The following is an 899172-nucleotide window of genomic DNA, read 5'->3' as shown; positions in this document are numbered from 1 at the left end:
GTGCGGCAGCACGGTTCGGAGGCGGTGCCGAGCGCTATGGGTTGTGGCGCTGACGTTAGATCTTGGGACGGCCATGCATCTGCCGATCAGTGGGGCTAGCTTTGTCTCAGCGATCGATGAGTCGGGATGCACCATCCGAAAGAAGACTTGATCGTGAATGCGGCATTCATCCCTGGTCATTCCCCTTTCTTCCCCTGCCGTCGCCCTGTTACGTAGGGGTGCGAGCACTTACGGTAGTTGGAAAGAGAGGCCGTGAATGAGTGAGAAGGAACCGCATTCACGCACAGAAACGGCACCCGTCTAGTCCACGGATGCCGTTTCGATCACCTGCCCACCGGCCCCGCGAAGAGTCGAAGGAAGGTACACCCATGACCGTAACAAGGTCCGAGGCCCCTAACAATGAGGAAGGTGCCCTCGCCGCAGATGCGGTGACCCGGGTCCCCCGGGCGGTCTGGATCGGATTCGCCCTCGTCGCCGGCGCGCTGGCCGGTGCCACCGCGGGCCTGCTCTCGGCTGCTGGGGGAGTTCCCGTCCCGCTCGCGATCCTCGCCGGCGGCGGAGCCTGTGGCAGCACCGTCGCCCTGATGCTCGCCGTGGTGCGGTACGCCACCGGCGACCATCCGTGACAGTGGCCCGGTGGCAGCCGGGCAACTGCACCGCGGTCGGCGGTGATCAGCAGCTCGTCGGCGTGGCCGTCGGTCCAGCGCGCGCCCACGGTGTGGCCGCCTCGGGCGCGTAGGCCGGTGACCCGCCCGTTCGGCCAGGCCGGCGGCGGGGCGGGCAGGGCGTGCAACTCGCCGGTGTGGCTCTGCAGCAGCATCTCGGCGATGCCGGAGGTGGCGCCGAAGTTCCCGTCGATTTGGAACGGCGTGTGCAGGTCGAACATGTTCGGTGCCAGCCGTTGCGGGGTGATCAGGTCACCGAGCAGGTCGTGGGCGCGGGCCTGAGGTGCAGCCGGGCACGGGGGCATGACATCGACGCTAGTTGATTTACAGGTTTCGGCAATGCGTCCGGGCGGGCTCGGGAGCCCGCCTCCCGGCTTGTCGATCAGGGGGCGCGAAGGGGGGCCGGCGCGCGACGCGACGGCGGCGCCGCTGGCCCGCTCGCGATGTCTCGTACACCCGGATGGTTTCTGCGGCGCCCCTTCTGTCGCTCAAACGACATCGGCGTTAATTGATAGTTCACCGCGAATCGGCGAACTATAGTGACGTTCGTCGATCGCATTCGGCGGCGACGGAAACGGGGAACGGGGAAAGTGTGAAGAATTCGATCATGCGATTCATGTCAGTCATGGTGCTGGTCGGGGCGATGCTCGCGGTCGGTTCCACGGCGCAGGCGGCCGACAGGGTCGACCCGCGGCCGGCCGTCGGGGGTCCGACGCCTGACGTCACCAAGATTCCGGTGTCCGGGGGCGTGGGCACCCTGAGCTACGACGCCAACTGCTTCGGCTACACCGGCACGTTCAAGGACGGGTCGTTCATCCTGGTCGTCGACTGGGAGGATGCCGACTCGAACGCTGACGAGTGCTTCGGTATCTCTCCCGGCCGGGCCATCTGGCACGCCTGGCCGGGATCGGGCAGCTGGGTGCAGATGCCGAACAACGGCCGGGCCGACAACATGGTGGGGGCGTACTACTCCAACGACGGTCGGCGCGGAGTGAAGGTCCGCGTCGCGGCTTCGGGCAACGTCTTCTGCTCGACCCGCAACTTCGGCCCGGGCTGGGGTGCCTGGTTCATCTGCTGATCGACGAATGATCCGGCCGGCGGTGGGACGTCAATCCCGCCGCCGGTTTCGTCTCACGCTTTCGTATCTCCGGAATGGAAGAGAAACAGTTCTATCGCGTCTCGCTCGGCATGTCGGCGTCTCGCCGGATCCGGGTGGTTCCGACGATTTCCGATATGGTCGACGCGGGTGCTGCAGCACTTCATGAAGCTGAGCGACCTGCCGGTCACCATCAGCTGACCCTGCTCGATCGCTCGATCGCTCAGGAGGCGATCGGGAAGCCGGCGGCCGTTCGATCGGCAACCCGGACGTCGGCCTGAGAAGCGCCGGCCGCGGGTCAGACCACGTAGATCTTGCGCAGTGTCTCCCGGACCGTCCAGACCGTGCGGTCACCGGCACGCAGCCGCACCGCCACCCCGGGCTTCAGGTCGATCTCGGAACCGTCGGCGAACGCGACTGTGGCGTCCCCGGCCAGCACGATGAACACCTCGTCGACCTCGGTGTCGGTCACCGTGCCGGCGGTCAGCTGCCAGACGCCGACCTCGGCACCGAGGGCCTCGCTCAGCACCCGCGACGAGACGCCGGGGCGACCGGCCACCACGTTCTCCGGCGCCAGTTCGCTCGGACCGAGTTCGAGTCCCAGCACGTCCTCGGTGAGGATCCGGTTCTCCGCGATGCTGCCGATCGACATCCGCTCTCCTGTCGCCGCTGTGATGTAACGGATCGTATTGGATCATGCGCGGGATCCCGGTTGCCGGTCCGGCGCCACTACGATCGTCGGCGTGCCGAAAGCGGGCTGGTCACCGACCGAAGACCACAACAGGCGACTGCTGCGCGCCCGCGACGCGATGGACCGCGACTTCGCCGACCGCCTCGACCTGCCCGCGCTCGCCAGACTGGCACACATGTCCGAGGGCCACTTCAGTCGCAGCTTCCGCGCCGCCTTCGGGGAGACCCCGCACCGCTATCTGCAGCGCCGCCGCATCGAGCGGGCCATGTCCCTGCTGCGCGACCCGGCCAGTTCGGTGACCGAGGTCGGGCTGCTGGTCGGCTTCGACAGCCTCGGCGCGTTCAGCCGGGCGTTCCGGGCCGCCGTCGGGGTGTCACCGTCGCAGTACCGCGAACGACGGCTGACCGCCCGCGCGCCGGTGTGCTTCGTGAAAACCTGGCTGCGACCGGTCAGTTTCGGCGAAGCGTACCCACCCGAGACGTCCCTAGGGTGAAGGCATGTTCAACGCGATCACCATCACCATGGTCCGGGTCCTCGACCAGGACGAGGCCCTCGACTTCTACGTCGGCAAGCTCGGCTTCAAGATCGACGACGACGTCGACATGGGCTTCATGCGCTGGCTGACCATCTCCCTGCCGTCCGATCCGGGCCGGCAGCTGCTGCTGGAGGTGCCCGGCCCGCCCGCGATGAGCGAGCAGACCGCGGCGCAGGTGCGGGACCTGCTCACCAAGGGGGCCCTCGGCGCGTCGGCGATCCTCACCACCGACGACTGCCAGAACGTCTACGACACCCTCACAGCCCGAGGCGTGGAATTCACCCAGGGCGTCGAGGTGCAGCCGTACGGCATCGACTGCGCCTTCCGCGACCCGTTCGGCAACCACATCCGCGTCACGCAGCCGGCCGAGCAGCCGACCGCCGTCACCGACGAGGACCGCGCCCGCTGGTGCAGCCCCGCCGGCTCCTGAGCCGACTCAGCGGCGCCGTCTCCTCGCCCAGACGACATAGACGGCACACAGGATCGCCATCACCACGGTGACGGCACCCCAGGCCCACCGCTCTGCGGGCTCGTCCGCCAGAAAGGTGCGGACACCGGCCAGGACGGCGAGTACGAGCGGGCCCAGGCCGAACCACTCCGAATGCTCGGAGAAGGTCAGCTCCGTCAGCGACTGTCGCATGTGGCCAGTGTAGGCGGCGGTCGCTGCCGACGTGCGCGTCGGCAGCTGCCGGGTCCTCAGAAGAGGTCCGTTCCATAGCGGCCGGCCGCCGCCAGGTCGTCGAGCCACGAGGCCGGGCCGAACTCCCGCAGCGTGCTCTCCACGGCCGGGCCCATGCCGTTGACGTCACCGCAGACGTACAGGTGCGCGCCGCGATCGACCAGGTCGAGGACGGTGCGGCGGTGCTGCCACAGCCGGTGCTGAACGTACCGGACGTCGCCGTCGGGTCGGCGGGAGTAGGCGCGGTACACCCGTAGCCGACCGGCCTCGACATGCGCGGCGAACTCCTCGGCGTAGAGGTCGTCGACGTCGGGGTGCCGGCAGCCGAAGAACAGCACGGACTCGGCGTCCGGGCGGGCCTGGAGGAACGCCCGGAACGGGGCGATGCCCGAACCGGCGGCGATCATGATCATCGGGGTGGTGGGGTCGGCCGGTGGCCGGAACACCTCCGCCGGTGCGGCCAGGGCGACGGTCAGGCGGTCGCCGGGACGGGCGCGTTGCAGGTAGCTCGACGCGGCACCGAGGTGGATCCCGTTGCCGGATCGGGCCGGGCCCTCGGCCACCGACACGGTGAGCGCGACCTCGGACTGGACCTCGGCGGCTGAACTGATCGAGTACTGCCGCATCCTCGGCTCGGGCAGCGCCTCCAGGACCCAGGCCAGGTCGACCTGGCAGGAGGCGAACATCTCCAGCAGGTCCAGCAGCGACAGCCGCCTGTCGGCGAGACGTTCCAGCTCGGACCTTTCCGGTGGGCACTTCGTGGTCTGGGCCAGGCGGCCGACGACACCGGGTGTGGCGGGTGCGGACAGGTCGACGTACCGGGTGAGCAGATCGTCGAGGCGCAGTGGCATGCCGGTCGGGATGCGGCCGGCGGGTGCGTCGGAGTCGATCGTGACCAGGTCGTCGGCGGGCCGGCCGAGCCGGGTGATCATGCGGGTGACCAGGTTCGGGTGGTTGTGGGGCAGTACCGACAGGTAGTCGCCGGTGCGGTAGGTCCAGCCGTCGGGCAGCCGCAGCTCCAGGTGGCGTTTGGAACCGGCGGCCGGGTCGCGGACCAGCTCCCGGTTCTCCAGCACGACCGCGGTCGGGGCCGCGACGATGCTGACGCGGTAACGTGAGCCGGTGGTCTGCGCAAGCGGCAGGTCGTACGTCTTCGCGAGGTCTTCCCAGAGTGGCTGATACCAGCGCTCGAACTCGCCGAAGAAGTCGGTGCGCGCGTCGACGGCACCGCGCTCGCGGAGGCGGCGGGCGCCGGCTCGGTGCATCGCCTCGTCGATGATCGTGGGGATGCGCTGGTAGGTCGCGGCCCAGTCCAGGCTTCCGCAGCCCAGCACCAGATAGTCGACCCCGGTCAGGTCCGGCCGGTCCCGGGTGAGCCAACCGACGAAGCGCTGCGCGTTGTCCGGCGGGGTGCCGTTGTAGGAGGAGCTGACGATCACCACCGGTCCGGCAGAGGGCAGGTCCCCGGTGTGTTCGTCGAGGGTGGCCACGGTGGTGCTCCAGCCGCGGGCGGTGCCGTCGGCGGCGATCGTGCGGGCCAGGCTCTCGCTGCTGCCACTGTTGGAGCCGTACAGCACCAGCAGGGCGGTGCCGTGCGCCGCGCTGCTCGGCGGCGTGCGCACGACCGGCCTCGGTGCGGCGGGGCGGCGGGTCGCCGTACGGATGAGCAGGTCTTTGGGTTTGAGGGTGAGGGTTTCGCTGACGGTCATCCGGTAGCCGGGGTCGGCGAGGGAGAGATCGAATCGCTGCAATATCATGGCCAGCACCAGCGTGGCCTCCTGCAGGGCGAAGGGCCGGCCGATGCACGCGCGGGCGCCGTGCCCGAACGGCATCCACGCGTATTCCGGGATCTCGCCCATCCGCTCGGGAGCGAACCGGTCCGGGTCGAACGTGTCCGGGTCGGTCCACACCGCCGGGTCGCGGTGCAGGACCGGCAGCATGACCAGGACGTGCTCGCCCGCCGCGACCGGATGGCCGCCGAGCGTGGTCGGCTCGCTCGGGGTCAGCGCGAAGGCCGGCGCGGTCGGATGCAGCCGCAGCGTCTCGCGCAGGATCTGCCCGAGAAAACCCAACTTCGCAAGATCTTCAAACGCGGGGGTACGGTCCCCGAGCACCTGATCGACGCAGAGGCGGGCGCGTGCCAAGACCGTCGGCTGCGTGAGCAGCCGATGGACGGCGAAGGACAGCAGCCCCGAGGTGGTCTCGTGCCCGGCGATCAGGAACGTCGCCAGCTGGTAGCGGATGTTCTGTTCCGACAGCCGCTCCCCGGTGAGCGGGTCGCTTGCGGTGAGCATGCGTTCCAGCAGGTCGTCGGGTCGTTCGGCGGGCGGTTTGGCGATCCGCGCGGTGACGATGTCGTCGGCGATCCGGTGCATCAGCGTGATGTCCGCGCGGTACTGCCGGTTCGTGCCGACCAGCAACGGCTGCACGCCCGGCAGCCGTTCCCCCCGGGCGCCCGCCTCGACCAGTGCCCGGACCATCGCACCCACGAACGGGTGCGGTTGCTCGGAGTAGAACGAGTTGAACCGCACGTCGAAGGCGCACAGCGCGATGGTGTCCAACGTCAGCCGGGTCATGTCCTCGGCCACGTCGATGTCGTGGTCCGGACCGAACCGCTCCCAGCGCAGCATCATCTGCTCGGCGATGTCGAGCATCTGTGGGAAGTAGTCGCGGATCGCCGCCGTCCCGAACGCGGGCATCAGCAGCCGGTGCGCGCGACCCCAGTTGGGTTCGTCGTCGTAGGCGGTGAACAGGCCGTCGCCGCCCAGGTCACGCAGCTGCTCCAGAGGGTCGTGGACGGCTTTGGACCAGAGCGGGTCGGAGCACATCTCGGTCACCAGCGCATGGTGTGAGGCGAAGATCATCCGCTTGCCGCCGACGTCGAGGGAGAAGACCCCGCCGTAGCGCCGGTGGTAGTCCTCGGCGAAGTCGCCGCTCGTCTCGTGCGGTGCGCGGATCAGCTCGAGCAGATTGCCGAGCAGCGGGAGCGGCTTCGGACCCGGGATGTTCTGCATGCCGCCCAAGCTAACTTGGCCACAGGACTTGGTCAAGTGACCAAGTCCTGTGGCCAATGCTACGATCCGGGCCATGGAAGAGGGCACGGGCGCGAAGACCGTCCGCCGCAACATCAGCGCCGCCGACCGCCGGAAGTTGCTGGTCGCCGCCGCACTGAGGGTCATGAGACGCGACGGCATCGCGGCCGCCACCACCCGCGCCATCTGCGCCGAGGCCGGCATGCCGCACGGCGCCTTCCACTACTGCTTCCACACCAAGAAAGACCTGTACGCGGCCGTCCTGGCCAGCGACCGGGAGATCGACCTCGACGACGCCTGGCCCGACATCCGTCCCGAGGCGACCCCCGAGGAGAACATCGCCACGATGCTCACCGCCTACTGGACACAGATCGAATCCGACCCCGGCGCCCAACAGGTCCTCTTCGAGCTCGGCAACGTCGCCCTCCGCGACCCCGAACTTCAGGACCTTCCCCAGGCGGAGCACCGCGAGTCGCTGGAGAAGGCGACCGGCTACATCACCCGCCTGGCCAAGGAGGCCGGCTTCACCTACCTACGCGACGAAGCCGTGCTCGCCGACCTGGTGCTGGCCACCCTCAACGGGGTCGCCTGGTCCTGGCTGTCGCACCGCGACGACGCCCGCGCCCGAGCCGGCCTCGACCAGTTCGCCGCCATCTTCGCGAACCTGGTCCGCACCACCTGAGCCGCGCACCCGGGGTCCCGCCTTGCGGCCGGATGCCAGGATGCCCGACGTGACGACACCACGTACGCCCATGAATGCCGCCCGTGCCCTGTCCGGTCGGGCGGCCATCGCTCTCGCGGCGGCGACGGCGGTGTTCCTACTCGGCGTCCACCTGCAGAGCGACGGCTTCTGCAGCGCCGACGAGACCGCCGTGAACGCCTTCGTCATGGCGGTCATGGTCGCGGCCGTCGGCCTGACCGCCGCGGCCCTCAGCGTCCTCGGCCGCGGATATCGGGGCGTGCGACTCGCGGCACTGGCCGGCTGGGCGGCGACCCTGCTGCCGGCCTACCTACTGATGGCATGGGCGATGCGATACGTCGCATCCGTCCACGCGGGCTGCCCGCAGTGACCCTCACCCCGCGATATCGGTCGGCCAGACCGTTTCGAGTCGGGTGTCGGTGAGGTGGAACAGGTGCGCCCGCACGTCGGGGGAGTGTTCCAACTCGCGGCGCAGCGCGGCCGGCAGGGATTCCCGGCAGAAGACGGCCACCGCTTCGGCGACGACGTCGTCGCCGACCGACGCCGGCCAGTGCCGGTAGGCGGCATCCGTCCGGGAGGCGAGTCGCTCGACCATCAGCACCGCCGGCAGACCTGGAGTCGGACACAACGGGACCGATCTCAAGGCGGGGCGTCGCTTCGAGCCCGGCCCGACGGGCGAACTCGTTGGCGTACAACCCGTTGGACTGCTCCTCGACCGCGCCGAACAGGCCGCTGAGCACACCCCTCACCACGTACTCCCTCGTCCCGGTCGGCTTGCTCATCGGGTGCTCATCGCAGCCCGGCAGCATCGAATCAACCGCAGCCGCCCGCAACGAGGAGAACCCATGGATCTGCAGCTCACCGGTAAGACCGCCGTCATCAGCGGCTCCAGCCGAGGCATCGGCTACGCCACCGCGAAGGCCCTGGCCGGCGAAGGCGTGGACGTGATCCTCAACGGCCGTGGCCCCGGGAGACTCGACAAGGCCGTCGAGGCGCTGCGCGCCGAGGTTCCCGGGGTGTCGGTCACCGGCCTGCCCGCCGACTTCGCGAACCCGACCGACGTCGACCGGCTGTGCGACCGGCTCGGCAGCGTCGACATCCTGATCAACAACGTCGGACTCTTCGAGCTCAAGCCGTTCGAGTCGATCTCCGACGACGACTGGCGCCTCTATCACGAGGTCAACGTGCTCAGCGGCGTCCGGCTCGCCCGACGGCTCATGCCCGCGATGCTCGAACGGGGCTGGGGCCGGATCGTGTTCGTCAGCAGCGAGTCGGGCGTCAACGTACCCGCCGACATGATCCACTACGGCACGTCCAAGACCGCGATGCTCGCGGTGGGCAACGGCCTGGCCAAACTCACCAAGGGCACCGCCGTGACGGTCAACTCGGTACTCGGCGGCCCGACCTACTCCGACGGTGTCGCCGACACGGTCACGACACTGGCCGCCGCGCAGTCCATCCCCGAGGAGCAGATGAAGGCGGCGATCATCGGCGCCAACCAGACGTCGCTGCTGGGCCGGTTCATCGACCCGGCCGAGATCGCCGCCGCGGTCACCTTCCTCGCCAGCCCGGTCGCCTCCGCGGTCAACGGATCCGCCATGCGCGTCGACGGAGGCGCGCTGACCACGCTGCTGTAGGCCTCACCGCCGCAGGTCGGGGAAGGTGACCTCGACGAGACGGCTCGTGCGCAGCCAGTCGACCAGATGTGTGGGCTGCTGGATGGTGCCCGGATTGCTCGGCTGGTTCAGGTCGGCCACCACCTCGGTGAAGACCGTCCTGCGTTCGCCCGGATCGGTGACCGGCCGAGCCCGGGCGCGCAGATCGGCCCGCACGCCGTTCTTGAGGTGGAACGTGAAATCGGGATGCGACAGCAGATTCGCGTACCAACTCGGCGGCCGCAGCAGGCCGCTGTTGAGGTAGAACCTGCCGTGCACGCGGTAGAAGAAGATCTCGATCCGGCGCGGTCGGCCGGTGCGGCGGCCGACCGTGGTGATGTCGACGATCCGTGCACGGGTCGGCGAGGCCGGCGTCAGCTCCAGCGCTGCGCGGACGGCGGGGTCGGTGACCATGTCCGTGCCCGACTCAGACGCCGGCCGCAAGCGCCGGGCCCAACAGCAGGCCGCCGTCGAGTACCAGCTCGGTGCCGGTCGCGAACGACGCCTCCGGTGAGGTCAGATACAGCAGCGCGGCGCTGACGTCGGCCGGATCACCGAGCCGGGGGACCGCGAACGGCTCCGGGTCGTAGAAGTCCGAGATCGGTCGTTCGCCCGGCGCCGACGGCTCGTTGATCAGCTTGGTGGAGACAACGCCGGGGTGGATCGCGTTGACCCGGATGCCGTCGCGGCCCAGTTCGAGGGCGGCGGTCAGCGTCAGCCCTCGGATCGCCCATTTGCTCGCGACGTACGAGGCGTACAGCGCCGTACCGCCGTAGCCCATGGTCGAACCGATGTTCACGATGACCCCGCCGCCGGCCCGCCGCATCGCCGGGGTGACGGCCTTGATCCCGAGGAACTGACCGGTCACGTTGACCGCGAGGGTGCGGTCCCAACGGGCGAGGTCGGTGGCCTCGATCGTGGTGGCGGGATTCTGCACGCCGGCGTTGTTCACCAGGATCGTCAGCGCCCCGAAGGCCCGCTCGGCCGCGGCGACCGCGACGGTCCAGTCCTGCTCGCGGGTGACGTCGAGTCGCGTCGCCAGGGCGCGTTCGCCCAGTTCCGCGGCGAGTACGGAGGCCGTGTCGAAACCACCTGCGGTGCTGCCGATGACGACGTTCGCGCCCTCGGCGTGGTAGGCGCGGACGTGGCTTTCGCCGAGCCCGCCGGTGCCGCCGGTGACGAGGACGGTCTGGTCGGTGAAGCGTGGCATGAGCTGTTCCTTTGCGAAATGCCGGTGGTGAGTCGACCGACTCACCTCGTCCATGACGGTAGGCGTGCACCAGGTGGTGAGTCAAGTGACTCACCTCGCCATCGGGCATACTGGCGCCCATGAGCACCGAACCCTCCGCGTACCACCGACGGGTGGCCGAGGAGAAACGCACGGCCATCCTGAAGGCCGCGACCGACCTGTTCCTGGCCTCCGGCTACGACGGGACCTCGCTCGCCAAGATCGCGGACGCGGCCGGGGTCTCCAAAGCCACGCTGTTCAAGCAGTTCTCCACCAAGGCGGCGCTCTTCGACGCGATCGTCACCGAGGCCTGGCAGATCGACGAGCCCGACAGCAGCCCGGACCTACCCACCGACGACCTGCGGGCCGGACTCACCGCGATCGGTCACCGGTACGTCGAACTACTCACCCGACCCGGCATGACCGCCCTGTTCCGCATCGTCATCGCCGAGCTCCCACGCTTCCCCGAACTCGGGGAAGCACAGTTCAGCCGGGGCAAGATGCCCTACTTCGAGTCGGTCAGCCGCTACCTGATCGCCGCGCGCGAAGCGGGTGCCGCGAAGGTCGACGACGCCGACCTCGCCGCGACCCAGTTCCTCGGCATGATCGCCAACTTCGTCTTCTGGCCCGCGCTCCTGCTCACCGACTGGGCACCGGAACGCCCGGCGATCGAGCAGGCCGTGGAGGAGGCGGTGCACACCATGGTCGCGCGGTATCAGCGCCGCGATACGTGACAGGCGTGAACGTGCCAGCGAGGATGCGCCTCGATCAAAGCTCCCCAGCCGGCGACCGTCGCGTCCCCATCGCAGGCGTCAGAGGGCAGGCGGCGCTGTAGCTCCGGGCGAACCGCTTCGGCACGGTATGACCCGCTTCAAGAGATACCGTGACGGTGAGTCAACGGCCCCGGGGCGGATTCGCCTGATCGTGTGTCTGGTGGTGATCGCAGCGCCCTCCGGCCGCCCGCGGGAACGCAGGCGGCCTCCCGGAATCCGCAACCGGATGACGATCCCTAGAGGTCGAACTCGCCGTCCTTGGCCGCGCCGATGAACGCCTCCCACTCCGCCAGGGTGAAGGCGTGCGCGGGCTTGGTCCGGTCTTTCGTGTCACGGACCTCGATCGTGTCGTCCACGCGCCGGACCTCGACGCACGCGCCGTTGCTGCCACTGCGGGTGCTGGTGCGCCAGTTGTGGTCGAGCATGACTACTCCTATGGCTGGTGCTCCGCGTCGCGGATTTTCTTGATCATCTCAAGGGATGCGGTGGGTGACAACGCTGACGATCGAAGGTCATTGAAGACGGTCGTGCAGCGCTGCACGTCGTCACCCTCAGCGTAAAGGTCTCCGGTCAAACCCTCGATGTAGACCACCCCCGGACTGCCCGGAAAGTTGAGGATGGCGAAGCTCGAAAGCATGGAGGCGTAGGCGCCCTCGCGGAACGGGATCACTTGGAGAGTGACGTTCCGCAGCTTGGCCGCTTCGAGTAGGGCGGTGAGCTGGTCACGTATGACCTCGGCCCCGCCGATCTGCCGATGGAGAACCGCTTCGTCCATCACGGCGACAAGCCGCAGTCGGCCTTCCGTGATCAGCTTCTGGCGTTCCAGTCGGACGGTCACTCGCTGCTCGATCGCCTCCGTGCTCGGCTTGAACGCATCCTCGCTCGTCATGGCCCGGGCGTAAGCCTCGGTCTGGAGCAAGCCGGGGACCACGATGGTCTGGAAGTCCTGGATCTCCTCAGCCGCGGATTCGAGGCCGATGTACTGGCGGTAGACCTGCGGCAGGTCGCTGTACTTCGCCCACCACCCGCGCGCCTTGCCCTCGCGCGCCATCGACAGCAGGGTCTCGCGCAGCTCTTCGTCCTGCACGTCATACCGGTTGAGAAGCGCGGTCAGTGAAGGTCCCTTGATGCCGACCTTGCCAGACTCGATCCGGCGCAGCGTGCTCGCCGTGACCTCGATGGACTCAGCCGCCTTGTCGGTCGACACCTTGGCTTCTTCCCGCAGACGGCGCAGCTGCGCGCCGAGCTGGAATCTCACGAACGTCGGACTGTCCACGCCGAGCATTCTGCCTCACGCATCGACGCTTGATCACCCCTGCGTGCACTCTTTCGGTTGAATCAAAACGCGCATCCAAAGTTGACTCAATAAAAATGCGCGCGCAGAATCCGCGGTGCGGGTGTGGTGGCTGCGGATCCCGTGCTGCGGCAGCCACACCCGCACCTACTCCACGGAAGGAGAAGGCCATGCGAAGGCACCGCGAAGTGCGCGTGTGGTTCATGCCCTGGAAGACGCGATGCGCCTGCGGCTGTGCCTGGTTCCCCTGCCCGGACGCGGTGACCGTCGATCCGCCCGCCGTCACCGAATCCCTGCGCATCGCGGATCCACGCTGGAACGGACCGACGGTTCACTTCGTTGCGGTCCGCCCGGTGCGAGGCAATGAGCGGCCGCTGATGACCAAGGGTCAACAGTGGCGCAGCCGGCGGCAGTGAGAGTCCACACGCCGGAACGGCCGTCGTGGGACTGCCTCGCGTGCGGGCACCTGTGGCCCTGTGATCCGGCCCGCGAGGAGTTGAAGGCGGACCATGACCTGGTGCAACTCGCCATCTACATGTGGGACCGACTCGAGGAGGCGGTACGCGATCTGCCGCCGACCCCGGCGACGGAGATGTTCGAGCGCTTCCTGAAATGGACACGCTGACCACGCCAGACCTCCGACCGGGCTACGGGTCGTCGCCTGGCAGGCCCGCGGCCAGACCGCGGACCTGCCGTGCTGAAGACGGCGTCAGAGGGCGTTCAGATCGAACTTCTCCCACGAACCGCCGACCGTGTCCCGGTTGGCGATCAGCGGCTTGACCCCGGCGTCCTCGGCCGTGACGAACTTGCCGTTCACCACCGCCTTCAAGCTGACGCTGCCGTCGGCGTTACGGACCAGCAGGAACTTCTCCCACGTCCCGCCGACGTAGTCACGGTTGGCGATCAACTCCCGGTCACCGGCACCGTCGGCCGTGACGTACTTGCCGTTCACCTGCGCCCGCAACGCGATCACACCGTCACCCAGCTCGAACGAGTCGAACTTCTCCCACGAGCCGCCCACCGTGTCCCGGTTGGCGATCAGCGGGTTCGCCCCGCCGTTATCCGCGGTCACGTACTTGCCGTTGACCCGGGCACGCAGACTGACCGACTTCGCCGGCGTCACCGACAGGGCCCGGAACGCCGTGCCCTGGCCACACTTGCTGGCCCCAGGGACGGGGTAACCCGCGATGCTCAGCTTCGCGCCCACCTTGACGACGGCCGGATCACCATCGATCGGACGGTACGTCACACCACCGGACGACAGCAGCAGGCACCCCTCGACCCCCTGCGTCACCGTGCCGAGCACCGTCTCCACCGCGTACGCCTGAGTGACCTGGAAGCGGAGACCCTGGGTGCAGGAGCCCACCGGGCTCGGGGCCCGATAGCCGTACACATGAACGGTCTGCCCCGCCTTGACGACCGCGGCGTCACCCCCGGCCAGCTGATACGTGCCGCTGCCGACCTTGACGACCAGACATCCGGTCCCGCCGGCGGCCTCCACCCGGCCGGTCAGCTCGAACTCCTTGAGCTGGCCGACCCAGTCGCCCAGCCCGTCGACCCGGGTCGACGTGGCGTCGCGCAACGTGCTCGTCTCGGCGAGACACCCACCCTGTCGCGAGGTGCTGAGCACTGCGACCAGTTCGGCCGTACCGTCGCTCTTCTCCCGGATCACCGGCCCACCGGCGTCGCCCTTGCAGATCGTGCCGTCCGCCAGCGGCATGACCGCCAGACCCGTCGCCGAGACGTCCTGCACCGAGATCTGAGTGGTGTGCGGCAGCGCCGGCACCCACTCGGTCGAGGTCCGACCGAAGCCGAGGACCCGCAACGTCTCCCCGGCCACCGGGGCGGCGGCAGACACCGGAGCGCTGCCCCGTACCCCGGTCACGCTCTTGGCCAGATGCGCCACGACCAGGTTCCGGTCGTCGCGCACGTGCAGGTAGTCGACCACCACGGTCTGCGCGGCCGTCGGCTGATCCGAACGGGTCGTCACCCTACTGCCGGCCGGCGCCGGGCCGGTGACCGCGACGGCCGACCCGACGGTGAAGCACTCCTTCGACGTGGCCACCAGGTTGGGATCGACCAGCACCCCGGTGCAGGCCCGATCGCCTCCGACAGCCACCTTGACCACATACCCGTACGCCGCGTCCGCCGTCGGGACCGCACCGGCCAACGCCTGATCGGCCGCGGCCAGACCGGCCAACCCGAGGACCGAGGCCGCCAGCATCGCCGTCGCCCGGGCGCCGAGCAGCCTTCGCTTCTTTACCGTCATCACTTTCCCCCGTTGTGTATCGAACAGATCCACACCGGACAGTATCGTCACTCGTCGATTCCCGTAGGGGGCGAACGGAAAAGTTGGCATCCTATTACCAGGCCACCTCGCGATGACCCGGCGCTGCGCCGAGAACGGGCCCCGCCCGACCGATCAGGTCGACCCGCGAACGATCAATTCCACCGGCATGACCACGCCGGACGCGTCGTCGCCGTCGATGCGACGCAGCAGCTGACTGGTCAGCCGATCGGCGTAGCGGCGCCACGGGATACGCACGGTCGTCAGCTGCGGCGTGGTACCGACAGCGATCGGGGCGTCGTCGTAGCCGCCCACCGCCACATCCTCGGGGACCCGCCGTCCGGCCCGTGCGCAGGCGTCGAGCACGCCGGCGGCCATCACGTCGGAGGCGGCGAAGATCGCGTCCAGGTCGGGCGCCTGACGCAGGAGCCGCTCGGCCGCGGTGACACCACCGGCGTACGTGTAGTCGCCGTGAACCACGAGCGCGGGATCGAACGCGCCGACGGCGTCACGATAGCCGGCCAGCCGCTCGACGCCACCGGGCAGATCCATCGGCCCGGTGACGACGCCGATCCGCCGCCGCCCCCGCGAACGCAGGTAGGCGACCATCTGCCGCGCACCCTCACGATCGTCGCTGGTCACATAGGAGACCCGCCGCTCGTGACCCAGCGGCGTTCCACAGGCCACCACCGGCACATGACGGCCGACCAGGTCGTCGACCGCAGGCGACGCGAGCGGCGCGGAGAACATCAGCACCGGGTCGTCGAGCCGGGCGGCCAACATCCGCACGGCCACCTCGGGCGGCCCGTCGCCGGGGACCGGCGTGACCATCATGATCTGCTGCTCGCCGAGAGAGCGCAGGCAGTCGAGCAGCAGCGCGTTGACGTTCGGATCCGCCAGCAACCGGTCCCCGGACACACAGTGCAGAAACGCCACCGTCGCGGGACGGGCACCGGCGAGCCGACGGGCGTGCTCGTTGGGCACATACCCGGTGCCGGCCAGCGCACGCTGCACGGCCCGGCGGCTGGCGTCGCCGACCGGATGACCGTTCAGAACCCGCGAGACGGTCCCGACGGACACCCCTGCGGCACGGGCGACGTCATAGATCGTGGCGCGCCCGGAACGCGGCCGACCGGCCCCCGCACGCCCCGACATCGGTGAACCGTACCAGCACCTTCGCTTCTTCCTCGTGTTCGCTGAGGCCCGGTTCTCCGCCTTCGCCGACGTAGGCCTCGTCGACTGTGCGGCTGGTGTGCGGCCACGCATGATCAACGCTTCGAGGCGACAGGGGCCGACCATGACTCGGCCGAGCTCCGTCGACATTTGCATAATCGATTGATGGAGGGTTCCGCGCGCGACCCGGAGAAGGAACATCTCAGCAAGGTCGCGCGCTTCGTCACAGACATCGTTCAGGCGGCGTGGCTTCTGCAGTCGAGAATGGGCGAGAGCACCGAGGTATCTGTCCGCGACGCGGTGGTGAGCCTGGTCACGGAACGCAGTCCGCGCGCCAGATTTCGGATGATCGCTGAGCGCGAGGAGTTCCGCAGTCCCAAGGCCGAACGGCTGATGGACCGCATCATCGACTTCGTTCGCACCGTGCCCCTGCCCGACGACTCTTATGAGCGGTTCTTCACCGCGCACCTCGAGATGATCAGAACCGTCCGTACGGGCGCGGTCGAGGCCGATGACATGCCGGTGGAGCCGCCCGACGCGGACTTTCGAGCGGACCGGCCGCAGAACGCCGGGGAGTGGGACGACCGGGCGCGTACCCTGCGTGACCGCGGCCAGATCGAAGAGGCCAGGGCGGCCTTCGTCGAGGCCGTTCGCCTGGCCCGGGCCGAGGGCGAGGCCTCGGTCGAGGGCAGTGCGGAGATCGGCCTGTTCACCTTGCTGTCGAGGACCGCCCACATGGTGAAGGGAACCCGTCAGCGGATGCTGGTACACGCCCGCCGCGGTGCGGACGCCTACCGCCGGGCTCCCGACCCCACCGGCGAAGCCAACGCGGTCGTGGCGATGATCACCGTCCTGACCGACCTCGCCGACCAGCGGAACCTGGAAAGCGCGCTGAATCGCCTGCAACGGTTGGATGAGGATCAGGCGCGGTGGTGGCGGGCCTACGCGGCCGCGATGACCGCGAAAGAGATCGAGCCGATGATCACTGGGCTGCAGTGGTGCGTCGAGTCGGCCGACCTGCTCGGCTCCCACGCCGACTTCTACCGCAAGATGTGCGAGGGCAAGCTGGCACTCCTGGAAGGCCGACGAATACCCCTGGGTGACGGTGATTCCGAGTTCTTCCGGGCCGCGGTGACCGCACTCGAGGTGGCGGCCGACGGCCCGACCGAGGAGGCGGCGCGTCGACTTGACGAGATCCTTCGCAAGGTCGAGGAGCTGCGGAAGTACGGGCGGTCGCAGGCCCTCCAGCGAGAGCTCTCGGACGCCCATGAGATCACCTACCGGACGGCGGAGCGGTGCGCCGAAACGCTGCGTGGCGCGGAGGAGGCGATCGACGTCCACGAGCTCGCCGCGAGTCGGGCCCTGCTCGCGCAGACGGCGATGCACAAGCTGTGGCGACAATGGCATCCGCAGGTGTGGGAGGACTCCCGTTCGACGGTGCTTCAGGAGGCGCTCGGGACGTACGTCGTCGCGCCGACCGAACCGAACCGTCGGTTGCTCACCCGGGTGTTCGGCGACCAGCGGGATGCACTGGAGCGTCAGGAGCAAAGGCTCCTGGCGGCCACGCCCGGCCTCACCACGGCCACGTCACCGATGCCGACCTGGTCGGTGCGGGCCTTGCTCGCCGAGAACGACCGCGTGGTGGTCTGCGGCGCCGACGGTTCGATCTTCCTCATCAGCGGGGGCGGCTGCCGGGCGATCGGCCGTTTCCGCGTGGAGGAGGTCGACGAGGTGGTCGAGGGCATACTGGCTCAGCTGTCCAGCCCGCTGGGCGGAGCGCAGGCCGGCTCCGAGGCGCTCTCCTGGCTCACGGCCCATCTCCTGCAACCGGTCTCAGATCACGTTCCGCGGGGGTGCCGGCTGTTCTTCGTGCCGCACGGGTCGCTATGGCGGATCCCCCTGGGAGTGCTGGCGCCCACGATGCTTTCCGCGACCCGTGAAGTGAGCTACGTGCCGAGCCTCACCCTGTTGGCGCACCTGCTGACCAAGCCACGGCTCAAGCGCGTCCTCGAACGTTTCGTCGGATTCGGTGATCCCGACGGCAGCCTGCCGCACGCCAGAGCGGAGATCGACTACGCGGCGAGCACGTTCATCGACGCGTTCACCGTGACCGGGGATCGGCTCGACTACCACATGATGATGGCCCACCTCGCCGATGCCGACGTCGCCCATCTGGGCTGCCACGGGTTCTTCTTCCCCGATGATCCGGACTTCTCCGCCCTACACTTCGCCGGTCCCGCCGACCGTCCCGAGGTGCTCTGGTACGGCGAACTCGCACGCTACGAGCTCAACGCGAGGCTGGTCGTTCTGGCGGCCTGTCACGCGGGGACCGGCGTGATGCGGTTCGGTTCGGAGTACGTCGGCTTCCCCGGCGCGTTTCTCGCCGCCGGAGCGCAGGGAGTGCTGGCACCCCTGTGGGCGGTCTCCGACGCCTCGACCGAAACGCTCATGCGGCACTTCTATCGGGCCCTCCAGAAGTTCGCCCCGCCCGCCGAGGCGTTGCGGCAGGCACAGCAGGCGATGGCTGCCGATCCGAGCACGACCCATCCTTATCATTGGGCGGGTTTCCAGTTGTTCGGCGCACCAGCCACGTACAGATTTCCCGGTGCGTCATGACCGGCGCACGGGACATCGAGCCACCTCCGCCCGAGACCCTGGCCAGACCGCCCGACGAACTCCAGATCGGCCACGACCTGGAGGATGTCTACTGCGCTTACACCGAGGCGGACGTGATCATCACTCGGGGTTTTCCGGACTTCGTCCTGGAGAGGATGCACGACATGTGCGGATGGACCGCCGACCGGATCCGCGAGCTGGGAGTGGATCCGACCGTCGTGGATCGGTTCGAGGAGATCGTGGCCGAACTGCCGGGGCACCCCGAGTTCGCCCGGTTCGGACCGGACTGGGCGCAGTCCAGAGTGCAGATCAGCGCGGAGATGGAGAACATGCAACATCTCGTGCGCACCGCGATCGACAGTCACCGGGTGCGGTACTACGACTACGGCGTCATGATCTGCCGGATCCGGCTGTGCGTACGAATGATCCGCCTGATCCCGGCGCTCCCCGAGAACCTGGCGGACCAGTTCTCCCACCTCCAACAGACCTATCACGCGGAACTGTCACGCGCCACGGCCGTCCTCCAGACGATGGTCGCGCAGGAGAGCCCCACCCGGCAGCGCGACCCCGGTCAGATCCACCTGGACCGGGCCTTCGAAGCGTTCACCGACTATCTCGCGATCTGGCGGACCGGTGAGGCCCTCGTCACCGACGACCTGACCGGACATCTGCGGGAACTCACCACAGCGATCGGTTTCCGCGGCAGCGACCGGTCCAAACAGGAACTGGTCTGGCTGCGGCATCCGAAACCGCTGGCAGAGGAGGATCGGCTACCTCTGCCCGTCCCGCACTCCTCCGACGATCGCGAGCGGCTCGCGTTCTTGCTGGACCAGACGAAACAGCTGGTGGCGGACGGAGACGTCGAGGGCTTCCTCGAGCGGATGCGACATCTGCTCCACATGTACCGTGCCGTCTTGGGCCCGATCCACCCTCTCACCCTGCACGTCCATGTCGACTTCGCCGCGGGCTACGTCGCTGTCGGCCGCTCCGGCACGGCAACCCTGATGCTTCATGACATCGTCAACACCGCGCTGTACTACTACGGGCCCTACCACCCGGCCAGGTACCTGATCGCCGCTCACGCCCATTCGTATCTCACGCTCACGGATCCGGAGTCGGCCGGAGAACTTTACGACTTTCCACTCAAGTCCCTGGTCGAGCGTGCGGAAACGGATCTGCCATCCGGCTTGCACCAGGCTCGCCGAACCATCCGGGAATCGCTCGGCATGGACGCTTCCTGACAAACGCCGCCGCAGACCCGATCACCGTGGCCGGCTACTCGGAATGGGCCGCCCGTTCGTGCCGGACCGCGAACCGTTCGGCCCGTTCACACCGCGAGGCCACCGAACGGCCCCGCTCGATCCATATCCTCAATGGAGCCGACTGCCGACGGCGAGGATGGTGAGCGATGTGACGGATCGTGCTCTGGTTGTCGCGAGTCAGATCCACGGCCTGTTCGGCTGCCACGATGACGCCGACCTGACCGGCGACGTCCTGAAGTCGCGTGGTTTCGAGGTCACCTCGCTGCGGGAGCGCTCGGCATCCCGGGCCGGCGTGCTCGAAGCGTTCGAGGACTTGATCACCGCGACCCGGCCGGGGGACGCCGTGGTCGTCTACTACTCCGGCCACGGCGGGCGCGCGACGACGGACCTGCCCGGTGTGCCTCGAGAACTGCGATTCCTGCTACCGACCGACGTGGCCGAAACCAGGACAGAGGACTTTCGGGGAATTCTGGCGGACGAACTGAGCGTGCTGCTGTGTCGGCTGACGCTGCGCAGCCCGAACGTGACCGCGATCCTGGACTGTTGCTACTCGTCGCGGATGGCCCGCGGGGATGGCCCCCGGGCGCGCGGCTGGGAGATGGACTGGCCGGTCACGGCGGTGACGCGGCGGTGGCAGGAGGCGGCGGACGCCTTCGCTCGACTGCAGGCCGCCCATCCGGACGCCCGATGGAACGATGCCAACCCCGACGCGGTACGGGTGATGGCGTGCGGTTCTCTGGAGACCGCAATGGAGGGTTGGTCCCCCGAACTGGGCCGCTCCCACGGCTACCTCACGGCCGCGCTGATGCCGATCCTGCGCGACGATCCGTACGTGACCTGGACGGAGGCGATCGACCGCGCCCGTCTGCCGGTCATGGCCCGTAACCCTCTGCAGCGACCGGAGGCGGCGGGCCCGTCCGACCGCGTGGCGTTCACGACGACCTTGCGCCCGTCCGGGCGGCCACACCCGATCCGGGTGGACACGATGACCGGCCAGGCGTGGATCGACGGCGCCCGCCTACACGGCGTCCGTCCCGGCGATGAACTTCTGCTCGCTCCCGCCGGACGATCCCCGGACCCGGACGCGCCGATCGTCCGTGTCAGCCACCTCGAGGGGGAGGCGGCCGCACTGACGGCTCCCAGCGAGGTCACCATCGAGGGAACGGCGCACCCCTGGCGCAGTACCGGCCAGGATGTCTGCGTGCGGGTAGCCCACGCGGACGACGCGATCGTCGCGGCGTTGACCTCGATCCCGGGCGTCCGTGTCGTGACGGAGGGCGAGGAGGCTGCGATCGTGACGGTCTCCGCCGGCTACCTGCTGCACGACGGCGCCGGTCTCCCTCTGCACCGCGACCCGCAGCCCGACCCGGTCCGGCTGCGACGCCAGGTCGACGGCCTGGTCACCTCGGCGCGACTACGCAGCCTCGGCGACGAGCCCGGCGACCTGGACGCGCCCGTGCAACTGCGCCTCGACGGTCCCACCGGGCCGGTTACCGACGGCGTCGTCCTTCACCGGGGCGACGGAATCCGCATCGCCGTGACCAGCGGCGCCGATGCCTCGGCCACCGTCTATGCGAGTGTGCTGGACCTCGGTCTCGCGGGCCGAGTCACGATCCTGAACGAGTCCGAACCGGCCGGGATGGCGCTCGCCCCCGGCGACACCCGAGCCATCGGCGAGCGACCCGGCGGGCACGACCCGGGCCTCCCGCTGCTCTGGCCGTCGGCGGTGCCGCCCGCCGGACCCCGCTGTGAGACGCTCCTGGCGGTCTTCTCCGACGTGCCACAGGACCTTCGCGGCCTAGCCCGCGAAGGAGTCACCGAGCGCGGCGGCCCGAGCGCGGGAGGAACGCTCGCGGCGATGCTGCGGTCTGGCACACGCGAATTCTGGACCGGACCGGAGACGGCACGGTTCGCGATCCGACAAGTGACGTTCCTGCTGTGTCCGGGCGGCACGACCTGCCCATGCGGGCGATGACCGATGCAGCACATGTTCTTCGAGGATCACCTGGAGGCGCGGCACGCGGCCGTCTACGCGGTGTGCGCCCTCATGCACGCCTCCAGCCCGGCGGAGATGGCGGAGGTGGTGCAGGCCGAACACGCACTGCGTACCCCGGCCGCCACCGCTTTCGTCGGGGAATTGATCGAGGACGCGGCGGCATCCGGCCTCTCGCTCGGCTACCTGGAGGCATTGCGGGACATGTTGAGCCGGTTGCCCCCCTTCGAGGAGCCCCAGCACCGAACCGCACCGGCGGACGCCGCGGACACCGACGCCCTACAGCATGCGCGGGAACTGATCGCAGCGGACCGCGTGGAGGAGGCCGAATCGATCCTCGTCCGCGCCGCCGAAGCGGCCCGGGACACGGGTGATCCGCGTTCGGAGGGCCACGCCGAGGGCATGCTCTGCGACCTGATCCTCCGCACGGTGTGGCCGGCGCCGGGTTCCCTGGAGCGGCTCGCCCAACACGCCGACCGCGCCGTCCGTGCACTCTCCCGAGCCAGGGACGACACCGGGCTGGCCGCCGCGCTCCGTCGACTGTTGGTGGCCGCGCTCGGGCTCGGCGACGAACCGCTTCTGACGCAGACCATCGGCCGGCTCGGCGTGGTGGACCCACGCGGCATGCCGTGGTGGTTCACCTACGTGCAGGCGGTGCAGAGTGACGATCCGGAGTACACCCGCGCCCAACTGGAATGGTGCCTCGAGAACACGACCAAGCTCGGCTCCGACGCCGCGACCTGGATCCCACTCTGCGAGCACCGCCTAGCGGTCGCCACCGGCCACACCGGTGAACTGTCCGCCCTACCGCCCGCCCTCGCCGAGGCGCCACCGTCCCCCGCCCTACGAGAACGCCTGGAAACGTTGGTCGCACGCTCCGAGCGGATGCGAGCGACGACCCGGTCCGGGACGATTCATCGGGGACTGTCCGCCGTATACACGCCGGTCTACGAGGCGCTGGCACGCTGTGTGACCGGTGCCGAAGCCGTCGACGTGCTCGAGCGCAATGCCAGCCGATCGCTGCTGGCCGCCACCGCCCCGGCGGCCGGCGGCACGCTCGACGATCTCGTCCGCAGCTACGCGGCACGGCCGAGCGACGCGAACCGGCACCTACTCACCGTCGGCCTACGGCGACAGCGCGACCGGGAACGCATCGCCGCGCAGCGAATCCGGGCCACCGGAGAGATCCCGCCCCCGGTGACCGTCGCCCGACTCCGCGAGTTACTCCACGAAGACGACGCCGTGCTGGTGCGGGACAGGTGGCTGATCGATCGCGCCGGAATCACCGAAGACCCGGTCGGCACACGGGTGGCGCCTGGCGCCCGGCTGTTCGTGGTCCCGGACGTGGGGGCGTGGGCGACACCCGCCGACCCGGAGCTGACGGCACGGTATCGAGTCGGCCGAGTGCCGAGCCTGAGCATCCTGGCGCGGATCCTGCAGAGCCCGGCCCGACCGGCATCCACCCTACTCGCGTTCGCCGACCCGGACGGCTCCCTGCCGCACGCACGCCGCGAGGGCAAGGCTGCCGCCCACCACTACGCCGAATCCACGGTGCACACCGGCGCCGATGCCACCCCGGACCGCTATCGGCAGGAAGCCGGCGGCGCAGACGTCGTGCATCTGGCCTGCCACGGCTTCTACCTTCCAGAGAACCCGGACTACTCCGGCTTGCGACTGGCCGACGGCGCGCTGCTCTGGTACGCGGACGTCCGCCGGACCCCGCTCTCAGCCGCGCTCGTCGTACTCGGCGCCTGCCACGCCGGGACCGGTGAGATCCTCGCCGGCGCCGAGTACGTCGGGCTGCCCGGGGCTCTCCTCGCCGCCGGAGCCCGCACCGTCGTCGCACCACTGTGGCAGGTCGACGACGCCGTCACCGCCGACCTGATGCGCCGTTTCCACCGGCTCTACGCTGAGACCGGACGGCCCGCAGAGTCGCTGCGGCAGGCCGCAGCAGCGACCGGCAGCGCGGCTACCGTAGCCGCGTTCCAACTGTTCGGTGCGCCATGACCGAATCCGTCGACCGGGATCTGAACCCACCCACCGCCCTGTCACCGGAACCACCCTGGGAACTGTGGCTGGGCTTCGACCTGGAGCAGTTCTACGAGATCTTCGGCGAGTTGTACTTCGTGGCCTTCGCGCTGCCCCCCGAGACGGTCGAGGAACTCGGGACCGTACGCCGATGGACCGTGCATCAGCTACGACAGTTGCGCGTCCCCACCATGCTGATCGAAGCCGCCGACTACGCCGCCGGCGACCTGACCACCTGGACCCGACCGCAGACCATGGTCGACCCGTCGCTCAACCGCCGGCGCCGATCCATCCGTGACACGTTCGAGCTGCTGATCCAGATCACCGGTAGCCACGTACGCCCGGAGCGTCGCCGCTACTACGACCTCGGCGTGATGTTCTACCGGTTGCGGATGTGCGTGGACGTCGAGAGGATGCGCGACGCGTGGCCGGACTGGGTGCACCACGGCTGGCCCGGCATCGTCGAGGTGTACCAGCGGGAACTGGCCCGCAGCGCCCGAGTGCTGATCGACGCGGTTGCCGCAGACGACGCCGACCCGGCCCTGCATGAGCTGGACGACGCATTCCGAACCCTGACCACATATCTGGAGACCGATGTCCCGCCGGACGACGAGCTCCGCAGCCGGATCGCAACCGCGGCGCAGGCGGCCGGGCTCCTGCCCCGCCTGCCGTAGACGCCGAATCCTCGTGACCCGACCGACCGATCACAGGTACCCACCGCTGCCGCCGGCCACATCGATGGAAGTACCGGTCACATACGACGCCAGCGGCGACAGCAACACCGCGACGATCGGCGCCACCTCATCAGCCTCACCCAGCCGCCCGAGCAACACACCACGCCTCTCGGCCTCAGCGGCGCACCACTGCTCGTACGGCATCTCGGAAGCGGTCGCCGCATGCCGGACCCGCTGCCGCTCGGTGCGGATCGCGCCGACGTTGACCGCGTTGATCAGGATCCCGCGATCAGCCAGCTCGACAGCCAACGACCGCGACAGATTGAGCAGCGCCGCACGAGTGGCGCTGACCGCAGCCATCGACGGTTCCGGCGCACGCCCGGTGATCCCGTTGACGATCACGATCCGAGGCGCATCCGACCCGCTCAGCGCACCCACGGCGGCGGTGACCGTGTTCAACGCGGCCCCCACCTTCATCTCGAACTGCTCCACCCAACCGTCGTACGGCGTCGTCAGCGCCCCACCGGTACGGCCCGACCCGGCGTTGACGACCAGCCCGTCGAGCCGCCCGAACCGTGCCACCGCGGCATCGACCGCATCCCGAACGGCGGCCGCGTCACGTACATCCGCCGGAAAGCCCGCGAAACGCTCCCGAACCGCCGGATCAAGGCCGGCCGCCACAGCATCGAGGTCCGCGGACCGCCGCGCGCAGGCCGCCACCGACGCCCCCTCGGCGAGCAGCAACCGCACCACCGCCCGACCGATGCCATGACTGCCGCCGCTGACGAACACGCCCCTCCCGGCCAACCCCAGATCCATCCGGAACCCCTCCTCAACACGGAGAACGGAACGTGTCCCGATAGGCGGCGGGCGTCGTGTCGAGAGCCGCCCGGAACCGGCGCCGCAGATTCACCGCCGACGACAACCCGACACGCTGAGCGATCGCACCGACCGGCAGATCGGTCTCCTCCAACAGAGCCCGCGTCGTCGCGATCCGCCGATCCAACAACCAGCGCCCCGGAGACACACCCAGCTGATCGGTGAAATGCCGGGTCAACGTACGCGGCGACAACCCGGCCCGCGCCGCCATCTCCTCGACCGTCAACGGCCGATGCAGATGCGCGGTGATCCAGTCCAGCAGCGGCGCAAGGGAATCCGGCACCGGACCGGCCGTCGGCAGCCGGGGAAACTGCCGCTGCCCGCCCTCCCGATGCGGCGCCGCGGCCAACTGCCGACCGATCCGCATCGCCAACGCCGCACCGTGCTCCCGCCGCACCTGGTTGAGACACAGATCGATGGTCGTCGCCGACGCACCCGCGGTCGCCACATCGCCATGATCCACATAAAGCACCGAAGCATCCGCCCGCACCGACGGATACCGAACCGCCAGATCCGCGGTCATCTCCCAATGCACGGCCGCGGTCCGCCCGTCGAGCAGACCCAGACTCGCCGGAATGTGAATACCCGAACAGATCGCCACGATGCGGGCGCCACGACGATGCGCGTCGCGGACCGCCGCACCGACCGCGGGGGAGACCTCCGGACCGGCCTGCCAGCCGGGAATCAGGACGGTGCCGGCGTCACCGAGCGCTTCCAGACCGCGGTCGACGATCAGATCAACCCCCATGGTGGTACGTACGGCGCCCGGCCGTTCCGCGCAGAGAACGAAGTCGTAGTGCATCGGAATGTCCGGCCCGTGATCGCCGAAAACCGCCGACGCACTGGTCACCCGATACATCTCGACCGGCGGACTGACCAGGGCGACGACACGGTGCGGCATGGCGCGAATGTACCCACCGGCGTCCCGCTCGGCTCCTGCGGGCGACACCCGCCGCGCCGACAATGGGTGACCGTGACTCCCGCGCAACTCGGCGAACAGCCTCCCACCACCCTGCCCGACCGGCTGTGGACCAGGAACTTCACCCTGTTCTTCGGCGCCCGTACGGTGTCCCTGCTCGGCGACACGATGCTGCCCGTGGTGACCGCCCTGGCCGTCGGCGCCGTCTACGGCGTGTCCGGCGTCGGCTACGTCCTGGCCGTCTGGACGGCACCGTTCGTGATCTTCGTACTGCTCGGCGGCGTGTTCGCGGACCGGGTCGGCGCCCGCACCATGATGATCGGCGCCGACCTCGTCCGCATCGTCACCCAGGGCGTCCTGGCCGTCGCGTTCCTCACCGGGACCCCGCCGTTCTGGCTGCTGCTGTCCACATCGTTCCTGGCCGGTGTGGCCGCCGCGATGTTCCAGCCGGGCGTCAACGGCATGGTGCCGCTGGTCGCGGCCGACCCGCAGCGGGCCAACGGCACCCTGAAGATGGCCGACGCGGCCACCCAGGTCGGCGGCCCGGTCCTGGCCGGCCTGCTGATGGTGGCCGCCGGCGCCGGGACCGTGTACGCCGTGGACGCGGGCACGTTCCTGCTGAGCGGCCTGTGCCTGGCCCTCATCCGGCTACCGTCCCCGGTACGGGCCCGGCAGCCCTCCACGGTCCTGGCCGACCTCCGCCGAGGCTGGTCGGAGTTCCGCTCCCGAACCTGGATGTGGTCGGTCATCCTGATCTGGGTCGTCTTCGGCATCGCCGTCTTCGGACCGTACGTCCCGCTCGCCTCCCGCCTGATCGGCGACCGCCTCGGCGACGTCGCCTACGCCTGGGTGATGGCCGGCCTCGGCGCCGGCACGGTCCTCGGCGGACTGATCGCGATCCGGCTCCGCCCACCCCGCCCCCTGGCCGCCGGCGGACTGGCACTGACCGGTTTCGTGTTCATCCCACTGACCGTGACACTCGACCTGCCGCTGCCCCTGATCATGGCCGGTCACCTGGTAGGCGGAATGGCCTGGGCGTTCTGGTCGGTGATGTGGTCCACGAGCGTACAGACCCAGGTCGCACCGGACGTCCTCAACCGAGTCACCGCCTACGAGGTGGCCGGCTCGGTAGCCGGCGTCGCCGTCGGCCAGGCCCTGGTCGGCCCGACCGTCGAACTGATCGCCCCACGAACCCTGCTGACAGTCTCCACCGCCGTAAGCATCCTGGTCTGCGCCGCCCTACTGTTGACCCCGGCGATCCGAACCCTACGCCGAGTCTGAAACCGCCACGAAGCAACGTGATCATCGACTGCCGTGCCCGTCATGAGCGTGGACAGCGGGCTGGCCGATACCCGAAGCTCTTACGACACGATCACCGTCAACTATGCCAACCGGGTCCGCGACTCGCTCCCCGAATTCCCATACCTCGGCCGTCGCCGGCCGGAGAAGGTCGCCACCTGGCTGCAGAACACCGGTTCCCTGGTCGAGACGCGGTTCCTGCTCAGCAAGCCGGACGGGGTATACGGTTAGGTGACCTCGGTCGCGATCTCCGAGTCCAGTGCTCGGCCCGGGACGTGCCTCGTCACCGATCACTATGTGCGGGGGAGCGGGGCGCCGCCGTCGGTATCGTCGCGTGCAGGGTGCAGCAGGTAGAAGGCGCTGCTGCTCTTGCCGTCATCGATGTCGGCTAACGACAGCTGGTCGCAGCGCACCTCTTTCACATATCCCGGGCCGGATCCGGTGTCGAGCCACACGCGTGTGACACCGCCGGCCGGTAGATTCCGTGGGCCGACGGTGAGGATCGGCCAGCTCACGTGGCACGCTGCGCCTGGTCGAGGATGCGGCGAACTGCGGCGTCGCGTTCGGCGGCCTGTCGCCGTTCGGCTTCCTGCCAGGCCCGGGCTGCGCGTACCCGGCGTCGCCACATCATCAGCCGCTTGAGCTCGGCCCGCATGTTCGCCTCCGATCAGGGGCGGCGGGCGCGTCACGGGGCGCCCGCCGCCGACTTTGGACGGCGACGAGCAGGAGACTTCACGGTGTCTCGTGACGCTCGTCGCCGCGAAGCCGAAAGTTACGGTGGCGGGGCGCTGAGATGATTGCCGTCTGCTATCAACCCTTGACGAGGGGCCCGAGGTTCGCGGCGGTCGCTGCGCTACGCATCTGTTTGGTGATGGAGTTTCGTTTCGTGCGGCGAATGATCGACCCGATCGTGTCGCGTACGGTGGGCCGTAGCCGGAACCATTGAGGCCCGCTCGCCTCGGCTCGCAAGAACGTGGCGATCGCCTCGTGATCACGGCCGACCTGGGCGAGCGCGGTGGCCAGGTCGGCGAAATACGGTGCCTGGCGGTTCGCGATCGGCAGCCGTCCGGGTGCCACCCGGTCCGCGGCCTCCAGCGCCCGACGAGGCTCGCCGAGCTCCAACTCGGTCGCCACTGTCCAGAAACCCACGTTCGTGGGACCGAATGCGAACCGGGCCAACCCGAGGTCTACGGGCTCGCCCAGCGATTCGGCTGACTCGCCGGCCTCTTGCAGATGCTCATGGGCTTGATCGGCGCGGCGATCGACGGCGGCACGCAGCGCGGCGTGCAGGTGCAACATGCCGTAAGCCTGCCGGACGTCAGGATCGCCGATGTACGGCTGGATCTCGTCGGCCACCCGCTGGGCGAGCCGCGCCGGGGTGTCGGGCATCTCCGGCGGCATGGCCAGGATCCGGATGAACTCGGCGATGCCGATCCACGCCGGGTGGCCGAGTTCGCGAGCCTCGGTGACGGCGAGGCGGGCCGCATCCCGGGCCAGGTCCGGGTAGCCGAGGTGCTTCAGCGTGTAGACGCCCACATGGGCGACCTGGATGAGATCGCCGCCGCGGAGCCCGCCGAGCATGTTGGGTAGTCGGGGCGCGACGGTCGCGAAGTCGTAGCCGCCGCCGGCCAGCATCAACGCACGGACGTCGTGGCGTGGCTCCTCCAGTTCGCCGATCTCTCGGCGGATCAGGGCCTCGCGGATGCTCGGTACGTGAGCCGCGGCGGCTGCCCGGACCGGATCGGTGGGATCCATGGAATGGCCGGTGAGGTCGGCGATGGAGACGTCCAGCGCCGACGCGAGCGCGACGAGTGTCGCGCGGCGCTCAACGGGGCGCACCCCGTTCTCGATCTGGCTCAGGTAGGGCTGGCTCATACCGGCCAGTCCGGCCAGGACACGCTGACTCTTCCCACGGCGCTGTCGCCAGTAGGCGACTTGAGCACCGATGAACAAGGTCTCGCCAACGGTGTTGGCCATGACGGCAGCTCCCCCTGGTAGCGGTCAGGGTGCGGAGGCCGACCGTTTCTTCGGCCCCCGCCTCCGACATTACGTCGCGCCCTACCCACCCTGCAGCCACGCTCCGCAGCGCCCCCGCTGTTCAGCGAGGAGCCGATCACCCGATGGTCTGCCGAGGCAATGCGGGGCCGCCTGTCGGATTCCCCGGTGGGACGACCGGCGGACGGGGGAGTGGCATTTCGTCCTGAGAGCGGCTGTCCGCGGTGGTCGTGCCGTCGTCGGGCTCATCCCGTTCGGGCCTTCGAGCCCGGGCGGCGCGCTGCCGTACCGTGGCCGCTCAAGATCTCGATTCGAGCATCGGGCTCATTTGAGTGCCTGGCCCAGTCCGGCGTCGCGGGCCTTGGCGACGGCGGCTGCCCGGTCGCTGACCTGGAGTTTGGTGAGAATCGACGCGACGTTGTTGCGGATGGTCTTCTCGGACAGGACGAGACGGCGGGCGATCTCGTGATTGTGGTGGCCGGCGGCGACGAGTTCCAGGATCTCGCGTTCCCGGTTGGTGAGGTCGGGGAAGACCGTGATGGCGTAGTCCTGCTGGGCTCCGGTGAAGAAGTCCATGATCCGCTGGGCGACGTTGGTGCCGTACACGACGTCGCCGCGGGCCACGGTGAGCACTGCCCGTACGATGTCGGCCTGGTCGGCGCCTTTGAGAAGGTAGCCCCGAGCACCGGCACGAATGGCACCGAAGAGGGCCTCGTCGTCTTCGTGCATCGTCAGGATGAGTACCGCCACCTCGGGATGGCGGGCCTTGATCTGGCGGGTGGCGCTGACACCGTCGGTGCCGGGCATCGACAGGTCGCTGATCACCACGTCGGGTGTCGTTCGGTCGACCATCTCGATCAGTTCGGCGCCGGACGAGGCTTCGCCGATCAGGTCGATCTCCGGTGCGGCGCCGATGGCGGCGGCCAACCCGAATCGGAACATGGGGTGGTCGTCGGCGATCAGGACCCGCACCGGGGCGATCTCTGACATCGGGGTCTCCTCAGTCGCAGTGTGCTGGTGACAGGGGCAGGGTCGCAATGATGGTGGTTCCGCAGTCGGTGGAGTCGACCGCGAGGGCACCGCCCAGTGCTTCGGCGCGACGGCGCATGGACGACAGGCCGACCCCGGCGGTGGCGAGGTTCGCGGGCATACCGTGGCCGTCGTCGGCGACCGCGATGTGCAGTGCCTCGTCGGCGCTGATGGTGACTCGGGCGTGTCGGGCGTGGGCGTGTCGGGCGGTGTTGGTGAGTGCCTCGGTGATGATCCGGTACGCCGCCACCTCGATGTCGGGTGCGAGGGCGGGCAGGCCCGCGGCGGTCACATCCACCGGTAGCGCCGGGCCGAGGCTGGTGGCGTGGCGTTCGACGGCCTGGGTCAGGTTCGCGGTGTCCAGGACGGTGGGTCGGAGGCCGTCGATGATGCGGCGGATGTCGCGGACTGCGGTGTCGGTCCCGGACTGCAGTCGTTGCACGAGTGTGCCGGTCGGGGTGTCCGGGTCGTCGATCTGCCTGGCGAGGGCCTGCAACCCCAGGCTCAGGCCGGCCAGCGACGGTCCGAGCCCGTCGTGCAGGTCCCGGCGTAGCCGGTCCCGTTCGTCGCGAGTCGCGGTGACGACCCGGTTGCGTTCGGCCTCCAGCGACTCGGCCAGGTCGGCGGCGGAGACGACGACGGCGAGTTGGGTGGCCAGCGCGGTCAACAGCCGGATCTCGACCTCGGAGTACAGTTCGCCACTCGCCGGCTGCGCCACTCTGAGCTCGCCGATCTCCGCGCCGCCGAACCGTAACGACAGTGCGAGGTAGCGGTCCGGTTCGTGTCCGGTGCGTGCCAGTACCTGCCCGTCGGGGGTGACGAGTACCGCTCCGTCGGCGCCGACCGCGGCGGCCACCGTCGCGACGGCGGTCGGCACCAGGTCGAGGCGGTCGTTCTCGGCGATGTTGTCGCTCAGTTCGGCCAGGGCCTGCAGGGGATTGCGGTTGGCGCCGTACACCAGGCGGGTGCCGGCGCGCCGCAGCCGGTCGCGCGCCAGGGCGAGGCCCGCCACCACGACTGCGAAGATCACGGGGCGGTGAATCCAGGACAGGCCCGCGAGTGCGGCGATGGGCAGGTAGACGTTGTAGAGCAGAGCGGCCAGCGCGGCGTAGACGAGAACACGGCGCAGAACCGTGGGGATCCGCAGCAGGCGGGGGCGCAGCACCGCGGCTGCCAGGCCGAGCGGAATGATCAACATGGGGTCGGTCAGGGCCATTACGACGGGACCGTCGCCGGAGTAGCTTCGGTCGAGGCTCCACAGGTAGCGCAGTGCGAACACGAGCAGGGCGCACCCCGCGAACCAGGCCCACGGCTGGCGGTGCAGGTGCAGCGCGTGCCGCCCGCAGACGATGATGGCGATCACCACCGTTGCGGTCGCCGGTGCCAGCACGACCCAGGGCGATACGTACTCGCCCGCATAGCCCACCGCGATGCCCGCGACGATCATCCCGGCCGGCCACCGCCACCACCAGCCTGCCGGGAGCCGGCCGTCGGGATGGGCCAGTACCAGCACCACCACGACCGGCACCATCGGCAACACCGTCAAGGGCGAGAGCAGGAAGCGGGCGTACGACAAGGCGTCCACCGCCATCCCGTCCTCGACGGCGGTCGTGATCAGATGCAACCGGCTCACCGCGTCGGCGACCTCGAGGCAGGACAACATCAGGCCGTACGAGAGGAACCACCAGCCCAGCGTTGTTCGGGGATGCGCCGTGGCCAGTGCCCAGCCGGCGGCGACCCAGCCGAGGACGTAGGAGGCCCCGAGGAGCAGGTGATCGGCGGCCATCACGCGTGGGCTCGTGGACCCGTCGGCAGGGCGCAGCGAGAAGGTGGATTCCCAGGGGGTGCCCTGCATCCGCGTGAAGGCGTCGAGGTTGACGACCAGGCCGGCCGCGAGTGCGGCGGCCGAGGCCAGAACCAGTGAGCCGATCAGAAGCCGTTGTCGCATAGCCCCCAGTCTGAGCGTCGGTATGTCCCGAAAGTTAGGGTTTCGCGCCCGATTCGGCCGGGCAACCTGCCCGGGTCACCCGGGACCCGGGTCTCATGCGCCCGCCCACTCGGGCGCGGCACGGTGAGGTCATCGCGGGCCGTCCGGCCCCACCGAACCGGAAGAGGCCGTCATGAGCGTTCGTACCCGTCCCGCCCCCAGGTTGCTCGCGAAGACCGCCCGCCGCCGCCCGGCCCCCGAGCGCTCAACGGGCTGCCGCGAGACCGAGCTGCGTGCGTTCCTCATCATGGCCGGCCACGATCTCGGGTCACCGCTGGCCGTGATCACCGCCCACCTGCAGCAGCTCCGCGAGGACGACGAGTCCCGGCTGGGCACGCAGGCGCAGCGCGACCTCGACGTGATGGAACGCGCCGTCCGACGCATGGGCCGCCTGGTCGACGACCTGCTCACCCATGCCCGGGCCGACGAGTCGGAACTGCGGGTACGTCCCGTGTCGCTTGCCGACCTGGTCGCGGACGTGACAGCCGAACGCCTCACCACCGACGACGGATCACAGATCACCACAAACGGCACTCTGCCGTACGTGTACGCCGACCCGAACCTGCTGCGACACGTGATCGACAACCTGATCGGCAACGCCCTCAAATACCGGCGCACCGGCACCGCCGCGCTGGTCGAGGTATCCGCACAGACGGCACCGGGCGGCGTCGTACGCATCGAGATCGCCGACCACGGCATCGGCATTCCGGAGGCCGACCGGCCAAAGGTCTTCGACGCCTTCCACCGCTCCGCCAACAGCGGCGGCTACCAGGGCACGGGTCTGGGCCTGGCGATCTGCCGGCGCATCGTCGAACGGCACGGCGGCCGCATCGGAGTCGAGCAGAACCCCGGCGGCGGTAGCCGGTTCTGGTTCACGCTGCCGCCGTCGATCCCGACGGGGGACTGAGCACACCCCGGCTACGACCCGGCGGCGGTCCTGGCTCCTCGGGAACGCAGCCACGCGATCACGTCGGAGGCGCCGCTTCGCGTGGCGGCATCCAGCGGGGTCATGTTCTCCCAGGTCGGGATCGCGTCGAGAGCGGCGCCATGGTCGAGCAGCATCTGAGCGGCTTGCAGTCGACCACCGTGACAGGCACCCCAGAAGGCGTTGTCGATCTCGTCCCGTGTCGGCCCGGCGGTGAGATGTCCTTCGAGCCGGTCGAGTAGGCCCAGGGCCGCCGAGTGCCACAGTGTCGTCCGTGCACCGCGCTCGACCAGGCGTTGTGCGGCCCGCCACTGCGCGAACGCGATCGCGTCGTCCAAGGGTGTGCCGCCGCCGATGACCGCACCGTCGGCGTCGATCCGGGCACCGGCGTCCAGGAGGACGTCGAGCACGTCGACGTCGTCGCAACTGGCGGCCCAGTGCAGCGGCGTCTCGGTGTGCGGGCCGGTGAACCGGGCGTCGACATCCGCACCGGCCTGGACCAGCGCGGCCACCGTGGCGGGGCCGTTCGGAAATCGGCCGGGCCAGTCCGTGACGACATGCAGCAGCGTGCGTGTCATGCCGCCGTCGTGGTCGCCGAGCTGTGCCGCGGCCAACCCGGGATGCTCGGTCAGCAGCCGTCGCAGCGTCACGACATCGCCGCTGCGGATCGCGTCGACCACGCCGACCGCCAGCGGGTCGCGCACGTCGAGAACCGGCATGTCGGCAGCCATACCGGCCACCCTAACCTCGGCCGTCCACCTGTGCCGATGCGGGCATGGGGAACGGTTGGTATATCGAAGGTTCCGCTCGCGCCTTGAATGTATCGGGACCGTATCCAAGGCAGGTAGGGCAGCCGTCCGTCGCCACGGCAGTCGCCGTCAATGGTGTGTCTATTATTCTTTCTGGAATATGGATGACGGCTGACCGTTTGCCGGTGATGTCGGGTGTGACTGGGTAGCTCCGACCTGCGCACCCTCGGCGACCTGGGCTACGAAGGCGAGTCCGGCACCATCACCATGCAACGTCAGCCCCAACCCCCTGGCGGATCGGCAAGATCGTCGCCGCAGCGCTTCGTCGTGGTCCACATCGAGCCTGACCGCACCACATGACGACCGTCAGTGGTCAGAACCTTGCGCGGAATGGCTCATTAGGATGACTCCCGTTTCTCCGGGGTTCTGATGTGGGATGCTGAAACGGCAACAGCAAGGAATCGAGGCTGATATGGAACATGCCCGACGACGCACCGGTACCGGCATTTCACTGACGCGACGCGGCCTCGTCATCGCCGGATTGGGAGCCTCCGCTGTCTTGGCCGGTCTCGCCGGAGGAAAGATCGAAAAAGCGCATGGATTCTCGGCGCTTCAGCAACAGGGACAACCCGACTGGCGGTTCTGCGGTAAATGCAACGGCATGTTCTTCTCCGGCCGTGACGGCACCTATTACCGCCAGAATCAGCGCTGCCCCGGCAGTGGTCTGCACGAGCCGATGGGATACAACTTCGTGTTGCCTCACGACGTGCCGGCGTCGGCCACCGCGCAGCCTGACTGGCGGTTCTGCGGTAAATGCAACGGCATGTTCTTCTCCGGCCGTGACGGCACCTATTACCGCCAGAATCAGCGCTGCCCCGCCAGTGGTCTGCACGAACCGATGGGATACAACTTCGTGTTGCCTCACGACGTGCCGGCGTCGGCCACCGCGCAGCCTGACTGGCGGTTCTGCGGTAAATGCAACGGCATGTTCTTCTCCGGCCGTGACGGCACCTATTACCGCCAGAATCAGCGCTGCCCCGCCAGTGGCCTGCACGAACCGATGGGATACAACTTCGTGTTGCCGCACCAGGGAATCGTCCCTGACGGCTCCGCGCCGCTGAACCCGACCGAGCAGCAGATCCTCGACCAGGTCAACGCCATCCACCGCGAGTCATGCGGCACGACGCTCCAGGTCGATCCGCGTCTGGTCGGCGTGGCTCGCAGGCACGCCGACGACCTGTCCAGGCATCCCGGGCCACCCGGCCTGTGGGAGAAGGGCGACGCCAACAGGCAGGGCCACATCGGCTCCGACGGCAGCGACGCCGCCACCCGGATCTCCCGGGAAGTCGGCCGAGTCGGCACCGAGAACGCCTATGTTCGCTATTACATCGGAAGCGCGCCCGCGCCCGAATTCCAGCACGCGCTCGACTACTGGCGGAACAGTCCGGGCCACAACGCCACGATGCGAAACTGCTCCTACCGCACCACCGGTGTCGGAGTGGCAGTCGGCAAAGGCTTCGTCCCGGCGGGCCAGCCCAATGCCGGAGCCCCGGCGACCCTCCACTATTTCATCCAGACGTTCGCCCAATAGATTCGTCGTCGACGGCTCCCTCGGTCTTGATCCACCGGAGCGGTTTGAATGAGCCTTCCAGCCTGATCTTGCAGGTCAGACCCGTTTGGCAGGGTTCGGTGATCGATGATGGCGAGGCTTCGGGCAGCGTCATTGCGTTGTCGGTTAGCTGCTGGTCACGGCCGTAATCAGGTCGTATGAGCGGCGGTTTGCTTGGCGTGTGGCGCAGGCGATGTTGGTGGCGCCGGGGGGTAGCGAGGACCCCGCCCAGAGTACCGAGCACCTTCTCGACAGCGTCGAGCAGCGGCACGACGGCGTTATCTCGTTCGACTTCGTATCCACGGTGACCTGGGCGAGCACGATCCCGGTCGCGGTGTCCAGCGCGGACAGCAGATGAACCTGACGGCCGTCGCCCAGGCGGACGCGGGCGCAGGGTCTTACCGTCCACAGCGATCACGCTGCGGTAGCGGCTTGGCGTCGAACCCGGCTGAGGAACCCGGGCGTGCAGCCGGCCGGCGACGATGGTGGTCAGTCGGATCGAGAGGGATCAGCTGCGCCGGCCATGACCGCGCAGACCGCGACGGCCGGCACCGCCGACAGCGGATAGCGGACACCGCGCGGGTCACGCGGATCGGGAACCTTCGCCAGCGCGTTCAGCAACCCACACTGTTCACCGTCGGTGACCCGCGTCAGTGCGTTGCCGGCATGGGGTGTCGTGACGGTCGGTGCGGCGATGAGAGATAGAACTTCATGATCACGACGTGATCTCACCCGCTACTTCCGCCTCCACAGAGGCCACCCGTGCCGCGAATCCCCAGATCGGAGCCCTGCCGTTCGAGGACGTAACGCCCCTGCGCGAGGCTCGAGCCGCGGCCGGCCGGCGGCGAGTGGCTGATTCGAGCTTTACCCGATGAGAGGACGCCTGTGGGACGCCGTAGAGGGGCAACGGTGGCCCACAGGCGTCCGTGGGATCAGGCTGCGTCCATGATCTGGACGTCGCGCAGTGACGTGAGGGATCGCTCGATGGCCGCGCCCTCCAGCAGGCGAGCCGCGCCGACCGTGTCTCCGGTGGCGGAGAGGTTGCGGGTGGCCGGACGGACGACCGTTTGCGTGCTGCGCTCGTGCAGGTGGACCAGGTGTGTCAGCTCCGCGAACCGCCGTTCTTGTTCTGGACCCGCTGAGCGCTCGACGCCTGCACACAGCCTGCGGACCTCGTCATGCTGCTCCAGCATGCGATCGATGACGTCGGTGTAGCTCAACAGGACCACCGGGCCGTGTCGCGCACATGGACGGTGGTGGGGGAAGGGATGCGGATCGAGGATGTCATGACCGGCTCCGCATCTCGAGTCAGCACGATGAACGCCGGGGTCCGGAGCGTTACGGATGGACGTCTCCGCGGCATTCCCGTTCGGCCGGGTATCGGCCCAGTCGAATGACCTGATAGGGGAAGCCGATCTCGGGCATCACACGACGCAGGAGCTCCCGGGCACCTGCGTGCTCGATCGGTGCGCTCAACGACAGCACCGACACCCCGAGACCGGTGGCCACGAGCGAACCGGTGGAGAGGGCTTCACCGGCGTGCAGCCAGTCGACGTCTCGATCACCCGGCCCGTGCAGAACCACGAAGGTCGCCGCCCGGTCGTGATCGCCGTGGGCGATGGACGGCTGTGCGACTCCGGTGGTTCCGGCGATCCGGTCACTGCCGGTCCACAACGCGAGTTCCGCATGCCATCGGGCCACAGCCGGACCGGGATCCGGAACGTGGGCAGTCGTCAAAGTGAGGTCCAGGAGCTGGTCCGGGCGTAGCACCGCAAGGCGAACGTACTGAGACTTCAACGCCGTGCCGATGGCCCGCAGGACCTCCGGACCGATCGGATCGCCGGTGACCGGGCGTCCGTCGCTGGACCGGACCCGGATGCAGCGGGCCAGGTTGGCGGTGGCCGGGCTCACCGGCGCGCGCCCGTCGATGTGCAGGCGGGCCAGCAGGCCCGGCACGTCGGGGTCGGGCAGCCGGGAGGTCGTCACGCGCCAGCCGCGCGCCGCGAGAGCCACCCGGGCGTGATGCAGAGCGGCGCCACAGCCGAGCATGGTGAATCTGGCGTCCGGATCGGGCAGACCCGACATCCGGGCGGGGACGGTGAACAACTCCAGTGCCCCGCGGTTCAGGCGCCATCGCCACGGTCGCCGGTCCTGCGCCGACGGCGCCCGGTCGGCGGCGACGACAGCCCGGTAGAAGGCCTCGTTGACGATACGAGGGGTGACCGGGCGGGGCACGCGGGCCGCGAGGGGGGTCATCGGACCGCTCGCGCACGTGACAGGCCGAGCCCACCGCCCTCGGTCTTCCAGGTTTCCGTCTCCAGCCCTGCTTCCGTGCCGTCCGGGGCCGCAGGACTCGGGCCGGGCGGAACCACGCGCCTCGTGAAGGTGCCCCCGTCGACGCAGACGACGGTCATCGTCCACGGCGGCGGGTCGGCTAGATAGTCGACGTCGACCGTACGCCCGTCCACGACCACCCGGTCCGGACCGTTGGCCCAGCCCTCGGCGCTCAGCGCCAGGCGTCGCACCGGTCCACGGACTTGGTCGAGCATCGGCAGCAGAATGCGCAGCTCGACATCGAGGTCGAGCGACTGGGGCCACCAGGTGCCGTCGAACGAAGAGCAATCGGGCCGCTCGGCAGGTGACAGGAATGCCGGGCGCAGGGTCATGACGTCACCGTCGTTCCCGACGATCGGGCGACAGCCGCGCCCGCGCGGTCGGCGTCGATGCTGAGGTCGGGGTGGTCGGCCGGTTCGGGCACGCACAACCAGAGTGCCTGCGGTATGACCTCGACGATCAGCCGGTCGCCGCTCTCGATGAGATCGCCGTCGAGTTGGCGCGGCTGTGGCCGGTTGCTGAGCACCTCGATGCGGCTGCCGCGGAAGACCTCCAACGCGGGAACCCGGTCGGTGCGCCGGAGGAGGCCCCACCCCAGCGCCAACCAGGTGCGCAGCGTGTTGGGGGTCAGGACGGCGACGTCCAGGACCCCGTCGTCCGGTTGAGCTTCGCTCAGCAGCCTCAGCCCGCCCTGCAGGCGGCCCACGTTGGCGACGAGGACCGACCGGGCGCGCCGGCGCATCGGCGTGCCGCCGTCGATGCGGATGGTGACCCGCATCGGCCGGTCCTTGAGATGCCTCATGGCGCCGAGAACGTACGCGGGCCAGCCGATGTGCTTCTTCGCGGTGTCCGAGGTGGCGTCGAGCATGTGCGCGTCGAAGCCCATGCCCGCCATCACCGCGAAGTGCCGGCCGTCGAGAGTGCCCACGTCCAGGCGTCGCAGCCCGCCTTCCAGCGCGACCGCGAGACCGGTCGCCAGATCAGTGGACAGCCCGAGGTTGGCCGCGAGCAGGTTGCCGGTGCCGGCGGGCAGGACGGCCAGCGACACCTCGGTACCGGCCAGCGCCGACACCGCGGACATCACGGTCCCGTCGCCGCCGCAGACGAACACCACCTCGGCGCCTGATTCGACCGCCGCGTGTGTCTGGCCGATCCCGGGGTCGTCCTCGGTCGTCTCGAACCATCGCGGCGCGGGCCAGCCGGCCCGGATCAGCGTGCCGTCGACGGTGCTGCGCAATCCGTCCCAGTTGTCGATCTTGGAAGGGTTGACGACGACCGCCGATCGGGGCGCCCGGTTGGTGTGGCTGGTGGTTACGGTCATCGTGACGGCCCGCTTTCGTTGGGTGTTCCGGTCAGTGCGGGGTCGCCGCTGGGAACAGCGGGCTCGGTCGGCTCGGTCCCCGGCGGTTCGCGGTCTAGGGTGGGCTCGCCGTCCGGGTGGCTGGACAGATATCGGATGGCGGTGTTGAGGACTGCGAGCAGCGGTACGGCGACCAGCCCGCCGACGATGCCGGCGACGACCACGCCGATGGCGATAGCCAGGATCACGGCGAGTGGGTGCAGTGCGACGGCACGCCCCATGATCAGCGGCTGTAGGACGTGGCCTTCGATCTGCTGAACGGCGAGGACCACTCCCAGCACGATCAGCGCCTTGACCGGTCCGACGGTGACGAGCGCGACCAGGACGGCGACCGTGCCGGACAGGGTGGCGCCGATCACCGGGATGAACGCGCTGAGGAAGACCAGCGCGGCCAGCGGCAGAGCGAGCGGCACACGCAGGATGGCGAGACCGATCCCGATCCCGGCGGCGTCGACGAAGGCGACCAGTACCGTGGCCCGTACGTAGGAGACCAGGGTGTGCCAGGAGTAGTGCCCCGCCCTGGCGGTGGGGATCCGGGCGGCGCGCGGCAACACGCGGCACACGAACGTCCAGATCTGTCCACCGTCACGGAGGTAGAAGAAGAGGGTGAACAGCACCAGGAGGAAACCGGCCACGACCTCACCGAGCGTGGCGGCGGTGTTCCAGGCCCCGGAGGTCAGCGCTCCTTGGTTGTCGGTGATCGCCGTACGCAACCGTTCGAGCCCGCCGCTGAGCTGACTTTGCGACAGGTGCAGCGGGCCCTGTGACAGCCAGCCCTGCACCTCGGCGAGACCGTCGGCGACCTGGGCGCTCAGGTCGTCCAGCTGCGAGATGACCGTCTGCACGATCAGGGTGAGACCACCGAAGACCACGAGCAGACCGCCGACCATTACGAGACCGGCCGCGAGTGAGCGGTTGACGCCTCGTCGTTGCAGGGCGGCCGACACCGGTTCGAGGAGCGCGGCCAGCAGCAGGGCTATCGCGACCGGGACGACCACGATCTGCAGCAGGCTGACGACCCGGATCAGCAGGTAGGCGCAGGTGATGAGGAGAATGACGCGCCAAGCCCAGGCGCCGGCGATCCGTACGCCGTCCGGTAGCCGGTCGTCCACCGACGGGGCTTGTTCGACCAGCACGACCGGGGACTCACCGAGCGCGGGATCTGCCGTGAACGGCGGTGGTGTCCAACCTCGCCGGGCAACGGCGAGCCGGTCCAGCGTCTGCTTACGGGCGATGCCGGCCCACACCGGGGCCATCCTCAGGCCGCCTTGAGCAGGGACACGATGACGACGTTGCTCATGAGGCGACTCCTTGAATCCTGTCGGCCGTGAATGGTGAGGCGAGGTCACATCGGGCAGACGATCGGATGCGGCGAAGAAGGGCTGCGGGAGTCTGGACGGCCGCCGTGATCACGTAGGCGACATGGCCACGACACGGGGTTCGATCACATCCGTGATACCCCGCTACCCGGCCGGCGAAACGGCGCGGAGAGAGGCGCGGCGCTGGAAGGTGGCGATCAGGGCGAGAGTGGATTCGGCGCCTTGATTGAGGTTGGGCCCGGTCGGGGTGAGACCGTCGTATCCGCCGCCGGTTGAGGCGTCCCACATCGGTCGGCCGATGTCGTTGTCACCGAGGAACCACGTGATGCATCGGTGTACACCCGCATGCCAGGCCGGAGCGCCGGTGACCGCGGCGGCGGTGGCGCAGGCGTCGGCCAGCGCCGCGACCTCGATCGGTTGCTGGTCGTACCGCAGCCGCGGGTTTCCGCGTCGCCAGCCTGTCGCCGGCAGTACCGACAGGTGGCCGTCGCTCGTCTGGACGTCCAGCAGCCAGGTGAGCATGCGCAGGCCGGCGGCCAGGACCGGGGGATCGCCGAGGAGATCGCCGGCGGCGGTGACTGCCTCGGCGAGCGCGGCATTGGCGTAGGTGAGCCGTTCCTCGGGCCATGGCCAGTGCGGATCGGAGCCGGGATGTCCGATCACCGTCGCGGCCGCGGACAGGAGCGAGGCGGCCGGTTCGGCCCCCGGTTCGGCGCGGAGCACTTCAGCGGCACCGAGCGCGGCGAATGCCATGGCCCGTGGGCTGGCGGACCGGCGTGAGGCGCCCTGGACGAAAGCGTGGTGGGCCTCCTGGCGGATCCACGGAGCGGGGCACCGTGCCGCGGCGGTCCCGAGACCCCACAGGGCACGGCCCCACCAGTCCCCGAGACCGGGTTCATCCGACCACACCCGGTCGAAGCCGAGCCGGTTGTGGAAGGCGCCGGTGGCGTCCTGTGCGTGCGTGAGGAACGTCAGATAGCGCTCCGCGAGACGCAGCGCCTCGGCGGACGGGCCGACCTCGCGGCTGATGACGACCAGCCCTCGGGCGGCATCGTCGGTGCAATAGCCGTGCTCGCGGCGGGCGACGGCGTGCCGGGCATGCTCGAAGAGGCCGGTGTCGTCGGTCAGCCGGGCCAGGTGGGTGAAGGTGACGGAGGAGAACCGGGCCGAGTCGGGTTCCGGCGTCGTGCTGACGGTCCTCGTGGTCACTTGCCGGCCACGGTGGTCAGGTGGCGGTCGGCAACGAGGGTCGCAGCCAGTTCGTGGTAACGCTGAGCTACAGCGGGCCAGCGCAGTGCCGGTTCGGCGTGCCCGCTGCGGTCGCGCAATGTGGCGGCGAGGGCAGGTTCGGTGAGGATACGCCGGACGGCGGTGGCGAGCGCTGCGGGGTTCTTGTGCGGAACGAGCAGGCCGGGGCCGTCGGTGAGCAGTTCGATCGCGTGCGGGAAGGTGGTCGCGACGACCGGGATCCGTGCCGCCACCGCCTCGACCAGGACACCTGACGTGACCTGCTCAGTGGAGTCGTACGGCAGCACGACGACATCGGCGGAGCGGATCAGACTGCCGAGCGCCTCATCGTCAAGGTAGGCCGACGCATAGCGCACCTGTTGCGCGATGCCGAGAACCGCGCCGAGTTTGTGCAGGCCGGCCCGATAATCCTCGCCGTGGAGTTCGGCAACCTTGGGGTGAGTTCGACCGGCCACTGTATACACGGGCATGGGCTCCAGGTCGCGTAGCCGGGCCAGGCCGCGCAGGGCCCATTCGATTCCCTTGCCCGGCCCGAGCAGACCCCAGGTCAACAGGTGCGATTCCGGGTGCCGGCGGTTCGAGGGGCCGGCGTAGTCGGAGGCACCGTGCGGGATCACCGAGATCTTCGTGGCATCGACGGCGTAGCCGTTGAGCAGCCGGTCGTGTGCGGACCGAGTGATGGTCACGACCGCGCTGGCGTCCGCCACGATCTGTTCGAGCAGCGACTTCTGATTCGGGGTGGGATGAGCGAGCACGGTGTGCAGGACGACGAGGCTCGGCACGGTGAGCAGACGCAGCACGGACAGGACCTCGCCGCCGTCATGGCCCGGGTAGATGCCGTACTCGTGCTGAACGACCGCGATGTCGAAACTGTTCAGCGCCTCCGCGCTGACGCGCCACCCGGCCGCCGTTCCGGCCGTCCACGTGTGGACCACCTCGGCCCCGGGTGTGAGGTCGTCGCCGTGTGCCGCAACCCGCACGATGCCGACAGCGGCGGCGGACCGGTCGAGGTGGGTGACGAGCGCGGAGTTGAACGTCGCGAGGCCGCATCGGGTAGGCGGATGGGTACTGAGGAATCCGTACTTGATGGTCATGAGCCGTGCCCTCTGTCGGTCGAACCGCCGCGGATCACGTGACGGGGCCTTACACGGTGCCGGCGCACCAACGCCGTCGGCACCGTTCGTCCTGTTGGATCCCACAGCCGAGGAGCAGGGTGCCGAACCTCACCCCCGGTCGGGTTCGGCCAAAGTGGAGAGATCGAGATGAAGCATGGCCGGCCGTCCGCCGTGATGTGACGGATCGATGCGGTCGGGCAATTCGCGTTCGGCGAAATCGGCTCGAATCTGCCGGCCGCGTTCGCGGACCACCGCGACCACTGTCGCCTTCATGATGATCATTGTCCCCGCTCCGAACGTTGCCCAGGACGAGGACCCTCGGATGAGGGCACACCGAAAAGGGTCTCGAGCCGCCGGAGTCTGGAGCGACATCAGTCAGACTACGCCTGAATGACCCGAGGGGCCGAGCTGTGCTTCGGGACGTGCTGCTCGCGGTGACGCGACACGGTCGTGACCATGACCCTCTCAGCAGTGGCCGGAACCGCCCGCGTCGTTGTGGTAGCTCAGCCTCACCCGGGTGCCCGTGGTGTCCGTGGTGAGATCCATGCTGGTGCAAGCGCGTTCGATGAGCTGGAATCCGGTGACCCGCCGCTGCCGCACGCCGGTTCGCGGCCGGTGGGCGTGAGTGGATCGCAGGGTCGTGCCGATGCCGGCGCCGTGGTCGCTGATCTCGCACCAGAGGCGACTGTTGCGGCCCCACAGCAGTAATTGGCCGAGGCCACCGCCGTGCTGCACGGAATTGGCCATGGTCTCGTGCACGGCCAGCGCGAATCGGTCCGCGTCGGCACGGACCAGGCCGTGACGGATGCTGTCGGTGTGGACCCGAAGGCGCACCCATCCCATCGAGGCCTGGTCGAACCAGCGGACCAGTGGCGGCACGGCGGCCCTGGCACCGGTCCGCCGCGAGATGAGGACGATCGGCGTGCCCGCTCCGGAAGCGTCCTGCCGGGCATCGGTGAAGGCGCCGGTCCAGTCCAAGCCGAGGCGTTCCAGGGTGAGCAACTCGGTGGCTGCGGCGGTCAGTTCCGCCGCGGTGGTCTGATCCGCGCGAGAGAGATCACCTGGCGTACGCCGGTACAGGTCTACGGCTCCGGCATGCCGGACGCCGCCGGCGTGTAAGGGCAGTGCGAACACCGCCCGCGCCCCGGAGTGCAGCGCTGCCGGGGTGAACCGCGGCCAGTGCTCAAGCCACCACGGATCGCTCAGATCGGCGGCATGCACCGGCCGGCGGGTGGAGGTGGCGTCGCGGCACGGGCCGTCGTCCAGTCTCTCCTGGGCGTCCTCGAGACTGGTGCTGCCCTGGTCGCTGCTGAATCGGATCTGCGGGAACGGGTCGCCCTCCGGGCCGGCCGAGAGACCGATCCCCGCGACATTCGGTATGAGTGCCGTGCCCGCGCGGCACAACCCGGTCAGGTCCGGGCCGTACATGCGGATCAGGTTCCACACATGGCCCGGACGTGTTCTGCCGAGACCCATGGCACCGTGCTGGTACATCGCTGCTCCTTGACTGGGTGGCAGCGCTACCAGGGTCTGGGGCAGCGATTTCGACGCGGACGGAACGGGGTCCGTGGATCGGTGCGCGAGGTGCGGTCATGGTGATGTCCGCACGATGCGGGTCACAGTAGCGCGACGTGGTGAGGGCAGACGGACATTTCGTACGCCTGCCGTGTTGTGTCCCGCGTCCCGGATCGGGACTACGATTCGGTGTGCCGTCGGGGTGCTGATGTCTCGCAGGTGTCGCAAGTGTTGCAGTGGTGGACTGCCGTTCCCGGTGTCCCGCTGTCGGTGGTGGCGAGGCGGTGCTCACGATGACGGTGTCGGACCTCGGTCCGGAGGCGTGGGTGACGGTGCATCCGCCGGTCGACGGAGTGACCTTGGTTGTCGTGGCGGGTGAGCTGGCACGGCCCGTGGACGCCACGGTGATCGAGCAGTTGATGGGCGCACTCGACCAACCGGGGCACCTGTTGCGACTGGATCTCTCCCAGTTGAGTTTCTGTGATCTGGCCGGGCTGCGAATGCTGATCAGCTTTCAGGATCGAGCCGGCGCTCGCGGGGTGCGGGTGCGGGTGGTCGCGATCTCCGAAGCGGCGCGGATGCTGGCCGACCTGACCGGCATGCGGCCTTTCGGTGAGTCGGGCGGTTCCGAGGACGAGCCCGGCCCAGCGGAATGACCTCGGACCCCGGTGCGGCCTCAGCGCGCCCGAGCCGCCCTCAGCATCACGCACCGGGTGTGAAGTACTGCGTTCCGACGCTCCGAGTCCATGTGAGATTCATGAGCACAACTGCGATCTTCGGCCTGCTGGTATAACGTTGGGCTGCGGCGGTGTCCCATCGTCGTTCGCTGCTCCGGACCCCGGCGGCGCACCTTCTGAGTAGGTGCCCTGGAGCAGCCGTGGATTCCGTAACACGTCCGGTGGACATCATGCCGGCCGCGCCGCCGGGTGAATGGAGCCTTGTCCCACCCGGTCCCGGTGCGGGCGACGGCGGCCGATGACCGCCGTTGAGCGGCGCGAGGGAGCACCGCCCCTTCGACCGCCGTATCTGGTGGCGACTGTCACCGACCGTCGTGGAGTGTCGGTGGGTGTCGTTGCCGATGCGAGCAGCAGCGTTGTCGAGATCAAGGTGTACGGTCACTGGTCACAGCAGCTCGGCGAGCAGATCATCGCGGGACTGGAACTCTGCCTCGCCGGGCCGTCCGAGGCCATCATCGTGGACCTGCGTGACTTCAGCGATCTGCACGGACTGAGCCTGCGGTACTGGCTGGCGGCACAGCGGAAGGCGCAAGGTGGCGCGCTGCCGGTCATTCTGGCGCTGTGCATGCCACCGGCGACGATGCTCGGATACCGGTTGCGGCATCACGACGGGAACTCGTTGCCGCTGTTCGCCACGATGGGTGAGGCGCGGGCCGCGGTCGTCGGCAGGCTGAGACGAGGTCACCGGTGGCAGACCCGTCTGGCGCCGGTCCCGCTCTCCGTGCGGGCGGCCCGTGGCCTGGTGGAGCGGGCATGTGACACCTGGCAGTTGCACGATCTGCGGCAGGGCGCCGCACTGGTCATGTCGGAGTTGGCCGCCAATGCCGTCGAGCACGCCGGCACGGAATTCGTGCTCACCGTGCTCCGCCGCGGCCGGGATCTGCATCTGGCTGTCCGGGACGGTGACACCCGCTTCCCGCGTCTGGTCGAGCGCACCCGCGCGGGCCAACGGCTTCCGATCACTGAGGGTGGGCGGGGTCTGATGCTGGTGCATGCGGTCGCCGCGAGGTGGGGTGCCATACCGGCCCACGGTGGCAAAGTCGTGTGGGCGACGGTTTCCGCGTGACAACGCCTGTCCATCAGCGAGCGCACTCGATCAAGGCGGGACGTCGGGAAAACCGGTAGTCACGTCGCCCTACCCCGTGTCCACGCCGTGGCACGGCTCTTGCCGAGTGAGGAGGCCACGCATTCACGTGTGCTCGACGGAGGGAACCCTAGCCATCTCCCGGGTGACGACCGGCATGCCGGAGCAGGCTGAAGCCGTAGCATCGTCAGGTGCAGGACCTACGCATGTCGCTCCAGACCTCGGCGGCACTCCCGCTCGCCGTTGAAATGGAGCACCATGACGGACTTCGGCGACAGTCCGGCCAGGAGAACACCTTCCACCGACATCAACGGCGACTCAAGCGACACCATGTTGCTCGAAGCGGTCTCGAAAGGCAGCGTGCTCGCGTTCCGCGCCCTGGTCGAGCGGACGTCGGTGGCCGTCGGCGCCGTGCTGGCAGAACTCCTGTCCGAGCGTGTATGGCGAGACGAGATACTCGCGGCCACCTATCTGGAAGTGTGGTGGCTTGCCGGCTGTCACGTTCAGCCAGACATCGAAGCCACGAAATGGATCGTCGGGATCGCGCGGCGACGGGCGGCGGAGACCCACGCCGACCCCGTGCCGGACGGCGAAGGGCCGCGGACCGGGTACGCACACTTGGAGTTCGCCGCTCTGCTGCGCGGGCCGGACAGTGCCCCGCCGGTGACGGTCAGGGCTGCGCCAGACCGGGCAGTGATGCCAGATCGCTGACGACCAGCGCGGCAACCTCGGTGAGCCGCCGGTTGTGGTTGCGGGCGTAGGCGCGGATCCGGCGGAACGCCTCATCGACGCTGACGTTGTGGACCTGTGCGAGAGCGCCCTTGGCCTGCTCGATGATGATCCGACTGTTCAACGCCCCCTGTAGTTGTTCGGTCAGCGCCTCACTGCGGCGGATCGCACGTTCCTGCATCAGCCCGATGGTCGCCACGTCAGCGAGAGCCTGCATGATCGGCACATCGGCGGCCCCGAAATCGCCGCCGCTGGTGCTGCCGAAGATGTTGAGAGCACCGATCACCTGGGAACGCAGCCGCAACGGGAAGGCGTGCACGGACCGGAAGCCCGCCGTCGAGGCCCTGGGCGCGAAGCGAGGCCAGCGGCCTGCCGCCGCTGCCGCCGCCAGGTCGATGTTGATGACCGGCTGTCCGGTCCGGTACGCCTCCAGGCAGGGACCCTGATCATTCTGCAGCTGGAACAGTTCGATCAGGCGTACGTTCTCGTCCGAACCGGCCATGAACTCCAGCCGTCCGCGTTCGTCGGCCAGCATCAGTCCGGCGGCGGCCGCGTCCACCAGGCTGCGGGCCCGGTCGGTGAGCATGTGCAGAAACTCGAGGAGGTCGAACTCGTCGACCAACGTGTCGGCGACCTCCACGAAGATGCTTGCCAATCGCTCAGCCGAAACGCCGCTCATGCCCTGCCTCCCGGTAGTTCGGTACCCAACAACCACTCATTCGTGTCAACCGTCAAATCGCAGCCGTCGCTGCACGATGTCGTGGGCGACATCCTCCAGGCGACGGTTCTCGGCGAAGGCGTAAGCCCGGATCCGCACCAGAGCTTCACTGATGGATACCCCCAACTGCATCATGACCATCCCCTGTGCCTGGAACAGTTCAGCCCGGCGCCCGACGTCCAGAACCGTGGCACCGTCGTCAGCGGCGGCCTCACCCTGCTGCAGGTCCAGCAGGACCTTCACGGTGAGATCGGCGAACGTGAACGCCAACTGCAGTTCCGTGCCGCTCATCGGCCCGACCCGGTCCCGGAAGACGTCCATGACACCGAGCCGGGCGGCGCCGACCTGCAACGGGAAGGCGAAGACGGCCCGGACGCCGGCGTCCTGGGCGGCCGGAGTGTAGACCGGCCAACGGCGGCCACCACCATCGGACAGATCCGCCGCGAGAACCGGACGGCGATCGGCGAAGGCATCGATACAGGGCCCCTCACCGAGAGTGAACTGCAATTCCTCGACACGTTCGCTGACCGGATCCGACGTCGCACACACCCCGCGTGTCCCGTCAGCGGTCATCACGCTGATCCCGGACCCACTCGCCGACAACGCCTCGACGGCGGCGAGACAGATCCGTCGTAACAGACCCCTATCCGCCGGCTGGGCCTCGACGAGACGCCGGACGAGCGCCCCGTGGTCATCGCCGCGGGCAGGCGAGGTCATGATGCCGCACCGTCTGCGTGTGAACGGAACGATCCGCACTTCCGTGCCGACACGGCCGCCCCTTCCCCGCACAGACGCCGAGGACCAGGGCGGCTTGAGTCAATAGATAATTACACCTTACGCCCGGCACCGGCGCGAACCGGCACAGGAACTCGCCCACGCTTACCCGATCGACGGTTGGTTCAAGCGGGATGATGTCGAGGCCGGTCGGCTTGGCTCGGGTGCCTGCGGAAATCCTCGGTCAGCGGGCGTCACGCAGCGGCGCCCCGACCCTGCGATCACGGCTCGGGAGGCCGCGATCGAGCAGACCAGCTGGGGCAACCCCACCTTCTCGGCACGGTGGCGCAGCGCCGACGGGCCGGATTCGGCACCATGCTGATCGTGGTGGCCGTGCTGCTGCACGGGGTGTGGGACGCCAACATGTGTATCAGCGGCGGCAACGGCGCTGCTGATACAGCTGTTGATCGGGGAGATTCTCATCAGCCTGGCCGTGGTGATCTGGTTGTTCCATTACACCGTCCGCCCGGAACGCGCGGCGATGCGCGCCGTGATGGCGCCCGAGGCCGAACAGGGTGTGATCACCACCGAAGAACTCGACGCCCTGTCCCGCGGGTGGAAGCAGCGACGGGCGTACCGCAAGGCGGCGAACAGCCGAGCCGAACGCTTGGGCACGGCGACACCGGCTCGAAGCGGCGCACGATCTCGCCGATCAGATCGCGGCTTCGGCGGGCGCCGAGACAGACCGTGTGCGATTCGCCCGTGCCGAACTGGTTCGGCTCGAGTCGGCTTGACCGGCGGGCCGACATGACGCGCGAGGCCCGCACATCGGGATGTGCAGGCCCCGGATCGTCTCCGACGTGAACGGACTCCGCCACCTGCCGTACGCGGGGCGCGCTTCGTCTGTCAATTTCCGCCCTCTCGTCTGTCCAGCAGGTGAGCTCGGTGATCGAGCGCTGCCTGCCGGTCGTCGAGCACGGCTTCTCGCTGTGCTTGTGTCTCGTCACGGCGGTCGGCGGCTTCGGCCCGCTGATCGAGGGCGTCGCGACGGCGGTCCGCGGCCTCCTCCCGCCGGTCCGCGGCCTCCTCCCGCCGGTCCGCGGCGTCGGATGCGCTCGCGGTGGGCTGTCGGTCATGCCGGTCGGCTTGGCGATCATTGCTGACCCGGCGGAGCCGCTCCAACGATGCCGTCATCTCGGTGGTGAGGTGGTCCTCGGACATGGATTCACTGTGCACCACGACGGTCGGGTCGCGGGCAGTGATCGCACGGTCCACTGGACCGCGAGAAGCGGTCGGTCGACCCGCCGGTGATCCGAGACGCCGTCGACTGACCGCAGTTCGCTCGCAAGCCCGGTTAGTGCGAGGATCACGTCGTGAAGCGATATCCCCCTGGCACTGCTCGCATCGCAGGACCATGAGCGAGCCGACTCGCCGGCCCTCCGACGACCTGCCGGCGATACTGCACCGCCCGACGCAGGAGGCCATCTTTCCGGCGCTGCTGGAGGACGACATCGACGACCTTTACGACAACGCGCCGTGCGGCTTTCTCTCCACCCTGCTGGACGGGACGATCGCCAAGGTCAACGCCACTCTGCTGGACTGGCTCGGTCACTCTCGCGACGACCTGGTCGGCAGGCGGCGTTTCGCCGATCTCCTAGCATCCGGCAGTCGCCTCTACCACGAGACGCATGTCGCGCCGCTGTTGCGTATGCAGGGAAAAGCCAGCGGCATCGCGCTGGAGGTGCTCACCGCCGACGGGACGAGACTGCCGGTCCTGGTGACCTCCGCTGTCAAGACCGGCGGTACCGGCGAGCCCGTGCTGATCCGGATCACCGTCTTCGACGCCCGCGAGCGGCGCGCTTACGAGCAGGAACTACTCCGGGCGCGACAGAGCGCCGATCGTGACCGGGAACGGCTGCGCCTGCTCGTGGCCGGATTGCAACGCAGCCTGCTGCCGGCCACGCTGGCGGTGCCGCCAGGCATGGCGACTTCCGCCCTCTATCACATGGCTTCGCCCGATGAGGTGGGTGGCGACTTCTACGATCTGTTCCCGCTGGGCAGTGACCGGTGGGGTTTCTTCCTCGGCGACGTACGCGGCAAGGGCATCGGTGCCGCGGCGGTGACCGCTGCTGCCCGCTACACGCTGCGCGCCGCCGCCGTCTACGACCCGGAGCCCGCCGCGGTACTGGCGAACCTCAACGCGGTGCTCTATCAGGACTATCGCGACCAGGGACACCGGCATTGCACCGTCATCTTCGGCGTGCTCGAACGAGACGGCCGGGGGTACACCGCCTCGATCGCCGCCGGTGGGCATCCGCCCGCCCTGCTGGTCCGGGCGAACGGTGCCACCGACTATCAGACCACCGACGGCGGCACCCTGATCGGCATCCTGTCCGAACCGCGGGTGGCGACCCGCACGATCCGGCTGGAACCCGGTGACACGCTGATCCTCTACAGCGACGGGCTCACCGAGGCGCGCACCGCCCCGCACGGGGAACGCTTCGGCGACGACGCGCTGCGCGATTTCGTCCAGAGCCAGGGCCCTACCGAGGCCGCCGCCGCCGTTCGCGCCCTCACCGGCCTGCTCGCCGACATGACGGACGTCGACGACGACGTAGCCGTCATGGCATTCAGTGTGTCCGGCGATTGATCCGTCAGCGGACGGAACCGGTGACCGGTTCGACGCGGACCGCGAACGGGTGGCGGAGCTTGTGCATCGCCTCAGCTCGGTGGTCGGCCGCCGGAAGAGCCCGGCCGTTCCGCTGGGCGTCCCGGCTGGAAGCCGGCGCTACGAACAACGTGGCCCGGTGGTAAGTCGGTGTCATGCAGGTCCTTGTCGTTCGATTCGTGGGATGAGGCTTTGAGATGGCGCCCACCCATGGGAACAGCGGTATCGAGCGCGGCGCCGACGGCGCACGACCTCGAAGACGCTTGGTGATCACCGAAGAGATCTTGTCCGGCTGGGCCGGCCGGCTACCGGCGGGCGAGGACAGCCGCCGCGCCTACTGTACGCGTCTTTGCCAGTACCCGGCGTACAGTGGTCGTCAACGACCTCTCCACGATCTCCGACGAGCGCAATCAGCGCCCACCCTCGGCGGTGCGGAGGTCGTCAACCGAGAGGTAGCCGCCATGGCACCGACCATCCTGTCCACACAACCGCAAACGCGGGATGACGCCGTACGTCTGCTGATGGACCCGCATCCTTCCCGGGTGACCGTCCTCGACGGCGCCTGGTGGCCCCGGTCGACGGACGTGACGGTCGAACTTCCCCGGCTGGTGGACGCCTTGACGGGCTTGCGCGGCACGATCACGCATGTGCTGATGAGCTCCGCCGAGTGGGACCTGCCCCACTCGCCACGAGTCGCCGTGGACGACCGGTCGGTACGGATCGGTTGGTATCTCTCTCAGCCGGCAGGTCTGGTCACCGTCATGACCGATTTCGGGAACGACCGCTTCGACCTTTTCGTCGTGCCACCGAACTCCACCCCGGCATCGGCCGACGCGACCATGGCCGCCGCGGCGGCCGCGACCGACAGGCGCCGTGCACCCGACCTGCTCACGGATATCGAATACACCCGATGATGTGCTCTCGAGGACCGGCACGCCCGGCCGAAGCCGGCCGTGCCGCTCCGAAGAGCCCGCCCCATCGGGGACCCACCGGCTTGCGTTGAACCGCCATGCCGCAGCGGCTTCCGTTACCACTCCAGACCGCCCCAGCCGCCGGCTCTCATCCGGAGTGCTGTCATCTCGCCCAATAGCGACCCCGATCATCGATGGAGACCCGGATATCGATTGCCCAGGGATGCCGGCAGGCTGGCATCCGTGACGAGACCATCCGATCAACCCGGCAGCAACGGGAGCGGCATGCCCGTTGCGGCCCTTACTCGCCGGGAGAACGCGGAAGCCCTGGCGTCGGAGCTGCGGGCCGGATTTCAGTGTGGCCGGTCGGTCGGGTGGTCCGGTGCTGGTGGTCTCGGATCGGATCCGTGGGGTGCTGCGGATCGATCGTGATCCGAGCTGGCAGCAGGTACTTTCGGCGCTGATCGGCGAGCTGATCGCGGTGGGGCAGGATTCGGAGCCGTTCGACGAGTCGATGGTGCCGCCGCCTCCGCGGATGCCGTGGCACCGCGACCGGTAGCCTACTTCCTAAGAGCTCCACCGGCCGGTTTCTCATCGGGTTCCCGGTCGGGCGGCGAGGTACTTCACGAAACGGACCTTGGCGCGCTGGCGTTGCTTGTAGGCGGTCTCCAGGCTCATGCCCAACCGGTCGGCGGCGTCCTTCATGTTGACGTGGTCGAAGCCGGTGATGGTGAGCAGCTTGACGTCCCGCCCGGCCAACGGCCGTCCATCGGGCGGCGAGCGCAGCCAGAAACTCGTGGAAGAGGACGCCGAGGTCCGCGTCGAGCATGCCGCCGGTCAGTACCTCGGTGTCGGCGTCTTGCCTCTCCAACGTACGCCTCGCGGTCGGCCATCACCGACACCAGCCGCCAATGCCGCAGCAGCTTCGCGTCGTACGGCCGTACCGGCGGACGTGAGCGCCTGAGTTCGCCGCGCGAAAACCGCACAGCCGGTGTGATGGCACGGACGCCGACCGGGGCACCGTTGCGGTATCGACACCGATCGGGTTCGTGCGGCTGAGATCCCCGTGCCCGGCCGAGACCGATGACGGCCCCAGCCCCCCAGGCGGGGCCTTCATCGTGTGCGGCCATCGAGCGAGTCGTTCCCGGGAGGTGACCCGTTCGGGGTGTTTACCGGATCTCCGCGCGGGAATGCCGCCCGACCACCGAGGAGGGCGGACGGCGATGACGCGTCGCGATGTGGTCGTGATCGGCGGTTCGGCGGGCTCTCACAAACCGCTGGCGCAGACGCTGGCGCGGCTGCCGTCCGACCTGCCGGCCGTCGTGCTGGTGGTGCTGCACGTGGCCCCCGGGGCACGGTCCACCCTGGCCGACAGCCTGGCCAGGTCCTGTGCCCTGCCGGTACTGCCGGCCGTCGACGGCACCCGCCTGGAACCGGGCCGCGTCCACGTGGCGGTGCCCGACCGGCACCTGCTCGTCGACGACGACGTGATCCGGCTCAGCGACGGCCCACGACAGAACCGGGTCCGCCCGGCCGTGGACGCCCTGTTCCGATCGGCGGCCCGGTGGTGCGGGCCGCGGCTGGTCGGCGTGATCCTGTCCGGCAGCCTCGACGACGGAGCCGCCGGCCTGGCCGCGATCACCGCGACCGGCGGGATCGCCCTGGTGCAGGACCCGACCGAAGCGCGCTTCCCCGGCATGCCGACCGCCGCGCTGCGCGTCGTCCCGGACGCGGCGACGTTGCCCGCGATCGACCTCGCCGACGCGATCGTGGAGGTGGCCGGAAAGCCGATCACCGCCGGGGCAGGGCCGCCGACACCACTGGTCTGGGAGACCGACATGCTCGCGTACGGCACCTCGAACACTCCCGATCGCGGACCACCCGTCGTGCTCGGCTGCCCGGAATGCTCGGGCGGCATGTACGCGGTACGCACCGGCCGCGCCGCCCACTACGTCTGCCACGTCGGCCACTCCTACTCGCCGCAGTCGCTGTCGGCCGTCCGCGACGACAGCATCGAGGCGGCGGTCTGGACCGCCGTCAGCGCTCTGCAGGAGAAGGTCATGATCCTGGAGGAACTGGTGGAGCAGGCGCAGACGGCAGGCGACCCCACCGCGGCCGACGACTTCCGGACCGAAGCCGGACGCGCCGCCCGCGCGGCCGACGGGCTGCGCGAATACGTGCACCCGCCGCCGAGCGCTGCCCGGACAGTCGCGTTTCGCCGCCCCGCCGGCGGGTAGCCGCCCCACATGACGACCAGCGCCGACGTGACGTTCACCGGTCTGCCCGCGATCATGAGAGCCGCCCGCCTCCTGCTGGTCGCCGCCGGGCTCGGGCTCGGCGTCCGCGTCGTCCGATCGCGTCACCGCCGGTCACTGCATCCGGCCGGACGGTCGTTCACCGGCGAGCTGGAGATCTGGGGCGCCGACCCACCGGCCGGGTCTACCCTCACCGACCGGCCGGGCCGCCATCCGGTGACGGTGCGACTCTCCAAAGGCGTCGGTACCCGCGGCGACCGCCCGGACATCCTCGGCCTGGCCGTCCGAACCTCGACCGCCGACATCCTGCTGTCCACCACCGGCCGCGGTCGCCTCACCCGGCACCTCCCGATACCCCGGAGGACCTTCGACAGTCGGTACGGCTCGATCACCGCCTACCGCGCCGGCGACGGCCACCAGGTCCACCTCGGTGCCGAGCCCACCGCGGGAGACCGGCCGCTGGGCCGCACCCTGGCCGGGCTCACCACCGCGGCCCGCCGCGGCGCCGACATCACGCTGCACGTCAGGTCCGGCCGGGTGGACCGCCCCTTCGGCCGGCTCACCGTCGGCCGTCCACTGTCGCCGGCGGCCGACGCGACGCTCGCGTTCAACCCGGTCCACAACGCCGCCGCCGACCTGCATCCGACCGGGCTCATCCACGGCTCCCGCGCCCTCGCGTACCGGCTCAGCCAACGCTGGCGCCGGGTGCCGCCGGCCTGACCATCCCGGCCGGGCCGACGACCGCAACGCGAGGGCGCGACCCCCGCGTGTCAGGCGACGATCTGGTCCAGCACCGCCGTCGCCAGGGTCAGGACCGCGCCGACGGCGGCGCCCGCGCTGAGCACCACGTTGGAGATCCGGCGATCGTCGACCCACAGGACGATCGCGACGATCAGCCCGACGACGACCGCGAAAACGGTGGCGAAGCCGTAGGCCACGAGGCTCTCAAAAACGTGATTCCGCATCATTTTCCGTTCTCTCGATGAGCATGTCCGTCGCACTTGTTGTGTTCGAGCGGCGCTCAACCCACGCCAGGATCTCGAAGGAGTGACTTTCGGTGATCCGCGTGGGATTCGCCGATGCCCGGGACAGAGAACCTGCGCACGACAACCGGGAGGTCACGAATGGGGAGGACGGATGGGGGCCACCAATGACGGCGGCGACTCCGAGAAGCCGACGGTGGACGCCGAGCAACTGGCCTGGGACACCGTTAATTGGGAGGAGGTCGAACTGGCGAATTTCCGCGGCCTGCCTTGGGACGAGCTCATCGACCGACTGATCCGGCACGCCCTTCCGATCATGCGGTCGGCGATGAGCAGCGGCAAGATCTTCACCTGGTGCCGGGAGCGCAATGCGATGATCAGATTGAGCAGACCGGACCCCTGGCTCCCCCAGGATCAGGAAGACCTCGCCTTCCGATCGGTGTCCACGGCCGTGCAGCATTTCGTGAAAGCGGCACGCGAAGGCCGAGGCTGGTCACCGGCGGGCGGTGCCACCATGAGCAGCTTCTTCCTGGGGCTGTGTATCTCCGCGTTCCCGAACGAGTTCCGCACTCTGCTGCGGGAGCAGAAGAAGCGCCACCACACCGAACTGAGCGAGGACACCGCGATCCCCTCGGTCCCGGGCCCGGAGGAGGCGGTCGCCGCCGCCGACGAGATGAACCGGCTCCTCGACGGCATCGCACCGGAGCAGCGCCGGGCACTGCTCGCCAAGGCCAACGGATTCTCCCACGCGGAGATCGCCACCCAGATGAATCTCACCCCCCGAGCGGTCGAGGGCTTGATCTATCGCGGCAGGCAGCAGCTCAGCGCGTTCGGAGAGGCGGACAAATGAAGACGATCAGGTCCGGTCTGAACATCCCCGGTGACAACACCGCCCGCCCGGTCCGGCGCGCCGGATCCGGTTTCCGGCCGCCGACCCAGCCGACCGCCGGTCAGCGATCCGGCAGAGCGGCCGAACAGGTCGATCTCGACGAGTTCGAGACCTGGCTGAACCGGGGCTCACTGACGGTCGACCCACAGGCTCCCGAAGCGGCGACAGCCGACGACATCGAGCAGATCCGCAGCAGGGCCGGATGCGTCCGCACCGTCGACAGCGACATCGTCGGCTACACCACCGGCGTCCTGGCGCCAGGGGCGATGCCGCCGGTTCTGGTGGATTCCGGGCCCGACGATCGAGGGTACGGCGACACGGCGGCCGAGGTGTGGGCGCTGGTCGAGCGGGCTCAGGCCGGTGAGGCGCAGGCGTTCGGGCTGATCTACGACCGGTATGTGGACACCGTCTTCCGGTTCGTCTACTTCCGGGTCGGTGACCGCCGGCTCGCCGAGGACCTCACCTCGGACACCTTCCTGCGCGCTCTGCAGCGCATCGGGAGCTTCACCTGGCAGGGCCGCGACCTGGGCGCCTGGCTCGTCACCATCGCCCGCAACCTGGTCGCCGACCACGTCGAGTCCGGCCGCCACCGCCTCGAGACGACCACCGGCGACGTGCGGGAGCCGCACGACGTCGCCCTGCTCACCGCGGTCAGACAGCTCGACCCGCAACAGCAGGAGTGCATCGTGCTCCGGTTCCTGCAGGGCTTCTCGGTGGCCGAGACCGCCCAGGCCATGGGCACGAACGAGGGCGCCGTCAAGGCACTTCAGTACCGGGCCGTACACGCGCTGAACCGGCTCCTACCCGACGGGTTCTCCGGGTGACCGCCCAGGTGCCGGCGCGGTCACCCGGTCGCCCGGGTCGGGGGCTGCTCGTCGCGCATGGCGGTGAGCAGGTCGTCGCGGGCCCGGGCCACCCGGGAGCGGACCGTGCCGATCGGGCAGCCGATCACCTCCGCCGCCTCCGCGTAGGACAGGCCCGCGATCTGGGTGAGCACGAACGCGTCCCGGCGGTCCGTCGACAGACCGCCGATCAGGGCGGTGAGCGCCTGCTGCTCCTCGAAACGTGACCCGCCCGGCCAGACCACCGACTCCGCGGTGGCCTGCCAATCCGGCAGCGCCGCCGCCCGCGGACGCCGCGACGTGGTCCTGGTGTGGTCGGCCGCGACCCGGCGGGCGATGGCGAACAGCCAGGTACGCACCGTGGACCGGCCGGCGAAACCGGGCAGCGACCGCACCATCCGGATGAACGTCTCCTGCGTCAGGTCCTCCACCTCGGCGGCCGGCACCAGCGTGCCCAGGAAACGCATCAGATCACGCTGCGTGGCGCGGACCAGGGCGGTGATCGCCCGGCCGTCACCCCGCACCGCGTCCTCGACCAGGGCCGCCAGGACATCGACGGGCTCGGACTCCTGCTCCGCCGTCACACTGCGGCTTCGATCCGCCGGGCCGGCGGCACTGTGGCATACACACCGTTACAGTCGTCGCGTCGCTTCTCGTGGTTCCCGGGAACCACGACAAGGCGACGACCGACTGATGATCATGTGCGAAACACCCTGACGACCCTGGCCGCCGCCGCGACCACGACGCTCGTCCTGATCGCCGCGCTGCGGTTCGGCGGCGCGATCGACGACACCGTCCTGCCGGGCCTGCCGAACCCCGGACCGCTGACCACCTGGATGCTGCCGGGCGCGCGCACCCTCGCGAACCTGCTCGGGGCCCTGACCGCCGGCCTCACCCTGACCGCGGCGTTCCTGCTGCCCGGCGACGGCGACAGTGTGGCCGCCCACGGCTGGCTACTGCTGCGCCGCACCACGATCCTCGCCCTGGCCTGGGCCTTCACCGCGACCGCCCTGATCGTCCTGACCGTCTCGGACGTGCTCGGCCTGCCCGTCGACCGACTCGGCTACCAGACGGTCCTCAGCTTCGCACTGTCGATCGACCAGGGCCGGGCACTGCTGCTGCAGGCCGGCCTGGCCCTCACGGTCGCCGCCCTCAGCCGCGGCGGGGTCTCCCGCGGCCTGGCCGCCGGCACCGCCGTCGTGGCGATGGTCGCGCTGCTGCCTCCCGCGTTCACCGGGCACGCCGCCGGCGCCGGGAACCATCAGGTCGCGGTGACCGGCCTCGCCCTGCACATCCTGGCCGCGTCACTCTGGACCGGCGGACTGGCGGGCCTGCTGCTGGTGCGCCGGCATCGGCGGTTCGCCGACACCGCCGCCCGCTACAGCCGGCTCGCGCTGGCGTGTTTCGCGGCCACCGCGATCAGCGGCGTGGCCGGTGCGGCGGTTCGTCTCGGCGGCCTCACCGCCTTGTTCGATTCACGGTACGGGTCACTCGTACAGCTGAAGGTCGTGGCGTTGGTGATCGTCGGGGTGATCGGTGCCGGACATCGCAGCCGCACCCTGCCGGCGCTGCGTGCCGGATCACCTGGGGCGTTTCTTCGGCTGGCAGCCGGTGAGCTGATCGTTCTCGCCGCGGCGGCCGGGCTCGCGGTGGCGTTGTCGCGCAGCCCCACGCCGGTGCCGCAGGAGCCGGACGGCCCGGACCCGCTGGTGGAACTGCTCGGCTTCGACATGCCGGCCCCGCCGGCCGCCGCCCGGCTGCTCGGCGACCCGCTGCCGGACATGTTCTTCCTGACCGTGGTCGCGGTGGGCATCCTCGCCTACCTGGCGGGCGTGCGCCGGATGCGAAGGGCCGGGCACGGCTGGCCGGTCGGCCGCACGCTCTCCTGGGTCGGCGGGATGCTGCTGCTGGCCGCGGTCACCGGCCTGGGCGTGGCCCGCTACGCCTATGTGCTGTTCAGCGTGCACATGGTGCAGCACATGATCCTGTCGATGGCGGTGCCGATCCTGCTGGTCGGCGGCGCCCCGATCACCCTCGCCCTGCGGACACTGCGCCGCCCGGCCGACCCGCAGGTCCGCGGCGCCCGCGAATGGCTGCTGCTGCTCCTGCACAGCCGCCCCGCCCGCCTGCTGAGCCATCCACTGGTGGCACTCGCGATCTACGTGACCAGCCTGTTCGGCCTGTACCTCAGCGACCTGCCCGGCACGCTGATGCGTTACCACCTGGGCCACCTGGCGATGCTGGTGCACTTCGTGTTCGCCGGATACCTGCTGTTCTGGGTGCTGATCGGCGTCGACCCCGGCCGCCGCCGGATCCACCCGGCGATGCTGACCGTCGTGCACCTGCTGGCGATGGTCGCGCACGCGTTCTTCGGGTTCGTGCTGCTGCAGTCGACCACCGTCATCGCCGTCGACTGGTACACCGCCGTGCATCCGCCCTGGGCCGAGCCGCTGCTCGCCGACCAGCGACTCGGCGCGAGCCTGGCCTGGGCGTTCGGTGAACTCCCGGCGGTACTGGTCATGCTGATCCTGGTCCGTCAGTGGATCCGCTCCGACGAACGCGAACAGGCCCGCCTGGACCGGGCCGCCGACCGCGCCGAGCACGACGGCACCGACGACGACCTGGCCCGCTACAACGCCTTCCTGGCCGCCGCCGCGAAAGATTCTCCACCCTCGCCGGGAACCGAACCGGCCCGAACCCCGCACCAATGAGCAACCACCCCTCAACGAAACGGGCATCATGCGACTCACCTTCCTCTCCGGCTCCCGGCGGCGCACCGTCGCGACGGCGGTGCTGGCCGGCCTCCTCACCGCGGGCACCCTGGCCGGTTGCGGCGGCAAAGACGAGACGAACAGCGGCGGCGGTACGAGCCCGGCGCCCTCGGCCACCACGGCCGCGGCACTGACGATCAAGGACCCGTGGGTGAAGGCCTCCGCCGCGGGTGAGATGACCGCCGCGTTCGGGACACTGGTCAACGGCACCGCCGCCGACATCACCATCACCGCCGTCGAGTCGCCCGCCTCACCGATGGAACTGCACGAGATGGCCATGAAGGACGGCAAGATGGTCATGCAGCCCAAGGAGGGCGGCTTCGTGATCAAAGCCGGCGGCACCCACGAACTCGCACCCGGCGGCGACCACCTGATGCTGATGAACCCGGCGCAGGAGATCAAAGCCGGCGACGAACTGACCTTCACCCTCAAGATCTCCGACGGTACGACCATGGCGTTCACCGCCATCGCCAAACCGTTCGCGGGCGCCGAGGAGAGCTACGCCCCGGGCCACGGTTCGCCGTCCGGCATGCCGATGGCGAGCAGCGACTCGTGACGTCCCGGCTCTCCCCGGTGAGCAGGCGCCGCCTGCTCACCGGGGGTTCGGCCGCCGGTCTCGGCGTCGCCGCCGGGGCCGGCCTGGTCGCGATGAACGACGGGCCGGCACCCGTTGCGGTCACGGTCGCCGACACACCGCAGATCGGCACCGCGACCGTCGCATTCCACGGACCCCGCCAGGCCGGGATCGCCGAAGACCCGCCCGCGCACGCCTCCTTCACGGCGTTCACCCTGCACCGCGGCACCGACCGGGCCGCCCTGGGCCGGATGATGCGGCTGCTGTCCGACGACGCCGCCCGCCTCACCCAGGGCACCCCGGCGCTCGGCGACACCGACGCGACCCTGGCCGTGCTACCGGCCCGACTGACCGTCACCTTCGGATTCGGGCCGGGCCTGTACCGGGCGGCCGGACTGCCGTCACCGGTCGCCGACCTGCCCCGATTCACCATCGACCGGCTACAGGACCGCTGGTCCGGCGGCGACCTGCTGCTGCAGATCTGCGCCGACGACCCGCTCACCGTCGCACACACCCAACGCATGCTGATCAAGGACGCCCGGCCGTTCGCCGCCGTCCGCTGGGTCCAACAGGGCTTCCGCCGCAGCCCCGGCGTGCAGGCCGCGGAACACACCCAACGCAACGTGATGGGCCAACTCGACGGCACCGCCAACCCGCGCGGCACCGAGATCGACCCGGCGGTGTGGAACCCCGACGGCTCCACCACGCTCGTGGTCCGCCGGGTCCGCGCCGAGATGGAGACCTGGGACAAACTGTCGGTCACCGACAAGGAGAACGCCGTCGGCCGACGGATGGACTCCGGCGCACCACTGAGCGGCACCCGGGAACACGACAAACCCGACTTCACCGCGCTGGACGAGTTCGGGCTGCCGAAGATGCCGGACTTCTCGCACGTCACCCGGGCCCGCGTCGAAGACCCGAGACTCAAGATCCTGCGACGGCCGTACAACTACGACGGTGTCCCGGACGCGAACGGCGTACCGGACAGCGGCCTGATCTTCGCCGCCTACCAGCGCGACATCGCCGAACAGTTCGTCCCGATCCAACGCCGCCTCGCCGAGAAGGACCTGCTCAACGAGTGGATCACCCCGATCGGGTCGGCCGTCTTCGCGATACCGCCCGGCTGCGCCGAGGACGGCTGGATCGGCAAGCCGGTGCTGACGTGAAACGGCTGCTCCTGACCGTCGCGGCGGTGCTGGCGGCACTCGGGCCCGGCACCCCGGCCTGGGCCCACGCCCGACTGGTGACCGCCGACCCGGCCGCGGACACCACCTTGACGGCCGCGCCCACGGCCGTCACCCTCGGGTTCAGTGAACGGCTGGACGCCGACTTCACCACCATCGTGGTCAGCGACGCGGCCCGGCAGCGGGTGCCCGCGTCACCGGTGACCGTCGACGGCGCCCGCGGCACGCTCACTCTGACCGGGGCGCTGAGCAACGGCGTCTACACGGTGGCGTTCCGGGTGGTGTCGGTCGACGGGCACACCGTCCACGGCTCCTACCCGTTCACCCTGGCCGACCCGGCCCGGCCCGCCGCCGCCCCGGCACCGGCGGCCACCGTCCCCGCCGCGGCCCGGGACTCCACCGGCCCGGCCCTCGCGGTCGGCGGCGGGGGAGTGGTCCTGGCCGCGGTGGCCGTCTGGCTGTACCTGGCGACCCGGCGGCCGGCCGGGACCTGAGACGCCCGCCGCGGCCGCCTCGGCCGTTCGTCGGGCCATCCCGCCGGACGGCCGGGCCGGCTCCGGCGTTCCCGAAGTGATCAGTCCGCTCGTCGCCGCGCCGGCTTCTTCGGAGAACCCGGTCCGGCCGGCAGATGGATATGTGTGTTTCGCGATTACTGCTGTGATTCGTGGTGAACCCGACAAAGGTTGTCAAGGAGCACCGTGAAGACAGCAATATCCTGGTTTCGAGCAGGAGTGGTCACTCTCTGTATCGCAGCTGCCGGGCTCGTCGCCGTCACCCCGGCGTCGGCGGCCACTTCGATCCGCTACGTCGCGATGGGCGACTCGTACTCCTCCGGCGAAGGCACCTACGCCGTCAACAGCAGGTACGACCTCGGCACCGCCGACGACTGTCACCGCAGCGACCTGGCCTGGGGACGGATGCTCGCCGCCGACCCCGCCAACAGGCTGAGTATCGCGCACCTCGCCTGCTCGGGGGCGCTCACCAAACACATCACGACGGCCACCCAGAACGGCGCCGAGCCGCAGATCAACCGGCTCAAGAGGCTGAACCCCCGCCCGGAACTGGTCACCATGACCATCGGCGGCAACGACGCCGGCTTCGGCAAGGTCGCCGAGGCCTGCTACGTCTGGGGCGGCAAGAAGTGCTCGGACGCCATCAACGCCGCCGGTAAGGCCATCGACAGACTCGCCGACTGCACCGACTCCCGTGAGGCCGCCGACGGCTACACCTGCCTCAAAGAGGTCTACCGCGCCGTCAAGGACCAGGTACCGACCGGCCGGGTCGTCATCGTCGGCTACCCGCGCCTGTTCGCGACCGGCCTGCGGGCGTACACCCGCTGCTCCTGGGCGAACGGCCTGCCCGGCTCGCTCGGCAAGATGAACGACCTGGTGATCAAGATGAACGGGCAGATCCTCGCCCAGACCAGGCTCGCCGGCGTGGAGTACGTCGACGTCACCGACACGATGAAGGGCCACGAGCTGTGCACCGACCCGTCGTGGATGCGCAGCATCACCGCACCCAGCGGTAAATGGAACACCATCTCGGCGCACCCGATGAAGGAGGGCCAGAACGCGATCAAGAACGTGGTCGCGAGCTACCTGCGCGCCCACCCGGTCGTGTCCGTCCCACCGCCGGCCACCGGACCCGCCCCGCAACCGGGGAACAAACCGCCGGTGGCCGCATTCACCGCCGACCGCCTGACCGGCGCCGGTAACCGGGTCACCCTCGACGGCAGCCCGTCGACCGACCCGGACGGCACCATCGCGTCGTGGACCTGGACCTCCGGCAACCGCCAGATCGGAACGGGCCGGACACTGACCACCTCGTTCGCCGGGATCACCGAGCCGACGGTGACCCTGACCGTCACCGACAACGACGGCATCCCCGCCAAGGCCACCAGGACGCTGTCCTTGCCGAACCGGGAACCGGTCGTCTCCGGAGTGACACCCCGCTACGGCACCGTGGTGGCCGGCACCACACCGGCGTTCACCGTCGCCGCAACCGACCCCGACGGCGACACACTCACCGCGACCTTCCGCGTCACCGGCCCGTCGGTCGACGTCTCGTCCGGCCCGACCCGGCTGAGCTGGACCGTTCCCGCACACCGCCTCGACCCCGGAACCGGATACCGCCTCGACGTCACCGTGCGCGACCCGTCCGGTGCCGCCGCGACCACCAGCGGCACCTTCACCGTGGCCATGCTGCCCACCGCCGCCGACGTCACCGCCACCTCGACCGGCAACGGATACTGGCAGGTGGACACCTACGGCGGCGTGTTCTCCTACGGCGACGCCCCGTTCCACGGATCGCTACCGGGCCTCAACGTACGGGTCACCGACATCATCGGCATGACCCGCACCCCCGACAACGGCGGCTACTGGCTGGTCGGCCGCGACGGCGGCGTCTTCGCCTTCGGCAACGCCGGCTTCTACGGGTCGATGGGCGGCAAACCGCTCAACGCCCCGGTCGTCGGGATGGCCGTCACCCGCACCGGCAAGGGGTATTGGCTCGCCGCCGCCGACGGCGGCGTCTTCGCCTTCGGCGACGCCGGCTTCTTCGGCTCGATGGGCGGCAAGCCGCTCAACAAGCCGGTCACCGCGATCGGCGCCACCGCGAACGGCGGCGGCTACTGGCTGGCCGCGAAAGACGGCGGCATCTTCGCGTTCGGCAACGCCGGATTCCACGGCTCGATGGGCGGCAAGCCACTCAACGCGCCGATCGTCGACATGGACGTCACCCCCGACGGCGGCGGGTACTGGATGACCGCCGAGGACGGCGGCGTGTTCGCCTTCGGCAACGCCGGATTCCACGGCTCGATGGCCGGCCGATCACTCAACGGCCACATCACCGGCATGTCGGTCACCCCGAGCGCCGGCGGCTACTGGCTCAACGGCTGCGACGGCGGCATCTTCGCCTTCGGCGACGCGGTCTTCCACGGCTCGAAGGCGACCTTCCAATGCCGCGGAGTCTGACCTGACCGGCCCGGCCCGGCGCCTCCACGGAGGCGCCGGGCCGGGCCGTGGATCAGCGGGTCGGGGCCTGCCCTACTCGCCCCAATCGAGTTGATGCTCGGGAACGCCGACGGTCCGGCCGTACTCCACGGCGGCCTCCCGCCCGGCCCGGTCACCCTTGGTGTACCGGAACACGCGACCGGCGAAGACGACGACGTGGTCGTCGCCGACCTCGAAGTCCGCATACCAGCCTGGATCGCCGGACAGCGATTCCGCCAACGCCTCCGCCAGCGCGTCCGCCGCATCATCGGGTGCCTCGAAGTCGACGAAGGTCCAGATGCCGGGCCGGCCGGCCGACGTCGAACCCGACACGTCATGCCGACCGAGCCGGACGACCCGCAGCGACGGCACCCGCAGATCCCAGCCGACGCGCAAGCTCTCGGCCAACAGTCGTCCCCGCAGCATTCCCCGATGCTCCCACGTGACCGTCGGACACCGGATGGGCACGATCCGAAGTTTCGTCGATCGGTTGTCAACGAATCGTCGTCGTGGCGCGTCTACATTCGCCGGCACATCACGAAATCCGGGGAGGCGACCATCACCGGGCAGGGACACGACGACGCGGCCATCACCGTGCTGGGCGCGATCACCGTCCGCCGACACGGCCGGGCGACACTGGTGGCGAGCCACCCGCAACGATCCATCCTGCTCGCGCTCGCCGCACAGGTGGGCCGGGGCGTGCCCCGCGACGACCTGGTCGACTGCGTGTGGGGCCCGGACGCCCCACCGACCGGACCCAACATGATCTACCGACACATCGGCGGCCTACGCCGGCTGCTCGAACCCGGCCTGCCGAAACACTCCGAAGGACGCCGCATCATCCGCGCCGGCGACGGCTACCGCCTGATGGCCACCCCCGACACCCTCGACCTCATGCGGTTCCGTGACGGCGTCGCCCGAGCCCGGGTCCTCGAAGCCGGACACGACGACCGCGCCGCCCTCGACACCTTCGCCGCCATGCTCGCCATGCGAACCGGACCCATGCGGTACGGGCCCGGGCCCGCCCCGGTCACCGCGGTACGGCGCGAATACCTGGCCGTGTTCCGCGACGCCGTCGACCTGGCCCTGCGCATCGAACGCCCCGGCGACCTGGTGCACCTGGTCCGCCACTACGCCGCCGACCTGATGGCCGACGCCGACCTGGCCACCCGGATCGAGGCGCTCCGGACGGCCTGCCTGGCCCGGCCGGTGCGGGTCCGCTGAACGGGCGGTCCGGCTTCGCCCGTCCCCGGCCGATGAGGAGAATGCCGGTATGACAAGTGTCTTCACGCAGATCATCACCGGCGCCCTGCCCGGCCGGTTCGTCTGGCAGGACGACCAGGTGGTGGCCTTCCTGACCATCGCACCGCTGCGCGCCGGGCACACCCTCGTCGTTCCCCGCCAGGAGATCGACAAGTGGACCGACCTGCCGCCCGAGCTGCTCGGCCGGGTGATGACCGTCGCCCAGGCGGTCGGCCGGGCCGTCGAGCAGGCGTTCGGCGCACCGCGTGCCGCACTGGCCATCGCCGGACTCGAAGTCCCGCACGCCCACGTGCACGTCAGCCCGATGTGGGACATGAGCGACCTCGACTTCAACCGGATCGCCGTCGAGAACGACCAGGCCGCGCTGGACGACGCCGCCGAACGGCTGCGGACCGCCCTGCGCGACCACGGCCACGCCTCGTACGTACCGTGAAAACGCCGTTGATCCTCTGTTGATCCGCCGTCCTACCGGCTCAGGCCGGGGTCAGGATCAGCCACCCGAAACCGACCACCCCGCGGTAGCCGCCGAGATAGCCGTCGCGCCGCTGGTCGGCGAACGCGCGGGCGTCCGGCGTGCCGAGGCGCTCGACACCCGCCCGCCAGTCCGACTCGAAGTCGTCCCACTCGGCCAGCGTCGACTCGGCGATGTGCAGCGGACGGAACCCGGCGTCCACCGCCGCCCGCGCCAACGCCGCCAGATCCGGCAGGTCACCGAACATCTCCCGGACGTTGTCGTCGGGAGCGGCCCGGTAGAAACCGTCGGCGAACAGCGCCTTCCCACCGGGCTCGGTGAGCCGGTGCAACGCCGTCAACGCCTGGCCGGTGTCGCCCCAGATGTGCCCGGCCCCGATGTTGACGACCAGCTCAGCAGGTTTGCTCCAGACGGCGGCGTCCTGGCTGTGGAACGTCACCTGTGCCGACAGTTCGCGTTCGGCCGCGCGTTGCCGGGCCCGTTCACCGGCGGCGGCATCACTCTCGACACCGTCACCGGCGATCCGGTAGGCCGCGCACAGCTGCATCAGCAGCTCACCGCTACCGCACCCCAGATCAAGGGCCCGCCACCCCGGCCGGTCCGGCGCGAGCCGCCCGGTCAGATCGGCGGCCCGCTGTGCACCGAGGGGAGCGTTGTAACTCAAGCCGGCCGCGGCAGCGGCCCGATAAACCGAATTCACCGGCATACGGTACGGCGTACCGGCCGATCAAGGCGGTCTATTAAACAGCCGTGCCGCCCCACTACGTCAACAAGATCATCCACGCCGCGCTCAATACTTGCGGTCGAGCCGGAACTGGGAACACTCGGCGGACTGCTCGAGCGCCGTCTGGTCTTCCATGACGGTGTGCAGCTCGTCGGTCAGTGAGTCGTCGAGGCCTTCGTAACTCTCGGGCTCGATCTCATCACCGAGAAGCTGCGCCAGCAGGTCGCTCTTCTCCCGATAGGTCCTGCTGTAACTCTCGTTGAGCTCGTCCATGGAGTCCTGGCACTGCTGCTCCTGGCGTTCGAGCTCAGCCTGCCGGTCGGCCTCCGTCTGCTCGCCGACCGTCGCCTCCGCGGAGATCTTGGTCGCGAGCGGGCCCGACGTGTCGTCGGACGCCGTCCGGATACCGGTTGCCGGCAGCCCGCACGCCAGCTGCGCCTCGCGGACATGGGTGTTCATCGACCCGAACAGCGACAGCAACTCCGCGAAGTAATCGCCCATGCCGGCGCCGGGATTGGCGGCGATCGCGCGTCGCAGCGTCGCCGCCTGGCCGACATCACCGGCCAGACCTCGTACGGCGGACTGCAACTCGTCGTCGAACACCAGCATCCGGGCCTTGGTCTGCAGCTGAGACTGGAGTCCGCTCAACGCCGCGCCGGCGTCGTCGCTGCTCTTGGTCGCGTCCATGAACGATCCGTTCTCGTCGGCGACGATCGGGCACAGCTCACTCTTGGCGTACGCGGTGCTGCCGAGTGCGGCGCCACCGCTCAACACCAGCAGACCGGCCACACCGGCGATCACCACGGCGGCCCGTCCCCGCATCCGGGGCGCGGTCGAGGGCGGCCCGACGAACGGTGGCTGCGGCGCGGCGTAGTGCTGGGCAGGGCCGTAGCTTTCGGCGCCCGCGGGGTGGGCGGCGTCCTCGTTCGTCACAGCGATGATCTCCTCAGGTGAATCAGCCCGGCTCATGGCCGTGCTTCGGCGTCCGTGCGCTGATGCCTCTATCGGACTCCCGGTCCACGGGTTGAGGGGCTGCGCCGCTCGGCGTCGAAGTTCAGCGGCCGGCCTCCGCGACGGCGGGCCCGGTCCACGTCGTCGCGCTGCGGTGGCGTGATGGATCTTGCAGCCCGCGCCGGCGTCCGAACGGCCGACCGGTTCCGGGGTGTTGCACTCTGCACCATCCGGTCGCCGATCCGGTGCATTCCTCTCTCGCGCCGCGTGACCCCGGTTGCCGATCCTGGAGGCCTGTCAGCAGTCGACGGCGAGCGGAGCGGCATGACCACCTTCGAACATCTCGACGTGCTGATCGTCGGGGCCGGCATCTCCGGCATCGGCGCCGGACGCTACCTGCGCACCGAGCTTCCCGGACACAGCTTCGCGATCCTCGAGGCCCGGGCCGCCTCCGGCGGGACCTGGGACCTGTTCCGGTACCCCGGCATCCGATCGGATTCGGACCTGCACACCTTCGGGTATGAGTTCAAACCGTGGCGCGACGAGGAATCGATCGCCTCCGCGCCGCGCATCCTGGCCTACCTGCGGGAGACCGCCACCGAGAACGGCCTCGACGCCCACATCCGCTACCACCACCGGGTCGTCGGCGCGGCCTGGTCGACCGAGCGGGCCCGCTGGACGGTCGACGTGCAACGCACCGACACCGGCGAGCGAACCACCCTGACCTGCGGTTGGCTCTTCTCCGCCAGCGGCTACTACCGTTACGACGAGGGCTTCACCCCGGCCTTCGCCGGCCGTGAACGGTTCCGCGGCACCATCGTGCACCCGCAGCACTGGCCGGACGACCTCGACCACCGCGGCAGACGGATCGTCGTGATCGGCAGCGGCGCCACCGCGGTCACCATCGTCCCGGCGATGGCCGCCGACGCCGCGCACGTGACGATGCTGCAGCGCACACCCACCTACGTGGTGCCCGCACCGACGAAGGACGCCCTCGCCAAAGCGCTGCGCAGGTATCTCGGCGAGCAGCGCGGATACGCCTGGACCAGGCGTAAGAACATCACCCAACAGAAGATCATCTGGGGTCTGTCGAAACGCTACCCGACCGCGACCCGCAAGCTCATCCGATGGGTCAACGTCCGCCGGCTGCCGCCGGGCTATCCCGTCGACGAGCATTTCAACCCGCCGTACGACCCATGGGACCAGCGGTTGTGCGTGGTACCCGACGGTGATCTGTTCCGGTCGATCCGCCAGGGCAGGGCATCGGTGGTCACCGACCGGATCCTGTCGTTCACCGAGAACGGGGTGCTCCTGGAATCCGGCCGGGAACTGGAAGCCGACATCATCGTCACCGCGACCGGCCTGAACGTGCTGGCCTTCGGCGGTGTCCCGATCACCGTCGACGGCACCCCGGTCCGATTGTCGGACACCGTCGCGTACAAGGGGATGATGCTCTCCGGGGTGCCGAATTTCGCGTATGCGATCGGGTACACCAACTCGTCCTGGACGTTGAAGATCGGGCTGCTCTGCGAGCACTTCTGCCGGATGCTGCACCACATGGGCACCCACGGCTACGACATCTGCCGTCCCGAGGTCGCCGACCCGCACATGCCGACCCGGCCGTTCCTGGACTTCGGCGCCGGATACATCCAGCGGGTCGTCGACCAGCTGCCCCGGCAGGGTGACCGGATGCCGTGGCTGACCTCGATGGACTACCAGTCGGACGTGAGAGTCCTGCGCGCCGACGCGGTCACCGACCCGGAGTTGCACTTCGGCCGCGCCTGATCGGGGTCAGCCCCGCCAGCGCAACACCTCCAACGCGGCGGCCACCCCCAGCAGATCGTCGGCCAGCGGCTGGGGGAGTAGCGCGTCGGCCCGGGCCAGCCGCCGCAGCACCGTGTTGCGATGGGTGAACAGCCGCTCGGCGGCCCGGGTCGCGCTGCACTGCTCCCGCACGTAGACCAGCACCGTCTCCCGGGTGTCGGCGTCGGCATGCCGCAGCTCACCGAGCGTGTCGGCGAGGAACTCGTCGGTCTGCGCCGGTTCGGCCGTCAACAGGGCGACCAGCTGAACATCGGTGTACCGGGCGATCTGCTGTGGTGCGGTGAGCCGGGTCAGCATGCGCTGCGTGGCCGCCGCGTCGAGATGACTGCGGCGGAACCCGTCGACATCGACGCCCGACCGGCCCACCGCGACCCGCACCTCGGGGTACGCGGTCAGCTCGGTCGCCAGCCGGCTCGACGGCACCGGCGTCGCGACCGGCAGCCACAACCACAACGCGGCCGTACTGGCCACCACCGTCAGCCGATGGCCGGCCCCGGTGGCCCGCATCAGCGTCTCGGCTGCCGCCTCCAGCTCGTCCGGCGCCGGATCGCCGGTGTTCCACACGATCGCCGCGGTGTGCGGCCCGGTCAGCCGGTAGCCGAGCTGGAACTCGGCCCGGTCCCGACCGATCGGCGCACCCTCCAGCAACAGTGTCACCGCGGCCCGCCGCTCGGCGTGCCGACCCGCGGTCAGCTCGGCACGCTCGGCCTCCACCCGCGCCGATACCGCGGTGATGGTGTCCTCGATGAACGTCGAGATCGACAACGTCGACACGTCCAGCAGCTCACGCAGCTGCGCCGGGTCGGTGGTCAACTCGAAACAGATCTCCATCCAGCGCCGCCACACCACACCCTGCGACGTCCGGTACGAGTCGAGCGCGATCTTGTCGAGCCCGCGACGGACCAGGTCACGGGCGGTGCCGAGGGCCTCCGGACCGAGTTCGGCCGGGACCCGGGCGCCCGGCTCGCGGACGTTGGCCGACGCCCACCGGCGCAGGTTGGCGAGGTTGCTGCGCTTGACCGCCGCGGCCAGCACCGGATCGTCGGCGACCGGACGCATCCGCTCGCTGCTCAACGACGCCGCGTGCAGCACCTCGACCCACTCGCCGGGCGGCTCCAACGCCATCTGCGCCCCACGGCGGAACAGCGCGGCCACCGGCGCGGAGATCCGCGGCCAGCCCGGGTCGGTCTCGGGTGAGGCGATCTGCACCATCAGCTCAGCATGATGGTGCACGGTGTCCTACGGCAAGACGAACGATCAAGTACGGGCGGCTGCCGATCCAAACAAGATCATCACTATGCTGCGCGCATGGAAGACACGGCGCAGTTGACCTTTCAAACCCACTCGGACCCGAAACTGGCACAGGCGCTGGCGCGACGCACCATGCTGCCGACCGCACTGACGATCACGGGCGTGCTGCTGGCCGTCGCCGCACTGCTTCACCGAACCGGTGGCTCGGGCACCTGGACGGTGGCCCTCGCCTTCACCGGCGTCTGGACGCCGGTGATGCTGCTGATCATGGCGCCGCGGCAGGCCGTGGCGCGAGCCGGAGACCAGATCGGCCGGCCGATCGCGTTCAAGATCGACGCCGCCGGTGTCCACACCACACACGGCTTCTCGACCACCACACTCGACTGGTCACAGATCAAGGCGGTACACCCGGCGCGCGGTCAGATCGTGCTCTCCTGCGGCTGGCTGCCGGGCGGCAAACGGGCGATGGCCGCCATCCCCACCACCGGCCTCACCCCGGCCGAACAGACCCGGCTGCTGGAGGTCCTACACTCCCGCGGTGCCGCGCTGACCATCGCTCCCGCCTCCTGAACGCCGAATCGGAAATGTTCCGCGGTGAGTTTCGGCGGTCCCGGCTGAGCCGGTGCTCCCGCGTCAGCTGCAGACTTTCCGGTATGAGAAGGCAGGCGCGTGCGTCCGCCACTCGTCCGGGGTCAGTTCGCGACCAGCCAGTCGACATGCGTTACGCAATGCCGTCTCGGCGTCCAGCGGGTGAACGGTGAGGTAGCCGTCTCCCTGCACGACAAGGCCTGTGCCGTCGGCAGTGAAACTCGACTGACTATTCCCGTCACGATGGACCCGCTGAACCAAACGTTCGCTTTTCAGGTCGTAGACCTCGACGAGATCGGAACCGACGTCCGTGCCATCGACTTCGAGAAGGATCATGCTGCCCTGCCTGTCGAAGGCGTAGGCGGTCCGACCCGGGAATCGATGCGGAACGGTCTGACGTTCGAGGTCCCAGACCAACACGGTCTCGCCGCTGCTGAGCCCTAGCCACCTGCCGTCCGGGCTGAACACCGGGTCACTGAGGGCATCGGGGAGGGGGACGGGTTGAGCCGTTCCGGACGACACGTCCCACAATCTGGAGCGTCCTGAGTCGGCGTCACTAACCGACACGTAGCGGCCGCCGGGGCTGACAGCGACACCGAGGGGTATGAATCCCTCGCCTAGGGAAACGGTCACGACGGCTCCGGTAGCGATGTCGTGAACATGGGCCCAGGACTCCTCGGCAACGGCGAGGAACCTGCCCGCATCGTCGAGAGCGGCCACTCGAGGCCGGTGCCACCGTCCCGTCAGGACCTGCGAGGTGCTCGGCTGTTCCTGCAGGTTCCACAAGCGCAGTTGGTGAGCCGGGTCGATCACGACGATCACGCCTGCGCCGCCGCTGATGTCTACCACCGACCGCTCCGCCTCGTCCCGACTCGTCCGAATGGTGGTTCGTTCGACGACGACCGGCGTGTCGAACGTCGTGGTCATCGCCGTGTTCGTGTCGTGATCGAACCAGCTGACCCTGCGTCCGTCTGCCCAGACCCCGAACTTGCTCGCGTACCCTATGGGCATGGCGTCGAAGTCGTTGAGACGCACGACATTCAATGATCCATGCTGCTCCACGACCACGATGCTTCCGTCGCGGTTCAGCCTCAGCAACCCGCCGCCCGACGTATCGATCGGCACTTTCCGAATTCTTTTCCGGTCGCCTACCCTGACCAGGTCGCCGGTTACGGAGAAAGCCCAAAGGCCGTCGGCGCTGAAGACCAATGATTTGGAATGGTATGAGTCGGCTTTAAAGCCGGAAAGCGGGACCCTGCGTTCAAGATCCCACCAGATTGTTCCGCCGAAGCTCTTGATAGTAGCGACCCTCCCATCGGGGGTCGCAGAGAAGTCACTGATCACTGGGTCGTCCTTCGACTCCGGCTCGAGCGAATCATCGGCGGGAAGGGGGACCGTCACACGGCGCTGTCGGTGGGTCGCCAGGGCCCAGGTGACCAGATCGGACCCGTCGGCGAAGGTGACCTCGGTTCCGTTTCCCGTCCATGCGAAGAGGCAGTCCGGCGAGTCGCTGACGAAGGGGATGACGAGCCGACGGGTGAGCTGGTCGCCTGGACCGAGCGACCACACCTGGTAACCCTTGGGCGTACAGACGGCTAGTTGGTCCCCGGCCGGGCTGAACTTGAGTGCGCTGACCGTGTTGTCCAGGTTCTTATCCGTTCGTAACGCCACCGGGTCGCCGGTGGCGTGGCGCCATAGCATGATCCGACTCTCGCGCCCGCTGTTATGGGCGAATGCCAGCGCGTTCCCGTCCGGAGTGAAATCCATCGATGCGCGGAAGTAAAGCGGCCCATTTGCCGGCGTCGCCTTTCGTAACGTCCCTTTCGTAACGTCCCACAGTGAGATCCGGCCGCCGCCCTCGGACACCGCCAGCAGATCAGGATCAGACGGGCTGAACATCAGATGCCAGGTCGCGCCCTCGGTCGGCAGGAGCCGGGAGACGAAACGGTACCGACTGGCCGCTAGGGTCAGGTTGGCCCTGGTCTGGTCGTTGTCGGCGAGCCGGAAGGCAGCCGCCGACAACAGCAGCGCGACCTCCTTGTGGGTGTTCGTCGAGTCGATGATCTGCTGAGCCCGGCCCATGAAAACGCCGGCCTGGGCCACGGCCGCCTGCTCCGCCTTCTCCCGGCCCCGCTTGACCGCGACCAGCCCGAGCCCACCCGCGACCAGCACCAGCACGGCCAATGCCGCAACGATCGCGCGCAGCCGACGAACCGACCGACCCTGATACACCCTGCTCGCCGTGATGTAGCGCCGCTCGGCCTCCGCGATGTCAGCGTCCCGCTCGCCGAGCCAACGCACCGCCGCCGCCAGCGGCATCCCGCGCAGCAGAGCTCCCGCATCCCGGTCCAGCCTCTCCCACTCCACGACGTCCCGGCGCACGTCCTCCTGCCACACCCGGAACGCGTGGTCCTCGTCCGCCCACCGCCGGAGCCGTGACCAGCCGTCGATGAGCGCCTCGTGCACCAGTTCCAGCGTCTCCGACCCGAGCTCGTCGCGACCGGCCGTCACCAGCCGCGTCGCCGCGAGACGCTGCCCCAGCCGCCAGCGGCGTTCGTCCAGATCGTGGCGCCGGGCCACCCGCCGCACCGGCTCACCGCTCTCGCCGGGCCGGACCAACTGGGTCAGCAACCGCTGGAACGGCTCCCGGTCGGCGTCCTCGACCTGCTCCTGATAGACCTGCTCGGCATAGCGGGCCAGCGCACCCTTCACCTGACCGAGCTCCTGGTACGCGGTGTGCGTGAGCCGGCCGTTCTCCTGCCGTTCCCAGAGCAGGGTCAGCGCGAACTCCAACAGCGGCAGACGCCCCGCCTCGTCGCCGATGTCGTCGAGGATCCGATCGACCAGGCCCGCCTCGTACGCCATACCACTGGGCAGGGGTTTCTCGATCACCTGCCGCAGCCGGTGCCGATCCATCTCACCGACCGCGGTCACCGACTCGCCCAGCGCCTCGGCCAGGTCCGGAAGCTGAAGCGCCTGCCCCAGGAAATCAGTGCGCAGCGTGACCACAGCCGTCACCCCGCCCGCACCGAGCCCGCTGAGCAGGATCCCGGTCAGCTCCGCCACGTCAGCCGTACCGAAGACCTCTTCGAACTGATCGATGATCAGCAACAGACGACGGGCTCCGGCGCGCACGAGGATCCGGCTGACCACGTCGCGTAGGTGACCGTCGCGCAGCACACCGGTGAGCCGGGCCAGAGCCGACAGCCGCTCCGTCTCGCTCGACTCCGGTTCCAGCAACGGCAGTAGCGCCGCCGCCAGCGCGGCGACACCCGACGACGCCCACGCGGCCCGCATGGTGGCGGTGACCCAGTGCGGCCGTTGATGCACGACCGGAAGCAGACCACCGAAGACCAGCGACGACTTGCCGGTGCCGGACGGGCCGACCACCGCGACCAGGCTGCGCCGGTCGATCTCGTTCACCAGCTGAACAGTGCGGTCCTCACGACCGAAGAACACGCTCGCGTCCCGCTCCCGAAAAGCAGACAGCCCACGGTACGGGCAGACGTGTCCCGCCGAGGCGGGCCACACCTGACGCAACAAAGCGGTCGGGATCATGTACGCGGCGCGCAGATCACCGTCGACCTCCGCCGCCACAGCCATGCCGACCACCGCGGTGAGCGTGTCGTCCCAGACCGCGCCTCCACTGAAGCCGGGCTCCACCGTGTAACCGGTGGTTCCACTGCTCTCCAACTGCACCCAACCGGCGCCCTGCCGGCCGCGGAGGACCCCGGCCGCCCAGACCCCGTCCTCCCGGCCACCGGAGAAGCCGAAGAGCCGGCACGGATGCCCCCAGAGATCGTCCGAGACCACCATCCGGGCCGGTCGAGCCATCGGCGGGGGATCACCGTCGAGCGTGAGTACCGCGATGTCGCCCGTGCCGTCCGGCAACGCCGGCAGCAGTGCCGTGATCTCGGCGCCCAGCCCCGCCGAACCTGGCAGCAGCGGAAAGTCCACACATGCACGGCCCGCCCGCTGAACCACGTGCGCGCAGGTCAGGACGGTTCGGCCGGCGACCAGGAAGCCGGCACCGACGGCCGAGCCGGTCTCCGCACGTACCCGGACGATCGAGGACTCCAGCGCCCCCGGATCCTCAGGCATCCCCGACCGTCTTGCCGGCGAGGGTCCACCTCAGAACGACCTTGAAATGCGCCGCGCCGCTCGACTCCGCGATCACGAACCCGGCCTTGGCCGTCAGCTTCAGTCCCAGCTCGACGTCGACGGCCTCCGGCGGCACCGGCGCCTTCTTGGCCAGCCGGATCGCCTCCTGCCCCATCCGCGTCACCTGCGCGAGAGCATTGTCGAAACGCTCGGACGCCCGCTCCACCACGTCCGCAGCGCCGGCCCGGACCAGCCCCTGGCCACTGACCTCCACCGTCACGTAGTCGTCGTCGCCCACGGGAAGTTCCACATATGCCGCCATACGGATGTCCTATCAGGGCCATCGGACTCCGGTTCCCGGAATGGTGATGATTCGTACTCAAGTCCCCTGAAGGGATCCGCCGACCTCCCCGACTCTTCTACCGTCGGTTCAATGGAGACCGAGACCCAGATCCTGCACAGGCTGACCTGCTACGAGCCGGGACGGGAGTGGGACGACGTCATCTCCGACCCGCGCCTGGTCCTCGACTTCACGCCCAACGACTTCGACCGCTTCCCACCGTTCTACAAGCGGTACACCGCAGACCTGCCGCGCGTCGAACTGCCCCGTGACCTGCCGTCGACCGAGGCGTCGACTGTCGACGTGCTCGCCGGGACCGCGCGAGTCGCCGCCCGCGATCTGGACCTGCCGCACCTGGCCCGGCTGCTGCACCTGTCGGCGGGCGTCGTGCGTACCTCCAAACGCAGTAACGGGATCACCCACCTGTTCCGCGCGGCCGGGTCGGCCGGTGGACGTTTCCCGCTCGAGCTCTACGTCATCATCCCGGCGGACCACCAGGGGCTTCCCCCCGGCGTGCACTGGTACGACCCGGCCGGTCACGCCCTCGTGCGGGTCGCACCCGCACCGGACCGCGGGGGAGCGGCGATCGTGGTCACCGGTGTCCCATGGCGCACCGGCTGGCGCTACCGCGAGCGCGGCTACCGGCACGTCTACTGGGACGCGGGCACCATGCTGGCCCAGACCCTGGCGCTGGCCGACTCCGCGGGAATCCCGGCGCGGCTGCACACCACGTTCCCCGATCGGGTGGTCGGCGAGTTGGTCGGCGCGGACGGCGTACACGAATGGCCTGTCGCTGTTGTCGGTCTCGGTGCGCAGCCGCCCGCGCTGACGCCGACCGGCGCGGCGGCCGTCGGGGCCGTGGACACCGATCCGCTGGAGTTTCCGCTGGTGACAGCGGCGCAGCGGGCCGGTGACCGGACCGTGCTGGGCGATGCGTGGCCCCCGGGTGACCCGGCCGACGTGCCGACGACCGGGGCCGAGTCGGTCGAGACGGTGGTGCTCACCCGAGGCTCGCAACGGCGGATGGACCCGACCCGCGCGGTGTCCAAGGACGTGCTCACCACCGGCCTGCGGGTGGCCGTACGCGGCATCGACCTGCCGCAGTACGTGGCGGTGCACGCCGTCGACGACGTGCCGCCGGGCGTCTACCGATGGCCTGACCTCGACGCCCCGATTCACGCGGGCGACCAGCGCGAAGAGCTGTACCGGGTGAGCCTGGAGCAGGGGCTGACCCGGGACGCGGCCTTCGTGGTGATCACCGCGGCCGACGTGGCGAGCCTGGACGACCGCGAATACCGGGCCGCACAACTGGCCGCCGGGATCGTCGAGGGACGGTTGCACCTGCTGGCGTACGCGATGGGCGCGAGCGCGACCGGCATGACCTTCCTCGACAGCGAGATCCCGGCCCTGCTCGGCGCACCGCTGGACGCGATGATCTTCACGTGTGTGGGTGTGCCGGACTACCGCTCCACACCGGGCGGCCTGCCGGGGACACCCGCCGACGTACGGCCGATGCGGCACCGGGACTGACGACGCCTCCCGCGACTCAGTGCGCGGGACGGTAGTGCACGGCCACCGCGCCGTTGCTCAGCGGCTGCGCCGAGACCAGATCGAGCCGGCGCGTGCCGGGCAGCCCGCCCTGGTACAGCGTCGGCCCGTGACCGGCGATCCGAGGATGCACCAGCAGCCGGTACTCGTCGATGAGGTCCAGCCGGTCCAGTTCGGTCGCGAGCCGGCCGCTGCCGAGCAGGACCCCGGCCGGGTGGGCGTCCTTCAGTTCCTGCACGCCTTTACGCAGGTCGCCGCCGATGTGATGGCTGTTGGTCCACGGGAATTCGGAGCGTGTCGAGGACACCACGTACTTGGGTTTGGCCTCCAACGTGACCGCCCAGTCACGTATGGCCGGCGGCGCCTGCACGTCGCCGCGTGCCACGGCAGGCCAGTGGCTCTCCATCATCTCGTAGGTGACGCGGCCCCACAGCATGGCCCCGGCCTCGTCCAGGAGACCGGTGAACAGGGCGTGCGTCTCGTCGTCGGCGATCCCCTCCCGATGGTCGACGCAACCGTCCAGGGTGACGTTGATGCTGAAGGTGAGCAGTCCCATGTCCGGCGACTCTAACGCCCCTCGGACTCGCTTCTTCTAGGATTCGCACGGATGAGCAACAACGAGATCACCGAGGCCCTGCACCGGCTGGGCCGGGCGTTCGTGGCGGGCCTGCGGGAGCCGGGCTACCAGCTCGCCACCTTCCACCCGCAGGGCACGCAGAGCCGCACCTACACGATGGCGGGCGACCCGGCACTGCTGGGCCGCTGGACCGACCGGGATCTCGACGACGCCATGACGGCACTGCGCGAGGTCGCCGGCCCGGGCCTGGTCATCGAGATGCTCGGTGATCCGAACGGGACATACACCACCCACTGGTCGCGAGACGTACCGTCACTGCCGGCCCGGATCATCCTCGACGAGCACTACCGGATGCCCGGACATGAACGCCCGCCGCCTCGCGAACCCGGCACCGTCGACACCGCCGCCACCGATCCGGCGGTGCTGGCCGAGGTCGAGCGACTCGTCGGCGAGTTCATCGCACGACACCACCCGCAGGGTACGCGCCAGGCCACTCGCACGAGCGGATCCTCGCCGCCGAACACCGGCTCGGCGTCCGGCTACCCGAGGATCTGCGAGCCCTCTACCAGCTGATCCACGACGACAGCAGCGAGTCGGGACTACTCGACCCGTTCGTCCTCGTACCTCTGGACGTGCTCGTGGACTGGAACCGCGAGAACCATCCCGGCTATCAGGACGGCCCGTTCGACGACGCGGTGATCTTCGACTGCACACCGGCCGGACACGTGCGGCGGGTGTCGTCGAGCAACGGATGGATCACGTTCGCCCGCGACTACGGCATGAACTTCGCAGCGGTCGACCTCGACCCCGGGCCACTGGGCCGAATCGGTCAGGTACTCACGTACGGCCGAGACGTATGGGCGCCGGTCGACTACGTCACCGCCTCGGTCACCGACCTGCTACGCCGTGCCATCACGACCCTCGACGACGAGCGCCCACCGCCGCCGGACCCGGAGATCCGCACGCACCGCCTCGCCGGCCTGCCGACCACGGCGCAAGGCGCGATCCTGGACACCGAGGCCCCGGTCCACCTGGCCGACCTCAAAACCTTCACCGACCTTCGATCCCTGGTGGTACGCGGAAAGCCCGCACTGGTCGACATGAGCATTCCCGCCCACGTGCCGATCGAGCGCCTCGACGTGGAGACGGCCCGGTGGCAACCCGCCGCACTGCCACCGACCATCGTCGACCTGACCTTGGCCGGCAACGCCGAGCCGACACCGATCGCCGATCTGGCCGCCCTGCCGAACCTGACCCGCTTGAATCTGTCCGGTGCGCAGGTGTCGGACATCGAGGCGATACCCACGTTCCCGGCCCTCCGGGTGCTCATCCTCAACGGGCGCCAGTGGACGACGCTGCTGGCGACCGGTGGGAAACCGGACGGGCTGGCCGCCGCCGAGCTGGGCGGTGCCGCCGGGGTGGGTGACGCCGCCCGCTGGTATCAGGCCTTCGGCCGCAAAGGTGGTTTCCACACCCTCTCCGGCACCCGCCGGCCTACTGATCGAGCATGATCCGGATGCTCACCATCTGATCGAGCTCGGTCGGGTCCGTCTCACGCCACGCATCCCCACCGTCGGCCTGCCGGGTGCGTTCGACCACCCGTGCGCAATCCATGCACCGCCGGAATTCTCGGGTGTGGATCGTGTCGTCGTCGCGCCGGCTGCTCGACCCGACCGACTGCACCGGCAACGCGCCACCGCACAGCGGGCACCGTTCGTGCGGATCAGGCGCCGGCGGTGCCTTCACCGGTTTCGGTTCGGAGGCCCAGCGTCCGAGGGGCAGCAGCGTCAGAAGGCGCGGCAGGCTCGGGGAGACCGGCCCGGCGTCGGAGTCCCCATCCGGTCGCGGGGCGTCGTCGGCGGCCATCGCCTTCCGGCGGGCGTCGCTCGCGTCCCAGAAAGCGCAGTCGTCGCCGCCGCTGATCTGCGTGTACGCGGACGACGCCGCGAACAGCAGATCCTCACTGTCGAGCGAGAACCGGTCACCGCGCCCCTCGGCGATGGCGATGACGACCGGATGCTCGGCCAGGCAGTCGGGGTCGGCGATGATCTGCTCCACCGTTCGACGGCCCAATCCGACGAGCCCGGCTCGGAAGGACGAGAAGAGGTCATCGGAGAGGTAACCCGTGATGAGTTGACACGCGAAGGCGACTCTGCGGGTATCGAGGCGGCCGATGACATCGTCCAGGTGGTCGTCGAATTCGAGGATCTCCTCGGGCGACAACACCGCCAGTCGTGCGATCAGGGCTTCGGCGACGGCGGCTTCGTCGAACCGGTCCGTCGTGGCGCCCGCATCGTCGCGTGCCGCGTCCACGATCCGCCAGAACTCGTGGATCTCCATCACGACAGTATCCCGCTCACCGACCCCGAGATCCCCGCAACAGCGCCCACCGGTCCCGAGGGCGTACTCCGTACGATCGTGAGGAAAGCGCTTGCCCGGCCCATGCGAGGGGAGCTCGACCATGTCGGAGCCGATTGCACCCGGCCACCTCCGCGACCTCAACTACTCCGCCTGGCAGTTCTGGGACCAGGCGAGCCCAGCCGACCAGGACGAACAACTGCGCCGCCAGAAGGATCTGGCCGAGCAGCGCGGCTACCTGCTGGGCGATCGCTGCTTCATCTCACCGCTGGCGTCGGTGGCCGACGACGAGCTGCGGCTCGGTGACCGCAGCTACATCGCCGCCGGCGCCTACCTCACCGGCGAGCTGTACACCGGCCGCGACTGCACGATCAACCCGTACACGGTCGTACGGGGAAAGGTCGTCCTGGGCGACGCGGTCCGGATCGGGGCGCACACCTCGATCCTCGGGTTCAACCACACCATGGCCGACCCGGACACCGAGGTGTTCCGCCAGCCCCTGACGGTCAAGGGCATCACCGTCGGCGACGACGTGTGGATCGGCTCGCACGTCGTGATCCTGGACGGCGTACACGTCGGGGACCGTTCGGTGATCGCCGCTGGCGCGGTGGTGACCAAGGATGTCCCCGCCGGTGCGATCGTCGGCGGCAACCCGGCCCGACTGCTGCGGTGGCGAATCCCCACGCCGACGCCCACCCACGGCTCCGACGGTCTCGCCGTGTTCGCCGACCGGGCCCGCGAGCAGGCCGAGTCGATCCTGGACCGATGCTTCGACGCGGACTCCGGCCTGTTCCGCGACACCCCGCAGGCGGCGTTCACGGTACGGGCCCAGTGCGACGCCGTCGAGATCGCCGACCTGCTGCTCGGCCAGGCCCCACCTCAGCTCCCGGCCCAGACCCAGATCGACCGGCTCCGCTCCTGGCAGGACCCGACCACCGGCCTGGTCGGTGAACTCGGCGACGAGCAACCCCCGGACCCGGACCACCCCGACCTGTTCGACCACCACCTCGGCTACCACGTTCTCAGCGTCGGCTACGCCCTGGATCTGCTCGGCAGCGACTTCCCGCACCCGATCCGGGTGATCACCGACCCCGGCCGGATCATCACGGCCGTCGAAGCCCAGCCCTGGGCCGACAACGCCTGGGGCGCCGGCCACTGGGTGGACATCGTCGGCACCGCCGTCCACTTCAACCGCCGTCGAGGACACCCGGGTCCGCCCGGCACGATCGAGGCCCTGTTCGGCTGGTTGACCACCCGAGCCGACCCGCGCACCGGCATGTGGGGCGAACCGGCTCCCGACGGCGGACTGCTGCAGGTGGTCAACGGTTACTACCGGGCCTCTCGCGGCACGTACGCGCAGTTCGGCGTACCCGTACCGCAGCCGGAAAAGGTGATCGACACCGTCCTGGCGCACGCCCGGGACCCGCGACTGTTCCGCCCGGACCGCCAGAACGCCTGCAACGTCCTGGACGTGGCCCACCCACTGTGGCTGACCCAGGCCACCGGCCACCGCACCGACGAGGTGACCCGCCTCGCCGAACGCCTGCTCCGCGACGCGCTCGGCCACTACCGCAACGCCGAGGGCTTCAGTTTCCAGGCCGCCCGCCCGACCCCGGGCCTGCAGGGCACCGAGATGTGGCTGGCCATCATCTGGCTGCTCGCCGACCTGACCGGACAGTCGTCGCTACTCGGCTATCGGCCGCGCGGAGTCCACCGCCCACACCCGGCGGCGACGCTCCGAGGCCGATGACGCCCACCCGCGACCCGCTGCCGGCCGCGGTCGCGGCCACGTTCACCACCGGCCGCAGCCGCTCGCGCCACACCGCCGACAGCCGTGACGAGTAGCGGACCGGGCTTGTCGGCGGTCGAGTCGGCGCGCCCGCACGGCCGGCCCCATCGCCCGCCGGAACCCCAGCCGCCGGGAACTGTCGGCCGCGGCGAGAAGCCGGGCGAGTCCCTGTCGCGACGATCAAGGCGACCGTCGCCACCGACGACATCGGGCCACTGCTCGAGAAATACCGGTGCCACTACCGCGACCTGGCGGTGTGACCCGGGCTCGCGGCTCCAGACGAGCCCGCAGAAGACCTTCACTTCCGGTGGCGGCCGCCGATGCAGTCCGCCGACGCCTACGACGGGAGCTGGTGTGACCTCTGTCCTGCAGTTGGAAGAGCTGGACGTCTCGACCGACAAGCGAGCCCGTTTCGACGAGTTGGCCGTCGGCACCTACGTCGAGCAGGTGATCGCGGCCAACCGGCTCTACCTGACCGCGGCGATCGGCGACCCGCTGGGGACCGAACGGTCCTACTGGGCGCTGAGCTGCCTGCCCCGCACTCACGGCGGTAATCGCTTCTCCACGCTGTCGATGAGCACGATGGAGACGTTCGTCCTGCACAAGCCCGTCACCGTCGACGAGGCGCCGACCGGCTTCGTCGTGGTCTCCCGCCGGGTTCTGGACGCCGCCGGCCCCGCCTTCGACGCCGACGACCTGGAGGTCGGCCCGTCGAAGTACGCCGCCGCCGGCGACGACCAGTGCCACGTGCGAGGCACCTGGCCGGCCCTGACCCGGGCGCTCGCGGGCCGTCTCGGCGAGCGGGCGCCGCTGCGTGACGCGGCCCGCGAACTCGCCACCCGGCTGACCCGCGGCACCGGCACCAGCTACTCGCGGTACCACAACCCCTACCTGGCGGCGCGGGTGCTCGGACGGCCGGTCCCGGTCGACGCCGGAGCCGGCGGCCGGTGATCGAGCAGGCGGCGGCCGCACGGACCGGTCGGTCCGGATGCGCCGCCGTCACCGCCGACGATCCCGGGATCGGCCGTCAGCCGCGGACCCCGCGCAGGACGGTGTCGACGACCTGTTCGGCGTACGCGTGCATGCGTTCCTGCATCCTGTCGCGCAGTTCCGGCGGCGTGGTCAGCACATGGTTCTGCACGGCGCCCACGACCAGGTCGATGACCAGGCCGGGATCGGTGCCGGCGGGCAGTTCGCCGCGGGCGGCGGCGCGGTGCACCATGGCGCGGCTGGGCGCCACGACGCCGGCCCGGTAGTCGGCGGTGGCCTCATGGACCTCCGGATGCAACCCGGTGTCGGTGAGGATGCGCAGGTAGACCTCCCCCCGGATGCCGGTGAGGACGTCCAGTAGGAGCCGCGCGACGGCGAGCAGGTCGCCGCGGATGTCGCCGGTGTCGATGTCGTCGACCCGGATCCAGCGGGCCTTGAGGGCGTCGTTGAGCAGTTGCGCGCGGTGTGACCAGCGGCGGTAGAGGGCGGCCTTTCCGATTCCGGAGACCCGGGCCACGCCCTCGAAGTTGAAACCCGCCCAGCCGGTACGCCCGTACAGCTCGATGGCGGCGTCGAAGACCCGGTCCTCGACGTCCGGATCGCGCGGCCGGCCGCGTCGGGAGCCCTGCACAGCTTCGGTCACGCCCGTCATTGTGTCAGCCGCATCCGTCACGGACGGTCGCCGCCTGGACCGGCTCAGGTGGGTGGCATGAACAGCGGCGCCGCCACCGGCCGTAGATCGGCGGTGGCCACGACCGCCGGGGCGGCGACCGCGTTGAGCAGGAAGTCGACCAGCCGTCGGGCATGCCGCGCGGCCGTCTCGTGCAGCGTGTCGCGTTTCTCCGGGTCGGTGCCCACCGCGTGCATCAGCGCCCCGCCGAGCAGGGTTTCCATCAGCAGCGTCGCCGACGTGTCGGCCGGCAGCTCACCGCGGGCGATGCCGCGGCGCACGATGTCGCGGGCCGCGCCGATCTGCGAACGCCGCAGTCGCCGGTCGTGCTCGGCGACACCCGGGATCGACGGCCCCTCCAGGCTCAGGCGCAGGGCGGCGCGGCCGGCCGGGCCGGTGTACCGCCTGATCATCTGGGTGGCCAGCTCGACCAGGTCGCCGTGCAGGGTGCCGGTGTCGACCGCGGCGATCACGCCGAGGTTAGCCGTCAGTGCCTCGGTGAGCAGTACCTCTTTGCTGTTCCACCGCAGGTAGAGGGTGGGTTTGCTGATGGCGGCCCGGCGGGCGACGGTCTCCATGGCGAACCCGGCCCAGCCGGTGTCACCGAAGACGTCCAGGGCGGCTTGCGCGATCCGACGATCGACGTCCGGGTCACGCGGGCGCCCACCCGCTGATGCGGCACTCATCGTTGTCTCCCTCGAATACTGAACGGAACCGTCAGGGTACAGGCTTCGACGTGTTACTGAACGATTCAGTAAAGATAGGCCCGGCGGCGACGATCGGCGTCCAGAAACCGATCTACCAGCAGCAACCGGTCGGTCACCGATTCATCGCCCCCACCGATGAATCGGCCGGACCGGTCGGAACAGCGCCGCGGGTGGGTACACCACGCTCGGAATGGCGCTGCGTCTGAAGGTCGACCCTGTCCCGTTCCGCCTCGCGCTCACCGCTTTCCGAGTCGAGCCGATGGGTACAGGGGAACGTTCACGGGGGTGATCGTCCGGATGGATCCGGAACAGGTCGGCGACTGGGTGCTGCACGAACTGCCCAGGCTCAATCAGGCGATCCTGCAGGATCACGCACCACCCCGGCTGCTGGTCACCGAGTTACGCGACCACGTGCTGCACCAGCTGCCCGACGTCGTCCAGCTGACGCCGGTCCAGGCGCAACGGCTGATCGTGCATCTCGGGTTCGCCGGCGCCTCGGTGGCCCGCCACTACCAGGAAGGCACGCCCGGCGGCGTCGAACATCCGGAACGCGCGTTCGAACCGCTCCTGGTCGGCGCGAATCTGCCGTTCCGCTGTTACTTCTCCGCCCTGGCCGGGCATACCGGCACCGGGCACTACGACCGGGACAGCTACGCGTCGCTGGTGCGGTGGAACGTCGGCACGGTACGGGTCCGCCTGCGCGACGAGGTGGTCGCCGAACTACCCGGGATCTTCGACGACGGCCACATCCGCACCTACACCGGCAGCACCGCCGAACAGGAGTTCTTCCGGGTGGTCAAACAGGGCGAGGCGATCGAACTGGCGGTCAACTGCATGCTCGAATCGTTGACCGGCGCACACACCGACCTGACCGGGGAGTACGCCCACCGCCGGGTGCGCGCGGCGACCGTACTGCTGGACGCCCTTCGGGGTCTGCTCGTGGATTTCACGAACCTGCCGGCCGACCGGGCGATGACCGCCGAGATGTTCATGGACGTGTTCCGGCAGTTCGCCGCGCACTGGACACCGGATGACATCCCGCCCAGCGGGGCCCTCGATCCGGAGGCCCTGAAACGTGACTACCTGCTCGGTACCGCCGAACCCGGCTACGACCAGCGGGTCCGCCGGCTGTTCCCGGCGATGCTGGACCGTGAGCGCGACGAGATCCGCACCCTGATGGGCGGCCCGTCGCTGCCGCAGCGGCTGCTCAGCGAGATCGGCAACGGCCACCCGGCGCTGGCCGGCGCCGACGACGGGGACCTGCGGCGGCTGATCGCGCACCATCCCGCGCTGGTCGACTGGTACCGGCTGCTCACCATGAACGCGCGCGTGTCCGGCGTACACCTGCGGTTGTCGAAGAAGTTGCTCTTCGCGCCGCAGCGTCACCGGGACGAGACCGGACTCGGTGACCGGCATCCGATCTCGAACCGGGCCGGGACCACCGGCTTGACCGAGACGCACCTGGAACGTCTCAGCCGGGCCCGCCGCGAGCACGCGCTGGCCGCCCTGAAGCCGGTCCTGGCCGGCGATCCCGCGCCGGCCGGACCGTCGGCGGACGCGCTGGTGCGACTGGAGACGGCCGGATGACCCGCACCGGACTCGGCCACGACTCGTTGATGGCGCTGATCGACCACACCTCCGCGGTGATCTACATGCGCGACGCCGACGGCCGATACCTGTTGGTCAACCGGGAGTACGAGCGCCTGTTCGGGCTGCGCCGGGAGAGGATCGTGGGACTCACCGACCATGACCTGTTCCCGCACGAGGTCGCCGACGCGTTCCGGGAGAACGACCGGCAGGCGCTGGCCGGGGGAGTGCCGATCCAACTGGAGGAGTACGCGCCCTCCGACGACGGCACCCGCACCTACCTGACCGTCAAGTTCCCGCTGATCGACGAGAGCGGGTACGCCTACGCGGTCGCCGGCATCTCCACCGACATCACCGAACGTAGCCGCGCCGAGGCTGCGCTGCGTGACAGTGAGGAACGGTTCCGGCTGCTCGCCGACCACGCCCAGGACATCATCTTCCGCTACCGGCTCGACCCGGCCCCCGCCATGGAATACCTGAGCCGCGCCGTCGAATCGATCACCGGCCACCCGGCGCACGATTTCTACACCGATCCGCGGTTGATCCTGACCCTGATCGAACCGGACGACCTGCCGGACTTCGAGAAGTCGTGGCAGGCCCCGAGGACCGGCACCCTCACGTTCCGGCTGCGCCGCTCCGACGGTGCGGTCGTCTGGATCGAACAGCGGGTCAGCCCGGTCACCGACGACGCGGGCGCGGTCATCGCCGTCGAGGGCATCCTGCGCGACGTCACCGAACGGATGGACGCCGAACGCGAACGCGCCGAACTCGAACAGCAGCTGCGCCAGGCCGAACGCCTCGACTCGCTCGGCCAACTGGCCGGCGGCATCGCCCACGACTTCAACAACATCCTGGCGGTCATCTCCGGGTACGCCGACATGCTCGTCGACGAACTCGGCGAGGACCACCCGAACCGGCCCGACGCGGCCGGCATCAAACAGGCCGCCGCCCGCGGCACCGCCCTCACCCGCCAGCTGCTGATGTTCAGCCGCTCCGAACCGTCGCGCGCCGAACTGCTCGACCTCAACGCGGTCACCTCGGACATGCTGCGGATGCTCGGGCGCACCCTCGGCGAGGACATCGAACTCGCCGCCGACCTGGCCCCCGACCTGCCGCCGGTGACGATGGACCGCAGCAAGTTCGAGCAGGTGGTGATGAACGCCGTGCTCAACTCCCGCGCCGCGATGCCCACCGGCGGCCGGCTCACCATCGGCACCACCCTCGAACACGGCGGCGACGGCCAGAACCAGGTCTGCCTCGCGGTCACCGACACCGGCTGCGGCATGACGCCCGCGGTCATGGCCCGCGCCTTCGAACCCTTCTTCACCACCAAGGGCCGGGGCAGTGGTACGGGACTCGGGCTGGCCACCGCATACGGGGTGGTCACCGACGCCGGCGGCACCATCAGCCTCGAATCGGACCCGGGGCAGGGCACCGTGCTCCGGGTCCGTCTGCCCGCCGCCGCGGCCCAGCCGATCGCCGCCACGGCGGCCCACCCGCCGTCGGCCCAGGCGTCCGGCGACGGGCTGCGGGTCCTGGTCGTCGAGGACGAGGAGGCGGTACGCGACATCGTGCGCCGCCTGCTCAGCAAGGCCGGATACCAGGTGTTCGCGGCACCGCATCCGGCCGAGGCGCTACGGATGTGCCACGAGGAGGCACTGCAGTTCGACGTCCTGCTCAGTGACGTCATCATGCCCGGCATGTCGGGCACCCAGCTGGCCGCCGAACTGCGCCGCGACCGTCCCGACCTGCCGGTGCTGTTCATGTCCGGCTACACCAACGGCCCCGCCCCCGGCGGCCAGGAACTGCCGACGGACGCCCCACTGATCCGCAAGCCGTTCGAGAAGCAGACCCTGCTCACCGAGCTGCATCAGCTGGTCACCGAGCGGCTCCCGGCAAGCGGACGGTAGACCGGCGAATCGGCCTACCGCGCGGCGCCCGGCTCGGGCCACCGGGCGTCTCGACGGCGGCCGATCACCACTGGTCGCCGACGGGCTCTACCATGCGATGTGCTCAGCGGAGTTGCTGACACCACGAATCGTCGACCGTCGCGGCGGCGCCGCTGAGACCGGAAGGTCCTCGATGAACCCAGAGATCAAATACGTCCTGCTCTATCGCACGCCCTCCCGATGGCGGATCTCGATCGTCGAGGCGGACGGCTCGATGGGCTGCGGCGCTCTGCCCGACACCGCCCCCGACGTGCCTGCGGAGGTCGCTCAGCAGGATATGCTCGATCACCTTCGCCGCCACTGGGATTTCGCCGGTGAATTGACCTGGCAGGAGACCAAACCGGACTGGTGGGCCGCCGAACCCGTCCCGGGCCAGCGACCGTGACCGGTCGATGCGATCCTCGATCGCGCTGAACAGCGGCCTGAACGGTTCAGTAGTGGACGCCGGTGAGGCGTTCGGATTCGCGCCACAGAGCGGCGCGCAGGTCGGCGTCGCGAGCGGCCCTGGGGAGTGGGACGAAGCCGGGCGTGCCGCCGAGTTCGAACAGTCCGGTGGGCGCGATGAACGACTCGGCGGTGACCTCGGGTGTGGTCGCGGCGAAGGTGATCGGGTCGGCGACGTACTCCAGCGGCTGCCCGACCGCGCGCATGATGAGCCGGCCGATCCCGTTGGTCACGCGGTTGGTGCCGTACTGCTGGATGTCGGTCGGTGCCGTCCCCGGATGAACCGGGATGCCGGTCACCCGGGAGTTGAGCTCTACCGCGAAGAGCACGTTGGCGAGTTTCGAGCTGCCGTAGGCGCGCATCGGCCGGTAGCCGCGCTGGAACTGCAGGTTGTCGAGATCCAGCCGGGCGGTACGGGCGACCTGCGCACTGACCGTGATCACCCGGGCCGCCTCCGCCTTCTGTAGTAGCGGCAGCAGCCGTCCGGTGAGCGCGAAGTGTCCGAGATGGTTGGTCCCGAAGTGCTTCTCGAAGCCGTCGGCGGTGGCCTCCCACTGTGGAATCGCCATCACCCCGGCACAGTTGACCAGCACGTCGACGGGCACACCCCGAGTCAGGAGCTCCGCGCTGAAGCGCGCGACCGAGCCCAAGTCGGCCAGATCCAGCGGCAGCCAGGTGGCGTCGGAGCCGAGTGTGGCGACGGCGTGTTCGGCCCGGTCGGCGTTGCGGGCGAGCCCGTCCCCGTTGTCAACTGGACGTTCAATAACTAGGCTCGGGCCATGCGAGTACGCGACCCGGACAGCAAGAAACGCCGACTCCTGACCGCCGCACTGACCGAGTTCGCGGCACACGGACTCAGCGGCGGCCGGATCGACGCGATCGCCAAAGGCGCCGGCTGCAGCAGCGGCCTGGTCTACACCTACTTCGGCAGCAAGGAGAGGCTGTTCGACGCCGTGCTCGCGTTCATCGCCGAGTCGGCGGTCGCCGGCATGCCGATCACCGGCGACGACCTGCCCGGCTACGCCGAAAAACTCCACCAGGGCAACCAGGACCATCCCGAGGTGGTCCGGTTCGTCACCTGGTACCAACTCGAACGCGACCCCGGCACGGACACCCCGCCGATGCCCGACGACACCGTCAAACACAAGATCGACGTGGTCCGGCAGGCACAGAAGGACGGACTGGTCCGCGACGACATCCCCGCACCCACACTGCTGCTCGCCGTCCAGGCGATCGCCCGGATGTGGACCACCCACCCGCGATCGACCCTCGACGCCATCGACCCGACAGCCGACCGGCAGCTGCGCCGCGAAGCCGTCCGCGCCGCCGTGCAGGCCCTCGTCGCGGTACCGGTCTCATGACACCCGGGCGGCTGGTCAGCTTCAGCACGGCGGGGCTGCCCACCGCCCAGCGGGTCGCGCTCTGGGAGGACCACAACCGCACCGCGCTGATCGGGCTGCGCTGCCGGATGCTCGGCGAGACGCCGTTCGACGGCACCGAGCTCAACCTGCAACTCGACCGGATGCACCTGGCCCGCGTCCGTGGCAACGCCCACGTCGTCGAACGGCCGGCCGAGGTGATCCGGACCAGCCCGTCCGATTCGATCGCCGTCTACCTGGCGGTGCTCGGCGAGGCGTTCTTCTACCACGAGGACGGGGTGCTGACGTTACGGCCGGGACAGGCGCTGATCTGCGATGCGGACCGACCGTTCATGCGCGGCTTCTCCCGCGGCCTCGAGGAACTCGCGATCAAGGTGCCACGCGCGACCTTCCGCGACCTCACCGGACTCGACGAACTGCGAAACCCGCTCGTGCGCGACTTCGCCCACGGCGACCCCTCCGCCCGTACCCTCGCCCGGCTCGTCGATCGTGCCCTGCGCCCGGACCGCGATGAGCCGATCGACGAGCAGACCACCCTGCACCTGATCGCCGGGATGACCGGCCGCATCGCGGCCGATCCCGGCACCGTGCACCTGGCCAACGCCCGCGCGTTCATCGAGGACCACCTGACCGACCCCGGCCTGACCGCCGCCCGGGTGGCCGCCGGCATCGCCATCAGCGAACGCCACCTGTCCCGCGCGTTCGCCGCCACCGACACCAGCCTGCCGCAATACGTGCTGGCCCGCCGACTGGAACGCGCCCGCACCCAACTGCTGGCCGACCCCCGGGCGACGGTCGCGGAGATCGCCGCCCGCTGCGGTTTCGGCTCCACCAAATACTTCGCGCAGACGTTCCGCGCCCACTTCGGCTTCCGCGCCACCGACCTGCCCCGGGCGTGAATTCCGCCACGCCGCCGTATTTCCGCCGTGTCACCGGTCGATGCCTGTCCGGGCCGACGCCGGATCGTGACACTGACCCGCATGGCGCAGATCAGCACCGACGTCGTCGTCATCGGATCGGGCCCGGCCGGAGCTGCGGCGGCACTGCTGCTGTCCACCCTCGGCATCCCCAACATGATGATCACCAAATACCGGTGGACCGCGAACACCCCCCGCGCGCACATCACCAACCAGCGGGCCATGGAGGTGTTCCGCGACGCCGGCATCGAACAGCAGGTCCTCGCCGACGCCACCCCGCACCACCTGATGGGCGACACCGTCTTCTGCACGTCGATCGCCGGTGAGGAGATCGGCCGGATCCTGACCTGGGGCACCCACCCGGGCCGGCACGGCGACTACGAACTCGCCTCACCCTGCCTACCGGTCGACATCCCGCAGACCCACCTCGAACCGATCCTGGTCCGCAACGCCACCGAACGCGGCACCCAGACCCGTTTCTCCACCGAATACCTCACCCACCAGCAGGACGACCACGGCGTCGACGTGCGGGTCCGCGATCGGATCACCGGCCACGAATACACGATCCGCGCGAAATACCTGATCGGCGCGGACGGTGCCCGCTCCCAGGTCGCCGAGGACATCGGCCTGCCGATGCAGGGCGCGATGGACATCGCCGGATCCATGAACATCACCTTCAAGGCGGACCTCTCGGCGTACGTCGGAAACCGCCCCTCCGTCCTGTACTGGGTGATCCAGCCCGGCTCGAACGTGGGCGGGATCGGCGCCGGCCTCGTCCGCATGGTCCGGCCGTGGAACGAATGGCTCATCGTCTGGGGCTACGACATCGACCAGCCGGCCCCGGTCGTCGACGAGACGGCGGCCATCGCGATCGTGCGCAGCCTGCTCGGTCTGCCCGACATCGACGTCGAGATCACCGGGACCTCCCTCTGGGGCAACAACGAGAGGTACGCGACCCGCCTGCACGACCGCCGCGTCTTCTGCGCCGGTGACGCCGTACACCGGCACCCACCGTCCAACGGGCTCGGCTCGAACACCTCCATCCAGGACTCGTACAACCTGGCCTGGAAGATCGCCGCCGTGCTCCGCGGGCAGGCCGGGCCCGCACTGCTGGACACCTACACCACCGAACGGGCCCCGGTCGCCGAACAGATCGTGCTGCGCGCCAACCGGTCCAGCCGCGAGTTCGTCCAGTTCTTCGAGGTCCTCGGCCTACTCGACGCACGAGACGAGGCGGAGATGGCGGCCCGCATCGAGGAACGCAAGGCCAACACCCCGGCCGGCGCCGCGAAACGGGCCGCCCTGGTCACCGCGATGGAACTCAAGCACTACGAGTTCAACGCGCACGGCGTCGAACTCGGCCAGTTCTACGAGTCGGCCGCGATCGTCGGCGACGGCAGCGCACGCCCGGCACCGACCCGGGACCCCGAGCTGTACTACCAGCCGTCCACCGTTCCCGGCTCGCGGCTGCCGCACGTCTGGGTCGGCACCACCGAACAGCGCCTGTCCACCCTCGATCTGGCCCCGATGACCAGGTTCACCCTGTTCACCGGCATCTCCGGCGAACCGTGGGCGGCCGCCGCCGAGAAGGTCGCCGACCAGCTCGGCGTGCCGCTGGAGACCGTGGTGATCGGCCCCGGCCGGGCGGTCACCGACCTGTACTACGACTGGGCCCGCATCCGGGAGGTCGCCGAGGACGGGGCGATCCTGGTCCGCCCGGACAAGCACATCGCCTGGCGCTCGGCCACCCTTCCGGCGGATCCTGGACGGATGTTGCATGACGCGCTGGCAGCGGTGCTCGGCCGATGAGCCTCACCTTCACCCACGAGACGCTGCCACAGCGGGTGATCTTCGCCGCCGGTCAGACGGCCGACCGGCTGCCCGCCGAGGTGGCGCGGCTCGGCTCCCGCCCGATGGTGATCACCACCCGCGGCGAGGTGCTGCCGGGCGCGCGCCACTATCGGGACGTGGTCATGCACGTCCCCGTCGACGTTGCCGAACGAGCCCGTGAAGCAACCGCCGCCGAGGGCGCGGACGTCCTGGTCAGCGTCGGCGGCGGGTCGGCCACCGGGCTCGCCAAGGCGATCGCGCTCACCACCGGCCTGCCGATCGTCGCGGTCCCCACCACCTACGCCGGATCCGAGGCCACCAACGTGTGGGGCATGACCGACAACGGTCGCAAAAACACCGGCGCCGACCCGCGGGTGCTGCCCCGCACGGTCCTCTACGACGCGGCCCTCACCCTCGGCCTGCCCACCGAACTCGGCGTCGCCTCCGGCCTCAACGCACTCGCACACTGCGTCGACTCGATGTGGGCACCCCGCGCCGACCCCATCAACCAGGCCCTCGCCATCGAGGGCGCACGCGCTCTGAGCAGCGGACTCCCCGAGATCGTCAGGCAACCCCGAAACCTTCAGGGGCACGAGCAGACGCTGTACGGGGCACACCTGGCCGCCGTCGCCTTCGCCTCAGCGGGCTCCGGGCTGCATCACAAGATCTGCCATGTCCTCGGCGGGATGTTCAACCTGCCTCATGCACAGACACACGCGGTCGTTCTGCCGTACGTCATGGAATTGAACTCCCCGGGCATCCCGGACCGGCTCACCGACGCCCTCGGACCAGGGGGTCTGGCGCGTCTGCGCGCCGACGTGGGCGCACCGCGCGCCCTGCGCGACCACGGATTCCGCGAGACCGACATCCCGGCCGCCGTCGACGCGATCCTGCCCGTCGTGCCGGACGGCAACCCGGTGCCGGTGACCGCCGACAACCTGACCGAACTGCTGCGCCGCGCCTGGGCGGGGGAGGAGCCGAAGTGAGCACCGAACAGGACGACCGGGAGCAGCAGCTCGTCGACCGGGTCGTCGCGTCCTTCGAAGCCGCCCCCGACCCCCGGCTGAAGGAGGTCATGCAGGCGCTCACCAGACACCTGCACGCCTTCGTCCGGGAGGTGCGCCTGACCGAGAGTGAATGGCAGCAGGCGATCGGCTTCCTCACCGCCACCGGCCACGCCACCGACCAGCGCCGGCAGGAGTTCATCCTGCTCTCCGACGTACTCGGCATCTCCATGCAGACCGTCACCGTCAACAACCAGGCCTACGCCGATGCCACCGAGGCGACAGTTTTCGGCCCGTTCTTCGTCGACGGGTCGCCACGGATCGAGCACGGCGGAGACATCTCGTTCGGAGCGTCCGGGCGGCCCTGCTGGGTGGAGGGCAGCGTCACCGACACCGCCGGTGAACCGGTCGCCGGCGCCCGGATCGAGGTGTGGGAGGCCGACGAGGACGGGTTCTACGACGTCCAGTACGGCGACGACCGCACCGCCGCCCGCGGACACCTGTTCAGCGACGACGCCGGGCACTACCGGTTCTGGGCGATCGAGCCGACACCGTACCCGATCCCGCACGACGGACCGGTCGGCGAACTGCTGAACGCGACCGGCCGATCCCCGATGCGGGCCTCCCACCTGCACTTCATGGTCGAGGCGCCGAGCCTGCGCACCCTGGTCACGCACATCTTCGTCCGCGGCGACACCCTGCTCGACCGCGACAGCGTCTTCGGGGTCCGCGACTCACTGGTCAAGGACTTCCAGACCCAGCCGCCCGGCACGCCCACCCCGGACGGCCGCGACCTGGCCGGCGGCGCCTGGTCCCGGGTGCGGTTCGACATCGTGCTGGCCCCGGCCCCGTGACCCGTGCCCCGGTCCGGACCCGGCGGCTCGTCCTGACACCGGTCGGCCCGGACGACGGTCATGGAACGCCTCGGGATGCGGCCGTCCGGAATCATCAGACGGGACGGACTCGTCGAGGGCCGCGCGGGCATCCACCCCGACGCGCCGTTCGCCCTGTACCGGCTCTGAACGCTCCACCGAACGGTCCGGCCGGCCTCCGAAGAATGCGCGTCGAGCCGGCACGCCTGCGGCGTCGACTCACTCGATCTCGGGCCAGCCAGCGGCGAGCGCCGCGAGATCGCCTCCCGCGACAGGCCAGCACACCTCGTCACCGTCGCCCTCGCGGTCCAGCACCAGACAGACGGCCCCGGCCGACTCGGCCAACTCGACGAAAACGTCTCTGATGCTCGGCGACTGCTCGAACAGCCGGCTCATGCCGGTGGTGGCCGCGGTGAATTTCAACTGCGAGTAGCCGGGACGAAGACCGTGGTTCCGCCAGAAGGAGAGGTAGATGGAGCCGATCCAGATCCGTCCGAGCGCGTCCGGGTGCTCCTGGCTGCCCGCCGTCCGTTCCCTCTCGGCCCACCTCCGGATCGCCTCGTCGCCGACCGGGAAATAGAGCAACGAATCCAGCTCCCAGTGGTCCACGTCGCCGGTCGGCTTTCCCCGAAACGGCAGAGTGATCCGCTCGCCACCGGGCACCGTGACATCCACCGGCCCGATCCCCGGCCGCGCGATCGCCGCGGCCGCCCGAAGAGCCCGGCCGACCGCGTGAGTCGGCAGATAAAGGGCGTAACCGTAGTCGATTCCCATCGCCCCAGATCCTAGTAGCACCCCCCGAAATGCGTCGGCACAGTTTCCTCCGTCGTATAGATTGCCGCCCGTGGGACTCGGTGGAATCGTCAACTGTCGTTGTTGGAAGGACGCCGGACTGGACGGGCCGATCGGCTTCGACGAGGACGGCTGGCTGGACCTGCTGGACGTGGCGGACCCGGCGGCGTACCGATGGTACGAGGCGGGCTGCGAGCACGACGACTTCGAGATCGCCCACGAGGACCTGGGCAGCTGGGGCGGTCAGAGCGCGGTCCGACAGACGTGTGCGGCGATCGGCTGGGAGCTTCTGCCCACGCTGCACAGGTTCCTGCCGACCACCAACGACGGCTGGATCCCGGTCGCGGACGTGCCGGCGCTCTTGGCCGAACTCGACCGGTACGAGAGCCGGGTCGGCACGGTCACCGAGACGGTGCTGGTCGACGAGGACACCGGTCACAGCATCTACGGCTGCGTCGCCGCGAACACCTCGATCATCGGGTGGAATCGGAACCTGCAAGCCGGGATCGACCAGGACGGATTCTTCGTGCGGAGCACCGGGCTCCTACCCCGGATCGTGTTCCGGGCGACCCGGTTCACGCAGCGCGAAATGCCCGGCGACAGGGTCGAGTTCGTCGGTGATCGGGGCCGGGCGACGCTGCGGTTGTTCCTGGTCGGACACGTGCTGCCGGTGACACCTGCGCGGCTGGCCGTGGTGACCCGTTCCAAGCCGGCCGACAGCGGCAGCGGCTGGATCGCGTCGATGCGCCGGTTGTGTGCCGCTTCGCTGGCCACCGGCAATCCGGTGAAGTGGACCTGACGTGCCGACCTGCGGTAACCCTCCAGAACGCGGTGCTGCATCCTTACCCGCATGAAGATGATCAAGGCCGGTCGGTTGATGTCGGCGCTCCTCCTGGCCCTGCCGGCCGGCTGTGCCCGACCGGCGGCCGGCCCGGCCGGTGTCCCGTCCGGCTGTGATCCCGAGAAGTCCACGGTCGGCTGGTCCGACATCGCGCGGGAGCCGGTTCTGGAACATGTCTCGCTGTTCACCGGAGACGTTCTCGGTGAGGGCCGAGCGGTCCTCGACGCACCGGTGATCGCGGCGGTCACCGGGCTCGACGTACCCGACACCTGGCTGCGGATCCTGGCCGCGAAACTGGCGGACGACACGAACACCGACATCCAGATCGTCCGGCCGTCCGAACCGTACGAGATGGGTTTCGGAACCTGGGGTGCGGCCGACTCGGACATCACCGAAAGCATCGTCTACTCCGGCGTCGGCCGTATCTCGGCGACCTTCACCATCGCGTGCAGTCCGGCGGTGTCCGGCACCTTCACCGCATGGACCGAGACGAAGACGGGCGGACTGATGTGCGGCGACCGGACACCCCCGAACGACCCCTACCAGCAGGCGGCCCGAAAGCACTGCCCGCGAACGCCCCAGCCACTACCCAGCGACGAGCCCATCCGGTGATCGCATTCCGCTTCGAATTGCGCCCACTGGACGAAATCCCGCCGTGGGACGACCCGCCGAGTCTGCACTGGTTCGCGCTGACCGACGGCTGGTATCGGATCGAAGCCGACGGGCACGAGCTGCTGCGCCGGGCCCGGGTCGACGATCCACACCCCTACATCGACTACCAGGTGGTTCGGCTTTGGGAGGACGTCAGCATCGTCACACCGACGGTACTGGAGCCGGTGCCCGAGGATCTGATTCCCTTCGTCGAATCGGACCCCGACACGTGGGCGTGCAACTTCCTCGAATATGTGCCGGTGCGGGGTGAGGGCGACGATCCGAACGCGCCGGACCATCCGATCGTCGCGGCCGCACTGTGGCATGGAGACCACAACCTGGACCTCTGCTACCTGTCGAATCCGCCCCGTCTGCGGTTCTGGCGGGCGATCCACGGCGGCCGCGACGAGGTCACCCTGGACTGGCGGCACGAGGACGACGGCCGGATCGGCTTCACCGCGGGCCCGGCCGTCCGGCTCAGGTTGCCGACCGCCGACTACCTCGAGGCGGTGCGAGAATTCGACCGGGAACTGATCGCCGCGATGCGGGAACGGGTCGAGGAACTGGAACGCCGCGGCGGACTGCCGGGAGTGGACATCGACCTTCCCGGGCTGCGCAGGGAACACGAGGACCGCGCACACTGGCTGTCCCGCCGGATCGACCGCATTCCGAAGACGGACTGGGACGCGATCCGGCAGGGAGCCGCCGCACTGCTCAGTCCCGGTAGCCCACGGCGGGGTCGCCCGCGGCAACCCGGACCGGATAAAGCCAGCGCCGGAGAGCCTGCGCCATCTTCGCGGCGCCCGCCGGATTCGCCGAATGGATGACGACGACACCGACGTCGAAGGGCCGGGACTCGAAAGCGGCCCGTTCCAGGACCTCCACGACCGGCCAGATCGTGTCGTCGTCGCCCAGATCGTGGTCGAGCCACAGCTCATCGACCCGCATGTCCCGATACCGGTCGAGTAGTGCCACCCCGGCCGCACTGGTCCGCGCCACCTCGGCCACCCGCCCGTCCACGAACGAGCGCAGATCATCGACGAGCAGGATCACCGGGGTGCGGACAGCCATGACCTGATCATGCCCAGCCGACTCCGGGCGGCTCGATCGAATATCCGCGGTCAGGGCAGGGCGCCGAGGCCGGCCAGGAGGTCGACCTTCTCGTCCGCGCTGAGCACGTCGTAGATCGGCTCGTCGCGGCGGTCGGTCTCGGCGTCGATGGCCTGCCGCTGCGGACCGGCCGGTAGTTCCTTGATCTGCTGCACGGTCAGCCCGGCCGCCTGCCACGCCGCCCGATGCGCGTCGGCCCGGTGGTGCCGCAGCGCCCCCAGCCGGGACGTCAGGCGTACCGCCGGCGAGGCGTCCACCGGCTCGGACACCGGCTCCAGCGCCCGGAAGGCCGGGCCTCCGGTGGCGGACCCCGCGTCGAGCAGCCGACCCAGCAGGTCGACGAGGCGAGGCAGCGAGGCGTGCCCGGGCAGCATGGCGTCCAGCGGTGGCCCGGGATTCCAGCGTTCGGCCGCGGCGTCCCCGATCGCCAGTTGTACCGCCAGGGCGACCTCCCGGCCCAGGTCGGTGAGCCGCCATGTCCCGTCCGGATCGACGACCGCGACGCCCTGCTCCAGTTCGGCGGTCATGTCGCCGCCGAGATAGGAGGTGGCCGCGGCGAACCCGTCGGCCGGCATCGGGCGGGCCAGCAGCCCGAAGTAGAAGCTGCTCTCGAAACCGGGCTTCAGGTCGCGCTCGGCATAGACGGCCAGCACCCGATCGCGGGCACCGGCCCTGGCTCCGACATAGACCCGGTCGATGACCGGTCTGATCCTCCCCGCGAAACTCACGAGAGAAGACGCTACAGTGCGGCACCGTCGGCGATGGCCCGCCAGGTCACTGATAGGCGATTCCGAGCACCAACTGACCGTTTCGGGGATTAGCCCACACGTCGACGAATCCCGGATCGAAGAGTGTCGGGGACTGGTGCTGCGCCTCGGCGAGGTTCATCTCTCGAGCGAGGTCTTCCGGTGACTGCCCGGCCGCCGGTGCGACGGTGATCTCCCGCCAGCATCCGCCGGATCCGCACCCCATGCCCTCCGCGACGATGGTCGCCCCGGGCGGCAGGTCCGGTGTCCGTGATTCGGGTGGAAGGGTGAGCAGCTCGTTTCCCATCATCAGCAGCCACAGGAATCGCAGGATCCACAGGCAGGCCAGTAATCCGGCTGCGAGGGACACGGTTACCACGGCGTACTGAGTGCTTCTCCTCAGCGCGGCACGGAGCGTCATCGCGCCAGGGTAGAAGAAACGAGCCAGATGGCCTCAGGGGACAGGACGCCACTGTAAGCATTGACAACTATTAACACGTTGGACATGCTCTGAGAGCGCTCTCAGCGCACCTTTCCGGCCATAACAACCGCCGCACCCCTGGAGTCCCCATGGCCACACGTAACAGGTTGTTAAGCGCCTTCGCCGCGCTGCTGGCGGCGATCCCTCTCGGCGCCACCGCCACCGCAACACCCGCCGCCGCCGTCGGACCGGCCCTGCTGCCGGTCACCGTCACCAACAGCACCGGCCGCGGCGACGCCGTCTACCTCTACGTCATCGGCGTCAACCTGAACACCGGCCGCCTCGGCTACGTCACCGGCGCCGGCACCTTCAACAACTGGCCGGCCGGCTCGCTCCCGCCCTCACCCGCCCCCGACGTCTCCATCGGCGGCCCCGGCAACGGCGGCAGCACCACCGTCCGGTTCCCCCGCAACTTCTCCGGCCGCATGTACATGTCACTCGGCCAGAAACTGCAGTTCTTCCTCACCCCGGACGGCCTGGTCCAGCCCGCCCCGTGGGCCTCCGGCGACCCCAACCACGACATCCTCTTCGACTGGAGCGAGTTCACCTACAACGACGCCGGCCTGTGGCTCAACAGCTCGCAGGTGGACATGTTCGCCATACCCCACGCGGTCAGCGTCTCCGGAACCGACGGCAGCCGCAGCACCGGCACCGTGGTCGCCAACGGCCGGCAGAACGTCATCGACCAGATCCGCGGTCAGTCCGGCTGGGCGAACACCGTCGTCACCCGCGCCGACGGCACCGTCCTGCGCGTGCTCGCACCCGGCAAGGCGGCCGGCGCCGGCCTGTTCAGCGCCACCTACCTCGACTCCTACATCACCAGCGCCTGGAACGCGTACACCGGCAAGACCTTGACCGTCGTGCCGTTCGGCGACCAGCCGAACACCAGGTACTTCGGCCGCACCTCGGGCAACACCATGGTCTTCACCAACAGCTCCGGCGCACAGGTCGCCTCGTTCAACAAACCGACCAGCGCCCACGTCTGGGGCTGCGACGGCAACCTGCAGGCCCCCAACGACCTGGTCGTCGGCCCGATCGCGCGCACCCTCTGCGCGGCCCTCAACCGCGGCACCCTCGGCACGATCGACACCCAACCGGGTGGTACGGCGTCCGACTTCTACAAGAGCAACCCCACCAACCAGTACGCGCGGATCATCCACGCGAACATGGTCGACGGAAAGGCGTACGCGTTCGCCTTCGACGACGTCCAGGCCCAGGAGTCGCTGGTCTACTCCAACAACCCGACGTCCGCCGGGGTCACCCTCTCGCCGTTCACCGGCGGCGGCGGTGGCGGTGGTGGCGGCGGTTCGACCACGGGCTACGCCGTGACCGGACCCGGTGGCAAGTGTGTGGACGTCGCCGGTGACGACATCGGTGTGAACGGCGCCGCCGTACAACTGTGGGATTGCCAGACCGCGGCGAAGGACCAGCACTGGACGCTGCGCAACGGCACCCTGCAGACCCTCGGCCGCTGCCTCGACGTCGTCGGCAACGCCACCGCCGGCGGCAGCAAGCTCCAACTGTGGGACTGCAACGGAGTCGGCGGCCAGCAGTGGGTCAGCCAGGCCGACGGCACCTTCCGCAACCCGCAGTCCGGTCGCTGCATCGACTCGCCCAACGCCGCCACCGCCAACGGCACCCGCCTGCAGATCTGGGACTGCAACACCTCCGGCGCGCAGAAGTTCGCCTACAACGGCGGCGCCACCAACCTCGCCGCACCCGGCGGTAAGTGCGTCGACGTGGCGGGCGACGACACCGGCGGCGACGGCGCGGTCGTCCAACTCTGGGACTGCCAGCTGACCGCCCGCGACCAGCACTGGTCCTGGTCCGGCCAGTCACTGGCCACCCTCGGCCGGTGCCTGGACATCGCCGGCGGCGGCACCGCCAACGGCAGCGTCCTGCAACTGCACGACTGCACCGGCAACGCCGCCCAGACCTGGGTCGTCAACAGCAACGGCAGCATCAGCAACCCGCAGTCCGGCCGCTGCATCGACTCACCCAGCGGCAGCACCGCCAACGGCGCCCGCCTGCAGATCTGGGACTGCAACGGCTCCGCGGCCCAGAAGTTCGCGAAAGCCTGACCGGCCCGGCATCCCGCCCTCGTACCCACGGGGGCGGGATACCCTGCTGTCGTGACGACCCAGGACGACGTGCTCGGCTACTTCGACACCCTCTCGAACTGGGGACGCTGGGGCGACGACGACCAGCGCGGCACCCTCAACCACATCACCGACGACGTCCGGCTGGCCGCCGCCCGGACCGTGCGCCACGGCCGTAGCGTGTCGTGCGGGTGGGAGGTGGCCGTACCGCAGGAGATGGAACGCTCGACCACCACCTGCCCGTGCGCCGCCGAGATGCCCGGCGCCGAGCACATGCCGGCGCACTTCCACGCCGACAGGCGTTGGGGTTTCTCCTCGGAGCGGCTGAGCCTGACCTTCCACGGCAACTCCATCACCCACCTCGACTCGCCGTGCCACCTCTACTGGGACGGCAGGATGTACAACGGACGGCCGCACACCCTCGTCGACCCGCGGACCGGATCGGCGTGGGGTACCGTCACCGCCGCCGCCGACGGCATCGTCACCCGCGGTGTCCTCCTCGACGTGGCCGCCACCCGCGGAGTGTCCTGGCTGGAACCGGGGGAGGCCGTGCACCCGGCCGACCTCGAAGCGGCCGAACGCCGCCAGGGCGTCCAGGTCCGGCCCGGCGACGCGGTGCTGCTGCGCACCGGTTACGGCCGATTCCGGCACGAGCAGGGGTACGCCTGGAGCGTCACCCAAGCAGGCTGGCACGCCTCCTGCCTGCCCTGGCTCCACGAACGCGGCGTCGCCGTGATCGGCGCCGACACCCCACAGGACGTTCAACCTTCCGGGTACGACCAGGTGCTCATGCCGGTACACGCGGTCGGTCTGGTCGCCATGGGCCTGTGGCTGGTCGACAACTGCGACCTCGAAGCGTGCGCCGCGACCGCCGCCGAACTCGGCCAGTGGGACTTCCAGTTCACCGTCGCCCCGATCCGGTTCGCCGGCACCTCCGGCAGCCCGGTCAACCCGATCGCCACGTTCTGACGTCGTCGAAAACAAATTGCGGCGGCGTCGCGCCGTCCCTAGTGTTGCTTTCACCAGACGAACGGAAGGGAGTTCTCGATGTACCGCTCTGAGTCGACGTACCGCTCGGAATCATCCCCTCCTTTCGGGAGGCGCATCTAGCGCCCGGCTTCGACGCCGCCTCCCGATCTCGGGAAGGCGGCTTTTTCTGTTTCACTTTCCGGTCCTGTGGAGCTGTAGGCAAAGCTCACCTGGCCCTCAACCAGGAGATCGTCGGTTCGAGCCCGACCAGGATCACGCACCACGCCGATGTAGCTCACCAGGTAGAGCGTCGACCTCGTAAGTCGAAGGCACCCGGTTCAAGTCCGGGCATCGGCTCTTTTCTCCCGTCGATGGGCGGCGGGAGAAAAACCAAGGATGGGCCAGCCGATGGGCGCCGGCCGCGGTCCCGAAAACCGTTGGGGGTAACACCCGTGCGAGTTCGACTCTCGCCCCATCCGCAACGCCTCAGGTCGTCGTCAAAACCTCAGGCAAGGTGTTGTAATCGCGTACTCGCCCCTGTGTGACGAGCTCTTTCCACCGTGCCCGCTGCTCCTTCGAGCCGACCTCCTTCACCGCCTCCTCCATCTCGTCGAACATGACGTGATAAACGGAGTCGACTTCGCCGGTAGTCATGGCGATGGCTGCGATCCTTGTCGGCAGAGGTTCGGTCGTGACCACCACGAAATGCGGCGGACGTCCTCGTCGGTGACGTGACAGTAGGGCACCTTCTGGGCGCACATTCTGAACGCGATCGTTTCGCATGCTCCACTTGACCGAGATGACCGCATGCAGGAAAAGTTCGGAAGATGTCCCCGACCCGATGGTGATGTCGGGCTTGATCGTGTATTCCCGCCCGAATTCAGTCCTCAATACGAGGTCCTCTTTCATGCGGCGGTCCAGTACCTTGAGATGGCTGTATTGGGTGAAGTCCGAAACCTTCCGCTTGCGGGCTCCGTCCCAAGATCTACGGGGGTCCAGTCGGCGAACCCGCGGAATGAGGTCTTCGAGGACCAGCTCTTCGAGGTCGGTGCCCATGTTCTGGCCCGATGGTTTGATCCGCGCAACCTTACGGCCAGCGTAGATATAGTCAGCGATGTCGCAATTGTCAACGTCTGCACAATTGGGAGCGTAAGGTCGGCCGAGCCTGTTCACCGTCTTCTTTTCGAGGGTGCGCCAGGCGAGTAGGTCGTCAACGAAGGATGGTGCCGTCACGGAGAGGAGGCTACGGTGCAAGGTCCACGGCTCGGAATGATCGCTTCGGCCATGAACGCCCACCAAGAGGATGGTGCAGGACCCACTGACGTCGGCACGTCGGTCCATGTGCGTGGAGCCGAATCCAACTGATCCGACCCTCAGTCCCGGCAGGACGGCTGCCGTTGACGGCCGGCATCGCGTTGAGGTCGGGCGAACCGGCGCCGCCGCTTGCCATTTCATCCCGTGCTCTCGTCACCATCACAACGCAACCGTTCGCAACCCAGGTCTGCCACGAACGTCTCGCCGTCTACCGCCGGGCGTGTCGTATTGGAAGTCGCAGCGCCCCGACCGTCAGATCGAGGTCCCGTGGGGGTAGGTGCCGTCGATGGTCAGGATCTCCTCGGGCCTTCTGGCCTCGATCGCATCGTCATGAGTGTTGAGGACGTGGTCGAGGAGTCTGTCGATGCTGCCGCCGTATGTCTCTGCAGCGAGGCGGCGGACCTCGCCGGCGAGGGTCATGCCATCGACGAGCAGTATGGGGTATTCGTCGGTGATGAGTTCTCGTTGTGCCGGCTCGGTGTAGGTGGCAGTAGTGACATAGGCGCCGAGCCACCCGCGGCGGAGTCTGGCGACCACGCGGGCCAGGTCCCCGGCCGATATCGAAGAACCGGTCGGGCTGACGCATTTCGCCTGTCCCAAGACGACGAGTTTCACACTGGTGGCCCCGTTGCCGACGTCGAGCCGTGATACGAAGTCGATGCCGTTGTCCCCGGACGCCTTGGTGATCCAGCCGTCGATGTAGGCGGTTCCGGAGCCCGCCAGAATCCGCCCGACGATCATGGAAGCCAGCGACTCGAAAGCGTGCTTGTTCGTTGCGAATCTCTCGTACACCTGCATGAGAACCTTGTGCTCTGCGCTGCCGGGTGTCGGTAGTTGATCATTTTTGCGGCGTGTCGTGAACGTGGCCACACGGCGTTGAATCTTGGGTAGAACCCGGTCGCCGTCGGCGACCCATCGACGCCACGCCTGCGGTGCCCGTGAAAGGGCCGCCGGCCCGCCGACCTCGGCACGCATGTTGATCCAAGACCAGTCGAAGAGCTCGTCCTCGTCGGACAGATCGAGCAAAATGATGTCATATGCGAAGTTCGTGAATGATCGCGCCGTAGGCGCGTCCCATTGCACCACGCGTTCGACACGCTGCAGCACACCGATCCCGCAGAACTCCCGGTAGCCCTTGTCCACGCCATTGCGGCTCACCGCTCGCAACACGATCAGTGGTGTCGCACGCATCCGTTCGGCCTCGGTCGAACCTCGATGGAAGGTGAACTCGGTCAGGAGCGCGGCGTTACCGAGTTCCTTCTCCGCCTGCACGGAGCTCCCCGGCTTGGCATCACCGAAATACCGGACGCGGCCGGTCTGCAGGTCGAAGACGTCGTGCCAAGGTGTCGACTCCGAACCGGCCTTCCACGGGCTGGAAGACAAGAGAACAGCAGGGACGTAACCGGTCCGTCGGGAGTCGGCCATCGGGTTGATGCCGCGCCCGAGGGGTATCTCCCGGTCTCGGCCACCGGTCACGACGTAGATGTTGCGATGACCGTCGAGCACGGGTACGCCGCGGTCGCGTTGAGGGGTCCGAAATACCTCATGGAGCTGTAGCTGGTGTGGCCCGGGCTTCATCTCATTCCGATCTTGGACGCGCCTGTCCTGAAGGCCTCGACGCGAAGACTCGCGAGGCAGGCCATGACCGTAGCCCGGCAGACAGCCGCAGGGGGCACTGCGTCCCAGGTGTTACCGCTTGCGAGAGGCTTCCTGGCCAGACCCGCAGGGGAGGTCGCAGGGCATTCGAACGGGACCACGGATCAAAGCTTTCGGCCAAGGGCATATGCGGTACTGCATCAAACGGCGTGCAGGTATCGCGCCAAGCGCCTGCGTCCCATCGGCGGACGATGTGCCTCTCGGCCCGCCACCTGCGGAGCTCCCCGTGGGCCGCCCTGCGGTGCTCCCGTACGGCTGCGCCGGCGGGCACGTCCTACTTGATCACGGCGATCCGCACCGTGAGCAGGATCGGAAAACCGGCCTGCTGGGATGCGCGTTCGACGGGACCTTCACAAATCGCAAAGGCGACTCCCTGGAAGCTTGAGTTGAACCCTGGTTGAGGTCCTAGCCTTCGACGGCATGACCTATGTGATCGCTCTGCCCTGCGTGGACCTCAAGGACAAGGCCTGCGTCGACGAATGCCCCGTCGACTGCATCTACGAAGGCGATCGCATGCTCTACATCAACCCCGACGAGTGCATCGACTGCGGGGCCTGCGAGCCGATCTGCCCCGCCGAGGCGATCTTCTACGAAGACGACCTGCCGCCGGAATGGAAGGCCTACGAGGCGGTCAACGCCGAGTTCTTCGACGATCTCGGCACGCCGGGTGGGGCTGCCCGGATCGGGCCGCTACCGCGCGACCACGACCTGGTGGCCGCACTGCCGCAGCCGGCCGGTACGGCGTAGTCACCCCAGCCGTCCGAGGACGACCGAACCCGCGGCGAACAGCACGACCAGCAACACGGACCGCAGGGACGGGCGGCCGGCGTCGCGCAGCAGCCGGACACCGAGCGGCACGAACGCCACGGTCAACCCGGCCACCTGCACGACCGACGCCCAGGTGCTTCCCTTGAGGACCCCGATCATCAGGCCGGACGTCAACGCCAGGGCGACCGCTGACACCGGTCGCAGGGCGCCGGACAGGTAGCCACCGACCGCGAGGACGATCCAGCCGGTCATCACGGCGAGGCTGAGGCTGGACACCAACCACTCCGGATAGGCGTAGTAGGCGCCGACAGCCCGGGTGGCCGTGTCCAGCCCGGCGCTGTCGGCCAGCGAGAACACGAACGTGTTGACGCCGTAGTGGAAGGTGCGGGCGAACAGGCCGAACATCACCAGGGTGCCGCCCCACACGGCCCAGCCCGGCCGGCTGGCGCCGATCCGGGCGGCGACGGCGACGACTCCGGGCCACAGGGCGATGGTTCCGGTCAGGAAGAGGGCGTACGAGGTGCCGATCAGCGTGGGTTGTCGCTGGTAGGCGGCGAGCTGGTCGGGATAGAAGAACGGCACCCCGAGTCGTAGGAGTGTGCCGGTCAGCAGGAGCAGCGGCCCGGCGATCAGGGACACTCCGCCGAGTCTGTCGGTCGTCGCGGTGAGCATGCCTGGACTCTGCCGCCGGCCCGGGGTGTGGCACATCGGGCCACGGGAGCAACCGACTGATACCCGAGACTGACAGACCTGGGTCGGATGGCAACCGCGGCCCCCGCCGGTAGCGTTCGCCTCATGATTGCGGCACGGGGGTGGACAGTCGACGCGGCGGCAGCCGTCGCCGTTCTGCTGATGTGTGGCGTCGCGGCGCTGGAGACCGGTCCGCACGCCTGGTGGCAGTGGCTTCTGATCGGTGTCGTCGCGGCCGGGGTCGCGGTCCGCGGCCGGTGGCCGCTGCCCGCCGCGGCGGTGACGCTCGCCGCCTCCGCCGCCGTTCTGATCGACGATGTGATCCCCGGGTTCGCCGCACCCGGGTTGTGCGCGGCCGTGGCCCTGACGCAGTACACGGCTGCGGTGCGTCGGCCGCCGTCCCGGTCGGTTCCGGCGCTGGCTGCCGGGCTCGGTGGGGCTGCCGTGCTCGGGCTGTGGTGGCCGGTGGCGCCGCTGGTCGCCGGGTCGGTGGTCGCCGTTTCGTGGCTGACCGGCTGGTTCGTTCGCCGTCGCAGGCATCTTGCTGAGCGGGCCTTCCAGGAGCGCACGGCCCGTGCGGTCACCGAGGAGCGGCTGCGGATCGCCCGCGACATGCACGACATCGTGGCGCACAGTCTCAGCATGATCGCGATGAAGGCCAGCGTGGCCCGGCATGTGTCCGCCGTGCGGCCGGAGGAGGGTTCGGCGGCCCTGGAGGTGATCGAGACCGCGAGCCGGGAGGCGCTGGTCGAGATCCGCCGTGCCGTGGGTGTGCTCCGCGTCGACCATGACGAGGCCGATCAGGATCTGCGGACGCTCACGCGCCGCACCGAACAGGCCGGGGTTCGGGTGGATGCGCAGATCAGCGGCGAGACGACCACGCCACCGGCGGTGCGCCTCACCGTCTACCGGATCGTTCAGGAGGCGCTGACCAACGTGGTCCGTCATTCCCAAGCCACCAGGTGTTCGGTCGACGTCCAGGCAGTTCCGGGATCGGTCACGGTACGGGTGGTCGACAACGGCGTCGCCTCGGTGCGGGTGACCGACCACGGCATCTCCAGGGTGCGGGTGGTCGACGACGGCGTCGCCCCGGTGCGGGTGACCGACCACGGGACCACCCGGGTGCCGGTCGCCGACAGCGGGACCGCCATGGTGACCACGGAAGACGGTGGTCACGGGTTGCGCGGGATGCGGGAGCGGGTCACCGCCTACGGCGGCACCCTGCAGGCCGGGCCGCGGGAGAGCGGCGGATTCGCGGTGACCGCGCACATCCCGTATGGCACGGCGGAGCAGGAGTGGTCGTGACCGCACATTCCGTATCGCCCGGCGGGGAAGGAGCGGCCGTGACCGACCCGATCCGTGTGCTCATCGCCGAAGACCAGGCGCTGCTGCGTGACAGCTTCCGGATCCTGCTGGAGGCCACGCCCGGCATGGTCGTGGTCGGGGAGGCCGGCACCGGCCGGGAAGCGGTTTCGCTGACGCTGGCCGAGTGCCCTGATGTGGTCCTGATGGACATCAGCATGCCCGACCTGACGGGCATCGAGGCCACCGCGGAGATCTGCCGCCAGGCGGCCGGGGTTCGGGTGCTGATCCTGACCACGTTCGACCTGGACGAGTACATCTACGGTGCGTTGCGTGCGGGCGCCAGTGGCTTCCTGCTCAAGGACAGCACCGCCGCCGAGCTGGTGGCCGCCATCCGGGTGATCGCGGCCGGTGAGGCCCTGTTGGCTCCGAGTGTGACCCGGCGCCTGATCGCCGCGTTCGGGTCCCAGCCGCGTCCGTCCCAGATCTTCCACCGTCGTCTTGAGGGGGTGACCGATCGCGAACGCGAAACCCTGACCCTGATCGCCCGCGGGCTGTCCAACACCGACATCGCCACGCACCTGAGGTTGAGCCTGGCCACGGTGAAATCGCACGTGGGCCGTCTGCTGACCAAGCTGAACGCCCGAGACCGAGCCCAACTGGTGGTGGTCGCCTACGAGACCGGTCTGGTGACCGCGTCCGGCGCCGACGTCACGGGCTGAGCAGCCCGTGTTCGGCCAGGTCGGCGGCCAGCTGCGCGGCGTCCCGAAACCGGACCGCGGACAGTCCCGCGTTCCGTGCTCCGGCGACGTTGGCCTCCGAATCGTCGACGAAGAGCACGACGGATGGCTCGACGTCCATGATCGACAGAGCTCGATCGAAGGCCTCCGCCGACGGTTTGACCGCGTGGATGTCGGCGGAGAACACGATGTCACCGAAAAGGTGCTCCCACTCCGGATGGGCACCGAGCAGCGCCTCCCGCAGGAGCGGGTCGTTGTTGGTGAGAATGGCGGTGCGGTGTCGACGCGCCACCCGCCCGGCCAGGTCGATGACCGCCTCGTCCAGCGGGAAGCAGGCCAGCCAGGCGGTTTCCAACGCGGCCCGGTCCATCGGGTGCCCCAGTCGTGTCCCGATCTCGGCGGCGATCTCCGCAGCGCTCCAGGAACCGGCCTCGGTCTCGGCGATGAAGCCGCTGCCGTAGAGGATCCGGTGGACTTCCTCGGGCGCCCGGCCGGAGATCCGTGAGAGTTCTCGAAGCCGTAGCTGCGGCTGATAGCGGCAGAGCACACCGCCGAGATCGAAGACCACGGTGCTGATGTCCACGGGCCCGGACGCTAACACGAGCGGGTAGGTGGAACGGCCCACGGATGAGCAGCCGTTCCGGTGTGGCGGCTACGACGAGAAGTCGAAGTCGCCGTTCGTGATGCCGTCCAGGAACGCGGTCCACTCCTCAGGTGAGTACATCTGAACGGTACCGCTGCGGTCCTTCGAGTTCCGGACCGCGATCGCCCCGCCGATCACAGCCACCTCGACGCAGTTGATGTGGTCACAGAACGATGAGGCGCGCCAGTCGACGTTGACTGAGGACACTTGCTGCATTTTGATTCTCCCACTCGATTTGGAGCTCGGCCTCAGACGCCTGCGGCCGTGGTTCGGAGAAGGGTGAGGGATTCTTCCGAGGTCAGCGCCTGTGCCCTGATTTTTGCGAATTGGGACATATGGAACGTGACGTCGTCGCCTTCGTCGAGAGCCTTTTCGCCGTCGCTCAACTCGAGCCAGACGATCCCCGAGAGGAGTGCATCACCAGCAGGAGAGGTGATGTCGCCGAATTGGAGAACCGTAAAGCTGTTCTTGATCCCTTGGTGCGACCCGGCGCTGAAAGGAACGATCCGGAGGTCACAGCCTCCGGTAAGAGCTTGGTCTATGACGTGCGCCAACTGATCGTGGAAGACCTGCGGCCCACCGACCATTCGTCGGATGACTGCCTCGTCGAGCACCACCTGGAGCTCTGGTGGGTCAGGTCGTTGGAGGATCGCCTGTCGCCTCATCCGGGCGGCGACGAGTTCTCTTCGCTTGTCCGGGTCGGGGAACCAGGTGAGTAGGACTGCGTCGGCGTAGTCCGGCGTCTGCAGTAGTCCGGGAAAGACCGCGAGTTGGTAAGAGAAGATCGATGTGGCTGCCCTCTCCATGCCGATGTAGGTCTGGGTGGGGAGGTTGATGTCCGGGCGTTGCCACCACTGTCGTTCTCGGCTGCCTTTGGCGAGTTCCGTCAGGTGGTCTCGGGTCTCGGCGGGCAAGCCGTAGATTCGGCAGAGATCCACGATGTCGCGGACGGTCGCGAGGCGTTGCCCCTTCTCGATGCGGGTGATCTTCGAGGAGGCCTCGTACATCTGCTCGGCGACCTCTTTGACGGACATGCCGGCCGCGAGGCGGTACTGGCGCAGGAGTGCGCTGAGTTGCCGTCGGCGAACCATGGGTCCCGGATCGCCAGGCATGACTCACCTCCGAGTCGGTCGTTTCAGATGGTACGAACCGTGGTCTTGCCAACTTGGCAGCTGCTAGTTGGCAATTGCCAACATACACAGCACCATCGAGTTGCCGGGTGAAAACAGGTTGTTCGGGGGGGGGGGGGGGGGATTCGTCAGCCGCCCTGAGGCGCGGGACACGCGTCGTCCGGCGATCACAGTGCTGGGCCGATGCCGTTACATCGGCCCAGCCGGGACACCCTCCGGCTCGTCGGCCAAGAAAGGCATCGTTATGCGTCAGGTTAGCAGCCGTTCCCACCGTCTCCCGCAACCCGAACGAGGTGCCAGATGAAGGTCTGGGTCGACTTCTCCTCGCTGGCCCGGATGGCCGCGCTCTGCGTACTGATCGGCTTCGCCCTCGGACTGTTCGTCGCGTGCTCGGCCGTCCGGGACCCCGCAACCCCGGACACGCCGCGGGAGAGCACGGCACTCTCCGGTCCACTGTCACCCGACCGGAGATGAGAACCGGTGGCGGAACTGCTCATGCCTCGGCGAGCCGTTCCGCTACCTCCTCGGCGGAGGCCCCTGAGAAGACCCCAGGTCAGCTCGCTCGGCCGAGCCGGGTGAAGGACACCGCGAAAACGGTCGAGGCGATCCAACCGAGGATCGTGCAGAGATTCAACAACCACTCCAGCAGTACGCCGTCCCGCTCCGCCACCGGATACCACGTCGACCGCTGATGCAGGTCGATCAGCGGAACCACCGTGTCCACCGCGTAGAAGAACGGGCTCAGGCAGCGGACCTTGCCGTTGCCGCACGCACCCGGTGGCAGATGCTCGTCCGGCAGCGGCTGTGCCCCGGACGTGGTGAACACCAGCGCGTTCTGATCGGTCGCCCGCATCTGCGCCTGCACCCCGGGCAGACTCAGCCCGGCGGTGACCGCCGCGATCAGCGCCACCAGCAGATACAGCGCCCGCTGCGGCCGGAACCCGTACCGCACGGTGACGTCCTGCAGCACGTCGAAGAACCGCCGCCGCCCGGTCCGCAGCGCCCGGGCCCGCCGGCGCTGCGCCACCAGCACCGACTCCGCGCCGTCGACGTCACCGGCGGTCCGCAGCACCGCCGCCAGATGTTCCCAGGCCCGCGGGTCGTACCGGGTCATCCGGGCCAGCCAGGCGATCCGGACATCGGGATCCCACACCGCCTCGCCCGGCCACTCGACCGCCTCGAACCGCTCATAGGCGAATCCGCCGACGTAGGAGTCGGCCGGCCAGTCCTGGTCGGGCCGGTCGGCCAGATACGACGTGCTCGCCCCGGCGAAGTTGACCGCACCGGCGACGATCCGCCAGCCCAGGTTCACCCCGCCCCGGACGACCGCCGAGTTGGCGTCGATCGCCGTCCCGCGCAGGCTCGGCGTCTCGCCGTCCTTCCAGGTCAGCGTCGCCCCGTCGGCCCGCAGCCGACCACCGATCACGGCCCTGGTCAGCACCACCCGCCCGATCGACCGGAACCCGCGGCACAACCTGACGTTGCCGGTCACCTGGGCCATGTGCAGGCTCACCGTCGGCCCACCCGGGTTGCTGACGAACGCGTTCTCGGCGTTGAGGACCCCGGTGATCGAGGCGCCCCGGAACGCCAGCGAACCACCGACGGCGGACAGGCCGCGTAGCTGCACGTCGCCGGTGACGGTGAGATTGACCGCGGACACGCACCGCTGGCGGCGGGGTTTGGTGAACGTCGTGTTCTCCAGCCGGAGCAGGCCGTTGATCCGTGCGCTGCCGAGCCGAATCGTGCCCTCGATCGAGACGCCGCCGGCATCGAAGCCGCTCAGCGCGGCCTGGGTCAGGTCGAGGGCGGAATCATCGGGGTTCCAGAGCGCCCCGGCCAGTTTCACCCCACCGTCGAGCTGAGCTCCGTGCAGGACGATCCCGCCGCGGATCACGGTGTCGCCCTCGACCCGGAACGTGCCGTGCACGGTCAGCCTCGGGGCCAGTAGAAACGTCCGTTCGGTGTCGGATTCGACGTTGTAGAAATCCTCACCGCCACCGGCCGGCGGGGCGGTCAAGTCGGCGTTGCGGATCAGCAGCGCACCGCGGATCGTGGCGTGGCTCATCTCGATCCGGCCGCCGACCCGGCAGCGCCGGCCGATGCCCGGCGAGTTCATCAGGAACACGCTGCCGTTGATGGTGGCCTCGGTCAGGTCCAGCGCGCGCCCGTCGTTCGGGATCAGGTCGGCGCCCATCACGCCGAACGAGCCACCCAGATGCATCGCCGGCATCCGCAGCTCACCTGTGGCCCTAAAGCCTTCGCCCAGCCTGATGTTGCCGGCCACCCGGATCCGGTCGGCGTGCACGGCCCGGCCGGTCGGTGGCAGCAGCTGCGTGCCGACGGCGACGAGGCTGCCGCCGATGTCGGCGTCGGTCAGCCAGAGACACGCCGGCCGGCCGCTGCTCGCCCTGGTCGCGACGTCGCCGTTGATCACCATGCCGGACAGGATCAGGTTCTTGTCGATCCGGGTCCCGGAAGCGACAAGACCAGGGAGTACGTGGGCCCGGCTCGCCGCGGTATCGCTGACGATCACCAGTTCGTGCAGGTGGGCGCCCTGCATGTTGACCCGCTCGGTGAAGTCGCACGACTCGAAATGCACCGGAACGGGCACGGTGCACGTCCGCAGGTCGAGCCGGCCGGTGATTCGCGCGTCGCCCAGCCGCAGCCCGAACGGGTCGGCATCGTCAGAGGCGAGAAGGGCCGCCCGTACCTCGGCGGCGTCGATCTCGGCGCCCGCGCAGTCCAGGCCGCGACGGGCTCGGGACGCGGCGAGCAGTTGGGGGACGAAGTCGTCGTCCGGTCGTAGTGGCACCCATCCGGACCCGTCCATGCGTACACAGTAGAAAAGGGGCACCCGCCACGCGGCGGGTGCCCCTCTCCGGTCAGGAACTCATGATCGCGTCGATGATGCTCTGCTGCGTCACCGTCGCCGAGCTGCGGTCGAACAGCCCGAAGCCGTACTGGCCGTTGTAGCCGTTGTCCCAGTACGCGGTGGCCGCGCCGTACTTCTTCGCGGTCGCCACCATGGTCCGCGCGTAGTCGGCCCGGTACCTGTTGTTCGTCGAGTCGGCCGACGTCTTGTCGATCGAGCCGTACTCACCGACGAACACCGGGTAGCCGTTGACGACGAACTTGTCGTACATCTTCTTCAGCTGCGCGTCCATGAAGTCCTGCTGACCCCAGGTCGACTTCTTCGACGCGTCGGTGGCGTTCGGGCCCCACTGGGTGATGGCGCCGCTCTCGGTACCGGTGAAGTCCCAGGGGTCGTAGTAGTGCACCGAGATCATGATCCGCTTGTCGGCGGCCGGGATCGACGACGACCGGTACTGGTCGGTCGGCAGTACGAACCCGCTGCCCACGGTGTGGTCGATGTTGGTGTTCCAGCCCGGCACCAGCAGCCACCGCGACGAGTTGCTGCCGCCGGTCTGCCGTACCGTGTCCACGAAGATCTGGTTGTACGCGTTGATGTTCGAGTAGCACGGCTGGGTCGGGTTGCCGTATTGGCCGTCGAAGTTCTCGTTCATCGACTCGAAGATCAGGCGTCCGCTGTAGCTCGCGAACTTCGACGCCACCTGCTGCCAGACCTTCTGGTATTTCGCCTTGATCGTGGTCTGGTCGGCCGCGTCGCAGATCAGCCACGCCCCGCCGACCGACTTGTAGCCGTCGCCGTGCATGTTGATCAGCACGTACAGGCCCCGGTCGTGGGCCAGGTTGACGACCTCCTGGATCCGGTTCAGCCAGGCGGCGTCGACCGTGTAGTTCGGCGCGGCACCGATCTTGCCCAGGTAGGACACCGGGATCCGGATCGTCTTGAACCCGGCCGCCTTCACCCGGTCGATCAGCGCCCCGGTGATCACCGGGTTGCCCCAGGCCGTCTCGCTCGGCACGCCGTTGACGTTGGCCTCCAGCTGGTTGCCGAGGTTCCAGCCCTTGCCCATGTCGGCGACGAGCTGCGCCGCGCTGCCGGTGATCGGACCGGTGCTCGTGCTCGGTGAACTGCTGGGGGAGCTGCTCGGCGAGGTCGCCGGCGAGCTGCTCGGAGTGGTCACGCCGCCGGTGCAGGCGGTGCCGTTGAGGGTGAACGCGGCCGGCACCGGGTTGGTCGAGGTGAACGCGCCGTTGAAACCGAACGACGTGCTGCCGTTGGTGGCGATCGACCCGTTGTAGGAGACGTTGCGGACCGTGACGGCCGTCCCGGACTGGGTGTACGAGCCGTTCCACAACTGGCCGACGGTCTGCCCGGAGGCGAACGACCAGGCCAGCGTCCACGAGCTGATCGGGTCACCGAGGTTGGTGATCTTCACGTCGGCGCCGAAGCCGCCCTGCCACTGACTGGTGACCGTGTAGTCGACCCGACAGCCGGCGGCGGCGCTGGCCTGCAGCGCGACCGCTACCGAACCGCCGACGGCGGCCAGGGCTACCGCGGCCGCGGTCAGCACTTTCCGTGTTCGAGACATGGGGATGGTTCCTTCTGGGGATCGGGAGCGCTCCCATATGGGGGATGGTCGCGACTCCGGTGGGGGAGAGGGTTACGCATACTATGCCTTACGGCGCCGACGAATACTCGCCGCCGTCGATCAGTTCCGCCGCCGCTGGAAGATCACCAGATCCAGCCGCTCCACGATCGGCCCGCGGATCCGGCCCTCGGCGGCGTCCCGGCGCAGCTGCGACAGCCCCTGCTCGAACACCGGATCAGGCAGGCCGGCCAGCGGACTCAACGACCGGGACGCGGCCTTCGCCACCAGTTCGGCGGCGTCCTCGGCGAACGTCTGCTCGACCTGAACACGCTCCACCATCCCGAGACCCCCGCCGGCCAACACGACGGCGATCCGCTCCAGCGCCAGTAGCGCCGGACTGCCCGCCGCCCACGCGAGCGGAAAATACCGGGTCAGCGGAAGCTCCTCCGGCGGACCGAAACCACCCCGCAGCAACAGATGCCCACCCGGCCGCAGCACACGACCCAGACCCGCCGCCAACGCCGGCAGATCCCGGACATGATGGACCACCTGCGACGCCCACACGGCGTCGAACACCCCGGCCCGAAACGGCATCGCCTCCGCCGCGCCGCCGACCATCCCCGCCCCCGAAAACCGCGCCCGCATCGCCGCCGACGGCTCACACGCCACCACCCGGGCACCACTGAACCGCGCCAGAGCGGCACTGAACCGGCCGGTCCCGGCACCGAGATCGAGGATCCGGCCCCCACCGGACGGCAGGAACGGTCCGGCCGCGGCCATCCACCTCACCACGTCACCGGCACGAAGCCCCCGCCCCCGGTCGTAGGCCGCCGCCATCACCGGTCCGTACGTCATCGGAATCCTCCGCCCATCGTTCGTACGCCAATCGGATGGTGTCTTTACCGAAGCCTTACATCGACTACCTACGTTGGCTCGCATGACCGACCGCCGGGTGATGGCCCATCTGCTCCGCCGCCTCACGTTCGGGCCGACGTCGGCCGAGGTCGACGCGGCCGTACGCGCCGGCCACGACGCCACCCTCGACCGGCTGCTGCGCCCGGCGCCGCCACCGACGCCACCCGAGCTGGGCCCCGACCCGATGTCGCGACTGGCCACCGGCGCCGACCGCGAACAGCGCCGGGAAGCACGCCGCACACAGAACGACCAGGTCGCGGAGCTGACCCGCTGGTGGCTGGCCCGAATGGCCGGGCCGGGTGCGGCCGAGAAACTCACCTTCTTCTGGCACGGGCACTGGGCGACCAGCTCCCGCAAGGTCCGCTCGGCGCAGCTCATGCTGACCCAACAACAAACCCTGCGGCGGTACGGAACAGGCGACACCGGGCCACTCGTGCGGGCCATGCTGCGCGACCCCGCACTGATCCTCTGGCTCGACGGGCAGAAGAACACCCGCCGCGCCCCCAACGAGAACCTGGCCCGCGAGCTGATGGAACTGTTCACCCTCGGCCTGGGCGCCTACACCGAGGACGACGTCAAAGCCGGCGCCCGGGTCCTCACCGGCTGGCAGGTCGACCGGAACACCGGCGCCGCCACCCTGGTCGCCAAGCGGCACGACGACCGGCCGGTCCGCCTGCTCGGCCGCACCGCGACCTGGGACGTCGACGCGTACGCCGACCGACTCGTCCAGCACGACGCCCACCTGCCGTTCCTGGCCGGACGACTGTGGGCCCGCTACGCCGCCGAACCCGGCCCGACACCCGCCGCGACCGCCCGGATCACCGCCGCCGGCCGCGACACCACCGCACTGCTGCGAGCCGTGTGCCGGGACCCGGAGTTCCCCGCCACCACCGGACGACTGGTCAAACAACCCGTCGAATGGCTGGTCGGCGCGCTACGCCAGCTCGACATCGACGTCGCCGGACTGAAGGTCGAACAGCAGCAGCGCCTGCTCACGACACTGCGGCAACTCGGCCAGCTTCCGCTGCGGCCGCCGTCGGTCGGTGGCTGGCCGTCCGACCGGGAGTGGCTCACCACCGCCACCACCCTGGCCCGCCTCCGCGCCGCCCAGCACCTCGCCACCCTGGCCCCCGCCGCCGACCGGCTCACCGGACCCGACCGGATCGACGCACTGGCCGACCTGCTGGTCGTGGACGCCTGGACCGCGGGCACCCGGGCCGCGCTCGACGCGGCCAAGGACCCGCAGCGGCTACTCGCCCTCGGCCTGGGCAGCCCCGAATACGCCGTGCACTGAAGGAGCGCCGACATGGACACCATCACCCGCCGCCGGTTCCTGATCGCCAGCGGTGTCGCCGGCGCCGGTGCCCTCGCGGCAGGCGCCACCGCGTACACCCTCGACGACCTCCTGGCCACCTCCGGCGACCGTGACGACACCGCGACAACCCTGGTCCTGGTCACCCTCTACGGCGGCAACGACGGACTCAACACCGTCATCCCGTACGCCGATCCGGCGTATGCGGCGGCCCGACCCGAGATGACCTACCAACCCGAGGCGATCCTGCGGCTCGACGACGAGTTCGGGCTCAACCCGGGACTCACCGGGCTGCACCGGCTCTACCAGGACCGGCGGCTCGCGATCGTGCACGGCGTCGGCTATCCACGGCCCAACCGCAGCCACTTCCAGTCGATGGACATCTGGCAGACCGCCCAGCCCGACCGGCCCGGCACCACCGGCTGGCTCGGCCGCTGGCTGGACACCACGGGCCGCGACCCGCGGCTGGCGATCTCGTTCGAACCGGCGCTGCCACCCCTTCTCGCCGGTGCGGACAGCGCCGGGGCGACCGTACCCGGTGGGAAACTCGCTCTCCCCGGCGGACTGACCACCGCGACCCTGGGCAACCTGGCGACCGCCGAACCGGGGGTTTCGCCCGCGCTGGCTCGTGCCGCCGGCTGTTTCGCCGACCTGATGCGGGTCCAGGACATGATGCGCGAGGTCGAGGCGGAGACCGCCGACGAGGAGACCGACGACGGCGACCCGCCCGCGGCGACCGCCACCGGTGGTGCCGCGCCGCCGCTCGATCAGCAGCTCGCCCTGGTCGCCAGATGCATCGAGGCGGGTGCGGCGACCAGGGTGTACTCGGTGTCGCTGGGCGGCTTCGACCTGCACGCCGACGGCCGCGACTCCCAACAGGCCCTGCTGAAGCGGCTCGACGGACCGCTGACCGCGTTCGCCGACCGGATGGCCGGCAAGGGCGTGGTGATCGCGGTGTACTCGGAGTTCGGACGGCGGGTGCACGCCAACGCCTCCGACGGCACCGACCACGGCACGGCGTCACACATGTTCCTGCTCGGCGACGGTGTCCACGGCGGCCGCCACGGCGAACCACCGAGCCTGACCGACCTTGAAGACGGCGACCTGAAATACACCGTCGACTTCCGCGACGTGTACGCCACCCTGCTGGCCGACGTCCTGAACAGCGACCCGGAACGGATCCTCGACGGCTGGACCGGACGGCTGACCGGAATCCTCGGGTAGCGTCCACCGGACCCATTCCGTCGCTCATTGTTTCTGGTGCCGACGGTGACGTCGGGACGCACCGTCGATGGGCGGTCGACGAATTCGTCGGCCGCCCATCGATTGGTTACTTCGGTGTTACCGGAGGCTTTCCTTTATTCGAAACATTCGCCGACGACTGCGCCGACCGAGAAGAGCGACAACAGAATGTTCTTGTAGTCCGCGCGGGTGACGGACTTGATGCCCTCGTTCTTGGCCCAGCGGATGGCGTCCTTGCGGCTGAACCCGGCCTTGCGGGCCGCCTTGTAGGCCTTGCTGAGCACCTTGGCCAGCTTCCAGGCGCCACCGGCCGCCTTCACCGCTGCCTTGATCTTGCTGATCGGGCCGACGATCGAGAAGATCGCCACTCCGATCGCCGAGATGCAGCCGACGATGCCGAACGTCGACATCTCGCCCGGAGCGGTGACGTCGAGGTTCTCCTCGAGGTACTCGAGAGTGGCCTGGTCACCCTGGGCGATGACCGCGTCCGGGACCTCCTCCATGACGGTCAGCGCGTCGTAGACCTCCAGGGTGAGCGCGTCGCCCTCGGCGGCCGGCGTCTCAGCTGCCGGGTTGTAGGTGTACGTGGCCTCGATCAGGTCGAACGTGCTCGTGGTGCCGGTCTCGGTGTCGTACGGGCGCACCACACCGTCGGTGCCGACGACCGCCGGACCGGTGTAGACGACCGTCGGCGTGCCGGTGGCGGACGGGATCGTGATGGTCAGCGGGACCAGGCCGTCGGTGCCGGTGGCGGCGGCGATCGTCTCCGGGAAGCCGATCCACGTGTCGAACCCGCCGTCCGCCCACGAGTAGCCCCAGCCGACCTCGGCGGGTGTGATGGTGTTGCCGGACACGGTGTCGACGGAGACCGTGACCACGGCGTCGGCGATCGGCGCGCCCGTCGCGGTCTTGAGGGTGCCGGTCAGTGCGGTCGCCGCGGTGCTCGACTGAACGGCGGCGGCGGGCACCCGGGCGTGTGCGATCTCCGGCATGCCGCCGAGTGCCACGGCCGCGGAGAGCAGCACGACGGACAGACGGCGCGTCAGGAGTCTCGATGTGGTGGACAAACTGGTACCCCGTTTCGAAAGATGCGATTCTCCTGGACCAGTCGCCAGGCGAACATGTGGAAGATAATCAATGCATATTCGAGCGGGGTCAAGGCTTGATCAAAATCCGTTGTATGTCCGGATTGTTGGAATCCGAGAGTCGACGGTGGTGAATGGAGTCATTTTGGCCGGATAAGCGTGGCGCCCCATTCCCGAATCGGGAAAGGGGCGCCGTCGACGGGGTTGACAGTCTCTTGCAAGTCCACTATGGACACTCGGCGGACCGGATCTCGACGGGCAAGTGGTGACGTCAGCTGTCGGCTCTGCGTCCGAAATCCACTCCCACCCATGCCGGCAGAGCCGCACCGGTGACCGCGATCCACCAGTCGCCGTCGAGCACGGCCGACACGATCAGGACGGCCATCAGGACCAGCAGGGCGATCCGACCCGCCGTGCTCGCCGCCCGAGTCCGCCACCACGGCACCTGCCGCCGGGGCTCACCCGCCGCCAGGTCCTGCGCGAACTGCTCCAGCGACGGGAACTCCGCACCCGGGCTGGAGCCGGCCTCCGTCACGTGGGCGCGGGCCTCCTCGACCAGGACGGCCGCCCGGTCGGCCGGAAGGTCGAATCGGCCGACCAGCAGGGCCTGGAGCCGCGCGAACCAGGCCTCCGGGTCGGCCGGGTCGGACCCGGTGGACGGCTCGGCGGGTCTGCCGGGCCGGGTCAGCAGCCAACCGAGGCCGAGGGAGACCACCAGCGTGCCCAATGCGGACGTCTCGCCGATGCGGTCGGTGGGCAGCCGGGTGAACGCCACACCCGCGGCGATCACGAGCAGGCCCGCGCCGACGAAACCCCACGGCGCCAGGCGGGGATGCCCGGAGGCCCGCAGCGCACTGGGTGCCGCGATGCAGACGAACAGGCTCAGGCCGACCAGGACGGTACCGACGACGCCCGCGACGGTCAGCGGAATCGTGAGCCCGCCGTTGACCCACATCGCGAGCAGGGACGCCGGCACGCCGACGAACGCCAGTACGAACAGCCCGTCGCTCAGGTGATCACGAGGCGTCTTGCCCTGGGTGTCCAGCCGGGCCTGAACGGCCGGCTGGGCGGCCGCGACGTCCGCCGCGAAGTCGTCGGGGGAGCCCAGCGCCTGCCAGGGGTCAGCGCCGCTCTGCTCATAGTCGGAGCGTGCCTGCTGGATCAGGGGCGTCGCCTCCCGGTAGCCGATGCCGCGGTCGCCGAGGGCGGTTCGGGTCATCAGTTCCCACCGCTCAAAACTGGCCGTCATGGTTGCTCCATCGTCTGCCGCAGGAACTCGTCAAGGGTGGCCGTGAATCTCTGCCAGGCCTGCCACTGGCCGTCCAGCCGCCGCCGACCGTCGTCGGTGATCGCGTAGACCTTCCGGCCCGGTCCGCCCGCGCCGGCCTGCCATGTCGAGCTGACCGCGGCCTCGGCTTCCAGCCGGGTCAGCACCGGGTAGAGCACACCGCCCCGGATCGTGCCGAGCCCCTGGTCGCCGAGGCGCTGGGCCAGGGCGTATCCGTGCCGGTCGCCCTCGGTCAGGGTGGCCAGGACGGCCATCTCGAGAGTGGCGCGCAACCAGCCGGGGTCCGTCGCTGATCCCCCCATGTTCTCCTCCAGGTGTCGCGGAACCCTGTCACGCGAGTAGTCTGCGTCTTCGACTAGTCTGAATCCAGACTAGTGGAAGCGCAAGTGTGCCCGCGGGAGGAGTGGCAGCCGATCCGGAGACCGGTGGGCGACGAGTTCAGGCCGTGGTCCGGTGACGGTCGTGGCGCACACGACCGTCACCGGACCGGACCGTCACATCCAGGGGTAGAAGATGAGCCGCCAGGAGGTGGGGCTGTCCCCGCGGCAGTAGTAGCCGCTGTAGATCAGGTTGCCGTAGACGAAATCGTCGCCTTTCGTCTCGCATTCCGACGCGGTCGGGTAGGTCCCGCCGCCGATCACCTTCTGCAGGAGTTTGTTGGAGACGTAGGTGCCGACCTTGGTGCCGGCGGTGTAGCCCTGAGTGACGTCCCAGCTGTAGTGGACACCCAGGTAGATCCGGCTGCGGGCGTTCTCCATCGCCGCCGCGCTCAGGGTGGTGAAGGTCCGTGTCACGCCGACGGCGTGCGGGTCGTCGGTGCCGCCGGTGAAGGTGATCTCGTCGGTGCCGAAGTACCGTTTCATGGTCTCCGCCCAGGCGCTGCCGACGGTGGCGTGCCCGGAGACCCAGGACGGGGAGGCGGGGCTGAAACCGACCCCGTTGCGGTCGGCCGACAGCGGTTTCCAGGTCGCGTCCGCGGTGGTGGCCGCGTTGTTGTCGGTTCCGGCCAGCTGGATCGCCGACTCGGGTCGCCACAGGTCGATCGGGGTCTGGTAGTTGGCATCCGACGCGACCACCGCGGCATCCGCCATCGCGGCGCTGACCAGGGCGAACAGTCGCAGGTTGGCCATCTGGTCGAGCCCGCGGCCGGCCGACACGACCTGCGTGTGCGCGAAGTGCTGACCCGGCAGCTTGTACGTGCCGTCCAGGTCGTTGGCCCAGAACCAGGCGGCCTGCGTCTGGTCCGCGGTGCGACTGGAGCCGGTCGCCCGGCCGAGACTCTTGACCACGTTGACCTGCGTGGCGTACGCCCCACTGGCCAGCAGCGACGACATGGTCGCGTAACCACCGGGCGGCGTCGGCCGGAAACTGCTCTTGTACGCCTCCCCGTACCGGGAGAACGGTGTCACCTTCCCCCAGTTGGGCGTGACGGCGTTGCCGGATCCGGTCGGCCGCCAATAGCCGGGCTCGTTGACCAGCGTGTAGGCGGTGGTGAGGCCGGACTGGTCGGCGAGCGGGTCCCGGTTGGAGATCATGTTCTGCCCGGCCTTGGCGCCGACGCTCCGACCCTGCTGCTGTGCGGCGTCCACGGCGATGCCGTCCTGTGCCGCGGCCAGGTCACCGGAGAAACCGATGTTCGGGTAGAGACTGGTCAGCACCGTGTACGCGGCGTAGTCGATCGCCGTCTCCACGTCCGGGTTCGCCCAGTTCGTGATCGGGTTGAAGCCGGTGTAGTCGATGGCCAGACAGTTGAAGTCGTCGTACGTACCCGTTTTGTGGCAGTTGATGGTGTTGACCGCGTTGAACATGGCGTTGTGCACCATCGCGCCGGACCGCGCCAGCGGGCCGGGCGCGCCACCGGCCGTCCGGTAGGTCTTGAGCAGGACGTTGTTCCAGAAGATGACGTGGTCGCCGACCGGTGCCGCCTGCGCCGGCCGGGCGGTGACCGCCAGGCCGGTCGGCACCAGCACCGTCGCGAGCGCGCCGAGGAGCGCTCTTCTGATCTGTTTCCGCATGACATCCCCCGATTTATCTTTGTCGATCGAGCAGAAGTGCGAGGGGATCGTACTGTCCACATGAGACGGGTGGGTAGCCGGACGATCACATTCAGACATTCGGTCAGGTGCGAGGCGGCCGTTCCGGTCTGCCGATCCTTGCGCGGGTCCTGAGAGGGCAATCCGTGCGGTTTAGGGATGTTTCGGGTTTGAGTTCGAGTTAGAACTGCTGGTCGGGGGTCACTCGGCTAGGGCGGTGAGGGTGAACTGCCCGGCGCTGGTCTCGGTCAGGATTCCGCGTTTGACCAGGCGTTTCAGTTTGGCGCGGATGCCTTCGGTGTCGTTGTGTTCGGCGCCGATGCCGATCGCGAGGCAGACGTCTCTGGCGCGCATGGCCGGGCTGTCGCTGGTGGTGAACGCGGAGAGGATCTGCTGGTAGACGGTGTTGTCGAGGCTGCCGCTGTTCGGGATGGCCGAGTCGTTGGTGCCGGTCAGCCGGGTCAGGGTGGTGCGGGTGGTGACCAGGTCGGACAGTTCGGTTTCGGCCAGGCGTAGTTCGTCGGTGAGTTTGCCGATCTGTTCGCGCAGGTCGGCGATGGCCGCGGCGGTACTGGTTTGTCGTTCGGTGATCAGGTCCAGGATGGGCTGCATCAGGTCACGTCCTCGGTGATGGTGCGCCAGGTCGGCGTGGCGGTGCCGGTCAGCCGGCGGGTCAGGTTGGCCGTGGAGGCCCAGAGGGTGTGCGACACGCTGGAGGCGGGCAGGCTCTCGTAGTCACGGACCAGGCGCCGGTGCAGCATCAGGGTGCCGTGGGTCCGTTCGACCACCCACCGTTTGGCGATCGGCACGAACCCGGGAGTGGTGTCGCTGCGTTTGACCTGTTCAACAGTGATCCCGAGGACTGCGCCATGGATCATGACCTCGTCCTTGAACCCGGCATCGACATAGACGCGGGCCACCGTCGAGGTGTGCTCGACGACCTTGTCGAGCAGGTCGATGCCGATGGTGTTGTCGGTGGCCGAGGCCGCGGCGACCACGACCGCGATGATCAGGCCGAGGGTGTCCACGGCCAGGCCCCGTTTGCGGCCGGGCACCTTCTTACCCGCGTCCTTGCCGGTGGTAGCGGCCGGGACGTGGTTCGCGCAACGGATGGACTGGGTGTCCAGGACGACCGCGGTCGGGTCCTCGGTGCGGCCGGCCCTCTCCCTGGCCTGGCAGCGCAGCAGGTCATGGATGGCCTGGTCGGTGCCGTCGTTACGCCATAATCCGAAGTAGTAGTAGACCGCGGATCCGGGCGGCAGGTCATGCGGCAGTAACGCCCATTGGCAACCGGTCCGGTTCTGGTAGAACAACGCGTTGACGATCTCGCGCATCTCGTAGCGGCCTTCGTACCCCGACGGGGAAGCCCGCCGGGCCTTCCAGACCTGAAGGAACGGCTCGATCAACGCCCACTGGGCGTCCGTGAGATCAGTCGAATACGCCTGACGTGCCATGAGCAGGCACTACGCGGCCGCCAACCATGCGACCTCAACCCCCGCCGCGACTTCACGACATCGAGGGACACCAAATCAATCCGTAAACCTCGAAAGGGTACTTCAACCCGCTAAAGCTACATCCGCGAACTTATGACCCTCTGAGAGCGGCTTGAGGTTGCGTTGAGGGTGCGATCCGATCTGTGGGGGCATGAACGCCACCGCCGCCCGCCCCGCCCTCATCGACCTCACCGTGGTCGTGCCGTTCTTCAACCCGGGTCCGGTGGTGCGTCGCACGGTCGAGCAGCTGGTCGCCTGCCTGACCGAGGCCGGGGTGGTGTTCGAGGTGATCGCGGTCTCCGACGGTTCGACCGACGGCTCCGCCGCCCTGCTCGCGGGCATGGCGAACGTGACGGTGCTCGACAACCCGGTCAACCAGGGCAAGGGCGCCGCCCTGCACCAGGGGTTCGCCGCCGCCAACGGTGCGTGGGTCGGGTTCATCGACGCCGACGGCGACATCGACCCCCGGCACCTGGTCGACTACCTGACGCTCGCCCGCACCGGCGGCCACGCGATGGTCTACGCCGACAAGCGCCACATCGCCTCGGTCTCCGGTGCCGGCCGGGCCCGCAAACTGATCTCGGTGTCCTACTCGACGCTGGTCACCGCCATGTTCGGCCTGACGGTCCGCGACACCCAGACCGGCTGCAAGATCATCCGCCGGGACGTACTCACCGAGGTCCTGCCCCGCCTGCGCGAACGCCGCTTCGCGTTCGACCTCGAACTGTTCGTCGCGACCAACGCCGCCGGCATCACCGACCTGCACGCCGCCCCGGTCCGCCTCGAGACCCGCGTCGCCGGATCGACGGTCACCACCAAGAGCATCATCCGCACCATCCGCGACACGTTCACCATCTACGGCCGCCGCCGCGCGAACCACTACGCCGTCTACGCCCTCGCCGCCTGAACCACCCGACCCAGACGCGCGACCGCGTCACCGGCCGCCGCCCGCGTCATCGGCAGCAGCGGACTCGACGCCATCAGCCTCAGATCCTCACCCCAGGACGTCGTGCCGTCGAGGAACCGCAGCACCCGCTCCGGCGGATTCCGGTCGAACAACCGCCCGAAGAATTCGACCCCGTCGACCATTCCGCGGTCCAGAGCCCGCAACTGCACCGCGTCCATCCACCGGTGCCGCCCCGGATACGCCGGCCCGGGCAGCGGCGGACGACCCGCCGCCACCTCGACCGCGATCCGATCGGCCTGCCGGGCCATCGCGGTGAACGTGAACCCGGTCGACGGCCGGGTCGCCCCACCCGCCGTACCCAGCCGCACCACCCGCGGCGACGGACGGGCCTCGAAGACACCGTCGGTCATCGGGATCACCCCGTTCTCCACCTCCCGCACCCGCACCGCCGCCTCGTCGATGCCGAGCAGCGCGAGATAGCCGCGCAACGCCGCGTCATACTCGTCGCCGGACAGCACCGACGGCGAGAATTCGGTGTATTCGACCAACGCGAACCGCTCATCGACCGGCAGCACATACCCGAACGACACCCCACGCGCGGGCTGCGGAGTCCGAAAATCCATCAGGACCGCCCGCCCCGGCTCGAAGATCGCCCGGTCCGACTCCAACCACCAACCCCGAAAATGCTGCAACCAGTTGGTACGGCCAGAGCGCGCCGGAGACCGCGGACGAGAGTCGAGCACCCACCCCGCCCGGACCAACGGCGTACCGGCTTCGTCCCGCACCACCACCCGCGACCCGTCGTCGTCGAGCCGGTCGGCCGCGGCGGTGACCCGCACCGCGCCGAGCCGCTGCTCCGCCGCACCGGCCAGCTCGTAGAGCGGCCCCGACCGCAACATCGCATACCGCAGCGGCCGCAGCGGCAGAGTCCGCCGACCCTCCGCCGTCACCACGTCGACCGCCGCCCAGCTCGCACTGAGCAGCGGATCGAGAAACGAACCGGGCTCACCCCAGAAAGCCCAGGTCCGATCCTGCCCACGTTTGTGCACCGGGTCGACGATCGCCACCCGTACCCCCGAAAGATCTTTTCGATCCAGAGCGGCGAGTACGAGTGAAGCGGCCCCGCCCCCACCGACCAGAGCCAGATCAACCGTGACGGGCGAAGTCATGCGCCGATCATCTCAGCACGGTGCGGGGACGCCCCCGGCGGTGACGGTCTTCAGCGCGAGCAGCGCGTCGTCGGCCGTGGCCACCTTCGCCAGGGTCAGACCGGGCACCGGGTTGGCCGCCGCCTCCGCGCAGTTGCCCTCCGGAACCAGGAAGAACTCGGCCCCGGCCGCCTTGGCGCCGTGCAGCTTCTGGGGGATGCCGCCGATCGGGCCGACCGCGCCGTCCGCGCGGATCTCCCCGGTCCCGGCGATCACCCGACCGCCGGTGAGGTCGGCCGGAGTGAGCTTGTCGACGATGCCGAGCACCAGCATCAGCCCGGCACTCGGGCCACCGATCTCACGAACGTCGATGCTCACCCGTACCCCCGCCGGTTGACCCATTTCGGTCAGGGCCACCGCGATCGCGGTGCTCTCCGACGTCGCGAACGCCTCCTGATTCACCTGCTGAACCTGCTCGTCGCTCTGCCCGGCCGGAAAGACCGCCTCCCGCGGGACCAGCGCCCTCCGATCGTCGAACCAGGCACCGACCGCATCGGCGCCGCCACCCACATCAGTGACCTCGACCGTGGTGAGCAGCAGCTTTCCCGTCGAGGCGGAGACGTCCGCACCGGTCACGGCGATCACGTCCGCCCCGAGCACGTCGAGCGTCGGACCAGGCTTCTCCACCAGATACGGCATCGGCGCGAACCAGACCCCGGCGGCAAGCAGAGCCGTCCCGAACACACCGGCGGTCAGGAGTCGAACTTTTTCCACTGTCCCTCCGAGACGATCTCGGTGCCGGCTTCGGTCACCTTGATGGCGGTCTGCGCGTCGATGGCATACGCGGGCCTGTCGATTCCGGTGGCCCACCGTTCCGCCTCGGCCATCGAGAAATGCGGGGAATCCGGGTCGTTCAGGTGCGGGAAGATCGAGAAGTCGACCAGTCCCAGAGTCGTGTCGTCGCCGTCGGTGAAATGCCTTCCGATCCGCGGTGTCACCACCATGCTGCCGGCGCTCAGCCCGACGTAGACGGTGTCGTGCAGCGTCGGCAGCATCTCGGCCAGGCCGGACTCGCGCATCCAGCGGTGCAGGTACATGGTGTCGCCGCCGTTGACCAGCAACACGTCGGCCGCGTGGACCCACGAGGTCCACAGCTCCCGATCGATGCTGGGTAGGGCGGTCAGTTCCAGCACGCCGACCGATTTCCAGCCCAGCTCGGTCATCGGACTGGGCGACCGGCCACTGATGAAACGCCAGGGACCGCCCGGTTCGCCGTACCGGCCGCCGTATCCCGCGGTGGGAATGCAGAGGGCGCCGGCCTCGGCGATCGGCTTGCCCAGCAGGTCGACCAGGGCCTGCCGAATGCTCGCGTTTCGAACGCCGGAATCGGTCAGCAGGAATTTCACCCCGGCGACGCTAACACGCCCGTATCGGCGCCGGATCACGCAACGTCTGGAAGATCAACAAGCTCAACGCGGGCATCACCACCAGCGGCATGAGCGCGGCCTGCAGTGAGGTGGCGTCGGCCAGCGCGCCGATGACCGGGCTCGCCAGACCGCCGACGCTGACCGTCAGCCCCAGGGTGACGCCGCTCGCGGTGCCGACCCGGCTCGGCAGGTAGTCCTGTCCGAGAGTGATCTGCAGCGAGAACGGCACGTACAGCGCGATCGAGGTCAGGGCCACGAACAGGTAGAACGCCGGGCCGGGCGCCCACACCACACCGGCGATCGCGAAGACGGCCACGCCATACGACCAGCGCGACGTCGTGACCCGGCCCCACCTGCTCGCCGCCGAACCGCCGAGCAGGGAGCCGACGACTCCGCCGAGATACAGCAGGAACAAGGCTGCCGTACCCGCGGCCGGGTCTCCGCCCTGCCGTTGCCGAGCGTAGAGCGAGACGAAGGCGCTCAGCCCGACGAACGCGATCGACCGGAAGATCACCGCGAACGTCAGGCGCAGAAACGACGAGATGTCGTCACGGCCGGTCTTCGGGATCGTGGCGTTCCGGCGCCGGGTCAGGGCCTGCAGCACCGGCAGTGCCATCGCGGCCCCGGCGAGTGCCGGGACCATCAGCAACGGCGTCCACCTCAGCCCGGTGATCGCGGCGACCAGCAGCGGCGCCACCGCGAAACCGATGTTGCCGCCGGTCGAGAACCAGGCCATCGCCGTGTGGCTGCCGTCGCTCGCCTCGCGGGCGATCCGGGCCGACTCGGGGTGGTAGGCGGCCACGCCGATCCCGGACAGCGCCACGAACAGCAGCGTCAGCGGGTAACTGCCGGTCAGGCCGCTCACCGCGATGCCGACTCCGCCGATCAGGGTGCTCACGGGCAGCAGCCACGGCATCGCCCACCGGTCGGTGAGGGCGCCGAACACCGGCTGCGCGACCGACGACAGCAGCGACGCGGCGAGGACGACACCGGACACGGCGGCGTACGTGTAGGCGCGCTCGGCCACGAACAGCGGCACCAGCGCGGCGACGGCGCCCTGGTAGACGTCGACGCAGGCGTGCCCGGCGGCCAGCAGGGTGATGGAGGTTCGTCTTCGCACCACGACCATGCTTCCCGGCGGTACGGTGTCCGGCTTCCGATATCCTGCCAACCGATGCCGGAAATCCGCCACGAGCCGATCGCACCCACCCGCAGCCAGTGGCTGGCGTCCGGGGCTGAGATCAGCGCCCACCGGCACGACGACCACCAGATCATCTACGCCGCGCGCGGGGTCCTGACCGTCACCACCGACGCCGGATCCTGGGTGACGCCGGGTAACCGTGCCATCTGGGTGCCCGCCGGCACGGTGCACGCCCATCGCGCCTACGGTTCGCTGGAACTGCACCTGGTCGGGCTGCCCGCCGACAGTAATCCGCTCAGCCTGGACACCCCCACGGTCCTGTCGGTCGCGCCGCTGCTCCGCGAGCTGATCATCGAGTACACCCGCGGTCCGGACTCGGCCGGCCCGGAACACGATCGGCTGCTCGCCGTACTCCTCGACCGGCTTCGGGCCTCGCCGCAGCAGCCGCTGCACGTGCCGACCCCGACGGATCCGCTGCTACGCGCCGTGTGCGAGCTGGTGCGGGCGTCGCCGGGTGACAACCGGACGCTCGTCGACCTCGGCCGTGCGGTGGGTGCCAGCGACCGCACCCTGTCCCGGCTGTTCCGCCGCGATCTCGGCATGAGTTACCCGCAGTGGCGCACCCAGCTGCGCCTGCACCATGCGCTGATCCTGCTCGCCGACCGGACCCCGGTGACCACGGTCGCGCACCGCTGCGGCTGGTCCTCGGCCAGCGCGTTCATCGACGTGTTCCGACGAACCTTCGGCCACACTCCCGGAGTCGGGGGCGTCTGACGCCGTCGTGCGTCTGGGTCGGGTGGTTCAGGCGGCGAGGGCGTAGACGGCGTAGTGGTTCGCGCGGCGGCGGCCGTAGATGGTGAACGTGTCGCGGATCGTGCGGACGATGCTCTTGGTGGTGACCGTCGATCCGGCGACGCGGGTCTCGAGGCGGACCGGGGCGGCGTGCAGGTCGGTGATGCCGGCGGCGTTGGTCGCGACGAACAGTTCGAGGTCGAACGCGAAGCGGCGTTCGCGCAGGCGGGGCAGGACCTCGGTGAGTACGTCCCGGCGGATGATCTTGCAGCCGGTCTGGGTGTCGCGGACCGTCAGGCCGAACATGGCGGTGACCAGCGTCGAGTAGCTCACCGAGATCAGCTTGCGGGCCCGGCCGGCACCCGACACCGAGGCGGTGTGGCGCTTGTCGGCGTAGACCATGGCGTGCCCGCCGGTGCGGGCGAGCGTCAGGTAGTCGACCAGGTGCCGGGGGTCGATGTCGCCGTCGGCGTCGATGAACCCGACCCACGCACCGTTGGCGGCGGCGAACCCCTGGTGCAGGGCGGCGCCCTTGCCCTGGTTGACCGGGTTGTCGAGCACCGTCACGTTCGCCATGCCGGCCAGCAGGGCGGCGGAGCCGTCGGTCGAGCCGTCGGAGACCGCGATCACCTCGAACGCCACCCCGGCCTCGGTCAGGCAGGCGACCAGCTGCTCGACCGTGCGACGCACCACCGGACCCGGGTTGAAGAACGGCACCACCACGCTGAGCTCAACGGCCGAGCGACGGACGATGGCGGCGGGGGCGGCGACTGCGGTGGCGTTCATGCCCCCACAGATCGGAACGCACCCTCAACACAACCTCAAGCCGCTCTCAGGACCCGCGCAAGGATCATCGGCCTGCCTCCGGGTCCGCTCAGACGCGCGGCCACAGGCGGGCGTCGACCGGTGGGAACGCGGCCGTCAGGAACTGCTCGGTGCGGTGCTCGCGTGGCACGCAGTCCGGCCAGGTGGCCAGCACCTCCGGCAGGGTGCGGTAGCCGAGCGCCAGCTGCAGCAACGCCCCCGGCGGGACCGCCGCATCGATGCCCGGGTCGACGGCCGGGTTCGGCGAGCGGCGGCCCGCGGTCACCGCGGTCAGCTCACCGTCGGTGAACTCCAGGCGGGCGGCCCGCCCGTACGTGTCGATCGTCATCGAGGTGGCCGGCCAGCGCAGACCCGCGGCGTTCCAGCGGGCGCGCAGCACCGGCGCCAGGTGGGCGAGCAGTACGGCTGGGTCGGTGGCGCGCAGGTACCAGCCGCGCTGCCGTTTCGGGACTCCGGGCGGGCCCAGCCGGACCAGCGGGTGCTGCGGGTTCAGACGCCGGCGCAGCAGGGTGAACGGCTGCCCGGTCGACGCGGCGTACCGTCGGCCGATCTCTCCCAGGTAGGCCGACATCGCCGGGGCGGCCCGCGCCCAGTCGCCCGGCCGCTCGCAGGCGGCGGCGTGCAGCACCAGCTCGCCCGCGCCGTACAACTGCACGCTGTGCACCAGGTAGCCGCACACCGCGGCGCCGTCGACGAGCACGGCGACCGCGTTGCGGGAGATGTCGGCGTCCCGACGGCCGGCGATCTCATAGCGCCACACGTTCGGATCGCGGGGACAGCTGAGCACCGGCTCCGCGGTGAGGCGCCGGTCGATCGCGGCGAGGGCGTCCGCGTCGGCGACGGTGGCCGCCCGCACCGTCAGGCCGTCACCCGAGCCGACGGTCAGGGATGTCGCGGGCACGCTGGGAGCACCGTCGTCGGCGAGCGCATAGTCGTAGCCGAGCCGCCGGTAGAAGTACGGAATCCCCTCGATCATCTGCAGGGTGACGCCGTCGGCCCGGTAGCGGTCGTGCAGCGCGGCGAACAGCATCTCGGTGAGCCGCCGCCCGCGATGCTCGGGCGCGGTGGCGACCAGCTCCACCTGGCCCACCGGCAGCCGCACCCCGGCCAGGAACCAGTCCTGGCGCAGCCCGACCAGGCTCGCCGCGGGCCGCCCGGTGGCCACATCCTCGACGACCAGGAAGTCGTCGGGCGTGACCGACGGGTGGCCGTCCATCAGGTCGTACACCCATGCCGCGATGCCCGGGTGGGACTCACCGCCGGTCACCGGCTGCAACTGCGTGGAGGCCTGCAGCGCGGCGAGGTCGTCGGCGTCCCCGGCCCGCCCCACCCGAATCGCGTAACGAGTGTCTACCGTCGTCATGCCTTACGTTCTACCAGGCGCCCGGGTCAGCGCTTCTCGCAGGCGATGCCGTCCTTGTCACGGTCACGGGACTTGTTCGCCTTGTAGACCGCGTTGTTGCGGGTGAAGGTGGTGACCGGCTTCGTCTTGCCGCGCACCTTGTCCTTCGCACCCTTCAGACCGACACCGTGCTTGTAGACCTTGTTGAGCGCGGCGCAGTTGGCGTACCTCTTCGCGGCGGCCTCGGCGGGGGAGACCGCCACGATCGTGCCGGTCGCGGCGATCAGGCCGGCGACGAGCACGGCGGTGATGCGGTGGTGCATGCGGATCCTCTCGATCGTGGGAGCCCAGTGATCCTCACAGGCGCGAACCCGGAACGGCTCCACCGGCCGCGCTGGACACGGCTCCAGGTGGTGTCCAGTTCGTGTCCAGACGTCCTGCATAGCTTCGGCCGCAGCACGTCAACCGACATCGGAAGCAGGGGGAACAAGTCATGAGGGCACGGATCAAGAAGACGCTCGCCGCGGCCGCCGCCGTCGTCACCGCGACCACCGCCGTCATCGTCGGCGTGAGTGGTGGCGGGGCCACCGCCGCCGCGTCGAGCCTGCTCGCCTACGGGATCGCGGGCAACGGCACGCTGATGCTGCAGTTCTGGACCGGCACGCCCGAGCAGAACGACTGGGTACGCCGCATCACCGGCCTCAGCGGCGACACCTCGGTCGTCGGGATCGACTTCCGGGTGCAGGACGGCAAGTTGTACGCGGTCGGCAACAAGGGCGGCATCTACACCATCGGCATCCCCAGCGCGATCGCCACCAAGGTGTCGCAGCTGCAGGTCGCCCTGTACGGCACGAACTTCGGCGTCGACTTCAACCCGGCCGCCGACCGTCTGCGGGTGATCAGCGACAACGCCCAGAACCTGCGGCACAACCTGAACGACCACACCACGATCGAGGACACCACCCTGACCACCCCGCCGGCGACCGGCCCGACCCGGGGCGTGACCGCCGCCGCGTACACCAACAACGACCTGAACGCCGCCACCGGAACCACCCTGTTCGACATCAACACCACCACCGACCAGGTGGTCATCCAGTCGCCGGCCAACAACGGGCTACTGGTGGCGACCGGCAACCTCGGATTCGACGCCGACGGCAACGCCGGTTTCGACATCTTCAGTGACCTGACCGGCGGAAAGACGACCGCGCTGACGGCCTACGCCAGCCTCACCCCGGTGGTTCCGGCCGACCAGGTCCCGCTGCAGAACTTCTACAGCATCGACCTGCTCACCGGCACGCCGACGCTGATCGGGACGTTCCCGCTGGACGTCACCGACGTGGCGGTCGCCCTGGACAAGTAACGGCTACGCGGGCATCTCGTACCGGCCGGCGGCCGACAACCGGGCCAACCCCTCCTCAGCGCGCGTCTGCTCGTACCGGTAGCCGATCTCACCGGCTATCCGCAGCGCGGCGAGGTGATGGGTCCGGGCGTCGGCCGCCCGGCCGGTCGCGGCCGCCGCCTCGCCGAGACTGTTACCGACCCGGGCCTCACCGGCCCGTTCCCCGATCCGGCGGAACAGCGACAGGGCCTCACCGAGACGCGTACCGGCCTGTTCGTGGTCACCGCGCAACACATCGACAAGACCGAGACCATCGAGGGCGTACGCCCGACCGGCGAGCTCGGTCGTGCCGGAGAAGACCAGCAGCGCCCGCTCGTACAGTTGCGCCGCCTCCGCGGACCGGCCCGAGGACGACTCGACATGACCCAAAAACAGCAGCGCGTACGCCTCCCCGATCGCGTCACCGATGTCCTGACAGATCGCCACCGCCGCCCGCAGATCACGCGCCGCCTCCGGATGACGGCCCTGCCGCAGCCGCACCTGACCGAGGTTGCCCAACCCGCGCGCCTCCCCGGCCCGATCACCGGAGTGCCGGGCCACCGCGACCACCTCGCCGAGGAACCGCGCCGACTCGGCATACCGGCCCTGCCACTGATACAGATGACCGAGATTGCCCAGCGCCCGCACCCGGACCAAGGTGTCACCGACCTCCAGCGCCAGATCGACGGCCCGCTGGAGTTCGGCGCCGGCTTCGGCGTACCGCGCCTGCTGAACGTGCAGCACCCCGAGGTTGATCCGCAACTGCGCGGCACTGCGCCGATCCGGCAGCCGCTCGGCCGCCCGCAGCGCATGCTCGTGCAGCATGACCGCGTCCGGATAGTGCCCGCCGCTCTCCAGATAGCGCAGCAGCACCTGGGCCAGTTGCACCGCATACCACTCCGGACCGTGCGCCACCGCATGCACCGCGGTCGCGACCAGATTCGCGCGTTCGGCGTCCAGCCAGGCCAGCGCGGTGCCCTCGTCCAGCGCCGGCATCGGCGCGTCCGCGTCCGGCACCCGCGGCCTGCGGCCACTCTCGGCCGGGAACAGCAGATCCATCGCGGTGGCCGCGGCCCGCAGATAGAAGTCCAGCACCGCGCGGGGCAGACCGGCTTCGCCGGACCGCAGAGCGAGATCTCTGGCGTACGCCCGGAGCAGGTCGTGCATGCCGTACCGGTCGCCGGTGCGCTGCACGAGATGACTCGCGGTCAGCCGGTCCAGATGTTCCCGCGCCTGCGCCTCGGTGCCGCCGGTGAGCGCGGCCACCGCATGGCTGTCGAACTCGGTGCCGGGGTGGTGCCCGAGCAGCCGGAACGTCCGCGCGACCCGGGACGGCAGATCACGGTAGGACCAGGAGAACACCACCGCGATGTCGGAGTGCGGATCACCCGTCGACAGCAGCCCGAGCCGCCCACGGTGATCGGCCAGCTCACCGACCACCGACGCCAACGTGGCCGGGGCCCGACGGTGCACGAGCTCGGCGGCGATCCGCAGCGCCAACGGCAGCCGGGCACAGTGCGCGGCCAACTCCTCCGCGGCCTCCGGATCGCCGGTGACGCTGTCCCCGGCCAGACGGGCGAGCAGCGCCAACGCATCCTCGGTACGCAGTACGTCCAGGTCGAGGCGGCGCGCACCGTGCCGTACCACCAGGCCCGGAAGATTGTCCCGGCTGGTCACCAGGACGACGCTGCTCGCGGCGGCCGGCAGCAGCGGCCGGACCTGGTCGACCGACGCCGCGTTGTCCAGCAGGATCAGCACCTTCCGCCGATCGAGCAGACTCCGATAGAGGGCGGCCCGCTCCTCGACGTCGGCCGGCATCTGCTCACCGGGCAGCCCGAGTGATCGCAGGAACCGGGCCAGCGCGGCATCCGGGGTCACCGGCTGCTCCGGATCGTATCCGCGCAGATCGATGTAGAGCTGGCCGTCCGGGAAACGATCGCGGACCCGGTGCGCCCACCGGGTGGCCAGGGCGGTCTTGCCGACCCCGGCGGTACCGGACAGGACCGCGATCATCACCGTGGCCGGGTCGGCGGCACCGGTCAGCCGGTCCAGGGCATCGATCTCGTACGCCCGACCGGTGAACCCGGGCACGTCGGCCGGCAGTTCCGCGGGCACCGGACGCCCGGTACTCACCGATGGCCGGGTCGGGGCGTTCACCCGTACATCCTCGTCTAAAAGATCTTGATGGGCCGCCGACAGGTCGGCGCCCGGGTCGACGCCGAGCTCGTCGGCCAGCCGCCGCCGCACCGCGTGGTAGGTGGCGAACGCCTGCGCCCGCCGCCCCGCCGCGGCCAGCGCCCGGACCAGCCCCGCCTGCCCGGCCTCGTCCAGCGGATCGGCCGCGGTGACCTCCTCGAACGCAGCGATCGCCCGCCCGGCCTGCCCGGCGGCCAGCAGCGCGGCACCCAGCCGGGACAGCGCGGCCCGATGCTCGGCGACGATCGGCCGGACCTTCGGATGCTCGGCCAGCTGCGGCAGATCGGCGAACGGCTGCCCCTGCCACAGCGCCAACGCCGCACTGAGCGGCTCCACCGCCCGGCTGTCCGCAGCCTGACGCAGCAGCCGCCGGAACCGCAGGATGTCGATCTGATCGGCCGGCACACCCAGGTGGTAGCCGTCGCCGAGATAGGGGATCAGCTCGCTGCGGGAGTGCGGGGCACGGGCCGGTTCGAGGATCCGGCGCAGCCGCTTGACGTGGGTCTGGATGACGTTGACGGCACTGGCCGGCGGATCGTCGCCCCAGATCGTGTCGATCAGCGTGGGCAGGCCGACCGGCTGCCCACCGGCCAGCACGAGCAGACCCAGCACCGTCCGCTGCGCGGGCGGGCCGAGCAGAATCGGCTCGTCGTCGTGCCAGGCGCGCATCGGCCCGAGCACCTGGATCCGTAGCGTCATCGGCGCTGTCCAGTCTCCGTCCAGTCGAGTGCCCCAGAATGCATCGACGAAAGCTTATCTATGCGAGGGGAATCGGACATGTCGCGAATCGGACGGGCGATCGGGGTCCTGGCGATGCTGGCGGGGGTGCTCGGACCGGCCTCGGCGGCCCGGGCGGACGCGGCGGCCTGCGCGGTCAAGTACAAGGTGTCGCCCTACACCGGTGGGTTCACCGCCGAGATCACCGTCACCAACGTCGGTGACCAGGACATCCGGGGCTGGACCTTCCGGTTCCCGCTGGAGACGACCGCGACCGTGGTCGAGTTCTGGAACGCGCAACTGCTCGCCCCCACCGTCGTCGTGATCACCCAGGACAAGGGCTGGAACGCGAACGTCGCACCCGGCGGCAGCATCTCCCTCGGACTGCGTGCGGTCGGTACCGCGGGCGCCGACCCGGCCTGGTTCACCGTCAACGACATCACCTGCTCCCGGGTGAGCTGACCTCAGCGCTGCCTCTCCCACTGCTTCTTCAGCGCGTCATGGAAGTGCTGCGGGAACTCGTCGGCGTCCGACTGCAGATACACCTTGGTCTTCGTACCGTCCGCACCCCAGGTGACGGTCAGGTAGGCGGCGTACGTCCACGAGTCGGCGTTGGCGTCGAGGTCCAGGGCGGTGATGTCCTTCAACGGGATGCTGATCTCCTCCTCGCCGTCGCCGCCGAGCGCCCAGTAGGAGACCACCCGTGACTCGGTGAAGAACGTGCCGGCGTCCTCGAGGTCCTCGCCCCGACTGGTGTAGAACAGCACGTGTTCGCCGTCCTGGAGCCGACCCAGGTCGACCAGCCGCCGCTCGTCGGCGGGGGAGAGGCCGGTCTCCGACTCGATCCCGCCGCAGGCGGCCAGGGCCAGCAGGACGGTCAGGGCCAGCAGCATCGTTCTCGGAGTACGCACACCGTTACCTTTCAGTGCGCTTTAGTGAGCACACGGTTGGTAGTCCTGCCTTGCGGCGGGACGGTCCCGGTCTGACCGACGAGTGTCGTGCCGGGTTCACGTTTCACGGCCACCTGCCCGCGTACGCGGGTCTTCTGGTCGGCTCCACGTGCTGCCACCGGGCCACTCCCGGCGGTGTCGAACTCGGCCGCGAGGGCGGCCAGGTTGAGTGCGGCGTTGCGGTCGCGGTCAACGGTCAGGCCGCACGCCTCACAGGTGTAGGTGCGCTCGGACAGGGCCGGCTTGGTTTTCACCGTGCCGCATGCCGAACAGGTTTTGGAGGACGGATACCAGCGGTCGGCCACCAGCAGCCGACCGCCGTTCCATCCGGTCTTGTACGCCAACTGCCGCCGGATCTCGGCGAATCCAGCGTCGGCGATGTGCTTCGCGAGCCGCCGGTTGGCGAGCATGCCGGTCACGTTGAGGTTCTCGACCACGACCGTGCCATGCTCACGAGCGATCCGGGTGGTGAGTTTGTGCAGACCGTCGCGGCGCAGATTGCTCACGCGGGCATGGGCACGGCCGAGCCTCGTTGCGGCGCGTTCCCAGCGCTTCGACGCCCGTCGACCGGTGCGCCGGTCCGGGCCGGTCTTACGCGACAATGCCCGGCCGAGAGCGCGTAGGCGCTGCCGGGCGGTGGTCAGGTGGCGCGGGTTCGGTACGAGTTCGCCGGTGGACAGCACGGCGAGGTGTCTGATGCCGACGTCGACGCCTGCCACCGAGCCGGGGCGGGCCGGGACGCGTTCGGCGCGTTCGACCTCGACGGTGAACGACACGTGCCAGCGCCCGCCGTCACGCCGCACCGTGGCGGACATGATCCGCGCGGTGCCCGCTTCGAGGCGGCGGGCCAGCTTGCGGGCCGACTCGTGCAGCTTCAACCGGCCGAGCCGAGGCAGTACGACGTGCATGCGGTCGGGTTCGATGCGGATCGCTCCGGTGGTGAACCGCACGGATGGTGTGGTGCGGCGGCGCGACTTGAATCGGGGAAACCCGACCGGCCGCCCGGCCCGTTTGCCGGTGCGGGAGTCGGTCCAGTTCTTCAACCCGCGAGCGAGCGCGTCCAGGCCGGTATTGAACGCTTCCTTGGACACCTCGCCCCACCACGGCGCGACGTCGGGCTTCGCGGCGTTCCACGCCTTACGCAAACCGGCCAGCGACCAGGACAGCGACGGCGTCAACTGTTCGTCCGGCACGCCGTACGACCGTTCCGCGCTCCGCTGGTCCATGACGGCCTTGACCCGAGCGAGTGCCCAGTTATGGGCGACCCGGGCCGCACCCGCGTGGGCGAGTACATCACGTTCCCGGCCCGGGTTGAGGTCGAGGGCGAACCGGTACGCCTGGATCGTCTTCACGCCGGTTCCTCGGTGGCAGCTTCCACAGCCCGCCGGGCACGGTTCGCGGCAGCGCGACGGCCGTACAGACGCGCACACAGACTCGTCAGGATCTCCGTCACGTCACGGACCAAGTCGTCATCGACCTCTGCGGGGTCGACCACCAGCAGGCGACGACCCTGCGCGGTCAGCGCGGCCTCGACGTACTCGGCCCCGAAACGGGCGAACCGGTCCCGGTGCTCGACCACGATCGTCGACACGGCAGGGTCACGCAGCAGGGCGAGGAACTCGCGGTGCCCGTCGAGCGCTGACCCGACCTCCGTGACCACCCGGTCGACGCCGAGTCTCTGCCCGGTGGCCCACACGGTCACCCGGGCGACCTGCCGATCCAGGTCCGGCTTCTGGTCGGCCGACGACACCCCGGCATACACCACGGTCTACCCGGCCCCGGCCGACGTTCCCGTGACCGGCTCACCGATCATGATGAGACGGCCGATCCGGTAAGTAGGAACGGGCAGCGTCCCGGCCGCGTAACGCCGACACGCTGTCGCGTACGAGATCCCGGTGGCCGCTGCCCATTCCTTCACATTCACGACGACAACCATAACGAACTAATGAAAACTACTGACAACCGAAACGCCAGCAGTCGTCAACCCTCGAGGAAAGCCGAACCCCGCAACCATGCGGCGACGCACCGGCACCGGGCCTGCCATCATCGCGGCCCGTCATCCCGCCGAAGTCGATGGTGAGCCCGCAAGCAGCGGGTCCGGAACTTCGAAAGGGTCTGCTCTTGCGCCAGCTTCTTCGCCGCCTCGCCGTCACCGCCGTCCTCGCTCCGGTGGCCGCCATCGGCGTCACCACGATGTTCGCGAGCCCGGCTGAGGCCGCCCCGGCGAAGACGCACCCGTGGCCGGGTGCCGGTCAGGCCGGTCCGGGGCACCACGGCGGGTGGAAGCACCGCGGCCCGGCGTGGCCCATGCCGGGGCAGTTCCCGGGCATGCCCGCCCCGGAGATGCCGTTCCCCGGCATGCCCGCGCCCGAGACGCCGTTCCCCGGCATGCCCGCGCCCGGCATGCCCGTGCCTGAGATGCCCGCGCCCGGCATGCCCGCTCCTGAGATGCCCGCTCCGGAGGTGCCGGCGCCGGCTACTCCCGCGCCCGGTGACTCGACCGACCAGAGTGTCGTGGCCGAGATCAACCGGCTGATCAACGAGCAGCGCACCGGTAACGGATGCGCGGCGCTGACGGTCGACGCCCAGCTCACCGCTGCCGCTCAGGCGCACAGCACGTGGATGGCCCAGAACGGTACCCTCTCGCACACCGGCGACGGTGGCTCCACCTTCGTGACCCGCGCCAAGGCCGCCGGTTACGCCCAGCCCTCGGCCGAGAACATCGCCATGGGCTACCGCACCGCGGCCGAGGTCGTCGACGGCTGGATGAACAGCCCCGGCCACCGCGCCAACATCGTGAACTGCCAGTCCAAGACGGTCGGCGTCGCCGCGGCGGACACCGCCGACGGCACCCCGTACTACACCCAGGTATTCGGTTACTGACCCCCGCAACACCGTGCAGGCCCGAGCCGATCCCTCTGCGGCTGGGGCCTGCACGTGTCAGCGGCCGGCCCGTGGTCGGGAAGGTCCTGGCGGTCCTCGGAACGCCAAGATCATTCCGAACGCGCTGGTACGGGCGGACAACGACGCCGCCACATTCGAGGTCCTCGTCGATCGCGGCGCCGTCACCAGCGGCCCGGCAACCGTCGGCGAGCCCCGGCAGTTAAGGCGCTGCGATCTGTCGGTTCGCTCTTCTGTCGAATCGAGGGTGTTCTCTGGTTACTGGTGTGGTGAGCGCCCACGGGATCTGCAACGATGAATCATGACCTCCGGGTGGCGGAACGGTTGGGATCTTCTGGCGGCGACTGCGAGCGCAATCGCCCTGATCATGATCGTCTTCTATGTCGGACTGATACGCCAGCAGGACGGTCAGGTAGCGGCCTGGTTCCTCGCCGGACTTGCCGTCGCAGCACTTCTTTCGATCTATGGTGTAGCGCGCGCAGCGCCCGGGCGCCGGTCGATGCTGGCAGTGTCGGGCGTGATGATGGTGGCACTCGGCCTTCTCGGCATCCTGTCGATCGGACTACCCATCCTCGGTGCGGGTGTTTTGGCGCTGGTCACTGCCACGCGCGTAGCGGGCGCCGAAGCGGGGTCGCCCGCCCGGTAGAGGGGTTCGCCGGCCTCGTCCAAGGTGACGTAGAGGTCTTCCGCCGTTGCACGGTCGAGCCGCAGTACGACGTGGTACGCCACGCGGAGACATGCGCTCCTCACCCGTGGCATCGCACAACCAAGATCGAGTGCACGGATCTGCCGCTGATCGCGCTCGGACCGGTCGTTGCGGGCGTGGCCGGTTGGTGCGCTGTGACGGCTTGACGTCGTGTCCTGCCGATGAGGCTCGACTGGGGGCCGACCAGGATGCGCCGGTAGTCGGCATTGGCCTGCGACCATGGTTCGGCCTGTGATCATTCGGCTGATCCGCGGAGGAGCCGGGCTGCGGATACTTCCCTGGTGGCCGTCGTTGATCTCATCCCTGCCCCGGCCGGCGACGCGGTGACATTCCGTCTGCGCCGGTCGCGGCTGTGGCTGCGGATGGCACTGATCTTCATTCCCGTGTTTGTGTTGTTCCGCGGGATCGCGATGGGTCTGTCGCTGGAGGAGTGGGACTTCACTGAAACGGTGAGTTGGGTGCTGCTGGCGGCGATCGCCGGAGCGACCGGGACCGTCTTCGGTGCCGGTCGTAATCTCGGCTGGGTACGGGCGTCGGCCGTTGGCTTGGAGTTCGCGGCCACCCGCCGCCGACCGGTGTTCTTGCCGTGGTCGGCGGTTCGGTCGGTCGGGTTGCGTTTCGCCGGCCCGTTGACCGAGTTGCTGGTGACTCCCACGAGCTTGAACGCCGCTGTCGTCGTCGCCGTTCCGGCGTGGGCGCCACGGGTGCGTCGACGCTCGGGCGCCCCCGCGTTCATCGTCGACGTCGGCCTGATGACGCCTGGACCGTCGGCGCTGCTCGCGGAGCTGAATCGACGGCCTGTCGCCCATCGTTGAGGCAGGCCACTCTGGCGTGGGATCTTCCGTGCTTCCCGCCAGGCGGCCGTCCTCTTCTAGCCGCCGATAGGGGCTCACAGGACGCCGACACTGACAGCCACCCCGGCCATGGCGGCGTTTGACGCACGCTACGACGAACTGACGGCACTCCTCGAGTCACACCGTGCACCACCCGACGGTGCGCGGCGCCTCCGAGCCGAATGGCGACCACTGGAATCGCCTCACCGCTACGGCATAGGCGGTCCCAGCTACAGCGTCAAATGGCGGATTCTCCATTGAGTGGCGACGGGAAGGAAGCCGAAGAGTAGCCTCACTGTCATGCCGATGAGAGCGCGCTTGATCATGCTGAATCCGGCGATGCCTGTCTATGCAGAATCGTTTGAAAAATCGTCCAGATCGTCGAGTGTCTTGTCAATCGACCGGGCCAAATCTGGGGCACGACCGGCGGTCCGGACCGATTCGAGCGCCGCGATGGCCTCTGCCGCCAAGCTGCGGTCATAGAACGCGAGGGTATCCATAAGGTCGATGCAGGAGTAGAGATCGGCTTCCGGCGAGGACTCCGCGCGAAGTACCGCGACGTAGTGCTGGAAGCCGCCCGCCACGGCTTGCCGGATCTCCTTGACGTCGACCGCGCCGATCTGTTCGTGTGCCGGCCCGGTGATCTCGGCGGCGGAGATTTGCGACAGGAGACCAAGCGCCACTCTGTGCCCTGACGGCGTCATCTCGGACAGGGCCGCGACCAGGACACTCGCGACTGGCACGCAACCCTCGCAGGGGCCGGCCACGGACAGAAGGATGCGCTCGATCCATACGCCGAGCCGGACGGCCTCCTCGTCGTCTGAAGCCGAGATGAGCCCTCTTAACGCATAGGGCACCATTTCAGCGTAGCCGAGATATGTCCGGATACGGGACCAGTCGAATCGGGCGATGTCGTCTTCGATGCTCACGCGAAGACCTTCGCACGGCGAGTTCGGAACAGGATTCCGATACCTCGATCTGACTTGCTCATCTGCCGTGATCCGCTCGACACCGCGCGTCACGGCGGCCCGAGGCACCGCCACTCCCAACACGGCCATCCCATATGCGAAGATCGTCTTCGGAGAGGCTGGAGGCCGGCGAAGCTATGAGCACCTGGGACGTCGAACCGTTCGACAACGACGACGCCGCGGACTTCGCCATCGAACTGGAAAACGCTTCGGCAGAAGCATGTATCGAACTGGTCGGCATCGTTCTGGAACGGGTCGCCAAGGCAACCGATGAAGATCCGCTGTTCTCGGACGCCCAACGAGCCGTCGCCGCCGCAGCTCTGATTGCCGCACAATGCCCAGGCGGCGCTGGCGTCCCATCGACCTACGGGCCAGGCCCGACCACGCCCATGCCGCAATTCCCGCCGTACCTCCACGATCTCGCAGTCGAGACCTTGGACCGTGTGATTAAGGCGCCATCATGGCTACCCGAGTACTGGGAGGAGGTCTCCCGGGCGCCGGCATGGCGGCGGTGCATCTCCGACTTACGCAGAATCCTTGACCCGCCGCAAGAGGACTCGCTCTTCGACCGCTGAGCGACGTCCTCACCTGCCGCCGATCGTGCTCGGTATCCGCTCGGCGGTTCCGCTCTATGGGGATCAGCGCTATCCGCCGCGTGCTCGCGCCGCCGGTCGTGTACTTGGTCAGGCGGCGCGGACAGCGCTGGTGGCCGTCTGACAGCATGGCGTGAGTGGCGACGAGCATGCCGATGTTCTGGGTCGGTGGCACCCCGGGATCCGGAAAGTCGACGACGGTCCGCCGGCTCTCTCGCGAGCTCGATCTCGCGTTGCATCCGGTGGACGCCTACACCTATGACCATCTGGAACGCCTCGGTGCCATCGGGCCCTCGCTCGATGAGGCGCTCGCCCTGGGTGCGACGATGGCGGCCGACGACTTCGAACGCGTCGCGGCTCTGAGGCTGCCGGCCGTGATGGACGACATCCGTGCCGCTCAGGTCGCGGGGGTGCCGACGCTCGTCGAGGGACCGCACTCCACCCCCGAGCGGCGGCGAAGTGGTCGCCCATCGACGCGGTCTGGCTGATCACTACCGCGGAGCGCACGCGCGTGGCGCGACGCGAACGGCTCGTGGCGGGTGACGGTGCAGCCCGCCGTCGGGTGGAAGCCCTGGTTGAACGGGACCAGGTGATCGGTGCGCGGCTTCGTACAGCCGCCTCGGATGCGGGTCGTGCTGTCATCGAGGTCCCGACCGACGTCGATTGGAGTGATGTCGTGGCTGCGGTGCGCGGAGCCGTTATCACTGCCACGGCGCCATTCGCCCGGCTTCGGCCAGGTCGAGAACTATCGCTACGGCGACGTCATGAGAACGACGTCGTCCATCGGCAGATCGTGGCGCACGAGCGGCATATCGGCGTAGCCGTCCCGCCCTTTCCTTACGCGTGTATCTGTGGGCGCAGCGGGTGCACAGACACGATTCCGGCCACGTCCGCCGAGTACCGAGCCGACAGATGAGACTCTCCTCGCTTCACCATCAGTCCGTGCGAACTTCCGAAGCCGCTGACGCGCTCACATGCCGCCGTCCGCGCACGTCGACGGTCTCCTCGGGGGCTGGCGTATTACGTAGAGAAGTCATTCCTGGCAACGATCGGGGCGATTGGCTGATGTGGGCTGTTCTCGGCTTCGAGCCAGTCGGCGATGTTGAAGGTGCTGCCGCACAGCCCGCAGCTGGCCTGGCCGAATAGGTAGGTCAGCCCATCGGCAAGGAGCATGTCGCCGCCGTTGGCAGCGGTGTCGTGCATCCATCGGCTTATCCCGGTCAACTCTTCCGGCCTGGCCGGCTTCAGCGGGATCCGGTGAGTGTCGCCGTCGTTGTAGTGGCGGAAGGCCGAGTAGCGGCCGTGCTCGCCGATGACGATCGCCAGGCGGGTGGGGCAGTGGGGGCAGCCCACGTGGTAGTGCTCGTCGGTGAAGTCCAGGCTGATCGAAGCCCAGAGCGTATAACCGGCAAAGGCCAGGGCGTCCTGCAGAAGTGTGGTCAGCGCACGGTGGCCGCTGGCGGTCAGCCGAGCTTCAGCGAGGCGGTGCAAATCCGCTACAGCTTCCGAGTTCGCCCGCACCAGATCGTCGTACATGTGATTGCGATGCAGCGTCCGGACGATCATTGCGGCAAGGTCGAGAGCCTGATGCCGGTCTCTCTCACCGCTGGACTGAGCGATGCGAGCAAGAGCGGGCAGAGCTGCGAAACCCTCCCGGAACCAACACTCCACCTCGACAATGAGCAAGCCTTCGAGCGCTTCCCAGAGATCGCCGGACGGCTGGTGTTCGAGCCGGTTCAGCAATCGACCGACGGCAACGCTGTCTTCGTCGGGCATCCGCGGTTCCGGCTGCCAATCCTCGCGCACAGAGTGATCAAACACCATGAACCCGTCGCGTACTCTCCTGCCCGCCGTCCGTGCGCGCCGAGCGGTGGACGGCGGTCATTACTGTCGCCCGCATGCCGATCTCGCCCTACATCGCTGGCCTTCGTGCTCGTATCGGCCACGATCTGTTGATGCTGCCCGGAGTCAGCGCCGTTGTCCGCAACGACCGCGGGCAGATCCTGCTCGGCCGGCGCAGCGACGACGGATCGTGAGGGCTCCCAGCTGGTGCGATTGACCCCGGCGAGCAGCCGGCCGATGCGGTGGTACGCGAAATCTTCGAGGAGACGGGCGTGATGGCCGAGATCGATCGGATCGGTGGAGTCGCCCTGAACCAGGCCATCTACCCGAATGGAGACGTCTGTGAGTACCTCAACGTGTGGTTTCGCTGTCGCGCGATCGGCGGGGAGCCACGGGTAAACGACGACGAATCGACCGAGGTCGGTTGGTTCGAACCCGATGCCTTGCCGGAACTCGACGCCCTGTCGAGGCTGCGGATCGAGACGACGCTGACCGCCGATGCTCCGGCATGGTTCGCCAAGCCCGGCGAACGGATTCCAGCCCTCAACCACCCGCAACGCGGCGGCACACCGCCGGCTGGCGCCGATCGCTGAACGCACTGATCTGCTTGATATGCAGGTAATCCTTGGTGATCCACGGCATGTTTGTGCTGGTGGATCGGGTATTGAGGGGTTCCTGGATGTCGTTGTGGAGTGGTTTGCGGTTGGTGCGGTCCCGGGACGCGGCTGGTGGTCTGGTCGTGAGGTTCGGGGTGGCGGTGCTGGATGCGTATCTGGAGTCTCTGGCGGTGCGGTCGCGGCCGAACACGGTGGTCGCGGTCGCGCATGACCTGAAGGTGTTCTTCACCGTGGTCGGCAGGGCTCCGGACCGGGTCGTCGCGGCGGACGTGCTCGCGTTCGGAACCGCGCAGTACGCCGTTACCCCGCCCGGTAGGTCTCTCGGCGGGTCGGCATCCTTTCGTGCGATGCGAGTGCGCGGGCCGTGCCGGAGGCCGGGTGGCCGTTCAGGGTTGCGGCCTCCGGTGGACTTACTGCGCCCGCAAGTCGTCGAGCACCTCAGTCAAAGCGGCGATCAGTTCGGCGGAGTGTGCCGCCAAGTCCTGTTCCGTGGTGATGGCGCCCTCGGTGGGCAGAAGAATGCTGGCCACCGCGTTGCCGGAGTAGACGTTCGCTCGAATCACGGCGCGGCCGGCGCCCTTCAAATGCTTCGCGAGGATGGCGATGCCACCGTCGCCGATTCCCGTCAGGGGCACGTGCAGGTGTCCGGCTTCCTGTGACACCGCCGCGTCGCGCTGCAGGTCTTGCCGTCTGTCGGCATGCGGGTCGGCACGGTTGATGTCGACCTTCACCGAGAGGACCCGGCCGGTGTAGGTCCACAAGCGGGAGAACCGGTTCTCGTCGTCCCACCCGTTCGGGACCGCTCCGGGGCCGGTGGTCTCCAATACCGCACCCGAGATCGTCGGCCCCTCGTCGACGACCGAGTACCAAGGCGGACCGGCGGGGGAGCTGCCGGCGGATACGGGCGCGGCAGGGGCAGCCCCGTCTTCCGGCCGGCCTGCCGCGTTCGTTCCACATCCACCAACGGCAACCATGACTGCAACCACGACCCATCGCCAGCGCATTCGAATCCCCCATTTGCCCTGGTGCATCCTGCCACGGTGTGCTCGGCGCCGTCGTACCGCATCGCGTGCAGGATCCACCGGCCGGCAGACCGCTTCTGACGGGGGGCGAGCGTGCCGCCGGTCGAGTGCCACCGAACATCACGACACCACGAAGACGCCCCGAGGACGTCGACACAAAGGGCTGCCGGGTACCTACCGGGGACCGGTGACGGCGCGCGAAAGACACCACGGCCGCGGTGATCCTGGATGCGGAGGACGGACGTGCAGCCGGCAGCGTCCTGGACCCGTTCCAGCACGTCACACGGAATATCGATCGGGGAGGGGATCTCCGGCTCGGTAGCCGGTAGCTCATCCGAACGAGTTCCTCAGAGCGACGAACTCACTGTGATCCGGCTCCGGAACCGGCCTCAATCGACCAGGATTCGGTCGGCGTCCTCCGGGATCCACGGGCTCGGTTCTCTTGTCCAGCTGCTGTCGTAGCCCTTCACCGCTTCGATGAAATCGGCTGGTGGACGGTACTCGTGGGCGGTGATGTAGTGCCAGATGAGACTGGGGGCAGCGAACATCGTTCCGGCCCGCGCCGGGATCCTGATCTCGGTGTGGCCGAGCGACAGTTCTCCGCTCGGGTGGTCCACTTCGATCATGGATCGCGTCGCGGCCTTCGATCTCGGGCAGAACGCGCACACATGGAAGCCGCGCATGGAGTTGATCTGCGGCCCGGCGACGATGTCGAGCAGCGCGTCAGGGAGCCACGGCGGCGTCGGTCCCTGGGGGAAGTCGTGGGGTGCGTCGAGCCAGCCGACGTTGAGGCGCTCGTATCGGGGCCGGTAGGTGACCCATCCCTCGTAGGTCCAGATGATGTCGGTGTCGTTGTAGGTGTACGGACTGAGATCCACGAAGTGCGTCACGGACATGTCATACCAGGCGACGCACTCCCGACTCGGCGGCCGTTCCGCGGCGAGAGAAGGACCGCGATCCGCGCGCCGATTTGCGCCACGAACGCCGGTCCGAGCACTCCCGAGCCCGTATCTGATCCGCGCGATCGATCAATGGCACTGGAAGAGGAAGGCCGCGGCGTCGAAGCGGCCTGCGGCAAGGTCGTCGCGCCGGATCACCCAGTACAGACTGCCGCTGTCGCCCCACATCATCTCCGCGTCGTCGTCGGAGTCGATCTGCATCAGTGACGTCCACTGACGGGCCTCGTCCCACAACGCCGGATCGGAGGAGGAGACACCGCTGCCCAGGCGTTGCATCGCGGCGGCGAACTCGACTGATCTCTGGACAGGGTGGGCGTATCCGCCGAGGTAGTGGTGCGGCGTCTCGGTCCGCATGCTGAGCTCGTCGCGGAAGTCGTCGCTGTTGGACGGCTCGGCCATGAACCGTCGGTCCGCCTCGGACAGGTCCGCAACGGCCTGCTCCAGGGCGGGATGATCCCAGTCCGGCCCCGTCGCGGTCACCTCCATGGCGAGCGGGATCTCGGGGTAGACGGCCGCGCCGGGTTCGGTTCGCGTCGTCGTCTGCGTTCCCGCCGGCCCGAACACGAGGTGACCTGTCGGCGGCTGACGGACAGGTACCGGATCGCTGATCCAGAACCTCTTGTCCGGATCCTCCGACGGGTCGCGGTAGAACATCAGCAGCCTGCCGTCGGCCGGCAACGGGATGTCCAGGCTGCCGGTCGGGACTCGAGCCAGGTCGACACCCGCGACGAAACCTAGGGGACGCCCCGCTGTCGACCGCGGCCATTCCAGATCCTCCGGCAACGCCGGCGCCCCACCCAGCTGCCCGACGACCACGTCGCCGACCTCGGCTCGACGAAACCGGACGGCGGGACGCAACAGCCCGATCCACGTATCCGCCACCGCCGGCGGCAGCGTCGTCCGCGCCACCTCGATCAGGTCGGCCGCATTCGCCGTCGACTCCAGGATCCCCACCGGGGCATCCTGTCATGTGTCAACCGGCCTGCCGGCGAGGTTCCGGTACGGGGTCGGCGGTCAAGGTCTCTGCCGGGTAGCCGAACCCGATCAGGATCTCGGTCGCCTCGGCCGTCGAGACGACGTCGCCGTAGTCACCACCGCGGTAATGGTTGCGGTAGGCGCCCTCCGACTCACGCCACACACCGTCGCTCCGGTCGAACGCCGTCCCGGCCGGGTGGATACCGTGCTGACCGGCGTCCCGGTCGAAGCGACGCAGGATCTTCGGCTCGGCGTCCTCGTGCCGTAGGCATCCGCCGGACCCGTCGGTGAAGGTGATCCACCGCATCTTGTCCGTCTCCGTCGGGTCACCGCCGAGGTAGGTGGCCCAGAAGACGAAGCGTCTGTCGATTCGATCCAGGTCAAGGTCGCCCATGGGGCCAGGTTACCGACCGCCGCAGTGAGCGGCGGGGCAGTGAGCCGTGTCTCGGGCGGTGGCCGGATCCACGGTGCGTGACGTAATTTCGTTAATCAGCGAAATGCCGAAGGAGGGTGCACCGGGATGCTCGAGGAATGCAAGGCGCTGTCCAACGAGACACGCCTGGCCATCCTGGCGTGGCTGAAGGACCCGGCCGCGCACTTTCCCGGCGCCGACGACGCGGCGGAGATCGGCGTCTGCGTCGGCCTGATCCAGCGTCGGGCCGGCTGCTCCGTCTCCACCGTCTCGGCCCACCTGGCGATCCTGCAGCGGGCCGGATTCCTGCAGGCCACCCGACGCGGCCAGTGGATCTACTACCGCCGCGACGAGCAGCGCATCCGCGCCTTCACCGAACGCCTGCACCACACCCTGTGACATCGGAAGGCGACCCGTCATGCCCACCGCACTCTCCCTGCTCGACCTGGCGCCGATCTCCGCCGGGCAGACCGCACGTGACAGCTTCGCCGCCAGCGTGGCCCTCGCCCAGACCGCCGAACGCGCCGGATACCAGCGGGTCTGGTACGCCGAGCACCACAACATGGCGGTCATCGCGTCCTCGGCCACCAGCGTCGTCATCGGGCACGTCGCCGAGCACACCTCGACGATCCGGCTCGGCGCCGGCGGCGTGATGCTGCCCAATCACTCGCCGCTGGTGATCGCCGAACAGTTCGGCACCCTGGAGACCCTGCACCCGGGGCGCATCGACCTCGGGCTCGGCCGGGCCCCCGGCAGCGACCAGGTCACCATGCGGGCGCTGCGCCGCGACCACCTGTCCGCCGACACCTTCCCGCAGGACGTCGTCGAGCTGCAGGGCTACCTGGCCGGCGAATCGGTGATCCCGGGAGTGGAAGCCGTACCCCGGGCCGAGCAGCCGGTGCCGCTCTACATCCTCGGGTCGTCACTGTTCGGGGCGCAGCTCGCCGCCCGGCTCGGCCTGCCGTATGCGTTCGCGTCGCACTTCGCCCCGGACGCCCTGCACCAGGCGGTCCGCGTCTACCGCGAGACGTTCACCCCGTCCGCCCAGCTCGCCGAGCCGTACGTGATCGTCGGGGTCAACGTCGTCGCCGCCGACGACCATGACCAGGCGGTGGCGCAGATGACCGCCGCCTATCGGGCCCGGACCAGGGCGTTCATCACCCGTGGCACCCGTGGCCGCAACTTCACCGACGCCGAGATCGACGCGTTCCTGGCCTCACCCGGCGGCGAGCACCTGCGGTCGATGACCCGCTACACGGCCGTCGGCACCCCCGACGAGGTCCGCGACTACCTGCAGGAGTTCGCCGCGACCGCGCAGGCCGACGAGCTGATCACCGCCCACCACGCCCAGTCGGTCCCGGACCGGCTGCGTTCGGTCGAGCTGACCGGAGCCGCGATGGCCGCCCCGGCCGTGGCCTGAGAAAGACCGCGAGCCGTCGCTCGGGTGAGCGACGGCTCGTGCGGCCTCAGATCAGGTTGAGCATCAGGGCGAGGGTGCCGACCGAGGCCATCAGCAGTGTGGTGCCGGCGTGCATGCCGATCGACAGGCGGATGTCCTGCCGGCGCCAGACCAGCCACACGCCGGGGAGCAGGAAGATCACCTTCGACAGGACCGTCCACGGGGCCCAGAAGTGGTACACCGAGAACAGCACCGTGTTGAGTACCGGCGCCCCGGCCCGCAGGTGGGCGATGCGGGGCAGCAGGAAACCACGGAAGTACAGCTCCTCGATCAGCGGCAGCGCGAAACCGGTCAGCGGCAGGCAGATCACCATCGTGGTCACCAGCAGCGAGTGGGCGTACCCGTCGAGGTAGGTGGTGGCGCTGCCGCCGGCACCCTCGAACGGCACCCAGGTGAAGAGCTTGTCGTAGACCAGGTTGTCCAGTGGGGTCAGCGCGAGCGACACCACGGTCATCCACACGATCAGACCGGCGATCATGGCGGCGACCCGACCCCGCGGAATCGGTCTGTCCACGTAGTGCAGCACACCCCGCAGCGACCATCGGCCGTTACGTCGCCGGCCCAGCCACAGCAGGCCGAACAGCACCGGCACCAGAACGACGACCAGGGCGACCGCCCAGGCCATGAAGATCGGATAGCCGATCGCCTCGACGAACGGTTCGGCCAGCAGGAAGTAGGCCGCGACGATCAGCATCCCGGGCACGAGATGCAACCCGATCGACAGCGGCAGTGAGTGACGGTCGGCGAGCAGCTTCGCGGCGAGGCGGCCCGGGCGGGTGACGGCGACGGTGGCGGTGGCGGTGTCGTTCATGTGGCCCAGCATCGGCGTGTCCGCAGACACCGCTCTGACACGGCTCTGACACCGCTCAGTCCTTCGTCTCGATCTCCGCCCGCATGTCGGGGAAGTCGCCCTTGACGTCGACCGCGGTCTCGTCGAAGAACAGGAACATGCCGACACTGCCCTCGTCGGCCCAGCCGCACAGCGCCATGTCGGTCTTGTCGGCGCGGGTGGTGCCGCACTGCGCGACCCCGCCGAGCGCGCCGGTGCTGGCCGAGGTGACGCCGGTGAGCTGGTTCTCCCCGCTGAACGACTGGAACACCACGTCCAGCATCCGCTGCGGGTCGTCGATGTCGACCTCGGCGGCGAACGCGGCGATCAGCTTCTTCTCGGCCACCGAACCGTAGACGGCGCCGAACGCGTTCGCCGCGCCCGGATAGCCCTCCAGCTCCTTCTCCAAATCCTCGGTGAGCGAGTCGAACTCGTCGGCGTCCAGCTTGTCGTGGCCGTTCAGGGTGTCCGGCTCCTCGATGCTGATGCTGTCCTTCGGCGACGTCGAGGGGGAGAGGCTCGGACTGGGACTCGCGGTGCCACCCTGCTTGGTCGTGGTCGTCGACAGGCTCTTGCCGACCAGGTAGATGGCGGTGCCGCCGCCCATCAGCAGGACCAGGCCGATCGCCACCGACAGCAGCACGATCACCGTCGTCCGGGACGTGCCCGGCGGGGGCGGCGGTGGGGGCGGGGCCGCCGGATACGCCGGCGCGACATAGGTGGGCTGCCCGTAGTCGGGCTGGCGGTAGTCGGGCTGGTGGTAGAGCGGTGCGGTGTGCTGCGGCGTGTCATATGGATCGACGGGCGGCGGGAGCGGCTCACCGGGGGACGGCGGGTAGGTCATCAACGCGCTCCAGACTCTCCGGCTGTCGGTGCATACTATCGATGACCGGCCACGATGGCCCTCATCGGACGGGCCGACGTGCGTCACAGCCGGGCCGGAAGGAGGGGGATGCCCCGGATGGTCACGCGCGGTGCTCTGGCCGTACTCCTCGTGTTGGTGTTGATCTTTCTGTCGGTCTGGGCCGGGCAGCGGAAGCTGATCTACTTCCCGGACCGTGCGGCGCCGCCGGCCCCGGCCAGCGGCCGCGAGATCACCTTGCGCACCGCGGACGGGCTGCGGCTCGTCGCCTGGCTTCTCCCACCCCGCAGCGGTACGCCCGACAAGCGCCTGTCCGTGCTGGTCCTCCATGGAAACGCCGGAAGTCGCGCCGGACGCGAGTCGCTGGCGGCCGCGCTGACCGCGCAGGGACTGACCGTGCTGCTACTGGACTATCGGGGCTATGGCGGCAATCCGGGCAGCCCGTCGGAGGCCGGGCTGGCGCAGGACGCCGACGCCGCGCACGCCTACCTGGCCGGGCTCGGCCAGCCGATCCTGTACTTCGGCGAGAGTCTCGGCGCGGCCGTCGCCACCGCGCTGGCGACCCGGCATCCACCCGCGGCGTTGCTGCTGCGTTCGCCGTTCACCGACCTGCCCGCCGCCGCAGCCGCACACTATCCGTTCCTGCCGGTCGGTCTGCTGCTGCGCGACCGGTACCCGGTGCAGTCGCTGATCTCGCGGGTGACGGTCCCGACGGCGGTCGTCTACGGCACCGCCGACCAGGTCGTCCCGGCCGAGCAGAGCCGCGCCGTGGCCGACGCCGCCGCCGACCTGGTCCGGCTCGAGGTGGTCGACGGCGCCGACCACAACGACCGCGTCCTGGCCGAGGGGTCACCGGTGATCGCCACCGTGACCGCCCTCGTCGACGAGATCGACCGGCGAGCGTGAAGATCGGTCGGTAGCCGACGTCCAGGCGGGCCGGCACCGCCGGGCGGGCCCCTACGACTGATCGCACCCCTTGTCGCGGCCCAGTGAGGCGCAGAAGAACCGCCAACCGACAGTCGTGATCTCCACGGTCCACCCGAGGGAACCGAGCCGCGCGACCAGTTCCGAGGGGGAGTAGAGGACCTTGACCGCGCGGAAGGTCGCACCCCCACCGACCTCGCGGTGCACCGCCGGGGCAGGCTGATCCGGGGCGGCGTGTTCCACCGTGGCGACCGCCGGCAGTTCGTCGATCACGAACACCCGGCCGCCCGGCTCCAGACAGTCGGCGACGAGATCCCAGAACGCGTCGAAGCGTTGCGGCGGCACGTGCGACAGCCAGGCCGAGAAGAAGACGAGGTCGTACCGCTCCGGCGGGCGCCACCGGAACAGGTCTGCTTCGATGAGGTCCACGTCGGCCGCACCCATCCGTTGCCGGCAGATCGCCAGCACCTCGGGCGCCGCGTCGACGGCGGTCAGCGTGGTGGCGTGGCGGGCGAGTTCCACCGTCCACTGTCCGGTGCCGCACGCCAGTTCCAGCACCCGCCCGTACGGGGCGTGCGCCTCCAGTTCACCGAGCAGCCGCGCCCGGGCGCCCGCGTCGACCGGATATGTCCGGTCGTATTCGTCGGCGCGGGCCCGGTAATAGGCGATCTGCTCGGCCAGCAGACCCTCGAGTCGGTCGTCGGTCATGCCTACCCCCTGCGAGAATCGGATCGTGGACGGTGCCTTCTATGTTCGGGTCGGCGACGACGAATTCGCGTCGACCGAAGCGACCACCAGCCCGTGGGATCCGCGGATGCAGCACGGCGGGCCACCGGCCGGACTGCTCGCCCGCGCCGTCGAGATGACCCGCCCGGACGCCGACATGCCGATCGCGCGGCTCACCGTCGACATGCTCGGCCCCATCCCGCAGGGCCGGATCCGGACCGAGGCCCGCATTCTGCGGCCCGGCCGCCGCGTCGAGATGATCGAGGCCAAGCTGTTCGCCGACGACCGCCTCGCCGTCACCGCGACCGCCTGGCGGATCCAAAACCAGAAGAACATCTCCGAGGGGTACGCCCAGAGCACCCCGCCACCACCACTGCCCGGCCCGCAGCCCCAGGAGTTCTTCACCGGCATCAGCCCCGACTGGGGATACGGCAACGCCATCGAGTGGCGTTTCGTGGACGGTTCCTTCACCGAACCCGGGCCGGTCAGCCTCTGGGCCCGGGTCCGGCTGCCGCTGGTCGCGGGCGAGACCCCGTCGACGATCCAGCACCTGGCCGTCCTCGCCGACTCCACCAACGGCGTCTCCGGCTTGGTCCCACTCGACGACTGGCTGTTCATCCCGCCCACCATGACGATGACCGTGGCTCGCCCACCGGAGGGCCCGTGGCTGCACCTGGCCGCCCACACCACGATCGCCCCGCACGGCACCGGCGTCGCGCAGGGCACGATCCGCGACCCACAGGGCCTCGTCGCGGTCGTCGACCAGCCGCTGCTGGTGCGCCCACGCTGACCGCGACCTGGCATCATCTTCGGCCATGGATGATCAGGGGCGGTTTCGCCGGGCGGCGCTCACGGCCGGTCTCCCGGCCGACGAGGTCGGCCGATTCATCGACCATCTTCGCCTGACGGTCCGACTGGCCGGCGGCACCGGCGACGTCGTGGCCGGCCGGGCCGGCGGGCGGCCGCACCTGCCGGCGGGTCGGGGGTGGCCGTCCGAGCAGGGCGGTGCACTGCCGTTCGTCTTCTCCGTCGACTGCGCGGCACTTCCGGCGGTCGACGGTTCCAGCCTGCCGGCGGACGGTTCGCTGCTGTTCTTCCTCGACCATGAGCAGGACCACCTGACCGGCCGGCACGGACGCGTCCTGCACATACCGGCCGGCACCGAGACCACGGCCGCCGAACCGCCGGACCGGGACCTGGTCGCCGAGGAGTACGCCCTGCACGCGACCCTGATCGCGGAGCTACCCGACTGGCTCGACCCGGCCGACGAGGACGACGACGAGGACTACCTGTCACCGATCCAGAAGCAGCTCGCCGAGGACCTGCCGCACCTCGACGAACTCCGCGCTCTGGCCGAGGAGATCTGGCCCCGCGACAACGGGCTGGCCACCGCCTACCTCGGCGGCCACGTCACCGACGAGGTGATCACCAGCATCGCCGAGCAGACCCTCGCCGGGCGGGAGAAGGCCGGCGAGATCGTCGTTCCGGTCGCGAACTGGTACTCCCACGTAGAACGGGAGAAACACCGCCTGGCGGGGGAGTGGCTGCAGTTGGCCGCCTTCTCGACATCCGACGATCTCTATTACGGCAGTTTCGTGATCCGCGCCGACGATCTGGTCGCCGGCCACCTCGACCGGGCATTGTCCGTCACCGACTTCAGTGAATGACCCGGTGATGAGTTCTCGTCGCTCCGCCCGTCTTACCTACGACCGGATACCACAGGCGGAGGGACGAGATGATGAACGACGTGGACGAGGTGGCGTTCTCGGGGCTGACCGAACAGCACCGGCGCGAGTTGCACGTGCACTGCTACCGGATGCTGGGGTCGTTCGAGGACGCCGAGGACACCGTGCAGGAGACGTTCCTGCGGGCGTGGCGTAAGCGGGACACCTTCCAGGGGCGGTCCACGTTCCGGGCCTGGCTGTACCGGATCGCCACCAACGCCTGCCTCGACCTGCTGGCCAAGTGCCGCCCCGAACCGGCGGCCGGCGGCGAGGTGCAGTGGCTGCAGCCGTACCCGGACCGGCTGCTCGACGAGGTCGACGGCCCGGAGTCGGTGGCCGTCGCGCGGGAGACGATCGAGTTGGCGTACGTGGTGGCGGTGCAGCATCTGGCGCCGCGTCCGCGGGCCGTGCTGATCCTGCGCGACGTGCTGGGCTGGCCCGCCAAGGAGGTCGCCGACCTGCTCGGTGACTCGGTGAACTCGGTCAACAGCGCCCTGCAGCGGGCTCGCGCCGGGATGCGTGAGCACCTGCCGGCCGAGCGCCAGGACTGGACCGGTGACCCGGACAGTGACGCCGAGACCCGCGCGGTCGTGCGCCGGTTCACCGAGGCCAGCGTGGCCGCCGACATCCCGGCGCTGACCGCGATGCTGCGCGCCGACGCTCGTGCCTCGATGCCGCCGACGCCGGGCCTGCGCCTCGGGCGGGACGCGGTGGTCGGCGACTGGATCGCCGACGGTTTCGACACGATGACCGGCCTGCGTGCGCTGCCGACCGCGGTCAACCGTCAGCCCGCCCTGGCCTTCTACCACTGGAACAAGGCCGAGGGTGTGTTCCTGCCGCTGACTCTGGACGTCCTGCGGATCACCGGGGGCGTGGTCACCGAGGTGACGACCTTCCACGCCGACCGGTTCGCGGGACTGGGGCTGCCGGAGAGCCTGCCGGCCGACGGTTCGCAGTAGTCCGCGGTGCGGACGCTCACGCTGCCCGGCGGCGCCCGCGTCGCCGTGGACACCGAGCACTGGCACGACGTGTTCGCCGTCGTCGACCGCGGCCGGGTTCAGCTGGAGTCGCGGACCGGTGAACCCGGCCCGGTCCTGGACCGGGACGCCGGTTTCTGGCTGCGCGGAACCGGTGTCCGGGCGCTGCGCAACCCCGGTCGGCGCACCGCGCGGATCCGGCTGATCACCCGAAACCCGAACAGTGGAGGCACCACCATGAGCGACACCCTGACCCGTCCCACCCATCGCATCCTCGGCTTCGTCGGTCGTGGCCTGCCGGCCGCGCTCGCGGCCACGGTGATCACCACGATCGCCGCCGCCGTCGTGCGGGCCGCCGGGGTCACCTTCGAGGTCCCGGCCGGCGGGGAGACGATCCCGTTGCCCGGCTTCGCCACCGTGACCGGCTTCTTCTCGCTGGTCGGGGTGGTCATCGCGGCTGCGCTGCTGCGATGGAGCGCCCGTCCGGCCGAGCGGTTCCGGTGGACGGCGGTGGCGCTGACCGTCGTCTCGCTGGTCCCGCCGTTTCTGGTGGGTGCGGCCGCCGCGACGATCGCGGCCCTGGTCGGGCTGCATCTCGTCGCGGCGGCGGTGATGATCCCGCTGCTGGTACGGGGGTTGCGGGCGTCAGCCCCAGCGCGACGATGACCAGTCGTCGCTGGACCAGAACCGGCCGGTCCACGCGGCGCCGCTCCACGCCCGGCCGCTCCAGGCCCGCCCGGTCCACGCCGGGTCGGTCCAGTTCTTCGAGCCGCCCCAGGAACCACCGGACCAGGTCGCCGACGCCCACGTCTTGGACGCGTAGGACGTACCGGTCCAGCCGTCGCCGGCCATCCGGTAGCCCATCCACACGCCCCCGGACCAGGCGGTCTGTGCCCTGGCCCGGGTGGCCCAGGTCGCCGCGTCGAACGGGCCGAAGATGGTGTTCTGGCCGCTGAGCTGCACCCCGTCGGCGGAGACGCGGCTGCTGCCCCGGGTGGTGTCGAGCATTCCGGCGCCGGTCGACTCGCCGATCGCGTCGCCGCCGCCGGCCGCGGCCCCGGCCAGCGCCATCGACACGTTGATCTCCTTGACGCCGAGCGTCGCGGCTTTGCCCTTACTCAGGTAGGTGCCGTTGATCAGCAGGTACTTGAGCTGCAACGGGGTCAGGGTCGGGCGGGCCTGCAGAACCAGGGCGGCGGCCGCGGCGGTGACGGCGGTCGCCTGGGAGGTGCCGGAGCCGCGGAACAGGGTGTCGCCGTTGCGGGCCGCCGGGAACGACACGTCGATGTTGGATCCCGGCACCCGCAGCGACGGGATCGACGTCCCCGGTGCGAGTACGTCGAGCGGGCGGCCGTTGGAGGCGAGGTTGGTGTAGGCGGACAGTTGGTCGTCGGCGGTGGTGGCGGTGCCGTAGGTGTCGGCCGCTCCGACCGCGATCACCGACGTGCCCTGGGCCGGGTGGGTGAGCTTGCCGTAGCCGTTGCCCTGGTTGCCAGCGGCCGCGACCACGGTGATGCCCGCCTTCCAGGCCTGCTGCACGGCCAGGGTCAGCGGGTCGTCCCAGACGGCCGGGTTGCCGCCGGTCCCGTACGACAGACTGATGATCTTGATCGGGTTCGCCGGGTCGTGGTTGCGGTTCTTCACCACCCAGTCGATCGCGGCGATCATCTGTGTCACGTCGACGGCTCCGTTGGAGGTGCCGACCTTGATCGAGGTGAGTCGGGCGCCCGGCGCGATGCCTTTCGTGCCGGTGGCGGTGTCGTTGCCGATGATGAGGCCGGCCATGTGCGTGCCGTGACCGTAGGTGTCGAGGTAGCGCAGGCTCGGGCTCTGCGATTCGAACGAGAGGTCGGGCCCGTTGACCACCTGGGCGGCCGGAATCCCGGGGACCGGGGCGACCCCGGTGTCGATCAGGGCGATCCCGACGCCCTTGCCGGTCAGCGTGGCGGCGGTGCCGGTGTCCGCGCCGATCGCGGAACGCACCTGCTTGAGCGTCGTCACCACGGACGTGGTGTCGCCCGCGGTCGTGCCGGACAGCCACATGCCGGACCAGCCGGCGTCGCTCAGGCCGCGATGTCCGGGCGCCGGGACGCCTGCGCCGACGAGGGCCAGCGCGGCCAGCGCCACGCCCGTCCGTGTGAGAGCACGCACGTCATGCGCCTCCTTCGGGTCGTTCCAGGCGCGTAGGGGAGGCGCCCGGCTCGCGATCAAGAGTGCACAGCCCGGACGGGTTCGTCGCGGTCGCGAACCGGTTACCGGCGGTTCGGCCGCGAAGATCACCGTCGTGGTGGCCGGAATCTGACGGGGAGTCTGCTCAGGAACCGGACCGGCCGGCCGATCGAGCGGCAGGCCTGGCGGGAGGGCCTGCCGCTCGCGGTGACTCAGGCGCCGGCGAGCCCGCCGGACGCCGCCCGCAGCGCGGCCAGCTCGGCCGCATCCAGGTAGGTGACCGGCGCGTCGAGGTCCAGCACGCCGACGCGTACACCGCCGCGGCTGCGGCCCTCGAATACGGTGTTCGACATCTGCGTGGCGTCGAACAGGTTCGGTGGGGCGGCGTACCCGATGCCGTCACCGATCCAGGCCACCAGCCCACCGGACCGGAACACCCAGGCGTAGATCTCGTCGAGCCCGGACCGCCAGGACGCGCCGTCCGGGAACTCGTCGAACGTGAGATCCCACAGCCGGATCTCCCACCCCGGACCGTCCATCACGAACGAGCCGGGTGTGACGACCCCCGGTAGGTGCCGGTCCGGGAAGTCGCCGTCGATCCACGCGCCCGGCCGGCAGAGCACGTAGAGGGTCACCCCCGGCCGGTCACCGCGGAACGGCTGCCGGAGGACGGCGCGGGCCGGGCCGGTCACGGTATGACACCCCAGTTGCGCAGCTGGTCGGGTGTCGGTTCGTAGGCCGTGGCCATCTCTCCCTTCCGGTTTCCGGCGGTCCACACCTGTACGGCGATCCACCGGCCGTTGTGCTGTCCCACCATGATCTCCACCGCGTCGCCCTGGGTGTGCGTCGGGACGAATCGCTTGACGGGGTTCTTCAGGATCGGACCGAGGATCGCGCGCAACTTGTCCGGGCTGGTCGCCTGCGACCAGTTGCCGGTCACGATGCCCGCCTCCTGCAGGTGCCGCCAGGCGTGGTTGAGCCGGTCGATACCGCCGAGCGCCGCCTTGATCGCATCGTCGCACAGCCCGGCCCCGTCGTTGTGTACCAGCACCGGGGTGCGTCCGGCCAGCACGTAGTAGGTGTGCAGGTCGGCGACGGTGAGGTTGTGGACGGTCGCGGCCCGGCGGCGGGGTTCGGCCGACGCGACCTGCACCCACCGGCCGGAGCCGTCGCGCAACCACTGCCCACTGCCGAGCCGGCTCGCGGCCACCCAGTCACGGCGCTCGGCCGACCAGAACCGGTGGGCGGCGGTCGCCGTCACGGTCCCGTCGCCGATCGACACGTCGACCAGGTCCTTGTCGCCGCTGCCGGTGATCAGTGCGGTGACCGGCTTCGGCTCGGTGACGCCGCGGACCGGGTCGGAGGCGAGCACCTCGTCGCCGACCCGGATCTCCCGGATCGGTTTCGTGCCGCCGTCACCGAGCAGCACCAACGTGTCCGGGGTGAAGCTGTTGCCGCCCCCGCAGGCCGCGCCGACCTTGTCGAACAGCCGCTTCAGTTCACGCAGCTTGTCGACGAGTTTCACACCACCGGAGGCCATCCCCAGCCCGGGGATCAGCGAGGTGGCGCTGAGCCCGGCGCCGACCCAGTCGCCCTGGGCCGCCGAGATCGCCCCGTCGAGCAGGTCGCACGCCTCACCGACGGCTGGAACCAGGCCGCACAGGGCCAGCCCGATCTGCAGCACGATCACCGCGGCCTGGTAGGTCTCCTCCAACTTCTGCCCGACCTCACCGAGCAGCTTGCACCCTTCGCTGTGCGGGTTGAAGCCGCACCTGAGTGGGTTCTTGATGGCGTCCAGGGCCTGTGCCCGGACCATCCGGCAGTACGAGCTGATGTTCGGCCCCAGACAGCGCAGACGCTGGTACTCGTCGCTGCCGCGGCTCTCCATCAGCTCCTTCATGCGCAGCGCCGCCTCGGCCTTGGCCGCCTCCAGCCCGGCCTGGGCCGCCTTGCCCGCGTCGAGTCCGGCCTGGACCGCCGACGCCACCGCGTTCGTCGCGTCCCAGGCGGCGGCCGCGGCACTGGACGCCGCGGTCTGGGCCGACGCCGCGGCGGATGCCGCCGACCCGGCGGCCGCGTCGGCGCTGCGGTCGGCGGCCGCGGCAGCCGCCTTGGCATCGGCCGCCGACCGGGCGGCCTGCTCGGCGGACCGTTTCGCCGCCGCCGCGGATTGGGCGGCCTGGTCGGCGAACCCGGCGGCCTGCGCCGCCGACTGGGCGGCCTGCTCGGCGTAGACGGCCGCCTCGGCCGCGGCCTGCCGGGCCACCGCCGCCACCCGGCCCGCTTCGGCGGCGTCGGCGCGGGCGGTGGCCGCCACCTGGTGCGCCTCGGCGACCAGCGACTGCACGGCCGCCACGTGACTGGTCTGCTCCACGTCGCGGCGGGCCGCCTCGTGCCGGCCGGCCTGCAGGAAGTAGCTGACGTAGGAGGCCGGTCCGGCCAGCGCCACCTCGGCCGCGTCCTTCAGCTCCGGCCCGGCGCCGGCCAGGCTCTGCGCGATCTCGATCCGCTGGTCGGCTTCGCGGGCCGTGTGCTGCCCGCGACGCAGGAACTCGTGCCGGTCGGCGGCGGTGCCGCCGAGCGCCTTGCGGGCGGCCGCGGTGGTCGCCGGCCCGGCACCGGACAGCATCTGGGTGATCGCGAGCCGGTCGGCGGCCTCCTTACCGGGGTACTCCCGGGTGCGCAGGAACCGCTGTACCTCGGCGTCGGTGCCGGCCAGCGCGGTCTCGGCGGCCGTCTTCTCCTCCCCGGTCACCGTGTCGGCCACCCGGACCAGGCGTTCCCTGTCGTCCTGAGCGGCGGCGAACGCGCGGCCCTCGGCCAGCCACAGCCGGACACCCGCCTCGTCGGCGATCAGCGCGCTCTTGGCCTGCTCCCGGGTCCACGATCCACCGATCCGGATCAGCCGCAGCGCCGCCCGGCGTCCCCGGTCGATCACCACCTCGGCGGGGGCGCCGGCCGTGGTGGCCTCGGTCAGCAGCCGGCGGGTCTCCGGGTCGACCCGGTCGTCCTCGACGGTGTCCCAGGCCAGGTTCCGGTTCCAGGCGACATCCCAGGGCTGGGCGGCCTCCGCGGCCTTGGCGTCCTGGGCGACCGCCAGGTTCTGCTCCTTGGCCAGGGTCCGTCGTTCCTCGTCGGCCGCACGGGCCAGCTGTTCGACGGTCGCGGCCTGGGTCGCCGCGTCCGTCGCGACCTGCGCGGCGTCGGCGGCGCGGGCGGCGTGTTCGGTGGCCTCGGCGGCCGCGTCGGCGGCCTCACCGGCGTGGGCGGCGGCCTCGTCGGCGGCCCGGGCCGCGGCCTCGGCATGGTCGGCGGCCCGGTTGGCGAACGTCTGCGACTGGCGTGCCGCGGCGGCCGAGTCGCGGGCGAACCGCTGGGCCGCGTTCGCCGCCCGGTTGGCCTGCGCGGCCTGCCGGCGGGCGGCGGCCGCCGCGTTGCGGGCCCGCTGCGCCTCGGCCGACGACACACCGGCCTGCTCGGCGGCCTCCTCGGCGGCGACCGCCGCGTCCAGCGCGTTGCCGATCGCCCGGCCCGCCGCCTGCGCGGACAGTCCGGCCTGCTCGGCGGCGGTGGCGGCGTGCCCGGCGGCCTCGGCCGAACGGCGCGCGCCGACTGCGGCGTCGCGGGCCTTCTGGGCCTCCTCGCGCGCCTTTCCGGCGGCCTGCGCGTTGCCGGCCGCCGCACCGGCGGCGACCCGGGCCCGCTCGGCGGCCTGCCCGGTCAGGGCCGCGGCGGCGGCCGCACGGCGGGCCGCGTCGGCGGCCACCGCGGCGGACCGGCGGGCCGCGGCCGCGGCGCCGATCGCCTCCTTGGCCGCCGCTGCCGCCTTGGCCGCGGCGTCGGCTGCCCGCCCGGCCGCGGCGCTCGCGGCGAGCGCGTTATCGCGGGCTGCGGCGGTCTCCGCGGCCGCGCGGGCGGCCGCCTGTTTGGCCAGCTCGGCGGCGCGTAGTGCCCGGTCGGCGGCGTCCCTGGCGGCCTGGGTCTCCAGCGCCGCCGTGGCGCCGGCCTCCTTGGCCAGGTCGGACAGCCGGGACACCGACGTCAGCTCCTGGTCGCGGGCCCGGGCCAGGAACTGGCCGGTGGCGATGAACTCGCGCAGCTCCTCGGGTGTGCCGGCGAGCGCCTGCTGCGCGGCCGTGTTCAGGTTGGGTCCGCTGCTCAGCGAACCGCCGGCGAGCATCCGCGCCGTCAGCAGCCGGTCGTCGACGCGCCGGGACTCGTGCCGGCCGACGGCCAGGAACTCGGCCTGCTGCTGTGCGGTGCCGGAGAGTGCCTGCTGGGCGGCGGTGCGGGTGGTGGGCCCGGCGACGGCCAGCGTCTGCGCCACCCGCAGCCGTTCGTCGGAGGCCCACGCGGTCTCCCACCCGCCGGTCACGAACGCCCGCACGTCGGCCGCCGAACCGGCCAGCGCCCGATCGGCGGCGGTCCGCACGGCCGGGCCGGTCGACGCCAACGCCTGTGCCCGCTCCCGGTCGTCCTGCTCCTCGGCCCGGGCACGCCCCTCGGCCAGATAGGCCGCCACCTCCGCGTCGGAGCCGAGCAGCGCCACCTCGGCGGCCCGGGCGACCGACGGACCGCCGGTGAGCAACTGCTGCAGGATCTGCGACCGGTCCGCCACCGGGTCGGCCGCGGCCGCCGCGGCCGGCACCGACAAACCACCGATCATCAGGAGTACGGCCAGTGCTCCGGGTATTCCCCGGCCTGTTCGCCAACGCATTCTCTCCCCCATTCAGAATGGCAACGGACCGTTTTCCGGTACGACTCATGGCCCGGTCGCGAATGGCGCGCGCCGAGCAGGGTGAATCAGTTTTCGGGAATCAGATCATTCGCGGTGAGGGGTGTCCGGTGCCGGTTCGACCCGCACGCGGGTGGCGCGGTGCACGGCTCGGCCCGCAGGTGGCTGTGCGGTCGCTACCAGCACAGCAGGTCTCCACAACGAATCCATGTGATCAAGCCCCCGCCAGGACATCAGTGGTCGTCGATCCGGAGTGTAACCCAAGAGTCGCGTCTCGTGGTGCACGAGCAAATTTCCGGCATCGACAATTCGGCGCCCGTGCGTATGATGCCAATCAATTGATGGTGCTTGCCTTCGAGCGGGGGTTCCGGGCTGATGAGATCGATGTGGGGCCGTATCGTGCCCGTTTTATCGGTGGTCGTGGTGGCGGCGGTGACACCCGTGTCCGGGGCGCCCGCACACGCCGCGGACGAACCACAGCCGGTGGTCGAGGACTACGCCTACCCCGGCGCCGACCGGATCCTGGCCGACCACGGTCTCAAGATCCTCACCGGGGACGGGCGGATCCGCCACGTCGCCGACTGCACCGGCCGGGACGACGTCTTCCGGGTCGAGAGCCTGGCCGGATCGAGCCTGCGGACCCACTGCTTCGAGGTCCTCGGCCCGCGCGGGTTCGTCACCATGGACGTCCCGAACGTGTTCCTCGTCCAGGGCGCGGACCGGACCGTCATCGCCAAGGCCACCTACCGGGGCGAGACCGAGACGGTCACCGTCCCGCCGGACGGCTACGAACCGATCGGCGGCGGCAACGCCACCCACACCCTGGTCGAGCTGCGTGTCGCCGGCACCGACCCGCTGCCCGCCGGACCGGCCGCCGCCCAGCCGTACGTCGCGAAGATCGACGCCGGCGGCCGCGGCTGCACCGCCGTGCTCGTCGCCGCCGAATGGCTGGCCACCAGCAAAGCCTGCCTCGGCGACACCCTGCCGCAGCCGGCCACGGCGATCATCGGACGGGCCGACCTGCTGCGCTCCGGCGGCACCGAACGCGCCATCACCGAACTGCTGCCGCGCGCCGACCGCGACCTGACCCTGGCCCGCCTCGACCAGCCGGTCACCGACATCACCCCGGTCACCCTCGGCGCCACCGCGCCGGCCGTCGCCGGGACGATCCAGAGCAGCGGGTACGGCCGGGGCGCCGACGGCTGGCCGGCCACCGCGGTCCGGACCAGCGGTTTCACGGTCGCCGAGGTCGACCCGAGCACCCTGACCCTGGCCCGCGCGGGCGGCGCCGGTACCTGCAAGGGCGACGCCGGCGGACCGGTCCTGCGTACCACCGGCGACACCGTGGAACTGGTCGCCATCCAGGCCAAGTCGTGGCAGACCGGCTGCGCCGGAGTCACCGAGACCCGCGACGCCGCGGTGGCCGTGCGCACCGACGACCTCGCCGGCTGGATCCGGGAGAACACCGTCGACGCGTGCCAGACCACCGTGGAGAGCGGGTTCACCGCCCTCTACGACGGGCGCAGCGCACCCCGCGACAGGTGGTCACCGGCCGTGGCCGAGTCGAACTGCACGTTCCGCGCCGACGGCGGGGCGAGCCTGGTGCGCTACACCGGCGGCCGCGCGCCCCTCGCGTACACCCTGCGCGCCGACTGGAAGGCGACCTCGGCCACCTCGGACGCCGGGGTGATCGTCGGCGCCACCGCCGGCGGCGACACCGCCCGCGGCATCGAGGTGCAGATCAAGCCGGGCGGCACCGGCGACACCGCGACCGGTGCCATCACCGGCCGCAACGCGCCGACCTCGGACGCGCAGCGCCCGGTCGGGTCGTGGAACGCCTTCGAGATCACCGTCGCCGGTCGCCGGGTGACCGTCCGCCTCAACGGCACCGTGGTCAACGACTACCAGGTCACCGACCCGGCACTACTGCTCGCCGCCGGTTCGATCGCGCTGCAGGCCGACCCGGCCGGCTCACCGGTGTGGTTCCGCAACATCCGACTGCGCACCGACAACGCCGGCTTCACCACCGGCACCGTGCCGGTCCTCTACGACTACGGCAACGGCCTGACCCGGCTGTGGCAGCTGCAAGGCGTCGGCGGGCAGCAGCCCACCGTCACCGGGCGGGTCGCGTGGGACTCCGGCACCGGCAATTGGGAGGCCGCCCGCACCAAGCCGGTCAGCGGCGACTTCACCGGTGACGGCACCCTGGACCTGGGCCTGTTCTACAACTACGGCAACTCCCGGACGGCGCTGTTCGTCTTCGACGGCATAACCGGCACCGGAAACGTCACCGGCCGTCTGGTGTGGGACTCCGGTGTCGGCTCCTGGGACTGGAACCGCATCCGCGCGGTCGGCGGCGACTTCAACGGCGACGGCCGCGCCGAGATCGGCGCGTTCTACAACTACGACGGCGCCCAGACCCGGCTGTTCGTCTTCGACGACATCGCCTCCGGTGTCGTCGTCCGCCAGACCTGGGACTCCGGTGCCGGCGCCTGGGACGGCACCCGCGCCAAGTACGTGGCCGGGGACTTCAACGGCGACGGCCGCGCCGAGATCGGCGGGTTCTACAACTACCCCGGCGCCCAGACCAAACTGTGGATCTACGACTCGGTCAGCACCGGCGCGCTCACCCGGCTCGCCTGGGACTCCGGGGCCGGCAACTGGGACTGGAACCGGATCAAACTCACCGGCGGCGACTTCAACGGTGACGGCCGGGCCGACATCGGCGCGTTCTACAACTACGACGGCGCACGGACCCGGCTGTTCGTCTTCGACGCCTCCGGACCCACCGCCAGTGCCCGACAGTCCTGGGACTCCGGTGCCGGCGCCTGGGACTGGAACCGCATCAAAGCCGTCACCGGCGACTTCAACGGCGACGGGCGTACCGAGATCGGCGCCTTCTACAACTACGACAATTCACTGACCAGGCTGTTCGTCTTCGACGGCATCGGCGGCAACGCCGCCGCCCGCCAGGTGTGGGACTCCACCCAGGGCGGCTGGGACTGGAACCGGATGATCACCCTCACCTAGGTCTCCTACGGACGGGTACGGGCCCGCGGTAACCGCTCGATCAGAGCGCCGCGGGCCCGTACCCCTTTAGGATCTCGGCCGTGACCGCAACCCTCAGTGACGCTGAAGTGGCCGCCCTGCAGGCCATCGACGAACCGGCCGTCGGCCGGGATCTGCTGGAGATCCTCGCGGTCCCCAGCGTGACCGGCAGCCCGGCCGAGAGCGAACTGCAACATCTGCTCGCCGCCCGCCTCGATCGGCTCGGTCTCGACGTCGATCTGTGGTCGATGGACCTGGCCGCGTTGCGCGCCGATCCGGCGTTTCCCGGCACCGAGGCGCCGCGCGAGGAGGCGTGGGGCCTGGTCGCGACCACCGCGGGCGACGGTGACGGGCCGACCGTCATCCTCCAGGGACACGTCGACGTGGTACCGCCCGCGGATTCCGCGCAGTTCATTCCGCGCACCGAGGGCGACGAGATCCACGCTCGCGGCGCCTGCGACATGAAAGCCGGAGTCGTCGCCAACCTCGCCGCGCTGACCGCCATCCGGGCCGCCGGCATCAAGCTGCCCGGGCGGATCGCCGTGCACTGCGTGGTCGGTGAGGAGGACGGCGGTCTCGGCGCCTTCGCAACGCTACGGCGCGGGCACACCGGCGACGCGTGCATCATCACCGAACCGACCGGTGGCACCGTCATCACCGCCAACGCCGGCGCGCTGACCTTCCGCATCGAGGTGCCCGGAGCGGCCACCCACGCCAGCACCAGATACGCCGGAGTCAGCGCCATCGACTGCTATCTGCCGCTGCACGCCGCCCTGACCCGCCTGGAAGCCGCCCGCAACACCGGCATCGACCCGCTGATGGCCGACTACCCGATCCCGTATCCGCTGGCCGTCGGCATCGTCCGCGCCGGTGACTGGGCCAGCACCGTGCCCGACCTGCTGGTCGCCGAAGGCCGGCTCGGCGTCCGGCTCGGCGAGGACCCGGCCGCGGCCCGCGCCGACCTGGAACGCTGCATCGCCGAGACCGCCGCCGCCGACCCGTGGCTGCGCGACCACCCACCGGTCGTGACCTGGACCGGCGGCCAGTTCGCCAGCGGCCGCCTGCCCGCCGGACACCCCCTGGAGGACCTGATCCGCGACGCGCACCGCGACGTCACCGGACGACCCGGACTGCCGAATCGGGGCGCACCGTACGGCAGCGACCTGCGCCTCTACTCGGCCGCCGGGGTGCCGACCCTGCAGTACGGGCCGGGCGACGTCCGCCTGGCGCACAGCGCGCACGAGAAGGTCTCCCTCACCGAGACCGTCCAGGTGACCCGCACCCTGGTCCTGGCCGCGCTCCGATCGCTGCTCACCCCGCGGTGAGGACGATGCGGGTCAGCTCGGCCAGGGACCCGATGCGGTGGGTGGCCTGCGTGAAGTCGTGCGACCTGGTGAACTCGTTGTGCACGACGGCGCAGTCGATGCCCGCCGCCACCGCCGATTTCAGGCCCCGGGACGAGTCCTCCACGATGAGCGTCTCGTCCTTGGCCGCCCCGAAACGCTGCAGGGCGGTCAGATAGGGCTCCGGATGCGGCTTGGCGAGCCGGTAGTCGTCACGCACCAGGACGAAGTCCATGAACCGCCGGATCTGGCGCCCGTCGTGGATGATCTCGAAGTCGGCCCGCTTCGAGGTCGTCACGATCGCCATCCGGACGTGCTTCGACAGTGCGGCGAGCGCCTCGACGACCCCGTCGATCTCGATCGCCTCGGTCCGCAGATACTCCTGGTAATAGCCGTCCCGGACCTTGCGCTGCCGGCCGATGGCGGACTCGTCGACACCGGCCGCGACGGCCTGGTCGAAGGCACCGAGCCCCCGGCTCATGTCCCGCAGATACCGATCGCGGTCCACCGCGAAACCGATGTCGGCGAGCGCCCGTTCGCTGGCCAGGTAGTACCAGGACTCGGTGTCCACCAGCACGCCGTCATTATCGAACAGGATGTACTTCTTCACGGCCGGATGGTAGCCGCCCGCCGACCGGCCTACGGCACCAGAACGATCCGGCCGTCGGACTCGGCGGTCCATGCCCGGGTGATCTCGGCGAGCGGCACGGCCTCGGCCCGTACGCTGATCGCGCCCTCGGTCACCGCGGCGGCGAGTTGCGGCAACTCGGCGATGAAGTCGCGCGCGGGCACCGAGCCGATGCCGCTGCCGACGATCTGCAGCTTGGCCGAACGCAACGCGACCGACGGCACCGGCGCGACCGACCCGCCCATCGACCCGATCTGAACCCAGGTCAACGGCACCGAACGGTCGGCCCGGGCGGTGAGCATCGGGACCATGGCGTTCGCCGCCGGCTCACCCCACACGTAATCCAGGACGACGTCGACGTCGGCCGCCGTTTCGAGCCGGTCGAGGGTGCACGTCTGGTCGGCGCCGAGTTCCGGCAACTCGGCCAGCCGGGTCGCGTCGCGTCCCGCGGCGATCACGTGCGCGGCGCCGAACAGCTTCGCCACCTGCACCGCCATCCGCCCGGCGTTACCGGTCGCGCCGATGACCAGCACGCGCTGCCCGGGCGGGAACGCGATCCGGCGGCGCAGCGCGACCCAGGACGACATCGCCGGATTCATCGCGGCGGCGATCCGGACCGGGTCGACACCGTCCGGTAGGACCACACTGCGGCGTACGTCGATGACGGTGCGCTCGGCGAACGTCCCGTGGTTGGTGTCGTCGAGTGCCACGTACCGCAGTCGCCCGTCGCGGTCGCGGACCACCCCGTCGGCCCCCGGGACCAGCGGAAACGCGCCGGTGCTGCTGTAGTGCGACCCGTTGGCCTTGGCGCGGGTGAGGTGGTGCAGGCCGGCCGCGAGGACGTCCACCACCATCTCGTCGTCGCCGGCCGGGACCGGCTCGGGGTGCTCGCGATAGACCGGCGGGGCGTCGAACGCGGTGAGAACGGCAGCGTGCATGGTCGACCTCCAAAGGGCGAGATTGTTTGTATTACCAACTACCTGCCTCCAGAATGGTTCGTAATCCCAACCATGTCAACTAGGATCGCGAACATGACCGCTGACGACCCCGTGGACGAACTCATCGACGCCCTCGTCCGCTGCACCTTCCAGGTGACCGGCCTACTGACCCGCATCGGCGCCGAGAACGACCTGTCACTCACCCAACTACGGGTCTTCGGCATCCTGCGCGACCGACGTCTGCGCGTCACCGACCTGGCCGCCTACCTCGGCCTCGACAAATCCACGATGTCCGGCCTCATCGACCGCGCCGAACGGCGCGGCCTCCTGGCCCGCGCCAAGAACCAGACCGACGGCCGCGCCGTCGACGTCCTGCTGACCCCGACCGGCCAAGACCTGACCCGGCGGCTGTACGGCGAAGCACGCGCCGCCCTCATCCCGGACCTCGACCGGCTGACCCCGCCACAGCGAAGTCAGCTGCTCACCCTGCTCCAGCCACTCCTCACCGGCGGATAGCCGTCAACCCCGGCATCGGAGGCTCGTCACCGGCGGCGCGCTCGCCGAAACCGGTGGCCGCCGCGCGGGCCCAGGCACCCAACTCGGCCGCGGCGATCCCGTGTGGGGCGGACTGCTCGTACCCACCGATCCGCTCCGCCGCCCGCGACAGCAGCCGCGCCGCACCCGTCCGGTTCCCGCGCCGAGCGTGGGTGAGACCCACCGCGAGCTGGGCCAGCCCACGCCACAGCTCCCGCTCCTCATCAGGGGCCGCCTTCCACGCGGCCTCCAGAACCTCGTGCGCGTGAAACGGCATCCCGTCGTCCAACAGCTGCTGCGCCAGAGCCAGCGCCTCGGCGGGCGGCAGATCCAGGTCGTCGGGCATCGTCGGCACACCCGGCGCACCCGGCGGCAACGGCCGACCGAGAGCATCACGCGGGCGCGAGTTACGCGGCCTGCCGGCGGCGTCACGATCCCGGCCGTCTCCTTCGTTCATGCGTCCACTCTGCCCGGCGGGTCCGATCCCCGGCACGGTGGGCCGCCCTCGCTCGCGTATCCGGCCACGCGATCAGCCCACGCGCGCACGATCTCGCGCAGCTCGGCGGGCCGACGGATGACGAACGGACGGGCCAGACCGGCCAGCACCGGCGGCAGCCAGTCCAGTCGCTCGGCGCGGAGCCGGACCAGGGCCCAACCCGCGGTCTCGTCGTCGTCCACCGTCGCCAGGCCCGCCGGCAGGAGCGGGCGGACCTCCTCGACCGAGCCCTGCACCGCGACCTCCACCTCGTACCGCCACGGTGTGCCGGCCAGACCGGTCAGCACCGCGTCGGCCGGACGGAAGCCGTCGGGCACCGGGAACGTGCCGTCCAGCCGCCGGATCCACCGGATCCGGTCCAACCGGAACGTCCGCGACTCGCCGGAGACCGAGTCCCACCCCGTCACATACCAGCGACCGGAGTGGGCGACGATCCCGTACGGGTGCAGGGTGCGCTCGGTACTGCGCCCGGAACGGTCGGTGTAGCCGATCACGGTCGGATGCCGTGCACGTGTCGCCTCGGCCAGCCGCAACAACACCGCGGTCTCCGGGGCCGGCTGTGGCCGTACCGCCGCGGTGAATTCCGTCGACGCGAACAGTGCGGCGAGGCGGGCCGCAAGCGTTCTCGGCAACACCCGACGGATCTTGGCGGCCGCCGCCTCGGCGGCGCCGCCCGGCATCGCGACCGGACCGGCCTCCAACCCCAGCAGAACCGCCAACGCCTCGTCGTCGGTGAACATCAACGGCGGCAGCCGAAAACCGGGCGCCAACCGGTAGCCGCCGTGGCGCCCGCGGATCGACTCGACCGGAACCTCCAGGTCGACCAGATGCCCGGCATAGCGGCGCACGGTCCGCTCATCGACGCCGAGCCGCCCGGCCAGGTCGTCGACACGATGCGTGCCACCGGTCTGCAGGATCTCGAGCAGAGCGAGTACGCGCGCGGTCGGCCGGGTCACGAACGTCATCCTCTCCCGAAAACCGGGCGGATCCTGTCCGGTATCCGGTTTAACGTTCGCCCGGCAACCACCTCACGAAGGAGCAACATCGTGCAGTTCGCCTCGGTCCGGGTCATCACCGGCGACGTCGCCCGCCTCACCGACTTCTACGAGATCGTCACCGGGCGGCCCGCCCGACGCCACACCCCCGACTTCAGCGAGATCGTGCTCCCCGGCGCCACCCTCGCGATCGGCGGGGCCGCCACGGTCCGGCTCTTCGGCGAGGGCTCGGCCGAACCGGCGAGCAACCGCACGGCCATCGTCGAATTCCGGGTCGACGACGTCGACGCCGAATTCGCGCGGCTGCGCGACACCATCGGCGAGCCGGTCCAGCCACCGACGACGATGCCGTGGGGAAACCGCTCCCTACTGTTCCGCGATCCCGACGGCACCCTGATCAACCTGTTCACCCCGGCGACGACATCCTGAGCAGAACGATTCGTTGGTACGGTGCCGCCCGTGACGATCATCGAGACGACGCTGACGCTCCCGGACCCGGTGCGGCCGAAGTTCTGACGCCGCACGTCGGACCCTCGTCATCGGAACGACGCCGCCCGCCGCGAAACGGCGCGGAGATCCACCTGGTCGAGCACGGGCAGACATCGCCGGGACCGTCGAGATAGGGCAGCCGTGCCGGCGACGATGTGGACGGAATCGTCATGTAACTGTCATGTGATCGGGGGAGTATCGCAGTCCCCTCGGGGAAAGGTGGAAACCGGCGGAATTGCGAAAACGTGGTGAGGAGTGATCATGGGGGTCGTCCCACTCATAGACGAGCACGAAGTAGCCCAGATCGTGGTTCGCACGCTGGCCGGCGCATCGGTCGTCCGGATCGTCGGGGACGTCGACCTCGCCGCGGCGGGCCAACTCCGAACGGCGCTGGGGCAGGCGCTCGTGGAGCATCCGTGGATCATCGTGGACCTCCGGCGGGTCGCGGCCGTCGACTCGGTCGGGCTCGGCGTGCTGATCGCCGCCCGTGAAGCTGCTCGCCGGCAGTCCGGGGACCTGCTGCTGGCCGCCACGCCACCGTTCTTCCGGTCGGTGCTGCAGGCAGCCCGGCTGGAGACGGTCTTCCCGACGTTCGACACCGTGCCGCAGGCGATGACCTTCGCCCTGGCGGACTGACTCCGACCTTCCGCCGCGGCGTTCTGCCGGTGGTTTCCGCTCGGGTGGGCTGTCGCCGGTCTTCGCTATGTTGTTCTGCCGGTGGTTTCCGCTCGGGTGGGCTGTCGCCGGTCTTCGCTACGGCGTTCTGCCAGTGGTTTCCGCTGGGGGCGGGCTGTCGCCAGTCGCCGCCACGCCGTTTGCCAGCGGCTTCCGCTCGGACGGCCCGCCGCTGGCCTTTGCTGCGGCGCTCTGCCAATGGCTTCTGCTCGGCGGCCTGACACCGGCCTCTGTGCTGGGATGTGACACCTCGCCGCCCGCCCGTCGGATGGACGGGCGGGCGGAATTTCGCGGCATGCCGGCGCCGGGATATCCGGATCGCCGGCATGCCGCTATTGTTTGCACCACTGCAAGCGTTCACGTTCGTGTGGATTCTTACGGAAAGTGAGCGATTGTGACCAGTATGCGAGCTCTTGACGTCCTGATCGTCGATGACGACGACGCGGACGCGATGATGATCGAGGAAGCGCTCCAGGAAGCCTCGATCCCACCCGTCGTCCATCGGGTGATCGACGGCGGGCAGGCCCTGGAATATCTGCGTCGAGAGGGCGAATTCGCCGAGGCGGCACGGCCGGACCTCATCCTGCTCGATCTGAACATGCCGCGAATGGGCGGCCGTGAGGTGCTCGCCCACATCCGGAGCGACGAGGCTCTGACCGCGATCCCGGTGGTCGTGCTGACCACGTCCGACGCGGTTCCGGACATCGTGGCCAGCTACGCCGGGCACGCCAACGCGTTCGTCACCAAGCCGATGGAACTCGACGCCTTCGAAGCCGCCGTCCAGAAGATCAGCCGCTTCTACGGGGATGTCGCAACCCTGCCGGCGATCTGATCGTGCCCGCGTCCTGACCTGGACGGCGGTCCGTTGCGGCCGCGCTGGCGCGAGGGCCCTCGAACGGGATGCGACCTTCGGGACATCTGCATGCTCTCAGGACTGTGGCGGTCAGGGCTGCGACGGTCAGGGCTGCGACGGTCAGGGCTGCGACGGTCAGGGCTGCGACGGTCAGGGCTGCGACGGTCAGGGCCGCGGTGGGTAGGGCTGCGGCGGTCAGGGCTGCGACGGTCAGGGCCGCGGCGGGTAGGGCGGATCCGTCGGCGGCGGGTACTCGCCGGGCGGTGGATATTCGCCGGGCGGCGGCGAGTACGGCTGAGGCGGATAGCCGGGCGGAGGCGGCTGCTGCCCCGGCGGCGGCGGGTATCCAGGCGGCGGTTGCTGATTGCCAGGCGTCGGGTATCCGGTCGGCGGTTGCTGATTGCCCGGCGAGGGCGGGTATCCGGGCGGCGGGTATCCGGATGGCGGCTGCTCATGACCGGGCGGGGGCGAGTATCCGGGCGGGGGAGGGTATCCGGGCGACGGGTAGCCCGGCGGCGGTTGCTGGTAACCCGGTGGTGGGCTCCCCGGCGGGGGATGGAAACCCTGCTGCCCAGGGGTCGGCGGATAACCCGGCGGCGGATATGGCGGCTGCTGGAAGCCCTTGGTCGCCGAACGCCCACGCACCACTCGCATGACGATCGCGACGATCCCACCGACGAGGATCAGGCAACACAGGATCCGGCCGACCGCGGCACCGAGGTTGTACGCCACGCTGTCGGACTGCGCCGCCACGACGGCGATCTCCCACTCCATCCTTGGGCCTCCCCGCTCTCGCGCCCACCCTACCGGCCCGGGCCGCAACGCAAGGGTGCCAATCCACCCGACCGGAGGTCTCACCGATTCGTCCGTTTTGTGGAGGCGGTCGGCTCCGCACCCGATGCCCCACCGCACCCCGCACCGGCACCATCGTCGGGTGGACGTGTCGAGGTGCCTCAGGTTGACCTTCGTGCTGGCCGCGGGCCTGCAGGTGGCCGCGGTCTTCTTCGACTACCGGCTGGTGCCGTACTGCGGGGCGATCGCGATGTCCGCCCTGTTCGCCCTTGCCGCCCTCAGCCCGGCTCCGGCGCCGCGCCGATGGACCCATCACACCGCACTCACCGGGCTGGCCCTCCTGACCGCTGCCGCCTTCCTGGCCGACCACCGGACCGGCGGTTTCGGCTGGTCGACCGAGGTCGCGGGCGGAGACTGGGGCGAAAGCCGATTCAAGACACCGGGCAGCGCCCTCGTCGTCGAGGCGGTCCTCGTGGTCGCCGGCGCCGCCGCACTGGCCGCCGCGGTCCTGGGCCGGGTCGAAAGGCTACTGAAGTGGCGACACCTCCCCGGCGCGCTGATCGGCCTGTTCTTCCTCGCCCTCGGGGTGGACGTCGCGACCAGCCCACCACTGTTCCTCGGTGACGACATCCCGGCCGATCCGCGGATCCGCCTGCTCGTCCTGATGCCGGTCTCGCTGGCCATCGCCGCACTGTGCGTGGCCGCGAACGCCGCCCTGACAACCCGAGGCATGCTCCGCCCCGCCGCGGCCGGACTACTCGCGATCATCGCGCTGGCGCTGATCGGCTTCAACTGCCTGAGCAGGATCGAACCCCTCCAGCCGACAGAGGACCCGGTCGTCGCCGAACAGCGCCGGGCGAGGACGGAGGAGACGATGGCGCACATCGACGTCGACGCCCTGCTACGGGCGGCCGACACCTCCTCCCGGGTACGGCAGGACGCGCAGCCCGAGCAGGAGGAGTTCGGGTGGCTCCCACCGCCGACCGCACCGGAGGCCCGGGCACGGGCCTTGTCCCAGGACGTCCGCCGGGACTCGGGAATCGCCGCGGTCCCGTACCCACCGTCCTGGTCGGCGGGCGAGGCGGACTGGACCCGCGCCCGCCCGGCGATCACGACCGCCCTGATCCTCGGCGGCCTGGTACTGCTGGTGATGTCGCTGTTCCGGCTCCCGGAAAGCCCCCCGCTACCGGCCGGGACGGGGGAGTGAGGCGGACGATCGTGGCCAGCTCGCGTACCCCGGCCCGCAGCCGGGCCTCGGTCATCTGCGAGTAGCCGAGGATCAGCGTGGGCGGCCGCCCACCGCCGGAGGCGTAGTCACCCATCGTGGCCAGCGCGATGCCCCGGCCCCGGGCGGCGGCGGCCACCGCCGCCTCGTCGACGTGGTCCGGTAGTTCGACGGTGACGTGCAGCCCGGCCGCGATCCCGCAGACCCGCCCGGACGGCAGCGACTCGGCCAGGGCGGCGACCAGCGCATCCCGGCGGCGGCGATACCGGACACGCATCCGCCGCAGGTGCCGGTCCAGCTCACCCCGGCGCAGGAAGTGCGCGAACGCGAGCTGCTCGATCCGGGCGCCACCGTGGTCACACTGGGAGCGCACCGGTTCGACCAGCGCCGGCGGCAGCACCATCCAGCCCAGACGCAGCGCCGGAGCCAGGACCTTGCTGACCGTCCCGGCATACACCACATGCGCCGGATCGAGACCCTGCAGCGCACCGACCGCCGGCCGGTCGTACCGGTACTCGGCGTCGTAGTCGTCCTCGATCGCGATCGCCCCGGTCGCCCGTAGCAGGGCGATCAACGCGGTCCGGCGTTCCGGCGCCAGCACGACCCCGGTGGGGTGCTGGTGTGCCGGCGTCAGGATCACCGCGTCGACCTCGGCTGCGGCCAGAAGATCAACCCGCAGACCGAGATCATCGACGGGTACGCGGACCGCCTCCAGCCCGGACCGGGCGACGATCCGCGCCTCGTCCGTACCACCGGGATCCTCGCAGGCGATTCGTCGTGCGCCCCGGGCAGCGAGGGCCCGGCCGATCAGCCCGAGCCCGTGCAGGTAACCGCCGGTGACCACGATCCGGTCGCGGTCGGCCACCACCCCGCGCACCCGGCCCAGGTGGTCGGCCAGCCCGTCGCGCATCGCGTCGACGCCGAACGGGTCGCCGTACCCCAGATCGTCGATGTTGATCTCAGCGAGGGCGTCCCGCAGACAGCGAGCCCACGCCGCCCGCGGAAACGAGGAGACATCCGGCCGGGCGGGCCGGAAGTCGAACCGCACCGGCCGGCCGGCGGCGGCCGCCGGAGGCGCCGCGGCGGCGTCCGGAAACGGCCCGGCGGCGATCCGCGGCTGCGCGCCCTGCCTGGTGACCAGGTATCCCTCGGCGGTGAGCTGCGCATACGCGTCGACGACGACCTTGCGGGAGACACCGAGCTGCCGGGCCAGCTCACGAGTGGACGGCACCGGGGTGCCGGCCCGCAGGCTCCCGTCTCGGACGGCGTCCCGGATCCGGCTGCGGATCTGCGCACCGAGGGTGCCCGGCAGGTTCTTCGAGACGTTCAGCAGCAGCTCCACTGGACCCCTTTTCCGCCGCCTCACTGGATCTGTTCTTTGTACCAGTTCGGGATCAGGGTGGATCCATGCTCTTCTCCACGTCGATCGTCGCCCGACTGCCACTGGCGACCTTCAGCATCGGGCTGCTCGTGCACATCGAACAGTTGACCGGCTCGTACGCCGCGGCCGGTGCGGCCACCGGCGCGCTGGCCGTCGCCCAGGGTGTCGGCGGACCGCTGCTGGGCCGCCTGGTCGACCGCCGCGGACAGACCGCGGTGCTGCTGGGCTCGGCGATCCTCACCGGGTTCGCGCTGGTCGCCGTGGCCCGGATGCCGCCCGGGACACCACTGCCGCTGCTGCTGGCGCCGGCCACGGTGATCGGCTTCGCGACCCCTCCGATCGGGGCGTGCCTGCGCACCCTGATCCCGACCATCCATCACGGTCAAGACCGACAGCGCCGGGCGTACGCCGTGGACGCCGCCGCCACCGAGCTGACCTGGGTCTGCGGCCCACCGCTGGCCCTGGCACTGGGCGCTCTGGCCGGCACCGGCAGCGCGTTGACGGCGGCCGGCGTGGTGCTGATCGCGGCCACGACGCTGTTCGCCCTGTCCTCGGCCTCCCGCGCCTGGCGCCCGGCCCGCACCCGACGGACCGGCGGCAACGCCCTCGCCTCCCCGGCCATGCGCACCCTGGTGACGGTGATGATCGGCGTCGGTGTCCTGTTCGGTGCGACCGAGGTGGCGGTGGCCGCCTCCGCCGGTCCGGCCGCGGGCCTGCTGCTGGGCCTGTGGGGTGTCGGTTCGCTGGCCGGTGGAGTGGTCGCCGCCCGCCTGGGCGGTGGCGCCACCGGCGGCCGCTCCTTCGCCGTGCTGCTCACCGCCCTGGCCGCCGGCCACCTGCTGCTGGCCCCGGCCTCGGCGTCGGAGGTGGCGGCGGCGGTCACGATCACCGTGGCCGGTTCGATGATCGCCCCGATCCTGGCCACCGCCTACGCGATGGTCGACCGCTGCGCCCCACCGGGCACCACCACCGAGGCCTTCTCCTGGCTGGCCACCGCCACCGCGGTCGGCACCGCCGCGGGCGCCTCGACAGCCGGCGCCCTCGCCGAACTGACCAGCCCCACCTCGGGTTTCCTGCTCGCCGGAGCCGCGGCACTGACCGTGGCGCTGCCCGCACTGTCCCTTGTCACCGCCCGCGTCCCGGCCCGCGCGTAACGAGGTCCATCAACCCGCGAGGCCCTACCTCGGGTCGGCGATGGTGGTCCTGTCCGCGGTGAGACGGTGGATGAACCGGCACCCTACCGCCCACCCGCCCCGCCAACCGAGGAGTGATCCGTCCCGGGCTGAGCGTCAGCCGCGCTCGGTGTTGCCGTCAGACGACATGATCGGGGTCATAGAGGACAACGTGCCGCTTGAAGGCCTCACGCAGCAGGGTCTCCAGGTGTTGAGCTCGCGGATCGCCTGGCCGTACACCGAATTCGCAGATGGCGTTCGGCTCCGCGGCGAGAGTCTTCCAAGCTTGTGGGCCCGTCTGGTTGGAGACGAAGTATCCGAGCAACCTCTGCCCCCGGTCTCGGCAGAGGTTGGCGAACTCGCGGCCCAATGCCACCGGAAGGGTAGTGCTGTAGAACTTGCACTCGATCACCGCGAGGCACTTCGAAGCAGCCGGCGACTGACGTTTGGCCCGGCTCGTCCCCGCAGCGTGATGGTCCAGGATGAGAATGTCGCACTCGCCCTCGGTCTTGGTTCTGCCACCGACGATCTTGACCCGGAGGTGAACCTCGAGCAGCGGCGCAACACCGAAATTGAGAGTCGCGAAGGTCCAACGCTGGTTCGGGGCGTGAATCACTCCCGGCGCGCCTCGGAATTCGAGATCCTTGACCTCTTTGGCGAAGTACTGCGAGCCCGCGTAGTAGCGCACTTCACCTCCCGCCTTGACCGCCGCGGAGATCACCATCGAAAAAGCATAGACCTCGTAGATCCGGTCGGCGGATGACGCTGACGTGTACGGATGCCGTATCCCGGCGAGGTTGGTGTCCAACTCCGTCAGCAGGTCCTGGACCTTGACTCTCATGTCGGGGCCACCTCCTCGCGCAGCCGTCGCAATGTGGCTATCAGGGCTTCATAGTCGATGTCCTCGCCGTCGCTGATCGTGGTGACCGCTTGGTCCTGACCTTCGTCAGCGAAGGAGACCGATCCAACGACCGAGGCGCGCCCCTCGAATCCTTGGCGCAACGTGCGTATTGCGGTCGCCTGCATGGCCGGCAGGTGGATGAAGATAGCCAGCACCGCATCGATTAGCATCAGCGTCTGGTCTGTCGGGGTGAACGGGACAGACCTCGGATTGGCGGGGGGAGGCCGGTTACCAGACGCGAAAAGTGGATATCCATTCGAGTAGCCGGGCCGCCCCTGGTAGTAAGACTCATCACTGGTGAAGGCGTCGCGTCCCTGACTTATCAGTCCATCGACCTGCGATACGACCCATCCCAGCCCGCGTTGTACGCAGATGCTTCTCAGCTGTTGATCTACCTCAGCAAGTTCGTCAGCTTCCATCCCGCCATCCCGGTCCAGTGGTGTACGTCATTATCGAACATCGAGCTGATCATCGTTGCCTCGGCATTACCGCTCCGTACGGGCTTCGCCGGACATGCTGCGAGACGCTTATCGTTTCTTGATAGCAACCCGGTGTCGCGGCAGTCTCGAGGCATGTGGTGGCGCACACGCGGGTCCGAGCCGATCGCACTGCCGTCCGAGAAGGGCCTGTTCGAGTTGGCCGGCCGGCAACCCGGCCTGCCGTTGCGGGAGGTGATGGTCCACTTCCGGGAGCTCGTGTCAGCGGACATGGACTGGGCGGACTCCCGTAAGACCAGGTTCCGGCGGGCCTCCTCGCGGGTGCGGATCTCCTCGCTGGTTCTGGCGGCCCTGTCCACCGTGGTCCTCGGGATCGAGGCGATTCCCGGGCGAAGCTGGATCGCGCTACCGCTCGTGGCGACGGTGACCGTTCTCGGGTCGCTGGAGGCGTTCTACAACTGGCGGTCGCGGTGGGTGCTGATGGAGGAGACCCAATATCGGCTCAACCGTCTCCGCGACGAGATGGACTACTACCTCACCGTCACCCCGCCGGACGAGCTGGAGCCGGAGAGACTCGACCGGTTCTTCGCGGATCAGCAGGTCATCTGGAGCGACGTGAGTCGACGATGGATCGAGTTCCGTGCCCTGGACGCGCCGGCACCCGGCGCCGGATCGTCCTGACCGGCTATCGCGGGGCGTCGAGTTGCGGCCGGGTCGCCGTGACGGCCTGGTCGAGTCGCCTGGCCAACTGGGGGACCGTGGCGGAGGTCAGGTAGGTTTCGGCGCCCGCTTCGAGCATCCGCCGGATCGGGCCCGGGTAGCTGACGCCGAGACTCTCGTCCTCGAGCTCGGTGACGACGACCCTGGCCCGGGGGAACATCGCCCGCAGGTTGCCGATCAGCTGTGGACTGATCGGCGGCACCAGCACCACATCGGCCGTCACCGGAGCGGAGTGCAGGTCGACCACGATGTAGTCCTCGCCGAGCTGCTCCGACAACCGGGTGCGGGCCGCCTCGGGCAGTCGCATCGCGGTGGCCACCACCGTCACGTCCGCCCGCGGAGGCAGCGGGTCGCCCCCGGCGGGCCGGTCCGGCATCACGATGGTCCCGCTGATCGCGGTGGCCGCGTGGACCGTCGCGAGCGGCACCCCGGCACGGGTGATCACCAACTCCTCACCGGGGCCCAGCGCCGCGATCAGTGCGACCACGTCGTCGGGTAGACGTTCCGCATCAATACGGTTGATCTGCTCCTGCATGCGCCGACAGTATGTCCGGGTGACCACCGCCTCGTACCGCAACAGATCGCTGTTGATCGAAGAGGGACGCTGGGCGGATCTGCTCGCCCTGGCCGCCGACGGCGACGAGACCGTCCCGGGTGAGCGGCGCGAGCTGGCCCACCTGCTCGCCGTGCAGGCGCCGCCGGCCGTGGCGGTCGCCGCGGCCGAGCTCTACCCCGACGAGGAGGTGGGCTTCCCGGGGCCGCTGTGGGAGGTGCTCGCCCAGCGGCCGTGGCGTGACCTCGCACCGCACCTGACCCACCCGCGGGTCCGGGAGATGGTCGCCCAGACCCGGGTGCTGCACGGTGAGGACCTGCGCGGAGTCCTCACCGCGGAGATCCCGCTGGTTCTGCAACCGTGGGAGTCCGCCCACTGGGACCCCGAGTGGGACATCCCCGAGTATCACTCGACGGGCAGCGCGGGCAGCCAGATGTGGTGCTTTCCGGGCTGGCTGATCGAGCATCTGCCCGGCGGCGTCCCCCTGCCCGAGCCGGTCGCGATCGAGGCGGTGGACCATCCGGCTGTCCCGGTCCTGGCGGGTCTGAACGACCCGCACCGACCGATCCGGGCGTACGCGTTCCGCGCGACCGCCTGGGCGACCGCCGCCACGATCGCCGCCGACCGGCAGACGTGCCGCGCCGCCGAGGTGCCGTTCGCCCGGGCTTACCCGCACCTGCTCCACCTGGCGACCGGTTTCGGCCCCTACGCCGTCGCCGAGGGCGGCGGTCAGGCCACCGGGCGGCTCGCCGTCTGGCGGGTGCTGCGCCTGATGGCCGGCGGCGACCCGGTGCCCGCGTTCGTGGCGCGTCTGCGCTGCGTGACGTGGCGCCGGCCGGGTGAGCACCTGTGCTACCTGTACCTGGCAATGGAGGACCCCGCCCAGGGCCTCACCTGGGCGATCAGCGCCTCCGCCGACGACTGACCGGTCAGCCTCGACGGGCGATCCGCTGGGTCAGGGCGTGCGCCGCCTCCAGCAGCAGCGTGCCCAGCTGGGCCGTGCGGTCGCCGTTGAACCGGGACTCCACACCGGTCAGGCTCAACGCCCACGCCGGTGACCCGGCCCGGTCGAACACCACCGCCCCGACACCCCAGCTGCCGGGCACGATCAGGCCGGGATTCACCGCGTACCCCCGTCTGCGGGTGGCCGCCACCCGCCGGGCCAGGACCGCCTCCTCGTGCTGCGCGCCGTAGGCGGCGGCGAGTTCCGCACCGCGCGACCGCACGTAGTCGGCGGCGTCGGTGACCGGCAGGTAGGCCAGGACGGCCAGCCCGGCCGACGCCACACCGAGCGGGAACCGGATGCCCTCGTGCAGCACGTGCGACCGCAGCGGGAAACTGCCCTCCACTGCGGCCAGGCACACCGTCTCGTCACCGCGCCGCGCCGAGAAGAAGGCGCTCTCCCCGGTCCGGGCCGCCAGCGACCGCAGGATGTCCCGGGCGGTCGACGTCACGTCGTAGCGTTCCGCCGCCACCGACCCGAGCAGGAACAGTTCCGGACCCAGGTACCAGCGGCCGCGGCGCGCGTCCCGGTCGACGAACCCCTCCTCGGCCAGCGCCGCCAGCACCCGCTGTGCCGTCGACCGCGGCAGCCCGGTCGCCGCCGCCACGTCCGCCGTGGTCACGCCGTCGGCCGCGCCCGACCCGACCCGGCGCAGCACCGCGGCCACCCGTCCGACCAGCTGTGAACCCTGCATGCTCACATTATGAGCAACTGGTGCCCATCGCGGCCGCTGAGTGACCGGTTCTCCGACGTGCCGGGCACAGGCCTCTACCGTGCCCGGCCATGAGCAAACTCGTCGACAGCGCGGCGCAAGCCGTCGCCGCCGTCGCCCGGGACGGCATGACCGTGGCCGTCGGGGGCTTCGGCCTGTCCGGCATCCCCACCTCACTGATCACCGCGTTACGCGACTCCGAGGTCAAGAACCTCACCATCGTCAGCAACAACATGGGCGTCGACGGCAAAGGCCTCGGCCTGCTCCTGGAGAACCGGCAGGTCAGCAAGGTCCTGGCCTCCTACGTCGGCGAGAACAGACTGTTCGCCCAGCAGTACCTGGACGGTGAACTCGACGTCGAGTTCGTCCCGCAGGGCACGCTCGCCGAGCGGTTACGCGCCGGCGGCGCCGGCATTCCCGCCTTCTACACCCCGACCGGCGCCGGCACCCCGGTCGCCGACGGCAAACCCGAAGAGCACTTCGACGGCGTTCGTACGGTCCTCGAGCGCGCCATCCAAGCCGACCTGTCCCTGGTCCGCGCCCATCGCGCGGACCTCGCGGGCAACCTGCGATACCGGCTCACCGCCCGCAACTTCAACCCGCTGGTGGCGACCGCCGGCCGGATCACCATCGCGGAGTCCTCGTTCGTCGAGGACGGTTTCCTGCATCCGGACGACATCCACACGCCGGGGATCTACGTGCATCACCTGGTCCGTTCCGAGATCCACGAGAAGGACATCGAACAGAGGACGGTGCGGTCCCGTGTGGACGCGTGACGAGATGGCGGCCATCGCCGCCGCCGAACTGACCGACGGCCAATACGTGAACCTCGGCATCGGCATCCCCACCCTGGTCGCCAACAACCTTCCGGCCGGGGTACGGGTGACGCTGCAGAGTGAGAACGGCATCCTCGGGATGGGTCCGTTCCCGTACGACGGCGACGAGGACCCCGACCTGATCAACGCCGGGAAACAGACCGTCACCCTGCTGCCGGGCGCTTCGGTGTTCGACTCGGCCACCTCGTTCGGGATGATCCGCGGCGGCCACGTGCAGACCGCCATCCTCGGCGCGCTGCAGGTGGCGGCCAACGGCGACCTCGCCAACTGGACCATCCCCGGCAAGCTGGTCAAGGGCATGGGCGGCGCCATGGACCTGGTCGCCGGCACCCCACGGGTCCTGGTCGTCACCGAACACGTCGCCAAGGACGGCACCCCGAAGATCGTCGACCGGTGCACCCTGCCGCTGACCGGCGCCGGAGTCGTCGACCGCATCATCACCGACCGGGCCGTCTTCGACGTCACCGCCGACGGGCTGGTCCTGCGCCGGCTCGCCGACGGCCAGACCGTCGACGCCGTCCTGGCCGTCACCGGTACCGGCTTCACGGTGGATCTCGCATGAGCGCGGTGATCGCGGGTTTCGCCCGTACCCCCTTCACCAGATTCTCCGGCGCCTTGGCGCGGATCTCCGCCGTGGAGTTGGGCGCCCACGCCATCCGGGCCGCGCTCGCCCACGCCGGTGTCCCGGCCGACGCCGTGCAGCGGGTCGTCGCCGGTCAGGTCCTGCAGGGGCTGGCCGGGCAGAACCCGGCCCGGCAGGCAGCCGTCGCCGCCGGGATCCCGCTCGGCGCACCCGCGACCACGATCAACGCGGTCTGCCTGTCCGGACTGGAAGCGGTCGCCTCCGGTGCCGCGCTGATCGAATCCGGACGCGCCGACATCGTGGTGGCCGCCGGCATGGAGTCGATGTCGCTCGCCCCGCACGCCTGGCACGGCCGGACCGGCACCCGCTACGGCGCGATCGAGGCGCTCGACACCCTCGAACACGACGGCCTCACCGACGCCTTCGAACACCGCTCGATGGGCGCGTCCACCGAGGACGGCAACACCGAACTGGGCCTCGACCGCGCCGGTCAGGACGCCTGGGCGGCCCGATCGCACCGGCTCGCGGCGGCGTCACGGGACTTCCTGGCCGGCGAGATCGCACCGATCACCGTCCGCGACCGGATCGTCGACACCGACGACGGGGTACGGCCCGACACCACCGTGGCGACCCTGGCCGGACTGCGGCCGGCGTTCGCGGCGGGCGGCAGCATCACGGCCGGGAACTCCTCACCGATCACCGACGGCGCCGCCGCCCTCGTGCTGATGAGCACGGCCGCCGCGGCCGTGCACGGGGTGACCCCGATGGCCCGGATCGCGGCGACGGCGATGGTCGCGGGCCCGGACGTTCGCCTGCACCGGCAACCCGCGTACGCCGTCCACGCCGCCCTCGCCCGGCTCGGCGCGGCACCGTCCGACTTGGGCCGCATCGAGATCAACGAGGCGTTCGCCGCGGTGGCCGTCGCCGCCGTCGACGCGCTCGGCACCGACCCGGCGATCGTCAACGTCCACGGTGGGGCGATCGCTCTCGGTCATCCGATCGGCGCGTCCGGCGCCCGTATCGTCGGCACCCTGGCCCGCGGGTTCACCGGCCTGGGCGCGGCCGCCATCTGTGGCGGCGGCGGCCAGGGCTCCGCGCTGATCCTCGAGGCGGTCTGAGGCCGACCTTCACCGCCGAGATTCGAGGCCGTTCTTCAGCGCTGTCTTCCCGGGCCCGGTCAGTGGCCGTTGTTCACCGCTGTCCTCCCGGGCGTGATCTGAAGCCGTTCTTCGTCGTCGTCACGTCGGGGGTGATCCGAGGCCGAGACGTTCGCCGAGTCGTCGCCGGATCCGGCCCCGGCGGTAGCCGCCGTGCGTCGAGCCGGCCGGTGGCGGCTCGAACAGGGCACCCGGCCCCGCCGCGGCGGGCTGCGGCCCGGTCACGAACGTCGCGCTCCACCGGGCCACCACCGCCTCGGTGGCCCGGGGCGCGAGCCGGTGCGCGACCAGCGCCAGATGTGACACCACCCCGGTCGTCACCTGCCGGCGCGGGCGCCGCGCCACGGCCAGGATCCGTGCGGCGAGACGCTCCGGCGCGTACGCGGGCGGGATGGCCCGCAGCCGGTGTCCGGTGTGGTTCGCGGCCCGTTGGAAGAACGGCGTGTCGACCGGCCCCGGCAGCACCAGCCCGACCCGGATCCGCGGCTGCCCGGCGACCTGCTGCTGCAGGTTCAGCGCCAGCCCGCGGATCGCGAACTTGCTCATCGAATACAACGGGACCAGCGGATTCGGGAAGATCGACAACAACGACCCGACGAGTACGAGCCGCCCGTGCCCCTGCCGCTGGAAGACCGTCAGCGCCGCCCGGGCCGACAGCACGGTCCCGAAGACGTTGGTGTCCACCAGCCGGCGGATCTCCTCGACCGACTCCGAGCCCAGCGGCCCGGCGATCCCGACCGCCACCGCCTCGACCCAGATGTCGATCCGCCCGAACCGGCGCACCGCGGCCCCGGCGAGCCCGCCGACCGCCGCCGGGTCCGCGATGTCGGTCGGCACGACCAGCACCTCGACACCCAGCGCACGGCACTCACGGGCCACGTCCTCCAACGCCGACCGGCTCCGCGACGCGAGCACCAGCACGGCGCCCTCACCCGCGAACGCCGACGCGGTCGCCCGGCCGATCCCACTGGACGCCCCGGTGACCACGACGACCGCGTTCCGGAATCTCATGGACTCCCGACTGCCCCGCTGTGAACGGTCGAAACGAACTGCGCCGGCCGGGGCTCGACCTTCGGTCAGACCAGGCGCCGCACGACGTAGTTCGAACTCCAGATCTTCTGCCTGGTCACGGTCTTGCCGGTGCGTGGCGCGGACCACATCGTCCCGTCGCCGGCGTAGATGCCGGCGTGGGTGCCGTACGAGCCGCGGCGGATGATGATCAGGTCGCCGGGGTGGGCGTCGGCCTTGCCGACCGCCGTGCCGTACCGCTGTTGCAGGTGCGCCTTGTGCGGGAGCTTGCGGCCCGCGGTCTTGCGGTAGACGTACATGGTGAAACCGGAGCAGTCGAACCGGTCGGGCCCGACCGCCCCGTACCGGTAGGGCGCGCCCCGGTGCCGGGCCGCCTCGGTGACCACCAGGTCACCGGCCGCCTCCTTCTCGATGGCGACGTCGGTGGCGGTGACGGTGCCGATCGACGGCTGCGGGGCGGCGGAGACCGGCTGCGGGGCCGCGGAGACCGGCTGCGGCGGGGCGGCGGAGACCGCCTGCGGGGTGCCGAGCCCGCCGGTCAGGAGACCGAGACCAACGGACAGGGCGATGCTGCCGGCTCCCAGAGAACGGGTGTGCCGGCCGAAGGTGCTCATGCGCACGGTGAAGGAATCCCTCCGGCACGCCTGCGAGGTTAGCTGTCGGGTTCGGGCGCGAAGGATCGCCCGGCCGCGATGTGCGGCTTCACCCCGAGGTCCGGCCCGGCCCGCCGCTATGGCGTACCGGACGGGGACCGATGTGGTTCCCCCGTCCCTGCCCCCGATCGCCTCATGACTCGTCATGTGGGTACGTGCCGCCGGACCGGGGCAGGGCTCGGCGTGGTCCGGGTCGGCACGTCCGGCGAGCAGGTGCCCGCCGCCCCTCCTTGATAGCCGAGCCCGGGAGCACCCCCACTCGCCGATCCGGTCACGGTGAGTAATGGTTTCTGGCCGGGGTGTCCGGTTCGGAGCTTCACTGACCGCTTTCCCGACCGGCCGCACCCATCCGCGATCACGCGGTGCTGTGGTCACCCTGTGAAACTGAACACCGCCGGAACCCGAACCATTACGCCGGGCGGCCCGGGCCCGGATCAGCCGATCCGCGTCACTGAACCGACCCGCGACCCGGTGTCACCAGCCGACCGTCCGGCCCGACCCGTCGAAGGTGCCCTACCGAACCTCGCCCTGCTCGGCGACGAACGCGCGCACGGCGTCGGGCGGGTTGTCGCCGAACAGGCTCGCCATCAGGTCCTCACCCTGCGGGACCTCGGCCGTACGCGGGAACATCGCCGCCTCGTACTCGCTGAGGGCGGTCTCCGCATCACCCGGATGCGCGGCGACGGCCCGGCCAAGTTCGGCGCCGTCGAGCATGGCCAGATTGGCGCCCTCGCCGTTCGGCGGCACCAGGTGCGCGGCGTCACCGACCAGGGTCACGCCGGGCACCCGGTCCCAGCGGAGCCCGAGCGGCAGGGTGTGGTGCGGGCGTAGCACCGGCGGGCTGTCGCAGGCGGTGATCAGCGCGGTCAGCTGCGGCGCCCAGCCGTCGAACTCCCGGGCGATCCGCGCGGTGGCCGCGGCCCGGTCGGTGAAATCGACGGTGTCGAACCAGTCCAGCGGGCGAGTGAGAGCGACATACGCGTGCAGCGTGTCACCGCTCTCCCGATGTGCCGTGATGGCCGCTCCGTCGGCCGGCGCGAACATCGTCCCGGCGCCCACCAAGGCCGCCTGCTCCGGGTGCCGCACGCTCGCGTCGTACAGGTAGGTCTCGACGAACGCCTCACCGGCGTACTCGGGCAGCGCCCCGGTCAGCAGCGGCCGGACCTTCGACCAGGCACCGTCCGCGCCGACCAGCAGGCCGGTCACGACCGTGGACCCGTCGGCGAAACGCACCTCGTGCCGGCCGTCCCCCAGCGTGCCCACCGCGTCGACCCGGCGCCCCCACCGGACCGTCCCGGCCGGAAGCGAGTCGATCAGCAGCCGCCGCAGGTCCCCGCGCTGCACCTCGGGGCGTCCGCCCGTACCGTCGTCGGTCTTCTCGAACAACAACGTGCCGTCCGGGGCCAGGAACCGCATCGCCTGCCGTCCGTCCAGGACGATGGCCCGGAACCCGTCCATCAGACCGGCCGCCTCGACCGCGAGTCGCCCGTTGTAGTCGTGGATGTCGAGCATGCCGCCCTGAGCTCGTGCGGTGGGGGAGGCGTCGGCCTCGTAGATCGTGGCCGGGACACCGTGCACGTGCAGGACCCGGGCCAGGGTGAGGCCGCCGAGCCCGGCGCCGATGATGGTGACTGGGGTGGTCATGGAGCCCTCCTGTGTCGATTCGGTCAGCGAAGACTGAACGGGCCCGCTCCCACCGCGCTCCCACGCCGCTGTCACGGTTTGGGTTCTGACGCTGAAACGCGCGAGGATTCGGGAGTGGAACGGCTCGGCGTCACGTTGCTCGGCGCATTCCGGGTGTCGCGGGGTGACTCCGTCCTTCCGATCGCCGGCGCCCGCCTGCGAGCTCTGCTCGTGCGGCTGGCGCTCGCCGGCGGGCACCCGGTCGACCCCGCTGTGTTGGTCGACGCGATCTGGCCGCAGGACCCGCCGGCCGTTCCGACCGCCGCGCTGCACAATCTGGTGTCCCGGCTGCGTCGCGCCCTCACCCCCACCGGCCCGGTCGGTGACCTGATCGGCCCGGCGCCCGGCGGCTACCGGCTGGCCGTGGATCCCGCCGACGTCGACGTCCTGCGTTTCGAGGCGCTCACCGCCGCCGGCCGCGAGCGGCTGCGGGCCGGCGACCCTCAGGCGGCCCGGGCCGCGCTGGACGAGGCCGTCACCCGGTGGGGCGACCGGCCGGGCGCCGAGCCCGCGATCATCGCCGCGGTCGCGCCCGCGGTCGCGACCCGGCTGGCGGCGCTGTCGGTCGACGCGGTCACCGATCTGGCCGAGGCGGAACTGACACTGGGCCGACCCGATACGGCCGAGACCCACCTGACCCGGCTGCTCACCGAGCATCCGGGCCATGAGGGCGCGGCCGCGCTGCTGATGGACGCGCTGGCCGTGCAGGGCCGGCAACCCGAGGCGCTGGCCGTCTACGACCGGCTCCGGACCGCCCTGGCCGACCGTCTCGGCGTCGACCCGGGAACCGCGCTCCGGGAACGCCACGTACGCCTGCTCCGCACCCCGGATTCCGGCGCCACCGTCCACCGCACCCGCCCGCCCGGGCTGCCCGCCCCGACGACCGGCTTCATCGGCCGGGCCGACGATCTCACCCGGGTCGGAACCCGGCTCACCTCCGCACGCCTGGTGACGGTCATCGGCCCGGGCGGCGCCGGAAAGACCCGGCTCGCCCTCGAGGCCGCCCGCCGCCTCGAACCGGCCGACCGCGTCCGGTTCGTCGACCTGGCACCGGTCACCGAACCGGCGAAGGTCGCCGCCGCCGTGCTCGCCGGGCTCGGACTGCGGACCGGCCGGATGTTCGACGCCCGCAACCACGGCCCGGACGACGATCGGGACCGGCTCGCCGCCGAACTCGCCGACCGGGACACGGTTCTGCTGCTCGACAACTGCGAGCACCTGATCGACGCCGTCGCCCACTTGACCACCGTCCTGCTGACCCGCTGCCGCGGACTGCGGGTGCTGGCCACCAGCCGCGAACCGCTCGCCATCGACGGCGAGACGCTCGTGCCGCTGACCCCGCTCACGCTGCCCGACGCGATCCGGTTGTTCCTGGAACGGGCGATCGCCGTCCGTCCCGGCTTCCGGCTCGACCAGAGCACCGAGCCCGATGTCGTACGGGTGGTGACCGCTCTCGACGGTCTGCCGCTCGCCCTGGAACTGGCCGCCGCCCGGCTGCGCACCCTGTCACTGCCGGCCCTGGCCGACGGGCTCTCCGACCGGTTCCAGCTGCTCAGCACCGGCAGCCGTACCGCACCACACCGACATCGGACGTTACGTGCGGTCATCGCCTGGAGCTGGGACCTGCTCCACGACCACGAACGCACCGTCGCCGAACGGATCGCCGTCCTGCCCGGCGGTGTGACCGCCGCATCGGCGGCCGCCGTCTGCGTCGGCACCACCGTGCCCGCCACCGAGATCCGTGACCTGCTCGCCGCCCTCGTCGACCGGTCGCTGCTACAGCTGATCCCGGAGACCGGCCGGTACCGCATGCTGGAGACCATCCGCGAGTACGGCGCCGACCGCCTGCGGACGACCGGCGACCTCGACACGGTCCTCGACCTGGCCGCCGCCCACTTCACCGCCTTCGTCGCCGGCCACGAGCCACACCTGCGCGGCCCGGGCCAGCTGACGGCCATGACGGGCATCCGGGCCGAGTACGACAACACGCTCGCCGCCCTCCAACGCCTGAGCACGGTCGGCGACCCGACCGACCTGGCCCTGACCCTCAGCTGGTATTGGCAGATGTCCGGCCGTCACCCCGACGCCGTCCACTGGCTGGGCCGAGCCCCGATCGCGGCGACCTCCGCAAGCGACTGTGCCCGCGCGTTGTACCTGCTCAACCGGGCCGCCGCGCAGTCCGGCATCAGCGCCGGCGAAGCCGAACGGGACCGGGCGGAGATGCGTGAGCTGGCCGGGCGCCTGCTCGCCACCCCGAACCTGCCGGGCCACCATCGGGTGCTCGGCCCGATCCTGCTCTTCCTGCAGGACGAGCGGACCGCCGTCGACAGCTTCGAGCGGCTGGCCGCCACCGACGACACCTGGACCGCCGCCCTGGCCGACATGTTCCTGGCCGAGATCGCCGAGAACACCGGCGCCCTGGACCGGATGCATGCCCACGTGGAGGCCGCCCTGATCGGGTTCGAACAGTCCGGTGACCGATGGGCCCGGGCCGCGGTCCTGCCGATCCGGGCCCGGCTACGGCGCTACACCGACCTCGACGGGGCGGTCGCCGACCTGCACGAGGCCCGGACGTCGACCACCGGGTTCGGCCCGCCCGCCCTCGGCGACCGACTCCATCACGACCTGCTCTGGATCGACCTGCACCTGCGACGAGGCGACACCGAGCAGGCCGCGGCGACGATCGTCGCCGCCCGCGAACGGGCCCGGCGCGCCGCGGACCCGGAGATCGCGGCGCTGGTCGACGCACACGACGCGCTGGTCCAGATGCGACTCGGCAACCTGGACCGAGCGCGGAGACTGGTCGACGACGCCGCACCGGCCACCGAGCGCGGCCGGGCTCTGATCGGCGTCACCCGGGTCTCGCTCTGCCTGCTGCTGAGCGAGACGGCGGATGCCGAGAAGGCGCTACGCGGGGCCCGGGTGTCGGCGACCGGAGACCGGCCGATCCTCGCGGCGGTCACGGTAAGCGCCGCCGAACTCGCCGAGGCACACGGCCGACATCACGAATCAGCCGGACTACTCGCCGACGCCGACCGGCTGCGCGGCGGACCCGACCGTACCGACCCTCGGGTGGTCGGCCTCACCCGCCGACTACGCGCCGTTCTCACCGAGGACGAGACCGCCGTGGGATAGCTCAGTCGAGGCCGGTGCGGCCGGCCGCCCAATACGCCTTGCCGACGATCTTGGGCGGGGGAGCGGGCCAGTCGCGGATGTCGCGGCGCACGGCGTGGACCGTGGCCGCGTTGCCGGTGACGATCAGGCGGTACGGGACGGGCACGGTCGGCGCGAGGGCGCGCAACCGGTCCAGGAGCGTGTCGGTGGCGCACACCTCGGCGGGCAGCGACAGCGTCTGCAGGGCTTCGGCGAGCAGCGCGGGCGCGGCCGCCTCGAACAGGTGGGTCACCTCGGCACCGGTCGTGGTGAAGGCGCAGGCCAGGGCCACGCTGGACGCGTCGCCGACGAACAGGATCCGCTCACCGGCGGCCGGCGCGTCGATCGAGCGGCGCGGGCCCATGAACCTGATGCCGTCACCGACCGCGACCTCGCCACACCAGGTGCTCGCCGGGCCGTGGCCGTGCCGGTAGGCCAGCAACTCGGTCCGGCCCTCGGCGGCATCCCAGTTCAGCGGCGTGTACGTACGCATCGTCCACCCGTCGCCGGGCAGCCGCAGCTGCACCTTCGTCCCGGCGGTCCAGCGCGCCGTCCGCAGCGCCGGTGAGTGCAGCTTCAACCGTACGAAATCGGCACTGATGTGATCGACCGCGGTGACCGACGCTTCGGTCAGCAGTGCCGCCTCGGCCATGTCCTTGATTCGCGATGCGATCCCCACCGGGCTCAGGTTAGCGGTGCCATGGCCGAGGCCATCCGGCGGACCGCTTCGGTGATCAGTTCCGGGGAGGTGCCGATGTTGAGGCGGGCGTGGCCGGCGCCGCCGGTGCCGAAGACCGGGCCGGAAGCGAGTGCGACCCGTCCACGGTGGAGGAAGGCCGCGGCCGGGTCGGCACCGAGGCCGAGCGCGCGGCAGTCGAGCCAGGCCAGGTAGGTGGCCTCGCCCGGCCGGTAGCCGATCTCCGGCAGATGCTCGGCGAGCAGTCCGGTGAGCAGCCGCCGGTTGTCGTCGAGGCCGACCAGCAGCGCGTCGAGCCAGTCGCCGCCGTCGCGGAGGGCGGCGGTGTGCGCGATGACCCCGACGTGGCTCGGGCTCTCCTTCGCCCACCAGGGGATCCGCGCGAGATCGTCGGCGGCGTCCGGCCCGGCGACGGCGAGCGCGGCCTTCAGCCCGGCGAGGTTGAAGGCCTTCGACGCCGACAGTACGGCGAACGCGTTCCCGGTCCCGGCGACGCTGAGGTACGGGGTGAACCGCGCACCGGACAGCACGAGCGGCGCGTGGATCTCGTCGGACACCACACGCACCCCGTGCCGGGCGGCGAGGTCGGCGGCCGCGGCCAACTCGTCCGCGGTGTGCGCGACACCTGTCGGGTTGTGCGGGTTGCACAGCAGATAGGCCGGGCGCGCCCCACGCTTCGCGGCCGTCCGGAACGCGGTCTCCAGGGCGGCGGGGTCGATCCGGCCGTCGGCGCCGAGCGGTGCCTCCTCGACGGTGCGGCCGGTGTGCCGCACGAAGTCGTAGAACGGCATGTACACCGGGCTGTTGATCACGACGGTGTCGGTCCGGTCGCTGATCACGTCGAGGACTTCGAGGATGCCCTGCATGACGTCGGCGACCATGGTGGTGCGGTCCACGGCCAGGCCGTCCCAGGCCCACCGCTCGCGGGCGAAGTCGGCGAACGCCTCGGCGTACCCGGTGCCGGCCGGATATCCGGTGTCGCCGTCCCGGATGGCGGCGGTGACCGCGTCGACGATCGGTTCGGCGAGCGGCACGTCCATCTCGGCCACGAACATCGGCAGCACGTCATCCGGATAGACCCGCCACTTCTCGCTGGTCCGGGCCCGAAGTCGGTCGAGCGTGAGCCGGCGCAACGGGTTGGTCACCTGTGTCACGGTTTCGAGGATAGGGCTGCGGCCCGCGTCACCGGGTACGCCGGGCGTAGGCGCGGGCCGCGCGGGCACGGTCACCGCAGCGCACCGAGCACCAGTGCCGGCGGCCGGTGCGCAGCAGGTAGCGCATGCACGGCCGGGAGTCGCACGCGGTCAGTCGCGCGGCGTCCGGGCTGGTCAGCAGGTCGGCGATGTCGGCCGCCAGCACGCCGAGGGCGTGGTCGACGACCTGGTCGGTGGGGTGTGGGGTGGCCCGGTACAGGCCCTGCGAGCGATCCCAGCGCAACGGCGCGGCGGTCGGCACCCGGCTGATCGCCGTGTTGATCGCGGCGAGTGCCTCGGCCGGCGGCTCGACTGCCTGGAGGTGGGCCGCGAACAGTTCCCGGATCCGTGCCCGCAGGGTCCGCAGCCGGTCGGCGCACACCTCGTAGAGCACGCTGTCGGCCGGGGCGAGATCGCGCTCGATCAGCCAGCGGGTCGCGTCCTCGGGGGTGGCGAGCAGGTCGGCGATCTGGTCGCCGGGCATGGAGAGCCGGCTGTTGGCCAGGTCGAGGCCGGGGTGCCGGTCGGCGCCGGGTGCTGCTGGGATCACCCGCCTCACGGTACTTCTTGCGTTCATCCGTGACAAACGGCTAGCGTCACGGATGACAGCCCTTCTATCCGTGAGGTTTCCATGGTTGACGCGATCCCCGTCCAGACCTTCGGCGGCCCCACCGCCCTGTTCGAGTACGGCGGGCTCCGGGTGCTCACCGACCCCACCTTCGACCAGCCCCGCACCTACCCCTCACCCAGCGGCGTCACGCTCACCAAGCTGACCCCGCCCGCGGCCGCCCCGGACACCATCGGCCGCATCGACGTGGTCCTGCTCTCCCACGACCAGCACCCGGACAACCTGGACGACTCCGGCCGCGCCCTGCTCGCCGACGTCCCACTCACCGTCACCACGCCCGGCGGCGCCGACCGGCTCGGCGGCACCGCCCGCGGCCTGGCCCCGTGGGAGTCCCTGCAGGTCGGCGCGGTGACGATCACCGCGGTCCCGGCCCGGCACGGTCCCGAGGGCTGCGAGCCGATCACCGGCGAGGTCACCGGATTCGTGCTCACCGGCGACGGGCTGCCGTCGGTCTACGTCAGCGGCGACAACGCCGCCCTCGAACTGGTCGAGCAGATCGCCGCCCGGTTCGGCCCGATCGACACGGCGGTGCTGTTCGCCGGAGCGGTGCGGACCGGGCTGTTCGACGGCGCACTGCTCACCCTGGACAGCGCGCAGGCCGCCGACGCCGCCCGGATCCTCGGCGCGAGCCGGGTCGTCATGGTGCATTTCGACAGCTGGGCCCACTTCACCGAGGGCCGCGACGCGCTGGCGAAGGCGTTCACCGCGGCCGGGCTCGCCGACCGGGTGCAACTCGGCCACCAGCCGGGCTGACGGCACCGCAGCCGATCTCTGTCGCCGGTCCGCCCGCCTCCGTAACTTCCGGAATCGATTGGAAGTTGCGGTGGACTCCGGGGCGGTTCGGCTTCTACGCTACGGGCGGACCGGCGACAGGAGGCAGCCCGTGCAGGACCGGATCGGCGAAACCCTTCTCACCGTGCTCGACGCGGACGGACGACCCCTGGTCGACCAGGACGTCGTCGTCGAGCAACAGGAGCACGCCTTCTCGTTCGGCAACATCGGCTTCGACTTCGTCCCGGTGGCCAACGGGGAGGCCGAGCTCGACCGACTCGCCGACCTGTGGTTCGACGTCTTCAACACCGCCACCCTGCCGTTCTACTGGGCCGACTTCGAGCCGGAGCGCGACCGACCCCGCACCGAGCGGCTGCAACGGACCGCCCGCTGGTTCGCCGACCGGGGCGCCCGCGTCAAAGGGCACCCACTCGTCTGGCACACCCTGGCGCCCGACTGGCTACGCGAGCTGACCACCGACGAGGTGGAAGGGGTGGTGCGGGCCCGGATCAGGCGCGAGGTCACCGACTTCACACCCGTCGTCGACACCTGGGACGCCATCAACGAAGCCGTCATCATGCCGGTCTTCGACAACGAGAAACACCCCAACGCGATCACCCGGCTCGCCCTCGAACGCGGCCGGATCGCCACCGTCCGCCTCGCCTTCCAGGAGGCCCGGGCCGCCAACCCCACGGCCACCCTGCTACTCAACGACTTCGACATGTCCACGGCGTACGAATGCCTGATCGAAGGTGTCCTCGAAGCGGGCATCCGGATCGACGCGCTCGGCCTGCAGAGCCACATGCACCAGGGATATTGGGGCGAGGAACGCACCCTGGCCACTCTCGACCGGTTCGCCCGCTACGGACTGCCGCTCCACATGACCGAGACCACCCTGCTCTCCGGCGACCTGATGCCACCGGAGATCGACGACCTCAACGACTTCCAACCACCGTCCTGGCCGTCCACACCCGACGGCGAGCAACGGCAGGCCGACGAGATCGTCCGCCACTACCGGACGCTGGTCGGACACCCGGCCGTGCAGGCCATCACCTACTGGGGGATCACCGACGTCGGGGCCTGGCTCGGCGCCCCGGCCGGCCTGGTCCGACCGGACGGCACACCGAAACCGGCCTACGACGCCCTCCGCGACCTGATCAAGGGGGAGTGGTGGCTCCCGCCGACCACCATGCGCACCGACCAGACGGGCCACCTGCGGGTCCGCGGTTTCCCCGGCGACTACCGGCTGCACCACGACGGCCGCACGACGACCTTCACCATCCCCGCCCGCCCGACCGCCTGATCATCGCGATCGATCGCCGGCACGTGTGAGACATCGCATACAAGCTTGTCGATCGGGCGCCGGCGCCGGTTGGCTCAGCGGTATGCCACCTCATGCCGTCTACCCCGGCACGTTCGATCCGTTCACCGCCGGGCACCTCGACGTCGTCGACCGGGCACGCCGACTGTTCACCCGCGTCACCGTGCTGGTCGCGGTCAACGCCGACAAGAACCCGACCGCGACGCAGCACGACCGCGTCACGCACCTGCGCGCGATGCTGCCGCCGGACTGGGACAACGTCCATGCCGCGGCGTGGTCCGGCCTCACCGTCGACTACTGCCGCACCCACCACGGTGACGTCATCATCCGCGGCCTGCGAAACCAGGCCGACATGCGCCACGAGCTACCACTCGCGGCCATGAACGAGCACCTCGGCGTGACGACGCTGTTCCTCCCGGCCCGGCCGGAACTCGCCACGACATCCTCGACGATGGCACGCGCGCTCGCCTAGACCTCCAGCCGCAGGCCCGGCCACCGATCGAGCCAACCCTTCGCCCGCACCCGGCCGCGGACCTTCGCCCGGCCCGCCGGATTGTCGAAGGCCGGTGACGGACGCACCACCATCTCCAGCAGATCGTCCAGGCCGTGACCGGACGCCAGGTGAACGAACCCGCCCCGCAGCGTCACCGCCACGCACGTCGCCGTCTCCGGCCAGCGCGAGATCGCGTCCAAAGACGACGAATACGGCTCGTCACCGTTGCGCAGATGCATCCGCGCCTGATTGCGGATCTCCCACGGCACCCCGGGCAGGAGCAGCCCGGCCCGGGCCTCGGCACGTTCGTCCCCGGCCGGGTCCGGATCGGCCGGGTCGAAGTACACCAGGTCCACGTCACGTTCCGGCGCCGCCGGAACAGAACACAGAGCATCCCAGACCCGATTGCGTACGAAGCCCGCGCCGACCCACCAGTCCGCAAGCCCCAAGCGGGCGGCCGCCCGCAGGACACTCATCGCCCCCGGATCCCCCTCGATCAGCCCCACCACGTCCACGACGGCTACCCGGCCATGCTGGCGGCCCGGGCATCGGCCAGGTCGTCGGCGGGCACGTGCCGCACCAGGAAGCGCCGGGCCATCCGGGTCGACTGGTGGATCCCGAACGTGGCGACCACGATCACCCCGGCGATGATCAGCCAGCCGGTGGCGCCCCAGTTCATCGCCAGGAACGTGAACACCGCCGGCGCCCACACCTTGCCCAGCGTGGCACTCATCTCGGCCGCACCCTGGTAGGCGCCGCGCTGCCGCGGGTCCATCAGCTCCGCCTCGAACGTCCAGTTCGCCGCCGACAGGTACAACTCGGCGCCGGTCACCGTCACGTGACCCAACCAGACCAGCGCGATCGTCACCCAACCGACCGTGTCATGGGTGGCCAGCGTGATCAGGCAGGAGATCACGAAGAACGTCGACGACACCCGGACCGCCCGCAACGCCGTCGAGAGCCCGGTGACACCCCGGGCCGCCGCCATCGGCAGGAACACGCACATCACCGTGTTCGTGCCGAACAGGAACGCCAGCAACACCCGCGGCGCGTCGGTCTGCTCGACCAGCCACAGCGGGATCACCACGTTCAGCAGCACCTGGTTGGTCCAGAACACGCCGGTGAAGAAACTCGTCAGCAACCAGCCCGGATTGCGCAGCGGACCCGGCCCGGGAATCCTCACCTTCCGCTGCGCGGGCGTGCGGTTGTCGTGCGGCGCCCGCGGTAGCCAGCTGACCGCGGCCGCGTTGACCAGGAAGACCACAGCGGTGAACCAGGGCAGCGCATGCAGCACGTCGTTGGAGTGGAACGCCAGCGCGATGCCGCCGATCAGCGAACCGAGCGTGAAACCGAGGTTGAGTGCGGAGTACATGTAGGCGCGGGACTTAACCCTCTCCTCGGGCGGCAGGACGTCGATCGTGTACGCGCCGTGCGCCGCGTTGCCGAGCGCGCCGATCACCTCCATCCCGACGGCCATCAGCAGATAACCGCGGAAGTCGGTGATGAACGGCCACAGCGCGAACATCGCCGCCTGCCCGGCCGCGCTGACCGCCCACATCCGTTTCGGCCCGAACCGGTCCACCAGCTGGCCCATCGGCAGCGCCGCCAGGAACGCCGCGACCCCGGCGACGGTCAGACCCAGACCGACCTGGGCCGCGGACAGTCCGACGATCTGGGTGAAGAACACCGCCGAACCGGTCATGAAAGCGCCCTCACCCAGGGCGAACAGTAAAGACTGGACGGACAGACGCCCGGCCAGGGGTGACGGCGGGCGGACGTGGCGAAGGGCGGTGGCGAGACTCACGCGGCCAGTCTCCGGGCATCGACGTCCGGTGTCGCCCGAATTACGGTGTGAGGCCGGCCTCGACGCAGGCGTCCTTCAGCCCGGCGACGGCTTCCAGCAGCCTGTCGGAGGCGGTCGCCGCCTTGTCGCCGAGGCCCGCCTTCAGCCAGGCCGAGTACCCGGTATCCACCTTCGCGCCGGCCCGCTCGACGCCCTCCACGGCGGACGTCGCCGCGTACCCGATGATGGTCTTGATCTGCTGCTCGTCGATCTCGATGGCCTCACCGGGCCGAGGAGCCTGCGCCGCGAGCTCACAGGCCTTGGCCGCGTCGGCCGAGACCGGGCCGGACGCGGGTGAGGAGACGACGGCCGAGGCCGGGACGGAGACCGGCACCGGGGCCGTCGGCGCGGGCGATGCCGTGGTGCAGGCGGAAACGGACAGCAGGAACATCATGGCCGGAAGGGTCTTCGAGCGCCGCATCCGGACAGCGTAGTGAGATCCGTCGCTCGCCGGTGCGATGCCGGGCGTAGCGTGTCCACCATGACGATCCGGTGGACGCTGGGCTGCGACGCCGTCGACCCGCACCGGCTGGCGGCGTTCTGGGCGCGGGCCCTCGGCTATGTGGCCGAGCCCGGCTACGACGAACCGGACGGCGCCTCGATCGTCGACCCCGATGGCGGAGGGCCGGCGATCGGCTTCCTCCGGGTGCCGGAAGCCAAGATCGCCAAGAACCGGATGCACATCGACATCCGGTTGCCCGCCGAACCGGCCGACCGTGAGCGCCTGATCCGCGCGAAGGCGACCAGCCTCGTGTCCGAGGGCGCGACGATCGTCCGCGAGGAGTCCTACGGCGGGCAGTTCAGCCACATCGTGATGCTCGATCCCGAGGGCAACGAGTTCTGCGTCGCTTGAGCTCGCCGTTCAACCGGTGCGGTGCGGCCGGTCAGAAGGAGCAGGCAACCGAGTACGCCCTCGACGATCGGCCCGGTCCCGGTCGTGGGCCATCTCGCGGGGCGGCGATAGGGTGCCGGCACCAGCGGACGGAGTTCACGAGCATGTTGTGGGGCCAGGTCGTCGTCTTTCAGGGGCGCACCTTCGTGACGCGTGGTCGATTCACCACCGGCGTAGCCGTCGTAGGCGACGCCTCGGGTGCACGGCTCGGCGACGTGATTCTGCGGCTCTACGCGCTGGACTCCGACGCGTACAAGGACGACGGGGCCTCGTGGCGGACCTTCTGTGAGGACATCGTCGGTGTCCCGGTTCGGCGATTCTCGCCCGAGAAATCCGCACGGGTCTACCTCGACGACGGCACGTGGCACGCCGTCGTCGACCCGTTCGGCCCTGAGGCGACCACGCCGGCGGTGCCGGCCGCCGACGTCTCGCACCGGCTCGGCGCGATGGTGCGCCGCGTACTCGACGAGGCCGAACCACAATGGCCTGCGATCCGTCAGGTGATAGTCGCGACGTCGGCCATCGGCCGGCTGATCGTCATGCCTATCGTGAGAGGTTCCTTCGTCGGCCCGGTATGCATCGCCGAGCCGGATACCGCATCACTTCTCGCAGCCGTCCGTGCCGCTCTCCCCGAGTCGGACCGGGAGTGGGGAGAAAGCCCGGCGTACGCGGAGGCGCTGCCCGCCGCCGGTGTCGACCGGCGGCTGCTCAACGGATGTGCCACCGTGCACCTCGAGGAGCTGTCCACCGGCTCGGTCCGGCTCACCGGCGTGGGCAGTGCACTCAAGCAGACCGTCGTGGAGCGGACCTGGCTGGGTCCGGCCGACGATTACGACGCGGTGTGCGCCGCAGCCGTACGGATGATCGCGGATCTTCCGGTCGAGCACCTGCCTCCCGGCACTCCTGCCGGGGTTGGTTTCGGTATCAAGATGACGTGGCTGGCGGTACGGGGCAGCACCGTCGAGCAGGTCGCCGCCGCGATCGGTCTCACCGGAGGAAGGGAGACCGGCTGGGACGAGGGCGTGGAAGCCGCCCGCGGCGATCAGGTCTTCGTCTCGCCGCCGACCGGCGGATGGATCTTCGTGGTCAACGCTGTGTGCGGGTTCGACGGCTCGTCCGTGGCGTCCCTCAGCGCCCAGCTTCGCACCGAGGTGCAGTACTTCGGCAATCACCGGGTCTCGGACTACGCCGAGTGGGCGCTCGCCGTCGACGGGCGACTCGTCCGCCACGTCTACTGCAGCGAGACCAGCGAATCCTGTGAGGAGACGGGCACGCCCACTCCGGTGGAGATCGAGCTCGGCTTCTCCGCGACGGAACCGGGCGGCCAGTGGGCTGACCAGGACGACGTCATGCGGGTCGCGGCCGCCTGGAGCATCGACCCGAACGCCCTCAGCGTGATCGAATCGAGCCTTCGCCCCGGCCTCGTAGGCCATCTGGCCTGACGAGACCCGGGGTACCGACTGCCCGGTTCGACATCCTCATCTCTGCCGCTGATCGCGCTCCCGCGCGTGCGCGTCGACCCAGGTCGGCAGCCGGTAGGCTGCGTCGGTGCCGGATGATGACCTCACGATCAACCTCACCAGAGATCAGGCTCTCGTACTCTCCGACTGGCTCGACCGGATGATCGGCACCCCGGCTTTCGACAACCTCGTCAACGACGAGCGCGCGGTCTGGTCTCCGCTGCACACCATCGTCGGCACGCTGGACAGATCGCTCGTCGAGATCTTCATGCCGGACTATTCCGGCCGCCTCCATGCAGCCCGCGAGCGGTTGCTGGATGATCTCGGTGACATGGGCAGGCCACCCGTCGAGGAGTAGCAGGTGGTCAGTGACGAAGAACGTCCTCTACTGCCGCAGTCCGCAGGCAGGCCGCGGAACACGCCAGCCAATGTGGGTGACATCCCTGGCCCCGGCCGGTGGCTCAGTCATAGTCGTCATCGTTCTCCGGCCGCAGCGACTGGACGAAGCTGACGAAATCAGGCGCCAGTATGGTGATCCGGTAGCCGACCTCCTGATCCACATGGACCACGCGCGGTTCGCCCTCGGGGCCGCAGTCACGGTAGTCGAACGCGATCATGTCGTGGCCGGCCGAAGGACAGTCGGCGAAGTACACGCCGATCTCTGGATAGCCCCACTCCTCGACAAAGAGCCGACTGCCCATCGATCCGGCCAGAGATCCTTCCTTCTCCCGGCCGATCCCCATGATCGCGTTGAGTGCGACATGGTCCTCAGCCCAGGTCGTTCTGCTCGGCGCCGGGCAACACGTGTTTCGCGGTATTCCACCGTTACGCATCCGCATCAAAGCCACATACGACGAGGGCAACCGGAACCCGAGTTCTGCCTCGACCGACGAGACCAGTTCATCAGTGGGATGCCCGCCGCTATAGGTCTCGTCGGCACACGCGCTGTCCTCCCAGAAGGTGTCCAGGTCCAGACCCGGGAACATCTGTCTGAGCGCCTCGTCGGCCATGAGCCCGCCCTTCGTCAACCGAAACACATGTGCCGGGAATCCCGGACTCCAGCCGAAACACAACGGCGGCACCGACCCGCCACTCATGATCTCGTACTCGCGGCTCAAGTCAGACTGGCGTCCCGGCTATGCGGTCACATCGCGCGATGGCATGGAGGCCAAACAGCCGCGCGAAGTGCGGTCGGCCTGCAACACACTGTCATGCCGCCGATCGTGCGCAGCTCGCAGGCCAGCAGTCGGAACGCTCGGCGCGTCGTGCTCGTAGCCGACCGTGCCCTCACGACATAGACGGGCCGTACTGAACCTCTGACATCATGAACACATGCCGAAGCCCAAAAGGCCTGTCTGGAAGGCAACCGCTCGCGCACTGGTGCTCTACAACCCAGAGGGGCAGTGGCGTTTCGCCATTTACAACGACGCGGGGATCATCGACGGCGGAATCCCTGACACCTCGGCGAAGATCGCTCCAGATGAGGCTCAGGCATGGCTGCTGGCCAATGTTGAGGAGATCACCGAGCAGCGATACGTCGCCGAGTGGAAACAGAACCAGCCTCATTGGTGGTCGGCTGACCTGACCGTGGTCTCATAGGCAGCGCTTACCGGACGCACATGCTCTCATGCCGACGAGAGGGCATTGAGTAGATCGACAACCCCTGAGATGGCGTGATACTCGAAGCCCGCCCTGCATATTCAGATGCTGTCGGTGGGCCTGAATGTCACACTGCCGTGGTGGAGACCTTCCGGTGTGCTGAGTGCGGGAACGCGCTGAGCGTCCCGGTCCGGTTGGTGGAACTGCCACCGCAACCGCCCTCGTCGCTTCTCGACTGCCACCATGTCAATCCGCCACTTCTCGACCCCGGTACCTATGCGATCGACGAGACGGCGTATGGGTGCGATCAAGTAGTCGACACCGTCGTGCTATCGCCCGGCGATGTACGTGGTACTCGAATCGTCCACGACCTCGTTTTCATCGGTTGCTGGTCCCTCGCCGGCGGGAACCTGTCTGTGGCCTGCGAAAGTTGCGGCGTTCTGGTGGCTTCTCGGACGGACGACTGCCGGGTGGCTCAGGAGACGCGCTTCTACCCTTCCGTAGTCGTCCGGGAAGCCAACGTCGATGGCGTCGATGACACAGCCGACCCGTTCGCGCTGATCGCTGACTGGGACAACGCTCCGTCCGACACCAGACGGCACGCCTGGCTACCGAAACCGACGCGTCCGCGACCTGAACTCACCGCGACCCGCTGGGGCGGCCGAGGCGTGAGGGAAGATCTCTATCGAGACGATCCGCCGGCTTGACAGGAGCCCTGTCGTGCCGATGAGAGGGCGCTCCTCGGCGCTAGTCTCCCGCAAACCAAAGGTACAGGTGAGAGCCATTCTCGACTTCCCTGCACAGCCTTTCGGCTTCCGCCGCGGCGCCCTCTCCGATGATGCCGATAATGTGCTGGTCGGAGAGTTCCCGTCGCAGTCTCTCAGCTTGCCGCGAATTGAATATGGCGTCGGCGTACGGCAGAAGGCTACTCAAACACGGAAACCTTTCTGGATCTAACTCAGCCAACGCTTGAGACCATTTTATCCCCTGCGACCCGCGAGTCACTACTTCGCGATTCTCCCTACGCACTTGCATATCAATCATAAAGATCTCCTATGGTGGCCTCGTTAGTCTTGGCGTGCCTTGGCGGTCACCGTCAAACGGTCCGTCGGTCACGGCGGCAAGATCGCGGTTGCTGACGTTAGGAAGGTTGTCGCCGGTCGCCGCCGATCCAGGAACCAGCTGGTCGTAGATCGCCCGAGCGCTTTCAACTCGCCGCCGAATCGTGTGAGGGCCAGTAGCTCGGCACCCCTCGCGCGAAGAATAGGACAGTCGAGAATCCGCAGGTTCCGCGGCGGGACCCGCCCTGGAATACCAAGTTCCGTTCGACTCTCATGCCGCAGATCGGGCGTCTTTCCGGGCGGCGGTGGATCGGGCGCCGGGCGGCGAGCATCGCTTGGGGAGAACCTCACGAAATGGGCTCACCGCCCGGCGCTTGAACAGCGTAGATTCCCTACCTGGCGCGGACCGGTAAGCGGGCCGCCGAACGTCCTCGTCTGCCGCCGTTCGGCCGCCTCCCCAGACGGCCGAACTTCATGCTGACGCTGGGATAGCTTGGCGTGGTGAGAGTTCCCGGTCCGGGCGTTTCGATCCTGAGGCGCTATGTCGGGCAGATACGACTGGTCGGCATCCTGGCTCTGGTCTTCGCCGCCGGCTTCGTGACAGCGCGGATCTGGCCGAGCCAAACGGTCGCGACGAGGCTGATCAGCGGGACCGTGATTTGGTCGAATGCCGATATCGGGCGGATCCTCCTCGAAGGCGAGGATAGTGCTGACAGCGGCGAGTACGAGGTGGCGGCGATAGGGCGCCTCTATCGAACCGGTGAGGACCCACCTGGACGTCCCACTTGCCTTGAGGTCACCGGAACAGAGTCAGTTCGGACTGACCGGCGTCGCGTCGAGCTCGAGGTTGTCTCGGTCAACGTGTCCGGTCCGAACGACACCACCGAGATCGCGGTGATTGTGCGCTGCCTGGGATGAGGCAGAAGCGGCACTTCGGGAACTCTGCCTATTCACGCGGGACCTCAGATGACGCCCTCAACTGCCGCGATCCGCGTACGCCAACAACAACAGCAGCCCCGCGGACCTGAACTGGTCGAGACCCATACGCTGCGGCCGGGGGCGATCAACGTTCACAAACGCCACGGTATTGGCTGATCAGTCGACTTCCTTGACAGAGCGCCAAATCACGAAGGACTTGGGATCCGGCTCGGGCAACGCACCGCCGTACGGCCCCTTACATGGCACTCCCGCGTCCATCGCCTCGGCTGTCGCCGCCAGCAGATGTGCGGTGCTGCCCCAATCCGTTCCGTCATGATTTTCCTCCCCGTTGCACCAGCCGATACTGCCCCGCAGTTCGCCCTGCCGCAGGTCGACATAGAGGTAACCACCACAGCCGTCGGTGCCGATGGGCAGAAACCGGTCGAGGAAAGGCAATGACATCTCACCGGCCAAGCCATCGGAGCTGGTGGGCTCTCCCATGGTGCGCCAACCGTCAAGATGCATGCGCCGGTCCTCCAGGCTGTCGGCAATCGAAAGGGGCTGACACTCCGGCGGAAGGCACAAAACCATGTCCGTCATGCCGTCCGCCAGTAACCACCAGTGCATCAGGTCCTCGGGAAGACTTACCCCGATTTCACGTTCGGCGTCCGCGATGGCCTGCGGACTCGCTGGCGGAGCGATAGCCGGCATCGCCCAGGACACGTTCACCGACAGCCACCGCACAATGCGTGTCCAGGACTGCTCCACCCTCGCCACCATGGATCAATTCTCGGATACGCGAAGGAAGACCGCGGGGCAACTCGACAACCTCACTGGCGACTCGCCGGCCGCCACGAACACCCACCGCGCCTCCGATTAGCCAAGATCCGCTAATCCAAGATCATGTGCACTCATCTGCCGCCGACAGCGCGCGGCGGCTGGCGAGGGGTCGTCACGCCGAGTGACGCCTGGCCCGGCTAATCCGGCGTGCGCGGTAGGACAGGCCATAGCGTAGGTACCAGTGCACTGCCACTACGATCACCTCGGCCGGGAATCGGAACCCGGCGAACGCGGATCGAGGCTGAGACCGGGAACGGGACGGAGCAACGGACTTCACCGGTCAACACTGCCTGGCCATCCGATCGGCGGATGCGACAGAGCCGTTCCGCCAGGCCGGTGCTGGGCGCACACGGCCGATGGGCCTGGCCAGGATGGGCTGACTCCGGCCGGCGGCCCGGCCGCGACGATAACCATTACAGTCGCATTCGTGAGTGCAGATCAGGGTCTTGTCCGGGTGTCCGATTCGTACGGCGTACGCCGTACCCGAGCCGGATCGATCCTCGCGGATGACGGGACAAACTATCAGGTCAAGTGGGATGACACCGGGGAGGAAGAGCTTGTCCCACGGGTCGCCGGCGTTCACGTCGCGACGAGGGGTTCGCTGCGTTTCCTGGCTCTGTCCGATTCCCGGCTGTTCCACGCCGTCTTCGCCCGAGAGCCCCTCGCGGTGGTTCTCCACCTGTTGGCCGAGTCGTCGGTCCCGCTGAAGGTGCGAGAGATCCGGGAGCATCTGGCCGAGCTCGGTCTCCGGAACGAGACCTGGGCCCGGCACGGGCCCCGCGCGCTGGCGGTTCTGCCCAAGTGGCCGAATGTCGTCCGACGGCAGAAGGGCGACACCCTGGCCTACACCTGGGTGGGCGACGACCTTCCCGAACTCCCGTCAGAGGCCGAGCCTGACCCGGAGCCGGCACCTACGCCCCAGCCCGTGTCGAAGACCGCTCCTTCTCTCGCCAAGCCGATCGCGGCTGCGACACCGGCTGAACCGGCGTTGCCGTCCGCCGAGCGCCTTCGGCGCCAGATGAGCGTCGCGCGGAGCCTCGGCGAGGTCGCTCGCCTGCTCACGCTCCCGAGAGAGTTCGTGGCTCAGTTGTCACCGGAGGTGGTCGCCTCCGCGCTCCGCCGGGTCGCCGCTGAGGATCGGCTGGTCGCGGGCTGGCTCGACGCCCTGACCGCCTCCGGGCCGATCGGTGCGCTGACCGAGGAACTGGCGACGGCCCGGGCGGCGAACGCCGCACTCCAGAGCCGGGTCGATGAGCTGGAGGAGTGGTGGACGGCCCTCGAGCAGAGCACCGATCCGGACGCCGCAAGCCGTCAGCCGGGCAGTTGAGGAGCTACTTGTGCGCCGGCTCGGAAGTGCGCCGGAAGGACGATCCGCACCGCCTTCCATGTTCCCTCGTTAGAAAACGCCGATTTCTGTCCGGGTATGAGTAGCGCGTCCTCATTTGCCGCAAGGCGTAGGCCGACGAGGACGGTCGGCATGTTCTACAAGTGCTCCTGGCTGCTCTCATGCAGTCGGGCGCAGCTCCGAGGTAGCGCAGACTGTGCCCACCGCTGGCCGACATCTGGTTGATGGTGCCGTGGCGGAGTTGCCGCTGACGAGCCTCCGGGGTGAAGTCGCTGGTACTACCGTTAAGCGGATGGGCGATCTTGCGGGAGCCGAGCTGCTTTGGGACGACCTCGGAGAGATTGCTTGTCTCACGTTTGTCCGAGGGGTGGACGAGGTGGAGGCACTGCGTCGCCTCGGTGCGTATCCGGACACCATCGGTGAGAAGGATCCTGGCGACTTCTTGGAGGAGTTCGAGGTCGACTTCCCTCAGGTCGCCGTGGCGATCGGGCTCGGATCCTGGTCGGTGGTCATCGAGCCCGTGGGCTTCTGCGGCGCAGATCATCTGCTGCTCAGCGCGGCTTCGGTGGGCACTGAGGCGATCGTAGTGTTGCGACACGACTACGCCTCGGCGGCATTCGCGTACGCCGTTGACGGCGCTCTGATCACCGGTTTCGAGCCGAGCTATCCGGCCCCGACGCTGATGCATGGCGTCGATTCGCAACGCTTGTGGCCCGCGATGCGGGAGGTCGGCTTCCGTCCGCCTGACGAGGACGGCGGCGAGAACAGCCAGCACAGCACGGCTATGGCGTTGCTGCTCGCCCAGCGGATCACCGGCGTGGTCGTACCGCGAGGGGTGATGGACGAACCTCGGATGTGCGCCGAACTGGAGCCGTGGTTCGCCGTCGCGTACAACCCCGGCGATCTACTCATCGCCGACCAGACACTCGAAGGGCACGCGGCACCCCTGGTCGCCGCCGTGCAGGCAGCCGGGCCGGCGACACAACGCCGCGTCGCTGTCGCCGAGGTGCGCCGCCAGGCGAAGGCACTCGGCTTGGACCGAACGCTCGGCTTGGACGACGCACTGAGTGCCGCAGCCGCGGGTGTCGGCTACTCGATCGCCGTCGACTCTCCACTCGGACGGCAGGTCCGCGCCTGGCTGACCACGTCCCGGAAAGCCTCCAAACTAAGTCCCGGAGACCGCCACCACGCGTACGGTCTCGGCTGGTTCATCGGCGCCCTACGCGGCGTATTGAACCCCGACCCGCGACTGGCCGCCCTCGCCGCGGCCAAACCTCTCACTTCCGAGATCCCGGGACTCGGCGACCACGCCCTCCGAGCACAGATGATTGAGGCATTGCGGGCCTCTAAATCCCATACAGCACCACGGTGACTGTTCCAGACCGCGTCTTCTCGTGCCGAGATGAGTGCACCGATTCGCCAGCCAAGGCTTTGGCCTGAGAACTATATTTTCAAAACTCACCGCTCTGGTCAATTATCGAGTCAATTATCGAGATCGCCCTCAGGTTGATCGAGATGCTGCGAGAACCATTGCGGGAAGCTTTTGAGCATGTGGGAGCGAACATTAATGGCCTCCCATCTATTGTCGAAGGCCTGCCGACATTCGGCGTCACTAAAGCCCACCTCTCGAAGCAGCACCAGCTCGGCAAGAAACCGCGCGGAAAGCATTATGGCAACCATCTCGTTCATCGACTCGTCATCCTCGGCGGAGGACGATAATACGTGGCCAATTCCGTCTCGATGCTTCCGAAGCTGTCGGCTCCACTCGTCCTCGTCGCCGACGATCTCTCGCATCCTGTGGTCGGTGCGGTCCAAAAGTTGGCGGACCCTAGATGCATAAGACGGACGATGCGCCGTAGACAGAATGCTTGCTAACCAGTCTCGATGATCCGAGCACCCTGCTGCTACAGCGTCGAGTATTTCTCGGTTCCTTGTACGGGCTTGGGGCGTCTTTTTGTCCAGATTTGGATAAAGGCGACGGTGTAGGCCCTCGATCGCAGATGCGATGGTAAACATCTGCTGCTGAAGGTACCCTGCCTCACTTTTGTGCAAGGAGAAAATAAGGTCGCACACCGCTGAAAGCTTTTCCTGGAGGGCAAACCAGCGGGGCACAATTTCAGTAAACTCAACACCCGAAACTGAACCAGCTGACTTCAGGCCGAATCTCATGTGCTGGTAAATCATTGGTTTACCTTCAGAGCTTTCGGCCCAGCGGCGTTTGACCTCATAAGCGCGAGCAGGCCATGTCTCTAGCATATCGATGGCACCGTCGTGGGTGCCGACGCGCACGTCCAGGGCTTCACATTGAGCGCCCGTTGCCAGGGTCAGCATCTGCTCGAACGGCCGGATGTAGCTGTATTCGATATCGTCCAGCGATCGACGCTCTGATAGGTCCAGCCCGACGAACTCCTGACTAGAGAAAGTCACCTCCGTGACCGGGCTGTAGGAGTATCGGCTGCCTTTGAATAGATAGGCCCTACCGCCCGGCAGGTCAGCCTGGAGAGAGGGGACATCAAGAACATTCAGTGTTTCTTGTGGCGCATGACTGATGCGATAGATGTGACGGTTCGCCCATTGGTCTAGGTTTGTCAGGCGAAAGGAGACCCGATCAAACGTGAATTCGTCCGGGGCTTGCAGGTGTGCGTCTCCAACGAAGATGGTTCCCGCGAGGAGCAGTCGGCGACCCTGAGTGATATTACCGCGCCCTCTCGTGGAGTAACCGATTTCGACATTGTCCACGAGGGTGAGGCGCATCCCCTCACTCAACCCGTGAATGATCGGAACTTGGCCAAGATCATGATTGGCTCCCATGGATCGGCCTTCGATTTTTTCGTGCAGTTCGAGCTCTGCACGCTCGCCGACCGTCAGTGTTCCCCAGGCGATTCGATCGGGCGCATCAGATGTCCACCATTGCCCGATATATGGACTTTTCGGGTCCGCGCTTGCCATGCCATATAAGCTATCGCATCCTTTTTTCACGGCCAACCGACTTAATGACCTCGATCGCATGCGTTGGACCGCTCTGCACGGAGCAAGTACATGATGCATACCTTCAATGGCGAGGATCACGCAGGTGCGCGGCACATCGCGTGCCGTGACGGGACCGGCGAGCAGGTCGTTGACTGTTTCAGTGCACTAATCTGCCGTTGCGACACGAGGTCGCACTTTTGCGAGTGGACTCGCAGTTAGGAGGACCGGCGTGATGTCGGTGGTGTAGTCCCGGGCGCGTGCTCGTTGCCTGGCCCCTTCCCTGGCGTGCGTCGCTGGTAACGGCGGGGTGCGAAGCCCGGGGGAAAGCCGAAGGATCTCCGTCCCATCGTGGAGGTCACGGGTGAGGGGCAGACCGGACGGGTGAATTGCGTGAACCTTCGTTGATGCTCCGTGAATAGTGGCTCCGCGCGATGGGATGTTGAGGCGGGGTGTTGGGACAGGCCGCCCTCGTGGTGGCAGGCGCTGGCCGGGCACGGCATTCGGTCAGGAGAGCACCGCTGGTCCCCGGAGTAGAGAGGGCACCCACCCCGGTCGTAACTCGTGAGTGTGGAACGTGGAAACCCCGACGGGGTCCACCCTGCTGTTGGTGGGTGGTAAGCCGACCGTGAGGAAGGCCCAACTCCTCGGCGGGAACAGGATGACCCGAGAAGCGAACGCCGGTGGCCGAAAGGCGACAGGAAACCGAGAGCCGCATCGCTGGTCCCTTCTACCAGGGGTTCTCGGATAACTGGCCGGATACCGGGCCTGGGTGCCCGGCCGCGAAAGCGGGCTGACGCGGGTCAGGTGAGCCTGCGCGGAAACGTTGACGATGAAGCCAGTACCGATGGACAAGTTAGACACCGTCCCTCGGGACGGTGAACGGACCTGAGGACGATGCCGCTCACCGAGCTGGCACCGTATGGCGTCGGCTCAATCGGTCTTCGCGGGCTTGCTTGAGCCGGATGCATGGAAATCGTGCACGTCCGGTTCTGAGGGGGGCGGCGGCGCAGCAATGCGCCGTCGCTACCCGGCCTGATCGCGCGACGCTGCTGGCAGAGGCCGGTCAGGCGGGCCAGCATCCGGCCGTGCCGATCAGCGCATGCGGAGCTACCTCCGGCATTATGGCCGGGTGACCGGACAAGATCTCCAGTTCTACTCCGACGGGCCTGACGCCCTCACCTGGCTTCAGGGTTGGTACGCCACCCAGTGCGATGGAGAGTGGGAACACGAGTACGGCGTGTCGATCGAGACGCTCGATAATCCTGGGTGGCTCCTGAAAGTCGACCTGCAGGCAACCGCGATGGATGACCTTACGTTTCCGAAGCACGAAGTCCACCGGAGCAAGCACGACTGGCTCGTTGCCCGCATAGTCGACAAGCACTTCGAAGTTGCCTGCGGACCGCTCAATCTCAGTGAAGCCATCCACCAGTTCCGGCTCTGGGTTGCCGGTGGAGATCGAGGTAGTGCCTGCTAAACACACCGATCCAACGCCCTCACATGCCGCTGATCGCGCTCGCTGGGCGGAACGGCGCGGATCGCGCGCGAGCATCAGTGAAGCGGGATTCGAGGTCCACCGGGGTGGTACCCGTGTCGAGGTGGATCTGGGGCCCGTTCGGGGCCTGGCCGTCAGAGAGTGCAGGGCACATCCGGGCAAGGTCGCGAACCCCGCAGAGTCGCCGAAGATCTCCACCGACCCGTTCACCACCTCCACGGTGACGGTCCCGCCATTCGGCAGGAGCCACGACTTCGACTGACGCGTCGTAAGCCGGCACGGACAGTGAGAGTTCGGCCAGGAATCATGCAATGCCGCGATCGGCCAGCCCGTCGCTCTACGCCTTTTCCGCCACATCCAGACGTGCCACCTCCCGCACCGCGGCGGCGACCGCGGCGAAGTCCTTCTTCAGGATCGCGCCGTGGTTGCTGTCGACCTTCGCGCTGACCCGGATGTTGCCGTTGCCGGCCGTCACCCGGTCCAGGCTGGTCCGGATCCGTTCCTGCTCGTCGCCCTTACTGCCGAGCGAAGCGCCGGAGGCGACCACGTAGCGCGTCGGCACGGTGATCGCCTCCAGCACCGGTCCGAGTTCGCGCTCACGGGAGATCACGCCGAGTTCGATGTTGCTGTCCGCCTGCTGGTCGGCGCTCATCCGCGGGGCCAGCCCGGTCGGGCGCAGCAGCGGCAGGAACCAGCCCATCCGGCGAAACAGGGCGCGGATCCGCCGCTCCATCGCCTCGTCCAGCCAGTCGTAAGGGTATGCGCCGTCAACGAGCACCGCGCCGATCGCCCGCTGCGGGTTGCGGCCGGCCCAGTGCGCCCCCACGAACGCCCCGTACGACCAGCCCACCACCAGCGCCCGCCGCACGCCCCGGGCATCAAGGACCGCGTCCACGTCCCGAACGGCGGCCTCGAACGAGTAGTCAGCCGACCGCTGCGACTTGCCGCGGGCGCGTTCGTCGAAGGTGATGTGCCGCCAGTCGTGCGTGCCCAGCTCGGCCACCACCCGCCGCCAGTACCCCTGCGTCGCGAACTGCCCGTTCAGGTACACGACCGGGACGCCGTCGCCGCCGCTGTCGGTCACGGCCAGGGCGGTGTCGTCAACGTCAACCATGCTCTTCGTCATGCGCCCACCATCAGGGACCGGCCTGACACGGCACCGCCACCACCCTGACACGGCCGGTCCCGGCGTGACACGTCCCGGCGCGGACCGTGATCCTCGCGCAGGTACGCCACCCGGGCCTCGTGATGATCCGCCGCAGAACGTAAACGATTTACCGGCAGGTATACGACTGACGCCTGACAGCCCACCGAGAACACGCGGATCTGCCGCGGAGAAGGCGTCGCCAGGTGCTCCGAGCTGGTCGCGGTCGGGGCGCACCGCCGGTGAGGTCGCGAGTGCCGGTAATGATGTGTCCATGTCGTCGGAGCAGGATTCATCCCTTGTGAGCCCGCGCCCGCCCAGCCGGTGGAATCCGTCAGGGAGTGCATCATGATGCGTTACCTACAGGCGGGTTCGCCAGACTCTAAAGGTGGCTCACGAATTCGTCCATGGCAATCGTTACGCGCCGGAGAATGTCTGCGGAGTTCACCGGGTCCTCGGCGGTCTCCAAGCCGTGATCAGCGTTATGCGCCTCGTAGAACGGCTGGCCGAAACTGCGGGCCACCCCGGTGTCCCAGGAAGGGTCGGCAGTGCCGCCTACCAGCAGGAACGGCGCCGCGCTGCGACGTAGGTCGTCGGGCACCTCTGAATCTCGCAGCACCGGGGTCAACCAAATGCCGGGCAGGCCGCGGTCGGCTGCCAGCGAAGCGGCGAACGCGCCCATCGACTTACCGACCAAGGCGATCTTCGGTGCGGCTTCAGCGCTGAGAGCTTGGCTCACGTGTTCGTTCACGAACGATCGCAGCTGAGTGAACCAGGCGCGAAGGTCCTGGCCCTCGCGCTGTGGCGGGTGTTGGGGCCACCAGACCGCTTGGGTAGTCCAGCCGTGCCTCATGAACACCGCGCGAGCAAAATGCAGCAACGGCCGTTCGGTAGAGTACCCACCACCTGGAATGAGGAAAGCGACCCGCCCCGGGTCGCGTTCCAAGCGGTCGGGAAGCGACGGACGTGGCCAATAGATATCGGTCATCCAGCGATGATAGGCAGCCGGACACCGATCGAGGTCTCGACCTCGACTGCCGTCCTGATCAGGTCGCGGTGATCAGCCGCCGGATCGGAAGCATCGATGTTGAGCTCGATCGCCTCGGCGGAACATTCGGCTGGAGCGGTCGATACCGCCGGCCGGCGACGCGGTGACATTCCGTCTGCGCCGGTCGCGGCTGTGGCTGCGGATGGCGCTGATCCTCATTCCCGTGTTTCTGTTGTTCCGTGGGATCGCGATCGGCTGTCGCTGGAGGAGTGGGACTTCACTGAATCGGTGAGTTGGGTGCTGTTGGCGGCGATCGCCGGAGCGACCGGTTCCGTCTTCGGTGCCGGTCGTAATCTCGGCTGGATACGCGCGTCGGCCGCCGGCTTGGAGTTCGCGGCCACGCGCCGCCGACCGGTGTTCTTGCCGTGGTCGGCGGTTCGGTCGGTCGGGCTGCGTTTCGCCGGCCCGTGGACCGAGTTGCCGGTGACTCCTACGAGCTTGAACGCCGCTATCGTCGTCGCCGTTCCGGCGTGGGTGCCATGGGTACGTCGACGCTCGGGTGCCGCCGCGTTCATCGTCGACGTCGGCCTGATGACGCCTGGACCGTCGGCGTTGCTCGCGGAGCTGAATCGACGGCTTGTCGCCCATCGTTGAGGCAGGCCACCCCGGCGTGGGATCTTCCGTGCTTCCCGCCAGGCGGCCGTCCTCTTCTGCCGCGATTCGCTCCCCGCCCAGCGTCACGGCGCGCCCTACACCGCCCGGTGCGCGATCAGGATGACCGTCGACCGGCGAGCTGAAAAAGCATGTGAACCCGGTACACCTCGCTCACTGCGGGCGCTGAGCCGAGCAGGGCGTGCCACACTGGCGCCATGGCCAGACCTCGGACGGTCGACGAGTACATCGACGGCTTCACCGGACCGGGCCGCGAGCTGCTTGAGCAGCTGCGGGCGCTGGCCCACGAGGCGGTTCCGGAGGCGAGCGAGGCGATCAAGTGGGGTCATCCGGCGTGGGTGCACCCCTCCGGGACGATCCTCTTCATGGTCAGTGGTCACGCCAGACACGCGAGCATCGCGTTCACGCCCAGCACTCGCGAGGGGTTCGATGCCGAGCTCGCCGGCTTTGCCACCGGTAAGGGCACGGTCAAACTGCCATACGGTCAACCTGTGCCGGGCGATTTGTTGCGCCGGATGATCGCGTTTCGCGTACGCGAACACGAGGACGATGGCGTGCTGTGGATGTGACCGTGTCATGTATCGGTGAGATCGCCTCCACCTGCCGAAATCGAGCGTGTCAGGAGCCATAAGACACACAGCAGGAAAGGTTGAACGACAAGCTGCGTGTGCGTCAGCCGGTGGTGTAGGTGGCGCTGTCGAAGTCGGCGTAGCCGCCCTCGGCGCCCAGGTCCTGGACCCACAGGCCGACGAACGCGCCGGTGAAACCCCACGCCTCCGGCTCGCCCGGTACCAGGGTCACCGCGTACTCGTCGGAGAGGGTGGTGGCGTCGAAGGTGCGGCCCAGGTCCTGCCAGGTGCCGGGGGTGGTCTCGTAGGCGAAGGTCAGCGCCGCCCCGTCCAGCCGGGCGCGCAGGCCCACCCGCCGTACGTCCAGCGGGGTCCGCAGGCCGGGCGCGGCGGTGACGCGTCCACTGTCGCAGCACAGCACGTCGAGCACCGGGGTGCCGTCGTCGTCGGCGGTCACGTGCAGGTAGTACCAGTTGCGCGAGTTGTAGTAGGCGGTGATGCCGGCCAGCTGCCGGAAGTTGCGGGGTACGAACTCGACCGTCGCCTCGAACGTGCAGCGGGGGTCGGTGACCCGGCGGGCGACCAGGCTGGGCCGGTGTCGGGCCATCGGTGACTGGCCGCCGCGGATCCGCAGGTACGACGGTCGGCTGGTCAGGTCCACCCAGTCCGGTGTGGCCGGGCGACGCAGCGTCGACCAGTCCGGGCCGAGCCGGGGAGCGTCGAAGTGATCGACCTCGGCCGCGGCGGGCGGCGGGGTCACGGTGACGCCGGCCGGTGCGGGGAACTCCGGGGCCGGCACACCGTCGCGGATGCGCGGCCACCCGTTGAACGGCCAGTCGACCCGCTGCAGCGCGGTCTCCCGGCCGAGTACACACCGTCCGGACGGCGCGTACGGGCGGGCCACCAGATGGGCCAGATACCACTCGCCGCCCGGGGTCTGCACGAGACTGCCGTGCCCGGCCTTCTGCAGTTCGAGGTCGGGTCGTCCGGAGGAGGTGAGCATCGGCCCGTTCGGGTCCACGTCGTACGGCCCGAGCAGCCGCCGCGACCGGGCGACCGTGACCTGGTGGGTGAGTGTGGTGCCACCCTCCGCGGTGACCAGGTAGTACCAGCCGTCTCTACGGTAGATGTTCGGCGCCTCGGTGAGTCCGGCGTCGGTGCCCTCGAAGATCACATGCTCGGGCCCGACGAGCCGGCGTACGCGATGGTCGTACCGCTGAATGGAGATTCCCGCGAAGCGGTCGTGTCCCGGCCGCCAGTCGGCGCGCATCGACAGCATCCAGGTCGTGCCGTCGTCGTCGTGGAACAGCGACGCGTCGAACCCGCGTCCGTGCAGGACCACCGGATCCGACCACGGTCCCGCCATGCTCGGGGCGGTGACCAGGTAGTTCTGCGGGTCCCAGTAGCCGCCGGCGAACGTGGCCACATCGGTGTAGAGCAGGTGGAACAGCCCGTGCGCGTACGTCAGATTGGGCGCCCACACGCCACACGAGTCGGCCGTCCCGGTCAGATCGAGCAGTCGGCGTTCGGTCAGCACCCCGCCGAGCGGCCGCCAGTCGACGAGATCGGTCGAGTGGTGCACCCGCACGCCGGGGTACCACTCGAACGTCGAGGTGGCGATGTAGTAGTCGGCACCGACCCGCAGGATCGACGGATCCGGGTGGAAGCCCGGCAGCACCGGGTTGCGGACGGTGGTGACGGCGGCCTTGGCGATCGTCATCGAGAGCCTTTCAAAGTGGTGGCGCGGCGACCGGACAGCCGCCGCGCCACGGGGGTGTTCAGCTCGTCCGGCAGGTGACCGTCGGCCAGGTCCAGTTGCCGTTGGCCATGATGGTCACGCCGAAGTTGTTTCCGCTGCCGTTCGGCCGTGCGGTCACCGATCCGCTGGTGCCGCTGACCGACGCGTTCCAGCTGTTCTGGATGCTCTGCCCGCCGTTGAGGTTGAGCGTCACCGTCCAGTTGCTGGCGTTGCTGACCGCGACGTTGAGGTTGAACCGGTCGCCGAACTGGTCACCGGCCGACAGCACCGCCGTGCAGTTGCCGCCGCCGCCGGGCGCCGGGCTGGTCGGGTTGGTGCCGCCGCCGGTGCCCTCCCGGACGGTGATGTCCGAGCTGCCCTGGCTCTGGTAGCCCTCGGTCGCCATGATCTGGTAAGCGAAGTTGGTGCCGAGGTTGAGCCCGGCCCGCGCCCACGCGTCGAAGTGGTTGGCGATGGTGATCGTGCCGGAGCTGCGCTTCGACTGCCGGACACTCCAGAACTGGTAGAACGTCTGGTTCCCGTCGATCGACGGCGCGTTGACCCGCTGGCTGCGCAGGATGTCGTAGGTGCCGCCGTCGGTGGTGACGGTGCCCATCCGGGTGGCGCCGCTGCTCGGGTTGTAGCTGCCGAAGTTCTCGACGATGTAGTACTCGATCAGCGGGTTGCGGGTCCACCCGTACAGGGCCAGGTAGGTGTTGTTGTTGCCCGGGTTGTAGGTGCCCGAGTAGGTGACCGTGCGGCGCGAGCCGGTGGCCCAGCCCTTGCCGCCGACCCAGTTGTTGGTACTGCGGTCCCAGCTGCTGGAATACCGGCCGTCGGCGCGCAGCGTCATGCTGGCGTTGCCGCTGTCCTTCCAGAACGAGAAGTAGTACCCGTTGTGCGTGCCGGTGGTGTTCGAGCTGACCGTCCGGTCGGCTTCGGCGTGCGCGGTGCCGGCGACCATCACGCCGGCGACGGCCATCACGCCGGCGCAGGCTGCGCCGACGAGCATGCGGATACGGCCGCGTCTGGGGCGTTCGGGGCGGGGGAGTTCTGCGGTCATGGGTGTGCGCCTCCTGATGAAGGGCCGGGGAACGGCTGCACGAGGCACGACGGGGAGACGCCGCCCTCGTGATGGGGGATGTGACGACCATCGAGGCCCGTCATTGCGAGATGGTGGCCCGTCGACCGCAACCTTGTCAACAACTTACGGAAACCATGCGGAAATACCGAACATGATCTCCGCGGGCAAGGCAGGCGAATAACGCCAGGTTGAGGCAGGTCAAACCCATTCGGGGTACGCCGTACGCGCTCTGCCCAGCCCAAAAGGCTCTTGACTGGCCCCTGAAAGTTTCGGAATCCGCCCAGGTTTGGCGAGTCGAAGCGGCAGAAAGCCCCGAAACCCCTTAAATGCTACATAACGCCGCAAGTAACCTGAAAGCGAGAAGCCCATGGCCCTGTCCCGCCGCCGCACCGCACCCTTCGCGGTCCTGCTCACCGTGCTGGCCGCCGTCACCGTGTCCCCGCAACCCGCCGCCGCCGCCACCGACCGCTACCGGATCACCAACAAGCTGTCCGGAAAGTGCCTGACCATCTGGGGCGACGGAAACGGCGCCGCGATCACCCAGATGACCTGCAACAGCGCGGACACCGCCCAGTGGTGGTACCTGGACCTGAACGGCACCGGCACCATCCGCAACCAGCGGATCGACAAGTGCCTGGACCTGTGGGACGCCGGAAGCGCCAACGGCCAGATGGTCTTCACCTACGGCTGCCGCAACGACGGCTTCTCCGGCCAGCGGTGGCGCACCGTGAACAAGGGCGGCCAGTACTGGGAGATCCGCTCTTACGCGACCGACAAGTGCCTGGACCTGGCGGCCGACAACCGGGCCAACGGCGCGGTGATCCAGCAGTGGGGCTGCAACTGGGGCGCCAACGACAACCAGCAGTGGCGGATCACCACGTCGTGACTCCGGCGGCCACAATGGTCGGGTGACTGACCATGACGAGGTACTGGACCGGATCCACCGCGGGCTGCTCTACACCGAGTCCGAGGCGTCGTTCCAGAACCCGCAGCGCCGGGCGGACCTGATCTTCGAATACAACAGCACCCGCCCCGGCGACGACACGGCGAGGCGGGCGCTGCTGGAACGCATCCTGGGTTCGGTCGGCGCCCGGACCGTGCTGCTGTCGCCGTTCCACGCCGGGTTCGGCAGCAACGTGCACATCGGCGACGACTTCTTCGGCAACGTCAACCTGACGTTCGTCGACGACGTCGAGATCCGCATCGGCGACGGCGTGATGATCGCCCCCGGCGTCACCCTGACCACCACCGGCCACCCGATCCACCCGGCCCTGCGCGAGGACTTCCGCCGCTTCTCCGAACCGATCGTGATCGAGGACCGGGTGTGGATCGGCAGCAACGTCGTGGTCCTGCCGGGCGTCCGGATCGGCTACGGCTCGGTGATCGGCGCCGGCAGCGTGGTCAGCCGCGACATCCCACCGATGTCGGTCGCCGTCGGCGTCCCCTGCCGGGTGGTCCGCCCGATCACCGACGACGACCTGACCACCCGGGTTCCGGCGGCCGTGGGCACCGCCGGACCCGATGATCAGCCGGGGTTGCGCAGCGCCGGTCCCCGCACGGCGTAGACCGCCAGCCCCGCCACGGCGACGACGGCCGCGGTGACCGCCGCGGCCCGGCTGTCGTGCGGCTGCGACGGCCAGGTCAGGACCCGGACCGCCACCGCGTCGCCGCCGAACGGGAACACCAGCGCCGGCAGCGTCCACGCCAGCGGTAGGAACCAGGCGCGGGCCGCGCCGAGCAGCGCCGCGCCCAGGGCGGTCAGGCCGAGCAGGCCGGCCGCGTCCCGTACCACCATGGCGGCCGGGCCGAACCGGGCGCCGGTCAGCAGGGTCGCCAGCACCAGGCCGATGATCAGCGCGAACGCGGTGAGCAGGTGGACGGCGCGTAGCGGCGGCCACCGCCGGGAGCCGGTGCGTTCCAGCGCGTCGTCCGGCCCGCCGAGTGTGTGCGCCGACGACGCGGCCAGCAGCAGCACCAGCAGCACGACCATCGTGGAGTCGGCGTCCGGGACCTCGGAGAACGCGGCCACGACCGACCACATCAGCACCGTGCCGCCGATCGCCGCGAGCAGCGCCGCCGGTACCCGCCGGGACCGCAGATGCAGCGCCAGGTACCTCATCGGGCCGGCCTCTCCAGCAGGCCGTTCGTGTCGCCGCAGGTCAACGCAGCCTCGCGGACCGCGACCACCCGGGCCAGCGCCTCCGCCTCGGGCAGTTTGCGCAACCCCTCCCACAGCCGGGTCGCCTCGACCTCGTCGCTGGGCGGGGGAGTCTCGCCCGGGCCGACCACGTACGTTCCGGCGTCCGGGTCGGCGACCGGCTGCCGTCCGGACAGCCACGCGCCCGCCGCCATCGCGGTCGCCATGTGGAACCCGTTCGGGCAGCCGGCGGCGCTCGCCCCACCCGAGTCCAGCAGGTCGTCCACCAGCGACTCCGGGTGCTTCAGGTGACCGTCCTCGCCCACCTCCAACTCGAACGGCACGGCGTCCGCCCCGTACCTGACGATGGTGTTCTCGTCGAGGTAGGTGTTGGTGTTCTCCACGACCGAGGTCGGCGGGTCCGGCAGCTTCGCCAGCAGGGTCAGCGCCTGCCGGGCGTGCGGGGTCACCTCGTCGAGCAGACCGGCGTGCGCCCGCGCCACACACACCCGCGGGGTGTCCTCGGTGCACACCGGTTGCTGCGCGACCGGGTCGATGTTCACCCGGTCGTAGTCGTGCGGCATCACCGCGACACCGAGCGCCAGAGCCAGCCCGACCGGAAGCAGCGCCGCGGTACGCGTACGCCATCGGCTCGCCGACAGAAGCATCGCGGCCGCCACCGCGACGCCTGCCGCGATGATCGCCTGCGCCGCGCTGACCCGGCCCGGAATGGTCTGGAACTCGATGAACTGGTTCATCCCCCAGGAAGGCGAGGCCAGCATGGACTGCCAGTCCTCGTGGAACGCCATCGGCATCGCCAGGATCGCCGCGAAACCGGCCACCGCCAGCACCGGTGCCGTCACCGGGGTCGGCGCCAGCCGGCCCACCGCCATGCCGAGCCAGGCCGACGCGATCACCGCGAGCACGCCGACCGCGGCGACGGCGACCGCTGCGCCGGGCAGGTAGCGGGCCGTCGAGGCGATCCACAACCCGGTCACCACCAGCACCGCCACCTGCGCGAGACCGACCGCGCCGCCGACCGCGCCCAGCGTCAGCAGGATCCGCTGATACCGGGGACGCGGCGTGCCCGCGAACAACTCGGCCACCCCGGCCCGATGCTCCCGCCGGGCCAGCCAGGCACCGACCCCGATCGCCACCGGACACGACAGCACGAGGTACGCCCGCTGGCCCATCACCAGCGACATCCAGCCGGCCGCCCACTCCCAGCGCACGATGTACAGCAGGCCCGCACCGGCCAGCAGCAGCACGGTGGCGCCGGGCAGGCCGAACCGGCGGAACTGCACCGACAGGACCCGGCTCACGCGGCTCCTCCACGGTGCCGGCGCAGCAGCGCCGAATAGCCCCGCTCGGCCGGGCTGAACCCGGCGTCGCCCTGCTGCCCGTGGGTCATCAGCTGCTCCGGGGAACCCTGGAAGACCAGCCTGCCCTCGTTGACCAGCACCACGTCGGTGCAGGCCGCGACCACGTCCTCGACCAGGTGGGTGGAGACCAGCACACAGCTGTCGACACCGATGTCCTGCAACAGCTCCCGGAAGTCGAGCCGCTGCTCCGGGTCCAGGCCCACGGTCGGCTCGTCGAGCAGCAGCACCTGCGGGTCGTTCACGATGGCCTGCGCGATCCCGGCCCGGCGCACCATGCCGCCGGACAGGGTCTTCATCTTCGCGTCGGCCTTGGCGGTCAGGCCGACCCGTTCGATCGCCCGCTGTGCCGCCGCCGGAACCGCCGCCTTCGGCATCTCCTTGAGCCAGGCCATGTACTCGACGAACTCGCGGACCGTGAACCTCGGGTAGAACCCGAACTCCTGCGGCAGATAACCCAGCCCGCGCCGCACCCGGCGCAGATCGGCCCGGCCGGTGACCGGCTCACCCAGCAGGGTCAGCTGCCCACCGGCCGGCTTCAGCACCGTGGCCAGCGCGCGCATCAGGGTGGTCTTGCCGGCGCCGTTCGGGCCGAGCAGGCCGTGCACTCCGGTCTGCAGCCGCAGGTCGAGACCGTCGACAGCCAGATGCCGGCCCGTCCGGACCTGCAGTCGTTCGGCATGGATCGCCCACGCGTAGGTGGTCGGGGCCGTCTCGGCCGCGCTGATGGTTCGCATGTCTCTCCTGATGTCGTCGGTCAGTCGCCGCTGGTCAGGCGGCGGAATCGGTCGGCGCGGGCGACGGTGAAACCGGCCGCCAGCACGGCGACCGCCGCCCAGGCCGCGGTGCCGCCGGGTTGCAGCAGCGCGGGCACCTGGGCGGTCGCCAGGCTGGGCGCCACGACGGCCGCCGCCCACACCGCGGCCAGCCCGGTCGCCGCCCGGCGGACCCCGATCAGCGCACCCAGCGCGATCGACGCCGCGGTGAACGCCAGACACGGCGTGAGCAGCACCGCCAGCGGCGCCCCGGTGCGGGCGCCGGCCACCGCGAGCAGCGGAATCACCACCGCCAGCACCACCGCCGTGCGACGCAGCAGCAGACCGAGCCCGGCCCGTGGGGTGCCGGCGACCAACTCCCAGGCCGGGTCGGTGCGCCGGGTCCACGAGACGGCCACCCCGGGCAGCGGCGCCACCGGCGCGAGCAGCAGCACCAGCGAGGGCAGGTCCGGGTACAGGACGTGCAGCAGAACGGCACACCCGAGCACGGCCCCGGTCATGGTCAGCCACGGCGCGAGCGACACCGCGAACCGGCGTCGACTCAACCGCCGGCGCGGCACCGGCGCCGGGCCGTCCGTGACGCCCCGGTCGATGCCGGCGGTGACCAGATCGAGCAGGGCGTGGACGTCGTCCGGGGTGTGTTCGGCCAGCCGGGCCCGACAGTCCGCACACGTCTCCAGGTGCGACTCCACCGACCACACGCTCGCCTCGTCGAGGCCGGGGTCCCCGTCGGCGTACCGCGCCAGCACGGCCACGTCAGGATGCATGCTCACGACAGCGCCTCCCGCAATGCGATCCGGGCCCGCCGGGCCCGCGACTTGACGGTGCCCTCCGGCACGTTCAACAGCACCGCGGTGTCCCGCGCGGACAGCCCGTCGAGCACCATGGCCCGCAGCACCTGCCGTACCTCGGGCGGCAGCCGCAGCAGCGCCTGCTCCAGGTCCTGCCCGACCCGCCCGGCCATCACCTCGTCCTCGGCGGCCGGTGCCACCGGCTCGACGGTCGGCACCGCCGGAACCTGCGCCTGCCGGGCCCGCCGCCGGAACGCGTCGACCATCCGGTTGGCCGCGATCGTCCACAGCCAGCCCACCGCACTGCCCTCAGCCGTCGAACCGGCGAAACTCCCGGCCGCCCGCCACACCGCGAGATACGTCTCCTGCATGACGTCGGCCACCACGTCGGCGTCGGAACAACGCCGCCGCAGCCGCACCGCCAGCCAGGGCGAGGTCCGCCGATACAACTCGTCGAACGCCCGCCGATCCCCGGCAGCCGTGCGCCGAACGAGTTCTTCCTCGTCAGCCGCGTCCAGACTCTCTCTCACGTCCTGATAGACGACCGGAACCCCGGCAACGGATCTCTTCCCGATGTGATCCAGGCCACTATTCCTGCCGGTGGTCGCTCGGGGTCAGGATCGTGGCCAGGGCGGCGCGGACGCGGTCGCGCAGCCAGATGTGAGCCGGATCGGTCTCGTAGCGCTGATGCCAGCCGCAGACGATCGGCGGGTCCGGCACGGTCAGCGGCAGCGGCACCGTGACCAGGGCGAACGCGTCGGCCAACGGATGGACGGCCAGCAGCGGCGCGGTCAGGACGGCGTCGCTTCGCGACACGATGTGGGCGGCGGTCGCGGTGGCGCCGACCGTCGCCGGCACCCGGCGGTGCAGGCCGTGCGACTCCAACGCGTCGTCGATCGGATCGGTCAGCCGACCGCGACGCGACACCAGCACGTGCGGCAGAGCGGCGAAACCCTCAAGATCGATTCCTCGGGCGTACGGGTGACCGGCGCGCAACACCACCACGAACCGATCGTGGCCCACCACCTCGTGCCGGATCTCCGGTGATGCCGGCACGGCCGCGCCGATCTCCAGATCCACCCGCCCGTGCCGTAGCTCGTCGGTGTCGACCGCCGCCTCGGCCAGGAACCGCAGCCGCACACCCGGCGCCGAACCGGTGACGTCGGCCAGCAGAGCCGGTGCGAGCGCGGTGGCCAGCGCGTCATGGCACTGGAGGGTGAACACCCGGTCCAGCCCGGCCAGGTCCAGCTCCCGGCTCGGGGCCAGCACCTGCCGGCTCCGCCGCAGCAGGTCACCCACCTGGTCACGGACGGCCAGCGCATAGGGCGTCGGGGTCATCGTGCGGCCGGTGCGGACCAGGATGTCGTCACCGGTCAGTCGTCGCAACCGGCCGAGACTGCGGCTGACCGCGGGGGAGGAGAGCCGCAGCCGCTGGGCCGCCCCGGCCACGCTGCCCTCCTGAAGGAGCGCGTCCAGCACGGTGAGCAGGTTCAAATCCAATTGCACGACAGTAAACTGTAGCCTAACGACGTTGCACTGGACTTAATCGAAGCGCGGTCACAGAGTGGAGTCATGACCACCGCACAGCAACTACTGACCGTCGTCACCGCAGCCGTCCACAACGCCGCCGACCTCGTCACCCGCCCGGCCAGGACACCGACGACCAAGCCCGAACTCGTCGCCGCGCTGGCCGCCAACGACGACGCCGTCTCCGCCGCGCTGCGACCGGTTCTGACCGGTGCACTGGCCGGCTCGCAGTGGACGTCCGACGAACACGGCTCCGGCCCGATGCCCGACGGCGACTGGTGGGTGGTCGACCCGGTCGGCGGCAACATGAACGCGGTCCAGGGCATGCCGGACTGGAACATCGGGGTCAGCCTGGTCCGCGACGGGCGGCCGGTGCTCGCCGTCCTGCACATGCCGGTCGCCGGGGAGACGTTCACCGCGATCACCGATCACGGGGCCACCGCGAACGGCGTACCGCTGAAGGTCTCGGCCAAGACCGACCTGACCCTCGCGCTGACCGGAACCGGTCAGGCTCGTCCCGGCCGGGAAGCCGGCCGCGCCGACCGCGCCGGAGCGGCCGTCGCGGCGATGATGCGCCACGCGCTGTACGTGCGGGCGTCGGTGCCGGTCGGACACCAGTTGGCGCAGGTCGCGGCCGGGCGGATGGACCTGCACTGGCAGTTCGACAACCTGCGGTCGCACATCGCGCCCGTCCTGATCGTCCAGGAGGCCGGCGGGGTCGTCACCGACTTCGACGGCAAACCGTGGACCGTCAGCAGCGACGGCTACGTCGCGGCGGCGCCCGGAGTGCACTCGGCCGCGCTCGACGTGCTGCGTCCGGCACGGTGACCGGCATGGAGATCACCGTCCTCGGAGCGTCCGGCGCCACCGGGCTCGAACTCACCCGGCAGGCCCTCGACCGCGGGCACACGGTCGTCGCCGTCGCCCGCGACCCCCGCCGGATCGCCCTGCCGGTATCGGCGCGCCTCGTCCGTACGAGAGCCGACGTCCTCGACCCGGACGGCATCGCCGTCGCTCTGCGTGACCGGGAGGTGATCGTCTCCGGCCTCGGCGTCGCCAAGGGTGACCGGCCCGGCGTGCTGGCCGCCGGCGCCCGGGCCGTCGCCGCCGCCCGGCCGGGCCGGATCGTGTGGCTCGGCGCGTTCGGCACCGGACCGTCCGCGGCGGCGGCCGGGGCACTGACCCGCACACTGCTGAGACTGCTGCCGGACCGGGCCGACAAGGAGGCCGCCGACGCGATCGCCCGCGCCGCCGGCGCAACCGTCTTCCACGCCGGACCGCTCACCGACGGACCGTCCGGCGCGACCCGCCGCACCATCGGCCTGGACACCGCCCCGCGGCGGCTGTTCCCGGCCCGGGTCACCCGCGCCACCGTGGCCGCCGCCATGCTCGACGAGGCCGAGAACCCGGCCCACTCCGGCGGCATCGCGCTTCCACTGCAACGCTGACCGCCGGTCATCGTCGTCACGCGCCGGTGTCGCCCGGCATCCCCACCTTCGTCGGCCGGCAGTGCAAGGGCGGCTGCTGCTCACATGTCGTACCGGTACCAGCAGTGGGGCTCGCCGGCGGCCTGAAGCCACAGCGCCGCATCCCGACCGATGCGGCCGTACGACCAGCTCGACGGAGACCGGCCGTCCGGCAGCAGCAGCCGTTCGCGGCCCGTCTCGACGACGGCCGGCCCCTCGCGTACCGCCCGGCGGATCTCCCACCGATATCCGGACCCGGTGCGCCGCTGGTCGAGGAACGCCAGCTCGGCGCCGTCGACCGCCAGCCCATGGCACCTGGTCACAGGATTCTCCGTGGTGACGCTCCGGACCTCACGGGCGTCGAGTTCCACCAGGGGGAAGTCGACGTACGGGCACGCGTGCACGAGGTCCCGGCCGACGTTCAGCGCATAGCAGTCGCACCAGGTCAGCCCGGGAGTCGACAGCGGCACCATCCACGGGTCGCCGCCGGTGCGGTCCCACCGGGCCAGACCGATCATGAACGCGTACGAGCGGGTGCCGTCGCCGTTGGGCTGCCAGTAGTTCGACTCGTCGAAGTAGCTGATCCAGATGCCGTCGTGCCGGTCGGTCAGGAGCTGCCCGATGGCGTCGCCCACGTAGAACGCCGCCTCGACCTCGCCCCGACCGTTGATCACCCGCACGTTTCTGGTCAGGTCGAGTTCGTCGTCCGGAACCGGCTCCCCATGGCGCTCATGGGAGACACCGGACGGCCCGCAGCGTGCACTACCCAGGACGAAGCCGTCGCCGAGGGCGTCGATCAGATTGAACCGGAGATCGAGACCCCGCAGTGCCGTCTCGTGGACCTCGTCGCCGTCACAGGTCAGCACGACCGCGTCATACGGCGCAGTGGGGGAGGGATCGGTGACCAGCGCGAGCATCCGGCCGCGATGGTCGATGGTGGAGGCCAGGACCTCCAGATGGGTGTGACGCTCGGGAAGCCGCGCGTGTAGCGCGAGCCGGCGGTCAGTGGCCATAGGCCTTTCTGGTCGTCATCGATCCATGGTCGCACTATTCGGTTGGCGTCCGGAACGCGGGTGGCTACGGTCCCGGACATGCACATTCGTATCGAGCAGGACCGCGACCGTCCGGCAGTGCGCGAGGTCCAGCGGACCGCGTTCGGCGGTGCGCACGGCGACACCGTGGCCCGTCTGGTGGACGCTCTACGCAACGACGATCCGTCGGTGCTGTCGCTGGTGGCCGAGCGGGATGACGAGGTCGCCGGGCACGTCATGTTCAGCCGGGCGCTGGTCGACGCCCCGCGACGGCTGGTCCGGGTGCGGACGCTGAGCCCGCTCGCGGTCGCCCCGGCCCGGCAGCGCACCGGCATCGGTGTCGCGTTGATCCGCGAGGGCCTGCGGCGGCTCGACGAACTCGGCGTCCCGCTGGTGTTCCTGGAGGGCGACCCGGCCTACTACTCCCGGTCCGGTTTCGAACCGGCGCGGGAGCACGGCTTCCGCAAGCCGTCGCTGCGGATCCCGGACGCGGGCTTCCAGGTGGTACGGCTGTCGGCGTACGAACCGTGGATGACCGGCACCTTCGTCTACGCGGACACGTTCTGGGAGCACGACTGTGTCGGCCTGCGCGAGCCGGAACCCGAGGTCACCGCCAGTACCTCGACATCAGGTCGCTGACCCAGGCGGGCTGTTCGACATTCGCCGGCACGAACTCCACCAGCGCCGGTTTCAGGTCGATCACCGGGGTGCCGGCGATCGCGTCGAGGCCGACGACGGTCAGTTCGCGGCCCTCGACCGAGACGATGGCGCAGGTGGTCACGCCGATCCGGTTGGGGCGGCGCGGGGCCCGGCCGGCGAAGACGCCGACCGGCGGAAGATCAGGGCGGCCACGGTACGGGCGGGGCTCCCGGTAGTCGTCGTGCTCCGGGAACCGGTCGAAGACGAACAGCACCTCGACGTGCGAGAAGCCGTCCAGTCCCTGGAGGCAGGCGTCACCGAACCGCTCGTCGACGGTGATCGTGCTGCGGACGGCACCCCAGTCGTCGGTGTCCTGCACGTCGGTGCGGTCGTTGTGGACCGTACCGATGGAGGTGATCGTGAAGTCTGTCATGGTCCTCAACCGATCAGCAGGATCGCGGTGGCCACCAGCATGACCGCGGCGGTGGCCGCGTGGACGCCGTAGGCGATCGCCTTGGGGCCGTTGCTGCGCAGCACGATGAGCGCGTCGCCGACCGGGATGCCGGTGGCGGCCAGTATGAACCAGCCGAGCAGGTGCGGGGTCGCCCCGGCCATCAGGATGAAGGTGAAGACGCCGGCGGCGACGTCGCGCACCGCCTTGACCCGCAGCCAGGACCGGAAGGCGGGATCGTCGGTCGGTGTGTCGGGAATGCCGAACCCGGCCGCCGCGCGGGGCGTGCGGAGCCCGTTGAGGCCGATCACGAAGATGCCGGCACCGACCAGTCCGGTGAGCACGTAGGCGACGGTGAGAAGCATGCGAGGTCCCCTCGAAAAGCACGAATCTAGCGTTGCTAGAACTGATAGCGACGTTAGGCTATCGATGCAAGCATGTCTAGCGCTGCTAGGATCCGGACATGTCCGCGAGTAGCGAGCGTCGTGAGCGCGAACGCGCCCAGCGCCACCAGATGATCATCAGGACCGCGCGTGAACTCGCCGAGGCCGAGGGCTGGGAGGCGGTGACGACCCGGCGGCTGGCCGAACGCGTCGAGTACAGCCAGCCCGTGCTGTACAGCCACTTCAAGGGCAAGGACGCGATCGTCGGTGCGGTGGCGCTGGACGGGTTCGGTGAGCTCGCCGAGCACCTGCGCCGGGCGCGACTGGCCGCGACCGGGCCCGCGCTGCGTGCCGTCGGCGCCGCCTACCTGGAGTTCGCGATCGCGCGGCCGGCTCTCTATCAGGCCATGTTCGTGCTGCCGACCGACCTCGCGTTCGCCAGTGACGAGACGCCGGCTCCGATGCGGGCCTGCTTCGACGAGTTCGTCAGCTGTTTCCCCGCCGACGACGAGCGGGGCGGGCTCGCCGCCGAGGTCACCTGGAGCGCGCTGCACGGCATGGCCGTGCTCTCCGCCGGCGGCCGCATCCCCGGCGTGTGGCAGCAGGAGCGCCTCGACCTGCTCGTCAGTCGATTCGCCGTCGATCAGGCGGCGCCGCCGTTGGCGTAGAGCACCTGGCCGTTCACCCAGCGGCCGGGGCCGGCCAGGAACGCGGTCACCTCGGCGATGTCCTCCGGGGTGCCCAGGCGCTCCATCGGGTTCAGGCTCGCGATGTGCTCGACGACCTGCTCGCTCTTGCCCTCGAAGAACAGCGGTGTCGCGGTCGGGCCGGGCGCCACCGTGTTGACCGTGATGTCCCGGCCGCGCAGCTCACGGGCCAGGATCAGGGTCATCGCCTCGACCGCGCCCTTCGAGGCGGCGTACGCGCCATAGGTCGGCATCTGCAGCCGGGTCACCGATGTCGAGAAGTTGATGATCGCCCCGCCCGCGCGGACCTGCCGGGCGGCCAGTCGGCTGATGACGAAGGTGCCACGCACGTTCGTGCGCTGAATGCGGTCGAAGGTGTCCAGATCCATCTCGGCGATCGGCGCGAGCGGCATGATCCCGGCCGTGTGGGCGATCACGTCGACCCCGCCGAACGTGTCGGTGGCGTGCTGGAACAGCGTGGCCATCGGCTCCGGTTCGGCGACGTCGCCGCCGAACGCGGTGGCCCGCCCGCCGGCCGCGACGATGGTCTTGACGGTCTCCGCGGCCTTCGCCTCGTTGCCGCTGTAGTGCACGACCACGGCCAGGCCGTCGGCGGCCAGCCGCTCGGCGACGGCCCGGCCGATGCCGCCGGATCCGCCGGTGACGATGGCGACGCGGGTGTTCTCGGTCATCACGACTCCCAGTTATATGAACTCGATGTCCATATAACGTATCGCGATAAAAACAGGTTGTCCACTAATCTGGCGGGGTGACGTCTGAAACCCCGCCCCGCCGAGGCCGCGGACGCCGGCCCGCCGCCGAAGTCCGCGCCGGTGTCCTGCGCGCCGCCGCCGACCTGCTGCTCGGCGAGGGCATCAAGGCGGTCACCTTCGACCGGGTCGCGGCGGCCGCCGGATCCAGCAAGGTCACCCTCTACAAATGGTGGCCGTCAGCCGGCGCCCTCGCCGCCGAGGCCTACTTCACCCACAGCGCGCCCCGACTGGAGTTCCCCGACACCGGCGACCTGCGCGCCGACCTGATCACGCAGATGCGCGCCTTCGTCCGCCTGCTCACCGCGGGCGGCGCCGGACCGGTCATCGCCGGGCTCATCGGCGTCGCCCAGACCGACCCGGAACTGTCCGCGGCCTTCTCCCGGCACTACTCCCGACCGCGCCGGGCGCTGGCGCTGACCACCTTCGAGAAGGCCCGCGACCGCGGTGAACTGCGCCCCGACGTCGACCTCACCCTGCTCGTCGACCAACTGTGGGGCGCCTGCTACCACCGCCTGCTCGTCCCGGACGAGCCGCTGACCGAGGACTTCGCCGTGGCCCTGGTCGACAACGCCCTCGACGGCGCCCGGCCCCGCTGAGATGGACCCCACCGAACTGGACGCGGCCTGGCGTGCCGCCTGGAGCGGCTGCCCGCCGGTCGCCGGCCGACTGCGCGCCTGGTATCCCGGGCTCGCGGTCCGCTTCCACACCCTGCCGAACGCACAGCGGTACGCGACGTCCGCATCGGAGCGTGCCGAGATCCTGCGCCGCCACCATGCCCTCCTCGAGATGGTCTTCGAGGACGCCGAGCCCGTCTGGGACGGACTGATCGCGGTCACCTGCTCCTGGTCCGATTCGCCGGTGCCGACTCCCCGCGACGACGCGGTGGCGTCCACCACGCCGGACGCGGCCTACTGGCGGAGCGAGAACCTGGCTACCGACCCGGACCTCGACTCCTGGCAACACCACCACATCTCACGACTGCCCCTGCTCGGAACCTCACTCGACCGGCTGCTGCTCTGTGTGGCCGACGACCTGACCGACGGCGTCCTGCTGACCAGCGCCGCCTGCGCGTCGGTCTACCACCCCTACGACGGCGGCATGGACGTGTTCGTCCCGACCGCCGACGCCCGTGACCGGCTCACCTCCACGTTCGCCGCCTGGCTGCCGCCGCGTGCCCGGCCCTAACTCGACGGCTTCGGGGCGGCGGCCGGGCTCCGGTGGCCGGTGGTGTCGACTGCCCGTACACCGAAGAAGACGTTGTCCTTGGACAGGTCGACCGTCACCGTGCTCACCCTGCCCACCGGCAGGCAGTGCTGCCAGTCGGCGGCGGTCGTCTCGCGCCACACCACCTCGTAACCGGCCAGGTCGGGTTCGGTGCCCGGCTGCCAGCGCAGCGTCGTCGCGTTGGTCAGCTGGGTGGTGTCGATGACCACGCCCTTCGGGGTGCCCGGGGCCTGCGCCAGCGACCACAGGGCGGACGCGTTCACCCGGGCCACCCGGGCGATGTACCCGAAGTCGCAGAACTCCGGCAGGTCGCCGTACTGGACGCCGTTCTCCACCCGGACATCCTGATGTTCGTGGTTGAAGTTCTCCCGCGGCTCGGTGAAACGAGCCGCCGGATAGCCGCGCAGCAGGAACGAGATGTGATCGCTGCCGCGCAGGTAGCGGTCGCGGCGCCAGACCACCCGGACGTTCATGTCGTCCGGTTCGGCGTCCTTGACGAAGCGGCCCAGCTGCCGGGACGGGCCGTCGTTCTCGCCGCCGGTGCTCTTGCGCGTGTTCGCCTCGGCGGCGGTCTCCGCGGTGGGCACCCCCTCGACGAACAGGCGGACCGTGCGCGGGTCGTTGCGGGTGCCGTCGTGGGCGTTGCCGGTGCCGACGATGTCGTTGCTGAACATCGCCTGCACGTCGGCGCCCGCGTCCTTGTACTGCTGGGCCATGTGGTCGGAGCCGTAGAGGCCCTGCTCCTCACCGGCGACCGCGGCGAACACCAGCGTCGACTCCGGCTCACGGGTGGCCAGCACCCGGGCCAACTCCATGATCACCGCCACGCCGGACGCGTCGTCGTCGGCGCCGGGGGCGTCCTTGACCGCGTCCATCACGTCGGTGACCCGCGAGTCGTAGTGGCCGGTGACCACGTAGATCCGCTCGGGGGTGACGCTGCCGCGCAGGGTGGCGATGACGTTGGTGATCCGGGTCGGCGCCGGCACCCGCGGGGAGACCGGCTGGATGAACGACTGCAGCTCGACGGTCATCCGGCCACCACCGGCCGCGGCGTAGCCCTGCATCTCGGCGAAGATCCAGTCACGGGCGGCGCCGATGCCGCGGACCGGATCGTCCTGGACCGACAGGGTGTGCCTGGTGCCGAACGAGACCAGTTTCCGCACGATCGCCTCGATGCGAACCGGATCGATCTCCTTCAGGATTCTTCGCAGCTCCCGGTCGGGTGCCGCGGCTCGGGCCGGACTGGCGGAAGCGGCGACACCGGCGGCTGTCGCCGCACCCGCCACCAGAAACGTGCGCCTCGTGGACATGCGCCCCACTCTGCTCCACCGGACGACACATGTCCACGCTCATCGATGTATTGCGGTCAGACCCCGGTCGCCCGGATGAAGGAGACGATGAACGCGATGAACACCCCCCACACCACGACGGCGTGCCCGGCCAGGACCCCGACGATCCGGGCCGGGCCCGGCGCCGACGCGTCGACCTGGAGGACCCGGACCGCGGCATACGGCGTCCAGCCGAACAGCACAGCCGCGGCCACAGCCGGTACGGCGTAGATCATGGTGCTGTCGTCACGGCACGAGTCGCTGAAACAGGCCAGCGAGGCCATCGCCATGAAGACGAAGTAGAGCACCGGCAGCAGCGCGACCACCCGGGCGACCCACAGAACGACAGTCGCCCCGGTGGATCGGGGCTGCCAGGCCGACCGGGCCGGCCTGGTGATCTCCGCGGGATCAGTAGACATGCCGGTGATCATGGCACGTCGATCCATCCCGGTTTGTCAGCCAGTGACCGACGTCATCGACTCGTCGCCGGCCAGCATCGCCTCGCAACTGCGCAACACCACGGCCGCCGCGCGCCGCTGCGCCGGGGTCCGGTCGCCCAGACCCGCCTCGCGACGCCAGCGTTGCGCGCAGTCCTCGGCGACCGCCCAGATGTCGTCCACGGTGGCCTCGGTCGGCAGACCCAGCCGCTCACCCAGGCTGGTCCCGGCGCCGCCGAGTAGGCGTACCGCCTCCTTGGCCTGGTCGGCCGCAAGCATCACCCGCCCGGACCGCAACGCCGACAGCAACCGCATCTCGGCGAAATCGTGCGCCCCGGCCAGCAACAGCTCCAACTCGGCCAGCAGATGCCCGGACGGCGGCAGCCGTTCGGTCCGCAACAGATGGTCCAGCACGATCAGCGCCGACCGGGCCTTGAGCGCCGACCGCCGGGCCACGAACAGCTCCGCGACCGACGCCTGCAGATCCTTCAGCCCGCTGTAGTCCTGCAGCCGCTCACCCAGCACCGACGCGGTCGCCGAACCGGTCCGCAACAGCGCCAACGCCAGCCGGACACCACCCAGCCCGAAGCGTTGCAGCAGCTCCAGCCGCATCCGCGCGTCGACGGCGGGCAGCGCCCCGGCCGTGGTGAACCGGTCGGTCGACAACAGGAACGGATCCGATGCGGTACGCGGAAGGGCCGCGATCGCCGACAGGGCCCGCACCTCGTCGTCGCGCAGCGTCCGTGCCGCCTGCCCGATCAGCGGCGACACCGCCACCACGTCCTGGCAGAGCGCCCCGATCGCCGGTTCCCTACGCCGTCGCCGGGCGATCCGCCGGGCCTCGAGGAGCCCGTCCGGCAGCCCGTCGCCGTGCATGTCGGCCTTGGTCAACACCACCATCGCGTGCACCGGCGACACCGACGGCCCGCGCAGCCCCCGCCCGGCCCGCAGGAAGTCCAGGTCGGGCTCCCCGATCCGGGGCGTCAGCAGCAGCACCGCGTCGGCCTCGGTCAGTACCTGACCGACCGGCGCGGACGAGCCGGTGTCGATCAACTCGGTCTTGCGCAGCACCCGGCTCGGCCACTGCACCACCGCCCGCGGCGCCGCCGAGTCCAGGCGCAACCCGTTCGCGGTCCGGACGACCGGCACCTCATAGGGCCGCCCGTGCTCCGGATGACTCCACGCCCGTAGCTCGGTGCCGTCCCGGTAGGTCACGAACCCGGCCTGCTCGACCGGCGCCACCTCCTCGCCGACCAACGCGTTGACCAGGGTCGACTTCCCGGTCCGGGCGGCACCGGCGACGGCCAGGCGCAGCGGCCCGGTGAACCGCTCCAGCGCGAGGTGCAGACGCGGGTGGCCACGGTAGACCTGCGCGGCCCGCTGCAGCAGGTCGTACGTACGCCGTTCGAGCTCCTCGCCGATCACGCCCGCGCCCGATCGGTGAGCGCCTGCGCCTGCGAATGCAACTCGGCCAGCCGGGTCAGCTCCTCACGCAGCCGGCGGCCGTGCGCCTCCCGTACGGCCGCGTCCCGGTCGGCGGCGGCCTTCGCGTTGCGCAGCGACTCCATGGTCTCCTCCTGGAGATCCTCGGTGACCGCCGTGAAATGGTCACGCAGCGCCCGCTGGGCCCGCCGGACACTGTCCCGGGCGTCCTTGTTGAGCTTGGTGAAGATGTCGTCGACGTGCTGCCGGACCGCGTTACGGGCCTCGGTCTGCCGCCGTTTCAGCAGCGTCTTGCTCTCGTCGCGGACACTCTTGCCACCGAACAGGGCGCCACCGCCGATCGAGATCGGGTTGATCAGCGACATCCCGGCCAGACTGGTGGCCAGACCGAACATCACCACCCCGCCGTACGAGCCCCGCAACCCGATGAACAGCTTCTGCCCCGGAGTGAACGTCGCCACCGGCGGCGCGTCGAGCGTCGACACCCCCTGCAGCACCCCGCCGTCGGTGACCGCCAGCGCCGTCGAGGGCAGCACATCACCCGCTTCCGGCGGGAACATGTCGGCGGTCCGCCGGGCCATCCACTCGGTGCGCTCGGCCAACCACGTCATGCTCGTCGTCGCCATCTCCTGCAACGCGTCGCGCAGCCACGGCTCGAACTCGTCCCAGCTCTTGGCCGGATCGTTGGTGGTGAAGAACTCGTCGGCCTCGGCGAGCAGCGCCTTCACCCGTTCCCGCAGATCGTGTTCGATGTCCGACATCAGGTCACCGACCTCGTCGGACAGCCGGTTCTGCCAGCGGACCGTACATTTGCGCAGGTCGTCGAGGCGCCGATGGGTCGCCTGCAGATGTGCCGCGGCGTCCGACGAACCGCCGTCGCCCTGGCTGTCCAGCTCGGCCCGCAGCGGCACCGCGAGCTCCTGCAACACCACCCGGGTCAGCGCCCCGGCGGTGGCCCGGGCCAGCCGGTCGGGCTTCGCCTCGACCATCTTCCGCAGATGGACGAGCAGGTCAGCGAACCCGGACTCGCGGTTCAGAGCATCGTCGGAGGTCCGGACCGCGTGCACCCGCAACGACGACGACACCGCCGCGACCGCCGCCGGGATCCCAGCCCGGTTCAACCGCAGCCGACTGTCGGCCAGGTCCCGGCGCCAGTCGGCCGCGTAGTCGGCCTTGGTCAGCACCACCAACAGCCCGGGGAAACTCTGGCCGAGCACGGACAGGACGGCCAGCTCGTCATCGCCGAGCTGCCGTCCCGTCTCACAGGTCCACAACACCAGGTCGGCGCCGACCCGATCGGCCAGATCCGGTGCCGCCGCCGCGACCTGCAGCGCCGGAGCGTCGATCAGCACCAGACCACCGGCCAGCAACGACCGCGGCACCCCGATGTCCACGTGCACCGCGGCACCCGCCGGCAGGGTCGCCGCGGCCTCCGCCAGCGACGCCCCCAGCCGCTCGGCGACCAGCGGGATCCGCGACTGCAGCCCGACCGCGGCCGTCCAGTCGGCATCCGGGGTGTCGCGCCGGATCAGATGCGCGACGGGTGTGTCGGCATGCCGGACCACCGTCGGCACACCCGCGTCGGTGTCCGGCAACACACCGCACACCGACGCGTTGACCAGCGCGTTGATCAGCCGGCTGCGGCCCTGCTGAGGAGGCCCGGTGACCAGCACCCGCAACTGCGGATGCAGCAGCCGGGCCCGCCGGCGCGCCAACCGTTCGGCGAGATCGGCCCGACCGTGCGCCTGGCACGTCCGGATCACCGCGTCCATGGTGTCCATCCACCACGGATCAGCGCCGACCGCCGCGCCGCGCAGCGGGTCGGGCGCCTGCCGGGGATGCGGGATCAGGGAAGCGGGACCCGTCTGTGCCGTCGTCCCGGCTTCCCAGCTCGTCATCCGCGTCCGTCAGCCTCTCGTCATGGTGCCGTCTACAGGATGCCGAACACCTCACCGTGCGCGTCCGGCTGCTCGGCGACCTGGTCTCCGCCGGAGAGCAGACCGCCGGTCAGGCCACCGGTCAGGCCGTGCAGGGTGCCGCCGACACCGGAGACCGTACCGGTCACGGTGTCACCGAGCCCGTCGACGACATCCAGAGATGTGACACCGCTCAGGTCCGGCTGGATCAGCGATCCGATCGAAGAGGTTGCCTCGTGAACCCCGGCGACGTCAAGCAATCCGGAACCGACCGGCTCAACCACGGACGGAACGTGCGTAACCGTGTCGAGCACCCCACCCACGTCACCGGTCAGACCGCCGGTCAGATCACCGGTCACACCGCTGTCGTAGGGGACCGGCTCCGCCACGAAGGTCGACGAGGTGGTGACGGCACTGTGCACCGCACTGTCCACGACCAGATCGGGGTCGTGGTCGGCACCCAACCCACCGACCGACACCGACGTGCCGACCCCCACCCCGACACCGACGTCGAGAGCGTCCAGGCCGAGCACACTCACGTTCACACTGCTCGACGCGTTCACCTCGGCCAGCGGGTCGTGCGTGACCTGCGCCGCGATCGCCTGCAGCTGCGCCACCGCGCCCGCCACGTCCAGGCTGGCCACCCCCGTGGTCAGGTCGTCCAGACCGTCCGGCCCGGTCAGCCCGGTGACCGGCGCCGAGTCGAGCACCAGCGGCAGCACCTGCTGCACGTCGGTGGCGGTGATGTCGTCCAGCCCGGCGTGCCGCAGGGTCGCCTCCGGGTCCAGTTCGAACGCCGACCGGGCGGCCGGGTCGTAGATCAGGTTGAGAACGAAGTCCTGCAGGGTGGGCGAAGTCATGTCGAGCTCCTAGACGCTGATTGCAGAGACGCTGATGCGGATCGAACGGCGCGGGCCCGGCGCCGAGAAGAAACCTACGGACGCCGGCCGCCCCCGGGCATCGGGGTCGAGTCCCCAACCACACCCGACGGCCGGTTAGGGGATTAGGGGATCTCCGGCCGCCGATTTTTGGGGGGACGATTCAAACCCGCATTTTGGTACGAACGTGGGGTACCGACCTCGGAGGAGTTGAACGCGTGTCCTACGTGCTGGGAATCGACATCGGTGTCGGCACCGTCAAAGCCGCCGTCTGCCGACGCACCGCCCCCGGCGATCCCGGCGGTCCCGGCTGGGGCCCGGCACAGCCGATCTCCCTGGGCGCCCGCTCCCCGCTGGTCGCGTCCGCACTACGGATGACCGCCGACGGCACCGTCGTCCCCGCCGAGATCGGCCAGCACCCACCCGACGCGGTCGGCGGCTACCTGCACCGGGTCGGCGATCCACTCCCGATGTACTTCGCCGGCGGCTACTTCCCGGCACACGGCCTGACCGCCGCGATGGCCCGCTGGGTCGTCGACCGGGTCTGGGAGATCATGGGCGAACCCCCGATGCGCGTCGCGGTCGCCCACCCGTCCGGCTGGGGCGCCGGCCGCCTCGGCCTGCTCCAGGCCGGCCTGGCCGAAGCCGACCTGATGGGCTCGGTGCTGGTCACCCGGGCCCGCGCCGTCGTCGAGTGCCACCAGGCCGCGGGCCGCGCACCCACCGGCGGCGGCCTACTCGGCGTCTACCGGCTGGGCGGCTCGACCGCCGAGATCGCCCTGATCGCCCCGCAACAGCCGGGCCGGATGGAACTGCTCGCCTCAGCCGAGCTCAACGACGTCGCCGGGTTCGAAGTCGACGCTCTGACCCCGGCCGACGCCCGCGCCCAGATCCAGCCCACGATCGACCTCGCCGCGGCCCTGGTCCGCAGCCGTGGTTTCGGAACCGACGATCTTTCCGCCATTTTGATCGCCGGAGTGGACGGCCCCGTATGCACAGTCGTGTCCGATCTGCTCAGCGCGGTGTTCCCCGCACCCGTCGTGCGTGACCCGCAGCCGCGCATGACGGTCGCGGTCGGCGCCGCCCTGGCCGGGCGTCCGCCCGTACCCCCGAACGATCCGGCCGTGGCCGGCCCGACCGACGCCTTCGCCGTGCTGCCGGCGGCATCGCCGCCGCACCTCGCCCCACCGCGCCCGCCGGTCAACCTGGTCGCGGTCCGGGCGGACGTCCGATGACGACGCTCCTGGCCCGCGTCGCCGCCGACCCCACCGCGCCGCTGCACGCCGCCGTCGCCGCACCCGGCGGCTACGGCAAGACCACCCTGCTGCGGCAGCTCACCGACGCCTACCGCACCGCCGAGGTCAAGGTGACCGGCCCGTGGCCGCCCCGCGAACCGGCCGCCGACCACGCGCTGCTCATCGACGACGCCCACCTGCTCACCCCGCGCCAGCTCGACGACCTGCGCGAACACGCCGAACAGCCGGACGCCCGGATCGTCGTCGCGCACCGACCGTGGCCGCGCCGCCCGGAACTGCTGCGGCTCCTCGAAGCGCTTCGCCGCGGCGGCCCGGCCATCAACCTGCCGACGCTCACCCCGGTCCAGATCGCCGGACACCTCACCGCACCCAGCGACGACCTGGTCGGCTGGGTGGCCGCACAGACCGCCGGCATCCCGCGCTACGTGACCAGGCTCGCCGACGCCCTGCCCACCACCGGACCACGGCAGATCCCGGTCGCCGCGCTCGCCCCGTTCGCCGCCGAACTCGACGAACTCGACCCGGCCGTACGCACCCTGCTGCTGGCCGTCGAAGCCGGTGCCGGACTGTCGTTCGACCTGGTCGCCGCGGTCCTCGACGACAACGCCGACGTGGCCGAACTCGTCGACGCCGGCCGCGCCACCGGCATGCTCGCCGCCGACGGCACCCTCGTCCCGCTCGCCCGCCGCGCCATCGCCGCCCTCGGCCCGATCAGCCAGCGCATCGACGTACGCCAGCGCCTCGCCGCCCTGCAGATGGCCCGCGGCGGCCCGGTCCTGCCGCTGGTGCGCCCGCTGCTGCGGGTCGCCGCCGCCCCCGGGCTGGTCCCCGGCGCCGCCGGCAGCGGCCTCGGCCACGTCTACGAGGCCGCCGGTGAAGAGGCCCTCGGCGACGACCCGGCACTGGCCGCCGAACTGTTCGCCGCGGCCGCGGGCGCCGGCCGCACGACCGGATCCCGCCGGGCCCTGGCCACCGCGCTGGCCGGCGACCTCGACCACGCCTCCCGCCTCACCGACCAGGTCCTCGCCGCCGGCACCCCCGAACAACGGGCCGAAGCCGCCTACGTGGCCGCCGCCGTCCTCGCCCACCGCGGACAGACCGCGCAGGCCGTCCGCCTCTACGAATGGGCCGGCACCGACGTCGCCAACGGATTCGCCGCGGTCGGCCTCACCGCGGTCGGACGCCTCACCGACGCCGAACGCCTGATCCGCCCGGACGACACCACGACACAGCCACCGACCTCACTGAGCGCCGCCGCCACCCTGATGGCCCGCGGCACCGCCGAATCGGTCACCGGCCCACCCGCCGCCGCCCTGTCCACCCTGGTCCAGGCCGCCACCCTGATCGACCCGGCCGGACCGGCCGTCCTCCTGCCGGACAGCCCGGCCGCGGTCGGCGCGCTGCTGGCCATGCACTGCACCGAACTCGACGTCGCCGACTCGCTGCTCACCCGGGCCGAACACCGCGGCACCGGCGGCCCGCTGCTGGCCGGCCGCCACCACCTGTTGCGCAGCTGGGTGCTGCTGCTGCGCGGCCGGCTCACCGACGTCGAACAGCGCCTGCCCGCAACCACCCCGGCCACCGCCGCCCAAGGCCGCGACGACCTGCTCGCCACCGCCCTACGGGTCGGCCTGGCCCGCCGCAACGGCGACCTGGTCGGCCTGCGCACCGCCTGGCCGGACGCCTGCCAGGCCCTCATCGGACAACCCGTCGAGCTGTTCAACCTGCTACCGCTCGGCGAACTCGCGGTCGCCGCGGCCCGCCTCGGCGAATCCCACCGGGTCGCCGGGCACCTCGCCGAAGCCGACCGGCTCCTGACCGGACTCGGCGACCCACCGGTGTGGACCGTGCTACCGCACTGGTACCGGCTGCAGGCCGCGATCCTCGGCGGCGACCAGGACACCGCCCGCGAACACGCCGCCCGCCTCGACGCCGCCCGCCACGCCGGAACCTACGCCGCCGCATTCGCCGACGCGGCCGCCGTCTGGCTCGACGTGCTCACCGGGCAGGCCGACCCGGAAGCCGTGGTCGCCGCCTCCCGCACCCTCAGCCTCGCCGGACTCACCTGGGACGCCGCCCGCCTCGCCGGGCAGGCCGCCATCCGCACCTCCGACCGCAAGGCGATGGCCCTGCTCCTCGACTCGGCCCGCGCCCTGCAGGACCGCGGGACCAGGCCCACCCCGGCCGGCGGCCAACAGCTGCTCAGCGCCCGCGAACGCGAGGTCGGCGCACTCGTGCTGGCCGGCATGACGTATAAACAGATCGCCGACCGGCTCTACCTGTCGGCGAAGACCGTGGAGCATCACATGGCACGCATCCGGCAGCGACTCGGCTGCACCGACCGGCACGACCTGCTCAGCCGGCTCCGCGAGATCATCGGCGAGCCCGAGGCCACCGCGTGAACCGCCGCATCCAGGTCATCGGCGGGGTGCTGCTGGTGACCTTCTGGGCCGCCGCCGCGGTCCCCGCCGTCACCACGGCCGTCCGGGCACTCACCGACCGGGTCACCAGCGACCGGCTCGACCGGCCCGTCGAAGAGACGATCCTCGCCCTCGAAGCCGAACGTCGCGTCTCGGTCACCGGCCAACCGATCCTCGAACTCACCGCCCAACGCGGTCGCACCGACGACACCATCGAACGGTTGCGGCAGGCCTCCGGGTTTCCCGCCGGCGACGGTACGGCCGCCACGCTCCTGAACCGACTCGACGAACTCTCCGAGCTCCGGGTGAAGGTCGACGGCGGCCGCCTCGACCGGCGCGAGGTGGTCAGCGCCTACACCGCGCTGATCGACCCCGCCTCCGACCTCGGCTCGCCGCTCAGCCGCTCCCGCGAGATCCTGGCCGAAGAGGACGCGCTGCTCGCCGCCGTCTCCACCGGCAAGGGGCCGACCACCGCCGACCGCACCCGCCTGACCCAGCTCGCCGGAGCCCGCCGGGTCCTGTTCAGCGCCGCCGGCACCACCCTGCCGGAAGCCGCCGCCCAACGCCACCGGGACCTGGCGGGCAGCCCCGCGATGGTCCGCCTGACCCGGATCGAGGACGAACTCGCCGCCTCCCGCGACGGGCTCCGCGAACCGGCCGCCTGGTCACCGACGTTCAACGAACTCAACACGGCCCTGTGGGACCTGCAGGACAGCGCCACCCGGGAGGCCGCCGACACCGCCACCCCGCGCGCCGTCACCGCCGCGGTCTGGGCCGGAACCGTCGGCGGCATCGGTTTCGTCGCCGTCCTCGGACTGCTGATCGCGGCCCGCCGCACCCGACACGCCACCGCCGCGGCGACCACCGACACGGCGACCACCGCCACCGGGCCGTGGCACCGCACCGACGGCCTGCTGCATGACCTCGACCGCCGCAACCAGGGCCTGCTCCAACGGCAGCTACGCCTGCTGGACTCCCTCGCCCGCCGCGCCGACGACGAACAGAACGCCGCCGACCTGCGCCGGGCCGGCACCTTCGGAACCCGGCTACGCCGCAACGTGGAGAAGGGCATCACCCTCACCGGCGGCACCCCCGACCGCGACTGGCCACGCCTGGTACCGATGACCGACGTGCTCCGCGAGGCGGCCGCCGAGATCAGCGACCACGACCGGGTCGACACCGACTCGGTGGAACCCGCCTACCTGGCCGGGACCGCCACCACCGACCTGATCCACCTGCTCGCCGAACTCCTCGAGAACGCCGCCGGCTTCGCCCCCGCCGACTCACGCATCGTGGTCGCGGGGGAGCACGACCCGGCCGGATACCTGATCACCGTCACCGACGTCGGACCCGGCATGACCGACGACGACCTGGCCACCGGCCACGACGTGATGGCCAGCGCCGCACCACCGCCCGGCGGAACCTGGTGGGGACTGTGGGCGGCCGGCCGGTTCGCCGCCCGTCAGGACACCACCGTCACCCTCCACAACGACCCCTCCGGCGGCCTGATCGCCACCGTCCGGGTGCCGCTACCCCTGGTCACCGGCCGTCCCACGGCCGCCGGCGCCGGGGAACACCGACCCGGAGACGAACTCGCCGACACTCGCACCGGCTACCGGGCGGTCGTCGAATGAGCCTCCCACCCGAGCCTTCCCGGCGGTCGCCGATGGACGTCGTCCGTGACACCGCCTGGCGGATCGCCACCGCCGCCCTCACCAGCCCGTCACCCGAACCCCGCGTCCGTACCGCCCGAACCCCGCGCGAACGATCCACAGCCGGCCGGTTCATGCTGGTCTTCGGCGCGCTGGCCGCCGTGGCACTCACCGCGCTGCTGGTCGTCATGCTGGTGATCCGCCCCTACCAGGAGTCGGTCAAACCCGAGGAGGCAGCCGGCCTGCCCGACCGTCCGGCCGCACCGGCCGTCCCGTCGTCGGCGGCGACCACGTCGGCGACGATCACCACCTCCCGCGCCGCCCGCCCGTCGACCTCACCCTCGCGCGCCGCGGACATCGCCGGATCACCGTCACCGTCCGCGGTCACCAGCCAGACCCCGGCGCCGCTGGCCGCCGCCTACACCACCACGCCGTACGTGATCGGCCTGCTCGGCTACCGGACCGAGGTGACGGTCACCAACCCCGGCCCGGCCACCCGCGACGGCTGGACCCTGACCGTCACCCTGCCCCGCGAAACCCTCTGGATCAACCAGGTCTCCGGCGCGACGGTCACCCAGCAGAAAGCGGTGTGGACGTTCGTCCCCGACGCGAAGACCACCGCGATCCCGGCCGGACAGCAGGTCACCATCTCGTTCGAGGTGCACGGGGCCACCCTGATCGACGCGGCCCCCACGGCCTGCCGAATCGACGACACCCCGTGCACCGGTTAGACGCCCTTCGCCATGACCACCTCACGACGGACACCGTCCGGCATCAGGTCACCGGGCTCACCGGTGTCCCGGAAACCGTTGCGCTCGTAGAGCGCCACCGCGTTCCGGTTGCCCTCCACCACGGCCAGCCGCAGCGTCCGCGCGCCGATCTGCCGCGCCCACTGCTCGACCGACGTCACGAGCAGATCACCGACCCCGCGGCCACGCCCGGCCGGCGCCACATACATCGAGATCAGCTCGACGATCTCGTCCCGGTCGGTGCGCACCCCGCTGGCCATGCCCACCGCCTGCCCGTCCAGGGTCACGACCAGGTTGTACGACCCCGGGATCGTCAGCCGGTCACGCCACCGATCCTCCCGGTCACCGTCGCCCTGCCAGTCCGCCAGCTGTGACCCGAAGGCGTAGCCGGCCTCGCTCAACGCGGCCAGCCGCAGCTCACGCCAGATCTTCCAGTCATCCGAACCCAACACCCGTGTCTCGATCACCCGTGCAGGCTCCCGCACACGTCAAACCCTGACAACTCGGTATCCCACTGAACTTCGGGACCAGCCCGGTGAGCATGCTGGATCCTGGGACCTAGGGTGGCGGGCGTGGCGAGCAAGGACGCGGCATCGATGCTGGGCCGGCTGCTGGACCGGTCGGTCGAGCGGATCGGTGCGATGGCCCGCGACGGGCGGACGTTCGACCGGAGCGAGGTCTCCCGGATCGCGGGCGCCTGGGCCGACCACACTCACGGGCTCTTCACCACGGTCGGCGCGCGGCCACGACCGGTGCGCGCACTGCGGGCACGTGCCCTGCTGCACACGATGGCCCGGGGCGACCGGGCCTGGATGATCCGCACCGCCGGGCCCGAGATCGAGCCGCTCCTCGGCCGCGGCAGCACCGGCCCCCGCCACTACCGGGGCTTCCGTGGCATCCTCCGGCCCGGCGTGATGCCGGTGGCCCCGGAGGCGCTCGCCGCCGACTACGACCTGCCGAAGTCCGAGGTGGTCTGGCTCTCGATCGAACGTACCGGCCAGGGCCTGCGGGCCAACCTCGCATTGAAGACCCCGCGACGGTACGCCCACGGCGACGCCCGTCTGCATCTCACCATCGACGGGCTGCGCGAGGCATGGTTCGACAGCAGCGACACGACCGGCGCCGACATCCGGCACCACGACGACGACCTGGAGTTCCGCCTCGGGGCCGAGGGAGTGCTGCGGGCCGGCGAGGCCACGGTCTTCCCACTCGACGACCAGTGGCACCTGTCGCGGGCCGGACGTGCCGTCGGCAGGTGGACGGTCCGCCGGATCCGCTCATCGCCAGACCCCGACGAGTGGCCGTCCGGCCCGCAGTGGGACACGGCCCTCGTGTTCCACCGGGCGATGCAGCGAATCCAGCGGGTGAACAGCACCGACCAGGTGGGCCGGGTCCCGCTCGTCGCGCTGTGCGAGGTCCTGTCCGGCGCCGGCACCCGGGTTCTCGCGGCAGAGTCCCCGGCCGCGTTCCGCCGCCTGACCGATCGTTGGAGCGACCTGCCCGCCGACGCCCCCGAGCGGCCTGGACACGTCCCGGAGTCCGCCTGGCTGACCCTGATCCTCTACACGGCGGAGTCCCGGCAGGTGACGGTCAACTACGCGGACCCCGCCGACGGCACCCCTCGGTCGGCGACGACGACCGTCCCGGGCCGTGTCCTGCTGACCGCGACGGGCGACGACCTGTCCGTCACCTCATGATGCGGCCGGACGTCCGCGACTTTCGGGACTCTCGATGTCGACCCGCCGGGTATTCGGTGGCCGTCGTGGCCCGGCTCGACGATCATGGCGCGGTGGAGAATGTCGAGACGGTGACGTTGTGGCGGCCGACGGGCCCGGCGGAGTTGGCGCTGGTCGAGGAGTCGGGCTGGCGGGCCTGGCCGCCGCGCCTGCCGGACCAGCCGATCTTCTACCCGGTGCTGAACGAGGAGTACGCCACGATGATCGCCCGGGACTGGAACGTCCCGGCCTCCGGCGTCGGTTACGTGACCCGGTTCGAGGTACGCCGCTCGTACCTGGACCGCTATGAGGTCCGGCAGGCCGGTGGCCGGACCATCCTGGAGTACTGGATCCCGGCCGAGGACCTCGACGAGTTCAACGCCAACATCATCGGCCCGATCACCGTCGTCTCGGAGTTCCGTTAGGCGGTCTTCTCGGCGGCGAAGTAGGGTTCGGCGGCCGCCAGCCGGGGGACCGGGACGTTCAGCCGGCGGGCTTCGGCCAGCGTGTCGCGGCAGACGGCCCGTAGTTCCTCGGGGTTGGCGTGGGCCTGCATCACCGTGCGCATCGGCGGGTAGTGGCCGAACATCCACGCCATCGCCGGGGCGGTCAGCCAGATCGGGGCGGTGAACGGCAGCAGTTCGGCGCGATGGTGGCGCAGGTCCACGCCGCGGGCCTCGGCGAGGGGGAGTAGTTCGCGGGTGGCGAGGATCGCCTCGCGGACGTTGCGGGAGTTGCCGGCCAGCGCGGCCAGCGAGCCCAGTCGCAGGCTCTGGGTGTGCAGGCCGGCGTTCTGGATGAAGTGGATCGCCAGCCAGCCACGGAAGTCGGTGTTCTCCCGGATCCGGAACCCGGCCTCCCGGAAGACGGCCCGCACAGCCTGCTCACGGTCGGTCAGGGGTCGGCCCAGTGTGCCGAGGAAGACCGCCGGCAGCAGCGACGCCCGGAGCACCCCGTCGTCGCCGAAACCGCCGCCCGCGCCGGGGAAGCCCCACGCCACCTGCTCGGCGGGCAGTGCCGCGACCGCGTCCGACGGCTCGACCCACAGGTTGTTGAAGACCAGCACGGTGGCCCGGCCGATCCGGGGCGCGAGGAACGACACGGCCTCGGCGAAGTTGTAGTGCTGCACGCTGACCACGATCAGGTCGAAGTCGTGGTCGGGCTCCAGGGTCTCCCGGTAGCGGACCGGCCACGACGCGGTGACCCGCTTGCCCCAGACCCGCCGCCGGGTGTCGATCAGGTCGAGTTCGATCGTGTCGCCGTACGCCGCGGCCCGCCCCGGCCGCACATAGAACTCGACGTCGTGCCCGGCCTGTTCCAGCGCCCACCCGTACGTCGCGGCGATGACGCCGCGCCCGAACATGAGAATCCGCATGCCGCACCCCTATAATCGGAAACTGTCTCCACTTCCAAAATATGGAGACAGTTTCCGTTTGTCAAAGGAGGCGCCGGTGACCACTGGCAGACCACTGCGCGCCGACGCCCGGCGCAACCGTGACGCCCTGCTCGCCAAGGCCCGCGAACTCTTCGCCGGCGGCTGTTTCGACATGCGCTTCGACGACTTCGCCAAACTGGCCGGCGTCGGCGTGGGCACCCTCTACCGGCACTTTCCCACCCGGGAGGCGCTGGCCGAGGCGGTCTACCGCGAGGAACTCACCGCGATCTGCGCCCACGGCCGCGAACTGCAGGCCACCCTGCCCGCCGCCGACGCCCTGGCCACCTTCCTGCGCGGCTTCGTCACCCACCTCTTCGCCAATGAGGGCCTGGCCCGCACCCTCGCCACCCTGATGGCCACCCACACCGGCACCCTCGCCGAGGGCGGCCGGGAGCTGAGCCAGGTCCTCGCCGACCTGCTCGCCAAGGGCGTCGACGAGGGCACCGTCCGCGCCGACATCGGCGTCGGCGCGGTGATGACGGCGCTACAGGGCATCTGCGTGGCCTGCGGCGAACCGGGCTCCCGCGCCGACGCCGACGGCACGGTCACCCTCGTGCTGGACGGTCTGCGCCACCGGGGATGAGCGGTCGGTTCAAGACCGGCGGCCGCCGCCCGACCGACACTTCGACACATGACGTACACCCCGGCCCTCGGCCGTTTCGCCCCCGCCCGCTTCTACGACCGCGTGGTCGCCCTGACCAGGGAACGGCTGTGGCGCGCCCTGACCATCGCCTATGTGGCGCCGCGACCGGGGGAGACGATCGTCGACGTCGGCTGCGGCACCGGAACGCCGGCCGACGCCCTGATCCGGGTGGAGCCGGCAGCCCACGTCGTCGGTGTCGAACCCGACCCGGTGCTCCTGGCGACGGCCCGCCGCGGTGCGTTGGGAGACCGGTCTGGGCGACGCGCTCGTACCCCTGCTGGGTCGTGAATCCGCCGACACCGTCGTCTCCACCCTGGTCCTGCACCAGTGCACCACCACGATGAAGCGGGCCATCCTCACCGCCGCCCACCAGGTGCTTCGGCCCGGCGGGCGGCTCGTGATCGCCGACTACGGCCGGCAGCGGACACCGGCGATGCGGCTCGGTTTCGGACTCGTGCAACTCGCCGACGGGCGGCGAGACACCCGCCTCAACGCGTCCGGCGGCCTGCCCGGCTTGATCGCCGAGACAGGATTTCCGGGGGTACGGGAGACCGAAATCGTGCCCACGATGACCGGATCGGTGTCGATCTACGTGGCCCACCGCGACTGAGAGCAGGATCTACGTGGCCCGTCGCGACTGAGAGCAGGATCTACGGGCCAGCGGCTGAGAACCGGTTCTACGTGGCCGGTCGTGGCGGAGAGCGCAGCGCGGCCATGGCGACGGCCGGGGTCAGGCCCATCATCTCGCGTATCTGCCGGGTCAGGTGCGCCTGGTCGGCGAACCCGGCCGTGACCGCCGCGACCGCCGCCGACTGCCCGGCCGGCATCGCCTCGGCGGCCCGGGCCAACCGCATCCACACCCGCCAGCGCGGCAGCGGCATCCCCACCTGCTGCCGGGCCAGTGCACGCAGCCGCTGCGGCGAGATCCCCACCCGACGGGCCACCTCCGGGATGCGGACATCGCCGTCCCGCAGGATCTCCAGCGCCCGAACAAGACGCGGATCCACACCGCTGGACGGTGCGGTGCTCAGGTCGTACACCCGCAGGTTGTGAAGATCGGGAGCGGCGGTGATGCCGCCGCCGCGCCGCCGGAGCCGGTCGGCGAAGGCCGCATGCGGTTCGACGAAGTAGGTGAGCAGATCCTTGACGGCGAACAGCCGATGCGGCGTCATCGGCGGCACCAGCAGCACCGGCGCCCGGTGCAGAACGCCCGCCTCGTCGGCCATCACCACGTCCCCGTGCATCGCGATGGCGATCTGGAACGCCGCGTGCCGGTGCGGGCCGCCGCTCTCGGACGGTCCCCGGTAGACGGCGTATCCGATGCCGACGGCGAAAGTCACCAGAGCACCTTAGGACCCCGGCCGAACGACCGGGGTCCCGTCGGACGCAGGCTCAGAAGGGGTAGGTCGCCGGTTCGCCGCGCATGGTGATCCAGCGGGTCTCGGTGAACGCGTCGATGTTCGCGGCCGCACCGCCGAAGCGGGAACCGGTGCCGGAGGCCCGTACCCCGCCGAACGGGGCGTTCGCCTCGTCGTTGACGGTCTGGTCGTTGATGTGCACGATGCCGGTCGGGATCTGCTCGGCGACCGCCAGCCCGCGCATCACGTCCCGGGTGACGATGCCCAGCGACAACCCGTACTCGCCGGCCGAGGCCAGTGCGATGGCGTCGTCCACGGACGACACCCGGGTGATCGGCGCGACCGGCCCGAAGATCTCCTCGGCGAACGCCGGTGCGGCCAACGGTACGTCGGCCAGGACCGTCGGCTGGTAGAACAGCTCCCGGTAGGTGCCGCCGGCCGCGATCGTGGCGCCCTGCCCGGCGCTGGCCGTGACCAGGCCGTGGATCTTGTCGCGCTGTCCCGCGTCGATGACCGGCCCGAGCGCGACCTGCTCGGTCGCCGGGTCACCGACCGGCAGTTTGCCGGCCTTGGCGGCGAGCCGATCCACGAACTCGTCGTACAACCGGTCGGCGACCAGGTGCCGGCCGGTGGTCATGCAGATCTGGCCCTGGTGGAAGAACGACCCCCAGGCGGCCAGGTTGACCGCCGCGTCTACGTCGGCGTCGTCCAGGACCAGCAGCGCCGAGTTGCCGCCGAGCTCCAGGTGGGCCCGCTTCAGATGACGGCCGGCGAGCTCACCGATGCGCCGCCCGACCGGGGTCGACCCGGTGAACGAGATGACCCGGATGTGCGGGTCGGTGATCAGCGCCTCGCCGACGTCCGGGCCGCCGGGCAGCATCTGCAGCACCCCGGCCGGCAGACCGGCCTCCTCGAAGATCCGGGCCATCAGAGTGCCGCCGGTGACCGCGGTCCGCGGATCCGGCTTCAGGATCACCGAGTTGCCCAGCGCCAGAGCGGGCGCCACCGACCGGATGCCCAGGATGATCGGCACGTTGAACGGCGAGATCACACCGACCACCCCGGCCGGGATGCGCCGGGCCATCGACAGTCGCGGCTGCTCGGACGGCAGCAGCTCACCGTGCGGTCGGCTGGGCAGCGACGCCGCCTCGTAGCATTCCTCGGCCGCGACGTGCAGCGCGAACCCGGCCATCCCGGGAACCGCGCCGACCTCGCGGACGTTCCAGCCGCTGATCTCCGCGGCGTGCTGCTGCCACAGGTCACCGGCTTTGCGCAGCACCGCGGCCCGGGCCGGGTGCGGCAGCGCCGCCCACCGCTTCTGCGCCTCGGCCGCGGACGCCCCGGCCTCGGCCACGTCCTCGGCGGTGGCCAGGCCCATCCGGCCGAGCTCGGCGCCGGTGGCCGGTTCGACGACCGGGTAGTCGCCACCCCGGCCGGCGGTCCACTCGCCGTTCTTGAAGATCTTTCCCTGCCAGTCGACGCCGTCGAGCAGTCCCACAGCGTGCCTCCCCTCTTCGTGTCCTTCTCAGTGGCTCATGCGGAGTATCGGCTTGAGGACGCCGCCGCGGTGGCTGTCCTCGAGCGCCTTGTCGATGTCTTCGAGGTCGTAGAAGCGCACCAGCCGGTCGAACGGGAACCGGCCCTGCCGGTGCAGCTCGACCAGGGTGCCGATCAGCGTCTCGCTGCGGCCGCTACCGCCGAGCACGCCGATGATGCGTTTGCCCCACAGCGTGCTCAGGTGGTCGACGCTGAACTCGGCGCCGGCGGGGGCGCCGCCGATCAGCACGCAGGTGCCGAGCATGCCGACACTGTCGACGGCCTGGCGTACGACCGGGACGACCCCGGTGCATTCGAGCGAGAAGTCGGCGGGCCCGCCGCACAGCCGGTGTACCTCGGCCACCGGATCGCCGTCGGTCGCGTCGATGGTGTCGGTGGCGCCGAGTTCGGCCGCCAGGGCCAGGCGTTGCGGGTGCCGGTCGACGGCGATGATCCGGGTGGCGGGGGACAGCCTGGCGGCCATCACCGCGGCCAGGCCGACCGCGCCGACGCCGTACACCACCAGGCTCGCGCCGGGCCCGGGCCGCAGGGTGTTCATGACCGCCCCGGCTCCGGTGGCGATTCCGCAGGCCAGCGGCCCGAGAATGTCCAACGGAGCCTCCGGCGGGACGACGACGAGCGCGTCCGCCCAGGTGAGGGCATGGGTGGCGAACGACGACTGCCCGAAGAAGTGACTATGGACAGCCACGCCGTCGGCCCGGCGTAGGGCGGTCTCGCCGGCTCGCGGGCCGAGCAGCCGCCCGCCGCCGCAGAGCGCCTCACCGAGGCGGGCGCAGTAGCGGGGTTCGCCGTCCCGGCAGTTGCGGCACGTCCCGCAGGACGGCCAGCCGATCACCACATGGTCGCCGGGCCGCACCGAGGTGACGCCCGCTCCGACCGCGATCACCTCACCGGCGCCCTCGTGGCCGAGCACACTCGGGAACGGCATCGGCAGGTCACCGTGCCTGGTGATGGCGTCGGTGTGGCAGATGCCGGTGGCGACGATCCGGACCAGCGCTTCGCCGGGGCCGGGTTCGTCGAGATCCAGGTCGGTCACCCGGAACGGGCCGTCGAGTTCGTCGACGACCGCGGCTTTCACCTTCATCGGAGTCCTTCCACGAGACGGGCGGCCCGTAGTACGAGTTCGTCGCCGAGCGGCGGGCCGGCCAGCTGCAACCCGATCGGCAGGCCGTCGGCCACACCGATCGGCAACGACAGGGCGGGCAGACCGGCCGCGTTGTACGGCGCGGTCAGGCGGGTCAGCACCATCTCGACCGGCCAGTCCCGACCGTCGACGGTCAGGGTGTGCACCCCGATCGGCGGGGCGGTCACCGCAACCGTGGCGCAGGCCAGTACGTGATGGGTGCGCAGCGCTTCGCGTAGGGCGCCGACCATCCGGTCGATCGCGGCCTCGTGCCGTTCGGCCTGCTCGGGGCTGCGCCGGGGGAGCCGCATCAGCTCGGCGAGGTCGGCCCCGAACAGGCCGGGATCCTGCTCGAAGGCCGTCCGGTGCAACGCGCCGGCCTCGTCGAGGATCCGGGCCAGCGGTGCCTCCGGCATCAGCGGTTCGTCCGGGATCACCACGTCACCGATCCGCACCCCGGCGTCTTCGAGTCGCGTCCGGGTGGTGTTCAGCGCGTCCCGGACCTCGGGCGCCAGGACCGCGTCGTGCCAGCCGCCGAGCCATCCGATCCGCAGCGGCCCGTCCGGTGGCCGCGGCGCGGGCTCGGCGACCGCGTCGGTCAGCAGGGCGGCGTCGTCGACGGTCCGGGCCAGCACACCGAGGTGGTCCAGCGACGGGGCCAGGGGCAGCACCCCGTCGAGCGGGATCCGTCCACGGCTCGGTTTGAACCCGACGCAGCCGGACAGGGCGGCCGGGATCCGTACGCTGCCAGCGGTGTCCGAACCCAGCGCCCCGAGGCTGCTGCCCGCCGCGACGGAGGCCGCCGACCCACCCGAGGACCCGCCCGGGATGTGCCCGTGCCGGTGCGGGTTGTGCGTCGGCCCGAACCACGCGCTGTCGGTACGCCCACCCCACGCCAGCTCATGCGTGGTGTGTTTGCCGAGCACCACCACACCGGCCGCACGCAGCCGGGACACCGCGGTGGCATCGCGCTGCGGCACGTGTCCGGCGAACCGCGGCGACCCGTACCCGGTCACGATCCCGGCCGTGTCGATCAGATCCTTGATCCCGATCGGCACGCCGTGCAGCGGACCACCGGCTGGCCCGAGCCGCGCCGCCTGCCGCCGCGCCTGCTCGGCGGTGACCGTGGCGTAGGCGTGCAACGTCGGTTCGGTCACCGCGATCCGTTCCAGCAGGATCTCGGTGACCTCGGCCGGACTCATCGTCCCGCCGCAGATCGCCGCGGCGGCCGCCACCGCGCTGTCAACGGGTGCCGGCATCGGACTCACGCATCCGCACGAAGTACCCCACCGGGAACAGGCTCATCCCGGTCCGATCCCGCACCAGCCCCCACAGTCCACGCGGCAGCCACAGGGCGGCCGCGATGCCGATCGCCCCGAGCACGATCAGATACCACGACCCGTAGTCGGCCAGCAGCTGCTGCAGGGCGAAGAACACCAGCGCACCCAGCAGCGGCCCCTCGATGAACCCGATACCGCCGATCACGACGATGAAGATCATGTAGGCCGACCACTGGACGCTGAAGATCGCGTCCGGGTTCACGCTCAGCGAGCTGACCGTGATCACGCCACCGGCCGCACCGCAGCCCACCGCCGAGACCAGATAGACCAGAAGCTTCGCTCGGCGTACGTCGATCCCGGCCGAACTGGCGGCGGTCTCCTCGTCGCGTACCGCCATCAGTGACAGGCCCAGCCGCCCGCGCAGCAGCAGGTAGCACCCGGCGATCGAGGCGAGCGCCAGCCCGAGCGCCACCCAGTAGGTGAGCGCCCCGCGCAGCGTCTGATCGAGACCGGACAGCCCGGTCAGGCTCTTGCCGCTGGCCCCGCCGAGACTGCTGACCCGCACCACGAGCAGCCGGTACACCTCGGCGATGACCCAGGTGCCGACCGCGAAGTAGTCGCCGCGCAGCCGGAACGCCAGCCACGAGGTCGGCACCGCGAAGACCGCGCAGGTCACCGCGGCGAGCCCGATCGCGAGGTACGGCTGCACGCCCAGGTCGGCGAAGGCGATCACGCTGTACGCGCCGATGCCGATGTACGCCTGCTGCCCGACCGAGACGAGCCCACCGAACCCGGCCAGCAGGTTCCACATGCTCGCCAGCGCGACCAGCACGAACAGGTTGACCATCGTGTCGGTGACGTCGGCGAAGACCAGGAACGGCAGACCCGCCAGCAGTACGGCCAGGGCGGCCATCACCAGCCCGGCCACCTTCGACGAGCGGGCGGCCCGGCTGACGTCGACCGCGGCCGCGGCCCGGTCGGTCACTGTTCTGGTGAGGCTCACGATTTCCGTCCCGCGATCAGGCCCTGCGGCCGGAAGGCCAGCACGGCGAGGAAGATCAGATGGCCGGCGAGCAGCGTGAGCGCCGGGTCGATCTCGGAGCCGATCGCCTGGGTGACGCCCAGGATCATGCCGCCGAGCAGGGTGCCCCACAGCGACCCGAGGCCACCGATGACCACCGCCTCGAACGCGAAGATCAGCCGGGACGGGCCGATCGACGGGTCGAACGACGACCGCATCGCGAACATCAGCCCGGCCAGCGCCACCGTCGCGAACGCGATCGCGGTGGCGATGCCGTAGATGTGCCGGCTGTCGCCGCCGACCAGGTTGGCGGTCTCCGGGTCGTCCGAGGAGGCCCGCAGCATCCGGCCCAGCCCGGTCCGGGACAGGAACAGCTGGATCCCGGTCAGCACTATTGCCGCCAGCACGAAGGTGGTCAGCGACAGGTAGCCGATCGAGATGCTGTCGGTGATCTCGAACGAGCCGGTGGTGAACGAGCCGCCGTCGAGCGTCCGGGTGTCCGCCGAGAACGTCTCCAGCAGCACGTTCTGCAGCACGATCGACAGTCCGAAGGTGACCAGCAGGGTGGCCAGCGGCCCCGACTTCAGGCTCTTCTGCAGCAGCACCCGCTGGGTCAGGTAGCCGAGCAGCGCGAACAGCGGAACCGTCACCAGCAGCACCACCCACAGCGGCAGGCCGGTGCCGCTGACCAGGGCCAGTGCCAGGAACGAGGCGACCACCGCGAGGTCGCCGTGTGCCAGGTTGACGATCCGCATCACCCCGAACATCAGCGACAGGCCGGTGGCGAACAGTGCGTAGAGCCCGCCGATCAGCAGACCCTGCAGGAGGGCGTTGAGCAGGTCCATGTCAATGCCGCCCGTCCGGTGCGTCGCCGATGCCGAAGTAGGCGTGTTCGACCTGTTCGGTGCTCAGGTCCCGGGGCCGGCCGCGCAGCACCGACCGGCCTTCGAGCAGGCAGTGCACCCGGTCGGCGACCCGCATCGCCTGCGTGACGTCCTGCTCGACGATCAGCGCGGTCGTCCCCGACCCGACGATGTCCGGCAGGACCTGGTAGATCCGCCGCACCACCACCGGCGCCAGGCCGAGCGACAGCTCGTCGATCAGCAGCAGGTCGGGGTTCGACAGCAGGGCCCGGCCGATGGCCACCGACTGCTGTTCGCCGCCGGACAGCTGCGCGGCGTTCTGCCGCCGTCGTTCGGCCATCCACGGGAACAGCTCGTAGACGCGCTGGACGGTCCACGGACCCCGACGTCTGCGGTAGGTGCCGGTCAGCAGATTCTCCTCGACCGTCAGGGACCGGAACAGTCGCCGGCCTTCGGGGACCAGGGCGACCCCGGCCGACAGCCGCTTGTGCGCCGGCATCCGGGTGATGTCGCGGTCGTGCAGGCGGATGCTGCCCGACGTCGGCGGATTCAGCCCGGCCAGCGCCCGCAGCAGCGTCGACTTCCCGGCGCCGTTCGCGCCGATCACCGCCAGCACCTCACCCTCGGCCAGGTCCAGGTCGAAGCCGTCGACCGCGCGGAGTTGCCCGTGGTGGACGGTGAGATCACGGATCGCGAGCAGGCTCATGAGACGCCCTCCGGTCCACTGCCCAGATACAGCTCCCGCACCTTCGGGTCGGCGAGCACGGCCATCGGGTCACCGTCGGCGACCACGTCACCGCCGGCCAGACAGACCATCCGGTCGACGGTCTTCACCAGCGCGTGTACGACGTGCTCGATCCAGACGATGCCGAGCCCTTCGGCGTGCAGTTGTCTGACCACGGTCACCAGTTCGGCCACCTCGGGTTCGGTGAGGCCGCCGGCGACCTCGTCGAGCAGCAACAGTCGCGGGCCGGTGCCCAGCGCGCGGGCCATCTCCAGGCGTTTGCGCTGGAGCAGGCCGAGCCGCCCGGCCGGGGTGTCTGCCAGGTCGGCCAGGCCGGTGCGGTCGAGCACGCCCATGGTGTGCCGCCACGCCTGCCGGCCCTTCAGCCCGGCTCCCTGATAGCCGCAGACCAGCACGTTCTCGAAGACGGTGAGGTGCTCGAACGGGCGCGGTACCTGGTAGGTGCGGCCGATCCCGGCGCGGGTCCGGGTGTGCGGCGCGACGCCGGTGACGTCGCGCCCGAGCAGCCACACCGCGCCGCTGTCCGGGCGCAGGTCACCGGAGATCATGGCGAACAGGCTGGATTTCCCGGCGCCGTTCGGGCCCACGATGCCCAGGACCTCACCGGCGCCGACCGACAGCGTGAGGTTCTCCGCGACGGTCACCTGGCCGAACCGTTTGGTGATGTCGTCGAGGTGCAGCAGCTGTTCCATCAGGCGTTGGTCGGGAGCAGGTCGCCGCCGATCGGGACGGCCTTGTTCGCCGAGTTGTCCACGATCACCACGTCCCAGGGGAAGGTGGTGCCCTTGCGCCACTGGCCGCCGACCGGGTGCTGGATGGCGATGCCCGGCTCCGGCCCGGCGGTGAAGTCCAGGTCACCGCTCATGCACGAGATCTTCATGGCCTTCAGCTTCGCGGCGACCTCGTCGCGGTCCTTCGGGTCGCCGGCGTCCTTGAACGCCTGGATGGCCACTTCGAACAGCGAGTAGATCGAGCCGAGCGCCTGCGTCCACTGCTTGCCGGTGGAGGCGGCGAAGTCGTCGGCGAGCTGTTTGGCCGTACGCCCGTCGAGCACTGATTTGTACGGGTGGGCCGGGCTCCACCAGATGTCGGTGGCGATGTTGTTGGTCAGCGGTCCGAGCGCCTCGGCCTCGGACGGGAACAGCATCACCTTGGCCACCGTGGCGAGCTTGGGGCGGAAGCCCTGCTGCTGGGCCTGCTTCCAGAACGTCTGGAAGTCCGGCGGGATGGGCGTACAGGTGAAGAGCTCGGCCCCGGAGTTCTTGAACTTCGCGATCTGGGTGGTGAAGTCGGTGGCACCGTTCTGGTAGGCGCCCCCGTCGACGGGCGTCCAGCCGGCCGTGGTCATCATCTGGCCCAGGCCGTTGCGGAACGCGTTGGCGTCGGTGTCGTTGGGCCACAGCGCGGCCACGTTCTTGCTGGTGACACCGGCCCGGTCCCACATCGGGAAGAAGCAGTCGGCGAACTGCTGCATGCCGAAGAAGAACAGGGTCGTGTACTTGAAACCCTCGCCGGACTTGCCGTTGCGGCCGTGGAACCAGGCCTCCCACGGTGCGATCGTGGTGACGTTCGGGATGCCGTTGGCCTCGCACTGGTCGGCGACCGGGTTGGTGGTGTCCGGGGTGGAGGAGCCGACGATCAGGTCCACCTTGTCGCTGTTGATCAGCTGCCGGGTGACCTCGGTGGCCCGGTTGGGGTTGGACTGGGTGTCCTTGACGATGATCTCGATGGTGCGTTTCTTCCCGCCGGCGGTGAAGCCGTTCTTCATCGCCTCCTGGATCTGGGCGACCACGAAGTTGTCGGCGCTGGCGAAACCGGCGAGCGGGCCGGTCTGCGGGCTGACATAGCCGATCTTGAGGACGTCGGAGTCGGAGGTGCCGGCGCCCTTGAGACCGCCGCAGGCGCCCAGCAGCGGGGTGGCGGCACCGAGACCGGCGGCTTTGATAAGGGAACGGCGGCTGAATCCGCCGGGGGGAGTCTGGCTCACGTCGCACTCCTTCAATGAGTGATCGGAGACCGCCGGGTCCGGTCGACAGGCGACCGGCCCGGCGTGCGACGAAACTAAGAGCCTGGTGTGACGCGGGCAACACTCCGTTCGACTGGCTGAAACAGTTTTTTAATTCTCCGAACGGTGGCCCAGCCGTTGCGAGATCTCCCGGGCGGTACGCCGCAGATGCGGCTCGATCTGCGCGGTCAGCGCCTCCAGCGAGTTCGGGGCGGCGCTCAGGTGCACCGCCACGTTCACCGCCGCGATCACCTCACCGGTGCGGTCCCGGATCGGAGCGGCGAACGACCGCAGCCCGGGGGCCAGTTCCTCGTCGTTCACCGCGATCCCGGTCTGGCGCACCTTGGCCAGCGCGACCATCAACTGCTCACGGTTGGTGATGGTGTTCGGCCCACGCCGGGCCATGTCCGAACGCTCCAGGATCTGCCGCAGCGCCTGCGGATCCCGGAACGCCAGGATCGCCTTGCCCAGCGACGTGCAGTACGCCGGCAGCCGCGACCCGACATGCAGGTTGAGATCGATCGCCAGAGTGTTACGGCGACCACTGCGCCGCCGGTCGACATAGACCACGTCCCGGCTCTCGCAGACCGCCATGCTGACCGTGAAGCCGGTCTCGTCGGCCAGGCTCTGCAGCAGCGGTGCCGCCACCCGGGTCAGGTCCATCGACTCGATCGCGGCGAACCCCAGGTCGGCGACCTTCGGCCCGAGGGAGTATTTCCTGGTGTCCGGGTCCTGCTGGAGATAACCGAGGTTGGCCAGCGTGGCGACGTACCGGTGGGCGGTGCTCTTGGTGACCCCGACGATCCGGGCCAGGTCGGCGATGCCGAGCACCGGCCGCCCACCGCCGAACGCGGACAGGATGGTCAGGCCTCTTTCGAGCGAGACAGAGAAGTCGCCGGACGCCGGTTGTGTCATGCGTTCAAGATACGCACGGTCTGTTCGATCTACTCGAACGATAGGGTGAGGGCATGCGAGACGTACTCCACTTCATCGACGGGACGTGGTCGAGGTCCGTCTCCGGCCGCACCTACGACAACCGTTCGCCCTGGTCAGGTGAGCTGATCGGACGAGTCGCGGCGGGCGACGAGGAGGACACCCGACGGGCCATCGACGCGGCCCACACCGCGTTCGCGCAGTGGTCGCAGGCCTCGCCCGCGCAGCGGCAGACCATCCTGCTGCGGGCCGCCGACATCCTCGACGGCAGTCGCGACAACGCTCTGGAGTCGCTGGCCCTGGAGACCGGCTGTGGTTCGCAGTTCGGCCGGATCCAGGTCGACTTCGCGGTCAACCTGCTACGCCAGGCCGCCCAGCTCGCCTACCGGCCGGTCGGTGAGCTGCTCGCCTCCGACATCCCCGGCACACAGGCGATGGCGATCCGCCGCCCGGTGGGCGTGGTCGGCGCCATCGCACCCTGGAACGCGTCACTCACCCTGAGCGGCCGCGCGATCATCGGCCCGATCGCCCTCGGCAACACGGTCGTGCTCAAGCCGTCCGAGGAGTCGCCCTTCACCGGCGGGGCGATCTGGGCCGAGATCCTGCTGGAGGCGGGGCTGCCCCGCGGGGTCCTCAACGTCGTCACACACGCGCCGGGCGAGGCCGGGGTGATCGCCGACGCGCTGCTCGACAGCCGACGGGTCAAGCGGATCAACTTCACCGGCTCGACCCCGACCGGGCGGCGGCTCGCCGAGAAGGCGGGCAGCCGCCTCAAGCGGGTGGTGCTGCAGCTCAGCGGGCAGAACCCGATGATCGTCGCCGAGGACGCCGACGTCGGCTACGCGGTCGAGGCCGCCACCTACGGCTCCTTTCTGCACCAGGGGCAGCTGTGCATGTGCGCCCGCCGGATCTACGTCGCCCGCCCGGTCGCCGACGAGTTCCTGACCAAATTCGCGGCCAAGGTGGCGACCCTGCCCACCGGCGACCCGACCGACCCGACGACGGTCGTCGGGCCGGTCATCAACGAGTGGGCGCTGGCCACCCTCGAACGGCGTGTCAAACAGGCCGTCGACGCCGGCGCCCGGGTGCTGGTCGGCGGCGAGGCGGCCCCGCCGTGCTACCCGGCGACGGTGCTCGTCGACGTTCCGCCGGACACCGAGTTGGCCGAGGGCGAGACGTTCGGACCGATCGTGACGGTCGAGATCGTCGAGTCGGCCGAGCAGGCGGTCGAGCTCGCCAACCGCTCCGACCTGGGCCTGGTCGCGTCGATCATCTCCCGCGACGTGCCCCGGGCGCTGCGGCTGGCGGCCCGACTGGAGGTCGGCATCGTGCACGTCAACGACCAGACCGTCAACGACGAGCCGCAGATGCCGTTCGGCGGTGTGAAGGACACCGGCTGGGGCCGCTTCGGCATCGGCGTCGCCGCCGAGGAGTTCACCGAGTTGCAGTGGCTCACCGCCCGCGACCAGGACCGGGCCTTCCCGTTCTGACGACCGGGCCTTCCTGTTCTCCGGGCCGGGCCCTGACGCCCGGACCGGCGCGATGATCAGAACAGGCCGTTGCCGTGCGGGAGGTCGGTCTTGATCTCCGGGGTGAGGTCCCAGTGTTCGACGATCTTGCCGTCGGCGACCCGGAACAGGTCGTAGAAGGCGGTCGGCGTCGGGCCGAAGCTGCCCTCCGACACGGTCAGCACGAAGTTCCCCTCCGCGACGACCCGGTGCAGCCGCGTGTAGACCATGGTGACGCCCTGTTCGGCGAGCGCGGCCAGGGCGGCGCCGAGACCGTCGAGCCCGTCACCGATGCCGACATTGTGCTGGTGGTACGTCTCCGTGCTCAGAAAATCGGTGATGGCGTCGACCTTGCCGCCCTGGAGGACGGTCTCGACGAACCCGGTGACCAGCGCCCGGTTCGCCTCGGTACGACCGAGATCGGTGACCTCGACCGGGCCGTCGGTCTGTGACCGGCCGGAGACCGTCTCGGTGACCACGGGGGAGAGGGCGTCCCAGTGTTCGGCCAGCCTGCCGTCCTCGACCCGGAAGATGTCGAACGCGACGAGGGGCGCCGGACCGAACCCGTGATAGGTGCCGTGCAGCGCGACCAGGTCACCGTCGGCCAGGACCCGGTGCTGTTCGTAGCGGAACCCGTCCGGCAGGCCGGCCACCAGACCGCGCAGCCCGTCGGGACCGTCGGTGGCCAGCGCACTGTGCTGACGGTAGGTGGGGGAGACCCACCGGTCGACGGCGGACGGGTCCTTCTCACCGAAGAGTTGCCCGACTGCGGTGAGGACGGTTTCCTTGGCGCTCATCATGTTTCCTTCGTTCGTGCTGTTCGGTTACGACCACCGTAGGAACGGAATCCGGCCTCGACCGGGTAGCGTGACGACTCGTGATGGTCAAAAACCGACAAGCGATCGCTGAGCTCGGGTTCGCGGCGCCGATCGGCACGCCGGGCGGGATCGAGGTCCTCGACCTGGCCCGGTTACGTGGACGGGCCTTCGGGACCCCACGGCGGCCGACCTTCCACCACCTGCTGTGCCTGCGCGCCGGCCGGCTCGAACACACCGTCGACTTCACCGTGCACACCCTCACGCCCGGCCGGTGGATGTGGGGCCGGCCCGGCCAGGTACAGCAGTGGGGCGACCTGACCGCCGCGGAGGGGACGCTGATCCTGTTCGAACCGGAGTTCCCCGACCCGGCCACGGCCGCTGCCGTGCGCCTCGACGATCCGTACGCCCCGGTCCTGCACGACCCGGACGACGGCGCCGCCCTCGCCGCGTCGGCGGCCCATCTGACCAGTGTCTTCACCGCGCCGGTGCGTACCACGATCGAGGTCCGGCAGGCCGTGCTCCGGCACCTGCTGGCCGTGCTGCTGCTCCAACTCGCGCCGCCCGCGGGAGGCCCGAGCGGCGGCGACACCTTCCTGCGCTTCCGCGACGCCGTCGAACGTGACTTCACCCGGACCCGCCGCCTGGAGGACTACGCCCACCGGCTCGGCTGGTCCGCCCGTACCCTGTCCCGCGCCACCCGGGCCGCCACCGGCGTCAACGCCAAGGACTTCATCGACCGCCGCCTGATCCTGGAGGCCAAACGACTGCTCGCCCACAGTGACCAGACGGCGGCCCAGATCGCGGCGCGGCTCGGCTTCAGCAGCGCCACCAACTTCAGCAAGTACTTCCACCAGCGCGCCGGGCTCACCCCGATCGCCTTCCGTGACACGCTGCGCTGATGCCTCCAGCCGCCGCCCCGGGAGCCGCCTCGTGATCACCTGCGTCGTGCACTACGTGATCGACCCGGCGAAGATCGCCGACTTCGAACGGTTCGCCCGCGAATGGATGCGCCTGGTCAACGCACACGGTGGCGTCCACCACGGCTACTTCCTGCCCGCCGAGGGCGCCAGCGACCGGGCCGAGGCCCTGTTCAGCTTCGACAGTCTGGCCGCCTATGAGCGCTATCGGGAGCGCTTCGGTGTGGACCCCGAGTTCGTGGCGGCCGATCGGATCCGCAACGAATCGGGCTGCGTGCTCCGCTGGGACCGCACCTTCATGCGCCCGCTGCTGCCGGAAGTCGATAGCTGACCCCGCCCACCACCGTCCGGGCGCCGACTCCAGGGGGAGTGGCGACCATCAGCCGCCGGTAAACAAGCCAACTAGCCTCCTAGGATGCCGTACGCGGGGTGACCGCCGGCACGGCCCGCCCGAACGGCACGGGCGGATCCGCGGGGTGACCGCCGGCGCGGCCTATGCGAACGGCACGGGCGAATCGGTGTTCGTCCGCAACGGATGGGTAGTTCACCATCGATGGTCTGCGATCCTTTCGGGCAGGAGGTGGGTATGCACAGGCGCGTCACCCACCTCCTGTTGATGATCGGATTCGCGATCGGCGCCTACCTCGCCCTGAGCGCCTTCGACCGCGCCGCCTGGGCTGACGGCGTCCTGCCGGCTCCGCCCGCACCGATCGGGAAGCCGGCCGTCGACGCCGGGAAAGTCGGCACCAGTACGGTTCCGCGCAAGGCGGTTCCTTCGAAGCCGGTCGTGCCCAAGGCCGAACAGGCGAGGTCGGACCAGCGCAGAGCCGCGTCCGCGAGACCGGTGGATCGCAAGCCCACGCTCTCCAAGATCGGCGACCGGAAGCGGCCGGTCCAGACCGCCGTCGTTCGTGACCTCTCGAACCCGCCGTCGGCGAAACCGGTCAGCCGGGCGGCCACATCCAGGGCGCCGTCGCGTGCCGTCTCTGCCTCGGCCAACCCACCCAAGGCTGCCGCCACACTCAACCGGACCCCCGAGGTCGGTACCGGCGCCCGGATCGCCGCCTCGGACCCGACCGCCGTGATCGATGCAGCCGTCCGGCCATCGTTGCCTCGGCGACTTCCCGCGCTGCCGCCGATGCCGGTCGTGGATGTGGTCGTCGATCTTCTGCCGGAGGCCGGGCAGCCCACGTTGCGTTCCACCATGGCTGTCGTGAACGCGGTCGTCGACCGGCTGCAGGCGATCCCGCAGTCGCCGACAGCGTCCGTGGGCTCGGTGAGCGGTCGGCTCCCGGCACCGGGCCTGATCGTCGACCGGTCGTCGGTCGATCGGCGACTGCCCCCGGCCGTCGTTGCACAGCCGCTGCCGGCAACCACCTGTCCAGCGGCGGCACCGGCAGGCGGATGGCCGGCCGACACCTCGGCGGGATCGTCGACTGCGGGCGTTCGCGCCGAGCGCACCGCCAACGTGCTGCGATCCGCGCCGGTCACACCGGAACCTCCCGTCGCGCCGACGGGCCCGGACGGCCAGTCGGCGGGTTGCGGCGGGCTACGCGACTCCGGCGGCGGTCACGTGCCGTCGACGGGTGACGTTCCGTCGTCCTGGTGGCCGGGGATCCCGGCTGCCGGAACCCTCGCCCCTGAGCAGGCGAGCACCACCGGGCGGTCCGTCCGGTACTGCAGTCCTCCCAGCTGATCACACGGTCCGGAATCGGGCCGGCGCCGGTGGATCGACCCGGTGCCGTGCCACCCGGCCGGCCTTCGACGTAGCGCCGGCATTCCCGACCCTGGCTGGGAGGCCTTTCGTGATCCGCATTCTGCTCGCTGAACCCGTCAACCTGCTGCGCGGCGCCCTGGCCGCGACCCTGTCCCTGGAAGAAGACCTCACGGTGGTCGCCGAACTGGACCGCCTCGACAAGGCACCGGGTATGGCCCGCGCGGTGCGGGCCGACGTGGCGGTCGTCGACATCGGCCTGAGCCCGGTCGCGGGCCTCGGCACGGACGAGGTTCGCTGCGGCACCCTGCTGCTGGCCGGTTCGGAAGCTCCGGCCACCCTGCATCGCGCGCTGGAAGACCCCCACGTCAGGGGCGTGATCAGCACCCAGGCGGCCCCGCACGAACTGGTCCAGGCCATCCGGCAGTTGGTGCGCGGCGAACGGGTCGTCGACCCTCGGCTGGCCGTCGCCATGGTCGCTGCCCGGCCCAGCCCGCTGTCCGCACGGGAGGCGGACGTGCTGCGGGTGGCGGGTTCCGGGGTGCCGTCCACCGAGGTCGCCGCGATGCTGCATCTGACCGCCGGGACCGTCCGTAACTACATGTCGGTGATCCTGCGCAAGACCGGCGCCCGCAATCGTCTGGAAGCCGTCCGGGTCGCGGAGAGCGCCGGGTGGCTGCAGTGAAACGTGACTCGTGTCAGGAATCCGCCCTGACTCTGCTCACGCTCAGCCGATGACACAACTCACTGGGGTGGGCCTGCTGCGGCATCGAGACTTATCGGGGTAACCACAACGGACAACCCGAAAGCGGGAGGAACGATGACACACCGGCAACGACTCTCCATGCTCGTCGCGATGGTGATCGCGGCGTTAGGGCTGGCCACCACGGGAGCCGGCACGGCCGCCGCGGCCGCACCGAAGACGCAGGCGGCCGCGGTCGCGGTGCCCAGCGCGCCGGTCACCGGCAGCTTCACCGACGCGTCCGGGGGCGCCGGCACCTTCGCCGGAACCTTCACCCCGACGAGCTTCGCGGACCAGGACGGCAGCCTGGTCGCGACCGGCACCCTGACCGGTACGCTCACCGACTCGGCCGGCAACGCGGTCGGCACCGTCGACCAGAGCATCACCACGCCCGCGGCGATCGCCCAGGCGACCTGCCGGATCCTGGACCTGACGCTCGGCCCGCTGCACCTGGACCTGCTCGGTCTGGTCGTGGACCTGAACCAGGTGCATCTGGTGATCAATGCGGTGTCGGCGCCGGGAAATCTGCTCGGCAACCTGCTCTGCGCGATCGCCGGCCTGCTGAACCCGCTGCCCAGCGCGGGCGCCCTCGCGGCGCTGCTCAACCTCCTGCTGGCCCTGCTCCGCGGCGCCTGACCGGCCCCCGAACGCGGTCGGCCGCACCTCCTGCCCGGGGTGCGGCCGACCGCTCAGTTGAGCTCTCGCACCAGGTGCAGCATCTCGGTCACCGAACCGGCCGGGTCGGTGACCGGGAACTGGACGGCGCGGATCGTCGCCGCCGGATCCAGCAGCAGGCTGACCCGTTTGAGCCGGTCGGTGCCGGCGGCCCGGAACGTGGGCAGCAGCAGTGCCGACGTGAGTCGCCCGTCGGTGTCGGAGAGCAGCGGAAACGGCAGCCTGGCGTGTGCGGCGAACGCGGCCAGTTGATCCGGGCGCTGGGTGCTGACCCCGTGGACGTGCGCTCCGGCCGCGGTGAAGTCGGCGGCGCGTCGGGCGTACGTCATGGACTCGAGCGTGCAGCCGGGCGCGCCCGGAATGTCGGACCACGACGGCGGCAGGCCCTGGGATCCGGGGACGAAGGCCCCGGGAAAGCAGTAGAGGACGGTCCAGAAGTCGGCGGCGACCGGCGGCACGGGCACACCGTCGTGGCGTGCCAGGGTGAGTGCGGGAAGTCGCCGACCGACCAGGGCATGGACCCGGCGGGCCTCGGCCGAGTCGGCGGAGGCCGTCGCGGTCAGCGAGCCGTCGCCGAGTACGTGCCGATCGCCCCAGTCCTGCAAAGCGATCAGCACCGGCAGCAGCCCTTCGCCCTTGGCGGTGAGCAGGTAGTCGTAGCGGGGTGGCCGGTCGGTGTAGCGGCGGCGTTTGAGGACACCGTGCTCGGTGAGCGCGGCCAGCCGCTCGGCCAGTGCGCGCCGGCTCATGCCGAGCCCGCGTTGCAGGCCGTCGAAGCGGGTCACCCCGCCGGCGATGTCGCGGACGATCAGGAAGGTCCACCAGTCGGTCAGGACGCCGAGGGACTGTGCGATGCCGCAGTCGGCGTCGGCGAGGTCGACTCTTCTCACACCCATCACTATAGTCAGTTCCACTATGAAACTTACTGCGTTCTGGCGCTGGTGGATCGCCGGCACGACCAGCCACCTCGGCTCCGCGGTCGGCGGGGTGGCGCTGCCACTGACCGCACTGGTCGTGCTCGAGGCCACGGCGTTCGAGATGGGCCTGATCACCGCGGCCGGCTACCTCGCGTACCTGCTGATCAGCCTCCCGGCCGGGGTGATCGTGCAGCGGGTCCCGCTGCGCGGCATGCAGGTCGCCCTCGACCTGATCCGCGGCCTGGCCATCGCCTCGGTCCCGATCGCCTGGTGGTTCGACGCGCTCACGGTGGCCCAACTGGTGGTGGTCGCGCTGGTGGTGAGCTTCGGCGACGTGCTGTTCGGCGTGGCCAACCAGACGTTCCTGCCGGAGATCGTGCCGCCCGAGCAGCTCCAGGCCCGCAACAGCCTCAATTCCGGTACGCACGCGGCCACCCAGCTCGGCGGGCCGTCGCTGGGCGGTCTCGCGGTGCAGCTGGTCGGTGCGGTGCCGACCCTGTTCGTCGACGCGGTCAGCTATCTGATCTCGGCGACCCTGCTGCGGACGCTTCCGGAGCGCCGGGTCGCCCAGCCGGCGCAGCGTCCGCCGATGGTCACCATGATCAAAGAGGGCTGGCGGTACGTGCTACGCCATCCGATCATCGGCCCGGCCATGTGGGACGCCACCGCCACCAACTTCGTGTGCGGCGCGATGCTCGCCCTGTTCCCGTTCTACCTGGTCCGTGAGCTGCACGCGTCGCCGCTGCTGGTCGGTGTGCTGCTGGCCGCCGACGGGCTGGGCACGCTGATCGGCGCCGCGCTGACCACCCGGTTCACCGACCGGGTCGGCACCGCCCGCGGCCTGATCATCGCGGCCCTCGTCGGGGTGGCCGGTGCGCTGATCATCCCGCTCGGCACCGGCGTCTCCGGCTATGTGGCGTTCGCGGTCGGCAACCTGATCTTCGCCGGGTCGACCGTGGTGCTCAGCGTGACCACGCGGACCTACCGGATGCTGGCCAGCCCGCCGGAGCTGCTGTCCCGGGTGATCGCCACGGTGAAGTTCGTGTCCTGGGGCGCCATCCCGCTCGGGGGCCTGCTCGCGGGCGTGCTGGCCGGGCCGCTCGGAGCCCGTACCACCTTGTTGATCTTCGGATCTCTGACCGTGTTGTCGCCGATCATCTACCTGTCCACGCCGATCCGCCGGATGCGCGACCTGCCGCTCGACCCCGCGCCGGAACCGGCCGTCGCCTGATCCTCGGCCGGGCCGGCGGTCGGCCGCCGCTGGGCGACCGCCACCCGGGCCAGCGGGATCATCGTCCGCAGCGCCGCGGCCCGGTGGGGTTCGACGTCGGCCAGCAGTTGCCGGCGGTGGTCGGGGCCGACCGCCGCGAGCAGGAACGCCGCCTCGGCCTGCGCGGTGGCGGACACGATCGCGGTGGCCGCCGTGCCGGGCAGCACGCCCAGCAACATGGCGGCGTGCTGCGGGTCGGCCTCGAAGAGGATCAGACCGGCGCGTTCGGGCGGGGTGCGGACCAGCAGTCCGGCGGCGCGTTCGGGGCGCAGACCGGCGAGCAGCCCGGCCGCGGCGTCGGGCGCGACCGAGGCGATCATCTTGGCCGCGCGGACCGGGTCGATGGTGTCCAGCACCGCCACCGCCCAGCTGTAGCTCGTGCTGTACAGCACCTCGATGGCCAACGCGGTGGGCAGCGCGGCCTCGGCCATCAGGCTGGTCTTCCACTCCGTCGGCATGCCGGTGACCAGCGTGAGGGCGGCGGCGCGGGGCATCTCGTACAACAGCCGGGCGGCGACCGCGACCGGCAGTGCCGCGAGGACCGCCTGACCGGCGGCCGGCGGCATCGACTGCAACTGGTCGGCCGCGACGACGCTCTCCTCGGCCTGCAGCAGCCGCGCGGCGGTGGCCGGTTCGATGGCGCCGAGACAGGCGAGCACCGTGTACGCCGGCATCGCGCGCAGGCAGTCGACGGCGGCCGCCGAGGTCATGGCGGTCAGATACCGGCCCGCTTCGGCGGCCGCGAGCGTGCCCAGATAGCTGGCCGCCACCGTGGTCGGCATGGCGGTGAGGATGGCGGCGGTGCCCGCGGTCGGTGCCGGTACGACCGCCGGAGCGGGGGCCACCGTCGGCTGCCGACGCACCCGCCGGTTGTCGGCGGCCCGCTGACGTGCCTCGGTCCACTGTGCGAGCTCGTCGTCGGGCAGCCCGCACGCGCGCGCGAACTCGTAGACCACCCGGGTGCCGGGCAGCGTCCGCCCGGAGAGCGCGTTGGAGATCGTGGTGAGCGGCACCCCGGTCCGCTCGGCGAGCACCCGCAGCGTCGGCGGATCGTCGGCCGGACCGGGCCGGGCCCGGCGGCGCAACCCGTTCAGGGCGGCGGCGAGCTCCGCGACGGTGTGCACCCCCTCTATCGGCGGCGGCTGTCCTGCGGGAGCGGCGTGAAGATCCGGCACGCATCCATCATGTTCCACGTCTTTCGGAGTTGTTCCAAGATTCAGCCGACCGGGTGACATCGATGATGCTCGGGAATGTCCGGGTGTGGTCCACTGGCCGCCCGCACAGATTGTGCGACCGTCAGGGGCGACGTCTCTGAGACGATTTCGATGAGTTTCACTCTGCCCGTCATGGACGTGGATCCATCGCTCCGGGCCCGGCAGGATGCGAAAGGCAGGACTGGGTGTGCGTGAGGAACTGCCCGCGGATGAGCGCGTCGAGTTCTGGCGCAGGCGCCGCGACCTGACGTCGAGCCACCGCTGCGACGACTACACCGAGGGCGAACCGCATGACAGCGTGCAGGAGATCGCCGCCGCGCTCCGGATCGACGTGCCGCTGCTGATGGGCCGCGACCCGCAGCCGCAACCCCTGGACGTCAGCGACCCGATCGGGGAGAACCTCGACCGGGTCCGTGAGTTCCTGGAACGCAGCGACGCGATGGGACCGGGCCCGGGCACCGCCGTGCCGTCACTCGCCGCGATCACCATGATGCTGCGCGACGCGTGGCAGGCGTACCGCCACGCCGAGTACGACACGCTGATGGCCGCCCTGCCCCGGCTGCTGCGCGGTGCCGCCGTCTCGGACCGCAGCCGTGTCGGCGGTCCGGAGGGTGCCGAGGCGTCCCGGCTGCTCAGCCAGGCGTACCAGGTGACCGCCGCGGCGCTGCGCAAGCTCGGCGAGTACCACCTGTCGTGGCTGACCGCCGACCGCGCGATCGAGGCGGCCGGCCGTGGCCGGGACCGACTGCTGGCCGCCACCGCCGCCCGGTTCGTCTCGGCGGCCCTGCTGGCGATCGGCCGGCCCGCTGCGGCCTTCAACCTGACCATGGCGGTGACCAGGGCATTCCCCGAGGGCGGTGGCCCCGACCCGGTGATCGGCGGTTCGCTGCTGCTGCAGAGCGCGGCCGCCGCCGCCCGGATGGGTGACACCGCCGCGACCCGGGGCCTGCTGTCGTCGGCCGGCGCTGTCGCCACCCGGCTCGGCTGCGACGCCGACCGCTACTGGACCCGATTCGGCCCGACCGCCGTCGAACTGTCCCGGGCCAGCGCCGCCGTCGACCTCGGCGACGGCGGGCAGGCGATCAGCGTCCACCACCGACTGCCGCCGTCGCGCCTCGACGACCTGCCCCGCGAACAGCACGCCGGCCACTATCTGACGCTGGCCCGGGCCTACCTGCAGGTCGGGGGGATCGGCCGGGCGGCGCGGGCGCTGGACACCAGCACCCGGATCGCCCCGGGCGAGGCCCACAGCCCCCTGCACCAGGCGATCCGCCTGCAGATCCGGACCGCCTGACGGTCGTCAGGCGTCCCCCCTGGCGGCCAGCCGCAGCCCCGGGTGGGCGCCCGGCGGCTGCCCGCTGTGCTCGGCGAGTATCTGCAGCATGGCCAGCAGCTGGGCACGCTCCTGCGGCCCGAGCGGGGCCAGGACCTCCGCCTCGTGCCGATCGGCGACCTCACGGGCCCGCGGCAGCAGCTCACGCGCGGCCGCCGTCAGGTGCAGCGCGTGCGCCCGCCGGTCGGCCGGGTGCCGACGACGCTCGACCAGGCCCCGCCGCTCCAGATCGTCGATCAAACCGACCATGACCTTCCGGTGTACGCCCACCGCATCGGCCAGCTGCTGCTGTGTGCCGCCCTCGACCCGGTCGAGGTGCATCAACAGCCCGAAGTGGTTGGGCGCGATGCCGAGCGGGGCCAGCCGGGCGCCGAACGTCTGCGCGACGTGGAAGCCGAGCTGCGAGAGCAGGAAGTTGGCCCGGTCGGCCAGGGGCCGGTTCGAGCCTGGTGCGAAGTCGGACACCCGAAGATTGTACGCCAGCGTAATTGTCGTCTACGGTAACAATCACCGAGACTCCCTACCTTGGAGGCGACGATGAGACTGACGGTTTTCGGCGCGACCGGCGGCATCGGCGGTCACGTCGTACGACAGGCCCTGGACCGCGGCTGCGAGGTCACCGCCGTCGTCCGCGACCCGGCCCGGCTGCCGATGACCCATCCGGCGCTGCGTGCGGTGACCGTGCCGGCCCTGGACGCGGCCGCCGACCTGGCCGCCGTCGTGCACGGCAGCGACGCGGTGCTGTCCGGGATCGGCCCCCGCGGCCGTCACGACGGTCCGGTCGCCTCCACCGCCACCCGCTCGATCCTGAAGGCGATGGAGTCCGCCGAGGTCCGCCGCCTCGTCGTCGTCAGCGCCGCACCGGTCGGGCCCGCCCCCGCCGGGGAGAGCCTGCTCAACCGGCGGGTTCTGCTGCCGGTCATCAGCGCCGTGCTCAAGGACGTCTACGCCGACCTGCGCGCCATGGAGGACCTGCTGGCCGACAGTGCCGCCGAGTGGACCGCCGTGCGCCCGCCGAGGCTGGTCGACAAGCCGCTGACCGGCCGATACCGCACCGCGGTGGGCGGCGGCGTCGCCCGCGGCACCACGATCGCCCGGGCCGACGTGGCCCACGCCATGCTCGCCGCGCTCGACGATCCCGCCACGGTCCGGCAGCCGCTGGGTGTCGCGTACTGATCCGGCGCGACGTCCGGATCCGTCGGTCGGCCCTCAATACGTCCGAGGTAGTCGTCGAACGGGGGCAGGGATGACCAGCGGCTGATCCCGGCCCGCGAAGTGGTCCTGCAACTCGGCATGCCGGAACTGGTAGACGCTGCCGACCGTACGGAGCAGGCCGAGACGATGGGCGTCGTCCAGGAATCCCATCAGGTCGGCGGGCAACCGACCGGAGGCCACGTGCCGGCGGATCATCACCGTGTTCGACCAGTACGAGCGTGGCTGCAGTCCCTCCACCAGGTAGATGAACCTGGCCACCACGGCGATCAGGAACAGCCCGATCAGCAGCGGGAGGATCACCACCAGGGAGTCGACCTCCGTCTGCGGTAGCGCGAGACGCCGGGGCAGGCGGAGGTCCCGGTACCGCCCGGCGAATTCCGCACCGACCACGACGTCGACGTCCGCCGTGAATCCCTGGAATCGACCGGTGACGCCCAGACGCATCCCGTCGTCACCGACGATCAGCCGATAGGCGGCGATGAACCCGGCGCAGACGACACCCCACCACAGCCAGTCGCGACGACTGCGGGTGAGTCGGCGCCGGCGAATCGTCGCCGCCCAGGCGATGACGACGGCCAGCACGACATACAGGCGTCCGTCCCACGACAGGTCGAACGTGGCGTGCCAGTTGTCCACCGCGAAACGCAGACCCGAGGTGCGCAGATCGCCGACGAACGTCAGACCCCGAATCGCCCGCCAGACGGCACCGGCCATCAACCCGAGCGCCGCACCGACCGCGGCGAGATGAAGCATCCGTGCGTAGTGGGCGGCGCGTTCGGTCCGCCACACCCCCAACTGATCGTCGGGTCGGGCCGGCGCCGCTTCCGGCAGCCACCTGGTCAGCGGACTCGTCACACCGAATACGACCGGAACGAATACGGCGTGCAACAGCGCGAACACGCCGGCGAACACGGCGGCCAGGACGAAGGAGACGATGAACGGACTCGTCCGCTCCATGTTGAGGTTCGCCAGGTAGAACAGCAGGCCGAGGGCGAAGAAGATCAGAGCCAGGGTGAGCGCGAGACGAACGACAGGGGCCGGACCCACCCGGAACCAGGGCCGCTTCAGCCCCGCCCCGGGCGCCCGGCCGACGCCGAGATACAGCAGCCCGGCCACACCGGCGGCGATCCCGGTGCACGCGCCGATCCGCACACCGTCCTCGGTTCCGGTCAGGGCGCAGGCGACCGCGCCCGCCGGGACGCCGATCAGGGGTACGTGAACGAGAGCGCGTGCCATCGCTGGCACCACCCACCCGGACACCGTACGGACCAGGAACCAGTCCCGGGTGAGCTTCTCCTCCCAGTCGGTGGAGTCCGCCGGCATCAGCGCGTAGGACAGCAGGCCGGCCACGATCGCGACGACCACGCTCGCGCAGATGATCCCCGGAACGCTCGCCTCGGCCCACAACGCCAGCGCATACGAGACGACGATCGCCGCAGCCCCGAACCATGCCCTGATGACGGTGAGATCCCGGCTGGCCGGTGTCCATGAGGTGGCTCCCAGGGCGGCACGTGCCGCGACGACGAACCTGGCGGTGGCCGGGATCCCGGCCGGGGTCGTGGACAACCGGATCACGTCCTCGACCCAGTCGAGATCCCTGGTCGCCCACCGGTCCAGGTTCTCGGCGATGAACCGCAGCCACCGTGCGGCGTCGACCGGGTCGTGTCGTCCCCGCGGCCGGAACAGGTCCTCCGGCCGGGCACTCGGCGTCCTGGCCTCGATCGCCGCGCCGACCAGGCGGTCGAGCAGATGGGATCGGAGCGTGGCCGCGTCCGGGAACCGGGCGCGGTCGAGCAGCGGGGCCGGGTCGGCCCGAGGCCCGATGTAGGCCATCCGCAACAGCCACAGGCCGAGCGGATTCGTCATCACCTCGGCCAGCGGACCGGCACCCGCCCGCAGTTCGGCCAGCACGGCGTTCCACGGGTCGGGCGGCCGCGGCGGCAGGCACCGTTCGAGGTAGACGGCGGCGGCCCGCGGGGAGAGCGGCTCCGGCTCGACGACCACGGCCGAGGACAGCACCCGACCCGCCGCGGTGACCGCCGCCTCGTACTCCTCGACGCGACTGGTCAGGATGACCTGGCTGTCCGAGATCATCGACTGATTGAGCGCGGCCAGGTTGGCCCGCTGGGTGTCGGTGTCCGACTCGTCGAGTCCGTCGAGGACCGGCAGGACATGGCCCTGCCGGACCATCGCGGCGACCGTCTCCGTGTCGTCGGCGAGGGCGGGGAGGTCATGCGCGACCCGTTCGGCGATCCACCGATCGAGGCTCTGCCGATCGGCCCGCCAACCGGCGAGGGAGAGCAGCACCGGCACGGGATCGTCCGGGTCGCGGGAGTCCAGTAGTTCGAGCAGGATCTGCATGGCCAGGGTGGTCTTTCCCGCGCCCGCCCCGCCGAGGATGACCAGTCTTCGGCGGCGCAGCTGCCGGAACTGCGCGACCAGATCCGTGACATCCGAACTGGACGCAACCGTGAGCACGCCCGGCGTCAGATTCGGTGCGATGTCCATCAGGTGGGTGCGCCCGGTGACCCGCCATTGGACCGGCATCGGATCGGGGTCGTCGAGGGCCCGCATCATCGACTCGGTCCGCCACTGCTCACGGACCAGCCGGGCCAACCGTTGGCGGGTCTCGGCGATCTCCGCGGTGGTCGGGGCGGCCGGCTTCCGCCGCGACTGCCACCAGGTGATCACCAGTGGTGCCATCGCCAACGGAATCGACACGAGCTGCGCGACGTTGGCCGCGGGTTCCAGGCCACCCCAGCGGAACACGGCCCCGAGCAGGAGGGCGCAGGCCGCGATCCCGCACCAGACCAGCACGGGCCGCCAGGCGACTCGCTGTTTCCTCCGCTTCTGCAGCACCGACAGTGGATATCACACCCTGTTGATCATCAGTGGACGGAGAGGAGTCTCGCGAGCGTCTCCGCCGATACCGGACGGCCGGGAGCGGCCAGTAGTCCGACCGGGTCGAGGTGGGCGTGCTGGGCCGGGGTGCCCGGGGCGTACCGGCGGCTCTCCGCGAGCGGGCCGACCTCGTACGCGTCGAAGCCGAGGGAGTCCGTCAACTCGGCGACCGCTCGGCGGGCGAGGGGGTCGTCGCCGGCGCCGGCAGGTGCCGGAAGTAGACCGTGCTGAACGCCTTGACCACCCGGGCGTCGGGCAGGTGGGTCTGGAGCAGCAGCGGGGCAGGAGTGTCGCCCGCGTCGATCTCGGGGACGTGCCCCTGGCGGGCGGGGTCGTAGTTCAGGGTGTCGACGACGATCCGACCGCGCAGCGGTGCGGCCGGAACCTGTCGATACGCCCGGACCGGGATGCTCACCACGATGATGTCGCCTGCCGTCGCGGCCTCGGCCGGGGTGGCTGCGCGGGCGTGCGGACCCAGCTCGGCGACCAGATCGAGCAGCGTCTCGGGGCCGCGGCTGTTGCTGAGCACGACGTCGTGACCGGCGCCGACGGCCAGCCGGGCCAGGGTGCCGCCGATGTTGCCGCTGCCGATGAAACCGATGGTGGTCATGGATGTCCCGCCTGATCCGGATAAGGTAAGGGGAGCCCGACGTAACTTCGACGCGCTGCTGGACGCCGCCCGGGTGGTGTTCGCCGCGGAGGGCGCCGGCGCCTCGCTGGAGGGCATCGCCCGGCGGGCCGGGGTCAACATCGCCACCCTGTACCGCAACTTCCCGACCCGGCAGCACCTGTTCGAAGCCGTCTACTCCGACGAGGTCGAGGCCCTCGCCCGGATGGCGGCCGACCTGGACGACCTCGCACCCTGGGACGCACTGGAGGCCTGGCTGCGGCAGTTCGTCAGCTACGCGACCACCAAGAAGGCCGTCTACGACGCCATCGCGCATCGCGAGGAGATGTTCGTGCGCGGCCGCGACATGATCCACGCGGCCGGCCGGCCGCTGCTCGAACGGGCCCAGCACGCCGGCACGGCCCGCGACGACGTCACCTTCGACGACGTGCTGTTCCTGGTCAACGGGGTCAGCGGGGCCAACTTCGTGCAGGACGCCCAGCGTGATCGGGTGCTCGCGATGGCCTTGGACGGCATCCGGCCGCGCCTACAGTTACCGGCATGACGATCGACCTGACCGGGTTCGCGGCGCTCAGTTTCGACTGCTACGGCACCCTGATCGACTGGGAGACCGGGATCGCCGCCGTGCTGGCGCCCTGGGCCCGCGAACAGGGGCTCGACATCAGCGACGAGGAGCTGCTGCTCGCGTATGCCGACCACGAGGCGGCGGCCGAACTGGTCACACCCGCGCCGCTCTATCCCGACGTGCTCGCCGAGGCGTTCCGGCGTACCGGCGCGGGTCTTGACCGTGAAGTCGGAGAAACGTGGGCCCGGCGCCTGGCGGAGTCGGTGCCGGACTGGCCGGCCTTCCCGGACTCGGCGGACGCGTTGGCCCGCCTCGCGAAGCACTACCGGCTGATCATCGTCTCCAACGTGCACCGGGACGGATTCGCCGGCAGCAACCGGCACCTGCGTGGGGATTTCGCGGCGATCATCACGGCCGAGGACGTCGGCGGCTACAAACCCGGCGACAAGCACTTCCGGGCCCTCGACGCCGCGCTGCCCGGCCTCGGTGTCGAGCGTGGACGGTTGCTGCACGTCGCGCAGAGCCTGTTCCACGATCACGTTCCGGCCAAGCGGGAAGGGCTGCCGTCGGTGTGGATCAACCGTCGACACGACCGACCCGGCTGGGGCGCCACCCCGGAACCCGGCGCGGACTTCAGCTACGACCTGGAATTCCCGTCGATGGGCGCCTTCGCGGACGCCGTCGACCGGGCGTTCGCCGACCGATGATCCCCTACCTTCCGGCCGCGGAGATCTTCGCCCGGCTGTCGCCCGCCGCGGCCGTCACCGCGATCGAGGACGCGCTACGGGGCGGGCTGGACACGTCGGCCGGGGTGGCCCGCAGCGGTGTGCCGCTACGCCACGGCTCGATGCTGATGATGCCCGCCGAGTCCGGTTCGCACGCCGGGGTCAAACTCGTCACCATCGCCCCCGGGAACGCCGAGCGGGGGCTGCCCCGGATCAACGCGATCTATGTGGTCTTCGACGCGGTCACCCTGCAACCCGTGGCACTGCTCGACGGCACCGCGCTGACCACTCTTCGTACTCCGGCGGTGTCGTTCGCGGCGGTCCGCCGGTTCCTGCCCGCCGCCCCGCACGTCGTCGTGTTCGGGGACGGACCACAGGGCCGGGGGCACGTCGACACACTCGAAGACCTCTGCGCACCGGCCTCGGTCACGGTCGTCACCCGTACCCGTGGAAGGGCTTTCGATCCCGCCCTGCGCCGCGCCGACCTGGTCGTCTGCGCCACCACGGCACGGGAGCCGCTGTTCGACTCGGGCCTGCTCGGTGACCACACGGTCGTCGTCGCGGTCGGCTCACACGAACCGGACGCCCGTGAGGTCGACGCGGCGTTCTGCGCCCGCGCGACCGTGATCGTCGAAGACCGGGCGACCGCGCTGCGTGAGGCCGGCGACATCGTGCTGGCCGTCGCCGACGGTGCCCTCACCCCGGACCGGCTGCTCACCATCGGCGACCCGACGAACCCGCACGGCCCGATCCTGTTCAAGGGGACCGGCATGTCCTGGCAGGACCTCGTCGTCGCCGAGGCGATCCTGGCCGCCTAGAGCCGCCTCGAATCCCCACCCTGCTCAGCCGGTGAGATCCTCGTGGGTCGCGGCCTCCCGCGAATCCCGCCGCACCAGCAGGATGTACTCGACGATCAGGGTGACGACCGTCAGCACCACCGCCACGGCGAGCCCGAGCTGCGCGTTCCGACCCCACCAGACGAGGACGTCCGACGGGGCGTCGACATCGGCCGCCCACCGCTGCACCCGACTCCCGGTACAGGACGAGCCGGAACACGAACTGCCGGCCCCGGAGAAGGCGCCGATCACGGCGAGAACCAGGCCGGCGACGCAACCGGTCGGCGCGAGCAGCGCGAACCACAGCCGGAACCGTCGCGTCCCGCGCCACCACGACCGCACCCAGACCACCACGAGCAGAACCGGCAGGACGAGGTCGCTCAAATTCACGTTCGTGCCGTCCCCTTCGTCGGTCACCGGAAGTCTGCGCCGCCACGATAGCCATGCGTCGCTATCGTCGCGGCATGCGCGTGATCGAGATGAGCTCCGAGCCGGCCGTCGCCGGTGACCGCAACACCGTGGGTGGCCGGCCGATCCTGCAGTCCGAGGAGGACTGGCCGGACTGCACCTGCGGGCGGCGGATGGCACTGTTCTTCCAGATCGACATCCCCGGTGGCGAACACCTGCTGGTCTTCCAGTGCCCGGTCCACAACGAAGCCGCCTTCGGTCCCCGGCAGCTGCCCGAACGCTACTGGCAGACCCCGGTCGGCGGCAACGAACACGCGTTCTGGCGGATCCTGCTGCACCGCGGTGACGTCGTGGCCGCCACCCCGGACGAGACCCTGCAACCGCTGCGCCTCACGCTGCGCGACGCCGGGCCGGACGACGAGTGGGAGTTCCGGGTCGGCGGCGAACCGGCCTGGATCCAGGGCGCCGAACACCACACCTGCGCGTGCGGCGCCGAACTGGAGTTCCTGGCGCAGATCCCGGAGAACTTCGGCTTCCCGAAACGGGCCGAGGCACCACGGCAGATCGACACCTTCGACTCCAGCGCGTACGGCCTGTTCCTCGGCAACATGGTCTACCTGCTGGTGTGCCCCCGCCGCTGTGACCCGGCCGCCGCCTGGCCGGTCAATCAGAACTGAGGCGTCGTCCACTCGATCGACGCCAGCCCGGCGATGACCAGGGCGAGCCGCTCGGTCTCCGTCCAGTCGTGCCGGGCCTCCTGCAGCAGGGTCGGCAGGGCGTACAGCGGCGCGGTCATGTCGACGATCAGCTCCGGGTCGAAGGTCGGCTCGTGGTCGCCGAGCCGCTCCCGATACGCGTCGGAGGCCAGCGACAGCACCTGGTTGTCGATGTCGCCGAAGGCCAACAGCCGGTCGGTGATGGCGTCGACCAGCGGCACCCCGGCGATGATCTCCAAGGTGTCGAGGTCACCGGCCAGCACCGCCTCAGCCAGCGTGTACGAGTGTTCCAGCCCGTCGAGCAGCCACTGGTCGGACCACATCTGCTCCCACGTCTCGGCGCACGGACCCCGCTCACCGGTCGGCGCCTCGAACAGGTCACCCAGCGAACCCGGCTCCCGATCGGAACCGGACAACGCCGCGCCGCGCCGGGCCCGTTCCCGATTCGTCTCCGGCACCTCGGCGTCGGCGGCCGGAGCGTCGAGCGCGTCGTACAGATAGGTCAGGAGGTTGACCCGCGCATAATCGGCGGCGAACCGCAACGCCGCAGCCGTCGTCTCCGGCGCGACGAACCCGCTGCGCCGGGCCAGGACGGCATCGATCCTCGCCCGCCTGGCGGCGACGGCTTCCTGGTTCACGGCACGGTTGAGGCTCGACATCCCCGAACAATAGCCGCTACAACCGTCGGGGATCATGGTCGGATGGTGAACCGGACGGCAGCGACATCGTCGATGCGCGGGCTCGCGCTGGGCGACGCCTTCGGCGAGACGTGGTTCTTCCACGCCGCCGACGTGCTCGACCAGGCACTGGCCGAGCGCAGGCTCCCACCCGGCCCGTGGCCGTGGACCGACGACACCGCCATGGCCCTCTCGATCATGCAGACCCTCCTGCGGTACGGCCACATCGACCAGGACGCGCTGGCCACGGCCTTCGCCCAGTCGTACGAGCAGGATCCGAACCGGTCCTACGGCCCGTCGATGCACCGGGTGCTGCGCGCGATCGGTGCCGGTGAGGACTGGGCGACCGTCACGCGTGCCTCGTTCGACGGCATGGGCTCGTGGGGCAACGGCGCCGCGATGCGGGTCGCCCCGCTCGGTGCCTGGTTCGCCGACGACCTGGACACCGTCGTCACCGAGGCGGCCCGCTCGGCGGAGGTCACCCACGCACACCCGGAGGCCGTCGCCGGAGCCGTGGCGGTGGCCGTCGCGGCCGCCCTCAGCGTCACCGGCGTCCCGGGCGGTGAACTCCTCGAGGAGGTCCTCGCCCGCACACCCGACAGCGAGGTCGCCTCCCGGTTGCGTCGGGCCGCGCGGCTCCCGCCCACCGCCGATCCCCGGCACGTCGCCGGCATGATCGGTTGCGGTCGGGAGATCTCCGCGCCGGACACCGTGCCCTATGCGATCTGGTGCGCCGCGGCCGGCCTCGACGATCTGACCGCGGCCCTCTGGACGACCGCCCTGCCCGGCGGTGACATCGACACCACCTGTGCCATCGTCGGCGGCATCGTCGCCGCCCGCACCGGCCTGGCCGGCGTGCCGACCGACTGGCTGGACGCCTGCGAACCACTGCCGGGGTGGGCCGATCAGGCGGACTGATCGTGCAGCGTGCGGGCGGCGTCCTGCAGGGCGGCGTGTACCGCGGTGAGCAGCCGACCGGGGGAGAACGGCTTGGCCAGGCACGCTCCGCCCGGTGTCCCCTCGGGGTAGCCGGTGCAGTACAGCACCGGTAGCCCGGGATCGGTCCGGTGCAGGATCTCGACCAGCCGGGGACCGGACATCTCCGGCATGACCACGTCGGTGACCAGTAGATCGCAGCGGTCCTGGGCGTGCGCCGCCACCGCCGCCGCCGCGCCGGGCGCCGACCGCACCCGGTAGCCGCCGCCGGCCAGGATCCGCGCGATACTCGACCCCAGGACCGGATCGTCCTCGACGACGAGCACGCTCTGGCCACCGCCGCGCGGCGCCTGCACGGTGTCCGGCTCCTGGTCCGGACGTGCGAAGAAGTCACCAGTGCGGCGCAGGTAGATGCGGAACGTCGTACCGATGCCCGGTTTGGAGACGACGCTCACGCCGCCGCCCGCGGCGGTGACCAGATCGCGGACCGTCGCCAGGCCGAGGCCGGTGCCCTGGCCCTTCGGTTTGGTGGTGAAGAACGGGTCGAAGATCCGCGCGACCGTCTCCGGCGGCATCCCGGTGCCGGTGTCACTGACCAGCAGCTCCAGGTAGCGGCCCGGTTTGAGACCGGCGCGGCCGTCGGCGACGTCGACCCCGGTCGCCGCGATCACCACGGTGCCGCCACCCGGCATCGCATCGCGGGCGTTCACCGCCAGGTTCACGATGATCTGCTGCAACTGCCCGGCGTCGCCGTGCAGAAGAACCGGATCCGGCGACGGTACGACCGTCAGCACGACGTGTTCACCGAGGGTCCGGGCGAGCAGCGCGTGGGATTCGGCGAGCACCGTGTTGGCGTCGAACACCGCGAACCGGACCTCGTCCTGCCTGATGAACCCGAGCAGCTGCCCGGTCAGACCGGCCGCCCGCTCCGCCGCCGTCCGGATGTGGCCCAGGTCGTCGAGGGTCTCGTCGCGGGCCTGCTCGGCGACGAACTCGGTGTAGTTCAGGATGATCCCGAGGATGTTGTTGAAGTCGTGCGCGATCCCACCGGCCAGCCGGCCCAGACAGGCCAGTCGCTGCGCCTGCCGGGTCCGTTCGGCTTCGGCCCGGCGCCGTGCCTCGGCGAGCAGCGCCCCGGCCGCGGCCAGCGCGACCGCGATGACGCTCAGCACCAGGATGTAGCGGCGCGTCGACCGGCCGACCCCGTCCAGACCGGCGAAGTGCGCGTCCATGGCCGTGGTCGCCAGCGCCACCGAGGTGTCGCACGCCTGCGCGATCACGCTGTACGACTCGACCGACCGGCCCAGCACCAGCTCGGACGCCGCCGCACGATCCGCCGGGCGGCCGGTCCGATACAGCCGCACCGCGGACCGGTCGACCGTCAGGAACTCGTCGAACGCCGACCGGATCCGGTGCACGGCCGTCTGGATCTCCGGCGACGCCGGCAGCCGCTCCAACGCGGTCAGATCACCGTCGAACCGGGCCGCCGCCGCGACGAACTGCGCCCGGCTCACCTCGGTCCCGGCGTCGGCGCGCTCAATATCCAACGCGTAGGCGTTCTGCCACCCGTTGAGATCCGCCGACCGGTATTTCACCTGCTGCACGGCCTGGGCGAGTTGCTGGGCCCGCCGCGCCTCACCGGCCATCCGCTCCTGCCGCGCCGACACCGAGAAGCCGAGCACGACCATGGTGACCAGCACGGCCACGATCGCCGCGTTGATCACCAGCCGCTTGCCGCCCCAGTGGGCCCGCGGCCATGGCATCCGCACGCACCCCGTCTCCGCGCCACACGCCGCCCCGTGCCACGGATTCTCCCAGCAATCCCCGCCCGCTTGCGGCCCTTTGCCCGAGGACCCGTACGACGTCGACGTGCTTGGATCGGTGGTATGGGTGTTGACGCGAAGGCGCTTGTGCTCGGCGGAGGTGGCGTCACCGGCGTCGCCTGGGAGATCGGGATGCTGCACGGCCTGGCCGAGCGGGGGGTCGATCTCACCGATGCCGGGCTGTTCGTGGGGACCTCGGCCGGGTCGTCGGTGGCCGCTCAGGTGCTGTCCGGCGTACCGCTGAAGGACCTCTATGACGCACAGCTCGCCGAGGCCACGGGTGAGTTGACCGCCCGCATCGGGCCCGGAGTGATCCTCGGCTTCATGGTCGCCGGGCTCTGGCCCGGCGATCCGGTGCGCGGGCGGGCCTGGCTGGGGCGTCGGGCGCTGCGCACCCGCACGATTCCGGAGGCGGAACGCCGGGCGGTGATCGCCCGGCGGATCGGCGACGGTGACTGGCCGGCGGTCCGGTTGCGGATCACCGCGGTCGAGGCGCAGACCGGGGAGGTACGCGTTTTCGACGCCGACAGCGGAGTGTCGCTCATCGATGCCGTCGCGGCGAGCTGCGCGGTGCCGCTGGTGTGGCCGCCGGTCACGATCGACGGGGTCCGCTACGTCGACGGGGGAGTGCGGTCGGTGGCCAACGTGGACCTGGCCGCGGGCGCCGATCGGGTGGTGGTGCTGGCACCGACGACCCGTTCAGCCCGCCGGTCCGGCCGTCCGGATGCGCAGCTCGAGACGCTGGGCGCGCGAGGTGCCGTGGTCGCCCCGGACGCCGCCGCGGTCCGGGCCATCGGCGCCAACGTGCTGGACCCGGCCCGCCGCCGCCCGGCCGCCGAGGCGGGTTACGCGCAGGCCGCGGCGGAGGCCGACCGCTTGCGCGAGATCTGGACTCGTTGACATCCTCTCCGCACCGAGCGGCGGAGATCCTCGGCGGTGGCCTCGAACGGAAGCCTTGATGGATCTGACCGGCGCGGCTAATCCGGTCGAGCGACCGACGATCGTCCGACTCCGAACGAGTCACCCCTGGTGAGAGACCCCGTCTTGGATGATCGGACCGGATGCCTTGAGCCGTTGTGGCAACTTCGTAAGCCTTTGACACGGTTGGTTCTGACCAGAACTGATCTGACGCTTGGCCCACCGCGGTGCACGACCGCGGTTCGGCTCAGCGACAGAAGGAACCCCATGGAACACCCTCGTGCGTCAGCTCTCCGGCGACGCTTCATCGCAGGGGCGGTCAACGGCGCGCTCGCGACGGCCCTCTCCGTCACCGTCGGCGCGAGCACCGCGTCGGCCGCCACCAACGACTACCGGACGATGTCGGTGACCGCCGACGGCTCGGGCTACGTACTGACCAACACCCGCGGCGGCACCCACACGTTCGGCACGGTCCGACATCAGGGCAATCCCGTCGGGTTCGCCGGCGACATCGTCGGCGTCGCCACGACCGCGAACGGCAGCGGCTACGCGGCGATCTCGAGCAAGGGACAGGTCTACGCCTACGGCTCGGTCGCCTACCGCGGCAACCCGGCCGGCTTCTCCGGCGACATCGTCGGCATCTCGGTCACCGCCAACGGATCCGGGTACGCCGCGATCTCCAGCACCGGTCAGGTCTACGCCTACGGCTCGGTGCAGTACCGCGGCAACCCGGTCGGCTACTCCGGACGCATCGTCGGCATCTCCACCACCGCCGACGGATCCGGCTACGCGGCCATCTCGAGCACCGGCCAGGTGTACGCCTACGGCACTGTCAGGTATCGCGGCAACCCCACCGGTTTCACCGGCCAGATCGTGGGCGTCTCCACCACCGCCGACGGTTCGGGGTACGCGGCTGTCTCGAGCATCGGCCAGGTCTACGCGTACGGCAGCGTCGTCTATCGCGGCAACCCGGCCGGGTTCACCGGCGGCATCACCGGCATCTCCGTGACCGGCAACGGCACCGGCTACGCGGCCGTCTCCGGCATCGGACAGATTTACGCGTACGGCACGGTCGCCTACCGTGGCAACGCCGACCCGGGCAGCTCGTCTGGCGGCTCCGACCTGCGCGCCACCATCGTCGCCAAGGCCCGCGCCGAGGCCACCAACCCCGCCCGTAACCGGGAGTCGGGCGGCACCGACTGCAACTTCTACACACCCGCGAACAAAGGACGCGCCTGCGGCAACGGATGGCGCGCACAAGCGTGGTGTGCGGATTTCGCCCGCTGGATCTGGAAAGAGTCCGGCGCCCGCACCACCGGCCTGAACTCGCTGGCCAACTCGATTCAGAGCACCGGCACCTGGCGGCCCGGCAAGGACCTCACCGGAGTTCAGCCGGGCGACCTCGTCGGTTGGAAGTTCGGCGGCACCACCGGAGACGATCACGTCGGCGTGGTCGTCGCCGTCAACGGCAACTCCATCACCACGATCGACGGCAACTACGGCAACGCCGTCAAGACCCACCCCTTCACCCGTGGCACCAGCGACATCTCCGGATTCGCAACCCCAGCTCGCTGACGCTGACGGAGTACCGGCCCACACTCAGGAGCGCCACACTCAGTAGCGGAAGTGCGAGACCAGGGTGCGCAGGTTCGCCGACATGCCGGCCAGTTCCGCGGTCGCCTGCTGCGCCTCGGTGACGCCGTGGGTGGTGTGCTGGGCGGCCTCGGCGACCGTCGACACGTTCACCGCGATCGCGTCGGCGGCCTGCGCGGTGTCGGAGACGCTGCGGTTCATCTCGGCCGTCGTGGCGGTCTGCTCCTCGACCGCCGACGCGATCGTGGTCTGGTAGTCGCTGACCCGCTGGATGACCGCGGCGATCTCCCCGATCGCCGCGACCGCGCTGGTGGTGCCGCTCTGGATGGCGTCGACCCGGCGGATGATGTCCTCGGTGGCCCGCGCGGTCTCCTGGGCCAGTTCCTTGACCTCACCGGCGACCACCGCGAAGCCCTTGCCGGCCTCCCCGGCCCGCGCCGACTCGATCGTCGCGTTGAGGGCCAGCAGGTTGGTCTGCTCGGCGATCGACGTGATCACCTTGACCACCTCGCTGATCTCCCGGGACGACTCGCCGAGTGACGCGACGGTGGTGTTGGCGGCCTCGGCGGCCTGCACCGCGGTGATCGCGACGGCGGCGGCCTCGCTGGTGGAGTGGGCGATCTCCCGGATCGACGCGCCCATCTGCTCGCTACCGGCGGAGACCGCCTGCACGTTGTTCGACACCTGCCCGGCGGCCTCGGCGACGGCTTGCGCCTGGACCGCCGACTCCTCGGCGGAGGCGGCGATCTGGGTGGACGCGGCGGACATCTGCTCGGCGGCGGTGGCCAGTGCCGACGACGAGTCGTCGATGGTGCGCATCACCCGACCCAGCGACTGGAGGCTGCGGTCCAGGGCACCGGCCATGTCGGCGACCTCGTCCTGGCCGCTGATCTCGACCGGGCTCGCCAGGTCGCCGTCGGCGAGCAACTCCAGCCGTTGCCGGATCCGTTCGACCGGCCGGGTGACCGACAGGGTGACCAGCGCAGCGAGGACCACCGCCAGGATCACCGCGCCGATGCCGACGGCCCAGGTCAGGGTTGTGCCGGTGGAGTGTGCCTCGGCGGCCTCGCGCTTGGCGGTGGCGAACTCGGTGTCGGCGGTGGCGGCGGTCTGGTCGAGCAGGTCCCCGATCTGTTTGAACAGCTCGATCTCCTTGCCCAGCACGAGTTCGTTGGCGGCCCGGTCGCTGTTCGCCGCGTAGAGCCGGGCGATCTGGTCGTCGACGTTCATGAACTCGTCGAGGACCGCGCCGATCCGGGCCAGGTCGTCCTGTGCCGAGTCGGTCGGGGCCAGGCCGGCCGCCGCCTCGGCACGGGCCCGGAACGCCTCGACGGAGGCCAGGAACGCGGCCCGTGACGAGCCGGTGTCGGCGGCGGCGTCGGCGACACCGCGCACCGCGTCGAAGGCGTACGCGGTCTGCCAGCCGTTGAAGTCGGCGGCGGAGTACTTGGCGTCCTTGACGGTGGCGACGAACTGCTGGGCGCGTTCCATCCGGTCGGTCGCCGTGTGCTGGCGCGCCGACGTGGCCAGGGCCTCCGCCATCATGAGCAACATCAGCCCGACGATGACGGTGAAAGCCACCGCCAGACGTACGCCCAGGCGCATACGGGTCAGGATCGTCACACCGACATGATCGGCCCCGAAACCCCTCCGGTGAGCGCGTTCGGCTCGACTGGGTGCGGCTGTGGTCGGTGGGGCGAAAGTGAATCGAAAACTGTTACGCCCATTCATTCCGGATAGTCGAGGATGCCAGCTTTGGGAGCGCTCCCGTAATATGCGCGAAAGCGGTGATGAACGCCTGCGAAATAGTCGTCCCCCACGACTGGCGAACCGCGATCCCCGTCAGGAGAAGTGCATGCGCAGAAGCAGAAGCGCCCTGCTGGGCGTTGTCGTGCTGCTCGGCTCGGCGACTCTGGCCGTCGCGTTGCCGGCCGCCGCGGCCGCCGGCTGCTCGGTGAACTACGCGGTCTCGTCACAGTGGGCCGGTGGCTTCGGTGCCGCCGTGACCGTGACGAACCTCGGCGACCCGCTCAACGGCTGGACGCTGACCTGGTCCTACAGTGCCGGTCAGACCGTCACCCAGGCCTGGAACACGACACTCACCCAGTCCGGCGCGGCGGTCACCGCCGGCAACGTCACCTACAACGCCTCGATCCCCACCAACGGCAGCGTCTCGTTCGGCTTCAACGGCTCATGGAACGGCAGCAATCCGGCGCCCGCCGGGTTCAGCCTCAACGGGGTCGCCTGCACCGGTGGCACGACACCCTCGCCGTCGTCCTCCTCGTCCCCGCCCGCCCCTGAGCCGTCCGGAACCTGCGCGCTGCCGACCTCCTACCGGTGGACCTCCACCGGCCAGCTCGCCACCCCCAAAGCGGGCTGGGTGTCGCTCAAGGACTTCACCACCGTGCCGTACAACGGGCGACAACTCGTCTACGCCACCACCCACGACACCGGCACGTCGTGGGGCTCGATGAACTTCGGCCTGTTCACGAACTGGTCCGACATGGCCTCGGCCAGTCAGAACACCATGTCGTCGAGCACTGTCGCGCCGTCGCTGTTCTACTTCGCGCCGAAGAACGTCTGGGTGCTCGCCTACCAGTGGGGCGGCCCGGCGTTCTCCTACCGCACCTCCAGCGACCCGACCAACCCGAACGGCTGGTCCGCCCCGCAGACCCTGTTCTCCGGCACCATCAGCGGCTCCGGCACCGGCCCGATCGACCAGGCCGTGATCGGCGACGGGTCGAACATGTACCTGTTCTTCGCCGGCGACAACGGCAAGATCTACCGCGCGAGCATGCCGATCGGCAACTTCCCCGGCAGCTTCGGCAGCACCTCCACCGTGGTCATGAGCGACACCACCAACAACCTGTTCGAGGCCGTCCAGGTCTACAAGGTCGCCGGCCAGAGCCAATACCTGATGATCGTCGAAGCCATCGGCGCCAACGGACGCTACTTCCGCTCCTTCACCGCCACCAGCCTCGGCGGCACCTGGACACCCCAGGCCGCCACCGAGAGCAACCCCTTCGCGGGCAAGGCCAACAGCGGCGCCACCTGGACCAACGACATCAGCCACGGCGAACTCATCCGGACCAGTGCCGACCAGACCATGACCATCGACCCCTGCCACCTCCAGCTGCTCTACCAGGGACGATCCCCCAACTCCGGCGGCGACTACGGCCTGCTGCCGTACCGGCCCGGTCTGCTCACCCGAATCGTTGGAGCGTCCTGATGAGGAGAATTCTGATCACCGGCGGCACCGTCGTCCTCGCCTGTGCGGCCGCGGCCGTCGCGCTGCCGGCCTCCGCGGCCGCCGGCTGCTCGGTCAGCTACGCCGTGTCGTCGCAGTGGCAGGGCGGCTTCGGTGCCAACGTGGCCGTCACCAACCTCGGTGACCCGCTGACGAGCTGGACGCTGACCTGGTCCTACAGCGCCGGCCAGACCGTCACCCAGGCCTGGAACACGACACTGACCCAGAGCGGGGCCGCGGTCACCGCCAAGAACGCCGGCTTCAACGGCAACGTCGCCACCAACGGCACCGTCTCGTTCGGCTTCAACGGCTCCTGGACCGGCAGCAACCCCGACCCCACGGCCTTCGCCCTCAACGGGGTCGCCTGCACCGGCGACACCACCACCCCGACCTCGTCACCCACCAGCGGACCCCCGGCCACCGCCGACGTCACCGTGAACACCGCCACCAAATACCAGACCGTCGACGGTTTCGGGGCCGCCGTGTCGATCTGGGGCAGCGCCTGGTCGACCGCCGAGACACAGACCCTGGTCGGCCTGGGCGCCAACCAGCTCGGCCTGTCCATCGTCCGGACCGGCATCTCACCGGTGTCCGGCGAATGGCCCGTCCAGGTCAACGCCCTCAAGACCGCCGAGTCGTACGGCTCCGGCGTCAAGATCCTGGCCTCACCCTGGACCGCCCCCGCCGCATGGAAGACCAACAACAGCCGGATCAACGGCGGCAAACTCAAGACCGACTACTACGACGACTACGCGGGCCACCTCAACAGCTACGTCCAATACATGCGCGGCCAGGGCGTCACCGTCGACGTCACCTCGGTGCAGAACGAACCCGACTGGCACCCCGACTACGACTCGATGGACTGGAGCGGCACCGAGCTGCGCGACTTCGTCCGCGACCAGGGCGCCAAGGTCCAGAACACCAAACTGATGGTCGCCGAGGCGGTGAACCTCAACTACGGCTACACCGACCCGACGCTCAACGACACCACCGCCCGCAACAACATCGGCTACATCGGCGGGCACCTCTACGGCACCGAGACGGCGGGCCGGCTCAAGGACTATCCGCTGGCCGCACAGAACGGCAAACCGGTGTGGATGACCGAATGGAACTTCCACGAAGCCGACGGCAGCGGCTCCAACATCTGGGGAAACCCCGCCAACCAGACCGTCTGGAACGAAACCCTGGACACCATCATGCGTACGGTCCACAAATCCATGGAATCGAACTGGAGCGCCTACATCTGGTGGTACGGCAAGCGCTACTACTCGTTCATCGGCGACGGTGAGTCCGCCTACGGCACCACCGCGGGCGCCCCGCTCAAGCGCGGCTACGCGTTCTCCCAGTTCTCGAAATACGTCCGTCCCGGCTACCAGCGGGTCGCCCTGACCAAGAGCACCAAGGCGTCACCACTGGAGATCACCGCCTACCAGGGCGGCGGCAAGCTCACCCTGGTCATGCTCAACCGCTCGACCAGTGCCGTCAGCAACGCCGTCATCCAGGCCCCGCAGAACGTGACCAAAGCCGAGCACTACCTGACCTCGCAGAACGTCAGCGCCGCCGCCCAGCCCACCACGGTCAACGGCGGTCAGGTCACCGTCAACGTCCCCGCCCGCAGCATCTCCACGCTCGTACTCACCCTGTGAGCTGACCCAGCAGATCGATCGTGCTCAGCACGGTCCACGGCGACCCGGGCCGGCCGGCCACCGCGAAAGCGACCGAACCCGGCCCGGGCGCCAGACCGGTCAACAACGACCCGTCGACCGCCCCGGCCAGCACCGCCGACCCGCTCCCGGTCACCGCCGGAAGATCGCCGGTGGGCCGGGCGGCGGCGGCCCGGATCGCCGCCACCGACGCCGGAACCTCCGAACAGGTGCCATCGGCATGGACCACCAGAATCCGGTCGGCCCGTGCCGCGGCATGCCACGCCAGCACGTCCAGAACCGACGGGCGATGCCCGCCGAGGAAATGTTCCCACTGGTCGGCGGCGGCCCGCGCGAGCTGGTCACCGAACCGGCCGACGTCGTACCAGTCGGCCGAAGCGTTCAGGGTCAGGTCGGTCCACAGCAGATGCCGACGGTCCAGGTCGACCACGAACGGCATCATCATCCGGGCGTCACCCTGCAGATCGAACCGCTGCGCGACCCGGGCCGCGTCGAACTGCTCACCACCGCGCAACGGCAGCATCAGACCGGCGATCGCCGCGGTCAGCTTCTCGAACGCGATGTCGTTGAAGCTGAAGATGATCGGTACGGCGTACCTGGCGCCCGCCCCGGCCAGCAGATCCATGTCGAGATCGAGGTATTCGGTGGCGCCCAACGGCGCCGGAGCCGACGTCAGGTCACCGGAGTGGACCGCCGCGTCGCCGGCGAACCGCAGCCGCGAGAAGTCGCAGTACCCGACCCGCCGCCAGTCCTCGTCGAAGAACGCACACGACAGATCCAGGTCGACCCGCGTCCGCTCCGGCTCCTCCCAGTGCAGGAACAGCCGCAGGAGCCCGTCCGCCGGCAGCGGCCGCACACTGCCCCGGGGCCATCCGGCCAGCTGCGCCGACCCGACCCGCTCCCGGATCGGCGCCGGGATGTGGGCCAGCGACGCGTCCAGCACCGCCAGATCGAACCGGGGCAGCCCGGCGGCCCGCCCGGTCAACTCGGAGTCGGCGATCGACCGTACCGCCGCGATGGTCGAGGTCTGCAGAGCCGCACGGGTCTCCGGCTCGGTCCAGGTGGTGACGAGGCTGCCACGCGGGAAGAAGATCCGCCGTGGCATCGCCGGCCCCGGACGACCACCGGTCAGGCTCGCCCTGCCCGGCGTCCTCGGCTGCGGGTCCGGTGCCGACCGCCCGAAGCGGCCCGCCGCCTCCCGCATGACGTCGTTCAGGCTGGTCACCATCGCAACGGTGACCTGGTCGCGGGCCCGGCGGGCGGCCAACGCACCGGCTCGTGCCCGCTGGACGGCGGCGACATCGGCCGCGGCCGCCCGCACCGTCGCGTCACGCTTGGTCAGCTGGGCCGCCGACGCGGCGATGACGCCCGGCGCGACCTTCGGTGCGGTCTGCCGCAGTGCCGCGGTGATCGCGTCTCGCGTGTCCGGATCGTCCCCGGCGGCGCGCAGCAGGTGGTCGAGCCGCCGCCACAGCTCACCCGGACGCCCGGTCAGCAGCCGGACCGCGCCCGGCACGTCACCGGCGGCGAGGGCCTGCTCGACCAGTGACGCGTGGCTGCGTAGCCGTACCGAAACGGTGCCGTCCGGATGGGCGGAGACCTGAAGCTGATCGTCGGCATGGTCCACGATGGCGCGGCCCAGAGGGCCGGACCGGTCGGCGCGGGTCCCGCGCACGACCGCGAACGCCACCGCCGCCGCCGGGTGGTGCGAGACCTTCTCGAACGGATGAAGCCGTTCCCCGATCCGCTTCCACACCGTGGCGTGGCGCAGCATGTCCTCGGCCGCGTTGACCGCCCCACGCCCGTCGAGGTGGGCGAGCACGGCCCGGCGCAGCATCCGCGGCAGCGGCCGTACCCGCGTCGACAGGTCGACCAGACCGGGATCGCCTTGGGAGTAGGCCCACACCGTCCGGGCCACATCGGTCACCGTGTCCCAGCGTTTCCGGGCGGCGTCGATCGCCTGCGGTGACTCGCGCAGCGCCCACGCGATGACCAGGGCGTGCGTCTCCCGGCCGGGCACGACCTCGGGCAGCCAGTCGAGCCGTCCCGGCGCGGTCACCGCGATCAGCGCGTTCAGATCGGCGCGGTCACCGTCGTTCAGCGCGCCCGGCCGGGCGACCAGCTGATCCCGGAGCTCGACGGCGGCGGTGTACGGATCGGTCTCCAGCCCGGCGATCCGGACCGGCAGCAGTTCCTCCGGCGGCAGGACCCGCGGGCGCACCACCGGCGGCAGCCCGCGTACCCGTTCGCCGGGGGGTTCCTCCGGTAGGACCGGCGCCCGCCGTACGGTCTTCGGCGGCGCGACCGGTGTCAGATAGGAGTTACCCGAGGTCAGTCGCCGACCGCAGACCGGACAACCGCTCACCTGCTCCGGCGGGAAACAGGCCGGACAGACCGGATGTCCGCACGGATCCAACGGCGCACCCACCTGATCGCGCTCGCACAACACACACGGCGCACCCGGCACCGCGAACAGGTGAGTCAGCAACCGCCGCACGAACACGGCCCCCGGATCCCGGGGAGTGTCCGGAAACGATCGATACAGCGGAACCAGCGGCCGATCCGCTCCGGTGTCCTCGTCGAGCACCGCCAGCAGCCAGTCGGCCCACCGCACCCGCACCGCCACCGGCAGTCGCCCGGCAGCCCGGCGCAGCTCGTCGTGCATCAGCCAGCCACGTCCGGCGAGATCGGCTTCGAGCGCGGCCGTCCACTCGTTGCCGTCGGCGGGCGCCGGCCCGTTGCCGATGACGGTGACCCGTCCGGTGCGTCGCAGCACAACGGTGGCCAGTCGGTCCAAAAGTGATCCCCCCATGAGAGCGGTGGGCGGGAAGAGACGACGCTAAACATCCGAGTGGTTGGGAGAGAAGGAAGCACCGTTGGGAGCCGCCCACCGCGCCGCCGATCCTAGAAGGATCTTCCGAACCCCCGCGACCCATTTATTCGAGCAAGGTTCGGCGCGGCCGCCTCGGTGTCGGCGCTGAGCCGTCCACCCCCTGGGCGCGGCACCCCGGGGCGAGGTCTCACACCCCAGCGGTCTCGCGCCCACCGTCACGTCTGAGTGTGGTTCGTCATTCGAGAACCATCTCCGGATGAAGGCCTTCCGGTGTCTTTCCTGTCAGCGTGTGGAAATGGCGAGTTCGTGCCGGATCCCGAGGCGGTGGTCGCGCGACGGAATGCCGGCCGGCGTGACGGGGCGCAATGCCCGCGACGATTGCCATGGCCACGGTCGGGGGCGCGAAGGCTGCAGGTGGCGGCACGGACCGATTCTGAAATGGTGCGGGGAGATCTCCGATTACCCGAGGCTCATTTCCGGGAAAGGGAAGCGAGCGTTCGCCGGTCGCGCGGTGCTGCCGGACACCGAAAAAAGAAATGTGATCCGCCTATCATGTTCGCGTTTCGTGCCATTAACATGAGGCTGGCCGGGGGTCCGCCGGCGTAGCGGTGGGGGAGCGCGGGGTGAAGGCAGGTGGTGGCGGGGCCGACGGCCACGCCCATCTGGGAGACGCCGGCCGGGACGTCTCCGTAACAGAAAGCCGTACCGAGTTCAGCGATCTGGTGGTCGCGGCCCGCGATGGTGACCGGCACGCCGAGCAGGAGTTGATCGCCGCCCACCTGCCGATGCTCTACCGCATCGTGGGCCGCGCCCTGGACGGTCACGCCGACGTCGACGACGTGGTCCAGGAGACGGTGCTGCGGGCGCACCGGGAGTTGCCGGCCCTGCGCGCGCCCGCCAGCTTCCGGTCCTGGCTCGTGGCCATCGCGATGCGGCAGACCAGCAGCCGCCTGCGTGCCTGGCAGCGCGACCGGGACCGGACCGCCGCGCTGGACGACGCCACCGACCTTCCCGACCCGGACGCCGAGTTCGCCGACGTGGCTCTGCTCCGCCTGGGGCTGTCCGCCCAACGACGGCAGGTGGCCCACGCCGCCCGCTGGCTCGACCACGACGACCAGGAACTGGCCGCCCTCTGGTGGCAGGAACTGCTCGGTGACCTGACCCGCGCCGACGTGGTCGCCGCGGTCGGTGTCGGCGCCGCACACACCCGGGTCCGGCTCCAGCGGATGCGCCACCAGCTCGACCTGAGCCGACATCTGGTGGCCGCCCTGGAAGCCGAGCCGATGTGCCCCGGCCTGGAAGCCCTCACCAAAGACTGGACCGGGGTGCCCGACCCGCGCTGGCGGAAGCGTTTCGCCAGGCACGTCCGCGACTGCAGCCGCTGCGTGGCGGCGAAGACCGATCTGATCCCGATGGAGCGCCTGGTCCTCGGCGGTTCGACGGCGGTGCTGCCGGTCGGCCCGTTCCCGTCCGATCCCGGCGTGGTGGCCGGTGCGGGCAAGGCGGTCGGTGCGGGCAAGGCGGCCGGCGGCTGGTTCGCCCATTCCCTCGGGGTCAAAGCGGCAGCCGCGGTCGTGGCCGGCATCACCGTCTCGGGCGGTGCCTACATCGCGCTGTCCGACACGCCGCCGGCCGACACGCCGCCGACCGCCGAGCAGACCTACGCCACAGCGTCGCCGTCGGCGGCCGGTCCCACCGTCGTCCTGCGTTCGGCCGGGCGACCGGACGTCAGCGTCACCATCGACGGCGAGTATCTGGTCACCACCGCCGCCCGCGGAACGGCGTTCACCGCCGTCCCCGGAATCGCCGAGAGTGCCTGCGTCTCGCTGCGCGCCGCCGACGGCCGCTACGTACGGCACGCCTCGTTCCGCCTGATGCTCAGCGAGCCCGAGGACCGGCAGTTGTTCCGGCAGGACGCCACGTTCTGCCCGCAGGCCGGCGCCGACCCGGGCACCGTCCGCTTCACGTCCTCGAACTACCCGACACGTTTCATCCGCGTCGTCGACGGCCGGTTGCGCCTCGACCAGCAGGAGAACAGCGCCGACTTCGTCGCGGGCTCGACCTTCCGCTGGTAGCGGGTCAGGCCGCCACGTCCACATAGATGCGGCCGGACGCCTCACCGATCCGGTAGCCGACCACGTCGTCCAGGCCCAGGGCTATCGACACGTGCCCCTCGAAGTCGCCGACCACCGCATACGAGCGCAGCATCGGCAGATCGAGCCGACGGGTGCCGGTGACCGTGACCGTGCCGTCGTCCCGGTGGGCCTGCGCCGGGGTGAACACCAGCAGCAGATGCGCCCGGCCGGGCACCGTGACGACCTGGTCCGACGGATCGGCGCGGACCTCGTCGACATACCGCGCCGCGTAGCCGGGTGCCGGGCCGCTGATGTCGAAGACGATCCGGTCGTACCCCTCGGCCGGATGTGCGACATACCTGATCCCGGTCAGCACCGGCACCGGCGGCACGGCCGGGCTGCGCCGTACGGTCACCGGATCGGTGGTCCAGCTCGCGGTCGCCACCGGCGGCCGGGTGGTGGGGGCCGTGGCCACCGCCGGTGGGATCGAATGGACCGGGCTGGTCGGTGGTGTCGACGTGCTGCGGGGGCCGGCGTCGGTGGCGGCGCCACACCCGGCCGGCAGCGCCAGGACCGCGAGGGCGAGCACGGCCGGTAGGACGCGGCGACGGCTTCGTGGCGAGAGGGACATGGTGGCCTCCATCCCGGACTGTCCCCTGCTCCCACGGTCCGTCCCGAAGGTGGCACCCGGCAACCCTGTCACCTGGCGGGATTCGCGCCATCCGGGCGGCTCGTCGTATCGGTCACCTCTGGTCGTCGTGCAGGATCAGGAGGAACTCGGCGGTGCCGTGATCGGCCAGGGAGCCGAGCGCCCCGTACCCCGTCGGGGGTTTGATCTGCCAGTCGGCGAATCGGACCGGGACGGCTCCGGTGACGGCGATGCCCGCGGTGTCGCGTCGGGCGGTCACCGTCGCCGTCACCGTGCGGGTGACGCCGTGCAGGGTGAGTTCGCCGGTGGCGGTGAGGTCGGTCGCGCTGTCCAGGGTGGTCTGCAGCGGAATCGGCCTGCTCAGGCGGACGGTGGCCCGGGGGAAGCGTGCGGTCTCCAAGCCGATGCCGAACTGGGCGGCGGGTTCCTTGCCGTTGCTGGTCAGGGCGAGCAGGTCGATGGTGACCTCGACGGATTCGATCCGGTCGCCGGTGACGGTCATGGTGCCGGTCACGCCCCCGGTCCGTCCGGTGACCTCGCTGGTCGCGCCGAGGAAGGTCTGCTCGATCCGGAAACCGGCCACCGAACCGGGGGCGATCCACCAGTGGGCGGCGAGCGGCCCGGATGCGGGCGGCCCGGCGGCGGGCAGGGTGAGCGCGGCGGGGGAGGGCTGGAGGGCGACCGCGGCCATCGCCGCGCCGAGCACGGCGACGACGAGGATCGCGGCGATCCACGGCCACCGCCGCCGGCGCCGAGGTTCGTCGAAGTCGACCCGAAAGGCCGGGTAGCGGTCGCTGATCGCGGAGAACGCCTCGATCGGTGCGTCGCGGGAGACCGGCAGGTGCGGGCGGGCGCCGGGGATCTGCTGCAGGAAGCTCCGCAGGATCGGGGCGCGTTCGGCGGCGGGGATCTCGACCAACCGGCAGGAGCGGGCACCGCGGTGGCGGATGACGGCCCGGCCGTCGGCAGCGCGGACGTTGCGGACCCAGTTGCAGTCCTCGCCGAGCATCGGCACCAGATACGAGTGTCCCTGCCAGTCGGTCATGCCGAGGGGGAAGCGGGTGGGGCGGCCGGTGCGGCGGCCGGGCACCTCCAGGGTGATCCAGCGTCGGGGGACCAGGCCCGCGCCGAAGACGGCGGCCCAGAAACGGGCGAAGCGGCGGGCGGTGGTGTTGCCGCGGCCACCGGAGTACATGGCGCGTAGACGGTCCTCGGACAGCAGCATGGGTCGGTCCCTTCGGGTTGTCGACGGCCTCCATGCTCGATAGTGAAACTTGAGACATGAAGTCTCAAGTCCAAAAGTCACAGGATCTGAAGTACGCTGCTGTCGATGGAGCAGAGAAACGCGCTCTCGCGCCGGACCCGGCGCCTCAGCGACGCCGAGACCCGGGATCGCATGCTTGCCGCCGCCGTCGAGATGATCAACCGCGACGGGCTCACCGTCAGCCTCGAGCACCTCAGCTTCGAGGCGGTGATCCGCGCCGCCGACGTCTCCCGCAGCACCGCGTACCGGCACTGGCCGTACAAGGATCAGTTCTTCGGCGACCTGGTCAAGGAACTGGCCCGGACCGCCGGGCCGCCGATCGTCCGCGACGAGATCGGCTTGATCAAGGAGATCCTGACCGAGCACGAGCAAGGCCTGACCACCCCGCGGGGGCGGCACGACGTGATGATCGAGCTGATCCGCCGGCTGGCGCTGTTCGACCTGCGGGCCATCCTCGCCTCACCCGCCTGGCGGACCTACCACGCCCTCTGCGCGACCGTCTCCGGGCTGCCCGCCGGTGAGCTACGCGAGCAGGTGCAAGCCGCACTCGCCGAGGCGGAACGGACCCGGATCGCCCGGATCGCCGACGCATGGCAGATGCTGGCCGGCCTGCTCGGGTACCGGCTGCGGCCCGAGCTCAACGCGGGATTCGACACCCTCGCGTCGGTTCTCAGCGTCACCGCCCACGGCCTGGTGGTCACGGAGCTCGCGGCGCCCGACATCGCCGCCCGGGAGACGGTCGCCAGCCCGTTCGGCGCGCTCGGTGAACAGCGGTGGTCGCTGTCGGCGCTGAGCGTCGCCGGGGTCGCGACGACCTTCCTCGAACCGGATCCGGACGCCGTGTGGGACCCGCAGCGCCCGGCCCGGGTCCGTCAGGCGATCGACGAGTGGGCCGGGTCCAACGGCCCTGGTGACGGGCCTGCGAGCGGAGCATCGTGAAGATCAGCCCGTCGAACCCCAACGGGCGGAAGTCCTCATGGAGGCGACCATGACCGTCACCGATCTGGTTCTGGATCCGCAGGTTCACATCCACGGCACCGTCTCGCGCGAGGTCGCGGGCTACGCCCGGCAGAAGGTCCTGGCGGCGTTGCACCACGCACCAGCGCCCGTGCTGCGGATCCGACTGACCCTCGACTCCGCGGCACCCGGCGACCGGGTGGACGTGCAGGTCGACGTGAACGGCGCCGGCGTTCACGTGCACGCCGTCGGCGAGACCATGACCGAGGCCGTCGACCTGCTCCAGGAGCGGCTGCGTTCCCGGCTGCGGCATATGCGGCGGCGCCCGGCCCAGGGCCCCCGCGTGCGCACGGTGTGACCGGATCTGGACCGGGACGGCCCCGGAAGCGGTACGCGCTTCCGGGGCCGCCGAGGGTCAGCCGAGGCGCCAGAACTGGGCGGCCAGGCCGTTGCAGGGGTAGAGGGAGAGGCGTGCGCCGTTCGCGGTGTCCCAGTTGTAGTTGTCCAGGCAGGTGTTGCCGGCGACGTTGCGCAGGGAGAACCAGCCGCTGCCCCGGTCCTGCACGATCCACTGCTGGGCGGTGGAGCCGTTGCAGGTGTAGAGGCCGATGTCGGCGTTCGACGCGGTGCTGTTGTTGATGTTCGACAGGCAGGTGCCGGTGTTGCGGTTGCGGATCTCGTAGTAGGTGCCGTTCTTGTAGTTCAGCTCGAACTGCTGGGCGGTGCCGCCGTTGCAGTCGTAGAGCCGGACCAGGGCGTTCAGCGTGGTGTCGCGGTTCCAGTTGTCGACGCAGCGGTTGCTGTGCTGGCCGCGGATGCCGGGGTTGACGACGGTGCTGGGGATCGGCTGGCCGAAGAACGGGTCGCCGTTCTCCCGCCACAGCAGCTGCTGCATGCGAGTGTGCCGGTTCGGGTCGGTCAGCGCGTCCGGGGTCGGGGTGGCGTAGTCGCGGGCGTGGTAGACCAGCATGTCGGTGACGCCGTCCTCGGCCACGGTGAAGCTGCCGTGCCCGGGCCCGTAGACGCCGTTGGCGGTCTGGAACACCGGGTTCGGGTGCTTGTACCAGGACGCCGGGTTGAGCAGGTCGGCGGTGTCCCACGAGGACAGCAGGCCGAGCTTGTAGCGGGAGTCGGTGGCCGACGCGGAGTAGGCGATGTAGACGCGGCCGTTCTTGACCAGCGGGGACGGGCCCTCGACGACGCCCGCCACGCCCTCCTTCTCCCAGGCGACGGTCGGCCGGGCGATCTCCACGGCCGAGCCGGTGATCGCGGTCGGGCCGCTCATCCTGGCGATGTACATGTGGCTGTTGAAGTTGGTGTCCGGGCTGTCCTGGGCCCAGGCGAAGTAGCGCACGCCCTTGTTGACGAAGACCGCGGCGTCCAGCTGGAACGACTCCCAGCCGGTGTTGAACCGCTGCGGCGCGCTCCAGGTGCCGGTCATCGGGTTGGCGCTGGTGTTACGGATCCAGTAGAGCCGCTGGTCGAACTGTGCGGTGTTGGGCGACGCGGAGAAGTACATGTACCAGGCGCCGTCGATGTACTGGATGTCCGGCGCCCAGATCCAGCCGCTGAGGGCGCCGCTGGACGGGGCGACGAACGCGTTCGAGGTGGCGGCGCTGCCCAGGCCCTGCAGTGTGGTGGCCCGGCGCAGTTCGACCCGCTTGTAGTCGGGTACCGAGGCGGTCATGTAGTAGTAGCCGTCGGTGTGTTTGAAGATCGCGGTGTCGGCGCGCTGTTTGATGACCGGGTTCGTGATCGAGATGAACTGGGCGGACGCCGGGGCGGCGAGTCCGGCCAGCAGCACGACCATCAGGGCCAGCACGACCGTGGCCGTGCGGCGTATGCGAGCGGGGAAACCCATCGATGACTTCCTTGCAGGCGGGGGACGGTACGACGTGTGATCGTTAACATGCACGTCGATCGGATGTACGTCAAGAAACCTCTCCGAAATCTGCGTGTCGCGGCGATTCATGTGTCTTGTTAAGTCTGTCTATGTCTCGTAACATGCCGGTCATTCTTGTGAGCGTTAACGAAGGGGGCTGTGTGCGCCTACGTGGAATGTTCCTCGCCCTGTTGACGGTGGTCGGGCTGGTCACCGCCGCCCCGACCCCCGGCGTCGCCGCGCCCGGCGCCGGCTTCCAGAACCCCGTCGTCGGCACACCCAACAGCGCCGACCCCTGGATGGGCTACTACAACGGCAGCTACTACTACGCCGCCACCACCTGGACCGGCGAGATCCTCATCCGTAAGTCGTCCACGCTGGCCGGCCTGAAGACCGCGGCCGAGACCACCGTGTTCACCATGTCGCAGCCCAACGCCGTGTCGAACATGTGGGCGCCGAGCCTGCACCTGCTCAACGGGCCGAACGGCCGGCGCTGGTACCTGTACTACTCGGCCGGCCCGTCCGCGTGCTGCGGTGGACAGCGCCAGCACGTACTGGAAAGCTCCGGCACCGATCCGATGGGGCCCTACACGTACAAAGGCGCCCTGGTCCTGATGCCGAACAACGGCTGGTCCATCGACGGCAGCGTGATGACCGTCGGCGGGCTCGACTACTTCGTGTTCTCCGCGTTCAACAACAACAGCGGCTTCGAGAACGGCGGCCTGCAGAGCCTGTTCATCACCCGCCTGACCAACCCGTGGACACCCGCGGCACTCGGCACGATCATCTCCGAACCCACCTACGCGTGGGAGAAGATCGGCAACCCGGTCAACGAGGGCCCGTTCGTGCTGCAGCGCAACAACCGCACGTTCCTGACCTACTCGGCCAGCTACTGCGGCACCCCCGACTACAAGATCGGCGCGCTCGAACTGACCGGCTCCGACCCGCTGGCCCGCGCCTCGTGGACCAAGATCGCCAATCCGCTGTTCCAGCGCAGCGACACCAACGGGGTGTACGGCCCGGCGCACCACAGTTTCTTCAAATCACCGGACGGCACCGAGGACTGGATCGTCTACCACGCCAACGACTCCGCCTCGCAAGGATGCGGGACCACCCGTACCAGCCGCGCCCAGCGGATCTCCTGGAACACCGACGGCACCCCCAACCTGGGCGTCCCGGTCTCCAACGCGACGGTCCTGGCCGGACCGTCCGGCGAACTCGGCAATCCCGGCGCGGTCACGGTCCAGCGGATCCAGTCCTACAACTTCCAGGACCGGTACGTACGGCACTCGAACTACGCCACCCGCATCGACGCCAACGTGACCCCCGCCCTGGACTCCCAGTTCCGGGTCGTCGCCGGGCTCGCCGACAGCACCGCGGTGTCGTTCGAGTCGGTCAACTTCCCGGGCCACTACCTGCGCCACAACAACTACGTGCTGCGGCTGGAGGCGAACAACGGCACCGCCACGTTCCGGCAGGACGCCACGTTCCGGCAGGTCGCCGGGCTGGCCGACAGCGGCTGGTCGTCGTTCCAGTCGTACAACTACCCGGACCGCTACATCCGGCACAGCAACTACGTGCTGCGCATCGACCCGATCAGCACCACCACCGAACGGGCCGACGCCACCTTCCGCCGAACCTCCTGACCCGGCGGTCCCGGCCGGCACCGCATAGGCTCCCTCCATGACCCGACAGGCCGACCACCGTGAGGTGGAACGCGACCTGCTGCGCGACGGGTGGAGCCGATGCGGCGCCGGCGACTGGGCCGTCGCGCTGCGCTCACCCGACGGCACGGCCGCCGCCCGGATCAGCCCGTTCGACCCGACCGGCCCCTACTCCGCGGCCCTCTACGTCCAGGCCGCACACACCCGCCAGGTTCCCGTCCTGTTCGAACACCGCCGCCTCGCCGGTGGCGGCGACCTGCAGATCATGGAATGGCTCCGACCCGTCCCCGAGGACGAGACCGCCGGCTTCCAACGGGCCGTCGCCGACCGGGCCGCACACACCGCCGACCTCGCCGACATCGTGCGCCGCATCCACGAACAGGCCCGACGCGAACTGCCCTGGTGCGGCCCGCTGGACCACAATCCGGCCAACGTCATGCGCACCGCCGACGGCCGACTCGTGGTGATGGACCTGTTCTACGCCGACGGCCCGAACCTGTACGCGACCGCCGCCACGAACCCCGACCTGGTCGCCGCACGGATCCCGGAGACCCGACGGCGCTACATGACCGAGATCCCGCTGGCCACCTCAGGCCCGTGGCCCGACGAGGACCGGGAGCGGATCCGCGCCGCCCTCGCCGCCGCCGACGCTAGGCGGCGGTGACGGCGGGCCGCAGAAGCCTCTCGGTGACGGCGTCGGCGGGCATCGGCTTGGCCAGGTGGTAACCCTGCGCCAGGTCACAGCCGATCTCGCTGAGCGCGGCCAGCGTCGGAGCGTCCTCGATGCCCTCGGCGACGACGGTCAGACCCAGGTTGTGGCCGAGCTCGACGGTGGAGGCGACCAGAGCCCGGTTGCCGTGGTCGGTGCTCATGTCCTGCACGAACGAGCGGTCGATCTTCAACTCGTCCAGTGGCAACAACCGCAGATAGGTCATCGAGGAGTAGCCGGTTCCGTAGTCGTCGACGGAGATCTTCACCCCCAGCGTACGAAGCCGGTGCAGCGCCTCGATGGCGGTGTTCGGGTCACTCATGATGCTGTACTCGGTGACCTCGATACCCAACTGGTCGCCGGGCACCCCGGTCTGGCGCAGCAGAGCCGCGACCCGGGCCGGGAAACCGGGATCGAGCAGCGAACGGGTGGAGATGTTGACCGCCACCGGCACCCGGTGCCCCATCGACAGCCACGCCCGCGCCTGGGACAGCGCCTGCGTCAACACCTGGTGGGTGAACCGGTGGATCAGCGTGGTGGCCTCCAGGACCGGAATGAACTCGCCCGGAGAGATCGCCCCCTTCGTCGGATGCGTCCAGCGGGCCAGGGCCTCGACACCCGCCAGCGCACCGTCCCCGATGGCGATCTTGGGCTGGTAGTGCAGGAAGATCTCGTCACCGGCGTCCAGGGCCCGACGCAGGTCACCGAGCAGGCTCAGCCGGGCGTTGGTGTCCTCGGTGCGCTTGGCGGCGAACCGGCGGAAACCCAGACGCTGCTCCTTCGCGATCGTCATGGCGGTGTCGGCGTGCCGCAGCACGGTCGGCACGTCCTCACCCGGCCCGGCGGTGGCGGCGCCGACACTGACCTCCAGGTCGACGGTGATGTCGTCGATGACGAACGGCTCATCGAACGCGTCGGTCAGGCGGGTGGCGATGGTCTCCCCGATGGCCGGGTCGGCGTCGCGCAGCAGGATGGCGAACTCGTCGCCGCCCAGCCGGGCCACGAAGTCCTGCTCGCGTACCGAATCCTGCAAGCGCTTGCCCACATGGGTCAGCAGCACGTCGCCGATCCGGTGCCCGAGCTGGTCGTTGACGTCTCGGAAGCCGTCCAGGTTCACCACCAGCACGGTGGCCCGGCCCGGGCGCGGCCGGCCCGACCGCCGGCGGTGGCTGGCGTCCTCGGCCAGCGCGACCCCGGTCCGGGCGGCGAACGCGGTGCGGTTGGGCAGCCCGGTCAGCGTGTCGGTGGCGGCCATCCTCTCCACCTGGCGCCGGTGCGACCGCGACGACCTGGTGAACAGCACCAGCACGAGCAGGCTGACCAGGAACGCCAGACCGTTGCCCCACAGCTGCCGCTGCGACTCCATCTCCCCGTCGGCCTGCTTGACGGCGTGGTCGGAGAGATGGTGCTTCTGCTCGGCGAGCACCTTGGCCATGATCGCGCTGGTGGCCGGCTCGATCGTCTCCTCCAGGCGGGCCCCGGCGGCCTCCAGATCACGCCGGTCGAGTTCGGCCAGGTACGCGTTGAGCTGCGGCTTAAGCGCGAGATGGGTGTTCACGATGCTCGCGGTGAGCTCCGGGTCCTCGACGTCGACGGTCGCCATGTTCTCCATCGCCACCTGCGTCTGCCGGTGCACGCCGAGCAGCCGCTGACGTTCCTCGCCGTCGGGTTCCTGCAGCGCCGCCTGCAGCAGCGCCATCTCCCAGGTGACCAGGTAGGCGGTCTCCTGGTAGGCGTCGGTGTTGGCGCTGTCCTGCGCCAGCTCGGAGACGATCACGGCCTGGCGCCAGCTACCGAACACCGCATAGCCGGACATGCCCGCCAGCACCACAGCGAGCACGCCGGCCAGCCACCGCGACGCCCCACGAGCCGAGACCATCATCACCTTCCGGAGTCCACCGTTCCCCTCCCATCGGCGGACTCCGCAACGGCTTGACCCCTCGTTCGGTTGCACCCCGGGTGCGAGGTCCCGGCGAGATCAGGCGTGCAGCCCGAACCGGCGGACCACGTCGGCCAGCCACGGCCTGTCGACGAATTCGAGACCGTGCTCGGCGGCCAGCGCGGCGCCCCGCTCCGGGTCGGGATCGCCCGCCTCGACCATGTCGACGACCGCCTTGAAGAACATCTCGAACCCGGCCGGGCTGATCACCTCGATCATCCGGGCCGGTTCCGAACCGGCGTTCCACATGGCGTGCGCCTCACCGCGCGGTTTCGTGATGTAGCCGCCCGCCCCGAGCACCACCTCCCGATCCTCCGACCGGAACCCGATCACGCCGCTGGTCACGATCGAATGCTCGTCCTCCCGGCTGTGGATGTGCGGCGGCACGAGCGCACCGGGCGGGAACTCGTGCTCGACGATCGCCAACTCGCCACCGTTGTCGTCGCCCCAGATCTTGAAATCCACGGTGATGGCGCCCAGGTCACCCGAGCGCCCCTCGCCGGGACCCACTACTCGCAATCGGCTCATCACGACAGCCTGTCAGACGATGGGATCATGCTGATCTCCATCGTCGTCCCGGTCTACAACGAGGAACACTTCCTGCGGGCCTGCCTCGACGCGATCCTCGCCCAGCGCGAGCCGGTCCATGAGGTCATCGTCGTCGACAACGGCTCCGACGACGGCACGTCACGGATCCTCGACGAATACGCGGGACGCGTCGTCATGCTGCACGAGCCGCTGGCCGGAGTGCAGCACGCCCGCAACCGAGGCCTGGACGCCGCGACCGGCGACGTCATCGGGCGCATCGACGCCGACACCCGGCTCGATCCCGGCTGGACACGGGCGGTCCGGGAGACGTTCGCGGCGACGATCGTGCAGGCCGCGACCGGCCCCGTCACCTACTACGACATGACCCCGACCGGTCTGGTCGACGGCGGTGACGCCCTCTTCCGCCGGGTGTGGGGCCGCGGCCGGCTCGACTGGCTGCTCGGCGCCAACATGGCGATCAGATCAACGGCCTGGCATCTGGTACGGGCCGAACTGTGCACCGACGGCGGCGTGCACGAGGACATCGACCTGGGCATCCACCTGCACCGGGCCGGACTCGCCGCGGTGTTCGCCCCGGGGATGCGCGCGGGCACCTCGGCCCGCCGCATCCAGAACCGGTTCCGTGACTACAGCTCCTACACCCGCATGACCGAGCACACCTATCAACGGCATCTCGGCCGCCGAGGGGCCTACGCCCGCGCCTGGGTCACCGGCCGCATTCAGCTCGCGCTGTTCCCCGTGCTGCGTCTGGCCCACGCGCTGGCCCAGCCTCGACGGTGGGCGACGCTGCGGAGCGACGGCGGCCGGACGAACCCCATGCGGCCCGGCCGCTGAACACCCCGATCCAGCCGAACCCGGCGAACAACGCGACCCGCTCCAGCAGCCCGCTCGGCGTGCCGGGCACCACCCCGGCCGCGTCCAGCAGCACCAGCCCGGTCGCCGCCGCGAACAGCACCGCGACCACACCGGCGAGCAGCAGCGCCGGTCGCCGCGGGCCGAGCCGGGCGACCGCCCCGATCCCGGCGACGGCCAGCGTGACCGAGATCATCTGATGGACCAGCCCACGAACGGTGTGCTCCACCGGCATCCCGGGCGGAAAACCGAGCCCCGCATCGGTACGCACGACGGCCAGCGCCACCAGACTCAGCCCACACCACGCGACCATTCCGGCCGCCCACCGGTCGGCCCGGTGGTACAGCCCGAACCCGGCAAGAAGCAACCAGAATCCGCAGGTCGCGAGGTTGGTCGCGCCGATCCAGCCGGACTCGCCGAGCGACAGGTGGCTGATCCAGGCGCGCATCGGGTCGTAGCCGGGGCGGGTCAGGCCGTCCACCGTGCTGACCACGATCATCTGCACGGCCGCGAGCACCCCGGAGGCGGCCGGGGCCCGGCTCCCAGTGTTCACCCACCGGAGACTACGACGAGACCTCATCAGGGGTGGCGACGCGTACGGCGTACCGGAAAGATGTCCGCATGTTGTGGGTCTTCTCGGTGTTGTTCTGGGCTTTCATCGTGGTGACCTGCCCGGTCTTCTTCGTCGGCGCGCTGCTGGTGTGGCTGGTGACGCTGCCGTTCGACAGGCGCCGGGTGGCTCTGCATCTGTACTCGTCGGCGTGGGCGTCGTTCTACGTCTACATCTGCCCGCTGTGGCGGCTGCGGGTCGAGCACCGCGACCGGCTGCCGTGGCGCGGCCCGGCCGTGCTGGTCGCCAACCACGCCTCGCTGATCGACATCCTGGTGCTGTTCGCGCTGTTCCGGCCGTTCAAATACGTCTCCAAGCAGGAGATCTTCCAGGTGCCGGTGATCGGCTGGAACATGCGGCTCAACAGGTATGTGCCGCTGGTCCGCGGCAGCGGCACGTCGGTGCGGCGGATGATGGAACTCTGCGACGCGCACCTCGAGGCCGGCTCGCCGCTGATGATCTTCCCGGAGGGCACCCGCACCCGCGACGGCTCCCTCAAGGCGTTCAAGAACGGCGCTTTCGATCTTGCGGTACGGCACGGCGTCCCGGTCTATCCGATCGTCGTGCACGGCACCCGGCAGGCACTGCCGCGCTCGGGTTTCGTGCTGCGCGAGCACATCCGGGCCCGCGTCGAGGTGCTGCCTCCATTGCTGCCGGGCGACTTCGAGGACGTCGGCGCGCTGCGCGACGCGACCCGGGAGGCGATCGCGGCCGGGCTCGCCGCACCGTGAGGATCGCGCACTTCTGCGACAGCCACCCCGGACGCCCGGACGGCGTCACCCGTTCGACCGAGATGACGGTACGGCTCCTGCGCGCCGCCGGCCACGAGGTCGACCTCTACCGTCCGGGTCCGTTGCTGCGCCCCGGCGTCCGTTCGGTGCCGGTGCCGTTCCGGCAGGTCCGGATCGGGCTGCCGTTCACCCCCCACCCGGCCGACCTCGTCCACGCGCAGACCACCGGCCCGATCGGGATGACCGGGTTCCGCGCTGCCGCCGCCTGGCGGGTGCCACTGGTCGCCACCTGGCACACCGACCTGCTGGCGTACGCCGACCTGTTCGCCGAGATCCCGGCCGGCGCCGCCTGGTGCGCGCTGCGCCTGAAACTGGGCTGGTCACCGCGCGAATTCCTGGAGCTCACCAGGCCCGGCCGGGTGCGCCGGCTACGTCTGGAGGCCCTGGGCCGGGCCATGTTCGCCCGGATGGCGGTGGCGGTCGCCCCGTCGGCCAAGACCGCGGCCGGCTTCGCCGCATTCGAACCGGTCGCCGAGATCCGCGTCCTGCCGACCCCGGTCACCACCGTCGCGGCCGGTCCGGCACCCGGTGGCGGTGGCGACGTGGTGCTGTCGGTCGGCCGGGGCACCGCCGAGAAGAACCCGGAACTGCTGCTCCAGGCGTTCACCCGGCTGCGGGCCGCCCGCCCGGCGGCCCGGCTGATCCTGGTCGGCGTCCAGCAGCAGCGCCGCCACCTGCACCGGCGCATCACCGCGCTCGGTCTGAACGGGCACGTCGAGATGCACCCGCCGGTGCCGCACGAGCGGGTCACCGACTTCTACCGGGCCGCCGACGTGCTCGCGTTCACCTCGACCACCGACACGCAGAGCCTGGTGCTGGCCGAGGCCGAGGCGGCCGGGCTGCCGGTGGTGGTCGCCGACCGGGCCCTGGCGACCCGGCCGGGTGCCGACGACACCACCCGCCTCACCTGCGACCCGACCCCCGACGCGTTCGCCGCGGCCCTGCTGCGGATGCTCGACGACCAGGCGCTTCGGGCACAGACGGTCCGCGACGGCCTGGCGGCGGCCGCCGCGTACACCCCATCGGTCTTCCTGAATCGCCTCGAGGCGATCTACGAGCTGGCCCTGTCGGTCCGCGCCAGATAGCCGTGTGTGTCCGGGAAGCGCATCTCGTGGATCGGACGGTAGCGGTCGTCCAGGAGAGTGAGCAGGCTCAGCAGCAGGACGAAGAAGAACGCGCCGGTCAAGTCGGCGGCCGGCAGCAGCCACCACACCACCGTCACCAGACCCATGTTCAGCAGCACCCGCAGACCGAACGCCGTCCCGGTCGGCTCCAGACCGCGAGCCGACCGGGCCACGATCAGGCTGATCACCGCATTCACCAGAACGAACACCGTGGTCCCGGCGAACAGCTGGATCGGCGTGGCGGTCGTGCCGGGCAGCACCTGCGCATAGATCACCCACAGCAGACCGATCAGCGTCACCTTCTCCAGCGTGCCCGCCGACCACAGCCGACCATGGTCGGCCACCCACCGGTTGCGGTCGGCGACGGTGACCGCGCCCGCCGGCAGCGGATCGGCGGCGACGTGCCACGACCAGTCGTGCGGTGCCTGCCTCGGCCGGACCACGAACCAGTACCCCAGCCCGAGCAGCACCAGACCGGCCACGCACGCCGGACCGAACCACGGCACCTCGGCGACCGTCTCGGTGAAGTCGAGCTGCGCGATGTGGATCCACCACTCCTGCGGCAGCTTCACGAACACCCAGATCGCCGCCGCCGTCAGCACCCACGACCGGACGGCCACCCGCGCCGGATTCCAGAACAGCCGGTACACCTCGTACGCGATGAAGAAGTACTCGAACGTGTTCGGGAAGATCAGCAGCAGCGGCCGCCAGTCGGTCAACTCGAACGCCACCACCCCGATCAGCCGGTAGAAGTACAGGAACCGGGCCACCCGTACCGCCGGAAGGCTCGTCCAGTTCCGCAGCGTCGCCAGATAGGCGATCGCCAGGTAGTAGACGTCCATCGCCTTGTCGTAACCCTGGTAACCGGGCGGGTCGAAGCCGAACGCCTGGAAGATCGACTGGTCGATGCCGTCCAGCACCAGCGCGGCCACGATCGCGGGCAGCGGAAACCGCGGGATCAGCAGGGGTACGAGAAAACGCGCGCCCACCACCACGACGAGGACGAGAAAGGCCGACATCACTCCATGACAGCCGTTGATCACCGGCCCCGGATCACCCGCCACGCATGAGGCGCAGCCCCGACCTGCGCCGCATCCTCATGCCCATGGGATGTCTGTTCGCCATCTTCGCCGGGATCTTCCCGCGGCTGGCCCTGCTCCTCATCTGGCTGGTCCGGCCGCGTTTCGTCGACGCCGCCTTCGACACGTGGATCTGGCCGCTGCTGGGCCTGCTGTTCTTCCCGTTCGCGACCCTGATCTACATCGTGCTCTACACCCCGGGCATCGGCCTGGTCGGCTGGGAGTGGTTCTGGGTGGTCCTGGCCGGCCTCTTGGACCTGACCCACCTGGTCGGCTCCGCCTACGCCCGCACCCGCCGCGCCGAGGGCTTCTGACCGCCGGTGGCCGCCGGCTGGTCGCCGAGCGCCGTCCGCCAATACAGCACCTCGCGGCCGGCGCGCCGGCGCAGCACCAGCCCGGCGTCGAGCATCACCCGCAGATGGTTGCCGACGGCACCGATCGGCAGGCCGGAGAGGGCGGTGAGCTGGGTGGTCGAGCGCGGGTCGTCGAGCGACCGGAGCAGCCGGGCCCGGTTCGCGCCGATCAGGCGGGCCAGCCCGGTCACGGCGGTCGTGCCGGTGGGGGCGAGAGCGCCGGTGACCGGGTAGATGATCGCGTAGCGGCTCGGCTCGGTCCAGGCCACCCACGAGCCGTTGCTGTGCACCGGGACGAACAGCAGCGCCTCGGCCCGCGACAGGTCACGTTCGGGCAGGTCGTAGCGGTCGATCTGGAGCCGCCCGTCGCCGAGCCACTTCTTCTTGGCGCCGAGGGTGGGGATCATCCCGGACCAGCCGTGCGCGGCCGGCAGCGCGGTGCGCGACACGATGTCGGCCTGCAGCACCCGCTGCCGGCGCGGCCAGTCGGCGGCCGGCGTCACCGACCACACCCAGCGCAGCAGCTCGATCAGTTCGGCGTGCAGACCGGGCCGGAGCAGGCTCGACGTGAGCCGGCCCGGCCGGAGAGCACGCAGCTCGGCCCGGATCCGGTCGTCGTCCCACTCGCCGTCCTCGCGTTCCTCGCCTCGGCCGGCTTCGCCGCCTCCCTGCCGCTGCAGGAGAGACTCTCCCAAACCATCGAGCCGGCGGTACGCGGGCAGGCGTTCGGCCTCTACTCGACCGGCCTGATGGTCGGCCAGGCGATCGGCGCGGTCACCGGCGGCCTGCTCGCCACCCGGCTCGGCGCCACCCCCGCGATGGACACACTCGCCGTCCTGTCACTGTGCGTGACGGCGACGCTGACCCCGGCGCTGCGCCGGTCAGGGCAGGCCGGCCAGGCTGGTGCGGCGGCGGGCACCGGCGATCAGGTTGACCACGCCCAGCACCAGCAGGCCCACCCCGGCGTAGGCGGACAGGGTGATCAGCGGGCCGCCCATCGGCGCGTCCGGGAAGTAGAGGACCCGGCGTAGCAGGGTGGCGCCCGCGCCCGGTGGCAGCGCCTGCCCGAACTGGTGCCAGAACGCCGGCATCAGCGGACCCGCGGTCGCGGCGCCGCTGATCGGGGCGCCGATCAGGAAGTACAGCACCCCGCCGACCGCCCCGCCGGCCGCGCCCACGAGCGACACCAGCGCACTCGTCGACGCGGTCACCGCCAGGTTGACCAGGGCCAGGCAGAGCGTCAGATGCTCGTAGTCGACGTGCGTGCCGACACCGAACGCCCGGGCCAGCCCGGCCACACCGCCACCGATGCAGAACGCGTACAGGATCAGGAACAGCAGCGGCAGCTCGCCACGGGCCGGGTTCGCCCGGTAACGCGGCACCAGCCGACCCAGACCCATCGAACCGATCGTGCCGCCCAGGATCACCACCTGCAGCATCACCGCAAGGCTGCCGCCGCTGGAGTCACCCGACGGCAGCGGCGACATCTCGGTCACCGTCGGCGTCGCACCGCTCCTCCCGATCAGCGCGGTCAACGTGGCCGCCACCTGCGGCGACGCGGCCGTCGACTTCAGCAGCTCCATGCCGGTGGCGCTGACGATCACCGCGCCGTAGACCTCCAACCGGCTGATCCCGGTGATCGCTTCGTCCCGGCTGCCGTACACCTTGACGTCCAGCGCGTCCCCGGCCTGCGTCTCCAAAGCCGTCCGGGTGCCGTCGTCACCGACATACCCGAGCGGCACGTGATGTGGCGTCGGCGCGTGCGAGATGCTCAGCAGCGTGCTGCCCAGCAGGGCCACGATCGCCACCCCGAGAACGGCGAGCACGACGGCCCGTACCCAGAAATGGTGTTCGCGTTCCCGCTCCTCGGCCGGCGGCAGCTCCTGCTCGACCTCGGCCGTCTCGCTCGCTTCGCCCGCTTCTCCGGCGTCCTCCGCGACCACATCCATGCCCCGATGCTTGCAGAGCCCCCCGGCCCGCGTGCCGAAACGCGAAAGAGACGATGGTCCCCGTGTGGAGACCCTTCAGTGAGCGGACGGGGCTGGGCGAGGACGCCGCGATGGTCGATGTCGTGGCGGCGGTGCACGCCATGCCCTATGCGCGACCCAGCGAACGCACGCCGCTCGGCGCCCTCACCGAATGGCGGGGCACCTGCTCGACCAAACACGCGCTGCTCGCCGCGGTGATCGGGCAGCGGTGGCCGTACACCCGACCGCAGTTGATCCACCGGGTCTATCGATGCATGCCGGCGGACGCCGTCCGTGACTTCGGGACTGCCGTCGCCGCCGCCGTGCCCGCCGACGGACTCTGGGACGTGCACCGCTACCTGGTCGTTCACCTCGACGGACGGCCCGTCGTCATCGACGTCACCTTCCCCCACGGGCCGGCCTGGGACGGCCGTGGCTCCGTGCCGGTCGCCTGCGCCGCCGGCACCGACCACGTCGCCGGACCCGACCCGGACGCCGACAAACGCGCCCTCGAACAGGCCCACTGCGACCCGGTCGTCCGCGAACCGTTCATCGCCGCCCTCAGCGTCGCTGCGTGAGCCACCGCATCACGTCCAGCGCGTGCGACGCCGGGTCCGGAATCGGGTGGAAGACGTGCTCCACCAGGTCGTCGACGACGACCAGGGTCAACCGCTGATAAACCGAGAGATCACCGGTGGTCCGGGTGGGCAGCCCGGCCGCGGCGGCCAGCGTCAATCGCGGATCGGGGATCAGGGGGTACGGCAGACGCAGCCGATGGGCCAGTTCGCGCTGGTAGCCGGTCGACTGGGCGGACAGGCCGTACACCCGGGCGGCGCCGGCGGCCAGCAACTCGGCGTGATGGTCACGCATCCAGTGCTCCGGGGCGGCACCCCGCGCCCCGTGGATCTCCAGCAGCCCCCGGGGCAGGTCGACGCCCGGCCGCCCGGTCAACGGGTAGACGAAGATGACGCTGCGCCCCGGCCCCAGATCGTGCAGCCGGATCGGCCGGCCGTCGGTGCCGTAGAACTCCAGCTCAGGCAGCCGCCCGCCGACCAGCCCGGCCGGATCGACAGCACCGCCGGCCGGATCACCGGTGACGATCTGGCGGGCGGCGACGTCGATCCGCGCGTCCAGCGCCTCCCGCTGGGCGGTCAGCTCGCCGATCCGCGCCTGCAGGTTCGTCACCGTGCTCCGGAACGTCGCCACCGCCGCCGCGCACACGTCGTCATCGTTGGCCAGCGACTCCACGAACGGGCGGGTCTCCTCGACCGTCAACCCCAGCGCCATCAGCTCCCGGATCTGCGCGACCTGCCGCTCGGCGATCGGGTCGTAGTCGCGATACCCGTTACCGAGCCGCCGCGGCACGACCAGCCCGGTCTCCTCGTAGTAACGCAACGCCCGAACCGTCGTGCCGGTCCGTCGAGCCAGTTCCCCCACGCGCATGCGCAGACCCTAAACCCGTACCCCGGGGTACAGGTCAACGCGATTCTCCTCGCGATGACAACCCGGCCGCCCGGCCGTCAGTCTTGCTCCGGCGAATCACCGACCAGGGAGAGTGTGTGATGACGGCGATCAGCCGGGTGATCGGACGGCAGATCCTCGACAGCCGGGGCAACCCGAGCGTCGAGGTCGACGTGGTACTGGCGGACGGCTCCTTCGGGCGGGCCGCGGTCCCGTCCGGGGCGTCGACAGGCGCCAACGAGGCGGTCGAGTTACGCGACGGCGACCCGCAGCGGTTCCACGGCCGGGGTGTCGGCCTCGCCGTCGCCGCGGTCAACGGCGAGATCGCCGCGGCCGTCGCCGGCCTGCACGCCGAAGAGCAGGCGCTCGTCGACACCACGATGATCGACCTCGACGGCACCAAGGACAAGGGTCGGCTCGGCGCCAACGCGATCCTCGGGGTGTCTCTGGCCACCGCCAAAGCCGCTGCTCAGGCGCACCGGCAGCCGCTCCACCGCTACCTCGGCGGGGCCGGCGCCCGGCTGCTGCCGGTGCCGATGATGAACATCGTCAACGGCGGCGCGCACGCCGACAACCCCCTCGACTTCCAGGAGTTCATGATCGCCCCGGTCGGCGCGCCGACCTTCTTCGAGGCGGTACGGATGGGATCCGAGGTGTTCCACACGTTGCGCCGGGAGCTGGCCGCGGCCGGGCACAGCACCAACGTCGGGGACGAGGGCGGGTTCGCACCGAACTTCACCGACGCCGACGAGGCACTCCGGTTCGTGGTGCGGGCCATCGAGGACACCGGCTACCGGCCCGGGGTCGACATCACCGTCTGCCTCGATCCGGCCAGTTCCGAGTTCTTCCACGACGGTGCCTACGTCTACCGCGGCGAGAAACTCACCCGCAGCATCGACGAGCACATCGCCTACCTGCTGGAACTCGCCGGACGCTACCCGATCTCGTCGATCGAGGACCCGATGGCGGAGGATGACTTCGCCGGGTGGAAGAAGCTCACCGCCCAGGCCGGTGACCATCTCCAACTGGTCGGGGACGACGTGTTCTGCACCGACGCCGACCGGCTGGCCGGCGGGATCGCCGGTGGTTACGCCAACGCGATCCTCGTCAAGGTCAACCAGATCGGGACGCTCACCGAGACGCTGCGTACGGTCGAGACCGCCCACCGGGCCGGGTACCGGGTGGTGATGTCGCACCGCTCGGGGGAGACCGAGGACACCACGATCGCCGACCTGGCCGTCGCCACCGGCTGTGGGCAGATCAAGACGGGGTCGCTGTCACGCAGCGACCGGACCGCCAAGTACAACCAGCTGATCCGGATCGAGGAGGAGCTGGGCAGGTCCGCCCGCTATGCCGGCGCCGACCCGACTTTCCGTTCGCGGAGCGCCCTGCCTGGGTGACGCTCTCGCCCGTGCTCTCGGTCCGGCTTCTCAAGCCGCTTTCGTGGGCCTCGAGTTCGGCGCGCCGAGGGTGGTACTGCTGTTACCTGCCTCAGCAGGGCCTCCCCGCGGCGCCGGTGGGGGAGTTTGATGGAGAAGCCACCGAACTTTCCTCGAGGAGCGCACTCATGGAGCTTCTGCCCGTTCGCCCCACGGTGAAGACCCCGGCCACGGCGTTCACCGGCGACGTCTATATGACGCCGGTCTACAACGGGACCGGTCCGTCGCGGATGATCGTTGCGCTCGTCCGGTTCACGCCGGGCGCCCACACCCACTGGCATTCGCACGCTGTCGGCCAGACCCTGCACGTCACCGAGGGCGTCGGCCTGGTCGGCACGCGCGACGGCACGGTGCTGCGCATCCACGCCGGTGAGACGGTCGTCTGCCCACCTGGCGAGGAGCATTGGCACGGCGCCGCCGCCGACACGTTCATGAGCCACCTGGCCATGCTCGAGGCCCACCCCGACGGCACCGACCCCACCACCTGGCTCGAGCCGGTCGGCGAGGAGGCCTACCAGAAGGCCGACCACCAGTGACGCCTCCGGCTCGCGTCGGTCCATGCGGCGAGGAGGCCTGCCAGAAGGCCGACCACCAGTGACGCCACCGGTTGGTGTCGGTGAAGCGGTTCGGCCTCAGATGTCGCGCCGAGGCCTCGGGCGGCGGTCAGAGACCGGTTCGCAGCGCCTCTCCCATCCTCATGATCAACACAGACGGGGTGGTGCCGGCGGGGCCTAGCATCGGCGGTAGGGAGGCCATGGTGGAGACTTCGGAAGGTGCCGTGAAGGCACGTCGGGTCTGGGACAGAGCGGCCCCGGGCTACGACCGGCAGATCGCGTTGCCGGAGCGGTTCTGGTTCGGCGGTGGGCGGGAGTGGCTCGGCGCCCGGGTCGAGGGCCGGGTGCTCGACGTCGGTGTCGGCACCGGGCGCAACCTGCCGCACTTTCCGGCGTCGGTGACCGTCACCGGGGTCGACGTCAGCCCCGGCATGCTGGCCGTCGCCCGGCAGCGGGCCGCCGACCTGGGCCGCGCCGTGGACCTGCGGGAGGCCGACGCGGCCCGGCTGCCGTTCGCCGACGGCTCGTTCGACACCGTGGTGTGCGCGCTGTCGCTGTGCGCGATAGCCGACCCACGGACCGCGGTCACCGAGATGTGGCGGGTCCTGACGCCGGGCGGCCGCCTGCTGCTCTTCGACCACGTGGCCAGCACCTGGCCCCCGATCTTCGCCCTGCAGTGGCTGGTCGAGCGTTTGTCGATCCCCTCCGCCGGTGAGCATTTCACCCGCCGCCAGCTCCCTCTGGTCCGCGCCACCGGCTTCGAGATCACCGAATCGGTGCGCCGCAAGGCCGGCACCGTCGAACTGATCCAGGCGGTGAAATCGGAATCGGGTACGGTGCCGACGTGACGACAGGCCGACAGGCGGGCGGCACGGCGCGAGCTGAACGGTCGTGGCGTTGACGGAGGGGCACGCGGTGACCGGCCGCACGGATCGCGAGGGTGGCGGGCCGGGCGCGCGGAGCTCGGTGCTTCTCCTCGGTGGCCGGTCCGGGGTGGGCAAGACCAGTGTCGGTCACGAGATTCACGAGCAGTTGTCCCAGCTGAGGATCCGGCACTGCCTGATCGAGGGTGACAATCTCGACCTGGCCTACCCGCCGCCGTGGGAGCACGGGCTGGCGGAACGGAACCTGGCTGCGATGTGGGCGAACTACCGGGAGCTCGGCTACCGGCGGATGATCTATTCGAACACGGTCAGCGTGCGGTTCGTCGATGCGCTGACCGCGGCGATGGGTGACGATCCGCTGGTCACCGCGGTTCTGTTGACGGCTGACGACGCCACCGCTCGGCGGCGGCTCGCCGAGCGGGAGAAGGGCACCGCACTGGAACGGCACATCGAGCGCAGCGACCTCATGGCACGGGAACTCGAACGGACCGTCTCCGGCCGGGTGCATCGGGTGCCGACCGACGGACGCACGATCGCCGACATCGCCACCGGAATCATCGATCTGACCGGGTGGGCCACCGAGGACAGGGAAGCAGGCGCACCGTGACACGCATCTTCATCACCGGGTCGGCGGATGGGCTCGGGCGGGCCGCCGCCGAGACTCTGCTCGGTGAAGGGCACGAGGTGATCGTGCATGCGCGGGACGAGAAGCGGCTGGCAGCCGTCGCGGACCTGGTCCGGCGTGGAGCGCTCGCGGTCGCCGGTGACCTGGCCGACATGGGGGAGACCCGGCTTGTGGCCGAGCAGGTCGGCCGGCTCGGCGGAGTCGACGTGGTCATTCACAACGCGGGGATCTACACCGGATCGCTGATCATGCCGGTCAACGTGGTCGCTCCGTATCTGCTGACCGCGCTCATCGACGGGCCGCGGCGGCTGATCTATCTGAGCAGCGGCATGCACCGCGGCGGCCGCGCCGACGTGGGCCGGCTGACCTCCGGAAACTACTCGGACAGCAAGCTGTTCGTCACCGCGCTGGCCGCCGCGGTCGCCCGGCTGCGGGCCGGTGTGGTCAGCAACTGCGTCGACCCGGGTTGGGTGCCGACGAAGATGGGCGGGCCGGGTGCCCCCGACGATCTGCGCCTCGGGCACCTGACCCAGGAGTGGCTGGCCACCAGCGACGACCCGGAAGCGCTCACCACCGGCGGCTACTGGCACCACCAGAAGCGGCAGACCCCGCACCCGGCCGTCGGTGACCACCGGTTCCAGGACGCGCTGCTGGCGGCGCTGGCCGACCACACCGGCACGAAACCGGCCTACTGAGGGAGGTAGCCGTTCGTGGCCAGGTTGTGGGCGTGTTTCTCGTACATGGCCGGGTCGGTGGGGGCCAGCGTGCCGAGGCCGTCGACGTATCTGTTGAACATGCTGAACGCCGCCGCGATCAGCACCGTGTCGTGAATGGTCCGGTCGTCGGCGCCGGCCGCCCGGGCCGCGGCGATGTCGTCGGCGGTCACCGAGCGGCCGTCGACCCGAACCCGGTCGGCGATCGTCAGCAGCGCGACGATCAGCGGGTCCGACTCGTCCGCGCCCAGTCGGCGGGCCACCGCGCCGTGTGTCTCGGCGCAGAACGTGCATTCGTTGCGGCGGGACACGTACGCCGCAATGGTCTCGCGCTGTGCGGGGGACAGCGGTGACGGGCCTCGTAGCAGGGTCTCGGCCAGGTGGTTGAGGGGTTCGGCGGTCTGCGGGAAGCCGGCCAGCAGGCCGGCGATTCCGGGCAGTGGTGGAAGATCGATGTGCGGCACACTTCACGTCATCATGCGCTGGGGGCGGGCGTCCTCCTCCGAACGGGCTACACTCGGCCGCCTCGTGTCACGGACTTCTGGGAGATCCTGGTGAGCACCGACAGATCGGACCTTGCGGCCCGGATCGACATGACGAAGCCGCATCCCGCGCGCCGCTACGACTACTGGCTCGGCGGTAAGGACAACTTCCAGGCCGACCGGGACGCCGCCGAGGCGATCGCCGCGGTGTTCCCGCACATTCGCACCGCGGCCCGGGAGAACCGGGCGTTCATGCAGCGTGCGGTGCGGTTCCTGGCCGCTGAGGCGGGGGTGCGGCAGTTCCTGGACATCGGTACCGGCCTGCCGACCGCGGACAATGTGCACGAGGTCGCGCAGCGGATCGCGCCCGAGTCGCGGATCGTCTACGTCGACAACGACCCGCTGGTTCTCGTGCACGCCCGTGCGCTGCTGGCCGGTTCGGCGGAGGGCGCGACCGCCTACATCGACGCCGACGCGCGTAAGCCGGAGCAGATCCTGGCCGACCCGGCGCTGCGCGACACTCTGGACTTCTCCCAGCCGGTCGCGTTGCTGCTGGTGGCGCTGCTGCATTTCGTCGAGGACCACGAGGATCCGTGGGCGGTGGTCCAGCAACTGGTCGCCGCGTTGCCGCCGGGCAGTTTTCTGGTGCTGTCGCATGCGACGTTCGACCCGCTGGACGCCGAGACGATCGCCGCGATGGACGCGGTGAACAAGAACATCAAGCCGGTGTTCTCGCCGCGCCCGCTGGCCGCCGTGAGCCGTTTCTTCGACGGTCTCGACCTGCTCGAGCCGGGCATCGTCTCGGTCTCCGACTGGCGGCCGCAGCCCGGCCCGCGCCCCACCCCGGCCGAGGCCACCGGTTACGGGGCTGTCGCCCGCATCGCCTGACGCCCGGCGGTCGCCGGTTTCTGAGAGGAGCCGGGGTCACGGCGGTCGCCGGCATCGGCAGGGCCCGCGCTCACGGCCGGGGCGGCACTGGGAGGAACGGCGGTCAGAGCGTCGGCAGGAGGCGCGCTCACGGCCGCCGAGGCGTCGGCAGGAGCCGGACCGCGACGGCCGCCACCAGGAACAGGGCGGCCTGCGCGTTGAGCAGGGTGAGCGTGGACAGGGTGCCCGCCAGCACACCGGCGATGAACATGCCCAGCGCCTGGAACCCGTCCGCCAGCCCGAGCGTCGCGCCGAGGACCCGGCCGCGGATCGCCGGTGGTGCCGCCCGCTGGAGGATCGACAGCCAACCGGCGTGGGTGTAGACCCCCGGCACTCCGACGATCACGAACAGCACGATGTAGACCCAGAACGCGGTCGCGAAGGACGACGCGTTCCACGTCACGGCACTGACCACACCGAACGCGAGCAGCCCGGCCGCGAGCAGCCGGGCCGGTCCCAGCCGCCGGGCGAGCAGGCCCGCGGTCACCCCGCCGACGAGACCGCCGATCGCCTGTACGCCGCGCAGCAGGCCCGCCTCGGTCTCACCCTTGCCGAGAAGCCGGGTGATGAACAGCAGGAACAACACCACGAACATGCCCTGCGCGACGGCGGTCAGGGCCTCGATGGCCACGCAAGCCCGCAACTCCCGGATCCGCCACATGCTGCCGAGCGCGTCGCCGAACCCGCGCCAGAACGCGGGCGGAGACATCCCGACCGCCCGGTGCCGGGGCACGGTGGCGGCCAGGCCCGCCGCGACGGCGAACGCCGCCCCGCCGAGGGTGACGACACCCGGCAGGCCCCAGAAGCCGAGCACCACACCGCCGAGCGGGCTGCCCACCAGCCGGCCCAGGTTGGCGTTCAGCGCGATGGCCGCGTTCGCGGCGACGAGCTGGTCCTCGGCGACCAGGGTGGCGACCGCGACGTTCTTCGCGGCCTCGAACATGGCGGCCAGTGCGGCTTCACCGGCCGACACCAGGTAGACGATCCACAGGTCGTCGGTGTCGTCGACGAGCAGCAGCGCCGGTAGCAGCAGGCCCTGACCGGCACTCAGCAGGACCAGCAGCAGCACCACGTTCCACCGGTCGGCGACGGCTCCGGCCAGGGGTGCGAAGACCAGACTCGGTAGCAGGCCGAGCAGCGCGACAGCAGAGGTGATCAGCGCCGACCCGGTGAGCTGGAGGACGTACAGCGGCAGGGCGAGCATCAGCGCCCACTGGCCGATCTCGCCGAAGAACCCCGCCGCCCACAGCCGAGCGAAAGCGGCCTGCCGCAGCGGATGTGTCATCGGTGGACGGCGGGCTGCTCCGGCCGGAACAACTCGACGATGTCGTCGAGCATGACGACGACCAGCGCGGCGACGGCCGCCGCCCCGGCCGCGACCGCCGCACCGGCCGGCGCGGGACCCTGGCCCGGCCGGACCGCGGCGATCAGACCGGCCGCGGCGACCACGGTCAGCACCGCATTGCGGTAGAGGTGGTGACGGCCGAACGGGGCCGCCGACACCCCGAAACAGCGGCACGACGCGGTCGTCCCGGTGGCGAGGACCCGGGCGATCCCGGCCGAGAACGCGGCGAGCAGCAGCACCGCGACCACGAACCCGGCCGCCTGCGCGCCGGGGACCAGCAGCAGCACCGGAATCGCCGACTCGGCCGCGACGACCCCGACGGCGACCGGCCCGACCAGCGGTCTCGGCACCACCCGCATCGCCGCCAAAGAGACCCGGAACGCGGCGAAGGCGCGCAGTTTCGTGACCGCCGAGACCGCGAACACCAGGCCGATCAGCACCCGCGCGCCGACCAACGCATAACTCACTTCCGGACCTCCCCGTAGATCCCTCGATGGACCACCCTACCCGGCACCGGAGGGCCATGTTCATCGATGAACGGGACAGCACGGATCGATCCACTGTGGTTATTCTCGGCCCGCCGAGATCATCTCGGGAACGTGAACGAGGGAGTTACACATGCGACAGAAGCTGGGCGTGATCGCCGACCGCATGCTAGCTACGTTCCTTCCGCAGGAGCGCGCCGGTGCCTGCCCGTGCCGGCCCGGTGAGGGCTACTACCAGTACCGCTGTGTCGGCCACCTGCAGCAGCGGCGCTGGTGCGTCGACAGCTGCAACTGCTCCGCCACCTGCGGTTCCTGGTCGAACACCCTCACCATCTGCTGAGACGCTGCTCGGTCGGTGAACGGTGCGGAGCCCGGGTGGGCCCCGCACCGTCCCGGGTTCGGAGAGGAAACACATGTTCTACCTGACCGCCGCCGTCACCGTGGCCATCGCCGCCACGGCGCTCAATCTCCTGCTCACCTTCGGGGTGATCCGCAAGCTGCGGATCCACGACGCGAAGCTGGCCGACCGCAACGCCGTCATCCAGGAGGCCACCCTGCCGGCCGGCACCTCGGTTCCGGCGGTGACCGCGTCGACCGTCGACGGCGACACCGTGTCGAGCGTGCGACCCGGCAGCGCACAGCTCATCGGCTTCTTCTCGATCGGCTGTGGCGCCTGCGACGACCGGATCCCCGAGTTCATCGCCTACCAGCAGCGCACCGGGGTGGCCGCGGTCGCCGTGGTGGTCACCGACGCCGACGACTCCGGCCCGTACGTGGCCCGCCTGTCCCCGCACGTCGACGTGGTCGTCGAGCGCGAGCGGGGTCCGCTGGCCACCGTGTACGCGGTGACCAGTTTCCCGGCGCTGTGCCTGGTCGACGCCCAGGGTGTGGTGGTCGCGGGCGGCAACGCCTTCCCGGAACTGCCCGACTTCGTTCCGGCGTGAGCGACTCGACTGCGGTTCCGGTTCGCCGGATCCCGGGGCACCTGTGGGCGGCCGTCCGGATCGGGGCCGGTGCGGCCCCCGGTGTGCTCGCCGGATATGTGCTGGTCACGGTCGCGGCCGGGGCGGGCCCGGTGGCGGCGGCGGCCCTTTTGCGTACCGTCATCGATGGGTTGGCCGCGGGCCGGGGGGTCGCCGAACTGATCGGACCGGCCGTGCTGATCGCCTGCCTGGGTCTGGTCCTCGGGGTGGTCCCGGCGGTTCGCGGCTACCTGTACAGCCGGATGTTGCGGGCCGTCGGCGTGCGGGCGATGGACCGGCTCTACCAGGCGATGAGCCGGATCGTCGGGATCGGCGTGATGGAGAACCCGGAGTTCCGGGACCGGCTGCGGATGGCCCAGCAGTCCGGCCGGTCCGGGCCCGGCCAGCTGGTCGACGACACGCTCGGCGCGTTCGAGTCGGCGATCATGCTGTCCGGTTTCGTGGGGGTGCTGTTCGCCCTGAATCCGTGGCTGGCGCTGCTCGCGCTCGCGGCGGCCGGGCCCGCGCTGGCCGCGCAGATGTGGCTGAACCGCCGCAACGCCCGGATGATGTGGCGGGTCAGCGGTCGGGCCCGGCGCGAGGCGCACTACGCCGAGCTGCTGACCAGCCTGTCCGCGGCCAAGGAGCTGCGGATGTTGGGGCTGGGCGGTCTGTTCCGCAGCCGGATGCTGCGCGAGATGACCGCCGGCAACACCGAGCAGGCCCGCCAGGACGGCCGTGAACTGTGGGTCCGAGCCCTGCTCGCGACCCTCACCGCGGTGATCGCCGGTGCCGGGCTGATCTGGGCGATCCGGCAGGCCGCGGCGGGCCGGTTGTCGATCGGTGACATCTCGTTGTTGGTCGCCGCGGTCGGTGGGGTGCAGGCGGCGGGCGGTGGACTGGTCGACAGGTTCGCCTCGATGCACGAGAACGCCCTGCTCTTCGATCACTATCGGACACTCGTCGACGCCGCGCCGGACCTGCCGGTGCCCGCGCGGCCGTTGCCGGCCGGGCCGTTGCAGCGCGGCATCGAGTTGCGTAACGTCTGGTTCCGGTACGGCCCGGACAAGCCGTGGGTGCTGCAGGGCGTCGACCTGACCATCCCGCACGGGCGGACCGTCGCGCTGGTCGGCCTCAACGGGGCCGGCAAGAGCACCCTGGTCAAGCTGCTGTGCCGGTTCTACGACCCGACCGAGGGCAGCGTCACCTGGGACGGCCAGGACCTGCGGGATCTGGACCCGGTCGAGGTCCGCGACCGGATCGGCGTGGTCTTTCAGGACTTCATGGCGTACGAGTTCTCCGCGGCCGAGAACATCGGTGTCGGTGACCTGTCGGCCATGCAGGACCGGGAACGCCTCGAGGCGGCGGCCGACCGGGCCGGTATCCATCCGGCGCTCGCGGCGCTGCCCAGCGGGTACGACACGATGCTGACCAATGCCTGGTACGACGACGCCGACCGGGAGAACGAGGAGACCGGCGTGCTGTTGTCCGGTGGGCAGTGGCAGCGGGTGGCGCTGGCCCGGGCCTTCCTGCGTGACCGGCGTGACCTGCTCATCCTCGACGAGCCGACGGCCGGGCTCGACCCGGAGGCCGAGTACGAGCTGCACCAGGGCCTGCGGCGGCATCGGCGGGACCGGACCAGTGTGTTGATCTCGCATCGGCTCGGCACGATCCGCGACGCCGACGAGATCGTGGTGCTGGCCGACGGTGTGGTCCGGGAGCGCGGCAGTCACGCCGAGTTGATGGCCGCCGACGCCGGGTACGCCCGCCTGTTCCGGATGCAGGCCGACGGTTACGCGGCCACCGGATGATCTGGCTGCTCAGCGTGGCCGGTGTGGTGGGCTGCCTGGGTGTCCTGCTGCGCCGGCGGCTGCTGCTGGTCACCGTCGAGGGGGTCAGCATGGAGCCGACCTACCGGCCCGGTGACCGTCTGCTGGTCCGGCGGACCGGTCTGGCCGGGGTGCGTCGTGGCGCGGCGGTGGTCTTCGCCGCGCCACCCGGCACCGATCTGCGCTTCATGGTCAAACGGGCGGCCGCTCTGCCCGGTGACCCGGTGCCGGCGGGCATCCCGGTCGCCGACACCGTGGTCCCGGCGGGGCACCTGGTGATCCTCGGCGACAACAGCGCCCGCAGCGCGGACTCCCGGACGATGGGTTTCCTGCCCGCCGGTGACGTCGTCGGAGTGGTGGTCCGACACAGCGGTTTTGTGCCACCTCCATAGACATCAGTTGATATTTCGGAAACCTGGATGTAATGCTGTCGGGAGCGCTCCCACATCCCCGTCCATATCCCCGGACAACCGAAGAATGGAGGACGAACCGTGCCCCCACACGTGGCCCAGAAATCCCGCCGGCCCGTCCAGGCAGCGCTCGTCGTGCTCACCCTGCTGCTCAGCGTCCTGCCCTGGACCGGAACGGCACAGGCCCACGGCACGATCATCAACCCCCAGTCCCGCGCATACCAGTGCTGGAAGACCTGGGGCAGTCAGCACACCAACCCGGCCATGCAGACCCAGGACCCGATGTGCTGGCAGGCGTTCCAGGCCAATCCCGACACCATGTGGAACTGGATGAGCGCCCTGCGCGACGGGCTCGGCGGCCAGTTCCAGGCCAGGACCCCGGACGGCCAGCTGTGCAGCAACGGGCTCACCCGGAACGACAGCCTGAACAAGGTCGGCGCCTGGAAGACCACCGGCAACCTGACCAGCAACTTCACCGTCCAGCTGTACGACCAGGCGAGCCACGGTGCCGACTACTTCCGCGTCTACGTGAGCAAGCAGGGGTTCAACCCGGCCACCCAGACCCTCGGCTGGGGCAACCTCGACTTCATCACGCAGACCGGTAGGTACGCGCCGGCGCAGAACATCTCGTTCAATGTGAACACGTCCGGTTACTCCGGGCAGCACATCCTGTTCGTCATCTGGCAGGCCTCGCACCTGGACCAGGCCTACATGTGGTGCAGCGACGTCAACTTCGTCTGACCCGTACCTCCGGCCCGGGTCTGATCGCCCGGGCCGGAGGCCCATCCTTCGAAGTGAGGACGAACGATGCACCGCTATGTGTGGGCCGCCGCGGTCCTGATCGCGGTGTCGGGCGGCGCGGTCGCCCTGAACGTCGCCGACCATCAGCCCGACCTGCGCGAACAGTTGACCGCCCGGATGCGCACCACGCTCGAACAGGCCGACCCGGCCACCCACCAGCACGCCGGCCACAACACGCAGCAGCCCTCGTCGGAGGTGATCTGCGGCGTGCACATGTACGGATTCGAACCGGCCGACGTCACCACGATCACCGACGTGCGCACCGTCTACGGATTCCACATGTGCGGGGTCGCCGAACCGCTGCTGCCGTGGGACGTCGCGGTGAAACTGGCCGGTCCGGTGATCATCGACATGACCGCCGACCCGCCCGCCATCCAGGTCGTCGAAGGCACCGCCGACGTCCGGTTCGTCGACCGGCTGCACCAGATGTTCCCGCCGAAGTACGCCCAGCTCGCCGCCACCGAGGCGCTCTCCGAGCCGGAGATGACCGACCTGCGCGGCCGCTACGACACCGCGGCCGGACTCTGAACCGCCCACCAGCGGCGGGACGCGAGCGCGGCCAGTACCGCCCCGGCGGTGTTCAGCAGCACGTCGTCCACCGACGTCACCCGGTCCAGTTGCAATCCGTACTGCGCCACCTCGACCAGCGCCGATCCGGCCGCCGCGACCGTCAACACCCGGGGTAACGACGCCAGCGCCGCGAACCGGATCGGCCCGAAGAACCCGAGCGACGCGAAGACCAGCAGATTCCCGACGATCTGTACGGCGATCGTCAGCGGCCCGGCGGCCAGCACCGTGACCAGGTCCCGCAGCGGAACCAGACTCACCCCGCCCTCGTCGCCGGGCAGCAGGATCATCCACAGCCAGGGCACCGTCCCGTAGACGATCCCGACCTCGGCCAGCGACCGCCGCCACCCGCCCCGGCGCCGCGCCAGGATCCAGACCGTCAGCCCCGCCACCGGAAGCAGCAACACCGTGATGACGACGACGCCGGTGATCGTCCCGAACCAGTCCTGCCAGCCCCCGAGCATCAGCGCACTCTAACGGCATCCGTACCCTGGGCGCATGCGTCCCGTTCTTCGCCTTCTCGGGCTTCGGCTCCTGTACTTCATGCTGGTCTTCGGGGTGCTCACCATCGCCCCGTTCGGCCTCGACCTGGTGCTGCGCGTCATCATCGCGTTCGTGGTCAGCATGGTGCTGTCGTTCTTCCTGCTGCGCCGGGAACGCCTCGAGGTCACCGAGCGAGTGGTCGACTCGGTCGACGCCCGCCGGGAGCGGCGCCGTCAGGCCGGCAAGGGATAGTTTCCGGAGACCACGATCATCACCTGTAGCTGCAGGGTGTCACCGAAATAGTCGCCCGGGTCGACCTCGGCGGTGGCCAGCCGCTGCCACAGGGCGTCCAGCCACTGCTGGGCGTCCGGGTCGGCCATCGCGGCGACCGCCAGCGGCGCCCAGAACGCGTTGTCACTCTCCGCGCGGTACGCCGTCCCGGCCAGGGTGTACCCGGACCCGATCCGGCCCGGATCGCCGCCGGTCACCGACCGGAACCAGCCCGTCATCCGGCGGGCGGCGGCGGTCGACACGGCATCTCCGGACAGCAGCGCGTCGAGGCCGAGCCGCCACGGCGTACGGCAGGCGTTGAACCCGAAGTCACCGTCGTGCGCGGTCTCCAACACCCGCCCGGCAACCGGCGTCAGGCCGACGCCCGTGCCGCGGACGAAGTCGGGCATCAGCCCGGTCCGTGGGCTGAACGACCGCTGCAACCGGTCGACCGCCGCCCGATGCGCCGCCGCGATCTCCGTCCAGGCCGGGTCGCCGGTGACGGCCCGGAACGCCCGGAAGTAGACCGGATTCCAGTCCGAGGTCCGGGACGTGCCGTACAGCGGTGAACCCGGCGTGCTCCAGTCGCCGAGCAGCAGCAACGAGCTGTCCCGGTTCACGTTGCTGCGCTTGACCGCCGCGATCCGCCGCAGCGCCAGCCCCCGGTAGTCGTGAGTCCCGGTGCTGCCCCACGTGCGGTCGGCGAGCAGGAGTGCGTACGCGATGTCCAGGTCCCCGTCGGTGGCGGAGTCACCGCCGTCGCGTTCCACGCAGCGGGCGTCGAGTTCGGCCGCCATCAGGTCGGCGTCGTTGCTCGACGGGTGCGCCAGCACGAACCCCAGGATCCCGTCGAACAACCGCCGGGCGTCCGCGTCCAGCGACGCCATCGACGCGGCGATCACCAGGCCGTACCCCTGTGCCTCGGCGATCGCCGGATAGGCGGCGTCGGGGGAGTGGATCCGCAGCGTGCCGTCGCCGCAGCCGGGCCGCACGAACGCCGCCCGCCACTGTCGGTAGTAGGCGACCAGCCGCTCCCGCATCACCGCCCGCCCGGCCGACGGCCGGATCACGTCGTGCGGATAGAAGCCCGGCGACACCGGCACCCGCATGGTCGCCACCGCGTCACACCCGGCAGGAGCCAGGATCAACAGACCGGCGGCCACGGTACGGACGAACGGCCACCGGATCATTGCGACCACCCTACGTGGCGCTCCGGCCGATATGGACGGTCACCGACGGACCGGTTGTACGTCCTTGACCAGCCACCGGCAGTGCTCCGACTCCTCGTGGCGGACACCGTCGCCGTCGAGGTAGTGCCACCGGTCCACGCCGGGCCGGCGGCCACACCTGCAGTCCGTTGATCTCCGGACCGTCGAAGGCGGCCCGGACCGCCTGCTCCTTCGGCCCGTCCCAACGCACCTCACCGGACCCGGCCGGGCCGTCGGCCGCCCAGGCGATGATGAACGAACCGACCCCCGCCACCTGCCGGGCGAACCGGGCCGCGTGCACCCGGGGCCGCCCGGTCGGCAGCCACTCCTCCAGCCGATCGAGGTCCTCGGCCGTACAGTCGCGAATGTCCACGCCGGAACGTCAGGTGCCGATGGACCGCCGTGCGACCGAATTCCGGTAACGGCTCCACGGCTGCCGACTGATCGAAGCCGCGCGGGGTCAGCGGCGGGTGGCGGTCTGGCGGGCGCCCTCGGGGCGGTCCACCGGCAGGGCCTCGATCGCGCCGGTACGGCTCTTGCGCGCCCGCGCCGCCCGCTCCAGCGCCGCCATCAGGCGGGCCTCCTCACCGGCCCGGTCGCGGTACCAGGCCAGCGCCCACGCCCGGTGCAGCTGCCACCCGAGGTCGGCCAGCACCTGGTCGTTGAGCCGGTCGCGGTCGCGGGCGGCCGGGCAGTCCCGGTATCCCGGCCCGTCGCAGCGGATCCCGAGCAGGTAGTCGCCCTCCGGGTCGTCCGGGTGCCGGATCGCGATGTCGACCCGACCACCGGCCGTGCCGAGTCCGGTCCGCGCCGGGTAACCCCAGGACCGGACCGTCTCCAGCACCGAGGTGACGAAGTCCCCGGCCTCCTCGAGCGGATCGGGGCCGTGGGTGCCGGAGTCCCGTTCCACATAGTCCAGGTAGGCGGCGAGCTGCCGGATTCCCTCGTTCTCCGACTCGGGCACGTCCCGGGAGAGGATCGACGTCACGATCTCCACTCGGTACCGGGCGCGGGTGATCGCCACGTTCAGCCGCCGCCAGCCGTTCGGCCGGTTGAGCGCGCCGAAGTTCGCGCTGATCCGGCCGTTCTCGTCGTAGCCGTACCCGATCGAGAAGATCATCACGTCGCGTTCGTCGCCCTGTACCGATTCCAGGCTCTTGATGAAGAAGCCGTGCAGCCGGTCGTCGGTGACCGCCCGTTCCAGTGCCGGATGCCCGGCCGCGATCCTGTCCAGGGCCCGTTCGATCGCCTCGGCCTGCGCCACCGAGAACGTCACGACACCGAGTGAGTGCCGGGGTCGGGTGGTGAAATGGTGCACGATCCGCTCGGCGACGCGTTCCGCCTCGACCGGATTGTCGCGGCCGGTCGCCCGCCGGTAGACGCCGGCCACCGGGAACAGTTCCACGCCGGTGTCCGGCCCACCGATCGCCGGGGCCGGGAAGGTGCTCAGCCGCCCCTGGTAGAACGCGTCGTTGGCGAACGCCACGAGAGCCTGGTGCCGGCTTCGGTAGTGCCAGGTCAGACCCATGCCGGGGAACGCCCCGCAGGCCTTGGCCAGTTCCAGCACGGACTGGTAGTCGAGAACCTCGCTGTGCTGCTCGACGGCTCCGAACGACCTGTCGAAGAACGACGTGGGCGGCAGCTGACGATCGTCACCGGCGGTGATCAGCGACCGGCCGCGGTAGATGCAGTTGATCGCCTCGGCCGGGGTGACCTGCGAGGCCTCGTCGAAGATCACGGCGTCGAAGTCGATGTCCGGCGGCAGGGACTGGCTGACCGTCAGCGGTGACGCGAGGACACACGGCCGCAGGGCGAGCACCGCGTCGCGGGCGTGCGCGATCAGGTCGCGTACCGGGAGCTGCCGTTCGGCCTTCATCGCCTCCCGCCGCAGCAGGCCGGCGCCGGTACTGTCGGCCGGGGGCCGCCGCGCCTCGACCGCCGCGACGATCTCCCGCGCCGCGGCCAGGGCGAGTTTCTCGTCGCCCTGCCGGAACTCGGTGACCAGCCGGTCCCGGTCCTCGGCCCGCCACGGCCGGAGCCGGCTGTCGGCCCGGACCACCGCGTCCACCCAGCCGTGCAGCAGGGCCCGTTCCAGGACCGCGGGCACCTGCGCACTGTCCAGGCCCTGGTCGGCGCAGAACTCGACGGCCGCGTCGAGGCCGTGGAAGGCGAGCACGTCGCGGGCGTCGAGGCAGGCGAACCACTCCTCCTGACCACTGCTGTCGTCGCGCATGTCACGCAGTAGTCGCGCCGCCCGCCGGTAGTCGCCGAAGCAGTCCCGCAGGTCGGCCTGCCGTGCCGGCCCGAACCCGGCGAGCACCAACTGACTCGCCCCGGCCCACTCCTGGGCGCGTTCGCTCAGCAGCGGCAGCGGGCGCAGGTCGTGCAGGGCGGCGACCTGGGTCTCGGTGAGCGGTCCACCGGCGAAATCCCTGGTGGTCGCGGCCCAGGCGATGGCCGCGGCGAGCGCGGCCGGATCGGTTTCCGGCATTTCGGTGGTACGGCCACCGACCGCCGCCGCAGCCGACTCGGCCGCCGCCCGCAGTTCGGCCAGCCGTACCGTCTCGGCGTAGTCGAGGTTGCGCCCGGTGGCCGTGTCGTAGGCCCGGACCGTCCCGGCCGCCGCCCGCAGCGCCGCACTGTGCTCGTGCAGCCAGGTGAGCGCGTCGTCGATCGGCCCGGTCATCAGCTCCGGCCGGGCCGCCGGATAGGGCGCCGGCCGCAGCGTCGCCTGCCAGCGCTGCAACGCGTCCCGGGCCTCGGTGACCACCTGCACCGGTACCAGGTCGGGCGCGGGGGAGCAGATGTAGGCCAGCACGGGTTCGATGGCGGACGGCGGCGCCGCGGCGAGTGCCGAGGTGGCCACGGTGATCGCGTCGTCGAGTGCGGCGAAGTCGGTGCCCCGGCCCTGCCAGTACCGTCCGAGCGCGGTCGAGTACGAGTGTTCGGCGGCCGCCAGGTCCTGCAGCGCCCGTTTCCAGGCGACGGCCACACCGATCCGGGAGATCGCGTCGCCGAGGTGCGCGGTCGGCAGCACGAACCCGGCCACCTGCCGCCGGTCCCGCCGGTAGGCCCCGAGCAGCCTCCGCCAGCCCCGGTGCACGTTGGTGAACCGGTCGGCCAGTTCCTCGACCGGCTGGGCCAGGATCGCCTCGGCGAAGTACGGCCGGGCCTGGATCTCCGCCCCGACCAGCACCTCCAGCGCCCGGCGCAGTGTGCTCGCCCCGGTCTGCACCGCGGCCAGCGCCCCCGGCCCGAACCAGAACCGTTCCGGCTTGTGCGGCCGGCTGCCCAGTTCGACGATGGTGGCCACCCGCGCGATGTCGCGGCTGGAGGTCGCCGACGGCAGCCCCAGCTTGGCGGTGACCCGGTCGACCGCCCGCCGGTGCTTCTCCAGCTGCTCGGCGGCCCGGGTGAAGGACAGCGCCAGCTCGTCGGCGTCGGACGCGGTCAGCGCACCCAGGTCGACCGGGGCCGGCAGCGCCTCCAGCGACGGCACGTCGGGCAGGGCTGCGGGGGAGGGCAGCGCGGTCCACGGCACCCCGGCCCGCTGCCGGACCGCGTCGGCGGCCTGGGCGGCGGCGGCCAGGTCGTCACCGCGCCGACCGGCCGCCTCGCGGATCGGTTCGAGGTCGGCGGCGGTCAGCCAGGCGTCGGCGACCCGTTCCGGTCGGGCCCCGGCGTGTTCGGCCAGCCGCGCCAGGGTGTCGGCGTCGGACGGCCGGCGCAGCCCGAACGCGGTGGCCGCCGCGTCGGCGGTGCGTGCGACCCGGGCCAGTGCGGCCAGCGCCTTCTCGGCCCGGCTCAGTGCCGGGTCGAGCGGCTCCCGGACGGTCACGTCGCGCCAGAGCAGGGTGTCGCCGCCGGAGATCGCCCGCCAGGAGCGGGCCAGCTGGTCGGTGGCCTCCCGGATCCGGTGCACGACGTCCGGGGTGAGCGAGTTCGGGGTGATCGTCGGTACCGGGGCGGCCGGCACCCGGAACAGGGCGGCGCAGCGGCCGATCGTCTCGTGCAGACTCTTACCCAGTGGCTGCCGGGTCTCGTTCATCGCGTGGGCGTACGCGGTGAGTCTCTCCCGGCGTTCCCGCAGTGCCGCCCGGTCGATCGCCGGGCCCTCACCGGGTGGTTCGGGCGCCTCGTCGACGGCGGCGGCCAGCAGGGTCGCGACCTCTCGTCGGCCGGCCTTCTGGCCGTGTAGTTCCAGCAGGTACCGGTCGAGCCCGGCCTCGGCGAGCCGATGCCGCACCACGTCGAGGGCGGCCACCTTCTCGGAGACGAACAGCACCCGTTTCCCGGCGTGCAGCAGCGCCCCGATCATGTTGGCGACGGTCTGCGACTTGCCGGTGCCGGGTGGTCCGTCCATCACGAAGCTCTGCCCGGCCAGGGCGGCCGCCACGCAGGCACGCTGGGACGAGTCGGCGTCCAGCACCAGCGGCACGTCCTCGGGCGGGGCGAGCCGGTCGGTGTCCTCCGGTTTGATCGGCGTGAACCGGAACTGCTCGGTCTGCCGTCGGTGGTCGGTGGTCGCGAGCGCCCGGATCACCGGGTGCGCCAGGATGCGTTCCTCGTTCTCCTGTAGGTCCCGGTAGATCGCCTCCTTGTGGAAGGTCAGGCAGGTCAGGATCACCGACCTTTCGACGTGCCAGCCGTTGGGGCGGGCCACGGTGTCGGTGAACCGTTCCCAGAACCGGGACACGTTCAGATCGGCGCCCGGCTCGAGCTGGGGCACGGTGATGCCGACCTGGGCCAGCCGCAGCACCAGGGCCGGGTTGAGCACCGGTTCGGCGTCGCGCAGCCGCAGACCCGGGTAGCGGCCCTGGTCGGCGGCGACCAGCTCGGCCGGGAGGAGCAGCAGCGGGCTGGCGTAGCTGACGCTCTCGCTCTCGGCGTCCTCGTCGTCGACCGCGAGCCGCCAGTGCAGCAGCCCGAACGCCAGGTGCAGCACGGCGACGCCGCGGTCCAGGTACTCCTGGTGGGCGCGCCGCATCATCCGGCGCAGCAGGGGCCCGAGGGTGCGTTCCGGCAGTTCGGTGCGGAACGTGCCGGCCTCCTGGTCGCCGCCGCCGGGTCCGGCCAGTGTGCAGGGCGTGCCGCGATGCAGCGCGGCGAGCACCTGGTCGGCCTCCGGCGCGGTGATCTCCACCAGGTCGGCGCCACCGGCACCGAAGTTGATCAGGCGGTTGTTGTCGCCGAGGTCGAGCAGACTGTCGCGCCAGGCCCGCAGCGCCGCGTGTACGCCGGCCCGCGCCGGCCTCGGCTCGGGCCGCTCGTCGTCCCCACGGGGTCCCATGCTCCCGATTGCAGCAGTAGGAGACCCTTTCGCGCGGGAGAATCAGATTCTTCGCGTTTGTCGGATTTCCTCGCGAGAACTCTCCTCGGGCGGCGATCCCGACGCGGGCACCGCGGCCGACGTGGACGGCGATCCCGGCACCGGCGCGGCGGCCGACGTGGACGGCGATCCCGGCACCGGCGCGGCGGCCGACGCGGACGGCGACCCCGGCACCGGCGCGGCGGCCGACGCGGCGGGCGCCGGCAGGTGGCAGGTCTCGGCCAGCGCGGCGATCAGCACCGGGGGATCGGCGCCGGAGGGCAGTGGGACCAGGTGGTTCGGGTCGACGGGAGGCACCTCGACGTGCGAGATCAGCGGGTGGAACGGCCGCCGGTCGACCTCACCGCTGCCGAACAGCGTCTCGGTCAGCTTCTCGCCCGGCCGCAGCCCGGTGTACACGATCGGCACCTCCCGGCGGGACAGCGCGACCATCTGCCGGGCCACCTCGGCGATCCGCACCGGGTCACCCATCTCCAGGACCAGCGCCTCACCGTCCATCCCGATCGCCGCCGCCTGGATCACCAGGTGCACCGCCTCCTGGGTGGTCATGAAATACCTGGTCACGTCCGGGTGGGTGACGGTCACCGGTCCGCCCTCGGCGATCTGGGTGCTGAACGTGGTGAACACCGACCCGCGACTGCCGAGCACGTTGCCGAACCGGACGCTCAGGAACGTGCCCCGGCTGCGCCCGGCGGTCCAGGCGGTGAGCCGCTCGGTGATCCGTTTCGAGTAGCCGAGCACGCTGGACGGATCGGCCGCCTTGTCGGTCGAGATGTTGACGAACCGTTCCACCGACTCGGCCGCCTCCAGCACGTTCAACGTACCGAGGACGTTGGTCTTCATCGCCTCGGCCGGATGGCGCTGGAGCAGCGCGAGATGTTTGAGGGCGGCCGCGTGGAAGACCACCTGCGGGCGCCGGGACCGGAAGATCTCCCGCATCCGCCCGGCGTCGCGGACGTCGGCCAGGATCACCGACGGGTCGTCGAGGCGGGCCTGCGAGTCGATCGACAGCTGTACGGCCAGCAGCGACGTCTCATCCCGGTCCAGCATCAGCAGCTCAGCCGGTCGGAAGTGGTGGATCTGCCGGCACAGTTCCGACCCGATCGAGCCGCCGGCCCCGGTCACCAGCACCCGCTTACCGGTCAGGTAGCCGCCGATCGCGCTCAGGTCGGTGTCGATCTGGTGGCGGCCCAGCAGGTCGGTGACCTGCACCTCGCGGATGTCGCCGACCTGCACCTGGTGGTCCATCAGCTCGCTGACCGACGGCACCACCTTGAACGCCGCGCCGGCGGCCAGGGTGCGGTCGCGGATCTCCCGGACCAGCCCGGCGTCGGCGTTGGCCACCGCGAAGATCACCAGTTCGGCGCGGGTGTCGGCGAGTGCGCGGGCGATGGCGTCCCGGCCGCCGAGCACCGGTACGCCGTGCAGGTGCAGTAGCCGTTTGTCCGGGTCGTCGTCGATCAGCCCGGCCGGGACGTACCGCCCTTTCGGGTCGTGCAGCATCGAGTGGATCAGCACGGCCGCGGCCGACCCGGCGCCGAACAGTATCGCGGGTGCCGCGATCCGGCGGTCCGGCCGCAGCCGGTGGGTCATCTGCAGCCGGCGCAGGTAGCGGGCGCCCATCATCAGGACCAGGCTGATCGCCCCGCCGGCGGCGGGCACCCCGACCGGCACCAGCGGCCGGGACAGCAGCATGCCGGCGATGGTGAGGACGAAGGTGACCGCGGTCGTGGTGGTGGCGACCCCGTGCACCTCGTCGAAGCTGGCGAACCGGTACCGCCCCCGGTACAGCTGCCGGGTGTGTCCGATGGTGGCCTGCAGCACCACCGCGAGCGCGACCGTGGCCAGGGCGCCGGCCAGGTGCCGGTGGCTGGGGGTGAAGTCGTATCGGGCGTGGACCGCCGCGAGCAGACCGGCTCCCCACGCGATGCCGTCCACGAGTAGCGGCAGCAGGCGAGCGCCCCTCATGTTCGGCAGCGTATCAAGCTTTGAATTATGATTTAAACCGACTTTTCCGTTTTCAGGAATTCACTCGATCGATAGCCATATCGTGGTGGTCAGCCGCGGAATGGGGGTCTCGGTGGGCCTGCGGGAGTACCTCCGCGTCGCCAGTCGGAACCGATGGCTGCTGGCCGCCTCGGTGGCGTTCTCGCTCGGGGTGGCCCTGATCGTCAACCTCTACAGCACCCCGATCTACGCGGCCCGGGTCACCTTCTTCTTCTCCACCCCGATCACCAGCGCCACCGACCTCTACCCGGCCAGCATGTTCAACGTCAGCCGGCTGTCCACCTACGCCAAGCTGCTGACCAGCGACGAGGTCGCGACCCCGCTGGCCGGCACCCCCGGCATCGACCTGGACGCCGAGGAGGTCCGCGAGGCGATCGCCGCCGAGACCGTCGCCGACACGGTGATGATGGAGGTCAGCGTGGAGGACCGGGACCCCAACCGGGCGCTGCTGCTGCTCGCCCGGATCACCAAGCGCTTCACCACCGCGGTCGAGGACCTGGAGCGCCCGGAACCGGCCAAACCCTCCACGGTCAAGGTCACCGTCGTCTCCGGCCCGGCGCTCGACGAGGACCCGGTCTTCCCCAACGCGCTCAACAACTTCGCCCTGGCCACCGTGGCCGGGCTGGTGATCGGCGCGGTCGGCTCGGTCGGCCGGGAGGTCGCCGACCAGACGGTACGCACCGCGGAGGCGCTGCAGGTGCTCACCTCGGCGCCGGTGCTGGCCCGGGTGCCGATGGACCCGGGCGGTCCGTTCGTCTCGGCCAGCGGCTCGGCCCGTACCGAGGCACTACGGGAGATCCGCACCCAGGTGCAGTGCGCCGCGGCCGCCCGGTCGGTGAAGACCCTGGCGGTGACCAGCGCGGTACCCGGCGAGGGACGCTCGGCCACCGCGTGCGGGCTGGCGCTGCTGTTCGCCGAGGCGGGCCAGCGGGTCCTGGTCGTCGACGCCGAACTGCGCCACCCCCGGCTGGCCGCGTTCCTCGGGCGCGAGGACGCGGCCGGGCTGAGCACCGTCCTGGACGGCACCGCGCGCCTCGAACAGGTGCTGCAGCCCTGGGGCGCCGGGCTGTGGCTGCTGGCCAGTGGCCGTACCCCGCCGAACCCCAGCGAACTGCTCAGCTCGCCGCGGATGACCGAGCTGGTCGACGAGGTACGCCGCCGATTCGACGTGGTGATCTTCGACTGCCCGCCGCTGCTGCCGGTCACCGACGCCGCCGTGGTCGCCGCCCGCACCGACGGCACACTGCTCGTCGTACGCGCCCGCCGAACCACGTCGGCGCAGGTCACCGCGGCGGTCCGGGCGCTGCACGCGGTCAACGCCACACTGCTCGGCTGCGTGCTCAACATGGTCGCCAGCAAGGGCCCGGACGCCGTGCCCAACTACGGCGGCTACCTGTCCGGGCCGAAGGCGGCGTGATGCATGCCCGCCCGTGAACGCCTGCGCCTGCGGACCCTGCTGCGAAGTGTGCCCGCCGCGGTCCGGCGCGACTACGTCACCACCCTGGTCGTCCAGTGGTTCGTGCTGGGCGTCGGACTGCTGCTGTTCCACCTGGTCGCCCAGCGCGGCAGCGTCAGCGGCTTCGCCTACTACCAGATCGCCCGCGGCACGGTCAGCACGCTCCAGCCGGTCCTGCTCCTCGGCCTCGGCGTCGGCCTGCACCGATACCTGCCGCGCACCGAACACACCACCAGGCGCCTGGCCCGGCACGCGCTGGCCGTCGAAGCCGTGCTGGTCACCGTCGTCGGGCTGGCCGGTGTCGCGGCCGGTGCCGACATCGCCGGACTGCTCGGGCTGCCCGGCGGCCGGACCGCGGTCACCGCCGCACTGATCATGCTGGCCGGGAACTGCCTGTGCACGGTCTCGCTGGCGGCCCTGCGCGGCAACCAACAGGTGATCGACTCCAACCTGGTCATGGGGCTGGGCTTCGGGCTGATCCCGCTGGTCGCGTTCTTCGGCGCCGACCGGATCGAGGACTTCCTGATCATCCAGGGCGCCGGGACGGCACTGGTCGGCGTGTGGGCGACGTGGGTGGTCCGGCGCCAACCGACCACCACCGAGAAGACCCCGGAACCCGACGTCAAGACCCTCATCTCGTACGGCGTACGCCGCATGCCCGGAGAATTCGCCCTGCCCACCCTCTACACCTTCCCGACGTTCGCGGTCGCGGTGCTGATGCCCGGTAGCGCCGAGGCCGGGTACGTCGGGTTCACCACCTCCGCGGTCACCCTGATCTGCTCGGTGTTCGCCATGCTCACCCCGGTGCTGATGCCCCGACTGAGCCGGCTGTTCCACCGGGCCGGCGAGGACGGCGGCGTCCGCCAGCTGCTCACCGTGCTGCCACTGCTGGCCGCCCTGCTGGCCGTACTGCCGACCGGGGTGATCTGGCTGTTCGCCCCGGCCCTGGTGCACGGCTTCCTCGGACCCGAGTTCGACGACGCCGTACCGGTGCTGCGCCTCGGTGTGCTCGCCGCGATCCCCCTGGCGATGTTCTACGCCGCCCGCCCGACGATGGACACCCTGCTCGACCCGAAGTTCATGAGCCGCCTGCTGCTGGCCTGCCTGGTCCTGGAGATCCTGGTGACCGCGATCGGGGTGCGGTTCCTGTCCGCCGACTACGCGGCGATGCTGGCCCTGGCCGCCGCGGGCACCGCGCTCGGCCTGGACGCGCTCGGCCTCGCCGCCTACGCCCTGCGGCAGCCCCGCCGATGACCACCGCCGGAGAGACCCGCCCCGGCCTGGTCGTCCTGATCGCCTTCTTCGTCACGCTGTCCGGCCGCTTCACCCTGGACCGGGTCGGCTTCGACGTGCCGGTCGTGAACGACGTACGCGTACCCCTGTTCCTGGTGTTGCTCCTGTCTCTGTTCCTGGAGGCCTATCACACCGGCGGACACCCGGTCGAGGGCGGCCAGGCCCTGCTCGGCATCCTGGCGCTGCTCGGTTACCAGGCGATGTCGGTGTTCTGGGTGCCGCCCGGCTCGGTGACCGGCCCGATGCTCGGCGACCTGCTCGCCATCGCCGGGCTGCTGGTCGTCTACTTCAACCTGGCCGCCTGGGACCGCGACCAGGTGACCGCGACGACCCTGAAACTGTTCCACGCCGCCGCCTGGGTCTACTTCCTGGCCGCCGCGTCCGGCCGCGGCCACCAGGCCAACGGCCGATGGGCGGCCCTCGGCGGCGGCCCCAACGTCTTCATCCGGATCATGATCCTCGGCATGATCACGTCGCTCTACCTGTACCTGCGCAGCGGCGAGAATCTGATCTGGCTCGTGCCGATCCCGGCGTTCCTGTTCGGCGCGATCGCCTCCGGCTCCCGAGGCGGCATCGTCGCGCTCGGCGTCACCATCGCCGTAGCGCTGCTCGCCATCCGACCCCGCATCGACTTCGACCGGATCGCCAAACCGCTCGCCCTGGTCGCGGTGCTCGGCACGGTCCTGGTGATCACGGCCGGGCCGTCGATCGCCGGATACGTCCAGTCCCGGTTCGTCGAGGCCACCATCGGGCAGGGGTACGCCTCGTCCCGTGACGTGCTGTTCCAGATGGCCCTGCGGATCTTCTTCCAGCACCCGATCCTCGGTACCGGCCTGAACGGCTTCTACACCGTCACCGACCTCGGCTTCGGTGAGCGCTACGTGCACAACCTGCCGCTGTCGATCGCCGCCGAGGGCGGGTTCGTCGGACTGGCCCTGCTGCTGACCGCCTGGCTCGGGCTGTGGCACGCCTACACCCGGGTGCCGTTGCGGGAGCGCAGCCTGGAAGCCCGGACCGCGGCCTACTGCGGCATCTTCATCGGCGCGGCCAGCCTGTTCTCCGGCGACTACTACGACGCCCGACTGATGTGGATCCTCCTGCTGCTCGCCGCGGTCCGGCCCGCACCGGTCACCGTCGCCTCGCCACGCTGACCCGCGGTCAGCACCGCCACGAAGTCCTCGAACAGCAGATCCCGGTCGAAGCGGTCGCGGGCCAGCGCGTACGCCGCCGCCCGGGCCGCCCGGCACCCGGCCCGGTCGGACAGGAACGCCGACACCGCGGCCGCCGCCCGCCCCGTGTCATGCGGCGGCAGCACCAGCCCGGCACCGCTCTCGGTGATCAGATCGGCGATCCAGCCGTCGTGGTTGACCGCCACCGGCCGGCCCGCGGCGAACGCGTCGAACACCTTGTTCGGCGAGTTGGCGCCCAGCTCGGGCACGTCGACGAACACCGACGCGGCCAGATCACAGGCACCGAAGAACGCCACCACCTCGGCCTTGCTGACCGGGCCCAGCAGGAACAGGTTGCGGTCCAGGACGCCCAGCTCGGCGGCCAGAGCCCGGATCCCGGCGCGCATCCGCCCGTCACCGACGATCGCGATCCGCACCTCAGGATCGGTGTCGATCAGCCGGGCCGCCATCCGAACCAGATAGTCGACCCCGTTGGCCACGCCGAGCGTGCCCGCGTACAGGATCAGCGGCCGGTCGCCGAGCCACGGCGTCTCCTGCCGCAGCGCCACCCCGGCCCGGCCCGCCCCGGCGAACAGCGTCCGGTCGCAGCTGTTCGGCACCACGGTCACCGGCACCCGCGGGAACCGGCGCCGGATGCTCGCGGCCATCCCCGGCGACAACGCGATGACCCGCGCCGCCCGGCGGTACGCCCACGCCTCCAGCCGCTCGGCGGCCCACCGGCTCACCGGCGAACGCAGCGCGCCCATCGCGACCGGCAGCTCCGGCCACACGTCGCGGACCTCCAGCACCATCGGCACCCGCCGACGCAGCGCCGCCCACGCCCCCGGGATCGCCACGGTCAGCGGCGTCGACGTGGCGAACACCAGATCATGCGGCAGCCGCCCGGCCACCAGCGCCGACTTTCCGACGAAACCGAGAAAGGACCACAACCGGCGGCGGTACGACATCGCGTTGCTGTACGCGACCGGAAGCCAATGCACGACGATCCCGGCCTCGTCGGTGATCCGGGCCCGGTCGGCGTCCGGATCGCCGGTGATCATGTGGACCTCGTGGCCCCGCTCGACCAGCCGACGCGCGAACTCGTACGACCGCGTCCCACCGGACATGCCCGGCGTCTTGAAGTACTGATGGATGTAGGTGATCCGCACCTGCCGACCCTTCTACCTCGCGGGCACGCCCTTGACGACGACCCCGGCCTCGACGTCGCGGACCACACAGGCACCCGCGCCGACCGTCGCGCCCGCGCCGACCGACCGGCCCTGCAGCACCGACGCGGTGGTGCCGATCAGCACCTCCCGACCGAGCACACAGTTACCGGACACCGCCGCCGACGGATTCACCTGCACGAAATCGGCCAGCACGGCGTCGTGACCGACCGTCGCGTTCTGGTTGAGATGCACGTGCCGGCCCAGCGTCACGTTCGTGGTGACTCGCGCCCCGGCGAACATCACCACCCCGCCGGCCACCGCGTTGCCCAGCCCGACCGTCGCCGCCGGGTGCACCAGCGTCGCCGCCGGCCGGCCGAGCGGATCCAACCGGGCCGCCACCGCCGCCCGGATCCGCGGGTCGCCGATCCCGATCACGAAGTGCGCGTCCAACTCGGCCAGCAGCGCGTTCGGTCCGAGCCAGGCCGAACCGAGCCGGTCCAGGGCGCGCAGATTCGCCTCGGCCGGATCGTCGTCGAGGAAACCCAGCACCTTCCACGGGTCGCCGAGGCCGTCGTTGACCGCCGCGACGATGCCGAAGATCTCCCGGCCGTGGCCGCCACAGCCCACGATGACCACCGGCTCAGGCACCGCCGGCCTCCCGTCCCACCACCGGCGGCGAGCCGGTGAACTGCGGCATCGTCACCGAACCGGGCGCCGCGATGCCGACCCGGCGCAGCAGCACCAGCGCGGTCCGCGCGCAGATCCGCAGGTTCAGGGCCAGCGAGCGGTGATCGACGTACCAGGTGTCCAACGCGAGCCGGTCCTCCCAGCTCAGCAGATTCCGGCCGCTGACCTGGGCCAGACCGGTGACCCCCGGCCGGACCAGATGCCGACGCGCCTGCTCCGGGGTGTAGAGGTCCAGGTAGTGCATGAGTAGCGGCCGCGGCCCGACCAGGCTCATGTCGCCGCGCAGCACGTTCCACAGCGTCGGCAGCTCGTCCAGACTCGCCGCGCGCAGGGCCCGGCCCAGCCCGGTCATCCGGTCGGCGTCGCTGACCAGGCCGTGTTCCTCGTCGACGTCGTGCATCGTGCGGAACTTGATCAGCGTGAACGGCCGCCCGTCCAGTCCCGGCCGCAACTGTCGGAACAGCACCGGACGGCCCAGCCGCGCGGCGACCGCTACCGCGACCCCGGCGATCACCGGCGCGTTCACCACCAGCAGCCCACCGGCGACCACGACGTCGATCGCCCGCTGCACCCGGTCGCAGCGCCTCGCCCGCCCGCTCCCCGCCGCCGGCCGGGCACTGCTCGCAAGTCGGGGTCTCATCGGCGGCCAGCCAGGAACCCGGTGATCCCGTCGAGCACCCGATCGACCTGACTCCGGTCGAGCGCGGAGCCGCTGGGCAGCACGAGACCGTTCGTGAACAGGGCGTCGGCGGCACCACTGAGCCACGACCGGGCGCCCGCGAAGAGTGGCTGCCGGTGCATCGGCTTGAACACCGGCCGCGTCTCCACCTCGCCGGCCCTCAGGTGGGCGGCCAGGTCGCGGGCGCGCCAGCCGGTCCGGTCCGGGTCGGCGACGATCACGGTCAGCCAGCAGTTCCCGGCCGGGTCGTCGCCGCCGAGCAGGCGTACCCCATCGACCGGGGCGAAGATCTCGGCATACCCGTCACGGACCGCCCGGCGGCGCCGCATCATCGCGTCCAGACGGGCCAGCTGGGCCCGACCCAGCGCGGCCAGCACGTTACTCAGCCGGTAGTTGTAGCCGACCTCGGCGTGCTCGTAGTGCTCGGCCGGCAGACGCGCCTGCCCGGCCAGGTAACGCGCCCGATCGGCCAACCCGCTGTCGGCGGTGACCAGCATGCCACCACCGGACGTCGTCATGATCTTGTTGCCGTTGAACGAGAACGCCGCCGCCCGCCCGAACGACCCGGCCGGCCGCCCGGCGTGCGCGGCCCCCAGTGACTCCGCGGCGTCCTCCACCACGGGTACGCCGTACCGCTCGCAGACCGGCAGGATCCGGCTGTAGTCGGCGCACGTCCCGTACAGGTCGACCGTGGTGACCGCGCGCACCCGGGCGCCCTCGGCATCGAGGTCGGCCAGCAGCCCGGCCAGCAGTTCCGGGTCGAGATTGCCGGTGGCCCGGTCACAGTCGGCGAAGACCGGTGTGGCACCGGTGTAGAGCACGGCGTTGGCGGTGGCCGCGAACGTGAGCGTCGGCACGACCACCACGTCACCCGGCCCGGCGCCGACCCCCTCCAGAGCCAGATGCAACGCGGCCGTGCCCGAGTTCACCGCCACCGCGTGCGGCACCCCGGCCCGGCGCGCGATCTCCCGCTCGAAGTGGTCCAGATCCGGCCCGGCCGGCGCCACCCACCCGGACCGCAGAGCCGCCAGTACGTACTCCTGCTCCAGCTCGCCGATGTCGGGAGCGGACAACAGAACCGCCTGATCGTGCTCGGTGCCGGCCAGCGCCATCCCGGTACTCCTTCGTACGCCTGCCGTCTCTGTTCGGCACGCGCCCGCCCACACTGAGCGGGACCGGGAGAATCAGCTGGTCAGCGGCGGAAACCGGGAAGCGGGACGAGGACTCCGTCGAGGCGGCGACCGGTCCGCACGGTCAGCTCGCCGTCGACCCAGTGCGGGGTGAGGCCGCGGCCGCAGTCGAGCACGTCGCCTGGACGGGCATCGGCGGTGCCGGCGGTCACCCGTACCACATCGGTGTTGGAAAGGATCTTGTGAACGGTGACCGGGCGGCTGAACGCCGAGGCGCCGCGGAAGTGCAGGGCCCGGCCGGACCGGCCGGTGGCATGGGCGGCGCCGGCCGCCATCGCGGCCTCCAGGAACGCCGAACCGGCGGTCTCGGCGGGCAGGCCGACGCCGAGGGGCAGCGCCACGCTCACCGCGACGTGCGGAAACGGGAACTCGGCGCGATGGGTGCAGGCCTGCGCGACCTCGGGAAGACGGAGTGAACGGATCCAGGCCTCGGCGGAACCCTCGGTGAGGTGCCCCAGACTGATGCCGAAGTGCCGTAACGGAACGGTGGGCCGCGGGTGATCGAGAAGCGCAGACCCGGTGGTGACGGTCATGCCGCCAACGGTGGCCGCCCAACACGAACAGCGGGTGACGGCACCTCCAGCGACACATGAACGACCGCGTCGACGTCACCCTAGAGGGCGGACCACTGCCTCTCGGTGCGGGTGTACTCGCGGCGATCGTGGGTGTCGAAGCGGGCGCCGCCCCAGCGCCGGACCGTCACGGCCAGCCGGTCGCCGTCCGCCTCGACCAGGTTGTAGCTGTTCGGTTCGCCCTTGAGCCGGTCCGAGAACGCGGTGCCGGACTGCGCCACCACCAGTCCGTCGACGACACCGCTGTAGCCGAGATGGATGTGCCCGCCGAGCAGCAGGTCGGCCTTGCGGCGCAACCGGCGCAGAGCCAGCGGCGCCCGCCCGACCAGCCCCCGGTGCAGGCCCGCCTCGGTCAGCAGGAACGGGTGGTGGGCGATCAGGACACGCAGGTCGGCCACCGGCGCCCGGTCGAACTCGGCGCCGATCGCGACCAGCTGACGCGCGTCGATCCGGCCCCGCGACCAGTCCGGATGCGGACCCCACCGGCGGGCCGTGTTGACGCCCACCGCGGCCAGCCCGTCCATGGTGAGCACGACCGGCCGGTACGGGTCGGTGCCCAGATGGTGCCGCCAGCGCCGCCACGGGCTGGTGAACCGGGACCAGACCTCCCAGCCGGGCAGGTCGTGGTTGCCCGGCACCACCAGCGCGGGTGCCGGCAGCTGATCGAGGAAGGCGCGGGCCGCCCGGAACTCGGCCTCCCGGGCGGTCTGGGTCAGGTCGCCACACACCGCGACCATGCTCGGCGCCACCGCGGCCAGGTCGGCCAGCAACGCCTCGGCCATCGCCGGCAGATGACGGCCGAAGTGCAGGTCGGAGATCTGCGCGATCCGCAGGCCGGGCGTCGTCACGAGGCCGCGCCGGGCATCAGGACGGCCAGCGCGCGGGGCCGGATCTCGAAGGTCAGCGGCATGGACAGCCGAGCGATCTCGCCGTCGCTCATCACACTCATCATCGCCATGTGCGGTGACGCCACCCGTACCGTCCGTCCCTCGTGCCGTTGGATGCGCCGATCCTGCTGCCAGTCGCCGCGGAACAGCCGGGCCGCGACCGCGAGCAGGTCACCGCTGGTCCACTCCTGCGTGACGTAGACGGCGAGCAGGCCGGCGTCGAGCCGCTCCCGGCCGGGCATCGGCGGCGGCCCGGCGGACAGCGGATTGCAGGACACCACCACGGTACGGGTCCGGGCCCGGTGTTCCCGGCCGTCGACGGTGATCCGCAGCAGCACCCGCGGATAGCGCCGCACCACCTGTACCGCCCGTTCCAGCAGCCGCCATCGGCTCCGCCAACGCCGGCCCCGCGCCTGCTCCCGGATCCGGCCCAGGTGCGGCATCATCGCCAGCATCGAGCTGCACAGGAACGGCCGTCCGTTCACCGTCGCCATGTCGATCCGGGCCACCGGCGCGGCCACCGCCAGGTCCAGATCGGCGGGCACACCCAGATCGCGGGCCAGCACGTTCATCGTGCCGCCGGGCAGGATGCCCAGCGGCACCTCGGTGTCGCGCAGGTGCTCGGCCGCGGCCAGCACGGTGCCGGCCCGGCTCAGGAGCGCGCCGGAGCGCGCGTTGAAAAGCACAGCGACGCGATCCACGGGACGCAAGTGTAGGTCGCCTCGCCGGGTCAGAAACTTTCCTCGGAATGGCCGAAACATGTAATCGACATGGTTGAATCGGGAATGACCTTCACCAACCCGGTGATCGCCGGCATGCACCCGGACCCCAGCGTCTGCCGCGTCGGCGACGACTACTACCTCGCCTGCTCCAGCTTCGAGTACTTCCCGGGCGTGCCGATCTTCCACAGCCGCGACCTGGTCCACTGGGAGCAGATCGGCAACGCGCTGGACCGGCCCAACCAGCTCACCCTGCCACCGGCCACCCCGTCCTCCGGCGGCGTCTACGCGCCGACGCTGCGTCATCACGACGGCCGGTTCTGGCTGATCACCACCAATGTCGCAGCGGGTGGCAGCTCGTTCATCGTCACCGCCGACGACCCGGCCGGACCCTGGTCGGAGCCGGTCGAGGTGCCCGGCATCGGCATCGACCCGGACCTGGCCTGGGACGACGACGGCAACTGTTGGTGCACCTACGCCGAGATCGGCCAGGTCCGTATCGACCCGGCCACCGGCAAGACCCTCGACGGGCCGTTCCGGCTGTGGTCCGGCGGCCCACGCGCCCAGGCCCCCGAGGCCCCACACCTCTACCGGATCGGCGACCACTGGTATCTGCTGATCGCCGAGGGCGGCACCGAACGCGGCCACGCCATCTCGATCGCCCGCTCCACCTCGCCGAACGGCCCGTTCGAGCCCTGCCCGGCCAACCCGATCCTCACCCACCGCGGCACCAACCGGCCGATCCAGAACACCGGCCACGCCGACCTCGTCCAGGGCCCCGACGACTCCTGGTGGATGGTCCTGCTCGGCGTCCGGCCCGGCGGCGGCACCCCGGGCTGGCACGTCCTCGGCCGGGAGACCTTCCTCGTCCCGGTCTCCTGGGTGGACGGCTGGCCGGTCCCCGGCGATCTGGAACCGTCGATGACCGTCCCCTGGCCGGTCAAGGCACCCCCGCCGGCGGCGTCCCGCGACGACTTCGACTCGCCCGACCTGCATCCCCGCTGGATCTCGGTGCGGGCCCGGCCGGCCGCGAGCTGGTCCACCACCGAACGGCCCGGATGGCTCAGCCTCCACGCCCGCGGTCCGTCCCTCGACCAGCCCGGCATCAACTTCGTCGGCCGGCGCCAACAGGACCTCTCCTGCCGGGTACGGGTACTCGCCGACCCGTCGCAGGGACGTGGGGGACTGGCGGTCCGCCTCGACGAATGCCACCACTACGCCCTCGAAGCGGGTGACGGACTGGTCCGGGTGACCGCCCGGATCGGCTCGATCCGGCACACCGTGACCACCCGCCCGATCCCCGACGGCCCGGTCCGGCTGCGCCTGGACGTGATCGCCGCCACCACCAGCTGGCATCCCAGCCAGGGCCCGGACGAGCTGCACCTGGGTGTCGAGACCGCCGACGGCGACTTCCTGACCCTCGCCGAACTCGACGGCCGCTACCTGTCCACCGAGGTCGCCGGGGGATTCACCGGCCGGGTCATCGGCATGTTCGCCACCGCCGGGACGGTCCGGTTCGACTGGTTCGACTACCAGCCGATCGCCGACTGATGAAACCGGTCACCATCTCGTACATCGCACGGACCGCCGGCGTCTCGGTGCCCACCGTCTCCAAGGTCGTCAACGGTCGCTCCGGTGTAGCCGCCGAGACCAGGGCCCGCGTCGAAGCCCTGATCAGCCAGTACGGCTACCGCAAAGCCGGCTCCCCGCAGCGCACCAACCTGATGGAGCTGGTCGTCGACGAGATCGAACACATGTGGGGTGTCGAGATCATCCGCGGCGTCCAGCGGGTCGTCCGTGAGCACCGGGTCGGACTCGTGCTCACCCAGTTCGGCCCGGAACCCGACTCCCTCCGCTACTGGATCGACGACACCATCGCCCGCCACCCGGACTGTGTGGTGGCCGTCGCCCAGCTGTCCGAGAAGGAGCAGAATCAGCTGCACGCCCGTGGCATCCCGTTCGTCGTACTGGACCCGGCCGTCGAGTTCCCCGAGAACGTCCCGTTCGTCGGCGCCACCAACTGGGCCGGCGGCCGATCGGCCACCCGCCACCTGATCGGCCTCGGCCATCGTGACATCGCCATGATCAGCGGGCCGGGTCACCTCTTCTGCCAGGCCCGTGTCGACGGCCACCGGTCCGCGCTGCAGAGCGCGGGCCTGCCGCCGGGAGACGTGCTCCCGGCACCGCTCACCGAGGAGGGCGGCCACACCGCGGCGCGTGAACTGCTCGCCCGGCCGAACCCGCCGACCGCCGTCTTCACCGGCAACGATCTGCAGGCGGTCGGCGTCTACCGGGCGGCCCGCGAACTCGGCCTGCGCATCCCGGCCGACCTGAGCGTGGTCGGTTTCGACGACCTGCCGATCGCCGGGATGCTCGAACCCGCCCTGACCACGGTCCACCAGCCGCTGACCGAGATGGCGGTCGCCGCCACCGAGCTGGCCCTGGCACTGGGGCGTGGCGAGACCGTCTCCCAGCTCGGCATCGAGCTGGCCACCCGGCTGGTCGTCCGCTCCAGCACCACCGCCCACCCGCCCGCGGATCTTCCGGTCCCGGGCCGCCCGCCCGCCGGCCCCCAGCCGTGATCGCGTCGTCTTCTCGTGCGTCGGCCGGATCAGCGGGCCAGTCGGGAAGCCGGCCACCCGGCGCAGGCCCGGATCGAGGCGACCGCATGGGTGAACCCGGCCGGAGTCGCGGCCTCGCCGACCACCCCGGATCCGAGCGCCGCACCGACAGCGGCGATGATGCCCTCCGGAGCATCCATCATCCGTGGGCGCGGCGACATGCGCCGGAATCTACTGGAAGGGGCCCGCTCATGCAGTGCCGGATCTTCACCTACGACATCGTCACCGGCGCGCGGACACACGTGTACACCAGCACGACGGTGCATTTCGAGGCGCCGAACTGGACCGCCGACGACACCCTGATCGTCAACGGTGACGGCCGTCTCTGGGCACTACCCGCCGACGGCTCGGCCGAACCGCGGCAGATCCCGATCGACGGCATCCCCGACCTGAACAACGACCACGTGCCGGCGCCCGGCCACGAGACGATCTTCCTGTCCGCGAACGACGGCCACCTCTACGAGGCCGCCCTGTCCGGCGGCCCGGCCCGGAAGATCACCTCCGACGACACCCGGCGGCACTTCCTGCACGGCGTCAGCCCCGACGGCACGACCCTGGCCTACGTCGGCGTCGACCGGCCCGACTGGTCGACCGCCAGCCTGCTCACCGTGGGCGTCGACGGCACCGGAACCGTCCGGCTCACCGCGATCGGCGGCACCGACGACGGCCCCGAATACACCCCGGACGGCGCGTGGATCCACTTCAACACCGAGCGGTTCTCGCCGGGCCACGCCCAGATCGCCCGGATGCGGCCGGACGGGACCGAGGTCGAGCAGCTCACCCACGACGAGCGGGTCAACTGGTTCCCGCACTTCGCCCCGGACGGCCGGCACGCCGTCTACCTCAGCTACCCGCCCGGCACCCAGGGCCACCCGCCCGACCTGCCGGTCGAGTTGCGCCTGGTCGAGGGCGACGACTGGCAGTCGGCCCGGACGGTCGTCGCGCTGCAGGGCGGCCAGGGCACGATCAACGTGAACAGCTGGTCTACCGACTCTCGTCGGTTCGCGTACGTGGACTATCCCGCGACGCGATGATCACCCGGTTGCCGTCCGGGTCGGCGACCGTCGCCATCCGCTCGCCCCACGCCTGATCGGCCGGCTCCTGCACGATCTCGGCGCCGCCGGTCCGCAGCCGTTCGACACCGGCGTCACAGTCGTCGGTGTAGACCCACAGGGTGATCCGGTCGTTGGCGAGCGGGCCCGGCTCGCTCTGGCGACCGATCCCCAGGTGGGACCGGCCCAGGTCCAGGGCCACATAGACCGGCTCACCCTCGGGCGGGAACCGATAGGTCACCTCGCCACCGAGCAGATCCCGCCAGAACCGCAGCGACCGTTCCAGGTCGGGGGTGGTCAGGATCGGGAACATCTCGTCGAACATCGGTCTCCTCCTCGACAGGGAATACTGTCCGGGTGTCGCTGACCCTTGACGAAGCCCGGGCCCGTTCCGCCGCGCTCTCCGAGATCTCCTACGATCTCGCGCTCGACGTCACCTCACCGGATGACTTCCGCAGCCGTGCCGTCATCAGGTTCACCACCACCGGCGGCGGCAGCTTTCTCGAACTGCACCGGGCCGAGTCCCTCGACGTCACCCTCGACGGGACCACCATCACCCCGGCGTACGACGGTAAACGCATCCCGCTCGACGAACTCGCCCCCGGCAAGCACGAGGTCGTCGTCGACGCCCGGTTGCGCTACGTCACCGACGGCGAGGGCATGCACACCTTCACCGACCCGGTCGACGGCGAACGGTACGTCGGCGGCTACCTCGGCCTCGACGTCACGCAGCGGCTGTTCGCGTGCTTCGACCAGCTCGACCTGAAAGCCCCCATCGCCCTCACCGTCGAGGCCGACCCGACGTGGACGGTCCTGGCCAACGGCCTGCCGACCGGGCCCGGCACGTTCGCGACGACCCCGCCGATCGCCTGCGACCTGTTCGTCGTCGCCGCCGGGCCGTACCACTCGGTGCGCTGGGAGCACGCCGGCATCCCGATGGGCTGGCACGCCCGCCGCTCGCTCGCCGCCGAACTCGACCGCGACGCCGACGAGCTGCGCCGCATCACCGAGGCCTGCTACGACCACTACGCGCGGATCTTCACCGAGCCGTACCCGTTCGACTCGTACGACCAGGTCTTCGTCCCGGAGCTCAACTGGGGCGCCCAGGAGAACCCGGGCTGTGTCACGTTCAACGAGTTCATGCTGCCCCGGGGCCGGGTCACCGACGACGACCGGCGGCGCCGGGCGATGGTGATCGCGCACGAGATGTCACACATGTGGTTCGGCGACCTGGTGTCCCCGGTGTGGTGGGAGGACGCCTGGCTCAACGAGTCGTTCGCCGACTACATGGGCTTCGAGGTCGCCGAGACCGCGGTCGGTTACGCCGGGACCAGGGTGTCCTTCGAGGCGGTGCACAAACCCGGCGCCTACGACGCCGACCGGCGCCGCTCGACCCATCCGGTGGCCCCGACCGGCGAGGACGTCCCCGACGTCGCCACCGCGACGACCATCTTCGATCAGATCTCGTACGGCAAAGGCAACGCCGTCGTACGCCAGCTGGTCACGTGGCTGGGCGAGCAGGATTTCCTGACCGGCGTCAACGCGCACCTGACCCGGCACCGGTTCGGCAACGCCACCCTGGAGGACCTGCTGTCGGCCCTCGACGCCGCCTCACCACGGGACGTCCGCGGGTGGGCCGAGGTGTGGCTGCGCCGGTCCGGGCACGACACGATTCGGGTCACCCGCCGCGACGACGGTGTTCCCGTGCTGACCCGTGACGGGGTCCGGCCGCACCGGTTCACCGTCACGGCGTACACCCCCGATCTGGAACCGGTCGCCTCGCGCCTGATCGACCTCGGTGACGAACCGCCGACCCTGCCGGACTGGTCCGGCCTGATCGTGGTGCCGAACGCGCACGGTGAGACGTTCGCCCGCCTCGACCTCGACCCGCAGTCGCGGGACGCGCTCACACTGGGCCTGACCAGGGTGCCGGATCCGCTGGTCCGGTCGGTGCTGTGGCCGGTGCTGCTCGACCGTGATCCGCTGCGGCTGCTGGCCGCCCAGCTCCCACACGAGCCGTCGCCGACGCTGATCACGGCCGCCCTCACCCGCACCCGCGACCACCTGATCCGCCGCCGACTCCCGGCGGCCGAGGTGCCGGCCGCCCTCGCGGTGGTCGCCGCCGCCTGTGCGACCACCACCGAGCACGACGAACAGCGGGCGGTAGCACTCGCCAAAGGCCTCGCCTGGTCGACCGCCGACACCGGCCTGCTGCGCCGCTGGCTGTCCACCGACACCACCGACGCCGGTCTGGCCCTCGACCCGGACCTGCGCTGGACCGCGCTGTGCCGGCTCGCCGAACTCGGCGGCATCGACGCCCCGCAGATCGAAGCCGAACGCGACCGCGACGGCACCGCCGACGGCATGCTGGGCGCCCTGACCGCGCTGGCCGCCCGCCCGACCCCGGCCGCGAAGGCCGAGGCCTGGGCATCGATGACCGAAGACCCGACCGTGTCGGTACGCCGTTTCCGGGCCCTGGCGGCCGGTCTGTGGTCCCCGTCCCAGCGCCCACTGGTCGCCGACTACATCCCCGCCTACATCGCGGCCGCGTCGGCGCTGGCCGAGCGGGGTTCGGCCTTCGCCGCCGAGGTGGGCCGAGCCTTCCCGGCCCTGGCCTTGACCGACGCGGAGCTGTACCAGGTCCGAGCCGCCCTGCATCCCGAGGTCCCCACCGTCCTGAGCCGCCTCTGGAACGACGAACTGGACGACCGCACGCCCTGACGGCGCACTCCCCGGCCGAGGGAGAGCGAACGATCGCCGAATCGGGACGCCACGGTGGACCAGGAGGTGGCCGGCCCGCCGCGGACGAGGTGAGCCGCATCCCGCCCGCCACGCTGGAGTCGATCTGGCACAATGCCGCGCCATGGACTATCACGGACAGTTCCGGCGTACAGCGATCGAGCGTGGCATCCCGGCCGACGAGGTGGAGCGGTTCGCCGAGTTCCTGCGGTTCGCGATCTGGACCGGCGAGCACCGCGACGGCCCACTGGTCGGCCGGGCGGGCGGACTGCCGCGCCTTCCGGCCGGGATGGAGTGGCCGTCGTCGGGCCACGACCCGCTGCCGTTCATCGCCGAGATCGACTGCGCGGCACTGCCTCGGGTCGGCGGCCTACCGCTGCCCGCCGACGGCACCCTGCTGTTCTTCCTGCACCACGAGAACGCCCACGACGAGTTCGACGAGACCAAGGAGCAGCGGCACGCCCGGGTCGTCTACCTGCCGGCCGGCACCGACACGGTGACCGCGGACGAGCCGGCCGACACCGACGGGATGTTCTGCAACACCCGGATCAGCTTCATCGGCCGGGCCCACGACCTGCGGGCCACCGTCCACGCCGAGCTTCCGGGCTGGCTGGAGGACGACGAGGACCTCGAGTCGTACGGCGAGTCGCGTCCCGTACGACATCTGGGTCTTGACCTGTCGCACTTGAACGATCTGCGGGCGCTGGCGGCCGAACTGTGGCCGGACGACGGCGACCCGGGATTCGCCCTCGGCGGTTACACGAGCGGCATCGGCGAGATGGCCACCGACTTCCTGTACACCATCCCGGAGACCGGGATGGCCGAAGCCGCCCTGGAGGCGCGCGGCGCCGCGACGACCGACGTCGACCTGGAGCAGGAGACCGTGCGGGTGATGCGCGAATGGGTCCCGCTGGCCCAGTTCGTTCCCGACGACGTCTACATCGGCCGTTTCCTGATCCGCTACGACGATCTGGCCGCCGCCTGTTTCGACCGGGCCCTGTCGTTCACCGCCTTCACCGAATAGTCGTGAACGCTCCGACGATCGACGACGTCCTGGCTTTCGCGGCCCGCCTCACCGATGAGCCGAGCCGGGCCGACGCTCTCGCCGACCTCGTGCCGCTGCTGCCTCCCGCGCGCCTCGGCGAGATCATGGATCTGGCCGAGGCGATGGACGACGAGCACAGCCGCGGCCGGGTGCATTTCGCCCTGATCCAGGTGGCCGGTCCGGCGCTGACTCCGCGCCTGCTCGCCGCGGCCTACCGGTGCGAGCGGGTGCGGGGCCGTGCCCTCGAACTGATCGCCCTGCTGCCGCGCCTGGACGGCGACGAGCGGTCCGCGGCCGCCGAGGAGGCGGTCGCCATGCTGGTGCGGCTCGACGACGCCGGCAGCATGACCGCCGAGGCCGTCCGGAAGCTCGCGCCTTTCCTCACCCCGCAGCGGCTGGACGACCTGTTGACCGCGCTGGTGCCGGACGAGGAGATTCGTGCCCACTTCCTCGGGAGCGGCGTGCCGCCGCCGCCCGTTCGGCGATCCGCCATCCGGGCGGCGCGTGGGAGTACTCCATGAAGCACATCGCTCCCTACCTCACCCAGGATGACCTCATCGAGGCCGTGCGCCGGGCCGGACCGATCTTGCGGGCCCGCGGGATCGGCCTGATCACGCCACACCTCGACCGGGCCAGGCTGCCCGAGGCGTTCGCCGCCATCCTCGCCGTCGAACCGGAGTGGGCCCGTGGTGAGGGGCTGGCCGGCATCGTCGGTGACCTCGACCCGGATCAGGCCGACCAGGCGATCGAGGCGGCCGTCGCGATCCGGGATCCGGCGCACCGCGTACACACCCTGGCCGGAATGCTCCCGGATCTGCCACCGGACCGGCGGCCTGCTGTCTTGGACGCCGCCCTTCTCGCGGCCACCGGCATCCCGCGCGCCGAGGACCGGGCCTTCGCCCTGGTGACGCTGGCAGAGGGGCTGCCCGCCGCGGAGCGGGGCCCGGCGCTGCAGGAGGCCTTCGTGGTGATCCGGAAGGACCGCGCCGAGGGCCGGTGGCTGAGCCGGCTGATCAAGCTGTTGGACGGGTACGAAGGGCGGCGAGTGGTCACTCGTAACGGTATTTGAGCGCGTCCGCCTCCGCCTGTTCGATGTCGGCGATGGTCAGGTCGGGCATCCGCAGTTGCGCGAGGGTCACTTCGGCCGAGGTCGGCTGGGCGTCGGCGGGCAGCCACTGCTCGGGTTTCCAGGCGTTGCCGCGGATCAGCGATTTGGGGCAGTGCGGGTAGACCTCCTCGATGCCGACGACGAGGGCGCTGGCCGGCGGCTTGCCGACAGCGGTCAGCTGGGAGAGCAGGTCGGGTCGGGTGGACACGCAGGCCCGGCCGTTGACGCGCAGTGTCGTGGTGCGGCCGGGAATCAGGAACAGCAGTCCGGCCCGGCCGGTCGCGACGACGTTCTGCAAGCTGTCCAGGCGTTTGTTGCCGGTCGCGTCGGGGATCGCGATCGTCCGCGGATCGAGGACGGCGACGAACCCGGCCGGCCCGCCGCGTGGGGAGACGTCGCAGTTGCCGTCGGCGTCGACGGTGGCCACCATCACCAGCGACGAGCAGGCGATCAGCCGGCGGGTCTGCTCGGTGAGCTCGGTCATCTGCTTGCGGACGGCCGCTTCGCCGGGCATGTCGTACGTCCGCCGAAGTGTCTCCTGGTCGTGGACGGCGTCGGCGCGCAGCGAGTCGAAGGCGCCGGTGGCGGTGTCTGTGCTCATGGCCCGACCCTAATCCGGGCCGGGCCGATGCCTCATCCCCTGTTCAACCGGCCCTTCGACGGCCCGGCACGCCGTCTCACCGGGTCAGGACGGCCGGGCGAAGCAGGGGGAGTGGAGCAGCACCGCGAACGCGTCCCTGGACACCGTCTCGATGTCCAGGCTGAAGCCGTCCTCGGTCTTCGCGGCCAGCACGCCCTCGTACGCGCCGATCTCCCGGTCGTCGGTGATCTCGTACCCCTTGGCGGTCCAGTCGCTGCGCACCCGGCCGAGCGTCGCCCGCGGCTCCTCGCCGTCGGGCACGTCGATGTTGTACGCCCCCTGAACGGCGTAGCCGTCACGGGTGCCGGAGCACGGCATCGGCCCGGTCGCCGGGTCCCGCAGCGGCTCGCCGACCACCCCGGCGAGGGCGTCGGCGTGCTGCTGCACGAGCGCGGTGGTGTCGGCTTCGGATTTGGATTCCACGAATTCTCCCGAGCAGGCGGTCAGTAGGAGGAGCCCGGCGAGCAGGGCGGGGACGGGTCTCATCGGATCGCCTCCGGGCTGGTGCCGCTGTTGAGCGTGACCTTGTCGTATCGTCCGGCCAGCACCCGGGCCTGGTTGTTCAGGCTCTCGCTGTCCGGCTCCCAGTAGCTGGTGTGCCCGCCGGTGTCGGCCACCCAGTTGTTGCCGCCGAACCCGCCGGACGTCGGCGCGTCACCGTGGGTGGCGTCGGCCGCCGTCTCCAGCGCCCACACCGCCGGGGCCGCGCCCGGGAACAGGATCTTGTCCCATGGTTCGGCGAACTTCGCGTCGGCGACCGGATCGGTGGAACCGGCACCCGCCCACACGTGCTGCGTGTCGCTCATCAACTGGTCGGCGCCGGGCACGTGCATACCGGGGCTGCCGGCCACCACGATGTCGTCGACGGGCAGGTTCCCGGTCCGGGCGGCCTCACCGACGACGGTCGACCCGTACGAATGCCCCATCGCCACCAGATGCCCGGGTTCGCCTTCATGGGTGGCCCGCAGCCCGTTCATGAACCCCAGATACGGGTCGCGGGCCGTCTCGGATCGCCCGTCGACCAGCACCGACGCGTTGTCCAGGTCGGGTGCGTCGTAGCCGAGCCAGTACACGGTCGACACGTCACCGCGGCGTCCGCCGGTGAGCCGGTCGGCGGCCTCGTTCATCCGCGTCACCCGGTCCATGTTGTCGTCCATCGACCCGTACAGCGTGGTGCTCAGCCCCGGCACCCACACCCCGGTGTGGCGTGCGGTGTCCGGGTTGCCGACCGCGATCGCCACGGTGCCGTGCCCGCCGTACGCCTCGGTGTCCACCGCGAGCAGATACCCCCGGTCGCCGAGCTTGCCGAGCGCCTCCTCGACCTTGGTGATCCGCTGCATCTGTTCGCGCAGTTCGGGCAGGTTGCCGCGCTCGACGTCCATCCGGGCCAGCACCTCCTCCTTCTGCCGCGCGAGGGCCAGCCGGTTCGCCTCGTCCCGGTCGTCGGCCGGGATCCCGTCGAGCCCGCCGACCTGCCGCTGACAGGGTTCGTGGACGTCGGCGATCTCCCGGCGCAGCGCGACCGCCCGTTTCGCGGCGTCGACTCCGGACGGCCACACGTCGGGCAGGTCACGGGCGTCGCTGGTGAACTCGTCGAGCCGGTCGTCCAGCGCGGCCGCGAGCCGGTCCCACGCGTCGGCGGCCTGCCCGATCGCGCCGGTGTCGGTGTCGCGGATCAGTTGCAGAGTGATCGTCATCGGTCAGCGCACCGGGAAGTTGAACGATCGCGCCGCCGTCTGGTCGGACGCCTCCAACTCGTTCGCGCTGGTCGACAGGTCGTCGCCGAGCGCGCGGACCCGCAGGGTGAGGTCGCGCAGGTAGTCCGACCAGCGGGCCGAGGTCTCGCCCAGGGTGGGCGCGAAGTCCCAGCCCGCGGCCGGTCCGGTCACGGTCAGCCGGGGTAGTTCCCGCCCGATGGCGTGATCCACGGCGACCAGTGGTGTCCTGATCCGGATCGCCGTCCTCCGCAGGCCTTCGATGTCGACGTCCAAGATGAATCCTCCCCGTGTTTCCGGAGAGACTACGGGAGACTCCGTCCATGGCCGTTTACGACGCGATCGGTACGACCTACGCCGGCACCCGCCGTCCGGACGCCCGGATCGCGGCCCGCATCGAGGCGGCGCTCGGCGACGCGGCCTCGGTGGTGAACGTCGGTGCGGGCACCGGGTCCTACGAGACCGCGCGGACCGTCCTGGCGGTCGAGCCGAGCCCCGTGATGATCGCCCAGCGTCCGGACGGGTCGGCGCCGGCCGTCCGGGCGGTGGCCGAGCGGATCCCGGTCGTCGACGGCGCCGCCGACGCGGTGATGGCGCTGCTGACCGTGCACCACTGGTCCGACCTGGCGGCGGGGGTCGCCGAACTGCGCCGGGTCGCGCGCCGACGGGTGGTGATCCTGACCTGGGACCAGGCCGTGTTCCGCCGGTTCTGGCTGGTCGAGGAGTACCTGCCGGAGGCCGCCGCGTTCGACGACACCCGAGCCGTGCCGGTCGAGCGGTTGGCCGCGATGCTCGGCGGGGCCCGGGTCGAGCCGGTGCCGGTGCCGCACGACTGCACCGACGGGTTCGGTGCGGCGTTCTGGCGGCGGCCCGCGGCGTACCTCGATCCGGTCGTGCGGGCCGGTATCTCGATGCTGGCCCAGCCGGGGGAGGAACTGCTCCGTCCGGGTCTGGCCCGGCTGGCCGCCGACCTGGCATCGGGGCGCTGGCGCGACCGCCATCGGGACCTGGCGACGCATGACGAGTTCGACGCCGGCTATCGGCTCGTCATTGACGAGCGTGAAACCGCGTCTTAACGTCTCCGGCACCGTTCCTTCCTCCTGCACCCCCATGCGAGGATTCATGAAACGATTCATCCCCCTGTCGGTGGCCGTCCTGGCCACCCTGCTGCTGGGCGCCCCGGCGCACGCCGCCGCGCCGACCGTCACGCCGACCTCGACCACCGTCCTGACCACCAGTGGCCGGACCGCGCTCACCTACACCGGCTACATGAACGGCGAGTCGTTCCAGCAGGACGGCATCGTCACGTTCAACGGCCGGCAGTACTCCGCCTTCTGGGACCAGAGCGGCTACGTCAATCTGTCCCGCCGTCAGCTGCCGTCCGGCGCCTGGTCCAACCTGCGGCTGACCGACTACGTGACCGCCTCGACCGACTCGCACAACACGATCAGCATCGGGATCGCCCCGTCCGACGGCACCATCCACCTGGCGTTCGACACCCACTCGTCGCAGTTCCGCTATCGGAAGTCGATCGCCGGTCTGGCCTCCGCGCCCGGCAGCGCGGTCTGGTCCACGAGCAGTTTCGGTACGGTCCAGACGAAACTGACCAGCACCAGCATGGACGTCGTCACGTACCCGCAGTTCTTCGCGCACCCGGACGGCACCCTGCAACTGGCGATCCGCACCGGCTACAGCGGCACCGGCGACGAGGTCCTCTACGAGTACAAGTCGGGGGCCTGGTCGTACCTCGGCGAGTTCATCGACGGCACCACCGCCGGTAACAACGCCTACCTGTTCGGCATCGAGTACGACAACTTCGATCCGGCCGCGCCGCTGCTGCACGTCACGTGGACGGTCCGGGAGACCTCGAACGCGAGCACCAACCACGACATCTTCTACGCGTACAGCAAGGACAAGGGCCGGACCTGGCGCAACAACGCCGGCACCGTGGTCGCCACCACCGGCAGCACGCCGCTGGCGTCCAGCGCGTCCGGTCTGAGGGTGTGGGGGATCGGCCAGAACCGGGGTCTGATCAACCAGGAGTCCCAGGTCGTCGACGCGGCCGGGATCGTGCACGTGCTCGCCTCGCACCTGCCCGCGTCGGCCGCCGACAACGCCGACTTCACCGCCGCCCGGGAGACCGCCGTCCTGGTGCACTACTGGCGGGACAAGTCGAGCAAGGTGTGGCACCAGACGTACACCCCGTTCCTGGAGCGTTCAGCCCGCGGTGACATCGCCGTCGACGCCAAGGACAACCTGTACGTGGTCAGTGGCGACTCCAGTACCCGCAAGCTGCACATCCAGACCGCGTCGAAGGCGTCCGGCTGGACCGACTGGGTGATCCGGTACACCTCGTCGGCGATCTACTACTCCGACCCGCTGATCGACCACCAGCGGCTCAAGTCGCTGGGCACACTCAGCTTCTTCGCCCCGCGGTACGGCGGCAGCCAGATCGACGTCCAGGACTGGGCTGTGAGCGGCTGATAGGAGCGATCACATTCACCGCTGACGTTGCAGCAGGTTGGCGGGCAACCGGATCTCGGTTGCCCGCCATGCTTTTCACCAGGAGAAAAACGTAATGCCGGAGCCGGTCAGGTAGCCGCTGTTAGAAGTCTTGACACATACTTTGTTATCGATAACATTTTGCGCGTAACACAGGTGTAACCTCCCCGTTCCCCTCGCCGAGGTGCCTTCATGCCGTTACGTCCGTCCCGCCTCGCCCTGATTCCCCTGATCAGCGCCCTCCTGCTGACCCTCCTCACGCCGCCCGCGTCGGCCGCCGACCCGAACACCGCCTACCTGATGGCCCACTTCACCGGCGAGAGCGCCACCGGTGAACAGATCTACTTCGCCACCAGCACCGACGGTCTGCACTGGACCGACCTGAACGCCTCCCAGCCGGTCCTCACCTCCACCGTGGGGGAGAAGGGCGTGCGGGACCCCAGCCTGGTCCGGTCGCCGGCCGGCGACAGATACTGGCTGCTCGCCACCGACCTGCGCATCGCCAGCGGCAAGGGCTGGGACGTCGCCATGCACTCCGGCAGCACCAGCCTGGTCGTCTGGGAGTCCACCGACCTGGTCACCTGGTCCGCCCCTCGGCTGGTCGACGTGGCCGGCGGCATCCCGTCGGCGGGCTGCGCCTGGGCACCCGAGGCCATCTACGACCCGGCGAGCGGCGACTACGTCGTCTACTGGGCGACGATCTCCCCGGCCGGCGGAAACGACAAGGCACGGATCTGGTACTCGCGTACCCGGGACTTCCGGACCTTCAGCGCCGCGCAGCTCTACATCGACCGGCCCGGCACCCAGGGCATCATCGACACCCAGATCATCGAGGTGCCGAACAGCACCGGCGGCTACCGCTACGTCCGGGCCTCCGGCGACGGGCAGATCAGCGTCGAGGGCAGCAACCAGATCCTCGGCACGTGGACCCGGCTCGGTGACCTGTCCGGGCTCGGCCTGACCGGCGCCCAGGTTGAAGGCCCGATCCTGCACCAGTTCAACGGCCGCAACGAGTGGGGACTGTGGGTCGACCAGTACTCCTCGGGCCGGGGCTATCTGCCGCTGACCACCACCGACCCGGCGAATCTGAGCAGCTACCGGATCCGGAGTGCCACCGAGTACACGCTCGGCGCCGGCCGGAAACGGCACGGCACGATCCTGCCGATCACCCAGGCTCAGTACAACGCCCTGAACGCCGAGTGGGCGGTGGCGACCACACGGATCCAGTCGTACAACTTCACCGACCGGTTCGTACGCCATGCGAACTTCGACGCCCGGATCGACGCCGACGTCTCCCCGGCCGCCGACGCCCAGTGGCGCATCGTTCCCGGCCTCGCCGGAGGCGGCGGCTACGTGTCGATCGAGTCGGTGAACTTCCCCGGCCACTACCTGCGGCACAGCAACCACGACTTCGCCCTGGCCGCGAACGACGCCACCGCCGGTTTCGCCGCCGACGCCACGTTCAAGCAGGTCCCCGGCCTGGCCGACGCCACCGGGGTGTCCTTCCAGTCGTACAGCCAACCCACCCGGTACCTACGGCACTACAGCTTCCTGCTGCGCCTCGACGAGATCACCACCGCCACCGGCCGCGCCGACGCCACCTTCCGCCTGAACTGAGGATCCCCTATGCTCCCGCTCACCCGTCGTAGCCTGCTCGGTGCCGCCGCCGGAGGCGCCGCCCTCTCCGTCATGCCCGGTCTCCCGGCCGTCGCCGCCGAGACCGGCGTCTCCGCCTACCAGTTCCCGCTCGGCCAGGTGAAACTCACCGCCGGCCGGCTCATGGACAACCAGAGCCGCACCCTGACCTACCTGCGGCTGGTCGACGTGGACCGGCTGCTCTACGTCTTCCGCGCCAACCACGGCCTGTCCACCGGCGGTGCCGCGGCCAACGGCGGGTGGGACGCGCCGACCTTCCCGTTCCGCAGCCACGTGCAGGGCCACTTCCTGACCGCCTGGGCACAGGCCTGGGCCGTCCTCGGCGACACCGTCTGCCGGGACAAGGCCAACTACATGGTCGCCGAGCTGGCGAAGTGCCAGGCGTCGAACGGGTACCTGTCCGGGTTCCCGGAGGCCGACATCACCGCCGTGCACAACCGCACGCTCACCAACGGCAACGTCCCCTACTACTGCATCCACAAGACGCTCGCCGGGCTGCTCGACGTGTGGCGACTGATCGGCGGCACCCAGGCGCGCGACGTGCTGCTCAAGTTCGCGGCCTGGGTCGACACCCGTACCGCCGCTCTGACGACCGCGCAGATGCAGGCCATGCTGCAGACCGAATTCGGTGGGATGAACGCCGTCCTCACCGACCTCTACCAGCAGACGAACGACTCCCGGTGGCTGACCGTGGCCCGGCGCTTCGATCACGCGGTCGTCTTCGACCCGCTCGCCGCCGGCACCGACAGCCTCAACGGGCTGCACGCCAACACCCAGGTGCCGAAGTGGATCGGCGCGGCCCGCGAGTACAAGGCGACCGGCACCACCCGCTACCGCGACATCGCCCGCAACGCCTGGAACATCACCGTCGGCGCGCACACCTACGCCATCGGCGGCAACAGCCAGGCCGAACACTTCCGCCCGGCCGGCGCGATCGCCGGATACCTCACCAACGACACCTGCGAGCACTGCAACAGCGTCAACATGCTGCGGCTGACCAACGAGCTGTACGTGACCGAACCCGACCGGGCCGCGTACTTCGACTTCTACGAGCAGGCGCTGCTCAACCACGTCCTCGGCGCGCAGAACCCGGCGTCGGCCAACGGGCACGTCACCTACTTCACGCCGCTGCGCCCCGGCGGCCGCCGCGGTGTCGGACCGGCGTGGGGCGGCGGCACCTGGAGCACCGACTACGGCACCTTCTGGTGCTGCCAGGGCACCGGCGTCGAGGTCAACACCCGGCTCGCCGAGTCGATCTACTTCTACAGCGGCACCACCCTGACCGTGAACCTGTTCGCGCCGTCGGTGCTGACCTGGGCGGCGCGCGGCATCACCGTCACCCAGACCACCACGTTCCCGGAGAGCGACACCAGCACGCTCAAGCTGACCGGCACGATGAGCGGGTCGTGGAGCATCCGGGTCCGCATCCCGTCCTGGACCAGCGGCGCCACCATCACCGTCAACGGCACCGCGGTCACCACCAGCGCGCCCGGCACGTACACCACGATCACCCGGACCTGGGCCGCGAACGACACGATCGTCGTGCGGCTGCCGATGCGGATCGTTCTCCGGCCCGCCAACGACAACCCCGACCTGCAGGCCATCACGTACGGGCCGGTCGTGCTCGCCGGCAACTACGGCGACACGGCACTGACCACCCCGCCGACGCTCACCGTGTCGTCGGTGACCCGTACCACCGCGACCGCGAACGGATCCCCGGTCAACCTGGTGCCGTTCTACAACGCGCACGCGATGAACTACAACGTCTACTGGATGACCGCGCCGACGTACAAGCTGGTCAACAACGCGACCGGCCTGGTACTCGGAGTCAAGGACATGTCGGTCGCCGACGGTGGCCTCGCCGTGATGTGGGGCGACACCGGCACCCTGGACCACCGCTGGGTCCGGATCGCCGACGGTACGGCGGTCCGCTTCCGCAACGTCAACAGCGGCAAGGTCCTCGGCGTCCAGGACATGTCCACCGCCGACAACGCGGTCGTCCTGCAGTGGGCCGACAACGGCACCGCCGACCACCGCTGGACCCTCGTCGACCAGGGCAACGGGATCTACAAGATCCGCAACGTGAACAGCGGCAAACTCCTGGCCGTCCTCAACGGCGGCACCGCGTGGGGCGTCCAGGTGGTCCAGGACGCCGACAACGGCTCGGCCGACAACCTCTGGCGTCTCACGGCGATCTGAAAGGGGGCCCCATCATGTCCATGACCAGGCGAACCTTCACCCTCCTGCCGGCCCTCGCGGCTGCGGCGACCGCCGCCGGTCAGATCCCCACCGCGGCGTGGGCGGCCAACACCGCCTATGTCTTCGCCTACTTCACCGAGACACCCAACCAGTCCGGCGCCGACTACGGGCTGCACCTCGCGGTCAGCTCGGACGGTCTGAACTGGAAACCCCTCAATCAAAACAACGCGGTCGTACGGCCCACCGCCGGCACCCTGGGTCTGCGTGACCCGTTCCTGCTCCGCAAGCAGGACGGCACCTTCGTGGTCCTGGCCACCGACCTCAACGGCACCGACTTCTCGCAGAACAACCAGTACCTGCACGTGTGGGACTCCGTCGACCTGACCAGCTTCACCGGATACCGCCGGATCAAGATGCACGACCTGGCCACCCACACGTGGGCGCCGACCGCCTTCTGGGACGCCGCCCGCGGCCAGTACGGCATCGTCTACTCCGCCAACAACGGCTCCGACGTGTTCCTGGTCAACTACACCAGCGACTTCCGGACGGTCTCCGCCCCGCAGGTCTACTTCAGCCCCGGGTTCAACGTCCTCGACGGTGACATCGTCGTGGACGGCGGCGTCTACTACTTCTTCTACAAGAACCTCGGCAACGGCCTGATCTACGGCGCCCGGTCCAGCACCGGCGCACCCAACAGCTACACCAGCTACACCAGCGGCCTGCGGCAGGGCAACGCGATGGAAGCGCCGATGCTGGTCAAGAACAACGCCGGCACCGGCTGGTGGCTGTGGGGTGACTCGTTCAGCCCGGTCAACAACGACTACTACCTGTGGAACAGCACCACCGTGGGCGGCAACTCGTGGGCCGTCGCCGACCAGCGCACCTACACGCCCCCACTGAACGCCAAACACGGCAGCATCGCCGGGATCACCGCCGCCGAATACAGCGCCCTCGTCTCCCGCTGGGGACTGCCGGCCTGGGTACGGCTCAAGTCGTCGAACTACCCCGACCGGTACGTGCGGCACGCCAACAGCATCGGCCGGATCGACGCGTACCCGTTCGACCCGCACCAGGACCAGCTGTGGAAGATGGTTCCCGGCCTGGCCGACGCGGCCGCCGTGTCGTTCGAGTCGGTCAACTATCCGGGCCGCTACCTGCGCCACTACAACTACGCGATCCGGCTGGACGCCAACGACCAGACCGCGGCCTTCCGCGCCGACGCCACCTTCCACCGGGTCGCCGGTCTGGCCGACTCGTCCTGGTCGTCGTTCCGGTCCTACAACTTCCCGGACCGCTACCTGCGGCACTCCAACTACGTGCTGCGCATCGACACGCTGGCCGCCGCCGACTACGCCGACGGCACGTTCCGTGTCGTCTGACCGGCGTGCCGCGCGGCTGCTGGCCGCGTTCGTCCTGCTGCTGAGCGTCCTGTCGCCGGCCGTGCCCGCCTGGGCCGGGCCGTCGTTCACCAACCCGTTGCACAGCTCCGGCGCCGACCCGTACATGACCTGGTACAACGGCTACTACTACCTGATGAACACGCCCTACAGCGGGCCGCTCACCATGCGGCGCGCGACCACGATCGCCGAGCTCAAGACGGCGCCGGCGACCACCGTGTTCAGTGCCCACAAGACCGGCCGCGACCAGTGGATCTGGGCGCCCGAGTTCCACCTGCTCGACGGCCCGAACGGCAAACGCTGGTACATCTACTACTCGGCGGGTGACGGCGACATCGAGAGCCAGCGGGTGCACGTGCTGGAGAGCGCCGGACTCGACCCGCTCGGGCCGTACACGTACCGGGGCATGATCTTCGGCTCGAACAACTGGTGGGGCATCGACGGCAGCGTCGTCACCCTGAACGGAAAGCTGTACTTCACCTGGTCCGGGGTGCCGACAGTGCTCTGGCGGGACAGCGACCCGCACATCTATCTGGTCGCGCTCAGCAACCCGTGGACCGTCACCGGCCCGCGCACCGCGATCTCGGCGCCCACCTACGACTGGGAGAGACAGGGCACCCCGATGAACGAGGGGCCGGTCGCCATCCACCATGGCGGCCGGACGTTCATCACCTACTCGGCCAGCGCCTGCCAGGGGCCCGACTACAAGATCGGGCAGCTCGCCTGGACCGGCGGCGACCCACTGGCCGCGACCTCCTGGGTCAAGAAGAGCACCCCGATCTTCCAGCGCAACGACGCCGCCGGGGTCTACGGGCCCGCCCATCACGGTTTCTTCAAGTCACCCGACGGGACCCAGGACTGGATCGTCTACCACGCCGACTCGTCGGCCACCCAGGGTTGCGGCACCACCCGGACCACCCGGATCCAGCCGATCACCTGGAACGCCGACGGCACACCCCACCTCGGCACGCCGCTCGCCACCGGCACGGTCATCGCGCCACCGGCGGGCGAGCCGGCCGGTCCGGCGAATCCGGTGGTCCGGCTGCAAGCCGGCAACTTCCCCGATCGGTACGTGCGGCACTACAACTATCTGTTGCGGCTCGACCCGATCACCACGGCGACCGGCCGCGCCGACGCCACGTTCCGCAAGCTGGGCTGAAACGGAGACCTCGTTGAGCGACCGCCTCTCCACCGTCCGCGCGGCACAGGCGGGGGAGAGGCGGGCCCTCGACGCCCTGATCAGGGCGCATCTGCCCCTGATCTACACCATCGTCGGCCGGGCGCTGGACCGGCACGCCGACACCGACGACGTGGTCCAGCAGATCCTGCTCGACGTCGTCCGCGACCTGTCCACCCTGCGTTCTCCGGAGCGGTTCCGCGGGTGGCTGTTGGTCATCACGATGCGGGAGATCAACACCCACCTGGCCCGGCGGGACCGCGAACAGGACCGGACCGAGCCCCTGGACGCGGCCCGGAAACGGCCCGAACACTTCGAGGACCTGATCATCCTGCGGCTCGGGCTCGACGGGCAACGCCGGGCTCTGATCCGGTCGGCCCGCTGGCTCGACCGCGAGGACCGGCACCTGTTCGCCCTCTGGTCCCAGGAGATCGCCGGCCGCCTCACCCGGACCGAGGTCGCCGAGGCACTCGAACTCAGCGCCGGTCACACCGGAGTGCGGGTGCACCGCCTCCGCGAACAGCTGGAGATCGCCCGGTCCGTGGAAGCGGCCCTGTCCCTCTCGCCACGGTGCCGTGAGCTCGACGTTTGGGACGGCACCCGAAACAGCCTCTGGCGGAAACGGCTCGCGAGACACGTACGAGATTGTGATCGTTGTTCGCCGGCCACCGCCGACCGGATCGCGCCCGAAGACCTTCTCGCCGGCCTCGGTCTCGTCGCCCTCCCGGCGGCCCTGGCCGCCGCCGGCCACCTGCCCGTGCCGGCCGATCCGGCCGGGCCGTTCGACTTCCCTTCGGCCGGGCCGTCCGACTTCGCTCCGGCCGCCCGCCTGGACGGTGCCGTCCCGGTGGCCGGCGGTGGCTCGTTCCCGGTGGCCGCGACGATCGCCGGCCTGACGGTGGCCGCGGTGGTGACCGGCGCCGTGGTGGTGACCGTCGCGGACGAACCGTCGCCACCCGCAGCGGCGATCGCCGCCGCCACACCGTCACCGTCACCGGCCGTCGTGCGACCGTCCTCGCCGCCCGCCCCACTCACGCTGACCGGCACCCGGTCCCTCGAATCAGCCGGAGCGCCCGGACGCTACCTGGCCTCCGGCACCGACCGGGCGACCCTGCTGCGGATCACCGCCGACACCGGCCGCCGGGTGACGTTCACCGTGGTCCCCGGCCTGGCCGACCGCGACTGCGTCTCGCTGCGCTCCACCGACGGCCGGTACCTGCGCCACTACGCCTTCGCACTGGTCCCGGCCGACCGCGACCCCAGCGACCTGTTCGAGAAGGACGCCACCTTCTGCCCGACGTCGACCACCCCCGGCCGGGTCACGCTGACATCCCTGAACTACCCGACCCGGACGATCCACCACCGAGGCGACGGCGCCGTCGGCATCGACGAACCGGACGGCACCACGGCGTTCACGGCCGCCGCCACCTGGATCATCCACCAGGCGCCCAGCTGATCACCCGCAGCGTAGTTCCCCGCCCGGCCCCCGCCCTGCGGTACCGTCGTCGAGGCGAAAGGGGACGTTTTGCTACCTATATCCAGGCGGCGGGCGCTCCTGCTGGGGCTCGTCGGCGCGGCCGGGGGACTGGCCGGCTGTGCCCGCGAGACGGCGACCGCCCAGAGCGGCCAGACCCGCCTGCTGTACTGGTCGGGCGGCCTCAGCAGCGACGTGCTGGATCGGGCGAAGGCCCGGTTCGCCGACCGCACCGAGCTCACCCCGGTGCAGATCGACGGCGTGTACCGCGACCAGCTCACCGAGATCCTCAACACCGGTCGTGACCTGCCGGGCATCGTCGGTATCAAGGGCGAGGAGGTCGCCGCGCTGGTGCCGCGGGCCGACCTCTTCGTCGACCTGCACAGCCTCGGTGTCGACGACCTGATGGGCCAGTACGTGCCGTGGAAATGGCAGCAGGCGGCCTCGCCGGACAACCGGCAGATCGGCTTCCCGATCGACATCGGGCCGACCGCCACGTTCTTCCGCAGTGACCTGTTCGCCGAGGCCGGCCTGCCGAGCGAGCCGGAGAAGATGGCGGCGGCCGTGCGCACCTGGGACGACTACATCGCGGGCGGGGTGAGGCTGGTCCGGGCACTGCCGTCGGTGAAGCTGGTCCGCAACAGCAGCGAGCTCTACACGATCATGCTGTGGCAGGGCATCCGGCGCTACATCGACGAGACCAACCACTACATCGGCGGCGAGGCGCACGTGAAACGCGCGTGGGAGTTCAGCGTCCAGCTGATCGAGAAGGACCTGGTCGCCCGGATCCCCGGCGCCGACGGCGACGCCTGGGCGAAAGCACTGGTCGAGGGCACGGTCGCCACCGCGTTGGGTGCGTCCTGGCTGGGCTACGACCTGAAGAGCCTGGCCCCGGACTCCGCCGGGAAGTGGCGGGTGGCCTCCGGGCCGGCGATCGGCGCCAACTACGGCGGCTCGTTCCTGGCCATCCCGCAGGGCAGCGCCGACCACGCGCTCTCCTTCGAGATCATCAAGTGGATCCTCGATCCGGAGAACCAGGCGGTCGCGTTCACCGAGGCCGGGCTGTTCCCGGCGGCCACCGCCGCCTTCGAGATGCCGGCTCTGGCCGAGCCCGATCCGTTCTTCGGCGGCCAGAAGCCGATCGGCATCTTCGCCGATTCGGCCCGAAAAGCACATCGGGTGTACGAGGCACCCGCCGACGCCAAGATCCATGACGCTTTCGTGGCCCAACTCGACGCGATCGAGAAGGGCGCCAAGCCGGCGACCAGGGCCTGGACCGATGCGGTCGAGGAGGGCCGCTCGATCGGCGCGTCACTGGGCGTCAACTGAGCGAGGCGTCGACCGGCCGTCAGCGCGCGTCGTCCAGCGGCCGCAGCCGGTCGTCCAGGTCGCCGAGGATCTCCTCGGCCAGCGGGGCGAACCACGCCTGCCTGGCTTCCGCGTTCTTCTGCCGGTCGATGACGCCCGGCGCCCGGGCCTGGTCGATCAGCACGCCGGGCGCCGGCAGCCATCCCGTCGGCAGGTCCCGGCCCTCCTTCGCGCAGCGGGCCTGGATCGCGCCGGCCAGCAGGCCCTGCAGGTACGGCTCGGTGGACAGCAGCACCATGTCGCCCGCCGCGGTCATCTCCAGGGCGTACGGGTCGGTGCCGAACCCGCCGTCCACCCGGGTCGTGGTCGGATCGCGCAGCAGGGCCAGACTGTGCGCGTCGGCGCCGCCCACTCCGATGAATGCGAGCGCGTCCGGATTGGCCTCCTGAAGCACGCGCCAGGCCTGCTTGTTCGCGCCCGGCGCCTGTTTGGTGTCGAACGGCCCGATCACCGTCACGCCGGGCCGCAGCCGCTGGATCGCCTCCCGCAGGCCGGCGACCCGCTCGTCGAGCACGATGACGCCGGGATACGGAGATCCGATCACCACCAGTCCCTCGGCGTCGACCGGCCACCGTCCGGCCATCGTCCGCCCCAGCTCACCACCGAGAGCGCGGTTGTCGTTGCCGATGTAGAGCGGGACGCCGGAACCCGCCGCCGGGACCGAGTGCAACGCCACCACCGGGGTGCCCGCGGTGGCCGCCCTGCCCAGCGAGTCGGCGAACAGCTCCGGGGCGAACGTGAACAGGGTGATCGAACCGCGTTCGCCGGACAGATAGTCCTGGATGGTGCGCAGCTCACTGGCGTTGTCGACGATGTCCGGGCCGACCGCGCGGTGGCCGACGCCGGGCACCCGCCGCACCCCCTCGACGAAACCGGCGGACAGTTCGGCGACGAAGTCGACCTGCCGGCCGGCGACGACCAGCACGGCCGGCGGCGGCGTCGACGGCGCGGCGTCACCACACGCGGCGAGCAGCAGCGTCACCGCGAGCGCGGCGGCTCCGACTCTCACCCGCTTCTGATCGGCACACCCGGCCGTACGGCTGAGGGACGCTCTCAATCGTGCGGCGGCCCGGCCGATATGAACCGGGGAGGTACCCATGCGGGATTGGTTACGACGGCGCGCGGTCGCCCGTACCGCCGTGGTGGCTTTGACCGTGGGTCTGGCCCTTCTCGCCGCGATGGCCGTGGTGAGCAGCCAGACCAGCTCGCGGGCGGCCGACATCGCGGCCGCCACACAGCTGACCAGCCAGCAGTGGAACGAGATCTACCTCAAGATCAGCATCGAGTACGAGCTGCTGGAGGACTACCTCGAGTCGCCCGACCAGGCCGACCGGCAGCCGCTGCTGTCCTCGATCGGGTCGGCCGAGCCGAACCTGCGCTGGCTGCTGGCCAACGGTGGCGAAGCGGACGCACGGCAGGCGATGGCCCTGCAGAACGCGTACGGCGGATACACCTGGACGCTGCGGAACCTGATCGACGCGGCCTCGGCCGACGACCGGCCGGGCACCCTGAAGTTCGCCGAACAGGCCGCCCTGAGCGCCTCCGGACTACGGCGGCAGGCGTCGGTGAACGTGGCCCGCAACAACCTCAGCATCGGCGTGGTGCTGCGCGACGCCAAACGTGACACCGCCCGCCAGCTGATCGCGGTCAAGGTGCTGTCGGCGGCCGACCTGCTGCTGGTCATCCTGTGCGGGCTGGTTCTGCTGACCTATCAGAAACGCACCGAACGGCAGGCCGCCGACAACGACTACCGGGCCTCACACGACGGGCTCACCGGGCTGGCCAACCGGCGGCTGCTCACCGAGCGGGTGACCCGGGCCATCGCCGACGCCGACCGCGGCGGCCCCGGGGTGGGCCTGCTGTTGCTCGACCTCAACCGGTTCAAGGAGGTCAACGACACGCTCGGCCACCACTCCGGTGACCTGCTGCTGATGGAGGTGGCCCGCCGCCTGCGCGGCGCCACCCGCCCGGCCGATCTGGTGGCCCGGCTCGGCGGCGACGAGTTCGCGGTGCTGCTGGCCGACGTCGAAGAACTCGCCGACGCCGGTACGGTCGCCCAGCGCCTGCTCATCGAGTTGTGCGGCCCGGCTGAACTGGGCGGGCTCACCGTCGACATCAGCGGCAGCATCGGCTACTCGTACTATCCGGCCCCCAGTTCCTCGGCCGAGGAGCTGCTGCAACACGCCGACGTGGCGATGTACCACGCGAAACGCAACCACCTGGGCGTCGCCGGGTACGAGGTGGAGAACGACACCAACAGCTTCGAGCAGCTCACCCTGCTCGCCGATCTGCGTACCGGGATCGACCGGGGTGAGCTGGAACTGCACTACCAGCCCAAGATCGGCCTGCCGGGCCGGTCGGTGGCCGGCCTGGAGGCGCTGGTGCGCTGGCGGCACCCGATCCGCGGGCTGCTCGGGCCGCAGGCGTTCGTGCCCGAGGCGGAGCAGAGCGACCTGATGCTGAACCTCACCGAGGCCGTCCTCGACATGGCCCTCGGACAGCAGCGGGCGTGGCGGGAGGCCGGTCGCGACGTCCCGGTCGCGGTCAACGTGGGCGCCGCCTGCCTGCGGGACTCCGCGTTCCCGGCCCGCGTCGGTGAGCTGATCCGCCGGCACGACGCGGTCGCCGGCCGGCTCACCCTGGAGATCACCGAGTCGTTCTTCATCATCGACCCGGACGCTGCGGCCGCCGCCCTTTCGGTGCTGCGTGAGCAGGGCGTCCGGATCTCCATCGACGACTTCGGGGTGGGCTACTCGTCGATGAGCTACCTGCAGTCGATGCCGTTGGACGAGCTGAAGATCGACCGGAAGTTCACCGCCGAGATCCTCACCACCGACCGGGGCCGAGCCATCGCGGGCGCCATCATCGACCTGGCGCACGCCCTCGACCTGACCGTCGTCGCCGAGGGCATCGAGGACGAACAGACCCTGACCGCGATCGTGGACATGGGCTGTGAACAGGCGCAGGGCTACCTGATGTGCCGGCCGTTGCCCCCGGACGGCATCCCGGCCTGGATGGACTCGTGGAGCGTCCCCGCGCTGTCCTGAACGCCTCGGCTGTCACCGTGCTGTCACCGGTGGGCTGACACCATGTCGGGATGCGTGTTCTCGTCGTGGAGGATTTCGAGATCCTGGCCCGGACCATCGGTGTCGGCCTGCGCCGGGAGGGCATGGCCGCCGACGTCGTCGGTGACGGCGACGACGCCCTGGAGCGGCTCGCCGTCAACCGCTACGACGTGGTCGTCCTCGACCGCGACCTGCCGGGCCTCCACGGCGACGACGTGTGCCGGCGGATCGTCGCCGACCACCAGCAGTGCCGGGTGCTGATGCTCACCGCCTCCGGCACGGTCCGTGACCGGGTCGACGGGCTCGGCCTGGGCGCCGACGACTATCTGCCGAAACCGTTCGACTTCGAGGAACTGGTCGCCCGGATTCGGGCGCTGGCCCGCCGCCCGTCGGTGCTGGTCCCGCCGGTGCTGGAGTGCGGCGACCTGGCCCTGGACACCGGTCGTCGCCGGGCCTCCCGAGCCGGGCGACGCCTCGACCTGAGCCCGAAGGAGCTGGCCGTGCTGGAGTGCCTGCTGGCCGCGGGCGGGCGCGCGGTGCCCGCCGAGGAACTGCTCGAGCGGGTCTGGGACGAGGCCGCCGACCCGTTCACCACGGCCGTGAAGACCACCATCCGACGCCTGCGGGCGAAACTCGGCGAACCACCGGTGGTGCACACGGTGCGCGAGGGCGGCTACCGGGTCGGCGAGCCGTGACCCGCCGCCGGCTGACGCTGCGCACCCAGCTCACCCTGCTCTACGCCGTCCCGTTCACGCTGACCGGCACCCTCCTGGTCACCGTCTCGCTGCTGGCCGGCCGCGAGTCGGTCCCGGCCGGCACCCCCGTCCCGCCCCGGCCCGATCCGGCGGGCACCGACTTCCCGCTGGGCCCCTGGTCGGTGTTGATGGCGATCCTCGTGCTGGTGTCGCTGGTGCTCGGCCGTCTGGTCGCCGACAGATTCCTGCGGCCGGTACGGGCCATCACCACGACCGCCCGGGACATCTCGGCCAACGACCTGCACCGGCGGCTCGGCGACATCGGCGGCTCCGACGAGTTCGCCCAGCTGGCCGCCACCCTCGACGACCTGTTCCAACGGCTGGAGACGGCGTTCGCGGCGCAGCGGCAGTTCATCGCCAACGCGTCCCACGAACTGCGCACCCCGCTGACCGCCGAACGCGCCCTGCTGCAGGTCGCCCTGGCCGATCCCGACATCACCATCGGCTCCCTGCAGGAGGCCTGCCGAGAGGTGCTGCAACTCGGTGCCGCCCAGGAACGGTTGCTCGAAGCGCTGTTCGCCCTGGCCGGCGGTGAGCAGGGCGTCGAGAGCCGGCATCCGTGCGACCTCGCCGAGCTCACCCGCGGCGTGCTGGCGACTCGAGCACCCGACGACCGGACCGTCGAGGCCCGACTCGATCCCGCACCGCTCTCCGCGGACCCGCGGCTGCTGCGGAGCCTGATCGCCAACCTCGTCGACAACGCCGTCCGGCACAACGTCCCCGGCGGCCGCGTCGAGGTGACGACCTCGACGGCGGGCGGCGCGGCCCGGCTGGTCGTGCGCAACTCCGGCCCGGTCGTCCCACCCGACGACGTCGACCGGCTGTTCCAGCCGTTCCAGCAGCTGCACCGCCAACGGACCGGGCACGGCGACGGCCACGGACTGGGACTCGCGATCGTCCGGGCGATCGCCACCGCGCACCACGCCGCGCTGGTGGCGACCGCCCCGCCGACCGGCGGCCTCGACATCACCGTCACGTTCCCCTGACCGCTCAGGCGTCACGTCGCTGCAGCAGCACCCCGCCGACCAGCAGCGATCCGGCCGCCCACAGAGCCAGCACGCCGAGACCGTCCCACGGCGCGATCGGCTGGTCCGCCAGATCCCGGGTCGCCTGGATCGCCAGGCCGGCACTCATCGGCGCGACCTGCTTCAGGTCCGCGCGCACGTCCGGGTCGGGGACCATCTGCGCGACGATCGTGAACACGTAGAGCAGACCCAGCACCACTCCGACCGCGGCCGCGGTGTCCCGGGCGATCGCCGCCACCCCGACGGCGAGCAGGGAGATCAACACCAGATAGAGCACCGAGCCGTACGCCGCCCGCAGCACCGCCCCGTCGGACAGCACCAGAGCCGGCCGGATCGCCCGGCCGACCAGCACACTGACCGCCACCGACACCGCACCGGACACGGCCGTCACACCGGCGACGACCACCGCCTTGGCGCCTAGCACCATGAGCCGGCGCGGCACCGCGGCCAGCGTCGTATGGATCATGTCGGTGCGGTACTCGCCGCCCACCACCAGGGCCGCGATCACCGCCACCACCGCCTGGCTCAACTGCACCCCGGTGAGGCTGTACTCGGCCAGATCCCCGGTCGTCACCGACGCGATGGTCGCCGCCCCACCGGCGACGGTCACCACCACGACCGCCACCGCCAGCCACCGGCTTCCCGGCGTGGTACGGAACTTCGTCCACTCCATCCGCAGCGCGTTCACACGTCCCTCCGGCGCAGCAGCACGGCCGCACCGGCCAGGGCCGCACCCGCCCACAGGCAGAGCACCCCGAACCCGGCCCACCACGGCAGCGGAAAGTAGCCGTCGACCGGGGTGTACAGGTTCTCCACCTGGTAGAACTGCTTCGCGCTCTGCTGCACCGCGAACGCCGCCGCCGGGGTGACCCGCAACAGCCAGTCCGCCGCGGCCGCCGGGAGCACGGTCAGCGCCAGCAGATAGGGCAGCACGATCAGCCCGACGACGGCGCTGATCGCCACCGCGCTACGCCGCAGCATCGCCCCGATCCCGAGCGCCAGCACCGCCGCGACCGCGAGCAGCGCCGCCGTCCCGGTGATCACCCGAACCTCGGTCAGCAGCGTCGACGGCAGCACGTACACACCGTTGCCGACCAGCAGCCGCCGCCCGAGGACGACCACGATGGCCGCGCCGGCCAGCCCGACCACGAACGTCACCCCGCCGAGGACGGCCGCCTTCGCGAACAGCACCCGACCCCGGTCCGGGGTGGCGGCCAACGTCGTGCGGATCATGCCGCGCCGGTACTCGCCGGTCATGAACGCCGCACCGACCACCACGACCAGCACCAGCCCGGCGAACGTGCCGAGCAGCGTCTGCGTGATCGACACCCCGAGCCCGGCCGCCCCGACCACGGCCGGCCCGATGTCACCCGACCCGGTCAGCGTGAAGCCGGTGCCGGTGCTCTGGTGTGCGCCGTCGCCGCCGACCCCCTGCCCGGTCCATCCGGCGACGCCGCCGCTGATGTCGTCGAACGTCGCCGTGACCGACGACGGGCCGCTGGAGGCCCCGGCCACGCCGGTGGCCTCGACGAACTGCGGTGAGGTCGCGAACAGGCCGATGCGCACGGTCGACGGCAGGCCGTCCAGTTCCACCGATGCGACCCTGGTCCAGTTCACGCCGTCGGCCGACGACTCACCGGTGATCACATCGCCGGTCCGGGTCAGGCGCAGCCAGGTCGGCACCGGCGCACCTGTCGTCTCCGGCTGTGCGGACCGGTCGTGCACGAAGTCGTGCTGCATCCGCACGCCGTGGCCGCCGGTCATCATCACCGCCGCGTACGCCGACCCGCGTTCCGTACCGTCCTTGATGATCAGACCCGCCTTGGCCCAGGCCACCAGCCCGTCCCGCATGCCTTCGCCGGCGGCCGGGCCGGCGGCACGCCCGCCGCCGTCGTCGCCGTCGCCCTCGTCGGCCGGGATGTCGGGGATCCGGCCGGTCATCGACGTCAGCCGGGCGGTGAGGCTCCCGTCCCCGGTGAGCGGCCGGTGCAGCAGGTAGAAACTGTCGCGCACCTCCTCACCCGCCGGGCCGACCGGCTGCCGACACGTCTGCTCGGTGCAGGTCCCGGACATCGGCGTCAGCCCCAGTGCGAGGATCGCCGCGAACGCGATGATCATCGCGATGACGAAACCACGGACGGTACGGAACTTCGTCCACTCGGTCCTCATCGTGCCGCCTCCGAGGCCCGGTACTCGACGGCGTCCCGGGTCAGCTCCAGATAGGCCTCCTCCAGCGACGCCCGATGCACCGCCACCTCGGAGAACGGCACCGCCCGGGCGCTCAGCGACGCGATCACCCGGTCCGGCTCCAGCCCCGACACGGTCACCGAACCCGGATCGGAGGCGGTCACCGCGCCACCCGCCGCACGCAGCACATCCGCCGCCTCCGGCGCACCGGTGCGCACCGTGACCCGCCCACCGGACGCCGACCGCAGCAGGTCGGCCACCGGCATGTCGGCGATCACCCGGCCCCGGCCGACGATCACCACCCGGCTCGCGCAGTCCTGCAGCTCGCTCATCAGATGACTGGACACCAGCACGGCCCGGCCCTGCTCGGCCGACGACCGCAGGAACCCGCGCATCCAGATGATGCCCTCCGGGTCCATGCCGTTGAACGGCTCGTCCAGCATCAACGTCGGCGGGTCGCCGAGCAGCGCCATCGCGATGCCCAGCCGTTGCCGCATGCCGAGGGAGAACCCGCCCGCCGCCCGCCGGGCCACCGCCTGCAGCCCGGCCTGCTCGATCACCGCGTCCACCCGGTCCGCGCCCAGCCCCTGCGAATGGGCGATCCACAGCAGGTGGTTGCGGGCGGTACGGCTCGGCTGCAGCGCCGCCGCGTCCAGCAGCGACCCGAGATGACACAGCGGCCGCCGCAACGTCCGATACGGCCGCCCGCCGACCAGGGCGGTTCCCGCATCGGGCCGGTCCAGCCCCAGGATCACCCGCATGGTGGTGGACTTACCGGCCCCGTTCGGCCCGATGAACCCGGTGATCTGCCCCGCCCGGACGGCGAACGACATCCCGTCCAGCGCCTGCGTCGACCCGAAGCGTTTCCGCAACCCGTCGACGACGATCGTCGCCTCAGTCATGATCCGGTCCTCGACTTCCTCGATGGAATCAGTGCCGAGGTCCGTTGTAGAGAACAGTCGGTGTCAGCCAGGTGTCACGGGTATCCCCGCAAGATCATCTGAGGTGCCGTCTGCGGCCATGCCGCCGCCCACTGACGTGGTCCTCGATCTCGTCGCCGCGTACCCCCACATCGGGGTTCTGCGGGCCGCTCTCGCCCGCCGGGACTGGCCCGCCTGCCGCCAGGCCATCGACGCCGTCCCCCTCGACAACCGCACCGGGATGATCCGGGTCGCCGCCGGCGAGAAGGACCTGGAGGGTTTCCTCCGCGACGTGTTGCGCCGTGACCCGTCCGACGGCGCGGCGACCGCCATGCTCGGCGAGCACCTGATCGGCGTCGGCTGGGAGATCCGGACCGGCGCGTGGGCGCGGGACGTCAGCGCCGAGCAGTTCAAGGCCTTCCACGAGTGGCTCGGCCGGGCCGAGGAGGTGCTGATCGAGGGTGCCGCGCGTAACCCACGCGACCCGGCCGTCTGGACGGTCCGCCTGATCTCGGCTCGAGGCCTGTCCCTGGGCATCGCCGAGGCACGCCGCCGGTACGAGCGGCTGAGCCTGGCCCACCCGCACCACCTTCCGGCGCAGCGGCAGCTGATGGACCAGCTGGAACCGAAGTGGGGCGGCTCGTGGGCGCAGATGCACACGTTCGCCCGCGAGGCGATGCGGGCCGCCCCGCCCGCCGGTCGATCGGCGACCCCGGTTTCCGGCGCTGTTACGGCTGGCTGGAGGCGGCCGGCGCGTTCGCGTTCCTCTTCCGCCTGATGGACGACCGGCCGGCCACCGCCTGGCCGCTGCGCCTGCTCGGCGAGCTCGGCACGTCGTACCCCTGGAACACCGTGTTCAAGGACGTGCCGGAGGCCTTCCGGGACGTCCGCGCCTGGGCCGTGGAGACCGCATCATGATCGAGCGTTTCGAGATCGACGGCATCCCCGGCCTGTTCACCCGCACCGACGGCCCGATCGGGGCCGGCCTCGCCTTCCGCGTCGGGTGCGCCGACGAGCCACTGTCCCGGCACGGCATCACCCACCTCATCGAGCATCTGGCGCTGTTCCCGCTCGGGGTCACCGACTACCACTACAACGGCGCGACCGGCGACGAGATCACCTACTTCCACACCGAGGGCGGCGACACCGACGTCGTCGCGTTCCTCAACGGCGTCTGCCGGGCCCTGCACGACCTGCCGCTGCACCGGCTCGCCACCGAGAAGGAGATCCTGCGCACCGAACAGCGCGGCCGGGGCGTCTCCGCCGACCACCTGCTGGCCGTCAACCGGCACGGCGCCCGCGACTTCGGCGTCGGCGGCTACGGCGAGCTGGGCCTGCCGGCGATCACCCCGGACGGCCTGCGCCGCTGGACCGACTGGTTCTTCACCAGGGAGAACGCGGCGTTGTGGGTGGCCGGCCCGGCGATGCCGCCCGGGTTGCGGTTGACTCTTCCGGAGGGGGTACGCCGACCGGCGCCTCGTGTCTCGTCGGCGCTGCCCACCCGTCCCGCCTTCGTCACCGGCCCGCCCGGCATGCTGGCCTGGAACGCCGACGTACGCCGGCACGCCGCGTCCGAGGTCTTCGCCACCGTCCTGCAGCGGGCCATGTTCCGTTCGCTGCGCCAGGAGAGCGGCATCTCGTACACCGTCCAGACCGACTACACGACCCGCGGGAACGGCACCGCCTCGGTCTCCGCGACGGCCGACGCGCTGCCGGAGAAGAGCGGCGCCGTCCTCGGCGGGTTCGTCGACGTGATGGCCTCGCTGCGCTACGTCGGCGCCGACCCGGCCGAGGTCGCCACGGTGATCGCCCAGGAGTGCGACCGTCTCGCCGAGGCCGCCCGCCGTGGCGCGCTGCTGCCCGGCCAGGTGTTCGACCTGCTCACCGGGCAGCCGGTGCGGGACCTGCCGGAGCTCATCGCCGCCGCCCGGGCCGTCACCCCGGCCCAGGTGCGGGCGATCGCGGCCGAGGCGTGGGCGGACGGCCTGATCATGGCCCCGCAGGGGGTCCGGGTGAACTGGGCCGGGTTCACGCAGGCCCCGCACCGGTCGACGTTCGCGGTCACCGGCGCCGAACACCCCGCGATCAGTGACGCCGAGATCCGCCTGGTCGTCGGTCGGCAGGGGGTCAGCCTCACCGACGGCAAGGAGGATCACCTCACCGTCCTGTTCGACCAGTGTGCGGCCCTGCTCGCCTATCCGGACGGCGGAAGGCGGCTGATCGGCCACGACGGCATCTCGGTCGCGGTCGAGCCGACCGTGCTGGAGAACGCCGAGCGGGCGGTCCCGTACATCGACTCCGTCATCCACCCCGACCTGCGCGTCGACCTGCCGCCCCGGGACCCGGACGAGATCCCGCGGCCGGCCGAGCCCGACGACGATGACGACGATGACGACGAGTGCTGCGACGACGACTGCTGCCCGGACACCTGCCGCGACGGCGAATGCTGCGCCGACGACGGCTGTCCGGGCCGGTGCTGCACCAGCCTGCGGGGCAGGCTGCGTCGCATCCGCAACCGTTAAGCGAAACCGCCGTTGCTCATCAGCAACTGCCCGTTGATCCACCGACCGCGGGGCGAGCAGAGGAACTCGACCAGGTCCGCGGTGTCCTCCGGGGTGCCGAGGCGGCCCAGCGGGGTGGCCTCGACGCACCTGTCGCGGACCTCGCCGGTCATCCAGCCGGTGTCGATCGGGCCCGGGTTGATCACGTTGGCGCTGACGCCGAGGTGCGCGAACTCGTGCGTGGCGGCCAGGGTGATCCGGTCCAGGGCACCCTTGCTCGCCCCGTACGGCAGGTTGCCGACCGTGTGGTCACTGGTCAGCGCGATGATCCGGCCGGTGCCGTGCGGGCCGCCGAAGCGCTGCCCGAACTCGCGGATCAGCAGCCACGTGGCCCGGGCGTTGACCGCGAAGTGCCGGTCGAAGCTCTCCACCGTGGTGTCCAGCAGCCCCGAGTCGACCGACTCGGCGTGGCACATGACCAGCGCGGTGACCGGGCCGAGCCGCTGCTGCGCCCGGTCGAAGACGTCGGCCGGCGCGGCGACGTCGGCCAGGTCGGCCTCGATCGCGGCGGCCCGGGCGCCCTGATCGGCGAGCATCCTGGTGATCGCGTCGGTCGCTCCGGGCTCGACACCCCACGTCATTCGCTCGTCGTACCGTGTCCAGAAGGTGAAGGCGACGTCCCAACCGGTGGCGGCGAGCCGCCTCGCGATGCCCGCGCCGATGCCTGCCGTGCGGCCGACTCCGGTGACGAGTGCGACAGGTCTCTGCTGATCGGAATGCACCTCGCGATCCTGCCCATCCGTCGCATCACACCGCAAACCGATTTCGATTCTGACCTCGCGGGCCATCCCGGTATCCCCCGCACGGCCGAAAAGCGGGCATGACCCCGGCGGGCAAACGTGGTGAAACGTACGTTCGGTATATGTCACCCATTGCGAGCCCCTGAGAGGTCGCCATGCTGCACACCGTCGCCACCGGAGCCGCGCTCCTCGCCTGCCTGGCCGCCACCGCGGCCGTGCCGTCGTCGTCGTCCGCCACCGCGGCCCTGCCGTCGTCCGCCACCGCGGCCCTGCCGTCGTCGTCCGCCGCCGCCCCGCCGCCCAAGAAGGTGCTCGTCAGCATCGTCTCCGCCAACGGCTCCGGCTGCCCGGCCGGCGGGATGGACGTGGAGACCGACGGCACCTCCTTCACCCTCACCTACAAGGACTTCGCCGCCACCACCGGGCCCGGCTCCGACCCGCTCGACTCCCGCAAGAACTGCCAGCTCGCCCTCGACGTCCGCGCCCCGCAGAGCTGGACGTGGGGGATCGACCGGATCGTCACCAGGGGCACGGCGAATCTGCAGTCCGGCGCGTCGGGCACCCAGTCGACCGCCTACTACTGGGCCGGCGACGCCGAGACCGACCGGATCGCCTACCCGTTCACCGGGCCGGTCAAGGGGCCGTGGAACCGCACCCACAAGATCGCCAAGGGCGACGTGTCCTACCTGCCGTGCGGTGCGAGCCGCTACCTCAACGTGAACTTCGAGCTCAAGGTGGACGCCGGTACCGCCACCGGCCGCAACGCCCTCACCATGAACTCCACCAGCGGCTCCGACTTCCACGTCCTCTGGCGCAAGTGCTGACCCGGGCCGTTCCCGCTGGTCACGGCGCCCGGTCACGCCGTACCCTGACGGCATGAGCAACTCCGACACCGACGGCCGGCCGTTCGTCGACGTGCTCGCCGAGAACGGCCGGCCCGTCACCACCGAGGGCCTCGACCGGGCCCGCCGCTCGCTGGCCGACGCCCGCGCCCGCCGCGATCCGAACGCCCGGGCCGCCCTGCTCGAGCGCCTCCGCGCCGCGTGACCGATCGGCGCGACCACCGCACCGTCGCCCTGATCCTCGACACCAGCGCCATCACCGGGTTCGCCCGGGGCAGCCTGGCCGTCGGCGAGCTCCTCGCCGAGATCGACATCGAGGGCGGCTGCGTGCTCGTCCCGCTTCCGTGCCTGGTCGAGGCGGCCGCCCTGATCACCGAGGAGGAGCTCGGCTGGCTCGACATCCTGCTCGGCCACGCCGCCGCCCAACTGGTCGTCGACGACCCGGACGACTGGCGGATGGTCGCCGGCGTCCACCGGGTGGTCGGCGGTTACCCGCACGCGCTGGCCGCCTGGCTGGCCCTGGAGTGCGGCGCCGACGTGATGACCCGCAACCCGCACCTCTACGCCGGCCTGGGTGGAGGCGGTATAACCCTGCCTTTCGACGACTGATCCAACAATTCGGAATTCGTATCCGTCACCCGATTGTGAACCCGTTTGCAGCGAAAGATCCATCGAAAGTAATTGTGGTGTTGCGTTGGGTGACTGAATATCATGGCTTATGCGCTCGACTCGGCTGCTGGTCGTCGTCGGTTTGTGGATTCTTCTGACTGTTCTCCTCGTCCTGTTCGCGCTGCGGATCAGTGTCGATTGGTCCTGGTTGTCATCTATTCCGGCCCGCCTGGTGGCCGCCATTCTCGCGGCTGCCGCCTGCGCGAGTGCTCTGGTCGATCTGAAGATCCTGCGCCCGGGATCCGACGGCGACAACCAACCGGGTGGCGCCGGGCGGCGGCGTGCGGTCGTGGCCGGATTGATCGGGGTCGCGGCGATCGCCTTCATCGCCGTCCCGTCCGGCGGCGCAGAGGGGGAGAATCGAGGTGCGGGCACATCGAGTGCCGCACCCTCCCCATCGGGCCGGCATGCAGACCTCGAAGACGATCGTCGCGGTCAACTCCGACGCCGAGGCTCCGATCTTCGAGCTCGCCGACTTCGGCGTCGTCGGCGACCTGTTCACGGTGGTCCCGCAGGCCGCCGAGGAGATCCGCCGACGCGGATAGCATCTGGTGCATGCGGGACCCGGAAATGGTGGCGGCCCGGATCGAGGCCGCGCGGACGGATCGGGCGACGGTGCTCGATCTGTCGCGATGCGGGCTGTATGAGGTACCGGAGGCGGTCCGAGGGCTGGAGCATCTCGAATCCCTCGATCTTCAGTTCAACGATCTCGAGGGCCTGCCCGGCTGGCTGGCCGAGCTCGGTCGGCTGACCGACCTCAACCTTCAGGCGAACGGCCTGGAGGAGGTGGCGATGCTCGGGGAGCTGACCGGGCTGCGGGTGCTGAGCCTCAGCGAGAACAACCTGGAGGGTGAGCCGCTCGACTTTCTCGGGCGGCTGACCGACCTTCGGGAGCTGGCCCTCATCGACACCCGCTCGGACCGGCTGCCGGAGAGCATCGGCGACCTGACCCGGCTCACCGATCTGGACCTCTATCTCGGCTGGTTCAACGAGTCGCCGGAGAGCCTGCCGGACACTCTGGGGCGGCTCACCGAGCTGACCCGTCTCGAGCTGTCCCGCAACGGGCTGACCGTCGTGCCGACGTGGATCCGGGGGCTGACCGGGTTGCGGGTGCTCGGGCTCTGGATGAACGAGATCGCCGAGATCCCGGACTGGATCGGTGAGCTGACCGAGCTTCGCGAGCTGTCGCTGCCCGGCGATCCGGACGAGCGGATCCTGGCCGTGCTGCGCGGGCTGCCCCATCTGCGGAAGGTCAGCTTCGACTTCGAGGAGGTCGATCTGCCGTGACCCGGGCGGCGCCCCGCTCGGCGATCTGGTTGATCAGGGTGTTGTCCAGCCGCCGGGGCAGGGACTCCGGCGCGTGGATCAGTTCGAGCATGGTGTGGGCGATCGCGTCGGTCGTCGTCACCCCGGTCGGGAACAACAGTTTCAGCAGCGGATGGAACGGGGTCAGAACCGCGTAGACGACCCGCTGGGCCCGAGTGGCGGGACGTGCGCCGCGGCACGGGCGGATGAACCCCGGCCGGAGGAAGAACGCCCGCGGATGCAGGGCGGCCAGGTTCTCCTCGGCGCGACCCTTCACCCGGATCCACATCGTCCGGCTCGTGCTGTCGGCTCGGTTCGCGGAGACGTACCCGAACACGCTGTCCGGATTGTTGCGAAGGGCCGCCGCCGCGGCGGCGACCGCGTAGTCCCGGGTGATCCGGGTGTATTCCGGTTCGGTTTTCCCGACCGACGGGGTGCCCAGGCAGAACAGCGTGGCGTGCGCCGCCGCGAATTCGGCGTCGAGCTCCCGGTAGTCGAGGAAATCCCGGTGCAGAACCTCTTTCAGTTTCGGATGGGAACGCCCGGTGACGCGCCGGGACACCGAGACGACTCCGGTGATCGTGGGGTCTTCGAGCAGGGCGGTGAGCACCCCGTGGCCGACCATTCCGGTCGCGCCGAAAAGCACTACGCGCATGGTGTCTCTCATTTCGGGAGAGCGAGCAGGCTCTCGGCCGTCTCGGTGATGGTGTCCTCGATCGGGCGTGCCTTCCAGCCGAGCAGTGTCTCGGCCTTCGCGGAGGTGGCGTCCAGATTGCGCCCGAGCAGCTTCCGCAGCGCCCGCATCTCCGGGTTGACCCGGGCCAGGCCCTGGGCCGCCCACACCGGCATCTCACGGGTCGGCACCTTGGCGGCCCGTTCGCCGAGCCGTTCGCGCAGGATGGCGGCGACCTCACGCTGCCACAGGCTGTGCCCGGCGGTGGCGATGAACCGTTCACCGGCCGCGGCGGGTTCGGTCATCGCGAGCAGGTGCAGCGCGGCCACGTCCCGGACGTCGACGTAACCGGTGGCGAACGGCAGCACCGTCGGCATCGACCCGTCCAGCATGCGGGCGATGCCGTTCAGCGACGGGGAGTAGTCGGGGCCGAGCACCGGGCCGAGCACAGCGGTCGGGTTGACCGTGGCCAGTTCCAGGCCGCTGCCCTCGCCGCCGACGAATTCCCAGGCAGCGCGTTCGGCGAGGGTTTTCGACTTCTGGTACGGCGCGATCCCGGCGTCGACGTCCGTCCAGTCGCGTTCGGTGAACGGGGTGTCCCGGTCCGGGTGCCCGTAGGCGACCGCGCCGATCGCCGAGGTCATCACCACCCGCTGCACGCCGGCGCCGTGGGCCGCCCGCAGCACCCGCAGTGTTCCGTCGACGGCGGGGCGCACCATCTCGTCGTCGTTGCGCGGCTGGTGCGTGAGTGTGGGTGACGCGACGTGCAACACGTGGCGGCAGCCGGCCGCCGCCTCCGCCCAGCCCGCGTCGCCGCCGAGGTCCGCCCGCACCACCTGAAGCCGCGTGCCGGGCTCCCGCAGCATCGTGCGGACCTGCGGCTCGCGCGCCGGATCGCGCACCGTCGTCCGCACCGTCCAACCGGCCTCCAGCAGCGCCAGGACACACCATCCACCGATGTAGCCCGAACCGCCGGTCACCAATACGTCAGCCATCTCGCCCCTCCGTCTCGTGTCCCTCGAAACGCTAGCGGAGACCTCTCCGCTTAGTCAACGGGAAGTGGAGACATCTCCGTTATGGCCGATCCGACTAACTGAACGTCTGACGTTTCGATATCGTCGGGTCATGGTGAAGATCGACGATCTCGACCCGCGCACGCCGATCGTGGTGGGTGTCGGACAGACCTCCGAACTGCTCGACAGCCCCGACTACCAGCGGCGATCGGCAGTCGATCTGGCCGCCGACGCCGCCCGCGAGGCGGTCGTCGACACCGGCGCCGACCCGGCCGCCGTGATCGCCGCGATCGACACCGTCGCCACCACACGGCAGTTCGAGAACTCGTTCCCCGGCAGCCGGGCCCCGCTCGGCCGGTCGGACAACTTCCCGCGGTCGGTCGCCGCCCGGCTGGGCGCCACACCCACCCGGGCCGTGCTCGAGGTCGGCGGCGGCCAGAGCCCCCAGCACCTGGTCAACGAATTCGCCGCGACGATCGCGGCGGGCCGGGCCGAGGTGGTTCTCCTGGGCGGTGCGGAGGCGATCTCCACCACGCAGAGGTACGCGAACGACCCCGACCGGCCCGACTTCAGCGAACACGTCGACGGGAGCCTCGAGGACCGCGGGCTCGGACTCCGGGGCATGATCTCGCGGCACCAGGTCAATCACGGCCTGACCGACGCGCCCGGCCAATACGCGCTCTTCGACAACGCCCGCCGGGCCCGACTCAAACTGTCCCGCCAGGAGTACGCGGCCGCGATCGGGGCGCTGTTCGCGCCGTTCACCCGGGTCGCGGCGGCCAATCCGCATTCCGCGGCGCCCGTCGTCCGCACCGCTGCGGAACTCGTGACCCCCTCGGAGTCGAATCGGGTCATCGCCGAGCCGTACACCCGATATGTGGTGTCCCGAGAAAAGGTCAACCAGGGCGCGGCCGCCTTGCTGATGTCCGTCGGCGCCGCGCGCCGCCTCGGTGTTCCCGCCGAGCGGTGGGTGTTTCTCGCCGGCCACGCCGACCTGCGGGAACGCGACCTGCTCGACCGGGAGGACCTGTCCCGGAGCCCGGCCGCGGTGATGGCCGCCCGGCACGCCCTGGACATCGCCGCCATCAGCGTCGACGACCTGCGGTTCCTCGACCTCTACAGCTGTTTCGCGGCGCCGGTGTTCAACATCGCGGACGCATTCGGATTGACGGCAGACGATCCGCGTGGCCTCACCGTCACCGGCGGGCTCCCGTTCTTCGGCGGGCCCGGCAACAACTACTCGATGCACGCGATCGCGTCGATGGTCGCGCTGGTCCGTGACGAACCGGGCAGCTACGGATTCGTCGGCGCCAACGGCGGGCTGATGAGCAAATACTCGGCCGGCGTCTACACGACCGTGCCCTCGCCATGGCGGCCCGACGACAGCGCGGCATTGCAGGAATCGGTTGACGCGTGGCCGGCGCCGGAAGAAGCACGGCACGCCGACGGGTGGGCGACCATCGAGACCTACACGATCACGCATCGTCGTGACGGTGGGCGTACCGGAATCGTCATCGGCCGTCTGGAGGCCGACGGCCGCCGCTTTCTCGCCCTCGCCGACGACGTCTCCCTACTCGATGTCGCCGAACCGCTCGGCCGCCGCGTTCACGTGCGGTCCTCGGGACGCGGAAACCGGGTGGCCGAACTCGCCCCTCCGCCGCCGGGTCCGGCGATTCTCCGGGAGACCTACGAGCACATTCTGGTACGCCGTACCGGTCACGTTCTCGAAGTGACCATCAATCGGCCGGACGCCCGCAACAGCCTGCACCCGATGGCGAACGAGGAACTCGACCACGCCTTCGACGCCTACTTCGCCGACGACGACCTGTGGGTGGCGATTCTGACCGGTGCCGGCGACAAGGCGTTCAGCGCCGGCAACGACCTGATCTATGCGGCGTCGGGTCAACCGATGTGGGTGCCGAAGAACGGTTTCGCCGGATTGACCAGTCGCCGTTCGATGCCGAAACCGGTGATCGCCGCGGTCAACGGATTCGCCATGGGCGGCGGTTTCGAGATCGCCCTGGCCTGCCATCTGGTCGTCGCCGATCAGAATGCCCAATTCGCGCTGAGCGAGGTCAAGGTCGGTCTGATCGCCGCCGCCGGGGGAGTGGTCCGGCTGCCCCGGATCCTTCCGCCGAAGCCGGCCACCGAGATGATTCTGACCGGGCGGCGAATGGGCGCCGACGAGGCCCTCGCCCACGGACTGGTCAACCGGGTCACCCCGGCCGGCGGAGCCGTCGACGGTGCCCGCGCACTGGCCGCGCAGATCCTCGCCGGGTCGCCCACATCGGTGCGGGTCTCGCTCCAGGTGATGGCCGAGACCCGCGGAATCGCGGACGTCGTCGAGGCGGTCCGCCGGCCCAGCGCCGCCTTCGACGAACTGCTGGTCAGCGAGGACATGGTCGAGGGGCTGACCGCGTTCGCCGAGAAGCGGGAGCCGCGCTGGCGTAACCGCTGACCTGCGCGTTCATCGAGCGCCCCGACGGTGCCTCAGGTGTGGTGGGGGCGGGTGGCCGTACCGCATCGGGCCGTTGAAATCTTCTTTCAGATCGGCGGTGAACATCCGCGCCGTGCCGGACACAGGCATGGTGGGAGGTCGAATGGCGAACTCGGAGGAACGGTTCACGGTGCTGTACGAGCAGCACTACGACGCCGTTGAACGTTATGTGCGCCGCCGTCTCGACGACGCAGCGGTGCGTGACGTCGTCGCGGAGGTGTTTCTCGTCGCATGGCGGCGGCTGCCGGAGGTCCCGGCCGAGGCGCTGCCCTGGCTGTATGGAACGGCGCGCCGAATCCTGGCCAACGAGGTCCGCGGCGCGGGCCGTCGGGCGGCGTTGACCGCGCGGGCCGCCGATCACGGCGAGTTCTGGGCCGATGATCACGCCGATGCGGTGGTCGGCCGGGTCAGCCTGACGGCGGCCCTGGCGGGCCTGTCCGAGCCCGATGCCGAAGCGCTGCGCCTGGTCGGCTGGGAGGGCCTGACGCTGCGGCAGGCGGCGAAAGCGGCGGGCTGCTCGCTGCCCGCGTTCGCGATGCGTCTGCACCGGGCCCGTGCCCGCCTGCGTCAGGCGCTGTCGACCGGCAGCCCCGCCCCCGTGCCCACCCTGAAAGGAGAGCCATCGTGAGCCCATCCCTGACCCGCGACGTCCGCCGCCTGCTCGGCCCGGCCGACCCGACCGACGGGCGACCACTGACCGCCGCCCCCGACCGGCGCGCCGACCTGGACCGCATCCTCGCCACGCCCCAGCCGCGCCGGGCGCGGCCGGTCGGGCGAGCTCTGGTCGCCGCGGCCGCCGCCCTGGTGCTGCTGGTGATCGCCGGCCTGCAGTTCGCGCCACAGCCCCGACCCGCCGTCGCCGCCACCCCGCCGTCGTTGCGGTACAGCGGGGGTTCCGGCTCGGCCGAGCAGCTGCTCACCGGCATCGCGACGAAAGCGGCGGGCGCGCCCGCTCCGGACCGCAGCGGCGACTACGAGCATCTGGTGATCCAGTCGTGGAGCCTGTGGACGCAGGTCGACGGGGAGCGGGTCACGTCCGCGATCATCCCGTCGCGGGCCGAGTCGTGGCGCCGGGCCGACGACTCGGGGCGGCGGTCCACCGCCTACGAGAGGGCGGAGTTCACCTCGATCGGGCGGGAGGTGCTGTGGCGGGCCCAGAACCTCTTCGACGACGGCCTCGACCCCTGGTCGGAGGACTATGCGGCCGGGCAGTTCGGGGCGATGTGGGCCGACCCGCCACCGGCCGACGGCCTCGACGACTGGCTGCACATCGGGCACCCCAGACAGAACGGGCCGTACGAGACGATCGTCGCGGTCACCGACCTGGCCCGGGAACGGCTGCTGACCCCGGCCACCCGTGCCGAACTGCTGCGGATCGTCGCCCGGCTACCCGGGCTCACCTACGACGGCACGGTCACCGACCGCGCGGGCCGGGCGGGCGCCGCGTTCTCGATCACCTCCGACCACAGCGGCCTGCCGACCCGCCACACCCTGATCGTCGACCAGGCCACCGGCGCGCTACTCGGCTACGAGCAGATGCTGCCCACCGACACCGGCAAACTCGACGTCCGGGCCCCCGCGGTGATCGGCTACGAGACCTACCTGACCGCCGACTACACCACCCTGCCGAAGTAGGAGCCCCGATGACGCCCACCCCGCCGGTCACGCTGCGAGCCCTGGTCGCCGCGGACGCCGCGGTCATCACCGGGTGGGCGTCGGATCCCGAGTTCGCCCGGGCCGCCGGATGGACCCGCCAGGATCACGAGCAGCACCACAGGCGCCTCATCCAGACGCCGCCACCCGACCTCATCCGCCTCGGCGCGGTCGTCGGCGGCGAACTGGTCGGCTACGTCGACCTGCACGGTGTGGAGGTCGACCACCGGGAGCTCGGCTTCGTCATCGGAGGTCGCGACCGCTGGGGGCGAGGGCTCGGCCTCGGCGCGGCCGCCGCCGGCCTCGACTACGGCTTCACCGTTCTGCGGCTGCGTGAGATCCGGGCCGCCGCGGCCGCGACCAATCAACGGTCGGTGCGGATCCTCACGCGGCTCGGGTTCCAGGCCCGGGAGCGGTCAGGGGCGTATCTGTCCTTCGCGATCGAGGCTCATGCCGTCGTCGACCGTCCAGCGTAGAAAGGCGAGCGTCTCCTCGCCACGTTGCGTCGGCACGTCGTAACGGGTCGGGTCCCGGGGACGTTCGCGGATTCGCAGGGCCTCGTCGGCCAGCCGGCTCCAGCGCGGGTCCAGAGAGCCGGTGATGTAACGGCCGGCTCCGCTCTTGGAGGTCAGTTCGCCGGTGGCCAGGAGGTGATGCAGGCGAGCGACACCGAGCACGACCCACGCGATGGACGGATCGTGCTGTCCGAGCAACTCGACACCGGCGTCCTCGATCGCCGGGATGTGGCCCCGCCAGTACGTGTCGAGGTTGTCGCGGGTGAAGTCCCACAGTCCGGCGTGGTCGGTGTGGATCGGGGGCAGTTCGCCGCGGATGACGACGGCCCGTTCGGCGAGTTCGTGCCAGGTCACCGGATTGATGTCGATCGTCCCGCCCGGATCGAACTCGCCCTGGTAGAACACCGGCCGCCGGCCCACCCGCAGTGCCGAGCCGGCCAGATCGTCGGCCGAGCAGTGGAAACCGTCGAAGACGACCTCCGGGTGGCGGGCCTTCGTCGCGGTGTGCGCCTCGGCGAGGGCGGCGTGGTCCGGTGGCTGGGCCCACACGCCGACGAAATCGACGTCACTACCGGGGAAGAACTCGCCCCAGCACAGCGAACCGTGCAGGAACAGCCCGGTCAGGACCGCCGGCCGCCGGGCGTCCACTTCGGTGAGAAAGGTGTGGGCGACATCCGACGCGGTGGGGAAGCTGCGGGCGACATCCGCCGCGGTGGGGGCGGTGCGGGCGACATCCATGCCGTCGATCTTGACCGGTTCGGGCGGTTCCGGATAGCTTTCCCGGGCCACAAGTCCATACTTCGCCGCTGTGCCGCTGCGGGAGAGCACCCACCCTCGGGCGGGTCGCCGAAGGAGCAACTTCTCCCTCAGAATCTCTCAGGCCCACGTACCGCAACGGTCAGGCGACTCTGGAAAGTCAGCCCCGACCAGGGCTGCGCCCAAGGTGCAAGCCGCCCCGGCGGTGAACCTCTCAGGCACCCGTGACAGAGCGAGGGAGGCCCTCACCCGTACCGAAGGAGCCTCTCCGAAATGCGTTTCACCAAAGATCACGAATGGCTGACCGACGGCGAGATCGCCACCGTCGGTATCACCGCGTTCGCCGCCGACGCGCTCGGCGACGTCATCTACGTCGACCTCCCGGAGATCGGCACGACCGTCACCGCGGGCGATCCGGCCGGCGAACTCGAATCCACCAAGTCGGTGAGTGAGGTGTACGCTCCCGCCGACGGCGAGATCGTCGAGGTGAACACCGCCCTCGGCGACGAGCCCGGCCTGATCAACACCGATCCGTACGGCGCGGGCTGGCTGTTCCGGCTCCGAGTCACCAGCGTCCCGGAAACCCTCGACGAGGCCGCCTACCAGGAGCTGGTGAGCGCCGCGGGCTGACGTCGGCCACCTTCGCCTGGTGCGCCGCCGCAAAGGCAAGCCGCGGGCCGCCGCAACGGCAAGCCGCGGGTCGCCGCAACGGCCAGCCGCGGGTCGCCGCAACGGCAAGCCGCGGGTCGCCGGAGAGGCGGGCCGCCCGCGGTGGCGCACTAGGGTGGGGCGGATGCGGATCGCGTTCGCCAGTGACGACGAGAACGAGACCACCCGGGCCGTGGTGGCCGCCCTGTCCGAGGACGGCCACGAGGTGATCCGGCCGGAGGCCGCCGAGTCCTGGCCCGACCTGGGCCGGTTCGTCGGCCGGTCGGTGGTCGACGGGCGGGCCGACTACGGCGTGGTGATGTGCTGGACCGGCACCGGCACGGCGATCGCCGCCAACAAGGTCCCGGGGGTTCGGGCCGCCCTGGCCTGGGACCCCTGGATCGCCCGCGGCGCCCGCCTCTGGAACGACGCGAACGTACTGGCCATGAGCCTGAAACGGCTGGCGCCGGACGTCGCCGTCGAGGTGCTGCGGGCGTTCCTCGACACGTCCGAACCGGACCCGGACGAGGCCGCCGACATCGCCGCTATCGAGTGATCTAACCGCTGAGCACGTCGAGGACCCCGGTGATCTGCAGCGCCCGGCGGGTCACCCCGTGTGTGTTGGTCAGCTGGAACGTGACGCCCTGCTGGGTGGCCTTCGACCGGGTCTGCACCAGCGCCTGGATCCCGGACGAGTCGCAGAAGTCCAGGTCGACGGCGTCGATCACCAGGCGACTCAGCCGGGCGACGGCCATCGCCGCGCTGACCTGGTCGTGCAGATGCTGGGTGGTCGACATGTCGAGCTCACCGCAGAGGCGCAGCCGGGCCACACCGTCGGCGTACTGCGAGGTGATCCTCATTGATCCTCCCGGCCCGGACCGTCGCCGTCGGGGTAGAGGCGCAACTCCGCCCGTACCCGCTTGCCGCCCTCATGTTCCTCGACGTGCCACCGGCGGGTCAGCGCCTCCACGAGCAGCAGTCCGCGGCCACCGCGCCCGTCCGGCTCGCGGCGGCGCGGCACGACCGCCGAACCGTCGGCGACCGAGAGGACCACCTGCGGCCCATTCGCCTCGACGCCGATCACCACCGAGCCCGCACCGTGCTGTACCGCGTTGGTCACCAGCTCGCTGACCACCACCGACAGGTCGTCCGTCCAGGCCTCGTCGACATAACCCCAGACGCCGAGCACGGCGAGGACAGCCTTGCGGGAGGTACGGGGTGAGTCCACCCCGATGGGTACGTCGAACTGCGCGGTCAAAGTCGTCATCAGGCACCCGGTCACGAAGCGGCGCGCCGGAGATCCCGCCGCTCGGGTCAGACACTAGACCCCCACGGCGGGCCGGGCCAGGTCGGACACCGCCGTCGCCTCGTCCGGGTAGATCGGGAACACCCCGTCCAGCCGCATCGTGTGCAGCACGGTGAGCACGAATCGCGACGGCGCGACCAGGCACAACGTCGCCCCGTTCTGCCGAGCCGACCGGTGCGCACGGACCAGCAGCCCGAGCCCCGCCGGGTCGATGGTTCCGGAACCGCCCATGTCGATCACCAAGTCCCGGCCGGATTCGGCCGCCTCGGTGATGGCCGGCCGCACCTCGTCGGCCAGGTGCTGATCCAGATCGGTCGGCAGCACGATCACCCGCGGCGGGCGCCCGCTCATCGCAGCTTCTCCGACGTCGGGGTGCCCGGCCGCTCGGCGGTCAGCGCGACCGCGGTCACACCGGCGACCGCGAACAGCACCTGCAGCACGAACTCGACGAGGGTCGGCCCCGGCTCGCCGACGGAGGCCATCCGGGTGAGCACGGTCGCCAGGACGGCGGCGGCCACCCCGGCCGCGGGCGGCAACCACACCGGCACGGTACGGCAGCGGGCCGCCAACATCCGCCCGGCGACACCGATGACGGCGCCGACTGTCACGGCCGCGATCAGACTCAGCCCGGTCAAGGCGGACTCCCTCCTCGTTCGATGTCCGCCAGACTGCCCGCCCCGATCTGCGGAAGTTTCCCGCAACCATGACAGTTGCGTGACAAACGGGCCGATCAGCGTTCCGCGCGACAGGATTGACGCCATGAGCGCGGTACTGCTGATCGAGGATGACGACCGGATCCGCCTGTCGCTGGCGATGGCCCTGGAGGACGAGGGGTACACCGCCCACGCGGTGGCCACCGCCGAGGAGGGCCTCTCGGCGCAGCGCCGGCACCGCGCCGACACGGTGCTCATCGACCTGATGCTGCCCGGCATGGACGGCTACGAGTGCATCCGGCAGATGCGCCGCGACGACGACGTGCCGATCGTCGTGGTCAGCGCGCGCGACGACACCCACGACATCGTGGCCGCCCTGGAGGCGGGCGCCGACGACTACGTCGTCAAACCGGTCAAGGTCAAGGAGCTCGCGGCCCGGCTGCGGGCCTTACGGCGCCGCGGCCGGGTGACGGGTCAACCGACGACTCCGGCGACCTCGGTGCTGACGTTCGGAGATCTGGAGGTACGGCCGGAGGCGGGCGAGGTCAGGTTGGGCGGCGAGCCGGTGGCCGTGACCCGCACCGAGTTCCGTCTGCTGTGTGAACTGGCCGACCACCCCGGCCTGGTGCTGTCCCGTCAGCAGCTGCTGCAGCGGGTGTGGGGCCACGAGTTCGGCGACGAGCGGGTGGTGGACGTGCATGTCGGCCGGCTGCGGCAGAAGATCGAGCGGGAGACCGGCAACCCACGGCACCTGGTGACGGTCCGCGGGCTGGGCTACAAGTTGCAGCCGTGAGACCGATCGGCCTGCGTGCGCGGGTCAGCGCCGCCTTCGCCCTGGGCGCGCTGATCCTGTCGGCGTGCATCAGCCTGGTGTCCTACGAGTCGGTCCGCAACACACTGTTCGCCGAGCGGGAGCGGACCGCGGTGCGGGCCACCTACTACGACGCCACGGTGGTCAACGCCGGGATCGCCGGTCCCGCTCCGGACGTGCTGGAGGTGCTGCGGTCGCTGGACACCGGCACCGACCGGTACGTGCTGCTGCATCTGGACGGCCGCTGGCACTCACGCAGCGCCGATCCGGCGGTCGACACGGCCGTACCGCCGGAGATGCAGGAGATGACCGCCGGGGGTGAGGCCGGCGCGCAGCGGATCCGTCGTGACGGGCGGCCCGCGCTGATCATCGGCGTGCCACTGGCCGGGTCGGCGGTGTTCTACGAGATCGTCTCGCTCACCGAGCTGGAACGTACCCTCCAGACGTTGGCGCTGGTCCTGACCGCGGTGGCGATCATGGTGGCGGCCGCCGGAGCCGCCGTCGGCTGGTATGTGACCCGACACGCGCTGCGGCCGGTGACCGCCGTCGCCGAGGCCGCTCGTGGCATCGCGGGCGGTGATCTGACCACCCGCCTCGACCCGGCGACCGAACCTGATCTCGCTCCGCTGTCCGCGGCGTTCAACGACATGGCCGACCAGCTGGCCCGCCGCCTGGAACGTGACCGCCGGTTCGCCGCCGACGTCAGCCACGAGCTGCGTTCGCCGTTGCAGACGCTGGAGGCCGCCGCCAGCGTCCTCGACAAGCGCCGCGACCAGGTCGACGAACGGGCCGGGGCCGCGATAACCCTGGTCACCGCCGAGATCACCAGGTTCCAGGCGCTCGTCAACGACCTGCTCGAACTGGCCCGCACCGACCAGCCGGCGCACCGCGAGCAGGTCGACGTGGTGGCGCTCGCCGAGCGGGTCTGCCGGTCCCGCGGGCTGTCCGCCGACCTGGTCGAGACGGTCCCCGGCACCCCGTCCGTCTGGTCGATCGACAGGCGCCGGATCGAGCAGGCGCTGGGCAACCTGATCGACAACGCGGTCCGCTACGGCGGTGGCCCGATCGCCGTCCGGGTCGGTCCGGGGTACCTGGAGGTCGACGACGCGGGGCCGGGTGTGGCCGAGAAGGATCAGGCGACGATCTTCGACAGGTTCGTCCGCGGTCCCGCCTCACACGCTCGTGGTGACGGTGACGGCACCGGACTCGGCCTGGCCATCGTCGCCGGGCACGCGGCCGCACACGGCGGCGACGCGGAGGTCGCCGGGCGGCCCGGCGGCGGCGCCAGGTTCCGGATCACGCTGCCGGGGTTCGACGGATGAGGCGGTTCCGCGTCGTCCTGCTCGCCGTGGTGGTCGCCCTGCCGCTCGCCGGGTGCGGTGTGCCGGCCCAGGACGAGCCACACCCGGTCGCCCTGCCCCGCCGCCCGCTGAACGTGACCGCCTCACCGACCGCGTCCGAGCAGGCCGGTGAGGTCGCCCAGGTGCTCTGCCTGACCCGCGACGACCGGCTGGTCGAGACGGTCCGGCGGTCCGGGGCCGCGCTGGGGCCGCAACGCCAACTCGACCTGCTGGTCCTCGGGCCGACGCCGGCCGAGCAGTCGCAGGGGCTGGCCACCTCGCTGGCCGCCACCGGGCTGCGGGTCACGGTCCCGGCGCCGGGCACCACGGCTGTCGTCGAGATCAGCGATCCCGAGGAGGGCGGCGGACGGATCGACGAGGCGCTGGCGTACGGCCAGATCGTCTGCACGCTGACCGCGCGGCCCGACATCGGGGCCGTCACCTTCGTGCGGGACGGACGGCCTCTACAGGTGCCGGACGGCGACGGAGCGGTCACCGGCCGTCCACTTACCGCGGCCGACTACCGGTCCCGGATCGGCCCGCCGTGAAAACCATCCGCCACAGGTCATGCCGGTGGTTGCCGAAACGGGGTATGCATGGATGAGCAAGGTTCACGTACCGATGGGCGGTGACGAAAGTTGTCCACCAGAGACACACGCCGGCAGTTCGAGGAGATCGTCGGAAAGCTGGCCGCCGAGGATCCGTCGCTGGCCCGTCCGGTCCGGATGATCCCGAAGAAGGTGTTGCTGACCGTCCTCGCGGTGGTCGGTGCCGTCGTCTGGGCCGGCCTCTCGGTCCTGATGGTGGTCTGGGGCGCCGTCGGTGTGGCCATCACCTGCGTGACCGTGGCCGCCGCGGTCGGCTGGGGCGTCTTCCGCCATCGGCGGCTTTCGTCAAACAACTGACACGATCTCGTGCGGTCACCGCCATGTGATCGAGCGAACCTCGTCCTCACCCGGTCGGGAGGAGTCGTCCTCCCGACCCCACCGGGAGGACCCGTCCTTCGGGCGCCCACGGGAGGAGTCGTCCTCCGGCGGCCAGGGGAGGAGTCGTCCTCCCGAGCCCACGGGAGGCCTCGTCCTCCCGCGACGGAGAGGACGAGGAGCATGCCGGAGCCGGTCACGGGGTTTCCCGATGCGGTCGGGATCGAGGAGCGGGGCGGCGGTGTCGACGTCGCGTCCGCGCCGCCGCCTGCCGCACTGTGTGAACTCCGGACCGACGCCGGGCCGTCGTCACCCGACCGCGGATTCTCGTTGCCGGCGCCGCCGTCCCCGCCGCGATTCCAGCCGGAGACGACCGGGTGACGACGCCCGAACCGGTGCGCCGCCACCCGATGCGCGTTCAAGACCTCCGCGCGGCCTCGAACCCGAAGCATCCACCTTCGTCGTGGCATTCCCGCCACCGTCGTATGACAGCCCGATGACAGTTCCACCCACCACCTCTCAGTGCGGGGTGGGAGTGCGCTCGCGGGCGGCCGGCGGGGTCAGGCCGGCCGCGCGGAGCAGGTCGTCTCGCTGCGACTCGGGCAGCAGGTCCACGTAGAGGGTGCCGTTGAGGTGATCGGTCTCGTGTTGCAGGCAGCGGGCGAAATAGCCGGTCCCGGTGACCGTGATCGGCTTTCCGGCCAGGTCGACGCCGGTGACGGTGGCGGATGTCGACCGGGGCACCGACGCTCGGGGCTTGGGTACCGACAGGCAGCCTTCGGTGCCGTGGTCGAGTTCGTCGGACAACGCGGTGATCACCGGGTTGATGACGTGGCCCTTGCGCCGCACATCGTCGGCGTCCGGGCAGTCGTAGACGAAGATCCGCGCGTCGACGCCGATCTGGTTGGCGGCCAGCCCGACGCCCTTGACGGCGTACATCGAGGCGAACATGTCGTCGATCAGGTCGCTGAGGGCCTGGTCGAAGACGGTGACTTCGGCACAGCGGCGGTGCAGCACCGGCGTGCCGTAGTAGGTGATCGGTCGAACGTGAGCCATCGCCGAACCCTACCGCCGTCGCTCGTGCTGATCGGAATCGGTCACCGGGGCGGCGCCGTTGCGGGCCGCAGCACGCTGCAGGCGGTCGACCGGGCGCCGCATCCAGGCCATCCCCACGCTCCCGGCGGCACCGACCGCGAACAGGGCGAGGAACGGCAGCCAGCGTAGGCCGGCCAGGTCCAGGAGTGCACCGGTCAGGCTGCTGACCGCCGCCGCCAGCAGCGACGACACCAGATAGAAGAAGCCGAAGTAGGTGCCGGAGAGACGTTCGCTGCCGATGATCGGGATCAGTTCGAGCATGAACGGGCTGGTGATCGACACCCCGGCGCTGAACAGGGCGGTCCCGACGAGCACCGGCAGCGCGGCGGTCAGCGCAGCCGCGGGGTCGAGGGCCGCGCCGGCGGTCGGGACGAGTGGCGCGGCCACGGCGGCGGGCAGGAATCCGGCGGCGAGCAACGACAACCCGAGAGCCATCGACGCCGCCGAGCTCCACCGCCGGCGGCAGGCGGCGACCAGACGTACGCCGGTGGTGAGCCCGACGGTGGTGGACACCACGAACACCGCGGTGACCGCGGAGGCGTGCCCGGTGACCCGCTGCGCTTCCAGGGGAATCGCCAGGTAGAGCTGGTTGAACAGGGCGAAGTAGGCGGCGCCGGCCAGGGTGTAGGCGAAGAACCGCCGGTTGGTGACCACCTCGCGCCACGACTGGATGATCCCGGTCGAGGGTTCGGGCCGCCGCATCGCCGGGAGCACGAACCCCTGCGCGATGGTCAGGATCGCGAACACCCCGCACGCGATGGCGCTGACCAGCCGGAAGTCGACGGCCAGAAGCAGCGCCCCGAGCAGCGGCCCGATCAGCACCCCGGCGTTGGCGGCGACGTTGACCCAGGCGAAGGTCTCCGCGCGCCGCCCGGGTGACGCGTGGGTCAGGTAGGTCTGGGAGGCCGGGGCGAAGACGGCGCCCGCGATGCCGGTGATCGCGGTGGCCGCGATGATCCCGGCGGGGCTGGTGACGACGGCGAACAGCCCGAACGCGGCCACCCGCAGCCCACAGCCCAGCATGATCATCAGCCGTAGATCGAGGCGGTCCGCCGCGGTGCCGCCCACCACGTACAGCCCCTGCTGGAACAGCGTCCGCAAGCCCATGATCGTGCCGACCAGCGCGGCCGCGAAGCCGAGGTCGTCGCGCAGGTGGGTGGCCAGGAACGGCAGCACCATGAAGAACCCGAGGTTGATCCCGAACACGTTGACGATCAGCAGTCGCACGGTGGGGGAGAGGTCGCGCCAGCCGACCCGGGGCGGAGTCGCGGCGGCCTGCACCTTCGGAACGGTAGGCGCGCGGCGCGGCTTTCAGGGCTGTTTGTCACCCACGTCACGGTCATCGAATGCCAAAGAGGTCTTTGACATTCGGCAGAATCCCAAAGTAGTCTTTGGCATATGCGGATAACCGACCCCACCGCCATCCGGGCGTTGGCTCATCCACTTCGGCTCGACCTGTTGGAGCTGCTCGCCACCAGTAGTCCCGCGACCGCCGCGCAGTGCGGGCGCGTGCTCGGCGTCTCGCAGGCCAGTTGTTCCTTCCATCTGCGCCAGCTCGCCAAGTACGGGTTCGTCGAGGACGCCGGCCCCGGCCGCGACCGCCGCGAGCGCCAGTGGCGGCTGCCCGATCCGCGGCCGACGCTGCGGCTCTCCCCGGGTGACGACACGGTCGTCCGCTGGCAGCTGGAGCGGATGGTGGTGGATCGTGAGATGCAGGCGATCCTCGAGTTCGTCGACCGCGACGACGAGCAGAGCGCCGCCTGGCGTCGCCGAGCCGGTCTCACCACCGCGCTCGCGCTGGTGTCCGACGAGGAGGCCGAGCAGTTGAAGACCCAGTGGCTGGCGCTGCTGGAGCCGTACCTCGCACGGTCGGAGGCCGACATGGACGCCCGCCGCCCCGGCCGCCGTTTCGCCCGCTACTTCCTGGCCGCGACCCCGATGCCGACGGAGACCACCGATGACTGAACTCGTGACCGGCTCGCTCGACGTCGCCTGGATCCACGGCCGCCGTGGCGAGCCGGCCATCCAGGTCCACCACTACGACGAGCGCACCGTGATCCTGCGCCAGAGCAAACGCGTCGAATACGAGGCGCCCTTCCTCTACCTGCTGTTCGGCGACGACCGGGCGCTCCTGCTGGACACCGGCGCCAGCCCCGACCCCGCGCTGTTCCCGCTGCGGGACACGGTCGACACGCTGATCGAGGCGTGGCTGGCCGAACACCCCCACGAGGGGTATGAGCTGGTGGTCGCCCACTCGCACGGCCACGGCGACCACGTGGCGGCCGACGCGCAGTTCGCGGGCCGCCCGGCCACGACCGTGGTCGGGCACGACGCGCAGGCGGTCGGTGAGTTCTTCGGCTTCCCCGGCCCGCTGACCGGCGTGGTCCCCTTCGATCTGGGCGGCCGCGTCCTGGAGATCATCGGTTCGCCCGGCCACCACGAGGCCGCCATCACGGTCTACGACCCGCGGACCGGCGTTCTGCTCACCGGCGACACCGTCTACCCCGGCCGCCTCTATGTCGCCGACTACCAGGCGTTCCGCGAGACCCTCGACAGCCTGGTCGCCTTCACCGAGACCCGCCCCGTGTCGCATGTCCTGGGCTGCCACATCGAGATGACGAACCGGCCGGGTCTCGACTACCCGCTGGGCGCGAAATTCCAGCCGCACGAGCACCTGCTCCAGTTGACCGTCGCCCAGCTCGCCGAGGTCCGCGACGCCACCGTGCGGACGGCCGGTCGGTCCGGCAAGCACGTCCACCCCGACTTCATCCTCTACATCGAGCCGGGCAACCGAGAAAAACGAAATCTTCTGGTACGCGCAAAGCTGCGCCGATTCCAGGAGGCCCTCCGCCGCCCGTAATCCAGTTATCATCGTCGATGGCCAACATCTCGGGTGCCCGCGCCGCGGTGATGGCGAACGCCGCGTTCTACGGGCAGATCAGCGTCGTCCTGCCACTGTCGATCGCGGACAGCGGTGCGTCCAAGGCGCAGATCGCGCTGTTCTTCGCGGTGAGCGCCGTGGTGGCCGCCGGGCTCAACCTGGTCGCCGGCCCGGCGCTGCGCCGCCGAGGCTCACCCTGGTGGGGCCCGTCACTGAGCGGGATCGTGGCGGCGGCCGGCACCCTGCTCGTACTGGCCGCCACACCATCCCCGGTGATGTATCTCGGCGGCGCGGCGATGATGACGATGACCCTGATCTTCCCGCACTACATGAGCGTCGTCGCCGGATCGGGCACGAACGGCCCGGCCCGCCTGGTCGGCCGGATGCGCCGGATCTTCGTCATCGGCTACGTCGCCGGGCTCGCCCTGGCCTCGGCCGGCAGCCTGCTCGAGACGGTGGTGGACGGCTTCCAGCCGCTGTGGATCGCGGCCGCCCTCGCCCTGGCCGTCGGCCTGATCCCGTGGTTCGGGGCCACCACCCGAGTCGAGCCGGAACCGGAACCTCAGCGGCGACCGGGCCGGCCGCGCGCCCACTCCACCCTGCTGATCTGTGTCCTGGCCGTGCTGCTGCTGCGGGCCGCCGACAGCGTGCGCCTGGTCTACCTGCCCCTGTTCATCGTCAACGAGGGCCGGTCGGCCACGTTCGTCGCACTGTTGCTGCTGACCACCGTGATCGCCGAGGTTCCGCTGCTGGGCGTGGTCACCTCGGTGGCTGATCGGATCGGCAGCCGCCGGGCGGTCGTACTCATCGCCGGTGTCGGTCTGTCGTCCTTCGCCCTGATCGTGGTCGGGGGTGGGGTGGTCACGCTGGTCCTGTCGCAGCTGCTGTACGCGGTGTTCGCCGCCGGGTTCCAGAGTGTCGGGATGGTCCTGCTCAGCGATGTGATGGACGGCGGACTGGGGGCCGGCGCCGACGTCTACACCGGCATCGTCCAGGTCGGCGTGCTGTGCGGAGTGGTCGCCCCGCTCGTGGTGCCGGGCTGGTCGGCCTGGATCTTCGTGCTCGGGGCCGTCTTCTGCCTGGGCACGATGCTGCTGCTCACCGCGATCAGGCGGCGCCTGCCGTCGGTCAGTGCTCGCGCAGCAGGACACCCGCCCCATTGACCCGGTCGCCGATCCCGTGCTCGCGCAGCGCGTGCCACAGCGTCGCGGCGTTGATCGCGATCACCGGCTTGCCCAGCTCCCGCTCCAGCCGGTCGGCCAGGGCCACGAACGACAGGTTGGTGCCGACCTGCACGATCGCGTCGACATCGGGCCCGTCCAGGTCGGCGACCACGGCCCGCAGCCGGTCGTCGGGCACCCGGGCGATGTCCATGGCCGTCGGGCAGCGCAATCCGGTGATCGCCGCGACGTCGAACCCGGCCTCGGCGAAGAACCGCCCCACCTCCCGGTCGGCGATCGGCTGGTACGGCGAGAACACCGCGATCCGCCGGCAGCCCAGCTCCGCCAACGCCGCCCGGCACGAGCTCGCCCCGGTGGTCACCGGCAGCCCGGTGCGCTCCCGCAGCCGTCGTTCGAACGCCGCATTGCCCTCGACGCCGCCCCAGAACGTCTCGGCCGACATGCCCATCACCAGACGGTCGGGTTCGGCGGTGAGGACGTCGCGGACCGCGATGTCGATCGACGCCCGGATCTGCCCGAGCAGCGCCTCGAACCCGTCGTCGTCGGCCATCACCGGGTTCGGGATGTACATCGACCCGGCCCGGAACGCGACACCCGGCACGCGGGCGCCCCAGTAGTCGTGCTCGACGACGGTGTTGGTGCTCGGCACGATCACGCCGAAGACGGCGCGGGGCCCGACGATGTTGGTCACTTCCGACTCCGCGATGCGGTGAAGGTGTCGGCGATGCGGTGGGCACGGTCGCGAGCAGCGGTACGGTCCAGCAGCAGCGCATCGAGCAGCAGCGGCGAGGCGATCATCGCCACGCCGTCCTCGCGCTCGTCGTCGGGCACGCCCGCGGCCCTGAGCACCTCGTGGAACGGGGCGAGCAGGTCACTCACGTACCGATGCCGGAGATCGGTCTCCGCGGCCACGACGAGCGCCTGCAGGAACGCCCCCACCGGCCGGTCCCGGAGCCGATCGCACAGCCGGTCGACCTCGGCGTGCAGATCCTTCGCCAGATCACCGGAGGGCGCCTCGGCCGGGATCGGCGCGACGTCGATGAGGGCCGCCAGCACCGCGGCCGGGGTCGGCCAGTGCCGGTAGACGGTGCTCCGGGAGACCCCGGTGACCTGGAACAACCGTTGCGCCGTGAGCGCCGTGGGCCCTTCCGACAGCAGCAGGTCGAGCGCGGCCGTGAGCACGACGGCCTCGGTGTCACTGGTCGGTCCGGCGGGACGTCCTGGTCGGGTCACGCCAATAGACGATACACCTTGTACTCGAAACCTATAAACGCTACGTTCTGCACCGGAAACCGATGCCGCACGCTCTGGAGGCCCCATGCGCCCGCACGTCGAGATCGTCGACGAACGTGACCTGATCTGGCACGTCGCCGAGTTCCAGTACGCCTCCGGCGCCGCCGAGCAGCGCCACCTGAGTTACGACGAGGAGGACGGCTCGGCGTCGCTGAAGGTCCGGTTCACCGGCGACTGGTCCCGGCCGGCGGGTGTGCACCGGGCCGACACCGAGTGGTACGTACTGTCCGGCCAGGTCGTCATCGGCGACACCACCCTCGGCCCGGAGGGCTACTGGACCGCCCCGGCCGGCGTCTGGACCCCACCGGTCAGCGCCACCGAGGGCACCGAGATCCTGCTGTTCCGCGAGTACGGCGACTGGCACTTCGACCTCGCCGAGACCGGCCGGGACACGGTCCGCCCGGACCAGACACTGGTCGTCCTGGACAGCGCGGCCATGCCGTGGATCGACGTCAAGGACGGTAGTCCGATGCGCTTCGACCTGGGCGGCACGCCGGTCCCCGGCCTGTACATCAAGCTGCTGCACCGCGATGAGAAGACCGGCTTCTACACCCGGCTGATCAAGGCCAAGCCCGGCTGGCGGGAGGAGCCGCTGGCCCACCACCCGTGCTCGGAGGAGGCGTACTGCCTGGACGGCGCCTTCGACTACAACTTCGGCAAGATGTGGCCCGGCACGTACTTCTGGCGTCCGGCCCTGATCCGCCACGGCGACTTCACCGCCGACGCCGAGAAGGGCTGCACCTGGCTGGTCCGTTCGGACGCCGACCTGGTCGACTGGTACACCGAGAACGCCCGAGTCGAGATGCACGGCGACGCCACCAACTGGGGTGACGGCTTCCCGCAGAGCGCGGCCCCGCGCTGGATCGAGCCGGTCCGCTCCCGCAGCGTCGGCCGCTGGGAGACGCCCACCCGCCAGTGACCGCGGGTGAAGATAGGGGCATGAGCGACTGGAATACCCAAGTCATCGACGAGTTCCGGGCCAACCAGGGCCGGGTCGGCGGTCCGTTCGCGGGGGCCCCGATGGTGCTCGTCCACCATCGTGGCCGCAAGTCCGGACAGGAGATGGTCAGCCCGATGATGTATCTGCCGCACGAGACCGACCCGGACGTGATCTACGTGATCGCGTCCAAGGGTGGCGCGCCGGAGAACCCCGGCTGGTACTACAACCTGACCTCGGCCGGCCGGGGCGAGGTGGAGCGCGGCACCGAGACGTACGCCGTGACGGTCCGAGATCTGGCCGGGGAGGAGCGTGACCGGCGGTTCAACGAGCAGGCGAGCCGCTACCCGGGGTTCGCCGGCTACGCGGAGAAGACGGCCGGTATCCGTACCATCCCGGTCCTTGAATTGACCCGGGCCTGACCGTCTGCATGTCATGGTCGCCTTCCATCAAGTCAGGTTTCCTTGACTTGATGGAAGGTAAACTTTACTTTTATGCCATGACGGATCAGACACAGCGGGCTGCCCGGCGGGTGGTCGCCCTGGATGGGGTGCCGGTTTTCGCCTGCGGCCTGGTGGCCCTGGCGCTGGGCAGCAGCCCGGACCAGACGTCCACGCAGAAGGTGTGGTGGATCGTCGTCACCGCGGCGTTCGCGCTGAGCCTCGCGTGGGCGCTGTTCCGGGCCTTCCGGCGAGCCGACGAATACCTTCGCAAGATCCAGCTGGAGAGCATGGCCGTCGCGTTCGCGGCGGTCCTGGTGGCGCTGCAGGTGGCCACCGTGCTCGACGCGACCGGCGTCGTCGCGCTCCATCAGACGGCCCAACTGATCATCATCGGTGGGGTGATGATCTGGCAGGTGATCGCCGACCTGCGGACCCGGTTCAACCGATGAGGAACAGGCTGCGCGAGCTGCGGGCGGCCCGCCGGTGGAGTCAGGCTGATCTGGCCGAGCGGTGCGGCGTCTCCCGGCAGGCGATCAACGCCATCGAGACCGGTAAGTACGACCCGAGCCTTCCCCTGGCCTTCACCCTGGCCGGCGTCTTTGACCTGGCCATCGAGGAGATCTTCCAGCCCGACCGTTCTTGACGTGCTCATTCAGTACCGATGTTACTTTCGGGTTTCCTTTCTTGAAATGGGCGACGGCCCGGTCATACCTTTCGGGTGACCGGGCCGTTGCTGTGAGGCATTTCAGGCGGTCGGAACCGGGAACTCGCCCTTTCCGGCGCCGTCGAGGAAACAGTCCCACTCGTTGGCGTCGAAGATCAGGGGTTCACGGTCCGGGTTCTGCGAGTCGCGGATAGCGACGTAGCCTCCGACCTGCGCGAACTCGACGCAGCCACCATTCGCGGAAGACTTGGTGGACTTGCGCCACTCCGCGTCGGCGAGGTCGACCCGGTACTTGTCCATGAAAGCTCCTACTGCTGCTGCTCAAAACTGCGGACGGCGGCAGCAATCAGTTCGCGGGACTGCTGCTTGCTGAGTGCCGCTGCGGTGATGTGATTCAGCGAAAGATTACTCCGTGCCAGATCCTCTTCCCGTTCGAGGTACAGGTTTCCGGCCTGTGATTCGACGTAGGCGACGGGAGTGTGCAGCTCTTCCGCGAACTCGAACAGCGTGAGCGAACCGAGCGATCCGGGATGTCCACCGTTGGTGAACGGAACTACTTGGACGGTCACCTGTTTGGGCAACCGCAGCAGATGATCGAGCTGCCGGGCCATCACCTCGGGGCTACCGACGTGCCGGTGCAGCACGGCCTCGTCCACGATCACCCACACCTCCGGGGGATCCTCGTCGAAGACCCGCTCCTGGCGCTCCAGGCGGATCTGCACCTGACGGTCGATCTCGGTGTCCGGCATGGCGGGGTGGTTCGCCTCGGTCAGCGCGTGCGCATACTCCTTTGTCTGCAGCAGGCCGTGCACCATCAGCGGCTCGAAGATCCGGATCTTCGTGGCGGCCGACTCCAGGCCCAGGAACGTGGCGAACGGGGCGGACACCGCGCCGTACTTGGACCACCAGCCGCGCTGGGCGCCGAGGCGGCGCAGTTCGAGGAGCTGGACACGCAACGGCTCGGGTACGCCGTACAACTCGAGAAGGGCCTCCAGCTCGGCCTGCTTCATGCCGACCTCGCCGCCCTCGATCTTCTGGATCTTGCTGACCGAGCAACCCAGTCGGCCCGAGGCGTCCTGCTGCGACTTGCGGGCGGCGCCACGCAGCTGTGACATCTGCTCACCCAACTGCCAACGGGGGATCGTGGGGCCAATGGGTCGCGGCATGCTGCTGTCCTCCATCGACTCAAGAGGGTGATCGTCGGCCATCTTCGTCCGATGTGCGGCGTACAGCAATGGTTTCATCCGAAAGAGATCCGCATTTCAGCATCACCCGTTCGGGAACCAAAAAGTTACGGCATAAGATTGACGCTCTCTGTTGGTAGAGCCACTCTGGACTCAACGACACCCCGGCGAACCCGACCCGATGGGGACCGACATGTGGCACAGGAGAGACCTTTGAACGGCGCCGGTCATCAACCGGACCAGGCCACCTACGACTGTGTGGCCTGCGAGAAGCCGTGGCCGTGCGACCCGGCCCGAACGCATCTGCTGGACGACAGCCGCGACCCGGTGCAGCTCAGCATGCGTCTCTGGACCGAACTGGAGCACGCCGCCGGACCCCTGCGCAACGAGCCCCCCGCGGCACTGTTCGACCGGTTCCTGAAATGGGCCCGACTTGACTCCTGACGAAGACTTCCGCGCCCAGCTGGCCGTCGAGCGCCGCTACCCCGGCTGGCAGATCGACCGCGCCACCCAGCCCCGGACCGTCCGACCCGACCTGCGCGTCCCGGCCGGCCACTACTGGGCCGTGCACTGGGAACTCGACGAGCCCTGCCTCGTCGCCGCCGACCTGGACGGCCTCATGCACCAGCTGACCAGGCGCGACACCGCCCGCATCGCCACCGTCCGCGAGGTCGCCGAAGCCCGCTGGCCGGGCTGGCGGGTCGGCTACTCGGGTGCCGGCGCGACCGGCGTGGCAGGCATCGAGGTGCCACCCGGCTACTTCTACGCCGTCCGCCGGGGCCTGCGCCGCTGGCGGACCCGCCCGGTGATCGGCGCCAACCTCACCCAGATCTGCGACCGCATCCGCGAATCCATCCGCCCCGCCCCGAAGGGCCACGCGGACTGAGCACCCCGGCGGCAGCCGCTCGGCAACCGGGTTGCAACCGGGCGTGCGGAACATGGCGGGGTGTTCGACAGGTCTGACGACGAAGTGCTGCTGGAACCGGCGGCCTACCCGGAGTTCGGTGTGCTGGACGCGGCGATCGATCGCCGCGACTGGGCGAGCTGCCGGGCCGTGCTCGACGCCGTCCCGCTGAGCGGACGATCCATGTTCCTGCGGTACGCGGCCGAGAAACCGGGCCTCGAGGAGTGGCTGCGCCATCTGCTCCAGGCCGACCCCTGGGACAGCACCGCGTCGGCCCTGCTCGGCATGCACCTGACCGACATCGGATGGAAGATCCGCAGCTCGCTGCGGGCCGAACACGTCAGCGCCGCCCAGTTCGAACAGTTCCACGCCTGGCTGCGACGGGCCGAGGCGGTCCTGATCGACGGGGCGGCACGAGCACCGTACGACCCGGCGATCTGGTCGGCCCGGCTGACCACCGCCCGCGGCCTTCAGATGGAACCCGCCGAGGAACGCCGCCGCTATGACCGGATGGCCGCCGCCGACCCGCACCACGTGAACGGGCAGCGGCAGTACCTGAACAGCCTCCTCCCCAAGTGGGGCGGCAGCTGGCCGCAGGCGCACGCCTTCGCCCGCGAGGTGATGATGGCGGCCCCACCCGGAGCACACCAGGGCGCACTCGTCGCCGAGGTGCATGTCGAACAGTGGCTGGACCTCGGCGGCGAACACGAGAAGGCGGCCGCCGCCCACCTGACGGGTGCCCGCGACACCCTGTACGAGGCCGCCAACCGCTCGATCTGGCACGCCGACTTCCGCCGCGACCCCGGCTGGGTCTCGGTGGCCAGCACCTTCGCCATGGTGTTCGCCGAGATGAGCGACCAGGAGCCGGCGGCCCGGGTGTTCGCGATGCTCGGCCCGATGGCCAGCCGATGGCCCTGGTACTACTACGACGGGCACGACGAACTCGCGGTGATCCGTCGCCACCGCCGCCGGTCGGCGTCGGCACTCACCGGAGGACGCCGATGATCGCCCAGGGGAAACTCGACGGTGTTCCGGTGCTGCTCAGCCCGGCCCCCGGCCTGATGCGGGCCGGCCTGGTCTTCCGGGTCGGGTTCGCCGACGAGCCGCTGGCCCGGCACGGCATCACCCACCTGCTCGAACACCTGGTGCTGTATCCGCTCGGGCTGAGCGACTACCACTTCAACGGAACCACCGGGGTCGAGCACACCTCGTTTCACATGCAGGGCTCACCGGACGACGTGGCCCGGTTCCTGACCGGCGTCTGCGCGTCACTGCAGAACCTGCCGACACACCGCCTCGACGTGGAGAAGGAACTCCTGCGGACCGAGGCGAACGGCCGCGGCGACGGAGCACTGGACGCGATGCCACTGTGGCGGCACGGCGCCCGCGACTACGGCGTGTCCTCCTACCCGGAGTTCGGCCTGCCCGCGATCACCGCCGACGAGCTGCGCGCCTGGGCGGCCCGCTACTTCACCCGCGACAACGCGGTGCTCTGGATCGCCGGTGACCACGTGCCGGCCGGGCTGCGACTGCCCCTGCCGGGCGGTCGGCGCGAGCCCCTGCCCGTGCCGTCCAGCGCGCTGCCGGTCACCCCCGCGTTCTTTCCCGGTCCGCCCGGGGTGGTCGCCTGGAACGCCATGGTGCCCCGGCACCCCGCCTCCCAGGTCTTCGCCGACCTGCTGGAGCGCGAGATGTACCGGGCGCTGCGGCAGGAGGCCGGGCTGTCCTACACGGCCGGCAGCTCGTACCGGGAGATCGGTGCCGACGCGGCGATGGTGGTCGCGGTCGCCGACGCCCTGCCGGAGAAGCAGGAGGCGGTCTTCGGCGGCCTGGTCGACGTGCTCTCGACGATGCAGGTCGGCCGGATCGACCAGGCCGACCTGGCCGTCGTGCTCCGGCAGCGCGGCGAGACCCTGTGGAACGCCGACCAGCAGGGCAACCGGATCGCCGCCGAGGCGGCCGGCCTGCTCGCCGGGCGGCCGGTACGGCAGGTCGAGGACGAGATCGCCGCGATCATGGCGGTCACCGTGGGTGACGTGGCGGCGGTCGCCGGGATGGCCCGGGGGAGCGGCCTGCTGATGGCACCGGAGGGCGTAGACGCCCGGTGGGCCGGCTTCCAGCCGGCGCCGCAGCTGTCCGAGCAGGTGGTCATCGGGACGGTGCACGCCGCCCATACGGGCCGCGACGCGCATCTCATCGTCGGCGACGACGGCGTCACGGTGGTCGGGGGAGACGATCATCTGACGGTACGGTTCGACGCCTGCTCGATCGTGCGGGCCTGGCCGGACGGCGCCCGCCTGTTCGTCGGGCACGACGGGATCATGGTGCGGGTCGAGCCGACCCTGTTCCGCAACGGTCACCAGGCGGTGGCCCTCCTGGACGCCCGCACCCCGGCCGGCCTGCGGGTCGACCAGCCGGCCCGCCGCCCGGACCGGATCCCGGTGCCACCGTCGGACGAACCGCGCCCGCAGCCCCCACCCACCCGCGCCGAGAAGCTGGAGGCACGCCGGATCCGGGCCAGTTACGTGCTGGCCGCGATCTTCGGCCTCGGCGTCGTCTCGCGCGTCGTCGAGATGACCGGCGACCGATACGGCGAAGACGCGCAGCTAGCGCTACTGGCCCTCCTGCTCGTCGGCGGCGCGGTGATCGCCACAAGCCGCATCCGCTCCCGGCGCCGCCGCCTGGCTTGATCCGCGTGAGGCGTCGCCGTTTGGCTTGATCCGCGTGAGGCGCCGCCGCCTGGCTTGATCCGCGTGAGACGCCGCCGCCTGGCTTGACCCGTGTGAGGCACCGCCGTTTTGGCCTGATCCGCGTGAGGTGCCGCCATCCAGCCTGTTCCGGGTGAGACGCGGTCGGCCGAGCTGTTTCGGGCAAGGCGTCGTGGCTTGGACTGTTTAGGGTGTGGCGCGGTTGGCTGGGCTGTTTCGGGTGAGGCGTCGCCACCCAGCCTGTTGAGGGTGTGCCGCGGTCGGCCGGGCTGTTCCGGGTGAGGGCGTCGTGGTCTGAGCTGTTTCGGGTGAGGCGTCGCCGCCAAGTCTGCTCTGCTGGGCGGCCGCGTGTCGGCTGGCGGGATGGCGGCGTGGCGCGGGCCGATCTGCTCGGGCCTATCCGCACAGGGCCGATCTGCACGGGCCGACCTACGGGAGGGCGGCGTCGCTCGGGTCGGGCGGTGGGGCGATGGCGTCCAGCGCGGGAGCGAGCGGGGTCAGTGCGGCCCGGACCAGGTCTGGCAGCGACCCGGCGACCACAACGAAGCCGGGGATCGATGTGGGCGTGGTCGTGGCCTGCAACCACTGGTGGAGCGCGATCCGCGCGGCGGCGGCGACGGCCGCCGCCAGGACGCGGGCGGCCAGCGGGTCGGCTCCGGGGTGCCGGGCGAGGACGGCCCCGGCGAGTGGCCCCTCCATCATGGTCGCGGTGTCGGCGTAGCAGGACCGCAGTGCCGGGCTCGACGCGATCATGAGCATCGCCCCGGCCGGACGGTCGCCGGGGTCGACATACGACGCCGCGACGGCGTCGATCACCGCGTCGGACAGGCGGGTCTCGGCTGGTCGGCTGATCACCGCGGCGGCGAGACGGTCCGCACGGTCGGCCGCGATGGCGGAGACGATCGCCTGTTTCTGGCTGGAGAAGTAGTTGTTGTACGTGCGGGGTGAGACGCCCGCGGCGCCGGCGATGTCCTCGACCCGGACGTTGTCCGGCCCGTGCTCGAGCGCGAGCCGGAGCGCCGCCGCCTGCAAGGCCTCCCGGGTGGCCTGTTTCTTCCGCTCCCGCAACCCCGTCATGGGCAACAGTCTGCCAGAAATCCTGCGTCCACGCAAAATTGCGTGCACGCACTTTTCTGTTACGGTTGCGGCATGCGCGCCAACGGCATCGCCTACAACACCGGATTCCTGTCCCCGATCGAGCCGCTCGACCTCGAGAGGGTCCGCCGCGAGCTCGCCATCATCCGCGATGACCTGCACTGCAACGCCGTCCACCTGATCGGCGGCGACGCCGGGCGGATCGAGGCCGCCGCCCGCATCGCCGCCGATCTCGGGCTGGAGGTGTGGTTCTCGCCCTATCCGATCGACCTCGACCCCGGCCAGATCCAGGCGCTCTTCCTGGACTGCGCCGACCGGGCCGAGCGGCTCCGCGCGGCCGGCGCCCAGGTCGTGCTCGTCATGGGCGTCGAGCTGACCGTGATGAACCGTGGTTTCGTCGACGGCGAGACCCTCGAGGAGCGCCTCGCCCAGCTGTTCGCGGGGCGGGTCGCCGAGGCCCGCGTTCGACTCGGTGAGTTCCTGCGTGAGGCTGTCGCCGCCGTTCGCGAGCGGTTCCACGGCCGGATCACCTATGCGGCCATCCCGTTCGAGGGCGTCGATTGGGATCTGTTCGACATCGTCACGCTGGAGCTGATCCGCAACGCCGAGGTCGCCGGGCAGTTCCGCGAAGCCGTCCGCGGGCTCACCGCCCAGGCCAAGCCGGTGGCGATCACCGGCTTCGGCACCGCCACCTGGCGCGGGTCCGGCGACGTGGCGCCACGCAGCATGGAGATCGTCGAGCACGACCCGGCCACCCGGATGCCGCTGCGGATCTCCGGGCTTTACCAACGCGATGAGGAGGAGCAGGCCGTCTACCACCGGGAGATGCTCGAGATCTTCGACAGCGAGGGCGTGGACAGCGCGTTCGTCTACCTGTTCGCGCTCGACGACTACCCGCACCGGCCCGGTGGTGATCCACGAGACGACCTCGACCTGGCCAGCTTCGGCATCGTCAAGGTGCTCGACGGGCCCTCCGGTGAGACCTATCCGGGGCTGCCCTGGGAGCCGAAGGCGGCGTTCGCGGCGATCGCGGAGCAGTATGCCCGCGACGGCTCCGGCTGAGCGGGGGCGTCCTCCGTTCTGGGAGCGGTGCCGGGTGTTGCCGGGCTGCGCCGGCGGCGCCCGTACCGTACCCCCGTGATGTCGTCTGGTTTGGTCTTGTCCTGGTGAGTCCCGGGGAAGCGGTCGCTCTGCTCGCCGGTGGACTGACCGCCGGCGCTGTCAACGCCATCGCCGGTGGTGGCTCACTGATCACGTTCCCGCTGTTGGTCGCGCTCGGGCAGCCGGGTGTGGCGGCGAACGTGACGAACGCTCTCTCGGTGGCGCCCGGCTACGCGGCGAGTGCGGTCGGGTCGCGCCCGGACCTGGTCGGGCAGGGCCGGCGGATCCTCACGATCCTGCCCGCGATCGTCGCCGGCACGCTGTGCGGCAGCGGCATCCTGCTGGTCACGCCGCACGAGGTGTTCGACATCGTGGTGCCGTTCCTGCTGCTGGCGGCAGCGCTGATGATGGCGTTCCAGGATCGGCTGCGTAACCTGACCGGCAACCCGGCGAACCGGCCGGCGCTGATCCACCTGACGGTCTTCGGCTGCGGGCTGTACGGCGGCTACTTCAACGCGGCGATGGGTATCCTGCTGATCGCCATCCTCGGCCTGGTTCTGGACGAGCCGCTGCGTCGCCTGAGCGCATTGAAGAACGTGTTCAGCGCTGTCGTCGGCACCACCACGGTGCTGATCTACAGCATCTTCGGGCCGGTCGACTGGGCGTTCGTCGCCGTGCTGGCCCCGGCCACGATGATCGGCGGCTACGTCGGCGCCCGCGTGGCACGCCGACTGCCGGCCAAGGTGCTGCGCTGGATCATCGTCGGGTTCACCACGGCCGTCGCGACCGCCCTGTTGGCGAGGTGAGCCGCCGTCATCTGCCGGCAGTGCCACCGCGACGGTGCGCCGGTCAGGATCCGCTCCACGTTGGCCGGATGGGCTACCGTCACCGGCCGTGACCCATTCCACCATCGAGATCACCGCCGAACTCGTCCATGAGCTGGTTCGCGAGCAGCATCCGGACCTGGCCGGTCGACCGGTTCGGTTGGGTGCCCGGGGGTGGGCCAATCAGCTGTGGCGTCTCGGCGACGACCTGGCCGTCCGCCTGCCGTGGGCCATCGGTGACGTCGATCGGCAGATCGTCGACGAATACAGCTGGCTGCCCACGCTGGTCCCGACCCTGCCGATGGCGGTGCCGGTTCCACAGCGGCTCGGCGAACCGTCGGCCCGGTTTCCGCGGCCCTGGATGATCACCACGTGGGTTCCGGGTACGCCCGCCGACCGGGAACCGGTCACCCGGAGTGACGCGGCCGGGTCACTGGCGGCGTTCCTGACCGCGCTGCACCAGCCCGCTCCGGACCGCGCCCCGGAGGGTCAGGATCGGGGCGGCCCGCTCGCCGACCGGGCCGACGGTTTCGAGAACGGGGTGCGACTGGCCTTCGAGCGGGGCCTCATCGACGATCCGGACGCGGTCCGTGCCGTCTGGCGTGACGCGGTGAGCGCGCCGGCCTGGTCCGGGCCGCGCCTGTGGTTGCACGCCGACCTGCATCCGGCCAATGTCCTCACCGACGGCGGTTCTCTCTGTGGGATCGTCGATTTCGGAGACATGTGCGCGGGCGACCCGGCCTACGACCTGTCGGCGGCCTGGCTGCTGCTGCCGGACGGTTCCGTCGACGACTTCTATGCCGGATATCGGCCGGCCGCGGATGCCGCCACGCGGCGCCGGGCCCGCGGATGGGCGATGGCCCGCGTGCTCAGCGGCCTGCTCATCGGCGATAACGGCGTGCATGGACGTCCCGGCGGCAAAGCCACCTGGGCGCCACCCGCCCGCGCGGCCCTACGCCGACTGCTCGCCTGACGTTCGGCCCTGCCCGTCGGCAGTCGGCCCGTTCGGCCGGTCGCCGGCAGTCGGCCCTGCTCGGCTGGCCGTCGGCAGTCGGCCCTGCTCGGCTGGCCGTCGGCAGTCGGCCCCGCTCGGCTGGCCGCCGGCAGTCGGCCCCGCTCGGCTGGCCGCCGGCAGTCGGCCCTGCTCGGTTGGTAGCCGACATGCGCCCGCCGGCCGCCTGGCCTCGGGGTCTCAGCGTCGGCCGTCACGCCGCCTGAGTAGGACGACGACGCCCACGATCACCAGCACGACCGGAAGAAGGAGCCCCCACCTCAGCAAACCTCTCATGCCAGAGACCGTCCCACCCCGGCGCGGCCTCCGGATCATCCGCGCCGGGTGAAAGCCACCAAGATCGACACTGGTGCGGGGTGCGGGGTGCGGGGTGCGGGGTGCGGGGTGCGGGGTGCGGGGTGCGGGGTGCGGGGTGCGGGGTGCGGGGTGCGGGGTGCGGGGTGCGGGGTGCGGGGTGCGGGGTGCGGGGTGCGGGGTGCGGGGTGCGGGGTGCGGGGTGCGGGGCGCGAGGCGCGAGGCGCGAGGCGCGAGGGAAGGGGTGAGGCGCGAGGGAAGGGGTGAGGCGCGAGGGAAGGCGCGAGGCGCGAGGAAAGGGTTGAGGTGCGGGAGAGGAGCGCCGGGGGCCTGGCCGGAACGGCCGGTTGAACCTCGGCTGCCGGGTGATATCGGGCAGAGTCGAAGCGCGGTACGGCGATAAGGTCGCGCGGTGACCGAGCCGAGCCCCACTCAACGCGTCCTGGACGCCTCCGACATCGACCGTTCGATCGCCACCGCGCTTCCCGGCCGTACCGTCGCCGACTGTGAACCGCTCTTCGGGGGTGGCTTCGCGACGGTCTGGGCAGCGCGCCTCGACGACGGCACCGACGTGGTGGTCAAGGTGGGGCCTCGGCCGGAGGCGAAACTGCTGCGCTACGAACGTGACCTGATCGCCGCCGAGGGTCGCTACCTGCTGCGACTGGCCGCCGAGGCTCCCGAGGTGCCGGTGCCGCGGGTGCTCCACACCGGCCCGGACCTGCTCGTCACCGGACGCCTGCCCGGCACCAACCTCGCCTACGCGTCCGACGACTTCGACGACGCGCCGGTGCGGGCCGACTTCGGGGCCGCGCTGGCCCGGGTGCATCGGCTGACCGGCGACCGGTTCGGCTACGACGCCGGCCGGACCGGTGCCGACACGTGGTCGGCCGCGTTCACCGCGATGATCGACGAGCTGCTCGACGACGCCGTCGACTGGGACGTGCCGCTGCCCGCCCCGGCGGAACGCATCCGCGAGTTGGTGACCAGGCACGACCGGCTGCTCGACACGGTCCGTCGGCCCGCGCTGCTGCACTTCGACGGATGGGACGGCAACCTGCTGGTCGCCGACGGCCGGCTCAGTGGTTTCGTCGACGGCGAACGGTTCCTCTACGGCGACCCGCTGCTCGACTTCACCTCGGCCGCCCTGTTCCGGCGCATCGAGGACGAACCGGATCACCCGTTCGTCCGCGGTTACGGCGGCGTCCGCTTCGACGCCTCGGTGCTGCGTCGGTTCAGCCTGTACCGGCTGCACCTGTACCTGCTGATGACCGTGGAGATGCCGAGCCGCCGGATCACTCGCGAGGCGCACCCGGACCGCTATGCCCGGCTGGCCGAACTCCTCGACGGCGAGCTGACAGAACTGGGCCGCCCGGTCCCGTCAGGACCGTGACACAGCCGGTGATGACGGCGACGGCGAAGCGAGAGCCTTCTCGACGGCGGCGACCGTGGCCGCGTCCACCGCGCCGGTCGGCTCGACACCCAGGGACTCCTGGAACCTCATCACCGCCGACGTGAGCTCATCGGTCCACCTGCCGTCGACCGGGCCGTCCCAGAATCCGGCCAGCTTGAGCGTCTGCTGCACGGCCGCGGTGGAGGCGATCACCTCGTCGGCGGCGGCACCGCCCTTGGCCCGCAGGTCGTCCTGCAGGGCGGCGTCGGTGGCCTTGTCGACGGTTCCGGTGACCGGCAGACCGTGGGCCTTCTGGAGCTCCTGGACGGCGGCGACGGTCGTCGGCCCGTACACCCCGTCCACCTCTTTCTGGTAGTAGCCGGCCTGGGCCAGCGACTTCTGCACGGCCAGGGTGTAGTCGCGGGCCCGGCCGCGCTGGTCCTCACTGAGGCAGCCGCCCTCGGTGAGCAGGCTCAGCCACGACATCTCCAGCGCGACGGCGGCCGCGTTGAACTGTTCGGACGCCTGCCGGAGCGGGGTCTTGTCGGTGATGCCCTGCTGGGCGGCGGTGAAATCGGTATCGGCCTGCCGCACCCGGCTGACCGCGGTGCCGGAGACCGACGCCTGGACCGAGGGGGTGTTCAACGGCGACGCGGCAGGTGACAGCGACGCCCCGGCACGGGCTTCGGCCAGTTCCTTCTCGGCCACCGTCACCGCGTCCCGGGCGCGAGCCACCCCCTCGGCGGCGTCGGCCACGTCACCGCGTGGCTCGGCCAGGTCGGCGCCCGCGTCCTTCACGTCACCGACCGTCGTCGCGGTCGCGTTCATCAGATCGCCGTAGCGGTCCAGCGCCGTCACGTACGAGCTGCCGGCCCCGCAGAACGCGGCGACCTGCTCGGCGAGTTCCGCCTGTGCCTCGACCAGCGCCTCCTGCTTGTTCGTCAGCCGCCGGTCGTCGTCGGCGTCGCCGCACCCGGTGGCCGCGAACAGCACGACGACCACCAGGGCACCCGCCCGGGCCCGCATGTCAGCGGCCGTTGCGCTTGCGTAGCAGCACGACGATGCCCGCGACCACCAGCAGCAGCGGAAGGATCAGTCCCCACATCAGCCATCCGTTCATGGCGGCCACGGTCGCAGCCGGACGGCCGATCGCGGATCACCCGTACCGGGTGAAGGCGGGACGCCGGCTCAGTACCGGAAGTTGTTGACGATCGCCGTCATCTCACCGGCCAGCCGGTTCAGGTCGGCGACCGCCTCCTGGCCGCTGCGTGCGTTGACCGAGGCGTCCCGGGCCGAGTCGGCCACGTCCGAGATCGCGCCGGTGACCAGGCCGGTGTTGCCGGCCGCCTCGGAGACGCTGCGGCTCATCTCCTGGGTGGTGGCGGTCTGTTCCTCGACGGCCGACGCGATCGATGTCGTGTAGTCGCCGATCGTGGAGATGACCTGCACGATCTGGTTGATCGCGGTGGCCGCGGAGGTGCTGATCGCCTGGATCGCGGTGATCCGGGCGGTGATCTGCTCGGTGGCCTGCGCGGTCTGCTGGGACAGCTCCTTGACCTCGCCGGCGACGACGGCGAAGCCCTTACCCATCTCGCCGGCGCGGGCGGCTTCGATGGTGGCGTTGAGGGCGAGCAGGTTGGTCTGCTCGGCGATGCTGGTGATCAGCCGGACCACGTCGCCGATCTCCTCGGTCGCCGTGCCGAGCTGCGCGACCTGGCTGTTGGTGCTCTCGGCGACGGTACGGGCGTCGTTGGCGACCTGTGCGGCCTGTGCGGCGCTGCCGGCGATCTCGGCGATGGCCGCGTTCATCTCCTCGGCACCGGCGGCGACCGACTGCACGCTCTGGTTGACGGTCTGGGTGGCCTCGGCCGCGGTGCCCAGGTTGTCGGAGACGTGCACGACGTTCGAGCTGAGCTGCCGGGTGTCGTCGGCGAGCCGGTCGGCGGCGGCCTGCACCTCGGCGGCGGACCCGGCGATCCCGCGGACCGTGCCGGCCACCTTCTCCACGAATCTGTTGAACGCCGCCGCCAGCCGCCCGGCCTCGTCGTCACCGCGCACGGTGGCCCGCTGGGTCAGATCGCCGTCACCATCGGCGATCTCCGCCATCCGGTCCCGGAGCCGTTCGATCGGCCGGACCACACCGCGAGCCACCACCAGGGCGATCAGCGCGGCGATGAGCAGCACCGCTCCGGTGATCCACAGGCTGATCATCATCGAGTTGTTCGCGGCCTCCAGGATCGTCGCGGTCGGCACGGTGACGATCAGCGACCACGTGTCGGTCTCACCGAGCGTGAGCGGCGCGGCGATCTGCACCCGCTCGTCGTCGCCGGTGATCAGCCGCCGGACGGGCGTGCCCTGCTCGACGGCGTTCGCGGCCAGTTCGGCCACGGCCGGGTCGGTGGGCTGTCCGGCCTGGGCCGGGTCACCGCCACCGACCAGCAGCCCACCTGCGCTGACCAGGATCGCGTCGCCGGTGCCGAACGGTTTGATCTTGGCGAGAGCGGCGGCGACCGCGTCCAGGGTGATGTCGATGCCCGCCACCCCGACGGACTTCTGGCCGGTGAGGATCGGTACGGCCAGCGAGGTCATCAGCACCGACTTGTCACCGATCGCGTACGCGTACGGCTCGAGGACCTTCTCCTTGCCGGATGTCTGGGCGATCAGGTAGTAGTCGCCGTCGCCCGGCTCGGTGTACGAGGTCAGGGCCATCGACTTGATCGCGTCTCCGTCGCGGTACCAGTACGGCACGAACCGGCCGGTGGCGTCGTGCCGGGCGTCGCTGCCCCGGAACCGGGCGTCCCGGCCGTCGAACGCGTCCGGCTCCCACGCCACCCATGTCCCGAAGTAGCGGGGGTGCCGGTCGAGCAGCGTCCGCAGCATGCCGTTGGCCGTGGCGCGGCTGCCACCGGAGGCCGCCTCGGTGGCCATCATCCCGCTCAGGTCGCGGGCGCTGCCGAGCGCGGTCATCAGCTGTACCTGCAGTTCGGCCGCGTTGCGGACACCGATCTCCTGGGCCAGCTCGAAACCGGTGTCCCGCGCCTCGGAGAGGTTGCGCCTGGTGATGACGGTGGCGACGAGCACGAGCGACACCCCGGTGATCAGCAGTACGCAGATGATCAGCCGCAGTTTGATGCTCAGCCGGTTCAAACCCATCACACTGAGATCTTCGGCATGTGACGGCCACCACTAAGCCAAATCCTCAGCCCGGGGTGAGCCTCCCGAAACCGGACCTGTGGAACACCAGCGGTCCACCGGACTGGTCGGTGCTGTGCTCGACGGCGTGCAGTCGCAGCAGTACGACGGTGTGGTCGCCGGCCTCCACCTCGCGGTAGATCGAGCAGTCGAACCGGGCCAGCCCGTCATCGACGGTGACCGCCCCGGTGCCGGTGACCGAGACCGCGGCCTCGTCGAACCGGTGCTCGACCGGACCGGCCAGCCGCCGGCACAGCTCGCCGTGGTGGGCGGCCAGGACGGTCACTCCGAGGTGCTCGGCGCGGCGCAGGTCGGGCCAGGTCTTCGAGGTGTTCGCGATCGACACCGACACCAGCGGCGGGTCGAGGCTCACCGAGGTGAACGAGCTCGCGGCCAGACCGACCAGGGTCCCGTCGACCGACGCCGCCACGGCCACCACACCACTGGGGAAGACTCCGAACGCTTGACGTAGCCGTACCGGATCAAGGTCTTGATTGGTGGTGAAAGTGCTCATCGGCGAGTCGCGAGTCCGGCGGTGACGAACGGCGACGTCGCGCTCTGACGCCGTCGTGGTCGCTCGTCCTTCCACAGGCCGCGTTCGGCGAGGAGGGGCAGCACGCCCTCGCCGAACCAGTAGGCGCCCTCCAGGTGCGGGTAGGCGGAGAGCACGAACTCCTCGATGCCCAGCGACGCGTACTCGGCGATCCGGTCGGCGACCTGCTCGTGGCTGCCGACCAGCGCGGTGCCGGCGCCGCCGCGGACCAGGCCGACCCCGGCCCAGACGTTGGGATAGATCTCCAACTCGTCGGTGCGGCCGTGGTGCAGGTCGAGCATCCGCCGCTGGCCCTCCGACTCGGACTGCCGCAGCCCCTGCTGCACCTTGGCGATCGTGGCCGGGTCGATGCCGGCCAGCAGGCGGTCCGCCTCGGCCCAGGCCTCCTCGGCGGTGTCGCGGGTGATGGTGTGCATCCGGATGCCGAACCGGATGCTCCGGCCCTGCTCGGCGGCGAGCCCGCGGATCCACGCGATCTTCTCGGCCACCGCGGCCGGCGGCTCGCCCCAGGTCAGGTAGACGTCGGCGTGCTTGGCCGCGACGACGCCCGCGGCGGGGGAGGAGCCGCCGAAGTAGATCTCCGGGACCGGATCCGGGATCTGCCCGAGCGTGGCCGCCTCGACGTGCAGATGCTCGCCCTGGAAGTTGACGGTCTCACCGGCCCACAACCGGCGCACGATCTCCAGGAACTCGTCGCACCTGGCGTAGCGGGCGTCCTTGTCCAGGTGGTCGCCGTACATCCGCTGCTCGTGGCTCTCACCGCCGGTGACCACGTTGAGCAGCAGGCGGCCCTCGGTCAGGTTCTGGAAGGTGCCGGCCATCTGCGCCGCCAGGAACGGTGAGATCAGGCCGGGTCGGAACGCGACCAGGAAATTCAGTCGCCGGGTGGTCTGGCTGAGCATCGCCGTGCTCAGCCACGCGTCCTCGCACCAGGCGCCGGTGGGGGTGAGCGCGGCGGCGAAACCGTTGTCCTCGGCGGCACGGGCGACCTGGGTCAGGTAGGCGACGTCGGCGGGACGGCCGGAGGTGCCGGCCGAGACGCCGTGACCGCCGCCGACGACATGCCGTCCGTCGCCGCCGTTGGTGGGCAGGAACCAGTGGAACTTCAGAGCCATACTCTATAGTTTCGCTAGAATTTAGGGGTTATGCAAGCGATCCGGTGACAGGAGACGCCGAACACATGATCGTCGCCTCGAACTCCGCGATCGCCGCCGGGACCCGGTCGAACCGTGTCGGATCACCCCGCGGTCAGGTACTCCGGCGGTTCGAACCGCACGCCGCCTCCCAGGGGTCCTCGCGCCGCCACAGGCTGGGCAGATGCAGGCCGATCCGGTCTCGTCCGGCCAGGTCACCGAGCACCCGGATGCTCAGGTCGAGGTCGTCGGCGGCGTACGGCAGCGCCCGCAGCGGCCGGTCCAACGGACGGAAGAAGTCGTCCCAGTGGATCAGCACCACCCGGCGGGCGCCCACCGCGCGTACCGTGTGCAGCCAATACTCCCGAATGTAGGCCTCGCCGGAGGCACCCAGCCCGCCGACGCCCAGGAACACGACCTCCGCGCTGCGCCCGTCGAGCGCTCCCGGCACGAACCCGGCGCTGCCCTGCACCAGCGCCGTCCGCCCGCTGTCGTGCCCGACCAGGATCGACCAGGCCTCACCGCACCGGTACGCCGCCGCTCGCACCGGCGGCCGCAGCGGCGCGCCGATCACGCCCGGAAAACGGTCCGGCGGACAGTGTTCGGACTCCACGAAGGTCACCGCGAATGTCCCGTACCGCCGTGGTGAGCCCGGGGTCACCACGTGGATGCGGTCCTCGGGCAGCCCGGCGCCCCGTCCGACGTTCGCCGCGGACTCACCGCCGACCAGGGCCGCACCGGTTCGCCGGGCCACCGTGGGGGAGTCCAGCACGTGATCGAAGTGCGTGTGCACCGCCATGACCGCCCGCAGCGGCGCGGCGTGCGGTCCCAGCCGCTCCAGGCCGGTCGCGATCCGGCGTTCGTCGGGGGCGATCCGGCCGAGACCGACCCGCGCCGGCGACGGCCGGGAGAAGAATCCGTCGGTCATCACCGCGTCCGTCCCGTCGGCGAACAGCAGCCCCGACACCCCGAAGAACGTCACGCCGAACGCCCCGGCCGCCGCCGGAACGTCGAAACGCCCGGCATGGACACCGAGATCGGGACGCCCCAGCCGGATCCGCATTCCGGTGACGTTACCGCAGGTTGCATTCCAGGTTCCTAGGATGCCGTACGGGCTGTGGCGCGCCCGATCCACGAGAGAGGCGTCGAGCCCCGGCCGCCCAGCGCGGAGGCGCCCGATCGATCTGCTTGACGAATCGATGTGAAAGGATACTCTCGAAACATGTCTCTCACTAATCCGCTCGGGGACCTGGAGATCAGTGACCCCCAGGCACTGCGAGCGCTGGCCCACCCCGTGCGCCTCGCCATCCTGAACCGGCTGCAACGCCACGGCCCGGCCACCGCCACCCAACTGTCCGCCCACGTCGGCGCCACCCCTTCGGTGGTCAGCTGGCACGCCCGGCACCTCGCGTCGTTCGGTCTGCTCGTCGACTGGGACGGCGCCCCCGGCAAACGCGAGCGCTGGTGGCAGGCCGCCGCCAAGGGCTTCCGCTTCACGGTCCCCGAGGACGCCGAGGGACAGGACGCGGCCCGCATGCTGCAGAGCGTCATGTTCGCCCGCGCCGCCGAGTACCCGCAGCAGTGGCTGATGGACGTCGAGCCGCATCTGGACGAGCCGTGGCGGCGGTTGGGTGGTCTCGCCGACACCCGGTTCGTCGTCACCGCCGACGAGCTGGAGCAGCTGCAGGACGCGATCGAAAGGCTGATCGCCCCGTATGCGCGCCGTGCCGCCGCCGACCGCCCGGCCGACGCCCGCGGCGTACGGCTCCTGCGATTCGCCCTGCCCGAGAACGAGGACTCGCCGTGACCGCCCCCGCCACCACCGTCACCGCCTGGTCGAGCGGTCGCTTCCGCGGATTCTGGTACGCGCAGACGATCTCCCAGTTCGGCGACCGGATCACTGAGATCGCCCTGCCGCTGCTGGCGGTGACCATGCTCGCCGCGACACCGGGCGAGGTCGGCGTGCTGACCGCCCTGATCTGGCTGCCGTACCTGTTCGGGGTCTTCGTCGGCGCTTGGGTCGACCGCCGCTCCGACAAGCGGCGCCTGATGATCGTCGCGGACCTGCTGCGCGCGGCGGTTCTGGTCAGCCTGCCCGCCGCCTACCTGTTCGACCTGGTCACCCTGCCGCAGCTGTTCGCCGTGGCGGTGCTCACCGGGGTCGGGGCGGTGCTGTTCGGGATGGCGTACCCCTCGTTCTTCGTCTCGCTGGTCCCGAGCGAGGCCTACGTGGACGCCAACAGCAAGCTGAGTCTGAGCCGCGCCGCGTCGTTCGTGGCCGGTCCGGCCGTCGGCGGCGCCCTCGTCCAGGTCCTGACCGCCCCGATCGCGCTGGTCGCCGACGCGCTCTCGTTCGTCGCCTCGGCGGTACTGCTACGGCGTATCCCCGAGCCGGCCCCGCCCGCGGAGCCGCCGACGGCGACCGGATCCACGGCGCGGCGCATCCGGGAGGGCCTGACACTGCTGCTGCGCGACCGGGTGCTGCGGGCCGCGCTGGGCTGCACCACCACCGTCAACTTCTGCACGTTCATCGCGAACACGCTGCTCATCCTGTTCGCCAGCCGGGAACTCGGCCTGTCCGCGGGTGCCATCGGCATCGCGTTCGGCGCCGGAGCGTTCGGCGGGCTGGCCGGTGCGGCCCTGGCCCCTCGGGTGACCCGGATGATCGGCCTGGGCCGTACCGCGATCGTCGGGGTGATCCTGTTCCCGGCCCCGCTGGTTCTGATGGCGCTGGCCGACGGGCCGGTCACCGCGAAGATCGCGCTGCTGGCGGCGGCCGAGTTCGTCTCCAGCGTCGGCGTGATGCTGATGGACATCAACCTGAACGCCCTGATCACCAAGGTCACCCCGGACCACGCGCGCGGTCGCATCGCGGGCGCGTACAGCACGGTCAACTACGGCATCCGGCCGCTCGGCGCGCTGATCGGCGGCTGGCTGGGCACCGCCATCGGCCTGCGGCCCACCCTCGCCGTCGCCGGACTTGCCGGCGTCTGCGCCGCCTTCTGGCTGCTGGCCTCTCCGGTACGCCGGATCGCCTCGCTGGAGAGCATGGGCCGTTGACCGCCCCCCGCGGATCCCGGCGGTAGGGAAGAATCGACCCCTGCTGATGCCACGAGGCCGGAGGCGGGCTGCCGTATGCCCAGTTACGCACAGGAGTTCGACTACCGGTGTGCCGGCTGCGGACATCGTGGGCGGCACGAGATCTGGCTGGCCGTCGACATCCGCGAGCGGCCCGACCTGGCCCGCCTCATCGCCTCCGGCGCCGCCACGACACCGCGGTGCGCCGGATGCCGCAACCGGGTCGTCGTCGACGGGTACCCGAGCCTGCTGATCCGTCGGCCCGGGCTGCGGCCGCCGCTGATCTTCGCGACCGCGGTCGACGTGCCGCAGGACCGGATGATCCAGCAGTTCCAGATGGCGCTGATGCTGCTGCGCCGCAACGAGCCACCGGAGTCCCAGCACCAGCAGGACGTGCAGATCCTGCCGTACCGTCTGCTGCCGTCGGCGGTCGATCGCGACCTCGAGGCCGACGCCGACGCGCTGGTCGCCGGCACCTTCCAGGCCTTCACCGCCGACATGCAGCACTACCGGGCGTGGCTGGCCGATCTGGTCGATCAGCGCCGGGGCCGGCAGCTGATCGCCGCGCTCACCGCCCTGCTGCAGGCGTCCGACACCGCCACCCGGCGGGAGGTCGTGCTGGCCCATCCGGTGCTGCTCACCGACGAGGCCGACCGGATGCTGCAGCACACCATCGAACAGGCCGCGCAGGACGCCGGGCCGGAGATGGCGGCGCAGGCCCGGCACTGTCTGGTGCTGCTGCGTAAATGCCGCGAGTTCGGCACCGATCGGGTGCTGCCGCCCGAACCGCCGGCGGCGGCACCGGCGCAGCAGCCGACCGGTCGGGCCCTGCCGCCGGCCGTCGGGACGGCGCTGCTGATGATGGCCGGCCGGGATCCGCTGGACGAGGGCCGGCCGGTGAGTCCGGACGCCCGGCGTGATCTGCTGATCGAGGCGTTGCTCGCCTTCCGCGACGAGGACGACGATCTGGCCGTCGAGTGGCGGGCCGGCAACCTCGTGCCGGTTCGTGACCTGCTCACCTTCGGGCTCGCCAACGAGTTGATCGCCCGTCCGGCGAGCCGGCTCGACGTGGCCGAGGCGATCCGTCGGTACGCCGAACTGGACCGTCACCGGCAGACGGCGCCGGATCTCTGGGCCGACGCCCAGCACAACACGGCACTGGGCCACACCCTGCTGGCCGACTCCCGGGACCTGGCCGAGCTGGACGCGGCCCGGGCCGCCTTCGAGCGGGCGCTGACCGTCCGGACCCGTACCGCCGACCCGGACGGCTGGGCGACGACCGTCGCGGCGCTCGCCGCTCTGTTGTTCCGCGACTACCCCGGCACCGATCCCCGGCCGGTGGACGAGGCGGTGGCGATGCTGGCCGCGGCGGTCGCCGACCCGCCGGACGGCATCGGCGCCCGCCCGCTGCTGAACCTGCGTACCAGCCACGCCACGGCCCTGCTGCAGCGCTCCCATCGGGGCGACGACGCGGCGCTGACGACGGCGTTCACCGAGTTGGAACGGCTCCGGGCCGAGGTGGCCGACCTCGACGATCCGGAGCTGCAGACCGTCGTCGAAACCAACTTCGGGCACGCGCTGACCCACGTCGCCGAGCGGACCGGCCGCCCGCAGGACCGGCGGCGGTTACTCGATCTGGCCCGCTCCGCTCGCGGGCACGCCGCGGCCCACGGCGACGATCGGCTGTGGGTGCAGACGTCCGGCAACCTCGGTCGGGAACTCGCCCACGGCCGGGAGTGGGCCGAGGCGGACGCGGTGCTGCGCGAGGCGATCGACCGGGCCGGGCGGACCGGGATGGGCCGCGAATGGGCGAACCTGCACGGGCATCTGGCCCGGGTGCTGCTCGAACGTACCGACGGTGACCATGACGAACACGTCGCTGAGGCGGTGGATCTATTGAACCGGGCTCGGCGCGACGTCGATCGCACCGCCGACCCGGAGAACTGGGCGTGGCTGGCCGGGATGCTGGCCCAGGCGTACCGGGACATCGCCGGGCACCGCGACACCGAGATCGAACTCCTACGGGCCGCCATCGCGGCGGTGCCCCGACAGGTCCACCCGATGCGGTGGGCCCAGCGGGTCCGCGCCCTGGCCGGTCTGCTGCCACCGGCCGAGGCCCTGGTCCGGTTCGCCGAGGCCACCGAGGTCCTCACCCGCGAGACCCACCCGCACGAATGGGCCGCCGTCCAGCACAACGCGAGCCTGGCCCACCGGGAACTCGCCGTCGAGACCGGCGACACCACCCATCTGGTACGGGCGATCGCCTGCATGCGCGACGCGCTCGCGATCCGCCCACCGGATCAGGCGCCGATCGAGTGGGCTCAGACGACCAGGCTGCTGGCCGAGACCCTGCACCGCCACGACGGCGGCGCTGTCGCCGTCGCCGAGGCCGAGCAGTTGCTGACCCGGGCGTTGCCGCTGCTGCGCGACGGCGGCCGCGCGCAGGACGTGCTCTGGACGGCACAGGAACTGGGTGAGGTCCTGGTGACCCGGGGCCGGTGGGCGGAGGCGGTGGCCCCGTTGCGGGAGGCGCTGGAGGTCCGCGACCGGATGTACGACTCCGGCCTGCTGCGCCAGAGCCGGGAGCAGGCGCTGGCCCGGGCTGCCGGGCTGCCGGTCCGGACCGCCTACGTGCTGGTCCGCGCGGGCGATCCGGCGGCGGCCGTGGAAGCCCTGGAAGCCGGCCGGGTCCGCCTGCTCGGTGACGCGATGGACCGGGACCCGACCGCGCCGGCCGCGGCCGGTGTGCGGGCGCCCGAGGCGTATGCCGCCTACCGGGAGGCGGCCCGGGAACTGGCGGCGGCCGAGGCGGCGGCCGCGCGTCTGGCCGACCGGGCCGGCACCGGCGGCTCCGACGACGTGTTCCTGCGCGATGCCGAGCAGGCGGTCCGGGTGGAGCTGCGCCGCACCACCACCGCCTTCCGGACCGCCCGGGCGGCGTTGCCGCAGACCGGCGGCGTACGGCCGGAGCGACCCGGGCACGCCACCGTCTACGTGATGGCCGCCGAGGACGAATCGGTGCTGCTGTCGACCGGCCCGGACGGCGTGCGAAGCGTGCGCTGTCCCGGTTTCGACGAGGCGATGCTGCGCCGGTACGTCCACGGGTCGGGGTTGACGGCGGGCCGGTTCGACGCGCTCGACGAGTGCCTGGCCGTACTGGGGCGGCACGTCGTCGGCCCGCTCGCCGAACTACTGCGGACGGCCGGCGCCACCCGGGTCACGCTCATCCCGGTCGGGTTGTTCTGCGCCCTTCCGCTGCATGCGGCGCCCTACCGAGACGGCCGCTGCCTGATCGACGACTTCGCGGTCGGTTACGCGCCGTCGCGGACCGTGCGCGACGCCGTCCACCGGATCGCCGAGCAGCGCACCGGCCACGCACGGCACGGTGTGGCGGTGGTCGATCCGGGTTCCGGGCTGCCGGCGGCGGACTACGAGGCGCGGATGATGCTGGAACACACCGGCGTGGGCCCGCCGGTCACCGGTTCCGCCGCCGAGGTGCTCGACGCGCTCACCGACGCCACCCACGTCCACTTCGCCTGTCACGGTGTCTCCCTCGTCGACCGGCCGCTCCAGTCGCATCTGGTCCTCGGCGGCGGCGCCCGACTGGCGCTGGTCGACCTGCTCGCCGCCGACCCGGCCCGCCGTCCGCATCGGCTCCGGCTGGTGGTCGCGTCGGCCTGTCAGACCGCCACCGTGGAGACGGCCCGCAACCCGGACGAGTTCGTCGGGCTGCCCGCCGGGTTCCTCACCGCCGGCGTCCCCTGTTTCGTCGGCACCCTGTGGCCGGCCGGGGATCTGCCGTCCGCGCTGCTCAACACCCGGTTCTACGAGCTGCTCTTCGACGACGGCAAACCCGCGGACGAGGCGTTGGGCGGGGCACAGCGGTGGCTTCGCGACCTCACCGGCGCGCAGCTGCTCGACTACCTCGACGGCCGTCCGGCACTCGCGCCGGTGGCCGAGACGCAACGCCGGTTCGCCGCCCGGTTCCCGCAGCGGCGGTTCTACGCGCGGCCGGAGGTCTGGTCGCCGCACGTACTGATCGGTGTACCCATCCAGGAAGGACCCCCGCAGTGACCCTTCGTCTCCGGGATCGGGCGACCAGCCCGTACGTCGTCGCCCGTGATCCGGCCGGTCCGGCGCCCGGCCGATGGACGGTGGTCGTCGACGTGCACGGCGAGCCGGTCACCGTGCTGACACCGGTCGGGGCGGCGGACGGCGTACCCCCGGAGGTCGCCCTCGTCGTCGCGGGCGGTGACACGCCGGTCGGCGAGGTGCTGCACCTGCTCGACCCGGACGATGTGGTGGTGCTGACCGACGGCGGCGCGGTGACCGGGGTGTGGGCCGGTGACGATCTGGCCGACGCGGTGATGGCCGGTCCGCAGCGATTCACCACCGACGTGCGGCTGCCCGGTGACATCCGGATCCCGGAGGTGCGGCGCCGATGCCGGTACGCCGAGGGCGGCACCGTCTGTCACCAGTCGATGTCGTTCGTGGAGAAGCCGTCGGAACCGCCCGCCTGCGGCAACCCGCACGCTCTGGCCGCGCACCGGTTCGGGTGGTGAGCCGTGTTCGGTAGCGTCTTCACCTCCGCCACCGGGCTGCTCGACCGGCGTTTCACCGTCAACGTGCTGCTGCCGGTCCTGGTGTGGGCCGGTGGCCTGACCGCGGTGGCGGTCAGCGGCATCGGCTGGCCGCAGGCGCTCACCTGGTGGAAGGCCCGGGACGGGGCCGAGCAGGCGTGGCTCGCGGTGGCCGCGGTGGCTGCCGTGGTGCTGCTCGCCTATGTCGCCGCCGGGCAGAGCATGGCGCTGACCCGGATCGGGGAGGGTTACTGGCCGGCCCGGCTGGCCCGGCCCGGCGTCGCGCTCCAGCGTCGCCGCCGGCAGCGGCTGGACCTGCGGACCCCCGGCGGCTACGAGCGTCGTTACCGGGAGTTCCCGGTCGACGAGTCCGACCTGCTCCCGACCCGGCTGGGCAATGTGCTGCGGGCCGCCGAACGTTATCCCGGCGACCCGGACCGGTACGGGCTGGACGCCGTCTTCTTCTGGCCGAGGTTGTATCTGGTGCTGCCGGCGGATGTCCGTGAGCAGGTCGACAGGTGTCGCGGCGCGCTCGACCGGGCGGTGCTCACGGCCGGCCTCGCGGTGCTGTTCCCGTTCGCGGCGATCCCGGTGGTCGTCTGGTTCGGGGGCGGCTGGCGGCTCTGGGCGACCGGCGCCGTGGCGGCCGTGGTCGTCGCGGTCCTGGCGCACCGGTCGGCGATCGACGGGGCGTTGGCCTTCGGCGAGATCCTGCGGGCCTGTTTCGACCTGCATCGGCTGACGTTGCTGGCCCAGTACGGCCTGGTCCGCCCGGAGACCCTGGAGGGGGAGCGGGCGCTGTGGATGGCGTTGCAGCAGCAGCTCTACCGCCGGGCCGCCGACGAGCCGGAGCTGCTGCGGTTACGCCCCGCCGATCAGTAGTAGTCGCGCATGATCTCGGTGGACCAGGGCGGCTGGTGCACGTCGCCGCGTGGGCCGAATTCCACCATGTACGGCTTGATGTCCAGCACCGGTGTGCCGGCCACCGCGTCGAGCCCGCTGACGTGCAGGTCGAGGCCGTCGACGCGGTGCAGGCGGCAGCGGGAGACGCCGAGCCGGTTGGGCCGGTTCTTGCCGCGCTGGGCGAAGATGCCGACCAGTGGCCAACCGGTGTTGCCCCGGGGGTGCCGGGCGCCGGTCTCGATCCTGTCGGCCGGCACCCGGTCGAAGTGGAACACCACCTCGACGTGCGAGAACGCGTCCAGCCCGGCCAGCGCCTCCGGCCCGAACCGGTCGCCGTCCAGCCGGATCACCGCGGTCACGGCATCCCAGTCGTCGTCGAAGACCTGCTCGCGGCCGCCGATCACCTGAGCCACCGGCTCCAGTGTCACCATGATTCGTCCCCGTTCACCTGTGGATCACCGGGACCCTATCAACGGGCCGCAGGCACCGGGCCGCGGTGATCGCGGCGACGGCCGCTCCGAGCAGCAGGATCAGGCGGTAGTCGGCGATCGCCAGCAGGGATGCGCCGGTCGCCTGCCCGAGCGCGCCGGGCGCGAAGGTGAGCAGGGCCACGGTCCCGGAGACCCGGCCCAGGTAGGCGGCGGGGATGTCGCTCTGCACCCGGGTGGCCACGGTGATCAGCACCCACGGCAGCGTGACCCCGACGATCAGGCTGGACACGGCGACCGCGGGCAGTGACGGCAGTGCGCGCAGCAGCAGTCCGGCGGCGAACGCGGCCGTGCCGGCCCCGACGAACACGTGCGGGTGCAGCCGGCGCTGGATCGGCCCGGCGAGTAGACCACCGGCCACCGAACCGGCGCCCTGCACCGCCGACAGCACGCCGACGAACGCGGGGGAGCGGTGCAGTCCCTCGTCGACGATCGCGTAGACGGTGGTGCCGGTGAGCCCGCCGACGGCCATCGCGGCGGCCGCGCAGAGGACGATGCGGCGCAGTTCGGGATGCCGCCACAACTGGCGGCCGCCTTCGGCGATCCGTTCCCGCCACGGTGTCGACTCGGTCGTGTGCACGATCGTGCCGGGGCGGATGAGCAGGCACAACGCGGCCGCGGCGAAGAACGTGAGCGCGTCCAGGGCGGCCACGCTCGCCCCGCCGAGCCAGGTGAACAGTCCGGCGCCGATCAGCGGGGCGACGAGTTTCATGCCTTCGGACGCCGACATCCGCAGCCCGTTGACGTCGCCGAGCAGGTCGGCGGAGATCGCGGCCGGTAGGACCGCGCTCTCGGCGGCGTCGGTGACCACGAAACTCACCCCGTAGGCGAACATCACCGCGAAGATCAACCACACGTCGGTACGGACGTCGACCAGCAACAACAGCAGCAGGAGCAGTCCCATGACGGTGTGCGCCCCGACCATCACGGCCCGGCGGTGCGGTGCCCGGTCGACGATCGCGCCGATCACCGGCCCGGCCAGGGTGGGCGACCACAGCAGGAACCCGACCCAGGCGGCGAGACTGCTCGATCCGGTCAGTGACATCACCCAGATGCCGGCGGCCAGCATCATCGCGCTGGTGCCGAAGCTCGACACGAGCACGGCCGCCAGATAGGCGGTCGCGTTCCGGTTGCGGGCCACGCGGGTCAACCCTGCCACGCCACACTCCTCCTGACTTGAGTTCAGGTGGCTCAGGCTATTGAGGGCATTCCGGCTGGTCAACGCGTCAGGCGCAGTTATATGTCAATCTTCTGTTGACAACGGATGCGGGATAAATCTGGTTGGTTCATGATCGACTTTGGGTCAGGATGTCCCGGTGGAGAATGGATTCCGGGTGCGTCCGCACGTGGCGCGGGCGGTCGCCGGGGTGCGCCACGTGCTGCTCGACTACGACGGCCTGTGTTTCGTGATGCCGGACGGGGCCGGGCCGTGGGAGGTGTTCCGCGCGCTGCCACAAACGCCGTGGGCCCACTTCAGCCGCAGCATGCCGTACATGCTGTGGCGCCTGGCCACGCACGAGCCGGAACTGGCCGCGGCCGCCGAACCGATCGCGTCGGCCGTCGAGCTCGACGGGGCCCTCACCGCCCGGATGACGCGCGGGTTGCCCGAAGTGCTCGCCACCGGCGCGGCCGCGGGACGCCGGATGTGGGTGGTCGGCGGGATCTCGGAGACGGCGATGCGGGCCGGGCTGCGGGCGCACGGTCTGGAGTCGCGGGTCGCCGAGATCGCCGGGCGGCACGGTCTGGACGGTGACACGCTCGGCGTGGTCAACGTGGCCGTCCGTGCCGCCCGGGTGCTCGGCGTGGACCCGGCGCGGTGCCTACTGGTCAGCGGCCGGGGTGAGGTGCTGCGGGCCGCGGGGCAGTCCGGATTCGCCGTGCTCGGGGTGCCCTGCGGCCACGACACCCGCAAGTGGCTCGGCGACTACGCACCGGTGGTCACCAACCTGGAACGGCTCGGCCAGGCGTTGACCGCTCGAGGCGGGCCGGGGTAGCCGTACCGAATGGGTCTCATGCGGACCGGGAGAAATCCATGATCCAGTTGGATTCCCAGGTCTCTCCGCCGTCGGCGGAGAACAGCTGCTCCCAGCGCGCCGTTTCGGCGGTGATGTCGGACCAGGTGAAACGCACCCGGATCGGGCGGCCCTGCCAGGTGTCGTCGCCGTAGAAGTCGCCGCGCCCGTCGGTGAAACGGCCGACCACCGGCGGGTAGAGCAGGCCGCTACGGCTACTCGCCCAGTACAGCGACCACTCCCGCCGTTCGGTGTCGAACAGCCGCAGGGTGAAACCGCTCCAGCCCTGCGTCGGGAAGACGATCTCGTCGCAGTTCGCGCCGCCGTCGAAGACCTGCCGGCCGACCGACGTCGCCGGGAAGGTCTCCCAGTCGTCGGTGCCGTCGAACATGCTGGTCCGTCGCCGGTTGACGACGTTCCACGAGCCGATGAAGAAGTCGAAGTCGTTCATGACGCCGATCCTCGGCGGCTACCCCTGACATCTTCTGTCAGTGGTCGCCTGGCAGTCTGCACGGGTGCGCGCCAGCCGCCTGCTCTCGCTCATGCTGCTGCTGCAGAGCCGCGGCCGGATGAGTGCCGCCCAGCTCGCCACCGAGCTCGGCGTCACCGCCCGGACCGTCTACCGCGACGTCGACGCGCTCGCCGCCGCCGGAGTGCCGATCTACGCCGAGCAGGGGCCGACCGGCGGCTACGAGCTGATGGCCGGGTTCCGCACACGGCTCACCGGCCTCACCGCCGGGGAGGCCGAGTCGCTGCTGTTCACCGGCATGGACGGCCCGGCGACCGACCTCGGTTTCGGTGGTCAGGTGGCGGCCGCGCAGCTCAAGCTGCTGGCTGCGCTGCCGGTCGCGTATCGGGACGCGTCGCTGCGCATCCGCGAGCGGTTCCACCTCGATGCCAACGGCTGGTACCGGGAACCCGACGACGTGCCGCACCTGCACGCCGCGGCCCGGGCGCTGTGGCAGGACCGGGCGGTCGAGGTCGACTACCGCCGCTGGTCACCGCGGCCCGGGGTGGTCACCCGCCGCCTGCATCCGCTCGGTCTCGTCCTGAAGGCGGGGGTGTGGTATCTGGTGGCCGCCGGGACCGGGGCGCCACGCACCTACCGGGTCTCGTCGATCACCGGTCTGCGGGCCCTCGACGAGCCGGTCGTCCGGCCCGCCGGGTTCGATCTCGCCGCCTTCTGGCGCGATCACGTCGAGCACTACGAGCAGGCCGCCGACGCCGCCGTCGCGCAGATCCGGCTCACCGCGGCGGGCCTGGCCAAACTGCCCGACGTGCTCGGGCCGAAGGCGTCCCGCCTGGCGCTGCGCACCTGCACCGGACCCGACCCGGACGGCTGGCACCACGCCGTCATCCCCCTGGAGAACGTGCCGCACGCCGCCGCCTCACTGATGCGGCTGGGTGCCGACGCCCGGGCGGTCGGCCCGCCCGAGTTGGTCCGGCAGCTGCGCGAGACGATCGCGGCGATGGCCGCCCTCTACGAATCGTAGGGGTCGCCGCAATGGGAGCGCGACCATTCTGCGATGCATTCTAAGACCGCCGTCTCACAACGTCTCCGCCCTATTGAGAATCGCATTCCCGGCTGCCGAGAATCGGTTGTCCGATCTCATCGACAAGGGGAGACGCGTTGTCCTCGAACACCCTCAAGAAGCGTAGCCGGATCGTCGTCGGCGTGGCGGCCGCCGTCGCACTCACGGTCGCCGGAATCACTCTGGTCCCGTCCGCGAACGCGGCCACCGTGTCGTTCCCGAAAGGCCCGGCCCCGAGCAACAGCAGCATCGAAGCGGTTCGAGGACCGTTCACCACCACCCAGACCAGCGTGTCGCGCCTGGCCGTCAGCGGGTTCGGCGGCGGCGACATCTACTACCCGACCGACACCAGTGCCGGCACCTTCGGCGCGGTGGTGATCGCCCCCGGCTATACCGCCTACAAGTCGAGCATGGCCTGGCTGGCACCGCGGATCGCCTCGCAGGGTTTCGTGGTGTTCAACATCGACACCCTGACCACCGGCGACCAGCCGGACAGCCGCGGCCGCCAACTGCTCGCCGCCGCCGACTACCTCACCGGCAGCAGCAGCGTGCGCACCCGGATCGACCGCACCCGGGTGGCCGTGGTCGGCCACTCGATGGGTGGCGGCGGCACCCTGGAAGCGTCCCGCAGCCGACCGTCGCTGCAGGCCGCGATCCCGCTCACCCCCTGGAACCTGACCAAGTCATGGACCGGCAACACCGTCCCGACCCTGGTCGTCGGAGCCGACGGCGACACCGTCGCGCCGGTCGCCACGCACGCCGAGCCGTTCTACCAGAGCCTGCCGGCCAGTCCCGGCAAGGCGTACCTGGAGCTGAACAACGCCACCCACTTCGCGCCGAACAGCGCGAACACCACGATCGCGAAGTTCAGCATCGCCTGGCTCAAGGTGTTCGTCGACAACGACGCCCGCTACCAGCAGTTCGTCTGCCCCGGCCCGGGTGCCGGCCTGGCCGTCGACGAGTACCGCAGCAGCTGCGCGAACTTCCAGATCTGACCGGGCAGCGGGCCCGGCCGCCGGATCAGCCGGGGAGCAGGGCCCGCAACGCCGGTTCGGCCAGCGCGAAGTCCAGCTCGGGAACACCCAGGACCGGGCTGTAGACGACCGACTCCATCAGCCGCACATACAGGAACGCCCGTTGCCGCAGATCCGCCGGATCCCCGGTGACCCGCGACTCGGCGAAGATCTCCAGCTGGGCGTCGACGGCCCGGTGATGGACCTCGGTGCCGGTGGTCAGCAGCACCCGGGCCGCGGTCTGCGGCTCCTCGGCCACGAACCGTCGCAGCTGCTGAGCCCCGGTCACCATCTCGGCGAACAGCCGGGACACCGCGATCACCCGGTCCGGGCCGGTGCCGGTCGCCTCACCCGACGCCTCGGTCAGGAAGATCCGCCCGATCGCCCAGAACACCTCACCGAGAAGCGCGTCGCGACTGCCGGCCATCCGATAGAGGGTGGCCCGGCTGATCGCCAACTCCCCGGCCAACAGTTCCATGTCGATCGTCGAATGCTTCAGATAATGCATGGCCGCGCCACGCAGGAGTACATCGGGATCGATGACGCGCTGAGGAGGCAAATCGAACTCCCTTGGGAGCGGGAGAACGAATGCTATCGACGGGTCACGGACCGGCCAAGCGAAATGGAACGGCGTCGACCGAACCGCTACCGGAAATGACCGTTCGGCCCGCTATTCGGCGCCGTCGGCCAGAGTTTCGAGCCGTTCCTGGATCGCTTTCTCCAGCGCCGTCGTGTCGGTCGCGTCGAAGACCTGGACGTTCTCGGCCGCGGTGCCGCCACCGATGGTGAGGAACCGGATGTCGCGGTGCTCACCGGCGCTCTTGGTGACCGCCTCGATCTGAGCCGGCCCGACCGCGAGGATCGCGCCGCAGCCGCCACCGGTCATCGACGCCAGGTGGGCTGCCGCGTTGTCGGCCGTCTGCGGGCCGTTGACCTGGAGGTTCTGCACCCGGACCAGGCTCTTGACGGACGCCGTCTGCATGGTCGTCCACACCGTCTTCGCCGGATCCGCGGTGACACCCTGCTCGTCGGTCAGCAGGCAGGCGGTGGCATCCAGGTACTCCCGCTGGCGCGGCGGCTCCGGCCACAGCGCCCACGTCAGGAGGCCGGCGACGACCAGCACACCGGCACCGGCGGTGACCAGGATCGATCGACGGGAGGTCGGGACCCAGCGGGGGAGTTGCTTGGTGGACATCGGCGGAGATTAAGCGTGCGCGGGTTCAAGAGCAACATCCGAGGTGGTCACACCCGATATATGCCACCGTGTGACGTAGCACACACCCTGCGTTCACCTGGCGTTTCTCAACCCTGACCCCTCAGGGCCACCGCATCGAACCATTCAAGATCTTGTGCTCCCTGACCTCCGTGCCGCATGCTTCGCCGCACCTTGGAACATGCTGTGAGAAACGGGGCTCACCATGCGGCGGCGGATTGCTGTCTTCACTGCGCTTGCTGTCGGAATGTCGCTGGGCATTCCACCCGAGGTGGTCCCCGAGGGCGGTGGCTGGCCGGTGTCCGGCCTGCTGTCCCCGCTGCGCCAGGCCCCCGGCTTCGCCGCCGTCGCCGGCCTGCCGAAACTCGATCCCGGCCGCGGCGCGGACGACGACGAGCACTACGTGGACGCCGCCGAGACGCGGGCCGACGGAGGCGCCGGGAAGGCGCCCGGCCGCGGTACCGGCGTCGCCGACCCCACGCTGCCGACCCAGCCGTCCGGCAAGTCCGGCACCACCGGGAAGAAGGGCGGCGACGCCGACAGCTTCGACCCGAAGACCAGCAAACGGCGCGCCGACCGGTCGACCGCCACGTACGACGAGTTCCAGAACGCCGACGGCTCCTACACCCGGCAGCTGTACGACACCCGCGTCAACTACAAGGCCGCCGACGGCACCTACCAGCCGATCGACACCAGCCTCAAGATGGTCGGGGACCGGCTGGAGGCCGGCGCCAACTCGATCGACGTCACCCTCGGCGCCTCCGCGACCGACGACCCGGGCACCGTGTCCCCGTCGACCGCCCCGGCCGCCGGCAGCCTGCGCGTCGCCTCGGCCGACGAGGCCCTGGCATCGGTCTCCACCGCGGCCGGCCACACGATCTCCTATGACCTGGCCGGCGCGGCCGACGTCGCCGCCGACGTGCACGGCTCGACCGCCACCTACGCCGACATCCTGCCGCTGACCGACCTCGAACTGCAGTCGACCAAGACCGGGCTCAAGGAGACCATCGTCCTGGAGTCGCCGGCCGCCGGGAACGAATGGGTGTTCCCGCTGAAGCTGGAGGGTCTCACCCCGAAGGCCAAGTCCGACGGCTCGATCGACCTGCTCGACGCCTCCGGCAAGACCGCGATGCGGATCCCGCCCGGCTACATGGAGGACTCCAAGGTCGACCCGGCCTCCGGCGACACCGCCCAGTCCGGTGACGTCGACTACGAGCTGATCACCGTCGACGGCGGCCCGGCCCTCAAGGTGACCGCCGACAAGAAGTGGCTGCAGGACCCGGCCCGCCAGTACCCGGTCCGCGTCGACCCGTCGGTCAGCACCGAGACCTGGACCACCGGCGACGTCTACGTCGACGACACCAACAGCACCGTCGACCAGAACGACGAGGATCTGCCGGTCGGCACCTACGACGGCGGCACCACGCGGATGCGGTCGTTCATGCACTTCGACGAGTTCGACAACGTCGGCCTGATCGGCACCCAGATCAAGTCGGCCAAGCTGAAGCTGTACCACACCTGGTCGTACAACTGCTCCAACCAGGAACCGTTCTACGTCCGGCGGATCACCACCAGTTGGACCGTCGCGTCGCTGGAGAACAACGGCACCCTCGCCGCCGGGCCGAAGTACTCCGCCCCGATCGGCACCGGCGTGATCACCGACCACACGCCGGCCTGCAACAACACCGCCTCGAACCCGGCGGTCGGCACCTGGCGCTACGTGACGCTCAACCCGGCCACCTTCAACGGCTGGTCACTGGGCACCATGTCCAACTTCGGCCTCGCCCTGACCGCGTCCGAGACCAACTCGGCGGCGTTCAAGCGGTTCACCTCCCGCAACGAGTCGGCGTACACGCCGTCGCTGCAGATCGTCTACGACGACAACGAGGACCCGCAGGTCGACGAGATGTACCCCGGCTACGGCCAGGCCGCGACCACCCTGACGCCGACCCTGATCGCCGACGCACACGACCCGGACAACTGGCCGTACGCGATGACGACCCAGTTCCGGATCTACCCCAAGACCGGCACCACCCCCCTGATCTCCTCACCGGTGAGCACCAAGAAGACCTGGACCGTTCCCGCCGGCACCCTCAAATGGGGCGAGACCTACTACTGGGACGTCCTGGTCAACGACGGCAAGGCCACCAACAGTGGCAGCCTGTTCAAACACCTGCTGGTGACGCCCGTACCGCAGCCGGCCGCCACGGCCGCGCTGTCGCAGAACGCCGACAAGGGCTTCGACGCCGTCACCGGCAACTACACCACCTCCGCCCGCGACGCGATCGTCAACTCCGCCGGCCCGCCGCTGGAGATCAACCGCCTGTACAACAGCGCCGACCCGCGTACCGACCAGGCATTCGGCGCCGGATGGTCCAGCGTCGTGGACACCAAGGTCGTCGAGAAGTACGCCACCGTCGGCGGCAAGAGCGTCGTCAACACCGTCGTGATCACCTACCCGACCGGCCGTGAGCTGGCCTTCGGCCACAACCTCGACACCGACACCGACCCGCTCAACGACACCTACGCCTCACCGGCCGGCCGGACCTCCACGCTGACCGCGATCAACGTCGGCAACGTCCCCGGTTATCGCCTGGCCGAGAAGGACGGCACCACCTACGAGTTCCTCCAGCCGCTCGGAAACGGCAAGATCGGCCTGTCGACGATCAAGGACCTCGCCGGACGGGCCCAGACCCTCACCTACACCGACAACCTCGTCTCCACCATCACCTCCGGGGCCTCCGGCCGGGCCCTGGACCTGTACTGGACCTCCACCACCCCGAAGCGCGTCAACTACGTCGCCACCGACCCCACCGTCCCCGGCGACTGGGACACCGCCAACACCTGGTGGTACGACTACACCGACGGCCGGCTCACCAAGGTGTGCCCGCCGACCAGCTGGGGCGACTGCCACACCTACCAGTACGACGCCTCCAACTCCCAGCACCCGGCCGCGGTCGCCAACGCCAAGGCGCTGTCCTACTGGCGGCTCAACGAGACCAGCGGCACCAAGGCCGCCAGCACCGTCCTGGACAACGGCGGCCGGGACAACGGCACCTACACCAGCGTCACCCTGGGCCAGCCCGGCCCGCTGACCGGCTCCGGCTCGACCGCCACCGCCTTCAACGGCACCAGCTCGCAGGTGTCCGTCCCGGTCGGCACCGCCAGCGACACGTCGTACCAGTCGGTCAGCATGTGGTTCAAGACGTCCGGCGGATCCGGCGTCCTCTACGGCCAGTCCTGGGATCCGATCACCAACTCGACCACCTCCGGCGCGTACAACCCGACGCTCTACATCGGCACCGACGGCCGCCTGATGGGCGGCTTCCCCAAGGCCACCAAGCCGGGCACCGCGGTCGGCAGCATCCAGTCGCAGAAACACGGCGGCTGCATCACCGCACCCGACTTCGTCATGCAGGAGTTCCACTCCACATACCTGGACGACTGCTCCGGCGGCGCCAACCAGCAGTGGAACTACACGGCGGCCTCCGAGCTGCGGGTCACCGTCGGCGGCGCGACCCGGTGCATGGCCCTCGACAACGGCAACGCCGGCAAGGGCGTCGACGTGGTCATCGAGAACTGCAACTCCCAGGACTACCAGAAATGGGACCTCAACGGCGACGGCCAGCTCGTCAACATCTACGCCGGATCCTGCGCCCACTTCCCGGACCGCGAAGGTGTCGGCGTCGCCCACCCGAACTACATCTACGCCGTCGAGATCCAGCCGTGTGACAAGAAGCTCCGCGTCGAGCAGGGCTTCTTCCCCCGCAACGGACAGCTTCCGCTGGAGACCCCGGCGACCGTGTCCGACGGCAACTGGCACCACGTCGTGCTGTCCGCCGGCGGCAACAAGCAGGAGCTCTACCTCGACGGCGACCAGGTCGACTACGAGACCGGCGTCACCCTGCAGGACCTGACCGCCGCCAAGTCGTACATCGGCGCCGGCTTCCTCGGCGGCGGCCGGCCCAACCAGCCGCACGGCAACGCCAAGAGCGTCATCGGCACCCGCGACTACTTCACCGGCTCGATCGCCGAGGTCGCGATCTGGGACGTCGCGACCGACGCCGCCACCGTCAAGGACCTGCGCGCCTCCGGCCTGTCCGCCACCAAACCGATGACCAAGGCGCTCCGCCCGTCCGGTGAGGTGAGCGCCACCGTCTCGTACGACCCCGCCAGCGGCCGGGTCGCCCAGGTGATCGACGGCAACGGCGCGACCTGGCTGCCGAAGGCCCCGACCATCACCGGCACCAGCAAGGTCTACGAGAGCGCCGTCCTCGGCGGCGCGCCGACCAACTACTGGCGGATGGCCGAGAGCGCCGGCCGCGCCGACGCGGTCAACGAGGTGAACGGCAGCACCGCCACCTACAACTCGGTCGGCCTCGGCACCGAGATCAGCCCGCTCGGCACCGGCGCCGGCAAGGCCGCCACCTTCAACGGCACCAGCTCGTACGTCAAACTCCCGGCCGGAACCACGCCGAACAAGGCCAGCTCGGTGTCGATGTGGTTCAAGACCACCGACGCCCGCACCGTCCTGCTCGGCGAGGCCGACGCCTGGACCAGCACCCCCAACCAGGTCGCCCAGCCGACCATCTGGATCACCACCGACGGCAAGCTGCGCGCCCTGTCCCCGTCCCGCACCACCACCGGCCCGGTCAACTCGATCGGCGCCGCCGGCAAGTGCATGGACGTGCCGGGCAGCAACAGCACCGACGGCACCAAGATCCAGCTTTACACCTGCAACGGCACCGCCGCCCAGAACTGGACGTTCGTCCCGACCGACGCGAGCACCACGCTCAACTCGACGTTCTACGTCAAGGCCTTCGGCAAGTGCCTCACGCCGTACGGTGGCAGCGGCAACAGCGGCACCCAGCTGACCCTGTGGACATGCAACAACCACGAGTCGCAGAAGTGGTTCGCCGACGCCGGCGGCCTGACCAACAGCCTCGGCTGGTCCACCTGCCTGGACAACCCGGGCAACTCCAAGACCAACGGCACCATCCTGCAGCTGTACACCTGCAATGCCAGCGCCGCCCAGATGTGGCTGCCGTCGCTGACCAGCAAGGCGAAGGTGAACGACGGCAAGTGGCACCACGTCGTCCTGGCCGCCGACGGGTTCACCCAGACGCTGTACGTCGACGGTGTGAAGGCCCAGTCGTCGACCGGCACCGCCGAACTCGTCCCGGACCAGATCCCGACCCGCACGCTGGGCAGCGGCTACGCCAACGGCTGGATGAGCAACTGGTTCTACGTCGACAACAACACGACCAACTACTACGCCGGAAGTCTCGCCGAGGTCGCGTTCTACAACTCGGTGATTGACGAAGCTCAGGCGTCGTACCAGTTCAAGACCCGTGACGCGGTAACCCAGTCGGCGGCCGGCCAGATCAACTACACCGTGCAGGGTCCCGGAACCGACGAGACGACGGTCGTCAACGACCTGATGTACGGCCGCAAGGTCGCCGACATCGACGCACTGAAGAACACCACCCGCTACGGCTACAGCGGCAAGGGCTACCTGCGTTCGGTCACCGACCCGCTCGGCAACATGGTGATCAACGAACACGACGTCCGCGGCAACGTCGTGGCCGTCACCACCTGCCAGGACCGGTCGGCGAACCTCTGCTCGACCGCCTACACCTCCTACTACCCGGACGCCACCACCGAGAACCCGGCCGCCCACGCCTGGAACGACCGGCCCATCGCGCTGCGTGCCGCCGGGTCGGCGTCGGCCACCGACAACACGTACCTGACGACCTACGAGTACGACGCCAAGGGCAACCGGATCAGCGAGACCGACCCGCTCGGCCGCAAGACGCTCGTCTCCTACACCGACGGCGGTACCAACGGCGGCTACAACGGCGGCAACGCCCCGCCCGGCCTGCCCTGGCGGGTGATCAAGCCCGGCGGCAGCATGCAGATCATCCGCTACCTGCCCAGCGGTGACGTCGCCGAGACGGTCGACCCGGCCGGCCAGATCATGCGCTACGAGTACGACGGCCTCGGCCGGGTGACCAGGGAGGTCGAGGTCCTCCTCACCCCCACCGGCGTCGTCGAGACGAGCAGCACCAGATACACCCACGACCGCCTCGACCGGGTCGTCACGGTCGCCGACACCCCGACCACCAACGCGGTCACCGGCGCCAAGCACTCCCCACTCACCACCGTCGAGTACAACGCCGACGGCCTGGTCACCGCCGAGACCGTCACCGACCTCACCGGCGGCGACGCGCCCCGGAAGGTGTCCTACGAGTACGACTCGTTCGGCCGCCGCGACGCCGAGATCGACCAGAACGACAACCGCCTGGAGATCGGCTACGACGCGTACGGCCGGGTCAACCGCCAGAAACACGCCGACGACAGCGTCGTGCGCACCGACTACGACGCCAACGGCAACGAGCTGCGGACCGTCGTGGAGGGTTGGACCGGTGACCCCAACGCGCCGACCGCGGCCACCGACCTGGTGGTCCGCTCGCTGAAGTACGACGCGGCGGGCCGGCTGGCCTCGGAGACCGACTCCCTCAACGTCGAGACCGCCTACACCTACACCGACAACAACCTGCTGGTGTCGGTGACCCGCAAGGACACCACCGGCAAGTCGTTCGTGCTGGAACGCAACACCTACGACGCCACCGGCAACGTGGTCAACACGGTCACCAACAACGGCCTGACCACCACCAAACGCGAGTACGACAAGGCCGGCCGCAGCACCACGGCCACCCTCGACCCGACCGGCCTGAACCGCAGCACCGTCTACGAGTACTCGCCCGAGGACGAGATCGTCCGCACCACCGTCAAGCAGGGCACCACCAACCTCGGGATCTCCGACTCCGCCTACGACCGGATGGGCCGGCTGCGCCAGCAGACCACCTACCTGCACGACGGCACGACCCCGACCCTGCGCTGGAAACTCGACGAGACCACCGGCACCGCCACCGCCGACGCCACCGGCAACAACCGGGGCGCCTTGAGCAGCGGCGTCACCTGGTCCACCGAACGTGGCGGCTCCGCCTCGTTCAACGGCGCGGCCTCCGGGATCACCGGCAACCCGCCGGTCGACACCACCCGCCCGTACACCCTGGCGCTCTGGGCGAAGATCGGCGCCGAGGACGTCGACCGGTACGTCGCGACCCTCTCCGGCGACCTCGGCAGCTCCGCGATGAAGCTGTACTACGACGTGGAGACCGACTCCTGGCAGTACACGATGTCGGTCCGCAAGGCCAACGGCGACACCGTCTGGATCGGTAGCGCCACCCCCAGCGCCACGGCCACGTCCGCCTGGACCCACCTCGCGGTCACCGTCGACCCGGTGGCCCGCAAGGCGCAGCTGTACATCAACGGTGTCGCCAGCGGCGCGGCCGTCACCACCACCGAGAACTTCAACAACCGGGCGACCGGCTTGCGCCTCGGCGCGGAGTCGGCGTCCAGCGGCTACTTCTCCGGTCAGCTCGACGACCTGCAGGTCTACCAGGAAGCCCTGCCGGTCGCCACGATCAGCACGCTGATGAGCTCGACGACGTTCCCGTCAGTGGACGCCAAGGTCAGCCGGATCAGCTACGGCCTGACCGCCGACGGTTCGGTCACCTCGGCGACCGATCCGCGGGGCTCCACCGTGAACCTGACGCTCGACGAGGTCGGCCGGGCCGTGGTGACCACCACGCCCGCGGTCAGCACGGTCACCGGCGAGGGCGGCCCGATCACCTCCGTGTCGACCAGCCGGACCGGCTTCAACACGTTCGGCGAGGCCACCGAGCAGCAGGACCCGAACGGCAACGTGACGGAATCCCGCTACGACGGGCTCGGCCAGATCGTCGAGACCCTGCTGCCCGACTACACCGCACCCGGGTCCAGCACCCCGATCAAGGCCCGGACCACCGCAGAGTACGACGAGGTCGGCCAGATCCTGGCCACCACCGACCCGCTCGGCGCCCGGACCACCTACCTGTACGACCAGCTGGGGCGCAACGTCCGGGTCACCGCACCGGACGGCGGTGAGACCAGGTACGCCTACAACCTCGACGGCGACCTCCTGCAGCACACCGACCCGAACGGCGCCACCGTCCGCGAGGAGTTCGACTATCTGGGCCGGACCGTGACGTCCACCCAGATCGTCCGCGGCGCGTCGTCGTCGGCTCAGCACGTCACCACCTACAAGTACGGCACCGACGGCTCGTACCCCTGGCCGACGAGTGTGGTGTCGCCGACCGGCGTCACCGCGACCATCAAGTACGACGTGGCCGGTGCGCAGACCGAGATCGCCGACAGTCTGGGCAACACCACGAAGACGACGTACGACGGTGTCGGCCGCCCGATCCGGACCACCTCTCCGGACGGTTCGTTCAGCAACACGGCGTACGACTTCGCCGGCCGGGCGATCCGGGCGGCCGACTACGCGCCGGGCGGCACGACGGCCCTGCGGACCCAGTCCGTGCACTACGACGTCGCCGGTAACACCGTCGGCGTGACCGACGCCCGCGGCACGTACAAGTACTTCGAGTACGACGCGGTCGGTCAGCTCACCATGCAGCGGGAGCCGATCAGCTCGTCGGACGCCATCGTGACCAGGTTCGGCTACGACAAGGCCGGCAACCAGACCCGGTTCACCGACGGCCGGGGCAACAACTTCATCACCACGTACAACTCGTGGAACCTGCCCGAGTCGCAGATCGAACCGGCGACGACAGCCACCCCGAACCTCGCCGACCGCACCTACACCACGTCGTACGACGCGGGCGGCCGGATGACCAGGCTCGACTCGCCGGGTGGGGTGTCGGTCACCTCCACCTACGACACGATGGGCCGGCTCACGAAGAGCGCCGGCACGGGTGCCCAGGTGGCGACCACGGACAAGACGTTCACCTACGACAAGGCCGGACGCCTGACCTCGTTCGGCGGGTCGGCCGGGGCGAACACGGTCGCCTACGACGACCGGGGCCTGATCACCTCGATCACCGGCGTCTCCGGCAACTCGGCCTACGAGTACAACCCCGACGGGTCGCTGACCAAGCGGGTCGACGGCGCCGGCACCACCACCTACCAGTACGACCCGCTGGGCCGTCCGGCCAGCGTGCAGAACACCACCGCCGGCGTGAACATGACGTACGGCTACAACAACCTGTCGCAGGTCGAGACGATCGCCTACGGCGGCAACACCCGCACGCTGAAGTACGACGCCCTCCGCCGGCTGTCCTCCGACGAGCTGAAGACCTCGGCGGGAGCGAGTGTCGGCAAGATCGCCTACGAGTGGAACGCCAACGACAGCCTGACGAAGAAGACGACGACCGGCTTCAACGGGGCGTCGACGAACACCTACACCTACGACCTCGCCGACCGGATGGTCGGCTGGGACAACGGCATCACCCCGACGGTGTACGCCTACGACAAGTCCGGTAACCGGGTGCAGGCGGGCACCAAGACGTTCGCCTACGACCAGCGCAACCAGCTGACCTCGGACTCGGACGGCACGACCTACACCTACACCGCCCGGGGCACCCTGGCCTCCACGGTCCAGGGCGGTCAGACGGTGGAGACGACCACCGACGCGTTCAACCAGGTCGTCTCGCAGGGCTCCAAGTCCGGTGGGCGCAGCACGTACACCTATGACGGTCTGGGCCGGGTCATCCAGCCCAACCTGACCTACACCGGAGTCGGCAACGACGTGGCCGCCGACGGCAGCTCCGTCTACGTCCGCGACATCGCCGACCAGCTGGTCGGAGTCTCCTCCTCGGCCGGCAACCGGTACGCCTGGACCGACGCCCACACCGACGTGGTCGGCGAGTTCACCGCGACCGGGACGACGTTGTCCGGGTCGGTGTCCTACGACCCGTGGGGCAAGGTCCTGGCCGCCGGTGGCATGACCGGCCGGCTCGGCTACCAGCAGGAGTGGACCGACCAGACGACCGGCAAGGTCAACATGTGGTCGCGCTGGTACGACCCGGAGACCGGCGCCTTCGACACTCGCGACACCGCGACCAACAGCCCGACCCCGACGTCGGGCGCGGCGAATCGGTTCGCGTATGCCGAGGGTGACCCGATGTCGAACACCGACACCACGGGCAACGCCGTCGACGGCAAGTGCGGCGAGTACGACTACGCCTGCGCGCTGAAGAAGTACCAGGCCGAAATGGCCGTCTACACCAAGCTGATGGAGCAGCGCGACCGCGACATCCAGGCGGCCGGTTCGGAGATCGCCCGCCAGGAGGCCGAGTACCAGCGTGCCGAGCGGGAGAGCAACATCCCGGTCGTCGACATCCTGATGCAGGTCGCCGGCGACATGATCCTCGGGATGATCGGCTACTACTCGATCGTCGGGTGTATCGCCGGCAGCCTGATGGACTGCCTCGACCTCGCGATGAGCGTGCTCGGCCCGGCCAAGGTGTTCCAGCTCGGCCGATCGCTCTACCGGGCACTCGACCGCGCGTTCGGTGCCTACCGCACGTGGAAGCGCATGGTCGAGGTCGCCCGCTCGGCGATGCAGACGGCCCGCAGCCTGGTCACCCAGGCACGCAAACACCTGAGCGACCTGATGGGCAAGAAGATCCCGAAGCCCAAGCCGCCGAAGAAGAAGAAAAAGCCGCCGACAAAGAAGAAGAAGGCGGAGAAGCAGCGCAAGGACGCCAAGGCCGAGAAGAAGCCCGCCCCGTCGAAGCCCGCGAAGAAGCAGGAACCTCGGAAGTCGCCGAAGAAGAGCGACAACGACAAGCCGAAAAAGGGCGGCAAGGCCAAGAACGATCCGAAGTCCCCGAAGGGGAACAAGGGCGACTCCAAGAAGAAGAAAAAGAAGTCCGAGGAAGAGGAGATCGAGGCTCCGGAGCAGCCGGAGACCTGCCCACCGACGCATAGCTTCGACCCGTCGACTCCGGTCTTGATGGCCGATGGCACGACTCGGCCGATCTCCGAGGTCAACCTCGGTGACAAGGTCCGCGCCAAGGATCCGGCGACCGGTGAGGAAGGCGCGCGGCCGGTCACCCTGCTGCACTCCAACCGCGACATCGAACTGACTGACGTCACTGTGTCGGACCAGCCGCTGGTCACCGCGGGCAAGGCGGTGAACGAGGGTAAGGGCGACCGCAGTACTCGCGGCCCGACCGAGTCCTCACTGCTGGAGACGACTGCACACCATCCGTTCTGGGACGCCACCACCGGCGCCTGGGTCGACGCGGACGAACTGGTCGCGGGCGAATCCACGCTGGTCGGCCCGGACGGCCAGATCCAATACGTCACCGAGGTCCGGAACTACACCGGCTCCAAGGTGATGCGCGACCTCACCGTCGACGACATCCACACCTATTTCGTCCTTGCCGGCGGTTCTCCGGTTCTCGTCCACAACAACGATGAGATCGACGATTGCGAAACGATCACGGTGTATCGCGTCGAGGGCAAAGGCAACGAGCGAGTCAGAATTAACGACGGCTTTGTCATGATCCGTGGAGCCAACTCCAAGAAGAAGAAGGAGGGAAAGATGCTTTTCCTCAACTTCGGTGACCGGGCGCGAGCCGAGGAATTCCGGGCTGCGCATTTGGAGAAGTTTCCCGACACGGTGATCAAGAGTTTCAAGGTCAAGCGGGAGTTTCTTGATTATCTGCGAGCGGATCAGGTCCCGGAGTCGGCGGCGGACGACTTCCCGACGCGCCCGCTCAGGGTTGACAAGCATAGATACGACGGGTCTGATCTCCCGGATCAGTACGGTCTGCGAACACTCCATCTGAACCTGATGTTCCCATATATCATCCAGGGCACTGGAAAGATCGGATGAGGAGTGGCATGAAGACCGAAATCGACCTCAGCTCCGATGCTGCTACGGTGGTGAATCCCGCCCAGGTCGCGGAACTCCTCCTTCTGCTCAAGAGCCGGTGGAATGACGATTGGCAGGAGGTCGGCCAGGATCTTCCGGCTTGGTTGACTAGTTCACTCTCGCCCGTGAGGACTCGTGAAGAGGCTGAGGAGTGGCTCGCGAAATGGCGCGCCGCACCTGATCCTGATGCGTTTGAAAGGGAAACCGGTTGGACGGTGAAGTCATGGCTCCACTGGTTCTCGTTCAAGAACGATCTGTGGAGCATCGGTGATGCGCACGTTTCCGATGACGGTCTTCGTCTGACGATCGTCCTTGATCATGACGACAGTCCATTCCCGTACGAGGCGTTGCGATGGCTGGCATGGGTGGCCGGGCTGAAAGTCGGTCGCGAAGTCCGCGTTAGTTGAGACGAGGGTTGGCAATGGCCCTCAACTCGGCGCCGCGGCCGATCGTGTGACGGTTCAGGCGCTCATCGGGGCCGGTTTGCTGCGCGGGCTGTCGCTCGCCGCGTGGCGCCGTCCGGCCGCGCTTCCCGGCCCGCGCTCCTGAGGCGGGCCGACAACGGCGTCGCCGGTGACGGCGCGCCGAGCAAGGCCTCGTGCAGGCGGTCCGGTGGCAGCGCGCTCAGCTGCCGGGCCGCCAGCCACGCGGCGCCGGCCGCCGGGTCCAGCGCGAGATGCGGCTGCCGGCCGCGATTCTCCAAAACCCTCAGGACGCCATGCTGTACGGGTGACCCGCCCGCCAGCAGGCCGCCGGCGAGCACGATTGGCCCGTTCTGGCCCAAGTCGTCCAGGGTGCGCACGAGGCAGGCCGCCGCCGCGTCGACCAGGGTGCGAGCAGCCGGATCGCCGTCGTCGGCGGCCGCACAGACCAGCGGCGCCAGCGCGTCGATCGCTGGGAACGGCAGCGCCTGCGCCCAGTAGACCAGGTCGTCGGAGCTGGTCACCCCGGCGTGCGTGGCCACCCGCATGGCCAGGGGATCGGTCCAGTTCCGGACGGCGAAACGTATCGCCTGCAAGCCCAGCCAGCGCCCCGAACCCTCGTCGCCCAGCAGCCAGCCCAGGCCGTCGCTCGTCCGTACCACCTCTTGATCGTGAACCGCCGCCGCGATCGCGCCCGTGCCTGCGATGAGCACCGCACCGGCCGCGGCCGACGAGCCGGAGGCGAAGGCGGTGACCGCGTCGCCGACCACCGTGACCGGACCGCCGATCCGGAGCGCCGCGGCGAACGGGCCGGTGCCGGCCGGACCGGCGATGCCGAGGGTCGCGGCCGCGACCGTGGCGGGGGAGTGCCCGCCGAGCGCCTGCTGGACAGCCGCCCTGACCTGCTCGGCCGCCTGCGACGGGCCGTGCGACAGCGGGTTGCCGGGACCGGCCAGACCACGCCCGACGATCTCCCCGTCGACCGTCGCGACGACCGCCCGGGAGCAGGTCCCGCCCGCGTCGACGCCCACCACCAGCTTCATGGCGAAATGGAAACATAGCCAACAGTTATTGACTAGCCCTCCGTGCGGTCGTAATTTTCATCGGCAACGGCAAGCTGTGAAAAACATGACCGCCAAGGAGCGCGCATGTCACATAGATCCACCTCCGTCACCGCGGCGATCGGCGCCGCCCTGCTCGCCCTCACCGCCTGCTCGGGCGGCGGCGGCGACGCGACCGGCGACCCCAAGAACCAGACCCTCACCGTGTGGGTGATGGACGGCGACTACACCGAAGCCACCCTCCAGGCGATCAACAGCAGGTTCACCGAGGCCACCGGGGCCAAGGTCGACCTGCAGATCCAGCAGTGGGAAGGCATCACCACCAAGATCAGTACGGCGCTGTCCACCTCCGGCACCCCCGACGTGCTCGACCTCGGCAACACCCAGGTGCCCGGGTTCGCCGCCAACGGGGGCCTGCTCGACCTCACCGAACACAAGGCCGACCTGCAGCAGGGCCGCACCTGGCTGGCCGGCCTGGAAAATCCGGCCACCGTGGACGGCGCGCTCTACGGCGTACCGGGCTTCGCCGGTGCCCGGGCCGTCATCTACAACAAGAAGACGTGGGCCGCCGCCGGAGTGACCGCCGTGCCGAAGACCTACGCCGAGCTCACCGACGCCCTCGACAAGGTCAAGGCCAAGAACCCGGCCGCCGACTTCGCCCCGTTCTACCTGCCCGGCCAGTACTGGTTCGCCGGGCTGCAGTTCCTCTGGGACGCCGGCGGCGAGATCGCCACGGCTGAGGGCAAGACCTGGAAGGGCGGCTTCTCCACCCCGGCCGGGCAGAAGGGCCTCACCGAGTTCAAGACGTTCCAGAACACCTACTCCACCGCGGCGTCGCGGACCCTGGACACCATCACACCCGACCAGACGCAGCTGTTCGCCGACGGCAAGACCTCGGCGATCCTGGCCACCAGCGGCTCGATCGGCCTCATCCAGAAGGCGAACCCGCAGATCAAAGCCGAGGACCTGGGCACCTTCCCGTTCCCCGGCACCTCCGGCAAGACCCAGCCGGTCATGCTCGGCGGCTCCGACTGGGGCATCGCCGCCAAGAGCGACGCCCACGACCTGGCCCTGCAGTGGGTGAAGATCGCCGGCAGCCCGGCCGTGCAGGACGAGTTCGTCTACGGCAAGGACGGCTGGATCCCGAACAGCACCGAAGGCATCCAGGCCGCCCAGGCCAAGGGCCTCACCGAACAGCAGCAGGGCTTCTTCGGCGGCGCCCTGTCGTCCAAGGCCACCCCGGCTGCGGCGCAATGGTCCACCATCGAGGGCGACAAGAGCATCAACAACGTGTTCGCCGCCGTCGCCTCCGGCGCCAAAACCCCGGAAGCCGCGGGTACGGAATTCGACGCCCACCTCGAGACCACCCTCGCGGGACAGTGAAGACCGTAACCGCCCCGCGCGACGTGCCAGTCGCACCCGTCACCCCGCCGGCCGCGCGCTCGCGCCGCCGGCGGGACCCGGCCCCGTACCTGCTGCTCAGCCCGGCCGGACTGGTCCTCGCCGTGGTCACGCTCGCCCCGATCGGGTTCCTGGTCTTCACCTCGTTCACCGACTACAGCCAGCGGACCCTGTTCACCGGGGTCTACCGGTTCGTCGGCGCCGACCAGTACACGACCCTGCTGCAGAACCCGGACTTCTGGGTCGCGCTGCTGCGCACCGTGCTGTTCACCGCGGCCATGGTCGCCGGCAGCGTCCTCATCGGCATGGGCGTGTCGCACCTGCTCACCCGCCTCGGCCGGGCCTGGCGCAACACGGTCACGGTCGTGCTGATCGTGGCCTGGGCGATGCCGAACGTGGCGTCGTCACTGGTCTGGAACTGGCTGTTCCAACCCGGATACGGCGTCGTCAACTGGATGCTCGGTGCCCTCGGCTCCTTCCTCGCCTGGCTGTCTGAAGCGTTCGGTTTCCCCGGCGGGTCCGGCGTCTTCGGCGACGCTGCCGGGCTGAACTGGGCGCAGGACCCGGTCCTCGCCTATGTGGTGATCTGGCTGCTCATCGTCTGGCAGGCGGTGCCGTTCATCGCGCTCACCCTCAACGCCGCGGAGACCCAGGTGCCGCACGAGTACAAGGAGGCGGCCCGGCTCGACGGCGCCTCCGAGTCGACCGTCTACCGGATCGTCACGCTGCGGTTCCTGCGGCCCACCCTGCTGCTGGTCACCATCCTCTCGGTGATCTGGGACTACAACGTCTTCAACCAGATCTGGCTGATCACCCGCGGCGGACCCGACGACGCCACCGCGACACTGGGCGTCTACACGTACAAGACGGCGTTCGTCGGTTTCAAGATCGGAAACGGCGCCGCCATCTCGGTCGTCACCACCCTGCTACTACTCGGCCTGACCGCCGTCTACATCCGCAACCTCCTGAAAGCGGGGGAGGACCTGTGAAGAACGCCATCGCCGCCGTCTTCTGCCTCGTCTGGATCTTCCCGGTCTACTGGATGGTCAACACCGCCTTCAAACCGCGCCCGGAGGTGATGACCCCAGAACCGCACTTCTGGCCGCACCACCCGACCCTGGACAACTTCACCGCCGCCGTCACCCAGCCGCAGTTCCTCACCAACCTCGGCAACAGCGTCCTCGTCGTCGCCGTCACCGTGGTCGCGTCGATCGTGCTCGGCATCCTCGCCGCGGCCGCCCTGTCCCGGTTCCGGTTCCCCGGCCGCCGCACGATCATGGTGGTCATCCTCGCGGTCCAGATGCTGCCGGCCACCGCCATGCTGATCCCGCTGTTCACCATGTTCAACCGCCTCGACCTGCTCGGCACCTACACCGCGCTGATCCTCGCCTACGTGGCCACCGTCCTGCCGTTCTCGATCTGGGTGATGCGCGGCTTCTTCGTCGCCGTGCCCGCCGAAGTCGAGGAGGCCGCCCAGATCGACGGCGCCACCACCTGGCGGATCCTGGTCAGCGTCCTGTTCCCGCTGGTCGCACCCGGGGTCATCGCCACCGGCATCTTCGCGTTCATCGCCGCCTGGAACGACTACCTCATCGCCTACACGTTCATGCAGGACGAGAGCGCCTACACCTTGCCGGTCTGGCTCGCCTCGTTCACCAACCCGCACACCGGCACCGACTTCGGCGCCCAGATGGCCGCGTCGGTCATCTTCGCCGCACCGGTCGTCGTGTTCTTCCTGATCATCCAGCGCAACCTGGTCGCCGGCATGTCCGCCGGCGCCGTGAAGGGCTAGGTTCCCGCCTTGCTGACCCCACGCCCGTATTCGCTCACCCCCGGTCACGGCGAACTCGTCCTCGACGAGCACTCCACCATCGCCGCCCCGGCCCCGCTCGACGGCGTGCTCGCCTGGCTCCAGTCGGCGCTCCGGCCACCGACCGGCCTGCCGTTTCCGGGCTCGACCACTGCCTCGACCACTGTCTCCGCCCCCGCCTCCGCCCTCGCCTCCGCCTCCGCCCCCGGCTCGACCTCCGCCTCGTCGTCCGCTTCCGCCACCATCCTGCTGGCGCTCGACGAGGATCTCGGCCCGGAATCGTTCCGTCTCCGGGTCACCCCCGACCGCGCGGTGATCACCGGCGGCGGCCCGGCCGGCGTCTTCTGGGGTGGCCAGGCGCTCCTGCAACTGCTGCCGCCGGCCGTACACCGCAAGGCCCCCAGCGCCGGGCACCGCTGGACGATCCCGTCCGTGCAGATCTACGACACCCCGCGTTTCGCCTGGCGCGGGCTCATGCTCGACGTCGCCCGGCACTTCATGCCCAAACACGACGTGCTGCGCATCATCGACCTGATGGCCATGCACCGCCTCAACACCCTGCACCTGCACCTCACCGACGACCAGGGCTGGCGGGTCGAGATCCGTCGCCACCCCCGGCTGACCGAGGTCGGGGCGTGGCGACACGAGAGCCAGGTCGGCGCGGTCAGCGGCGGACCCGTCGACGGGCGGCCACACGGCGGCTACTACACCCAGGACGACATCCGGGAGATCGTCGCCTACGCGGCCCAGCGGTTCATCACCGTCGTCCCGGAGATCGAGACTCCAGGTCACGTCCAGGCCGCGCTCGCCGCCTACCCTTCTCTCGGGGTGACCGGCACACCACAGCAGGTCTGGACGAGATGGGGCGTCAACCGCAACGTCCTCAACGCCGAGGAATCCACCGTCGACTTCTTCACCGACGTCCTCGACGAGATCATGGAACTCTTCCCCTCGACCTACATCGGAATCGGCGGCGACGAGTGCCCCCGAGACCAGTGGCGCGACGACCCGCGAACCCAGCAGCGGATGGCCGAACTCGGACTCACCCACGAGCAGCAACTGCACGCCTGGTTCGTACGCCGCCTCGGTGATCATCTCGCCGCCGCCGGACGGCGGCTCTTCGGCTGGGACGAGATCCTCGAAGGCGACCTGCCCACCGGGGCGACGATCGCCTCGTGGCGGGGCAGCACCGGAGCCGTGACCGCCGCCCGCCGCGGCTTCGACGTCGTCTCCTGCCCCGACGACAAGGTCTACCTCGACTACCGCCAATCCGAACTCGCCACCGAACCCATCCCGGTGTCGATCCCGCTCGGGTTGCGCGACGTCTACGCCTTCGACCCGGTCCCGCCGGAACTCACCCCCGACGAGGCCCGCCACGTACTCGGTGGCCAGGCCGCCATGTGGACCGAACACGCGGACTCCCCTCGAACCGTCGACTACCTGCTGTTTCCCCGTCTGTGCGCGGTCGCCGAAACGCTGTGGAGCCCGGCCGGCGGCGACTTCACCGACTTCGAGCGCCGCCTCACCCACCACCTGGCCCGCCTGGACGCGTTCGGCGTCGAGTACCGCCACCCCGCCGGCCCCCGCCCATGGCAGCAGCGCCCGGGTGTCCCGGGCCGCCCCGCCACCCGCGAACAACGAGCCGAACACATCGCCCGCCTGGTAGCCGCCATCACCACCCCGTGACCGGGCCTGCTCGGACGTACCCCGCGCCGTCGCCGTCCGATCCACCAGGGTCGTCCCGTGACGGTGCGGGGGATTGCAACGGATCATCCCTGGCCGCCGTGGCGATGAGCTTCCGTGTCGGGGACGTCGACACCACCACGGCCGAGGTCGTGAAGGCGGCGCCATGGTCCTCGACGTCCGGCTGGCCGGCGATGGGGCGAACACCAGTCGGCCCTCACCGACCAGACGGCCACGTCGTGCGGTCCGCTGGGCTTCGGCCCAGCGTCGTTGGTCTGGCCCGTCGGGCGTTGCCGATCGTCTGCCGTCTGCCGTTGCCGCTGCCTCGCGTGGCGGTGCGCCCGCGGGCTCCTGGTCTATTCACGGGTTCCGGCCAGGTCTACGGGGCGGGTCCGCAGCGCCGCGACCGTGGGTACCACCGCTGCCGACACCGCGACGACTGCGCAGGCCGCCAGCGTCACGGCGAGGGCGGAGGTGGGAACGACGATCGGCACCCATACCGACAGCACGGCCAAGGCGGCCCAGATGCCCGCGAGGTTCAAGGCCGTCACGAGCAGGCCGAGAACCGCACCGACCACCACCACGGTCAGCGCCTCGGCCGCGACCAGCCTCAGCACCTGCCGTCTCGTCGCGCCGGTGAGGCGCAGAATCGCCAGCTCACGAGCCCGGTCGGAGGTGGCCATCACCATCGTGTTGGCGATGGCGATACCGGTGTACAGCAGCGCGATCCCCAACACGACCATGAACCCCACCCGCGTCTGCCGACTACTCGCCGGGATCTGGTCCGCCAGCCACTGCTCCCGGGTCCACACCCGCATCCCACCGTCGCCGTCCGCGCCCGGTCGCACCGACGGGTCGACGATGCGGCGGACCGCTGCCTCGCCAGATCTTGCGTCGGCACCCGGTGCCCACGACAGTTCGAGCTGGTCCGGCTGCGCGCCGCCGGCGTTTGCGGCGGTCACATAGACGCCGTTGCTCCCCGTTCCGGTGGCCAGAACCGCGACCACACGCAGGTTTCGCGGGGTCCCGTCACCGAGCCACAGGTCGACCCGGGTGCCGACCGTGTGCTCGGCCCACTCCTCGTTGACGATGATCGCGTCCTCATCGAGGTCGTCGACCCGACCGGCCTTGACCGGCAGATTCCTGACCACCGACAGCGTCGACGCGTCGACCACCCGCGCCTGCGAACGGACCAGAGCCACCCCGTCCTCGAGCGTGTAAACGGCGGTGGACGCGCTGGTCATCACCCGCGCACCCGGGACGGCGCGGATCGCGCCCACCGTCCGGGCGTCCAGCGTCTCCGCACCGGCCGACCCACCCTGCTCGGCACCGGCCGACCCACCCTGCTCCGCACCTGCCGGCCGACCGTGCTCGGCACCTGCCGGCCCACCGTGCTCGGCATCTGCCGACTTACCGGGTTTGGCACCGATCGGCCCACCGAGATCGGCACCTGCCGACTCACCGGTTTCGGCACCGATCGGCCCACCGAGATCGGCACCTGCCGACTCACCGGTTTCGGCACCGATCGGCCCACCCTGGCCGGGGCTGCCGGTCACGATCAGATCGGCGGCCGTCTGTGTGCGCTGCTCGGTTGCCTTGGCCTCGGCGATGGTCGCAGTCGTGCCGAGTAGGGAACCGGCCAGGGCCACGGTGATCAGTACCGGGGCGGCCACAGCCGCGGTTCGCCGGACGGCAGCGCTCGCGTTCTCCCGCATCAGCAATCCGGTCGCGCCGGGTAGCCGCGCCGGCAACCACGCCACCAGCCGGGCCAGCGGGCCGGCCAGGACCGGCGCGAGCAGCGCCACCGCCGTGATCAGGAGCATCGGCTGAGTGGTGTACGTCTTGCGGTGCAGGGTCTCACCCGGATCGCTGAGCAACCGCCAGCAGAGCAGTCCCACCCCGGCGGCCAGTATCCCGAATCCGAAGATCCATCGACCCGCCGTCATCGCCCGGCTGTCGACCGACGCCTCGCGCAACGCCTCGGTCGGTCGCACCCGTCCGGCCCGGACGGTCGCCACCACCACTCCGGCAAGTGCGACGAGCAGACCGGTCCAGAACGCCACGTGGTAGGGCCACAGGTGATCACCGATGGTGAACCAGGCCGGAGCCAGCCGTTCGTCCACGAGGAGCCGGGCCAGCCAGGGCGCGCCATATGACCCGAGCACACATCCGGCCGCCGCCGACACCGCCCCGACGACCGCGGCCTCGGCGAACACCGTGCGCCTGATCTGGCCCGGGGTCGCGCCCGCCATCCGCAACAGCCCGATCTCACGACGCCGCTGGGCGACCGCGAACGCGAACGTCGACGCCACCACGAACACCGACACGAACGTGGTCACCCCACCCGCTGTGCCGAGCAGCGCGTTCATCGCGACGAGTGCGTCGGAGTCACGGTTCGGATCGGGGTCGGCCCGCCGCCGCTCGTCACCGGTGAGCACCTGCACGCCCGGGAACGCGCTGACGATCGCCCGCACCGACTCCGGGTCGGCGGCCACCACCAGGTTGTCGATGTGCGGGGCGATCGACGCGGCAACACCGTCGGCGAAGAACACGGCCCGCTCGAACGACACCGGCGCCAGCACACCGGCCACGGTGTAGTCGCCGCTGCCCGCCGGAGTGCGCACCCGAACCGTCCGCCCGACCAGCGCCGGATCGGCGACCAGCGCGATCTCGGCGGACTCGCGCGGCTCATGGCCGGCGACGAGCCGGTGGCCGCCGAACTCGGCGATCGCCCACGGGTGTCCGACGAGACTCCCGGCTTCGGCGAAGAGGTCGACGGCTCGGGCCACCTCGGGAACCGAGCGAGTGCCGGGGACCGGCGAAGCCGGGGGCGGTGATGTGCGCGCCGGTGGTGAGGTGGGCGGCGGTGAGGTGGGCGGCTGTGGCGGTGAGGCGGGCGGCTGTGAGGTGCCGGGCAGCGAAGCTGGGGGCGGTGAGGTGCGCGGCGGCGGTGAGGCGCGGGTCGGCGGTGAAGCGCCGGTCGCGCCGGAGGGGACAAGCTCGATGGCGGCAGGCGGGGAGAGCGAGACGGAGACCGGGAAGGAACGGTCCGGGACGGTCGGGGCCGCTCGGGCCAAGGCGGTGACGACAGCGGGTGGCACGGCGTGGGGCTGGGCGAGCGGCTGGGTCCGGTCGCCGATGGGCGTCGCGACACGCAGCTCGTCGACGCCGCGGACCACCACCGGGGCACCGGCCAGCCGGGACGGATGTTGGGGTGGGGCGTCCAGCGTGGAGGCCAGCGCCAGGCCCATCGTGGTGAGAAGGGCGACACCGAGCGCCAGGGCCACGAACGTGCCGATCAGGGTCGCCCATCGGGCCCGCAGGCTGCTCAACGTCACGGTCAGCACGCCGGGGCCGCCATCCCGGTCATCCGGGCGGCGACCGCCTCGACCGACGGCGCCTCCAGGGTGCCGTGCAGGCGACCGTCGGCGAGGAACACCACCCGGTCGGCGTGGGCGGCGGCGATCGGGTCGTGGGTGACCATCACGATCGTCTGGCCGCCCTCGTCGACCAGGCCGCGCAGCATCCGCAGCACGTCACGGCCGGTCGCCGAGTCGAGCGCGCCGGTCGGCTCGTCGCCGAACAGCACCTCGGGCCGGGTGATCAGGGCCCGGGCGATGGCGACCCGCTGCTGCTGGCCGCCGGACATCTCGGCCGGCCGGTGCCGGGCCCGGTCGGCGAGGCCGACCCGGGCCAGCGCCTCGCGGACCTGCCCACGGGCCGGCCGGCGACCGGCCAGCCGTAGGGGCAACGCCACATTCTGCTCGGCGGACAGCGTGGGCAGCAGGTTGAAGGACTGGAAGACGAAACCGATCCGGTCGCGCCGCAGCCGGGTCAGCCGGGTCTCGTCGAGAGTCGTCAGGTCGGTGTCGCCGAGCAGCACCGTGCCGGAGGTCGGCCGGTCGAGCCCGGCCGCGCACTGCAGCAGCGTCGACTTGCCCGACCCGGACGGGCCCATGACGGCGGTGAAGGTGCCCGCACCGAACGAGAGCGTGAGATCGTGCAGGGCTGTCACCGCGGCGTCGCCGGAGCCGAACCTCCGGACCACGCCCCGCAGCCGGATCGCGTCATGGGTCATGCGCCAACCCTGCCGCCGGCCGAGCCCCGGCACAGCCCCGCTGGATTGACTCTTCAAGGTAGTGCTGGCTATACCGTTTACAGTGGCCGGCATGCGCACCGCCGAGGTTCCCAGATCGGGCACCTACCTGCTCGCGAACGCCGTCGCCGGCCTGCTCACGCTGCTGGTGTCGGTACTGCTGCTCGCCGCCGGGGGAGTGCTCGCCGTCGTCGTCGTGGGTCTGCCCCTGCTCGCCGGCCTGGCCCTGATCGGGCTGCCGGTGGCCGCGATCGAGCGGCAGCTGCAGCGGCTGATCGACGCCCGGCCGCTCCCACATCGGCACCGCGTGCCACCGGAGCCGGGGCTGGCGTCCTGGCTGCGCACCCGCTACACGGAGCCGGGCACCTGGCGGGAGCTCGGGTTCGCCGCCCTGCTGATGACCGTGTTGTGGCCTGTCGACCTGCTCGCCGTCGTCCTGGGCGTGACGGTTCCGCTGGCGCTGCTCGCGACGCCTGTGTTGTTCGGCACGCTCGGTGACGGCGAGCAGGTGAACGTGCTCAAGGCGTATCCGGTGACGTCCTGGTCGCAGGCGTTCCTGTCCTTCGCGGCGGGTGTCGTGGCAGCGGTGGCCTGTGCCTTCGGCCTGGTGCTGCTGGCTCGGATGCGGGCGGCGGTTGCCCGGGCCGTGCTCCTGCCACGCCGCGACCTCGACCAGACCGTTGTCGAGCTGACCAGGTCCCGGGTGCGGCTCGTGGACGCGTTCGAGGCCGAGCGCAGCCGGATCGAGCGCGACCTGCACGACGGCGCCCAACAACGCCTCGTGGCCCTGACCGTGATCCTGGGCCTGGCCCGACTGGACGCCGAAGCGCGGTTAAGGCCCGACGCGCGGCTGAAGGCCGACGGGTGCCGGGAGGCTGACGCGCGGATGGACGATGGCGGTGGGTCGGACGCCGACGTGCCGGTGGACGCTGATGGCCGGCTGGAGCCTGATGGCCGGCTGGAGGCTGATGGCCGGCTAGAGGCTGACGACCGGATAGAGGCTGACCGGCTGCTTGCCGAGCAGCTGGGCCGCGCCCATGACGAGGCCGGGCGGGCGCTGGTCGAGTTGCGGGAGCTGATTCGTGGCATCCATCCGGCGGTGCTCAACGACTTCGGGTTGGAGGCGGCCTTCGCTGATCTCGCCGACAGGTGTCCCGTGCCGGTTGATGTCGAGTTCGCGGTTCCGCAGCGGTTCTCCGCCGCGATCGAGTCGGCCGCCTACTTCGTCGTTGCCGAAGCGCTGGCCAACCTGGCCAAACATTCGGGCGCCGCGCGCGGCGCGATAACCGGTGGGTACGCCGCCGGGACGCTGACCGTCGAGATCGGCGACGACGGCTGCGGCGGCGCCGACATCGAGAGCGGTACGGGTCTGCTCGGGCTCGCCGACCGGGTGTCGGTGGTCGGTGGCAGACTGTCGCTGTCCAGCCCACCGGGCGGCCCGACCCGACTGATCGTGGAGATCCCATGCCGACCCTTCGGGTAGTGCTGGCCGAGGACAGCGTCCTGCTGCGGGACGGGCTCGCCGGGTTGCTGGCGCGGTTCGGACATGAGGTCGTCGCCGCGGTCGGCGACGGTGATGGGCTGCGTGAGGCGGTGGCCGAGCACGAGCCGGACGTGGTCGTGACCGACGTGCGGATGCCGCCCGGGTTCCGGGACGAGGGCCTGCGCACCGCCCTGGAGCTGCGGCGGAGGCGGCCGGGGCTGCCGGTCCTGGTGCTCAGTCAGTATGTGGAGACGCGTTACGCGACCGAACTGCTGAACGCGGGCGACGGCACTCACCTCGGCTACCTGCTGAAGGATCGGATCGGGCACGTCACCGAGTTCGTCGACGCCCTGAACCGGGTCGTCGACGGCGGCACCGTTGTCGACCCCGAGGTGGTCCGGCAGATGCTGCGCCGCCACCGCGATCCGCTCGCCGCGCTGACCGCCCGTGAGCGTGAGGTGCTGGCCCTGGTCGCCGAGGGCCGCTCGAACCTGGCGATCGCCACCGAACTCACCGTCGCCGAAGCATCGGTGGCCAAACACATCCGAAACATCCTGCAGAAACTGGGTCTGCCGCAGACCGAGGAGACGCATCGGCGGGTGTTGGCGGTCCTCACCTTCCTCCGTTCCTGAGATCCGGATTCATAGACGATGCATAGAAAATCTTCCGGGTACTTTCAGCAGGTCAGCTGATCGTTGACGGATGACCGCGACCATGCAGCCCGTCGCCGCGCCGGCGATCATCCCGGCCCGGCGGACTCCCCGCTGGTGGGCCGACGCGGCCGGCGTCGGCGCCGGGCTCACCCTGCTGATCGTGACCGCGCTGTGGGTCGGCAACGGCGGCGTGCAGCAGGTCGCCGGGGGCGGCGCGGAGGCGGTCACCGCGTTCGGGCGGCTGACCGGTCTGTGGGCCTCCGACCTGCTGCTGCTCCAGGTGCTGCTGATGGCCCGGATCCCGATCGCCGAACGGGCCTTCGGCCAGGACCGGCTGGCCCGTTGGCACCGGTGGACCGGGTTCACCTCGTTCTGGTTGATGACCGCCCACATCGTGCTGATCGTGTTCGGCTACGCGGCCGCCGCCCGGAGCCGGGCGCTCGCCGAACTGTGGGACATGATCTGGACCTACCCGGGCATGCTGCTTGCCACCGCCGGCACCGCGGCCCTGGTCATGGTCGTCGTGACGTCGATCCGGGCGGCCCGCCGGAGACTGCGCTACGAGTCGTGGCACCTGCTGCACCTGTACGCCTACCTGGGTGTCGGTCTCGCGCTGCCACATCAGCTGTGGACCGGCGCCGACTTCCTGGCCTCGCCCGCGTCGACGGTGTACTGGTGGACCATCTACGGCGTCTGCGCGGGCGCCGTCCTCGCGTACCGCATCGGGGTCCCGCTCTTGCGGAACCACCGGCATCGGCTGACCGTCAGCCGGGTGGTGACCGAAGGCCCCGGCCTGACCTCGGTGTATCTGACCGGCCGTGACCTGGACCGGCTCCCGGCCCGCGCCGGGCAGTTCTTCCAGTGGCGGTTCCTGGACGGGCCGGGCTGGACGCGGGCCCACCCGTATTCGCTGTCGGCCACCCCGCACGGCCACCAGTTGCGGATCACCGTGAAGGATCTCGGCGACGGCAGCTCCCGAGTCGCGTCGCTGCGGCCCGGCACCCGCGCCCTGATCGAGGGCCCGTACGGCGTCCTGACCGCGGAGGGTCACACCGGCGGCCCGGTGGTGCTGATCGGCTGCGGCATCGGCGTCACCCCGCTGCTCGCCCTGCTCGGCGAGTTGCCGTACGGCCCCGGCCGAGGCCACTTTCCTCTACCGGGCCCGCAGCGCCGAGGAGGTCGCCTTCCGCAGCGAGCTCGAATGGTTCGCCACCCACCGCGGGGTCCGGCTGATCTTCCTGCTCGGCCCGCGCGCCGAACCGGCGTCCTGGCTGCCCGCCCGGCACCACGACGTGTTGCGTGACCAGGTCCCGGACATCGCCCGCGCGCACGTCTACCTGTGCGGGCCCGCCGAGTGGACCGCGGCGGCACAGGCAGCGGCCCTGGCCGCCGGTGCGTCGGCCGGAAACGTCCACACCGAACAGTTCTCGTGGTAGAGGGGCCCACTCACATGCGACGCATCACCATCTGGCTGTTCTCCACCTTCGCCGCGCTGGTCCTGCTCTTCAGCTACCGGACCAGCACCGGCGCCTCGGTGACCGCGGCCGGCGTCGCCGCGGCGACGGTGACCGGCGGCAAGACCTACACGGGTACGGCCGCCTCGACCCGCTGGGGCGACGTGCAGGTCGCGATCACCGTGGCCGACGGGAAGATCGTCGACGTGCAGGTGCCGGTCTACCCGACCGAGAACCACCGTGACCAGGAGATCAACGACCGGGCGCTGCCGGTGCTGCGCCAGGAGACCCTGGCCGCGCAGAGCGCCGACATCGACGCCGTCTCGGGCGCCACCGTCACCAGCAACGGTTACGTGGAGTCACTGCAGTCCGCGCTGGACGCCGCGCATCTCTCGTGATCAGGGCGCTTCCGGGTCGTACCCGTAGATCCATCCGTTGGCGACGAGCGGATCGCGCTGCGCGAACGTCTCGTCCCGCTCGCGTTGCGCGGGCCCGTCCGGCAGATGGTTCGACTCCGCGCGGGCGTGGCTGACCTGCTGCAACCTGGTCGTCCGCGGAAGGCGCAGCGACTCGTAATCGCGCACCGCGGCCTGCGGATCGGCGGTCCGGGCGAGGCATCGGGCGAGCACCGCGGCATCCTCGATCGCCTGCGCCGCGCCCTGGGCGTAGAACGGGAACATCGGATGCGCCGCGTCCCCGAGCAGCGTCGTCGCCCCCTCCGACCAGCGCGGCAGCGGCGGCCGGGAGAGTAACGCCCACCGACCGAGCGTGGTCGCCGACTCGATCAGCCCGGTCAGGCGCGGGTCCCAGCCGTCGAACTCGGCCCGCAACTCACCGACCGTAGCGGTGGCGGTCCACGACTCCACGGTGTGATCGCCGGCCGGTGCGACCGCCACCAGGTTCACCAGGCGGCCCGCCGCCACCGGATAGTGCACCAGATGCCGCCCGGGCCCGATCCACAACGTCTGCGCCGGACGGCGCGCGAATTCCGGAGCGGATTGCGAGGGTACGAGCGCCCGAAACGCACACATCCCGGAATAGGCCGCCGGCGTGACCCCGAACATCGAACCGCGCACGATCGAGTGGATGCCGTCGGCCCCGATCACCACATCGGCCTCGACCGTGCTCCCGTCGGCGAACCGCAGCCGCCCGCCGTCGACCGCCACACACCGGCGGCCCAGTTCGACCCGGTCCACCCGCGACAGCAGGGCGCGCAGCAGATCGGCCCGGTGAATCGTCCAGGTGTGCTCGCCGTAGAGGTCGGCACACGCCGTGGACAGGTCCTCCGACGACAGCACCGTGCCGTCCCGCCACCGCCGGAACTCCCACCCGACCTCCAGCCGAAGCGCCGACTCCGACAGTTCCTCGAACACCCCGAGCCGCCGCAGTAGCCGAGCCGCGTTCGGCGTGACCAGCAGACCCGCCCCGACCTGCGTCAACGCGGCGGCCTGCTCATACACGACGCTGCGGATGCCGGCCCGGCGCAGGAAGGCGGACGTGGCGAGGCCACCGATTCCGCCACCGAGGATCGCGATTCGAACCGTCACACACCCGGATCCTAGTTATGGTTGCCGATGAACCAAGCTGTTGATCTTCCAGGAGGACGAATGCACCCGTTTCGGCAGGCGGTCGAGGCTCGGGACGCCGCTGCGATCGAGGAGTTGCTGGCGGAGAACGTCGTGTTCACCAGTCCGGTCGCGTTCAAGCCCTATCCCGGCAAGCCCCTCACCGCGGCCATTCTGCGGGGGGCCATGCGGGTCTTCGAGAACTTCCGGTATGTCCGGGAGATCGCTGACGGGCGCAACCACGCGCTGGTCTTCGAGGCCGAGGTCGACGGCAAGGCGCTCACCGGCTGCGACTTCCTGCACCTCGACGAGGACGGCAAGATCGACGACATCATGGTGATGGTCCGGCCGCTGTCCGGCGCGAACGCCCTGGCCGAAGCGATGGCCGCGCAGTTCCCGCAGATCCAGCAGGAGGCCACGGCGGGCGCATGAAACCACGGACTTCGAGGTGGTACGCGGTCGGTCCGGATCGATGATCGCCGGGTCCCGCGGTCCGGTGATCCGGAGCGGAACTAGGATCACCGGGCATGGACAATCTCACGCACACGCTGATCAGCGTCCTGGTCGGTGAGACGGTCCACCGGAGCCTGCCGCCGTCGGTGGTGCTCAGCGACCGGGCCCGGCGGACCGTCGCGATCACCGTCATGGCGGTCGGCGGCAACCTGCCGGACGCCGACGTCATCTACACCACCTGGGCCGGCAGCACGCTCGACTACCTGCTGCACCACCGTGGGCACACGCACACCGTACCCGGGGCGCTCGGGTTGTCGTTGTTGCTCTTCGCGGTGGTGCGGCTGTGGTGGTGGCGCCGAAAGGTGACACCGGCGGCGGCCGACAGATGGTTCCTGGCCGGGCTGTCGGTGCTGGCGACGATGCTGCACATCGGGCTCGACTTCACCAACAGTTACGGGGTGCACCCGTTCTGGCCGGTCGACGACCACTGGTATTACGGCGACTCGGTGTTCATCGTCGAGCCGCTGCTGTGGGCCTGCGCGGCGACGCTGCTGTTCGTGCTGCCGAGCCGGATCGGGCGCGTTCTGATCGCGGTGGTGCTGGCGGCCGGGCTCGGGTTGAGCTGGTTCACCGGGTTCGTACCGCCGGCATTCGCCGCGCTGCTGACCGTCCTCGTCGTCGGCCTCGCGGCGCTCAGCCGATTCGCTCCCGCGCGGGTCGCGCTGGCCGGCGGGATCGCCGCATGGCTGGCGCTGACCGCCGGCTTCGTGCTCACCACCCGGACCGCGGAGACCCGCATCGAGGCGCTGCTCGCCGACCGTTTCCCGTCGGCCCGCACCCTCGACGTGGTGCTCACGCCGATGCCGGCCAACCCGGTGTGCCGCGAGGTCCTGGCCGTGCAGACCACCCCTGAGCAGTACGTTCTCCGCCGCGCCTTCCATTCGCTGGCGCCCGGGTGGATCACCGCCGAGCGATGCGCCGAGCTGTTCCCGTCGGGTGCCGAACGGACCGCGCCGCTGACGCCGGTCGCACAGCCGTCGACCACCGAGATCGCCTGGGGCGGGGAGTTGGCCCTTCCGGCCGCCCTGCTGCCGGGGCTGGTCGGCGACTACTGCGCGGTCGACGCGTTGCTGCAGTTCGCGCGGGCGCCGTGGGCGGTCGCGGACGGTGCCGGGTGGGTCGTCGGTGACCTGCGCTACGACCGGGAGCCGGGCCTGGGGATGGCCGAGGTGCGGGTCGGTCCGGGTGAGGACGAGTGCCCGCACCTGCCGGCTCCGTGGATTCCGCCGCGTGCGGACGTACTGACCGGTGAGTGACGGGTAGCGTCAGGCCGGGAGGTTGATCGAGTGTTGCGTCATGGCTTCCTGGACACGTTCGCCGGTCTTCCGGTCTGGCGCTGGGACGAGGGTGTGCCGGCGGATCCGGCCGCGGTGGCCTGGTGGATCAACGAGGGCTACGGCGAGCGTCGGTTCACCGGCGTCTTCGAGCAGATGCTGGAGGACACCGGCCCCGACGGGCCGACCGCGCTGATCGTCGGTGACTGGGGCGACCCCAACCGGGAGCCCTTCCCGATCGACCTGCTGACCGGCGCCGCCGACCGGCTCGGCGCGCTGCGTGCGCTGTTCATCGGGGAGATCACGTCCGAGGAGTGTGAGGTCTCCTGGATCCGGCAGGGCGACCTGACTCCGGTGCTGGAAACCTTCCCGGACCTTCAACATCTCTGGGTACGGGGCGCCGCCGGCCTGACTCTGCGGCCGGTCCGGCACGAGCGGCTGCACGAGCTGGTCCTGCAGTCCGCGGGCCTGCCGGCGACGGTGGTCCGGGCGCTCGGCGCGAGCGAGCTGCCCCGGCTGGAGGAGCTGGAACTGTGGCTGGGCAGCGCGGACCGCGGCGGTGACGCCGGTCCGGCCGATCTCGCGCCGATCCTGTCCGGCCGTCCGGTGCCCGGTCTCAGCTGGCTCGGGCTGCGTAACTCCGAGATCGCCGACCAGGTCGCGGCCGCTGTCGCCGCAGCGCCGGTGGTAGCCGGGCTGCGGGTGCTGGACCTGTCGTGGGGGACTCTCGGTGACGCCGGGGCGGAGGCGCTGCTGGCCGGTCAGCCCCTGACCCACCTGGAGCATCTGGTGCTCAACCACCATTTCCTGTCGCCGGAGACGGCGCAGCGGCTGGTCGACGACCTGCCCGGGGTGACCGTCGACGTCGACGACCCGCAGGACGAACGGGAGTGGGGCCGGTATATCGCCGTCGGCGAGTGAACCGGCCCCCTCGTCGTGGATCAGCAGCGGCCCAGGTCCTCCCACTGCTGGGTCCAGCCGGGCTCCGAGCCCTGCGTCCAGTACCTGGCCCGCCACAGGTGCACGCCGTCACCCGACTTGGGGCCGGACGGGTCGCCGTACCGGCTGCGCTCGTGTTTGACCGTGTTCCCGCCCGTGTAGGTCGAGCTGAACTGCCAGTTCGGGGCGGTCGAGCAGTTGCCGGCGGGCGTCGACGGTGACGGCGAGCCGGGGTTGGACGGTGTCGGCGAGGACGGGTTCGACGGCGACGGGTTGGTGCACGGGCCGGACGTGGCGACCGTGTCGGTGAAGCGGGTGCCCGCGGTCCGGTACGACGCGGTCTGCGAGCCGACCTGGGCCGGGCTGAGCACCTGGTTCTTGGCGAACAGCACCCAGTCGACCTGCTCGATGTAGGTGGACAGCCCACCGGTGTGGGTGGCCGTGTCGATGAACCACAGGTTCCAGTTGATGGTCATCGTCTGGCGCGGGAAGTACTTGCCGCCGTGGTCACCGACCTGGACCCCGTCGATCCAGTAGACGACGTGACCGTTGGCGACCTGCGCGACCAGGTCGTGCCACCCGTTCAGGCTCGACCGCTGCTCCGAGTGCAGGTTGTCGGCGAACCAGGGTTCGTTGCGGTACGTGTACCAGGTGGTCTGGTAGTTGATCGGCCCGGTCTCGCCCCAGCCGCCGTTCGGCAGGTACTCGGAGATGTCGAGTTCGCTGTAGGTGGGGTCGAGGTCGCCGTTGAGCGGGCTGATCGTGAAGAACGTCTGGTTGATGTGGTCGCCGTCGTTGCCGCTGACCGGGGTGTCGGTGAACCGGACCCGGCTGGCGTAGGTGCCCTCGAGGTACCGCTTCTGGGTGGAGTAGAGCTCGGCGTGGCTGGTCCCGGCGGCGGTGCCGTCGGTGGAGGCGGTCAGCTGCATCACCTTCTGACCGTCGCTGGTCGGGAAGGTGATCGCGTTCGGCGACCAGTTCGCCCCGGGCACGCCGGGTCCGCCCTGGTAGCTGCGTGGGGTCCAGCCGTTGGCGGTCAGTGCCGGGTCGGCCGAGGACGCGTAGTGGAAGTCGTCGAACAGGTAGCCGCAGTCGGCGGCGGAGGCGGTGCCGGCGTTCATGGCGACCACACCGACGGCCGCCAGGACCGTCGCTGCGGCGCCGCCGAACAGGCGTTTACCGATGGACATGGGCGGAGTCCTCCCTGGGGAAGGGGCCTAGTTTTCATTAAAGCTTGTTGCCGATGAAAATTACGACCGTCACGACGTCAAGTCAATAATGAATTTCCATGGATCAGATCGATGGAGATGACCTTCTCCGCAACTGCATCCATCGCCGCCCCCGGGAGCGAAGGACCGGTTACCGAATCAACGACGATCGTTGGAGGAGCACCGATGCGCACTTCGCACCTTCGCCGCGCGGCCACCGTGGGAGCGGCGACCATGCTCGCCCTCGGCGCGACCGGCGCCTTCGCCGCCCTGCCCGCCCACGCCGCGGCCGACTCGCGGGTGTCGGTCGTGCACGGCATCCCGGGACAGCCGGTGGACGTCTACGTCAACGGCGAGAAGACCATCCCGGACTTCCAGCCGGGCAAGGTCGCCGGCCCGCTGACCCTGCCGGCCGGGCAGTACGACATCGCGCTGACCAAGCCGGGCGACGCGATCGGCGACGCGCTGCTGACCGTCGACGACGCCGAGGTCCCCGGCGGGGCGAACCTCAGCCTGGTCGCCCACCTCGGCGCGGACGGCAAACCGGTACTGACACCGTTCGTCAACGACACGGCGAAACTGGCCGCCGGTAAGGCCCGGCTGATCGTGCGGCACACCGCGGCCGCCCCGGCCGTCGACGTCCGCGCCGGGGGCAGGCCGGTCTTCGAGGACCTGACCAACCCGAACGAGGCGAAGGCCGACGTCGACGCCGGCTCGGTCTCGGCCGACGTCGTCCTGGCCGGCACCGACGACCGGGTGCTCGGCCCGGCCGACCTGAACCTGAAGGAGGGCACGGCGACGATCGTGTACGCGATCGGGTCGGCCGAGGGCAAGACGCTCGACATCGTCGCGCAGACCGTCGACGGCCTGCACTCGGCACCGGGCGGCGTGCCCAGCGGTGACGGCGGCCGCGCCGACCGGGGTGTGTCGCTGCCCTGGTACGGCGCCGGTGCGGCCGGCATCCTGCTGGCGCTGTTCGGTCTGTTCCGGCTGGCGTCCAGCCGGCGATGAGCGATCGCCGACACGGCGGCACGTCCCGGCGCGGGCCGGGGCGTGCCCTGCTCGCCCTGGCCGCCGGCACGGCGCTCACCACGGCGTTCGCCGTCGTCGCGTGCCGTGCCGAGTCGGCGCCCGACTTCGGCGCACCACCGGTGCCCGTCCCGACGTCGACGGCGCCGCCGTCCCGGCCACGGGTCCCGGTCAGCGCCGGCGACCTGCCGGCACCGGCCGACGACGCCCCGGTCCGGCTGGCCATCCCGGCGCTCGGGCTGACCGCGAGCGTCGACGCCGTCGGCATCGACCGGGCGACCGGCGACTTCGCGGTGCCGCCGAGCGTCGACCGGGTCGGCTGGTACCGGTACGGGCCGGGCGCGACCGCACGGGCCGGTTCGATCGTCGTGGCCGGGCATGTGGACAGCGCGGCCGAGGGCGAGGGTGCCTTCTTCCGGCTCGGGGAGCTCGACGCCGGTGACGTCGTGACCCTGACCGGGCCGGACGGGCACGACCGGGACTTCACGGTGGTCGCCCGCGAACGCCACCGCAAGACGGCCGTACCCCTGGAGAAGTACTTCGTCCGCGACGGCGCGGTCCGGCTCACCCTGATCACCTGCGGCGGCCCGTTCGACGCCGCGACCCGCCACTACCGCGACAACGTCGTGGTCACCGCCGTACCCCGCGAATAGCCGGAGTCTCAGATGTCGCCGGTCAGCGTCGGCAGGACCTTCGCCGTGATGTCGCGCAGCCGGACCACGTCGTCCTCGCTCAGGTGGTCGAAGACCAACCGACGGACCTCGGTCACGTGCCCCGGCGCGGCCGCCGCGAGCACCGCGAAACCGGCCTCGGTCAGATGCGCGATCTGACCACGCTTGTCGGTCGGGCAGGCCCGCCGGGCCACCCAGCCGCGCTGCTCCAAGGTGGTGACCGCGTGCGAGAGCCGGGTCGTGGTGGTGCCGGCCATCCGCGCCAACTCGGTCATCCGCATCGCCCGCTCCGGTCGGGCGCTCAACGCCGAGAGGATGTGGTAGTGGGTGTGCGGCAGACCGGCCTGCTCGCGTAGCTGCTGGTCGAGCGCGGTGGGCATCAGCATCAGGATCTGGGCGAGATTGAGCCACGCACCCATCTCGGTCTCGCTGAGCCACTGCGGTTCGTCGGTCACTACGCCATCCTCGGTGTGTCGATCAACAACGGTGCTGGTCAGACGGTGTGGAACGAGCGTTTCGCCAGGCCGATGGAGAACCCGTCGATGGCCGTGGTCACCGCCGCCGCCGGGTCGCTGGACGCGCCGAGGGTGATGAACAACGGTGTGAAGTGCTCGACTGTCGGATGGGCGTACGGCATACCCGGCGCTCGATCCCGGAAACCGGCCAGCTCGTCGACGTCACCACGGGCCAGGGCGTCGGCGGCCCACGCGTCGAAGTCGGCCGACCAGCCCGGCACCCGACCCGCCAGCATGGCCCGGGTGAGGAACTGCAGCCCGTGCGTCATGAACCCGGACCCGACGACCAGGACACCCTGCTCACGCAGCGGCCGCAGCCGTTCACCGAGACCGAGCAGCGTGCTCGCGTCGTGGGTGGGGATGCTCAGCTGCAGCACCGGGATGTCGGCCTCCGGATACATCACCTTCAACGGCACCCAGGCCCCGTGGTCCAGGCCGCGGGCGGTGTTCTCGTGCACGGTCTGCGGGATCAGCGCCTTCACCCGGCGGGCCAGGTCACCGGCGTCCGGGGTGTCGTAGCGCATCCGGTAGTAGAGCGGCGCGAACCCGCCGAAGTCGTAGACCAGCTCGGTGCCGGCACTGCCGGACAGGGCCAGTGGCGCCGACTCCCAGTGCGCGCTGACGATCAGGATCGCGGTCGGCCGGGGCAGGGCACGGGCCCAGGTGTGCAGCTCGGTCATCCACGCCGGGTCCTCGAAGGTCGGCGGCGCGCCGTGGCTGAGGTAGAGGGCCGGGATCGGTCCGTCGGCGGGCGTCCACGCCCGGTGCGTGTCGACCGGCGTGACCCGGCCCAGGTGCTGCCGGAACGGGTGCGCCTCGGGTATCAGGGCGTCGGCGAGGGCGGTACGGCTCGGGCTCATCCGATGATCTCCAGGTGGGCGGCGGTGGGCCGCAGGACGTGGCTGTTCACGGCACGGACCTGGTCGGCCATGTCGGGTACCTCGAGCACGTCGACACCGTGCCGCCGCAAGGTCTCGACACCGTCGCAGTCGGCGAACAGGATCGGCTCGCGCCAGGCCAGCACGACCCGTCCGATGCCGGCGTCCAGGATCAACCGGGTGCACGTCGCGGGTCGGGACCGACGGGTGGTGCACGGTTCCAGCGACGTGTAGAGGGTGGCACCGGACAGGTCGAGGTCGGGCCGGTCGGCCAGCCGGGCCAGTGCCTCCTCCTCGGCGTGGTGGTGCGGGTGGGTCTCGCCGGTGTAGCCGGTGGACAGCAGGGCGCCGTCCCCGCCGACGATCACCGCGCCGACGGCGTAGCGGTCCGGGACGGCCGGGGCCAGCCGGGACACCCGGATCGCCTCACTGAGCCAGAAGTGGTCGACCATGGCGGTCACGACGCGAGCGCCGTGAGCGGCAGGTCGAGGGTGTGCGCGGTGTGGTCACGCTTGGTGGCCAGGTAACGGGCGTTGGCCGCGGACAGGTGCACCCCGGTCGGGACCCGGTCGGTCACCCGCACGCCGAGGCCGCCGAGCTGGGTGGCCTTGTCCGGGTTGTTGCTGAGCAGGCGGATCCGCGGCGTGCCGAGGGCCAGCAGCATCTGCGCGGCGGCGGTGTAGTCCCGCTCGTCCTCGCCGTGCCCGAGGGCCAGGTTGGCCTGGTAGGTGTCGAGGCCGGTGTCCTGCAGCGCGTAGGCGTCGAGCTTCGCGTACAGCCCGATGCCCCGGCCCTCCTGACGCAGGTAGAGCAGGAATCCGCCGGCCGTGGTGATCCGCTCGGCGGCCTCCCGCAGCTGCGGGCCGCAGTCGCAGCGCTCACTGCCGAACACGTCGCCGGTCAGGCACTCGCTGTGCGGCCGGACCAGGGGCGCCGGCCCGCCGTCGGCCGCGGCGGCCACCGCCGATCGCCAGTCGCCGAGCCCGAGAGCGAGGTGCTCACGGCCGTCGGCCAGACCGGTGAACGTGAAGACCTGCGCCGAGGTGGTGTAACCGTCCGGGAACCGTAACGGCACCGTCACCTGCGTACGAATCTGCGCCGTCATCCCGTACCCCCCAAGTTGTTGAACTTTCACGGACCAGCATCGTCCGAGAATGTTGAATGATCAATAAAACCGGGGGTGGCAAGAATCACTTGCGGTCGGCCTCTAGCGTCGGGCCATGGAGCCTCGGGTGGCCCGGCGACTCGCGCGGCGTGCGACACGCCGGGATCCACCGCGATGGCGGGGGCGCCGGGCGCTGCGCCGCCTGGCCCGGGCGATCCGGGGTGGCGATCGGGTCGCACTGCGGGCGGTGTGGCAGCGCTGGCTGGACGACCCGTCGCCGCTGTTACGGGAGATCGCGACGGACGGGCCGTTCGGTGAGCGCCCGGACTCGACGTCGATGCTGCGTGACATCGCGCTGGGGCGGCTGCCGAATCCGGATGACCCCCGCTTCGGTGAGGTTCTCGCCGCCGCCCTGGCCCGGCCGGACCATCCGGTGGCAGAGGCCGCGGCCGCGCTGATCCTGGATGCGCCACCGGCGACCGTCGACGCGGTCTGCGCCGACGAGAGCGCGGTGCTGACCGCCTTCTGCGTCGAGCATCGGCTGCTCCCGGCCGATCCGGCGGCCCAGGCGGTGTTCCTGCTGCGGACCGGGCAGGACGTCCCGTACCCCGGCCCGCTGGCCGACGGCTACGCGGCCGCCGGGTGGGAGCGGCAGGGGCGGCTGCGGTCGGCGGCGCACACCGGACTGCCCGCGATGGTGCTCGGCGAGGACCGGTCCCGGATCACCGGCCTGACGCCCGGTGAGATCGTCGATCTGGGTGCCTGGTACGCCGCCCGACAGGACTGGCCGGCGCTGTGGCGGCTGACCCTGGACGTGTCACCGGTGAGCGCGGTGGAGCTGGCCGCGACGTTCCCCGCGGACTGGACCCCGGACGGCCCGCACGAGCGGCGACTGCTCGAGGTGTTGACCCGCGTGTCACCGGACGTGATGACACCCTTCCAGCGCTTCCCGCTGCCGGTCGGCTTCGAACCGACCGCGGTGGCGTTCGCCCCGGACGACAGCCAGGCCGCGTTCCTCGATGAAGGGGGCAGGCGGAGCCGGATCGCGTTCGTCGATCTGCCCGGCCTGACGATCATCGCCGAACATCGATGGCGTGATCGGTGGCGCGGCTCCGACGCCGGTCTGCTGCACCTCGGCGAGACGGTGATCCGCACCGGGACGTGCCCCCAGCGGTTCACCGCCGCCGGGCCGCCCGAGGACGTGCCCTTCGCCGAGTACGACATGTTCCGGCTGTCGAGCGGGACACACCGGCACGGCTGGACCAGCGCATACGGCCGCACGGTCCACCTCGGCTCGTACCTCGACCCGGACCGGCCCCGTACGATCGATCTGGACGAACGCCGGGCCGGCCTGCGGGGGTTCGCGGTCGAGCCGGAGACCGGCGAGTTCGCCATCCACGACGACCGCAGCACGTTCTACGGGCGGCTGCTCCTCTTCGACCGGGACGGCGCGCTGCTGGCCGAGGCCCCGCTGGACCACCTGCTCCCGAGCTCGCGTCCGCATCTGATCTTCGCCGGACCGGGGCGGCTGATCACCATCGGATACGACGGCGGCCTGCGGCTGTGGCAGCGCCACGGCGAAAACCTCGGCCTGGCGGCCACGGTCGATTCCCCCAGGGTGTACGGAGTGCACGGGCTCGCCGCGGTCCGGAAGATGGTCGTCGAGGAGTTCGGCGAGCCCTGGATCAGTGCCGGTTCCCTGCGCCCGGCCCGGCCCGCATTCGAGCTCGGCCGGCGACGCCGCCTCTGGACCTCGCCCGACGGCACCTGGACCGCCACGACGATCGCGCTGCACCGGCTCGTCGTCCCGGCGGCGGTGGCCGCGCTGATCGACCATCCGCAGGCGGCCGCGAGCCACGCGGATCTGGCCGCGGTGACCGCTGAGAGCGACGATCACCCGGCGGTACGGGTGGTTCGCGCCTGCCTCGAACATCGGCTCATCCACAAGTAATCGCTTGTGCAAACCGTTGTTTGTATTATTGTGTGGACCATGCCCGAACTCGACACCGCCTTCGCCGCCCTCGGCGACCCCGTCCGGCGGGCGCTGGTCACCCGGCTGTCCCGAGGCGACGCCACCGTCGGTGAGCTGGCCGAACCGTTCGGCCTCTCCCAGCAGGCGATCTCCCACCACGTCGGAGTGCTGCGCCGCAGCGGCCTGATCGAGCAGCGCCGCGACGGCACCCGGCGGCCCTGCCGGCTGCGCATCGACAGGCTGTCCGAGCTGGGCGGCTGGATCGACGAGCAGCGCCGGGCCTGGGCCGACCGCCTCGACGCCCTCGACCGGCACCTCGGCGACACCGGGGCGGCCGAGGCGGCGAGGCGAGACGAGTCCGACCCCGAGGCGGAGCGGCGAGACGATTCCGGCCCCGCGGCGGAGTGGCGAGGCGATTTCGGGCGTCCGCGGTGAGCGGGGCGGAGCTGCGTGGCGACGAGTTGATCGCCCGGCGCGGATTCGCGGCGCCGCCCGAGCGGGTCTGGGCCGCCTTCGTCGAGCCCGCCGGGGTCGCCGCCTTCTGGGGTGGGTCACATGCCACCGTGCCACCCGAGTCGGTGCACATCGACCTTCGGCCGGGCGGGGAGTTCACCCTCGACACCCGCGCGCCGAGCGGCGCGACACGACGACTGCGATTCGTGTACGTACGGGTCAGCGCCCCCCACGAGCTGATCTTCGACGAACCCGTCACCGGACTACGGACCACGGTCACCCTCCGGCCCGCCGGCACCGGCACCGGCACCGGCACCGACCTGACCGTCCACCAGCGCCGGCTCCCGGCCGAACTGCGTACCGCGCAGGCCGCCGACGGGCTCGCCTCGATCCTCGAAGCCCTCGACCTCTACCTGGAGAGACCATGAATCAGCGGCATCTCGTCGACGAGTACTTCGCCGGGTTCCGGACGGGCGACCACCCACGGATCCTGGCGACCCTCACCGAGGACGTCACCTGGGTGATCCACGGGCACCGGGTCACCGACGGCAAGGACGAGTTCGACGGCGAGATCGAGAACCCGGCCTTCACCGGCCACCCCGTCCTCGACGTGCAGCGGGTCCTCGAGGACGGGCCGGTGGTCGTCACCACCGGTGAGGGCCGTGGGGTCAGCGTCGATCACGGACCGTTCCGGTTCGCGTTCAACGATCTGTTCACTTTCCGTGACGGCCTCATCGCGCGGGTCGACTCGTACGTCGTACCCCTGACCTAGCAGTCGGTGGTGTGCTGAACCGTGACCGCCGTGCCGTCGTCGGAGGCGGCGACCACCACCGACGTGGGCCCGTCGCGGTAGGCGACCCGGTTGGCGTCGTCGGCCGCGAACCGCCGGGCCCCGGCCGGGACCGTGGTCGCCAGCCGGGTCGCCAGACGGCCCGCGTCGATCGGCTCGCTGACCGCCGACACCGTCACGATCGCCCCGTTCGGGCAGTTCAGACGTTGTTCGGTGAGAGTGGCGGGCCGGGTGCCGACGGTGGCCAGCAACGAGGTGACCCCGGCGACGCCGGGGGAGCCCGCGTCGGCCGTTCCGGTGTCGACCGACCCGGCGCTGCACCCGCTGCGGGCGGTCACCGCCAGCCAGCCCGGGCTCAGCCGCCGCACCGACAGCCGCACCGAGCCGACGTCGGCCTGCAGCGCGCGGATCCCGGCCACCGCCTCTGCCCGGCGGGTGGCGTACCGGCCGGTCAGCCCCTGCTCGATCGTGGTGATCAGGGATTCCTCGGCACCCGGATCGGTGTAGAGGTCGGCCTTCGCGGTGAAGACCCGGCCCCGCCGGAGGAACCCGAGCTCACACTCGGCCGCCGCCACCACCGCACTGACCGTGACGGCGGCGTTGTCACCGGCGGCGACGACGGCGTCCGTGACAGCGGTGGTCATCGTCGTCACCGCGTCGTCGACGCGGGGCTGACGGCCGCCGTCCCACTGCCACCACGCCGCCGCCCCGGCCGCCATCACCAGCGACGTCACCACCGCGACGGCGATCAGCCGACGCCTCCCCGGAATCCTCACCGCAGCCAGGTCACCAGCTCGTCGATCGGCTTGCGCCGTTTGGCGAGTTTCGCCACCGGCACCCCCGGATCATCAGCCGGGTAACCGACAGTGATCACCCCGGCCAGAGCGACATCGTCCGGCAGCCCGGCCACCGCGGACAGCGAGGCCAGTTCGTCGGGAAACGCGGGACTGTAGAAACCGCTGGCCAGACCCTCGTTGGCGGCGGCCAGCTGCAACAGCGCGAACAGCGCACCGGCGTCGAACCACCAGAACGGCACCGGCCACGGGATCTCCTCCGCGCCCGACTCCAGCTTGTCGGCCTCGGTGTACCGCTCGTGGTAGGACGCCTCCCGGATGCCGAGGACCAGCTGCGCCGGCGCCTGCGAGATCCACGGCGGGAAGCCCTTCTCCAGATACCAGGGCTCGGCGACCGCGGCGAGTCCGGCCCGTTTCGCCGGGTCGGTCACCACCACGATGCGGTGACCCTGGCTGAAACCGGCGCTCGGAGCCCGGTGCACCACCTTCACCACACGTTCGAGGACCTCGTCGGGGACCGGGTCCGGCCGATAGTTGCGAACCATCCGCCGCCCGCGGAGTACCTGATGGAATTCGGCCATCCGGCGACGGTAGCGAACATCCGGGCTACGCGGGTATCAGGTGCAGTCCGCGGCAGGCGATCGTCGCGACGCTGTGCGGGTGCCGGCCCAGGGCGGCGAGCTGTTCGATCGCGTTCAGGACCTGCTCGTTGGGGCACGGCTTGGTCAGGAGCGCGCATACGCCGTACTCGGCGGCTCGAGGGTCTCCGGGGTGCAGTTGCCCGCTGATCACCGCGATCGGGATCTCCGCCGACCGTTCGTCGGCGCGGACCTCGTGGATCAGCGCCCAGCCGTCCATCCGGGGCATCCCGATGTCGGTGAGCAGCACGTCCGGCGGAGACTCCCGGATCGCCCGGAGCGCATCGACGCCGTCGACCGCCCGGGACACGGTGAAGGTGGTCTTCCGGAACATCCGGAGCAGCAGCGCCGCGATGTCCTCGTCGTCCTCGGCGACCAGCAGGACCGTCACGACGACCTCCCGGGAGTCCGGGTCGTCGGCCGCCGGTTCGCGCCGCAGGCCCGGGCTGCGGCCGGGATCGTCCGAGTGCGGGCGACGGCGTCGGCGGCCCGCCGGCACCGCAGCAGGGTCTCCTGCGTCGGTCGGGGCCCGGGTACGCCCTCCTCGCAGACCCACTGCTGCAGGAGGTCCGGGTCAGGTCGGTGGTAGCCCACAACCACCGATTATCGCCGCGGCACCGGTCCTGGTCGTGACAATCCTGACAATCTCTGCTCACTGGCCGGGCGCCGACAGACGGATCCCCACTCCGCGCACGGTGTGCAGGTAACGCGGTTGCGCCGCCCGTTCGCCGAGCTTGCGCCGCAGCCACGTGACGTGCACGTCGACGGTCTCCAGCGACCGGCTCTCCGGCCACACGTCGCTCAGCAGCTGCTGCCGGGAGACCACCGTCCCGGCCCGCTCCATCAGGTAGGCGAGCAGGTCGAACTCGAGCCGCGACAGCTGCAGCGGGGTGCCGTCGAGGGCCGCCGTGCGCGCCTGCGGGTCGAGTGTCAGCCCGCCCACCGCCAGCCCGGCCGCCGTGGTCCCGCGGCCGCGCCGCAGCATCGCCGCGATCCGGGCCTCGATCTGCTCGGCCGAGTACGGCTTGACCACGTAGTCGTCGGCCCCGGCCCGCAACAGCCGGATCATCTCGCTCTCCGCCTCCCGTGCGGTCGCCACCACGATCGGCACCTGTGAGGTGAGCCGGATCCGGCTGAGCACGGCGGCACCGTCGAGGTCGGGCAGACCCAGGTCGAGCACCACCACGTCCGGCTCACGCGCGGCCACTTCACGCAGGCCGTCGAGGGCGGTCGCACACAACCGCACCTCATGGCCGGTTGCGGTGAGTAACCGGCCGATTGCTTCCCGGACGTCGACGTCGTCCTCGATCACCAGCACCTGGGGCATTGCGCCAGCGTATCGGTGATGCAGAATGTGCCGATGAGCCGGAGCTGGAGATATGTCGCGGGATGGCTCGCAGTGACGGTCACCGCGGTCACCGTGTCCTGGTTCGGGGTCCGGCTCGGAGTGGCTCCGGCGCTCACCGACGAACCACCCGTGGCCATCGACGTGAACCGGCGATACACCGAGATCAGGTTCGGGCTGGCCGAGACCGAGCCGCCGCCGTCCCCCTCGCTGTCGCCGCGCCCGTCGATCACCCCGTCGAAGGCGCGCCCGTCGCGCACCCCGACCCGCACCCCGACGACGAAGCCGCCCGCGTCGCCGTCACCCACGCCGAGTGCGGAACCGTCGGTCGTGGACCGGCGCCCCCGCTACCGGGTGTCCGCCGACGGCGGGTCGATCATCGTCGCCTACTCCTCGACCCGGGTGGACATCGTCGACGCCGACCCGCTGACCGGCTACACCGCCACCGGCGCGCGCCGCAGCGACACCGTGGTCGTCGCCCGGCTGTCCGGACCGGGGCACACGTCGGTCATCACCGCCTACTGGAGCGGCGGCCCGGCAGCGCAGGTCATCGAGGAGTACGGATCCTGAACCCGGTCCGCGCATCGACCGGCGTCGGCATGTCGTTACCGGGCCGATAGCAATCCTTCCGGTGCCCTTAAGGCAAGCACGGCGAGACTCCCACGGCACACAGAGATCGACTTGAAGCCATGGGAGGATCGTCAGTGAGGCGTTCCCGCAGCAGAAAGGCGCTGCGCGTCACCGCGCTCGGCAGCGCCACACTGGTCATACTCGGCCTGGGGGCGGCGTACAGCGCCGGGTACTCGGGTGCCGGCGAGATCCCGGAGCCGGACTTCTCCGACGGTGGTGCGGCCGGCTCCGCGGCCGCCGCCGACCAATACGTGACCGGAAAGTCGACCGGGTTCGTCAAGGACCCGGACGCCACGTACACCCGCCAGTCGGTGACCACCACGGCACGCGGCCTGAACTACGTGAGCTACGCCCGTACCTACAAGGATCTTCCGGTCTTCGTCGGCGGCGACGTGGTCGTCGTGACCGACGCCAAGGGCACCGTCAAGGGCGGCACCACGACCGGCGCCGTCGAGGTCGCCACCACCCCCAAGGTGACCGCGGCCAAGGCCGAGAAGGTCTCGCTGCTCATCCACCCGGGCACGGTCAGCGGCGAGCCGAAACTCGGCATCGTCGCCACCGAGGGCCGGGACCGGCTGGTGTGGGAGGTGGTCATCGACGGTGACGACAGCCGCGCCCACGCCTACGTCGACGCGCGGACCGGCAAGTACGCCGGCTCCTGGGACGAGATCACCGGTGGCACCGGGCAGGGTCACTACGGCGGTCAGGTCACCATCGGCACCACCGCCGGGTCCGGCGGGTTCGAGATGCGCGATCCGGCGCGCGGCGGCATGCGGACGCTCAACGACCGCACCGGCCAGATCCTCACCGACGCCGACGACAAGTGGGGCAACGGCACCGGCAGCGACATCACCACCGGTGGCGTCGACACCCAGTACGCCGGCGGCGTCCTCTGGGACATGCTGAAGGCCAAGTTCAACCGCAACGGCATCGACGGCAACGGCGGCGCCGCGACGATGTTCGTCGGCCTCACCGACGTCAACGCCTTCTACAGCTGCGCCGGTACCGGCGACGCCGGCCGTGACCAGACGAAGTACGGCCGGACCAGCGACGGCGCCCGCCAGGTCAACTCGATCGACGTGGTCGCCCACGAGCTCGGCCACGGCGTGTTCTGCCACACCCCGGGCGGCAGCCGCGGCACCACCAACGAGACCGGTGGCCTGAACGAGGCGACCGGCGACATCTTCGGCACCATGGCCGAGCACTTCGCCGCGAACCCGAACGACCCGGCCGACTTCCTGGTCGGCGAGGAGGTGAACCTCTCCGGCCGCGGCCCGATCCGCAACATGTTCAACCCGTCCGCCGTCGGCGACCCGAACTGCTGGTCCACGAAGATCCCGACCACCGAGGTGCACTCCGCCGCCGGGCCGCTCAACCACTGGTTCTACCTGGCCTCCGAGGGTTCCGCCCCGGCCGGGAAACCGGCCAGCACCACCTGCAACGGATCGACGGTGACCGGCATCGGGCTGTGGCCGGCCGGTGAGATCTTCTACCACGCGCTGCTGCGCAAGACGTCCGGCTGGACGTACAGCAAGGCCCGCAAGGCCACCCTGGACGCCACACTCGCGCTGCACCCGAACAGCTGCACCGAGTTCACCGCGATCAAGGCCGCCTGGGACGCGGTGAGCGTGCCCGCCCAGGGCGATCCCACCTGCGCCGTTGCCGCACCGCAGCCGACCCCGTCCGCCACCACGACGACGCCTCCCGTTTCGGCGTCGCCGTCGGCCACACCCAGTCCGGCCATCCCCAGCCCGGACGCCACTCCGGCGAAGACGGTCGACATCGACGCCTCCGCCCTGCGCGCCGACATCAATGAGTTCGCGCGCATCGCGCAGGCCGACAACGGCACCCGCGCGCACGGCACGGCCGGATACCAAGCCTCGCTCGACTACCTCAAGCAGCGCCTGGACGTGGCCGGCTACACCACCCGCGTCCAGCAGTTCACCCACGCCGGCAAGACGGGTCACAACCTGATCGCCGATCTGCCCGGGCGTGGCGACCCCAACCGGGTCGTCATGCTCGGGGCGCACCTCGACAGCGTCACCCAGGGCGCGGGCGTCAACGACAACGCCTCCGGTTCGGCCGGCATCCTCGAGGTCGCCCTCGCCTACGCCGCCTCCGGCGCCGACGGCGACAAGGGCATCCGGTTCGGCTGGTGGGGTGCCGAGGAGGCCGGGCTGGTCGGCTCCAAGGCGTACGTGTCCTCGCTGAACACCACCGAACGAGCGAAGATCACCGGGTACCTGAACTTCGACATGATCGGCTCGCCGAACCCCGGCTACTTCGTCTACGGCGACGACACCAGGGGTACGGCCATCGCCGCCGCGCTGAAGGCCGGATTCACCGCCGCGGGCATCACGTCGCTGTCCACCGACATCAAGGGCCGCTCCGACCACGCCTCGTTCAAGGCCGCGGGCATCCCCACCGGTGGCACCGCCACGTTGAGCCTGGCCGCGGCGATGAGCCAGGCCGAGGCCGACCTCTGGGACGGCGAAGCGGGCAAGCCGTACGACCCCTGCTACCACTCCAGCTGTGACGGGGCCGGCAACATCGACTTCGACGCCCTGGACGCGCACACCGACGTGGCCGCGTACGCCGCCTGGACCCTGACCGGTGTCAAGGCGCCCGCCGAGTCCACCTCGACCCGGGTCGAGAACGCCGCCGACTTCGCGATCAAGGACCGCTCCGCGATCGAGTCGCCGATCACCGTGCAGCGCTCCGGCACCGCCCCGGCCGCACTGAAGGTCGAGGTCGACATCCGGCACGGGTTCCGCGGCGACCTGGAGATCCAACTGATCGCCCCGGACGGCACCGCGTACCGGCTGAAGAAGTCCAGCCGGTTCGACAGCGCCGACGACGTCACCCTCGACCAGACCGTCGACGCCTCGGCCGAACCCGCCTCCGGCACCTGGAAGCTGCGAGTCCGCGACCTGTACTCCGGCGACACCGGAACGCTGGACTCCTGGGCCCTGACGTTCTGATCAGGGTGGACCGGGCGTGCCCCCGCCTATGGTGGGGCACGCCCGGTCCGACTATGGTCGGCGGTCCGATGAGACGAAGCTACGTACTGGTCGCCCTGGCCGTCACCACGCTGGTGGCGCTGGCGTTCGTCATCCCGTTGGCGCTGCTCGTGCACAGCGCCGTGCAGGACCGTGCCATGCGTGAGGCCGAACGCCAGGCCCTCGGCCTGTCCGCGGTCGTGGTGGTCGCCACCGACCGCGAACTGGTCCTCAACTCGATCATGAGCACCCGGGCCGGTCAGCACGGCGAACTCGCCGCCCACCTGCCCACCCTCGGCACGGTCGGGGTCAGCCGGGCCGGTGAGGGCGCGGTCGCCCAGGTCCGCGACCGGGAGACGGCCGGCACGATCGGCATCGACGGCGGTCGCGTCTACCTGCGGCCGGTCGCCCTCCCGCAGGGGCTGATCGCGGTCATCGAGGTCTTCGTCCCGGGCACGTCACTGCGCGCCGGCGTCGGCACGGCCGTGCTGGTGCTGCTGGTCGAGGCGATCGTCCTGGTCGGGCTCTGCATGTTCCTCGCCGACCGGCTGGCCGCCCGCGTCGTCCGCGCCACCCGCGATCTCGCGCGCACCGCCACCAGTCTGGGGGCGGGTCAACTTCATGCGAGGGTACGGCCGAGCGGCCCCCGCGAGATCGAGGAGGTCGGCTCGGCGCTGAACCTGCTCGCCGACCGGTTCCTGGAGTTGCTCGCCAAGGAGCGGGCGCTGGCCGCGAACCTGTCGCACCGCCTGCGGGTCCCGCTGACCGCGCTGCGCCTGAACGCCGAGGGCCTGCCCGCCGGCGACGACCGGGACCGTCAACTGCGCGTGGTGGACCGACTCGAACACGAGATCAGTGCGGTGATCAACGAGGCCGGCCGTCCGCTCGCCGCACGGCCCCGACTGCACTGCGACCTGGGGGCGGTGGTCGCCGACCGGACCGGATTCTGGGGCGCCCTCGCCGAGGACCAGGGTCGCACCTGGCAGGCCGACCCGCCGCCGGAGGGGATCACCGTGCCGGCCGCCTGGTCCCGGGTCACCGAAGCCCTCGACGTGCTGCTCGGCAACGTCTTCCACCACACCGGCGAGGACGCCGCCTGCCGGGTCACCGTCACGCGGTCCGCCGACTCGGCGACGGTGACCGTCGACGACGCCGGCCCCGGTTTCGCCGACCCGGCCGCGGCACTGTCCCGTGGCACCAGCGGCGCCGACTCCACCGGCCTGGGTCTGGACATCGCCCAGCGCCTGGCCGCGGACACCGGCGGCGCGTTCACGGTCGGCCGCAGCGAGTGGGGCGGCGCCCGGGTGAGTCTGACCCTGGGCGTCGTCTCCGAGGACACCCCGGCCGAGTCCGCACCCCGTCGCCGCTGGTGGCGCAACCTCGGCGGCGCCCACGCCCACCGCGGCTGAAGCATTCACAGACTTCGATTTGGCTGTTAGCTTCACTGGACGTGGTTGCGTGACCACCCAGAGTCGGGAGGTTCCCTTGCGCACAACCGTCCGCCGAAGCGCCGCCGTCGCGGCCGCCGCCCTCCTCACCACACTCGGACTGTCCACCGGCGCCCAGGCCGCCCCGCCGGAGGCGGACGTCCTCACGGTGCCGGGCGCCGAGGTCGTCAAGGACAGCTACATCGTCGTCCTCAAGTCCGGCAAGATCGCCCGTACCGTGGCCGCCGAACATCAGGCCACGCCACTGCGGACGTACACCCGGGTCATCAACGGTTTCGCGGCGACCATGACGGCGCGTCAGGCGCGGCAGGTCGCCGCCGACCCGGACGTCGCGTTCGTGCAACCCAACGTGATCCACCGGATCTCGGACACGCAGACCAACCCGCCGTCCTACGGCCTGGACCGCATCGACCAGCGCAACCGGCCGGTGAACGCCGCCTACACCTACAACACCACCGCGTCGAACGTGCGCGCCTACATCATCGACACCGGCATCCGCACCTCCCACCAGGACTTCGGCGGCCGTGCGAGCAGCGGATTCGATGCGATCGACGGCGGTACGGCGGACGACTGCAACGGCCACGGAACGCACGTCGCCGGAACCGTGGGCGGCACCGCCTACGGGGTCGCGAAGGGTGTGCAGCTCGTCGGCGTGCGGGTACTCAACTGCGAGGGCAGCGGCACCACCGCCCAGGTCGTGGCGGGCATCGAATGGGTGACCACGAACGCCGTCAAACCCGCGGTCGCCAACATGAGCCTCGGCGGCGGCGCCGACACCGTCCTGGACAACGCGGTCAGCGCGTCGATCACGTCCGGGGTGAGCTACTCGATCGCGGCCGGCAACGGGTTCCTCGGCCTGTTCGCCCTGGACGCCTGCACCCAGTCGCCGGCCCGGGTCCCGGCCGCGATCACCGTGTCGGCGACCAACAGCAGCGACGCGAAACCGTCCTGGGCCAACCGCGGCACCTGCGTGGACGTGTTCGCACCGGGCATCAACATCCCGTCGACGTGGAACACCGGCGACACCGCCACCAACACCATCAGCGGCACGTCGATGGCCACCCCACACGTCGCCGGGGCGGCCGCCCTCTACCTGGCCACCCACCCGACCGACACACCCGCGCAGGTGCAGGCGGCGATCGTCGGCAACGCCACCACCGGGGTGGTGACCAGCCCGGGAACCGGCTCCCCGAACCGGCTGCTCTACACAGCCGCCTTCTGAACCGGGGGAGCCGGCGGCAGCGGATGCCGCCGGCTCCCACGGCCCGGGTCGTCCGGCCCTGCCGGGGTGGCCGGTGGATTTCTAGGGTGACGGGGAAGCGTCTTCGTCACGGTGAGGCGGCCATGCGGGATCTGACCACATTCGACATGCTCGCGCTGCATCCACTCTTCGCCGACCTGCCGACCGCCTGGCTCCGGCGGCTCACCGCGCACGGGCGGCCCGTCGAATACGAGCGGGGCTTCCGGCTGTTCGGCGCCGACGCTCCGGTCGAGCGGATGTGGCTCCTGCTGAGCGGCAGCGTGCTGCTCGATCTGCCGGTTCCAGGGCGTGGTGACGTCCCGGTGGACAGGTGCGAGGGGTTCGTCGGGTGGGCCGCCCTGGCCCGGGCCCGGCGGTGGGACTTCGGTGGAGTGGCCGGCGAGGACCTGTACGCCGTGGAGTTCCGGGCCACCGGCCTGCGGGACCAGCTCGCCGACGACCCCGACCTGCGCGGCGAGTTCTACGCCCGGCTGATCACCGTGGCGGACGACGGTCTCCGCTCGCTCCGGCTGCGGGTGGCCGGACTGACCATCCCACCACCGGACCGGCTGACCTTCCCCTGATCGGGACGATCGGCCCGGGGGTCGGAGACCTGGTGTCCTGCCGCAGCCGACGCCGGAGTCCTAGCGTGGGTGGTGGAGGGATCGACATGAAGATCTGGCTGGTCAACGAGGTCATGACGGTTGACGTGGTCGCGGTCGGGCCGGATGTGCCGTACCGGGAACTGATCGCCCTGCTCGCCCGGCACCGGATCAACGCGCTCCCGGTCGTGGACGACGATCGCCGGGTCCTCGGGGTGGTGTCCGAGTCGGACCTACTGCTCAAGATCGAGTTCGCCGGGGCCGGGGAGCCGCGCTGGTTCGAGTTCCGGCGACGGGGCCTGCGGCGCAAGGCCGACGCGATGACCGCCGGGGAGCTGATGACCGCGCCGGCCGAGGTGGTCCGCACGACCACGGGTATCCGCACGGCCGCCCGCCGGATGGAACAGGCGCACGTCAAGCAACTGCCGGTGGTCGACTTCGACGGGCGACTGGCCGGCATCGTGAGCCGCGGCGACCTGCTCAAGGAACATCTGCCTACCGACACCGAGATCCTCGCCGACGTGCGCGCGGCGATCCACGAGATCACCTGGACGGAGAGCACCGGCCACGTCGTCGCCACCGTCGACCGCGGCGCGGTCACGCTGACCGGCCGTTCCGAACGCTGGTCCAGCACCGCCCTGGTCGAACGCCTGGTCCGCCGGGTCGCCGGGGTCGTCTCGGTCGACTCGCGGCTGACGTTCGACTTCAACGACCGTGACCTGGTCAAGCCCGCGTCGTCGTACTTCGGGGCCTGACCTGCTCCTCCCTCGAGGCGGGTACCCGAACCGCCCCCGGCCGGCGCGATGACCGCGGGCCGGGGGCGTCGTGCGTGCCCGGGTCAGTCCGCGGCCAGCGCCGCCACCGGGCTGACCCGAGCCGCCCGCCGCGCCGGGAGCAGACCGGCCAGGACCGTGATCGCGGCCGTGACCAGCACGATCAGGGCCAGCCGCCCACCCGGGAAGGTCAACGGCAGATCCAGGCGCAGCGACTCCAGCGCCAGCCAGGCCATCGGCACCCCGAGCACGATGCCCAGCACCGCCCCGATCAGCCCGTACAGCCCGGCCTCCATCCCGACCATCAGCCGCAGTCGCCCCCGGGTCATGCCGAGGGCACGGGCCAGCCCGAACTCCCGGGTGCGTTCCAGAACGGACAGTCCGGTGGTGGTGCCGACCCCGACCGCCGCGATCAGCACGGTCAGCCCGAGCAGCCCGACCGCCGCCGCGAACAGCGACGACACCTCATCGTCGGCCTTGTCGCGTTCGTCGGCGAGCACCGCCACCTCGGCCCCGGCCGGATTCCCGGCACTGCGGAACGCGGCGAGCGCCTCGTCGCGGCCGCCGGTGGCGATGTCGGCGAGGATGCCGGCCGACGTGCCGCCGAGCGCATCCAGGTCGGCGGGCGTCAGGATCGCGCCCGTCCGCAACGGGCCGTCCCCGGTGAGCACCGCGACGACCTCGGCCCGGACCATCCCGCCGGAGTGCAGGGTGACCACGTCACCGACTGTCGCGTCGAAGTCGGTGGCCGCCGACGCCGACAGCACCACCGTGCCCGGCCCGAGTGCGTCGACCTGCCCGGACGCCGCGGACAGGGTCCGCAGTTCCGTCATCGCGCCCATGTCGACGGCGATCGCCCCGTGCGAGAACCCCCCGTCGGCGGTGCTGAAGTCGGCCATCCGGAACGGCGTGACGTCGCGGAACCGCGGATCGGCCCGCAGCCGCGCCAGCACATCGTCGAGGCCACCGCCGCCTTCGGCGAAAAGGGCGAGATCGGCGGGGGTACGCGACGCCATCGTCCGATCCGTCCACAGTTGCAGGCTGGAGATGCCGACCACCGTTCCGGCCAGCATCGTCACGCCGAGCGCGACCACCACCGACACCGCGGCGGCGCGCCGTGGCGTACCGCCGATGCCGCTGACCGCGAGCCGTCCGGCGGGTCCGGCCGTCCGCAGTGGCCATCCGGCGACCGCGAGGATCGGGCGGATCAGCACCGGCCCGAGCGCGATCAGCGTCCCGAACCCGAACGCGCCCACCCCGACCAGGTACAACAGTGCCTCCGAGGATCCCATGCTCCGGACGGTCACCCAGACCATCCCGCCGGTCGCGGCCGACAGCAGCAGCCCGCCCGCAAGGCGTGTCCCGGCGATGCCGCGTTCGGCGGGCAGGGTGCTCGCGCTGCGCAGGGCCTGCAACGGCGAGACCCCGGCGGCCGCGAAGGCGGGAGCCAGGACGGCCCCGGCGGTGAGCAGCCCGGCCCCGATCACCACGGCCACGGCGGCGCCGACCGGCATCCCGGGACCGGAGACGGTACGCCCGAACAGCCCCGCCACGGCCGGTGCGGCGAGCCCGGCACCCTGGGCGAGCAGAACCCCGACCGCACCGGTGACCAGCCCGACCACGGCGCCCTCGACGGCGAGCGCCACCACCAGCCGACCCTGCTGCGCGCCGATCGCCCGCAGCAGCGCCAACTGCCGCAGCCGTTGCGCGAACACGATCCGGAACGTCGACGTGGCGACCAGCGCGGCGGCCACCACGGCGATCCCCACGAACATCGCCACCAGCGCGAACAGCTGATCGAACTGGCGTACCGCGGCGCGCGCCTCCCGTACCCGCATGGTCTCGCCGGTGGTGACGCTGAGGTAGGCCATCGGATCGCGCAGCAGCCGGTCGGACAGACCGCTCATCATCGCGGAAAGGTCGGCGCCCGGCGCCGCGAGAATGTCGACCCGCGGAAGACCGGGAGTGCCGCTGATCCCGGTGACCACCCGATCCGGCGCCCAGGCCCGTTCGGCCGCGTCGCGCGGCCCGTCGACGATCCCGGTCACGGTGACGGTGACCGGCGCGGCGGTGCGGTCACCGGTGTTGAGCCGCAGGGTGCCACCGGTGGTCACGCCGAGCCGCCCGGCGGCCCGCCGATCCACCGCGATCTCCCGCGCCGCCCGCGGATACCCGCCGGAGATCAGCGTGATCCGCGACAGCGGCCCGGAGCCCGGATCGGCGAGCAGTTCCAGATCGGTTCCGGACGACGCGTCACCGACGGTGAACGTCGCGGTCACCCGGCCGGTCGCCTCGGTCACTCCGGCGGTGGTCCGGATCTCGCCCACCTGCCGCGGGCTGAGCGGCTCGCCGCCGTTGGCGTACACGACGACGCTGACCGCCTCCGGTGTCTCACTGAACGTGTCCAGGGTGGTTCGGGTGACGATCGCGTACGCCAGCACCGTCCCGAACACCACGAACGCCGCCACCAGCACCGACAGCCCGGTCATCAGCAGCCGCCCGGGCCGCCGCCACACTCCGCTGAGCTGGGTGCGCAGCACGGTGGCGGTCACCGGGACGTGTCCTGCACGATGCGGCCCTCGGCCGGCACGAGGGTGCGGTCGGTCGGCTCGTCGGCGAAGATCACGTCCGGGCGGGTGCTGAGTGCCCGGGCCAGGGCGACACGCTGCCGCCGGCCGCCGGCCGGCTCGGCCGGCAGGGTGATGTTCTGCCGGGCGGTGAGCTGGGGGAGCAGGTTGAACGCCTGGAACACGAACCCGATCCGATCCCGGCGCACCCCCGTGAGCGCCCGGTCGGTGGCGGTGACCGCGGACATCAGAAGACGATCTTCGGTACGCGCAGGTCGACCCCGCTGTCCTCGCAGTGCCCGACGGCCAGCTCGGTGATCTCCTCGAGGGTGCCGGCGGGCGGCCGCATCGGGTCGCCGGTCGCCCGGACCATGGACCAGTGCACGTACCGGCCGACCTCGGTGCTGATCCCGTCATTCTCGAGCCGGGTGTAGCGGATCTGCCGGATCTGCTGCTCCCACTGCTCGGCCTGTGCGGTGTCGGTGGGTGGGTTCTGCGCCTTGTCGATCAGCTCCTGGGCCAGCGTGCAGTCGGCGGCCGATGCGGCGGTCGGCCCGAACCGCTTGTCCCACAGGTAGTTCACGCCGTACGCCACACCGGCCATGACGACCGCGGCGAGGATCACGAAGGTGATGTTGATGCGCTTGCTGTTCACGACACTGATTCTTCGGCGTGGTGGGGGTCCGGCACATTGCCGCCAGAGCAGATCCTGAGGCACCCCGGTGTACGACTCAGGTCTTACACACCCGGTTTGACCAGGCCGATCTCGTACGCGAAGACGACGGCCTGCACCCGGTCGCGGAGTTCCAGTTTAGCCAGGATGCGCCCGAAATGCGTCTTCACCGTGCCCTCGGCGACGACCAGCCGGGCGGCGATCTCCGCGTTAGACAGCCCGGCCGCCACCAACTCCAGGACCTCGCGCTCGCGGTCGGTCAGTGCGGCCAGCCGCTCGTCGGCCCGGCCGGGCAGGGTCAGCTGCCCGGAGAACCGGTCCAGCAGCGCCCGGGTGACCCGGGGAGCCACCACCGACTCGCCGGCGGCCACCACCCGGATCGCCGCGAGCAGTTGCTCCGGCGGCGCGTTCTTCAACAGGAACCCGCTGGCCCCGGCCTGCAGCGCGGCGAACGCGTCGGCGTCGGTGTCGAACGTGGTCAGCACCAGCACCCGCGGGCCGTCCGGTCCGGCACAGATCCGGCGGGTGGCCGCCACCCCGTCCAGCACCGGCATCCGGATGTCCATCACCACCACATCGGCCGGGGTACGGGCCAGCAGCGCGATCGCCTCCGCCCCGTCACCCGCCTCGCCGACGACCTCCATGTCCGGCTGCGCCGACAGCACCATGACGAAACCGGCCCGGACCAGCGCCTGATCGTCGACGAGCAGAACCCGGATGCTCACTGTGCCTCCTCGAGCGGGATCGTGGCCCGCACCCGCCAGCCGCCGGCCGGATCGGGCCCGGCGGTGATCTCACCCTCGTGCACCGCGACGCGTTCGCGCATCCCGAGCAGCCCGTTCCCGCCTCCGACGCGGGCCGCCGGAACCGTTCCGGCACCGTCGTCGCCGACCTCCAGCACCGCCCGCCGCGCCTCGACGGCCAGCGTGACCTCGACCTTCGTGCCCGGCCCGGCGTGCCGGAGCACGTTGGTCAGCGACTCCTGCACGATCCGGAACACGGTCAGCTCGTCGGCCGCCGACAGCCGCCCGAGGTCACCGTCGATCCGCACGTCCACCCCCAGCCCCGCCGCCCGGGCCCGCTCGGCCAGGGTGTCGAACCGGTCCAGGCCGCGACTGCGCCGCTCGTCCGGGTCGTCGTCGCCGGTGTCGCGCAGCACCGCGACGATGCGGTGCATGTCGTCCAAGGCCTCCCGGCCGGTGGCGGCGACCGTGCGCATCGCCACCCGGGCCCGGTCGGCATCGGTGTCGACGACGTAGGTCGCCCCGTCGGCCTGGGCGATCATCACGGCCAGGCTGTGCGCGACCACGTCGTGCAGCTCACGGGCGATGAACGCCCGCTCGTCGGCGGCGGCCAGCCGGGCCAAATGGTCGCGTTCACGCTCGGCGGTCGCGACCCGTTCCCGGCTGGTCCGGAACACGTATCCGAACAGCCACAACGCGCCGCAGCCGGCCAGCATGGCGGTCTGCTCGGCCAGGTACGGGTAGTCCAGCAGCGAACCGTTCCACTCACTGTCGACACTGGCCACGGCGGCGACCATCGCACCGGCGGCCACCACCGCCCCGGAGCCGAAGACCGCCGCCCGGGCGGGGGAGTGCACGACCACCGTGGTCATCGCCACGAGCAGCGCCACGTCGTACGCCGCCGGAACCGCCGAAGCGACCGCCAGCTGCACCAACGCGAGAACAGTGAGCACCGCGAACACCCGGATCGGCGCGTGGCGCCGGACGATCAGAGCGGCCGCCATGGCCAGGCCGATCAGCACGTCGCGCCAGGAGTAGTCGCGGTACTGCACGGCGAGGGTGGCGACCGCCGTGGCGAGACTCAGGTCCCACAGCAGCCGCAGCTGCGGCACCCACCGACCGGACATCCCGCCACCCTAGACCCCCTCAGACGCTCGTCCAGTGGTCGAGGGTGGCCCGGAGTTTCTCCGGATCGATCGGTTTGGCCAGGAAGTCGTCCATGCCGGCCTGGAGCGCCCGCTGCCGGTCCTCGGCCAGCACCCCGGCGGTCATCGCGATGATCGGGGTGTGCCGGTCCGGGCTCTCGTGGGCCCGCAGCTGCTCGGTGGCCTGGTATCCGTCCAGGCGGGGCATCTGGCAGTCCATCAGGATCGCCACATAGTCGCCGGTGGCGGCCAGTTCGACGGCCTCGGCGCCGTCGACCGCGATGTCGGTGGCGTAGCCGAGCCCGGCCAGTGTGTCGACGGCGACCAGCTGGTTGATCTCATTGTCCTCGGCGAGCAGGATCCGGCCCCGCGCGGCGGCCGTGGCGGGCGCCGGCCGGACGCTCTCGTCGCGGGCCGGCGCGACCGGCCCGAACCGCGACATCAGGTAGTTGAACAGCACCGACGGGCCGATCGGCTTGGCCAGCACGTCGACCCCGGAGTGATCGGTGAGCCGGTTCTCGGCCGACGGGTCGCGGCTCAGCAGCACACAGAACGGGCGCGGCTCGATCTCCGGCTGGGCGCTCATCACGCTGATCAACTCGACGCCGTCCAGCCGGGTCAGGTGGTGGTCGATGACCGCGATGTCGTGCGGCTCGCCGCGCCGGCACGCCAGGCCGAGCTCGTCGAGGGCGGCGTTGGCGCTGTCGGCGGCGGTGACCCGCATGCCCCACGCCTCGACGTGCTCGGTCAGGAAACCGCGGCTCGTCGGGTTGGCGTCGGCGATCAGCAGACGGCGGCCGGCCAGTCCCCGGTGCCGCTCCTGCGACTCCTGTGCCGACTCGACCGTGCCGAGCGCGACGGTGAAGTGGAACCGGCTGCCGCGGCCGGGTTCGCTGTCGGCCTGGAGGGTGCCGCCCATCAGCTCGACGAGTTGCCGGCTGATGGTCAGGCCCAGCCCGGTGCCGCCGAATTCGCGGCTGTTGGTGGCGTCGGCCTGGGTGAACGGCTCGAACATGCGGGAGATCTGGTCGGCGTCGATGCCGATGCCGGTGTCGGACACGGTGAAGTCGTAGTGGCGCCGGACCTCGCCGACCGGTCCGAGCGGGTCGACCCGGATCACGATCTCGCCGCGGTGGGTGAACTTGACCGCGTTGCCGATCAGGTTCAGCAGCACCTGCCGCAGCCGGCCCTCGTCGCCGTGCACGACGGCGGGCAGATCCGGCGGGTAGTAGCCGACGATGTCGATGTTCTTGTCCCGGGCCGCCGCGGCTCCCGCGTGGGCGACCTGTTCGAGCAGGTCACCGAGGTCGAAGTCCGACTCGGCCAGGGTCGCCTTGCCCGCCTCGATCTTGGAGAAGTCGAGGATGTCGTTGATGATCGCCAGCAGGGCCTGCGCGGACGCCCGGATCGACTCGCCGTACCGCCGCTGCACCGGCTGCAGCGGTGTGTCCAGCAGCAACTTCGTCAACCCGATCACCCCATTCATCGGGGTACGGATCTCGTGGCTCACCATGGCCACGAACTGCGACTTGGCCGCCGCCGCGGCGAGCGCCTCGTCCCGTGCGGCGGCCAGTGCCCGTTCGGTGCGCTGCCGTTCGGAGACGTCCCGGATCGCCGCCGACACCAGGATCCCCTCCTCGGTGTCGAGCGGGGCGACGGTGATCTCGACCGGGAACTCGCTGCCGTTGCGGTGCAGCGCGGTCAGGTCGCGGCCGATCCCCATCCGGCGTGGCGACGGGTCCTTGAGGTATTCGTGCATGTCCGCGTCGTGGTGGTCGCGAAGCCGGGCTGGGATGAGCATCCGCACCGATCGGCCGACCAGGTCCACCGCGAGCCAGCCGAACAACCGCTCGGTCTGCTCGTTGACCAGCCGGATGATCCCGTCGGCACCGACGATCACCATGGCGTCGGGGGCGCTGAAGACCAGTTGGCGGAACCGCTGCTCGGCCCGTTTGGCCTCGGTGACGTCACGGCCCACCGCGTAGATGGACTCACCGTCCTCGGCCGGAGTGGCGTTCCAGTCCACCCACCGGTAGTCGCCGTCGCGGGTCCGGTACCGGTTCTCGAACGAGATCGTCGGCATCAGCCCGTCGACCAGGGTGATGCCCTGGGCCAGGGTGCGGTCCACGTCGTCGGGGTGCACGAAGGACAGGTACGGCCGGCTGGTCAACTCCTCGGTGGTCCATCCGAAGACCTCGGTCCAGGTCGGGTTGACCCGGGTGAAGTAGCCGTCCCGCGAGGCGATGCACATCAGGTCCCGGGACAGGGTGAAGAAATGGTCGAGCTCCTCGGCCATCTGTCGCCGCTGCGCCTGCGCCCGGTCCCGTTCGGTGAGGTCGCGGTAGGTGACGATCAGCATCGTGACGTGCCCGTCGCCGGCGATCGGGTGGATGCTCGCCAGCACCGGCAGTTCGGACCCGTCCCGGTGCCGCAACAGCGTGTCGAACTCGGTGCTGCCCTCGCCCTCCAGCACCTGCTTCACCTGCCGGGCACAGGTCTCCGAACCACCCGGCGGCCACCACACGTACGGCGGACGGGCCCCGATCACCTCGTCGGCCGGGAAGCCGGTGATCTGCGACCAACGCCCGTTGACCCGCAGGACGGTTCCGTCCGGGGTGACCGCCATGACTCCCTCGATCAGCGCGGTCAACACGGTGTCACTGAAGTCGCGCTGCTCGCGCAGTTCGGCGATCAGCCCGAGCCGGCCCGCATCGGCGTCGTTGAGCATGTGTCCGGCCCGCAGCAGCACCAGGTAGAGGGTCAGCAACAGCACACTGACCACGACGTTGGCGACCACCCCTTCCAGGTCGATCCGGTTCCGCTTCATGATCGCGAGCGCCAGGCCGAGCAGGACCACGACCGCGGCCACCGTCGGGGTGAGCCGCCGTACCGTACGGCTGCCGAGCCGGCTGCTGCCGAAGATCCGCACCGCCAGCCCGCCGGGTCGACTGACCGTCACCGCAAGGGCCAGCAGCAGTAGCGCCGCCTGTGTGCCGATCGGGGTGTCGGTGGCCTCGGAGTCCCAGTACAGCGCCGCGATCCCGAGCAGCGCGGCCAACGCGGCGACCGCCATCTCCAGCGCCGCGGCGGCGGCCAGCAGTTGGGCCGGCAGATGCCCGCGGCCCCGGCCCGTCTCCAGCAGCAACAGAGCCAGGCCGAGCAGCAGGAACGCCACCGGGGACCGCAGCGGCGGCCGATCCGCCGCGGGCATGAGCAGACCGCTGATCAGCCGCTCGATCGCGAAACCGATCACGAACAGCGCGGTCACGCGGACCGCCCACAGCCGTCGGCCGCCCGCCCGGACCGGCCCGGCGATCAGCAGCCCGACCGCCGTCGCGCCGGTCATCACCGCGCTCTGCCAGGCCATCAGCCTGTCGCCGGGCAACATCCGGCCCAGCTCCAGGGTCAGCGCCCAGTCGGTCAGGCCCAGCACGCCGAGTAGCAGGGCGCACACGGTCGTGGCGCGCCACAGCCGGAATCGGCGCGCCGGCCTGGTCGAAGACACCGTCACCCGACCAGCGTCACCAATAAAACGCGAGCACAGGACGCATTCAGCGAACTATGGGAACGGTTTTAGGCCGCGAGTACCGACAGGGCGGCCGCCGCCTCCCGGTAGACCACGGCCGGGTCCTGCGACAGCCACGCCTTCACCTGGGCGCTCCAGGCGTCGGCCAGCACCTCGGTCCGGCTCGCCTCGACACCGTCGAGCGCGGCCGCCACGATCACCTCGGGCGCGGTCTTGTCACCGTCGTACCAGGCCATCATGTCGGTGTCGGCCGCGCCCAGGTGCAGGCCGGTCACCAGGGTGCCCTGCGCGGCCAGCTCCAGCCGGGCGCTGTTGGTCAGTGCCCACTCGGCCGCCTTCGCCGCGTGGTACGCCCCGGCCCCGTCGACGGCGAGCCAGGAGATCGCGGACAGCACGTTGAGGATCGCGCCGCCGGCCAGCTGCGGCGCGAACGCCCGGATCACGCCGAGCGTGCCGTAGAAGTGGGTGTCCATCTCGCTGCGGATGGCGGCCAGGTCACCGGTGATCAGGTTGGCGCCGGTCGAGATGCCGGCGTTGTTGATGAGGATGTCCACGTCCGGTGCGGCGGCGGCCGCGGCGGCCACCGAGTCGCCGTCGGTGATGTCGAGCCGTACCGGGATGACACCCGGCACGTCGATCAGCTCCGGGCGACGGGCGGTCGCGTACACCTTGGCGGCGCCACGCTCGGCGAGCGAGCGGGCGAACTGCCGACCGAGGCCTCGGTTCGCGCCGGTGACCAGGACGTTTGCTCCGTTGATCTGCATGCCGGTTACGCTAGGACCTGACGTTGACGTCAGAGGCAAGTCTTATGGCAGGGGTCACGATGCGCATCGGTGAACTGGCGACCAGATCAGGGGTCAGCGTCCGGGCGCTGCGCTACTACGAGGAGCAGGGTCTTCTCGCGGCCGGGCGCAGCGACAGCGGCCAGCGGCACTATCCGGAGCCGGCCGTCGACCGGGTGCAGCTCATCCAGATGCTCTACCGCGCCGGGCTGTCCAGCCGGACCATCGTCGACCTGCTGCCCTGCGTCGACGCCAAGGCCAACACCCCGGAGTCACGGGCCCTCCTGGCCGCCGAGCGGGCCCGGATCGACGAGCAGATCACCAACCTGATCCGCACCCGCGACCGGCTCGACGCGGTGATCACGCTGTCGGAGGACCCGGCGAACGGCTGCACCCGGATTCACGACTGACCGAAACCGTCAACCCCGTCCCGCTCCGGCCGATAGGAGTCGAGGAGCGGCGGTCGGACGACCGCGCCGTGAACCGGGGGCGATCATGGTGGACGACAGCGACCGGCGCCGGGCCGGCCAGGGCAGCAGCACGCACGCCGATCCGCAGACCGCGGCCCGCGAATCGGTGGCGGCGGCGCTCGGTGGGCGTACCCCCGAGGCGGCCGACCTGGTCATCGCCCACGCGACCGTCGACTACGACCCGCTGCTGTTCTTCGAGGCGGTGGCCGAGGCCGCCGCGCCGGCCCAGGTCGTCGGCTGCACCGCCTACGCCGGCTTCACCGGGTCCACGACCCTGTCCCGCGGCGCCGTCACGCTCTACCTGCCGGCCGCCGAACTCACCTTCGGTGTCGCCGCCGCCGACTCGGTCAGCGGGGATCTGCGCGGTGCCGCCCGCCGCGTCACCGAATCGGCCCGCGAACGCGCCGGCGGAGACGGCGAACACTCGGTGCTGATGATGCTGACCGACGGGCTGGCCGGTGACCTGCGGGAGGTGGTCCGCGGCAGCTATGCGGTCACCGGCGCGACCGTTCCGCTGGTCGGCGGCGCCGCGTCGGAGAACCTCTCGATGGGGGCCACGCATCAGTTCGCCGACGGCAAACTGATGTCCAACAGCCTGATCGCGGTCTGGATCAACTCGCCGCATCCGCTCGGCATCGGCGTCGCGCACGGCTGGCATCCGATCGGCGACCCGATGACGGTGACCCGCGCCGAGGGCAACGTCATCCACGAGTTGGACGGCCGCCCGGCCGTCGACGCCTATCTCGGCCAGCGCGGCGATCAGCTCCCGGCCGGCGAACCGGAGGACGGCGAGGGACCCACCTTCGCCCGGCTCACCTTCGACCATCCGCTCGGACTCGCGAACGCGGCGGGCACCTTCGACGGACGGCACATTCTCGGTCGTACCGCCGAGGGCTCCCTGATCATGTTCGGTCACGTCAGCGAGCAGTCAGTCGTCCAGGTACTCGCCGGCAACCAGCGTGACCTGCTGGACGCCGCCGGATCCGCCGCCGCCGCCGCGGTCCAGCGGCTCGGCGGCACGGCTCGCGGGGCGCTCGTGTTCAGCTGCGCCGGCCGGGTCACGCCGCTCGGCGACCAGGTTCCCGAGGAGGCCGCCGCGATCCGGGATCAGCTGGGCGCGGCACCGTTCGCCGGGTTCTTCACCTACGGCGAATTCGCCCGGGTCACCGGGTCGACCGGCTTCCACAACGCCACCGTCGTCGTCCTCGCCCTCTGATCATGGGGGAGGACGACGACGAGATCCGCCGGCTGCGCGCCGAGCTGGCCCAGTCGCGGGCCATCTCGGCTCGGGCCCTGGCCCGCGCCACCCGGCTGGCGCAGCTCGTCACCGCGCTGGGCAAGGTCACCGAGGTCGACGACGTGCTGGAATGCGCGGTGTGTGACGTCGCGGAGATGTTCGACGCCGACGTCGCGGTCGTGCTCACCCCGGCTGACGGAGGCCTGCGGTTGGCCGCGCAGTGGGGCATCGCGGCCCGGCACCTGCCTTCGGGAACCGTGTCGGCGCCCGCCGCTGTGCAGTCGCTCAGCGCGGCCCGGCCGGTGACCGCTGCACCCGTCGGCGAGAGTCCGGCACCCGAGTGGCTCTCCGCCGGCGGTCTGAGCCACCTCGCGTACGGGCTGCTCACCGTCCGGGGCGAGCACCTCGGGCACCTGCTGCTGGCCCGGACCGAGGACCGGCCCTTCGACGATGCGGACATCCAGGAATTGATCGCGATCGTCAGCCGGATCTCGCTCGCCATCGACAACGGGCGGCTGTACCGGCGCACCCAGGATCAGTTGCACCGGCTGCAACGCCTGAACGCGGTCACCGCCGGGCTGGCCGGCATGGTCGACGTGATCACCGCGGCCCGCAACATCGTCGACACCATGATCGAACACGTGCCGCTGGCCGGGGCCGCGGTCTACCTGACCGATATCTACGGCGAGGAACTGGCCGCGGGCGGCGGCGCCGAATGGCCCCGGATCCTCGACGAGATCCCGCCCGGAGCCCTCGCCCTGCGCCTGGGCAGCCAGGACCCGAGCGCCGGCCGGCTGCTGCTCACCGGCGTCCCGCCGGACGGCACCGATGCGCGGTCGTTCCTCGACCACCTGGTCGACGTCGGTGGCCTCGTGTTGGAGAAGGCGCTGCTGTTCCAGCGGATCCGGATGCAGGCCGAGACCGACGTGCTCACCGGCATGCCGAACCGGGCCTACTTCATGGAGACCCTGGCGGCCTCACTCAGCCGGTGCCGGCAGGACGGCAGCGACGTGGCGATCCTGTTCATCGACATGGACGGCTTCAAGGCGGTGAACGACACGTACGGCCACGACGCCGGTGACCAGCTGCTGATCGCCGCGGCCCAGCGCCTGTCCGAGACGGTCGGCCTGCACGGCATCGCGGCCCGACTGGGCGGCGACGAGTTCGTGATCGCCTGCACCGACACCACCACGGCGGAGGCCGAACTCCTCGCCGCCCGTATCCAGGAGGCCGTCGACGCGCCCTATCACCTGCAGCTGCCGTCAGGCGAGGTGGAGGTCACCGCCGGTTGCAGCATCGGGCTGTGTCTGGCCGCCGGCTGCGGATACGACGCATCGTCACTGCTCAGCACAGCCGACGCGGACATGTATGCGGCGAAACAGCGTCGTCGCGCGGCCCGGCGGGCGTCAGCCGTCGGCGGCCTCGTCCGGGCAGTCCCACAGGGCGCCGGCCTCGGTCAGGAGGACGACCGGGTTTGACTTCCCCGAATCGGCGGGTGGAGACACCGGCAGGGGCTGGTTGACGATCACGATCGAGGCGGCGACGGAGAGCGCGGCGACCACCAGGGCGATCGAGTCTCTCGTCCGCATCGCGTCTCCCCTCACGAGGCAGCAACCATACACCGGATAGTCAAGCGCCGATGCGCTAATTTGTCCCGGTGAGTCTCCTCGAGGACGTGGGAAAGCGCGACGGTTGGCGCTGCTGGGTGTGTGACGAGCCGGTCGATCCGGACATGTCGGTCAACGATCCGCGGGGCCCGAGCGTGGACAGCCGGACCGCCGATCGCAAGGCCAAGGTCGCCGAGCGGCTCGCTCACCGGGCCTGTAACACCCGCAAGGGCGCCGTGAAGGTGGTCATCGCGTGGCCGGACCGGCTCAACGTGGTGGAGCCCGCACCGCTGATCACCGTCGCCGAGCGGCTGGAGCGCAAGGGCGGCCGGGAGTTGGTCGCCCGCTGTCCCAGCAAGCGGGACGCCCAGGAGGCGGCGGACTGGCTGGTGGACCGTTTCTCCCGGCTGGTTCCGGGCCTGCCGGTGACCGCGACCGTCGACACCGGCGGCGGCCAGTTCCTGATCGCCCTGGCCACCGGCCGCCGCTGACCGGGTTCCGGCCCGACGAAATGGGACCGGGCTTGACCCGGTCCCTGGGGCTGGGCATACGGTCGAGCAGTGGACCAACACGGTGGTGACGGTTTCGTACAGCTGCTGAACCCCGAGGGTGACCACGTCGACAGCGTCACCGGTCCCGACGGGGTGACCTACGCGGTCGACTTCACCGACGACGAGTTCCGTGGCCTCTATCAGGACATGGTGACCGTCCGCCGGCTCGACGCCGAGGGGGTCGCCCTGCAGCGGCAGGGTGAGCTCGGCCTGTGGGCGAGTCTGCTCGGTCAGGAGGCGGCCCAGGTCGGTTCCGGGCGGGCGCTGCAGCCACAGGACATGGCGTTCCCCACCTACCGCGAGCACGGGGTGCTCTACTGCCGGGGGATCGACCCGATCATGCCGTTCGGCCTGTTCCGCGGGGTGGACCAGGGCGGCTGGGATCCCAACGAGTTCAAGTTCAACCAGTACACGATCGTCATCGGCGCGCAGACCCTGCACGCCACCGGCTACGCCATGGGCGTGGCCATGGAGGGCAAGACCGGCACACCCGACGGCGAGGCGGTGATCGCCTACTTCGGCGACGGCGCCTCCAGCCAGGGCGAGGTCAACGAGTCGTTCGTCTGGTCCGGTGTCTTCAACGCGCCGATCGTGTTCTTCTGCCAGAACAACCAGTATGCGATCTCCGCCGCGGCGGAACGGCAGACCCGGGTGCCGCTCTACCGGCGCGCCGGCGGCTACGGCTTCCCGGGCATCCGGGTGGACGGCAACGATGTGCTGGCCAGCTACGCCGTGACCCGGGCCGCCCTCGACCACGCCCGCGGCGGCGAGGGCCCGAAACTGGTCGAGGCCTACACCTACCGGATGGGCGCGCACACCAGCTCCGACGACCCCTCGCGCTACCGGATCGCCAGCGAGGTCGAGGCGTGGAAGGCGAAAGATCCGATCAGCCGGCTCAAGGCCTTCCTCACCAAGCAGCTGATCGCCGGCGACGACTTCTTCGCGCAGGTCGAGGACGATGCCAAGAAGGCCGCCCTCGACCTGCGCGAACGTGTGCTGGCGATGCCCGATCCGCAGCCGGTCGAGTTGTTCGACCACGTCTACCCGACCGGCTCGGCGGATCTCGACGCGCAGCGCCGGCGGTTCAGCGACTACCACGCGTCGTTCGACGACTAGACCGCCGCGACCGCGTCGGTGGTCACCGCCTCCAGCGCGGTGGCGAGGATCTCCCGCACATCGGCGACGAGGTGTACGGTCAGCGCCTGCAACACGTCGGCCGGGACCTCGTCGAGATCCGGCTCGTTGCGCTTCGGGATGTACACCTCGGTCAGCCCGGCCCGCTGGGCGGCGAGCAGCTTCTGCTTCACCCCGCCGATCGGCAGCACCCGCCCGGTCAGCGACACCTCACCGGTCATCCCGATCTCGGCCCGCACGTTGCGCCCCAGCAGCAGCGACACCAGCGCGGTCGTCATCGTGACACCCGCCGACGGCCCGTCCTTGGGCACCGCCCCGGCCGGGACGTGCAGGTGGATCGGGTGGTCCAGCTGCTCGGGCGAGACCCCCAGCTCACCGGCGTGCGCCCGGACGTAGGAGAGCGCGATCTGCGCGGACTCCTTCATCACGTCGCCGAGCTGGCCGGTGACCGACAGGCCGGGCGTCGTGCCGGGCAGCAGGGACGCCTCGATGTAGAGCACGTCACCGCCCATGCCGGTGACGGCCAGGCCGGTGGCGACCCCGGGGACCGCGGTCCGCTCACCGGACTCCGGCGTGAACCGGGGCCGACCGATCAGATCCGTCAGGTCACCGGCGTCGACGGTGGCCGGCAGCTCCCGCAGCGACACCTTGCGGAACGCCTTGGCCAGCAGGCGCTCGAACGACCGTACCCCCGCCTCCCGGGTGTAGTTGGCGGCGATCTCGCGCAGAGCGTCCTCGGTGACCGTCACCTCGTCGGCCGAGAGCGCGGCGCGCTCGAGCTGCCGGGGGATCAGGAAGTCGCGGGCGATGGCGACCTTGTCGTTCTCGGTGTAGCCGTCGATCGCGATCAGTTCCATCCGGTCGAACAGTGCCTGCGGGATCGTCTCCAGCACGTTGGCGGTCGCGATGAACAGCACGTCCGACAGGTCCAGGTCGAGGTCCAGGTAGTGGTCGCGGAACGTGTGGTTCTGCGCCGGGTCCAGCACCTCCAGCAGCGCGGCGGCCGGGTCGCCCCGGTAGTCGCTGCCCACCTTGTCCACCTCGTCGAGCAGCACCACCGGGTTCATCGAACCCGACTCGCGGATCGCCCGCACGATCCGGCCCGGCAGCGCGCCCACATAGGTGCGCCGGTGTCCGCGGATCTCCGCCTCGTCCCGGACGCCGCCGAGCGCCACCCGCACGAACTTACGGCCCAACGTCCGTGCGACCGACTCGCCGAGCGACGTCTTGCCGACTCCGGGCGGGCCGGCCAGCAGGATCACCGCCCCCGAACCGCGGCCGCCGACCGTCTCCAGGCCGCGCGACTCGCGGCGGGCCCGGACCCCCAGATACTCGACGATGCGTTCCTTGACCTCGTCCAGGCCGTGGTGATCGGCGTCGAGGACCGCGCGGGCCGCCGCCAGATCGGTGTTGTCCGTGGTGCGGACGTTCCACGGCAGGTCCAGCACGGTGTCCAGCCAGGTGCGGATCCAGCCCGCCTCCGGGTTCTGGTCGCCGGCCCGCTCCAGCTTGTCGACCTCACGCTGCGCGGCCTCACGGACCGCCTCGGGGAGGTCGGCGGCCTCGATCCGGGCCCGGTAGTCGTCCTTACCGTCGGCCTCGCCCTCGCCGAGTTCCTTGCGAATCGCCTTGAGCTGCTCCCGCAGCAGGTATTCGCGGTTGCGCTTCTCGACGTTCTCGCGGACGTCCTTCTCGATCGTCTCGTTGACCTCGGACTCGGCCAGGAAGTCGCGGGTCCACTCGATCAGCAGCTTCAGCCGGGCCTCGACGTCGGGGGTCTCCAGCAGTTCACGCTTGCGGTCGCTGGACAGGTACGGCGCCCAGCCCGCGGTGTCGGCCAGATCGCTCGGGTCGTCGATGGCACTGACCGAGTCGATGACCTGCCACGCCTCGCGCTTCTGCAGCACCGAGACGACCAGCTTCTTGTACTCGGCGGCCAGCTCACGGACCTGCTCGGACGGCTTCGCGGTGTCGACCGGCTCGGCCTCCACCCACAGGGCCGCGCCGGGCCCGGTCACGCCACTGCCGATCTTCGCGCGCGGGCCGGTGCGCAGCACGGCGGCCGGTTCGCCGCCACGGATCCGGCCGACCTGCTCGACCGTCGCCACCACACCGTAGGACGCGTACCGGTCCTCCAGCCGCGGGGCGATCAGCAGTTCGGAGCGGGCCGAGGTGCGTGCCGCGTCGACGACGGTCTGGGCGGCCTCGTCCAGCTGCACCGGAACGACCATGCCCGGAAGCAGGACGATGTCGTCGAGGAAGAGCACGGGGAGTCGCTTGCTCACGGTTACCTCCGGGAAGTTGAGTACGGCAGGCTCAACCGTGGGGTGATCCCGCTTCTTCCGGCGTTCACTGTCGGCGAACAGCACCCGGTGGGGCCCGCTTGAAAAAGTGATATCACATTGATAGTCTCGGGTTATCACCGCTCAAGGGGAGGCCCACATGACCGAACACCTCGACCTTCCTGCTCCGCAGGTGCGTGAGCGCACCGCCCGTGACGCCTCCGGCTGGCCGGTCCTCGCCATTGGTGGGGTGGTCATGCTGATCGCCGCCGCGGTCTTCGTCGTCGCGGTCCAGCAGGACAGCGTGGCCCTCGTGCTGAGCCTGATCGGCGTGAGTCTGCTGCTCCTGCTGGGCACCCTGATCGTGCTCGCCGGGCTCACCCCGGTCGCACCCGGCGAGGCCCGCGTCCTGCAGTTGCTGGGCCGCTACACCGGCACCGTCCGCACCGACGGCCTGCGCTGGGTCAACCCGCTCACCAACCGCCGCCGCGTCTCCACCCGGATCCGTAACCACGAGAGCGACGTCCTCAAGGTCAACGACGCCGACGGCAACCCGATCGAGATCGCCGCCGTGGTCGTCTGGCAGGTGCAGGACACCGCGCGAGCCGTCTTCGAGGTCGACGACTTCATCGAGTTCGTCGCCATCCAGACCGAGACGGCCGTGCGGCACATCGCCAACAGCTACTCCTACGACTCGCACGACACCGAGCTGATGTCGCTGCGGGACAACGCCGACGAGATCACCGCCCGGCTGTCGGAGGAGATCGGGGTCCGGGTCGCCGCGGCCGGCGTGAAGATCATCGAGTCACGGCTCACCCGCCTCGCCTACTCACCGGAGATCGCCCACGCCATGCTGCGCCGCCAGCAGGCCAACGCGATCGTCGCCGCCCGCACCCGGATCGTCGAGGGCGCCGTCGGCATGGTCGAGCTGGCGCTGGCCCGGCTCACCGAGCACGATGTGGTCGAGCTGGACGAGGAGCGCAAGGCCGCCATGGTCAGTAACCTGCTGGTCGTCCTCTGCGGCGACCGGGACGCCCAGCCCGTCGTCAACACGGGCACCCTCTACTCCTGAGATCCCATGGCCATCGAGCGCAAGAAGCTCCTGCTCCGGCTGGACCCCGCCGTGCACGACGCCCTCGCACGGTGGGCCGGCGACGAGCTGCGCAGCACCAACGCCCAGATCGAGTATCTGCTGCGTAAAGCACTGGGCGACGCCGGCCGGCTGCCCGGGGGAGTCGGCCGGATGCGGGGCCCCGGCCGCCCACCCAACAGCCCCGAGCCGGACCGGGACGACCCCGGGACCGACGACCCGGAGACGGATGACGAGGAGCAGTGAGATGAGCGTGCCCGGCAGCCTCGCCCAGCGGATGTTCCTACTGGCCCACGACCCCGACAAGGGTCGCGTCCGGGTCGGCACCAACCTCGGAGCCATGATCCGGGCGGCCGCCCTGACCGACCTCTACCTCAACGGCCATCTCACCGACGAGAGGGGCCGGGCCGCCCTCGCGCCGCGGCGTCCGGTCGCCGACCCGGTGCTCAACGCGCTCCTCGACGAGATCGAGGGCTCCCGCCCCCGCAAGTGGCAGTCGTGGGTGGACCGGCGGCAGCACGCCACCGTCGTCGCGGTCCGCGCGCAGCTCGGCGCCGGTGGCTGGGCGCGCGTGGAGCCGTACCGCATCCTCGGGATCTTTCCCGCGACGCGGGTGACGCCGCGCGACCCGCGGGTCCGCAAGGAGCTGCTGCGCCGGGTCCGGGCCGCGCTGAAGGAGCCGGTCGGCCGGGTCGAGCCGGCCGACGCCGCCCTGGTCGCGATCGTCAGCGCCGGTGACCTGGGCCTGGTCCTGGACCGGAAGGCCCGCCGCGAGGCCAAGCGCCGGATCCAGGAGCTCACCGACCTGAGCGGACCGGTCGGCCCGGCGCTGCGCAAGTCCATCGAGGCCTCGGCCGCCGGTGCCGCCGGGTAGGGGCCGGTGGCGGGTTCGACGTCTACGCCGGCCCGCCGCTCGGGCTGTCGCCGGCGGCCGCCGGCCGGACCGTCCACTTCGGGAACCTGTCCCTGGTCAACCGCTACGAGTTGGACCGGATTCGCGCGACCGAGCACATGCTCGACGTCAGCCACATCATCGAACGCTTCCGCGACCAGATCGAACCCCGGCCCAGGGCCCCCTTCCCGCACTGACCGGCCGTCACGTGGGGGGCATGCGGATCCCCAGGACCGGGAAGCCGGGCGCCGCCCGGAAGGTGGACGGTGCGGTCACCCCGAAGGCGAGGGCCGCCAGGTCGTTCAGTGCCGGGCCGGGGTCGCCGAGCCACGGGTTGATCGAGATGCTCAGCTGGGTCCGGGCGTCCGGGGTGGAGAACGAATAGCTGACGAACCCGAAGATGCCGCCGCTGTGACCCCACAGGATCCGGCCGTCGGGCAGCGGCTGCTGGTAGATGCCGAGGCCGTAACCCGCCTCGCCGAACGGGGTCAGCATCTCGGTCAGCTGGGCGCGCCGCAGGAGGCGACCGCTCAGCAGGGTGCGGTAGAAGCGGTTCAGGTCGGCCGTGGTGGAGACGATCTCACCGGCGGCCCCCGCCATCGACGGGTTGAGGTCGGTGAAGTCCAGGGGCACCGGCTCGCCGTCGAGTTCGATCGGCTCGTAGCCGTGCGCGTGTGGCCCGTCGATCGTCGTGTCGGTGCCGGGTACCTCGGTGCCGTGCAGCCGCAACGGCCGCAGGATGCGGTCGTGGACCTCCCGGCCGTACGCCCGCCCGGTGACCTTCCGCACGATCATGCCGAGCAGGAGGTAGTTGGTGTTCGAGTAGGACCACGACGTGCCCGGCTCGAACTCGGGCGGCTGGGCGGCGGCCAGCGCGACCAGTTCCTCCGGGCGGAACGTCCGGTACCTGGCCCGCAGCACGTCCTCGACCGTCGCGAACAGCGCGTTCGTGTAGTTGAAGATCCCGCTGGTGTGCTGCAGCAGGTTGCGGACGGTGATCCGGTTCCCACCGGGTATCGCACCCGGCAGCCACCGTTCGAGGGTGTCGTCCAGGCCGAGCCGCCGTTCTCCGGCGAGCTGGAGGATCACGGTGGCCACGAAGGTCTTGGTGATGCTGCCGACCCGGTACCGTCCTCCGGCGGAGGGGCGGCCCGGACGGCCGAGCTCGATGACGCCGCTGGATCCGCGCCAGCTGCCGGACGGGCCGTCCACCCGAGCCAGCGCGGCGGTGGCGCCGGTCGCGACGACCTGGTCGAGTGCGGCCTGTAACGCGGCCCGATCCAGGCCGCCGGGTGACGCCGCGGCCGGTGACGTGGTCCCGACTCCGGCGGCCACCGCGGCGGCGGCGGATCCGGCCAGGACTGCTCGGCGACTAGGCATGGTGAGTCTCCCCCCAAGTGACATCCACCATGCCGACGCTGCCAGGTCCAGTGACTCCGATCAATGCCCGGCAACCCTGGTCGATCCCCTACGGGAGGCCCCGCAGCGACCACACGCACCGGGCCGGGGGGTGCTGGTCGAGGTGCCGGGCGACCGTAGGATCGGCCGGGTGATCTTCATCGAGGTGGACCAGCCCGGTGACCCGGTGCACGACATGGCGCTCGGGCCGCGGCTGCTGCGCGAGGGCATCGGGGACGCCCGGGACATCCTGCGGATCTACTCGCCACAGCCGACCGCCGCGTTCAGTCGCCGCGACAGCCTGCGGCCCGGCTATCAGCGGGCGGCCGACGCCGTACAGCTGACGGGTTTCCGGCCGGTCGTGCGCCCGCAGGGCGGCAGCCTCGCCGCCTACCACCACGGCAGCGTCGTCGTCGACCACGTGCACCGGGCGGTCGGTGAGCCGCTTCAACCGGTCGAGCGTTTCCAGCGGTACGCCGCCATGCACGCCGCCGTCCTCGTCGCGCTGGGTGCCGACGCCCGGATCGGCCCGGTGCCCGGTGAGTACTGTCCCGGCGACTACAGCATCAACGCGGGCGGCGCCAAGATCGTCGGATCGGCCCAGCGGGTGACCCGGGACGGCTGGTTGTTCAGCACGGTCATCCAGGTCACCGGTGCGGCACGGCTACGCGAGGTGCTGACCCCGGCCTACGCCGAACTCGGCTACGACTTCGAGCCGGCCACCGTCGGTGCCCTGGAGGACGTCGTGGCGGGAGTGACCGTGCCGACGGTGGCCGACGCGGTCCGGGCCGCCTACCGTGCGCTGAGCTGACCTGTCACTGATATCCGCCGTGCTGCTGCGGTGGCCCCTGGTGCTGCAGCGTGTCACGGACGTTCTTCTGCACGGCGACCGCCGCGAACAGCGCCATCGCGAACGACAGACCGTAGAAGCCCTTCTCGCTCAACTCCAGCGGACTGTTCACCAGGCCGACCACCAGCATCACGATCGCGATGCCGACGACCGCCCAGGCCAGACCGAGATAGAGCGAGGTCACCGGAATACCCTCGGCCCGGTCACGCACCGATTTCTGCAGGGAGATCGCGGCGAACAGGCCGAGGACCAGCACCGCCGCGTAGAAGCCCTTCTCACTGCGGGCCATCTGAGCATTCCAGAGGCCGACCAGGAACGAGACGATGCCGAGCATCAGAGCCGCCCACGAGGCGCCGACGAACGCGGCGGTGGGTTTGGCCGGGAGCGGAGATTGGCTGGTCACGTCCTAAGTTATCGCATGGTCGCGCAACGTGCGGGTACCGTCGAGCAGCTCAGGCCATCGACGGTTCGGCCGATGGCCGGCTGTGCAGAAGCGTCGTGACCTCGTCCGCGGACAGCGGGCCGCTCCGATCCGGGCCGTCGCCGCCGTGCAGGATCCGCCCGAGCCGGACCACGCAGTCGACGGTGGCGCCCGGCGTGCCGTCGACCAGGCAGTCGCCGACCTTGAGCAGGTCGACGGCCTCCGAGTACGCGGTGTAGCCGGTGGTGAAGGCGTCGAGCGCGACCCGTACCCCGTGTCGTCGCAGCTCGGTGAGGGCCGCGCCGCCGGGAAGGGTGGTGTCGTCCACCTCCAGCACCAGGTCGGACGGCGCGGTGCCGCCGCGGGTCAGCCGGGCGAGCAGGTCGTCGGCGAACCTGTCGGCGGCAAGCTCGGCGGCGGACACCCGGATGCTCAGCCGCAACGACCGGTCGGCCGGGAGACGGCCCTGCCAGGCGCCCAGTTGCCGGCCGGCGGTCTGCACGGTCCAGCCGAGCAGCGCCGCACCGAGGCCGGCACGCTCGGCCACCGGCCGTAGTTCCGGTTCGTCGATCAGACCGAGCCGCGGATGCGGCCAGGACACCCGGGGCTGTACGGCGATCACCGCACCCGTCGTCAGCGAATGGACCGGCCGGTAGTCCAGCCGCAACCGGCCGTCGTCGACCGCTGCGGCGAGTTCGGTGGCCGGGTCGTCGCCGTACCGGTGCCAGCCCTGTGTCCCACGCCGCTTCGCGGTGTACATCGCCTGGTCGGCGTGCTGCAGGAGGTCCCGGTCGTCGACCGTCCCGGCTTCGGACACGGCGACGCCGATGCTGGCCCGCAGCCGCATCGGCGTGCCCCGGTAGTCGATCGGCGACTCGGCGGCCCGGGCCAGGATCAGCTGCGCCACCTCGGTCGCGGCGCCGGCCCCCTCGGTCCCGGCGTCCGGCAACACCACCGCGAACTCGTCGCCACCGAGCCGGCCCGCGGTGCCGCCCGGCGGTGTGGCGGCACGCAGCAGGTCGGCGAACGCGACCAGCAACATGTCGCCCGCGTCGTGCCCGAGCGTGTCGTTGACCTGCTTGAACCCGTTGAGGTCGATGAGTAGCAGGCCGACCGGACGTCCGGTGCGGCGCCCGCGTTCGACGGCGCCGCGCACCGCCCGGGTGAGCCGGGTCCGGTTGGCCAGGCCGGTGAGGCCGTCGGTCAGCATCAGCCGATGGTTCTCCCGCATGGCCACGATCTGGCGGGCCACCACACCCCCGGTCATCACGATCGAGCAGGCCACCAGACCGGCCCATGGATACGGTCCGGACTCGGCGGCGGCCAGGGCGAAGATCCCGAAACCGGCGGACAGCCCGAGGTACGGCAGGGGTGCGACGGCCCCGGCCAGCCGCTCCACCCGCTGCTCGGCGGCACCGGCGGTGGCACCGCGGCACTGTTCCTCGGCGGCCATCGCGATCAGGAACACCGGTGTGATCATCGCGGCGGCGACCCAGCCGGGCAGTTCCCCGGTCCCGGCGGCCGGGGTGAACGACAGGATGATGTCGAGCGCCAGGTACCACGTCACGGCGGCCAAGACCAGGCGCATCGGCCGGCGGGACACCTGCCGTACGCCGCGGTAGAAGACCGTGCCCGCCCCGACGATGACGACCATGTCGGCGACCGTGATCGTGGCCAGTACCAGTACCTGGACCGTCGTGCGCTGGGTGGTGCCGGCCAGTGCCGGGCTGATGATCAGGTACCAGAGCGCCATGAACGCCCCGCCGGCCGCGGTCATCACGTCCAGGCCGAGCTTCAGGCGCTCGCGGTGGTCGAGCGGCTGCGCACGGAAGGAGAGCAGCCCGACCAGCATCAGCATCAGCGTGACCAGGTGCAGGCCGACACCGACGATCATCGCCGGGGAGAGCCGGGTGAGCCCCTCCGGCCCCATCGCACCGAGCGCGGCCCCGGACACGGCCAGGGTCAGCAGCGAGGCGCACAGGATCCACCACGGGCGCCGCTCCAGCCGGTCGAGCCTCCGGTGGCGAGCGGCCCGGATCACCCCGACCAGCGCCGCCAGCAGTACGGCGTTGTGCGACACACCCATGCGGGCGTTCACCGGGATGCCGCCGGGCCAGATCAGGATCAGCACGGCGAGGACGTACACCGCGCAGGTCAGTAGCGGCAGGACGGTGCCGGCCGGCCGGCCGTACGCGGTCCGCCATCGCCCCTCCCCGCACAGATGGCCCGTCTTCCCATCGGCGCGGATCCGGCAGAGTTGAGCCGTGGCGAACACTCCGGAGCGCATCGCGCTGATCTCCGACGTACACGGCAACCTCACCGCCCTGCAGGCGGTCCTGGCCGACATCGACTCCCGTGGCATCGAGCTCGTCTACAACCTCGGCGACTACGTCGGCAAGGGCCCGCGCGGCCGTGAGGTGATCGACATCTGCCGGGACCGGTGCGCGGTCAACATCCTCGGCAACTGGGACGACTTCCTGCCCGACCCTGATCGCACCTTCGACAGCGAGGGCCTCGCCTGGTGGCTGGCGCAGCTCGGGGAGGGGCAGGGCGACTGGCTGCGGTCACTGCCGTTCAGCCACGACCTGCTGCTCAGCGGTCGCCGGGTGCGGCTGTTCCACGCGTCGGCGACCAGCGTGCACCGGCGGGTCCGGTTCGACCACGACGAGCAGGAGTTCCACGGCATGTTCGCCAACACCCCGGCCACCGGCGACGGCCCGACGCCGACGGTGGTCGGGTACGGCGACACCCACGACCCGTTCTACGAGGTGGCCGGGAACGGGCTGACCCTGTTCAACACCGGCAGCGTCGGCAACTCGATGAACGACCCCACCCCGGTCTACGTGATCCTCGAAGGGCGGCTCGGATCCGAGGCACCCGGGCCGTTCTCGGTGCAGTTCGTCCGGGTGCCCTACGACGCCGAGGCCGAGATCGCCGCCGCGACCCGGATGGGCATGCCGGAGCTGGACGGCTACATCTCCGAGGTGCGGCGCGGCGTCTACCGGGGCGCTATGGAGGATCCGCAGGCCCCGCGATATCACCGGCCAAAGCGCTGAACTGGGCGTCGGTCAGGCGGACTCGTTCGGCGGCCAGGTTCTCGGTCAGGTGCTCCACGCGGGCGGTGCCGGGGATCGGCAGCATCACCGGTGACCGGTGCAGCAGCCAGGCCAGCGCGACCTGGGTGGCGGTCGCGCCGGTCTCGGCGGCCACCCGGGCGAACACCGCGTGCGTCGCGGTGGTGCCGGCCGCGACCGGCCGTCACGGCAGGAATGCGATGCCGGCCCGCTCGCACGCCTCGAGTACCGGCTCGTGCTCCCGATCGAGGGCGTTGTACCGGTTCTGCACGCTGGCGATCTCGACGATGTCCCGGGCGTGAGCGAGCTGGTCCACGGTCACTTCGGACAGCCCGATCAGATTGATCTTGCCCTGATCGCGTAGCTCGCGGAGCGTGCCGACCTGGTCGGCGAGCGGGGTCTCCGGGTCGATCCGGTGCAGTTGCAGCAGCTCGATGCGGTCCAGCCGGAGCCGGCGCAGTGCCTGGTCGACCTGGTCCCGCAGGATCTCCGGGCGCCCGTCGAGACGCCACTCGCCGTCCGGGCCGGTCCGGGCCACGCCGACCTTCGTGGTGATCAGAAGCCCGTCCGGGTACGGGTACAGCGCCTCGGCCAGCAGTTCCTCGTTGGCGCCTGCGCCGTACAGATGCGCGGTGTCGATCAGGGGAGTGCCGAGCTCGACCGCCCGCCGGGCCACCGCCTTCGCGTCGTCGCGGGCGGAGCCCGGCGTGGCGGACAGGTGCATGGCGCCGAATCCGATCCGCCGGACCGGGAGATTCGTCGATGTCATCGGTCGCCACGCTAACAGGATTTCAGTGGGTGACCGCGAAGCCGCCGGTCCAGCTGATCTTCTCGCCGGCGGCCAGGGTGATCTGCAGGAAGGCCAGGGCCTCGAGTTCGCGGGCGCGCTGGAGACCGCCCGCGTCGATGGCCTTGAGTCCGGCGGCGCCGACGATGCCGGCGAGCAGGGCCTTGGCGTCGGCGTCGTCGCCGGCGATCAGCACGGTGGTGGTCTCGCCGCCGACCGTGCCGCCGACCAGGGTGCCGCCGAAGTTGGTGTTGAACGCCTTGACGACCGTGGACTGCGGCAGGGCGTCGGCGATGACGGCGGCGGCCGAGCTGTCGGCCGGGACGGTCAGGCCGTCGAAGGTGGTGAAGTCGACCGGGTTCGTGATGTCCACGATGATCTTGCCGGCGAGCTGGTCACCGCGCTGCGTGAGGATGTCCTGGACCGAGCCGTACGGGACCGCGAGCACCACGACGTCACCGGTGACCGGCGTGCCGCTCTGCGAGCTGTTGATCGTCTCGACGGTGTTGCCGCCCTTGGTGACCAGCCCGGCGATGGCCCGTCCCATGTTGCCGGTGCCGATGATGCTGACGTGAGCCATGACGTCCTCCAGATCGCGTTGGTTGTAGCTACAACTATGCGCGCCGGAATCCTTGTATCAACAACTATTGCCGGGTCAACCTTGTAACGGTGCTCACCCGCCGAAAAGATTGAGACTTCAACAAAATCAGCCTAGGGTGCGCGGCATGACCAAACCTCTCGTGGTGCTCCTGCACGGCCGCGGTTCCGACGAGCGCGAGATCCTCACCCTCGCCGACCATCTGCCCGGCTACCTGGAGTACACGGCGGTCCGCGCGCCGATCGCCGAGGGCGGTGGTTACGCGTGGTTCGCCAACCGGGGCATCGGCCGCCCGGTCGCCGAGTCGCTGCGCGCCACCATCGACTGGTTCCGGGCCACCCTCGACGCCGACACGCCACCGGACCGGCCGGTCATCCTGGTCGGCTTCAGCGGGGGAGCAGCGTTCGCGGGCGGGCTGATCCTCGACGACCCCGGCCGGTTCGCCGGCGCCGCCATCCTCTACGGCGCCCTGCCGTTCGACGCCGGACTGCCCACCACGACCGGGCGGCTGAGCGGGCTGCCGGTCTTCGTCGCCCAAGGGGACCACGACACGGTCATCCCGCGCGAGTTGCTCGACCGCACCTGGACCTACCTGCGCGACGACTCCGGTGCGACCACCACGGCCCGCCGCGACCCGGTCGGGCACGGCATCGCCCCCGAGGCCCTCCAGGCGCTGGGGGAGTGGCTGGTCACGAGTCGTAGCGCCGGTACAGCGACGCCTCCGGGGCCAGCCGCTGCAGGATCGCCTCGCTGATCTGCGACAACTGGGTCAGCTGCTCGGGGGTGAGGGCGTCGATCACATACTCCCGCACGGTCGCGACGTGACCCGGCGCGCTCGCCTGAACCGTTCGCAGACCCCCGTCGGTGAGCCGCGCGTTGGTCGCCCGTCGGTCCTCCGGGCAGGGGAAACGCTCTACCAGCCCGCGCGTCTCGAGCCGCTGCACCACGTGCGACAGCCGGGCCAGGGTGGCGGCGGTCCGCTCGGCCAGCGCGGTCATCCGCAGCACCCGCCCCGGCGCCTCGGACAGCTGCGACAGCACGTAGTAGTCGAAATGGGTCAACTGCGCATCGCGGCGCAACTGCGAGTCGAGGACGCCCGGCAGCAGCTCGACGACACCGACCAGGCGCACCCACGCCGACAGCTGCTCCGGGGTGAGCCAACGCGCGTCCATCACCCCATCGTGGCACCTTCACGATCAGGTTCGAAAACCAGACGCACGCTGTCAGGTTTCTACGAAAGCGTTCCGGTCATGAAGAGCAAACCTCTCACCGGCAAAGTGGCGCTCGTGGCCGGGGCGACCCGCGGTGCCGGACGGCAGATCGCGGTGCAGCTCGGCGCGGCCGGCGCCACCGTCTACGCGACCGGCCGCAGCACCCGCGCCGCCCGCTCCGAATACGGCCGCCCGGAGACCATCGAGGACACCGCCGACCTGATCACCGAGGCCGGTGGCACGGGCATCGCGGTCGCCGTCGACCACCTCGACCACGAGCAGGTGGCCGCCCTGATCCAGCAGATCGACGACGAACAGGGCCGCCTGGACGTACTGGTCAACGACATCTTCGGCGGCGACCCGCTGACCACCTGGAACAAGCCGGTCTGGGATCAGCCCCTCGAACCGGGCCTGCGGCTACTCCGCCTGGCCATCGACACCCACATCATCACCAGCCACTACGCACTGCCGCTGCTGATCCGCAACCCCGGCGGCCTGGTCGTCGAGGTCGGCGACGGCACCACCGGCTACAACGCGACCAACTACCGGCTGTCGGTCTTCTACGACCTGGCCAAGACGACCGTCAACCGGCTCGGCTTCATCTGGGCCCACGAACTCACCGACCACGACGCCACCAGCGTCAACGTCACACCGGGCTGGATCCGCTCGGAGATGATGCTCGACAACTTCGGCGTCACCGAGGACAACTGGCGCGACGCCTGCGTGAAGGAACCGCACTTCGCGAGCTCCGAGTCGCCGGTGATGATCGGCCGGGGGATCGCCGCGATGGCCGCCGACCCCGACCGGGCCCGCTGGCACAGCCGATCGGTGACCAGCTTCGACCTGGCCGAGGCCTACGACGTCACCGACACCGACGGCAGCCGGCCCGACGCCTGGCGCTACGTCGTCGAGGTGCAGGACGCCGGGAAACCCGCCGACGTGACCGGTTACCGGTAGAGGTCACCGAGACGGCGCGCGGCGTCGGCGAGCCGTTCCCGCAGACCGGGCGGCTCCAGCACTTCGACCTCCGGACCCAACCTCAGCATGTACGTGTAACCGACCTCGATCGACTCGACGGGCAGTCGGGTCCGCACCCACCCGTGCGGATCCGGCTCGCCGGCCACCTCGTGCGCCTCCCGCACCGCCGGCGGATCGGCCACCGACCGCAGCATCCGCAACCCGTCCGGGCTGAGCCGGATGGTGATCGTCTCGCGCAGCATCTGCCGCACGAACTCGGCCGCCCGCCGCGCCCAGAACTCCGGCAGGTCGAACTCCGGATCCCGGGTGAACCCGTCACCGGTCGGCTCGACCCACGTGATCCGGTCCACCCGGTAGGTACGCAGGTCCACGCCCACCCGGGCGGCCAGATACCAGACCCCGTTCTTGAGGACCAGACCGTACGGCTCGGCCTCGCGGGACACCTCCTCGTCGCGCCGCCGATAGCCGATGGTCAGCACCCGGTCCTGCCACACCGCCCGGGCCAGCTCGGCCAGGTGCTCCGGCGGGTCGGCCGCCTCGAACCAGCCCGGCGCGTCCAGGTGGAACCGCTGTCCGGCCCGCTGCGACGCCTCCCGCAGCCCCTCCGGCAGCGCGGCCAGCATCTTGCGGCGTACCGACTGGACCGGCTCGTCCAGACCCATGTCCCGGGCCGGACCGGGCAGCCCGGCCAGGAACAGTGCCTCCGCCTCACTGCGGCTCAACCCGGTCAGCCGCGTCCGGTAACCGCCGACCAGCCGATACCCACCGGCCCGGCCCTGCTCGGCGTAGACCGGCACCCCCGCTTCGGACAGTGCCAGCGCATCCCGGTAGACGGTCCGCTCGGACACCTCCAACTCGGCCGCCAGTTCGGCGGCGGTGAGCAGACCCCGCGACTGCAGAAGCAGAACCATGTTGATCAGCCGGGCGGCGCGCATGCCCCCGATTGTCGGCGACGCTCACACCTCAGGGGAATTGCGCCACTTTTTGTTTTGCGGGTCGTTGTACCAGGCTCGAAAGTGAGGGGATGTTCCCACTTTTCAACTTCCGTGCCCTTTTCGGAGCTGTTGTCGGTGTGGTCGCGGTTGTCGCCGGGATGTTCAGCCCGGTCCGCGGCCACTGGGACGTCACCCTCGCCGAAGTCGCCGGCACCTCGATCGCCGTCCAGGCCGTCGTCGCCCCCGCCCTGATCCGGACCGGATTCCAGGCCGCACCCACCGTCCGCCGCGGGCCCGACCGGCTGCGGCTCGCGCCCGGCGCCCGCATCGACCTCGACTCCCGTGCCGCGGACTGGGGCGCCACCGGCTGCGCCGAACGATGCGATCTCGTCGTCACCGACCAGGGCGCGATCGAGGAGACCGGCGGCGGGGAGCTGGCCGACAAGTCGGCCGCCTACTACTCCTGCCTGGCGGCCAGCGAGTACGGCTTCACGATCACCCCGGAGGCCGCGGCGGCCGGAGTGGAGGCCTGTGGCCGTACCAGCGACGGCCGTAACGCCGGGATCACCGTGACCCGCGCCGCGGACAGCCGTGATCTGATCGTCGCGGTGACCGTCTGGGAGACACCGCCGGTGACGATCTTCCGCACCGACGAGGAGGAACCGCCACTGTTCCAGGACCTGCCCGACGACCTGTGACGCTCAGTCGGCGACGTCCGAGACCAGCTTGTTGGACCAGCGCAGCATGTCCAGGTAGGCCGAGCCGAGAGCGACCGAGTTGACCACCGGGATGTCGCCGTTCTCGTAGGCCTCGACCGCCTCCAGCACCCGTTGCAGCGGACTGCCGTCACCGCGCAACGCCCCGGCCAGGTCGTCGGCCAGCGGCATCTGCGTGGCCAGGTCCTCGCGCGGCATACCGGTCAGATCGGCGACCCCGGTCAGCAACCCGAGCAGGAAGGCGGTCTCCGGCACCACCTTGAACTCCGGCGCCAGACGATGACAGAACCGGGCCCGCACCAGAGCCTCGGTCAGCTGCTCCTCGGAGGCGCCGGTCACCTCGCTGGCGATCATCAGCGCCGCCCACTGCCGGATCTTGGCGATGCCCAGCAGCACCACCGCCTGCGGCACCGAGTTCAGTCGCTGCGGAAGCCCGGCCGCGGCGCTGTTGCTGGCCCGCAGCACCCGCATCGCCAGGGCCGGGTCGGTGCAGATCAGATCACTGACCTTGTCCATGTCGGTGTCGGCGGCGTGCAGCAGCGCCAGCAACTCCAACCGGCGCAGCTTCGACGCCGACAGGGTGTGCGTGGTCAGCACATGCGGGCGGCTCAGCGCGTACCCCTGCCGGAGCTCGCATCCGTATCTCTCGGCCATCGCCACGTGCGCCTCGGTCTCCAGCCGTTCGGCGACGAGCTGGATCTGCGGGTACCGCCGGCACACCGCGATGGTCTCCTCCAGTCGGCTCAGATCGCCGTCGAGCAGGTCCAGCTTCACGAACGAGGCGATGCTGAACAGCCTGTCGTGGCCCAGGCCCCACACGAAGTCGTCGAGCGCGATCCGGTACCCGGCCTCGGACAGCGCGGTCACCCCGGCCAGCACCTCGTCGTCGATCGTGATCGACTCCAGCACCTCCAGCACCACCTGCTCCGGGCCGATCGGCAGGGTCAGGTCGCCGACCAGGAACTCCCGGGTCATGTTGATGAAGCAGAGCCGGTCCCGGACCACCTCGGGCAGACCGAACTCGGTGAACGCCGCCACGATCACCTGACTGGTCGCGGAGATGTCCCGCTGGGAGGCCTCGACCTCGTCCAGCGAACCCCGGAACAGCAGCTCATACCCGAACACGGCGCCGTGAACATCGAAGATCGGCTGCCGCGCGACATGGATCAGCTGCGTGACATCCGCAGGCTGGGTCTGCGGTGCTCGGACGTCGTTCATGATGTCAGCTTGCCTGATCACACCTGGTCACTCGGCGTTTTCTCGATCAGGCCAGCAGCTCGGCCAACCGGGCCGCGCCCACGTTGCCGCCGGACAGGATCACGCCGACCCGCCCCGGAACCGGGGCGACCCGACCGGTCAGCAGCGCGGCCAGGCCGGTCGCCCCGCTCGGCTCCAGCACCAGCTTGAGCCGGTCGACCGCGAACCGCATCGCGTCGACCATCTCGTCGTCGCCGACCACCACGATCTCGTCGACCAGCTCCCGGTTGATCGCGAAGGTCAGGTCACCGGGCACCGGATTGGCCAGACCGTCGGCGATCGTCCGCGGCTGCTCGATCCGCACCGGATGCCCCGCGGCCAGCGACTGCCGGGTGTCGTCGGCCGTCTCCGGCTCCACCCCGACCACCCGGATGCCCGGAAACAGGCCCTTCGCGACGATCGCACTGCCGGCGATCAGCCCGCCGCCACTGATCGGCACCACGATCGCGTCCAGCTCACCGGTCTCGGCCAGCAGCTCCAGCGTGGCGGTGCCCTGGCCGGCCACGATGTCCGCGTGATCGTACGGCGGGATCAACGCCAGCCCCCGCTCCTCACCGAGCTTGCTCGCGATCGCCGCCCGGTCCTCGGTGTAACGGTCGTAGGTGACGATCTCCGCGCCGTACCCGGCGACCGCGTCGAGTTTCGCCGCCGGACTGTCGGTCGGCATCACGATCACCGCCGAACTGCCCAGCTCCCGGGCGGCGAGCGCGGCCGCCTGCGCGTGATTGCCCGACGAGAAGGCGACGATCCCGCGGGCCAGCTGCTCGGGGGAGAGCCGCGAGACCGCGTTGTAGGCGCCGCGGAACTTGAACGCGCCACCCCGTTGCAGATTCTCCGCCTTCAGGAAGACCCGTGCGCCGACCAGGCCGTCCAGGGTCCGGGAGCGGATCACCGGGGTACGGTGGGCGACTCCCTCGATACGGTCGGCTGCGTCCCGGACATCCTGCAAAGTCACCGTCATGCCTCTGATCGTAAGGGGCACCCTTCCGGGCTGTACCGTACATTTCCGGCCCGGTGTTGACGGCTCGCGTCCGGCTGCCGACACTGCGACGATGGCGACCGTACGAGCAGCCGGGATCCGCGGTTTCGCCGAGGTGATCCGCGAACTCGGCGCCGATCCGGTCGTGTTCGTGCGCGCGGCCGGCCTGGACCCGGCCGTCCTCGACCACGACGACCTGCCGATCGAACAATCCCGCCTGGCCACCCTCCTGCAGGTGGCCGCCGCCGACCTGAACTGCCCGGACCTGGGCCTACGGATGGCCGCCCGGCACGGCCTCGACACCCTCGGCCCACTCGCGGTGCTGCTGGCCAACTGCCGGACCGGCGCCGACGCCCTCGCCACCACCCAGCGCTACCTGACCATCCACAGCGACGCCCTGCACGTCGACCAGATCCCCGACCCGGACAGCCGGCCGGGCACCATCGCGCTGCGCTACCGGGGCCACCCGCCCGGCCCGCCTCCGGTGCAGGCCATGGACGCCGGAATCGGATTCCTGCACCGGGCCCTGTGCCTGCTCTTCGGAGGCGACTACGGGCTGCTCGAGGTACGGCTGTCCTACCGGCCCACCGCGGACGCCGGTCGCTACCGGGACTTCTACCGGGTCCCGGTCCGGTTCGGCCGACCCGAATCGCTGCTCCGGGTACCGGAGACCCTGCTGGCCCGGCCGATCACCGGCGCCCACGAGGATCTCCGCGTCCGGGCCGAGGCCTACCTGCGCACCCTGCTGCCCGACGTCGACGACATGACCGGCCGGATCCGTACCGTCATCGACGGCATGCTGGTGTTCGGCGCGGTCCCGATGGAGGCCGTCGCCCGCACGCTGGCCCTGCATCCACGCACCCTGCAACGGCGCCTGGCCGCCCAGGGCACCACGTTCGCGCACATCGTCGACAACATCCGCCGGGACCGGGCACGCCACTACCTGACCGAGACCACCATGCCGTTCGGCGACGTCTCGGCCCGCCTCGGTTTCGCCGAACAGGCGACCTTCAGCCGGGCCTGCCACCGCTGGTGGGGCGTCCCACCCCGCCGGGTCCGGGCCGCCCGGCGCACCGACTGACCGATTGTCGGGCTGGGTCAAGTTTTCCGAGGGGCTTGCCGTGCACGATTCCTGAAACGCGCTCGCAACATGAGGGGTCGCCATGTCGGACACGCACGTTGACGTGCTCATCGTCGGCGCCGGGATCTCCGGCATCGACGTCGCCTACCGCGTCCGGGAACGCTGCCCGGAACTCGACGTCACCATCCTCGAAGCACGCGACCGGCTCGGCGGCACCTGGGACCTGTTCCGCTACCCCGGCGTCCGCTCCGACTCCGACATCTACACCCTCTCCTTCCCGTTCCGGCCCTGGACCGGCGAGCAGTCCATCGTCGACGGCGACGAACTGCTCACCTACGTCGAGGAGACGGCACGGCGATTCCACATCGACGAGCGGATCGTGTACGGGACCCGCGTGCTCGCCGCCGACTGGGACACCGGCACCGCCCGCTGGCACGTGACAGCCGAACACGACGGCACACCCGTCACCTACGTGACCCGATTCCTGATCGGCTGCACCGGCTACTACGACTACGACAACCCGCACGACCCCGGATTCGAGGGCACCGCCGACTTCAACGGAACCATCGTGCACCCCCAGTTCTGGCCGGCCGACCTCGACTACACCGGCAAACGCGTCGTGGTCGTCGGATCGGGGGCGACCGCGGTCACCGTGGTACCGGCCATGGCCGCCGACGCCGCCCACGTGACCATGCTCCAGCGCACGCCCAGCTACGTGCTCGCCCAGCCGAGAGTCGACACGATCGCCCGTACCCTCAAGAAGGTCCTGCCGTCGGATGTCGCCCACCGGATCGCCCGCACCAAGAACACCGCCATCCAATGGGCCCTGTTCCAGGCCTGCCGCCGCTTCCCGGACGGGATGCGCGCGCTGCTGCGCAAGGGTGCGATCGCCGAGGTCGGCGACGCCGCCCTGGTCGACAGGCATTTCCGGCCGCCCTACAACCCGTGGGAACAGCGGATGTGCATCGCCCCCGACGGTGACCTCTACCGGTCGATCCGCGCCGGGGACGCCTCGGTGGCGACCGGAAACATCGACCGGTTCGTGCCGGAGGGCATCCGCCTCACCGACGGTGACATCGTGCAGGCCGACATCGTCGTCACCGCGACCGGGCTGCGGATCAAACTGCTCGGCGGGGTCACCCTCAGCATCGACGGCGAACCGGTCGACGTGTCGAAGGCGTGCACCTACCACGGCGCACTGCTCAGCGGACTGCCCAACTTCTCGGTGTGCATCGGCTACATCAACCTGTCGTGGACCGTCCGGGCCGACGTCACCGCCCGCCTGATCGCCCGGGTGCTGCGCAAACTCCTCGACACCGGCTCCGACGCGGTGGTCCCGGTGGTGCCTGACGGGATCGGCCCGACCGGACCGTTCATGGACATGCAGTCCGGCTACCTGGCCCGGGCCGCCGACATCATGCCCCGCGCGGGCCGCAAGTACCCGTGGGCCTTCCGGCAGAACGTACTCCTCGACGTCTGGGCCACCAACCGCACCGGCCTCGACGACGGACTCCACTGGACCCGCATCCGCAAGGAGGCCCACGCATGAGAGCAGTCGTCGTCCACGACGGAAACCTTCAGGTCACCGACGTCCCACTACCGGAACCCGGCGCCGGACAGATCCGGCTGCGGGTGTCCCGCACCGGCATCTGCGGCTCCGACCTGCACGTGCGCCACGACGCCGAAGCCAGCGCCGACGTCGCCGCCGAAGTCGGCTACCCGGACTTCATGCGCCGCCCGCACCACGTCGTGATGGGACACGAGTTCGCCGGAACCGTCGACGCGTACGGGCCCGGCTGCCTGCGCCGCTGGCGGCCCGGACAACTCGTCGTCTCGCTGCCGCTGATCAAACACGGCGACGAGGTGCACATGACCGGCATGTCCGAGCGGGCGCCCGGCGCGTACGCCGAATACGTCCTCGTCTCCGAAGACGCGACCATGCCGGTGCCCGCCGGCGTCGAACCCGGCCTCGCCGCCCTCACCGAACCCCTCGCCGTCGCCCATCATGCGGTCCGGCGCGGCGACGTCGCGAAGAACGACACCGCGGTGGTCATCGGATGCGGTCCGATCGGCCTGGCCGTCATCCTGATGCTCAAAGCCGCGGGGGTACGGCGGGTCGTCGCCGCCGACTTCACCGAGGCCCGACGCGACCTGGCCCGGACCTGCGGCGCCGACGTGGTCGTCGACCCGACCGTCCAGACCCCGTGGTCGGTGATCGACGGCGATCCCGGACTGGTCACCTCGGCCACCGACCTCTACGGCGCCGGCCTCACCGCGCTGCGTGACCTGCGTAAGGTCCGCGGGGTGCCGTGGTGGACGGTGATGCGGACCGCCCAACGGTTCGGGGCCGGCCCCCGCGGCGCCGTCGTGTTCGAATGCGTCGGCCTGCCCGGCGTCATCGAGGACATCGTCACCCACGCCCCGTTCCGGTCCCGGATCGTCGTCGTCGGCGTCTGCATGCAACCCGACACGTTCCGGCCCACGATGGCGAGCAACAAGGAGGTCGACCTGCGGTTCTCGTTCTGCTACGACCCGGCCGAGTTCCGCGAGGCCCTGCAGATGGTCGCCCACCGCCGCATCGACCCGCGCCCACTGCTGACCGGCGTCGTCGGCCTGGACGGTGTGGCCGAGGCCTTCGACGAACTCGCGAAGGCCGACCACCACGCGAAGATCCTGGTCGACCCGTCCCGAGCCACCACGTAGCGAGCCGCGGAGCGAGGCGGCGCTACGCCGGACCGGTGGGGTGCCGCTTCTTCCAGTCGTAACCGACCGTGTCGGACTCGTCGGTGTCGGCTCGCCGGCACACCTCGCGCACGATGGCGTCGACGCTCGACCGCTCGTCAGATCCGATCATCGGCACGGCCCAGCCGCAGCCGGACAACTCGAAATGCTCCTGCCAGCCCCGCCACGCCTTCAGCTCGGCCAGGGCCAACGAAGCCGACCCGCCCATCTCACCGTGCCCGCCGTTTATCGACTCACCGATCAGAAACGGTCGCGCCCCGAACGGCACCACACACACGTAGTAGACGTGATGGGTCGGGTGCTCCGGGGTGGGCGCCTGATTCCGGAACGCCACCCGCAACAGATGGTTCTCCAGCTCCCGCCCGGCCAGCGGAGCCGACGCCGTGAACAGATGATCCGCCTCGAGGACATGCCCGCCGGGCCACCACACCCGCCCCGCGTCGAACTCGAGATGCTTGAACCTCTCCGGCGACGCGAGCATCGACCAATCGTGATCCGGCCGCTCCCGCTGCAGCCGGGCCACCGAAGAGTCGAAGAGCCGCACCTCGCCGGAATCGAACTCCAGGGCAAGCTGCCACCGCTCAGTCGGAACGACCCGGACCAGACCTGGAATGAGCACACCTCCGTCACGAGCACCGCCGCCCCCGGCGGCCGGATCTCGATGGTAATCCCGCCATCGCGCGGATCCGCGCCCGACCGAAACTCGGTCGCGGCACAACGGCGGCCCCGGTAACTTCCTGGGCGCCACATCGACCGAGGAGGCAGCCATGTACACCGACTACGACGCCGAGGCGTCCTTTTGAGCCGACCAGCAAACGGCGTAAGGGGTTCCCTCTAGCGAGACGCAGGTCAAACGCGGCGACCGTAGGGTCGGCGTCGACACCGAGCTGATCGAGAAACTGGGCGGGAACGACCCGTGCCCGTGCCGCTCCGGGCGGCGGTTTCCGCCGGTGCTGCCGAGGCGGCGGCCGGTATGACGACACCAACGGGCACTACTACGTGCGGGACTGATCGATGAGATGGCGTCACCCTCCGCGGGTGGCGCCATCGGCCTGTCGGCCGGGTGCGGAGGCGACGACCAATTCGGTGTACGGGTCGTACGGCATCCGTGCCGGACCGGCGGCGACCACGGTGGCCCGTGCCCACGGTCGTTCCCGCAGCAGGAACGGCAGCTCCTCCCGCAGCCAGCCCGCCACGTGTGCGCGCTGCTCGGGCGAGTCTCCGTCACGGGCGAGCAGAAGCCGGTCCTGATCGTCGAGGTCGCCCTGCAGGTAGATCGAGGCGTCCAGCCATGGCGACAGTTCGTCGCGAAGGACGCCGGTGCCCTCCACCCAGACGAAGTCCAGACCGGCCGGCACGATGATCGATCCCGGTCGCCGGCGGTCGATCCAGGCGGCCGGGCGGTGATCGACCGGCGCGCCCCGGTGCAGCGGTTTCAGCACATGGTCGGCGAGCTGGCCACCCCAGTCGAAGTAGGCGTGGTGCCAGGCGATGTCGTCGGTGTGCACCACCGCCGAGTCCGGTACGGCAGCGACCAGACGGTCGGCCAGGGTCGTCTTGCCCGAGCCGCCCCGGCCGTCGATCGCGACCACCCGCGGGCGGCCGCCGACGCCCGGTGACGCCGCGCGCAGCCGGTCGACGATCGCGGCCAACGGGGTCACCCGCCAGCCGGTCGCCTCCGGCTCACCCGGGTGCAGGCGCATCGAGGCGGTGTCGTCGTCGGGCACCGGGACAGCATGGCGTACCGAAACTCGGTGTGGTGTTCCGGTGTCGGCCGGTATGACGCAGCGGTGCGGTCGAGGCGCTGCCCGAGGTGTTCTGGAGGCGGGTCGACACGGCGCGGTAGTGTGCCGAAGCCCCCCTCGGGGCGACAATGGCGGGAGCGCTCCCGGCGGCTCCACTAGGAAGGACGTTCCCATTTCTGACGTAGCGTCGGTCCGTGCGGACAGAACCGGGACGGACACCTCTCAGGCCGTGACCCCGGTCGGCTGGAAGGCGCGGCTGCGTGCCTCGGCGATCGCCGCGTCGCCCGCGATCGGCCTGTACCTGTTGATCCGGCTGACCAGCCTCGAAGTGATGTACGTGCTGGGCAGCCACGCGCACGCGCTGGACCCGGACCGCGACGTCTATCCGGACGGGACGATCGGCAACCAGTGGCGCGGGTTCACCTCGTTCTGGGACGCGCTCGTGTCGTGGGACGGGCGCTGGTACACCAAGATCGCCGGCAGTGGGCTGGGCGGGCCGGTCGGCGCGGTCGACGAGGACGGAGTGCCGTACGAGTTGCGGCTGGCGTTCTTCCCGCTCTACCCGTTCCTGGCGCGGCCTCTGACGTACCTCCCCTTCATCTCGCCGGCCACCGCCTGCATGATCGTGTCCTTCGTGTCGGCCATCGCGGCCGCCTGGGGTCTCTACCTGATCGGACGGCACGTCCGCGGGCACCGGGTCGGCCTCATGCTGGTCGCGGTGTGGGCGGTGGCGCCCGCCGCGATGACGCAGAACGGCGCGTTCACCGAGTCGCTGTTCACCGCGCTGGCCGCCTGGGCGCTGTACGCGGTGCTCAAGGAACGCTGGCTGATCGCCGGTCTGCTGGCCGGGCTCAGCGGCCTGAGCCGGCCGACCGCGACCGCCCTGATCGGCACGGTCGCCCTGGCCGCCCTGGTCGCGGTCATCCAACGCAGAGGCGGCTGGCGGCCGTACGCGGCGATCGCGCTCGCACCGGCCGGGCTGCTCGCCTACTTCGCGTTCGCCGCCGCACGGCTGGGCGGTTTCGACAAGTACACCAGCATTCACGACAACACGTTCGGCGCCCGTTTCGACTACGGCGAGAACACCTGGAACATGTCCACCGACATCCTCTTCGGCGTCGACGGGGACAACGCCGACAAGCCGATCCGGGTGCTGTCGCTGCTCATCATCGTCGCGTTCGTGGTGATGTTCGCGCTGCTGGTGCCGCGCGCACCGTGGCCGTTGACGGTGTTCGCGGCGGCGATGCTGATTTTGGCCACCCTGTCGCACACGCACATGTCGATGGCCGGGCGGCATCTGCTGCCCGCGTTCCCGATACTGCTGGTTCCGGCGTTCCTGCTGGCCAAGATGTCCAACCGGGACCTGTGGATCGTGCTGGGCGCGATCTCGCTGTTGTCCGGCTGGTATGCGGGCTGGCTGCCGTTCATCTCCGGACAGGCGATCTGAGGCCATGTCGAATCGTGCGCTGACGTTCGGCGCGGTGGCGGAAACCTATGAACGGTTCCGTCCCGGCTATCCGGATGAGCTGTTCGATCTCGTCGCCGGTTACGCGGACCGGCCGCTGCAACGGGCCCTGGAGATCGGCGCGGGGACCGGCAAGGCGACCCGGCTGTTCGCGAGCCACGGGGTCGCTGTGGTAGCCACCGAACCTGATCCTGACATGCTTGCTGAGCTGCGTAAACACGTCCCGGAGCAGGTGTCGCCGGTGCGCGCGGCATTCGAGGACGTCCGTACCGTGGAAAGCTTCGATCTGGTTTTCGCCGCCGCTTCTCTGCACTGGACGAAACCGGAGGGTCGGTGGCCACGGGTCGCCGGATGGCTGGCGCCGGGCGGGGTTTTCGCGTCGTTCGGCGGGCCGATCCGACTGGCCGATCCGACGATCGAGGAGGCGGTCCGGGCGGCCCGGGCGCCGTTCCTGGACTCCGACGAGGTCCCGTCACCGGACGGCACTCCGGAGGGCGAGGCCATGCAATGGCCCGGCACCGAGCTGCGGCAGTCGCCGTACTTCACCGACGTGCGACAGCATGTGCTCCCACGCCGATCGACGATGACCGCCGCCGATTTCGTCGGCCACCTGTCCACCATCTCGGCATATCTGGAACTGCCGCCGCCGACGCGTGCCGAGGTCTTCCGCCGGATCGAGAACACCCTTCCGGCCACCGTCGAATTGATCGCCGACATCTTCGTCCACCTCGCCCGCCGAGTCTGATCGACTTCAGACGATGGGCTGATTCTGCCGTCGGTCCGGGCCTGGAAGCATTGCCGCCGTGATCGGCGACGAACAGCGGCTTCGAGAACTGACCGCTGAGTGGAACTCGATCGATCGTTCGCAGGTCACGGCCTGGGAGAGCCGGGTGGCCGCGTTGTCCCAGGAAGCGGCCGCGATCAGGGCGGCCGGGCGGTGGCGGACCGGAAAACGGACGTTGATGGAGGTCCTCGGAGATCATCGGCTCGAGACCAGACTCGTCACCTGCCTGGCGTGGGTTCTGCGGCCGGAGGAGCACCACGGCCTGGGCGACCAGGTGGTGCGCGGGTTTTTCGAGAAGCTCGGCCTGCCGTTCGACGAGGCGGCCCGGGTTCGGGTGACGGTGGAGGAGAGCCGGTACACGGCGGACGGCGTCCAGACCCGAGCGGATCTCGTTGTTCGTGTCGGCCGGTCCTGTGTCCTGGTCGAGGCGAAGTTCAATGCCAAGCAGCACGGCGACCAGTGCGAGCGGCTCGCCGAGCTCTGGGCGCCCGAGGCGGCCACGCTCGTGTTCCTGGCCAGGGACGGACATGAGCGGGACGCCCCGGCCGGCTGGAGCACCCTGACCTGGCGGGACATCGCCGGGCTGATGGCACCGTTGCCGCCCGGCTCGTCGGCCGGAGCGAGGGATCTCTGGGAAACGCTCGACGGTGGAGGACTGGCGATGCCTGACGAGAAGACGAAGTTCTATCTGCGCCACTGGAGCCAGATCCAGGAGTGGGCGTCGCTGCGCGGCGAGGCGGTGAAGGAGATCGGGGCCGCGGCGCAACGCGGTGCGGAGGGTGTCGACCCCGCGATCCTGGCTGCGGCCGAGTCGGAATGGTTCACCGTCGGGAGCAGCCAGACATTCGAGCTGACCCGGTCGTCCTGGCGGCTCGGTGCGTTTCGGGCGACGATCGCGTTGCAATGGACCGAGGCCGGTCTGTTGGTGGACGGCGACTCCACGTGGCCGTATGTCGGTGTGCGGATCGAATCGGCGAATCGCTTCACGAAGGACCGGTTGGCGAGCCGACTGACCGAACGACTCAGGACGCCGGCCGTGCAGCTCGGCTGGACGCACTCCCAGTTGTCGCAGGGATGGTTGTGGTGGCGGTTCGTCACACCGGTCGGATCCGACGAGGATCTGGAGAGTCTTGCCGAGGGCTGCCGGACCGCGCTGGAGGACGGCTGGCGGGAGTTGTCCGGCCCGATCGACGAGGTGTTCGCGGCCGAGACGACCGGCGGGGACGAGGGGGACGTCGGCTCGGGGCCGGGCTGAACAGGCGGGCGGGTACCCGGCCGGGCGTCGATTGTGGCACCATCCCGGGCCGGGGGTGTGGATCATGAAGATGACCGACCAGGCGCTTCGGGCGCTCGTGGTTGCGGCGGAGACCGCCCACGGGCTGGGGGAGAAGCCGGTCAACAGTTATCACCTGCTCGTCGGGCTCAGTGCGGCCGACGGCGGGGCCAGGCATGCGATGGGGTTGGACTCCGAGCGGCTTCGGGGCGTCGGTGCGGTGCGTGTCTACATGACGGCGGCCGACGTCGTCGAACGGGCCCGCGTGGACGGCAGTGATCGCACGACCACGACGGAACTGCTTCGGGCGGTTCTCGACATCGACGAGGGTGCGGCTGCTCTGCTGCGAGACGCGGGCTCCGACACGACCGCGCTGGCCGCGGCGCTGGACGGGCACCGGACCTGCTGCGGGGAGAGCGGTGACGGCGACATCCGGGTCGCGCTCGGGGAGATCGGTTCGCGTGCCGAGGTGCTGCCCGGGCGCGGCCGGGCGGTCGCCCGCGCGATCGCGAACCTGCTTGCGTACCTCCTCCTCGGGGTTGTCGTTCTGGCCGTGACCTGGGAGACGTCCGGCCCGGAGATGGTGGTGGCGGTCGCCGGCGTGGCGTTCCTTCTTCGGCTCGGCGTCGCGGCGCTGGTGGCGCGGCGCAGGCTGGGCCGTGCGCTCGCGGGGATTCCGGCCATGACGGCCGGGCCGGACGAGCTGCGGTCGTTGCGGGCCGCGCTGGGGCTCCGGGAACTGGAGATCCGGGTGCATCCGGGTGCGACAGTCGATCGTTGCCACCGGTGGCGCGGGCGCGGCTGGGTGGTCGTCTCGGAGGTGCTCGATGCGCAGCCGGAGGCGTTGCGGTTCGTGCTGTGGCACGAGATGGCGCACCTGGCCCGCCGCGACGGGCCGATCCGGGCGATGTGTGCCGCCGTCCTCATCGGCCTCGGTACGGGTGCGCTCCTCAGTTTCGATCTCCGGGCGATGCTGGTCGTCGCGGTGGGCGGGCTGCTGGTGACGGTGGCCTCGTACTGGTGGTCGGAGTCGGCCTGTGACCGGATCGCGGTCCGGCAGGCCGGTCCGGCGGGCATGCGCGCCTGGGCGGACCTGATGGGCTCGGGGTCGCGGTGGGGATGGCTGACCCATCCGCCGACCGCCTGGCGCATCCGGGCCGCCCGGGCGCGATGAGTCACCCTTCGGACAGGGCCCGCAGGGCCGGAATCGACGGGGTGAACAGGTAGGCGCCGCCCTGCGGGGTCACGTAGTCGACCATGGTGGAGACCGTTCCGGCCGGGAGCGGGGCCTGTCGGGGGTCGCCCGGCCGGGTGCGGCCGATGATCATGTCGAGGCCGTTCGGGAGGCCCTGCCGGGGCCGGTCGGTCCGGTTGGCCCAGCGTTGCGCCAGCAGTTCGAACTGGCGGGCCAGGTCGGTCTGGTAGCACAGGAACAGCAGGCCACGTTCGGCGTCCGGAGCGTCCTCGTAGAGCGGGCCGTACGGGATGCCGCGCCGCAGGATCATCATGGTCAGCGTGTTCTGCTGGATGCCCTGCTCGGTCTCCTGGTCGCGGGGGTTCACCTTGCGGATGTGGGCCGCCAGGGGACACCTGGCGCCGTCCGGGTCGGCCCGTGCCCCTCGCACCCCGGCACCCGGCGGGACGTCGTCGTCGTACCCGAAGTGGTTCAGCTCGCCCGGCCCGGGGTCGGTCTCGTCGCGCGACAGCGGCGAACCGTCCGGTCGGCGGCCGACCAGCCAGGCCCGCAGCGTCCCGGGCTCGACCGACAGCGCCGACGCCATCGCCGCGGTGTCGCCGCGGAACGCCGCCACGTCCTGGGCCAGCTTGCGGTAGACCAGCAGGGAACCGTTGCGGGCCAGGTCCGGCACCCGGCGCGGGTCGGCCGGCCGGGTCGCCGACGTGCTGCTCTGCCGGGGTAGGCCGAACAGGAACTGCCCCGGCCAGAGCAGGACGTCACCGGGGCGGGCGTAGGCCCGTCCGTCGGGCATCGGCGGCATCGGATGGCGGGCCGCCAGCGGGGTGTCGGCGTCGACCAGTCCGCGCAGGCTGGGCTGGCTGATCCCGTCCCGGAACCCGAAGTGCTCGATGTCGCCGGGCAGCCGTCGCGCGGACTCCCGATGGACGACGGTCAGGCCGTGGCCGGGGTCCAGCAGCGGTGCCTCGGCGACGGCGAGCTGCGTCTCGTCGTCGGCGGCCAGGATCACCAGGATGTCGATCTCCGCACCGGGGGCGCCGACCGCCCAGTTCTTCGGAGCCGGGTCGCGCAGGCTCCGGCGTTCGGCCATGCCGACACCGAGGGCCTCGTCGACGGCGGCCAGTTCGGGATGGCCGAGTGCCCGCAGGCAGCGGGCCGACAACGCGACCGCGGCCGCCACACCGTCGCCGGCCGCGCCCGTCGTGCGCCGCAACGCCCGATGCCGGAGCCCGGCCCGGGCCGACGTGACCAGCGGCGTCAGCTCCCGCAGCATCGCCCGGGCGGCGTCGCCCGACCGGTCGCCGTCGGGCAGGCGCAGGCCGACGAACCGCTGGTCGGTGTCGGGGAAGCCGGGCACGATGTGGGCCTGGATGTCGTCCAGGGCCAGCAGTGGTTCACCCGTGGTGTCGGCGCTCGCGAGCGCGGCCGGGACGGTGGCGGTCACGGCAGGCTGGGCCGGGTCAGGCGGCGACCGGCCGGACCGGTCGCCGGTAGGGCGGTGACCGGCGGGGCGCTGTTCTGCTCCGGGAACGCGTCGGCCCAGCCGGACGGGCAGCCGGAGCCGGCCGGGACGATCTGCAGCAGATCGGGGTTGCCGACCTGGGAGCAGCCGTGCCCGGTGCAGCCCTGCGGCTCGGGCGCGCCGTTCCCGGCGTCGAAACCGATGCCGTAGAGCGACATGCTGATCAGTTCGGCGAGCTGCCCGGCACGGGTCAGGGGTACGCCGTTGACGCGCACGTCCTCCAGCCCGAACGTGGCTCCGGGCGGTGGCGCGAACTCGGCGCGCAGGGTCAGCCGGCCGCTGCCGCGTACCGGCCGCCACCAGTCGCCGACGTCCTCGCCGTCCGGGCCGCTCAGCCCGGACGTGTCGATGCTGTCCAGGTAGAGGCCGATCGGGTCGCGCAGCGAGACGGTGAGCCCGGCGCGGACCAGGTCGTTGACGTCGGCGCCGATGGTCGGGTCGCTGGACCGGTTGGGTTCGCCGTACTCGGCGCAGCAGATCAGCCGGCCCGCGTCGGTCACCGGTGTGCCGTCCGGCCCGGCCCGCAGCACGGTGGCGTCGGCGCCGAGGAAGATCTCCGCCATCAGGGTGTTCGACGGGTGGGTGAGGTGGACCAGCCCGTGGGTGGTGTTCCACTTGTTGTTCGGGTTGTATTCGCCGGCCCGCCTGATCACCTGCTTGCGGCCGCCGGACCGCAGGTACACGTCGGACTGGTGGAACAGGTCCTGCTCGCGCACGTCCGGGCCGACCAGTTCGCGGTAGAGGCGCAGCAGCAGCTCGCGGTCGCCGTCCACCCGGGATCCGGCGGGCACCGAGGACAGGTCGTCGACGACGGCCGCGGTCCCGGCCGCGATGAACTGCCAGTATTCGGGGCCCTCACAGGTGAACACGAACCGGCGCAGACGCCCGGTGGCGGGGTCCCGGTCGGCGAACCACTCGCAGTACTCGTCGTGGCGGCGGAACGGCAGGGTGACCGGTTCGTCGCGGCCTTCGAACAGCTGGGTACGGAACCGGTGTCGGCCCAGATCGGCGGGTTCGTCGGCGGCGGCACGGGCGGCCGCACGATCGCCGGGGTTACTCACGGTGATCACTCGGGGGAACGCGTCCCACACGATCTTCCGCTCGGCCGGAGTGCCGGTCGGTGGTCGGCGCGCCGGGTTGAAGAAGCGGCCGCGCTGTGGACCGCCGACCCGGTCGACCGCGCTGTCGAGCCATGCGGAAACCACGGCTGACCAGGCCTGCAGCTGTGTCTCATCCAGATCGCCGGCGTTGGCCGGTGGTGCGAAAGTCGAGCCCATGACCGGAATCCTGAACGGTCCGGCGGCGCGGAACGCGAGGCGCGCCATGACCTCACCCGATGGGGGCGAAGTTCTAAACCACCCGAAACGGTGATATACCCAGAGTGATCGGCGCGGAGAACCCGCCGATCCTAAGTTGATCATTGTGAACGCTGACCGGGTTGCCGTCCACGGGGCCGGACTGGCCGGGCTGACCTGCGCGCTGCTGGCGGCCCGGGACGGCGGTGCGGTGACGCTCGTCGGCGGGGAACCGGCCGGGCCGCCGACCGAGCTGGTGCTCAACGAGGCGACGGTCGCGCTGCTCACCAGCCTGTGGGGCGAGGTGGACGGACACCGGCTCACCGGCCGGTGGAGCAGGTGGGGGATCGACGCCGGACCGGTGCAGACGCCGTCGACCGCGCTCGTGGTCAACGAGCAGCGACTCGTCGCCGTGCTGGCCGAGCGACTGCCGGACCGGGTGGAACGGGCCGAGACGGCACCGCCGGCGGACTGGACGATCCGGGCCTCGGCGCGGCCGGCCGGAAATCCGCCGGTCGGGCGGCGGGTGGCGATCACCGGGTACGCCCCGATGTCGGAGACCCGGGTCAGCCGGATGGCCACGACCTGGCGCGGCTGGGTCCAGGCCGTGCCGCTCGGGGACGGGCGCGGGTTTCTGCGGGCGGTCTCACCCGTACCCCCGGATGATCCGGAAGATTTTCTCGGTGCCGAGATCGAGGCGGCCGGGCTTGACGAATGGGTCGTGGGGCCGCCCGAGCGGGTCGTCGTGGCGCCGGCCGCGCCGTGGCTGTCCCGGCAGCGGGCTGAGCCGGGGCGCCTGCACGTCGGCGGGGGCGTCCTGCGTCTCGACCCGCTCAGCGGCTCCGGTGCCGGGCAGGCGATGCGCACCGCGATGCTGGCGACGGCCGTGGTCCGCGACGGGCGACCCGCCGCGGACCTGCTCGGTGACTATCATCGGCGGCTCGGCGCCGCCTTCCACCGCCACCTCATCGGTTGTACGGCCAACTACCGGACAGCGTTCGACAGTGCCGAGTGGGCCGGTGAGCTGCACATCACCGCGACCGCGCTGGCCGGGCACGCGGCCCAGCTGCACAGCCGTAGCGGCGGGCCGGTGTTCACCGGGCGCCGGGATGTCGCAGCAATGACATAGCCGCCTTGCCGGCGCCGTTCAACGCGGCGGTCCGCGGATCGGCCGCCCGCTCCACCAGGATGCCGAGCCGGGCGGCGACCGCCTCGACCAGTCCCGGATGCAGAGCGCCGTCACCGACCAGCAGCAGCCCGTTCTCCGGCGGAGCGACGTCCAGACTGTCGACGTGCGCCGCGATCTGGTCGGCGATCACCTGGATCGTCACGTCGCCGCCCAGGTCACGGGTGCCGATCTCGGTGCGGCGGGCCTCCACGACCCGACCGTAGTCGAGCACCGCGACCTCGGTCAGCTCCGCGCCGACGTCGGCGACCAGCAGCATCCCGGCCGTCGCGCCGGCGCCTATCGCGGCCGCCCGGGCACTGTCGATCAGCAGTAACCGGGACGGCTCGAACACCGCCTTCAGCACCCGCTTGGTGGTCTCCTGATCGTCGCCGGAGGCCAGGACCGGACGGCACGCCACCACCACGCCGCCCGACGGCACGGGCAGCGCGAACGTGCCGACCAGTTGGGACAGCATGGCCACACAACCGTCGAAGTCGACCACCCGGCCCCGGCGGATCAGCGGACCGGCGCCATCGCACCGGCCACTGACCACGCCCTGCCGTTCGGTCCACACACCTGCGATGTCACTGCCCAGATCGACAGCGATCGCCGAGGCCATCTTCGTCACCCAACCTGCTTCTGCTGGCACGGAACACAGAACCGCGCGTGCGGCAAGACCTCTAGCCGCTCCGCCGGGATGGCCCCCGCGCACCCCTCACACTGCCCGTAGGCGCCGTCGGCGATTCGCCGCAACGCCCCGGACACCTGCTCCACGCTACGTCGGGTGGCGGCGAGCAGAGCATCCTGGGTGTGTGACTCACCGGGATCGCCGGTGTCGGCGTTCATTTCGGTGAGTTCCTTGAGCCGGGCCGTCTGCCGGTCCAACTCGTCGGTCAGTGCAGCCTGCACCACCGCGAAGCGATTGTCGATGTTCGTACTCACGGGATTTCCTCCGGACAACAAAAAAGGCCGAAGCCGGTTCGGCTTCGCCCTGGGCGGTCGTTCCTGTCGAAAACGCTCCGCCGGTGGGCCGCGACCATCCGGCGCGGCCACCGGCCGGTGGGCAGCGATCGCAGCCGTCACCGCGGTGACGGCGGGCGCGAAAGACCTCACCGGAAGCATTCGAACACCATAGGCCGCCCTTCGCGGCCTGCCAAACGGTTACTTCGCCGGACCCGGCCAGGCCGGGTCCCGACCCAGCGTGGCCAGCAGCTTCTCCAGCGGGGTCGCCGTCGCTGTGACCGACACCGCGGGCCGGAACGGTGCCTGCGGTGACAGGCGCCGGTCGTCGTCGGGCACCGCGAGCGCGATCGGCAGGGCGGCCGGGATCAGTTCCGGCGCGGGTTCGAACGGCACCCCGCGTGCGGCCGCCACGTCCCAGGCGTGCACCACGTAGTCGACCAGGTGGAAGCTCAGCGCCATCCGTGCCGGGAAGGTCCGCGGACCGAACTCGGGAATGGTGAACGCCGTGTCCTCGGCGGTGGCGAACGCGGCCTGCACGTCCGCGGCGGCCTGGCGGTAGGCGGTGATCGGGTCGGCGACGGGTACCGGCTGCCACGGTTGCGGGTCGGCGCCCCGGCCGGCGGCGGCCGCGGCGAATCCCCGGTGCTGGGCGGTCATGTGGGCGATCAGGTCGGCCAGGTCCCAGCCGGTGCACGGGGTCGGGCGGGTCAGGTCGGCGGCGGTCACCGGGGCGATCAGGTCGACGCTGAGGGTGACGGCCCGGCGGTCGAGGTCGAGGAGCCGCGGAAAATCAGTAAGCATTCGCCTATCATGTGCACGTGCTTATCATCTGCGCAAGCCGGTATTCTGCACGCTGTGACCAGCCGGCGGCCCGACCTAGCGGCGATGATCGGCCCGCTCGGCCGCACCCTGCTCGCCCTCGAAGCGCCCATCCTCGAGGCGCACGGCCTGGCCATGTGGGCGTATGCGGTGCTGCTCAACCTCGACTCCGAGCCGGTCCGCACCCAGAACGCGCTGGCCGACGCGATCGGCGCCGACAAGACCCGGATCATCCGGATCCTCGACGACCTCGCCGCCCGGGGCCTGATCGAGCGCCGCCCGGACCCGACCGACCGCCGGGTGCGGCTGCTGTCCATCACCGCCGAGGGGCGCCGCCTGCGCGACGCCACCCAGACGGCCATCCAGGCCGCCGAGAACGACCTGCTCGACCGCCTGACCCCGACGGAACGCGAGACGTTCCTGACGATCCTGCAAAAACTCGTCTAGTACGGCCACCGCACCCGGGGACTACCCGGGGTGGATGCGCTGGGCCTCGGCCTTCGCGGCGGCGATGATGGCATCGGCCTCCCGTTTCGCCTCCGCCCGGTGGTCGTCGGCCTGCTCTTCGGCCAGTCTCAGGATGTCCTCGACCCGGGTGCCGAGCCCCGCGAGCGTCGGCCGGTCGGACCGATCCGCGCGGCCCGCCTGGCGCGGGACCTTGGCGTCCTCGATCAGGTCGGCACCGGAGCGCGACACCGACCCGGCCACCAGCATGACCAGCCCCACCACGGCGGCCGCGATCGCGAACGGCATCACGTCACGCCCGGCGACCGCCCCGACGAGCGCCCCCGCTCCGCCGGCGAACAGGAACAGACCCCAGCCCCTCATGTCGGGCATGCTAACGCCTTCACGTCAGATGCAGGGTCCGTCCGACGCCGGTGGACAGATCGTCGGGCACCTCGGCGGCGAAACGGGCCGAGTCGTCGACCGGCCGGTAACCCAGTTCGGCCGTCGCCCGGTCGTGGCGCCACAGACCGCCTGAGTTCGCCGACACGCCGTGGTAGACGCCGTACCGGACGTCCGCGGTCAGCGCCCCCGTGAACAACCGCACCAGATCGGGGCCACTCAACCAGCCGGGCAGCCAACTGCGGGCCATCGGCCGGTCCCGCACCCCACCGAGTCGCAAGCACACCACATGCAGGCCGTGCTCCTCGGCGTACCACCGCCCGACGGTCTCCGCGAATACCTTCACCGAGCCGTAAACGCAGCAGGGGTACGGGGCGGCGTCCTCGCCGATCGTGGCCGCCCCGGCGTCGACGTGCCCGCCGAGCGCGTGCAGCGAACCGGCCAGCACCACCCGTCCGGCCTTGGCGGCGACCGCGCCCTCGAGGACGTTGACCACCGCGTCGGCGTTCGGCTCGCGGAGCGCCGACCACGGCTGGTTCGGGTTCGCGTCGGCGGCCAGGTGCACGATCGTGTCCACACCGGAGCACACGTCCCGGGCGAAGGCGGCGTCGCGCAGGTCACCGGTCACTGCGTCGGGTAGCGGCGTCCGGTCGGTCAGGCGTAGGGAGTAGGCGGAGGCGAGCGCCGGAATCAGTCGGCGGGCGACCCCACCCGCGGCACCGGTGATCAGAAGAGTCGACACCGGAGTCCGCTTCTCCCCACGACGACCACCGCAAACCCGACGATGGCGGAATGTGCAATGTTCGTGTCGTTGCCGCCGACAGTGCGGGCGGACACGATGAAGACATGCGGCGGATCGTGTTCGTGGTGTTCGACGGGTTTCAGCTGCTCGACCTGGCCGGGCCCGCCGACGTGTTCGCCGCGGCCACCCTGCTGGCCCGCGGTGGCGGCTATCGGATCGAGGTCGTCGCCGAAACGGCCGGGACGGTCACGGCCAACACCGGCATCCGGGTCGACGCGACCACCGCGCTGGCCGACGTCGCCGGGCAGATCGACACGGTGCTGGTGGCCGGCGGTCTGTCCGTTCCGGACCATCTGCTTCACCGGGAGCTGACCGGACACCTCAGCCGGATCTCGGGGCTCGCACGGCGTACCGCATCGGTGTGTAATGGCGCCCTGCTCCTCGCCGAGGCCGGACTTCTCGCCGGGCGCCGGGCCACCACGCACTGGCTCGCGGCAGGCGAGCTTGCTCGCCGCCATCCGGACGTCACCGTCGACGCCGACCGGATCTACCAGCGGGACGGACCGGTGTGGACGTCGGCCGGGGTGACCGCCGGGATCGACCTCGCGCTCGCGCTGGTCGCCGACGACCACGGCACCCGCCTCGCCCACGATGTGGCCCGCGGTCTCGTCGTCTACCTGCACCGGCCGGGCGGGCAGAGCCAGTTCAGCCCGGCGATGCGGGCCGCCGCCTCCCCGGACGAGGCGATGCGCGAGCTGCAGGCGTTCATCGACGGCAACCCCGGCGAGGACCTCAGCGTGCCCGCCCTCGCCCGGCGCGCCGGGCTCAGCGAACGGCATTTCGCCCGGGTCTTCACCGACCGCGTGGGTACGTCACCCGGCCGCTATGTGGAACGCAGCCGCGCCGACGCCGCCCGCCGCCTGCTGGAGACCACCGACCACCCCCTCGACCGGATCGCCCGGGAGACCGGCATCGGCGCCCCGGAGACCCTGTTCCGGGTGTTCCGCCGCCTCTGGCGGGTCGCACCGGGCGAATACCGGCGCCGGTTCACCACCACGTCCTGACAGGAGACCCCATGCACGTCGCGATCGCGCTCTATCCCCGGTTCACCGCACTGGACGCGGTCGGGCCCTACACCGTGTTCGCCTTCGCCCCGGGCTGGACCGTCACGTTCGTCGCCGCCACGGCCGGACCGGTCACCGACGACGCCGGAAGCCTCACCCTGCAGGCCACCGCCGGGTACGCGGACCTCACCGAACCGGACATCGTGGTCGTCCCGGGTGGACCCGGTACCGTCGAGGCCCTCGCTGATCGGGCGCTGCTCGACTGGATCGCCTCGGCCCGCGGGCACGCCAGATGGACGACCTCGGTGTGCAGCGGCTCGTTCCTGCTCGGCGCGGCCGGGCTGCTCGACGGTCGCCGCGCGACCAGCCACTGGGGGTGGCTGGACCAGCTCGCCACGTTCGGCGCGACCCCGGTCGGCGAACGCGTCGTCCGCGACGGCGACATCGTCACCGCAGCCGGCGTGTCGGCCGGCATCGACATGGCGTTGTCCCTACTCGGCCAGGCCGTCGACGACCGGACCGCGCAGGCGGTGCAACTCGCCATCGAGTACGACCCGCAGCCCCCGTACCGGTGCGGCTCCCCGGCGACCGCCCCGCCCGGACTTCCCGAAACCGCGCTGAGCCTGATCAGCTGACCTCGCGGTGGATCACCGCGACCGTGCAGGCCGAATGCCGTAGCAGGTGCTGGCTGATCGAGCCGAGCAGCAGCCCGGTGACCGCGCCACGACCGCGGCTGCCGACCACCAGCAGCTGCGCGGCGGCGCTCGCCCGGGCCAGTGCCGCCGCCGGATGTTCCAGGGTGTCCTCCACCTGGATGGTCAGGCCGGGGAAACGTTCCCGGACGACCGCGACCGGCGCACCCGCGGCTGCCTGCTCCGGGTCGGCCCGGATCACCCGCAACGGCACCTTCCGCGCGGTGGCCCGCTCGGCGGCGAACAGCAGCACCGGCAGGGTCAGTTCGGAGCCGTCGACGCCGGCGATCACCGCGGCGTCCGGCTCCGGCACACCCCGGACCACCACGACCGGGCAGCGGGCGTGCGCGCTGACCGCCGAGATCACCGAACCCAGCAGTCCGGCCACGACGCTGTGGCCGTGCCCGCCGAGTACGATCAGCCGGGCGTCCCGGGAACGGTCGATCAACGCGGCGGCGGCGTGTCCGCGCACCGCCCGGGTCGTCACGTCGACCGCCGGATGCGTCTTACGGACCGCCGCGACCGCCTTCTCCAGGATCTCGTCGATGACTTCGGCGACCGTCCGGTCCGGCCGCAGCAGAGGTAGCGGCACCATCGGCGGCGCCGTCGCCGGCCACTCGTCGGCGTGGAACACCTCGATCGGCGCGCCGGTCCGGACCGCCTCGTCGCGCGCCCACGACAACGCGGCCTGCGAATACGGCGATCCGTCATATCCGACCACGATCCTGCCCATGGCTGCGGATCCCTCCCTTGACGTGTACACATTGTGCGGTCGCGATGTGGTCCGGGCTCCTTCCCACTGTTGGACAAATCCGACTCTTCCGGCAGGGTCTAAAGTCCCGTCCCGTGTCATTCGCCGGTGGGATCGCGGCACGGGTATTAGTAGAAGTCGTCTCGGAGGGAGCCATGGTCCCGGGTGGGGCGTTGGCCCTGGTGCTCGCGGCGGCGCTGGTGCATGCGCTGTGGAACGTGCTGTTCGCCCGTGGCGGCCGGGGGATCGGCGTACTGGCGGTGACCAACGCGGCCGGCTTCGTGGCGTGGGCCCCGGTCGCCCTCGGCCGCTGGTCGATCGAGGCGGCGGTGTGGCCATACCTGCTGGCCGGGGCCGCCTTCCAGATCTACTACCTGCTGGTGCTGAACCGGGCCTACGCGCGGGCACCGGCACACACCGTCTATCCGCTGGCCCGCGGTCTCGGGCCGGTTCTCGTGCTGGTCGTGGCGGTCGCCGTCGGCGCCCGGGTACCGGGATGGGCGGTCGTCGCGGTCGGGTCGATCAGCGTGGGGGTGTGGCTGACCGTCACCGGTTCGGTGGACCGCCGGGTGCTGGGTGCGGCGTTTCCGGTGGCGGTGTCACTGGCCGGGTTCCCGTTCGTGGCCGCCTACGGGCTGCGGCACGCCGATCCGGCGACCTACCTGTGGCTGTCGACCCTGCCGGTCACCGTGGGCACGCTCGTGGCCGGGCGGTCGGAGCTGCGGGCCGCGCTACGGCCGATGACCGTCGTCACCGGCGTGGGCATGGTCGCCGCGGGTGGTCTCACCATGGCGGCGCTGGCGATGGTCGAGCCGTCGCAGGTGCCGGCGGTGGCGGCGCTGCGCGAGACCGGCATCCTCTTCGTGGTCCCGCTGTCCTGGCTACTCGACCGGACCTTCGCCCGGCGGGCCGCGATGGGTGCGGTGCTGGTCTTCGTCGGGGTGGTCCTGCTGGCCGCCGGCTGAGCTGACGGTCGGCGCCGAAGAGCGTGGTGTGGGCCGGGCGGATCGCACCCGGCTCGGTGTGCGAGTAGTCGCGGGCCTCGACGACCAGGCCGTCCGGGCCGAACCGCAGCACGGTGCAACCGGCGATGGTCAGTGCCTCCCCGCCGGGGTAGATGATCGCCCGGTACTCGACCGCCGCGGTGTCGCCGGTCACGACCGGTTCGGCGAACCACACCTCGGCCGGTTCGGTCTCCTCGGCGAAACACTCGGTGAGGTACTCGCGGAGCCCGTCACGTCCGCGGTAGCACCGCTGGACGCCCGCCCAATGGTCACCGTCCGGCGCCTGGAGCGCGGCGATCGCCTCGACGTCCTGCGCCGGCCAGCCGGTCCGCCAGGTCCGCGCCCAGTTTCCGGCCCACTGTGCCGTCGTCATCCGCTTCACCTGACCGCGTAGTTGCGCAGCAGCCGCAGCGCGGTGCCCGCCTGCGGGCCGCTGACCAGCAGTTTCGCGTCGGCCGGGGCGAGCCGTTGGGCGCCGACCCGGCAGAAGTCGCCGGCCGGGCCGGTGATTACGTTCGCCGCCGCCGGGTCACCCAGCCGCCAGGTCGAGCCGTCCGGGGCGGTCAGGTCGGCGCGGACCGGGGCCGGCGGCAGGCCGGCCAGGCGGAACGCGTACGGCAAGGTGCTCAGCCCGAGCCAGGCGACGTGTCGCAGACGGGCCGTGTCGGGGTGGTCGACGCCGAGTGGGACGGTGATGTCCAGAGCGTGCGCCCAGTGCTCGGCCAGCCTGGTGGTGGCCAGGGTGCGCGGCTTCAGCGGGGTGGCGACCCACCGTACCGGCTGAGTCTGATCCGCCGCCCGAAGGGCCGTGACCGACGCGCGCCGGGCCGCCCGCCAGCGGTCGAGGATCTCCGGGCCGTCGCCGCGCTCGGCTTCGACCAGGGCGCCCATCGCCTCGTCGACGGTGGCGCCGAGCTCGTGCCAGCGGACCGGATCACCCTGCCCACCGGCCGTCGCGACGACCGCCTCCTCGGTCTGCGCCAGATGCAGCAGCACGTCGGCGATCGTCCAGCCCTCGGCGGCCGACGGGGTCTTCCAGTCGTCCGGGCCGAGCCGGGCCAGGACCGTCTCCAGCTGTCGTTGTTCGGCTTCCAGATCGTCGTACACGTCGGTGTGCGCCACCGTCGCAGCATAGAAGAATGTGTCGATGGCCGTCTTCGCTCAGATCTCCCTCGGCGTGCACGACTGCGACCGGGCCGCCGCCTTTTGGATCGCGGCGCTCGATTGGGTGCGGCGTCCGCCGCGATGGCCCGGCGACGACTGGATCGTGATCGAGCCGCCACCCGGGCAGCCCGGCGCGCCGATCGCGATGGACGACAGCGGCAGCCCCGCGCCGGAGTTCCCCCGGATCCACCTCGACCTGCGGGCCGGTGACGACGGGCTGGACGCCGAGGTGCAACGGTTGATCGCTCTCGGCGCGACCCGGGTCGACTGGCCGTTCTATCCGGCGCCGGGGGAGCGGCACCCGGACGAGCCGCCGTTCGTGGTGCTCGCCGACCCGGAGGGCAACCGGTTCTGCGTCGCAGCCTGACTTCAGGCGGCGCCTGACTTCAGCCGCCGGCTGAGCCCGGTCGGCCGCCGCTCAGCTGAGCGCGGCTCAGCTGAGCGCGGCTCGGTTGGCCGCCGCGAAACCGGGGCGCCCGCAAAGCCGGGGCGCCGCGAAACCGGGGCGCTGCGAAACCGAGGCGCCGCTCAGCTGGTCGCCGTGCAGCCGGGTCGCCGCTCAGTCGGCCGCCAGTCGGGCCCGCAGGTCGCGGGCCGCCGTGCCGCGGTAGTGGACCAGGACGTCGGCCAGGGCCCCACGGACCTCCGGGTCGGGATGGTCGGCCAGGTAGGCGAGTTCCTCGGCCCCGCCGCGCCGGCGTCCGGCGAGGGCGTACAACGCGTAGACGATGTCGTCCACCGTGACGGCCGCCCGGAGTGTCGCCATGAGCTGCGGTTTCGTCTCCGGTGGCGGGTCGTAGGGGAAACGTCGGCGGACCCGGGCCGAACCCGGCGTTCCCGGCTGCAGGCACACCGGGCAGGTGCACGGGCGGCGGCCGTGCGCGTCCGGGACGTGCCGCCAGCCCACGCCCTGCGGCAGCGCGCGGATCCGGCGTACCTCGGCGGGCCTGATCGATCTCGGCACGAAGATCTCGTAGCCGCGCGGATCGGCCAGACCCCGCAGATGCGCGGTGGCCGCCGCCGCGGTCAGCCGTTGCGGCTCGCGGCCGTAGCGGCCGACGGTGACCGGCTCGTCATCGGGGATCCGCACGTCGACGGCGACCAGCACACCCGGCTTCCAACGGCGCAGCTCCCGCACCCACTGGTGGGTGAGGGTGAAGTCGGGCAGCACCGCCATCGCGTAGACACCGCGGTCGCCGTCCCAGCCGCGGCTGCGCGCGCCGATACCGCCACGCAGCAGACGGGCGGCGTGGCGGTGCGCGGTGACATGGACCAGGTTCGGCATCACCGCGCAGCGTAGACGCCTGCTCAGAGGTAGTGCAGCAGAGTTATCACCAGGTCGGTGACGACCGTCGCGGCGAAGACCGCCCAGCCGATCAGGTTGCGGGAGCCGACCCGCAGGTGCGCGATCAGGGCGCCGGTGAAATACAGGACCAGGCCGACGGCGGCCGAGATCCCGAGCGGGGGTACGGCGAACCCGATCAGCAGTCCCGCGGTGCCCGCCGCCAGTAACGAGCCCAGCACCGGCACGTATCTGCGGGGGATCCCCTTCATGTCCGCCTGGGCCTTCGGGTATTCGTGGCCGATCAGGTACGTGACCGCGGCACTGCCGGTGAAGAACGCGGTCACGAGCGTGACGATGATGTATGCCGTGGGCAACGGATCCTCCTCGATGGTCGATCGAAGGAGGGGACGGCCGAGGCGGACCGAATGTGACGGCCGGGGCGGTCCGACTGTGACAGCCGCGGCGGCTATCGGCGGCCGATCAGGGTTTGGACCACCGGGCGGCCCGCGTCGGCGACCAGGCGGGTCAGCAACGTGCCGAACGGGTCCTGGCTGGTGCCGTCGGGCTGCTCGCTCAGTCGTGGCCGGACCCGCATCGGCGCCTGGCCGCTGGGTTTGAGCAGGTAGGCCGACGTGGTGCCGGCCATGAGGTTGCCGTTTCGGATGACGTGCAGCTCCATCCGTTCCATCTCCAGCCACAACGCGGCTCTGGCCCGGCCGTTGCGGACGTGCACGAGGCCGTGCTCGTAGGCGTACACCGCCGCGCTGCCCCAGAACGGGAAGACGATCGCCCAGCCGAGGGCGCCGACCGCCAGCACCAGCGCCGGGACCGCCAGTGCGATCAGGAACAGGGAGAACAGCGCGAACGCCGCCGCGAACGAGACCACGCTCAGCAGTAGCGCGATCAGCGCCGCCCGGGCCGGGTCGCCGGTGGCGCGGTGCCCGACCGGTGCACCGAGGCGGTGTGCGGTGGCGAGCGCGGTGACCTTCGCCGGGATGGGCGTGGTCTCGTCGGTGTCCATGCTGGTCAGCCCTCGCGCTCTCGCCTGTTTCCGCGTGTCGAGAGGGCATCATGCTCGTGATCTCTGTCAAAAACCTTGCAGTCCTATTTCAGCGGGTCCCAGGAGTTGGCGAACCAGCGGCGCAACGATTTCGCGAGGTCGGGATGACCGGCCGCCCACACGTCGTCGAAGGCGAAGAACTGGTGGTAGCCGAACTCGTCGTCGATGTGGAAGACCGCCTGGGCCAGGTGGTCGGCGACCTCGATGCGGCCGAGTGCCGGGCGGCGGCCGCCGAGCGGGCCGGGGATGATCTCGCGGCCCTCGACCTGGGCCATCACGTCGAGGACGACACGGTGTGCCGACTCGTGGTCGCCGGTCATGCCGTCGAGGTCGAGCTCCTGATCGTCCCAGGCGCCCCAGCGGTTCATCCGGTCGAGGGCGGCGGCGAGATCGTCGTCGGGGCCGACGCAGCCGCGCAGCAGGGTCAGCTCGGCCGGCCATGTCGCGGTGGTGCGCAGCCATCGACCGAGATCGGGCAGCCGGACGCCGGGGAGCCGGACCACGGTGGCCTGGGTGTCCCAGTCGACGTCACCGATGTGGGAGTAGGCGATGGTGGTCACCGGGTCGCCGGGGTCGCCCGTGGTGGCGGGGAGTGGCCACTCGCCGTGGACGGGGTAGGTGAGCCGGCCCGGTCGGTCGGTGACGAGCACGTCGTCGAGGAAGTAGTAGGCGAGCGGCACCTCGTCGTCGTCGGTCAGGGCGCGGACGCTGTGCTCGTCGACGGTCACCTTGCCCTCGACATAGAGGTGTCTCTTCAGCTGCTTGCGCAGGTCGGCCATGGACGACGGCTTCGGCAGCGACCGGCAGTCGACCTCGTCGAAGATGGTGTCCAGGCCGTAGACGTCGGCGCCCAGCTCGCCCTGGAGCCAGGCCTGCGGGTCGGGGGCGGCCTCGGCCCACCCGCGGCGGAACCAGTCGAGCACCGACGCGTCGGGCAGGCGGCGCACGTGCTTGCCGAGCACACCGTGATACGGGGAGCGATAGACGAACCAGGTCATGCCGACATCCTGCCCGCCGGGTACGACAAAACCGGATCAGCCCGCAGCGGCGTCTCGGCCGGGACCGGTCGCGGATGTCGCGTCGTAGTCGGGTTCCGGATCGTTGTGTTCGTGGCAGTCGTGGCGCGTACCAGAGGGCAAAGGTTTTCAGGGTCTAAACACTTGATACAGGAATGTGTCACCAACCTTTCATCAGTTCTGTTGATCATGAATGGACCTTGACGGGAAGGCGGACAAAATATGCCGAGGCGCGTATTCGTGCACATCGGGGCACCGAAGACCGGCAGCACCTATGTGCAGAACGTGCTTTTCGGCAACGCCGAGCGGCTGGAGCGGACCGGCCTGCTGGTTCCGGCCACGTTCAGCGCCCACGACCAGGCGATGACCGACCTGCGGCAGGTGCCGTGGCGCGATCCGGAGCTGTACTGGACGTGGGATCGGCTGCTGGAGCGGTTCGAGCGGTGGCCCGGCGACGTCGTGCTGACCAGCGAGGGATTCGGCGCCGCCACCGCTGAGCAGGCGAAACGGGCCGTGGAGAGCCTCCGTCCAGCCGAGGTGCACATCGTCGTCGCGGCGCGTGACCTGTGGCGGACCTTCCCGTCGATGTGGCAGCAGAGCATCCGGGCCCGCAGCACCTGGCGTTTCGAGGACTTCCTGACCGCCGTCGAAGAGGGGAAGTTCGACGGATTCTGGGACCATTACACCGCCAACCGGATGTTCCAGCGCTGGGGTGACCTCGTTCCACCCGCGCAGCGCCACATTGTCACGGTCCCGCAGCCGGGCGCGCCGCACGACCTGCTGTGGAAACGGTTCGCCGGAGTCCTCGGCATCCCCGACGGCGTCTGTGAGCCGGCCGCCCCCGAGTCGAATCCGTCGCTCGGCGCACCGGAGATCGAGGTGCTGCGGCGGGTCAACGCCGCACTCGGCGACCTCTATCCGCACCGCCTGCCCTACCAGCGGGTGGTCCACCAGCACCTGCTCCGGGCGGTGCTGCAGCGCCGCGAGAACGACATGCGTTTCGGGGTCGGCCTGGACCGTGCCGGATGGGTCGCCGAGCTCGCCGACCAGCAGATCAAGGAACTCCAGGACTACCCGTGCCACATCGTCGGTGACCTCGCCGAGCTGCGCCCGGGCCGGATGGGCGATTCCACCAGCCCGGACGCGCTCGACGAGAAGCAGATCCTGGACGCCGCGATCCAGACCATCGTCGGCATGATCGCCCACGCCGACGCGCTGAAACAGCAGGTGCCGCAGCAGCCGGTCGGGATGATCGCCCGGGTCCGGCGCGGAGTCCGTCGCCGCCTAGTCTCGTAGCCGCCGGTACGCGCGCGCCGACAGCGGGATGAAGATCGCCGCGATCAGCAGCGGCCAGCCCAGTGCCAGCCACACCGCGTGCTCGGCCAGCACCCCGCCGGTCATCCCGGTCGGATTGCCGAACAGCTCCCGGGCCGCGGTCGCGGTCGCCGACAGCGGATTCCACGCGGCGACCGCACCCAGCCAGGCCGGCATCGTCTCGGCCGACACGATCGCCGTCGACAGGAAACCGATCGGCCACACCAGCACCTGCACGGCCGCCGTCGCGCCGCCCCCGCGGAACGTCAGGCCCACGAAGATCCCGATCCACAACATCGAGAACCTCAGGAGCAGCAGCAGGAGTACGGCCAGCGCAGCCGATGCGGGATCGGAGGTGATCCGCCACCCGATCGCCAGCCCGCCCACCAGCAGCACCGCGAGTTCGGCCGCCGAGTTGGTCATGTCGGCACCGACCCGGCCCAGCGCCGGTGACGCGCTGCCGATCGGCATCGATCGGAACCTGTCGGTGATGCCCTTGCCCGCGTCCGCGGCCATCTTGGTGGCCGTCGTCTCGACCCCGAACATCATGCTCAGCGCCATCATGCCGGGCAGCAGGAACGCGATGTAGTCGCCGCCGCCGGGCACGTTGATCGCCCCGCCGAACAGGAACCCGAACACCAGCAGCAGCATGATCGAGAACATCAGGCCGAAGACCGGGCCCCACGGCTCGCGTCTCCAGTGGGCGAGTTCCCGTCGGGTGAGGATCCAGCCCGCTCGCAGCGTGGTCATCGGACGGCCTCCTTGCCGGTCAGTTTGAGAAACGCCTCGTCCAGGGTGGGGTGGCGCAGCTGCAGGTCCTCGACGATGATGCCGAGCTCGTCGAGGTTGCGGACGATGTCGATCAATCCCGAGGTCACCTCCATCGTGATCGTCTGGTTCTCCTCGTCGATCTCTCCGCCCAGACGTCGCGCCGCCTCGTCGATGTCGGCGCGCACGGTGATCGTCACCCGGTCGCCGCCGACGTGGCGTTTCAGCTTCTCCGGGGTGCCCTCGGCGATCACCCGGCCGTGGTCGACCACGGTGATCCCGGCCGCCAACTGGTCCGCCTCGTCCAGGTACTGCGTGGTCAGCAGGACCGTGGTGCCGCGGGCCGCGGTCTGTCGGATGCCGGTCCACACATCGTTGCGGGCGCGCGGGTCGAGCCCGGTGGTCGGCTCGTCCAGGAACAGCACGGCCGGGGTGAGGATCAGTCCGGCCGCGATGTCGAGGCGCCGCCGCATGCCGCCGGAGTAGGTCTTCACCGTCCGGTCGGCTGCCTCGGCCAGCCCGAACGTGTCGAGCAGGTCGCCCGCGCGGGATTCGGCGTCGACCCGGTTCAGGCCGTAGAGCCGGCCGAACATCACCAGGTTCTGTCGGCCGCTGAGGATCTCGTCGACCGCGGCGTTCTGGCCGACCAGGCCGATGCTGCGGCGTACCCGGGCGGCCTGGGTGCGTACGTCGAACCCGGCGACGCTGGCCGTGCCCTCGTCGACGTCGATCAGGGTGGCCAGGGCCTTCACCGCGGTGGTCTTGCCGGCGCCGTTCGGCCCGAGCAGGCCGTGGATGACGCCGGCCGGCACGTGCAGGTCGAACCCGTCCAGCGCGGACAGGTCGCCGTATCGCTTGCGCAGTCCTTCAGCGATCAACGTGTGCACGAGCGCTCCTTAAACTCCGTATGCCTTACGGAAAATTATCGCGGGGAACACCGTACACCGCACGGGGTAGATTTGGCACATGGAGAAACCGGATGATCTCGCTCGCACCATGACGCTGCTCTGGCGGCGCGCCCTCGGCACCCCGCAGGGCGCCCGAGGGCCGAAACAGCGGGTCAGCGTCGACGAGGTCATCCAGGCCGGGATCGCGGTCGCCGACGCCGACGGGCTGCCGGCCTTCTCGATGCGCAAGGTCGCCGACCGGCTCGGGCTCAAACTGATGTCGATCTACACGTACGTGCCGGGGCGTTCCGAACTGATCGGGCTGATGGTCGACGAGGTCGTCGGCGAGATCCCGCACCCGCCCCACCGGGACTGGCGCGAACGCCTCACCGGCGTCGCCCGCCACCAGTGGGACGAATACCACCGCCACCCGTGGTTGCTGCAGGTGGAGAACTCCCGGCCCTGGATCGGCCCCAACGGCTGCGATCGGTACGAGTGGCAGCTCGCCGCCGTCGACGGGGTGGGCCTCGACGACATCGAGATGGACCAGGTCATCACCATGATCGGGGCGTTCACGGCGGGTGCCGCCCGGACCTCGGTGGTCACCCTGCGCACCACCGAGGAGTCGGGAATCTCGGATGTCGAGTGGTGGGAGGCCAACGCGCCCATCCTGGAGAGGGTGATGCCGCCGGGGGCGTACCCGCTGTCCGGGCGGGTCGGCACCGCGGCCGGCGAGGAGTACAACGCGGTCGGCGACCCGGATCGGACGTTCCGGTTCGGCCTGGAACGGCTGCTCGACGGGGTGGAGGTCCTGCTGCGGTGAGAGTCGCGGTCGCGCTGGTCGCGGTGCTGGCCCTGACCGGCTGCACCGGCCAGTCCGCTCGACAGCGGCTCTTCGACGACGCCGTGATCTCCGGTGACGCGGCCGTCCTCGGTGACGCAGTCGCGGCGTTCTTCGTCGGCCCGGTCGTGAAAGGGCCGACGGAACACGGCTACCTCGTGCTCGTCGGTCCCGGCGGTGCCTTCCGCACGATCCGCACCGCGCCGATGGACTCGATGCGGCCCGCCTGGTCACCGCACGGCCTGTACTTCGCCGACGAGGACAACGACTACCGGCTCACCGCGTCCGGGCTCACCGTCACCGCGAATCCCAAGACCGCGGCACAGAACCTGATGTTCGCCCTGCCGGGCGGCGGCGCGGTCGGCGTCTTCAACAATGCCGGTGACCAGATCAGCACCCCGGACGGCCGCTTGTACCAGGTCAGCGGCACCCACTTCACCGGCGCCGACTGCGACGGCCGGATCTACGGCATCGGCGGGGACGCCTACCGTGAGACACTGACCGCGATCTACCCGGCCGAACGAGAGATCGCCCAGCGACCGGCGACGGCCACCGAACCCATCGGTCAGGTGCCCTGCGTCGACGGCGTCGTCACCTACCTGTCCTGGGCGGGCGTCGTCTCCTGGAACACCACCACAGGTGACCATCAGGTGCGGCCGCTCACCGTAGACGACGGCACCCGCCTCGACGAGCAGGACTTCGGCTACGCGGTCCAGGACTGGAAAGACGGCCGGCTGCACTGGGTGTACGCCGACGGCCGGGTCTTCGCCACCGATCCCGCGACCGGCCGGACCACCCCACTCTTCGACACCGGCCTCGGCACCGGATTCGGCCGGGAACGCCACACCCTGTACGCCTTCACCGGCACCGCCCTGCACACGATCAGCACTCTCCGCGACGCGCCCGGCAACCTCGGCTACACCGTCTTCGACCGCGCCGACGGCCGCAAGCTGCGGGAAGCCGAGATCGCGATCCCCAACACCGCCGTGAACGTCGGCGACCTGGGCCTGACGTACATGGCCGCCCGTGATTGACTCGGGGCACGACAGACACGGGAGGACAATTGATCATCATCGCTGGTGAGCTGCGTGTGGACCCGTCCCAGCGCGACCGCTATCTGACCGGGGTCGCCGACATCACCAGGCAGGCCCGCGCCGCGACCGGATGCCTCGACTTCGTGCAGGCACCCGACCCGCTCGACCCGGCCCGGATCACCGTCTACGAACGCTGGGAGTCCGACGAAGACCTGCACCGCTTCCGCGAGACCCCCGGCCCGACCCCCGAACTCCCCGAAATCCACGCGGCCGACGTGCGCCGATTCCGGATCAGCGGAGTCGAGGAGCCGTGACCGACTACGACGGGATCTACCGGTCCGGCGCCGCTCCGTGGGAGATCGGCATCCCGCAGCCCGCCCTCGACCTGACCGTCAGCGGTCCCCGGGTCCTCGACATCGGCTGCGGCAGCGGCGAGGTCGCCCTGGAACTCGCCCGCCGCGGCCATCAGGTGACCGGCGTCGACGTCTCGGCCGTCGCCATCGAACAGGCCCGAGCCAAGGCCGCGGCCGAGGGCCTGACCATCGATTTCCGCGTCGGAGACGCCCGGTCACTGTCCCTGGAGCCGTTCAACGCGGTCATCGACTCCGGCTTACTGCACAGTCTGCTGCGGTACGGCGGAGCCGCCCCCTACGTAGACCTGCTGCCCCGACTGACCGCCCCCGGCGGCAGCCTGACGATCCTGGCCATCTCCGCCGAGGGCGCCCAGGGCTGGGGTGTGACCGAGGACTACCTGAAAGCCACCTTCACCGCGCCCACCTGGACCGATGTGACGGTCAGCCCCATCGAGGTGATCTCCACGGCGGGCCCGCTCCCCGGTTTCCTGCTACAGGCGTCCCGACCCGACTGACCTGCGTGCCCGCACGCCGCCGCGCCCCGCTGCGGGCCTTGCCGCCGCTTCGTCGGGCCATGGCAGGGCCCCGCCTGCCCCGCCTTCGCCCGTCGGGGTGCCGGTAAGAAACGTGTCACTAGATCCAATCGGCGTAGATCACGACGCGGTCCGGCTTCGATAGATGCTTTTGCTGGTGGGAGCCGCCACTTCGTTATCAGCGCTCATTCGCCGTGACACTGTCAGCGGACTCGCCTACGGGAAACCGGTCGGTATCGATGACGCGTCGACGGGTTGCGTGCCGGACTCGGCCGCGTAGCGCCTTCCTCGCTGTCAGCGGTGGCGAAGCCTGCTGACAACGAGGGGAGGTCTCGCGTCGTTGTCAGCGCTGATCTCTCACGTCGCTGTCGGCAGCTCTTTCATTCTGGTGGCAGCGTGTCACCCCGGCTCGGGGGATTGAATCGTCGTCCACTCTCAACGACCATCGAGGAGGTGAGGCCAATCTCGAGGTTCCCGCAGCTCGGTGTCGTGGCTCGCCTGATAGCCGTGCTCGCCGGTGCGGCGACTCTCCTTTTTCTGCTGCTGGGGCCGATCGCCTGGTGGGCAACGCCGGCCAAGCACCTCACAGGCAAGGACAAAGCCGACGCGCGCAATAGCACCCGGCAAGTCCTGCTGGCGGGGATTGGCGGGATCGGCCTGCTGGTCGGCGCGAGCTTCACGGCCCGGACCTACTTCCTTGCCCGCCGCGGCCAGGTCACTGAACGGTACGGAAAGGCGGTCGCCCAGCTCTCCTCCGAGAAGCTGGTCGAACGTCTGGGCGGCATCTACGCGCTGGAGCATGTGATGGCCGACTCGCTTGCACACCACGAGACGGTCTGCTCGGTCCTGGCCGCGTTCGTGCGAGAGGAAGCCCGAGGAAAAACCGGAACCGGCGCTGGCGACCACGTTGCCACAGACGTCGAGGCAGCGGTCTCCGTCCTCGGCCGACGGCCCCACCGCCGAGAACGGGGCGCCGTCGATCTCACTGGCGCATGGCTGACCGGCGCCGATCTGGCCGGTGCCTACCTGGAGGGCGCGGTCCTCCGTTCGGCGCGACTCGACGCGGCGGATCTCAGTGGCATCCACTTGGATCAGGCCGACCTGCGGGAGACGGTCGCCGAGAACGCGAAACTGGATGATGCGCACCTTCGAGGGGTGCGCTTGGGTAAGGCATCTCTGAAAGCGGCCAGCCTCGCCAATTGCGATCTCCGTGACGCTGACCTCACCTCGGCCGACCTAATCGACGTCCGCGCGTCGCATTGCGATTTCCGTAACGCCGACCTGCACCACGCCGTGTTGGAGGGTGCCGATCTCGGCGATTCTGACCTGAGCGGCGCGGTACTGACCGGTGCCCGGCTGCGGGAGGCCGATCTGAGCAGGACAATCGGCCTTGTCCCGGAACAACTCGACGCCGCCCGGGTGGATGACAGCACCCGGATCCCCGCGTACGCCGTTATACGGAACAAGATCATCGGCCCGTGAAGCAGGGGATAGGAGAAGGACGTGACAGGCACCTATCGATTCGGTGACACCGCAACAGCGTCCGATCGGCTGGCCGTGCTGTCCGCGGCATTCGAGCAGAACAGCCGAGAATTCATCGAACGGTGGGTCGATCGCCCGATCCGTTCGGCCATCGATCTTGGCTGTGGACCGGGACATACCACGCGTCTTCTCGCTGAGGTTACCGGTGCGCGGAGAACAATCGGCGTCGACCACTCGGGCTCCTTTTTGAACGAGGCGCGGTCGGAATCCGATCCGAACGATGCGGTTTCATTCGAAAAGCACGATGTGATCGAGATGCCGCTCCCGGGGGCACCCGCAGACCTTGTCTACTGTCGATTTTTGCTGTCTCACCTCGCCGAGCCGGCGTACGTGGTCGGTCGGTGGATTACGCAGTTGCATGTACGGGGAATACTCTTGCTGGACGAGGTCGAGTACGTTCGTACCCGGCACCCGGTTCTGGACCGGTATCAGGAGGTCGTCGTGGCGTATCTGGCTCACTACGGCAACCGGCTCGAAGTCGGGCCGACGCTGGACGCCTTCGATGTCGGCTCGTCGGCGATGCGTCTTTCGAGCACTGTGCGCGAGGTTCGGCCGAGCACCGACCAGGTCGCCAGAATGTTTACCAACAATCTGGCCGTCTGGCGGAACGACGATTTCCTGACCGGCCGATTCACCGCCCAGGGCCTTGCAGACCTCGAAGTAGAGCTGCGCGGGCTAATCGGGTCGCCGGACCGGCTTGACGCGGTGTGGGGCATTCGCCAGATCGTCTTCCGACGGAACCACTAGCGAACAGGACCCCGGTCATGTCTGAGGAGCGACGTCACGCGGACTGCCTCCTCAGTTTTATCCGCCAGGATCAGGCGTGGGCGGGCTGGGTCGGAACCGTGCTCGCCCAGGCCGGGATGACGGTCGCCCGGCAATGGTGGGACTTTAGTCCTGATCAGGACTACGACGACCTGGCCGGCCGAGCGGTGCGGGAGGCGAGCACGATCGTCGTCCTGCTGTCACCGGCCTTCGTGAACTCGTTGTACGCCAGCCGGGAATGGCTGGTCGCCCTCCGGCGGCGGACATCCGAGGGGTCGCCCGTGATCGCCGTTGTGGTCGAACCGGCGCCGGTTCCCGAGGTCCTGCGGTTCGACCGCACGATCGACCTCGCTGCGGCGGAGCGGGACGAGGGGCTGGCCCGGACGCGGATCATCGACGGCATCGCGCCCCACTCCTTGCGGAATACGCCCCTTCCGGGCGTAGCAGCTCCGCCGCGCTTCCCCGGCCGGCCCGCACCGATCCAAAACCTGCCGCCGCGCAACCCGAACTTCACCGGCCGTGCGGCCGAGATGGACCGGCTGCACGCCGCGATCTCCTCACGCCCGGGGCCAGCCGTGGTGACGCCCGCGCAGACGATCCACGGGCTCGGGGGCATCGGCAAGACCCAGCTGCTGATCGAGTACGCGTATCGCTTCGCCGTCGAGTACGACATCATCTGGTGGATTCCTGCCGAGCAGAACGAGTCGATCTCGACCGCAATCAACGGTCTCGCCAGCCAGATGGGGATCACTCAGCACACCTTTGTCGACGACACGGTTACCGCCGTGTGGAATGCGCTCGCTCACCGCGGCGCTTGGCTTCTGATCTTCGACAACGCCGATTCGCCGGAACAAATCGAAAAGTATCTGCCGCCGCAGTCCGGCGACGTCCTGATCTCCTCGCGCAATCCGAGTTGGCGTCGGGTCGCAGACCCGGTCGAGTTACCCGTCATGCGAGAGTCCGAGGCGGTCGCCTTTCTCGGCAAGAGGCTGCGCGACGAACAGGGTCCAGACGGGGGCGCCGCGACCGAGGAGGACCGGCGTGTGGTCGCCCGGCGGCTCGGATACCTACCGCTGGTCCTTGAGCAGGCCGCCGCGTACATGGAGGACACCGGCCTGGAACCGGCCGACTACCTCGAGTTGCTGGCCGAGGTCGGCGAACGGGAGATGCTGGACCGCGGGCAGCCGGCGTTCCACCAGGACAACATGAATCGGACTCTGGATCTGAGCACAGAGAAGATTAGGGAGTCTCCCGACGCCGACGCACTCCTGAAGCTCTGCTCATTCCTCTACCCGGATGACCTACCCCGGGACCTGCTAGGCCGCGTTTCGTAAGTGCGGTCGAAGTGTGACGGGTCTCGGCGTGGCGGTTGTCGATACGAAGTGAGGTCTCCGGTAAACGGGTTAGCGACCAAGCAAACCTGAACCACCGGAGACCTCGTGCCCAGCGTAGCGGCAGCGAGGCGACACGATCTCACCGACGCTCAGTGGGCGGTGCTGGAACCGGCACTGCCTGCGGAGCCGGCAAGGGGTCGTCCGCCACGATGGACGAAACGGCAGATCATCGATGGGATTCGGTGGCGGGTCCGGGCGGGAACCCCGTGGCGGGACGTGCCCGAGGTGTACGCGCCCTGGCAGACGCTGTATCGCTGGTTCCGGCGCTGGCAGCGCGACGGGACCTGGGCGAGGATCCTGGCCCGGCTCCAGACCCGGGCCGACGCCGCCGGCGACATCGAATGGGCGGTGAGCGTCGACTCCACGATCAGCCGTGCCCATCAGCATGCCGCCGGCGCCCGTCACGACGGTGACCTGCAGAAGGAACCGCCGGGTGGGGTGTTCACCGAACCCGCCGATCATGCTCTGGGCAGGTCCCGGGGCGGGTTCACCACCAAGACCCACCTGGCCTGCGAACAGGGCCGTAAGACGCTGTCGACGGTGATCACCGCTGGTCAGCGGGGTGACAGCCCGCAATTCATCACGGTCCTCGAACGCATCAAGGTCTATCGGGTCGATGGTGGCCGGCCCCGGACCCGGCCGGATCTGGTCCTGGCAGACAAGGCGTACACCAGCAAAGGCAATCGCGGCTATGCCCGCCGCCGCAAGATCAGGGTGTGCATCCCGAGCAAGGCCGACCAGGACGCCCACCGCAAAGCCAAAGGCTCCAAGGGCGGGCGTCCTCCAGCGTTCGACCCGGTCGTCTACCGGCAGCGTCACGCCGTGGAGTGCGGCATCAACCAGCTCAAACAGAACAGGGCGATGGCCACCCGGTACGACAAACTCGCCGTCCGTTTCGAAGCCACCGTCACCATCGCCGTCATCAACCAGTGGCTTTGATGGCTTTTACGAAACGCGGCCTAGTCCGACACATCGGCAAGATGCCTCGCCAACTCCGGCGAGACCTGAGCGTTCGCCTACGATTCGACGACGCTGTCGGGGTGCTGTTCCGCTACTCGATCGTCTCGTCGGCGAACCGCGGCATGCGCATCCACAGGCTCGTCCAGTCGTACGCGCGAGAGCGGCTCAGCAATGAGGAACAGGTGACATGGATCAACGCCATCGCAGCGTGGCTCATTACCACCGCACCGACCGACGACCTGCGGATCGACAGCCGGAACCGGGCGGATCGCCTCGTGCCCCACGTCCGTGGCTTGGTCGACCATCTCAAGCGTCTACTCGACACCGACGCCGCGAGCGAAATCGAGGTGCCCACCTTCATCCGCCTTTTCGATCTAACCGGGATTTACCTCCACCGCGTCGGGCGTCTGGCTGACGCCGACGGTGCGCTACGCCGCGCCCTGACCCTGACCGCAGACCTCCCGCCTGGGCCAGACCGTGCATTACTGGAGGCGCGGCTGCGGAGCAAGCTCGGCGGTGTACTTCATGACCAGGCATCGCCCGGTGCCCTCGAACTGCTCCTGGAGGCCTTGCGTGAGGCCGAGTCGAGCGGTATCGCGCCCGCCAAAACCGCCACGATTCGTAGCCGCTACGGCCGATACCTGCAGGAGACGGGTAAACTCCGGCCCGCCGAGGAGCAACTCGATCGGGCCCTGGCCGACGCCATTGAGGGCTATGCGATCGACTCGCCGGTGGTCGCAGCTATCCGCAGCAACCTCGGCCGCACCCTGCAGGACCTCGGCCGGATGCCGGAAGCGCAGGTTCAGTACGAGAAGGCCCTCGCCATCACCGGCCGGAGGTACGGCGATGACGACGTCCGGGTTCCGTCACGCCGCAACGACCTGGCCGGCGTCCTGCAGTACCAGGGATTCTTCGAGGACGCAGAGCGGCAACTCGAATCCGCTGTGGACGCGACGTGCACGGCGTACGGCGCTCGCCGGATCCCGCAGGCACTGCCGATCTTTGTAAACCTCGGGGCGGTCCGGCACGATCTGGGCAACCACGCAAGTGCGCACGACGCTTTTGACGAGGCCCTGACCGTCGTGAAGGCACTTGACCTGGTCGACCATGCCTCGTCCGCGGTTCTCTACACGAACGTCGGGGCCCTGCTGCTCGCCGAGGGGCGAGGCGAGGAGAGCGAACAGTGGCACCGCCGGGCGCTGGGCGTGATCCGCAAGCCCGGGCCCCGGACCGGCACCTGGATCCTCGTCATCCAAAACAACCTAGGACCGGTGTTGTACATGTCGGACCGGGCGGCTGAGGCCCGCGACACGCTCGGAGACGCGCTGCAGACCTGCGAGCGAACGTTCGGCCCGGCGCATCCCCGCACGGCCGCCGTCCGGAGCGCCTTCGGCAACGCGCTGCTCCGGCTAGGTCAACCGCGAGCGGCCGCGTCAGAGCAGAGGACAGCCATCGACGACACCGAACCGAAGTACGGACGTGACCACCATCGGATGGCCGTCTACCGCAACAATCTGGCACTGGCGACTCACGCTCTCGGCCTGTACGACGAGGCGCGCCAGGAGTTTGCTGAGGCCGAGCGAATCGCGATCGCGAAGTTCGGGCTCGACCACCCGGGCACGCAGTCCATCGCCGGGAACATCATCGCGCTCGACGCGGGCGAGCAGCCTGCCGCCGCCCTCCACGTCACCCTCCGCATCCACCAGCGGCTTCGCGCCGTGGACGGCTGATTGCAAGGGCCCCGACCGTGCGTAGCACTACCTTCCTCGGCCGTGGCGGACATCATCACCGCGCTCGACCTGGACTCGCTGCTCATGACCACCCGATCGAGCGTCAGCTCAATGGCCAGATTCGGCCCGAATCATGATCACCGCCGTTCGGATCTGGTGACACATCTCTCAACGCCCCCGTCGTGCGCGCGAACCGTACGTCTCTCGCGGTCTTAGAGCACAGCGACCGGCCGAGATGCGGCTGTCTGGGCCTTGTCGGGCGGTGTCCGTTCATCCAGGTGAGCGACAGGCACGAGGCCAACCCGCCGCACCGCAGTGCGGGCCGACCCGGAGTCGGGACCGAGCAACCTCAACCTCGACCTCAACCTCTACTTCAGGGTCGCTTCGGTGCCGGCGGGCGAGCGACCGTCGGCGGATGATGAGGTTGGTTCGGGGGCCGGTCAGCGTGGGGTCACGCCCTGCACTATCGGGGATTCCGGCAGGCCGAGGGCTGTCCGCAGTTGGGCGGTCAGGGAAGTGGTCACCGGGATCTCCTGGGCGGCCGTCAGATAGGCGGTGACTGTCTCGGCCTTTGCGGCGCGCTGGTAGGCGGCTGCTCGTTCCTGGAGGTGTTCGTCCAAGGCGTCGATGATGGTCTGGACGTCGGATGGCCACTGGTTCTTGCGGAGTCCCTTGGAGAAGGCGGTGGTGGCCTTGGCCGCGCCGGCCGCCAGTTTCTTGTGGCGGGCCAGGTTCGCCTTGGTCGGGGCGGGGGCGTTCATCCACTTCTCGCGGGCGGCGTTCGAAGCGGCGCTGAGTTTCGTGTAGGTCTCACCGGCCTCCTTGATCGACATCGTCGGCTCGGCCGAGACCGACACGGCCGGTGGTGTCTCCGCACTCGGGGAAGCGCAGCCGGTGAGGCCCGTCAGGGACAGGGCCAGGGTGATGGCGGCGACATGGTGGCGCTTCACGAAGGGGTCGGCCTCTCGTCGGGCGGAAACTCGCCCGGCACTGTCGGCCGGCACCCGCCGGGTTGAAGAGAAAGCCGCCGAACGAAATGCGCCGCACGGCCTGCCGTGGGGGCGCGCCGTGGGTAAGGGCCTGCGGTGAGAAAGCCGGCGGTACGAAAAGTCCCTGGTGGACGGCCCGGCAATGGGAGAACCCGCGGTGAGGTGGCCCGCCCGTCGAAAGGATCGGGTTGATGGTCGACCGCGCTCGAGCGGCGGGAGGAAACCGCGGGTCAGACTCGGCGTAGGACGGAGACGACCTTGCCGAGGATCACCGCCTGGTCGCCGGGGATCGGGTCGTAGGCCGGGTTGCGGGGCTCCAAGAATATCCGGCCGGATCGCCGCTGGAAGACCTTCACGGTGGCCTCCTCGTCGATCATCGCGGCCACGATGTCGCCGTTCCATGCTTCGGACTGCTGGCGTACCACCACGATGTCGCCGTCGCAGATGGCCGCGTCGATCATCGAGTCGCCCTGGACCCGGAGGCTGAACAGGGTGCCCCGGCCGACCAGGTCGCGGGGGAGGTTCAGGAGTTCCTCGGCGTGTTCGGCGGCCAGGATCGGGGTGCCCGCGGCGATGGTGCCGACCAGGGGGACGCCCACCGTGTCGGCCGGAGCCCGGGTGGGCTCGTCGGACTCCAGGAACATCCGGATGTCGACCGGGCGGGACACCGTGCGGCCGCGACGGAGGAAACCGTGGTCCTCGAGGGTGCGCAGATGGCGGCTCACCGAGGACGATGACATGCCCAGGGCGTCGGCGATCTCGCGGGTCGACGGGGCGTAACCGTGTTTCACCGCGGCGTCGCGGATCACCGCCAGGATGCGGCGCAGACGCTCGGGCAGGACGGACGTGTCGAACTCTTCCTCGGGCAGCACCTGGAGATCTTGCCCCATGACAAACGTGAACCCAAATCGCCGCGCCGGGCACTGTAATCGTGTGACTGATGCGGAGCGGGACGCGCTGCTCGTGGTGCGGGCGCAACTCGGGGATCGGCAGGCCCTCGGTGAACTGGTCGGGCACTGGCATCTGCCGGTGTGGCGGTATGTGCGGGCGATGCTCGGCGACCGGGCCCGCGCCGACGACGTCAGCCAGGAGGCGTGGGCCCGTGCGCTGCGGGCGCTGCCCGGACTGCGGCAACCCGAACGCTTCGCACCGTGGCTGCTCACCATCGCCCGGCGGTCGGTCCAGGCCAACATACGGCAGGGGTACGACATCGAGCCCGCCCCCGAACCGGTCACCGCTGACGAGGCCACCGGCGTCCTCGACCGCGCCCAGGTCACCGAAGGGCTGGCCGGGCTGCCGGAACGGGAACGGGAGGTGCTGATCCTGTTCTACCTGCACGATCTGGCCCTCGACGACTGCGCTCAGGTGCTCGGCGTGCCGCCGGGCACCGTGAAGTCGCGCCTGAACCGGGCCCGCCGGCAACTACGCGAGCAGATGATCAAGAAGGGGTACACGACGTGAACGACGCACCGGGGTACCGGCCGGAGCAATTGGTGAGAAGGGTGTCGCGGGGGCTGCTGGCGGCCGGGATCGCCGGGTTCACCGGCTCCGCCCTGATCGCGACCCTGTGGGCGACCGAACCCGGGCGCCTGCCCACCCGTACCGCATGGGCCTTTGCGGGGTTGATCTTTGTCGGACTCGCCTGGGCCGCGCTTGCGGCCTGGACCGCATGGAAACGTCCGCTGTTCGCCGACGACCGGGTGATCGCCGGATGGCTGGCGGTCGTCTTCACCACCGCGACCACCCTGGTCACCGCCGTGGTCGCGGGACCGTTGGTGGCCGGGCCCGGACTGCTGATGATCACCGCGGCGGTCATCGTGCTGGTCCGGGCCCGGGCCTATCGTGATCGTCTTCGGTCACAGGTCGCGGCGCTGGAACGACAGCGCGGCCAGTGACAGCACCAGCCCGGTCCAGACCGCCGCCCACAGCAGGTAGGTGCCGGTGAGCGGATGCATGCTCAGGAAGGGCGACTCCTCGACCCCGGATCCGGTCTGCGCGATCAGGGCCGGGTCCTGAAAGGAGTTCATCGCGCCACGCCAGAGGCCGTCGGTCGGCAGCAGCATTCTGGACACGGTGCCGACCATTTCGACGTTCGGGTTGCCGAGGGCACTGCCGACCGAGCCGACGATCCCGGCGATCCACGTCGCCCCGAACAGGCCGACCGCGACGATTCCCGAGGCCATCGGCGAGATCGCGGTCGAGAACAGCAGGCCCAGGGTGAGCAGCGCGGCCGTCTGCCCGGCGAGCAGCGCCAGCCCGGTCACCGGATGTGGCGGCCAGTAGTCGACGGTGGCATGCACGATCACGAACTGCGCGATGCCGGCGACCGTCACGAATCCCGCCCCGAACGCGACGAGGCCCAGCCATTTTCCGGTCAGCACCTGCGCGCGCCGGATCGGCCTGGTCATCATGGCCAGCGCCACGCCCGATTCGACCTCGCCGGACAGCGTCGGTCCGGCCAGGAACGCGGTGCCGAGCGCGGCGATCAGGCTGAACCCGAACATCACCAGGTTGAGCACGATCGACCCGGAGACCTTGGCCTCGCCGCTGGTCAGACCACCGTAGTCGGCGGAGATCTCGGAGAAGCCCCACGCGCTCAGCGCCAGCAGTACCGCGGTCAGCGCGCCGAGCGACCGCAGCACCCTACGGCGGGCCGCCTCCCGGAGGGTGAGCGCGGCGATGGTCAGCACGATTCTCACGAGTTCTCCCGCAGCACTTCGAGCAGACGTTCTTCCAGGCTCATCCGGGCCGGTTCCACCGAATGCACCCGGACGCCTCGTTTGACCAGGTCGGCGACGAGCGCCGGGACGTCGTCGGGCATCGTGATGGTGTAGGCGTCGCCGTCTCGGGTGAACGGTTCGAGGGTGGCCGCCGCTTCGGCCGACACGTCGGTCAGCGACAGCCGCAGCGTCCGGCGTCCGAGCAGTTCGGCGAGTGTCCCGGAGGCGGCGACCCGGCCGTGATCGAGGATCACCACCCGGTCACAGACCCGTTCGACCTCGCCGATCAGGTGCGAGTTCAGCAGCACGGCGACGCCGCGATCCTTCAGTGACAGCAACAGATCCCGCACGTCGGCCCGGCCGAGAGGATCGAGCGCGCTCGTCGGCTCGTCGAGAACGACCAGGTCCGGACCCGCGACGAGGGCCACCGCGAGGCCGAGGCGCTGCTGCATGCCCTTCGAGAAACCCCCGACTCGATCGGCTGCCCGGTCGGCCAGGCCGACGAGGGCCAGGCTTTCCCGCCGGTCCCGGTCACCGACCTGCACCCCCGCCAGCCGTACGTGCAATCGCAGCACCTCGTCGGCACTGAGCCAGGGCTGGTAGCGGAACAGCTCAGGCAGGTACCCGACGCGTTCCCGGGACCGCGGGTCGGTGTGCGGCCGGCCGAGCAGCATCACCTCGCCCGCGTCCGGCCGGACCAGTCCCAACATCATCTTGATCACGCTGGTCTTGCCCGCCCCGTTCGGGCCGAGCAGGCCCAGCACCTCCCCACGGCCGACGGTGAACGAGACACCGTCGACCGCGGTCCGGCGTTTGTAACGTTTCCGCAGGTGGGAGACCCACACGGCGGGCGAGTCGATCACTTCGCCCACCGGGTCTCCCCGGCCACCCGCAGCACCTCGTCGGTGCTCAGCGAGCCGCCGACCACGTTGATGAAGCCGCCCTCGACCCAGAACACCGCCGACAACGCGCCACTGTCGGTGGTCAGCACGGTCGCCGGGGCCTTGCCGACCTTGGTGGTGAAGCTGGACTCGCTGCTCTCGTTCACGATCAGCGGTAACGTCCCGCCCTCCTTCGTGAACGCCTTCAGCTGACCCGACACCGACGCCGGCAGCCCGGGCAGCGACAGCAGATAGTCGCGGGCGGTCTCGAACGGAACGCCGTTAGAGAACCCCTTCGGCGCCACCACCCGCCCGATCATCAGGGCCGGAGCGCCGCTGTTGCCCGGCCACACCGCGGCCAGCCCGGGGCCGGCGGTCAGCCGGAACTCGGTCGTCGCCAGCCCGGCCGGCGGTTCCGGAACCGGCCGGCCCAAGGCCTTCTCCGCCTTCGCCCGGTCGAACGTGAACACCCCGAGCACCCGGTCGCCGACCAGGAACCGGGGCTGCCCGGTGACACCCATCGGCAGGTTGGTGATCCGGGGGCTGGCCAGGCCGGTCGCCTCCCGGGCGGTCCGTGCGTCGTCGACGTCGCGGATCCTCGGCCGGCTCTCCACCCGCATGGTGCCGAACTCGTCCAACTCCGGCAGTTGCACCAGGTCGGCCTGCGGAACGGTGATCGGGGTGACCTGCTCGGTGTGGAAGATCTGGAACCAGTTGCCGGCCGCGGCCGCCGAAGCCCCGCCGAGCAGCGCGATCACCCCGACGACGGCGACGAACGGGGTCCTCTTCCAGCGCCTGCGCGGCCGGACCGGCACGGGGGCCTCGTGGTCGGCCCCGGCCAGCAGACGCGACCAGGCCGCGTCGACGTCGACGTCCACGTCGAAACGCAACGCGCTCGCCACGTCGTCGGCGTCGCTCGACACCGCCATCAGCCGCGACGCGCACGACGGGCAGTCGTCGACGTGCGAGCGGTCACTGTCGGCCACCCCGTCCGGCTCGTCCAGCAGCCGGCGCAGCAGGCCGTCACCGGGATGACGCATGACGGTTCAACTCCTCACGAAGGGCGGACTCGGCGCGTCGCACGGTCGTGCCGACGCTGGCCGGGGAAAGGTCGAGGGCGGCCGCCACCTCGGCGTAACTCAGGCCGCTGTGCCGCAGGACCAGGGCCACGGCCTGCTTGCGGGGGAGGCGGGACAGCGCCGCCCGTACCCTCTGCTGCTCCTCTTTGGCCACGACGGTCTCGGCGACGTCCGGGGCGACGCCGACCCGATCGGACGCCGCCTCCTCCCGGGAGACCCGCCGCCGCCCGGACCGCAGATGGTTGAGCGCCGTGTGCGCCGCCGCCACACACAACCAGCCGACCGCCTCACCGGCCGGGACGGTGGTCCGGCCGAACGCCAGGAAGGTCTCCTGGGCGACGTCCTCGGCCTCGTCGCGGGACCCGAGCACGCGGGCGGCCACCCCGACCACTCTCGGATAGGCCGCCCGGAATATGTGCTCCAGGTCGGATCGCACGGAGGCCGGCACGGCGCCCTCCCGCTCCTTCAACAGTTGCTTCACATCAGGTAAGCACCGCCGCTAACCCGAATGTGACAACTTCCGGATCGCCTCCGCAACCGCGTCCGGGTCGACGAGCTGATGCAGATGGTGACCGGGCAGATGTTCGACCGGCCAGCCGCAGTCCGCGGCGATCGTCTCGTAGGGCGGCGCGAACAGCACGTATCCGCAGGTGCGGTGGTCCCAGCCGGGCGGCGCCGGGATGTGCTGCTCGTAGTAGGCCAGCGGAAGGCGCGGCTGCTCCGCCTCGACCACCCGCCGGGTCCGCGCGTCCGGGAACATCGGGGCCACGTCCGTTTCGTCCCACCAGCTGGTCCACGGCGGCAGGCGGCCGTCGGCGTCGGCCTTCGCCCGCAGGAACGGCAGGAACTCGGGGGAGACCACCGCGGTCGGGCCCGGCCGGGCCGGCACCGCGGCGTCCACGAACACCAGGGCCTCGACGGTACGGTCGGAGGCCGCCACCACCGACGGAACGAACAGGCCCGCGTTGCTGTGCGCGACCAGGACCACCCGCTCGCCGGCCGGGAGGGCGCCGATCGCCGCGGCGACGGTCTCCGCGACGGCGGGCCAGAACGGCGGTTCCGTGTCGGCCACGTGCAGCAGCGACGGGACGATCGAGCCGGGCAGACGATCCGCGACCGGCGCCCACGTGGCCGGGCCGACCGACGGGCTGTGGATGAGCACGTACGTGATTCCCATCAGCTCAGCCTGGCCGGTCACCGGCTCGCCCGGCGACCCCGTTCTGCTGTCGGCAGCGGCCCGGCCGGGCCTCAGAAGTAGTCGTGCAGTGTCGGCACGGGGCCGGCGGTCGCGGCGCGCAGGAATTCGTCGGTCGACGTGTCGCCGCCGGCCAGCAGACCGCTGCGGCGCAACTGCTGGGGCGTCGCACCGCCCGCATACCACGAGGCCAGGCCCCGGGGTGTCAGCCGCACGATCCCCGCGCCGCCCGGCTCCAGCCGACCGTGCCCGCCGCCCAGCACCAGCCGGTGGCGCCCCTGATGCCAGGGGCAGACGTCGTCCGCCAGGTCCAGGTCGACCTCGCCGGTCAGATGCGGTGGCCAGCCGCGCGCGGCGACCGCACCGGGCGCGTCGACGACACGCAGCATCCACGGGTGTGCGGACTCCGGCGCGGCGTCGCCCCGGGCCAGCAGCGACCAGACCGGGTCGGCGCCGCCCAGCCGGATCAGGACGGTCGGCGCGACACTGGCCCAGCCGCCGAGCATCGCCAGCAACGTACGCGTCGCGGCGGGCGTCAGCCCGATCAGATCCTCCACGGTGAGTCTGCCGCCGGCGTCGTAACCGGGGCCGCGATCCCATCTGGCGAATCCGACGACGGTGCCGGAGCCGTCGACGGCGACGGTGAAGCCGTGATGCTCGGCCAGCCGTTCGGCGGGGGCCGCGGCGAAGGCGGGCCCGGATCGCTCCATCATGCCGGTGCCCGTCCGGGCGACCTCGCGGTAGATCTCGTCGACGGCCGGGAGGTCGGCCTCGGCCGCCGGGCGCAGCGTCGTACCGGAATCGGGGCGGATCTCGGCCAGCACCCGGGTCTGCGCCCGGTGGTAGACCAGCACGCCGACCTCCTCCCAGCCCAGCGCCCGGTACGGCGCCGGGGTGGTGTCGAACAGCGAGCTGAGCACCGCGCCGCGTTCCCGGGCACTCTGCAACAGCCGGGTCAACACGAGCCGGCCCAGGCCACGCCCACGCAGCTCGGCGGCGGTCGCCACACCGGCGACGCCGCTGACCGGCACGACCCGGCCGCCGAACCACTGGTCCTGCTCCCGGTCGACCGCCTTGGCGACCATCCGCCCGGCCGGGTCGAAGACCCCGAGCGTGTGCCGGCCAGGGGAGTCCGAGACCCAGCCGTCCGGCATGGGCCGCTCGTGGTATCCGAAAGCCAGGCTCCCGAGATCCCACGCGAGCTGCTGATCCTCCGGCCCGAGCGGCCTCACCTGATACGTCACCCGGACATCCTGCCAGCCCTCAGGGGGCCGGTCAGGACGGGAGCCCGTCCCCGAGCCACCTGGTCAGGTTGAGCATGTTGCCGTCCGGGTCGAGCACGTGCGCGACCCGCTGACCCCACGGCATGTCGTTGGGCTGTCCCGGCACGCTGCCGCCGGCCGACTCGACCACCGGCAGCAACGCGTCGACGTCTGCCACCTCAGCGCTGAGGATGATCCGTACCGGTGCTCCGATCTCGGTGTTCTGCTCCTGCACGAGCCCGAGCGTGGTGGCGCCGATCCGCAGTTCGACGTAGAACTCGGCACCTTCCTCGGGCACTCGGAGGGTCTGCTGCGCACCGAGAACCGCCTCGTAGAAGGCGCGCAGCCGGGGCAGATCGGGCGTACCGACGATGGGCTGGATAGAGGTCATGGCTGGTAGACCGGACGGAACCCGGAGACTCATCGGTGGACGCCGTGCGGCTCAGGGTGTCCGGTCGCCGAACCATCGGGCCAGGTGGCCCACGAGTTCCACCTGGTCGTCGCCGATCCAGGCGACGTGGCCGTCCGGGCGCAGCAGCAGCGCCGGGACCTCGAGCGCCGCCACCGGGTCGGTGAGCCGGTCGACCCGGTCGGTCCAGCCGTCGGCGGTCAGCTTGCCGGTGCGGTCCAACAGCAGGCCACGCCCGCGGTGCAGCAGATCGTAGAGTCGGCCGCCCGTGACATCGGCGTCGGGCAGACGCCGGCCGACCAGGTCATGGTCGGTGCCGAGGTCGTACCGGACTCCGATCGCGGTGATCTTGTCCAGCAGGCGCCGGTTCACCTCGTCGATGTCCATCAGTTCGGTCAGCAGTCGCCGGGCCGCCCGTGCGCCGGGCTCGTCGGCCAGCAGAGCCGTCTGGGCGCGGGTGTTGTCGAGGACGTCGGCGGCGACCGGATGACGCTCGGCCTGGTAGGTGTCGAGCAGCGTCTCCGGTGCCCAGCCCGCGACCTGCCCGGCCAGTTTCCAGCCCAGGTTGAACGCGTCCTGGATGCCCAGGTTGAGCCCCTGCCCGCCGATCGGCGGGTGGATGTGGGCCGCGTCGCCGGCCAGCAGCACCCGCCCGACACGGTAACTGTCGGCCAGCCGGGTGGCGTCACCGAACCGGGACAGCCAGCGCGGCGAATGCACCGCGAAGTCGGTTCCGGCGAACTCCTCGAGCCGCTGCCGGAACTCCTCGATGGTCGGCGGCGCGCCGGAGTCCGCCGCCGGAACGATGACCCGGTACACGCCGGGACCGGCCGGCATGACCATGAACCGCCTGTCGCGCCGGGCGGCCTCCCGCATCGCGGTGCCGACCTCCTCCGGCGCTACACCGATCTCCATCTCGCCCATCAGGGTCCAGTTGCGGGCCGGCTCACCGGGGAACCCGACGCCGAGCAGTTTGCGGACCGTGCTGCGGGCGCCGTCGCAGCCGACGAGATAGCGGGCGCGCAGCCGTTGCCCGTCGGTCAGTTCGACGGTCACGCCGTCGTCGTCCTGGTCGAAGCCGGTCACGGCCAGACCGCGCCGGACTTGCGCGCCCAGCGCGATCGTGTGCTCTTCGAGCAGGTCGACGAGGACCGGCTGGGGGATGCCCAACAGGTAGGCGTGGGCCGAGTCGACGCCGGGGGGCGCCGGTTTGTCGATGGCGGCGAAGTAGGCGCCGGCCGGGCGCTGCCGCCCCCGCGCACGGACACGGTCCAGCAGCCCGCGCATGGCCAGCAGTTCAAGGCTACGGATGTGCAGGCCGACGATGCGGGCGAACGAGGTCGGCTCGGTGTCCTTCTCGAGGACGAGCACCCGTACGTCGTGCAGCCGCAGTTCGGCGGCCAGCATCGCACCGACCGGCCCGCAGCCGGCGATGATCACGTCGAAGTCCATTGGTGTTGCCTTTCGGGAGTGCCCAGATGGGTGGGGCGCTCCCGGCGACACCTAGCCCGGTCGCCTGACCGTGACGGAAAGGGGGAGCACCCACATCGCTGCAACGTTCATGGGTCTCACCTCCTCGGGTGGTGTCTCGGTCTGGTGCAAGTTACAAGGCCGGGTGCCCTCGCGTCCAGTCCGGGTCAGTGCGGCTGGACCTGACCGCTCAGGTCGCTGATCCGGCCCATCTGGTCGAAGGTGACCCGCATGTGGGAGCCGTCCGGGTGTCGGCCCAGGACACCGCCCTTGTTGTCGTCGACCCGCCAGCCCTGCTGACGCAGGAAGGACACCACCACGGTGCGGTGATCGACGGCGAAGGCCTGCAACACCTGCCCGAGGACGGTGAAGACCCGCTCCGGCGGAACCGCGCCCTGCACCTTCGACGGCAGGTTCTCCAGATGGAAGAAGATCGCGCCACCGTTGTACGTGCCCCGATAGTAGGGACGGCCGGTCAACCCGGACGCGACCAGCGACAGACGGTGACCGTCGATGTGGTCGAGCCGCAGCGACGGCTCGTAGAACTCGCGGATGCCCTCACCACGGCCGTGCTCCCGCAGCCATCCGGCGAGCTGGAGCAGTGTCGGGTCCAGGTTGCTGGCACTGTTGGCCCAGGCCCACAGCCAGGTGCGGTCAGCGTGACTCTCCGTGCCCAGCAACTGCACCGGGTAGCGCAGATCGTTACCGAACGTGACCAGACCGGCGTTCAGGTCGAGCTGCCAGCCGCGGTCGCCGAGCAGGTCGGCGAGCGCCAGCTGGCGAGCCATGCCGGTGGCGACATGCTGAGCGAACAGGGCTTCGAACGGGGACACGGACCGGCCTTTCGATCAAGGGAGCCGGTGCAGTGTGACATGCCTTTCGGCCGGTGCCGACCCCGCGGGTGGGCACCGGCCGGTCAGACATCAGACAGCGGGGAACGGAGCGATGTCCTGGGTGCACCGGGTTCCGGCCGGCGGCACCTCCCCATTGATCAGATACCGCGTATACCAGCTGGTGACACACGCGCTGTAGCGGCTCGCATGGCCGAAGCCGTCCAGCGTCAGCAACCGTGCGTTACCGAGCTGGCGGGTCATCCGGACCGCGAAGTCGTACCGGGTCGCCGGGTCGTAGGTCGGGTTGACGACCAGGACCGTCTGGGCGGGGCGGCGGTTCCACGGTCCGTCGTAAGCCTCCTTGATCACCGGCCAGTTGGCGCAGCCGACCTCGCTGAACGCCTCGGCCCGGCCGAAGGTCGGATGGGCCTTCTCGAAGGCGACCGCGAACCCCGGGTACAGCTTCGGATCACGCGGTAGCGGTGCGTCCGCGCAGTTGACCGCGAAGAAGGAGTCGTTGCCGTTGAACGAGTAGGCGTCACCGAGCCAGCCGCGCGCGGGTGGTGCCTTCGGCAGTCCGGCGCCGGTGGCCCGCAGCGCGGCCGGATCGCCGAAGACGCCGTCGTAGGCGTTCTGCAGCGTCTGCGCCGCGATCGGGAAGTTGCCCATGTTGTAGAGCTGCTGCCCGATGTACCCGGTCAGGTCGTCGATCGTGACGGTGCCCTCGCCGGGGATCTCGGCCGGTCCCTGGCGCAGCCGATCGCGCAGCCGGTCGAACTTGGCTCGGGCGTCGCCGGAGAACGCGCACGCCGCCCCGGCCCTGTCACATTCGGCGAGGAACCCGGCGAGCGCGATCTCGAAGCCGCCGGCCCGGCCGAACTTGTTCGCCAGCCGGTGGTTGGTCCGCTGGTCGGGGTCGACGTTGCCGTCGATGATGATCGCCCGCACCCGGTTCGGGAACAGGTTGGCGTAGGTGGCACCGATCAGCGTGCCGTAGGAGTAGCCGATGTAGGTCAGGCGGGAGTCGCCGGAACCCTTGCGGAGCAGGTCCAGGTCCTTGGCGACGTTCAGCGTGCTCATGTGGGTCAGCAGCGGGCCCATGTTCTTCTTGCAGGCCTCGGTGTACTCCCAGTTCGCGGCCAGGGTGTCGCGGATCTGAGTCCTGGTGATCGGCACGCCGGTGATCCGGCCGAGCACGGCCACGGCCTCTTCGTCGGTCGGGTAGCACTGGACCGGATCACTCGCGCCGATGCCGCGCGGGTCGAAACCGACCAGGTCGAACCGGGCCAGGACCTCGGGCGACGCGATCCGGGCCGAGGACCGGACCATGCCCCGTCCGGCGCCACCCGGGCCGCCGGGGTTCACGAAGATCGTGCCGATCTTGCGGGCCGGATCGTCGGCGGGGCGTCGGGACAGGGCGATCGTGGTGGTCGGGCCACCCGGTCGGTCGTGGTCGAGTGGCACCTCGTAGGTGGCGCAGTCGAAGCCCAGCAGGGCGGTCTCGGTGCACGCGGACCAGGTGATCGACGGGGCGGCCGCGGTCGCGGCGGCGGGCACGGCGAGGGCGGCGGCGGTGAGGGCGAGAGCGGCGCCCGCCCGTACGGCGAGTCGGCGCATGGACACTCCTTCCGATGGGAAGCAGGAACCTGCGCATGCTCTCACGTATTCAGATATGTCGCTGTCTCTTGGCGTGTAGGCGCCGGCCGCGGGTGCCGCCCGCGACCGGCGCGGCGCGGTCAGCGGACCTGTTCGGTGGCGCGGCGGCGGGCCTGGACCGCCGCGCGTAACGCCGGCCACAGGCGCAGGCGGCGGGAACTGTCGCATGCGGCCAGCAGACGGGCCAGCCCGTCGCGTTCGTGCGGTGGGACGAACAGCAGGACGATCACCATCGGCAGCACCGCCGCGATGATCTCGGTCAGGACCAGCAGGGCGATCGTGGTGGCCGCGGTCACGGCGAGGGCTTGCTCGAACACGGGCTTGCTCCTGTCTTCCGTGGCGGGCTCACCAGGTGAACGCGGCCACGGCGACCAACGCCAGGGCCGTGAGGGTGGTGAGGGTGACGACGACGGCCGCTGCCGCGGCCCGCAGCAGCGGACCGATGGCGGCGAGCGCCCGTCGGAGGGCCGCCAGCCCGACGATCAGGCAGACGACGGCGACGACCAGGCAGGCGGCCGGTGCGTCGAAAAGCGACATCAGAGTGGTGGAGAAAGACATGGTCGACCTCCGATCCGAGCGATGCGCCGGATCCGGCGCAGGTGCACCGGTGAGGGCCATGACCCCGATGTCGGAGGTCACGACGCCCCGTTTGTCGCGACCTCTGCGTGACCCTCGCCATGAATATGAGGCCTAATCCACATATAGGGCAATATTAATCGTCAAGTTTGAATGGGCTGATACGCCCGACGGGCCGGGAAAACCAGACGCATCCGCTCGGGACCGGCCAGACGGGGCGCGGATACGGCCTCGGATGATCGGATCGGACGGCGTCGAACCGCACGCGGGACCGAATCATGGGCCGAACCGGCGCGGTGCCCGGCGGTGGGGCCGGTGGTGCGGTGCGGCGGTGCGTCAGTGGATGGCGGCCACATGGAAATAGGCGACCGGCTGCGGGCCCTCGGTGATCACCAGGACCGCGCCCGGTGCGACGGTGAACGCCGGATCGTCCTGCGGGACCAGCCAGGCGCCCTCGGCCAGCGAGATCCACGCCCCCGGGTCGGTGATCCGCAGGACGAACGACGCCAGGCCGCTCTCGGCGTTCTGCGGCGGGAGGTAGGCCGTCGCGGCGTAGTCGCCGGTCTCGGGGTCACCCGTCGCCGGGCCGCAGGTGCGGCCGCCCTGCTCGGGGGTCAGCCAGACGACACGGCCCTGGAACGGCAACGGCTTTCCGAAACGCACCCCCGCATTGTCCCCGCCGGGCGAGCGCGCGTCGGGCGTACCCCCTCAGAGACCTAAGCGGTGCAGGGCGCGCATCACGAAGCCGCGCGTGGCGCGGGACCAACCGACTACATCGCGAAGGGATTCGCGGTCGGCGGCGTCGATCAGGACGGTCACCGCGGGTGGGTCGATTTCCAGACCCCGGCGGTACGCGGAAGCCACCGCGGCGGTGATGGCGACCAGATCACTGCCGGTGACCGTCATGTCCTGGAGTGTCGTGTCGATGGACGGGTCCGTCGTGGGGTAGTGGGCCAGCGCCAGGTTGGCGGAGGCGCGGGGCTGCTCGCGGTCCCGGGGGACGCGCAGCCAGGCGTCGACGACCGCCGGATCGGGTGGGAGCCGGGCGGTCAGGGCCGCGGCCCGGGCGGCCACGTCATCGTCCGGGTCGGTCAGCCAGCCGGTGATCGTCGGGAGGTGTTCCGCCGTGCGGTGGTAGCAGTCGGCGGCCCAGCGGACCGCGACCGCGTCCAGCAGGGTGATCTCGTCGTCGGTGAAGTCGTCCTCCTCGAGGTGGAAGCGGTTCACCAGCGCGGTGGTGTCGACCCGGTCCAGGATCTCGGTCCGGGCGAAGGCCGTCGCCGGATCGAGGGGTGGGTCGTCGTCGCCGACGGCGATCCTGGTCAGCAGGTGCAGGACGGCACCGCGGCCGGGGGTGTCCGGGGCGTCGATCAGCGCGATCAGGGACGGGACCACCCACTGGCTGACCTCCCAGCGGGTGCCCTGGTGGCAGACGCTGATCGCGAGCGCGTCCAGGGCCTGGTCGCGGGTGGCCGGGTCGGGGGAGCGCAGGGCGGTCAGGTGGGCGGGCACGTCGGATGCCGGGCCGTAGGCGTGGTGCAGTTGCGCCCAGGGGACCGTGCCGAGGTCGGCCGGCGGTTCGTCGATCATGTGGACCTCCGGGTCCACATTGTGCCGGGGAGGCTTCAGCCTATCTTCCTAGGATGCGCTGGGCGGGGTGACCGGTCGTGACTCGGCTGCGGGCGGCCGCCTGGACGGGCCGGAAGTGCTGATCGACGGCGGGCTGACGGTCGGGTTCGGCGCTGAGGTGGCGCGAGGCGCGGCGGCGCAGCGGGTCGCCGAATCGCCGAATCGCCGAATCGGCGGTCGGCGGTGAGGCCGGGTCAGGGCGTGGTCGGGGTGTAGGCGGCTCGGCTCAGGCGGATCAGATCGGTCAGGTCGGCCGGCGGATCGTCTCGCCACCAGGCCAGCCAGACGTCGATGCGTGGGGCCTGGCGCAGCATCCGGTAGGCGACGCCGGGGCGCGGGTTCTGGTTGGCGGTGGCCTCCGAGGTGATGCCGACCGCCTGCCCGGCCGCGATCAGCAGCAGCCACTCGTCGACGCCGTGGGTGGTGCGGACGTTGGCCGGCGCCGGGCCCGGCGCCCACAGGTCGAGGGTGGTCGTCCCGGTACGATCGTCGATCGCCACCGGGTAGCGGGTCAGGTCGCTGACGTGCACGGTCCGGCGCCGGGCGAGCGGATTGTCGGTGGCGACCGCCGCGCACCTGGCCTCGGTGCCGATGTGCGCCGACTCGAAGCGGGGGTCCTCGAGGGCACGGCGCACCACCGCCACGTCGGCGGTGCCGTCGCTGAGGCCCGCGCTCGGGGTGTTGGTGTGCACGAACACCAGGGGAGTGCCCGGGTGCAGGGCCGCCCAGGTGCGCTGCAGGCGGCGGGTGTGTTTGCCGAGGGCGGCCCACGCGTACCCGAAACGGAGTTCGCTGCGTTGCCGTTCGGCGAGGCGGCTCAGGTGGGTGACCTCGTCCAGGATGCGGCGGGCCCCGGCCAGGACCTGTGTGCCGGTCCCGGTCAGCGTGACGTACCGGGTGGTGCGCTGGAGCACGCGGACGCCCAGCGCCTCCTCCAGCGCTGCCACCGACCGGGACACCGCTGCCTGCGAGACGCCGAGCTCGGTCGCCGCGTCGGTGAACGTGCCGGTGTCGACGACGGCGACCAGCGCACGCAGATGACGCAGCTGCAGATCCATGCGCTCAGCGTATAAGTCGAGCGCGTCGCGTATTTCTCCCCGGCCCCACCGGACGTCGACACTCGTGACATGACGGTTGCGGTCGAGGAGCGAACGGTGACACGGCGGGGCTCACGGCTCGCCGGGCTGGCGATGATGATGGGCGGAGCCGCCAGCAACCAGACGGGTGCGGCGATCGGCGCGCACGCGTTCGACCTGATCGGCCCCTCGGGTGTGGTCGGCGTCCGGCAGTTCGTGGCCGCGTCGGTGCTGCTGCCGGCGGTGCGTCCGAACCTGCGCCGGTTCACCTGGGCGCAGTGGTGGCCGACGATCCTGCTCGGCACGGTGTTCGTCGCGATGAACCTGACCCTGTACACGGCCATCGACCGGATCGGGCTGGGGCTGGCGGTCACCCTGGAGTTCCTCGGGCCGCTCGCGGTGGCGCTGGCCGGTTCCCGCAGCCGGCTCGACCTGCTGTGCGCGGTCGGGGCCGGCGCCGGGGTGTACGTGCTGGTGCTGCCGTCCGGCACGAGTGACTGGGTGGGCATCGGCTGCGGGCTGGTCGCGGCCTGCTGCTGGGCGGCCTACATCCTGCTGAACCGGCTGCTCGGCCGGCGTCTGCCGGGGCTGCAGGCGACCGCGGCGGCGACCACGGTGGCCGCGGTGCTGACCCTCCCGCTGGTGACCGTGCTGGTGGTGCAGGGCCGGATGACACCGATGGCGCTGCTGTACGGCGTGGCGGCGGGCCTGATGGCGTCGGTCGTCCCGTACGCGATCGACCTGCTGGCGCTGCGCCGGGTGCCGACCGCCTACTTCGGAGTGGTGATGAGTGTCCACCCGGTGTTCGCGGCGCTGGCCGGGTTGATCCTTCTCGGACAGGTCCTGGCGCTGCACGAGTGGATCGGGATCGCCGTGGTGGTGGCCGTCAACGTGGTCGCGGTCAGGCAGAATGCGGGACGTGGCTGAGCAACTGGTTCATTCGACCGCGAACGAGGTCACCGGTGGGGTGTGGCGGGTCGAGCACGGTGCCGGGACGGCGATCCGCAAGGTCGTCAACGCGCGACGCGACGGGGCGGCCGCGCACCTGGCGGCCAGTGCCGATCCGGGGCATTTCAACTACTGGCGTCGGGAGCCGCTGGTCTACGAGACCGGGCTGGCGGCGTCGGCGTTCGCGGCCGGTGGGCTGGGCGGGCCGGCGCTGATCGCGGTGAACCCGCTCGGTGACGACGCGATCGAGATGCTCCTGGAAGACGTCCAGGGCACGGCCGGGATGTCACTCGACACTGCTGAGCTGGGCGATTGTGCGTACCGACTCGGGGTCGCGCAGAGCGGATGGGCCGGTGACCCGCCGCGGACCGCCTGGCTGGCCCGGGATTTCCTCGCCGATTACACGCTCGCCCAGCCGGTCCCGGATGATCTTCGCTGGGATCATCCGGCGGCCGAGGCCGCCCTTCCGGCGGCGTTGCGTGCCGGGTTGCGGCGGTTGTGGGAGCGCCGGTACGAGCTGATCGAGGCGTCGGCCGCGCTGCCGCGCACCCTCTGCCATCACGACGTCTGGCCGATGAATCTGATCGGTTCCGGTCGCGGGCCGGTGCTTCTCGATTGGGCGTACGCCGGACCCGGCGCCCTGGGTGAGGACGCGGCGAACCTGGCGCTGGACACCTTCTGGGACGGCTACACCGACGTGGCCCGGCTGCCGGCCGTGGTCGAGGCGGTGATCAGCGGTTACGCCCGCGGAGTGGCCGAGGTGCTGGCACCGGCCGAGGCGCGACGGGCGATCATGGTGACCGGCGCGACGAAGTACTTCTGGCTGCTGCCGCGGATGCTGGTGTCGGCGTGGAGCAGCCCGCGCGGCCGAGGTTACGACACCCGTGACTGGGAGTCGATGTTCGCCGGCCGCGCCCCGATGTTCCAGCTGATCGTGGACTGGTCGGAGTCCGTCTGACGGCTACTCCGACCGTGGCGATGCTGTGATCGAACAGTCGAGCACTCGGCCGTCCAGAGTGCCGATCACCAGCCGGTTCGCTCCCGCGCATGCCAGGGAGAGCGGGACGACCCGGTGGCCGTTCACCAGTAGCTGCCGGCGTACCTGCACCGCGCCGTCCTCGGCCCGCAGGATGACCAGTTCGCCCGAGGTGAACGCGACGTGGACGAAGTCGTCGTCCACGTCGAGTGCGGTGGCCTGGTGGTCGGCGGTGAAGACCCATTGCGGCTCGCCCGTCGGATACGCGCGGCGTGCCACGAAAGCGTTCCCGGGCAACAGCCCGGCACCGTTGTGCACGGTTCCGGCATGGACGAGCGCCGGCCCGGCACGATCTTCGAGGTAGGCGCCACAACCGCCGAACAGGTGCCCACCGCGCGCGGTATCCCATTCAAGAGGAAACAGCTGCCGCACCCGCCCGTGCGGTGTGTCCACGGCGACCACCCATTTGTCCCGGTGGGGTTCATCGCCCCGACCCTGAAGGAACAGCAGGTCGGGGGCGTACCGAATGTCGAAGTAGTGATTGAACAGGTCGTAACGACCCAGATGGACGGCCTCCGGTTGTGTACCGCCGGGATCGATGAGTGTGACCTCGCCGGTCATCGTCGTGGCGTCGTGTTCGGTGTCGCGTAGCGCCCACCGGCCGTCGGCCCGGGATACCAGGATGGCGGGGGATGCCGCCTGGTGGGTCTCCCGAACGTCGCCGTCGTTGAGGTCGACCTCCACCACCACGCTCGGCTCACTCGTCCATCGGCCGCCGTGGAAGGCGTGCGGGGTTTGTGTCAAGGTCAGCGCTGTTCGCCCGTCCGGCAGCGGGGTCACCTGGCAACCGGTACCGTCGGTGGGCACCTGCCAGGCACGGGCCTCGGACGTCGGTGTCCAGCATTCCAGAGCGATGCCTTCCAGAGCGGCGAGAGTACGGCCATCGGCGAGTGCCTGCACCGCCCAGACCGCGCGGCGGGGCGTCCAGGCGAGTCCTCGTTCCATGCACAGTCGTTCCACGGCGGCGGCAGCGAGAGCGGGATCCGTTCGAGATTCGCCCAGATACGGTTCTTCGCCGTAGGGCATACGCAGCATGCCTGCGGTGGCCCGGGTCCAGTCGTCACGGCGGATGGTGCAGGCCAGAGATGTGGTGCCGAACCGCTCCTCATCGTCGTCGCAGCCAACGGCGAGCACCAGTGCGAGAGTCTCTGGATCCTGCCAGGTGAGCTGCCGGACCTCCCGGGGATGAGCCAGCAGCGACACGGTCGCACCGGTGGACAGGTCCAGCAGGAGCAGTTCGCCTTCGTAGGACCATCCGCCGTCGTACGAGCCGGTGCCGATCGCCAACAACGGCAGGGTGGGATGGAAGGCGAGCGCTTTGGCCGGCCATTCGGTAGTCAGATGGAACAGGCAGGTGAGATCGTCGGAGCGGTAGACCGCCGTCGGGTCCCAACCCGGATTCGGTCGTGATCGACGAGAGACGTCGCGACCGTGCCATTGCGGCCAAGCAAGCGCCCCGCCCACCGCGATGAGCGATTCGTCGGGCGAGGTTGCGGTGACGCGTGGCCGGCCGATCTCGCAGAAGGGGACGGCACCCAGCACCCGGTCCACCCGGGCCTCGAACGCGTTCACCGGTTACCGGAAAGCTCGATTCTTTTGATCATGGGGAGATCCTGCCGTCATGGACCCCCGTATGCAAGCCACCGGTGTTCCCGGTCGTCGTTGCGACTGGTGGCGGCCTGGCCCGGAGCAGGCGCCGGTTTCGTGATTCGGTATCCGGACTCATGACGTGTGGTCCCGCCTCGGATAATGATCGTCATGACGGTGCGGTATGGCGAGGTCCTCGAGTCCCTGCGGCAGGCGTACGACAATGGCGCCGAGTGGCGCGACGGTCTCACCAAGGAGCCGTGGAAGCTGGTGGAGCGGCAGACCTTCCAAGATCGGCTGGCGGCCGGGGCCCGGCTGCTCGAGGTGGGTGCGGGCACCGGGCAGGACAGTCTGTTCTTCCAGCAGCAGGGGCTGGCGGTGGTCGCGGTCGATCTGTCGCCGGTGATGGTCGAGCACTGCCGGGCCAAGGGGCTGGAGGCGTACGAGCGGGATTTCCTGCACCTGGACTTTCCGGACGGATCGTTCGACGCCGTGTTCGCGATGAATTGCCTGCTGCACGTGCCGAACCGGGATCTCCCGGCGGTGCTGGCGGCGATCCGGGCGGTGCTGCGCCCGGGTGGTCTGCTGTTCGTCGGTGTGTACGGCGGCGCCGAGAGTGCCGAGGGGCCGATCGACGGTGACCAGCATGTGCCGCCGCGGTTCTTCTCCTGGCGTACCGACGAGCAGCTGCTCGGCTTCGTCACCGACGCCGGCTTCGACGTGGTGGACTTCCACCCGGTCGACACCGGGCGTGGTTTCCGTTTCCAGTCGTTGACGCTCAGTAGCTCTCTGTGAGCCTGTGCCGTCGCGAATAGCAGAGAATGCGAACCCGCGACTGAGTGATGGTGGTCTTGCGCTCGGAGCGACCTGGACCGGCTACGCCGCCCAGCGACGTTGCGCTCCGGCCACCGCTCGGCAGGGGCGGAATGGCAAGTCCGTAACCTTCGGCTATGAATCGACGGGGATGGAGCCTTGTAATCGTCGCCGCCACTGCGCTCGCCCTGGTGTCGCTCGCCTCGAATGTGACGACCTTGAGCCAGCTCGAAGGCAAGGCCGACACGCTGCTGGCCGGCCGCTTAACCCTCAGCCAACTGGTCAACGCAGGGACGGTCTGGGCAGGGCTGGCAGTGATATCCGGGTGGCTTGTCCGCCGCCCCGCCTCGGCCGTTGCCGCCGGCATCGTCGCCCTGCTCACCGCTTGCGTCGTGCACTACGGCATGGGGCTCGCCTTCGGAATGTTCGATCCGGACGTCTGGACTGCGAACCTGTATTGGCTCCTGGCCGCGATGGTCATGGGCGGACCGCTCGGCCTGGTGGGCGCGATCGCTCGCCGACTGGACTGGTGGGGGATCGCGGCCCGGCTTGTCGTTCCCATCGGAGCCGTGCTGGAGCCATTCGTCCTCGGTCGGTTCACCACCCCCGCGATCCTGCCTTGGCCGAACCACATGGCTAACGCCATCAGCGGATTGGCGCTGTTGACGGTGGGAGTGGTGGGCTGCTTCTACGTCCTCGTCGCCAACCGGAGGCGGCAAGCAACACATGGTCGGCCTGCTACCGCCGAGTCGTGAACTCGGTTCCCTGTGGTCGGGGAAAGCAGAAATGCAGCGTCATCGCCTTGACCAGAACCCGATACGCGGTTCGAAATCGCGACACCTCGATACCGGATGCCGTCAGTATGTTGCACTTCGTGGCTATGAGCGGACTGCTGCTCGTTACCGCGGTGCGGGCCTGGTGATCAGTTCCGGGAGTTCCTCGTGCCAGCATGGCTGGGTTGTTCGGACACGTACCCGGGCGAAATCGACGTAGGCGCCCTGCGGCGGTTTCAGCTCCAGCGTCCAGGTGCCGAGAACACACTGGTAGCGGACCTCCCACCCGTCGTTTCTCTCGAACAGGCGGCTCCCGTTGCCCCCGGAGCTGGATGTCGTCTGGGAGTTGACGAAGCCGTGTTCGGTGAGCCAGGCCGCGGTAAGCGCGACGTCTTCGGGTTCGGTGAACTCTCCGGTGCCGGTCTCCTCCAACGCGGTGAGAGAGAATCGCCCTTCGTCGTCAGGTCGCCCTACGACGACTTCGATCGTGGTGTCGTCGCCGAATCGCAGCGTGAATGCCGGATCGAGATCGTGGGTCTGCCGCAGATCCTCCAGGTGTGTCGTGTGGCGCAGCCGTCCGGTCTGGACGTCCTCGACAACGACCGGGAACGGACCGAAGGCGAACGAACTGTTGGCCCACCACTCCAGCTGCGCTTCCACGAGCTCAGTATGACCGGACCGCTCGGCGCGGCCGGCAGGTCTCATCCAGCCCACGGCGGTCGGTCGAGATTCATCCGGGACACCCAGGGCATCGATGCCGGCAAGAAGATCGTCGGCCGACTGTTCCTCGTGATCGTCACCGCGACCGGCGTCAGCGACGACATGGTCGGCATGGACCTGCTCAGCCGGGCCGCCACCACAAGCCCCACGCGCGCCACGGCGGGGGCCGATGCATCAGGCGCCCTCTCGGCCGGTAGGCCAGGGCAGCGACTCCCACAGCGCCGGGTGGCGGGTCAGGTGGATCAGGCGGTCGGCGAGCCGGCGGTGGGCCGGAGTGCGGGCCGAGCCGCCCCACAGCGGGGCGCTGCTCATGCCGTCGGCCGCGGCCACCACCAGGGCCAGCACGTCCTCCGGGAGGCCGTCGGCGACCAGGGCGGCCTCGATGCGCTCGGCGTCGGCCCGGGCCACGTCGGCGACCGCGGGCAGGGTCATCAGCTGGGTGATCAGGGCCAGCGACTCGCGGGCCTCGTCGTCGGTGCCCGGCGCGAGCACGGCGCGGATGTAGGCGCGGGTCAGACGGCCGGGTGCGGTGTCGGCCGGATCCGACTCGGCGTCGACGGCGGCCTGGAACGCGGCCAGCTCCGCGTGGACCAGGGCCATGATCAGGTCGTCCTTGCTGGCGAAGTGGTAGATCAGCCCGCCTTTGGAGACTCCGGCGAAGCGGGCGATCTCGTCCAGTGAGGCGTGGATGCCGCGCACCCGGATCGCCTCGGCGGCGGCCGCCAGCAGCGCCCGCCTCGTCTCCTCCGGTGACCGGCCCGCTGTGCGTCCCACGTCCGACAACCTACCTACGCCCGGGGTGTGCGCGGCGACGGGATCAGTCGCCACGCCACCAGTGCGGCGGCGAACGTCAGCGCGGCCGCGACCAGGGACGTGACCTGCATGCCGGCGATGAACGCGTCGCGGGCGGCGTCGGCGGCGGGCGACTGTGGGCCCAGCACCCGCAGTGCCGGGCCGAGCGAGTCCCGTACCGCCGCGGTGTCCTCGGCCGACAGGCCGGAAGGGATGGTCACGGCGTCGCGGTAGACGAACGACACCAGCGACCCGAGGACCGCGATGCCGAGGACGACGCCGAGCTCGTTGGCGGCCTCGGTGATCGCCGACACCGAGCCGGCCTTGCGCGGCGGCGCCGCGGAGACGATGGCGTCGCCGGTCAGCGTCATCGCCAGGCCGATGCCCAGACCGATGGGGATCAGAGCGAGACCCAACCAGAGGTACGGGCCATGCGCGGCCGCCGCGACCAGTGCGAGGCCGGCGGCGGCCGCCGCGAGACCCACGGCGATGGCCCGGCCGCGGCCCAGTCGGGTCACCGCGACGCCGATCAGCGCGACGACGGCGATCGAGGCGAGCGTCGCCGGGAGCTCGGCCAGGCCCGCCTCCAGGGGGCTGTGGCCGCGGGCGAGTTGAAGGTACTGGGAGAAGAAGAACAGCAGTCCGGTCAGTGCGAAGATGGCGATCACGTTGGCGGCGACCGCGCCGGAGAACGCCGGGCTGCGGAACAGTTCCACGTCGAGCATCGGCTGGTCGAGCCGCCGTTGCCGGCGCACGAACAGCATTCCGGCGATCGTGCCGGCCAGCACGCATCCGATGGTGACCGGGTCGAGGCCGTGGCCGGCGACGTGTTTGATCGCGAAGACCAGCGGGACGATCGCGGCCATCGACAGGGCCGCCGAGAGCACGTCGAAGCGGCCCGGCTCGGGGTCGCGGGATTCCGGCAGCAGCAACCATCCGGAGACCAGGACCAGGATCATCACCGGCACGTTGATCAGGAAGACCGAGCCCCACCAGAAATGCTCCAGCAGGAAACCACCGGTCAGCGGGCCGATCGCGGAGCCGGCGCCGAAGGCGGTCGACCAGATGGCGATGGCCCGGGCCCGCTCGGTGTCGTCGGGGAACAGGTTGCGGATCAGCGACAGCGTCGACGGCATCAGGGTGGCCCCCGCCACGCCGAGCGCCAGCCGGGCCGCGATCAGCTGCTCCGGGCTCCCGGCGAACGCGGCCAGCAGCGACACCACCCCGAACGCGGTCGCGCCGAGCAGCAGGATCCGCTTGCGGCCGAACCGGTCGGCCAGGTTGCCCATCAGCACCAGCAGCCCGGCCAGGGCCAGCGAGTAGATGTCACCGATCCAGAGGACCTGCTCGGCGGTGGGGGACAGGTCGGCGGTGAGCGCGGGTACGGCCAGGGCCAGCACGGTGTTGTCGATGGCGAGCAGCAGCACCGCGGCGGCCAGGACGGCGAGGGCGGCCCAGCGGCGCCGTGGTGGGGCGTCGGTCGGTGACAGGAGCATCCCCGAACTGTACCGACTGGTCGGTACAGTTCGTCAGGGCTGAACGGTGTGACGTGGCCGCCCACCGGCCCCTCGCCGCAGCGCGGACGCCCCGGTCGGCCGCGGCTGTTCGGGGACGGTCAGGAACCTGTCGTCGCGGCGCGCTCGCGGTTGGCGCGGATCTCGTCGTGGTGGTCGGCGGCCCAGCCGATGAGCGAGGTGACGATCTCGTGCAGGCCGCGGCCCAGCGGGGCGAGGGTGTACTCGACGCGCGGCGGGACCTCCGCATAGGCGGTGCGGGTGATCAGCCCGTCCTGCCCGAGCTGGCGAAGCGTGAGGCTGAGCATGCGCTGGGAGATGCCGGGGACCTGCCGCTGCAGGTCGGTGTAGCGCAGCGGTCCGGACTCCAGGACCGCGATGATCAGCAGGCTCCACTTGTCGCCGACGCGGTCGAGGGTCTGGCGGATGAAGTCCATGTGCTCGGCGGGGATGGCCGCGCACGGCCCGATCGCCGCCGCTGCCGGCGCCTCTGCTCCGTCGACCGTCTCCATCACGCACATTCCTCTCCGGCACGCACACGAATGTGCCTTTTGTATCGCCCTCCATGCTGGCCTACCGTTGCGCTACACACAAGTTGTAAGAAATGGAGGTATGTGATGAAGGTGGATATTTGGTCCGAGGTGACCTGCCCCTGGTGCGGCCTGGGGAACCACCGGACGGCTAGGGCCATCGAGCGGTTCGAGCACGCCGATGAGGTCGACCTGGTCCACCACTCGTTCCCGCTCAGCAGCAGCTTTCCCGAGGGAGAGACCCTCTCCGTCCGCGAGGCCCTGCTCCGCCGGCACGGCGTGGGAGGCGGCCAGGCCGAGACCGCGACCCGGCGGATCGAGAGAATCGCCGAGAGTGAAGGGCTGACGCCGTACCGGGTGCTGGACAACAGGGTCGGCAACACCGATCTGGCGCACGAGTTCCTCGCCCACGCCAGTGCCCAGGGTAGGAACCGCGAGGCCTGGGACGCGATCTTCACCATCTACTTCGGCCGGGCCGAGCCGGTCTTCTCCCTGGACGACCTGCTGGGGCTCGCCGACGGACTCGGCCTGGACCGCGAGCAGACCCGCCAGGCCCTCACCGACCACCGCTACCGAAGGCAGGTTCGCGACGACGCGGCCCGCGCCCGGCGCCTGGGGGCGACCGGTGCGCCGTTCATCGTCGTCGACGGTCGCTACGTCGTGCCCGGCGCCCAGGACAGCGACAGCCTCCTTGAGCTGCTGCGCAAGGTCTGGGACGCCGGCCGCCCGCGCACCCGCCTCGGCGATGCTCCGGTCTCCGCGAAAGGCATTTGATCACCATGACCGACCTCCTGGTACTCGGCGGCAGCGGCCGCACCGGCGCTCACGCGCTGGCGTACGCGGCTCAGCGCGGCCACCGCGTCCGCGCTCTCGTCCGCAACCCCGACAAGGTGCAGGCACCGGCCGGCGTCGAGCTGATCCCGGGCACCCCGGCGAACATCGACGACATCCGCCGGGCCGCCGAAGGCACCGAGGCGGTGATCAGCGTGCTGTCCAACGCCCGCGCCTCCGACAACCCGTGGGCCAAGCCGGTCAGCCCACCGATGTTCATGACCGTCGCCGCCCGCCACACGCTCACCGTCATGGGCGAGCAGGGCATCCGCCGCATCGTGCTGACATCCACGCAGGGCGCGGGCGACGACTGGGGCCGGCTCAACCCGCTGGTCAAAGCGTTCATCAAGCTGTCGAACATCAAGGCAGGCTTCGCCGACCACACCGGCGTCGACCAGGTCGTCCGCGCCTCGTCCGGCATCGACTGGACCCTGGCCCGCGCCGTGGCCCTGACCGACGAACCCGCCGGTGGCCCCGTGCGGGCCGCCTTAGCCGGCACCGAAGTGCCCGGCGCACGGATCAACCGCGCCGACCTCGCCCGGTTCCTCGTCCAGACGATCGAGGGCGACGCCTGGACCCATCGAGCGCCCCTGGTCTGGAACGCGCCCGGCTGAGAGCCCCCGCAGACCGCGCGTGGCCGCCGCCAGGTCGTGGTCACCGGACAGGCGGAACACGATCCACAGGCGCTCGTCGAGCAGTCCGCGCGGCTGCGGGTCCTGGGTGCGAGGCCGTGGTCGTCGGCCGATCTGGACGCTGTCCGGGTAGCGGTACTGGAGTCTGTAGGGGTCGGAGCCGGTGAATCTCCAACCAACTCCACCGGGCCGACCCGCGCCACGAAAATCCGCCCATTGTCGGCCTCTGGAGGACGGCTTGCCCGCGGGGCGCGGGCCGAGGCGATTCGACTAGTTTCCTAGGATGCCCTAGAGGCAGTGCGGCAAGCCGCACCTGAACCCCCTGAGGACGGCTTCGCCGACATTAAAGTGACATTTGCCGATGCTTGGGAGACTGGTTAGCCATAGCCGGACGGCTTGGGGGGCCCATGTTCGGACTACTCGTAGTGGATCACCGGCGGCGGCTGGGGCTCACACAGGAGGAGCTGGCCGGACGCGCCGGGATCAGCGTGCGTACGATCCGTGAACTCGAGGCCGGACGGGTCCAGGTGCCCCGGCCGGCGTCGGCGCGGTTGCTCGCGGATGCCTTCGGGTTGGAGGGCACGCAGCGGGACAGCTTCGTGCGGGCCGGTTTCCCGCCCGCTGAGCGCCCGGCGGTGCACTGCCTGCCCCGGCCGGCCCCGCATTTCCGCGGGCGGTCCGGGGAGCTGGCGCGGCTGCTGTCCACCGTCGACCGCCGTCGGCGCGATCGGCCGCTGGTCGTCGCCGTCGACGGGATGGCCGGGGTGGGCAAGACCGCGCTGGTTCTGGAGGTGGCCCACCAGGTCGCGGACCGCTACCCGGGTGCGCAGCTGTTCGTGGACCTGCACGGGCACAGCACGCAGGCACCCGTCGAGACGTCGGTGGCGCTGGGGCTGCTGCTCGGGCAGCTCGGTGTGCCGGCCGGCGAGTTGCCCGACGACGTGGACGGTCGGGTCGCCCGGTGGCGTACCGAGCTGGCCGGCGCGCGGATCGTGGTCGTGCTGGACAACGTCGCGGGCAGCGCGCAGGTGCGGCCGCTGCTGCCGGGGCTGTCATCGGCGCTCGTGCTGGTGACCAGTCGGCGTCGTCTGGTGGGGCTGGACGCCGATGAGCATGTCACCCTCGATCCGCTCGATGAGTCCGAGGCGGTGTCGCTGCTCGCCGGGGTGATCGGTGCCAAGCGGATGGTGGGGCAGCACCGTTACGCCCACGAGGTCGCCGGGCTGTGCGGGAATCTGCCGCTGGCGCTGAGTCTGACCGCGGCCCGGCTGCGGTACCGGCCGGCGTGGACGGTGGCCGACCTGGCCGAGCGGCTGCGTAACGCGCAGCCGCCGGTGGTCGAGTTGGCCGCCGAGGGGATGACCGTGGCGGCCGCGTTGACGTTGTCGTACCGGCAGCTCACCGGGCCGGCTGCGGAGCTGCTGCGGCGGTTGGGGCTGCTCAGCGGTGAGGACTTCGACGAGTACGCGGCGGCGGCGCTGACCGGTGGCACCTCCGCCTCCGTCGGCCCAGCGGTGGAGGAACTGCTCGACGCGCATCTGCTGCACGAACGGGGTGAGCGGCGGTATCGGCTGCACGATCTGGTGCGTGACTACGCCGGTCGGTTGGCGGCCGAGGTGGATGAGGAGCCGGTGCGGCGGGCGGCCGCGCGGCGTCTGCTGGAGTACTACCTGCATTCGATGGTCACCGATCTGCCGGACGGCACGGTGATCGACGGGTTGCACACGCCGGGGTGGGGGCCGGTGTCTTTCCATCGTCGTGTCTTCGTCTCCGAGGTGGAGCGGACCCGGTGGGAGGAGGCGGAGTGGCGCAATGTGCTGGCGGCGATCGGGTCGGCGGAGCGGTTCGGGATGGATCGGTTGGTGTGTCTGCTGGCTCGTGCGGTCTGGGGGTTCCACTGGCGGCGCGGTAACGCCGGGATTCTGATCACCGTGCAGCAGGCGGCGTTGGCCGCGGCGCGGCGTCTGGGTGACGCGGACCTGACCGCGATGGCGCACAACTATCTGGCCGGTGCCTATGCCCGGTCAGGTCGGATGGCGCAGACCCGAGAGCATGTCGGTCATGCTCTGGAGTTGTGGCGGGCGACCGGTGCTACGACGGCGGAGTTGCTCACCCGGGTGAATCTGATGACGCTGGACATGCAGAGTGGCCGGTTCGACGAGGTGGTCGCGCACGGGGACTGGGTGCTGGCGCAGCCCGCTGACCCGGGGGAGGGCGAGGCGGTGCGGCGGCGTCTGGCGATCAATCGGGCCAATGCTCTGCGGCTGCTCGGTGAGTGCCATACGGCGCTCGGTCGGTACGGTGCCGCGCTGGATCATCTGCGGCGGGCGGCGTGTCATCGGGCGGATCTGGGTGGTGAGGGCTATCGGTGGGCTTTCATCCTGTTCGAGCTGGGTCGGGCGCATTCGCGGTTGGGTCACTGGGTGGTGGCGCCGTTGCTGTTGCGGCGGGCGCTCGCCCATTTCGAGGCGGCCGGTAATGAGACCGGTGCGGCGGAGGTGTTGGCGGAGATCGGCATCGTTCATCTGCATGTCGGTGATGTGGGTGAGGCTCGGCGTCTGCATGAGGCCGCGGTGCGGCGTACGGAGCGGTCGGGTAGTCCGCAGGGGCGGTGTCTGGCTCTCAACCGGCTCGGCGGTACGGCGCTGCGGGCCGGGGATGTGGAGGCCGCGGTGGGGTTGCATCGGCAGGCTTTGGAGCTGGCTCAGCGTATCGATGCGCGGTATGAGGAGGCGGTCGCGCACGCCGGTTTGGCCGCCGCGCTCGTCGGTGGTGATCCGGTGCGGGCGGCTCGGCATGGGGATGCCGCCGGGAAGCTGTTCGCGGTGATGCGGGCGGTCGATCCGTTTCACGTCGACAACTGCCGGTGAACTGCCGGTCGGCGGCCTGTTTCGGTATGCCCTCGTGGCCAGAGGATGGAGCGGTCAGATCGCCGTTGGGCTTCGAGGAGGGGGAATTCGGTGAGCAGGATCTTGCGGGGGATGGTCGCGGTGGCCGCGCTGGCCGGCGTCATGATGGTGGGGCAGCCGGCCAGTGCCGCGGCTCAGCGGTCGTGCACGGTGTCGGCGAGCAACAAGTGGGGGTGTAACACGGCGCCGATGTGGCTGGCCGCGGGGGCCAATCCGCATGCGGCCACGTTGAACATCTATTCGCCGGCGACTCCGAACCCGCCGGGGGAGGAGGCGGATCCCCCGAGTTCGTTCATCGTCATCCGCAATGTCGGTACCGGTGCTGAGGTTCTCCGCGACAACCAGTTCCGCAGCGCGGAGCACAACATCTGGATGATCATCTCGCAGTCCGGCAACTATCGGGCCGAGCTGCACTGTCCGTGGGGGTGTGCGGGCGCCACGCTGTACTTCGACAGCTGATCTTGATCGGGACGGGGAGTGCCCGGCCAGCCCTCTCGGGTGCGGCCGGGCTCCTGGTCAGGTCAGTGCGAGGGTCAGGCAGCGTTGCTGGTGGGGCGGGAGCGGGGGTACGGCGTCGGCCGTGAACCAGGCCACGTCGGTCGACTCGTCGTCGTTGACGTGTGCGGTGCCGCCGGTGGCCCGGCAGAGCAGGCCGATCGCGAGCCAGTAGATCTGGTCGCCGTTGGGGGCGACGGACAGGTCCAGGGCTTCGGCGGAGAGCAGCCGTTCGACGGTGACGTCGACGCCGGTCTCCTCCTGGACCTCGCGGATCGCGCCGGCGGCCGGCTGCTCGCCCGGTTCGAGGCAGCCGGTGGTCAGGGCCCAGTCGTCGGTGTCGGAGCGGCGTACCAGCAGGACCCGGTCGTGGTCGTCGAGGACGACGGCGATGACACCGGGCAGGGGCAGCGGGTCGTGTCCGATCTTGGCGCGGAGGGCGACGACGTATTCCGGGATGGCCATGGGCGGCACCCTACGGAACGGTTTGGACCGCGGGTTCCAGCAGGGTCAGCGTTCTGCTGGTGGCGTCGAGGGCGGCTCGGATGCCGAGGGGCATGGGGAGGTTGGGGCCGGCGTGGCCGATGTCGACGTTGGCGAGGACCGGGATGTCGCGGTCGCCGAGGACGTCGAAGACGAGTTCGGGCAGGGTGGGTGAGGTGCCGGGTTCGAGGCCGGCGATGTCTCGGGGGACGCCGATGATCATGCCGGAGATCCGGTCGAGGATGCCGGCGTGGCGTAGTACCTGCAGGTAGCTCCACACGTGGGAGGTGTGGCCGCCGATCTCCTCCCAGAACAGGATGGCGTCGTTGAAGCGGTCCAGGGGCAGGGCGAAGCTCGTCGCCTGGACGAGGGCGATCCGGTTGACGACGGCGCCGATGAGGGGGCCTTCGGCGGTTCCCGGGCGCCAGCATTCCCAGGTCGAGAACGCCGGTAGCGGGCCGAAGGGTTCGGTCGAGGTCAGCAGGTGCCGGTAGAGGGTTTCGAGGCGGGCCTGGTCGGCGGCGGGGGCGTTCTGCCAGTGGTGGCCGAAGCCGGGGACGGCCATGTCGGCGTGGAAGCCGACCAGTCCGGTGCGGGCGTGTAGGGCCAGGTGCAGTAGGGAGAGGTCGCTGTAGCCGAGGATGGGTTTGGGGTCGGCTCGGACGGCGTCTAGGTCGATCAGGTCGAGGTAGCCGAAGACGGTCTGGCCGCCGTCGACGGCGATGATGGCGCGTACGTCGGGGTCGCGGAGCAGGGTGTTGAGCTGGTCGGCGATCTCGGTGGGGGCGGCGGCGCTCCACCAGCGGTTGCGGTCGACCTGGACGAGGGGGGATCGGTGGACGCGGAAGCCCATGCGTTCGAGCACGGTGTGTGTGGTGTCGACGTTGGGTGCGTACTGCTCGGGCAGGGGACCGGACAGGGCTGCGAGGGCCACGAGGTCGCCTGGTTTCAGCGCGTGGGGTCGCAGTAGGTGTGGGGTCGTCGGGGAAACGGTCACCGGGGCAGTATCCGGACGTGTGGTCGGGTGCGCGACTGAATATCGACCGACGGCTTCAGCCCGGCGGTGCCGCTCGGTCGGGTCCCCGGGTCTGCGTCGCGTCGAACGGACGGGACTCTGCTGGAACGTACATCCTAGGATGGTTTAGAGGTTGTGCGGCAAGCCGCACCCTGAAAAGACCCAAAGGACGGCTTCGCCGACCGGACATGGATTGGGTTAGGGTGTCGTTCGTGACTGCCGGGTCGGCCTTGGGCCATTACCGAGTGGGGCACCCGGCTGACGCGTGATCGCCGGGCGGCCGCCACGGTCGCCCGTCGCCCGCGCTCGATCGCCGCCTGATCGTTCGTTCTTCTCCGCATGCCGTCGGTTTCGCGACGGTGGATTTCTGCTGCCCGCGCCAGGTTCGCGGGATTTCCGGGTGGACTACCGAAAGCTGAGAATGTCGAACGATTTCAATTCTTCTGTCATCGCCGAGTTCCGAGCCAATCAGGGCCGGGTCGGTGGGATGTTCGAGGGTGGGCGGCTGTTGCTGCTGACCACGACCGGAGCGCGCAGTGGGCGGCCGCATACCGTTCCGCTGGGTTATCTGCCTGATCAGGAACGGGTTCTGGTGATCGGGTCGAATGGTGGGGCGCGGCGGCATCCGGCGTGGTTTCACAATGTGCTGGCGAATCCGCTGGTGCAGGTCGAGGACGGGCCGTTCGTGTACGAGGCGGCGGCGAGCGTGTTGTCGGGGCGGGAGCGGGACGACGCTTTCGGTCGGGCTGTCGAGCAGGATGCCGGGTGGGCCGATTATGAGCGGCAGTCCGGGCGGGAATTGCCGGTGGTGGCGTTGGCGGCGGTCGCGGCTGCGGGGCCGCCGCGTGCGGCGGGTGGTGCGCCGTCGTCGCCGGCGGAGGTTCTGCGGTTGGTGCATGGTGCGTTTCGGCGGGAGTTGGAGTTGATCCGGGCCGAGGTGCAGCGGTCGGGTGCGGTGTTGGGTGCGCAGTTGCGGGTCAATTGTTTGACGTTGTGCGCGAATCTGCACGGTCATCATGTGAAGGAGGATCAGGGGCTGTTTCCGATGCTGGAGTATGCGCATCCGGAGGCGGGGCCGGCGGTGCAGCGATTGCGCGCCGAGCACGGTGTGGTGGCCGAGTTGTTGGGGCGGTTGCGGTCGGCGTTAGCGGATCCGGGGCTTGCGCGGGAGGAGCTGTCGGGTCTGGTGGAGGTGTTGACGGGTGAGTTGGTCGCGCATCTCGATCATGAGGAGCGGGTGTTGGAGGCAGCCCTGAGTTGATCTTGAGGTGCGGTTGATCATTGTGTGGGCCTGCGGGAACGTTCAGGATGCCGGGCGTGACATTCGTGCGTTGGGTGGTCGGGGGCTGGTTCTCGCGGGCCTACCTGGTCGTGGTGGTGGCGGCCACGGTGTGGGCGTTCGTGTCGGTGGCGCGGTGGGGTCAGCCGGATGCGGATCTCGAGGTGATCTGGCCGATGCTGCTGACCGGTCCGGTGTCGTGGCTGCTGTTCGCGGTGATGCCCGGGGCGTGGGCCGACAGTGACGTGGTGTTCGTGGCGTGCCTGTCGGTGGGGGCGCTGGCCAACGCGGTGGTGATCGACGCGGTGGTGCGGCAGATCCGTCGGGCGCGGGCGTCGTATGACGTGCCGCTGGTCGACGATCACGCCGCCGAAACCCGGTAGGGGCGCCCGTAGTTTCAGACCAGAAACAACGGTGAGAACTGAGGGACGCCGTGAAGCGCGCGTTTCACCCTCGGCGAGCTGCACACCGTCTTCTCCTACTGCGACGAGCAGGTGAACCGCATTGGCAGCTTCGTCCGCCGTCCGCCGTCCGCCGACTGCCGGCGCCACCTGGTCCACCCATGCCTCTGGCGACCGAGACGTGGTCGCTCGCGCGAAGGCGGAATGCTAGGCCGACTGCGAGGGATAGCCGATGTAGGACAGGTCGGCGAGGAGGGCGGCTGTCGATCGGTCAGGGTTCAGGCGCCGCACCAAGCTCGCGGTCAACGGGGTCAGCGCGAAGACCTCACGGACGGCGTCAAGATCTACGGTCTTCCCGTAGTAGTCCTCGGCGAAGCGGTGGTAGGCCAGGCCGGTCGGATCGAGCAGCACGGAGAACAGCCGTTCGGCACCGTCAGGGTCGGGACGGTCGGGAAAATCGATGTCGCCGGCGTGCCACCGGTCGTCGCCGGTGTGCCGCCACAGACAGACCGTTGCTTCCAGCTTGCCTTCGTAGCCGAATGCCGGCTCGTTCACCGCGGCAGAGAACGCCTCCGGGATCGTGTCGACCAGTCCTGGCCACAACTCCTCGTCGTTCACGGCCGGGTTCATCGAAGATTCATGATCGAAGCCCCGGAGAAAGGCGCCCGCGGGCGAGAATACGATCGACCAGGCGTCACCGGAACCGTTGTCCATCGACGCCAGCTCCTCGTCCTCCGACCAGGCCGACGTGAACGAGTAGTACCGAGACTCCTCCGCCGGGCTCAGGATCGCCTCCAGCACCGCCAACGCGCGACAGCGCTCCCGCAGAGTCGTGATGTCCGGCAGGCTTCGAGCAACATCATGAGCCGTCACAGCCATATTCAACCCGACGCGCTCGGCCGACCGGCTTGCGGTCTCATCAGTGTTCATAGGACGGCCCCGGTAGGAGGCGGCGCCACTCGCACGTCGGTGCGGGGCCGGTGTCCCCGGATGGTCCCGAGTGGCGCCGGGTCGGGGTCAGGGGCGGACGTAGATGGTGTTGCGGTGGGCCGGGCGGAAGCCGTTGGCCTGGTAGAAGGCGGCGGCGGGGGTGTCGCGGCCGGTCAGCAGGTACCAGTGGGTGACGTCGGGGATCCGGGTGGCGAGGTCGTCGAGGAGGCGGGTGCCGATGCCTTGGCGCTGGTGGTCGGGGTGGACGCACATCTCCTGGAGCAGGAAGTGGTCGGTGGTGCCGTGGCGTTCGAGGTGGCCGATGGCGAAGCCGGTGAGGGTGCCGTCGGGTCCGGTGGTGTGGGTGTGGTGGGCGCGTGGGGTGGTGAGCATGTCGTGGAGGCGTTGGCGGGCGTCGTGGGGGTGCCAGGTCTCGTTCCAGGGTGGGCGGGTGAAGGTGTGGACGTAGAGGTGGGTGTAGGCGTCGAGCATCGTCAGAGGGTAAGGGTGAGGTGGACGCTGTTGGGGTCGGTTTTGTAGTCGGCGAAGGGTGGGCAGGGCTGGAAGCCGAAGCGGTGGTAGAGGGTGCGGGCGGGGTGGAAGAAGTCGCCGGCGCCGGTTTCCAGGTAGAGGTGTCGGTAGTGGCGGTGGCGGGCTTCGGTGATGAGGTGGGTGAGTAGGGCGGCGGCTACGCCGCGGCGGCGGGCGGTGGTGGCGGTGCGCATGGATTTGATTTCGGCGCTGGTGGGGTCGAGGTGTTTGAGGGCGGCGCAGCCGAGGAGGTGGTCGCCGTCGTGGGCGGTCCAGAGGGTGATGTCGGGGGCGCGGAGGCTGTCGAGGTCGAGGGCGTGTTTGCTGTCCGGTGGGGTGATGGCGCGCATCTGGTCGACGTGTTGTTGGAGGAGGTCGGCGATGGCGGGTCCGGTGAGGTCGTCGATGCTGATGCGGTAGGTCACGGGGCCGGATTGTACGGTCGTGGTGTGTCGGGTCGGGTCATCGTGCTCAATGGGGCGTCGAGTTCGGGTAAGAGCAGTGTGGGGCGGGCGTTGTTGCCGTTGCTGGCTGATCCGTGGTTCTTGTTTCCGGTTGATGAGCTGGGCGCGATGCGGTCGACGGTGCATACGCGGGTGCTTGATGAGGGTGAGATCGCGGCGATGCTGTCGCGGACGCGGCGGGGGTATCACCGGGCGGTGGCGGGGCTGGTGTCGGCCGGCAACGACGTGATCATGGATTATCCGTTGAGTGAGGCGTGGCGTCTGGCCGATCTGCTCGACGTGTTGGCCGGTGTCGATGTGACTCTGGTCGAGGTGCGGTGTTCGCCGGCGGAGTTGGCACGTCGCGAGCTTGCCCGCGGTGACCGGCCGGTGGGGTTGGCGGTGTCGCAGACGCTGGTCTATCGGCATGGTGATCGGGACATCGTGGTGGACACCACCGCCGCGGGTCCCGGGGAGTGTGCGCGGGAGATCGTGGCGGGGCTGGCCGGGTTGAGCGGGCCGAAGGCGTTCGATCGGCTGCGTCAGAGGTGAAGGGTCCACCGGTGGTGGTGGGTGAGCCGGATGACCGCGAGCGGGGCGACTGCCAGGTTGGTGTAGGCCGGTGGCAGGTCGAGGGCTGCGGTGAGGATCAGGCGGATCACCAGGGGGTCGGCGATGGCCGTACGTCTGCTGGTGGTGTGTCGGTGTAGCCAGCCGGTGAGGCGGCTGGTCGCGGTGGTCAGGGATTCGCCGCCGTGGGGTGTGGCGGTGGGGTCGGTGAGGAACTGCTGGAGGCCGGCGGGGTCGATCTGGTCGAGGGGCAGGCCGGTCCAGGTGCCGAAGTCGGGTCCGGTCAGGTCGGGGTCTTCGCGGGTGGTGGGGGCGCCGAGCAGGGTGGCGGTCTGGTGGGCGGCGCGGGTGGGTGCGGTGAGCCAGGGCTGGTCGTCGGGGAACAGGCGCGGTAGCAGGGTCGCGCTGTCTTTGAGTGCCAGGGTGGCTGTGATGCCGGCTTCGTCGAGTGCGTCGTCGCCGCCGAACACGGCCCGGCGTAGTGCGCGGGTGTGTCCGGCGGCGATCAGCCGTAGTCCGTTCACGCGGCGGTGACGGTGGCTTTCGTGCGGGCGGTGAGCAGGCCGGCGAAGGTGAGGCCGAGGGCGGTCCAGAGGATGGTCTGGGTGCCCAGTGACGAGATCCGGAAGTCCCACAGCAGTGTGGCCGGGAAGTCGTCGGGGACCTCGTGGAAGGTCGGTAGGAGGGCGTAGGCGATGCCGACGACCACGACGAAGGCGGCGGTGCCGGCGGTGGCCTGGCGCCATTGGTCGGTCTGGGTGCGGGCGGCCAGTGCGGCGGCCCAGACGGCGACCAGGCCGAGGGCGAGGACGGCGAGGTAGGCGGCGGTGCGTTGGTTGATCGTGTCGGGGTTGCCGACGGCGGGTGGGTTGGGTGGGTATTTGAGGTAAGGCACCAGGACGATGCCGGTGAGGGCGGCGGCGGACAGCCCGAGCGCGGCTCGGGTGTCGCTGTCGGTGCGCAGGTGGCGGCGCAGGACGGTGTAGGCGGTGGCGAGGATGCCGCCGAGTGCTACGCCGTAGAGGCCGGTGGCGAGGAACAGGCCGGCGGTGCTTTGCACGTCGCGGTCGACGAGTGGGTCGTCGGCGTGTTCGCCGGGTGGTGCGGCGGCTTCTTCGATGGCGATGGCCGCGTTGATGTGCGGTTCGCCGACGAGGTAGGCGAAGCCGCCGGCGAGCAGGCCGGCGGCGAGGCCCGCGAGCAGGCCGCGGAGTAGGAGCTGGATGTAGCCGGGCCGGTGGTTCAGTGGCACGGGACACCGAGCAGGTGGCGGCCGTCGTGCATGAGCTCGTGCAGGTACATGCCGGACTGGGAGAGGGCGCCCTGGTCGAAGGCGACGAGGTAGGCCAGCAGGAGCATGAGGCCGGTGAAGCCGGCGGCGGTGGCGAGGAGCTTGCCGGAGACCGCGGGCGTGGTGAGGGCTTGTGCCTTGGGCATGGTGGAGTGAACCTCCTACGGGATGACGCGTCCCGATCGATGGGGCCTGCGGCACGTGAGCGTCCTGACTCACCGGCCCCCTGGCTGGGGGCCCGTTCACAGTGGCGCGACCGCACCGGACTCTCACCGGTTTCCCTCACACACCGCAGATTGGCTGGTCTCAACCTAACGGCCGGGGTGCCGATGGCACAACCGGGCACCGGTAGCATCCACGCCGGTCACTGTGGTGCGGGGGTGTGTGGCGTGCGGGTGTTCGCGGCGGTGGTGGCGGGTCTGTTGGGTGCCGTGGTGGTGCCGGTGTCGCCGGGGTGGGCGGCGCAGTGCCTGGGTGCGGGTGTTGCGGTGTCGGGTGTGCCGGCGGAGTTGCGGGCGTATTCGCCGGAGCGGTTGGCGGGTTTGGCGACCGGGGCCGGGGTGCGGGTGGCGGTGGTCGACTCCGGTGTCGATGTGCGTAATCCGCAGCTCAAGGGGCAGGTGGTGGCCGGTCGGGACCTGTTGCACGGTGCGGTCGACGGGCGGCGTGATTGTGTCGGGCATGGGACGGCGGTGGCGGGGATCATCGCGGGTCTGCCGGACGGTGACAGTGGGGTGCGGGGGTTGGCGCCGGGGGCGACGGTGATTCCGGTGCGGGTGACCGAGGACACCGACACCAAGGGGCAGCAGCAGATTCCGCGGTCGCGGTCGAGTGCTGACGCGTTCGCGGAGGCGATCCGGTGGGCGGCGGGTCCGGCGAACGCCGACGTGATCAACATCTCGCTGGTGATGGCCGACCCCGATCCGGCGGTGCGCGACGCGGTGGCTGAGGCGGTCCGGGCCGGGGTGGTCGTGGTGGCGGCGGCGGGTAACGGTGGTGCGGATGCCGGGGTGGTGTATCCGGCGGCGTTTCCGGGGGTGATCGGGGTGGGTGCGGTGAAACCGGACGGGGTCCTCGCGGATTATTCGCAGCCGGGTCCGCATGTGGACATCGCGGCGTTCGGTGATCAGGTGACCGTGTTGTCGCCGGTGCGGGGTTACCGGTCGGTGCAGGGGACGAGTTTCGCGGCGCCGTTCGTGTCGGCGACGGCGGCGTTGTTGCGGGAGCGATTTCCGCGGGATTCGGCCGGCCAGATCGCCGACCGGTTGCTGCGGTCGGCGGATCCGGCGCCGGGTGGGGCGCGTAGTGCGCAGTACGGGGTGGGTCTGCTGGACCCGTATCGGGCGTTGACCGAGGAGTCCGGGCCGGTGGTGGCGGCGGTGCCGGAGACCTCGGCGGTGCCGGTGGCGGTGCCGGATCGGGGGCCGGCGTGGGAGCGGGCGGGGCTGTTCGCGGCCGGTGGTGCGGGGCTGGCGGTGGTGGCGGGTCTGGTGGCCGCGGTGGTGGCCGGGGGACGTCGGCGGGGTTGGCGGGCTGCCCAGGACACCCATCGTCATGATCAAATGCCGGGATGATGTGGGACACCGTCACCGAGGCCATGAGCGCGCTCTACCCCCAGGCGCAGCCGTGGCATGTGACATATCCGGCTGAGGGGTTCGCGTTACCGGCGGCGTCGGCCTATCCGGCTGACGGGCATTGGCATTTCGTGTCGTACGGGTTGGGTGAGCGGCACGGTTTCGAGGTGACGGTTCGGGTCGTGCGCGGGGCGGAGCAGTCGCCGCCGCAGTGGCCGTTCCTGCTGCTCGACCGGGTCGCCGGGTTGGCGGTGCTGGCCGGGGAGGCGGGGGAGCCGTTCGAGGAGGGTCAGTGGGCTGATCTGGGGGCGCCGATCACCGGGTATCCGCACACCGACGGGCCGCCGTCGGGGCTGACCGTGGTGATTCTGGCCGTCGACCCGCAACTCGGTGACCGGTTCCTGCAGCTGGTCGGGGTGACCGCGGCCGAGGCGCAGTCGGGTGAGGTCGACAGCGACGATCCGCTGCTGGTGACCGACCCGGCGCGGGCCTGACCCCGGTCGGGGGATCGTTGTGGCCGGGCGTGGCCGCCGGTCTCTAGGGTGGGCTGATGTCTACCGAGATCAGTGATCTGTTGCGGCGGGTGGTGCCGACGGTGTCCGGGCTGGTCGCCGGGGTTCGTGACGAGCAGCTCGGGTCGGTCACGCCGTGTGCGCGGTTCCAGGTCCGGGATCTGCTGAACCACCTTTTTCAGGTGGTCGGTAATTTTCGGCTGGTCGCCGCCCGCCGGGAGGTCGACTGGAGTGTCACCGCGGACGCTCTGGTCGGTGACTGGCGGCAGGCGTTCCCCGTGGACGCCGGCACGACGATCGTGGCGTGGTCGGATCCGGCGGTGCTGGACGGGGTGTCGCCGGGGATGGGGCTGCCGCAGCGCACGCTCGGGCTGATGCTGGTCGTCGACCTGGTGGTGCACGGCTGGGATCTGGCGTCGGCGACCGGGCAGCCGTATCAGGTCGACGAGGCGCTGCTGGCGGCGACGGCGGAGTTCCTGGAGACGATGGGGGACATGGGCCGCCAGATGGGTGCGTTCGGCCCGGCCGTGCAGGTGGGTCCGGAGGTGGGCCGGTTCGGGCGGCTGCTGGCGGCGACCGGTCGGGATCCGGGTTGGCAGGGCGCTTGATGACGATCCTGATCTTCGGGGGGACCGGCGGGTCGGGCCGGGAACCGGCTCGGCGGGCCGGGCCGCGGGCGGTATGACGAGTCGTGTCATCCGGTGTCGGCGACGATGTGCGGGGCGGCGAAGGCGTCCGCCGAGACGGTGGTGCGGGCGCGTTTCTGGGGTCGGTCAACGCCATCGGGCGGGGGTGACGCCGCATTCGGCGCGGAACCGTTTGATGAAGTACGAGACGTCGGGGAAGCCGCTGCGGTGGGCCACCGACGCGACCGGCAGGTCCGTCTCCGACAGCAGGCGGCGGGCCTCCTGCAGGCGGCGCTGCAGGATCCACTGCTGGACGGTACGGCCGGTCTTGCGACGTACCGTCGTGGTCAGATGGCCCGGGGTGAGCGCGACCGCGGCGGCGACCTCGGCCAGCGACAGCGTCTGGGTGAAGCGGTCTTCGATGACGTCGAAGACCGCCGCGAGCAGCGGATCGTCGACCGGTCGGGGTGACAGGCGGGCCGCGGCGACCAGCAGCAGTGTCAGATGGGCGAGCGCGGCCTGCGGATAGCCGTCGCGTCGGTGGGTCAGTTCGGTGTCGAGGGCCGCGAACCGGGCCTGCCAGTGGTCGCGGTCGCCGGGTGGGATGGGCAGCCGCTGGACCCGGTCGGTGCCGCGGGCGAACGGGAACAGCAGCGGATGCGAGCGCCAGGACATGCCCGCCGAGCGGACCGCCTCGGCCGGGAACCACACCACCCACCCTTCGACGGGGGTCGCCTCGAACGCCACCACCTGGCCTGGTGCCAGCACGAACAGGTCACCGTCGGACACCGTCCACGGCCGGTCGTCGATCATCGCGTGTGCGTCGGCGCGGTGGGCGTAGAACAGCACCAGGAAGTCGTGGGCGTGGGTGCCGGCGTGTATCGGATGGCCGGGGAACCGGGCGACGGCGATCGGGGGCCGGCCCGGCTGATGCGGAAAACCCACCAGCGGAACCGAAGAATGTCGTACGACGGCCGAGGATCCACCATTGGCGCTTGTGGGCACCCGGTCGATGCTAGAGGCATGACCAAACTTCGTCATACCCCGGAGGGGGACTATCTACCCGGGATGGGCCGACACTGGCTGATGCCGCTGTACGACCCGTTGAGTCGGCTGCTCGGGGCGCGGCGTCTGCACCGGCGGCTGCTGGACGCGGCCGACGTGCGGGCCGGGCAGCGGGTCCTGGAGATCGGCTGCGGTACCGGCAACCTGCTGACCGAGCTCGCACGGCGTACCCCCGGAATCGACGCCGTGGGTATCGATCCGGACCGTGCCGCCCTCGACCGCGGCCGCCGCAAAGCGGCGCGGCGGGCTCTGCCGATCCGCTACGAGTACGCGTTCGCCGGTGACCTGCCGCTACCCGACGCGAGTGTCGACGTGGTGCTGTCGTCGCTGATGCTGCACCACCTCGATGAACCCGGTCGGGACCGGGCGTTGCGGGAGGCGCGGCGGGTGCTGGCGCCGGGTGGGCGGCTGCACGTGCTCGACTTCGCCGGCCACGACCTGAACCCGGACGTGTTGACGGCGGCCGGGTTCCGTACCGCCGCCGAGACCGGGCGGGGCCGGCTGCACCGGATGACCTACCTGCTGCTGCACGCCGCAACCTAGGCGGCCGGTAGATCCAGATGTTCGCGCAACGTGGCACCGGTGTACTCGGTCCGGTACACGCCGCGTTCCTGCAACTCGGGCACCAGCCGGTCGACGATGTCCTCGACCGTGCCCGGCAGCAGCTGCGGCACGATGTTGAACCCGTCCACCGCCCGCGCCGTCACATACCGGGTCCATTCGTCGGCGATGTCACCGGGCGTACCGACGAACACGTTGTGCCGCGGCTGCACGTCGATCACCAGCTCCCGGATCGACAGGCCCCGCTGCCGCCACTGGGCGATCCGCTGGAGCTTGCCGGTCCGATGCTCGAGCGACAGGGTGCCCCGCGACGGATCCAGCTCGCCGTCGGCCGGTTCGATGTCGGGCAGCGGTCCGTCCGGGTCGTAGCCGGACAGATCCTTACCCCAGTACTGCTCCAGATCGGTGGTCACGATGTTCCAGCCGGCAGCGCCCCACAGGGTGTACGACGTCGACGCGGCGGTGACGTAGCGTCTGCGGGCATGGGTTTCGGGCAACTGCTGCGGCGCCTTCGGAGCGCGGCCGATCAGGGATTCGACTTCCGGGAGATCGAGGACGAGATCGAATACCTGGCCGAGTTCGAGGCGGAGACCAGCCGCGCGGAGGCGCTCGCGCTGACCGGGGACGCGTCGATGCGGATCTGGGCGCTCGGCCTGATCGGCGATGCCCGTGACCTGCCGATCCTGGTCGCCGCCCTCGACGACCCGGCACTGCGGTTCACGGCTCTGGAAGCCGTCGGCGGGCAACGTGACCGCGGGCCGATCGACGCGATCGCCCGCGGCTACCTGACCGACCCCGACCCGGCGGTGCGCTCCAAGGCCGCCGGGCTGGTCGCCTGGCTACGGCGGCCGGGCTACGTCGCGGCGTTGATGCCGTTGACCGGCGACCCCGACCAGGACGTCCGATCGGGCATCACCAACCGGCTGGCGATGCGCGGCGACGCCACCGCCGTACCGCTGCTGCGGGTGATGCTCGGCGACCCGGTGGAACGGATCCGCCGCAACGCGCAACGCGGCCTGGACCGGCTCACCCGCCTGCCCTGACCAGGGCGTCCAGATGTGCCGCCCGTCGGGTCAGCAGCCGCCGCAGGTGCGGCGCGAGCACCAGGCGGGCCACCACCGCACCCAGCGGCCCGAACGGCGCGGCGAAGCTCATCCGGTCGGTCATCCGGGTGCCGGCACCGTCGGCCTCGAACAGATGCTCGTGCCGCATCATCGCGAACGGTCCACGGACCTGCTCGTCGACGAACCGGCCCGAGGTTCGCGGCGACCCGACGGCGTCGGCGGGCTCATCCGGGCGCTGGTAGGCGGTGATCCGGCTGGTCATCCGCCAGCGGATGCCGAAGTGGCGGGCCTGGAACGTCACCTCGTCGCCCAGCGTCAGCTGCCGCCGGCCGTCCCGGGTCGCCGCGGTCTCGCCGGCGGCGTGTTGGGACGCGGCGTGCACGTCCACGTCCAGTTTCAGGTCGAACACCCGGGCCGGGGCCGCCGCGACGAAGGAGATCACCTGCACGGTCACCGGCACGCCAGGACCGCCGCGTGGTCGGTGATCCAGCGGGCGTCACGCCGGTACAGGGCGACGTGCGATGCCAGGTGCGGGCTGTGGGTCTCGGTCCAGACGGCCAGGTCGGACAGTCTGTCGACGGCGACGGCGACCACGTCGGCCGGGTCGGGAGCGTGCGTACCGTAGGCCGCGCACAGCAGCCGCAGCCGCCGGGAGCGTTGCGCGATGCCGTTGTCGAGGGCCTCGGTGTCGGCCGGGTCGGTCAACGGCACCAGCCGGTAGGCGAGATAGGCCAGGTCCCACACCCGCGGGCCGGGCGACGCGGTGTCCCAGTCGATCACCCCGGTCAGGGTGCGGCCGGTGAACACCATGTTGTACGGGGCGAAGTCGTTGTGGCACACCACGTCGGCGGGCTCGTGGGCGGGGATCCGCCACACCGCCCCGGTGCGGTCGAACGTGCTGGTCGCCGTGTGTAGCGCGGACATCAGCCGGGCCGCGTCGACCAGCACGTCGTCGGCCCACACCCAGTGCGGAAGGTCTCCGTTGAGGACGGTTCCCGGCAGGTAGGACACGGTGTCACGGCCCGCGTGGTCCGTACCGAACGGCTGCGGCACCCACGTCAGACCGTGGCCGCGCAGGTGGCCCAGCAATCGTTGCACCGTCGGCGTCCACGCGCCGCCGGCGCGGCGGACCGTGTCGCCGGACCGGACCGCGCCGCCGGTGTTGCCGCCGGAAAGGATCTCTTCGGACATCCGGCAAGTATCGCCGAACCGACAGTCGGCTGGCCGAACGGGTGAGCGTTCCGAGCCCGGAAGTGCCACCGGTGAATATTGATGGACAACTCGGTTAAGGGTTATGGTGGCCGCATTGAACATTGACGGGGGCGGCACGAGACAAATCACGGGGAATTTCCTGATCAAGCCTGCTCATAAGGTCCCGGCCGCGCGATCGGTGAAGGGACGACAATGCCATGCGAATAATACGTACGGTGATAGCGGCTTGCCTTTTGTCGGCGTCATTCCTGGTCGCCACGTCGGCGTCCGGGGCGCCCGCGATCCCCTCGGTGGCTCAGCCGCCGGCCGCGCCGCACGAGCACGCTCACGGGTACGGCGGTGCGCAGGACGACGCCGAGCATCGGGCGCAGGACCTGGTCGGGGTGCCGCTGCACGAGATCGAGAAGAAGACCGCCGAGAACGCCGCCCGCATCGAGCGTCAGACCGGCCGGCGACCGGGCCGCGCCGAGGTCAGGGCCTCGGTCGCGGACGCCGACCCGGGTGTGTCCGGGCAGTGGAGTTCGGTCGTCGACACCACGGTGGTGCCGGTGTTCACCGCGGTGCTGCCCAACGGCAAGGTGCTGATCTGGGATTCGGTCGGCGACAACGCGGCCGAGGACTACCCGACCCACGACTTCACCCGGGCGATGGTGTGGAACCCGGCCGACGACACCGAGAAGCGTGTCGACCTGCAGGGCACGAACCTGTTCTGTGCCGGGTTCTCGCATCTGGCCGACGGCAACATTCTGGTGGCCGGTGGAAACGCCAACGCACAACTGGCCGGGACCCTGCGTACCTACGTGTTCAACTGGCGGACCGAAACCTGGACCCGCGGGACGGACATGGCGGCGGCCCGCTGGTATCCGTCGGTGACGAGAATGGCGAACGGTGAAGAAGTGATCATCGGAGGCGGACCGGCCACCGCCGAGGTCTATCAGACGAACGGCGCGATTCGCCAATTGCCGAACTTCACGAAATACAACGCGAGACTCTATCCGTTCATGATTTCCCGCCCCGACACACAATTGGGTCTTTTCGGTCCCTACAATACGGGCTGGACGGTCACCACCGCCGGGAACGCGGCGATCACCGGCACCGCCAATCGTGACGGCATCACCCGCGACTACGGCAGTTTCGCCACCTACGACATCGGCAAGACGCTGGTGGTCGGCGGGGGCAGCATCACCGAGGACGGTGTCGCGAAACGACCCACCCGGACCGCGGTGATCCTGGACGCCAACAAGGGTCTGGTCCCGACGGTCACCACCACCGGAGCCATGTCGACCGGCCGGCGCCAGCACAACGCGACGGTCCTGGCCGACGGGTCGGTGCTGGTCACCGGCGGTTTGACCAGCGCCGCGGTCAACGGGGGCGTCGACCTGGACGCGGCCGTCACCACCGCCGAACTGTGGAACCCGGTGACCGGACAGTGGACGGTGCTGTCGGCCGCCGAACGCATCCGGCAGTACCACTCGACGGCCGCGCTGTTGCCCGACGGTCGGGTGATGACCGGTGGCGGCGGGATCTGCGGCGGCTGCATGACCGCCGGATACCTGGAGAAGAACGTCGAGTACTTCAGCCCGCCGTACCTGTTCAAGAAGGACGGCAGCGGCGATCCGGCGGCCCGACCGGTCATCACCGGCGGCCCGGCCACCGTCGGCATCGGCGCCGCGTTCACCCTGACCAGCCCGCAGGCCGCGGACATCCGCAAGGTCGGGCTGGTCGCGCCGGCCGACGTCACCCACAGCGTCGACCAGGGCCAGCGGTACATCCCACTCAAATACAGCGTCTCCGGGACCACGCTGACGGTCACCGGCCCGCCGACCGGCGGGGTCGCGCCGCCCGGCTGGTACATGCTGTTCGTCACCGACGCCGCCGGGGTCCCGTCGGTGGCCCGGATGGTGCAGGTCGCGAAGGCGCCGACGCCGCTGATGAGTCCGTTGAAGAACAGCACCGGCAAATGCGTCGACATCCCCCAGTCGGCGTTGACCGCCCGGACCTACCTGCAGACCTACACCTGCAACAACACCAAGGCGCAGTCGTTGACCCGGTTCACCGACAACACGCTGCGGGTGTTCGGGATGTGCGCCGACGTGCCGAGCAGCAACTTCGTCAACGGGCAGCGGATCTGGCAGTTCGGCTGCAACGGCACCGGGGCGCAACGCTGGCAGTTCGGTGCCGACGGCACGGTCCGGCCGGTCAGTAAGACGACGCTGTGCCTGGCCGCGGCGGCCAACACCAACGCCGCCCAGGTCAAGATCGTCACGTGTACCGGGGCGGCGTTGCAGAAGTGGACCTGGTGACGCTCAGGCGGTGAGGATCGGCGGCCTGGTGTGCCAGGTCGCCATCCGCACCACCGCGAACCCCATCGCCTCGTACAGTGGCCGGCCCGCCTCGGTGGCGACCAGCGTGAACACCTGGTCGGGACGGGCCGCGATCGCCGCCGACAGCACCGCCCGGCCCAGGCCCCGCGACCGGAACTCGGCCAGGGTGGCCAGCCAGTACAGGCCGGTGGCCTGCCCGTCGTCGTAGGTGTACGCGGCGGCGGCGGGCTGCCCGTCGTCGTAGGCCAGCCACACCCGCCAGCCGGGCAGGTCCAGCACGCGTGGCGGGAGCGCCTGCGCCCGGACCCACGGTTGCAGTTGCGGGAACGGGAAACCGTCGACCATCACGCGTTCGGCGTGGGCCAGGGTGTCCGGGTCGCGGACCTCGACCACCGGGCTCGCCGGGGGAGTCGGGTCGCCCGGTGGCCGGTTCATCACCGGCATGCACACCGCCCGCGAGTTGGGGAACACCGGTTCGGCGTCGGGGCTGGTGAACACGTCTTCGACGACGACGCGGCTCTGCAGCGCCATCCCGGCGACCTCGGCGACGGTCAGCGACGTGGGTGGCTGCCGCAGGATCACCCGGGTGGTGCCGGGTCGATCCACCCGCAGTAGCCGTTCGTCCAGACGCGCCGAGGGGAACAGTGCGGTCCACATGGCCGCGGCATTCCGCAGGTAGATCACGCCCGGCAGGGTAGCCGATCAGGGGCCGGTGACGAGCCCGATGAGCCGATCGACATACGTTCGGCGTTCCTGCGGGGTGCCGGGCACCAGGGTCGGGGTCGCGTGGGCCAGTTGCGCGTGCCCCAGATAGGCGCTGACCGCCAGCAGCGCCCGGTGCCGGGCCTCCGGCGGGGCCAGGCCGAGACCTTCGAACAGCTGAGCGGTGTACGCCAGCCGCTTCTGCGTGACGCGGGTCAGCACCGCCGCGACGTGCGGATGGTCGGCGGTCGCGAGCATGGCCAGTTCGATCGCGTCGGCACCCGGGATCGCCGTCGACTCCATCACCGTGCCGATCAGGGTCCGCAGTCTGCTCAGCGGGTCGGTCTCGGCCTCGACCAGCGCGATCACCGCGTCGGTGTGGTCGGCTTCCCAGCGGTGCAGGGCCGCCTCGATCAGTGCGTCGCGGTTCGCGAAATGCCAGTAGAAGCTGCCCTTGGTGGCGCCGAGCCGGGCGGCCAGCGGTTCCACGGCGACCGCGGCCAGACCACCGCGGGCCATCGCCTCCAGCGCGGCCGCGGTCCAGTCGTCAACCGTGAGCCTGGTCGCTGTCGGCTTGCGGGTGCGGCGTTCAACCATGTCCATACGGTACGGTACGGAAAACATACGCCACCGTATGGAGGTGTCATGACCGTCCTCGACAACACCCACGAGCGGCTGCTCCCGGTCCCGGCCGCGGCCGTCGGGAGCCTGCTCGACCGGATCGGCCGGCCCGGTGACCCGCTGTGGCCGGCACCGACCTGGCCGCCGATACGCCTGGACCGGCCGGTCGCGGTCGGCGCCACCGGCGGGCACGGCCCGGTCGGCTACCACGTCAGCGCCTACCGGCCGGGGCGGCTGGTCGAGTTCACCTTCGACCCGCGGATCGGGCTGACCGGCACCCACACCTTCGAGGTCGTCGACCACGGCGAGCACGCGTGTGTGCTACGGCACCGGCTCGTCGGCACCGCCACCGCACGGATGCGGCTGAGCTGGGCCGCGCTGATCGGGTCCTGCCACGACACGGTGCTGGAGCATCTGCTGGACAACGCCGAGCACGCCGTCACCGGCACGGTCACCGCACCGGTGCGTTATCCGTGGCGGGCGCGACTGGCCGTGCGCCTCATGTCGGTCCGTCTCGACGCGACAGCCGTACCGTCCGGGAGTCTGATCGCTCAGGCGATCCCGCGGCCGGACCTGGCCGACGCCTACGCCGCGCGGGTCGGTCCCGGCGCCGACACCGACCCGCAGACCTGGGCCGACGCGATCTTCCGTAACCCGCCGGCCGCCGTCACCGCCCTGCTTCGGCTGCGCAACCTGCTGGTCGCGCCGTTCGGCATCGAGCGCGGCGACCGGACCGCGTTCGACACCATCACCGGCACCGACCACGAGGTGCTGCTCGGCACCGACGCCGAGCACCTCGACTTCCGTGCGTCGGTGCTGGTCGAGGCGGGCGACGACGCGGTCACCGTCACCCTGTCCACCCATGCGGCGGCCCGCACCCGCGGCGGCCGGATCTACCTGGCCCTGGTGCGCCTGGTGCATCCGATCGTGGTCAGAGCGATGCTGCGCCGGGCCGCGGTAGAAACCGTACGACCGCGTCAAGGAACTCCTCGGGTGCGTTCCGGTGCACGTGGTGACCGGCCGCGATCGTGACCACCCGCGCATCCGGCATCCGCGCCGCCGACTCGGCGAGGAACGCCTGCCGCTGGTCACTACCGGCGCCGTCCACGATCAGCGTCGGCGTCGCCACCGCGTCCGTGTCGTCCCACCAGGCCGGGTCCGGATCGGTCAGCTGCGCCCGGATCGCGTTGACCACGGCGAAGTCGTAGGGGGTCGGCTCGGCGGGCACCGGCAATGGCGGCCGATGCAGATCACCGGGCCGGGGTACGGTCGCGTCCTCCAGCACCAGACGACTCACCCGCTGCGGCGCCGCCTGCGCCACCAGCACCGCCACGACCGCGCCCATCGAATGCCCGATCAGCGCCACCCGGTCCCGCCCGGCCGTGTCCAGAAACGCCAGCACGTCGTCACGCATCAACGTGAACGAGTAGTCGCCGGGCCGGTCACTGTCGCCGTGGCCGCGCAGATCCACCGCGAACACCCGCCACCGGGCGGCCAGCCCGTCCAGCACCGGGTCCCAGTCGGCCGCGCTGTCGCCGAGCCCGTGCAACAGCACCACCGGCGGTGCGTCCGGCACCCCGGCCGTGCGATGGGCGAGTCTCACCGTCGCAGCCACGCGCTCACCGCCGCGAAGTCGTCGGCGGTGAGCCCCGCATACGGATCGACCCGGTGCACCAGCGCCGGACCCTCGTGGAAGTCACGCACCCAGTGCCGGTCCGTTTCGGTCACCTCGTCGTCGAGCCACACGAACGGCCGGCCGGCGGCCCAGCTCACCAGCGAGAGGGTCTTCCAGTGCAGGCCGGTGACCGCCGGTTCGTCGTCGTCGAACGCCACCACCGGCAACTGCGGCAGCCCCAGCCGCGGTGCGACCAGCTCGTTGGCCGTCTGCATCCACGTCGTCGCCCACACCAGGTCAGCGTCGAGGGCCAGCAGCCGGGCCCCGTCGGCCGGGTCGAGCCGGTGGATCAGCGGATGCCCCGACGGATCCGGCGGCGGCGTGCCGGCCGGGGCGGCCGGCCGGGCCCGTAACGGGATCAGCGGGCCGTCGACGTCGAGGAACACCAGCGGCCGCCCGGTCATCGGCGTAACACCATCGTCAGCATCGGCAGTGTGAACTCCCCGGTCGCGGTCTCCGGTCGGCTCGCCAGGAAGTCGCGGATCCGGGCCAGCAGCATCGCCCGCTGCGGCTCCGGCATGATCAGCACCCCGGCCCGGGTCGCGAGCGTCGCGACCAGCGAATCGGCGGTCCGGCGCTGGCCGTGCGGGAAGGCCCGCGCCTGCGCCGCGGCACCGAGCATCCCGGCGGTCGCGGCCCGCCACGCGTCCGGGGTGTCGCGGGGCCCGACGACCGCGGCACCGGCCACCCGCGCCAGCTCGGCGACCCAACCGACGGAATCGTCCAGCACGTTCCACAGACCGGCCGTGACCCCGCCGGGCGCCAGCACCCGCGTGAACTCCGGCTCGGCGGCCGTCATGTCGAACCAGTGCATCGCGTTGCCGGCCACGATCGCGTCGACCGTCGCGTCCGGCACCGCGATCGACTCGGCACTCCCCGGCAGTGTCTGGACCTGCGGAAACGTCTCATCGAGCACGGCCCGCATCGCCGGATCCGGCTCGACCGCCGTCACCGACGCGCCGACCTGCAGCAGGGCGGCGGTGAGTTTGCCGGTCCCCGCACCCAGATCCAGCACCCGCACACCGGGTGCCGCCGCCAGCACCCACCGCACCGCGTCGGCCGGGTAGTCGGGACGATGCTCGGCGTAGGCCGCGGCGACCGACCCGAAGACCTTCATCCGGGCACCCTACAACTCGGTGGACGAAAACGGGCACCTGCGGCAGTCTTGGCGACCGTGCCGGACACCGAGGTCACCAGACTCCACGACGATGAGTTCGACATCGACACCGCCCTGGTGCGGCGGCTGCTCGCCGACCAGTTCCCGGACTGGGCGGCCCTACCGATCCGGTATGTCGCGGCGTCCGGTACCGACAACGTCACCTTCCGGGTCGGCGACGATCTGTCGGTGCGCCTGCCGCGTACCCCGCGCACCACCGGCCAGGTCGAGAAGGACCTGATGTGGCTGCCCCGGCTCGCCCCGCACCTGCCGCTGGCCATCCCCGAACCCGTCGCCCTCGGCGCCGCGACCAGCGAATACCCGTTCACCTGGGGTGTCTACCGGTGGCTGCCCGGCACCACCTTCGACCTGGCGCGCCTCGACGACCCGCAGGCCGCCGCCCACCGGCTCGCCGACTTCCTGCACCACCTGCAGCGCATCGACACCACCGGCGCGCCGACGCCTCCGCACGACCCGTTCAGCCGCGGCACCCCGCTGGCGCCCCGCGACCGGCTGTACCGCGACGCCGTCGACCAGCTGCGCGCCGACCTCGATCCCGACCTGCTGCTGGCCGCCTGGGAACACGCGTTGACCGCCGACACGTGGACCGGGCCGCCGCGCTGGATCCACGGTGACCTGATGGCCGGCAACCTGCTGACCACCGACGGCCGGCTCACCGCGGTCATCGACTTCGGCACCGCCTGGGCGGCCGACCCCGCCGCCGACATCCTGCCCGCCTGGCACCTGTTCGAGGGCGACTCCCGGCAGGCGTTCCGAGACGCCCTCAAACCCGACGAGCATGCCTGGGTACGGGCCAGAGGCTGGGCCCTGTCGCTGGCGGTGATCGCCCTGCCGTACTACCGCGACCGGTGCACCCCCGCCGAGGTCCAGGACGACATCGCCTACATCAACGGAATCCTCGCCGAGTTCACCGCCGAAAGAACACCCCACAGCAGCCGACCGGACCGACGAAACCGCTGATCAGCCGGGTGGCAGCGGGCCCGGGGGCGGCTACCTTCGCATCTGCCGACGTCCGACCGCCGACGAGAGACCGCCACCCACGTGCCTTCCTACACCGACCTCGCCCCCACCATCCTGCGCCAGCGGCTGGTAGTCGAGGGCTATCCCGCGTTCCCGATCACCGACCAGCACATCAAGCGGTACCTCACCGAACTGTCCGAGGTCACCGCGATGATCACACTGATCGAACCGGTCACCCACATCAGCGACCGGTACGGCTGGGCCGGGTGGATCCACTGGGAGACCTCCGGCGCGCACTTCTACTCGTGGGAGCGGCCGATCTCGTTCTTCAGCGTCGACATCTACACCTGCAAGGCGTTCGACCCGGAGGCCGTCGTCGCGTACACCCGAGACTTCTTCTCGGCCTCCGCGATCGTGGCGAAGGAGTTCTGAGCGTGTCCGTGGGCTACCGCCTGTCACCGGCGGACATCGCCGTCACCTGCCGCGCGTTCCTCGACAGCCCACCGCGCCGGCCCCTGGGTGCCGGCCGGCCGGGGCGTTTCCTGACCGTGATCGCCGCCGACGGGCACCCGCTGGCCGACGTCGGACGTGCCGTCGAACGGGCCGTGTTCGAACCCGCGTTCGGCAACGACGCCGACACGATGACCAGCGAATACGGGCCGTACGAGCAGCGCAGCCTGTTCTTCGTCGTCCTGGACCGGCGCACCGGCCGCCCGGCCGGCGCCACCCGCGTCATCGCCGGCGTCGGCGCGCAGGTCAAGACCATCGCCGACGCGCCCGCCCACATCGGCCGCAGCGCCGGCGAGATCCTCGACGCGCACGGCATGCGCGGCCAGACGATCTGGGACTTCGCCACCGTGGCGGTCCTTCCGGCATACCGCGGCCGGCGCTACGGCCTGACCGTCAGCTCCCTGCTGTACCGCACGTTCGCGGTCGCCGGGACCCGGGCCGGCGTCGAACACGCGGTGGTCATGCTGGACGTCCGCGCGTGGCGCAACATGACCCTGATCGGTAACCGGCTGTACCCGCTGGCCGGTTCGGCGCCGTTCGCGTACCTGGGGTCGGCCGACACCCGGGCCCTGTATGCGCGGATCCCGGATTTCGTCCCCGACATGACCCGGCAGGCCGCGGCCCTGCGCGGTTTCGGTGACGGCTATGCCGGCCGGATCCCGGGCCGTGGCTGGCGCCGGCCGTTGGCCCGGCTGGTCGCCGCGAACGTCGCCCACCGCATCGCCACCGGCCGGACCCTCGACGAGAACATCGTCTACGCGTAGTGGGCCGGGCCGTTGGGTCCGGACACGGCGCCGAGCTGCGACAGGCCGTCGAGGATGTCGGTGCAGGTCCAGTACTCGACGAACCGGCCGTCACGCACGCGCAGGATGTCGTTGCCGCTGAACGAGATCCTCGTCCCGACGGCCGCGGTGGCGTGCGGGATGCCTCCGGCGTAGGCGGCCCGCATGGTCCAGCGGGCGGCGACCAGGTCACCGTCGACGATCGGGCCGAGGTCGACGGTGATGGTGATGTCGTCGAACGCGGCCATCGTCTGCTCGATCTCCGGCAACAAGCGTGCGGGACCGGTGACGGCCTCGGAGTCGCTGCCGTCGGGACGCGCCTGATGGACGACGAAACCGGGGTCGAGGATCTGCTCGGCGTCGGTGAAGTCGCCGCGCCACAGCCGGCTCCACCGCTCATGCAGGGCGCGTAGCTGGTCGGGGGTGTGGGTGGTCATGGGGTCCTTCCGGACGGTGTGCGAAAATCATCTGCGTCACGCAATGTCTGCGTGACGCAGATATAGCTAGCATGCGAGGGGGAGGCCATGTCAAACCGCATCCGCGAGGAACTGGTCGCCACGGTCACCGCGACGGCCCGGCGCCACCACGCCGCCTACGCCCTGTTCAACCAGGCGATGGCCGAACACCTCGGGCTGCACCCCACCGACCTGCAATGCGTCAGCCTGCTCACCCTTCAACCCGGGCCCCACACCACCGGCGAGATCGCGGAACTGACCGGGCTGACCTCCGGCTCCGCCACCCGCCTGGTCGACCGCCTCCTCAAGGCCGGCCTCGCCGAACGCCACCCCGACCCGCACGACCGGCGCAAGACGCTGGTCACCCTCAGCCATGGGCGTATCCCCGAGATCGAAGCCGCCTGGGACACCCCTGGCAAGGCCTTCGACCAGGCGTTGGCGGACTTCAGCGACGACGAGCTCACGGTGATCGAGCGCTACCTGCGCCGCACCACCGACGTCGGCACCGAACAGACCACACGCCTGCGCGCCCGCTGACCCCGCCGTCGTCAGTGCCGGGATACGGCCGAGCGCCACGCCGTGGCCGAAACGATGCCCGCCACGGCGAGGACGGCCGAGAAGGACACCCCGAGCGACACCATCGGGACGAGCCAGGAGCAGGCGAGAGCCACCAGACCGAGCAACACCATCACGACCCCGGCCGGCCGCAGGTTGCGCCGTTGCGCCTCCAGACCGTCCTGCAGACCCTGCCGGGTCGTGGCGTCCAGCCGTGCGGCCAGGACGGCGGGCACGACCGGAACCTGCTTGGGCCAGAAGTTGCCGACACCGATGACGACGAACGCCACCGCGGCGGCCAGGTAACCGACTCCCGCACCGGCCCGGCCGTCGGCCGCCCGCAAAACGACCAGGTGCAGGCCCAGCAGCACCGGCACCAGCACGCCCAGAGCCAGGTCGACGGCTTTACGGTGAGTCCGATCGTCGCGCCACGGTGACACCTTGACGGCATCCGCCGTGAAGCGGCGCAACCGGTGCGAGGCCAGGAGCACCGCAGCGATCACCAGAGTCAGCAACGGCATCCCACTCAGAACGAGCGACTTCGGGGCGTGCTGGTCGGCACCGTCCGGCCCGGTGCCGACGAAAGTGACCGAGCCGGACAGACTCCCGGCCACCTGCCAGGACAGTACCGCCATCAGGACGAGGCCGACGACCAGCACCACGACCCCCACCGCCGGAACGGTCCCTCTGGTCTGCTCAGTTGTCCGCACGCGTTCCCTCTCCTCCCCGTGACGAATCGACGTCGCCGCCGACACGCATGTTCTCCATCAACTCCGCGATGGCGGCCTCCAGCACGGACAGCTTGGTGACGTACCGGATCGTGGTGCCCTGCCGTTGGGTACCGACGAGGTCCGCCCCGCGCAGCACCTTCAAATGGCCGGACAGGGTGGGCCCCACCACACCGAGCGCCGCAGCGATGTCACCGACGGCCATGGGCCCGCTGCTCTGCAACAGCATCAGCACCGACCGGCGCGTCGGATGCGCGAGCGCCGCGAACACCCCGTCAGACATGGCCGCCTCCGCCGCAGTCAACTATTTCGCTCTTCGCCAAAATAGCAAAGTACCGATGGCTTGTCGTGCCCTGTGCAGGTGGCACGGCCCTCGCCGCCGAAACCCGCCGGCGGTGACGGTGCGCGGATGGCTTCGACGGCGGCGTTCCCACGACCGATCGCAGCGCGGCATCCGATCGTCTCGGCGCCGATGGGCGGCTCGGCAGGCGGGACGCTCGCGGCGGCCGCGTCGCCCGGCGGTTGCGCCCCGTCCCGGGCCGGGGCCGCAACCGACGTCCTGGTGAACCCGGCGGCCGGTCGCCTAGTCTGGGGATTATGACCTCAGCGCTGGAGAGCTCCCCGAACCGTCTGGCCGCCCGGCCCGGCCGGGCCGCGCTGGTCATCGCCGACCTCGGCGAGCTGCGAGGCCCCGCTGCCGGCGTGGTGCAACTGCCGCACCGGATGCTGTGGCTGCCCCCACAGGACCGCAACTTCGACCTCGCCGACGACTACGACCGCTGCCGGATGTACGAGATCGTCCTACGCGAAGCCGTCCAGTACGGCGAGCTGCGGACCCTGCTGAACGCCGGAGTGCTCGCCGGAGTGTGGCCGCAACTGCTGCTGCCCCGCGGCGTGCGCACCGCATGGCAACAGCGGCACCCGATGCTGGCCGCGGTCCGGGCCGCCGGTTGAGCGACCCGTTCCACGAGCTGGTGGCCCGCACGGCGCTGGCGGCCGCCTACCGCTACGGGTTCGTCCTCGGCGGCGGGCTCGCCCTGATCGAACACGGCCTGGTCGTCCGACCGACCGAGGACGTCGACCTGTTCGCCTCCGGCGAGGGCTCGGTCACCGCCGCCACCACCGCGGTGACCGAGGCCCTGGTGGCGGCCGGGCTCCAGGTCGAAACCATCAGCCACGACAGCGACCTCGACGACCTGATCGCCGGCATGGCGTACCAGATGTCGGAATTGGTGGTCTTCCGCGGTCCGCAGGACCGGGACGGGCTGCGGGTGAGTCTGGGCTTCCTCGACCGGTCGTATCCGCCGGTGGTGCTCGACATCGGCCCGGTCATGGCCGTCGACGATCTCATCGCCTGGAAGGTCGCCGCCCTCGTCGGTCGGGCCGAGGTCCGCGACTTCATCGACGTGGCCGTGTTCCTGGCCGACCGCGACCCCGCACAGCTGCTGGCCGCCGCCCGCCGTGTCGACCCGGCCCTGGAGGACGAGGACGTCACCGCCGCCGGCCGGCGCCTGGACCGTACCCCGGACCGCGCCTTCCTCGCCTACGGCATCGACGCGGCCGGTGCGGCGGCGATCAGAGCCCGGTTCGTCGGCTGGCCCCGCCCCGAGCCGGCGCTCGATTGAGAACCCGCCCCTGCCCCCTATCCGCCGCAGCCCTCACCCGCCTGCAGGTACCGGCGTAGCGCTTCCTGACCGTCCGGGACGAATCGGTGCCGCTGCACGGCCGCGTCCAGCTCAGCCTTCGTCATCCAGCCGACCCAGCTCACCACCCGCGCGTCGGGAACCACATCACCGACGATGACCGCCTCGTGGACCCCGAGCCAGTAGCCGCCGACCGTGCCGTGGCACCGGAATCTGACCACCTCCCGCACGTCGCCCACCGAGACGTGGACACCCAGCTCCTCCGCGAGTTCACGGGCGGCCGCGGCGGCGTAGGACTCGCCCACCTGCACGGCTCCACCGAAACTGACCTCGTGGAGGCCCGGAAACCGGGAAAGCCCCTCGGCCCGCCGGTACACCAGGAACCGCCCCTGCTCATCACGGCAGACGGTGGTGGCCACCCGATGCAGCCACCCGCGACGGATCGCCTCGTCGCGCCCCACCACACCCAGCACACGATCCTGCTCGTCGACATGCTCCACAAGTTCGGTCACAGCCGACACGATGTCAGCCTCGGACACGGAAGTCCTCAGCCGCCGAAGCCGAACTCGAACTCGCCGCTCTCGAGCCGGTCGATGAACCGGCCGATATCGCCGGCTTGTGGTATTCCGGTCTCCCACCCGGCACTGGTGGTGTCGAGCAGCAGCACCGGTGCGGGATCCTTCCGCAGGTCCAGCACCAGTTGCTCACGGGAGCCGTCACCGCCGATGATCGCCATGCCAGGGTGCGCGTCGGTGGCCTCGGCCCATGCCTCATGCAGGCCGAGCATCTCCCGCGGCGTGTTGAGCCAGATGTAGGTCTCGCTCGTCAGCCATCCGCGCCGGAACCAGGACTCGCCTTGCAGGTAGCTTCGCCAGGCCCGCGGCAGTGGCAGGCCAAGGCCTTGATCGGCTTCAGCGAACTCCGCCTCATCGACCGGGCCTCGGTAGTCGGCTTCCTCCATGATCGCGCCGACGATGTGTTCATTGAGTTCGGCCATCTCGCTCGTCGGGATCCGGTACTCGCGCTCATCAGCGCCGTAGATCACCCCGAACCGGTCCAGGAAACGTCGAGGAACGTCGAACCGGGTCACGTATCCACACCCTCAGCGGGCACGATCCGCTCGCGGCAACTCCTCACGGCGAGCCGGCGGTCAAGTGCGGCAGAGAAGATCGGTTGATCCGGCAGCCGCAGCGGCCAGGCACGCCATCGCGATGACGCAACCGCATCGAGTTCGCCTTGGCCGACGGGCCGCCACAAAGTGACGGTGACCGAGTCGTCGACACCCAGCGCGGCAGCGCTCTGATCGTGGTCGGTCATGCCGACATTCTCGGGCTGGAGAACAGGGCCGCGCGTCGGAGAGCGGACCCACCGCGTTCCGACACGGTCGGCCACTTCGGCTGAGACGTCGGTCGGTTTCAGGGCCACCGCGCGTGAACCCCGGTGGTCTTCGGAAGCCGTCCGCCCCCTTGGCACTCCTCAGGTGGGGCGTAGGCCCGAATGGTGCCGTTGTGCCGCGGAATTCTTCCGTCCACGGTGAGAGCCACGAGCCGTCCACAAACGGGGCATAAGCCGCGCTGCCGCTTCGAGTCCTGGGTCACCATGCCGCCGCGATAGATCGTTGCGCGTCCTTCAGCGTCAATCGCCGAGTCATCCTGCCATCGTCGCCCATCAAGGCCACCCCAGGTAGGCGGTCGCCCCAGGAGATACGGCTGGTCAGCAGGGCCCGGGTCCAGCCACTGGAGGCAGAGACCCCCGCCGGGGCGACCGCGCCGGGGAAGGCCGGGGTTGAGGAAGATCGGTACAGCGGTTAGCGGTAGGAATGATCTTGGTGCGGGGCCTGCCGCAGCGGATTAAATCGACGTACGTTGTTGCGCTGTGCCCGTTGAGTTCTTGTCTGATGGTCAGGTGGCCGCGTACGAGCGGTTCGTCGGTGAGCTGAGCCGTTCGGAACTGGAGGGGTTCTTCCTGCTCGACGGCACCGCGTTGGATCTGATCGCGCACAAGCGCGCTGATCATCACAAGCTCGGCCTTGGGTTGCAGGTCGGCACGGTGCGGTTCTTGGGGCATTTCCTGACCGAGGATCCCTTCGATGTGCCGTGGTCGGCTGTGGAGTACGTGGCCGCCCAGTTGGAGATCGCGGATCCGTCGGTGGTGAAGCGGTACACCGAGAGACAGCAGACGGCGTACGAGCATTCGTGGGAGATCCGGGCGGCGTACGGGTACCGCGACTTCGGCGACGCGGGGGTGCGCGAGTCGCTGGAGGAGTTCATGGGTGCGCGGGCGTGGATCCATGCCGAGGGTGCGGTGGCGTTGTTCGAGCAGACCCGGGCGTGGCTGCGGCGCGAGCGGGTGCTGCTGCCTGGGGTCAGCGTGCTGGCCCGGCTGGTGTCGAGCGTGCGGGAGGAAGCCGCCCAGCGTGCTTACCGGAGCTTGGCGCAGGCGGCGGCCGGCGCGGACGTCGAGTTGCCGCTGCGGTTGCGGGACCTGCTGGAGGTCCCCGAGGGCAAGAAGGTCTCGGAGCTGGAGCGGCTGCGTACGGCGTCGCGCAGCGACTCCGGGCTGGCGATGTCGAAGGCGCTGGGGCGGGTCAGTGAGGTGCTGGCCATCGGCGCCGGCGCGGCCCAGGTGCAGGCGGTGCCGGTCAACCGGGTCGCCGCGCTGGCTCGCTACGGCTGGGCGGGTAAGGCGCCGCTGCTCAAGGGCCTAGCCGAGCCGCGCAAGACCGCGACGTTGCTGGCCACGGCCCGCCGGTTGGAGGCCGCGGCGGTCGACGATGCGCTGGATCTGTTCGACTCGTTGATGGCGACCCGGCTGATCGGGCCGGCGCGGCGGGCGACCGACCGGGCCCGGCTGGAGGCGATGCCGCGGTTGGAGAAGGCGTCGGCCACGCTGATGGCGGTGGCCCGCATGGTGCTCGAGCTGCTGGACGGTGCTGCTGACGCGGCGGTGGACCTCGGTCAGGTGTGGACGGCGGTGGAGCGGGCCGCCGGGCCGCGTACGGCGGTGGCCGGTGCGGTGGCCACGGTGGTGGAGCTGGTGCCGGATCCGGATGCGTGGGAGGCGGACAACCGGCAGGCGATCGCGGCCCGGTACCGGGTGGTCCGCCCGTTCGTGCGGTTGTTGGCCGAGCAGTTGCCGCTGGGTGCGGCGCCGGCCGGCACGGATCTGCTGATCGAGGTGAAGGGCCGGCTGCCGGGGCTGCTGCGCCGCCGGGTGGATCAAAAGTCGCTGACCGAGGCTGATTTGAACATGGCGCTGGTGCCGCCGATGTGGCGGCGCGCGGTGCTGAACAACCCGGCCCTGAACGGCGCCGTGGACCGCGACGCGTACGTGATGTGCCTGCTCACTGCGCTGCATGCGGCGTTGCGCCGCCGCGATCTGTTCGCTGATCCGTCGCTGCGCTGGGCCGACCCGCGCGCGAAGCTGCTCGACGGCGCCGACTGGAACGCGGTGCGCGGCGAGGTGCTGGCGGGTCTGGGCCTGACCGCGCCGGTTGAGGAGCACCTGGCGGAGTACACCGCGACGCTGGACGCCGGCTGGCGGCAGCTGACCGAGCGCATCGCCGAGGCCGGCCCGGACGCCAGCGTGCGGGTGGTGGCCGACGGGGAAACAGGCCGGATGCGGCTGTCGGTGTCTCGGCTGGAGAAGCTGGGTGACCCGCCCTCGCTGGTCGACCTGCGCAAGCGGGTCGCCGCGATGATGCCGGTCGTGGACCTGCCCGAGATGCTGATGGACGTGCATTCCTGGACCGGCATGCTCGACGCCTACACCCACGTCGGTGGGCTGGTCACCCGCATGGACCAGCTGCCGGTGACCGTGGCCGCGTTGCTGGTCGCCGACGCCTGCAACGTCGGCCTGGTCCCGGTGATCCACCCGGGTAACCCGGCGCTGACGCGTGACCGGCTCTCGCACGTGGACCAGAACTACATCCGAGCCGACACCCATGCCGCCGCGAACGCCCGCCTGGTCGACTATCAGCAGCGCATCGGGATCACCGAGTTGTGGGGCGGTGGCCTGGTCGCCTCGGTCGACGGGCTGCGCTTCCGGGTGCCGGTGCAGTCCATCCACGCAGGACCCAGCCCGCGCTTCTTCGGCTACCAACGCGGCATCACCTGGCTCAACGCGGTCAACGACCGGTTCGCCGGCCTCGGTGCGGTCATCATCACCGGCACCGTCCGCGACAGCCTCTACATCCTGGACACGCTGCTCAACCTCGATGCCGGCCCGAAGCCGGAGATGGTGGCGACCGACACCGCCAGCTACTCGGACATTGTCTTTGGTCTATTTCGATTGCTGGGGTATCGGTTCTCTCCGCGCATCGCCGATGTTGGCGGCACCGGGTTCTGGCGTGCCGACGCACCCGGCCGACCGGCCGGCGACTACGGGCCGCTAAACGCGATCGCCCGCAACAAGGTCAACTTGGACCGGATCGTCACTCACTGGCCGGACATGCTGCGGGTGGCCGGCTCGCTGATCACCAACCAGGTCCGCGCCTACGACCTGCTACGGATGCTGACCCGCGACGGGAATCCGACCCCGCTGGGGCAGGCCCTGGCCGAGTACGGCCGGATCGCCAAGACCCTGCACCTGCTGGCCATGGTCGACCCGGTCGACGAAACGTACCGGCGCACCGTGACCCGGCAGCTGAACATCGGCGAGTCCCGCCACTCGCTGGCCCGCAAGATCCTGCACGGGCACCGCGGCGACATCATGCAGCCCTACTGGGCCGGGCAGGAAGACCAACTCGGCGCGCTCGGACTCGTCCTCAACGCGGTCGTGCTCTTCAACACCCGCTACATCGACCTGGCGGTCACGGCGCTGCGCGCGCAGGGCTACCCGGTTCGCGACGAGGACGCCGCCCGCTTGTCACCGCTCGGCTACGCGCACATCAACATGCTCGGCCGTTACACCTTCCCCGCCCCGTCGAGCGCACAGCGACTGAGGCCGCTACGCGATCCGGACACCGACGTGAGCTGATGCCATCATGCCGCTGGATCTTGCCCGCGCCGCGAACTACGCCGACTGGGCGAGGGTCGAACGGCCAGCGATCCAGGCATCGGCGTCATCGGCCAGCGCGAGCTGCAGGCAGCGAGCCTGATGCGGGGCAAGAGCCGGCACCGCCGTGGGGTCGAACCAGCCGACGTCGACGGACTCGTCATCGTTGACACGGGCGTCGCCACCGACGACCCGGCACCGCAATCCGATGGCCAGCCAGTACACCTGGTCACCGTTGGGCGCCACGGACAAGTCCAGAGCCTCGACGGAAAGCAGCCGCTCCACCGTCACCTCGACACCGGTCTCCTCGAGTACTTCACGTACAGCCCCGGCAGCGGGCTGCTCGCCCGGTTCCAGGCAGCCGGTGACCAGGGCCCAGTCGCCGGTGTCCGACCGACGAACCATAGCACCCGGCTGTGCTCGTCCAGCACTACCGCGATCACGCCATTCAGCGGGAGCGGGGCATGACCGATGCTGGCACGCAGTCCGACGACGAAATCCGGTATGGGCATCCGTGGACCCTACAAACCTCTCGCCGGCATGGTTCACCGGCCGCCCCTCTTGATCTTCCGGTGTGTCAAGAAGGTCTGGCTTCCTGCTCGATGGGGCGCATGGTGCGGATGCCGCGGCTGAAGGTCGCGGCGATGGCTGAGGTGGCGACGCCGGCAGTGAACAACAGCAGCGCGGCGGGGCCGTTCCAGGTGGCGACGAACGTGCCGGCCAGGATCGGCGCGGCTGCGGCGGCCGACGTCGCGCCGAGCAGGATGACACTGACCACCCGTCCTTGCAGTTGATCGGGTGTGATGGCCGCTTGGTGGCCGAAGAGCGCGGCGTTGCAGGCGGGGCCCAGGAACACGGCGAAGGCGATGGGGACGGCGGCGGCGATGCTGGCGGTGAACATGGCACTGAGCGCGACCAGTGCCACGGCTGCCCAGCAGATCACTCGTACCAGCACGGCCAGCCGTAGCCGGCGCTGCAACGCCGGCGCCACGACAGCCCCGGCCAGCCCGCCGACCGCGATGATCGTCTCGACGAGGCCGATGACGGCGGGTTCGGTGCCGTGCTGCTGCAACGTGATGATGATGGCGAAGATGGCGCCGCTCAGAGCGAAGTTCAGGGGTGCGGCGATGATCAGCACCGCGCGCAGGAACGGGTTCACCAGGACGAAGCGCACCCCCTCGGCCAAGGCGGCAGCGTGCCCGGGCGGCGGTTCTTCACGTGCTGCCTGCAGGGGCCGGCGAATCAAAACCACACCCACAAGCGAAGCCAGGTAGGTGAGCGCGTTGCCAGCGAACGGCAATGCGTGTGCAAGCCCGAACAGAAGCCCACCCAGAGGCGGCCCGGCGAGACTGGCGGCGAAGTTGCGTGCCTCGTTGCGGGCAACAGCGGTGGAAAGCTGGGCCGGCGCGACGATGCTGCGCAGCGCGGCGTGTTCAACCGTGCTGAAGAACGTCTGCCCCACCGCGTCGACGAGCGCAACGACAATGATCACGGTGATGCTCGCGTGTCCGGTCCACACCGCGGCGGCGAGCATGGTCAGCGCGAGGAACCGGACCAGATCACAGACAATCATGGCGCGGCGGCGGTTCACCCGGTCGGCAAGGACTCCGGCTGGCAGTCGGCAGATCAGCCGCACGACCAGCGACAGGGTCCCGAGCAGGCCCGCCTGCACCGGCGAGCCGGTGAGAACAAGAACCAGAAGCGGCAGGGCGAGCGTGGACACGGACGCGCCGAGGTCAGACAGCGTTTGACTGGTCCAGAGCAGGTTGAAGTCCCGGTTACGCCACAGGCTGGTAGCCGCAGCACTCACCCCGGTGGGTTCGGAAATGCTCATGGCCGACGGCTCCGCCCTGGGTGTCTCCATGCTGCTACTGGCAGGAGATGTCATTGCGGCGCCCTCCGCGGGTACGCCTGCAAGAGCACGACCACGGTCTCTGCGTCGTCGGCCGGCTGATCTTTCAGGTCGTGCCGTTCGATGACTTGCTGGATCTCGGCCTGCATCGCGACCAGGCGCTCGGGGGTCAGCCGGACGACCGTGTCGCCGCCGCCAGCGGCCTCACGCCAGGCCGGATTCCACTCACCCCGGGCGACCTGATCCCGGTACACCTCGACGAGGTGGTCCCAGACGCGGGCTGCGGCCTGTTCCAGGGCTCGAATCGCTTCCGCCCCGCCGGGGCCGAGGCTGTCCAGGTCGTCGGTCCAGTGCGTGCTGTCGGTAGCGGACTTCCACCAACGTTCCCGTCCGTGCCGGCCCTTACCGAGTTCCGGAGCCTCAACGACGAAGCCGTGCCGGGCCAGGAGCCGCAGGTGATGGCTCGTCTGCCCGGAGTCAGTGTCCAGACGCCTGGCGAGCATGGCAGATGTGGCAGGGCCGTCGACCCGCAAGGACCCGATGATCTGCATGCGCAGTGGGTGAGCCATAGCGCGCAACGTCTCGACTTCGGTGAGATGCACCTGACGGCGCTCCGCCTGACTCGGGCGTACTGGTGGATCCTCGTGGCTGCTGGATGACGGCATAGGCGCAGAGTATTTGATGCATAGGACTTCTGCAATGAGCGGAGCGCCCGCCGTGACGTCCCCACGGCTGTCTAAGCTGCCCACAGGCCGTCGAACCTTGTGTTTATGTGAAGGCGGTCGCGCCGTCAGTCCTTACGGCCGGAGGCTGGAGTGGTGTGGATGTTGCGGTAGATCGTCATGGGCGTCACGGCGCAGGATGCGGCGATCTCGGCCATGGTGAACTGCTTCGAGTCGTACATACGCTGGGCCTTGTTGATCAGGGCAGGAGTCATCTTGGGTTTGCGGCCGCCGGTGCGGCCGCGGGCGCGGGCGGCGATCAGGCCGGCGAGGGTGCGTTCCTTGATGAGGGCGGCCTCGTATTCGGCCATGAGGGCGAACATGCCGAAGACGAGTTTGCCGTGGGCGGTGGTGGTGTCAACGATGCCGTTGGTCAGCGACTTGACGCCGACACCGCGTTCTTCGAGGACGGCGACGATGTCGACCAGGTCGCGCAGGTTGCGGCCGAGCCGGTCGATCTTCCAGATGATCAGGGTGTCGCCGGGGCGTAGGTCGTCGAGGCAGGCCTGCCATTGGGGTCGGTCAGCCTTGGTGCCGGTGGCGACGTCCTTGTAGATCTTGAGGCAGCCCTCGGCGGCGAGTGCGTCGAGTTGCAGCTGTGGATCTTGGTCGGCGGTGCTGACTCGGGCGTATCCGATCTTGTGTCCCACCGCTTGACTCTATCGAAACTCACTTCCGGGATGAAGTTGTGTTGTCTTGTTTCCGTTATGGGTTTTGGTAGGCACTTGGTGTCGGTTTCCGAGGTCGACTGCACGGTCGGGAGTCGTCCTTACTGGGGCGGTGCAGTCGGGTACGGACCTCTGGCCTGATTGGACTCGTATGCACTAATGTCGATCTTGGCTCGTGCTCCTGTGCACGGCACGGGAGGATCGACGGTGGACGAGGCGCACCTGGTTCCCGAGCGGGGCGTGTTGACGGCGTCTTCGGCAGCCTGGGATCTCGCGGTTCGCCGCGCTGAGGTGATCGGCCGTCTCGCCGAGCTGGACGAGGTCGGCCACCGTTGCGCGGACGAGGCCGCCGCCGAACTCGGCTTGTCCCAGCGCCAGGTGTACGTGCTGCTTCGCCGCTGGCGCCAGGGCGAGGGAGTCGTCTCGGACATGCTCCCCGGCCAGTCCAGCGGCGGCCGGGGCCGCGAGCACCTACCCGAGGCGGTCGAGGCGATCATCCGCGAGGTGCTGCGTACCCGGTACCTGACCAAGCAGCGGCGCTCGATGTCGGCGGTGCACCGGGAGGTCGCGCGGCTGTGCCGGAGCCGGGGACTGCCCTCGCCGTCGCGGGGTGCGCTGGTGCGCCGGGCGGAGAAGCTGGATCCGGTGGCCACGATGCTAGCGAGGGAGGGCGTGGACGCGGCCCGGCCGCTGCGGTCGGCGGGCGGGGTGCCGCAGCAGGTCAGTGAGCTGCTGGAACAGGTCCAGATTGACCACACCGTGATTGACGTGATCGTGGTCGATGAACGGCACCGGCTGCCGATCGGACGTCCGTACATCACCGTGGCGATCGACGTTCTCAGCCGCGCGATCGTCGGCCTGGTGGTGACGCTGGAGGCGCCGTCGGCGTTGTCGGTCGGGTTGTGCCTGGCGCACATGGTGACCGGCAAACGGGCGTGGCTGGAGCGCATCGGCGTCGAAGTCGCCTGGCCGATGAGCGGCAAGCCAGCTGAGCTGTATCTGGACAACGCGGCCGAGTTCAAGAGCGAGGCCCTGCGCCGGGGCTGCGAGCAGCACGGAGTCACGCTGCGGTGGCGGCCTCCGGGCCAGCCGCACTACGGCGGCATCGTGGAACGGGTCATCGGCACGATGATGACGATGGTTCACGAGCTGCCCGGAACCACGTTCTCAAGCACGAAGGAGAGCGGCGGCTACGACTCCGAGCGCCTGGCCGTGCTGACGGTCGGCGAACTGGAGCGGTGGCTGGCGCTGGCGGTGGCCGGCTACCACGGCACGGTCCACTCCACGCTCGGGCAGACCCCAGCTGGCCGGTGGGCTGACGCGGTCACGAACGGGCGGGCACCGGCGACGGTGACGAACGAGACGGCGTTCCTGGTCGACTTCCTGCCGGTGGTGCGCCGCTCGCTGCACACGACCGGGTTCGTCATCGATCACGTCTGGTACTACTGCGACGCGCTCAAGCCGTGGATCGCCCGCCGTGAGCAGCTCGGCAAGTTCGTGCTGCGCCGCGACCCGCGCGATCTCAGCCGGATCTGGGCGCTGGATCCCGACGGCGGCGTTTACCTGCAGGTGCCCTACCGGACCTTGTCCAACCCGCCGGTCGGGTTGTGGGAGCACCGTGCCGCGGTGGCCGCGCTGCGGGAGAAGGGCCGCCGCGAGGTCGACGAGGAAGATCTGTTCCGCATGGTCCGCCAGCAGCGCGCGATCACCGACGAGGCGTCACGGACCACCCGCCGCGCCCGCCGCGACGCCGAGCGCCGCGCGACGGCCGTCCCGCCGCCGGCAACCAGCAACCCGGCCCCGTTGCCGCCCATCATCGTGGCGGCGGCCGACGCCGCCCCGTTCGCAGTGGTCGAGGAGTGGTGACGTGGACGCCGAGCTGATGGACCTGGCCCACCTGCACCCGGCCGCGCGGCTGGTCGCGGTGCTGCCCGACGCCGAGCGGGTGCACCGCATCCGCGCCGACCGGTGGATCGGCTACCCACGCGCCGTGGACGCCCTGGAGCGGCTGGAAAGCCTGCTGACCTGGCCGGACAAGCAGCGGATGCCGAACCTGCTGATCCTCGGGCCGACCAACAACGGCAAGTCGATGATCGTGGAGAAGTTCCGGCGGCTGCACCCGCCGGTGTCGCACCCCGACCACGAGCAGATCCCGGTCCTGGTGATGCAGATGCCCTCGGAACCCTCGGTGATCCGGTTCTACGTGGCGCTGCTCGCAGCCATGGGCGCACCCCTGCGGCCTCGCCAACGCCTGGCCGAGCTGGAGCAGGTGGCGCTGTCGCTGATGCGCGCGGTCGGTGTCCGGGTGCTCGTCATCGACGAGCTGCACAACGTCCTCGCGGGCCGCGGCGACACCCGCCGGGAGTTCCTGAACCTGATCCGGTTCCTGGGCAACGAGCTGCGCATCCCTCTGGTCGGGGTCGGCACCCGGGAGGCGTACCTGGCGATCCGGTCCGATGACCAGCTGGAAAACCGGTTCGAGCCGTTCACGCTGCCGTTGTGGACGCCCGACGCCGGGGCGTGCTCGCTGCTGGCCAGCTTCGCCACGTCGTTCCCGCTGCGCCGGCCGTCGCCGATCGCGTCCGCCGAGATGGCCTCCTACCTGATCACCCGCAGCGAGGGCACGATCGGCGAGCTGGCCATGCTGCTCACCGACGCGGCGATCGTCGCGATCGAGTCCGGGGAGGAAGCGATCAACCAGCGAACGCTGGTCATAGCCCAGTACGCCGGGCCGACCGAACGCCGCCGCCTGTTCGAGCGGGAGCTGGCGTGATCCCACCCCGGTGGCCACTGCACCCGCAGCCGCTGCCCGGCGAGGCGCTGTCGTCATGGCTGGAACGAACCGCCAGCCTCTACAAACTCCCGCTCAGCACCCTCGTGGAGCACAACCTCGGGACGGCGGCCCGACAGGTCGGCAAGGTCAAACCGTCCCAGGAACGCGAGCTGCTCGACACCGACCCGCCGGCCCACCTGCTGCAGGCGCTGCACGAGCGCAGCGGCGTGCCGATCGGGCAGCTGCGGCACATGACCATCGCCGGCTGGACGCCATGGCTGCTCGACACCCTCGACGTCGAGCAGGCCGGCACCTTCGACTGCTTCGTACGCCAGGACTCGGTGCTGTTCGACCACACGATGATCGCCCACGGCACCGACCCCGGCCGGTGGCGGCCCTGGTTGCAGAGCGCCGACGGCGCCGAGCGGCGGCGGCGGGCCTGCCCGCTCTGCGCCGAGCGGCCCGGGCACGGCCTGCTGTTGATGGCGCAACTCCCGATCATGCTGAGTTGCCCGGAGCACGGATGCCTCCTGCAGCCCGCCGGGCTTGCCGTGCGGCACTACCCGGGCGCGCCCGACCCGGAGGTAACCGCCGTCACCGAGATGGTTCAGGACATGGACCGGCGTACCCACGAAGGGATCACCACCGGCCAGGTCACGCTGCCGCGCCGGACCGTTCATGTCGGCGTGTGGTTCCGGCTGCTGCGGATCGTGCTCGACGAGGTCAACACCCCCATGTCGTTCCTGCGCCGCAAGGCGGACAAGGCGACGTTGGAGACGATCTGGGCCCGCGTCGAGCGGCCCGTGCGTGCCGGGCAGATCCGCTGGGCGCCGTACGAGGCATGGATTGGGACCGTCAGGTGGCGATGCTCGAAGCCGCCGCCATGGCGATGCACCTCAGCAGCCAGGGCGTCATCTGGGCTAGGGGGACGCTCGGATCGCTGCTCTCGCGGGAGTCGGACCGGCCCGTCCGGAGCGACCCCGATCCCGCCGTCGCGTGGGCGAACGCGGTCCGGGACTTCAACGACTGGCTTCTCACCATCGTTGACGACCGTGACGCCTCTCGCCAGTTGCTCATCCAGCTCAGCGCGATGGACCGCCCCCCCCCCGAAGGGTACGAACGGACGCGCCAGGGTCTGATCAACAGCGGCCTCCGGGCAGAGCATCTCCCGCACTGGCCCGGCATGAACGTCATGGTCCTTCCGGGCCGCGATACTGGTGAAAGCGCCTATCCAAATGTCGCGAGTTCTCGTTGATGGGACAGATTCTGGGCCTTTAGCGCTACGTTGTGTAGTCGCCGCGAAGCGTGGTTGGGGCGGGGCAGACACCACGTACGCTGCCGGGTCCGCCAGCGTATCCGGCAGGCAGACGGGTTGCCTCTCACCGCCGGCCGCGGGCACGCTGAACTGCATGCCCGACGCCGGCCCCACCCTGCCCTCCCGCTCCACCTTCGGCAGCTCCACCGCCAGCAGCGCCTCTTTTGGTAACCCGGATCCGAGCCTGACGGCCGACGACGGCAGCTTCGCCGGGCTCGGCCTGCGGTTCAGCCCGGACACGATCGCTGCGGCCGTCACCGAACTATCCGCCCGCAGCGGCACCGAGTGGTACGGCATGGCCGAACTGATTCTGCAGGATGCGTTCACCGCCAGCGACGTCGCGGCCGCGTTCAGCCAGACCGGCAGGGGCGAACTGGACGGATTCCTACGCGCCCTGCCGCACCAGGTGACGCACTCCCCGCGTCGGTGGCCCGTCGACATCGGATCCGGGCATGTGCCTGTACGCCGCCTCGACGAAGCAGCGACCCGGCGCACCCTGGCCGACATCCTCACCTGGCTGCACGAGCGCTGCTACTTCGCCCGTGAACTCGATTACCCGTGCGTCGACGCCCGCGATGACGAGGTACGCGACCTCGGCGACGTCATCGCCGCCCGCCTCGGCCTGGCAGAGGTCACCGGCGTCCACGACCTGATCGGCACCGCCGACGTGGGCCGACTCGCCGACATCATCGCGGTCGCCCGCGAGTACATCGCCGTCCCACCCGAACGGCACTACCACGACTACGCTGGGTGCGGCTGGCACCCTGGCACCGGCACCTGGTCCGCCGGGCTCGGCAGGCGCATCCTCGACGACCTGGTCGGCTGCGTCGCCGCGAACAGTGACCTCGGCGCGCTGCTGCTCGCCGGACGGCACCTTGGCGACGCGGCCGCCGCTGCATCCCCGCAGGATCCGCTGCGGCGCACCAGCGGTGCTGCGTACGCGCCTGCGGAGGCATTTCTGCCGCACGGCTCGATTCTGACCGTCACTCGGCTGGTTACCCGTCTGGCTGCCGGACGGCACCTGGACGCGGCCGCCGCGTTCCTACGCGCGCACCGCGTCCACGTCGAAACCGCCGGGGAGACCATCCGCCCAACATTCACCCTCACCATCGAGATCTTCGACGCCGACCGGGACCGGCTGCGCCGTCACGAGACCCTGCTGACCCGCACTCTCGGCCAACTGACCGCGATGCCGTGGACGATTCAGTACACCCGCCCGCCGGAGTACCGGCGCCCGGCTGGAACGACAACCCTGGAGCCAGCCGCGGTTGCCGCCCGCCTCGAACGGGCCGGCCGGGGCCGCGAAGCCGACACGGCGCTGCAGACCACGTTCCGGTTCCGCCCCCAGCCCGGTGTTCCCACCGGCGCGCACCTGATCGCCGTCCTCGACGATCCGGACAGCGAGGACGCGCTGCTGCTCGAGGACGCGATCTGGCGACACTTCACTGGTTTGCGCGCGATCCGGGCCGCCAGCGGCCGCGAACAGCACCTCGTCGACGCGTTGCGCCCGCCCGGGCTGCGCGGCACCCCGCCGCCACGGCCCCGCGTGTGCGTGATCACGTCCCGGGGGCATGTCGGCTCCGACATCGCGCCGAAACTCGACGGCGGGGTCCTCGACGTTCAGTACCGTACGTTCGCCGCGAACGCGGCCGGCGCCGCTGACGAGCTCGCCGCCGTCCTGCGCGCCCTCGCCGGTGACCCCGGGCTGGACGGGGTGCTGATCGCCCGCGGCGGCGGAGACCGCACCGACCTGGGCCGGCTCGTCACCCCAGCGGTGCGTACCGCCGTTGACGGGCTCCGGCAGGCTGGTAAAACCGTTGTGCTCGCGGTCGGGCACGGCACGTTCACCGCCGGACTGCCCGCCGACTTCGAGGCGATCACCCCGGCGGACGCGGCGCACGCGATCCGGGCGATCCTCGTCGACCACCCGGCCGCCCGACGGATGGCGGCCGCGGAAACGCAGGAACGGATCGCCGAGCTGCCCCTCGACGACAGGTGGCCGGACGCAGCCGACCGGGAGACCAGTGCCCTGCGGCAGCGTCTCACCGCGATCGACCTCGGGCACGAAGCCGCCCTGACCCGGATACGGCAGCCACCCACCACCGGCCGCTGACCCTAGGCTTGTCTCCTACTGGTTGCCCTGTGTAGTCGGGCCCGGCAGAGGCAGGAGGCCGCGGCGGCCCACAGCGCGGATGGGCCCGACCATCTGGTCGGGCCCCTCCGCGCTGTGGGTGTGTTGTCAGAGTTGAGCGGGCGGGTTGGTGTACCAGCCGACAATCACCTTGACAAGGTGGATCAGGTTCTGAGTGCGCATGATCGGGGCCGAGGTGGTGGGGCCACTCTCGAAGTCGCTGTTAGCGGCGGTGTTGCGCCAGATGCTGTCGCCGGCGACCGGGGCGTTCATGTGCGGGTCGAGCTTGGTGAAGAACGCGATGATGTCGTCGTCGTTGGCGTCGTGGTTCTCCCGCAGTTCGTGGTGAACGCCGGCGAGCACCCGCAGCATGCCGATGGACCCCAGGAGGGACTGGGCGCGCAGGTCCAGAGGCTTGAGGGTGCCTTCGGCGACGGCGGCGAGATCCTTGAACCCGTCCGCGAGGCAGTCGAGGAAGCCGTGGACCATCTCGACCATGACCTCGTCGGCGAGTTCACGTTCCCGCTGCTTGCCGATACGGCCGGAGACACCGACGGCGACGCCGCGGGTGAGGTCGGCGACGTGCTTGGCGCCCATGAGGTTGGGGTTCTTGGCGGTCATGCGGTCCTGCTCCAGGTCCACCTTGCCCTTGAGCAGCGCGTGGCTGATCACCCGGTCCAGAATGCGGTTGGCGACCTTGCTGCTGTCGAAGCGGGCCTTGAGCGCGCTGGAGATGCCCTTGGCGTTGTCCGCGACATCGACGAACATCTGTCGGGCCAGGACGTTGTTGGGCTCGACGTAGATGTCCACGCCGACCGACTCGTTCTCCAGTCGCTTCAGGTGCCCAGCGAGCCGGTCCCGCGAGGTGGTCAGCTCCTCGATCTTCTCGGGCTTGGTGGTGCGGGTGATCTCCCGGTCGATCTTTTTGATCTCCTCGCCCAGGATCCTGATGATCAGGTGCACGCCGAGGATGCGGTGCTGGCCGTCGATGTTCGACAGGGGGGACAGCGCACCGATGGCCCAGGGGATGGTCAGGTAGCCGATGCGCCCGTCGGTGCCCGGGATTTCAACGAAGGTGCAGCCACCGTTGTCCCGGGCGAGCAGCGTGGGCGCTACCCACGATTCGTGCAGGTGGATGTACTCGCCGAACAGCTTGGCATGTCGACTATCTACCTTGCGGTTGTCCGGGTCTGGCTGGTCCGGGTCTGGCAGCGGCAGGATCACGTCCAGGCTCGTCAGCGGGATGCGGATGGTGTAGACCACCCGGCCACCCTGGGTCGAGCGCTGCGCGATGAAGGTGCTCTGGCGCTGCGGGCCGCTGATCTTCCCGGCGTCGATTTCGATCGACAAAATAACTCCTAGTTTCGGAGGGGATAACTTAACCGCTCGAAGCAGTGAGTTGATGCTAGGGGTTAAGTTAGTTCGACCGCAACACCTCGTAGATGAGGAAAATAAAAAGTTATTTGGGTGGCAGTCTGCTGGCGCCCGCGGCCCCTGGAGCGGATGTGCGTCACGCGACCCGGCTTTGGGTGGTGACGACCCCGAACGGATAGAGGTGTACTCAGCGCCACAGCCAGCGCACCAGGCGCGGAACAAGGCACTGGTCGGGGCTGTCGGTCTCCGCGGGCTCGACCTCGTACCGGACGCCCTCGATCAGGATGTAGAGCCGCGGCCAGCGGGTGAGGCAGATACACGCACTCATGCCGACACCTCCGTTCCACCTGGGTCGGGCTCCGGAGTGCGCCAGTTGCGCGGCTTGGCGCCGGTGGCGACGGCGACCGCGTCGACATCGCGGTGCCGGTAGGCGGTGCGCACGCCGGAGATGGACATGGCGCTTGGGGACCAACGTTCGGGAAAGTCACGCTAACCGTGATCTTGGCGTGTTGATCGGAACCTTGACCTGCTCTTACGGGGGCGTGCGGTGCTGGACCGCGGGTTTGTCAGCCAGTCACGATGGGGTGATGGGGTGATGTGCGTCCCCGGTGGGCGAAGCTGCCGCTCTGGTCAAGGGCCCGCGCCGCTGGGGAGAATGGCCGTCGATGACCAACTACGACGATTTCCGGGACTGGCGGCGGCGGTCCAGAAAGTACGAACGCGAGATGGACGGCTTCACCATCGGCGACCCGAAAGACGCCATGATCGAGGCCGAGCAGAAGGCCTGGGGCGACCTCGGCAACCCCGGCCTGGACCACTACTACGCCGGCGTGTACTTCATTGCCTGCGGGCCTCACATCAAGATCGGTAAAACCGGCAATCATCCGTACGAGCGGATGGAGGATTTTCACACCGGTAACCCCTACCTCCTGGAGTTGTTGCACGTCATCGCCATAGACGACGAAGCGTAACGCAGGGGGCAAGAGAGGAAGCTTCACCAGCAGTTCGCGCGCCTGCGTGTGCCCGGTAAGCGCGAATGGTTCCATGTCGACCCCGTGCTGACGGAGTTCATCGACTCCAGTTGCGAGAGACAGTGCGGCCCGTCGCCGTCCCGTTGGTGATGTTTCGCCGATTGCGCAAAGCGGCCCGGGGAGGGGCATCGGCCGGGCCGCTTCAGTTTCTAGGGGCGCAGGTCAGGGCTGACCGTCCTCCTCCGCTGGGTCCGATCGGCTGACCCACCCAGAAGGACCATCGAAACGGGAAGTAACGGCTAGGGACGATCTTGGTCGTGGTCTTTCGGGGCGGTGATGACGTTGACCTTGTCGCCGCCGAGCAGGGGCGCGTCGGTGGGGCCTTTGAGGTAGGGCGCGATCCAGAGCGGGCGGTGGTCGCCGAGGGACGGGTACCACTGGTTGCGCCAGTGGCCGCGCACGATCCACCGGTGTTGCCAGTCGCGTCCGGCGCCGGCCTGCTCAGCGTCGCGGGCTGCGGCGACGGTGCGGCGTAGCCGGATGACGCGGACGTCGCGCGGTGGAAGGCCGGCTCGTTCGGTGCGTCGGCGTTCTGGCCGGGGCGTGGTCTGGTCCTCGGTTTCGGCGAGGTTGGCCTGCGCGGCGAGCTGGAAGGTCGCGAACACCAGCCGGGTCCAGGCCAGGGTGCCGTGCTGGTCGTCGGCGCCGGTGAGCATGTACTCCTCGGGCGGGGCGCCGTCCGGGCGCCAGGCGATTGCGGCCTCGTTGTCGACTGGTAGCGGCGGGAGCATGGCCCGGGCGCGGGCGGCCGCGGCGGGGTGGCCGGCGAGCAGGTCGTCGGTGGTCTTGTCGGTGACGGCGTAGAAGGACATCCACAGGCCGCCGGCTTTCCAGTGCGGGTTGTCGACCGGCCCCCAGGAGACGGCGACGATCCGGGCCTGGTCTTCGTAGGCGGCCTGGCCGATGCGCCGGAACTCGTCGCCGCCGTGCATGTCGGCCAGCGCGTCGACGATGTCGTCGCGGCGGGCTTCCTGGGCGTCGTAGGCGGCGATCGGCTCGGCGAACACCGCGAACCCGGTCTTGGAGGGCAGGTCGGTGGGCCGGGGTGCGAACGCGGGCATGCTCGGGTGCGCGGCGTTGAGCAGGGCGCACAGGTCCTCGTCGACGTACCAGAGGTCGCCGTCGCGGAGCCGGGCGGTCTCGGCGGCGGCCAGTGCCGGGGCGACGCGTTCGGGCGGGCCGGGCGGCTTGAGCTGTTGCTGGCCCATCAGGATGGCGTTGTAGTAGAACTGTGTGCCCTGCGTGCCGCCGTACCAGTCGGCGAGGTCGCGGCGCAGGCCGGGCACGTCGCCGGCGGTGTAGCGCGGGCCGGGTTCAGCCATGTGTCGGGTCTCCGATCAGAGGTCAGGCGGCGCGGGTCTGCGCGGCGACGGTCCGGAACGGGTAGGTGTACTCGGCACCGCAGCCAGCACACCAGGCACGGAACAGCGCGCTGGTCGGGGTGTCGGCCTCGGCGGGTTCGACCTCGTACCGGACGCCGTCGATCAGGGCGTAGAGCCGCGGCCAGCGGAAGCGGCAGATGCAGGTTCCGTTCATGCCGGCACCTCGCCGTCGTCGCGGACCGGGGCTGCGTCCTGGGCTCGCCATTCGCGCGGCTTGGCGCCGGTGGCGTCGGCGACCGCGTCGACGTCGCGGTGGCCGTAGGCGGTGCGCACGCCGGAGATGGACATGCCGGCGGCTGCAGCGAGGTCGCCGAGGGTGTACGGGCGGGGCTGGACGAACTCGCGGCCGTACGCGAGCAGCTCGCGGATCAGTTCCTCGGCCTGCTCCTTGGCCCGTCGGGCGTCGCCGAGGGCGGAGATCAGCGGGTCGACCTGTCCCTCCTCCCAGGAAAGGCGCAGCATCTCGGTGGTCTGCTCCTGGTCCCGGGCCGCCTGGTCGCGCATTTCGAGGAAGCCGTCGTGCTCTTCCTCGTCGGGTTCGGGCCGCGGGATCGGGTGCATGATCGCGGCCAGGTCGCTGAAGATGTCTCGTCTACTCACGACATACATTCTGCGCACTCATTTGCGATGATCGCAATAGTATGCGCTAGTCGCAATCTTGAACGACTGTCGCAGTGTCCGGGAATCGATTGTTTTCCGTACAAGATCGTTTCCGGATCCGAGTGAATCTTCGCTGCCCCGAAAAGTGTCCGAAAAACTGTCCAGGAACTAGTGTGTCCGAGAACGCCGCGAGCGGACGATTCTCGTACGTTTTATGGATGACCGAGACCACCGTGGACCTCACCGTCGACCCCGAGGACGTTCTCCAGCCGTTCCCCGCCCCGACCGGCGGCGGTCTCCTGGTCGGCTACGGCCGGGTCTCTACCCGGCAGCAGAACCTCGACCGGCAGATCCGCGCGCTCACCAAGGCCGGCTGCGCGAAGATCTTCACTGACAAGCGCTCCGGCAAGAACACCGACCGGCCCGAGCTGACCGCGTGCCTGGCGTATCTGCGTGAAGGTGACACCTTGGTCGTGCCGAGCCTTGACCGGCTCGCTCGCTCGCTGCAAGACCTGATCACCCTGACCGTCGAGCTGCGCGGGCGGGGCATCGGCTTCAAAAGCCTGCACGAAGCCCTGGACACCACCACCCCGGGCGGCCGCCTGGTCTTCCACGTCTTCGCGGCGCTGGCGGAGTTCATCCGTGAGCTGATCATCGAGAACACCCGCGACGGCGTCGCGGCAGCCAAGGCCCGTGGCCAGCGTCTCGGCCGGCCGCCGGCGATGACTCAGGAGCAGATTGAGCACGCCCTCGCCCTGCTGACTCAGCCGAAGGCCAGCGTCAAGGCGATCGCCACCCTGCTCGGGGTATCCCGCTCAACCCTCTACACTCACGTGCCGCAGCTCGCCGCGATCCGTGCGAAGGCCCGCACCGAGACCGCCGCGGTAATGCCCGAGCCACGGCCGCCGGTCACCCGCGATCCCGGCGCCTGGTGGCAGGACGGCGACTTCACCCTCGACCACACCGACATCGGCTGGCAGCTGACTCACCCGCGCTACCCGGCCGGACCCGACGAGGTCATCCCCGTCGACGACTACCCGGCCGGATCGGCCCGGCTGCGCCGCACGATCCTGGCCGCGCAGACGGCGGCCGAGGCCGCCGTCACCGATCTGACCGGCCGGGCCGTCGACGTCTGGGAAGAGGCCGAGGACGGCGTCGGCGATCCGTACTGGACCGCCCTGCTGGTTCAGGACACAGCCAGTGACGGCCAGGCGGCGCTCGACGCCACCTTGGCCCGACTGCCTTCGGACCGGCGCCCGGGCCCGCCGTCGATGGAGAGTACGACCAGCTCCTCACCGCCGTACCGGAGGGCTGACCCGGCTGGGCGACGAGAAGACGGGAGTCCCGGCCCGAGTGCGGCTGGGGCCTCAACAACATCAAGGGGTCGATCGAACTTGCACCGCCCGGTCGACTCGTTCAATGAAGTCGCGGCAGGCTGAGGTCGCTGCCGCGAGGTTGGTGTCAGAGAGCACGATCCTGCCGTTGTTCAGCGAAATGCCCGCGGCCTGCAACCTGTCTTTGACCCTCTGCTCGGTGCGGAGCTGACGTTTCGTCAACTTTCCCAATCCATGTGCGACAGCGTTTCGGGCCTCCGCAAGCCGTACAACCGCGTTCCAGTCCTCACGGACTCCAAGCCAGTCCTTGTATGCCTTCTCCTGGTCCAGCCAGCCGCTGGTCGCGCGGATGACGGCGTCCTCGGCAATCCTGGCCGCTGCCGTGTTCTGGGACAGAGCAACCGCTCTATCCGCTTCGCGTGCCAGAAGGTCAGCCGTGAACGCTTCAGTGATTGAGAGCAACCTGATGAGAGTTGCTTGGCACCGGTTTTGCACCGGATCGTCACCTGGCGAAGTTCGAAGCCGAGGGCGATGGGCCGGTTTGAGGGCCGCAATGGCGGCGCGGTGCGCTCCGAGAGTGCGAAAGAGCAGCGCTGAGGCCGCCTCGGCCTCAGCGGACGGGATCGGAGGAGCGGCCGCGCTCATTCCGCAACCGCGGCGTTGAGCAGGAGCCGATCAAGTTCGTCCTCCGCTGTGCTCTCCGCGCGAGCGCGGTCCAGGCGCATCAAGCCCCAGAAGGCCAGCCGCCGCCACTCCGGCCCGACACGTTCGATGGCTGCCGACACCAGATCGGCGTTTCCCCGCCCGATACGTCCCAGCGCAGCCGCCGCTGTGGCTGCAAGCCCATCATGGCTACCCTCCACGCACTGAGCCAGCCAGAGCTCGTAACCGTGTGTACTTTCCGCGCGTCGGATGCCGCCAGCTGCCTGTGCGATCCACATTCCTTGCCAGGGGCTGAGGATGTCGCTGTTAACGGTCTCGTCGAGCACTCGGCGGAGCTTGGTGCGTGCACTTCGCCCGGTACGCGCAAAAGCCTCGATATATGCGACGACCTGGGGGGTAAGGGCGGGCTCAAATCGAAGCAGCGCAGATAGATTTTCGAGCGGCCCTTCGTCGCCGGCCGTGCCGAGGGTCGCCAATGCCCGGCCGAGAAGAGACTGAGTGATCGCGGCGTCCTGACCTGCCTGGGCTTCCTCGGACTCTTCCTCGTGGACCCACATCTCCCACGCACGGGAGGAGGCCTGCAGGCGTCGCGCGTCTACTTCTTCGGAAGGATCGCCGCCGTCCTCGGTGAACGCGTCCTCCTCGTCGACATCGCTGCCTAGCGGGGTCGCGCCAAGGCTCGCGGAGCCGGTGTCAGCGTCGTCGTAGTCAGGATCGAACAGCGAGCTCGCCGTCGCGAACGGATCATCAGGGTTGCCTGCGTTCTGGAACAGGCGTTGTTCCGCCTCAGCGAACGATGTCAGGGAGGCTCGGTAGTTCTCTGATCCGTAGGTATAGGTCTTGCGTTCGTTGAGAACCAGGCCAAGGGTGCGCACCTCGGTCGCGCATGCCTCCAGCGAAGCACGGGCGGCGCCGAGCGAGGGCGAAGCGATGCGGAAGTCATCCGAGTACGAGAACGCCACGTGGCCCCGGCGGATCAGGCGTCGGCGAACGGGGTCGATGTAGGTATCGCCGAGGACGTCGCTCGACGGGTGCACCTGCGGCAAGCCGATACGTCGTCCGAGAACCGAGGCCAGTAGATCCACCAGCGCGTCGACAGCAAGTTCCTCGCCGGTCTGAGCGATCAGCTCTGCACTCAAAAGGTCATGATCGACGAACTCGTAGAAGGCGGTGACGTCGGTCTTGCTGATGTACTGCACGTCCGGGACGTCGAGTGGTGCCTGCTTGAACTGTCCGATCGGCACTCGGTTACGGAACCGCTCCGGAAGCGTTTCGCTGAGGAGTTTGACGAGAGCCCGATACAGCACTCTGTCCTGAAGCGTCATGATGTGCAGCGGACGAGCGCCTCGCCACCCCTTGTCCGCGAACACCACGTCGGCAGCGTGCCCGGAAGGCCCACGGCGGACCTGCGGGCGTAGCCACCTCTCTACGGAGGAAGGGTCGGCGGAAAGAGCGACGAAATCCCAGCGGCGGGGCAGAAGCCTGTTGCGTGACAACAGCTCAGTCTCGACGGCGGCATGCAGATCCAGACGCCGCAAGAGGTCGCCGTCGATCGGCATGATCACTCTCCTTGTTGAGGCCTACTGAGTTGACCATGTCGTGACGCCGGTCAAGGTTGGGCACAGACGGTACCGCGAGATTTAGCCCTCTGACGCGAAAGCCTTTCCCTGTTCGTCGGGAGCCGCTCGGAGTCACACGCATACGCCGCCGCCCGTCGGCCCGCCTTCCGAGATTCGGAAGACCACGGCCTAGTGCAGTCGACCTCGATCAGCCGTGCAGTCGACCTCGGAAACCGACACTTGGGCTGCGGCGATGCCCGACGGCGATTACCCCGGCTGAGGTCTATCGGAAACGAACGTTTGCGTGATACCTCAATCGCAAGATCATTCTCACCGCTAACCGCTGTACCGCTCTTCCTCAACCCCGAAGGCCGTCGCCCGCCAGATCAGATGAGACTCCGCCAGTTCCAGTTGAGAGCTGACGGAAACGTCGGGAGAAGGCTGCTCTCGGAAGCCGAGTCCCGGATATTTATTGGATTGCCATTACCGGTAATCCAATAAACGGCCCGGGGTGCTCGAATCGGACATATTGGACGTACATCATAATGCCTGTTATGGGCGCGCAGAATCGTGCCGCACCCGTCGGGTGCCGTCCATACCTGGGCGGCACCCGACGGGTGCGGCGGGGTCAGCCGGCAGCCGGTGCGACCGTCAGCTGCCAGGCGTTGTAGCCGCCGAGTAGGTCGGAGACGTCGGGGTGGCCGGTGGTGCGCAGCAGGCTGGCGGCGACGGAGGAGCGGTAGCCGCCGGCACAGTGCACGACGACCGGCCGGTCGGTGGGGATCTCGGCGATACGGTGGGGCAGTTCGGCCAGAGGGATGTGGGCCGAGCCGTCGATGGCCCCGTGTTCGCGTTCGCCGGCGGTACGGACGTCGAGGATCATGGGTGGTTGCGGGTCGAGGAGGGCGGTGCGCAGGTCGGCGACGGTGACCCGGCTGGCGCGGGTCAGCTCGGCCGCCATCTGCGGCAGGGCGGTCTCGGGTTCGTGCAGGTGGCCGAGGACCCGGTCGAAGCCGATGCGGGCCAGGCGGATGACGATCTCCTCGGCGCGGTCGGGGTCGGCGACGACCAGCAGGGTGTCGCCGGGCTGGGCGACGGTGCCCGCGGTTTCGGCGAACCGGCCGTCGGCGGGGATGTTCAGCGCGCCGCGCAGGTGCCCGGCGGCGAAGTCGTGCGGGTCGCGGGCGTCGATGACGAGGGCACCTGCGGTACGGGCGGCGATGAACTCGGTGGCGGTGAGTGCCCGTGGTGCGACGTCGTGGTCGAACAGGTCGCGGGCCTGGCGATTGAGGGCGGCGTCGAAGGCGAAGTAGCCGGGTGCGGCGGGTTGTCCGGCGGTGACCAGGTCGAGGAACCGCTCGACGCTCATCGGGGCGCAGGCGTAGTTGGTGCGGCGTTGTTCGCCGATGGTGGACTGCCGTTCGGTGGACAGGTTCTTGCCGCAGGCGGATCCGGCGCCGTGGGCGGGGAAGACCCGTACCTCGTCGGGTAGGGCCATGAGTTTGTGCTGGACGCTGTCGTACAGCATGCGTCCGAGTTCGTCGGCGGTGACGCCGGTGGAGGCGAGCAGGTCCGGGCGGCCGACGTCGCCGATGAACAGCGCGTCGCCGGTCAGTACGCCGTAGGGCGTGCTGTCGGTGGCGTGTTCGTAGACCAGCACACTGATCGACTCGGGCGTGTGCCCGGGGGTCTCCAGGATCTGCAGGGTGACGTCGCCGAGGCTGATGCGTTCGCCGTCGACCAGTTTTCGGATCGCGTATTCGGTGTCGGCGCGTTGTCCGTAGCCGATCCAGGCACCGGTGGCGGCGGCGACTTCGAGGTGTCCGGCGAGGAAGTCGGCGTGGAAGTGGGTGTTGATGACGCCCTCGATGCTCAGGCCGTGGGTGCGGGCGTCGGCGAGGTATTCGCCGATGTCGCGGCGCGGGTCGACGAGCACGGCCCGGCCGGTGGCCTCGTCGGCGATCAGGTAGGACGCCTGGGAAAGGCAGTCGAGGTAGTACTGCGTGAACCGCATGATCTTTTCCTTCGGTCGACGGGGTGGGGTCGGGTCTGGTGGTGCGGCGTCAGGCGACGCGGCCGGGGCGGCCGCCGTTGGTGCGCAGGGCCATCCCGGCGCCGGTCCAGGCGTGCATGCCGCCGGTGAGGTTGTGCACCTGCCGGCCTTGCCGGGCGAGCATGGCGGCGGCCTGTCGGGAACGGGCCCCGGACCGGCAGACGGTGATCACCGGCCGGTCGGCCGGCACTTCGGTGAGCCGGTCGGCGAGCTGGCCGAGCGGAATGTGCCGGGCCTTCGGCGCGTGCCCGGCGCGCCATTCGGCCGGTTCGCGGACGTCGAGCAGGATCGCACCGTCGGCGATCAGCGCAGCCGCCTGCTGCGGGTCCACGGATCGGTAGGACTTGCGAAACAGCCTGGTCAGCAGTGCGGCTATGGGCATCGGATCCCCTGAAGGCTTGGGTGGGATGGAGGTGCGGCACCTGACTCATCGGATACCCCAGGGGGTATCTGAGGGTCAGAGTTGTGGTGTGCATCGCCGGCCGGCGAACTGGACGGGTGGCGGGGTCAGACCGTAACGGGGTTGATGATCGCCTGGACGGCCACGAACGCGGCGATGGCGAAGACGAGCCAGGCGAAGGCGTGTTGCAGCCGCCGGGTGGGCATCCGCGTGGCGATGCGGCCGGCGGCGAGGGATCCGGTGATGGCGGCGAGGGTGAACGCCGCGGCGATGCGGTAGTCGATGGCCGCGTCGCCGGCGTGCGCGGCGAACCCGGCGGCGGAGTTGACCACGATGACGACCAGGCTGGTGGCGACGGCGGCGGGCATGCTCAGGCCGAGCAGCAGCACCAGGGCCGGGATGATCAGGAAGCCGCCGCCGACGCCGAACAGGCCGGTCAGGAAGCCGACGCCGAGGCCGGCGGCGATGGATTTGGGCAGGCAGCCGCGCCAGTTGATGCCGCCGCCGGGCAGGGCGCAGTCACCGCCGCAGTCGTCGGTGCCGCTCAGCATCCGCCGGCCGGCGAGGACCATCAGGGCGGCGAAGCCGATCAGGACCAGGCGGGGGTCGAGCAGCCGGTTGACGGCGGCACCGGCGAACGCGGCGGCGGCGCCGGTGCCGCCGATGACGGCCGCGATGCGCCACTGCACCAGCCCGGCCCGCAGTCGCGGGAGCATTGCGGTGGCCGCGGAGATGCCGACTACCAGCAGCGAGGTGGGCACTGCCGCGGCCAGGGTGAGGCCGGCGCCGTAGACGAGGGCGGGGACGGCGAGGATGGAGCCGCCGCCGCCGAGCAGTCCGAGCAGGATGCCGATGAGCGCGCCGAACCCGATCGCGGCGATCACGATCGGCTCCGGATGGGGGTGTAGGGCATGACGTCTACCGCCGGTCCCCGGCCAGTGCGGTGACGACCTTGTCGAGGTCGGTGCGCGGGCCGCGGTTGTAGGGCAGCTTGGCCAGCATCATGCCCATGGCGCAGGTGTTGGTCAGTGCCGCGAACGCCAGCCCGGCGCCGATGAGCGCGGCCACCCAAGTGACCGGTTCGAGCATCGTGCCGGCGAGTACCGCGGCCAGGACGATGCCGCCCGCGACGAGGCGGACCTGTCGTTCCAGGTCCCAGCGTGGGGTGCCGGTGGTGACCGGGGCGTGGGCGGTCTGCCAGGCGGTGATGCCGCCGGTGAGCACCCGTAGGTTCGGCAGTCCGGCCCCGGCCAGGGCCTGTTCGGCCTGAGCGGCGCGCTGTCCGGAGCGGCAGACCAGGACGATCTGCTCGTCGAGGTGGGCGCGGAGTTCGTCGCGGTGCTCGCGCAGCAGGTCGAGGGGCACGTTGTAGGAGCCGGGGATGTGCGTGGTCTCGAACTCGGCCGGGGTGCGCACGTCGATCATCCGTGGCGCGTGGTCGGTGGTGAGCAGGTGTCGCAGGGTGGGGACGTCGAGGGCGGCTGGGGTGCCGGTGGGTGTGGTCATGGGGTGCGGGGTTCTCCTGTCCGGGTTCCGGCAACGATGGGCGAGCCGGGCGGGTAGGTCGGGCGAACTGCATACCCCCGGGGGTATGTGGAAGACATGATCCGGCCATGACGGGAACGCGCCCCACCCCCAGCCGGGGGAGGTGGGGCGCGGCGGTCAGGACAGGGACAGGAACAGCTTCTCGAGCTCTTCCTCGCTCATCGGCGGCTCCTCCCCGCGCTGGCGGGCGGTCTGACACTCCCGCATCCCGGTGGCGATGATCTTGAAACCTGCCCGGTCGACGGCGCTGGACACCGCGGACAGCTGGGTGAGCACCCGCCGGCAGTCCTCGCCGTTCTCGATCATCGCGATCACCGCGCCGAGCTGCCCCTGTGCGCGCTTCAAACGGGTCAATGCGTCCTTGAGTAGGACCGGGCTCATCTCCATGATCGCCACCTCCATCGAAAACATACCCCAGGGGGTACCGGCATCATGGGACCAATATACCCCCCAGGGTATACCGCGTGTCTACGGTGACCTGCGCCGCAGCGCCGCGTTCGGACTGAACGCGACCTTCCCCGAGCAGAGCCCGCTTGACGCATTCCGTTATCGGAATATGATTGCCGGCATGGCACGAGCAGCGACGACGTCGGACACGTTCAACGCGATCGCCGAGCCGCAGCGTCGGGACATCCTGGGGCTGCTGCGCGGGCGGGAGTGGCCGGTGACCGACCTGGCCCGGCACCTGGGGATCAGCCAACCGACGGCCTCCAAACACCTGCGGGTGCTGCGTGAGGTCGGCCTGGTCACGGTCCGCGAAGCCGGCAAGCAGCGTCTGTACGGGCTGGACGCGCGCGGGCTGCGGCCGATCCACGAGTGGGTCGGCGGGTTCGAGCGGTTCTGGAACGACAGCTTCGACCGGCTGGACGCGTACGTGCAGGACCTCAAGCAGACACGACCGGAGGACTGACTCATGGAAACAGCGACCACCGACCGCGAGATCGTCGTCTCCCGGGTGATCGACGCGCCCCGGGAGTTGGTGTTCGAGGCGTTCACCGAGGTCCGGCACCTATCACGATGGTGGGGTCCGGCCGGGTTCTCGACCACCACGCGGGCCTTCGAGTTCCGCGAGGGTGCGGTGTGGGATTTCGTGATGCACGGGCCGGACGGCACCGACTACCCGGAGTGGATCACCTGGACCGAGATCGTGCCGCCGGAACGGATCGCGCTGCTGCACGGGGAGTCGCCGGACGACCCGGACGCGTTCGAGTCCGTGCTGACCTTCGCCGCCGAGGACGCCGGGACCCGGATCGTGATGCGCACGATCTTCCCAACCCGCAAGTTGCGGGACCAGGCCGTCGAGAAGTACCACGCGATCGAGGGCGGCGAGCAGACCCTGGCCAACCTGGCCGCCTATGTCACGGCGGGCCGCTGATGGCCGGCAAGGTGTTCTTCAGCCGACCGTACCGGCGCGAGCGTCATGGGCCGGCGCATGTTCGACCTCGGTGAGCGTTCGTGGCCCGCGGAGGCGCCGTTCCACACGCCGGTGTTCGTGCTGACCCACCAGCCGCGCGAGTCGTGGGAGCGGCCGGGCGGCACCACGTTCCACTTCGTCGGCGACGGCATCCACCAGGCGCTCGACCGGGCCCGGGCGGCCGCCGGCGACCGGGACGTCCGGATCGCCGGTGGCAGTGACACGATCCTGCAGTACCTGAACGCGGGTCTGGTCGACGAGTTCACGATCGCGTTGTCGCCGGTGCTGTTCGGTGCCGGGACGCGCCTGTTCGACGGTGTCGACGCGTCCCGGGTCGCGCTGGAACCGGTGAGTTCGGTGTCGTCGTCGCGGGTGACCCATCTGACCTACACCGTGCGCACCCGGTGAGAGCTCACCGGGCCGGTCGCCCGAAAAACCGGGACAGGGCGGTGCGCAGCGTTTCCGGGTCGCCCGCCGACCAGGCGACGAAACAATCCGGGCGTACGAGCAACGCGCTCGCGGTCGTGCCTTCCAGTTTGCCGGTGACCACGTCGACCCGGTCCCGCCACGGGGCGGTGACCTCGGCGAACGTGCCGGTGGAGTCCAGCAGCAGCGGGCGGGCGGTGCGGGTCGACTCGGCCAGCCGCACCGGGCCGCACTCGCCGTGCACGGTCACGTCGGGGGCGGTGCGCCCGGCCAGCGGGTCGGCCGGGTCGGCGGGGTAGGTGATGTCGGCGCCGGACATCAGGGCCGCGATGTGGCCGGTGACCTCCGGTTTGCGCAGCAGTTCGGCGAACAGCTCCCGTAGGCCGGTGATCTCGTCGCCGGGGCCGATCAGCGCCGACTGGGCCTGGGTGGACATGACGACGCGTTCGGCGACCGGGCGGCGTTCGGTCTCGTAGGTGTCGAGCAACCCGTCCGGCGCCCAGCCGTGGATCGTGGCGGCGAGTTTCCAGCCCAGGTTGACCGCGTCCTGCAGGCCCAGGTTGAGGCCGGGGCCACCGATCGCCGGGTGCACGTGGGCGGCGTCGCCGAGCAGCAGCACCCGGCCCACCCGGTAGCGGTCGGCGATGCGGGTGTTGGAGCTGGTCAGCCGACGCAGCAGGCCGGTGCCGTCGGCGGTGAACGGCAGGTCGGCGCCGAGGACCCGGGCCACGCTGGCGCGCAGTTCGGCCAGGTCCATCGGGGTGTCGTCGCCGACCGGGGTGTCCGGCCACTCCTTGGTGCTCAGGATCGCCGGGCGGCCGGGGAACGGTGCCCAGGCGATCATGCCGCGCGGGGTGCGGGTGTGCTGGAACGGGGTGACCGGGCCGTAGCCGGGGACCCGTAGGCCGCCGGTGTCCGGGTCGAGGTGGGAGGCGGGGACCGTCACGGTGGCGGTCCGTGACACCGACCGGTCCTCGGTAACGCCGGGAAACCCGATGCCGGCGAGCCTGCGTACCGTGCTGTGCCCGCCGTCGGCGCCGACCAGGAAACGGCAGCTGAGTTGCGTACCGTCGCCGAGGTTGACGTTGACCTGGTCTTGGTCTTGGTGGAAGCCGGTGACCTGGTGGCCGCGGCGGATGTCGACGCCGAGTTCGTCGGCGCGGGCGGCGAGGGTGGCTTCCAGCTGTGCCTGCGGGACGCCGATCACGTAGTGCGGGTTGTCGGTGAGCATCGTGAGGTCCAGCGGGAACGCGCCGAACGTGAACACGGGCAGCGGGGCCGGTGGGTCGGTGTCGCCGGTGAGGCGGGTGTACAGGCCGCGCCGGTCGAGCATCCGCACGACCTGGCCGACCAGGCCGTTGGCGCGGGGTTCGCCGGTGGGGGTGCGGTGGCGTTCCAGGACGACCGGGTGGAGGCCGGCGAGGGCGAGTTCGCAGGCGAGCATGAGGCCGTTGGGTCCGGCTCCGGCGATGAGGACATCGATCATGATCGTGATCCTTTCGGGGCGTGCGTCATCGCCGCGGCGGGTGCGGCGCATGGCCGTCCCGCCGCGGTGGTGTGACGCGGCTTCTCGATCCGGGGTGTCGCGGTCGTCGTGGGCGCGCGGGGAAGGCCGCGCCGGGCGGGTCCGGTCAGCGGGCGGGGGCCGGAAGGCCGGCGGCGATCTGGGTGAACGCGTCGGTGATCAGCTGGTCGATCGGCGGCGGCGGGTCGGCGCTGTCGAGGTAGTGCTGCATGGCCACGGCGACGGCGGCGCTGGCGGCGGCCGCGACCAGACGCGGATACATGTCGGTGGTCAGGTCGGTGCCGGTGCGCTCGGCGACCGCGGCGGCCAGTTCGGCCTCGGCGGCGGCGACCGCGCGCAGACGTTCGCCCTGCAGGGCGGGTTCGGCGAGCATGGCGCGGACGCCGGCCACCCATCGGGCGTGGCCGGGTGAGGGCATCGCCTCGACCTCGGGGCCGCGGGTGAACTGGGCCAGGGCGGCCACGGTCAGCGCGGTCCAGAGTGGTTCGTCGGCGGGGCGCTCGCGCAGGGCGGCGGCGGTGCGCAGGCTGCGGTCCAGGTGGCGTGAGGCGATCGCCTCGGCCTTGCTGGAGAAATAGTTGTTGAAGGTACGCGGGGAGACGCCGGCCGCCTCGGCGATGTCCTCGACGCGGACGTTGTCGTAGCCGCGCTCGGCGGTGAGGTGGATGGCGGCCCAGCCGAGCGCCGCCCGGGTCTCGGCTTTCTTGCGCTCGCGTAGCCCCGTCATGCCTCCACGCTAACATTATTTGCGTGTCACGCAAAGATGCGTGTCACGCAAAAATCCCGCAGGTGTGGAGTGAGCGGTAGAACCGCCGGGCGATCTGCCGGGGCTCGGCCGGGTTCACGGTGTGCAGGTCGACGGCGTGGAAACCGGGTCCCGCGGCGGTGATCGCGTCCCGTACCGCCTGCTGGTGGGCGTTGTCGGCGCGCGGAATCGCCACGAAGACGCTCACCTGCGGCTGGTTGTGGCGGATCGTCTGCAGCAGCGCGGTCATCCGCCGGCCCACCGTGCCGGCGCCGTCACCGTGGCGGATGTCCGGGGTCGCGGCGGTGAGCAGGATGACGTCCGGACGGTAGCCGGCCTGCCAGCCGGTGATGTCGCGAGTCAACCGCGGCAGCGTCTGACCGGCGAACCCGTCGTGGTGCATGCCGGTGGTCGGACTGTCGGTGACACTGCCCTCCCAGCGGAAGTTGAAGCCGCGCGGTTCGGCGCCGCGGCGCAGCATCAGGTCCAGCTGGTTGCGGTAGTTGGCGGTGCCGGACCCGACGGTGAGCTCGTCACCGACGGCCAGCAGGGTGTGGGTCGGCCGGTCGCAGTACGGCAGGGCCTTGAACCGGTAGCCCCGGGCGGTCAACAGCGGCAGCAGCCGCTTGAACGCGCCCAGCTGGGCGGCGGCACTCGGGCCCTCCGCGTGCAGGGTGATCATCGCGCCGTCGTAGACCTGCTGCTGGACCTCGGCGACGATCTGGTCCTCGTCGGTCCAGGCGGCCGGCACGAACACCCGCCGGGTCTCGGCCGGATCCATCGTGCGCAGCGTCTGGCGCAGGCCCAGGCTCTTGGCGTCCTGCTCGATGGTCGGCGAGGTGAGCCACCGCGGCGGGCGCCAGCAGTTGCTGACGTACGGGCGCAGCGCGTTGTGGCCCTGGGCGATCTGCCGGAACGCCTCGGCCCGGCTCAGCGTGGTCAACGATTCGTGGCTGTAGGTGTGACTGCCGATGACGTGCCCCTCGGCCGCCGCGCGGGCCACCGACTGCGGGGCCTGCTCGCCGTTGCGGCCGACATAGAACAGGGTCACCTTCGCGTCGTACGCGGCGGCCGCGTCGGGCAGGTCGTCGGTGCCCGGGCCGGGGCCGTCGTCGAAGGTGAAGTAGACCTACTTCGACGCGACCGCCGGGGCGGCGCTGGCGGGAGCCGGGGCCAGTGCGAACATGCCGATCAGCGCGGTCGCCGTGGCCGTACGCCACCATCGTCGGGTCATGCCCGCCGAAGTAGGTCGTGCGGTCGGCGGGTTCAGCGGGCGGCCGGGTGCGCTTGAGTTCGCGGTGCGGTACACGCTGGAATGCTCGAGTGACCCTGATTGACAAGATCGCCTGGATTCAGGTGGACGACGGCGCGATCCTCAGTACCCGGTCGGTGGGCCGGGACGTCTACTACCTGCCCGGCGGCAAACGCGAACCCGGCGAGAGCGACCTGGAAACCCTGGTGCGGGAGATCCGGGAGGAACTCAGCGTGACGATCGTGGCCGGCAGCGCGGTCCACGTCGGGACGTTCGAGGCGCAGGCGCACGCCCATCCGGCGGGCACCGTGGTCCGGATGACCTGCTACACCGCCGACTTCCACGGCGAGTTGCGGGCCGACAACGAGATCGAGGAGGTGGCCCGGCTGACCTATGCCGACCGTGACCGGGTGTCTCCGGTCGACCAGATGATCTTCGACGAGTTGTTCCGGGCCGGACGGTTACGCGCGGACGCCCGGTGACCGATCTGCGGACACGGCGGCGGGTCCGGCGGGCGTTCCGCGACGGCGTACCGCTGGACCTGGGCGGCGCGGCCGTCGACGGGGAGCTGCTGGCCCGGCTGCTGCGCGACGGCGGCGGGCGCCTGAACCTGTCCGGCGCGCACGTCACCGGGTCCGTCGACCTGACCGGAGCGCGCATCGACATGCCGCTGCGCCTGCGCGGCTGCGTCTTCGACGAGCCGCTGCTGCTCGATCACGCCGATCTGGTGCAGGTCAACCTCGACGGCTGCACGCTGCCGGGCATCGAGGCGGACGGGCTGCGGGTCGCCGGTGATCTGGGGGTACGCGACGCGACCGTCACCGGTGACGTGTGGCTGCTCCCGGCCCGGATCGGCGGATCGGTCGAGCTGGACGGCAGCCGGATCGGCGGAGGTGTGCACCTGCAGCGCGCCGAGATCGGCGGCGGGGTCCATCTGCGGGGTACGACCGTGGGCCTCGGACTGCGGCTGACCGGAGCCCGGGTGACCGGCAGCGTGGACCTCAGAGCCGCGCGGATCGGCCCCGATCCGGACACCGGGGCCGCGATCAGCGCCGGCAGCCTGGTCGTCGGCGGGTCGCTGTTCGCGCACGAGGTGATCGCCGGCGGGGAGATCCACCTGGTCGGGGTGCAGGTCGGCGGCAGTCTCACGATGCGTGACACGGTGCTGTCGGCGCCCGGCGGCGGCTACTCGCTGCTGCTGATCGAGGCGCAGGCGCGGCTGCTGACGTTACGGCCGGCCCCGGAGTCGACCGGCACGATCAGTCTGCGCGACGCACGCTTCGGGCGGCTCGCCGACGATCCGGTGCGCTGGCCGGCCGGGTGCGAGGTGGAACTGGACGGGCTCACCTACGACCGGCTGGCCCGCCGCTCCGAGGACGTCGTCGAGTGGACCGCCCGGCAGCGGCTGGCGTGGATGGCCCGGTACACGAGCGGGTACGCGCCCGGACCGTACGACCAGCTGGCCGCGGCACTGGCCCGCGACGGCCGGGAGCAGGAGGCCCGGCAGGTCCGGGTGGTCCGCGAGCGGCGCCGGTACCGGGCGATGGGCTGGGCCGGTGCGGTGTGGGGTGCCGTGCAGGAGGCCGGGATCGGATTCGGGTACCGGCCCGGCCGCGCCCTGACCTGGCTGCTGGCCGTGGTCGCCGCGAGCACCGCCTGGTTCGCCTGGTCAGGGCCGCTGCGGGCGGTGAAACCGGATGAGGCGCCCACCTGGGATCCGTTCCTCTACAGCGTCGATCTGCTGGTGCCGCTGCTCGACCTCGGCCACGACAAGGTTTGGGATCCGGTCGGCGCGGACAAGGCGGTGGCACTCGCCGTCATGGTGGCCGGCTGGGTGCTCGCGACCACGGTGATCACCGGGGCCGGACGCACCCTCGGACGCTAACCCAGGGTGGGTCATGCGCGGTTCGCCCGTCTGGACGAGAATGACCCTGCACGAAGCAATCCGACTTGAAGGGACCTCTTCCTTGAGCGCTGGACTCGCAGCCCTGCTGGACGATATCGCGGTGCTGGCGCGCGCGGCCGCGGCGTCCGTCGATGACGTCGGGGTCGCCGCCGCCAAGGCCGGGGCCAAGGCCGCCGGTGTGGTCATCGACGACGCCGCCGTCACCCCGCAGTATGTGCGCGGCCTGGCCGCCGAGCGGGAGATCCCGATCGTCAAGCGCATCGCCATCGGATCGCTGCGCAACAAGTTCCTGATCATCCTGCCGGTGATCCTGGTGCTCAGCCAGTTCCTGCCGTGGCTGCTGACACCACTGTTGATGATCGGTGGCGCCTACCTGTGTTACGAGGGTGCCGAGAAGATCTGGGAGAAGGTCGCCCACTCCGAACACGCCGACGACAGCCAGGAGCGCGTCGACGAGAAGACCCTGGTGTCCGGCGCGATCCGGACCGATCTGATCCTGTCCGCCGAGATCATGGTGATCTCGCTGAACGAGGTGGCCAGCGAGACGTTCTGGTCCCGGTTGATCATCCTGTCGATCGTCGCGGTGATCATGACGGTGCTGGTGTACGGGGCGGTCGGCCTGATCGTCAAGATGGACGACGTCGGTCTGCGCCTGGCCGAGAAGCCCGGCAAGGGGGTCGCGAAGTTCGGCCGCGGCCTGGTCAAGGCGATGCCGAAGGTCCTGACCGCGCTGAGTGTCATCGGCACCGCGGCGATGCTGTGGGTCGGCGGGCACATCCTGCTGGTCGGGGCGGACGATCTGGGCTGGCACGGGCCGTACTCGATCGTGCACCACATGGAGGAGGCCGTCCACGACGCGACCGGGGCGCTCGGCGGAGTGTTGGGCTGGTTCACCAACACGATCGCCAGCGCGATCGTCGGCCTGCTCATCGGGGCGCTGATCGTGGCGTTCATGGCCGTGACGTTCCACCGCAAGTCACACGCCAAGCCCGAGAAGAAGGAAACCGAGGCCGCCGCGGAGTCCGAGACCGAGTAGTGACACCACGAACGGCCCGTCCCCGGTGTGCACACCGGGGACGGGCCGTTCGTGTCACAGGTGGCGGGCGAAGAACCGGACCGCACTGTCGAGTTCGTGCTCCGGCAGACGGTCGGCATGCAGGCCCGGGTTGGCGTGCAGTGACTTCTCCTCGGACCCGAACGCGTCGTACAGCGCCAGGCTCTGCTCGCGGGGAACCCGCTCGTCATGCCATTGGACCAGGAATTCGACGGGCACGGTGATCCGGGCGGCGTCGGCGGCGTTGACCAGAGCACTGCCCAGGCCGAGTACGGCGGCGCGGACCCGTGGCTCGGCGGCCACGAACGGGACGCCCAGCCCGCAGCCCAGCGACACACCCCAGTAGCCGACCGGGCCCGCGTCGACGTGGTCGAGCGCCTGGACGGCGTCCAGGACGGCCCGCCACTCCGGGACGGTCTGCTCGGCCACCCTCGCCTGGAAGGCGGCGAGCAGGGTGATCAGATCCTCGCCTGCGTCGATGCGGGCCTGGTCGGCGGTGGCCAGGGCGTTGAATTCGGGGTGTACGGGCCGGTCGCCGTGGCCGGGCACGTCGACGCTGACAACGGCGGCGCCGAGGTCGGCGACGAAACGGCGGGCCCGGTGTGACACGGCCGGGGCGGTCTTGTCCTGGCCGCCGCCGTGTCCGATCAGGATCAGCGGGCGGACACCGGTGGCACCGAGCGGTGTCCAGAGGACACCGGGAACCTCACCGACCGAGAAGAGCAGTCGTTGTACGCCGTCGGCCGACGACGTGGAAAGTGAGCGCACGAAAGGCCTTTCAGAATGCCTGGACGGGCACTCCCCGGACCATGCGAGGCGGGAAGTCCCGATCGGTCACTGCGTTGATCGGTCTCACCTCCTCGGGTCGTCGTGGCGCACGGCGCCGCCGAAACTATCACGCCCGATCTGTCGCGTTGCGACCTGTCGCGCTCGGTCAGAGCTTCTGGACGGCGACGTCGTGTCCGCCGTAGGCCTCCGGCACCCGGGTGACGATGACGCCGTTGAGCATCTGTGCCTCATGCAGCACCTGCGCCGCCATCAGCGGGCCGATCAGCGGCGTGTGCACCGGATGAAACCGCAGCCGCGGCCCGGCCAGACGACCGATCTCCACGGCGACGTGCGGGCTCAGGTCGATGGTGAGCAGGCTCCGCACGCCGAGGATCCGGTCCCAGTGCGACTGGCGGGCGTTCAGCACGGTCTGGGCCTCGGCGATCGCCAGGGTCGGCACGATCACGAACCGGTCACCGGCGTCGGCGTCGTCGAGCAGCCGCATCAGCCGTGGATGACCGGAGAACAACTCGACCAGGGCGGATGCGTCGAGGACGTGCGGGCGGACCTGGATCACGCGGCGCGCTGTCGGCGCCGGGCCAGGATCGCCTCGACCTGCGCGTCGCCGTCGGCCAGCCACTGCTGGTAGGCGCGTTCCTCGACCTCGTCGAAGGGTTTCGGCTCGGGCAGGCCGAGCAGGGCCGCGAGCTGTCGGCTCGGCGGGAGGTCGTTGGTGTCGGGTTCGTCTGGCACGCCGCGATTCTATCGGCGCACCGGTTCTCCGGGCAGGGGCCGATCACTCGTCCGAGTGATGACTGATGACATCGCGATCGACTGCGGGCCGGTTCGTGCTCTGTCGATCCGGCCGCCTGCTGGGAACAGACCCGGGTCGACAGCGGTGGGGCGTGCTGAGCCGCCGCGGCCCGCTCGGTTGGTGGCGGCCATGACGTTGCCGGGCCGGATCAGGATTTCCGGAGGGTGGGCGGCAGGTCGGTGTCGCAGTGGGCGCAGACGTAGACGTCGTCTTTGATCACGTTGAGGTGGGTGCAGACGGTGCAGTGTCGGAAGACGAAGGCGCTGGTGAAGGCACCCGGGTGGGCGATGCCGGCCCGGTTCAGGGCGGCGTCGACGGCGGGCCAGCAGCAGGGTTGGGGGCAGTAGCCGGTGGACTGGTTGGTCACCGCCGACACACCGCCGTCCGGGGTGAAGGTGATCTCTCCGGCGGCCAGGACGTCGGCGCCGGCGGCGCAGGCCACGTGTTCGCTGCGGCGTGGGGCCAGCAGTAGGACACCGTCGATGGTGATCACGTAGGTGAACGGGTCACGCCGGTCCCGGGGATCGGTGGCGGCCAGCCACGCCCGGATGTCCGCGGCCGAGCCGGCCGGGGTGCCGGCGGGGTGGTGCCGGGAGCGGGCGGCTATGTCGGCGGGGCCGGTGTAGCGGTATCGCACGGGAACTCCAGTGGGGCGGTGACGGCGAAGCCGCGGTCGAGGGCGGCCATCAGGGCAGGGCCCGGCGTCTCGGTGGCCGGATCGGGACCGCCGTCGAGGGTGGCGGGGCCGTGGGTGGCCGTCCAGGTGGTGGCCCAGGCTCCGGTCAGGGGGAGGAAGGCGTTCAGGTCGTGGTGCGCCTGTGCCAGCAGGGCGGGCAGGTCGGCGCGGGGGATGTCGAGGTATGGGCCCCGGGCGCCGTCGTTCTGCCATAGGCGCAGGTAGGGGCCGAGGTCCTGGAACGTCGGGGTGGGATCGTGGCCCAGCCACGGCGGGGTGCCGCCCAGCAGGGCCGGCCATTCGCGCCAGGTCTCCAGGCCGCAGCAGCAGCCTGGTGTCACCGTCACCGCGGAGGTGCTGTCGTGGACCTGCAGGCCACCGGCGACGATCAGGTCCGGCGCGGCCAGCAGTCTGTTGATCGCCGGGCCGGGCCAGTCCTCAGGAGCCCGGGCGGTCCGCGTCTCGGCGGGGTCGTCTTCGGCGGGGTGGGTGGCTGCGGCCACCGCCGCGATGAGCAGGGCCACCTCGGCGGGCGTACGGCGGCCGTCCAAGGGCAGCCAGGACCAGGCCGGTGGTGATGCCGTGCGCCACGGTTGCGGACCGTCGGCGGGCCGCAGCGGGGACCTCTGCCGGAGCGTCGGCCCGCCGGGGCCGTCGTCGAGCACCTCGCCGCCGGTGGTCTCGGCCAGGGCCCACGGGTCTACCTCGATCACCGGGCGGATGGTCAGCACCCGCACATTCAAACCGGGGCCGGTGGTGCTGCGGAAACGGATTTCGGGACGGCGGGTGGTGGTTGCGGGTGTCCCTGCCGTCCGGGCTCGTCGGTGTAACGTGCGCAACGTCGAGATAGGAGCACGTCTATGTAGGCGTGTGTGGATGGATGGGGGTTTCATGCGGGGGATCTTGCGAAGGCGACTGACCGGCGGAGCGGTGGCCGCCGGGTCGGTCGCGGCGGTGCTGTTCCCGGTTCCGGTCGGTGCCGTCGGTGGGACCGCTGTCGACGGTGCCGTTCACCCGTACCTGGCGAAGGTGGTGGTCGGCGCCCCCGGCGTCGGTTTCTCCTGCACGGGTGCCCTGGTGAACACCCGGTGGGTGGTGACGGCGAAGTCGTGTTTCGAAGCCGGTGGGCAGGTTGTCGTCGACGGTGCTCCGACGGTGGCGACCACGGTGACCGTCGGCGGCGCCGGGCGCACGGCGACCCGCGTGGTGCCGCATCCGAGCCGGGACGTGGTGCTGGTCAAGTTGGCCACCTCGGTGGCCGGTGTGGTCCCGGTCAAGGTGGCGACGACGGCGCCGGTGGCCGGGCAGACGCTGTCGGTGCTCGGGTACGGGCGCACCGCCACCGAATGGGTGCCGGGTCAGGCGCATCTGGGCACGTTCACGGTGTCGTCGGTCGCTACGGTGGCGACCGGTATCGCGCCGGCCACCCCGGGGCAGGCCGGGCCGTGCAAGGGTGACGCGGGCGGGCCCGGGCTGCGTTCGGTGGCCGGTGGTTTCGAGCTCGTCGCGATCACCGCCGACGGTGGTCAGGGCGGCTGCCTCGGTGCGGCGGCCGACGCCACCGCCGGGGGTACGCTGACGCGGCTGGACGACATCGCCGGGTGGGTGACGCAGACCGCCGCCGAGATCAAGCCGCGTGGCGACTTCAACGGTGACGGCAACCCGGACCTCGCGGCGATCAACAACAACCGCGACATGCTGCTGTTCCCCGGAGACGGTGCGGGCAGGCTGCCGTCGTACACGCCGATGTGGGCGACCGGTGGCGCCTGGGCCGGGTACAAGGCGATCACCGCGGGTGACTTCAACAGCGACGGCAAGGCCGACGTGGCCGGCATCAACGCCGGTAACACGCTGCTGTTCTTCCCGGGTGACGGTGCGGGCAAGCTGCTCGGCTACACGGCGATGTGGCCGACGGCGGGGGCGTTCGCGAACTACAAGGCGATCACCGCGGGTGACTTCAACGGCGACGGTCGTCTCGACCTGGCCGGCATCAACAACAACAACGACATGCTGTTCTTCCCGGGCAACGGAACGGGCAAGCTGACCACGTACGCGGCGATGTGGCCCACCGGTGGCGCGTTCGCCAACTACAAGGCGATCACGTCCGGTGACTTCAACGGTGACGGCCGGTTCGACATCGCGGCGATCAACAACAACAACGACATGCTGCTGCTGCCCGGTGACGGGGCCGGGAAGCTGACCTCGTACGCGGCGATGTGGCCGACCGGCGGGGCGTTCGCGAACTACAAGGGCATCGCCGCGGGTGACTTCAACACCGACGGCAGGCTCGACATCGCGGCGATCAACAACAACAACGACATGCTGCTCTTCCCGGGTAACGGTGCGGGCAGGCTGCTCGGCTACACGGCGATGTGGCCGACCGGTGGGGCGTTCGCCGACTACCTGGCGATCGGCTGACGAACGGTGGGGCCGGTTCGCCGGCCCCACCGTTCTACGCTGCCGTGTCATGAGCGCGGTCGGCATGTTCGTGGAACTGGTGGATCGGTCGGTGCAGCGGATCGCGGAGATCGTCGCGGACGGGCGGCGTTTCGATCGGCGGGAGGTGGCCCGTCTCGCCGACGTGTGGGACAACAACACGTCGCACTTCTTCGGGGTGCTCGGGATCCGGAACCGGTGGCTGCGGGAGCGGGCGGCGCGGGCCGGTCTGCGGTGGATGGGTGAGTTCCACCGGGAGTGGATGGTCGAGGTCTGCGGTGAGCCGATGCGGCGGCTGCTGCCGGTACCGGCGGAGCCGCTCTACTACCGGGACTCGGCGGGGCGGCTCCGCGCGAGTGTGCTGCCGGTGGCGGTGGGCGGGCTCGACGGTGACTACGACCTGGCGCGGGCGACGGCCCGGGTGGTGCGCATCGAGCGGTCCGGGGACGGGTTCTGCGGCCTGATGGTGGTGCGGGCGCCGCGGCTGTTCACGGACGGCGTCGGTGAGTTCCACCTGGAGATGCCGGTTTCGCGGGCGGTGTTCGACAGTGCCGACGTCGACGGGCTGCAGCTGGGCGGTGAGCAGGTCCGGATCGGCCGGTCGGGGTTGCTCGCCGGTGGGGCGGTGACGGTCGGGATCGACGACTGGGAGTGGCATCTGTCGCGGGCGGCTCGTGCGGTGCAGGATCGGGTGCCGCCGTGGCGGGAACGGAGCCGGCGTCGTCCGCCGGTGCGCCGGGCGACGGGGGCCGCGTCGGCTGCGGCCTGGGCGTTTCGGGAATCGATGGTGCAGATTCGCCGGGTGCGGTTCTGCGGTCACGTCGGGCGGGTCGCGCTGGAATCGCTGGTGGTGCCGTTGGCCGGGGCGGGGACTCGGGCCGGGGAGGCGGCGCGGCTGCGGGGTGCGGAGCGTGACCGGGTGTTCCAGTCGATGGCCGACTCGTGGGGTGCGGTCGCTGATCATCGGCCGGACGCGAGCCGGATGCCGGACATGGCGTGTCTGACGCTCGTGGAGTGCGCAGACGGGGTGTCGGTGAACTTCGCCGAGCCGGTGGACGGGCGGTGGCCGGTGCGGGCGGCGCGTCTGGAGCGGCCGGGCGGGGTGTTCGTGAGCTGCCGTGACGACGTTCTCACGATCGGCGACCGTGCCGTTGCCGGAGGGCGGGCGGCGTCCGAATCCTGATGGGCGGCCGGGTGTGCCGGCCTCTCGCGTGTGACGGGTTCGGGTGGCCGTATCAGATGAGGTTCGGGGTGAGAAGTCAGCGGCGGGCGGCGGGGACCTGGCCGAAGCCGGGCAGGACGCGCTGGGTGACCGCTCGGGTGGCGGCGAGCTGGGCGGCGGAACGCCGTCGGCGTTCGGCGAGGACCGCGACCAGGAACAGCCACGGTGGGGTGCCGGACGGCGGTGGTGGGGTGACTTTGGCTTTGACCTCGGCGTGCAGGCTCTGGCCGAGGACCGACCGGTACGGTTCGGCGAAGTTGACCGAGCGGGCGGCGAACTGGCGGACGGCCTCGGCCAGGTCGTCGTCGACGGCGGACAGGTCGGCGTCGGCGGCCCACAGGGCCAGGCCGGCGGGCATGCCGGGGACCAGGTTCCAGGGCACCGGGCGGCGTTCGTGGACGACCAGGGTGCCGGCGGCCAGGTCGCCGAGGCGGCGGCCGCGCCGGGAGGCGATCATGGTGGCCAGGCTGCCGGCCCAGGTGACCAGCGGCAGCAGCAGGCCGGGCCATTCGACGGCCAGGCCGATCAGGGCGCGGGTGAAGGCGTGCCGGGCGCGGATCGGGCCGCCGTCCTCGCGGATCACCCGCAACCCCATGATCATTTTGCCGAAGCTGCGGCCGTTGGTGAACGTCTCGGCGACCGTGGGGTAGCCGACGGCGACGATCGCGATGCCGATCAGGTAGGCGGTGTCCGGGCGGATCAGGTCGGTGTACGCCGGGGGCAGCATGTCGTTGACGATGTAGTACAGGGCGGTCAGGAAGCCGAAGACGATCGCCTGCATCAGGATGTCGAACATCAGGGCGATGGCGCGCGACCCGAGGCGGGCGGGGCGCACGTCGATCTCGACGGCTTCGGCGGTGGTGAGCACCCGGACAGTCAACACGATGGGCCCTCTACTCTGCGAGGGTGGATCTCGATGCGTACGTGGCCGAGCACGGTGGTGAGTGGCGCCGGCTGGAGGTGCTGGTCGGTCGGCGCAAGCTGAATCCGGCCGAGGTCGACGAGATGGTGCTGCTGTATCAGCGGGCCGCGACGCATCTGTCGATCGTGCGTAGCCGGACCCCGGACGCGGTGGTGCTGGCCGATCTGTCGCGGTTGGTGTTGGCCGGGCGGGCGGCGATCAACCGCAGTGAGCGGATGTCGTGGCGGCCGGTCGCCGCGTTCTTCGCCGTGCGGCTGCCGGCGGCGCTGTATCGCACGCGGTGGTGGTGGCTGACCGTGATGGTGGTGATGGTCGGTGCGGCGTGGGGGCTGATCGAGTACGTGCAGCGGTATCCGGCGGTGCTGGAGGCGTGGTTCGGGGCGCATCCGGATGAGGCGCTGCTGGTGGAGAACTTCGTCGGCTACTACAGCGAGTATCGGGCCGCGACGTTCTTCAGCGCGGTCTGGGTCAACAACGCGATGCTGGCCGCCCAGTGCCTGGCGTCCGGGGTGCTGATCCTGCCGGTGTTCTATCTGCTGGCCACCAACCTGATCAGTATCGCGATGATGGGTGCGGCGATGTTCGACGCCGGGGCCGGCGACGTCTATCTGACCTACATCGCCCCGCACGGTTTCCTGGAGCTGACCGCGATCTTCATCGGTGGCGGGGTGGGGCTGCGGATCGGCTGGTCGTGGATCGCGCCGGGGCCGTTGATGACCCGCCGGGAGTCGCTGGTGCACTGGGCGCGGGAGGGCATGATCGTCGCGGTCGGGCTGGTGTTCATCCTGCTGGTCTCGGGCGTGTTGGAGGCCTACGTGACGCCGTCGCCGTTGCCGGCGGCGCTGCGGGTCGGGTTCGGTGGCCTGCTGTGGCTGCTGTTCCTCGGCTACGCCCTGCTCTGGGGCCGTCGTCAGAGCCGCCCGGAGGCTTTCAGCAGCAGGTAGACGTCGGCGACCTGGCCGGCGAACGTGTCGGCGTCGGCGTCGACGACGGTGGCCCCGGAGTGGGCGAGCACGTCGCGGACCCGGTCCCGGTCGGCCAGCACCCGCTGGGCGGCGGCGGCCCGGTGCACGTCGGCCGGGCCGGGTTGGTCGGGTAGTTCGGCCAGCCGGCTGACCAGCGGGTCGCGGACGGCGGCGACGATCACCTTGTGTCGGGCGGTGAGTTTCGGTAGCAGCGGCAGCAGCCCGGCGATCATCGGGGCGGTGTCCAGCGCGGTGAAGATCACCAGCAGCGTGCGTTTGCGGTCGCGGCGCAGCATCTCCTGGCCGAGCAGGGTGAAGTCGGTTTCGGCGAGTTCCGGGTGCAGGGAGGCCATGGCGTCGATGAGGCGGGTCAGTTTGCTGCGGTGGCCGCCGCCCTCGACCCGGATGCGTACCTTGGCGTCGAGGGCGAGCAGGTCGACCCGGTCGTCGGCGCGGGTGGCCAGCACCGACAGCAGCAGGGCGGCGTCGATCGAGGCGTCCAGGCGGGGGGCGTCGCCGATCAGGGCGGCCGAGGTGCGGCCGGTGTCCAGGACGCAGACGACGCGCCTGTCGCGTTCCGGGCGCCAGGTGCGGACCACCACGTCGTGGGCGCGGGCGCTGGCCCGCCAGTCGATCGAGCGGACGTCGTCGCCGATCACGTATTCGCGCAGGGCGTCGAATTCGGTGCCGTGGCCACGGCCGCGGGTGACCACGCTGCCGTCGACGACGCGCAGGCGGGCCAGTTTCTCCGGCAGCACCCGCCGGGACGGGAACCGTGGGAGCACCCGTAGTGACCAGGCGGGGGTCTGGCGTTCGTTCCAGGTGCGGCGGCGTTGGCGGTAGGCCAGTCCGAGGGGGCCGGCCGAGCGCAGGGTGACCCGGACGGCGGGGCGGTCGCCGTGCCGGGTCGGGGTCAGGGTGGTGGTGACCGAGTGTTCGCTGCCCTCGCGGAGCACGGCGGTGTGCGACAGTGGCCCGGCTCCGGCGGACGGGACCCAGCTGTCGCGCAGGTGTAGCCGTACCGTCCGGTGTCCGGTGTTGGCGACGGTGAGGATGACCCGGGCGCTGCCGCCGAGCCAGACGGTGCGGTCGCCGTCGCGGCGTAGCCGCAGCCCGGCCAGGGAGCCGGCCATGCCCGCGTCCAGCCCGGCCAGAAGTAGCCCACCGGTGAGGATCGCGGCCAGCGCGTACCACGGTTGCGGGGTGAGGGCGGTGAACGGCAGTCCCAGGGCGAGCAGGACCGCGAACCGGCGGGTGATCATCAGCGGGGGGCGGGCACGGCGGCCAGGACCGCGGCCAGTACGCCTTCGACGGTGGCGCCGTCGAGTTCGGCGTCGGCGCGCAGCCGGACCCGGTGTCGCAGGGTGGGTACGGTGAACGCCTTGACGTCGTCGGGCAGTACGTAGTCGCGGCCGTGCAGCCACGCGTTGGCCTTGGAGACGGCCAGTAGGGCGGTCGCGCCGCGGGGGGATGCGCCGAGTTCCAGGGCCGGGGCGGTGCGGGTGGCCCGGCACAGGTCGACGATGTAGGCCAGGACCGGTTCGGCGACGGCGACGCGTTGTACGGCGTACCGGCCGGAGATCAGGTCGGCGGGCCCGGCGACCGGGGTGATCCCGACCGATTTGAGGTCGCGCGGGTCGAAGCCGTGGTGGTGGGCGCGCAGGATGTTGAGTTCCTCGTCGCGTTGCGGCAGCGGGACCGACAGTTTCAGCAGGAACCGGTCGAGTTGGGCTTCGGGCAGTGGGTAGGTGCCCTCGTATTCGATCGGGTTCTGGGTGGCGGCGACCAGGAACGGCTGGGGCAGTGGGCGGGGGCTGCCGTCGACGGTGACCTGGCGTTCCTCCATGGCTTCCAGGAGGGCGGCCTGGGTTTTCGGTGGGGTCCGGTTGATCTCGTCGGCGAGTAGCAGGTTGGTGAACACCGGCCCGGCCCGGAAGTTGAACGCGGCGCTGTGCGCGTCGTAGATCAGTGAGCCGGTGACGTCGCCGGGCATCAGGTCGGGGGTGAACTGGACCCGTTTGGTGTCCAGGTCGAGGGCGGTCGACAGGGCGCGGATGAGCAGGGTCTTGGCGACGCCGGGGACACCTTCGAGCAGGACGTGGCCGCCGCAGAGCAACGCGACAAGCACCCCGCCGACGACCGCGTCCTGGCCGACGACGGCTTTGCCGACCTCGGCGCGCAGCCGGCCCAGTGCTTCGCGGGCCTGGTGGGAATCGGTTGTCACGACTGCTCTCCTTCAACGGGCGGTGGGGTGGTGACGTCGCGGACCAGGCGTTGCAGCAGGGTGGCGGCCTCGACCAGGTCGGCGTTGCTGTCCGGGGCGTCGCCGTCGAGGATGTCGCGAACGTAGCGGACCGGCAGGCCGGCGTGGGCGGCGATCTGTTCGCTGTCGGCGTCCGGGGGGAGCCCGAGGTGGGTGGTGAGTCGGCGGCGGGCGTTGGTGCGCAGGATGTCCAGGGACGCCTCACGGGCGCGGGCGCGCTGGTAGAGGCGGGCGTGGCCGAGCATGGTCTCGTTGGCCGGGACTCGGGACGGCAGGGGTTCGGCGACCGGGGTGCCCAGGCGGCGGGCCGCGGCGGCGGCCAGGGCGATCAGGATCAGCGCGAGCAGGAGCAGGGTGGCCAGCAGGGCCGGCGGCAGGCTCTGCAGCAGCGGGTCGTCGGACGGGCCGCCCTGCCCCTGGCCCTGGCCCTGCCCGTTGCCGTCGGCTTGGCCTTGGCCGTCTCCCGGCCGGTCGCCTTCGCCGCCGGGGCCGCCGGGTCCGCCTTCGCCGTTCTCCCACGGCTCGTAGGACTCGGTGCCGCCGGGCGTGGGGGTGAACCCTTGCGGCTCGTCGGTGACCCGGGTGGGCGGGGTCGTCGGGGTCGGCCGGTCGCGTTCGTGCACGTCGAGCCAGATGACCTGCTCGTGCTGGGCGAGCAGGCCGACGGCGAGGGCGGCGTTGCCGTGTTCGGCGATCCGGTCGTCACGGAACGGGTCGGGTGAGCCGACCACGGTGACGGTGTACCGGTTGACCGGGAACGTGGCGAGCGCGCCGTTGTAGCAGACCCCGCCGCGGGTGACGACGTATTCGGTCTTGCGGACGGCGGCGGGCCCGGCGGCGACGGCGATCTGGTCGCCGCAGATCGGGTCGGCGACGCCGGTGTTCCAGTAGGTGCGGCTGACCTCGGCGGGCCAGCCGCTGCGCAGCAGGGCCGACGCGGACGGGTTGACCGCGACCAGGTGGCTGCCGGCCGGCAGGTTGCGCAGGCCGGTCAGGTCGGCCAGGTCGGGGGTGGCGACGAAGACGGTGACCGGGTCGTCGCGGAGCAGGTCGACGGCCTCCTCGGTGCTGACGGCGCGGGCGACGGTGATGCCGCGGGCGCGGAGCCGTTCGGCCAGGGTGCCGCCGCTGATGCCCTGGACCTGCTGCGGGTTCAGGTAGGCCGGGTCGTCGTCGTCGGGTGTCTCGACGGCGTGCACGATCAGGGTGCCGCTGATCAGGGTGGTCAGGACGGCGAACGGGATCGCGGCGCGCATCCAGCGTCTCATCGCGGGCCTCCGAGGCCGTCACGGATCTCGGCGGTCAGGTGACGCATCCGTTCGTCCTCGGGTGGCCCGGCGGGGCGCCGGCCGTACCAGATGTCGGAGAACAGGCCGGTGGCGCCGTCGAGGGCGGGGCTGACGGCGGGGCGGCCGGTGCCGGCCGCGGTGGCCAGTTCGTTGGCGGTGTCGCCGGGTTCGGGGGTGATCAGTCCGGCGCGGGTCAGGTCGGCGACGGTGTCGCGGAGCCGTTCGCGGATGGCTTCGGCGTAGCGGCCTTCGGCGGCGAGCCGGTCGGCGAGCGAACCGCGCGCCGCGGTGGGTGTCTTGTCCGTCTTGGTGCGGCGGGTGGGGCGGGTGGCCGGCTCGGTGCCGTGCCGGGGTTTCCTGCGGCGGCGCAGCTTGGGCAGGCTGAACCGGGGCAGCCGCAGCCGCAGTCGGGGCCACCGGCGGGGGATCCACGCCGGATACCAGTACCAGCCGGCGGCGATCAGGGCGGTGAGCACGAGCAGTGCCAGTAGCAGCACGGCCGGTGGCACGGTGGCGAAGATGTCGCCGACGAAGTCGTCGTAGCCTCTCATCGGCGCACCACCAGCGCGGTCGCCGGGTCCCTGCCGAGGCTGCGGGCCCGGTTGACGGAGATGTCGAGGCCTTCGGTGCGGACCCGGATCTCCAGCAGCAGCACCGCGTCCAGGCAGGCCAGGGCGGCGTAGGCGACGGCGTTGGCCATCGCCCAGGCGATCGGGACGGCCCAGTCGAGCCACCATGTCCAGCCGGCGACCGAGGTGACCGTGCTCGCGGCGATGACCCAGCCGCTGCCGAGGGCCAGCCGGATCGCCAGCCACACCGCGTAGCCCAGCAGTCGCAGGAACGCCCCGCGCATGCCGTTGCGGGTGCAGCGGCCGATCGCGCGGCCCATCGCGGTGAACGGGTTGGCGGTGCGGTCCACGGTCAGCACCACGGTCGCCAGGCCGGCCAGCCCGTAGACGAAGATCACACCGAGGAATCCGGCGACCGTCGCGCCGAAGGTGAGTGCGGCCAGGGTGACGGCGAGCAGCAGCGCCGGTAGCGGCCGGGCCCGGGCGAACAGCTCCCGGTTGCGGAGGCGGCGCCCGAGCAGGGCCGGGCCGGCGGCGGCTCCGGCGACCGCGCCGAGCATCGCGATGATGAACGCCTCACTGGCCAGCCCGGCGGCCACCACCGGCACCCAGTCGATGTCCTCGGAGTTGATCCGCCAGTAGTAGAGCGGCGGGTCGAGGGCGGCGAACGTGCGCAGCCGCGACAGCATCAGCTGCTCGACGGCGGCCAGCGTCAGGGCCAGGGTGAGCAGCGGCGCGGCGTGTCGGCGTAGTAGCGCCACCGCCGCGTCCAGGATCTCGCCCGCGGTCATCGCCCGCAGGGGGATGATCCCCGTCTCCCCGTCCACCCGCATGGCGGGCATCCTAGGTTAACCGGGCATCGGGGCCTGCGTCCGGTCTGGCATGGTTGCCGGCATGCGACTCTCGATCTGGCCCAGCGCCGCCCAGCCGTACTCGGAAATCCTCGATGTCGCCGCGCATGCGGCCGCCACCGGCTGGGACGGGGTGTGGATCGCTGATCACTTCATGGCCAACGAGCCGGTGCAGCAGCGTCCGCAGTTGCCGGTGCTGGAGGCGGGTTCGCTGGTGGCGGCGTTGGGTGCGGCGGTGCCGCGGGTGCGCATCGGCACGCTGGTGTACGGCAACACGTACCGGCATCCGGCGGTGGTGGCCAACATGGCGGCGACCGTCGACCACATCACCGGCGGCCGGTTCGTGCTGGGGGTGGGTGCGGGCTGGCAGGTCAACGAGCATGTCCAGTACGGCATCGAGCTGCCGCCGGTGAAGCGGCTGCTGGACCGGTTCGTGGAGGCGTTGCAGGTGATGCGTGGGCTGTTGCGTACTCCGGTGACCGATTTCCAGGGTGAGCATTATCAGCTGACCGGGGCGACCTGTGATCCGAAGCCGGTGCAGGACCCGTTGCCGATCCTGATCGGCGCCAAGGGCGAGAAGCGGATGCTGAAGGTGGTGGCCGAGTACGCCGACGAGTGGAACGCGTGGGGTCTGCCCGAGGTGATCGCCCACAAGTCGGCGGTGTTGGACGGTCATTGCGCGACGGTGGGCCGTGACCCGAAGGCGGTCAAACGTACGGCGCAGGCGCTGGTCGTGGTCGACGGTCCGGTCCCGACGGATCTTTCGGCGCCGGTGTTCGGCGGGTCCGTCGCGGCGATCGCCGCGACCGTGGAGGGTTACCGTGAGCTGGGCCTCGACGAGTTGATCATCCCGGATGGGTTGCTCGGCACGGGCGCCGACAAGTTGAAGGCCCTCGACACGATTCTCTCGATCGTCAAACCTTGATGCGGTACGGCTACGCACGGTCCCGTGGCCTTCCGGCGGGCCGGCCACGGGGCTGAGGCGGTGGGTGTCAGATGCCGAAGGCGGCGGCCCAGCGGATCGTTCCGGTGGGCGTCGGTCGGGCCGGGTCGAGGTTGAGGGCCATCAGGGCTTCGTCGGGGACCTCGATGGGGGCTTGGACGCCGAGGCCGGAGGCTCGGGTGAAACCGAATCGCGGGTAGTAGTCGGCGTGCCCGAGGACCACCACCAGGTTCTCCTGGTCGCGGGTGCGGGCGGCGGCCAGGACGGCGCGGATGGCGGCGCTGCCGGCTCCGGTGCGCTGGGCGGTGGGCCGGACCGCGCACGGGGCCAGGGCCAGGGCCGGTTCGCCGTCGATGTGGCAGCGGGTGAGCAGGGCGTGTCCGGTCGGGGTGCCGTCGGGGTCGACGGCGAGCATGGACAGTCCGTCGATCCAGGCGTCCGGGTCGGTGCGTAGGGCGTCGACCAGGTGGGCTTCGTCGGCGGTGGGGAACGCGGCCGCGACGATGGCGTGGATCGCCGGGATGTCCGCGGGGGTTTCGGGGCGGGTGGTCCAGGTCGTCATCGTGTCCCGTTCGGCGGTGTGGGCGGTCCCGGCACGAGGTGCACATCCGCCGGCCAGGGCGACGCTAACATGCCGGTCGCGTGGCCCGGCCGGTGCTGTCGAGGGGTCGTCGGCGACGGTTCGTCTGCCGCCGGAAAGGCGCGTGGCGACCGTGCCGGGTCGCCTGCGTCGCGGGGACGGCCACGGTGCTGCGGGTGGCCGTACGGCATGAGGGTTTACAGCTGTCGAGTGGCCCAGACGGCGGGGCGGGCGTTGATGCGCCGCCGGGCCGCCCCCTCGATGCCGGGCCCGGCGGCGTCGGTCTGCTCAGAAGCGGAAGCGCGACACCAGCGCCTTCAGTTCGCCGGTGACCTGGCCGAGTTCGCCGACGGCCTGCTGGGACTCGTGGACCAGTTCGGTGGTGTCGCGGGCGACGGTGGCCACGGTGCCGATGTTGGCGGCGATGGTGCTGGAGCCGCCGGCGGCCTCGCCGACGCTGCGGTTGATCTCCTGGGTGGTGGCGGTCTGTTCCTCGACCGCGGAGGCGATGGTGGTCTGGTAGTCGTTGATCTGTTCGATGACCTCGGCGACCTCGGTGATGGCGTGCACGGCGCCGGCGGTGTCGGCCTGGATGGCCTGGACGCGGCGGGCGATGTCCTCGGTGGCGCGGGCGGTCTCCTGGGCCAGGTCCTTGACCTCGCCGGCGACGACGGCGAAGCCCTTGCCCATCTCGCCGGCGCGGGCGGCTTCGATGGTGGCGTTGAGGGCGAGCAGGTTGGTCTGTTCGGCGATGCTGGTGATCGCTTTGACGACGTCGCCGATCTCGCGGCTGGATTCGCCGAGGCGCGAGACGCTGGCGGTGGTGGTCTGTACGGCGGCGACCGCGCGGGAGGCGACGGTGGCGGCTTCGGCGGCGCTGGTGGAGATCTCCCGGATGGAGGCGCCCATCTCTTCGCTGCCGGCGGCGACGGTGTGCACGTTGCGGGACACCTCGTCGGCGGAGGCGGCGACGATGTCGGCCTGGCGGGAGGATTCCTTGGCGCCGTCGGCGAGTCGGGTGGTCAGCCGGCCCATGTGCTCGCTGGCCGTCGACAGGGTGTCGGTGCCGGCGGCGATGCTGCTCAGGGCGGTGCCGATGGATTCCAGGGCGGCGTTCATCGAGGTGCTCATCCGGCCGACCTCGTCGGCGGAGTGCACGTCGAGGCGTTTGGTGAGGTCGCCGTCGGCGACGGCGGCGAGCACGTCGACGGCCTGGCCGAGGGGGCGGGTGATGGTGCGGGTGACCCACCAGGCGATGCCGGCGGCGAGTGCGATGGCGGCGGCCAGCAGCACGATCATCAGGATCTTGAAGTTGTCGGCGATGCTGCGGGCGGTGGCGGTCTCGCCCTGGTTCATCGATTCTTCGAGGTCGATCAGGACGTTGATCGCAGCCAGCCATTTGGAGAATTCCGGCTTGGCCGTCTCCAACACGGCGTCGGCCTGGGCCGTCTGGCCGGCGGTGCGCAGTGTGATGATCTCGTCGACCATCGGGTTGACGACCGCCTGGATCTTGTTGATGCCGTCGTAGGCCTTCTTCTCGTCGGCGCTGACCAGGCTGTCGTTCTCGAAGATCTTGTTCATCTTCGTCTCGGACTCGGCGTACTTGGCGGCGAGCTCGGCGATCGTGTCGGTGGCCGCGGTGACTCCGGCGTCGGTCTTGGCGGTGACCAGGTCGCGAGCGGCGATGGCCCGGTCGTGGACGCTGCCGCGGAAGTTGATGGCGTAGCGCTGTTTGACGGCGTTCTGGTCGTTGATGACGCTGAGCTCGTCGTTGATCTTGTTCACCTGGAACACGCCGATGACCACCAGCGCGACCATGGCGAGCACAACGGCGCCGAAACCGGCACCCAGCCGCATTCCGATGGTCAAGTTCTTCATGCCCCTTAATCGGCACGTTCGGGGCGGACATTAATCGCCCCCATGTTCTATGGTTAGTTGGTTGACTAATGAACCAGGGGAGTCGGGGCGATGTTCGACGACCGGAGCCCGATCTACCGGCAGATCGCCGACCAGATCAAGGACGACGTGCTGCGCGGGGTGCTGGGCGCCGACGACCAGGTGATGTCGACCAATCAGTACGCCGCCTACTACCGCATCAACCCGGCGACCGCCGCGAAGGCCTTCCAGCAGCTGGTCGACGAGGGCGTGATCTACAAGCGCCGCGGGGTGGGCATGTTCGTGCACGCCGGTGCGCGCGAGCAGATCCGTTCGACGCGGCGGGAGCGGTTCTTCGCCGAGGTGCTCGAGCCGATGGCCGCCGAGGCCCGCGCGCTGGGCGTCCCGGTCGCCGACATCGTGGCCCGCCTTCATCAGCTCATCCCGGGAGACAGCCGATGATCACCACCAGTGCCCTGCAGGTCCGGTTCGGCGACACCACCGCCCTGCATCCCCTCGATCTGGACCTGCCCGCCGGGCGCATCTACGGCCTGTTGGGCCGCAACGGCGCCGGCAAGACGACCCTGCTGTCCACGCTGGCCGGATTCCGCAGACCCTCCGGCGGTACGGTCGAACTGGCCGGCGTGCCGGTGTTCGACGACGTGCGGGCCACCACCCGGATCTGCCTGATCCGTGACGACGGGGTCCCCGGCGATCCCACCGACACGCTGCGCGACAACCTGGCGATGGCCGCGATCCTGCGTCCCGGCTTCGACACCGCCTATGCCGCCGAGCTGATGGAGAAGTTCGCGCTGCCCCGCAGGAAGACCCTGCGCACGCTGTCGCGGGGGCAGCGCTCGGCGTTCGGGATCGTGGTGGGCCTGGCCTCGCGGGCCGATCTGACCATGTTCGACGAGGCGCATCTGGGTCTGGACGCGCCGAGCCGGCAGCTGTTCCACGACGAGCTGCTGCGCGACTACCTGGACCGTCCGCGGACGGTGATCCTGTCGACGCATCTGATCGAGGAGCAGAGCCCGCTGTTCGAGCAGGTCCTGATCCTGCACGAGGGCCGGCTGCTGCTACGCGCCGACGTCGACGAGCTGCGCGCGCGGGGGGTGTCGGTGACCGGCCCGCAGCAGGTGGTCGACGATTTCGTGTTCGGGTTGACCGTGCTGGCGCAGCGCCGGTTGGGCCCGACCAAGGAGGTGACCGTGTTCGGTGGCCTCGACGACGAGCGGCGGGCGCTGGCCGACCGGTACGGGTTGCAGCTGGGCCCGGTGGCGTTGCAGGACCTGTTCATCCATCTGACCGGAGGTGCCGTGTGAGCCGTTGGCCGATCCTGCGTTTCCTGTCCTCGGAGCACCTGGTGTTCCTGTTTCTGTTCCTGGCCGCCGGTTATCTGCTGACCGTACTGGTGGTGCCGGTGTTCGGGCTGTTCCGGCCGGTCACGTTGTCGGCGGTGGACATCGCCGGGCAGGTGGTGTTCTGGCTGGCCGTCGGTTACGGCTACGGCGCGGCCACGCTGCTGTCCACGGTGGTGTCGCACGGCCGCAGCCGTCGCGAGTTCGCCGCCCAGTATCCGGTGTTCCAGCTGCTGACCGCGATCGTGCTGGCCGCTCTGATCACCGTGGTGTACGCGGGTGAGGCGGCCCTGTATCGGGTGGTCGGCTGGACCCGCCACCTGCAGGATCAGCGGATCTTCGAGGCCGGCGACTATCCGCTGATCTTCGTGGCGTACCTGTGCATGCTGATGTCGTGCCTGGTGGCCGGGGCGTTCACGGCGACCGGTTTCTACCGGTGGGAGTCCGGTGGGGTGCTGGTGCTGCTGCCGGCCGCGGCGGTGCTGGCGTTCGGCGGGACGATGACCGGGTTCTTCGATCTGTCGTTCGCCCGGCTGCCGGTGTCCGGGGCGGCGGGTCTGCTCGCGGTGACCGCGGCCGCGGTGGCGGGCGGCGTGGCGCTGCTGTGGCTCAGCGTCCGCGACGTGTCGCTGCGAACTAGGGTGTCGGCATGATCGGACGTCTGCTCGTCACCGGTGGCAGCGGTTCGCTGGGCCGGCGGGTGATGGCCCGGGCCGCGGCCGCGGGCTGGGACGCGGTCGGCACCCATCTGTCGGCGAGCACGCCGACGGCCACGGTGCGGCTGGACATCCGTGATCCGGGTGACGTGCGGCGGGTGGTCGCCGCGGTGCGCCCGGACGCGATCGTGCACACCGCGGCGGGCCGGGATCGCGGCGACTGGCCGGCCACCGCCGACGGGGCGGCGCACGTGGCGCTGGCCGCGGCCGGGATCCGTCTGGTGCACGTGTCCAGTGACGCGATCTTCTCCGGCCGGTCGGGGGAGTACGACGAGGACGCGTCACCCGATCCGGTGTACGCCTACGGGGCGGCGAAGGCGGCGGCCGAGACCGCGGTGCGGGCGATCGACCCGGGCGCGGCGATCGTGCGTACCTCGCTGATCCTGGGTGACGGTCGGGGCGCGCACGAGGTCCTCACCCATGACCTGATCGCCGGTCGGGTGACCGGTGCGCTGTTCACCGACGAGGTGCGTAAGCCGGTGCACGTCGACGACCTGGCCGACGCGCTGCTGGAGTTGGCCGCGGGCGATCATGCCGGGGTGCTCAACGTGGCCGGCGCCGACGCGATCAGCCGTTACGAGTTGGGGGTGCTGGTGGCCCGGCGTGACGGGCTGGATCCGGCGTTGATCCCGGCCACCAGTCTGGCCGCGTCGGGCCTGTCGCGGCCGCCCGACCTGCGGCTGGTGACCACGCGGGCGCAGAAGCTGCTGTCGACGCGGTTGCGGGGGGCCAGGGAATTCGTTCGCCCGGCGTGAGTGTGGGCAAGATACTGGCGCGATGAGCACGAGCCGTACGATCCGTGTCACCGTTCGCGGGTCTTTCGACAACCTGTCCGAGCAGCAGAAGGCGCAGCTGATCGCCGCCGGCGCCGAGCATGCCGACATCCTCGCGGTGCAGTACACCGAGGGCGGGCATCTGACCTATGACCTGGCGGCGCGGCCGTTCTTCTGTTTCCGGTTCGCCGAGCAGGTCGACGACGAGCGGGAGGTGCCGAAGGTGACGGCGCGGGCCGAGGCCAAGGCCGCGGCCTGGATGACCGAGCGGGGGTACGGCTTCAAGCGCATCACCTCGCAGACCGTCGACCTGTCCGAGGTGCCGCTGGGGAAAGCCGGCCGCAAGCGTCAACTCTGAGTTGACGATAGTCATGCCGTCAACCTAGAGTTGACGGCATGACTGTTCGACTCGACGACCTCATCCACGCCGTCACCGCCGGGCACCCCGACAGCCCCCTCGACCGGGTCGCCGGCGCCGTCGCCCTCTCCGACCACCTCGGCGAGCTCGCCGACCACCTCGTCGGCCACTTCGTCGACCAGGCCCGCCGCTCCGGCGCCTCCTGGACCGACATCGGCCGCAGCATGGGCGTCACCAAACAGGCCGCCCAGAAACGGTTCGTGCCCGCCGCCAAACAGGACGCCTCCCAGGGCTTCAGCCGCTACTCCGACCTCGCCCGCGCCGCCGTCGTCGCCTCGATGGCGCACGCCGCCCGCCTGCGCCACCCCGAGATCAGCCCCGGCCACCTCGTGCTCGGCCTGCTCGACCAGGCCGACGGACTCGCCGCCCGGGCCGTGGCGGCCCAGGGCCGCACCCTCGACGAGATCCGCACCGCCGTCACCGCCGCGCCCGGCGACGCCGAGCCGGCCCCGCTGATCCCGTTCGACGCCCACGCCCGCAAAGCCCTGGAGCTGTCCTTCCGCGAGGCGCTGCGGCTGGGCCACGACCGGGTCGGCACCGGCCACGTCCTGCTCGCCCTGCTGGAGGAGCAGGAACCCGAGGGCGGCCCGCTCGACCTGCACAAGGCCGGCGTCGAGCAGACCGTGCTGACCGGCCCCCAGGAGGGCCCCCTCGAAGCCCCGCCGGCCGCCTGACGCACTTGAGGGAAAATTCTCGGTGCAACCAAGCGGCAACCGAGAGTGCCCACCGGTTGCACCCGTAGCCGCGAAAAGTTCCCCCTGCCAGCCGGTCAGCCGACACAGGGGGAATCGAAATGACCGCTCAGCTTCAGGCCGCCACTCCTGCCGTTGTCAGCCGGGCCCAGGAGGACCTGATCCGCGACAACATGGCGCTGGTCGGTCACATGGTCCGCGAGATGCTGTTCAAGGTGCCGCCGCACGTGCACCGCGACGACCTCGCGTCGGCCGGCTACGCCGCGCTGGTGACCGCCGCCCAAGCCTATGATCCGGAGCGCGGGATCCCGTTCGGCCGGTTCGCGGCCGTACGGGTCCGCGGCGCCCTGCTCGACGAGCTGCGCAGCATGGACTGGGCCAGCCGCTCGGTCCGGGCCCGCGCCCGCCGCGCCGACGTGGCCCGCGAGGAGCTGACCCGCCGGCTCGGGCGCACCCCGACCCCGGAGGAGCTGGCCGAGCTGCTCGGTGTCGCGGTCGGCGAGCTGTCCAGCGTCGACGACGACGTCCAGCGCGCCGCCGTGCTGTCGCTGCAGGGCTTCGCCGCCGGCACCGCCGAGGACATGGTCACCGAGTCGTCGCTGAACCCCGAGGAGATGCTGCTGCACCGCGAGCGCCTCGGCTACCTGCACGACGCCGTCGGTGTCCTGCCGGAGCGCCTGCGCTACGTGGTGGAGGCGTCGTTCCTGCAGGAGCGGCCGCTGTCGGAGGTCGCCGCCGAACTCGGCGTCACCGAGTCGCGGGTGTCGCAGCTGCGCACCGAGGCCCTGGCCCTGCTGCGCGACGGCCTCAACACCCACATGGAGCAGAAGAAGTCGCCGACCGCCAAGGACGGCTGCGTGGCCCGGCGGCGGGCGGCCTACGCCGCGCAGATCGCCGCCCGGTCCACCATGAGCACCCGACTGTCGGTGACCGACGTGCACGGCCAGCGGCTGGCCGCCGCCGCCTGACCTTCCTCACCCGGCGGCGGTACGCAGGTAGACGTCCTCCAGCCCGTCCTCGGGATCCCACTGCTCGCCGACCTTGCGGAACCCGAAACCGGCGATCACCTTCTTCGAACCGATGTTGTCCGGCCGGATGCTGGCCCGTACCGCGGTGACCCTCGGGTCACCGTCGGCGCGGGCCAGCAGCTGTTGCAGCATCGCCGTGGCGTAGCCGCGCAGCCGGTGCTCCGGCGCGACCGTGTACGCGACCTCGACCACCCCGTCACCGTCGGGTGGCCCGTGGAACCCGCCGTGACCGACGACCACCCCTTCGGGTTCGGCGACGACCGCCGCCGCGATCCAGTCCGCGGCCCGCGGATCACGCCTGATGTCGTCGAGCCGGATCTCCCACAGCCAGTTCTCCTCGATCAGGAACGGGCTCAGCGGATGCCCCGCGGCGGCGCTCGCGGCGTCGAGGTCACCGGCGAGCAGCGCGGCCAGAGTGGCGGGGGAGAGCTTCACGAAGCGGATGGACGCCATGGCCGCATGATCACACAACGTGGTGACCTGCGGCACCAATCAGTTGTGCACAATTGAATTGGGCACTACTGTTCCGGTCATGCGAGAGAGCACCGCCCTCGACCGGATGATCTGCTTCCAGCTCTATGCGGCCAGCCGGGCGATGACCTCGCTCTACCGGCCACACCTCGACCCCCACGGCCTCACCTACCCCCAATACCTCGTCATGCGCATCCTCTGGCACGACGGACCCACCACGATCCGTGACCTCGGACGCACCCTGCGCCTCGACTCCGGCACCCTCAGCCCCCTGCTCAAACGCCTCGAAACCCAGGGCCACATCCGACGCGAACGCGCCACCCACGACGAACGCACCGTCTGGATCCACCCCACCGAGACCGGCACCCGCCTCCAGACCGACATCGGCGACCTCTCCCACGCCCTCGCCTGCGCCACCGGCCTCACCACCGACGAACTCCACCAACTCCACACCCTGCTGCACCGCGCCAACAGCGGCCCAGCACCAACCCCTCCCGGAGGAACCACCGCATGAGCACCCTCTACACCGCCTCAGCCACCGCCACCGGCGACGGCCGCAACGGCCACGTCCGCTCCAGCGACGGCGTCCTCGACTTCGACCTCGCCATCCCCAAGGAACTCGGCGGCGCCGGCGGAGCCCTCACCAACCCCGAACAACTCTTCGCCGCCGGCTACGCCGCCTGCTTCCACAGCGCCCTCAAACGCGTCGCCTCCGCCCAGAAGATCACCCTCGAAGACACCGCCATCACCGTCGACGTCGGCATCGGCCCCCTGCCCTCCGGCACCGGCTTCGGCCTCAACGTCACCATCGAAGCCGAACTGCCCGGCCTCGACGAAACCACCGCCAAAACCGTCCTCGACGCCGCCCACCAGGTGTGCCCCTACTCCAACGCCACCCGCGGCAACGTCGAGGTCACCCTCAACCTCGCCTGACCCGCACACACGAAAGGCCGGACCGCGCATCACCGCGGCCCGGCCTTTCGCCGTCTGCTACCGGTGCGCGAACACGAACGCACCCTCGGTCCTCGGATCCGGACGATGCACCAACTCACCCTCCACCGTGAAACCCGCCTCGGCCAACCAACCCGCCACCCGCGCCGCCGACCGCAGATGCACCAGCACATTCATCCGATGACCGCCATAACCCTCGGTCTTGTGCCGCACACCCTCCCCGGCATGAAACCCGATCATCACCACCCCACCCGGCGCCAGCACCCGCCGAAACTCCGCCAGCACCCCCGGCACCGCCTCATCCGGCACATGAATCAACGAGAACCACGCCAACACCCCACCCAACGACCCATCCGCCACCTGCAGCCCGGTCATCGAACCCACCTCGAACCGCAACCCCGGAAAATCCCGCCGCGCCACCGCCACCATCCCCGGCGACAGATCCACCCCGAACACGTCCAGACCCGCCTCGGCCAGAAACCCGGTGATCCGCCCCGGCCCACACCCCACATCGGCCACCGGCCCACGACCACGCACCAGCTCGACGAACAACCCCAGAATCCCGCGCTGAAACGGCTCCTCGGCCAACCTGCCGCGCAACATGTCCGCATAACTCACAGCCACCGTGTCGTACGAACTGCGAGTGTCGTCGATCCAATCGGGAACACGCATGCGCCGCACCCTAGCCCCCGCACACCTCAGCCCGCCGACGCCACCCGGTTCTCCCGGATCCACCCGGTCGCGAAATCCACCACCGCCCGCTGCGACATCAACCGCGAACTCGCCCCACCCACCAAACCCACCGACACCGGCCCCACCGCATCGAACGCCACACCGATCTCCGCGAAATCCGACGAGTCACTAGCCGGCGCCGACCACGTCACCCACCGCACCGAACCATCCGCATCCCGCACCGCCGCACCGTTCTCCTCCAACTTCGGCTCCGGCTGCCGCGTCTCCGACAGATGCATCGACGTGTTGTTGGCATGCCCACACCCGATCAACAACACCTTGCCGTCCAACCGATACACCGCCCCCAACGGCGACCCGTCACCCAACTCGTCCTCCACCGGATGCGACGCCACGACCTCCGCCGCCCGCGCACCCACCGCCGCGAACGACACCTGCGGATGCCCACTACGCACCGCACCCGGCCACGTCCGCACACTCTCCGGCAGCACACCCACCCACCGGCTCGGCGACAACACCCGATCGAACCCCGGATTCTCCTCCCGGATCACCGACCACCACGACTCCGGCACCGGCGGATTACTCCACCCCGCCGGATCCGAGTTGTAATTCGTGTGCGTCGGCACCACCAACGTCCCCGCCGGACCCAACACCTCCAACAACGCCAACACCACCGACTGCACATGCCCCGCCACGAACCCCACCGACCGCAACGCCGAATGCACCAGCACCACATCACCGGCCGCCAGCCCCAACCGCCGAAGATCAGCAGCCAACGAACTCACGGTATGCGGAACAGCCTGAGGGGGAGTCTCCTGATTCACCGCGCCAGTATCCCGACAGCCCCGCCCCCTGTCGCCCCGATAACCCGCGACCGCCGCCACGCCACCACCAGCAGCACACCCACCAACACCAGCCCGAACACATCACTGACCACCATCAACCACGACGCCGCCGCCACATAGGGCGGCGCCAGGAACGCACCCGCCGCCGCCACCACCAACCCGGCACCCCACACCGCCAGCACCTGCCGCTGCGACCGCGCCCACCGCACCGCCACCACCGCCACCAGCACCGCCCCGGCCACCCGCAACCCCAGCCCCGACCAACCCCCACCGGCGAACCACGAACCCACCTCGACCACCAGCACCGACCCACCCAGCACCAGCGCCGGCACCCCCGACGGCCCTCTCGAACCCGCCCCCTCCGAACCCGCCGCTACCGAACCGACCGCAGCCGCCGCAACGGCAGGACCCGAACCCGCACGCCTCGAACCCGCCGGGGGAGACGCCCACAACGCCACCGCCACCAGGACCACCACGACGACCACCACCACGGCCACCTGCGCCGCCGTCACCACCCGACCCGAATCCGACCAATTCACCAGACTCGCCACCAGATACAGCACCACCAGCCCGACCACACCCCGCCGCGACAACCACGGCTCCCGACGCACCACCGGCCCGGCCCACGCCTCCACCACCGCGATCGGCGCACACACGCTCCACCACACATGGTTCCGCACGAACTCGAACAACTGTTCAGCACTGAACCCCGGCCACGCCACCCACGTCGCCCCGGCCGCCCGCGACTCCTCCGCGAACTCCGTGCCCTCCAGGGCCGCCCGATCGAACAGACTCTGATCCACCAACCCGGCCTGCACCAACCCGAACGCCACCGCCAGCGACACCATCACCGGCCAACCACCACCACGCCGCCGCGCCACCTCCCGGATCAGGACCGCGACACTCCCATACAGCGGCCCCAGAAACAGCAACACCACCGGATAGTCGACGACCGTGAACCCACCCCACACGCACTCGGCACACCACGTCGCCAGCACCCACAACGCCAACACCCGCATACCGACCAGCCTGCCCGGCCCCACCACCGGCCCGACAGTCGCCGAAAGTCGATGACCAAAGTCAGCCCGGCAGCCCCCACGGATAGACCAAAGTCACCCCCGACGACGAACGGCCACCCCCACAGCAGGGGAGTGGCCGTCATCCGTACCGAAAAACGCATTCAATCGTCGTCGTCTCCACCATCGTCATCGTCATCGTCGTCCTGGTCGCCACCCGGGCATCCGGTCAACGTCGTCAACGTCGCCACCCCACCGGCCACCAGCAGCACCCGCCCGAACAGCGACCGCCGACTGAACTTCTCCTCACTCATAACCCCGGATTCTGGCAGACCCGATGTCACCCCAGCTCACTCAGCACCCGATTAGTCCTATTCGCCTGAACCGCCGCACGCTGCTGCTCCGCCGTCACCTCGATATACGACTGCGACGTCGCCAACGACGCATGCCCCAACAACCGCATGATCTCCGACGCGTTCGCCCCGTCCTCCGCCAACCGCGTCGCGAACGTATGCCGCAACGCATGCAACTGCGCCCCCCGCGGCACCCGATCCCCGACACCCGCCCGCCGATAACACGACCGCACCAGATACTGCAGACCACCCCGCTGCAACGCCGCCCCACGCCGATCCACCAGCAGGGGAGCGGTCGCACCGACCCGCCCGAACCGCACCCGCCGGCTGTCCAGATAACGCCCCACCGCCGCATCCAGCCCCGGCTCGATCGGCACCATCCGCGGCCGCCCACCCTTACCGGCCACCTCGACCCGACGCTCACCCGCACGCCCACTGACCGAACCCACCCGCAACGCCAACATCTCCGACAACCGCAGACCCGCACACAACGCCAGCGCCAGCACCACCACATCCCGCTCCGGCCACGGATCACGCTGCGAGTCATCCGCCGTACTCACCGCCCGCAACAACAACTCGGGCGTGTCCTCACCCCGCAACGGCTTCGGCACCAGCGCCGTCGTGCGCGGTTTGTCCACCGCCGACATCGGATTGCCCGGAATCACCTGCTCAGTGACCAGAAACGTGAAGAACGCATTCCACGACGACCAGGCCCGGGAGACACTCGCGGGGGAGCGCGTCGCCGCAAAACGGGCAAAGGCCCCCCGCAAGACGCGAGGGGAGAGGTCACTCACCGTCACCGGGGCGGGCTCGGCGAGCCGCAACACCAGATGCAAATCCCTGCGGTACGCCGAAAGCGTGTGCACCGAGGGTTTACGCGTGGCCCGGGCCGCCAAGAACTCGTCGATCAACTCAGCCATCGACACATGCTGCATAAGGCATATTATGCACGACTTTGGGACGTTCGTCCTGGTCTGCGCATGATCAATAACGCTCATGCCCGTAATGAACCTCTCGTCCGATTCCACCCGCCGAACCGACGACCACACCAAGCACACCGCGCTGAGAAAACGCCGCCGACCTTCCAGCCGCAGCCGGCCCCGGCGAACCGCGAGCGGGGCAGGGGTCACCCGTCCCGGCCCTGAGGACTCCACGGCCCGCAGCCGCACGTTCAACCGGGTCGACAGCTCGACGGGCTCGGGGAGCCTCGTCGCGCCGAGAACCGGCTCGCGGCGTGCGGCGGCGCCGCTGACCGAGCCCGAAATCAGCGATGCCGCGCCGCTGATCCATCCGATCAGGCTCAGCAACGCGGTGCCGTCGACCCGTCCGGCCTGTCAACTCGTCGGCGCCGGGCCTTCGGGAGAACACCGATCACCGCCGGCGAACCGACCAGACCTTGATGAGTTCTCTGGCCGCATCACCCGCCGGAGCCCGACGACGCTGCACGCGTCGTCGGCGCAGACCACGCCCGACTCGACGAGCTGCTGTGAACGTGTCTTGTCCGCGCTGGGTGAGGCGGGCGGGGAGGTCCCTCTCGAGCGTTGGTTGACATAATGCTCATTATCGACCTGAGAAATATCGGGTGCTGGGGAGGGCGTGGGCCAGGCCGACGACGGCCGCTGAAGTTCCCCCAGAGCCGTCGTGTGCGGAAACCGGCGAGTGCCGTCGTTTCCGCGAGCCGCGGCGGCGCCCACGACGACGTGTCGCTGCGGCGTTAAACGCGGGTCCACGACGGCTCGACCACCACCCCACCGGGTCGAGGCGCTGGTATCGCCGATTCGAGGCGTGCCGCCGGACGGCGATTTTCTCACGACGGCACCGGCCTTGATCATCGGCGCTCCCCCGGTGGGTCGGTTTCGCCCGCACCGCGGCGTCGGCGGTGTGCGGGCATAGTGAGGCGCTACAGGAGTCGGGTGGCGGGAGGCTGTGGTGGAGGTCGTCGAGGGTCCGGCTGTGGTGGAGAAGCCTGAGCGGGCGACGGCGGGGATCCGGGTCGTCACGCCGTTTCGTGGGATGTTCGCGGTGCGCGACGCGTTGATGGCGGAGTTGTTCGGGCGGCTCGACGTGTGGGGTGTCGATTTCGGGCCGGTGTTCTTCCGTCTTCATGTGGTGGACATGGCCGGTGACATGGACGTCGAGGTGGGTGCGGTCGTCGAGGAGCCGGTGGTGGGTGGCGGGCGGGTTCGGCTGGGGGTTCTGCCGTCCGGCCGGTATGCGGCCATGACCTATGTCGATCATGGTCGGCGGGCCAACGGGATGCTGATCGATTGGGTTCGGGCCGAGGGTTTGGCGTTCGATGTGGTGGCGGGTCCGGGCGGTGACGCGTTCGGGTGTCGTTATGAGGCGTATCTGACTGATCCGCGTGTGGAGCGGATGAGGACGCGGTGGCGGGTCGAGTTGGCGATCCGGTTGGCCGGCGGCTGATGGTCGCCACTCCCCCTCGGGCGCGTAGGTTGTCGGCTGATGACGCGTGTTTTCGGGGACCGGGGCCGGTTCGCGGTGGAGGTCGGTGAGTTCGTTTCGGCGCGGGTGCGGGTGGTCGACGTGTGGGCGGCGGGTCGGCGGTTGACGGTGGATGACAACGCGGCGTATGTGCCGTCGTTCTGTCATGCGTTCCGGTCGGCGGCGCGGCGGTTTCCGGTGGCGCCGTTTGCGGGGTGTTCGCCGGAGCAGACGTTTCGGTTGCTGGATGAGGACCGGGATGGGTTTCAGGATGGTTATCGGTTCTTCGAGTGGACCGAGATCGTGGACAACGTGTCGGGTTATCGGTATCTCGATGGTGATCTGGTGTTGGTGTTCTCGTTCTGGCGGCCGTCTCATCCGGTGCCGGCGGAGGTCGGGCGGGTTTTCGTGGCGCGGGTCTGCCCGGTGGAGTTCACGTCGATCGTCGAGGCGGTGGTGGAGTCGCTCTGCTCCCCTGCCCCGGGCGGGTAGGCCCCTGGGCACGGGTTTGAACATTTGATCGATTCTGGTGCGGGTGTGTGCTTTCTTGTGGGTGGGTTGGTGTGGGCGTACCGGATGAAGGGGTTTTGATGTTTGTTTCGGCGCCTGATGCGGGGTGGCGGGAGCGTGGTGCGGCGCTGGTGGAGCGGTTGCGGGTGGTGTTGGGGCCGTTGGCGGTGCGGGTGGAGCACATCGGGAGTACGGCGGTGCCGGGGATGGCGGCGAAGCCGGTTTTCGATGTGCAGGTGAGTGTGGTGGATCTGCAGGTGGCGGCTGCTGCTTTCGATGGGCCGTTGGCGGGGTTGGGGTTTGTGCGGCGGCCGTATGAGCGTGACCATGTTCCGGCTGGTTGTGGGGATGCGCCGGAGTTGTGGGTGAAGCGGTATTGGAGTCGGCAGGGGTCGGAGCCGGTGAATCTGCATTGCCGGTTGGTGGGTTCGCCGAACGAGCGGTTGGCGTTGTTGTTCCGGGATTGGTTTCGGGCGCATCCGGGGGCGGTTGCGGCGTATGCGGCGTTCAAGGTGGCGTTGGCGGCGGCGGTGTCGGAGGACCTGGGTCTGTATACGGATGTGAAGGATCCGGTGGTGGATCTGGTGGCGGTGGTGGCTGAGCAGTGGGCTGCCGAGTCGGGTTGGTCGGTGCCGGCTGCGGTTTCCGCGTGAGTGTGGGCGTCGTCGGGCAGGCTGTGGGCCTGTTCGCGGTCACCAATGACGACGGCGATGACCGGGTCGAGGCGAACGGTGTTCCGGGGATCGTGGGGGTTGCGGCGGTGACGTTCGCGAACGGTTCGCGGCGCGGCCGGTGATCGCCGGGGTGCTCAGCCGGTGGGGGCACATTCTGCTGCCGGTCGTTCTGATCGGTGTCGGTGTGCTGATCCTCGTTGAGGGTGGCGCGTTCGGCCTGTAGTGGTTTCCTTGTCGCCGGCGGTTTCCCGGTTCTCGGGTGGGGAGATCGCATCGATTAGCTTGATGGGATGTTTCGTCGTGCCGTCGCGGTAGTGCTGTTGCTCGCCACTGTCCCGGCCTGCTCGGCTGTGGACGAGCATCCGGTGATGACCGTGGATGCGGCGGTGGTGCTCGCCGATGAGCGGGTGGGGGTTCGGGTGACGGGTTTGGTGGCCGGCAGCACTGTCACGATCCGCTCGGAGACCGTCGACCGGAACAACGTCACCTGGCGCGGCACCGCGGTGGTGCAGACCGATCGGGCCGGTGTGGCCGATCTGGATGTGGCGCCGTCGACGGGTGGCAGCTATCAGGGTGTGGACGGGATGGGCCTGTTCTGGTCGATGGTGCCGGAGGGTGGTGACCCCGATACCGGTTTTCTGGCTCCGGCCCGCCCTGAGCGGGGGCCTTTGGAGGTGCGGTTGACGGCGACCGGGGCGAGTGGCGCCACCGCGTCGGCGGTCGTGCGGCGACAGTGGCTCGGGGAGGGTGTCACCCATCGGCGGGTGCTGACCGGTGGGCTCGTCGCCGACGTCTATGTGCCGCCGGCGGGGGGCCGTGTCCGGCGGCCGGTTCTGATCTTCGGTGGTTCGGAGGGCGGTAGTTCCCAGTTGTGGGAGGCCGCTCAGCTCGCTTCGCATGGGCACCCGGCGATGGCGTTGGCCTATTTCGACGCGCCGGGACTGCCGGCGACGTTGGATCGGGTGCCGTTGGAGTATTTCGCGGCGGCGTTGCGACATTTGGCGGCGCAGTCCGGGGGTGGACCGGTGACGGTGATCGGCTATTCCCGGGGTAGTGAGGCGGCGCTGCTGGTCGGGCAGCATTTTCCTGATCTGGTGCGTGGGGTGGTCGTTTACGCGCCCAGCGATGTCGTGCATGCCGGTTATCCCTATGACGACCGGCCGGCTTGGACTTTTCGGGGTGAGCCGGTGGCGCGGGGTCCGATTCCGGTCGACCGGATCTCCGGTGGGTTGTTGGCGATCGCCGGTGGTGACGATGAGTTGTGGGATTCGGTCGGGTCTGCGAGGCGGTTGCGGGAGCGGCGTCCGGATTTCGAGATCCTGGTCTACCCGAGGGCCGGGCATTTCGTGGGTACCCTGCCGCACATTCCCACTGGTGTCGGCATGGGTGGGTTGCGTATGGGCGGCACTCGTGCCGACGATCAGCTCGCGCGGGTGGAGGGGTGGCCTCGGGTGTTGGCGATGCTCGCGGCTTCGTGACGCGGATCTGCGGGGTGTAATGGCGCGATGCGAATCGCGGTGATCTCGGATGTGCACGGCAATCTGCCGGCGTTGGCGGCGGTGCTGGTGGCCGTCGGTGCTGAGCGGGTGGATCTGACGGTCAATCTCGGGGATCTGTTGTCCGGTTATGTGCAGCCGGCGCAGACGGCGGACCGGTTGATGGCGGCGGGGTTGGCGACGGTGGCGGGCAATCATGAGCGGCAGGTGCTGACGTTCGGTCCGGAGCGGATCGGGATGGCCGACCGGTTGACCCGGGAGGTGCTGTCGGCGGAGCATCTCGCCTGGTTGCGGTCGCTTCCGGCGACGTTGTCGCCGGTGGCCGGGGTGTTGGCGTTTCACGGTACGCCGTCTGATGATCTGCAGTATCTGCTGCATACGGTGGAGCCGGGTGGGGTGCGGGCGGCGACGGTCGGTGAGGTGGTGCGGCGGTTGGGTGACGTGTCCGGCTTCGAGTTGTTGTTGTGTGGGCACACGCATCTGCCGGGGTCGTTGCGGTTGCCGGGTGGGGCGTTGGTGGTGAATCCGGGCAGTGTCGGGTGGCTGGCGTATGAGGACGACGAGCCGTTCGTGCATCGGATGGAGGCGGGGTCGCCGCATGCGCGGTTTGCGGTGGTCGATGACGTGTCGGGGCGGTGGGAGGTGTCGTTTCATGCGGTGGAGTACGCGTGGGAGGAGGCGGCGCTGATGGCTGAGGGGTTCGGGCGGGTGGATGTGGCGGCGGCGTTGCGGACGGGTCGGGTGGGGTTGTGATCGTGCGGTGGATCACCGGGTTTCTGGATTCGCCGTCGCGGGTGGCGGAGCCGTTCTGGGAGGCGGTGACGGGGTGGTCGTTGTCGGCTCGGCGGGCCGGTGGTGCGTTTGCGACGTTGCTGCCGGTGCGGGGTGATGCGTGTCTGCGGGTGCAGGTGGTCGGGGACGGTCCGGCGCGGGTGCATCTGGATCTGCATGTGGACGACATCGCGGAGGCGGCGCAGCGGGTGATCGGGTTGGGGGCGGATCCGGTGGCGGATCTGGGTGATGTGTTGGTGCTGCGCTCCCCCGCCGGGGTCGTGTTCTGTCTGGTGTCGTGGCAGGGCGAGCGGGTGCGGCCGTCGGGTGGTGCGAGTGTGGTGGATCAGTTGTGTCTGGACGTTCCGGGTGTGGTGTTCGATCGGGAGGTGGGGTTCTGGTCGGCGGTGACGGGCTGGCCGGTGGGTGTGACTGATTTGCCGGAGTTCTCGTTTCTGGTGCGTCCGGCGGGGATGGGGATCCGGTTGCTGTTGCAGCGCACCGGTGGTGAGCGGGCCGGGGTGCATGTGGATTTCGCGTGTGTGGATGTGGATGCCGAGGTGGCGCGGCATGTGGGGTTGGGTGCCACGGTGGTGCGGCGGGTGCCGGGTGATTGGACGACGTTGCGCGATCCGGTGGGGCGGGAGTATTGCGTGACGGGTCGTGTGCCGGGCTCTGCATGATCGTTTCGGTGTGGTGTGCGGTTGTTGTCGGTGGGTGCTGGTAGAAAGAAGCCGCTCTCATACAGGCGTACGAAGGTGGTTGGGTGATGACGGCGGCAGGCGTGCAGGCCAGTGGGCTGACCGCGGACGAGTTGCAGCAGATCCGGGACGCGCTGGCGGCCGGGCGTAAGCCTCGGGTGCAGTTCACCGAGTCGGCGGGGCAGATCTCCGGGCAGGTCGGGCAGGTGGTGGGTCTGGAGGATCCGGCGGTGTCCGACGAGTGGGTGGTGGTGAAGTTCGGGCGTGACGAGTTGCCCTTCTCCCCCGGTGATCTGCGGATCGCGCCGAAGGGTCCGATTCCGAAGAAGGTGGCGCCCGCCCCGGTGGAGCCGGCGGAGCCGGTGTTGTCGGGTCCGGAGTTTCTGATCGACAAGCCGGTGCCGGTGAAGCCTCCCGCGCAGCGTAAGAGTGAGGAGGAGGTGCCGGTGGCGGCTCCGCGTAAGGCGGCGCGTCCGGTGAAGGCGAAACCGGGTCCGAGTCTGACGGTGACGTTGGCCTACGGTGAGGGTGAGTGGACGATCGCGGCCAATCAGGGTGCGAAGGCGTTGGCCCGGCCGTATGTGATTCGTCCGGCGGAGGCGTTGAAGATGGTGTCGTTGATCGACGTGCCGGGGGTGCAGGAGGCGGTCGATCAGATCATGGCGGCGGAGCGGGCCGAGGCGGAGCAGCAGGCGCAGCGGTTGCGGGCGGAGTTGGCTGAGGTGGAGGCCCGCCTGGCCGAGTTGGGCGAGGCGGGCTGACCTGAGCGTTCGCCGGGCTCAGTGGAAGTATTTGAGCCCGGCGACGCCGGCGATGACCAGTAGTAGGCAGATGATGCGGGGCAGGTTCGCCGGTTCGTTGAGGGCGATCATGCCGACCAGGGCGGTGCCGACGGCGCCGATGCCGACCCAGACGGCGTATCCGGTGCCGACGGGGATGGTGCGCAGGGCGTAGCCGAGGCCGCCCATGCTGAGGATGACGGCGACGCCGAAGACGGCGGTGGGTGCGGGTCGGGTGAAGCCGGCGCTGCGGTCCAGGGCGATGGCCCAGACGGTTTCGAGTAGGCCGGAGATGATCAGGACGAGCCAAGCCATGACGGGTCACCTCTGCAGGCGGTCGTCTTGTCAGGCCGGGTACGACGCGCATCTCGTCCGGGGTTTCCGTGGTCACGGGCCGTTTCCGAGATTATCGGGTCGACGGCGGTGGCGGCAGCGGGCAGGCTGTGGTGGTGACCGATCACACCTTTGAAGAGCAGGATCTCAGTGGCGCCCGGTTCCGGATGGTGTCGTTGCGGGGGGCGCGGATGGACGGGGTCGACCTGTCCGGGTTGAAGGTCACCGGTGGGTGGCTGGACGGGGTCGACATCAGTGGCGCGTTGCGGGATGTGCGGCTCAACGGCGTTGATGTGGTGCCGCTGGTGGAGGCGGAGTTGGATCGCCGTCATCCGCAGCGGGCGTTGATGCGCCCGGTCGATGCGGACGGGTTTCGGCGGGCGTGGCAGGTGCTGGAGGGCTTGTGGGCGGGCACGGTCGAGCGGGCCCGCCGGTTGGATCCGGGGTTGCTGCATGAGCGGGTCGATGGTGAGTGGTCGTTCGTCGAGACGTTGCGGCATCTGAATTTCGCGACCGACGCGTGGGTGCGGCGGGCGGTGCTGGGTGATCCGTCGCCGTGGGATCGGTGGGATCTGCCGCACTCCGAGATGGGTGAGGTGGCCGGGCTGGTGGTCGACCGGTCGGCGCGGCCGTCGTTGGAGGAGGTCCTGGCGGTGCGCGCCGACCGGGTGGCCGGGGTGCGGGAGTTGTTCGCCGGTCTGTCCGACGAGCGGCTCGCGTCGATGACGGTGCCGGTGGTCGAGCCGGGTTATCCGGAGTCGCAGGCGTTCGAGGTGCGGCGTTGTCTGGGTGCGGTGGTGTCGGAGGAGTGGGAGCACCGGTTGTTCGCCGAACGGGATCTGGACGTGCTCACGGGCAGATGATGCGGTCGTTCTCGGTGGCGAGTTGCCCGGCGGGGTTGGTGAGGTAGAGCCAGACGTGCAGGTCGTAGTGGACCGGCATGGGTGGGGTGCCGGGTGGGACTTCGTGGCCGTTCATCGGGCCGTCGAACCGGTGTCCGAAGAGGGTGGGCCGGTCGGTGTCGGTGGTGAGTCTGCCGTCGGCGTCGGCTTTGAAGTATTCGATGCCGACCAGGCGTACGGTGCCGTTGCGGCCGGGGGTGTAGAGCAGCACTTCGGGTCGGACCGGGTCGATGACGGTGTCGGCGGCGAGTGTCGGGTTGACGTAGTGCCAGCCCATGCCGGGCACGCAGTGGTCGGTGGGTAGGTATCCGGCGGCGATCGCCTCGTCGACGTCTTTGAACCGGGTGGTGGCGTCGATCAGGACTTTGCGTTGGGCGGCGCTGAGGGTCCCGTCGTGGGCGGGGCCCGAAGAGGCGTGGGCGGGGGCGGCTGCGGTGGTGAGGGCGCAGGTCAGGGCTGTCACGGCGGTGACGTATCGGTTGGTCATGCGGCTCAGCGTCGGGTATCACGGCCGGGGGTGTCCTGGTTTTGCGGCCGGTCCATCCGCGCGGGCCGCTGGGGCCGGTGGGTTCAGGCGGTCCAGGCGGCGGTGATGGCGATGTTGCGTTGCCAGTGGGCGGCGTCGGCCGGGTCGTTGTCGGGCCGGTCGCGCATGGCCCGGCATTTGGCGAGGCCGACGGCGTGGCGTAGTTCCCAGACGGGGGTTTCGCCGTAGGCGGTGAACAGGTGGGTCAGGGCGGCGACGTCGTCGGGGTGGTGCCGGCGGATGATCCATTCGGTCCAGGCGAGGTCTTCGACGGGGGCGCCGGGGTGGGCCCATTCCCAGTCGACGATGCCGGTGACCTCGAAGGTGTCCGGGTCGAACAGCAGGTTGTTGGGTCCGTAGTCGCCGTGGACCAGGCCGGGTACCACGTGTTGCAGGTGGCGTAGCATCCGGCCGCAGGAGGCCAGGACCGGTGCGGCGTGACCGTTCTCGATCAGTTCTTGGCCGTGGACGCCGGGTAGCAGGGCGGTACGCAGCAGGGTGTCGCCGGCGGCCAGCAGTCGGGGCACCGGCAGTCGTCCGGCCAGGTTGGTCAGGGCGGCGCGTTCGGTGGCGCAGCGGATGACCGCCTGCGGGCCGGTGAACTGTTTGACCACGGCCGCGCCGTCGACGCGGGTCTGGTGGCTGTAGCCGCGCAGGTTCAATTGTCTGACTCCGATCATGCGGCGTTCTAGCATCGGCTGGTGGAGGTCGAGCAGGTGGCGCGGGTGCGTGATTTCATCGGCTATTACCGTCGGCGTCTGGGGACGCCGACCGCGGAGGGGATCGCGGCGCTGCTCGGTGAGCTGACCGCCGGCCAGCGGGACCGGCTGATCGCGGCGCAGGACGAGATCCGGCGGGTGCTGCGGGCGGCCGCGGTGGTCGTGGTGGCGGTGCCGCCGGGTTCGCCGGCCGCGCGGGACTGTCTGGCCCGGTATGCCGCCGAGCTGGACGCGCTGTTTCCGGAGGGCTTCGACGCGGTGACGTTGACCCGGCCGGAGGAGGTGACCGGCACTCAGTTGCTGGCTCTGGAGGACGGGGTGGCGGTGGGGTGCGGCATGTGGATCCGGTTGGGGCCCGGCGTCGCCGAGATCCGGCATCTGTGGGTGGACGCGCAGGCGCGGGGGTTGGGGCTGGGCCGTAAGTTGCTGGGCCGGCTGGAGGTGGATGCGGCGAACCATGGCATCGATACGGTACGGCTGGGCACGCACCCGCTGCTGACCGAGGCGCTCTCGCTGTATCGCACGGCCGGGTACGACGACATCGGCGGGTACAGCGACATCCCGTACCATCAGCTGGCTTTCGAGAAGGTGTTGGTCAGGTCCGAGGGCGGACCCGGGACAGGTCGTGTGGCCGGGATGAGTCGATCACCTTCGGGGTCTGCATCTCGTCGAGGCGCAGCGGTGTCAGGGTCTCGTCGATAGCGTCCATGATCAGTCGGGTGGCGTGCATGGCCTGCGCGCCGGGGGTGCCGGTCTGGGCCGCGCTGAGGTCGACCGGCTGGTCGGCGAAGCGGACCTGCACGATCGGGCGGGTCAGCAGCGAACGTAGCAGGGCCCGGCCGAGACGTTTCGGGGCTTCCCAGGGCAGGACGGCGTGGGTGCCCCATTGGGCGACCGGAAGGATCGGGGCGCCGGACATCTGGGCCATCCGGGCGGCGCCGGTCTTGCCGCGTTCGGGCCACATCCACGGGTCCAGGCCGATGCGGCCTTCCGGGTAGACCAGCACGGCCGAGTTCTCGGCGAGGGCTTTGGCGGCGGCGGGCAGGGCGTCGGCGACGTGGGTGGTGTTGCGGTCGACGCGGATGTGTCCGCAGTGCCGCATGATCGATCCGACGACGGGGGCGCGGAACACGCCGCCGGTGGCCATGAATCGGGGCACGATCCCGGCCCGGTGGCAGGCGGCCATGATGATCACCGGGTCGAAGGGGCTCACATGGTTGGTCGCCAGGATCACCGGTCCGTCGCGTAGCTGTTCGGGCAGGCTGCCGGTCACCCGTAGCCGGGCGAGCGGGACGACCAGGATCCGGGCGAGGACGAGCAGCGCCAGCCACAGCCGCGGTGCCCGCCAGACAGGTGAGGTCTTCATGAGGTCTCGAATAATCGCATGCCCGCGGGGCCGGTAGAACCCTATCGTCGGCGGTCGTGACGTACACCTATCCCCCGCTGAATCTGATGGTCCGTACGCCTCGTCTGACGTTGGCCGGTGCCTCCGATGAGCTTCTGGAACGGCTGGTGCCGGTGGTGCGGGCGGGGATCGCCGACACCCGGCCGTGGCCGTTCGACGATCCGATGTCGTTCTACGCCGACAGCCCGGACCGGGAGTGGCAGTGGTTACGGGGGATCTGGCGTGGCCGTGGCACGGTCACGCCGCAGCGGTGGCGGCTGTATTTCGTGGTGCTCGTCGACGGTGAGCCGGTCGGGATGCAGGATCTGGTCGGCCGGGACTTCGACCGGTTCGGGACGGTGTCGAGTTTCTCGTGGCTGGCGCCCGGCGCCCGGCGTCAGGGTCTGGGCCGGGAGATGCGGGCGGCGGTCCTGCATCTGGCGTTCGCCGGGTTCGGTGCGCGGGAGGCCGGTAGTGACGCGTTCGCCGACAACGAGGGTTCCAACCGGGTGTCGCGGGCGCTGGGGTATGAGCCCAACGGCACCGACTGGGACACCCGGCGCGGTGAGCCGGCGTTGATCACCCGGTGGCGGCTGACCCGCGAGCGGTGGGAGCCTGCTCGCCGCGACGACGTCGTGCTGTCCGGTGTCCGGGCGTGCCGTCCGGTCCTGGGCCTGGACGGCGGTGGCTGAGGGCGGTGCCGGCCAGCCAGGCGACGTAGGTCCACAGCGTCAGCCGTTCGGCCGCGCCGATCAGGCTCTCGTGACCGCCGAAGGTCAGCGTGGGGCCGTCCTGCACGTCGTAGAACGCCACGAGCAGCAGCAGGTACGGCGCCACGGTCAGGGCGGCGGTGCGCGGGCGCAGTGTCAGTGCGGCGGCGGGTAGGACGGTGAAGGCGGTCAACGCGGCCAGGCCGTGCAGCAGTCCGGCGATGCTGGGCGGCCGGTCCCATCGCCCGTACGGGTCGGCCGGGAAGATCGCCCCGGCCAGGACGGCGAGGGTCCAGATCCGCAACAACACCACGGTGGTACGGGGGGCGTGCGCCCGGATCAGGCGGGTCAGCAGTGCTGAGGCGGCGGCCAGGCACAGCAGGGCGGCCGGGATCAGCCATCCGGCGCGGGCGTGCACGTAGTGGCTGACCATCGTCTCGACCGGGTTCCAGTCCGGGTTGAGCAGGTCGGCGGTCAGGGTGAGCAGCAGGTATCCGCCGAGGGCGGCCAGGATCAGCACAGGCATGGGTTCGACGCTACGAACGTCGGTCGTCGTCGCGCGTCGTACCGGTGGTGGCATCGCCGTCTACACCGTGCGGTGTAGACGGTCGCTCATTCCGGGGAGCGTTGCCGCTGTCGTAGGTAGGCCAGTACCGCTTCGCGGGTGGTGCGTACCCCGAACAGGGCCCGTGCTTCGGCGATGCGGCGGTTCGCGGTGCGCAGCGACAGGAATTCGGCGGCCGCGGCGGCGGCGATGGTGTCGCCGGCGGCGAGCCGGTCCAGCAGGGCCCGTTGTTCCGGGATCAGGTTGGCGATGGTGTCGCTGCCGTCGATGCCGCGGTGGACCGGGCCGAGCCGGGACAGGTCGTCGATCAGGGCGCGGCCGGCGGTGGATTCCGGGTCGCAGACCGCGACGACTCCGGCGCCGCGGGCGGCGGCCAGGACGGCCAGTTGCGCGGTCTCCAGGTCGTCGTCGCTGATCCGGCCGTGTAGGAGTAGGTGGGCGGCGCCGACGTCCCAGGAGGGGTCGGGCAGGGCGAAACCGGCCCGGGCGGTCCAGCCGTCACGGGCCAGGCGCCGTAGGACGGTGTCGGCTTCGGCGGAGGTGGCAACCACGTGGCGGGGGGCGTCGTCGGGCTGTCGTATCACCGGCCATCCTCGCTGGTGTCGAAGGGTTCGGGCCTTGCCGGGGTGGTGGCGAAGGCCAGTGCCGCTGCCTCGGTACGCGTCCGTGCTCCGAGTTTGCGCATGCCGGCACGGATGTGGGTGTCGACGGTCTCGGCGGAGATGCCGAGTTGCCCGGCGATGCGGCGGGTCGGTTCCCCCGCCGCGACCAGTCCCAGCACGTCGAGCTCGCGGCGGGTGAGTCGGCCGTCGGAGCGGGGGCTGCGGCTGTCGCGTTGGATCTGGTGGCGGCGTAGCCCGCGGCGGGCCCGGCCGGCCAGCACGGTCAGCCCGGCGTCGTCGGCCAGTTGTTCGGCGCGCAGTAGTGCGGCGACGGCCTGGTCGCGGTCGGGGCTGGTCAGGCCGGCCGCGACCAGGCAGCGGATCTGTTCGCGTAGGGCGACAGGCTGCCAGCTGTCGGCGGCGCTGTCCAGTCCCGAGCCGACGGCCCAGGCGGTCAGGGTGCGGCGGGCGGCGGCGGGCAGGTCGACCGGGATCGCCGCGTTGCCGGGCATGCCCAGGTCGTAGGCGGCCCAGCGGGCGGTGATCGCGTGCAGCCCGGCGAGTAGACCGGTTCCGGCGTCGGTCGGGGTGCGGGCGGCCCGGTCGGGTTGGCCGTCGAGCCATGCGGCCTCGCGGGCCACCCAGGCGGCGGCGGGGTGTGCCGGTGCGCCGTCGAGTCGGGCCCGGGCGGCGGCGAGCAGGCCGGTGTCGGCTTCGATCAGGGCGGTCGCCGCGGTGGCGTAGGCGCGGGCCTGTTCCGGTAGGGCCCGGTCGGTCAGGTTCGCCGCCCGCCGCAGGACGCCCTCGATGCCGTCCCAGGACAGTTCGGCCGGGATCTGCGGGCCGTGTAGGGCCAGTGTCCAGTCGGCGGCGGCCAGGAACCGGGTCTGCCAGCCGTAGGCCAGGGCCTCGGCGGCGGCGCCGGCGGCGGTCAGGGCGGCGCCGGCCGCGTCGATGAGCCGGCCCTCGGCGGCGAGGTGTTCCACCAGCAGCCACGCCGACCAGCGGGCGATCAGCGGGTCGGCGAAGCCGGCGGCGTCGCGTAGTGCGGTGTCCCAGCCGGGTAGCCGGTGGGTGGCCCGGACCGCGGCCAGTGCCGCGGTGATGCCCGGTGGTGGCTGCGGATGCCGGACGGCGATCTTGTCGGCCAGTTCCAGGGCGCTCATCGGTTCGGTGGCCAGCGCGCACAGCAGCAGCACCCGGTCGCGGGCGGCGACCACGCCGCTGCCGGCGGTGTCCGGGACGGCCCGGACCGCGTCGCGGGCGGCGGCCGGTTGCCCGGCCTGCAGCAGTGCCTCTCCGCGCAGCACGGCGGCTTCCAGGGCGAGCGGGTCGACGGCCGTCCCGGAACGCCCGGCGGGACCGGAGTCGGTTCGGTCGAAGCCGCCGCGGTCGCGACCGGCCTGGTCGAAAGCGGGCCGGTCGAAAGCGCCCGGGACGACGGCGGCCGCGAGGGGGCGCAGGACCTCGGCGGCGTCCGGGGCGCGGCCGGTGGCCAGGGCGGCGTCGGCGGCGGCCAGCCGCACCCGCGGGTCGACGTCGGCCGGTAGCGAACACGCGAACAGCAGCAACGCGGCCCGTTCGGCGCCGGCGGCCCGGTCGGCGGCGGCCAGTGCCTTGCGGTACGCCCCGACCGGGTCACCGGCGGCGGCGAGGTGCCGGGCGGCTTCCGCGGGTGGGGTCAGGTCGGCCAGCCGGGCGTGCAGGTCGGCGCGGGCGGCGGTGTCGAGCAACCCGGCCGCGGTCTCGGCCACATACGCCGACACCGGCAGCAGCGAACCGCCGGCCTCGGCGGTGACCAGGCCCGCCGCGAGCAGGTCGGCCGCACCGGTGCCCAGCAGTGCCGGGGCGGCCGGTCGGCCCAGCAGGCCCAGCGCGGCCAGGGCGGTACGGGCCGGGCGGGGCAGGTCGGCCAGGGCCGCGGCGATCGCGTACGCCACCTGGTCGATGTCCTCACCGATCGGCGCGCGGCCGGAGGCCGCCTGCCGGGCCAACGCGATCGTGGCCAGCGGGTTGCCGCCGGCGCGGGCGACCACCGCGGCCGCGGCCTGATCGGCGAGGCCGCCGGCGGTCTTACGGACCAGGGCGTGCGCCTGCTCCGGGGTCAGCGGCGGCACCGGCAGCCAGAGCGTCGCGGCGTCGCGCAGGGCGGCGGCGAGCGGTTCCGGCAGGCGGTGCGGGGTCCGCACGGCGACCAGCACCCGGCAGGTGCGGGCCAGGTGCGCCAGCGCGGCGAGGGTGGCCGGGTCGGCGTGTTGCAGGTCGTCGATCACCAGCAGTCCGCCGCGGACCCGGGATCGAACCGCTTCGGCCAGCAGCGGCACGTCGTCGGCGGGCAGCCGGGCCCGCACCGCCCGTGACAGCGCCAGCGCCGGGACCTCCGACAGCATGGCCAGGCCGCCGCCGAGGTGGGCGGGGCCGGGCACGGCCGCGGCGATCCTGCGCAGCAGGGTGGTACGCCCACAGCCGGGCGGCCCGGACAGCACGACGAGGGCAGGCCCTTGACGCAGAGCGGTACGGGCGGCCACCTCTGGCTCGTCCGTCACCTGCGCCCTCCCATCCCCGTAGCGGACTTCGGTGTCACTGGCACGATCTCGGGATCCCGGTCCCCGGGTCGACCTCCGTAGGCTCTGCGAGACTGCGGTGGACTACAGGAGGGCCGTTCCGTGACGCCGACTTCCGCGATACGCACATTGTCGCCGACGGTGTGCTGCGCTGACGAGTCGAAGTGAACGGGCCGCTCACCTCCGGAATCGCGACTCTGTGTCACGAGATCGTCACCCGGGTTTCCTCCGATGCTGGTCAACAGGTCCAGCAGATTAGCAACCGCCTTCACGATCCGTTACGTGTGGCGATCGCGGGCCGCCTTAAAGCCGGAAAGTCGACACTAGTCAACGCACTGATCGGGCGTCGGGTCGCCCCCACCGCGGCCGGCGAGTGCACGCGAGTGGTCACCCGGTTCCGTTACGGGCCCGCCGACCGCATCGACGTCGTCACCCGCGACGGTGACCGGCACAGCCTGCCCCTGGACGAGGACGGCATGGTCCCGGACCGGCTCGGTGTCGCGGCCGCCCGGATCGCGTACGTCGACGTCGCGCTCACCAGCGACCGGCTGCGGGACCTGACCGTCGTCGACACCCCCGGCCTGGCGTCGACCGACACCGCCGGCAGCGCCCGCGCCGAGGCGGCCGTCGGCATCGACGACGACTCCGCCGGTGAGGTCGCCGCCGCCGAGGCCGTGGTGTACGTGTTCACCCAGGCGGTCCGGGCCGACGACGTGCGCGCCCTGCAGGCGTTCCACACCGCGTCGGCCCGACTGGCGACCAGCCCGATCAACGCGATCGGGGTCCTCAGCCGCATCGACACCCTGGCCGGCGGCGCCGACGATCCGTGGCCGGTCGCCGGTCCCCTGGCCCACCATCAGGCGCAACTACTGGCCCGTACCGTCGGTGACGTCGTGCCGGTGGCCGGTCTGCTGGCCGAGACCGCCGAAGCCGGCCGGCTGACCGGCGCCGACCGCGACGCGCTGGCCCGACTGGCCACCCTGAACCCCGCCGACCTGCGACTGCTGCTGCTGTCGGCCGACCTGTTCCGCTCCCGACCCGCCCCGATCGGCGCCGACCGACGCGAACGCCTACTGACCCGCCTCGACCTGTACGGCATCGGCTTCGCCTGCGCCCAACTGGCCGCCGAACCCCGGCTGGGCACCGGCGAACTCGTCCGCCGGCTGGCGGCGGCGTCCGGGCTGGCCCGGCTGACCGCCACCGTCGACCAGACGTTCCGCTGGCGCTCGGACGCGATCAAAGCCGGCTGGGCGCTGACCCGGCTGGAACGCCTCGCGTCGCTCGACCAGCAGAACCGCGCCACGATCCGCGACGCCGTCGAACAGGCACTGCGCGACCCGGCCTACCATCGGCTGCGGCTGCTGGACGCCGCCCAGCGCGCCGCGACCGGCACGGTGCCGCTGCCGGCCGACTGGGAGCAGGAGCTGATCCGCCTGGCCACCTCGACCGACCCGCGCTGGATCCTGAACCTGCCGGAAGCCGACAGCACCGCCCTGGGCACCGCGGCGATCGCCGCGGCCGGCCGCTGGCGGGCCTACGCCGTCGACGGCGCCGGACCGGCCCAGGCCCGGATCGCGCACGTCGCCCACCGCGGGTTCCAGCTGCTCGCCCAGGAGGTCCGCCAGTGCAGGATCTGACCCCACTGCTCGACGGCGCGGTCCGCGACACCATGTCCTACCTGCGCACCGCCGACCCGGACGCGGCCGCCGACCTGGCCCAACTACGCCGCGCCCACCTGACCCGACCCGGTGTGGTCGTCGTCGGAGAAACCAAACGCGGCAAGAGCTCCCTGGTCAACGCCCTCCTCGGAGTGCCCGGCCTGTCCCCGGTGGACGCGGCCGTCACCACCGCCGCCTACCTGAGTTTCGTGCCCGGCGACACGTTCTCGGCCCGGGCGTGGCTACCCGGCGGCGACGAGGTCGAGATCGACAGCCTCGACGAATGGGCCCGCGGCCGGCAACGGACCCGCAAGATCGAGGTCACCCACCCGGCGCCGCTGCTGCGCTACCTGACCCTGCTGGACACCCCCGGCGCGGGCGGTCTCGACCCGGTCCACGCCACGATCGCCCTGGACGCGGTCCGCCGCGCCACCGCGCTGCTGTTCGTCGCCGACGCCTCGGCCCCGCTGTCGCAACCGGAACTCGACTTCCTCGCCGCCGCCACCGAACGCGTCGACGCCGTCGTCTTCGCCCTCACCAAGATCGACGCCTATCCGCAGTGGCGGACCATCGCCGAGGACAACCGCTCCCTGCTGCAGGCACACGCACCCCGGTTCGCCGCCGCACCCTGGTACCCGGTGTCGGCCCGCCTCGCCGAAATCGCCCTGACCGCCGACCCGGCGACCCGCGACACCCTGGCCGCCGAGTCGAAGATCCCGGCCCTGCAACACGCCCTGGTCGAACTGGCCGGCCGCGGCCACCAACTGCGCCTGGCCAACGTGCTACGCGCCGCCCACCGCGACCTGACCCGGCTGCGGGAGGTCGCCGACGAACGGGTGCAGGCGGCCGCCGCCGACGCCGCCGCTCAGGCCGCCACCCGCGCCGAACGGGCCGCGCTGGCCGCCCGCAAACGCACCGAGTCCCGCCAGTGGACGCTGAAACTCAACGCCGAGATCCAACACGCCCGCGTCGCCGTGATCGGCCGGCTGCGGACCCGACTCACCGAGGTCCAACACGACTACGCGCTGCGCATCGACGCGGCCAAGGGCGAGGCCCTGACCGCGCTACCCGACGACCTGGACACCCAACTACAGGCGGTCGCGGCCGAACTGTCGACCACACTGGAGGACACCTACCGCGACGTGGCCGAGAAGGTGCTGGCCGACACGTTCGACCCGGCCCGCGTCAGCGCCACCCTGCGCCACACGATGACCGCCGGCCCACCCCGCGACGGCTCCGGCGACAACATGCTGATCGCCCTGTCCGCCGGCGGGATCGCCCTGATCGCCGGCCGCGGCGCGATGCTCGGCGTGTCCGCCCTCGGCATCGCCGGAGCCGGGCTGCTGATGCCGTTCGCCGGGCTGGGACTGGGCCTGGCCGCCGGCGGCTACGTCATCTACCGCCGCCGCGTGCACACCGACCGCCGGCACGCCCACACCTGGCTGCGTGACGTGCTGGCCGAGGCGCGGGCGGCCCTGACCGACGAGATCAGCGGCCGGTTCACCGACCTGCAGTACGCGCTGTCGGTCGCGCTCGACGACGCCATCGAACGCAGGCTGCGGGAACTGGACGCGCTGATCGCCGAGATCGACGCGGCCGCCGCCGAAGACGCCGCCGGCCGCGCCAAACGCCGGGCGGCGGCCGTCAACGACCGTGACACCGCGGCGGCACGCCTCCGGGCCGCCGAGGAAGCCCTGCTACGGGCCCGTTCCCTCACTCCCACTCCCACCGACGAAGGACAGGCCTGAGATGACCGACCACTGGGACCACCACGACGACGACGCGTTCGGCTTCGACCTGCCCGACGACCACGTCCCGCTGCACGAGCCCCTGGACCACGGCGCCCACGACACGTGGGATCTGCCCGACGTGGACGACGCACCCCCGGTGCCCGAGGTCGTCGACGTGCCCGACGAGGTCGCCGCGGTCACCGTCGACGACGGTGTCTTCCCACCGGCGTTGGAGGTCGACCTGCCCGAACCGGTCGACGGTTTCCCCTGGATCGACCCCACCACACTGGGCGCGGCCGACCCCACCGGCTTCCTGCCGCCGGTCGAGAACGTCACCGCCCACGAGCTCGCCTCCTACGCCGGCATCGAGATCCCGGACGGCGCCGACCCGTGGGCGGTGCTGGCCGCCTCCGACGATCCGGCCACCGCCGCCCTGGCCCGGTGGTGGACGACGGGTGAACAGTGATCCGCGTCTCCCGTTGACGAGCCGGTGATGGCATCATGACCGCGCACCGACCACCTTTGTAGGAGCGCACCAGATGGCCGTCGACGGCAACACCACCACGCTCGCGAACAAACGGGAACGCACCGGCTGGTACTTCTACGACTGGGCGAACTCGGCGTTCTCCACCACCGTCATCACCGTGTTCCTCGGCCCGTTCCTGACCAGCATCACCGAGCGGGCCGCCGGCTGCGCCATCGACGCCGACACCTGCGACGGCACCGTGCACCCGCTCGGCATCCCGGTCGCGGCGGGCTCCTACTACGCGTACCTGGTCAGCCTGTCGGTGCTGTTGACCGTGTTCGTGCTGCCGGTGATGGGCGCGATCGCCGACCGGGCCCCGCGTAAGAAGCCGCTGCTGGCCGGGGCCGCGTTCACCGGCGCCGCCGCCACCATCGCGATGGCGTTCGTGACCGGCGACCGCTACCTGCTCGGTGGGCTGCTGTTCATCGTCGCGAACATCTCCTTCGGCGCGGCCATCGTCGTCTACAACTCGTTCCTGCCGCAGCTGGCCGGCCCCGACGACCGCGACCGGATCTCCAGCCGCGGCTGGGCCGTCGGCTACCTCGGCGGTGGTGTGCTGCTGCTGCTCAACCTGGCCGCGGTGATGAGCCTGTCCGAGGACGGCAACCCGCAACGCACTCTGGACCTGGCCCGCTGGTCGATCGTGTCGGCCGGGGTGTGGTGGGCGGCGTTCACGATCGTGCCGCTGCTGTGGCTGCGCGAGCACCCCGGCACCGCGCTGAAGGCCGAGCCCCGCGGCAACGTGCTGACCGACGGGTTCAAACAGCTCGGCCACACCATCAAGGGCATGCGGGCCTACCCGCTGACGCTGGCGTTCCTCGGCGCGTACCTGATCTACAACGACGGCATCCAGACGGTCATCGCGTTGGCCAGCCAGTTCGGCACCGAGGAACTCAAACTCGAACAGTCGGCGCTGATCCTGACCATCCTCATCGTGCAGTTCCTGGCCTTCGGCGGCGCGCTGGCTCTCGGCGCGTTGGCCACCCGCATCGGCGCCCGCAAGACCATCCTGATCGCGTTGGCGCTGTGGCTGGGCGTGGTGTCGGCCGCCTACTTCCTGCCGGAGGGCGAACCGATCCCGTTCATGCTGCTCGGCGCCGGCATCGGCATCGTCATGGGCGGCAGCCAGGCCCTGTCGCGCAGCCTGTTCTCCCAGCTGATCCCGGCCGGTAAAGAGGGCGAGTACTACGGCTTCTACGAGATCAGCGACAAGGGCACCAGCTGGCTGGGGCCGCTGTTCTTCGGCCTGATCTTCCAACTGACCGACAGCTACCGGGCCGGCATCGTCTCGCTGGTGGTGTTCTTCCTACTCGGCGGGGTGCTGCTGGCGCTGGTGCCGATCCGGCGCGCCATCATCGCGGTCGGCAACACGCCACCGAAGCTGATCTGATGGACATCACCATCGACCCGGCGTCGGCGACCCCACCGTACGAGCAGGTCCGCCTGCGTATCGCCGCCCTGGCCGCCGACGGTGAACTGGCCGCCGGCACCCGCCTGCCGCCGGTGCGCCAGCTCGCCGGCGACCTGGGTCTGGCGGTCAACACGGTGGCCCGCGCCTACCGCGAACTCGAACAGGCCGGCCTCGTCGAGACCCGAGGCCGGCACGGCACGGTGATCACCGCGAAGGCCACCAACACCTCCGGCCAGGCCCACCGCGCCGCGGTCGCCTACGCCGAACGGACCCGCGCCCTCGGCGTCCCGGCCGAGACGGCACTCGCCCTGGTCAAGGCCGCATTGGAAGATCATTGACCGGTGTCGGTACGCCGTGGGCCGCCCCGCGCCGCACCACACCCGCCCGTGGCTGTCGACCGCGACGCGGCCGGCCGGTCCCGCCCACCAGCGCGCCTTTCGGGCGCAATCCCGGCTCGGCGCGACACCCGTGCCCGACACCGAAAGGCGAGCCCGCGCCGGTTCCGCAACGGGATCAGTCGATCGCCGACGGTGGTTGCACGCTCGGGGCAGTATGTTGCCCGTGCCCCGCAATCGCCTGATCCTGCGACAGATCTCGCTGTCTGTCGGCTCGTTGTCGATCTGTCTGTCGGCGTGGGCCGCGGCGGGGTTTCTGGCCGGTGCGGGTTCGACGGTTCTCACCGTGCTGGCGGTGGTGCCGATGCTGGCCGGTCTGATCGTTCCGGTGCTGGTGTGGTTCCTCGGCGAGGACCCCCGCGACCGGCACGGCGGCTGGTTCGTCGCGATCGGCGCCGTGACGCTGCTGTTCGCGGTCGCGGCGGGCGCCGGAGTCACCGGCGCCTACCTGGAGCTGGCCGGCGACCGGGTCCCGGTGGTGGTGACCGCCGGCGACGACGTGTCCGGCGACGGCTACCAGCTGGTCGAGGTCGCCGCCGCGGCCACCGGCGAAGACCTGGGCGAGGTGCTGTTCTTCGCCGACCGCGACCTGCGCGCCGGCGACCGGATGGTCGCGGTGTTCGACCCGCTGGGCTGGTTCCCACCGGCCACCGCCCGGCCGTCCCCGCCGCGACTGCGCTACACCTACGCCCTGACCCTCACCGGCGCGGTCCTGCTCACCGCCTTGACGGCCGCCCGCATCCGCCGAGACCTGAACCGCTACGACTTCACCGGCAGCCGCCGCCCACCCACCCGAACCCGTTGACCAGCGGCCGGCGCCGTTCACGGCCCGGCGCTCACCCCGCGCCGTGCCGGTGCTCCGGCGGCCCTGCGGGCGGCCATCCGGCGCCGACAAGGCCGCCGGAGCTGTCACAGGGGTCGGGACGGCAGAGAAGCCGGCTGGCCCGGGATTCGTCCGCGCTGTTGCACGGTGGTCGGCCCGCCCCGGGGCGACCGTGCTCCAGGAGTGGACCTATCGGACAGTGCCGTGGGCGGTGATGATCTTCTGGGCGTCCGGCACCGGTAGGGCCGGGTTGCGGGCGGCGTGGCGGGCCAGGTCGCGGTCGGGGCCGTGCAGTGCCTGCCGCAGCAGCGGCAGCGGCAGGGCCGGGTTGGCGGCGGCGTTGCAGCGGGTCTGATGGTGGCGGTCGGTGAGCAGGGCGGCGGCGAGCCGCGGTGGGAGGTTGGGGGCGGCTGCGGCCACCTGGCGCAGTTCCTCGTCGTCGCCGGTGGCCAGGGCGGCCAGGGAGGCGGCCGGCATGTTCGGGTGGGCGGCGAGTTCCCAGCGGTCGTGGCCGGCGCGTCGCAGCAGGCCGGGCAGGATGTGGCCGGGCACGCCGGGGCTGTTGCGGGCGGTCAGCAGGCGCACGCTGTAGTCGTCGTCGGCGGCCAGGGCGGCTACCGCTTCGGCCGGCAGATCGGTGGAGAACGCGATGGCCCGGCGGTGGAAGACGAACGGTGATCGCAGGTGGGCGAGCCGTTCGGCACGGGTGGCGCGCTGGGGACGCAGCCAGTCGGACACGTGGGTGTCCTGATCGGTGAGGGTGGCCGCGATCGTGTGGCGGACGTCGTCGGGGGTGTCGCGGCGCAGCATGATCGCGGTGCGGACCTCCTCGTCGCCGTCGGTGCCGAGCGGGCTGACCACCCGGTACGGGAGGTGATCGTTTTCGGCCAGAGAGGACCGCACCCAAGGATCGGGATCGTCGCGCAGCGCGGCGGCCCGGCCGGGATCGTGCACGTGCCGGGCGGCCACCGGGCGGGTCGCCGGGTCGGCCAGTAACGCCGGGAGCAGGTCGTCCGGTGGCGCCACCCGCATGAGGGCGCTGCGGCGGACCTGGTCGTCGCGGTCGGTGAGCAGGGTGTGCGGCCGATGTGGATGCCAGGCGATCTCGCGCCGCACGATCGGCGACGGATCGGCGGCCAACTGCAGGACCAGGTCGCCGGGCAGGTCGGGCCGTACGGCGACAGCGCGGCGCACGCCGAGGTCCGGGTCGTGGGCGAGGATCCGCAGAGCCGGCGACGGCGCGTGGGCGGCCAGCGCGCGGCGGGCCGACGGGTCCGGATGGGTGATCAGTTGCGGCCAGGCGTGGGCGGCGGCGACCGGGTTGCCGGCCAGGACGACGGCCTGCGCGGCAGCCAGTCGCACAGGCGGAACGGCGGCCTGTGCGGCGGCCGGACGCGCAGGCGGGATCGCGGCCTGCACGGTAGCCGGACGCGCAGGTGGACCGGCGGCCTGTGTGGCGGACCGGCCCACAGGCGGGCCGGTGGCCAGCCGCACGGCCAGGTCCTCGGTGAGGTCGGTGCGGCGAGCCAGGGCTTGCCGGGTCTGCTCGTCGTCGCTGTCGGCGAGCGGCCGCAGCACGTCGATGCTCAGGCCGGGGTTGGCGGCCAGCCCTCGGGTCAGGTGCCGGTCGGCAGGCGGGCGGGGCCGGGTATGGGTCATACGGCCGCGCCCTGTCGATGCCGGGGCCGGGTGTCGGTCATAGGGCCGCGCCCCGTTGATGCCGGGGCCGCGGTCGGCGGTCGGTCGGTGGGACGGGCCGGCCGTCAGTCATCGAGCAGGCCGTCGACCAGGGCGCGTAGACCGGCCGGATAGGTGTCGGTGGTGGCCAGGGCGGGCCACTGGTCGCCGATGGCGGCCAGGTGCGGGAGCCGGGTGGGGTCGAACGCGGTGAAGTCGATGTCGCGGTAGGCGGCCGGGCCGACTGATCGGAAACGGACCAGGATCTCGCCGACGGTGTAGTACCAGATGCTCCGGAACACCGCGACGGCCTGTGCGCGGGTGCGCCCGGCGTCGACGGCGGCGCCGACGATGGTGTCGACCAGGTGCAGGGCCGGGTCGCCGAGCAGGCCGACGAACCCGTCGGTGGCCAGGATCTCGGCGGCCCACGGCCAGCCGGTGAGGGCGTCGTGCATGGCGGTGGCGGCCACCACGATCCGGTCGCGGGGTTCGTCGGGCAGCTCCGGTACCGGCAGTCGGCCGGCGTATTCGTTGAGCAGTTGGAGCAGCAGGTCCTGTTTGTCCCGCACGTGGTGGTACAGGGTGGTGGGCCCGATCCCGAGTTCGGCGGCCAGCCGGCGGACGGTGAGTTTCTCCCAGCCGTCGGCGTCGATGAGGCTGCGGGCGGCGGCCAGGATCTGCGGGCGGGAGGTCACCGGTGGCCGGCCGGTCCGGCGCGGGGTTGCGGGCACCCGACCATCTTGATGCATGGATGTCCCACTGCTACTTTCGGAACATGTTCCGAAAGTCGGGTGTCATTCTCGCCACCGTCGCTCTCGTACAGTTCATGGTGTCGCTGGACCTCTCGGTCGTGAACGTGGGACTGCCCCGCATCGCCGCCGGACTCGGATTCAGCACCCTCGGCCTGACCTGGGTGATCCACGCCTACGCCGTCACGTTCGGTGGTCTGCTGCTGCTCGGTGGCAAGGCCGCCGACCGGTACGGCCGCCGACTCCTGCTCCTGCTCGGCCTGACCGTGTTCGCGCTGGCGTCACTGGCCGGCGGATTCGCCCAGCAGCCGGGCCACCTCGTCGCCGCCCGAGCCGTCCAGGGCATCGGCGCGGCGGCCCTCGCCCCGGCCGCGCTCGCCCTGCTCAGCGCCGCGTTCCCGGACGGCCGGGCCCGGGTGCGGGCGTTCGGGGTGTGGGCGGCCGTCAACGCCGCCGGCGGTGCGCTGGGTGTGCTGATCGGCGGAGTCCTCACCGAGTACGCGGGCTGGCGCTGGGTGATGTTCGTCAGTGTCCCGATGGCGGCCGCCGCACTGGTCATGGCATGGCGGGTCGACGATGCACCGCCGGTCGCCGACCGTGGCCCGGATGTGGCGGGGGCACTGCTGGCCACCTCCGGGATGCTGCTTCTGGTGTACGGCATCGTGCGTACCGACATCCGGCCCGTCGCGGTCGCCGTCGCGTTGCTGGCCGGGTTCGTGGTCGTGCAACGGCGCACGACGCGGGATCCGCTGATCCGGTTCGGGTTGGCGGCGAACCGGTCGGTGGCCGGGGCGAACCTGTTCAACCTGCTGGCCGGGGCGGCGATGGCGTCGGCGTTCTACTTCGCGTCGCTGTATCTGCAGCAGGTGCTGGGGCACGGGCCGGCGCTGACCGGGGTGATGTTCCTGCCGTTCGCGCTGGCCGTGGTCGCCGGTGCGGTGGTCGCGGTACGGCTGGGTCACCGGCTGCCGGGCCGGATGCTGCTGATCGCCGGTGGTCTGCTGACGGCGGCCGGGTTCGCGGTGTTCGGGCGGATCAGTGTGGACGGGTCGTTCACCGCTGACGTGCTGGCGCCGTCGGTGATCGCCGGTTTCGGGTTCGGGTTCTGTCTGGGCCCGGTCGTGTCGATCGCCACCGCCGGGGTCGCCGACCACGAATCGGGCACGGCGTCGGGGCTGCTCAACAGCTCCCGGCAGATCGGCGCGGCGCTGGGCCTGGCGGTGCTCGGCACCATCGCCGACAGACATCCGGGCACCGAGGGGTACGCGCTGGGCCTGACCCTGTGTGCCGCGCTGATGGCGGCCGCCGCCCTGATCGCGGTCACCGTCCTGCCCCGCCGGGTACCGGCCATCACGTCGCCGCAGCCGGCCCACCGGTAGGTCGACGACCATGCCGGGCGGGGTGACCCGGGCCCACCGACGGTGCAGGTGTCGTGAGGCGACAGGTGCCCGCCCTGCACTGCCGTAAGGCGACCGGAGCAGGCACTGCGGTCCCCGAAGGGCACCTCGTGGCCGGAGATCCACCGCCGACGAGGTCCCCGACCGCCCGTCGGCGGCCGAAAGATCAACATCAGCACTTTCCGCGGCCTCAGCGGTGCGTCAGGAACCCTGAACAGCACTTCTACGGCTGTCAGCGGCACGCTACGCACCCTGAACAGCACCTCTGCGGCCGTCGGCGGCACGCTACGCACCCTGAACAGCACCTCTGCGGCCGTCGGCGGCACGCTACGCACCCTGAACCGCGCCGGAAGCAGCCCTACCGTGCCGCCGGGCGACCACCTGAAGCCCGGAAGCAGCCACCGGGTGCCGCTCGCCGGTCGGGCCGCACGCGGAAGCAGGCACCCGATCACTGGTCGGGCCGCGCCCGGAGGCGGCCGGCCGGTTGCCGTTTCGGTGGTCGGGCTGCGGCTCGTCGGTGTGTCACTGCTCGACGGATCGGGCGGAGGTGTCAGTGGGTCTGCCCGGCCGGAGCAGGTTCGGCAAGCGGGGCGTCAGCCTGGGGGTGGCGTGTCTGCTCGGGCATCGTCGGTGATGATGGTGTCTGTGGATTCCAGGGAACTGACCGAACGGGAGCGGGCGGTGCTGACCGCACTGCTGGCGGTGGATTTCGAGGGTGCGGCGGTGTTGCGGGAGCAGGCCGCCGCCGTGCGGGTGGTCGGTGGCTGCGCGTGTGGCTGCCCGACGATCCACTTCGTCTCCGCAGCGGCCCCGGGGATGAATCCGAAGGTCAACGGCCACCCGCACGGTTCCTACAGCAGTCTGTTCCTCTATACGGTCGTCGGCGCGGATGGCGGGGAGCTGCTCGGTGGCATCGAGTGGGCCGGGATCGACGAGTCGCCGGCCGAGTTCCCGCCGCCGGAGACGCTGGAGTTGTCGCTCGGCTGAGTGAGGGCGTTGCACCAGGCGGTGCGGATGGTGTGGGCGCCCCAGGCGTTGGGCTCGATGACACCGCAGAACCACAGGTTCCGGCCGGGGATCGGCGGCGATGTCACCGGCGGTGGTGCCGTGGCCGGTGAACGCGGCGTGCACGTCGGCCGGCAGTGTCGCGTAGCGGGCGGCGGGCCCGGCCCAGGGTGGTGTTGATCTGGTTGATCCAGTGCGGCGCGTTCGGCCAGGGGTTGGCCCGGGTGCGGTGCCGGTGCCGTCGCTGGGGTCGTAGACGGTGGTGAGCACGATCCGGGTGGTGCGGGGCAGTCTCGCCAGGACGGCTTCGGCCTGGGCGGCGAACCGGCCGATGACCGCGGCGGTGGTGTCGTCACCGTAGGCGGTGAGCAGGTCATTGCCGCCCATGGTGATGGTGACCAGGCCGGGCGGCGCGGTCAGTCGGCGGTGACGGCACCGTCGCGCGCCGGTACGTCCAGACTCCAGCCACTGGCGGACGACGCGATGCCGGAGAGGCCGTTGCTGGACAGGTCGCGGCCGGCCCAGGCGGGGAAGTCGGTGTTCAGGTTGCGGTACCGCGGCCGGGCCCGCCGGCGTGGTCGTCGATCGACATGGAGTCGCCGAGGGCGACGTAGCGGCTGGTCACGGTCATCGATGATGCGTGTGGTGTCCGGTTGAGGCGAACGATCTCCGGGGCGGCGAAATTCGGTGAGGGTCGCCTTCAGCCCGGCGGTCGCGTTGCCGGCCGGGACGGGCCGGTGACGCCGCGGTGTAGGGAACAGTGTTCCCGGTGGCCGTACCTCATGATGGTTTTTCGCAGAGGAAGACCCGTTGCATGGCGGGCCGGTCGGGGGCCTGGCGCACGTCGGTGATGCGGAAGCCGGCGGCCGTGAGGCCGGCGTCGAGTTCGTGGCGGTCCCGGAACCGCAAAGTGGAGTCGGAGGTGAGAACGTCGCCGTCGGCGAACGTGTAGGTGTCGCGGAACGACACGTACGGCAGTCGCACGTCGGTGAGCTGGAAGTCGTGTCGGACTTCTCCGATGCCGGGGACGTCGCGGGTCTCGGATCGGCGGTGGGCCCATTCGTCCCAGACCCGGTATTCGGGGCGGCGGGTTTCGAAGACCAGGTGCCCGCCGGGGCGCAGCAGCCCGAAGATCGTCTGCAGGGTGGTGTTCCAGTCGGTGTCGGTGAGGAACACCTGGGCGACGTTGCCGGTCATCGTCACCAGGTCGAAACCGGACAGTCCGTCGAGGTCGCCGACCCAGGTGACCGTGTCGGTCTTGGCGCGGGCGACGTCCAGCGACGCGGTGGCCGGGTCGTAGCCGGTGACCCGGTGGGACGTGGCGGCCAGCCGTACGGCGAGGCAGCCGGTGCCGCAGCCGTAGTCGAGGATGTGGTGGGCGCCGAGTTCGGCGGTGATGTCCTCGTAGGCTTGCAGGTCGCCGCGGTCGCTGTCGAACGTGTCGTAGACGGCGGCGAGCCGGGGGTGGGCGAATTTCCGATCGGGCACCCGCCGACCTTATGCGATGCCGACCGGCACGGCAGGTATTCACGTTTGCCGTTACGCTGCCGGGGGTGACCCGTTTTCTGCTGGTGCCCGGCCGCGGGGTGCCGTTTCCGAACCACTGGTCGCGGCAGTGGGCGCGTGCGCATCGTGACTATCGGTGGGCGCCGGAGCCGCCCGGCCCACCGTATGTGGCCGACGATCGGGTGGCCGCGTTGCAGACCGCGGTGGCCGCCTCCGACGAGCCGGCGATCCTGATCGCGCACAGCGCCGGTTGTGTGACGGTCGCGTGGTGGGCGCGGCGGTTCACCGGGCCGGTGGCGGCGGCGTTGCTGGTGACGCCGCCGGAGGGCCCGGACGTGCCGCGGGAGGTGTTGCCGTTCCGGTCGATCGTGGTGGCCAGCCGGGATGATCCGCACGGTTCGTTCGCCCACGGTGAGCAGTTGGCCCGTGATTGGGGTGCCGAGCTGTTCGACGCCGGGCCGGTGGGTCATCTGGATTCGAGTTCCGGGTTCGGGCCGTGGCCGGACGGGGTGAAGCTGGTCGCTAGGCTGGCCGGCCGAGCATGACCAGGATGTGCCACAGGTATTTCACCAGTTGGGGGTGGTCGCCGTCGCGGGCGGCCCGGCCGATGACCTCGGCGTTCAGGACCGGTCGGCGGTAGCGGGCGGCGATCTCGCGGGCCAGGTGCGCGGTTTCGGGGCCGCGGAGGGTGTCGGGGAACGCGTCGGCTTGCAGGTGGAAGCCGGGGTGCCAGCGGACCGGGACGCCCAGTGACCGCAGGGTGTCCTCGTGTGGGGTGCCGCGAAACGACGGGTCGGCGATCAGGTGGGTGACGTCGTCGGTGATGCTCACACCGCCGTGGATCTGTGCTTCGACGTAGTCGTCGAGGGTCCGGCCGGCGTCGCTGCGGGGTGCGGCCAGTGCGGCCTGCCGCCACCGTTGCGGGTCGGTGGCGGTCACCCCCAAGGCGGTTCCGGTACGGGTGACCTGCGCGAGGAGTCCGTCCCAGACGGCACCGAACGTCGCGGCGGTGCCGAGGATCTGCGGGAGGGTGTGGCTGTCGCCGAGGCTGTAGGTGGCCCGCGCGTTGACGTGCGCGGCCAGTCGCAGGTGGCAGCTGCCGAAGCGGGGTGCCGCTCCGTCGGGGTGGCCGGGCAGGTTGAGGGCGCCGTAGACGGGCCGGCTGCCGCCGTCGCCGAACATGCGTCGTTCCCAGAGCGGCCGGTCTCCGCCGAGACCGCCGTTGGAGATGCCGGTCTCGTATTGGGTGCGGTAGACGCCGTCGGCGGCGAGGTGTTCGATGACGGTGCGTGCGTCGCTCAGCAGCCGGTCGGGGTGGAAGTTGACCGTGATCGGGGCGGTCACGGCCGGCCCGGGGTGCGGGAAGCGCGCCCGCACGTGGGCGAGCGCCTTCTCCGCGGGGGTCACGTCTACTTGGCTTCGATGGTGTTGGTGGCGAGCAGCACCAGCAGCAGCGAGCCGAGGGCGAGCCGGTAGAAGATGAAGATGCTGTAGGAGTGTTTCGACACGAATTTCAGCAGCCAGGTGACCGACGCGTAGGCGACGACGAAACTGACGACGGTCGCGACGATGGTGTTGGTCCAGCCGACGCCGTTGGCGATCCGGTCGGCCTCTTCGACGCCCTGCAGGATCGACGCGCCGGTCAGGGCGGGGATCGACAGGAAGAACGACAGTTTCGTGACGGTGACCCGGTCCAGGTCGCGTAGCAGACCGGCCGACATGGTGGCGCCGGAGCGGGAGATGCCGGGGATCAGGGCCATGCACTGCACGACACCGATGATGAGGGTGTCCTTCCAGCCGACGTCCTCCTGGTGGCGGACCTGGGTGGCGGCGTGGTCGGCGAAGGCCATCACCCCGGACCAGATGATCAGGGCACCGGCGACGAACCAGAGGCTGCGTAGGGTGCCTTCGATCTGGTCTTTGAACAGCAGCGCCGCGATCACGATCGGGATGGAGCCCAGCAGCACGGCCCATCCGAACCGGAAGTCCTCGTGGTCGCGGTGCGCTTTGTTGAACAGGCCTTTGAAGAAGGCCGGGACGACCCGGAGGATGTCTTTACGCAGGAACAGGATGGTGGCCAGCACGGCACCCGACTGGATGATCACCGTGAAGGCGGTGATGTCCGGGTCGTCGATCGTGTGACCGAACAGTTTCTCCAGGATCGTCAGGTGTCCGGTGCTCGACACCGGGAGGAACTCCGTGACGCCTTCGACCGCGCCGAGGATGACCGCCTCGACGATGCTCATTTCCGTGCTCAAAACCCGCCCGCTCTCTGTTGCCGCGGGTTCAGAGCATAGGGGGCTTGGTCACGGGCTGTTGCGGCGGGCACGGGCCGCGGCGATCGTGTACGCGGGGTCACGGTCGAGGTTGAATCGGTCACGGTCGTAGCGGCGGGTGGTGCGGGGGTCGGCGTGGCCCATGGCGTCCTGGACGTCTTCGAGGGCGACGCCTTCGGCGCGGGCGGTGGTGGCGAACGCGTGGCGCAGTGAGTGAGGTGACAGCCGGTCGGCTTCGGCGATCCCGGCGTCGGCGGCCAGCCTGCGCACGAGCCGGAACACGGCGTGCCGGTCGACGCGGGCGCCGGTGGCGGTGACGAACAGCGGTCCGGGTTGTGGTCCGCGTTCGCCCAGCCAGTCGTCCAGTGCCGTGGACACGCCGGGGGTCAGGGCCCGGCGGCGGGGTTTGCCGCCTTTGCCGGTGAAGCGGACGGTGCGGTGGCCGCGGTCGTGGCCGACGTCGATCAGGTCGAGGCCGACGAGTTCCCCGACGCGCAGGCCGAGGTCGGCCAGCATGGTGATCATGGCGTGGGTGCGGGTGCCGGCGCGGGCGGCGGCGGCCAGCAGCGCGTCGACTTCGGTGGGGGTCAGGCCGAGGGTGGCGGAGTGGTCGCGGTCGAGGTGGGGCCGGTCGGCGCCGCCGACCGGGTTCGCGGTGACGGCGTGGAGTTTGACGAGGAAGTCGTACCAGCTGGAGACGCCGGACAGTTTCCGGGCGACGGAGGCGGGGGCGAGTGGTCTGGCTTCGAGTTCGCGGGCGTAGGCGTTGACGTCGAGGAAACTCGCGTGCAGCGGGTCGAGGCCGCGGCCGGTGCACCAGGTGAGCCAGGAGTCGACGTCGCGGCGGTAGGCGGCGCGGGTGTGTTCCGACAGCCGCCGGTTGGCCAGCCACGCTTCGGTGAACGCGGTGGCCGATCCGGTGGTGGCCGGGAGCGGGATCCGGTGCGGCTGCACTGTCATGCCGGTCAGTTTCTCAAGTTCTCGATCACCTGTCCGTGTGCGACATGCCAGTGGCGGGTGTGTCCGACGGCGTCGGCGAAGTACCGGTCGTGGCTGACGGTGATCAGGGTGCCTTTGTAGCGGCGGAGGGCTTCTTCGATGACGTCGAGGGCGGCGAAGTCGAGGAAGTTGGTGGGTTCGTCGAGTAGCAGGATCCGTGACGGGCTGTTGACCAGTACGGCCAGCAGCAGTCGCCGTAGTTCGCCGGCGGACAGGTCGTCGACCGGCTGGGTCCACTGGTCGGGGTCGAACTGGTGGCCGGACAGCAGGGTTTCGGCGTCGTCGACGTAGACCGGGACCCGGTTGCGGAAGAAGTCGATGACGGTGGTGGCGTCGCGGAGTCCGTCGTCGGTCTGCGGGAGTACGGCGACGTCGGGGTGCCGGCCGGCGATGGCGTTGAGCAGGGTGGTCTTGCCGGCGCCGTTACGGCCGGTGATCAGGATCCGGTCGCCGCGGTGTACGTCGAGGTCGATGTGGTGCAGCAGGTCGCGTACGGTCAGGTCTCTGATCTTCAGGACGGTCTCGCCGGGATCGCCGGTGTCGTCGGGGAACGCGAGGGTCAGCGGTGGCCGGGTGCGGGGCCGGGCGATCCAGGTGACCGACGCCATCTGCCGCCGTAGTCGTCGTTCGCGGACTTTGGCCTTGCGGGCGACGAGCCGGGCGACGCGTTTGATGTGTGGGGCGGCGGCGCCGGCCGGGGTGCTGATCTCGGTGCCGCGGGCGTAGGCCTTGGTCGTGGCGATGTCGGCTTCCCAGCGGCGGCGGTCTTTCTCCTGGGCTTCGTAGTCGAGTAGCAGTTTCTCCCAGCGGCGTTGTTTCTCCTGCCGGTAGGGGGTGTAGCCGCCGCCGGGGTAGTCGTGCGGTTGTTCGTCGATGCCGTCGAGTTCGATGATGCGGGTGACGACCTCGTCGAGGAACGCCCGGTCGTGGCTGACGGCGAGGACGGCGCCGGGGAAGGTCTGCAGCCAGTGTCGTAGCCAGGCGGCGCCTTCGGCGTCGAGGTGGTTGGTGGGTTCGTCGAGCAGCAGCAGGTCCGGGTCGTCGAGTAGGGCGCGGGCCAGCATCAGCCGGGCCTGTTCGCCGCCGGAGACGGCCCGTAGGGGCAGGTCGTCGTCGAGGTGGTCGATGTCGAGGCGCTGGCGGATCTCGGTGAGCCGGGTCTGCGCGGTCCAGCCTTGCAGGGCGGTCCAGCGTTCCTGCGCGTCGGCGTAGGCGTCCAGGAGGTCTTCGCCGTCGGCCAGGCGTTTCTCCAGCTCACGCATGGTGGCGGTGACGTCCGCGAGTTCGCCGAGACCGGCGGTGAGAAACGCGCCGACCGTGCCGTCGGCGTCGGGCAGCCGTTGCGGGACGTACGCGACGCGGGTGCCGCCGCTGATGCTGAGGTGTCCCTGCGTCGGTGTCAGAAGGCCGGCCAGCACCCGTAGCAGGGTGGTCTTGCCGGCGCCGTTGGGGCCGACGACCCCGATCCGGTCGCCGGGGCGCAGCACCAGGTCGAGACCGGAGAACAGCAGGTCACCGTCGTGGGCGTGGGCGAGGTCGACTGCTTTGACGTGCATGAGGCGGCTCCAGGGACGAAGGGAGAACGGGACACCGGTCAGGGGGTCTCTCACTTCACCGCGACGTGCTCCTGGTCTTCTCGGCAGTGGTTCCGGACTTCCACTCTGCTCGCGAGCACGGCGGTCCGCAACCCGATATACCCACGCCTACTGCTCGGTTGACGATATATGACGGCGGCCGTACGGTGTGGGGTATGTCAGCCTCTGATTGGCCGCGGGCCGACCCCGCCCTGGAACGCTTCTACCGCAGGTTGCTGCACGCCTACCCGGGTTCCTACCGGCGCCGACACGGCGCGGAGATCGTCACGACGCTGCTGGAGATGGCCGAGCCGGGCCGCCGCCGCCCCCGGCCCGCCGACGTGCTGCATCTGCTGGCCTCCGGGTTACGGCAACGGTTCCGGCTCCCCGCCGGTCGGCCCCTGGCGTGGCCGGCCGCCGTTCTGGCCCTGCTCGCCGCCGGCGCGCTCGGCGCCGCCGGCGGATCGTGGGCGGGCGTGCACACGTTCGCCGACCTGCCGCCGGCCGAGCAGGCCCAGGCCCTGCACCGGCAGATCGCCGGCACGGCCGCGATGGGTGATCCGGTGCCGGCCGGCGTCGAGGCGGTGCCGATGTGGTGGACCCACAGCAGCGCCGACGGCACCGTCTGGGACGGTGAGCAGGCCCGGGCCCGACTCGCCGCCGACGGCTGGCAGGTCGGCCCGCTGCAGGCCACCGACCGGTTCGAGACCGGCACCGGCGCGCCCGAACACGGCTTCGACGCGTTCCGGGACGGGCTCAAGGCCACCGTGACCGGGGAGGGCGGGTCGGTGGCGGTGGACCTGGCCCCGGACGACTCCGGCCTACTGCTGCCGCTGATCGCCGCCGGCCTGGCCGTCGGCGCGGTGACGGGCTGGCTGATCGCGGCGGCGGTGGCACGCCGCCGGTCGAGACCGGCGGCGGCCGGCGCGGCGGTGACGTTCGCGGTGCTGTTCGCGCCGGTGTGGTCGCTGTACGACGACACGGTGATGGCGTTCCAACTGCACGGCCACCCCGGGGTGAGCATCCTGACGGTCCACGGGCGGCTGATGCCGGACCATGTCGATGCGTCCGGCCCGTCCTGGCTGTCGTGGATCTGGCCGCAGGTGACATGGATCAACGCCGCCCTGACCGGTGTAGGCGTGGTGCTGGCGGTGCTGACGGTGCTGCTGGCGGCGGCGTTCCCGGCCGCCGGCTCCCGCACGGTGCGGGAGGTGACGCTCTGATGCAGGAGCCGACGTTTCTGATCCTGACCGCGCTGGCCGGGCGCCCCCTACACGGCTACGGCATCATCCAGGCCGTCGCCGCCCTCTCCGACGGTGACGTGACGTTACGGCCGGGCACCCTGTACGGGGCTCTGGACCGGCTCGCCGAACAGTCCCTGATCGCCGTCGAACGCGAGGAGGCCGTCGAGGGCCGGCTACGCCGCTACTACCGGCTCACCGACACCGGCGCGCAGACTCTGGCCGTCGAGGCCGAGCGGCTACGGCGGCGGGCGGCCGCCGCGGAGGCACAGTTACGCTCCCGCGGCGGCCTGGCGCCCGGTCCGGCCTGACCCCCGGTGGCTGCTGCCCGCGGGCCAGGCAGCAGCCACCGGGGTCGGGTCTCAGGCCGGTGGGGTGGCGTCGATCGTGGCCAGGGCCTGCAGGACCGCATGGTGGGCGGCCGCGTCCAGCGGCCGCAACGGCGGCGGCAGACAGGCCGGACCGGTCAGGCCGAGGTGTTCGGCGATCACCGCGACCACCCGCAGGCTGCCGTGCGCGGCGAACAGTTCGAACAGTGGCCGCAGCCGATCCGACGCCGCTTTCGCGACCACCGGCGACGAGGCCCGCACGATCGGCAGGGCCAGATCGGGCAGGGTCCCGGCGATCACCGAATACCAGGCGTCGCAGCCGGCCCGCAACGACACCGCGGCGACCTGATCACCGGAGACCCCGATGGTCACCTCGGGCGCCAGCAGCGTCCGCAGCGCGGTGACCCGATCGTGGGCGATCGCCGGGTCCGCCGGCAGCGGCGGCACTTTGATCGACGCCACACCCGGGAGTTTCGCGACCGCCGCATACAGGTCGTCGGTGAACGTGAACCCCGTGGTCCGCGGATTGTCGTACACCACCAGCGGCACCGACAGGCCCGCGGTGACCCGCTCGAACAGGTGATACACCTCGTCGTCGGACAGCGGCTGATACGACACCGGCGCCAGCAGCACCGCACGAACACCGGCCTGCTGGGCGTCGTCGGCGTGTTCGAGCACGTGCCGGGTGCGTAACGCGCCGATCCCGGCGATCACCGGGGTGTCACCGGCGTTCTGCACGGCCAGGGCGGCGACCCGAGCCCGTTCGCCGCGGGTCAGATAGGCGTAGGAACCGGTGGAACCGAGCGCGCCGATGCTGTCGACACCGGACCCGGCCAACCGGGTGATCAGTTTCGCGTAGGCGTGTTCGTCGAGGCGGTCGTCGTCGAGCGGGGTGAGCGCGAAGGCACTCAGGCCGGTGAACACGGGTGTTCCTCCTTGTACGGAAAAGGCCGGGGGGAATCAACGGTCGAGACGTACCACCAGGGGCCGATGGTCGGACACGGCCACCGCCGGGGTGCGCACCTGCACGACCCGGCCCAGAGCGCCGGCGCCGCGCGGGTCGGCGAGCACATGATCGAGCTGTGTCTTCGGGGCCGTGTTGGGAAACGTCGCGGCCCGCGCCAGCGGCCGCCACCCGGTGAACGCCCGCACCGGACCGGCCGGCATGTTCAGGTCACCGAGCAGCACCCGCGGCGCCGGCAGCCCCCGCAGGGCCCGCACCGCGGCCCGCAGCTGACGCACGTTCCAGCCGGGCACGAACGACAGGTGGGTCGTGGCGACCGTCAACGGCCCGGCCGGGGTGTCCAGGACGGCGGCGAGCAGCACCCGCGGTTCGTCACGCAACAGCAGCAGACCCCCGTCCGGTACGTACACCGGCGACCGCACCGGCGCACCGGGCAACTGGGTGATCTGCCAACGCTGCACCGGGAACCGGCTGACCACCGCGATCCCGTACTGCGGGTGGCCGATGTCGGCCCCGGAATGCCACGGCTCCCACGTCTGACCGGGCGTACCGACGACCGCCGCAGCGAACCGGTGCACCCTCGCGCCGAGCGCGTCGGCGGCCAACGCGGTCAGGTCCAGCAACCCCGACCGCGGCTGCGCCCGGTCGACCTCCTGCAACCCCAACACGTCGGCGTCGAGGTCGGCGACGGCGGCGTGGATCCGGTCGGCGTGTACGGTGCCGTCCGACAGTGATCTGCCGTGCAGCAGGTTGAAGGTGGCCAGGCGCACGTGCCGACCCTAGCCAACCCGATGGAGGGCGTGTTGTTCAAGGCGTTGTTGTGCCTGTCGTTGCTGTTCGTCGCCGGCGCGCTGTTCGGGATCTGGCTGCAGAAACAGCGCCGCCGATGATCGCCGCGCTCCTGCTCGCCGCGCTGGCGGCGGGCTGGGTCGACGCGGTCGTCGGCGGCGGCGGGCTGCTGCTGCTACCGGCGCTGCTGGTGGTGGCCCCGCAGCTGGGCACGGCGACCGCGTTGGGCACCAACAAACTCGCGGCGATCTGCGGCACGTCGACGGCCGCGGTCGCCTACGCCCGCCGCACCAAGATCGACTGGGGGGTCGCCGGGCCGGCGGCCGCTCTGGCGCTGGTGTGCGCCGGGTCGGGGGCGGCACTGGCCGGTTCGGTACCCGCGGCCGCGTACCGTCCCGTCATCATCGGGGTACTGGTGGCGGTGGCCGTGTTCGTCACCGCCCGCCCGCAGATGGGCCTGATCGAACAACCCGCCAAACGCACCCGGATCCGCCGCGCCGTGGTCGTGACCGTCGCCGGAGTGCTGATCGGCCTGTACGACGGACTGATCGGACCCGGCACCGGCACGTTCCTGGTCCTGGCGTTCACCGCGATCGTCGGCGCCGACTTCGTGCACGGCTCGGCGATGGCGAAGATCGTGAACACGGCCACCAACCTCGGCGCCCTGGTGGTGTTCGCCGCGACCGGCCACGTCGCGTGGCTGCTCGGCGCCGCGATGGCGGTCTGCAACATCATCGGCGCGGTCCTCGGCGCCCGGATGGCCCTGCGCCGCGGCGCCGGGTTCGTCCGGATCATCCTGCTGGTGGTGGTACTCGCGTTGATCGCCCGACTCGGCTACCAACACTGGGCGCAGAACTGACGGACGGCACAATGGGCGCCATGAGCGAGGACCTGCCGAAACTGATCGCCACCATCGAAGACCAGGAACGCCGTCTGGTGTTCCCCACCTTCACCGAGGCCGACGCGTGGGCACTGGGCTGCCTGCTGGTGAACCTGGCCACCGAGCGGAGCCTGCCGGTGGCCGTCGACATCCGCCGCGGCCCGCAGCAACTGTTCCACGCCGGGCTACCCGGATCGGTCGCCGACAACGACACGTGGATCGACCGGAAGGTACGGGTCGTCTACCGCTACGGGGCGTCGTCGTTCCTGGTCGGCCGCCGCCTCGCCGCCAAGGGCCGCGAACTGGACGCCTCCCAGGGCGTCGACCCGGCCGACTACGCCGCCCACGGCGGGGCGTTCCCGGTACGGGTACCCGGCGCCGGGGTGATCGGAGTGGTGACCGTGTCCGGCCTGCCGCAGGCCGACGACCACGCCCTCGTGGTCGAGGCGATCGAGACGTTCCTGACCCGCTGAACTCTGCCGTCGGCAGACGACACCGGGCGTGTCGGACCGGCCGCGGGCAGTCTTGCCGGTATGCGGATTCTGGTGCTGGGTGGCAGTGGTTTCGTCGGCCGGTCGATCGCCGAACTCGCCGCCGCCCGCGGCGACGACGTGACCGTGCTCAACCGCGGCCGGGCCGACCCGCCGCCCCGGGTGCGGGCCCTGACCGGCGACCGGCAGACCCCGGGCGGCCTGGACGCGCTCGGCGACGCCACGTGGGACGCGGTCGTGGACACCTGGTCGGCCGACGCCACGGTGGTCGCCGCGGCGGCGACGGCGTTGCAAGGCCGAGCCGGCCACTACACCTACATCTCGAGCCGTTCGGTGTACGTCCTCGGCGAGGACCGTCTCGTACCGCACGACGAACCCGGCTACGCCGGTGACAAACTCCGCGGCGAGCTGGCTGCCGCCGGGTTCGGCGGGCCGCTGCTGCTGGCCCGGGCGGGGCTGATCCTGGGCCCGTACGAGAACATCGGCCGCCTACCGTGGTGGCTCAACCGGCTGCACGCCGGCGGTCCGACACTGGCGCCCGGCCCGCGGGATCTGCCGCTGCAATACATCGACACCCGCGACCTGGCCGCGTTCGTCCTGGACGCCGCCGCCACCGCCCGGACCGGCCCCTTCGACCTGGTCAGCCCGCCCGGACACACCACGATGGGCGAGCTGCTGGACATCACCAACGAGGTCACCGGAAACCACGCCGACCTGCGGTGGACCGACCCGGACACCATCATCGCCGCCGGCATCCAACCGTGGACCCACCTCCCGGTGTGGCTACCACCCGGGCCACTGCACACCGCCCTGCACGGCAGTGACGTCACCCCCGCCCTGGCGGCGGGCCTACGATGCCGGCCGGTCCGGGAGACGATCACCGACACGTGGACGTGGCTCACATCGCTGCCGGACGGCGCACCACACCGCGCCGACCGGCCGGCCGTCGGCCTCGACCCGCAGATCGAGGCGACCCTGCTATAGCTGCGCGGCGGCGTGCCGGCCGGCGGCCCGCCCGGAGAACAGACACCCACCGAGGAACGTGCCCTCCAACGCGTTGTAGCCGTGCACGCCACCACCACCGAACCCGGCGACCTCACCGGCCGCATACAACCCGGAGATCGGCGCCCCGTCCAGACCCAGCGCCCGCGAATCGAGGTCGGTCTGCACCCCGCCGAGCGTCTTACGGGTCAGCACGTGCAGTTTCACCGCGATCAGCGGCCCGGCCGCCGGGTCGAGCAGCCGATGCGGAGTCGACGTCCGCCCGATCCGATCACCGATGTACCGCCGCGAATTGTGGATGCCCTGGATCTGCGCGTCCTTGCTCACCTTGTTGGCGATCTGCGAATCCCGGGCCACCACCTGCGACCGCACCGTGGCCACATCCAACAGCGGCGTGTCGGTGAGCCGGTTCATACCCGCCACCAGCTCATCCAGACCCGACGCGACCACGAAGTCGGCACCGTGCTGTTTGAACGCCTCCACCGGACCCGGCGCACCCTTACCGAACAGCCGCTGTTTCAGGAACCCACGCCGGTCCGAGGCGGTGATGTCCGGGTTCTGCTCCGACCCGGACAGGGCGAACTCCTTCTCGATGATCCGCTGCGTCAACACGAACCACGAATGGTCGTACCCGGCGATCTCCGGAGTGGTCCGCAGATACTCGAGAGTGCCGAGCGTGTCATACGACGGGAAATACGGGGCCGGCAACCGACGACCGAGCGCATCCAACCACAACGGTGACGGCGCCGACAGGATCCGGATACCGTGACCGGGCCAGATCGGATTCCAGTTCTGCACACCCTCGGTGTAATGCCACATCCGGTCCCGGTTGACCAGCCGCACCCCGGCGTCCTCGGCGATCTGCAGCATCCGCCCGTCCACATACGCCGGCACCCCGGTCACCATCACGCCCGGGGCGGTGCCGAGCCGCGCCGGCCAATACCGGCGCACCAGGTCGTGATTCGCGCCGATCCCACCGGTCGTCACGATCACCGCCTGCGCCCGTATCTCGAAGTCACCGACCCGATCCCGGTTCGACGACACCCCCCGCGCCGCATCATCAGGAGCCAACAGCGTTCCGCGTACGCCGACCGCCGCGCCACCCTCGATGATCAGCTCGTCGACCCGATGCCGGTGACGAAAATGCAGCAGCCCGTTCTCCGACGCGGACACCGCCGACGCCACGAACGGCGCCACCACCCCCGTACCGGTCCCCCACGTGATGTGGAACCGCGGCACCGAATTACCGTGCCCACCGGCACGCAGATCACCGCGTTCGGCCCAACCCGCGAACGGCAGCCAGCTCATCCCCAACGACGACAGCCACGACCGTTTCTCCCCGGCGGCGAACTCCACATACGCCCGCGCCCACTGGACCGCCTGCGCATCCTCGTCACCGAGACGGTCGAACCCGGCACTGTTGCTCCAGTCCGCCCACGCCAGCTCGACACTGTCCCGGATCCGGGCCCGCTTCTGCTCGGGACTGCCGACGAAGAACAACCCACCGAACGACCAGAACGCCTGCCCGCCCAGGTTGGCGGCGTTCTCCTGATCGAGCAGGGCGACCGTCCGGCCGGCCCGGGTGATCTCATGCGCTGCGGCCAGCCCGGCCAACCCCGCCCCGACCACGATGACGTCGACGTCCACGGCCACTCCCCTCGGATGAATACGAGAATTTATCGGATTCGAAGCGGCCGCGGAACACACACCCCACACCCCGATGTGACAGGAAACGCCCCCACCACTCCCCCCAGCGCACCACCCACCCCGACCGCAACAATGGACCCGTGCCGCACCCCACCGCCGAACCCGCCGGCACCCGCACCCAGATCACCGCAATCCGCCCCGACCTGCTCGACGCCTACGACACCGCCCTGCCCGCCGCCCGCACCGCCATCCTCGCCCGCCTCCTCATCGCCACCGAAACCGAACCACTACCCGGTCTCACCAGCCGCCACCACCACCACGGCCACACCCACGTCCGCTTCGGCGACACCCTGCTCACCTACCCCACCGACGCCGCCACCCCCTTCACCACCCCACCGACCGGCCTGCACGTCACCCTCGACGGCCGACCCGTCGACGACCCCGCCCACCTCGCCGCCCACCTCTGGCCGAACACACCCCTGATCACCGAACTCACCGGCAGCGTCGACAACCTCGCCCTCGCCCGCGCCGCCAACCCCACACCATCGTGGCCCCACCGACCGGAACCGGGCCAGATCGAACAAACCCTCATCGACGGACACCCCCTACACCCCTGCTGCCGCACCCGCACCGGCATGACCGTCGCCGACCAACTCGCCTACGCCCCCGAACACCGCCCCACCTTCACCCTGCACCGCCTCCGCGTACCACCCCGGCACTGGCACGGAACCGGCGAACCCGTACTCCTCGCCCACCCCTGGCAGGCCACCCGACTCCGCGAGCAATACCCCTGGCTCACCGACGACGGACAGACCGGACCGGTCCGACCACTGATGTCACTGCGCACCGTCGCCCCCCTCGACGGCGGCCCACACATCAAAACGGCCGTCGACATCCAGATGACCTCCGCCGTACGCACCGTCTCTCCCGCCGCCGTCCACAACGGGCCCCTCCTGTCGAGGCTGCTACAACAACTCACCCGAGACCTGCCGATCGACGTACTCGCCGAAACCACCGCCGGCGCCGTCATCACCGACCACGGACCCGACCGGCGCCTGGCCCACCTCATCCGCCAAGCACCCCCCGCCGACGCGGTCCCCCTCGGCATCCTCGCCGACGAGCCCCGACGCTTCGGCGACCCCTACCAACTCATGAAAGACCTCGGCACCGTCTTCTTCGCACCCCTCGCACGCCTGCTCGACCGCGGCGTCGCCCTCGAAGCCCACGGCCAGAACAGCCTCGCCATCCTCCGCGACGGCCGCATCACCCGCACCCTCTACCGCGACCTCGGCGGCGTCCGCGTCCACCCCGCACGCCTCGCCGCCGCCGGCCACCCCATGCCCGACCTGCACGGCGACCTACCCACCGACGACGACACCGAACTGCGCACCAAACTCGCCGCCGCCGCCCTCGCCACCGTCGCCCGCCAATTCATCACCAACGCCCACGCCGACCCCGACACGCTGTGGCACACCCTCGCCACCGCCCTACGCCACCACCCCGACCTACTCACCACCCCACTACCGGTCAAAGCCACCACCGCCATGCGACTGGCCGCCGACCCCCTCCACGACCGCTGGACCCACCTGCCCAACCCCATGACGGCGCACGCCTGAGCCACCCGCGGAAGGACCCCCGATGACCCGCATCGCCACCAACAGCCGGCTCGCCACCGCCGCCGCCCACACCGAAGCCGCCCTCGCCGTCCACGCCCCCCACCTCACCGACGCCTTCACCCACCACCTACCCACCGCCGCCGACACCGTCGGCCGCCGCCTCCGCTCCGCCCTCATCCGCGAAAACCTCACCCCCGAAACCCCCGGCGGCCGCCGCCACGCCTTCCACCACATCGAATACCCCGACGCCGGCGTCGCCGACCCCGTCGACCTACTCACCGGCATCACCCACGGCACCTTCGCCGCCGAAATCCGCAACGCCGTCCTCAACCTCGCCATCGCCCTCGCCCGCGCCGGCGACAACCTGCCCACCGGCGACGACCCCGACACCACCGCCGTACGCCTCGAACGCCTCGCCGTCGCCGGCCACAACCTGCACCCCTGCGGCCGCACCCGCCTCGGCTGGGACACCGGCGACGTCCTCACCCACGACCTCGAAGCCGGACACACCCGCATCCACTTCCTCGCCGTCCGCGACGACACCCACCTCGGCGACGACCTCGGCACCATGCTCGACACCGGCCACCACCTACCCGGCTACCGCATCCAACCCGTCCACCCCTGGCAACTCGACACCGTCCGCACCCGCTACGCCGACCGATTCACCGACGGCACCCTGCAACACGTCGACGGCCACCTCGACGCCATCCCCACCGCCGCCCTCCGCACCCTGCTGCTCCCCGACGGCCGCTACCTCAAACTCAGCCTCGACATCCAGGTCACCTCCACCCGCCGCAGCATCAGCGTCGCCTCCACCCGCAACGGCCCCGCCCTCTCCACCCTCCTGCAACGCCTCATCACCGACGACGACCGCATCCTGCTCATGACCGAACCCGCCGCCGCCGCCGTCCCCATCGGCACCGGCCGCGACCTGTCCGCCATCACCCGCACCGGCCTCACCGGACGCCTACAACCCGACGAAACCGCCATCCCCGGCGGCGCACTACCCCTACTCATCGGCGACCTCGTCGACCAGACCGGCGGCAACCCCGCCACCTGGCTCACCGACTACACCCGACTCCTACTCCCACCCCTACTACGCCTCCTCGGCCACGGCATCGCCCTCGAAGCCCACCTGCAGAACTGCCTGCCCACCTTCATCAACGGCCACCCCCACCGCCTCGCCCTCCGCGACCTCGCCGGCCTCCGCATCCACCCCGAACGCCTCCACACCGCCGGACACACCATCGACCTCTGGCCCGGCTCCGTCATCACCGCCACCGACACCGAAACCCTGCGCGCCAAACTCGCCTACACCGCACTCCAAGCCCACCTCGGCGAACTCGTCATCCGCCTCACCCACAGCCACCACCTCGACGAAAAACACGCCTGGCGCCTCATCCGCACCGTCCTCGACGACACCCTCCACCACGGCCTCACCCGCGACGACCACACCTGGCTCACCGCCGCAACCGTCCCCCACAAAGCCCTCGTCCGCATGCGCCTCGCCGGCACCGGCGACATCCACATCCCCGTCGACAACCCCCTCCATGGCTGACCCCCGCATCACCGCCGCACTGCGCCGCCTCCCCACCCCCCGCTGCGCCTACCTCTACGACACCACCGCACTCCGCCACCGCGCCGCCACCCTAAAAGCGGCACTACCCCCCAAAACCACCATCCTGTACGCCGTAAAAGCCAACAGCCACCCCGACGTCATCCACACCCTCGCCACCGCATGCGACGGACTCGAAGTCGCCTCCGGAGGCGAACTCACCCTCGCCCGACAAGCCCACGCCAAACGCATCGTCTTCGGCGGCCCCGCCAAAACCGACACCGAACTCGCCGCCGCCCTCCAAACCGGCGCCCAACTCAACGTCGAAAGCCCCCACGAACTCCGCCGCCTCGCCGCCCTCGGCGCAACCGCCGACATCTGCCTCCGCATCAACCGCACCACCACCGCCCTCACCGGCAGCCACACCATGACCGGCACCCCCACCCCCTTCGGCATCGACGAAAACCAACTCCCCCACGTCCTCGCCGACATCCCACCCGGACTCCGCGTCATCGGCTTCCACCTACACGCCGTCTCCAACAACCTCGACGGCCACGCCCACGCCCGCTTCCTCACCGACGCCATCGACTGGTCCACCCGCACCGCCCACACCCACGACATCCCCCTCCGCATCGTCAACGCCGGCGGCGGCCTCGGCATCGACTACCTCACCGGCGACACCATCGACCTCACCCCCCTCTCCACCGTGACCATCCCCGACCACCTCGAACTCATCCTCGAACCAGGCCGCTACCTCACCGCCGACGCCGGCTGGTACGCCACCGAAGTCCTCGACCTCAAAACCACCCACGGCCGCACCTTCGCCATCCTCCGCGGCGGCACCCACCACTTCCGCCTACCCGCAGCCTGGGGCTACTCCCACCCCTTCACCGTCATCCCCATCGACGAATGGACCCACCCCTACCCCCGCCTCACCACCCACGACACCCACATCGACGCCGTCGGCGAACTCTGCACCCCCCGAGACGTACTCACCCGCAACCAACACGTCCCCCACCTCCGCACCGGCGACCTCCTCCTCTACCCCCGCGCCGGCGCCTACGGCTGGGACATCTCCCACCACGACTTCCTCCGCCACGAACCCCCGACCTTCATCACCCTCTGACCCACCACCGAGACCCCCGCCGAACCAGCGAACTCGCGGGCACAGCGGCACCCCACCCGCCGAACCCGAGCGGCCGACCCGGCCACAGCGATGACGAGCGCACACGACGCCACCACGAGTGCGCCCGTCGCCGTCCCGGCATCGACGAGCACTCACGATCGAAGCAACGTGCGCGCTGATCCCGTCCAGACGACGATGCACACACCATCGGCCACCGTGAGCATCGATCGACGCCCACCCACGACACATCCGCACCCGGACACGACAAGATCACCCGGCGACGCACCCCCGAGAAATCAGGGCCACTGCGGAAGTACCTCGGCTTCCCCCGCGGCGGAACACCATGAACCGGCGACCGCAACGGACCCCGGCCCCTCGCAGCGACAACGACGAGGCCAACCGAGAAGACCATCCCGAAAGGACCACCGACCGTCGCCGTACCAAGCCAGGACCCCACCAGGACCAGGACACGACACACCCTGACACCGTGCCCCACCCTCGTCAGGGGACTCTCAGGGACGACCACCCGGGAACCACCCGAAGCGCCACCACCACAACCACCACAAAGATCGTCGATATGACGAGACTCCCGCTCGTGGCCGCACCCCTCGCCATGACCGCCTACGGCATCACCCGCATCATCGGCCGCCTCGACGGCGAATACGGCCCCGGCGCCGACTGGCAGATCGCCCACCTACTCGGCCTCACCGGCATGATCCTCTTCATCCCCGTCATCCTCACCCTCCGCCGACACATCACCACCGGCCGCAACCTCATCACCGCCATCACCCTGCTCGGCCTCACCACCACCGTCATCCAATTCACCGCCGACATGCTCCTGGCCCTCGCCGCCACCGACCGCGACTCCCTACGCCGCCTCCAACACCAGCTCACCGACATCCCCGGCATCCAAGCCGCCATCTACGACATCGGCCCCCTACTGTTCTTCCTCGGCATCGTCGCCATGGCCGCCCTCGCCGCCCGCACCCGCAACCTCCCCTGGTGGAGCCCCGCCACCATGCTCATCGCCGTCCTGCTGCCCACCATCGACCTCAACCTCATGCCCCTGACCGGCCTACTGATGCTCGCCGCCCTCCACCCCCTCCACACCACCACCCGAACCCGCCAGACCACCCCCACCCCGGTCGGATGACAGCCACACCGAACAACCTCACGCAACGGGTGAACAGGCACCGACGGCCGGCCGGACCCCACCCCCGAACAGATCCTCGACACCGCCCCGGCCCACCGCCCCGCACCCCGATAGCCCGCACCCGGCCACCGACCGCTCCGACACGACGCCGAAGCCCCGCGCCCGGCAACCACCCACACACGGCGACCAGCAGCCCGACCCGGGTGAGAAAGCTCCGGCCTGTGCCGGGCAGGTGACGGCGGAGCAAGCCTGTCACCAGCTGCGGCGTCTTCGAGCTGCCCGAGAGGGGCGACAACCGGCAGGCACCACGCGTCTCCACTCGGTCAGGGGTATCAGGCCGACTCGACCGTCCGAAAGCGCCGGCACCTCCATGCCGCCAGGCTGCAGTTGACATCCGAAATGTCGTGCCTGAGTCGACCGAAACTCGGCGAGAGGCTCCAACCCGGCAACGACCGGCGCACGTGTGCGCTCATCCCCGTCCTGGCGTGGGCAGCCGCACACGTTGCGGTCATCCAGACCAGAGCAACGATGGAAGTCCACGTTCGGCGATCGTGGGCGCCGGTCTCCCCAGAGGTCGCCGGACCCGACGTCTCCAGCCGGGCACCCACCGCATCCTCGCAGGCCGGTTACCTGCCGGGATCGGCCTGCGAGCGGAAATCCGCCCTCGGGGTACGCCCACCACGCCTCCCGAGCGACGTGGGGATGGGCACAACCCGAGGCCGCATATGGACCGGATCCTGTGGGCGTACCGGATCAAAAGAATTTCTGCCTGTCGGCGAAGCCGGCTTTTCAAGGGGTTTGAGGTGCGGCTTGCCGCACTACCTCTAAGGCATCCTAGGATGAAAGAATGTGGGTCAGCCGAGTGCGGCACTCGGTCACGAAGGCCGGGAACGTGTCCCAGTAGTAGGCGATGCCACTCGCCGCCACCGCGACCGCCCACGCCCGGGCGCGCAGCCAGGTGGGCTCGTCGAGGTTCAGGGCGTTCCAGTAGGCGTCCCGGGCCGCGGACGGCAGATCCCACACCGTGGCGTGTTCGGCGTCCGGACGACCCACCGACACCGCGCCGAAATCGATCACCGCGACCAGCCGACCCTCCTCGACCAGCAGATTCGTCGGCTTCAAGTCGCCGTGCAGCCACACCTTCGGATGCGGCGACGGCGGCTGGGCCAGACCCGCCCGCCAGTAGGACTCCGCGGTGGCGATGTCGAGTTCGGCACCGACCAGGGCCCGGCACGACTCCAGGGAATCCGATACCCAGCCGGCACACGGCGCGAGGTCACCACCGCGATACCAGCTGAAATCGGCACCCATCAGATCCACTCGATGCAGCGCACGCACGAACCCGGCCAGGTCCGACCCGAACCGGCCCCAATCCGCCACGCTGCCCGGCCCGGCCTCGGATCCGCCGATCCACCGGAACACCGACCACTCCGCTGGGAAGACCGCCGACGCCTCCCCCGTGAACACCGGCTCCGGCACCCGAAACGGCAGATGCGGCGCCAGCCGCGGCAGCCACACTCGCTCTTTGCGCAACGCGGCGGCCTTCTCGACGGTACGGGGAAGCCGCACCAGCAGATCCGCCCCGAGCCGGAACATGGTGTTCTCGGTCCCCGCCCCGGACGGCACCAGCTCGAGCCCGGCCCACTGCGGACACTGCTCCCCCAGCAGCCGCCGAACCAACTCTTCGCCGACCACGATCTCGCCCTGATGCAGCGTCACGCCGCGTCCTCCCGAAGATGGTCACTCTCACCGCCGCCGAGACAGCGGTGAGCATTCGACGGACCCGTGCGATACAGGTTGCCGCATGCTCGGCAGCCCGGCGACTCGGTTTCGCCGATCGCCACCGCCCCGGCGTCGGCCGCCTCGAGTCAGGACCCCGCGAGCGGGAACGCCGCCAGATCCGGAGCGAACCGTGGCCCGCCCGACCAGGCCCGGGCCGACCAGACCGTGGCCCGCCCGACCAGACCGTGGCCTGCCGGTAGCCGACCATCTTCGGCCGCTGCCAAGAAATCTGTTCTGTCGGCGAAGCCGTCGTTTCTGTTGTCGGTGCGGCTTGCCGCACATCCTCTACAGCGTCCTAGGATAATGCCTGTCCGGCGGGAGCGGGCATCGGCTTGCTGCACAGGACGTCCGGGTAGGACAGATAGCCGAGACTCGCCCAGAACCGCAGGCCGGCATCGTTGTCCGGCATCACCAGCAGGTTGATCCGGGGGCAGCCGAGGGCTTGCAGGCGGCTTTCCAGTTCGGCGACGAGGCGTGTGGCCACACCCTGACGGCGGAACCCGGGGTGCACACCGAGCCGGAAAATCCAGCCCCGCCGCCCGTCATAGGTACCCAGCACCACCCCGGCGATGTCCTCCCCCGATTCCGCCACCAGGAACAACTCCGGGTCGCGCAACAGTTTGGCCTCGAGTTCCGGCCGGGACAGCACAGCGGCGCCGGACGCCTCCCAGACGGCGACGACCCGCTCATAGTCAGCCCACCGGAACTGCCGGACGACACTCATCCGAACCCCTCACCATCGATCGATCCTCACCTGATTCGATCATGAGCCGCCGGCCCGGCACACGCCCGGCGTGCGAGCACACGCCCCGATCGTCCGAAGGGTGAAGGCGTGGAGGGCGAAGGCGCGGAGGGCGGCCCGCCGAAGACCGACGACGATCGCGGCCCCGCCGCCGAATGATTTCGAGACCGGCCGCACGCCCGCTAGGGCATCCTAGGATTCTAGCCTGGTACCGTTCCGCGACGAGGACGCATGGAGGCAGTCCGACAAGCCGCACATCCTCGGAAACCCCTGCACGCCGCCGGACCCTGCTCCGCTCACGGTGACCGAACGACCGCGGCCAGGAGGTCGAGCCGGATTGCACCGGGGCGGTTGACCGAAGGTCGCGTGCAGCAGCGAGTTCAAAGGGGTCGACCCTGTAGCCGGCAGCGGCCCGGATGTCGATGCTGCTCTGCCGTGCGGCATACGGTCCGGCGCAGCCGTGCCCGGATCGCAGCGGCGCGGCGAGGTCGGTAGGTGGCATGTGCGCAGAGCGGCCGGGAACGGACGGCGGGGTCGGATCGGCGGGGCTTCGGCGCGTTTCTGCTCACCGCGGTGCAGGACTCGGACGTGGCGGCAGCACCTTTGACCCCGAGCTGCCCGGGGCTTGATCCGTCATCGCCAGACCGTCTGTCAGCAGCCGAATTCGACGGGCCGGGGTCTTCCTTGCGGTCCTCGACGTGCTCATTCTCCTGGGTGGCAAGGTGGCGAACTCGATCATGAAGTCGAGAGAAGGCCTTTAGATCCAGAGTTATGACAAGGACGGAGGCATAGCGGTGCAGCCCGAGCGATACGGCAGCCGAAATGCGTTCCTCGGGACCGTGGCGATGTTCGCCCTGCTGTTCTGCTTCGCCGGATACACGTTCATCGACGCGGCCTACCTCACCTCGACGTGCCCCGTCCCCAACGGCATGGATACCTGTCCGGCGAACGGTCCGGACTGGGCGCGACCTCTGCCCAGCCTGGCCGTGCTCTCGGGCCTGCTCGCCGGCCTCGCCGCTTGCCTGGTCGGTCGTCGGGTTCGCACCCCCGCCTTGATCACCGGTTTCCTGCTCGTCACCGCCGGCCTGGTCGTCAGCCGGCTGATGTCTCCCCGGATGTAGCAACAGCGCGCCCACCGGCGCACGGCATCGCGTCGGCCGGTCGGATTCGCCGCGATGAGGTTCGGTCACGCGGCTCGTACCTCCACAAAGCGTTCAGGCGACGGTCAGTACGGATTCGGCCGTGTCGATCGTGGCGGCGACACCGATGGGCACCGGTGGTCGCCCCTGGCCGATCGGCAGGTTGGTCAGTACCGGTACGCCGAGAGTGCTCAGGTGGTCGGTGAGGACGTCGCCGAGTTCCCAGTCACGGTCGATGAGGCCGTCGAAGCCGGCGAAGTGGCCTACCGCTACGCCACGGACCCCGTCGAAGACGCCCGCACGGATCAAATGGGTCAACTGGCGGTCGACCTGGCCCAGTCCTTGGGTACGTTCGCCGGTGAGCAGCAGGATCGCGCCGTCGAGGCTGGGCAGGCCCGCACCGATCATCGCCCGCAGTGGGCCGAGGCTGCCGCCGAGCAGAACGCCGGAGGCGCGGCCGGGCACCAGGGTGGTACCGGTGAGCCGCAGCGGAGCGGGCCGGATCGGCCCGTCGCCGTGGTAGCCGACCAACCCGCACTCGCGCCACAGTTCCAGGTGGACGAAGGTGGTCCCGCCGGTGCCGATGATCGGTTTGGGGTCGGCCCGAACCGCTGCGAGGTCGAGGCCGTCGAGCAGGCGGTGATCGCCGTCGAGGACGATCCCCCGGACCGTCGGGTCACGCAGGGCCTGGTTGGGCAGGACGGTATCCATCAGCACACCGCCGAATCGGCGGTCAGCGTGCCCGCGTGCGCGTCGAGCGTCGCGTCGACGCCTACCGGAAGGCACACCTGGTCCGCTACATGTCCGAAGGGCAACCCGCCGAGAATCGGTACGCCCAAGCCGCCCAGACGTTCACAGACGACGGCTACGACCTGGTCGGGGCCCGGTTCGGCGACGCTCGGTTCGAGCCCGGTGAGGTCACCGATCGCGACGCCGCGGATCCCGTCGAGCAGCCCGGCCCGCGACATGCCCCAGAGCATCCGGTCGAAATGCGGGTTCTGCGGACCTTCGAGGCAGAGCATCACCCCGTCGAGGCGCGGCAGGCCGGCGCCGAGGAAGTTGCTCACCGCGACGGCGTTGCCGCCCACGAGGACACCGGTGGCCCGGCCCGCGACGGTCACCGGGGACGGCTCGGCCCACAGGGTGATCGGCTCGGTCTCGAACAGCAACCGCCGGCACGACTCGTCGGTGCGACCGCCGGTACCCACACAGCCGTGCACCCCCGCCGACCCCGTCGCCGTCCACAGCGCCAGGTGCAGATTCGTGATGTCACTGAAACCCACCACGGGCTTCGGGTCGGCCCGCACGGCGGCCAGGTCCAGGCCGTCCACGATCCGGTACGCGCCCGCGCCGCCCGTAGCCGCGACGACCGCCCGCACCCCCGGATCACGCAGGGCGGCGTTGACATCGGCGAGCCGGTCCTCGTCGGAGCCGGCCAGGAACCCCCGCCGATCCAGGGCATGCTCGCCGAGTTCCGGCCGCAGCCCCCAGCCGGCAAGGGTCTCCATCACCTGCTCGGCCCACTCCGCACTGGGAAAGCTGGCCGGCGACACGACCCGGACCCGGTCACCAGGACGTAGTCTCGGCCCTCGCATCCGCCAGACTCTATCCGCCTCGGCACACCGGCCCTCTCCCACCGCGTTGTCGGGTCCGCGGTGCTCCTTGTGCCGGCCAACAAGCAGGGCAATGTGGGCGCCGGACATCGGGTGGTCACACCGTTGTAATGGGAGCGCTCCCATGTAACGATGTCGCTCAATCTCCCTCCTCTCCCCCGAAGGAGCCCGCGAATGCGCGCTCTCCCCCGGCTGGCCTTGGCCGCCCTGACCGCGCTGGCAACCGTCGCCGTGGTCAGCGCGACCGCCGACGCCGCCGCCGAGCCCACCGCCATCACCGTTCTGACCAGTGACTTCGAGGACGGCACCGTCCAGGGCTGGGCCGGCCGGTCCGCCGAGACCCTCGCCACCAGCACCACCGTCGCGCACGGCGGCGCCGCCAGTCTGCTGGTCGGTGGCCGCACCGCCACCTGGCAGGGACCGTCGCTGGACGTGCTCGGCACGTTCGAGAAGGGCACCGCCTACACCATCTCGGTGTGGGTACGGATGGCCTCCGCCTCGGACAGCGCCCGCCTCAGTGTGGAACGCCGCACCGGCGGGGTCGCCTCTTACGACCAGGTGGTCGGCAACACCGCGGTGACCACCGGCGCCTGGGTGAACCTGACCGGCCGGTACACCCTGGCCACCGATGTGGAGTTCCTGCGCGTCTACGTGGAGACCGCGTCGACCACCGGCGACCTCTACATCGACGACGTCACCGCCGATTACGTGCCGGCGCTGCCGATTCAGACCGACATCCCCTCGGTCAAGGACGTGGTCACCGAGTTCCCGGTCGGTGCCGCGATCACCGGCGCGGAGACCGTGACCCAGCACGGACAGCTGCTCACCAAGCACTTCGACTCGGTGACCCCGGGCAATGCGCTGAAGTGGGACGCCACCGAGCCGACCGAGAACACCTTCACGTACGCCCAGGCCGATCCGTTGATCGCGTTCGCGAAGGCGAACGGTCTCGCCATCCGCGGGCACACGCTGGTGTGGCACAACCAGACGCCCTCGTGGGTGTTCACCGGTGCCGACGGCCAGCCGATGACGGCGACCGCCGAGGACAAGACGCTGCTGCTGGCCCGTCTGGAGAACCACATCCGCAACGTGGCCGCCCACTACGGCACCGACATCGGTGTGTGGGACGTGGTCAACGAGGTGATCGACGAGAGCCAGTCGGACGGCCTGCGCCGCAGCAGCTGGTACAACGTGGCCGGTCTGGACTACATCCGGACCGCGTTCCGGGTGGCCCGTGAGGTGGCCCCGCACGCCAAGCTGTACATCAACGACTACAACACGAACGTGGCGGCCAAGCGGGACTTCCTGTTCGGCCTGGTGCAGCAGCTGAAGGCGGAGGGCGTGCCGATCGACGGGGTCGGTCACCAGGTGCACATCAACATCAACTGGCCGACCGTCGCCGAGACCAAGGCGATGATCGACAAGTTCGTGCCGCTCGGCATCGACCAGCAGGTCACCGAGATGGACGTCAGCATCTACACCGGCAGCGGCGAGAGCTTCCCGACGCCGCCGGCGGACCGACTGCTCAAGCAGGCGTACGTCTACCGCGACATGTTCGCGCTGTTCCGTCAGTACCCCGGCGAGATCACCTCGGTCACGCTGTGGGGCCTGGCTGACGACAACACCTGGCTGGACACCTACCCGGTGGCCCGCAAGGACGCCCCGCTGCTGTTCGACACCACGCTGCAGGCCAAGTCGGCGTACTGGGGCGTGGTCGACCCGTCGAAGATCGGAACAAGCCCGAGCGCGAGTACGAGCGTGTCGCCGAGCGCCAGTGTGAGCACCGACCCGGGCACCGGGGCGTGCGCGGTCACCTACCGGGTCACCGGCAGCTGGCCGGGTGGTTTCCAGGGTGACGTGAAGGTCGCCAACACCGGCGGCACCGCGCTCACCTCGTGGAGGCTGGCCTGGCAGTTCACCGGCGGACAGCAGATCAGCCAGCTGTGGGGCGGCACCGTCACACAGTCGGGTGCCGCGGTGACGGTCGGCAACGCCGCCTGGAACGGCGGCATCGCCGCCGGTGGTTCCACCTCGTTCGGTTTCCTCGGTAGCTGGACCGGTGGCAACCCGGTCCCGGCCGCGTTCACTCTGAACGGAACCGCCTGCACGGTCCTCTGACCGGTGTCCTCGGGGGCCGCCCCTGGTGGCCCCCGGGATGCGCCGATGAGGCACGATCGGTCAGGTGCACTACGTGACGGCGACAGCGATCGATATGACCGGAAACTGGCCCGTCCGGGTCGAGGTGCACCTGGCCGAATGGGACGGGACGGCGGCGGTGATCCTCGGGCACGCGCCGCTGATCGACATCGGCGACGTCCGCGGTTCGCGACTGCCGACGCCGCTGGACCTGTGCTGTGACGTGGTGGGCCGCGACGACGACACGGTGGTGATCCGGCTCGGTCATGGCGCCACCGACCGGCGGGGGCGCGACACCTTCCGGGTCGCGGCCGGCGCCGTACGCCCGGAGACGCCCGGAGAGATCTTCGAGCGGCTGCTGCTGAGCCATCACGTGGACCCGGACAGCGTGACCGACGTGGAGTCGGCGTGGCTGGCGTTCACCGAGTTCGTCCAGACCGGGTTCGACGGGCTCGGCGACGACTGTTTCCAGGTTCAGTGGGGCCGCTACTCGTGGTCGGATCGCACCGCCACGCTGGGCCTGACCCGCCGGTTCACCCTCCCGGCTCCGGGTGGCCCGGCATGGTGGCAGGTCAGCCTGGACATGCGGTTCGCCGGGTTCCACACCCTGAGCACCGGCGGCACCGGTTTCGACCGCACCCCGCCGGGGCCGGCGCGGGCGGCCGCGCTCGCCGCCGTCCGGGCCACGATCCCCGAGCATCCGCATCTGTACGACCTGTGGCGCGCCGTGCCCCGGCACAGTGTCCTGACCTTCGAGCACGCCGACCAGTGACCGCGACGGTGCGAGCTCAGCGCCAGGTGCGGCTCTGCGCCTGGGCGGACACCGTCACCGGGTAGGACGGGCCGATCCGGTCCCACCAGGGCACCCCGCCCAGCGTCAGGGTTCGGGCGGGCCCGATCCGCCCGGCCACGGCGATCAGCCGCTCGGCCGCACGGATGGCCTGCCGCCGGGAGGTGCCGCCACCGAAGACGGCACGGATCTCGCCGCGCCGCCCGGCGAGCACCCGGACCCCGGCTTCAGCCGCCCGGACCACGAACTCGGCCGGCGACAGGTGCAGACGGCTCACATCGACGTGCACGATGTTGGTGTCCGGGCGGGTGACCTCGACGTGCGGCGACTCGGCGAGCATGGCGGCGAACAGCGCCGCGTTGGCGTGGTCCTCGGCGAGCCGGGTGCTGTTGTGCCGCAGCGCCCACAGCGCGGCCGCGGCGGCCGGTCCGGACCGGTGCAGCGCGCCGCCGTACCACCGGCGGTAGCGGCGGGCCACCCGGATGAAGTCCGCCGTGCCGAGGAGCACCGATCCGAACGGCGCGCCCAGTCCCTTGGCGAAGCAGAGGGCCATCGCGTCGCTGGTGGCGCCCCACGCGGCGGGGGCGACGCCGGTGGCCGCGACGGCGTGCATGATCCGGGCCCCGTCCAGATAGACCGGGATGCCGCGCCGGCCGGTCCACTCCTTCAGCGCGGTGAGCAGCGGCAGCGGGTGGATCCGGCCGCCCCGGGCGGTGATGGTGTTCTCGACCCAGACCAGACCCGTCGTCGGGAGGGCCGCGGCCTCCGGCCGGAGGAAGCCGTCCGCGCTGGTCACGGCGTTGACGGTGACCCCGGCGAGGTCGGCCGCCGCGGCCGCCGCGAACTCGTCGAGGTGGTGGCCCGCCTCGCACAGCACATCACCGCCGCGGGTGGCGAGAACCTTGAGGGCGACCTGGTTGCTCATCGTCGCGGAGGGCATGAACAGTCCGGATTCCTTGCCGAACAGGGCCGCGCAGTGTTCCTCGAGTTCGGTGGTCGCGGTGCTCTCGCCGTATCGGTCGTCGCCGTGATCGGCGTTCGCCATGGCGTGCAGCATCGCGGGGTCGGGCCGGCTCAGGGTGTCACTGCGCAGATCCATCGGCTCCATGGACATGTCGGTTCCCCGTTCGGTTCAGGTGAGGTCCTCCACATGTCTGACAGCCGAACGGTCAGGGTGATACCCGCCCTGCCGGTAGGGACATTTCAGGCGACGATCCGTAGCTCCCGGCTGGTGTTGTTGAGCCGCCGGCCACCGTCGGCGGTCACCGTGACGATGTCCTCGATCCGCACCCCGAACCGGCCCGGCAGATAGATGCCCGGTTCGATCGAGAAACACATGCCCGGTACGAGCGGACGCCGCTCCCCCGCCACCAGGTACGGCGGCTCGTGCGTGGTCAGCCCGATCCCGTGTCCGGTGCGGTGGATGAAGAACTCGCCGTACCCGGCCCGGGTGATCACATCCCGGGCCACCCGGTCGATCTGTTCGCACGCCACCCCGGGCCGGACCGCCTCGAAAGCCGCCTGCTGCGCCTCCCGGACGATCTCGAACACCTCCCGCTCCTGTACGGTCGGCTCGCCCACGTGCACGGTACGGGTGGTGTCGGAGCCGTAGCCGTCCTTGAGCCCACCGAAGTCGAGGACCACCATGTCCCCCTCGGCGATCACCCGCTCACCCATCTCGTGGTGCGGGTTGGCGCCGTTGGGGCCGGAGCCGACGACGGTGAAGTCGACCTGTGAGTGACCGTGCTCGCGCAGCAGGACGGCCAGGTTGGTGCCGATCTCGTGTTCGGTGCGGCCGGCGAACCGTACCCCCACGATCTGCTCGTAGGCCGCGTCGGCGGCCGCACCCGCGGCAGCCAGCCGGGCCACCTCGTCGTCGTCCTTGACCGCCCGCAGCATCGGCAGCGACCCGGTCATCGACGTGTACGCCGAGCCGGGCAGCGCCTCCTGCAGGCCGAGCAGGTGCAGTGCCCACGCGTTGTCGGAGACCGCGTAGCGGCCCTTCGGATCCAGCAGGCGGGCGGCGGACGCGAACGGGTCGGTGCCGTCGGCCCAGTCGGTGATCGTCACCGCGCCCGCACCGGCGGCCCGCTCCGCGTCCGGGCGTTCCAGGATCGGGACGATCAGGTGCGGGTCGTGGTCGGCGTCGAGCACCAGCATGGTGATCCGCTCGGTGATCGCGGTCGGCCGGTAGCCGGTGAAATACGTGAGGTCGGGGCCGGGGGTGACGAGCAGGCCGGTCAGCCCGGCCTCGGCGGCCTGGACGACCGCGCGATCCATCCGGTGGCGGAAAAGGTCCGTCATGTCGGGGTGCCTCCTATGGGGACGGGCCGGGTCGGGATGGTGTGGCTGGTCGAGGCCGCGGCGGCGGCCAGGTGCACGGCGTGTGGCTTCTCGGCCCGGTGCCGGCGCATCAACACGATAAGGGCGACCCCGGCGGCGGACATGACAGTCATCAGGATCGACGCGCCGGCCAGGCCGGCGGCCAGCGCGTCGGCGGTGGCGACCCCATCGGCGGTACGGGCGTCGGTGACCGCGGTGGACACCGTGGCGACCGCCGCGACCGCCAGCGAGCCGCCGACGTACCGGGCCATGTTGGAGATGCCGGACGCCTGCCCGACCTGGTCCTCCGGAACGGCCGAGGTGGACGCCGACGACGCCGGGCCGTTGGCGAGCCCGAGCCCGACCGCGATGACGATCAGCGGCAGCACGAACGTGGCGTACGTCCAGCCCGCGTCGACCCGGATCAACGCGGCACTGGCCAGGGCGGCCAGCCCGAACCCGAGCGCGACGGCCCGCCCGGCGCCGATCCTCACCGCGAGCGGGGTGATCAGCGGGGTGATCGCGATCATCGCGGCCGCCGCCGGCAGCGTGGCCAGACCCGCCTCGAGGGGGGTCATGCCGAACGTGGCCGGATCCTGGAAGTAGAGGCTGAGCAGGTACATCAGGGCGTTGATGGCCCCGGCCACCAGCAGGATGGCGATGGTCGCGCCGACCAGCACCCGGTTGCGCAGCAGCGCCAGGTCGACCAGCGGGGCCGCGGCACGTTTCTCGGCGGCCACGAACCCGAACCCGCCGACGACCGCCAGCACCAGGCAGCCGATGGTCGGTGCGGAGAACCAGCCCCACGAGCCGCCCTCGCTGAGCGCCAGCACGAGCGGGGCCAGCGCGACCGCGACCAGGACGGTGCCGAGCACGTCGATCGACCTGCTGCGCTGCTCGTCGCGGGACTCCCGCACGGTGAACCGGGCGATCGGGATGCAGATCGCGGCGATGACGGCGTCGATCCAGAACAGGCCCTGCCAGCCGGTGGAGTCGACCAGGACGCCACCGATCAGTGGCCCGGCGGCGGCGCCGACCGCGGACGCGGCACCCCACATGGTGATCGCCTTCATCTGCCCGGCGCCCGCCGAGCCGACCGACAGCAGGCTCATGCCGCAGGCCAGGATGGTGGAACCGGCCGCGCCCTGGATCATCCGGCCGGCGACCACCCCGGCGCCGGAGCCGGCCAGGGCGATCAGCGCGCATGAGGCGACGAACAGCAGCAGGCCGCCGATGAACACCCGTCTTCGGCCGAAGACGTCGCCGAGCGCGCCGGAGGTCACGATGACGGCCGCGCCGACCAGCATGTATCCGGTCACCGCCCACTGCAGCTGGTCGACCGGTACGCCGAGGTCGGCGCTGATCGCCGGGAGCAGGATGGTGACCGCCGAGGTGTTGGCGTTGACCACGAGCGCCGAGACGCAGGCCGCCAGCAGCACGCCCAGTCCGGCCTTCTTCGACTGCACTTCTGTGGACACGTCGGTAGCCTCGCGCCTCGCCGGCCGTCCTGGATCACCCGCTCGGGGTGAGTCCGCGGCCGGGTTCGTGGACCTAGCGTGCAGCCGATGAAGAGTGTCGGGCTGCAGGAGTTCCTGCAATATCTCGGCAGCGCGCTCACCTCGGCCGGTGAGGCGGTCAACCAGATCGAGGAACGGCTGCTGCGGGTGGCCCGGGCGTACGGTGCCCCGCAGGCCCGGGTCAGTGTGCTGCCGACCTATCTGGTGGTCGCCCTGGAACCGGGTCACCCGGCCACGATGGAACCGACCCGGCTGCTCAACGGCGGGTTGCGGCTGGACCAGACGGCCGCCGTCTACGACGTGCTGAAGGCGGCCGAGCGGACCGAGATCACCCCCGAGGAGGGCATCGAGCGGCTGCGGGCGATCACCCGGATGCCGTCCCGGTTCCACGTGTCGGTGCAGATTCTCGGCTTCGCGGTGCTCACCGCCGGGATCTGCCTGATCCTCCAGCCGACCTGGTCCGACCTGCTGCTCGCGGGGATCTTCGGCGCGCTGGTCGGGGTGTTCAAGACGGTCGGGGCGCGGTGGAGCAGCGTACAGATGATCATGCCGGTGACCGCGTCGTTCGCGGTCGCCGCGACCACGTTCCTGCTGGCCGACAGTGGCTGGGCGGACGCCGACCTGCGGGCCATGGTCGCGCCGCTGGCCACCTTCCTGCCCGGCGCCATGCTCACCATGGCGGTGGTCGAGCTGTCCGCGGCCGAGATGGTGACCGGGGCGAGCCGGCTGGTCGCCGGGATCCTGCAGTTGATGCTGCTCGCGTTCGGGATCATCGGGGCCGCGCAGGTGGTCGACCTGCCCCGCTACGAGGTGCCGGTGAGTGCCCCGGAGAACTCGATCGGCATGTGGGCGCCGTGGCTGGGTGCCGGGGTGGTCGGTCTCGGCTGTTATCTGGTCTATTCCGGCCCGCCCCGCACGCTGGGCTGGCTCTGTCTCGTCCTCTACGCGGGCTGGATCGGCCAGTACCTCGGCGGGATCGTGCTGGGCGGATACCTGAGCGGGTTCGCGGGCGCGCTGGTGCTGACCGTGGTGGCGTACATCGTCGAACGGTTCCCCTCCGGGCCACCCGCGTTGGTCTCCTTCCTGCCGGGGTTCTGGCTGCTGGTGCCGGGTGCCCTGAGCCTGATCGGGCTGACCGAGTATCTGGCCCAGAGCTCGGCGCTCGGCTCGGAGGATCTGCTCGGCGCGGCCGGGTCGATGGTGGCCGTGGCGCTCGGCGTCCTCTGTGGGCACCCCATCTTCCGGGCGCTGGCCCGCTCGTTCGGCCGCACCGGCCTGCTGCGCAAGGAACGGTCGTAAACCGCTCTCCACGGATGAGGCGACGACCACCACAGAACACCGACGATGCCGCCAGAAGCCGCTCTGTCATGAAGGGAGGCGGCGTTGAGCTCTACCGACGTGTCCGCCAAGCGGACCATCAACTACATATCCTGGGTCGCTCTGGCGTTGATGACCACGAGTTCGGTGGCCAGTCTGCGGCCGTCCCCGACGATGGCCGTCTACGGTCTGGCCAGCATCTTCCTGTACCTGGTGCCGGCCATCGTGTTCCTGCTGCCGACCGCGCTGGTCTCGGCGGAGCTGGCGTCCGGCTGGTCGGGCGGCGTCTACAAGTGGGTCAGTGAGGGGCTGAACAAGCCACTGGGCTTCCTCGCGGTGTGGTGCCAGTTCGCCATGACGATCTTCTACTACCCGAGCCTGCTCGGGTTCGTGGCCAGCACGCTGGCGTACGTCATCAATCCCGAACTGGCCTCCAGCGGTGTCTGGACCGCAGTCGTGATCATGGTCTGCTACTGGACCGGTGTGTGGATCTCGTCGCGCGGTACCAGTGGGGTCGCCGGTCTGGCCAGCGGCGGCCTGATCATCGGCACGCTGATCCCGGGTGCCCTGCTGGTGATCCTCGGCATGGTGTTCCTGGGCCAGGGCAACGAGTCGGCCGCCCCGATGACCTCCGACCACCTGCTGCCGGTCTGGGCCGGGCTGTCCAGCCTGGTGCTGATCGTCAACAACTTCCTGTCCTACTCGGGCATGGAGATGAACGCGGTCCACGTCAGCTCGCTGAAGAACCCGGGCCGGGAGTTCCCGCGGGCGATGTTCCTGTCCATGGGCCTGGTCCTGCTGATCTTCATCCTGCCCGCGCTGGCGATCAGCTGGGTGGTGCCGGCCGAGCAGCTGTCGCTGACCGCCGGGGTCATGCAGGCGTTCGACGCGGTGTTCGCCGAGTTCGGCACCCAGTGGCTGACCCCGATCCTGGGCATCATGCTGGTCGCCGCGTCGCTGGGCGGCATGCTGACCTGGCTGGCCGGCCCCTCCAAGGGTCTGCTGCTGATCTCCAAGCAGGAGGGCTACCTGCCGCCGTTCCTGCAGAAGCTGAACAAGCACGGCGTGCAGCAGAACATCCTGGTCGTCCAGGGTCTGGTCACGACGGTGATCGCGCTGGCGTACGCGTTCATCCCGGACGTGTCCAGCGCGTACTGGATCTTCTCGGTGATCACCACGCAGGTCTACCTGATCATGTACCTGCTGATGTTCGTGGCCGCCGTGCGGCTGCGCAAGACCCAGCCCGACCACCCGCGCGGCTACCGGGCCCCGATGATCACCGGGCTCTGCGGTGTCGGGTTCGCGGCGTCGCTGGCCGCCCTGCTGATCGGCTTCATCCCGCCGTCGCAGTTCGGTTCCGGCAGCGTCGGCACCTACCTGCTGATCGTCGCCGGTGGTGCGCTCGGCCTGGGCCTGCTGGTGCCGTACCTCTTCTACCGCCTGCGCAAACCGTCCTGGAAGGAGGCCCCGGCGGCATGAGAGCCAACACACTGCTCTACAGCATCTGCGGGGTGACGGTCCTGCTGTTCGCCGGCATCGGCCTGATCACCTACAGCAACGACTACCAGGCCGACAAGGCTGCCGAGAAGGCCGCACAGCTGCAGGCCGAACTCTCCGCGGCCGGACTGCGGGTGCCGTCGACCGAGCAGATCGTCAACACGCTCGGCGCCGACGGCGGTGCGGTCTGCCTCGACCCGGACGACGCGCTGCGCCGGGGCATCCTCTACGGCATGATCAGCAACGGGGCGGGCGGGCCCGGCCAGCGGCCGGTGATCGCCGACAAACGGGTGGTCCAGGGCCAGCTGCTGATCATCAAGGTGTACTGCCCGACGTACCTCGAATCGTTCCAGAAGGTCGTCGACGACCTCAAACTCGAGGACGCGGCCTGATGGGGCTGCGCGAGGACGTCGCCGCGCTGATGGGCCGGGCCCGCACCGACCTGGCCGAGCTGGTGGCGATCCCGTCGGTGGCCGACCCCCGGCAGTTCCCGCCCGAGGAGTGCGTGAAGGCGGCGAACTGGGTGGTGGACCGCTTCGCCGAGGCCGGCTTCACCGATCTGGCCCTGCACGAGACCAGCGACGGCAGTCAGGCGGTGTACGGGCAACGCCGCTCCGGTGACCCGGACGCGCCGACCGTGCTGCTGTACGCCCACTACGACGTGCAGCCACCGCTGGACGAGGCGGCCTGGCACACCCCGCCGTTCACCCTCACCGAGGTGAACGGACGCTGGTACGGCCGGGGCGCCGCCGACTGCAAGGGCAACATCGTCATGCACCTGACCGCGCTGCGGGCCCTGGGCGACGACGTCGGCGTCAATCTGAAACTGATCGTGGAGGGCTCCGAGGAACAGGGCACCGGCGGTCTGGAGGACTTCGTCGAACGCCACCCGGACCTGCTGGCCGCCGACGCGATCCTGGTCTGCGACACCGGCAACGCGGCGGTCGGGGTGCCGGCCGCCACGGTGACGCTACGCGGGCTGGCCAACGTGGTGGTGACCGTCGACGCACTGGCCGGCGAGGTCCATTCCGGCATGTTCGGCGGCCCCGCCCCGGACGCGCTGGCCGCGCTGATCCAGATCCTGTCGTCGCTGCGGGACCGGGTCGGCAACACCACGATCACCGGGCTGGACAGCGGTCAGACGTGGAGCGGGGCTCCCTACCCGGCCGAGCAGTTCCGCTCCGACGCCGGGCTACGCGACGGGGTGGCCCTACTCGGCGACGGCACGGTGTCCGACATGGTGTGGGCGCGGCCCGCCGTCACCGTGCTCGGCATCGACTGCCCGCCGGTGGTCGGCTCGGCGGCGGCGATCCAGCCGCACGCCCGGGCCCGGCTCAACCTGCGGGTGCCACCGGGCACCGACGCCGCCAAGGCCCAGGACGCGCTGATCGCGCACCTGCACGCGGCGGCGCCCTGGGGCGTACGGGTGAGCGTCGAACCGGAGGCCCTGGGCCAGCCGTTCGAGGCCCGCACCGGCGGCCCGGCCTACCGCACGCTGGAGTCGGCGATGCGGGAGGCGTTCGGCCGGGACATGGCCACCCTCGGTCAGGGCGGCTCGATCCCGCTGTGCAACGTGTTCGCCGCCACCTACCCGGAGGCCGAGATCATCCTGATCGGAGTCGAGGAGCCGCTGGCCGCGATCCACGCTCCGAACGAGAGCGTCGACCCGGGTGAGATCGCCCGCCTGGCCCACGCCGAGGCGCTGTTCCTGAAGCACTACCGCAGGTAGAGGGGGAAGAGGACGGGCCCGGCAGCGCGATGCCGGGCCCGTTCGGCTGACCCGGTTCGGGTTGTCGTGACACCGATGTGCCATTCCGCGGGCCGCGTTCCGATCACACTGGAACGGACGAATCACTCCATTTGCGCGTAAGGAGACCCCGGTGGCTGAGCTGACTCGAATTCGGCTGGCTGGTGGCGGTGAGGTGCTTGTCGAGTCCGCTGAGCCCGGTGACGAGGGGCCGGTCAAGGCCGGGCGGCTGGGCGACCGGGTCCGGGAGGTGTCGGCGACTCTGCAGGAGGCGTTGCAGCCGGTCTCCGAGATGTCCGAAGCGCTACTGGCCCAGCTCAGCCGGGCCCGGCCGGACGAGGTGGAGATCGAGTTCGGCATCGCCTTGTCGGCCCAGGCCGGGGTGGTGATCACCCGGACCGCCCTGAACGGCAATCTCAAGGTCAAGATGAGATGGCGCCGGGACGGGCTGGACACTCCAACGGTGGACGAGGCCACAACCGTCGAGCGCCTCGGATGAGCGCTTGGGCCGGTTCGGTGGCTCAGGTCCTCGGCCCGCAGGGCGCCGTGGCCGGTGCCGGTTTCCTGGTCGGCGACTGCGTCCTGGTCACCTGTGCACATGTGGTGGAAGCCGCCGACAGCGGTATCGGCGATCCGGTCCTGGTCCGCTTCCCGCACGCCGGTGGCGCCCCGGAGGTGGTGGGACGGGTCCTGGCCGAAGGCTGGCAGCCGTCCGACGGACAGGACATCGCCCTGATCAGCCTCGACCGGGTGCCGGACGGGCTGCGGCCGCTGCAACTGGCAGGTTCCGTCGGGCGCCGCGGTAACCCGGTGCGGTCGTTCGGTTTCCCGGCCCAGGCCGGCTCGGACGGTCACTTCGGCTACGGGCAGGCCGGTGACCTGCTACGCCCGTCACTGCTCCAACTGACCGGCGCCAACGACCTGACCGAAGGCTTCAGCGGCGGGCCGGTGTGGGACGACACGGTCGAGGCGGTGATCGGCATGGTCACCGCGGTGACCCGCCCGGACCGCCTCGACCGGGGCACCGGCATCGGCTACGCGATCTCCACGATGGCCCTGCGCGCGGCGTGGCCCGCGCTCACCGTCGCCGACACCTGCCCGTACCGGGGCATCGAGCCGTTCGGCACCGGCGACGCCGGCCTGTTCCACGGCCGGGACCGGGCCGTGCGCACCGTACTCGACGCGCTCGCCGACCGCCCGGCCCTGGTCCTGCTGCTCGGACCCTCGGGCTCCGGCAAGTCGTCACTGATCCGGGCCGGGGTCCTGCCCGCCCTGGCCGCCGGGCACCTGCCCGGCAGCAAGCAGTGGTCGATCGAGGTGGTACGCCCCGCCCCGCCGCTACCGACCGGCCACGACCTGCTGGTGGTCGACCAGTTCGAGGAGACCCTCGCCGAACCTGGGGCCGCCGCGGCCCTGGCCGAACAGATCACCACGATCGGACGGCCGGGACGCACCGTGCTGCTGGTGATGCGCGACGACTTCTACGCCCGGCTGGCCGCCGAGGCACCCAGCCTGCTCGGCACGTCGCGGCCCGATCACCTCAAGCCGCGGATCATCAACGTTCCGGCCACGCTCGACCGTGACGAGCTGCACGACATCATCGTCGCCCCGGCCGCATCGGCCCGCGCCTGCCTGCAGGACGGCCTGGCCGAACGGATCATCGACGACGTGCTCGACGGCCGGGACCGGGCCGCCACCACCGTGCTGCCGCTGCTTGAGGTGACCCTCGAACAGCTGTGGGAGAACCAGTCCGACGGGCTGCTGACCCGCCAGGCCTATGACGGGTTCGGCGGTTTGAGCGGCAGCATCACCAGCTGGTGCGACCAGGTGATCAGCGGCCTGCCGGAGCCGGTCACGCGCTCACTGCTGACCATGCTCGTCCGGCCCGCCGACCCGGAACACAACATCCCGGCCGTACGCCGCCGGCGCCGCATCTCGGATCTGCTCCAGGGCGACGGTGACTGCGGCCGGGTCCTCGACGCCCTGATCGCCGGCCGGATCGTGGTGGCCGGCTGCCCGGAGTCCACCCCCGAGCCGGTCGCCGAACTGGCCCACGACGCATTGATCGACCGCTGGTACACGCTGCGTACCTGGGCCGAGCAGGACACCGCCTACCAACGATGGCTGCACCGGGCCGAGGAGAGACGCCACCAGTGGGCCGAACGCAGACACCCGGCCGACCTGCTGCGAGGCCACGATCTCGACAAGGGCCACGAGTGGGCGACCCAGCGGCGGCTGCCGCCCGAGGTGGCCGCCTTCCTGCGGGCCAGCCAGGACCGGCACCAAGTCAGGGTCCGTCTGACCCGCTGGCTGACCGGCACCCTGGCCGGCCTGATCGTCTTCGTCCTGGTCCTGGCGGGCGCCACGGTCTGGCAGTGGCGCAGTGCGGTCTCCGCGCGCAACGCCGCGCTCGCCGCCACGAACGCCGCCCTCCGGGCCGAGCAGGTCTGGCTGTCCCGGCAACTGGCCGCACGATCGGCGACACTGCTGTCCACCAACCCGGACATCGCCGGCCTGCTCGCCGTGCAGGCCTACCGGACCAGCCCCACCAGCGAGGCCGCCGACAGCCTGCACGACGTCGTCGCCCGGCCCCTCGCCCAGATCCTCACCGATGACGCCGGCGACGTGTCCGCAGTCGCCTACAGCCCCGACGGCATGCACCTGGCCGGCACCGACTCGGACACGAGGGTCCGAGTCTGGAATCTTCGAACCGGCGAATCCCGCAGTCTCACCGGCCACACCGACGACGTGACCACGATTGCCTACAACCCCGGCGGCACTCACCTGGCCGCCGCCGGAAAGGACACGACGATCCGGATCTGGGAGCTGGGGACCGGAAGATCCCGTACCCTCAGCGGCCACACCCGTGCGGTGACCGCGATCGCCTACAGCCCCGACGGCACCCGCCTGGCCAGCGCAAGCGAGGACGGGACGATCCTCGTCCGGGACCTGAGAACCGGCAAGATCCGGACCTTCAGCGAGCACACCCGTGCGGTGACCGCGATCGCTTACAACCCCGACGGCACTCACCTGGCCGGCGCAAGCGAAGACCAGACGATCCGCATATGGGACCCGGCCACCGGCGAAGCCCGCACCCTCACCGGCCACAACGGCGCGGTGACCGCGATCAGCTACAGCCCCGACGGCACCCACCTCGCGAGCGCCGGAAAGGACGAGACGATCCTCGTCCGGGACCTGAGAACCGGAAGGACCCGGGCCCTCAGCGGCCACACCCGTGCGGTGACCGCGATCGCCTACAGCCCCGACGGCACTCACCTGGCCAGCGCAAGCGAAGACCAGACGATCCGCATATGGGACCCGGCCACCGGCGAAGCCCGCACCCTCACCGGCCACAACGCCACCGTTGCCGCGCTCTCCTATCACCCGGACGGAACACATCTGGCCAGCGGCGGCTACGACCAGACCGTACGCGTCTGGGACCTGACCACCGGAGCCTCACCGACCCTCAACGGCCATGCCGGCGCGGTGACCGCGGTGGCGTACCGCCGCGGCGGAGGACTGACCGGCGCCGGCGAGGACGGCACCGTCCGATTGTGGGACCGGGTCGACAGCAGGCCCCGAATCCTCACCGGTCACCGCGGCCGGGTGACGGCGATGGCCTACCACCCGGACGGCACACGACTGGCGAGCGCCGGCGAGGACCGGACCATCCGACTCTGGAATACCACGACCGGCAGGTACCGGGTCCTTGCCGGACATGCCTCCACGGTGCTCGCGGTGGCATACAGCCCGAAGGGGACAGAGCTGGCGAGCACCGGCTACGACCAGGCGGTACGAATTCAGGATCCGGACACCGGCGAATCCCGCATCTTCAAGAGCGGCACCGGCTGGGTTTCCGCGGTGGCGTTCAGCCCCGACGGCAAGCTTCTGGCCGGTGCCCTCGCCGACAAGACGGTCCGCCTGTGGAATGTGGACACCGGCGAATCCCGCACTCTGACCGGCCATACCGGCTGGGTTTCGGCGGTGGCGTTCAGCCCCGACGGCGAACACCTCGCCAGCGCCGGCTGGGACACCACCGTCCGGGTCTGGGACCTGGCCACCGGCCGTTCCCGCGTCCTCCGCGGCCACGACGACATCGTGACCGCGGTCGCCTACAGTCCCGACGGCACACACGTGGCCAGCGCGGGCTGGGATACGAACCTGCTGGTCTGGGATCTCGCCACCGGCATGGCCCGCGCCCTCACCGGCCACGCCGACGCCGTGACCGCGATCGCCTACAGTCCCGACGGCCGGGACCTGGCCAGCGCGAGCAAGGACGAGACGGTACGGGTGTGGTCGGGTGCGGGCATGACACCACCGGAGATGGCCGGACTCATCTGCGAACGGCTGGGCCGTGATCTCACCCCGACGGAACGCGCCGAATACCTGCACCCCGGCGACGACGGTGACCCGGTCTGCTCCCGGCCCCGCTGATGCCGGTCAGGAGCGCCGACGGCGGTCGCGGCGGCGCAGCGGGGCCCGCGGCAGGTGGCTGATGCCGGCCGCGAGATACGGTCCGACCAGTTCCACCCGGTCCCCGGACGGCGCGGTCACCTCGAGCAGCGCGCCGTCCGGGAGGCGCAGGTGCACGGCGATGGCGCCACGCTGCCCGGACAGGCCGTACACCCCGGCCAGGGTGATCTGGGCGAACATCCGCAGCCGGCGGTCGAAGACCCAGCCCCGGCGGATCACCAGGACGTCGTCGCGCCAGTAGGCCCACATCTTGCGGGACCAGCCGCGGCGCAGGCCGCGCCAGCACCGCGGGCTGGGTCCGGCGCACCGGAACCGGGCGGCGAAGACCGGGCCCTCGCGGATGAACGCCCGCCGGCTGCGACGGTCCCAGATGGTGGCGACCAGTAGTGACAGACCCAGCGCCAGCAGCGCGACCGACGCGACGATCGATACGTTCAACCCGCAACTCCTCCGCGTTCCGTCTTCGTTACAGCCTCGACGGATCGGCGGGTGGGCGCGTCACCCCGTGATGATGAGATCAGGAGGCGCGGGCGATGCAGATGCGGGCGTTCAGTCGGGCTCCGGCCTCGTAGAACATGTACTGCACGCCGCCGTCGGTGCCGAACGACGGCGCGGCGGTCCGGCCGTTGTCGGAGGCGATCGGGGTGTGGAAGACGCCGAGGTGGACCTCCCGGTCGAAGGCGTCGCCGACCTCGGTGATCCGCATCTTGCCGTCGTTGCCGTGGTAGGCGACGTAGGTGGTGCCGTTGCGTTCGACCACGTGCGGGCCGGAGATGTCGGTGAGTCCGTCCGGTGCGGGGCTGATCAGCGGGCTCTGGGCGAACTGCCACTGGTCCCAGCCGTTGGGTGACCAGCCGTGGTAGATGTACCGCCGGCCACCGAGCACACCCATGTAGACCATCACGTACCGGCCGCTGTGGGCGAACACCCGGGCGTAGGACGTCTCGGTCAGGCCCGGCACGAGGCGGGTGCTGAGGATCGGTGTCTCGTCACGGAAGGTGAGCCCGTCCGAGGACCGGGCGACGCGGGTGGTGGTGTTCTCCCCGTGGTAGTAGAGGTAGAACTGCCTGGCCGACGGAATCCAGGTGACGTGCGGTGACGACACGTGCGACACGGTCGTGCTGGGCAGCACGTTGTCGATCACCGGGTTCGCGGTGTGCTCGGTGAACGGGCCGGCGAGCGAGTTCGCCCAGGCCACGCAGATGCCGCCGGGCTTCTCGTGCGGCGCGTAGTACAGGTAGTAGCGGCCGCGGGCGCCGCTGATCTTGTCGTAGACGCCACGGATGCAGGGGAAGATGAACTCCCCGGTCGGGTTGTAGGCGAGCGGCATGGTCAGCGCATCCCGCAGGTAGGTGTAGGTGGGCATACCGGCCGGCCCGGCGGCCTGCGCCGCGCGGGGTGCGGCCGCGACGAACAGTCCGGCGGTCCCGGCGATCAACGAGCGTCGTTTCACGATCAAACCCTTTCTAGGGTACGGACGACGAGCCCCCGAATGACCTGAAGTTTCGTCATCGCCATCGGTGCCGGTCAAGGTGCTAATACCTATTACTGCTGGACTTTCCTTGACGCCCGCCGATGCCGTGTCCCACGATCTCCCCAGTTTGTTAATGCGTATTACCGACGTGTTGAAGGGGACCCCGTGTCGAGCGTCAAGCGGGTCACGCAACAGGACATCGCCCGGATGACAGGCGTCAGCCAGACCACCGTGTCGATGGTGCTCAACGAGCGGGAGGACGCGGCCCGGATCGCCCCGGAGACCCGGGATCGGGTGCTCGCCGCGATCCGCCGCACCGGTTACGTGGCCGACCCGGTCGCCCGGCGGCTGGCCTCGCAGCGCAACCGGTTCCTGGGCGTGTTCACCTACGAACCGGTGTTCCCGGCCGGGCTCGGCGACTTCTACCACCCGTTCCTGGTCGGCATCGAGGAGTGCGCCGAGAGCATCGGCTGTGACCTGCTGCTGTTCACCAGCGCGCCGGTGGTCGACGGGCGGCGGCGGATCTTCCACTCGGACAACCGGCTGCGGCTGGCCGACGGCTGCATCCTGCTCGGCCGCTGGCTCGACCCGGACGAGCTGGCCCGGCTGATCGCCGAGGGCCAGCCGTTCGTGAGCGTGGGCCGCCGCGACGACGCCGGCGGACCGGTGCCCTATGTGGGCGCCGACTACCCGACGGCCACGGCGGCGCAGGTGCGGCGGGCGGTGGAGCTGGGACACCGGCGGATCGCCTACGTCGGTGAGGGCGCGGGTGCCGAGTCGCACGCCGACCGGCTGCGCGGCTTCACCACGGCCGTCGAGCAAGCCGGGATCAGCGGGGCCCACGTGCGGTTCACCGACGCCGTCACGGTTCTGGATCGACTACTGGAGCAGGAGGTCACGGCGATTTTCGTGGAAGAGTTCGCGGACGGAGCGGTGCTCGCCGAGGAGGCCGGGCGGCGCGCTCTGGCCGTACCGCAGGATCTGTCCTTCATCGCCCTCGGCGATCCGACCCGGCCAGCGAGCACCGACCTGGAGTTCACCGGCTTCCGGATCCCGCGGCGGGAGATGGGCTGGCAGGCCGTCGAGGTGCTGTCGGCGATCCTGGACGGAACCGGCGGGCCGATGCAGCGGCTGCTGCCGTGCGAGCCGGTGGCCGGGTCGACGCTGGCGGTGGCCCGTGCGTGAGATGCATGCCGACGTCGTCGTGATCGGCGGCGGCCTGGGTGGGGTGGCGGCGGCGCTGGCCGCGCTGCGGGCCGGCCGGACGGTGCTGCTGACCGAGGAGCACGCGTGGCTCGGCGGGCAGCTGACCAGCCAGGCCGTGCCGCCGGACGAGCACAGCTGGGTCGAGCGGTTCGGGGTGACGGCCGGTTACCGGGCGCTACGCGACGGGATCCGCGACTACTACCGGGCCCACTACCCGCTGACCGATCGGGCCCGCCGCACCCGTGACCTGAACCCGGGCGCCGGGCACGTCAGCCGGCTGTGTCACGAGCCGCGGGTGGCGGTCGCGGTGATCGAGGCGATGCTCGCGCCCTACCGTGGTTCGGGGCGGCTCACGCTGCTGCAACCGGCCGTTCCGGTGTCGGCGGAGACCGACGGCGACCGGGTCGTCTCGGTCACCGTCCGCCACCACGGCGAACAGGTCGTGCTCACCGCGCCGTACGTGCTGGACGCCACCGAGACCGGCGAGTTGCTGCCGATGACCGGAACCGAACACGTCACGGGCGCCGAGTCGCAGGCCGACACCGGGGAGCCGAGCGCCGCCGAGACCGCCGACCCGGCGAACATGCAGGCGATGTCGGTGTGTTTCGCGATCGACCACGTCGACGGGGACCACACCATCGACAGGCCCGCACGGTACGACTTCTGGCGTACCTACCAGCCGCCGTTCTGGGGCGCGCCGATGCTGTCCTGGCAGACCCCGAACCCTCGCACCCTGCAGATCTCCACCCGGTCGTTCACCCCGAACCCGGACGACGACCCGTGGCTGGTCGAGGCCGACCAACGGGTCGACCCCGGCGACGGGAACCTGTGGACGTTCCGCCGGATCGCCGCCCGCCGCAACTTCGCCGACGGCACCTATCCGAGCGACATCTGCCTGGTCAACTGGCCGATGATCGACTACTTCGAGGAGCCGTACGTCGGTGCCGCCGACCCGGCCGCGGTCGAACGGGCCGCCCGGGAACTGTCCTACTCGGTGCTCTACTGGCTGCAGACCGAGGCACCCCGCCCGGACGGCGGCACCGGCCGGCCCGGGCTGCGACTGCGCGGCGACGTCACCGGAAGCCCGGACGGGCTGGCCATGGCCCCGTACATCCGCGAGTCCCGCCGGATCCGCGCCGAATACACGGTCGTCGAGCAGGACCTGTCGCTGGCCGTCCGCGGTGACAAGGGCGCGGTGTCCTATCCCGACGCGGTCGGTGTCGGCATGTACCGGATCGACCTGCACCCGTCCACCGGCGGCGACAACTACATCGACGTGGCGTCCTGCCCGTTCGAGATCCCGCTCGGCGCGCTGATCCCCCAGCGGATGGAGAACCTGCTGCCGGCCGGCAAGAACATCGGCACCACCCACATCACCAACGGCTCGTTCCGGCTGCACCCGGTCGAATGGAACGCCGGCGAGGTGGCCGGCGCGCTCGCCGCCTTCTGCCTCGACCGGGCGGTGTCCCCCCGGGCCGTCCGCAACACCCCGGAACTGCTCACCGAGTTCCAGAACCACCTGAGCGCCGACGGTGTCGAGCTGCGCTGGCCCGACATCAGCGGTTACTGAGAAAGGAACGTCATGCGCAAGATCGCTCCCATAGCCGCTCTCCTGCTCCTTCTCACCGCCTGTGGCACCGGCGAGTCCGACGCCGACGGCCCGGTCACGTTGCGGATGACCACCTGGTCGGCGAACCCGGCCCACGTCGAACTGTTCAACGCGATCGCCGCCGACTACAAGACGACCCACCCGGACGTGACGGTCGCGTTCGAGGCGCTGCCGCTGGAGAACTACACCACCACGGTGACCACGCAGATCGCCGGTGGCAACCCACCCGACATCGCCTGGATCCTGGAGGGCGCCGCCCCCGACTTCGTGGCCTCCGGCGCCCTGGCCCCACTGGACGACAGCATCGAGAACACCGCCGACCTGGCCCCGGCCGCCACCGCGTTGTGGAAGCAGGACGGCAAGCTGATCGGCTACCCGTTCTCCACCTCGCCGTTCGGTGTGTTCGTCAACACCGATCTGCTCAAGCAGGCCGGTCAGACGCTTCCCGTGGGCGATCAGTGGACCTGGGCGAACGCGGTCGCGGTGGCCCGCGCCACCGCCGCCGAGACCGGAAAGCAGGGACTGGTCATCCGGGACTTCGACTACAAGGACTGGACCAACCTGGCCACCGTCTTCCGCGGCTGGGGCGCCGACGCGTGGAGCGCCGACGGCAAGACCTGCGGCTTCGACCAGCAGCCGATGATCGACGCGATGACCTTCCTGCACCGGGCGGTGTTCACCGACAAGGCGCTGCCCGCGCCCGGGGTGGCCGCCGACTTCTTCGCCGGCGAGTCGGCGATGACGATCGCCCAGATCTCACGGGCGTCGCTGCTCAAGGACGGCAAGTTCGCCTGGACGCTCGTCCCGCTGCCGTCCGGGCCGTCCGGCGCCTACTCGGTGATCGGGCAGGGCGGGCTCGGCGTGCTCAAGAAGGGCAAGCACGCGGCCGCCGCCGCCGAGTTCGTCAAGTTCTTCACCAGCGAGGCCAACTCGGCGAAACTCGCCCGGTTCTTCCCGCCGCCCCGGCAGTCGCAGCTGAACGCGGCCACCCTGGCCACGGCGAACCCGCTGCTGAAGCCGGAACAGCTGCAGAACGTGGTGATCGACGGCATCGCCACCGGCAAGGTCAAGCCCAGCCACACCGGCAGCGCCGAGATCAACCAGGCGGTCCGGTCCGCGCTCGACCCGCTGTGGAAGCCGGACGCCGACGTCACAGCGGTTCTCGGCGGGGTGTGCACGGCCATCGACCCGCTGCTCGCCAAGTGAACTACTGGACCACCCGGCGCCGCGACCTGCTGACCGGCTACCTGTTCGTCACCCCGGCCCTGATCGGCGCGGTCGCCTTCGTATTCGTTCCCCTCGTGCTGGTCGTCTGGTACAGCCTGCACGAGTGGAACGTGCTCGCCGACACGTTCGACTTCGTCGGGACCGAGAACTATCGCAAGCTGGCCGAGGATCCGCAGGTCCCCGGGGTGCTCCGGGCCACCGCGCTGTTCTCGGCGGGCTTGGTCGTACTCAATCTGGGTCTGGCTCTGGTCCTGGCCGTTCTGCTCAACCAGCGGTTGCGGGGCACGACGGTCTTCCGGGTGCTGTTCTTCTCGCCGGTCGTGGTGTCGCTGCTGGCCTGGACCATCGTGTGGGGTTTCCTGCTGCAGGACAACGGCGGGATCAACGCGTTCCTCGACCTGGTCGGCATCGACGGCCCGAACTGGCTGCGGTCCGAGGGCACGGCGATGGCCTCGGTCGTGGTCGTGCAGGTGTTCAAGAACGTCGGTCTCAACATGGTGCTGTTCCTGGCCGCGTTGCAGGGTGTCCCGCAGGAGCTGTACGAGGCGGCCCGCACCGACGGCGCCGGCCCGTGGACCGTCTTCCGCCGGATCACGCTGCCGCTGATCAGCCCGACGATCCTGCTCACGTCGATCATCACGGTGGTCGGGTCGTTGCAGGTGTTCGCGCAGATCAGCGTCCTCACCCAGGGTGGTCCGGGCACCTCCACCACGGTGCTCGTCTACTACCTGTACCAGCAGGCGTTCCAGTTCCACGCCTTCGGCTACGGCTCGACCCTGTCCGTGGTGCTGTTCCTGATCGTGCTGGCGCTGACCGTTCTCCAATGGCAGATGCGCAAAAAATGGGTGTTCCATGAAAACTAAGAACAGGCTTCTGCTGTACGGGCTGCTGCTGGTGCTGTGTGTGCCGTTCGTCTTCCCCACGTGGTGGATGGTCACCAGTTCGTTCAAGCCGAACGCGGACATCTTCGCCTTCGACTTCGCGCCCGGCACCTGGACGCTCGAACCGTGGCGGCAGGTGTTCACCATGCAGCCGTTCGCCCAGCAGTACTTCAACAGCGCGTACATCGCCGTCGTGGTCACCCTCGGCACGCTGGTGGTGGCGTCGACGGCCGGCTACGCGTTCGCGCGGATCCGGTTCCCCGGGCAGAACGTCCTCTTCCTGGTGGTGCTGACCGGTCTGCTGATCCCGAGCGAGGTGACGATCGTCCCGCTGTTCCGGATGTTCAACAGCCTCGGCCTGGTCGACACCCACTGGCCGCTGATCCTGGTCCCGATGCTGGGACCGCCGAGCGTGCTGGCGACGTTCATCATGCGGCAGTTCTTCATCACGTTGCCCGGCGAACTGGAGGAGGCGGCCCGCATCGACGGCCTGGGCCGGCCCGCCATCTTCCGGCGGATCGCGCTGCCGCTGGCCCGCCCGGCGCTCGGCGCGGTGGCGATCTTCACGTTCCTGCACAGCTGGAACCTGTATCTGGAACCTGTGGTGTACATCTCGTCCCGGACGAAATACACGCTGCCGCAGGCGCTCACCCAGTTCACCGACGCCTACCAGGGACAACTCTGGAACGTGCAGCTGTCGGCGGCGTCGATGACCGCGATTCCGGTGCTGATCGTCTTCGTGATCGCCCAGCGCCAGTTCATCGAAGGTTTGGCCCATACCGGCCTCAAGGGGTGAGCGATAGGTTCTGCGCATGAATCGATGGTGGTTGTGGGCGGTCGGGGGCGTCGGAGTGGTCATCCTGGGGATGGCCGGCTGGAAGACCTTCTTCTCCCCCGATCCGGGCGCGGCCCTGATCGTCGTGGTGATCACCGGCGCGCTGCTGCTGATCAGCCCGTTCCTACTGCCGCATCTGGAGGCGCTGATGATCAGCGCCGACGGGTTCGAGCTGCGGCTGGTCCGCCAGATGGCCCGGCACGGCGCGCCGGAGACCGCCCGGCTGCTGAACAACACCGAGCTGGCGGAGATCGCCGAGGCGTACGGGGTGATCCACACCCAGCTGGTCGGCGGCACCTTCTACACCGTCCGCAAGCAGGTGCAGGATCACCTCGTCACCCGGGCGGCGGCGTTCGCCAGTCAGCGGACCTTCAACCCGGACGAGATCAAGGCACTCTTCCCGACGGCGTCCGGACCGGTCCGGGTGCTGCTGCTCGGGCTGATGCAGGGCGATCCGCGGCTGGTCGACGCGGCGACACTGACCGAGGCGATCACCGTGCCGGTCACCGCCAACGAGCAGTATCAGGCGCTCGTGCTGGCCGAGACGAACCTGCGGCGCTTCACCGAGGCCGAGCGGGCCACGCTGCTGGCCGCCGTGGCGTCGGCCGACCTCGGCAACGACGACAGCGACCGCCGCAAGATCGTCGACCGGATCAAGGCGGCAGAATGATCACATGCCTTTCGCAGTATTCGACGTCGACGGGGTGGTCGCCGACGTAAGGCACCGCCTGCGGCACGTGGCCCGGCCACCGAAGGACTGGGCGCGGTTCTTCTCGGCCGCCGACCGGGATCCGCCGCTGTCCGAGGGAACCGACCTGGTGCACCGGTATGCGCGGGATCACGACCTGGTCTGGCTGACCGGGCGGCCGGAGTGGCTGCGGCCGGTCACCGAGAAATGGTTCGCCAAGCACGGGCTGCCCGCCGGGCGGCTGCTGATGCGGCCCGAGGACGATCGGCGGCCGGCCCGCGACTACAAGCTCAGCCGACTGCGGCGACTCGCCCGGGACGGGGAGATCGCGGTCATCGTCGACGACGACCCGGCCGTCGTGAAACGGCTGAAGAGTGAGGGATTTCCGGTCCGGCTGGCCGACTGGGTGCCGTACGAACGCTCGCTGCGACAGGCACAGGAACGCGACGGTCGTACCTGATTTAAGGTTGCAGGGTGGCGGCCGGTTGGCTGCCACCGTTTTGTGAGGGGTGTGGATCGGTGAGTCAAAACGTGCTGACATCGGCGGCGGGGGTTGCCGCCCAGGCGGCGCGACGGCGTACGTTCGCGGTGATCTCCCACCCGGACGCCGGCAAGTCGACGATGACCGAGGCCCTCGCCCTGCACGCGCGTGTGATCGGCCAGGCCGGCGCGGTGCACGGCAAGGGCGATCGTAAGGGTGTCGTCTCCGACTGGATGGCGATGGAGCAGCAGCGTGGCATCTCGGTCACGTCGGCGGCGTTGCAGTTCTCCTACGGCGATACGGTCATCAACCTGCTCGACACACCCGGCCACGCCGACTTCTCCGAGGACACGTACCGGGTACTGACCGCCGTCGACAGCGCGGTGATGCTGCTCGACGCGGCCAAGGGCCTGGAGCCGCAGACGCTGAAGCTGTTCGAGGTGTGCCGGCAGCGCAGCATCCCGGTGATCACGTTCATCAACAAGTGGGACCGGCCCGGTCACGAGGCGCTCGCGCTGATGGACGAGATCGAGCAGCGGATCGGGCTCAAGCCGACCCCGCTGACCTGGCCGGTCGGGATCGCCGGGCACTTCCACGGGGTGATCGACAGGCGGACCGGGGTGTTCACCCGGATGCAGCGTTCCCCCGGTGGCGCCGACCTGGCGATCGAGGAGGAGATGGCCGACGCCGAGGCCGCGGAGCGCTACGGCGCCGAGTGGGTGACCGCCAACGAGGAGCTGGAGCTGCTCGGGATGACCGGCGCCGACCACGATCAGGAGACGTTCCTGGCCGCCACCAGCACACCCGTGCTGTTCGGCGCCGCGGTCGCCAACCTGGGTGTCCGGCAGCTGCTGAACATCCTGGTCGAGATGGCGCCGCCGGCCACCGCCCGGCCGACCGCCGACGACGGGGAGCGGCCTGTCGACAGCCCGTTCTCCGGGTTCGTCTTCAAGATCCAGGCGAACATGAACCGGGCGCACCGCGACCAGGTCGCGTTCATGCGGATCTGCTCCGGCCGGTTCGAGCGCGGCATGATCGTCACCCACGCCGGGACCGGGCGACCGTTCACCACCAAGTACGCGCAGCAGGTCTTCGGGCAGGGTCGGGACACCATCGACGAGGCGTTCCCCGGTGACGTGGTGGGCCTGGTCAACGCGACCGCGCTCGGCATCGGCGACACTCTCTACGCCGACAAGGCGGTCCAGTTCCCGGCGCTGCCGTCGTTCCCGCCGGAGCATTTCGCGGTCTGCCGGACCGACGACACCGGCGCCTACAAGCGGTTCCGTCGGGGCATCGAGCAGCTCGACGGTGAGGGTGTGGTCCAGGTGCTGCGGTCCGACCTGCGTGGGGACGGCCTGCCGGTGCTGGCCGCGGTCGGGCCGATGCAGTTCGAGGTGGCGAGTTTCCGCCTGGAGGCCGAGTTCGGGGTCAAGGTGCATCTGGACCGCCTGCCGTACGAGATCGCGGCCGTCACCGACGCCGAGGGTAAGGAGATGCTGCGCGGGGAGTCGCAGGTCGAGGTGATGACCCGGATCCGCGATGGTGCTCTGCTCGCGGTGTTCGCGCACCGCTGGCGGATGCGGACGGTGGCCGGCCGTCATCCGAATCTGAAGCTCGACGCGCCACTGGACGCCGGGCTGTAATGCGGAGCGGCTCGCCCGGTCGGACCGGGCGAGCCACTGCACCACTTACTTCTTCTTGGACTTCTTCGACTTCTTGTCTTTCTTGTCCTTCTTCTTGTCCTTCGCCATGGTGGTGCTCCTCTCAGCAGGCAGCATTACGCACCGCTCACGTGATGAAACCGTGTGCGACGGTTGCTGACCGTATGGCACGAAGGTGAACAGCTTTGGCACTCCGGGGCCGGCGCCGCGTCGAGTACACGCCACCGACCTGCGCAAACCCACGGAGACGAAGGTTAATTTGAGATGTACGTCACCCTAACGCGAGGCGACCAGCAGGGTGACCGTGCGATTGCCCTCCGGTGAGCCGTGCGGACCGTCCTTCTGATCGGCGCTGACCAGCTGAAACGACGTCAACGGGAGCCCGCTCGCACGGGCCAGCCGGGCCGCCGCGACCTGAGCCCGCGCCAGGGCGGTGGTCGACCCACCGGCGGTGCGCCCACCGGTGACCGGGACGGCGTGACCGACCACCGTGACCGTGACATCACCGGCGTCGCGCAGGGCCCGCCCGACCCGCTCGAGCGTGGCACCGGCGCCGGTGCGCAGCGTGTCCCCGCGTACGAAGAGGCCCTCGTCGAAAACCACCTCGGTGGCGGCGCCCCGCGCGCGGACGGTGACCCCGGCGACGGCCAGCCCGCGCAGGAGCCGATCCGGGGAGGAGGCGGGCGAAGCCGTGACGGAGGGCGACGGCGCCGGTGACGGCACGGTCGTGACCGGGGTCGCCGGGGCCGACATGGACCCCGGCTCATCGGGCTGCCCGACCAGCAGAACCGCCCCGGACACCAGGACCAGCACCACCAGCGCCGCCCCACCGGCGGTCACCAGCCGGCGACGGCCGCGCCCGGCGATCGCCCGGCGCCCGGCCGCCGCCCCCGCGTGCGACGGATCGGCGGCCAACACCCGCGCCCACGCCGCGTCGGCCGCATCGAACTCGCCACGCTGCGCGTGCACCCGGGCCCGCAGATCGAGCGCCGCCGGCGAGTCGCCGCCGAGCAGTTCGAGCGCGCCGTCGAGGTCACCGGACCGGGCCGCGGCACGCGCCCGATCCAGCGCCAACTCCTCGGAGACACCGGCGGTCGTCATCGCAGCAGGCCACCGATCTTGCCGGCCACCTCGACCGGCAGCAGCCGAACCAGCCGCTGGTTGACCGCGTCCAGAGCGCGCGCGTCCTGCCCGGCGATCGCCTGCCGGCCCTGCGCGATCAGCACGTCGGCCTGGGCCGAGATGCCGAGCTTCTCGTGCTCGACACAGAGCATGAAGAACACCTTGACCGGCCAGTCGGGCGACCGGCGCTCGACCTCCATGAGGAAGTCGTGCACCCGTTCGAGCTGCGCCTGGATCGCCGACCTGTCCCGGGCCTCGATCGCGGTCCGGGCCCGCCGCCGCAGCTCGCCGACCTCACGCCGGTCGGCGTCGTCGGCGGCCATCTCGTCGGCCGCGGACAGCGCCTCCTCCAGCTGCTGGATCAGGTCGGGCAGCCCGACCGCGTCCTCGATGATGTCGAGTTCGGCCTGCACGTTGCGCAGCCGGTCCTCGGCGGTGGCGGCGGCGCCCGCGTCGAACCCGGACGCCTGCACCTGCTCGCGGGCGCCGGTCATGGTGCCCTCCCGGTCCAGGGCGGCGAGCCGGTCACGAGCGTCCTCGGAGTCACCGGAGGCGACCGCCCCACGCAGGTGCGCCATCCGCCGCTCGGCGTCGTCCAGCATGGTGGTCAACGCCACCGGGTCCGGGGTGCGCACGTCGTCGAGGGCGATCTCGGCCTCGAACTGGGTCTGGATCAGCGGCACGTCGGCGACCACGGTGACCAGGCTGGACGTGTCCACCTCGAAGGTCACCTCGACCTCACTGCCGGCCGGCAGATCGATGCGGACGTCCTTGGGCCGGATCTCCAGCACACCGACCTGCCGGTTGCGGTCGCCGCGCGGACGCTCACCCTGCACCACCGGGATGCGGATGACCGCGTCGGCGTCCGACCGGTTCAGCGGCGTCGACGTGCGGAACACCTCCCGCTCCCGGGTCGGCAGGGTGGCACCCTTGCGGACCAGCGGCGCGAAGGCCTGGTCGGCCAGCTGGATGCCGAGCGAGTGGGCCAGCCGCACACCACCGAACTCAACGGCCCGGTGGGTGATCGTCAGCCCGTCCGGGGTGAGCCGCTGCGGCTCGCCCGACGCCGAGGTCAGCTCGATGGTGAACCGGGCGGCCTGCAGGTCGTCGACGTACACCTCGGTGGAGAACGCACCCCGCGCGTTCGGGGTGATGGCGGGCGTACGGTAGTCGGCGTTGCTGATCGTCACCCGGTAACCGGACCAGTCGACGTCGCCGGTGGACACCAGCCGCCCGGCCACCGTGGGCGTGTTGACGGTGGTGGTCGGCTCATAGGCCAACTCGACCGCGAACTCCCCCACCGCCGGCTGGTGTGTGCCGGTCGACGGCCGGCGCAGCGTGCTCGCGAAGATCGCCGCTCCCCGGGCCACCACGGTGGTCGGGTCGAGGCTGTAGTCGAGCGCGATGCCCAGCCCGTGCCCCGGATCGGCGAGGCGCTCCCGTAGGCCGGGGCTGAGCGTCACACCGCCGACCAGGAGCAGCTTGTCGATGTCGTCGACGTCGAGGCCACCCTCGGCGAGCGCGCCCCGGCACAGGTTGATCGCGCGGACGTAGAACGGCTCGGCGACCCGGTCGACGCCGTCGCGGGTCAGCGTGTGCTCGAACGTCTCGGTACGGCCACCGGGCAGCGTGATGTCGACCAGCACGTCCGCGGTCTGCCGCCGCGACAGCATGATCTTGGCTTCCTCGGCGGCCGACTTGAGCTTGGCGAACGCGTCGCGCCACTGCGGGTTGTCGCGCCGGAACTCGCCGACGCCGAGCGCGTTGATCAGTGCCGGGGCCAGCAGCCGCTCGACCACCGCCCAGTCGATCAGCTTGCCGCCCAGGTACGGGTCACCGGCGTGGTTGAGCACCCGCAGGTCACCGTCGCGCTTGCTGACCACCGCCGCGTCGAAGGTGCCGCCACCGAAGTCGAACACCATCCAGTAGGCGTCCTCGTCGGCCTTCTGGAAGCCGTACGCGAACGCGGCGGCGGTCGGCTCCTGCACGAGCGGGCAGGCCACCGAGAACCCGGCCAACGACGCCGCCTCGGTGGTCGCCTTGTTCTGGTTGAGCGCGAACGCGGCCGGCACGGTGATCACCGCGGCGTCCGGTGCCTCGCCGGTGTGGTGGGCGGCGTCGGCGCGCAGCGACTTGAGCACCTCCGCCGACAGCTGGACCGGGCCCATGGTGACCTGACCGTCGACGAACGTCCGGGTCGCGTCGGCCAGACCCATCTCCAGTTTGAACTCGCCGGCCGCGTTGGCCGGGTCACGGTCGGCCCGGTCGCGGGCGGCCCGGCCGACGTGGACCACGCCGGGCTTGGGGATCCACACCGCCGACGGGGTGATGTCCCAGCCGTCGTTGCTCTTGACGACCACCGGCACGCCGTCCTCGACGACCGCGATGGCGCTGTTGGTGGTGCCCAGGTCGATGCCGAAGTCGATCGTGTCACGCATTGCCAACCCCCGGGGTCGAGTCAGTCTTGACGGGGCATCCGACGATGACCTGTCCCATCTGGATGCGCTCCTCGCGCAGGAAGACGGAGGGCCGTACGGTCTCCGTCACGGTTTCGGTGAGCACGTCCGGGTCGTCGTTGAAGACCAGCGCCTCCAGCGAGCGCCCGGAGTCGAACGTCTCCCCGTCGTGGTCGCGGACCACCAGGCCCGCGTCGGCCAGCGCCTCCTGGCACATCCGCAGGTAGCGGCCGGCCTGCCGGGCCTGCGCGCTGTCCCCGCCGGTCTGCTGGGCCAGCCGCCGCCGGGCCCGCCACAGATTGGTGGCGGCGGTGGCCAGCGCTCTGTTGTCGGTCTCGGGTTCGGCCGCGGCGGCGTCCAGTTCGGCGATCAGCGTGGCCAGCCGGTCGTGCCTGGTCTCCGGCCAGGTCGGCGGCGGGATACGGAACGCCCGGTGGTGCCGCCGCTGCCGCCACTCGGTGCGGAGCCGGTCGAGCCGGTCACGGATCACAGGATCACCCCTCGGCGCCAGAGCGTGAGCGTGTGCAGATGTCGGTCCCGCAATCGCGGTGACAGGTTCACGGCCTCCTCCAAGAGGTCGGCGGCGCGCTCCAGCGCGCCGGGCCGGCGCGCCAGCGCGAAGGCCTCGTCGGCGAGGGCCTGAGCGCGCGCGCCCGGCTTCTCGGTGGATTTCGGTGGTACGTCCACCGCCCGCACCGGCACCGACAGCGCGGCCCGGCGTGCCCGTAGTGCGTCGGCCAGCGCCCGCCCGGTGGGTGGTCGCTGTTTCGGGTCCACCGCGAGGGCGGCCAGCAGGATCTCGTCGAGGGCGGGATCCACATCCGGGTTGTACGCGCTGGGCGGCAGCAGCGGACGCTGGAACCGGACCATCGAGAACGACGAGAACTGCCCGCCGTCGTGGTACGGAATGTGGTTGGTGAGCAGCAGGAACGCGATCGTCCCGACCGACCAGACATCACTGGCGCACGAGTAGCCCTGATGTTTGAGCACCTCCGGCGCCATGAACGCGTAGGTGCCCTGCGCGCTGGCCAGGTGGGTGAACGGATCGGCCCGCTTGGCCAGTCCGAAGTCGCTGACCCGGACCCGCATGCCGGTGCCGTCGTAGCCGATCAGGATGTTGGCCAGGCTCAGGTCGCGGTGCACGATCGGCGGGATCTGCGCGTGCGCCACGGCCAGGCCCTCGGCGATCTGCTCGAGGATCTCGACGACCAGGTCGACCGGGACCTGGGAGTGGTACGACCGGGACAGCCGTTCCAGGCTGCCACCGGCCACGTACTCCATGGTGAAGAAGCCGCGCAGGCCGGCCGCCGTCTCGACGATGTTGGCGTCGAACAGCCGCACGATGTTGGGGTGCCCGAGCGTCGACAGCAGTTGCGCCTCGCCGAGCATCTCGCGGGTCTTCTCCAACGAGGCGACCTGTTTGAACAGTTTCATCGCCTGCCAGCCGAGATATTCGTGCCGGACCCGGTGCACCTCGGCGTACGCGCCCTCGCCGAGCAGCCGGTCGATGACGAGCGTGTCGGTGACGCGGTCACCGCTGGACAGCAGGGTCATGAGGCACCACTCACGTTGAGGCGGTAGCCGATGCCCTTGACGGTCTCCAGGATCACCGGCGCGGACGGGTCGGGTTCGATGCTGCGGCGCACGGCCCGGACCACCCCGGCCAGGTCGACCCGGGTGTACGCCCGATGCGACGCCCACTCCTCCCGGGCGCCCCACAGGGCGGTGATCAGCTCCGCGTGGTCACAGGCCACCGCGGCGCCGTCGGCGCTACGGCCGACCATGTAACGCAGCAGCTGATGCCCCTGCGGTCGGAGCCCACTGACCGGCGTCTCGACCCCGTTGAGGATCCGGTAGGCACGCGCCGACACCCAGTCGTAGCGCAGGGTCGGCACCGACCGGGGTGCCGGCAGCAGCGCGCCGACCGGTGCCTGCTGGGTGGTGTGCGGGTCGAGGAACAGCAGCTGCCAGTAGAGCGGCTCGCCCTCCGGGGTCATGTCGCCGAGGATCAGGATGGCGTCACCGTGCTGGATGCGTCGCCGGCCGAGCAGCCGTTCGGTGGTGTCCCGGGAGCGCAGCAGGGTGCCGTTGACGCTGGCGTTGTCGGTCACCATCCACATCCCCTCCACCAGGTCGAGCGAACAGTGCAGGCGGCCCACCCAGCGCTGCGGGTCGGGGCTGAGCGCCACGTCGGGCGACTGCTCGGGGGCGCGGCGGCCGATGGTCACCGAGTCGCCGTCCAGCTCGATGCCGCGGGTCACGCCGTCCGGCGACGTGATCCGCAGCGCTACGGCGCCGGCCACACGGCCTCCACCCGCACCGCAGGCATCGGCGGCGCCGAGTTGCTGTCGTTGTCGCAGTCGGCCAGTCCGAAGCAGACACCGAGCAGCAGCGCGCCGATGGTGATGATCCCGCCCCACGGCACGTCGCTGCCGCCGCTGTTCGCGCCGGCGGTGACCCGGGTGCCGGACGCTCTCAGTTGCGAGGTGACCCGGTCGATCTCGGCCACCGCGCCGGGCAGACCGGCCAGTTGGACCCGCATGTGCGCCGCCAGGTTGCCGGCCGCCGCGTGCTGACCGGACCGGGCCAGGTAGGTGATCCGGTCGAGCAGGTCGGCCAGCCCGGTCGCGTTCTCCCGGAACGCCTCCCGGTTCTCCCGGATGGTCGCCCTGGTCTGCGGGTTGAGCGCCAGCGCCTCGGCGTCGTTGAGCAGCTCGTCGGATCTCTCGTCGAGCGGGCCGCACTCCTCGAAGACCCGGTTGGCGCAGTTGTTGTAGGCGATCGCGACCAGCTCGCAGGCGTTGGACGTACGGCGGAACCGGTTCGGCGGCAGCAGTGCCCGCAGCCGCAGCAGGGTGACCGGCAGCCCCCGGGTGTTCTCGATCGCCTCGTCGAGTTCGCCGGCCTCCAGCAGCTCCCGTGTCTGCCGGACGCCGGTGTCGATCGTCTCGTAGAGCGGCCCGGCCGCCTCGGCCAGCATGTCGCCGGCCAGGTCGGCCCGCCCGGTCCAGCCGTGCAGCAGGCGGGCCAGCGGCTCCGGATTGTCCGACGCGACGGCCAGGGTGACCAGCGGCCGCAGCAACGCGGCGGGCAGTCCGTCGCGCAGTTCGCCGACGACCGTGTCGTCGAGCCGCCGGTCGCCGAGCCGTCCGGCCCGGTGCCGCATGTGGTCCCAGGTGGCGTTGCGCCGCAGAACGCCGTCCCACAGCCGGGCCGCCTCGGACCAGAGCCGGTCCAGGTCGGCGCGGTCGGCGCCGGGCGGGTCCAGCTTGCTGAACTCCTGGTCGAGGGCCATGCCGTGGGCGATGGCCGCCTTGTCGTGCTCGCTGTGCAGGGAGGCCGGGCAGCCGCAGTCGGCGCCCGGCACGTCCCACAGCCAGAAGATCTCGTCCACCAGCCGGTGCCGGGGATCCCCGAGCAGCCTGTCGAACGCCGCCCGGACGTCGTCGGCGTCCACGTCGGACGGGATCCGATCGACGTCGGCGCCCATGCTCATCGCCGCGACCACCTGCTGTCGGCGCTGCCGGACCGCCCGATGGTCGGCGACCGTCGGCAGGCCGGTGACCCGAAACGCGTTCAGTCGGAAGAGATCCGGTCCGGCGGCGGTCCGCAACACATCCGCCGTCGTCTCTGCCATTCGCCCCACCGACCTTTCGTGCCGCTTCCATCCCCAGGACCTCAGTCTCGTACGGGCACCCGTGACCATGCGATGGAAAGGGGTTGGAAATCGTTTGGATGTAAGGCCTCGACCGGCGTCCACGGTAGACATCGACCGCCAGTCCGGAGCGGACGGCGGTCGATGTCGAGTGTGTCAGATCGGGGCCCGGACATCCGCCTCCGGCGACGGCGGGCCGGCCTATCCGGGGGGCTTTGCGCGGGTCAGGAACGCCTGCATGGCCCGCTGCGCCTCGGGCGTGGCGAACAGCTCGGCGGACCGTTCGGCGGCCGCGTCGCCGTCCCGGTCGATCCGGTCGACCAGGGCGGCGGTGAGCAGCCGCTTGGTCTCGGCCAGGCCCTGCCGGCTGCCCTGGACCATCTCGGCGAGGGTCGCGGCGACCGCGGCGGGCAGTTCATCGTCCGGCACCGCGCGGGTGACCAGGCCGATCGCGGCGGCCTCGGCGGCGTCGAAGGTCCGCCCGGACAGGAACACGTCGGCGGCCGCCCGGGGCGTCAACTTCTCCAGCAGGCTCAGCGAGATCGCCGACGGGGCGAGCCCGAGCCGGACCTCGGTGAGGGCGAACGTCACCGAGGCGGCCGCGATCACCACGTCGGCCGCGCCGACCAGGCCGAGCCCGCCGGCGCGGACCGGGCCGGCCAGCTCGACGACGACCGGTCGGGGCAGTGTGGCGATCTGCCGCTGGAGGGCGACGAGCGCGCGCGGCGCTTCGCTGGTCATCGCCTGCCGTGCCTCGCCGAGGTCGGCGCCGGAGCAGAACACCCGGCCGCTGGAGCGCAGCAGCACGGCGCGGACTGCGGGGTCCCGCCCCGCCGCCGCCAGGTGGGCGCTGAGCTCGGTCATCAGCTGCCGGCTCAGCGCGTTGCGGTTGTGCGGGCTGTCCAGCGTGATCGTGGCGACGCCACCGGCGGTATCCAGGAGGACGGACAACGGGACCCTCTCAGTACGAACGGGGCAGTTTGAGGGAGAACTGGGCGATGAAGTTGAGCGCCATCTCGCGGCTGACCGGGGCGATCCGCGACAGCCGTACGTTGGCCAGGGCCTGCACGAGTCCGTACTCGACGGCCAGCCCGTTGCCGCCGTGGGTCTGGATCGCCTGGTCGACGGCCTTGCACGCGACCTCACCGGCGGCGTACTTGGCCATGTTGGCCGCCTCCCCGGCCGCGAGCAGGTCACCCGCGGCGTCGAGGGCCGCGGCCTTCTGGGTCAGCAGCCGGGCCGCCTCGACTTCGACGTGGATCTGGGCCAGCGGATGGGCGATCGCCTGGTGTGTGCCGATCGGGGCACCCCAGACCTCGCGTTGCTTCGCGTAGTCGACGGCCTTGCGCAGCGCCCACCGCGCGGTGCCGGTGGCCTGCGACGCCGCCATGATCCGTTCCGGGTTGAGACCGGCGAACAGCTGGTCGAGCCCGGCGTCCTCGCGGCCGACGAGCGCGTCGGACGGCAGCCGGACGTCGTCGAAGAAGAGGCTGAACTGCTTCTCCGGGGAGACCAGGCCGGTCTCGATCGGCTGGTGCACGAAGCCGGGCGCGTCGGTCGGCACCATGAACAGCGCGGGTTTCAACTTGCCGGTGCGCGCGTCCTCCAGCCGGGCCACGACCAGGACGTGACTCGCCTCGTCGATGCCGCTGATGTAGGTCTTGCGGCCGGTCAGCAGCCAGTCGTCGCCGTCGCGGCGGGCGCGGGTGACGATCTGGTGGGAGTTGGAGCCGGCGTCGGGTTCGGTGATGCCGAACGCGTAGCGGGCCTCACCTCTGGCCAGGCCGGGCAGCCAGCGCTGTCTCTGCTCGTCGGTGCCGGACTTGGCGATGATCGTGCCGACGATGGCCGGCGACACCACGAGCAGCAGCAGCGGGCAGCCGGCGGTGGCCAGTTCCTCCACGACGGCGGCCAGGTCGCCGATGTCGCCGCCGCCACCGCCGTACTCCTCCGGGATCGAGACGCCCAGGTAGCCCGCCTTGGCCGCGTCCGCCCACAGCTCGGTGGTCTTGGCGCCCCGGGCGGCGGCATCGTAGAAGTACGACTCGCCGTACCTGCTGCCCAGCTGGTAGACGGCTTGACGCAGCTCGCGGCGCTCGTCGGACTCGACGAAGTTGGTCACTGCTCCTCCTTGACGACGGCGAGCACGGCGCCCGCGACTACCTGCCGGCCCACCCGCGCGGTGAGTTCGGTGACGGTTCCGTCCGTGGGGGCGGCGACCGTGTGCTGCATCTTCATGGCTTCCAGGACGACGATCGGGTCGCCCTTGGCGACCACCGTGCCGACCTCGACGGCGACCGTGGTGATCGTCGCCGGCATCGGCGCCAGCAGCGACCCCTGCGCGACCGACTCGGCGGGGTCGACGAACGTGGGCACCGGCTCGAACCCGAACGAGCCGTGCGGGCCGTCCACGTCGACCGACCCGTGCGCGACGGTGACCCGGTAGGTCTCCCGCAGCGGGCCGTCGCTCAGCACCACCAGGTCACCCCGCACGTCGACGACCTGGACGCCGTCGACGAAGTCCGACACCAGCCGGCGGCCGACCGACGAGTAGGTGACCGTGTGCTGCCGCGGCCCGCGCCGGTAGACGCGCCGCCGGGGCTGGTCGCTCGCGTTGCGCCAGGCGGCCGGGATCCGGTTGAGCACCGGCGCCGACGCGGCGGACTGACCGGCCTGGCCGATCGCGGCGGCGAGCACGGCCTTGGCCACCGTCCGTTCCTCGGGACCGCTCGTCCACCGGTCGAGACGTCGGTCGAGCAGGGTGGTGTGGATCCGCCCGGCGGCGAAGTCGTCGTCGTCGATCACGGCCCGGAGCAGGTCGAGGTTGGTGACGACGCCGTGCACCCGGCCCCGGCGCAGGCTGTCGCCGAGGATCCGGATCGCGGCGGCCCGGTCGGCGGCGTGGACGATGACCTTGGCCAGCATGGCGTCGTAGTGGACACCGACCTCGCTGCCGGCCTCGACCGCGGAGTCGACCCGGACCCCGGACGGGAAGTCGAACGTGCGGACGGTACCGGTCTGCGGAGCGAATCCGTCGGCCGGATCCTCGGCGTAGAGCCGTACCTCGATCGCGTGCCCGGCGATGCCGGGGGCCTCGCCGGGCAGGGGTCTGCCCTCGGCGACGGCGATCTGGAGCGCGACCAGATCCAGTCCGGTGACGCATTCGGTGACCGGGTGTTCGACCTGGAGCCTGGTGTTCATCTCGAGGAAGTACACCCGCTCGGAGTCGACCAGGAACTCCACGGTGCCGGCGCCGCGATATCCGACCGCGTGCGCGGCGGCCCGGGCCGAATCGTGCAGGACGGCCCGGGTCTGGTCCGACAGGTTCGGCGCGGGCGCCTCCTCGACCACCTTCTGGTGGCGGCGCTGGATCGAGCAGTCCCGGTCGCCCAGCACCCAGACCGTGCCGTGCGTGTCGGCGAGCACCTGGACCTCGACGTGCCGGGCGGTCGGCAGGTACGGCTCGACGAAGACGGTCCCGTCCCCGAACGCGGACGCCGCCTCCGCTTCGGCCTGCGTGATCTGTTCGGCGAGCCGGTCGAGGGACCCGACGATCCGCATGCCCCGGCCGCCGCCGCCCGCCGACGCCTTGACCAGCAGCGGCAGGTCCTCGGCGGTGACGGCGGCCGGGTCGACGTCGAGGATCGGCACTCCGGCCGCGGCCATGATCCGTTTCGCCTCGATCTTGCTGCCCATCGACTCGACGGACTCCGGGGCCGGGCCGATCCAGGTCAGACCGGCCGCCTCGACGGCCCGGGCGAAACCGGCGTTCTCGGAGAGGAACCCGTATCCGGGATGGATCGCGTCGGCACCGGCCGCCCGGGCCGCCTCGATGATCAGGTCACCGCGCAGATAGGTGTCGGCGGGCGCGTCGCCGGGCAGTCGGATCGCCTGGTCGGCCTCGGTGACGAACGGGGCCGTGGCATCGGCGTCGGAGTGCACGGCGACGGTCGCGATGCCGAGCTCGCGGCAGGTGCGGAAGATGCGGCGCGCGATCTCCCCGCGGTTGGCGACCACAATCCTACGAATCACTGGATCTCCTTCACAGGCGGAAGACGCCGTAGCCACGGGCGCCGGCCACCGGCGCGCTGTGAATCGCCGACAGACAGATGCCGAGAATCGTGCGGGTGTCGCGGGGGTCGATGACGCCGTCGTCGTAGCCCAGTCCGGAGGTGAAGTAGGCCAGCGACTGCTCCTCGACCTGCTTCTCCACGAAGGCCCGCATGGTGGCGTCGCCGTCGGCGTCGAACGGCAGCCCGCGGGCCGCGGCCGCCTGCTGCGAGACGATCGAGATCACCCCGGCCAGCTGGGCCGGGCCCATCACCGCCGATTTGGCGCCGACCCAGCTGAACATGAACCGCGGGTCGTACGCGCGGCCGCTCATCCCGTAGTTGCCGGCCCCGTAGGACGCGCCCATCACCACCGACAGGTGCGGGACCGTCGAGTTGGACACCGCGTTGATCATCTGGGCGCCGTGTTTGATGATGCCGCCCTGCTCGTACTCGGCGCCGACCATGTAGCCGGTGGTGTTGTGCAGGAACAGCAGCGGTGTGTCGCTCTGGTTGGCCAGCTGGATGAACTGGGCCGCCTTCTGTGCCTCCGGGCTGAACAGCACGCCCTGGGCGTTGGCGAGGATCCCGATCGGATGGCCGTGCAGCTGCGCCCACCCGGTCACCAGCGACGGGCCGTAGAGCGGCTTGAACTCGTCGAACTCACTGCCGTCGACGAGCCGGCGGATCACCTCACGCGGGTCGAACGGGATCTTGAGGTCGGACGGGACGATGCCGAGCAGGTCCTCGGTGTCCAGCAGCGGCTCGGCGTAGTCCGTGCGGGGAGCCGGTCCGGCCTTGCGCCAGTTGAGCCGCCGCACGATGGACCGCCCGATCCGCAGCGCGTCGAGTTCGTCGACGGCCAGGTAGTCGGCCAGGCCCGAGGTGCGGGCGTGCATCTCGGCGCCACCGAGCGACTCGTCGTCGGACTCCTCACCGGTGGCCATCTTGACCAGCGGCGGCCCGCCGAGGAAGACCTTCGCGCCGTCCTTGACCATCACCGTGTAGTCGCTCATGCCGGGTACGTAGGCGCCGCCGGCCGTCGAGTTGCCGAACACCAGGGCGATCGTCGGGCGGCGGTCGGCGCTGGCCACGGTCAGGTTCCGGAACACCGCGCCGCCGGGGATGAAGATGTCCTTCTGGGTCTGCAGATCCGCGCCACCGGACTCGACCAGGGTCACCGTGGGTAGCCGGTTCTGCTCGGCGATGCGGTTGGCGCGGAAGATCTTCCGTACCGTCACCGGGTTGGAGGCCCCGCCTTTGACCGTCGGGTCGTGGGCGATGATCAGGCACTCGACACCCTCGATCACGCCCAGACCGGTGACCACCGAGCCGCCGACCGTGAAGTCGGTGCCCCATCCGGCCAGCACGCCGAGTTCGAGGAACGGCGAATCGGGGTCGATCAGCAGCTCGATCCGTTCCCGGGCGGTCAGCTTGCCGCGCCGGTGGTGGCGTTCGACGGCCTTCGGGCCGCCGCCGGCCAGGGCCGCGGCCTGCTGGATCGCCAGGTCGGCGACGCGGTCCAGCATCGCCTCCCGGTTGGCGGCGTAGCCGGGCGAGGTGGGGTCGACGCTGGTTTTCACGCAAGAAGCTCCTCGGGCAGGTTCACCACACGCGCGCGCAGCCATTCACCGACGGCCTTGGCCTGCGGGTCGAAACGGGTGGACGACGCGACACCGTCGCCGAGCAGTCCGTCGATGACGATGTTGACCGCGTACAGGTTGGGCAGCGCGAACACCTCGACGCCGAGTCCGGCCGCCTCGGGCAGCAACTCGACGACGGCCTCCGGCGTCAGTCGGCCGTGCAACCAGGCGAACGCGTCGGCCCGCCGGGAGTGCCCGGCCGGGATCCAGACCCCGACGTTCGCCGTGCCGCCCTTGTCACCGGACCGGGCGAAGACCAGACGACCCAACGGCAGATCAACTTCCGGCCCCGCGGCGGTACGACCGGAGCCGGCCGGTTTCTGCTCGGGCCGGTCGGCGGTGACCGTGGGTGGCGCGATGTCGACCGCGGTGCCGTCCGGGCCGACCACCACGTGCGGCACCAGTTCCTGTGGCAGGTAGGCGGCGCGGTAGATCCCGAACGGGGCGCCCGCACCGGGTGGCGCGGTGACGTGGAAACCGGGATAGGACGCGAGGGCCAGTTCGACGGCGGCACTGCTGAACGCCCGCCCGACGACCGCCGGATCGGGGTCCTTGACGTGGCAGCGCAGCACCGCGGAGGCGGTGGGTTCGGTGGCCGGGTCGGCGTGGTCGGTGCGGGCGAGGTCCCACACGATCTCGGCCGGTGGCCGCGCGCTGAGCGCCTCGGTCATCTGCCGGCGGACCCAGGCTTCCTTCTCCTCGATGTCCAGGCCGGTCAGCACGAACTCGACGCTGTTGCGCCAGCCGCCGGCGCTGTTCAGGGCGATCTTGGTGGCCGGGGGTGGGGCGATGCCGCGGACCGCGGTGATCCGCACCCGATCCGGGCCGGCCTGTTCCAGCTCGATCGTGTCCAGGCGGGCGGTCACGTCGGGGTTGGCGTAATGCGGGCCGCCCACCTCGTACACCAGCTGTGCGGTGACCGTGTCGACGGTGACCGCGCCGCCGGTGCCGGGATGTTTGGTGATCACGGCCGTGCCGTCCGCGCTGACCTCGGCCAGCGGGAAGCCCAGCGGGCGGGAGGTGTCGATCGTGGCGAAGCCGGAGAAGTTGCCCCCGGTGGCCTGGGTGCCGCATTCGAGGACGTGACCGGCGACGACCCCGGCCGCCAGCCGGTCGAAGTCGGTGCGGCCCCAGCCGAACTCGGCGATCGCCGGGCCCAGCGTGAGCGAGGCGTCGGTGACCCGGCCGGTGACGACGATGTCGGCGCCGGCTTCGAGGGCGTGGGCGATCCCGAACGCGCCGAGGTAGGCGTTGGCGGTCAGCGCGCCCGGCCAGCCGTGCGTCGCCGCCCGGTCGATCAGGTCGTCACCCTGGACGTGCGCGACGGCGACCTCGAGACCCTGCTCGGCGGCGAGGGCCCGGATCGCCCGGGCGAGGCCGGCCGGGTTGAGCCCGCCGGCGTTGGTGACGATCTTCACCCGGCGGTCGCGGGCGAGCGCGAGGCAGTCGCCGAGTTGCCGCAGGAACGTCTTCGCATACCCGAGTGCGGGGTCCTTCTGCCGGTCGCGGCCCAGGATGAGCATGGTGAGCTCGGCCAGGTAGTCGCCGGTCAGATAGTCCAGCGGGCCGCCGTCGAGCATCTCGGCCATCGCCGAGAAACGGTCACCGTAGAAGCCCGAGCAGTTCCCGATGCGGATGGTACGCATTGTGCGGCTGAACACCTCAGTGAGTAGTGGGTGACCGCCACACTAGACTTTCTGACAAAGTAGTCAAGTTATCCGGGGGTGTCCGATGGGACGAGCACGAACCAACCCCGCTCCGGCGGCACCGACCACGGCCAGGGGCCGGCGGACACATGACGCGCTGATCGTCGCCGGTCGGGAGGTGATCGAGGAGCACGGTTGGGCGGGATTCACCCCCGAGGCGGTCACCCAGGCCGCCGGGGTGTCCTACGGGACCTTCTACACGTACTTCGAATCCAAGGACGATCTGCTGCGCAAGATCGTGCAGGCGGCGGCCGACGAGATGATCACCGCCAGCCTGGTGCCGGACACCCTCGAGGATCCGTACGCACGGATCGTCGAGGCGAACCGCCGCTATCTGGCCGCCACCGGCCGGGCCGCGAAGGTGCTCCGGATGGTCGAGCACGGCGCCTACCTGGACGACACGCTACGCGCCCTGCTGCTGGAGATCCGCGAGTTCTACGTCGGCCGCAGCGCCGAGGGCATCCGACGGTTGCAGACGGCCGGGCTCGCCGATCCGGATCTCGACCCCCGGCTGACGGCGATCGCGCTCGGCGGCATGGTCGAGCAGGTCGCGGTGATCATCAACGAGCTGCGGGAACCCCTGGACGCCGAGAAGATGGTCGACCACCTGTCCCGGCTCTGGGCCGCGGCGATCGGCCTCCGGGGTCCCCGCAGCTCGTAGAAGATCGTTGGGCGACCAGGAGATCAGTGGGCGACCGCGACCACCCGGGTCGGCTGGTGGGCGGGCAGCCGGTGCGGCCGGACCACCAGGAAGCAGACCAGGGTCGCCGCCAGCATCCCGCCGAAGACCACGATCGCCATCGCCACCTCGCCGACCCCCAGGACACCGACCAGCGGGGCCGCGAGGGCACCGACGCCGAACTGGACCGCGCCGAGCAGGGCCGCCGCGGTGCCCGCCGCCTCGCCGTGCCGGGACAGCGCCAGGGCCGGAGCGTTCGGCATGGCCAGGCCGACCGTGGCCAGGACCAGCCACAGCGGGATCAGGATGCCGGCCAGACCGCCCACCCCGGTGATCGCCAACACCAGGAACACCGCGCCGAACAGCAGACCGGCGACCAGCGCGACACTCATGATCTGCTGAGGCGTCCAGCGGCGCAGCAACCGCACGTTGAACTGGGTGGCCCCGATCAGGCCGACCGCGCCGCCGGCGAAGATCAGTGCGAACTGCTGCTCGCTCATGCCGTACCCGTCCTGGAAGACGTAGGACGAGCCGCTCACGTAGGCGAACAGCGCCGCCATGGCCAGCCCGGCGACCAGGATCAGGCCGACGTACACCCGGTCGGTGAACAGCCGGCCGTAGTCACGGAGGGTGCCGAGCACTCCCCCGTTGCGGCGGTTCTCCGGCGCCAGCGTCTCCGGCAGCACCAGCCCGGACACCGCGCTGATCGAGACCGCGACGACGGTCAGCACCACGAACACGCCGCGCCACGACGTCCAGTTCAGGACCAGGCCGCCCACGGTCGGGGCGAGGATCGGGGCTACCCCGACGACCAGCATCAACCGGGAGAACAGCCGGGCCGCCGCGTTGTCGGTGAACAGGTCACGGACCATCGCCATGGCGACCACGGCGGCGGCCGCCGCGCCGAGCCCCTGCAGCACCCGCAGCGCGCCGAGGACCGCCACGTTCGGCGCGATCACACAGAAGACCGAGGCGAGCATGTGTACGGCGATGCCCGCCAACAGGGGCCAGCGCCGACCGAACGCGTCGGACAGCGGGCCGACCAGCAACTGGCCGAACGCCAGGCCGATCAGGGTGCCGGTCAGGGTGAGCTGCACCGCCGCGGCGGTCGTCTGCAGGTCGGTGGTGATCGCCGGCAGCGACGGCAGGTACATGTCGATGGTGAGCGGCCCGAGCGCGGTCAGCAGGCCGAGCACGAGAACGATCCGGAATCGGCGCCCGGCGGGCAGCAGCTCACCGGGCGACAGGTCGTCGTCGGGCGGGGTCAGGGTGCGAGTTGAGGCCACCTCACCGACAAGTCGGCCCCCACCCGGGATCTTCCACCCTCGCCCGGAAGGTAACGCTGCTCACAAAGCCACCGCACGGCCCCGTGACGCCGCCCGCTACGCTACCGCGCGCAACCCTGAACGTCGCCTGCTACGCCACCGCGCGGACCTTCGCGGAGAGTTCCGCCCACAGCGCCGGCGCAGCGCCGATGGTGAGTTCGGTGGTGAAGTCGGGGCCGTGGCCGCCGAGCGTCACACCCGCCTCCCGGGCGATCAGCGCGCCGGCCGCGATGTCCCAGAGGTTCGTGTCGAGGGCCAGCCCGCCGTCGAGCCGGCCGGCCGCCTGGTAGACGAGATTGAGCGCGGCCGGGACCCGCCGGATGTCACCGGAGACCGGCAGCAGCTCACGCAGCACCCGGCCGGCCCGCTCCTTGGTCCTCGGGTTCGGCTGGAAACTGACCCCGACCAGCGCCTCCGCCAGCGGCGGCCCGCTCGACGCGTGGATCGGCTCACCGTTGAGCAGCGCCCCGCCACCGTCGACGGCGCTGAACGTCTCGTCCGCGGCCGGATCGTGCACGACCGCCATCCGGGGTTGGTCCCCCTGGTAGAGCGCGATGCACACCGACCACGGCCCGGTCCGGCTGACATAGTTGCGGGTCCCGTCGAGCGGGTCGACGATCCAGGTCCAGCCGCTTGCGCCGGCCCGCCCGTGCCCTTCCTCGGCCTGCGCGGCGTCGTCCGGCCAGACCGCGTGGATCGCCTCCACGATGAGCCGCTCACTGGCGATGTCGACGTCCGAGACGACGTCGTTGGCATGCGCCTTGGGCGCCCCCATCCGCAACGTGTCCCGCCGCTCGATCTGAAGCCGCCCCGCCTGCACGGCGAGTCCGACAACAAGCTCCCGCGCACCCTCAAGATCTCTGCTCATCACCGCTCAGGCTAGCCGGTGGCGCCTTCCGGCCGCGTTGTCATACCCCCCACCTAGCATCGTGGTCATGGCGATTCCTGAGCTGATTCCGATCGCGTACGAGCCGGGCTACCGGACCGATGCGATCGGCACCTACGAGGGCGGGCAGTTCTTCGGCTCCGTCACGGCCACCCTCGCGGACGGCGCCGGGGCGACCGACGACTGGGTCCGCCACAAGCGGTGGTATGCGGTGCTGCACCGGTTCGGCTCGGACGGTGGCCATACCGGCTCGCAGATCTGGTGCGCCGGCACCAGTGAGCACGAGGACGCCTCCGTCGAGCGGGCCGAGGCACGCCTCGCCGAGTGGCTGACGAGCCTGCCCGGGCGTGTCTCCACCGATATCGCCATCAAGCTGTTCCACGTCGATTTCGAGGGTCACACCTTCGGGCTGGTCGACCGGTCCGAGGACTACGACGGCGAGGATCATGCGGAGTTCCTGCCGGACGAGTTGGGTTTCGACCCGCCCTGGGACGGCTGCTACGACACCTGAGACAGAGGGCGCGCCTGCCGCGGCAGACGCGGGCCGCGCACTGCAGACGCGAGCCGCGCGCGGCTACGGGTGGAGGGCGGGCGGCGGGACCGCCGGAGTGTCCGGGCGGTCCAGGGTCCAGCGGAGCTGGAAGAACAGGGCCACCGCCATCAACGCCGCCGGGACCACGGTGAAACCGAGCAGCAGCGCCGTCCGCGCCGACGAGGGCTGGGCGACCGCCTGGCCGTCGGTGGTGGCGAGGAACCCGCCCGCGGCGAGGACGGCCGCGTACAGGTAGGGGCCGATGGCGGTTCCGGTGGCTTCGGTGGCCGTCCACACGCCGGTGTAGGCGCCGGCCCGCGTGGTGTCCTGGACGGCCGCGGCGGCGACCGCGTCCGGGACCATCGAGAAGGCGAACAGTTGCAGCCCGGCGAACGCGACACCCAGCGCGACCACCATGATCACGGCCGGGACGAGACCGTAACCGGACAGCGGCGCCAGCGACCCGGCGACGAACACCCCTTGGGAGACGAGCAGCCCGCGCTGTTTGCCGATGCGGCGGGACACCCTGGCCCACACCGGCCCGGCGATCACCGCCGGCCCCAGGAACGCCCCCATGAACACCGCGGTGAGCTTGGTGTTCTCGAAGACGTACTCGGTGTAGAACGGCAGAGCGGCCAGGAACAGGTGCGTGGTGGTGCCGGTGAACAGGTAGGACAGCACGAGCGCCCGGAAGTCCCGGTCCCGCCAGGCGGCGGCGACGTCGGCCCGGGTGGAGTGCGATGCGGCGGGCGCGCGGAACCCGGCGTGGGCGGTCAGGCGGCGCACCCCGGTGATGGCGACCAGCCCGGACACCACCATCACCACCGACAGCAGGACGGCCATCCGGGCGTAGTCGCCACGGCCTCCGGCGGCGACCAGAGCGGGCGCGGCCACCCCGGCCCCGAGCAGACCGAGCGTCAGGAACAGCATCCGGACCATGAAGACCCGGGTGCGTTCGTGGTAGCCGACCCGCAGGTCCGACGGCGTGGTCAGGTACGGCACCTGGAAGCAGGCGAACAGCAGGTTCCCGGCGATGAACCAGCCACCCACCCACAGCGCCGCCGGCGCCCCGGACAGCCCGGCCGGAACGGAGAACATCCCGGCCATCGCCACGGCGAGCAGAAGTCCGGCGCGGAGCATCCCGATCCGGTCGCCGGTGCGCCGGGCGGCGCGGTCGGAGCGGCTTCCGAGGTACGGGTGAACGACCACATCGATGATCTTGGGTAGGAGCAGCGTGAGCCCGGCCACCGCGGGCGGCACGCCGAGCGTGTGGGTGAGGAAGTACAACAGCAGCAGTCCGGGAACCGTGACCCAGACACCCATCCCGACCGAACCGGTGGCGTACCGGACCAGGTCACCACGCCGGACGCTCACCGGCCGTCCCCGTGGCGGGCGACACCGTCGGCGGTGAGCCGGCCATCCCCGTTGCGGGCGGCACCGCCGCCGGTGAGCCGGGCGTCGCCGTGGCGGGCCACCACCCCGGCGGCGAGGGCGGCGTCGCCGAACGCTCCGGAGCGGACCCGGCCGGCGAGGGTCCGGGCCACGATCCGGTCGGTGAGCGCGGGCAGGTGGCGGGCCAGGAAGAACTCGACGGCCCCGCGCCGGGTGGTGGGCAGATCCCGGCGCACCCGACGGCTGAGCGCGGCCCGCAGCACGGTGTCGACCACCCCGTCCAGTGGCTCGTACCGACTCATGCCCTCCAGCGAGAGCCCGGCCTCGGCGGTGGAGTCGTGAATGGGGCTGCGGACCGCCGACGGATACACGCAGGTCACGCCGACGTGGGTGCCGAGCTCGAGGCGGAGCGCGTCGGCGTACGCCACCATGGCCCTTTTCGAAGCGCCGTAGGCCGCCGCCAGGGGAAGCTGCATGACCGCCATCCGCGAGGCCAGCATCACGATCCGCCCGCGCGCGGCGACCAGCTCGTCGACACAGGCGGCGGTGACCCGCCAGGTGCCCAGCAGGTTGATGTCGAGCTGCCGGCGCACCTCGGCGCCGGGTGACAGCTCCGCGGGCGCGGGCCCGCCGACTCCGGCGTTGTTGACCAGCAGGTCGAGCCCGCCGAGCAGCTCGATCGCCTCGGCCACGGCGGCACGGACGGCGTCGTCGTCGGTGATGTCGCAGGGCAGGACCTCGACCGGGTCGTTGACGCGGGGCGCGCGGTCCAGGCCGACGACGCGGGCGCCGAGACCGTCCAGGCGGGCGCTGATCGCCCGGCCGAACGTCCCGGACGCGCCGGTGACCAGGACACGCATTCCGCGGGGGTCGCGGGCGCTCATCGATGTGCTCCTCGGGCGATCTCGCGGGTGAGTTCGGCGATGTAGGTGTCGAAGTCGACGCGCATGTGCGGCCGGGCATCCGGGCCCCAGCGGGCGACGGCGGCGCGCAGGGCGCGTTCGACGGCGCGACGCCGGACGTCGGCCGGGGGCAGATCATAGGACCCGGCGAGGTACGCGGCGACGAGCTTGGCCTGCGCCTCGACGACCGGGAACGCGGCGCCGGTGGACTGCATCAGCCCGACGAACGCCAGCGACGGATCGTCCAGATGGAAGACCCTCCGGTAGAGCGGCAGGCTCTCCGGATCCGCGCCCCGCCAGGCGGCGGACAGGAACGGGATGTGTACGCGGTAGCCGGTCGCCCACACGATGACGTCGACGGCGTCGACCGTTCCGTCGGTGAACTCCACCTTCGCCCCGTCGAGACGGTCGATGGCGGGCCGCGCGACGACCTCCCCGTGGGTGATCCGGTGCAGGATCGTGTCACTGACGGTCGGGTGGTTCTGGAACAGGCCACCTCTGGGCGCCGGTAGCCCGTACCGCTGCGGGGTCCCGACCGCGACCCGCAGCAACGTCTCGGCGATCGCCTGCCGCAACCGCCAGGGAAGGCCCGCGAGGGCGCCGCCGGTGGCGTCCGCCGGGCGTCCGAACAGGTATTTCGGCACGATGTGGACGCCGTGCCGGGCGGAGAGCAGAACCGGCCCGCGGGCGGTGTGCGACGCGTCGACGGCGATGTCCATGGCCGAGTTGCCCATCCCGACGACCAGGACCCGCCGGTCCCGGAAGACCTCCGGCGTGCGGTAGTCGTGGGCGTGCATCTGCACACCGTCGAACGTGCCCGGATAGCCGGGTGACGGCAGCCGCGGTGACCAGTTGTGGCCGTTGGCGACGACCACCGCGTCGAACCGTTCGGTGTCACCGTCGGCGGTGGTGACCGTCCAGCCGGGTTCCACGCGGGTGACGGTCGTGCCGAACCTGATGTGCGGGGTGAGCCCGAACCGGGCGGCGTAGTCGGCGAGGTATCCGGCGACCCGGCCGGCCGACGGGTAGTCGGGCCAGTCGGCGGGCATCGGATGGTCGGCGAACTCGGTGCGACCCCTGCTGGTGTTCAGGTGCAGGGAGGCGTAGGTGTCGGTCCACAGGCCACCGGGCCGGTCCATGCGTTCGTAACCGACCGGGTCGCAACCGGCGTCGAGCAGGGCCTTGAGTGTGGCGAGGCCGGCCGCTCCCGCGCCGATCACGGCGACACGCATGGAACTTCTCCCACCGACGTTGTAGCGCTGGCCAAAACCGTAGGCGCCGACCGCCGGGCGGAACATGGCGTACGCCACGCCGTTTCACGTTGTGGTTGTGGGCCACCACAACGGCACGGCAGCATGTCGGCATGAGCGATCGTGACGACTGGACGGCCATGATCGACCTCATCGAGCGGGTGATGGGCGACGAGGACCTGCTGCCGTCGGTGATCTCCGGGGTCCGCGCGACCGTCCGGGAGGTGGCGGTGCTGCCGCCGTCGGACATCGCCGGGCACACCCGGGCGCTGCTCACCGCGGCCACCCGGGCGCTGGCCGACCGGCGCGGGCCGACCGAGGCCGAGTTGTCGTTCGTGGCGGAACTCGGTGTGACCCGGGCCCGGCAGGGGGTGCCGATCGAGGCGGTGCTCGGTGCCATCCATGTGGCCGAGCGGGCGATCTGGGCGCGGGCCCGCGAGGTGGGCCGATCCGAGGGGGTCAGCGCGGAACGGCTCCTGGACGCCCGCGAGCTGTACGACGACTGGGCCGACGCGGTCCGCGGCCGGCTGATCTCGGCGCACCGGGCCACGAAGGCGCTGGCCGATCCGCGGCCCGGCAACCGGGACGCGGCGATCCTGCGGCGGCTGCTGCAGGGTGGCTCGGCGGCGGCGCTGGCGGTCGCCGAGGCGGGCCTGCCGGCCGACGAGAGCCTGTGGGTGCTGGTCGCCCGGCCCGGCTTCGACGAACGGGTGCTGCGCGAACAGCCGCCGGTGGTGTGCGGCAAAGTCGACGACCTGTTCGTCGGGGTGCTGTCCCGGGCGCCGTCGGTACGGGAGCAGACCGCCGGGCTGGCCGGGCCGGCCGCGCCGGACAAGATGGCGCCGATGCGGCGTCTCGCCCTGGCCGCCCTGGTCACCGCCGAGCAGACCGGGCAGACCGGCGCCGTGCACATCGCCGGGGTGGCGTGGCAGGCGGCGCTCACCGCCCGGGCCGACCTGGCCGCCGCGCTGCTCGACCGGCACCGCCGGGCGTGGGCCGGTCTGGGGCCGAACGCCGAACCCGTCGCGCACGCCGTGCTGGCCTGGTTGGAGGCCGATCGGGACGTCACCGTGGCGGGTGGCAGGCTGTTCGTGCACCCGAACACCGTCCGCAACCGGGTCCGCCGGTTCACCGAGGTGACCGGCATCGACCCGGCGGGCACGTTCGGTGCCGTGAACGCCTGGTGGCTGTGCCGCACCTGGCTCCGGGAAGCGACCTGAGAGGGGTCGAGCGTGCTGTCTTACCGGTCGGCGGCCGGGCGGTGGGTGTTGCTGGCCACCGTGCTCGGCTCCAGCCTGGCGTTCATCGACGCGACGGTGGTCAACATCGCGCTGTCCGAGATCGGCCGCAAACTCGACGCGGACAGCGCCGGCCTGCAGTGGACGGTCAACGGGTACGCGTTGAGTCTCGCCTCGCTGGTGCTGCTCGGCGGGTCGCTCAGTGACCGGTACGGCCGGCGGCGGGTGTTCCTCGGCGGGGTGGCCTGGTTCGCCGTCGCGTCGCTGCTGTGCGGCCTGGCGCCGACGATCGAACTGCTGATCGCGGCCCGGATCCTGCAGGGCATCGGCGGGGCGCTGCTGACGCCCGGCGCGCTCGCGATCCTGGAGGCGTCGTTCGCGCCCGAGGACCGGGCCAAGGCGATCGGCGCGTGGTCCGGGCTGGGCGGCATCGGCGGCGCGCTCGGCCCGTTCCTCGGCGGCTGGCTGGTGCAGACCGGCAGCTGGCGGCTGATCTTCCTGATCAACGTGCCGATCGCGGCGATCGTGCTGTGGGTGGCCGCCCGACACGTCCCGGAGTCGAGCAACCCGGCGGCCGCCCGGCGGCTGGACCTCGCCGGGCTCCTCACCGGAGCGGCCGGACTGGGCGGGCTCACCTACGGTTTCACCGCCTGGCCGGAACACGGGCCGGGCGATCCGGTCGTGCTGGTGTCCCTGGCGATCGGGGTGGCCGGGTTGGTTTCGTTCGTGCTGGTGGAACGCCGGTCGGCACATCCGATGCTGCCGCTGCGGATCTTCCGGTCCCGGGCGTTCAGCGGAGCGAACCTGGTCACCTTCCTGGTGTACGCGGCCAACGGCGGCGTGTTCCTGCTGGTCGTCGTGAACCTTCAGGTGGTGGCCGGGTTCCCGCCGCTGGCCAGCGGGGTGGCGCTGCTGCCGGTGACGGTGCTGATGCTGCTGCTGTCGGCCCGGGCCGGGGCGCTCGGGCAGCGGATCGGCCCGCGGATCCCGATGACGGCCGGCCCGCTGGTGTGCGCGGCGGCGTTGGCCTGGCTGTCCCGGATCGGGGCGGACGCCTCCTATCTCACCGACGTGCTGCCCCCGGTGATCCTGTTCGGTCTCGGGTTGTGCCTGCTGGTGGCACCTCTGACAGCGACCGCGCTGGGTGCGCTCGACGACTCGTACGCCGGAATCGCCTCCGGGGTCAACAACGCGGTGGCCCGGGCCGCGAGCCTGCTCGCCGTGGCGGTGCTGCCGCTGGCGGCCGGGCTGGGCGCGGGCAGCCTCACCGACCCGGCGGTGCTGTCGCCGGTCTACCGCCACGCGATGCTGCTGTGCGCGGCGCTGATGACCTGCGGCGGCGTGCTGGCCTGGTTCCTGATCCCGAATCGTCTGACCGCACACACCCCGGTGAAGACGTTCTGCGACCCGTGCAGCCCACCGGTCCATCCGACTCCCGAGGAGGGCGACCGCTCGGAGACCCGGTAGTGGCGGCGGTGCTGATGGAGGAGCACGACCTCCTCGGAACGCCCGCACCCGATGACGCCATTCCGCCCCGGTTCTCCGGCTCAGGGTCGCGGGTCCGGCGCCGATGTGAGGTCTGGGAGACTGTCGCGGGTCACGAGGAGGCGGTGATGCCGGAACGCTCGGAAGCGGCCGGGCAGGTGGCGGAGTTGCTGCACACCGCCCGTAAGTCACTCGGCATGGATCTGACCTTCCTGAGCCGCCTGGACGGTACGACTCAACACCTCGAAGTGATCGACTCGGATCTGGCGTTCGCGGCGCTGGAGGGCACGATGCACCCTCAGGAGACCACGTTCTGTCAGGCGATCCTGGATGGCGCCCTACCCCCGGTGATGCCGGACGTCACTCTGTTCCCGCTGGCGATGAGCCTGCCCGGCGCCGCAGCCGGGATACGCAGCTACATCTCGGCGCCGGTCGAGTTGAGCGACGGCACCGTGTACGGCACGTTCTGTGGCGCCGGACTGCAGGCGGACCCGCAGCTTACCGACCGCGACCGGGCGCTGATGGAGGTGCTGGCCCACGCCGCCGCCATGATCCTGGAACCGGACATCGACAAGCGCCGCCGCAATGCCGCCATCGAGAGCCGGTTGCGTCCCCTGCTCGACCGGGGTGGCCCGGTGGTTCTTCTGCAGCCGATCGTCGAGCTGGCCGGCGGCCGCCGGGTCGGTGCGGAGGCGCTGAGCCGGTTCCCGCAGGAATGGGGACAGCCTCCGGACGAGGTCTTCGCCGACGCCGAACTGATCGGCGAACGGATACCCCTCGAACTGGCCGCACTGCGCCAGGCCGCCGACCACCTGCCCGACGTGTCCGGGTACATCGCCATGAACATCTCCCCCGCTACCTTGTTCTCCGAGGCCGGGGCGGTGTTTCTGGCCGGGTTGCCGCTGGACCGGATCGTGCTCGAATTGTCGGAGCACGACCCCGTCGACGACTACGACCACCTGCGCGCGGTGTTGGCGCCGTTGCGGGCTCGGAACATGCGGCTGGCCGTCGACGACGTCGGCGCCGGCTACTCCTCGCTGCGGCACATCGTCGCCACCAGCCCGGACGTCATCAAACTCGACCGCAGCATCATCAGTGGGGTCGCCGATGACCGTGTGCTGGCGGTGGTCGTGCGGGCCCTGGTCGACCTGGCCGGCGCGATCGGCGCCACCGTGGTCGCCGAGGGCATCGAGACCGCGGCGGATGCGGCCGAACTGACCTCGCTGGGCGTCCAGCTCGGGCAGGGTTGGCTGTTCGACCGGGCGGTCCCGGCCGCGGACCTGAGCGACGAATACGCCCTCGCTCCGGCCGGTCACTGAGCATCACTCGGCAGCGGGTCGGCGAGGTCGACGGTGCTGCCGCTGGTCAGGTGCCCTGCAGGGGCCGGACGAAGCGGCGGGACGTCTCGCGGCTGTCGGTGAAACCGAGGCTCTCGTAGAACAGGTGCGCCGACTCGCGGTGGTTGCTGCTGTTCACCTCGACGTACAGACAACCGGCGGCGCGGGCGCGCTCCTCGGCGGCCAGGATCAGCATCCGCCCGACACCGCGGCCGCGGACCGCCTCGTCGACGACCAGTGCGGCCAGCCGCCCGAACTTGCCGGTCACCTCCAGCAGCGGGGTGATGTGCAGGGCGGCCATGCCGACCAGGGTGCCGTCGTCGTCGGCGCCGAGCAGCGCGCCGGCCCGGTCACCCAGCCAGTAGTCGAGGCGCTGCCGCACCTCCCGCTCGGCCGACGGGAAGCCGAGCTGGTCGAGCAGGACGGCGAGACGAGCCGCGTCGCCGTGGTGGATCGGCCGGATGTGCATCCCCAGACCATATGTCCCCGGAGATCACCGGCGGGCGGCGCGTCGCCGCAGTCCGGCACCGGCGCGGCGTGGCTAGGTGGAGACGGTTCGGGGCCACCACGCGTCCGGGTCGGTGGCGCGGATCTCGGCCATCATCGTGCGGCCCGCCTCGGTCGTCACTGCGGCTGACAGATACTCCTCCCAGCGTTCGCGCAGGTCGGGGCGGTCGGCCAGGCTCTCCCGGACGTGCAGTAGCGAATCCAGGGTGTCGGCGTCGCGGGCCAGGCGGGCCTCCGCGGTCTCCTGGTCGAGCCACTGGGCGGCCCGGGACCGGATCGCCTCGCGGACCGGCGGGGGCAGGTTCTCGGTCTGGTCGTCGATCACCCGGCGGAACGGTTTCGGCTCGTCCAGGTAGCGGCGGGTCAGGTGGTGCATGTCGCCGAGCCGGGCCTCCGGCAGGTCGTGCAGCAGCGCCAGGGTGGCCGCCCGGTCCGGGTCGGCGCCGGACATCGCGGCCAGGGTCATCGCGATCACCGCGGTGCGGAACGAGTGGTCCGCGACCGACTCACGGTTCGGGAGGCGGGCGAGCGCCCAGCCGGTACGTGCGGTCCGTTTGAGCGCGCCCACCTCGTACAGGAAATCGGCGGTGTTCATCCGGTGGTGACCGGCAGCTCGGCGTAACCGCGCAGGACGAGCCGGTCCCGGAGGCGGGCCTCGCCGGCCAGGGCGAGCCGCGGCAGCATGGTGAGCAGCAGCGGGAACGCGACCTGCGCCTCCAGCCGGGCCAGCGGAGCGCCGAGGCAGTAGTGGGCGCCGCCACCGAACGAGACGGGCTGGATGTTGGGCCGGTCCGGGTCGAAGCGGTGCGGGTCGGGGTAGCGCTCCGGGTCGTGGTTGGCCGAGCCGAGCAGCAGGTTGAGGTCGGCGCCGGCGGCCAGGTGCAGGCCGTCGCCGAGGTCGAGCGGTTCGGAGGCGTAACGGGCGGCCATCTGGACCGGCGAGTCCCAGCGCAGGATCTCTTCGACGAAGGCGGGCGCGAGCTCCGGGTCGGCGCGGAGCCGGGCGGCTTGCTCGGGCTGGTCGAGCAGCAGTTTCAGGCCGGTGCCGAGCAGGTTGGTGGTGGTCTCGAAGCCGGCGACCAGCATCAGTACCAGGTTGGCGAGCAGCTCCTGGCCGGTGAGCCCGGACCCGGCGGCGGCCAGCGCGCTGGTCAGGTCTTCCCGGGGTGCCTTCTGGCGTTCGGCGATCAGGCCGATGAAGTAGTCCTCGAGTTCCCGACCGGCGGCGTCGGCGCGGGCCATCTCCTCCTCGGTGCTGATCGGTTCGAGGACGACGGTCAGGTCGGCGGCCTGCTCCCGGAACCAGTTCCGGTCGGTGTCCGGCACACCGAGCAGCGCGCAGATCACCGCGATCGGCAGCGGGTAGGCGAACGCGCTGACGAAGTCGGTCCGCTCCGGCATCGCCTTGATCAGGTCGGTGGCCTGGGCGGTGATCATGTCGCGCATCGCGGCGACCCGGCGGGCGGTGAACGTGGCGGCGGCGGCCCGGCGCAGGCGGGTGTGGTCGGGCGGGTTGGTCAGCAGCATCGACTGGACGATCGAGGCGACGCCCCGGTTGTCTCGCCAGTCGGGCCAGAACGAGTCGTAGACGGCCGCGTCGGCGACCCGCACGCTCGGGTCGCGCAGCAGGCGGCTGGTGAGCGCGTGGGTGGTGACGAACCAGCGCCCGTCCAGGCCGGAGAAGATCGGCGCGTGTTCGCGGAGCACGTCGTAGGCCGGGTACGGATTCCGGCGCCCGTCCGGTGTGAACAGTGATCCCAGCGCGGTCTCGAAGTCCATCACGCCACTCAACCACACGGTGTCCGCTCCCCCGGCGCGCGACCCGAGGTCATTCACCGTGATCAACATATATTGCCTGCTCAAGCGCCTTTGGTTTCGGCCTTGTAAGCAAAAGATTACTGATATAGAGTCTTCGATGGTCGGCCTCGGCAATGGAGCCCACGAACGATAGCGCCGACATGGGAACGGTGTTTCTCTCATCGTCCCGCATCGGTGAGCACGGGGCCACCATGCGCGCAGACAGATCCTGCCGCGGCGCCTGCTTGCAACCACCGCACGCAGGCAACGGCAGACGGGGATTGCTGTGTCTCACGGGCGATCTTTCGCGCATCTGCTGCGCGATCTCTCCGTTCCGGACCGAGGATTCACATTCCTCGGCGGAAATGACAGGACTTCTTATTCGTACGCGGATGTCAACCGTATTACCGCAGATCTGGCGACCCGCTGGGCGGGCCTCGGAATACGGTCCGGCGATCGGGTGGCACTATTACTGAACGACGAGTCAGAATTCGTGCCGGCCATTCTGGCAGCACTCCGGGCCGGAGTCGTGGCGGTGCCCTATCCGGCACCCGGGCCGGGCAGCCGGCGCGGGCCGTATGTGGACGGTCTGCGTCGTGTCTGTGCCACCGCCGGGGCCGGACTGTGTCTGGCCGGCCCGGCCGTCGCGAAGATCCTGGCCGAGGCGGACCTACCGATCCGGCTGGCCACGTTCGCCGACCTGACCACCGCCGAACCGGGACCGCACGCCGAGCCCGATCCGGACGACCCGGCGTTCATCCAGTTCACCAGCGGCAGCACCGGCCATCCGAAGGGTGTCGTGGTGAGCCACCGCGCCCTGGTCGCGCACAGCCTCGCCATGATCGAGGCGATCGACCTGCACGGCGACCGCGACCGCGGAGTGAGCTGGCTGCCGCTCTACCACGACATGGGCCTGATCGGGAAAGTCTTCGTGGCGGTCGCCTCGCAGACGCCGGTGTGGTTCCTGTCGCCGCAACGGTTCGTCCGTGACCCGACCGGTTTCCTGCGCCTGCTGTCGGAGGTGCGCGGCACGATCGCGTACGCGCCGAACTTCGCCTACGCGATGCTGGCGCAGCGGGCGTCACCCGAGGTGCTGGACGGGCTCGACCTGTCCGCGTGGCGGGTGGCCGGCTGCGGCGCCGAACCGGTCCGGGCCGGCACGCTACGGGCGTTCGCCCGGGCCTACGCGCCGGCCGGGTTCCGGGCGTCCCAGCTGACCCCCTGTTACGGGCTGGCCGAGGCGACCCTGGCGGTCACCACCCGGCGGCCCGGCGAGGGTCTGCGCACCGTCCGCGTGGACGACCTGGAGCTGGCCTCCACCGGCCGTCCGATGCCGGGTACCGAGGTCCGGATCGTCGACGACGAGATCGTGGTGCGCTGCGGTCATCTGGCCAGCGGGTACCACGGCGACCCGGAGGCCACCGCCGCCACCTGGCGCGACGGCTGGCTGCACACCGGCGACACCGGGTTCCTCGACGACGGCGAACTGTTCGTCACCGGCCGGGTCAAGGACCTGATCATCGTGAACGGCCGCAACTACCACCCGCACGACATCGAGGACGCCGTCGAACGCGTCGACGGGGTCCGGCCCGGCGGGGTCGCCGCGTTCGCCACCGACGGTGAGCACTCCGAGGCCGTACACGTGCTGGTCGAGGCGGTCCGCTATCCGGCCATGACCGACCTGCCGGACCGGGTCGCCGAGGCGGTCCGGTCCCGGTTCTCGCTGCCGGTGCACGGCGTCACCGTGGTACGCCGCGGGGCCGTCCCGAAGACCAGCTCCGGCAAGGTCCGCCGCCGCCTGGCCGCCCATCTCTACCGCAGCGGCGCCCTCGCCGCCCACCCCTCCGGAGAGGACCCGTCGTGAGTGATACCGGACCGGTGATCGGCCAGCCGTACACCATCCAGGACGGTGACACGATCACCGAGATCGCCTTCGTCGCGTACGGCGACGCCCGCCGCTACCTGGAGCTGGTCGCCCACAACAGCGGTGTCGCCGGGTTCAACCCGGCCCGCCTGACCCCGGGCCTGGTCATCGACGTGCCCGAACCCGACTATCTTCCGCTGCCCGGCGGCATCGGCGGCTTCCGGGCCAGCGCCGGCCGCTCGTTCAGCCTCCGCGTCACCCCTGTGCCGACCACCACCGAACCGAGCGAGGCGAACCGATGACCGACACCACCACGCTTGAGGAGCCGTTCCTCACCATCCAGCGCATCATCGCCCAGGTCGCCAAGACCTCGCCGGAGGCGGTGGTGCTGGAGAACCCGGTCACCGGGCTCACCAACGTCGACTCGATCGTGATGCTGGAGATCGTCGCCCGGGTCGAGCTGGAACTCGGCATCGAGATCGACGAGGAGCAACTGTTCGCCATCAGCACCGTCGGTGACTTCGTGGCGGTCTGCCGCGAACTGACCGCCGCCCGCGCCTGAAGGAGACCGAGACCATGGCACGTGCACGCAAGCTGCTGCTGATCTCACCGCAGGCGACGTTCTTCGGGCGTAACCCGAAGCATCAGCAGTTCAAGCGGGAGTCCCGGGAGTTCCAGTTCTTCGACTACACCTGGACCGGGTTCGCCACCGGGCTGACCATCGTCGGGTCGCTCACCCCGCCCGACTGGGACATGCACTACATCGACGAGAACATCGAGCCCGTCGACTTCGACGAGGACGCCGACCTGGTCGCGCTGACCGGGATGACCGCGCAGGCCGACCGGATGTACCAGATCGCCGACCAGTTCCGGGCCCGGGGCATCCCGGTGGTGGCCGGTGGGCTGCACGCGAACCTGGCGCCGTTCGAGGTGTCCCGGCACGTCGACTCGGTCTGTGTCGGTGAGGCCGAGGCGCTGTGGCCGCAGGTGATCCACGACTTCACCCACGACGGGCTGAAGCCGATGTACCGCCAGACCGCCCGCGCCGACCTGAGCGTGGTGCCGCGGCCCGCCTACGAGCTGGCCCAGCAGCGCTACTACCCGAGCATCTGGGTGGAGACGTCGCGGGGCTGCCCGCACACCTGCCGGTTCTGCGCGGCCACCATCCGCTACCGGGACAAGCTCGGCTACAAGACCGTGGACCAGGTGATCCGCGAGGTGGAGTACGTCCAGGAGCGCTGGGACAACCCGTACGTGCTGTTCTCCGACGACAACTTCGTGGTGGACCGCAACCGCACCAAGGAGCTGCTGTCCCGGCTCGTGCCGCTGGGCATCAAGTGGAGCGGGCAGTCCGACGTCTCGTTCTACAAGGACCCGGAGATCCTCGACCTCATGCACGAGAGCGGCTGCATGACGATGCTGATCGGCTTCGAGAGCGTGTCGACCGAGACCCTCGACGGCATCGACGAGCGGAACTGGAAGTTCCGGAACCTGGACAAGTACGTGGAGGCGGCCAAGACCATCCAGGACCACGGCGTCGGGGTGTACGGGGCGTTCACACTCGGCCTGGACACCGACACGAAGGACTCGTTCGAGGCGACCGCCCAGTTCGTCAAGGAGAACTACCTGGCCGGCATCCAGGTGTCGTGCTGCACCCCGTTCCCGGGCACCCCGCTGCGCGACGACATGGAACGTGAGGGCCGCATCCTGCCCGACAAGTCGTGGTCGTACTACACCGTCTTCGACGCCGTCTACCAGCCGAAACACATGTCTCCGGAGGAGCTGGAGGAGGGTGCGCTGAGCGTCTACCGGGCGTTCTACAACCGGGAGTTCTCGCTGCGCAAGACCCGCCACTTCAAGTCGATCTACCGGAGCCTGGTGAAGAAGAAGGTGGAACGCGAGCACGCGCTGGCGACCAGCGGCCGGAGCATGGTGTGAGGGCTGTCGTCGTCGGCGCCGGCGGGATCGGCGGCGCCGTCGTCCGGACACTGCTCGACCAGGGGCACGAGGTGGTGGTCGGCTGCCACTCCGGGAAGTCCTCGGTGGGCGATCTGCCGGTGGAGGTGCTGCCGGTCGATGTAGAGGATCCGACGTCGTGTGCGGACTTCGTCGCGACCGCGTGGCGCGGCGGGCGGTTCTCGGCGGTGGTGAACTGTTTCGGATCGGTGGACGGCGCACCCCTGCTCCGCAGCGAATCGGCGCAGGTCGACCGTACCGTCGCGGTGAATCTGATCGGGGTTTCGAACGTCTGCCGGGCGTCCGCGTTCCGGCTGATGAAGGCCGGGGGCGGCGCGATCGTCAGCGTCGGCTCGGCGGCGGCGCGGGTGGGCATGCCCGGTCTGTCGGCGTACGCCGCGGCGAAGGCCGGTGTCGCCGCGTTCAGCCGCAGCCTGGCCGCCGAGCTCGCGGCCTATCGGGTCACCTGCAACACCGTGTCGCCCGGTTTCGTCGACTCGGGCCCGACCGCGCTCCGCCCGGACGCCTGGAAAGAGGCGGTGACCAGGCACATCCCGGCGGGTCGGCTGGGCACGCCGGAGGAGGTCGCGGCGCTGGTGGCGTTCCTGGTCTCGCCGGCCGCCGCCTACGTGACCGGGCAGGAGTTCGTGATCGACGGCGGCTGGACGCTCGGCACCGCCGCTCTCGGACGTGACCTCGCCGGGGTGCCACATGGATGACGACGGGTCGCGCCGGTCGCTGTGCACGTTCTGCGGCGTGGTGGACCAGGTGACGATCACCCCGGCCGGCAAGGTGCGCGGCACCGGCAGCGCCGGGGTGTGCGTCAAGGGCGCGCACTACTTCCAGCAGCATCTCGGTTCGCGGCCGCAGGACGTGCAGCGGTTCACCGGCCCGATGCTGCGCTCGCCCTACGGCTGGGAGCGGGTGTCCTGGGACTACGCGATCGACATGGCGGCCGACTCGATCCTGGCCGACCGGCAGGACTTCGGCCGCGACTCGCTCGGTTTCTACGGCGTCGGGCAGATGACCACCGAGGCGCTGTGGATCGCCAAGAAGTTCTTCCAGGGCCACCTGGGCACCAACAACATCTGCTCCAACGCCGAACAGTGCCTGGCCAACAACGCCGGCGGGCACGAACTGGTCTTCGGCAACGAGGGCCCGTTCTCCTGCTACGACGACTACCGGCACGCCGAGGCGATCTTCTTCTACGGCCACAACCCGGCCGCCAACCATCCGACGATCTTCCAGCGGTACGTGCGGCAGAACCGTGGCGCGGTCAAGGTCGTCGTCGACCCCCGGCGCACCGACACGGTCGACCTGCTACTCGCCGACGATCCGAACAACATTCATCTTCCGGTACGCAGCGGAAGTGACGTGCTCCTCAACATCGGATTCGCCCGACACCTGATCGACCACGACGGATGGGACCCCGGCTACGTCGCCGGACACGCCGATCCGGCCTCGGCCGAACAGTTCCTACGGTTCGTGCGGACCGGCCCGTTCTCGGCCGACGAGATCGTCGCCCGGATCACCCCGCACGGCATGGATCCGGCCGACATGCGCGACAGGTTCGTCCGGGCCGCGCGACTGTGGACCCGCGACCGGGTGGTGTCGACCAGCTCGGTCGGCATCAACCAGACCGTGGGCAGCGCCGGAGTCGCATCCATCCTCAACCTGCACCTGCTCACCGGCCACATCGGCGCACCCGGGCGCGGGCACGTGCGGATGGCCGGACAGTCCAACGCCTCCGCCGAACTGGCGATGGGCTACTCGGGCCGGCTGCTGCCGTTCCGGATGAAGGTCACCGAAGAAGTCGACCGGGAGCGGATGGCCGGCCTGTGGGGGCTGCCGTCGTGGCGGATCAACCCCGAACCGGGCCTGCCGGTCGCGTCGTTCGCCACCTCGGAACGGCTACGGACCCTGTTCGTCTTCGGCACCAACCCGGCCCGCAACTTCCCCAACCTGGCGAAGTGGCGGGAGCGGATGATGGACCTCTGCGTGGTCTACATCGACTCCTACTACAACCCCGAGATCATGGAGTACGCCGACATCGTGCTGCCGTGCCGGACCAAACACGAGACGTCCGGGATCTTCCTGAACGGGGAACGGCGGCTGCAGTACATGGAGCCGGTCGAGGAGCCGGGGTTCGAGGCGTGGAGCGACGTGCGGATCGTGTGCGAGATCGCCCGTACCATCGCCCGGCGCCTGACCGAGGAGCCGCCGCCCGCCACGACCGGTCTCGACGCTCTCCTCGACGTCGACGAACTGGTCGCCAAGGGCAACGCCGACCTCGACGCGCACGCTCTCGACACGGCGTTCAGCTACCCCCTCGACGAGTACGGGGAGCCACTGACCGAGCCGATCTGGGACGAGATCCAGGCCGCGTCCCGGGGTTTCTACAACGAGTTCTCGCACGCCGACGGCCGGCCGATCACCCTGACCGACATCCGCACCGGTGAGGGCGCCCAGTGGGCCGGTGAACGCCGCTACCGGCCCGGCTCGCCGTTCTCCGGGATCCGCGCCGCCGACCACCGGCTGGCGACGTTCCACCTGCCGGCCGAGGAACGGCTGGTGCCCTACCAGGACCGCAACCGCGGCGGGTTCGTACTGATCACCGGCCGGGGCGCGATGGGCGGCAAGGCGGTGCGCCGCAACAACGTGGCGATGTTCAACTCGTCCACCGCGACCGGCGCCGCGAACTGGCCGGACACCAACTTCGTGTACGTCAACGACTCCGACGCGGCCCGGCTCGGCATCACCTCGGGCGCCCGGGTGCGGCTGCACAACCCGATCGGGTCGCTCGAGTGCCCAGCCGAGATCACCGCCGACGTGCCGCCCGGGCACCTCTACCTGTCGTTCCATCCCGATAAGGCGGACACCCACCCGAACCTGCTGACCAGCTCGGACAACATCGACCCGGTCACCTGGCAGCCCCTGCTCAAGGACACCCGGGTGGATCTGGCGCTGGTCCCGTGATCCGGTACCCGGTCACCGTGTTCCGGCGGTTCGTCTGGCCCGCCGCGGGCGCCGACTTCGCCACCCCCGAGGACCACGGGCTCACCGCCGAACCGTTCACCGTGACGACCACCGACGGGCTGCGGATCCACGGGTGGGCCTTCCTCCCGCCCGACGCGTGGGGCATGGTGGTGGTGTGCCACGCCCGGAACGCCAGCAAATCGCGGACGCTCGCGCACACCCGGCTGCTGGTCGACCAGGGACTGGCCGTGGTCACCTTCGATTTCCGCGGCTGCGGCGAGAGCGCCGCGCCCCGGCACTGGTGGCGCGACGGCCTGTGGGGACCGTTGAAAGACCTCGACGCGGTGGTACGGCACATCGACCTCGCCCATCCCGCCTTCGCCGGACGGGTGGCCCTGCTCGGCTGCTCGTTCGGTGGCAACATGGCGATCGCGCACGCCGGGACCGCGGGCCGGCACTATCCGGCGGTGGTGCTGGACTCGGTTCCGCTGGTCCGCTGGGTGGGGATGCTGGACACGCTGCTGCGCCGGGAACGCCGGGGAGCCCGTTTCCGGCGCACCCGGGCGGTCACCGATCTGGTCGTGGCCCGGGCCGCCGCACTGTGGACCCGCGCCGGGCCGCTCTACCGGCACGCCCGCCGGTCGGTGCGTGCGCTGCACGGCACCCGGGTGCTGCAGATCGTCGGCGCCCGCGACAGCATGTTCGACGTCGAGGACAGCTGCCGTTTCCTGCGGTCGGACTGCGCCGGCCCGGTGACCGTGTGGAGGGTGCCGGCCGGGCGTCATCTCACCAACCATCTGGCCGACCCGGCCGGTTACGCGTCCCGGGTGGTCACCTGCCTACGGGAAGCCTTCGGGTCGGCGTTTTCCGAGGAGGACCTCAATGACCGGAACACCGTCGGCTGAGCTCGTCGACGAGGTGCGCGGCGAGCACCGGGTGACGCTGAACATCCCTGATCTGGACCGGGGCTTCCGGCTCAAGACCAGGTCGATGCTCGCGTTCGCGGTGCCGATGATGTACGACAGCTTCACCAGGCACGTCGACGTGGCCGGGCTGCGGGCCGCCGGGTACGGGTCGGTCGTCACGCACGCCGAGTTCGAGCGGCGGCCCGGCCCGCTGGCGGTCGGCGCCGATCTGGACGTCACCGTGATCACCCGGCATGTCGAGCTGTCCGGGTGGGGGCTGGGGCAGCGTCCGTCGCGGCTCGGTTTCGAGTGCCTCTACACGTTCACGTCACGGCCGGGCACCGGTGATCCGTTCCGCTATCGGGAGACCGTGTCCGACGAGCCGTTCACCTGCGGCACCGGGCGGTTGCTGCTCACCCTGGTCCGGCGGGACGGGCCGCCCGGGCAGCGGATCGTCGCGGAACCGCTGCCGCAGACCGAGCATCTGGCCGTACACGTGCTCGAACCGGGCCATCCCGGCGCCGCCGAGGTCGCCGAACCGCCGTCGGACGCCGCCGAGCTCACCGCCGGGGAACGGCCCGGGGTGTTCGGGCTGCAGCACACCGACACCAACCAGATCGTCTTCACCGGCGAGTACCTGAACCTGCTGGAGGACCACCTGACCGTGCTGCAGGCGCAGGCCGGGCTGCCGGTCGCCGAGCAGTCCGCCGACCGGGTCGTCCTGTCGTTCCGCAATCCGTTCCGGGCCGGGGACGCCTTCACCACCCGAGGGCGGCTGTGGGACGACGGCACCGCGGTCCTCGGCGTGTACGCCGCGGAGGTGGACAAGCCGAGCGTCCTCGGCCGACTCTCACGTGTCCCCTAGCGAAACAGCGTTTCCCCCCGTAGGGTGCCTGCATGGCGGTCACGGGTGAGTCCTCGCAGCAGATCAAACAGGTGACGGCCTACCCCGGGCGGCCGCCGGTGACCGTGCAACGCGGTTCCGGAGCGCCGTTCGGGTGGTGGCCCGCCGTCTGCATCGCGCTCGTCGCCGCCATCGACCGGATCGAGTACAACCTGCTGGCCGGGGCGCTGCCGACCATTCAGGAGGAGTTCGGGTTCAGCGACAGCCAGGGCGGGGCGATCGCCACGGCCGGGGCCATCGCGGCGATCGTGCTCCTGCTCCCGGCCGGCAGACTCGCCGACACCGGTAGGCGCACCTGGACGGTGTCGGCGATCGTCGCGGTCTGGGCGCTGCTCACCGTCGGCACCGGGCTGGCCGGCACGTACGCGACCCTGTTCGCGGTGCGGGTGCTGCTCGGCGCGGCCGGCCAGCTGTACAACCCGCCCGCGTCCAGCCTGCTCGGTGACCTCTACCCCGGGCCGGGGCGCGCGCGGGCGTACGGATACGAGCGGATGGCGTACTTCGCGGGCCTGCCGATCGGGGTCATCGCCGGTGGCGCGCTCGCCCAGACGGTCGGCTGGCGCACCGGGTTCTTCCTGGTCGCGATACCCGGCGTGATCATCGCGCTGCTGATGCTGACGGTCCGCGAACCGGTCCGCGGCCTCGGCGACAGCCTCTCCCGCTGGTACAGCTCCTCCTCCGCGACCGCCTCCGGGTTCGATTCCGGAACCGGACCCGACTCCGACCCCGCGAGTGGCCTGACGCCGGTGCCGATGCGGGCCCAGTTGGCCGCGCTGCTGCGGATCCGCACCCTCCGCTCGGTGATCATCGGCCTGAGCATCCTCTTCTTCGGACTCGGCGGACTGTTCTTCTGGATGCCGTCGTTCTACGCCCGGGAGTTCGGCCTGCCCGAAGCCTCCGCGGCGGCCGTCGGCGGCGGCGCGGGCCTGGTCGGCATCGTGGCCGGGATCCTCGCCGGCAGCCGGCTCGGCGACCGGTACCACCAGCACCGGGTCGCGATCGGCGGCTGGTCCCTGCTGTTCGGCACGGTGTTCCTGGCCGGTGCGGTGACGGTGCCGGTCCTGGTGCCGCAGGCGATCTGCTTCACCCTGGCCAACGTGGGCTTCGCCGGAGCCATCGCCAACCTGACCGCCGCCAACGCCGACGTGGTCGCCGCGTCCCGCCGAGGCCTGGGCTTCGCCGTCCTGCAGATGTTGGTCACGCTGGGCGGAGCCCTCGGCCCATGGCTGATCGGCCTCGCCTCGGACAGCACCGGCTCACTGCGCTGGGCCTACACGGTGGTCCTGCTTCCCCTGGTGATCGGCAGCCTGATCGTCCTCAACGGCCAGCGCACCTACCCCACCGACGCCGCCACCGCCCTCACCGGCGGCACCGACGACTGACCCGGGTCACCGCCGTCCTCGGCCTCGAAGAACCACGACGGCAGCGGGTACGCCGGGACGGTGCCTGATCCACAATGGCGCGGTGGACCAGGCGAGACGGTGGGTTGCGATCGGGTTGGGAATCACCGGGCGTGGGCCCCGGGATGGGCGGCTGCGGAAAGCCGTCGACGGGAAGACCGTGCTCGTCACCGGAGCCTCCGAAGGGATCGGGGAGGCCACGGCGAAGCGGCTGGCGGCGGCCGGGGCGACCGTGCTGCTGGTGGCCCGCACCGAAGAGCGACTCGAGCAGGTCCGGACGGAGATCGAGTCGGCCGGCGGGCGGGCTTTCGTACACCCGGCTGATCTGTCGTCTCCGGAAGCGGCGGCCGCGCTCGCCGCGGACCTGGTGCAACGGCATCGCCGGATCGATGTCGTGGTCAGCAACGCCGGGCGGTCGATCCGGCGGTCGGTCGCCGACACCGCCGACCGGTTCCATGACATTCAGCGGACGAACAGTCTCAACTTCCTCGGGCCCGCTCAGCTGATGCTGGCGCTGTTTCCGACGATGCGGGCCGCGGGTGGCGGGCACATCGTCAACGTCTCCACGGCCGGGCTGTCGTCACGGACCCCGAACTGGTCGTCCTACCTGGCGTCGAAGTCGGCGTTCGACACGTGGCTGCGCTGTGCCGCGGTCGAACTGCGGGCCGATCGGGTGACGGTCAGCACGACGTACCTCAATCTGGTCCGGACCCGGATGAGCGCGCCGACGCCGCACTACCGCCGGGCACCGGCGATGTCGGCGGGCGACGCCGCGGAGATCGTCTGCCGGTCGGTGGCCCATCGCACGAACTGGTGGCCGTGGTGGGCGAGACTCGGCTCGGTGCTGATGGCCGCGGCGCCACGGACCGTCGAGCGAGGACTGGCCGCCGGATTGCGGATGATCGACGCCGTCGAGCCGTTGCGGGTGCTGGCGGCCACCGGGCTGTGGCGACCGGCCCGTCTCGCGCGGGTGCTGCGGGCCGGTCGCCGGCATGGGCGCAGTCTCGCCACGGCGGTCGCGGCCGGAACACCGGACGGGGTCGCGCTCGTCGACGCCGACGGACCGGTCCGCTACCGGGAACTGACCGGACTGGCCGAGCGCATCGCGGCGAACGCGGCCACCCGTCTCGGCATCGGCGCCGGAGATCGGGTCGGGCTGGCCTGCGACGGTCATCGCGGGTTCGTGGCGTCGGCGGCCGGGCTGGCCCGGCTGGGCGCCGACGTGATCCTGCTGCCCCCTGACCTGCCGGCCGACCGGATGGCCGAGGTACTGCGCCGCGAACGGGCGAAGGCCCTGATCAACGAACCGGACGCGGTGGGGGCGGTGGGCGTACCCACCGTGGGTTGGCCGGAATTGATCAGTGACGCCGCGCCGCCGGCCGGGCCGGTCCGGCCCGGCCGCGTGTTCGTGCTGACGTCCGGGACCACCGGGATCCCGCGCAGCGTGTCGCGGCCACTGCCGGTCGGCATGCTGCTCGGCCCGGTCACCACCCACCTGCGGATGACACCGGTCCGGCCCGGCGAGTCGATCGTCGTCGCGACGCCGCCGCATCACGGATACGGGCTGACCTATCTGTCCGCCGGGCTCGTCCTCGGCGCGCCGGTGGTCCTCGTGCCCGGCGGCGACCCTCAGCGGATCCTCGACGCGGTCGGCGAGCATCGGGCCGGACTGCTGTTCGCGCTGCCGATCCAGCTGCGCCGGCTGTGCGAACTGCCGGATCCGCCGGACCTCCCGACGCTTCGCGGCATCGTCAGCGGCGCCGCGCCCCTCACCGCCGACCTGTGCGAACGGCTTCGGGAACGATTCGGCGACCGGACCTTCAACATGTACGCGACGACCGAAGCGGGCTGGGCGGCCATGGCGACACCGGCGGATCTGCGGGCGGCACCGGGCACGGTCGGGCGGGCGCCACGCGGCGTCGAGATCGACATCGTCGGACCAGACGGTACGGGTGTCCCGCCCGGCCGCATCGGCGAGATCCGGGTACGCGGCTGGCAGCCGGACGGCCAGTGGCTGGGCACCGGCGACCTGGGACATCTCGATCCGGCCGGGCGGCTGTTCGTGGACGGGCGACTCGACGACATGATCGTCTCCGGTGGAGAGAACGTGTACCCGGGCCCGGTCGCCGCCGTCCTCACCGCCCACCCGGACGTGACCGACGTACTGCTGGAGGCCGTCCCGGACGCCGAGTTCGGGCAGCGGCTGCGGGCCACCGTCGAGGTCCGGGAGGGCAGTGCGCTGACCGTCGAGCGGTTGCGGGAATGGGCGGCGAACCGGCTGTCCCGAGCCGAGCGACCACGCGACCTGCGCCTCGTCCCGCAGTTGCGCCGCACCGCCACCGGGAAACCCGTCCGGGAAGGATGACCGTTCGGCGGACGGGACCTGTTCACCCGCCGGACCTGCGGCGCGACAGCCGTCGTTATGCTGCTGCCGGGGTATCCAGTCGTCCGATGGGGGTCACGGGATGAACGACGGCACGTCCGCCGTCGCGCTGCGCTTCGAGATGCTCGGCCCGATCCGTGCGTTCCGGGGCACCGAACCAGTCGACCTCGGCCCCCCGAAACAGCAGGCGGTTCTCGCGCTGCTCCTCCTACACGCGCCCCGGCCGGTGCCGCTCGACCAGATCGTGGCCGCCCTGTGGAACGGCGACCCGCCGTCGAACGGCGTCGATGTCGTTCAGCGGTTCATCGGTGCGCTGCGGCGCGGCCTCGATCCGGAACGGACCTCGCTGATCACCCTCACCGACGGCGGCTACGTCATCCGGGCGGGTGAGAACGCCGTCGACACCGGGATGTTCCGGGCGGCCCTGGCCCGCGCCCGGGCCGAACATCAGACGGGTGCCATCGGGTCGGCCACCGACGAGATCCGGACCGCACTCGGCATGTGGCAGGACGAGCCGCTGACCGGGCTGAGCGGGCCGGTCTTCGAGTCGGCCCGCGCCCGCCTCAACTCGGAGCGGGCCGCCGCGTCGGCGCTACTGGCCGAACCGACGGCGGTGGCACCGACGTCACCGGCCACCCCACCGCCACCAGCGGCAACGCCGGCACCGAACCGTGCTCCCCTGGCCGCGACCAGGCCGTTCTCCCCCGCCGCCCCGGCCGCCTCGCCTCTGCCGGCCACCAGGCCGTTCTCTCCGGCGTCGGCTTCCCCGGCTGCCACCAGGCCCTTCTCTCCGCCGACACCGCCCACCACACCTCCGCCGGAACCGGCCGCTTCACCGCTGCCCGCGACACGGCCGTTCTCACCAGCGGAACCCGCCGCGTCGCCCCTGCCCGCCACCAGGCCGTTCTCTGCGGCGTCGACTCCCCCGTCGGCAGCCGCCGTCAGGCCCACCTCCCCCGCGGCGGCGCCCCCGGCCGCCGCCACCAGGCCTTTCTCCCCGCCGACGCGGCCCTCGTCCCACCCGCCCTCGTCCCACCCGCCCTCGTCCCAGCCGCCGTCGTCATCGTCGGCCGCGCCTGAGCGGACGACGACACCGAAGCCGCCGCCGGCCAAGGCCGAGCCGGAGAAGAACGCCTACCCGGAGGCGGTCGACCCGTGGGAGGGGCACGACCTCTTCCCGCCGGACCCGCTGTCGATGAGCTGACCGAGGTGGACACCGCGCGGTAGCTTCACGTTGTGACTGACGCATACCCGAGCAGGGACGACCGGATCGTCGCGGAGTTCGGCGCCGGGTATGAGGTCGAGGGCATCGCGGCACGTTACGGCCTGACCGTCGAGCAGGTGTATGCGCTGGTGGAACGCGAGGTCGGTCCCGTCGGGCAGAGCCCGAGCCAGTCTCCGCCGCCGCCCGCCTACTATCCGCCGCCGTCGGCTCCCGGCCAGGTCCCGCCGCCACCCGCCTACTATCCGCCGCCGTCGGCTCCCGGCCAGGTCCCGCCGCCACCCGCCTACTATCCGCCGCCGTCGGCCCCTGGCCAGGTGCCGCCCCCGCCCGCGTATCACCCGCCGTCGGCTCCCGGCCAGGTCCCGCCCGCCTACTACCCGCCGCCGCAACCAGGCCAGGTGCCGCCCCCGCCCGGGTATCAGGGGCAGCCGCCCGCACCGGGCCCCTACCCGCCGCCTCAGCCCGTCTCCTACGCGCCTCCGACGTACCAGATGCATGGTTTCGCCGATCCGGACACGATCGTGGCCGAGTACGGCGATGGGCACGACGTGGCGATGATCGCCCGCCGCCACGGCATCACCGTCGACCAGGTTTACTTCATCGTGCAGCAGGCGGTCACCGACTAACGGTCGGAGCTGGGCCGTCGCTTGCGGCTGGGTGTCTTCTCCGGGAGCCGGTGCGCGTCGACGGCACGCACGGTGAGTTCGAGTGCCTCCGAGGTGCGCTCATAGGTGCGCTGCGCCACCGCGACGTAGATCAGGTCGAGGACGAGCAGCTGCGAGTGCAGGGCGGAGAGTGCGGCGAGCCGGAAGGTCGTCTCCAGCACGCTGGTCGTGAAGACGATGTCCGCCACCTCGGCCAACGGCGAACGACCGAAACTGGTCACCGCCACGGTCAGCGCCCCGTGGTCGGCCGCTTCGGCAAGCGTTTCGATGACCTCGCGGGTCCGGCCGGAATGCGACAGCCCGATGGCGACGTCACCGGGCAGCAGCAGGGCGGCGTTGGTGAGCGCGGTGTGACTGTCCTGCCGATGCCAGACCGGCACCCGGATCCGTTCGAGCCGGAACGCCATCTCCCGAGCCGCCGTGCCGCTGCTGCCGAACCCGAACAGCTCCACCCGCTGAGCACCGGCGATGGCGGCGGCGACCCGCTCGACGGCGCTCACGTCGAGGGCGGCGGCGGTGCTCTGGATGGCCCGGGTGTCGGCCGCCGCGACGACGCTGAGCACCTGATCGAGCGGATCGCCCGGCGCGATGTCACCGCTGATGTCGGTTTCCCACCGGGCCTGCTCGGCACGTCCGGTTTCGGTCGCCACGGCGACGCGCAGGCTGGCGTACCCCTTGAAGCCCAGCGTCCGCGCGAATCGGGTGACCGTCGCGGTGGACGTCGCGGACCGCTCGGCGAGATCGACGATGCTGGCGTGCGCCGACGTCTCCGGGTCGGCGAGGATCGCCTCGGCGATCCGCCGCAGCGCCTCCGGCATCTGCGGCCCCTCGATGCGCAGCCGCCCCAGCAGCCCGCCGCTCTCACCCGACATTCCCGGTCACCCTTTTCATCAAAATATTGATCCGATGAAAATTACGACTGGGTACGTGGGTGAGTCAACCAAACGCACCGATAACGTGCCGAAGCTATCCGGCGACCGGCCGGAACCGTAGCCGCAACGCGGACGGCGCCCTGGTGAACAGGCCCCGCGCGGCGACCGGTTCGGCGAGTTCGATGTCCTCCATCGCGTCGAGCAGCGCGTTCGCGGCGACCTCGACCTCGGTCTTGGCGAGCATGGCGCCGACACAGAAGTGCCGACCGAGCGCGAACCCGGTGTGGTTGGCGGCAGCCGTGTAGGCCTTGCCGAAGTCCAGGTCGGGGCGCGTGACGTCGAACCGATCCGGGTCGCGGTAGTGGCGCGGGTCCCGGTTCGCGGCGGCGATGAGACAGACCACCGTCGAGCCGGCGGGCACGGTTCCGCCCGAGAGTTCCACGTCCGCGGCCGGTTGCCGCATGATCATCTGTACGGGCGGCGAGTGCCGCAGCGTCTCGGCGAGAGCATGACCGATCAGCGCACGGTCGGCGCGTACCTTCGCCATCTGATCCGGGTTGCGGATCAGATTGAGCATCATGTTGGCCAGGGCCTTGTCGGTGGTCTCGCCCCCGGCCACCAGGAGCAGGCTGACGAACGCCTTGATCTCCTGCGGGGTCATCCGCTCGCCGTCGATCTCGGCGGTGCACAATACGGACATCAGGTCGTCATGCGGGTCGGCGGTGCGCTCGGCGATCCGCGGGAGCAGATAGTCCGCGAGCTCGTCGCGGGTCCGCAGCCCGGCGGCGGCCACGTCCGGGTCCTGGGTGAGGTTGGCCAGGAACGCCATCAGCGACGTGTACCAGCGATGAAACAGGATGTGGTCGGAGGTGGGCAGGCCGAGCATGTCGACGATCACGTTGATCGGATACCTGGTGGTGAACGCGTCGACCAGGTCGACCTCGCCGGTGTGCTGGAAAGCGGCGAGCAACTCGGCGGTGTTACGACGCATCACCGGCACGAATCGGGCGGTCAGCTCACCACCGCGGAAGGCCGGAGTGACCAGCCGCCGATGGATCGAATGCTCCCGCCCGTCCATCTGCAGAATCGTGCGGCCGTGCACCGGTTCCAGCTGCCAGCTGTAGTTGTCGCTGGTGAAGATCGGATCCTTGAAAGCACGTTCGACGTCGGCATATCGGCTGATCACGTAGGCGTTCATGCCCTCGTGAAAGGCGAGCGGCTCGGTGTCGCGCAGCGCCTCCCACACACCGACCGGATCGGTCAGGCATTCCGGGGAGAGGATGTCGGTGACGGTCATCGGGGTCCTTCCATGGGAGCGAACCGTATGCACGTCCTCTGTGGAGCCTATCCGCCACGGGCCGCCGCGCGGACGTTTCCGTGCGGCGGCCCGGTGAGTGAATGCCGACGATCAATTCAGGACGATGCTCGCCGTCGTCGCGGTGGTCTTGACGACGAAGAGACGAAGGCATTTCTCGGCCTTGTCGGTGACCTCCCAGACGTGCTTCCGGTAGGTCAGTGACGTTTCCACGCTCTCACCCGCCGCGATCGTCCGATATTGGCTTCGCTTTCCGTTGAAGTCGCGCCAGGCCAGGCCGATCGGTTCGGCGGTGTCGTTCGTGATGTCGAGCGGAACCTTGGTGTTGTCACCCGATTGGGAGACCAGCGCCTTTCCGCACGGGGCCGGGGTCAGACCGGTGTACTCGAATCCGGCCGGCGCCGCGAGCGCAGCGCCCGGAACTGCGGCGACGACCATCAGGACAACGCCGGTGGAAGCGGTTACCACCATTCTCCGAGTCTTCATATGATGCACCAACTTCGTTGTTTCGATCATCTGAGCACCGTGAATCTACAGTCGCCCGGGACCGCCGTACTCGGATTCCCCGAAGTGTAATGCCAGCGATTACAGAAGTCGGATGATTGATCGGCGCAACGCGTGTCATCCGTATTGCCGGTCCGTTTTCCGGTCCTTTGCGGAAGGTCCGCCGATCGGGGGCTCCCGGCAGGAAACCCCCGAGGTCGGGTCAGACGCCGATGTTCGCCTGCGGGCCGGCGTAGGTGCGCACCAACGCGGGCACATCGGCGGCGGCATCGAGGGTGTACGGGTAGAAACCGCTCGGCGTGAACGCGGAGCCGGAGGTCGTCTGCTTGCCCGTGCAGCCGACCAGGATGCTGCCGGACTGCCTCAACTGGGCGGTCGAATCCGGGTAGTAGGGGTCCTTCACGCCGTCGAAATAGCTGTTCTCCAGCACCATCTTCGTGCTGCCACGGGAGTAGTTGCCGTACCCGGTGATGGTCTGCAGGTAGTTGTTGTAGAGGTGGGCGTAGGCGACGTTGTCGGTGCTGGGGTTGCGCTGGCCGGTGTGGTGGATCCAGTTGTGGTGGATCGTCATCCGGGCCGTCACGTTGTCGGTCCAGCCGATGCCGAACGCCTTGTTGCCCTCGGCCAGGACGTTCCACGACACGGTCAGGTAGCTGGTGTCCTTGCGGGAGTCGATCAGGCCGTCGTTCATCCGGGTGATCAGGTTGTGGTCGATCCAGATGTGGTCGGCGGTGTCCATCTGGATGCCGTCGTAGTCGTAGACGTCGTCACCGGGATCGTCGTCGGCCATCCGGGTGTCCCGGATGGTCAGGTTCCGGATGATCACGTTGCGGGTGCCGGCACCGAGGAAGAACCCGCCGCCGACGATCTGGCCCGCCGTGCCGACACCGACGATGGTCTTGTTCGAAGTTACCGGGATCTCGGTACCGATCGGGCTGATGTTGACGGCCCCGGACACCCGGATGACGTATGAACCGGACGAAGCGGCGTACCGGGCGAGGTCGGCCTGCGTGCTGACGGTGACCGTGGTGCCGCCCGCTCCCCCGGTGGTGCCGCCACCTGTGGACGCGAACCCGTCAGGCGTCGACGACCAGGTGCGTCCGGCCGTGGTCACGAAGGCCCACTGCTTGTTGGTGTTGGCGGTACAGGTCTCCTGGATGATCGCGCCACCCGACGCCGTCGAGGCATCCTTGTCCGACATGCACAGGCCACTGTTCACATTGACGAGTTGATACGTATCCGATCCACTCAACACCAGCGTCCACTGTTGATTGGCTTGACTCGATACACACGTGTACTGCTGCAACTGGACCCCGGAGGCCGTCGACCAGCCGGGCACGTCCACACACTTACCGCTGTTCACGTTCTTGACCAGGTACGCCGACCCGGACGCCACCAGCGTGAACTGCTGCCACGCCGAGTTGACGGTGCAGCCCCACTGCTGCAGCAGGGCACCGTTCGCCGTCGACGCGCCCGGCACGTCCAGGCACATACCCGACTTGGTGACCTTGAGCTGATAGGCGACACCGGCAGCCGGGGCGGCCGCAGCCGGAGACGGGCTGATGCCGGCGAGCAGGGCGGCGCCCAACAGGGCGGCAGCAAGCACGGCGACGGCAGTCACGCCGGCAGACCTGGCGGCAGGCCCCGCGGCGGGACTGGCAGCAGGAGGTCCGGCGGCCGATCCGGCGGCGGCCGGTAGGAGGGCCGTGAGGATTCTGCGCATGGTTTGTCTCCTCTCTCAGCCGACCGGGTTCCAGCCGTCGCTGCCGGCCAGATACTTCTGCGGGGTGTAGTCGGCCGCGGTCGAGTCGCTCATCTGCGGCCGGTTGCTGTTGACGGTCGCGCCCGAGCCGGTGTTCCTGTACTCGGAGAAGCGGGCGGCGGTCCACACGTTGGAGGACATGTTGATCCACGGCTGCGCGGTCGCGATCGTGGCGCTGAGGGTGGTCTCCCGGTAGAGCACCTGGGCGTCCGGCCCCCACGGGCGGCCCAGCTGGGTGGTGTTGTTGGTCGCGCCGGTGACCGTGCACCGATAGAAGAGGAAGCCGTAGGGGTTGGCGGCATCGGTGCGGGACGCCGTGATCGGGCCGCCGGTGCTGCGCTTCTGGTAGATCGCGGTGGCGTTGAAGACCGCGGTGCCGCTGCCGAAGATGAAGTCGACGGTGCCCTCGACGTAACTGTTCCTCACATAGTGCCGGTTGTTGTTGACCAACAGGGTGTCCTGGGCGCCGAGGAACCGCACGTTGTCGAAGACCGACCGGTCGCCGCCCAGGTTGGCCGCGACCGCCTGGCTGCCCTCACCGTAGTCGTTGGAGATGGTGAGGTTCGAGGCCGCGAAATCCGCCCCGTTGACGAAGACCGTCGCGCTGCCCGACGTACCGTATCCACCCGCTGAACTGTGGTTGTTGACGATCACCGTCTGGGCGGCGGACGAGCCGAGACCACGCAGGGTCACATACGGCTTGTTCGACGGGATGGTGACGATCTCCCGGTAGGTGCCGGCCTTGATGGTGATGGTCCGCCGGGTGGTGTTGTTCGCGGGGACGGCGTCGATCGCGGCCTGGACCGTCGTGTACTGGCCGGAGCCGTCCGCGGCGACCACCGGCGTCTCGGTGGTGCCGGTGACGAAGGCCCACTGCTTGTTGGTGTTGGCGGTACAGGTCTCCTGGATGATCGCGCCACCCGACGCCGTCGAGGCATCCTTGTCCGACATGCACAGGCCACTGTTCACATTGACGAGTTGATACGTATCCGATCCACTCAACACCAGCGTCCACTGTTGATTGGCTTGACTCGATACACACGTGTACTGCTGCAACTGGACCCCGGAGGCCGTCGACCAGCCGGGCACGTCCACACACTTACCGCTGTTCACGTTCTTGACCAGGTACGCCGACCCGGACGCCACCAGCGTGAACTGCTGCCACGCCGAGTTGACGGTGCAGCCCCACTGCTGCAGCAGGGCACCGTTCGCCGTCGACGCGCCCGGCACGTCCAGGCACATACCCGACTTGGTGACCTTGAGCTGATAGGCGACGCCGGTGGCCGGGGCGGCCACGGCGGGTTGGGGGATGCCGAGCAGGGTGGCCGCGGCGGCGAGGACGAACGCCGCGATCAGTTGCCAGCTCCGTCTCATGGGGATTCCTTCTTTCGAGAGCAGCGGTGCATTCCGATGGGGGTCGGAGCAGGATCGGTGCGGGTGGCGACCGGCAGCGGTCACCCGAACCGCAGGTAGGAACCGGCTGCGGTCGCCCAGACCGCGGGTGGCGACCGGCGGCGGTCACCCGAACCGCAGGTAGGAACCGGCTGCGGTCGCCCAGACCGCGGGTGGGAACCGGCGGCGGTCGCCCGAACCGCGGGCGGGAACCGGCGGCGGCCGCCGAGATCACAGGCGGGAACCCGCCACTGCCGCCCAGAGCACAGGCGGGAACCGGCGGCGGCCGCCGAGACCACGGGTGGGAACCCGCCACGGCCGCCCAGACCGCGGGTGGAGACCGGCGGCGGTCGCCGGGACCGCGGCCGCCGCCGGCCCGGGGCCGGATTCAGGGTGGGGGCATCACCTCAATCCGGTCGTTGCGATGCCGCGGACCAGGTACTTCTGGCCGGCAATGAAGAAGCCGATGACCGGGGCCAGCGAGACGAACGACATCGCGAACATCTCGCCCCACTGGCTCTGGCCCTCCGAATCCATGAACTGGCGGACCGCCAGCGGGACCGTGTAGAGCTGCGGATCGGTGAGGTAGAGCAGCGGGCTGAAGAACTCGTTCCAGACCGAGATGAACGTGAAGATCGCGGTCGTGGCGAAAGCCGGCAGGCACAGTGGCATGACGATCTTCCAGAAGGTTCGGAACGGGCCGCAACCGTCGATCCGGGCCGCGTCGTCGAGTTCCTGCGGCAGGGAGCGCATGAACTGGACCATCAGGAAGATGTAGAAGCCGTTGGTGGCCAGGAAGTGCGGCACCAGCAGCGGGTAGTACGTGTTGAGCCAGCCCAGCCGGTCGAACATGACGTACTGCGGAACGACCAGGACGTGACCGGGCAGCATCATCGTGCCGAGCATCATCGCGAAGAACAGTTTGCGGCCGGTGAACCGCAGCCGGGCGAACGCGTAGGCGGCCAGCGAGCAGGACAGCAGGTTCCCGATGATGCTGAGCGTGACGATGACCAGCGAGTTCACCAGGTAGATCTCGAACGGCTCGCTCAGCGCCGTCCAGCCGCGGGCGTAGTTGCCGAAGTCGAACACGGCAGGCCACAGGCCCTCGTCGGTGAAGACGCTGTCGCTGGGTTTCACCGAGCTGGAGATCATCCACAGCAGCGGGTACATCATCACGATGCCGACGCCGCTGAGCAGCACGTGCCGCAGGAAGCGGGGACGTCCGCGGCGCGGCGGTGACTCGACCGAAGGCGGGGCCGAGGCGGGAACGCGGGTCAGGGTGAGCGACATGGGGCGGCCCCGTCAGTTGTCGTAGAAGACCCAGTAGCGGGCCGCGAGGAAGTTGATCGCGGTGAACCCCGCGATGATGATCAGCAGGAGCCACGCCATCGACGAGGCGTAGCCCATGTCGAACTCGGCGAACCCCTTCTGGTACAGGTACAGGTTGTAGAACAGGGTGGAGTCCGCCGGTCCGCCACTGCCGTTGCTGATCACGTACCCCTGCGTGAAGGTTTGAAATGACGCGATCAATGCCTGGATCAGGTTGAAGAAGATGATCGGGCTGAGCAGCGGCAGCGTGATCGAGCGGAACTGGCGCCACCGGGAGGCGCCGTCCATCGAGGCGGCCTCGTAGTACATGGCGGGGATCTGCCGCAGCCCGGCCAGGAAGATCACCATCGGGGCGCCGAAGGTCCACACGTGCAGCAGGATCAGTGTGGTCAGCGCGTGGTCGGGGTCGGTGGTCCAGGCCGGGCCGGTGATGCCGAACCAGGACAGGAATCCGTTGACGATGCCGTCGTAGCCGAACAGGTAGCGCCAGAGCATGACGATCGCGACGCTGCCGCCGAGCAGCGACGGCAGGTAGTAGATGCTGCGGTAGATCGCCAGGCCCCGGACCCCGCGGTCGAGGACGATCGCGACCGCCAGCGCGACCGCGAGGGACACCGGGACCGACACGAGTGTGTAGACGAAGGTGACCTTCAGCGACTGGTGGAGTTTGACGTCGCCGAGCATCTCCTCGAAGTTCGCCAGCCCGGCCCAGCGTGGCGGGGTGAGCAGGTCGTAGTCGGTGAACGCCAGGTACAGGGACGCGAAGAACGGGACGACCATGAAGACCAGGCCGCCGAACCAGGGCAGCAGGAAGACGTACCCTGCCCAGTCCTGACGTTTTTTGATCATGGGGCGATGGCCTTGCGGGCCTCGGTGATGAACTGTTTCCCGGCGTCCGCCGGGGTGGTCCGGCCGAATTCGACCTCGGTGCTGATCGTCTTGAGGATGTTGGTGAGTTTGCTGGCGCCGACCGGGTACGGGTACGAGGCGGGGAGTTTCTCCTTCTGGAGTGCGCCCAGGAAGTCGCTGGAGCGTTTGTTGTCGGGCTCCAGTCCGGGGGCGATCGTCTCGGCGACCCTGCTGCTCGCGGGCACGCCCCGGGTGGCACCGGCGACCTTGGCGGCCTCGGTGTCGTTGGTCAGGAAGTTGAGCAGCTTGACCGTTTCCGCCGGGTGTTTGGAGGCGGCGGCGATCGACCACAGGGCCGGTGTGTCGACGGACTGCCCGCGGCGGGCACCCTGGGTCTCGCCGGGCATCCGCAGCAGCGCCAGGTTGCCGCCGCACGCCTTGTTGTAGCTGATCAGGTTGTTGGTGGGGATGATCTGCGAGGCGATCGACTTCTTGGCCAGGTAGGACTGGGCGGCCGAGGCGCCGTTGTTCTGGTCGATGAACCCGGCGGGCGGGATGGCGCCGGCCTTACGCAGGTCTTCGACGAGCTGGTACCAGGCGGTCAGGGTGGCCTCGGTGGCGCCGAGCCTGCCGTCGGCGGTGAAGAAGTCCTCGCCGCGCTGGCGGGCGAAGACCAGCAGGTTGGCGACCGTCCACGGTTCGAAGTTGGTGCCGTACACCTTGTTGCCGCTGGCCTTGGAGACCTTCTGGGCGAACGTGGCGAGGTCCGGCCAGCCCCAGGTGTCGCCGTCGGGGATGTCCACGCCGTACTGGTCGGTGAGGGTCTTGTCGACGACGAACCCGATGGTGTTGAGGCCGGACGGCACGCCGAAGGTCGCGCTGCCGACCTGGCCGAGGGCGCGGGCCGGTTCGGTGAGGCCGGACTGGTCGAGTTCGGGATGCTTGGCCAGGTCGAGCAGGGTGCCTCGGTCGGCGTACTCGCGCAGGCTGTCGAAGCGCATCGCCATCAGGTCCGGCGGGTCGCCGGCCGCGAAACGGGCGGCGAGTTTGTCCTTGTACGGGCTGCTGTCCTGATATTCGGTGCGGACGCGGATGCCCGGGTTGGCCGACTGGAACAACTCGAGTGCCGCGCCGGTCTGCTCGGCGCGCTGGGCGTCGCCCCACCAGACCATGTTGAGTTCGACCTTGCCGTCGCCGCCGTTGCCGTTGCCGCCGAAGCCGCGGCCGCAGGCGGGCAGGGTCGCGGCGAGCCCGGCCATGCCGGCGAGGGTGAGCAGCCGGCGCCGGTCGAGACGTGAGTTCACGGTGGATCCCTCCGGAGGCGATTTGTTTCAGTGTTTTATCCATCGAGTGCCATGGATGTCAACGCCCTCGCCGGTATTTGTTTCAGAGATTGACGTAATTGGGAGTCCGCCGCTAGCTTGCCCTCCATGCCGACCGTGAAGGCACACGATCTGTCCTGCGCCGGGCGGGTGGTGGCCCGGTACGTGTGGGAGCCACACCTGCCCGCCACCGTCTCGCCCCGCCCCTACCTGCACCCGGTGACCACCCTCGGCGGAACCACGGTCACCGGCTTCATGCCCGCCGACCACCTGCACCATCTCGGCGCGAGCATCGCGGTTCCGGTGCTGAACGAGGCCAACTTCTGGGGCGGGCGCACCTATGTGGCCGGGCACGGCTCGATCCACCTCGACAACCACGGACGGCAGCGGCACGTCCGCTGGCTGCACCGCTCCGGCGACCGGCTGCACCAGGAACTCGACTGGCTCGACCGGGACGGCCGGGCCCTCGCCCACGAGTCACGCGGCCTGTCCGCCCACCGCATCGACGGTTCCGCCTGGCTGTTGCGGGTCGAGTTCACCCTGACCAGCGCCACCGGCAGCGCGCTCATCCTGGACAGTCCGGCGGCGCGCGGCCGGGACGGAGCCGGATACGGTGGATTCTTCTGGCGGGCGCCGGACGGCGATCACCGGATCAGCGCCTCGACCGGCTCCGGCATCGACGCCGTCCACGGGCGGTCGGCCCGGTGGTTGTCGGTCGAGGGCAGCGGTTGGACTCTGGTCTTCCTCACCGACGCGGTCTCGTCCGACCCGTGGTTCGTCCGCTGCGACGACTACGCCGGAGTCTGCTCGGCGGTCGCCTGGGACCGCCTCGTCGTTCCGGTGGGCGGGTCGCTGACCAGGCGGTTGTCGGTGCTGATCGCGGACGGCCCGGCCACCGACGAGGCCCGCACCGCAGCCGAGGAGGCGCACCGATGACCGGGCGGTACCGCAACCCGATCCTGCATGCCGACTGGTCCGATCCGGACGTCGTCCGGGTCGGAGACGACTACTTCATGATCGCTTCGAGCTTCCACCGGGTCCCGGGGTTGCCGATCCTGCACTCCACCGATCTGGTCGACTGGCGGTTGATCGGGCACGCCCTGGATCGTCTCGTGCCCGCCGACGCCTACCGCACTCCACGGCCCGGGTGCGGCGTGTGGGCGCCCGCACTGCGTCACCACGACGGCCGGTTCTGGATCTGCTATCCCGACCCGGACTACGGCATCTACGTCACGACCAGCGAGGACCCGGCCGGCCCGTGGAGTCCGCCGCGGCTCGCCCTGCCCGGGCGCGGCCTTATCGACCCGTGTCCGCTGTGGGACGACGACGGCGACGCCTACCTGATCCACGCCTGGGCGAAGAGCCGTTGCGGTTTCAACAACCGGCTCACCGCACACCGGATGACCCCTGATCTGGAACGGTCACTCGGCCCCGGAACAGTCGTCGTCGACGGCGACGCGATCCCCGGCTGCCGCACCCTCGAGGGCCCCAAGTGGTACCGCCGCAACGGCTGGTACTGGATCTTCGCCCCGGCCGGCGGCGTCACCAACGGCTGGCAGTACGCGATGCGCTCCCGCCACATCCTCGGCCCCTACCAGCCGAAAGTCGTCCTTGAACAGGGCACTACCAAGATCAACGGCCCGCACCAGGGCGCGTGGGTGGAGACGCCCGCCGGCGACTCCTGGTTCCTGCACTTCCAGGACCTTCATGCGTACGGTCGTGTCGTCCACTTGCAGCCCATGAGGTGGTTGGACAGCGGCTGGCCTGTGATCGGTCACCACGGCGAGCCCGTCCGGGAGCACCCCAGGCCCGCCCTCCCGCCGACGACGACAACCGTTCCCGCCGGGGCCGCGGGAACGTCGAGCACTCCCGCCGAGGCCGCAGAAGAAAGGGGCGCTCCCGCCGAAGCCGTGGGAACGACAAGCGTTTTCACTGTGGTGTCCGAATGGACCTGGCCGGCCGATCCCGGGCCCGGTCGCAAGGCTGCGGGCGAGTTCCGCCCGGCCGACGGCGTCCGGCTCTCCTGTGAACCCGGGGACGACCTGCGGAACTTTCCAGCCGTGCTGGGGCGGCGGTTACCCGGACCGCGGTTCCGCGTCGAGACCACGATCCGGCTCGATGGCCGCCCGGAAGCAGGGCCCGGTCGCACCCCGGAGGCGGGCCTTGATCGCGGCACAGGGGCGGACGGTGGACGGCATCCGGGTGGACCCGGGGCGCGGGCCGGGTTGGTGGTGCTGGGTCACACGTACAGCTGGATCGGTCTCGAACAGCAGCCCGGCGGACCGCGACTGATCCGCCGAACCGCCGAAGCCGGAGGCGAGGCCGAACAGGACGTCACCCGACCGGAACCGGTCAACGGGGAGGTCCGCCTCGCCGTGACCGTCACCGACGGCGCCGTCGCGCACTTCGCCGCCGACACCGGAACCGGCTGGACCGAGATCGGCCCGCCGTTCCCCGCGACGCCGGGCGGCTGGGTCGGCGCCACCCTCGGCCTGTTCGCCATCGGACAGTCCGGACACGCCGACTTCGGCCCCGTCCAGATCACGACGATCGACCCCGACGAAGAAGGCCTGACCGAAACCGATCTGGAGGACCGATGAAACGTCCCCTAGCCGCCATCGTCCTGGGAGCCGCCCTGCTCACCGGCCCGGCCGCACCCGCCGCCGCGAACACCGACCCGTCCCGCACCGACCGGGCGATCGGCTTCGCCGCCGACGCCACCGGTGGGGCCGCCGGGCGCACCGTCCGGGCCACCACCCTGGCCGAACTACGCGCCTGGGCGATCGCACCGGAACCACTCACCATCCAGATCGCCGGCCGCATCCGGGTGGACCCGTTCGGCGACATGATCACGGTGGGCGACGACAAAACTCTCATCGGGCTCGATGGTGAGCTGATCGGTGGCGGGCTTCTCCTGAACGGATCACGCAACGTCATCATCCGCGATCTGACGATCCGCGACTCGTACCTCCCCGGCGACTTCGACGGCAAGAGCGCCGACAACGACAACGACGGCATCCGCCTGGACACCGCCGATCTGGTCTGGATCGACCACGTCCGGATCGAACGGGTCGGTGACGGCGGCATCGACATCCGCAAGGACAGCGACCGGATCACCCTCTCCTGGAACGTGATCAGCGACATCAACAAGGCCCTCGGTGTCGGCTGGACCAGTAACGTCGTCACCCGCCTGACCGCGCACCACAACTGGATCCGCAACACCGTGCAACGCAACTGGAGCATCGACAACACGGCCGCCGCCCACCTGTTCAACAACTATCTGAGCAACGTCACCCAGTACGGCACGATGAGCCGCAACAACGCCCTCGTGGTGGTCGAGGACAGCGTGTTCGAGCACGTCAACGACCCGCTGGTGACGCACGGCACGAACGCCCGGCTGGTGCAGCGCCGCAACCTGTTCACCGCGACGGCCGGGCGCACCGACAGCGCCGGACCGGCCTTCGACCCGGCGGCCCACTACCCCTACTCCCCCGATCCGGCGGCCAAGATCAAAGACCTGATCCGTCGGTACGCCGGACCGCCCACCCCCTCGACCCGGACACCACGCACGGTGACCGTGGCCCTGGACGGCACCGGTGACTACGGCTCCCTGCTGGCCGCCCTGGGCGCCACCCGGGACGCCCGGGGACGGGTCGAGATCGTGATGCGACCCGGCCACTACCGGGAGCAGGTCCGCATCTGGCCGGACCAGTCCGAGGTCACCATCCGGGGCGAGGGCGAGGTGCTGATCACCTACGACATGGCCGCCGCCGCGACGAAGTTCTACGGCGGCCCGCAGGGCACCGCGGGCGCGGCCACCCTGGCGCTGCTGGGCGACGGCACGGTCCTGCAGAACGTGACGATCCAGGCGACCGGCGCACCGGCGGTACGGGCGGCGGGCGACCGGGCCTTACTGGTCGACGCCCACCTGAACGGCGACTACGAGGCCGTCACCGGTCGGGGCCATCTGCGGACGAGCACGATCACCGGCGCCCTCGGCGGCCCCGCGACCACGGTCGTCGAAGCGACCACGATCACACCGCAGGCGCCGTGACACTATCCTGCTTCCGTGACCGGTGACGCTGTTGAGGTTCTGCGTCTCGGCGACCGGACCGTCGCCGAGTACACGTGGCGTCCCGACCTGCCGGCCTCGCTGGCGCCTCGCCCGTACCTGCATCCGGTCCGGACCCTGGGCGGGACGACGGTGACCGAGCTGATGCCCGCCTCGCACCGCCACCACCTCGGCGTGAGCGTCGCCGTCGCCGAGGTGGACGGCGCGAACTTCTGGGGCGGCCGGACGTTCCTGCCCGGCCACGGCCCGGCCTGGCTGGACAATCAGGGCAGTCAGGAGCACATGCGCTGGCTGCGCCGCCGCCCGGACCAGCTCATGCACACGCTGCGGTGGAAGGACATAGACGGCTCCACGCTGTTCTATGAGCGGCGCACCCTGTCGTGGCGGCCCGCCGGGCCGGACGCGTGGGCTCTCGACTTCACGTTTTCGCTGATCAACATGGCGGACCGGGAGTTGCCGATCCGCAGTCCGGCCGCTCACGGGCGTACCGGTGCGGGTTACGGCGGATTCTTCTGGCGGGCGCCGTCCGGCGAGTGCCGGGTGGCCGCCTCCACCGACGGCGACTCGGTGCACGGGCAGAGGGCCCGCTGGCTCTCGGTCGCCGGAGACGGGTGGACGCTGGTGTTCCTCGGCGCCGACGAGGCGACCCGCGGTGACCGGTGGTTCGTGCGGACCCGCGACTACGTCGGCGTGGGCTCGTCCCTGGCCTGGGACGACCCGCTGGTGCTGGTCCCGCATGCGGGGCTGAAACGGCGGATCGTCACCGTGATCGCCGACGGGGAGCTCCCGCCGGGCCGGGCCGCCGCCTACGCCGACGAATTCACCGCATGACCCGGCCGGTGCATCGGGTGGCGCCCAGCTCGGACGGCCCGATCCGGCAGGACGGTCTGCGCGCCCACAATCTGGTGCTGACGTTCCGGCAGATCGCCGCCGCCCGGGACACGCCGATCTCGCGCAGTGAACTGGCCGTCGCCACCGGTCTGACCAGGCCGACGATCACCCGGATCGTCGACGAGCTGCTGGCCGCCGAGTTGATCGTGGAGGCCGGGCCGTCGCGTTCCGGCAGTTCCGGGCGCCCTCGGGTGGGTCTCTCCCTGGCCCGTACCGGTCCGGCCGGACTCGGTCTGGACATCCGGGCCGACACCCTGTCGGCATGCGTGGTCGATCTGACCGGCACGGTCCGCCACCTGGAGTTCACCCGGCGCGCCGCCACCCGAGAGGGCGAGACGCAGCAAGCGGCGGGCGCGGGGCGGGAGGCCGGCGCGCGACCGGGCGAAGGGCCACAGGCCGTCCTGGCCGGCCTGGCCGAGATGGCCCACCGGGCGATCCGGGCCGCCGCGGCGGAGAACCTGACCGTCGTCGGCGCGACGCTGGCCGTGCCCGGCCCGGTGCAGGACGAGGCCGTGGTCCGGCTCGCCCCCACCCTCGGCTGGCGGAACGTGGCCGCCGGTGCCGCCCTGACCGACGCGCTGGGCCTGCCCGCGTATGTCGGCAACGACGCTCGGCTGGCCGCCCTCGCCGAGTGGTATGCGGCGGGCCAGGAGCTGCGCGACTTCATCTGTGTCAGCGGCGAGTTCGACATCGGCGCCGGCCTGGTCCTGGACGGCCGGCAACTCGACGGCTGGGCCGGCGAACTGGGTCACCTGATGGTCCGCTCCGACGGCCCGCCCTGCGTGTGCGGCGCCACCGGCTGTCTGCAGGGATACGCCGGCCTGGCCGCGATCCTGGGCGGCGCCGTACCGCGGGAGACCGGGGTGAGCCCGGCCGTCGCCGTCGACGCGTTGGTCTCAGCGGGCGACCCCCGCATCCTGAAGGCTCTGGACGAGGCCGCAACCGCCCTCGGCGTGGCGATCGCCGGCCTGGTCAACCTGGTCCGGGTGGACACCGTGCTGCTCGGCGGCGGCTATTCGCTGCTGGCGTCGTGGCTGATCGACGGCATCGACCGGGAGCTGCGCGGCCGGGTCCTCAGCACGGCGTGGTCCCCGGTGGAGGTCCGTCCGGCGCCGCTGGGCCCGGACGCCGCGGTGATCGGCGCCGCGCTCAGCTCGGTGGACCGGGTACGGCATGATCCGAACGGCTGGCTGGCCCGGATTCCGCGCTGAGCAGGTACTCGACGACGTCGACGGCGGTGAACCCGTCCGGCAGATGCGGCAGGAACCCGAGATCCTGGCCGAGCGTGACGAGCGGTGGTTCCGCGTAGCCACCGGCCCGCCGCTGCGGCAGCCCGACCGTGGCGACCAGCCCGTTGCACAGGCATCGACTGCCCTCGGTCTCCTCGGCGGAGCCGCCCTTGCGGACGTATTCGTCGACGGGTTCGGCCGGACAGCGAAAACCCACACCCCCTTGCGGGCGGCGGTACGGGGTGCGCAGATACCCGAGGTCACACAGGCGCGGGCGGACGGCGTACACCTGCTCGTCGGCGGTCGTCCCGGCCATCGACACCATCTTGAACGGAAACCCGGTCGGCGAGGCCCGCACATCGTTACGGACGACGAGCGTCCCCTCGGCGGCCTGCCGCAGCAGTCGCTGCCGGATGTCGTCGTCGAGTCCGGAGTCCCGGCTCAGCGCGAACGCCGTACCCACCTGGATCCCGGCGGCTCCGGCGGCTCGGGCGGCAGCGAGCCGGTCCGGGCTCGCCTGCCCACCGGCGAGCCAGAAAGGCAGCCCGAGGGCCGCGAGTTTCGGCAGGTCAGGAGCGTCGCGAGGCCCGTATACGGGCGCACCGTCACCGTCGAGGGTCAGCTTCCCGCGCGGCCGGGCGCTGTGTCCACCGGCCACCGAGGTCTCCAGCACGAATCCCTCCGGCCGGGTCGTCTCGTCGCGGGCCAGGTAGCCGGCGAGGGTGGAGGACGACACGATCGCCAGCAGGCGGGGCCGCCGCAGCGGCGGAAGGTCCACGCCGAGCAGGTCCCGCGGGTGGAGGGCGACGTGGTGCTGCTCCCCCGGCTCGGCGCCGTGGACGGCGACCGGCAGCCGGACCGGCCGATGTTCGGCGAGCGCGTCGAGCAGCCGCGGGATCTCGGTCGGCAACCCCGCTCCCATCAGCACGTAGTCGACCCCGGCGAGCATCGCCCCGTACACCGAGGCCGGTGTGGCGAGTTGGATCTTCTCCAGATAGTTGATCCCGACCGGCCCGTCGTGGCCCTCCTTGGCCAGGAACACCTCGACGAAGTCGGCGACGACGGTCAGCTGCTGGGTGTGCCGGCGTGGACGCAGCCCCTGCTGGGGCACCGGCCGCAGCGTCTTGCCGGGCGCGATCCCGCCCGGCACGAAATACCGGTCCAGGATGTCCTGTGCCACCTCCGGCGCCGGGAACGCCGCGAGCGCCCGCCGGACATGCCCGCCCACGTCGCCCAGTTGCAGCCGCCGGGCGAGCAGGACGTCGAGGGCGACCCCGGAGACGACCCCGATCTGACCGGTACGGGCGACCGCGCTCGCCAGCCGCCAATCTGAGACGCCGACTCCCATGCCACCTTGGATGAGCACGGGTTGACTTCCGGAAGTGATCACCTTCGCAGCCTGCTGAAAGACCACACGTACCGGGTAGGGTCGGACGGCCCGGTCGGCCGGGCCGCTCAGCAGCGGTACCAGGCGGCGGTGGCTCCCGGCAGTTCGTCGCCGTGCACCCGGGACGAGCTGGTCAGCAACGTCGCGGCGGTGCGGGCCTCGGGTGGGACGCGGATCGGTGCGTCGCCGACATTGACCACGCACAGGAATCCGGGTCCGCGACGGAAGGCCAGCACCCCGTCGGGCGTGCGGAGCCAGGTGAGGTCGCCGGTCAGGTCACGACGCACGGCGAGGGCCGCGCGGTACAGGTTCAGGGTCGAGGCCGGATCGCTGTTCTGGCGTTCGGCGGTCAGTGCGGCCCACGCCGGTGGCTGGGGCAGCCAGGACTCCGGGCCCGGCCCGAACCCCAGTGACGCCGAGTCGGCCGACCACGGCAGCGGCACCCGGCATCCGTCGCGACCGGGGTCGGCGCCGCCGGTGCGCTGGAAGACGGGGTCCCGGCGTACCGCGTCGGGAAGGTCTTCGACCTCGGGCAGGCCGAGCTCCTCGCCCTGATAGAGGTAGGCGCTGCCGGGCAGGGCGAGCATCAGCAGGGTCGCCGCCCGGGCCCGCCGCAGCCCGATCTCGCCGCCGCCGTAGCGGGTGACGTGCCGGACCACGTCGTGGTTGGACAGCACCCAGGTGGCCGGGGCGCCGACCCGTTCGAGGACCCGCAGACTGTCGTCGACCGCGGTGCGCAGGGCGGTCGCCTCCCAGGGCGCGGTGAGGAACGCGAAGTTGAACGCGGTGTGCAGCTCATCCGGCCGCAGGTAGAGGGCGAGTCGCTCGGTGGTCTGCACCCAGATCTCGCCGACGAAGACCCGATCCCCGGGATAGCCGTCGAGGATCCGCCGCCAGTCCCGGTACACCTCGTGTACCTCGTCGAGGTCCCAGTGCGGATGGGTGGATCCGGGCTCCCCGGACACGTCCGGCATCTGCGGGTCCTTGGCCAGCCCGTGCGCGACGTCGATCCGGAATCCGTCGACCCCGCGATCCAGCCAGTAGCGCAGGATGTCCTGGAACTCGGCGCGGACCTCGTCGGCCGTCCAGTCGAGATCCGGCTGCTGGGGGGCGAACAGGTGCAGGTACCACTGCCCGTCCGGGGCCCGGGTCCAGGCGCGCCCGCCGAACCGGCTGGTCCAGTTGTTGGGTGGCCGGTCGCCGTGCGGGCCGCGGCCGTCGCGGAACAGGTAGCGGCCCCGGACGGCGGCGCCCGGAGGGGCCGCGAGCGCCGCCCGGAACCAGGGATGCTCGGAGGAGGTGTGGTTGGGCACCAGGTCGATGATGATCCGCAGGCCGAGGGTGTGCGCCTCGCGGATCAGGTCGTCGGCGTCGGCCAGCACCCCGAAGCGGGGGTCGACGTCGCGGTGGTCGGCGACGTCGTAGCCGTTGTCGGCCTGCGGCGACGGGTAGAACGGGTTCAGCCAGATCGCGTCGACGCCGAGTTCGCGCAGGTACGGCAGCCGCGACCGGACGCCACGCAGGTCACCAACGCCGTCACCGTCGGAGTCGGCGAAGCTCCACACGTACACCTGGTAGATGACCGCGTGGCGCCACCAGCTCATCCGGTGCGCTCCTGGAGTTTCTCCCGCTCCAGTTCGGCGAGTTCGGCCGCGGCCGCCTCGTCGCGGGTGAGGTTCTCTCCGGTGCGCGGGTCGAACAGGTGCATGCGGCGGGTGTCGGCCCAGAACTCGCCCTCGTGGCCCTCCCGCATCCGGCTCATCGCGTCGATCTTGACGACCAGTTGGGTGCGCAGGGCCTCGCTGTCGAGTTCGGCCGCCAGTTCGGCGAGCTGCCTGGTCACCTCCTCACCGGCTTCGAACGGGACGTACGCGTACTGGGCGTCGCCGAGCCACTCGGTGACGTCGACCCGGGCCCGGAACACCGCACCGCGCTCGCGTTTGGCCGGGTCGAGCAGCCGGGCGTCGTCGAAGTGGTCCGGCCGCAGCCCGGCGATCAGCAGTTGCCCGTCGGTGACCTTGCCGGCCACCCGCTCCGGGACGTCGATCTCCAGGAACGGCAGTTTCAGCCGCGTGCCGGTGACGACCGCGGGCAGGAAGTTCATCGGCGGCGACCCGATGAACCCGGCGACGAACATGTTGACCGGCTGTTCGTACAGTTCGCGCGGGGAGGCGACCTGCTGCAGCAACCCGCGTCGCAGCACCGCGACCCGGTCGCCGAGGGTCATCGCCTCGGTCTGGTCGTGGGTGACGTAGACGGTGGTGGTGCCGAGCCGGCGCTGCATGCGGGAGATCTCGGTACGCATCTGGCCGCGCAGTTTGGCGTCCAGGTTCGACAGCGGCTCGTCGAACAGGAACGCGTCGACCTCACGGACGATGGCCCGGCCCATCGCCACCCGCTGCCGCTGCCCGCCGGACAGGTTCGCCGGTTTGCGCTCCAGATGCTCGTCGAGTTCGAGCATCCCGGCGGCGTCGCGCACGCGGCGGCGTACCTCCTCCTCGGTGATGTTCTTCTTCAGCCGCAGCGGGAAGGCGATGTTCTCGAAGACGGTGAGGTGCGGATAGAGGGCGTAGTTCTGGAACACCATGGACAGGTTGCGGTCGCGGGGCGCCTTCTCGTTGACCCGGTTCCCGCCGATCACCATGTCGCCGGAGGTGATGTCCTCCAGTCCGACGATCATGCGGAGCAGGGTGGACTTGCCGCAGCCGGACGGCCCGACCAGGATCATGAACTCGCCGTCGGCGATGTCGAGGCTGACGTCGTTGACGGCTTTGAAGCCGTCGCCGTACTCCTTGACGATGTTGCGCATCTCGATGGCTGCCACGGGAAGTCCTTTCAGCCCTTGACGGCGCCGTTGGTGAGACCGGCCACGATCTTGCGTTGGAACAGCAGCACGAGGATGACCACCGGAATGGTGACGACCACGGCCGCGGCCGCGATCGGGGCGGTCGGCTGCGAGAACTGGGAGGCGCCCTGGAAGAACGCGAGCGCGGCGGGCACCGGCCGGGCCGACTCGCTGGAGGTGAGCGTGATGCCGAAGACGAAGTCGTTCCAGACGGCGAAGAACGTCAGGATCGCCGCGGTGAACACGCCGGGGGTGGCGAGCGGGACGATCACCCGGCGGAACGCCTGCCAGGAGGTGGCCCCGTCGACCTGGGCGGCCTGTTCCATCTCCCAGGGGATCTCCCGGAAGAACGCGGCGAGCACGTAGACCGCCAGCGGCAGCGAGTACGACAGGTACGGGATGATCAGGCCGAGCCACGTGTCGTACAGGCCGAGGGTGCGCCACAGGTTGAACAGCGGGGTGGCGATCGCGATGACCGGGAAGACGGTGATCGCCAGCGCCACCCCGAGGACCAGGCGTTTGCCGGGGAAGTCGAGGCGGGAGATCGCGTAGGCGGCCAGGGTCGCCAGGAACACCGAGATGGTGGTGGCGATCAGCGACATCCCGATCGAGTTGCGCAGGGCCGTGGTGAACAGGTCGGAGGCGAAGACGGTCCGGTAGTTCTCCCAGCTCCACACGGTCGGCAGGAAGTCGTTGTTGGTGATGTCGTCGCCCTCCTTGAACGACAGCGACACGATCCACAGGACCGGGATGATGGCGTAGGCGATGATCAGGATCGCCCCGGCGATCCACAGTCCGCGGGTCATCCGGCTGGTCTTCACCGCCGTTCCCCTCTCTGCTGGGAAAGGTCGGTCTTGAAGACCTTCACGAACATCACCGCGATGAGTACGACGAGGATCGCCAGGATGACGCTGACCGCCGAGCCGAGCCCGATCATCACGCGGCTGATGGTCTGCCGGTAGGCCAGGAACGACAGGGTCTCGGTGCCCTGCGCGCCGGCGGTCATGATGAACACGCTGTCGAAGATCCGGAAGGCGTCGAGGGTACGGAACAGCAGCGCCACCATGATCGCGGCCTTCATGTTGGGCAGGATCACCCGTTTGACCCGCTGCCAGGCGGTGGCGCCGTCGACCTTGGCCGCCTCCAGGTAGTCGTCCGGGATCTGGGCCAGGCCGGCCAGCAGCAGCAGCGACATGAACGGGGTGGTCTTCCAGATCTCCGCGACACAGACCGTGGCCAACGCCGACCAGGTGCCGCCGAACCAGTCGAAGTCACCCAGCCCGAACAGGTCGTTGACGAACCCGTAGGTGTTGCTGAACGCGTACGCCCAGGCGTAGGCGGAGACGACCGTGATGATCCCGTACGGCACCAGGATCGCGGTGCGCAGTGCGGTGCGTAGGTAGAGCGCCCGGTGCATGACCATGGCCAGCGCGAACCCGAGCACCAGTTCGGCCGACACGGTGATCACGGTGACCAGCGAGGTGACGCCGAACTGCTGCCAGAACAGGCCGTCGGTGAGGATCATGGCGTAGTTGCCGAGACCGACGAAGTCCCGGTCGCCGGGGTCGGTCAGGCGGTAGTCGAACATCGACAGCCAGACCGCGTTGAGGATGGGGTAGCCGGTGACCGCGACCATCGCGATGAAGGCGGGCCCGGCCAGCAGCCAGCCGAGGTTGCGTTCGTGGCGGGCGCGGTCGGTGAGCCGGACCCGGCGCGGCGCTTCAACGGTGCTCACGGCCGCTCCTAGATCAGTCGCTTGTTGGAGAGGACGTCCTCGAGGAGGTCGTTCGCTTCTTTCGGGGTGTTCTGCGCCGACAGCGCGTCCGGTGGGTGGAATGCGGTCTGGATCGAGCCGGTGACGTCGCCGTAGTAGGGGCTGACCGGCCGTGGGGTGGCCGCGTCGAGACCGGTACGGATCTCGTCGGCCATCGGGAACATCTCGCGGATCTCCGGGTCGTCGAAGACCGAGGCCAGCGCGGCCGGGTTACCGGCGGTCTTCATGAAGTCCTTCTGGCTCTGCGCGTTCGCCAGGCAGCGGATCGCTTGGACGGCCAGGTCCTGTCGGCTGCTGAACGCGCTGATCGACAGGCCGAGTCCACCGGACGGGGCGGCGCTCTCGGTGCCGGCGTCGACGCGTGGGTAGGCGGCCCAGCCGACGTCGTCCTTGAAGTCAGCCGGGAGCGACCCCTCCTCGATGGCGGAGTCGAAGGCGGCCCACACGTACGGCCAGTTGACCATGAAACCGCCGTCGGCGGCCTGGAACGCGGCCCGGGAGTCCTCCTCGCCGGCGGTGCTGAACCCGGCCGGGGCGGCCGGTGACACCGCGAGATCGTGCATGATCCGGGCCGCCTGCGCACCCGCCTCGGTGTTCAGGCCGCCCTTGACCTCGGCGGCCGGCACGTTCTCCGAGCCCGGTTGCAGGATCGAGCCGCCGGCCGACGAGACCAGTGCGTTGACCCAGACCATCAGGCTCTCGTTGCGGCGGCCCTGCGCGGCGACGGTGACCCCGGCTCGCGTCGCACCCTCGATCAGCCGGTCCCAGGTGACCGGGCCGGCCGACGGGTCCACTCCGGCCTTCGCCAGCACGGACTTGCGGTACCAGAGCAGCTGGGTGTTGCCGTAGAGCGGCGCCGACCAGAGCGTGTCCCGGAACGTCGACTGCAGCAGCGGGCCGTCGAGCACGCCGGTGGAGAACTCCTGCCGCTCGCTGTCGGTGAAGGCCCGCAGGAACCCGGCGTTGGCGAACTCGGCCATGAACGGCGGGTCGACGCTGACGATGTCGAGCGAGCGGTCCTGGGCGGCGAGGCGGCGCAGCAGCTGTTCGCGCCCGCCGGCCGCGGTGTTGGGCAGTCGCTGGATGTCGAACGTGTACGCACCACCGGACTCGGCGGAGCAGCGGGCGGCCACCTCGGCCTGAGCGGCGTCGGCGATGTAGTAGGTCAGGGTGGTCGCTCCGCCGTCCCCACCGCCGCACCCGGTCAGTACCGAGGCGGCCAGGACCAGTGCGGACCCGCAGGCCCACCGGCGAGACTTCTTCTCAAGCACCATGCTGTCCCCTCGGCGATGAAGGTGACCTGGAAACGCTTGCAGAAGCCAGCGTTCATGTGACGTACATCTCATGTCAACAGTCGCTATGCGCATACCCTGCGTTATCGGAAACGCTTCCAGCGGTTGCTAATCTGGCGCCGTGCCGCCCGCGAACATGGCCGATGTGGCGCGCCGGGCCGGCGTGTCGATGGCGACGGCGTCCCGGGCGCTGAGCAACCATCCGCACGTCGCCGCCGAGACCCGGGCGCGGGTGCTGGCCGCCGCCGAGCAGCTGTCCTACGTGATCTCGCCGGAGGCGTCCCGGCTGGCCGGCGGCTCCACCGGCCGGGTCGCGGTGGTGGTGCCGCACCTGTCCCGCTGGTTCTTCGGCGCGCTGCTGGACGGGCTGGAGTCGGTGCTGCGCGACGCCGACCTGGACGTGCTGCTCTACCACGTCGGTGACACGGCCGACCGCCGCGACTTCTTCCAGCGGCTGCCGGCCCGGCGCAAGGTCGACGCGGTGGTGGTGCTCGGCATGCCGGTCCGCGACGACGAGCGGGCCCGGCTGGAGCTGATGGGTGTGCACATCGTCGCGGCCGGGGGCCAGGTCGAGAGTTATCCGTCGGTCTCCATCGACGACGTCACCGCCGGGCGGCAGGCCGTCGACCACCTGATCCTTCTCGGTCACCGGCGGATCGGCATGATCGCCGCGGTCGACCCCGCCGAGCCCGGCTGGCCGGCCGCTCCCGGACGCGCCCTCGCCTACCGGGCGGCGCTCGCCGACGCCGGGCTGCCCGACGATCCGGAGCTGGTGGTGACCGTCGACTGGGGCGGGCGCAACGGTGCCGAGGCGATGAAGCGGCTGCTGAGCCTGCGGGAGCCACCGACCGCCGTCTACGCCCACTCCGACGAGGTGGCCCTCGGCGCGATGCGCACGCTGCGGCGGGCCGGGCTGCGGATCCCCGCCGACATGTCGGTGGTGGGCATCGACGACCACCCGATGGCCGAGCTGGCCGATCTCACCACCGTCGCGCAGCCGGTGCGCGAGCAGGGCGTCCGCGCCGGCCGGATGCTGCTGGAGCTGCTGGCGGGTGGTTCCGGCACGGTCGGCGTATCGGTTCCGACCCGGCTGGTCGTACGCGGCTCGACCGGACCGCCGAGGAGTTGACCCGGTTCACTTCTCGGTCACGGCATCCAGGTAGGCATCGAGAGCCTCCAGGTTCCGGTTCAGCGCCTCGACCCGCTTCGCCATCCGGTCGCGCTCCTGCCGGACCCGGCGCACGAAATCCGGCGCGGGATACTGCGAGTTCGCCGCCTCGGCCAGGCAGGGCAGCACCTCCCTGGAACCTGGCGATCGGCCTCGGCGGCGTGCTGCTGGCCGGGTTCGGCTCCGGCTCCCTGGCGATCGCCGCGATCGCGCTGCTGGCCCCTACCCTGCTGGTGGTGATCCTCGCCCGGCGGCACGCGTTCCCGTCCCGCCGTCCCGTCAGCCATCAAGAGACCGAGGGGTCCGGCCGGTGAACTCCGACATCGACTTCTACTTCGATCCGATCTGCCCCTTCGCCTGGATGACCAGCAAATGGATCCGGATGGTCCAGGCCCGGCGCAACTACACGGTCGACTGGCGATTCATCTCGCTTCGCCTGATCAACTCGCACATCGACTACGACAGCCACTTCCCGCCGGAGTACGAGGCCCAGCACCAGGCCGGGCTGCGCCTGCTGCGGGTGGCGTCGGCGGTCCGGGAACACCACGGCCGCGAGGCGGTCGGCCCGTTGTACGAGGCGTTCGGCGCCCGAATCCTGGAGACCCTCCCGGACGACGCGCGGGAGCACGGCTGGCAGGGCACGCCGGAACTGGCCGCGGCCGCGCTCACCGCAGCCGGGCTGCCCGGCACGCTGGCCGAGTTCCTCGACGACACCTCCCGGGACGCGGAGATCCAGGCCGAGTCGGACGAGGCGCTCGCCTTGACCGGCCGGGACGTCGGCACCCCGATCGTGCACTTCGAGCCACCTGCGGGTGTCGCGTTCTTCGGCCCGGTGATCAGCCGGCTGCCCGACGAGGAGCAGGCCGCACAGCTCTGGGACCACGTGATCGGCCTGGCCCGGTTCCCCGGCTTCGCCGAGCTCAAGCGCAGCCTGCGGGAACAGCCGCAGCTCCCGTCGTTCGGCATCACCGGCTCGGAGACCGGCCGAACCGAGGATTGGCACGCGGGCAGCCGCCGCCTCAAGAAGTAGCCCGCCGGAGCCGCCGTGACCTGTTCGTCCGCAGGTCACGGCGGCTCCGGTCCGGTCAGCTCGCGGTGGCCGCCGCGGCGGCACGGCCGGCGGCTCGGCCCGAGAAGAGGCAGCCGCCGAGGAACGTACCCTCCAGGGAGCGGTAACCGTGCACACCGCCGCCGCCGAAGCCCGCCGCCTCGCCCGCCGCGTAGAGGCCGGGGACCGGGCTGCCGGAGGCACCCAGGACCTGGCCCTGCAGGTTGGTCTGCAGGCCGCCGAGCGTCTTGCGGGTCAGGACGTTGAGGCGGACCGCGACCAGCCCGTCCGACTCCGAGCCGAGGATCTTGTGCGCGGAGGCGGTCCGGCCGAGCACGTCGCCGGGATACGACAGCGCGTTGCGGATGCCCTGGACCTGGGCGTCCTTGCTGTACGAGTTGTCGATCTCCCGGTCCCGGGCCTCGATCTGCCGCTTGAGGCCGTCCAGACTGATCAGATTCGTCCCGGTGAGCCGGTTCATGCCGGTGACCAGCTCGGGGAGCGTGGCCGCCTTCACGAAGTCGGCGCCGTACTGCTGGAACTTCTGGATCGGTTCCGGGGTCTGCCAGACCCGGCTCAGCAGCAGCCAGATGTTCTTGCCGGTGAGGTCCGGGTTCTGTTCGGAGCCGGAGAGCGCGAACTCCTTGTCGACGATCTTCTGCGTGGTGACGAACCACGAGTAGTCGTAGCCGCTCGCGGTGATCGACCCGAGGGTGTGCAGGGTGTCGTAGCCGGGCCAGTCGGGCGCCTGGAAACGCTTCCCGGTGGCGTCGAACCACATCGACGACGGGCCGGGCAGGATCCGGATGCCGTGGCCGGGCCAGATCGGGTCCCAGTTGCGCAGGCCCTCGGTGTAGTGCCACATCCGGTCCGGGTTGACGATCCGGCCGCCGGCCTTCTGGGTGATCGCCAGCATCCGGCCGTCGACGTGCGCGGGCACGCCGGTGATCATGTTGCTGGGCGCCTTGCCGAGCCGGGCCGGCCAGTTCTGCCGGATCAGGTCGTGGTTGGCGCCGATCCCGCCGGACGCGACGATCACCACCGGTGCCTTCAGTTCGAAATCGCCGATGGTGGTACGCGACGACGACTTCCCCCGAGCCGCGGTGCTCGCCTCGAGAACCTTGCCACGGACGCCGGTGACCGCCCCGTTGGTGACGACGAGTTCGTCGACCCGGTGCCGGAACTTGAACACCACCTTCCCGGCGGCGACCCCGGCCCGCACCTTCTTCTCGAACGGCTCGACGACCGCGGGCCCGGTCCCCCACGTGACGTGGAATCGCGGCACCGAGTTGCCGTGCCCGTCGGCGACACCGCCGCCGCGCTCGGCCCAGCCCACCATCGGGAACCACTGCATGCCGAGCCCGGCCAGCCAGGACCGTTTCTCCCCGGCGGCGAACTGCACGTAGGCCTGCGCCCACTTGTACGCCCAGTAGTCCTGCCCGGCCGGGTCGTCGACGCCCCGGTCGAATCCGGCCGTGCCCAGCCAGTCCTGCCACGCCAGGTCGTAGTTGTCCTTGACGCCCATCAGCCGCTGTTCGTCGGAGTTGACGAAGAACAGCCCACCGAAGGACCAGTACGCCTGTCCGCCGAGGTTCGCCTCGTTCTCCTGGTCCACCAGGAGCACCTTGCGTCCGGCGGCGACCAGTTCGGAGGTGGCGACCAGGCCGGCCAGGCCGTGCCCGACCACGATGACGTCGGCGTCGGCCGCGGCGGCCGCCCCGAACGCGGGCAGCCCACCGGCCTGGGCGATCGCCGCGCCGGCCACCACCCCTCCGGCGACGCCGATCGCCTGGCGGCGACTGACCTGGGGAGATCTCGGCTCCACTATTCCTCCGTCTGTTCTTTGGCGCCGGTGACGATGCTCAGGTCGCCGATGGTCGGGTCGGTGACGGGCTGTTCCTCGGCCACCGGCTCCCCGGTGTTCCGCTCCTCATCGGTCCACGCGAACGCCAGCGCCCCACCGGTCAGGGTGAGCAGCAGCCCGATGATGAAACCGCCCATGTTGGAGGTGATGAAGGAGGCGAGGGCGCAGACCATGGCGACCAGCGAGTAGAACAGCCGCTGCGCCGGGTTGAACCAGAGGAGCAGGCCACACAGGATGATCACGATCGGGATCAGGTACCCGATGAAGTTCTGCATGCCGACGTGCAGCACCACACCCAGCGGCGCCCACACGGTCGCCATGATCTCCGCACCGCCGAGCAGCACGAACAGCCCACCCCAGAAGGGCCGTCCGTGCCGCCAGCGGGGTTTGCGTGCCGTGCGGCCGGCTTCGGCCATCCTCAGCAGCCGTTCGAGGAGAAGGACATGCTCAGGTTGGGCAGGTAGAACCGGACGGCCGTGGTGGCCCAGTTGTTCTGCCGCAGGTTGGTCAGGGTGACCTCTTCGGCTTCCTGGCCGAAGACGCCGATCCCGCCGGTCCGGCCGGGCACCTGGGTCAGCGTGCTGGCGTCCTTGGCGATGTCGATCTTCTTGAAGTCGGCGTTGGCGGTGATCATGTCGGAGTCGACGACGAGGGTGTCCGCCTTGACCGGGTTCGCCGCGCTGCCCGCGGTGAGCCGGAGGTTGGTGCCGCCGAGGTCGATGCTCTGGCAGAGGCCGTCCAGGGTGGCGTCGCGGATGGCGGAGACGATCACCAGCTTCTGCGGGCCGTCCGGTTCGGCGTTCGGGCTGCCCTCCGCCATGTTGTCGATCTCGGCGTACTGCGCGAAGCCGTACCCGTGGAGTTTGGGTGAGGTGACGGTGAACGGCATTCCGGAGATCGAGAAGGACACCGCCAGGACACCCTGGCCGGTGAGCAGGACCAGTCCGGTGGTGGCGATCAGGCCACCGGCCATGACCGTGGCGAAGCGGCGCCAGCGGGTACGGCCGAACGGGGTGGAGGACATGCGCGCTCCTTATGCGGGCACAGACGATCACCACCGGTGCGGACACTGCGGATGCCGCCCGGCGGGATCCCTATTGGGAAACCTCGATGGATTTCGGCGAAGTTACGCCCCAGTAACACGGCCCGTCAAGCCCAGGAACCCGCTTTCCCGTCAGTGAAAAACCTCGTCGGTATCTGATGCGGCGCAGGGAGCCACCACACGCTCCCCCGCCGCCGGTAACTCCAGCTCGGCCGAGGCGGCGTCGCGGCCCACGAACGGGGCGATCATGAAGTAGCTGAGCATCGGCAACAGCTCCGGCAGCCGGTCGACCCGGCCGGTCGAGACGTGCCCGTAGATCGTCGCGTAGACCCCGCCGACCACGGTGTCGACCAGCCCCTCCGGAACCGGCGGGGCGTCGGCGAAGAACCGGGAGAACCGGCCGAGCAGCTCGGTGCGCTTCTGCCGGGCCAGGGTCCCGGCCGCGTCGATCTCGACGATCGCCATCGCCGCGAACGCGGGCACGCTGGCCAGCACGTCCAGCAGCACCTTGAGCGCGGCCCGCACCCCGGACCGCCAGTCGGGCGCGGCCGCGTACGCCTCGTCCATCAGCCGCAGCAGAACGCCGGTGCCGTGCCGGTAGGTGTCCAGGAACGCGTCCTCCTTGCCGGCGAACAGCGCGTAGAACGCCGGCCGGGTCACCCCGGCAGCCGTGCAGATGTCGCTGACCCGGGCGTTGGCGTAGCCCTTCTCGGCGACCGTGTGCACCAGCGCGTCGTAGAGGCGTTCCCGCTGGGTGGCGGCCACCGCCTCGGGGGTCATCGACCGTGGGCCGCGTTTGATCGCCCGGGACGGGTCCCGCCCCACACGTGCGCCCGGAAGGGGGCTGATTACCGGATTCGTCATCGCCGTTCCTCAATGTCTTGACATGACATACCGCTGAGGTTTCTCATACCGTGGAGACACCGACCTCGATGGTTCCCCCAGTATCACCCGTTCTTCAATCCCCCGGAACGCTGCGGAAACGTCCGGGCCCCTCGTCCTCACCAGAAGGAAGGGCGGCGCCCATGCGCGCCTCGCTACTCATTTCCGCACTCACCGCACTCATCGTCGGCGTCGCGAGCCCGGCCACGGCCGCGCCAGGCGGGGCATACGCCGGCCTCGACGAATGCCCACTCACCTCGGCCGTCATGATGGACCCGGCGAACCTGCAGGTCGGGTGTGTCCGCTCGGTCACCAACGGCGGCAGCATCGCCATCGGCGCCAACGTCGTCGAGTTCGACAGCCCGATCACCGTCCAGTTCGGTGTCTACTGGCCGGCGTCCGCACCGGTCCGGGAGTTCCCGGACGGCAGCGTCGCCAACGTCTACTCGACGGTCCTGGCGCCGGGCGGAAAGACTCTGGTGGCCCAGCCGCTCGAAGTCGTCATCCCCGGCCTGATCAACTTCCTGCCCGGCGTGACCAGCGTGTTCGCGCAGGTCGAGCTGGCCGGGCCGATCACCGAGTTCATCCCGCTGGCCACCGGCGCGAACACCCCGGTCTTCGTGCTGCCGATCAAGCTCAAGCTCAAGAACGCCCTCTTCGGCAACCGCTGCTACATCGGTTCGGACACCAACCCGATCCGGTTCCAGCCGACCACCGGCACCACCAGCCCGCCCGCGCCGAACGGGCCGGTCACCGGCGACCCCGGAACGCTGAACATCGTCGCCGACCCGAACGGCTATCAGACCCTCGGCGTCGGCTTCACCGGCGCCACCCTCGTCGACAACTCGTACGCCGTACCGAAGGCGACCGGCTGCGGGCTCATCCCCGGCAGCCTCGACTGGCTGATCAACCTGTCGTTCGGCCTGCCCTCCGCGGCCGGCCGCAACGCCGTCACGTTCAGCGCCAACGACACCGCCTTCGCCGTCTCACCCAGCCTCGAAGATCTCAACCAGGCGCTCGCCGCCTCCTAGGAAAGGTGCACCCCCATGCACAAGTCCCGCATCATCGCCGCCGCTGTCGCCGGTGCCACCGCCGTGCTGATGTTCGGCGCCCCGGCCCTGGCCGACGACGCCACCGTGCTGACCAGTGAGAGCCTGGCCGGCCCGGCGGTGGCCGTCGGTGACACCATCTCGGCCGGTATCGCCACCGGAACGCAGGCGGTCTTCGCGACCGCTCCCGGCGGCACCAGCGGAATGAAATGCACCGGCTCCAGCTTCAGCGCCGTGGTCAACGACAACCCGGCGGCACCCGGATCGGCCACGCTCGGCGCCACCCTGGGCCTGTCCGGCTGCACGGTCTCCGGCATCATCGGTGTCCTCGGCGTCAACAGCGTGACCATCAACAACCAGCCGTACACCACGGTGACCGCCAGCGACGGCACCGTCTCGGTGTCCGGCACCGACACCGCGCCGATCTCCGCAACGCTCAACCTGCGGACCCTGCTCGGCTCGGTGACCTGCGTGTTCGTCGCCGACGGCAACGCCATCAGCGGTGTCGCGGCCAACGACGACAACTCGATCGCCTTCACCGACCAGAAGTTCAACAAGAGCAGCGGCCCGGCCGCCTGCATCGCCAACGCCTACTTCACCGCGAAGTACACCCCGGTGTCGACCGCGGCCGGCGCCCTGGTCTTCGTGAACTGACCGCCCCCTCGAGAAAGGGCCCGCGGGCGGGGGACGCCCGCGGGCCCGAGGCGGTCACAGCCGGATCAGCGCCAGATCCCACTGGCCGTGCTCGTCCTCCCAGGTGGTGACGATCTCGCCGAATCCGACCGGATTCCGCTCCGGCGCCTCGTCGACGTCGATGTCACCCGCCTCCTCGAACTCGGCCATGATCCGCAGCGCGTCCGCCCGGGTGCCGTCGGTCGCCACCCGGATCCGCGACACCCGCCAGTCGGCACCGTCGAGGTCCCGGCCGACCAACTCCCGGCCCTCGACCAGCGATCCGTCGACCTCGAACACGGTGTTCGGCCCGTCCACCCGCAACGGCTCGTCGTCGGTGAGCGCCATCAGGTCGTCGGTCACCACCTCCCGTTCGCCGCTCAGGACGGCCGGATCGAGCCAGCCGGCATGCCGGTCGAGACCGGTCTCGTAGTTGAAGAAGTTGCCCCAGGCGTACAGCGCATACATTCCGGCGATCATAGGGCCCGCCGGATCCGGGTTGGCCGACGCGAAGGTGGGGTACGAGCGAGGCATGCATGACGTGGCAGAGATCAACACCTCCCAGCCGGGTGACTGGAAACCCACTGAGGCCCAGATGCACGCGGCCCGGCGCAACGACGCGTACCCACCGTCCGGCAAGCGTGTCACCGGCACCCGGACGGTGGATGACCTGTAGCTCAGTTGCGGTAGCGGAACGAGATCCGCCCCCGGCTCAGGTCGTACGGGCTGAGTTCGACCAGCACCCGGTCGAACGGCAGCACCCTGATCCGGTTCTTGCGCATCTTGCCGCTGATGTGCGCCAGCACCTGATGGCCGTTCTTCAGCTCGACCCGGAAGGTGGCGTTGCGCAGGCATTCGAGGACCGTTCCCTCGAGGGAGATCTCGGATGACATCAGCGCAGCACCAGCTCGAGGTTGCTGCTCTCGCGCCGGGCGCCGAAGCCCTCGAACAGCGCGAGCGCCGCAGTGTTCGACTGGTTGACCTCGGCCGAGACCGCCGGCTGCCCGGCCCGGTGGGCGGTACCGAGCACCTCGGCCAGCAGCGCCCGCCCGATGCCACGGCGCCGGTGCGAGGCCCGCACCGCGATCAGCCCGATGCGGGGCCGTCGGGGCAGCGGCGCCACCCGGACCATGCCGACGTAGCCGCCGTCGGCGACCGCTACGGCGTACCGCGAAGGGTCGTGCATGTCGAAGATCTCGGCGGGCATGTTGTGCCAGCCCACGGTCGCGTCGACCTCGGCGCGAACCGCCCGGTCCAGCTCCCGCAACGGCCCGTCCTCAGCCGAACCGACCGGTAGGACGGTGACGCCTCCGGGCGGGAAGAGACCGGTCGGCACGACCAGCTCCCATTCGCGGCGGCGCGGGCCGAACCCGAACTGCTCCCACTGCGCCAGCAGGTCGAGGTCGGCCTCGTCGACCACGGTGTACAGCGGTTTCGGCAGCGTGGGCAGCATCGCCCCGGCCAGCCGGTCGAAGACCGCGCCGTGCCACGCGTCGATGCTGAGGAAGCTACGGCCGTCCGGCCGGCGCCACACCTCACCGCGCCCGACGACCTGATCGTCGTCGAGGGCGTGCCAGTGCCGCTCGGAGATACGAGTTATTTCCGCAGATTGCATGGGTATCGCCTTTCACCGGATGTGCTCCCGGCGACACCTATGTCATTCGCCGACCGTGACGGCATGGGGAGCACCCATCGTTACAACGTCCACGATGCTCACCCCCTCATTCAATGCCACGGCCGACGGCACGCTATCCCCGCACCGGCCCGTCTGTCCAACCGATTAATCCGTCGATCAGCCGGTCGATCTCCTCGACCGTGTTGTACGGCGCCAGTCCGACCCGCAACGCCGCGTCCAGCTTCAACGCCACGAACGGCTCATACGCATAAAAGGACCCGGCGGGGGCCAGGACGTCCAGCGATGCGAGATGGGCCTGGGCGGCCCGAGGGTCACGGCCCGCGAAATTCATCAACAACGTGGGGGTACGGTCGACGGCTCCCGAATACAGCGTGACAACGTCGCCCAGCCCTCGTAGGCCCGCTTCCAGGCGCTGCCGCAGGACCGTTTCGTGCTCGTGCACCGAGGCCAGCGAGGACGCCAGCCGTTCCCGCCGAGTCACCCCGTCTCCCGGGTCGACGGCGGCCAGGAAGTCGACCGCGGCGGTCGCCCCGGCCAGCATCTCGTAGGGCAGCGTCCCGAACTCGAACCGCTCCGGAACCGCATCGGTCGACGGCACCAGTTTGTCCGGCCGGATCGTCGCCAACAGCTCGGGCGCCGCGGCGAGCACCCCGCAGTGCGGCCCGAGGAACTTGTAGGGCGAGCACACGAACAGGTCCGCCCCGAGCGCCGCGACGTCGACGAGCCGGTGCGCCGCATAGTGGACGCCGTCCACGTAGAGCAGCGCCCCCGCGCCGTGCGCGAGGTCGGCGATCCGCCGCAGCCGTGGAACGGTCCCGAGCACGTTGGAGGCCGCGGTGACCGCGACGAGCCGGGTCCGCCCCGACAGCACCCGCTCCAGCGACCCGAGATCGAACTCCCCGTTGGTCGTGTCGAAGTCGGCCCACCGCACGGTGGCACCGGCCCGCTCAGCCGCCTGCACCCACGGCCGGACGTTGCTGTCATGGTCGAGCCGGCTGACCACGATCTCGTCCCCGGCCCGCCAGTCCTTGGCCAGGTGCCGGGAGAAGTCGTAGGTGAGCTGGGTGGCGCTGCGCCCGTGCACGATCCCACCGGCGGGCACCCCGAGCAGGTCGGCGTAGGCGCTCCGGAACTCGGCGACCGCCCGCTCGGCGTTGAGCTCGGAAGCGCTGACCACACCCCGATTCGACAGCGGCCCGGTCATGGTGGCGGCGATCGCCTCGGCGACCGCCCGTGGCGTCTGTGTCCCACCGGGCCCGTCGAAGAACGCAAGCCCACTGTCAAGCGCCGGAAAGTGTGCCCGCAGGGCGGCAACGTCAAAGCTCACTCCCCCACCCTCGCACAGCGCCGTCGTCATCGTCCCGGGTCCGTGCGGCATGATCTGTCGATGGAATCCGTGGCGCTCGACGGTTACTTCCGCATCTGGTCCTACGGAGTCGGACATTCGCAGCTCCTGCTGCACGCCCACACCGACGACGACGGCGTCGACATGGTCAGCATGCTGTGCGAGGACGTCAGCGCCATGAAACTGCGGAGGGGCTACCGGGGCCTGACGATCCGAACGGCCGACGAGCCGACCCGGACCCGGCTGCTGGGCTACGCGGAGGTGCCGGATTTCCGGAGACCGGCCCAGGCCTGTCTGATCCTGCCCACGGAGGAGGACGGCTTCATCGTCTGCGGCCGTGCCCGGGTCCTCACCGGCCGGCAACCACGCGACCAGCCGTCCTGGCGCCTGCCGGAGAACGCCAGGGTGCTCCACGTGTTCCCGCCGGACCGGGGGTGATCGAGCCGGGTCCAGGGTGCCGGCCCGCGGCGACGGGCGCCACGGACCGGCATACGGGGGATGGGGTTACCGGGTGATGCGGTTCTTGCCCGTACCACCGTCGATCTTGTCGTTGCCCGGTCCGCCGAGGATCCAGTCGTCGCCGGAGCCGCCGCTGATCGTGTCGTTGCCGGCCTGACCGGCGATCCGGTCGTGGCCGGCGCCGCCGGTGATGACGTCTGCGGTGTCCGGGACGTCGTTGTCGAGCACACCGCCGTAGATCACGTCGTTGCCGCCGTTGCCGTTGAGCCGGTCGCCGCCCGCGCCACCGGCGATGACGTCGACGTCGGCGCCGCCGTGGACGGTGTCGTCGCCGCTGTCACCGTGCAGGATGTCCTCGCCGGCGTTGCCGTAGAGGGTGTCGGCACCGGCTCCGCCGTAGATCGGGTCGTCGCCGGGACCGCCCTGGAGCCGGTCGTTCCCGGCCCGGCCCTCGATCCAGTCGTTGCCCGCGGCGCCGTCGATGACGTCGTCGCCGCCGCGGCCGACCAGGGTGTCGTCGCCGGGGCCGCCGTGCAGACGGTCCCGGCCCGCGCCGCCGGCCAGGGTGTCGTTGCCCGAGCCGCCGTCCGCGATGACCGTGGCCGCACTGCGGTTGTCGAGGTGATCGCTGTACTCGCCGAGTGTGGCGACGATCGCGGTCGGCCGGTGCGTGGTGACGCAGGCGACCTTCCGCCAGTCACCGCTGACCTGCCGGCAGCCCTTGCCGGGTCGGATGGTGGCGCCCCGGTCGAACAGGGTCACCGTCCGCCCGGAGACGCTGACGGTCAGTCGGTTGGCTTGGAACGATCCGGCCGTGTAGGTGACGATGTCACCGTTCACCTTCGCCACCGAGTAGTCGGCCGCCTGCGCCGGCGAGCCGGACAGGGCCGTGATCAGTGCCGCCGCACCGACCGCGGCCATCACCGACCGTTTCATCAATCTCATGGGTCCCCCGGATTCTTACGAGAGCGGTTCGGATTTCCGCCGCGCCACCATCCTATGAGGACGTTTCTGCAGGTCATCTCCCTGTTTCGTGTCACCCGCGGAGGCCATCTGAGTGCCGCCGGCCGGTAACCTCACGCTCATCGCAGGGTCATGCGGAGTCGCGGATCACCAGGGTCGGTTGGAAGATCACCGAGCGCGGTGAGCGCCCCGGGGTGTCGATGTGCGCGATCAGGAGTTGGGCCATCTCGGCGGCCATCTCCTCGACCGGCTGCCGGACGGTGGTGAGTGGCGGGCGGCACTCCAGGGCGGCGCTGCTGTCGTCGAATCCGATGACCGCCACGTCGTCGGGCACTCGACGGCCGCGGTCCTGCAGGGCCCGCAGCGCACCCTCGGCCATCAGGTCGCTGGCCACGAACAGCCCGTCGAGGTCGGGGTGCCGGTCGAGGAGCCGGTGCGCGGCCGCCTCGCCGCCGACCCGGGTGAAGTCGCCGGTCTCGACCGCGATGGTGACGCCGCCGGCCCCTACGTCCGACCCCGCCGGAGCGGAACCGGGCGACCCGGCCGGAGCAGAACGGGCCGACCCGCCCGAAGCAGAACCGGGCGACTCCGCCGGAGCGGAACCGGCTGAGGGAGCCGGGCCGGGCGGGGCGGACAGGACCGCGTCGCGGAAGGCGTCGAGCCGGTCGGCCCCGGCCGGGATGTCCAGTGGTCCGCTGATCGTGGCGAGGTTGCGGCAGCCGCGGGCGAGCAGGTGCGCGGCGGCGAGGCGGGCGCCGAAGCGCTGGTCGACGTCGACGTAGCTGACCGGCAGTGGTCCGGCGGGGCGGGACGCCAGCACCGCCGGGATGCCCAGGGAGTGGACCTGGGCGGGCAGTGGGTCGTCCTCGCTGCTGCTGATCAGCAGCACCCCGTCGACGTGGCCCTGGCGCAGGTAGCGGACGACCTGGTGGTGGTCGGCGGAGTCGGTGGGGACGACCACCAGGTGGACGTCGTGCGGGCGCAGCGCCCCGGTGGCACCGGCGGTGACCCGGCCGAAGTACGGGTCGGTGAAGATCCGGTTGAGGAACGAGTGGTCGTCGGGCCGGTCCGGTTCGCTGATCACCAGGGCCACCGAGTTCGACCGGCGGGTGACCAGGCTGCGGGCGGCGACGTTCGGTACGTACCCGGTCTGCGAGATCGCCCGCTGGACGGCGTCGCGGATGCCGGGCGCCACCGACGCCGCGTTGTTGATCACCCGGGACACGGTGGCCCGGGAGACACCGGCCGCGGCGGCCACCTGATCCATCGTGGGATGGTGACCGCCGCGTCCAGATTTCGTGCTCATGACCTGATGTTGTATCAGGGCCGTCCGTTGGTTCCGCACTTGATGATGGGACGGATGCAGTCGTTCACCCGGCGGGCCATCTCCTCGACCGGCCAGGCGTTGAAGAAGTCGCCGTGCATCGTGTATCCGCCGCCGGAGGCGAGTCGCAGCCGGGCCGGGTCACCGGAGACCGGGTAGCGCATGACCTGCCGCAGTTTAGGCACCACGACCGGGTGGCTGGCCGGGCAGGCGTTGCCGACCGGGTACGCCATGTGGCTCTTGTGGTCGGCGGAGTCCAGGTCGCGGCCGTTCCAGCAGTGCGGGAAGTCGAGGTACGACTCCAGCATGGTGCCGGACGGGCAGTTGACGAAGTCCGGTGACGAGCCGACGTGCCCGGCGTGCAGGCACGACCAGCGGGAGATGGTGTTGTCGGCCGGGCCGGTGGCCTTGGCGTTGCCGGCCACGATGCGCAGGCCGAGCGGCAGCGGCTGGGTCTGCGCGATCAGGTCGTCGCGGACGCCCTCACCGAGGTAGTAGAAGATCCCGGTGACCGGCTCGACCGGCTGGTTGTCCTGGTAGAGGGTGGGGATCCAGTACGAGGACTTGTCGATCGACGGGTTGCAGTTGCTGTTCGCGTTGAGCAGCGTGTCGACCGTGCTGTGGGCGTTGGTGTTCGTCGCACCGAAGAAGCTGTGCATGTGTGAGGCGCCGGGCAGGCCGGGGAAGATGATCGGGTCGTCGGGCAGCCGGTGGCTGAACGGGCAGTCGGCGAGGAACTCGGCGACCCGCACCGCGCCGGGCGGGATGGTCGGTGTGGTGGTGCCACCGCCGGTGCCGTAGATCTGGAACTCGGTGAGCGAGACGCCCCACTGGGTGGCCCGCGCGGTGGTCTCCAGGCGCACGTAGCGGCCGGTGCCGGTGACGTTTATCGACTGCTGCCCGCCGGTTCCGGTGGTGGTGCTGTAGACGGTGGTCCAGCTCGATCCGTTGGCCGAGGTCCGCAGGCTGAAGCTGCGGGCGTACGCGGCCTCCCAGCTCAGGGTGATCGAGGTGATGGTGGCGCCGGCGCCGAGGTCGACCTGCAGCCACTGCGGGTCGCTGAACGCGCTCGACCAGCGGGTGCCGGGGTTGCCGTCGACGGCGTTGGCGGCGGGGAAGGCGGCCGACTCGGTGGAGGAGGCGGTGGCGGTCTTCCCCTGGGACAGCAGGGTGTCGGCGGCGCTGGCCTGACCACCGAGGGCGATGACCGAGGTGGCGAGCAGGGCGCCGAGTCCGGCGAGGGAGAACAGACGGCGTCTCATGGGCGGGGGCTCCTGGAGAGGGGGAACGACGCTGTGAAAGCGCTCTATTGCCCGCCACTGTGAACCGCGCGTAAAGGGCTGTCAATGCACCGGAAACATCGGGGAAGCGCTTCCCCGACCGCTCCGGAGGGCATCGACCCAGGTCAGTGGGCTTTGCCCGCCGAGGCGGCCGGGGAAGTTCCGGAACCTCAGGCCCGGTAGACACCGAATTCGTAGAGCGAGTAGCCGTACGCGGTGGCCCGGGTGTTGCCGTTGACCCGGACGTAGCGTCCGGAGCCGGAGACGGTGAGTTCGTCGAAACCGCCGTCACCCGCGGTGGTGGTGTTGATCGTCCGCCAGTTGGTGCCGTCGTCGGAGGTCTGCACGGTGTAGGACTTGGCGTAGGCCGCCTCCCACGCGAGCCGCACCCGGTTGAACGACTGCACCGAGCCGAGGTCGACCTGCAGCCACGCGGTGTCCACCCATTCGCTGGCCCAGCGGGTGCCGTAGTCGCCGTCGACCGCGTAGGACGGCAGCTGCGGGCCGTTGGTGCCGGTCGGCTGGTAGCTGGATGCGGTCACCGGGCGGCCGCGGGACAGCTCGGTGCCCGGGGCGGGCGGCGGCACGACCTTGAACGACCGCTGCTCGATGCCGACGTTGCCGTGGCCGTCGTAGGCGTACACGTAGATCTTCCAGACGCCCAGGGTCTCGGGTGCCCGTACCGTGAAGGTGCCGTTGCCGGTCTGGCTGAAAGCCAGGTGCCGCAGCCCACGGTTGCCGTTGATGTGCTTGTCACTCGCCATCAGGTTGTAGCGGATCAGGTCGCCCTGCGGGTCGGTGGCGGTGGCCGACACGGTGAACGTGCCGCCGGCCGGGACCGCGGTCGGCGAGCCGACGGTCATCGCGGTGATCTCCGGCGGGGTGTTCGGCGCGGGCTGCCCGGTGTACGCCTGCCGCATCGCGTGGTAGCCGAGTCGCCGCCAGAAGCCGGTGGTGGTGTTGAGCCACACGCCGCCGAAGTCGTTCTCGATGCCGTAGTGGAACTCGGTCGCGCCGAGCGCCACGCCCGGGTGTCCCTTGATGGCGTTCCAGCTGTACGTGTAGCCGGCCTTCTTCTGCAGGTCGGTGGGCTCGCTGGGCACCCCGTTGACGTCGTTGGGCACCTCCCACTCCCCCGACGGCCCGCCCTCGGTGAGGATGTACGGCTTGGTGTAGCCGCCGGCGATCCAGTCCCGCTTGACCGTGTCGATCGCGCCGTAGGAGTTGACCGCCAGCAGATCCAGGGCGGGCGAGTACGGCTTGTAGTAGGTCCACGCGTGGGTGTAGGCGTCGGTCGAGGTGACCGGGTGGTTCGGGTCCGCCGCGTGGATGGCCTCGGTGACCTCGTTGACGAACCTGGCGTACGCCACCCGCCGCGCCTCGACCACGTCGGCGGCCAGCCCGTAGTTCTGCATCTCCAGGATGACCTCGTTGCCGACGTCCCAGAGCAGCACCCCGGAGCGGCCCTTGAGCTCGTTCACCTTGGCGACGATCTCGGCCTTGACCGCGGTCTTGTAGGCGGTGTCGTTCACGTAGTCGGTGCCGTGGTTGAGCCACAGCCCGACGATCACCTTGATGCCGTGCCGCGCGGCCGTGTCCAGCAGCAACGGCGTGTTCGCGTCGGGTCCCCAGATGCGGATGGTGTTGACGCCCATGTTCTTCAGGTCGCGCATGTAGCCGTCGGCGGCGCCCTGCGGCGGGCCGTAGGTCATGCCCTTGACCTCCCACGGGCTGCCGTTGACGGTGAGCTGCCAGTTGCCCTGCGAGCCGGTGACCCGGACGACGCTGGGCCCGGCCGGCACCGGCGGGTCGGTCATGGCCGGTGCGGTGGTCTTCACCGAGCGGGCCACGGTCACCGAGTCGACGCTGAGCGTGCCGCCCGAGGTGGTGCCCGCGGTCGGGGTGGTGGATCCGGCGATCGCGTTCGGCAGCGAGCCGCCGATCGCCAGGTCGAAGCGCAGGTAGAAGCCGTGGTGCACGGCGGCCTGCCAGGCCGCGACGCCGACCTGCGACTCGCGGACCACCCAGGTCTGCCGGCCGTCCAGGTAGAACCGGATCTCCTCGTCGGTCTTGGTCCGGTCGATGACCTGCGTGTACTCGTGGTAGCCGGACTGGCAGCCGACGCACGACGCGAACCCGGAGGACCGGCCGTCGTACTCGTTGCAGGCCCCGCCCGGCGCGGTGCCGCAGTGCAGCGTCTGGGAGAGCTGGTCGCGGCCGTTGACGCCGGTCATGATGTCGGTCTCGCCGACGCTCGGCCAGTTGGTGAAGTTGCCGCGGTAGGCGGCGCCGGTGGCGCGGAAGCCCGGCCAGTACCCGGCGCCGTTGGCGACGCCCGGCTGCTTCAGCACGGCGGTGAACTTCAGCAGTTCACCGGGCTGCGGGGTGAAGTCGGCGCGCTGGGTCTCGATCCGGCCCGAGGTCCAGTTGCCGGCGCCGTCGCGGATCGCCCGGATGTTGAGCTTGCCGGCGCCGTCGAGGTGCACGTTGGCGGTGGAGTCGGTGGCGGTCTCGACCGAGCCGGTGCCCCAGTTCGCGGCGCCGCCCGGGTACTGGGTGCCGGTGCGCAGCAGCCAGTTCGCCGCGCTCGGGCCGGTGTTGGCCGCGCCGTCGAAGGTGTCGGTCCAGATCGTGGTGAACTCGTCGTTCACCGGGCCGCTGTCGCCGCCGTACACCTGCAGCTCCCACAGTGAGTAGCCGTAGCCGGTGCCGCGCTGGGTGAGGTTCAGCCGGACGTACCGTCCGGTGCCGCTGACGGTGTGCGTCTCGGTGCCTCCGGCACCATTGGTGACGCTCTTGACGGTGGTCCAGGCGTTGCCGTCGGTCGAGGTCTGGATGTCGTACGCCTTACCGAACGCGCCCTCCCACTGGAGTACGACGCGGGTGATCGGCACGGACGAACCGAGGTCGACCTGGATCCACTGCGGGTCGGCGAACGCGCTGGACCAGCGGGTGCCGGTGTTGCCGTCGAAGGCCAGCGCCGGGCTGTAGCCGGGGCCGGCGACCTCCTGCGAGGACGCGGTGGCCGTCTTGCCCTGCGACAGCAGCGTCTCGGCCGCTCCGGCGGCGGACGGGACGCCCAAGGTCGCGGCGACGAGCGCGGTGAGTAGGAGCAGCCGTCTATACATGATCACACCAATGCCTCAGGGGACGGAAAGCGCTCTCCAAGCGAGGCGATTGTTTCGCCCAGGTTGCCGCGGGTCAATACGAAAGCGTTGACAGAATCAGTTCCGGAACCGGAGACTGCGCCACGTGAATGCGATTCCCCGTATCCTTCTCGCATGCGCCCTGCTCAGCACCGCCGGGTGCGCCGCCGCCACGCCCGCGGCGCCCGCGCCGGTCGTCAGCACGTCGGCCACCGCGTTCGGCGGCACCGACCGCTCCTGGCTCGAGATCAACATCGCGATGGACGAGGAGCTGCTCCCACTGCTCGACCTGGTCGATGACAGCTCCGACCTGTTCGACGTGGTTTCGCAGATCAGGGAGTTCACCGAGGCCGAGCTGACCGAGCTGCGGCGCCTGGGCGAGGAGGCCGGGCTGCCCCGGGAGAACCAGCACAAGGGCATGCCGATGCCCGGCATGGTGATGCCGTCTCAGGTCTCGGCGGCGGCCAGGCTGCGCGGGAAAGAGTTCGACGCGGTGCTGCGTGAGCACCTGCGGGCCCATCTGGAACAGAGCCAGAAATTGGCCGCGAGCGAACGGTCCGCCGGGTCCGAACCGCGCACGATCGCACTCGCCGTACGCATTTCCGGAACCCGGCAGTCCGCTCTGAATCTTTTGTAGAGAAAAACTGTTATCGGGGCAGCTCGTAGTTCTCGTTCAGCGCCGCCCCGCGGTCCGGCTTGTACAGGTCGAAGCCGCGCGGGTTGCACTGCAGACCGCCGTTGATGCAGTGCCGCACCAGGGCGGCCAGCGTCGCCGGGTCCCAGACGTTGTAGACGTCGTAGTGGAACGAGTACCCGCGGCCGCTGGAGAATCTGACCTGCGACATGTTCCCGCTGACCGGCCAGGCCATCTTGAACTCGATCATCGGGACGGCCACCGGATGCGACGTCGGGCAGACGCCGTTGACCGGGTACGCCATGTGGCTCTTGTGGTCCGGCGAGTCCAGGTGGAGGCCGTTCCAGCAGCTCGGAGCCTGGTAGCGGGCGTTCAACTGGGTGCCGGCCGGGCAGTTCGCCGGGATGTCCCAGTTGAACGAGCTGTTGCCGCACTCGAAGCCCTCGACCGCGCCGGGGGCGTTACGGAACTCGTCCTGGGTGGCGGTCGGACTGCCGACCACGTACCGCAGGCCCGGCGGGAACGGCCGCACGCTGCGGTAGTCGATCACACCGCTCTTGTAGTAGATGACCTGCGGACCGTCCGGCTGCACCGCGGTGTTGCCGTTGAGCAGCGTCGGCATCCAGTAACCGGTCTTGTCCCCGGGCGTGATGCACGAGGTGCCGCCCGCCTGGAGACTCGCCAGTGTGGAGTTCGCGTCGGTGGTCCGGTTGCCCATGAACGTGTGCGAGTGTGACGCGCCGGGCAGGCCGGGGAAGACGATCGGGTCGTCGTTGAGGTTGGTCCGGCTCACCGAGCAGTTCGCCTGGAACTCCCGGTGGGTGACCGGCGGGTTCATCGCCGGGGGGATCTCGGTGGACGGGACCACCCCGGTGACCGGCGGATTCGCGTAGACGTAACCGGGCCCGTCGGTGGGTGGCGGCGTGACCGTCGACGTTCCGTACACCTTGAACTCGTACAACGAGTAACCGTAGGTGGTGCCGCGCTGGGTGCCGTACATCCGCACGTACCGGCCGCTGCCGTTGACGTTCAGGGTCTGGGTGCCGCCGGTCGCCGTCGTGGTGTTGTAGACCGACGTCCAGGCGTTGCCGTCGGGTGACGTCTGGATCTGGAACGCCTTGGCGTACGCCGTCTCCCACTGCAGCACGACCTGCGTGATGGTGGCGGTGGCGCCGAGATCGACGCGCAGCCACTGCGGGTCGGCCCACTGGCTGCCCCAACGGGTGTCGGCGCGGCCGTCGAAGGCCGCGATGGCCGGTGACTCGCCGTTCTCCAGCGACGAGGCGAGGGCGGGTCTGCCCTGGGAGAGCAGGGTGTCCGCGGCCTGCGCGGACTGATTGCCGGCCACCACCAGAAGGGCGGCGGTCAGCAGGGTGGCACCGATCGGCGCCAGGATGCGTTTTCGCACGGTTGATCTCCAAGTCTGTGCGAGGACGGGGGAAACGCGCTTGGAGAGCGTTTTCCCATCGTGTGCTGCGCTGTCCCGAACGTCAATGATTTCCGGTTCCGGAACCCGGTGTTTCGGACCTGTGACCGGGGCCCCGGAAACCGCTCTCCCCGTGCTATAACTTGCGGCATGCAGAGCCAGCGGCTGCCCACCCTCGAGGACGTGGCTCGCGTGGCCGGGGTCTCCCGGGCCACCGTGTCCCGTGTCATCAACGGCATCCGCAACGTCGATCCGCAGTTGCACCAGCAGGTGTGGACGGCCGTCGACCAGACCGGTTACGTGCCCAACCGGATGGCCCGGTCGCTGGTCACCAGACGCACCGACACGGTGGCGCTGGTCGTGTCGGACAGCGAGACCCACGACGATGATCCGTTCATGTCCCGGTTCTTCTCCGATCCGTATTTCGGGCGGGTCGTCGGCGGGCTGATGAGCGTGCTGCGGCCGCTCGGCGTGCAGCTGGCGTTGCAGATGGTCGGGACCGACGGACACAAACGTCTGGTCGGCGACCTGCGCAACGGTCAGGCCGACGGTGCCGTGGTGCTGTCCCTGCCCGCCCACGATCCGTTGCCGGGCCTGCTCGCCGAGTCGAACATTCCGGCCGTCCTGATCGGGCGGCCCGCCGAGCCGGTGCCGATCAGCTACGTCGACCTCGACAACGAGGGCGGCGCCGCGCTGGCCGCCGACCGTCTCGCCGGCCGGGGCTGCCGCCGCCCGGTGATGATCTCCGGCCCGCCGGATGTGCCCGCCAGCGTCGACCGGGTCTCCGGTTTCCGACGCGCGATGGCCCGACACGGGCACGCCTGGATCCCGGCCGAGACCGGCAACTTCACCCAGGAGAGCGGGGAGCGTTCGATGCGCGCCCTGCTGGCCGCCCACCCGTCGCTGGACGCGGTGTTCGTCGCCAACGACCTGATGGCCCTCGGCGCCCTGCTGGTCCTGCACGACGCCGGCCGCCGGGTCCCGGACGACGTGGTGGTGGTCGGCTTCGACGACAGCAGTGCCGCACTGTCCGCCCGCCCGGCCCTGACGACGGTCCGCCATCCCCTGGAGGACATGGCCGCCGAGGCCGCCCGGATGCTGCTGTCCCGCCTGGACGACCCGGACGCCCGAGTGACCTCGGTGATCTACGAACCCACCCTGGTCGAGCGCCAGACCGCCTGACACCCGTCCCGCACGACGGCCGGGATCGGCGGCGCACGGAACCGCTGCCGCGCGGAATCTCCGTGGTGCCGGGGCGAACGCTCTGGTGCAATGTCGCGGTGGTGACAGACCTATCCGACCGGCGCGTGCGCGCGGTCGCGGCCGACGACACGGCGCCGCACTCCTACTTCGTGTTCACGGACGGCCGGCTGCTCCGCGTGGCCGCCGGCAGCACGCGGGCCGAGTCGATCGTCGAGGTGCCGAACATCCGCGAGGCCGGGCACGGTACCGGTGACGGACGTCTGGAGGGCAAGCCGTTGGAGGTCCGGCTGTATGTGCACGGGCCCTGGGTGTGCGTGACCGAACGGTTCGGCACCAACGCGGCGTTGATCAACACGACTGACCGGACGGTCCGTGAGCTCACCCGGGCCGACTACCACTCGGACGTGTCCAGCTATTCCGTCGGCTTCGTCGAGCGGGCGGGTCGCACTCTGCTGATCGCGCAGACGGAATGGAACCGGCTGGACGCCTTCGACGCCGAGACCGGCGCGAACCTGACCGAACGCGAGGTGTCGCGCAGTGACACCGAAGAGACCAACTACATCGACTACTTCCACTCGCTGATCCACGTCTCCCCCGATACCAGGCATTTCCTCAGCAACGGGTGGGTATGGTCGCCGGTGGACATGGTGCGGGTCTTCTCCACCGAGGCGTTCCTGACCGGTTACGAGCCGACCAGCGTTCCGGTCTCGACGGCCTTCGGCTACAACTGGGACCGGCCCGCCACCTTCATCGACGATCACACGTTCGTACTCGCCCTGGACGAAGACGTCGACGAGGACCGCGACGAGGACCGCGACGAGGACGACGGCGCCCGGCCCTACCATCAGTTGGCCTACTTCGACGTTCCCGACCCGAGCGCGGCCGAGGATGCGGGCCGCTGGCTGGAACCCCGCGAGCTGGTCGACTGCGACGTGTTCGCCCGCAACCAGTACGGCGAGGTCAAGGGCGAGCTGCACTACGACCCCGAGTCCGGTCACCTGATCGCGCTGACCAGCGACAACGGCACCCATGTCCTCTCGTCGGCGGGCGAGATCGTGGCCCACTTCCCCGACCTGAACCTCGCGACCCCACCGTCACACGGCGATTTCGGCAGTGCGTTCAGCGGTTCCGGCGGATGGTCGTACGCACCCCGGCATCGGATGTTCCATCGATGGATCGACGGTTCAGGCATCGAGGAACGTCCCCTGCCCACGGACGGACGCCGATAGTCGTGAGTCGATATGGTGTCCGGCGTGAGACTTCGCCTGATGGCCGTACTGGCCGCTCTGCTCGTGGTCCTATCACCGGCCACCGCCGCCCGTGCCGCCGATGACCCTCTGCTCGATCAGCTGACGGCCATTCCGGGGCTTACCGTCATCTCCCAGACCCAGGGGACCGGCTACCGGTTCTTCGTCCTGACCTACCGCCAGCCGGCCGACCACCGCCACCCCGACCGGGGTACGTATGAGCAGCGCCTGACCCTGCTGCACCGCTCCGAGAGCGGCCCGGTGGTGCTGTTCACCAACGGTTACGGGCTGGCCGCGAACCCGCGCGCCACCCAGACCGAGCCGACCGCCCTGCTCAACGCCAACCAGATCTCGGTCGAGCACCGGTTCTTCACCCCCTCGCGCCCGGCCGACGCCGACTGGTCGGATCTGACCATCTGGCAGGAGGCGACCGACGAACACCGGATCGTCGGCGCGTTCAAGTCGGTCTACGACGGCAAGTGGATCCAGACCGGCGGCAGCAAGGGTGGCATGACCAGCGTCTACCACCGCCGGTTCTACCCGAAGGACATCGACGGCGTGGTGGCCTACGTGGCCCCGAACGACTCGATCAATCCGGCCGACAGCGCGTACGACCGCTTCTTCGACACCGTCGGCACCGCCGACTGCCGGAAGAATCTCGACGAGGTCCAGCGGCAGGCGCTGCTGCGCCGGGACCGTCTTGTCCCGCGCCTGGAGGCCGCGGCGGCCGAGAGTGGCTGGACGTTCGAGCGGACCATCGGCACCGCGGACCGCTCGTTCGAGATGACCGTGCTGGACTCGGTGTGGGCGTTCTGGCAGTACAGCCTGGCCGCCGACTGTGCCGGGGTCCCGGCGGCGACCGCCTCCGACGACGAGATCTGGACGTGGATCGACAACGTCGCCGGCTGGAGCTTCTACACCGATCAGGCCCTGGAGTACTACTGGCCGTACTACTTCCAGGCCGCGTCGCAGCTGGGCTGGCCGAGCCTGAGGTTCGAGCACCTGCGTGGTGTGCGCAACCACCCGCACCTGTACACGGCGAACGCCTCGCTGCCGAAGGAGTTGCGCCGCCCGCACAACCCGCTGCCGATGATCGACGTCGACCTGTGGGTGCGTACGCAGTCGGAGCGGATGCTGTTCGTCTACGGCGAGAACGACCCGTGGGGTGCCGAACGGTTCGTCCCGAGCCGGCGTGACTCGGCGTTGTTCGTCGCACCGGGCGCCAACCACGGGGCGAACATCGCCCGCCTGAACCCGACCGACTCGGCCGCCGCGACCGCGATGCTGCGCCGCTGGGCGGACGTCCCGGCCACGCTGGCCCGGCCGCAGGCCGTCGACTTGCCGCTCGACGACGGTCTCGGCGACCGCCGACGGATCCACTGAGACGCACGCCGGGGTCGCCGCGACCGGCGGCCCCGGCGGTACCGTGTGGCATGAGCGAGTTCCCGGTCGAGCAGGTGCGCTCCCTGCTGCACATCGTGGACGGTTCGCTCGCGTTCGCCGGCCGTTACCGGCATGAGGATTCGCATCCGGCGCACACCCACAGTTTCGTGGAGATCGCCGTGGTCGTCGGCGGTGCCGGCGTCCAGCGCAGTCTCGCCGGGCCGTTACGGCTCACCGTCGGTGACGTGCTGCTGTTGCGGCCGGGCGTCTGGCACGGCTACGAGCAGTGCCACGGCCTGGTGCTGTACAACTGCTGTTTCTCGTCGGAGATGCTGCGCCGTGAGCTCGCCTGGACCCGGGAGGATCCGCAGCTCGGCCACCTGCTCTGGTCGGGTCCCTATGCGGGGCAGCGCCGCGGCATCCTGACCGGCCGCCTCGACGACCCGGCGTTCGAGGAGTGCGTCGGCCATCTGGTGCGGCTGTTCAAGACCGCGACGGGGATGCCGCCGATGGCCCACCTGGCGCGGCAGCGGATCGAGTTGGCCGCCGCCCGGCTGTTGCACACCGATGAGCCGATCGGCCAGGTCGGCGAGTCGGTCGGCTGGCCGGACCCGAACTATTTCGCGCGGCGGTTCCGGTCGCCCTACGGGCTCAGCGCGTCGACCTACCGAGCCCGTTTCACCCATGCGGTCAGAACCTGAGCGGTCCGGTCACGGTGGTCCGTTCCGAGGAACCTCCGACCCCGATCCGGTACGTGCCCCGCGCGGTCGTCCAGTCGCCGCGTGAGGTGTCGTAGTACTGGAGAAGGTGCAGGTCAGCCAGGTCGGCGCGGGTGAGGGTGATCTCGACCGTGCGGCTGTGTCCCGCGTCGAGGGCGACCCGTGACCAGCCCGCGAGCCGGTGGGCCGGTTCCCGGGTCGACGACGGCAGCGTGACGTAGACCTGTGCCACCTCGGTCCCGGCGCGTGTGCCGGTGTTGGTGAGCCGGAACCGGATCCGCAGCCCGTCCGGCGCGTTGCCGGTCACGTCGGGACGGCCGTAGGCGAAGCTGGTGTAGGTCAGGCCGTGCCCGAAGGCGAACAGCGGATCGATGTCCTGGGCCGCGTACCAGCGGTAGCCGACCTCGAGCCCTTCGCTGTAGTCGACCTGCCGGATCGTCTCACCCTCGGCCCGGACACCCGGATAGCGGGCCGGATCTCCGGCGGTCGGGGTGTCCGCGAGTGACCGCGGGAAGGTCATCGGCAGCCGCCCGGACGGGCTGACGTCGCCGAACAGCAGCGCGGCCAGTGCGGTGCCCATCTGCTCGCCCCCGTACCAGGTCTCCAGGATCGCGGGCACCTGGTCGACCCAGGGCATCTCGACGGCGCTGCCGGTCTGGAGCACCACGACCGTCCGCGGGTTGGCTGCCGCGACGGTCGAGATCAGTGCGTCGCCGCCGCCGTGCAGGCGCAGGTCGGCCAGGTCGGTGAACTCGCCGGCCCGCTGGTATCCGAAGACGACGGCGACGTCGGCTGCGGCGGCCGACGCGGCTGCGGAGACCGGGTCGCTGCCGTCGTCGAAGGTGACCCGCACCCCGGCTCGGGCGGCGCGCTCGCGGACACCCGTCTCCGGGGAGATCAGGTCTTCGCAACGCATCGTGGTCGGGTTGCCGAAACGCCAGGGCAGGCTGCACACCGAGTGCGCGCTGACGCCGTCGGTCGGTGTGCTCGACGCGGTCGGGCCGATCAGCGCGATCGTCTGCCCCGGGCGTGTGCGTAGCGGCAGCGTGTGGTGGTCGTTCTTGAGCAGCACCGATCCCTGTTCGGCGACGGTCCGGGCGAGTGCCTTGTGTGCGGCCGTGGACGCGTCGGTCACCGGCGTGGTCGGGAGGGGATTGTCGAAGAGCCCACCGCGGATGTAGGCGGTGACGACCCGCAGGGCGGCCGCGTCGATCTGCCGCTGGGTGATCTCGCCGGCCGCCAGGGCGGCGTCGAGGCGGGCCGGGGTGTACCAGATGGGCCGGTTCAATTCCTGGTCGAGGCCGTTGACGAGGCTCGCCGCCGTCGAGTGGACCGAGCCGAAGTCGGACATGACGTAACCGTCGAAGCCGATGTCGTCCTTGAGGACGGTGTTCAGGCGTGGGTGCTCACACGAGTAGACGCCGTTGATCTGGTTGTAGGAGCACATGATGCTCGCCGGGTTCCCGCGTTTGACGGCGATCTCGAACGGCAGGTCGTACACCTGGCGCAGGGTCCGCTCGTCGGCGTTGGACGAACTGGTCTGCCGGTCGGTCTCCTGCTCGTTGGCCACGTAGTGTTTCGGGGTGGCCAGCACCCGGCCGTCGCTCTGGATCCCGCGCGTCCCGGCGGCCGCCAGTAGGCCGCTGAGCAGGGCGTCCTCACCGAGGTACTCGGGCGTGCGCCCGGACAGCGGGGTCCGGCCACTGGCCAGGCCGGGCGCGAGGACGACGTTCTTGCCCTTGTCGAACGCCTCGTCGGCCTGGGCCGCGCCTTTTCCGTAGGCGAGTTTCTCGTTCCAGGTCGCGGCGGTCGCGATGGTGGCCGGGAAGGCGGTGACGCCGTCGGTGAACCGGATCCCGTCCGGCCCGTCGGTGTAGACGACCGTCGGCGTGCACGGCAGCTGCGCCGGGTAGACGACACCGCCGGTCCACTCGGTCTGGGCCGGGGTGTTGGCCGGCTGCTCGACAAGCCAGCGGTACTTCTGGTGCGGGCTGCTGGCGGCCAGTAGGGCCTTCGCGCGCTGGGCCGGGGATTTGCGCTTGTCGGTCCACGGGTGGGCGGAACAGTCGGTGGCCGGTGCGGGCGTGGCCGGGCCGACAACGGTGGTCATGGGTGCGAGGAGTAGGAGGCCGATCAGGAGTCGCACGGAAGTCTCCCATTCTTGTAACGTTTCATAGCGACCGTGTTGTTTCCGGCCGGTCACGTGAAGGTTGCGGGGACGTGTGCACATCCTCAACGCTCGTCCGGCGCCACCGTTAGGACGGTGTTGACCGGCGCTAGCACAAAACACACCCGGCCCCGGGCAGGCCGTAGGGTGTGATCTCGTGCGCGACAACGACTGGACCGATCCGCGGTGGCGGGCCGCGGCCCACGCGTGGGTCACCGCCCGGCTGGGCGAGGTGGGCACGCCGGTCACCGGCGAGATCGAGGAGTTCCGGGTCCGGCCGTGGTCGGTCACGCATCGGGTGCCCACGGGTGCCGGGGTGCGGTGGTTCAAGGCCAACATCACCGGATGCCGGTACGAGGCGGGCCTCGCCGAAGCGCTGGCCGGGATCGCCCCGGGTGCCACCCTCGCGCCGCTGGCCGTGGACACCGACCGGGGCTGGCTGCTGACCGCCGACGCCGGGCCCACCCTACGGAGCACCATCACCGCGGACGGCCGGACGACGACGTGGATCGCGATGTTGCAGGCCTATTCCGTGCTCCAGCGGGCCACCGTCGCCCATGTCGATCGGTTGTGTGCTCTGGGCGTACCGGATCAGCGGCCTTCGCTCCTGCCCGGCCTCCTGGCCGGTCTCCTCGACGACCCGTCGGTCACCGCCGACCTGGACCCGCGCGTTCCCGCTCTGACCGGTGACTTCGCGCGGTGGTGCGCCGAACTGGCCGCCGACGGTGTTCCGGCCGCGGTGCAGCACGACGACCTGCACGACGACAACGTCTTCGCGGACCTGCGGTTCTTCGACTGGGGTGACGCCAGTGTCGGGCACCCTTTCGGCACGCTGCTGGTCACGCTGAACACCATGCACGACGCGCTCGACGCCGCCGACCGCCCGGCCACGCTGGCGCGGCTGCGGGACGCCTATCTGGAGCCGTGGACCGACCTCGCCGACCTGTCGGCGCTGCGCCGCTCGGCCACCCTGGCCTGCCGGGTCACCCGGGTGTCGCGGGCGATGTCCTGGCAGCGTGGGCTGGCCGACGCGGTCGTGCCGGTCGACGAGCGGTTCCGCAACGCGCCCGCCGCCTGGCTCGGTGAGCTGCTGGAACCGACGACGATCTGACGCCGGTCAGGTGCCGGAGACCGCGTCCGGTACCTCCTCGTCGAAACGCGACAGCAGGCGGTGCCGCAGCGCCCGGGCGGCCACCGCGGCGATCGCCAGCCCGCACAGGATGTAGGTGAGCCCGATCCCCCGGCCCGGTCCGACGCCGATCAGCGTGCCGACCGTGGACGCCAGCGCGCCGCCCGGTTCCAGCAGCGGATTCAGCAGATGTGTGGCGCCCGGTGCGACCAGCAGGAACGCCACCGGCATCGACGACCAGGCGATCATCTGGTTGGCCGCCAGCACTCGGCCGTGGAACCGCGGCGGCACCTTGATCTGGATCATCGTCATGTAGATGCCGTTGGTCACCGACAGGGAGAACAGGATCCCGAAGACCCCGACGGCGACCGGGTACGGCGACGCGCGCCACCCGGTGAGCACCGCGAACACCGAGAACAGCAGGATGAACAGCAGCACCGCCCGCATCCGGCGGCGACGCGGCCCACCCCACACGGTCAGCATCAGTCCGCCGGTGGCCGCGCCGAGACCGCCGGCGAACGAGATCCAGCCCGCCGTGGCGAGCGACACGAAGCTCAGCGCCAGCGGCTGGACCAGCAGGATCAGCGGCGACATGAACACGTTGACGACCGCGAACAGGCCGAGCATCGCCCGGAAACTGCGGTTGCCGACCGAGTAGCGCAGCCCGGCCACGATCTCGGCCAGCAGCGGCTCGGGCCGTTGATGGGCCATCGTCCGGGGGAACCGGACCGCGAAGACCACGACGATCGACACGGCGACGGTGGCCAGCTCCAGCAGCAGGATCCACTCGATGCCGAGGGCGGCCAGCAGGGCGGCGCCGGCCAGCGGGGCGATCAGGCGGGCCGTGCCGTCGGCCGTCTGGACCAGGCCGTTGGCGTGTCCGAGGAACTGTTTCGGCACCAGCTGCGGCACCGCCGACAGGTAGGCCAGCCGCTGGAAGGTGAGGGCCACCGACAACAGTGCCAGCAGCGGGTAGATCGGCCACTCGAGCAGGCTGCCGGTCGCGTAGCAGGCGGCCATCGCGGCGATCACCAGCCCGGCCGCGGCATCACCGGCGAGCATCACGGTCCGCCTGTCGAACCGGTCGATGACCGCACCGGCCAGCGGCGCGACCACCACGCCGGGTGCGATCGCGAGCAGGGTGAGCAGTCCGAACCGGGTCAGCGACCCGGTCATGCTGTAGATCCACAGGGGTACCGCGAAGTCGGCGATCTGCGCACCGGTCAGGGCGACCAGCTGGCTGGCAGCGACCGTGGCGAACCGGCGCATGCTGGGCCGCGGACCGGTCCGGTGGGCACGCTCGCGGCTTCGGGACACCTCGGCCAGCCGCCACTCGTCGCCCGGACCGGCCGGGTCGGTGCCGGCCGGTAGGGCCTCGTCGACGGTGGTGAGGATCCGGGCGACGTCCTTCGCCCGGATCCCGAGGAAGTAGTGGCCGGCCCCGTGCAGCACGACCAGCGCGGACGTGTCGGTGAGCAGGTGCCACTCGCGGAACCGTTCCGCGAAGTATTCGGTGGTCGGGTCGCCGGTGCCGACGATCGTGATGATCGGGACCGGCAGACGTTCGGCGGCGTGCGCCAGCAGCCTGGTGTAGTGCTCCTCGGCCCGGTCGGCGTCGGCGCGCAGACTACGGACCACGCGCGCCGCCTCGTCCGGTTCGAGCTCGCTGAGGTCCAGGCCGAGGGCGGCGAGCCGGTTCGCGTACGCCTGATCGGACCGCAGTCGGCGCAGCCACGTCGAGACGCCGCTGATCAGGCGGCTCTCCGGCCGGGCGGACGGGAACACCGCTCCGACGTAGACCGCCTCCGGCGTGCGCCCGGCCGCGGTCAGGCGCCGGGCCAGCTCCAGCGCGAGAGCCGACCCGGCACCGGAGTGCCCGTACAGCACGAGCGGCCCGTCGATCCGCTCCAGGATCTCGGCCGCGCACCAGCCGGCCAGCTCGTCGATGCCCGGATCCGGGTCCGGCAGCACGACGGAGAACAGCCGGTGCCCGGCCGGTAGCGCGTCGGCGACCGGTTGATACACGCCTGCGTCGCCGCCACCGAACGGCACGCAGATGTACGTGCGCACGACCGGCCCGGCGGACTCGGCGTGGGTCAGCTCGTCCAACAGTGCCGCGCCGCCGGGCGGTGTGACCGGAGTGCCCCGCCCGACCGGATAGTCCAGTGATCGCATCAATACCAACCTGTCGAACGAAAGGCTGGCAGCATCCTCGCCACTCACGAAGAACGAAAGACGGCCGATGCGCCCCCGACGCCGCTCGCGTCAATTCCGGCCACTCTAGATCGAGGTCATCGACCCTGTCCACTCCCTGTCACGTGTCGCTCACTACCGGTACGCATCGATGCTTGACGATATGCACTAGGCCGGAGCGGTCACCCGGTAGACGGCGCCCGCGTGGTCGTCGCTGACGTAGAGGGCGCCGTCCGGGCCCTGCACCGCCATCACCGGGCGCCCCCAGCGCGAACCGTCAGCCAGCTGGAAGCCGGTCAGCAGGGTCTGCTGCGGACCCAGCGTGCCGTTGCGCCAGGCGTAGAACGACACCTCCGGCGGGCGCGGCGGCTTCCGGTTCCACGAACCGTGAATACCGACGAGCGCCCCCGGACCGTACGACCCGGGCAGACCCGGCGCCGACACGAAAGTCAGGCCCAGCGGGGCCGAATGCGCACCCATCCCCTGCTCGACCGGCGGCAGCTTCGCACAGTCGAGCTTCGAGCCGTCCACGTTGGTCTGCAGGTCCAGCACGAACGGCCGGTCGGTGTAACTCAGCGGCGACTTCGGGTCGCCCGGGTTCACATCCGGCTCCGAGTTGCAGTACGGCCAGCCCAGATCCCGACCCTCGGTCAGGCGGGCCAGCTGCTCCATCGGATGATCGTTGACGTACGACTGCAGCACGTCGCCGTTGTCCTTGCCGCCGTCACCGTCGTAGTCCAGCTCGTACGGGAACTGGATGTTGTCCCGATGGTTGACCGCCGTCCACACCGCGCCGTCCGGGTCCACGGCCAGGCCGGTGCCGTTGCGGACACCGCGCGCGAACACCGTGGGCGTCCCGCCGCCGGCCGGGGTCTTGAGGATCGTGGCCCGCTGCGGGGTGGCGTCCCGATCCTGCTCGGAGATGTTGCCGGTCGACCCGACCGACACGTAGATGCTGCCGTCCTTGCCGATCGCGACGCTCTTCAGCGCGTGCGAGTAGGCACCGCGCAGCTCCGGGCTCTTGTCGTCGGGCAGACCGTCGATCACGATCTTCCGGTCGGCGACCTGCCCGTTGCGGTAGGTGAACGAGTTGACCTGGTCGCTCTCGGCGACGTAGAGCGTGTCCCCGGCGAAGGCCAGGCCGTGCGGCTGGTTCAGCCCGCTGAGCAGGGTCCGCTGGGCGGGCACCGCCCCTTCGGCGCCGGGCGTCAGCGCCAGCACGTCACCGAACTTCGGCCGCGACACCAGCAACTGCCGATCCGGGGTCCAGGCCAGCAGCCGGGCACTCGGGATCCGCGCCCACACACTCACCGTCCACCCGGGCGGCGCCTGAACCGTCCGCGCCTGGTCGAACGGCGCCGTCCCGGTGTCGCCGAGCGGTTCGACCGCGGTCGCCGCCAGCTCCGGAACCACGGCCCCGCCGGAGCCGGCCACCGTGGGCTGTCCCGGGCCGGAGGGGGCCTGCTCCTCAGCGGTGCAGGCCCCCAGCGCGAGCACCAGGCCCACCGTCATCACACCGTGCGCGATCGTCCTCATCGGGCACTTGTACCCACCCGGCACGCCGGGTGGCAAACCGGCGTGCCTTTCGGGTGGTTGACTACGGGAGGGTCCAGCGTTGGTTGGCGCCGGCGAAACAGTCCCAGATCTGCAGGCGGGTGCCGTTGGCGGAGCTGTTGTTCTGGGCGTCCAGGCAGCGGCCGCTGGCCGGGTTGCGCAACGTGCCGTCCGCGGCGGACTGCCACTGCTGGGCGCCGGTTCCGTTGCAGTCGTAGATCTGCACGAGCGAGCCGTTGACCGTGCCGGCCGCGTTCACGTCCAGGCACTTGCCCAGACCACGGATCGTGCCGTCGGTGCCGACCGTCCAGGTCTGCGCGCCGCTGCCGTTGCAGTCGTACAGCTGCACGGCGGTGCCGTTGGCGCTGTTGGCCGCGTTGATGTCGACGCACTTGCCGCCCAGGCCGGTGATCCGGCCGGTCCGGCCGACCGGGCCGGTGCCGCCCATGACCGTCTCGTAGATGGCGCTGACCAGCGAGTTCGCCCCCGTGGCGTCCTGGCTCAGCTCCCAGTTCATGATGCCGCCGGCGTTGGCCAGCGCCCACTGGGTCTTGCGGCGGATCGTTGGCAGCCCGTTGTAACACTGCTGCGCCCCACCCGCCGTCGTGCAGTCCCGGTTCGCGTTGGCCGGATCAAGAGCGACGAGCTGGGCGTACGTGTAATAACCGGGCCGACTGTAGAAGGGCACCCCGAGCACGGTCTTGGCCTTGGGCAGCCCTCGGCTCTTCCAGAAGTTCGCCGCGGCGATCGACCAGTCGTAGTTGGCGTGCGGGCTGCCGCCGTCGTAGGCCATGATGTTCAGCCAGTCGACATATCCGAAAACCGCCGGCTGTACGCCGTTCGCGGTCCCACCCTCGCTGACCACGGCCGCGGTCAGCAGTTTGCCCTCGTTGTGCAGGGCGGTGCTGAGCTGCCCCATCAGGGCCGTGTAGTTGTTGCCCGACGTGCCCGGGTCCGGGTACTCCCAGTCGATGTCGATGCCGTCCAGGTCGTACTGGCGCACCACCGACATCAGCGCGTTGACGAACGTGGTGCGGGTGCCCGAGTTGGCGGCCAGACTCTCGAACGCCGAGTCGTTGCCGTCGTTCCAGCCACCGACCGCGAGCGAGACCCGCACGTTGTTCTGGTGCCCGAGGGTGACCAGCTGCTGGAGTTTGGCGGTGTTCTCGATCGGCTGGAGGGTGCCGTTGGCGTTGGGCAGCGCGAACGAGTAGTTGATGTGGGTCAGTTTCGAGTACTGGACGGCGGTGACGCTGCCGGCCCAGGACGGCATGTAGCCGACGCTCTTGAAGCCGTTGGGCAGCACCACGGCCGACGCGGGCTGCGCCGCGGCCAGCCCCATCGCCGAGGTGGCGAGGGTGAGGGCGGCCGCGAGGACTTTTCTGATCTTCATGGGGGATGTGACCCTTCTGTCCGGGTCAGCAAAGGTTAGGAAAGTTAACTTACAGACGTCAATAAGAACACGAGGTTCCGGAACCAGGGGATTCGGAGCAGTACGCCGCCCGGATGGGTGGATGTCGGCAAGTCCACAATCGCCCATCCGGAGATGCGGGGGCCGCGAATCCGTGCCGAGAGACCGACTCTCGCCAGCACGGAAGGACCCAGTGATGACGGTTGACACCCGCCTGCGGCGCACCGCTGCCGCGCTCGGCGCGATCGCGCTGCTCGGCGGCACGCTGTACGGTCTCGGCCCCGGGACCGCGACGGCGTCCAGCCACCGTGAGGCGCCCCTGGTCGCCGCCGACCCGGCGATCGACAACACCGACCTGTACGCCTTCGTCAGCCCGGAACGGCCCGGCTACGTCACGTTCGTCGCCAACTGGCAGCCGTTCGAGGAGCCGAACGGCGGGCCCAACTTCTACCCGTTCGCGACCGACGCCACGTACCACATCAAGGTCGACAACGACGGTGACGCCAAACCGGACGCCGAGTTCAAGTGGAAGTTCCGCAGCGTCGACAACCGGGGCGACAGCACGTTCCTGTACAACAACGGGCCGGTCACCTCGATCGACGACGAGAACCTGCTGTTCAAGCAGACCTACAGCCTGCAGTCGTCGTTCAACGGCGAGCCGTTCAAGACGCGTGTCGAGGACGCACCGGTCGCGCCGTCGCGGGTCGGGGCCGCGTCGATGCCCGACTACGGCACATTGCGGCAGCAGGCCACCCGTACCCTCCCCGGGGGTTGGAAGATCTTCGCCGGTCAGGCCGACGACCCGTTCTTCCTCGACCTGCGCGTCTTCGACCTGCTGTACGGCGGTGACCTCTCGGAGACCGGGCAGGACACGGTGGCCGGCTACAACGTCAACACGATCGCGCTGCAGGTGCCGTTCGCGGACGTGGCGCTCAAGGGGGACGCCACCCGCAACCCGGTGATCGGGGTGTGGACCACGACCGAGCGCGATCGGGTACGGATCACCGGCGGCCGTGGGTCCGGAGGCAAGGTGCAGGTGTCCCGGCTGGGTAACCCGCTGGTCAACGAGGTGGTCGTGCCCGCTTCACTGAAGGACACGTTCAACGCCACCCCGCCGGAGCGGGACGCCGGGATCCCGGCACTGGTCAAGCGGGTACTCGAACCCGAGGTGCCGAAGCTGATCGAGTCGATCTACAAGATCCCGGCCCCGAAGACACCGCGCAACGACCTCGCCGAGATCTTCCTGACCGGCATCACCACCAAGGCCGGCGGCCCGATCAAGGCCGATCTCAACTCGCAGCTGAACAACGCCGACGTCAAGGCGTCCCGGTTCCGGCCGTCCGAGCAGTTGCGGCTGAACCTGTCGGTACCGGTCGCCGGGGCACCCGACCGGCTCGGGGTGCTCGCCGGTGACCTGCAGGGGTTCCCGAACGGGCGGCGACTCACCGACGACGTGGTCGACATCGAACTGCAGGCGCTGGTCGGGGCGGCGCAGACCGGCAAGCTCGTCGACGCGCTCGCCGCCGGGGACGCCGTGAACACCAACGACCAGCAGTTCAGTGGGGAGTTCCCGTACGTCGCGCTGCCCAACGGGGTCGCCGTGAACAGCGCCGCCAAGCAGCCCGCCACGGCCGCCAAGCTCACCGGATCCTCCCCCGCGGCCGCGGCGGCACCCGCCTCGGACACCGACGTCGCACAGCCGGCACCGGATCTCGTTCCGGTGGCGGTGGTCTCCGGCGCCACCGGGCTCGGCCTGGTGATCGTCCTGGCCGGGGTGTTCCTGCTGCTCCGGTGGTACCGGCGGCGCGGCCGGGGTGCCGATCCCGATCGGACGCTGACCTTCTGACGCCCGCGGGCGTCCCGGGCGGGCGTGCGGTTCGCCCGGGACGCTCTCCCCTCTCGCTCTCACCGCTCGCGGCCCGCTCCCCGCGCCCGGTCTCGGCTCCCGCCCTGACTCCCGCTCTCCACTCCCGCTCTCGACTCCCGCTCTCGACTCCCGCTCCTCGGTGGAGGAATCTGTCATGCGACGCAATCTGATCCGTTTCGGACTCGCCGGTGTCCTTGCGGCAGGCCTGCTCGGCACCGCCGCGATCGTGGTCCGGCCGGAGGCGCCGATCCCGGTGGCAACGACCGATACCCGGCCGCCCGCCGACGTGCTCGCGCAGCGGATCACGCGGGCCCAGCAGCAGCTGCGGGCCGTGCCCGGGGATTGGCCGGGCTGGGCCTCCCTCGGCGCCGCCTATCTGGAGCAGGCCCGGATCACCGCTGATCCGGGGCTCTATCCGAAGGCCGAGGAGGCGGCGCTGCGGTCACTGCGGCTGCGGCCGGACGGCAACAGCGACGGGCTCGTGGTGCTCGGGGCGCTCGCCAACGCGCGGCACGACTTCGGGGCCGCCCGTGACCGGGCCCGCGAGGCCCTGACCGTCAACGATCACGACGCCGGGGCGTACGGGGTGCTCGCCGACGCGCTCACCCAACTCGGGGACGCGGCCGGGGCCACCGAGGCCGTGCAGCGGATGCTCGATCTACGGCCGGGCCTCGCCGCCTACGCCCGGGCCTCCTACGACCTCGAACTACGCGGGCGGGTGACCGAGGCGGAGTCGCTCATGCGGCAGGCCCTCGACAATGCGGTCGACCCGCATGACGTCGCATTCTGCCAGGCCCAGCTGGGTGATCTCGCGTTCGGCCGCGGGGATCTCGCGACCGCCGAGGCCGCCTACGCGGCGGCGCTCGCGGCGGATCCGTCCGCCTTCGGCGCCCAGCACGGGATGGCCCGGATCGGCGCGGTGCGAGGTGACCTCTCCGGGTACGGACGACTCGTCGCCCGGATGCCGGCCACCTCGACGCTGCTGGAGTACGCGACGCTGCTTCGCGTGGCCGATCGGCAGGCCGAAGCCGATCAGCAGATCGAACTGGCCGCCGCGGCCGAGGGCCTGTTCGCCGCCAACGGGGGTGCGGACGGGCTGGCCGCCGCCGAACTGGCGCTCGCTCAAGGCCGGCCGGAGGAGGCCGTCACGGCCGCACGCGCCGAGTGGCAGCGACGGCAGCACCCGGACGTCGCCGACATGCTGGCCTGGTCGCTGCACACCGCCGGACGGGATGCGGAGGCGTTGCCCTACGCGCGACGGGCCCTCGCCGGAGGATCACGGGCGGCCGGTCACGCGTACCACCTTGGAATGATCGAACTCGGTCTCGGGCAGCCGGAGGCGGCCCGTGCGTCGCTGGCCCGGGCGCTGGACACCAACCCCTACTTCTCCCCCGTCGACGGGCCGCTCGCCCGCCGGGCCCTCGCCGGGCTGCGCACCTCCGGAGGCAATCGATGAACAGGTATCTGACGGTCGTGGGTGCGCTGGTCGCCGGAGTGCTGCTCTGGCCCGCGGCACCGGCTCAGGCGCATCCGCTCGGTAGGTTCTCGGTCAACCAGTACGCGGGGCTGACCCTGCGGCCGGATCGGGTCGACGTGACCGCGGTCGTCGACGTGGCCGAGCTGCCCACCCTCCAGGACCGGGCGCGGGCCGACGTGGACGGGGACGGCGTTCTCTCGGCGACCGAGCGGGACGGGTACGCGGTCGCGGAGTGTGGGCGGTTCGCCGACGGGTTCTCGGTCACGGCCGCCGGGGAACGGCTCGTCTGGGCGGTGGCGTCACCGGTCTATCAGGTGGTGCCCGCTTCCGGCGGACTGGCGACCAGCCGGCTCGAATGTGCGCTCAGTGCCCCGGCCCGGCTCGGCGGAGTCGTCGACGTGCGGGCCGACAACGGGTACCGGGCGGACCGGGTCGGCTGGCGGGAGATCACCGCGGCCGGGGACGGGGTGCGGCTGTCGGCGTCGACGGTTCCGGAGGAGAGTGTCACGGGGCGACTTCGGGCGTACCCCCAGGATCTCTTGACCTCCGCTCCTGATGTGCGGACGGCGACCGTGCAGGTCGGCGGGGACGGAACGCCCGGCGCCGGAACCGGACGGCCGCTCGACGTGCCGGGCGGTCCGGGGCTGCTCGCGGCGGCGCAGGAACGGGTCGAGGCCGCCCTCGGCGGACGGCTCACGCCGGTGGTGGTCGGGCTGGCGTTTCTGCTGGCGGTGCTGCTCGGAGCCGGACATGCGATGCTGCCCGGACACGGGAAGACGGTGATGGCCGCCTACTTCGCGGGACGGCGCGGACGGATCCGCGACGCGCTCGCCGTCGGTGGGGCGGTGACGTTCGCGCACACCGGCGCCGTGCTGGTGGTCGGGTTGCTGCTGAGCACGTCGACCGCCCTGGCCGGTGAACGTGTCCTGACCGTCCTCGGCGTCGCCAGCGGCCTACTGGTCGTCGTGGTCGGCGCCGGCATGCTGATCACGGCCCGCCGTTCCCGCTCCGACAGCCATGGCCACACCCACGACCGCGGCCTGCACGGCCACACCCACCACGACCCGCACAGCCACACCCACGACCCGCACAGCCATACCCCCCACGACCCGCACAGCCACACCCATGGTCCACACGGCCACGCCCCCCACGATCACCACGGCCACGGCCTCCACGGCCACGGTCACGGTCACGACGGCGGGACGGCGGGGGTCGGTGGGCGGCTTCGGCGGCGGCTCGGATTGGCTGGGATCGGACTCGCCGGTGGCCTGGTGCCGAGCCCGTCCGCGCTGGTGGTGCTGCTGGGAGCGATCGGTCTCGGCCGCGCCGGGCTCGGCGTGGCGCTGGTGATCGCCTACGGGTTGGGGATGGCCGCGACGCTGACCGCGGTCGGGCTTCTGCTGGTGATGGCCCAGAATCGCCTGTCCCACCTGATCACCGCACGTGGTCGGGCCGGAGGGTTCTCCCGCCTCACCACCCGTATCGCCGCAAGCGCACCGACCGCCACCGCGACCCTGGTCGTCATCGTAGGGCTGGGCATCGGCCTTCGGGCCGTCGCCTGAGGCGGCACCGCATGAGCCATTTAAGACCGCAAATCGCCACAAGACACCGACACCGCACCCCGTGCCGATCCGCGGTGCAGAACGAACCACAGGTCGGCACGGGCGAAGCGGAACGAACCACAGGTCGGCACGTGCGGGGCGGAACGGAGACGCGGAACGAACCGCGGATCGGCACCTGCCGGGTGGAACAACGGTGCAGAACGAACCGCGGATCGGCACGGGCGGGGCGGCGGGTCAGGCGGTCGGAGCGGCGGCGGGGGCTGGGAGTGCGGCCGTCCTGCGGAGGGCCACCCCGATCAGGATGAAGGCGATGCCGATTCCGGCGGCCAGAGCGGCCACGCCGAAGGCGACCACCGAGGTGAACAGGGACGCCTGGAGGAAGGACGCGTTCATCACGGTCTCGCGGTTGGGATCGTCGCGGCTCAACTGGGCGTAGGTCTTGCCGTCGGCGATGTCGCCCGCGTGTTCGGCGATCACCTTGGCCTCGGCGTAGGCCTCCCACGGCTGGTCCACGTGCTGGCCGGCGAAGGCGCCCGCGTCCTCGGACACGGTGATCTGCTGCGCCGACAGCGTGGAGCTGATCGTCATGTACGTGATCACACCGGCGACGATCAGGATCGCCCCGGCGATGAGCACCAGAAGTCCGAGAAGCGGAACCGGTCCGCGCCTGCTCTCTGCCATGCCGCCAGGATCCGGGACGAAGCGGGCGACGGGATCCCCCACCAGGGATGAGATCCTCAGCGCCGGCGTTTGCGGGTGCGGCGCGGTTTCGGTGGTGACGGATTCCAGCGGCCGTATCGGCCGGGTGGGACCAGCGGCGGCTCCGGGGTCGCGACTCCCCCGCCGAGCAGACCGGCCAGGACCATCACGGCGAACGAGCCGAGCGCGATGTTGCGCGGCCACGTGACGGCGGCCACCCGCTCCGGGGTCTCCGGGGCGACCAGCCCGGTCGGTTCGGTCAGCACCTCGACGGGGGTGCCGCGGGCGAAGTCCCGGCCGTCGCGGCAGATGCTGCCGGTCATCGAGGAACCGTCCGGATGCCGCAGGTGGAAGCAGTAGGTGACGGTGACCCGGCCACCGCGATGGATGGTCTCGTTGCGGTCCACGTAGTCGACGTCGGCCAGGACGGGCCGGCCGGCCAGATCCAGGACGGTCAGCCGTGCGCCGAAGAACGTGGCCACCGCGCAGACGAACGCCGCCGAATACAGCGCCAGGGTGCGCCACTTGGCGGCCGTCCGCATCGTCTGCCCGTCGTGGTCGCGGGGACTCACGACGAAGCCGTGGACGACGCCCGCCACGAGGATCACCAAGGTGACCACCCAGCCCGGCCAGCCGAGGAGGCTGCCGACGGCGGCGAACAGGATCGGTGCCGAGCAGAGGCCGATCATCCGGAGGCGAGGGGAGAGGCGCACGATGGTGATTCTGAATCGGTCGCGCAACCCTGTCCAAGGGTGTCCGACATGCCGGATGGAACCGGACGCCACCGGCCAGGATGTGTTTCGCCCGGCCCGGACCATGCGAAACGCATATCGAACCGGTGAGGACCGCGACTACTGTGGACGACCGGCCGGCCGAACACTCGGAGCATGATGAAAGCGCTGCTCGCCCTGGCCCTGGCCGCCACGCCGGTGGCCACCGTCACCCGACTCTCGCTGCCGCCGCCGACCGGTCCGGCCCTGATCGGCACGACCACCGCCCACCTGATCGACAGGTCCCGCCCGGACCCCTGGGTGGCCTCGGAGGAGAACCGTGAGCTGATGGTGTCGATCTGGTACCCGGCCCGCTCGGTCCGCGGCCACCAGCGGGCCGGCTGGGTGTCACCCGGGGTGGCGGCCCGGATCAACCCGCCGGACAGCCCGTACGTCCTGCCGGTCACCCACGGTCACGTCGACGCGCCACCGGCGAACGGTCGTCATCCCGTGGTCCTCTACTCCCCCGGTTTCGGGGTCGAGCGCACCACCGGCACGGTGCTGGTCGAGGATCTGGTCAGCCACGGCTACGTGGTCGTCACCATCGACCACACGCATGACGCGAACTTCGTCGAGTTCCCGGACGGCCGGATCGCGACCGCCGCCATCGACCCGCCGAACTCCCCCGAAGAGGAGGAGAGGCTGCTGGAGAAGATCGTCGACGTGCGGGTCCGTGACACCAGGTTCGTGCTGGACCGGCTGCGCCGGATGCCATTGGCCCGGACCATGGACCTGTCCCGGATCGGCATGTTCGGCGCGTCGATGGGCGGCACCACGGCGGCCGATGTGATGCTGGTCGACAAGCGTGTGCGGGCCGGGGTCAACCTGGACGGCAGCTTCATCGGCCCGATCCTCGACCACGACCTGAAGCGGCCGTTCCTGCTCTTCGGCTCGGACTCGCACGGTGAGCAGGACGAGACATGGACGAAGGCGTGGGAGCGGCTGCGCGGGCCGCGCTACCGGATCGAGCTCAAGGACTCCGCGCACCTGTCGTTCACCGACTACCAGGCGCTGTTCCCGCAGCTGGGGCTACCTCCGGAGCAGGTCGAGCCGGTGGTCGGCACGATCGATGCGCAACGGTCGATCGCGATCCAGCGGGCCTATGTGCGGGCGTTCTTCGACAGGCACCTGCGGCACCGAGGCGGCGCGCTCCTCAACGGACCGTCACCGCTTTATCCGGAGATCATCTTCCACCCCTGACCTTCAAGATCAAGGACGAGAACACATGCCCGGCAGCGGTACGGCCGAAGCACCCCCGACCCTCGACGCGACACTGGGTGGCTGCTTCCTGGTGGCACTGCTGGCGGAGCGGTTCATGCTGGACCCGGTTCCGGCCGGGGACGCGGTCGCGGCGGTGGCCGTCGGGGTGCTCCTGGCGGTGGCCGTCGCGCTGCGTCGCCGGCTGCCGTTCCCGGCGTTCGTGCTCAGTGCCACGGCGCTGTGCCTGGAAGCTCTGCTCACCCCCGTGAGCTGGCTTTCGCCGTACGCCAATCTGCTCGGGGTCTGGTCGGTGGCTCGCCATGCGAGCCGCCGACAGGCCTGGTGGGGTCTCGCCGGCACCGTCGTCTGTGTCGGCGTCTACTTCACGTTCCGTGATGATGCGGTGCGACCGACCCAGCCGTTGGGAGTGCTGGTGGTGTGGCTGGCGCTGTGGACGGCCGGGTATGCGATGGCCCGCCGGCAGGAGGAGCAGCGCGCCGTGCGGCGTCTCGATCGGGAGCGGGCGGTCGCTGTCGAGCGCGCCCGGATCGCCCGTGAGCTGCACGATCTGATCGGGCACACGGTCAACCTGATGCTCGTGCAGGCCGGTGCGGGCCGCCGACTCCTCGACCGGGATCCGGGACGGGCCCGTGACCTGCTGCTCGACCTGGAGAATTCCGGGCGGGACGCGCTGACCGAACTCGATCGGGTTCTGGGTGTCCTCGGAGACGCCGAGCCGGTCGGCGCCGACCGGCTCGACATGCTTCCCGACCTGGCCCGGCGCATCACCGAGGCCGGTCTGCCGACGACGTCGGAGGTCGACCCCGCGGTGACGGATCTGCCGCACAGTCTGGACCTGACCGCCTATCGGATCGTGCAGGAGGCGCTGACCAACGCGCTGCGGCACGCCGGAGCGACCCGCGCCTGGGTCACGGTGCGTGCCGACGACGGGTGGTTGGACATCACGGTCCGCGACGACGGTCAGCGGGCGGTCGGCGGCTACCGGCCCGGGCGAGGACTGCTCGGCATCGGCGAGCGGGCCGCGATGTTCGGTGGAACCGCCACCCACGGCGCGGGCCCCGACGGGTTCCGCCTGCACTGCCGGTTGCGGTCGTGACGGTCCGGGTACTGCTCGCCGACGACGACGCGCTGCTGCGGGCCGGGGTGGCGGTCGTGTTGGGCACCGCCGAGGCGATCACGCTGGTCGGTCAGGCCGCCGACGGGCTCGAGGCGGTCGCCCTCTGCCGAGAACTGGAACCGGACGTCGTGGTGATGGACGTGCGGATGCCGGGAATCGACGGGATCGAGGCCACCCGGCGGATCGTGGCGAGCGGAACGGCGGCGCGGGTCCTGGTGCTGACCACGTTCCGCCACGACGAGTACGTGTGGGGTGCCGTGCAGGCCGGGGCCAGTGGTTTCCTGCTGAAGCGGGCCTCCCCGGAACGCCTGATCGACGCGGTGCTGACCGTCGCGGCCGGGGACGCGCTGATCGACCCGGCGGTGACCCGCGAACTCCTCGACCGGTTCGTGACACCCGCTCCGGCGACGGCGGGGTCGGCGGAGGCCCGGCTGTTGGACCGGCTCACCGCCCGGGAGCGTGAGGTGCTTCAACTGGTGGCCGAGGGCTATCCGAACGCGGAGATCGCCGCCCTGCTGACCCTGGCCGAGTCCACGGTGAAGACCCACGTGAAGCGGATCCTCGCCAAGATCGAGGCCCGGGACCGGGCGCAGGCCGTGGTGATCGCCTACCGCGGAGGCGCCGTGCGACGGTGATCAGTCGTGAACCGCGAGGCGTAGGTACTCGGTCTCGTCGCCGGGTTCGACCAGGACCGTCACCGTCCGGTCGGGGCGGACCAGGACGGTCAGCGGTGAGCTCTCCACCCAGTCGATGCGCGCCCGCACGGTGCGGGGTCCGGGGGTGGTCACGATCAGGACCTCCCCGCCGTGGCGGATCTCGCCCACCGGCTCACCGTCGATCTCCAGGCGGTATGCCCGGAAACGATCACGGAATCGGATCGCCGGTCGGTGGAAGCGGATGGCGGTCCGGCCCGGCGTCGGCGCGCCCAGTCGGAGCCTCCGGCGGCTTCGCGCACGACGTTCGGCCCGGTTGGGCGGCACCGGGCCGCTGCCGCGCAGGTACGGCGGGGTGTCGTCGGAACGCAGGTGCGGCGCGACCACGAAGTCGAGGTAGTGGGTCCACCCGGCCAGCGGGACGGACAGGAACAGGACACCGGATAAGATGATCAACGAGCGTACGGCCTGCAGGGCACCCCTCGACGCGGTGTCCCGGTCGAAGGCGAACACGATCAGCATCGTGCCCGACAGCACCGCGACACTGACGACGATCGTCAGCCACGCGCGGTCCCGCCAGCGGATCCGGCTGGATCGCCATTCGCCGCGCCACCACGACCGGGCCTTCGTCAACCGGGTCATGGTCACCAGGAGGATCGCGGTCATCATCCAGAACTCGAGGCGCACCCCACAAGCTTGACCGATACCGGCTACCCCTGCGGGGGTAGATCCGGTGTCCCCCGTGGAGGGACGCTCCGCCGGGCCCGGATTTCTACGGTTCCGGCATGAGACGAATCAGCATCATCGCCGCGGCGGTCGTAATGGCCGCCCTCGGTCTGCTCGGGCTGCGCCCGGCGGACACGTTCGACGTTCCGGCGGGCGGGTTCAGCCTGCGCGACTGTGACTACCAGGTGGAGTCCGGCACGGTGGCCGCCGACTGCGGGACGATCGTGGTGCCGGAGAACCGCCGGGACCCGGAATCGGATCAGATCGCGCTGCCGGTGATCCGGATCCGGGCCACCGGGCCCGTCAGCGGGGCGCCGATCTTCCGACTCAACGGCGGGCCGGGCGCGAGCAATCTGGAGTTTCCGCAGGCCGGTCGGCTGATCGACGGCCATGACGTAGTGCTCGTCGGCTATCGCGGCGTGGACGGCTCACGGCGGCTCGACTGCCCCGAAGTGGACCGGGCGCTACAGACCTCGGCCGATCTGGCCGGGGCGGACGGGCTGCGGGCGGCGTCGGCGGCGTTCGGGGCGTGCGCGGCGCGGCTCACCGGGGACGGGGTCGACCTGACCGGCTATTCGATCGCGCAGCGCGTCGACGATCTCGAAGCGGCCCGGGTGGCGCTCGGTTACCGGCGGATCAACCTGCTCAGCTCCAGCGCCGGAACCCGGACCGCGATGATCTACTCGTGGCGGCACCCGGCCTCGCTGGAACGGTCGGCGATGCTCTCGGTCAACCCGCCCGGGCACTTCGTCTGGGACCCGGCGATCACGGATCGGCAGATCGGGCGGTACGCGGAACTGTGCCGGCAGGATGCGGGGTGCTCTGGCCGTACCCCCGATCTGACCGACGCCATGCGGAAGGTCGCCGCGGACGTCCCGGACCGGTGGGGTCCGTTGCGGATCAAGGACGGCAACGTGCGGGTCGCCGGAATGTACGGCATGTTCCTGAACGGGCCCGGTGCCGCCCCGCTGAACGCACCCACCCTGATCGACGCGTATCTCAGCGGCGACCCGGCGGCGCTGTGGGCCCTGTCGGTCCTCGGCGACCTGGTGCTGCCGACGTCGTTCGTGTGGGGCGAGTTCGCGTCGTTCGGCATGATCGACGCGCCGGCCGCCGAACGGTACTACGCGGCCGGTGGCGATCACGGGTCGATCCTCGGCAACAAGGCCACCGACCTGCTGTGGGGCGGGCCCGGCGGGTTCTTCGCGGCCTGGCCGGACAGCCCGGACAACGCCGACTACCGCACGCTGCGGCCCAGTGACGTGGAGACCCTGCTGGTCGGTGGGAGCCTGGACTTCTCGACGCCCGCCGAACTGGCCACCCGGGAGTTGCTGCCCACCCTGTCCCGGGGACGGCAGGTGATCCTGCCGGAGCTCGGGCACACCGGTGACTTCTGGGAGCACCAGCCCGCCGCCGGCGCGGAGCTGCTCGTCACGTTCTACGACACCGGGCGGGTGTCGGCCGCGCAGATCACGCCGCGGGCTGTCGACTTCAGCCCGGCGGTGACCATGTCGGCGCTGGGCCGGTATCTGTTCGGGATCGTCGCCGGGCTGGCGCTGCTCACCGTGGTCCTGCTCGCGGCGATGCTGCTGCGGGTCGGACGACGCGGTGGGTTCCGGCCGCGGACCGGGGTGTGGCTGCGGTTCCTGACGCCCGTGCTGTTCGGGGTGGGTGGTTGGTGCTGCGCGATCCTGCTGGTGTGGACGGTCGGACCGGCCGCGTTCATCGGCTCGGCTGCGGTGGCCGTCCCGTCGGTGGGCACGGCGGTGGGCCTGAGCACCTACGCGGCCGGTTCCCGCCGACTGCGCCCCGTTCGGCTCACGGTGACGGTCGCCGCCTCGGTGGTCGGCGCGGCCATCGGGTTCTGGGCGCTGCCCGACATCGCGGCCCTGGCCACCACGATCGTCGGCGCCGCGGCCGCCGCCAACCTGGTCCTACTCGCCCGCCCGGAAGCCGCCGCGACGACGGCCGCCTGATCCCGCCGTCACTCCGGGGTGGACAGCGGGATCGCCGCGGTGTACGTGACGTGGCCCAACGCGGTGAGGCGGGCCAACGCCCACCATCGGGCGTTCGGGCGGGCGGAGGGCCGGGCCCGGACGGTGAACGTCAGGGTCGTGCCGGCGTCGGCGGGCAGGTCGTAGCCCTGGATCCAGGGCTGCACGGACAGGTCGTCGGTGGTGTCGCCCCACGTTCCGAACGGGGAGAGCAGCTGGGCCTCGCCGCGCAGTGGGGTACCGGTCGGGTTGTGCAGGTGCAGGGACAGGGTGGCCGTCGAGCCCGGAGCGATCGTGAGGGCCGACGGCGACAGTTCGGCGTCGGGGCCGGTCGCGGCGATGACGGTGACGTCCTCCAGCAGTTGGCCGTAGGGGTCGCGGATGCGGGCGGTGATCGGGCCCTCCCCCGCGACGGTCAGGTCGAAATGCCGGTGGCCGTCGGGCGGCAGGTCATAGGAGTACGGGCCGGCGGGTGCGACCGTCACCCCGGGCGGTAGTTCGAGATCAACGGTCCCGGCGGCGGGGATCGTGCTGGTGGCGACGGTGATCCGGGCCGCTCCGGGTGTGCCGGCGACGTGGACGGTCACCGGCAGGTCGTGCAGCGGGGCCGGCCCCTTGTTGTGCAACCAGTAGCGGGTGAACACCGGCTGGACCGGTTCGACGGCCGGGGCGGTGGCGGTGAACGGCGTGGCGGGCAGGGCGGCGACGGTCACCACGTCGGCCGGTTCCAGGGTGACCGTCACGTCGCCGCCGTCGCTGTCGGCGGGGGCCTGCGGTTCGCCGAGGACGTTGGCCAGGGCCGGGTCGTGCAGGCCGCCGTGCAGACGGATCCGGGCCCGGGCCGGGGTGCCGTTCGTCTCGTAGATGCGGGCGGTCACCTGGTCGCCGTCGGGTTTGAGGGCGGTCAGGACGGCGTTCGCGGGTTCGACCGAGCCCAGCGACAGCCGTGGCGGAAGGTCACCGGCGCCGGACGGAACCGGGGTGGCGATCAGCGGGTGGTTGGACTCCTGTCCGGCCCGGACGAACCCGGCCTCGCGCCAGTCGCCCGGCCCGGCGGCCAGGCTGTAACGGAAGGTGTGCGTCCAATGCTGAAGGGCGAACCCGGAACCGTCCGGCACGGTACGGCGTGGGCCGTCGATCCACACCCCACTGGGCCAGCCGGTGCAGGCGCGCATCAGCGACAGGTAGAGCGACCCGTCCCGGGCGGCGACGAACCCCGGGGTGCCGTGGTTGACGAGAGCCACCGAATAGTCGGTGAACTCTCCGTCGAGCTGCTGGTCGACGATGATCTCGGCGTCGTCCAGGTCGGCGATCAGGTCGGCGAGTCCGTCGGCGGCGACGATCAGCACCGGCAGGTCGCGGGCCCCGCGCAGGTCGGCGTCCGGCACCCAGGTCTCGTCGAGCGGGCGGGCCGGCGGCACGTAGACGCGTCCGGTGGCCGCCAGCCGGTCCGCGAACCACGGCTCGGCGGCGGCGAGGACCTCCCGGCTGAAGGCGTTGTCGCCGACGACGATCCGGATGTCCGGCAGGTTCGAGTCGGCGTCGAGGGCGCCGTAGCGGGGTCCGTCCGGCCGGGCGGCGGTCGCTGTCACCCCCTGCCGGACCAGCGCGACCACCAGATCCCGCGGATCCAGATCGGTGATCACCTCAGCCACGCCGAAGGCCACGGCGGAAGCGGCGGCGGAGGACGCGGCGGAGGACGCGGCCGAGGCGGAGCGGATCCGGGCGGTGGTGGACAGGGCGGCCCAGGTGTGCGCCGGGTTGTCGAGGGTCCACAGGCTGGCGGCGGCGTCCAGATCCGGGAAGCCGAACGAGCGGCCGATCGCGGCGAACCCCACCTCGGAGACCGGCCGGCTACCCGGCAGGTCGAGGTCGAACCGGACGCGGAGTAGCCGGTCCTGCCCGATCGAGCCGTCCACGTGGGTGTGGAAGTCGATCCGGTCGCTGCCGGTCCACAGGGTGACCTCGCGGGTGATCCGCAGGTCGTCGATGACGGTCTCGCTGATCAGACGGCTGCCGGCGGGGCTGTGTTCGACGCGGACCGTGGCGGGCCGGTCGGCGAGTCCACGGCCGGGCCCTTTCGGGAGCAGATGCCAGGGTCCTTCACCCCAGTACGGGTGGTCCGGGTACTCCTCCTGGACGACCAGTTCACCACCGAGACCACCCGACCGCAGCAGCTCCCGTCCGGTACGCCGGTCGATGATGCTGGTCAGGGCGCCGCCACGGTGGGCGTCCGCCCGTACCTCGAAGCGGTCGTTGCGAATGACCGGATCACCGGTCGCCGCCCGCCAGACGGTGACCGACGCAGCGGTGGCGTCGACGTGCCAGACCTGGTAGCCGAGCGCGGGCACGTCACGGGCGACAGCGGACAGGGTGGCGGCGGCGATGGTGCCGTCGGCGTGCCGGACGATGCCTGAGGCGACCGTCGGCACCTCCGTCCCGGAGTCGTCGAGAACGGTCAACGAGGAAGGCCCGGGAGCCGGGTAGGTGAGGTCGATCCGGGCGAGACCGTCCCGCGCCCAGGACAGCGGGTTGGCGACCAGAACGGCCTGGCCGGGACCGCGCGTGTCGGCACGGGCGGCGAGTCCGTCGACAGCCGACCGGCGGGCCGCGGAGCCCAGCTCGTAGGCTTCCCGCCACCCGGCGAGCAGATCGAGATAGACCTGATCGGATTCGGTCCCGGTGACGGCGTCGTGGTGAGCGCCGTAGGCCAGCAGCCGCCACGCCTTGTCGAGCTGCGCCCGCGGATATCCGGTGCCCAGCAGGGCGGCCAGGGTGCCGAGGCGTTCCGCGTCGAGGACGATCGTCTCGATGGCGCGTTGTGCCTGCTTGGTGTCGATGTAGGAGACGTCCTTGCCGGTGTAGACCGGGTTCATGTCGCGGGTCTGCGGCGACAGTCGGGGCGACGCCGCGCGCACGGCGGCGAAGAAGTCCCGGGGCAGCCCCATCACGAAGCGTGGCCACACATACCGCTTGGCCCATTCGCGGTGGATCTCGGTGCACCAGCGGGACGGGATGTTGTGGTCGTGCCCGACCGGCAGCATCACGTTGGGGGTGGCCGCGACCTGCCGCAGCGAGCGGTACTGGGCGTACGCCTCGGCGAGCGCCTCCTCGAGGGTCTCCTTGCGCTCGACGTCCCACCCGGCCACGTAGTGGTTGGCCATGTAGGCGGTGACCAGCCCCTTTCCGCTCGGCGAGATCCATTCGAACTCGCTGGGGAACTGCATCCGGCCGATGTCGCCGGTGTGCCGGCGGGGACCGATGTGATGGAACGGCCCGCGCGCCCACGAGTTGGAGGTCAGCCCGGCGTCGGCCATCAGCCCGGGAAAGGCCGGGTCGTGGCCGAAGACGTCGACCATCCACCCGGTCCGCGGGTCGCCGCCGAGCACGTCACGCTGGTATTCGAGGCCGAACCCGGTGTTGCGGATGGTCGATTCGGGGTGGGTGAGGTTGGTGTTCGGCTCGTTGTACATGCCGCCGACCAGCTCGACCCGGCCGTCGCGCAGCATCCGCCGCAGGTCGTCCCGGTCCTCGGGAAAGACGTCCCAGTAGGGTTTGAGGTAGTCGATCTCGGCGAGCACGAACCGGTAGTCGTCGTCCTCGCGGGCGGCGTCGATGTGCGCACGGACCAGGTCGAACGCGGTCCGCACGAACGCCGGCCGGAGCTTGTCGGCCTTCGGCACGTCGGGCAGCTGCTGCCACACCTCGGTGAAGCCGCGCTGGGTGTTCCACCACACCGGGTCGTAGTGGAAGTGCGACACCATCCACATGGTCCAGCCGGTCGCCGCGACCCGGATCTCGCCGTCGCCGGTCACCAGGCCCGATTCGGTGTCGGCGATGGCGGTGACCTGCAACGGCGTGCCTTCGGCGGCCGGGGCGGAGATGAGGACCCCGACCTCGACGGTGCGCTGCTCGCCGGCGGCCAGTCCGGGGGTGACGACCGCTTCGGGGGTACGGACGGAGGCTCCCTCCACCCGTACCCGGAAGGGTCCGATCGCCGAGGTGGCGGCGACGGTGACCCGGACGACCTGCCGGGGCGCCGCGGCCGGGCCGTGAAAGAGATCGGTGCCCTCGATCGCGGTGATCCGCATCAGGATCCCTTCGGTGTCCAGGTCCAGGCGGGCGCGGTGGCCCAGCCGATGCCGAGTTCGCGGTAGAGGCGGCCGGTGGCGGCGGCCTCGTGGGTGAGCGCGGTGAGCCCGCCTTCACCGGCGGACCCGGTCCCGGAGAGGTGGTCCTCGCTCACCGGTGTCGGCGGCGGGCTCTGCCGGACGGCCTCGGCGACCTCGGTGAACGCGCGGGTCGCGGCGAGTGGCACCAGCAGCGGCACCGACGGGTCGGCGAGGTGGCCGAGGAGGTTCTCCAGCAGGTCGGTCCGTTCGTGGTGGGCCTGCCCCGCCGCGGTGACCAGGCGGTCCTGTGTGTAGAACAGCGTGGCGGTGTCACGGCTGCCGTGCACGACGACGACCGGGTCCTCCTCGGCCTCGGCGCAGAGGGTGGCGGCGACGGTGACCCGGGTGCCGTGGGCGGTGCGGATGCGGGCGCTCGCGGTGTCGTGGGCCTCGACCGGCCGGGTGCGGTAGGTGTCCAGTTCGACGCTTCGTACCGACCGGTCGCCGGGTGAGCCGTCGAGGGTGACGGCCAGCGCGACCGCGTGCGCGAACGGGTTGGTCAGCGCCCCGTCGTTGACGTCGTGCCCGTCGAGGAACCGCCGCCCGGCCCACCCGGCCCGGTTCCAGTACGCCTCGCCGCGCCACCACAGCCCGGTCGCGCTGATCGCCTCGATGTCGCCGAGGTCGCCGGCGTCGATGCGGCGGCGTAGTTCGGTGACCGCCCCCGATCCGAACGCCTGGAAGCCGACCTGCACCGTCCGGCCGGTCTCGGCCTGCACCGACAGCAGCCGGTCGAGGCCGGCCAGGCTCGGGGCGGGCGGTTTCTCCAGCAGCAGGTGGGCACCGGCCCGCATGGCCGCCTCGGCGAGCTCGACGTGGGTGTGCACCGGCGTGACGATCACCGCCAGGTCGGGGGCGAGGGCCTCGATCAGGCTCGCCGCGTCCCGGCGCCAGGGCGCGTCGGCGGCCGCGGCCCGCTGCTCGGGGCAGGGCGGGCGCGGGTCGGCCACCCCGGCCAGCTCGACCATGCCCGCGGCATGCAGTTTCGCGAGCTGGTCGAGGTGGCCGCGGCCGTGTCCGTGCGCGCCGACGAGGACGACGCGGGGCGGGGTCATGGCTTGATGATCCGTGCCGAGACGCTGGTGCGGGTGTAAACGGCTTCGGCCGGGCGGCCGTCGACGGTGACCTTCGCGAACCGGCCGGTGATCCGCTTCGCGGTGAGGACCGGGCCGCGCGAGGTGCCGGTGACGTCGAGGGTGCTGCCGGGGCCGATCGTGACGGTTCCGTCGAGGCACACACCCGGGACCGTGCGCAGGGCGGCGCCGCTGATCTCGGCGTCGCCGCCGCCCAGGGCGTGCCTGTTCGTCGCGGCCAGGGTGCCGCCGAGGATCCGGAGGCCGCCGCGGAAGCGGTTGTCGCCGGTCAGGGTCAGGGTGCCGGTGCCGCGCAGGGTCAGGCCGCCACGGCCGGTGATGTCGTTGCGCCACGCGTCGGACACACCGTCGAGAGTCACGTCGACGTCGGTCTCGAACGTGCCGTAGCCGTCGGCGGCCTTGAACAGGTCGAGGCGTCCCCACTGTTCGGGGCCGTCGAGCAGGGCGTATCCGGCGGGCAGGGCGGTGCTGCGCAGCACGGCCCGGCGCTGGTCGGCGGTCAGGTACGGCTGGCGGGTCTCCAGCAGCACCTCGGCGCCCTTCGGCACGGTCAGCGGCCGGTCCGGGCCGGTTCGGGGCAGGATGTAGGTCAGCTTCGGGAGGATCAGACGGCGGTTGGCCGAACGGTCGGCGAGGGCGTCCGTACCCACGCCGGGGTTGCTCGCCAGGAATGCCGCGGCCTGGGCCCGGGCAGCCGCCTTGAGCTCGGCGTTGGCCGGGTCGTTGAGGATCGCGGCGGCCAGTGCGGTGGCCAGGATGCGGCCGCTGACCACGTCGAGCGGCGAGTGCATGCCGGCCGTGATCCGGGTGTCGGCGTAGTCGAAGGCGATGGTCAGGAGCTCCTGGAAACGCTCCGGGAAGGCGTAGGCGAAAGCGAGCGCGGCCAGGTGCAGGGCGTTGGTGTGACCGCTCGGGAAGCCGCCGTCGTCGCCCGGGACGAGCCCGCGCTGGCGCAGCAGCTGCGGTGCGACCACGACCTTCGACCGGTAGACGGGAAAGCCGAAGGCGTCCAGGGCGCCGGTGTCGACGACCGTGCTGTCGGTGGTCAGCCGCCAGGGGCGCGGGTACTGGACGGCGAACTTCGACGGGTTGCTGGAGGACCAGTTGCCGCGGACCGTGTTGACCAGGGTGACGATCCTGCCCAGCGGCGAGGTGGGCGAACCGGCGCCGAGGGTGGATCCGGCCGGGGCGCCCGCGGGCACGGCGTCGCTGATCGTGGTGGCCGGGGTGCCGGTCGGGGCCTCGGTGATGCCGGTGACCGCGAGGGCCGTGGCACGGTAGGCGGCGGCCCACGGGCCGAGGCCGTCGATGACCGCGTAACTCTGGTGCCGGCGGTCGACGATGAACGACCAGGCGGCCTCGGCGTCGGTACGGTCGGCGGTGCGCTTCTCACAGAAGCGGATGTTGGCGCGCAGCACGGCCGCGTCGAGGACGGTGCCGTTGTTCCAGGCGGTGCCGGTCCGCCAGTACGACTGGACGCCGGAGAGGATCCGGACGGCGGCGTTGGTGTCGACGGTCAGGTTGGTGGTGAGGTTCGACTGGTAGTCGTCGACGAACGGCTTCACCGCGTCGGCGATGGCGGCGCGGCTCAGGAGCGGGGCGGCGAGTCCGGCGGTGGTCGCCGCGAGCAGGGTACGGCGGGTCAGGGTGGTCATCTGGATTCCTCAGTCTTTGAGGCCGGCGTTGATGTCTGCGTTCATCACGTACTTCTGGAAGACCAGGTAGATGGCGACCAGCGGAACCATGGAGAGGACGGAGGCGCTGATCAGGATCGACCAGTTCACGTTGTTGGCGCCGACGATGCCGGCGATGCCGATCTGCAGGGTGAACTGGCTGGGCTCGTTGAGGATGATCAGCGGCCACAGGTACTCGTTCCAGCGCCACTGGAACGAGAAGATCGCCAGGGTCAGGATGATCGGCCGGGACAGTGGCAGCATGATCCGGAAGAAGGTGGACAGCTCGCTGGAGCCGTCGATGCGGGCGGCTTCGAGCAGGTCGTTGGGAACCGTGACGAAGAACTGGCGGAACATGAACGTGCCGGTCGCGGTGATCACTGCGGGCACCACCACACCGGACAGGCTGTTGTAGAGGCCGAGGTTGCGGACCACCAGGAACAGCGGGGCCAGGATCGTCTCGGTCGGCAGCATGGTGGTGGCCAGGATGCAGCCGGCGAAGACCTTCAGCCACCAGTTGCCGTACTTGGCCAGGGCGTACCCGCAGGCGGCGCTGACCATGATGGTGAGCAGGGTGGCCGCGATCGCCACGATCATCGTGTTGACCAGGTAGCCGGGGAAGTCGAAGCTGGTCCAGGCTTCGCTGTAGCCCTCCAGCGTCGGATTCTTCGGCCAGAACGTCAGCGGGTACGAGAACAGCTCGCCGCCCGGTTTGAACGAGCTGACCACGAACCAGAGCAGCGGGAAGCCGTAGAAGACGGCCAGCAGCCACATGATCGCGCTGGAACCGATCTTCTTCGGCAGGTCGCCGGTCCTGCTGCGGGAGGCGGCCATCTCAGGATCCCTTCCGGCGGCTGGCGATCAGTTGGAGGACGGCGACGATCACCAGGATCAGCAGGAGTACGAACGACGCCGCGCTCGCGTAGCCGATCTGGGCCCGTTTGAAGCCGGTCTCGTAGATGTACTGGACGATCAGGTTGTTCTCGGTGCCCGGCCCGCCGTCGTTGACCGCGACGAAGTAGGTGTACTCCTTCATCGCGTGCAGGGTGCTGAGCAGCATGACGATGAACGAGGTGGGCGCGATGGCGGGCAGGGTGATCTTCCGGAACTTCTGCCAGGCGTTCGCGCCGTCCAGGTCGGCGGCCTCGTAGTAGGAGACCGGCACGTTCTTCAGTGCCGCGATGAACAGCAACATGTTGAACGCGGTGCCGGCCCAGGTGGCCACGATGACGACGATCATCAGGGACAGGTCGCCGTTGGACTGCCAGGAGACCGGGTCGCCGCCGAGCTCGGTGATCACGAAGTTGACCAGGCCGAAGTTCTCCCCGAACAGCCAGCGCCAGATGACACCGGCGATGATCGGCGAGATCAGCCAGGGCAGGAAGAAGATCACCCGGGCCACCGGCTTGCCCTTGGCGTACGGGCTGACCAGCAGGTAGGCGATGCCGAGCGACATCACGAACATCAGCGGGACGACGCAGGCGGTGTAGATCAGGGTCCGCCACAGGGCCGCGTAGAAGTCGGCGTCGCCGATCAGCTCCTGGTAGTTCTCCAGGCCGACCCAGGGTGCGTCGCCGACACCGGTGTAGCTGGTGAAGGAGTAGGCCAGGCCGATGATGGCGGGCCAGACGAAGAACGTCAGGAAGAGCAGGACGTTGACCGAGATCAGGATCAGTGGAGCAAGGGTGTAGCTGTTGTGCCGGCGCCGGCTGGCGCTGAAGACCATGGTCACTCCTCTTTCCCCAGCGAGGTGGGCCCGCCGTGGTCGGCGGGCCCACCCGTCGCGGTCCCCTACTTGATCTGGTCGTTCAGGCCGGTGACGATGGCGTCCACGGTCTTCTGCGCGTCCTGCTCACCGTTGACCAGCTTGGCCAGCTCGGTCTTGATCAGCGCGTCCTCGACCTTCTGCTTGGCCAGCAGCAGCTTGGTCTGGTTGGCCTGGCCGGAGCTGGAGATCGGGTCGGCGAGCTCCATCTCCTTGATGTACAGGGCGAACGCGTCCTGGGCGGCCTTCTTCTCGAACGGGTAGGTCAGCGTCAGCCCGGTCTCGATGGGGAGGTAGCCGTTGGTCTGCGCCAGCTTGGTGTAGTTGGCCGGCTGGAAGACGAAGTCGATCCACTTCTTGGCGGCCTCGGCCTTGTCACCGTTGTTGAAGGCGACCATCTTGCCGCCGAGGTTGATGTCGGTGGCGTGGGTCGGCTGGGCCGGGCTGGGGACGCTGGCCCACTCGAAGTCGGTGATGCTGTCGGCGAAGTCGGCGACCTGCCAGACACCCGAGTAGTAGGCGACGACCTGGCCGCTCTTGAACAGGGCGTTGGGGTCCTGGCCGGAGGTCCAGACCGACTTGGGCATCACCTTGTCGTCGTTGATCTTCGCGAACTCGGTCAGCGCCGTCACGGTGGCGGCGTCCGGGGTGGCGAACTTACCGTCCGCGCCGAGCTGGAAGCCGGTGCCGCCGTGGGTGTAGATCCAGCCGCGGATGCGGGCCGCCGAGTTGTCGTAGACCAGGTCGTACTTGGCGTTGGTGGCCTCGCGGACCTTGGTGGCGGCGGCGAGGAAGTCGGTCCAGGTCCAGGTCTGCGCCGGGTCGGTCGGGTAGGACACGCCGGCCTTCTCGAACAGGCTCTTGTTGATGTAGAGCCCGGCCGCGGTGACGTCCGAGGGGATCGACAGGACCTTGTCACCGTCGGCGGTGACCAGGTTCTTGTTGATCTTGTTGGCTTCGGCGTTCGCGATGCTGGAGAGGTCCTGGAGCTGGTTGACCCAGAGCGGGTCGAGCGACGGCACGCTGGCGGTGTCCGGCAGGGCGTTGGCCTGGGCCGCCTGGCTCAGCTTGTCCTGGTAGCCGTCGTAGGGGACGTTGACGATCTCGACCTTGATGCCCTCCTTGGCCTCGAACTCCTTGGCCAGGTCGGTGTAGCCCTGGTCCTGGGCCGAGGTGGAGAACCAGAAGGTGATGCTCTTCGGGTCGCCGTCTCCGCTGGAGCCGGACGAGCAGGCGCCGAGGACGAGGGCGCCGACGACGCTCGCGGCCAGCCACCCCTTCCGAGCGGATGCCGAAATGCCCATGACTATCTCCTCGATGAAATGTCTTCTGGTGGTTCTTCTCGCGGTCTTCCGGTGCTCTTCCCGTGGCGACGGACGTTAGAGGAAAGCGCTTACCGCGTCAACGACATGTTAATTCACAGGATGCTTTTTTATCGACGTGGGTGGATCGTTCAGGTCGTACTTCTGTACAGTTTCCTAAACGACCTGGGTGGTGATGCGCAGACGCAGCCTCGATGGGGCTTTTCCGGTCACGTAGAGCCGGACACCATCGGCCGCGTCGGACCCGCCGAGGAATTCGTAGTCCTCACCCGGGTGATAGGCCGGCTCGGACTCGGAGGCGGTCTCGGCCGCCTCCACGACTGTCACGTCGAGTCCGCCGTAGGTGGCCGTGCCCGACTCCAGATGCCATCGGTCGCCGCCCAGCGGCCGGGCGCCGGTCATCGTGCCGCCGGGCCGAAACGCCAGTTCCAGCGCCCAGTCCACGGCCGCCCCGCCGACCTCGACGTCCAGCCCGGCCACGTCCCGGCCGGCTCCCCGAGCCGACTCGGGGGCGGTCTCACCGCTCCCGGGACCGGCCGGAGGTAGCGTCACGTCGATCCGGGTCGTGAGCGTGACCTCGTCGCGGGGGCGGTGCGCGAAGTCCATGGCGGCGCTGAAACGGCCGTCGTCGGTGACCGCGTAACGGCCCGTACCGTCGCCGGGTAGCGGCTGGTAGTAGGCCGCCGACACGGTCTCGGTCAGGGTCGCGACGGGGCCCGGCCCGACGGTGAGGGTGTCCGCCCGGAACGGGCCCAGGCCGAAGAACGTGCGGGACAGGCGGACGCTCTCCAGGACCGTGTCGCCGGCGTGCAGGCGGAGCAGGGTCGGCGAGTTGGCCAGACCGGAGCGGATCCGCCGGTGCCGACCGTAGTCGGACCCGCCGAACACCACGGCGGCGGTGTCCGGACCGTGCGCCACCAGGGTTCCGGCGGCGGCGAAATGTCGCTGCCGGGGTGTCGGCGGCGGCACGGCCGGGGGCAGCCGGCGGCCCGTGATCGGGTCCGCGACGGCGCTCGCCGGGGAGTCGATGCCCTGCTCCAGGGCGATCCCGGCGGCCCAGGCCAGGTCACCGCGATCACGCCGGATCGCCATCACCCGCAGCGGCAGCAGGAAGATCCGCAACGGCATCGGTCGCCGCTGGTCCTGCCGTCGGGACAGGACGGTCTCCACCGTTGCGTCGGGCAGCAGCAGATCGAGGGTGGCGGTCAGGTTGGCCTCGACCGCGTCCAGCAGGTCCGGCCGGTCGAAGACGTCGGCGACGACCAGTAGGGACGGGTTCGAGACGGCGGCCGCGTAGTTGGCGCTGCGTTCCGAGTACAGCCCGTCCTCGATGTCGACGCCCTCGGCCAACCACTGGGCGACCCGGGCGGCGATCTCCGGCCGCGGGTCGAGCCGGTGCAGGCGGGCCAGGGCGGCGGACAGTTCCCACCGATGGTTGGGGGTGTGCACCCCGCCCCTGAGCAGGGCCGGGGTCATCGAGTCGAGCAGTTCCAGCAGGCCGGCCCGTTCGCCGGCGCCGGCCAGCAGGCGGGCCGCGTCGGCGAGATCGTTGACGCTGAACGCGGAGTCCGGTGGCGAGTCGACGTTGTCGCCGCCCCGGAACAGGCCGCTCGGATTCTGCCGCTCCCGCAGCAGCCCGGTGAGCGGGCCGATCGGCGCGAGCACCCCGGGGTCGCCGGTCAGGTGCCAGGCCGCGGCGAGCGCCTTGATCCGCTCGGCCAGCCGCCGATGCTGGAGGCGCCGCCACAGCTCACCGGACTCGGCGCCGATGTCGCGGACCTCTCGGTCCAGAGCACTACGCACCCGACCGGCGAAGTCCAGATCAGAATCGGTCACCGCATCACTTTCAGAAACACGCGCAGAAATGGCACCCACTCTTTACTGCCGACGGTATAGCCCGGGTATCGCCGGCATCTCGACGGTATAACGTTCTCCGCTTTCCAGTGCGTTCACACACGCCTGTGCGACGAACGTGGCGGCGAATCCGTCCCACGCCGTGGCGCCCCGGCCGGTTCCGTCGATCCAGTCCTGCAATTCCAGGCGGTACGCCTCGGCGAAACGGGGCCGCCAGTCGGCCGGAAGTTCGCGGGCGTGTAGTCCGGAACGGCGTACCGAGGTGGGCGGCGGGGCGTCCAGGGTCACCGTGCCGGTCTCGGCGACGAGTTCGCAGCGGACCTCGTAGCCGTACCGGGCGTTGACGAAGATCTCCACGTCGGAGAGCACCCCGGACGCGGTGGTGAGGATCAGCAACTGCGGGTCACGGGTGCCGCCGGAGTTCCCGGTCGGCCGTGGGGTGTGCACGGCGACCTCGGTGATCTCGGAGTCGAACAGCCAGCGGGTGATGTCCAGTTCGTGGACCGCCGAGTTGGTGATCAGGTTGGCGCTGGGCATGCCGGGCACGGCGGCCGGGTTGCGGTGCACGTTGTGCAGCATCAGCGGGGCGCCGATCTCGCCGGTCGCGAGCAGCGCCTTCAGGTCGGTGTAGCCGGGGTCGAAGCGGCGCATGAACCCGACCGTGATCAGCCGGCTGCCGTACGCGGTCTCGGCCTCGAGGATCCGGGCGCAGCCGTCGACCGTCGGTGCGAGGGGTTTCTCGCAGAGCACCGGCTTGCCGGCGGCCACACACGCGAGCACGTAGTCCTCGTGGGTGGCGTCCGAGGACGCGATCAGGACGGCGTCGATGTCGTCGTCGTTGATCAGCGCGTACGGGTCGGTGAACACCTTCGCGCCGCCGCTGGACTCGGCCACCCCGCGGGCCCGGTCGGTGTCGAGGTCGAAGACCCCGCCGACGGCCGCCCCGGAGACCGCCGAGGTGAGCAGGCGGGCATGGTCGGCGCCCATGATGCCGGTGCCGATGATCCCGATCCGTTTCACCGTCGGTCCCCCGGTCCCGGCCGGGACACGCCCGGGCTCAACAAGCGTCGTCACCGAGCCACCTCCGAAAGAAAGTCGAGCGTCCGCAGCGCCGCCGCCGAACGAGAAACCGGCGTCGTCACCGAGCCACCTCGGTGAGGAAGGCCAGGCTGCGGCGGGCGTCGCCGATCGGCCCTTCGCCGTCGGCGGGCGTGGCGGCCAGCGCGCAGTCCTGTTCGAGCACGTACCAGCCGGTGTATCCGGCGTTCTCCAGGGCCCGGACGATGCCCGGGATGTCGACGTCACCGGAACCGAGCGGGGTGTACAGCCCGGCCCGGACACCGTCGATGTAGGCGCGGGAGCCGTCCTGCACCGTGGCGGACACCTCCAGGTCGACGTCCTTGAGGTGCACGTGGGTGATCCGGTTCGCGGCGAGCTCCAGCAGTTCGGCCGGCTGCATGCCGCCGATCAGCAGGTGGCCGGTGTCCAGGCAGATCGGCACGTCACTGCCGTCGAGCACGCGCAGCACCGCCTCCCGTGACTCGACCGCGGTGCCGACGTGCGGGTGCAGGCTCGGCCGGAGACCCCGGTCGCGGGCCATCTCCTGCAGGGTCTCCAGGGTGGCGAACAGGGTCTGCCACTCGTCGTCGCTCAGGTGCACCTTGTGGTCGTAGCTGCCGTCACCGGAGCGGGCGGCCAGCACCACCACCTCGGCACCGGCGGCGGCCAGGGTGTCCATCGCGTCGGCGGCCTCGGCCAGGTCGGCGTCGGTCACCACGTGCATCGGCACCGGCAGGAACCCGCCGATGAGGGAGAAGCCGTGCCGGTCCAGGGTGACCCGGACGTCCGCCGCGGTCTTGCCCAGGTAGCCGGTCGGGCCGAGTTCGGTGGCGCGCAGCCCCAGCCCGCCCATCTCGGCGAGCACCCGGTCGGCGGGGAGTTCCAGTCCCCAGCCGGGCGCCTCACAGACGCCCCAGGAGATCGGCGCGCCGCCGATGCGTTCCGCGAAGCCGGTCAAGATGTCCCCTCCTTCTACAGGTAGTCGCGCTGTCCGCGCTTGCCGTCGAGATACTGCTCATGCGCCGCCCGGACGGTCTCCAGGCCGGAGACCTCGGCGACCGGGACGTCCCACCAGGACTCACTGCCCGGCGAGTCGACCATCGGGTCGGTGTCGACGTGCACGACCGTGACGCCGTCGGTCTCGCGTGCCTTGGCCAGCGCCTGGCGCAGCTCGTCGACGGTGCCGGCCCGGAAGACGGTCGCGCCGAGACTCGCCGCGTTGGTCGCCAGATCCACCGGCAGTGTGCCGCCGCCGAGACGTCCGTCCTGGTCGCGGTAGCGGTAGGCGGTGCCGAACCGCTGGGCGCCGACCGAGGCGGAGAGCCGCCCGATCGAGGCATAACCGTGGTTCTGCACGAGGACCACGATCAACTTCACCTGCTCCTGTACGGCGGTGACGAGCTCCTGCGCCATCATCAGGTAGGAGCCGTCGCCGACCAGGACGAAGACCTCCCGGTCCGGGGCCGCGAGTTTCACGCCCAGCCCACCGGCGATCTCGTAGCCCATGCAGGAGAAGCCGTACTCGACGTGGTAGCCCTTCGGGTCTCTGGTGCGCCACAGTTTGTGCAGGTCACCGGGCATCGAACCGGCGGCGCAGACGACCACGTCGCGGGGGCCGGCGGCCTCGTTGACGGCGCCGATCACCTCGGTCTGGGCCGGGAGCGGCTGGTTGCCCAGGTGGTAGGCGCGTTCCACGGTCGCGTCCCAGGCCTGCGCCCGGTCCCGGGCCCGCTCCTGGTAGCCGGGTGCGGTCCGGTAGCCGGCCAGGGCATCGATCAACGCCTCCAGCGCGGCCCGGGCGTCGGCGACCACGGCCTCGCCCGAGTGTTTCGCCGCATCGAAGGACGCGATGTTTACGTTAACGAAGCGGACCGTCGAGTCCGCGAACGCGCTGCGTGACGCGGTGGTGAAGTCGCTCCAGCGGGTGCCGATGCCGATCACCACGTCGGCGTCGCGGGCGAACTCGTTCGCGGCCACGGTTCCGGTGGCGCCCACCGCTCCGAGCGCGAGCGGGTGGTCGTACCGCATCGAGCCCTTGCCCGCCTGCGTCTCGGCGACCGGGATGCCGGTCGCCTCGGCGAGGGCCCGCAGCGCCTCGGTCGCCTCCGAGTAGATCACGCCGCCACCGGCGACGATCAACGGGCGCTGCGCGGTGCGGATGAGCGCGACCGCACGGGCCAGGGCGCCCGGTTCCGGGAGGGTGCGCGGCACGTGCCAGACCCGCTTGCGGAACAACGGGTCCGGGAAGTCGTACGCCTCGGCCTGCACGTCCTGCGGCAACGCCAGGGTGACCGCGCCGGTCTCGGCCGGGTCGGTGAGGACCCGCATCGCGCCGAGCAGCGCCGAAGGCAGCTGCTGGGCCCGCCAGATCCGGTCGTAGAAGCGCGACACCGGCCGCAGCGTGTCGTTGACGCTGACGTCGAAACCGCGCGGGTCCTCCAGTTCCTGCAGCACCGGGTTGGCGACCCGGGTGGCGAACACGTCACCCGGCAGCAGCAGGACCGGCAGCCGGTTGACGGTGGCCAGGGCGGCGCCGGTGACCATGTTGGTGGCACCCGGCCCGATCGAGGTGGTGCACGCCAGCGTCGACATCCGGTTACGCATCCGGGCGAACCCGGCGGCCGCGTGCACCATGCCCTGCTCGTTGCGGCCCTGCCGGTAGGCGACCGCGTCCGGGTCGGTCAGCTCGGCCTCCAGCAGCGCCTGGCCGAGACCGGCGACGTTGCCGTGGCCGAAGATGCCGAACCAGCCCTCGATCAGCCGGTGCTCGACGCCGTCACGCTCGGTGTGCTGCGCGGCCAGGAACCGCACGACGGCCTGCCCCACGGTGAGTCTCATCGGTCCTCCTTCTGGAAGGGCAGCCTCTCGTCGATCGCCTGGCCGGCCCACGTGTCGCGGACCCAGGCGTGCTCCGGCTCGTCCTCGATCACCCAGGCCCGCTCCCCCGGCCCGGCCATCACGTTCAGGTAGTACAGGTCGTAACCGGGGGTGGCCATCGACGGGCCGTGCCAGCCGTTCGGGATCAACACCACCTCGCCGGTACGGACCTCCCGCACCCCGTCGGCGCGCTGGTAGGCGGGCCCGCCCCCGGCCACCTCGAAGTAGTAGATCTCCTCCAGGTCGTCGTGCCGGTGGGGCGGATACGACGACCAGTTGCCGCCGGGGGTGAGCACCTCGCAGGCGATGATCCGATCGGCGTCCAGCACGTCGGTGGTGGCGAAGTTGTTGACCTGCCGCGAGCAGACCCCCGCCCCGCGCAGCTCGATGCGCTGCTCGGCGACCGGGATGTGCCGGAACGGCAGCCGCTTCGCGGCCCGTGCCGTGGCCAGCGCGAACCGACCGCCGTCGGTGCTGCGCAGGGTCAGCGTGGACTCGATCGGCACGTACACCACGTCGGTCGGCCCGTCGAAGACGCTCGCCCGCCCGGCCAGATCCGCCTTGTCACCGTCGGTGGTCACGGTGACCGATCCGCTCAGCGGCACCACGACCACCTCGTCGCCGCCGGTCGCCTGCTGATACTCGTCGCCGGGGGCGAGCACCACGACCCGCAGGCCGCTGTAGCCCCAGCCCGCCGACTCCGGGGTCACGTCCAGCCGGATCACGCCGCCACCCCCGTCCGGACCAGCCGCACCGCGGCGTCCACCGCGCAGGCCACGTCACCGTCCGGCGGATAGAGCAGGGCCCGACCCACCATCAGCCCCCGCACGCCGGGTACGGCCAGCGCCTTCCCCCACGACGCGTAGGTCTCCTCCGGTCGGCCCGACGGATCACCGCCGAGCAGCAGCGCCGGCATCGTGGTCGCCGCCATCACCGCCTCCATGTCCTCCACGACGGGCAGTTTCAGCCAGGTGTACGCGCTGGTACCGCCCAGTCCCGCGGCGATCGCCACCGATCGGGCCACCGCCGCCGTGCTGAGGTCGTTGACCACCGAACCGCTGCTGCCCCGCTTCGACAGGAACGGCTCGACCATGGCGAGGAGCCCGTGCGCGGCCAGCTCGTCGACGGCGCGGGCGCTCGCCTCCAGGGTGCGCACGCTGGCCGGGTCGTCCGGGTCGATCCGGACCAGCATCTTGCCGCCGTCGAACCGCATCCGGGCCACCGCCGCCGCGTCGTAGCCGGTGAACCTGTCGTCCAACTCGAACACCGCGCCCTGCAGGCCGCCCCGGTTCATCGAGCCGATCGCGATCTTGCCGTCCAGCTCGCCGAGCAGCAGCAGGTCCTCCAGCACGTCGGCGGTGCCGAGCACACCGTCCACACCGGGGCGGCGCAGCGCGGTCCGCAGTCGGCGCAGCAGCTCGTAGCGGTCGGCCATCGCGCCGCCGTCCCCGCGCACACCCAGCGCCCCGCGGGCCGGGTGGTCGGCGGCGACCAGCATCAGCCGGTCGTCCGGGTCGGTCAGCAGCGGGCGGCGCACCCGGCGGGCGGCGGCCTCGGCGATCGCCTGCGGGCGGGTCGCGCGCAGGCCGCGCAGCGCCGCGAAGTCGTCGTTCCCCAGGTCGTCGTCAGACACGTCCGGCCTCCATGACCTTCTCCACCTCGGCCGTGGTCGGCATGGCGGTGGAGCATTCGAGGCGGCTCGCGACGATGGCGCCGGCCGCGTTGGCGAAAGCGATGGTGCGGTCCAGGGGCCAGCCGTGGAGCAGGCCGTGACACAGGGCGCCACCGAACCCGTCCCCGGCGCCCAGGCCGTTGACCACGTCGACTTCGGTGGGCGGTTTCGTCACGCTCTCCTTCGCGGTCTTGGCGAGGACCCCGGCCGGGCCCATCTTCACCACGGCGAGTTCCACGCCGGCGGCCAGCAGGGCGTCGGCGGCGGCGTCCGGGTCGGTCTCGCCGACCGCGATCGCGCATTCGGTGAGGTTGCCCACGGCCACGCTGACGTGCGGCAACGCCTCCTGGACGGCGGCTGTCGCCTCGGCCGGTGAGTCCCAGAACATCGGTCGATAGTCGAGGTCCAGGACGGTCAGCGGGCGCCGCCCACGGGCCTGCCAGGCGGCGTGATGGGCGGCGTTGCTGGGATCCTGGGACAGGCCGGTGACGGTGGCCCAGAAGACGCCGGCGTTCGTGATCGCGTCCAGGTCCAGTTCGTCCGGCCGGATCATCAGGTCCGGGGCGGTCGGCTGCCGGTAGAAGTAGAGCGGGAAGTCGTCCGGCGGGAAGATCTCGCAGAATGTGACCGGGGTCGGCAGGCCGTCGACCGCGGAGACGAACCTGTCGTCGACACCCAGCTCACCGAGTTCGCGGTGCACGTACGTCCCGAACGGGTCCCGGCCGACCCGGGTGATCACCGCGGTGCGGCGCCCGTGCCGGGCGGCGGCGACCGCGACGTTCGTCGCGCTGCCGCCGAGGAACTTGCCGAACGAGGTGACGTCCTCCAGGCCCACTCCGGTCTGCAAGGGGTAGATGTCGACACCGACACGTCCCATGGCTATGACCTCGAAGTCCCGCATCACACCTCCGATTACGGCAAGATGTCGCGAACGTTTCCGCCGCACGTGTGAGCAGCCTCTGCCGCCATGTTGATCACGTCAATAGTTTGTATTGACATTCTTCTGAACGCACTGACAAACTTCCGCGATTGTCACCGTTGAGGGGGTGCCACCGATGCCCATGCCACCTCTCGAGATCGACCGCACCAGTCCCGTACCCATCTACTTCCAACTCGGCCGGCGCCTCGAAGAGGCCATCGACCGTGGCGAGCTCGTGCCGGGCGAACGCCTGCCCACCGAGATCGAGCTCGCTGAGACATTGGACATCTCCCGGCCCACCATCCGCCGGGCCATCGAAGAACTCGTCAGCAAAGGGCTACTCACCCGCAAACGTGGCGTCGGCACCCGGGTCACCGACGTGCAGGTGCGCCGACGGGTCGCGCTGACCAGTCTGTACGACGATCTCGCGGCGGCCGGGCGGCAGCCGCAGACCACCGTGCTGCGCTTCGACCGCGACTGCGTGGACCGGCACGCCGCCCGGATGCTGGGGCTGCCCGCCACCGAACGGCTCGTGCACTGCGAACGGCTACGCCTGGCCGACGGGGTGCCGCTCGCCGTGCTGCGCAACTGGCTGCCACCCCGGTTCGCCGACCTGACGGTCGAGGCCCTCAACAACCGCAGCCTCTACCGGATGATGGCCGAATGGAACGGCCGGCCGTCCGTCGCCAAGCAGCGGATCACGGCCAAGGCGGCGACGCCCGCGCAGGCCCGGCTGCTGGACATCGGGCAGCACACGCCGCTGATCAGCATGCAGCGCACGTCGTTCGACAGCACCGGCGCCACCGTCGAATACTCCGACAACCTGTACCGGGCCGACCACTACGCCATCGAGGTGACCGTCTTCAACCGCTGACCCCGCCGCCGATCTCAGAGCGGGCCGCATCGAACCGCCCAGCGGTACACCACGCCCCCTCCCGATCGAAACCGATCGCCCGGCGACCCTTCCCGGCACCACTCCCCTGGCCGGGAAGGGCTCGTGGTGTGCCACCCGCTGGGCGGGTAGGTGACACGAGCCGGCAGCGCGGGGTTTCCGAGCAACCCCCGAGATACCGCAGCGGCTGGGCGGGTCATCGGCGGGATCGGGTCGAAGGCGCCGAACCATCGGCAGATTCGCACATCATTCAACACCGGATGCCGACGGATCGGTCCGGTTGACAGCGGCATTGAATGTTGCGAGTGTGCGTCCGCTGTGTTTCTTGTTTGTATCTGTTCCTTTCCGGGGGCACTCGATGTCATTGAAAGCTCGCGCTCTGCTCGGCACCCTACTCTTGACTCTTGGATCTGTGAACGTTCCCACATCGGCGGTCGCGGGGCCCCGACCGACCACCTGCGCCACCACCGGGTCGGTCGACTTCGGGGTGGATCTGGCCGGCGGTGGATGGAAGTTCACCACCGGTGACGACCCGGCGTGGTCGGATCCGTCCTTCGCGGACACCTCCTGGCGGGACTGGACCGTCCCGGACGACTGGGGTGGCCACAGCGACCTCAGCTCGTACGACGGATTCGCCTGGTATCGCAAGACGTTCACCCTCCCGGCTCGGCCGGACGGGGTCACCGACGCGGCGGTCGTCGCGGCGCTCGGCAAGATCGACGACGCGGATCAGGCGTTCCTCAACGGGCAGCCGATCGGGCGGACCGGCGGCTTCCCGCCCGAGTTCGACTCCACCTGGGAGGTGCCGCGCGAGTACTACCCGGCCGACGGCCTGCTGAAGTGGGGCGCCACCAACGTCGTCGCGGTGCGGGTCTACGACGGCACCGGGGGCGGCGGCTTCTACCAGGGGCCGGTGGGGCTCTACTCGAAGGCGCGGCTGCGTGCCCTGGCCGGCGACACCGGGACGGCTGCCACCCGTACCCAATTGGCTCACGCCTGTGCCGTCCTGGACCGGCAGCACCGCGCCGTCGCCGCCGGCGACGTCCGCGGTTATGCCGCAACGCTCGACAAGGGGTTCTTCCACCAGGGCGACACCGCCGCCCGGCGGATCGCCGACCTGCGGGAGCTGCTGAAATCCGGGCCGGTGACGCTGACCGACGCGCAGGCCGAGGTGTACGTGGACGCCCGCGGCCGCCTGGTCGTCGACACCATCCGCACCTGGACCGGGCTGCCGCCGACCCGCGAGCTGCTGTACATCGACCCGCGCCGGGCGGTCGAGCTCGGTGACCGGTCGCGGTTCTTCCGGGACGACTACGCCTCGGCGGCGATGGGGCGGCGCACGCAGTTCAACGTCTACCTGCCGAAGGACTACACCGGTACCGGCGGCAAGCGGTTCCCGGTCGTCTACATGCTGAACGGCTTCAACGGCAGCAACATCGAGTGGGAGGCCCGCGACATCGACACGGTCCTCGACCGGCTCGGTGTCGAGGCGATCGTGGTGTTCCCGGACGGCGGCAGCGGCTGGTACGTGGACACGTCGGCCGGGAAGTACCGGACGATGATCGTGGACGAGATCGTGCCACTGGTCGACCGGGCGTACCGGACGATCCCCGACCGTGACCACCGCGGGATCAGCGGCGTGTCGATGGGCGGGCAGGGCGCGTTCACGCTGGGACTGACCAACCCCGAGGTGTTCAGCTCGATCGCCAGTCACATGGGTGCGCTGAGCCTGCCGCCGCTGGTCGGCACGTCCGCCGAGCAGGCCGCGAACGCCGGGCTGCGACCGCTCACGCTGGTCGCCGGGATGTCGGCGGCCGACCTGAACCGGCACCGGTTCTACTTCGACGGTGGCGACTCCGACGAGTACCGGTTCGGGGTGGCGGCGCAGCAGATGAGCACGGCGCTGGCCGCGAAGGGGGTCAGGCACGACTACCAGCTGGGTGCGGGGCGGCACGACGACGCGTACTGGATGCCGAAGTTGGACCGGTCGTTCGCGCTGCACGCGGAGCAGTTCGCGACACATCCGGTCCGGCGGTGACCGCGGTCACATCCCTGACCGAAATGAGGATTCCTCGCATCCGTGTGGCGGCACAGAATGCGGCATGGACTCGCCATTGACGACCATCGGGCTGCCCATCGCGCTCGGCATCATCATGCTCGGGCTCGGCCTGGGCCTCACCGTCGCCGACTTCCGCCGTGTCCTGCAGTTCCCGAAACCGGCCCTGATCGCACTCGCCTGCCAGGCGCTGCTGCTACCGGTGGTCTGCTTCGGACTGGTCGTGGCGCTCGACCTGCGACCCGAACTCGCCGTCGGGATGATGCTGCTCGCGGCATCACCCGGCGGCACCACGGCCAACCTGTACAGCCACCTGTTCGGCGGACACGTGGCGCTCAACGTGACCCTGACCGCGGTCAACTCGGTGCTCGCGGTGGTCACCCTGCCGGTGATCGTGAACCTGTCGGCCGGGTACTTCCTCACCGACGGGGCCTCGATCGGGCTCCAGTTCGACAAGGTGCTGCAGGTCTTCGCAATCGTCCTGATCCCGGTCGCGATCGGGATGGCGGTCCGGGTATTGCGCGAGGGCCTGGCCGACCGGCTCGCCCGGCCGGTCAAGATCCTGTCGGTGATCGTGCTGGTCGCGGTGATCGCCGGGACGCTGCTGAAAGAGTGGGACAACATCGCCGACTACGTGGTCGCGGTAGGCGTGGCGGTCCTGGTCTTCAACATCATCAGCCTCGCCGTCGGGTACGGGGCACCGCGCCTGGCCGGAGTCGGCCGGCGTGAGTCGATCGCCGCCGGCATGGAGATCGGCATCCACAACAGCACCCTGGCGATCACCGTGGCGGTCAGCCCGGCCCTGCTGAACAGCACCGAGATGGCGATCCCGGCGGCCGTCTACGGCATCGTCATGTTCTTCACCGCCGCCGCCTTCGGCTATCTTGTCACCCGTCGACGCGAGGCGGCGGTCAGCAGCGCCTGAGGATCGGAGCGGCGTCCTGGACGAGCTGTGGTGGATCGGCGGTTCGCCGTGTTCGGGCAAGAGCACCGTGGCCGCGCAGATCGCCGCCGCACGTGGGACGGCGGTGTATTCCTGCGACGACGCCTTCGAACGACACGCCGACGCCGGGCCGGTGCTGCGCAAGGTGACCGCGATCGGTGTCGGCGAGCGGCTGGCCCAGCCAATCAGAGCACAGGTCGACGATGTGTTCGAGCTGTACCGGGAGGAGTTCCCGCTGATCCTGGACGAGCTTCGAGCGGCCGGAGCGGGCACGGTCGTCGAAGGCGCCGCCCTGCTGCCCGAGTTGCTCGCCGGCATCGGCGTGCCGGCTGAGCGGGCCGTGTGGATCGTGCCGACCGAGGAGTTCCAGGTCCGGCACTACCGTGGGCGGGCCTGGGCGCACCGGCTGCTGGCCGGGCTGGACCACCCGGAGGAGGCGTTCGCCAGGTGGATGCGCCGGGACGCGGTCTTCGCCCGGGCGGTCGCCGATCAGGCCCGCGACCTGGGCTACCGGGTGGTCGTGGCCGACGGCGGTCCGATCGGCGCGATCGTGGCCGGCCTCCTGCGGTCCGGTTCCTGACCGAGATCACCGACGAACCGGCCTGCCGTACGCTCGAAATCCCCCAAAACTAGAGATATCACCTCACCTGACGGATGAATGTCGCACCGGTTGTCCGTGATCGGTGTCCTGTCCGGGCCACGGTGGTGACTCGGGGTTCCTGGAGGGAGGTGAGCGGCGTGGACGGTGCGGTCCGGGTCGAGACAGTCGAAGGTGGCCGGGTGCTCGTCGCGCTCACCGGCTCGGTGCTGCTGGCCCGCCCGGCCGACGTGCTGCCGCAGGTGGAGCGGGCTCTGAAAGCCGACGACATCACCGGGGTGGACGTCGATCTGACCGAGGTCAGCGCGCTCGACTCGTCGGGTGTGGCCCTGCTCATCCTGCTCCGGCGCCTGACGGTCCGCGCCCGCACCGAGTTCCGGGTCCGCGGTGCCCGCCCGGAGATCCTTCAGCACCTCAACCTGGTCGGCGTGAACGCCCTGCTGGGCCTACCGACGACCGCCGCAGCCGACGACCCCGGAACCGGACCGCCCGCCCCGGACACCGCCGTCGTGACGGTCTTCTCCGCACCGTTCGACGTCCAGGGCGTCAAGGCGATCCGGGAGCGCCTCTCCAGCTACGCGACGAGCTGTGGCCTGTCCGGATTCGATCACTACAAGCTGATGCTCGCCGCGACCGAGATCATGGCGAACGTGGTGATGCACGGCGGTGGCCACGGCACCATCGACGTCGAACGCCTCGCCGACCGGCTGCGCATCCGGGTCACCGACCAGGGTCCCGGCATCCCCCGCCGCCGCCGGATGGTCCGGCACCGCCCGCGTCCCGGGCGGATCGGCTCGTCCGGCCTGTGGCTGGCCCGCAAGGTGTGCGAACGGGTCGACATCAGGACCGGGCCCGGCGGCACCACGGTGCTGCTCACCTACGCGCTGTCCCCGCACGACGAGTAGAGCGGTCGCGGCGGCGTGGCGGGCGTACCGGACCGGGTCCCGGAGGTCGACGTGGCCGGGACGGACTTCCTCATGGCTGCCTACCGTGTCCTCGGGCAGTCGCTCAACCTGCAACGCAACGCACGAGCCGCGGCCGGCTTGCCGGTGCCCGCACTGGCCGGCGTCGCCGCGCTGATCGTCACCCTCGGGCCGAGGCGGCTGCGCTGGTGGATCCGGGACTCGCACACCGCGGTCGACGGACCGGAACGGATGCCGGTCCGGTCGGGCGACACCGCGCCGGACGACCTTCCGGACTGGATCCGGGTCGTCCTCGCCGACACCGACGGGCCCTGGGTGCGGTCGCTGAGCCTGGACGGGTGGGCGCTACCGGACGGCGGCAAGAATCACGGACACGGCGCGGTGGTACGGCTGCCCTGCGACCATTTCCGGCCGGGCGTGCTGGTGCTGTTCCGTGACCAGGACCGCCCGCCCTTCACCGACGCCGACCTGTCACTGGCGGCCCGGTACGGTCAAGCCGTCGGCCGGGCCGTCACGGCCGCGCTGCTCTACCGGGACCAGGTCCGGGTCGCCGACGCCCTGCGCACGGCGCTGAGACCGACGCCGATGCCCGAGGTGGCCGGGCTCGACCTGGCCACCGCATACCGGCCGTCCCTCGAGGCGATGCAGATGAGCGGCGACATCATGCACGTCGAGCTACTCGCCGACGACGGTGCCCTGTGCGTCGTCGGCGACGTGTGCGGCAAGGGCATCGACGCGGCGGTGGCCGGCGGCCGGCTGCGGCAGTCGCTGCGGATCCTGCGCCGGGTCACCGAGGAACCGCTGGAGATCCTGACCGTCCTCAACGACGCCGCCATCGACCTCGGCGGTGAGGCGTCCACCCAGTTCAGCACCATCGTCGTCGGCTCGGCGCGGGTCACCCGGGACGGCTCGGTGCTGCTGCGCCTGGCGGCCGGCGGGCACCTTCCGCCGCTGGTCGTCCGCCGGTCCGGTGAGGTGGAGGCGGTGCGCATCGGCGGGATGATGCTCGGCGCCGACCGAGCCGCTCGGTTCGCCGAAGCGGTGATCTGGCTCCAGCCCGGCGAGACCTGCGTCGTCTACACCGACGGGGTGACCGAGGCCCGCGGCCCGGCCGGGGCGATGTTCGGCCAGGACCGGCTGATCGCACTGCTCTCCGGGTACGCCGCCGCGCCGGCCGCCGTGGTGGCCGAACGGATCGAGCAGTCGGTGGTCGACTGGCTGGCCGAACCCGATCACGACGACATCGCGGTGCTCGTGCTACGGGCCCGGCCGGCCCCCGTACCGGAAGCGTCCGGAGGACCGGCATGACTTCGACCGCTCACCCCGAATGCCCGGTCCTGCTGGATCTCCTGCTGGCCGCGGACGAGCCGGCCGCACTCCGGCTGACCGGGCGTCTCCTGGCCTCCGGCGCCACCCCGGAGGACGTGCTGCTGCGCCTGATCGCGCCGGTCCAGGCCCGGATCGGCGAGCTCTGGGCGGACGACTCCCTGTCCGCCGCCGACGAGCACGTGGCCAGCTACATCTCCGAACGGATCGTGCTGTCCTGCGCCGGGACGCAACGCCCGGCCGAACGTTCCGAACGCCTGGTGATCGCCTGCGCGGACGGTGAGTGGCACACCCTGCCGTCCCGGCTGCTCGCCGAGTACCTGCGGCTACGCGGCTACCCGGTGACCTTCCTGGGTGCCAGTGTCCCGGCCGCGCACCTGACCTCTTACCTGCAGAAACACGAACCGGCCGCGGTGCTCGTCAGTGTCTCGCTGCCGGTCCGGCTGCCGTCGGCCCGCCGTTCGGTGCTGGCCGCCCGGCACGCCGGGGTGCCGGTGCTGGTCGGCGGCCGCGGCTTCGGCCGGACCGACCGGTGGGCACACCGCCTCGGGGCCGACGCGTGGGCCGCCGACGCCGTCTCGGCCGCCGCGATCCTGGAGACCTGGCCCCCGCCCGCGGCCCCGGACGGCGGCTCCGCACTCGGCAACCTCGCCGACGAGGAGTACGCCCGACTGGTCACCGAGACCCCCGGCCTGGTGCTGACCGCACTGTCGGTCCTGGAGCGCTGGTTCCCGCCGATGCGCGGCTACACCGGCCGACAGCGGGAGGCCACGGCCGACGACCTGAACCACATCGCGGCGTTCCTGGCCGCCGCCGTCTACGTGGACGACGAATCCCTGTTCGCCGACTTCGTGTCCTGGCTGGCCGGCATCCTGGCGGCCCGCAAGGTCCCGGCGGCCGGCGTCGACCTGGTCCTGGAACACCTGCAGAAGACCTTGGACGGCCGTCCCCGCACCGCCCGGATCCTGACCGCCGGCCGCACCGCCCTGCAGGCCCACTCACCCAGCTGACAGCATGCTGAGCAGGTGTTTCGTGTCGTGGACGGCTCCGAAGCGGGGCAGGATCACGGTCCGGGCGTGGTCGTGTTCGGCGGCCGTGGTGCCGCTCATCGCGTCGGCGGCGAAGATCACCTCGAAGCCGTGGTCGGCGGCGGCCCGGGCGGTCGACTCGACGCCCATCGTGGTGGCCAGGCCCGCCATGATCACCGTGTCGACGCCGTGTGCGCGCAGTTCGTCGGCCAGGCCGGTGCCGTAGAAGGCGCCGATAGTGCGTTTGACCACCACGACGTCGCCGGGAAGGGGCTGCAGCTCGGGCACGAATCCGCTGCCGGGTGGCTGTTCGGTGACGTTCGGGCGCTCGACCCGGACCAGGACGACCGTGCCGCCGGCGGCGCGCAGGGCGGTGGCCAGCTCGGCGGTCCGGGCGACCACGTCGGCGCCGCGGTGCGGGCCCATGTCCTGGTCGACGAGGCGGGGCATCAGGTCCACGGCGATCAGAGCCGTCCGGGCGGCGACGAATGTCATGGACGGCAGCCTATGGTTTAACGCCGCGCGCCGTGGGGGTACTGCGTCGCCGCTCGACCTCCCCCACCACTAGGAGCGGACATGTCCATCCAGGGACTCTTCTATATCATCGCGATCATTCTGCTGGTCGTGGCGGCGCTGCCGATCAACACCGGCCGGATCAGCCTGGGCCTGCTGGCGGCGGCGTTCGCCCTGCTCGGTTACTCGTGGGACACCATCACCGGCACGGTCTCCTGAGACTAGTCGGCGAGGACGCAGAACACGTTGCCCTCGGGGTCGGCCAGGACGGTCCACGCGACATCGCCCTGGCCGACGTCGGCGGCGGTCGCCCCGAGGGCGTGCAGGCGGCTCAGCTCCACCTTCCGACCCTCCCGGGGGTACGGCAGCAGGTCCAGGTGGAAGGCGGAGCGCGTACCCGATGATCGAAGGAATTCGAGGTAGGGTCCGGTGCCGTCGGCGGAGCGCAGCCGGGTGAGATCGGCGGACGACTCGTGGACCGCCCATCCCAGGGCCTGACTCCAGAACCGGCCCAGGGCCCGCGGGTCGGCGCAGTCGACGACGATCGCGGCGATCGGCCCGGTGTCCCGGTAGACGTCGCGTGGCTCCAGCACGCAGAACACGTTGCCCTCCGGGTCGGCCAGCACCGCCCACGGGACCTCCCCCTGACCCACGTCGGCCCGGGTGGCGCCGTGTCTCAGCAGGTCGGCGACCAGCTCGGTCTGATGCGCGGCCGAGGTGGTCGCCAGATCGAGATGCAGCCGGCCCCGCCCGGCGGCCGGGTCGGGCACGCCGATGAAGTCGAGACAGAGCGCGCCGGGTGCCGGCCAGGTGAACCCCGGCGGCCCGGCGGCGGTCGCTCCGGGCCGGTCGCTGAAGACGGTCCAGCCGAGTGCCCGGGCCCAGAACCGGCCGAGCGCCGAGGTGTCGCGGGCCTTGCCGTTGACCATCGCGAGCCGCACCACCATGGCCCCGATCCTAGGGCCGCGGTGTACGCCGTTCGTGAGCATGTCCGACAGGTCGGCTCCGCTGAGCGCGTGAAGGTGTGATGATCGACGACGATGACGGCGACCCTGGCTCACCTCCTGGTTCCGTCGCGGGCGATCGTGCTGGCCTGCGGCGGGTTCCTGGATCAGTGGCGGGCACTGGGCGAGCCGCTGTCCGTCCGGTCGCTGCGGGCGGCACAGGCGGGCGGCGCACACCTGCGGGCGTGGCTGGCCGAGGCGGTGGCCGTACCGGCCGGGCCCGGGAAGTTGACCGTGACCGCGCAGACCAGGCCGGGCGCCTTCGAGGCGGCCGAGACCATCGCGTCGATCGACGTGGACCTGGATCTGCCCTGGCCGGTAGTGTCGGCCGGCTCGGCGCCGGTGGCGTTGGGCGACCTGCCGGTGGATCCGTGCGGGATGGTCATCGGGGACGCGGTGGCGCTGGACTCGTGGGTGGGTTTCCTGCCCGCCGCCCGCAGCGTCGACGGGTTGGCCGACCTGCGGATCAGCGGCCGCGGCGAGGAGGAGGCCTGGCTGCGCTACGGCGCCCGGCCACTGCCCGCGGTCCGGGACCGGCGGTTGCACGGCTGGCTGGATCTGCCGGTCGCGGTGGCGTTCGAACGGGCGGCCGAGATCAACGAATGGGCGGTCGCTCACGGGCACGCCGCGCACCTGGCGTACGTGGAACCGCACAGCCATCACCATCTGGCGATGCGGGCGGGACGGCTGGATCCGCTCGGCACCGGGGTGATCGAGGTGGCCGGCTGTGGGATCGTCTGGGCCGGTTGGTCGCCGAGTGAGCTGCGCCGGTTCACCCCGGGGCGGGCGTTCGGGCAGGCGTACCCGGTGACCTTGGAGAACGTCGAGGGTCGCGCCACGCTGCGGTGGACCATCCCACCGGCCGCTACGCCTATCGTGTGATCCCGTGAGCAGGGTGACGGTGGTGGGTGCCGGGGTCGTCGGGTTGAGCGTCGCTCATGAGCTGGCCCGGGCCGGGCACGAGGTGGGGGTCGTGGCGGCCCGCGACGCGGTGGACAGTGTGTCGGGGGTGGCGGCGGCCATCTGGTTCCCGCACGACGTGGACCATTCGGCGGCGGTGCTGGATTCGGCGGCGGTCACCTACCGGCGGCTGGCCGAACTGGCCGGGGATCCGCGGACCGGCGTGCATCTGCGCAGCGGGACGGTGCTGTCGCGGCGGCCCGGCGCGGACACCTCGTGGACACGGGCGGTCCCGCACACCGAACCGGCCGGGCCGCACGGGCTGCCGGCCGGGGCGTCCGGGATCAGGTGCACGGTTCCGCTGGTGGAGACGAACACCTACCTGCGCTGGCTGCGGGCCACGGTGGCCGGGCTCGGGGTGGGCTTGCGGACGGCCGAGTTCGCGTCGATCGGTGACGTGCTGCGGCAGGACGACGCGGACGTGCTGGTGGTGGCGGCCGGGCTGCGGTCGGCGGCGCTGCTCGGCGACGACGACGTCAGTTTCCCGATCCGCGGTCAGGTGGTGCGGCTGGCCAACCCGGGGCTGACCGACTGGATCACCGACGACGACAACCCGGGCGGGCTCACCTACGTGGTGCCCCGGCGCGACGACGTGGTCTGTGGCGGCACCGGGGACGTCGGATCGTGGGACGAGCGCCCCGACCCGGACGTGGAGGCGGCGATCCTGCGGCGGGTCACCGAGCTGGTGCCGGAGCTGGCCGGGCAGCCGGTGCTGTCCCGGGCGGTCGGGCTGCGGCCGGGCCGGTCCGGGGTGCGGCTGGCGGCGGTCGGCGGCCACGACCGGCCGGTGTTCGCCTGCTACGGCCACGGCGGCGCCGGTTTCACCCTGTCCTGGGGTGACGCGTCCCGGGTCGCCGCCATGGTGCCGTAGAGGTCGGTCAGTACGAGGTCGACGGGTCGAAACCCACCATGCCGAGTGCGCTGGTCAGTGCGATGGCGATCACCATCGTCACGCCGATCAGGAGGGCGAACCCGATCAGTGTGATCAGCAGGGTCCGTCCGAGGATCACGAAGCTGGAGACCATCGATTGCCACAGGGTCGGGTACGTGATCGGCGTGACCCGGAACCGATCGGCCGGGGACAGCACTCCCCAGCGCTCGTCGGACCGACCGTCGACCTGCCGATTCGTCGTCGTCATGATGTCGCCTCCTTTGGCCACAACACCCCTTTGGGATGCCTGGACCATCGGCGGGTCGGCGGGTGGGATTACGGGACCTTCGGCCTGTTTCCGGGGTCCTATTTCCGGGTGATGGGCACACAGTTCCCGGTCTTGTAGGTCTCGTCACCGTCGGCGACCAGGCCGTGCCCGGCGAGGGCGATCCGGGCGCAGACCTTCGGGTTGTCGGCGATCGCGCGGGTGTAGCGCTTGTCGCCGGTGTCCAGGACCGACGGGTTGCGGTCCTCGACGTACCACTCGCCCTGGTCGGCCTTCGGGGCGTGCGCGCCCATGTCGTGATCGGCCGGATAGGTGCCGTCACCGCCGTAGACGTGCAGGTGGTAGCCGCCGCTGACGTCCGGGGTGGAACCGGCCCAGTCGACGTCGTAGTCGATGGTGAGTTTGCCGTCCTCGACCACCGCCGAGGTCAGGCAGACCCAGCGCTGGTTGGCTTTGATCTCGTCGGTGCACTGTTCGTCGGCGGGTGGTGCGGACGAGGTGACGACGCTGGGCGACGGGCTGCTGTTCTGGGCGGTGAGTTGGCCGCCCGGGTCGTCGTCGAAGCCGTACTGGGCGTAGGCGATGCCGGCGGCGGTCAGGACGGCGGCGAGGGCGGCGCCGGCCACCGCGAAGGCCCGGCGGCGGTTGCCGCGGCTGCGGGCCGGTGGTTTGTTCTCCGGACCACGCGACGGTACGACCGGAGGTCGCGCCGTGGGCCGGGCGGAGGCACGTCCCGCCACCGGGGCGGGCGGGACGGCGGGATTGGGCGGCAGGTAGCTGGTGGCGGCCGTGTTGACCGGAGGCGCCGGCGGCGAGATCGGGGCGGGCGGAACGCTGACCGGCCGGGAGGCGACCGGTGGCACCGGCGCCACCGGGGTCGGGGTGACCGGCACGGGCCGCGGCGGCGTGACCGGAGCGGAACGCGGCGGCGGGGTGACCGGGGCGGACCGAGTCGGCGGCGGGGTGACCGGCGTGGAGCGCTGCGGAGGGGCGGCGGCACGACCGGCGGCCGGGCCACGGCTCTGCGCCGGAGTCCCGCTGGCCAGCCACGACGCGCCGAGGGCGACGGCGTGTTTCGGGTGCGCGTCGACCGCCACCGGCCGGTTGAACTCGGTTGCCACCAGCTGGGCGACGATCGGCATCCGGGACGAGCCGCCGACCAGCAGGATCGAGTGCAGCTGCTCGGGTGTGCAGTCGGCCGACCGCAGGGCCCGTTTCAGGGCTTCGACCGACCCGTAGAGGGCGGGCCGGACCATGGCCTCGAATTCGGCGCGGGTCAGCCGTACCTCGGTGGCGAAGTTGGGCAGCAGCACCGGAATCGTGGTGTCGGTGTCGGCGGAGAGGGCCTCCTTGGCGTTGACGCACTCCTCCCGCAGCCGGGCGACGGCGGCGACGGCCGTCGAATCGTCCTCGTCGAGTTCGGCCAGCTTGCCGCCGAGAGCGGCCTGGACGTGGCTGAACACGGCGGCGTCGAAGTCGATGCCGCCGAGGCGTTCGATGCCCTCCGGGCGGCCCAGGATGTCGAACCCGAGACCGGTCTTGCGCAGCACCGCGGCGTCGAAGGTGCCGCCGCCGAGGTCGTAGACGGCGACGATCGCGCCCGGGTCGATGCGCTGCTGCTGGGCGTAGCTGACCGCGGCCGCCTCGGGTTCGGTGGTGTAGAGGATCGGCCCGTCCAGGTCGGCCATCCGCACCGCCTGGCGCATCAGGTCGGTCTTGTAGGGACCCCAGTTCGCCGGGTAGGAGATGCAGGTCGACGACGGTTTGCCGCCCTCACGGGCGGTGACCTGGTCGGCGACGGCGCGCAGCAGGCGGGCGGCGAGCGCCTCGGCCGACTGCGGTACGCCACCGAGCAGGATCGGGGTGGTGTCGCCCATCCGGCGTTTGAATTCGCGGGCGACGCGGTGCGGTTCGGTGAGCCCGCGCCGGCTGGCCGCCTCACCGGTCAGGAACGTCTCGTCCTCGCGCAGCAGCACCACCGACGGGATGGCGGCGCTGCGGCTGCCGAGCGGGACGATCTCGGCGTGCCCGTCACGCCAGGTGGCGGCTGCGGTGTAGGTGGTGCCGAGGTCTATGCCTAGTGCGTACATCGCCGCTTGCTCCACATCGTCGGGTTGGGGGTTGCCGCGGGGGTTTCCCCGAGGCTGTCGGGTCGGGTGAGCTCATAAGGTGGAGGCATGGAACCCCTCCGCGACGTGTTCGCCGGGCTCGCCGGAACCGGCGGTGACCCGGGCGACTTCCTGCGGGAGCTGCCGGCCGAGCTGGTCGCCGAGGCGGTGGCCGGCTTCGCCGAGACCGCGCCGCTGGAGGTCGCCGAGCATCTGGCGCCGTTCGTCGGGGCGCATTTCGACACCGGCGACGCGGGCGGGACGTGGCTGGATCTGCTGGCGTCCGCGCCGGTTCCGGAGGAGGCCGCCGGCCTCGAGGATCAAGACCTCGGATTCGGTACGGGCTCCGCGGAGGCAGTGGACGACATGAGGTTGTTCGACGTCCACGATGACGGGATCGACCTCGGGGTCGACGACGAGCCCACATCCGCCGTCGAGCACGGACTCGACGGTCCGGGCGGGGACGACACCGCCGAGGCCTGGGTGGATTTCGGGGCCGACGACGACGCCGACGGGGAGCCGGACGACGACGCCGATCTGCCGGGCTGAGGCCGGGTGGCTCATCGCCGCTGGTCCAGCCGGGCGAGCATGCCCTCACAGGAGCGGATCGCGATCCGGGCCGCCACGGTCATCTCGTAGGAGGTGAGCGGGTTCTCGGCGCGGCGCTGCCAGCGGGCCAGCGCGTTCAGACAGGTCGCCGACTGCTCGGCGGCCGGGGCGTCCGGCGGCAGGTGCAGGCGTTCGCTGGTGGCGTTGCCGGAGCCGCCGATCAGGCGTTCCAGGTCCTCGATCACGTCGGGTTTGCCGGTGATCCACCCGGCGCGCAGGCTGGACAGCACCCGCAGTTCGTTGAACGGGTGGGCGGACGCCATGATCTCCTCGACCGCCGCCGACACCGCCTCGCCACCGGGGCGTGGGCGGGCGCGGGTGATCTCGGCCAGTGCGAGCAGCGCCGAGCGTGACTTGAGGATGTCCCGGCGCTCCAGGAACAGGCTGCCGATGATGTCGCGGAGCTGGGTCAGGCCACTGCGGTCGGCCAGCTCCTTGGACAGCGCCGAAGCGGTCGTGGCGACCTCACGTCGAAGCAGGGTGCTCGTCAGCCGTACGCCGAAGAGTCCGAAACGGGTCAGCAACGCGACGCGTTCCAGATCGGTGAGGCCGAGCTCGGGCATGGCCGACGCGAAGCGGTCGGCGGAGAGCAGCAGTTCCTCGGCCTGCTTGACCGGCAGCGCGGCGACCCGGCGTAGCTGGGCGACCTCGATCTCGGTGAGCGTCACCGCGGTCTCGGCGAGCAGCCCGGCCACCGGGACCACCGATTGGACGAGTCGTCGCACGTTGGCATCGGTGCCGAGCCGGGCGGCGATGCGCCGGGCCGAGGCCATCGAGTCGGGTCGGCCGGCGCCGATCTCGTCGGCGCGCGACAGCACGCCGATGGCGTTGACCGGGCTGGGCCGGGAGACCTCGGTGTCGTGGAAGGCGCGCAGGAACTCGATGTCGCCCGGATGCAGGTGCCGCAGCAGGTAGACGACGGCGTCGGCGGGGGTCTCCTCGTCGTCGGGGACGAGCAGGTCCCAGGTGTGCCGCGAGTTCTGGTCGGAGAGCGACCCGATGCCGGGCGTGTCGATCAGGGTCAGGGTGCGCAGCGCTCGGGCCGGCCAGGTGACGGTGAGCTGGTCGATCGCGGCGGCGTCGAGGCCGTCCAGGTCGACGGTGACCGGCCCGTCGTCGCGGGTGAACCGCAGGGTGCGTGTCTGACCGTTGCGGATCAGGGCTTGGACCTGGTAGGCGTGGCCGTCGCGGTACCAGGTGACGATGCGGGTGCACTCGCCCGCGTCGGTGGGTGCGAGCCGCTCCCCCACCAGGGCGTTGAGCAGGGTGGACTTGCCGGCTTTGACGCGCCCGGCGACGGCGACGCGCAGCGGGGCGTCGAGCCGGTCGCGGACGGCGGTGAGGCGGGCGGCGTCGGCGGTACCCCGGTAGACGGTGATGGCCTGGCCGAGGACTTCGCGGGTGCGGTCGGTGAGGTTCACTTGGCCACCGCTTCGGCGCGCTGCCGCAGCTGCTGGATGCGGGCGAGTTCGGCGTCCACGTCCTTGAGGCGCTTGTCCCGGTCGGCCTGGGTGCGTTTGGCGGCGTCGGCGGCGCTGGTCAAAGCCTGGGCGTTGGCCCGGTTGAGTTCCTCGGCGAGGCCGCTATAGTGGTCGCGCAGTTGGCGTTGCACCCGGCGCAGGGTGTCGCGGGAGTCCTTGTTCGCCACGAAGCTGACCTCGTCGCAGTAGCGGCGGATCGCGTTGCGGGCCTCGCCGCGGCGTTTCTGGATCTGGCGTTTCTTCTCGTCGCGCAGGCCGCGGTGGCCCATCACCAGCCCGATGCCGATGCCGATCGGGCCGAGCGAGACGCCGATCATGCTGCCCAGGATGATGAACATCAGCGCGCCGCCGTACGCGCTCTTCAACGCGACCATGGCCTGCTTGGTGATCCGCATCCGCTCCAGGTCGATCTTGTGCTGGAAGTCGGCGACGCTGGCCATCGGCGTCGGGTCGGTCACCGACGGCCGGCGCATGATCATGGTGGACGCCTCGTGGAAGTGGTCGCCGACCCGCAGCCCGAGCTCACTGGCCCGGATACGCAGCAGCTCGTAGTTGGCGAGCAGCTCGTTGGCCATTCGGGACTGCATCCACGCCTCCATCTCCGGCCAGGTGTCGGCCGGGTCGCCCGCCTCGATCGCGGTGTCCGCCTCGGCGATCACCACGCGGACGCGGGCCCGCAGGTCGTGGTCGATGTCGGAGGTGAGGTCGGTGATGCCGTCGCTGAGCGTCTGGTTCCATTTGGCGGCGGCGCTCTTCAGGGACTCGACCCGGTCCTTGACGCCGGTCAGTTCGCGGACCACCCGGGCCGCGGCCTCCGGGTCGGCGAGCGCGGCGCGTTCGGCCTGGAACCGGCCGTCGAGCTGGTCGCAGAGCGCGAGCACCTCGGCGGCGGCGTCCTTGACCAGGCGGTCGGCGGCCGACGCGCCGATCCGGTCGGTGAGGAACTTGACCAGCCCGGTGAAGCCGGACTCGGTGTTCAGCGCGGTGTCGTTCGCCTTCACCGCCCGCGACCGCAGCGCCGACGACACCGGCATCAGCGGCATCGGGCAGTGCGCGGCCAGGTGTTGCTCGTTGAGGTCCCGGATGCGCCGCCACGCCGGGTAGAAGTCGGTCTTGGTGACGACGCACGCCACCACCGGGCACAGCGCCCGGGCGCGTTGCAGGAAGTCGACCTCGCTGCGGGTCAGCTCCTGGGCGGCGCCGGTGACGAACAGGACCGCGTCGGCCATCGACACGGCGGCCAGGCTGGCCGCGGCGTGCGGCGAGCCCAGTCCGCCGACACCCGGGGTGTCGACCAGGACCAGGCCGCCGGCGAGGATCTTGCGGGGGATGCGGATCTCGACACCCGACACCCGGTCGGTGTCGCTGTTCTCCAGCACGTGCCTGCGGACGTCGGCCACCGGGATCGGCTCTCGGCGGCCCGGCTCGTACAGCAGGGCCGCCTCGGGTTTCGCACCGTGCCGCACGTAGGTCGGGACCGCCGTGGCCACATCGTCGTCGACCGCGCAGACGGTCGCGCCGACCAGGGCGTTGACCAGGGAACTCTTGCCCTGTTTGAACTCGCCGGCGACGACCACGTGCAGGACCGGGTCGGCGAGGGACTCCTTGGCGGCGGTCAGCCGGGCGGCCGTGTCGGGGCGGTCGTACGCCGTACAGGCTCGCAGTGCCAGCTCGATGACGTTGACCGCCTTCGCGACGTCGGCCACGGGTTCCTCCTGGTCGGGGTTCAGGCGCCGATGACGGTGTCGTCGCCGCTGACGATGCTGTCGTCGATGTCGGTGTTCGTGTTGGTGGTGTCGATGTCGGTGACGGTGGTGTCGTTGTCACTGACCGTCGTGTCGTTGTCGTTGATCGTGGTGTCGTCGTCGGACACCGTGGTGGTGACGGTCGTGTCGTTGTCCTGGAAGCTGTCGTTGTCCTGGGACCCGCTGGCGTCGCCGTCGCCGGCCGAGATGGCCGAGCCGTCGTCCACGGTGTTGCCGGAGACGTTGGTGGCGTCGCCGTCGCCGAAGGTCACCGCGCTGTCGTCGATCTCGGCGTCCGGCAGGTTGGCCACGTCGCCGTCCCCGAAGTTGAACACCGACTCGTCGACGTCCCCGTCGACCTGCGCGGTCTGGTTGCCGTCACCGACCACCGCGTCGTCCAGCTCGTCGGCCACGATCCCGGTGTTGACGCCGGTGTTGACCGCTCCCGAGATGTCGTCGCCGGCCTGCACGGCACCGTCACCGGTGTTGGCCTGACCGAAGTTGTCGCCGTCGATGACCTGCGCGCCGTCGCCGGAGGCCGAGTTGACGTCCCCGTCGATCACCGTGGAGCCGTCGCCGGTGGCCGCGTTGACGTCGCCGTCGCCGCTGTTCGCCACGGCGCCGTCACCGGTGGCCGCGTTCACGTCGTCCCCGCCGGCGACCGCGCCGTCCCCGGAGGCGCTGACGTTGGAGGCGTCGATGTCGCCGAAGACGTTGCCGTCCACGTCCAGGTCGAAGCTGTTGTCGGTGACGTTGGTGACGTCCAGGTCCAGGTTCTGGGTGATCGTCTCGTCACCCTCGTAGGTGGCGTAGGTGACGTAGTTGAGGTGCTGCACGACGTGCTCGACGGATGGCGACCCACCGGAGTGCGCGGGCGGAGCCGACGAGCCGGTGTAGTTCTGCAGGGCCGACCGGGCCTCGGCGGGCACCTCGGGCGAGCCGGCGGCCGCACCGACGACGGCGGAGACGTCCACGCCGGACAGGTCGACATCGGTGACACCCTCGGCGGTCAGGGTGCCGTTGGGGTCCTCCGCGTACCGGGCGGCGAAGTCCCGGTCGGACATCAGGTTGACGACGAATTCCCTCAGCATTTCGGTGGCACTGGCGGTCATTTCTCTTCTCCTCGCTCGGTGTGGCGTCCCGTTCCTTCACCCGGGCACGGCACCAGCGTGCGACCCGCAACCCGGTCCGGGCATCGGGGTGTCCCCCGTGGTATAGGGGGTTCGCTAGGGGATCTCACAGTCTCGTGTCCGAGATCCAACTCACAGACCAGCCGAACGGCGTTCTTCGGGGGCCGGTCAGGCGTCCAGCAGCTCCCGCAGAACGGCCAGCAGTTCGGCCCGGGAGTTGGCGCCGACCTTCGCCCGGATCCGGGCCACATGGTGCTCGACGGTCTTCGGCGAGATGTAGAGCTGAGCGCCGATCTCCCGGTGCGTGCTCCCGGCGAGCACCAGCCGGGCCACGGTCACCTCACGCTCGGACAGGCCCCCACCGCCGGGCCCTTCGGGCTCCGGTTCGGACAGTTCGCGGGCACGTTCCAGCAGGCGGCGGGCGGCAAGCCCATCAGTGGTACGGATGGCCGCCTGCCCGGCCAGCCGGGACGCCTCCCAGGGCAGTTCCGCCGCCTGCAGGTCCTCGGTGGCGGCCAGTACCGCCGCGAGGTCCACCACGCCGGCCAGGACCTCGGCCCACCGCTGAGCGGAGACGGCCAGCGCCCGAGCCCGGGCCGGCGCGTCGACGGTGGCGTCGACCGCGGCCAGTCGGGCGGCGACCTCGGCGGCGGCGGCCGGGTCGTCGGCGGCGACGGCGGTCTGCAGGTGGATCCAGTCGAGGGCGATCTGCCAGGTGGGTGGGCGGCCGAGCCCGGCGACCACCTGATCGAGCAGTTCGAGGATCGGGGTGACCCGATGAAGGCGCCGCAGCCGGGCCGCCGCGACCGCGAGCTCCTCGATCGCCTCCACCTGCCAGAGATCGACGGCCCGACGCGCGAGCAGCGGTTCCACACCGGTCCAGGCGTCGCGCAGCCCGGCGATGTCGCCACGCCGCCGGGCGATCCCGGCGGCGAGGGCGGCCCGCAGCAGCCGGTCCCGCCCGGCCGTCTCCCCACCGGACCGGCGCAGCTCGTCCAGCGCGGTCTCGTACCGACCGGCCCGCATCCGCGCCCAGGCCAGCAGAAGCCGGTGCCGCACCTCGGCGACCGGCCCGCCGACGCCGGCCGCCCGGGCCCGCTCCAGCAGATGTTCGGCCGACCCGACGTCCCCGGCGGCGACCGCCAGGATCGCCCCGATCGCATGCGGCGTGTCCGGCAGCACGACCTGCACCGAACTGCGCTCGACCGCCTCCGCCGCCTCGATGATCAGCGGCAGCGCGACCTCGGGCTCCCCCGCGGCGACCACCCCCTCAGCGAACCGCACGAGTCCCGCCGGCGTCCCCTCACCCCATCGGGCGACGCTTGCCGGCGCCTGCTCAGCGAACCGCGCAAGTCCGCCCGGCGTCCCCTCGGCCGTTCGCGCAACGCCGGTCGCCGCCTGCTCAGCGAACCGGACGAGTCCCGTCGTCGCTCCCCCTCGCGGTCCGGAAGCTTCGGCGGCGCGACCGACTCCGATCAGGAATGGGATCGCCAGGGTCGGGCCGGGAGCCGGAGCGGCGAGTAGGAGGTCGGCGGCCCGGGCGGCGCGGCCGTCGTGGGCTGCCACGACCCCGGCCACCAGGGACAATCGGGCGGTGGCGGCGGGCGGGAACGAATCGGCCGGGGTCAGGTCGTCGAGATCCACCGGCAGGCCCAGGAGCAGGGCGGCCTCGGCTCGTCCCGGGAGCACACCGGCCGGGTCGGCTCCGGCGTCGGCCGCGTCCTCGTACCAGCCGAGGGCGATCGTGGGATCGGTGAAGCGCAACCGCTCCGCCGCGTCCCGGTAGACGGCGGCCGCGGTCGGTGTCATCGCGCGGGCCGCCCGGAGCTGGCCCGCCGCGACAACCGGATCGGCACCGACGGCGATCATCGCACCGGCCACCACGTCATGGACCCGTCGACGTTCCGCACCAGACAACTCCGCCATGATCGCCTCGGCGACCACCGGAATCAGCCGCTCCCCACCCGGCGAAGCCGAGCCGTCCGGCGAAGCCGCACCACCCGACGACGCCGAGCCGCCCGACGGCGCGGGGGCACCCGACGGCGCGGGGGTGGCGGCCAGCAGGCCCTCGTCGCGGAGCGTTCGGATGATCTCGGCCAGCTCCGGCGGCTCGATGCCGCAGGCGGTGGCGATCAGGTGGTCGGTCAGGTCGAGGCGCAGCGCCAGGATCCGGGCGGCGGAGGCGGCCGCCGGCTCCAGGAGGGCGAATCGGCGCTGGACCCGGGCCAGCAACACCGGCGGAACGCCCGCGGGTGTGGTCGCCAGCGCGACGGCGAGCGCGGGAAGGCCGCCCGAGGCCTCGAACACCGCCGTGGCGACCTCGGGTGACACCGGGCGGCCGGTCACGGTGGCGACCAGGCGCGCGACCCCGTCACGATCCAGCGGGGCCAGGAGTTCGACGCCGTCGGCGGAGGCGGCCTCGTCGAGTTCGGCCAACTCGGGGCCGGTGATCGTGGGGCGGCGGGCGATCGCCACCGGCGTGCCCGCACGGGCGGCGGCGGCGAGGATCTTCAGGGCCGACGGGTCGAGCCGGTGCGCGTCGTCGACCAGGACCAGACGATCGTCCGGGACCGGCGGTGCGGTGAACCAGGTGACCGGCCCGCTCGCGGTCGCGGCGAGCATGCGCAGCCGATGGGTACGCCCGGAGCCGTCCACCCCGACCACGACCGTCACGCCAGCCACCGCCGTCCACTGTCTCCGGCGACTCTACGCGCGACTTCCCGGTTAATTCGCTGTCCGATATCCGTACTCGGTGGTAGACATCCCCGGTGTCGACGAAACTTGATCTTCCCGAACTGCTCCGCCTGATCGACGAGCGGTCGGCCGCGTTCACCGCCGTCATCGCCGCCGCGCCTAGCCTGGACGTGCGGGTGCCGTCCTGCCCGGACTGGACGCTGGCCGATCTGGCCCAGCACCTCGGTGAAGGGCGGCACCGTTGGGCCGCGACCGTGGCCGCCGGTCCCGCCGACTCCCGCCCGGAGAAGTCCGAGTGGAACACCTCGGACGCCCCGCGGGACGGCGCGGAGCTGTCCGCCTGGCTGACCGAGGCGACCGAGCGGCTGACCGGGGTGCTGCGCGAGGCCGGCCCGGACCGCGTCTGCTGGACCTGGTGGGGCGACTCGCAGTCACCGTCGACCAGCGGCGCCGTCGCCCGGCACCAGCTGCAGGAACTCGCGGTGCACACGTACGACGCACAGCTTGCCGTGGGTGACCCGCAGCCGCTGCCGGAGGTGGTCGCTCTCGACGGTGTCGACGAGTTCCTGAGCACCTGCGTCGCGGTGTCGAGCCCGTGGCCGCACGACCCGGCCGTGGTCGAGTACCGCACCACCGAGGGTCCGTCGTGGTGTCTGCGCCTGACGGCCGACGGCGCCCGCGCCGACCGGCTGCCGGCCGCCGCCGACGTGACGGCCGAGACCTCGGCCAGTGACCTGGTGTTGACGTTCTACGGCCGCAAGCCGGTCGACGCCCTCAAGCTCGACGGTGACCGTCGGGTCCTCGATCAGCTGGTGGCCTGGGAACCGGAGTAGAACCGGCCATCCGCCGTGCGGCGGCCAGCGGGGTGATCCGGTGGTCGGTGGCGTAGGTGAGCAGGGCCGCGGTCCGCTCACCGATCCGGTCGACGCGGGCGTCAGTGGCGGTGTCGTCCAGCCCGGCCTCCTCGCGGGAGACGGCGTGGACGATGCCGCCGATCGAGGCCAGCACGTCCGGCACCCAGGTGATGCCGCGCTCGTGCAGCACCCGGTCCACGGTGTCGTCGGCGAGCTGGTTGTTGGCCGGGCCGACGATCAGGGCGGCCCGGCAGTCCCGCGCGACCCGGTCGGTCAGCAGGCCGCCGGTCGCCGCCGGGACGAGCACGTCCAGTTCCTCGGTGAGCAGATCGGCGGTGGACCACCGGGCGCCGGAGCGCTCGACCGGCCCGGCCAGCCCGGTGTCCACGTCGGTGACCAGGACGGTGGCACCGGAGGCGACGAGGTCGCCGGCCACGAGCCGTCCGACGTGGCCGAATCCGATCAGTCCGATCCGACGGCCGGTGACGCGGTCGTCGCCGTGCCGGTGACGTAGCCCGGCCCGCAGCGCGGCGACCACTCCCCGGGCGGTGGCCGCCGACGAGTTTCCGCTGCCGCCCTCGGATTCCGGCCGGCAGAACGCGTAGCCGCGGGCCAGCCGGTGGATCAGCGACATGTCGTCCGGGGTCGAGCCGATGTCCGGCCCGCACCGGTAGCGCCCGTCGAACCCGTCGATCGCCTCGGCGATGTCGGTGATCAGGTCGGTACGCCGTCGTGGATCCCAGCCACCCGGCGGCAGCACCGCCACCGTCTTGCCGCCGCCGTGATCCAGCTCGGCCAGCGCGCATTTCATCGTCATCGCCTCGGACAGGCGCAGCACGTCGTCGACGCCGTCGCGCCAGGACGGGTACGGCTTGATCCGCACCCCGCCGATCGCCGGGCCCCGTGCGGTGGAGTGCACCGCAACCGCGACGGCCACCCCGGTGCGTGTGCCGCGGGCGATCCGGACTTCCTCATGAGTCAGCTGTGTTCGGTCCATGACCACGAGACTGGACGTATGCACGAGTCGCGACAACCGATGCCGGAATATGTTCGGTGGATGACGGAAACAGCGAACATGGATCGACTCGACGAGCAGATCGTGGACGAACTCCAGCGGGACGCCCGGATCCCGTTGCGGGACCTGGCCCAGATCGTCGGCGCCGCGCCGTCGACGTGTTCGGAACGGATCCGGCGGCTGGAGCAGCGTGGTGTCATCACCGGGTTCCGGGCCGAGGTCAGCCTGTCCGCGCTCGGTCGGCGGGTGCAGGCGCTGGTGTCGGCGCAGGTGCGCCCGCTCAGCGCCGACGTGATCGACACGTTCGAGCGGGAGGCGCTGGCCATGCCCGAGGTGATGGCCGTCTACGTGCTGGCCGGCGGCGACGACTTCCTGCTGCACGTGGGTGCCGGCAGCATCGAGGACCTGCACTTCTTCCTGGTCGACAAGTTGAGCCGGCGTCGTGAGGTGATCAGCTTCCGTACCTCGACGATCTTCCGGCACGCCCGGAACCAGACCCTGACCCGCCTGCGGTGAGGCCCTTCGGCCCTGTTCCGGTCAGAAGCGCGGGCATAACCTGACGGTTGGACAAACCGGACAACCTCGGAGGTACGGCGATGAGTTCCCCGACAGTGACACCGGTCGTCGTCGGCGTCAGTGGATCCGCGGCCGGCCTGCGCGCGGTCGAGACGGCCGCCCGGGAAGCCGGCACGCGGGGGCTTCCGCTGCGGCTGGTGCACGCGCTGCGCTATCGGCACGGGGTGATCGACCAGGCGCGTTCGGCCGGTGACCTGCTGCGACAGGCCCGCGACATCGCGCTCGCCACCACGCCGGGACTGTGGACGACGATCGAACTGATCGAGGGCGACCCGGTCACCGGGCTCCTGCGGTTGTCCCACCGGGCGGCGCTGACCGTGATCGGCGACGGGAACCTCGACGAGCACGTCTGCCTGCCCCGCGAGGCGACGGCCGTGCAGGTGGCGGCCCGCGCCCACGGCACCGTCCAGGTGGTCCGGGGTGCGGCCGGGCCGCTCGGACCGGTGCTGGCCGGAGTCAGCGGGACGGTCACGTCGGCGCCGGTGCTGGAGCGGGCGTTCGAGGCAGCCGCCGCCCGGGGTGTGGACCTGCACGTCGTCCACGTGGGTGAGGTGACCCACCGGATGCGGGTGCTCGAGGACGTGATCATGTCGCGGGCGTTCGCCTTCGGGGTCGTCGCGCGGCTCGACGTGACGCCCGGCGACCCGGCCGCGGTGCTTCGTCGCCGTGCACGGGACGCGTCGCTGGTCGTGGTGGGTGCGCGGGGCGAGTCGCCGTACCACGGACTGCTCGGCTCGGTGACCCAGACGCTGCTGCATCATGCCCGCGGCCCGGTGGTCGTGGTCCGCGCCCCGCGGACCGCGCCGATCCGGCGGGTCGCGGAGCTCGCGGGATTGGCCTGACCCTCCCCGGTTCGGGCCTCCGGTTCGGAGGCCCGAACACCCGCGCGGCGGTCTCACGCCACGAAGTAGGCGGGGGCCGGATCGGCCAGGTCGTGGTCGTCGACGTCGAAGGCGACCCGGGAGTCCACGAAGACCACCCCGGCGACCAGGCGGACCAGGCGCTCGGCGAGGATCGCGGTGGACCAGCGCTCGACCCGGCCGGTCAGGGTGACCTGGCCGCGTTCGACCACCGCGTCGACCTTGCCGTCGCGTTCGGTGAGGGTGGCCTCGTGCACCGCGGCCCGCACGTCGACCAGGATGTCGTCGTCGTGGCGCAGATGTTCCTTGAGCAGGTCGCTGCGACTCACGATGCCGACCAGGCGGCCCAGCAGGTCCTCCACCGGCAGCTGCTTGACGTGTGCCTCGTCCATCCGGCGGGCGGCGGTCCGAATGCCGGTCGTGGCCAGGACCACCTCGGCGGGCGCGGTCATCAACTCACCCGCGGTCAGGGCGCCGGCCTTGCGGCGTGCGGCCCGTCCACGGATCTCGAACCACTGCGGGCGGTCCGACCCCGCATATTCGATCTTGCGGAGCAGGTCCGACTCGGACACCACCCCGAGGACGCGCCGATCGGCGTCGACCACCGGGACCGCGTTGATCCGGTAGGCCGCCAGCAGAGCGACCACCTCCCGGTAGGGCGTCGCCGGGCCGACCGTGACGACATCGCTGGTCATCACGTCACTGACATGCCAGATCCTCATCTTCCATCCCTCCGGCACCGACGCTAGGCGCGAACCGGTCCACCCGGCAGGCCACAACGACCCGCCTGCCCGGGACCAACGGCCGGGTCGGGTCAGTCGCCGCGCAGGTAGCGGGTCACCATGTCGACCAGTTCGGTGGCGAACGTCTCGACCGGCACCGAACCGGGTGCGGCCATCAGCTTGTGGGTGTTCATCTCGATGGTGAACAGGATCAGGTCGGCCGCCGTGCCGACGTCGCCGACGTGGACGTCCGGGTGCCGGGTGAGCAGGTCACGGATCTGGGCGGTACGGACCCGGCCGTGCCTGTCGATGGCGTCGAGGAGGTCCTGGGACAGCGGCGCCTCCTCGATCATGATGCGCAACAGCTGCGGGTCCTCGCTGTGGCTGTCGATCGCGTCGCGGACCAGGGCCCGGACCGTTTCCCGGAGGGTGCCCGGGGCCAGGTCGAGCCGGTCGGCCCCGGTCCAGCTCCCGCGGTCGATGTGGCGGATCAGCAACTGGGCGAGGATCGCGTCCTTGTTCGGGAAGTACTGGTACAGCGAGCCGATCGAGATCCGGGCCCGCTCGGCGATGCGGTTGGTGGTGCCGGCGGCGTACCCGTGCTCGGCGAAAACGTGAGCAGCCGCGGTCAGGATGCGCTCTCTGGTGAGCTCCGCGCGGACCTGACGGGGCTCGCGACGTGGTTGAAGGCGGCGGTCGGCCGACGGCATCGGAATGGCTCCCCTGACGACGAAAAGCGAGTAGAGAATAGCTGAGCTATTACTCACAATAGTGTCGTGAGCTGGGGAAATGAAAGTCAACTGACCACCGTCGACGAGGTCGAGGCGTTGATCGGCCGGGCGCCGGCACCGGTGCTGCGCAAACAGATCGACGCACTCGACGAGGGCTGCCGAGCGGTGCTGGCGCACAGCCCGATCGCGGCGTTCGGCTACCGCGACGTCGACGGGACGAGCACCACCGCGTTCGTCGGCGGCCGGCCCGGGTTCGCGCGGCTGCTGTCGCCGACCCGGATCACCTTCGCCGTCCCACCGGGTGCGCGGGGGCCGGCCTCCCTGTTCTTCCTGCTCCCCGGGGTCGGTGAGGTCCTGCGCGTCAACGGCACGGTCACCGGCGACGTCCTCGGTGTCGAGGAGGCGTTCGTGCACTGCGCGCAAGCCGTCCTACGGTCCCGGCTCTGGTCGCCGCCGCCCCCGGTGGGCCCGGACTCCGCGGTGCCGGCCGACGGTCCGCTGAGCCGCCCCGGGGTGGCGTCCTTCCTCGCCGCCGCACCGTTCCTGGCCCTCTCCACCTGGGACGGCGCGGGCGGCAGCGACACCAGCCCACGCGGCGATCAGGGCTCGGTGGCCCGGGTCGTCGACGGCTGTACCCTGCTGATCGCCGACCGCAGGGGCAACAAACGCGCCGACGCGCTGCACAACCTGATGAGCGACGACCGGCTCTCGCTGGCCGCGCTGGTCCCGGGCCGCACCGACGTGCTGCACCTGCGCGGCCGGGGAGCCGTCACCACCGACCCGGAGCGGCTACGGTCTCTGGCGTTGCGCGGCTCGCCACCGCATGCCGCGCTGCTCATCGACGTCGAGCACGCCGAACTGAGCACCGGCGGCGCGGTGGTCGGCGCTCGGCTGTGGTCACCCGGGGCGCACGTCCGGCCGGGTGCCGCACCGGATCTGATGATGCTGGCCGGCGAGCATCTCGCGGCCAACACCGCACCCCGGTTCGTGCTCACCGCCGTCCGGGCCGTCCCGGGACTGGGCCGGCTGCTGCGGCGGGTGATGAACCGCGCCTACCGTTCCGGACTACGCAAGGAGGGGTACGCCGACGGCGTCCTGCGGGAGGTCCGGGTCGCCGAGGTCCGCCGGGAGACACCGAGTGTGGTCACCGTGGTGCTGGCGGACGGCCGGCCGTTCGACTTCCGGCCCGGCCAATTCTTCACCGTCGTGACCGAGGTGGACGGCCGTCCGGTGCGCCGTGCCTACTCCGCCTCGTCGGCGGCCGGCGCCGACCGGTTGGAGGTGACCGTCAAACTCGTCGACGGCGGGCTGTTCTCCACGTACGTACACCGTAGGCTGCGGGTCGGGGACCGGCTGGCGCTGCGCGGCCCGTCCGGCACCTTCCATCCGCGGTCTCCGGCCGAGATCGTGCTGGTCGCGGGTGGTAGTGGGATCACCCCGATGATGAGCATGATCCGCAGCCGGCTCGCCGGCCCGGATCGCGGCCGGATCGCTCTGCTCTACAGCAGCCGCGACGACACGGAGATCATCTTCAGGGCCGAGCTGGACCGGCTCGCCGGAGCGCACCCGGACCGGCTGTCGATCAGGCACGTGTCGACGCGCCGGAACGGCCGCCTCGACGCCGCGGGCATCCGCGGTTGGGTGACCGGGCTGGTTCCGGGGCCGGAGGCCCACTACTTCGTCTGCGGGCCCGAGGCGCTCACCGACACCGTCCGGAGCACCCTGACCGGCCTGGGCGTCCCCGACCGGCTGGTGCACAGCGAGCGTTTCCACAGCGGGCCGGAGGCCGTGACGACCGAGCCTCAGGAGATGACCGTGACCGAGAACGGGCGTGTCATCGGTACGGCGGTGGTGGCGCCCGGGCAGACGCTGCTGGAGGCGGGGCTCGACGCCGGGTTGGCACTGCCGTACTCCTGTACGGTCGGTGGCTGCGGCTCCTGCACCGTCCAGCTGACCGGCGGCGACGTCACCCGCACCGAGCCGGACGGCACCGTACTGGCCTGTGTGAGCTGCCCGCTCTCGGCGGTGACACTCGACATCAGGCGGTGAGCGGTCGGGCGTCACGCGCCGTTGCTGCGGCTGTCCCGTTCCGGCGTGGGTGGGGCGATCCCGCGGACGGTGACCTCGATCGACTCCGCGGTGAGGTCGTCGTGGGGCAGCCGCACCTCCGCCCGGAAGGCCGGCCCGGTGACGGTCGCCGTGGTCGCCCCGGGACCACCGGCGATGGACGTCACCCGCAGAGCCGTGAGCGGAGCGGCGAAGCCGAGTTGCACGGCCCGCTGACGGGCGCTCACCTTCGCCAGCGCCTCCAGGGCCGCCTGCATGTCGACCTCCGAACAGTCGATCGGCCCGGGCTCGTTGCGGCGACGCAGCCAGCGTGTCAGGGCTTTCAGGCCGTCGTACGACGCGTTACCCAGCACGCCCGAGGCGAGGACTCCCGAGGTCCACTTCCCGATCTCGACGGCGGGCGGAAGGTAGTCGGGCCACGGTGGTCTCCGGTCGATCTCGAACCAGTCGTCGGCGTCCGGCTCCATCACCTGCTCCTGCCTGAGGGTCATCCGTGTACCCGCATGGTGGCCCAGCGGCGGGGGTCGGCGAAGGCGTCGTCGGGCAGCCGTTCGAAGGGGCGCCTGGAACTCGCGCAGCAGCTCGGCCTGCTCGGTGGGAAGCGCCGCCGCCTGCTCCGGGCGGAGCAGCGCGGCCTTCCACGTACCGTTGCGGAACGCCCGCTGCAACGCGGTCAACGCATGCGCCGGCGGCTTGCCGGTCTGAAGAAAGGACGAGGTCAGGCGTACGGCGGTGAAGGCCGCCACCGGATCGCCCAGATCCCACATCGACGCGGCCACCGACCGCGCCCCGGCGATCCGGAACGCGACGTCGAGCCCGCAGTACTCGTCGACGACCGACGTCAATGCCGCGTCCACCGCGCTCTGGCAGGAAGCGAGCACGACGTGCGGCCGGCCCGGGAGACGCCAGGTGGTGGCGATCGTCCGTCCGAACACGACGCCGTCGCCGAGCGTCAGGTAGCTGGCCCCCCACGCGTTCGAGCTGGAACGCCCATGCCCGTGCCAGTTGACCCGGATGTCGCCGAGTTCGAAGCCGCCGGGCAGGTCGCCGAGGCCGTACAGATCGTCGATCCGCATCTGCTCGCCGAGTTGGAGGCGGAGAACGTCGAGCATCCTGCGGTAGAGGCCCACTCCCGGCAGTGGCGAGTCTCGCTCCATCACCGACACCAGCCGCGGCGTGGGCTGCCGGTATCCGGGCGGTGGCACCCAGGTGCCGGAGGTCGACGCGTCGAACAGCGACGAGCAGAACCGGACGGAGTTGACGACGTCGTGCAGGTACAGATCGGTCTCCGCATCGAGGACCAGGGCGTGCAGCGGCAACGCGTGCAGGGCCTTGTGCGGTACGAAGATCACCTCGTGCACCGGCCGCCCGCCGATCAGCACCCCGATCGCGCGCCCGAGACTGCCGAAGGGTTCGCTCAGCCGGGCGAGATCGGCCGGCCGCCGTCGACGGATTCGGCGAAGGCGGCCACGGACGCCAGCAGCCCCTGGTCGATGCGGTTGATCACGGCGCAGCGGTACTCGACCCGGCCGTCGCCCGACTGGCCACGCATCGGATAGTTGGTCGCCGAGATCAGCAGCAGCTGGGTGTCGGAGATCAGGTGGAACGAGATGACGGCGGTCGGGTCGGGACGTTCGTTGAGGTAGTGCTC

General features: G+C 70.6%; 890 protein-coding genes, 3 tRNA genes, 15 pseudogenes and 5 riboswitches (1 of these 913 only partly in view). Of the genes and pseudogenes, 453 read left to right on the top strand and 455 right to left on the bottom strand.

The window, feature by feature from the left end:
• The first annotated feature begins 428 nt into the window (after window positions 1-428).
• Complete coding sequence (locus Q0Z83_RS18920; RefSeq protein ID WP_317797415.1) at window positions 429-626, top strand: hypothetical protein; 198 nt, start codon at window positions 429-431, stop codon at window positions 624-626.
• Window positions 627-652: 26 nt separating this feature from the next.
• Here Q0Z83_RS18920 and Q0Z83_RS18915 read toward each other — a convergent pair.
• Window positions 653-970, bottom strand: a pseudogene (locus Q0Z83_RS18915) (glycoside hydrolase family 95-like protein); the annotation flags it as partial.
• Window positions 971-1272: 302 nt separating this feature from the next.
• Here Q0Z83_RS18915 and Q0Z83_RS18910 point away from each other — a divergent pair.
• Together Q0Z83_RS18910 and Q0Z83_RS18905 are read left to right on the top strand one after the other, a co-directional pair.
• Window positions 1273-1743: a hypothetical protein gene (locus tag Q0Z83_RS18910; protein WP_317795276.1), complete on the top strand. Its 471-nt coding sequence runs from the start codon at window positions 1273-1275 to the stop codon at window positions 1741-1743.
• 74 nt (window positions 1744-1817) lie between these two features.
• Window positions 1818-2042, top strand: coding sequence for a hypothetical protein (locus tag Q0Z83_RS18905; protein WP_317795275.1), 225 nt, complete (start codon window positions 1818-1820; stop codon window positions 2040-2042).
• Between the two features lie 17 nt (window positions 2043-2059).
• Here the strand turns inward: Q0Z83_RS18905 and Q0Z83_RS18900 are convergent, their stop codons facing one another.
• Window positions 2060-2413: a cupin domain-containing protein gene (locus Q0Z83_RS18900; RefSeq protein WP_317795274.1), complete on the bottom strand. Its 354-nt coding sequence runs from the start codon at window positions 2411-2413 to the stop codon at window positions 2060-2062.
• A 91-nt stretch (window positions 2414-2504) separates the two neighbouring features.
• Between Q0Z83_RS18900 and Q0Z83_RS18895 the strand changes: the two genes are divergently transcribed.
• Window positions 2505-2945 carry an AraC family transcriptional regulator gene (locus Q0Z83_RS18895; protein ID WP_317795273.1) on the top strand — a complete coding sequence of 147 codons (441 nt, stop codon included), beginning with the start codon at window positions 2505-2507 and terminating at the stop codon, window positions 2943-2945.
• 4 nt (window positions 2946-2949) lie between these two features.
• Window positions 2950-3417, top strand: a complete 468-nt coding sequence (locus Q0Z83_RS18890; RefSeq protein WP_317795272.1) for a VOC family protein — start codon at window positions 2950-2952, stop codon at window positions 3415-3417.
• Between the two features lie 6 nt (window positions 3418-3423).
• Here Q0Z83_RS18890 and Q0Z83_RS18885 read toward each other — a convergent pair whose 3' ends face one another.
• Both Q0Z83_RS18885 and Q0Z83_RS18880 read right to left on the bottom strand, forming a co-directional pair.
• Complete coding sequence (locus Q0Z83_RS18885; protein ID WP_317795271.1) at window positions 3424-3627, bottom strand: hypothetical protein; 204 nt, start codon at window positions 3625-3627, stop codon at window positions 3424-3426.
• 56 nt (window positions 3628-3683) lie between these two features.
• The gene (locus Q0Z83_RS18880; RefSeq protein ID WP_317795270.1) at window positions 3684-6680 is read right to left on the bottom strand and encodes a bifunctional cytochrome P450/NADPH--P450 reductase; all 2997 of its coding nucleotides are present in this window, start codon (window positions 6678-6680) and stop codon (window positions 3684-3686) included.
• A gap of 73 nt (window positions 6681-6753) precedes the next feature.
• Between Q0Z83_RS18880 and Q0Z83_RS18875 the strand changes: the two genes are divergently transcribed.
• Window positions 6754-7380 carry a TetR/AcrR family transcriptional regulator gene (locus Q0Z83_RS18875; protein ID WP_317795269.1) on the top strand — a complete coding sequence of 209 codons (627 nt, stop codon included), beginning with the start codon at window positions 6754-6756 and terminating at the stop codon, window positions 7378-7380.
• A 49-nt stretch (window positions 7381-7429) separates the two neighbouring features.
• A complete protein-coding gene (locus tag Q0Z83_RS18870) occupies window positions 7430-7768 on the top strand; it encodes a hypothetical protein (RefSeq protein WP_317795268.1) in 339 nt (112 codons plus the stop codon).
• Between the two features lie 3 nt (window positions 7769-7771).
• On the opposite strand, the gene Q0Z83_RS18865 is transcribed toward Q0Z83_RS18870, so the two are convergent.
• The gene (locus Q0Z83_RS18865; RefSeq protein WP_317795267.1) at window positions 7772-7999 is read right to left on the bottom strand and encodes a hypothetical protein; all 228 of its coding nucleotides are present in this window, start codon (window positions 7997-7999) and stop codon (window positions 7772-7774) included.
• A 244-nt stretch (window positions 8000-8243) separates the two neighbouring features.
• Here Q0Z83_RS18865 and Q0Z83_RS18860 point away from each other — a divergent pair, with 244 nt between their 5' ends.
• A complete protein-coding gene (locus Q0Z83_RS18860) occupies window positions 8244-9035 on the top strand; it encodes an SDR family NAD(P)-dependent oxidoreductase (protein ID WP_317795266.1) in 792 nt (263 codons plus the stop codon).
• A gap of 3 nt (window positions 9036-9038) precedes the next feature.
• Here the strand turns inward: Q0Z83_RS18860 and Q0Z83_RS18855 are convergent, their stop codons facing one another.
• Together Q0Z83_RS18855 and Q0Z83_RS18850 are read right to left on the bottom strand one after the other, a co-directional pair.
• Window positions 9039-9467, bottom strand: a complete 429-nt coding sequence (locus Q0Z83_RS18855) for a nitroreductase/quinone reductase family protein (RefSeq protein WP_317795265.1) — start codon at window positions 9465-9467, stop codon at window positions 9039-9041.
• 13 nt (window positions 9468-9480) lie between these two features.
• On the bottom strand, window positions 9481-10263 hold the full coding sequence (locus Q0Z83_RS18850) for an SDR family oxidoreductase (RefSeq protein ID WP_317795264.1): 783 nt from the start codon (window positions 10261-10263) through the stop codon (window positions 9481-9483).
• 119 nt (window positions 10264-10382) lie between these two features.
• On the opposite strand from Q0Z83_RS18850, the gene Q0Z83_RS18845 reads away from it, so the two are divergent.
• Window positions 10383-11015 (top strand): TetR/AcrR family transcriptional regulator, encoded by a 633-nt coding sequence (locus tag Q0Z83_RS18845; protein ID WP_317795263.1) that lies wholly within the window; start codon window positions 10383-10385, stop codon window positions 11013-11015.
• Window positions 11016-11290: 275 nt separating this feature from the next.
• On the opposite strand, the gene Q0Z83_RS18840 is transcribed toward Q0Z83_RS18845, so the two are convergent.
• Together Q0Z83_RS18840 and Q0Z83_RS18835 are read right to left on the bottom strand one after the other, a co-directional pair.
• Complete coding sequence (locus tag Q0Z83_RS18840) at window positions 11291-11479, bottom strand: DUF397 domain-containing protein (protein ID WP_317795262.1); 189 nt, start codon at window positions 11477-11479, stop codon at window positions 11291-11293.
• Window positions 11480-11487: 8 nt separating this feature from the next.
• Window positions 11488-12330 carry a helix-turn-helix domain-containing protein gene (locus Q0Z83_RS18835; protein ID WP_317795261.1) on the bottom strand — a complete coding sequence of 281 codons (843 nt, stop codon included), beginning with the start codon at window positions 12328-12330 and terminating at the stop codon, window positions 11488-11490.
• Window positions 12331-12518: 188 nt separating this feature from the next.
• Here Q0Z83_RS18835 and Q0Z83_RS18830 point away from each other — a divergent pair, with 188 nt between their 5' ends.
• Both Q0Z83_RS18830 and Q0Z83_RS18825 read left to right on the top strand, forming a co-directional pair.
• Complete coding sequence (locus Q0Z83_RS18830) at window positions 12519-12764, top strand: hypothetical protein (protein WP_317795260.1); 246 nt, start codon at window positions 12519-12521, stop codon at window positions 12762-12764.
• A complete protein-coding gene (locus Q0Z83_RS18825) occupies window positions 12761-12973 on the top strand; it encodes a hypothetical protein (RefSeq protein WP_317795259.1) in 213 nt (70 codons plus the stop codon). Before Q0Z83_RS18830 ends, Q0Z83_RS18825 begins: the two co-directional genes overlap by 4 nt.
• Before the next feature lie 84 nt (window positions 12974-13057).
• Here Q0Z83_RS18825 and Q0Z83_RS18820 read toward each other — a convergent pair whose 3' ends face one another.
• Window positions 13058-14617 (bottom strand): trypsin-like serine protease, encoded by a 1560-nt coding sequence (locus Q0Z83_RS18820; RefSeq protein WP_317795258.1) that lies wholly within the window; start codon window positions 14615-14617, stop codon window positions 13058-13060.
• 153 nt (window positions 14618-14770) lie between these two features.
• A complete protein-coding gene (locus tag Q0Z83_RS18815) occupies window positions 14771-15790 on the bottom strand; it encodes a LacI family DNA-binding transcriptional regulator (protein ID WP_317795257.1) in 1020 nt (339 codons plus the stop codon).
• A gap of 183 nt (window positions 15791-15973) precedes the next feature.
• On the opposite strand from Q0Z83_RS18815, the gene Q0Z83_RS18810 reads away from it, so the two are divergent.
• From Q0Z83_RS18810 to Q0Z83_RS18790, 5 genes are all read left to right on the top strand, one after another.
• Window positions 15974-18424, top strand: a complete 2451-nt coding sequence (locus tag Q0Z83_RS18810; protein WP_317795256.1) for a CHAT domain-containing protein — start codon at window positions 15974-15976, stop codon at window positions 18422-18424.
• Window positions 18421-19665 (top strand): hypothetical protein, encoded by a 1245-nt coding sequence (locus Q0Z83_RS18805; protein ID WP_317795255.1) that lies wholly within the window; start codon window positions 18421-18423, stop codon window positions 19663-19665. Before Q0Z83_RS18810 ends, Q0Z83_RS18805 begins: the two co-directional genes overlap by 4 nt.
• Before the next feature lie 169 nt (window positions 19666-19834).
• Complete coding sequence (locus Q0Z83_RS18800; RefSeq protein ID WP_317795254.1) at window positions 19835-21661, top strand: caspase family protein; 1827 nt, start codon at window positions 19835-19837, stop codon at window positions 21659-21661.
• Window positions 21662-21673: 12 nt separating this feature from the next.
• Window positions 21674-23686 (top strand): CHAT domain-containing protein, encoded by a 2013-nt coding sequence (locus tag Q0Z83_RS18795; protein ID WP_317795253.1) that lies wholly within the window; start codon window positions 21674-21676, stop codon window positions 23684-23686.
• Entirely contained in the window at window positions 23683-24381 is a 699-nt protein-coding gene (locus tag Q0Z83_RS18790) for a hypothetical protein (protein WP_317795252.1), read from the top strand. The genes Q0Z83_RS18795 and Q0Z83_RS18790 overlap by 4 nt, the downstream gene beginning before the upstream one ends.
• A 30-nt stretch (window positions 24382-24411) precedes the next feature.
• Here Q0Z83_RS18790 and Q0Z83_RS18785 read toward each other — a convergent pair whose 3' ends face one another.
• Both Q0Z83_RS18785 and Q0Z83_RS18780 read right to left on the bottom strand, forming a co-directional pair.
• A complete protein-coding gene (locus tag Q0Z83_RS18785; RefSeq protein ID WP_317795251.1) occupies window positions 24412-25200 on the bottom strand; it encodes an SDR family oxidoreductase in 789 nt (262 codons plus the stop codon).
• Between the two features lie 13 nt (window positions 25201-25213).
• Window positions 25214-26161: a GlxA family transcriptional regulator gene (locus tag Q0Z83_RS18780; protein ID WP_317795250.1), complete on the bottom strand. Its 948-nt coding sequence runs from the start codon at window positions 26159-26161 to the stop codon at window positions 25214-25216.
• A 72-nt stretch (window positions 26162-26233) separates the two neighbouring features.
• Here Q0Z83_RS18780 and Q0Z83_RS18775 point away from each other — a divergent pair, with 72 nt between their 5' ends.
• Window positions 26234-27460: an MFS transporter gene (locus Q0Z83_RS18775; protein WP_317795249.1), complete on the top strand. Its 1227-nt coding sequence runs from the start codon at window positions 26234-26236 to the stop codon at window positions 27458-27460.
• 42 nt (window positions 27461-27502) lie between these two features.
• Window positions 27503-27709, top strand: coding sequence for a hypothetical protein (locus tag Q0Z83_RS18770; RefSeq protein ID WP_317795248.1), 207 nt, complete (start codon window positions 27503-27505; stop codon window positions 27707-27709).
• Between the two features lie 62 nt (window positions 27710-27771).
• Here Q0Z83_RS18770 and Q0Z83_RS18765 read toward each other — a convergent pair whose 3' ends face one another.
• The 5 genes from Q0Z83_RS18765 to Q0Z83_RS18745 form a co-directional block, all read right to left on the bottom strand.
• The gene (locus Q0Z83_RS18765; protein WP_317795247.1) at window positions 27772-27933 is read right to left on the bottom strand and encodes a hypothetical protein; all 162 of its coding nucleotides are present in this window, start codon (window positions 27931-27933) and stop codon (window positions 27772-27774) included.
• 56 nt (window positions 27934-27989) lie between these two features.
• Window positions 27990-28133, bottom strand: a complete 144-nt coding sequence (locus tag Q0Z83_RS18760; RefSeq protein ID WP_317795246.1) for a hypothetical protein — start codon at window positions 28131-28133, stop codon at window positions 27990-27992.
• 155 nt (window positions 28134-28288) lie between these two features.
• Complete coding sequence (locus Q0Z83_RS18755) at window positions 28289-29455, bottom strand: helix-turn-helix domain-containing protein (protein ID WP_317795245.1); 1167 nt, start codon at window positions 29453-29455, stop codon at window positions 28289-28291.
• Between the two features lie 342 nt (window positions 29456-29797).
• Complete coding sequence (locus Q0Z83_RS18750) at window positions 29798-30463, bottom strand: response regulator transcription factor (protein WP_317795244.1); 666 nt, start codon at window positions 30461-30463, stop codon at window positions 29798-29800.
• Window positions 30464-30473: 10 nt separating this feature from the next.
• Entirely contained in the window at window positions 30474-32450 is a 1977-nt protein-coding gene (locus Q0Z83_RS18745; RefSeq protein WP_317795243.1) for a GAF domain-containing sensor histidine kinase, read from the bottom strand.
• A gap of 172 nt (window positions 32451-32622) precedes the next feature.
• Here Q0Z83_RS18745 and Q0Z83_RS18740 point away from each other — a divergent pair, with 172 nt between their 5' ends.
• Window positions 32623-33396 carry a sensor histidine kinase gene (locus Q0Z83_RS18740; RefSeq protein ID WP_317795242.1) on the top strand — a complete coding sequence of 258 codons (774 nt, stop codon included), beginning with the start codon at window positions 32623-32625 and terminating at the stop codon, window positions 33394-33396.
• An 11-nt stretch (window positions 33397-33407) separates the two neighbouring features.
• Here Q0Z83_RS18740 and Q0Z83_RS18735 read toward each other — a convergent pair whose 3' ends face one another.
• The gene (locus Q0Z83_RS18735) at window positions 33408-34145 is read right to left on the bottom strand and encodes an ankyrin repeat domain-containing protein (RefSeq protein ID WP_317795241.1); all 738 of its coding nucleotides are present in this window, start codon (window positions 34143-34145) and stop codon (window positions 33408-33410) included.
• A gap of 454 nt (window positions 34146-34599) precedes the next feature.
• On the opposite strand from Q0Z83_RS18735, the gene Q0Z83_RS18730 reads away from it, so the two are divergent.
• Window positions 34600-35754, top strand: coding sequence for a CAP domain-containing protein (locus Q0Z83_RS18730; protein WP_317795240.1), 1155 nt, complete (start codon window positions 34600-34602; stop codon window positions 35752-35754).
• Here Q0Z83_RS18730 and Q0Z83_RS18725 read toward each other — a convergent pair.
• From Q0Z83_RS18725 to Q0Z83_RS18675, 11 genes are all read right to left on the bottom strand, one after another.
• Window positions 35732-36043 (bottom strand): hypothetical protein, encoded by a 312-nt coding sequence (locus tag Q0Z83_RS18725; protein ID WP_317795239.1) that lies wholly within the window; start codon window positions 36041-36043, stop codon window positions 35732-35734. The two genes, Q0Z83_RS18730 and Q0Z83_RS18725, sit on opposite strands and share 23 nt — an antisense overlap.
• A gap of 218 nt (window positions 36044-36261) precedes the next feature.
• Entirely contained in the window at window positions 36262-36504 is a 243-nt protein-coding gene (locus Q0Z83_RS18720; RefSeq protein ID WP_317795238.1) for a transposase family protein, read from the bottom strand.
• A 200-nt stretch (window positions 36505-36704) separates the two neighbouring features.
• The gene (locus Q0Z83_RS18715) at window positions 36705-36992 is read right to left on the bottom strand and encodes a hypothetical protein (RefSeq protein WP_317795237.1); all 288 of its coding nucleotides are present in this window, start codon (window positions 36990-36992) and stop codon (window positions 36705-36707) included.
• Between the two features lie 118 nt (window positions 36993-37110).
• A complete protein-coding gene (locus Q0Z83_RS18710) occupies window positions 37111-38028 on the bottom strand; it encodes a nitroreductase (protein ID WP_317795236.1) in 918 nt (305 codons plus the stop codon).
• A complete protein-coding gene (locus tag Q0Z83_RS18705) occupies window positions 38025-38438 on the bottom strand; it encodes a DUF5994 family protein (protein WP_317795235.1) in 414 nt (137 codons plus the stop codon). The genes Q0Z83_RS18710 and Q0Z83_RS18705 overlap by 4 nt, the downstream gene beginning before the upstream one ends.
• The gene (locus tag Q0Z83_RS18700) at window positions 38435-39427 is read right to left on the bottom strand and encodes a diacylglycerol/lipid kinase family protein (protein WP_317795234.1); all 993 of its coding nucleotides are present in this window, start codon (window positions 39425-39427) and stop codon (window positions 38435-38437) included. The genes Q0Z83_RS18705 and Q0Z83_RS18700 overlap by 4 nt, the downstream gene beginning before the upstream one ends.
• The gene (locus Q0Z83_RS18695; protein WP_317795233.1) at window positions 39424-40722 is read right to left on the bottom strand and encodes an AI-2E family transporter; all 1299 of its coding nucleotides are present in this window, start codon (window positions 40720-40722) and stop codon (window positions 39424-39426) included. Before Q0Z83_RS18695 ends, Q0Z83_RS18700 begins: the two co-directional genes overlap by 4 nt.
• Window positions 40723-40929: 207 nt before the next feature.
• Window positions 40930-41994, bottom strand: a complete 1065-nt coding sequence (locus Q0Z83_RS18690; RefSeq protein WP_317795232.1) for a glycosyltransferase — start codon at window positions 41992-41994, stop codon at window positions 40930-40932.
• Window positions 41991-43127, bottom strand: a complete 1137-nt coding sequence (locus tag Q0Z83_RS18685) for a glycosyltransferase (protein ID WP_317795231.1) — start codon at window positions 43125-43127, stop codon at window positions 41991-41993. Before Q0Z83_RS18685 ends, Q0Z83_RS18690 begins: the two co-directional genes overlap by 4 nt.
• Window positions 43128-43256: 129 nt before the next feature.
• Window positions 43257-43430 (bottom strand): hypothetical protein, encoded by a 174-nt coding sequence (locus Q0Z83_RS18680; RefSeq protein ID WP_317795230.1) that lies wholly within the window; start codon window positions 43428-43430, stop codon window positions 43257-43259.
• A gap of 183 nt (window positions 43431-43613) precedes the next feature.
• The gene (locus tag Q0Z83_RS18675; protein WP_317795229.1) at window positions 43614-44642 is read right to left on the bottom strand and encodes a GAF domain-containing protein; all 1029 of its coding nucleotides are present in this window, start codon (window positions 44640-44642) and stop codon (window positions 43614-43616) included.
• 314 nt (window positions 44643-44956) lie between these two features.
• Here Q0Z83_RS18675 and Q0Z83_RS18670 point away from each other — a divergent pair, with 314 nt between their 5' ends.
• From Q0Z83_RS18670 to Q0Z83_RS18660, 3 genes are all read left to right on the top strand, one after another.
• On the top strand, window positions 44957-45319 hold the full coding sequence (locus Q0Z83_RS18670) for an STAS domain-containing protein (RefSeq protein WP_317795228.1): 363 nt from the start codon (window positions 44957-44959) through the stop codon (window positions 45317-45319).
• A 406-nt stretch (window positions 45320-45725) separates the two neighbouring features.
• Window positions 45726-46466, top strand: coding sequence for an ATP-binding protein (locus Q0Z83_RS18665; protein ID WP_317795227.1), 741 nt, complete (start codon window positions 45726-45728; stop codon window positions 46464-46466).
• A 276-nt stretch (window positions 46467-46742) separates the two neighbouring features.
• A complete protein-coding gene (locus Q0Z83_RS18660; RefSeq protein WP_317795226.1) occupies window positions 46743-47195 on the top strand; it encodes a hypothetical protein in 453 nt (150 codons plus the stop codon).
• On the opposite strand, the gene Q0Z83_RS18655 is transcribed toward Q0Z83_RS18660, so the two are convergent.
• The 3 genes from Q0Z83_RS18655 to Q0Z83_RS18645 all read right to left on the bottom strand — a co-directional run bounded on the left by Q0Z83_RS18655 (window position 47155) and on the right by Q0Z83_RS18645 (window position 49866).
• The gene (locus Q0Z83_RS18655; protein WP_317795225.1) at window positions 47155-47892 is read right to left on the bottom strand and encodes a GAF and ANTAR domain-containing protein; all 738 of its coding nucleotides are present in this window, start codon (window positions 47890-47892) and stop codon (window positions 47155-47157) included. The genes Q0Z83_RS18660 and Q0Z83_RS18655 overlap by 41 nt on opposite strands.
• Window positions 47893-47937: 45 nt before the next feature.
• Window positions 47938-48648, bottom strand: coding sequence for a GAF and ANTAR domain-containing protein (locus Q0Z83_RS18650; RefSeq protein ID WP_317795224.1), 711 nt, complete (start codon window positions 48646-48648; stop codon window positions 47938-47940).
• 903 nt (window positions 48649-49551) lie between these two features.
• The gene (locus Q0Z83_RS18645; protein ID WP_317795223.1) at window positions 49552-49866 is read right to left on the bottom strand and encodes a hypothetical protein; all 315 of its coding nucleotides are present in this window, start codon (window positions 49864-49866) and stop codon (window positions 49552-49554) included.
• Between the two features lie 193 nt (window positions 49867-50059).
• Here Q0Z83_RS18645 and Q0Z83_RS18640 point away from each other — a divergent pair, with 193 nt between their 5' ends.
• Complete coding sequence (locus Q0Z83_RS18640; RefSeq protein ID WP_317795222.1) at window positions 50060-51295, top strand: PP2C family protein-serine/threonine phosphatase; 1236 nt, start codon at window positions 50060-50062, stop codon at window positions 51293-51295.
• Window positions 51296-51299: 4 nt separating this feature from the next.
• On the opposite strand, the gene Q0Z83_RS18635 is transcribed toward Q0Z83_RS18640, so the two are convergent.
• Window positions 51300-51470, bottom strand: coding sequence for a hypothetical protein (locus Q0Z83_RS18635; RefSeq protein WP_317795221.1), 171 nt, complete (start codon window positions 51468-51470; stop codon window positions 51300-51302).
• 109 nt (window positions 51471-51579) lie between these two features.
• Here Q0Z83_RS18635 and Q0Z83_RS18630 point away from each other — a divergent pair, with 109 nt between their 5' ends.
• Both Q0Z83_RS18630 and Q0Z83_RS18625 read left to right on the top strand, forming a co-directional pair.
• Window positions 51580-52227: a DUF5994 family protein gene (locus tag Q0Z83_RS18630; RefSeq protein WP_317795220.1), complete on the top strand. Its 648-nt coding sequence runs from the start codon at window positions 51580-51582 to the stop codon at window positions 52225-52227.
• Window positions 52228-52606: 379 nt separating this feature from the next.
• Window positions 52607-52783 carry a hypothetical protein gene (locus tag Q0Z83_RS18625; RefSeq protein ID WP_317795219.1) on the top strand — a complete coding sequence of 59 codons (177 nt, stop codon included), beginning with the start codon at window positions 52607-52609 and terminating at the stop codon, window positions 52781-52783.
• A gap of 32 nt (window positions 52784-52815) precedes the next feature.
• Here the strand turns inward: Q0Z83_RS18625 and Q0Z83_RS18620 are convergent, their stop codons facing one another.
• The gene (locus Q0Z83_RS18620) at window positions 52816-52983 is read right to left on the bottom strand and encodes a hypothetical protein (RefSeq protein WP_317795218.1); all 168 of its coding nucleotides are present in this window, start codon (window positions 52981-52983) and stop codon (window positions 52816-52818) included.
• A 464-nt stretch (window positions 52984-53447) separates the two neighbouring features.
• Here Q0Z83_RS18620 and Q0Z83_RS18615 point away from each other — a divergent pair, with 464 nt between their 5' ends.
• Together Q0Z83_RS18615 and Q0Z83_RS18610 are read left to right on the top strand one after the other, a co-directional pair.
• A complete protein-coding gene (locus Q0Z83_RS18615; protein WP_317795217.1) occupies window positions 53448-54461 on the top strand; it encodes a chemotaxis protein CheB in 1014 nt (337 codons plus the stop codon).
• 9 nt (window positions 54462-54470) lie between these two features.
• Entirely contained in the window at window positions 54471-55199 is a 729-nt protein-coding gene (locus tag Q0Z83_RS18610; RefSeq protein ID WP_317795216.1) for a hypothetical protein, read from the top strand.
• Between the two features lie 50 nt (window positions 55200-55249).
• Here Q0Z83_RS18610 and Q0Z83_RS18605 read toward each other — a convergent pair whose 3' ends face one another.
• Window positions 55250-55417, bottom strand: a complete 168-nt coding sequence (locus tag Q0Z83_RS18605) for a hypothetical protein (protein ID WP_317795215.1) — start codon at window positions 55415-55417, stop codon at window positions 55250-55252.
• 199 nt (window positions 55418-55616) lie between these two features.
• On the opposite strand from Q0Z83_RS18605, the gene Q0Z83_RS18600 reads away from it, so the two are divergent.
• Both Q0Z83_RS18600 and Q0Z83_RS55790 read left to right on the top strand, forming a co-directional pair.
• A complete protein-coding gene (locus Q0Z83_RS18600; protein ID WP_317795214.1) occupies window positions 55617-56312 on the top strand; it encodes an RNA polymerase sigma factor in 696 nt (231 codons plus the stop codon).
• 192 nt (window positions 56313-56504) lie between these two features.
• A pseudogene (locus tag Q0Z83_RS55790) lies at window positions 56505-57175 on the top strand (sigma-70 family RNA polymerase sigma factor); the annotation flags it as partial.
• A gap of 20 nt (window positions 57176-57195) precedes the next feature.
• Here Q0Z83_RS55790 and Q0Z83_RS18590 read toward each other — a convergent pair.
• Window positions 57196-57777: a sigma-70 family RNA polymerase sigma factor gene (locus tag Q0Z83_RS18590; protein WP_317795213.1), complete on the bottom strand. Its 582-nt coding sequence runs from the start codon at window positions 57775-57777 to the stop codon at window positions 57196-57198.
• A gap of 117 nt (window positions 57778-57894) precedes the next feature.
• Between Q0Z83_RS18590 and Q0Z83_RS18585 the strand changes: the two genes are divergently transcribed.
• From Q0Z83_RS18585 to Q0Z83_RS18565, 5 genes are all read left to right on the top strand, one after another.
• Window positions 57895-59904, top strand: a complete 2010-nt coding sequence (locus Q0Z83_RS18585; protein WP_317795212.1) for a cytochrome c oxidase assembly protein — start codon at window positions 57895-57897, stop codon at window positions 59902-59904.
• A 28-nt stretch (window positions 59905-59932) separates the two neighbouring features.
• A complete protein-coding gene (locus Q0Z83_RS18580; protein ID WP_317795211.1) occupies window positions 59933-60520 on the top strand; it encodes a copper chaperone PCu(A)C in 588 nt (195 codons plus the stop codon).
• 17 nt (window positions 60521-60537) lie between these two features.
• Window positions 60538-61704 carry a Dyp-type peroxidase gene (locus Q0Z83_RS18575; RefSeq protein WP_317797095.1) on the top strand — a complete coding sequence of 389 codons (1167 nt, stop codon included), beginning with the start codon at window positions 60538-60540 and terminating at the stop codon, window positions 61702-61704.
• Window positions 61701-62216 (top strand): copper resistance CopC family protein, encoded by a 516-nt coding sequence (locus tag Q0Z83_RS18570; RefSeq protein ID WP_317795210.1) that lies wholly within the window; start codon window positions 61701-61703, stop codon window positions 62214-62216. The genes Q0Z83_RS18575 and Q0Z83_RS18570 overlap by 4 nt, the downstream gene beginning before the upstream one ends.
• 237 nt (window positions 62217-62453) lie before the next feature.
• A complete protein-coding gene (locus tag Q0Z83_RS18565) occupies window positions 62454-64694 on the top strand; it encodes a GDSL-type esterase/lipase family protein (protein ID WP_317795209.1) in 2241 nt (746 codons plus the stop codon).
• 72 nt (window positions 64695-64766) lie between these two features.
• On the opposite strand, the gene Q0Z83_RS18560 is transcribed toward Q0Z83_RS18565, so the two are convergent.
• A complete protein-coding gene (locus Q0Z83_RS18560) occupies window positions 64767-65138 on the bottom strand; it encodes a hypothetical protein (RefSeq protein ID WP_317795208.1) in 372 nt (123 codons plus the stop codon).
• A gap of 6 nt (window positions 65139-65144) precedes the next feature.
• Here Q0Z83_RS18560 and Q0Z83_RS18555 point away from each other — a divergent pair, with 6 nt between their 5' ends.
• Both Q0Z83_RS18555 and Q0Z83_RS18550 read left to right on the top strand, forming a co-directional pair.
• Window positions 65145-65936, top strand: coding sequence for an AfsR/SARP family transcriptional regulator (locus tag Q0Z83_RS18555; protein WP_317795207.1), 792 nt, complete (start codon window positions 65145-65147; stop codon window positions 65934-65936).
• A 49-nt stretch (window positions 65937-65985) separates the two neighbouring features.
• Window positions 65986-66408, top strand: a complete 423-nt coding sequence (locus Q0Z83_RS18550; protein ID WP_317795206.1) for an HIT family protein — start codon at window positions 65986-65988, stop codon at window positions 66406-66408.
• Between the two features lie 40 nt (window positions 66409-66448).
• Here Q0Z83_RS18550 and Q0Z83_RS18545 read toward each other — a convergent pair whose 3' ends face one another.
• Window positions 66449-67147: an SAM-dependent methyltransferase gene (locus tag Q0Z83_RS18545; protein ID WP_317795205.1), complete on the bottom strand. Its 699-nt coding sequence runs from the start codon at window positions 67145-67147 to the stop codon at window positions 66449-66451.
• 90 nt (window positions 67148-67237) lie between these two features.
• Window positions 67238-68104 carry a hypothetical protein gene (locus Q0Z83_RS18540; protein WP_317795204.1) on the bottom strand — a complete coding sequence of 289 codons (867 nt, stop codon included), beginning with the start codon at window positions 68102-68104 and terminating at the stop codon, window positions 67238-67240.
• 342 nt (window positions 68105-68446) lie between these two features.
• Here Q0Z83_RS18540 and Q0Z83_RS18535 point away from each other — a divergent pair, with 342 nt between their 5' ends.
• Entirely contained in the window at window positions 68447-69907 is a 1461-nt protein-coding gene (locus Q0Z83_RS18535; RefSeq protein WP_317795203.1) for a flavin-containing monooxygenase, read from the top strand.
• Window positions 69908-69913: 6 nt separating this feature from the next.
• Here the strand turns inward: Q0Z83_RS18535 and Q0Z83_RS18530 are convergent, their stop codons facing one another.
• On the bottom strand, window positions 69914-71158 hold the full coding sequence (locus Q0Z83_RS18530) for a PucR family transcriptional regulator (protein WP_317795202.1): 1245 nt from the start codon (window positions 71156-71158) through the stop codon (window positions 69914-69916).
• Window positions 71159-71254: 96 nt separating this feature from the next.
• Between Q0Z83_RS18530 and Q0Z83_RS18525 the strand changes: the two genes are divergently transcribed.
• A complete protein-coding gene (locus Q0Z83_RS18525) occupies window positions 71255-71767 on the top strand; it encodes a hypothetical protein (protein WP_317795201.1) in 513 nt (170 codons plus the stop codon).
• A 63-nt stretch (window positions 71768-71830) separates the two neighbouring features.
• Here the strand turns inward: Q0Z83_RS18525 and Q0Z83_RS18520 are convergent, their stop codons facing one another.
• Entirely contained in the window at window positions 71831-75886 is a 4056-nt protein-coding gene (locus Q0Z83_RS18520; RefSeq protein WP_317795200.1) for an nSTAND1 domain-containing NTPase, read from the bottom strand.
• Complete coding sequence (locus Q0Z83_RS18515) at window positions 75879-76196, bottom strand: CU044_2847 family protein (protein WP_317795199.1); 318 nt, start codon at window positions 76194-76196, stop codon at window positions 75879-75881. Before Q0Z83_RS18515 ends, Q0Z83_RS18520 begins: the two co-directional genes overlap by 8 nt.
• 123 nt (window positions 76197-76319) lie before the next feature.
• Between Q0Z83_RS18515 and Q0Z83_RS18510 the strand changes: the two genes are divergently transcribed.
• Window positions 76320-77756 (top strand): nitroreductase family protein, encoded by a 1437-nt coding sequence (locus tag Q0Z83_RS18510; protein ID WP_317795198.1) that lies wholly within the window; start codon window positions 76320-76322, stop codon window positions 77754-77756.
• 16 nt (window positions 77757-77772) lie between these two features.
• Here Q0Z83_RS18510 and Q0Z83_RS18505 read toward each other — a convergent pair whose 3' ends face one another.
• Window positions 77773-78330 carry a dihydrofolate reductase family protein gene (locus tag Q0Z83_RS18505; protein ID WP_317795197.1) on the bottom strand — a complete coding sequence of 186 codons (558 nt, stop codon included), beginning with the start codon at window positions 78328-78330 and terminating at the stop codon, window positions 77773-77775.
• 51 nt (window positions 78331-78381) lie between these two features.
• Between Q0Z83_RS18505 and Q0Z83_RS18500 the strand changes: the two genes are divergently transcribed.
• Complete coding sequence (locus Q0Z83_RS18500) at window positions 78382-78924, top strand: hypothetical protein (RefSeq protein WP_317795196.1); 543 nt, start codon at window positions 78382-78384, stop codon at window positions 78922-78924.
• Entirely contained in the window at window positions 78858-79862 is a 1005-nt protein-coding gene (locus Q0Z83_RS18495) for an SMI1/KNR4 family protein (RefSeq protein WP_317797094.1), read from the top strand. Before Q0Z83_RS18500 ends, Q0Z83_RS18495 begins: the two co-directional genes overlap by 67 nt.
• Here Q0Z83_RS18495 and Q0Z83_RS18490 read toward each other — a convergent pair.
• Window positions 79846-80853, bottom strand: a complete 1008-nt coding sequence (locus Q0Z83_RS18490) for a DUF4240 domain-containing protein (RefSeq protein ID WP_317795195.1) — start codon at window positions 80851-80853, stop codon at window positions 79846-79848. The two genes, Q0Z83_RS18495 and Q0Z83_RS18490, sit on opposite strands and share 17 nt — an antisense overlap.
• Between Q0Z83_RS18490 and Q0Z83_RS18485 the strand changes: the two genes are divergently transcribed.
• Together Q0Z83_RS18485 and Q0Z83_RS18480 are read left to right on the top strand one after the other, a co-directional pair.
• The gene (locus Q0Z83_RS18485) at window positions 80813-82459 is read left to right on the top strand and encodes an acyltransferase (protein WP_317795194.1); all 1647 of its coding nucleotides are present in this window, start codon (window positions 80813-80815) and stop codon (window positions 82457-82459) included. The two genes, Q0Z83_RS18490 and Q0Z83_RS18485, sit on opposite strands and share 41 nt — an antisense overlap.
• 393 nt (window positions 82460-82852) lie before the next feature.
• Window positions 82853-83449, top strand: a complete 597-nt coding sequence (locus Q0Z83_RS18480) for a hypothetical protein (protein ID WP_317795193.1) — start codon at window positions 82853-82855, stop codon at window positions 83447-83449.
• A 76-nt stretch (window positions 83450-83525) separates the two neighbouring features.
• On the opposite strand, the gene Q0Z83_RS18475 is transcribed toward Q0Z83_RS18480, so the two are convergent.
• Window positions 83526-84131 carry a TetR/AcrR family transcriptional regulator gene (locus Q0Z83_RS18475; RefSeq protein ID WP_317795192.1) on the bottom strand — a complete coding sequence of 202 codons (606 nt, stop codon included), beginning with the start codon at window positions 84129-84131 and terminating at the stop codon, window positions 83526-83528.
• A gap of 53 nt (window positions 84132-84184) precedes the next feature.
• A complete protein-coding gene (locus Q0Z83_RS18470) occupies window positions 84185-84844 on the bottom strand; it encodes a TetR/AcrR family transcriptional regulator (protein WP_317795191.1) in 660 nt (219 codons plus the stop codon).
• Window positions 84845-85150: 306 nt separating this feature from the next.
• On the opposite strand from Q0Z83_RS18470, the gene Q0Z83_RS18465 reads away from it, so the two are divergent.
• From Q0Z83_RS18465 to Q0Z83_RS18455, 3 genes are all read left to right on the top strand, one after another.
• On the top strand, window positions 85151-86452 hold the full coding sequence (locus Q0Z83_RS18465; protein WP_317795190.1) for a hypothetical protein: 1302 nt from the start codon (window positions 85151-85153) through the stop codon (window positions 86450-86452).
• Window positions 86449-88362, top strand: a complete 1914-nt coding sequence (locus tag Q0Z83_RS18460; RefSeq protein WP_317795189.1) for a hybrid sensor histidine kinase/response regulator — start codon at window positions 86449-86451, stop codon at window positions 88360-88362. Before Q0Z83_RS18465 ends, Q0Z83_RS18460 begins: the two co-directional genes overlap by 4 nt.
• 172 nt (window positions 88363-88534) lie before the next feature.
• Window positions 88535-88786 (top strand): hypothetical protein, encoded by a 252-nt coding sequence (locus Q0Z83_RS18455; RefSeq protein ID WP_317795188.1) that lies wholly within the window; start codon window positions 88535-88537, stop codon window positions 88784-88786.
• Window positions 88787-88832: 46 nt separating this feature from the next.
• Here the strand turns inward: Q0Z83_RS18455 and Q0Z83_RS18450 are convergent, their stop codons facing one another.
• Window positions 88833-89696, bottom strand: coding sequence for an SDR family NAD(P)-dependent oxidoreductase (locus Q0Z83_RS18450; RefSeq protein WP_317795187.1), 864 nt, complete (start codon window positions 89694-89696; stop codon window positions 88833-88835).
• Between Q0Z83_RS18450 and Q0Z83_RS18445 the strand changes: the two genes are divergently transcribed.
• The 5 genes from Q0Z83_RS18445 to Q0Z83_RS18425 all read left to right on the top strand — a co-directional run bounded on the left by Q0Z83_RS18445 (window position 89625) and on the right by Q0Z83_RS18425 (window position 94829).
• The gene (locus Q0Z83_RS18445) at window positions 89625-90206 is read left to right on the top strand and encodes a TetR family transcriptional regulator (protein WP_317795186.1); all 582 of its coding nucleotides are present in this window, start codon (window positions 89625-89627) and stop codon (window positions 90204-90206) included. The two genes, Q0Z83_RS18450 and Q0Z83_RS18445, sit on opposite strands and share 72 nt — an antisense overlap.
• Window positions 90203-91123, top strand: a complete 921-nt coding sequence (locus tag Q0Z83_RS18440; RefSeq protein ID WP_317795185.1) for an AraC family transcriptional regulator — start codon at window positions 90203-90205, stop codon at window positions 91121-91123. The genes Q0Z83_RS18445 and Q0Z83_RS18440 overlap by 4 nt, the downstream gene beginning before the upstream one ends.
• A gap of 81 nt (window positions 91124-91204) precedes the next feature.
• Window positions 91205-92950, top strand: coding sequence for an FAD-dependent oxidoreductase (locus Q0Z83_RS18435; RefSeq protein ID WP_317795184.1), 1746 nt, complete (start codon window positions 91205-91207; stop codon window positions 92948-92950).
• A complete protein-coding gene (locus Q0Z83_RS18430; RefSeq protein WP_317795183.1) occupies window positions 92947-93957 on the top strand; it encodes a maleylacetate reductase in 1011 nt (336 codons plus the stop codon). The genes Q0Z83_RS18435 and Q0Z83_RS18430 overlap by 4 nt, the downstream gene beginning before the upstream one ends.
• Window positions 93954-94829 (top strand): dioxygenase family protein, encoded by an 876-nt coding sequence (locus Q0Z83_RS18425; protein WP_317795182.1) that lies wholly within the window; start codon window positions 93954-93956, stop codon window positions 94827-94829. Before Q0Z83_RS18430 ends, Q0Z83_RS18425 begins: the two co-directional genes overlap by 4 nt.
• Before the next feature lie 237 nt (window positions 94830-95066).
• On the opposite strand, the gene Q0Z83_RS18420 is transcribed toward Q0Z83_RS18425, so the two are convergent.
• Window positions 95067-95621 carry a hypothetical protein gene (locus Q0Z83_RS18420; protein ID WP_317795181.1) on the bottom strand — a complete coding sequence of 185 codons (555 nt, stop codon included), beginning with the start codon at window positions 95619-95621 and terminating at the stop codon, window positions 95067-95069.
• Window positions 95622-95691: 70 nt separating this feature from the next.
• Between Q0Z83_RS18420 and Q0Z83_RS18415 the strand changes: the two genes are divergently transcribed.
• From Q0Z83_RS18415 to Q0Z83_RS18405, 3 genes are read left to right on the top strand one after another with little or no spacing between them, the layout of a single operon-like run.
• On the top strand, window positions 95692-96438 hold the full coding sequence (locus Q0Z83_RS18415; RefSeq protein WP_317795180.1) for a hypothetical protein: 747 nt from the start codon (window positions 95692-95694) through the stop codon (window positions 96436-96438).
• Window positions 96439-96489: 51 nt separating this feature from the next.
• A complete protein-coding gene (locus Q0Z83_RS18410; protein WP_317795179.1) occupies window positions 96490-97092 on the top strand; it encodes a hypothetical protein in 603 nt (200 codons plus the stop codon).
• Complete coding sequence (locus tag Q0Z83_RS18405; RefSeq protein WP_317795178.1) at window positions 97089-97958, top strand: DUF5984 family protein; 870 nt, start codon at window positions 97089-97091, stop codon at window positions 97956-97958. The genes Q0Z83_RS18410 and Q0Z83_RS18405 overlap by 4 nt, the downstream gene beginning before the upstream one ends.
• Here the strand turns inward: Q0Z83_RS18405 and Q0Z83_RS18400 are convergent.
• From Q0Z83_RS18400 to Q0Z83_RS18390, 3 genes are read right to left on the bottom strand one after another with little or no spacing between them, the layout of a single operon-like run.
• Window positions 97846-98202: a cyclic-phosphate processing receiver domain-containing protein gene (locus Q0Z83_RS18400; RefSeq protein ID WP_317795177.1), complete on the bottom strand. Its 357-nt coding sequence runs from the start codon at window positions 98200-98202 to the stop codon at window positions 97846-97848. The genes Q0Z83_RS18405 and Q0Z83_RS18400 overlap by 113 nt on opposite strands.
• Before the next feature lie 50 nt (window positions 98203-98252).
• The gene (locus Q0Z83_RS18395; protein WP_317795176.1) at window positions 98253-98969 is read right to left on the bottom strand and encodes a hypothetical protein; all 717 of its coding nucleotides are present in this window, start codon (window positions 98967-98969) and stop codon (window positions 98253-98255) included.
• A 46-nt stretch (window positions 98970-99015) separates the two neighbouring features.
• Window positions 99016-99408: a hypothetical protein gene (locus Q0Z83_RS18390; protein ID WP_317795175.1), complete on the bottom strand. Its 393-nt coding sequence runs from the start codon at window positions 99406-99408 to the stop codon at window positions 99016-99018.
• 149 nt (window positions 99409-99557) lie between these two features.
• Between Q0Z83_RS18390 and Q0Z83_RS18385 the strand changes: the two genes are divergently transcribed.
• The 5 genes from Q0Z83_RS18385 (at window position 99558) to Q0Z83_RS18365 (ending at window position 103015) form a co-directional block, all read left to right on the top strand.
• Window positions 99558-101549, top strand: a complete 1992-nt coding sequence (locus Q0Z83_RS18385) for a beta-1,3-glucanase family protein (protein WP_317795174.1) — start codon at window positions 99558-99560, stop codon at window positions 101547-101549.
• Window positions 101550-101600: 51 nt separating this feature from the next.
• Entirely contained in the window at window positions 101601-102536 is a 936-nt protein-coding gene (locus Q0Z83_RS18380; RefSeq protein WP_317795173.1) for a cyclase family protein, read from the top strand.
• 201 nt (window positions 102537-102737) lie between these two features.
• Window positions 102738-102812: transfer RNA gene (locus Q0Z83_RS18375), tRNA-Glu, on the top strand.
• Window positions 102813-102820: 8 nt separating this feature from the next.
• Window positions 102821-102893 (top strand) — tRNA-Thr (locus Q0Z83_RS18370).
• A 37-nt stretch (window positions 102894-102930) separates the two neighbouring features.
• Window positions 102931-103015 (top strand) — tRNA-Ser (locus Q0Z83_RS18365).
• Between the two features lie 7 nt (window positions 103016-103022).
• On the opposite strand, the gene Q0Z83_RS18360 is transcribed toward Q0Z83_RS18365, so the two are convergent.
• Both Q0Z83_RS18360 and Q0Z83_RS18355 read right to left on the bottom strand, forming a co-directional pair.
• Window positions 103023-103769 (bottom strand): NgoMIV family type II restriction endonuclease, encoded by a 747-nt coding sequence (locus tag Q0Z83_RS18360; RefSeq protein WP_317795172.1) that lies wholly within the window; start codon window positions 103767-103769, stop codon window positions 103023-103025.
• A gap of 333 nt (window positions 103770-104102) precedes the next feature.
• Window positions 104103-105356, bottom strand: a complete 1254-nt coding sequence (locus tag Q0Z83_RS18355) for a restriction endonuclease (RefSeq protein WP_317795171.1) — start codon at window positions 105354-105356, stop codon at window positions 104103-104105.
• A 570-nt stretch (window positions 105357-105926) separates the two neighbouring features.
• Between Q0Z83_RS18355 and fdxA the strand changes: the two genes are divergently transcribed.
• On the top strand, window positions 105927-106253 hold the full coding sequence (fdxA, locus tag Q0Z83_RS18350) for a ferredoxin (RefSeq protein WP_317795170.1): 327 nt from the start codon (window positions 105927-105929) through the stop codon (window positions 106251-106253).
• Here fdxA and Q0Z83_RS18345 read toward each other — a convergent pair whose 3' ends face one another.
• Window positions 106254-106946, bottom strand: coding sequence for a hypothetical protein (locus Q0Z83_RS18345; protein ID WP_317795169.1), 693 nt, complete (start codon window positions 106944-106946; stop codon window positions 106254-106256).
• A 123-nt stretch (window positions 106947-107069) separates the two neighbouring features.
• Here Q0Z83_RS18345 and Q0Z83_RS18340 point away from each other — a divergent pair, with 123 nt between their 5' ends.
• Complete coding sequence (locus tag Q0Z83_RS18340) at window positions 107070-108269, top strand: sensor histidine kinase (RefSeq protein ID WP_317795168.1); 1200 nt, start codon at window positions 107070-107072, stop codon at window positions 108267-108269.
• A 38-nt stretch (window positions 108270-108307) separates the two neighbouring features.
• A complete protein-coding gene (locus Q0Z83_RS18335; protein ID WP_317795167.1) occupies window positions 108308-108988 on the top strand; it encodes a response regulator in 681 nt (226 codons plus the stop codon).
• Here the strand turns inward: Q0Z83_RS18335 and Q0Z83_RS18330 are convergent.
• The 3 genes from Q0Z83_RS18330 to Q0Z83_RS18320 form a co-directional block, all read right to left on the bottom strand.
• Window positions 108978-109589 (bottom strand): HAD family hydrolase, encoded by a 612-nt coding sequence (locus tag Q0Z83_RS18330; protein ID WP_317795166.1) that lies wholly within the window; start codon window positions 109587-109589, stop codon window positions 108978-108980. The genes Q0Z83_RS18335 and Q0Z83_RS18330 overlap by 11 nt on opposite strands.
• Window positions 109590-109658: 69 nt before the next feature.
• A complete protein-coding gene (locus Q0Z83_RS18325) occupies window positions 109659-109856 on the bottom strand; it encodes a DUF397 domain-containing protein (RefSeq protein WP_317795165.1) in 198 nt (65 codons plus the stop codon).
• A 41-nt stretch (window positions 109857-109897) separates the two neighbouring features.
• Complete coding sequence (locus Q0Z83_RS18320) at window positions 109898-110761, bottom strand: helix-turn-helix domain-containing protein (protein ID WP_317795164.1); 864 nt, start codon at window positions 110759-110761, stop codon at window positions 109898-109900.
• A 318-nt stretch (window positions 110762-111079) separates the two neighbouring features.
• Between Q0Z83_RS18320 and Q0Z83_RS18315 the strand changes: the two genes are divergently transcribed.
• Window positions 111080-111253, top strand: coding sequence for a hypothetical protein (locus tag Q0Z83_RS18315; protein WP_317795163.1), 174 nt, complete (start codon window positions 111080-111082; stop codon window positions 111251-111253).
• A gap of 79 nt (window positions 111254-111332) precedes the next feature.
• Here the strand turns inward: Q0Z83_RS18315 and Q0Z83_RS18310 are convergent, their stop codons facing one another.
• The 3 genes from Q0Z83_RS18310 to Q0Z83_RS18300 form a co-directional block, all read right to left on the bottom strand.
• Window positions 111333-113609, bottom strand: a complete 2277-nt coding sequence (locus Q0Z83_RS18310) for a translocation/assembly module TamB domain-containing protein (RefSeq protein WP_317795162.1) — start codon at window positions 113607-113609, stop codon at window positions 111333-111335.
• 52 nt (window positions 113610-113661) lie between these two features.
• Window positions 113662-115236: a cellulase family glycosylhydrolase gene (locus tag Q0Z83_RS18305; protein WP_317795161.1), complete on the bottom strand. Its 1575-nt coding sequence runs from the start codon at window positions 115234-115236 to the stop codon at window positions 113662-113664.
• Window positions 115237-115356: 120 nt separating this feature from the next.
• Window positions 115357-116091 (bottom strand): class I SAM-dependent methyltransferase, encoded by a 735-nt coding sequence (locus Q0Z83_RS18300; protein ID WP_317795160.1) that lies wholly within the window; start codon window positions 116089-116091, stop codon window positions 115357-115359.
• Window positions 116092-116173: 82 nt separating this feature from the next.
• On the opposite strand from Q0Z83_RS18300, the gene Q0Z83_RS18295 reads away from it, so the two are divergent.
• Complete coding sequence (locus Q0Z83_RS18295) at window positions 116174-117445, top strand: DUF1800 domain-containing protein (protein WP_317795159.1); 1272 nt, start codon at window positions 116174-116176, stop codon at window positions 117443-117445.
• A 12-nt stretch (window positions 117446-117457) separates the two neighbouring features.
• Complete coding sequence (locus Q0Z83_RS18290) at window positions 117458-118687, top strand: DUF1501 domain-containing protein (RefSeq protein WP_317795158.1); 1230 nt, start codon at window positions 117458-117460, stop codon at window positions 118685-118687.
• Window positions 118688-118821: 134 nt separating this feature from the next.
• Here the strand turns inward: Q0Z83_RS18290 and Q0Z83_RS18285 are convergent, their stop codons facing one another.
• The 6 genes from Q0Z83_RS18285 to Q0Z83_RS18260 all read right to left on the bottom strand — a co-directional run bounded on the left by Q0Z83_RS18285 (window position 118822) and on the right by Q0Z83_RS18260 (window position 124565).
• Window positions 118822-119772, bottom strand: coding sequence for a hypothetical protein (locus Q0Z83_RS18285; RefSeq protein WP_317795157.1), 951 nt, complete (start codon window positions 119770-119772; stop codon window positions 118822-118824).
• A gap of 289 nt (window positions 119773-120061) precedes the next feature.
• On the bottom strand, window positions 120062-121039 hold the full coding sequence (locus Q0Z83_RS18280) for a tellurite resistance TerB family protein (RefSeq protein ID WP_317795156.1): 978 nt from the start codon (window positions 121037-121039) through the stop codon (window positions 120062-120064).
• Complete coding sequence (locus Q0Z83_RS18275; RefSeq protein WP_317795155.1) at window positions 121036-121380, bottom strand: PadR family transcriptional regulator; 345 nt, start codon at window positions 121378-121380, stop codon at window positions 121036-121038. Before Q0Z83_RS18275 ends, Q0Z83_RS18280 begins: the two co-directional genes overlap by 4 nt.
• Before the next feature lie 192 nt (window positions 121381-121572).
• Window positions 121573-123093 (bottom strand): vanadium-dependent haloperoxidase, encoded by a 1521-nt coding sequence (locus Q0Z83_RS18270; protein ID WP_317795154.1) that lies wholly within the window; start codon window positions 123091-123093, stop codon window positions 121573-121575.
• 219 nt (window positions 123094-123312) lie between these two features.
• A complete protein-coding gene (locus Q0Z83_RS18265) occupies window positions 123313-123723 on the bottom strand; it encodes a hypothetical protein (protein ID WP_317795153.1) in 411 nt (136 codons plus the stop codon).
• On the bottom strand, window positions 123723-124565 hold the full coding sequence (locus tag Q0Z83_RS18260; protein ID WP_317795152.1) for an IS5 family transposase: 843 nt from the start codon (window positions 124563-124565) through the stop codon (window positions 123723-123725). Before Q0Z83_RS18260 ends, Q0Z83_RS18265 begins: the two co-directional genes overlap by 1 nt.
• A 190-nt stretch (window positions 124566-124755) precedes the next feature.
• Between Q0Z83_RS18260 and Q0Z83_RS18255 the strand changes: the two genes are divergently transcribed.
• Window positions 124756-125511: a glycosyltransferase family 2 protein gene (locus Q0Z83_RS18255; RefSeq protein ID WP_317795151.1), complete on the top strand. Its 756-nt coding sequence runs from the start codon at window positions 124756-124758 to the stop codon at window positions 125509-125511.
• Here Q0Z83_RS18255 and Q0Z83_RS18250 read toward each other — a convergent pair.
• Genes Q0Z83_RS18250 through Q0Z83_RS18235 form a run of 4 tightly spaced genes read right to left on the bottom strand, consistent with a single transcriptional unit; the run spans window position 125493 to window position 129206 of the window.
• The gene (locus Q0Z83_RS18250) at window positions 125493-126680 is read right to left on the bottom strand and encodes a lycopene cyclase family protein (protein ID WP_317795150.1); all 1188 of its coding nucleotides are present in this window, start codon (window positions 126678-126680) and stop codon (window positions 125493-125495) included. The two genes, Q0Z83_RS18255 and Q0Z83_RS18250, sit on opposite strands and share 19 nt — an antisense overlap.
• A gap of 12 nt (window positions 126681-126692) precedes the next feature.
• A complete protein-coding gene (locus tag Q0Z83_RS18245) occupies window positions 126693-127433 on the bottom strand; it encodes a S16 family serine protease (protein ID WP_317795149.1) in 741 nt (246 codons plus the stop codon).
• Window positions 127412-128065, bottom strand: a complete 654-nt coding sequence (locus tag Q0Z83_RS18240; protein WP_317795148.1) for a Type 1 glutamine amidotransferase-like domain-containing protein — start codon at window positions 128063-128065, stop codon at window positions 127412-127414. The genes Q0Z83_RS18245 and Q0Z83_RS18240 overlap by 22 nt, the downstream gene beginning before the upstream one ends.
• Window positions 128066-128075: 10 nt before the next feature.
• Window positions 128076-129206: an MFS transporter gene (locus tag Q0Z83_RS18235; protein ID WP_317795147.1), complete on the bottom strand. Its 1131-nt coding sequence runs from the start codon at window positions 129204-129206 to the stop codon at window positions 128076-128078.
• 54 nt (window positions 129207-129260) lie between these two features.
• Here Q0Z83_RS18235 and Q0Z83_RS18230 point away from each other — a divergent pair, with 54 nt between their 5' ends.
• On the top strand, window positions 129261-130001 hold the full coding sequence (locus Q0Z83_RS18230) for an AraC family transcriptional regulator (protein ID WP_317795146.1): 741 nt from the start codon (window positions 129261-129263) through the stop codon (window positions 129999-130001).
• Window positions 130002-130028: 27 nt separating this feature from the next.
• Here the strand turns inward: Q0Z83_RS18230 and Q0Z83_RS18225 are convergent, their stop codons facing one another.
• The 3 genes from Q0Z83_RS18225 to Q0Z83_RS18215 all read right to left on the bottom strand — a co-directional run bounded on the left by Q0Z83_RS18225 (window position 130029) and on the right by Q0Z83_RS18215 (window position 132509).
• The gene (locus tag Q0Z83_RS18225) at window positions 130029-130805 is read right to left on the bottom strand and encodes a glycosyltransferase family 2 protein (RefSeq protein ID WP_317795145.1); all 777 of its coding nucleotides are present in this window, start codon (window positions 130803-130805) and stop codon (window positions 130029-130031) included.
• Window positions 130806-130893: 88 nt separating this feature from the next.
• A complete protein-coding gene (locus Q0Z83_RS18220; protein ID WP_317795144.1) occupies window positions 130894-132207 on the bottom strand; it encodes a GNAT family N-acetyltransferase in 1314 nt (437 codons plus the stop codon).
• A 26-nt stretch (window positions 132208-132233) separates the two neighbouring features.
• Entirely contained in the window at window positions 132234-132509 is a 276-nt protein-coding gene (locus Q0Z83_RS18215; protein WP_317795143.1) for an excalibur calcium-binding domain-containing protein, read from the bottom strand.
• Between the two features lie 170 nt (window positions 132510-132679).
• Here Q0Z83_RS18215 and Q0Z83_RS18210 point away from each other — a divergent pair, with 170 nt between their 5' ends.
• Window positions 132680-133546 (top strand): DUF4394 domain-containing protein, encoded by an 867-nt coding sequence (locus Q0Z83_RS18210; protein ID WP_317795142.1) that lies wholly within the window; start codon window positions 132680-132682, stop codon window positions 133544-133546.
• A gap of 3 nt (window positions 133547-133549) precedes the next feature.
• On the opposite strand, the gene Q0Z83_RS18205 is transcribed toward Q0Z83_RS18210, so the two are convergent.
• A complete protein-coding gene (locus tag Q0Z83_RS18205) occupies window positions 133550-135721 on the bottom strand; it encodes an ATP-binding protein (protein ID WP_317797093.1) in 2172 nt (723 codons plus the stop codon).
• A gap of 75 nt (window positions 135722-135796) precedes the next feature.
• Window positions 135797-136429: pseudogene (locus Q0Z83_RS18200) on the bottom strand (AfsR/SARP family transcriptional regulator); the annotation flags it as partial.
• Between the two features lie 108 nt (window positions 136430-136537).
• On the opposite strand from Q0Z83_RS18200, the gene Q0Z83_RS18195 reads away from it, so the two are divergent.
• Window positions 136538-136939 (top strand): cellulose binding domain-containing protein, encoded by a 402-nt coding sequence (locus tag Q0Z83_RS18195; RefSeq protein WP_317795141.1) that lies wholly within the window; start codon window positions 136538-136540, stop codon window positions 136937-136939.
• Window positions 136940-136941: 2 nt separating this feature from the next.
• Here the strand turns inward: Q0Z83_RS18195 and Q0Z83_RS18190 are convergent, their stop codons facing one another.
• The 3 genes and pseudogenes from Q0Z83_RS18190 to Q0Z83_RS18180 all read right to left on the bottom strand — a co-directional run bounded on the left by Q0Z83_RS18190 (window position 136942) and on the right by Q0Z83_RS18180 (window position 139351).
• Window positions 136942-137388: a hypothetical protein gene (locus Q0Z83_RS18190; RefSeq protein ID WP_317795140.1), complete on the bottom strand. Its 447-nt coding sequence runs from the start codon at window positions 137386-137388 to the stop codon at window positions 136942-136944.
• A gap of 11 nt (window positions 137389-137399) precedes the next feature.
• The gene (gene tnpB, locus Q0Z83_RS18185) at window positions 137400-138779 is read right to left on the bottom strand and encodes an IS607 family element RNA-guided endonuclease TnpB (RefSeq protein WP_317795139.1); all 1380 of its coding nucleotides are present in this window, start codon (window positions 138777-138779) and stop codon (window positions 137400-137402) included.
• A pseudogene (locus Q0Z83_RS18180) lies at window positions 138776-139351 on the bottom strand (IS607 family transposase). The gene tnpB and the pseudogene Q0Z83_RS18180 overlap by 4 nt, the downstream one beginning before the upstream one ends.
• Window positions 139352-139548: 197 nt before the next feature.
• On the opposite strand from Q0Z83_RS18180, the gene Q0Z83_RS18175 reads away from it, so the two are divergent.
• From Q0Z83_RS18175 to Q0Z83_RS18165, 3 genes are all read left to right on the top strand, one after another.
• Entirely contained in the window at window positions 139549-140310 is a 762-nt protein-coding gene (locus Q0Z83_RS18175) for a CAP domain-containing protein (RefSeq protein WP_317795138.1), read from the top strand.
• Between the two features lie 319 nt (window positions 140311-140629).
• The gene (locus tag Q0Z83_RS18170) at window positions 140630-140974 is read left to right on the top strand and encodes a hypothetical protein (protein WP_317795137.1); all 345 of its coding nucleotides are present in this window, start codon (window positions 140630-140632) and stop codon (window positions 140972-140974) included.
• A gap of 341 nt (window positions 140975-141315) precedes the next feature.
• Window positions 141316-141849: a hypothetical protein gene (locus Q0Z83_RS18165; protein ID WP_317795136.1), complete on the top strand. Its 534-nt coding sequence runs from the start codon at window positions 141316-141318 to the stop codon at window positions 141847-141849.
• A gap of 365 nt (window positions 141850-142214) precedes the next feature.
• Here the strand turns inward: Q0Z83_RS18165 and Q0Z83_RS18160 are convergent, their stop codons facing one another.
• Window positions 142215-142796: a hypothetical protein gene (locus tag Q0Z83_RS18160; protein ID WP_317795135.1), complete on the bottom strand. Its 582-nt coding sequence runs from the start codon at window positions 142794-142796 to the stop codon at window positions 142215-142217.
• Between the two features lie 176 nt (window positions 142797-142972).
• On the opposite strand from Q0Z83_RS18160, the gene Q0Z83_RS18155 reads away from it, so the two are divergent.
• Together Q0Z83_RS18155 and Q0Z83_RS18150 are read left to right on the top strand one after the other, a co-directional pair.
• Window positions 142973-143410, top strand: coding sequence for a DUF4259 domain-containing protein (locus Q0Z83_RS18155; protein WP_317795134.1), 438 nt, complete (start codon window positions 142973-142975; stop codon window positions 143408-143410).
• Between the two features lie 155 nt (window positions 143411-143565).
• Window positions 143566-143916, top strand: a complete 351-nt coding sequence (locus Q0Z83_RS18150; protein WP_317795133.1) for an ATP-binding protein — start codon at window positions 143566-143568, stop codon at window positions 143914-143916.
• A 532-nt stretch (window positions 143917-144448) separates the two neighbouring features.
• On the opposite strand, the gene Q0Z83_RS18145 is transcribed toward Q0Z83_RS18150, so the two are convergent.
• On the bottom strand, window positions 144449-145252 hold the full coding sequence (locus Q0Z83_RS18145; RefSeq protein ID WP_317795132.1) for a hypothetical protein: 804 nt from the start codon (window positions 145250-145252) through the stop codon (window positions 144449-144451).
• Between the two features lie 74 nt (window positions 145253-145326).
• Between Q0Z83_RS18145 and Q0Z83_RS18140 the strand changes: the two genes are divergently transcribed.
• Window positions 145327-145464 carry an NUDIX hydrolase gene (locus tag Q0Z83_RS18140; RefSeq protein WP_317795131.1) on the top strand — a complete coding sequence of 46 codons (138 nt, stop codon included), beginning with the start codon at window positions 145327-145329 and terminating at the stop codon, window positions 145462-145464.
• Between the two features lie 15 nt (window positions 145465-145479).
• Window positions 145480-145863, top strand: a pseudogene (locus tag Q0Z83_RS18135) (NUDIX domain-containing protein); the annotation flags it as partial.
• 434 nt (window positions 145864-146297) lie between these two features.
• Here Q0Z83_RS18135 and Q0Z83_RS18130 read toward each other — a convergent pair.
• From Q0Z83_RS18130 to Q0Z83_RS18115, 4 genes are all read right to left on the bottom strand, one after another.
• Entirely contained in the window at window positions 146298-146918 is a 621-nt protein-coding gene (locus Q0Z83_RS18130) for a hypothetical protein (protein ID WP_317795130.1), read from the bottom strand.
• 380 nt (window positions 146919-147298) lie between these two features.
• Window positions 147299-147799: a DUF7919 family protein gene (locus Q0Z83_RS18125; RefSeq protein ID WP_317795129.1), complete on the bottom strand. Its 501-nt coding sequence runs from the start codon at window positions 147797-147799 to the stop codon at window positions 147299-147301.
• Window positions 147800-147937: 138 nt separating this feature from the next.
• Window positions 147938-148822, bottom strand: coding sequence for a YwqG family protein (locus Q0Z83_RS18120; protein WP_317795128.1), 885 nt, complete (start codon window positions 148820-148822; stop codon window positions 147938-147940).
• 19 nt (window positions 148823-148841) lie between these two features.
• Entirely contained in the window at window positions 148842-149237 is a 396-nt protein-coding gene (locus tag Q0Z83_RS18115) for a hypothetical protein (protein WP_317795127.1), read from the bottom strand.
• A 126-nt stretch (window positions 149238-149363) separates the two neighbouring features.
• Between Q0Z83_RS18115 and Q0Z83_RS18110 the strand changes: the two genes are divergently transcribed.
• On the top strand, window positions 149364-149654 hold the full coding sequence (locus Q0Z83_RS18110) for an ArsR/SmtB family transcription factor (RefSeq protein WP_317795126.1): 291 nt from the start codon (window positions 149364-149366) through the stop codon (window positions 149652-149654).
• A 19-nt stretch (window positions 149655-149673) separates the two neighbouring features.
• Window positions 149674-150675: an LLM class flavin-dependent oxidoreductase gene (locus Q0Z83_RS18105; protein WP_317795125.1), complete on the top strand. Its 1002-nt coding sequence runs from the start codon at window positions 149674-149676 to the stop codon at window positions 150673-150675.
• A 46-nt stretch (window positions 150676-150721) separates the two neighbouring features.
• On the opposite strand, the gene Q0Z83_RS18100 is transcribed toward Q0Z83_RS18105, so the two are convergent.
• Window positions 150722-151525: a CPBP family intramembrane glutamic endopeptidase gene (locus tag Q0Z83_RS18100; RefSeq protein ID WP_317795124.1), complete on the bottom strand. Its 804-nt coding sequence runs from the start codon at window positions 151523-151525 to the stop codon at window positions 150722-150724.
• A gap of 55 nt (window positions 151526-151580) precedes the next feature.
• A complete protein-coding gene (locus Q0Z83_RS18095; protein WP_317795123.1) occupies window positions 151581-152387 on the bottom strand; it encodes a hypothetical protein in 807 nt (268 codons plus the stop codon).
• A gap of 117 nt (window positions 152388-152504) precedes the next feature.
• Between Q0Z83_RS18095 and Q0Z83_RS18090 the strand changes: the two genes are divergently transcribed.
• A complete protein-coding gene (locus tag Q0Z83_RS18090) occupies window positions 152505-153311 on the top strand; it encodes an alpha/beta hydrolase (RefSeq protein WP_317795122.1) in 807 nt (268 codons plus the stop codon).
• Window positions 153312-153362: 51 nt separating this feature from the next.
• On the opposite strand, the gene Q0Z83_RS18085 is transcribed toward Q0Z83_RS18090, so the two are convergent.
• Window positions 153363-154037, bottom strand: coding sequence for a class I SAM-dependent methyltransferase (locus Q0Z83_RS18085; protein WP_317795121.1), 675 nt, complete (start codon window positions 154035-154037; stop codon window positions 153363-153365).
• 25 nt (window positions 154038-154062) lie between these two features.
• Between Q0Z83_RS18085 and Q0Z83_RS18080 the strand changes: the two genes are divergently transcribed.
• From Q0Z83_RS18080 to Q0Z83_RS18065, 4 genes are all read left to right on the top strand, one after another.
• Entirely contained in the window at window positions 154063-154845 is a 783-nt protein-coding gene (locus Q0Z83_RS18080; protein WP_317795120.1) for a thioesterase family protein, read from the top strand.
• 25 nt (window positions 154846-154870) lie between these two features.
• On the top strand, window positions 154871-155722 hold the full coding sequence (locus Q0Z83_RS18075; protein ID WP_317795119.1) for a DUF1963 domain-containing protein: 852 nt from the start codon (window positions 154871-154873) through the stop codon (window positions 155720-155722).
• Between the two features lie 68 nt (window positions 155723-155790).
• The gene (locus Q0Z83_RS18070; protein ID WP_378079193.1) at window positions 155791-156738 is read left to right on the top strand and encodes an RNA polymerase subunit sigma-70; all 948 of its coding nucleotides are present in this window, start codon (window positions 155791-155793) and stop codon (window positions 156736-156738) included.
• A 6-nt stretch (window positions 156739-156744) separates the two neighbouring features.
• Window positions 156745-157422, top strand: a complete 678-nt coding sequence (locus tag Q0Z83_RS18065) for a DUF6069 family protein (RefSeq protein ID WP_317795118.1) — start codon at window positions 156745-156747, stop codon at window positions 157420-157422.
• Here the strand turns inward: Q0Z83_RS18065 and Q0Z83_RS18060 are convergent.
• The 3 genes from Q0Z83_RS18060 to Q0Z83_RS18050 all read right to left on the bottom strand — a co-directional run bounded on the left by Q0Z83_RS18060 (window position 157402) and on the right by Q0Z83_RS18050 (window position 163642).
• Window positions 157402-158907 carry a S8 family serine peptidase gene (locus Q0Z83_RS18060; protein ID WP_317795117.1) on the bottom strand — a complete coding sequence of 502 codons (1506 nt, stop codon included), beginning with the start codon at window positions 158905-158907 and terminating at the stop codon, window positions 157402-157404. The genes Q0Z83_RS18065 and Q0Z83_RS18060 overlap by 21 nt on opposite strands.
• A gap of 230 nt (window positions 158908-159137) precedes the next feature.
• Window positions 159138-159617 (bottom strand): hypothetical protein, encoded by a 480-nt coding sequence (locus tag Q0Z83_RS18055; RefSeq protein WP_317795116.1) that lies wholly within the window; start codon window positions 159615-159617, stop codon window positions 159138-159140.
• Complete coding sequence (locus Q0Z83_RS18050; RefSeq protein ID WP_317795115.1) at window positions 159614-163642, bottom strand: polymorphic toxin-type HINT domain-containing protein; 4029 nt, start codon at window positions 163640-163642, stop codon at window positions 159614-159616. The genes Q0Z83_RS18055 and Q0Z83_RS18050 overlap by 4 nt, the downstream gene beginning before the upstream one ends.
• 393 nt (window positions 163643-164035) lie before the next feature.
• Here Q0Z83_RS18050 and Q0Z83_RS18045 point away from each other — a divergent pair, with 393 nt between their 5' ends.
• A complete protein-coding gene (locus Q0Z83_RS18045; protein WP_317795114.1) occupies window positions 164036-166690 on the top strand; it encodes a family 16 glycoside hydrolase in 2655 nt (884 codons plus the stop codon).
• Window positions 166691-166770: 80 nt separating this feature from the next.
• Complete coding sequence (locus Q0Z83_RS18040) at window positions 166771-168033, top strand: M20/M25/M40 family metallo-hydrolase (protein WP_317795113.1); 1263 nt, start codon at window positions 166771-166773, stop codon at window positions 168031-168033.
• Here Q0Z83_RS18040 and Q0Z83_RS18035 read toward each other — a convergent pair.
• Window positions 168020-168661 carry an HAD family hydrolase gene (locus tag Q0Z83_RS18035; RefSeq protein WP_317795112.1) on the bottom strand — a complete coding sequence of 214 codons (642 nt, stop codon included), beginning with the start codon at window positions 168659-168661 and terminating at the stop codon, window positions 168020-168022. The genes Q0Z83_RS18040 and Q0Z83_RS18035 overlap by 14 nt on opposite strands.
• Window positions 168662-168690: 29 nt before the next feature.
• Entirely contained in the window at window positions 168691-169617 is a 927-nt protein-coding gene (locus Q0Z83_RS18030; RefSeq protein WP_317795111.1) for a quinone oxidoreductase family protein, read from the bottom strand.
• A gap of 93 nt (window positions 169618-169710) precedes the next feature.
• Between Q0Z83_RS18030 and Q0Z83_RS18025 the strand changes: the two genes are divergently transcribed.
• Entirely contained in the window at window positions 169711-170133 is a 423-nt protein-coding gene (locus Q0Z83_RS18025; protein WP_317795110.1) for a MarR family winged helix-turn-helix transcriptional regulator, read from the top strand.
• Here Q0Z83_RS18025 and Q0Z83_RS18020 read toward each other — a convergent pair.
• Both Q0Z83_RS18020 and Q0Z83_RS18015 read right to left on the bottom strand, forming a co-directional pair.
• Window positions 170120-170608, bottom strand: a complete 489-nt coding sequence (locus tag Q0Z83_RS18020; protein ID WP_317795109.1) for a DUF309 domain-containing protein — start codon at window positions 170606-170608, stop codon at window positions 170120-170122. The two genes, Q0Z83_RS18025 and Q0Z83_RS18020, sit on opposite strands and share 14 nt — an antisense overlap.
• Entirely contained in the window at window positions 170605-171603 is a 999-nt protein-coding gene (locus Q0Z83_RS18015) for a helix-turn-helix transcriptional regulator (RefSeq protein WP_317795108.1), read from the bottom strand. Before Q0Z83_RS18015 ends, Q0Z83_RS18020 begins: the two co-directional genes overlap by 4 nt.
• Window positions 171604-171693: 90 nt before the next feature.
• Here Q0Z83_RS18015 and Q0Z83_RS18010 point away from each other — a divergent pair, with 90 nt between their 5' ends.
• The 3 genes from Q0Z83_RS18010 (at window position 171694) to Q0Z83_RS18000 (ending at window position 173638) form a co-directional block, all read left to right on the top strand.
• On the top strand, window positions 171694-172071 hold the full coding sequence (locus tag Q0Z83_RS18010; protein ID WP_317795107.1) for a VOC family protein: 378 nt from the start codon (window positions 171694-171696) through the stop codon (window positions 172069-172071).
• A gap of 321 nt (window positions 172072-172392) precedes the next feature.
• Window positions 172393-172767, top strand: a complete 375-nt coding sequence (locus Q0Z83_RS18005; protein ID WP_317795106.1) for an STAS domain-containing protein — start codon at window positions 172393-172395, stop codon at window positions 172765-172767.
• 442 nt (window positions 172768-173209) lie between these two features.
• Complete coding sequence (locus tag Q0Z83_RS18000; RefSeq protein ID WP_317795105.1) at window positions 173210-173638, top strand: response regulator; 429 nt, start codon at window positions 173210-173212, stop codon at window positions 173636-173638.
• Between the two features lie 231 nt (window positions 173639-173869).
• Here the strand turns inward: Q0Z83_RS18000 and Q0Z83_RS17995 are convergent, their stop codons facing one another.
• Entirely contained in the window at window positions 173870-174433 is a 564-nt protein-coding gene (locus Q0Z83_RS17995; RefSeq protein WP_317795104.1) for a hypothetical protein, read from the bottom strand.
• 184 nt (window positions 174434-174617) lie between these two features.
• On the opposite strand from Q0Z83_RS17995, the gene Q0Z83_RS17990 reads away from it, so the two are divergent.
• Complete coding sequence (locus Q0Z83_RS17990) at window positions 174618-175658, top strand: hypothetical protein (RefSeq protein WP_317795103.1); 1041 nt, start codon at window positions 174618-174620, stop codon at window positions 175656-175658.
• Here the strand turns inward: Q0Z83_RS17990 and pdxR are convergent.
• Window positions 175561-177018, bottom strand: coding sequence for a MocR-like pyridoxine biosynthesis transcription factor PdxR (pdxR, locus tag Q0Z83_RS17985; protein WP_317795102.1), 1458 nt, complete (start codon window positions 177016-177018; stop codon window positions 175561-175563). The two genes, Q0Z83_RS17990 and pdxR, sit on opposite strands and share 98 nt — an antisense overlap.
• 65 nt (window positions 177019-177083) lie before the next feature.
• Here pdxR and Q0Z83_RS17980 point away from each other — a divergent pair, with 65 nt between their 5' ends.
• Window positions 177084-178211: an MFS transporter gene (locus Q0Z83_RS17980; RefSeq protein WP_317795101.1), complete on the top strand. Its 1128-nt coding sequence runs from the start codon at window positions 177084-177086 to the stop codon at window positions 178209-178211.
• Window positions 178212-178368: 157 nt separating this feature from the next.
• On the opposite strand, the gene Q0Z83_RS17975 is transcribed toward Q0Z83_RS17980, so the two are convergent.
• Together Q0Z83_RS17975 and Q0Z83_RS17970 are read right to left on the bottom strand one after the other, a co-directional pair.
• Window positions 178369-179070: a hypothetical protein gene (locus tag Q0Z83_RS17975; protein ID WP_317795100.1), complete on the bottom strand. Its 702-nt coding sequence runs from the start codon at window positions 179068-179070 to the stop codon at window positions 178369-178371.
• Window positions 179067-179549, bottom strand: coding sequence for a hypothetical protein (locus tag Q0Z83_RS17970; protein WP_317795099.1), 483 nt, complete (start codon window positions 179547-179549; stop codon window positions 179067-179069). Before Q0Z83_RS17970 ends, Q0Z83_RS17975 begins: the two co-directional genes overlap by 4 nt.
• A 153-nt stretch (window positions 179550-179702) precedes the next feature.
• Between Q0Z83_RS17970 and Q0Z83_RS17965 the strand changes: the two genes are divergently transcribed.
• Complete coding sequence (locus tag Q0Z83_RS17965) at window positions 179703-180248, top strand: DUF4231 domain-containing protein (protein WP_317795098.1); 546 nt, start codon at window positions 179703-179705, stop codon at window positions 180246-180248.
• Between the two features lie 4 nt (window positions 180249-180252).
• On the opposite strand, the gene Q0Z83_RS17960 is transcribed toward Q0Z83_RS17965, so the two are convergent.
• Complete coding sequence (locus Q0Z83_RS17960) at window positions 180253-180822, bottom strand: hypothetical protein (RefSeq protein ID WP_317795097.1); 570 nt, start codon at window positions 180820-180822, stop codon at window positions 180253-180255.
• Here Q0Z83_RS17960 and Q0Z83_RS17955 point away from each other — a divergent pair.
• Window positions 180821-181765, top strand: a complete 945-nt coding sequence (locus tag Q0Z83_RS17955; RefSeq protein ID WP_317795096.1) for a hypothetical protein — start codon at window positions 180821-180823, stop codon at window positions 181763-181765. The two genes, Q0Z83_RS17960 and Q0Z83_RS17955, sit on opposite strands and share 2 nt — an antisense overlap.
• A gap of 4 nt (window positions 181766-181769) precedes the next feature.
• On the opposite strand, the gene Q0Z83_RS17950 is transcribed toward Q0Z83_RS17955, so the two are convergent.
• Entirely contained in the window at window positions 181770-182537 is a 768-nt protein-coding gene (locus Q0Z83_RS17950) for an IclR family transcriptional regulator (protein ID WP_317795095.1), read from the bottom strand.
• An 89-nt stretch (window positions 182538-182626) separates the two neighbouring features.
• On the opposite strand from Q0Z83_RS17950, the gene Q0Z83_RS17945 reads away from it, so the two are divergent.
• Genes Q0Z83_RS17945 through Q0Z83_RS17935 form a run of 3 tightly spaced genes read left to right on the top strand, consistent with a single transcriptional unit; the run spans window position 182627 to window position 185092 of the window.
• A complete protein-coding gene (locus Q0Z83_RS17945; RefSeq protein ID WP_317795094.1) occupies window positions 182627-183331 on the top strand; it encodes a CoA transferase subunit A in 705 nt (234 codons plus the stop codon).
• Window positions 183318-183953 (top strand): 3-oxoacid CoA-transferase subunit B, encoded by a 636-nt coding sequence (locus Q0Z83_RS17940; protein WP_317795093.1) that lies wholly within the window; start codon window positions 183318-183320, stop codon window positions 183951-183953. The genes Q0Z83_RS17945 and Q0Z83_RS17940 overlap by 14 nt, the downstream gene beginning before the upstream one ends.
• Window positions 183950-185092: an acetyl-CoA C-acyltransferase gene (locus Q0Z83_RS17935; RefSeq protein WP_317795092.1), complete on the top strand. Its 1143-nt coding sequence runs from the start codon at window positions 183950-183952 to the stop codon at window positions 185090-185092. Before Q0Z83_RS17940 ends, Q0Z83_RS17935 begins: the two co-directional genes overlap by 4 nt.
• Before the next feature lie 120 nt (window positions 185093-185212).
• On the opposite strand, the gene Q0Z83_RS17930 is transcribed toward Q0Z83_RS17935, so the two are convergent.
• The 3 genes from Q0Z83_RS17930 to Q0Z83_RS17920 all read right to left on the bottom strand — a co-directional run bounded on the left by Q0Z83_RS17930 (window position 185213) and on the right by Q0Z83_RS17920 (window position 188457).
• On the bottom strand, window positions 185213-186142 hold the full coding sequence (locus tag Q0Z83_RS17930) for an SDR family NAD(P)-dependent oxidoreductase (RefSeq protein WP_317795091.1): 930 nt from the start codon (window positions 186140-186142) through the stop codon (window positions 185213-185215).
• A 65-nt stretch (window positions 186143-186207) separates the two neighbouring features.
• Window positions 186208-186774, bottom strand: coding sequence for a C40 family peptidase (locus Q0Z83_RS17925; protein ID WP_317795090.1), 567 nt, complete (start codon window positions 186772-186774; stop codon window positions 186208-186210).
• Between the two features lie 12 nt (window positions 186775-186786).
• Window positions 186787-186908, bottom strand: a riboswitch (cyclic di-AMP (ydaO/yuaA leader).
• A gap of 418 nt (window positions 186909-187326) precedes the next feature.
• On the bottom strand, window positions 187327-188457 hold the full coding sequence (locus Q0Z83_RS17920) for an FAD-dependent oxidoreductase (RefSeq protein WP_317795089.1): 1131 nt from the start codon (window positions 188455-188457) through the stop codon (window positions 187327-187329).
• A 114-nt stretch (window positions 188458-188571) separates the two neighbouring features.
• Here Q0Z83_RS17920 and Q0Z83_RS17915 point away from each other — a divergent pair, with 114 nt between their 5' ends.
• Window positions 188572-191631, top strand: coding sequence for a BTAD domain-containing putative transcriptional regulator (locus Q0Z83_RS17915; RefSeq protein WP_317795088.1), 3060 nt, complete (start codon window positions 188572-188574; stop codon window positions 191629-191631).
• A 1-nt stretch (window position 191632) separates the two neighbouring features.
• Here the strand turns inward: Q0Z83_RS17915 and Q0Z83_RS17910 are convergent, their stop codons facing one another.
• The 3 genes from Q0Z83_RS17910 to Q0Z83_RS17900 are packed head-to-tail and all read right to left on the bottom strand — an operon-like array spanning window position 191633 to window position 194116.
• On the bottom strand, window positions 191633-192328 hold the full coding sequence (locus Q0Z83_RS17910) for a siderophore-interacting protein (protein WP_317795087.1): 696 nt from the start codon (window positions 192326-192328) through the stop codon (window positions 191633-191635).
• Between the two features lie 5 nt (window positions 192329-192333).
• Window positions 192334-193500, bottom strand: coding sequence for a MalY/PatB family protein (locus tag Q0Z83_RS17905; protein ID WP_317795086.1), 1167 nt, complete (start codon window positions 193498-193500; stop codon window positions 192334-192336).
• Between the two features lie 28 nt (window positions 193501-193528).
• The gene (locus tag Q0Z83_RS17900; protein ID WP_317795085.1) at window positions 193529-194116 is read right to left on the bottom strand and encodes a CGNR zinc finger domain-containing protein; all 588 of its coding nucleotides are present in this window, start codon (window positions 194114-194116) and stop codon (window positions 193529-193531) included.
• 54 nt (window positions 194117-194170) lie between these two features.
• Between Q0Z83_RS17900 and Q0Z83_RS17895 the strand changes: the two genes are divergently transcribed.
• The 3 genes from Q0Z83_RS17895 to coaD all read left to right on the top strand — a co-directional run bounded on the left by Q0Z83_RS17895 (window position 194171) and on the right by coaD (window position 196731).
• Window positions 194171-194920: an MBL fold metallo-hydrolase gene (locus tag Q0Z83_RS17895; RefSeq protein WP_317795084.1), complete on the top strand. Its 750-nt coding sequence runs from the start codon at window positions 194171-194173 to the stop codon at window positions 194918-194920.
• Window positions 194921-195050: 130 nt separating this feature from the next.
• A complete protein-coding gene (locus Q0Z83_RS17890; protein ID WP_317795083.1) occupies window positions 195051-196241 on the top strand; it encodes an endo-1,4-beta-xylanase in 1191 nt (396 codons plus the stop codon).
• Between the two features lie 82 nt (window positions 196242-196323).
• The gene (gene coaD, locus Q0Z83_RS17885; RefSeq protein WP_317795082.1) at window positions 196324-196731 is read left to right on the top strand and encodes a pantetheine-phosphate adenylyltransferase; all 408 of its coding nucleotides are present in this window, start codon (window positions 196324-196326) and stop codon (window positions 196729-196731) included.
• Here coaD and Q0Z83_RS17880 read toward each other — a convergent pair.
• From Q0Z83_RS17880 to Q0Z83_RS17870, 3 genes are read right to left on the bottom strand one after another with little or no spacing between them, the layout of a single operon-like run.
• Window positions 196728-197267 (bottom strand): nucleotidyltransferase family protein, encoded by a 540-nt coding sequence (locus Q0Z83_RS17880; protein ID WP_317795081.1) that lies wholly within the window; start codon window positions 197265-197267, stop codon window positions 196728-196730. The two genes, coaD and Q0Z83_RS17880, sit on opposite strands and share 4 nt — an antisense overlap.
• A gap of 5 nt (window positions 197268-197272) precedes the next feature.
• A complete protein-coding gene (locus Q0Z83_RS17875; RefSeq protein ID WP_317795080.1) occupies window positions 197273-198556 on the bottom strand; it encodes an MFS transporter in 1284 nt (427 codons plus the stop codon).
• 40 nt (window positions 198557-198596) lie between these two features.
• Window positions 198597-199016, bottom strand: coding sequence for a hypothetical protein (locus tag Q0Z83_RS17870; protein ID WP_317795079.1), 420 nt, complete (start codon window positions 199014-199016; stop codon window positions 198597-198599).
• A gap of 60 nt (window positions 199017-199076) precedes the next feature.
• Between Q0Z83_RS17870 and Q0Z83_RS17865 the strand changes: the two genes are divergently transcribed.
• The 3 genes from Q0Z83_RS17865 to Q0Z83_RS17855 all read left to right on the top strand — a co-directional run bounded on the left by Q0Z83_RS17865 (window position 199077) and on the right by Q0Z83_RS17855 (window position 201305).
• Window positions 199077-199448 carry a VOC family protein gene (locus Q0Z83_RS17865; RefSeq protein WP_317795078.1) on the top strand — a complete coding sequence of 124 codons (372 nt, stop codon included), beginning with the start codon at window positions 199077-199079 and terminating at the stop codon, window positions 199446-199448.
• A gap of 143 nt (window positions 199449-199591) precedes the next feature.
• Window positions 199592-200929, top strand: a complete 1338-nt coding sequence (locus tag Q0Z83_RS17860; RefSeq protein WP_317795077.1) for a hypothetical protein — start codon at window positions 199592-199594, stop codon at window positions 200927-200929.
• A gap of 106 nt (window positions 200930-201035) precedes the next feature.
• Window positions 201036-201305: a hypothetical protein gene (locus Q0Z83_RS17855; protein WP_317795076.1), complete on the top strand. Its 270-nt coding sequence runs from the start codon at window positions 201036-201038 to the stop codon at window positions 201303-201305.
• 103 nt (window positions 201306-201408) lie between these two features.
• Here Q0Z83_RS17855 and Q0Z83_RS17850 read toward each other — a convergent pair whose 3' ends face one another.
• Window positions 201409-201957 carry an SMI1/KNR4 family protein gene (locus Q0Z83_RS17850; RefSeq protein ID WP_317795075.1) on the bottom strand — a complete coding sequence of 183 codons (549 nt, stop codon included), beginning with the start codon at window positions 201955-201957 and terminating at the stop codon, window positions 201409-201411.
• A 322-nt stretch (window positions 201958-202279) separates the two neighbouring features.
• Here Q0Z83_RS17850 and Q0Z83_RS17845 point away from each other — a divergent pair, with 322 nt between their 5' ends.
• The 3 genes from Q0Z83_RS17845 to Q0Z83_RS17835 all read left to right on the top strand — a co-directional run bounded on the left by Q0Z83_RS17845 (window position 202280) and on the right by Q0Z83_RS17835 (window position 204525).
• The gene (locus Q0Z83_RS17845) at window positions 202280-202546 is read left to right on the top strand and encodes a hypothetical protein (protein ID WP_317795074.1); all 267 of its coding nucleotides are present in this window, start codon (window positions 202280-202282) and stop codon (window positions 202544-202546) included.
• A gap of 140 nt (window positions 202547-202686) precedes the next feature.
• Window positions 202687-203253, top strand: a complete 567-nt coding sequence (locus Q0Z83_RS17840; protein ID WP_317795073.1) for a hypothetical protein — start codon at window positions 202687-202689, stop codon at window positions 203251-203253.
• 855 nt (window positions 203254-204108) lie between these two features.
• Entirely contained in the window at window positions 204109-204525 is a 417-nt protein-coding gene (locus tag Q0Z83_RS17835) for a hypothetical protein (RefSeq protein WP_317795072.1), read from the top strand.
• A 177-nt stretch (window positions 204526-204702) separates the two neighbouring features.
• Here the strand turns inward: Q0Z83_RS17835 and Q0Z83_RS17830 are convergent, their stop codons facing one another.
• On the bottom strand, window positions 204703-205293 hold the full coding sequence (locus tag Q0Z83_RS17830) for an SMI1/KNR4 family protein (protein WP_317795071.1): 591 nt from the start codon (window positions 205291-205293) through the stop codon (window positions 204703-204705).
• Window positions 205294-205792: 499 nt separating this feature from the next.
• Here Q0Z83_RS17830 and Q0Z83_RS17820 point away from each other — a divergent pair, with 499 nt between their 5' ends.
• A complete protein-coding gene (locus tag Q0Z83_RS17820) occupies window positions 205793-206692 on the top strand; it encodes a hypothetical protein (RefSeq protein ID WP_317795070.1) in 900 nt (299 codons plus the stop codon).
• A gap of 310 nt (window positions 206693-207002) precedes the next feature.
• Window positions 207003-208082 carry a DUF6461 domain-containing protein gene (locus tag Q0Z83_RS17815; protein ID WP_317795069.1) on the top strand — a complete coding sequence of 360 codons (1080 nt, stop codon included), beginning with the start codon at window positions 207003-207005 and terminating at the stop codon, window positions 208080-208082.
• 110 nt (window positions 208083-208192) lie between these two features.
• On the opposite strand, the gene Q0Z83_RS17810 is transcribed toward Q0Z83_RS17815, so the two are convergent.
• Window positions 208193-209659 (bottom strand): ApeA N-terminal domain 1-containing protein, encoded by a 1467-nt coding sequence (locus Q0Z83_RS17810; protein WP_317795068.1) that lies wholly within the window; start codon window positions 209657-209659, stop codon window positions 208193-208195.
• Window positions 209660-210809: 1150 nt separating this feature from the next.
• On the opposite strand from Q0Z83_RS17810, the gene Q0Z83_RS17805 reads away from it, so the two are divergent.
• Entirely contained in the window at window positions 210810-211154 is a 345-nt protein-coding gene (locus tag Q0Z83_RS17805; RefSeq protein WP_317795067.1) for an immunity 53 family protein, read from the top strand.
• 355 nt (window positions 211155-211509) lie between these two features.
• Here the strand turns inward: Q0Z83_RS17805 and Q0Z83_RS17800 are convergent, their stop codons facing one another.
• Complete coding sequence (locus Q0Z83_RS17800; RefSeq protein WP_317795066.1) at window positions 211510-212298, bottom strand: alpha/beta fold hydrolase; 789 nt, start codon at window positions 212296-212298, stop codon at window positions 211510-211512.
• Between the two features lie 400 nt (window positions 212299-212698).
• Window positions 212699-213304: an alpha/beta fold hydrolase gene (locus Q0Z83_RS17795; protein WP_317795065.1), complete on the bottom strand. Its 606-nt coding sequence runs from the start codon at window positions 213302-213304 to the stop codon at window positions 212699-212701.
• 96 nt (window positions 213305-213400) lie between these two features.
• Between Q0Z83_RS17795 and Q0Z83_RS17790 the strand changes: the two genes are divergently transcribed.
• Both Q0Z83_RS17790 and Q0Z83_RS17785 read left to right on the top strand, forming a co-directional pair.
• Complete coding sequence (locus Q0Z83_RS17790) at window positions 213401-213958, top strand: hypothetical protein (protein WP_317795064.1); 558 nt, start codon at window positions 213401-213403, stop codon at window positions 213956-213958.
• A 215-nt stretch (window positions 213959-214173) separates the two neighbouring features.
• Window positions 214174-214545 (top strand): iron chaperone, encoded by a 372-nt coding sequence (locus Q0Z83_RS17785; RefSeq protein ID WP_317795063.1) that lies wholly within the window; start codon window positions 214174-214176, stop codon window positions 214543-214545.
• Between the two features lie 103 nt (window positions 214546-214648).
• On the opposite strand, the gene Q0Z83_RS17780 is transcribed toward Q0Z83_RS17785, so the two are convergent.
• Together Q0Z83_RS17780 and Q0Z83_RS17775 are read right to left on the bottom strand one after the other, a co-directional pair.
• Window positions 214649-216265 carry a glycoside hydrolase family 43 protein gene (locus Q0Z83_RS17780; protein WP_317795062.1) on the bottom strand — a complete coding sequence of 539 codons (1617 nt, stop codon included), beginning with the start codon at window positions 216263-216265 and terminating at the stop codon, window positions 214649-214651.
• Window positions 216266-216323: 58 nt separating this feature from the next.
• Window positions 216324-217346 carry a glycoside hydrolase family 11 protein gene (locus Q0Z83_RS17775; protein WP_317795061.1) on the bottom strand — a complete coding sequence of 341 codons (1023 nt, stop codon included), beginning with the start codon at window positions 217344-217346 and terminating at the stop codon, window positions 216324-216326.
• 388 nt (window positions 217347-217734) lie between these two features.
• Between Q0Z83_RS17775 and Q0Z83_RS17770 the strand changes: the two genes are divergently transcribed.
• Both Q0Z83_RS17770 and Q0Z83_RS17765 read left to right on the top strand, forming a co-directional pair.
• Complete coding sequence (locus tag Q0Z83_RS17770; protein ID WP_317795060.1) at window positions 217735-218253, top strand: RICIN domain-containing protein; 519 nt, start codon at window positions 217735-217737, stop codon at window positions 218251-218253.
• A 22-nt stretch (window positions 218254-218275) separates the two neighbouring features.
• On the top strand, window positions 218276-218932 hold the full coding sequence (locus Q0Z83_RS17765; protein ID WP_317795059.1) for a sugar O-acetyltransferase: 657 nt from the start codon (window positions 218276-218278) through the stop codon (window positions 218930-218932).
• Here Q0Z83_RS17765 and Q0Z83_RS17760 read toward each other — a convergent pair.
• The 6 genes from Q0Z83_RS17760 to Q0Z83_RS17735 are packed head-to-tail and all read right to left on the bottom strand — an operon-like array spanning window position 218893 to window position 223956.
• Window positions 218893-219486, bottom strand: a complete 594-nt coding sequence (locus Q0Z83_RS17760; RefSeq protein WP_317795058.1) for a hypothetical protein — start codon at window positions 219484-219486, stop codon at window positions 218893-218895. The genes Q0Z83_RS17765 and Q0Z83_RS17760 overlap by 40 nt on opposite strands.
• Window positions 219483-220826: a hypothetical protein gene (locus Q0Z83_RS17755; RefSeq protein WP_317795057.1), complete on the bottom strand. Its 1344-nt coding sequence runs from the start codon at window positions 220824-220826 to the stop codon at window positions 219483-219485. Before Q0Z83_RS17755 ends, Q0Z83_RS17760 begins: the two co-directional genes overlap by 4 nt.
• Entirely contained in the window at window positions 220823-221620 is a 798-nt protein-coding gene (locus Q0Z83_RS17750; protein ID WP_317795056.1) for an ABC transporter ATP-binding protein, read from the bottom strand. Before Q0Z83_RS17750 ends, Q0Z83_RS17755 begins: the two co-directional genes overlap by 4 nt.
• A 20-nt stretch (window positions 221621-221640) precedes the next feature.
• Window positions 221641-222426, bottom strand: coding sequence for a zf-HC2 domain-containing protein (locus Q0Z83_RS17745; RefSeq protein ID WP_317797091.1), 786 nt, complete (start codon window positions 222424-222426; stop codon window positions 221641-221643).
• Between the two features lie 2 nt (window positions 222427-222428).
• Window positions 222429-222980, bottom strand: coding sequence for an RNA polymerase sigma factor (locus tag Q0Z83_RS17740; RefSeq protein WP_317795055.1), 552 nt, complete (start codon window positions 222978-222980; stop codon window positions 222429-222431).
• Between the two features lie 58 nt (window positions 222981-223038).
• Window positions 223039-223956 carry a LysR family transcriptional regulator gene (locus Q0Z83_RS17735; protein ID WP_317795054.1) on the bottom strand — a complete coding sequence of 306 codons (918 nt, stop codon included), beginning with the start codon at window positions 223954-223956 and terminating at the stop codon, window positions 223039-223041.
• Window positions 223957-224022: 66 nt separating this feature from the next.
• Here Q0Z83_RS17735 and Q0Z83_RS17730 point away from each other — a divergent pair, with 66 nt between their 5' ends.
• Both Q0Z83_RS17730 and Q0Z83_RS17725 read left to right on the top strand, forming a co-directional pair.
• On the top strand, window positions 224023-224805 hold the full coding sequence (locus Q0Z83_RS17730; RefSeq protein ID WP_317795053.1) for an inositol monophosphatase family protein: 783 nt from the start codon (window positions 224023-224025) through the stop codon (window positions 224803-224805).
• Between the two features lie 5 nt (window positions 224806-224810).
• On the top strand, window positions 224811-225425 hold the full coding sequence (locus Q0Z83_RS17725) for an NAD(P)-dependent oxidoreductase (protein ID WP_317795052.1): 615 nt from the start codon (window positions 224811-224813) through the stop codon (window positions 225423-225425).
• An 80-nt stretch (window positions 225426-225505) separates the two neighbouring features.
• On the opposite strand, the gene Q0Z83_RS17720 is transcribed toward Q0Z83_RS17725, so the two are convergent.
• Window positions 225506-226456 (bottom strand): hypothetical protein, encoded by a 951-nt coding sequence (locus Q0Z83_RS17720; RefSeq protein ID WP_317795051.1) that lies wholly within the window; start codon window positions 226454-226456, stop codon window positions 225506-225508.
• A 78-nt stretch (window positions 226457-226534) separates the two neighbouring features.
• Here Q0Z83_RS17720 and Q0Z83_RS17715 point away from each other — a divergent pair, with 78 nt between their 5' ends.
• Window positions 226535-227113, top strand: coding sequence for a GNAT family N-acetyltransferase (locus Q0Z83_RS17715; protein ID WP_317795050.1), 579 nt, complete (start codon window positions 226535-226537; stop codon window positions 227111-227113).
• Here the strand turns inward: Q0Z83_RS17715 and Q0Z83_RS17710 are convergent.
• Window positions 227082-227546, bottom strand: a complete 465-nt coding sequence (locus Q0Z83_RS17710; protein ID WP_317795049.1) for an SAM-dependent methyltransferase — start codon at window positions 227544-227546, stop codon at window positions 227082-227084. The two genes, Q0Z83_RS17715 and Q0Z83_RS17710, sit on opposite strands and share 32 nt — an antisense overlap.
• A gap of 5 nt (window positions 227547-227551) precedes the next feature.
• A complete protein-coding gene (locus Q0Z83_RS17705; RefSeq protein WP_317795048.1) occupies window positions 227552-227929 on the bottom strand; it encodes a DUF4267 domain-containing protein in 378 nt (125 codons plus the stop codon).
• A 98-nt stretch (window positions 227930-228027) separates the two neighbouring features.
• Here Q0Z83_RS17705 and Q0Z83_RS17700 point away from each other — a divergent pair, with 98 nt between their 5' ends.
• Window positions 228028-228615 (top strand): TetR/AcrR family transcriptional regulator, encoded by a 588-nt coding sequence (locus Q0Z83_RS17700; RefSeq protein ID WP_317795047.1) that lies wholly within the window; start codon window positions 228028-228030, stop codon window positions 228613-228615.
• On the opposite strand, the gene Q0Z83_RS17695 is transcribed toward Q0Z83_RS17700, so the two are convergent.
• Window positions 228591-229328, bottom strand: a complete 738-nt coding sequence (locus Q0Z83_RS17695) for an SDR family oxidoreductase (protein ID WP_378078784.1) — start codon at window positions 229326-229328, stop codon at window positions 228591-228593. The two genes, Q0Z83_RS17700 and Q0Z83_RS17695, sit on opposite strands and share 25 nt — an antisense overlap.
• Window positions 229329-229402: 74 nt before the next feature.
• Between Q0Z83_RS17695 and Q0Z83_RS17690 the strand changes: the two genes are divergently transcribed.
• Together Q0Z83_RS17690 and Q0Z83_RS17685 are read left to right on the top strand one after the other, a co-directional pair.
• Window positions 229403-230002 (top strand): TetR/AcrR family transcriptional regulator, encoded by a 600-nt coding sequence (locus Q0Z83_RS17690; RefSeq protein ID WP_317795045.1) that lies wholly within the window; start codon window positions 229403-229405, stop codon window positions 230000-230002.
• A gap of 1 nt (window position 230003) precedes the next feature.
• Window positions 230004-230591, top strand: coding sequence for a DUF3885 domain-containing protein (locus Q0Z83_RS17685; RefSeq protein ID WP_317795044.1), 588 nt, complete (start codon window positions 230004-230006; stop codon window positions 230589-230591).
• On the opposite strand, the gene Q0Z83_RS17680 is transcribed toward Q0Z83_RS17685, so the two are convergent.
• Genes Q0Z83_RS17680 through Q0Z83_RS17660 form a run of 5 tightly spaced genes read right to left on the bottom strand, consistent with a single transcriptional unit; the run spans window position 230588 to window position 236614 of the window.
• Window positions 230588-231940: a M28 family metallopeptidase gene (locus tag Q0Z83_RS17680; protein ID WP_317795043.1), complete on the bottom strand. Its 1353-nt coding sequence runs from the start codon at window positions 231938-231940 to the stop codon at window positions 230588-230590. The genes Q0Z83_RS17685 and Q0Z83_RS17680 overlap by 4 nt on opposite strands.
• A 56-nt stretch (window positions 231941-231996) precedes the next feature.
• On the bottom strand, window positions 231997-232377 hold the full coding sequence (locus Q0Z83_RS17675; RefSeq protein WP_317795042.1) for a hypothetical protein: 381 nt from the start codon (window positions 232375-232377) through the stop codon (window positions 231997-231999).
• 36 nt (window positions 232378-232413) lie between these two features.
• The gene (locus Q0Z83_RS17670; protein WP_317795041.1) at window positions 232414-233820 is read right to left on the bottom strand and encodes a P-loop NTPase family protein; all 1407 of its coding nucleotides are present in this window, start codon (window positions 233818-233820) and stop codon (window positions 232414-232416) included.
• Window positions 233817-235736, bottom strand: coding sequence for a P-loop NTPase family protein (locus Q0Z83_RS17665; RefSeq protein ID WP_317795040.1), 1920 nt, complete (start codon window positions 235734-235736; stop codon window positions 233817-233819). Before Q0Z83_RS17665 ends, Q0Z83_RS17670 begins: the two co-directional genes overlap by 4 nt.
• 32 nt (window positions 235737-235768) lie before the next feature.
• Complete coding sequence (locus Q0Z83_RS17660; RefSeq protein ID WP_317795039.1) at window positions 235769-236614, bottom strand: IniB N-terminal domain-containing protein; 846 nt, start codon at window positions 236612-236614, stop codon at window positions 235769-235771.
• Window positions 236615-236850: 236 nt separating this feature from the next.
• Here Q0Z83_RS17660 and Q0Z83_RS17655 point away from each other — a divergent pair, with 236 nt between their 5' ends.
• From Q0Z83_RS17655 to Q0Z83_RS17640, 4 genes are read left to right on the top strand one after another with little or no spacing between them, the layout of a single operon-like run.
• Window positions 236851-237867 (top strand): hypothetical protein, encoded by a 1017-nt coding sequence (locus tag Q0Z83_RS17655; RefSeq protein ID WP_317795038.1) that lies wholly within the window; start codon window positions 236851-236853, stop codon window positions 237865-237867.
• Window positions 237864-240290 (top strand): LuxR C-terminal-related transcriptional regulator, encoded by a 2427-nt coding sequence (locus tag Q0Z83_RS17650; protein WP_317795037.1) that lies wholly within the window; start codon window positions 237864-237866, stop codon window positions 240288-240290. Before Q0Z83_RS17655 ends, Q0Z83_RS17650 begins: the two co-directional genes overlap by 4 nt.
• Window positions 240287-241942, top strand: a complete 1656-nt coding sequence (locus tag Q0Z83_RS17645; RefSeq protein WP_317795036.1) for a sensor histidine kinase — start codon at window positions 240287-240289, stop codon at window positions 241940-241942. Before Q0Z83_RS17650 ends, Q0Z83_RS17645 begins: the two co-directional genes overlap by 4 nt.
• Before the next feature lie 32 nt (window positions 241943-241974).
• A complete protein-coding gene (locus Q0Z83_RS17640; RefSeq protein WP_317795035.1) occupies window positions 241975-242691 on the top strand; it encodes a cellulose binding domain-containing protein in 717 nt (238 codons plus the stop codon).
• Here Q0Z83_RS17640 and Q0Z83_RS17635 read toward each other — a convergent pair.
• The gene (locus Q0Z83_RS17635; RefSeq protein WP_317795034.1) at window positions 242688-243176 is read right to left on the bottom strand and encodes a GNAT family N-acetyltransferase; all 489 of its coding nucleotides are present in this window, start codon (window positions 243174-243176) and stop codon (window positions 242688-242690) included. The genes Q0Z83_RS17640 and Q0Z83_RS17635 overlap by 4 nt on opposite strands.
• A 105-nt stretch (window positions 243177-243281) precedes the next feature.
• Here Q0Z83_RS17635 and Q0Z83_RS17630 point away from each other — a divergent pair, with 105 nt between their 5' ends.
• Complete coding sequence (locus Q0Z83_RS17630) at window positions 243282-244406, top strand: hypothetical protein (RefSeq protein WP_317795033.1); 1125 nt, start codon at window positions 243282-243284, stop codon at window positions 244404-244406.
• 92 nt (window positions 244407-244498) lie between these two features.
• The gene (locus Q0Z83_RS17625; RefSeq protein ID WP_317795032.1) at window positions 244499-244849 is read left to right on the top strand and encodes an ADP-ribosylation/crystallin J1; all 351 of its coding nucleotides are present in this window, start codon (window positions 244499-244501) and stop codon (window positions 244847-244849) included.
• Here Q0Z83_RS17625 and Q0Z83_RS17620 read toward each other — a convergent pair.
• Window positions 244846-245799, bottom strand: a complete 954-nt coding sequence (locus Q0Z83_RS17620) for a ketopantoate reductase family protein (RefSeq protein WP_317795031.1) — start codon at window positions 245797-245799, stop codon at window positions 244846-244848. The genes Q0Z83_RS17625 and Q0Z83_RS17620 overlap by 4 nt on opposite strands.
• Before the next feature lie 76 nt (window positions 245800-245875).
• Between Q0Z83_RS17620 and Q0Z83_RS17615 the strand changes: the two genes are divergently transcribed.
• From Q0Z83_RS17615 to Q0Z83_RS17605, 3 genes are read left to right on the top strand one after another with little or no spacing between them, the layout of a single operon-like run.
• On the top strand, window positions 245876-246442 hold the full coding sequence (locus tag Q0Z83_RS17615; RefSeq protein WP_317795030.1) for a TetR/AcrR family transcriptional regulator: 567 nt from the start codon (window positions 245876-245878) through the stop codon (window positions 246440-246442).
• A gap of 48 nt (window positions 246443-246490) precedes the next feature.
• Window positions 246491-246790 (top strand): methyltransferase domain-containing protein, encoded by a 300-nt coding sequence (locus Q0Z83_RS17610; RefSeq protein ID WP_317795029.1) that lies wholly within the window; start codon window positions 246491-246493, stop codon window positions 246788-246790.
• A complete protein-coding gene (locus tag Q0Z83_RS17605; RefSeq protein WP_317795028.1) occupies window positions 246738-247112 on the top strand; it encodes a class I SAM-dependent methyltransferase in 375 nt (124 codons plus the stop codon). The genes Q0Z83_RS17610 and Q0Z83_RS17605 overlap by 53 nt, the downstream gene beginning before the upstream one ends.
• A gap of 67 nt (window positions 247113-247179) precedes the next feature.
• Here Q0Z83_RS17605 and Q0Z83_RS17600 read toward each other — a convergent pair whose 3' ends face one another.
• From Q0Z83_RS17600 to Q0Z83_RS17555, 10 genes are all read right to left on the bottom strand, one after another.
• Window positions 247180-247842, bottom strand: coding sequence for a helix-turn-helix domain-containing protein (locus tag Q0Z83_RS17600; protein WP_317795027.1), 663 nt, complete (start codon window positions 247840-247842; stop codon window positions 247180-247182).
• 52 nt (window positions 247843-247894) lie between these two features.
• Complete coding sequence (locus tag Q0Z83_RS17595) at window positions 247895-249358, bottom strand: benzaldehyde dehydrogenase (RefSeq protein WP_317795026.1); 1464 nt, start codon at window positions 249356-249358, stop codon at window positions 247895-247897.
• A 27-nt stretch (window positions 249359-249385) separates the two neighbouring features.
• A complete protein-coding gene (locus Q0Z83_RS17590; protein WP_317795025.1) occupies window positions 249386-250501 on the bottom strand; it encodes an NAD(P)-dependent alcohol dehydrogenase in 1116 nt (371 codons plus the stop codon).
• Complete coding sequence (locus tag Q0Z83_RS17585) at window positions 250498-251799, bottom strand: amidase (protein WP_317795024.1); 1302 nt, start codon at window positions 251797-251799, stop codon at window positions 250498-250500. Before Q0Z83_RS17585 ends, Q0Z83_RS17590 begins: the two co-directional genes overlap by 4 nt.
• Window positions 251783-252823: a branched-chain amino acid ABC transporter permease gene (locus Q0Z83_RS17580; protein ID WP_317795023.1), complete on the bottom strand. Its 1041-nt coding sequence runs from the start codon at window positions 252821-252823 to the stop codon at window positions 251783-251785. The genes Q0Z83_RS17585 and Q0Z83_RS17580 overlap by 17 nt, the downstream gene beginning before the upstream one ends.
• Window positions 252820-253686: a branched-chain amino acid ABC transporter permease gene (locus Q0Z83_RS17575; protein ID WP_317795022.1), complete on the bottom strand. Its 867-nt coding sequence runs from the start codon at window positions 253684-253686 to the stop codon at window positions 252820-252822. The genes Q0Z83_RS17580 and Q0Z83_RS17575 overlap by 4 nt, the downstream gene beginning before the upstream one ends.
• Before the next feature lies 1 nt (window position 253687).
• Window positions 253688-254410, bottom strand: coding sequence for an ABC transporter ATP-binding protein (locus Q0Z83_RS17570; RefSeq protein WP_317795021.1), 723 nt, complete (start codon window positions 254408-254410; stop codon window positions 253688-253690).
• Window positions 254407-255141 carry an ABC transporter ATP-binding protein gene (locus Q0Z83_RS17565; protein ID WP_317795020.1) on the bottom strand — a complete coding sequence of 245 codons (735 nt, stop codon included), beginning with the start codon at window positions 255139-255141 and terminating at the stop codon, window positions 254407-254409. Before Q0Z83_RS17565 ends, Q0Z83_RS17570 begins: the two co-directional genes overlap by 4 nt.
• The gene (locus Q0Z83_RS17560; RefSeq protein ID WP_317795019.1) at window positions 255141-256436 is read right to left on the bottom strand and encodes an ABC transporter substrate-binding protein; all 1296 of its coding nucleotides are present in this window, start codon (window positions 256434-256436) and stop codon (window positions 255141-255143) included. Before Q0Z83_RS17560 ends, Q0Z83_RS17565 begins: the two co-directional genes overlap by 1 nt.
• Window positions 256437-256565: 129 nt before the next feature.
• Window positions 256566-257369 (bottom strand): IclR family transcriptional regulator, encoded by an 804-nt coding sequence (locus Q0Z83_RS17555; RefSeq protein ID WP_317795018.1) that lies wholly within the window; start codon window positions 257367-257369, stop codon window positions 256566-256568.
• A 53-nt stretch (window positions 257370-257422) separates the two neighbouring features.
• On the opposite strand from Q0Z83_RS17555, the gene Q0Z83_RS17550 reads away from it, so the two are divergent.
• On the top strand, window positions 257423-258877 hold the full coding sequence (locus Q0Z83_RS17550) for an aldehyde dehydrogenase family protein (RefSeq protein WP_317795017.1): 1455 nt from the start codon (window positions 257423-257425) through the stop codon (window positions 258875-258877).
• A 56-nt stretch (window positions 258878-258933) separates the two neighbouring features.
• Here Q0Z83_RS17550 and Q0Z83_RS17545 read toward each other — a convergent pair whose 3' ends face one another.
• On the bottom strand, window positions 258934-259692 hold the full coding sequence (locus Q0Z83_RS17545; RefSeq protein ID WP_317795016.1) for a nuclear transport factor 2 family protein: 759 nt from the start codon (window positions 259690-259692) through the stop codon (window positions 258934-258936).
• A gap of 83 nt (window positions 259693-259775) precedes the next feature.
• Here Q0Z83_RS17545 and Q0Z83_RS17540 point away from each other — a divergent pair, with 83 nt between their 5' ends.
• The 5 genes from Q0Z83_RS17540 (at window position 259776) to Q0Z83_RS17520 (ending at window position 263722) form a co-directional block, all read left to right on the top strand.
• Window positions 259776-260612 carry a helix-turn-helix domain-containing protein gene (locus Q0Z83_RS17540; RefSeq protein WP_317797090.1) on the top strand — a complete coding sequence of 279 codons (837 nt, stop codon included), beginning with the start codon at window positions 259776-259778 and terminating at the stop codon, window positions 260610-260612.
• Between the two features lie 31 nt (window positions 260613-260643).
• Entirely contained in the window at window positions 260644-260961 is a 318-nt protein-coding gene (locus Q0Z83_RS17535) for an NIPSNAP family protein (protein WP_317795015.1), read from the top strand.
• Window positions 260962-261216: 255 nt separating this feature from the next.
• On the top strand, window positions 261217-262326 hold the full coding sequence (locus Q0Z83_RS17530; protein ID WP_317795014.1) for a flagellar biosynthesis protein FlhF: 1110 nt from the start codon (window positions 261217-261219) through the stop codon (window positions 262324-262326).
• Between the two features lie 109 nt (window positions 262327-262435).
• Window positions 262436-263029, top strand: a complete 594-nt coding sequence (locus Q0Z83_RS17525; protein ID WP_317795013.1) for a response regulator transcription factor — start codon at window positions 262436-262438, stop codon at window positions 263027-263029.
• A gap of 135 nt (window positions 263030-263164) precedes the next feature.
• The gene (locus tag Q0Z83_RS17520) at window positions 263165-263722 is read left to right on the top strand and encodes a hypothetical protein (protein ID WP_317795012.1); all 558 of its coding nucleotides are present in this window, start codon (window positions 263165-263167) and stop codon (window positions 263720-263722) included.
• Between the two features lie 53 nt (window positions 263723-263775).
• On the opposite strand, the gene Q0Z83_RS17515 is transcribed toward Q0Z83_RS17520, so the two are convergent.
• A complete protein-coding gene (locus Q0Z83_RS17515; protein ID WP_317795011.1) occupies window positions 263776-264651 on the bottom strand; it encodes a winged helix-turn-helix transcriptional regulator in 876 nt (291 codons plus the stop codon).
• Window positions 264652-264676: 25 nt separating this feature from the next.
• On the opposite strand from Q0Z83_RS17515, the gene Q0Z83_RS17510 reads away from it, so the two are divergent.
• Window positions 264677-265909, top strand: coding sequence for an MFS transporter (locus Q0Z83_RS17510; protein WP_317795010.1), 1233 nt, complete (start codon window positions 264677-264679; stop codon window positions 265907-265909).
• On the opposite strand, the gene Q0Z83_RS17505 is transcribed toward Q0Z83_RS17510, so the two are convergent.
• The gene (locus Q0Z83_RS17505; RefSeq protein WP_317795009.1) at window positions 265837-267123 is read right to left on the bottom strand and encodes a helix-turn-helix domain-containing protein; all 1287 of its coding nucleotides are present in this window, start codon (window positions 267121-267123) and stop codon (window positions 265837-265839) included. The genes Q0Z83_RS17510 and Q0Z83_RS17505 overlap by 73 nt on opposite strands.
• Before the next feature lie 226 nt (window positions 267124-267349).
• Between Q0Z83_RS17505 and Q0Z83_RS17500 the strand changes: the two genes are divergently transcribed.
• Complete coding sequence (locus tag Q0Z83_RS17500) at window positions 267350-268456, top strand: transcriptional regulator (protein WP_317795008.1); 1107 nt, start codon at window positions 267350-267352, stop codon at window positions 268454-268456.
• Window positions 268457-268462: 6 nt separating this feature from the next.
• On the opposite strand, the gene Q0Z83_RS17495 is transcribed toward Q0Z83_RS17500, so the two are convergent.
• Window positions 268463-268960, bottom strand: a complete 498-nt coding sequence (locus tag Q0Z83_RS17495; RefSeq protein WP_317795007.1) for a MarR family winged helix-turn-helix transcriptional regulator — start codon at window positions 268958-268960, stop codon at window positions 268463-268465.
• Window positions 268961-269032: 72 nt separating this feature from the next.
• Here Q0Z83_RS17495 and Q0Z83_RS17490 point away from each other — a divergent pair, with 72 nt between their 5' ends.
• Window positions 269033-269671 (top strand): NAD(P)-dependent oxidoreductase, encoded by a 639-nt coding sequence (locus Q0Z83_RS17490; RefSeq protein WP_317795006.1) that lies wholly within the window; start codon window positions 269033-269035, stop codon window positions 269669-269671.
• Between the two features lie 33 nt (window positions 269672-269704).
• Here the strand turns inward: Q0Z83_RS17490 and Q0Z83_RS17485 are convergent, their stop codons facing one another.
• The 3 genes from Q0Z83_RS17485 to Q0Z83_RS17475 are packed head-to-tail and all read right to left on the bottom strand — an operon-like array spanning window position 269705 to window position 273221.
• A complete protein-coding gene (locus tag Q0Z83_RS17485) occupies window positions 269705-272569 on the bottom strand; it encodes an NACHT domain-containing protein (protein ID WP_317795005.1) in 2865 nt (954 codons plus the stop codon).
• Window positions 272570-272598: 29 nt separating this feature from the next.
• Entirely contained in the window at window positions 272599-272772 is a 174-nt protein-coding gene (locus Q0Z83_RS17480; protein WP_317795004.1) for a hypothetical protein, read from the bottom strand.
• Window positions 272769-273221, bottom strand: coding sequence for an NADPH-dependent F420 reductase (locus Q0Z83_RS17475; RefSeq protein ID WP_317795003.1), 453 nt, complete (start codon window positions 273219-273221; stop codon window positions 272769-272771). Before Q0Z83_RS17475 ends, Q0Z83_RS17480 begins: the two co-directional genes overlap by 4 nt.
• Here Q0Z83_RS17475 and Q0Z83_RS17470 point away from each other — a divergent pair.
• Genes Q0Z83_RS17470 through Q0Z83_RS17460 form a run of 3 tightly spaced genes read left to right on the top strand, consistent with a single transcriptional unit; the run spans window position 273220 to window position 275347 of the window.
• Window positions 273220-273783, top strand: coding sequence for a TetR/AcrR family transcriptional regulator (locus Q0Z83_RS17470; RefSeq protein WP_317795002.1), 564 nt, complete (start codon window positions 273220-273222; stop codon window positions 273781-273783). The two genes, Q0Z83_RS17475 and Q0Z83_RS17470, sit on opposite strands and share 2 nt — an antisense overlap.
• Window positions 273780-274511, top strand: a complete 732-nt coding sequence (locus Q0Z83_RS17465; RefSeq protein ID WP_317795001.1) for an HAD-IA family hydrolase — start codon at window positions 273780-273782, stop codon at window positions 274509-274511. Before Q0Z83_RS17470 ends, Q0Z83_RS17465 begins: the two co-directional genes overlap by 4 nt.
• Window positions 274508-275347: an ornithine cyclodeaminase family protein gene (locus Q0Z83_RS17460; RefSeq protein ID WP_317795000.1), complete on the top strand. Its 840-nt coding sequence runs from the start codon at window positions 274508-274510 to the stop codon at window positions 275345-275347. Before Q0Z83_RS17465 ends, Q0Z83_RS17460 begins: the two co-directional genes overlap by 4 nt.
• Before the next feature lie 24 nt (window positions 275348-275371).
• Here Q0Z83_RS17460 and Q0Z83_RS17455 read toward each other — a convergent pair whose 3' ends face one another.
• Window positions 275372-275782, bottom strand: coding sequence for a hypothetical protein (locus tag Q0Z83_RS17455; protein ID WP_317794999.1), 411 nt, complete (start codon window positions 275780-275782; stop codon window positions 275372-275374).
• Window positions 275783-275829: 47 nt separating this feature from the next.
• Between Q0Z83_RS17455 and Q0Z83_RS17450 the strand changes: the two genes are divergently transcribed.
• Window positions 275830-276450 (top strand): hypothetical protein, encoded by a 621-nt coding sequence (locus Q0Z83_RS17450; RefSeq protein ID WP_317794998.1) that lies wholly within the window; start codon window positions 275830-275832, stop codon window positions 276448-276450.
• Here the strand turns inward: Q0Z83_RS17450 and Q0Z83_RS17445 are convergent.
• Entirely contained in the window at window positions 276441-277148 is a 708-nt protein-coding gene (locus Q0Z83_RS17445; protein ID WP_317794997.1) for a hypothetical protein, read from the bottom strand. The two genes, Q0Z83_RS17450 and Q0Z83_RS17445, sit on opposite strands and share 10 nt — an antisense overlap.
• A gap of 42 nt (window positions 277149-277190) precedes the next feature.
• On the opposite strand from Q0Z83_RS17445, the gene Q0Z83_RS17440 reads away from it, so the two are divergent.
• Window positions 277191-278084: an ADP-ribosylglycohydrolase family protein gene (locus Q0Z83_RS17440; RefSeq protein ID WP_317794996.1), complete on the top strand. Its 894-nt coding sequence runs from the start codon at window positions 277191-277193 to the stop codon at window positions 278082-278084.
• Here Q0Z83_RS17440 and Q0Z83_RS17435 read toward each other — a convergent pair.
• Window positions 278072-279865: an ATP-binding protein gene (locus tag Q0Z83_RS17435; protein WP_317794995.1), complete on the bottom strand. Its 1794-nt coding sequence runs from the start codon at window positions 279863-279865 to the stop codon at window positions 278072-278074. The two genes, Q0Z83_RS17440 and Q0Z83_RS17435, sit on opposite strands and share 13 nt — an antisense overlap.
• Before the next feature lie 123 nt (window positions 279866-279988).
• Between Q0Z83_RS17435 and Q0Z83_RS17430 the strand changes: the two genes are divergently transcribed.
• Both Q0Z83_RS17430 and Q0Z83_RS17425 read left to right on the top strand, forming a co-directional pair.
• Window positions 279989-280825, top strand: a complete 837-nt coding sequence (locus tag Q0Z83_RS17430; protein WP_317794994.1) for a patatin-like phospholipase family protein — start codon at window positions 279989-279991, stop codon at window positions 280823-280825.
• Window positions 280826-281110: 285 nt separating this feature from the next.
• Complete coding sequence (locus Q0Z83_RS17425) at window positions 281111-282418, top strand: CHAP domain-containing protein (protein WP_317794993.1); 1308 nt, start codon at window positions 281111-281113, stop codon at window positions 282416-282418.
• Between the two features lie 39 nt (window positions 282419-282457).
• Here Q0Z83_RS17425 and Q0Z83_RS17420 read toward each other — a convergent pair whose 3' ends face one another.
• On the bottom strand, window positions 282458-284059 hold the full coding sequence (locus tag Q0Z83_RS17420; RefSeq protein WP_317794992.1) for a methyl-accepting chemotaxis protein: 1602 nt from the start codon (window positions 284057-284059) through the stop codon (window positions 282458-282460).
• Between the two features lie 232 nt (window positions 284060-284291).
• Here Q0Z83_RS17420 and Q0Z83_RS17415 point away from each other — a divergent pair, with 232 nt between their 5' ends.
• Together Q0Z83_RS17415 and Q0Z83_RS17410 are read left to right on the top strand one after the other, a co-directional pair.
• Window positions 284292-285665 carry a non-reducing end alpha-L-arabinofuranosidase family hydrolase gene (locus Q0Z83_RS17415; RefSeq protein WP_317794991.1) on the top strand — a complete coding sequence of 458 codons (1374 nt, stop codon included), beginning with the start codon at window positions 284292-284294 and terminating at the stop codon, window positions 285663-285665.
• Window positions 285665-287329, top strand: coding sequence for a cellulose binding domain-containing protein (locus Q0Z83_RS17410; RefSeq protein WP_317794990.1), 1665 nt, complete (start codon window positions 285665-285667; stop codon window positions 287327-287329). Before Q0Z83_RS17415 ends, Q0Z83_RS17410 begins: the two co-directional genes overlap by 1 nt.
• Here Q0Z83_RS17410 and Q0Z83_RS17405 read toward each other — a convergent pair.
• Window positions 287319-290144, bottom strand: a complete 2826-nt coding sequence (locus Q0Z83_RS17405) for an MXAN_6230/SCO0854 family RING domain-containing protein (RefSeq protein WP_317794989.1) — start codon at window positions 290142-290144, stop codon at window positions 287319-287321. The genes Q0Z83_RS17410 and Q0Z83_RS17405 overlap by 11 nt on opposite strands.
• 758 nt (window positions 290145-290902) lie before the next feature.
• Between Q0Z83_RS17405 and Q0Z83_RS17400 the strand changes: the two genes are divergently transcribed.
• Window positions 290903-292255 carry a sigma-70 family RNA polymerase sigma factor gene (locus tag Q0Z83_RS17400; protein ID WP_317794988.1) on the top strand — a complete coding sequence of 451 codons (1353 nt, stop codon included), beginning with the start codon at window positions 290903-290905 and terminating at the stop codon, window positions 292253-292255.
• A gap of 4 nt (window positions 292256-292259) precedes the next feature.
• On the opposite strand, the gene Q0Z83_RS17395 is transcribed toward Q0Z83_RS17400, so the two are convergent.
• Both Q0Z83_RS17395 and Q0Z83_RS17390 read right to left on the bottom strand, forming a co-directional pair.
• The gene (locus tag Q0Z83_RS17395) at window positions 292260-292886 is read right to left on the bottom strand and encodes an AMIN-like domain-containing (lipo)protein (protein ID WP_317794987.1); all 627 of its coding nucleotides are present in this window, start codon (window positions 292884-292886) and stop codon (window positions 292260-292262) included.
• 112 nt (window positions 292887-292998) lie between these two features.
• On the bottom strand, window positions 292999-294129 hold the full coding sequence (locus Q0Z83_RS17390) for a YceI family protein (RefSeq protein ID WP_317794986.1): 1131 nt from the start codon (window positions 294127-294129) through the stop codon (window positions 292999-293001).
• Between the two features lie 105 nt (window positions 294130-294234).
• Between Q0Z83_RS17390 and Q0Z83_RS17385 the strand changes: the two genes are divergently transcribed.
• Together Q0Z83_RS17385 and Q0Z83_RS17380 are read left to right on the top strand one after the other, a co-directional pair.
• Window positions 294235-295107 (top strand): TetR/AcrR family transcriptional regulator, encoded by an 873-nt coding sequence (locus tag Q0Z83_RS17385; RefSeq protein WP_317794985.1) that lies wholly within the window; start codon window positions 294235-294237, stop codon window positions 295105-295107.
• A gap of 49 nt (window positions 295108-295156) precedes the next feature.
• Window positions 295157-295483: an HPF/RaiA family ribosome-associated protein gene (locus Q0Z83_RS17380; protein WP_317794984.1), complete on the top strand. Its 327-nt coding sequence runs from the start codon at window positions 295157-295159 to the stop codon at window positions 295481-295483.
• Window positions 295484-295540: 57 nt separating this feature from the next.
• Here the strand turns inward: Q0Z83_RS17380 and Q0Z83_RS17375 are convergent, their stop codons facing one another.
• Window positions 295541-296986 carry a family 43 glycosylhydrolase gene (locus tag Q0Z83_RS17375; RefSeq protein ID WP_317794983.1) on the bottom strand — a complete coding sequence of 482 codons (1446 nt, stop codon included), beginning with the start codon at window positions 296984-296986 and terminating at the stop codon, window positions 295541-295543.
• Between the two features lie 182 nt (window positions 296987-297168).
• Between Q0Z83_RS17375 and Q0Z83_RS17370 the strand changes: the two genes are divergently transcribed.
• Together Q0Z83_RS17370 and Q0Z83_RS17365 are read left to right on the top strand one after the other, a co-directional pair.
• The gene (locus Q0Z83_RS17370) at window positions 297169-298653 is read left to right on the top strand and encodes a family 43 glycosylhydrolase (protein ID WP_317794982.1); all 1485 of its coding nucleotides are present in this window, start codon (window positions 297169-297171) and stop codon (window positions 298651-298653) included.
• A 37-nt stretch (window positions 298654-298690) separates the two neighbouring features.
• Window positions 298691-299335, top strand: coding sequence for a hypothetical protein (locus Q0Z83_RS17365; protein WP_317794981.1), 645 nt, complete (start codon window positions 298691-298693; stop codon window positions 299333-299335).
• Here the strand turns inward: Q0Z83_RS17365 and Q0Z83_RS17360 are convergent.
• Together Q0Z83_RS17360 and Q0Z83_RS17355 are read right to left on the bottom strand one after the other, a co-directional pair.
• Entirely contained in the window at window positions 299322-301259 is a 1938-nt protein-coding gene (locus Q0Z83_RS17360) for a putative bifunctional diguanylate cyclase/phosphodiesterase (RefSeq protein ID WP_317794980.1), read from the bottom strand. The two genes, Q0Z83_RS17365 and Q0Z83_RS17360, sit on opposite strands and share 14 nt — an antisense overlap.
• Window positions 301260-301358: 99 nt before the next feature.
• The gene (locus Q0Z83_RS17355; protein WP_317794979.1) at window positions 301359-301847 is read right to left on the bottom strand and encodes a cupin domain-containing protein; all 489 of its coding nucleotides are present in this window, start codon (window positions 301845-301847) and stop codon (window positions 301359-301361) included.
• Window positions 301848-301874: 27 nt separating this feature from the next.
• Here Q0Z83_RS17355 and Q0Z83_RS17350 point away from each other — a divergent pair, with 27 nt between their 5' ends.
• A complete protein-coding gene (locus Q0Z83_RS17350) occupies window positions 301875-302702 on the top strand; it encodes a glycosyltransferase family 2 protein (protein WP_317794978.1) in 828 nt (275 codons plus the stop codon).
• Between the two features lie 55 nt (window positions 302703-302757).
• On the opposite strand, the pseudogene Q0Z83_RS17345 reads toward Q0Z83_RS17350, so the two are convergent.
• Window positions 302758-303219, bottom strand: a pseudogene (locus tag Q0Z83_RS17345) (DUF998 domain-containing protein); the annotation flags it as partial.
• A gap of 122 nt (window positions 303220-303341) precedes the next feature.
• On the opposite strand from Q0Z83_RS17345, the gene Q0Z83_RS17340 reads away from it, so the two are divergent.
• Both Q0Z83_RS17340 and Q0Z83_RS17335 read left to right on the top strand, forming a co-directional pair.
• Entirely contained in the window at window positions 303342-304061 is a 720-nt protein-coding gene (locus Q0Z83_RS17340) for a lysophospholipid acyltransferase family protein (RefSeq protein ID WP_317794977.1), read from the top strand.
• Complete coding sequence (locus tag Q0Z83_RS17335) at window positions 304058-305206, top strand: glycosyltransferase (RefSeq protein WP_317794976.1); 1149 nt, start codon at window positions 304058-304060, stop codon at window positions 305204-305206. Before Q0Z83_RS17340 ends, Q0Z83_RS17335 begins: the two co-directional genes overlap by 4 nt.
• Here the strand turns inward: Q0Z83_RS17335 and Q0Z83_RS17330 are convergent.
• On the bottom strand, window positions 305173-306264 hold the full coding sequence (locus Q0Z83_RS17330) for a hypothetical protein (RefSeq protein WP_317794975.1): 1092 nt from the start codon (window positions 306262-306264) through the stop codon (window positions 305173-305175). The two genes, Q0Z83_RS17335 and Q0Z83_RS17330, sit on opposite strands and share 34 nt — an antisense overlap.
• Window positions 306265-306350: 86 nt before the next feature.
• Here Q0Z83_RS17330 and Q0Z83_RS17325 point away from each other — a divergent pair, with 86 nt between their 5' ends.
• Window positions 306351-306638: a hypothetical protein gene (locus Q0Z83_RS17325; RefSeq protein ID WP_317794974.1), complete on the top strand. Its 288-nt coding sequence runs from the start codon at window positions 306351-306353 to the stop codon at window positions 306636-306638.
• Here the strand turns inward: Q0Z83_RS17325 and Q0Z83_RS17320 are convergent.
• Both Q0Z83_RS17320 and Q0Z83_RS17315 read right to left on the bottom strand, forming a co-directional pair.
• Window positions 306605-307372, bottom strand: a complete 768-nt coding sequence (locus Q0Z83_RS17320; RefSeq protein WP_317794973.1) for an ArsR/SmtB family transcription factor — start codon at window positions 307370-307372, stop codon at window positions 306605-306607. The genes Q0Z83_RS17325 and Q0Z83_RS17320 overlap by 34 nt on opposite strands.
• A gap of 186 nt (window positions 307373-307558) precedes the next feature.
• Complete coding sequence (locus Q0Z83_RS17315) at window positions 307559-308626, bottom strand: hypothetical protein (protein ID WP_317794971.1); 1068 nt, start codon at window positions 308624-308626, stop codon at window positions 307559-307561.
• Window positions 308627-308688: 62 nt separating this feature from the next.
• Between Q0Z83_RS17315 and Q0Z83_RS17310 the strand changes: the two genes are divergently transcribed.
• Window positions 308689-309222: a hypothetical protein gene (locus Q0Z83_RS17310; RefSeq protein ID WP_317794970.1), complete on the top strand. Its 534-nt coding sequence runs from the start codon at window positions 308689-308691 to the stop codon at window positions 309220-309222.
• On the opposite strand, the gene Q0Z83_RS17305 is transcribed toward Q0Z83_RS17310, so the two are convergent.
• A complete protein-coding gene (locus Q0Z83_RS17305; protein ID WP_317794969.1) occupies window positions 309206-310087 on the bottom strand; it encodes a MerR family transcriptional regulator in 882 nt (293 codons plus the stop codon). The genes Q0Z83_RS17310 and Q0Z83_RS17305 overlap by 17 nt on opposite strands.
• Window positions 310088-310206: 119 nt before the next feature.
• Here Q0Z83_RS17305 and eno point away from each other — a divergent pair, with 119 nt between their 5' ends.
• The 5 genes from eno to Q0Z83_RS17280 all read left to right on the top strand — a co-directional run bounded on the left by eno (window position 310207) and on the right by Q0Z83_RS17280 (window position 314302).
• Window positions 310207-311505, top strand: a complete 1299-nt coding sequence (eno, locus tag Q0Z83_RS17300; protein ID WP_317794968.1) for a phosphopyruvate hydratase — start codon at window positions 310207-310209, stop codon at window positions 311503-311505.
• 167 nt (window positions 311506-311672) lie between these two features.
• A complete protein-coding gene (locus tag Q0Z83_RS17295; protein WP_317794967.1) occupies window positions 311673-312080 on the top strand; it encodes a (R)-mandelonitrile lyase in 408 nt (135 codons plus the stop codon).
• 218 nt (window positions 312081-312298) lie between these two features.
• Window positions 312299-312946: a class I SAM-dependent methyltransferase gene (locus Q0Z83_RS17290; protein WP_317794966.1), complete on the top strand. Its 648-nt coding sequence runs from the start codon at window positions 312299-312301 to the stop codon at window positions 312944-312946.
• A 43-nt stretch (window positions 312947-312989) separates the two neighbouring features.
• The gene (locus Q0Z83_RS17285; RefSeq protein ID WP_317794965.1) at window positions 312990-313589 is read left to right on the top strand and encodes a nucleoside/nucleotide kinase family protein; all 600 of its coding nucleotides are present in this window, start codon (window positions 312990-312992) and stop codon (window positions 313587-313589) included.
• Window positions 313586-314302, top strand: coding sequence for an SDR family NAD(P)-dependent oxidoreductase (locus Q0Z83_RS17280; RefSeq protein WP_317794964.1), 717 nt, complete (start codon window positions 313586-313588; stop codon window positions 314300-314302). Before Q0Z83_RS17285 ends, Q0Z83_RS17280 begins: the two co-directional genes overlap by 4 nt.
• On the opposite strand, the gene Q0Z83_RS17275 is transcribed toward Q0Z83_RS17280, so the two are convergent.
• Window positions 314296-314784 carry a carboxymuconolactone decarboxylase family protein gene (locus Q0Z83_RS17275; protein WP_317794963.1) on the bottom strand — a complete coding sequence of 163 codons (489 nt, stop codon included), beginning with the start codon at window positions 314782-314784 and terminating at the stop codon, window positions 314296-314298. The genes Q0Z83_RS17280 and Q0Z83_RS17275 overlap by 7 nt on opposite strands.
• 129 nt (window positions 314785-314913) lie before the next feature.
• Here Q0Z83_RS17275 and Q0Z83_RS17270 point away from each other — a divergent pair, with 129 nt between their 5' ends.
• The gene (locus Q0Z83_RS17270) at window positions 314914-315690 is read left to right on the top strand and encodes an SAM-dependent methyltransferase (protein WP_378078791.1); all 777 of its coding nucleotides are present in this window, start codon (window positions 314914-314916) and stop codon (window positions 315688-315690) included.
• A gap of 127 nt (window positions 315691-315817) precedes the next feature.
• Here the strand turns inward: Q0Z83_RS17270 and Q0Z83_RS17265 are convergent, their stop codons facing one another.
• Together Q0Z83_RS17265 and Q0Z83_RS17260 are read right to left on the bottom strand one after the other, a co-directional pair.
• Complete coding sequence (locus Q0Z83_RS17265; RefSeq protein ID WP_317794961.1) at window positions 315818-317014, bottom strand: MFS transporter; 1197 nt, start codon at window positions 317012-317014, stop codon at window positions 315818-315820.
• On the bottom strand, window positions 317011-317541 hold the full coding sequence (locus tag Q0Z83_RS17260; protein WP_317794960.1) for a MauE/DoxX family redox-associated membrane protein: 531 nt from the start codon (window positions 317539-317541) through the stop codon (window positions 317011-317013). The genes Q0Z83_RS17265 and Q0Z83_RS17260 overlap by 4 nt, the downstream gene beginning before the upstream one ends.
• Before the next feature lie 151 nt (window positions 317542-317692).
• Here Q0Z83_RS17260 and Q0Z83_RS17255 point away from each other — a divergent pair, with 151 nt between their 5' ends.
• The 6 genes from Q0Z83_RS17255 to Q0Z83_RS17230 all read left to right on the top strand — a co-directional run bounded on the left by Q0Z83_RS17255 (window position 317693) and on the right by Q0Z83_RS17230 (window position 322089).
• Window positions 317693-317899: a hypothetical protein gene (locus Q0Z83_RS17255; RefSeq protein ID WP_317794959.1), complete on the top strand. Its 207-nt coding sequence runs from the start codon at window positions 317693-317695 to the stop codon at window positions 317897-317899.
• Window positions 317900-317972: 73 nt separating this feature from the next.
• Window positions 317973-318503 (top strand): thioredoxin domain-containing protein, encoded by a 531-nt coding sequence (locus Q0Z83_RS17250; RefSeq protein WP_317794958.1) that lies wholly within the window; start codon window positions 317973-317975, stop codon window positions 318501-318503.
• Window positions 318500-320332, top strand: a complete 1833-nt coding sequence (locus tag Q0Z83_RS17245; RefSeq protein WP_317794957.1) for an ABC transporter ATP-binding protein — start codon at window positions 318500-318502, stop codon at window positions 320330-320332. Before Q0Z83_RS17250 ends, Q0Z83_RS17245 begins: the two co-directional genes overlap by 4 nt.
• Window positions 320329-320742 carry a S26 family signal peptidase gene (locus Q0Z83_RS17240; RefSeq protein ID WP_317794956.1) on the top strand — a complete coding sequence of 138 codons (414 nt, stop codon included), beginning with the start codon at window positions 320329-320331 and terminating at the stop codon, window positions 320740-320742. Before Q0Z83_RS17245 ends, Q0Z83_RS17240 begins: the two co-directional genes overlap by 4 nt.
• A gap of 99 nt (window positions 320743-320841) precedes the next feature.
• Window positions 320842-321501: a lytic polysaccharide monooxygenase auxiliary activity family 9 protein gene (locus tag Q0Z83_RS17235; RefSeq protein WP_317794955.1), complete on the top strand. Its 660-nt coding sequence runs from the start codon at window positions 320842-320844 to the stop codon at window positions 321499-321501.
• Window positions 321502-321567: 66 nt separating this feature from the next.
• Complete coding sequence (locus Q0Z83_RS17230) at window positions 321568-322089, top strand: hypothetical protein (RefSeq protein WP_317794954.1); 522 nt, start codon at window positions 321568-321570, stop codon at window positions 322087-322089.
• Here the strand turns inward: Q0Z83_RS17230 and Q0Z83_RS17225 are convergent.
• Window positions 322065-322592, bottom strand: a complete 528-nt coding sequence (locus Q0Z83_RS17225; RefSeq protein ID WP_317794953.1) for a VanZ family protein — start codon at window positions 322590-322592, stop codon at window positions 322065-322067. The two genes, Q0Z83_RS17230 and Q0Z83_RS17225, sit on opposite strands and share 25 nt — an antisense overlap.
• 34 nt (window positions 322593-322626) lie before the next feature.
• Between Q0Z83_RS17225 and Q0Z83_RS17220 the strand changes: the two genes are divergently transcribed.
• Complete coding sequence (locus Q0Z83_RS17220; protein WP_317794952.1) at window positions 322627-322863, top strand: DUF4229 domain-containing protein; 237 nt, start codon at window positions 322627-322629, stop codon at window positions 322861-322863.
• On the opposite strand, the gene Q0Z83_RS17215 is transcribed toward Q0Z83_RS17220, so the two are convergent.
• The 4 genes from Q0Z83_RS17215 to Q0Z83_RS17200 form a co-directional block, all read right to left on the bottom strand.
• The gene (locus tag Q0Z83_RS17215) at window positions 322845-324071 is read right to left on the bottom strand and encodes a glycosyl hydrolase family 8 (protein ID WP_317794951.1); all 1227 of its coding nucleotides are present in this window, start codon (window positions 324069-324071) and stop codon (window positions 322845-322847) included. The genes Q0Z83_RS17220 and Q0Z83_RS17215 overlap by 19 nt on opposite strands.
• 10 nt (window positions 324072-324081) lie before the next feature.
• Entirely contained in the window at window positions 324082-324462 is a 381-nt protein-coding gene (locus tag Q0Z83_RS17210) for a hypothetical protein (RefSeq protein ID WP_317794950.1), read from the bottom strand.
• An 87-nt stretch (window positions 324463-324549) separates the two neighbouring features.
• Entirely contained in the window at window positions 324550-329379 is a 4830-nt protein-coding gene (locus tag Q0Z83_RS17205) for a DUF4011 domain-containing protein (RefSeq protein WP_317794949.1), read from the bottom strand.
• Between the two features lie 42 nt (window positions 329380-329421).
• Window positions 329422-331386: a polysaccharide biosynthesis protein gene (locus tag Q0Z83_RS17200; RefSeq protein WP_317794948.1), complete on the bottom strand. Its 1965-nt coding sequence runs from the start codon at window positions 331384-331386 to the stop codon at window positions 329422-329424.
• An 82-nt stretch (window positions 331387-331468) separates the two neighbouring features.
• Between Q0Z83_RS17200 and Q0Z83_RS17195 the strand changes: the two genes are divergently transcribed.
• Genes Q0Z83_RS17195 through Q0Z83_RS17185 form a run of 3 tightly spaced genes read left to right on the top strand, consistent with a single transcriptional unit; the run spans window position 331469 to window position 335325 of the window.
• Entirely contained in the window at window positions 331469-332842 is a 1374-nt protein-coding gene (locus tag Q0Z83_RS17195) for a polysaccharide biosynthesis tyrosine autokinase (RefSeq protein WP_317794947.1), read from the top strand.
• A gap of 3 nt (window positions 332843-332845) precedes the next feature.
• Complete coding sequence (locus tag Q0Z83_RS17190; protein ID WP_317794946.1) at window positions 332846-334135, top strand: lipopolysaccharide biosynthesis protein; 1290 nt, start codon at window positions 332846-332848, stop codon at window positions 334133-334135.
• A complete protein-coding gene (locus Q0Z83_RS17185; RefSeq protein WP_317794945.1) occupies window positions 334132-335325 on the top strand; it encodes an O-antigen ligase family protein in 1194 nt (397 codons plus the stop codon). Before Q0Z83_RS17190 ends, Q0Z83_RS17185 begins: the two co-directional genes overlap by 4 nt.
• On the opposite strand, the gene Q0Z83_RS17180 is transcribed toward Q0Z83_RS17185, so the two are convergent.
• The 7 genes from Q0Z83_RS17180 to Q0Z83_RS17150 form a co-directional block, all read right to left on the bottom strand.
• The gene (locus tag Q0Z83_RS17180) at window positions 335244-336512 is read right to left on the bottom strand and encodes a glycosyltransferase family 4 protein (protein ID WP_317794944.1); all 1269 of its coding nucleotides are present in this window, start codon (window positions 336510-336512) and stop codon (window positions 335244-335246) included. The two genes, Q0Z83_RS17185 and Q0Z83_RS17180, sit on opposite strands and share 82 nt — an antisense overlap.
• 12 nt (window positions 336513-336524) lie before the next feature.
• Complete coding sequence (locus tag Q0Z83_RS17175) at window positions 336525-337160, bottom strand: NeuD/PglB/VioB family sugar acetyltransferase (RefSeq protein ID WP_317794943.1); 636 nt, start codon at window positions 337158-337160, stop codon at window positions 336525-336527.
• Window positions 337153-337839 carry a sugar transferase gene (locus tag Q0Z83_RS17170; RefSeq protein ID WP_317794942.1) on the bottom strand — a complete coding sequence of 229 codons (687 nt, stop codon included), beginning with the start codon at window positions 337837-337839 and terminating at the stop codon, window positions 337153-337155. Before Q0Z83_RS17170 ends, Q0Z83_RS17175 begins: the two co-directional genes overlap by 8 nt.
• Window positions 337836-338990 carry a DegT/DnrJ/EryC1/StrS family aminotransferase gene (locus Q0Z83_RS17165; RefSeq protein WP_317794941.1) on the bottom strand — a complete coding sequence of 385 codons (1155 nt, stop codon included), beginning with the start codon at window positions 338988-338990 and terminating at the stop codon, window positions 337836-337838. Before Q0Z83_RS17165 ends, Q0Z83_RS17170 begins: the two co-directional genes overlap by 4 nt.
• An 80-nt stretch (window positions 338991-339070) precedes the next feature.
• The gene (locus tag Q0Z83_RS17160; RefSeq protein ID WP_317794940.1) at window positions 339071-339601 is read right to left on the bottom strand and encodes a hypothetical protein; all 531 of its coding nucleotides are present in this window, start codon (window positions 339599-339601) and stop codon (window positions 339071-339073) included.
• A gap of 80 nt (window positions 339602-339681) precedes the next feature.
• Window positions 339682-340488 (bottom strand): metallophosphoesterase family protein, encoded by an 807-nt coding sequence (locus Q0Z83_RS17155; RefSeq protein WP_317794939.1) that lies wholly within the window; start codon window positions 340486-340488, stop codon window positions 339682-339684.
• Window positions 340485-341228 (bottom strand): diacylglycerol/lipid kinase family protein, encoded by a 744-nt coding sequence (locus Q0Z83_RS17150; RefSeq protein WP_317794938.1) that lies wholly within the window; start codon window positions 341226-341228, stop codon window positions 340485-340487. Before Q0Z83_RS17150 ends, Q0Z83_RS17155 begins: the two co-directional genes overlap by 4 nt.
• A gap of 84 nt (window positions 341229-341312) precedes the next feature.
• Here Q0Z83_RS17150 and Q0Z83_RS17145 point away from each other — a divergent pair, with 84 nt between their 5' ends.
• Together Q0Z83_RS17145 and Q0Z83_RS17140 are read left to right on the top strand one after the other, a co-directional pair.
• Entirely contained in the window at window positions 341313-342797 is a 1485-nt protein-coding gene (locus tag Q0Z83_RS17145) for a glycoside hydrolase family 43 protein (RefSeq protein ID WP_317794937.1), read from the top strand.
• A complete protein-coding gene (locus Q0Z83_RS17140) occupies window positions 342797-343828 on the top strand; it encodes a LacI family DNA-binding transcriptional regulator (protein ID WP_317794936.1) in 1032 nt (343 codons plus the stop codon). The genes Q0Z83_RS17145 and Q0Z83_RS17140 overlap by 1 nt, the downstream gene beginning before the upstream one ends.
• A 29-nt stretch (window positions 343829-343857) precedes the next feature.
• Here the strand turns inward: Q0Z83_RS17140 and Q0Z83_RS17135 are convergent, their stop codons facing one another.
• Window positions 343858-344028: a hypothetical protein gene (locus tag Q0Z83_RS17135; protein WP_317794935.1), complete on the bottom strand. Its 171-nt coding sequence runs from the start codon at window positions 344026-344028 to the stop codon at window positions 343858-343860.
• A gap of 30 nt (window positions 344029-344058) precedes the next feature.
• Here Q0Z83_RS17135 and Q0Z83_RS17130 point away from each other — a divergent pair, with 30 nt between their 5' ends.
• Window positions 344059-344901 (top strand): TolB-like translocation protein, encoded by an 843-nt coding sequence (locus Q0Z83_RS17130; RefSeq protein ID WP_317794934.1) that lies wholly within the window; start codon window positions 344059-344061, stop codon window positions 344899-344901.
• Here Q0Z83_RS17130 and Q0Z83_RS17125 read toward each other — a convergent pair.
• Entirely contained in the window at window positions 344852-345244 is a 393-nt protein-coding gene (locus Q0Z83_RS17125) for a VOC family protein (RefSeq protein ID WP_317794933.1), read from the bottom strand. The genes Q0Z83_RS17130 and Q0Z83_RS17125 overlap by 50 nt on opposite strands.
• Before the next feature lie 32 nt (window positions 345245-345276).
• Here Q0Z83_RS17125 and pepN point away from each other — a divergent pair, with 32 nt between their 5' ends.
• The 4 genes from pepN to Q0Z83_RS17105 all read left to right on the top strand — a co-directional run bounded on the left by pepN (window position 345277) and on the right by Q0Z83_RS17105 (window position 349772).
• Entirely contained in the window at window positions 345277-347640 is a 2364-nt protein-coding gene (gene pepN, locus Q0Z83_RS17120) for an aminopeptidase N (RefSeq protein WP_317794932.1), read from the top strand.
• A 142-nt stretch (window positions 347641-347782) separates the two neighbouring features.
• The gene (locus Q0Z83_RS17115) at window positions 347783-348682 is read left to right on the top strand and encodes a DUF1963 domain-containing protein (RefSeq protein ID WP_317794931.1); all 900 of its coding nucleotides are present in this window, start codon (window positions 347783-347785) and stop codon (window positions 348680-348682) included.
• 2 nt (window positions 348683-348684) lie between these two features.
• On the top strand, window positions 348685-349224 hold the full coding sequence (locus tag Q0Z83_RS17110; RefSeq protein WP_317794930.1) for a hypothetical protein: 540 nt from the start codon (window positions 348685-348687) through the stop codon (window positions 349222-349224).
• Window positions 349221-349772 carry a hypothetical protein gene (locus tag Q0Z83_RS17105; RefSeq protein WP_317794929.1) on the top strand — a complete coding sequence of 184 codons (552 nt, stop codon included), beginning with the start codon at window positions 349221-349223 and terminating at the stop codon, window positions 349770-349772. The genes Q0Z83_RS17110 and Q0Z83_RS17105 overlap by 4 nt, the downstream gene beginning before the upstream one ends.
• On the opposite strand, the gene Q0Z83_RS17100 is transcribed toward Q0Z83_RS17105, so the two are convergent.
• The 4 genes from Q0Z83_RS17100 to Q0Z83_RS17085 form a co-directional block, all read right to left on the bottom strand.
• Complete coding sequence (locus Q0Z83_RS17100) at window positions 349753-350412, bottom strand: MSMEG_1061 family FMN-dependent PPOX-type flavoprotein (RefSeq protein WP_317794928.1); 660 nt, start codon at window positions 350410-350412, stop codon at window positions 349753-349755. The genes Q0Z83_RS17105 and Q0Z83_RS17100 overlap by 20 nt on opposite strands.
• An 84-nt stretch (window positions 350413-350496) precedes the next feature.
• A complete protein-coding gene (locus tag Q0Z83_RS17095; RefSeq protein ID WP_317794927.1) occupies window positions 350497-350937 on the bottom strand; it encodes a hypothetical protein in 441 nt (146 codons plus the stop codon).
• Complete coding sequence (locus Q0Z83_RS17090; protein ID WP_317794926.1) at window positions 350934-352148, bottom strand: alpha/beta hydrolase; 1215 nt, start codon at window positions 352146-352148, stop codon at window positions 350934-350936. Before Q0Z83_RS17090 ends, Q0Z83_RS17095 begins: the two co-directional genes overlap by 4 nt.
• Window positions 352149-352151: 3 nt before the next feature.
• Window positions 352152-352442 carry a hypothetical protein gene (locus Q0Z83_RS17085; protein WP_317794925.1) on the bottom strand — a complete coding sequence of 97 codons (291 nt, stop codon included), beginning with the start codon at window positions 352440-352442 and terminating at the stop codon, window positions 352152-352154.
• A 47-nt stretch (window positions 352443-352489) separates the two neighbouring features.
• Here Q0Z83_RS17085 and Q0Z83_RS17080 point away from each other — a divergent pair, with 47 nt between their 5' ends.
• The 8 genes from Q0Z83_RS17080 (at window position 352490) to Q0Z83_RS17045 (ending at window position 363900) form a co-directional block, all read left to right on the top strand.
• Window positions 352490-353242 carry a class I SAM-dependent methyltransferase gene (locus tag Q0Z83_RS17080; protein WP_317794924.1) on the top strand — a complete coding sequence of 251 codons (753 nt, stop codon included), beginning with the start codon at window positions 352490-352492 and terminating at the stop codon, window positions 353240-353242.
• Window positions 353243-353288: 46 nt separating this feature from the next.
• Window positions 353289-354650, top strand: a complete 1362-nt coding sequence (locus Q0Z83_RS17075; protein ID WP_317794923.1) for a BNR repeat-containing protein — start codon at window positions 353289-353291, stop codon at window positions 354648-354650.
• A gap of 210 nt (window positions 354651-354860) precedes the next feature.
• Window positions 354861-356285 carry a glycoside hydrolase family 43 protein gene (locus tag Q0Z83_RS17070; RefSeq protein WP_317794922.1) on the top strand — a complete coding sequence of 475 codons (1425 nt, stop codon included), beginning with the start codon at window positions 354861-354863 and terminating at the stop codon, window positions 356283-356285.
• A gap of 9 nt (window positions 356286-356294) precedes the next feature.
• The gene (locus Q0Z83_RS17065) at window positions 356295-358523 is read left to right on the top strand and encodes a beta-L-arabinofuranosidase domain-containing protein (protein ID WP_317794921.1); all 2229 of its coding nucleotides are present in this window, start codon (window positions 356295-356297) and stop codon (window positions 358521-358523) included.
• A 20-nt stretch (window positions 358524-358543) separates the two neighbouring features.
• On the top strand, window positions 358544-359902 hold the full coding sequence (locus tag Q0Z83_RS17060) for a glycoside hydrolase family 43 protein (protein WP_317794920.1): 1359 nt from the start codon (window positions 358544-358546) through the stop codon (window positions 359900-359902).
• Window positions 359892-361079, top strand: coding sequence for a family 43 glycosylhydrolase (locus Q0Z83_RS17055; protein WP_317794919.1), 1188 nt, complete (start codon window positions 359892-359894; stop codon window positions 361077-361079). Before Q0Z83_RS17060 ends, Q0Z83_RS17055 begins: the two co-directional genes overlap by 11 nt.
• A 13-nt stretch (window positions 361080-361092) precedes the next feature.
• Window positions 361093-362553, top strand: a complete 1461-nt coding sequence (locus Q0Z83_RS17050; protein WP_317794918.1) for a sigma-70 family RNA polymerase sigma factor — start codon at window positions 361093-361095, stop codon at window positions 362551-362553.
• 69 nt (window positions 362554-362622) lie between these two features.
• Window positions 362623-363900, top strand: coding sequence for an extracellular solute-binding protein (locus Q0Z83_RS17045; RefSeq protein WP_317794917.1), 1278 nt, complete (start codon window positions 362623-362625; stop codon window positions 363898-363900).
• A gap of 19 nt (window positions 363901-363919) precedes the next feature.
• On the opposite strand, the gene Q0Z83_RS17040 is transcribed toward Q0Z83_RS17045, so the two are convergent.
• Window positions 363920-364948 carry a substrate-binding domain-containing protein gene (locus tag Q0Z83_RS17040; protein WP_317794916.1) on the bottom strand — a complete coding sequence of 343 codons (1029 nt, stop codon included), beginning with the start codon at window positions 364946-364948 and terminating at the stop codon, window positions 363920-363922.
• Window positions 364949-365036: 88 nt separating this feature from the next.
• On the opposite strand from Q0Z83_RS17040, the gene Q0Z83_RS17035 reads away from it, so the two are divergent.
• Genes Q0Z83_RS17035 through Q0Z83_RS17025 form a run of 3 tightly spaced genes read left to right on the top strand, consistent with a single transcriptional unit; the run spans window position 365037 to window position 368745 of the window.
• Window positions 365037-366986, top strand: a complete 1950-nt coding sequence (locus tag Q0Z83_RS17035) for a putative bifunctional diguanylate cyclase/phosphodiesterase (RefSeq protein ID WP_317794915.1) — start codon at window positions 365037-365039, stop codon at window positions 366984-366986.
• Window positions 366987-367036: 50 nt separating this feature from the next.
• Entirely contained in the window at window positions 367037-367699 is a 663-nt protein-coding gene (locus Q0Z83_RS17030; RefSeq protein ID WP_317794914.1) for a response regulator transcription factor, read from the top strand.
• A complete protein-coding gene (locus Q0Z83_RS17025; protein ID WP_317794913.1) occupies window positions 367696-368745 on the top strand; it encodes a sensor histidine kinase in 1050 nt (349 codons plus the stop codon). The genes Q0Z83_RS17030 and Q0Z83_RS17025 overlap by 4 nt, the downstream gene beginning before the upstream one ends.
• 4 nt (window positions 368746-368749) lie before the next feature.
• Here Q0Z83_RS17025 and Q0Z83_RS17020 read toward each other — a convergent pair whose 3' ends face one another.
• The 3 genes from Q0Z83_RS17020 to Q0Z83_RS17010 are packed head-to-tail and all read right to left on the bottom strand — an operon-like array spanning window position 368750 to window position 371873.
• Window positions 368750-369472 (bottom strand): ABC transporter permease subunit, encoded by a 723-nt coding sequence (locus Q0Z83_RS17020; protein WP_317794912.1) that lies wholly within the window; start codon window positions 369470-369472, stop codon window positions 368750-368752.
• Complete coding sequence (locus Q0Z83_RS17015; protein ID WP_317794911.1) at window positions 369469-370953, bottom strand: ABC transporter permease subunit; 1485 nt, start codon at window positions 370951-370953, stop codon at window positions 369469-369471. Before Q0Z83_RS17015 ends, Q0Z83_RS17020 begins: the two co-directional genes overlap by 4 nt.
• A complete protein-coding gene (locus Q0Z83_RS17010; RefSeq protein ID WP_317794910.1) occupies window positions 370950-371873 on the bottom strand; it encodes an ABC transporter ATP-binding protein in 924 nt (307 codons plus the stop codon). The genes Q0Z83_RS17015 and Q0Z83_RS17010 overlap by 4 nt, the downstream gene beginning before the upstream one ends.
• A gap of 118 nt (window positions 371874-371991) precedes the next feature.
• Here Q0Z83_RS17010 and Q0Z83_RS17005 point away from each other — a divergent pair, with 118 nt between their 5' ends.
• Genes Q0Z83_RS17005 through Q0Z83_RS16995 form a run of 3 tightly spaced genes read left to right on the top strand, consistent with a single transcriptional unit; the run spans window position 371992 to window position 374413 of the window.
• A complete protein-coding gene (locus tag Q0Z83_RS17005; RefSeq protein ID WP_317794909.1) occupies window positions 371992-372669 on the top strand; it encodes a hypothetical protein in 678 nt (225 codons plus the stop codon).
• Window positions 372669-372809 carry a hypothetical protein gene (locus Q0Z83_RS17000; RefSeq protein ID WP_317794908.1) on the top strand — a complete coding sequence of 47 codons (141 nt, stop codon included), beginning with the start codon at window positions 372669-372671 and terminating at the stop codon, window positions 372807-372809. The genes Q0Z83_RS17005 and Q0Z83_RS17000 overlap by 1 nt, the downstream gene beginning before the upstream one ends.
• A complete protein-coding gene (locus Q0Z83_RS16995; protein WP_317794907.1) occupies window positions 372806-374413 on the top strand; it encodes a peptidase M16 family protein in 1608 nt (535 codons plus the stop codon). The genes Q0Z83_RS17000 and Q0Z83_RS16995 overlap by 4 nt, the downstream gene beginning before the upstream one ends.
• Here the strand turns inward: Q0Z83_RS16995 and Q0Z83_RS16990 are convergent.
• A complete protein-coding gene (locus tag Q0Z83_RS16990) occupies window positions 374410-375174 on the bottom strand; it encodes an SDR family oxidoreductase (RefSeq protein WP_317794906.1) in 765 nt (254 codons plus the stop codon). The genes Q0Z83_RS16995 and Q0Z83_RS16990 overlap by 4 nt on opposite strands.
• Window positions 375175-375347: 173 nt before the next feature.
• Here Q0Z83_RS16990 and Q0Z83_RS16985 point away from each other — a divergent pair, with 173 nt between their 5' ends.
• From Q0Z83_RS16985 to Q0Z83_RS16965, 5 genes and pseudogenes are all read left to right on the top strand, one after another.
• Complete coding sequence (locus tag Q0Z83_RS16985) at window positions 375348-376016, top strand: DUF4360 domain-containing protein (RefSeq protein ID WP_317794905.1); 669 nt, start codon at window positions 375348-375350, stop codon at window positions 376014-376016.
• A gap of 52 nt (window positions 376017-376068) precedes the next feature.
• A complete protein-coding gene (locus tag Q0Z83_RS16980; RefSeq protein WP_317794904.1) occupies window positions 376069-376239 on the top strand; it encodes a hypothetical protein in 171 nt (56 codons plus the stop codon).
• Window positions 376236-376643 carry a hypothetical protein gene (locus Q0Z83_RS16975; protein ID WP_317794903.1) on the top strand — a complete coding sequence of 136 codons (408 nt, stop codon included), beginning with the start codon at window positions 376236-376238 and terminating at the stop codon, window positions 376641-376643. The genes Q0Z83_RS16980 and Q0Z83_RS16975 overlap by 4 nt, the downstream gene beginning before the upstream one ends.
• Before the next feature lie 455 nt (window positions 376644-377098).
• A pseudogene (locus Q0Z83_RS16970) lies at window positions 377099-377248 on the top strand (electron transfer flavoprotein subunit alpha/FixB family protein); the annotation flags it as partial.
• Between the two features lie 10 nt (window positions 377249-377258).
• Window positions 377259-377990: a leucine-rich repeat domain-containing protein gene (locus tag Q0Z83_RS16965; protein ID WP_317794902.1), complete on the top strand. Its 732-nt coding sequence runs from the start codon at window positions 377259-377261 to the stop codon at window positions 377988-377990.
• On the opposite strand, the gene Q0Z83_RS16960 is transcribed toward Q0Z83_RS16965, so the two are convergent.
• Both Q0Z83_RS16960 and Q0Z83_RS16955 read right to left on the bottom strand, forming a co-directional pair.
• A complete protein-coding gene (locus Q0Z83_RS16960; RefSeq protein WP_317794901.1) occupies window positions 377956-378663 on the bottom strand; it encodes an NAD-dependent epimerase/dehydratase family protein in 708 nt (235 codons plus the stop codon). The genes Q0Z83_RS16965 and Q0Z83_RS16960 overlap by 35 nt on opposite strands.
• An 8-nt stretch (window positions 378664-378671) precedes the next feature.
• A complete protein-coding gene (locus Q0Z83_RS16955) occupies window positions 378672-379676 on the bottom strand; it encodes an SDR family oxidoreductase (protein WP_317794900.1) in 1005 nt (334 codons plus the stop codon).
• A gap of 130 nt (window positions 379677-379806) precedes the next feature.
• Here Q0Z83_RS16955 and Q0Z83_RS16950 point away from each other — a divergent pair, with 130 nt between their 5' ends.
• The 4 genes from Q0Z83_RS16950 to Q0Z83_RS16935 all read left to right on the top strand — a co-directional run bounded on the left by Q0Z83_RS16950 (window position 379807) and on the right by Q0Z83_RS16935 (window position 384320).
• A complete protein-coding gene (locus tag Q0Z83_RS16950) occupies window positions 379807-382152 on the top strand; it encodes an acetyl-CoA acetyltransferase (RefSeq protein WP_317794899.1) in 2346 nt (781 codons plus the stop codon).
• A gap of 142 nt (window positions 382153-382294) precedes the next feature.
• Window positions 382295-382819, top strand: coding sequence for an RNA polymerase sigma factor (locus Q0Z83_RS16945; protein ID WP_317794898.1), 525 nt, complete (start codon window positions 382295-382297; stop codon window positions 382817-382819).
• The gene (locus Q0Z83_RS16940) at window positions 382816-383826 is read left to right on the top strand and encodes a CU044_5270 family protein (protein WP_317794897.1); all 1011 of its coding nucleotides are present in this window, start codon (window positions 382816-382818) and stop codon (window positions 383824-383826) included. The genes Q0Z83_RS16945 and Q0Z83_RS16940 overlap by 4 nt, the downstream gene beginning before the upstream one ends.
• Window positions 383827-383834: 8 nt before the next feature.
• Window positions 383835-384320 carry a GNAT family N-acetyltransferase gene (locus Q0Z83_RS16935; protein WP_317794896.1) on the top strand — a complete coding sequence of 162 codons (486 nt, stop codon included), beginning with the start codon at window positions 383835-383837 and terminating at the stop codon, window positions 384318-384320.
• On the opposite strand, the gene Q0Z83_RS16930 is transcribed toward Q0Z83_RS16935, so the two are convergent.
• A complete protein-coding gene (locus Q0Z83_RS16930) occupies window positions 384261-385097 on the bottom strand; it encodes a hypothetical protein (protein ID WP_317794895.1) in 837 nt (278 codons plus the stop codon). The genes Q0Z83_RS16935 and Q0Z83_RS16930 overlap by 60 nt on opposite strands.
• A 69-nt stretch (window positions 385098-385166) precedes the next feature.
• Window positions 385167-385261, top strand: a riboswitch (glycine riboswitch).
• Window positions 385262-385265: 4 nt separating this feature from the next.
• Window positions 385266-385348: riboswitch (glycine riboswitch) on the top strand.
• 40 nt (window positions 385349-385388) lie between these two features.
• Here Q0Z83_RS16930 and gcvH point away from each other — a divergent pair.
• Window positions 385389-385745: a glycine cleavage system protein GcvH gene (gene gcvH, locus Q0Z83_RS16925; RefSeq protein WP_317794894.1), complete on the top strand. Its 357-nt coding sequence runs from the start codon at window positions 385389-385391 to the stop codon at window positions 385743-385745.
• Between the two features lie 163 nt (window positions 385746-385908).
• Window positions 385909-386319 (top strand): RpiB/LacA/LacB family sugar-phosphate isomerase, encoded by a 411-nt coding sequence (locus tag Q0Z83_RS16920; protein ID WP_317794893.1) that lies wholly within the window; start codon window positions 385909-385911, stop codon window positions 386317-386319.
• 1 nt (window position 386320) lies between these two features.
• On the opposite strand, the gene Q0Z83_RS16915 is transcribed toward Q0Z83_RS16920, so the two are convergent.
• Genes Q0Z83_RS16915 through Q0Z83_RS16900 form a run of 4 tightly spaced genes read right to left on the bottom strand, consistent with a single transcriptional unit; the run spans window position 386321 to window position 387704 of the window.
• Window positions 386321-386623 carry an STAS domain-containing protein gene (locus tag Q0Z83_RS16915; protein WP_317794892.1) on the bottom strand — a complete coding sequence of 101 codons (303 nt, stop codon included), beginning with the start codon at window positions 386621-386623 and terminating at the stop codon, window positions 386321-386323.
• Complete coding sequence (locus Q0Z83_RS16910) at window positions 386620-387030, bottom strand: ATP-binding protein (protein ID WP_317794891.1); 411 nt, start codon at window positions 387028-387030, stop codon at window positions 386620-386622. The genes Q0Z83_RS16915 and Q0Z83_RS16910 overlap by 4 nt, the downstream gene beginning before the upstream one ends.
• Before the next feature lie 54 nt (window positions 387031-387084).
• Window positions 387085-387420: an STAS domain-containing protein gene (locus Q0Z83_RS16905; protein ID WP_317794890.1), complete on the bottom strand. Its 336-nt coding sequence runs from the start codon at window positions 387418-387420 to the stop codon at window positions 387085-387087.
• Window positions 387417-387704, bottom strand: coding sequence for a GlsB/YeaQ/YmgE family stress response membrane protein (locus Q0Z83_RS16900; protein WP_317794889.1), 288 nt, complete (start codon window positions 387702-387704; stop codon window positions 387417-387419). The genes Q0Z83_RS16905 and Q0Z83_RS16900 overlap by 4 nt, the downstream gene beginning before the upstream one ends.
• A gap of 124 nt (window positions 387705-387828) precedes the next feature.
• On the opposite strand from Q0Z83_RS16900, the gene Q0Z83_RS16895 reads away from it, so the two are divergent.
• The 5 genes from Q0Z83_RS16895 to Q0Z83_RS16875 all read left to right on the top strand — a co-directional run bounded on the left by Q0Z83_RS16895 (window position 387829) and on the right by Q0Z83_RS16875 (window position 391177).
• Window positions 387829-388515: a response regulator transcription factor gene (locus Q0Z83_RS16895; RefSeq protein ID WP_317794888.1), complete on the top strand. Its 687-nt coding sequence runs from the start codon at window positions 387829-387831 to the stop codon at window positions 388513-388515.
• Window positions 388512-389855, top strand: coding sequence for a sensor histidine kinase (locus Q0Z83_RS16890; protein ID WP_317794887.1), 1344 nt, complete (start codon window positions 388512-388514; stop codon window positions 389853-389855). The genes Q0Z83_RS16895 and Q0Z83_RS16890 overlap by 4 nt, the downstream gene beginning before the upstream one ends.
• Window positions 389852-390421, top strand: a complete 570-nt coding sequence (locus Q0Z83_RS16885; RefSeq protein ID WP_317794886.1) for a GerMN domain-containing protein — start codon at window positions 389852-389854, stop codon at window positions 390419-390421. The genes Q0Z83_RS16890 and Q0Z83_RS16885 overlap by 4 nt, the downstream gene beginning before the upstream one ends.
• A gap of 90 nt (window positions 390422-390511) precedes the next feature.
• Window positions 390512-390778 carry a DUF3040 domain-containing protein gene (locus tag Q0Z83_RS16880; RefSeq protein ID WP_317794885.1) on the top strand — a complete coding sequence of 89 codons (267 nt, stop codon included), beginning with the start codon at window positions 390512-390514 and terminating at the stop codon, window positions 390776-390778.
• A gap of 201 nt (window positions 390779-390979) precedes the next feature.
• Window positions 390980-391177, top strand: a complete 198-nt coding sequence (locus Q0Z83_RS16875; protein WP_317794884.1) for a hypothetical protein — start codon at window positions 390980-390982, stop codon at window positions 391175-391177.
• Between the two features lie 138 nt (window positions 391178-391315).
• Here the strand turns inward: Q0Z83_RS16875 and def are convergent, their stop codons facing one another.
• Window positions 391316-391852, bottom strand: a complete 537-nt coding sequence (gene def, locus Q0Z83_RS16870) for a peptide deformylase (protein WP_317794883.1) — start codon at window positions 391850-391852, stop codon at window positions 391316-391318.
• A gap of 9 nt (window positions 391853-391861) precedes the next feature.
• Window positions 391862-393172 (bottom strand): MFS transporter, encoded by a 1311-nt coding sequence (locus tag Q0Z83_RS16865; RefSeq protein WP_317794882.1) that lies wholly within the window; start codon window positions 393170-393172, stop codon window positions 391862-391864.
• A 117-nt stretch (window positions 393173-393289) separates the two neighbouring features.
• Between Q0Z83_RS16865 and Q0Z83_RS16860 the strand changes: the two genes are divergently transcribed.
• From Q0Z83_RS16860 to Q0Z83_RS16850, 3 genes are read left to right on the top strand one after another with little or no spacing between them, the layout of a single operon-like run.
• Window positions 393290-393856, top strand: coding sequence for a winged helix-turn-helix domain-containing protein (locus Q0Z83_RS16860; protein WP_317794881.1), 567 nt, complete (start codon window positions 393290-393292; stop codon window positions 393854-393856).
• Window positions 393849-394751, top strand: coding sequence for an MBL fold metallo-hydrolase (locus tag Q0Z83_RS16855; protein WP_317794880.1), 903 nt, complete (start codon window positions 393849-393851; stop codon window positions 394749-394751). The genes Q0Z83_RS16860 and Q0Z83_RS16855 overlap by 8 nt, the downstream gene beginning before the upstream one ends.
• Before the next feature lie 17 nt (window positions 394752-394768).
• A complete protein-coding gene (locus Q0Z83_RS16850) occupies window positions 394769-395935 on the top strand; it encodes an MFS transporter (RefSeq protein ID WP_317794879.1) in 1167 nt (388 codons plus the stop codon).
• On the opposite strand, the gene Q0Z83_RS16845 is transcribed toward Q0Z83_RS16850, so the two are convergent.
• Together Q0Z83_RS16845 and Q0Z83_RS16840 are read right to left on the bottom strand one after the other, a co-directional pair.
• Window positions 395901-396644 carry a maleate cis-trans isomerase family protein gene (locus Q0Z83_RS16845; protein WP_317794878.1) on the bottom strand — a complete coding sequence of 248 codons (744 nt, stop codon included), beginning with the start codon at window positions 396642-396644 and terminating at the stop codon, window positions 395901-395903. The two genes, Q0Z83_RS16850 and Q0Z83_RS16845, sit on opposite strands and share 35 nt — an antisense overlap.
• The gene (locus tag Q0Z83_RS16840; RefSeq protein WP_317794877.1) at window positions 396641-397186 is read right to left on the bottom strand and encodes a TetR/AcrR family transcriptional regulator; all 546 of its coding nucleotides are present in this window, start codon (window positions 397184-397186) and stop codon (window positions 396641-396643) included. Before Q0Z83_RS16840 ends, Q0Z83_RS16845 begins: the two co-directional genes overlap by 4 nt.
• 85 nt (window positions 397187-397271) lie before the next feature.
• Between Q0Z83_RS16840 and Q0Z83_RS16835 the strand changes: the two genes are divergently transcribed.
• The 4 genes from Q0Z83_RS16835 to Q0Z83_RS16820 all read left to right on the top strand — a co-directional run bounded on the left by Q0Z83_RS16835 (window position 397272) and on the right by Q0Z83_RS16820 (window position 399269).
• A complete protein-coding gene (locus Q0Z83_RS16835; RefSeq protein WP_317794876.1) occupies window positions 397272-398165 on the top strand; it encodes a DUF4437 domain-containing protein in 894 nt (297 codons plus the stop codon).
• Window positions 398166-398185: 20 nt separating this feature from the next.
• A complete protein-coding gene (locus Q0Z83_RS16830) occupies window positions 398186-398605 on the top strand; it encodes a nitroreductase family deazaflavin-dependent oxidoreductase (RefSeq protein ID WP_317794875.1) in 420 nt (139 codons plus the stop codon).
• Window positions 398606-398682: 77 nt separating this feature from the next.
• A complete protein-coding gene (locus tag Q0Z83_RS16825) occupies window positions 398683-399075 on the top strand; it encodes a hypothetical protein (RefSeq protein ID WP_317794874.1) in 393 nt (130 codons plus the stop codon).
• Window positions 399072-399269, top strand: coding sequence for a helix-turn-helix transcriptional regulator (locus tag Q0Z83_RS16820; RefSeq protein WP_317794873.1), 198 nt, complete (start codon window positions 399072-399074; stop codon window positions 399267-399269). The genes Q0Z83_RS16825 and Q0Z83_RS16820 overlap by 4 nt, the downstream gene beginning before the upstream one ends.
• Before the next feature lie 102 nt (window positions 399270-399371).
• On the opposite strand, the gene Q0Z83_RS16815 is transcribed toward Q0Z83_RS16820, so the two are convergent.
• Window positions 399372-399590, bottom strand: coding sequence for a DUF397 domain-containing protein (locus Q0Z83_RS16815; protein ID WP_317794872.1), 219 nt, complete (start codon window positions 399588-399590; stop codon window positions 399372-399374).
• A gap of 8 nt (window positions 399591-399598) precedes the next feature.
• On the bottom strand, window positions 399599-400456 hold the full coding sequence (locus Q0Z83_RS16810; protein ID WP_317794871.1) for a helix-turn-helix domain-containing protein: 858 nt from the start codon (window positions 400454-400456) through the stop codon (window positions 399599-399601).
• A gap of 231 nt (window positions 400457-400687) precedes the next feature.
• Between Q0Z83_RS16810 and Q0Z83_RS16805 the strand changes: the two genes are divergently transcribed.
• The 4 genes from Q0Z83_RS16805 to Q0Z83_RS16790 are packed head-to-tail and all read left to right on the top strand — an operon-like array spanning window position 400688 to window position 404068.
• A complete protein-coding gene (locus Q0Z83_RS16805; protein ID WP_317794870.1) occupies window positions 400688-400918 on the top strand; it encodes a hypothetical protein in 231 nt (76 codons plus the stop codon).
• A complete protein-coding gene (locus Q0Z83_RS16800; RefSeq protein WP_317794869.1) occupies window positions 400908-401360 on the top strand; it encodes a hypothetical protein in 453 nt (150 codons plus the stop codon). Before Q0Z83_RS16805 ends, Q0Z83_RS16800 begins: the two co-directional genes overlap by 11 nt.
• A gap of 60 nt (window positions 401361-401420) precedes the next feature.
• Window positions 401421-402383, top strand: a complete 963-nt coding sequence (locus Q0Z83_RS16795; RefSeq protein WP_317794868.1) for a hypothetical protein — start codon at window positions 401421-401423, stop codon at window positions 402381-402383.
• Entirely contained in the window at window positions 402380-404068 is a 1689-nt protein-coding gene (locus Q0Z83_RS16790) for a peptidase M16 family protein (protein WP_317794867.1), read from the top strand. Before Q0Z83_RS16795 ends, Q0Z83_RS16790 begins: the two co-directional genes overlap by 4 nt.
• A 447-nt stretch (window positions 404069-404515) precedes the next feature.
• Here the strand turns inward: Q0Z83_RS16790 and Q0Z83_RS16785 are convergent, their stop codons facing one another.
• Window positions 404516-405163 carry a TetR/AcrR family transcriptional regulator gene (locus tag Q0Z83_RS16785; RefSeq protein WP_317794866.1) on the bottom strand — a complete coding sequence of 216 codons (648 nt, stop codon included), beginning with the start codon at window positions 405161-405163 and terminating at the stop codon, window positions 404516-404518.
• Between the two features lie 72 nt (window positions 405164-405235).
• Here Q0Z83_RS16785 and Q0Z83_RS16780 point away from each other — a divergent pair, with 72 nt between their 5' ends.
• The 4 genes from Q0Z83_RS16780 (at window position 405236) to Q0Z83_RS16765 (ending at window position 409802) form a co-directional block, all read left to right on the top strand.
• Entirely contained in the window at window positions 405236-406243 is a 1008-nt protein-coding gene (locus Q0Z83_RS16780; protein WP_317794865.1) for a hypothetical protein, read from the top strand.
• 104 nt (window positions 406244-406347) lie between these two features.
• The gene (locus Q0Z83_RS16775; protein WP_317794864.1) at window positions 406348-407088 is read left to right on the top strand and encodes a sulfite exporter TauE/SafE family protein; all 741 of its coding nucleotides are present in this window, start codon (window positions 406348-406350) and stop codon (window positions 407086-407088) included.
• 88 nt (window positions 407089-407176) lie between these two features.
• On the top strand, window positions 407177-408079 hold the full coding sequence (locus Q0Z83_RS16770; protein WP_317794863.1) for an aminoglycoside phosphotransferase family protein: 903 nt from the start codon (window positions 407177-407179) through the stop codon (window positions 408077-408079).
• A gap of 745 nt (window positions 408080-408824) precedes the next feature.
• A complete protein-coding gene (locus Q0Z83_RS16765) occupies window positions 408825-409802 on the top strand; it encodes a phosphotransferase family protein (RefSeq protein ID WP_317794862.1) in 978 nt (325 codons plus the stop codon).
• On the opposite strand, the gene Q0Z83_RS16760 is transcribed toward Q0Z83_RS16765, so the two are convergent.
• The 5 genes from Q0Z83_RS16760 to Q0Z83_RS16740 form a co-directional block, all read right to left on the bottom strand.
• Complete coding sequence (locus Q0Z83_RS16760; RefSeq protein WP_317794861.1) at window positions 409791-410828, bottom strand: peptidoglycan-binding domain-containing protein; 1038 nt, start codon at window positions 410826-410828, stop codon at window positions 409791-409793. The genes Q0Z83_RS16765 and Q0Z83_RS16760 overlap by 12 nt on opposite strands.
• A 162-nt stretch (window positions 410829-410990) precedes the next feature.
• Entirely contained in the window at window positions 410991-412955 is a 1965-nt protein-coding gene (locus Q0Z83_RS16755) for a methyl-accepting chemotaxis protein (protein WP_317794860.1), read from the bottom strand.
• Window positions 412956-413001: 46 nt separating this feature from the next.
• Window positions 413002-413508, bottom strand: coding sequence for a flavin reductase family protein (locus Q0Z83_RS16750; protein ID WP_317794859.1), 507 nt, complete (start codon window positions 413506-413508; stop codon window positions 413002-413004).
• The gene (locus Q0Z83_RS16745) at window positions 413505-414662 is read right to left on the bottom strand and encodes an LLM class flavin-dependent oxidoreductase (RefSeq protein WP_317794858.1); all 1158 of its coding nucleotides are present in this window, start codon (window positions 414660-414662) and stop codon (window positions 413505-413507) included. The genes Q0Z83_RS16750 and Q0Z83_RS16745 overlap by 4 nt, the downstream gene beginning before the upstream one ends.
• A gap of 133 nt (window positions 414663-414795) precedes the next feature.
• Window positions 414796-415743, bottom strand: a complete 948-nt coding sequence (locus Q0Z83_RS16740) for an MBL fold metallo-hydrolase (protein WP_317794857.1) — start codon at window positions 415741-415743, stop codon at window positions 414796-414798.
• Window positions 415744-415902: 159 nt separating this feature from the next.
• On the opposite strand from Q0Z83_RS16740, the gene Q0Z83_RS16735 reads away from it, so the two are divergent.
• The 5 genes from Q0Z83_RS16735 to Q0Z83_RS16715 all read left to right on the top strand — a co-directional run bounded on the left by Q0Z83_RS16735 (window position 415903) and on the right by Q0Z83_RS16715 (window position 423220).
• The gene (locus Q0Z83_RS16735; RefSeq protein WP_317794856.1) at window positions 415903-416487 is read left to right on the top strand and encodes an ArsR/SmtB family transcription factor; all 585 of its coding nucleotides are present in this window, start codon (window positions 415903-415905) and stop codon (window positions 416485-416487) included.
• Window positions 416484-417740: an MFS transporter gene (locus tag Q0Z83_RS16730; RefSeq protein ID WP_317794855.1), complete on the top strand. Its 1257-nt coding sequence runs from the start codon at window positions 416484-416486 to the stop codon at window positions 417738-417740. Before Q0Z83_RS16735 ends, Q0Z83_RS16730 begins: the two co-directional genes overlap by 4 nt.
• 75 nt (window positions 417741-417815) lie before the next feature.
• Window positions 417816-421832, top strand: a complete 4017-nt coding sequence (locus Q0Z83_RS16725) for a CHAT domain-containing protein (protein WP_317794854.1) — start codon at window positions 417816-417818, stop codon at window positions 421830-421832.
• Window positions 421829-422320, top strand: coding sequence for a hypothetical protein (locus Q0Z83_RS16720; protein ID WP_317794853.1), 492 nt, complete (start codon window positions 421829-421831; stop codon window positions 422318-422320). The genes Q0Z83_RS16725 and Q0Z83_RS16720 overlap by 4 nt, the downstream gene beginning before the upstream one ends.
• Window positions 422321-422323: 3 nt before the next feature.
• Window positions 422324-423220: a hypothetical protein gene (locus tag Q0Z83_RS16715; protein WP_317794852.1), complete on the top strand. Its 897-nt coding sequence runs from the start codon at window positions 422324-422326 to the stop codon at window positions 423218-423220.
• Here Q0Z83_RS16715 and Q0Z83_RS16710 read toward each other — a convergent pair.
• A complete protein-coding gene (locus tag Q0Z83_RS16710) occupies window positions 423214-423672 on the bottom strand; it encodes an SAM-dependent methyltransferase (RefSeq protein ID WP_317794851.1) in 459 nt (152 codons plus the stop codon). The two genes, Q0Z83_RS16715 and Q0Z83_RS16710, sit on opposite strands and share 7 nt — an antisense overlap.
• A gap of 13 nt (window positions 423673-423685) precedes the next feature.
• A complete protein-coding gene (locus tag Q0Z83_RS16705; protein WP_317794850.1) occupies window positions 423686-424888 on the bottom strand; it encodes an MFS transporter in 1203 nt (400 codons plus the stop codon).
• 157 nt (window positions 424889-425045) lie between these two features.
• On the opposite strand from Q0Z83_RS16705, the gene Q0Z83_RS16700 reads away from it, so the two are divergent.
• Window positions 425046-425723, top strand: coding sequence for an HAD family hydrolase (locus Q0Z83_RS16700; protein ID WP_317794849.1), 678 nt, complete (start codon window positions 425046-425048; stop codon window positions 425721-425723).
• 16 nt (window positions 425724-425739) lie between these two features.
• Here the strand turns inward: Q0Z83_RS16700 and Q0Z83_RS16695 are convergent, their stop codons facing one another.
• Window positions 425740-426192: a hypothetical protein gene (locus Q0Z83_RS16695; RefSeq protein WP_317794848.1), complete on the bottom strand. Its 453-nt coding sequence runs from the start codon at window positions 426190-426192 to the stop codon at window positions 425740-425742.
• A 64-nt stretch (window positions 426193-426256) separates the two neighbouring features.
• Between Q0Z83_RS16695 and Q0Z83_RS16690 the strand changes: the two genes are divergently transcribed.
• Complete coding sequence (locus Q0Z83_RS16690; protein ID WP_317794847.1) at window positions 426257-427234, top strand: helix-turn-helix transcriptional regulator; 978 nt, start codon at window positions 426257-426259, stop codon at window positions 427232-427234.
• A 137-nt stretch (window positions 427235-427371) separates the two neighbouring features.
• The gene (locus tag Q0Z83_RS16685) at window positions 427372-428268 is read left to right on the top strand and encodes an alpha/beta hydrolase family protein (protein ID WP_378078555.1); all 897 of its coding nucleotides are present in this window, start codon (window positions 427372-427374) and stop codon (window positions 428266-428268) included.
• Between the two features lie 25 nt (window positions 428269-428293).
• On the opposite strand, the gene Q0Z83_RS16680 is transcribed toward Q0Z83_RS16685, so the two are convergent.
• Window positions 428294-428794, bottom strand: coding sequence for a QsdR family transcriptional regulator (locus Q0Z83_RS16680; protein WP_317794846.1), 501 nt, complete (start codon window positions 428792-428794; stop codon window positions 428294-428296).
• A 162-nt stretch (window positions 428795-428956) separates the two neighbouring features.
• Window positions 428957-429481 carry a type 1 periplasmic-binding domain-containing protein gene (locus tag Q0Z83_RS16675; protein ID WP_317794845.1) on the bottom strand — a complete coding sequence of 175 codons (525 nt, stop codon included), beginning with the start codon at window positions 429479-429481 and terminating at the stop codon, window positions 428957-428959.
• Between the two features lie 223 nt (window positions 429482-429704).
• On the opposite strand from Q0Z83_RS16675, the gene Q0Z83_RS16670 reads away from it, so the two are divergent.
• Window positions 429705-441251 carry a LamG-like jellyroll fold domain-containing protein gene (locus tag Q0Z83_RS16670; RefSeq protein ID WP_317794844.1) on the top strand — a complete coding sequence of 3849 codons (11547 nt, stop codon included), beginning with the start codon at window positions 429705-429707 and terminating at the stop codon, window positions 441249-441251.
• Between the two features lie 8 nt (window positions 441252-441259).
• Window positions 441260-441697 carry a hypothetical protein gene (locus tag Q0Z83_RS16665; RefSeq protein ID WP_317794843.1) on the top strand — a complete coding sequence of 146 codons (438 nt, stop codon included), beginning with the start codon at window positions 441260-441262 and terminating at the stop codon, window positions 441695-441697.
• Between the two features lie 62 nt (window positions 441698-441759).
• Here the strand turns inward: Q0Z83_RS16665 and Q0Z83_RS16660 are convergent, their stop codons facing one another.
• Window positions 441760-442755: an N-acetylglucosamine kinase gene (locus Q0Z83_RS16660; protein WP_317794842.1), complete on the bottom strand. Its 996-nt coding sequence runs from the start codon at window positions 442753-442755 to the stop codon at window positions 441760-441762.
• Window positions 442756-442860: 105 nt separating this feature from the next.
• Between Q0Z83_RS16660 and Q0Z83_RS16655 the strand changes: the two genes are divergently transcribed.
• Genes Q0Z83_RS16655 through Q0Z83_RS16640 form a run of 4 tightly spaced genes read left to right on the top strand, consistent with a single transcriptional unit; the run spans window position 442861 to window position 447670 of the window.
• Window positions 442861-444156 (top strand): extracellular solute-binding protein, encoded by a 1296-nt coding sequence (locus Q0Z83_RS16655; protein WP_317794841.1) that lies wholly within the window; start codon window positions 442861-442863, stop codon window positions 444154-444156.
• A complete protein-coding gene (locus Q0Z83_RS16650; protein ID WP_317794840.1) occupies window positions 444153-445163 on the top strand; it encodes a carbohydrate ABC transporter permease in 1011 nt (336 codons plus the stop codon). Before Q0Z83_RS16655 ends, Q0Z83_RS16650 begins: the two co-directional genes overlap by 4 nt.
• Window positions 445160-445966 carry a carbohydrate ABC transporter permease gene (locus Q0Z83_RS16645; RefSeq protein WP_317794839.1) on the top strand — a complete coding sequence of 269 codons (807 nt, stop codon included), beginning with the start codon at window positions 445160-445162 and terminating at the stop codon, window positions 445964-445966. Before Q0Z83_RS16650 ends, Q0Z83_RS16645 begins: the two co-directional genes overlap by 4 nt.
• Before the next feature lie 9 nt (window positions 445967-445975).
• Window positions 445976-447670 (top strand): beta-N-acetylhexosaminidase, encoded by a 1695-nt coding sequence (locus Q0Z83_RS16640; protein WP_317794838.1) that lies wholly within the window; start codon window positions 445976-445978, stop codon window positions 447668-447670.
• A gap of 353 nt (window positions 447671-448023) precedes the next feature.
• Here Q0Z83_RS16640 and Q0Z83_RS16635 read toward each other — a convergent pair whose 3' ends face one another.
• Window positions 448024-451005, bottom strand: coding sequence for an FtsX-like permease family protein (locus Q0Z83_RS16635; RefSeq protein ID WP_317794837.1), 2982 nt, complete (start codon window positions 451003-451005; stop codon window positions 448024-448026).
• Between the two features lie 2 nt (window positions 451006-451007).
• Complete coding sequence (locus Q0Z83_RS16630; RefSeq protein WP_317794836.1) at window positions 451008-451745, bottom strand: ABC transporter ATP-binding protein; 738 nt, start codon at window positions 451743-451745, stop codon at window positions 451008-451010.
• Between the two features lie 91 nt (window positions 451746-451836).
• On the opposite strand from Q0Z83_RS16630, the gene Q0Z83_RS16625 reads away from it, so the two are divergent.
• From Q0Z83_RS16625 to Q0Z83_RS16605, 5 genes are all read left to right on the top strand, one after another.
• The gene (locus tag Q0Z83_RS16625) at window positions 451837-453246 is read left to right on the top strand and encodes a sensor histidine kinase (RefSeq protein ID WP_317794835.1); all 1410 of its coding nucleotides are present in this window, start codon (window positions 451837-451839) and stop codon (window positions 453244-453246) included.
• Window positions 453228-453878, top strand: coding sequence for a response regulator (locus Q0Z83_RS16620; protein ID WP_317794834.1), 651 nt, complete (start codon window positions 453228-453230; stop codon window positions 453876-453878). Before Q0Z83_RS16625 ends, Q0Z83_RS16620 begins: the two co-directional genes overlap by 19 nt.
• Before the next feature lie 70 nt (window positions 453879-453948).
• Complete coding sequence (locus Q0Z83_RS16615; protein ID WP_317794833.1) at window positions 453949-455202, top strand: ferredoxin reductase family protein; 1254 nt, start codon at window positions 453949-453951, stop codon at window positions 455200-455202.
• Window positions 455195-455335, top strand: a complete 141-nt coding sequence (locus Q0Z83_RS16610; RefSeq protein WP_317794832.1) for a hypothetical protein — start codon at window positions 455195-455197, stop codon at window positions 455333-455335. The genes Q0Z83_RS16615 and Q0Z83_RS16610 overlap by 8 nt, the downstream gene beginning before the upstream one ends.
• Window positions 455336-455349: 14 nt before the next feature.
• Window positions 455350-455751: an FMN-binding protein gene (locus tag Q0Z83_RS16605; protein ID WP_317794831.1), complete on the top strand. Its 402-nt coding sequence runs from the start codon at window positions 455350-455352 to the stop codon at window positions 455749-455751.
• Here the strand turns inward: Q0Z83_RS16605 and Q0Z83_RS16600 are convergent, their stop codons facing one another.
• The gene (locus Q0Z83_RS16600; RefSeq protein WP_317794830.1) at window positions 455752-456900 is read right to left on the bottom strand and encodes an FAD-dependent monooxygenase; all 1149 of its coding nucleotides are present in this window, start codon (window positions 456898-456900) and stop codon (window positions 455752-455754) included.
• A gap of 60 nt (window positions 456901-456960) precedes the next feature.
• On the opposite strand from Q0Z83_RS16600, the gene Q0Z83_RS16595 reads away from it, so the two are divergent.
• The 3 genes from Q0Z83_RS16595 (at window position 456961) to Q0Z83_RS16585 (ending at window position 459626) form a co-directional block, all read left to right on the top strand.
• Window positions 456961-457350 (top strand): nuclear transport factor 2 family protein, encoded by a 390-nt coding sequence (locus tag Q0Z83_RS16595; protein WP_317794829.1) that lies wholly within the window; start codon window positions 456961-456963, stop codon window positions 457348-457350.
• 95 nt (window positions 457351-457445) lie between these two features.
• The gene (locus Q0Z83_RS16590; protein WP_317794828.1) at window positions 457446-458687 is read left to right on the top strand and encodes a metal-dependent hydrolase; all 1242 of its coding nucleotides are present in this window, start codon (window positions 457446-457448) and stop codon (window positions 458685-458687) included.
• Between the two features lie 30 nt (window positions 458688-458717).
• Window positions 458718-459626, top strand: coding sequence for an STM4015 family protein (locus Q0Z83_RS16585; RefSeq protein ID WP_317794827.1), 909 nt, complete (start codon window positions 458718-458720; stop codon window positions 459624-459626).
• A gap of 20 nt (window positions 459627-459646) precedes the next feature.
• On the opposite strand, the gene Q0Z83_RS16580 is transcribed toward Q0Z83_RS16585, so the two are convergent.
• Window positions 459647-460834, bottom strand: coding sequence for a glycosyl hydrolase (locus Q0Z83_RS16580; RefSeq protein ID WP_317794826.1), 1188 nt, complete (start codon window positions 460832-460834; stop codon window positions 459647-459649).
• Between the two features lie 204 nt (window positions 460835-461038).
• Here Q0Z83_RS16580 and Q0Z83_RS16575 point away from each other — a divergent pair, with 204 nt between their 5' ends.
• Window positions 461039-461863 (top strand): DUF4397 domain-containing protein, encoded by an 825-nt coding sequence (locus tag Q0Z83_RS16575; protein ID WP_317794825.1) that lies wholly within the window; start codon window positions 461039-461041, stop codon window positions 461861-461863.
• Window positions 461860-462534 carry a class F sortase gene (locus Q0Z83_RS16570; protein ID WP_317794824.1) on the top strand — a complete coding sequence of 225 codons (675 nt, stop codon included), beginning with the start codon at window positions 461860-461862 and terminating at the stop codon, window positions 462532-462534. The genes Q0Z83_RS16575 and Q0Z83_RS16570 overlap by 4 nt, the downstream gene beginning before the upstream one ends.
• Before the next feature lie 8 nt (window positions 462535-462542).
• Here Q0Z83_RS16570 and Q0Z83_RS16565 read toward each other — a convergent pair whose 3' ends face one another.
• Genes Q0Z83_RS16565 through Q0Z83_RS16550 form a run of 4 tightly spaced genes read right to left on the bottom strand, consistent with a single transcriptional unit; the run spans window position 462543 to window position 465050 of the window.
• Window positions 462543-463007, bottom strand: a complete 465-nt coding sequence (locus tag Q0Z83_RS16565) for a MarR family winged helix-turn-helix transcriptional regulator (RefSeq protein WP_317794823.1) — start codon at window positions 463005-463007, stop codon at window positions 462543-462545.
• A gap of 38 nt (window positions 463008-463045) precedes the next feature.
• Window positions 463046-463927 carry a dioxygenase family protein gene (locus Q0Z83_RS16560; protein WP_317794822.1) on the bottom strand — a complete coding sequence of 294 codons (882 nt, stop codon included), beginning with the start codon at window positions 463925-463927 and terminating at the stop codon, window positions 463046-463048.
• Window positions 463924-464397 (bottom strand): deaminase, encoded by a 474-nt coding sequence (locus Q0Z83_RS16555; RefSeq protein WP_317797088.1) that lies wholly within the window; start codon window positions 464395-464397, stop codon window positions 463924-463926. The genes Q0Z83_RS16560 and Q0Z83_RS16555 overlap by 4 nt, the downstream gene beginning before the upstream one ends.
• A gap of 5 nt (window positions 464398-464402) precedes the next feature.
• Window positions 464403-465050 (bottom strand): GTP cyclohydrolase II, encoded by a 648-nt coding sequence (locus tag Q0Z83_RS16550; protein WP_317794821.1) that lies wholly within the window; start codon window positions 465048-465050, stop codon window positions 464403-464405.
• 115 nt (window positions 465051-465165) lie between these two features.
• Here Q0Z83_RS16550 and Q0Z83_RS16545 point away from each other — a divergent pair, with 115 nt between their 5' ends.
• From Q0Z83_RS16545 to Q0Z83_RS16530, 4 genes are read left to right on the top strand one after another with little or no spacing between them, the layout of a single operon-like run.
• Window positions 465166-467001, top strand: coding sequence for a hypothetical protein (locus Q0Z83_RS16545; protein WP_317794820.1), 1836 nt, complete (start codon window positions 465166-465168; stop codon window positions 466999-467001).
• A gap of 39 nt (window positions 467002-467040) precedes the next feature.
• Window positions 467041-467457 carry an ArsR/SmtB family transcription factor gene (locus tag Q0Z83_RS16540; RefSeq protein WP_317794819.1) on the top strand — a complete coding sequence of 139 codons (417 nt, stop codon included), beginning with the start codon at window positions 467041-467043 and terminating at the stop codon, window positions 467455-467457.
• Window positions 467454-467903 carry an SRPBCC family protein gene (locus Q0Z83_RS16535; protein WP_317794818.1) on the top strand — a complete coding sequence of 150 codons (450 nt, stop codon included), beginning with the start codon at window positions 467454-467456 and terminating at the stop codon, window positions 467901-467903. Before Q0Z83_RS16540 ends, Q0Z83_RS16535 begins: the two co-directional genes overlap by 4 nt.
• Entirely contained in the window at window positions 467900-468247 is a 348-nt protein-coding gene (locus tag Q0Z83_RS16530) for a nuclear transport factor 2 family protein (RefSeq protein ID WP_317794817.1), read from the top strand. Before Q0Z83_RS16535 ends, Q0Z83_RS16530 begins: the two co-directional genes overlap by 4 nt.
• Here Q0Z83_RS16530 and Q0Z83_RS16525 read toward each other — a convergent pair.
• From Q0Z83_RS16525 to Q0Z83_RS16510, 4 genes are all read right to left on the bottom strand, one after another.
• Window positions 468244-469041, bottom strand: coding sequence for a hypothetical protein (locus Q0Z83_RS16525; protein ID WP_317794816.1), 798 nt, complete (start codon window positions 469039-469041; stop codon window positions 468244-468246). The two genes, Q0Z83_RS16530 and Q0Z83_RS16525, sit on opposite strands and share 4 nt — an antisense overlap.
• Window positions 469038-469640 (bottom strand): nitroreductase family protein, encoded by a 603-nt coding sequence (locus Q0Z83_RS16520; RefSeq protein WP_317794815.1) that lies wholly within the window; start codon window positions 469638-469640, stop codon window positions 469038-469040. The genes Q0Z83_RS16525 and Q0Z83_RS16520 overlap by 4 nt, the downstream gene beginning before the upstream one ends.
• Before the next feature lie 25 nt (window positions 469641-469665).
• On the bottom strand, window positions 469666-470196 hold the full coding sequence (locus Q0Z83_RS16515) for a response regulator (RefSeq protein WP_317794814.1): 531 nt from the start codon (window positions 470194-470196) through the stop codon (window positions 469666-469668).
• A gap of 153 nt (window positions 470197-470349) precedes the next feature.
• A complete protein-coding gene (locus Q0Z83_RS16510) occupies window positions 470350-471015 on the bottom strand; it encodes a response regulator transcription factor (RefSeq protein WP_317797087.1) in 666 nt (221 codons plus the stop codon).
• Window positions 471016-471057: 42 nt separating this feature from the next.
• Here Q0Z83_RS16510 and Q0Z83_RS16505 point away from each other — a divergent pair, with 42 nt between their 5' ends.
• From Q0Z83_RS16505 to Q0Z83_RS16480, 6 genes are all read left to right on the top strand, one after another.
• The gene (locus tag Q0Z83_RS16505) at window positions 471058-471612 is read left to right on the top strand and encodes a hypothetical protein (RefSeq protein ID WP_317794813.1); all 555 of its coding nucleotides are present in this window, start codon (window positions 471058-471060) and stop codon (window positions 471610-471612) included.
• Between the two features lie 191 nt (window positions 471613-471803).
• The gene (locus tag Q0Z83_RS16500) at window positions 471804-474653 is read left to right on the top strand and encodes a M28 family peptidase (protein ID WP_317797086.1); all 2850 of its coding nucleotides are present in this window, start codon (window positions 471804-471806) and stop codon (window positions 474651-474653) included.
• Window positions 474654-474721: 68 nt separating this feature from the next.
• Entirely contained in the window at window positions 474722-476080 is a 1359-nt protein-coding gene (locus Q0Z83_RS16495; protein WP_317794812.1) for a sensor histidine kinase, read from the top strand.
• 76 nt (window positions 476081-476156) lie between these two features.
• Entirely contained in the window at window positions 476157-477341 is a 1185-nt protein-coding gene (locus tag Q0Z83_RS16490; RefSeq protein ID WP_317794811.1) for a S8 family peptidase, read from the top strand.
• 122 nt (window positions 477342-477463) lie between these two features.
• Complete coding sequence (locus Q0Z83_RS16485; RefSeq protein ID WP_317794810.1) at window positions 477464-477943, top strand: cyclic nucleotide-binding domain-containing protein; 480 nt, start codon at window positions 477464-477466, stop codon at window positions 477941-477943.
• 86 nt (window positions 477944-478029) lie between these two features.
• Window positions 478030-478716 (top strand): CBS domain-containing protein, encoded by a 687-nt coding sequence (locus tag Q0Z83_RS16480; RefSeq protein WP_317794809.1) that lies wholly within the window; start codon window positions 478030-478032, stop codon window positions 478714-478716.
• Window positions 478717-478799: 83 nt separating this feature from the next.
• Here Q0Z83_RS16480 and Q0Z83_RS16475 read toward each other — a convergent pair whose 3' ends face one another.
• The 7 genes and pseudogenes from Q0Z83_RS16475 to Q0Z83_RS16445 form a co-directional block, all read right to left on the bottom strand.
• Window positions 478800-481286, bottom strand: a complete 2487-nt coding sequence (locus Q0Z83_RS16475; protein ID WP_317794808.1) for an FtsX-like permease family protein — start codon at window positions 481284-481286, stop codon at window positions 478800-478802.
• Between the two features lie 50 nt (window positions 481287-481336).
• A pseudogene (locus tag Q0Z83_RS16470) lies at window positions 481337-481528 on the bottom strand (ATP-binding cassette domain-containing protein); the annotation flags it as partial.
• 20 nt (window positions 481529-481548) lie between these two features.
• Window positions 481549-481956, bottom strand: coding sequence for a hypothetical protein (locus tag Q0Z83_RS16465; protein WP_317794807.1), 408 nt, complete (start codon window positions 481954-481956; stop codon window positions 481549-481551).
• A gap of 83 nt (window positions 481957-482039) precedes the next feature.
• The gene (locus Q0Z83_RS16460) at window positions 482040-482699 is read right to left on the bottom strand and encodes a response regulator (protein ID WP_317794806.1); all 660 of its coding nucleotides are present in this window, start codon (window positions 482697-482699) and stop codon (window positions 482040-482042) included.
• Entirely contained in the window at window positions 482696-483844 is a 1149-nt protein-coding gene (locus tag Q0Z83_RS16455) for a sensor histidine kinase (protein WP_317794805.1), read from the bottom strand. Before Q0Z83_RS16455 ends, Q0Z83_RS16460 begins: the two co-directional genes overlap by 4 nt.
• Before the next feature lie 19 nt (window positions 483845-483863).
• The gene (locus tag Q0Z83_RS16450) at window positions 483864-487373 is read right to left on the bottom strand and encodes a PAS domain S-box protein (RefSeq protein WP_317794804.1); all 3510 of its coding nucleotides are present in this window, start codon (window positions 487371-487373) and stop codon (window positions 483864-483866) included.
• A gap of 62 nt (window positions 487374-487435) precedes the next feature.
• Window positions 487436-488152, bottom strand: a complete 717-nt coding sequence (locus Q0Z83_RS16445; RefSeq protein ID WP_317794803.1) for an SDR family oxidoreductase — start codon at window positions 488150-488152, stop codon at window positions 487436-487438.
• Window positions 488153-488211: 59 nt separating this feature from the next.
• On the opposite strand from Q0Z83_RS16445, the gene Q0Z83_RS16440 reads away from it, so the two are divergent.
• The 3 genes from Q0Z83_RS16440 (at window position 488212) to Q0Z83_RS16430 (ending at window position 491355) form a co-directional block, all read left to right on the top strand.
• Window positions 488212-488580, top strand: a complete 369-nt coding sequence (locus tag Q0Z83_RS16440) for a MerR family transcriptional regulator (RefSeq protein ID WP_317794802.1) — start codon at window positions 488212-488214, stop codon at window positions 488578-488580.
• Between the two features lie 85 nt (window positions 488581-488665).
• Window positions 488666-489856, top strand: coding sequence for an FIST signal transduction protein (locus tag Q0Z83_RS16435; protein WP_317794801.1), 1191 nt, complete (start codon window positions 488666-488668; stop codon window positions 489854-489856).
• 2 nt (window positions 489857-489858) lie between these two features.
• A complete protein-coding gene (locus tag Q0Z83_RS16430) occupies window positions 489859-491355 on the top strand; it encodes a sensor domain-containing diguanylate cyclase (protein ID WP_317794800.1) in 1497 nt (498 codons plus the stop codon).
• Here Q0Z83_RS16430 and Q0Z83_RS16425 read toward each other — a convergent pair.
• Window positions 491284-491466, bottom strand: a complete 183-nt coding sequence (locus tag Q0Z83_RS16425) for a hypothetical protein (protein WP_317794799.1) — start codon at window positions 491464-491466, stop codon at window positions 491284-491286. The two genes, Q0Z83_RS16430 and Q0Z83_RS16425, sit on opposite strands and share 72 nt — an antisense overlap.
• Before the next feature lie 68 nt (window positions 491467-491534).
• Between Q0Z83_RS16425 and Q0Z83_RS16420 the strand changes: the two genes are divergently transcribed.
• Together Q0Z83_RS16420 and Q0Z83_RS16415 are read left to right on the top strand one after the other, a co-directional pair.
• Window positions 491535-491975, top strand: coding sequence for a hypothetical protein (locus Q0Z83_RS16420; RefSeq protein WP_317794798.1), 441 nt, complete (start codon window positions 491535-491537; stop codon window positions 491973-491975).
• 20 nt (window positions 491976-491995) lie between these two features.
• Window positions 491996-493151: pseudogene (locus Q0Z83_RS16415) on the top strand (thiamine pyrophosphate-dependent dehydrogenase E1 component subunit alpha).
• Here Q0Z83_RS16415 and lon read toward each other — a convergent pair.
• Window positions 493148-495454: an endopeptidase La gene (gene lon / locus Q0Z83_RS16410; protein WP_317794796.1), complete on the bottom strand. Its 2307-nt coding sequence runs from the start codon at window positions 495452-495454 to the stop codon at window positions 493148-493150. The pseudogene Q0Z83_RS16415 and the gene lon overlap by 4 nt on opposite strands.
• Window positions 495455-495611: 157 nt before the next feature.
• On the opposite strand from lon, the gene Q0Z83_RS16405 reads away from it, so the two are divergent.
• The 3 genes from Q0Z83_RS16405 to Q0Z83_RS16395 are packed head-to-tail and all read left to right on the top strand — an operon-like array spanning window position 495612 to window position 497415.
• Window positions 495612-496523, top strand: coding sequence for an SPFH domain-containing protein (locus Q0Z83_RS16405; RefSeq protein ID WP_317794795.1), 912 nt, complete (start codon window positions 495612-495614; stop codon window positions 496521-496523).
• 6 nt (window positions 496524-496529) lie between these two features.
• Window positions 496530-496787 (top strand): hypothetical protein, encoded by a 258-nt coding sequence (locus tag Q0Z83_RS16400; RefSeq protein WP_317794794.1) that lies wholly within the window; start codon window positions 496530-496532, stop codon window positions 496785-496787.
• A 1-nt stretch (window position 496788) separates the two neighbouring features.
• Window positions 496789-497415 (top strand): GOLPH3/VPS74 family protein, encoded by a 627-nt coding sequence (locus tag Q0Z83_RS16395; RefSeq protein WP_317794793.1) that lies wholly within the window; start codon window positions 496789-496791, stop codon window positions 497413-497415.
• A gap of 222 nt (window positions 497416-497637) precedes the next feature.
• On the opposite strand, the gene Q0Z83_RS16390 is transcribed toward Q0Z83_RS16395, so the two are convergent.
• Complete coding sequence (locus Q0Z83_RS16390; RefSeq protein ID WP_317794792.1) at window positions 497638-498813, bottom strand: serine hydrolase domain-containing protein; 1176 nt, start codon at window positions 498811-498813, stop codon at window positions 497638-497640.
• Window positions 498814-498982: 169 nt separating this feature from the next.
• Between Q0Z83_RS16390 and Q0Z83_RS16385 the strand changes: the two genes are divergently transcribed.
• Window positions 498983-499642, top strand: coding sequence for a lipoate--protein ligase family protein (locus Q0Z83_RS16385; RefSeq protein ID WP_317794791.1), 660 nt, complete (start codon window positions 498983-498985; stop codon window positions 499640-499642).
• A 4-nt stretch (window positions 499643-499646) separates the two neighbouring features.
• Here Q0Z83_RS16385 and yiaA read toward each other — a convergent pair whose 3' ends face one another.
• Window positions 499647-500084, bottom strand: coding sequence for an inner membrane protein YiaA (yiaA, locus tag Q0Z83_RS16380; protein ID WP_317794790.1), 438 nt, complete (start codon window positions 500082-500084; stop codon window positions 499647-499649).
• 49 nt (window positions 500085-500133) lie between these two features.
• Entirely contained in the window at window positions 500134-502389 is a 2256-nt protein-coding gene (locus Q0Z83_RS16375; RefSeq protein ID WP_317794789.1) for a GGDEF domain-containing protein, read from the bottom strand.
• Between Q0Z83_RS16375 and Q0Z83_RS16370 the strand changes: the two genes are divergently transcribed.
• Window positions 502367-503158 carry a metallophosphoesterase family protein gene (locus tag Q0Z83_RS16370; RefSeq protein WP_317794788.1) on the top strand — a complete coding sequence of 264 codons (792 nt, stop codon included), beginning with the start codon at window positions 502367-502369 and terminating at the stop codon, window positions 503156-503158. The genes Q0Z83_RS16375 and Q0Z83_RS16370 overlap by 23 nt on opposite strands.
• Here Q0Z83_RS16370 and Q0Z83_RS16365 read toward each other — a convergent pair.
• Together Q0Z83_RS16365 and Q0Z83_RS16360 are read right to left on the bottom strand one after the other, a co-directional pair.
• Window positions 503112-503945, bottom strand: a pseudogene (locus tag Q0Z83_RS16365) (aldo/keto reductase). The gene Q0Z83_RS16370 and the pseudogene Q0Z83_RS16365 sit on opposite strands and share 47 nt — an antisense overlap.
• Window positions 503946-503967: 22 nt before the next feature.
• Complete coding sequence (locus Q0Z83_RS16360; RefSeq protein WP_317794787.1) at window positions 503968-504543, bottom strand: NADPH-dependent F420 reductase; 576 nt, start codon at window positions 504541-504543, stop codon at window positions 503968-503970.
• Between the two features lie 145 nt (window positions 504544-504688).
• Between Q0Z83_RS16360 and Q0Z83_RS16355 the strand changes: the two genes are divergently transcribed.
• Entirely contained in the window at window positions 504689-505315 is a 627-nt protein-coding gene (locus tag Q0Z83_RS16355; protein WP_317794786.1) for an alpha/beta hydrolase, read from the top strand.
• Here the strand turns inward: Q0Z83_RS16355 and Q0Z83_RS16350 are convergent.
• Window positions 505251-505733 (bottom strand): MarR family winged helix-turn-helix transcriptional regulator, encoded by a 483-nt coding sequence (locus Q0Z83_RS16350; RefSeq protein WP_317794785.1) that lies wholly within the window; start codon window positions 505731-505733, stop codon window positions 505251-505253. The genes Q0Z83_RS16355 and Q0Z83_RS16350 overlap by 65 nt on opposite strands.
• Before the next feature lie 78 nt (window positions 505734-505811).
• Between Q0Z83_RS16350 and Q0Z83_RS16345 the strand changes: the two genes are divergently transcribed.
• Window positions 505812-506729 carry an SDR family oxidoreductase gene (locus tag Q0Z83_RS16345; RefSeq protein WP_317794784.1) on the top strand — a complete coding sequence of 306 codons (918 nt, stop codon included), beginning with the start codon at window positions 505812-505814 and terminating at the stop codon, window positions 506727-506729.
• Here the strand turns inward: Q0Z83_RS16345 and Q0Z83_RS16340 are convergent.
• Complete coding sequence (locus tag Q0Z83_RS16340) at window positions 506720-507685, bottom strand: helix-turn-helix transcriptional regulator (protein WP_317794783.1); 966 nt, start codon at window positions 507683-507685, stop codon at window positions 506720-506722. The two genes, Q0Z83_RS16345 and Q0Z83_RS16340, sit on opposite strands and share 10 nt — an antisense overlap.
• 89 nt (window positions 507686-507774) lie before the next feature.
• Between Q0Z83_RS16340 and Q0Z83_RS16335 the strand changes: the two genes are divergently transcribed.
• Window positions 507775-508383: a hypothetical protein gene (locus Q0Z83_RS16335; RefSeq protein WP_317794782.1), complete on the top strand. Its 609-nt coding sequence runs from the start codon at window positions 507775-507777 to the stop codon at window positions 508381-508383.
• A 3-nt stretch (window positions 508384-508386) separates the two neighbouring features.
• On the opposite strand, the gene Q0Z83_RS16330 is transcribed toward Q0Z83_RS16335, so the two are convergent.
• Together Q0Z83_RS16330 and Q0Z83_RS16325 are read right to left on the bottom strand one after the other, a co-directional pair.
• Complete coding sequence (locus Q0Z83_RS16330; protein ID WP_317794781.1) at window positions 508387-509619, bottom strand: EAL and HDOD domain-containing protein; 1233 nt, start codon at window positions 509617-509619, stop codon at window positions 508387-508389.
• A 46-nt stretch (window positions 509620-509665) separates the two neighbouring features.
• Window positions 509666-510619: a pyridoxal-phosphate dependent enzyme gene (locus tag Q0Z83_RS16325; protein ID WP_317794780.1), complete on the bottom strand. Its 954-nt coding sequence runs from the start codon at window positions 510617-510619 to the stop codon at window positions 509666-509668.
• 91 nt (window positions 510620-510710) lie between these two features.
• On the opposite strand from Q0Z83_RS16325, the gene Q0Z83_RS16320 reads away from it, so the two are divergent.
• From Q0Z83_RS16320 to Q0Z83_RS16310, 3 genes are all read left to right on the top strand, one after another.
• Window positions 510711-511718, top strand: coding sequence for an AraC family transcriptional regulator (locus Q0Z83_RS16320; RefSeq protein ID WP_317794779.1), 1008 nt, complete (start codon window positions 510711-510713; stop codon window positions 511716-511718).
• 82 nt (window positions 511719-511800) lie between these two features.
• On the top strand, window positions 511801-513267 hold the full coding sequence (locus Q0Z83_RS16315) for a flavin-containing monooxygenase (protein WP_317794778.1): 1467 nt from the start codon (window positions 511801-511803) through the stop codon (window positions 513265-513267).
• Complete coding sequence (locus Q0Z83_RS16310; RefSeq protein WP_317794777.1) at window positions 513264-514421, top strand: zinc-binding dehydrogenase; 1158 nt, start codon at window positions 513264-513266, stop codon at window positions 514419-514421. The genes Q0Z83_RS16315 and Q0Z83_RS16310 overlap by 4 nt, the downstream gene beginning before the upstream one ends.
• Before the next feature lie 22 nt (window positions 514422-514443).
• On the opposite strand, the gene Q0Z83_RS16305 is transcribed toward Q0Z83_RS16310, so the two are convergent.
• Window positions 514444-515079, bottom strand: a complete 636-nt coding sequence (locus tag Q0Z83_RS16305) for a hypothetical protein (protein ID WP_317794776.1) — start codon at window positions 515077-515079, stop codon at window positions 514444-514446.
• A gap of 268 nt (window positions 515080-515347) precedes the next feature.
• Between Q0Z83_RS16305 and Q0Z83_RS55785 the strand changes: the two genes are divergently transcribed.
• Entirely contained in the window at window positions 515348-515437 is a 90-nt protein-coding gene (locus tag Q0Z83_RS55785; RefSeq protein WP_378078560.1) for an SEC-C metal-binding domain-containing protein, read from the top strand.
• A gap of 48 nt (window positions 515438-515485) precedes the next feature.
• Here the strand turns inward: Q0Z83_RS55785 and Q0Z83_RS16300 are convergent, their stop codons facing one another.
• Window positions 515486-516187: a uridine kinase family protein gene (locus Q0Z83_RS16300; protein WP_317794775.1), complete on the bottom strand. Its 702-nt coding sequence runs from the start codon at window positions 516185-516187 to the stop codon at window positions 515486-515488.
• 247 nt (window positions 516188-516434) lie between these two features.
• Here Q0Z83_RS16300 and Q0Z83_RS16295 point away from each other — a divergent pair, with 247 nt between their 5' ends.
• From Q0Z83_RS16295 to Q0Z83_RS16280, 4 genes are all read left to right on the top strand, one after another.
• Window positions 516435-517652, top strand: coding sequence for a glycosyltransferase family 39 protein (locus tag Q0Z83_RS16295; protein WP_317794774.1), 1218 nt, complete (start codon window positions 516435-516437; stop codon window positions 517650-517652).
• A gap of 4 nt (window positions 517653-517656) precedes the next feature.
• Window positions 517657-518415 carry a class I SAM-dependent methyltransferase gene (locus tag Q0Z83_RS16290; protein WP_317794773.1) on the top strand — a complete coding sequence of 253 codons (759 nt, stop codon included), beginning with the start codon at window positions 517657-517659 and terminating at the stop codon, window positions 518413-518415.
• A gap of 58 nt (window positions 518416-518473) precedes the next feature.
• Window positions 518474-519709: a PD-(D/E)XK nuclease family protein gene (locus tag Q0Z83_RS16285; protein WP_317794772.1), complete on the top strand. Its 1236-nt coding sequence runs from the start codon at window positions 518474-518476 to the stop codon at window positions 519707-519709.
• 64 nt (window positions 519710-519773) lie between these two features.
• Window positions 519774-520901: a M48 family metalloprotease gene (locus tag Q0Z83_RS16280; protein ID WP_317794771.1), complete on the top strand. Its 1128-nt coding sequence runs from the start codon at window positions 519774-519776 to the stop codon at window positions 520899-520901.
• A gap of 1 nt (window position 520902) precedes the next feature.
• On the opposite strand, the gene Q0Z83_RS16275 is transcribed toward Q0Z83_RS16280, so the two are convergent.
• On the bottom strand, window positions 520903-522366 hold the full coding sequence (locus Q0Z83_RS16275; protein WP_317794770.1) for a Dyp-type peroxidase: 1464 nt from the start codon (window positions 522364-522366) through the stop codon (window positions 520903-520905).
• Complete coding sequence (locus Q0Z83_RS16270) at window positions 522363-523721, bottom strand: hypothetical protein (protein WP_317794769.1); 1359 nt, start codon at window positions 523719-523721, stop codon at window positions 522363-522365. The genes Q0Z83_RS16275 and Q0Z83_RS16270 overlap by 4 nt, the downstream gene beginning before the upstream one ends.
• A gap of 145 nt (window positions 523722-523866) precedes the next feature.
• On the opposite strand from Q0Z83_RS16270, the gene Q0Z83_RS16265 reads away from it, so the two are divergent.
• Window positions 523867-524868, top strand: coding sequence for a hypothetical protein (locus Q0Z83_RS16265; RefSeq protein WP_317794768.1), 1002 nt, complete (start codon window positions 523867-523869; stop codon window positions 524866-524868).
• Here Q0Z83_RS16265 and Q0Z83_RS16260 read toward each other — a convergent pair.
• The 3 genes from Q0Z83_RS16260 to Q0Z83_RS16250 all read right to left on the bottom strand — a co-directional run bounded on the left by Q0Z83_RS16260 (window position 524834) and on the right by Q0Z83_RS16250 (window position 526671).
• A complete protein-coding gene (locus Q0Z83_RS16260) occupies window positions 524834-525526 on the bottom strand; it encodes a rod shape-determining protein (RefSeq protein WP_317797085.1) in 693 nt (230 codons plus the stop codon). The two genes, Q0Z83_RS16265 and Q0Z83_RS16260, sit on opposite strands and share 35 nt — an antisense overlap.
• A gap of 5 nt (window positions 525527-525531) precedes the next feature.
• On the bottom strand, window positions 525532-525849 hold the full coding sequence (locus Q0Z83_RS16255) for a TraR/DksA family transcriptional regulator (protein WP_317794767.1): 318 nt from the start codon (window positions 525847-525849) through the stop codon (window positions 525532-525534).
• A gap of 219 nt (window positions 525850-526068) precedes the next feature.
• Window positions 526069-526671, bottom strand: a complete 603-nt coding sequence (locus Q0Z83_RS16250) for a TIGR03086 family metal-binding protein (RefSeq protein WP_317794766.1) — start codon at window positions 526669-526671, stop codon at window positions 526069-526071.
• Between the two features lie 54 nt (window positions 526672-526725).
• Between Q0Z83_RS16250 and Q0Z83_RS16245 the strand changes: the two genes are divergently transcribed.
• Window positions 526726-527136 carry a MarR family winged helix-turn-helix transcriptional regulator gene (locus tag Q0Z83_RS16245; RefSeq protein WP_317794765.1) on the top strand — a complete coding sequence of 137 codons (411 nt, stop codon included), beginning with the start codon at window positions 526726-526728 and terminating at the stop codon, window positions 527134-527136.
• Between the two features lie 33 nt (window positions 527137-527169).
• Here Q0Z83_RS16245 and Q0Z83_RS16240 read toward each other — a convergent pair.
• Window positions 527170-527313 (bottom strand): annotated as a pseudogene (locus tag Q0Z83_RS16240) (cell division protein DivIVA); the annotation flags it as partial.
• A 223-nt stretch (window positions 527314-527536) separates the two neighbouring features.
• On the bottom strand, window positions 527537-528277 hold the full coding sequence (locus Q0Z83_RS16235; RefSeq protein ID WP_317794764.1) for an NAD-dependent epimerase/dehydratase family protein: 741 nt from the start codon (window positions 528275-528277) through the stop codon (window positions 527537-527539).
• Window positions 528278-528381: 104 nt separating this feature from the next.
• On the opposite strand from Q0Z83_RS16235, the gene Q0Z83_RS16230 reads away from it, so the two are divergent.
• Entirely contained in the window at window positions 528382-529341 is a 960-nt protein-coding gene (locus Q0Z83_RS16230; RefSeq protein WP_317794763.1) for a GlxA family transcriptional regulator, read from the top strand.
• An 11-nt stretch (window positions 529342-529352) separates the two neighbouring features.
• On the top strand, window positions 529353-529976 hold the full coding sequence (locus tag Q0Z83_RS16225; protein WP_317794762.1) for a DJ-1/PfpI family protein: 624 nt from the start codon (window positions 529353-529355) through the stop codon (window positions 529974-529976).
• Here Q0Z83_RS16225 and Q0Z83_RS16220 read toward each other — a convergent pair.
• Window positions 529969-530766 carry a universal stress protein gene (locus Q0Z83_RS16220; RefSeq protein WP_317794761.1) on the bottom strand — a complete coding sequence of 266 codons (798 nt, stop codon included), beginning with the start codon at window positions 530764-530766 and terminating at the stop codon, window positions 529969-529971. The two genes, Q0Z83_RS16225 and Q0Z83_RS16220, sit on opposite strands and share 8 nt — an antisense overlap.
• A 173-nt stretch (window positions 530767-530939) precedes the next feature.
• On the opposite strand from Q0Z83_RS16220, the gene Q0Z83_RS16215 reads away from it, so the two are divergent.
• Complete coding sequence (locus Q0Z83_RS16215; protein ID WP_317794760.1) at window positions 530940-531749, top strand: hypothetical protein; 810 nt, start codon at window positions 530940-530942, stop codon at window positions 531747-531749.
• Between the two features lie 88 nt (window positions 531750-531837).
• Here the strand turns inward: Q0Z83_RS16215 and Q0Z83_RS55780 are convergent.
• Together Q0Z83_RS55780 and Q0Z83_RS16210 are read right to left on the bottom strand one after the other, a co-directional pair.
• A pseudogene (locus tag Q0Z83_RS55780) lies at window positions 531838-532161 on the bottom strand (nuclear transport factor 2 family protein); the annotation flags it as partial.
• 5 nt (window positions 532162-532166) lie between these two features.
• Window positions 532167-532910, bottom strand: a complete 744-nt coding sequence (locus Q0Z83_RS16210) for a maleylpyruvate isomerase family mycothiol-dependent enzyme (protein WP_317794759.1) — start codon at window positions 532908-532910, stop codon at window positions 532167-532169.
• A 25-nt stretch (window positions 532911-532935) separates the two neighbouring features.
• On the opposite strand from Q0Z83_RS16210, the gene Q0Z83_RS16205 reads away from it, so the two are divergent.
• Window positions 532936-533319: a VOC family protein gene (locus tag Q0Z83_RS16205; RefSeq protein ID WP_317794758.1), complete on the top strand. Its 384-nt coding sequence runs from the start codon at window positions 532936-532938 to the stop codon at window positions 533317-533319.
• Window positions 533320-533511: 192 nt separating this feature from the next.
• Here Q0Z83_RS16205 and Q0Z83_RS16200 read toward each other — a convergent pair whose 3' ends face one another.
• From Q0Z83_RS16200 to Q0Z83_RS16185, 4 genes are all read right to left on the bottom strand, one after another.
• On the bottom strand, window positions 533512-534237 hold the full coding sequence (locus tag Q0Z83_RS16200) for a HEAT repeat domain-containing protein (RefSeq protein WP_317794757.1): 726 nt from the start codon (window positions 534235-534237) through the stop codon (window positions 533512-533514).
• Window positions 534238-534260: 23 nt separating this feature from the next.
• Entirely contained in the window at window positions 534261-534611 is a 351-nt protein-coding gene (locus Q0Z83_RS16195; protein WP_317794756.1) for a DoxX family protein, read from the bottom strand.
• Window positions 534612-534703: 92 nt separating this feature from the next.
• Entirely contained in the window at window positions 534704-535258 is a 555-nt protein-coding gene (locus Q0Z83_RS16190; protein ID WP_317794755.1) for a hypothetical protein, read from the bottom strand.
• 83 nt (window positions 535259-535341) lie between these two features.
• Complete coding sequence (locus Q0Z83_RS16185) at window positions 535342-536295, bottom strand: hypothetical protein (RefSeq protein WP_317794754.1); 954 nt, start codon at window positions 536293-536295, stop codon at window positions 535342-535344.
• Window positions 536296-536535: 240 nt separating this feature from the next.
• On the opposite strand from Q0Z83_RS16185, the gene Q0Z83_RS16180 reads away from it, so the two are divergent.
• Entirely contained in the window at window positions 536536-537609 is a 1074-nt protein-coding gene (locus Q0Z83_RS16180) for a hypothetical protein (RefSeq protein ID WP_317794753.1), read from the top strand.
• On the opposite strand, the gene Q0Z83_RS16175 is transcribed toward Q0Z83_RS16180, so the two are convergent.
• Both Q0Z83_RS16175 and Q0Z83_RS16170 read right to left on the bottom strand, forming a co-directional pair.
• A complete protein-coding gene (locus Q0Z83_RS16175; protein ID WP_317794752.1) occupies window positions 537598-538377 on the bottom strand; it encodes an ABC transporter permease in 780 nt (259 codons plus the stop codon). The genes Q0Z83_RS16180 and Q0Z83_RS16175 overlap by 12 nt on opposite strands.
• Window positions 538374-539282, bottom strand: a complete 909-nt coding sequence (locus Q0Z83_RS16170; protein WP_317794751.1) for an ATP-binding cassette domain-containing protein — start codon at window positions 539280-539282, stop codon at window positions 538374-538376. The genes Q0Z83_RS16175 and Q0Z83_RS16170 overlap by 4 nt, the downstream gene beginning before the upstream one ends.
• 79 nt (window positions 539283-539361) lie before the next feature.
• Here Q0Z83_RS16170 and Q0Z83_RS16165 point away from each other — a divergent pair, with 79 nt between their 5' ends.
• From Q0Z83_RS16165 to Q0Z83_RS16125, 9 genes are all read left to right on the top strand, one after another.
• The gene (locus Q0Z83_RS16165; protein WP_317794750.1) at window positions 539362-540105 is read left to right on the top strand and encodes a TetR/AcrR family transcriptional regulator C-terminal domain-containing protein; all 744 of its coding nucleotides are present in this window, start codon (window positions 539362-539364) and stop codon (window positions 540103-540105) included.
• The gene (locus Q0Z83_RS16160; protein ID WP_317794749.1) at window positions 540102-541157 is read left to right on the top strand and encodes a hypothetical protein; all 1056 of its coding nucleotides are present in this window, start codon (window positions 540102-540104) and stop codon (window positions 541155-541157) included. The genes Q0Z83_RS16165 and Q0Z83_RS16160 overlap by 4 nt, the downstream gene beginning before the upstream one ends.
• Window positions 541158-541186: 29 nt before the next feature.
• Window positions 541187-541471 carry a putative quinol monooxygenase gene (locus Q0Z83_RS16155; protein WP_317794748.1) on the top strand — a complete coding sequence of 95 codons (285 nt, stop codon included), beginning with the start codon at window positions 541187-541189 and terminating at the stop codon, window positions 541469-541471.
• Window positions 541468-542025 carry a class I SAM-dependent methyltransferase gene (locus Q0Z83_RS16150; RefSeq protein WP_317794747.1) on the top strand — a complete coding sequence of 186 codons (558 nt, stop codon included), beginning with the start codon at window positions 541468-541470 and terminating at the stop codon, window positions 542023-542025. Before Q0Z83_RS16155 ends, Q0Z83_RS16150 begins: the two co-directional genes overlap by 4 nt.
• Before the next feature lie 507 nt (window positions 542026-542532).
• Window positions 542533-543525: a pentapeptide repeat-containing protein gene (locus Q0Z83_RS16145; protein ID WP_317794746.1), complete on the top strand. Its 993-nt coding sequence runs from the start codon at window positions 542533-542535 to the stop codon at window positions 543523-543525.
• A 21-nt stretch (window positions 543526-543546) separates the two neighbouring features.
• Window positions 543547-544332, top strand: a complete 786-nt coding sequence (locus Q0Z83_RS16140) for a class I SAM-dependent methyltransferase (protein ID WP_317794745.1) — start codon at window positions 543547-543549, stop codon at window positions 544330-544332.
• A 17-nt stretch (window positions 544333-544349) separates the two neighbouring features.
• The gene (locus Q0Z83_RS16135; RefSeq protein ID WP_317794744.1) at window positions 544350-545684 is read left to right on the top strand and encodes a tetratricopeptide repeat protein; all 1335 of its coding nucleotides are present in this window, start codon (window positions 544350-544352) and stop codon (window positions 545682-545684) included.
• A gap of 105 nt (window positions 545685-545789) precedes the next feature.
• Entirely contained in the window at window positions 545790-546683 is an 894-nt protein-coding gene (locus tag Q0Z83_RS16130; protein WP_317786601.1) for an IS5 family transposase, read from the top strand.
• 101 nt (window positions 546684-546784) lie between these two features.
• Entirely contained in the window at window positions 546785-548434 is a 1650-nt protein-coding gene (locus Q0Z83_RS16125) for a tetratricopeptide repeat protein (protein WP_317794743.1), read from the top strand.
• A 440-nt stretch (window positions 548435-548874) separates the two neighbouring features.
• Here Q0Z83_RS16125 and Q0Z83_RS16120 read toward each other — a convergent pair whose 3' ends face one another.
• The gene (locus Q0Z83_RS16120) at window positions 548875-549384 is read right to left on the bottom strand and encodes a hypothetical protein (protein WP_317794742.1); all 510 of its coding nucleotides are present in this window, start codon (window positions 549382-549384) and stop codon (window positions 548875-548877) included.
• 269 nt (window positions 549385-549653) lie between these two features.
• Window positions 549654-550313, bottom strand: a complete 660-nt coding sequence (gene lexA, locus Q0Z83_RS16115) for a transcriptional repressor LexA (protein ID WP_317794741.1) — start codon at window positions 550311-550313, stop codon at window positions 549654-549656.
• 43 nt (window positions 550314-550356) lie between these two features.
• On the opposite strand from lexA, the gene Q0Z83_RS16110 reads away from it, so the two are divergent.
• On the top strand, window positions 550357-550884 hold the full coding sequence (locus Q0Z83_RS16110) for an RNA polymerase sigma factor (protein WP_317794740.1): 528 nt from the start codon (window positions 550357-550359) through the stop codon (window positions 550882-550884).
• Window positions 550885-550916: 32 nt separating this feature from the next.
• A complete protein-coding gene (locus Q0Z83_RS16105) occupies window positions 550917-551318 on the top strand; it encodes a hypothetical protein (protein ID WP_317794739.1) in 402 nt (133 codons plus the stop codon).
• Here Q0Z83_RS16105 and Q0Z83_RS16100 read toward each other — a convergent pair.
• The 14 genes from Q0Z83_RS16100 to Q0Z83_RS16035 all read right to left on the bottom strand — a co-directional run bounded on the left by Q0Z83_RS16100 (window position 551280) and on the right by Q0Z83_RS16035 (window position 563094).
• Entirely contained in the window at window positions 551280-552122 is an 843-nt protein-coding gene (locus Q0Z83_RS16100; protein ID WP_317794738.1) for an ABC transporter permease, read from the bottom strand. The genes Q0Z83_RS16105 and Q0Z83_RS16100 overlap by 39 nt on opposite strands.
• A complete protein-coding gene (locus tag Q0Z83_RS16095) occupies window positions 552119-553015 on the bottom strand; it encodes an ABC transporter ATP-binding protein (protein WP_317794737.1) in 897 nt (298 codons plus the stop codon). The genes Q0Z83_RS16100 and Q0Z83_RS16095 overlap by 4 nt, the downstream gene beginning before the upstream one ends.
• Entirely contained in the window at window positions 553003-554064 is a 1062-nt protein-coding gene (locus Q0Z83_RS16090) for a hypothetical protein (protein WP_317794736.1), read from the bottom strand. The genes Q0Z83_RS16095 and Q0Z83_RS16090 overlap by 13 nt, the downstream gene beginning before the upstream one ends.
• Window positions 554048-554584 carry a sigma-70 family RNA polymerase sigma factor gene (locus Q0Z83_RS16085; RefSeq protein WP_317794735.1) on the bottom strand — a complete coding sequence of 179 codons (537 nt, stop codon included), beginning with the start codon at window positions 554582-554584 and terminating at the stop codon, window positions 554048-554050. Before Q0Z83_RS16085 ends, Q0Z83_RS16090 begins: the two co-directional genes overlap by 17 nt.
• Window positions 554585-554602: 18 nt before the next feature.
• Window positions 554603-555280, bottom strand: coding sequence for an alpha/beta hydrolase (locus Q0Z83_RS16080; RefSeq protein ID WP_317794734.1), 678 nt, complete (start codon window positions 555278-555280; stop codon window positions 554603-554605).
• 71 nt (window positions 555281-555351) lie between these two features.
• Window positions 555352-556542 carry a GNAT family N-acetyltransferase gene (locus tag Q0Z83_RS16075; protein ID WP_317794733.1) on the bottom strand — a complete coding sequence of 397 codons (1191 nt, stop codon included), beginning with the start codon at window positions 556540-556542 and terminating at the stop codon, window positions 555352-555354.
• A gap of 31 nt (window positions 556543-556573) precedes the next feature.
• Window positions 556574-556951 carry a VOC family protein gene (locus Q0Z83_RS16070; RefSeq protein ID WP_317794732.1) on the bottom strand — a complete coding sequence of 126 codons (378 nt, stop codon included), beginning with the start codon at window positions 556949-556951 and terminating at the stop codon, window positions 556574-556576.
• Between the two features lie 51 nt (window positions 556952-557002).
• Complete coding sequence (locus Q0Z83_RS16065; RefSeq protein ID WP_317794731.1) at window positions 557003-558421, bottom strand: FAD-dependent monooxygenase; 1419 nt, start codon at window positions 558419-558421, stop codon at window positions 557003-557005.
• 185 nt (window positions 558422-558606) lie between these two features.
• Window positions 558607-559272, bottom strand: a complete 666-nt coding sequence (locus tag Q0Z83_RS16060) for a DUF6882 domain-containing protein (protein WP_317794730.1) — start codon at window positions 559270-559272, stop codon at window positions 558607-558609.
• Between the two features lie 90 nt (window positions 559273-559362).
• On the bottom strand, window positions 559363-560889 hold the full coding sequence (locus Q0Z83_RS16055; protein WP_317794729.1) for an alpha/beta hydrolase: 1527 nt from the start codon (window positions 560887-560889) through the stop codon (window positions 559363-559365).
• A 119-nt stretch (window positions 560890-561008) separates the two neighbouring features.
• Window positions 561009-561245, bottom strand: a complete 237-nt coding sequence (locus tag Q0Z83_RS16050) for a hypothetical protein (protein WP_317794728.1) — start codon at window positions 561243-561245, stop codon at window positions 561009-561011.
• A 28-nt stretch (window positions 561246-561273) separates the two neighbouring features.
• Window positions 561274-561486: a hypothetical protein gene (locus Q0Z83_RS16045; protein ID WP_317794727.1), complete on the bottom strand. Its 213-nt coding sequence runs from the start codon at window positions 561484-561486 to the stop codon at window positions 561274-561276.
• 354 nt (window positions 561487-561840) lie between these two features.
• A complete protein-coding gene (locus Q0Z83_RS16040; protein ID WP_317794726.1) occupies window positions 561841-562167 on the bottom strand; it encodes a hypothetical protein in 327 nt (108 codons plus the stop codon).
• A gap of 45 nt (window positions 562168-562212) precedes the next feature.
• On the bottom strand, window positions 562213-563094 hold the full coding sequence (locus tag Q0Z83_RS16035; protein WP_317794725.1) for a hypothetical protein: 882 nt from the start codon (window positions 563092-563094) through the stop codon (window positions 562213-562215).
• Window positions 563095-563161: 67 nt separating this feature from the next.
• Here Q0Z83_RS16035 and Q0Z83_RS16030 point away from each other — a divergent pair, with 67 nt between their 5' ends.
• Window positions 563162-563320, top strand: coding sequence for a hypothetical protein (locus tag Q0Z83_RS16030; RefSeq protein ID WP_317794724.1), 159 nt, complete (start codon window positions 563162-563164; stop codon window positions 563318-563320).
• A 7-nt stretch (window positions 563321-563327) separates the two neighbouring features.
• Here the strand turns inward: Q0Z83_RS16030 and Q0Z83_RS16025 are convergent, their stop codons facing one another.
• On the bottom strand, window positions 563328-564191 hold the full coding sequence (locus Q0Z83_RS16025; protein ID WP_317794723.1) for a LysR family transcriptional regulator: 864 nt from the start codon (window positions 564189-564191) through the stop codon (window positions 563328-563330).
• Between the two features lie 96 nt (window positions 564192-564287).
• Here Q0Z83_RS16025 and Q0Z83_RS16020 point away from each other — a divergent pair, with 96 nt between their 5' ends.
• Together Q0Z83_RS16020 and Q0Z83_RS16015 are read left to right on the top strand one after the other, a co-directional pair.
• Window positions 564288-565136 (top strand): EamA family transporter, encoded by an 849-nt coding sequence (locus tag Q0Z83_RS16020; protein ID WP_317794722.1) that lies wholly within the window; start codon window positions 564288-564290, stop codon window positions 565134-565136.
• Window positions 565129-566115 (top strand): phosphotransferase family protein, encoded by a 987-nt coding sequence (locus Q0Z83_RS16015; protein WP_317794721.1) that lies wholly within the window; start codon window positions 565129-565131, stop codon window positions 566113-566115. The genes Q0Z83_RS16020 and Q0Z83_RS16015 overlap by 8 nt, the downstream gene beginning before the upstream one ends.
• 3 nt (window positions 566116-566118) lie before the next feature.
• Here the strand turns inward: Q0Z83_RS16015 and Q0Z83_RS16010 are convergent, their stop codons facing one another.
• Window positions 566119-567765 (bottom strand): hypothetical protein, encoded by a 1647-nt coding sequence (locus tag Q0Z83_RS16010; protein WP_317794720.1) that lies wholly within the window; start codon window positions 567763-567765, stop codon window positions 566119-566121.
• A 177-nt stretch (window positions 567766-567942) separates the two neighbouring features.
• Here Q0Z83_RS16010 and Q0Z83_RS16005 point away from each other — a divergent pair, with 177 nt between their 5' ends.
• Both Q0Z83_RS16005 and Q0Z83_RS16000 read left to right on the top strand, forming a co-directional pair.
• Window positions 567943-568575: a class I SAM-dependent methyltransferase gene (locus Q0Z83_RS16005; protein ID WP_317794719.1), complete on the top strand. Its 633-nt coding sequence runs from the start codon at window positions 567943-567945 to the stop codon at window positions 568573-568575.
• A gap of 155 nt (window positions 568576-568730) precedes the next feature.
• Window positions 568731-569348, top strand: coding sequence for a hypothetical protein (locus Q0Z83_RS16000; RefSeq protein WP_317794718.1), 618 nt, complete (start codon window positions 568731-568733; stop codon window positions 569346-569348).
• A 144-nt stretch (window positions 569349-569492) separates the two neighbouring features.
• Here Q0Z83_RS16000 and Q0Z83_RS15995 read toward each other — a convergent pair whose 3' ends face one another.
• The 4 genes from Q0Z83_RS15995 to Q0Z83_RS15980 form a co-directional block, all read right to left on the bottom strand.
• Window positions 569493-570026 carry a hypothetical protein gene (locus Q0Z83_RS15995; RefSeq protein WP_317794717.1) on the bottom strand — a complete coding sequence of 178 codons (534 nt, stop codon included), beginning with the start codon at window positions 570024-570026 and terminating at the stop codon, window positions 569493-569495.
• Between the two features lie 234 nt (window positions 570027-570260).
• The gene (locus Q0Z83_RS15990) at window positions 570261-570860 is read right to left on the bottom strand and encodes a TetR/AcrR family transcriptional regulator (RefSeq protein WP_317794716.1); all 600 of its coding nucleotides are present in this window, start codon (window positions 570858-570860) and stop codon (window positions 570261-570263) included.
• A gap of 14 nt (window positions 570861-570874) precedes the next feature.
• Window positions 570875-572374, bottom strand: a complete 1500-nt coding sequence (locus Q0Z83_RS15985) for an MFS transporter (protein WP_317794715.1) — start codon at window positions 572372-572374, stop codon at window positions 570875-570877.
• Between the two features lie 119 nt (window positions 572375-572493).
• Window positions 572494-572904, bottom strand: coding sequence for a winged helix-turn-helix transcriptional regulator (locus Q0Z83_RS15980; RefSeq protein WP_317794714.1), 411 nt, complete (start codon window positions 572902-572904; stop codon window positions 572494-572496).
• A gap of 105 nt (window positions 572905-573009) precedes the next feature.
• On the opposite strand from Q0Z83_RS15980, the gene Q0Z83_RS15975 reads away from it, so the two are divergent.
• From Q0Z83_RS15975 to Q0Z83_RS15960, 4 genes are all read left to right on the top strand, one after another.
• Window positions 573010-573696, top strand: a complete 687-nt coding sequence (locus tag Q0Z83_RS15975; protein ID WP_317794713.1) for a DsbA family oxidoreductase — start codon at window positions 573010-573012, stop codon at window positions 573694-573696.
• Between the two features lie 5 nt (window positions 573697-573701).
• Complete coding sequence (locus Q0Z83_RS15970) at window positions 573702-574367, top strand: NAD(P)-dependent oxidoreductase (protein WP_317794712.1); 666 nt, start codon at window positions 573702-573704, stop codon at window positions 574365-574367.
• A 425-nt stretch (window positions 574368-574792) separates the two neighbouring features.
• Entirely contained in the window at window positions 574793-577255 is a 2463-nt protein-coding gene (locus Q0Z83_RS15965; protein WP_317794711.1) for an ATP-binding protein, read from the top strand.
• 90 nt (window positions 577256-577345) lie between these two features.
• A complete protein-coding gene (locus Q0Z83_RS15960) occupies window positions 577346-577753 on the top strand; it encodes a hypothetical protein (RefSeq protein ID WP_317794710.1) in 408 nt (135 codons plus the stop codon).
• Window positions 577754-577810: 57 nt separating this feature from the next.
• On the opposite strand, the gene Q0Z83_RS15955 is transcribed toward Q0Z83_RS15960, so the two are convergent.
• Together Q0Z83_RS15955 and Q0Z83_RS15950 are read right to left on the bottom strand one after the other, a co-directional pair.
• The gene (locus Q0Z83_RS15955) at window positions 577811-578254 is read right to left on the bottom strand and encodes an NUDIX hydrolase (protein WP_317794709.1); all 444 of its coding nucleotides are present in this window, start codon (window positions 578252-578254) and stop codon (window positions 577811-577813) included.
• Window positions 578255-578264: 10 nt separating this feature from the next.
• On the bottom strand, window positions 578265-579269 hold the full coding sequence (locus Q0Z83_RS15950; protein ID WP_317794708.1) for a S66 peptidase family protein: 1005 nt from the start codon (window positions 579267-579269) through the stop codon (window positions 578265-578267).
• A 418-nt stretch (window positions 579270-579687) separates the two neighbouring features.
• Between Q0Z83_RS15950 and Q0Z83_RS15945 the strand changes: the two genes are divergently transcribed.
• Both Q0Z83_RS15945 and Q0Z83_RS15940 read left to right on the top strand, forming a co-directional pair.
• Window positions 579688-580548 carry a nitroreductase/quinone reductase family protein gene (locus Q0Z83_RS15945; RefSeq protein ID WP_317794707.1) on the top strand — a complete coding sequence of 287 codons (861 nt, stop codon included), beginning with the start codon at window positions 579688-579690 and terminating at the stop codon, window positions 580546-580548.
• Between the two features lie 56 nt (window positions 580549-580604).
• Window positions 580605-580949 (top strand): SCO4225 family membrane protein, encoded by a 345-nt coding sequence (locus tag Q0Z83_RS15940; RefSeq protein WP_317794706.1) that lies wholly within the window; start codon window positions 580605-580607, stop codon window positions 580947-580949.
• 225 nt (window positions 580950-581174) lie between these two features.
• On the opposite strand, the gene Q0Z83_RS15935 is transcribed toward Q0Z83_RS15940, so the two are convergent.
• The 3 genes from Q0Z83_RS15935 to Q0Z83_RS15925 form a co-directional block, all read right to left on the bottom strand.
• Window positions 581175-581846, bottom strand: a complete 672-nt coding sequence (locus Q0Z83_RS15935) for a hypothetical protein (RefSeq protein WP_317794705.1) — start codon at window positions 581844-581846, stop codon at window positions 581175-581177.
• A 138-nt stretch (window positions 581847-581984) separates the two neighbouring features.
• Window positions 581985-582389: a GNAT family N-acetyltransferase gene (locus tag Q0Z83_RS15930; protein ID WP_317794704.1), complete on the bottom strand. Its 405-nt coding sequence runs from the start codon at window positions 582387-582389 to the stop codon at window positions 581985-581987.
• Window positions 582390-582391: 2 nt separating this feature from the next.
• Window positions 582392-582853, bottom strand: a complete 462-nt coding sequence (locus Q0Z83_RS15925; RefSeq protein ID WP_317794703.1) for a GNAT family N-acetyltransferase — start codon at window positions 582851-582853, stop codon at window positions 582392-582394.
• 24 nt (window positions 582854-582877) lie between these two features.
• Here Q0Z83_RS15925 and Q0Z83_RS15920 point away from each other — a divergent pair, with 24 nt between their 5' ends.
• Window positions 582878-583423, top strand: a complete 546-nt coding sequence (locus Q0Z83_RS15920; RefSeq protein ID WP_317794702.1) for a chloramphenicol phosphotransferase CPT family protein — start codon at window positions 582878-582880, stop codon at window positions 583421-583423.
• On the opposite strand, the gene Q0Z83_RS15915 is transcribed toward Q0Z83_RS15920, so the two are convergent.
• The 3 genes from Q0Z83_RS15915 to Q0Z83_RS15905 are packed head-to-tail and all read right to left on the bottom strand — an operon-like array spanning window position 583414 to window position 584878.
• Window positions 583414-583965 carry a histidine phosphatase family protein gene (locus Q0Z83_RS15915; protein ID WP_317794701.1) on the bottom strand — a complete coding sequence of 184 codons (552 nt, stop codon included), beginning with the start codon at window positions 583963-583965 and terminating at the stop codon, window positions 583414-583416. The genes Q0Z83_RS15920 and Q0Z83_RS15915 overlap by 10 nt on opposite strands.
• Complete coding sequence (locus Q0Z83_RS15910; RefSeq protein ID WP_317794700.1) at window positions 583962-584693, bottom strand: CbtA family protein; 732 nt, start codon at window positions 584691-584693, stop codon at window positions 583962-583964. Before Q0Z83_RS15910 ends, Q0Z83_RS15915 begins: the two co-directional genes overlap by 4 nt.
• Entirely contained in the window at window positions 584684-584878 is a 195-nt protein-coding gene (locus Q0Z83_RS15905) for a CbtB domain-containing protein (RefSeq protein ID WP_093617645.1), read from the bottom strand. Before Q0Z83_RS15905 ends, Q0Z83_RS15910 begins: the two co-directional genes overlap by 10 nt.
• Window positions 584879-584886: 8 nt before the next feature.
• A riboswitch (adenosylcobalamin (AdoCbl) riboswitch) is annotated at window positions 584887-585040 on the bottom strand.
• 81 nt (window positions 585041-585121) lie between these two features.
• Here Q0Z83_RS15905 and mycP point away from each other — a divergent pair.
• From mycP to Q0Z83_RS15890, 3 genes are read left to right on the top strand one after another with little or no spacing between them, the layout of a single operon-like run.
• Entirely contained in the window at window positions 585122-586306 is a 1185-nt protein-coding gene (gene mycP / locus Q0Z83_RS15900) for a type VII secretion-associated serine protease mycosin (RefSeq protein WP_317794699.1), read from the top strand.
• Window positions 586303-586800 carry a suppressor of fused domain protein gene (locus tag Q0Z83_RS15895; protein ID WP_317794698.1) on the top strand — a complete coding sequence of 166 codons (498 nt, stop codon included), beginning with the start codon at window positions 586303-586305 and terminating at the stop codon, window positions 586798-586800. The genes mycP and Q0Z83_RS15895 overlap by 4 nt, the downstream gene beginning before the upstream one ends.
• A gap of 56 nt (window positions 586801-586856) precedes the next feature.
• Window positions 586857-587426, top strand: a complete 570-nt coding sequence (locus tag Q0Z83_RS15890) for a TIGR03086 family metal-binding protein (RefSeq protein ID WP_317794697.1) — start codon at window positions 586857-586859, stop codon at window positions 587424-587426.
• A 165-nt stretch (window positions 587427-587591) separates the two neighbouring features.
• Here Q0Z83_RS15890 and Q0Z83_RS15885 read toward each other — a convergent pair whose 3' ends face one another.
• The gene (locus Q0Z83_RS15885; RefSeq protein WP_378079210.1) at window positions 587592-588389 is read right to left on the bottom strand and encodes an AraC family transcriptional regulator; all 798 of its coding nucleotides are present in this window, start codon (window positions 588387-588389) and stop codon (window positions 587592-587594) included.
• Window positions 588390-588467: 78 nt separating this feature from the next.
• On the opposite strand from Q0Z83_RS15885, the gene Q0Z83_RS15880 reads away from it, so the two are divergent.
• A complete protein-coding gene (locus Q0Z83_RS15880) occupies window positions 588468-589052 on the top strand; it encodes a class I SAM-dependent methyltransferase (RefSeq protein WP_317794695.1) in 585 nt (194 codons plus the stop codon).
• Here the strand turns inward: Q0Z83_RS15880 and Q0Z83_RS15875 are convergent.
• Window positions 589049-589567 (bottom strand): LLM class oxidoreductase, encoded by a 519-nt coding sequence (locus Q0Z83_RS15875; RefSeq protein WP_317794694.1) that lies wholly within the window; start codon window positions 589565-589567, stop codon window positions 589049-589051. The two genes, Q0Z83_RS15880 and Q0Z83_RS15875, sit on opposite strands and share 4 nt — an antisense overlap.
• On the opposite strand from Q0Z83_RS15875, the gene Q0Z83_RS15870 reads away from it, so the two are divergent.
• On the top strand, window positions 589553-590113 hold the full coding sequence (locus Q0Z83_RS15870; protein WP_317794693.1) for a HEAT repeat domain-containing protein: 561 nt from the start codon (window positions 589553-589555) through the stop codon (window positions 590111-590113). The genes Q0Z83_RS15875 and Q0Z83_RS15870 overlap by 15 nt on opposite strands.
• Here the strand turns inward: Q0Z83_RS15870 and Q0Z83_RS15865 are convergent.
• Both Q0Z83_RS15865 and Q0Z83_RS15860 read right to left on the bottom strand, forming a co-directional pair.
• Window positions 590097-590594 (bottom strand): SRPBCC family protein, encoded by a 498-nt coding sequence (locus Q0Z83_RS15865; RefSeq protein WP_317794692.1) that lies wholly within the window; start codon window positions 590592-590594, stop codon window positions 590097-590099. The genes Q0Z83_RS15870 and Q0Z83_RS15865 overlap by 17 nt on opposite strands.
• Window positions 590585-591325 (bottom strand): phosphotransferase, encoded by a 741-nt coding sequence (locus tag Q0Z83_RS15860; protein WP_317794691.1) that lies wholly within the window; start codon window positions 591323-591325, stop codon window positions 590585-590587. The genes Q0Z83_RS15865 and Q0Z83_RS15860 overlap by 10 nt, the downstream gene beginning before the upstream one ends.
• 254 nt (window positions 591326-591579) lie before the next feature.
• Between Q0Z83_RS15860 and Q0Z83_RS15855 the strand changes: the two genes are divergently transcribed.
• Window positions 591580-593649 (top strand): galactose oxidase-like domain-containing protein, encoded by a 2070-nt coding sequence (locus Q0Z83_RS15855; RefSeq protein ID WP_317794690.1) that lies wholly within the window; start codon window positions 591580-591582, stop codon window positions 593647-593649.
• A 3-nt stretch (window positions 593650-593652) separates the two neighbouring features.
• Here the strand turns inward: Q0Z83_RS15855 and Q0Z83_RS15850 are convergent, their stop codons facing one another.
• Window positions 593653-594354 (bottom strand): GNAT family N-acetyltransferase, encoded by a 702-nt coding sequence (locus tag Q0Z83_RS15850; RefSeq protein ID WP_317794689.1) that lies wholly within the window; start codon window positions 594352-594354, stop codon window positions 593653-593655.
• An 18-nt stretch (window positions 594355-594372) separates the two neighbouring features.
• Window positions 594373-594969 carry a TetR/AcrR family transcriptional regulator gene (locus Q0Z83_RS15845; protein ID WP_317794688.1) on the bottom strand — a complete coding sequence of 199 codons (597 nt, stop codon included), beginning with the start codon at window positions 594967-594969 and terminating at the stop codon, window positions 594373-594375.
• A gap of 48 nt (window positions 594970-595017) precedes the next feature.
• Between Q0Z83_RS15845 and Q0Z83_RS15840 the strand changes: the two genes are divergently transcribed.
• Window positions 595018-596025 (top strand): DUF2867 domain-containing protein, encoded by a 1008-nt coding sequence (locus Q0Z83_RS15840; protein WP_317794687.1) that lies wholly within the window; start codon window positions 595018-595020, stop codon window positions 596023-596025.
• On the opposite strand, the gene Q0Z83_RS15835 is transcribed toward Q0Z83_RS15840, so the two are convergent.
• The 3 genes from Q0Z83_RS15835 to Q0Z83_RS15825 are packed head-to-tail and all read right to left on the bottom strand — an operon-like array spanning window position 595925 to window position 597785.
• Window positions 595925-596608 carry an alpha/beta fold hydrolase gene (locus tag Q0Z83_RS15835; RefSeq protein ID WP_317794686.1) on the bottom strand — a complete coding sequence of 228 codons (684 nt, stop codon included), beginning with the start codon at window positions 596606-596608 and terminating at the stop codon, window positions 595925-595927. The two genes, Q0Z83_RS15840 and Q0Z83_RS15835, sit on opposite strands and share 101 nt — an antisense overlap.
• On the bottom strand, window positions 596593-597072 hold the full coding sequence (locus Q0Z83_RS15830; RefSeq protein WP_317794685.1) for an HAD domain-containing protein: 480 nt from the start codon (window positions 597070-597072) through the stop codon (window positions 596593-596595). Before Q0Z83_RS15830 ends, Q0Z83_RS15835 begins: the two co-directional genes overlap by 16 nt.
• A complete protein-coding gene (locus tag Q0Z83_RS15825; protein ID WP_317794684.1) occupies window positions 597069-597785 on the bottom strand; it encodes a class I SAM-dependent methyltransferase in 717 nt (238 codons plus the stop codon). Before Q0Z83_RS15825 ends, Q0Z83_RS15830 begins: the two co-directional genes overlap by 4 nt.
• 57 nt (window positions 597786-597842) lie before the next feature.
• On the opposite strand from Q0Z83_RS15825, the gene Q0Z83_RS15820 reads away from it, so the two are divergent.
• The 3 genes from Q0Z83_RS15820 to Q0Z83_RS15810 all read left to right on the top strand — a co-directional run bounded on the left by Q0Z83_RS15820 (window position 597843) and on the right by Q0Z83_RS15810 (window position 600079).
• On the top strand, window positions 597843-598805 hold the full coding sequence (locus Q0Z83_RS15820) for an aminoglycoside phosphotransferase family protein (protein ID WP_317794683.1): 963 nt from the start codon (window positions 597843-597845) through the stop codon (window positions 598803-598805).
• 81 nt (window positions 598806-598886) lie between these two features.
• Window positions 598887-599237 (top strand): S-adenosylmethionine decarboxylase, encoded by a 351-nt coding sequence (locus Q0Z83_RS15815; RefSeq protein ID WP_317794682.1) that lies wholly within the window; start codon window positions 598887-598889, stop codon window positions 599235-599237.
• A gap of 2 nt (window positions 599238-599239) precedes the next feature.
• Window positions 599240-600079, top strand: a complete 840-nt coding sequence (locus Q0Z83_RS15810; RefSeq protein ID WP_317794681.1) for a hypothetical protein — start codon at window positions 599240-599242, stop codon at window positions 600077-600079.
• Here Q0Z83_RS15810 and Q0Z83_RS15805 read toward each other — a convergent pair.
• Window positions 600070-600534, bottom strand: coding sequence for an ester cyclase (locus Q0Z83_RS15805; RefSeq protein WP_317794680.1), 465 nt, complete (start codon window positions 600532-600534; stop codon window positions 600070-600072). The two genes, Q0Z83_RS15810 and Q0Z83_RS15805, sit on opposite strands and share 10 nt — an antisense overlap.
• 87 nt (window positions 600535-600621) lie before the next feature.
• On the opposite strand from Q0Z83_RS15805, the gene Q0Z83_RS15800 reads away from it, so the two are divergent.
• The gene (locus Q0Z83_RS15800) at window positions 600622-601089 is read left to right on the top strand and encodes a MarR family winged helix-turn-helix transcriptional regulator (protein ID WP_317794679.1); all 468 of its coding nucleotides are present in this window, start codon (window positions 600622-600624) and stop codon (window positions 601087-601089) included.
• Window positions 601090-601100: 11 nt separating this feature from the next.
• Here the strand turns inward: Q0Z83_RS15800 and Q0Z83_RS15795 are convergent, their stop codons facing one another.
• Window positions 601101-601817: a hypothetical protein gene (locus tag Q0Z83_RS15795; RefSeq protein WP_317794678.1), complete on the bottom strand. Its 717-nt coding sequence runs from the start codon at window positions 601815-601817 to the stop codon at window positions 601101-601103.
• On the bottom strand, window positions 601804-602118 hold the full coding sequence (locus tag Q0Z83_RS15790) for a metalloregulator ArsR/SmtB family transcription factor (protein WP_317794677.1): 315 nt from the start codon (window positions 602116-602118) through the stop codon (window positions 601804-601806). Before Q0Z83_RS15790 ends, Q0Z83_RS15795 begins: the two co-directional genes overlap by 14 nt.
• A 314-nt stretch (window positions 602119-602432) precedes the next feature.
• Here Q0Z83_RS15790 and Q0Z83_RS15785 point away from each other — a divergent pair, with 314 nt between their 5' ends.
• Window positions 602433-602789, top strand: coding sequence for a hypothetical protein (locus tag Q0Z83_RS15785; RefSeq protein ID WP_317794676.1), 357 nt, complete (start codon window positions 602433-602435; stop codon window positions 602787-602789).
• A complete protein-coding gene (locus Q0Z83_RS15780) occupies window positions 602786-603460 on the top strand; it encodes a nucleotidyl transferase AbiEii/AbiGii toxin family protein (protein ID WP_317794675.1) in 675 nt (224 codons plus the stop codon). Before Q0Z83_RS15785 ends, Q0Z83_RS15780 begins: the two co-directional genes overlap by 4 nt.
• Window positions 603461-603477: 17 nt before the next feature.
• Here Q0Z83_RS15780 and Q0Z83_RS15775 read toward each other — a convergent pair whose 3' ends face one another.
• Genes Q0Z83_RS15775 through Q0Z83_RS15765 form a run of 3 tightly spaced genes read right to left on the bottom strand, consistent with a single transcriptional unit; the run spans window position 603478 to window position 604795 of the window.
• A complete protein-coding gene (locus Q0Z83_RS15775; RefSeq protein ID WP_317794674.1) occupies window positions 603478-603990 on the bottom strand; it encodes an NUDIX domain-containing protein in 513 nt (170 codons plus the stop codon).
• 35 nt (window positions 603991-604025) lie between these two features.
• Window positions 604026-604568, bottom strand: coding sequence for a hypothetical protein (locus Q0Z83_RS15770; RefSeq protein WP_317794673.1), 543 nt, complete (start codon window positions 604566-604568; stop codon window positions 604026-604028).
• Window positions 604565-604795: a hypothetical protein gene (locus tag Q0Z83_RS15765; RefSeq protein ID WP_317794672.1), complete on the bottom strand. Its 231-nt coding sequence runs from the start codon at window positions 604793-604795 to the stop codon at window positions 604565-604567. Before Q0Z83_RS15765 ends, Q0Z83_RS15770 begins: the two co-directional genes overlap by 4 nt.
• Window positions 604796-605353: 558 nt before the next feature.
• Between Q0Z83_RS15765 and Q0Z83_RS15760 the strand changes: the two genes are divergently transcribed.
• The gene (locus Q0Z83_RS15760) at window positions 605354-608455 is read left to right on the top strand and encodes a Tn3 family transposase (protein ID WP_317794671.1); all 3102 of its coding nucleotides are present in this window, start codon (window positions 605354-605356) and stop codon (window positions 608453-608455) included.
• 36 nt (window positions 608456-608491) lie between these two features.
• Here Q0Z83_RS15760 and Q0Z83_RS15755 read toward each other — a convergent pair whose 3' ends face one another.
• The 4 genes from Q0Z83_RS15755 to Q0Z83_RS15740 all read right to left on the bottom strand — a co-directional run bounded on the left by Q0Z83_RS15755 (window position 608492) and on the right by Q0Z83_RS15740 (window position 611697).
• Window positions 608492-608878 (bottom strand): NUDIX domain-containing protein, encoded by a 387-nt coding sequence (locus Q0Z83_RS15755; RefSeq protein ID WP_317794670.1) that lies wholly within the window; start codon window positions 608876-608878, stop codon window positions 608492-608494.
• 172 nt (window positions 608879-609050) lie between these two features.
• The gene (locus Q0Z83_RS15750) at window positions 609051-610307 is read right to left on the bottom strand and encodes an MFS transporter (RefSeq protein WP_317794669.1); all 1257 of its coding nucleotides are present in this window, start codon (window positions 610305-610307) and stop codon (window positions 609051-609053) included.
• Window positions 610308-610357: 50 nt separating this feature from the next.
• A complete protein-coding gene (locus Q0Z83_RS15745; protein ID WP_317794668.1) occupies window positions 610358-610990 on the bottom strand; it encodes a helix-turn-helix domain-containing protein in 633 nt (210 codons plus the stop codon).
• Between the two features lie 125 nt (window positions 610991-611115).
• Window positions 611116-611697 carry a recombinase family protein gene (locus Q0Z83_RS15740; protein ID WP_317794667.1) on the bottom strand — a complete coding sequence of 194 codons (582 nt, stop codon included), beginning with the start codon at window positions 611695-611697 and terminating at the stop codon, window positions 611116-611118.
• 225 nt (window positions 611698-611922) lie between these two features.
• Here Q0Z83_RS15740 and Q0Z83_RS15735 point away from each other — a divergent pair, with 225 nt between their 5' ends.
• From Q0Z83_RS15735 to Q0Z83_RS15720, 4 genes are all read left to right on the top strand, one after another.
• Window positions 611923-613581 (top strand): Mu transposase C-terminal domain-containing protein, encoded by a 1659-nt coding sequence (locus tag Q0Z83_RS15735; protein ID WP_317794666.1) that lies wholly within the window; start codon window positions 611923-611925, stop codon window positions 613579-613581.
• A gap of 1 nt (window position 613582) precedes the next feature.
• Complete coding sequence (locus Q0Z83_RS15730) at window positions 613583-614488, top strand: TniB family NTP-binding protein (protein ID WP_317794665.1); 906 nt, start codon at window positions 613583-613585, stop codon at window positions 614486-614488.
• Window positions 614485-615627: a TniQ family protein gene (locus Q0Z83_RS15725; RefSeq protein ID WP_317794664.1), complete on the top strand. Its 1143-nt coding sequence runs from the start codon at window positions 614485-614487 to the stop codon at window positions 615625-615627. The genes Q0Z83_RS15730 and Q0Z83_RS15725 overlap by 4 nt, the downstream gene beginning before the upstream one ends.
• 270 nt (window positions 615628-615897) lie before the next feature.
• A complete protein-coding gene (locus tag Q0Z83_RS15720) occupies window positions 615898-617916 on the top strand; it encodes a hypothetical protein (RefSeq protein WP_317794662.1) in 2019 nt (672 codons plus the stop codon).
• A gap of 126 nt (window positions 617917-618042) precedes the next feature.
• Here Q0Z83_RS15720 and Q0Z83_RS15715 read toward each other — a convergent pair whose 3' ends face one another.
• From Q0Z83_RS15715 to Q0Z83_RS15705, 3 genes are all read right to left on the bottom strand, one after another.
• Entirely contained in the window at window positions 618043-619284 is a 1242-nt protein-coding gene (locus Q0Z83_RS15715; protein WP_317794661.1) for a DNA sulfur modification protein DndB, read from the bottom strand.
• 211 nt (window positions 619285-619495) lie between these two features.
• Window positions 619496-619636: a hypothetical protein gene (locus tag Q0Z83_RS15710; RefSeq protein WP_317794660.1), complete on the bottom strand. Its 141-nt coding sequence runs from the start codon at window positions 619634-619636 to the stop codon at window positions 619496-619498.
• Entirely contained in the window at window positions 619633-619764 is a 132-nt protein-coding gene (locus tag Q0Z83_RS15705; RefSeq protein WP_317794659.1) for a hypothetical protein, read from the bottom strand. Before Q0Z83_RS15705 ends, Q0Z83_RS15710 begins: the two co-directional genes overlap by 4 nt.
• Before the next feature lie 209 nt (window positions 619765-619973).
• On the opposite strand from Q0Z83_RS15705, the gene Q0Z83_RS15700 reads away from it, so the two are divergent.
• Together Q0Z83_RS15700 and Q0Z83_RS55775 are read left to right on the top strand one after the other, a co-directional pair.
• Window positions 619974-620279, top strand: a complete 306-nt coding sequence (locus Q0Z83_RS15700; protein ID WP_317794658.1) for a hypothetical protein — start codon at window positions 619974-619976, stop codon at window positions 620277-620279.
• 21 nt (window positions 620280-620300) lie between these two features.
• Window positions 620301-620429: pseudogene (locus Q0Z83_RS55775) on the top strand (GIY-YIG nuclease family protein); the annotation flags it as partial.
• A gap of 149 nt (window positions 620430-620578) precedes the next feature.
• On the opposite strand, the gene Q0Z83_RS15695 reads toward Q0Z83_RS55775, so the two are convergent.
• The 3 genes from Q0Z83_RS15695 to Q0Z83_RS15685 are packed head-to-tail and all read right to left on the bottom strand — an operon-like array spanning window position 620579 to window position 622330.
• Window positions 620579-621661 carry a hypothetical protein gene (locus Q0Z83_RS15695; protein ID WP_317794657.1) on the bottom strand — a complete coding sequence of 361 codons (1083 nt, stop codon included), beginning with the start codon at window positions 621659-621661 and terminating at the stop codon, window positions 620579-620581.
• Between the two features lie 22 nt (window positions 621662-621683).
• Window positions 621684-621875, bottom strand: coding sequence for a hypothetical protein (locus tag Q0Z83_RS15690; protein ID WP_043526781.1), 192 nt, complete (start codon window positions 621873-621875; stop codon window positions 621684-621686).
• Complete coding sequence (locus tag Q0Z83_RS15685) at window positions 621872-622330, bottom strand: hypothetical protein (RefSeq protein ID WP_378079204.1); 459 nt, start codon at window positions 622328-622330, stop codon at window positions 621872-621874. The genes Q0Z83_RS15690 and Q0Z83_RS15685 overlap by 4 nt, the downstream gene beginning before the upstream one ends.
• A gap of 164 nt (window positions 622331-622494) precedes the next feature.
• Here Q0Z83_RS15685 and Q0Z83_RS15680 point away from each other — a divergent pair, with 164 nt between their 5' ends.
• Window positions 622495-623760: a recombinase family protein gene (locus tag Q0Z83_RS15680; RefSeq protein WP_317794655.1), complete on the top strand. Its 1266-nt coding sequence runs from the start codon at window positions 622495-622497 to the stop codon at window positions 623758-623760.
• Here the strand turns inward: Q0Z83_RS15680 and Q0Z83_RS15675 are convergent.
• From Q0Z83_RS15675 to Q0Z83_RS15645, 7 genes are all read right to left on the bottom strand, one after another.
• Complete coding sequence (locus Q0Z83_RS15675; protein ID WP_317794654.1) at window positions 623698-624117, bottom strand: hypothetical protein; 420 nt, start codon at window positions 624115-624117, stop codon at window positions 623698-623700. The genes Q0Z83_RS15680 and Q0Z83_RS15675 overlap by 63 nt on opposite strands.
• A 179-nt stretch (window positions 624118-624296) precedes the next feature.
• Complete coding sequence (locus Q0Z83_RS15670; protein WP_317794653.1) at window positions 624297-625877, bottom strand: RNA-directed DNA polymerase; 1581 nt, start codon at window positions 625875-625877, stop codon at window positions 624297-624299.
• 628 nt (window positions 625878-626505) lie between these two features.
• The gene (locus Q0Z83_RS15665) at window positions 626506-627891 is read right to left on the bottom strand and encodes an MBL fold metallo-hydrolase (RefSeq protein WP_317794652.1); all 1386 of its coding nucleotides are present in this window, start codon (window positions 627889-627891) and stop codon (window positions 626506-626508) included.
• A gap of 49 nt (window positions 627892-627940) precedes the next feature.
• A complete protein-coding gene (locus tag Q0Z83_RS15660; protein WP_317794651.1) occupies window positions 627941-628312 on the bottom strand; it encodes a rhodanese-like domain-containing protein in 372 nt (123 codons plus the stop codon).
• A 125-nt stretch (window positions 628313-628437) separates the two neighbouring features.
• Window positions 628438-629214: a sulfite exporter TauE/SafE family protein gene (locus tag Q0Z83_RS15655; RefSeq protein WP_317794650.1), complete on the bottom strand. Its 777-nt coding sequence runs from the start codon at window positions 629212-629214 to the stop codon at window positions 628438-628440.
• Window positions 629215-629248: 34 nt separating this feature from the next.
• A complete protein-coding gene (locus tag Q0Z83_RS15650) occupies window positions 629249-629836 on the bottom strand; it encodes a rhodanese-like domain-containing protein (RefSeq protein WP_317794649.1) in 588 nt (195 codons plus the stop codon).
• A gap of 156 nt (window positions 629837-629992) precedes the next feature.
• Window positions 629993-630262 (bottom strand): metal-sensitive transcriptional regulator, encoded by a 270-nt coding sequence (locus Q0Z83_RS15645; RefSeq protein WP_317794648.1) that lies wholly within the window; start codon window positions 630260-630262, stop codon window positions 629993-629995.
• Between the two features lie 181 nt (window positions 630263-630443).
• Between Q0Z83_RS15645 and Q0Z83_RS15640 the strand changes: the two genes are divergently transcribed.
• The 3 genes and pseudogenes from Q0Z83_RS15640 to Q0Z83_RS15630 all read left to right on the top strand — a co-directional run.
• Entirely contained in the window at window positions 630444-630785 is a 342-nt protein-coding gene (locus tag Q0Z83_RS15640) for an ArsR/SmtB family transcription factor (protein WP_317794647.1), read from the top strand.
• 3 nt (window positions 630786-630788) lie between these two features.
• Window positions 630789-631250: an SRPBCC family protein gene (locus Q0Z83_RS15635; protein WP_317794646.1), complete on the top strand. Its 462-nt coding sequence runs from the start codon at window positions 630789-630791 to the stop codon at window positions 631248-631250.
• Window positions 631251-631274: 24 nt separating this feature from the next.
• Window positions 631275-631697, top strand: a pseudogene (locus Q0Z83_RS15630) (dihydrofolate reductase family protein); the annotation flags it as partial.
• 4 nt (window positions 631698-631701) lie between these two features.
• Here the strand turns inward: Q0Z83_RS15630 and Q0Z83_RS15625 are convergent.
• From Q0Z83_RS15625 to Q0Z83_RS15615, 3 genes and pseudogenes are all read right to left on the bottom strand, one after another.
• Window positions 631702-633201, bottom strand: coding sequence for an FAD-dependent monooxygenase (locus tag Q0Z83_RS15625; protein WP_317794645.1), 1500 nt, complete (start codon window positions 633199-633201; stop codon window positions 631702-631704).
• Window positions 633202-633346: 145 nt separating this feature from the next.
• Window positions 633347-633967: a TetR/AcrR family transcriptional regulator gene (locus tag Q0Z83_RS15620; RefSeq protein ID WP_317794644.1), complete on the bottom strand. Its 621-nt coding sequence runs from the start codon at window positions 633965-633967 to the stop codon at window positions 633347-633349.
• Window positions 633968-634010: 43 nt separating this feature from the next.
• Window positions 634011-635102: pseudogene (locus tag Q0Z83_RS15615) on the bottom strand (polysaccharide deacetylase family protein); the annotation flags it as partial.
• 206 nt (window positions 635103-635308) lie between these two features.
• On the opposite strand from Q0Z83_RS15615, the gene Q0Z83_RS15610 reads away from it, so the two are divergent.
• The 3 genes from Q0Z83_RS15610 to Q0Z83_RS15600 all read left to right on the top strand — a co-directional run bounded on the left by Q0Z83_RS15610 (window position 635309) and on the right by Q0Z83_RS15600 (window position 638179).
• A complete protein-coding gene (locus Q0Z83_RS15610; protein ID WP_317794643.1) occupies window positions 635309-635719 on the top strand; it encodes an NUDIX hydrolase in 411 nt (136 codons plus the stop codon).
• Window positions 635716-637122 (top strand): hypothetical protein, encoded by a 1407-nt coding sequence (locus Q0Z83_RS15605; protein ID WP_317794642.1) that lies wholly within the window; start codon window positions 635716-635718, stop codon window positions 637120-637122. The genes Q0Z83_RS15610 and Q0Z83_RS15605 overlap by 4 nt, the downstream gene beginning before the upstream one ends.
• Window positions 637123-637204: 82 nt before the next feature.
• Entirely contained in the window at window positions 637205-638179 is a 975-nt protein-coding gene (locus Q0Z83_RS15600) for a DUF808 domain-containing protein (protein ID WP_317794641.1), read from the top strand.
• 54 nt (window positions 638180-638233) lie between these two features.
• Here Q0Z83_RS15600 and Q0Z83_RS15595 read toward each other — a convergent pair whose 3' ends face one another.
• From Q0Z83_RS15595 to Q0Z83_RS15575, 5 genes are all read right to left on the bottom strand, one after another.
• On the bottom strand, window positions 638234-638965 hold the full coding sequence (locus Q0Z83_RS15595) for an alpha/beta hydrolase (protein ID WP_317794640.1): 732 nt from the start codon (window positions 638963-638965) through the stop codon (window positions 638234-638236).
• 166 nt (window positions 638966-639131) lie between these two features.
• Window positions 639132-639542: a PIN domain-containing protein gene (locus Q0Z83_RS15590; RefSeq protein WP_317794639.1), complete on the bottom strand. Its 411-nt coding sequence runs from the start codon at window positions 639540-639542 to the stop codon at window positions 639132-639134.
• Window positions 639539-639718 (bottom strand): hypothetical protein, encoded by a 180-nt coding sequence (locus tag Q0Z83_RS15585; RefSeq protein ID WP_317794638.1) that lies wholly within the window; start codon window positions 639716-639718, stop codon window positions 639539-639541. Before Q0Z83_RS15585 ends, Q0Z83_RS15590 begins: the two co-directional genes overlap by 4 nt.
• A gap of 209 nt (window positions 639719-639927) precedes the next feature.
• Window positions 639928-640416 (bottom strand): hypothetical protein, encoded by a 489-nt coding sequence (locus Q0Z83_RS15580; RefSeq protein ID WP_317794637.1) that lies wholly within the window; start codon window positions 640414-640416, stop codon window positions 639928-639930.
• Window positions 640383-641168 (bottom strand): hypothetical protein, encoded by a 786-nt coding sequence (locus Q0Z83_RS15575; RefSeq protein WP_317794636.1) that lies wholly within the window; start codon window positions 641166-641168, stop codon window positions 640383-640385. The genes Q0Z83_RS15580 and Q0Z83_RS15575 overlap by 34 nt, the downstream gene beginning before the upstream one ends.
• Window positions 641169-641346: 178 nt before the next feature.
• Between Q0Z83_RS15575 and Q0Z83_RS15570 the strand changes: the two genes are divergently transcribed.
• The gene (locus tag Q0Z83_RS15570; RefSeq protein ID WP_317794635.1) at window positions 641347-642873 is read left to right on the top strand and encodes an FG-GAP-like repeat-containing protein; all 1527 of its coding nucleotides are present in this window, start codon (window positions 641347-641349) and stop codon (window positions 642871-642873) included.
• 49 nt (window positions 642874-642922) lie between these two features.
• A complete protein-coding gene (locus Q0Z83_RS15565; RefSeq protein ID WP_317794634.1) occupies window positions 642923-644074 on the top strand; it encodes a hypothetical protein in 1152 nt (383 codons plus the stop codon).
• A gap of 76 nt (window positions 644075-644150) precedes the next feature.
• On the opposite strand, the gene Q0Z83_RS15560 is transcribed toward Q0Z83_RS15565, so the two are convergent.
• The gene (locus tag Q0Z83_RS15560) at window positions 644151-644996 is read right to left on the bottom strand and encodes an RDD family protein (RefSeq protein WP_317794633.1); all 846 of its coding nucleotides are present in this window, start codon (window positions 644994-644996) and stop codon (window positions 644151-644153) included.
• Between the two features lie 23 nt (window positions 644997-645019).
• On the opposite strand from Q0Z83_RS15560, the gene Q0Z83_RS15555 reads away from it, so the two are divergent.
• Entirely contained in the window at window positions 645020-645979 is a 960-nt protein-coding gene (locus Q0Z83_RS15555; protein WP_317794632.1) for a stage II sporulation protein M, read from the top strand.
• Here the strand turns inward: Q0Z83_RS15555 and Q0Z83_RS15550 are convergent.
• From Q0Z83_RS15550 to Q0Z83_RS15530, 5 genes are read right to left on the bottom strand one after another with little or no spacing between them, the layout of a single operon-like run.
• Window positions 645946-647262 carry a DUF58 domain-containing protein gene (locus tag Q0Z83_RS15550; protein WP_317794631.1) on the bottom strand — a complete coding sequence of 439 codons (1317 nt, stop codon included), beginning with the start codon at window positions 647260-647262 and terminating at the stop codon, window positions 645946-645948. The two genes, Q0Z83_RS15555 and Q0Z83_RS15550, sit on opposite strands and share 34 nt — an antisense overlap.
• The gene (locus Q0Z83_RS15545) at window positions 647262-648224 is read right to left on the bottom strand and encodes an AAA family ATPase (RefSeq protein WP_317794630.1); all 963 of its coding nucleotides are present in this window, start codon (window positions 648222-648224) and stop codon (window positions 647262-647264) included. Before Q0Z83_RS15545 ends, Q0Z83_RS15550 begins: the two co-directional genes overlap by 1 nt.
• On the bottom strand, window positions 648221-649531 hold the full coding sequence (locus tag Q0Z83_RS15540; protein ID WP_317794629.1) for a DUF4350 domain-containing protein: 1311 nt from the start codon (window positions 649529-649531) through the stop codon (window positions 648221-648223). The genes Q0Z83_RS15545 and Q0Z83_RS15540 overlap by 4 nt, the downstream gene beginning before the upstream one ends.
• Window positions 649528-650103, bottom strand: coding sequence for a DUF4129 domain-containing protein (locus Q0Z83_RS15535; protein WP_317794628.1), 576 nt, complete (start codon window positions 650101-650103; stop codon window positions 649528-649530). Before Q0Z83_RS15535 ends, Q0Z83_RS15540 begins: the two co-directional genes overlap by 4 nt.
• Window positions 650100-650954 (bottom strand): hypothetical protein, encoded by an 855-nt coding sequence (locus Q0Z83_RS15530; protein ID WP_317794627.1) that lies wholly within the window; start codon window positions 650952-650954, stop codon window positions 650100-650102. The genes Q0Z83_RS15535 and Q0Z83_RS15530 overlap by 4 nt, the downstream gene beginning before the upstream one ends.
• A 49-nt stretch (window positions 650955-651003) precedes the next feature.
• Here Q0Z83_RS15530 and Q0Z83_RS15525 point away from each other — a divergent pair, with 49 nt between their 5' ends.
• Window positions 651004-651897, top strand: a complete 894-nt coding sequence (locus Q0Z83_RS15525) for an LLM class flavin-dependent oxidoreductase (protein WP_317794626.1) — start codon at window positions 651004-651006, stop codon at window positions 651895-651897.
• 67 nt (window positions 651898-651964) lie between these two features.
• Here the strand turns inward: Q0Z83_RS15525 and Q0Z83_RS15520 are convergent, their stop codons facing one another.
• Together Q0Z83_RS15520 and Q0Z83_RS15515 are read right to left on the bottom strand one after the other, a co-directional pair.
• The gene (locus tag Q0Z83_RS15520; RefSeq protein WP_317794625.1) at window positions 651965-652477 is read right to left on the bottom strand and encodes a GNAT family N-acetyltransferase; all 513 of its coding nucleotides are present in this window, start codon (window positions 652475-652477) and stop codon (window positions 651965-651967) included.
• A 306-nt stretch (window positions 652478-652783) separates the two neighbouring features.
• Window positions 652784-654373, bottom strand: a complete 1590-nt coding sequence (locus tag Q0Z83_RS15515) for a methyl-accepting chemotaxis protein (protein WP_317794624.1) — start codon at window positions 654371-654373, stop codon at window positions 652784-652786.
• Window positions 654374-654463: 90 nt separating this feature from the next.
• Between Q0Z83_RS15515 and Q0Z83_RS15510 the strand changes: the two genes are divergently transcribed.
• The 7 genes from Q0Z83_RS15510 (at window position 654464) to Q0Z83_RS15480 (ending at window position 659298) form a co-directional block, all read left to right on the top strand.
• Window positions 654464-654832, top strand: coding sequence for a GntR family transcriptional regulator (locus Q0Z83_RS15510; protein WP_317794623.1), 369 nt, complete (start codon window positions 654464-654466; stop codon window positions 654830-654832).
• The gene (locus Q0Z83_RS15505) at window positions 654829-655695 is read left to right on the top strand and encodes an ATP-binding cassette domain-containing protein (RefSeq protein ID WP_317794622.1); all 867 of its coding nucleotides are present in this window, start codon (window positions 654829-654831) and stop codon (window positions 655693-655695) included. The genes Q0Z83_RS15510 and Q0Z83_RS15505 overlap by 4 nt, the downstream gene beginning before the upstream one ends.
• Entirely contained in the window at window positions 655692-656384 is a 693-nt protein-coding gene (locus Q0Z83_RS15500) for a hypothetical protein (RefSeq protein ID WP_317794621.1), read from the top strand. The genes Q0Z83_RS15505 and Q0Z83_RS15500 overlap by 4 nt, the downstream gene beginning before the upstream one ends.
• Window positions 656381-657202 (top strand): sugar nucleotide-binding protein, encoded by an 822-nt coding sequence (locus Q0Z83_RS15495; RefSeq protein ID WP_317794620.1) that lies wholly within the window; start codon window positions 656381-656383, stop codon window positions 657200-657202. Before Q0Z83_RS15500 ends, Q0Z83_RS15495 begins: the two co-directional genes overlap by 4 nt.
• Before the next feature lie 22 nt (window positions 657203-657224).
• Window positions 657225-657578: a DUF6204 family protein gene (locus Q0Z83_RS15490; RefSeq protein ID WP_317794619.1), complete on the top strand. Its 354-nt coding sequence runs from the start codon at window positions 657225-657227 to the stop codon at window positions 657576-657578.
• Between the two features lie 38 nt (window positions 657579-657616).
• A complete protein-coding gene (locus tag Q0Z83_RS15485) occupies window positions 657617-658312 on the top strand; it encodes a Clp protease N-terminal domain-containing protein (protein ID WP_317794618.1) in 696 nt (231 codons plus the stop codon).
• 119 nt (window positions 658313-658431) lie between these two features.
• On the top strand, window positions 658432-659298 hold the full coding sequence (locus Q0Z83_RS15480) for a sigma-70 family RNA polymerase sigma factor (protein ID WP_317794617.1): 867 nt from the start codon (window positions 658432-658434) through the stop codon (window positions 659296-659298).
• A 6-nt stretch (window positions 659299-659304) separates the two neighbouring features.
• On the opposite strand, the gene Q0Z83_RS15475 is transcribed toward Q0Z83_RS15480, so the two are convergent.
• On the bottom strand, window positions 659305-659811 hold the full coding sequence (locus Q0Z83_RS15475) for a GNAT family N-acetyltransferase (protein ID WP_317794616.1): 507 nt from the start codon (window positions 659809-659811) through the stop codon (window positions 659305-659307).
• A 79-nt stretch (window positions 659812-659890) separates the two neighbouring features.
• Between Q0Z83_RS15475 and Q0Z83_RS15470 the strand changes: the two genes are divergently transcribed.
• On the top strand, window positions 659891-660343 hold the full coding sequence (locus Q0Z83_RS15470) for a MarR family winged helix-turn-helix transcriptional regulator (RefSeq protein WP_317794615.1): 453 nt from the start codon (window positions 659891-659893) through the stop codon (window positions 660341-660343).
• Window positions 660340-660762 carry an organic hydroperoxide resistance protein gene (locus tag Q0Z83_RS15465; protein WP_317794614.1) on the top strand — a complete coding sequence of 141 codons (423 nt, stop codon included), beginning with the start codon at window positions 660340-660342 and terminating at the stop codon, window positions 660760-660762. Before Q0Z83_RS15470 ends, Q0Z83_RS15465 begins: the two co-directional genes overlap by 4 nt.
• 57 nt (window positions 660763-660819) lie before the next feature.
• Here the strand turns inward: Q0Z83_RS15465 and Q0Z83_RS15460 are convergent, their stop codons facing one another.
• The 5 genes from Q0Z83_RS15460 to Q0Z83_RS15440 all read right to left on the bottom strand — a co-directional run bounded on the left by Q0Z83_RS15460 (window position 660820) and on the right by Q0Z83_RS15440 (window position 664619).
• Window positions 660820-661452, bottom strand: a complete 633-nt coding sequence (locus Q0Z83_RS15460) for a class I SAM-dependent DNA methyltransferase (protein WP_317794613.1) — start codon at window positions 661450-661452, stop codon at window positions 660820-660822.
• Between the two features lie 26 nt (window positions 661453-661478).
• Complete coding sequence (locus Q0Z83_RS15455; protein ID WP_317794612.1) at window positions 661479-662255, bottom strand: aminoglycoside N(3)-acetyltransferase; 777 nt, start codon at window positions 662253-662255, stop codon at window positions 661479-661481.
• 35 nt (window positions 662256-662290) lie between these two features.
• On the bottom strand, window positions 662291-663334 hold the full coding sequence (locus Q0Z83_RS15450) for a hypothetical protein (RefSeq protein ID WP_317794611.1): 1044 nt from the start codon (window positions 663332-663334) through the stop codon (window positions 662291-662293).
• Between the two features lie 161 nt (window positions 663335-663495).
• Window positions 663496-663645, bottom strand: coding sequence for a hypothetical protein (locus Q0Z83_RS15445; RefSeq protein WP_317794610.1), 150 nt, complete (start codon window positions 663643-663645; stop codon window positions 663496-663498).
• Window positions 663646-663671: 26 nt separating this feature from the next.
• Window positions 663672-664619 carry a tyrosine-type recombinase/integrase gene (locus tag Q0Z83_RS15440; RefSeq protein WP_317797084.1) on the bottom strand — a complete coding sequence of 316 codons (948 nt, stop codon included), beginning with the start codon at window positions 664617-664619 and terminating at the stop codon, window positions 663672-663674.
• A gap of 994 nt (window positions 664620-665613) precedes the next feature.
• Here Q0Z83_RS15440 and Q0Z83_RS15435 point away from each other — a divergent pair.
• From Q0Z83_RS15435 to Q0Z83_RS15400, 8 genes are all read left to right on the top strand, one after another.
• Window positions 665614-666108: a GyrI-like domain-containing protein gene (locus Q0Z83_RS15435; RefSeq protein ID WP_317794609.1), complete on the top strand. Its 495-nt coding sequence runs from the start codon at window positions 665614-665616 to the stop codon at window positions 666106-666108.
• Window positions 666109-666183: 75 nt separating this feature from the next.
• Entirely contained in the window at window positions 666184-666618 is a 435-nt protein-coding gene (locus Q0Z83_RS15430) for a hypothetical protein (protein WP_317794608.1), read from the top strand.
• Between the two features lie 71 nt (window positions 666619-666689).
• Window positions 666690-667289: a GrpB family protein gene (locus Q0Z83_RS15425; RefSeq protein ID WP_317794607.1), complete on the top strand. Its 600-nt coding sequence runs from the start codon at window positions 666690-666692 to the stop codon at window positions 667287-667289.
• A complete protein-coding gene (locus Q0Z83_RS15420; RefSeq protein WP_317794606.1) occupies window positions 667286-667432 on the top strand; it encodes a hypothetical protein in 147 nt (48 codons plus the stop codon). Before Q0Z83_RS15425 ends, Q0Z83_RS15420 begins: the two co-directional genes overlap by 4 nt.
• Before the next feature lie 168 nt (window positions 667433-667600).
• A complete protein-coding gene (locus tag Q0Z83_RS15415; protein WP_317794605.1) occupies window positions 667601-668788 on the top strand; it encodes an acyl-CoA thioesterase/bile acid-CoA:amino acid N-acyltransferase family protein in 1188 nt (395 codons plus the stop codon).
• A gap of 27 nt (window positions 668789-668815) precedes the next feature.
• Complete coding sequence (locus Q0Z83_RS15410; protein WP_317794604.1) at window positions 668816-669559, top strand: metallophosphoesterase family protein; 744 nt, start codon at window positions 668816-668818, stop codon at window positions 669557-669559.
• Window positions 669556-670260 (top strand): VOC family protein, encoded by a 705-nt coding sequence (locus Q0Z83_RS15405; RefSeq protein WP_317794603.1) that lies wholly within the window; start codon window positions 669556-669558, stop codon window positions 670258-670260. The genes Q0Z83_RS15410 and Q0Z83_RS15405 overlap by 4 nt, the downstream gene beginning before the upstream one ends.
• A gap of 86 nt (window positions 670261-670346) precedes the next feature.
• Entirely contained in the window at window positions 670347-671039 is a 693-nt protein-coding gene (locus Q0Z83_RS15400; protein WP_378079202.1) for a hypothetical protein, read from the top strand.
• An 18-nt stretch (window positions 671040-671057) separates the two neighbouring features.
• Here the strand turns inward: Q0Z83_RS15400 and Q0Z83_RS15395 are convergent, their stop codons facing one another.
• Complete coding sequence (locus Q0Z83_RS15395) at window positions 671058-671372, bottom strand: DMT family transporter (protein ID WP_317794602.1); 315 nt, start codon at window positions 671370-671372, stop codon at window positions 671058-671060.
• 15 nt (window positions 671373-671387) lie between these two features.
• Window positions 671388-671455, bottom strand: a riboswitch (guanidine-III (ykkC-III) riboswitch).
• A 51-nt stretch (window positions 671456-671506) separates the two neighbouring features.
• On the opposite strand from Q0Z83_RS15395, the gene Q0Z83_RS15390 reads away from it, so the two are divergent.
• Window positions 671507-672253 carry a DinB family protein gene (locus Q0Z83_RS15390; protein WP_317794601.1) on the top strand — a complete coding sequence of 249 codons (747 nt, stop codon included), beginning with the start codon at window positions 671507-671509 and terminating at the stop codon, window positions 672251-672253.
• On the opposite strand, the gene Q0Z83_RS15385 is transcribed toward Q0Z83_RS15390, so the two are convergent.
• Both Q0Z83_RS15385 and Q0Z83_RS15380 read right to left on the bottom strand, forming a co-directional pair.
• Window positions 672240-672779 (bottom strand): hypothetical protein, encoded by a 540-nt coding sequence (locus Q0Z83_RS15385; protein ID WP_317794600.1) that lies wholly within the window; start codon window positions 672777-672779, stop codon window positions 672240-672242. The genes Q0Z83_RS15390 and Q0Z83_RS15385 overlap by 14 nt on opposite strands.
• Window positions 672780-672862: 83 nt before the next feature.
• Window positions 672863-673498 carry a phosphotransferase gene (locus Q0Z83_RS15380; RefSeq protein WP_317794599.1) on the bottom strand — a complete coding sequence of 212 codons (636 nt, stop codon included), beginning with the start codon at window positions 673496-673498 and terminating at the stop codon, window positions 672863-672865.
• 21 nt (window positions 673499-673519) lie between these two features.
• Between Q0Z83_RS15380 and Q0Z83_RS15375 the strand changes: the two genes are divergently transcribed.
• Window positions 673520-674239 (top strand): GNAT family N-acetyltransferase, encoded by a 720-nt coding sequence (locus Q0Z83_RS15375; RefSeq protein ID WP_317794598.1) that lies wholly within the window; start codon window positions 673520-673522, stop codon window positions 674237-674239.
• Here the strand turns inward: Q0Z83_RS15375 and Q0Z83_RS15370 are convergent.
• Entirely contained in the window at window positions 674133-674903 is a 771-nt protein-coding gene (locus Q0Z83_RS15370; RefSeq protein WP_317794597.1) for a lysophospholipid acyltransferase family protein, read from the bottom strand. The genes Q0Z83_RS15375 and Q0Z83_RS15370 overlap by 107 nt on opposite strands.
• 56 nt (window positions 674904-674959) lie before the next feature.
• Between Q0Z83_RS15370 and Q0Z83_RS15365 the strand changes: the two genes are divergently transcribed.
• Window positions 674960-675613 (top strand): GNAT family N-acetyltransferase, encoded by a 654-nt coding sequence (locus Q0Z83_RS15365; protein ID WP_317794596.1) that lies wholly within the window; start codon window positions 674960-674962, stop codon window positions 675611-675613.
• Here Q0Z83_RS15365 and Q0Z83_RS15360 read toward each other — a convergent pair.
• From Q0Z83_RS15360 to Q0Z83_RS15350, 3 genes are all read right to left on the bottom strand, one after another.
• Complete coding sequence (locus Q0Z83_RS15360) at window positions 675501-676157, bottom strand: DUF998 domain-containing protein (protein ID WP_317794595.1); 657 nt, start codon at window positions 676155-676157, stop codon at window positions 675501-675503. The two genes, Q0Z83_RS15365 and Q0Z83_RS15360, sit on opposite strands and share 113 nt — an antisense overlap.
• 86 nt (window positions 676158-676243) lie before the next feature.
• Window positions 676244-676780, bottom strand: coding sequence for a LuxR family transcriptional regulator (locus Q0Z83_RS15355; RefSeq protein ID WP_317794594.1), 537 nt, complete (start codon window positions 676778-676780; stop codon window positions 676244-676246).
• A complete protein-coding gene (locus Q0Z83_RS15350) occupies window positions 676777-679344 on the bottom strand; it encodes a LuxR C-terminal-related transcriptional regulator (RefSeq protein ID WP_317794593.1) in 2568 nt (855 codons plus the stop codon). Before Q0Z83_RS15350 ends, Q0Z83_RS15355 begins: the two co-directional genes overlap by 4 nt.
• A 302-nt stretch (window positions 679345-679646) precedes the next feature.
• Between Q0Z83_RS15350 and Q0Z83_RS15345 the strand changes: the two genes are divergently transcribed.
• From Q0Z83_RS15345 to Q0Z83_RS15320, 6 genes are all read left to right on the top strand, one after another.
• Window positions 679647-680999, top strand: coding sequence for a dynamin family protein (locus Q0Z83_RS15345; RefSeq protein ID WP_317794592.1), 1353 nt, complete (start codon window positions 679647-679649; stop codon window positions 680997-680999).
• Entirely contained in the window at window positions 680987-682768 is a 1782-nt protein-coding gene (locus Q0Z83_RS15340; RefSeq protein WP_317794591.1) for a dynamin family protein, read from the top strand. The genes Q0Z83_RS15345 and Q0Z83_RS15340 overlap by 13 nt, the downstream gene beginning before the upstream one ends.
• A 1-nt stretch (window position 682769) precedes the next feature.
• A complete protein-coding gene (locus Q0Z83_RS15335; protein ID WP_317794590.1) occupies window positions 682770-683216 on the top strand; it encodes a hypothetical protein in 447 nt (148 codons plus the stop codon).
• A 73-nt stretch (window positions 683217-683289) separates the two neighbouring features.
• Window positions 683290-684666 (top strand): MFS transporter, encoded by a 1377-nt coding sequence (locus tag Q0Z83_RS15330; RefSeq protein ID WP_317794589.1) that lies wholly within the window; start codon window positions 683290-683292, stop codon window positions 684664-684666.
• Window positions 684666-685025 (top strand): GntR family transcriptional regulator, encoded by a 360-nt coding sequence (locus Q0Z83_RS15325; RefSeq protein WP_317794588.1) that lies wholly within the window; start codon window positions 684666-684668, stop codon window positions 685023-685025. Before Q0Z83_RS15330 ends, Q0Z83_RS15325 begins: the two co-directional genes overlap by 1 nt.
• Window positions 685026-685248: 223 nt before the next feature.
• Window positions 685249-685887, top strand: coding sequence for a hypothetical protein (locus Q0Z83_RS15320; protein ID WP_317794587.1), 639 nt, complete (start codon window positions 685249-685251; stop codon window positions 685885-685887).
• Between the two features lie 207 nt (window positions 685888-686094).
• Here Q0Z83_RS15320 and Q0Z83_RS15315 read toward each other — a convergent pair whose 3' ends face one another.
• Both Q0Z83_RS15315 and Q0Z83_RS15310 read right to left on the bottom strand, forming a co-directional pair.
• Window positions 686095-687564 (bottom strand): hypothetical protein, encoded by a 1470-nt coding sequence (locus Q0Z83_RS15315; RefSeq protein WP_317794586.1) that lies wholly within the window; start codon window positions 687562-687564, stop codon window positions 686095-686097.
• Between the two features lie 104 nt (window positions 687565-687668).
• Window positions 687669-688313 (bottom strand): TetR/AcrR family transcriptional regulator, encoded by a 645-nt coding sequence (locus tag Q0Z83_RS15310; protein ID WP_317794585.1) that lies wholly within the window; start codon window positions 688311-688313, stop codon window positions 687669-687671.
• A gap of 44 nt (window positions 688314-688357) precedes the next feature.
• Between Q0Z83_RS15310 and Q0Z83_RS15305 the strand changes: the two genes are divergently transcribed.
• The gene (locus Q0Z83_RS15305) at window positions 688358-689710 is read left to right on the top strand and encodes an MFS transporter (protein WP_317794584.1); all 1353 of its coding nucleotides are present in this window, start codon (window positions 688358-688360) and stop codon (window positions 689708-689710) included.
• A 663-nt stretch (window positions 689711-690373) separates the two neighbouring features.
• Window positions 690374-690715, top strand: a complete 342-nt coding sequence (locus Q0Z83_RS15300) for a hypothetical protein (RefSeq protein WP_317794583.1) — start codon at window positions 690374-690376, stop codon at window positions 690713-690715.
• A gap of 798 nt (window positions 690716-691513) precedes the next feature.
• Here the strand turns inward: Q0Z83_RS15300 and Q0Z83_RS15295 are convergent.
• Window positions 691514-692221: a class I SAM-dependent methyltransferase gene (locus Q0Z83_RS15295; RefSeq protein ID WP_317794582.1), complete on the bottom strand. Its 708-nt coding sequence runs from the start codon at window positions 692219-692221 to the stop codon at window positions 691514-691516.
• Between the two features lie 65 nt (window positions 692222-692286).
• On the opposite strand from Q0Z83_RS15295, the gene Q0Z83_RS15290 reads away from it, so the two are divergent.
• Window positions 692287-692784, top strand: a complete 498-nt coding sequence (locus Q0Z83_RS15290; protein WP_317794581.1) for an RBBP9/YdeN family alpha/beta hydrolase — start codon at window positions 692287-692289, stop codon at window positions 692782-692784.
• Here Q0Z83_RS15290 and Q0Z83_RS15285 read toward each other — a convergent pair.
• Genes Q0Z83_RS15285 through Q0Z83_RS15270 form a run of 4 tightly spaced genes read right to left on the bottom strand, consistent with a single transcriptional unit; the run spans window position 692762 to window position 697070 of the window.
• A complete protein-coding gene (locus tag Q0Z83_RS15285) occupies window positions 692762-693646 on the bottom strand; it encodes a DUF3626 domain-containing protein (RefSeq protein WP_317794580.1) in 885 nt (294 codons plus the stop codon). The genes Q0Z83_RS15290 and Q0Z83_RS15285 overlap by 23 nt on opposite strands.
• Before the next feature lie 2 nt (window positions 693647-693648).
• Window positions 693649-694485, bottom strand: coding sequence for an undecaprenyl-diphosphate phosphatase (locus tag Q0Z83_RS15280; RefSeq protein ID WP_317794579.1), 837 nt, complete (start codon window positions 694483-694485; stop codon window positions 693649-693651).
• Between the two features lie 60 nt (window positions 694486-694545).
• Complete coding sequence (locus tag Q0Z83_RS15275; RefSeq protein ID WP_317794578.1) at window positions 694546-695475, bottom strand: tyrosine-type recombinase/integrase; 930 nt, start codon at window positions 695473-695475, stop codon at window positions 694546-694548.
• Between the two features lie 5 nt (window positions 695476-695480).
• Window positions 695481-697070 carry an ABC-F family ATP-binding cassette domain-containing protein gene (locus Q0Z83_RS15270; RefSeq protein WP_317794577.1) on the bottom strand — a complete coding sequence of 530 codons (1590 nt, stop codon included), beginning with the start codon at window positions 697068-697070 and terminating at the stop codon, window positions 695481-695483.
• Between the two features lie 194 nt (window positions 697071-697264).
• Here Q0Z83_RS15270 and Q0Z83_RS15265 point away from each other — a divergent pair, with 194 nt between their 5' ends.
• Both Q0Z83_RS15265 and Q0Z83_RS15260 read left to right on the top strand, forming a co-directional pair.
• On the top strand, window positions 697265-698311 hold the full coding sequence (locus tag Q0Z83_RS15265) for a hypothetical protein (protein WP_317794576.1): 1047 nt from the start codon (window positions 697265-697267) through the stop codon (window positions 698309-698311).
• On the top strand, window positions 698311-698640 hold the full coding sequence (locus tag Q0Z83_RS15260) for a PadR family transcriptional regulator (protein WP_317794575.1): 330 nt from the start codon (window positions 698311-698313) through the stop codon (window positions 698638-698640). Before Q0Z83_RS15265 ends, Q0Z83_RS15260 begins: the two co-directional genes overlap by 1 nt.
• A 51-nt stretch (window positions 698641-698691) precedes the next feature.
• Here the strand turns inward: Q0Z83_RS15260 and Q0Z83_RS15255 are convergent, their stop codons facing one another.
• Window positions 698692-699582 (bottom strand): dihydrodipicolinate synthase family protein, encoded by an 891-nt coding sequence (locus Q0Z83_RS15255; protein WP_317794574.1) that lies wholly within the window; start codon window positions 699580-699582, stop codon window positions 698692-698694.
• Between the two features lie 36 nt (window positions 699583-699618).
• Window positions 699619-700392 (bottom strand): endonuclease/exonuclease/phosphatase family protein, encoded by a 774-nt coding sequence (locus tag Q0Z83_RS15250; RefSeq protein ID WP_317794573.1) that lies wholly within the window; start codon window positions 700390-700392, stop codon window positions 699619-699621.
• Window positions 700393-700508: 116 nt separating this feature from the next.
• Here Q0Z83_RS15250 and Q0Z83_RS15245 point away from each other — a divergent pair, with 116 nt between their 5' ends.
• From Q0Z83_RS15245 to Q0Z83_RS15235, 3 genes are read left to right on the top strand one after another with little or no spacing between them, the layout of a single operon-like run.
• Window positions 700509-701270 (top strand): sulfite exporter TauE/SafE family protein, encoded by a 762-nt coding sequence (locus Q0Z83_RS15245; RefSeq protein ID WP_317794572.1) that lies wholly within the window; start codon window positions 700509-700511, stop codon window positions 701268-701270.
• A 20-nt stretch (window positions 701271-701290) separates the two neighbouring features.
• Window positions 701291-701764, top strand: coding sequence for a heme-degrading domain-containing protein (locus tag Q0Z83_RS15240; RefSeq protein WP_317794571.1), 474 nt, complete (start codon window positions 701291-701293; stop codon window positions 701762-701764).
• Between the two features lie 60 nt (window positions 701765-701824).
• Window positions 701825-702766 (top strand): NAD-dependent epimerase/dehydratase family protein, encoded by a 942-nt coding sequence (locus Q0Z83_RS15235; protein ID WP_317794570.1) that lies wholly within the window; start codon window positions 701825-701827, stop codon window positions 702764-702766.
• Here the strand turns inward: Q0Z83_RS15235 and Q0Z83_RS15230 are convergent.
• Window positions 702761-704431 carry an FAD-binding dehydrogenase gene (locus tag Q0Z83_RS15230; RefSeq protein WP_317794569.1) on the bottom strand — a complete coding sequence of 557 codons (1671 nt, stop codon included), beginning with the start codon at window positions 704429-704431 and terminating at the stop codon, window positions 702761-702763. The two genes, Q0Z83_RS15235 and Q0Z83_RS15230, sit on opposite strands and share 6 nt — an antisense overlap.
• Window positions 704432-704571: 140 nt before the next feature.
• Here Q0Z83_RS15230 and Q0Z83_RS15225 point away from each other — a divergent pair, with 140 nt between their 5' ends.
• The 4 genes from Q0Z83_RS15225 (at window position 704572) to Q0Z83_RS15210 (ending at window position 709881) form a co-directional block, all read left to right on the top strand.
• Window positions 704572-706047 (top strand): IucA/IucC family siderophore biosynthesis protein, encoded by a 1476-nt coding sequence (locus Q0Z83_RS15225; protein ID WP_317794568.1) that lies wholly within the window; start codon window positions 704572-704574, stop codon window positions 706045-706047.
• A 22-nt stretch (window positions 706048-706069) separates the two neighbouring features.
• Window positions 706070-707605, top strand: a complete 1536-nt coding sequence (locus Q0Z83_RS15220; protein ID WP_317794567.1) for an IucA/IucC family protein — start codon at window positions 706070-706072, stop codon at window positions 707603-707605.
• On the top strand, window positions 707598-708728 hold the full coding sequence (locus tag Q0Z83_RS15215) for an alanine racemase (protein WP_317794566.1): 1131 nt from the start codon (window positions 707598-707600) through the stop codon (window positions 708726-708728). Before Q0Z83_RS15220 ends, Q0Z83_RS15215 begins: the two co-directional genes overlap by 8 nt.
• Window positions 708729-709305: 577 nt before the next feature.
• Complete coding sequence (locus Q0Z83_RS15210) at window positions 709306-709881, top strand: hypothetical protein (protein WP_317794565.1); 576 nt, start codon at window positions 709306-709308, stop codon at window positions 709879-709881.
• Between the two features lie 834 nt (window positions 709882-710715).
• Here the strand turns inward: Q0Z83_RS15210 and Q0Z83_RS15205 are convergent.
• A complete protein-coding gene (locus Q0Z83_RS15205) occupies window positions 710716-711600 on the bottom strand; it encodes an aminoglycoside phosphotransferase family protein (RefSeq protein WP_317794564.1) in 885 nt (294 codons plus the stop codon).
• Between the two features lie 358 nt (window positions 711601-711958).
• Window positions 711959-712387, bottom strand: a complete 429-nt coding sequence (locus tag Q0Z83_RS15200; RefSeq protein WP_317794563.1) for a GNAT family acetyltransferase — start codon at window positions 712385-712387, stop codon at window positions 711959-711961.
• An 812-nt stretch (window positions 712388-713199) separates the two neighbouring features.
• Here Q0Z83_RS15200 and Q0Z83_RS15195 point away from each other — a divergent pair.
• Window positions 713200-713526 carry a hypothetical protein gene (locus Q0Z83_RS15195; protein ID WP_317794562.1) on the top strand — a complete coding sequence of 109 codons (327 nt, stop codon included), beginning with the start codon at window positions 713200-713202 and terminating at the stop codon, window positions 713524-713526.
• 93 nt (window positions 713527-713619) lie between these two features.
• Here Q0Z83_RS15195 and Q0Z83_RS15190 read toward each other — a convergent pair whose 3' ends face one another.
• Together Q0Z83_RS15190 and Q0Z83_RS15185 are read right to left on the bottom strand one after the other, a co-directional pair.
• Window positions 713620-714255: an LD-carboxypeptidase gene (locus Q0Z83_RS15190; protein WP_317794561.1), complete on the bottom strand. Its 636-nt coding sequence runs from the start codon at window positions 714253-714255 to the stop codon at window positions 713620-713622.
• Entirely contained in the window at window positions 714255-715139 is an 885-nt protein-coding gene (locus tag Q0Z83_RS15185) for a S66 peptidase family protein (protein WP_317794560.1), read from the bottom strand. Before Q0Z83_RS15185 ends, Q0Z83_RS15190 begins: the two co-directional genes overlap by 1 nt.
• Before the next feature lie 192 nt (window positions 715140-715331).
• On the opposite strand from Q0Z83_RS15185, the gene Q0Z83_RS15180 reads away from it, so the two are divergent.
• Together Q0Z83_RS15180 and Q0Z83_RS15175 are read left to right on the top strand one after the other, a co-directional pair.
• The gene (locus Q0Z83_RS15180) at window positions 715332-717275 is read left to right on the top strand and encodes an endo-1,4-beta-xylanase (RefSeq protein ID WP_317794559.1); all 1944 of its coding nucleotides are present in this window, start codon (window positions 715332-715334) and stop codon (window positions 717273-717275) included.
• Window positions 717276-717339: 64 nt separating this feature from the next.
• Entirely contained in the window at window positions 717340-718065 is a 726-nt protein-coding gene (locus Q0Z83_RS15175; protein ID WP_317794558.1) for a hypothetical protein, read from the top strand.
• Between the two features lie 16 nt (window positions 718066-718081).
• Here Q0Z83_RS15175 and Q0Z83_RS15170 read toward each other — a convergent pair whose 3' ends face one another.
• The 3 genes from Q0Z83_RS15170 to Q0Z83_RS15160 form a co-directional block, all read right to left on the bottom strand.
• Window positions 718082-719197 carry a threonine aldolase family protein gene (locus Q0Z83_RS15170; RefSeq protein WP_317794557.1) on the bottom strand — a complete coding sequence of 372 codons (1116 nt, stop codon included), beginning with the start codon at window positions 719195-719197 and terminating at the stop codon, window positions 718082-718084.
• A gap of 89 nt (window positions 719198-719286) precedes the next feature.
• Window positions 719287-720387 carry an aminopeptidase P family protein gene (locus Q0Z83_RS15165; protein WP_317794556.1) on the bottom strand — a complete coding sequence of 367 codons (1101 nt, stop codon included), beginning with the start codon at window positions 720385-720387 and terminating at the stop codon, window positions 719287-719289.
• A complete protein-coding gene (locus tag Q0Z83_RS15160) occupies window positions 720384-721883 on the bottom strand; it encodes an MFS transporter (protein ID WP_317794555.1) in 1500 nt (499 codons plus the stop codon). Before Q0Z83_RS15160 ends, Q0Z83_RS15165 begins: the two co-directional genes overlap by 4 nt.
• An 87-nt stretch (window positions 721884-721970) precedes the next feature.
• Between Q0Z83_RS15160 and Q0Z83_RS15155 the strand changes: the two genes are divergently transcribed.
• The 6 genes from Q0Z83_RS15155 (at window position 721971) to Q0Z83_RS15130 (ending at window position 730917) form a co-directional block, all read left to right on the top strand.
• Window positions 721971-723221, top strand: a complete 1251-nt coding sequence (locus tag Q0Z83_RS15155) for a threonine/serine exporter family protein (protein ID WP_317794554.1) — start codon at window positions 721971-721973, stop codon at window positions 723219-723221.
• Between the two features lie 84 nt (window positions 723222-723305).
• Window positions 723306-724718: an APC family permease gene (locus Q0Z83_RS15150; protein WP_317794553.1), complete on the top strand. Its 1413-nt coding sequence runs from the start codon at window positions 723306-723308 to the stop codon at window positions 724716-724718.
• Window positions 724715-725128, top strand: coding sequence for a hypothetical protein (locus Q0Z83_RS15145; RefSeq protein WP_317794552.1), 414 nt, complete (start codon window positions 724715-724717; stop codon window positions 725126-725128). The genes Q0Z83_RS15150 and Q0Z83_RS15145 overlap by 4 nt, the downstream gene beginning before the upstream one ends.
• Window positions 725128-726465 carry a dipeptidase gene (locus tag Q0Z83_RS15140; RefSeq protein ID WP_317794551.1) on the top strand — a complete coding sequence of 446 codons (1338 nt, stop codon included), beginning with the start codon at window positions 725128-725130 and terminating at the stop codon, window positions 726463-726465. Before Q0Z83_RS15145 ends, Q0Z83_RS15140 begins: the two co-directional genes overlap by 1 nt.
• A 151-nt stretch (window positions 726466-726616) precedes the next feature.
• A complete protein-coding gene (locus Q0Z83_RS15135) occupies window positions 726617-726982 on the top strand; it encodes a CU044_2847 family protein (RefSeq protein ID WP_317794550.1) in 366 nt (121 codons plus the stop codon).
• On the top strand, window positions 726979-730917 hold the full coding sequence (locus Q0Z83_RS15130; protein ID WP_317794549.1) for an nSTAND1 domain-containing NTPase: 3939 nt from the start codon (window positions 726979-726981) through the stop codon (window positions 730915-730917). The genes Q0Z83_RS15135 and Q0Z83_RS15130 overlap by 4 nt, the downstream gene beginning before the upstream one ends.
• Window positions 730918-730923: 6 nt before the next feature.
• Here the strand turns inward: Q0Z83_RS15130 and Q0Z83_RS15125 are convergent, their stop codons facing one another.
• Window positions 730924-731394, bottom strand: a complete 471-nt coding sequence (locus Q0Z83_RS15125; protein WP_317794548.1) for a hypothetical protein — start codon at window positions 731392-731394, stop codon at window positions 730924-730926.
• A 79-nt stretch (window positions 731395-731473) separates the two neighbouring features.
• Window positions 731474-732409, bottom strand: coding sequence for a glycoside hydrolase family protein (locus tag Q0Z83_RS15120; RefSeq protein ID WP_317794547.1), 936 nt, complete (start codon window positions 732407-732409; stop codon window positions 731474-731476).
• Window positions 732410-732595: 186 nt separating this feature from the next.
• On the opposite strand from Q0Z83_RS15120, the gene Q0Z83_RS15115 reads away from it, so the two are divergent.
• From Q0Z83_RS15115 to Q0Z83_RS15080, 8 genes are read left to right on the top strand one after another with little or no spacing between them, the layout of a single operon-like run.
• Window positions 732596-733615, top strand: a complete 1020-nt coding sequence (locus Q0Z83_RS15115) for a LacI family DNA-binding transcriptional regulator (RefSeq protein ID WP_317794546.1) — start codon at window positions 732596-732598, stop codon at window positions 733613-733615.
• Between the two features lies 1 nt (window position 733616).
• Entirely contained in the window at window positions 733617-735206 is a 1590-nt protein-coding gene (locus Q0Z83_RS15110; protein WP_317797082.1) for an FAD-dependent oxidoreductase, read from the top strand.
• A gap of 12 nt (window positions 735207-735218) precedes the next feature.
• Complete coding sequence (locus Q0Z83_RS15105) at window positions 735219-736451, top strand: ABC transporter substrate-binding protein (protein ID WP_317794545.1); 1233 nt, start codon at window positions 735219-735221, stop codon at window positions 736449-736451.
• Window positions 736448-737335 carry a carbohydrate ABC transporter permease gene (locus Q0Z83_RS15100; protein ID WP_317794544.1) on the top strand — a complete coding sequence of 296 codons (888 nt, stop codon included), beginning with the start codon at window positions 736448-736450 and terminating at the stop codon, window positions 737333-737335. The genes Q0Z83_RS15105 and Q0Z83_RS15100 overlap by 4 nt, the downstream gene beginning before the upstream one ends.
• Complete coding sequence (locus tag Q0Z83_RS15095) at window positions 737325-738149, top strand: carbohydrate ABC transporter permease (protein ID WP_317794543.1); 825 nt, start codon at window positions 737325-737327, stop codon at window positions 738147-738149. The genes Q0Z83_RS15100 and Q0Z83_RS15095 overlap by 11 nt, the downstream gene beginning before the upstream one ends.
• A gap of 16 nt (window positions 738150-738165) precedes the next feature.
• Window positions 738166-738858, top strand: a complete 693-nt coding sequence (locus Q0Z83_RS15090; protein WP_317794542.1) for a hypothetical protein — start codon at window positions 738166-738168, stop codon at window positions 738856-738858.
• 4 nt (window positions 738859-738862) lie between these two features.
• A complete protein-coding gene (locus Q0Z83_RS15085) occupies window positions 738863-739336 on the top strand; it encodes an LNS2 domain-containing protein (RefSeq protein ID WP_317794541.1) in 474 nt (157 codons plus the stop codon).
• A 59-nt stretch (window positions 739337-739395) separates the two neighbouring features.
• On the top strand, window positions 739396-741000 hold the full coding sequence (locus Q0Z83_RS15080) for a peptide chain release factor 3 (RefSeq protein WP_317794540.1): 1605 nt from the start codon (window positions 739396-739398) through the stop codon (window positions 740998-741000).
• A gap of 294 nt (window positions 741001-741294) precedes the next feature.
• Here Q0Z83_RS15080 and Q0Z83_RS15075 read toward each other — a convergent pair whose 3' ends face one another.
• From Q0Z83_RS15075 to Q0Z83_RS15025, 11 genes are all read right to left on the bottom strand, one after another.
• Entirely contained in the window at window positions 741295-742119 is an 825-nt protein-coding gene (locus tag Q0Z83_RS15075; RefSeq protein ID WP_317794539.1) for a tetratricopeptide repeat protein, read from the bottom strand.
• On the bottom strand, window positions 742116-744578 hold the full coding sequence (locus tag Q0Z83_RS15070) for an Hsp70 family protein (protein ID WP_317794538.1): 2463 nt from the start codon (window positions 744576-744578) through the stop codon (window positions 742116-742118). The genes Q0Z83_RS15075 and Q0Z83_RS15070 overlap by 4 nt, the downstream gene beginning before the upstream one ends.
• Window positions 744571-745086 carry a hypothetical protein gene (locus Q0Z83_RS15065; protein ID WP_317794537.1) on the bottom strand — a complete coding sequence of 172 codons (516 nt, stop codon included), beginning with the start codon at window positions 745084-745086 and terminating at the stop codon, window positions 744571-744573. Before Q0Z83_RS15065 ends, Q0Z83_RS15070 begins: the two co-directional genes overlap by 8 nt.
• A complete protein-coding gene (locus tag Q0Z83_RS15060) occupies window positions 745083-746150 on the bottom strand; it encodes a serine/threonine-protein kinase (protein ID WP_317794536.1) in 1068 nt (355 codons plus the stop codon). The genes Q0Z83_RS15065 and Q0Z83_RS15060 overlap by 4 nt, the downstream gene beginning before the upstream one ends.
• Window positions 746147-746899: an FHA domain-containing protein gene (locus tag Q0Z83_RS15055; RefSeq protein ID WP_317794535.1), complete on the bottom strand. Its 753-nt coding sequence runs from the start codon at window positions 746897-746899 to the stop codon at window positions 746147-746149. Before Q0Z83_RS15055 ends, Q0Z83_RS15060 begins: the two co-directional genes overlap by 4 nt.
• Window positions 746884-748233 (bottom strand): hypothetical protein, encoded by a 1350-nt coding sequence (locus tag Q0Z83_RS15050; RefSeq protein WP_317794534.1) that lies wholly within the window; start codon window positions 748231-748233, stop codon window positions 746884-746886. The genes Q0Z83_RS15055 and Q0Z83_RS15050 overlap by 16 nt, the downstream gene beginning before the upstream one ends.
• A gap of 219 nt (window positions 748234-748452) precedes the next feature.
• Window positions 748453-749202 carry an enoyl-CoA hydratase-related protein gene (locus Q0Z83_RS15045; protein WP_317794533.1) on the bottom strand — a complete coding sequence of 250 codons (750 nt, stop codon included), beginning with the start codon at window positions 749200-749202 and terminating at the stop codon, window positions 748453-748455.
• 10 nt (window positions 749203-749212) lie between these two features.
• A complete protein-coding gene (locus Q0Z83_RS15040; RefSeq protein WP_317794532.1) occupies window positions 749213-750373 on the bottom strand; it encodes an acyl-CoA dehydrogenase family protein in 1161 nt (386 codons plus the stop codon).
• Window positions 750370-752283, bottom strand: coding sequence for an acetyl/propionyl/methylcrotonyl-CoA carboxylase subunit alpha (locus Q0Z83_RS15035; RefSeq protein ID WP_317794531.1), 1914 nt, complete (start codon window positions 752281-752283; stop codon window positions 750370-750372). The genes Q0Z83_RS15040 and Q0Z83_RS15035 overlap by 4 nt, the downstream gene beginning before the upstream one ends.
• 10 nt (window positions 752284-752293) lie before the next feature.
• Entirely contained in the window at window positions 752294-753928 is a 1635-nt protein-coding gene (locus tag Q0Z83_RS15030) for an acyl-CoA carboxylase subunit beta (RefSeq protein ID WP_317794530.1), read from the bottom strand.
• Window positions 753880-755589, bottom strand: coding sequence for an acyclic terpene utilization AtuA family protein (locus Q0Z83_RS15025; protein WP_317794529.1), 1710 nt, complete (start codon window positions 755587-755589; stop codon window positions 753880-753882). Before Q0Z83_RS15025 ends, Q0Z83_RS15030 begins: the two co-directional genes overlap by 49 nt.
• An 85-nt stretch (window positions 755590-755674) precedes the next feature.
• Here Q0Z83_RS15025 and Q0Z83_RS15020 point away from each other — a divergent pair, with 85 nt between their 5' ends.
• Entirely contained in the window at window positions 755675-756310 is a 636-nt protein-coding gene (locus tag Q0Z83_RS15020) for a TetR/AcrR family transcriptional regulator (protein WP_317794528.1), read from the top strand.
• A gap of 23 nt (window positions 756311-756333) precedes the next feature.
• Here Q0Z83_RS15020 and Q0Z83_RS15015 read toward each other — a convergent pair whose 3' ends face one another.
• Entirely contained in the window at window positions 756334-757614 is a 1281-nt protein-coding gene (locus Q0Z83_RS15015; protein WP_317794527.1) for a multidrug effflux MFS transporter, read from the bottom strand.
• 130 nt (window positions 757615-757744) lie between these two features.
• Window positions 757745-758521 carry an inositol monophosphatase family protein gene (locus tag Q0Z83_RS15010; protein WP_317794526.1) on the bottom strand — a complete coding sequence of 259 codons (777 nt, stop codon included), beginning with the start codon at window positions 758519-758521 and terminating at the stop codon, window positions 757745-757747.
• 67 nt (window positions 758522-758588) lie between these two features.
• On the opposite strand from Q0Z83_RS15010, the gene Q0Z83_RS15005 reads away from it, so the two are divergent.
• On the top strand, window positions 758589-759050 hold the full coding sequence (locus Q0Z83_RS15005) for a hypothetical protein (RefSeq protein ID WP_317794525.1): 462 nt from the start codon (window positions 758589-758591) through the stop codon (window positions 759048-759050).
• 63 nt (window positions 759051-759113) lie between these two features.
• Here Q0Z83_RS15005 and Q0Z83_RS15000 read toward each other — a convergent pair whose 3' ends face one another.
• The 3 genes from Q0Z83_RS15000 to Q0Z83_RS14990 are packed head-to-tail and all read right to left on the bottom strand — an operon-like array spanning window position 759114 to window position 762597.
• Window positions 759114-760445 (bottom strand): MFS transporter, encoded by a 1332-nt coding sequence (locus tag Q0Z83_RS15000; RefSeq protein WP_317794524.1) that lies wholly within the window; start codon window positions 760443-760445, stop codon window positions 759114-759116.
• The gene (locus Q0Z83_RS14995; RefSeq protein ID WP_317794523.1) at window positions 760442-761347 is read right to left on the bottom strand and encodes an SDR family NAD(P)-dependent oxidoreductase; all 906 of its coding nucleotides are present in this window, start codon (window positions 761345-761347) and stop codon (window positions 760442-760444) included. The genes Q0Z83_RS15000 and Q0Z83_RS14995 overlap by 4 nt, the downstream gene beginning before the upstream one ends.
• Window positions 761344-762597 carry a flavin-containing monooxygenase gene (locus Q0Z83_RS14990; RefSeq protein WP_317794522.1) on the bottom strand — a complete coding sequence of 418 codons (1254 nt, stop codon included), beginning with the start codon at window positions 762595-762597 and terminating at the stop codon, window positions 761344-761346. The genes Q0Z83_RS14995 and Q0Z83_RS14990 overlap by 4 nt, the downstream gene beginning before the upstream one ends.
• Before the next feature lie 131 nt (window positions 762598-762728).
• Here Q0Z83_RS14990 and Q0Z83_RS14985 point away from each other — a divergent pair, with 131 nt between their 5' ends.
• The 3 genes from Q0Z83_RS14985 to Q0Z83_RS14975 all read left to right on the top strand — a co-directional run bounded on the left by Q0Z83_RS14985 (window position 762729) and on the right by Q0Z83_RS14975 (window position 766657).
• Window positions 762729-763835 carry a helix-turn-helix domain-containing protein gene (locus tag Q0Z83_RS14985; protein ID WP_317794521.1) on the top strand — a complete coding sequence of 369 codons (1107 nt, stop codon included), beginning with the start codon at window positions 762729-762731 and terminating at the stop codon, window positions 763833-763835.
• Window positions 763836-763847: 12 nt separating this feature from the next.
• Window positions 763848-765320: a DHA2 family efflux MFS transporter permease subunit gene (locus tag Q0Z83_RS14980; protein ID WP_317794520.1), complete on the top strand. Its 1473-nt coding sequence runs from the start codon at window positions 763848-763850 to the stop codon at window positions 765318-765320.
• A gap of 146 nt (window positions 765321-765466) precedes the next feature.
• Entirely contained in the window at window positions 765467-766657 is a 1191-nt protein-coding gene (locus Q0Z83_RS14975) for a sensor domain-containing phosphodiesterase (protein WP_317794519.1), read from the top strand.
• A 46-nt stretch (window positions 766658-766703) separates the two neighbouring features.
• Here Q0Z83_RS14975 and Q0Z83_RS14970 read toward each other — a convergent pair whose 3' ends face one another.
• The 3 genes from Q0Z83_RS14970 to Q0Z83_RS14960 form a co-directional block, all read right to left on the bottom strand.
• Window positions 766704-767144 (bottom strand): GNAT family N-acetyltransferase, encoded by a 441-nt coding sequence (locus Q0Z83_RS14970; RefSeq protein WP_317794518.1) that lies wholly within the window; start codon window positions 767142-767144, stop codon window positions 766704-766706.
• A 72-nt stretch (window positions 767145-767216) separates the two neighbouring features.
• Window positions 767217-767777, bottom strand: a complete 561-nt coding sequence (locus tag Q0Z83_RS14965) for an HD domain-containing protein (protein ID WP_317794517.1) — start codon at window positions 767775-767777, stop codon at window positions 767217-767219.
• Complete coding sequence (locus Q0Z83_RS14960; RefSeq protein ID WP_317797081.1) at window positions 767774-768961, bottom strand: cytochrome P450; 1188 nt, start codon at window positions 768959-768961, stop codon at window positions 767774-767776. Before Q0Z83_RS14960 ends, Q0Z83_RS14965 begins: the two co-directional genes overlap by 4 nt.
• A gap of 304 nt (window positions 768962-769265) precedes the next feature.
• Between Q0Z83_RS14960 and Q0Z83_RS14955 the strand changes: the two genes are divergently transcribed.
• From Q0Z83_RS14955 to Q0Z83_RS14900, 12 genes are all read left to right on the top strand, one after another.
• Window positions 769266-770843: a fatty acyl-AMP ligase gene (locus tag Q0Z83_RS14955; protein ID WP_317794516.1), complete on the top strand. Its 1578-nt coding sequence runs from the start codon at window positions 769266-769268 to the stop codon at window positions 770841-770843.
• Window positions 770840-771145 carry a hypothetical protein gene (locus tag Q0Z83_RS14950; protein ID WP_317794515.1) on the top strand — a complete coding sequence of 102 codons (306 nt, stop codon included), beginning with the start codon at window positions 770840-770842 and terminating at the stop codon, window positions 771143-771145. Before Q0Z83_RS14955 ends, Q0Z83_RS14950 begins: the two co-directional genes overlap by 4 nt.
• Window positions 771142-771405, top strand: coding sequence for an acyl carrier protein (locus Q0Z83_RS14945; RefSeq protein ID WP_317794514.1), 264 nt, complete (start codon window positions 771142-771144; stop codon window positions 771403-771405). Before Q0Z83_RS14950 ends, Q0Z83_RS14945 begins: the two co-directional genes overlap by 4 nt.
• 14 nt (window positions 771406-771419) lie before the next feature.
• Window positions 771420-772781, top strand: a complete 1362-nt coding sequence (locus Q0Z83_RS14940) for a B12-binding domain-containing radical SAM protein (RefSeq protein ID WP_317794513.1) — start codon at window positions 771420-771422, stop codon at window positions 772779-772781.
• Window positions 772778-773518: an SDR family NAD(P)-dependent oxidoreductase gene (locus tag Q0Z83_RS14935; RefSeq protein WP_317794512.1), complete on the top strand. Its 741-nt coding sequence runs from the start codon at window positions 772778-772780 to the stop codon at window positions 773516-773518. Before Q0Z83_RS14940 ends, Q0Z83_RS14935 begins: the two co-directional genes overlap by 4 nt.
• Window positions 773511-775775 (top strand): molybdopterin oxidoreductase family protein, encoded by a 2265-nt coding sequence (locus Q0Z83_RS14930; RefSeq protein ID WP_317794511.1) that lies wholly within the window; start codon window positions 773511-773513, stop codon window positions 775773-775775. The genes Q0Z83_RS14935 and Q0Z83_RS14930 overlap by 8 nt, the downstream gene beginning before the upstream one ends.
• Window positions 775772-776680, top strand: coding sequence for an alpha/beta hydrolase family protein (locus Q0Z83_RS14925; RefSeq protein ID WP_317794510.1), 909 nt, complete (start codon window positions 775772-775774; stop codon window positions 776678-776680). Before Q0Z83_RS14930 ends, Q0Z83_RS14925 begins: the two co-directional genes overlap by 4 nt.
• Window positions 776658-777545 (top strand): hypothetical protein, encoded by an 888-nt coding sequence (locus Q0Z83_RS14920; RefSeq protein WP_317794509.1) that lies wholly within the window; start codon window positions 776658-776660, stop codon window positions 777543-777545. Before Q0Z83_RS14925 ends, Q0Z83_RS14920 begins: the two co-directional genes overlap by 23 nt.
• A 32-nt stretch (window positions 777546-777577) precedes the next feature.
• The gene (locus Q0Z83_RS14915) at window positions 777578-778966 is read left to right on the top strand and encodes an MFS transporter (RefSeq protein WP_317794508.1); all 1389 of its coding nucleotides are present in this window, start codon (window positions 777578-777580) and stop codon (window positions 778964-778966) included.
• Between the two features lie 82 nt (window positions 778967-779048).
• Window positions 779049-781349, top strand: a complete 2301-nt coding sequence (locus tag Q0Z83_RS14910; protein ID WP_317794507.1) for an SDR family NAD(P)-dependent oxidoreductase — start codon at window positions 779049-779051, stop codon at window positions 781347-781349.
• A 100-nt stretch (window positions 781350-781449) separates the two neighbouring features.
• On the top strand, window positions 781450-782571 hold the full coding sequence (locus Q0Z83_RS14905) for an AfsR/SARP family transcriptional regulator (protein ID WP_317794506.1): 1122 nt from the start codon (window positions 781450-781452) through the stop codon (window positions 782569-782571).
• Between the two features lie 32 nt (window positions 782572-782603).
• Window positions 782604-783218, top strand: a complete 615-nt coding sequence (locus Q0Z83_RS14900) for a hypothetical protein (RefSeq protein WP_317794505.1) — start codon at window positions 782604-782606, stop codon at window positions 783216-783218.
• Here Q0Z83_RS14900 and Q0Z83_RS14895 read toward each other — a convergent pair.
• The 8 genes from Q0Z83_RS14895 to Q0Z83_RS14860 all read right to left on the bottom strand — a co-directional run bounded on the left by Q0Z83_RS14895 (window position 783215) and on the right by Q0Z83_RS14860 (window position 792584).
• Window positions 783215-784129, bottom strand: a complete 915-nt coding sequence (locus Q0Z83_RS14895) for a MurR/RpiR family transcriptional regulator (RefSeq protein WP_317794504.1) — start codon at window positions 784127-784129, stop codon at window positions 783215-783217. The two genes, Q0Z83_RS14900 and Q0Z83_RS14895, sit on opposite strands and share 4 nt — an antisense overlap.
• 94 nt (window positions 784130-784223) lie before the next feature.
• Complete coding sequence (locus Q0Z83_RS14890; protein ID WP_317794503.1) at window positions 784224-785426, bottom strand: cytochrome P450; 1203 nt, start codon at window positions 785424-785426, stop codon at window positions 784224-784226.
• A gap of 111 nt (window positions 785427-785537) precedes the next feature.
• Window positions 785538-785960: a hypothetical protein gene (locus Q0Z83_RS14885; RefSeq protein ID WP_317794502.1), complete on the bottom strand. Its 423-nt coding sequence runs from the start codon at window positions 785958-785960 to the stop codon at window positions 785538-785540.
• Window positions 785961-786150: 190 nt separating this feature from the next.
• Window positions 786151-787671: an RICIN domain-containing protein gene (locus Q0Z83_RS14880; protein ID WP_317794501.1), complete on the bottom strand. Its 1521-nt coding sequence runs from the start codon at window positions 787669-787671 to the stop codon at window positions 786151-786153.
• Window positions 787672-787686: 15 nt separating this feature from the next.
• Entirely contained in the window at window positions 787687-789084 is a 1398-nt protein-coding gene (locus tag Q0Z83_RS14875; protein WP_317794500.1) for a pectinesterase family protein, read from the bottom strand.
• A 420-nt stretch (window positions 789085-789504) separates the two neighbouring features.
• Window positions 789505-790392, bottom strand: a complete 888-nt coding sequence (locus Q0Z83_RS14870) for a carbohydrate ABC transporter permease (protein WP_317794499.1) — start codon at window positions 790390-790392, stop codon at window positions 789505-789507.
• A 12-nt stretch (window positions 790393-790404) separates the two neighbouring features.
• Entirely contained in the window at window positions 790405-791280 is an 876-nt protein-coding gene (locus Q0Z83_RS14865) for a carbohydrate ABC transporter permease (protein ID WP_317794498.1), read from the bottom strand.
• Complete coding sequence (locus Q0Z83_RS14860; RefSeq protein ID WP_317794497.1) at window positions 791277-792584, bottom strand: ABC transporter substrate-binding protein; 1308 nt, start codon at window positions 792582-792584, stop codon at window positions 791277-791279. Before Q0Z83_RS14860 ends, Q0Z83_RS14865 begins: the two co-directional genes overlap by 4 nt.
• 126 nt (window positions 792585-792710) lie before the next feature.
• Between Q0Z83_RS14860 and Q0Z83_RS14855 the strand changes: the two genes are divergently transcribed.
• The 5 genes from Q0Z83_RS14855 to Q0Z83_RS14835 are packed head-to-tail and all read left to right on the top strand — an operon-like array spanning window position 792711 to window position 798776.
• The gene (locus Q0Z83_RS14855) at window positions 792711-793538 is read left to right on the top strand and encodes a DUF6807 domain-containing protein (protein ID WP_317794496.1); all 828 of its coding nucleotides are present in this window, start codon (window positions 792711-792713) and stop codon (window positions 793536-793538) included.
• Entirely contained in the window at window positions 793535-795202 is a 1668-nt protein-coding gene (locus Q0Z83_RS14850; protein WP_317794495.1) for a glycoside hydrolase family 43 protein, read from the top strand. Before Q0Z83_RS14855 ends, Q0Z83_RS14850 begins: the two co-directional genes overlap by 4 nt.
• On the top strand, window positions 795199-796656 hold the full coding sequence (locus Q0Z83_RS14845) for a pectinesterase family protein (protein WP_317794494.1): 1458 nt from the start codon (window positions 795199-795201) through the stop codon (window positions 796654-796656). Before Q0Z83_RS14850 ends, Q0Z83_RS14845 begins: the two co-directional genes overlap by 4 nt.
• A gap of 15 nt (window positions 796657-796671) precedes the next feature.
• Window positions 796672-797505, top strand: coding sequence for a DUF6807 domain-containing protein (locus Q0Z83_RS14840; RefSeq protein WP_317794493.1), 834 nt, complete (start codon window positions 796672-796674; stop codon window positions 797503-797505).
• Window positions 797502-798776 (top strand): ROK family transcriptional regulator, encoded by a 1275-nt coding sequence (locus Q0Z83_RS14835; RefSeq protein WP_317794492.1) that lies wholly within the window; start codon window positions 797502-797504, stop codon window positions 798774-798776. The genes Q0Z83_RS14840 and Q0Z83_RS14835 overlap by 4 nt, the downstream gene beginning before the upstream one ends.
• On the opposite strand, the gene Q0Z83_RS14830 is transcribed toward Q0Z83_RS14835, so the two are convergent.
• From Q0Z83_RS14830 to Q0Z83_RS14805, 6 genes are all read right to left on the bottom strand, one after another.
• Entirely contained in the window at window positions 798715-800142 is a 1428-nt protein-coding gene (locus tag Q0Z83_RS14830; RefSeq protein WP_317794491.1) for a nitronate monooxygenase, read from the bottom strand. The two genes, Q0Z83_RS14835 and Q0Z83_RS14830, sit on opposite strands and share 62 nt — an antisense overlap.
• Window positions 800143-800249: 107 nt before the next feature.
• Window positions 800250-801785, bottom strand: a complete 1536-nt coding sequence (locus Q0Z83_RS14825; protein WP_317794490.1) for a glycoside hydrolase family 13 protein — start codon at window positions 801783-801785, stop codon at window positions 800250-800252.
• Window positions 801782-803005, bottom strand: a complete 1224-nt coding sequence (locus Q0Z83_RS14820; protein ID WP_378079316.1) for an ABC transporter ATP-binding protein — start codon at window positions 803003-803005, stop codon at window positions 801782-801784. The genes Q0Z83_RS14825 and Q0Z83_RS14820 overlap by 4 nt, the downstream gene beginning before the upstream one ends.
• Window positions 803006-803016: 11 nt before the next feature.
• Window positions 803017-803847: a carbohydrate ABC transporter permease gene (locus tag Q0Z83_RS14815; protein ID WP_449701858.1), complete on the bottom strand. Its 831-nt coding sequence runs from the start codon at window positions 803845-803847 to the stop codon at window positions 803017-803019.
• Window positions 803844-804761, bottom strand: a complete 918-nt coding sequence (locus Q0Z83_RS14810) for a carbohydrate ABC transporter permease (protein WP_317794489.1) — start codon at window positions 804759-804761, stop codon at window positions 803844-803846. Before Q0Z83_RS14810 ends, Q0Z83_RS14815 begins: the two co-directional genes overlap by 4 nt.
• Before the next feature lie 8 nt (window positions 804762-804769).
• On the bottom strand, window positions 804770-806074 hold the full coding sequence (locus Q0Z83_RS14805) for an extracellular solute-binding protein (RefSeq protein WP_317794488.1): 1305 nt from the start codon (window positions 806072-806074) through the stop codon (window positions 804770-804772).
• 139 nt (window positions 806075-806213) lie between these two features.
• On the opposite strand from Q0Z83_RS14805, the gene Q0Z83_RS14800 reads away from it, so the two are divergent.
• Complete coding sequence (locus tag Q0Z83_RS14800; RefSeq protein ID WP_317794487.1) at window positions 806214-807221, top strand: LacI family DNA-binding transcriptional regulator; 1008 nt, start codon at window positions 806214-806216, stop codon at window positions 807219-807221.
• A gap of 6 nt (window positions 807222-807227) precedes the next feature.
• On the opposite strand, the gene Q0Z83_RS14795 is transcribed toward Q0Z83_RS14800, so the two are convergent.
• On the bottom strand, window positions 807228-807389 hold the full coding sequence (locus tag Q0Z83_RS14795; protein ID WP_317794486.1) for a hypothetical protein: 162 nt from the start codon (window positions 807387-807389) through the stop codon (window positions 807228-807230).
• Window positions 807390-807421: 32 nt separating this feature from the next.
• Here Q0Z83_RS14795 and Q0Z83_RS14790 point away from each other — a divergent pair, with 32 nt between their 5' ends.
• Together Q0Z83_RS14790 and Q0Z83_RS14785 are read left to right on the top strand one after the other, a co-directional pair.
• Window positions 807422-807574 carry a hypothetical protein gene (locus tag Q0Z83_RS14790; RefSeq protein ID WP_317794485.1) on the top strand — a complete coding sequence of 51 codons (153 nt, stop codon included), beginning with the start codon at window positions 807422-807424 and terminating at the stop codon, window positions 807572-807574.
• A complete protein-coding gene (locus tag Q0Z83_RS14785; protein ID WP_317794484.1) occupies window positions 807571-808290 on the top strand; it encodes a mycothiol-dependent nitroreductase Rv2466c family protein in 720 nt (239 codons plus the stop codon). Before Q0Z83_RS14790 ends, Q0Z83_RS14785 begins: the two co-directional genes overlap by 4 nt.
• 55 nt (window positions 808291-808345) lie before the next feature.
• On the opposite strand, the gene Q0Z83_RS14780 is transcribed toward Q0Z83_RS14785, so the two are convergent.
• The 4 genes from Q0Z83_RS14780 to Q0Z83_RS14765 all read right to left on the bottom strand — a co-directional run bounded on the left by Q0Z83_RS14780 (window position 808346) and on the right by Q0Z83_RS14765 (window position 812078).
• A complete protein-coding gene (locus Q0Z83_RS14780; protein WP_317797078.1) occupies window positions 808346-810040 on the bottom strand; it encodes an FAD-binding dehydrogenase in 1695 nt (564 codons plus the stop codon).
• A 92-nt stretch (window positions 810041-810132) separates the two neighbouring features.
• Entirely contained in the window at window positions 810133-810588 is a 456-nt protein-coding gene (locus Q0Z83_RS14775; RefSeq protein WP_317794483.1) for a DUF6114 domain-containing protein, read from the bottom strand.
• Between the two features lie 2 nt (window positions 810589-810590).
• Window positions 810591-811196, bottom strand: coding sequence for a DUF6230 family protein (locus tag Q0Z83_RS14770; RefSeq protein WP_317794482.1), 606 nt, complete (start codon window positions 811194-811196; stop codon window positions 810591-810593).
• 150 nt (window positions 811197-811346) lie between these two features.
• Window positions 811347-812078, bottom strand: coding sequence for a TetR/AcrR family transcriptional regulator (locus Q0Z83_RS14765; protein ID WP_317794481.1), 732 nt, complete (start codon window positions 812076-812078; stop codon window positions 811347-811349).
• Window positions 812079-812239: 161 nt separating this feature from the next.
• Between Q0Z83_RS14765 and Q0Z83_RS14760 the strand changes: the two genes are divergently transcribed.
• Window positions 812240-813127 carry a hypothetical protein gene (locus Q0Z83_RS14760; RefSeq protein WP_317794480.1) on the top strand — a complete coding sequence of 296 codons (888 nt, stop codon included), beginning with the start codon at window positions 812240-812242 and terminating at the stop codon, window positions 813125-813127.
• A gap of 15 nt (window positions 813128-813142) precedes the next feature.
• A complete protein-coding gene (locus tag Q0Z83_RS14755; RefSeq protein ID WP_317794479.1) occupies window positions 813143-813799 on the top strand; it encodes an NHL repeat-containing protein in 657 nt (218 codons plus the stop codon).
• Window positions 813800-813853: 54 nt separating this feature from the next.
• Here the strand turns inward: Q0Z83_RS14755 and Q0Z83_RS14750 are convergent, their stop codons facing one another.
• Complete coding sequence (locus Q0Z83_RS14750; protein WP_317794478.1) at window positions 813854-814285, bottom strand: hypothetical protein; 432 nt, start codon at window positions 814283-814285, stop codon at window positions 813854-813856.
• 64 nt (window positions 814286-814349) lie between these two features.
• On the opposite strand from Q0Z83_RS14750, the gene Q0Z83_RS14745 reads away from it, so the two are divergent.
• Entirely contained in the window at window positions 814350-814493 is a 144-nt protein-coding gene (locus Q0Z83_RS14745; RefSeq protein WP_317794477.1) for a hypothetical protein, read from the top strand.
• Between the two features lies 1 nt (window position 814494).
• On the opposite strand, the gene infA is transcribed toward Q0Z83_RS14745, so the two are convergent.
• From infA to Q0Z83_RS14730, 3 genes are all read right to left on the bottom strand, one after another.
• Complete coding sequence (gene infA, locus Q0Z83_RS14740) at window positions 814495-814710, bottom strand: translation initiation factor IF-1 (RefSeq protein WP_317794476.1); 216 nt, start codon at window positions 814708-814710, stop codon at window positions 814495-814497.
• Window positions 814710-815432 carry a GNAT family N-acetyltransferase gene (locus tag Q0Z83_RS14735; protein ID WP_317794475.1) on the bottom strand — a complete coding sequence of 241 codons (723 nt, stop codon included), beginning with the start codon at window positions 815430-815432 and terminating at the stop codon, window positions 814710-814712. The genes infA and Q0Z83_RS14735 overlap by 1 nt, the downstream gene beginning before the upstream one ends.
• A 133-nt stretch (window positions 815433-815565) precedes the next feature.
• The gene (locus Q0Z83_RS14730) at window positions 815566-816780 is read right to left on the bottom strand and encodes a cysteine desulfurase-like protein (protein ID WP_317794474.1); all 1215 of its coding nucleotides are present in this window, start codon (window positions 816778-816780) and stop codon (window positions 815566-815568) included.
• A gap of 60 nt (window positions 816781-816840) precedes the next feature.
• On the opposite strand from Q0Z83_RS14730, the gene Q0Z83_RS14725 reads away from it, so the two are divergent.
• Window positions 816841-817236 carry a hypothetical protein gene (locus Q0Z83_RS14725; protein WP_317794473.1) on the top strand — a complete coding sequence of 132 codons (396 nt, stop codon included), beginning with the start codon at window positions 816841-816843 and terminating at the stop codon, window positions 817234-817236.
• Window positions 817237-817302: 66 nt separating this feature from the next.
• Here the strand turns inward: Q0Z83_RS14725 and Q0Z83_RS14720 are convergent, their stop codons facing one another.
• The 4 genes from Q0Z83_RS14720 to Q0Z83_RS14705 form a co-directional block, all read right to left on the bottom strand.
• Window positions 817303-818202, bottom strand: coding sequence for a calcium-binding protein (locus Q0Z83_RS14720; protein WP_317794472.1), 900 nt, complete (start codon window positions 818200-818202; stop codon window positions 817303-817305).
• A 148-nt stretch (window positions 818203-818350) separates the two neighbouring features.
• Entirely contained in the window at window positions 818351-819526 is a 1176-nt protein-coding gene (locus tag Q0Z83_RS14715) for a LacI family DNA-binding transcriptional regulator (protein ID WP_317794471.1), read from the bottom strand.
• A 14-nt stretch (window positions 819527-819540) separates the two neighbouring features.
• Window positions 819541-820806 carry a DUF1996 domain-containing protein gene (locus Q0Z83_RS14710; protein ID WP_317794470.1) on the bottom strand — a complete coding sequence of 422 codons (1266 nt, stop codon included), beginning with the start codon at window positions 820804-820806 and terminating at the stop codon, window positions 819541-819543.
• Between the two features lie 188 nt (window positions 820807-820994).
• Window positions 820995-823952 carry a discoidin domain-containing protein gene (locus Q0Z83_RS14705; protein ID WP_317794469.1) on the bottom strand — a complete coding sequence of 986 codons (2958 nt, stop codon included), beginning with the start codon at window positions 823950-823952 and terminating at the stop codon, window positions 820995-820997.
• Window positions 823953-824076: 124 nt separating this feature from the next.
• Here Q0Z83_RS14705 and Q0Z83_RS14700 point away from each other — a divergent pair, with 124 nt between their 5' ends.
• On the top strand, window positions 824077-824607 hold the full coding sequence (locus tag Q0Z83_RS14700; protein ID WP_317794468.1) for a DUF305 domain-containing protein: 531 nt from the start codon (window positions 824077-824079) through the stop codon (window positions 824605-824607).
• Between the two features lie 10 nt (window positions 824608-824617).
• Here the strand turns inward: Q0Z83_RS14700 and Q0Z83_RS14695 are convergent, their stop codons facing one another.
• On the bottom strand, window positions 824618-826012 hold the full coding sequence (locus Q0Z83_RS14695) for a DUF1996 domain-containing protein (RefSeq protein ID WP_317794467.1): 1395 nt from the start codon (window positions 826010-826012) through the stop codon (window positions 824618-824620).
• Window positions 826013-826180: 168 nt separating this feature from the next.
• On the opposite strand from Q0Z83_RS14695, the gene Q0Z83_RS14690 reads away from it, so the two are divergent.
• From Q0Z83_RS14690 to Q0Z83_RS14675, 4 genes are all read left to right on the top strand, one after another.
• Window positions 826181-827212 (top strand): LacI family DNA-binding transcriptional regulator, encoded by a 1032-nt coding sequence (locus Q0Z83_RS14690; protein ID WP_317794466.1) that lies wholly within the window; start codon window positions 826181-826183, stop codon window positions 827210-827212.
• Between the two features lie 101 nt (window positions 827213-827313).
• Window positions 827314-828462: a hypothetical protein gene (locus Q0Z83_RS14685; protein WP_317794465.1), complete on the top strand. Its 1149-nt coding sequence runs from the start codon at window positions 827314-827316 to the stop codon at window positions 828460-828462.
• A 24-nt stretch (window positions 828463-828486) separates the two neighbouring features.
• Entirely contained in the window at window positions 828487-829863 is a 1377-nt protein-coding gene (locus tag Q0Z83_RS14680; RefSeq protein WP_317794464.1) for a S28 family serine protease, read from the top strand.
• A gap of 50 nt (window positions 829864-829913) precedes the next feature.
• Window positions 829914-830564, top strand: a complete 651-nt coding sequence (locus Q0Z83_RS14675; RefSeq protein WP_317794463.1) for an AraC family transcriptional regulator — start codon at window positions 829914-829916, stop codon at window positions 830562-830564.
• Here the strand turns inward: Q0Z83_RS14675 and Q0Z83_RS14670 are convergent.
• Complete coding sequence (locus Q0Z83_RS14670; RefSeq protein ID WP_317794462.1) at window positions 830554-832728, bottom strand: beta-glucosidase; 2175 nt, start codon at window positions 832726-832728, stop codon at window positions 830554-830556. The genes Q0Z83_RS14675 and Q0Z83_RS14670 overlap by 11 nt on opposite strands.
• A 178-nt stretch (window positions 832729-832906) precedes the next feature.
• On the opposite strand from Q0Z83_RS14670, the gene Q0Z83_RS14665 reads away from it, so the two are divergent.
• Window positions 832907-833860: a phosphotransferase gene (locus tag Q0Z83_RS14665; protein ID WP_317794461.1), complete on the top strand. Its 954-nt coding sequence runs from the start codon at window positions 832907-832909 to the stop codon at window positions 833858-833860.
• A gap of 6 nt (window positions 833861-833866) precedes the next feature.
• Here Q0Z83_RS14665 and Q0Z83_RS14660 read toward each other — a convergent pair whose 3' ends face one another.
• The 3 genes from Q0Z83_RS14660 to Q0Z83_RS14650 all read right to left on the bottom strand — a co-directional run bounded on the left by Q0Z83_RS14660 (window position 833867) and on the right by Q0Z83_RS14650 (window position 839018).
• Complete coding sequence (locus tag Q0Z83_RS14660; RefSeq protein WP_317794460.1) at window positions 833867-836053, bottom strand: MFS transporter; 2187 nt, start codon at window positions 836051-836053, stop codon at window positions 833867-833869.
• Window positions 836054-836239: 186 nt separating this feature from the next.
• The gene (locus Q0Z83_RS14655) at window positions 836240-837607 is read right to left on the bottom strand and encodes a PQQ-dependent sugar dehydrogenase (protein ID WP_317794459.1); all 1368 of its coding nucleotides are present in this window, start codon (window positions 837605-837607) and stop codon (window positions 836240-836242) included.
• 61 nt (window positions 837608-837668) lie between these two features.
• Window positions 837669-839018: a glycosyl hydrolase family 18 protein gene (locus Q0Z83_RS14650; protein ID WP_317794458.1), complete on the bottom strand. Its 1350-nt coding sequence runs from the start codon at window positions 839016-839018 to the stop codon at window positions 837669-837671.
• A 214-nt stretch (window positions 839019-839232) separates the two neighbouring features.
• Here Q0Z83_RS14650 and Q0Z83_RS14645 point away from each other — a divergent pair, with 214 nt between their 5' ends.
• From Q0Z83_RS14645 to Q0Z83_RS14635, 3 genes are all read left to right on the top strand, one after another.
• Complete coding sequence (locus Q0Z83_RS14645; protein WP_317794457.1) at window positions 839233-840882, top strand: DUF4331 domain-containing protein; 1650 nt, start codon at window positions 839233-839235, stop codon at window positions 840880-840882.
• A 175-nt stretch (window positions 840883-841057) separates the two neighbouring features.
• Window positions 841058-842359: a tetratricopeptide repeat protein gene (locus Q0Z83_RS14640; protein WP_317794456.1), complete on the top strand. Its 1302-nt coding sequence runs from the start codon at window positions 841058-841060 to the stop codon at window positions 842357-842359.
• Complete coding sequence (locus tag Q0Z83_RS14635; protein WP_317794455.1) at window positions 842356-843942, top strand: HoxN/HupN/NixA family nickel/cobalt transporter; 1587 nt, start codon at window positions 842356-842358, stop codon at window positions 843940-843942. The genes Q0Z83_RS14640 and Q0Z83_RS14635 overlap by 4 nt, the downstream gene beginning before the upstream one ends.
• A gap of 234 nt (window positions 843943-844176) precedes the next feature.
• Here the strand turns inward: Q0Z83_RS14635 and Q0Z83_RS14630 are convergent, their stop codons facing one another.
• A complete protein-coding gene (locus Q0Z83_RS14630; RefSeq protein WP_317794454.1) occupies window positions 844177-844623 on the bottom strand; it encodes an aromatic ring-opening dioxygenase LigA in 447 nt (148 codons plus the stop codon).
• 56 nt (window positions 844624-844679) lie between these two features.
• Window positions 844680-845354: a hypothetical protein gene (locus Q0Z83_RS14625; protein ID WP_317794453.1), complete on the bottom strand. Its 675-nt coding sequence runs from the start codon at window positions 845352-845354 to the stop codon at window positions 844680-844682.
• 174 nt (window positions 845355-845528) lie between these two features.
• Between Q0Z83_RS14625 and Q0Z83_RS14620 the strand changes: the two genes are divergently transcribed.
• Genes Q0Z83_RS14620 through Q0Z83_RS14610 form a run of 3 tightly spaced genes read left to right on the top strand, consistent with a single transcriptional unit; the run spans window position 845529 to window position 848384 of the window.
• A complete protein-coding gene (locus Q0Z83_RS14620) occupies window positions 845529-846611 on the top strand; it encodes an alpha/beta hydrolase family protein (protein ID WP_317794452.1) in 1083 nt (360 codons plus the stop codon).
• Window positions 846612-846636: 25 nt separating this feature from the next.
• Window positions 846637-847728, top strand: a complete 1092-nt coding sequence (locus Q0Z83_RS14615; RefSeq protein ID WP_317794451.1) for a sensor histidine kinase — start codon at window positions 846637-846639, stop codon at window positions 847726-847728.
• Window positions 847725-848384, top strand: coding sequence for a response regulator (locus Q0Z83_RS14610; protein ID WP_317794450.1), 660 nt, complete (start codon window positions 847725-847727; stop codon window positions 848382-848384). Before Q0Z83_RS14615 ends, Q0Z83_RS14610 begins: the two co-directional genes overlap by 4 nt.
• Here Q0Z83_RS14610 and Q0Z83_RS14605 read toward each other — a convergent pair whose 3' ends face one another.
• On the bottom strand, window positions 848385-849089 hold the full coding sequence (locus Q0Z83_RS14605; protein ID WP_317794449.1) for a hypothetical protein: 705 nt from the start codon (window positions 849087-849089) through the stop codon (window positions 848385-848387).
• Between the two features lie 98 nt (window positions 849090-849187).
• Here Q0Z83_RS14605 and Q0Z83_RS14600 point away from each other — a divergent pair, with 98 nt between their 5' ends.
• On the top strand, window positions 849188-851104 hold the full coding sequence (locus Q0Z83_RS14600; protein ID WP_317794448.1) for an alpha/beta hydrolase family protein: 1917 nt from the start codon (window positions 849188-849190) through the stop codon (window positions 851102-851104).
• A gap of 8 nt (window positions 851105-851112) precedes the next feature.
• Here the strand turns inward: Q0Z83_RS14600 and Q0Z83_RS14595 are convergent, their stop codons facing one another.
• The 13 genes from Q0Z83_RS14595 to iolC all read right to left on the bottom strand — a co-directional run bounded on the left by Q0Z83_RS14595 (window position 851113) and on the right by iolC (window position 869511).
• Window positions 851113-855213: a glycoside hydrolase family 38 N-terminal domain-containing protein gene (locus Q0Z83_RS14595; protein ID WP_317794447.1), complete on the bottom strand. Its 4101-nt coding sequence runs from the start codon at window positions 855211-855213 to the stop codon at window positions 851113-851115.
• Window positions 855213-856349 carry a Gfo/Idh/MocA family protein gene (locus tag Q0Z83_RS14590; RefSeq protein WP_317794446.1) on the bottom strand — a complete coding sequence of 379 codons (1137 nt, stop codon included), beginning with the start codon at window positions 856347-856349 and terminating at the stop codon, window positions 855213-855215. The genes Q0Z83_RS14595 and Q0Z83_RS14590 overlap by 1 nt, the downstream gene beginning before the upstream one ends.
• Window positions 856346-858043 (bottom strand): phosphatase PAP2 family protein, encoded by a 1698-nt coding sequence (locus Q0Z83_RS14585; RefSeq protein ID WP_317794445.1) that lies wholly within the window; start codon window positions 858041-858043, stop codon window positions 856346-856348. Before Q0Z83_RS14585 ends, Q0Z83_RS14590 begins: the two co-directional genes overlap by 4 nt.
• Window positions 858044-858052: 9 nt before the next feature.
• Window positions 858053-858895 carry a carbohydrate ABC transporter permease gene (locus Q0Z83_RS14580; RefSeq protein WP_317794444.1) on the bottom strand — a complete coding sequence of 281 codons (843 nt, stop codon included), beginning with the start codon at window positions 858893-858895 and terminating at the stop codon, window positions 858053-858055.
• Between the two features lies 1 nt (window position 858896).
• Window positions 858897-859787 carry a carbohydrate ABC transporter permease gene (locus tag Q0Z83_RS14575; protein WP_317794443.1) on the bottom strand — a complete coding sequence of 297 codons (891 nt, stop codon included), beginning with the start codon at window positions 859785-859787 and terminating at the stop codon, window positions 858897-858899.
• Window positions 859788-859852: 65 nt separating this feature from the next.
• On the bottom strand, window positions 859853-861130 hold the full coding sequence (locus Q0Z83_RS14570) for an ABC transporter substrate-binding protein (RefSeq protein WP_317794442.1): 1278 nt from the start codon (window positions 861128-861130) through the stop codon (window positions 859853-859855).
• Between the two features lie 174 nt (window positions 861131-861304).
• Window positions 861305-862984 (bottom strand): hypothetical protein, encoded by a 1680-nt coding sequence (locus Q0Z83_RS14565; RefSeq protein ID WP_317794441.1) that lies wholly within the window; start codon window positions 862982-862984, stop codon window positions 861305-861307.
• 42 nt (window positions 862985-863026) lie between these two features.
• Entirely contained in the window at window positions 863027-864076 is a 1050-nt protein-coding gene (locus Q0Z83_RS14560) for a Gfo/Idh/MocA family protein (protein WP_317794440.1), read from the bottom strand.
• A gap of 64 nt (window positions 864077-864140) precedes the next feature.
• The gene (locus tag Q0Z83_RS14555; RefSeq protein ID WP_317794439.1) at window positions 864141-865019 is read right to left on the bottom strand and encodes a TIM barrel protein; all 879 of its coding nucleotides are present in this window, start codon (window positions 865017-865019) and stop codon (window positions 864141-864143) included.
• 14 nt (window positions 865020-865033) lie between these two features.
• Window positions 865034-866899: a 3D-(3,5/4)-trihydroxycyclohexane-1,2-dione acylhydrolase (decyclizing) gene (gene iolD / locus Q0Z83_RS14550; protein ID WP_317794438.1), complete on the bottom strand. Its 1866-nt coding sequence runs from the start codon at window positions 866897-866899 to the stop codon at window positions 865034-865036.
• Window positions 866896-867663: a 5-deoxy-glucuronate isomerase gene (iolB, locus tag Q0Z83_RS14545; protein ID WP_317794437.1), complete on the bottom strand. Its 768-nt coding sequence runs from the start codon at window positions 867661-867663 to the stop codon at window positions 866896-866898. Before iolB ends, iolD begins: the two co-directional genes overlap by 4 nt.
• Window positions 867660-868571 carry a Cgl0159 family (beta/alpha)8-fold protein gene (locus Q0Z83_RS14540; RefSeq protein WP_317794436.1) on the bottom strand — a complete coding sequence of 304 codons (912 nt, stop codon included), beginning with the start codon at window positions 868569-868571 and terminating at the stop codon, window positions 867660-867662. Before Q0Z83_RS14540 ends, iolB begins: the two co-directional genes overlap by 4 nt.
• Window positions 868564-869511, bottom strand: coding sequence for a 5-dehydro-2-deoxygluconokinase (gene iolC / locus Q0Z83_RS14535; RefSeq protein ID WP_317794435.1), 948 nt, complete (start codon window positions 869509-869511; stop codon window positions 868564-868566). Before iolC ends, Q0Z83_RS14540 begins: the two co-directional genes overlap by 8 nt.
• Before the next feature lie 154 nt (window positions 869512-869665).
• Between iolC and Q0Z83_RS14530 the strand changes: the two genes are divergently transcribed.
• The 7 genes from Q0Z83_RS14530 (at window position 869666) to Q0Z83_RS14500 (ending at window position 877277) form a co-directional block, all read left to right on the top strand.
• Window positions 869666-870403 carry a GntR family transcriptional regulator gene (locus Q0Z83_RS14530; protein WP_317794434.1) on the top strand — a complete coding sequence of 246 codons (738 nt, stop codon included), beginning with the start codon at window positions 869666-869668 and terminating at the stop codon, window positions 870401-870403.
• Between the two features lie 430 nt (window positions 870404-870833).
• Entirely contained in the window at window positions 870834-872459 is a 1626-nt protein-coding gene (locus tag Q0Z83_RS14525) for an alpha/beta hydrolase (RefSeq protein ID WP_317794433.1), read from the top strand.
• Between the two features lie 64 nt (window positions 872460-872523).
• Complete coding sequence (locus tag Q0Z83_RS14520) at window positions 872524-873402, top strand: bile acid:sodium symporter family protein (RefSeq protein WP_317794432.1); 879 nt, start codon at window positions 872524-872526, stop codon at window positions 873400-873402.
• Between the two features lie 67 nt (window positions 873403-873469).
• Window positions 873470-874000 (top strand): hypothetical protein, encoded by a 531-nt coding sequence (locus Q0Z83_RS14515; RefSeq protein WP_317794431.1) that lies wholly within the window; start codon window positions 873470-873472, stop codon window positions 873998-874000.
• Window positions 874001-874158: 158 nt separating this feature from the next.
• Window positions 874159-874923, top strand: a complete 765-nt coding sequence (locus Q0Z83_RS14510; RefSeq protein WP_317794430.1) for an ATP-binding protein — start codon at window positions 874159-874161, stop codon at window positions 874921-874923.
• Between the two features lie 72 nt (window positions 874924-874995).
• A complete protein-coding gene (locus Q0Z83_RS14505) occupies window positions 874996-876249 on the top strand; it encodes a PP2C family protein-serine/threonine phosphatase (protein ID WP_317794429.1) in 1254 nt (417 codons plus the stop codon).
• On the top strand, window positions 876246-877277 hold the full coding sequence (locus tag Q0Z83_RS14500) for a cobalamin B12-binding domain-containing protein (RefSeq protein WP_317794428.1): 1032 nt from the start codon (window positions 876246-876248) through the stop codon (window positions 877275-877277). The genes Q0Z83_RS14505 and Q0Z83_RS14500 overlap by 4 nt, the downstream gene beginning before the upstream one ends.
• Here the strand turns inward: Q0Z83_RS14500 and Q0Z83_RS14495 are convergent.
• Window positions 877266-877790 carry an isochorismatase family protein gene (locus Q0Z83_RS14495; protein WP_317794427.1) on the bottom strand — a complete coding sequence of 175 codons (525 nt, stop codon included), beginning with the start codon at window positions 877788-877790 and terminating at the stop codon, window positions 877266-877268. The genes Q0Z83_RS14500 and Q0Z83_RS14495 overlap by 12 nt on opposite strands.
• A gap of 81 nt (window positions 877791-877871) precedes the next feature.
• Between Q0Z83_RS14495 and Q0Z83_RS14490 the strand changes: the two genes are divergently transcribed.
• Window positions 877872-878027: a hypothetical protein gene (locus Q0Z83_RS14490; RefSeq protein WP_317794426.1), complete on the top strand. Its 156-nt coding sequence runs from the start codon at window positions 877872-877874 to the stop codon at window positions 878025-878027.
• Between the two features lie 2 nt (window positions 878028-878029).
• On the opposite strand, the gene Q0Z83_RS14485 is transcribed toward Q0Z83_RS14490, so the two are convergent.
• The gene (locus tag Q0Z83_RS14485; RefSeq protein WP_317794425.1) at window positions 878030-878755 is read right to left on the bottom strand and encodes a VOC family protein; all 726 of its coding nucleotides are present in this window, start codon (window positions 878753-878755) and stop codon (window positions 878030-878032) included.
• Window positions 878756-878848: 93 nt separating this feature from the next.
• On the opposite strand from Q0Z83_RS14485, the gene Q0Z83_RS14480 reads away from it, so the two are divergent.
• Window positions 878849-879694 carry a hypothetical protein gene (locus tag Q0Z83_RS14480; protein ID WP_317794424.1) on the top strand — a complete coding sequence of 282 codons (846 nt, stop codon included), beginning with the start codon at window positions 878849-878851 and terminating at the stop codon, window positions 879692-879694.
• Between the two features lie 4 nt (window positions 879695-879698).
• Entirely contained in the window at window positions 879699-880643 is a 945-nt protein-coding gene (locus Q0Z83_RS14475; RefSeq protein WP_317794423.1) for an FAD-dependent oxidoreductase, read from the top strand.
• A gap of 7 nt (window positions 880644-880650) precedes the next feature.
• On the opposite strand, the gene Q0Z83_RS14470 is transcribed toward Q0Z83_RS14475, so the two are convergent.
• Complete coding sequence (locus Q0Z83_RS14470; RefSeq protein WP_317794422.1) at window positions 880651-880911, bottom strand: hypothetical protein; 261 nt, start codon at window positions 880909-880911, stop codon at window positions 880651-880653.
• 98 nt (window positions 880912-881009) lie between these two features.
• Window positions 881010-883019 carry an Hsp70 family protein gene (locus Q0Z83_RS14465; protein ID WP_317794421.1) on the bottom strand — a complete coding sequence of 670 codons (2010 nt, stop codon included), beginning with the start codon at window positions 883017-883019 and terminating at the stop codon, window positions 881010-881012.
• A gap of 87 nt (window positions 883020-883106) precedes the next feature.
• Here Q0Z83_RS14465 and Q0Z83_RS14460 point away from each other — a divergent pair, with 87 nt between their 5' ends.
• A complete protein-coding gene (locus tag Q0Z83_RS14460) occupies window positions 883107-883586 on the top strand; it encodes a hypothetical protein (RefSeq protein ID WP_317794420.1) in 480 nt (159 codons plus the stop codon).
• An 11-nt stretch (window positions 883587-883597) separates the two neighbouring features.
• Here the strand turns inward: Q0Z83_RS14460 and Q0Z83_RS14455 are convergent, their stop codons facing one another.
• The 4 genes from Q0Z83_RS14455 to Q0Z83_RS14440 form a co-directional block, all read right to left on the bottom strand.
• Window positions 883598-885067, bottom strand: coding sequence for a dynamin family protein (locus Q0Z83_RS14455; RefSeq protein ID WP_317794419.1), 1470 nt, complete (start codon window positions 885065-885067; stop codon window positions 883598-883600).
• The gene (locus Q0Z83_RS14450; protein WP_317794418.1) at window positions 885064-886833 is read right to left on the bottom strand and encodes a dynamin family protein; all 1770 of its coding nucleotides are present in this window, start codon (window positions 886831-886833) and stop codon (window positions 885064-885066) included. Before Q0Z83_RS14450 ends, Q0Z83_RS14455 begins: the two co-directional genes overlap by 4 nt.
• Before the next feature lie 20 nt (window positions 886834-886853).
• A complete protein-coding gene (locus Q0Z83_RS14445; protein WP_317794417.1) occupies window positions 886854-887984 on the bottom strand; it encodes a hypothetical protein in 1131 nt (376 codons plus the stop codon).
• A gap of 186 nt (window positions 887985-888170) precedes the next feature.
• Window positions 888171-890675 carry a helix-turn-helix transcriptional regulator gene (locus tag Q0Z83_RS14440; RefSeq protein WP_378079315.1) on the bottom strand — a complete coding sequence of 835 codons (2505 nt, stop codon included), beginning with the start codon at window positions 890673-890675 and terminating at the stop codon, window positions 888171-888173.
• Between the two features lie 95 nt (window positions 890676-890770).
• On the opposite strand from Q0Z83_RS14440, the gene Q0Z83_RS14435 reads away from it, so the two are divergent.
• Complete coding sequence (locus tag Q0Z83_RS14435; protein ID WP_317794416.1) at window positions 890771-891529, top strand: maleylpyruvate isomerase family mycothiol-dependent enzyme; 759 nt, start codon at window positions 890771-890773, stop codon at window positions 891527-891529.
• Here the strand turns inward: Q0Z83_RS14435 and Q0Z83_RS14430 are convergent.
• A complete protein-coding gene (locus Q0Z83_RS14430) occupies window positions 891471-892547 on the bottom strand; it encodes a Glu/Leu/Phe/Val dehydrogenase dimerization domain-containing protein (protein ID WP_317794415.1) in 1077 nt (358 codons plus the stop codon). The two genes, Q0Z83_RS14435 and Q0Z83_RS14430, sit on opposite strands and share 59 nt — an antisense overlap.
• 60 nt (window positions 892548-892607) lie before the next feature.
• Between Q0Z83_RS14430 and Q0Z83_RS14425 the strand changes: the two genes are divergently transcribed.
• Together Q0Z83_RS14425 and Q0Z83_RS14420 are read left to right on the top strand one after the other, a co-directional pair.
• Complete coding sequence (locus tag Q0Z83_RS14425; protein ID WP_317794414.1) at window positions 892608-893081, top strand: Lrp/AsnC family transcriptional regulator; 474 nt, start codon at window positions 892608-892610, stop codon at window positions 893079-893081.
• Window positions 893082-893161: 80 nt separating this feature from the next.
• The gene (locus Q0Z83_RS14420) at window positions 893162-893983 is read left to right on the top strand and encodes a universal stress protein (RefSeq protein WP_317794413.1); all 822 of its coding nucleotides are present in this window, start codon (window positions 893162-893164) and stop codon (window positions 893981-893983) included.
• 53 nt (window positions 893984-894036) lie between these two features.
• Here the strand turns inward: Q0Z83_RS14420 and Q0Z83_RS14415 are convergent, their stop codons facing one another.
• Window positions 894037-894723 (bottom strand): CBS domain-containing protein, encoded by a 687-nt coding sequence (locus Q0Z83_RS14415; RefSeq protein WP_317794412.1) that lies wholly within the window; start codon window positions 894721-894723, stop codon window positions 894037-894039.
• Window positions 894724-894815: 92 nt separating this feature from the next.
• Complete coding sequence (locus Q0Z83_RS14410) at window positions 894816-895433, bottom strand: TetR/AcrR family transcriptional regulator (RefSeq protein WP_317794411.1); 618 nt, start codon at window positions 895431-895433, stop codon at window positions 894816-894818.
• A gap of 66 nt (window positions 895434-895499) precedes the next feature.
• On the opposite strand from Q0Z83_RS14410, the gene Q0Z83_RS14405 reads away from it, so the two are divergent.
• The gene (locus Q0Z83_RS14405) at window positions 895500-897503 is read left to right on the top strand and encodes a 2Fe-2S iron-sulfur cluster-binding protein (RefSeq protein ID WP_317794410.1); all 2004 of its coding nucleotides are present in this window, start codon (window positions 895500-895502) and stop codon (window positions 897501-897503) included.
• Between the two features lie 11 nt (window positions 897504-897514).
• Here the strand turns inward: Q0Z83_RS14405 and Q0Z83_RS14400 are convergent, their stop codons facing one another.
• Window positions 897515-898873, bottom strand: a complete 1359-nt coding sequence (locus tag Q0Z83_RS14400) for a CHAT domain-containing protein (RefSeq protein WP_317794409.1) — start codon at window positions 898871-898873, stop codon at window positions 897515-897517.
• A gap of 65 nt (window positions 898874-898938) precedes the next feature.
• Window positions 898939-899172, bottom strand: partial view of a hypothetical protein gene (locus Q0Z83_RS14395; protein ID WP_317794408.1) — the final stretch only. Its footprint extends 300 nt past the window's final position; the window shows 234 of its 534 coding nt (coding positions 301-534); its start codon lies beyond the right edge, outside the window; the stop codon is at window positions 898939-898941.

This window comes from Actinoplanes sichuanensis, from assembly GCF_033097365.1.
Lineage (GTDB): Bacteria > Actinomycetota > Actinomycetes > Mycobacteriales > Micromonosporaceae > Actinoplanes > Actinoplanes sichuanensis.
Note: the sequence above shows the minus strand (reverse complement) of the source record. Positions and strands in the feature narration are given on the sequence as shown.

Coding starts and splice junctions, on each gene's coding strand:
- Q0Z83_RS18910 (WP_317795276.1), top strand. CDS start 1,273: ATGCGATTCATGTCAGTCATGGTGCTGGTCGGGGCGATGCTCGCGGTC.
- Q0Z83_RS18905 (WP_317795275.1), top strand. CDS start 1,818: ATGGAAGAGAAACAGTTCTATCGCGTCTCGCTCGGCATGTCGGCGTCT.
- Q0Z83_RS18900 (WP_317795274.1), bottom strand. CDS start 2,413: ATGTCGATCGGCAGCATCGCGGAGAACCGGATCCTCACCGAGGACGTG.
- Q0Z83_RS18890 (WP_317795272.1), top strand. CDS start 2,950: ATGTTCAACGCGATCACCATCACCATGGTCCGGGTCCTCGACCAGGAC.
- Q0Z83_RS18885 (WP_317795271.1), bottom strand. CDS start 3,627: ATGCGACAGTCGCTGACGGAGCTGACCTTCTCCGAGCATTCGGAGTGG.
- Q0Z83_RS18880 (WP_317795270.1), bottom strand. CDS start 6,680: ATGCAGAACATCCCGGGTCCGAAGCCGCTCCCGCTGCTCGGCAATCTG.
- Q0Z83_RS18875 (WP_317795269.1), top strand. CDS start 6,754: ATGGAAGAGGGCACGGGCGCGAAGACCGTCCGCCGCAACATCAGCGCC.
- Q0Z83_RS18860 (WP_317795266.1), top strand. CDS start 8,244: ATGGATCTGCAGCTCACCGGTAAGACCGCCGTCATCAGCGGCTCCAGC.
- Q0Z83_RS18855 (WP_317795265.1), bottom strand. CDS start 9,467: ATGGTCACCGACCCCGCCGTCCGCGCAGCGCTGGAGCTGACGCCGGCC.
- Q0Z83_RS18850 (WP_317795264.1), bottom strand. CDS start 10,263: ATGCCACGCTTCACCGACCAGACCGTCCTCGTCACCGGCGGCACCGGC.
- Q0Z83_RS18845 (WP_317795263.1), top strand. CDS start 10,383: ATGAGCACCGAACCCTCCGCGTACCACCGACGGGTGGCCGAGGAGAAA.
- Q0Z83_RS18840 (WP_317795262.1), bottom strand. CDS start 11,479: ATGCTCGACCACAACTGGCGCACCAGCACCCGCAGTGGCAGCAACGGC.
- Q0Z83_RS18830 (WP_317795260.1), top strand. CDS start 12,519: ATGCGAAGGCACCGCGAAGTGCGCGTGTGGTTCATGCCCTGGAAGACG.
- Q0Z83_RS18820 (WP_317795258.1), bottom strand. CDS start 14,617: ATGACGGTAAAGAAGCGAAGGCTGCTCGGCGCCCGGGCGACGGCGATG.
- Q0Z83_RS18815 (WP_317795257.1), bottom strand. CDS start 15,790: ATGTCGGGGCGTGCGGGGGCCGGTCGGCCGCGTTCCGGGCGCGCCACG.
- Q0Z83_RS18810 (WP_317795256.1), top strand. CDS start 15,974: ATGGAGGGTTCCGCGCGCGACCCGGAGAAGGAACATCTCAGCAAGGTC.
- Q0Z83_RS18805 (WP_317795255.1), top strand. CDS start 18,421: ATGACCGGCGCACGGGACATCGAGCCACCTCCGCCCGAGACCCTGGCC.
- Q0Z83_RS18795 (WP_317795253.1), top strand. CDS start 21,674: ATGTTCTTCGAGGATCACCTGGAGGCGCGGCACGCGGCCGTCTACGCG.
- Q0Z83_RS18790 (WP_317795252.1), top strand. CDS start 23,683: ATGACCGAATCCGTCGACCGGGATCTGAACCCACCCACCGCCCTGTCA.
- Q0Z83_RS18785 (WP_317795251.1), bottom strand. CDS start 25,200: ATGGATCTGGGGTTGGCCGGGAGGGGCGTGTTCGTCAGCGGCGGCAGT.
- Q0Z83_RS18780 (WP_317795250.1), bottom strand. CDS start 26,161: ATGCCGCACCGTGTCGTCGCCCTGGTCAGTCCGCCGGTCGAGATGTAT.
- Q0Z83_RS18770 (WP_317795248.1), top strand. CDS start 27,503: ATGAGCGTGGACAGCGGGCTGGCCGATACCCGAAGCTCTTACGACACG.
- Q0Z83_RS18760 (WP_317795246.1), bottom strand. CDS start 28,133: ATGCGGGCCGAGCTCAAGCGGCTGATGATGTGGCGACGCCGGGTACGC.
- Q0Z83_RS18755 (WP_317795245.1), bottom strand. CDS start 29,455: ATGGCCAACACCGTTGGCGAGACCTTGTTCATCGGTGCTCAAGTCGCC.
- Q0Z83_RS18750 (WP_317795244.1), bottom strand. CDS start 30,463: ATGTCAGAGATCGCCCCGGTGCGGGTCCTGATCGCCGACGACCACCCC.
- Q0Z83_RS18745 (WP_317795243.1), bottom strand. CDS start 32,450: ATGCGACAACGGCTTCTGATCGGCTCACTGGTTCTGGCCTCGGCCGCC.
- Q0Z83_RS18740 (WP_317795242.1), top strand. CDS start 32,623: ATGAGCGTTCGTACCCGTCCCGCCCCCAGGTTGCTCGCGAAGACCGCC.
- Q0Z83_RS18735 (WP_317795241.1), bottom strand. CDS start 34,145: ATGGCTGCCGACATGCCGGTTCTCGACGTGCGCGACCCGCTGGCGGTC.
- Q0Z83_RS18730 (WP_317795240.1), top strand. CDS start 34,600: ATGCTGAAACGGCAACAGCAAGGAATCGAGGCTGATATGGAACATGCC.
- Q0Z83_RS18710 (WP_317795236.1), bottom strand. CDS start 38,028: ATGACCCCCCTCGCGGCCCGCGTGCCCCGCCCGGTCACCCCTCGTATC.
- Q0Z83_RS18705 (WP_317795235.1), bottom strand. CDS start 38,438: ATGACCCTGCGCCCGGCATTCCTGTCACCTGCCGAGCGGCCCGATTGC.
- Q0Z83_RS18700 (WP_317795234.1), bottom strand. CDS start 39,427: ATGACCGTAACCACCAGCCACACCAACCGGGCGCCCCGATCGGCGGTC.
- Q0Z83_RS18695 (WP_317795233.1), bottom strand. CDS start 40,722: ATGGCCCCGGTGTGGGCCGGCATCGCCCGTAAGCAGACGCTGGACCGG.
- Q0Z83_RS18685 (WP_317795231.1), bottom strand. CDS start 43,127: ATGACCATCAAGTACGGATTCCTCAGTACCCATCCGCCTACCCGATGC.
- Q0Z83_RS18680 (WP_317795230.1), bottom strand. CDS start 43,430: ATGATCATCATGAAGGCGACAGTGGTCGCGGTGGTCCGCGAACGCGGC.
- Q0Z83_RS18675 (WP_317795229.1), bottom strand. CDS start 44,642: ATGTACCAGCACGGTGCCATGGGTCTCGGCAGAACACGTCCGGGCCAT.
- Q0Z83_RS18670 (WP_317795228.1), top strand. CDS start 44,957: ATGACGGTGTCGGACCTCGGTCCGGAGGCGTGGGTGACGGTGCATCCG.
- Q0Z83_RS18660 (WP_317795226.1), top strand. CDS start 46,743: ATGACGGACTTCGGCGACAGTCCGGCCAGGAGAACACCTTCCACCGAC.
- Q0Z83_RS18655 (WP_317795225.1), bottom strand. CDS start 47,892: ATGAGCGGCGTTTCGGCTGAGCGATTGGCAAGCATCTTCGTGGAGGTC.
- Q0Z83_RS18650 (WP_317795224.1), bottom strand. CDS start 48,648: ATGACCTCGCCTGCCCGCGGCGATGACCACGGGGCGCTCGTCCGGCGT.
- Q0Z83_RS18645 (WP_317795223.1), bottom strand. CDS start 49,866: ATGTCCGAGGACCACCTCACCACCGAGATGACGGCATCGTTGGAGCGG.
- Q0Z83_RS18640 (WP_317795222.1), top strand. CDS start 50,060: ATGAGCGAGCCGACTCGCCGGCCCTCCGACGACCTGCCGGCGATACTG.
- Q0Z83_RS18635 (WP_317795221.1), bottom strand. CDS start 51,470: ATGACACCGACTTACCACCGGGCCACGTTGTTCGTAGCGCCGGCTTCC.
- Q0Z83_RS18615 (WP_317795217.1), top strand. CDS start 53,448: ATGACGCGTCGCGATGTGGTCGTGATCGGCGGTTCGGCGGGCTCTCAC.
- Q0Z83_RS18610 (WP_317795216.1), top strand. CDS start 54,471: ATGACGACCAGCGCCGACGTGACGTTCACCGGTCTGCCCGCGATCATG.
- Q0Z83_RS18600 (WP_317795214.1), top strand. CDS start 55,617: ATGGGGGCCACCAATGACGGCGGCGACTCCGAGAAGCCGACGGTGGAC.
- Q0Z83_RS18580 (WP_317795211.1), top strand. CDS start 59,933: ATGCGACTCACCTTCCTCTCCGGCTCCCGGCGGCGCACCGTCGCGACG.
- Q0Z83_RS18560 (WP_317795208.1), bottom strand. CDS start 65,138: ATGCTGCGGGGACGACTGTTGGCCGAGAGCTTGCGCGTCGGCTGGGAT.
- Q0Z83_RS18555 (WP_317795207.1), top strand. CDS start 65,145: ATGCTCCCACGTGACCGTCGGACACCGGATGGGCACGATCCGAAGTTT.
- Q0Z83_RS18550 (WP_317795206.1), top strand. CDS start 65,986: ATGACAAGTGTCTTCACGCAGATCATCACCGGCGCCCTGCCCGGCCGG.
- Q0Z83_RS18535 (WP_317795203.1), top strand. CDS start 68,447: ATGACCACCTTCGAACATCTCGACGTGCTGATCGTCGGGGCCGGCATC.
- Q0Z83_RS18530 (WP_317795202.1), bottom strand. CDS start 71,158: ATGGTGCAGATCGCCTCACCCGAGACCGACCCGGGCTGGCCGCGGATC.
- Q0Z83_RS18525 (WP_317795201.1), top strand. CDS start 71,255: ATGGAAGACACGGCGCAGTTGACCTTTCAAACCCACTCGGACCCGAAA.
- Q0Z83_RS18520 (WP_317795200.1), bottom strand. CDS start 75,886: ATGCCTGAGGATCCGGGGGCGCTGGAGTCCTCGATCGTCCGGGTACGT.
- Q0Z83_RS18510 (WP_317795198.1), top strand. CDS start 76,320: ATGGAGACCGAGACCCAGATCCTGCACAGGCTGACCTGCTACGAGCCG.
- Q0Z83_RS18505 (WP_317795197.1), bottom strand. CDS start 78,330: ATGGGACTGCTCACCTTCAGCATCAACGTCACCCTGGACGGTTGCGTC.
- Q0Z83_RS18500 (WP_317795196.1), top strand. CDS start 78,382: ATGAGCAACAACGAGATCACCGAGGCCCTGCACCGGCTGGGCCGGGCG.
- Q0Z83_RS18485 (WP_317795194.1), top strand. CDS start 80,813: ATGTCGGAGCCGATTGCACCCGGCCACCTCCGCGACCTCAACTACTCC.
- Q0Z83_RS18470 (WP_317795191.1), bottom strand. CDS start 84,844: ATGAGTGCCGCATCAGCGGGTGGGCGCCCGCGTGACCCGGACGTCGAT.
- Q0Z83_RS18460 (WP_317795189.1), top strand. CDS start 86,449: ATGACCCGCACCGGACTCGGCCACGACTCGTTGATGGCGCTGATCGAC.
- Q0Z83_RS18455 (WP_317795188.1), top strand. CDS start 88,535: ATGAACCCAGAGATCAAATACGTCCTGCTCTATCGCACGCCCTCCCGA.
- Q0Z83_RS18445 (WP_317795186.1), top strand. CDS start 89,625: ATGCGAGTACGCGACCCGGACAGCAAGAAACGCCGACTCCTGACCGCC.
- Q0Z83_RS18440 (WP_317795185.1), top strand. CDS start 90,203: ATGACACCCGGGCGGCTGGTCAGCTTCAGCACGGCGGGGCTGCCCACC.
- Q0Z83_RS18435 (WP_317795184.1), top strand. CDS start 91,205: ATGGCGCAGATCAGCACCGACGTCGTCGTCATCGGATCGGGCCCGGCC.
- Q0Z83_RS18430 (WP_317795183.1), top strand. CDS start 92,947: ATGAGCCTCACCTTCACCCACGAGACGCTGCCACAGCGGGTGATCTTC.
- Q0Z83_RS18420 (WP_317795181.1), bottom strand. CDS start 95,621: ATGGGAATCGACTACGGTTACGCCCTTTATCTGCCGACTCACGCGGTC.
- Q0Z83_RS18410 (WP_317795179.1), top strand. CDS start 96,490: ATGAAGATGATCAAGGCCGGTCGGTTGATGTCGGCGCTCCTCCTGGCC.
- Q0Z83_RS18400 (WP_317795177.1), bottom strand. CDS start 98,202: ATGGCTGTCCGCACCCCGGTGATCCTGCTCGTCGATGATCTGCGCTCG.
- Q0Z83_RS18390 (WP_317795175.1), bottom strand. CDS start 99,408: ATGACGCTCCGTGCCGCGCTGAGGAGAAGCACTCAGTACGCCGTGGTA.
- Q0Z83_RS18385 (WP_317795174.1), top strand. CDS start 99,558: ATGGCCACACGTAACAGGTTGTTAAGCGCCTTCGCCGCGCTGCTGGCG.
- fdxA (WP_317795170.1), top strand. CDS start 105,927: ATGACCTATGTGATCGCTCTGCCCTGCGTGGACCTCAAGGACAAGGCC.
- Q0Z83_RS18345 (WP_317795169.1), bottom strand. CDS start 106,946: ATGCTCACCGCGACGACCGACAGACTCGGCGGAGTGTCCCTGATCGCC.
- Q0Z83_RS18340 (WP_317795168.1), top strand. CDS start 107,070: ATGATTGCGGCACGGGGGTGGACAGTCGACGCGGCGGCAGCCGTCGCC.
- Q0Z83_RS18320 (WP_317795164.1), bottom strand. CDS start 110,761: ATGCCTGGCGATCCGGGACCCATGGTTCGCCGACGGCAACTCAGCGCA.
- Q0Z83_RS18315 (WP_317795163.1), top strand. CDS start 111,080: ATGAAGGTCTGGGTCGACTTCTCCTCGCTGGCCCGGATGGCCGCGCTC.
- Q0Z83_RS18310 (WP_317795162.1), bottom strand. CDS start 113,609: ATGGACGGGTCCGGATGGGTGCCACTACGACCGGACGACGACTTCGTC.
- Q0Z83_RS18305 (WP_317795161.1), bottom strand. CDS start 115,236: ATGTCTCGAACACGGAAAGTGCTGACCGCGGCCGCGGTAGCCCTGGCC.
- Q0Z83_RS18300 (WP_317795160.1), bottom strand. CDS start 116,091: ATGACGTACGGACCGGTGATGGCGGCGGCCTACGACCGGGGGCGGGGG.
- Q0Z83_RS18295 (WP_317795159.1), top strand. CDS start 116,174: ATGACCGACCGCCGGGTGATGGCCCATCTGCTCCGCCGCCTCACGTTC.
- Q0Z83_RS18290 (WP_317795158.1), top strand. CDS start 117,458: ATGGACACCATCACCCGCCGCCGGTTCCTGATCGCCAGCGGTGTCGCC.
- Q0Z83_RS18280 (WP_317795156.1), bottom strand. CDS start 121,039: ATGACGGCCAGTTTTGAGCGGTGGGAACTGATGACCCGAACCGCCCTC.
- Q0Z83_RS18275 (WP_317795155.1), bottom strand. CDS start 121,380: ATGGGGGGATCAGCGACGGACCCCGGCTGGTTGCGCGCCACTCTCGAG.
- Q0Z83_RS18270 (WP_317795154.1), bottom strand. CDS start 123,093: ATGCGGAAACAGATCAGAAGAGCGCTCCTCGGCGCGCTCGCGACGGTG.
- Q0Z83_RS18265 (WP_317795153.1), bottom strand. CDS start 123,723: ATGCAGCCCATCCTGGACCTGATCACCGAACGACAAACCAGTACCGCC.
- Q0Z83_RS18260 (WP_317795152.1), bottom strand. CDS start 124,565: ATGGCACGTCAGGCGTATTCGACTGATCTCACGGACGCCCAGTGGGCG.
- Q0Z83_RS18255 (WP_317795151.1), top strand. CDS start 124,756: ATGAACGCCACCGCCGCCCGCCCCGCCCTCATCGACCTCACCGTGGTC.
- Q0Z83_RS18250 (WP_317795150.1), bottom strand. CDS start 126,680: ATGACTTCGCCCGTCACGGTTGATCTGGCTCTGGTCGGTGGGGGCGGG.
- Q0Z83_RS18230 (WP_317795146.1), top strand. CDS start 129,261: ATGCCGGAAATCCGCCACGAGCCGATCGCACCCACCCGCAGCCAGTGG.
- Q0Z83_RS18225 (WP_317795145.1), bottom strand. CDS start 130,805: ATGAACGCCACCGCAGTCGCCGCCCCCGCCGCCATCGTCCGTCGCTCG.
- Q0Z83_RS18220 (WP_317795144.1), bottom strand. CDS start 132,207: ATGACGACGGTAGACACTCGTTACGCGATTCGGGTGGGGCGGGCCGGG.
- Q0Z83_RS18215 (WP_317795143.1), bottom strand. CDS start 132,509: ATGCACCACCGCATCACCGCCGTGCTCGTCGCCGGCCTGATCGCCGCG.
- Q0Z83_RS18210 (WP_317795142.1), top strand. CDS start 132,680: ATGAGGGCACGGATCAAGAAGACGCTCGCCGCGGCCGCCGCCGTCGTC.
- Q0Z83_RS18195 (WP_317795141.1), top strand. CDS start 136,538: ATGTCGCGAATCGGACGGGCGATCGGGGTCCTGGCGATGCTGGCGGGG.
- Q0Z83_RS18170 (WP_317795137.1), top strand. CDS start 140,630: ATGACCTCCGGGTGGCGGAACGGTTGGGATCTTCTGGCGGCGACTGCG.
- Q0Z83_RS18155 (WP_317795134.1), top strand. CDS start 142,973: ATGAGCACCTGGGACGTCGAACCGTTCGACAACGACGACGCCGCGGAC.
- Q0Z83_RS18145 (WP_317795132.1), bottom strand. CDS start 145,252: ATGGTGTTTGATCACTCTGTGCGCGAGGATTGGCAGCCGGAACCGCGG.
- Q0Z83_RS18140 (WP_317795131.1), top strand. CDS start 145,327: ATGCCGATCTCGCCCTACATCGCTGGCCTTCGTGCTCGTATCGGCCAC.
- Q0Z83_RS18130 (WP_317795130.1), bottom strand. CDS start 146,918: ATGCACCAGGGCAAATGGGGGATTCGAATGCGCTGGCGATGGGTCGTG.
- Q0Z83_RS18115 (WP_317795127.1), bottom strand. CDS start 149,237: ATGGGCGACCTTGACCTGGATCGAATCGACAGACGCTTCGTCTTCTGG.
- Q0Z83_RS18110 (WP_317795126.1), top strand. CDS start 149,364: ATGCTCGAGGAATGCAAGGCGCTGTCCAACGAGACACGCCTGGCCATC.
- Q0Z83_RS18105 (WP_317795125.1), top strand. CDS start 149,674: ATGCCCACCGCACTCTCCCTGCTCGACCTGGCGCCGATCTCCGCCGGG.
- Q0Z83_RS18100 (WP_317795124.1), bottom strand. CDS start 151,525: ATGAACGACACCGCCACCGCCACCGTCGCCGTCACCCGCCCGGGCCGC.
- Q0Z83_RS18095 (WP_317795123.1), bottom strand. CDS start 152,387: ATGACCTACCCGCCGTCCCCCGGTGAGCCGCTCCCGCCGCCCGTCGAT.
- Q0Z83_RS18090 (WP_317795122.1), top strand. CDS start 152,505: ATGGTCACGCGCGGTGCTCTGGCCGTACTCCTCGTGTTGGTGTTGATC.
- Q0Z83_RS18085 (WP_317795121.1), bottom strand. CDS start 154,037: ATGACCGACGACCGACTCGAGGGTCTGCTGGCCGAGCAGATCGCCTAT.
- Q0Z83_RS18075 (WP_317795119.1), top strand. CDS start 154,871: ATGGATGATCAGGGGCGGTTTCGCCGGGCGGCGCTCACGGCCGGTCTC.
- Q0Z83_RS18070 (WP_378079193.1), top strand. CDS start 155,791: ATGATGAACGACGTGGACGAGGTGGCGTTCTCGGGGCTGACCGAACAG.
- Q0Z83_RS18050 (WP_317795115.1), bottom strand. CDS start 163,642: ATGCGTTGGCGAACAGGCCGGGGAATACCCGGAGCACTGGCCGTACTC.
- Q0Z83_RS18045 (WP_317795114.1), top strand. CDS start 164,036: ATGAGATCGATGTGGGGCCGTATCGTGCCCGTTTTATCGGTGGTCGTG.
- Q0Z83_RS18030 (WP_317795111.1), bottom strand. CDS start 169,617: ATGCACGCTGCCGTTCTCACCGCGTTCGACGCCCCGCCGGTCTATCGC.
- Q0Z83_RS18025 (WP_317795110.1), top strand. CDS start 169,711: ATGACCGCTGACGACCCCGTGGACGAACTCATCGACGCCCTCGTCCGC.
- Q0Z83_RS18020 (WP_317795109.1), bottom strand. CDS start 170,608: ATGAACGAAGGAGACGGCCGGGATCGTGACGCCGCCGGCAGGCCGCGT.
- Q0Z83_RS18005 (WP_317795106.1), top strand. CDS start 172,393: ATGGGGGTCGTCCCACTCATAGACGAGCACGAAGTAGCCCAGATCGTG.
- Q0Z83_RS18000 (WP_317795105.1), top strand. CDS start 173,210: ATGCGAGCTCTTGACGTCCTGATCGTCGATGACGACGACGCGGACGCG.
- Q0Z83_RS17995 (WP_317795104.1), bottom strand. CDS start 174,433: ATGGAGTGGGAGATCGCCGTCGTGGCGGCGCAGTCCGACAGCGTGGCG.
- Q0Z83_RS17980 (WP_317795101.1), top strand. CDS start 177,084: ATGCTCTTCTCCACGTCGATCGTCGCCCGACTGCCACTGGCGACCTTC.
- Q0Z83_RS17975 (WP_317795100.1), bottom strand. CDS start 179,070: ATGAGAGTCAAGGTCCAGGACCTGCTGACGGAGTTGGACACCAACCTC.
- Q0Z83_RS17970 (WP_317795099.1), bottom strand. CDS start 179,549: ATGGAAGCTGACGAACTTGCTGAGGTAGATCAACAGCTGAGAAGCATC.
- Q0Z83_RS17965 (WP_317795098.1), top strand. CDS start 179,703: ATGTGGTGGCGCACACGCGGGTCCGAGCCGATCGCACTGCCGTCCGAG.
- Q0Z83_RS17955 (WP_317795096.1), top strand. CDS start 180,821: ATGCGCCGACAGTATGTCCGGGTGACCACCGCCTCGTACCGCAACAGA.
- Q0Z83_RS17960 (WP_317795097.1), bottom strand. CDS start 180,822: ATGCAGGAGCAGATCAACCGTATTGATGCGGAACGTCTACCCGACGAC.
- Q0Z83_RS17950 (WP_317795095.1), bottom strand. CDS start 182,537: ATGCAGGGTTCACAGCTGGTCGGACGGGTGGCCGCGGTGCTGCGCCGG.
- Q0Z83_RS17945 (WP_317795094.1), top strand. CDS start 182,627: ATGAGCAAACTCGTCGACAGCGCGGCGCAAGCCGTCGCCGCCGTCGCC.
- Q0Z83_RS17935 (WP_317795092.1), top strand. CDS start 183,950: ATGAGCGCGGTGATCGCGGGTTTCGCCCGTACCCCCTTCACCAGATTC.
- Q0Z83_RS17930 (WP_317795091.1), bottom strand. CDS start 186,142: ATGAGATTCCGGAACGCGGTCGTCGTGGTCACCGGGGCGTCCAGTGGG.
- Q0Z83_RS17925 (WP_317795090.1), bottom strand. CDS start 186,774: ATGAGCACCTTCGGCCGGCACACCCGTTCTCTGGGAGCCGGCAGCATC.
- Q0Z83_RS17920 (WP_317795089.1), bottom strand. CDS start 188,457: ATGACCACCCCAGTCACCATCATCGGCGCCGGGCTCGGCGGCCTCACC.
- Q0Z83_RS17900 (WP_317795085.1), bottom strand. CDS start 194,116: ATGAACGCAAGAAGTACCGTGAGGCGGGTGATCCCAGCAGCACCCGGC.
- Q0Z83_RS17895 (WP_317795084.1), top strand. CDS start 194,171: ATGGTTGACGCGATCCCCGTCCAGACCTTCGGCGGCCCCACCGCCCTG.
- coaD (WP_317795082.1), top strand. CDS start 196,324: ATGCCACCTCATGCCGTCTACCCCGGCACGTTCGATCCGTTCACCGCC.
- Q0Z83_RS17870 (WP_317795079.1), bottom strand. CDS start 199,016: ATGCGGCGCTCGAAGACCCTTCCGGCCATGATGTTCCTGCTGTCCGTT.
- Q0Z83_RS17865 (WP_317795078.1), top strand. CDS start 199,077: ATGACGATCCGGTGGACGCTGGGCTGCGACGCCGTCGACCCGCACCGG.
- Q0Z83_RS17860 (WP_317795077.1), top strand. CDS start 199,592: ATGTTGTGGGGCCAGGTCGTCGTCTTTCAGGGGCGCACCTTCGTGACG.
- Q0Z83_RS17850 (WP_317795075.1), bottom strand. CDS start 201,957: ATGGCCGACGAGGCGCTCAGACAGATGTTCCCGGGTCTGGACCTGGAC.
- Q0Z83_RS17845 (WP_317795074.1), top strand. CDS start 202,280: ATGCCGAAGCCCAAAAGGCCTGTCTGGAAGGCAACCGCTCGCGCACTG.
- Q0Z83_RS17815 (WP_317795069.1), top strand. CDS start 207,003: ATGGGCGATCTTGCGGGAGCCGAGCTGCTTTGGGACGACCTCGGAGAG.
- Q0Z83_RS17810 (WP_317795068.1), bottom strand. CDS start 209,659: ATGGCAAGCGCGGACCCGAAAAGTCCATATATCGGGCAATGGTGGACA.
- Q0Z83_RS17800 (WP_317795066.1), bottom strand. CDS start 212,298: ATGACGAAGAGCATGGTTGACGTTGACGACACCGCCCTGGCCGTGACC.
- Q0Z83_RS17795 (WP_317795065.1), bottom strand. CDS start 213,304: ATGACCGATATCTATTGGCCACGTCCGTCGCTTCCCGACCGCTTGGAA.
- Q0Z83_RS17790 (WP_317795064.1), top strand. CDS start 213,401: ATGTTGAGCTCGATCGCCTCGGCGGAACATTCGGCTGGAGCGGTCGAT.
- Q0Z83_RS17785 (WP_317795063.1), top strand. CDS start 214,174: ATGGCCAGACCTCGGACGGTCGACGAGTACATCGACGGCTTCACCGGA.
- Q0Z83_RS17780 (WP_317795062.1), bottom strand. CDS start 216,265: ATGACGATCGCCAAGGCCGCCGTCACCACCGTCCGCAACCCGGTGCTG.
- Q0Z83_RS17775 (WP_317795061.1), bottom strand. CDS start 217,346: ATGACCGCAGAACTCCCCCGCCCCGAACGCCCCAGACGCGGCCGTATC.
- Q0Z83_RS17770 (WP_317795060.1), top strand. CDS start 217,735: ATGGCCCTGTCCCGCCGCCGCACCGCACCCTTCGCGGTCCTGCTCACC.
- Q0Z83_RS17760 (WP_317795058.1), bottom strand. CDS start 219,486: ATGAGGTACCTGGCGCTGCATCTGCGGTCCCGGCGGGTACCGGCGGCG.
- Q0Z83_RS17750 (WP_317795056.1), bottom strand. CDS start 221,620: ATGCGAACCATCAGCGCGGCCGAGACGGCCCCGACCACCTACGCGTGG.
- Q0Z83_RS17745 (WP_317797091.1), bottom strand. CDS start 222,426: ATGCATCCTGACGTGGCCGTGCTGGCGCGGTACGCCGACGGGGACCCC.
- Q0Z83_RS17730 (WP_317795053.1), top strand. CDS start 224,023: ATGACCACCGCACAGCAACTACTGACCGTCGTCACCGCAGCCGTCCAC.
- Q0Z83_RS17725 (WP_317795052.1), top strand. CDS start 224,811: ATGGAGATCACCGTCCTCGGAGCGTCCGGCGCCACCGGGCTCGAACTC.
- Q0Z83_RS17720 (WP_317795051.1), bottom strand. CDS start 226,456: ATGGCCACTGACCGCCGGCTCGCGCTACACGCGCGGCTTCCCGAGCGT.
- Q0Z83_RS17715 (WP_317795050.1), top strand. CDS start 226,535: ATGCACATTCGTATCGAGCAGGACCGCGACCGTCCGGCAGTGCGCGAG.
- Q0Z83_RS17710 (WP_317795049.1), bottom strand. CDS start 227,546: ATGACAGACTTCACGATCACCTCCATCGGTACGGTCCACAACGACCGC.
- Q0Z83_RS17705 (WP_317795048.1), bottom strand. CDS start 227,929: ATGCTTCTCACCGTCGCCTACGTGCTCACCGGACTGGTCGGTGCCGGC.
- Q0Z83_RS17700 (WP_317795047.1), top strand. CDS start 228,028: ATGTCCGCGAGTAGCGAGCGTCGTGAGCGCGAACGCGCCCAGCGCCAC.
- Q0Z83_RS17685 (WP_317795044.1), top strand. CDS start 230,004: ATGGACCCCACCGAACTGGACGCGGCCTGGCGTGCCGCCTGGAGCGGC.
- Q0Z83_RS17680 (WP_317795043.1), bottom strand. CDS start 231,940: ATGTCCACGAGGCGCACGTTTCTGGTGGCGGGTGCGGCGACAGCCGCC.
- Q0Z83_RS17675 (WP_317795042.1), bottom strand. CDS start 232,377: ATGTCTACTGATCCCGCGGAGATCACCAGGCCGGCCCGGTCGGCCTGG.
- Q0Z83_RS17665 (WP_317795040.1), bottom strand. CDS start 235,736: ATGACGAGCTGGGAAGCCGGGACGACGGCACAGACGGGTCCCGCTTCC.
- Q0Z83_RS17660 (WP_317795039.1), bottom strand. CDS start 236,614: ATGACTTCGCCCACCCTGCAGGACTTCGTTCTCAACCTGATCTACGAC.
- Q0Z83_RS17650 (WP_317795037.1), top strand. CDS start 237,864: ATGACGACGCTCCTGGCCCGCGTCGCCGCCGACCCCACCGCGCCGCTG.
- Q0Z83_RS17640 (WP_317795035.1), top strand. CDS start 241,975: ATGGACGTCGTCCGTGACACCGCCTGGCGGATCGCCACCGCCGCCCTC.
- Q0Z83_RS17620 (WP_317795031.1), bottom strand. CDS start 245,799: ATGCGGATTCTCATGTTCGGGCGCGGCGTCATCGCCGCGACGTACGGG.
- Q0Z83_RS17610 (WP_317795029.1), top strand. CDS start 246,491: ATGACGTACACCCCGGCCCTCGGCCGTTTCGCCCCCGCCCGCTTCTAC.
- Q0Z83_RS17590 (WP_317795025.1), bottom strand. CDS start 250,501: ATGAAGGTGAAAGCCGCGGTCGTCGACGAACTCGACGGCCCGTTCCGG.
- Q0Z83_RS17585 (WP_317795024.1), bottom strand. CDS start 251,799: ATGCCGGCACCCGTTGACAGCGCGGTGGCGGCCGCCGCGGCGATCTGC.
- Q0Z83_RS17575 (WP_317795022.1), bottom strand. CDS start 253,686: ATGGACCTGCTCAACGCCCTCCTGCAGGGTCTGCTGATCGGCGGGCTC.
- Q0Z83_RS17570 (WP_317795021.1), bottom strand. CDS start 254,410: ATGAGCCTGCTCGCGATCCGTGATCTCACCGTCCACCACGGGCAACTC.
- Q0Z83_RS17565 (WP_317795020.1), bottom strand. CDS start 255,141: ATGGAACAGCTGCTGCACCTCGACGACATCACCAAACGGTTCGGCCAG.
- Q0Z83_RS17555 (WP_317795018.1), bottom strand. CDS start 257,369: ATGACACAACCGGCGTCCGGCGACTTCTCTGTCTCGCTCGAAAGAGGC.
- Q0Z83_RS17550 (WP_317795017.1), top strand. CDS start 257,423: ATGCGAGACGTACTCCACTTCATCGACGGGACGTGGTCGAGGTCCGTC.
- Q0Z83_RS17545 (WP_317795016.1), bottom strand. CDS start 259,692: ATGAGCGCCAAGGAAACCGTCCTCACCGCAGTCGGGCAACTCTTCGGT.
- Q0Z83_RS17540 (WP_317797090.1), top strand. CDS start 259,776: ATGGTCAAAAACCGACAAGCGATCGCTGAGCTCGGGTTCGCGGCGCCG.
- Q0Z83_RS17530 (WP_317795014.1), top strand. CDS start 261,217: ATGCACAGGCGCGTCACCCACCTCCTGTTGATGATCGGATTCGCGATC.
- Q0Z83_RS17520 (WP_317795012.1), top strand. CDS start 263,165: ATGACACACCGGCAACGACTCTCCATGCTCGTCGCGATGGTGATCGCG.
- Q0Z83_RS17510 (WP_317795010.1), top strand. CDS start 264,677: ATGAAACTTACTGCGTTCTGGCGCTGGTGGATCGCCGGCACGACCAGC.
- Q0Z83_RS17490 (WP_317795006.1), top strand. CDS start 269,033: ATGAGACTGACGGTTTTCGGCGCGACCGGCGGCATCGGCGGTCACGTC.
- Q0Z83_RS17470 (WP_317795002.1), top strand. CDS start 273,220: ATGGATGTCCCGCCTGATCCGGATAAGGTAAGGGGAGCCCGACGTAAC.
- Q0Z83_RS17475 (WP_317795003.1), bottom strand. CDS start 273,221: ATGACCACCATCGGTTTCATCGGCAGCGGCAACATCGGCGGCACCCTG.
- Q0Z83_RS17465 (WP_317795001.1), top strand. CDS start 273,780: ATGACGATCGACCTGACCGGGTTCGCGGCGCTCAGTTTCGACTGCTAC.
- Q0Z83_RS17460 (WP_317795000.1), top strand. CDS start 274,508: ATGATCCCCTACCTTCCGGCCGCGGAGATCTTCGCCCGGCTGTCGCCC.
- Q0Z83_RS17450 (WP_317794998.1), top strand. CDS start 275,830: ATGCGCGTGATCGAGATGAGCTCCGAGCCGGCCGTCGCCGGTGACCGC.
- Q0Z83_RS17445 (WP_317794997.1), bottom strand. CDS start 277,148: ATGTCGAGCCTCAACCGTGCCGTGAACCAGGAAGCCGTCGCCGCCAGG.
- Q0Z83_RS17440 (WP_317794996.1), top strand. CDS start 277,191: ATGGTGAACCGGACGGCAGCGACATCGTCGATGCGCGGGCTCGCGCTG.
- Q0Z83_RS17435 (WP_317794995.1), bottom strand. CDS start 279,865: ATGCCATGGCCGCGGGCCCACTGGGGCGGCAAGCGGCTGGTGATCAAC.
- Q0Z83_RS17430 (WP_317794994.1), top strand. CDS start 279,989: ATGGGTGTTGACGCGAAGGCGCTTGTGCTCGGCGGAGGTGGCGTCACC.
- Q0Z83_RS17425 (WP_317794993.1), top strand. CDS start 281,111: ATGGAACACCCTCGTGCGTCAGCTCTCCGGCGACGCTTCATCGCAGGG.
- Q0Z83_RS17415 (WP_317794991.1), top strand. CDS start 284,292: ATGCGCAGAAGCAGAAGCGCCCTGCTGGGCGTTGTCGTGCTGCTCGGC.
- Q0Z83_RS17410 (WP_317794990.1), top strand. CDS start 285,665: ATGAGGAGAATTCTGATCACCGGCGGCACCGTCGTCCTCGCCTGTGCG.
- Q0Z83_RS17395 (WP_317794987.1), bottom strand. CDS start 292,886: ATGTCCCTCTCGCCACGAAGCCGTCGCCGCGTCCTACCGGCCGTGCTC.
- Q0Z83_RS17390 (WP_317794986.1), bottom strand. CDS start 294,129: ATGCTGCTGTCCGAGGACCGTCTACGCGCCATGTACTCCGGTGGCCGC.
- Q0Z83_RS17385 (WP_317794985.1), top strand. CDS start 294,235: ATGGAGCAGAGAAACGCGCTCTCGCGCCGGACCCGGCGCCTCAGCGAC.
- Q0Z83_RS17380 (WP_317794984.1), top strand. CDS start 295,157: ATGACCGTCACCGATCTGGTTCTGGATCCGCAGGTTCACATCCACGGC.
- Q0Z83_RS17375 (WP_317794983.1), bottom strand. CDS start 296,986: ATGGGTTTCCCCGCTCGCATACGCCGCACGGCCACGGTCGTGCTGGCC.
- Q0Z83_RS17365 (WP_317794981.1), top strand. CDS start 298,691: ATGACCCGACAGGCCGACCACCGTGAGGTGGAACGCGACCTGCTGCGC.
- Q0Z83_RS17360 (WP_317794980.1), bottom strand. CDS start 301,259: ATGGTCTCGGCTCGTGGGGCGTCGCGGTGGCTGGCCGGCGTGCTCGCT.
- Q0Z83_RS17355 (WP_317794979.1), bottom strand. CDS start 301,847: ATGAGCCGATTGCGAGTAGTGGGTCCCGGCGAGGGGCGCTCGGGTGAC.
- Q0Z83_RS17350 (WP_317794978.1), top strand. CDS start 301,875: ATGCTGATCTCCATCGTCGTCCCGGTCTACAACGAGGAACACTTCCTG.
- Q0Z83_RS17340 (WP_317794977.1), top strand. CDS start 303,342: ATGTTGTGGGTCTTCTCGGTGTTGTTCTGGGCTTTCATCGTGGTGACC.
- Q0Z83_RS17330 (WP_317794975.1), bottom strand. CDS start 306,264: ATGTCGGCCTTTCTCGTCCTCGTCGTGGTGGTGGGCGCGCGTTTTCTC.
- Q0Z83_RS17325 (WP_317794974.1), top strand. CDS start 306,351: ATGGGATGTCTGTTCGCCATCTTCGCCGGGATCTTCCCGCGGCTGGCC.
- Q0Z83_RS17315 (WP_317794971.1), bottom strand. CDS start 308,626: ATGGATGTGGTCGCGGAGGACGCCGGAGAAGCGGGCGAAGCGAGCGAG.
- Q0Z83_RS17305 (WP_317794969.1), bottom strand. CDS start 310,087: ATGCGCGTGGGGGAACTGGCTCGACGGACCGGCACGACGGTTCGGGCG.
- eno (WP_317794968.1), top strand. CDS start 310,207: ATGACGGCGATCAGCCGGGTGATCGGACGGCAGATCCTCGACAGCCGG.
- Q0Z83_RS17295 (WP_317794967.1), top strand. CDS start 311,673: ATGGAGCTTCTGCCCGTTCGCCCCACGGTGAAGACCCCGGCCACGGCG.
- Q0Z83_RS17290 (WP_317794966.1), top strand. CDS start 312,299: ATGGTGGAGACTTCGGAAGGTGCCGTGAAGGCACGTCGGGTCTGGGAC.
- Q0Z83_RS17270 (WP_378078791.1), top strand. CDS start 314,914: ATGACGAAGCCGCATCCCGCGCGCCGCTACGACTACTGGCTCGGCGGT.
- Q0Z83_RS17265 (WP_317794961.1), bottom strand. CDS start 317,014: ATGACACATCCGCTGCGGCAGGCCGCTTTCGCTCGGCTGTGGGCGGCG.
- Q0Z83_RS17255 (WP_317794959.1), top strand. CDS start 317,693: ATGCGACAGAAGCTGGGCGTGATCGCCGACCGCATGCTAGCTACGTTC.
- Q0Z83_RS17250 (WP_317794958.1), top strand. CDS start 317,973: ATGTTCTACCTGACCGCCGCCGTCACCGTGGCCATCGCCGCCACGGCG.
- Q0Z83_RS17240 (WP_317794956.1), top strand. CDS start 320,329: ATGATCTGGCTGCTCAGCGTGGCCGGTGTGGTGGGCTGCCTGGGTGTC.
- Q0Z83_RS17230 (WP_317794954.1), top strand. CDS start 321,568: ATGCACCGCTATGTGTGGGCCGCCGCGGTCCTGATCGCGGTGTCGGGC.
- Q0Z83_RS17225 (WP_317794953.1), bottom strand. CDS start 322,592: ATGCTCGGGGGCTGGCAGGACTGGTTCGGGACGATCACCGGCGTCGTC.
- Q0Z83_RS17220 (WP_317794952.1), top strand. CDS start 322,627: ATGCGTCCCGTTCTTCGCCTTCTCGGGCTTCGGCTCCTGTACTTCATG.
- Q0Z83_RS17215 (WP_317794951.1), bottom strand. CDS start 324,071: ATGATCCGGTGGCCGTTCGTCCGTACCGTGGCCGCCGGTCTGTTGATC.
- Q0Z83_RS17205 (WP_317794949.1), bottom strand. CDS start 329,379: ATGGGACCCCGTGGGGACGACGAGCGGCCCGAGCCGAGGCCGGCGCGG.
- Q0Z83_RS17200 (WP_317794948.1), bottom strand. CDS start 331,386: ATGAGGGGCGCTCGCCTGCTGCCGCTACTCGTGGACGGCATCGCGTGG.
- Q0Z83_RS17190 (WP_317794946.1), top strand. CDS start 332,846: ATGCCCGCCCGTGAACGCCTGCGCCTGCGGACCCTGCTGCGAAGTGTG.
- Q0Z83_RS17185 (WP_317794945.1), top strand. CDS start 334,132: ATGACCACCGCCGGAGAGACCCGCCCCGGCCTGGTCGTCCTGATCGCC.
- Q0Z83_RS17170 (WP_317794942.1), bottom strand. CDS start 337,839: ATGAGACCCCGACTTGCGAGCAGTGCCCGGCCGGCGGCGGGGAGCGGG.
- Q0Z83_RS17165 (WP_317794941.1), bottom strand. CDS start 338,990: ATGGCGCTGGCCGGCACCGAGCACGATCAGGCGGTTCTGTTGTCCGCT.
- Q0Z83_RS17160 (WP_317794940.1), bottom strand. CDS start 339,601: ATGACCGTCACCACCGGGTCTGCGCTTCTCGATCACCCGCGGCCCACC.
- Q0Z83_RS17145 (WP_317794937.1), top strand. CDS start 341,313: ATGACCTTCACCAACCCGGTGATCGCCGGCATGCACCCGGACCCCAGC.
- Q0Z83_RS17140 (WP_317794936.1), top strand. CDS start 342,797: ATGAAACCGGTCACCATCTCGTACATCGCACGGACCGCCGGCGTCTCG.
- Q0Z83_RS17135 (WP_317794935.1), bottom strand. CDS start 344,028: ATGTCGCCGCGCCCACGGATGATGGATGCTCCGGAGGGCATCATCGCC.
- Q0Z83_RS17130 (WP_317794934.1), top strand. CDS start 344,059: ATGCAGTGCCGGATCTTCACCTACGACATCGTCACCGGCGCGCGGACA.
- Q0Z83_RS17125 (WP_317794933.1), bottom strand. CDS start 345,244: ATGTTCGACGAGATGTTCCCGATCCTGACCACCCCCGACCTGGAACGG.
- Q0Z83_RS17115 (WP_317794931.1), top strand. CDS start 347,783: ATGGACTATCACGGACAGTTCCGGCGTACAGCGATCGAGCGTGGCATC.
- Q0Z83_RS17105 (WP_317794929.1), top strand. CDS start 349,221: ATGAAGCACATCGCTCCCTACCTCACCCAGGATGACCTCATCGAGGCC.
- Q0Z83_RS17100 (WP_317794928.1), bottom strand. CDS start 350,412: ATGAGCACAGACACCGCCACCGGCGCCTTCGACTCGCTGCGCGCCGAC.
- Q0Z83_RS17095 (WP_317794927.1), bottom strand. CDS start 350,937: ATGAGACCCGTCCCCGCCCTGCTCGCCGGGCTCCTCCTACTGACCGCC.
- Q0Z83_RS17090 (WP_317794926.1), bottom strand. CDS start 352,148: ATGACGATCACTCTGCAACTGATCCGCGACACCGACACCGGCGCGATC.
- Q0Z83_RS17080 (WP_317794924.1), top strand. CDS start 352,490: ATGGCCGTTTACGACGCGATCGGTACGACCTACGCCGGCACCCGCCGT.
- Q0Z83_RS17075 (WP_317794923.1), top strand. CDS start 353,289: ATGAAACGATTCATCCCCCTGTCGGTGGCCGTCCTGGCCACCCTGCTG.
- Q0Z83_RS17070 (WP_317794922.1), top strand. CDS start 354,861: ATGCCGTTACGTCCGTCCCGCCTCGCCCTGATTCCCCTGATCAGCGCC.
- Q0Z83_RS17065 (WP_317794921.1), top strand. CDS start 356,295: ATGCTCCCGCTCACCCGTCGTAGCCTGCTCGGTGCCGCCGCCGGAGGC.
- Q0Z83_RS17060 (WP_317794920.1), top strand. CDS start 358,544: ATGACCAGGCGAACCTTCACCCTCCTGCCGGCCCTCGCGGCTGCGGCG.
- Q0Z83_RS17035 (WP_317794915.1), top strand. CDS start 365,037: ATGCGGGATTGGTTACGACGGCGCGCGGTCGCCCGTACCGCCGTGGTG.
- Q0Z83_RS17030 (WP_317794914.1), top strand. CDS start 367,037: ATGCGTGTTCTCGTCGTGGAGGATTTCGAGATCCTGGCCCGGACCATC.
- Q0Z83_RS17015 (WP_317794911.1), bottom strand. CDS start 370,953: ATGAGGACCGAGTGGACGAAGTTCCGTACCGTCCGTGGTTTCGTCATC.
- Q0Z83_RS17010 (WP_317794910.1), bottom strand. CDS start 371,873: ATGACTGAGGCGACGATCGTCGTCGACGGGTTGCGGAAACGCTTCGGG.
- Q0Z83_RS17005 (WP_317794909.1), top strand. CDS start 371,992: ATGCCGCCGCCCACTGACGTGGTCCTCGATCTCGTCGCCGCGTACCCC.
- Q0Z83_RS17000 (WP_317794908.1), top strand. CDS start 372,669: ATGGACGACCGGCCGGCCACCGCCTGGCCGCTGCGCCTGCTCGGCGAG.
- Q0Z83_RS16995 (WP_317794907.1), top strand. CDS start 372,806: ATGATCGAGCGTTTCGAGATCGACGGCATCCCCGGCCTGTTCACCCGC.
- Q0Z83_RS16985 (WP_317794905.1), top strand. CDS start 375,348: ATGCTGCACACCGTCGCCACCGGAGCCGCGCTCCTCGCCTGCCTGGCC.
- Q0Z83_RS16980 (WP_317794904.1), top strand. CDS start 376,069: ATGAGCAACTCCGACACCGACGGCCGGCCGTTCGTCGACGTGCTCGCC.
- Q0Z83_RS16965 (WP_317794902.1), top strand. CDS start 377,259: ATGCGGGACCCGGAAATGGTGGCGGCCCGGATCGAGGCCGCGCGGACG.
- Q0Z83_RS16960 (WP_317794901.1), bottom strand. CDS start 378,663: ATGCGCGTAGTGCTTTTCGGCGCGACCGGAATGGTCGGCCACGGGGTG.
- Q0Z83_RS16955 (WP_317794900.1), bottom strand. CDS start 379,676: ATGGCTGACGTATTGGTGACCGGCGGTTCGGGCTACATCGGTGGATGG.
- Q0Z83_RS16950 (WP_317794899.1), top strand. CDS start 379,807: ATGGTGAAGATCGACGATCTCGACCCGCGCACGCCGATCGTGGTGGGT.
- Q0Z83_RS16945 (WP_317794898.1), top strand. CDS start 382,295: ATGGCGAACTCGGAGGAACGGTTCACGGTGCTGTACGAGCAGCACTAC.
- Q0Z83_RS16935 (WP_317794896.1), top strand. CDS start 383,835: ATGACGCCCACCCCGCCGGTCACGCTGCGAGCCCTGGTCGCCGCGGAC.
- Q0Z83_RS16930 (WP_317794895.1), bottom strand. CDS start 385,097: ATGGATGTCGCCCGCACCGCCCCCACCGCGGCGGATGTCGCCCGCAGC.
- gcvH (WP_317794894.1), top strand. CDS start 385,389: ATGCGTTTCACCAAAGATCACGAATGGCTGACCGACGGCGAGATCGCC.
- Q0Z83_RS16920 (WP_317794893.1), top strand. CDS start 385,909: ATGCGGATCGCGTTCGCCAGTGACGACGAGAACGAGACCACCCGGGCC.
- Q0Z83_RS16915 (WP_317794892.1), bottom strand. CDS start 386,623: ATGAGGATCACCTCGCAGTACGCCGACGGTGTGGCCCGGCTGCGCCTC.
- Q0Z83_RS16910 (WP_317794891.1), bottom strand. CDS start 387,030: ATGACGACTTTGACCGCGCAGTTCGACGTACCCATCGGGGTGGACTCA.
- Q0Z83_RS16905 (WP_317794890.1), bottom strand. CDS start 387,420: ATGAGCGGGCGCCCGCCGCGGGTGATCGTGCTGCCGACCGATCTGGAT.
- Q0Z83_RS16895 (WP_317794888.1), top strand. CDS start 387,829: ATGAGCGCGGTACTGCTGATCGAGGATGACGACCGGATCCGCCTGTCG.
- Q0Z83_RS16885 (WP_317794886.1), top strand. CDS start 389,852: ATGAGGCGGTTCCGCGTCGTCCTGCTCGCCGTGGTGGTCGCCCTGCCG.
- Q0Z83_RS16875 (WP_317794884.1), top strand. CDS start 390,980: ATGCCGGAGCCGGTCACGGGGTTTCCCGATGCGGTCGGGATCGAGGAG.
- def (WP_317794883.1), bottom strand. CDS start 391,852: ATGGCTCACGTTCGACCGATCACCTACTACGGCACGCCGGTGCTGCAC.
- Q0Z83_RS16860 (WP_317794881.1), top strand. CDS start 393,290: ATGCGGATAACCGACCCCACCGCCATCCGGGCGTTGGCTCATCCACTT.
- Q0Z83_RS16855 (WP_317794880.1), top strand. CDS start 393,849: ATGACTGAACTCGTGACCGGCTCGCTCGACGTCGCCTGGATCCACGGC.
- Q0Z83_RS16850 (WP_317794879.1), top strand. CDS start 394,769: ATGGCCAACATCTCGGGTGCCCGCGCCGCGGTGATGGCGAACGCCGCG.
- Q0Z83_RS16835 (WP_317794876.1), top strand. CDS start 397,272: ATGCGCCCGCACGTCGAGATCGTCGACGAACGTGACCTGATCTGGCAC.
- Q0Z83_RS16830 (WP_317794875.1), top strand. CDS start 398,186: ATGAGCGACTGGAATACCCAAGTCATCGACGAGTTCCGGGCCAACCAG.
- Q0Z83_RS16825 (WP_317794874.1), top strand. CDS start 398,683: ATGACGGATCAGACACAGCGGGCTGCCCGGCGGGTGGTCGCCCTGGAT.
- Q0Z83_RS16820 (WP_317794873.1), top strand. CDS start 399,072: ATGAGGAACAGGCTGCGCGAGCTGCGGGCGGCCCGCCGGTGGAGTCAG.
- Q0Z83_RS16815 (WP_317794872.1), bottom strand. CDS start 399,590: ATGGACAAGTACCGGGTCGACCTCGCCGACGCGGAGTGGCGCAAGTCC.
- Q0Z83_RS16810 (WP_317794871.1), bottom strand. CDS start 400,456: ATGCCGCGACCCATTGGCCCCACGATCCCCCGTTGGCAGTTGGGTGAG.
- Q0Z83_RS16790 (WP_317794867.1), top strand. CDS start 402,380: ATGATCGCCCAGGGGAAACTCGACGGTGTTCCGGTGCTGCTCAGCCCG.
- Q0Z83_RS16785 (WP_317794866.1), bottom strand. CDS start 405,163: ATGACGGGGTTGCGGGAGCGGAAGAAACAGGCCACCCGGGAGGCCTTG.
- Q0Z83_RS16780 (WP_317794865.1), top strand. CDS start 405,236: ATGCGCGCCAACGGCATCGCCTACAACACCGGATTCCTGTCCCCGATC.
- Q0Z83_RS16760 (WP_317794861.1), bottom strand. CDS start 410,828: ATGCGGGCCCGGGCGGGTGCCCTGGTGGTCGTCGTGCTGTTCGCGGCC.
- Q0Z83_RS16755 (WP_317794860.1), bottom strand. CDS start 412,955: ATGGGTTTGAACCGGCTGAGCATCAAACTGCGGCTGATCATCTGCGTA.
- Q0Z83_RS16750 (WP_317794859.1), bottom strand. CDS start 413,508: ATGAGCACTTTCACCACCAATCAAGACCTTGATCCGGTACGGCTACGT.
- Q0Z83_RS16745 (WP_317794858.1), bottom strand. CDS start 414,662: ATGGCTCTGAAGTTCCACTGGTTCCTGCCCACCAACGGCGGCGACGGA.
- Q0Z83_RS16740 (WP_317794857.1), bottom strand. CDS start 415,743: ATGCGGATCCGGCTGGGGCGTCCCGATCTCGGTGTCCATGCCGGGCGT.
- Q0Z83_RS16735 (WP_317794856.1), top strand. CDS start 415,903: ATGTCTCTCACTAATCCGCTCGGGGACCTGGAGATCAGTGACCCCCAG.
- Q0Z83_RS16725 (WP_317794854.1), top strand. CDS start 417,816: ATGCCCAGTTACGCACAGGAGTTCGACTACCGGTGTGCCGGCTGCGGA.
- Q0Z83_RS16710 (WP_317794851.1), bottom strand. CDS start 423,672: ATGGTGACACTGGAGCCGGTGGCTCAGGTGATCGGCGGCCGCGAGCAG.
- Q0Z83_RS16695 (WP_317794848.1), bottom strand. CDS start 426,192: ATGAACGACTTCGACTTCTTCATCGGCTCGTGGAACGTCGTCAACCGG.
- Q0Z83_RS16680 (WP_317794846.1), bottom strand. CDS start 428,794: ATGCATTATCTGAAGCATTCGACGATCGACATGGAACTGTTGGCCGGG.
- Q0Z83_RS16675 (WP_317794845.1), bottom strand. CDS start 429,481: ATGTCCACCAAGCAACTCCCCCGCTGGGTCCCGACCTCCCGTCGATCG.
- Q0Z83_RS16670 (WP_317794844.1), top strand. CDS start 429,705: ATGCGGCGGCGGATTGCTGTCTTCACTGCGCTTGCTGTCGGAATGTCG.
- Q0Z83_RS16665 (WP_317794843.1), top strand. CDS start 441,260: ATGAAGACCGAAATCGACCTCAGCTCCGATGCTGCTACGGTGGTGAAT.
- Q0Z83_RS16660 (WP_317794842.1), bottom strand. CDS start 442,755: ATGAAGCTGGTGGTGGGCGTCGACGCGGGCGGGACCTGCTCCCGGGCG.
- Q0Z83_RS16655 (WP_317794841.1), top strand. CDS start 442,861: ATGTCACATAGATCCACCTCCGTCACCGCGGCGATCGGCGCCGCCCTG.
- Q0Z83_RS16630 (WP_317794836.1), bottom strand. CDS start 451,745: ATGACCCATGACGCGATCCGGCTGCGGGGCGTGGTCCGGAGGTTCGGC.
- Q0Z83_RS16625 (WP_317794835.1), top strand. CDS start 451,837: ATGCGCACCGCCGAGGTTCCCAGATCGGGCACCTACCTGCTCGCGAAC.
- Q0Z83_RS16620 (WP_317794834.1), top strand. CDS start 453,228: ATGCCGACCCTTCGGGTAGTGCTGGCCGAGGACAGCGTCCTGCTGCGG.
- Q0Z83_RS16615 (WP_317794833.1), top strand. CDS start 453,949: ATGACCGCGACCATGCAGCCCGTCGCCGCGCCGGCGATCATCCCGGCC.
- Q0Z83_RS16605 (WP_317794831.1), top strand. CDS start 455,350: ATGCGACGCATCACCATCTGGCTGTTCTCCACCTTCGCCGCGCTGGTC.
- Q0Z83_RS16595 (WP_317794829.1), top strand. CDS start 456,961: ATGCACCCGTTTCGGCAGGCGGTCGAGGCTCGGGACGCCGCTGCGATC.
- Q0Z83_RS16590 (WP_317794828.1), top strand. CDS start 457,446: ATGGACAATCTCACGCACACGCTGATCAGCGTCCTGGTCGGTGAGACG.
- Q0Z83_RS16580 (WP_317794826.1), bottom strand. CDS start 460,834: ATGTCCATCGGTAAACGCCTGTTCGGCGGCGCCGCAGCGACGGTCCTG.
- Q0Z83_RS16575 (WP_317794825.1), top strand. CDS start 461,039: ATGCGCACTTCGCACCTTCGCCGCGCGGCCACCGTGGGAGCGGCGACC.
- Q0Z83_RS16570 (WP_317794824.1), top strand. CDS start 461,860: ATGAGCGATCGCCGACACGGCGGCACGTCCCGGCGCGGGCCGGGGCGT.
- Q0Z83_RS16560 (WP_317794822.1), bottom strand. CDS start 463,927: ATGAGCCCGAGCCGTACCGCCCTCGCCGACGCCCTGATACCCGAGGCG.
- Q0Z83_RS16555 (WP_317797088.1), bottom strand. CDS start 464,397: ATGGTCGACCACTTCTGGCTCAGTGAGGCGATCCGGGTGTCCCGGCTG.
- Q0Z83_RS16550 (WP_317794821.1), bottom strand. CDS start 465,050: ATGACGGCGCAGATTCGTACGCAGGTGACGGTGCCGTTACGGTTCCCG.
- Q0Z83_RS16545 (WP_317794820.1), top strand. CDS start 465,166: ATGGAGCCTCGGGTGGCCCGGCGACTCGCGCGGCGTGCGACACGCCGG.
- Q0Z83_RS16540 (WP_317794819.1), top strand. CDS start 467,041: ATGCCCGAACTCGACACCGCCTTCGCCGCCCTCGGCGACCCCGTCCGG.
- Q0Z83_RS16530 (WP_317794817.1), top strand. CDS start 467,900: ATGAATCAGCGGCATCTCGTCGACGAGTACTTCGCCGGGTTCCGGACG.
- Q0Z83_RS16520 (WP_317794815.1), bottom strand. CDS start 469,640: ATGGCCGAATTCCATCAGGTACTCCGCGGGCGGCGGATGGTTCGCAAC.
- Q0Z83_RS16505 (WP_317794813.1), top strand. CDS start 471,058: ATGAGCCGGAGCTGGAGATATGTCGCGGGATGGCTCGCAGTGACGGTC.
- Q0Z83_RS16495 (WP_317794812.1), top strand. CDS start 474,722: ATGAGACGAAGCTACGTACTGGTCGCCCTGGCCGTCACCACGCTGGTG.
- Q0Z83_RS16485 (WP_317794810.1), top strand. CDS start 477,464: ATGCGGGATCTGACCACATTCGACATGCTCGCGCTGCATCCACTCTTC.
- Q0Z83_RS16480 (WP_317794809.1), top strand. CDS start 478,030: ATGAAGATCTGGCTGGTCAACGAGGTCATGACGGTTGACGTGGTCGCG.
- Q0Z83_RS16455 (WP_317794805.1), bottom strand. CDS start 483,844: ATGTCCGGTCGGTGGGTGCCGCAGCTGCGGCTGCTGTGGGACCTGAGT.
- Q0Z83_RS16445 (WP_317794803.1), bottom strand. CDS start 488,152: ATGCAGATCAACGGAGCAAACGTCCTGGTCACCGGCGCGAACCGAGGC.
- Q0Z83_RS16440 (WP_317794802.1), top strand. CDS start 488,212: ATGCGCATCGGTGAACTGGCGACCAGATCAGGGGTCAGCGTCCGGGCG.
- Q0Z83_RS16435 (WP_317794801.1), top strand. CDS start 488,666: ATGGTGGACGACAGCGACCGGCGCCGGGCCGGCCAGGGCAGCAGCACG.
- Q0Z83_RS16430 (WP_317794800.1), top strand. CDS start 489,859: ATGGGGGAGGACGACGACGAGATCCGCCGGCTGCGCGCCGAGCTGGCC.
- Q0Z83_RS16425 (WP_317794799.1), bottom strand. CDS start 491,466: ATGCGGACGAGAGACTCGATCGCCCTGGTGGTCGCCGCGCTCTCCGTC.
- Q0Z83_RS16405 (WP_317794795.1), top strand. CDS start 495,612: ATGACCGAACACCTCGACCTTCCTGCTCCGCAGGTGCGTGAGCGCACC.
- Q0Z83_RS16400 (WP_317794794.1), top strand. CDS start 496,530: ATGGCCATCGAGCGCAAGAAGCTCCTGCTCCGGCTGGACCCCGCCGTG.
- Q0Z83_RS16395 (WP_317794793.1), top strand. CDS start 496,789: ATGAGCGTGCCCGGCAGCCTCGCCCAGCGGATGTTCCTACTGGCCCAC.
- Q0Z83_RS16390 (WP_317794792.1), bottom strand. CDS start 498,813: ATGCCTAGTCGCCGAGCAGTCCTGGCCGGATCCGCCGCCGCCGCGGTG.
- Q0Z83_RS16375 (WP_317794789.1), bottom strand. CDS start 502,389: ATGCGCTCCGGAGTGTTCGCCACGGCTCAACTCTGCCGGATCCGCGCC.
- Q0Z83_RS16360 (WP_317794787.1), bottom strand. CDS start 504,543: ATGGCTCACGTCAGCATCATCGGCACCGGCAACATGGGACGGGCCATC.
- Q0Z83_RS16355 (WP_317794786.1), top strand. CDS start 504,689: ATGACCAAACCTCTCGTGGTGCTCCTGCACGGCCGCGGTTCCGACGAG.
- Q0Z83_RS16350 (WP_317794785.1), bottom strand. CDS start 505,733: ATGGACGCGCGTTGGCTCACCCCGGAGCAGCTGTCGGCGTGGGTGCGC.
- Q0Z83_RS16345 (WP_317794784.1), top strand. CDS start 505,812: ATGAAGAGCAAACCTCTCACCGGCAAAGTGGCGCTCGTGGCCGGGGCG.
- Q0Z83_RS16340 (WP_317794783.1), bottom strand. CDS start 507,685: ATGCGCGCCGCCCGGCTGATCAACATGGTTCTGCTTCTGCAGTCGCGG.
- Q0Z83_RS16335 (WP_317794782.1), top strand. CDS start 507,775: ATGTTCCCACTTTTCAACTTCCGTGCCCTTTTCGGAGCTGTTGTCGGT.
- Q0Z83_RS16330 (WP_317794781.1), bottom strand. CDS start 509,619: ATGAACGACGTCCGAGCACCGCAGACCCAGCCTGCGGATGTCACGCAG.
- Q0Z83_RS16325 (WP_317794780.1), bottom strand. CDS start 510,619: ATGACGGTGACTTTGCAGGATGTCCGGGACGCAGCCGACCGTATCGAG.
- Q0Z83_RS16320 (WP_317794779.1), top strand. CDS start 510,711: ATGGCGACCGTACGAGCAGCCGGGATCCGCGGTTTCGCCGAGGTGATC.
- Q0Z83_RS16315 (WP_317794778.1), top strand. CDS start 511,801: ATGTCGGACACGCACGTTGACGTGCTCATCGTCGGCGCCGGGATCTCC.
- Q0Z83_RS16310 (WP_317794777.1), top strand. CDS start 513,264: ATGAGAGCAGTCGTCGTCCACGACGGAAACCTTCAGGTCACCGACGTC.
- Q0Z83_RS16290 (WP_317794773.1), top strand. CDS start 517,657: ATGTCGAATCGTGCGCTGACGTTCGGCGCGGTGGCGGAAACCTATGAA.
- Q0Z83_RS16280 (WP_317794771.1), top strand. CDS start 519,774: ATGAAGATGACCGACCAGGCGCTTCGGGCGCTCGTGGTTGCGGCGGAG.
- Q0Z83_RS16270 (WP_317794769.1), bottom strand. CDS start 523,721: ATGGGCTCGACTTTCGCACCACCGGCCAACGCCGGCGATCTGGATGAG.
- Q0Z83_RS16260 (WP_317797085.1), bottom strand. CDS start 525,526: ATGGCCTCGGCGATCGCTGTCGATCTGGGCAGTGACATCGCAGGTGTG.
- Q0Z83_RS16250 (WP_317794766.1), bottom strand. CDS start 526,671: ATGCTTACTGATTTTCCGCGGCTCCTCGACCTCGACCGCCGGGCCGTC.
- Q0Z83_RS16230 (WP_317794763.1), top strand. CDS start 528,382: ATGCGGCGGATCGTGTTCGTGGTGTTCGACGGGTTTCAGCTGCTCGAC.
- Q0Z83_RS16225 (WP_317794762.1), top strand. CDS start 529,353: ATGCACGTCGCGATCGCGCTCTATCCCCGGTTCACCGCACTGGACGCG.
- Q0Z83_RS16220 (WP_317794761.1), bottom strand. CDS start 530,766: ATGGGCAGGATCGTGGTCGGATATGACGGATCGCCGTATTCGCAGGCC.
- Q0Z83_RS16215 (WP_317794760.1), top strand. CDS start 530,940: ATGGTCCCGGGTGGGGCGTTGGCCCTGGTGCTCGCGGCGGCGCTGGTG.
- Q0Z83_RS16205 (WP_317794758.1), top strand. CDS start 532,936: ATGGCCGTCTTCGCTCAGATCTCCCTCGGCGTGCACGACTGCGACCGG.
- Q0Z83_RS16200 (WP_317794757.1), bottom strand. CDS start 534,237: ATGCCGAACCTGGTCCATGTCACCGCGCACCGCCACGCCGCCCGTCTG.
- Q0Z83_RS16190 (WP_317794755.1), bottom strand. CDS start 535,258: ATGGACACCGACGAGACCACGCCCATCCCGGCGAAGGTCACCGCGCTC.
- Q0Z83_RS16185 (WP_317794754.1), bottom strand. CDS start 536,295: ATGACCTGGTTCGTCTATCGCTCCCCGTATCACGGTGTGCTCGGCAAG.
- Q0Z83_RS16180 (WP_317794753.1), top strand. CDS start 536,536: ATGCCGAGGCGCGTATTCGTGCACATCGGGGCACCGAAGACCGGCAGC.
- Q0Z83_RS16175 (WP_317794752.1), bottom strand. CDS start 538,377: ATGACCACGCTGCGAGCGGGCTGGATCCTCACCCGACGGGAACTCGCC.
- Q0Z83_RS16165 (WP_317794750.1), top strand. CDS start 539,362: ATGGAGAAACCGGATGATCTCGCTCGCACCATGACGCTGCTCTGGCGG.
- Q0Z83_RS16135 (WP_317794744.1), top strand. CDS start 544,350: ATGTCTGAGGAGCGACGTCACGCGGACTGCCTCCTCAGTTTTATCCGC.
- lexA (WP_317794741.1), bottom strand. CDS start 550,313: ATGGGGCAAGATCTCCAGGTGCTGCCCGAGGAAGAGTTCGACACGTCC.
- Q0Z83_RS16090 (WP_317794736.1), bottom strand. CDS start 554,064: ATGCGTCATCCCGGTGACGGCCTGCTGCGCCGGCTGCTGGACGAGCCG.
- Q0Z83_RS16080 (WP_317794734.1), bottom strand. CDS start 555,280: ATGGGAATCACGTACGTGCTCATCCACAGCCCGTCGGTCGGCCCGGCC.
- Q0Z83_RS16070 (WP_317794732.1), bottom strand. CDS start 556,951: ATGACCTCTATCCAGCCCATCGTCGGTACGCCCGATCTGCCCCGGCTG.
- Q0Z83_RS16065 (WP_317794731.1), bottom strand. CDS start 558,421: ATGGACTTCGACGTGATCATCGCCGGCTGCGGGCCGGTCGGTGCGATG.
- Q0Z83_RS16055 (WP_317794729.1), bottom strand. CDS start 560,889: ATGCGCCGACTCGCCGTACGGGCGGGCGCCGCTCTCGCCCTCACCGCC.
- Q0Z83_RS16045 (WP_317794727.1), bottom strand. CDS start 561,486: ATGTCTTTCTCCACCACTCTGATGTCGCTTTTCGACGCACCGGCCGCC.
- Q0Z83_RS16035 (WP_317794725.1), bottom strand. CDS start 563,094: ATGATCGACGAACCGCCGGCCGACCTCGGCACGGTCCCCTGGGCGCAA.
- Q0Z83_RS16025 (WP_317794723.1), bottom strand. CDS start 564,191: ATGGATCTGCAGCTGCGTCATCTGCGTGCGCTGGTCGCCGTCGTCGAC.
- Q0Z83_RS16005 (WP_317794719.1), top strand. CDS start 567,943: ATGATCGTCATGACGGTGCGGTATGGCGAGGTCCTCGAGTCCCTGCGG.
- Q0Z83_RS16000 (WP_317794718.1), top strand. CDS start 568,731: ATGAATCGACGGGGATGGAGCCTTGTAATCGTCGCCGCCACTGCGCTC.
- Q0Z83_RS15985 (WP_317794715.1), bottom strand. CDS start 572,374: ATGCTCCTGTCACCGACCGACGCCCCACCACGGCGCCGCTGGGCCGCC.
- Q0Z83_RS15980 (WP_317794714.1), bottom strand. CDS start 572,904: ATGGAGACGGTCGACGGAGCAGAGGCGCCGGCAGCGGCGGCGATCGGG.
- Q0Z83_RS15975 (WP_317794713.1), top strand. CDS start 573,010: ATGAAGGTGGATATTTGGTCCGAGGTGACCTGCCCCTGGTGCGGCCTG.
- Q0Z83_RS15970 (WP_317794712.1), top strand. CDS start 573,702: ATGACCGACCTCCTGGTACTCGGCGGCAGCGGCCGCACCGGCGCTCAC.
- Q0Z83_RS15965 (WP_317794711.1), top strand. CDS start 574,793: ATGTTCGGACTACTCGTAGTGGATCACCGGCGGCGGCTGGGGCTCACA.
- Q0Z83_RS15955 (WP_317794709.1), bottom strand. CDS start 578,254: ATGGCCATCCCGGAATACGTCGTCGCCCTCCGCGCCAAGATCGGACAC.
- Q0Z83_RS15935 (WP_317794705.1), bottom strand. CDS start 581,846: ATGGCTGTGACGGCTCATGATGTTGCTCGAAGCCTGCCGGACATCACG.
- Q0Z83_RS15930 (WP_317794704.1), bottom strand. CDS start 582,389: ATGCTCGACGCCTACACCCACCTCTACGTCCACACCTTCACCCGCCCA.
- Q0Z83_RS15905 (WP_093617645.1), bottom strand. CDS start 584,878: ATGCCCAAGGCACAAGCCCTCACCACGCCCGCGGTCTCCGGCAAGCTC.
- Q0Z83_RS15895 (WP_317794698.1), top strand. CDS start 586,303: ATGATGTGGGACACCGTCACCGAGGCCATGAGCGCGCTCTACCCCCAG.
- Q0Z83_RS15890 (WP_317794697.1), top strand. CDS start 586,857: ATGTCTACCGAGATCAGTGATCTGTTGCGGCGGGTGGTGCCGACGGTG.
- Q0Z83_RS15880 (WP_317794695.1), top strand. CDS start 588,468: ATGACCAAACTTCGTCATACCCCGGAGGGGGACTATCTACCCGGGATG.
- Q0Z83_RS15870 (WP_317794693.1), top strand. CDS start 589,553: ATGGGTTTCGGGCAACTGCTGCGGCGCCTTCGGAGCGCGGCCGATCAG.
- Q0Z83_RS15860 (WP_317794691.1), bottom strand. CDS start 591,325: ATGTCCGAAGAGATCCTTTCCGGCGGCAACACCGGCGGCGCGGTCCGG.
- Q0Z83_RS15845 (WP_317794688.1), bottom strand. CDS start 594,969: ATGGTTGAACGCCGCACCCGCAAGCCGACAGCGACCAGGCTCACGGTT.
- Q0Z83_RS15840 (WP_317794687.1), top strand. CDS start 595,018: ATGACCGTCCTCGACAACACCCACGAGCGGCTGCTCCCGGTCCCGGCC.
- Q0Z83_RS15830 (WP_317794685.1), bottom strand. CDS start 597,072: ATGACCGGGCGGCCGCTGGTGTTCCTCGACGTCGACGGCCCGCTGATC.
- Q0Z83_RS15825 (WP_317794684.1), bottom strand. CDS start 597,785: ATGAAGGTCTTCGGGTCGGTCGCCGCGGCCTACGCCGAGCATCGTCCC.
- Q0Z83_RS15805 (WP_317794680.1), bottom strand. CDS start 600,534: ATGACCACCCACACCCCCGACCAGCTACGCGCCCTGCATGAGCGGTGG.
- Q0Z83_RS15800 (WP_317794679.1), top strand. CDS start 600,622: ATGTCAAACCGCATCCGCGAGGAACTGGTCGCCACGGTCACCGCGACG.
- Q0Z83_RS15790 (WP_317794677.1), bottom strand. CDS start 602,118: ATGTCTGACGGGGTGTTCGCGGCGCTCGCGCATCCGACGCGCCGGTCG.
- Q0Z83_RS15785 (WP_317794676.1), top strand. CDS start 602,433: ATGACCTCAGCGCTGGAGAGCTCCCCGAACCGTCTGGCCGCCCGGCCC.
- Q0Z83_RS15765 (WP_317794672.1), bottom strand. CDS start 604,795: ATGACCGACCACGATCAGAGCGCTGCCGCGCTGGGTGTCGACGACTCG.
- Q0Z83_RS15755 (WP_317794670.1), bottom strand. CDS start 608,878: ATGGTTCGTCGGTCGGACACCGGCGACTGGGCCCTGGTCACCGGCTGC.
- Q0Z83_RS15750 (WP_317794669.1), bottom strand. CDS start 610,307: ATGAGCATTTCCGAACCCACCGGGGTGAGTGCTGCGGCTACCAGCCTG.
- Q0Z83_RS15745 (WP_317794668.1), bottom strand. CDS start 610,990: ATGCCGTCATCCAGCAGCCACGAGGATCCACCAGTACGCCCGAGTCAG.
- Q0Z83_RS15720 (WP_317794662.1), top strand. CDS start 615,898: ATGCCCGACGCCGGCCCCACCCTGCCCTCCCGCTCCACCTTCGGCAGC.
- Q0Z83_RS15710 (WP_317794660.1), bottom strand. CDS start 619,636: ATGAGTGCGTGTATCTGCCTCACCCGCTGGCCGCGGCTCTACATCCTG.
- Q0Z83_RS15705 (WP_317794659.1), bottom strand. CDS start 619,764: ATGTCCATCTCCGGCGTGCGCACCGCCTACCGGCACCGCGATGTCGAC.
- Q0Z83_RS15700 (WP_317794658.1), top strand. CDS start 619,974: ATGACCAACTACGACGATTTCCGGGACTGGCGGCGGCGGTCCAGAAAG.
- Q0Z83_RS15695 (WP_317794657.1), bottom strand. CDS start 621,661: ATGGCTGAACCCGGCCCGCGCTACACCGCCGGCGACGTGCCCGGCCTG.
- Q0Z83_RS15690 (WP_043526781.1), bottom strand. CDS start 621,875: ATGAACGGAACCTGCATCTGCCGCTTCCGCTGGCCGCGGCTCTACGCC.
- Q0Z83_RS15685 (WP_378079204.1), bottom strand. CDS start 622,330: ATGTATGTCGTGAGTAGACGAGACATCTTCAGCGACCTGGCCGCGATC.
- Q0Z83_RS15670 (WP_317794653.1), bottom strand. CDS start 625,877: ATGCCGATCGACGGCGACCTCTTGCGGCGTCTGGATCTGCATGCCGCC.
- Q0Z83_RS15665 (WP_317794652.1), bottom strand. CDS start 627,891: ATGCGGTTCACGCAGTACTACCTCGACTGCCTTTCCCAGGCGTCCTAC.
- Q0Z83_RS15660 (WP_317794651.1), bottom strand. CDS start 628,312: ATGCCCATAGCCGCACTGCTGACCAGGCTGTTTCGCAAGTCCTACCGA.
- Q0Z83_RS15650 (WP_317794649.1), bottom strand. CDS start 629,836: ATGACCACACCCACCGGCACCCCAGCCGCCCTCGACGTCCCCACCCTG.
- Q0Z83_RS15645 (WP_317794648.1), bottom strand. CDS start 630,262: ATGGAGATGAGCCCGGTCCTACTCAAGGACGCATTGACCCGTTTGAAG.
- Q0Z83_RS15640 (WP_317794647.1), top strand. CDS start 630,444: ATGGCACGAGCAGCGACGACGTCGGACACGTTCAACGCGATCGCCGAG.
- Q0Z83_RS15635 (WP_317794646.1), top strand. CDS start 630,789: ATGGAAACAGCGACCACCGACCGCGAGATCGTCGTCTCCCGGGTGATC.
- Q0Z83_RS15625 (WP_317794645.1), bottom strand. CDS start 633,201: ATGATCGATGTCCTCATCGCCGGAGCCGGACCCAACGGCCTCATGCTC.
- Q0Z83_RS15620 (WP_317794644.1), bottom strand. CDS start 633,967: ATGACGGGGCTACGCGAGCGCAAGAAAGCCGAGACCCGGGCGGCGCTC.
- Q0Z83_RS15570 (WP_317794635.1), top strand. CDS start 641,347: ATGCGGGGGATCTTGCGAAGGCGACTGACCGGCGGAGCGGTGGCCGCC.
- Q0Z83_RS15565 (WP_317794634.1), top strand. CDS start 642,923: ATGAGCGCGGTCGGCATGTTCGTGGAACTGGTGGATCGGTCGGTGCAG.
- Q0Z83_RS15550 (WP_317794631.1), bottom strand. CDS start 647,262: ATGATCACCCGCCGGTTCGCGGTCCTGCTCGCCCTGGGACTGCCGTTC.
- Q0Z83_RS15540 (WP_317794629.1), bottom strand. CDS start 649,531: ATGAGACGCTGGATGCGCGCCGCGATCCCGTTCGCCGTCCTGACCACC.
- Q0Z83_RS15535 (WP_317794628.1), bottom strand. CDS start 650,103: ATGAGAGGCTACGACGACTTCGTCGGCGACATCTTCGCCACCGTGCCA.
- Q0Z83_RS15530 (WP_317794627.1), bottom strand. CDS start 650,954: ATGCGGGTGGACGGGGAGACGGGGATCATCCCCCTGCGGGCGATGACC.
- Q0Z83_RS15525 (WP_317794626.1), top strand. CDS start 651,004: ATGGTTGCCGGCATGCGACTCTCGATCTGGCCCAGCGCCGCCCAGCCG.
- Q0Z83_RS15520 (WP_317794625.1), bottom strand. CDS start 652,477: ATGACGACCTGGACCACCCGCCCCGAAACCCCCGCGGACATCCCGGCG.
- Q0Z83_RS15515 (WP_317794624.1), bottom strand. CDS start 654,373: ATGAAGAACTTGACCATCGGAATGCGGCTGGGTGCCGGTTTCGGCGCC.
- Q0Z83_RS15510 (WP_317794623.1), top strand. CDS start 654,464: ATGTTCGACGACCGGAGCCCGATCTACCGGCAGATCGCCGACCAGATC.
- Q0Z83_RS15505 (WP_317794622.1), top strand. CDS start 654,829: ATGATCACCACCAGTGCCCTGCAGGTCCGGTTCGGCGACACCACCGCC.
- Q0Z83_RS15495 (WP_317794620.1), top strand. CDS start 656,381: ATGATCGGACGTCTGCTCGTCACCGGTGGCAGCGGTTCGCTGGGCCGG.
- Q0Z83_RS15490 (WP_317794619.1), top strand. CDS start 657,225: ATGAGCACGAGCCGTACGATCCGTGTCACCGTTCGCGGGTCTTTCGAC.
- Q0Z83_RS15485 (WP_317794618.1), top strand. CDS start 657,617: ATGACTGTTCGACTCGACGACCTCATCCACGCCGTCACCGCCGGGCAC.
- Q0Z83_RS15480 (WP_317794617.1), top strand. CDS start 658,432: ATGACCGCTCAGCTTCAGGCCGCCACTCCTGCCGTTGTCAGCCGGGCC.
- Q0Z83_RS15475 (WP_317794616.1), bottom strand. CDS start 659,811: ATGGCGTCCATCCGCTTCGTGAAGCTCTCCCCCGCCACTCTGGCCGCG.
- Q0Z83_RS15470 (WP_317794615.1), top strand. CDS start 659,891: ATGCGAGAGAGCACCGCCCTCGACCGGATGATCTGCTTCCAGCTCTAT.
- Q0Z83_RS15465 (WP_317794614.1), top strand. CDS start 660,340: ATGAGCACCCTCTACACCGCCTCAGCCACCGCCACCGGCGACGGCCGC.
- Q0Z83_RS15460 (WP_317794613.1), bottom strand. CDS start 661,452: ATGCGTGTTCCCGATTGGATCGACGACACTCGCAGTTCGTACGACACG.
- Q0Z83_RS15450 (WP_317794611.1), bottom strand. CDS start 663,334: ATGCGGGTGTTGGCGTTGTGGGTGCTGGCGACGTGGTGTGCCGAGTGC.
- Q0Z83_RS15445 (WP_317794610.1), bottom strand. CDS start 663,645: ATGAGTGAGGAGAAGTTCAGTCGGCGGTCGCTGTTCGGGCGGGTGCTG.
- Q0Z83_RS15440 (WP_317797084.1), bottom strand. CDS start 664,619: ATGCAGCATGTGTCGATGGCTGAGTTGATCGACGAGTTCTTGGCGGCC.
- Q0Z83_RS15415 (WP_317794605.1), top strand. CDS start 667,601: ATGTTTCGTCGTGCCGTCGCGGTAGTGCTGTTGCTCGCCACTGTCCCG.
- Q0Z83_RS15410 (WP_317794604.1), top strand. CDS start 668,816: ATGCGAATCGCGGTGATCTCGGATGTGCACGGCAATCTGCCGGCGTTG.
- Q0Z83_RS15400 (WP_378079202.1), top strand. CDS start 670,347: ATGACGGCGGCAGGCGTGCAGGCCAGTGGGCTGACCGCGGACGAGTTG.
- Q0Z83_RS15395 (WP_317794602.1), bottom strand. CDS start 671,372: ATGGCTTGGCTCGTCCTGATCATCTCCGGCCTACTCGAAACCGTCTGG.
- Q0Z83_RS15385 (WP_317794600.1), bottom strand. CDS start 672,779: ATGACCAACCGATACGTCACCGCCGTGACAGCCCTGACCTGCGCCCTC.
- Q0Z83_RS15380 (WP_317794599.1), bottom strand. CDS start 673,498: ATGATCGGAGTCAGACAATTGAACCTGCGCGGCTACAGCCACCAGACC.
- Q0Z83_RS15370 (WP_317794597.1), bottom strand. CDS start 674,903: ATGAAGACCTCACCTGTCTGGCGGGCACCGCGGCTGTGGCTGGCGCTG.
- Q0Z83_RS15360 (WP_317794595.1), bottom strand. CDS start 676,157: ATGCCTGTGCTGATCCTGGCCGCCCTCGGCGGATACCTGCTGCTCACC.
- Q0Z83_RS15335 (WP_317794590.1), top strand. CDS start 682,770: ATGACCGACCACTGGGACCACCACGACGACGACGCGTTCGGCTTCGAC.
- Q0Z83_RS15330 (WP_317794589.1), top strand. CDS start 683,290: ATGGCCGTCGACGGCAACACCACCACGCTCGCGAACAAACGGGAACGC.
- Q0Z83_RS15325 (WP_317794588.1), top strand. CDS start 684,666: ATGGACATCACCATCGACCCGGCGTCGGCGACCCCACCGTACGAGCAG.
- Q0Z83_RS15315 (WP_317794586.1), bottom strand. CDS start 687,564: ATGACCCATACCCGGCCCCGCCCGCCTGCCGACCGGCACCTGACCCGA.
- Q0Z83_RS15305 (WP_317794584.1), top strand. CDS start 688,358: ATGTTCCGAAAGTCGGGTGTCATTCTCGCCACCGTCGCTCTCGTACAG.
- Q0Z83_RS15280 (WP_317794579.1), bottom strand. CDS start 694,485: ATGAGCATCGTCGAGGCGGTCATCCTCGGCGCGGTCGAAGGCGTCACG.
- Q0Z83_RS15275 (WP_317794578.1), bottom strand. CDS start 695,475: ATGACAGTGCAGCCGCACCGGATCCCGCTCCCGGCCACCACCGGATCG.
- Q0Z83_RS15270 (WP_317794577.1), bottom strand. CDS start 697,070: ATGCACGTCAAAGCAGTCGACCTCGCCCACGCCCACGACGGTGACCTG.
- Q0Z83_RS15265 (WP_317794576.1), top strand. CDS start 697,265: ATGTCAGCCTCTGATTGGCCGCGGGCCGACCCCGCCCTGGAACGCTTC.
- Q0Z83_RS15260 (WP_317794575.1), top strand. CDS start 698,311: ATGCAGGAGCCGACGTTTCTGATCCTGACCGCGCTGGCCGGGCGCCCC.
- Q0Z83_RS15245 (WP_317794572.1), top strand. CDS start 700,509: ATGATCGCCGCGCTCCTGCTCGCCGCGCTGGCGGCGGGCTGGGTCGAC.
- Q0Z83_RS15240 (WP_317794571.1), top strand. CDS start 701,291: ATGAGCGAGGACCTGCCGAAACTGATCGCCACCATCGAAGACCAGGAA.
- Q0Z83_RS15235 (WP_317794570.1), top strand. CDS start 701,825: ATGCGGATTCTGGTGCTGGGTGGCAGTGGTTTCGTCGGCCGGTCGATC.
- Q0Z83_RS15220 (WP_317794567.1), top strand. CDS start 706,070: ATGACCCGCATCGCCACCAACAGCCGGCTCGCCACCGCCGCCGCCCAC.
- Q0Z83_RS15215 (WP_317794566.1), top strand. CDS start 707,598: ATGGCTGACCCCCGCATCACCGCCGCACTGCGCCGCCTCCCCACCCCC.
- Q0Z83_RS15210 (WP_317794565.1), top strand. CDS start 709,306: ATGACGAGACTCCCGCTCGTGGCCGCACCCCTCGCCATGACCGCCTAC.
- Q0Z83_RS15200 (WP_317794563.1), bottom strand. CDS start 712,387: ATGAGTGTCGTCCGGCAGTTCCGGTGGGCTGACTATGAGCGGGTCGTC.
- Q0Z83_RS15190 (WP_317794561.1), bottom strand. CDS start 714,255: ATGGATACCGTCCTGCCCAACCAGGCCCTGCGTGACCCGACGGTCCGG.
- Q0Z83_RS15185 (WP_317794560.1), bottom strand. CDS start 715,139: ATGCGAGGGCCGAGACTACGTCCTGGTGACCGGGTCCGGGTCGTGTCG.
- Q0Z83_RS15180 (WP_317794559.1), top strand. CDS start 715,332: ATGCGCGCTCTCCCCCGGCTGGCCTTGGCCGCCCTGACCGCGCTGGCA.
- Q0Z83_RS15170 (WP_317794557.1), bottom strand. CDS start 719,197: ATGTCCATGGAGCCGATGGATCTGCGCAGTGACACCCTGAGCCGGCCC.
- Q0Z83_RS15165 (WP_317794556.1), bottom strand. CDS start 720,387: ATGACGGACCTTTTCCGCCACCGGATGGATCGCGCGGTCGTCCAGGCC.
- Q0Z83_RS15155 (WP_317794554.1), top strand. CDS start 721,971: ATGAAGAGTGTCGGGCTGCAGGAGTTCCTGCAATATCTCGGCAGCGCG.
- Q0Z83_RS15145 (WP_317794552.1), top strand. CDS start 724,715: ATGAGAGCCAACACACTGCTCTACAGCATCTGCGGGGTGACGGTCCTG.
- Q0Z83_RS15140 (WP_317794551.1), top strand. CDS start 725,128: ATGGGGCTGCGCGAGGACGTCGCCGCGCTGATGGGCCGGGCCCGCACC.
- Q0Z83_RS15130 (WP_317794549.1), top strand. CDS start 726,979: ATGAGCGCTTGGGCCGGTTCGGTGGCTCAGGTCCTCGGCCCGCAGGGC.
- Q0Z83_RS15110 (WP_317797082.1), top strand. CDS start 733,617: ATGCATGCCGACGTCGTCGTGATCGGCGGCGGCCTGGGTGGGGTGGCG.
- Q0Z83_RS15105 (WP_317794545.1), top strand. CDS start 735,219: ATGCGCAAGATCGCTCCCATAGCCGCTCTCCTGCTCCTTCTCACCGCC.
- Q0Z83_RS15095 (WP_317794543.1), top strand. CDS start 737,325: ATGAAAACTAAGAACAGGCTTCTGCTGTACGGGCTGCTGCTGGTGCTG.
- Q0Z83_RS15090 (WP_317794542.1), top strand. CDS start 738,166: ATGAATCGATGGTGGTTGTGGGCGGTCGGGGGCGTCGGAGTGGTCATC.
- Q0Z83_RS15085 (WP_317794541.1), top strand. CDS start 738,863: ATGCCTTTCGCAGTATTCGACGTCGACGGGGTGGTCGCCGACGTAAGG.
- Q0Z83_RS15075 (WP_317794539.1), bottom strand. CDS start 742,119: ATGACGACCGCCGGTGTCTCCGAGGAGTTGGCGCTGGATCGGGCGCGT.
- Q0Z83_RS15070 (WP_317794538.1), bottom strand. CDS start 744,578: ATGCGTGACACGATCGACTTCGGCATCGACCTGGGCACCACCAACAGC.
- Q0Z83_RS15060 (WP_317794536.1), bottom strand. CDS start 746,150: ATGACCCTGCTGTCCAGCGGTGACCGCGTCACCGACACGCTCGTCATC.
- Q0Z83_RS15050 (WP_317794534.1), bottom strand. CDS start 748,233: ATGGCAGAGACGACGGCGGATGTGTTGCGGACCGCCGCCGGACCGGAT.
- Q0Z83_RS15030 (WP_317794530.1), bottom strand. CDS start 753,928: ATGGCTGCGCGCGCGTGTGGTGAACCTGCCCGAGGAGCTTCTTGCGTG.
- Q0Z83_RS15025 (WP_317794529.1), bottom strand. CDS start 755,589: ATGCGTACCATCCGCATCGGGAACTGCTCGGGCTTCTACGGTGACCGT.
- Q0Z83_RS15020 (WP_317794528.1), top strand. CDS start 755,675: ATGGGACGAGCACGAACCAACCCCGCTCCGGCGGCACCGACCACGGCC.
- Q0Z83_RS15010 (WP_317794526.1), bottom strand. CDS start 758,521: ATGAGCAGAGATCTTGAGGGTGCGCGGGAGCTTGTTGTCGGACTCGCC.
- Q0Z83_RS15005 (WP_317794525.1), top strand. CDS start 758,589: ATGGCGATTCCTGAGCTGATTCCGATCGCGTACGAGCCGGGCTACCGG.
- Q0Z83_RS14995 (WP_317794523.1), bottom strand. CDS start 761,347: ATGAGCGCCCGCGACCCCCGCGGAATGCGTGTCCTGGTCACCGGCGCG.
- Q0Z83_RS14990 (WP_317794522.1), bottom strand. CDS start 762,597: ATGCGTGTCGCCGTGATCGGCGCGGGAGCGGCCGGCCTCGCCACACTC.
- Q0Z83_RS14985 (WP_317794521.1), top strand. CDS start 762,729: ATGAGCGATCGTGACGACTGGACGGCCATGATCGACCTCATCGAGCGG.
- Q0Z83_RS14975 (WP_317794519.1), top strand. CDS start 765,467: ATGCCGGAACGCTCGGAAGCGGCCGGGCAGGTGGCGGAGTTGCTGCAC.
- Q0Z83_RS14970 (WP_317794518.1), bottom strand. CDS start 767,144: ATGCACATCCGGCCGATCCACCACGGCGACGCGGCTCGTCTCGCCGTC.
- Q0Z83_RS14965 (WP_317794517.1), bottom strand. CDS start 767,777: ATGAACACCGCCGATTTCCTGTACGAGGTGGGCGCGCTCAAACGGACC.
- Q0Z83_RS14960 (WP_317797081.1), bottom strand. CDS start 768,961: ATGGACTTCGAGACCGCGCTGGGATCACTGTTCACACCGGACGGGCGC.
- Q0Z83_RS14945 (WP_317794514.1), top strand. CDS start 771,142: ATGACCGACACCACCACGCTTGAGGAGCCGTTCCTCACCATCCAGCGC.
- Q0Z83_RS14940 (WP_317794513.1), top strand. CDS start 771,420: ATGGCACGTGCACGCAAGCTGCTGCTGATCTCACCGCAGGCGACGTTC.
- Q0Z83_RS14930 (WP_317794511.1), top strand. CDS start 773,511: ATGGATGACGACGGGTCGCGCCGGTCGCTGTGCACGTTCTGCGGCGTG.
- Q0Z83_RS14920 (WP_317794509.1), top strand. CDS start 776,658: ATGACCGGAACACCGTCGGCTGAGCTCGTCGACGAGGTGCGCGGCGAG.
- Q0Z83_RS14915 (WP_317794508.1), top strand. CDS start 777,578: ATGGCGGTCACGGGTGAGTCCTCGCAGCAGATCAAACAGGTGACGGCC.
- Q0Z83_RS14905 (WP_317794506.1), top strand. CDS start 781,450: ATGAACGACGGCACGTCCGCCGTCGCGCTGCGCTTCGAGATGCTCGGC.
- Q0Z83_RS14895 (WP_317794504.1), bottom strand. CDS start 784,129: ATGTCGGGTGAGAGCGGCGGGCTGCTGGGGCGGCTGCGCATCGAGGGG.
- Q0Z83_RS14890 (WP_317794503.1), bottom strand. CDS start 785,426: ATGACCGTCACCGACATCCTCTCCCCGGAATGCCTGACCGATCCGGTC.
- Q0Z83_RS14885 (WP_317794502.1), bottom strand. CDS start 785,960: ATGATCGAAACAACGAAGTTGGTGCATCATATGAAGACTCGGAGAATG.
- Q0Z83_RS14880 (WP_317794501.1), bottom strand. CDS start 787,671: ATGCGCAGAATCCTCACGGCCCTCCTACCGGCCGCCGCCGGATCGGCC.
- Q0Z83_RS14875 (WP_317794500.1), bottom strand. CDS start 789,084: ATGAGACGGAGCTGGCAACTGATCGCGGCGTTCGTCCTCGCCGCCGCG.
- Q0Z83_RS14870 (WP_317794499.1), bottom strand. CDS start 790,392: ATGTCGCTCACCCTGACCCGCGTTCCCGCCTCGGCCCCGCCTTCGGTC.
- Q0Z83_RS14865 (WP_317794498.1), bottom strand. CDS start 791,280: ATGATCAAAAAACGTCAGGACTGGGCAGGGTACGTCTTCCTGCTGCCC.
- Q0Z83_RS14855 (WP_317794496.1), top strand. CDS start 792,711: ATGCCGACCGTGAAGGCACACGATCTGTCCTGCGCCGGGCGGGTGGTG.
- Q0Z83_RS14850 (WP_317794495.1), top strand. CDS start 793,535: ATGACCGGGCGGTACCGCAACCCGATCCTGCATGCCGACTGGTCCGAT.
- Q0Z83_RS14845 (WP_317794494.1), top strand. CDS start 795,199: ATGAAACGTCCCCTAGCCGCCATCGTCCTGGGAGCCGCCCTGCTCACC.
- Q0Z83_RS14835 (WP_317794492.1), top strand. CDS start 797,502: ATGACCCGGCCGGTGCATCGGGTGGCGCCCAGCTCGGACGGCCCGATC.
- Q0Z83_RS14830 (WP_317794491.1), bottom strand. CDS start 800,142: ATGGGAGTCGGCGTCTCAGATTGGCGGCTGGCGAGCGCGGTCGCCCGT.
- Q0Z83_RS14825 (WP_317794490.1), bottom strand. CDS start 801,785: ATGAGCTGGTGGCGCCACGCGGTCATCTACCAGGTGTACGTGTGGAGC.
- Q0Z83_RS14805 (WP_317794488.1), bottom strand. CDS start 806,074: ATGGTGCTTGAGAAGAAGTCTCGCCGGTGGGCCTGCGGGTCCGCACTG.
- Q0Z83_RS14775 (WP_317794483.1), bottom strand. CDS start 810,588: ATGGCCGAAGCCGGCCGCACGGCACGCAAACCCCGCTGGCGGCACGGA.
- Q0Z83_RS14770 (WP_317794482.1), bottom strand. CDS start 811,196: ATGTCCTCCACCCCGTTCGGCCGTACCCGCTGGCGCCGCTTCGCCACG.
- Q0Z83_RS14765 (WP_317794481.1), bottom strand. CDS start 812,078: ATGACGAATCCGGTAATCAGCCCCCTTCCGGGCGCACGTGTGGGGCGG.
- Q0Z83_RS14760 (WP_317794480.1), top strand. CDS start 812,240: ATGCGCGCCTCGCTACTCATTTCCGCACTCACCGCACTCATCGTCGGC.
- Q0Z83_RS14755 (WP_317794479.1), top strand. CDS start 813,143: ATGCACAAGTCCCGCATCATCGCCGCCGCTGTCGCCGGTGCCACCGCC.
- Q0Z83_RS14750 (WP_317794478.1), bottom strand. CDS start 814,285: ATGTATGCGCTGTACGCCTGGGGCAACTTCTTCAACTACGAGACCGGT.
- Q0Z83_RS14745 (WP_317794477.1), top strand. CDS start 814,350: ATGCATGACGTGGCAGAGATCAACACCTCCCAGCCGGGTGACTGGAAA.
- infA (WP_317794476.1), bottom strand. CDS start 814,710: ATGTCATCCGAGATCTCCCTCGAGGGAACGGTCCTCGAATGCCTGCGC.
- Q0Z83_RS14735 (WP_317794475.1), bottom strand. CDS start 815,432: ATGCAATCTGCGGAAATAACTCGTATCTCCGAGCGGCACTGGCACGCC.
- Q0Z83_RS14725 (WP_317794473.1), top strand. CDS start 816,841: ATGGAATCCGTGGCGCTCGACGGTTACTTCCGCATCTGGTCCTACGGA.
- Q0Z83_RS14720 (WP_317794472.1), bottom strand. CDS start 818,202: ATGAGATTGATGAAACGGTCGGTGATGGCCGCGGTCGGTGCGGCGGCA.
- Q0Z83_RS14715 (WP_317794471.1), bottom strand. CDS start 819,526: ATGAGCACGAAATCTGGACGCGGCGGTCACCATCCCACGATGGATCAG.
- Q0Z83_RS14710 (WP_317794470.1), bottom strand. CDS start 820,806: ATGAGACGCCGTCTGTTCTCCCTCGCCGGACTCGGCGCCCTGCTCGCC.
- Q0Z83_RS14705 (WP_317794469.1), bottom strand. CDS start 823,952: ATGTATAGACGGCTGCTCCTACTCACCGCGCTCGTCGCCGCGACCTTG.
- Q0Z83_RS14690 (WP_317794466.1), top strand. CDS start 826,181: ATGCAGAGCCAGCGGCTGCCCACCCTCGAGGACGTGGCTCGCGTGGCC.
- Q0Z83_RS14675 (WP_317794463.1), top strand. CDS start 829,914: ATGAGCGAGTTCCCGGTCGAGCAGGTGCGCTCCCTGCTGCACATCGTG.
- Q0Z83_RS14660 (WP_317794460.1), bottom strand. CDS start 836,053: ATGCGATCACTGGACTATCCGGTCGGGCGGGGCACTCCGGTCACACCG.
- Q0Z83_RS14655 (WP_317794459.1), bottom strand. CDS start 837,607: ATGAGGACGATCGCGCACGGTGTGATGACGGTGGGCCTGGTGCTCGCG.
- Q0Z83_RS14650 (WP_317794458.1), bottom strand. CDS start 839,018: ATGAAGATCAGAAAAGTCCTCGCGGCCGCCCTCACCCTCGCCACCTCG.
- Q0Z83_RS14645 (WP_317794457.1), top strand. CDS start 839,233: ATGACGGTTGACACCCGCCTGCGGCGCACCGCTGCCGCGCTCGGCGCG.
- Q0Z83_RS14640 (WP_317794456.1), top strand. CDS start 841,058: ATGCGACGCAATCTGATCCGTTTCGGACTCGCCGGTGTCCTTGCGGCA.
- Q0Z83_RS14635 (WP_317794455.1), top strand. CDS start 842,356: ATGAACAGGTATCTGACGGTCGTGGGTGCGCTGGTCGCCGGAGTGCTG.
- Q0Z83_RS14630 (WP_317794454.1), bottom strand. CDS start 844,623: ATGGCAGAGAGCAGGCGCGGACCGGTTCCGCTTCTCGGACTTCTGGTG.
- Q0Z83_RS14620 (WP_317794452.1), top strand. CDS start 845,529: ATGATGAAAGCGCTGCTCGCCCTGGCCCTGGCCGCCACGCCGGTGGCC.
- Q0Z83_RS14615 (WP_317794451.1), top strand. CDS start 846,637: ATGCCCGGCAGCGGTACGGCCGAAGCACCCCCGACCCTCGACGCGACA.
- Q0Z83_RS14600 (WP_317794448.1), top strand. CDS start 849,188: ATGAGACGAATCAGCATCATCGCCGCGGCGGTCGTAATGGCCGCCCTC.
- Q0Z83_RS14595 (WP_317794447.1), bottom strand. CDS start 855,213: ATGCGGATCACCGCGATCGAGGGCACCGATCTCTTTCACGGCCCGGCC.
- Q0Z83_RS14590 (WP_317794446.1), bottom strand. CDS start 856,349: ATGACCCCGCCCCGCGTCGTCCTCGTCGGCGCGCACGGACACGGCCGC.
- Q0Z83_RS14585 (WP_317794445.1), bottom strand. CDS start 858,043: ATGACCACCCTGACCCGCCGTACCCTGCTCGCGGCGACCACCGCCGGA.
- Q0Z83_RS14580 (WP_317794444.1), bottom strand. CDS start 858,895: ATGGCCGCCTCCCGCAGCAGGACCGGCGACCTGCCGAAGAAGATCGGT.
- Q0Z83_RS14575 (WP_317794443.1), bottom strand. CDS start 859,787: ATGGTCTTCAGCGCCAGCCGGCGCCGGCACAACAGCTACACCCTTGCT.
- Q0Z83_RS14570 (WP_317794442.1), bottom strand. CDS start 861,130: ATGGGCATTTCGGCATCCGCTCGGAAGGGGTGGCTGGCCGCGAGCGTC.
- iolD (WP_317794438.1), bottom strand. CDS start 866,899: ATGAGACTCACCGTGGGGCAGGCCGTCGTGCGGTTCCTGGCCGCGCAG.
- iolC (WP_317794435.1), bottom strand. CDS start 869,511: ATGCGGGACTTCGAGGTCATAGCCATGGGACGTGTCGGTGTCGACATC.
- Q0Z83_RS14530 (WP_317794434.1), top strand. CDS start 869,666: ATGCCCATGCCACCTCTCGAGATCGACCGCACCAGTCCCGTACCCATC.
- Q0Z83_RS14520 (WP_317794432.1), top strand. CDS start 872,524: ATGGACTCGCCATTGACGACCATCGGGCTGCCCATCGCGCTCGGCATC.
- Q0Z83_RS14505 (WP_317794429.1), top strand. CDS start 874,996: ATGGCTGCCTACCGTGTCCTCGGGCAGTCGCTCAACCTGCAACGCAAC.
- Q0Z83_RS14500 (WP_317794428.1), top strand. CDS start 876,246: ATGACTTCGACCGCTCACCCCGAATGCCCGGTCCTGCTGGATCTCCTG.
- Q0Z83_RS14495 (WP_317794427.1), bottom strand. CDS start 877,790: ATGACATTCGTCGCCGCCCGGACGGCTCTGATCGCCGTGGACCTGATG.
- Q0Z83_RS14490 (WP_317794426.1), top strand. CDS start 877,872: ATGTCCATCCAGGGACTCTTCTATATCATCGCGATCATTCTGCTGGTC.
- Q0Z83_RS14485 (WP_317794425.1), bottom strand. CDS start 878,755: ATGGTGGTGCGGCTCGCGATGGTCAACGGCAAGGCCCGCGACACCTCG.
- Q0Z83_RS14480 (WP_317794424.1), top strand. CDS start 878,849: ATGACGGCGACCCTGGCTCACCTCCTGGTTCCGTCGCGGGCGATCGTG.
- Q0Z83_RS14470 (WP_317794422.1), bottom strand. CDS start 880,911: ATGACGACGACGAATCGGCAGGTCGACGGTCGGTCCGACGAGCGCTGG.
- Q0Z83_RS14465 (WP_317794421.1), bottom strand. CDS start 883,019: ATGTACGCACTAGGCATAGACCTCGGCACCACCTACACCGCAGCCGCC.
- Q0Z83_RS14460 (WP_317794420.1), top strand. CDS start 883,107: ATGGAACCCCTCCGCGACGTGTTCGCCGGGCTCGCCGGAACCGGCGGT.
- Q0Z83_RS14445 (WP_317794417.1), bottom strand. CDS start 887,984: ATGACCGCCAGTGCCACCGAAATGCTGAGGGAATTCGTCGTCAACCTG.
- Q0Z83_RS14430 (WP_317794415.1), bottom strand. CDS start 892,547: ATGGACCGAACACAGCTGACTCATGAGGAAGTCCGGATCGCCCGCGGC.
- Q0Z83_RS14425 (WP_317794414.1), top strand. CDS start 892,608: ATGACGGAAACAGCGAACATGGATCGACTCGACGAGCAGATCGTGGAC.
- Q0Z83_RS14420 (WP_317794413.1), top strand. CDS start 893,162: ATGAGTTCCCCGACAGTGACACCGGTCGTCGTCGGCGTCAGTGGATCC.
- Q0Z83_RS14415 (WP_317794412.1), bottom strand. CDS start 894,723: ATGAGGATCTGGCATGTCAGTGACGTGATGACCAGCGATGTCGTCACG.
- Q0Z83_RS14410 (WP_317794411.1), bottom strand. CDS start 895,433: ATGCCGTCGGCCGACCGCCGCCTTCAACCACGTCGCGAGCCCCGTCAG.